Below are 901,987 nucleotides of genomic sequence, written 5' to 3'. Positions count from 1 at the left end.
GGAATGGCGTGGAGGAAGGGAAGGGGCGCGATTACATCGCCTCGCTTTTCAAAGCCTTGGGATGCGCTCCTGATATGTCGCCGGATGCCGACTTCATGCATCTGGCGCAGGACTATGCGACGCGCGGCGGCATCAACGAACAGGTTCTTCGCGAACTCACGGCGCGAAACGTGTTCGAGGCGCTCACCGAGAGCCTGGACGGCGTACACTGGCGCATCGTCGGCGATACGCCTTGATGGGCGGCACCTTGAAATTCCCTGATGATCAGGAGTATGGCTCCAACGGATGTTCCGGACCGTTTCGGGAGGGTCGGCGGGTGCCTGGATGCTTGAAATTGGGCTTTGTGGCAGCGGCGCTGGCTGTGCTGATTGTCTTTCCGGTCGCTGCCGCCGACATCGACCTCGCCAGCCTCTACCGCGCGCAATCGGTGACCAGCGGCACTGGCGAGGAGAACCGGGCGTGGGGCCTGGCGCCGTGCCTTGAAGAGGTGCTGGTCAAGGTTTCCGGCGACCCGCGGCTGATCGGCGACCCGCGTGTTGCGGACATGAGCCGGCACGCGGCCGACTATGTCACTGGTGTCGGCTACCGCGACCTGCTCAACAACCGCCCGCCGCATGACGAGCAGGGCACCCACGACCGGCCGCATTACATCACCGCCGATTTCGACCCGGACAAGATCGATGCCTTGCTGGCGTCGCTCGGGCGCAAACCGTGGGCGGTGCCGCGGCCAAAAATCGTCGCACTGCTGGATGTAAGGCCGATGAAAGGCGACGGCTTCACGCTGGTGCGCGATGGCGGCGGCGAGCTTGCGGCGGATATGCGCGTTGCGCTGGCGGACGCGGCGCACCGGACCGGTTTGCCGCTGGAGTTGCCTCGGCCGTCGGACGTAGCGCTCGCCGACGTGGCCAACACGCTGGATGGGGACGCCCTGCTTGCCGGCACTTTGGTATGGCGCCAGGAAGCGCTGGGCTGGGTCGGCGACTGGCGGCTCAGCTTCAAGGATAAGGAGTATCGCTGGCAGGTACGTGGCGTCAGTTTCGACGATGCGTTCCGCAACGCCACGCGCGGAACGCTGCAGATCCTGTCGGGCAATGGAGAGCCGGAAGCCGTCACGCCCTGACTTCAAGGGAACCTTCTTGCCGGAGCGCCGTAAACAAAGTGGCGGGCAAGCTTTGAGCAAGGAGGTAGAATTGCAACATCGCCGGATCGACGTTGACGGAAACAGCATCTTCTATCGCGAAGACGGCCCGCCTGATGCTCCCGTCCTCCTGCTGCCGCACGGCTATCCGTGCTCGTCCTATCAATTCCGAAGGTTGATGCCGGCACTTGCCGATCGCTGGCATACATTCGCGCCGGACTTTCCCGGCTTTGGCTACAGCGCCACGCCCGAAATGTCGGTTTTTGGCTATGATTTCGATGCCTATGCCGGGTTTCTGACAGCTTTCGGCGATGCGCTCGGCATGTCGCGCTATGCTCTCTGGCTGCACGATTATGGCTCGCAGATCGGACTGCGCCACGCCATCGCACATCCCGAGCGCATCGCCGCACTCATTATCCAGAACGGTGACATCTACGAGGACGTTCTCGGGCCGAAATACGCCGCCATAAAGGCCTATTGGAATGAGAAGACGCCCGAAAAGCATCGGCCGTTGGAAGAGGCGGTAAGCGAGGAGGGCTTCCGGCACGAGTTTGTCGGAGAGGTGGATGACGCTGTAGCCGAGCGCGTGCCTCCCGATCTTTGGAAACTCCACTGGCCTTTGATGGACACGCCGATCCGCCGGCGGCTCGCGGTCAACCTGATGGAGAAGTTGGAGGCGAACCTCGGCTGGTTCCCCCGCTATCAGAGCTTTCTGCGCGAGCACCAACCTCCGACGCTCATCGTCTGGGGCCCCGAGGATGGTTACATGCCGGCACAATCGGCGCATGCCTACCACCGCGATTTGCCGGAAGCAGAACTTCATCTCATCGGCGGCGCCGGCCACTGGCTGCTCGAAACCCATTTCGATGAGGCGCTTCCCCTGGTGCTCGATTTTCTGGCGCGCGTCCACAGCCAGGAAGCGAAAGGGAAGGGCCGGGCGGCCGGCCGGGCGTAGACCCCTCCGTTGCGGCCACCCGATCAATCTGCAACCATGGCGTCATGATGGAGAAGTCTGCCGCGCCCTGGCCTCTGCTGCAAATCGCGATCGAGCCGAAGTCGCGGGCCGATCAGGAGAAGCTGCTTGTCACTTCGTCCAAGCTCGCGCCTGACGACCGCGACCCACCGGCCGCCATGGCCATGGCCAGATGACGTCGCCACGCCCCAATGGAAGCAGCAGCCACATATGAAAGTCGCATAAGATAGATTATGGAACTTGTGCATTAGACTGAAGCCGGAAATTGCTGCGATTTCACCGGTTTGGCATGATCGACGCGTGTTGCCTTGAGCCGATGGCCAACGCTACGCTGTGTCGATGACGACAGCAACGCGTGACATCGAAGCGGCGATCGAAGTGTTCGTGCACGGCTTCAGTACCGATAAGAGCCGTTCCTTTCCCTACGAGGCCAGCCGCGTCGGACCCTTGTGGCTGATGCGCGATGCCGAGCGCAAGAATGCACGCGACTACCGTGGCGAAGAATGGATCGTCCATGACGTCGCCGCCGAGGAAGCCGATGCCATCGTGCGGCAGCATGCGCGGCCAAGCTTTGCCGTTTCGGTCGTGATCGCGAATGACGGCCCGGACGAACCGACGCGAACTGCCTACAAGGCGCTCGGCTACCGGCTGCTGCGGACGGAAGGCTTTTTCGTCCAGTCGCTGCGCCAAATTCCAGACCCGCCAGCAATCGTCTCTATCGAACGCGTGAGGACGGCTAAACGCGCTGCACAACTGGGAAAGGTCATACGCAGGCGGACACTTCCAGACGATCAACTCGGCGACGATGCGCCGTTTCGCCAGTATGTGGCGCTCGATGGCGACGCCATCGTCGGGCGTGTGCGCAGCATAGACGCCGTCGGCGCCACATGGTGCTCGGCAATGTTTGTCGAGCCTTCGCACCGGCGTCGAGGCATCGGCCAGGCGCTGATGGCCAAAATGCTGCATGACGACAAAGCGCATGGGTCGCGGTGCTCGATGCTGTTGGCGACGCGTGCCGGAGCGCTGCTTTATCCCCGCATGGGCTATGAGCGGATTGGAACGCTGCTGATCTTCGCGCCGAAGAACCGAACGTCCTTATAAAGATCTGCTCGTATCATGCTGTCTCATAAAGGAATTTCGATCACCATGCCGTCATAGGCCGGAGTGACGTTGGCCGGCACCTCGGCCTTCACCGTGGCATAGTCGAGCGGCACATGCATATGCGTCAGCACGGCCTGTTTCGACGCCAGTTTTTCAATCCAGCCAAGCGCCTGACCGAGCGACAGATGACTGGGATGGGTATGGTACTGCAAGGCATCGATGACCAGCATTTCCAGGCCGCGCAGCCGCTCGGCGGTGGTATCCGGGAAGTCGCTTATATCGGGGCAGTAGGCCAGCCCGCCGATGCGGAAGCCGAGCGAAATGATGTCGCCATGGATCTGCGGCAGCGGCTCGAGGGTGAGGGCACCGCCCTCGCCTTCGATCGTCACCGCGCTTGCGTGATCGATGATGTGCGGCCTGACGATCGGCGGATAGGAACTGCCAAGCGGCGTCTCGAAGCAATAGCCGAACGCTTCGCGCAGCCTGAGCATGGTCGGCTGGTCGGCATGGACATCGATCAAATGGCGCTGCTCCAGCACGTAGCCGCGCAGATCGTCGATGCCGTGGATGTGGTCGGCGTGCGGATGCGTATAGACGACGGCGTCGATGCGCCGGACGGCCGCCATCAGCATCTGCTCACGGAAATCAGGCCCGGTGTCGATGACGACCGTGGTTCTGGCGCCGTTGGCTGCTATCCGCTCGACGAGCGCGGCTGAGCGTGTACGCCGGTTTTTCGGATTGGCCGGGTCGCAATTGCCCCAATCGCCGGTGATGCGCGGCGTGCCAGGTGACGAGCCGCAGCCGAGGATGGTGAGGCGCAGCCGGTCGCTCATGCGTCAGAGCCCGGCGGGCCGCGGCATCTTGCCGAACAGCCGGAAGAAGTTCGCCGTCGTCAGCGTCGCGATCTCGGCTTCGCCAACGCCGACCGTCTCCGCCAGCACCTTGGCTGTATGCGCGACATAGGCCGGCTCGTTGCGTTTGCCGCGGAACGGCACCGGCGCCAGATACGGCGCGTCGGTCTCGACCAGCAGCCGGTCATGCGGCACATCGGCTGCGATGGCGCGTAAATCGGCGGAGTTCTTGAAGGTCAGTATGCCCGAGAAGGACACATAGCCGCCAAGCGCCACGCCGACCTCTGCCAGCCGTCGCCCCGACGAAAAACAATGCAGGATGAAGGGGAAGGCGCCCTTCCCTGTTTCGTCTTCGAGGATGGCAGCCATATCGTCGTCGGCATCGCGCGAATGGATCACCAGCGGCAGCCCGGACTCGCGCGCGGCCAATATGTGAGTGCGAAAGCCCTGCGCCTGCGCGTGGCGTGGCGCCTTGTCGTAGAAATAATCCAGCCCGGCCTCACCGATCGCCACCACCTTCGGGTGCGCGGACAGGCGCACAAGGTCCTCAGCCGTCACATCCAGCTCTTCGCCGGCATTGTGAGGATGGGTGCCGACCGAGCAATAGATTTCGTCGAAACTCTCGGCAATCTCAAGCACTTGCGCAAACCGCTTCACGCGTGTCGAGATGGTCACCATGCGACCTATACCGGCAGCCTTTGCGCGGGCGACGATGGCCGCCCGCTCCTCGGCGAAATCCGGAAAGTCGAGATGACAATGGCTGTCGACGAGCATCAGGCGCTCGCCTCAGGCTTTTCGACGTAACGCGGAAACACGCCCTCCGGCGCGGGCAGCGCCGTGCCGGGCACCAGCGCATAGTCGGCATGGACATGCGCGAAGTCACGCTTGTCCGCCGGCACCGCCAGCAGGTCCAGCAGCTTGCCGGCCGACCCCGGAATGTAGGGCTGGCACAGCAATGCCACGCGCCGCACCAGTTCGGCGGTCGTCCACAGCACCGTTTCCATACGCGCCGGATCGGTCTTCTTCAGCGCCCAGGGCGCCTGCGAGGCGAAGTAGCGATCCGCTTCCGCCACAACGCCGAAGATCGCCGCCAACGCGAGATGGATGCCCTGTTCCGACATCGCCTGGCGCGCGGTACCCAGCGCTTCCACCGCCTGGTCGAGGATCGCGCTGTCGGCTTCGGTCAGCTCGCCGCGATGCGGCACCACGCCGCCGCAGTTCTTGGCGATCATCGACAGCGAGCGCTGAGCCAGATTGCCGAGACCGTTGGCGAGATCGGCATTTGTGCGGTTGACGATCGCGTCATGGCTGTAGCTGCCGTCCTGGCCGAATGGCACCTCACGCAAGAAGAAATAGCGCACCTGGTCGAGGCCGTAATGCTCGACCATGGTGAAGGGGTCTACGACATTGCCGACCGACTTCGACATTTTCTCGCCGCGGTTGAATAGGAAGCCATGCGCGAAGACGCGGTTCGGCAGTTCGATGCCGGCCGACATCAGGAAAGCCGGCCAGTAGACAGCATGGAAGCGGACGATGTCCTTGCCGATAATGTGCGTGGCCGGCCAGTAGCGCCATTGCTCGGCCTTGGTGTCGGGATAGCCGGCAGCGGTGATGTAGTTGGTCAGGGCATCGACCCAGACATACATCACATGCTTGTCGTCGCCCGGCACCGGCACGCCCCAATTGAAGGTCGTGCGCGAGACCGAGATGTCCTTGAGGCCGGACCTGACGAAGCTCATCACCTCATTTCGGCGCTCGGCCGGACCGACGAAATCGGGCTGGCTTTCGTACAGCGCAAGCAATTTGTCCTGATAGGCGGAAAGCCTGAAGAAGTAGCTTTCCTCCTCATTCCATTCGACCGGCGAGCCAAGCGGCTCGCGGCGCACGCCGTCGTCGCCGAGCGTGGTTTCGCTCTCTTCGAAATAGGCTTCCTGGCGGACCGAATACCAGCCACTGTAGCGGTCGAGATAGATGTCGCCATTGGCCGCCATCGCCTTCCAGATCGCCTGGCACGACTCGTAGTGGCGTGGTTCCGTCGTGCGGATGTAATCATCATTCGAGCCGCCCAGGACCTCTGTCATCGAACGGAAGATCGCCGAGTTGCGGTCGGCAAGCGCGAGTGGCGTTATGCCTTCCTTCTCGGCCGTCTGCTGCATCTTGAGGCCGTGTTCGTCAGTGCCGGTGAGGAAGAGCACGTCCTTGCCGTCCAGGCGCTGGAAGCGGGCCAGCGCGTCGGTCGCGATGACCGTATAGGCGTGGCCGATATGCGGCTTGCCGTTCGGATAGAAAATTGGTGTCGTGATGTAGAATGTGTCGCGTGACATGAATTAACCGTCATGAATGGCCGAATGAATGTGAGCGGTGGATATCGCATCGAGACGGCGATTGCCATCCCGCCCCAATGCCGAAACCGGTCACATTCGCATTGCGGAATTCAGGCGGTCGATCATGGTCAAGGCGTGCTGCTTCTTGTCAAGATTGTAGGTATCGGTCTCAGATATGGCGTTCAGCGCTTCGTGCCAAGTGTCGGACAGCGTTTTCGCCCGCGCGAGATCCCCAGCCAGCGCGGCTTCACTGGCGCCGGTGGAGAGCAGATCGAGCGCGCGGCGGTTGAAGATGTCGAACTGGATCGCCTGGTCGCGGCCGGCGACGGCCTCGGCAAGGCGATAGGCGCCGGCGATGTCGCTCTTGCCCGACGTGACCAGGGCGTCGAGGGTGCCGGCAATCTCCAGCCCGCCATATTGGGTCAGAAGGATCGCATTGCGGGCGCTGCCCCCTGCCCGTTCCGCTAGTGCCGCGCGCGCAGCAGGATCGGAAGGTGGCGGCGGCTCGACGGTCTCCAGAACACTCATCAGGCTGCCGGCATCGAGCGGCGTCAGCCGCACCATCTGGCAGCGCGAACGGATGGTCGGCAAAAGGCTGCCCGGCGCATGCACGATGAGGATGAACAGCGTGCGGCTCGGCGGCTCCTCGAGGTTCTTCAGCAAGGCATTGGCGGCGTTGGTGTTCATGTCGTCGGCCGGATCGACGATCACCACCCGGTAGCTGCCGTCATGCGAGGTCAGCGACAGGAAGCGGTTGACCTTGCGGATCTCGTCGACGGTGACGACGGTCTTGAAACTCTTGGTCTTGTCGTTCAGCGGCCGGGTCAGGTGCAGCACGCCGGGATGCGCCCCGGTGGCGATCTGGCGAAACAGCGGTGAGGCCGGATCGGGAACGGCAAACGTGTCCGGCGCCTGGTCGAAGGCCGGATGCTTCAACAGATGGTGCGCCAGGTGAAAGGCAAGCGTCGCCTTGCCGATGCCGACCGGCCCGGCAAAGATCAACGCATGCGGCAGTTTTCCCGAGCGATAGGCGGCAGCGAGCATCGCGGCCGCCTGCTCATGGCCGACCAGGCGCAGCGTCTCGGACGGCTCCGGTACACCGTCCAGCGTGTCGTGCTGCTCGGGAGCGATGCGTTCGAAGATCATGCGGGCGCCGCCTGTCGGTTGCGCGCGGGCGCCCTCGCCTCAAGTGCGGCGAACACCACCGCGGTGATGACATCCTCCACCGCAGCGGGAGGCGCCGACGCGTCGATCACGATGCAGCGGTCCGGCTCGGCGGCTGCGATCGCCAGGAAGGCGTCACGGCGGCGCTGGTGGATGTCCAGCGTCTCCTTTTCGAAGCGGTCCGGACCGTCCTCGGCGCCACGCCGCGCGGCGGCGCGCCGCAAGCCCTCGGCGGGGTCAATGTCAAGGATCAGCGTCATGTCCGGCATCATGCCGTTGATGGCGACCTCCTCCAGAGCTTCCATGAAAGCCGGATCGAGGCCGCCGGTGACGCCCTGATAGACGCGCGACGAATCCAGGAAACGGTCGCAAAGCACGATGGAGCCGCGCTCCACCGCCGGCCGGATGACCTGCTCGACATGGTCGGAGCGTGCGGCGGCAAACAGCAGCGCCTCCATCTTCGGCCCGAAAGGCTCGGCGGCGCCGGACAGGAGCACGTGCCTGACCGCCTCGGCGCCGGGTGACCCCCCGGGTTCGCGGGTGAGGAGGACATCGTATTTCTTGGCGCGCATCTTCTGGGCCAGCCGCTCGATCTGCGTCGACTTGCCGGCGCCCTCGCCGCCTTCGAAGGTGATGAAAAATCCGCTTGCCAATCGAAAGGCCTTTGTCCTGCTTTGCGCTGGTGTCTTAGTCCGCGCCCGAGAAAAGGTCCACGCCGCAGGAACTCAACGCAGCCAGCCTACGGCCAGTTCCCTGGCGGCATCAAACGCTCGTTGCGGCAGTGTGCCGACGCCAACCGATTCGGCGGCGAAAAGCGGGGTTTCCTGGCTCAGCGTGTCGCCGATCCAGACGCGCAGCGCGCCGACGGGCTGTCCCTCCTCCACCGGCGCCGATACCGGCCCCTGATAGACGATCCTGGCGGTCAGCTTGTCGCGGTTGGCGATCGGCAGCAGGACGTCGATGGGCGCCTTTGCCTTCAGCGCTACGCTGGATTTGGCGCCGCCGAACACCTGGGCCTCGCCGACCACTTCGTTGCTGGCGAAAATCTCGGTCTTCTCGAAGGAGCGGACGCCCCATTCAAGCAGCTTGCGCGCTTCCTCGGCGCGCTCGCGGTCGTTGGCCAATCCGCTCATCGCCGCGATCACCCGCGTCCCGTCATGGCTGACCGAGCCGACGATGCCGAAACCGCCCGCCTCACTCGACCCGACCGCCAGCCCATCGGCACCGATGCCCATGGCCAGCAACGGGTTGCGGTTCTTTTGCGAGATCTTGTTCCAGGTGAAATCGGCCCGGCCGTAATAGAGATAGATATCCGGATATTCGCGCCATATATGCAGGCCAAGCTGCGCCAGTTCGCGCACCGTCGTCTGCTGGCCGTCGGCCGGCAGGCCGGTCGAATTGACGAATGTCGATTTCGCGAGCCCGATCTGGCGGGCGCGATCGTTCATCTGCGCCGCGAAATTCTCTTCCGAACCGGCCATGCCTTCGGCCAGCACCATGCAGCCGTCATTGGCGGCCTGTATGGTGACCCCCTGGATCAGATCCTCGACCCGGATCGCCGATTTGAGCTTGGCAAACATGGTCGACGTTCCCGAAGGCGCACCGCCCTTGCGCCAGGCATTTTCCGAAACCACGAAGGTGTCGTCGAGGCTCATGCGCTTCGACTTGATGGCGTTGAAGACCATCTCCATCGTCATCAGCTTGGCCATCGAGGCCGGCGGGATCGGTTGGTCGGCATCCTTGGAAAACAGCACCGTGCCGGTTTCGGCATCGATCATGAAAGCCTGCGTGGCCTTGGTCTCAAAAAGCTGCGCGTTGGCCGGAACCAACGCGGCAAGCAAGAAGCCAAGGCCAAAAAGCCCGGCAAAAGGGTGGAAAAGGCGAAATCGCATGAAGAGGCTCGACTGTTAGCCGGCAGAAACTTGCCGCAACGCTATCAGGCTTCTTCCCGGCGGATCAACCGCGCAATGACAAAACCGGCGTGCCTTTGTTGGTCAGTTGCGCACAGCCAGCGCGTCCGGCGCGCCATGCGACCATGCCGCGCGCAAGAGGTCGTCGACATTGCCATGGCCATCCGGATAGAGATTGACCGCGTACCAGTCATTGCCGTCGAGTTCGGTGCTCTGGATTTCGGTCCTGCCGAACGGTTCGAGAGCCGCAGCCACCCGCTTTGCCTCGGCAGCATCGTCGAAGGATCCGGCGGCGACATAGTCGGAAACGGCAGGCGATGCCTGCGGGTTGGATTTCTTCCACGATTGCAGGATGTCGGCTGGCGACATGCCCTGGTCGTCAAGCGCTGCAAAGACGTCGGCGCGCTGTACGCGCTCATCCGCATAGGAGAGCGAAGCCACGGCAAAGGACGATTCCGGGCGCTGAGGCACGATCGGCCCGAATTCAGGCAGCGTCACATCGCTTGAGGCCGGTGCCTGCATCGACATCACTGGCTGTGTGTCGGAATTCGTCAACTGACCAGGAAACGGCACTACGGCAGGGGGTGCGCCAACAGATAGGCTCGGCGAAGGTCCGTTCATCGCCACCATGACGCCGGTCGGCAAGCCATCGGACGGGTCCGGGCGGTTGTTGCCCGGGCGATAGGAGGCGACCAGATATTGGTCGTCGTCGCCGTCGAGCGGCGCGCGGCCGATATATTCCACTTTGACCCTGGCCGTGCCGACCTTGGCATAGTCGAGCATTTGCGCGGCGCGTTCCGAGACATCGATGATGCGTCCCTCATGATAGGGGCCGCGGTCGTTGACGCGCACGATGACCGAGCTTCCGGTCTCGGTGTTGGTGACACGGGCATAGCTCGGCAGCGGCATGGTCGGATGCGCCGCGGTCAGATGGGTCATGTCGTAGACTTCGCCATTGGCTGTGAGACGACCGTGGAAGGCATCGCCATACCAGGAGGCGAGACCGACCTTGGCGTAGCGCTTGTCTTCCTTGGGGTAATACCACTTGCCGCGCACCTGATAGGGCTTGCCCAACTGGTCGCGGCCGCCGCCGCGCCGCATGTACTGAACGCGCGGGCTGGCCTTCACGCCGTACTCGGTCTCGGCAAAATATTCCTTCGAGCGAGGCTTCTTGTAGACCATGGCTTTCGGCTCGGACTGCGGCGACGCGCACGCGGCCAGCAACGCAGCCGAAAGAGCGCACAACACCAAAGCAGGAGCGCGACGAAGACGCCGATGCGTCGTGGTCTGCATGTTTTCCGATGTCCCCTACCGTCTCGACACAGGCGCCGCTTCTAGAATTTCGGCGGAGCCAGATGAGCAATGCCTGCGACGCGCCAATCCCCATCCCTTGTGCGCAGGAATTGTTTATCAGCGTATTAATCGATTGTGTCCGGAACCGGGCAGGAATGTGGCGGCCAGGTCCCGGGCTGGCCGGGCGCCTGTGAGGAGGCATCCGAGACCTCTGTCCTTTGGAGTCTGGAAGTGAACCTGTGGCATGAAGCGCGGCTGCCTGGAACCGACCGACCCGAGATACGTTCTGCGCCTCATGGATGAATTCATTGAACGTTTCGGGCAACAGACGTGGCTGCCCTTTTCCGTAATTTCAGCCAGGCTTTTGCTCGCGGCCGTCCTTGGCTCCATCGTTGGGATCGAACGCGAATGGCGTAACCGACCGGCCGGATTGAGGACACACATCCTGGTCTGTGTTGCGACGGCTCTAATTGCCATCCTCACGATCGAGATTACTCATCTTCACGTCTTCGATGGTCAGGAAATCGCCATTGATCCTATCCGCTTGATCGAAGCCACGACTGCCGGCGTGGCATTTCTGGCCGCGGGCTTGATCTTCTTCTCCAAGGGCGAGGTTCAAGGGCTTACCACTGGGGCGGGCATGTGGCTGGCAGGCGCCATAGGCCTGGCGGTTGGGCTCGGGTTCTGGCAGATCGCGGCTTTGGCTACCTTGCTCGCACTTGTCGTGCTGGGTCTTCTGCAACTTGTGCAGGTCGGCAGCAAGGATCGCAATTAGATCCCGGCTCCTTCGAAAACGGGTTCGCAGCTCCGTTCGGGTAACGAACGCCACCCCCTATTATCCATGGCAGCGCCGATGGTTGACTTGGCGATGGGCAACGCTCTAGAGAAATGAACCGCAAGCTGGTCCGGAAGGATAGGTATCATTCGATACCAACTGTCGTTCACTGGGTCGGTTGATGTTCCTAGATGATTGAAAAGTCACGTTGGAGGGATGGCCGAGCGGTTTAAGGCACCGGTCTTGAAAACCGGCGTGGGTGCAAGCCCACCGTGGGTTCGAATCCCACTCCCTCCGCCAGATATTTGGCTATCGGATTGTTAAGGCATCGTTTTTTCGGGCAGCAATCCTGGGTGCCTAACTTGGTGCCTAACGTCTCAAATCGATGGAGCGCGCGATGTACGTGAACCCTGACTTGCTTAACCTTGCAGTCGCGGCCGTAGCATTGATCGTCTCAGTGGTGGCCTTGGGATTCTCCATTTTCTTTTGGTACCGGCAGTTTCGGCCGATCCTCACAGCAATGGTTGAGACGCACCACGGGGGCAACGAGGGGATCGCATATGACTTGGTCATCCTTAACTCCGGATCGATCCCTGCAAAGAACATAAGGCTGCTTGTAAGCGATCAGGCAGCGCTCCGGGCGGCGCTAGGCGCCGGCGCCGATGACGAGAACAAGGGCCGATGGTTGGCTTGTTTCGAGCCTTCTAGCGTGATCCGTCTTCTCCAAAACGGTGCTCGGACGTCATGCTCATTTGGTCTGACCCATAGAGATCCGCGCCAGAGCTTTTGGATTGCGCAGGCCGAGTTCCCGATTCAGATCGAATATGAAGGTTGGTTCGGAGAAAAATATCAGCGAGACCTGCCAAATGTTTTGCAGATCGCCGATTCGGACAGTTTTACAGGCGGAATGTGGGGTCCAGTTAAAACACTCGCAGTAAGCCGGCGGAGCTAAATGAAAAGCCCGCCACCGTGAGGCAGCGGGCTTTTCGGAAGGCACTCTCTGGCCACAAGAAACCCGCCGCTGTGAGGGGGGCCCAGGGCGGCGGGTTCTGCACCTTGAATAGAGCGGCCATATTCCTGAGAAAGCCGCTGCACGACATAAACCCGCAGAGGCGGCTCTTTGTTCCAGACAATTTTAAGAACCAGCCAGCACTTCCTGGGATTTCAGATCATCGCCCCACATGACGGTTTCGCCGAAAATGTCTGGACAAGGCTCTGCGTCGGCGCCTTCCTCGTCGTCGGCGTTGTCTAGCTCCAGATCATCGAGGCAGCCAAGCGACGGCTCGTCGTCTGCCGTTTCCTCCAGATCGCAATCTGCCTGCATGAGATCCAGTGCCGTTATCAGGCTCATGGCACGGTCTAGGAGGTCGTTCAGCCGCTTCTCGACAGACTGGCGCCATATGCGCGGGTCGACGCCGTGGGGGCATCCCAGTGGCTTCAGTGTCCGGACGTGCGCGTTCATAGCCGCACCGCCTTTCCATCGCGGTACAGTGGCACATCGAGCCAGCCCGATGGCTGCTTCTGCAGGCCGATAATGTCGTGGTTCCACTCGACAACACCGCTGGGGCAGCGCGGGTCTGTGCCTGCTTCGTAGGTGACCAGCTTCGGCCCGAGCCACGAAGCATCTTCAATCGTACGGCAACCCGGCGCCGAGAACTCGCGACGGTGACCGCCTCCAATGAGCCAGCCGTGATAGCCGGTCGTCAGCTCGTCCATGGCTGCGGCGAACTGGTCGTAGTGGTAGCGGGCTCGCGCCATCGCGGCGTCTGGCTGGGATGCTTCGGCGATGATCGGAACCGCGACGGCCGACGCGAGAGCGCCGACAGCCGAGTTGCGGAGGAACAGGCGGCGGGAGAGGCTCATACCTCGCCGCCCATCCCGGCCAGCCGGGCGATGTCGTTCATGATGAAGTTGAAGTCCGATCCATCGTATTCCCAAATCCGATGCACCCGCACCTTGGAGGCAAGGTCTTCAAGCGTCGCGGCCGGATAGCGAAGAAGCGCGTTGGCCGCATCCGAAGTGCGGTGGGTGGCCTTTGCGTATGCCTTATCTATCTTGCCATAGCCCGTCTTACGGCGAGCAGCAGCATCAGCCTTGTTATAGGCCCGGAGGGCCTCGGCATGCTCTACGCTGGCGCGGCTCGGTTGCATCGTTGCGAGTTCAGCGACAGTCGTCCGGCGCAGCGTTTCGACTTCCTCCGCTGTCATCTCGCCCGCGACTGGTCGCTTACCCCTGACGGAGTAATAACGTAGTTCGGCCGCATTCAGCGCCGGCTCCAAGGAGCGGAGCGCTGCCCATTCGGCAAGAAAAGCGGCTTCGAGCTCGGCAACCTGGGCGCTAGGTGCTGCGTCGGATGGCTTCGTAGCCATTGCGGTTGCGGCGAGAGCAAGCCCCGCCCCGGTCAGGTTGAGAAGGCGGCGGCGGCTGAGATTGGGCATGCCTTCGGCGGCTGCCCGAACAGGTGTGTTCGGCATGTTACTTTCTCCCGTTTGCTAGTTACCAGAACCTGTTTACTATGTCCGGTAACCTAAAAGCGCATTCGGGTGTTGTCAATGCCTTTCTAGGTGTGATAACTAGAAAAGATAACTTGAGAGGCAAAATGCTAACTACTGGAAATCAATTGAAAGCCGCACGAGCCTTGATCGGGATCGAACAAAAGGAAGTCGCCGACCTTGTTAAAGTCAACGTCAACACAATCCGAAGCATGGAGGCGGCCGGAGCCGGACCCATCGCCGGCCGCTCGCAAAACGTGCAGGCGGTACAGCGGGCATTGGAAGGCCTTGGCGTCGAATTCTTGAACCATGGCAGGCCAGGCGTCCAACTAAAGGAAAGGCCGTGACCACCAACACGCCCCGAGCCCGCATGTCGGCCGCGCGCCGGCAAGCCATCTTCACCGAGCATTGCACCGGCCACAACGTCGCGCCTTGCTGCCTATGCGGCGAGCCGATCCACCGCCGCAACGACCGCTGGATTATCGAACATAAGCGCGCCCTCGCCCTGCTAGGCCCGGACTTGAACACCAACTGCGGCCCGGCTCATTTCGCTTGCGGCGAGGCCAAGACCCACACCCAGGACTTGCCGAGGATCAGGAAGGCCAAGCGCCAGCAGGCCCGGCACGAAGGCACAAAAAAGCCGGCGCGAGGGTTTCAGGCCCCGGCCGGCGTTTCGTTCGATTGGAAGCGGCGCCGCTACGTCGCGACCGCCTAGCGTCCGTCATTTGCCTTGCCGTATGCATTCGGGGTAACGCCACCAGCTGCGGTCCATGGTATCGTTCCCGAGCGCACGCAGAGGCGCCTGGATAAAGAATCAGGAGTGAACGGGAGTGGCTTCCATTGAGGCGCTATAAGAAGTTTATTTTGCATTGCGGAATTCACAAGACTGGAAGCTCTTATCTTCAGGCGAGTCTGGCTTCCAATCGGGATCTGTTAGCGGCGAACTCGATCCTTTACCCCGAACCACACGACTCGGCCAATGAAGCGTTCGGGCCGCAGCACAGCATCGCCGCAATCGGTTACGACCACGGCAAGTCGTTTGAGCAGAACGTTGGCGCGTTCTTCGCACTCGATTCCGATTGCGAAACGTTGCTGATATCAGGCGAGGAATTTTCGCGAGCGAGTACTCATCCCTCTTTTTTCCAAGGCTTGTTGGATATTGGCGCCGAGGTGAAGTTGGTGTTTTACCTCAGGCGCTTCGATCATTTGCTTGAGAGCGTGTATTCGCAATGCGTCAAAGACTACCTGACGGGCCCCATCGAAGTCGCGGAATATCAACTTGATTTCTGCGAAATCCTGCGACCGTTTGTTGAGGCACTCGGACCTGATCGTGTGGACGTTCGACCATACAACCCTAAATTCTGGCCCGGCGAATCGATCGGTCAGGATTTCTTCTCTGCAATTGGCCTGCCTCACCTCTGGGGCGCCATGAGGAAGCCGGCCGGCCGGATCAACGAAAGTCTGTCACGGCCGGAAACGCACATGCTTTCAGTTACTGAAGGCATCGCGGAAAAGCAGCGCTTGATGGACCACTTCCGAGCCCGGCCTTTCCCGGACTGCGACAGGGCCAAGTTCTTCCGGTCACCGGATTTTCGCATTGACTTCAACCGGAGATACATCGGCTTGAACTCTGGCGTCGCCACACTCAATGGCGGGGTGGACATCACCGAATTTCTCGATCTGGCCAACGTCGATGATGATCCACATTGGCAAGCTTTCGACCCGAACGACCGTCAGATAGTCGACTATCTTGAAACCTTCAGGGCCACGCATTCGGACTTAGACGGTGGGTATGATTGGGAAGTGCAGTGAAGATGGCGATCGAGGGGATGCGCTTTTAGGGCACGATAATCGGGCGGAAACACTTACCCAACCGTAGGGTAAGGGCCGCTAGCTAAAAGCCCGCCAACCTTTCGGTGGGCGGGCCTCTACTGTCGAAACTGGAGAGTGTCATGTCGACAGCTCCGGCACTTGCGAACGGTTTGGTTAGTGGCGCCAGATCAGCAGGCAGAGCTGGCGCAGGTCACGATCATAAACGCCCCGGCTCTCGATCACGTCGATGCAGCGCTTCTTGAACCGAGTGATTTCGGCGCTCGACATAGCGTCGACAATGCGAGGCAGATCCGTATTGGTCGGATTGTCGGGGGATTCGGTTCCGACAGTGGCACCGCTCGTGCCAGTGGGGGCAGTGGTCCCGTCGTCGCCAACTGCGGCGTTCGCCGGCATGCAAAGATTTGCGAGAACGGCTCCAATCGCCATGCTTCCCACCAGGATCTCAAAACTCTTTGTCATATTAGGGTTCGTGGCCCGCTTTAGGAGGCCCAGGCCAAGCCAGATCCGGGTGAAGGTGTTGAATGACATAGCTTGTTAGAAAGCACGCATAAATTAATGATGTCTAAAAGGCGAGATGAATTTCAAACGCATGACTGACTCGCAAAACCGCGATTCAATTTGCTTGCGCTGAAATGGTTCCCAAAACGCAAAAGCAGAGCCCGGCTCATGGCGGCGGCCGACCAGTCGCCCAAGTGTACATTGCGGCCAGCCAGCCGGCACACGTGACAACGCCGATCCCGATCCTAATCAGCCAGCGCCCCATCGTGCCGGCGCCTTGCGCGCGCTGGCGAAGCTGCTTCACATCGTCGGTGACCGTTTGGATGGCATCGGTCTTGTTTTTGACGGCAAGCACATCGGACTCAAGGTGTGTCGTGCGCATCACCACTTCATCAAGGGCTTTGTGAATACTGGTGCGGCTTTCGTCGGCGCGGTCGAGCCGATCCTCGATGCCTTCGACCTTTCCCAGCAGAATTCCAAGGGTCCGCTCCACGCTGCTTTGCGACATCTGCCCCTGCTATTTCCAGCACTTGCGCCGCTGGCCGTTGCGGTCATTGCCTATCACGCGCTCGTAGCCAGGGCGGTTTGCCTTGATCAAAGCTATGGTCCCTTCAGGGCTCAGGCTGTTCGATAGAAACCCCGCGCAACTGCTCGCAGGCGTCGACTGGCAAGCCGTTGCCGCGAAGGCCAGAGACACACAAATCAAAGTCAGACATGCCGTTGAGCTTCGCATTGTCGCCCTTCCTTTCGAGTTCGGCTTTGAGGTCGGCCGCCGCCACTTCGGCGACGCGGCGGTTGTAACCTTGCGTGTCGCCTTTCCAGTGCGCGACCGGATAGACGACAGCAGCAGCGAGGACGGCGCCGCCCGCAGCGCCGACGCCCAGCTTGATCCAGTCCAGCAACCCGAACATCAGGCCGGCACCGTGCCGAGCGCTTCAGCCAGGCGCTTGGCCTTGCGGTTGGTCCACCAGCGATAGGCACCGCCACAGATCAGCAGCAGAGCGCTAACCAAAGCGAGGACGACCACAATCTTGGTGATCCACTCGCTGGCGTAGGAAAGCGGCGAGAGCTGTTCCTGAAGGCCTTGGAGCGTGCCAGACACACCGAGGCCACCGCCCCCGGCGCCGATGGCGGCATCAGCCGGCGCGGTCGACGGCGCAGTCTTCGCGTCCTGCACGAGCGCCTTTGCCTGCCCGCCTTCAATGAAGTTCGCGGCTTGCGGCGTTTCGCCGGTTGCCCAGGCCTTGCCGATCGATCGGACTTCCTTCACGCGGGCCGACCAGCCCTTGCCGAAGACGGCGAAGGTGCCGAGGTGGCGCAGGAAGTTCATCCGGGCATCGCAGATCCGGTCAATCAGCGCGTCGTTGTTGTTGATCGCCTTGAGCGCGGTAATCGTACCCATGCCCATGACGCCATCGATGTTGCCGGTGTAGACCGGCCGCAGGGCTTGCTGAAGGAACATGATGGAGCGACCAGGCCCCGAATTGACGGCGCCGTCGAACAGCACGTAATCGACGCCATCGGGAAGCAGATCGCCCTTCACCGCGTCCCAATATTGCCGGTCGTAAATCTGGTTAAGCTCGTCGGTCGTGATGCTCCGCACCGAGCGCGTGGCCTGCCCCTTGCCCTTCCGATAGGCGTCATAAACCCGCTGGGTCACGCCTTTCATGGTCGGCCCGCCCGGGTCCTTCTTATTGTTCGAGTACCCGCCTTCGTGCGCCAGCACCTTGGCAAGCGATTCCTTCTCGCGTGAAACAGCCATGGCAGTTCCTTTCGGCAGTCTTCGAGTTGTGGGAGGTGTTAGGCGTTGACCGCCTTGATGACGGCATACTGAATGACGATGGCTTCAGACAGAGAGCCGGCCGTGTTGTTGCGCACGTCGATAGTCGCCGACCCAGCAGCGCACCGCGCATTGAGCGTGTATGAACCGATGGTGCCGCCCGAGATATGGTTGAGCACCAGAACGTCAGTCGCCGCCAAAGCAGTATTGGTCGCAACGAAGCTGACAATCGTGCCAGCCGTCAACGCTGCCCCGTTCATGGTGATCTGCCCGCACACCTTGCTAAGCGTCACGCCGGTTGCTTTGCTGGTTGCCTGCGTGACAGTGCCGCCGCAGCCGGCCGCATAGCCGACACCAGCCAGCGGGCCGGTCGAGAACAGCCCGCCCGCAGCCGACATCAACCCCGACGCGACGAAGTGGCTGGACCACGACAGGACGCCGGACGAGTGCGTCAGCAGATCGGCGCCGAAGGTGAAGACCGACCCGAGCTTGAACCAGGCATTACCCCATTTCTTCGAGGATTGGCCGAGGTCGGCCGTTCCGTCCAGGTCCGGTTCAATGCGCGTCGTGACGGCCGGCGTTGTCAGCGTCGGGCTGGTGCCGAAGACGTTCGAGCCGGTGCCGGTCTTGGTTGTCAGCAGCGCCAAGAGATTGGCCGATGTCGGCGCGGCAACGAAAGCGTCGAAGCCCGATGCGCGGGTGATTGCCACCCATGAGGTCAAAGCCGCCGTGATTGCCTGATAGGTCGCAACGAGATAGGTGCGTATCGCCTTTTCGGTCGGGACCTTTATGTCGACGTTCGATGCCATCGTGCCATCGATCGAGACGGCAACGCCGCTGTCCTGAATAGCCTTGCCGGTCGTGCCGTTGTACGTCGACAGATTGCCGGACGTGGCCGAAGACGGGCCGACCACAGCGCCATCGATATTGGTCTGGATCACGTCCCATTGCGCGCCGACCGCCGCTTGCGTTCCCGATGCAGTGCCATCAGTCTGGCAAATGATCAGGTCGCCGTTTTCGACGTTGGTGCCAGAGGCGCCGCCGATTTTGCCGGCGACCGACACACGATAGGTCCAGCCACGGTCAGCCGCCGGATAGTTCGGATTGGCCGAGCAGTCGATGACACCCTTGTGGACCATCGCATCTTGCGCCGCGATGCGCCCGTCCATGTAGGTTTTGACCGCCTTCTGCGAAGCGACCTTTACGTCACTGTTTGCGGCCAGCGTGCCGTCCGTGTCGAGATAGCCGATCGGAATGGTTGCGCCGTCGACATAGCCTTTGTGCGCCGCTGAATTCGAAGTGGCGGGAGCGTCGCCCAGGTAGACGGTGCTGCCTGTTGGGACGATCAGGCCCGTTGCGTCAACGTAGACCTTTTCCACCCCACCAGGCTTGAAGCTAATCCGCGTGCCGACACCCGAGATAATCGAGGTCATGCCCGAGGTCAGCAGGCCCATGAGCCCGCCAGCGGCCGGCGCTTGCGCGAATATCTGCGCAAGGTTGGTGCTTGCCTGCACCGTGCGGCCAATCGTGTTGCTGGCATGGTTGAGGAAATTGTAGAAGAGGTCGGTCAGGGACCGGGCAACGTTCTGCCCCCGCACCACGCCATCTTGTGCCGCGACGAGGCCCCCGATGTATTCCGTGCCGGTGACCCGGTTGACGCCCGTATTGTAGCGCAGCCCGATGCCGTAGCCTTGGCGCGCAAGCTCGCTGGCCATGCCCTGCATGACCATGCCGTCAGGCATCATGTGATAGTAGAAGTCCGCACCGCCCGACCACCACGGATCACGTGCCCACGCGGCAGGATATTCGAAGCGGCAGCTTTCAGGCGTCTGCGAGGCGAACGTCTCAAGCTGCACGTTCACGTCATCGAATTGCACGTCAGCCGTCTGCACGGAGCTTGTGCAGCCATGGATGACCAGGGGAGTGCCGACCGGCCACCAGTCTTGAGTTTCCAGCCGGGCGCGAAATTCCGCCAGGTCTTGGGGTATCCATGACGGCGCACCCTTGTCGCTTTCGCAACCGCGCCAGTGGCCTTCGTGCAAGATTGTTTCGCCGGCCGCTGCCAGCGCGAGCGGCACATGCGCCTTGGTTGCCTCCCACAGATCGGTTGCCGTGCCGAGCGCCCGGCAGGCAAGCCCATTCGTGAGACCACCCGGCCCGCTATAGGTGCCAACCGGGATAGCGTACCAGCCGGAATTGATCGTCAGTGCGCCCGTGACCAAGTACTGCGCCAAGACCGTTTCGGCTTCGTTGCGGATGCGCAGCGGTTGATTGTTCGGCGAGATATTCAGGAAGGTCCAGTCAAAGCTACGGTCGACGCCGTTGCGGTCGATCGCGCTGACATAGATGAACGTTGCCAGAGCCGGGTTTGCGTTGTTGCACTTGATGCCGCCAGCTCCCGGATCGGTGTTTGCCGTGTTGGTCGACCAGGTGAGCTTTTGCCCGCCGAGGAAATGGCTGATAGGCACGCCGCCATAGCCGACAACCACTTGGTTGATGGGCACCTGGTCGTTGGTCGATTCATTCGTCAGCGCACATGTGATTTCGTTGGTGTCATCGTTGGTGACGAGCGCCCATTCTTCGTCCCCGGTGACGGTTTCCGGGTGCGCGTTGTCGTTGGTGTAGATGCGATGCAGAGGGCTTGGCGTCCACAGCGCCGAGGTTCCCTTTAGGACCGCGTTGCTTTGCCCGAAAACGCCCTTGTTCCTTGGTGCAAGAATGGCCTGATAGACCTGTGACCCTTCCTGCACGAAGGCCAAAACGCTGGTTCCAACGACAATCGGGTTGCTGGTCGAGACCAGCCAGACGGTGCCGATGTTGACCGCGCCATCTGTCACGCTGACCCGCGTTCCCTTGGTCACGTCGCGGTTGCTGTCCAGATCCCGCGCGCGCTGCCAGAGGCCGGAAGAAGCGATATAGATGCCGTTTTCCCGGCCATCGGTCTGGTCTTTCACCAGCACCCGGTCATCCGCAGCCGTGACGCTTCCGTCGATCGACTGTAAACCACTCAGCGTGATGTTGCCGGTGGTCGCTAGGCGGCAAGGCGCCTTGTATGCTACGGTTTCACCATAGCCAGTCACTTGATCAACCGAAGTGGTTGCCATTTTGATGGACTCCGCAGCTAAAAAGAAGGTTGTCCCGGCTCAGCCTGGGTTCTGGCGCGACCCGCGCTTCAGCGGGTTTGGCGTTGTGGTCGGCATGCTGTTGCTGGCCGGCGTCGCCTTTGCGGTGACGAGCTTCATTGCCGGTGGCAGCAGTTCCGATAAGTGCTGGAATTACGGTGGTCGGTCAGACGACACCGATTGCTAGTTGGCGACCGCTTGCTTGAGCTGTGGCTTTAGCCCGGCATCATCCAGGCCGAACCCGCCTTCAATGATCCACCGCCAATAGGGCAGCGTTGCAAACGGCGTCATGCCGATTGCGCGGTTTATGTCCGCATCCTTCAGGTCGATATCGCCATGCGTTGCCCGGGCCGCGATGCCGAGCAATTGCGCCGCATCGGTGCCGAGCTGGAATGTCGGGCCGAGGATTGCGCCAAAGGCGTCACGGTTCGCGTAGCGCGAGGCCGGCGCCCGCTGCGTCTTGTCAGGGAATGCCGCACCGGACAGAGCGTAGATGCCAGAGCCGCCCAATTTCTCCCAGGTGTTGTTCACCTCAAAAGCGAGCTGGAAAATGCCGGACTTGTCGACGCCTTCCGCCATCCAGCGGCCAGGGTTGTCATTCAGCGGCCGGTTGCTCTCGACTTGCTTCACGTAGAAAGCCAGCATCCCCAGCGTGGACATGCCGACCATGCCGGTGATGAACGAGCCAGGACCTTCCTGCAGCCCGCGCATCAGCACCCTTTGATTTGACGCCAGGGCAAAGCTTTTGAATTGGAGCAGAGCGCGCCCGGTCGGCGTATGCGCGAACAGCGGCACATCAGCCACCGACTTGGTGACGATGATGCTGTCAACGTCCTTGTTGACCGCAGCGGCGAAGGCACGCCGGGCGCCCTCATCGGTCCAGCCCCCAACCCCCGGAATGTGGACGTTGCCGTCGACATCGCCGAACTCGGCAAACTGCTTCGAAATCCGTTCGGCCATGTGAGCATCGATGCCGAGGAAGCCCATATATTTCAGTTCGGCCGGCGCCAGGCTTTCATAATCAACCGCGGCGTTTTTCAGCAGGCGGTTTTGCACCAGCACCGAGGCAATGGACTTGTGCATGTCGTTCCACCAGGGCAGCAGCGTCATCTTGGAAAAGACGTTCGCGGCGTTGTCGATGAACCGTTCAAAGGGCGAGTTGCTGGCATAAGGGTCGGCAAGTTCGGCCATGGTCGCAAGCCGGCCTTGCAGTGACCGTTCCGTCACGGCGCCCAAAAGCTTCGCGTCTTCAACCGCCAGCTTGACCGCATCCAGATTGGTCAGGAGCGGCGCTATCCCCTCGCTCATGTAGCGGCCCATGCCGTGGACCATCGGAGGCCGGGCAGCGTCAGACAGCGATGAGACCACCACACCCCCGAGCGAGCGCATGAAGTTGAACACGCCGGCCATGCGCAGCACCCGAGCGTAATTCGTGTGTTGCGTGTCGACCTTGTACTGCCCGCGCAGCAGATCCCGGACGCCGGCTATGTCTTCAACGTCGCTCTTCTCGCTCTTGGCGAGCGCTTTCAAAGCGCTGGCTTTCGCCTTGGGATCAGTGAAGGCCGGATTGTCTTCGATGGCGTTGCGGAGCATCAGGTATTCGTTTTTCACCCGATCGAGCTGGCTTGCCAGTGTTGGCTTGCCGGCGCCGCCCAGGCGCTTGTCCATATTCGTCAGTTCGACATCGGCCGCCATGACGCGGGCATAGCGGCGCCCGATCAGTTCAATGTCGTGTTCTAAAAAGTCCTCTATGAGGTGGTCTGGAATGTTGAAGGTGCGTTCCTTCAGAGGCCCGCGCGAAGACATCGTCATATCGTAGGACGGCATGCCCTGGTTTGCGCGGCCGGTGAGCTGCGAAAAGATTTCGTCAACGATGCCGCCGACATAATCGGCACGGTCGGCCGGCGAGACAAATTCGGGAATCTCCTGCTTCACCTTGGGCATCATCGGTTCGAGCTTGTCAGCCTTTGCCTTGAGCCCTCCGATGCTGGCGCGCAGCCGGTCCAGTTCGATCGATTTGGCCGACAGTTCGGCCAGGATTTCATCATTCGCGCCGCCTTCGGCATCGAGCCGCTTCAGGGCTTCGACGCGCTTTGAAAGGTTGCGTTCCTTCAGCTTCGATTTGAACAGGTCGCGGCGGGTTGTGCCGTAGTCGACCACCAGCGCCACGCGCGGCGACGAGTTGGACAGATCCTTCACCGCATCGAGTTCGGCTTCCAGCTTTTCCAGCTCTTCGCCTACCGTCTTCGCTTCGGCCGCAGTTATTTTGCTTTCATTGACGATGGCGTCGGTTGCCTGGTCGAAGGCTTCAATTTCTTGCTCAAAGCGAGAGATGCGCGTGTCGATGCCGGCGGTGTTCTTTTCGGCGCCGGTCACGCGGCCGATGAAGTCGCGAACATCCTTCACCGAGGCGTTGGGAGCCAGCCCCACGCGGTCCAGCCATTCGGCCGCCACCTTGTCCAGATTGTCCATCGCCGCCGCTGTAGCCTCTTCCTCTGGCGTGCGCAGGGGATTGCCGCTCAGCTCCGAGCGGATCGATTCCATAACCGCCACCGGGTCGACATAGCCGTTGCCGTCTTGCGGAAGGTTCGCAAACATTTCGTCTTCGGCGTGGACGAAGTTGTCGACATCGCCGATGCCACCCTTTTTAATGAACATGCCCGGATGGGTCTTAGGCGTGACACCCATTGCCCGCAGCTCATTGTCGAGCTTCGAGCCGACACGAATGCCGCCCTTTGCCTTGATCAGCGCCAGGATCGGCGACCGTTCAGCGAAGGTCTGCTTTCGATTGGCCGAGCGTTCGGCCGCCCTCGCCTGTTTTACCGTGTCGGCCATCACGCCATTCTCATCGGCACCGCGCAGCATCCGCACCACATCGGCCGGCGCCCGCTCTTTCAGCACGTCTTGCCTGGTCTGCTGCAGTTGGCCGAGAGAAGCCACCTTGCGTTCCCGGATGCCTTGGCGTTCGGTCAGGCGGCTTTCGATATTGTCGAGACGTTCGGAGACCTTGCCGAAGGTTTCGCGCTGCTTTTCAGCATCGACAATCCGGTTGCCGACCTTGATTTCATCGGCCTTGAATTCGAGCTGCGAAAGCTGGTCATCGATCCACGGCTTGACGATGGCCTTGAAGCGCCCTTCCCCAGCATTCAGCCGGTTCGAATTCCAGAGGCGGGTCAGGTAGGACGTTGCCGTCTTGACGTTCACATCGGCCGGCAGCAGGCCGGCGGCAATGGCTTCGTCCTTAAGCGGGTCGAAGAGGGTCTTGCGCCAGGATTGAGCCGCCGCCGAAACCGCATCGTTTTCGCCGACATCGCCACGGCGCATCGCCTTGCTGACAGCCGTGCGAAACTCTTCCTTTGTCATGTCGAAGCCAGGCTCTTTTCGCGCCTTGGCATAGGTTCCGCGCATGTCTTCCAGAGCTTTGGTCAGGGCGCCCCGATCCCAATACTTGACCGCGCTTTCGACCGCGAGGTTGCCTTCGCCCCGCACGTTCTTTTCGAGGTAGAAGCCAGTTTCGGCCATGTTCGCCATTATCTCGCGAGACGGCGCCGAGGGGCTATGAGCGGCGCGCAGCAGCGGGTTGAACCCCGACTGCAGAGCGCCGACCGACTTGGCGCCCGAGGCGATGCCGTAGTCACCGAGGACAGGCTTGTCGACCGCTTGCGCGCCCATGCCAACGCCTTCAGCGTGAGCCGCCACTTCTTCAGGCGTGGGAACGTGTTCCTGCAGCGCCTTTTCGACCGAGGCGAATGCGGCCTTTCTTTCGGCATGGGAGAACATAGCGCCCACACCAGCACCGAGCAGGCCGCCGAGGATAGTACCGGCGCCAACAGCCATCGCGCTTTCAGCAATGGGCCGCGTCTGCTGCGTCGATTGAAGGGCGATTTCAGAAACGCCAGCCCCGAGGGCGCCGGCCGCCGCCGTGCGAAGAGCGCCCTTGATTACCGTGGCGCCGATGGTCGCTTCACGGACGACAGCCCCGCCAGGAATGAGCGTAGGCAGATCGACCACGCCGGCCAGGGCAGACGCGCCGGTCCCCCACCAGCCGGCCGCGTCGATCGTGCGCCGGTCTTCGGTTTCCATGTCGATTTGCGCCTTCATGGCCTCGAAGCCAGGCGCGTTGAAAACATTGGCGAACCGATCCCAATTCTTTTCGTAAGGCGTCCCTTTGATTTTCTCCCACATGACATCGCCAGTGAAGCCGTCTTCACGCGTGGCGAGGTCGACGCCGGCCAGCTTGTTCGAAGCCATCGAACCAATCGTGTTGCCTTGCCGGAAGGCAGCACCGAGAAGCGTTGCCGTATCCGGCGCCACTTCGGTTTCCGCCGGCTTGTAGTCGACGGCCCCAAACGTGCCGAGCGCCGGCCGGTCTTCGGGATAATCGAGAATCGGCATTACAGGTTGCCTCCCGATCCACTACGGAACGCCTTGCCGGCATTGGGATCGCCGCCGCCGCGCGGGTTCTGTGGCGGCTTGGCTTCGGCCGGCGCGGACGGTGTTTCGTCTTCGGCACCCTTGCGGCGCACCAGATCCGATTGAACCCGGCCGGCGCCGATGGTCGCTTCCGAATTGAGCGCCCGGATGAAGTCTTGCGTGTTCGGGTCGGCGTTGATGGCTTTTGCCTTGGCGACCGCAGCACGGTCGATACCGTTGGCCTGGTCATCGACGGCGTGGCGGGTCAGAAAGCGTTTCTTTGCATCTTCCGCGCCCTTCGCTACGCCCACGTTCAAGGTCTTCGGATCGATGCCCCACTGCCCCGCAAACACCTCATCAAACTTGGTCTGCCCGCCTTCGGAGTACTGGTAGAAAAGCCGGTAGCGCGGTGGGCGCTTCCTCTCGATATCGGCCCGCGTCGTCGCGTCAGGGATGATGGCGACATTTTCGACCTTGCGCCCGTCATGCAGGCCGGCCACGTAGGTTTCGGCCGTCTTCATGGCGTCGGTGCGCAGGTAGTCATATTTGCCGTCGATCGGCGGATAGTGCAGCTCAGGCGGCAGGCGCATCAGGTTAGGTGCGCCCGATATGTTGCTGACATTCCAGCGGGTTTTCAGTTCGGCCAGGGCTTGAGCCTTCGCCGCGCCTTCGTCGCCGCCGCTATCATAGAATTTCTCTTCCGCGATTTCCTTGTATTCGGCCATCAGTGCGCTTGTCTGCAAAGGCATGATGCCGGCGCCGGGCTCCGGTGACAGGATGCCGGGATCAAATTCGCTGGTGACATCGGCCACGGTCAGGGTTTTTGTGAACTTGTCGAGACCGGGTTTCAGAATCTCACGGTTCACCTTCTTTGCGGGGTCATCCATCGCAAGAATGCGCTGCGAGGCCTCTTCGCCGGACATGCCCCGATCATTGACGAAATGGCGGAAGGCCGCGAGCTTGTCGCGAATGTCGGCCGCGCCCTCGACAGCACCGAACGAGACAGGCGCCACGGTCTGCAGCGCATCGGCTTGCGACATGGCAGCGGCGAAGACGGCCGGGTCTTTCGACGCGGCGCCCTGCCTCACTTGAGCCTGTAGCGTGTCGGGAATGTAGCCGGTCGCTTTGACGAAGCCTTGCGTGACAACCGGCTGTTGCTCTTCTGGCGTCACCTTGATCATCGCATCATAGGCTTTGTTGCCAAGCGACTTCTGGTCGCCATCAAAGCTGTTGATCGAGGCCGCCGGGCTTCCGGCCAGGATAGCCGACACCAGCGCGCCGACGCCGCCGTCTTCCTTCTGCTTCGAGCGGAACGCCTTCAACTGCTTGGTGATATCGCCATCGTCCAGCATCGGGTCGCTGAGGATCTGGTCTTCGCTGACAATCTTGCCAGTTTCGATGTTGAGCCCCATCGCGTCGTCATAGGCCTTGTATTGCGCCTGCTGCTGAATGCGGGTTGCGGTCGCTTCGGTCTGAATGTCCTTTTGCGCGCCCTTGGCGATGGTATCGCGCGAAACGTAATCCATATCCGCGAAGCGGGAATCGACCTTGAAGCCGGCGCCGCCGCGCTGCCCGAGCGGAACGGACTTGCCCGCCATATGCGCGGCGATGGCATCGCGCGCCCACATCGGAACACTGTCCGAATGATGCGAGGCGCCCCAGGCCCGGCGCGAACCGATATCGAGATGCAGGGAATTGGCGTAGACGCCGATGCCGGTAAAGCCGAGCGATGAAGCGGTCTGGATCAGCCGGACGCGCTCATCGGGTGAAAGCTTCCTGACATCGAGGTCCAGCGCGTTGCCGTGCATGTGTTCGGACTTGCGAGCCCCGCCAGCCCTCGCATTGCGTTCAGGATCACGGAAGCCCGAGACGATAGGCACGGACGCTCCAAAAGCGTTCTGCACTTGCTTGAAGCGCGACAAGACCACGCTGTTGACGCCGGCAACGTCAGCGCTGCCGACGCGGCCCGCCTGGTTGCCGATGATGACCGGCTGGTCTTCGCCCCCGTACTGCTTCGCTTGCGCGTTGTGGAGGTCTTGAGCGTATGCCGTGGCGTCGTCGGCATTGTCGAACTTGCCCAGGTGCTTGCCGGTCTGTCGATAGAGCTTGATGGCGTCGGCATCGCTCAGGATTTTGCCATCGTCCGAAACGGTCGGGATCAGAATTTCCTTGCCGTCCTCTTCGAACGACATCGAGCGCACGGTTGAAATCGTGCCGTCAGCATTCTTCACCACCGGCCGCGCGTTCAGGTCGATGTTGCCAGCTTCTTTCAGGCCACGAGGCGCAGACTGTGCGGCGCCGTCGCTGCCTTTGGTCTTGGCGAGAACCTTCTTGTAATAGTCGGCCGATTCTTGCGGGATGACGGCATCGTTGCGACCGCTGGCAAGCCACTTGTCGGCCCGGCCGGCGCCGCCATTGTAGGCAATGAGAGCGGCTTCCGTGTCGCCATCGTAGCGAGCCAGCATCTTGTTGAAATAGTACCGGCCGTACTTGTTCGACACGTCTTCATTTTTCAGATATTCGGCCTGTGCCTCAGGCGTGCGCGGGAAGTTCGGATCTTGGATTTCTTCCGCAATCTCGACTGCCGTGTCCGGCATGACTTGCATTTCACCGATTGCGCCGGCACCGGAAACAGCGTTCGGATCATGACCGCTTTCGACGCCCTTCATGGCGTTGATGATATCGTCCTGCCCCGGAGCCTCACCGAGAGCCCGCAGCCGATCGGCAGGCTTCATGCCGTTGAGCGCCGCCATCTGCGCCTTAGCCTTCCAGCCACGGCGCAACGCATCCTTCTCAATCGGGTTTACGTCTTCGTCGGGAATCGCATCGATGAAGTTGTTGCCTTCGAAGACCGCGTCATCGAATTTCGATGGGTCGCTATAGAGCCGGCTTTCAATGGCGGTCAGGCCTTCATCGACATTGGTTTTGTAATAGGCCTTGCGCTGCTTTCGCTCGAAATCGCCCGCGCCGCCTTCGCCGTTGATCAGGCTTTCTTCCGTGCTGAAAAGCTTGGCATCATAGACTGGCTTCAGCTCCGGCGGCACGGTCGTCATGAACTGTTTGGCGGCTTCCTTGTAGGCGCCTTGGTACTGTTCTTTGAAGCCGAACGCGCCCGGTTCTGCCTTGTCGCCGGCAGCGGTCAGGGCTTGCGCCTGTGCGGATTTGAATTGCTGGTAACGGCTTTCCGTGTCGAAGAGCTCAGTTTTATCGACGGTCTCTTTTGCCTTGGTCTCCCGAACCTTCAAGCTGTTCGACATCGACTGCAGGCCGGCGCCGAGTTGGGCCACGCCCTGCCCGATGGCCGAGGTGTCAAAGCTCGCAATCGGTCGGCCCGAACGACCGCTGGTCGGCGCGCTCAGGTCTTCAGCGCCAGGCAGTTTCAGCGCCATTAGTAATAGATCCCCGAGGACGGCGCCGCGTATGGCGTCGGGTTCCAATCCTTCGCGAACGAGCCCACGCCATCCATCAACGTGCCGACCGCGCCGAAGTAGGAGCCGGTTTGCGCCGCCTTGCCTTCCATGCGCGCCGAGGCGGCTTGAGCCCGCCTGCCCTTTGCGCGCTCTTCGCCGCCGTAGCGGATCATGCCTTCGTTGACCGCGCCTTGCGTGGCGATGTCGCCGGCCAGGTCCTGCACCGTCTCATCGAGCGCGCCGAGGCCGGAGGCACCCGCCACAGCCTGTTGCCGCGACAGAACGAAGTTCTTCTCCTTCTTGGCGCGTTCCGCCTCACGTTGGGCCGCTGCCGTCTCTTCCTTCGCCTGTTGATCAAGCTGCGCCGCCTGGTAATCGGCCGCGCTCTTCTTCGCAGCGCCGGCCGCAAGCGTGCCAGCCGCCGACACGCCGGCACCGACGAGCGCTAGAACCTCAGTTATTCCGAAGTCTGCCATGTCCACACGTCCCCTTCGTCAGGCTTGAAACCAAGCCGCGAGAGCCATTTCGCCGAGGTCTTTTCGTCACGGTCGCAGAGCGCAATGATGCGCTTGTGCCGCGTCTTGGCTTCCTGCATGAGGGCCAGCGCCGTCCGATGAATTGCGTGGCGGTATGGCCGCGCCTCAGGCTTCAGCGAGCAGAACGCAATCACGTTGCCCCGCGAGAACCAGAACCCGGCGACCGCCGCCAGCTTGCCGTCAACAATGCCGGCGATACCGCGCACCGTTGGACCGCTGCCCTTGTCGCCATACCATTCGGTGAGGTGTTCCCGCGTGAGCGGCACGACTTCGTGAACCATCAGACTTTATCGTTGGTCTCGACAGTGACGACCGCCGCGTTGAGAACGCAGGGCTTCGGCGCCGTGGCACGGATGCAAAGGCGGCTGTCTGGCTTCCATTCGCCGCCGAAAGCCGTTGCCGGCTCTTCGTATTCGGTGAAGATTTCATCGGCCGTGACGGGCCTGCCCTGGTACAGGCGCGGCAGCTTGTCCATGTTGGTGAAATCGCGGCCGACTTCGATGCCGTCATTGTGGACCCGGCCCAGGATCAGGCCGACATAGTTCACGCGCTTGATTTGGCTGAGTGCCGTACCCGCCGCAGCGGCATAGGCCAGCTTGGTCGACTTGTAGCGCGCGACATAAGGCAGGCCCACCATGACATCAGCAGCCGCCACAGGAGCGGTCAGCGTGATTGCGCCAGCCGCGACCGTGTAAGCGCCAAGATACTTCCCAGCGCCCCAGGCGACCACGCCCAGGCCGTTCAGATGCGAAAGGCCGGTCACAGACGTTCCGGTCACCGCAGGGATGACCACGAAGCTGTCACCCATCTTGTTCATGGTGGCGCCCAGACATTCCGATTCGAGCGCCACCTTGTCGAGATAGCGAACCGTTGAGGCGCTGACAGTGCGGCGAACCCGGTAGAAGACTTGGTCTTCGTCTTCACCAGGCAAAACCGAAACGCCTTCGATGAAGCCAGAGCCGCCAGCGCGCCACCTTGACCAGCAAGTCACGTCTTCGGACGGTTCATAGGTGAGCAACACGACCGAACCGTCATCGAGCCAAACGTGCGCACGCGTGTCCGGCTGGCGCTGAATTGCCATGCCGACGACATTGGCGTTGCCGGTCAGGTCCGGGCAGAGCAGCGTCAGGTCTTGGGGAGAGTACTCATATGTCTTGGCATTCATCACCAATTCAAAAATACGTTTTCCCGAGCGCTGGGCAAAGATGCCGTTGCTGTCGACTTTAGCTGCGGCCACGCCTTGGCGAGAGCCTTGGGTTGAAGGAATGCCAGCCTGTGCATTCTGCGGCGTCAATGGCTCATCGAACGATGTCGACTTGATCGAGAACTCCCCGCCTGGCGTGCCAATGATCGGCCGGCTGAGCGAGAGCATGAAGTTGATGGTGTCGACCGGCCCGGCTCCGAGGGTTCGATTTATCGGCCCGCTATCGCCTTCAAAGTCCGGGTCGAAATTCTCGTAGTCATCCGCCACCGAGAAGATGAAGCGCGACTTGCCGGCCCAGCCGAGCCGGCCCTTATCGAAGGCCACGGCGCTAGGCCAGCCCTGTCGATCGGACCAGATGCCTTCTTGCCAGTTGTCGGAATAGCTGGTGGCGTTGAAGCGGCTCAGGACTTCGACATCAACTTCCGTGGCTGAGGTATACCCAACCACGCGGCAGACACCATTGCCGCCGCCGCCATCATAGGAGACGGTTACGACCGCCGTTCCAGACGTATACAGCCCAGGCTTGAAACCCAGCTTGTAGTAAATGATGGCGTTGTCGTCGTCGTCGTTGTTTTGTGTCGATCCGGTGTTGCCCGTTATATCCTGCCCGCTCGTTCCTGTAGCGCGGCGGAAATCCTTGAACCCGATTTCTGGCCCATCGAATGAACGCTGCCAGCGCAAGGTTCCAGCCCAAGTTCCACTCACAGTGTAGAACCAATTCCGGTCGAAATAATCCGAGGTGTTGAGCCCCGTCACGCGCATAGGATCAGTGAAAGTCAGTTCGGCGCCGAGCCGATAGCTTTGGTTGACGCCCTCATTGAAGACGCGAAACAGTGCGCCGACATGCTCAGGCTTGAAGAACGGCAGATCCGATGTCAGCGTGGTGTTGCCGTTGGTCGCCGCCACCTTCAGTTTGACCTTTGCCGATCGGCCAGCGAAGAACGGGCCGTTTACAGGCGCATAGCGAACGATTGACCAGCTCCGGCCAGTTCCGCGCCGCTCTATGCGCCGCTGCTGGAAGCCATCGCAGGCCAGGAAGAGAACGTCTGCGGACTGATCCCAGCGGACATAGGGCAGATCGGTCGCGGCATACGGGATATCCAGTTCCATCGTGCCGGTCGACGCGACTTGGCAGGATGCAACAATCTTGTTGATGTCCAGGTCGCTTTGAAACTGGACCCAGAAGTTGCCGGTAGGCGTGAAGGCCAAGCTATGGGCGCCAGTGCGCAGTGTGGTTTCCCTGATGTAGTCATCGCCACCCGAGGTTGAGCCGCAACGGAAGGTCACAGGACCGCGCGTCACGCTTATGTTGAGCGCATGCTCTTTGTTGGCGTCGCCGCCGGCCACCGTAATTTGCCGCTGGCAAACAGCCAGCCCGCCGACATTGACCGCGTTCAGGACCAAGCCTGTACCCCCGAAGGCCAACGTGCCGCCGCTGGTCGATGCATCGGTCCAATTGGTCGACGTTGCAAAGGTGCTGTTTGAAATGGTCGTGGCGACCGAAACGCGCGAAATCAGCACATCGTTGATGCGGACCCGCATCTTGCCGTCTGCCATCTCGATTAGCGCCGTGTCGTCGGTTGCAGCGACAAAGGGAATGTCGATAGCGAAGGCATTGTTGCGGCTTGTGCCGAGGTAGCCAGTGCCAGGGCGGAGGAACATCGAGCCGGCCGTCTTCGGTAGCCAGTTTTCCATCGCTTCCGCAGACAAGCGGATGCGATCGACATCAACCCGCGTTAGCGCAGAGCTGGAAACCAGCCCCCGGTTGAAGGCCAGCAGTGGCGCATTGGTTTTTGCCATTTAGCGGAGCCCGTAGGGCCTGCTACGCGAGGAAGAGCCACGGCTTTGGACCAGCCGCCCAGGAGGCGGGTATCTGGTTACCGCCTCATTCATGGCATCGGTGTTCGAAGCCTTGTATTTCGCCTTGTCCCGCGCCTTTTCTAGTCGGTCTTTCCGCTCAGCCGAGCCCGTTATTTCCTCGCATGTCGCCCAGGCAAGGCACGTCTCGACATAGTCGACAAAGGTTTGAGGCCACTGACCGAGATCCAGGCCATAGTCCTCATCGTTCGACACATAGCGGAGATAGATAATCGAGATATTCGCCATGATGCGGCTGGTGCGGTCGTCATAGTCAAGCAGCGGCACGCGGCCAAAGCCGTCTGAGGTCACGCCAGCGGTGCGCAGCCAGTCATCCGGCTTGTCGAACACATACTGATAGCCAAAATTGCTGCCGACCGAAGGCGTGGCCTCGAGCTGTACAAACCGCATGGCGTGATTCCAGAATGCGGCTTCGAGACAGCCCTTCACGGTCTTCGCATATTCGGCATCGAGCGCACGGCGCGCCTTCCCCTCATCGGTGAGGGCCGACAGGCGCGGCTGACCGAGTTTGATCAGCGCGCCGTTGTAAAGGGAAAGCTGGTCCGTCATCGACTAGGCCGCCTGCTTTTCCGGCTGACGCTCCTCGATCCAGGCAAGGCCCGCTTCCTTGGTGTCGAAGCGATCCTTCACCACCGAATTGTCCTTGCGCTTGACGACCTTCCACATGTCGGACGGTCCGCCCCACGTGACCAGTAGCTCAGGAAGCGCCGGTACTTTCGCGTCATTGTTCAGCAGCACAGGTTCGGTGATGAAAGCCACGCGGGCGCCGCCGATTTTGCCGACTTCGAGCACGAACAGTTCGGCGAACCATTCGTTGCCAAAACCCAGCACTTCGATCCGGTCGTTTGCGCGCATCCGAGATGCAACATGAACCCACCATGCCGGGTCGAGCAGGTCGGTTGGCTTGTCATCGATCGATAGCGCAATGCGATAGATCGAGCGCTTTACTTCGGCCAGCACCAGGCCGTTGACGTTCAGAGGCATGGGGGAATTTCTCCGTTGAAATGAGAAGGGCGGGAGCCGAGGCCCCCGCCCATGACCGACGTTTAGTCAGTGTCGGTGGTGCCGACCGCCAAGCCGTCTGTCAGATCGACGCCAAGAGCGGCAGTCGCCTGGTTGACGGTGTGGATGGTGGTCGCGTTGGTGCCGGTGGCGGTAACGATGACAATATCGTTCGCGCGCATGCCGAGCTTGAAGCCGTTGGTGAAGTAGCCGTTGACGCGAACAGCAGTCGCGGCGTCGGCGCTTTCGTATTTCCAAAAGCGGAACCCGGCGATGCCCTGAGAAATCAGGACCGGAGGCAGAGAAGTGGAATAAGCCATGGTTCAAATCCTCCGTTACGCGATAGCCGAGCCATCGTGATTGATCACGACAACACCGCTGTTCTGGAGAAGCTTCGAGCCCATGAAGGCTGACGTGCGAGCCCAGGAATAGGCCTGCTCGTTGTCCCAGCCGACTTCGGACTGAAGGTTGTCCTTGTCGACCGCGTGGCCGATGGCCGAACGGTGGAAAAGGAAGCACTTCTCCGCACTCGTAGTGGCGCCCGGAAGCTCCGAATGGATCATCCAGTTGGCATTTGCCCATCGGAAGACCTTGCGCATCGGGCCGCCCGACAGCGGACGATAGTCAACGTAGTCGCCCGATGTGAACGCGGAATCGCGCATGAGATAGGCCCACATCGCAGGCGTGATCACGCCCCAGATGTTGTCGATCTCCTGCACCGGAACCTTGTTCTTGCCGAGAATGCCAAGCGCCTTGGTCACAAGCGTCAGCGAGCCGGTAGCGGCGGCGCCCGTGGTGTTGGTGGCGTTCGACAGTTCGGTCAGGATGTCCTGGTCGATCTGCCGGTTCATCACCTTCAGGGTGGTGTCCTGCATGATGCGCTTCTGGTCGCCCTGCGAAGCGAAGATGTTGAACTCGGTCTTGCGAACGAGGTCATGCCACTCGATCAGGATTGCGGAAAACGGGTTGAGATTGTCGGCACGAGCCGGGATCAAACCGTTGACGCCACGCGTGACAGCCGTAGCGCCGCCGGAGTCGGCGACGAGGAAGACCGCCTCGTTACCCTTGCGAACGTGTTCCGTGGTGACGGCACGTCGAAGGTCGCTTTCGCCCTGCTCAAAGCCGGCGATGTACTCTTGCCTATATTGTTTCTGGAATGCCGTGTCGGCCATGGTCCAGATTCCTTCTATGGAGGGATCGGGAGCCGCAGGCAGGTTGTCCGCAGGCCGGTGTCGCGGGTTGTCCAGTGTTACCCGGAGCCGCTAAACCGCCCTTCGGCGCTGACGACGTGCTGTTTTTGGTGGAAACTCGCTTGACGGAGCCGCGTGGCGGGTTGGCCGTCAGATGGCGAGGATATCAGGCCTTCAACTTGTCTCTGGCCGTGATTAGTTTGCGGTAGCGCTCTTGCGCCCCGGCATCTTTGTGCCAAGCGGTGCGGTCTTCACCCATCCGCTTTTCCATGGCAGCGATTTCGCTGTGCAGACTTTCAACGGACGAGCCGCCAGCCGGCACAATGGTAGCCATCGGGTTTTCGGCGACAGCCTTTGCGGCGAAGAACCGGAGCGCGTCCGGGTGATTGCCGATTTTCCGACCGTCAGCCATCCGGCCGCCCATCAGGTTGTCAAACAATTCAGGGCTGACGCTCTCGAAATAGGGCCGCATCGCCGCGAAGTTGCCGGCATAGTCGCCTCCCCATTCATTTTTCAGATCCGCTTCGGCCGTTTTCTTGAAGTCGGCGTCAGCGGTCGCCTGTTGTAACTGCCCCTCTTCCTGAATCGCATAATACTCATCGACCATTTCGGCCATGTCGGACGGCGCAATGCCCTTCTTGATGGCACGTTCAGCGAAGGCAGCGACAATCGGCTTGTCGTCGTCGCCGATCACCCGCTTGTCAGGCAGGACAATGGCTTTGACGAAGTCATCGACGGCGTCGGGAATGTTGTTCGATTTGCGATAGGCCGCCCATTCGTCATCAGTCGCCTTGTCGCCAGGCTTGCCCTTCGGCTTCAGCCCTTCGGAAATCTTGCGTTGTGCCTCTTCCTGTGCCTGCAACAGCGCCTCAGGCGACGTGAAGCGCTTGAGCATGGCGAGTTTCTTTTCATCGCCCTTCGCAAGCTTGTCGCGCCAGTCCTTGCCGAAGGTTCCTTCCTCTTCGGTAGCGGCCGGCGTTTCATTCGCAGGCGTCGCCGCCGGAGCGGCAGGCGCAGGCGTGGCGGCAGGAGCGGCTTTCGCCGGTTCGGAAGTCACAGGAGCCGGAGCAGATGCCCCCGCTTCAGCAGCACCCGGAGCGGGGTTTTCGGCCGTAGCCGCGCCCGCAAGAGTGTCATCGGCCATCAGGTGTTTCCTTTCGGTTTCGTCAGCAAATCGATTGGCGTGTTGACCAGCTTTAGGATCTGGTTGCCGACATTGCGCCGGCCGGTCAGGTGGTGACCGACGTCAGGTTGCCCGGGGACGAAGACTTCGTCGTATGTCATCGCCGCCTTGTGGACGATCCAGGCAATTGCCCGCTTCTGCTGTCCCTCAGAAGCATTCCCGGCAGCGAGTGCTTTGACCGCTGCGACATCGAGGTCATCGTATGTAGCTGGCGCCATCGGATTGAACCGCGGCGACCCGCTGCGCGCTGGGTGTTGCGTCATGCGGCTTGCGCGCCCTGCAGAGCCCGGACCATCGGAGCGGCCTTGCCAGCCACTTCAGCGGCGCCGCCCACGGTCGCGGCAGTACTTGCGGCCTGCGCTTCGGCCGCCATCTGTTCGGCCACAGCCTGCATTTTCTTGTCGTCGTTGATCCACTCTTCCGGCCAGCCAGTGCGGCGCAGGAGGTCCTTCGCAATGGCCATGGCGTTCGGCAGCTTGGCAACGGTCGGATCAAGCGCAGCGGCTTCCTTGACCACGCCCAGGCCTTCAATCAGCTTCTGCTGCATGCCCTCATCTTCGAGGTCTTTGATTGGCGACTTGAAAGAGAACTCGACGCCAGAGCCCCTGAGCGAATCCGGTATCTCATTGGCAGGGAAAGCACCCAGCGAGCGCATGACCTTGAACGTTTCCGAGCAGAGCGGTTCGGAATATTCGATTTCAACCGGCTCAAACATCGGGATGTGAGCCCGCATCTGTTGTTCGACTACCTTGCGGATTTGGTAGGCAGTCATGCCCGAAGTGTCGGGGATCTGCACCTTGTCGGTCATGAAGCCCATGCGGATGGTCTGATCGAGACGATCCGACATATTCTGCCCGGCAGGCAGGCCCGAGAAGTCGAGAGACAGCGGCCGCAGCGCTTCGCCCAGCCGCTCATCATATTCCTTGTCCAGCCATGTGATGCCGCCGGCACCGAGGCCGATATCCGAGCGGATCACGTCCATTGCCGCAATCATCGGCGGGTCGATCGCCTTTTCACCGGCTTCGAGCAGGATGCGTTCGATTGCCTGTTGCGTCCGGCTGTCAGGAAGGATGATCGAGGTGAAGACCGAGCGGGCATATTGCGAGCCCGAGACGGTCGGACCACGAGGCACGATGTAGCCGCGATAGGTGCGGCCGATGTTTTCGAGGACTTCGCCTTCACAGTCGGGAAGCACCCACAGCGAAATGAACTCTTGCCCGGCCCGAACTGAGATGCCGGTATCATAGGACGCAGCAGGCACAACTACATGCCGAGCCGAGATTTTCAAATACGGGTCTTTGGCCGCGTCCCGCGTCAGCGCTTCAGGCACCTTGCCTGGAAATAGCTGCATGAGCTGAGTAATCGTCGGCTTGCAATTGCGGTGCACGTCCGAGACGGCGCCGGCATAGTCTTCCGACCATGCGCAATCGCGCAGATGCCAATTCCGGTAGAACAGATTGCGCCGGTCACTCGTTGGCGTCACTTCGATGACAGCCTGCCCGAACGTCAGGTGGTCATGGTCGCCGGCCTCGGTCGCCCGCGTGAACCCGGCGCCGTTCCGATACATGACAGCGCGCTGCATTGCCGTGGCGTATTCCAGCCAGGCACGAGCGTCAGGCACCTTGTTGCGGGCATCATCGAGCGACTTCACTTCGAAGAAATCGGAAGGCCGCAGCATCGTTCGGTAAAGGTCGGCCATGTCGCGGCGGTAGATGGCGGCACGAGACGAGAACGAGCCCGACGCATAGTCAGAGCCGATGTTTAGCGGCCCGGTGAAGTCGGCCCGGTCATAGTAGAAATGTTCCGCCAGCTCCTGCCAGTGCGACAGCGCCGGCGTCTTCTCACTGAAGAGCCGGTTTCCATTGTCGACAATGGTTTGAATGGCCGGGCTGGTAGCGGTCAATGTGTCACCCCAGGGATGATCAGACTGGATTCGGAAGCGGCGCGAGCCATGACTTCCATGCCATGGTCGATGTTGGCGTTGACCACCGCCCGCATCTTCTTGCGGTTGCCGTGGCCCTTGCAGCCGCTGACAATGGCAGCACCGGCACAGAAGCCGAGGATGCCGACGATTTCGTCAATCATCATCGGCGATTGCCGAGTATGAGACGCCACCGCCTCACCAATCGCCTGCATCAGCCTTTCATGACTGTCGGACGCGGCAGCAGAGACAAGCGCCACGGATCAGGCGCCCAGCTTGCCAACAGAGCCGGTCAGATTGTCGGACATGATGGTCGAATCCCGACCACCGCGCGCCCGCATCTCTGCCATTTGGCGGCGCTTCTCAGCCAGCACGGCCGGGTCTTGCGCATCCGGCATCCGGGCCGGCTCTTCCACTTTTGGGGCTTTGGGCTTGAACAGGCTTGCCATGGTCTTTCCTTTCAGACGATGAGGGCGAGGAACGCGGCGCCGACTGCCACCCACGACAGGACGGCCAGACAGACGTGAAGAACGGCGGCGCCGACGCTTCCGACATCGGCGAACTCTTCGGCGAGGAAGGCCAGCGCGCAGGTGATAGCAGCAAGGCCCCAGGCCCACGGATTGTCATGGGCGAGCCCGGCAGCGGCGATGATCAGCACCAGCAAGGCGCCAGAGGTGTTCTTGTGCATCGGGTCAGCCTCAGTTGTTGCCGCCAGCCTCTTGCAAGGAAAAGACCATGGTTTTATCTGTGCGAACGTCATCCGCTCCTGAGGGGCATACGGATGATTGAAAGAGGGCAGCGCTTTCGCCTTAGTGAGGTGTCAAATGCCGTTCCGTCACATCGCCGACCCGGACCAACTAACCATCCTAACCAAAGCGCTTGATGAGCATTGCCAGTCGCTAGGCATCCCGTCAGACAGTCCAGAACGCGAGAATCTGGCAAGCCGCGTGATTTCGCTTTTCAGCCGAGGCACCACCACTCTTGACGAGTTGAAAGAGGCGCTGGCGAAAGACGGCGCTTAGTTGTTCAGCTCATAGGCCAGGCCCTTTGCGTCCAGCGCCCGGCCGTTGAGCCCATACAGAACCGACACAGCGCCGCCGCCACGCTCAGCCCGGATCAGGCCGAAGCGGGCTTCCCCGAATGCCTTGGCGGCCAGGGCGAGCGATGCTGCAGCCTGCTTTTCTGTGATCGAGCCACGAGTTGCGCCCTTCGGCGGCTTCGGAACCTTGATGCTGTCTTCGAATGTCATCGCCTGCCAACCTTCTGTTGCGAGTAGCCGACCTTGACTTGCGGCAGTCGGCCGCCGAGTGCCGCGTCATGCATCTTGCGGATTGCCAGTTTCGAGCCTTCCGACCACGACATGACGGTTGCGTCGCCACGGTCAGGAGAGCGGCCGAGCCGGACCTTGATGTCGTCCTTGCTTTCGATCTGGACCTTTGCCGTGCCTACCGGCTTCCACCGGATGGCGATTAGATCGGCCAGGAGTAGAGGGTCAGGCGGCAAGGCTATGGGCGATCCGCCCTCTTGCGACGGGTCTAGAGCCTCACGGAACCGCCAATGCGCTTCAGCCCGCTTGTTGAGAAAGTGCCATTGCCCATCGGCTGACTTCGCCGTTGAGGTGTGGGAGGCGTTGTAGCCCGAGACAGCGACACCGTTGTCCTTCAGGAAGGTGACAGCACCACCGCCATACCCGCCGCCGACATCGACAATGACGCCGGCACCGTCGCGGCGAACCCCGAAGACCATGGCGCCGATCGATGGACCGTCTGGCGTGTCCTTCCCAGGCTTCACCACCAGCGGCGCGAACCATGTCCCGTAGCGTGGCGCTATGGTCGAATCGTCAGCGCCACCTTGCGCCACGTCGACACCCAGCGCCGTCATCTGCAGGCCCTTGAACCCGTCAGGCTTCCAGCGAGCTTGAGCAGCCTTGACCCACTCACCGGGCAGCAGTTGCCATTCGTCATCGGCGCGGCCGGCTTGGAAATCGCCATAGAGCAGTTGCGACCGGAGCGGTTCGGGCAGGCTTTGCAGCTTCGCTCTATAGTCAGTGTCCCGCAGGTAAGGATTGTCATCGAGGCTTGCCGGGATGAACGTCCGCGACATCGCTTCGTATTCTTCGCCGCCGCGCTCATAGACGCCAGCAGCGTCGACCCATTCAGTGACGCCGCCGACCACGATGGCCCAGCGCAGTTCACCAGGCAGCGCCCGGTTCGGATAGTTCGGATCAAGCCAGGGCGCGAACTCTTCAATCAGCCAGAGCCCATCGCCACCACGAGGCGGGTTAGAACCGAGGATGACGCGGCAGCGCTGCCCTTCCCTGGTCGACCGCAGCCAGCCAATGAGCGAGAACACTTGTTCCCGCAGAAACTCGCCTGCCTCATCGAATGCGAGGTAATCCCGAGCGTTGCCGGCATATTTGCGCCAGTCGTCGGGTTGCTTCAGGCCGGCGAACTTGAGACGCCCGCCACTATTGAGGCGCCAGACGTTTTCATTGCCGCCGACAAACTCACCGTGACCGGCCAGGATCTCCCGCGAGAACTCAATCAGCCCGTCGAGCTGGGTTGCCTCACGGCGCAGGATCAGGCTGGAATGGTGTTCGTTGGCCGCAGCGCCCACTTCGAGCGCAGACTTGCCGCCGCCGGCTTGCCCACCATAGAGCAGGATATCGGCCAGGCTTTGGAGTGCGGCAGTTTGAGGCCCAGGGTTAGGAAGGAAGGGCTTGTCCAGCTCAGACGCGACTTGCGCAACCAGTTCGGCCCGGTCTTCCGTTGATAGCTTGGCAATGACGGCTTCGAGCGAGCGAAGATCCAGCCCGCTATCCATTGCCCTCTTTCATGCCCTTGGCGAGGATCAGCGCCACAGCCTTTGCTAGCTTGCGCGGCGAATGGTCGGGCATCAGGTCTTTGCCGTCCTTGCCGGTCAGTTCCGCCTTGTCGACCAGCAGGCCATGAAGCTTTGCTTTGCCCAGCGTGGCAGAGACGGCAGCAGAGGCGCCCTTCGGTTCGGCCATCGCCTTGGCGCGGGCAAGTTCCAGCTCATCAGTCAGCGTTCCGACCGACACCATGAGCAGCGCGCGGGCTTCCGCCTGCAGCTCTTTAATCCTTGCGGCAACCTTGGGGTTTGCCAGGAGCCGGCTTGCTTCCGACCAAACCGTCTCTGGTTTCGTGTCGGCGCCCACCTCATGGGACTGGCGATAGGCCTTGGAGCCGTTGCCAGTCTCGACATAGGCGACCGCGAAGGCTTCCTGCTTTTGCGTCAGGTCGTCCTTCATTTGGCGTACATACAGAATTGTGCACCAACGCTGGTTTGTCGGTACAAATTTGTACACAGACGGCGAATTAGCTCAGGCATCTTCGCCTTGGGAGATGACAGCAGCGAGCGCTTCGAGGACTTCAGCTTGCGTCTTGCGCTTGGCGATCGACACAGCCAGGGCGAGTTTCTGGCGCGTGTCTTCCTGCAGAGCCTTGATGGTTGCCGGCGGAAGCTTCAGGCGGCGCTTGTCGAGATAGTTCATGCCCGCGCCCTCCCCGATGAAACGTTCGGTAACGTGCCGTAACGCTACATAACGCGTGACGGTCACGTGACGCGTTGACGGCTCACGTGACCAACGTTTGCAAATCGCAGCTAACGTTTGATTTTCTGGAATAGGTCTTTGAGCGCGGGGGAGGCGAATCTTGCCCCCGCATCGGCCCGGCGAGTGATCCGAAGATCCCGCTCAGTCAGCCGCAAATCGCCTGCATGTGGTATTACGCTACCTTAGCGAGATTTTCAAGGTCTACCGATGTTGGGACCGGCCGACCGAAGATGGAGACCAGCACCTTGGCCTTCCGGTTGTCCTTCACCGCGTCGATGAGCCCTTCCAGGCCGAGGAATTGCCCTTCGGCGATCCGCACCTTGTCGCCGGCATGGAGCCGGTAGCCATGTTCCCGCGTCTCATCGAAGGCGCCGCTATCCACCGCCCGCCGAATGCGGACAATCACATCGTCGTTGACCGGCACCGGGAAGCCTTGGACGCGCAGCACCTTGTTGACGCCATCTATGTCGTCCAGCTCAGAGCAGCGGTCAGGTGACGCCAGGCGCACGAACCCGTAGCGGACGAAGAGAGCGAAGTCTTTCATCACCCATTTTTTGGTCCGATGATGTTTGATTTCCTTCCGCCAGAACGGCCAGAAAACATCGTAACCGCCGCGCAGCAGTTCATCCCTCGCCTTCCGTTCGGCCGAGGGCGCCGATTCCACCACGTACCAGAGGTTAGCTTGTACGCGCTGGTTCATTGCGTCCCCTTCAGGTAATCGGCCACGTCTATGTGTCGGACGGGCGATGCCGGCCCAAATGTTCCAAGGTAGGTTCGGCTGACTTCCGCAGGGATCGGCGCACGTGGCGTCCGGGGCGGCTTCAGCTTCAGGTGTTGGTCTTGAAGCTTGAGCAGCAGCGGGAATAGATCGGTTTGGCGCGGCGGCAGTTTGCCCTTCATGTTGGACAGCCGCTTGCCGAGGAACAACACTTGCCGTTCAGACTTCAGGTGGTCGACATCAACGCCTTGCTTTTTGAGCCAGGACCGCAGCAGCAACAGACCATCCGGCCATTCGTAGGAGCGGCCCTTCATGCCGCGTCCCCTTCGTTCGGCAGGTAGCGGCGCGCCAGCGTCAGGAACACCTCTTGGCCGAAGGCTAGCAGTATGTCGTCTGCTTCAGCCTGGGAGACACCTTGGGCGCTCATCCCGAGGCGCTTGGCCTTGATCAGTCGGCGCCAGTAGGCATCGGCCGCACGGCCATCGAGCCCGGCCAGAGCGGCCACAACTTCCTTGACGGCGCCGTCAGACTTGGCGAGCGGAAATGGAACAATGCTGGACATCGGCACCCCCGATTTGGATGGTGTAATGTTATCACATTTGCCTTGCGATCCAAACATTTTAAGCCCCCTGGTTTTTCATGGAGGCAACCACGGCGGCATCATCGTCGACTACAACAGCGTCATCCGCTGAAAGGCGGGCGCCTGGCAATTTGTTGTTTCGGGCTTCTGCCATTATCTGGCCGAGCGGTCGGCTATCTGCCCTATGACGAACCCACAGGCCAGGGACCGTATCAGGCGGCGAAAGGTCGCCGACCGTTCCCCGAATAGTCGCCGAATGCTCATGTTCCACAGGTGGGAATAAAGTAAGCATTACACCTCCCCCTTCCCGTTATGATCAGGGAGACAGAGCTTGTAGACGTGAGGGTGTCGGGTGTTGCTGATCTTATCGAAATGCCCCCGCCGGACCAAAGCCAGAAGGTCGACCTCGATCAAGGTCAGGATATCGCGGTAAATTCGGCTTCGGCTCTGGTTGGGAAGGTGGCCTTTGGCGATCAAACCGGCCGGCACGATAGTAAAAAAAATTTCGGGTCGATGACCATGGGTGCCGTTGAGAACCATATAGAGCAGCGCGGCATCGTCGCCCTTTTTGTGGCCCGCCAGCGCGGCGGTCGCCGAACGGTGAATGGCGAAGGTCGAGTTGCGGCCGCCCCACAAGTAGAGCCGTTCGCGGTTGCGCCATGCCCACCGGGCTTTTGCCCGGACTTCGGCATTGGAGACGCCCTCCGGGTTGTCGCATTCCAGATCCCGGTAGGCGCAAAGCTCTTCGAAAACCTCTGCCTCGCTGTCGGCGACAAGGGCCAGCTCGATACCGCGCCGGAAAAGGTGGCGGTCGCGGGTGCCTTCCTCCGCCCTTTTCGAACCACGTTGCCATTGCGGCGGAGTGGCTTGGAAAATCGGCAAGCGCGCGGCGAAGCCGAGCGGCACACCGACCGACTGATATGCCTTGCCATTATCGGGCCGAACCGAATCCGGGCCGACCACGAACGAGCCGGCGCCGCTCTTGAAGTCGATGGTGATATCCGGCAGGCGAACCTTGGGCGGCAGATAGAAGCCAGCCCGGAACCAGTAGTGCAGGCCGCGCGCCGTGCGGGTCATCACCGGCGATAGGCCGAAATGCTGTTCAACGTAGTTGCGCGTTGCGGTGTTGTCCGTGTCGCAGTCGACCACAACCAAGCCGTCCAGCCGGATGCCGTACATTTGGGAGCTGTGCTTCTGCATCAAGCCGAGGCAGGTTGACGCCGAGCAGCCGCGAGCGGCCGACCAGTTCGCGACCAACGGTTTTTTGCCATCCGGCCCGTCGCCGAGCGGCAGGAGTTTGTAACCCGCGCCATGAAGGCGGGCGATTGTCTCAGCGTGGCGAGATGCAGCACCACCGACTTCCGGTGCCGCAGGTAGTTTTTGAAAGTCGGTGGCGGCGCTCATGCAGCGATAGCCGAGTCTTCGAGGATCGAGAGCCGCGACCTCAAAACGTAGCGCCCATGCGTCCCGGAAAACGGCCCGCCGTGGCCTTCATGGATTGTTTCGATTACGAAGTTGTCGCGAAGGAGCCAGACGTAATGACTCCAGCGAGGCGCCGGGTTGTCGATCGGAGTGCAGCCGCGCTCACCGGCATTGATCAGCTCGCGAAGCGCCCAGGCCTCGCGACCTTCAAACGTGAGAACCTGGCTTGGCGTGTTGCCTACCGCCTGGGTGCGAACCGTGATGGCGAATTTCTTGTTCGCCGATGTATTTCGTGAGTTAACGTGCGGCTCTTCGCCTGCTATGCCGTGCATGTTCTGGTCCTTTTCGATTTCTGGAGGTTGGGTCAGATCGGCTTGGGCGGTCAGTTGTCCAGACGCGCCGCTCAAGCCACTTCCGCCGCCATCGAGGGCGGTTCCGTCTTGCCTTTCGGCAGATTATCAAGCCATCGGTCAGCATCGACCTTGCGGACAAGAACCTTCCGGGTTCCAGCCCGGCGCGTCTCAAGCCGCCCGGCCTTGATTTCTTCGTAAACGAAGGTCCTGCCGACACTGTAAGCGGCGCAAAGCCGTTTTATAGCGAAGGCGTTGGGTGGTGCTTCCATGCTCTTCAGTCTCCTTTCGGTTTGCGGCGAATTGGTCCGAACCAAGGCGTACATATTACCACTTGCTGTGACTCCCTGTCGAACACGAACCCGGAAACCCCACAACTTTTCGTGTCTCTATTTTAACGTGGAACTTCAATAAGTTAGCCTATGTTTATCCACAGATTATCCAGGGAACCCGTGTTCACGTTAAGTTCTGGTCTTTACCCACGGTAAAGCGGCGTCGAGAAAACCCGATTTGCCCCTCCCGATATGCACTGAAAAAGATCGAGGAATGTTGGCAGGTCATCGCGGCATGTCTGCCACGACTCGTTGTCCCTCAACCCGGTCCCTCGAAACTGCTTGCAGTATCTGCCTGCCCGAATCAGTGGTCAAGCACTGCACGGTGCAATGCGGCCACATGCGGACAACTATCTAAGGTTTTCCCCCGACAAGGCGCAGATTGCCTCTTGCCGCAGACGCATCGAGATAGTTCGCCCAGGCCGTCATTAACTTGCGCCTTTTTTCCAAGGCATCGGACCGCCGGTAGGCGTTCTCCACCGCATCGCCCGTCTTATGGGCGAGCGCGGCTTCGGCCACTTCGCGCGGAAAGCTGGTGTTGTCCCCGGCCCAATCCCTGAAGGCCGAGCGGAAACCGTGCGGCGTGTACTGCCCGACTTCCATGCGACGCATCTGCATTGCCATAGCCATCACCGATAGCGGGCCAGGATTGCCCCGCCGGTCCTCGCCCGGGAAAACATGGCCGTCATCGGACAAGCGGGCATCATAGAGCGGGCGCAGGATAGCCAGGGCGGCATCGGTCAGGGGAACGCGATGGACCTTCCGGGCCTTCATCCGCGCCGCCGGCACCGTCCACAACTTCTCCGCCAGATCCAACTCGGGCCAGGTCGCGCCGAGAACTTCGCCCGAGCGCGCCGCTGTCAGGATGAGGAAGTCTAGCGCCCTCGCAGACAGGGCTTCAGATGCCCGCAGGCGCTTCGCGAACGCCGGCACGTCGCCATAGGCCATCGCGCTGTGATGCCCGCGTGAGAGCTTCTGTCCCTTCGCCAACAGGTGTTGAAGATGGCCGCGCCACAAGGCAGGGTTTTCGCCCGATCGATGACCCGAGGCCTTGGCGAAGTCCAGCACCCGTTCAATCCGGCCGCGCAGCCTTTGCGCCGTTTCCGGTTTCTTTTGCCAGACGGGTTTCAGGATTTCGAGGACATCGGCGGTGGTTACCTTGTCGACCGGCTTTTTCAGGATCGGCTTGCAGTAGGCCTCGCCGAGGGTCATTTCCCATTGCGCCTTGTGCTTGGGATTCGACCAGCTCTTGCCGACTTCGGCAATGAAGTCTGCAGCGCATTCGGCAAAGGTCGGCACTTCAGCCTTGGCTTCCGGGTCGATCGGTTCGAGGCCGCGCCGCAGACGGTCGCGACAGTCGGTCGCCGCGATCCGCGCATCCTTCAGGGAAACGGAGGGATAGGAGCCGAGCCCGGCTTCCTTCCATGCGCGAGCGGCGCCAGAGCCCTTGAAGTGAATGAAGGCCCAGGATTTGGTTCCCTCTTTCTTGACGCGCAAGTAGAGCCCGCCGCCGTCGCTATACCGACCAGCCTTCAGGTCTTTCTTTCGGATGGTCGTTTCGGCGAGCAGATTGAGCGAGCGAACCATTCCCAGCAACTCCGTGCCTAACTTCGATGCGCGATGTTAGCGGATTGCAACGGATAGCAGCAAACGAAGAATGCCGAAAAACCAAGGGAATCAACGCTTATTTCATACCCCGGCAAACACCAGCGGACGTGGGTTTAGAAGACACTCCCTCCGCCAGATATTTGGCTACCGTGCTGAATTGCCTCTGTATTTTCAAAGAGGGCCAAATCTTTCCTAAGTTATTCCTAACTTCCTAAAACGAAGAAGCCTGCCACCGCGAGGCAGCGGGCCAGCGTGAGCGCAAACGTTGCGCCAGCCTCAGGATCAACGTTCGTCCTGGCGATAGAGCCGTTTGGTCGCGCGGTCGCTTTCCATGCGTTCTGCAGGACCACGGTGGCGTCGGGTCATAAGAACGTATGCCATCAATAGGGCCAGCAACAGTGGCCCACCAGCAACGACGATCAACCACATCACACTTTCAAACATGAGGCATCTCCTTCACGTCACAACCGTCAAGGAGAAGAACCGTTCCGTTCAAAGTTACAGCAACACCAGCACCTCCTGCGACTGAGGGCCGTTTCCCATGTGACCGTTTCGGAAATCCGGGCTCCGCTGCAACAAAAGGCTGCGGCTGCACGTTGCGGTTGATCATTCAACCAGGAGCAAAGCAAATGGCCGACGACAAAACGAAGACGGACTTCCGCGATCGGGACCGCGTCTCTGCCGATGAGGATTATGAAGTCGAGTATTTCGCCACCAAGGCCGGCATCACCCCGCAGCAGGTCAAGGAATTGATCGCGAAGCACGGCAACCGACGCGAGACGCTGGAGCGGGAAGCGAAGGCTCTGGGGAGCGGTAGGTAGGCCGGCATGCCAGAGTACCAGGTGGAAGAGTGGCATGGAGAGGAGTGTGTCTCAACTCAGGCCACGAGCACCGATGATCCGTTATCTGCGGTAGAGAAGGTCACGGGCCAAAGGGTGTCGCCTAGAGCGCTTCAGGAGCATTGGTTTCGTGTGGTCGATGAAGATGCGCGAAGCACGCATGAATTCAGCCTTGAGGACGGCGGCCCGGCTGGAGATTTCGCAAAATAGCCATGACCAGAATCTCGGACCTGCATTGGGACCAACGCTGCAGATAGGCGAGAAAGGTGCAGCCGCCGGGCGGACCCGACGGCTTATCGTCGATTGGATCGCTGCCGCCGCATGGGGCCTTAAGGCGCGGCCGGCGCCAGCTTGGCGGCTACTTGGTCGATCTTGTCGGCAAGTACGCTATTGGCCCAATCTGTCACCTCAGGGTCAACGGGCTTGTTGGCCATTTGGGCAAGGGCTGCATCGATCGATGGGACGTTGGCAGCGGCAGCTGTGGCGGCGGTCTGAGCAGCGGCCGCATCCTGGGTGGCGTCATCGAGCGCTGCCTGTGCTGCATCGAGGTCGGCCTGCGTCGGGACATCTTCGGGCGGGGTATTCGGGTCAGCCGCTTTCGCATTCAGCGCGTCGAGCGCCGCTTTGGCGTCGGCAACCGCCTGATTAGCGGCATCGAGCGCCGATTGAGCGTTCTTGGCTATTGCCGACTGTGTCACAAAAGCCTGCACGCCAGCGAAGTTCTTGCTCTTGGAGTGCATAAAGGCGTTGGCGTTGCGCTGCAGTGAGTTCAATCGGCCCAGCTTGGCATGGATATTCTTTTCCTTGGACACTGAACCGGTAGCGGCCTTGGCGACCTGGCCCTTGGCGGATGCCGACTTGCCGAGCGAACCGCCGCCTCCGCCATTGCCGCCAGCATTACCGTTTCCTCCGCTATTGCCATTGCCATTGCCGTTACCGTTACCATTGCCATGGCCGTTACCATGGCCGTTGCCACCAGCAGCAGCCAGGGCCGGCGACACCAGAAGCGAGAACACCGCAAATGCAGCAAAAAGGGTCTTTCGGGATGTCATAACTACCTCCGAGATTGCCACCGCCACTAACCGCTATAGCGGGCAACATGAGGAATCGCTAACACAAAGGGTAAACTTGGATATAGCTGTGCTTTCATTGCGAGAACGAAGCGGCCGGCCGGCGAAACGCCAACCAGCATAACTCTTTGAAATTGCTGAAGTAGATCACCCTCGTTGGGACCGGCCGGCCTTCCGAACTCAAAGGTCCTAGACCGCTCGGACCAAGGTCTTAAGCCGTGGTTTCGGCCGCGACTCAGAAGTCGTGACGGCGCGGCGACCTTCGGTAGTCGGCACCGTATCGGCCTGAGGCCGAGCTCGACATCGATCCGCTGCTGTGTCCCAAAACACCGCCTAAGTGGTTGTATTCTCTGTCTTTTGATATAAGCGCTAGTCTGAGGTAAATTTCGACCGGCATCTGGCGGGCTTACGTTATGCAGCATCGAACGTTCTTTGGCGGCAAGGTCACCGAGATCCCCACTTCGTTACATTGCGATCCCAGGGGAATGCTGACCGCTATCGAGTTCAGCGGTTACAATTTCCAAGCCGTGCGGGCGTTCGTCGTCACCGCGCCGCGCGGCACGTCGCGGGGCGGACATGCACACGGCTCGGGCCGGCAATTGATGATGCAGCTGTCGGGCCAGATCGGCATCGAATTTCGCTATCAGGAACAGATCGAACGGCTGACGCTCACCGCATCGAACCGCGCGGTGCTGGTCGATGCCCCGGTGTGGGCGCTGCAGACCTATGAAGGCGAGAACCCGTCTTTGCTGGTTTTCTGCGATACCGAATACGACCCTGAAAACTACGTATCGAACCCCTGATGACACTCATCGGGAAAGGAGAGGCCGCGATGCGCGCCAGGACATGACAGCGCCTCGCGGCAGAATGGCTATTCTCGGCGCCGGCATCATGGGCGTCAGCCTCGCTCTCATGATGGCCCGCAGAGGCTACGCGGTGTCCCTCTTCGACAAGGAGAGCGAGCCGATGGCCTGCGCCAGCCGTTGGAACGAGGGCAAGATTCATCTCGGCTATCTCTACGGGAACGATCCCTCGCTGCTGACCGCCCGGCATCTGCTTTCGGGAGGACTGTGTTTCGGCAGGCTTGTTTCCGAGCTGATCGGAAGCAATCTGGAAGCGCACACGACCCTTTCGGAAGACCTTTATCTGGTCCATCGCAACTCGATCGTCGCTGCCGAGGCGCTGGGGGCGATCTTTGAACGTGTGGATGTATTGGTGCGCAGCCACGCTGACGCCACCAGCTACCTTGCCGACGTATCGGCGGCGCGATCGAATCGGCTTTCCAAAACTGAATTGGCCGATGTCACCAACTCGGACCAGATCGTCGGGGGCTTCCAGGTGCCGGAGCGATCCGTCAACACGCGATGGGTTGCCGACCGGCTTTGCGCGGCGCTTCGGGGTGAACCCAATATCAGCTTGCGGATGGCGTCCAAAGTCCTGTCGGCACAGCCGGTGGACGGAATTGACGGGAAATGGCGCGTGGCGGTCGCAAGCGAAAAAAGTGAGGCGTTCGACATCGTCGTCAATTGCCTTTGGGAGGGGCGGCTGGCTGTCGACCGCACGGCCGGCATCGAGCCGGTTCCCGGATGGTCGCACCGCTACAGGCTTTGCCTGTTCGGCCGCACCAGCCAGCCTGTCGATGTGCCGTGCGCGGTCGTCGCCCTTGGCCCGTTCGGCGACATAAAAAACTATGACGGGCGCAACTTCTATCTCTCCTGGTACCCGAGCGGGTTGCTTGCGGAGAGTGGCGTATTGTCGATCGAAACGCCACAAGCGCTCGATGCCGACGCACGACAGCGGTTCATCGGCGACGTTCGCGCCACGCTCACTCGGTTGGTGCCCGTTGTTTCCAGCATGTTCGACGATGCCGAGGAGCTTGAGGTACGCGGCGGCTTCGTGTTTGCGCAAGGGCGTGGTTCGCTCAGCGACCCGAAAGCCACGATCCATCGCCGCGACCAATTCGGGGTCAACCGCCTGGGCAACTACATCTCGGTCGACACAGGTAAATATTCGACGGCGCCGTGGCTTGCCGACAGGCTGGCGCGGCAAATCTGCGGGATCGAGTGAATGGGTGAGACAGAACAGGGCGGCGCGAAGCAGGTAGCGCAGAAACAAGTCCAGCTTCGATCCGGCTGGCGGCCGAAGGTCACGGCGCTGGTGCCGTGCTACAATTCGGCGGCATTCATTTCGCGTACGCTGGACAGCCTCGCCGCGCAGACCTGGGACAATATCGAGATCCTGGTCGGCGAGGACAATTCGACCGACGCGACATTCGAGATCGTTTCAGCCTTCGCCGGCGGCCGCGACGATGTCTGTATCCTGCGCCGGGACAAAAACCTGGGATGGCTGAAGAACTCCAACGATCTGATGGCCAATGCCAGCGGCGAATTGATGTTCTTTGCCTTCCATGACGACGTCATCGATCCAACCTATATCGAGGCGCTGGTGCGGGCGCTCGATGCCAATCCCGCGGCTGTACTGTCGTTCAGCGACGTCGAAGTGATCGAAGTCAGCGGCGAAAGTGCCACGTGGAAGTTCGACCTGCTGGAGGGCTTGCAGGACGGTTTTGCGCGTGGCCGGGCGATGGCGCGCCAGCCGCATGGATGGTGGGTTCCCAATCGTGGGATATTCAGGGCCTGGGCGTTCCACCGTAGCGGCGGGATCAAGCCCAACAGCCAAGGCGAATTCAGCGCCGACTGGACCTGGCTTCTGCATCTGTCGCTGCTCGGCGGCTTTGTCCGCGTGCCGCAAGTGCTCTGCCACAAATACTACCGGGCGGGCAGCATCAGCCGGCGCTGGGACCGCAACAGCACCCAACGAAGGGCCTTGCGGGCGGCGGGGATAAGGGAGGTCTGGCACAGCGAGGCCGGCCTTGCACAAAGAGCCTTCCTCGCTGTCTATATCGCCTTGCGGCCGTGGCGGTGGGTGCCGCGATCGCGAGAAGCGCAAAGATGGCGAAACAGGCAATCGGTGCATGGCAGCCCGGACAAATAAGAATGGCGCTGGTGGTTGGAATTTCGACCGTTCGCCACCGCGGAAATCGCATAGCGTACGTGTTTCACGGGTTACCAACGAGTAAACGTCGCTGGATACTATGCGAAATGTGCGGTCTGTCAGTGCTAATCGCGAGGCGAGAAACCTGAAAGTTGATCAACCCTGGTGAGCGCAGCGCCAACAAAGCTTCATATACCTTTCGACTTTATGCGGTGAATAGTTATTGCCAAGCAGTTGCATTCCAGTCACAGTCCCGGAGCATAACTCGCTCAGGGGGAGGGAATTTCATGGGAACTACCACATTCCAACTGCGGCCCGTCACTGATCGCGAGGACGAAGCGAGCCAGTTAGCGAGGGCTCTCAAAGAATCGATTGATGAACTAGCACCGGAAGTTAAGCCCATCTTTAAAAAGAAACGGAAGGATACGCAGGATTTCGGAACAACGTTGGTTCTTGTTTTGGGAGCTCCGGCTACAGTTGCTTTGGCGACCGCGATCGCTACCTTTATTAGACGAAATTCTGGGGTTGTCATAGAAATGACGTCATATATCGGCGGCAGCGAAGTCAACGTCACCGGAACATCGAAATTAGATCTTAAAGTAACCAAATTGAATAGCGCTGATGCCAAGGATATACTGGTCGCTTTGGCCTCGAAGTAAGGTCATTTGATGCGCTCCGATAAACGCCCTCTTGTGATATTACTTGGGGTAAGTGAGTGCCCCAAAGCGCCAAAATTCACGTCTTTGCCGCAGTGCGCCAGTTCTGCGGATGAGTTTTTTCGATATTGTTACGTTGACCTTGAGATTCCGAGGGCCAATATACTTGACCTTTTTGATAGCACTCAAAATGCAACAGAGCAAATTAGCACAATAAGTTCATGGTTAAAAAAGAAGCTGCCTTCTGATGTCAGAAATAAAGCGGACGACCTTATAATATTTTACTCTGGTCACGGAGCTTTTGGCCATCAAAGGGATAAGCCGTACTTTTTGGTTATCCGAGAGACGACAGAAGATGACGACAGCGCAACTAGTTTACGCTTTGGCGATTTGGCCGCAGTTCTGATAAACAGGGCGCGCGAGATAAGACGCACGGTTATTCTCGATTGTTGCTTTGCTGGCACAGCAGTGGCCGAACTTATGACGCCTCTGTCGGAACTAGTAAGAGAGAAAGTCGACGAGAAATTGCCGATTCAGCAGTCTCCCGGTTCTGGCGGCGCAGAAACGGGCGAAGACAAAGACTTAGCAGAAAAGGGGACTGCGCTTTTTTGTTCGTCTGCTGCTCGCTTAGCGTCGATTGCACCTGCCGGTCGTCCCTTGACGATGTTCTGCGAAGCACTCTTCAGTTGCCTTAAGCACGGCAAGGAAAACGGTAAGGAATGGTTGACGCTCGAGGATCTCGAACAGCCAGTCCAACAATACATCGCAGATACTTTCCCCGACGACGGCGTACGTCCAGAACTTTGGAAACCCTATCAGATCAGGGGCAATCCTGCGAAAGCTCCTCTCTTTCGGAACAGCCTATGGAGAGCTATCGTAGCCTCTCCGCCTGCGGGCCAGACGCCGCATGAAAATGTTGAGCGCGCCCTTGGTGACAATTCTGCTTCGGAGAGTTCTACAGAATTTAAGCGTTGCGGATGAGGCGTCGAAAGGGAGCGCGAGCGGGTCGTTGGTCAAGGACCCGGCGGAGCAGGCGCCCATTCGGGTGCTTGCGCTGGCTGGCTTCCTGTCAGGGGCTGCAAGCGCTGTTGCGCAGTGGGCCCTGCCCGCTCCCTATGGTGAGAGTAGCGCGCAAGCCGCTACGGCTATCTTCGGCCAACTGCGCGTCACCTTTCCAGGCTTTGCGTCGCCCGCGGTGTTTTCATTGCTACTTTTTGTCGTGTCGTTGCGAATTTTCAAAATTAAGGATTTGGCCTATTATATACTGCTTCCATTTGTTATTTATGGAGGGTGGGCGCTAGCGACTAATATAGCGACTTGGGTTTCGTTATATCCTGGCGTGTCGAATTCTGCTGCCTACTTGCTTTTTGCCCTCCAGGGGTTTGTTTACGGCGCAGTTCAGATGCTCGCGTGTGGGTATTTGGTCCTATGTTTCAGCCCTCGACCCGGTTCACAATTTGGCTTGGACTCCCTTTCGCTGCGTTCCAGAAAAATCAGTCCAGAACTCTCGCCATATAAATTGTCGACGCTTATCGCGGCCAGTATTGGTTCGGGTTTGTTTATGGCGGTTGTAGCCGCGACAGTATGGTACACGTATCGCGACACACATTTTAACGTGTATTTATCCGCCCACGTTGTCTGGCAGTCGAGCGTAATTGGGGCAACAAGCTTGCTTCTGGCAGAGGGTCATGTTTTTCGTGATATGAAACGATGGTTTGTGTACGTTTCTCTAAGTGTATTTGTTGTGTTATTATTTTCGTTACACCCATATATTGCCGGCATAGAGCGACCAGAATTGGCGGTCGCAATTCGTCCCTTAGTTAGGGGCGCTGTCCGAGCGCGATGCGGACGGAGACGTTGGAGATTTGCAGGTGCAGTGGCATCATGGTAAGTGAGTGACCTCAACATTTGGCACCGATCGGGATACTGACGTGAGAAACGTAAGGGCGGTCTCTCTTTTTTTAGGCGTGATCTTTGTGACTTCGGTCACAGTCCAAGTTGCCGGCGTGAAGGCCCAAACCGCGTGCCAACCTCAGTATCAGCAATGTAAATAGCTTCGTGAGCCTAGTGTCTTCTTGGAAGGCCCCAGGTTCGGGCTGGCGGCGACCGCATCCTCGCCGCGCACGCAGGCGACGGTAAAACATCGTGTATTTGATTTCTTACCCGAAATATGCAGCTTCTCCCGCCAATGAAAAAACTGTTCCTTGTGGCCCTGGCCTCGGTGACGCTGGCCTGGCCCGCCCACGCCATGGACGCCGCCCTGCGCGCCGGCCTGCTGAAACTCGACCCGGAGACCCGGCTGGAGCAGAGATGCGACGCCGAAGTGCTCGACCGCATCAGCCATGACGACCACAAGTACAAGGCAGACCGCGTCGTCGCCTACGCCTTCGCGACGCCGGAAATGAAAGCCGATGTCATCCGCAGCCCGGGTGCTGCCTTCCGCAGCAAGGGACAGTGGTACCGGCTGAAGTTCAAATGCGAGACGGCGCCGGACCATATGGAGGTCCTGCAGTTCCGTTACCGCATCGGCGACGAGATTCCGGAAGCCGACTGGGCGAAGTACAATCTCTACGACTGAATTCGCTGCGACCAGAATTCTCTCTGGCAGAACGACCTTCCCTATTCCCGTGGCTTTCAGCGTCGGCCGTTAGAGCGGTTCAGCTTTTTATGGAGCAGCTGACCCACTCTAACTCTTTGTTTTTGCATAATTCCGGACGGAAAACCGCTACGCACTTTTCCTGGAATTGCGCCGGCAGTCTCTTGACGCGCGGGAACCATACACGTTAGGGCGTCGGCATATCCGACGACGAACACGCCGATACAGCAAGGGGCTCCGGTCGATGGACATTTTCAGCGCTGCAAGCATGACGGCCCTCCTCCAGGTCATCGCCATCGATCTGGTGCTTGCCGGCGACAATGCCATCGTCATCGGCCTTGCCGCCGCCGGCCTGCCGGTCGAGCAGCGCAAGAAAGCCATCCTGATCGGCGTTTTGGCGGCGACTGTGCTGCGCATCCTGTTTGCCGCCGTCACCGTCAAGCTTCTTGCCATTGTCGGCCTGCTGCTGGCCGGCGGCATCCTTTTGTTGTGGGTGTGCTGGAAGATGTGGCGCGAGCTGCGGACGTCGCATGCCGACGAGTTCGAGGCGACCGAGGCGCTGTCCGATTCCGACCTCAACAGCGACAGAACGGTGGGGGGCAAGGCGCCGCGCAAGACGCTCGGCCAGGCGGCCCTGCAGATCGTCGTCGCCGATGTTTCGATGTCGCTGGACAATGTGCTGGCGGTCGCAGGTGCGGCGCGCGATCATTTTCCCGTGCTTGTCATAGGCCTGGTGCTGTCGATCGCCTTGATGGGCTTGGCCGCGAGCTTCATTGCCAAGCTGCTGCATCGCCACCGCTGGATCGCCTATGTCGGCCTGCTGATCATTCTCTACGTCGCGATCGATATGGTCTATCGCGGCCTTGTCGAGGTCTGGCCGCATGTCAGTCCTGTGGTGAGCTGACGCTGCCGGTCCTACAGCTTCTGTATAGTACGGGTATCTGCCGGAGGCAGTGGTCGCGTTCGCCGCAGCCGCTGCCCATACCAATGCCGCAATAAGTGTGGTACTGGCCGCCGATCCCGAAAAACCCGGAATGTTTTCTCATGTCTGCGCCTCGCGTCAGTTTCGTCAGCCTTGGATGCCCGAAGGCGCTTGTGGATTCCGAGCGCATCATCACGCGCCTGCGCGCCGAAGGCTATGAGATCGCGCGCAAGCATGACGGCGCGGACCTGGTCGTCGTCAACACCTGCGGCTTTCTCGATTCGGCCCGCGACGAATTGCTCAACGCCATTGGTTCGGCGCTTTCGGAAAACGGCCGGGTGATCGTCACCGGCTGCCTCGGCGCCGAGCCGGACGTCATACGAGAGAAGCACCCCAACGTCCTCGCCATCACCGGCCCGCAGGCCTATGAGAGCGTGATGGCCGCGGTGCATGAGGCGGCGCCGCCCAGCCACGATCCGTATATCGACCTTCTGCCGCCGCAAGGCGTCAAGCTGACGCCGCGCCACTACGCCTATCTCAAGATTTCCGAAGGCTGCAACAACCGCTGCACCTTCTGCATCATTCCCGCACTGCGCGGCGACCTCGTCTCGCGCCCGGCGGCCGATGTGCTGCGCGAGGCCGAGAAGCTGGCCAAGGCCGGCGTCAAGGAACTGCTGGTCATCTCGCAGGACACCAGCGCCTACGGCATCGACATCAAGTACCAGACGTCGATGTTCGGCGACCGCGAAGTGCGGGCGAAATTCCTCGACCTGTCGGAGGAGCTGGGCAAGCTCGGCATCTGGGTACGCATGCACTATGTCTACCCCTATCCGCATGTCGCCGATGTCATCCCGCTAATGGCGGATGGAAAAATCCTTCCCTATCTGGACATCCCCTTTCAGCACGCCTCGCCGCAGGTGCTGAAGAACATGCGTCGGCCCGCGCATGGCGAAAAGACGCTGGAGCGCATTCGCGGCTGGCGCGAAGTGTGCCCGGATCTGGCGATACGCTCGACCTTCATCGTCGGTTTCCCCGGCGAGACCGACGAGGATTTCGAGATGCTGCTCGACTGGCTGGACGAGGCCAGGATCGATCGCGCCGGCTGCTTTAAATACGAGCCGGTCCGCGGCGCCAGTTCCAACGATCTCGGCCTCGAACAGGTGCCGCAGGAGATCAAGGAAGCGCGCTGGCATCGCTTCATGCAGCGCCAGCAGAAGATCTCGGCGACGCAGCTGGCCAAGAAGGTCGGCAAGCGCCTGCCGGTGCTGATCGACGAGGCGCATGGCACGTCTGCCAAGGGCCGGACAAAATACGACGCGCCCGAGATCGACGGTTCGGTGCATATCCAGTCGCGCCGGCCGCTGCGCCAAGGCGACATCGTCACGGTCAAGATCGACCGCGCCGACGCCTACGACCTTTACGGCTCGGCGGTTTAGAAAATTACCAAAAAGGGCGCCTCCCGGCGCCCTCGGATTTTTGGCACAGCCCTCGGCGCGGTTTCGCAGTCGAAGCGTGCAGCCCGCGAAGTGAAAAAGGGCGCCGGGCGGCGCCCCTTCTCTTTTGCGTTTCCGATACTTACTGCGGCAACTTGTCGTCGACGCCCTTCACATAGAAGTTCATGCCGAGCAGCGTGCCGTCGTCGGCTACTTCGCCGTCCTTGAGCCACGGCGTGCCGTCCTGCTTGGCGACCGGTCCTGTGAAGGGGTTCCAGCCATCTGCGATTTTCTTGGCGGTTGCCTCGGCCATCGCCTTCACATCGTCCGGCATGTTGGTGAAGGGCGCCAGCTTGACGGCGCCGTCCTTGATGCCGAGCCAGACATTGTCAGGCTTCCAGGTGCCGTCGAGCGCCGCCTGAACGCGGCTGATGTAATACGGCCCCCATTCGTCTGTCAGCGAGGTCAGCTGCGCGTTCGGCGCGAACTTGATCATGTCGGAGGACTGGCCGAAGCCGTGCAGCTTGCGCTCTTCCGCCACCTGCAGTGCCGCAGTGGAATCGGTGTGCTGGACGATGATGTCGGCGCCCTGGTCGAACAGCGCCTTGGCCGCGTCGGCTTCCTTGCCCGGATCGAACCAGGAGTTCACCCAGACGATCTTGGCCTTGAAGTTCGGGTTGACCGACTGCGCGCCGAGCATGAAGGAGTTGATGCCCATCACCACTTCGGGGATCGGGAAAGAAACGATATAGCCGGCGACCCCTGCCTTCGATTCCTTGGCGGCGATCTGGCCGAGCACGTAGCGGCCTTCATAGAAGCGCGCATTGTAGATGCCGAGATTGTCAGCGGTCTTGTAGCCGGTGGCGTGCTCGAACATCACTTTGGGGAACTTCTTGGCGACCTTCACTTCCGGGTCCATGAAGCCGAAAGAGGTGCCGAAGATGATCTTGCAGCCTTCGCGCGCCAGACGCTCGAAAGCGCGATCGGCATCGGGACCTTCCGAGACGTTCTCGAGATAGGCGGTTTCGACCTTGTCGCCGAGCGCCTTCTCCACCTCGAGGCGGCCTTGGTCGTGCTGGTAGGAATAGCCGAAATCGCCGATCGGGCCGGTGTAGACCCAGCATGCCTTCAACTTGTCGGCGGCCTGCGCCGACGCCGCCAGTGACATGGCGGCGGTCGTGGTCATCAACGCGATAAACAGTTTTTTCATTGTGTTACCTCTCTGAGTTTAGCCTTGGAGCTTCCCGTTTGTTTTTGTTGTCAACGATCCGGAACGAATGGCTGCCCCAAGGAAGCCGGCGTGTTCATCATCGTCAGACGCTTGTTGCGCGAGATTAGAACGAGAACCACGACGGTTGCCAGATAGGGCAGAGAAGAAAGCAGCTGCGAAGGCACCGGAATGCCAAATGCCTGTGCATGAAGCTGGCCGATCCACACCGCGCCGAAGATGTAGGCGCCGGCGAGCACGCGCCACGGCCGCCAGGAGGCGAAGACGACCAGCGCCAGCGCGATCCAGCCGCGGCCCGCGCTCATGTTCTCCACCCATTGCGGCGTGTAGACCAGCGACAGATGGCCGCCGGCAAGGCCGGCGCAGGCGCCGCCGAAGATGACCGCGAGATAGCGGTAGCGGATGACCTTGATGCCGAGCGCATGCGCCGATGTGTGGCTGTCTCCGATCGAGCGCAGAGTGAGGCCGGTGCGGGTCTTGAACAGGAACCACATGACGGCCGCCGTCAGCGCGATCGAGATGTAGAAGATCGGGTCCTGGCCGAACAACAGCCTGCCGACCACGGGAATGTCGGTGAGCACCGGAACGTAGAGGTTTGGCAGCCGCTCGCCGGGCTGGCCGACGAAGCTGGTCCCCATCATGCCGGAAAGGCCGAGGCCAAGCAGCGTCAACGACAGGCCGGTCGCCACCTGGTTGGTGGCGAGCGACAGCGTCATCACCGCAAACAGCAGCGAGAACACCGCGCCCATGGCGATTGCCGCCAACAGGCCGATCCAGGGCGATCCCGTGAGATAGCCGGCTCCGAAGCCGCCGACGGCGCCCATGATCATCATGCCTTCGACGCCGAGGTTGAGCACGCCGGAGCGCTCGACCACCAGTTCGCCGATGGCCGCTATTAAAAGCGGCGTCGCCGCCGTGGCGATGGTCAAAAGGATGTTGACGGCGATGTCCATCAGCGGGCTTCCTTCAACTTCGGCGCGGCTTCAAGCTTCGCCGCGCTTTTCGTCAGCGCCATGCCGACCATGCGAATGCGGTAATGGATGAGCGTGTCGCAACCGAGCACGAAGAACAAAAGCATGCCCTGGAACACACGCGCCACCTTGTCGGAGATGCCGAGCGCGCTTTGCACCGCCTCGCCGCCGAGATAGGTCAGCGCCAGCACCAGGCCGGCGGCGACGATGCCGAGCGGATTGAGCCGGCCGAGGAACGCGACAATGATGGCTGTGAAGCCGTAGCCGGGCGAGATCACCGGTTGGAGCTGGCCGATGGCGCCGGAGACTTCCGAAATGCCGGCAAGCCCGGCCAGCGCGCCTGACAGCAGGAAGGCGAAGAAGACCATGCGGTTGAGGCCGAAGCCGGCGAAGCGCCCTGCCCTCGGGCTGGAGCCGAGCACGCGGACCTCAAAACCCTTGAGCAGGCGGCTCATTAGCACCCAGATCAGCACGGCTGCAACAAGCGCGAAGACAAAACCCCAATTGGCACGGCCGGCGTCCGGCATCAGTTCCGGCAGGACCGCCGAGTCGTTGAACTGGATCGTCTGCGGAAAACCATGGCCCTGCGGATCGCGCCAGGGGCCGCGCACCAGCCAGTCGAGGAAAAGCTGGGCGACGTAGACCAGCATCAGGCTGGTCAGGATTTCGTTGGTGCCGAAGCGCGTCTTTAGGAGAGCAGGGATTGCCGCATAGGCGGCGCCGCCGACCATGCCGAACAACAGCATCAGCGGCAGCACAAGCGGGCCTTCGAACCCGGGAAACAGCACCGGAATGGCCGAGCCGAAAATGCCGCCGAGGATGAACTGTCCCTCAGCGCCGATGTTCCAGATGTTGGCCTTGTAACAGACCGACAGGCCGACCGCGATCAGGATCAAAGGTGCGGCCTTGATCGCCAGTTCATGCAACTGCCAGACCTGGCTGATCGGCTCGATGAAATAGATCTCGAATGCGCTCAGCGGGTTGACGCCGAGCAACGCGAACAGAACCGCGCCGGCGATGATCGTCAGGGCGAAGGCGATGAAGGGCGACAGCGCGGAAAACAGCATCGAGCGCTGCGGGCGTTTGACGAGTTCGAGGCGCATCATGCCGTCTCCAGACCATGTTCGGCGTGGCCGGGCTCGGCGCCGCCCATCAACAGGCCGATCTTTTCGAAAGTTGCCTCGGCGATCGGCAGCGGTTTCGACAATTCGCCATTGTGCATGACCGCGATCGCGTCCGAAATCTCGAACAGCTCATCGAGGTCCTGGCTGATGACCAGAACCGCCGAGCCGCTGCGCGCCAGTTCGATCAGCGCCTGGCGGATGTGGGCGGCGGCACCGGCGTCGACGCCCCAGGTCGGCTGGTTGACGACCATGACGGCAGGGCTGCGGTCGAGTTCGCGGCCGACGATGAATTTCTGCAGATTGCCGCCCGACAGGGCCGCGGCTTCCGGATCGGGCGCGCTCTTGCGCACGTCCATCGCCACGATGATGCGCTGGGCGGCGGCATAGACCGCACCGCTTTTGACCGTGCCGCCGGCGCCGACAAAAACCTTGCCGTCGGTGGCGTGCCGCGACAGAAGCAGATTTTCCGAAAGCTTCATGCGTGGCGCCGCGCCATGGCCGAGGCGTTCTTCCGGCACGAAGGCAGCGCCCATCAGCCGCCGGCCTGTGATCGAGAGCGAGCCGGCATCCTTGCCGCGGATGCGCACGGATGCGGCGTCCTGCTGCAGCACCTCGCCGGAGACGGATTCGAAGAACTCGCCCTGGCCGTTGCCGGCGACACCGGCAATGCCGATCACCTCGCCGGCGCGCACAGTGAGGTTGATATTCTTCAGCGGGATCGAAAACGGGGTTGCCGGCTTGCGGCTGAGGGCGCGGATTTCGAGCAGCGGCTGCGCGGCCTCGATGCCTTCGGCCGGTGCGCGCACCACGGCCTTCACCTCGTTGCCGACCATCATGCGGGCCAGCGACGAAGCCGTTTCCTCGCGCGGGTTGCAATGGCCGACGACCTTGCCGTGACGCAGCACGGTGGCGCGGTCGCAGATGCGTTTGACCTCTTCCAGCCGGTGCGAAATGTAGAGGATGGATTTGCCCTCCGAGCGCAGGCGCTCAAGCGTTTCGAACAGCTTGTCGGCTTCCTGCGGCGTCAGCACCGAGGTCGGCTCGTCGAGGATGATGAGCTGCGGCGTCTGCAACAGGCAGCGGATGATCTCGATGCGCTGGCGTTCGCCGACCGAGAGATCGCCGACCAGCGAGTCCGGATCGAGCGGCAGGCCATAGCTGAAGGAAAGCGCCCTCGCCTTGGCCGCGATCGAGCTGATCGGTGAGCCGTCATCCAGAGACAGAGCGATATTCTCGGCCGCGGTCAGCGCCTCGAACAGCGAAAAGTGCTGAAACACCATGCCGATGCCGAGCTTCTTCGCCATGCCCGGACTGGTGATCCGCACCGCTTCGCCGTTCCAGAATATCTCGCCGGAATTGGGCTCCAGCGAACCGAACAGCATCTTGACCAGCGTCGACTTGCCGGCGCCGTTTTCGCCAAGCAGCGCGTGGATCTCGCCCTTGGCGATGTTGAGGTCGATATGATCGCACGCAGTCAGCGTGCCGAATATCTTGGTCAGGCCACGAACCTCAAGCAGGTTCGCTCCATCATGATCTGCACTCACAGTGCCTCCCATCCGGTTTCCGGATATGTTCTGTGTTCCCGCCAACATCGTATGCGCTGGCCGCTCTCGTGCGAAAGCAGCACCCACCTTGAAAGAGCTTCAAGAATTTCAGCGGAAACTCAAGGGGTAAAGATAGGCCCGTTTCGCACAACAAACCGATCGTCCGGTTTTTCGGGTAAACAGTGCCTGGGCGCCGCGGCAAAGCACTGAAAGGAAGGCAAACCTCCGTCAGGGGATCAGTATTGTCGTACCCGTGGTCTTGCGCCCTTCGAGATCGGCTTGCGCCTTGCCGGCGTCCTTCAGCGCATAGCGCTGGTTGATCTTGATCTCGACCGCGCCGCTCAACACCACATCGAACAATGCCGCGGCGGAGATTTCGAGGTCTTCACGCTTGGCGTTGTAGACGAACAGCGTCGGCCTGGTAGCGAACAGCGAGCCCTTCTGCGCCAGCACCGACATCGAAAATGGCGGGATCGGTCCAGAGGACTGACCGAAAGAGACGAACATGCCGAGCGGCTTCAGACAGTCGAGCGAGGCCGGGAATGTGTCGTTGCCGACCGAATCGTAGACGACGTCACATTTCTTGCCGCCGGTGATGGCGGCGACGCCGGCGACGAAATCCTGCTCCTTGTAGTTGATGACATGGTCGAAGCCATGCGCCTTGGCGAGCTCGATCTTGTCGGTTGAGCTTGCCGTGCCGATGACGGTGCCGCCGAGATGTTTTGCCCATTGTCCCAGGATCAGCCCGACGCCGCCGGCGGCGGCATGAAACAGGATGGTGTCGCCTGCCTTCACCTTGAAGGTCCGGCGCAACAGATACTCCGCCGTCATGCCTTTAAGCATCATGCCGGCGGCCTGTTCGTCGCTGATGCGGTCCGGTACCTTGACCACGCGGTCGGCGGCGACAATGCGCTGTTCGGCATAGGCACCGACATTGACGGCATAGGCGATGCGGTCGCCCGGCTTCAGCCAGTCGATGCCTGCGCCGACCTCGAGAACCACACCTGCCGCCTCGCCGCCCGGGATCAGCGGGAAGCCGCCGGGCGGCGGATAGAGGCCGATGCGGTGATAGACATCGATGAAATTGAGGCCGATCGCGGTGTGCCTGACCAGGATCTGCCCGGCGCCGGGTTGTCCCGGATCGGCGTCTTCATAGGTCAGGACTTCCGGACCGCCATGGGCGTGGATACGGATTGCTTTGGACATTTGTGGGCTTTCCTGCGGTCAGGCTTTCTTAGTGTCCGGCTTGGCGCCGAGTTTGGGGAAGAACTGCATGATACCGCCGATGCAGGCGAGGTAAAGTCCGGTGATGGTGATGCCGACCTTGGTAAAGACGCCGACCTGTTCGCCCAAAACGCCGATCTGGTCGTAGAAGGCGGCAAGGGCCGCCTGCGCCAGCGCCAGCGCACCGAAAGCACACCAGAGCAGCGTCATGCCAAGATTAATTGGCCGCAGCCGCACCACCCGCACGGGATGAATGAAGTTGATCGGCACGAAGGTGAGGATGCCGGCCGCCACGACGACGCCGAAGGACACCCACTGTCCCGGCTCAATGACGAACAGCGTGAACACGACCATGTTCCAGACCACCGGAAAGCCTTTGAAGAAGTTCTCCTTCGTCTTCATTCCGGTGTCGGCATAATAGATGGCGCTGGACACCACGATGATGGCCGCCGACAGGAAAGACAGCCCTTCGCCCATGAAGCCGCGCTGGTAGAGCGCGAAGGCGGGGATCAGCACATAGGTGACATAGTCGATGATGTTGTCGAGGAGTTCGCCCGACCAGGTCGGCAGGATCTCCTTGACCTCAAGCTTGCGCGCGATCGGCCCGTCTATGCCGTCGACGAACAGCGCCAGCCCCAGCCACCAGAACATCGCCGTCCAGCGTTGCTCGCTTGCCGCCACCAGAGACAGGAAGGCCAGGAACGAGCCAGACGCGGTCAACAGATGCACCGAGAATGCCCGCGCCTGCGGCCAGGTGACCTTTTTCTTCGGCCTGGGTATCCGGTCGGTGATCTTTTTGGCGGCATTCCTGGCGGTTGTGTTCTTGCTCACGGGCCCCGCCAATCCAGTTTGCAGATTTCGGCCGAGCGGCCGGCAAAGTTCCAGTTGTGGCCGAACGCCCGCATCTTGCTTTTGTCGGACCTGGCCACGATGATCTCCGGCGCGATCCAGTATTCCGAGTTGCCGATCACGGTATCCTTCTCGCGATCCTTGCCGGGAATCGGTGTGACCGCCCCGTCGATGATCTTCGGTATCTGGAAAATACGGGTCTTGTCACGCGTCTCGTAGGTGATCGGCACCTGCTCGACACCGAGGAACTTGCCGACAAGGATCGACAACAGCGAGGTTGTTCCGCCGGCCTTCCCGGTGAAGATCCTGGTCAGCGCTTTCACCGCATAGACGGAGGCTTGCTTGTCGATGAACAGGCCTGCGGTCCAGTTGCCGCGGCTCATATAGCCTGGGATTTCCATGACCAGACCGAGATTGAGGCCGGACAGGTCGACCTCGCCGAAATGGCCTGCGTCGATGCGGAAGCCCGCCCAGGTCTGGCAATAACCCTCCGTCGGCGGATGGCTGCCAAGCGACAGTACGCAAGGACAAAAAACCGTGCAATTGCAGGAGAGTACGAGCTCTCCTTTCATTGCCCAGCCTTGCTCTGCCATGGAATTATCCCCCGTCATGCCGAGACTACTAGCAGGGCGACTGCCCAGACAAGCAGTATCGCACCGGCCACTCGGGTTGGAAGGCTGCCGGTGGTCTGTTTTTCGATCAAGGTGAACAGGCCGATCAGCGCCATCCAGAACACGTTCATCGCGCCGACGGCAAACATCACCAGCATCAGCGCCCAGCAGCAGCCGAGGCACCACATGCCCTGCTTCAGCCCTAGCCGGAAGATGCCACCCGGCTCCGCGCTCCAGTTGGAAAACAGTGTCGAGAACGGGTTCCGGCATTTTGTCAGGCAGGCCTGCTTGAGGCTGCTGAACTGGTAGAGGCCGGCAACCAGCAGCGCGGCCGCCGCGGCAAGGCCGCTCACCGGATCGAGCAATCGAGCGGAGGACGCAAATGCGTGGACGAGCAACGTCAGCACCGCGAAGCCGATAGAGGCGACAAGCCATGTCGAGAGGTAGCCGGCAGCCAGGACCAGCGGATGGGCCACCGGCTCGCCCTTGATGCGGGCGGTGTCGGCGATTTCACAATAGGTACGGATCATCGGCGCCGCCGACGGCAGCATCGTCGCCACGGCCATCAAAAACCACATCACGATCAGCGCCAGAACCGGTGCGCCGCCGGCATCAAGTGGTGCGGGCGTCAGGCACATGCCGAAGAAGCGGTCGAGGACATCCGGCAGCGGCAGTTGCGGCAGATATCGCAGGACCACATCGCCTGGTACGCCGGGGAGCCGGCCTTCGGCGCCGCGGATCGCCATGGCGCCGAGAATGAACCAGGCGAGCAGAATGCCGCCGGCGATGGCGATGTTGACCGTCAGGCGGGGGCTGCGGGCCAGGCTTGCCGTGGCGCGACCGGCGCGGTCGAGATGGCTGAAATCGTCCTGCTGGCCGGTCATGACAACCGAATGAGCCTAATCGCCGCGTTGATCAAGCCGCATGGTCTGACCTATATCCATGGGTAGACACCTGCATCGCAAACTGGAAGTCCAATTTGGATCATCGCGAGACAGCACGGATACTGGTAGCCGGCAGCGGCCCTGCCGGACTGATCGCGGCGCTCGGTTTCGCCGAGGCGGGCTTTCCGGTAACCCTGGTCGGACCCGAAGCAGGCGGGCCCGATGGCCGGACCACGGCGCTGATGAACCCTGCTCTCAAGGTTCTCGATCGGCTGGGCGTGCTGGCCGAACTTGCGCCGAAGGCCGCGCCGCTGAAGGTCATGCGCATCGTTGATGCGACCAGCCGGCTGATCCGCAGCCCGGTGGTGACTTTTCGCGCCATAGAGATCGGCGAGGAGCAGTTCGGGCTCAACCTGCCCAACAGTGCGCTGAACCCGACGCTGGCCAAGTCCGTCGCGGCGCATCCCGGCATCGAATGGCTGACGTCGATGGTCGAGAGTTGGCGTCTGGACGCCGATCAGGCGCATGCCGTCTTGACTGATGGTCGCGAAGTCTCGGCCGCGCTTGCGGTCGCTGCCGATGGGCGCCTGTCGCCGGCGCGCGAGGCGGCCGGCATAGTGGCCTCGGTGCGATCCTACCGCCAAGCGGCGCTGGTGCTGAATTTTGGCCATCGCAGCGAACACGGCTTCACCTCGACCGAGTTCCACACAGAGACCGGGCCGTTCACCCAGGTGCCGCTGCCCGGCAACCGCTCCAGCCTCGTCTGGGTGGTGAAACCGGAGACGGCCAAGGACCTCGCCGCACTCGATGACGCGACGCTTTCCGAGCGTGTCGAGCAGCAGATGCAGTCGATGCTGGGCCGGGTGTCGGTCGAGCCCGGCCGACAAATTTACCCGCTTTCAGCGGCATCACCGGGGCGCTTCGCGCAAAACCGGGTGGCGCTGGTCGGCGAGGCTGCACATGTGTTCCCGCCGATCGGAGCCCAAGGTCTCAACCTCGGCATCAGGGACATCGAGGATCTGATTGGAATCGCTGGTGAAAATCGCGGCGACCCCGGCGCCGCGAAGGCCCTGGCCGCCTATGATTCCAGGCGCCGTCCCGACATTCTGGCGCGTTCCGGCGCGGTCAATCTGCTCAACATGTCGCTGCTTTCGGACATGCTGCCGGCGCAGATGGCACGCAGCGCCGGCCTCAATGTGCTCGGCAGTTTCGCGCCGCTGCGCGCCTTTTTCATGCGCGAAGGCTTGAGGCCGGGCAGCGGCTTTGCGGCGCTTACCGGCGGTTCAGGGAAACAGATCCGGCGGTAAGATGCCGTGGCGGATCATGTAGAGCAGCCCGGTCACCGTCAGCACCGAGAGGCAGGTGGTGATCAGCACGCTGGCCGAGGCGCGTTGCACCCAGACGCCATATTGCTGGGCGATGACGAAGACGTTGGTTGCGGTCGGTAATGCCGCCAAAAGCACGGCTGAAAAAACCCAGATTTCGGAAAAGTTCCCGATCCAGCTCAGCACGACGTAGCAGAGCGATGGATGCAGGATCAGCTTCAGCGCCGCGATCGACGCCAGCTCATGCGGCACGCGGTTGAGCGGCCGGAGCGCAAGCGTCACGCCCATGGCAAACAGGGCGCAAGGGGCGGCTGCCCGCGAAAGATATTCAAGCAGGCGATCGACCGGCTGCGGTGGGTGAAAGCCGAGATAGGCCGCGCCGACGCCAAGCGCGGTCGCGATGATGAACGGATGCAGGACGATCTTTTTGAGCACGCCGAGGATCAGCCGCCACGGCGATGTCTTGTCGTCGCCCGAAAGCGCCATCATCATCGGCGCGATGGCGAAATGCATGATGTTCTCGAAGCAGAAGATCAGTGCCACGGGCACCGCCGCCTGCTCGCCGAAGGCGAGCAGCGCCAGTCCCGGCCCCATATAGCCGATATTGCCGTAGGCCGCGGCCAGCGCCTTGATCGTCGACTGGGCTATCTCGCCGCGCGACGCCGTCACCGACCAGACGAACATGATCGAGAAGATCGTGTAGGTGGAAAACACCGAGCCGAAGATGAAACGCCATTCGGTCAACTGTTCGAACGGCGTGCGGGCCAGCAATTGGAAGAACAGGGCAGGAAGCGCGACATAGACGATGAAGGTGTTCATCCAGCCAAGCGCTTCCAGCGGCTGCCTGGTGATGCGCGCGACCAGAAAGCCGATGAAAATCAGCCCGAAGAACGGAAGAACAAGACCGACAATGTCAGACATTTTTGCCCTGGCCCGAAACCCCGGGACCGGGCTAGCCCGTAGCTTCATCGGGCGTCAAGCGCTTCGGCATTGAACTGACACGCTTTCTGCGCCAAATAAAGCCTGATCCCAGACCTAAGTCGGGCTCGATTTTTGGCCACGGTGTGTGTAAATTCAAAGTCTTAGAGCGCTCTTCGCACATTCGAGGGGACGCCGGGCGCTCTAGAGGCTTAGTGGTGAGTATGATGAAAACGGCCAAATTTTCGATCGGACAGGTGGTTCGTCATCGGCTGTTTCCGTTCCGCGGCATCATTTTCGATGTCGATCCGCAATTTGCCAACACCGACGAATGGTACGAAGCCATCCCGGCCGACGTGCGGCCGCGCAAGGACCAGCCGTTCTATCACCTGCTCGCCGAGAATTCGGAAACCGAATACATCGCCTATGTCTCCGAGCAGAACCTGCTCGAGGATCAATCGGGCGAACCGGTCCGGCATCCACAGATCGGCGAGATGTTCGACAAGCGGCCCGACGGACGCTATGAGCCAAAACGCCAGTCGAGACACTGACATCACCTTGCATCGACGTGACGACAACAAAAAAGCGGGGCATGACCCCGCTTTTTGTCGCTCCGGTATCTGTCCCGGCGATTAGTTGGCGGCTTTGGCCTTGGCCTGCTCGTCCTTGAGCTTCTTGGCGAAGTCCTGGTTGTTCTTGACGACGAAATCCTGAAGTTTTTTCTGCCGATCCTCGATGTCCGACTGCTGCAGCGGCGCGCCGTCAAAGGCGCCGCTGAAGCCGGTCAAGGCAACCTTGATGGGATTTGGCTGACTTTGGAAGTTGATCGAGGTCAGCGTGATCGCCTGTCCCTTCTTGAAGGACGCGACGAGCGCGTCGGTCAGCGGCACTTCGGCAACGCAACGGTCGGCGAAGCAAATGACATAATCCAGCTTCGTCGCCTTGCCGGCGTCTATCTGCAGGGCGATGCCGGGGGGCACCAGGCGACCTGGGGGAACCGTGACCTGGAAGACCTTGCGGTTTACCTTGCCCTTCAACTCGATCAGGCTGACGCCGGTGACGAACTGGCCGTTGCCGGCAGTGATGATGTTCTGGACATTGCAGATGTCGACATCTTCCTGCTTGGTGCAGGCCTTGAACCAACCCTGCGGAATCTGTTGCTGTGCCGAAGCGGTGGGAAGTCCGGCGCCCAGAAAGCCGACCACGCCCGCGGCCAGGACCGAAAGGCGGTATGCGTTGCTGTTCAGGCTCGTCATGTCGTGCATTTCCTCTCAAATGATCCCGGGACCGGCTTCTTCGCGCCGTGTGGTCCTGCTACCTGTTGCCGAATTGAGGCAACAGAATGACTTCGGAGCGCGTGTTACACTGCATGAGCAGCCGAATCCAGCCCGCCGCCTGCAATTCTTGGCCTCGCAATTTGGGTCGTGCGATTTGGGTTGATGTATCTGGCCGGAGCGCCGCGGCGCCATGTTAGGGTGCACTCCGAATCATCAAGCCGCCCAGTAAGGAGACGGTCATGGGCCGCATTCTTGTTTGGCTGATCGCCGCAATTTCGTTCTTCGCCTTTGCACCCGGCGTGGCGATGTCGGAACCGAAACATGCCATCGCCATGCAGGGCGAGCCGGCGCTGCCAGCCGACTACCAGCATTTCGACTACGTCAATCCCGATGCGCCCAAGGGCGGCAACATCACTTACTGCGTCGTCGGCAGCTTCGACAATCTGAACCCGTTCATCCTGAAGAGCCTGCGCACCACGGCGCGCGGCATGCAGGACCTCATTTTCGGCAATCTCGTCTTCGAGCCGTTGATGATGCGCAACTACGACGAGGCCTTCAGCCTCTATGGCCTGCTCGCAGACACGGCCGATATGGATCCCGAGCGCAAGTGGATCGAGTTCCATCTCAACCCAAATGCAAAGTGGTCCGATGGCGAGCCGGTGACGCCGGATGACGTGCTTTTCACCTACGATGTCTTCACCGACAAGGGCCGCCCGCCCTATAGGGACCGCATGAGCCTGATCGCCAAGCTCGAAAAGACCGGCGATCACAGCGTGCGCTTCACCTTCAACGACAAGGCCAATCGCGAGACCCCCTTGATCATCGCGCTGACGCCGATCATCCCAAAGCACGCCTTCAACAAGGATACCTTCGACAAGACGACGCTGAAGCCGGTGATCGGCAGCGGTCCCTATACCATCGACAAGGTGCAGCCGGGACAGCGCATCGTCTTCAAGCGCAATCCGAATTACTGGGGCAAGGACATCCCTTCCAAGCGCGGCTTCGACAATTACGACCAGATCACCATCGAGTACTTCCTCAACGCCAATGCCAAGACGGAAGCGTTCAAGAAAGGCATCTGCGCCATTTACGATGAGGGCGATCCGGTCAAGCGCGAGCGCGATATCGATTTTCCCGCCTTCCATCGCGGCGAGGTGATCGCCGAGACCTTCGACACCGGCATACCGCCCGTGGTGACCGGGTTCCTGTTCAACACGCGGCTGGAGAAGTTTTCCAATCCGGAGGTGCGGCGCGCGCTCGGCATGCTCTACGACTTCGAATGGGCCAACAAGAACCTGTTCGGCGGCAAGTACACGCGCACGATGAGCTACTGGCAGAATTCCGAACTTTCCGCGCTCGGCCATCCCGCCAGCGACAGGGAAAAGGCGCTGCTGGCGCCCTACCCCGGCCGCGTGCCGGCCGATGTCATGGACGGCAGCTGGCGCCCGCCGGTGAATGACGGCACCGGCCAGGACCGCAAGGTGATGAAGGTGGCGTTCGACCTGCTGAAGAGTCAGGGCTACGCCGTTAGGGATGGTGTCCTGCTGGACCCAAAGGGAACTCCCTTCGGTTTCGAGATCCTGACGGCGTCGCAGGACGAGGAACGCTTTGCCGCCATCTATCAGCGCTCGCTGGAAAAGATCGGCATCGCGGTGACCATCCGCAGCCTCGAGGCCGACCAGATCCAGTCGCGCAAGCAGCGTTTCGACTTTGAGGTTCTTGTCGGGTCGAGCGGGTTCAGCAACTCGCTGTCTCCCGGTATGGAGCAGAACCTTCGCTGGGGTTCTTCAGAGGCCAAAAGAGAAGGTTCATTCAATCTGGCCGGCGTCGCCGATCCGGCGGTCGACGCGGCGATCGACGCGATGCTGAGAGCACGGACCAAGGAAGACTATGTCGCCGCCGTGCGCGTGCTCGACCGATTGCTGATCTCCGGCAATTACATGGTGCCGATGCAGTACAACGCGCAGCAATGGCTCGCTTACTGGAATTACCTGGACCATCCCAAAAAGACGCCCATATTCGGTTATCAATGGCCGACCTGGTGGCGCAAGCCGAACTGAGCGTGGCCGAGATCGGTCTCGCTGAAACGTTCGGCTGCAGGAGATCAAGATGAGCGATGACAATTCCATTACCGTCGACGTGGTTTCCGACGTCGTCTGCCCCTGGTGCTTCGTCGGCCAGAAGCGGCTGGATAAAGCGATTGCCGCTGCCGGCGACGTTGAGGTTCATGTGCGCTGGCGGCCGTTCCAGCTCGACCCGACCATCCCGCCCGAGGGCAAGGACCGGCGCGAATACATGCTGGCCAAATTCGGCAGCGACGAGCGCATCCGTCAGATGCATGCCCGCGTAGAGCCGCTCGGCGAAGCCGAAGGCATCGATTTCGCTTTCGACGCCATCAAGGTCGCCGCCAACACGCTGGACGCGCATCGTGTCATCCGCTGGGCCGGTGCCGCCGGTGAAGCCGTGCAGAACCGGCTCGTGCGCCGGCTGTTCCAACTGTATTTCGAGAAAGGCGGCAATATTGGCGACCACGCCGTGCTGATCGATGCCGCCCGCGAGGCCGGCATGGACGCTGCCGTGGTCGAAACGCTCCTGCCGACCGATGCCGACGTCGAGGAGGTGCGCACAGAAATCGCCACGGCATCGCGGATGGGGATCACTGGCGTGCCGTGCTTCCTGCTCGAAGGCAAATACGCCGTCATGGGCGCGCAGGACGCCGACACGCTGACTGATGCCATCCGCCAAGTCGCGGCCGCAAAGGCCAAGGGCGAGCTGGAAAAGGCCGGCTAGAGCCTGTTCCATCCCGATGGAAATCGGGATGGGGCTCTATTCTCCTTGTTTGAGCATGATCTCTGGACAAAACGGTTCCCGTTTGTCCGAGAAAACCGGCAACCACTTTTCGGGATCATGCTCGGGTTATTTCACCGTTACCTTGGCTTTGCTGAGGAAGAAGCCATGCCCGTTGCTGCCCGTGCAGGTCAGTCCCTTGGTTGACGACTGGCAGGTAAACGGCCCTTTGCTCCAGCTGTTGCCATAGGCCAGCTTCGCGACATCGATGCAGCAGCCCTGCTCTCCCGGATTCTTGATCAATGTCGCCGGGCCGTTCGGCCCAAGGATCACGGTGACGTAGCTGGGCTCGACGCGCGAACAGCTCAGTTCCGGACCGCCATCCTGTGGTTCGTAGGTGCTGGTGCCGCCCTTCGGCGTGTAGATGCAGCCGATGTTGCCGGACGGAGCATTGAACTCGATTTGCCCTTCGGCGCTTGCCGGAATGGTCTGGCTGACGGCATGCGCAAGAGGCAGCCAGGCAAAGAGCGTCACCATTGCGGGAACGGCTGCGCGTGCAAGCATTGGGGAGCTTCCTTGTTGGGGACCGGACATGCATCGGTGCCGACAGTGCCCGGCAAGGTTCATTCCAGTGCGCTTGATTGTCAAACGGTGTTGAGCTGCAGCTAAAAAGCGCGTGCCCCCTCATGAACAGTCGCTTTACAGGAGCGACGATCTTGCGTGCCCAACCGTGATGGCCGGTGAAATGATTCGGGCGACCTGGGGCGATCACGGACGGCAATTTTTCGGGCGATCCGGTTAGCGCGCGGTGGGAAAACCGGCCGACGGGCAGGCCTTTTGGTCACAAAGCCGTGTATGAGCCTTCCCTCAGGGAATATTTTCGCACATCTGAGCGTTCTCGCAACAAATTGAAACAAAGGACAAATTCGGCCCAAAGACGGCGGTCTCGCAGCACCAACTGTTGCCTCATGGCAACGGGGGTGGGCTGCCTCACATTCGCCGGCATAAAATTCATAGAAAATGATCAATTGGTGTTACTATCCGTAACAAAACTAAAAAAGGTTTGGGCGGGATTGTGATTCGGGTCGACAGACCGCGACGTTCAATATCGGCACTTTGGAACCGCGACGCCCCCGCCGGGCCGTCGCCCCTGACGCCAGTATCATCGATGCGGACCTTCTGGGGACTGATGCGGGCCTACTGGTTCTCGGACCGGTGGAGAGAGGCCTGGGCTCTTACCGTCGTCCTCGCACTCATCATAGCCCTGTCGAGCAAGGCCGACGTCTGGTTTACCGTGTTGGCGGGCGAACTGGCAGCCTCAATCGCTTTTTTTCACGACGCCGCGAATACCACGCCCCTTGAATCGGTGCTTACCAATGCCGGCCTGCTTGTGCTGCTGGTCGTGTTCAAGGACATGGGAATCATAGGCGCCTGCAAATTTGTATCGGCGACATTGCATCGCAAATGGCGCGCCTGGTTGAACGCGCGTTTCAATGCGGCGCTGCTCGATACCAACCATACGCACTACCACGCTCAGAATGGCTCGCCAGATGCGCCAGCGCCCGACAACATCGATCAGCGCGTGCAGGAATCGATCAAAGACATGGCCGGCGGCGCCATCGGGCTTGCCCAAGGTGTCTTCGGCGTCTTCACCTCACTTTATTTTGTCGGCGGCGCTTTGCTGGCGAATTCCGTGGAGGTAAAAGGCCTGGATGCCCTCGGCAGCTATGGCAGCGCCGTCCTCGCTCTGCTGGCGGTTGCCATCTATGTGCCCGTCAATACCTGGATCGCGATCAAACTCGGCGGAATGCTGGAGTGGCTCAATGTCAGGATGCAGAAGGCCGAAGGCACCTATCGCAGCGAGCTGATCACCTTGTTGCGCCGCAGTTTCCATGTGTCGGCGTCGCAAGGCGAAGACGTGCAAAAGACGATACATGGACGGCTCTATCTGGATATCGATACCACCTGGTCGAAGCTCAACATCGTCAACACCCTCTATGCGGGATTCGAATCGGTCTATAATTTCGTCGGGGCCAAAGTTGTCGCCTACGGACCTGGTCTGGTGCCGTTCATCCACAACGGCGTCGACCTCAAGGGCTACATAACCGGTTCCGAGCAGGTCAACGCGCTGATCAGCAAATGTTCCTGGTTCATCCATGTCATGCCGAGTCTCGCCACCTTGCGGGCCAACAGCCAGCGCGTCATTGAATTGGCGCACGCCATTGAAAACGTCCAACAGCCGCAGGAATTCTACAGCCAGACCGGCCGTTCCGATTTCCACTATGCCAGCCAGAACCCGGTCTTCGGCCTGACCATCCAGAAGCTTGAACTGGCGCATCAGGGTGAAGACGCCACGCCGTTCCTGAGCGCAGCCAATCTGCGCTTTCGGCGCGGCGAGTGGGCATTCCTCAAGGGCGAATCCGGCTGCGGCAAGACTTCGCTGATCAAGGCGATCAACGGCTTGTGGCCTTATGGCCGCGGCACCATCGTCTTCCCTGACGGTGTGAGGAGCTTCTATGCCGCCCAGGAGGTCAAGCTGCAGCAGGTGTCGCTGAAGCAGCTGGTGTGCCTGCCCGGCTCCGAGGACGACTATGGCGATGCGCAGGTCGCGGCAGCCCTGCACAAGGCCGGCCTTGGCGATTTCATCGAACACATGGCCGATGAAAGCCGCGAGGGAAAGATCTGGGACCAGCTGCTGTCCGGCGGCCAGAAGCAGAAGCTGGTTGTGGCCCGCATCGTGCTGCAGCAACCGGGACTGTTGTTCCTCGACGAAGCGACCGGCGCGCTCGATCCGGATGGCAAGATCGCCTTCCACCAGGCCATCAAGGACAACTGTCCCGATGTCACGGTGATCAGCATCATGCATGAGGCGGTGCCGCCACGTTCGGCCTCGGGCGAGGAATTCTACCATAGCGTGGTCGCGATCGCCGACGGCGTCGCCACCAAGAGGCCGCTTGTTCCGAACCTTCCGCGCGAGCTCACCACCATCCTTACGCAGCCGCGGCCGGTCGAGGACAAATGGATGCGTTTTTCACGCCGGCTGAAGCAGAAATAGCAGCCACGCCGAAGCGCGTTCCGCCACTGGCGGCGGGGCACTCGCTCCTCCCCCTTCAATAATCATCACAGTCTCGCGATTGGGCCGGCTCCCGGCTGTTTTCCGCCACCCCCGCGATTGACTCGCCAAGATGCGCTCCTATGTTGCGCCCGCTCGCTGAATTCCAACTCGAACCTGCGAGCAGAAAGGTCACCGCGCCATGCCTGGCGACAGTAGTCGAACGCAACCGCCGTCCGCCTCGATGTGACCTCTAACGGCTCACGTCCCGCCGGACGGCAAGGAGTGAGCCATGAACGAATTTACCCCCGTCGTAGCGGGCGACGATGCCGTCGCTATCGCGCGTATCCTTGCCAATGATCACGTCGCCGATGTCGTCGAGGCCCTGAACCGGGAAGCTCGCGATACCGCGATAGAACTGCTTTGCGAAATGCCGTTCGAGCGGCTGGTCGAGATCTTCGACCAGCCTGAACTCGACGGCGCCTCCGATCTGGCCGAGGCGCTGCCGCGCGCCAAGGCGTGCAAGCTGCTGACCGCCATGTCGGTCGACCGCGCCGCCGATATCCTGCGAGAGCTGGATGAGCCGACGCGCTCCGAGCTGCTCGGCGGGTTGGTCCCGCCGCTGCGGGCAACGCTGCTTTCCATTCTCGGCTATCCCGAAGGCAGCGCCGCCTCGATCATGACGACCGAATTCGTCAGCGTGCCGTCGGACTGGTCCGTCGGGCGCACGCTCGACTACATCCGCAAGGTGGAGCGGACGCGGGAGACCGTCTACGCCATCTACATCGTCGATCCAGACACGCATGTGCTGGTGCGCTCGACCGGCCTGCGCCGGCTGATCACCGGCGAGCCGGACGATCCGATCCTGTCGGTGGCGCCGGATCGCGCCCCGGTGACGGTGACGCCGCTGACCGATCGCGAGACACTGGCGCAGACGATCTCCAAATATGACCTGCTCGCGGTTCCCGTCGTCGACCATGGCAAGATCCTCGGCATCGTCACCATCGACGACATCATCGACACCATGATCGAGGAGACGACCGAGGACGCGCATCGCTTCGGCGGCATGGAGGCGCTCGACGAGCCCTACATGAAGATGAGCTTTCTCGCCATGATCAAGAAGCGCGGCGGCTGGCTGTGCGCGCTGTTCATCTCGGAGATGCTGACCGCCAACGCCATGCAAAGCTATGAAGGCGAACTGCAAAAAGCGATCGTGCTCACTCTGTTCATCCCGCTGATCATGAGCTCGGGCGGCAATTCCGGTTCGCAGGCGACCTCGCTCGTCATTCGCGCGCTGGCGCTGCGCGAGATCGGCCTTCGCGACTGGTGGCGGGTGGCGTTGCGCGAATTGCCCACCGGCTTCGTGCTCGGCGCCATGCTTGGCGTGGTCGGCATCTGCCGCATCGCGCTCTGGCAATATATGGGCTTCTACGATTATGGGCCGCATTGGCCGCTGATCGCGGCGACCGTGGGGGCAGCACTCGTCGGCATCGTCACCTTCGGCTCGCTGTCGGGGTCGATGCTGCCGTTCGCGCTGAAACGGATCGGCTTCGATCCGGCGAGCGCCTCGGCGCCGTTCGTCGCCACGCTGGTCGATGTCACCGGCCTGGTGATCTATTTCTCGGTGGCGCTGGTCATCCTGCGCGGCACTTTGTTGTAATAAGCTTCAGGCTCCCATCTCGGTGGCAACAGCGGCTGCCATGGGGGGTTCTTCAAGATCGAGCGCGCGGGCGTCAATCGACCCGCACGCCGTTCTTCACGCGGTAGGTAGGCTTGTACATGGTGACCAGTTCCTCCGCTGCCGTCGGGTGGACGGCCATGGTGCGGTCGAAATCATCCTTGGTGACGCCGGCCTTCAGCGGAATGCCGAGCAACTGCGCCATCTCGCCGGCGTCCGGCCCGAGGATGTGCGCGCCGAGCACTTTTCGCGTGGCGCCATCGACCACCAGCTTCGTCAGCATCTTTTCGTCGCGGCCCGACAGCGTGTGCCGCATCGGCCGGAATGTGGCGCGGTAGATTTCGATATCGGAGTAGCGCTTGACGGCATCGTCCTCGGACAGCCCGACGGTGCCGATCTCCGGCTGTGAGAAGACGGCGGTCGGAATGGTGTCGTGGTCGGGCGCGGTCGGATTGCCCTTGAATGCGGTCTCGATGAAGCACATGGCTTCGTGGATCGCCACAGGCGTCAACTGCACGCGGTTGGTGACGTCGCCGATCGCCCAGATGTTGTCGATGTTGGTGCGGGAATACTGGTCGACAACGATGGCGCCGGTTATGCCGAGCTCGATACCGACGCCTTCCAGGCCCATATTCTCGGTGTTTGGGAGGCGGCCGATGGCGAGCATGACCTGGTCGATCGTCAGCACCTTGCCGCCGGTGACCAACGCATCCAGCCTGCCGTCCGGCCGTTTGCGGACCCATTCCGACACGGCGTGGCAGAGGATCTTGATCCCCTTCTTTTCCATGGTTTCGTGCAGCATGTGCCGCAGGTCCATGTCGAAGCGCGACAGTATCTCCTTGCCGCGATAGACCAGCGTGGTGTCGACGCCCAAGCCATGGAAGATATTGGCGAATTCGACGGCGATGTAGCCTCCGCCCTCGATCATGATCGCCTTCGGCAGTTGCTTGAGGTCGAAAACCTCATTGGAAAAGATGCAATGCTCGTGACCGGGCAGCGCCGGGTGCGGCGCCGGCCGGCCGCCGGTGGCGATCAGGATCTGGTCGGCGGTGACGGTGCGGTCATCGCCCAGGAGATGCACGACATGCGGGTCGACCAGCATGGCGCGCGAGTGGAACGTCTCGCCGCCGGCGCCTTTCACGTTCTTTTCGTAGATCGCTTCCAGACGGGCAATCTCGCGGTCCTTGTTGGCGACCAGCGTCGGCCAGTCGAAGCTCGCCTCCGGCACCGTCCAGCCATAGCCGGCGGCGTCGGCAAAATGCTCGGGAAATTGCGAGGCATAGACATAGAGTTTTTTCGGCACGCAGCCACGGATGACGCAGGTGCCGCCATAGCGGTATTCCTCGGCGATGCCGACACGCTTGCCGAGCGCTGCCGCCACGCGCGCCGCCCTCACCCCGCCGGAGCCGCCGCCGATGACGAAGAGATCGTAGTCGTAACCGGCCATGCTGCTGTTCCTTGCCCCAAGAAATGTTTGAGACAGGTAGGCTGCATGAAGCCAAAAGAAAAGCCCGGTTTCCACCGGGCTTTCTGGTCCAGCGGCAAGGATGCCGGTGGCGAAATCAGACGTCTTAGTTCTTCGGCGCTTCCGGCTGGTCACCGTCTGCGGGCGCATCGCCGTCGGCAGGTGCAGCGCCATCGGCGGGGGCAGTTGCGTTATCCGGCGCAGGCGCGGCCGGAGCAGCGGCCTTCGCGGCGGCTGCCAGCGTTTCGCCGACCTGCTGGGCGAGATCGCGCGCCAGGCCGTTCTGCCAGATGTCGGCGGCTTTGACCAGTTCGCGCGTCACGTTGGGGCCGTTGTCGAGCAGCTTCTTGCCGGCATCGGAATTGTAGAAGGCGGCGATGTCGGTGAGATCCTTCTCGGAGAACACCTTGGCATAGGCGAGCGCTGCTTCCTTCTCCAGATCGGCACGGCGCGAGGCCAGCGCCAGTGCCTTTTCGCTGACGGTCTTGCCGATCAGCTCCTGCATATCAGGGTTCTTCTGGATGAGCTGCTGCTCGAGCGAGGCCGCCGCTTGCGGCAGGATGTTGTCGAACGAGTCGGTCGCGTGGATTGCCGTGACCGCCGCCCGTGCCGCCTTCAGATGCGATTCCGTGATCTCCTGCGAGAACGCCGGGGAAGAGAAGGCGAAAACGGCCGAAGCCGCCAGAACGGCGCAAAGATTGCGAACCCGGTTATGCAACATCATGATCGGTAGAACTCCCTGGTTTTCGGGCGGCATGGACTGTTTGGATGCCGTCGCCGCCGGCGATGATGGCCGCTGACGCCAGCCCGATGAAAAGACCATGCTCGACCACACCAGGAATGGCATGGAGAGCATTAGAAAGCGCTCTTGTATCCGGAATGCGGCCAAAAGATGCATCGAGGATAAAATGGCCGCCGTCTGTAACAAAAGGCTGGCCCCCCGTCATCCTCAATGTAACCGGGCCGGAAAGGCCGAGACTTTTGGCCGCTGCCGCGACCGCGATTTCGGTCGCGCACAGGCCGAATTGGTTGACTTCGATCGGCAAGGGAAACCGGCCAAGGGTGTCGACCATCTTCGAGCGATCGGCAATGACGATCATGCGCTGAGATGCCGCCGCGACGATCTTCTCGCGCAGCAGCGCGCCGCCGCCGCCCTTGATCAGTGTCAGCGCCGCGTCGATCTCGTCGGCGCCGTCGACGGTAAGGTCGAGCTCGGGCGTTTCCTCAAGCGTCGACAGCGGCACGCCAAGTTCGCGGCAAAGGGCTGCGGTGCGCTCCGACGTCGGCACGCCGATGACGGTCAAGCCCGCGGCGATCTTTTCGGCCAGCAGCCGCACGAATTCGTCGGCCGTCGTCCCGGTGCCGATGCCGATGCGCATGCCGTCGCTGACATGGGCAAGGGCTGCCCGCGCGGCCTCGACTTTCAACTGCCTCGCATCCATGCTCGCCCCAGGGGTTTGGCTTGGTTCTGATTTTTCTGGATGCGCGCTCCTAGCACTTTTGCCCGCAGGGTCAAAGACTTTGGCTCGCACCGGCTTGCCTGAAAGAAGCGCAGCCGCTATCGCCTGCCTGCAATGCATCAGCCACAGGACAGGCCATGACCCAACCGATCATCGTGTTCGACCTCGACGGGACGCTGATCGACACGGCGCCGGATCTGCTCGACAGCCTCAACCACAGCCTTGCCGCCAGCGAGCTTGCCGCTGTCGACGAGGCCGGCTTCCGGCGTTTTGTCGGCCAGGGCGGACGGGTGATGATCGAGCGCGCGCATACCGCGCAGCAGAAATCGCTGGCGGTGGAGGAGCACGACAGGCTGCTGAAGGTGTTCCTCGACCACTACACACTCAACATCCCCGGCAAGTCGCGCCCCTACCCCGGTGTCGTCGAAGCCATCGCCCGCTTCGAGAAGGCCGGCTATCTGCTCGCCATCTGCACCAACAAATATGAGGCGAATTCGAAAGCGCTGATCGAGGCGCTCGGCCTGACAAAGCATTTCGCCGCGATCGCCGGCCAGGACACGTTCGCCTTCCGCAAGCCCGACCCGCGCCATCTGACCGAGACCATCCGGCTCGCCGGCGGCGATCCGCATCATGCGCTGATGGTCGGCGATTCGCAGACCGACATCGACACCGCCAAGGCAGCCGGCATTCCGGTGGTCGCCGTCGATTTCGGCTACACCGACCGCCATGTCAGAGAATTCGAGCCATCGGCGGTGATTTCGCATTTCGACGCGCTGACGCTCGACCTGGCGGAACGGCTGATTGCAGCTGCGGCCGGCTGAGCGAAACGGGCGATTGCGCGGCAGCGCCTGCCCTCGCCTATTTCAGGCACAGAAGGCCGGCGCATCGCCTTGACTTCACAACCCTGCCTCCCTTATATCGCGGCTCGCTTGGCCTTCGGGCAACGAGCGGGCGATTAGCTCAGCGGGAGAGCACACCCTTCACACGGGTGGGGTCGCAGGTTCAATCCCTGCATCGCCCACCATTTTCTTTCCCTGAACAGCGCACTCCAAGCCAGCACTCCTAGCAGCTGCAACTCGCCCCTTCCCCACCAAAATTCTTCTGCGCGAAGTTCAAGGCGCTTGAGTAGCTCGTGTAGCTCTGGAACTGGCAGACATCGGAGCCGTTGCGCACCTTCATCTGCTCGAGATCCCAGAACGAAACCTCGATGTGATCGTTGGCGCAATAGACCGTGTATTTTTCAGGCTCCAGCGCGTTGGCTTTCTGCAGCGGCATGGAGACGGCTGGAATGCAAAGCGCGGAAAGTGCAAGCATGACGGCGTGACGCGTGCGCATGTAAAAACCTCTGGAGTGAGAACAGCCCGTATTTGTCGCGACGATAGTGAGCGGCGCATCGCGGCTTTTTTACGCGCCCTTGTCTTCGCCCCGCTCGGGCCTTCAGTGTTTCTATATGCTGGTCCATATCTCCAATGTGTTGGCCTTGATGATCGGCACCGCACGGGCTGTCACCAGTCGGCCAGCGGCAACCGTGAGGTCGGCGGCCAGCAGTTCGGCGGCGCCACGGTCGGCGTCGTTGTAGGGGTTGTAGCGAACTTCGTTCTTGCCGGCGGCAGCGGCGACACGTTCTTCGCCAGGGTTTGGAATGCCCCAGCCCAAGGCCCGCATTTTTGCGGAAAGCGCCCCGGCGTCCTCGCGCGCCATGCCGGCGAACTGGACGTAAACCGTCTGTGGGCTCTGCTGGATACGCAGCCGGTCCTTCAGCGTGTTGAGTGCGTTGCGATCCTGCTCACCGATAACAGTCTGGCCGTCGGCTGCCGAAAGGGCGAGATCGGCAACCGCCCGGCGCGCGCCGGCAAACACAGCCAGCCAGTCCGGGCGTTCCCACAATTCAGGCGGTACCCCAAGCAGGGTCTCAAGCACGTTGCGGCGCCCCGCCGGTGTCAGCCCGCTTATGCTTTGCAGGCCGGCCATCTCGACGAGAGCCGCGACGATCTTCTGCCGTTCGACCACCGGAAGGTCTGCGTCTTCGAGGACGGCAATCAGGTCACCGCGCAGTGCATCATTTGCGCCGTCGAGCAGCTTGACGCGAGCCGCCAGTTCGTCGGCCGCGGTTCCATTGGGGCCGCGGTTCTTCAGTGAATCCGTCCATTCGATGAGAGGGTCGAAATTGAGGCTCGTGAGCCTTTCAAGCTCGGCAACCGGGAGCCGATACTGCTCGACGTTGAACGCCCCCGTAGCGTCGGCTGGAATGAAGAACGCATCGACCTCAAATTCCGGCTCCCTCACCTCTCCCTTCACGGCCGCCGACACCGAGGACACCGCGAGCTTCCAATAGGCATAAGGGACCGGCACGCCGTCGACCGGCTGGTCCGCGGGCCGGAAGACAGGACCACTGAAGATGGTCACCCGATTGGCGAGCGGATTGTGCTGCGAGCGAACCCAGTTTTCGAGCGGCACCCATCGGCTGCCGTAGAAAGTACGCGGCTGCGGCATCGTGTTTGGCAGGAAAGAGGCATACTGCGCCAGCTTGAGCGCCGCCGTTGCCGGATCGCCGGCGAACTCCGGACCCCAGGCGATGTCGCTGGCACTTGCAAATCGCGCCGCCAGCCAGGGCCGGTCCGCGCGAAAGTACCAGTTGGGACGAGGCTGGTAGTCGACCGACAATCGGCTGTCGGGTTTCAGTCTGCTGGCGGTGAATTGCAGCGGCAACCTCTGCGACCGATCCAGGTTGACGGCCGAATAGATGGCCATGCGATGAGTTCGGCCCATGACCAGCGAGTAGTTGATGTAATCAAGCGGCGGCGCCACGGCGTCGTTGGCCAGGTCGTCGGTTATCCTGGGCAAGCCGATCGTGGCCCCTATGAAATCGACCTTGTATCCCGAAAGAACGTTAGGCTGTTTGTCTATGTCTTTGCCAAGCAGCGGTTCAAGCGCGGCGCGCAGCGGCGCCGGCAATTGGTCGAGCGCGACCTCGCCGCTTTTGACCTGCCCGGCCAGCTCGACCAGCACCCCCTGTCGCAAATCGGGCGCCAACTTGTCCAGGGACACGCTGCCGAGTTTGAGCTGTTCGACCACAAGCAAGATCGCGGATCGCAAAGTGGCCTGCGTGGCTTGCTGCTCGGCCAGCGTCTTGGCGGCGTCTTCCGCCTTCTTCTCGGCAACGGCAAGTGCAGCCTCGGCTCGCTGGCGTGCGTCTTCCGTCTTTTCAAGGGCGGTGGAAAGCTTTCCATTGAGCTTTGCGACCTCACTCGCCGTCGTCTCGGCATCCTTGCGCGCGTCAACAGCGTCATTTCTCTGGACGTAGGCGAAATAGGTGGTTGCCCCAAGGATCGCGGCCAGGATGGCAAACAGCGCGATCAATATATTCTTGCTGCGATCGCGCTGCTTCTGGCTGTCGGTCTCCGCCTTGGCGCTCGCCTCGACGAACTCGGCGATGTCCGGCCCCTGCGGCAGCTCCGCCGCCTCCTTCAGCGCTTCGCCGCGCAGGAGATAGCCGGGATAGCCGGTGTTCTTCCATTGCCGCGCCTGGGCGGCCACGCGAATGCGAAAGCGCTCGGTCAGCTCGTCCGAACTCAGTTCGTCGTCCGATGCGAAGCCGTCGCCGGATTCGGCACCGTCTTTGGTCGCGACGGCCATTGATTCAGGAACGGCGATGGCGACCGTTCCTGAATCGTTGATTTCACGCGATGCCGATTCGGAGTCAACCGCGACGGCAATTGGCTCTGTTGTTTCGAGCCCACCGCCACCTGCGAAAGACGCGAGCCGCGCCGGGCTGACGTCGGCTGAGGTGATGCCCGGCCGCGTGACCAGTTCGGCGGACCAATAATCGAGTATGCGCTGCGCCGCGCGCCGGTCGGATTCCCGCGCGATGGTGCTGCCGGCGCGCCGTGCCTTGGCCAGGAAGTCGCGGATGGCCTGCGCATCGGGGGCCGTGTTGTCGATGCTGGCTTCCGTCGTCTCGGCGCCGGCCTTGTCGCTGCGGCTCATCGATGGGTCGACGGCTTCATTGCTGCTGGCGATGCGCATCAGCTCGAGATGTGCGATCCGGATGTCGCTCAGCGAAATAAAATCGGCCGGAGTTTCGGTCTCCGTGCCTGTCGCAAGTTCATCGCTCATGGCCCCAGGTCCTCAATGATCTTATGCAAAGGCGTGCTGACGCGGACGATCGAGGCGCATTCCGTTTTCAGCGCCAGATCGACCTGGACGAAGCGTTGCTGGGCCTCGTCCCGATAGGCTTCGAAGGCAAGAATGAAGGCGGTATCGACGGTCTCGCGCGATAGCTGGTCGTTGACGTCGGTGGAGTAGTCGACGAGCGTCGTTCGCCAGGCGCCATTGGGATCGAGATCGGCAAGAACCTTGACCTTCACTTCCAGGTTTCGCCACAGCGGCGAAAACTGGAACGGCAGCGACTTGTCCGCCGCGGCGCCCTCTTCTATCGGCTCGATCATGTCGGTGAGGCTGGCCAGCTTGTTGTCGACGTCCTGCCAGAGCTTATGCTCGACGACGCGCGCATAGATGGTCGACGACAGCACCATGATCGCATCATGCGCAGCCTTTATCAAAGGAACATCCGGGGCACCTGCTGGAAGCTTGCCGGCTATCGTGTCGAGACCGGTGGCAAGAAGCCCGAACGGCAAATTCTTCGCGGTAACGAAAATCTGCTGGTTGAGCCGCGAAGGCACGACGCGCAGCACGGTGCGCACGTCAAACAGCGCGTCGTAGGCGTCCGGAGACTTGTTATCGATGGCAGCCTGCAACTTGATCGCAGCCGCCTTGAGGTCGTCGAGCCAGGCCTGCTCGATATCGTGAAGCGCCGGCCCCGCCGGCAGCTCCATGACCGACTCTCCGATCGAGACACAGAAGAGCTTCAATATTTTGAGGAAATTGCGCAGGACGCGGACCTGTTCCAGGTCGGCCCCCATGTCGCGGGCGGCGACCAGCAAGGTCTGGAAGCTGCCGATGCCATATTGGAAGCTCTGCAGGTGGTCATGCAGGTCCTTGTAGGTCTTGAGGACATCGATCTGGCTGGCGACGGTGGTGAGGCCATCGCCAGCGGCGAGTTGCGCCTGAATGTCCTTGGGCTGCTGGTTGACGGCGTTGAAGCCTGCGAGCGCGGTGTTGACCCGATCGTCGGTGGTCAGGCCAGGCAGTTCGGGCGTCGGTTTCTCGCCCGCGGCAAGTTCATCCAGATAGGCTTTGCATATTGCGGCGCATTGCGGATTTTGCCGAACGACAGTGTTCATCAGCGGCTGCGACAGCTTCTTGGTCAAGGCATAGTCGAGGATGTTGAACCAGACTGTGAGCGCCGCGCCCTGGAGGTTGATGGCGCCAGCGACGATCCCAGCCTCCTTGGTTACCTGCAACCAATCGGGAGGCAATGGGTAGAGATCAGCCAGTTGAAGCCTGAGGTCGAAATAGGCGCTGATCTCTGAACTCCCTGGTGTTTGGTGTGTGGCGTTATAAACCGTCACATCCGAAAAAATTTACATGCCGTAGTCCCAAATCGCCGCGCATCGAGCTGCGCCATCGGTCTGCATAGCTCACCATCTACACAGGCTTGGCCGCGAGGTCTTGGATGATGGTGTCGATCGCAATGCCTTCGTTGCGATAATATGTGCTTTTGGTAGGCGCGTTGGGCTCGGTGAGCCAGCCTCCGCTGTGATGCAGCGCAATCAGGTTCCAGTCGGTGTCGAAGACCGGCGAGCCCGACGAACCCGGCAGTGTGTCGGTGAGATACTGGACGCGGCCGCCGCCGACGAAGGCCACGACATTGGCGACGAACGAAATCTGTTTCTGCGCACCGCCGGGATGCTGGATGATGTTGACATGGTCGCCGGCCTTGACGGTCATGGGTTTCAATTCCAACTCGCCCCATTTGGAGGCATCGCCCTTGATGCGGACGGCGGACCAATCATTGTCCTTGGAGGTACGAAGAGGCACGGCGATGTCGATGTCGAACTGGTCGAGCGGCGCGTCGAGCCCGGCAACGGTGCGCTGATAGTTGAACTGGACCACCGTGCCCGCCAATGAAGCGCCGTCAGGCAAGACATGGTTGTTGGTGATCAGTATCCCGCCGGTGGTCATGAAGCCGGTGCCGGAGCTGCCATCCGCACGCTTGATGCGCACCACCGATCTTGCCCTGATGAGGCCAAGTTCCAGATAGCTGATCGGCACCAGCGTACTCTTGTCGCCAAGGATTTTTTCGAGCTGGGCCGGCGCCGTCGCGCCGCTCCAATTGGCGGTCGCGGGGCCTTCGACCGGCGGAGGCGGGGCGTGCTGCTTTGCCTGCAGCAGTGCCTGGTCGCCGGGATTCTCTTCGAGTGCAAAGGCGACTAGGTCGTCGGCCCTGGTCTCCTGCTTTGCGCGCTGGACAATCGCAAACCAGTTGTTGATCGCCTTGTTGTCAAAGGCGATCTGGGCCGTCGAAAGACCGACACCTTTGGCAACACGCACGCCGTCGCCGATCATCGGGTAGAGGTTGGCGAGGATGCGGTTGAGACTGTTCAGTTCGGATTGCGTCCATTCGGTCATGGGATTCCCTCCGACCCTAAGCCTTCTTCTTCCGCTTGCGTGATCCCGCCCGAATCGCAATTTCGGTGCCGCGAACCGTTTCGTACTGGTCGGCATCGATCAACGATTGGTCGAAGCTGACGCCGGTCATTTCGGAGATTTCGGTCAGCGGGTACATGGCGCCGATGAACTCGTCGGAGACGGCAAACTCCAGCTCCGTGTCCGACAGATCCTGTTCGAGCACGAAGCCATAACTGGCGATGCCGTCACTGACGCGGGCGACCACCACCTTCCAGAAGCGGCGCGGCACCGGCGCGCGAAGACTGGTGCCTTTGGAACCCTTGCCGGCAAAGGTCCGGTCATCATCGGCGAGGACCGGCCCGGCGAAGACGCAAAGCCGCTCGCTCGCCGCCTCCGACAGGACGTGATTCTCGAGATCCCCCCAGTTCTTCTCGCCGCTGTCGGAGCGGTTGTAGCCTTCGACCTGGGGCGAGCAGTTGGTGACATGGAAGGAGCAGACATTGCCCCTGAGCAGCAGCTCGAAGGTGCTGCCCCAGGCCACGTCATCGCGCCTGACGATATGGCCCTTGTCGAAGGCGCCCTGATCCTGGGTGTAGAAGACGTCGGGGATCTGGTACTTGTCGTCGAGCCGCAGATCCGGGAACCAGCGCTCGCTGAACAGGCCGCCGCGCGAATAGTTGCGGCCCTTTTCCGGCTCGCGCAGATTGCTCTCCTCGGTGACGTTGGAGGCGGTGAACAGCGCCAGCCGCCGCTTTGCGTGCATCTTGAGCGAAAAATTCTGGTAGTCTAGCCGCGTGCCCCCGTCTCTAAGTGGCGCCAGCACGGAGAGGTCGGTGGCCTCAGGCATCGGCACAACGACCGGCGCGAGTTTAGTGCCGCCAGAGAGAAATTTCTCGTCGTAGCCCTTATAGCCGGCATAGTCCGCGACCGTTTTGGGAACGAATGCGCCGCCTGGAGGGGTCGGCTTGGCCGCTTCGAGCTCGACCAATTCCGTGACCGCTTCATGGGCAGGCGTTGCGCCGAGCGAGACGGTGATGCGCAACGGCACTTCGAAGGTGACGCTGCCGCCCGGCGAAACGACGACGCCTCCGGATGGAGGCGTCTGGGTGGCGACGCCCGGGATCTGCTGGACGCCGCCGACTTCAACCAGGTTTACGCCCTCGGCCGGCGACCCAGTGTCCGCCTTGTTCCACCATGCGCCCCAATCGTTGGGGCCGCCGCTGGCGGCGCCGGCGAAATTGAGGCCGAGGTCGACGACACGCTGGTCCTTGGCGAGCGCGCCGGTGGGCACGGCGTAGTTGCGCTCGAGATAGCGGCCGGCGAAATGCAGCGCCACGACCTCGCCGGTGGCGAGGTTGATCATGGCGGTGCCGGAGTTGCCGCCAGTGGTCGAGCAATCATGTGTCGCCGCGCTGACGATCTTGCCGAAACTCTCCGTATCGAAGCCGCCCTGCAGCATGCCCGGTTGCAGGCGCTTGACCTGGAAGCGGTTACGCATGATCTCCGTCTGGACGTCGATCGCGTTGCGATTGTCGAACGCGGGATAGCCGATGGCGACGACCTCCTGGCGCAGCATATCGCGCGCGTCGGCGACGGCGAGCGACAGCGGCGTGATATTGTCGGGCAGGCCTTCGACTTCGAGGATCGCCATGTCCCAATAGGGATGGATCATCCGAACATTGCGGATCTTGAAGACGTTTCCCGCCGCCGAATCGCGCTTGAAGTCGATGCCGGCAGCGCGGCCGCTGATGAATTGCAGATTGCGGTCGCCAAGGCCGTCCGCAAATATCTGCGCCACATGACGGTTGGTCATCAGCAGGTTGCGGCCGACGACGAAGCCCGTGCCGCCGTAAGGGATATTGGTGTTCCACAACAGTTCGATACGCCCGATCGCCGGCAGGGCGGCTTCGATGCGCTGCTTCAATGCGGCCTCGCTGGTAAGCTTCGTCCACAGCGAATGGCCAGGTGTCGGAGCGCCGTCGAAAGTCAGCGTCGTAAAGGTGCCATCCTTGATGTCATAGACCGGCCGCAACTCCGGGATGATTATGGCTTCCAGATCGGAAAGCTGCTCGGGCGCGACTTCGGCGCCCCGCGCGAGGCTCTCCATGCCAGCGCGCGCCGATTCAAACGCCGCCTCCGTCTTGCCGGCTTCCGCAGGCGCAAGGGATTCCAGAGCGCCGCCTGCCATCGTCTCCACGTTGCCGAGGACTGATTCAGTCCCCTCGCCCCCGGTGACGAGATCGAGATATTGACGGATTCGCTGCTCTCTGCTGACCGGCATAGTCGCCCTCAAAGGTTCTGTCGAAGAAAAGAAATGTATTGCCCCATTTTGGACTGGTGCAATTCTGACTGGCAGGCAAGGAAACAAATCAACTCGCGTCGAAGATGACCGGAGTGCAACGTCGGCATGTCTCTTTGCCGCAGTCGCTCGCGCGATGTATGACGCTCGCATTATTTCAGCGATGCTGTATGTGATCTCCGTCACAGACGCTCACGCTGTTTGCGCCCACCTATCGCAACGGGTGGAAGGGCCATTGCGGCCGCTCGGTTTTACAGAAATTTTATCACCTATCCATTTTTATCAGTTGGCGCGTGCACGCGCGGCTCCTCTCGCCGCGCGTGCAGGCGGCTTTCCGCCCGGCACGAGCCAGGCACTGGGCGCGACCACTGCGCCAAGCCTTTACAAGGCGTAATCGCAAGGGATGAACGCCGGCCTTTGACGCGGTGCACTCTTGCCTTAGACTTCGGCCCTTAAACTTCGCCGATTGCGGCAATTGGGAATTTGGAACATGGCTTTTGGCGGCCCAAACGACAGAAACGATCTGCCGCGCCTGGCACGCATCGATCCAAAGCTGTTCGATATCCTGTTCAGCGGCTGCAAGGTCGAGCGCTACGCCGCCGGCCAGCATCTGTTCGTCCAGGAAGATGCCGCCGACCGGATCTACGGGGTGATGAGCGGCACGGTGGAAATCTCGATCTATTCGCCTGGCGGGCAGAAGCTGGTGGCCAATATCGAGCTGTCGCGCAGCCTCGTCGGCGAGATCGGCGCGCTTGACGGGCGGCCACGCACCGCCACCGCCATCTGCCTGACCGCTTGCGAGCTGGTTTCGCTCAGCAGGACACAACTATTTGATCGCATTGAGAAAAATCCACCGCTGGCACGCGCGATGATCGAACTTCTGTGCGCCCGGCTGCGCTGGGTCAGCGGCGAACTCGGCGACCAGGCCTTCTTCGGCATCGAGGCGAGGCTCGCCAAACGCCTGGTCTTCCTGGCCAAGGTGATGGCCGACAGCGCCGGCTGGATTCCGATCTCGCAATCGGAACTCGGAGAATTCCTCGGCGCCACGCGCGAGTCCGTCAACAAGACGCTCAACGACTGGCGCAACCGCTCGTTCATTGCCATCAAACGCGGCGGCCTGCGCATCACCGACACCGGGGCGCTGCGCCATATCGCCGAATCGCAGGACGACGACTGACGCCGAATCAGAGCCGCGAAATCAGATATCGCAACGCCGAGCGGCTGGGCATGAAGAAATACCCACCCCCCTTGGTGGTGACGAATTGCGGCATGTCACGGAGCGTCGTGACCTTTTCCCATGACGGAATGGTGAACCTGCCATCGCCGCCGCGCGAACCAATCGTCGGGTCCTTTTCAGCGACGAGGCCCTGGAACGTGGCCGACGAAACCCAGGTCTGCTGAATGAATTCGTACTGGCGCTCTATGTCGGCGTTGAGGCACATGAACAGCAGCCCCTTTTCGACCTTGCCATTCTTGCCGTCCTGCTTCTGATAGGTGCGGCCGACCCGCAGGATACGATGGCGCTTGCCGATATTGATCTGCGTATCGCGGTCCTCACCCAGCGAGTCGCGTGGGTTGGAACGGCGAATGTGGGCACCAAGCGGGCAGCGATGGCCTTGCGGATCCTCGGCGCCAGCGGCGAAGTTGTTGTCGACGACGCGTCCCGGATGATCGGGGTTGCGCACCAGCGAGCTACCGTTCTGCCAGCGGCCGAGCATCTTGGCGGCAATCCAGTCTTGCGTGATGGCTTGGTTGCCGAGTTGGCTCGCGACCAAGGCTGCAGCCTTTTTGCAGTAGTTGTTGAAGACGTCGACGTGCTGCTCGAACTGGCGAATAACCAGGAATGAACCGTTGCGCCCGAAATCGCGCGGCGGTGGCGGCAGGCCCGGAATCAGCCGGCTACGGCGCACCTGCGAAAGGATTCCAGTCCGATCGCGTGATGCGCTTACCGAGGGCGAGGCTGGATAGAACCCATGCTCATCACGATAGCCGAACAGGAACTCGCCGGGCGCGACCAGATGCATGGGCGCGGCGCCCCTGCTGGCGCGGGTCGTGCCCCGGACAATCGGCTGCGAAATCCCGTCCGCGAAACCGAAATGCTCGTAGGCTGGCCCACGTTCCGACCGACCGTCACGCTTTGCCCCGTCGGACGATTTCGTCTTCGTGTCGGTCGGACCCCGGTTTACGGCGAGCGGCAGTTCGGCGACGACCTTCATGCCTGCACCGGTCGTCTTTCGTCTCACGGTGGCAATCTCGGTCTTCAACCGTCCCGGGTCTTCAGCATAGCAGACGATGACCAGGTCCACAGGGTTCTCCAGCGACCCCCACTCCCATTCGTCCGGGCCGTCGCGGCCTCGGTCGTCCAGTATGCGCCCACGCTCGGGGTTGCCCATGCCATGGCGAAAGGCGATCGGAAATGTTTCCAGTGGATCGCCCTCCACACCCTCGTCGAGCCCAAACTGCCGCAGGCCACCGGGACCAAAGGCGACTATCATAGCGCGCCCGGCGGGCCTGCCTTCGCCGAAACTCGTCTGCTCGACGACGAAATCGAGCCAGGCTCTGCGCTTGGGCGCCGGCAACTTGTCCGGCACCCGGATCGCAAGCATATGCGAATAAGCGAGCGGGCCGAGCGGGCCGAAGAAGATGGACTGGATCTCGCCGGTTTCCAGCTGCTGTTCGAGAGGCGCCGGAAAGGCAGAGCTGATATTGGCCAGCAGCGAAGTGGTCTTTTGAACGGTGGTTGTTTCGCTCGCCGGGCGCCGTAGCGAACCGAACAAGCTCAGCCAGTCGCGCGCCTCGTTGCCGACGGCGGAAGCAATGCCGCGCCTGACCCGGGAATTGATCCGGATGCGCTCTGTGTTGATTTGGGGATAGGCGGAGTACCAGAACAGGGTCGGCACCTGCTGGCGCCGCGCCCAGCGCTTGAAACGATCGCCGTCGCGCGCGCCGTCCAGGAACAGCCATCGTGTGCGTGGATAGCCCACGGTGTTGCTCCACACGCCGGTGAGGCCAGCGGACGCCTTGGCGATGAAGTCCTCAAGATAGCTTTCCCAGCTGCCGCCGTAGTTGGAGAAGAACATCAATCGTTTGGAGCCGGGCAGCAGTATCCAGCGGGCGAAATGGATGGTGTTGATGGTGTTGAGGAAGCCTGGCTTGAATACCTTCTGGGCAGCTATCGAGATCAGGTAGAAAGAAAACCTGAGCGCCAGCCGCCGCAGGATGCCGGCCTTCATCGTCGAAATCGCAGTCAGATGGTTCTGTGCCGCGTGGCCCTCCTTGACGAGTATCGCGTTCAATTCAGATATGCCGATCGATGTGCTTTCCGGCCGATCCCTGTCCTCGCGGCGTCGCAGCGCCAGCAAGCACGAAAACGCCAGCAGCGCCGCTGCCACCAACACTCCAAGTCCGGACAACAGAAGTGAGGTGATTGCCACGGCTATAGCGGTGAAGGAGATTTCCTGGGAACTGATGTCGATAGATCTGCCGAACACCACACTGTAGGTCATGTACCAGCAAGCAGCCCAGATGATCGCCACCGTGACGAAGACCGGTGGTACCAGCAACGTCGTCATCAGAGCACGGCCCCAATGACCCGGCGGCTTTTCCAGCAGGCTCTCGGCCGGCTCGAACGCCCAGGCAAACGTCTCTAATGACTGGACATGCTGGCGAACTTCAGCGAGCACGGCAGGAGCGTTGCCGGCGCCTTTGCGTGGCCGCTCGACGATGTCGCGCACGGCTTCGAAAAGCTGCTGCTCGGCCTTGATACGCTGGACCGAGTGCCCCGGCGTGCCCGAAAACACCAGTCCGGCATTGCTGCCGAAGGACGGCGATATGTCGACATTGTGCTTGCGCAGGAAATCGTTCAATGCGCCGCCATCGCGCAGATCGCAGACATCCTTGAAGATCGGCCGTAGCCGGTGCCCGATGGCGTGCGTGACCGCATCGATGACATCGTCGATGCTGCCGTCACCGGAAATCTCGAGAACCAGAGCTCCTTTTTCCTGACCGGAATCAGCGCCGATCTCGCCGGTGCCGACCACGGTCAGGCTGGTGAAGTGGACGGTGCCGGCAATGTCGAGCGCGGTGCGGATATCTTCGACGGCCGGGTTGCCGAGGCTGGCAACCTTGTCGCGGACAGCATCCAGCGACGCGGATCGGGTGACCGGGCAGACCACCGTCACCATAGACTGCGTTACGGTGCGGCAGAGTTCTGCCCGTTCGAAATCGACCTTGAGGGTTTCGGGATAGGCGCCGATGCGGGTCATCCGCCCGGCCTTGCCGGGCATGCGGCGCACGCCCTGCTTCTGGAACAGGGCGCGCAGGCTTTCGCCGATCTGGATCCTGGCAATCTCGGCGCCGATGCACTGATGAATGCCGTGGCCGAACACCATGTAGTCGCGATGCGGGCGCGATGTGTCGAACTGGTCCGGGTTCTGCACGGCGTCGGCATCGAACATCGCCGACAGCGTCGCCGGCATCACCACCGTGCCGGCCTTCACCAGGCGCTCGCGGCGCGTACCCTTGCCGATGATCGCGTCGCGGGCCGTGTAGCGCCAGGGGCCGACCCAGATCGGCTTGAAGCGCATGGCTTCAAGGACGGCCCTGTCGAGCTTGGCGGTATCGTTTTCGGCCAATGCGGCATCGATAGCCTGCCTTGCGTCGGGCCGCGACAGGATCACGTCGAGGCAATTGCCGGCGGCCAGCACATTGGTCGGGACGAAGCCGGCGATCATGCCCAGCATGATCGAATTGAGGTCGTCCCGCGACAGGCGGCCCTGATCCATCTGGACAACCAGCCTCGCCAGCGGTTGCTCGGCCTTCAAGCCCCGGTCCCTAGCCGACTGGATGGAGCGATCGATGACTTTGAAAAGACGGTCGCCCGCCACCACTGCGAGTTCGCGCATGACGGGGCTCGCCGTCGGGTCCGAAAAGAACAGCGCACTCAGCGCGATCGCCCAGTCGGCGAATTCGGATTCATCGTCCATCTCGACGCCGAAATAATCGCGGCAGATGTGCACCGGGACGATCTTCATCAACCTGGAGATCGCATCGAAGCCGGGGCTGGCGCGCGTCATGATCTCTTGCGAATGACGCGCCGCGATCGGCCTGACGGCGGCTTCGACCTCGGCCGGCGGGAATGCACTCAGCACCGACGATTTCATGCGCCGGTAGTCGGCGCCGTCCTGCATGCCGAGGATGAAGTTCGATCCGCGGGCAAGCTCGGTCATTTCCGGGCCGTATGGGGTCTGGAATTCGTCGCCGCGCTCCAATATGTCGCGGACATCGGCGTTCTTGGTGACCACGAGAACACCGAAGAGCTTGCCGGTCGGGCGGATACGCCGCAACAGGGAAAGCGCCCAGCGGGGGTCTTCGGCCAGAGACCCGACGATGCGCGCAATCAGCCCTGTCTTGCGGATCCGGCCGAGATCGAACGGCGGCATTTCCGACAGCGGGCGCTGGTTTTTCTGGGCCACGCGAATAGCGTCGAAATACTTCAGTTCGGTCATGCGCGTTCAAGCCCCCCGGCTATCCACGTTATTGCGATGCCGGCCGTTCAACGCCTAGGTTTGCATCGGTTGCACGTATGTGAATCTTTTCACAGTTGGTCCATGTTCCAGCCAGCATTGACGCCATGTTCATTTGGCCAGTCGGAAATTGGCGACGAGGATCTCGTTCGCGGCCTTGTCCGTGAACGGTATCCAGCGCACACGCTGTTCTGAAAAATCGGGATGCCGGGTGGTGAAAATGGTCATCTCGCGCCGCGCCTGTTCCGGCCGGCCGCTTCGCATCAGCGCGCCGATCTTCAGGAACCTGGAATAGAAATAGCCGGGAGACAGGTTGAGCGAGCGGTCAGCGGCAGCGATCGCCGCCGGCCAGTTCTCGACCAGACAATAGGCCGCCGTCAGTTCCCCCAGATTGTGGAAGCGGTAGAGGTCGAACGGGCTCAATCGCTCGGTATCGAGAAAGAACGGTATCGCGGTCGCGGCATTGCCGAGCAGCAGCTGGGCGCTGCCCATGGCCGAGCGCGCGAAGGCAAAGCTCGGATTGATGTGGATCGCTTCCTCGAGATGGTCGACGGCCGACCGCGGTTCGCCGCGCATGATGTCGACGGCGCCGAGATGGGCGTGCGGGCGCGCATCCAGGCTGTCCACCAGCAACGCCTTGCGGGCAAACTGCTCGACCTTGTTCAAATCGTCGCTGTCGCCGAAACGCAGCCATGCCCGCCAGAAATACCACCACGCCAGTTCGTTGAGCACGGCGCTCGAGTTGGCGTCCTCGCGGTAGGCCTTCTGGAAGAACTCGAGTGCGGTTTCGGTGTCGCCGCGGGTGCGCCGGTTCATGTGCCAGCGGCCCCGTCGCACCAGTTGCCAGGTCTCCAGGCTTTCCCAGGGAACCTGGAAGGTGCGTGCCTGTTCCGCCCGGTCGACCTCCTTGTCGAGGATCGAAACGATCTCAGCGCCGATCTGGTCGCGCAGGTTGAAGATGTCGACCAGATCGCGATCGAAGCGCTGCGACCACACCAGCCGCCCGTTGGACGCGTCGGCCAGCGAGGTGTTGAGGCGGATCTGGCCACCATTGCGCATCAGCGTGCCGCTGACGATGTAGCGCGCGCCGAGCGCGTTGCCGATCACGCGCGTGCCCAGCGTGTCGTCGCGGAACTGGAAGCTGGAGCCCTTGGCGATGACCGAGAGCCATCTGGTGTTGGATAGACCATAGATGATGTCCTCGGCGATGCCGTCGGCCATGTAGCCGATGTCATGCTCGCCGCCATCGGCGTGGAAGGGCAGGACGGCGATCGCCGGCGGCCCCTTGGACGACAGCTTCTGCTGCGCATTGGCCTGGGGAATGGCCGCGAACGACGCCGCCGGCGAGGATCCGTTGCCGCTGCGGCCGGCGATCAGAACGCGCACCGGCAAGGCGATGTTCTTCAGCATGAATTCGCCGAGATCGGTGAATTCGGCCGCCGTCTTGTCCTTCACATGGTGCCAGGTCGTCTCCGAAACGGCGAGACCGTTGCCCGGCGCGAATTCCTGGATTCTCGCCGCGATGTTGACGTCGTCGCCGTAGAGGCGGCCACCACGCACGATGACGTCGCCGGTGTTGATGCCGGCGCGAAACGGCATGCGCATATCGTCGGCAACCTCGGCGTTGAGGGCGACGATGCGGCCCTGGAAATCAAAGGCCGCGCGCAACGCCTCGATCGGATTGCCGAACTCGGCCATGATGCTGTCGCCGGCGTCGCCGAACGTGCGGCCGCCAAATGTGCCACAGCTGTCGGCGATGATGTCGCGCCGTTCCTCGAATGCCGCGACAGCAAACTCGTCGTCGATGCCCATCAGCCGCGAGAACCCGACGGCATCGATAGAAATGATTGTCGCCAGCTGACGGGTGTAGTTCCGTACAGCCATGTTCGAGCCCCCGCTCCCTTTCTGGTTCTGGTCCAGCACAGGCGACGACCCGTTCCTGAAACACTTCGCCGCGCGCTGAGAGATGAAGATTCCGGCGGGGTTGGCGCGCCATGCCACCCCGCCAGGACCAGAAGTCTAGCAGGGTCTTTGGCAAAGCTCTACCACCATCGGGTTGTCCAGCGCGGGCCGTGGCAGCACTCATGGTTGGCCGGCGGTTGGCGCAAATATGGGCGTGCCGTCGCTCTGAGCGCCGCGATCCAGGGCTTCACGGAACCTGCGCGACGTCACATCTCGGAACAAACTGTGCTGCCTGCGAGTTTCCGGTGCGGTTCAATACCAAATGAGGGTAATCATGCGAAATCTTGTTCTGGCGACCGGTGTCGTCGTTCTTCTGGCCGGCTCAACGGCCTTTGCCGCGGATGACAGCCCACTGCCGCCGACGAATGCCCAGAAACTGTCGGCAATCATCGCCAAGGTCGAGCAGCGCGACGGCTTTCGCTATGTGAAGGAGGTCGACTGGGACAAGGACGGGTACACCGTCACCTATTACACCGCCGACAAGGCGAAAGTCGAAATCACCTTCGATCCCGTAACAGCCGAACCGAAATAGCGCTGATACCGCACCGCTTCGGCAATTCCGTCCGCCGCGTTTTTTGCCTACGATGGTGGCAGTTGTCGGACAACGGGGCGACCATGCTTTCTTCCAATCGAATTGCCAACTCGCTTGCGCTTGTCGTTGCACTGGCTGGCGCGGCGGTCTGCCTTGGTCCAGCGCGTGCCGACGGGCCATCCTTCGACTGCCGCAAAGCCAGCCTGCCGGTGGAAAAGGCGATCTGTGCCGACCCGCAACTGTCGGCAATTGATGCCTTGGTCGCCAAGGCCTTTACGGGTTTCGAGCCAGCCTTTGGCCGCGACAAGCGCAAGATCGCCCGTGCGCTCATCACTGACAGGAACGCCTGCGGGCAGGATGCCGCCTGCATCGTCAGCGCCCAGAACAATGCGCTGCAGACCTACGGCAATGCGCCGTCCTGGGTGCAGGATTACAACATCGCCCTGATCGGCAAGAAGGCGCTCGACACCGCAGCCCGCCATCCAGGCAGCCCCGACCAGCCCCTGCCCTCGTCGATCGGGCAATGCGCCTTCACCCACATCACGGCGCTGACTACGCGGCTTGGCGACGACCCGCTGGAAACGGCCAGTCCTGAAGCCGGCAGTGTGACGCGGTTCAGCAATGGCGGCGCCGGGGTTTCCTACGAGCGGGAGCCTGGCCTTGCCAGTTCGAAAGCCGGCGATCCTGTCGTCATGTGCCTGATATCGATCCCGAGGGATTGTCCGCAGGGCGACGAGCGCGGGCGGGTCTATTACGGCGTCGACCTCACGATAAAAGGCACATGGATTTTGCCGGATTCGCAACATCTATGCGGCGGCGCCTGAAGATTTGCCGCAAAGCACTGCTGGATGCACTCTTGCGCCGATCCGCCTTTGATGGCTGAGTGCGCGTAACAGTTGCAGGGCACGGGGGTGCATGGCCATGGTTAAGCATGTTTTGAAGCGCATCCTGATGATGCTTGCCGGCTATTTCGTTTCGGTGCTGATCGGATTGTTCGCGGTCGTGGCGATATATTGCGCACTCGCCGTATTGCCCAACGCGCCGGACTATTTCGGCGCCATGCAATTTTCGCCCATTGTCGTGCTGCTGTGGCCGCCGCTCGGCATGGTCGTCTATTTCTTGACGATCGTGCTGACCGGCCTGCAGACGCTGATCTTCGCGCTGCTCGCCGAATTCTTTGCCCTGCGCAATTTCCTGGTGCACATGCTGTTTGGCGCCGCTGCCGCTGCAGCCGGCTTTTTCCTGGTCTGGCCGGCCGCGGAAGAGGATGCCGGACGCTGGGCCGATATCGGCATCATCGCCGCCGCCGGCCTCGTAGCCGGTCTGGTCTATTGGCTGATCGCGGGCCGCGACGCCGGCTTCCGGCGTCCGCTCATCCAGCGCTGATCGCAGGAAACGGGCGACCGTCCATCGGCCAAAAATCTAATAAAACCAGAGAGACAAAGTGAGTTCCTCGTTCGTTGAACGAGGAACTCCGCTGGTTTCAGCTCGTCGGCGAGCGCACCGCTTCAGTCGCTTCCAGCGCCTGCATCAGCCGCGTGTCGCGGTCGTAGACATCGTTGAAATATTCGACTTTGCCGGACAGGTCCGGCCAGGCAGTGAAGTAGGAGACATAGACGGGAATCGTGCGTGTCACGTCTTCGCTGGCATGGCCGTGCTTGAGCTTTTCGGCGATGTCGTCGACCGAGACGCCGAGCACCGCCGCCGCCATCCCACGTGGATCCTGAAGGCGAATACAGCCATGGCTGAGCGCCCGCATATCGCGCTGGAAGAAGGATTTTTGCGGCGTGTCGTGCATGTAGATGGCGTGCTTGTTGGGGAACAGGATCTTCAGTTCGCCCAGCGCATTGGCTTCGCTCGGCTGCTGGCGCACGCTGTAGGGAATGTTGGCGCCGTAGGCGCCCCAATTGACCGAGGAAGAGGGAACCCGCCTGCCGCGCGAGTCGGTCACCTCGTAGCCGGCACGGTCGAGATAGCCCGGATCGCCACGCAGCCTTGGCAGCATCTCGTTGACGATGATCGACTGCGGCACGCCCCAATAGGGATGGAAATCGACCTGCTTGATCTCCTTGAAGAAGAAGGCGGTCTGGTTGGTGGTCCGGCCGATGACGACGCGGGTCTTCAGCTTCTCCTCGCCATTGTCGATATAGCTGGCGGTGAAGGCGGGCTGGTTGATGAACACCCGCGGGCTGCCGAGATCGGACGGCATCCAGCGCAATTCTTCCAGCGCGACCTGCACCTTCTGCAGCCTGTCGGCCTTGGACGTGCCGGCGAGCGAGGCGACGGTGCGCGGGCCGATGACCCCATCGCCCTTCATGCCGGCCTTCACCTGCACGGCCTTGATGATCGGAACCAGTTCGGGAACATAGACATCGCTGGTGCCGAGACGAGACAGGATCTCGCCATAGGCGCCGCCCATCTCGTCGTCGAGATTGCGCGCGATCAGCGTCAGCAGCTTCGGCAGTTCGGCGCTGGTCTCGCCGGGCTTCAGCAACAGCTTGGGATCGACGACGATTTCGTTTTCGGCGCTCGCCTGCAGCGATTCAAGTTCGACGCGCAGCGCCTGATATTCCGCGTTCTGCGGGTGCCGCGATTCGAGGTAGGTGCGCACTTCCTGGGTGTGGGCCAGCGTCTTGAGCGCGCCTTCCATGTCGACCGGCTTCGGCGGAAATTCATAGTAGCCGGTGATGCGATTGGGATCGACGCGCCCGCTCTGGGCGTCACGGGCATAGCGCAGCACGCGCGCCGACAGCGCCATCTCGAAGCGGACGAGTTCCTTCAGATGGGCGTCGGCATCGACTGCCGATGCGTTGGCTGCCGGCACCTCGACCGTGTAGTCGGCCGACGTGAGACCATAGCTTGCGGCTTCGCCAAGCACCCGCACCGCATCCTGGGCGCGGGCATTGGGATTGCCCTCGTTCACCCAGATGAAATCAGGATTGGCAGAGTAATAGGCAATCAGTGCCTTGGCGATATCGGGCTCGGCATAGAGTTCATAGTCGCTGAGGCCTGCAACGGCTTCGCGGAAGGCGGTGCTGGTCGCCGACGGAACAAAGGCGGCGTCTTCAGCTGTTGCCACCTGGGGAGGTGCTGCCACCAATGCGGCAAAGTCGACGCGCACCAGCCGGTCGGCCTTGTAGGTGTAGTAGGACGGGCTGCTGATCCTGGTGCCGCCACCGCCCGATACGGCGGGCTTCGGCTTGCGCTTCGGCGGCGGCGGGAATTCGCCTTGCGGCCTGTGCTTGACGCCACCGCCGAACAGCATGTCGAACAGGCCTTGCGCGCTTGCCTGCGGCACACCGAAGGCCAGTGCTGCCGCCACTGCAAGCGGCATCACGGTGGCTTTATTTCCGAGGAATTTCATTAATCACCCGCTCCGGCTGCAAGCCGGCTCCCGTTCCGCGCCGCTAGACGATCTTGCCAACCGCATGGCGGATGTAAGGCGCTACTATACCGATTCATACCGATTTCGTTAAGCTTCCATAAATTTCCGCAGGCCTGTTGCAGAACGGTTTCACAACATCGTGACGTCTGGAGCGGCGTTGCCGCTCCAGACCGGTCAAAGCGGCCGCTGCTTCAGGCGTTGGCGCCACCGTCGATGGTGAGCGCGGCGCCGGTGACGAAGCGCCCTTCCGGACCGGCGAGCCAGGCAACCATGCCGGCGATCTCGTCAGCCTTGCCGAAGCGGGGCGTCGCCATCTTCCGCCGCTGGTGTTCGGCATGCGGGCCTTCGGCCGGGTTCATGTCGGTGTCGGTCGAACCGGGATGAACGACGTTGGCGGTGATGCCGCGCGGACCGAGGTCTCGCGCCAGCGCCTTGGTCAGGCCGACCAGCGCAGCCTTGCTGGTCGAATAGGCGCTGAGGCTGGTGTCGGTGACGCGCTCGGCCAGATTGCTGCCGATCGAAATGATGCGGCCGCCCTCGCCCATGTGAGCCGCTGCCGCCTTCGAGGCTACGAACGGCGCTCTCAGATTGACCTCAATGGTCTCGTCAAAGTCGGCCAGCGACATCTGTTCGATGGGCGCCGCGCGCCAGATGCCGGCGCTGTTGACCAGGATGTCGAGCCGGCCGAAGGCATTCACCGCCTCGGTGACCGAGCCTTCGATGGCGGCAGCGTCGCGATTGTCGGCTTGGATGGCGATCGCGCGACCACCTGCCGCTATAATCTCGGCGACGACAGCTTGGGCCGGCGCCGAGCTGTTGACGTAGGTGATGGCGAAGTCGGCGCCATCGGCCGCAAGCCGTTTTGCTATCGCAGCACCTATGCCGCGGCTGCCGCCGGTGACCAGTGCTGCCTTGCCGTTCAATCCGTTCGCTGACATGTCATTTCCCCGTTATGTAACGATCGATACATAAATATCTGGCAACCTTGCCTGGCGATGTCAAGTGAATTATGTATCGATCAACACAGAAAGATCGTCATGCCGGAAAGAGGCCGCCCCCGCACCTTCGATCGAACCGCCGCCTTGCGGCAGGCGATGGAGCTGTTCTGGGCCAAAGGCTATGAGGGCACCTCGATCGCAGACCTGACCGCGGCGATGGGGATCAGCTCGCCCAGCCTCTATGCCGCCTTCGGCAGCAAGGAGGCGCTGTTTCTGGAAGCGACCGAGTATTACACCCGCAACGAAGGCACCGAGATCTGGAGCGCGCTGGACGAAGCGCCGACGGCATGCCAGGCGATCGAGAATTTCCTGCGTCAGACGGCAAAAGCGTACTCTCAGGACGACCGCCCGCAGGGCTGTCTCATCGCACTGGGCGCACTGCACCAGGATTCAAGCAGCGGCGCGATCTGCGATGATTTGCGCCGCCGCCGCGCCGAAAACCACACCCTCTTGCTGAGACGGCTGGAACGCGGTGTGGCGGAAGGCGAATTGCCGGCGGGCTTCGACAGCAACGCGGCGGCGACCTTCTATGCGACGGTCCAGCACGGCATGTCGATTCAGGCCCGCGACGGCGCCTCGTGCGACGCGCTCATGGCCACAGTGGCCGGAGCGATGGCGGCGTGGCAGGGGCTGGTCGGAACAGCGTGACAAAGCGCGGAGCTTGTGCTGGAAATCCAGTCGGCGGCGAAATGCGCCGGGAGGGATCATCCGTGAAAAAAGGGTATCGCGAGTTGCTCGACGAGGCCAATGCCGAGATCGAGGTGGTCTCGCCCGAGGAAGCGGCCGGGCTGCTCGACGACGAGGACACCATCTTCGTCGACCTGCGCGATCCACGCGAGATCGAGCGGGACGGCCAGATCCCCGGCGCCAAACATGTCACTCGCGGCATGCTGGAATTCTGGATCGATCCCGAAAGCCCTTACCACAAGCCGTTCTTTGCCTCGGGCAAAAGCTTCGTCTTCTTTTGCGCCGGCGGCTGGCGCTCGGCGCTGGCCGCCAAGACGGCGCAGGATATGGGGCTGTCGCCGGTCAAGCACATCCTTGGCGGCTATACCGCCTGGAAGGCGGCCGGATTGCCCGTCGAGCCGGGCGGCAAGAAGAACGGTTAGCTCACCGCTCCGGCGTTGTCGGAGTCGACAATACACCCATTGGAATCAATGCAGTATCGGCTCGCGCTCGTTTTTGACAAAAGTCACAGCGCGTTCGACAACACCTTTGTCGGCGAGAATGCGACGGTGGCCGAGCCCATCGGCCCAGTGCAGCCGCACATGGCTGCCGGCGCCGGCATAACGTGTGGCATGATCGGCGGGGACTTCGCGGTCGTCCGGCGCGTGGATGACCAGCGTCGGCACCGGCGCCTCAGCCAACTGGCGGTCGCCGGTGAATTCATGCAGCGGCCGGCCCGACAGCCTTTTCACCTGATCGGCCATGGAAACCTGCGAACGCGGACCGACATTGAGCATGCGGCTGAAGTCGGCGAAGATCGCCGGCAGGGAACTTGGCGCGGCGACCAGCACCAGCCGCTCGGCCGCGACGGGCTGGATACCCTTGATCGAACCGGCAATGGCATTGGCGGCGACGGCGCCACCGAAGGAATGGCCGACGATCGCCTTGAACGGACCGAACCATTCGCCGGCGACCCTGACCGCCTCGACCGCATTGACCATGTTGAGATGCCGGCCCAGCGACTGGCCATGGCCCGGCAGGTCGAGCGAGGCGACCCGGTAGCCCGCATCGCGAAAACCTTCGATCAGAGCGCGCATATATTCCGTGCGCGAACGCCAGCCATGGACGACCAGCACCGTGCCGGCGGACGCCCTGCCCGGCTCGGGCCGGAATTCGTGCACCATGACGCAGCCGGCCTTGGTCGTAAGCCGATGATGGCGCGCCTCGGCCATGAAGCCGGCGGCGCGGTCGACCGCACGCCGCTCGCCGTCACTGAGCGCCTTCACGCTCGGCGTGCGGCAGAACAGTTCGAAGGCGGCGCGCCCGCTCAGGCGGGGCGCCACATGCTCGGCGGCGCGGAACACGCCCCGGATGACCTTCAGTCCAAATGATGCCATAGTGGCGATCCATCCATTCCGTTCAAGCATGAACATAATAGTTCAAACATGAACATTAAACAAGAGCTGCCCTGGGACAACCCGCGCTTTCGCAACTGGGTCGCGGTGGCGCGCGCCTGCCATGTGCTGGAGCGTGCGCTGGCGGTAAAGCTGGCGCCGCTGGATCTCAAGCCGGCGCAGCTCGACGTGCTGATGAACCTCTATCGCCATCCCGGCATGTCGCAGCACGATCTCGCCCGCAAACTGCTGGTCGGCCGCTCCAACATCACCATGCTGTTGCCGCAGCTCGAGGCGCGCGGCCTGCTGCGCCGCGAAGGCGACGAGAAGGACAAGCGCGTCCTGCGGCTGACGCTTACCGAGGCCGGCACGGAGCTTTTGATGAAGGCGCTGAAGGTGCATATGGCGCTGATCGAAAAGGCGATGAGCCAGTCGACAGCGGAACAGTGCGACATGATCGGCGAACAGATGCGCAAGATCTATGACGTGCTGAAGGATACCTGAGCCGTTCGATCCACGCGCCTCCCACCTCACCACATCGTCTTCTTCGCCCGCTCCGGCCATTCCTTGTCGTAAGTACCGGCATCGATGTTCTTGCGGCTGGTGACTTCCAGGATTGTTCCGGGTGTCGGCAGCGATTTCGGGTCGACGTGCTTTGCCGGGTTCCACAGCTCCGAGCGAACGATGGCGCGGGCGCACTGGAAATAGACCGAATCGACATCGACCACGGTGACCGAGCGCGCCGGCTTGCCTTCGACGGCGAAGGAGGCGCAAAGCGCGGCGTCGGTGGCGATGCGGGCGCGGCCGTTGACGCGCAGCGTCGTGCCCGAACCCGGCACAAGAAACAGCAGCCCGACGCGAGGATCGCGGATGATGTTCTTAAGCGAATCGGCGCGGTTGTTGCCGCGTCGGTCCGGCATCATCAGCGTTCTCGGGTCATGCATGCGCACAAAGCCGGCGAGATCGCCGCGCGGCGAACAGTCCAGCCCTTCCGGCCCGCTCGTCGCCAGAGCGACGAAAGGCGAGGCTTCGATGAAGGCGGCATATTCGGGAATGACGTGGTCGAGTTCCTTGATCGTCGACGCTTCGCCGGGCAGGCCGTAGAGGGCTTCGAGCTGTTCGACCGTGGTGATGTCAGACATTTTCCCGTCTCCGAACTGTTGCCAGCGTTACCCCCAGTCAATGACGTTTTGCCGACAGTGCCGAACTAGCGGTCGCGGCTCAGTCCCTTCTCCTGGAGCTCGGCGAGATAGGCATTCCAGCGCGCGTCCTTTTCGTGGCCAAGCGTGTGCAGGTAATTCCAGGTGAAGATGCCGGTGTCGTGAAAATCGTCGAAGGTGATGCGCACGGCGTAGTTGCCGACCGGCTCGATCTTCAGGATAGCAACGTTACGCTTGCCGGGAACCGTCACCCGCTGGTCCGGCGAATGGCCCTGCACCTCGGCCGAGGGCGAAGCGACGCGCAGCAATTCGGCCGGCAGTTCGAACGGCCGATGATCGGGAAAGGTGACGGACAGCAGTTTTCTGTCCTTCGAGACCCTGAGTTCCTTCGGCGCCGTCATTGTTCTGCATCCCGCATCAATCCGCCCTTCCCTACGCTGCTTCGCGCGAGCGGAAAAGGCCATTTGGACCCGGCCGACATCGGATGTCGGCCAGGGAATGTCACCAAAGATCGAGAGCGGCTATCTTGAATGGCGGGTTGGATCGTATCACATAGCCGTATATAACGGCACCACTCGTAGCATTGGAAACGCTTGAACGTATGGACATGATCGATCCCTTCGGTCGCACGATCAGCTACTTGCGCGTGTCGGTCACCGACCGCTGCGATTTCCGCTGCACCTATTGCATGGCCGAGGACATGGCGTTCCTGCCCAAGAAGGACCTGCTGTCGCTCGAGGAACTCGACCGGCTCTGCACCGTCTTCATCGAAAAGGGCGTGCGCAAACTGCGCCTCACCGGCGGCGAGCCGCTGGTGCGCAAGAACATCATGCATCTGGTGCGCCAGCTGTCGCGGCACCTGAAGAGCGGCGCGCTGGAAGAGTTGACGCTGACCACCAATGGCTCGCAGCTGTCGCGCTTTGCCGCCGAGCTTGCCGATTGCGGTGTCGAGCGCATCAATGTCTCGCTGGATACGCTCGATGCCGACAAGTTCCACGCCATCACCCGCTGGGGCCATCTCGGCAAGGTCATGCAAGGCATCGATGCCGCGCAGGCGGCGGGGCTGAAGGTGAAGCTCAACGCCGTTGCGCTGAAGGACTTCAACGACGTCGAGCTGCCGGAGATGATGCGCTGGGCGCATGGCCGCGGCATGGACTTGACCGTCATCGAAACCATGCCGATGGGCGAGATCGACGCCGACCGGACCGACCAGTATCTGCCGCTATCGCTGCTGCGCGCTTCGCTCGAGCGCCAGTTCACGCTGAGCGACATCCCCTACAAGACCGGCGGTCCGGCCCGCTACGTCCATGTCGCAGAGACCGGCGGCAGGCTGGGCTTCATCACGCCGATGACGCATAATTTCTGCGAAAGCTGCAACCGCGTGCGGCTGACCTGCACCGGCACGCTCTATATGTGCCTGGGCCAGGAGGATGCCGCCGACCTGCGCGCCCCGCTGCGTGCGTCCGAAGGCAACGAACTGGTCGCTGCTGCCATCGACGAAGCGATCGGCCGCAAGCCGAAAGGCCATGATTTCATCATCGACCGCCGCACCAGCCGCCCGTCGGTGTCGAGACATATGAGCGTCACCGGCGGCTGATTTTCTCCGCGATTGGTGCAGAATGCTTCCGTTGGAAGCGAGGGGGATTTCCATGCAGCGTGTTTGCCAAACCGGGCTGTCAGCGCTGGTCGTGGCCCTATCATTGGCGACCACAGTGGCGCTCGCAAAGCCGTTCACCTACATCAATGCGCGCTATGGCACGGTGTGCACGTTCCCGAGCCAGATTTTCAGCAAGCCGATGCCTGAGTCCCTCAATGGCGACGGTCGAAAATGGCTTAGCCCCGATGGTGCGAGCTTGTCCTGTTACGGCGGATACAAGCTGACGGAAGATACGCCAGACAGTCTGGTTGAAAAGGAAAAAGCCGACCCTGACTCTGGGGAAAAGGTCACTTACAGCAAAACCGGTAAGAACTGGGCAGTGGTCTCAAGCACCAAAGGCGACAAGATCTTCTATACCCGAATCGTCTTCGAAAAAGAGGATGCAATCCATACAGTCTGGATCGAATATCCCGCCTCGCTCAAGGCCAAGTACGACCCACTGGTCGGCGCTATCGGCGACAGCCTGCATGGGGCTGAGCAACACTGGGAATAAATCGCTCTCGACGCTGCAAACCCGATTTACCGCCATCGCGTTCCGCCCTAAATTTCGGCCTATAGCGGCTCGTCGCTGGGTTTGGGGGAATACGACATGCGCACATTCTTACTTTCTCTTGCACTGCTTGGGTTTGCCGCCGCGCCGGCAGCAGCACAGTCCATCGGTGGCAGCTACACCGTCGCGGGCACCAATTTCGACGGCTCGAAATATGGAGGCGAAGCCACCATCACGCTGACCAGCGAGACCACCTGTACCATCCATTGGGAGACGGGCGGATCATCGTCGGACGGCATCTGCATGCGCAACGACGATGCCTTCTCCGCCGGCTATGTCATGGGCAAGGAAATCGGTCTCGTCGTCTATAAGGTAGAAGATGACGGCTCGCTGCACGGCCTGTGGACCATCGCCGGCAAGAACGGCAGCGGCACCGAGGTGCTGACCCCGAAATGAGCCTGCCGGTCATCCGGCCAGCCCTCTCAGGGAATTTCTATGGGCCACTGGTGAAAATCCGTGGCCTATTTCTTTGACGTTGCTGTCTTGCCGCCGGCTGCTACAGGCTTGAGCGGTTCACCGTTTCGCCGAAACGTCGAACCGCTTTATTCTTTGTTTTCACGCAATTCCGGACGGAAAACCGTTTCACACTTTTCCTGGAATTGCTCTTGCAAAACCGGTAACGCCCTTGCCTCTTTCCCCAAACATTCGCGGCGCGCTGTGCATGATGGTGGCCATGATCGGCTTCACCCTCAACGACGCCATCACCAAGTTCTCGTCGGAATCGATGAACATGGCGCAGGTCATGCTGGTGCGCGGCGCCTTTGCGTCGCTACTCGTCGGCCTGCTCGCCTGGCAGCAAGGTGCGCTCGCACGGCCGGGCTCGATGCTGCAGCCGCTGGTGGCGCTTCGCGTGGTCGCCGAGGCCGGCGCCACCGTCGCCTTCCTTGTCGCATTGGCGCATCTGCCGATCGCCAATGTCTCCGCGGTGCTGCAGGCGCTGCCGCTGGCGGTGACGATGGGGGCGGCACTCGTATTCAGCGAAGGTGTCGGCTGGCGGCGCTGGCTGGCGATCGCGGTCGGCTTTGGCGGCGTGCTGATCATCGTGCGGCCAGGCTTCGAAGGCTTCAGCGTCTATTCGTTGTGCGCACTCGTCAGCGTCGCCTGTTGCGCAGTACGTGACCTCGCCACCAAGCGCATCCCGAGGGCCATCCCGACCTTGCTGGTGTCGACGGCGACGGCAATCGCCATGACCATCGTTGGCGCCGTGCTGCTGTCGCCGATGGGCGGCTGGACGCCGATGTCCGGCAAAGGCACGGCACTTCTGGCATTGGCGGCGGTGCTGGTGCTGATCGGCTACCAGTTCATCATCATGGCAATGCGGGCCGGCGACATCTCCTTCATTGCTCCATTCCGCTACACCGCCCTCTTTTGGTCGATGCTGCTTGGCCTCATCATCTTCGGCGATGTCCCCGACCTGCCGATGATCTTCGGCTCCGCCATCATCATCGGCTCCGGCCTCTACGCGCTCTATCGCGAGCGGGTCGCCGGCCGGCAAAAACCCGCAGCCGAAAGCGCTGGACCCGACATGGCGCCGGACGGCATATAGGTTGGCCATGAGCCAAGACATTGCAGGAATTATCCTGGCCGGAGGCCTGTCACGGCGCATGGGCGGCGGCGACAAGACTTTGCTGGCGCTTGGCGGGCGTCCGCTTCTCGACCATGTCGTTGCCCGCCTGGCGCCGCAGGTCGGATCGCTGGCGCTCAGCGCCAATGGTGACCCGGCGCGCTTCGAGGCGGCCGGTCTTCCGGTTCTCGCCGATGCGGTCGAAGGCTATGCCGGACCGCTTGCCGGAATCCTCACCGGCCTCGAATGGGCGGCAGCGAACACCGCTTGCACGGCATTGGCGACGGCCGCCGGCGACACGCCGTTCCTGCCGGTGGACCTGGTCGAGAGGCTGGCTGCGGCTGTTGACGAGCGACCAGGCTCCATCGCTGTTGCCAGTTCCGGCGGCAGGCGGCATCCGACCTTTGCGCTGTGGCCGCTCGGGCTGCGTGAGGCCTTGCGCCATTTCCTGATCGACGAGGACAACAGGCGCGTCTCCGCCTTCATCGAGCGGCACGACTGTGTCGAAGTGGAATTTCCGTTGCTGACCCACGGCAGTGACGAGATCGACCCGTTCTTCAACATCAACACACCGCACGACCTTGCGGTGGCCGAGCGTCTGTTGCAGAGCATCGGCCCATGAACATCTTCGGCATCACCGGCTGGAAGAATTCCGGCAAGACCACACTGACCGAGAAGCTGGTCACAGAGCTCGTCCGGCGCGGCTGGACGGTGTCGACGGTCAAACACGCCCATCATGAGTTCGACATCGACAAGCCTGGCGCCGACAGCTTTCGCCACCGCCAGGCGGGCGCCACCGAGGTCGCGGTGGTGTCGGGCAAACGCTGGGCGCTGATGCATGAATTGCGCGGTGAGGACGAGCCGACGCTGGAGACGGTCCTGTCGCGGTTGGCCCCGTGCGACATCGTGCTGGTCGAAGGCTACAAGCGCGAGGCGCACAAAAAGATCGAGACCCGGCGGCGGGAGGCCAAGGACCGCTCGCCGCTGTCGGCGAACGACGGACATATCGTGGCGATTGCCGCCGACTTCGCGGTTACCGGCGAAAGCCTGCCTGTGTTCGATCTCGACGACACGGGAGGGATAGCCGACTTCATCGAGCGCATGACCGGCCTCAAACCTTGAGGCCCCTGCCCTCGCCCGGGTCAGCCGCCCTCTTCAGCCGTTGCATTGTCTAAGCGCGTCGCGCCTGAACGGCCTCATGCGACGCGCTTCAGGTTGTTTTATTTATGCATGTCGTCGTCCCAAAACCGCTGCGCACTTTTCGGCGACATGCATTAACCCGGCGTCGGCATTGGCTGGACCCGCAAATCCCGCAAGCAACGGTTTTACAGTTGCTTTTCTCCCGAAAACAGTGGGAGTATCGCGCCAGCGGGCGGTCAAAAGCACCGCCCCACAGAGCCGTTCCGGAACGACGGCCGGGAGCCATAAAGAGAGGACTATCATGCGTATTGCACTGCGTATCGCGCTCGCCGCATCGGCTGCGCTGCTGACGCTCGGCGTCGCCCAGGCTCAGGAAACGACCCTGAGAATCGGCACCGAAGGCGCCTACCCCCCATTCAACAACCTGACCTCCGACGGCCAGCTCGTGGGCTTCGACATCGACATCGCCAAGGCGCTCTGCGACGAGATGAAGGTCAAGTGCACCTTCGTCGCCCAGGATTGGGACGGCATCATTCCGGCCCTGCAGGCCGGCAAGTTCGACGCCATCGTCGCCTCGATGTCGATCACGCCGGAGCGCGCCGAGAAGGTCGACTTCACCCACAAATACTACAACACGCCGTCGGCGATCGCGGTACCCAAGGATTCGACCCTCAAGGGCGTGACCAAGGAAGACCTGGCCGGCAAGACCATCGGCGTCGCAACCACCACGACGCATTTCAATTATGCCTCGAAAACCTATACGGACAGCACGGTCAAGGGCTATCCGAGCAGCCCCGAAGAGCAGGCCGATCTCGCCAATGGCCGTCTCGACGCGATCGAGGACGATATCGTCGTGTTGCAACAGTTCCTGGATTCGCCTGATGGCGCCTGCTGCAAGATTCTCGGCCAGCCTTCGCCGCAGCCGGTCGATATCTTTGGACCGGGCGCCGGCATCGCCGTGCGCAAGGGCGAGACGGATCTGGTCAACAAGTTGAACAGCGCCATCGACGCTATTCGCGCTAACGGAAAGTACAAGGAAATCAACGACAAGTACTTCAAGTTCGACGTCTTCGGCGCCGAGTCCTGATCGTCTGAAACAAGGCGGCAGAGGAACTTTCTCCTGCCGCCTTGGCCTGACAGAAGTGGAGACAAGACCCGTCAATGCCAAGCCAGAACATATGGATACTTCTCACTTGGGGACCCGATGGCTGGATTGACGATATTGCCTATGGCGCACTGGTCACGATTGCGCTCGCGCTGGCGACACTGCCGATCGGCCTGACGATCGGCTTTTTCGTGGCCTGGGCGAAACAATCCGAAGAGCCGTCGCTTCGCGTGGCCGCCAACATCTACACCACGGTGTTTCGCGGCCTGCCGGAACTGGTGACGCTTTTCCTGTTCTTCTTCGGCATGCCGATCCTCTTGCAGTATGTCATCCGTCTGTTCAGGCCGGAAGCGACGGTCGATGTCGACAGCTTCCTCGCCGGCATGATCGTGCTGTCGCTTATCTTTTCGTCCTATTCCAGCGAAGTCTTCCTTTCGGCCTTTCGCGCCATTCCGAAGGGCCAGTATGAAGGCGGCTATGCCATCGGGCTGTCGAAATGGCAGACGATGCGCAAGGTGATCCTGCCGCAGCTGCTGCGCATCGCCTTCCCCGGCCTCGAAAATTGCTGGCTGAGCCTGCTCAAGGACACGGCCCTGGTGTCAGTCGTCAATCTGGCTGAAACCTTGCGCAACGCCGGCGTCGCGGCCCGTGTCACCAAACATTCCTTCCTGTTCTACAGTGTCGCGGCGATGGTGTTTCTCATCCTTGCCATCCTGTCGTCGATCGCCACCGGCTTCATCCTGCGTTCGCTCGGGCGGAGGGAGGCACGATGAGCGTCGTGACGCGCGCCGCCGTCGACATCGAGAAGCCACCACCACGGGCGCGGGGCTGGCCGCGGGCCCGTGTCGTCGGCTATGCACTGGTCGGCTTCTGGATCCTGTTCGGCATCGGCATCGCCGTCTATCTGGTTTACGCCTGGAATGGCGAGTTCTTCGCCAGATACGCGCCTGCCTATCTGCAGGGCTTGGGAACCACGCTTGCGCTGGTGGCCATCTCGATGGTGCTCGGCGCGCTCTTTTCGCTGCCCGTCACCTATGCCCGCATGTCGAAGAACCGCTATTTGTCCGTCCTGGCCTATTGCTACGTCTATTTCTTCCGCGGCACGCCACTGCTCGTCCAGGTCTATCTCGTCTATTACGGCCTGGGCTCATTCCGGGTGCAGCTCGAATCCGTCGGACTGTGGTGGTTCTTCCGCGACGCCTTCAATTGCGGTGTGTTTGCCTTCGCGCTCAACACCGCCGCCTACCAGGCCGAAATCCTGCGCGGCGCCATAGAAAGTGTTCCGAGAGGCCAATGGGAGGGCGCTGCTTCGCTCGGCCTGCACAAATTGCAGACGCTGCGCAAGGTCATCCTGCCGCAGGCGTTTATCGTGGCGCTCCGGCCCTACGGCAATGAACTCGTCTTGATGATCAAGGCCTCCGCCATCGTTGCCATCATCACCGTCTATGATTTGATGGGCAACGCGAAGCTGGCCTACGCCAAGTCCTTCGACTTCCAGGCCTATGTCTGGGTCGCCATCGTCTATCTGGTGATGGTCGAGATCTTGCGACATGGCGTCGAATGGATCGAGCGGCGGATCACCATTCATCTGATCCGCTGAGCGGTCGGCTGTACCAGTCGATCGGCTCATGCGCGTCTTGACGAATGGCGCGTAGAGCCTAGACCTTTCCAAGACAATTCCGTTCCGTCTGAAGGGCAAACTCATGGCATCTGTGGCATTTCTCGGTCTTGGCGTGATGGGCTATCCCATGGCCGGGCACCTCAGGAACAAAGGCGGCCACGACGTCACCGTCTACAACCGCACCGCGGCGAAGGCGGAACAATGGGTGGCCCAGCATGGCGGCAAGTCTGCCGCGACGCCGGCGGACGCCGCAGAGGGCCAGGATTTCGTCTTCTCCTGCGTCGGCAATGACGACGATCTGCGCTCGGTGACGACCGGGGCCGATGGCGCCTTCGCCGCGATGAAAAAAGGCTCCGTCTTCATCGACAACACCACCGCTTCGGCCGAAGTCGCGCGCGAACTGGCCGACGCCGCTGAAAAAGCCGGCTTTTCCTTTCTCGATGCCCCGGTCTCCGGCGGCCAGGCGGGCGCTGAAAACGGCATGCTGACGGTGATGGTCGGCGGCGAGCAGGCTGCCTTCGACAAGGCCAGGCCGGTCATCGACGCCTTTGCCCGCATGGTCGGGCTGATGGGTCCGTCGGGCGCCGGCCAGCTCACGAAGATGATCAATCAGATCACCATTGCCGGGCTGGTTCAGGGACTGGCCGAAGGCATCCACTTCGGCAAGAAGGCCGGGCTCGACATCGAGAAGGTCATCGAGGTGATTTCCAAGGGCGCTGCCGGGTCCTGGCAGATGGAGAACCGCCACAAGACGATGAATGCCGGTAAATATGATTTCGGCTTTGCCGTCGACTGGATGCGCAAGGATCTCGGCATCTGCCTCGATGAAGCCGACCGCAATGGCGCGAGACTGCCGGTGACCGCCCTTGTCGACCAGTTCTACAAGGATGTGCAAGCGATGGGCGGCAAGCGCTGGGACACCTCGTCCTTGCTGGCACGCCTGGAAAAATAGGCGTTCGCAATGGCCGAGCTTTCGCCCCAATCGAGCGCCGATGAGATCGTCGCCCATTTGCGCTCGATCGGCTTGGAGGACAATCGCCGCGGTATGCTGCGCTACGGCATCAAGATCGAGCGCGCGCTCGGCATCTCGCATGGCATGCAGCGGCAGATCGCCAAAAAGATCAAGCGCAACCACGAGCGTGCTTTCGAGCTTTGGCAGACCGGCATCATGGAGGCGCAGTTCATCGCTTCCGTCACGGCCGACCCGAAGCGCTTCTCAGCCGCGGAAGCACGACAATGGGCCGCGTCCTTCGATTCCTGGGACATCGTCGACGGCGTCTCCGATCTCTTCGTCGACACGGACGCCTGGAAGGAGCTGATTGAAGAGTTCGCGGCGGACGAGCGCGAGTTCGTGCGACGCACGGCCTTTGCCATGATGGCGTGGTCCGTCGTGCACCGGAAGCAGGAGCCGGTGGCGACTTTCCTCGGCTTCCTGCCGATCATCGAAGCGCATGCCGCCGACAGCCGCAATTTCGTGAAGAAGGCGGCAAACTGGGCGCTTCGTTCGATCGGCAAGCGATCGTTGGAGATGCACGGTGCTGCCCTTGCCGTGGCCGAACGGCTGGCCCAGTCGACCGACAAGACGGCTCGCTGGATTGGCAAGGACGCCGTACGGGAACTCACCAATGCCAAGATCATCGAGCGGATCGCCGCCAGAAAAGGCTGACCTGGCAACCCGTTTGCCGACGCAACCTGGCCGCCGGCTCTCGCAGACATATGATGCGGCTCAAGCGTTGACGCAATTGGCCAGGACGTCTTTACTCGGCCTATGACCAAACATCTCCAATCGACCCTCGCGCTTGCAGCCGCGTTGTTGACAGCCGGTACCTTCGACGCCTCAGCGCAAACCGCGCATATCTTTTGGAAGGATCTCCGCCCGGCGACGCAGGCGGTGGCCGAAGATGCCGGCCTGCCGATGATTGCGGCAAAACTGCCCGATCGTGGCGAGACATTGTCGCTCAACCTGCAGGACAAGACGGTACAATTAGCCGGCTATGCATTGCCGGTCGACCGTGATGGCGATCTCGTCTACCAGTTCCTGCTGGTGCCGTGGACAGGCGCTTGCAGCCACATGCCGACGCCGCCGCCCAACCAGATCGTGCTGGTGACGCCGGCCCGTCCCTACAAGATGTCGCAGGCCTATGAGTCGGTTGCCGTGACCGGCGCCTTGCGGCCCGGCTTGGAGAAGAGCCAGTTGTTCATTCTCGACGGCGTCAGCATCATCCAGTCCGGCTACACCGTACGCAAAGCCGATGTGGTGGCAGTCGACACGGTGCCGGACACGATCACGCTGCCGGTCAACTCGCCCTGGAGTTTCCTCAACAAAAAGAAAAACTAAGCGCCGCCTGCTTGTGCAGCGTCACCACCCAGTCACGGACAACCGCGCTCAGGCCGCGTTGGCGCCGGATTCCTTGTCCAGCAGCATGTAGTCGAGCGGCATTTCGGTCGTGTACTTGATCTGCTCCATGGCGAAGGACGACGACACGTCGCGGATCTCGATCTTGGCGATCAGCCGCTTGTAGAAGGCGTCATAGGCGGCGATATCGGGCACCACGACGCGCAGGAGATAGTCGACGTCGCCGCTCATGCGGTAGAATTCGACAACTTCGGGAAATTCCTGGATGACTTCCGAGAAACGCCGCAGCCATTCATGGCTGTGCGAATTGGTGCGGATCGACACGAAGACGGTGACGCGCACATTGACCTTTTCGTGGTCGAGGATGGCGACCCGCCGCTTGATGACTCCCTCTTCCTCCAGCTTCTGGATGCGGCGCCAGCACGGCGTCGTCGACAGGCCGACTTTCTTGGCGACATCGGCAACCGCGAGCGTCGCGTCCTCCTGCAGGAGGCGGAGAATTTTTCTGTCGAGGCGATCCATTAAGGTGCTCCTGGTGCAGGCCGCGTTCCCTCGGGCGCGACGCGCTTTGGGAATAGATTGGCTATACTCCCTCTTATTTCGACCTTTCACAAGAAAGAAATTCTGCCGGATGGCACAAAAGCGAGTGATATCTTGCTTAAAGTCTAATCTATGCGATAGCGGATTTCCGATCTCAGAAACGGCAGCAAATCCATTTCAAACCATGGATTCTGCTTCAGCCATCCTGAGTTGCGCCATGACGGGTGTGGCAGCGGCAGCACTTTCAGGCTGGCCGGCGCATCCCAGATGGTGCGCCAGTCCTTCACGGTTTCGGTCAGCGACGGCCGGCGCGTGGCGCCCATATGCCAGGATTGCGCGTAGGAGCCGATTGTCAAAACGAGGTCGATCTGCGGCATCAGCGCCATCAGCGGCGCGCGCCAGGCCAGCGCGCATTCTCGGCGCGGCGGCAGGTCGCCGCCCTTTGCGTCCTGGCCGGGGAAGCAGAACCCCATCGGCACGATGGCGAATTTATCCGTGTCGTAGAATTCCTCGCTGGTTACGCCCAGCCAGCTTCGCAGCCGGTCGCCGGACGGGTCGGTGAACGGCATGCCGGACGAATGCACCTTTGTGCCTGGCGCCTGGCCGGCGAGCAGGATGCGGGCGCTGGATGATGGCAGCAGCACCGGGCGCGGCTCGTGCGGCAGTGGCCTGCCGACCGGAGTGTCGACGCAGATGCGGCAGGCGCGGACCTTTGCCGTCAAGCGTTCGAGTTCCGCCTCCATCAGGCGGAAGCGCTCGGACGGCTGGAGACGGCGCTGTACCAGCGCAGCACGTTTGTGCACTCGTCCGGCACTTTGATGCGCGCCGGTTTCATGAAATCCATGGCGATCATGCCGGTGATATCGGCGATCGAATAGGCGTCACCGGCGGCGAATTCGCGGTTTGCCAGTTCGGGGTCGAGCAGTTTCAGGAATTCGACCGCTTTCGCCTTGTTGGCCTCGCCCCATTCGGGGATCTGCGGAATTTCCCATTCCTTCATCGCCGGATGGATGTGGCGAAAAGCCTGGGCGACGCAGCTGAGCAGATTGAACTCCATGCGCCTTTGCCACATCTCGACCTTGGCCTTGCCGAGCGCGCCTTGCCCGAACAGCGCCGGTTCGGGATGCAGTTCCTCGAAATAGCGGCAGATGGCGACGGATTCGGTGAGGATGGTACCGCCGTCGAGCTCGAGCACCGGCAGCCGCTGCAGCGGGTTGCGCGACCTGACCGGCTCCTGCTTGTGCCCCATCGCACCCATGTCGACCGGCACCAGCGGCACTGCGATGCCCTTTTCGGCGAGGAAAACCCGCACGCGCCGCGGATTGGGGGCGCGGCCGCCGTCGAACAGTTTCATGCTTATCCTCCCGATCTGGTCCTTCAACTATAGTGCTCGTCACCAGAAGCGAAACATCTCTCGCAAGGCGTCACCGACCGAAGCCAGGGTGCCGTGCTTTCTTTCGAGCGGGCCGCCGTGGTGGCTTTCGCGCCAGTCTTGCGGCCGATCGAACGTGCCGGCCCAGATGCCAACCTTGCCGGCGCGGGCAATGGCCTGCTCGGTGTCGAAATCGCCATAGGCAATTGCCCAGCCGGCCTCAACCTGGGCCCGGTTGAGATCCTTTCCACCGGCCTTGCAATCGCCGAGCAGGCGGCCGTAGCGGTCGCGCTGCCAGCCGCTGCAGGTCACCGGATTGCCTGATATCAGCCGCACCAGCGCCTGGCGTGCCAGCCTGCCGCAAGCGTAGTCTGCGCCATGCCTACGGCAGATCTGCTGGTATTCCGGAGCGTCGATGCCGCGCATGCGGATACGTTCGGTGCCAAGGGTGAGTGAATCGCCATCGTTGACGATCGCCGCCCCTTGCGCCTTGCGCGTCTCGAAACGGTCGAGGCGTGCGGCGAGCAGGATCAGCAGGCCGAGCAGAATGACCGTCAGCGCGTAATCCAGCAGCTTGCGCCACAGGCTTCGCGGCGGCGGCGGATAGTATCGCCGGCGCGGCCTTGGCGACCACGAACGGCTCATATGGCAAACAGTCTCTTAATCATTCGAACGTAGCTTAACGAATTGAGATCGCTGCGCGCATAAATCGAAGTTTCCATGCCTCTGCTACGCTCGAACACAGCGGATAAATTCATTGTGGACCGCCGGAAACCGCACCGCAACAGCGATGTGGCGCGCGCGGTGCGCAAGACGCGCGACCGTCTTTCGCAGCAGGTCGGCAATCTCGACTTCGACCGCGAGCTGCTGAAGCTGCACGCCGGGACCATGGTGGGCGGCGCAGCCGTCATCCCACTGCTGGTGTTGGCGGTCGCGGCGGCCGGGCTGCTGGCCGGTGTGGACAAACAGATCAGCGTCTGGGCGCTGTTCACCCTGATCTGCTATTCGATCGTCGCCTTCATGGCGCGGCGCGTCGGCCGCACCGAAGCTGCCGAGCTCAACCCTGTTCGCACCCGCAGGGATTTTCTGATCGGCCACTCGCTGTGCGGCCTCGGCTGGGCGTGGTTCGCCTGGCTCGGCTGCGCTACCTGCCAGATCGACCAGTTCCAGGTGGCCAAGGCGGTGGTGCTGCTGCTGGCCATGGCGACGACCGCTATCATGGCGTCGTCCTTGCGCGGCTCGCTGCTTGCCACCTTCGTCGTTCCGGTGGCGGTCTATGCCTATGCTGAAACGAAATTTTGGGTGCCGGTCGGGACGATCATGGTCGCCCTGCTGGTCGCGGCATTGCCGTTCTTTGCCTATATCGCGCGCCATCTCAACCGCTCGTCGCTGATACTTCTGTCCTTCCGCTCCGAAAAGGATGCGCTGCTCGCCGAGGTGGAGACCGCGAAATCGATGTCGGACGAAGCTCGTCGGCGGGCCGAAGACGCCAATCTGGCGAAGTCGCGCTTCCTTGCTTCTATGAGCCATGAGCTCAGGACGCCCCTCAACGCCATTCTCGGTTTTTCCGAGGTGATGGCCAATGAGGTGCTCGGGCCGATGAGCAACCCGACCTATCGCGACTACGCCCGCGACGTGCACGATTCCGGCCAGCATCTGCTCGACCTGATCAACGAAATCCTCGATCTGTCGCGCATCGAGGCCGGCCGCTATCAGCTCAACGAAGAGCCGGTGATGCTGCTCAACATCGCCGAAGATTGCTGCCACATGATGGAATTGAAGGCGCGCAACAAGGACATCCGCATCGTCCAGGATTTCGAAAGTGCCCTGCCGCGGCTGTTCGCCGACGAGCGCGCGGTGCGGCAGATAACGCTCAACCTCCTGTCCAACGCCATCAAATTCACCGCCACCGGCGGCGAAGTTCGCGTGCGCGTCGGCTGGACGGCGGGCGGCGGCCAGTACATTTCGGTCAAGGATAACGGGCCGGGCATACCGGAAGACGAAATCCCGATCGTGCTGTCCGCCTTCGGCCAGGGCTCGATCGCCATCAAGAGCGCCGAACAGGGCACCGGGCTCGGACTGCCGATCGTGCAGGGCCTGCTCGCCATGCATGGCGGCGAATTCGAACTTCAGTCGAAATTGCGCGAAGGCACCGAGGCAATCGCCATTTTCCCGCTCGCCCGAGTGATGGAGGAACTGCCGGCGCTGCCGACCAAGACCGTGGCGGCGGCCCGCCGACGTTGACAGCTTGTTCTAGGCTTTGACCGCCGCCGCCATGCCCGAACTGGTAAGCGCCGCCGCCTTGACCAGACCGGCGGCAAGGGCGGCCCCTACCCCTTCGCCGTGGCTGATGCCGAGATCGAACAGCGGCCTGAGGCCGAGCCGCTCGGCGGCAAGCCTTTGGCCGGGTTCGGGCGACTGGCTGGCCAGCAGGCAATGGTCGAGCGCACCCGGGTTGGCGGCATGCAGCACGGCAGCGGCAGCGGTCGCGGCGAAGCCGTCGAGCAGCACCGGGATTTTTTGCATCCGGGCGGCGAGGATGGCGCCGGCAATGGCCGCAAATTCGCGGCCACCGACCCGGCGCAGTGCTTCCAACGGGTCCTTCAGAGCCGCACCATGGAAGGCGACGGCTTTATCGACTACATCAGCCTTGCGCGCCTGCATGGCCGCGTCCGCGCCCGAGGCGGGGCCGACCCAGTCGGCGCCGCTGCCACCGAACAGGACGGCGCACAAGGCCGCCGCAACGGTGGAGTTGCCGACGCCGAGATCGCCGAGGCAAATCAGATCGGAGCCACCGGCAATGGCTTCCATGCCGAAGGCCATGGTGGCGGCGCAGCCGCGTTCGTCGAGGGCGGCGTCCTCGGTGATGTCGGCGGTCGCAATGTGCAGCGCCAGATCGAACACCTTGAGGCCAAGATTGTTGGCGACGCAAATCTGGTTGATTGCCGCACCGCCGGCGGCGCACAGCTCAACGGCGTTTGCGGTCGCAGCGACAGGGCGCGGCGAGATGCCGTGGCGGGTCACGCCATGGTTACCGGCGAAGATCGCCACCAGGGGCCGGTTCACCGCCGGCGGGGCGCGCCCGCTCCAGACAGCAAGCCAGGCGGCGATGTCCTCGATACGTCCAAGCGAGGCTTTCGGCTTGTCGGCCTTGGAAAACAGGGTGCGCACCCTGTTTTCCGCGACTGTATCGGCAGGCGGCAGGCTCGCCAGCAGATTGCGAAAGTCGTCGAAGGGCAGCGCGCTGGTCATGTCGGTCCTGATCATCCCCTGTGGTTGATCAGCGGCATAACCGCCTTGCCCGGCCGGCACAACTCCCCTCGACATTGGCGCGAAAGCGGTTGCCCGCGCCGCATTCCGAAGGGCTTGCATTGGCTTTGCCGTTGCACCATGTGGAGATGGAACGAGGGATTCCGGACGGAACCTTCAAGAGAAAGTCATGACGGCCATCGAATCCCCGTGCATCCTGGTCTGTTCGATCGACATGAAAACCGGCTTCTGCTTCGGCTGTGGCCGCACGCGCGATGAAATCGGCGCCTGGATGGGGATGACGCCGGAGGTACGCCGCAGCGTCATGGCCGAGTTGCCGGCCCGATTGGAAACGGTCGAGCGCCGGCCGCGCCGGGAAACACGCCGCAGCCGCATGGCGCGCGAGCGCGACGTCCTCTCTTGAAACGGCAGGTCCAATGAACCGACTGTTCTGGATGGTGATGGCGGCAATCGGCCTCGGGCTGGTGCTGCTTATGATCAACAACGACGCCGGCAGCACGTTCGGCATCGAGAATTACGATTTCAGCCGTCTGGTCTGGCTGGGGGCGATCGGCTTGCTGGTCAGCGCCGGCCTTGTCCGGTCCGGCAGGCCGCTCGGCGTCATGGCCCGCAATCTCGGCACGTGGGCCCTGATCGTGCTGGCGCTCGTCGCCGGCTACCAGTACCGCTACGAGTTGCAGGATTTCGCCAGCCGGGTGACGGCGGGCCTCGTTCCCGGCAGCCCGCTGGCGCTCGGCGTCGAGGACGGCCATGCCACCGTGACCCTGGACAAGGCCGACAGCGGCCATTTCGAGGCCCGCATCACGATCAACGGCGCGCCGATCCGCACCGTCGTCGATACCGGCGCGACCAGTACAGTGCTCACCGCCGAAGACGCGCAGGCGGCCGGCTTCAATCCGGCAGCGCTGAGCTTCACCGTCCCGGTCTCGACCGCCAATGGCATGGCACGCGCCGCTTCGGTGCGCACCGACGAACTGGCGATCGGCGGCATCGTGCGCAAGAACATGCAGGTGATGGTCGCCGCGCCCGGCGCGCTCAGCCAGAGCCTGCTCGGCATGAACTTCATCGGTTCCCTGGCGGGTTTCGACGTGCGCGGCGACCGGATGATTCTGCGCGACTGAACTGCTTAAGCGGCCTTTTCAACACGGTCGAAATCGACGGCAGCGAACGCTGCCTTCAGCACATCCGGTCCGGCGCCGGGTTTCGTCGCGTCGGTGGACAGTATCTGCCGGAAGCGGCGCGCGCCGGGCAGGCCGTGGAACAGCCCGACCATGTGGCGAGTGACGTGGCCGAGCCGCCCGCCCTGCTCGATATGCCGCGCCGCATAGTCGGCCTCCGCGTCGATCAGCGCGGCAAAATCGTAGGTGCCGGCCTTGCCGCCGTAGAATGCCGCGTCGATGCCGGCCAGGATGCCTGGCGTGTGGTAGGCGGCGCGGCCAAGCATGGCGCCATCGACATGATCGAGGTGGCGAGCCGCCTCTTCGAGCGATTGAACGCCGCCATTGATGCCGATGAATTTGTTCGATTTTCCCGCCTTGAGGCGATAGACCCTGTCATAGTCGAGCGGCGGGATGTCGCGATTTTCCTTCGGGCTCAGCCCCTCCAGCCAGGCCTTGCGCGCATGCACCCACAGCGCGTCGGCGCCGGCCGCGAAGACGCCGTCGGCCAGCGCGTCGAGCGCGGGCTCCGGATCCTGCTCGTCGACGCCGATGCGGCATTTAACCGTCACCGGGATTTTCACCGCCGCCTTCATCGCCGCCACACAATTGGCGACGAGGTCAGGCACTTTCATCAGGCAGGCGCCGAACGTGCCGGACTGGACGCGGTCGGACGGACAGCCGACATTGAGATTGATTTCGTCGTAACCGAAGCCCTCGCCGATGCGCGCCGCCTCGGCCAGCTTTTGCGGATCGGAGCCACCGAGCTGCAGTGCCACCGGATGTTCGATCTCGTCAAAACCAAGCAGCCGCTCGCGCGCGCCATGGATCACGGCGTCCGCCACCACCATTTCGGTGTAGAGCAGCGCACGCTGCGTCAACTGGCGGTGGAAGAACCGGCAATGCCGGTCGGTCCAGTCCATCATGGGTGCAATAGCCAGTCTATGATCTTGATTTTTCAGCATTTTTTCTTTAACATCAAATCGTTAGAGCAGCCCGAGTGCACGCGAATTTACGCCAGAATACGACCCTTTTCGCCACGTTTCGATCTCTCAGTGCACACGGAGCGCACACGAGAAAATGGCCACCTACACAAAACTCTCGTCCGGTTCATGGCGTGTCCAAGTCCGTCGCAAGGGTCGCTACGTTAGCGAGACCTTTCTGCGCCGAGACGACGCCAGGCGCTGGGCAACCTAAACCGAGCGCCAAGTCGATCGCGGTGAGACGCCGACCAAGTCCGTATAGCGCGCCTGAAAACTTTCGGCGAACCCATCGACCTTCATATCGACGACATGTGCGATGTAGGCAAGTCCCCTCGCCGCTCCAAGGCCGCAGCCCTCGATATGCTCCAAAGACATCTGGGGAAGTGCAACATAGCTGCCCTTGATCGCGAACGGCTCATTCGTTTTGGTCGCAACCGGGCCGCCCAGGGTGCCGGACCGATGACGCTCGGCATCGACATTGGCTTTGTAACACTCATTCTGGCTCATGCCGCTGCGGTGCACGGTCTGCCCGTCAAGGTCGAACCGGTTGATCTCGCGCGTATTGCCCTGAAGAGGCTTCGCGTGGTTGGAAAGGCCATCAGCGCGACAGGCGCCCGACGCAGGATGAACTCGACAGGCTCATCGGTCACTTCGTGTCACCATGACGACGTTTCAGATAGCCCATTTAGATGGGCCCGTTGCCATCCGATGATTTAGCGGGCTTAGGTTATACTGGCCCGAAGGTGGAGGAGCGCATGCCGGGGCAGTTTGCAATCGGGGTCATCGGCTACGCTGTCGCGGTAAACTTGCTGGCTTACGCCACCATGTCGTTCGACAAGGCTATGGCCAAAAACGGTGCCCAACGCATTCCAGAGTCGACGCTTCTTACACTCGCCATCATTGGCGGTAGCATCGGGACTGTGATCGCGCAAAAGACGATCCGGCACAAGACGCGCAAGGAGCCGTTCCGCTCCAGCCTCGCTCGCATCGTCCTGCTCCAAGTCCTCGCGGTAATCGCGATTGAAGTGGGATTGCTCTTTCCGGGATTGCCCGAAGCGCTCTCGCAATTACTGACATTCGGAGGCGAATTCGGGGGCCTCTAGTTTCAAGGGTGTCAAGAGCGGACGTTCAGGTCATACAATTCGCGACATGGCCGAAACGGATGAGGGCGCGCATTGCCTGCTGGCAGATTTGGCGGCAAGCGGCGCGTCCATCCGGCCGGCACCTAATAATTGTTACCCAGTTACGTGGTGCTGTCCCTGGTAGCCGTTCTGAGTGGCCCGGCACCTTGGCGGGGCTCCACCAAGTACGCGCCGGGCCTAGCCGGAAGTGGACTATCGGGAAACCGGCTGGGGCCACATGCGCACCATCTGGACATCGGCGAAACATGCAGACGAATGACGCCCTGCCACGCGCTGAGAGCTTCCCTGCGTCGGCCTCTATTTGCTAGCAGGGACGGCGGTTTCGAGAAACACGCCAAGCTTGGTCTCGTCTTGCAATCCCGCAAACCAGCGCCACGCCGTAAAGCTGGATCCAGGTCCCGTGAGCGGATCGTCCCAACCCATTCGGATGACGGCAGCGCACGCTCTAATCTTAACTTGCTCCCAATGAAAGGCTCCAATGCCAAGCGGCACCGGATCAGCGATGAATGTGGGGCGCCCTACTGGAACCGTCCCCGACTGGTGCCCCTCAATGCGCGGCTAGCGTCAACCTTCGCGAAAAAGGAATGAGCATCGGCACCTTTCGCGAGTACGAGTCATATTCGGGAAAGGACAAGGACAAGACGCGTTCTTCGTTCAAGATCCGCCAGTATTGAATGGCGAAATTCACCACGACCGACGTGATGACCACGGGTGACGGATTGGCCGCGACGGCTCCGAGCATGAAGAGCGATTCCGCGAGATAAAGCGGATGACGGACGACGGCGTAAGGACCGCGCGTTACCAATCGGCGGGCCTGCGCATCGATCGAAAACGATCGGCCGAGCCAGAGAAGGCAATAGGCAGAGCCCGTCATGCCCAGGAAAACCAGCAATGCCGCAACGGTTTCCATGCCCTCTGTCGGTGTTGGGCGAACCATGATGGCGATAGTCGTGAGCATAAAGGTTCCGCAGACAGCCGCGATGCGCGGCGCCCAGCCAAGGCTGATATCCCTAGGTGGGAGCCGGATAATGGTAAAAGTGACCATCAGCGTGGAGAAGACGAGCGAAGACGTGCGCGAGACGCACTGGAGCATGAAGTCGTCTGGAGATATTTGCGCGTCACCAAAGAGTGCGGCGAGGTCCGCTACCCCGCTAAGCACGAAAAATGCAAAGACCAGCATGAGGAGCAGGCGACCCGCGAAGTCGAACGACCAGATTTTCATGATCCACCCCCCAAGCCCGACGGAGAATGAAGCATTTCTTAACCTTGCCCGCAACTTCGATCTTAAGAAAGCGTTAACGCTGTTCTTAACGTCGAATTAGCCGAAGTTCCCTAACTTGGGTACATCGACCTTGAGGCGCTGTAGCTTATGTTTCGGCAATCTGTGCGAATTCTGGTGGTGCTTGTCAGCCTCCTGATCGTGGCGGCTGGCGTTTTCATCGGCCGGCTTCCTGCTCAATGCGAGTGGAAACTTGGCACTGGCCCCATGAGCGCTTGTATCAATCGCGCGATCATCCGCAACGGGGATCGCTTTGCGACGAAGCGGATGCATGCCTCAGCGTGATCCGGCCCCGCTTGAGTCACTCCCGATATAAGTCACGTCTCGGACGACAGGGCACCCGCTTCGTATAAAAGCCTTTGCGTATCCGCTGCGGATTGCCTGCTTGGCGACTTAGTATTTGATCGGGCATCAATGCTGTTCGGGCTGGGCAGTGGCGGGCCCTGAACGCGAGCGCCTGGGACGGTAGGTGACGAATGCCACCAGGAGCTGTCCAGAGCGCATCGCCGATCCCTGCTTGAACGATTCATAATGCGGTCCGGGGCATTTTTGCAACAGCTTGTTCAGAAATATCTAATATAATCGGTCCTGCTGTTGGATTCGGCATATTCGGCCTATAGCAGACTTGGGGAAAATAAGTGCTGGGTGGGGAAAGGTCCGCAAAGCGTGTGCAGGAGGGGCTGGGGTTTGGCGGCAGTAGCCGTCTCCGCTTTGTTTCTGGCCAGCTGCCAGACCGGAGATATGTCCTCCTATGGCGACAGCGCCGCCTCCGTAAAGGACCTCCCCGACGTGTCTTTCTACAAGACCGATGAGTTGGTCGCACTGGGCAAGACCCAGTTCAAGGAAAAGAACTACGGAATGTCCTACGCGCTCTTCAAGCGCTCGGTCGAACTCTTCCCCAAGGACCCTCAGGCCTGGCTCGGCTTTGCGGCTTCTGCCGATCAGATTGGCCGTTTTGATACATCCGACCTCGCCTATCGCCAGCTTGCAACGATGATCGGCGGTCGCCCGGAATACTACAACAACGTCGGCTACTCCTATCTTCTGCGTGGAAATCTCCAGCAGGCGCGACGCAATTTCCTGAAAGCCTATGAGTTGGACCCGTCGAACGAGACGACTGCCAATAACCTTCAACTGCTCGCCAACAGCACTGCATTAGCGAAGCGGCCGTGATGCCATGTCTTCACGGCGGTTTTGGAAAGACGGCTGAACTGAGATGGATCCGACGGCTCGGCTGCTCCCGTTGAAACAACCGGTCCGGCGAGGCGGTAATGCTTAACTTCGTCGTCGGCAGTGAACCGGCAATTCTGGAGTATCCCCAAAACTCGGAACCGCCAGAGCCGGGGCCGTTGATGCAGAAGGCCGGAGTGGCCGGCGGCATAGCCATCACGTTGAACGTCATCTCGCTTGCTTTGGCCATCGGCATGGTCGTCATGCTGATCTTTCTCTTCCAGTCGATCCGCGAGGTTTCCGCGCTCGAGGATCGGCTTTCCGGCCTCGGTCAATTCGAGACGCGGCTTTCCAGACAATTGGACACCGTCAACCAGGGTGTCCAAAGCCAGTTCGGGGAATTGAACCGGCGGATCTCGGCGCTGGTCGATCAGACCGCGCAACTCGAGAAGCAGGTGGCGAAGCTCACGGGCGAAAACCAGGACATGAATGAGCGTTTGCAAGCGGTCTCCGAGGCCGGCGACAACGTGCTCGCCGCCCCGGAACCACCGAGGGAAATCGTTCTGAGCGCTCCGCCGTCGCAGCCGAAGGAAGTGCGTTCCGAACCTGCCCGTCCGGCCAACCCGGTCCAGTTCGAGCGGACCGTGTCGCCCGACGGAAAAGTAACCTACAGCAAAGTCCGCAAGTAAGTTTCGGCGGAACCAATCCTTAACGGAGAAGGTTCATCGTCTGCGCAGACATTGCGGGGACGACAGATGCTGAAATATGTCGCGAGATTGATCTACCTAGCGCCCACGCTGACTTTTGGCCTCGGCGCGGCGTTCATTGCGTCCGCCTACCGGCTTGGCGCCTCACCCGCTGATCCCGCGGCCTGGCAAGGTTTTATAACCCTCGCCCCGCTGGTCCGCGAGCCGGTCTACCTGGTTGCCGGGCTGCCGGGTTTCGGTTACGCCGCCGCCTTCGTCGTATTTGCGGCTGCCGCACTCGCCGCCGCCGTGATCGCCTTCTCGTCCCGTCCAGCCGGCAGGGCACTATTTCTCCAAGCCCATCTGGCTCTCCTGATGCTTTTCCTGTCTATGGGTCGCGCCGGAGTGTTTTCAGCCGGCACCGACACGGGCGGCATCGGCCCGACATCGCGGATCGACTGGACGCCGGATTTCAGCAGCTTTCCCGCCCTTGGCGTCGGCCTTTTTGCAGTCGTCGCGTTGGCCTGCGCGGTCAGTCATCTGTTCGTCATACGCGACATGATTGCGCAGTCGAACGCGAAGCGGCAGGTCGAGATCCGGCTTCTGACCGCTCTGCGTGAGTTCGCTTGAGACGAACTGTCCTGTACGTTCGCTCGCCAGCGCCACGTGGCGCTTGACGACACCAGATCTATCAAACCCCAAAATATCGTAAGTACATCGCGACCAGCGCCGCGGCGGCCATGATGACGCCATAGGGCACCTTCCGCGATATTCGGATCTCCTCGATGCGGGACAGCGCCGGCCATGCCTGGTATTGCAGTGGCACGGAAAACTGCAAGGCGAGGCTGACCATAACCCCGCCGACCGCAAGCCCCACGGCGAACGAGAACAGATGGTTCAGCCCGACGAACAGGCCGATCGGGAAGAACAGCTTCGCGTCGCCGGCGCCCATCATCCGAAAGGCCCACAGCACGAAGCCGATGGTGAGCAGCAACAGGCCGGCGGCAAGATCGCCCTGGAGCGGCGAATCGCTATTTGTCCCTGCCAGAATGCCGGCCCCAGCCGGGTTCGCCCAGCGGATCAAAGCCAGAAGCGCATAATCCGCAACAAGCGCCAGAACCGTCCAGTTGCGTATTTTCCAGGTTAAGAAGTCCTGCCATGCGGCGATGAGGATCAATCCCGCCGCTGCGGTGATGGCCAATACACCTAGGAATTCCATCCCGCCTACCCCCTCTTGCATACCAGCATATTGCCGGTCCCAAACTGCCCGAATCATTAGGACTGATTTTAACGCCATCGGCCGCGACATGCCCGACGAAAGCCTCCGGCGCGCCGGCTGCGATCGGCAACTTGATCGGGTCTTAAGGGAACTGGCGGCCGAATTAGTCGGAAACCTCAAGCCAAAAGTGACCAGAAGGAGGCGCCACGGCCGGCGACGGATGGTCTTTGTTGTGTTTCGACTCACAGCTCTTTCCGAACTGCTTCCCCGGCCAAGTAGGAGCAGGTGCATAGGACCGTTGTTAATTTACCATAAACCAAACCAGAATGGCAGCTTTAGAATTCACTAATTGACGCTCCACTAATTAACGAGATATTAATAAACCTGTCTGGCGCTGGGGGGCTCCTCTCGCGGACCGGTAATGGAAAAGTCACGTAAGGGAGTATCATCATGACCAAATTGACCAGCATGTTCCGTGCCTTCGCCCGCGAAGAAGACGGCATCGCGCTTACTGAATATCTCATCCTTCTCGGCGTACTCACCGCTGCCGTCATCACGGCGGTCACCCTTTCCGGCACCAACCTGGCTGCAGCTTGGGGCAGTTGGGCCGGCTTCTTCGCCACTCTCACCAGGCCAGCGTAACACCGGTGACGGTCAAAGGGCGGCTTGCCTGCCGTCTTTGACTATAGCTGGTATGTGGCACAAGCAATAAGCGGCTCATTGGCCGCTTATTGCTGAAATTTGGTTTTTTATGCCCAAGTGAAAAAGTTACTGCGTGGGCCGTTATTTGCTCAGGCGAAGAGTTACGGCGGGGGCCGTTAGATGAAAAGCTCCACCATCATAAGTCTGCTTGTCTCGGTCGCGCTGGCGCTGCTGGCTGTTTTGGGCGTCCGATCCTATCTCGCCAACCAGCGTGATCTCCTGGCATTGCACGCCGGCGTGGGCGGGCCTGTCTCCGGCGACACGATCCTCGTCGCCACGCGTGCGCTCCGTTTTGGCGAACCTGTCAAACCGGAGGATGTCAGGGCACTTGCATGGCCGACCGGAGAACTGCCGGCTGGCGCATTCCGCAAGCCGGAGGAACTGATCGGCAAGGATGGCGCGCTTCGCTACGTCATGTCGGCGATGGAAAAGGACGAACCGGTGCTCGCCTCCAAGATCACCGGCGCCGGCCAGCGCGCCACATTGTCAGCGGCGCTTGGCGAAGGCATGAAGGCGGTATCGATCCGCGTCAACGACGTGCTCGGCGTAGCCGGTTTCGTGCTGCCGGGCGACCGGGTCGACATCCTCGTGACGCGCGTGGTCCACGATCAGACCAGCGGCGACCAGACTTCTGTCGATGTGCTGCTCCAGGGTGTCAAGGTTCTGGCCGCCGACCAGACGGCGGACGACCGCACCGACAAGCCTTCTGTCGTCAAGACCGTGACGTTCGAAGTCACCACCGCCGAGGCGCAGAAGCTGACGCTGGCGGCCAGCATCGGCACGTTGTCGCTGGCGCTGCGCAATGTAGCCTCATCGGGAATAGAGCAGACGCAGCCGGTGACGCTCGCCGATCTAGGCGGCGGACCTGTGGCGCAAGTACTAAAGGACGAGCGCGCCGACCAGCAGGACAACAGACTTACCGATTTGGAAAAGCTCGTCCGGAACGTTGGCGACACGATCGGCACGCGCCTCGGCTCGATGGAAGACAAGCTCAAGCCCAACACCGTTGTTGTGGAAAAACAGGTTCAGGTTGAACCAGTCCTGGTAGCAGCGCCGAAGCCGGAATTCGTGGTGATCGGCGTTTCGCGCGATACAAAGCGGGAAGAATATCGGGTCCGGCCGCTGAACTGACAAGAAGCCATTCGGGGTGCGGATCAGGAAGGGGTTACGAGGCATGGGCAATCGCCGATCTGAAGACACGAGCGCGTGTAGGGCGAGGTCTCCACGGGTCTGCGCGATTGCTTTTATGGCGGCCGTACTCTCTCTTATTGCCGGCCTCGTCGCGCCGGCGCATGCCCAGCAGAAGAACATCACGATCGGCGGGGGAAACGTCGTCCATGTGACGGTCGCGCCCGGCAACACGCTGACGATCACCACCAGCCGGCGCTTCGCCGATCTCGTCGTTGGCAATCAGACTGTGGCGGACGTCGTCCCGCTGACCGAACGCTCGCTCTATATCCAGGGTAAGGAGTCGGGCGCCACCAACATTTCGGTCTACGACGACGCGAAAAATCTTCTCGGCGTCATCGATGTGCGCATCATGCTCGACTTCAAGGAGATGGAAGCGGCAATCCGCGCAGCGGTGCCGAGCTCGAAGCTGAGCGTCAGCAATGTCAACGACCGCATCCGGCTTTCCGGCGTGGTCAAGGACGGCGTCGACCTGGCCCGGGCGATGGAGATCGCACAGCAATATTCGAGCCAACCGGTACTCAACCAGGTTCGCGTCTCTGACGCGCAGCAGGTGATGCTGGAGGTGCGCATCATAGAGGCGTCGCGCAGCGCGGGGCGGGATCTCGGGATCGGGTTCAATGGTGCGAGTGCGAGCGGTGGCCTCTTTACCGCGGCTCCCCGGCTTCACATCGGCGTCAACGATGACACGCATCAGCTCCAGACAGAAGTCGGCGGCGTCGCCACGCAGAACGGCACGCCATTCGGCGAGATGATCGCCAAGGTGCTGGAAGTTTCCGGCTGGCGTATCGACGTTGTCATCAACGCACTGGAGGCAAAGGGTCTCGTCCGCCGGCTGGCGCAGCCAAACCTAGTGACGATGAGCGGCACCACCGCCAGCTTCCATGCCGGCGGAGAGGTGCCGATTACGCGCGCAGTGTCCACTGGCGGGGAACTCGCGACCGAGATCAGCTACCGGCCCTATGGCGTCAAGCTCTCCTTCACCCCGATTGTCCTTGACAATGGGCTCATCAACCTGGTGATCGAGCCGGAAGTCAGCGAAATCGACCGTTCCGTCACCGTCAACGGCAACCCCGGCTTCATTTCGCGCAAGGCCAATGCCACGATCGAACTGCGTGACGGGCAGAGCTTCGCCATGGCCGGCCTGCTGCAGGCAGTCAACGCCGGCGACGTGCAGCAAATGCCCTGGCTTGGTCAGGTTCCGGTGCTTGGGGCGCTGTTTCGATCCACCTCGTTCCAGAAGCGAGAGAGCGATCTGGTGATCGTGGTGACGCCGCGCATCGTGCGGCCGACCTCGCCCGAGGAGAAGCTGCATTCGCCGCTGGACCAGACGCGGCCAGGCAATGACGTGGATATGTTTATGCTTGGCATGCTGGAGGTCGACAAGGACATGATGCGGGACTTCAAGGACGGCAAGGGCGTCATCGGCCCCTACGGCCACATCATCGATCTCGATTTCGGAGGGGCGTATGCAGTCGGCAAGAAATAGGATTGTAGTCGCTCTCTGCGCATGCTTGCTGATGAGCAGTTGCGCCGATTACATGGCACACAGGGATTCGGTGACGCTTGGCCTTGGCGATGCACCGCAGGCCAATATAGGCATCCAAACGATCAACCCGTTCCCGCCGGAAGCTTGGAATACCAGAATCCGTGGCGACGGACGCACGGTTGCAAGAGCGCAGCAGCGCTATGCGCCAACAGCGGTGATCGTGCCGGTGCCGGCGGTAGCGGCGGCTGGAACGGGGACGGCGAACTGAGGACGAGCAGAAGAGGACAGGCAAGGAGCAGGCGGCGGCTCTGGGGTTTGCGAGCATGATGCGGCGAAAACCGATAGTTGGGGCTGGGATATGAGACGTAAGATCCTCGATGTGCTGCTTGATGAGCGCGGCTATGTTACCGCGCTGACGCTGATTACGATGCCGCTGCTTCTGGGCTTCAGCCTGCTGGTCATCGATGTGTCGCGGGGCAACAATCTCCATACCGATCTGCAGAATGCCGTCGACGCGCTGGCACTTGCCGGCGCAAAAGAGCTGAACGGAGCGCCGGACGCAATCACGCGAGCCGATGCCGCGATTGCCGACCTGGTCAAGAACGAAGCAAGGTTTTCCGACGGCGGACCGGTCACCATGGACAACACCAAAGTCAGCGTGACCTACCTGACCACCATTCCGCGCAGCGACGACACATCGATCGATACAGCCTGGATTGCAACGAATGGGACGACGGACGGCACTGCCGCGGCCTATGTCCTGGTCCATTCGACGCCTCGCGCCATGACCTCGTTGTTTCCGATACCTGTGGGGCTGACAAATCCGACGCTGAATTTTGAGGCTGAGGCCGTCGCGACATACACCGCCGCTGCGTGTGACGTTACACCGATGTTCATCTGCAATCCATTCGAAGGTCAGGGTCTTTCGATGGAGCAAGCATACGCACAGGGGTTGACCTACAGCCGCGAACTGCAGGTGCTCAAAACCGACAGTACACCAGGGCCCGGCAATTTCGGACTGCTGGACACCGATATTCCGCTCAAGGACGCCTTCGCCAAGGGCGCCAGCGGACAGTGCTACACCAAGAAATCCGTGGTCACCAAGACCGGCGTCACGTTCGGCCAAGTGAATGTCGGCCTGAACGTGCGTTTCGACATATACGCCGGAAGTCTGGGTTCGGCGAAGGGCGATCCGCTGTATCGCCCCGCCACCAACGTTCGAAAGGGAGCCAAGTTTACGACTGGTTCGTCTGGCTGCGGCAAGGTGGACAGTGACGTTCCGACCAAGGCAATGGGATTCGGGCCAGGAATGTATCCGACGCCCAGCTTGGGTATCAGCACTAATGGTTCCTGGGACCGAGCCGGCTATTGGAGTCTGAACCATGTCAGCACTCCCTTCCCGGCGGCGCTTCAGAACGCGTCACGCTACGATGTTTACAGATATGAAATTGACCACAATCTTGTTGCGGACAGGGCGGGCAACAAGGGGAGTGGCGAAAACGGCGTCCCCCGTTGCTACACGGGCGCACCGGCGACACTCAGTGACAAACCGGACCGTCGCACCATCTTCGCGGCCGTTGTGAATTGCGGCGACTTTTCCGATTCGACCAAGCACACGACGATCAGCGGCAAAACGACTCTTAAGCCCGATGCATTCGTCAGCATGTTCCTGACAAACCCTATCGAAAAGCAGGACAACAGCAAAGAAGACGATACAACCGCCAGTGAAAAGCCGATTCGCCTGGAGATCGTGGATGTTACGGGCCAGGGCGGCAGCGGGACGCTGGATCAGTTTCTGCGCGAGGAGGCGCAATTGGTCCGATGATCACCTGGCTGAAGCGGCTTCTCGACCGGTTTCACCGCGACGAGCACGGCGCGGTCCTGGCCGAGGCGCTGATAATCGTGCCGTTCGTCACGCTGTTTTCCGTTGGCATCCTGGAATTCGGCAACATGTTCTGGGAAAAGGAGCAGGTTGAGACCGGGCTACGTGACGCGGCGCGCTATCTTGGTCGCTGCCAGCCAAGCAATGCGCTTTCCGGCTACGTGTCGCAATGCAGCGAAACGGTCGCCCAGAGCATCGCCTACTACGGGACATCCGACCCTGCTGCCACAACGCTGCGGGTGCCAGGATGGAGCCCTGGTGGAAGCACCATCGCATTCGCGACGGTTACTCGCTCAGGGGAAAAGGTTGTCGTCGCGAGCACGTCACTTGCCTACAGTGCCTCACCGCTGTTTGGCTGGCTTGGCATCGCCGGCATCACCATCGAGGCCTATCACGAAGAAAGGTATATCGGATGGTGACGGCCGCCCCGTTCCGATCCTTCGCTCATGAGGAGTCCGGTGCAACACTCGCCGAAGGGCTGATCGTCATGCCCTTAGTCCTGCTGATCTTCGCCGCCTTCGTCGAGTTTGGCTATGCGATGTTCCAGTGGAACCAGACCGTCAAGGCGTTGCAGTTCGGCGCTCGCAAGGCGGCGGTTTCGAGTTCGATCGTAGCCGGCTTCGACCCCGTGACCGTGACTGCCCTGGCGTCTGGGAGCACGAACGGCGGAGTGGCGATACCGGTCGGCGCGCTCGGCCCATGGACATGCACCGACAGACCCGCGTGCACCTCGGAACTCAACCGCATCGTCTATGGCGCCGCCACGGCGACATCATGCAACGCTGTAGGAACCGGAAGCCCGGCAATGTGCCAACTGAACCCGCGTATCGGGATCGATAATGTTCGCGTCACCTACATGATGTCGGGACTTGGCTATTACGGAAGGCCGGGGGGCGCGGTGCTAACCATACGGATGGAAGTTCTCGGCATCACCTTCGATTTGCCTATACTTGGCGCTATATTAGGCATCAATAATGTGACGGTTCCAGCCATGCCAGTAACCGTCACAAGCGAAGACTTGAACACGAACTCGGGCAGCTGACCAAGGCTGCGGAATATCGGGCATTCTCGGATGACAAGCCATATGAACTTTTCGAGAAGAATAAAGGTGCTGATCGCCTCGGCGGATCAGGCGGCGTCCGAGTTCATGCAGAGCTCGCTGTCGGCGCTCTCGCAATACGATTCCGAGGTGAAGGATCATGGCGCGCTGCTGGACAAGCGCATGGCGGTCGATCCGGCAAGCTACGATTTGCTGGTGCTCGACGCCGGCGATGGCGCCCTCCTCGAAAGCACCGTCGCGCAGGAACTGCGGCGCAAGTTCGCCGCGCTTCCGCTGATCGTGGTTTCCGATCCGCTCACCGACCAGCGCATGCGGCTGCTGCTGAAGCTCAACGGCAGCGACTGGATGAGAAAGCCGCTGGACCGCAAGAGCTTCCTGGAAGCCGTGACCGGAAATGTGCAGATGGCGCATTCAGGCGGCAACCATGTGCATGCGGTCGTCTCGGCGGTGGGCGGAGCCGGCGGAACCTCCGTCGCAATCTCGCTGGCAGATGCCCTTTCCCGCACGGCGAAGAAAACGCAAGTCAGCGTTGCCCTGTTCGATCTCGATTTTGCCACCGGCGCTTGCGGTCACTACCTGAATACGCCCAATGACTACGATTTACGGCCGATCATCGCCCAGCCTTCGCGGGTCGATCTGGAATTCATCGACATTATCAAGAAGAAGCACCAGCGCGGTTTTTCGCTGCTGTCGTTCCGCCAACCCGGCGTCACCATGGCTCCCACCGGCGGCGAACTTGTCCTGCGCATGCTGGACGTCGTGTCTCTCCAGAACAATCACACCGTGGTCGATATCCCCTATTACGAGACGAGCTGGAAGGATGAACTGCTGGCCGCGGTCAATTCCGTCCATCTGGTCACCGAATTGACCATTCCCGGCCTGCAGCAGGCCAAGGAAGTCTACAACCGGATCAAGAAGCTCAGAAGCGACGATATTGCCATCAAGGTCATCGCCAACAAGCATCGCAGGCGTCTCTTCAGCTTTGGCATTGGCAAGAAGGACGCCAACAACATCTTCAAGCAATCGAGCGCTATGGTCGTCGAGGACGACTGGGGCACCATGAACGAGGCCATCAATCGCGGCATGCTGCCGGCCGAAGTCAACCCGCGATCGAAATTCGTCCGCCAGATCGAAAAACTTGCCGAGGCCGTCAAATGACCGGTCTGGGTCGGATTAGCCGCTTCGCGCGCGACAGCGCCCGAGCCGGTCTTGTGTTGGTGGCCGTCGCCGGCATCGGCAGAGCTGACGCGACGGGGCGACGAAGCGACCCGGTGCCGAAGAGCCTTGGGCCGATCACCAGGCGCGTCGTTGCGACGGAGACCAGGGAAAAGCCGGGAACAATCCTGATCTCGACCGCGGCGCGAACGCTCGACTTCGTCGTGGCGCCGGGCAAAGTCGCCAGATATTCGATCGGCGTAGCCAAGGATGGGTTCGTGTGGACCGGCACCGTGCGTGTCGGCGGGAAGGCCGAATGGCCGGAATGGCGGCCGCCGACCGAGATGCGCCAGCGCGATCCGCGGCTGCCGGAAATGATGCCGGCAGGCCCTTACAATCCGCTTGGCGCCCGCGCGATCTATCTGTTCAAAGGGCAGCGCGACACACTCTACCGCATCCACGGCACCAACGATGCGCCCTCGATCGGAGGATTCGTGTCTTCCGGCTGTTTTCGCATGACCAACGCCGATGTGCTGAAGCTTTATGGCGAGGTGCACATTGGCGCAAAAGTGATTGTCGAATAGGAAGAGCGGGCGGTATGGCCAACGGCATCATTGGACGATTTTACAGGTCACGTTCCGAGGATCTGCCGCAGGCGCCTGTCGCGGCGTTCGACCTCGCGCTCGCGGAGAAGAGCAAGACCGAAGTCGTTGCTTCCGTGCCGGCGATGACCGAGGAGCCGAAACCGGAGGAGCGCGGTGCTCTTGGCCCCGACATGGTTTCGGAGCGTGTGAACCTGCACCGCTATCTTCTGGACCGTATCAATCTCGGACTGCTTGAGACCGCGCAGAATGACGAACTCGCGGCAGAAATCCGGCCGCTGGTGCGCGAATACGTCCGGGCGCGGAATTTCCCGCTCAATGCACGTGAGCTCGACACCCTGATCAGCGACATTACCGACGAGATGCTCGGGCTCGGCCCGATAGAGCCGTTGCTCAAGGACGATACGATTTCCGATATCCTGATCAACGGCCATGAGCACGTCTACATCGAGCGCTATGGCCAGCTTGAGGATACCCCTATCCGGTTCAAGGACGAAGATCACCTTATGCGCGTGATCAACAAGATCGTCACGACCGTCGGGCGACGTGTGGACGAGTCGTCGCCGCTGGTCGACGCCCGGCTTCCCGACGGGTCCCGCGTGAACGCTGCCATCAGGCCAGTCGCGATCGATGGTCCGCTCGTCTCGATCCGCAAGTTTTCGCGCCGCCCGTACACGCTCGACCGCCTTGTCGAAAGTCATTCTATGGCCAAGGCAATGCAGGTTCTGCTGACCGCGGCGGTCAAGGGCAAGGTCTCGATGATCATCTCCGGCGGGACCGGCTCCGGAAAGACCACCATGCTCAACGCGCTTTCGTCGCAGATTTCAAACCGCGAGCGCTTGATCACGATCGAAGACGCCGCCGAATTGCAGCTTCAGCAACCCCATGTCGGCCGGCTCGAAACGCGGCCGCCGACGCTGGACGGACGCGGCGAAATACGCCAGCGCGAGCTCCTGAAGAATGCGCTTCGCATGCGGCCCGACAGGATTATCGTCGGCGAAGTTCGCGGTGAGGAAGCGTTCGACATGCTGCAGGCCATGAACACCGGTCACGAAGGATCGATGACCACCATTCACGCCAACACGCCGCGGGACGCGGTCTCCAGGCTTGAGCAAATGATCGGCATGGCCGGCATGCCGATGTCGCAGCTGAGCATCAAGTCCCAGATCGCTTCGGCAATCACCTTGATCGTCCAGGTCGAGCGCCTTCACGACGGCACGCGGCGCCTGATGTCGGTCACCGAAATCACCGGCATGGAGGGCGACGTCGTCCAGATGCAGGAGATCATGAAATTCCAGAAGCTTGGCGTTGACGACTTGAACAGGGTGAATGGTCAGTTCCGGGCAACCGGCATCCGTCCGCGATTCCTCGAGCATATCGCCGAACTCGGCTTCCAGCTGCCGGGCGACATTTTCGATCCGGCACGCTCGTTGGTGTAGGTGTGCAATGGAACTCATGCTCGTTTACGCAGCGGTTTTTATTGGTGGCCTGATACTGTTCGAGCGGGTCACGGGAATTGTCGCGCATCGCTTCCAGCGAAGCAGCGCGCTGAACTACCGCCTCAAGCTTCTGCAAGGCAACGAGGACAATCTCAGAGTCTTAAAGGGGATGGTTCGCGAAAGGGCGCTTGACTATGATCGAGGCGGTATCAAGCCGGTGGTTCAACTGCGACGGTTGTTCGCGCAATCCGGACTGAAACTGGACGTTTTGAGGCTGGCGATCTACGCGCCTGTGGCTGCGGCACTGGTTTGGTTGTTACTAAGCTACTTTGGCGTTTCGACTATTCCAAAAATCATTCTAGTGGTCTTCTTTTTGGCCGCCTTGCCGCTTGTCTTCGTGATGCGCAGGCGCGGGGCTCGGATAAGAAAATTCACTGCCCAATTGCCCGGCACACTCGACGTGGTGACTCGAAGCCTTGCGGCTGGGCACCCATTGCCGACAGCGATTTCTATGGTCTCGCGGGAATTGCCCGATCCCATAGGGACGGAGTTCGGCATGCTAAGTGACGAACTCACCTACGGAACCGACCTCAACGATGCGATGCTCAACATGATTGAGCGCGTCGGAGCGGAGGACCTGAAGCTTCTGGCGATCTCGATGAGCGTCCAGCGTGGAACAGGCGGAAATTTTGTCGAGATCCTGGAGAACCTGGCGAACGTGATCCGCGAACGAGCGATCCTTCGAGCGAAGGTCAGAGCCTTGTCCGCCGAAGGCAGGATAACAGCCCTGACCATGTCGGCATTCCCTTTTATCCTTTATTTCCTGATCAGCACGCTCTCTCCGACATATTTCGACCCTGTCTGGGCAAGTGGATATACCAACGCTATTTTCACGATCGCCTTCATCGTGATGGCTATCGGAAATTATATTCTTTATAAACTTGTGAATTTCAATTTTTGAGTGCGATAGATGAATGAGACACTGATCCTCCTTGCCACTTTCATCGGCGTTCTGCTTTTTTCGACGGTCATTGTTGGAAGAATTGCGAGCCAACGCGAAGTGGCGTCCAGGCTGACAGATACAGCGGCCGACGGCGAGGCGATCAGCGGTTCCTATTACGGACCTGCTTCCGAAATAGCCGATGACAAGTATGGTGTCTTGATCAAGCACTATTTCAATGTGGTCAGGAAAGACACGAATTCGAATTCCCTGCCGAACCGGCTCTTGCGAGCGGGGTTCTTTTCGCCGCGGGCGAGTGCAATATTTCAGGCCGCGCGTGCCGCGATCTCCTTACTGGGGGTGCTTGGTATATTTCTGGTTGTCGAGCACTATTTGGTCAGCATTTCCAGGACGATGGCGATTCTCATGTCGATGTTGTGCGGGAGCTTTGTTTTTTTCATCGCCGGCGTCGTGCTCGAACGCATGGGCGTTGCCAAGGAGAAGGCCTATCGCAGGATCTTTCCCGATTTCATGGATATGTTGATCGTTTGCGTCGATTCTGGCCTGAGCGTCGAAGCGGCGGCCGATCGTGTCGCACGGGAGTTCATGGCGACCCGTCCCGATTTCGGGTTGCACCTTTCCATCATGATGCTTGAGGTGCGCGGCGGCCGGCGCTTGCGCGATGCATTGACCAACCTGGCGACCCGCCTGCGCATCGACGAGGCCAGGTCGCTTGCCGTGCTGTTCCGGCAGTCGGAAGAACTTGGCTCCAGTGTCACGAAGAGCCTTCGCGTCTACAGCAAGGAAATGCGTCAGATGCGAATCCTGCGCGCCGAGGAAAAGGCCAATGCCCTGCCTGTCAAGATGCTCTTTCCGTTGGCTGTATTTCTGTTTCCGCTGAGCCTGATTATCGTCCTGGTGCCGATAATGATGCGCGTCGTTTCGATGCTGAAGTCGATGACGCCCGGGTAGCGCGCAACTCAGATCCGTCGAGGTAGAGCAACCCGCTCATCCCGCGCGTCAACGATATCCGTGAAAAGCCCATGGAGTCGGGCTGAAACAAGCGCCAATAAATAGGACGCGGGCCCAAGTCACGCCAAATTAAACCGCGATTCCCGGGCGTCGGTCCGTCTCCGGCCGGGTGCAAGTTGCCGTCCTGTGGCGATATGAGGCGCAAAGCGGCCGTCTACACTCGACGCCCGCCAAACTGCCGGAAGCCGAATCTCCTTCCCGCTTCGTCCAGGAGCCCCAGTAATTCGGGCTGAGGTGCGACCCAGAAAGTTCGAACAGCTTCCATGAACCGCAGAAAAATTGGACGCCGCATCGGAGAATGAGGTTCACGGATATCCCGGCGAACATCCGGATTGGAACGGTCAATGTCGTCGGGAAGAAGGGCGTCCGAAAAGGGCAGTCGGCGCCGCCGTCGTGGGAACGAAAAAGAAGAGAAGCAGAACTTACGTGTGCGATTTTTGCACACGGTATCATGCAGCTATCTGATATTACTCATCATCTATCCCATCCATCATCGGTGCAATGGCCAGTCTATGCTCTTGATTTTTCAGCATCTGTTTAACATCAGAACCTTAGAACCTGCCGCACACGCTGCGTCAGCGAGACCTCCCTGCAACGCGACGTTGCGCGGCGCCGGGGCACCGACACCAAGTCGATCGCAGTGAGACGCCGACAAAGCCTTGTTAGCGCGCCTGAAGCCTTCGGCGAACTCATCGACCTCCATATCGACGACATGTGCGATGTAGGCAAGTCCCCTCGCCGCTCCAAGGCCGCAGCCCTCGCTATGCTCCGAACATCTGGGGAAGTGCAGCATCGCCACCCTCGATCGCGAACGGCTCGTTCGCTTCGGTCGTGATCGAGCCGCCCAGGGCGGACGATGAGTCTCGGTATCGACATCACCTAGGGAAAGTCGTTGAGCGTCGTTCCTGGATGATCTGCCTGGTCGTGATCGCGACAGCCGCTGGCGAGAGCCGCCAAACTCGCATGAGATTGTCTGAAGCGGAGGACCATCCATGGAAGGACCCATTTCGACCTATTTTGCATCGATTGAACCCGTGGCCCCCGACGTTTTCTGGACCGCTTGCTGCATCCGGCGCGGCATTTCAAACATCCCCACGACGTTTTGGCCGACGTTGCCCTGGCTGTTCAGGAGTAGCGCGCCATTCTTTCGTCATGGGCGTCGGATGCCTGCGCCGTAGAATCCGTGCCAGCGCTTCGCATGCTGCCGGGAGCGGGTGAACCGGTCAGCTTCGACACGATCATGGATGCGTTGCAACAGTTGGATCAATCGGATGAGCGTGCCGGTCCTGACTGCAGTGACAGCGCGGCAGTGGCCGCGTTCGTACCATTCGTCGATCGGATTTAAGGGCGACGTAGTTGTTCTTGCACCATGGACCCGTCGGCGAGTGACCCCGCCGGCGGGAGGGGTGTGGCATCGGTGCGTTCGCCCAGATTGCCGATGAAAATTTTCCTATTCTTCCTCTTGAAGGTGCACGTCGCGATTCTAAATGATGGTCGCCGGCCGCCCAATGGGGCCGGCAACACCAGGAGGCGGCAAGGCTCTTGGCGCCTTCTGTTGTCCATGTTGCTCAAGGAGGATGTGGCTATGAAGACAAACCTCGATTTTACCCCTCTATACCGGTCCAGCATCGGCTTCGACCGCATGGTCGACATGCTTGAAAGTGCGAGCCGTGTGGCCTCGTTCGACAACTGGCCGCCCTGCGATATCGCCAAGGTTGATGATGATCAGTATCGCATCACGATGGCGGTCGCCGGTTTCTCGCAGGACCAGCTGACCGTCACCCACCAGCCCAACATGCTGGTTGTGAGCGGGTCGCAATCCGGCGATGAGAACGGCCGGTATCTGTACCGCGGCATCAACGGGCGCGCTTTCGAGCGTCGGTTCGAACTGGCCGATCATGTCAAAGTCGAGGGCGCCAGCCTTGAGAACGGGCTGCTGAGCATTCGATCTCAAGCGCGAGGTTCCCCAGGAGATGAACCCGCGCAAGATCGAAATCTCCAGCGGGGCTCCCATGCCGAAGATCGAGGCGCCCAAGGTCGAGACCGACAAGCTGGCCGCCTGAGCAATCCACCATGAAGGCTTTCGCTTGAGCCGGGCGTCCCGCCCGACTCAGAGACCTACAAAAGGAGAAAGACAATGAGCGTACGTGACTTGATCCCATGGGGCCGGGGCAACGGAAACTCGGCGCCCAGTCTCTTCCCCGACGGAGATCGAGACCCCTTCGTCTCCCTCCACCGGGAGGTAAACCGGCTGTTCGATGACGCCTTCCGCAGCTTTGGCGCCAGACTGCCGGCCTTCGGTCCCTCTTTCGCCGACAGTTGGCCGAGTGTCGAAATCTCCGACACGGACAAGGAAGTCCGCGTCACGGCGGAAATACCTGGCCTGGACGAGAGCGACATAGAAGTCCTGCTGGAAAATGGGGCGCTCAAGCTTAAAGGCGAGAAGCGTTCCGAGACCGAGGACAAGGACCGGCAGTTCTCCGAGCGCTTCTACGGTCGCTTCGAGCGCCTCATTCCGCTCGGCTACGAGGTTGAAGAAGACAAGGTCAACGCCGCCTTCAAGAACGGGGTGCTGACCGTGACGTTGCCCAAGACCGAGCGGGCGCAGGCGAAGGCCAAGCGGATCGCAATCAACGGGAAGAACTGACGGATGCAGTATGGGTGGCGGCCCTTACGGCCGCTGCCCGTGCGACCCTTCATAACGGGAGGGACAGGCAATGGAGACAGTTCAAAGCAGCGACAACAGAAACCTAACCAGGACGTCCGTCCGGCCGGACAATGACAATCGGCCTCGTCTAGACGGGCCGGCTTTGTCAATGGGACGGTCAGTGTTTCCGGACGGCGCAACGGCGCGGATCTACCAGCCATGCCGCCCGGCCATGACCTCGGCAAAGCCCCGCAAGGCCTGGCGATTGGTCTTCGAACGCCCGCACAGCCCCGTTCATCGAGCCGCTGATGGGCTATACCGGTGGCCGGGACACCCTGACCCAGGTTGAACTGAACTTTCCGACGCTGGAAGCGGCGATCCGTTATGCCGAGCGTCAAGGCCTCAACTATGTCGTGCAGGCTGCACCTCCTGCTTCCCAGGCCAAGGTCACGCGCCAGCATGCATCGGAGGAGAAACAGGCCTTTTCCGACCTGGTTTGGCAGCGGCTGCAGTTGGCTTGGCTCCAGGCAAGCCACGGCTATGGCGCCGGTGCACAGGCAGCGCACATACAGACGGCGCTTTCGGGGCCCGAGACATTCTACGCCTCTCCGATGGAGGTTGTGGGTGACCCAGTGCTAGCACCCGACGAGAAACGCGCCGTGCTCAAGAACTGGGCCTGGAACGAGTATCTGATCGACATGGCCACCGCCGAAGGCATGCCGGAAAATGCACGCCCGTCGCGATTGGACGAGGTCCAACTCGCTTTGCTGGCCTTGGAAGCCCGAAACCGGGGCTTCCAGACCAGTACCAGCCCGGTGCACTCCCGGATAGCCGCTTGATGAGGCAAGAATGAACCCACTGATCGTCTTCGACGCCCAACGGACCGTTCCGAACCCCTTCCCGCTTGCGGTCGCGGCAGCGGGCGGGTGCGCGCCTACAACATTCCCAATGGGTGGGCGCCCGATTGCGCCTCGGCAGAACTCGGCCCAGTTGTTAGGATCGCGCCGATATGGACGTTCCAATGAATTGGCGACAGAGGTTCCTATGTATCAATCCTTCAACGGCTCCGCCCATCCCCTGGCACCGAAAGAGATCGCGATCGCTGCCGTCCCCGAAGACGAGCGTGTCTGGGTCCCACAGGCGGAGGGCGTGTGGTTCCGACCACTTATGCTCAACACAATGCAAGGGCAGTGGTGCAATCTGCTCCGCGTACGCCGGGCCGGGATATTAAGCCGTCATCTGCATCCGGCCCCCGTGCATGGCTATGTGATCAAGGGGCGTTGGCACTATCTTGAACACGACTGGATGGCAGAGACCGGATCTTACGTTTTCGAGCCGCCCGGTGAAATCCACACGCTCACGGTTCCAAGCGACGTGCCCGAGATGATCACCTTCTTCAACATCTCCGGCTGCATGGTTTACCTGGACAAGGATAACAAGCAGATTGGTTTCGAGGACGTTTTCACCAAGATCGACATGTGCAGAAATCACTATGCGAGCGTGGGTCTCGGTGACGATTTCGTCGATCAATTCGTACGGTAGACATCCGCCCGTTTGTCTTCCGCTGCGATGAGTTCGCGCTCCGCCACAGAGGCGAAACGAGGAGATTTTGGTGACCGATTCCATATGGGCCATGCCCTTCTTCGCGGGCAAGATCGTCGTCATTACCGGAGGCACGACAGGCATCGGAAACGGCATCGCCATGGCGTTCGCCGGGGCCGGGGCAATCGTCCACGCGACGGGGGCCACGGCCGCCGAGGTGGCGGCCGCTCGTGCATACGGCACCGCCGTCTCGTATTCAGTACTCGACGTCCGGGACATGACTGCGGTCGAAGGATATTCCAGTCAGTTCACATCCGTTGCAGCGCTCGTAAATTGCGCAGGGGTAAACCTGCGCGCCGCCGAATTCACTGTCCAGGGTTTCGAAACGGTGGTCGATATCAATCTCACCGGCTCCATGCGGAGTGCGAGCGCGTTCCGAGGGGCACTCTCGAACGGGGGCGCCATCGTCAACATCGCCTCGATGTTCGCGTTTTTCGGCGCAGCTCATGCGCCGGCTTACGCCGCATCCAAGGGCGCCATCGTGCAACTTACCAAGTCGCTCGCCATCGCCTATGCCGGGGATGGCATTCGCGTAAACGCATTGGCGCCTGGCTGGATCGAGACCGCCATGACCGCCGCGCCACGGGCCGATCCAGCTCGCAACGCGGAATTGATGAAACGCACTCCGATGGGTCGCTGGGGTACGCCGGGCGACCTGACCGGCCCCGCCTTGTTCTTGTGTTCGCCGCTCGCGGGCTTCATCACTGGGGCAATTCTGCCGGTTGACGGTGGCTATCTCATTGCGTGAGGCGTTGGCTATGCTGCGCGACCGATCTCCAACCCTGTGTCGTCGAGATCAAGATCGAACGCGACCAATCGACCATGCCTGACCGCAATTGCCGCCACCAACTCCGCAAGCTCGCCATCCGTATGCTCGCAAAAAGCTGCCTGTTTCCTGACAATCGTGACCGCATCCCGGGTCGATACGACAGAGAACGGCCTCCGGGATCTCACGAATGATTCCGCAACCTCGGCGACGGATGAAGCTCGGTCAAAATTATCTTGCATACTTGCACCTCTGTACGACGCTAGCCCAAGCTCGGCCCGTGCAAATTGTTCCCATTGGCCTAATGCAGCCTGATTGGCATCCGGCTTGGGCTCCTTGTGTGCGAAGGCCGGGAGCAACGCGACATGGCCGTCGCCGTCTGCCTTAGACAGTCGGCTGGACGCATTCGTCTCCGAATACGAACACGGGGCCGGACGCCTAAAAACGAGGAGAATCAGATGTGTCCAAGCCGCTCGCCAAAGTTTCCGATCCTCGGATCACCGCAGTTCCCGCGCAACAAGTCGCCGGGAGGACTGTTTGCTCGCGTTAATTGCGGTCGACCGACTCCTGGCTCATTCGCCGCCTCGCCAGTTGGCTCCGGTCAGCCGGCCTCGTCCGTCTCCGTCATCGCTGGCCGGCGGACGATCCAATCCACCAAACCGGCTTCGGTCTGCTCGCAGGCCACGAATTCGCGCACCAGACTTCGCGCCAGCTCGCGCCATTGACACTCGGGCACGTTCATCTCCGCGATCAGATCTCGGCATGCAGCGCGTATGATGTCGGCATCGAAGGCTGACACGGCGACAGGACCACGGTCTGTATTCTTTGCTCGAGGAGTGTCGTCGCCCTGACGTTCGCGAAAGCGCCTCAGCACCTCGCGCGATGCGGCGATCGCTTGTCGGGTTTGACTCATAGCCTCGTAAAATCCAACTTCGCGGACCGGTGAGCGGTGCCGCCATAGAATGAAGTCCTCCATAACCGCATGCGCAGTGTCCGTACGCGTTGCAACCATCGCCGCCTCCCTGCAGGCGCACCCAATGCTTGCAGCTTCTGCCGGTGTTCGGGCGGCCGCCTGCATTTGTCGTGTCGCTGCTATGATCGCGTGAGTTAAAGCCGGTGAAGCGTCGCTGCAATTACAAATGTAAGTGTGGCATCCGATAAGTGGTATGCCCGCTGGCTGCGGCGGCGGCGAGTTCGTTCTTCACGGTCGAAGTCTTCCTCGGCGAAGCGCTCTCCGCGTTGCCGGAACGAGGAAGCAGGATCTGGACAAAATGCATGCGGCCGTGCCGCCGTTCAGGGGGCGCTATTGGCGAAAATCCGCCAATTTGTGCCAGTCGAAGACAACGCCCACTCCAGGCTCGTCGGGTGCTATCGCCAAACCATCCTGAAGCCTAAGCGGCCCAGTGGTATAATGGTCAATATCAAAACTATGCGCCTCCACCCAGCCGGCATTTGTCTGACCTGCAACGAGACTGACATGAAGTTCCTGCATCCCGTGACTGCAGACCGGAATGCCAGCCTTGCGTGAGAGCGCTGCCACGCGCAGCCAGCCGGTGACCCCGCCGCAGTTGGAGGCGTCGGGTTGGATGTAGGCGAGATTCGACCAAGCGAAGGCATGCTCGAACTCCTCGATGACATGCAGGTTTTCTCCCATTGCCAGGGGCATTCCGGTCGCCTTGGCAATGCTGGCGTAACCCTCATAGTCGTCGGGTATGATGGGCTCCTCGAACCACAGCAGATCGTAGGCGGCGAATGCTCTCGCTGCCTCGATCGCTCGCGGGACGTCCAGCGCGTAGTTGGCGTCAACCATAAAGGTGACATGAGGGCCGATGCGCTCGCGAACTGCCTTCACCCGGGCCACATCCTCGGCAAGGTCGTCCTTGCCGACCTTGATCTTCACCCCGGTGAAGCCGGCATTGAGATAGGAATCGATGCTGGCCAAAAGCTGATCTAGGGTGAAGTTTAGGTCGATGCCGCCGCGATAGGCCTTGGCGCTCTTCCCGGCCCCGCCCGCCATCTGCCAAAGCGGCAGGCCGCTACGCCGGCCCTTGAGGTCCCATAATGCGATGTCGATCGCCGAGATCGCGAAAGAAGTGATGCCGCCGCGCCCGACATAGTGGATGTGCCAGAGCATGCCGTCGTAGATCGTGTCGATTTGCGTTGCGTCGCGTGCCTTGAGGAACGGCGCGAGGTCGTGATCGATCATTGCCTTGATCGCATAGCCGCCCCTGCCGCCGGTGTAGGTGTAGCCTGTGCCCTCGGTGCCGTCGGCAAGCCTCAGCGTGACGGTGACCAGCTCGAAATGCGTGTGCGCGCCGTGCTTCGCATCGGTCATCACCTCACGCAGTGGGACCCGAAACAGCCGGGTCTCGACTTCCTTGATTTCGGTGCGGCTCATGCTGCGCTCCATTCACGTTTTTTCATCGGACCATAATTGCACCGGCAGCGCTGACTGGCAACAATGTGGCTGATCTTTCAGCGGTTCTGAAGCCAATCCGTCATTTTTGGTCCTACAAAAGCATCAATCCGCTTGTGCTTTGGTCCGATTTACCTTCTAATAACAGGACCATCTGGGAGGAAAAGGCTTGCTGGATACGGAAGAGCGTCCTGAGATGCCCGCGGCTATTCTCGCCGCCCGCGCGGCCGACGCGATGGTGGCCGGCATAGAGGCCGACATCACGTCCGGAAGGCTTGGCGACGGCAGCTACCTGCCGGCCGAGCGCGAACTGATGATCGAGTATGGTGTCGGCCGGGGCGTTGTGCGTGAGGCGATTGCGCGCCTGGCCAGCCGCGGCCTGGTGGAAGCGCGTCCGCGGTTCCGACCCGTGGCGCGCCGGCCCGGCCTGGATGCCGCGCTCGGCGCCCTCGACGGCATTGTAGGACATCTGCTGAGCGACCAGGCGGGCGTGAAGAACCTCTACGACATGCGCGTCTTCCTCGAGGCGTCGCTGGCGCGCAACGCCGCCATCCATGCCCGCAAGGATGACGTCACAGCCCTGAGGGCGGCGCTGGCGATGAATGAGGCGGCCATCCCGGATTCCGAGAAATTCTATGCGACGGACGTGGCGTTCCACGCAGCGCTCTATGACATCGCGCGCAACCCGGTGCTGCCTGTCGTGCACAAGGCATTTACCGCCTGGCTGTCGCCGCATTGGATGCGCATGCCACGGTCGCCCGAGCGCAACCGCGTGAATTTCCTCAGCCATCGTGAAATCTGCACGGCCATCATTGAGCGAGATCCTGACGGCGCCGAGCGGGCGCTGCTCAACCACCTCTCGGCGGCCTGGGAGTATGTCCGCGGAACATTCGAAAGCCGTGAGGCGCCGGAAGCATGACGCAGTCCTACGACCATATCGTGGTGGGCGGCGGAGCAGCCGGCTGCGTCGCGGCGGCAAGGCTTGTCAAAGCGGGACGGCGAACCCTGCTGCTGGAGGCCGGCCATTCCCATCATCACCCCTTGCTCGACATGCCGCCCGGCATCTTCAAGATGATCAACGGCTCGAAATTCATGCGCTATCACCGCACCGAGCCGCAGGCCCATCTCGACGGGCGCGTCCATGAAATCTCGCAAGGCAACGTGCTGGGCGGCGGCACCTCGGTCAACGCCCAGGTCTACATGCGAGGCCGCTCGGCCGATTATGAGGAATGGGACGAGCTGCTGCGCGGCAACAATGCCGGCGTACGCTGGAACTGGCAGGCGGTGCTGCCGCATTTCACCGGCATGGAGGGAAACAACCGCCTCGGCGGCGAACTGCATGGCAGCGAAGGTCCGCTGCTGGTCTCGGATCCAGGCCACATCGATGATGTTTCCCGTTGGTTCGTCCAGGCCGTCCAAGGCCTTGGATTGCCGTACAACCATGACTTCAACGGACCGTCGCAGCGCGGGGTCGGCTTCTACCAGTTCATGAACCGGCGGGGAAAGCGGAGCAGCGCCGCCTACGCCTTCATCGAGCCGCTGACGAATGATCCCAAGCTGACGCTGAAACTCAATTGCACAGTCAGCCGGCTGCTGATCGAAAAAGGTCGGGTCACCGGCGTCATCTACTCGGATGCGTCGGGCGCCGAGCATACCGTCCATGCGGATGCCGACGTGATCGTCTCGTCCGGTGCCCTCGTCTCGCCGAAACTGCTCATGCTGTCCGGCATCGGCCCCGCCGAGGCGCTTGCCGGGCACGGCATTTCCTGCGTCGCCGACCTGCCCGGGGTCGGCGAAAACCTGATCGACCATCCGGAGGTGCCGATCATCGCCACCGCAAACGGCCCATACGGCTATTTCAGGCAGGGCCAAGGCTGGCGGATGATCAGGAACGGCCTGCATTTTAAGCTCTTCGGCACCGGCACGATCCTGTCAGCGGGGGTGGAGGCCGGAGCCTTCGTCAATCCGGCCGATCCCGAGGGCGAACCGACGATCCAGGCCTTCTGCGTGCCGCACGTCTATCTGGACCGCGATATCCTGACCTTGGTCGAGAACACCTATGGGCTTACCGTGACGACAGTGGTGGTGAAGCCAAAGTCGCGCGGTTTCGTAAGGCTGCGTTCGGCGGATCCGAAGGACATGCCGATCGTTTCGCCGAACCTCCTTAAACATCCCGACGACATGAGGGAAATGATCTCCGGCCAGCGTTATTTCCTGCAGGCTTTTCAGACCAAGCCGCTCGCCGATCGGGTCAAGGCCATTGCCGTGCCAAGCCAGGATGATCTCAGCGACGAAGCCATGACAAAGCATTGCAAGCGCTTTGTGAAGACCAACTACCACCCGGCCGGGACATGCCGGATGGGCTCGGACAGCGACCGGATGGCGGTGCTGGACGCGGCGCTGCGCGTGCGCGGAATAGACAATCTGCGGGTTGCCGACATGTCGGCCTGCCCCAACATCAATGCCGGCAATACGGCGGCGCCCGCCATGATGCTGGGCGACCGCTGCGCCGACTTCATTTTGGAGGCGGCATAGAGCCTGATCCAGCTTGCCGACGGCGTCATCGCCAAAGCCGTCAAGGCCGATATCGTGAGGAAATTACACAGTCGCTGAAAGCGACAATAAAGGAGGAAAGAGCATGATCATTACCCGTCGAAAACTATTGGTTGGCTCCGCCGCCGGCGCGGTCGCGCTGACACTCGGCTCACGCGCCTTCGCGGCGCTCCCGCCGCTCGCCAAGAAGGACAAGTACAAGGTCGGTTTCGCGCAGACGGAAAGCAACAATCCGTGGCGTCTTGCCGAGACCAAGAGCATGCAGGACGAAGCCGCCAAGCTCGGCCATCAGCTGGTCTACACGGATGCCGCCGGCTCGTCGGCCAAGCAGGCCTCCGACGTGAACTCGATGATCGCGCAGGGCGTCGACGCAATCTTCCTGCCGCCCCGCGAAGACAAGCCCCTGGTGCCGGTCATTCTTGCCGCGCGCGATGCCGGCATACCGGTGTTTCTGGTCGACCGCGACGTTGATCACACCATGGCCAAGCCGGGCGAGGATTATGTCTGCTTCATCGGTTCGGATTTCATCGAGGAGGCGACCCGCGTCGGGGAATGGCTGATCAAGAACGCCAATGGCAAGTCGAAGATCATCGAGCTGGAAGGCACGACCGGAGCCTCGGCCGCTACCGACCGCAAGAAAGGCTTCGACGATTTCATCGCCAAGCACTCGCAGTTCACCATCCTGGCGTCGCAGTCCGGCGACTTCGCCCGTGACAAGGGCCGGCAGGTCGCCGAGACGCTGCTTCAGGCGCACCCTGATGCGGATATCATCTACGCGCACAATGATGAGATGGCGCTGGGCGCCATCGCCGCTCTGGAAGCCGCCGGCAAGACCCCGGGCAAGGATGTGCTGATCTTGTCGATCGACGGCGAGAAGGAAGGCGTTCAGGCGATCATCGACGGCAAGATCGGCGCTATCTGCGCTTGTAGTCCGCTGTTCGGGCCGAAGGCCTTCGCTACGATGGCCGACTATGCGGCCGGCAAGAAGATCCCGCCGTTCATCAAGAACGAGGATGCCTTCTTCGACGCCACGAACGCGAAGAAAGACTTCGATATTGCGTTCTGATATCCACTTTCTTTCCAGTTGCCCTACCCGCTTCGGCGGGTAGGGTTTGGGAGTTTGACGATGACCGCTCAGCCGGACCAAGCCGCGCTGCTCCTGGACATGCGTGACATCCAGAAGCGTTTTGCCGGCATCCCTGCCCTGGCCGATGCCTCGCTCCAGGTTCTTCCGGGCGAGATCCACGCACTCATCGGCCAGAACGGTGCGGGCAAATCGACACTTATCAAGGTGCTCACCGGCTATTACCGCCGGGATGCGGGGCAGGTGCTGTTCGAACGGAAGCCGTTCGAAGTTGGGTCTCCGCATCAGGCGCAGGTCAGCGGCATCAGCACCATCTACCAGGAGATCAATCTCGTACCGCTGCGCTCGGTGACCGAGAACATCTGCCTTGGACGCGAGAAGCGCCGCCGCGGCCTGCTCGACTGGAGCGCGATGCATGCGGAAGCCGAGCGCCTGCTCAGCCGCTTCTCGATCGGCATCGACGTGCGCCGCCCGCTCAGCGATTTCAACACCGCCACGCAGCAGATGGTGGCGATCGCCCGCGCCATCGGCTTTTCCGCCCGCCTCGTGATCATGGATGAGCCGACCTCCTCGCTGGACGAGCGTGAAGTCTCGGTCTTGTTCAGCGTTATCCGTCAGCTCAAGGCCGACGGCGTCTCCGTTCTGTTCGTCAGCCACAAGCTCGACGAGTTGTACGAGGTCTGCGACCGGGTCACGATCATGCGTGACGGCCGCACGGTGCGAAGCGCGGCGATGAGCGACATCGGCAAGCTGGAGCTGGTCGCGGCCATGCTCGGCCGCGACGTCGCAGCCGTCGAAGGCCACGCGACCGCCTTCGGCGAACGCGATCGGTCGAGGATCGGTGATGTGCTGTTTACCGCGCAAAGGCTGGCAGCCGGCCAGTTGGTCCGTGACGTGAGCTTCGACCTGCGCCGCGGCGAGATCGCCGGCTTTGCCGGCTTGCTCGGCGCCGGCCGCACCGAAACAGCCCGCCTCGTATTCGGCGCCGACCGCCGGAGCGCAGGCGAGATGACGATGGAGGGCGCGTCCTACCATCCCGCACGGGCCGCCGATGCCATCGCCGCAGGGATGGGCTTCTGCACCGAGGACCGCAAGGCCGAGGGCATCGTGCCGGAAATGACCGTCGCGGAGAACATAACACTGGCACTGCTGCCGAAAATCAGCCGCAATGGCATCCTGAACGAGGCCCGGCAGAAGGAGATCGTCGAGCGCTTCATTCGTGAACTCGACATCAAATGCTCGGGGCCTAACCAGAAGGTCCGCGAGTTGTCGGGCGGCAACCAGCAAAAGGTGCTGCTTGCCCGCTGGCTGGCAATGAACCCGAAGCTGCTCATTCTCGATGAGCCGACGCGCGGCATCGATGTCGGGGCCAAGGCCGAGATCCAGCGCCTCATCCGCAAGCTTGCCGATGACGGGCTCGGCGTGCTGATGATCTCCTCGGAACTCGAGGAAGTGATGGAAGGAGCCGACCGCATATTCGTGCTGCGCGAAGGAGTGAGGGTGGCCGAACTGGAAGGCCAGGCAGCCGACGAGGAGGACGTGCTCGCGGCGATGGCGCATGGTGGCGCGGCGAAGGAGGCAGCGTGAGCGATCTGGCCACACCATCCGCAGCCAACGACGCTGGAAACCGCCGCTTTGATGTGTTCGGTTTCCTGGCGCGCTACGGCACGGTGATCGCGCTTGTGCTGCTGGTGGTCTTCAACCTTGCCTATACGCGCAATTTCGCGACTCTGCAGACACTCAACGTCAACCTGACCCAGGTCTGCACGATTGTGATCGTCGCGGTGGGGATGACCCTGGTGATCGCCACCGGCGGCATCGACCTGTCGGTTGGTTCGCTGATGGCGATCTCCGGCGCATTGGCGCCGATGATCTTCATGGGCACGATCTTCCCGGTCGGAAACATCTATCTGGCGGTAGCCGTCGCGATGATTGCCTCGATCCTCGTCGCCGGCCTGTTCGGGCTGTTCAACGGCTGGTTGGTCTCGCGTTTCCGCATCCAACCGATCGTCGCAACGCTCGTGCTGTTCATCGCCGGGCGCGGGATCGCGCAGGTCATGACCAACGGCAATCTGCAGACCTTCCGCGTGCCGCAATTCCAGTGGATCGGACTTGCCCGCCCGCTCGGCATTCCCGCGCAGGTCATCATCATGGCCGTGCTGGTTGCGGTGGCCGCTTGGGCCCTTCACCGCACGGTGTTCGGGCGAAGCATCCTGGCGGTCGGCGGCAATGAAAAGGCCTCTGAACTCGCCGGCATCGCCGTATCGAGGATCAAGCTCGCTGTCTATGCGATCAGCGGCCTGTGCGCGGGGCTAGCCGGTCTCGTCGTCATTGCGATCAACTCCTCCAGCGACGCCAATCTCGTGGGGCTGGGCATGGAACTCGACGCCATCGCGGCGGTCGCGGTGGGCGGCACGCTGTTGAGTGGCGGAAAGGCCACAATCATCGGCACCCTGCTGGGCGCACTGACCATCCAGTTGGTGCGCTACACGCTGCTCGCCAATGGCGTACCCGACGCCGCTGCGCTCGTCGTCAAGGCCGGCATCATCGCATTCGCCGTCTGGCTGCAGCAGCAACACCGGGTGTAATCCATGAACAGCGCCAGACTGGTTCGCATCATCGGCACTTACGGTGTCGTCATCGCGCTTGCAGCCCTCGTCCTGTTCGGATTCCTGCGCTACGACCGCTTCCTCGGCCTCTTCAACGTGATGAGCGTTCTGCGCTACAACTCGATGTTCGCGCTCGTCGCGCTCGGCATGTGCTTCGTGATCATGACCGGCGGCATAGACCTGTCCGTCGGCTCCGTCGCAGCCTTGGGCAGCGTCGCGTCAGCCCTGGCGAGCCCGCACGGCATCGTGGCAGGCCTTGCAGCGGGCGTTGGCGCCGGCCTGGCAGCCGGGCTGATCAACGCGCTCCTGGTTACACGCGGCAACCTGATGCCATTCATCGCCACGCTTGCCACCATGCTGGCCGCAAGCGGCTCGGCGCTGCTTCTGGCCGGCAACCAGACGGTTTCGGTGTCTTACGATTCGGGTTTCACCGCCATCGGCCAAGGGAATTTCTGGATTTTCCCGATTCCGGCAGTCATCGCCCTGGTTGCCTATGCCGTCGGCTCAGTGGTCCTGAACTACACCAGCACGGGACGGACGGTGCTGGCCATCGGCGGTGGCGAGGATGCCTCGCGGCTGATGGGGCTGCGCACTGACCGCGTCAAATTTCTCGTCTATGTCGCAAGCGGGTGCCTGGCCGGGCTCGCCGGCGTCGTCCTCGCTTCTCAGTTCGGCGCAGGCCAGCCGATCGAGGGCGTCGGCTGGGAGCTGTTTGCCATCGCAGCCGTGGTCGTGGGCGGGACGCTGCTGACCGGCGGCTCGGGCTCGGTGTTGACCACGCTGGCCGGCGTGCTGTTGCTCGGGATCCTTTTCAACGTCCTGAACTTCGAAAACGGCATGGGTTGGATTTCGCTGTCAGCCTACTGGCAGTCGGTGATCCGCGGGCTGTTTTTGCTCGTCGTCGTCCTTCTCCAGGCACGGCTTACGGCAAGGCGCGAAACTGCCTGAGGATGGCGAGCGCCTTCGAGCACGATGAGCTCAAAAGAGCTCTGGCGCTGCAGAATCAGTGCGCGTTGCGCACCCGGCCCAATGAGCGCATCCCGCAGACTTTCTGCGGCGATGCTTCCCCGGTGCACCTGGGGTCCGACACCCTTGGAGCGGGATCCGCAAGCGGATCGTGGTGCAGTCACATGGTCGTCCTGGAGACGGTCATTTCCCGGCGACCGCCACGAACACGGACTGCCCCTGCCTTTCCAGCCGAAACAGGATGGGCTTGCTCTGCCGGCGAGAGTTCGCCCACTCCTCGACGATGTCCGAAGGCTCCGTCACGCGGCGATTGTTGGCCGATATGATGACATCGCCCGGCTGCAATCCGCTCCGGGCGGCAAGGCCATCGGGAACCACTTCCACGACGAAGACGCCGGTCGTTCCTGATTTGATGCCGAGCTGCTGACGCGCCTGATCCGGAATCTGGCTGAGCGATAGGCCGAGGCCTTCGGCCGCCGACCTCTTGTCGGGAACAGCGCCGGTCTTCACCTCCGCATCCTTGCGCTCACCGATGACAAGCGCGATCTCCTGGTCCTTGCCGCCGTTACTCCGTGTCAGAGTGGCCTTGCTGCCAGGCTTCTGGCTAGCCGTCGCAAGCGTGAGGTCATGGACACCCTCAATGCCCTTGCCGTTGAACCGGGTGATCACGTCACCCGGCTTCAAGCCGGCTTTCTCCGCCGGGCTGCCGGGCTCGACCGAAGCAACCAGCGCGCCCTTGTCATCCTTCATCCCGAGGGCCTCAGCCAGCGACGGCGTGATGTCCTGCAGGCGGACCCCGATGAAGCCACGCTCGATCCGGCCGGTTCTAATCAACTGGTCGGCGATGCTCTGGGCGGTGCGCGATGGCACCGCAAATCCGATCCCGATGCTGCCGCCCGACGGCGAGACAATGGCGGTGTTGACGCCGATCACCTCGCCACGTGCGTTGAACAGCGGACCGCCCGAGTTGCCTCGATTGATCGACGCGTCCGTCTGGAGAAAATCGTCGTACGGCCCGGCTTGAATGTCTCGCGAGCGGGCCGACAGAACGCCGACAGTGACTGTCCCTCCGAGTCCGAAGGGACTGCCGATCGCGATTGTCCATGCGCCCGGCTGCATTGCATCCGAGTCACCCCATTTGGTCGTGGTCATGTTGGGCCGCGGGTCGACCTTCAGCACCGCTATATCGGTGGCGGGGTCACGGCCGACCAATTGCGCCGGCGCCGTTTCCTTGTCGGAAAATACGACATGGATCTCTGTCGCATCGGCAACGACATGGTTGTTGGTGACGATGTAGCCGTCGGGACTGATCACAAATCCGGAGCCAAGCGCCTCCCTCACCTGTGGCTGAACGGGTCCGAGGCCCTGGCCGTCGAACGGACTTGTAAAGTCGCCCGCCGTCGTCTGTTCCTGGACAACCTCCCGGGTCGTGATCGCGACCACGGCCGGCAATTTCTGCTGAATGATCGCCGTGAAGTCGGTCGGGGTATCCTGGGCCAGGACAGGCGCCACGCCACTGGCCGAGAGCATCAGCGCAACCGCGATCAAGCGCGTTGCAAATCGTCTTTGCATATCGTGAGACATTGCTGGACCTCCTGCCGGACAGCCCCGGCCGCTCGGCCGCGCCGCGCGGAGCCGGTGCTCCGGACGCTAGAACTGCCAACAAAGCTGTTTGTTTCAGCCCCCCGGAAAAATGGCACGGCCAGGAAAAACAGCCCGACCGCGGGGGTCCGGAAGGCAGCAGCCGGGAACCATTGAGGCCGTCGAGTTCAACCGTCCACAGGACTGGTCCCGGACGTGGCAGAAGTCAGCAAAGCGACTGCGTCAGCTCCGGCAAATGCCCGATATGCCCATGGAGCCAACCCAGCGGCTGAGGTGCCTCTACCGGGCCTGGTGCGAAAACGATCTGCAATGCAAGAGGGAGCTCAACAGCCGCAGAGAGACGCGGTCGTGATCACCGCCGCTCGAACTCCCTCAAGGGAACAAAAGGGTACCAACTAAGTTCGGCCCCCATAGTGAGGATGTCTATATGGATCTGTTGCCCCAGTCAGCCGAACACACCGTCTCCCCGCCGCCCGCTCCAGACCTTCACCGGCTTTTGTTCGATCCAAACTTGCGTATACACGGCTTGATTGATGACACTGTCGTCACCAAAGCCTTGGACGATTTGAAAGCCGTGCGTTCCGGGGAAGACGATCTCTACGTTGAAATCGACACGCCCGGAGGCGACGCCGACGGCGCGCGACGTCTAGCTCTAGAGTTCAAGCTTTTTCTGAAACACTCGGGCCGCAACGGCTACATCATTGGCAAGAATACGGTTTACTCTGCCGGGGTAACGGTCCTTGCCGCTTTCCCGAAAGCCTGCAGGTTCCTTTGCCCGCAAGCAGTCCTGCTGATTCATGAAAGAAGGCTTGAGAAAGACTTGGTTCTGAATGGACCAATTCGAAGCTGTCTTCAGATCGTTCGCGAACAACTTGCGCTGTTGGAAACGGCAGAGCGACTCGAGAATGAAGGGTTCGCCGATCTCGTCCAAGGTTCTCGAACATCGCTGGAAGAGCTGCGCGACCATGCCTTGACCAACTGCTACCTGATGGCAGCCAGAGCTTTGGAGTTGGGCCTTGTTGAAGACATTGCCGATTAACTTGACGCCTCGGATGCAAACGGCAGAGCCGAGTCCAACACGCTTCCCTCACTCATGGCTCCGGCGACCATGAACGGCAAGGTTGAAAAGATAGAGCGGACCGGCGGCTGTCTTTGCGGGTCTGTGAGGTATGTTGTCACCGGCGCGCCGTTGCGCGTTGGCTTGTGTCATTGCCAGGATTGCAAGAGAACCAGCGGCAGCACCTACAGTGCCTTTGCCGTGTGGCCGCGGTCGGCTTACCAGTGCAAGGGCGAGCTTGTTGCATTCAACGGCAGAGGTTTTTGTCCGGCATGCGGGTCGCGCGTGGTGAACCTCCGCGACGACGAAGCCGAGATCATGATCGGCACTCTCGATGATGCGCCAAACGACCTTCTCCCGGCATACGAGCTTTGGACCCCCCGGCGCGAAGCCTGGCTCCACAACCTGCCTTGGGCTGACCAATTCGCGGGCGATCGCACCGAAGAAGGCCAAAATTGGCGCGAAGCCCGACGAGTATGACCATGCTCGAATGGCCCTCCACCCATGAACTGTGAAAGTCAGCTTCATGCGCGATGAATCACTCAAGTTCTTGAAGAAAATTGTGGCGACCCCGTCGCCGAGCGGCTTTGAGCAACCTGTAGCGGAGCTTTTCCGCGAGTATGTTCGTCCGTATGCCCACAGGTTGACGACGGACGTCATGGGCAATGTCACAGCGATCATCAATCCTGAGGCGTCTATGCGCTTCATGTATGCCGGGCACATGGATGAGGTCGGCTTCATCGTCCACTACATCGACGATGACGGTTTTCTGTTCTTCAGCACCATAGGTGGAACGGACGTTGCCACTGAAATCGGCCAGCGTGTCTGGGTGCACGGCAAAGAGCCGATCCTGGGGGTCGTGGGTCGCAAAGCAATCCAGACCTTCAAAGCCTCTGACACGTCTCAAACACCCTCGCTGATGGAACTGTGGATCGATATCGGCGCGAGTTCGCGAGAGGAAGCGTTGAAGGTCGTAGAGGTCGGCAGCGCGGTGACTATCCATGGCGAGTTTGCAGCGCTCCAGGGCAACCTTGCTGTCGGACGAGCGTTCGACAACAAGGTCGGCCTCCTCATCGGCGCCGAGGTGCTGCGCTGCCTCTCTGAGGAGGGAGGCGTTCACCCCGGCGTGGGGCTCTATATCCTGGGTACGGTTCAAGAGGAAATCGGTTCCCGAGGCGCGATGACCTCGGCGTTCAATATCGCGCCTCGAACCGGCCTCGCAATCGATATGGGCGTGGCGATGGACTATCCGCGCGCTCGCGCCGAGGATCAGGGCAAACTGGACCTTGGGAAAGGGCCGGCAATCACTCAAGGCGCGAACACCAACCCGGTGGTGTTCAATCTGCTGAAGTCGGTGGCCGAGAAAGAGGGCCTGCCTTATCAGTTTCAGGCGGTGGGCAGCTCAAGCCCTACCGACGCGCGTGTCATGCAGCAGAACCGCGGCGGCGTCGCAAGTGGGGTGCTCTCCGTGCCTTTGCGTTACATGCATACCCCGTCCGAAGTTGTTTGCTTGGATGATGTGCAAACGACGATTGACTTGGTTTGTGCATATTGCCGGCAATTGACGCCGGAGATCGACTTCACGCCAAGATGATCGCTGCGGGATTGATTGTGGAAGTCGTGGCTCCAACAGTCGCCGATCTGGCGCCTGTCGGCCACCGCCCGGTTCGTCGGTCACCGCGCACCTGCGAAAACCCAACCACGGTCCACTGGGGAGCGCGCCTCAGGTCACCGCGACCGCTTCCACCAAACGCCTGAGGAAATCCGTCAGACCGGCTTCAGGATCATCACCTGCGCCAACGAGCACCGAAATACCCCAGCGCCCAAGCACGGCCTCCTCCACAGGGTTGCGGCTGGGCATGAAGATGAACGAAGGGGGACGATCTTTCTCATATCCAGACCGGTGCCAGGTTTGCCAAAGCCGGTGCAACAGCAGCCGGATGTTTGGATCGGAGAGGCTATAGCCAATGAACAGGATCGTGCTGCCGAGAGCGTCGGAGCGAAAGCGGACATCAAGGGGAGAATTGAAGGACAGGCGGTCAAGATAGTCGGTTTCGGTGAGGACAAGGGAAGAGTCCTCGTCAAAGTCGCCGTGAAATTTCACGATGTGCGTTATGCCTCGACGGGCCTGCGCAACGTGCCGTGCGTTGGCCACTTTCACGTACTCTCGACCGTGGATTTCAAAAGCGAGTTCCAGGTTCCGGTCATAGTTCGTCGTATAGATGACGGGAAAATCGAGCGTCACGATGAGACGGTGCAATTCCGATTTCTCGATCCGTTCCTTGGCGACAGACCAGTTTCTGTCCATCCAACTGCGAAGTGGTCCGATGCTGCCATGCTTGATCCGATAGTATTCGGCCAAGGTCTGAAAACGATCGCGTCGCGTGGAAAATTCATCGTCGACGCCGAGCTCCTTTGCCATTCGCTCGATGAGCTTCTCCCAAGACGGAAGTCCGACGCTGATCGATACCCCCGCCCCCACAAACAAAATTGCGCTGCGATGACGAATTGCATTGGCGAGCGAATTTATAGGATCATCATCGTTCATGGATAGGTCCTCCGAAGCCACTCGCGTGGGCCGGACCTAAAGGTGCGTGCCCCGTGAGCGGATCGTGGACGCGGCCCCGCAATTCGAGCCAGCACGGCGCACTGCGGGAGCATCGTGCTCCGCCCTCATCGACGAAATCGGATCGACCACGCACCAGCCAGCCCAGAGGGGGCGGCCCTTGCAGTCCTGCCGAGCCGCTTGCCACCCGAACCGAGGTAGCGGCCGCGAGGACACTGGCTGTGAACTGGAACCGGCGGTGTTGCGGTTTACTGGCCACGTTGATTCAGTTCTGCGCCAGCCATATTGCGCAAAACTCTATCGAGTTTCGCATTCACCAAGAGGTTGCGCCGCTTCGCGCCGATAAAGATGGCGAGAGAGTAAATCATTGTAAGAACAGAGATCATCGTCATTCCGGCCTAAACATCAGCGGCCGGAGATGTTCCATGCGCCCGGAAATATTCCAGTGCAGGTGTTTTTAAATCGCCGAAGCTACGCGCTCAATGCGCGGTTGGTTTCGTGTCCAGGGCGGACGAATTAGCGCAAGGCGGTATTCATCCTCCCACATCGGCGGCGGACTGAAGCGAAATGCTGGTTGTGTCCCCCAGAATTGCAATGAAACGCCGATGCTTTGCATGCGGCCCGGAACAAATGCTCGCTTGCACAGTTCGAGCCATGCAGCGGTCGACCCCCGCGCTGCAAGATCGGTAGCCCGATCGCCCGCGCCGGCCCCTCCCACGGCGCGGGCTTTCGTTTGAATTCACGCTGTCGGGGTTGGAGTCGCTCCGCCGTTGTCGCGAGCCGGCTGATATACGCGCTGTCCGGGGCTCGCGGGATGCCGGCGACATCGGCATTCGCGCAGTCCGGCAGGTCAGCCGATGCACGGGAACAACGCGGCACTGTGATGGTTTGGTGGCCTCGGAAGGTGGCAGAGAACGATGGGCAAAAAGCCCAAACAGCACGCAAAATCCACGGCGGATCGCGAAAAGGCGATCGAGGCGCTCTACTTCGCGCGCAAGTGCGGCCTTACGAAGGAAGAGGCACTCAAGATGCTTAGGGAAGCCCCGATCGGGATCGATGATGAAGCCGAAGAGCGCTCCGGCAGTTAGACGCGATCGCCGGTCGCGCGTCGCAGCCGGCCGCGGCGCATGATCTTCTTCACTTCCGATACGCATTTCAACGATCCGCGCATTCTGCGCCTCGACCGGCGTCCCTTCGCCTCGTTGGTCGATCATGACCAGGCGCTGGTTGCGTTTTGGAACGAAACGGTTGGCCCGAACGACGAGGTCTGGCACCTCGGCGATTTCGCCAAGGGTCCAGCCGAGACCGTGTCTTCACTGCTGTCGTCTCTTAACGGGTCCAAGCACCTGATAATTGGCAACAATGATGGCGCCGCCACCATTGGCGACCCGGCCTGGGCGAGCGTGCACCACTACATGGAGCTTCTTGTCGAGGGCAGCTTGCTGGTTCTGTGCCACTATCCTTTTCGCACCTGGAACCAGATCGGCAAGAGGTCGGTAAACCTGCACGGTCATTCGCACGGTCGTCTGAAGCCGATGACGCGCCAGCATGATGTCGGCGTCGACGCATGGGGGTTTCGTCCGGTAACCTTTGCTGCCATTCAGGCCAGTCGCCGGCGGGGTTAGCCCGACAGAACGCCGGGCGAGCGAAGGTCTTCAGCTTAGCGGGATTGGAGCCGACGAGAGGCCGTCTGTAATCCTGCCGGACCCGCAACAATGCGACAATTCTGGTTGGGCGACTTCAAATAGGAGAACTGCTTCATATATGCGGTTTTCGCGGTACGCGGACCGCGCCGCACCATCAGCTTGAGTGTGGCGAAGTCTTACGGAAGCCCTACCGGCCGTCGCAGCGCGAGATCGAACCCGTCGCCTGAGCTCAGCACGTGAACCCTAAGATCATGGATGGAAAGGGCGGCATCAGGCTCACCTTCCGCGATGTTGGAATGCGTCACGCCGGCTGCATCGACCAGATAGACAGCGCCGCTGCCGATGACCTTGAACATCTCGCCCTTCACCACGATCGCGGTGTCTTCATCGATGCCGATGCCGAGGACGCGCGGGTTCTGCGACACCGCCCCGATGAGCCGCCCAATGCGGCCCCGTTCCGCAAAGTGCTGGTCGATAATTACATTCGGCAGCAGGCCCAGTCCCGGCGCCATCCGAATGTGGCCGATCCGAAAGGAGGCTGCGTTCGGCCCCTTCACCATCATTGTGTCGCTCATGACCGACGCGCCCGCGGAGGTGCCGGCAATGACGCCTCCGGCTTCATAGATTTCGTGCACCCGCTCGTCGATGGGCGTGTCGCCGATCTGGCTCGTGATGCGGAGCTGGTCGCCGCCGGAGAAGAACACCGCGCTCACGTCTGCAAGCGCACTTATTTTCTTTTCATGAGCTGCCTCGAGGCGGTCGTTGACGTAGAGCTCGATGACATCCTTGATGCCCAGCTCACCGAAGGACCTCTGATACTTCTCGAGATAGCCATCCGGCTCATGAGACGCGATGGTGGCAAGCACCAGGCGGCCGTTCGGAACCAGGCTCGCCACCTCCTTCAAGATGACACGATCGCCATCATGGTCCTCGTGGCCGCCGATGATGACGAGCGTTCCGGCTTTACCGTTCGAGGATCGCTTTTTCTTCTTGTCGGTCATTTGCCCACGTCTTTCTTGCGCAGGAAAACGTGCGGGTGGTTGTCCTCGCTGGTCATGAAAGCGACTGCGAACTCCCTGCTGTTATGCGCCCATCCAGACACGCCGGTCGCGGTAAGCACGATGGCTCCGGCTTCGCCGCCGATCGCCTCGACTTCCTTGAGCGCGGGATTCAGCACCTGCTCCAGGCCGCCTTCAGCCTGTCCCGAAGACAATGCCTGCCGCGCCGAGAGTGCCTGCATGACACGGGCCGCGAGAGCCTTTCGCGCGATATGCTCACCGTCTCCCGAGAAGGCGACGGCTCCCAACCGGTTGTCGGCATAATAGCCGCAGCCGGGTTGCGGAGAATCCCCCACACGACCGGGAGCACTGCCGTCCAGTCCGCCGGTCGAAGTGCCGACGGCGATGTCCCCGTATTGATCCAGGGCAACCACACCGATCGTATCCTTCGCCTCAGACTTGCTGGAGGCGTCGCGCTGCTGCGGCGTGATCAAATCCGCCGGATCGCAAAGCTCCAGCTGCTTGTCGGCGGCGAAACGCCGGGCCCCCTCCGACGCCAGCAGGATCGGCTCCTCATGCAGCATGGCCTTGGCGACACTGATTGGATGGCGCACGCCCTTGATCACTGCGACGGCACCTACATTGAAGTCCCTGCCCTCCATCAGGCCAGCGCACATCTCGACCTCGCCGTCCGAATTGAGGGCACTTCCATATCCCGCATTGAATGTCGGGTCGGCCTCGAGGACGCGACCGGCAGCTTCAACGGCATCGACCGCCGTTCCGCCGCCGGCCAGGATGGCCCGACCTGCCTCGAGCGCCTCGATGCATCCGTTGCGATGCGCCTCCTCCTCTTGCGGATCGATCTCCTTGGCGCCGCCGTGCAGGATCAGCGACCACATCAGCCAGCCCTCAGATGGCGAATATGGGTCTGATCGGGCCCTCCCCTCGAAGGCGTCGCGCCTCCGAAGCCGGTTACCTGCCGCCACACGGCTTCAACGTCGTCGACGGTGAGCACGACAAGGTCGTTCTCCCGAGCAAGCCGGAGACACACGTCGACGGCCTCCTTCTCGGGACAGACGGCGTGTATGCGGCCTGGGGCGCAGCCGGCGTTCAAGGCACCTTCCCGCAGCAAGCCGGCGATCGCTCCGGGGGCTCGGCCGCGCAGCTCCTGCTCATCCTCCTTGAAGACGATGACATCGAATATCCGCGAAGCGATCGCGCCCATCTCGCGGATGTCGCAATCGCGGCGGTCGCCCGGTATGGCGACCAAGCCGATCGTGCGCTGATAGCCGCGCCTCATGTGGGAAACGAGCTTTCCGAGCGCCTTCAGCCCCTCCGGATTGTGCGCATAGTCGACGATCGTGCGGAAACCATGCCCGTCGAAGACGTTGAGGCGACCGGGAGATTGCTCGAACGAGGTGCCAAACTCGGCCAGCGCCGCCCGGATCGTTGCCGCCGGAACGTCGTGGCAATGCGCCATGGCGACGGCTGCCAGGCTGTTGGCAACGTTGAATTCGGCCGAACCCTCGAAGGTCGCGGGAATTTCGTCGACGCTCATCAGGAACATCGATTCCCCATCCTCGTGGATGAAAATGTCCCAGCCGTCGCTGCTGGGCTCCCGCGTCACGGCGCGGCCGCCTTCCGCCAGGTGGCTGCGCAAGAAACCGGGCCACTCGCTCCTGCTCGCCAGCGAGAAGTAGCAGATCCTGCCGCCGGCATCGCGCGACATTGCGGACGTATGGACGTCGTCGGCATTGAGAATGCTCCATCCGCCGCGGCGGACGGACTCGACCACGACCGATTTCACCTCCGCCAGGTCCTCGATCGTGTCGATGCCCCTCAGCCCGAGATGATCGCCGTGGACGTTCAGCACCGCGCCAACATCGCATGCATCGAAGGCAAGCCCTTCGCGCAGGATGCCGCCGCGTGCACATTCCAGCACCGCGACATCGACACCCGGCTCGCGCAGCACGATCCTGGCGCTCTGCGGGCCTGAGCAATCGCCTGTGATGATTCGTTCGCCGTTCAGGTACACGCCGGTGGTCGAGGTGAGCCCGACGGTTGCGCCATTCGCCTGCAGGATGTGCGCCAGCATTCTGGCAGTGGTCGACTTGCCGTTGGTCCCGGTGATCGCGAAGATCGGAATCCGGCCGTCCTTGCCGCCTTTGAAGAGAAGATCGAGCACGGGCCGTGCGACGTTGCGGGCGCGCCCCGACGAGGGTTCGAGATGCATGCGGAAGCCAGGACCGGCATTCACCTCTATGATGCCGCCACCGGTCTCGCTGACCGGCCGTGAGATGTCGGGACAGACGAAGTCGATCCCGGCAATGTCGAGACCGACGATCTGTGCCGCCCGCCTGGCGATCAGCGCGTTTTCGGGATGGATTTCTTCCGTCCGGTCGATCGCGGTCCCACCGGTGGAGAGATTGGCGGTGGGCCGCAAGAGCACCATTTGGCCCGGCGCTGGAACGCTCGCCAGGGCGAGCTGCGATTTTGACAGGAAATGCTCGACGCATTCGTCGATTTCGATGCGGGTCAATACCGAGGAATGGCCCTCTCCCCTCCGCGGGTCGCGGTTCGTCTCCTCGACGAGCTCAGCGACAGAACTCCGGCCATCGCCGACCACATGGGCCGGAACCCTCTCGGCAAGCGCCACCACCTTTCCGCCGATTACCAGGATCCTGTGATCCGAGCCGACGAAATGCTGCTCGACGATAACGCTGCGGCTGTGTTCTCGCGCCTGTTCGAAACCCCAGCGGACGTCGTCTTCTGTTGCCAGACCGATGTTGACGCCGCTTCCATGATTGCCATCGAGTGGTTTGGTGACCACGGGGTAGCCCAGCCGTGCGGCTGCCGCGACCGCGTCCTGCGCCGATCGCACCAGTTCCCCGCGTGGCACCGGTAGCCCGGCCTGTTGCAGCAGGAATTTGGTCAGGTCCTTGTCCGAGGCGATCTCGGTCGCAATCTCGGAAGTGAGGTCGCTGCAACTGGCGCGGATGCGCTTCTGATGCTTTCCGTGACCAAACAGCACGAGGCTGCTGTCGTCGATCCGCGCCGCGGGTATGCCTCGCCTCTCGGCCTCGCGCACCAAGGAAGCAGTCGTAGGCCCCAAGGCACGCTCCGCGGCCAGACGCTTGAGCTGCTGCAGCCTGGCTGCGAACTCGAATGGCCCCTGCGTTTCCGCAATGTCGCCGAGCCCCTCGACACCATGCAGATTGGCCGGCAGCAGGCTGTCCACCAGTTCTAGCGCGACGCGTCCGGCGAGCAGCCCGACAAGCTCATCCTTGTAGGCGAACATGACGTTATAAGTGCCGGGACTGCCTTTGACCGACCGTGTCTTTCCTCGTGTCACCCGGTGACCGAGCATGCTCTGCAGTTCCAGGGCGACATGCTCGACGACGTGGCCGAGCCAGGTTCCTTCCTGCATGCGGCGGACGAAGCCGCCGGCGGCGCCATAACTACAGCCATGGCCCGCAAGGCCGGGCAACAGTCGGACGATTTGTTCGGAAAATCCAGGCAGTTTGTCTGTCGGGAACGCCTCAAGTGCTCCGAGGTCGATCCGAATCTGGACCATTGGCGTCATGCTATAGAGGTGCGGCCCGCGAAACACGCGGGCGTCCACGACGCGGATAGGGCGAAAACGCGAGGCGCCCCGATGAATTTCTTTGTCCGACATAGTCCGTTTCTCCTGACTAACTCCGCAACATCCGGAGGATCGGTTAGTTCCCGGCCTTTCAGCCCAAATATTTTTGCAGGAGAGAGAAACAAAAGTGGCCGTTAACATATGTTGGCCCAAGAACACCCTCTGGTCATCTCGGCCACGTGCGGTCGCTGTTCTGAGGGCTACTTATCTCTCGGGACGAGGCGGGCCAGGCGTTCGCTCCTCTTCACAAGCATTCGTCGGGCACACCGCGGCCGTTGAGCTAGTGCCCGGCTTTGCTCATGGCGACCCATTGTGCGGGTGCAGCACTGAGGCATTAATCTTCAGCACGCCTTCGGCACCCGGGAACATTTCCAGACGCGTCAGGTTTGGAACCATCCTTGCACCGGAACTACAGCCATGCAGAGTCGAAAATCGGTGAAGGCCGCGCTTGTCAAGGAGATCGACGCGGTCCGCATTCGTATCTCGCTGCTTGAAAGCGAGTTATGCAGAGATGGCAGACCCAGGCAAATTGGATGGCGTTCAGGATACGAACTGAACGCCCACAAAGCCCGCCTTGCTCGACTGGAGACCGTGCTTGCCCACTATCCGTCGGCACCGGCGGCCCGGGCATCGAAACAGCAACAGCTTGAGTTGCGCGCAAGGCAACCAAGTAATTTTGGGGAAACGCCATGGCTGACAGACCCTCAATCAGAACTCCGCTAGCTCGAGTGCGGGGCCTTGGATCGGCGAAACACGGAACCGAAACGTTCATGCTGGAGCGGCTGACATCTGCTGCCCTGTTGATCCTTGTCATTTACATCGTCGCGGTCGTTATAATGCTGGGCGGTGAGCCTCGAGACGCCGTCCTCAGCGTCGTAGGATCGATCTATGTCGCGCCAGCCCTTATTGGCTTCATTCTCGTAAGCTGCGTTCACATGCGGCTTGGAATGCAATCGATCATCGAAGATTACTGCCATGCCACCGTGCTCAAATCGCTTCTTCTGATCGCCAATTGGTTATTCTGCTGGGCAGTCGCGCTCGCAAGCTTGTTCGCTGTGCTGTTAATCAGCTTCAGATAGCGATCCGGTTCTCAGCTGCAGCCAACGTCTGCCACCGGCAGGCTGAAGTTCGCCTCAGCGGCGAACCGGGCTGGCTTGCGCACAGGAGTTCGACAACCCGGCCTCATCTGATTTGCGGCAGCCTGTCCCATTGATGGAAAGGGGGTGGAGAGGTCAGCTCCCACTCCAATGTGGTAGCTCCTGGCCCCCATGGGTTCATGCCGGCGGCTCTTTGCCGGTAGAAAGCTTCCAAGATGCCGAAGAGGAAAATCACGACACTCGCGGCCGACAGGTACGATCCATACGAGGACACCATGTTCCAGCCGGCGAATGCGTCGGGATAGTCGACATAGCGACGCGGCATGCCCGCCAATCCAAGGAAGTGATGGGGGAAGAAGACGAGGTTCACGCCGACGAAGGTCGTCCAGAAATGGACCCCAGCCAGAAGCGGATTGTAGAGATATCCCGTCATTTTCGGAAACCAGTAGTACCAGCCCGCGAAGATGCCGAAGATCGCTCCCAGTGAAAGTATGTAGTGGAAATGCGCGACGACGAAGTATGTGTCGTGCAGTTCACGGTCGAGGCCGGCATTTGCGAGTTGAACGCCCGTCACCCCGCCTACGGTGAACAGGAATATGAAGCCGAGGGCCCAGAGCATCGGCGTCCGCAGGCTGACCGAACCGCCCCACATGGTTGCAATCCAGGAGAACACTTTTATCCCGGTCGGCACTGCGATCACCATCGTGGCGAAGGTGAAGTAGCGCTGCGTGTCGAGGCCTATCCCGCTGGTGTACATATGGTGGGCCCAGACGACGAAGCCGATCACCCCGATCGCCACGATTGCGTAGACCATCCCGAGATACCCGAAGATCGGCTTTCGCGAGAAGGTCGAGATCACCTGGCTGACGATGCCGAACGCCGGCAGGATCATGATGTAGACTTCCGGGTGGCCGAAGAACCAGAAGAGATGCTGGTACAGCAGCGGGTCGCCTCCGCCGTCCGGCGCGAAGAACGTGGTTCCGAAATTGCGATCGGTCAGGAGCATGGTGATGGCGCCGGCCAGCACCGGCAGAGCCAGCAGCAGCAGGAAGGCGGTGATGAGGATCGACCACACAAACAGGGGCATCTTGTGCAGGGTCGTCCCCGGCGCGCGCATGTTGAAGATGGTGGTGATGAAGTTGATGGCTCCCAGGATCGAGGAGGCGCCCGCAATGTGCAGAGACAGGATGACCAGATCCACGGCGGGACCGGGATGGCCGGAGGTCGACAGCGGCGGGTACAGGAACCAGCCGGTCCCAGGGCCATAGCCGCCGGGGACGCTGGGCATGAAGATCGACAACAAAAGCAACATCAATGCCGGCGGCAGCAGCCAGAACGATATGTTGTTCATGCGCGGGAAGGCCATGTCGGGGGCGCCGATCATGATCGGAACCATCCAGTTGGCGAAGCCGCCGATCAGGGCGGGCATCACAGTGTAGAAGATCATGATCAGCGCGTGGGCCGTGGTGAAGACGTTGTATAGCTGCTTGCCGGCGTCGATCGCCGCGTCGCCCTGGTAACCGTAGATCATCGACGCCAGTCCGGGGAAAAACTGGATCCCGGGTTGCTGCAGCTCGATTCGCATGCTCACCGACAAGAGCATGCCGATCACCCCCGCGATGAAAGCGAAGACCAGATAGAGTGTGCCGATGTCCTTGTGGTTGGTCGAAAACAGCCATCGGGTGATGCCGCTCGGCTGATGGCCGTCGAGACCGCCCGGATCTGCCGCCGTATATTCGTTCATGACCTTCTCCGCTTGAGCCGTCCGTCGCCAGCATCGAACCGTGCTGGAACTTGATTGTTCCCTCCGCCGAACCGACGGCCAGGAACATTCCACGGAAGCCGCTGTTAGGTTCCGCGCGGCCGACCCTGCGCGGCTGAGGATCGACGTCCATGCTGGCGATAATTGCTGCGACACTGGTTCTGACGACGGTGGTTGGTGGGCTGATATCCGCCTTCTGGCTCGAGGCGCGTCATGGTCTCCATGACCCCATGCCGCCGGACATGTCGGTGCCCAGGCAACTGAACGCCCCGGCCTGGAGCCGGTGGTCCTGACATGGACGCGATCACCGCGACACTCGACCCGAGAACGCGAGCCGGCTGGCTGCTGCTCGGCTTCGCGCTCGGCGGTTTCTTCGACGGCATCGTCCTGCATCAGATCCTGCAATGGCATCATCTTCTCTCGGGCGTCGCCGATCCGGTGGGTTCCGACCTGCGCTTCCAGATCATGGCCGACGGCCTCTTCCATCTTTTCATGTATGTGCTCGCCGTCGCCGGCACGGTGCTGCTGGTGGCCGCGAGGGCGGCCGGCGCGCGGCCCGGGAGCACCACGGAGATCCTGCGGCTCGCCTTCGCCGGGTTCGGCGTCTGGCATGTCGTCGATGCCGTCGTGTTTCACTGGCTGCTGGGTCTGCACCGGATCAAGATGAACAGCGACTTGCCGCTCGCCTGGGATATTGCGTGGCTGGTCATCTTCGGCATCGTGCCGCTTGTGTTGGTGCTGGTGCTGCCCAACCGCGGCGGACCGGCACGCGGTGCTTCGGCAGCGCTTACCAGCATCGTCCTGCTCGCGGGAGTGGCAGCCGGCGCCGGCCCGTTCTTCAACGGTGCCGCCAATTCCATCATCGTCTTTCGGGCCGGGATGGAACCGGCGGCGATGATGCGGGCCGTTGAAGTCGCCGACGCCCATCTCAAATGGGTCGACGCCAGCGGCACCATCTGGGCGGTCGACCGCGTCTCATGGCGCGGGTTGGTAGCCCTTCACGCGCGCGGCGCCTTGGTGGTCAGCACGACGCCTGTCATTGCCGGATGCCTTGCCTGGACCGATGCCGCCGGAGTGAGCAGTAGCTCCAGCCAGCAGCGAGGCACTCCTGCCAGGCTATGACTTCCGGACAGGGATAGGGGAGTATCAAGCATGCAATTCGCCACCGAGAGCAGCCACGGCCGGAGCCTGACACCGCGGATCGTCGTGGTCGGCGGAGGCTTTGCCGGTCTGGAGGTTGCCAAGGCGCTCGGCAAGGCGGAAATCGGGGTGACGATCATCGACCGCCACAATCACCACCTGTTCCAGCCCTTGCTCTATCAGGTTGCAACCGCCGCCTTGTCGGCGCCTGACATCGCCGAGCCAATCCGCAAGATCCTGGGCGGCTATCCCTCGGTTCAGGTCCTCTTCGGCGATGTCACCGAGATCGTCACCGAAGCCAGGATACTGGTGCTGGCCGATGGGACCACGGTCCCCTACGACATCCTGGTCTTGGCCACCGGTTCGCAGCCATTCTATTTCGGCCAGGAGAGCTGGGCTCGGGTTTGTCCCGGTTTGAAGACCATCGAGGACGCGCGCACGATCCGGTCACGGCTGCTGCTGTCGTTCGAACACGCGGAACGGACCACCGATCCAGTCGAGCAATCCCGGCTGATGACGATCGCCATTATCGGCGGCGGCCCGACCGGTGTCGAACTGGCGGGCTCGATCGCCGAACTCAGCCGGCACACACTGGCGCGCGACTTCCGCAACATCCGGCCCGAGAAGACAAGGATCATACTGGTAGAAGCCGGCGAGCGTCTGCTCGCCGGATTCGCCCCGGAGCTTTCCAGATATGCACGTCTGCGCCTTGAAAGCCTGGGCGTCGAGGTCGCGCTCGGCAACCGGGTCGAGGCGATCGAAGCGCATCAGATCACCGTCGGCGGCCAGGTGATCCCGGTGGCCTTGACGCTCTGGGCCGCCGGGGTGGCGGCTTCTCCGCTGGTCGCCCAGCTTGGTGTCGGGCTCGACCGCGGCGGTCGGGTGAAGGTCGAATCCGACCTGCAGGTCGTCGGCCATCCCGATGTCTTCGCGCTTGGCGACGTCGCACTGGTCCTCGATGGGAACGGCCAGCCATTGCCGGGTCTTGCCCAGGTCGCCAAGCAGCAGGGCGAGCACCTCGGCAAGGCACTGGCACGCCGGATAGATGCTGGCGATACGCTGCCCGCTTTTGTCTTCAGCAATCGAGGCAACACGGCCATTGTCGGCCGCCACGCTGCCGTGTTCGAATCGGGTAGGCTGAAACTGAAAGGCTGGTTCGCCTGGTCTGCCTGGGCGCTCATCCATGTCTACCTGCTCGTCGGTTTTCAGCACCGCGTTCAGGTCTCGATCCAGTGGCTCTGGCGCTACCTGACCTATGAGCGTGGCGCCCGGCTCATCGCCGAGGAGCGAGTCGAACCGGGTTCGAAATCATCGCCGGGAGCGGCCCCGAGAGAGCCGCTGCCAACCAAGGCAGACGCCGCCCCGGCATTGCACGCCCGCACTGACTAGATTGCCGGGTGCTCAGTTCGGAGACAGTGGCGATGCGGGGGTCAGCTCTGGATTCCGCCACGGCCCGTCGTCCCACGGCAGCCCGAACCTCGATAGTTGAGGCGGGTGGTTCCCAGCTTGTATCCGGTGCCGGCCTGATGGATCCGGATGGCACCAACGACGTTGCGTCCCTATATGAACAAATGAACACAGGCTCCTCGAAACGGTATCTGTTGAACCCCTCCTCTTCAGAGACAGCTCGTCATGACGTCACCTGCGACTGCTGAACAACCCCCGGTCATTCAGACGGGGCTTCCCGCCCTGAGCAACAGCTATGCGCAATTGCCGGAGCGCTTCTTCGCGCAAACAGATCCGAAGCCGGTGTCCGAACCGCGGCTGATCCGGTTCAACCGGCACCTCGCGGAGGAACTCGGGCTCGATGCCGACCAGCTTACCAGCCCGGATGGAGTGGCGATGCTTGCCGGCAACAGATTTCCGGAAGGGTTGCAAGCAATCGCCCTGGCCTATGCGGGCCACCAGTTCGGAAACTTCGTGCCTCAGCTTGGCGACGGGCGCGCCCTGCTGCTTGGCGAAGTGGTGGACGTCAACGGCGTTCGCCGTGACATCCAGCTGAAAGGATCGGGACCAACGCGGTTCTCGCGCAACGGCGACGGCCGCGCCGCACTCGGCCCTGTCCTGCGCGAATATGTCGTCAGCGAAGCGATGGGGGCGCTCGGCATTCCGACGACGCGAAGCCTTGCGGCGGTGCTCACCGGCGACCCGGTCTATCGCGAGGTCCGGCTGCCCGGCGCCGTCCTGACACGGGTGGCGGCAAGCCATATCAGGATCGGCACGTTCCAATATTTCGCCGCGCGCCACGACACCGAGGCGCTCAAGATACTGGCCGACTATGCCATTCAGCGTCATTTCCCACAGCTGGCGGGGGAAGCACGGCCGTACCGGGCTTTGCTGGAGGCCGTTGTCGCCGCACAGGCGGACCTGGTGGCGCGCTGGATGCTGGTCGGCTTCATCCATGGCGTCATGAACACCGACAACATGTCGATCTCGGGCGAGACGATCGACTATGGCCCATGCGCCTTCATGGACGCTTACGACCCCAGCGCGGTGTTCAGTTCGATAGACCACGCCGGTCGCTATGCCTATGCCAACCAGCCTCGTGTCGCCACATGGAACCTTGCGCGCTTTGCCGAGACCCTGCTGCCGCTCATGAGCACGGACGAGAATGAAGCAGTGTCTGAAGCGGAAGAGGTGCTGAGGTCGTTCCAGGCCTCCTATGAGGCTGTGTTGCAGCGCGGCTTCCGCAGAAAACTCGGACTGCTGACCGAAGCGGAAGGCGACTTGCAGCTCGCTGCCGACTTTCTGGATGTGCTGGCTCGCGGCGAAGCGGATTTTACGCTCGGCTTCCGGCGCCTGGGCGATGACCTCGACGCTGCGGACGGCCAAGGCACGGCGCGGCAGTTGTTTAAGGATCCAGGTGCATTCGATGCCTGGTCGGCGCGGTGGCGCCAGCGCATCGCAAGCGAGGGCGACACGGCCACGCGCCGTTCTGCCATGCAATCGGTCAATCCCAAATTCATCCCCCGCAATCATCGCATCGAGGCGATGATCCAGGCGGCGTTGGGCGGCGACTTCAGACCGTTCGAGGAGATTCTGGCGGTCGTCAGCCGTCCCTTCGATGAGCAGCCGGGAATGGAACGCTTTGCTGAGCCGCCACGCCCGGATGAGCGCGTCCTGCAGACATTCTGCGGTACATGAGACATTCGTGATGGTCGCTTAACATGTGCAAATGCGGAAGACCCATTTGCAAGCTATCGTCACGGGCACTCTCGTAGGGGCTGAGCTATGACGATCATAGAATTGGCATTCGAATTGCTGGCACGGAAGCTCGTAGACCGTACCGGAATATCAGACGAAGATGCTCGAGACCTTGTCGCAGCCATGGGAGCTGACTGGTCATCGCTCGTGCGAGCAGCGAGGGCGATCAAAGAGGCTTAGGTCTTTTGACGTCGTTTTAGCTGCCATCAGCTGCAGGCAGATCGGACCAGAGGCTGCTGCCGCGATCCAGGCGCGACACCGCGCTCTTCACCGATCATGTCAGCAACGTGGTCAAGCACTGTATTTCGGTCGCTCCAGATCGACCGGATACAACACGCTCCCCTGAAAGCCACGGCGGCCCGCTACGCAAGTCGCCGCAAGCTCGCAATAAACAGCGATAGCAGCCCAGGCTTAGGATTTATATTGCAGGCCCGCACCACTGGCAGGGCGACGCGGGCGGGCCGCTGCCGTTCCTTGAAATCCGCGTTGGGAGTCAGATTCCGTCGGCACCGAAAAGCACAGGTGCTGACGAAGCAGACGGAACTTCCCCCCACGATCACGGTTTTGAGTCACGATACCAACCCAAGGAGATGCAGATGTCGAGCAAAATGCCGCCCGTGCCGCCTGAGAACCAGAGCCAGAAGGGTCGAGGAGAAGGGCGACAGGTTAGCCACGATGATGCCCAGCACGGCACTCACGGAGCGCCGGATCCGGAGCGCCAAGGGCAGCAAGCCAACACCAAGGTCAACACCACTCATCAGGGCCGTCAGCAGGATCGGTGATCATGTCCACATCGAAGAAACACCCGAACACGATCCGGCAGGGCGGGCCAGGCGCATCGCACGAGAACGCCAGAAAACCCCTGCAGGTCAACAAACCCCCGGCGGATGAAGACCGTCGATCCAAAAGCCGAGTTTCAGGGGGTGGCGGTGAAAAGGACAGTCATCATTCGCACAATCCAGCCAAGAAGGGTAGCAACAGTTGAACCCACGGCTTTGTGAATGATTGTGCTAAAGTGCGCCGCGTGTGCATGTCATTGTCTCACAACCGAGCCTTTTTTTGAGTGACATGCATAGCCGGACCAGGGTGAGGATCAGCGAGTCGAGACGCCCGGAAAAACCGGAGGCCGTGGGCCCGCACCACTGGCGGAGCGATGCGGGCCCGGCCAAGGGTTACGGCCCTCGACCAGCAGCGAGGGGCTCGCTGCCGCATGCAGAACAAGCCCCGTAATTTCAGGTTCCGCTAATATACAAAAAAGCCGGCCACCTTTCGGCAGCCGGCCAGTTCCAACAGAACAAGGGAACGTGCACTGATGGGGCAGTGCAACGCCCGAAGTGTTTCGAGGCGACGATGTTCCACCGGAAATCCACAGATTCGCCGTTTCGATCTACATTGGCCGGATTGAAAGATCTTTGACGATCTCTCCCAAGTTCTCGCGGAGCCCGGTCCGACGTGTGGCGCCCTGTCTGCGCCTTGGCTCTCTATGCGGCCAGCAAGCTCATCTTTGAAGAATGCCCGCCGCGACTGCCGCGCGCGTCAAACACCGGCGTGCAATTGGTCGAGCGCGCGGCAGACCGGGGACGCGTCAAGTCGAGCGTCGGTCGACGTAGGTGTAGACGCCGGCCCCAATGGCGACCGCGCCGACCGTGATCACGATCGATGGCGCGCCCATCAAACTGGCAAAGACCGCCCAGATGAGGGCGATGACGATAGCGCCGAGTGTTCCCAGGATCAGTCTCGGCATTGTCTACCCCTCCACGTTCGGGCCGCCTGTGGATGGTCGTCACCCACCGGTCATGCGAAACGCCGCATGAAAGCACAGTGTGGCCCATGAGGTGAAGGGCCGCGCCGGAATACTCCGGTGCGGAAAAGATGATGCCCGCGCCGCCAAAGCCCGGGTGTTCAATAGCCAAATGGCTGGACCGGCGCCTAGCGCCTCAGCGCGTGGACTTCCGCCATGCTTTCGCCGCCCATCGGCAGGGCCATGTCATCATCGAGCAGCCGGGTGATGCGGGCAAAGCCCGTAAACGCCTTCCTGGCTGCTTCGGCCGACATTCTGCCCGACAGGGCCGCGGAGCAGCAATTCACGGCGCACTGATACACAGGCCCACGCCGTCCCAATGGCCATTTCTGCAAAAAGACCATCGCTTCGGCAACGCTATCGACTTCCTCGACGGGGTGTCCCTGCCCGCGCGCAATGCGCACGGGCGTAAAGAAATGCAAGCGGTCCATTTTGTTCTCTCCCTGGTCGGCCGCAGCGCGAACCAACCCTACTAAATTCGCGGATGGCGCGTTTGTTCCGCTTATTGCAAAAAAATCTGCGCTGGTGGGCTTGGGTTGCCGACGCCCGCTTTTGTCCGGAACGTTAGGCCGGCTGATGCATTTCGCTCTCGTGATTGCCTTGAGGGACACGTTCAAACCATGCGCATAGCCCATGTCGCCCCTTTGCACGAATCGGTGCCACCCCTTCTCTATGGCGGCACCGAGCGCATCGTTTCCTATCTGACCGAAGGGCTGGTCGAACTCGGCCATGAGGTGACGCTGTTCGCCAGCGGCGACAGCCGGACGTCGGCCAGACTGATACCAGGTCGCGAACGCGCGCTACGCCTCGATCCGCGTCCACTGAAATCGGACACGGCGGCGCATCTTGCGATGCTTGCCGATGTGAGGAACCGAGCCCACGACTTTGATATCATTCATTTTCATCTCAGCCATTTCCTGCATTTCTCGTTCTTCGAGACCATGCCGGACAAGACGGTGACAACGCCTCATGGCCGGCTCGATTACGTCGATCTGGCGCCAGCCTATGAGCGTTTTCCGCGCTTTCCGCTGATCTCGATCTCGCATAGCCAGAAGACCGGGCTTGCGAATGCCAATTGGCTGGCCACCATCCATCATGGGCTGCCGACGGGTCTCTATCAGCCGACCTTCGAGACGGCGGCAGGCGAAACATACCTCGCCTTTCTCGGCCGGCTTTCGCGCGACAAGCGGCCGGACCGGGCCATCGATATCGCCTTGCGCTCGGGCATGAAACTCAAGCTGGCGGCCAAGATCGGCGACGATGATCGCGCCTATTTCCATGAGACGATCGAGCCGTTGATCGATGGCGACCGCATCGACTATGTCGGCGAGATCGCCGAGAGTGAGAAGACTGAATTCCTCGGCAATGCCGCTGGTCTGCTGTTTCCGATAGACTGGCCCGAGCCGTTCGGCCTTGCCGCGATCGAGGCGATGGCGTGCGGTACGCCAACCATCGGCTGGAACTGCGGTGCGTTGCCGGAAGTCATCGACCATGGCGTTACCGGATTTGTCGTCGATTCTCTCGACGCCGCGGTCGCCGCGGTGCCGGCCTTGCTGCAACTCGACCGGCGAAAGGTGCGCGCCGTCTTCGAAAGTCGGTTCTCCGCCAACAGGATGGCGCGCGACTATCTCACTGCCTATGCGCGTCTCATCGGCGCCCCGGCTGAATCGAAAGCGTCGTGAACGACGGCGGACGTTCCGAGCCCGAAACAGAGATTTGTGACTGATGACCGAACTTGACGAGCGCAAGCTCGACCCTGCCGTGGCCCTTGCCTCCCTGGACGAAACCGCGCCGCGCGAGCCGCACCGGCTGTTTGCCCTAAAGCAAGGCGACTGTTTTGCCGTGGCCGATGCCTACGGCGATATCAGGGGCGCGGGCGACGGTTTCTTCCGTGACGACACGCGGGTGCTGTCGGAGTTCAGGCTCACCGTCGGCGGCCGGCAGACATCGCTGCTCGGCGCCTCGCTCAGCCAGGACAATGTGCTGTTCACCAGCAATTTGACCAATTTGCCGATGCAAAGCGTCGGTGGCCGCGACATCCCGCAGGGCGCCATCCATATCGAGCGCGTCAGGCTGTTGTGGCAGGACCGGCTGTTCGAGCGCATCACCCTTTCCAACTACAGCCAGGAGCATTCGGCAATCCGCGTCTCGCTGCATTTTGCCGCCGATTTCCGGGACATGTTCGAGGTCCGCGGTTCGACCCGGCCGAAGCGCGGAATGGCGCATGCAGCGGAGATCGAGCCTGCCTCGGTGCTGCTGCGCTATGACGGACTGGACGGGCTGGCGCGGGTGTCGGCGATCTCGTTCTCGCAGCCGCCAGACCAGTTGAGCGCCGAGCGCGCGGATTTCCTCATCGCAGTGACCAAGCGCAGCAGCAAGATGCTTTACGTCGAGGTCGGCGCGGAACTGACCGAAACGCCCGACCGCGACCGCTTCCGGGCGGCCGCGGCGCGCGCCCGTTTCGGCATGCGGGCCAAGCGCCGCCATGGCGCGACGGTGCACAGTTCGGGTCGCGTCTTCAACGATTGGGTCGAACGCGCCCGCGCGGATGTCGCCTTGCTGACCACCGAGTTGTCGACCGGCCCCTACCCCTATGCCGGCATCCCCTGGTTTTCGACGGCCTTCGGCCGTGACGGCGTCATCTCGGCGCTGCAGATGCTATGGCTCAACCCCGGCCTGGCGCGCGGCGTGCTTGCCTTCCTCGCCCAGCACCAGGCGACCGAGACATCGCCTTTCAGCGACTCGCAGCCCGGCAAGATCATGCACGAGACGCGCAAGGGCGAGATGGTGGCGCTGCAGGAACTGCCTTTCGGCCGCTACTATGGCGGCGTCGATACCACGCCGCTCTACATCCACCTCGCCTGCGCCTATGCCGAACGCACCGGCGACATGGACTTCATCGCCAGCCTGTGGCCGTCTCTCTGCGCCGCCGCCAAGTGGACGGAAGAGGCGAGCCGCGCAACCGGCTTCGTCACCTATCAGCGCGCTGCCGAATCCGGCCTTGCGAACCAGGGCTGGAAGGACAGCTTCGACTCCGTCTTCCACGCCGACGGGCGCATTCCCAAGGGGCCGATCGCGCTGGTCGAAGTGCAGGGTTATGTCTTCGCCGCCTTCAGGGGCCTTGCCGCTCTCGCCCGCCGCCGGGGCGAGTTCGCGCAGGCCGAGCACTGGGAAAATCGCGCCGAAGAGATGCGGATCGCCGTCGAGCGTGATTTCTGGCTGGACGATCTCGGCTTCTATGCGCTGGCGATCGACGGCGCCGGAGAGCCGTGCAAGGTGCGCACCTCGAATGCCGGACACCTGCTCTATGTCGGCCTGCCCGAACCGGCGCGGGCTAAGATGGTCGCCGACCAGTTGCTTTCGGCTTCCTTCCACTCCGGCTGGGGGGTGCGAACGCTTTCCGACGACGCTGTGCTGTTCAACCCGATGTCGTACCACAATGGTTCCATCTGGCCGCATGACACGGCGATGTGCGGCGCCGGCCTGGCGCGGTTCGGCGAGCGTGACAGCGTGGTGCGGCTGATGAGCGGTACGTTCGAATCGGCAGTGCATTTCAACATGCGACTGCCGGAACTGTTCTGCGGTTTCACCCGCTCGCCGGGCGAAGCGCCGATCGCCTACCCCGTCGCCTGCCTGCCGCAAGCGTGGTCGGCAGGCTCGGCCTTCATGCTGATGCAGGCGTGCCTCGGTCTGGAAATCGACGGCTGGAACGGCGAAATCCACGTCACTCGACCCCGTTTGCCGATCGGCATCGATACGCTGACGCTCAGGCATCTGGGTGTCGGCGAAAAGAGGGTCGATCTTACCTTCCAGCGCGTCGGCGACCGCGTCGTCGCCTTTCTCGCCGACCGCCATGAAGGGCTGGTTCCGCTGATCGTGCGGACATGATCTGAACGGCCTTCAACGGGAACCGAACCCAGGGTTTGTGCGTTGCGAAAAACACAGGTTCTCACGGGCGATCGTCGGCTGCGAACACTCAAATGGAACCATGAAGAAAAAGGCCCTGACGGCCAAAATTGAGTTGGAATTGGAATGACTGATTATGGCATGGCCCTGCTCTGGGTCTTGATCTTTGCAAGCCTTGGCCTTTCGATTCTAGCCGTTCTGTTATCGATCTCCAGGCAACGTCGTAGCCATAGCTTGACGGTTGCACCGACTGCCGGCGAGGACGTCGCATCGGAAGCGACGCGCAAGGTTTTGCGGGAGTTCGAGAAGAATGGACAATCTCCCGACGCGGCGCTGGTGAACTGGTCGCCCGACACCTTGCGCAAGATACTTGCCGACGACCTGCCGGACGCGCAGGTCATCGTCGTCTCGAACCGAGAACCCTATATCCACAACATCAAGGACGACGGCGTCGAGCTTCTGGTGCCGGCCAGCGGCCTGGTGTCGGCGCTTGAGCCTATCACCCGCGCCTGCAGCGGCACCTGGATCGCCTATGGCGGCGGAACGGCGGATCGTCTGACGGTCGATAGCAACGATCGGGTTCAGGTGCCGCCGGACAATCCGTCCTATACGCTGCGCCGCGTGTGGCTGAGCGACGACGAATATCAGGGCTACTATCTCGGCTTTGCCAATGAAGGGCTTTGGCCGCTCTGCCATATCGCCTTCACCCGGCCGGTCTTCCGTGCCTCGGACTGGGAGGCCTATGAGGCCGTCAACCGCAAATTCGCCGATATGGTGGTTGCCGAGGCGCGCAATGAGCGGCCGATCGTGCTGGTTCAGGATTACCATTTCGCGCTCCTGCCGCGCATGATCCGCGAGCGCCTGCCGGAGGCGATCATCATCACCTTCTGGCACATCCCGTGGCCGAACTCCGAAGTGTTCAGCATCTGCCCATGGCGCGAACGCGTTCTTGATGGACTGCTCGGGAGCTCGATCATCGGCTTTCACACCCAGTTTCATGCCAATAACTTCACTGAAAGCGTAGACCGGTTCCTGGAAAGCCGCATCGAGCGCGCCGACGCCGCGATCTCGTATGGCGGGCGGACGACCCTGGTGCACGCCTATCCCATCTCCATCGAATGGCCGGCCGAACTCCTGGCCAAACTGCCACCGGTCGAGGAAAGCCGCGCCCGCCTGCGTGAGCGGTTCGGCCTGTCGGCGGACGTCAAGCTGTGCGTCGGCGTCGAGCGCCTGGACTACACCAAGGGCATCCTCGACCGCTTCCATGCGCTGGACGAATTGTTTACGCGCCACCCCGAGTGGATCGGCAAGGTAGTGTTCCTGCAGATTGCTGCCCCAAGCCGCGGCACGCTGCCGGCCTACCAGCAATTGCACGATGAATGCCTGCGTTATGCCAACGAGCTCAACCAGCGCTACGGTCATGACGGCTACAAGCCCGTGGTCATGGTGGCTGAGCACCATTCGCAGCAACAGATCTATGAGATCTATCGCGCCGCCGACATCTGCATGGTCACCAGCCTGCATGACGGCATGAACCTCGTAGCCAAGGAATTCGTCGCCGCGCGTGACGACGAACAGGGCGTGCTGTTGCTCAGCACGTTTGCCGGCGCGTCGCGCGAACTGCTGGAAGCACTGATCGTCAATCCTTACGACGCGGCGATGATGAGCCAGGTGTTGCTGCAGGCGCTGACCATGTCACCGGACGAACAACGCGAGCGCATGCGCCCGATGCGCGAAATAGTGCGCGACAACAATGTCTTTCGCTGGGCCGGCAGCATGCTTCTCGATGCGGCGCGCCTGCGGAAACGCGGCGACCTCGAAAGAGCGACAAGTGTCGCCGAGCGGCCCGCAAACACCGGCAGCAACATCGTCTCACTGTTCGACCGCATGCGGAAGGTGGCGTCATGAATAGCCTGTCGAAAGCACCGGGCCTGCCAACCGCACCCGACCTGCCGGAAGGACAATGGGCGCTTTTCCTCGATATCGACGGCACGTTGCTGGAGCACGCGGCGCACCCCGACGCCGTGTCCGTGAGCGACGAACTGCGCAACCTCCTCGGCATCGTCGATGAACGGCTGGACGGCGCTGTCGCCTTTATCACCGGCCGCTCGGTCGAAGGCGCCGACCGCCTGTTTCATCCGTTGAAGCTGCGTGTTGCCGGTCTCTATGGGCTGGAACACCGGCTGACGCCGGACGGCCCGGTCTTTACCGCCGATGCTCCCGCCGATATAGCTGCCCTTGCCGACGCCATCGAAGCCGAACTGGATGACGGCCTTGTTCATATCGAGCGCAAGGGTCCGATCCTCGCCATCCATACGCGTGCGGCGCCGCATCTGCTGGCCAGGGCAACGCATCTTGCCGAACAGGCATTGACCGAGCTTCCCAAGGGCTATCGGGTTATCCCGGGCAACGCCGGCGTCGAACTCATGCCGCTCGAAGCGGCCAAGGGCGCTGCCGTGCGGCGTTTCATGGCAATCCCGCCCTTTGCCGGACGGCGGCCGGTCTTTCTCGGCGACGACACCGCCGACGAAAACGGTTTCGAGGCGATCAACGAGGCCGGCGGCATCTCGATCCGGGTCAAGCCGCGTGGGCCGACCGTGGCCCAATACAGGCTCGATGATGTCACCTGCGCGATAGCTTGGCTTGCCGCCAATTTCGACGCATCACCGGCCCTCAACCGCAAAGCGTCCTGATCGCTGCCGCCTGCGGATCGAATCAAGATCGCCGCGTTTGCGCCGACCTTCGCCAAAAGCCGATCGATAAGCGCTGTTCTCATTGAATATCTTTAAGGCCAAAGCCGGCAAATGGATTGCTTGCCGGTTCCCCTGCGTCAGGCATAACCTGCGCAGTCGACGCGTGAGGGCGCGTGCGGCATCAAGGGGAGGACATCGCAGTGACCATACAAGGCGCATCACCTGATCTATACAATGAGGATCTGGCTCCGGCCAAAGTCCGAAACTGGGGGCCGTTCTCGATCTTCAACGTCTGGACGTCGGACGTCCACAGCCTCTGGGGCTATTATCTCGCCGCAAGCCTGTTCCTGTTTTGCGGCGGCTTCGTCAATTTCATCATCGCCATCGGCATCGGTTCGCTGATCATCTACGCGCTGATGAACATGGTCGGCTATGCCGGCGTGAAGACCGGCGTGCCCTACCCCGTGCTGGCGCGCGCCTCCTTCGGCATCTGGGGCGCCAACATTCCGGCCCTGGTGCGCGCCATCGTCGCCTGCTTCTGGTACGGCGCGCAGACGGCGGCGGCATCGGGCGCGATCGTGGCGTTGCTGATCCGCTCGCAATGGTTCGCCGATTTCAACGCCAACACGCATTTCCTCGGCCACACGGGTCTGGAAGTGATCTGTTTTGTGGTCATCTGGGCACTGCAATTGCTGATCATCCAGAACGGCATGGAAACGGTGCGCCGCTTCCAGGATTGGGCCGGACCGGCGGTGTGGGTGATGATGTTGATCCTGGCGATCTATCTCTGTGTAAAATCCGGGAGATTTGCCTTCACCAGCGACATCCCGATGGATGTGCTGCTCGACAAGACAAAGGATGCCGGCGTACCCGGAACCCCTGGCTCCTGGACGTCGCTGTTTGCGGTGGCGGCGATCTGGGTCACCTATTTCTCAGCGCTCTATCTCAATTTCTGCGATTTCGCCCGCTATGCCCCAGACAAGGCATCGCTGCGCAAGGGCAACATCTGGGGCCTGCCGATCAATCTCATCCTGTTCTCGCTGGTCGCCGGCGTGACCACCATCGCTGCCTTCGACGTGTATGGCGAAGTGCTTCTGCATCCCGACCAGATCTCGGCGAAATTCGACAGCTGGTTCCTGGCAGCGCTTGCAGCCCTGACTTTTGCCGTGGCGACGCTCGGCATCAATGTGGTGGCAAACTTCGTCTCGCCGGCCTTCGACTTCTCCAATGTCTTTCCCCGGCAGATCGACTTCAAGAAGGGCGGCTATATCGCAGCTGTTATCGCGCTGGTGCTCTATCCCTTCGCGCCGTGGGAAGGCAGTGCCGCATCTTTCGTCAACGTCATCGGCGCGACGATGGGGCCGATCTTCGGGGTGATGATGGTCGACTACTATCTGATCCGGAAGGGCGAGGTCGACGTCGAGGCACTGTACCGCGAAGATGGCGAGTTCCGCTTCCAGGGCGGCTGGCACGTCAACGCCTTCATAGCAGCCGGCATCGGCGCCATCTTCTCCTCGGTCCTGCCGAACTTCACCAATTTGCTGCCGGCATGGTGGGGCGTTTATGGCTGGTTTTTCGGCGTCGGCATTGCAGGGGTCATCTACTACGTCCTTCGCACCGCCGCCCTTGGCGCAGGGGCCAGGACGGCGAAGGCGTGAAATTGAGGGATAGGGAGTAGTCAGTAGTCAGTAGTCAGTAGTCAGTAGTCAGTAGGGAATAATACCCCTACTCCCTACTCCCTACTCCCTACTCCCTACTCCCTACTCCCTACTCCCTACTCCCTACTCCCTACTCCCTACTCCCTACTCCCTACTCCCTACTCCCTACTCCCTAATCCCTACTCCCTACTCCCTACTCCACCATCTCAGCCAACCTCCGCACCGTGTTCCAGTTGCGTGCGGTGCCGATGCCCATGCGCTTGTGGTTCATGGCAGCGAGCAGCCGCGAGCTTGGCCGCTGGCGCGAAAAGACGACCCAGATGTCACCGTCGACCGAAGCCACCTTCTCGTCCTCAGCGGCATAGGCCTGGAGCGCGGCCACACCATCCGCTGGCGCTGGCTCGCGCATCACCCGCACGGCCACCTGATCGCCTGCCTCGGCAGAGTCGGCCGGGAATGGGTTGCCGGCGGCAAGTTTCAGCCAATCCTCGGCAGTGCGCACGATGATGACGACATTGCGGCCGAAGGTTTTTTCGAAGGCCGTTTCCAGCCGCTGTTCCAGCTTGGCGATGCCAGTCGCCCGTGTCTCGAAGACCAGATTACCGGTCGCCACCAGGGTGCGCGGGTTCTTCAGCCCAAGGTGTTCAGCCATCGCCTTGAGGTCGGCCATGACGACCCGGCGGCCTTCGCCGAGGATGATGCTGTAGAGCAGCGCAACATAGGTCTGCATCAGCTGCGAAACCTCACCGTGGCCCTAGACCAGCCGCGACTGGTCCACCGCGGCCGAGATGAAGCTGGCGAACAGCGGATGCGGCTCAAGCGGCCGGCTCTTCAGCTCCGGGTGATACTGGACGCCGATAAACCAGGGATGGTCGGGATATTCGACGGTTTCCGGCAGCACGCCGTCGGGCGACATGCCGGCAAACACCAAGCCGCAATCCTCAAGCCGCTCCTTGTAGTCGATGTTGACCTCGTAGCGATGGCGATGGCGCTCGGAAATCTGGGTGTCGCCATAGATGTCGGCGATCTTCGAACCCTTGGCGAGTTCGGCCTGATAGGCGCCAAGCCGCATGGTGCCGCCGAGATCGCCCGTTTCGCGGCGCTTCTCCAGCATGTTGCCTTTCAGCCATTCGGTCATTAGGCCGACGACGGGCTCGTCCGTCGGACCGAATTCGGTCGACGAGGCGTGTTCGACGCCGGCCAGCGAGCGCGCCGCCTCGATGCAGGCCATCTGCATGCCGAAGCAGATGCCGAAATACGGCACCTTGCGCTCGCGGGCGAATTTCGCCGCCAGGATCTTGCCTTCCGAGCCGCGCTCGCCGAAGCCGCCGGGCACCAGGATGCCATGCACCTTTTCCAGCCACGGCGTGGGGTCTTCCTTCTCGAAAATCTCGCTCTCGATCCAGTCGAGCTTGACCTTGACGCGGTTGGCCATGCCGCCATGCGACAAAGCCTCGATCAGCGATTTGTAGGCATCCTTGAGGCCGGTGTATTTGCCGACGATGGCAATCGTCACCTCGCCCTCCGGATTGTGGATGCGGTTGGACACGGCCTGCCAAGGCTCCATGCGCGGCTTCGGCGCCGGATCGATACCGAAGGCGGCCAGCACTTCCGAATCGAGCCCTTCCTTGTGGTAAGCCATCGGCACGTCATAGATGTGGGGCACGTCGAGCGCCTGGATGACGGCACTTTCGCGCACATTGCAGAACAGCGACAGTTTTCTGCGCTCTTCCTTGGGGATGGCGCGGTCGGCGCGGACCAGCAGGATATCGGGCGCGATGCCGATGCCGCGCAGTTCCTTGACCGAATGCTGGGTCGGCTTGGTCTTCAGCTCGCCAGCCGTCGGGATGTAAGGCATCAAGGTCAGGTGGACATAGACGGCGTTGTTGCGCGGCAGATCGTTGCCGAGCTGGCGGATAGCCTCGAGAAACGGCATCGCCTCGATATCGCCAACCGTGCCGCCGATCTCGCACAGCACGAAATCATAGTCGTCATTGCCGTCGAGCACGAAATTCTTGATCTCGTCGGTGACATGCGGAATGACCTGCACGGTGGCGCCGAGATAGTCGCCGCGCCGTTCGCGCTCGATGATGTTCTTGTAGATGCGGCCGGTGGTGATGTTGTCCTGCTGGTTGGCCGAGCGGCCGGTGAAGCGCTCGTAATGGCCAAGATCGAGATCGGTCTCGGCGCCGTCATCGGTGACGAAAACCTCGCCATGCTGGTAAGGCGACATCGTTCCGGGATCGACATTGAGATAGGGATCGAGCTTTTTGATGCGTGCGCGATAGCCTCGCGCCTGCAAGAGAGCCCCAAGGGCCGCTGCAGCGATGCCTTTTCCTAGTGAGGAAACCACGCCGCCTGTGATGAATACATATCGCGCCATGGGAGTTATCGCTTAACGCGGCCGAATTGATTCCGCCAGAGAAAAAACCGCCGCTGAGGCTTTTTCAAGAGAAGGCGCGATAGTCCCGAGGTTCGAGACTGGTGTTTTGGTCAAAACAAAAGGGCCGGCAAAAGCCGGCCCTTTCGGCAGGTTTGTGAAAGCGTCAGATGATGACGACCTTGGTGCCGACCCTGACGCGGCTGTAGAGGTCCATGACGTGCTCGTTGATCATGCGGAAGCAGCCATTGGAGGCGCTGGTTCCGATCGACTGCGGCGCGATGGTGCCGTGGATGCGCAGATGCGTGTCCTTCTTGCCGTCGTAGAGATAAATGGCGCGGGCGCCGAGCGGGTTCTGGCCGCCGCCGGGCATGCCGTCCTTGTACTGGCCATAATGCTTGGGTTCGCGCTTCTGCATGTCGAGCGTCGGGATCCAGCGCGGCCATTCCTGCTTGTCGCCAACGGCAACCTTGCCCTTGAACTGCAGGCCTTCGCGGCCGACCGCGATCGCATAGCGGCGGGCGGTGAAAGCCGATTCGACGAGGTAGAGGCGGCGCGCGCTGGTATCGATGACGATCGTACCCGGCTCATAGCCGCTGAATTCGACGTCCTGCGGCACGAATTCCGGCTTCACCTTGAACTGCTTCTTGGCTTGCCGCTTGGCGAGAGCCTGGTCGAGCGCGCGCGTTTCGGGGAGATAGGCAATCGACGAGGCAGAGGACGTGCCGCCGAACAGGCCGGCGAACAGTCCGCCGCTCGTCGGCTTCTGGCCCGGGGCCTCGCTGCGCAATTCGCCATTGTTGCCGGTCAGCGCGATATTCATCGCTTCGGCCGGAAGCGGTTCAGCCGATTCGATCGGCTCGATCGGCGCGATCGGGTCAACCGGAGCGATGATCTTGGTGGTCTTCTTGCCTGGCTTGGCGTCGGCAACCACGACCGGCTTGCCCTTGCTTGCCAGGAACGCTTGGCGCTGGGCATCGGCCCTGGCTTTCGCCGCATCGCGCATCGCCAGCTTGCGGGCCTCGAGCGCCTTGACGCGGGCGAGATCCCTGTCGGCGGCGATCTTGTCTTCGAGCTTGCTGATCTGAGCCAGATCATCCGGGCTCGGGTTTTTCTTCTTCTTGAGAAGCTTCAGCTGCGTCGCATCGCTCTTGGCGGCGACGTTGATGACAGCGGTTTTGCCAACCGCCTGCGGTGAGGTCATTGCCGGAGTGCCGGCGAAGGCCGCGGAGCTCATGCCGAATACGGCACAAAACCCCATGAAAATGAAGCTGCGAAGCTGCATGGCGAAGATCCGATCGTTCAATGCTTGTTGCCCACGGCGTCGCCCGGCGCCCCCCAAGGGCGCAGAAAGTGCCGCCGGCAATCTATAATCGAAGTGGCGTACGGGCCTCAAGCACGGGGTGCGGTCGAATCTTCGTGATCGTGTGCCATTTGCCGCGACTGTGTTGAAACAACAACAGATCGCGGCATCTGACGCTACCGACTACTGGTTCGGAACCTGCGGTGTCACCGGCAAGGTAACGCCATTGGTAGCCGGCGGCGTAGCCGAATCGGTTGCAGGTGGCGTCGCCGGAGATGGAGCCGTCGCCGGGGCCGTGGTGGCGGGCGGCGTGGTGGCGGCGCCGTTGGCCGCGGGCGCGGCCGGTGCGGTGTTGCCCGAAGGCGGCGTCGGCGCCGTCGTGCCGGGCAACTGATTGAGCACGCCGTTGCCGCTGTCGGCCGGCACGCGATCGAGAATGTCGATCGGTTTTTCGCCATAGCGGGCAACGATAGAGAGTGTCAGCGACGTCACGAAGAAGGCCGCGGCCAGGATCGCCGTCGCCCGCGTCAGCGCATTGGCGGCGCCACGCGCGGTCATGAAACCGGAACCGCCGCCAATGCCGAGACCACCGCCTTCGGAGCGTTGCAGCAGCACCACGCCGACAAGGGCGAGCACGACCATGAGGTGGATGACGATCAGTACGGTTTCCATATTTTATCCTGGCAAGCCCTGCCGCTCCCTGGCGATCAGGGCCGGTGATTTGGAGGCGGCTCCATACAATGCTTTAACGGCATTTCCAAGCCCGTGGCCGGAATATGGGAAGCAATGCGCCCTTTGCAACGATTTCCGCCGAACTGCCGCGTTCATAAGTCGATGACGGAACTGTCGGCAACGAAATTCCGGGGCCTACGCGATATTCTGGTATGCCTCGGCGATGGCGAGAAAGTCGGATGCCTTCAAGCTGGCGCCGCCAACCAGCGCGCCGTCGACGTTTTTGACGCCCAGCAGTTCGACTGCGTTGGACGCCTTGACCGAGCCGCCATAGAGAATGCGCATCTTGCCGGCCACGACTGCGCCGAGCGCTTCCGCCAGTTTTTGGCGGATATGTGCGTGCGCCTCCGCCACGTCTTCGGCGGTCGGCGTCAGGCCGGTGCCGATAGCCCATACCGGCTCGTAGGCGATAACGGTGTTGGCGGGCGTTGCGCTCGGTGGCACCGAGCCGGCGACCTGGCGCGATAACACGTCGAGTGCTGTGCCCGCTTCGCGCTCGGCCTTGGTCTCGCCGATGCAGATGATGGCGACGAGCCCTGCCCGCCACGCCGCCGAGGCCTTGGCGAGGACGATGGCATCGTCCTCGCTGCGCTGTTCGCGGCACTCGGAATGGCCGACAATGACGTGGCTGGCGCCCGCATCCTTCAGCATCTCGGCTGAGACACAGCCGGTGAAGGCGCCGCTTTCCTTGATGTGGCAGTCCTCGCCACCGGCCCGCACCGGCGTGCGCGACAGGATTTCGACGGCGCGCGACAGCAAGGTCGCCGGCACGCAGACCAATGCTTCGGTCTCTGCGTCGAGCCCGCTCATGAAGCCGTTGCCGATCATCCTGAGCTCGTTCAGCGAAGCGCTGGTGCCGTTCATTTTCCAGTTGCCGGCAACGAGCGGTCGAATTCCTGGCGTCATGGGGATCTGGTTCTCCGGGCGACATTGGGGTCTCGCCCTCCCTATCAAAATCAGGCCACAAAGCAATCGACAGTGAGCCGGAAGGGCGCTATTGCGCTTGTTTCAGACTCGGGCGCACGCAAAACTGCGCAAAAATCGGAAGTAACAATGCTTGGTATATTGAGAAGCGCGGCAGGGACCTGGGTCGCGAAAGCCCTGCTGTCGCTGCTGGTGTTGAGTTTCCTTGCCTGGGGCGTCACCACGCGGATGACGGGCGGCTTCCTGGCTGGCCATCATGCGGTGATCACCGCCGGCAGCACCACCGTGTCGATCACCGAATACCGCCTCGCCTACGATCGCCAGATCGCCATGCTGCAACAGCAGATCGGCCAGCGCATCAGCCGCGACCAGGCCAAGGCCTATGGCATCGACAACCAGGTGCTGGCTCAGTTGGTGTCCGGCGCCGTCCTCGACGAACAGGCGCGCAAGCTCGGGCTTGGCTTCTCCAAGGACAGGCTGGCCGAACTGACGCGGCAGGAACCCGCCTTCCAGGGCCCGAATGGCCAGTTCGACCGCCGGCTGTTCGAATCCCGCCTGCGCGAACTGGGAATGCGGCCGGAGGATTATCTGAAGAACCGGGCTCAGGTGGCGGTGCGCCAGCAGATCGTCGAAGCGGTTTCGGACGGGCTCAAGGCTCCGGATACCTTCTTCAAGGCAGTTGCGCTCTATCGCGGCGAAGACCGCACCATCGACTATCTGATCTTGCCAAAGGCGTTGGTGGAGCCGATCGAGGCGCCATCCGACAGCGTGCTTCAGGCTTATTTCGAGGCCAACAAGAAAACCTACGCGGCGCCAGAATACCGCAAATTCTCCTATGTCCGGCTCGAGCCCGAAGACATCATGGATGTCAGCGCCGTAACGGACCAGCAGGTCAGCGACGACTACAACAAGAACAAGGGCCGCTACACCACGCCGGAAATGCGCACCATCGAACAGCTGGTGTTTCCTTCCGCGGACGCCGCCAAGGCGGCATCCGATTCGCTGAAGACGGGCGCCACTTTCGACAAGATCGTCACCGCGCAGGGCAAGACCCCGGCCGACACGCTGCTCGGCACGCTCTCCAAGGATAAGATCACCGACAAGGCGGTCGCCGATGCCGCATTCGCGCTTGCCGTCAACGAAGTCAGCCCGGTCGTCCAGGGCGCGTTCGGTCCGGTGCTTTTGCGCGTTACCGAGATCAAACCGGAAACGGTGAAGCCGCTGGCCGAAGTGTCAGACCAGATCCGCAAGGATCTGGCGCTTGGCGAAGCAAGCCGCATCCTGCTCGACGTGCACGACAATTACGAAGACACCCGCGCCGCCGGCAGCACGCTGGCCGAAGCCGCCGCCAAACTCAAGCTCAAGGACGTTACCGTCGAGGCCATAGACCGCACCGGCCTCAAGCCGGACGGCACCATCATCAAGGACCTGCCGGCATCGCCGGACCTCATCAAGGCGGTGTTCGAGGCCGAGCCCAACACCGAGAATCAAGCCCTGACCACCCCTAACAACGGCTTCGTGTTCTATGAACTGACATCGATCACGCCGGCTCGCGACCGCACGCTGGACGAAGTCCGCCAGCGCGTGGTGGCGGACTGGACGACAGAGGAAACGACCAAGCGGCTGACCGCGAAAGCAGACGAACTCGACAAGCGCCTCAAGGCTGGCACCACACTCGACGTCATCGCCGGCGAACTGAAGCTTGAAAAGCAGACCAAGCGCGGCGTGAAGCGCGAGGCCGACGATGTCGATTTCGGCAAGGAGGGTGCTGCTGCGATGTTCGGCGTCGGCGAAGGCGGCACCGGGCTGATCCCCTCGCCCACCGGCGACGGCCAGATCCTGTTCAAGGTCGCCGAAGTGTTCGAGCCGGCCGGAGCCGACGCCAGCTCGGTACCCGACGATGCGCAAAAATCCTTCACGCAAGGCATGTCCGACGATCTGCTCGACCAGTTGGTGGCGCAGTTGCAGACGCAGTACGCCGTCAGCGTCGACCAGGCCGCCGTTGCCCAAGCCCTCGCCCAATGAATGGCCCTAGCCCAATGAACGTCTTGGCCGAATGAGCGCCCTGAAGACCCATATCGCCAAGGTCGCCACGGGAACCGGGCTTACCTTCGAGGAAGCGCGCGAAGCTTTCGACATCATCATGTCTGGCGACGCGACGCCGGGCCAGATCGGCGGCTTCCTGATGGCCTTGCGTGTGCGCGGCGAGACGGTGAGCGAGATTTCCGGGGCCGTCGCCACCATGCGTGCCAAGATGCTGCGCGTCGAAGCTCCTGAGGGCGCAATCGACATCGTCGGCACCGGCGGCGACAATTCGCATTCAGTCAACATCTCGACCGCTTCGGCCTTCGTCATTGCTGGCTGCGGCGTGCCGGTCGCCAAGCACGGCAATCGGGGCCTGTCGTCGCTGACGGGCGCTGCCGATGTGCTGGTCGCGCTCGGCGTCAAGATCGATATCCCACCAGAGGTAATCGGCCGCTGCATCCAGGATGCCGGCGTCGGCTTCATGTTCGCACCTGCGCACCACCCGGCGATGAAGCATGTCGGCCCGACCCGCGTCGAGCTCGGCACGCGCACCATCTTCAACCTGCTCGGACCGCTGTCCAATCCGGCCGGCGTCAGCAGGCAGATGGTCGGCGTGTTCCTGCCGGAATGGATCGTGCCGGTGGCCGAGACATTGAAGGCGCTGGGCACCGAGCATGCCTGGGTCGTCCATGGCGACGGCTATGACGAGATCACTACCACCGGCGAGACTGTGGTTGCGGAACTGGCCGGTGGCGAGATCCGTCATTTCACGCTCACCCCGGAAGCGGTCGGCCTGCAGCGCCACAGCAAGGACGAGCTGCGCGGCGGCGATGCCGCCTACAATGCCAAGGCGTTGCGCGACATGCTGGGCGGTGCTGCCGGCGCCTATCGCGATACGGTGCTGATGAATGCCGGCGCCGGCATGGTGGTAGCCGGCAAGGCGACGACGCTTGCCGACGGCATGGCCGCGGCCACACAGGCCATCGACAGCGGCCGGGCGCTGGGCGTGCTCGACAGGCTGGTCGAGATTTCGAACGGATGAGCCGTGGCTGACATTCTGCGCAAGATCGAGGCCTACAAACGCGACGAGATCGCGGCGGCGAAGGCGCGGATACCGTTGGCCGAGATCAAGGCGCGAGCCAAGGATGCCGACGCACCGCGTGGCTTTCTGAGGGCGCTTGAGGCGAAGCGCAGATCGGGCAGCTTCGGCCTGATCGCCGAGATCAAAAAGGCAAGCCCTTCCAAAGGCTTGATCCGTGCCGATTTCGACCCGCCCGCACTGGCGCAGGCCTATGAGAAAGGCGGTGCCGCCTGTCTTTCGGTGCTGACCGATGCGCCATCCTTCCAGGGCGCGCCGGAATTTCTCACCAATGCACGCAAGGCAGTGTCCCTGCCCGCGCTGCGCAAGGATTTCCTGTTCGACCCTTACCAGGTCTACGAGGCTCGCGCATGGGGCGCCGATGCCATCCTGATCATCATGGCCAGCGTCGATGATGCCTTGGCGAGCGAATTGGAAGCGACCGCGTTCGAACTCGGCATGGACGCGCTGATCGAGGTGCATGACGAGGCCGAGACGCAGCGCGCGGTAAAACTCTCGTCGCAGCTGATCGGCATCAACAACCGCAATCTGAGAACATTCGAGACCAGCCTCGAGACCTCGGAACGGCTGGCGTCGATGGTGCCGGGCGGCCGATTGCTGGTCAGCGAGAGCGGCATTTTCACCCACGACGATTGCTTCAGGATGCAAAAGACCGGCATCAGCACCTTCCTCGTCGGCGAGAGCCTGATGCGGCAAGAGGATGTCGCTGCGGCAACGCGGCTGCTTTTGACAGGCAAGGCGAAGGCAGAGGCCATCTGAGGATGGCAGCCGCCCTCACCCATCTCGGCGCCAAGGGCGAGGCCAACATGGTCGATGTCGGCGACAAGGCGGAGACGACGCGCACGGCGGTCGCCGAGGGCTTTGTCTCGATGCGGGCCGAAACCCTGAAGATGATCCTCGACGGCGACGCCAAGAAGGGCGATGTGCTGGGTACCGCGCGCATTGCCGGCATCATGGCGGCCAAGAAGACGCATGAGCTGATTCCGCTCTGCCATCCGCTGCTTTTGACCAAGGTGTCGGTCGACATCGAACCGGACACCACGCTGCCCGGCCTCAGGGTCACCGCGCTTGCCCGCGTCACCGGCAAGACCGGGGTCGAGATGGAGGCGCTGACCGCGGCATCTGTCGCGTGCCTGACCATTTACGACATGGCCAAGGCGGTCGACCGCGCCATGGTGATTTCCGGTATAAAGCTGGTGGAAAAGACCGGCGGCAAGTCCGGCGACTACAAGGCGGGTTCGTAAATGGTGCTGGTTCCGGTCGCCGAGGCGCTTCAACGCCTCCTCGACGGCGCTGTGGCGTTGCCCGGTGAAAGCGTCGCGCTGGCGGATGCGGCCGGCCGGGTGCTGGTGGAGCCGGTCGTGGCGCTGCGTACCCAGCCGCCTTTCAATGCATCTGCCATGGACGGCTATGCCGCACGGGCGCAGGATGTGGCGTCCGCTCCGGCGCGGCTTTCGGTGATCGGCATGGCGCCCGCAGGGCGCCGCTTTGACGGCACAGTTGGTAAATCCGAGGCCGTGCGCGTCTTCACCGGCGCGCCGCTGCCTGAAGGCGCAGACACCATCGTCATCCAGGAAAATGTCCGCGATCTCGGCGGTAGCCGGATCGAGGTCACCGAACCGACGGCGAAGAACCGCAATATCCGCCGCCTTGGACTGGATTTTGCGCAAGGCGACGTGCTGCTGGAAAAAGGCCGCGTGCTCGATCCGGCTGCATTGTCGCTGGCGGCGTCGGCCAATCATTCCCGGCTGAACGTGGTGCAACGGCCGCTGGTCGCCATAATCGCCACCGGCGACGAATTGCTGCCACCGGGCAGCGAACCTGGCCCCGACCAGATCATCTCGTCCAACGCCTATGGCGTCGCTGCTGTGGCGCAGTCGGTCGGCGCTCGCGCGCTCGATCTCGGTATAGCGGCCGATCGCAAGGAAGCGATCGCGGCGCTGGTGAAAAAGGCGGTCGATGCGAAAGCCGACGTCATCGTCACGCTCGGCGGCGCCTCGGTCGGCGACCATGATCTCGTCCATGACGTGCTGACCGGCGAAGGCATGAACCTCGACTTCTGGAAGCTCGCCATGCGCCCGGGCAAGCCGCTGATGTTCGGGCGGCTGGGCGATATCAGGTGCATCGGCCTGCCCGGCAATCCGGTGGCGAGCCTGGTCTGCTCGCAATTGTTCCTGAAGCCGCTGTTGGCGCAGCTCGGCGGCCGTCCCCACCGGCAGGACATCCGCCAGGCTCAGCTTGGCGCCGCGATGCCGGCCAATGATCTAAGGCAAGACTATGTGCGCGCCGTGGTCCGGGAAGAAGCCGGCGCATTGGTGGCGACGCCGTTCGGCATCCAGGATTCCTCGATGCTGAGAATGCTGGCCGACGCCAACGGCCTGATCGTGCGCGAGCCCTTCGCTCCGGCGGCAGAAGCAGGCGCCGCTTGCAGCGTTCTGATGTTGCGCTGAAGGTCGCGGATCCAAGCCGTTAATTCCAAGAGATAAGACTGGTTGTTACTCCGCCAGCAATGTCCGCGTCAGCGGATGTGTCGGATCGGCAAGCCCGTCGACGATGCTGAAATGATGCCGGTCCGGCTCGACCACTGTGCTGGTCGTGGCGCCGAGGCCGATCCAGATGTTGGCAAGCAGCGCATTCTGGCGCAGGAACTCCGCCCGCTCGCCGCCGCCGGCCCAGCAGGTGATGCGCGCGCCCTGCATGGGGCGCAGCAGAACCGGGCTTTCGGCCAGTGCTTCCGCTTCATCGATGGCCAGTGTCCCATTCATCCCGGTGCGCATGATTGGCCGCAGGTCATGGACGCCGGAGATCGAGACGACATTGCGCACGCGGCCCGCCACATCGGCGGCCAGGGGTGTCGTTGTCGTCACCATCCTGGAGGCGAGATGGCCGCCGGCGGAATGCCCGGTCAGCATCACCGGCCCGCCGACCATCGTCGCCGCCTTGCCGATCGCCGCCGCGATTTCCCTGACGATGCCGGAAATGCGTATGTCGGGACAAAGCGTGTAAGTCGGCATTGCCACGGCAAAGCCATTGGCAACCGCGCCGTTGGCCAGATGCGACCATGGCTTGTTGTCGAACGCCTTCCAGTAACCGCCATGGATGAAGACGACGAGCCCTTTGGGCATGACATCGGGAAAGAACAGATCGAGCCTGTTGCGCGGGCTGTCGCCATAGGCGATGTCGAGCTTGGCCCGACCGGACGCCGACATTGTGTCGCGAAAAGCCTGTGCCGGTGTGTCCCACGCGGCCGGCCAGCGATTGCTGCCGGCAATGTTGTCGCCGTTGGCGTAGGCATTGTCCCAATCGGCAACACGATGTTGGAGCATCTGCATCCCTCCCGGATGGCTTCAGTTCAGTCGACAGGAATGGCCGCCGAACAGGGCGGCGTCAATCCTGCGACCTAAAAACATTTTAGGCTTGAAACAAATTTCGACTGGTGCGATCCTGCGCCTTGTTCAGCCATGGGCGCGAGGCAGACAGGGGCAGCCGAAAATGCTTGGGCCATCAGCGCATATCGACACATTCACGCGCGACAACCTGCCGCCGCCGGAGCAATGGCCGGAGTTTTTGCTCGACGGCTTCGACTATCCCGACCACATAAATGCCGGCGTCGAATTGACCGACAGGCTGGTCGAAAAAGGGTTCGGCGACCACACCGCGCTGATCGGCAATGGCCGCCGCCGCACCTACAAGGAACTGTCCGACTGGACCAACAGGCTCGCCCATGCCCTGGTCGAGAATTATGGCGTCAAGCCGGGCAACCGGGTGCTGATCCGCTCGGCCAACAACCCGGCCATGGTCGCCTGTTGGCTGGCCGCCACCAAGGTTGGCGCGGTGGTCGTCAACACCATGCCGATGCTGCGCGCCGGCGAACTCGCCAAGATCGTCGACAAGGCGGAAATCACGGTTGCGCTTTGCGATACAAGGCTGATGGACGAGATGACCGCCTGCGCCAAGGGCAGTGCGTATCTCAAGCAGGTCATTGGCTTCGACGGCACGGCCAACCATGACGCGGAACTCGACCGCGCCGCCCTCGACAAGCCGGTCACCTTCACTGCCGTCAACACCGGCCGCGACGATGTCGCCCTGCTCGGCTTCACCTCCGGCACCACCGGCGTGCCGAAGGCGACGATGCATTTCCACCGCGACCTGCTGATCGTCGCCGACGCCTATGCCCGCGAAATCCTGGAGGTGACGCCCGACGACATCTTCGTCGGCTCCCCGCCCCTTGCCTTTACCTTCGGTCTTGGCGGGCTCGCCATCTTCCCGCTGCGTTTCGGCGCCGCGGCGACGTTGCTGGAACAGGCGACGCCACCCAACATGATCCACATCATCGAGACCTACAAAGCGACCATTTCCTTCACCGCTCCAACCGCCTATCGGGCCATGCTCAAGGCCATGGATCAAGGCGCTGACCTGTCCTCGCTGCGCGTCGCGGTTTCGGCGGGCGAGACGCTGCCGGCGCCTGTCTTCGAGGAATGGACTGAGAAGACCGGCAAGCCGATCCTCGATGGGATCGGCGCCACCGAGATGCTGCATATCTTCATCTCCAACCGCTTCGACGACATGAAGCCGGCCTCCACCGGCAAACCAGTCGGCGGCTATCTGGCACGCATCGTCGATGACGAGATGCGGGAGTTGCCGCGCGGCTCTGCTGGCCGGCTGGCGGTGCGCGGCCCGACCGGCTGCCGCTACATGGCCGATGCCAGGCAAAAGGACTATGTCCGCGACGGCTGGAATCTCACCGGCGATACGTTCACGCAGGACGAGGATGGCTTCTTCCACTTCGCCGCGCGTTCCGACGACATGATCGTCAGCGCCGGCTACAACATCGCCGGCCCCGAGGTCGAAGCGGCGCTGCTCTCGCATCCCGACGTCGCCGAATGCGCGGTGACCGGCGCCGAGGACGATGAACGCGGCCAGATCGTCGAGGCGCATATCGTGCTTGTGCAAGGTGTTTCGCCGGACGCATTGACCGTCAAACGCCTGCAGGACCACGTCAAGGCAACGATCGCGCCCTACAAATATCCGCGTTCGGTGAAGTTCATCGACGCCTTGCCCAAAACCCAGACCGGCAAGATCCAGCGCTTCCGGTTGCGCGCGGAGAAGAGCAATTGATTAAGCCGCACGATCCGGCGTCCGATGGCGCGCAGATGTCGTTCAAGGAGCGGATGTCCTACAGCGACTATCTGCAGCTGGACAAGGTGCTCGATGCGCAGGCGCCGCTGTCTTCGGCCCATGACGAGATGCTGTTCATCATCCAGCATCAGACATCGGAATTGTGGATGAAGCTCGCTTTGCACGAGATCGGCGCCGCGATCCGCTCGATCCGCGCCGACCGCCTCGAACCGAGCTTCAAGATGCTGTCGCGCGTCGCGCGCATCTTCGAGCAGCTCAACAATGCCTGGGACGTGCTGCGCACGATGACGCCAAGCGAATACACCGAGTTTCGCGACGCGCTCGGCCAATCCTCGGGCTTCCAGTCGTGGCAGTACCGCGCCATCGAGTTCATGGCCGGCAACCGCAACCTAGCCATGCTCGGGCCGCACAAGCACCGGCGCGATCTTACGGACAGGCTGGAAGCGATCCTGGCCACGCCGTCGCTGTACGACGAGGCGCTTCTGCTTTTGGCGCGCAATGGCTTCGACATCGGCGCCGATGCCGGGCGCACGGACTGGCGCGAGACGCGCGGTGAGAACGAAGACGTGCTGGCTGCCTGGCAAACCGTCTACCGCGACCCGCAGCGCTACTGGATGCTCTACGAACTGGCCGAGAAGCTGGTCGACTTCGAGGATTACTTCCGCCGCTGGCGCTTCAACCACGTCACAACGGTCGAGCGCATCATCGGCTTGAAGCGCGGCACCGGCGGCACCTCAGGCGCCTCCTATCTGAAGAAGATGCTGGAGGTCGTGCTGTTTCCGGAGCTCTGGACGGTCCGCACCCGGCTCTAGAGCATTTCACCGTTTAACGGAAACGGCGAAATGCTCTAGCTCTTTGATTGACGCAATTTCGGACGGAAAACCGCTTCACACTTTTCCTGAAATTGCTCTGGTTTCTCACGTAACCGCGGTCTTCACCGCGAAGCGGGCGTCCTGCCAGGCGCCGGTGCGCAGAATATCCTCCAGGACTTCGACCGCCTGCCAGACATCGCCATATCCGACATAGAGCGGCGTGAAGCCGAAACGGATGGTCGACGGCGCCCGGAAATCGCCGATCACGCCGCGCTCGATCAGCGCGCGCATCACCTGATAGCCATGCGGATGGAGGAACGACACCTGGCTGCCGCGCTGGCTGCCGTCGCGAGGACTTTCCAGTTCAAGCCGGTAGGCGCCGCATCTGGCTTCGACGAGCTGGATAAACAGGTCGGTCAGCGCGATGCTTTTTCTGCGCACCGCCGCCATATCGACGTCGTTCCAGATATCGAGCGCGCCCTTGAGCGCCCGCATCGACAGCACCGGCTGCGTTCCGCACAGGAAGCGGCGAATGCCGCTGCCGACGGCAAAGCCCTGCTCGAAGGCAAAGGGCCGCGCATGGCCCCACCAGCCGCTGAGCGGCTGGTGGGCATCGTCATGGTGGCGCTCGGCCGCGTAGATGAAGGCTGGCGAGCCCGGGCCGCCATTGAGGTATTTGTAGGTGCAGCCGACGGCGAAATCGGCATTGGCACGGTCAAGTTCGACCGGCAAGGCGCCGGCCGTGTGGCAGAGATCCCAGATGATCAGCGCGCCGGCGTCATGTGCCTTGCGCGTCAGCGCCGCCATGTCGCGCAACTGGCCGGATTTGTAGTTGACGTGGTTGACCAGGATGACGGCAACGCTGTCGTCGATCAGCTCCTCGATTGCGGCCGCGTCGACGCCCTCCAGCCGCAGCCGCGTTCCCGGCCGGGTCGAGGCGACGCCTTCGGCCATGTAGAGGTCGGTCGGGAAACTGTCGCCCTCGGCAACGATGACCGACCGATCCGGCCGCATGCCGAGCGCTGCGTGCAGCAGCTTGTAGATGTTGATCGAGGTTGTGTCGCAGACCACCGTCTGCCCATCAGCCGCGCCGATCAGTCGCCCGAGCTGATCTCCGAGTTCCACCGGCATGTTGAACCAGCCGGCGGTGTTCCAGGCGCGAATGAGGTCGTGCGCCCATTCCTGCGTGGCGGCCTGCTGCAGTTCGCTGAAGACGACCGCTGACGCGGCGCCCAGGGAATTGCCGTCGAGATAAATCACGCCTTGCGGCAAGACAAAGCGTTCACGCATGGAGCGCAGCGGATCGGCGGCATCCATTGCTTCGATTGTAGCGAGATCGGGTGTCGTGCTCATGATCCGGCGCCCCTCCATGGACAAACGCGCGCGGCGGAGCCTGCCGCCCAAACATGCCGGTGATCTTGAGTGGTCGCCCTTGAACTGTCAAACATTATATATAATTCACCCATTGAAAGGCTTTGATATATAATGATCCGCCCGAGCGTTTATGTCTGATGGATCACGATGCTGGATGACGAGCAGACCTCGAAGACGGAAGTGGCCTATCGCCTGCTCAGGCGCGATATTCTTGCGACCCGGCTGGCGCCTGCCGCGCCGTTGAAGCTGAGCACGCTGCGCAACACCTACGGCATCGGCTGGACGCCGTTGCGCGAGGCGCTGTCGCGGCTGGAGGCGGAACGGCTTGTGACCGCCATCAGCAACCGCGGGTTTGCGGTCGCTCCCGTCTCTCGGGCGGAGCTCGAGGATTTGGCACGTGCGCGGCTGGTGGTCGAACTGCCCCTGCTGGTGGAATCGATCGAGAAGGGCGACCGTGAGTGGGAAGACGCGGTCGTTGCCGCCCACTATCGTCTCTCACGGTGCGGGTCTGTTCTCGACGATCCATCGGATGATGCGGTCGACGCGTGGTACGAAAAACACGATGCCTTCCATGCGGCGCTGCTCAGTGCCGCGACATCCAGCTGGCTGCTGCGCTTCAATGCAACGATTTCCGACCAATTGCATCGCCATCACCGCTTTCTGGGTCTGGCCCCGACGCTGCGCGCCGCCGCCGGCCGCACGGACGGACACCGGAAGGCCGTGGCGGCCCTGCGCGACGCCGTGGCGATCGAACACCATACCGCCCTGATGGAAGCGGCCCTCGATCGCGACGTCGAACGTGCGAAAACTCTGATGACCGCTCACATCGGCTACACGCTGCGGGTCTATGCCCAGAGAGAACCCCGCGCGGATGCTGCGCAGCCCCGTCCGAAAAGGAAGCGGCGATCGTAGCCGACGACGCAGGGCACTTTGTCTTCGTTTCACCCCGTTGCTGGCAACGGGGCGCAGGCGGCGCTCGCAGCGCCGAACGTTACGCTGAACAAAACGTCAACACATTCATTAAACTTTAAAAGGTTGCGGAACACAACTGGAACAGATAGTGTTTGTTCTGGGTTTGTTTTTTCTGATTCTGGTTTCAGAACCCTTGGGGGCCGCGATGCTGACGCGCAAACAACATGAGCTTCTGATGTTCATCCATGAACGCCTGAAGGAGAGCGGAATCCCGCCGTCCTTCGACGAGATGAAGGAAGCGCTCGACCTCGCCTCCAAGTCCGGCATCCACCGCCTGATCACGGCGCTTGAGGAGCGCGGTTTCATTCGCCGGCTGCCGAACCGGGCGCGCGCGCTGGAAGTGCTGCGGCTGCCCGACTCGATCGCACCAGGCCTCAATGCGGCGAGGAAGTTTTCGCCGAGCGTGATTCAGGGCAGTCTTGGTCAAACCGGCCAAGGGCAAGGCGGCCAAGGACAAGGCGCGATGGGCCAAGGCGGTCTCGGCCGCCAGATCAAGCCGGGCTCGCCGTCGCGTTCGATGTCGGCCGGCAATGACGATGCCGTTTCCGCGATTTCAATCCCGGTTATGGGACGCATCGCCGCCGGCGTGCCGATCGACGCCATCCAGCATCAGACCCATTCGATCTCGGTGCCGCCCGATATGATCATGGGCGGCGAACACTACGCGCTCGAGGTCAAGGGTGATTCGATGATCGAGGCCGGCATTTTCGATGGCGACACGGTCATCATCCGCAATGCCGACACAGCCAGCCCCGGCGAGATCGTGGTGGCGTTGGTCGACGATGAGGAAGCGACCCTGAAACGCTTCCGCCGCAAGGGCGCCTCGATCGCCCTGGAAGCCGCCAACCCGGCCTACGAGACCCGCATTTTTGGACCGGACAGGGTGAAGGTGCAGGGCAAGCTTGTCGGATTGATCCGGCGCTACTGAGCCGGCTTGGGTTTGTATTTTTCACGCTGGTTGTAAGGCGGCAGGCCGCGCGCTTCGCGGGAGAAGCGGCGTTGCTCGTGCCAGGGGCGATACGGCTTGTCGACGGCGAAGCGGATGGTTGGCGCTGCAGCTGCCGATTGCGGATCGAAGAAGACGGCGGCGCTGCCGTCGCGGGCCAGCTGTTTCTTCGTCACGACCAGCACCAGCGGGTCGCGGCACGGATTGTAGGCGGTGGCGTCATCGATGACGATCAGGCTCGCGAAGGCACAGGCCGGCCGCGCCGTCTTGCGGTCTTTCGCAAGCGCTACAATGGCTCCGGAAGGGTGCCGGGCGATACAGAGATCGCCCATGCAATAGAAGGGCGACCCGGGCGGCAGATCGAGCGGATCGAGATCGAACCGCGTATCTGTTGCCTCGAAAATCTCGGGCGGGATAATGGTTTCGGCCCGCAGCGCCCGTTTCCAATTGTCCGTGGTGAATTCGTTGGAGCGTTCGCGGTTGAGGGCGAGTTCGCCGCCACCTATCGGCATGGCCACCAGATGCGCGTCCTCGGATATGAGCACGTCGGGCGTAAGCACCTGCGGCACCGTCAACAGGCCGGCCAGCGCGAAAGGCACGGCCGCCAGCCTGAGCCAGGTGGTGGCCATGGTGGCGATGACGAGGGCGACCGCCACCAACAGCACCGAGCGGATGGAGATCAGCCCGACGGCGTCGACCGGCGAGCGCTCGGAAATCCAGGCCGATATAGCGATCATCGCCATCAGACCCTTGCCCATCACATAGAGGAGCGGCCCGTCGGCGCCGAACGGCATCGCCAGTGCGCTGAGCACGGCAAAGGGCATGACGATCAACGAAACAATCGGCATCACGGCCAGATTGGCGATCAGGCTGAGCGGCGACACACGCTGAAAATGCCAGATGGCGAACAGCAAGGTTGCACTGCCGGCGATGATCGAGGTCATGGCGAGGCCGCCCATGGCCAGCGCGAATTTTCGCGACAGGAAGCCGACGAAGGAGCGCTTTGCCAGCGGCGTTCTCACCTTGTCGGCGCGGTAATCGGCCCAGCCGGCATAGGCGCCGACAAGGGCGGCAGTGGCGGCAAACGACATCTGGAAGCTGGGACCGACCACCTCGTGCGGCGACACCAGGATGACGGCAATGGCGGAGATCGCCAGATTGCGCATGGTGAGTGCGGCGCGATCAAACAGCACGGCGACAAGCATGACCGCCAGCATGATGAAGCTGCGCTCGGCGGCAACCACGACGCCTGAAATAACGAGATAGGCGGCGATCGAGACAAGCGCTGCCGCGGCCGCATATTTCTTCACCGGCCGGCGCGAAGAGAAATCGGGAAACAGCGCAAAGGCGCCACGCAGCAACGCCATGATGGTGCCGGCAACCAGCGCCATGTGCAGGCCGGAGATGGAGATGATGTGGTAGATGCCGGTGCGCCGCATCGCTTCGTTGACCTCGTCCGGGATGCCGGCGCGCACCCCGACAATCAACGCCGCGGCAATCTCGCCTTCGGCGCCGCCGATCTTGCCCCTGATATGGTCGGCAATGTTTTCGCGCGCGCTCTCGATTGCCGAGGAGAGCCGCGCGGTCAGCGGCGGCGGTCCCTGCGTAGCAATGGTTTTCGGATTGCCGAGAAAGAAGCCGCTGCCGCCGATACCGGTGAAATAGCTGTCGAAGGAGAAATCGTAGCTCTCCGGCCGCACCGGACCGGTCGGCGGCAACAGCCTGGCATAGCCGGTGATCAGGGAGCCGGCGGTCATATCGGCGGGAACGGTCCGCGCCGAGAGCCTGACCCGCTCCGGGGCGTAGCGCAGCTTGGGGTAAGCGGTCGAAACCACGTCGAGCGTCAGCCTGATGCGCCCGCTCTCCATCTGTTCGAGACTGACGACGCGGCCGGTCAGCCGTGTCTGGATCTCGGAGCCGAGCATCTGCGTTCCGGCGCGCCAGGTCTCGACTTTGGCGGCGACGACGCCGAGCGCGCACAGCATCGCGGCCATGCAGAACAGATGCGTCCTCGGCCGCGATCGCGTGGCGACAGCGCAACATGTCGCCAGCACCACAATGGCGATTGGCTGCGCAAAGCCCGGCTCGCCGGCCAGCGAGAAGTAGACGATGACGCCGGCTGCCAGGAAAACCGGGACCAGCAGGAAGGCGACGCCCCGGTCGAGCTCCGTGTTGGCGGCCACGGCAAGGCTGCGGCGGAGCGCGGGCCATGACGGGCGGCGAAGCCGTCTGCGCAGTCGGGCGATAGATCCGGGCGCTGTGACTTGCGCCGGCAAGGCGTGACCGGGCAGCGCGGGCGCTATGCCGGGATGCGGCTCAGGCAGCGCGAGGGGCAGCGGCTCGGCATAGGGACTATCGGCAAACAGCGAGCGTTCGCTGACGCTTGCCTCGCCGCCTTCGCCTTCCTTCGTGCCCCGGCCACGTCCAGCCATCGGGTCTGCCCCTTGCGCCCCAGACCTCCTATGCTACATGAACGCGCAAAGTGCGAAAGTCCGTGCGGTCGCGTCCACCGCGCCGGAATTGACGATCACTCGCCAAGGACGCTCAATCCTCAATCATATCCCGGCCCTCCGCCCTCAGGCGAGCAAGCCCATCGTGCATTGCCTTCAATTGTTCCGGTGTATGACCCTGCCATTCAGCGAGCTCCCCCAGGATGAGCAACGGATCACGGGAGCGGTAGGATTTCGTCGGATTACCGGGAAATTTTTTATCGGTCAGGTTAGGGTCATCCATAAAAAACCCCGTCGGCTTTACGATGTAAATCCTTTGACGACCGTCACCCGTTGCAAGCTCTGCTCCCCAGATGGCGGCTTCCAGTGTCTGGGTGAAATAGATCCATGACAGTGGTTTACCTCTGAAATTGGAAGGGTGGCCGACGCTCAGCAGATCCCCGGGTTTCAAATCCGCCCGGGTACCATGGTAGAACGGATCACCCTCCGTATGGTCGGCGTTTCTGGTCATCGGTAGTCCTTCTTTCAATCATTCCTCCTTCGTGGCGAGGCCGGACCGCACACAGTTGCGGTGTTCACGATAATGATTGCAGAAAGGTCAATATGCGTGACCAAGCCAACGCTGTCACGGCGGCGTTGTGTCGGGCAGTGCCGCATCCGTGAAGAAATGTCCGCTCGTCAGAGGGGGCTACCACCGTCGCAGCGATGTTCCAGGCACTGTGACGGGCGCTGCAGCCGAATGAAACCCAGACATTGACGCTGCTGCCAAATGAGGTTGCGCGGAGGTGCGAACAGATTTTTGTGCTACAAGGCTCCACCGCCAGTTGACGCAACCGATAATTGCCGACGTGCCCCCGGCCTCATCCAGCCATCGGGTCTGCCCCTTGCGCCCCAGACCTCCTATGCTACATGAACGCGCAAAGCGCGAAAGTCCGCGCGATCACGCTCCGCTTTCCAAGGCTTCCCGAGAGTTCCATGTCCGACACGGTCGTCACCCGTTTTGCCCCCTCGCCCACCGGCTATCTGCATATCGGCGGCGCGCGCACGGCGCTGTTCAACTGGCTGTACGCCAAGCACACCGGCGGCACGATGGTGCTGCGCATCGAGGACACCGACCGCGAACGCTTCAACGAGGCGGCGACACAGGCCATTCTGGATGGGCTGACCTGGCTCGGCCTTTCCTGGGACGGTGAGGCCATATCGCAGTTCGAGCGCGCGCCGCGCCACCGTGAGGTGGCCGAGGAGCTGGTGCGCCTGGGCAAGGCCTATTACAGCTACGAGACGCCTGCCGAGCTCGAGGCGATGCGCGAGGCCGCACGCGCCAAGGGCCTGCCGCCGCGCTACAACGGCCAGTGGCGAGATCGTGCCCCCTCGGAGGCGCCTCCCGGCGTCAAGGGCGCCATCCGCATCAAGGCGCCGACCGAGGGCGAAACCGTGGTGCACGACCGTGTGCAGGGCGAGGTGCGCTTCCCCAACAAGGACCTCGACGATTTCATCATCCTGCGCTCGGACGGCAATCCGACCTACATGCATGCCGTCGTCGTCGACGACCATGACATGGGCGTCACCCACATCATCCGCGGCGACGACCATCTGACCAACGCCGCGCGCCAGACGGTGATCTACAACGCCATGGGCTGGGACGTCCCGTCGATGTCGCATATCCCGCTGATCCACGGCGCCGACGGCGCCAAGCTGTCGAAGCGGCACGGCGCACTCGGTGTCGAGGCTTATCGCGCCATGGGCTATCTGCCCGAGGCACTGCTCAACTATCTGGCAAGGCTCGGCTGGAGCCATGGCGACGACGAGATCATGTCGATCAAGGACATGATTTCGTGGTTCGACATCGGCGATGTCAACAAGGGTGCGGCGCGCTTCGACTTCGCCAAGCTCGAGTCAATCAACGGCGCGCATATGCGCAAGATGGCCGATACCGAGCTGTTCGACATTTTCGTCGCCACTCTGCCATACCTCGAAGGCGGATCTGCTATCGCCGCCCGTCTCGACGACGCCAGGAAGGCGCAGCTGCTGGCCGCCTTGCCTGGCCTGAAAGAGCGCGCCAAGACGCTGGTGGAACTGGCCGATGGCGCTGCCTTCCTGTTCGTCGAGCGGCCGCTGCCGATCGACGAGAAGGCGGCAGCACTGCTCAGTGCCGACGCGCGCGCGATCCTGCGCGGCGCACATGCCGCTTTGCAGACTGTTTCGGGCGATTGGTCGGCTGCCGCGGCTGAAGCCGCGGTGCGCAAGTTCGCAGCGGCCGGCGGCCACAAGCTCGGCGCCGTGGCCCAACCGCTCCGGGCGGCCCTTACCGGCCGCAGCACCTCGCCCGGCGTGTTCGACGTGCTTGCCGTGCTTGGCCGCGAGGAAAGCCTGGCGCGGATTGCGGATCAAATCGATTAGGAGCGAGCTGGCCCAAAAAGATTGGCATTGAAAGGCGGGTTTCGCAGTGCAACATTAGGCCTTGGCCCAATCTGGCACGCACTTCCTAAATGCGGTGGCGAGTTCGCGCATTCCGGTGATTTCGACGTGTCGTTTGCAGGAATTGCCTTGCCGGCATGAGGAAGATGAAGGAGTTTGAGAATGAGCGAAGCTGCGACGAGACTGGAAACCGGCAGCAAGACGACGCACCCGTCGACTGCCACGCTCGAACTGGCCGGCAAGACGCATGAATTCAAGGTGCGGAGCGGCTCGGTCGGGCCCGACGTCATCGACATCGGTGCGCTCTACAACACCACCGGCGCCTTCACCTACGATCCCGGCTTCACTTCGACGGCGAGCTGCGAGTCGGCGATAACCTTCATCGACGGCGATGCCGGCATCCTGCTTCACCGCGGCTATCCCATCGACCAGCTGGCCGAGCATGGCGACTTCCTCGAAGTCTGCTACCTCCTGCTCTACGGCGAACTGCCGACCAAGGCACAGAAGGACGATTTCGACTACCGGGTGACGCGCCACACCATGGTGCACGAGCAGATGTCGCGCTTCTTCACCGGCTTCCGCCGCGACGCGCATCCGATGGCTGTGATGTGCGGCGTGGTCGGCGCGCTGTCGGCCTTCTATCACGACTCCACCGACATTTCGGACCCGTATCAGCGCATGGTCGCCTCGATGCGGCTGATTGCCAAGATGCCGACGATTGCAGCCATGGCCTACAAATACCATATCGGCCAGCCCTTCATTTACCCGAAGAACGAGCTGAACTTCGCCGCCAACTTCCTGCATATGTGCTTTGCGGTGCCGTGCGAGGAATACAAGATCAATCCGGTGCTGGCGCGCGCCATGGAGCGCATCTTCATCCTGCACGCCGACCACGAACAGAACGCCTCGACCTCGACGGTGCGCCTTGCCGGCTCGTCGGGCGCCAATCCGTTCGCCTGCATTGCCGCCGGCATCGCCTGCCTGTGGGGCCCGGCGCATGGCGGCGCCAACGAAGCGGCGCTCAACATGCTGGGCGAGATCGGCCATGTCGACCACATCCCGGAATTCATCGCCCGCGCCAAGGACAAGAACGATCCGTTCCGGCTAATGGGCTTCGGCCATCGCGTCTACAAGAACTACGATCCTCGCGCGAAAATCATGCAGAAGACGGCGCATGAGGTGCTGGGCGAACTCGGCATCAAGGACGATCCGCTGCTCGACATCGCCATGGAGCTGGAAAAGATCGCGCTGACCGATTCCTACTTCATCGAGAAGAAGCTCTATCCGAACGTCGATTTCTATTCCGGCATCACGCTGAAGGCGCTGGGCTTCCCCACCACCATGTTCACCGTACTGTTCGCGGTCGCGCGCACCGTCGGCTGGATCGCGCAGTGGAAGGAAATGATCGAGGACCCGCACCAGAAGATCGGCCGCCCGCGCCAGCTCTATACCGGCGCCCCGGAACGCGACTACGTGCCGATTGCGAAAAGGTGAAAGAGAGTGAATGGTGAATGGTAAGTAGTGAATAGCAGGTAGTAAGTAGCAGCTTGATTATAGGCGAGAGCGCGTTAATCCTATTCACTATTCACTATTCACTATTCACTATTCACTATTCACTACGGCCTATTCGCTCTCCCGATGTGGCGAAGAACGACATCGGCGGCGATGTCGCCGGAGGGCCTGTCGGTGGCCATGCGTCTGGCAACCTCGCCAAAGCCGTCCTTTTGCCAGGCGCGGTAGGCGGTGTCTGAAAACAGTGCCTCGAGCTGCCGCGCCAGATAGTGCGGCCGCACATACTGGTTGTAGCTTTCCGGCACGACCGGCCGGTCGGCAATAAGGTTGGGCAAAGCAGCGCTCCACACCGTGATCAGGCTCTGCGCCATCAGCATGATCGGATCGAACTTGTAGCAAGAGATCATCGGTACACCCGACAACGCCAGTTCCAGCGACACCGTTCCTGACGCGATCAGCGCCGCATCGGCCTTGCCGAAGGCCTGCCACTTGCGCTCGGGATCGAGGATGACTTCCGGCTCCTGATCCCAGCGCGCCACCGATGTTTTGACCAGTTCGGCGACATGCGGCACCGTCGGCAGCAACAGCCGCAGCCGGTGGCCACGCGCGCGCAGCGCCGACACCGTCTCGCCGAACGGACCGATAAGCCGGCTCACCTCGCCGCGCCGCGACCCTGGCAGGACGAGCAGCGTCTTGACGTGATCGGCCGAGAGATCGCGTGGCTGGGCTTGCGCCCTGGCCGCGCCCAGCACGCCTGGATCATGCGTGAGGCGATGTCCGACGTAAGTGCCGGGCGGGCCGCCGAGACGGCTGAGCTCCTTTACCTCGAAAGGCAGGATGCACAGTATGTGGTCGACATACGGCTTCATCGCGGCCGCCCTACCCGGCCGCCACGCCCAGACGCTCGGGCAGACATAATGGACGATCGGGATCGACGGATCGGCGGCGCGGATCTTTTTGGCGACGCGCAGCGAGAAATCGGGGCTGTCGATGGTGATCAGACAGTCGGGTTTTTCGGCGGCAACAGCACTTGCCGTCTGGCTGATCCGCCGCATCAGGCGCGGCAAGTCACGGAGGATGGCGCTGAGCCCCATCAGCGCGATCTCGGCGCCGTCGAACAGCGGCGCCAGTCCGAGCGCCTGCAGATGCCGCCCGCCAGTGCCGACGAGTTGCACCTCGCGCCCGGTCATGCGCTTCAGCGCCTGCACGATGTCGGCGCCCAGCAGGTCGCCGGATTCTTCGCCGGCGACGATGGCAATCTTCAGCGGCTTCTCAGCTGCCATGGACAGACTCCGCAGCCGGCAGGCCGAACACGAACAGGCCGAGCGCATTGGCGCGCGCGACAACGGCGGGGCCTTCGAGGATGAGCGAACGGCCGGCTTCGACGGCAATGCCGGCCAGCCCCGCGGCATGCGCCGCCTCGACGGTCCGGGGGCCAATAGATGGCAGATCGGCACGCAATTCCTGGCCAGGCTTGGCGCATTTGACCAGGACACCGCGCGTCTTGCCGGCCAGCCTGCCATGGCCGCGCAACTGCTGCGTCCGCTCGAGCAGTCCGTGGGTGCCCTCGACGCCTTCCAGGGCAACAGTGCGGCCACCGATGGCAATTGCCGCCTGACCAATGTCGAGCGCGCCGATGGCCTTTGCCGCCGCGTGTGCCGCCTCGATATCGCGCCAGTCGGACTTTCGCGGCGCTGCTTTGGTCAGCGGCCCTTCGGCCGCGACGAGCCGGGGCACGACTTCATGCGCACCGACAACCTTGACGCCCCGTGCCTCCAGGCCGCGGGTCAATATCTTCAACAGCCCGTCATCGCCGCGGGCAAGCGCCATGGCGAGCGAGGGTATAAGTGCCAGTAGCCCAAGGTTCGGACGCATGTCGACCAACCGCGGCCTGCGCCTGATCTCGCCGGCAAGCACAAGATGGGTGATTCGCCGGCGCCTCAGCAACGCAACCAGCGAGCCGATGTCTTCCAGCGCAAGGCTTTCATGCTCATAGATTGTGAGGTCGGACTGACGGTCGGCCTGACCTTCGACCAGGATGATGACGGGCGGATGTCCGGCCTCCGCCAGGCCGGCGGCAACTTCGACCGGCAAGCTACCGCCGCCGGCAATGATGCCGACCCTGGAGTCCGGCGCAAGATCGAGGCCCGTTGAAGTGGCCTCAGCCTTCGTCATCGGCATCGTCGCCGTCGCCACCCTTAAGCGACGGGACGGCAAAATGCCGCTTGCCGCGACTGGTGATGAAATCAATGATTTTCATGGCCGTCGGCGACGACGCAAACTCGGCCTTGGCGAATTCGATGTTCTCGCCGACAGTGCGGGAGCGGTCGAAGATGGTCTTGTAAGCCTTGCGCAGCAGGTAGATTTCGGCGCGCGGCAACCCGGCGCGCTTCAGGCCGATTATGTTGAGTCCACGCAGGCTGGCGCGATTGCCCACCGCAATGGCGTAGGGAATGACATCGCCGACAAAAGCCGAGCAGCCGCCGAGAAAGGCGTTGTCACCAACACGCACGAACTGATGAACGGCGCTGAGGCCGCCAATATAGACGCTGTCACCGACCTCGCAATGGCCGCCCAGGGTCGCGCCATTGGCGAAGGTGGCGTTTTTACCGACGACGCAATCATGGGCAATGTGGGCATAGGCAAGGAAATTGCCGTTGTCGCCGACGGTCGTCTCGCCGCGGCTGGAATCGGTGCCGAGATGCATGGTCACGCCTTCGCGGATCGTGCAGTTCTGGCCGATGACCAAAGTGGTGCGGCCGCCCTTGTGCTTGGTGTTCTGCGGCGGTCCGCCCAGTGTCGCCATTGGATAGACCTTGGTCGCGGCGCCAATGGTTGTCGCGCCCAGCACCGAGACATGGCTGACCAGTTCGACGCGGTCACCGATCACGGCGTCAGCGCCGACATAGCAGAAAGGTCCTATTGCGGCGCCTTCGCCGATCTGCGCGCCGGCCTCGATGACGGCCGAGGGGTGGATTGAAGTCTGTATTTTCATGAGCATTTCGAACCGTCAGCCGGTAACCATCATTGCCGAGATCTCGGCTTCGGCGGCCTTTGTGCCCTCCACCATGGCCTCGCAGGCGAATTTGAGCAGGTTGCCGCGCATCTTGATTTTCTTGACGTGGATTTTCAACTGGTCGCCCGGGACGACCGGTTTGCGGAATTTCGCATTATCGATGGTCAGGAAATAGACCAGCGACGGCTTTTCCGTGTTGAGGTTACGGATGCAGATCGCGCCGGCGGTCTGCGCCATAGCCTCGACGATGAGCACGCCCGGCATCACCGGCTGATCCGGGAAATGGCCCTGGAAATGCGGCTCATTGATGGTCACGTTCTTGATGCCGATGGCAGAATCATTGCCGTCGATATCGATGATGCGGTCGATCATCAGGAAGGGATAGCGATGCGGCAAAAGCTTCATCAACCCCAATATATCGACCGCTTCGAGCGTCGCCGGCACCATCTCAGCTACTTCCCCCTTCGCCCTGCTTGCGCGTCCTGGCAAGCTTCCTCAGCATGGCGATCTCACGCATGGCTTCCGCCATCGGCTGCGCCGGATAGCCTCCCCAGATCTCGCCCGCCGGCACGTTGCTCATGAACCCGCTTCTTGCAGCAAGCTTGGCCCCTGATCCGATGGTCAAATGATCGGCAAGGCCAACGCCGCCCCCCATGGTGACACCGTCGCCGACGGTGACGGAGCCGGAAATACCAGAGAGCCCGGCAATAATGCAATTGCGGCCGATGCGAACGTTATGGGCGATCTGCACCAGATTGTCGATCTTGGTCCCCTGACCGATGACCGTATCCGACATGGCGCCGCGATCGACGGTCGTGTTCGAGCCGATTTCGACATCGTCCTGAATGATAACGCGGCCGACCTGCGGCACACGCTCAGGGCCTTTGGCGCCGCCGACAAAGCCGAAGCCGTCCTGGCCGATCCTGGCGCCGCCATGAATGATGACGCGGTTGCCGATCAGCGCGTACTGGACGCTGACACCTGGTCCGATATAGCCGTCGCGGCCGATCTGGCATGACGGACCGATAACGGCGTGGGGGGCAATGACCGTTCCGCTGCCGATGGAAGCACGCGGGCCGACGACGGCTCCGGCCTCGATGATCGCGCCTGCCTCGATATGCGCCGTGGTATCGACATGAGCTTGCGGCGAGACCCCGGTTTCGCTGGTCATCGGTCCCGGCGTAGCCGCTGTCGGGAACAGCAGCCGGCCGATCATGGCGAAGGCCTGCTGCGGGCGCGGATGCACCAGAACCGCAATGCCGGCCGGCGCCTTGCCGGCGAACTCGGCGGGACAAAACACGGCCGCCGCCTTCAGCGACTGCATCAGCGCGAAATTGCGCTTGCCGTCGACGAAGACGAGCGCACCCTCGCCGCCTTCGTTGGCTGGCGCCAACGCATCGATCGATATGTGGGCAAGATCGGAATCGACAAGCGATGCGCCGGTCAGATTCGCGACTTCGCCGGCCGTATACCGGCGTGATGGCGCGAAGAACACCGGATCGGTCATTCCAGAAGCAATATCCAGCTAGGTCGGATCAATTCTCTTCCGGACCCCAACGGCCCGGAAGCATCGTTACCCGCGCATCAGAAGCGGCTCGACATGCCGAAGTTGAATTCCTGCACGTCGTCGGTCTTTTCCTTCTTGACGGGCATCGCGTAGTCAATGCGGATCGGGCCGAAGGGCGACGACCACAACAAGCCGACACCAACCGAAGCGCGCAACGCTAGATCAGTTGAAGCTTGAGTAACCCCGGCGACGTTAATCTTGCTGCCATACAGTGTGGCGGCATCAGCAAACACGGCGCCGCGCACACCAAAGCTTTCCGGAATGACCGGTATCGGAAACTGAGCTTCCGCCGACGCATTGAAATAGGTGGTGCCGCCGAGGTGGTCACCCGTTGCAATATCCGCAGGACCGATGCCACCATACTCGAAGCCGCGGATCATGCGGTCGCTGCTCTGGAACTGATCGAAGATACGCAGGCCGTCACCGCCGAAGCCTTGGATATGGCCGGCGCCGCCTGAGATCAGGCCGACCAGATCCAGCTGTTCGGACAAGGTCTGGTAGACAGTGCCACGACCGGTAACCTTGACGAATTTGGCATCGCCACCAAGGCCGGCCACTTCCACGGTCGTGGTGGCGTAGATGCCTTCGTGCGGGCTCTTCATGTCGTCGATGGTGTTGTAGACCAGCCCAAGGCTGACCGACGACTTGATCCAAGGGCTTTCGTCAATTCCCTGGACGATCGCCGGAGATATCTTGCAGTCGGCGTCAGGAATCCCGTCGCCAGGTGCGTTGACCGGCGGGCCTACGACAATAGGATTGTTATCGCAACCGTCGTCGAGCTTGTACTTCTCCTGGGCGATATTGTACGCCAACTGTGTCGAGATGTTGTCGGTGATCGGCAGGCCGAAGCGCACCGTCGCACCCAGCGTCTCGCTGTCATAGTGGTCGTAGTTGCGCGTCTGCTGGAAGATGTCGAAGCCGGCAGCGATACGGCGCCCGAGGAAATAGGGCTCGGTGAAGGACAGGCTGTAGTCGCGCGAATTCTTGCCACCACCCGCCGAAACCTTGATGTACTGGCCGCGACCGAGGAAGTTGCGCTCCGCGACCGAACCTTCGACGGACGGACCCGCAGTATCGCCACCGGTCGAATATCCTGCGCCGACCGAGAACTCGCCGGTCGATTTCTCGACTACGTCAACCACGAGCACGACCTGGTCTGGCTCAGAACCCGGGACAGTCGAAACGTCGACTTTCTCAAAGTAATCTAGCTTTTCCAGCCGCTTCTTCGCGCGCTGGATGAGTACCTGGTTGAAGGCGTCGCCTTCGCTGACATCGAACTCACGACGAATGACATAGTCGCGCGTGCGGTCGTTGCCGCGGATTTCGATGCGCTCGATATAGGCCTTGGTGCCCTGGTCGATCGTATAGACGACCGAAATGGTGTGGTTCTCGAAGTTGCGATCACCGCGCGGTGTCACCTGGGCGAAGGCATAGCCCGAACCCGCGACCTTTTCGGTCAGCGCGATGATGGTGTCCTCGACATTCTTGGCGTTGTAGACGTCGCCCTTGTGGGTCTGAACCACCGATTCCAGCGCCTTCGAGTCGACTTCGGGAATGGTGCTCTCGACGCTGACGTCGCCGAACGTATAGCGGTCGCCTTCCTGGACGGTGATGGTAACGGTGTACTGGTTGGTCGTGTCGTCGAGCTCGCCGACGGCTGAGACCACCTGGAAGTCGGCATAGCCGTGATTGTAATAGAAGCGGCGCAGCGATTCCTGGTCGGCGCGGAGCTTGTCCTCGTCATAGACGTCGTCACGCAGCACGAAGGACAAGAAGCTCGAGCGCTTGGTTGCGATGACGTCGGACAGGCGGCGGCTCGAATAGGCGCTGTTGCCGACGAAATTGACAGCGGCGATCTTGGTGCGGCCGCCTTCGTTGATGTTGAAGACCACGTTCACGCGGTTGTCGCCGAGATCCATGATCTGCGTCGTGACAGCGGCGTCATCCCGGCCAATTCGCCTGTAGGCAGCCTTTACCGCCTCGACATCGGAGTCCAGCGTTGCCTGCGAGAACGTCCCGCGCGGCTTCAACTGCACGGCGACTGCCAGCGCGTTGTCCTTGAGCTTCTTGTTGCCCTGGAACAGAACCTGGTTGACGACCTGGTATTCGGCAACCTTGACTACCAGCGTCGAACCGACCTGATTGATCTGCACGTCCGAGAACAGCCCGGTGCCGAACAGCGCCTTGACCGCATCGTCGATATCGGCGCTGGAAAACGCCTTGCCCGGCTTGATCGTGATGTAGTTGCGGATGGTGTCGGCGTCGACACGCTGGTTGCCGCTGACCTCGACTCTCGAGACAACGGCTGCCTGCGCCGCAGATGTGGCAACGAACTGCACGGCGAGCGCACCTGGTACAACCAGAGCGGCGGACATAGCCACCGCGGACGCGGCGCTCAAAAATTTGGATGCTGCCTTCATCGGGCTTTTGTACCTTTTCTCGAAGTCCCCACGGCGAGAAAACCGGACGTGCGGTAATTTCTCCTACCGTATTAACCGGATTTTCCCTACACGCAAGGCTTCTGGTTAATTTGTAATTACTTAACCCTGATGCGTGGCTTTCGCGTCACGCATACTCCCGTGCATGGTAAACGGCGTCTCAACATTGCCGGTGCTGAAGCCAAATTTCTTCATGATTTCAGCACCCAAACAGATCGTTCCAGAAGACGAAGCCCATAAATCCCAGCACCAGAAAGAGGCCGGCCCGGTATCCCATTTCCATCATCCGCTCCGATACCGGACGCCGGAAAACGGCTTCGAGTGCGTAGAACAGGAGATGGCCGCCGTCGAGGGGGGGAATCGGCAAAAGGTTCAGAATTCCGATCCCGACCGACAGGCCGGCGACGAGTTGCACCAGCCATAGGAAGCCCAGCTTTGCCGCCTGCCCCGACATCTTGGCGATCTTGATCGGGCCGCCCAGCTGGCATTTGTCTTCGCGGCCGACAACGAATCGCTGCAGGAACTGGCCGGTGCGCTGAATGACGTGCCCCGTCTCCTCGACCGCGGCGCCGACTGCTCCGACAGGGCTGTAGGTGATCAGCCTGGGCTGGCCGACATCCTTGTTGTTGACGACGCCGATGACGGCCACCTTGACCTTGTTGCCCAGTGCGTCCAGCTGCTCCATCGGCTCCGGCGTCGCGACGACCGTGACCTCCTTGCCCTCGCGCAACATGGTGAAGGTGATGGCGTCGCCGCCGCGGCCCGAAACTAGGCGCTGGACGTCGGCGAAGGTCTCAACCTTGCTGCCGTCGACGGCGACGAATCGGTCGCCTGGCAAAATGCCGGCCCTTGCGGCTGGACTGCCGGCGGTGACCGCCGCCACCATCGGCTCAAACACAGGGCGGCCATAGAGGGAAAACAGCACGGCAAAGACGGCAATGGTCAAAAGGAAGTTGAACAGCGGGCCGGCCACCACCGTGGCGGCGCGTTTCCAGATGGGTTGCGTGTGGAAGGCGACCTTGCGTTCAGCGTCAGTCAGCGTTTCCAGATCTTCCGAACTCGGCTGGCTCGACGTGGCGCTCATGTCGCCGACGAATTTGACATAACCGCCGAGCGGTATGGCGCAGAGCTTCCAGCGCGTGCCGTGGCTGTCGTTGAAGCCGAGAAGTTCGGGGCCGAAGCCGATCGAAAAGGCCTTCACGCCAATGCCGCACCAGCGGCCGACCAGGTAATGGCCCATTTCGTGAATGAAGACGACCACGGTCAGCACGAACAGAAACGGCACCAGCGTGCCGAGGACAAAGCCTTCCGTGCTGAAAAACGCGTGAAGAATTTCGTTCAAGTCATGCCCTCAAATTCACCCGCGGCAAAAGGTGTCGCCGCGACTGTGACATCAATCCAGGCGAATCCGTGGCGTGCGCCATTTCTTCGCCGTGAAATATCACTCAAGCCGGAAACAGCCCCTGCGCCGGATGATCGGCGCCCGCCGAAATCCAGCCGATCACGTATAGGGCAAAAGCCGCCGCGACAAGCCCGTCCACCCTGTCCATGACACCGCCATGCCCGGGTATCAACGCGCTTGAATCCTTGCGGCCGTGGCGGCGCTTGACCCAGGATTCGAAGAGATCGCCAGCCTGGGCAACAATCGACAGCACCAGCGCAACCAAGGCGAGGACGCCAAGATTGCCGGCCCCGGCGGCGGCAGCCAGAAGCACGCCGGCGGCCACGCCGCCGACAGCGCCGCCAAGCGCGCCGCTCTGCGTCTTGCCGGGGGATATAGATGGCGCGAGCTTGGGCCCACCGACGGAGCGGCCGACGAAATAGGCGAAGATGTCGGTCGCCCAGACCACGGCGAACAGAAACAGGATTGCGACCAGGCCGGGATGGTCGCCGCCGCGCAGCAGCGCCAGCGATAAGCCGGACAAAGCCGCGTAGGCAAGACCGGCTGCATCCCATTGCGCCGCTCCACGCATACGGGCGCCGACAGCAGCGACCACAACCATGGCCAGGACAAGAGACAGAAGCCACGATGCCGGCACGCCTGCAACCAGGGCGACGACGAAAACCAGAAGCAGCGCTTCGGGAATGAAGCCGAGGGTCGCACCGGCCAAGGGGCGCGACATGCGCGCCCATTCATAGAAGATGACCGCCGATATCCCGGCGCAAAGCAGGCGGAACCACAGCCCTCCCAACCAGGTCAGGCCAAGCGCTATTGCGGCCAGCACCAGCGCCGAGACGATGCGAAGCTGAAGATTGTTCATCCCGCCGCCGATCACGAGGCAGCGACATCTTGAGCGGCAAGCCCGCCAAAACGGCGCTCGCGGCCAGCAAAATCGCGCAATGCGTCGGCCAGGTGTTCGCGGCTGAAGTCAGGCCAGTAGCAAGGCAGAAAAACCAGTTCGCTGTAGGCTGCCTGCCACAGAAGGAAGTTCGACAGCCGAAGCTCGCCACTGGTGCGGATGACCAGCTCCGGATCGGGAATGCCTGCGGTGTCGAGGGCGCCGGCAAAAGTGTCTGCCGTGATCGCCTCTGCGTCGATCTCGCCGCGCGCCACTGCGGCTGCGAGCTTGCGTGCCGTGCGCACGATCTCGTCGCGCCCGCCATAGTTGAAGGCGATGACCAAGGTCAGCGATTCATTGCGCGCAGTCAGCGATTCGGCCTCTTCGAGCAGGCCCCTGATGTCCGGCTGCAGCCCCGCCCTGTCACCGATGATCCTGACGCGCACGCCGTTCTGGTGCAGTTCGGCCAGATCGCGACGGATGAACAGCTTCAAAAGCCCCATCAGGTCGCTGACTTCGGCCTTGGGCCGCGACCAGTTTTCCGACGAAAAGGCGTAGACGGTCAGGAAGGAAATGCCGAGACCGGGCGCGGCGCGCACCGTCTTGCGCAGCGCTTCGACGCCGGCGCGATGGCCGGCAAGCCGCGGCATGCCGCGCGCCTTGGCCCAGCGTCCGTTTCCATCCATGATGATCGCGACATGCGCGGGCGTTGCCATTGTCTCGCTTTCGGGCCGGTGTGGGCCGACCCTAGACCTGCATGATTTCAGCTTCCTTATCGGAAAGCAGGTGATCGATGGTGCTGATCGTTTCGTCGGTCAGCTTCTGGACCTGATCGGAGCGCTTGCGCTGATCGTCCTCGCTGATGTCGCCGTCCTTTTCCGCCTTCTTCAAGAAGTCCATGCCGTCGCGACGGACATGGCGCACCGCAACGCGGGCGTTCTCGGCGTAGCCATGCGAAATCTTGACCAGTTCCTTGCGGCGCTGCTCGTTGAGCTCAGGCAGCGGAATTCTGAGATTGGTGCCGTCGACGATCGGATTGAAGCCGAGATTGGATTCTCTGATGGCACGGTCGACCGCGCCGACCATCGACTTGTCCCATACCGAAACCGAGATCATGCGCGGCTCCGGCACCGACACGTTCGCCACCTGGTTGATGGGCATGGTGGTGCCGTAGGCCTGGACCTGGATGGCGTCGAGCAGATTGCTGGAGGCACGGCCGGTGCGCAGCGAAGCCAGATCGTGCTTGAAGGCGGCGATCGCGCCATCCATGCGCCGCTTGAGGTCGTCGAACTCACCACTCATCTTAGTCTCCTCGACCCGTTTGATCCGGGTTCAGTGCTTAGGGCCTATATTCGGACCCGCTTTCGAAAACTGATCCCCTTTTTAGGAGAGTATACTCCGGGTCACTCGTCGGCGACGATCGTGCAACGGCCGCCGCCCCGCAGAATATCGCCGAAACCACCTTTTTCGTGGATCGAATAGACGATTATCGGGATGTTGTTTTCGCGCGCAAGTGCAATTGCGGCGGTATCCATGATCGAAAGGCCCTTGTTGATGACTTCGGCATGGCTGATGCGCTCGAAGCGGGTCGCATTCGGATCCTTCTTGGGATCGGCCGAATAGACGCCGTCGACCTGGGTGCCCTTGAACAACGCGTCGGCGCCGATCTCGGCGGCGCGCAAGGCCGCGGCCGAATCGGTGGTGAAGAACGGATTGCCGGTGCCGCCGGCGAAAATGACGACCTTGCCCTGGTTCATATAGGCGGTGGCCTGGCGCTGGGAAAAACTCTCGCAAAGTTCGGGCATGGCGATGGCCGACAGCACGACGGCATCGACGCCGATCTTGTTCAGCGAGGTGCGCAGCGCCAGCGAGTTGATGACGGTGGCCAGCATGCCCATGTGGTCGCCGGTGACGCGGTCGCCGCCCTTGGATGCCACCGCCACGCCGCGAAAGATATTGCCGCCGCCAATGACGACGCCGACCTCGATGCCAAGTGCGCGGGCTTCGGCGATGTCGGCGGCGATTCGGTCGACCACCGAGACATCGATGCCGAAATGCTGCTCGCCCATCAACGCTTCGCCCGACGCTTTCAGCAGGACACGTCGATAGAGGGGCTTTGCCGTCATCTGGACCTCGTCATTGTTGCGTGTGGCAGCCTGGGCAGGCCGCCCTCGCGCGGGCGCCGCCGCTGGCGCGATGCCGAGTTCCGATACACGAAGGGCGCCGCGATGTCACGCGGCGCCCCTCGCCCAATTCCGCCTTCCCGTCGCGGCCCGTCAGTTGCTGGTGATGCTGACGGCGTCGCCCTCGACCAGCAGCGGCGGCGCATAACCCAACGGCTTGTCGCCGGTCACGGCGCCGCCGGTAACCCGGGCTTGTATGTCGGACCCGAAATAGGCGTACGGGAATGGCGGCGGTGTCTTGCTGACCGTATCCAGCCGCGCGCGAAGCTCGGCGGGTAACGTGAAATCCAACGCCGCCAGATTGTCCTGCAACTGCGCCAGCTTGGTGGCGCCAAGAATCACGGTGGCGATGCCCGGTTGCGTTGCCACCCAGTTGAGCGCGACCTGCGCCATGCTGTGTCCGAGTTCGGCGGCCACTTTTTCGAGTTCCGCCACGATCGCCCAGTTGCGCTCGGTGAACTTCTGGAACCCCGGATGAGTGGTGTTGCGAAAGCCGTCGAGCCGGCCGACATGGCCGTCCTGCGCCGGCCGGTACTTGCCGCTGAGCAGCCCGCTGGCCAGCGGGCTCCACACCATGATTCCTGCGCCATGGCGGGTGCCGAAGGGCACGAACTCATTTTCGATCGAACGCTCCGCCAGCGAATATTCAAGCTGCAGGGCCGACACCGGCTCGTAGCCGCGCCACTCGGCGATCGTCTGCGCGCGGGCAGCATACCAGGCCGGCACATCGGACAGGCCGACATGGCGAATTTTGCCCGCACGCACGAGATCATCCATCGTGCGCATGACCTCCTCGGCCGGCGTCAGCCCGTCCCAGACATGCAGGAGGTAGAGGTCGATATAATCAGTGCCCAACCGCTTCAGGGAAGCGTCCACGGCGCGCAAGATGTTCTTGCGGCCATTGCCGCCGGCGTTCGGATTGCCGGGCTCCGCGTTGAAGGTGAATTTCGTGGCGATCACCGCTTTGTCGCGCAAGCCTCGCTCGGCGATGAATTCGCCGAGCCAGGTTTCGGCTGTGCCGCCGGTGTAGAGGTCGGCGGTGTCGAAGAAATTGCCGCCGGCCTCGACATAGGCGTCGACCATGGCGCGCGCGGTTTCCCTGTCCGCGCCCCAACCCCATTCGGTGCCAAAGGTCATGGTGCCCAGTGCCAGCCGGCTGACGCGCAGGCCGCTGTTGCCCAGTGTGTAATAGCTCATGGTCATGGTGTTTTTCCTATCCTGACTTTATTGACGCCGGCTCACTGGCCAGGCGTCATCTTGACCCAGGGATTGCCGCGCTCATGCGTGGCGCGGAAAACGAAGCCGTCGACTTTCCAGCCGGTCCCGGAGCGAACCAGATGGTGCTCGTAGGTGCCCCAGACTTCCCACAGCGGGTCGCCATTGCCTTCCATCCGGTTCCAGGCATAGCCGTTCGAAGAGACGGTCGCCGCGTCCGCCTCAAAGATCACCTGGTGATTGGTGCGCAGATGCAGGCTGGTCTTGCTGCCCCTGAGGTTGCCGGCCCAGGTACCGATCAGATCGTCGGAGGGGATGGTGGCGGCAGGCTGTCCTGACAGGCTGCTGAAGTCGACGGTGACACGGTCGGCGAAATAGGAGCGGGCAAGCTTCCAGTCCTGCGCATCGACGGCACGGTCGATGGCATCGGCGATGCGGATGACGGCGCGTTCGTCGGCGAGCGCGCGCCAACCGGACGGCTCGGCGCCGCCGGCATCAGCCGGCGCCAGAGCAAGGGCTGCGGCGAAGGTAGCGTGTTTCAAGGCATTCATCTCTCTTCTCCTTGTGCATTGGTGACGGCAATATGGGTCAGCCTGTCGGCATCGAGAACATTGAAGTGTTCGCAAGGACTATGCGATATCATGCATGAATGGATCGGGATCTGCTCAGTCATTTGCCTGTCATCGTCGCCGTTGCCCGACGCGGCGGCTTTGCGCTAGCTGCGGCCGAACTGGGCATGTCCCCATCCGCCGTCAGCCATGCGGTGCGCCTCGTGGAGGAGCGGATCGGCCAGCCGCTGTTTGCGCGCACCACGCGCAGCGTCTCGCTGACGGAAGCCGGCAAGGCGCTGGTGGAGACGGCAGCCCCTGCCCTCCAGGATATCGCCGACCGGATGGACCGCATCCGAGCCATCAAGGGCCGGCCCTCCGGCTTGCTCAGGTTGAACGTTCCCAACATCGCCGTTCCACTTGCCGTCACTCCCGTGGCCGCCGCGATGGCTGAACGCTATCCTGATGTGACCATCGAATTGCTCACCGACCAGGGGCTGGTGGACATTGTCGGCGAGGGTTTTGATGCCGGCATCCGGCTGGGCGAGATGATCGCACAGGACATGGTCACGGTCCGGCTGACGCCGCCATTCAACGCCGTGATCGTCGCCTCCCCCGCCTATGTCGGCCGGCATGGCCGTCCGCGCGGTGTGGCGGATCTTTCGGACCACAATTGCATCGGCTACCGGCTTGTGCGCTCCGGCGCACTCTATCGCTGGGACCTGACTGAGGACGGCAAGGATGTCGTGGCCGAGACGAAGGGTACGGTCATCGTCACCGATTCGCTGGCCGCGATCGACCTTGCGCTTGCCGGCGTCGGGCTGACCTATGTGTTCGAGCCGCTGGTGCGCGCGGAATTGGCCGCCGGCCGCCTCGTTCAGATCCTGCCGCAAACGGCGATCGAGGAGCCCGGCCTCTTCCTTTACTTCCCGCGCAGGGCGTCGACGGCGCCAAAGCTCAGGGCCTTCATCGACACCGCACAAGAAATCGGCCGAGCATCCTTGCGGACACCCGGCCGAGTTGCCTGAGCTGAGAAGCCCTTTTCGGGGCTATTTTTAAAACTACTTCTTCACCGCCGCCGCGACTTCCGCCGCGAAATCGGTCTCTTCCTTTTCGATGCCTTCGCCCAGCGCAAAGCGCAGATAGGCGGAGATCTTGGCCGGAGCGCCGATGTCCTTCTCGGCATCCTTCAGCGCCTGCTCGACAGTGATGTCGGGATTGAGCACGAAGGCCTGCTTGAGGAGCACGACTTCCTCGTAGAACTTGCGCAGGCGGCCTTCGACCATCTTTTCGATGATCGCTTCCGGCTTGCCGGACTGGCGCGCCTGGTCGGCGAAGATCGCCTTCTCGCGCTCGACCGCTGCCGGATCGATCTGCTCGGCGGTCAACGCCAGCGGGTTGGTGGCAGCGACATGCATGGCGACCTGGCGGCCAAAGGCGTTGGCGGCATGCTCATTGCCCGTCGTCTCGATCGCGACCAGAACGCCGAGCTTGCCAAGACCATCGGCAACCGCATTGTGGACGTAGGTTGCGACAGCACCGTGCGGGACGGTGAGCTTGGCCGAACGGCGGAAGCTCATGTTCTCGCCAATGGTGCCAACGGCGTCCTTGATGGTGTCAGTGACCGACTTGTTCGAACCCGGATACTTTGCGGCAGAGACAGCCTCCGTCGTGCCATAAGCAAGCGCGACCTTGGCGACATTGCGAACGATCTCCTGGAACTGCTCGTTGCGGGCCACGAAATCGGTCTCGGAGTTAACCTCGACGATGGCGGCCTCGCGGACGCCGGAGTCGACGCCGATCAGGCCTTCGGCGGCAGTACGGCCAGCCTTCTTGTCGGCCTTGGAAATGCCCTTCTTGCGCAGCCAGTCGACGGCCTCTTCGATGTTGCCGTTGGTCTCGGTCAACGCCGCCTTGCAGTCCATCATGCCCGCGCCGGTCAAGTCGCGGAGTTCTTTGACCTGTGCAGCCGAAATGCTCATTGTCGCCTCTTTGTTTTAAATGCACCGACGCACCACCGGTACTCGGTGATGCGTCCGTCTAGCGTGCCAAATATGAGAATGATGAAGGCCGCAACCGGCCTTCGATTGTCAAGCTTCCGGAGCGTCCGCAGCCGGGGCCGGAGCCGGATCAAGCGCCGGTTCGACCGGAGCTTCGACCGAGGCGCCGATGTCGACGCCGAGCGCGCCATGCTGGCGGGCGATGCCGTCGATGGCAGCCTTGGCGATCAGGTCGCAATAGAGCTGGATGGCGCGCGCCGCGTCGTCATTACCGGGGATCGGGAAGTCGATCTTGTCCGGATCGCAGTTCGAATCGATGATGGCAACGACCGGAATGCCGAGGCGCTTGGCCTCGAGAATGGCGATCGCTTCCTTGTTGGTGTCGATGACGAACATCAGGTCGGGCGTCGAGCCCATGTCCTTGATACCGCCGAGCGCCTTGTCGAGCTTCTCGCGCTCGCGGTCGAGGTTCAGGCGTTCCTTCTTGGTCAGGCCCTGGGCTTCGCCGGCCAGCATCTCGTCGAGCTTGCGCAGGCGCTGGATCGAATTCGAGATCGTCTTCCAGTTGGTCAGCATGCCGCCGAGCCAACGCGAGTTGACATAGTATTGGGCCGAACGCTGTGCGGCGTCGGCGACGATGTCGGACGCTTGGCGCTTGGTGCCGACGAACAGCACGCGGCCGCCCTTGGCAACGGTGTCGGAAACCTGCTTCAGAGCCTGGTGCAGCAAAGGCACCGTCTGCGACAGGTCGATGATGTGGATGTTGTTGCGGGCGCCGTAGATGTAAGGCGCCATCTTCGGGTTCCAGCGGTGGGTCTGGTGGCCGAAGTGAATGCCAGCTTCCAAAAGCTGGCGCATGCTGAAATCAGGCAGTGCCATTCTTAGTTCCTTTTCCGGTTAGCCTCCACGGACACAGGCATTTTTGGACTTTGTCCTCGAACGCCACCGGAGGTTTCAGCCGGATTTCTCCCGGGCAGACACCAAAGTCCGTGTGTGGAATGAGCGCGCATATAGAGGGGAAGCGCTGCAAACGCAAGCGGTGAGGTGCTTCATCGCTCAGCGTGCGGCAATCAGCGCTCCGGTGCCGATCATGGCGCTGCCGGCGAACCGGTTAATCAGCCGCATGCGTTCGGGCGTCCTGAGCCAGCCGGATGCCCTGCCCGCCAGCGCGGCGTAGATGCCAATGGTGAGAATATTGGCGCCGACGACGACTGCCACCACCAGCAGGCCGTCGGCAAACGTCATGGTGTCGAGGTTGAGGATCAGCGGCATGATCGAGGCGTGGAACAGGATCGCCTTCGGGTTGCCGAGCGCCACGGAGGCGCCAAGCAGGAACGACCGCGACAATCCGGTTTGGGGGATTCCTTGCGCGGCCGATTGCGCGGCCGCGGCCCGCCACATCTTGATGCCGAGGAAAATCAGGTAGGCCGCACCGGCGTATTTCAACAGGAGAAACACCCATTCGAAGGTCTGGGCCAGCGCCACCAGCCCGAGCAGTGCCAGGGTGACCAGCACGGCATCGCCGGCGGCAATGCCCATTCCGGCGACGAACGCACGCAGGAAGCCGCGTGCCACGCCGTTGGTGATCACCGTGAACATCGCCGGTCCCGGCGTGGCGGCGGCAAGTGTGATGGCAAGGCAATAAGCCAGGAATGCCGTTAGGGTCACGATCGGCCCTTTCCGTTGGGTACCCGTACGCGCCTGAAGATCGCAACGATCTCCTCGCGGCTGCATTCGATGGCGCCGAGCCGCACCGCCCGGTCGCGCTCGAAGCCGGTTATGTCATAGTGCGGCGCCGATGTCCTGGGCGGCCCCTGGTAGGACGAACGCTTGACGCCAAGCTCGGCGGCGAAACGATGCAGTTCGTCCGTATCGTCGGCCATCAGGTGGCACCAGCGATGGCCGGCCCATTTCCAGATCGCCGCATCGACATAGACCGCCATCGGGAACTGCCATCAAGCCTGCCGTGGCCAGCGCCGCATTGTTGCTATTTCGAGACCGGGCAAGGCTTGGTCTGATCGAACAGCGACAGGTTGACCAGCTTTCCGGTCATCGAGAACTCGCCATAGTCCATTGTGAGGTCGCGGGTGATGCCGTTCTCGTGCAGCTTGAAGCTGATGCGGTATTCCGGCACCTCTTCGCCCGATTTGTCGGTCTCGTCGAAATAGGCGATGTCGACCGGCCAGTATTTGTCGCCTGCAAGCTTGGCCAGCGCCGGCGCTTCGGGGTCGGCCTTGTCGCCCTCGGCCTTCTTGCCGACGATGACGGTGGTGGTCATCACCTTGTTGGCATCCTCCGAACCGTCGAACAGGCTGGTTTCGTAGAAATTCTCGCCCTTCTCGGCCTTGCCGATCAGTTCGACCAGATGCTGGGTCGGGAACTGAGTAGCGGCGAGTTCCAGGCTGTTCTTCTCGGGCTTGTCGATGTCGACCTTGAGGCCCTTGGTCTCTTTCGTGGCGGTGCCCTTGACCTCCTTGTCTAGGTTCTGGTCGACGAAGGATTTGGTCACGAACGAGAAGGTCTTGCCTTCGGCGTCCTCGAACGTGGTCGTCTGCTGGTCGGTCAGCCTGGTGTTGTCGCCGGTGGCGATCTGGGTGACGAAACGGAATTTTACCGTATAGCCCTCGCAGGGCGAGCCGTTGAACTCATAGACCATGCGGCCGGAAATGCCGGTGATGCCCGAGCGGTCCGACGCCTTGTCGAGGGTAAGATCGTAGACGGCGCGATGCGCCTGCAGCGCCGGCACGGCAAAGGCTGGAGCCATCGAGAACAGCACCGGAACGAGAACGGCGTGGAAGGCAAGGCGCGTTGCGCGCATAAAGGGCTCCGATCGTCGCAGCTGATGGCAGGCCGCAGGTAAGGATGGTCCAGCTTAAAAAAAGTCGTGGCGGAAGCGAGGCAAAAATAGCAATTTCGGCCCGGCCAGCGCGGCGTCTCCAAGCAATAGGGAAATACGATGAGTGAAACAATCGAAAAGCGGCTAAGCGATCTCGGCGTGACGATACCTGCCGCCGCAGCGCCCGCCGCGAACTATGTGCCCTATTCCAGGTCCGGCAATCTTTTGTTCACCGCCGGGCAGTTGCCGCTCAAGGACGGCAAGCTGCAGGCAAGCGGCCTGCTCGGCCGCGACGTCGACACGGCAACCGGCAAGGAAGGCGCAAAGTACTGTGCAATCAACATCTTGGCGCAGGCAAAAGCAGCACTTGGCGATCTCGAAAAAATCCAGCGGCTGGTCAAGATCACCGTCTTTGTTGCATCAGTGCCGGATTTCGTCGAGCAGCATCTGGTCGCCAATGGCGCCTCCGATTTCCTGGTCGCGGCCCTTGGCGAGCGCGGCAAGCATGCCCGCTCCGCCGTCGGCACCGCCTGTCTGCCGCTTAATGCCGCAGTGGAAATCGAAGCCGTCTTCGAGGTCGCATGAGCAGGACCAAGACAATGACCGACCTTTCCTGGCTGACCGCCCGCCCGGTGGCGCATCGCGGCTTTCACGACATGAACAAGACGCGCTGGGAAAACACGCTGTCGGCCTTCGCTGCTGCCGCCGAGCGCGGCTATGCGATCGAATGCGACGTGCATTTGTCGTCCGACCGCGTCCCCGTCATCATTCATGACGGCGATCTCAGTCGGTTGGCCGGCCAGGACGGCTTCGTCTGGCAGCGCACGGCAGCGGAACTGGCGGCGCTCAGGATCGGCGGCACCAAGGACCATGTGCCGACACTTCAGGAGGTGCTCGACCTGGTCGACGGCCGCGTGCCTTTGGTGGTCGAATTGAAGGGTGTGCCCGGCTACGACGAGGGCCTGGTGGCGAGCGTCGGCAAGATGCTGGAGCGCTACAAGGGCAAGGCGGCGATCATGTCGTTCGACCACTGGCTGGTCCGCGATTTCCCCAGGGATGCGCCAGGAATTCCGGGCGGGCTCACGGCCTATGGCCAGGACAACCAGTTGATCGAGGCGCATTTCGCCATGCTGGCGCATGACCTCGCCTTCACCTCCTATGCCGCGGGCGATCTGCCGAACCCGTTCGTCAGCTTCGTGCGCGAAAGGCTTAAAATGCCTGTCATCACCTGGACGGTGCATGACCAGCCGGCGGTGGATCTCACCTTCAAATACGCCGACCAGATGACGTTCGAAGGGTTCGAACCCGATCTGGTCAATGTCGCCTGATGGAAGTGCCTGAAACGTGACTTGTAGCGGCCCCGACAGAGCTTAAATAAGCCCCATGGATCAGGGTGATGAAGGTGACGGGCAAACGGCGAATGCGGAGTTTTCCATCCGCGTTGCCGCCGGCATCAATGCCTTCACCTGCGACGAGTGGAACGGCTTTACCGGCACAACCCGCAGCGACACAGAAAATGGCTATAACCCTCTCGTTTCATATGCTTTTCTGAGCGCGCTTGAAGATTCCGGCTGCGCTGTGCGGCGTACCGGCTGGCAAGGTCATCATCTCAGACTGGAAAATGCCCAAGGCAGATTGCTGGGCGCCGTGCCCTGCTATCTCAAATCGCACAGCCAGGGCGAATATGTCTTCGACCACGGCTGGTCCGATGCGTTCGAACGCGCCGGCGGCAACTACTATCCGAAACTGCAATGCGCCGTGCCGTTCTCTCCGGTCACCGGCCCTCGCCTGCTGGTCAGCAAAGGCGAGGACAGCGCCATTGTGAAGGCCGGTCTCGCAGCGGGCCTGAAGGCGGTGACGGAAAAGCTCGGCGTGTCGTCCGCGCATGTCACCTTCGCCAGTGAAAGCGACGTTGCAACGCTGGAAGCAGCCGGCTTCCTGCACCGCACCGACCAGCAGTTCCACTTCTTCAACGAAGGCTTTTCGACCTATGACGATTTCCTCGCTACGCTGGCATCGCGCAAGCGCAAGGCGATGAAGAAGGAGCGGCGCGAGGCGCTCGCCAACGATATCTCGATCGACCGGCTGACCGGCAAGGACCTGACCGAAGGGGCCTGGGACGATTTCTTCGCCTTCTATATGGACACCGGCAGCCGCAAATGGGGCCGGCCTTATCTCAATCGCAAGTTCTTCTCGCTGATCGGCGAGCGCATGTCCCAGGATATCCTGTTGGTAATGGCCAAGCGCAATGGCCGCTATGTCGCCGGCGCCATCAACTTCATCGGCTCCGATGCGCTCTACGGCCGCAATTGGGGCTGCATCGAGGACCACCCGTTCCTGCATTTCGAAGTTTGCTACCATCAGGCCATCGACTTCGCCATCGAGCGTAAGCTGAAGGTGGTCGAGGCCGGCGCGCAGGGTGAGCACAAGCTGGCGCGCGGCTATCGTCCCGTGACCATGCATTCGGCGCACTACATCGCACATCCCGGCCTGCGCAATGCTGTGGCCGATTATCTCCGGCGTGAGCGGCGCGAGGTCGAGCGGATGGGCGAAATTCTGGAAGAGCATACGCCGTTCCGCAAGGATCTTGAGGAATAGCGATCCGCCCTGCCCTCGCCTGTCGATATCGCCGGACCATCTTGCCGGTCCGGGACAGCTTCGCTACACCGGGAGCATACTCCCGGAGCGCCGCCATGACCGAGGCTTACGACCCCAGCAATATCTTCGCGAAGATCCTGCGCGGCGAAATCCCGTCGCACCGCGTCTACGAGGATGATGCCGTGGTCGCCTTCATGGATGTGATGCCGCAAGGCCCCGGTCACACGCTGGTGGTGCCCAAAGCACCGTCGCGCAATCTGCTCGATGCCGATCCGGCGACGCTCGGCCGGCTGTTCACCACGGTCCAGAAGGTGGCGCTGGCGGTCAAAAAGGCTTTCGGCGCTGACGGGGTCACCATCCTGCAGTTCAACGAACCGGCGTCTGGCCAGACCGTCTACCACCTGCATGTCCATGTCATCCCGCGGTTCGAAGGCATCGCGCTCAAGCCGCATACGGGACAGATGGAGAAGCCCGAACTGCTGACTGAGAACGCGGCCAGGATCCGGGCAGCGCTGAACGGTTGAGGTGGCGTGCGCCTCAGGGCGATGCGCTCAGCCACAATCCACCACGTCGGTTAGGAAAATATCAAACCACCCCGTGATAAAGTGCCGTACCGGGATGCGTTTGGGTTTTAAAAATCGTGGAACATTCGGTTGCGACATCAGAGCCGTTGGTAAAAGCAGCTGCCGGCCGGGCCTTTCTGCGCACCTTGGCGGACGCCTACCGGCGACACCGCCTGCTGCACGCGATGGCCATCGCTGCCCTGCTTTTGGCAGCCGCGGTCGGCCTGCGCACCGGAAACATGCCGGATTTCGGCGTGCTGGAAGACTATGCCCAATACCTTCTTTTCGCTTTCTGGATCGGTGGCTGCGCCTTCGCACTCGGCAGCTTTTTTTCACCTTGCGCAGGACATTGTGTGGAGCGGCTATATCGGGGCGACGCGAGGCAGTCTCGGCATATCCGCCTTCCCGTCCATGCATGTGGCGATGGCGGTGCTTTTCGCGCTTTATGCAACACGCCGCTCACGGTTGGCCGGCCTTTTGATGTGGGCATTCGCCGCAATCATCATGGTCGGCTCGGTCGTCCTTGGCTGGCATTATGCCGTGGATGGCTATGCGAGCGTTCTGATTTCGATCGCCATCTGGAAGGCGTGCGGGTACTTCCTGGGCAAGTTTGCACCCGAGGGCGTCGCCGCCTGACCTAACAACATCTGACCTGAAAAGCAGGGGCGCTGTGTCGGCAAACCGGCCAGCCAATGAAAAAAGGGCCCGTCACCGGGCCCTTTTTTCATAGGCGAACTTTTTAGCTCTTGCGCGGCAGTTGCGGCACCAGGCTGCGCTTGCCGCCATCCTTGCCCTTGGGCTCAGGCTCGTCCTTGCCCTTGGGCTGAGGCTTCTGCGCCACCGCCTTCTTGGCGACGGGCTTCTTGGCCACCGCCTTGCGGGCTTTCGGCGTCTCTTCCGGCTCCTGCTTCGGCTGCACCGGGGCTTCGTCGGCCAGTGATTCGAGTTTCAGGCCGGTTTCGCCGGTTTCCTTCTTCTCGACGGTGACGCGCACCGTGCCGCCCTTCTTGAGCTTGCCGAACAGCACCTCGTCGGCCAACGGCTTCTTGATGTGCTCCTGGATGACCCGGCCGAGCGGCCGCGCACCCATGCGCTCATCATAGCCCTTGTCGGCCAGCCAGGCGATCGCGTCGGACGACAGGTCGAAGGTGACGCCCCGCTCGGAGAGCTGGGCCTCGAGCTGCATGACGAACTTCTGCACCACCTGATGGATGACCGGCACCGGCAGCGAGCCGAACGGGATGATCGCATCGAGACGGTTGCGGAACTCCGGCGTGAACAACCGGTTGATGGCCTCGACATCGTCGCCTTCGCGCTTGGTCGATCCGAAACCGATCGCCGCGCGCTGCGCATCGGATGCGCCCGCATTGGTGGTCATGATAAGGATGACATTGCGGAAGTCGATCTGCTTGCCGTTGTGGTCGGTCAGCTTGCCGTGGTCCATGACCTGCAACAGGATGTTGAACAGGTCCGGATGCGCCTTCTCGACTTCATCCAGCAAGAGCACGCAGTGCGGATGCTGGTCGACGCCGTCGGTGAGCAGACCGCCCTGGTCGAAGCCGACATAGCCGGGAGGCGCGCCGATCAGCCGCGAAACGGTGTGGCGTTCCATATATTCCGACATGTCGAAGCGGATCAGCTCGACGCCGAGCGAGGCAGCCAACTGCTTGGCGACTTCGGTCTTGCCGACGCCGGTCGGGCCTGAGAACAGGTAGGAGCCGATCGGCTTTTCCGGTTCGCGCAGGCCGGCACGCGCCAGCTTGATCGCCGAGGTCAGCGCGGTGATGGCGGTGTCCTGGCCATAGACGACGCGCTTCAGCTCGATGTCGAGGCCTTGCAGCACCTTCTCGTCGTCTGCCGAAACCGTCTTCGGCGGGATGCGGGCCATCGTGGCGATCGTGGCTTCGATCTCCTTAATGCCGATCGTCTTTTTGCGCTTGGCTTCCGGCACCAGCATCTGCGAGGCGCCGGTCTCGTCGATCACGTCGATCGCCTTGTCCGGCAGCTTGCGGTCGTTGATGTAGCGGGCCGACAGTTCCACCGAAGCCTTGATCGCCTCGTTGGTGAACTTCACCTTGTGGAATTCCTCATAATAGGGCTTGAGGCCCTTCATGATCTCGATGGCATCCTCGATGGTCGGCTCGTTGACGTCGATCTTCTGGAAGCGCCGCACTAGAGCGCGGTCCTTCTCGAAGAACTGGCGGAACTCCTTGTAAGTGGTCGAGCCGATGCAGCGGATGGCACCCGAAGACAGCGCCGGCTTCAACAGGTTCGACGCATCCATCGCGCCGCCGGACGTCGCACCGGCGCCGATGACGGTGTGGATCTCGTCGATGAACAGCACGGCGCCGGGATAATCCTCTAGCTCCTTGACAACCTGCTTCAGCCGCTCTTCGAAATCGCCACGGTAGCGGGTGCCGGCCAACAGCGTGCCCATGTCGAGCGCGAAGATGGTGGCGTCCTGCAGCACTTCGGGCACGTCGCCTTCGACGATGCGCTTGGCCAGACCTTCGGCAATCGCCGTCTTCCCGACGCCGGGATCGCCGACATAGAGCGGGTTGTTCTTAGAGCGGCGGCACAGCACCTGGATGGTGCGGTTGATTTCGCTCTCGCGGCCGATCAGCGGATCGATCTTGCCGGCCTTGGCCTTGTTGTTGAGGTTGATGCAATAAGCCGTCAGCGCATCCTGCTGCTGCTTCTTCTTGCCGCCTTCCTCCTGCGGCTCGGCGCCGTTCTGGCCGCCCTGCTCGTCATCGGCGCCGCGCGGCGAGCGCGTCTCCGATGCGCCGGGGCGCTTGGCGATGCCGTGCGAGATGTAGTTGACCGCGTCGTAGCGGGTCATCTGCTGTTCCTGCAGGAAATAAGCGGCATGGCTCTCGCGCTCGGCAAAGATGGCGACGAGCACGTTGGCGCCGGACACTTCCTCGCGGCCGGATGACTGTACATGGATCACGGCGCGCTGGATGACGCGCTGGAAGCCGGCGGTCGGCTTGGAATCCTCATCGTAACCGGTGACCAGATTGTCGAGTTCGGTGTCGATATAGGTCAGAACGGTGTGCTTCAGCTCGTCCAGATCGACGTTGCAGGCGCGCATAACGGCGGCCGCCTCGGTGTCGTCGATGAGGGCGAGCAGCAGATGTTCTAGGGTTGCATATTCATGGTGCCGCTCATTGGCGAGCGTCAGCGCCTGGTGAAGCGCCTTTTCCAGGCCTTGGGAGAAAGCCGGCATGTTACCTCACTTCTTCTCCATCACGCATTGCAGCGGATGCTGATTCTGTCGGGCGAAATCCATGACCTGAGACACTTTGGTCTCGGCCACCTCGAATGTATAGACCCCGCACTCGCCCACCCCATGATTGTGAACATGAAGCATGATGCGTGTGGCGGCTTCGCGGTCCTTTTGAAAAAAACGCTCCAGGACGTGAACCACGAACTCCATGGGCGTATAGTCGTCGTTGAGGATGAGGACCCTGTAAAGGCTGGGCTTCTTGGTCTTGGTCTTGGTGCGCGTAATGACGGCTGTGCCGCGACCGGCCTCATTGCCGTCGCCGTCACTTTGCATCCGCACCACGCTTGTCGTGGCAGTCAAACCTGAAGTCACGTAATCCTGCCTCTTTCGAATCCCCATGGCGAGTTCGATATGTAGGTGTTCGATGGACGATTTTAAGCCCTTCTTGTTAGCTGACAATATGGCTAGGTGGGCAAACCGAGGCGATTTTCAAAATCGTGAACCGCCAAAGCCCCGGAATTGAAACCGGCATGAAAAAACCCGGCCGCGCATCCGCGACCAGGTCTGTTTTGCAAGCCCGAAAGGCCGTGCCTGGTATTCTCGAGCGAAATTACTTCGCCTTGGCGACAATCGATTCGAAGGGCTTGTAAGCCTCCTTGGCGAGATCGGCATAGAGATCGCCGAACTTGGTCGCCTCGGCGACGAAGCTCTCATAGCTCTGCTTGGCGAAGTCGGACTGGATCTCGACCGCCTTTTCCAGCGACTTGGCGGAGAACAGCTTTTCGACCGCGGCGCTGCCGGCCTCGAAGCTCTTCTTGGTGTATTCGCCAGCTTCGGTGGCGATCGCCTGCGCGCCCTTAGAGAGCGAGGTGAAGCTCTTCAATCCGGTATCGGCAAACTCCTTGCCGTATTTCGAGAAGTCCTCGTAGGTCTGGGTCATTTGACGTTTCCCTTGGCGTTTTGAAGCGCCCTTGCCTGAGCGCGGTTGTGCAATGCACGAGAATATATTGTGCGCTGCACAAAAGTCAAGATTTCAGCGGCATCAGGCCGCGCTGCGCCGGCAACAGCTAAAATTCGAATAAAGAAAGGCTCAAGCCCGAGGAAAATGGTGAACGCGCCGGTTACCATAAACGGATTGGTAACGCTGGCCGCGATAGTTTGACGACAAGTGAGGTCGGATCCCTTTGCCGCCTCCAGGGCAATGAGTTTCAAAGGAACTATCAGTGCGTCAGGCGTTGTCGGTCTTCGGTTCAAAATCCGCATCTTCCCTCAAAACGATCATGATCCTCGCTTTGGCGATGTCATTTGTCGTTGCGGATGCCGCGTCCTCGATGGCCGCCAGGTCTTCGGCGATCGTCGTCGACGCCAAGACCGGCAAGGTGCTTTATTCGTCCGATGCCAACGGCCGGCGCTACCCGGCGTCGCTGACCAAGATGATGACGCTCTATCTGACCTTCGAGGCCATGGCGAAGGGCCGGATCAGCAGGAACACGCCCGTGCCGTTCTCGGCCAAAGCGGCGGCCGAACCGCCGACCAAGCTCGGCGTCAAGGCGGGCGGAGCGGTTTCGGTCGAGACCGCCATCCTGTCGATGGTGACCAAGTCGGCCAATGATTCGGCGACCGCGCTCGGCGAACTGCTCGGCGGCAGCGAAAGCAATTTCGCCCGCATGATGACCGCCAAGGCGCGCGCGCTCGGCATGGACGGCACCGTGTTTCGCAATGCCAACGGCCTGCCCGATCCCGGCCAGTTCACAACCGCCCACGACATGGCGATGCTCGGCATAGCGCTCAGGGAACATTATCCGCAGTATTACGGCTATTTCTCGCAGCGCTCCTTCCTTTACGGCCGCCAGCGCATCAATGGCCACAACCGTCTGCTCGGCCGCATCAAGGGCGTCGACGGCATCAAGACCGGCTATACCCGCGCCTCCGGCTTCAACCTCGTCTCGTCGGTTTCGGATGGCAACCGCCGCCTCGTCGCCGTCGTCATGGGCGGCACTTCGGGGCGCAGCCGCGACAACCAGATGGCCGGCCTGATCAACGCCTACATGCCGCGCGCATCGACCCGCGGCGGCGGCGCCCTGGTCGCCAAGGCCGGCGGTGACAATCCGGTCAAGGCGCTGGCCAAGGTCTTCCTGCCCAAGCATGACGCGCCGACGCCGGATGGCAAGCCGATCGTTGAAGACGATCCCGTAGCGTCCAATGACGATCCGACATCCGCTGACGAGCAGTCTGCTGAAGGCCAGTCTGCCGACGAACAGACGGTGGCCGCGGTCGAAGAGCCCGCCCCCGTCGTCAAGACCAGGAAGGTCAAGACCGTCATCGTGACGGCGCCGAAGGTCGAAACTGCGCAGATTGTGGCTGCCTATGCCGAACCCACGCCTGTATCCCCACAGGCGGTCGACCCGGTCAACACGGCCTCGGTGCCGGCTGGTTGGGCGGTGCAGGTGGCGTCGTCGCCCAAGCAGTCCGAAGCCCAGGCTTTCCTCGACAAGACCGCCAAGCTGGCGCCCAAAGTTCTTGGGGCTGCTTCCGGTTTCACCGTCGCCTTCGAAAAGGATGGCGAGACCTATTACCGCGCCCGGTTCGGCGGCTTCCGCTCGAAGGACGCGGCCTGGAATGCCTGCAATGCCCTGAAGAAAAAGAAAATCGCCTGCTACGCCGTCCAACAGTAGGGCGGCGTCGGAACCATCTCCCGGAAATTTACTGCGTCGAAGGAGACTAGTTGTGATTGGAGAGCAAGACGTCCTTGGCTTCGTTGATCCGCGCCGCCAGGAAAGACGTGCCGCCGATGTCGGGGTGCAGGCGCTGCATCAGGCGGCGGTGCGCCTTGCGGACATCCGCCGCGGCGGCCCCCGCTTCAAGACCAAGGATCTTGTAGGCCTCCTCCTTAGTCATGGCGCCCGCACCTGGCGCAACACCCAGCCCTTCGCCACCGTTCGCCTCAGCGTCTTTGCGCCAGACGGGAAAACGGCCGTCAAGATACGTCTCTAGGAGCTGGCGGCTCTCCGGGTCGCCGGGGAGTTCGCGGTAAAGCTGCTGCAGCTCGGCCAGGCCCATCGCGCCCAGCATCTTGCCTTCATGGCGGCCGGCCAGAACCAGGCCTTCAAGCCCGCCCGTATCGTGATCAAGCTCCATTTCCAGTGCGGCGGTCCGCACCGTCGAGCGCTTGCCGGGCGCCGGCCCGACCGACGGCCGCTTCATTCGCATCGAACCGTACCAGGCAAGGGCCGCGGCCAGAATGAGGCCGGCAATGCCTTCGCGCCCGACCACCAGCACGGCGAGCCCGACCAGCGCCAGAAGCACCGGCCCGAGCGTGCGCATGCCGCTTGCCAGTTTTTGCGCATCGGCGCGGACAAAGATCGTCGCCGCGCCGAGCAGCACCAGAAACAGCGCAACAAGTGCAATGATAGCGCCCATCAATTCCCGCCGCCCCTGAGATGCTCGATCAGCAGCCGGTCTCCCGGCCTGTCCCTTGCCTCGAGCGCCTTCAATCCACCCGTCGCATAGACGGCAACCGCCGAAAGCAGCCCGGCCAAGGTCGCGGCAGCCCGCCGATCAAATCGGAACCAAGCCCCTTTGGACAGCCGCGCAATCTCCTTGAACGCCTTTTCTGCGCCGGGATCATGGCCTTCCTGGAAGACGAAGACGGGAACGCCGTGCAGACCGAGGCTGCCGGCCTTCTGCGCCAGGTCGTCGATATCCTCTTCCATGGCGTCGCCGATATAGACCAGAGCATTGACCTTGGCCGCCGCCGTTTCCTTCAGCGCATGCGCCAGCACCTTGCCGATCTGGGTGTGGCCGGCACGGCAGTCGATCCGCGTCATCAGCTGCTTCAGGGCATTGGTGTCGGCGACAAAAGCCGACGAGCGGCACTCGCCCAACCCGCGAAAATAGGCCAGTTGGACGCTGAGGGTGCCGGCCTTGCCGACGGCGTCGAACATTTCGCCCTGCAGCTTGATGGCGAGATCCCAGGTCGGCTGGCGGCTCATCGTTGCGTCGAGGGCAAGGATCAGCCGGCCCGTGCCGGTCGCGACAAGCGTCCGGGCCTGACGGATGAAGGCGTCGATCTCGCCGGCATTGGATTGAGGCTTGACCGGCGCAGGATCGGCCCTTGCGGGCACGCGCTGCTTCTTGTCGCTCATAAGAAGCAAGATGTGGCGTTGTCGGCTCCCTTGCAAGTCCAGCCTTGGACAAGATGAAGGGCCAGCGCTCGACGCTCTGGGAGAAGCGGCCGCGCCCTTGGCTCTACAGCAAGCCCAGATCGGCGAGCTCGCGCTTCAGTTTCGGCGGCATCTCGACCATTCCGGCCTTGCCCTTGCCGATATCTGCGGGCGCATCCGAAGGTTTGAGATAACGCCAGCCCTGGAAGGCGCGGCGCGGCTGCCAGTCGGTGCGCACGACGTCGAGGTCGAGCATCAGGCGGCAACGGCCGATGCCTTCGTCGTCGGTGAAGGGCCTGATATCAGTGATCAGCTGGCGGCATTGCACGCTGCCCTTGATCACCCAATAAAGCGAACCGCCATCGGTCACCTCGGCGCCGCGCGCCGGCACCATGCGGGTGGTGTGCCAGTGCTCGGCGGGTTCGCCGGCGCGGCGGCGCTCATCGACGCGAAAGGCGATCCATTCTTCGAGGTCCTCGACGCTGTCGCAACCGACGCACAGTTTTAGGAGATTGAGTGCCATCGCTTAAGGTTTAGTCCGGCGCGCGATTGCGTCAACGGCCCTGCCCGACTTCTCCACAGTGCCAGTGGCGTTGCGCGGTCAGCATTCCACGACATTGACGGCGAGCCCGCCAAGGCTGGTTTCCTTGTACTTCTCGTTCATGTCGAGGCCCGTCTGGCGCATTGTTTCGATCGCGGCGTCGAGCGGCACGAAATGGACGCCGTCGCCTTTGATCGCCAGAGAGGCGGCGGTGACCGCCTTGACGGCGCCGAGCGCGTTGCGCTCGATGCAAGGCACTTGGACCAGACCGCCGACTGGATCGCAAGTCATGCCGAGATGATGTTCGAGCGCGATTTCGGCGGCGTTCTCGACCTGCTCGGGCGTGCCGCCCATGACGGCGCAGAGACCCGCGGCAGCCATCGCCGAGGCCGAGCCGACCTCGCCCTGGCAGCCGACTTCGGCGCCGGAGATCGAGGCATTGGTCTTGATGATGCCGCCGACGGCGGCGGCCGTGAGCAGGAAGTCGCGGATGCTCGGCTGGTCAGCCTCGGGGTGGAAATGCAGCCAGTAACGCAGCACCGCCGGCAATGTGCCGGCCGCGCCATTGGTGGGCGCGGTGACGACGCGTCCACCGGCCGCGTTCTCTTCGTTCACCGCCATGGCGTAGATCGACAGCCAGTCATTGGCCAGCAAAGGGTTGGGCTTGTTCTGCTGCCATTGCTCCTGCAGCTTGTCGTGCAGCATGCGGGCACGACGGCGCACTTTCAGCCCGCCCGGCATGATGCCGTCCTGCGACAGGCCGCGGTCGATGCAGCCCTTCATGGCGCCCCAGATCGCATCAAGGCCGCTGTCGAGCTCCTCGCGCGACATATGCGTCTCTTCATTGACGCGCTTCATGTCGGCGATAGACAGGCCGCTTTTGCCTGCCATCTTCAGCATCTCGACGGCGTTCTTGAAGGGATAGGGCACCTTCTTGCCTTCTGTGGTCACCGAGCCCTTGACCTTCATCCGCTGCAGCTCTTCCTCGGACACCACGAAGCCGCCGCCGATGGAATAATAGATGCGCTTGAGCAGCAGCCGGTCGCCGGCATCGTAAGCGTAGAAAGCCATGCCGTTGGCGTGGCCGGTGAGCGGCGTCTTGCGGTCGAGCACCAGATCCGTCGCCGGGTCGAAGCGATAGGAGGGATGGCCGTGTGGCGATATCCGCTTCTCGGCGGCGATGCGCGTGGCGATGCCTTCGGCCTGATCGGGATCGACCGTCTGCGGTGTCAGGCCAGCAAGGCCGAGGACAACGGCGCGATCCGAGCCATGGCCGATACCGGTATAGGCGAGCGAACCGTGCAGGCTGGCGCCCAGACGATCAACTTTCGCGCCGGCCGGGCGCGGCCAGTCGTCTCCGGCGATCTCGTCGAGAAACCGCCGCGCCGCTGTCATCGGTCCCATCGTGTGCGAACTCGACGGTCCGACGCCGATCTTGAACAGGTCGAAAACCGAAAGAAACACGCTGCGCCGTCTCCGGGAATGGGATCAAGACCTACATATAGGACTTTCCATGATGTTTGTGCTGTTTTGCGGATTGCGGCGCTGCACCTGCCGACCTTGTTTGCTCCGGCAGCGACATCACCGGCTGAAAGCGCGTCGCGCTGAAACGGATTCATGCGACGCGCTTTAAGTTCTTGTTTCAATGCATGTCGTTGTCCCAGAACCGCAGCTCACCTCTGGGCGCATGCATTGGAGCATCGAACTGACCGCTTTGCCTGTGGTAAAAGGCGGCATGGGCGATTCCTTCCATCTGTCGACGGCTGATCTGGCGGCGCTGGCTTTCTTCCTGCTCGCATGGTTGCTGCATACGCTGGCGTCCGACGGCAGACTGGTCAGCCGGGTGTCGTTGACGATGGCCATGAACGTGCAGCGCGAGGCCTGGATGCGCACCATGGCCGAGCGCGAAATCCGCATCGTCGACACCGCCATCATGAGCGGCCTGCAGCAAGGCACCGCCTTTTTCGCCTCCAGTTCGCTGATTGCGCTCGGTGGCTGTTTCGCGCTGCTTGGCGCCTCGGATCAGGTCCTTGCCGTGCTGAACGACCTGCCGTTGAACGCGACCTCATCGCGCTCCGCCTTTCAGATCAAGGTCTTTGGCCTGGTGCTGATCCTGGCCTTCGCCTTCTTCAAGTTCGGCTGGGCCTACCGTCTCTTCAACTACTGCACGATCCTGATCGGCGCGGTGCCGATCCCCTATGGCGAGGCGTCACGCAACCCGGTCAGCGAAACGGCGGTGTGGCGCGCGGCGCGCATGAACATGCTGGCCGGCAAGCATTTCAATTCAGGCCTGCGCGCGGTGTTCTTCTCGATCGGCTATCTCGGCTGGTTCGTCGACCCGATCGTGTTCGTGCTGTCGACGCTGCTGCTACTGGCAGTGCTGGTGCGGCGTCAGTTCTTTTCCGCCGCAAGGCAAGCCGTGATCGGTCAGCCGCCCGGGCCGGGGAAAAGCTGGTCGATCCGGCCCGACAGCCAATAGGCGGCGAGCCCGATCCACTCGCGGATCGCCACGGTCGTGGTCTGCAGCGAATCGGGTGCGTTGTCGCGAAACAGGCCAAAGCCTTCCTTGCCCGAGGTGCGATAGTCGACCGGCCACGGGACCGTGTGAAAGCCGGCCTTGTCGAACAGCGCCTTGGCGCGCGGCATGTGGAAGGCGGAGGTCACCAGCAGCCAGGTTTCGCCCGATTTCGGCGTTACCAGTTCCTTGGTGAAGACGGCATTCTCATAGGTGTTGCGGGATTTGCTCTCGAGCATCAGGCGATCGGCGTCGACGCCAAGCGCACCGAGCAGCCGCGGCGCGGTGGCCGCATCCCCCTCGCCATCGATGAACAGTTCACCGGTGCCGCCCGAGATAACCACTTTCGCCTCGGGAAAGCGCCGGGCAAGGATCGCCGCCTCGACCATGCGGTCGCCGCCGGAATTCAGCTCATAGCCGCCGCGCGCCAAGTTGATGGCGCCCTCGAAGCCGCCGCCGAGCACGACAATGCCGTCGACCTTCCGCGGCAGCGGCGGCTTTGGGAAGCGCTCTTCGAGCGGATTGAGCATCATGGCGCCAAGCGACGTCCAGGCCGACAGCGCCAGAATCAGGAAGGCGAACACACTGCCCGTCGCCGCCAATCGCCGGCGGCCGATCAGCGCCGCGAGCAAGCCGGCAAGCAGCAGGAAGATCGCCAGGTTGAGTGGTTGGACGAAGAACCAGAATACCTTGGAGAGATAGAAGAACATTGCCTGCCTATCTCCAGCTCAAATTGTGACGGCCGGTGAAGTGCTCGACCGCACTCGCTACCGCTTCCGCTTCGAGGCGGCTTAACTCCCTGCCGAAAACAAGGACGCCGTTCGCGTTGGTCAAGCTGATGACTTCCGACAGTCCCACTTCGTCCGTGGGATAGGTATGGTCGAGGATTTCGACCCTAAGATGCCCTTTCAAAGGCAGTGACCACCGATTTCGCAAGGAACCCCTCACCGAGCGCACGGCTGCAGTGTCGGTCAGCCGCAGGGTTTCCCTGCCGAACACCCGCCAGATGAAATCCTTGCCCAGGAAATAGGTGAAGAGGGCAATGACCGCCACGAAGGACAGCAGGCCGAGCGTGCCGCTGGTGAGCGTTGCGGACGACATATCCGTCAATCCCATGTAGCCGGTGTAGGCGACGATCGCGGCCCCGATCAGGACAAAGACTGTCCTGAAATCCGAGGTGCGTGGCGGGTTCGTGATCAGCAGTTCGTTTCCCGTCTCGACGATGGAAATGCGAGACGGAGGCGGCATGCTACCACCACTTCTCCGGCTGGAAGGTTCCCGCCGCCTGCTCGATGACGGCGGCTGTCTGGAACAGGGTTTCCTCGTCGAAGGGACGGCCAATCAGCTGCAGGCCGAGCGGCAGGCCCTTGGCATCGAGGCCGGCAGGCACGGCAATGCCCGGCAGTCCGGCCATGTTCACGGTCACCGTGAAAATGTCGTTGAGGTACATTTTCACCGGATCGGCGGCCATGTCCTCGTCAGCGATGCCGAAGGCGGCCGACGGCGTCGCCGGCGTCAGGATGACGTCGACGCCGTCGGCAAAAACCGTCTCGAAGTCGCGCTTGATCAAATTGCGCACCTTCTGCGCCTGCAGATAGTAGGCATCGTAATAGCCCGCCGACAGCACATAGGTGCCGATCATGATGCGACGCTTGACCTCCCGACCGAACCCGGCGGCTCGGGTCTTTTCGTACATGTCGACAATGTCCTGGCCCGGCACGCGCAGGCCGTAGCGGACGCCGTCATAGCGCGCCAGATTGGATGACGCTTCGGCGGGCGCAACGATATAATAAGCCGGCAAAGCGTATTTGGTGTGCGGCAGCGAGATGTCGACGATCTCGGCGCCGGCATCCCTGAGCCAGGCAATGCCCTTCTGCCACAGCGCCTCGATCTCTTCCGGCATGCCGTCGACGCGGTATTCCCGGGGAATGCCGACCTTCATGCCCCTGATCGGTTTGCCGATCGCCGCCTCGTAATCCGGCACCGGCCGGTCGACGGAAGTGGTGTCCTTGGGGTCGACCGAGGCCATGGACTTCAGCATGATCGCGGCATCGCGCACGTCCCGGGCGATCGGGCCGGCCTGATCGAGCGACGAAGCGAAGGCGACGATGCCCCAGCGCGAGCAGCGGCCATAGGTCGGCTTGATGCCGACGGTGCCGGTGAAGGCGGCTGGCTGGCGGATCGAGCCGCCGGTGTCGGTGGCGGTGGCGCCGGCGCACAGGAAAGCCGAGACGGCGGAAGCCGAGCCCCCCGACGAGCCCCCCGGCACCAGTTGGGCATTGTCCAGCGTGCGCGCGGTCTTCGTGCCGCCGGCCGAAACGAAACCGCCATCGCCCTGATGCGTGGTCGGCATCACCACCGTGTCGAGGCGCGAACGCCGCCACGGATTGACGACAGGGCCATAATAGGAGGTCTCGTTGGACGAGCCCATGGCGAACTCGTCCATGTTAAGCTTGCCCAGCATGACGGCGCCGTCTGCCCACAGATTGGCGGTGACGGTCGATTCGTAGCGCGGCTTGAAGCCGTCCAGCACATGGCTGCAGGCCTGGGTGTGGACACCTTCGGTCCCGAACAGATCCTTGATGCCGAGCGGGATGCCCTCCAGCGCACCGCCCTCGCCCTTGGCGAGCCTGGCGTCGGAAGCTTTGGCCATATCGCGCGCCTTGTCGCCGGTGACGACGATGTAGGCATTGAGCACCGGATTGGCGCGCTCGATGGCACCGAGATAGGCCTCGGTGATTTCGACGGCAGAAATCTCCTTGGCGCGCAGCTTGGCGCGCGCCTGCGAAATTGTCAGATGGGTCAGTTCGCTCATCAAAGGCTCTTTTCGTAAAACACCGACCACTCGGAATCGGGATAATCCAGCACCGGCCCGCAGCGCGAGAAGCCGGCGCGTTCATAGACGGTCCAGGCGGCGGGATGGCGGTCGCCGGTTTCCAGCACCAGACGCTTCAGCCCTTCGCTGCGCGCCAGCGTTTCGACATGTTCGACGATCTTGGCGCCGATCTTCCTGCCCCGATGCGAAGGCCGCGTGTACATACGCTTGACCTCACCGACGCGGGCATCATGGCGCTTCAGCGCGCCGCAGCCGATGGCTTGCCCGTCGTCGCGGGCGATAAAGACGGTGGTGTCGTCGCCAGCCATCTGCTCGACCGTCAGATGGTAGCAATGCTCCGGCGGCGTCAGTTCGAGCAGAGCCGCGTTGAGCTCCTCGACCAAAGCGCGGACATCGTCCTGCAGCGGCGTTTCGATGGCGATCTCGATTGCCATCGGCCGCCTACTCCACGACCTTCGGCACGAGGAAGAAATTCTCGTCAGTGGCCGGCGCATTGGCGACGATATCGGCGGCCTTGTTGCCGTCGGTGACGATGTCTTGGCGCTTCTTCATCTCCATCGGCGTCACCGATGTCATCGGCTCGACGCCGGAGACATCGACCTCGTTCAGCTGCTCGACAAAGCCCAGAATGGCGTTCAGCTCGCCGGTCATGCGCTCGGCATCCTCCTCGCTCACCGCAATGCGGGCGAGACGCGCGACGCGCTTCACAGTTTGCAGATCAACGGACATGTCTTTAGCCTTTGGGAAAACCAGATCGCGCTATAGCGGCGTGGCGCGTGCCGCGCAACATCGATCGTGCTTGGGGATAGAGCCCGTTCATGCCAGGGCGGCATTTCAGCCTAGGGCAGCGATACACCCTCGCACAGATAATAGCTGCCGCCATTGCCGGCCTGCTCGCCTTCGTCGGCGGTCGGGCGCACCGAGACGATGTCGATTTGGGTCGCGTTCATCTGCGTGATCGACAGTATATCGGGAAAGAGAAAGCCCGGCTCCTGGCAGATGGCAGTGACCGCCCAGCTCGGCGAGCGCGTCGCCTTGGTGACCTGGACAAACTCGCAATTATACTCGACGCTTTGCAGGCCGTCCGCCGACAAGATGACATTGCCGGTGTCAATCAGCGTCTGCAGCGTGTCCTTTTTGGCTTGCGCGCAAAGCTCCTGGGTCTGGAGGTAAACGCCCTTGATGAAGTCCTCGGCGGCGGATGCGGGCGACGCAGCGACCAGCATCGAAACGCAAAGAGTCTCTCTCAAACCCATGGTTTAATTCCCCTTTGCGACAAGGGATCGTTTCAACGATCGCTCTATAGTGTGATCGTTTGGCCGATGGCTGGCAAGGCTACGTCGACACCTGATCCTTCGAGGCCGGCCACGAACTTCTCCGCCGTCGCGTCGATGATCGGGAAGGTGCCGAAGTGGCATGGCACGACGGTGTCGAAGTGGAAGAAGCGCCGGCAGGCCAGGGCCGCCACCGCGCCGCCCATGGTGAAGCGGTCGCCGACCGGCACGAGGCCGATCTTCGGCTCATGCAATTCCTCGATCAGCGCCATATCGGAGAAGATGTCGGTGTCGCCCATATGGTAGAGCGTCTTGTCCTCCGGGAAATGCAGGACCAGCCCGTTGGGATTGCCGAGGTAGACGTTCTGGCCGCCATCGAGCCCAAACGACGAGGAATGCAGTGCCTGCACGAATGTGGTGGTGAAGGCACCGCAATCGACGGTGCCGCCATGATTGCCGGGATTGATCTTCTTGCCGTCGACGCCCTTGCCGACCAGGTACATGCAGATCTCGTAATTGGCGACCAGCTGGGCGCCGCTCTTCTTCAGCACCTCCACCGCGCCGCTGACATGATCACTGTGGCCGTGGGTCAGAAGCACATGGGTGACGCCTTCCGCCGGCCCCTCCCAGCCGCTCGTCCATGACGGATTGCCGACGAGATAGGGGTCGATCAGGATGTTCGCGCCTGATGTCTCGACGCGGAAGGCGGAATGTCCGTACCAGGTCAATTTCATCGATCGTGTTCCTCGATTTTGGTTGCGCCGGAAGATAGAACGCCGGCAGCAAAATTAAAGTGACACAGTGTGCTCGCGGTTCAAAAGAACGTGTCGCGCTCTTTGTGACGGCAAGTCTGGGTCACGGTTAGACTGGGTCACGGTAAAACTGGTTGGGGAAAGCCGTTGGGCATCATAGCAATCGAGGATCTGCCGGCACGGCTGGAGGGCGGCAGGACGCTGGCCGGGCTCGACCTCGGCGACAAGACGATCGGTGTCGCCGTTTCCGACCGCGGCCTGTCCTTCGCCCATCCGCGCGCGGTCATCCTGCGCAAAAAATTTTCGCTGGATGCGGCAGCACTGCTCGCCCAGCTGCAGAAGGACAATGTCGGCGCGTTTGTACTCGGTCTCCCCATCAACATGGACGGTTCGGAAGGTCCCCGCGCCCAGAAGTCGCGCGCCTTCGTGCGCAACATGGCAGGTATAACCGACCTGCCCTTCGTGCTGTGGGACGAGCGGCTGTCGACGGTGGCGGCGGAGCGGACGCTGATCGAGATGGATTTCTCGCGCCGAAAGCGCGCCGGCAAGATCGATTCGGCGGCTGCGGCCTTTATTCTGCAGGGAGTTCTGGACCGGCTCCAGTCGCTTGACCCACGCGATCGGACGGAACCGGATTCCCCGCCTGCCGCCTGACCCAGGCCGTGATGTTGCGGCGGCGGCGAAACGCCCACAATGCCATCAGCAGGAAGCCGTCAAAGACGCAGGCCCTTGCCACCATGCCCGGAATGATCGCCGGATCGATGCCCAGCATCTGCCCGTAGAGCTGGAACACGAAATCATGCAGCTGCCGGCTGAGCATGACGTAGCCGAAATTGATGTCGTTGAGCGACAGGAAGAACCAGCCCCAGAACAGAGCGAGTGGCGCGGCCCACAATGCGAACAGCGTGCGCATCAGTGACCGTCCCTGCGGCTGGAGCCGCCTCTGGGACCGCTGGGACCAATGTCCGGACGGCCGGAAATGCGCGACAGCAAGGAGCCGTGCGCGGCACCCTTGGCCATGGCATGGGCGGTGGCGCGACTCTCTGCCTCCCGCGAAACCATGACGGCGAAGACCGACCTCCGCTCGGCCAGCATGGCGACATAGGAGGCCAGAAGTGCCGCCAATTGCACGGCGACAACCAAAAACAGGCCGTTGATGCCTCGCGCTGCGCCGCCGATCAGGATCAGCGACAACACCGCGGATGCCGAAATGAAGGCGGTCCGCGCCACACTGTCGGCTCCGTCCGGGCTCGCTGCGGCGTTAACCAGACTCTCGACGAAGACCCAGCAAAACAGCACCGCCACGACCAGCAAGGCGATGGCCAGCGGCGCCACGACGGCAGCATTGTCGAGATCGGCCAGACGAGTGTTTTCCACGACGACGCCGAGCACGCCCAGAGCGCCCGCAACGCCGCGGTTTCCATCGACACAGATGAACGCCAGCAGGGCGAAAACCAGCGCCCAGTGCAAGGCCAGAAAGGACGTCAAAATGTGCCGCATGGCATTCCTGCTTTGGTGACAAAGACAGTGGGGTCTGCGGCCTGCGGCTGCAACGGAAACCATTCGTTAAGGTTAACGGCTGTCCACAGGCAGGCAAATTCGTTCAAGGCCTGGCGGAAGGCCCTCAATTCACCGGCGGATAGAGCGTGTCGACGATCATGCGCGCATCGTGGCGCGAATCGAGCATGCCATAGGTGTTGCGCCACTGGCCGGCGAGCCGCGTCTCGACGAAGGCGTCCGCAATCCGCCCTGCCCCCAGCCGGCGCAATTCCGCAGCTGCCGCCGACAGCGCCAGCTGTTCGGTCAGCAGGCGGGCCGACCCCTCATCGGTGCCGGCGACCTGCATGGCCGCCTTGAGCACGCCAATGGTTCCGCGTCCGCCGGCGCCGAGATCGCGGTCGATGCCGGCCAGCACCTCCTCGAACAGGCCGGGCGCGCGGCCGAGCACGCGCAGCACGTCGAGCGCCATGACATTGCCTGAGCCCTCCCAGATCGCATTGACCGGGGCTTCGCGGTAGTAGCGGGCGAGCGGCGCTTCCTCGACATAGCCATTGCCGCCGAGGCACTCCATCGCCTCATAGAGCAGTGGCGGCGCGATCTTGCAGACCCAGTATTTGACCACCGGGGTCATGGCGCGGGCAAAAGCAGCCTCGCCGCGGTCGCCGGCAGCCTCGTCGAAGGAGCGCGCCAGTCGGAACGAGAGTGCCGTGGCGGCGGCGACATCGAGCGCCATGTCCGCCAGCACGCGTTGCATCAGCGGCTGTTCGATCAACGTCGAGCCGGCCACCTGGCGGTGACGGGCGTGATGCACGGCCTCAGCCAGCCCCGCTCGCATGATTGCCGACGAGGCGACGGCGCAGTCGAGCCGGGTCAGCGTGACCATGTCCATGATCGTCTTTATGCCGGCGCCGGGCTCGCCGACCATCTCGCCGATGGCGTTGACGAACTCTACCTCCGACGAGGCGTTGGAGCGGTTGCCGAGCTTGTCCTTCAGCCGCTGGAAGCGGAAGCCGTTGCCGGAACCGTCGCCGAGGATGCGCGGGACGAGAAAACAGGAAAGCCCTTCCGGCGCCTGTCCAAGCACGAGAAAAGCGTCCGACATCGGCGCCGACATGAACCATTTGTGGCCGGTGAGGCGATAAAAGCCGCTGCCGGCGCGTTCGGCCCGTGTGGTGTTGGCGCGCACGTCGGTGCCGCCCTGCTTTTCGGTCATGCCCATGCCGAGCGTCAGCCCGGCCTTGTCGACCGGCGGCTTCTGGCTCTGGTCGTATTTGCGCGTCGTCACGCGCGGCGCCCATTCGCGAAACAGCTTTGGGCTGGCCATCAGGGCGGCCAGCGAAGCGCTGGTCATGGTGATGGGGCAGAGATGCCCGGTCTCGAGTTCGGCGGTCAGGTAGAAACGCGCGGCGCGCACCTGATGGCGACGGCCGATCTCGCTATCGCCGTTTTCCCAGATCGAGGAATGCAGGCCGCCGGCAACCGAGCGGCGCATCAGCGCATGATAGGCCGGATGGAATTCGACGAGGTCGATGCGCCGGCCCTGACGGTCATGCGTGCGGAGCTTCGGCGTCTCGACATTGGCGAGGCGGGCCAGTTCCTGCGCCTCCTGCGTCAGGACGAACCGGCCAAGCCCGTCGAGGTCCTTGCGCACCGGATCGGAAAAACGCTCGGCAAGCTGGATCAGCAACGGATCGCCCCGCCAGGCGTTGCCGCCCGTCAGCGGCGGCGGCTGGTTGGTCACGTCGTCGGTCACGCCCAATCCTTCTGAAAGTAGAAGGGCCTTCTAACGCTAGAAAGGCACTTATCATCACAAGGCTTCGAATCCGAAGCAATCGGCTAGATATAGCCCAAGGCAGGCGGCGCGCGCGACGAAAATACCGGGGAGAAAGGCCGCAATGCCAAGCTGACGCTTGCGGCAAGGAATTCTCCCCCCTATAGCAGCGCCTTGAGATGACCGACGCTTCGTCCCTGCCGCTTTATCCTCACCGCCATCTTCTGGGCATCCGCGATCTTTCCCCCGGTGACATCGAGCTTCTGCTCGACCGGGCCGATCGCGCCGTCGCCATTTCGCGGCAGTCCGAAAAGAAGACCTCGACGCTGCGCGGCCGCACCCAGATCAACCTCTTCTACGAAGCCTCGACGCGCACGCAGTCGTCGTTCGAACTGGCCGGGAAACGGCTCGGCGCCGACGTCATGAACATGTCGGTGGCGAGCTCTTCGGTGAAGAAGGGCGAGACGCTGATCGACACGGCGATGACGCTGAACGCCATGCGCCCCGACATCCTGATCATCCGCCACCAGTCTGCGGGCGCCGCCGCCCTTTTGGCGCAGAAGGTCGGCTGCTCGGTGGTCAATGCCGGCGACGGCGCGCATGAACACCCAACGCAGGCGCTGCTCGACGCGCTGACCATCCGCCGCGCCAAGGGGCCGCTGTCGAAACTGATCGTAGCGATCTGCGGCGACATCCTGCATTCTCGCGTGGCGCGTTCCAACATCATGCTGTTGAACGCGCTTGGTGCGCAGGTGCGTGTGGTGGCGCCGTCGACCCTGCTGCCGTCCGGCATCGAGAAAATGGGCGTCATCGTCTCGCGCTCGATGGCAGAGGGCCTCAAGGGCGCGGACGTGGTGATGATGCTGCGCCTGCAGCGCGAGCGGATGGAAGGCGCCTTCGTGCCTTCGGTACGCGAATATTTCCGCTATTTCGGCCTCGATGCCGAAAAGCTGAAGGCCGCCAAGGACGGCGCGCTGGTGATGCATCCCGGTCCGATGAACCGCGGCGTCGAGATTGCGTCCGAAATCGCCGACGGTCCGCAAAGCGTCATCCAGGAACAGGTCGAGATGGGTGTCGCCGTGCGCATGGCGGTGATGGAAGCGCTGCTCGACCCGCGCCGCAACGAGGGCCGGAGCGCATGAGCACGACGGTCTTTGAGCGCGCCCGCATCGTCGACCCGTCACGCGGCTTCGACGAGGTCGGCACCGTGATCGTCGAGGGGAAAAAGATCGTTGCCGCCGGCAAGGCTGCCCTGAACCAGGGCCTGCCGGCGGGAGCCACCGTGGTCGACTGCGCCGGCAAGGCGATCATTCCCGGCCTGATCGACGCGCGCGTCTTCATCGGCGAACCGGGCGGCGAACATCGCGAGACCATCGCTTCGGCCAGCGTTGCGGCGGCGGCCGGCGGCGTCACCTCCGTCGTTATGATGCCCGACACCGACCCGGTGATCGACAATGTCGCGCTGGTCGAATTCGTGCTGCGCACCGCCCGGGACACGGCAAGCGTCAACATCTTTCCGGCGGCGGCGATCACCAAAGGCCTCGCCGGTCGCGAGATGACCGAATTCGGCCTGTTGCGCGAGGCCGGTGCGGTCGCCTTCACCGATGGGCGGCACACAATATCCAGCGCACTGGTGATGCGCCGGGCGCTGACCTATGCCCGCGATTTCGGCGGCGTCATCGCACATGAGACACAGGATGGCGACCTCGCTTCGGCAGGCGTGATGAATGAAGGCCTGTATGCCAGCTGGCTCGGCCTTGCCGGCATTCCGCGCGAGGCCGAGTCCATCCCGCTGGAGCGCGACCTGGCGCTGGCACGGCTGACGCGCGGCGCCTACCACGCGGCCAAGATCTCGACGGCGATGGCAGCGCAAGCGATGACGCGCGCGAAAGCCGACAAGGCCAATGTCACGGCGGGCGTGGCGATCCACAATCTGTCGCTGAACGAGAACGATGTCGGGGAATACCGCACCTTCTTCCGGCTGACGCCGCCTTTGCGCGCCGAGGAAGACCGGCTGGCCATGATCGAGGCGGTCAAGGACGGCACGATCGACATCATCGTCTCCTCGCACGACCCTCAGGATGTCGACACCAAGCGCCTGCCCTTCGCCGATGCAGCTGCCGGCGCGATCGGGTTGGAGACGCTGCTTGGAGCAGCGCTTCGGCTCTACCACAATGGCGACGTGCCGCTACTTCGGCTGGTCGAAACACTGTCCACTGCACCAGCAAGGCTGTTCGGCCTGCCGGGCGGCACGCTGAAGCCGGGAGCGCCGGCCGATCTTGCGCTGATCGACCTTGAAGAACCCTGGATCGTGAGTGAAAGCGGCATCCGCTCGCGCTCGAAAAACACCTGCTTCGAAGGTGCGCGGCTGCAAGGCATGGTCTTGCAAACGCTGGTGGCGGGCCGCACAGTGTTTTCGAGCTAGAGCGATCGCGCCACGTCGTCGCAGACCGACATGTTGCTGGGGAAATGCGGGGGCAAACAATGAGTTATAACGTTATCCTGGCATTGCTGTTCGGCTATCTCCTCGGCTCGATTCCCTTCGGCCTCGTGATCACCCGCGCGGCCGGCCTCGGCGATGTGCGCAAAATCGGCTCCGGCAATATCGGCGCCACCAACGTTCTGCGCACCGGCAACAAGGGCCTCGCCGCCGCGACGCTGGTGCTCGACGCGTTGAAGGGTACGGCGGCGGTGATGATCGCGCGCCATTTTGGACACGACTACGGACTGTGGGCCGGCCTTGGACTCTGGGCGGGCCTTGGCGCCTTCCTTGGCCATCTGTTTCCGGTCTGGCTCGGTTTCAAGGGCGGCAAGGGCGTGGCGACCTATCTCGGCGTGCTGATCGCGCTCGGCTGGCATGTGGCGCTGATTTTTATCGTCGTCTGGCTGGCGATGGCTTTTCTGTTTCGCTATTCCTCGCTGGCAGCGCTGACGGCGGCGGTCGTCGTGCCGATCGCGCTTTATTTCTGGAGCACACCTGAGACCGCCGGGCTGTTCCTGGTGATGAGCCTGATCGTCATCTTCAAACATCGCGCCAACATTTCGCGCCTTCTTGCCGGCACCGAAGGCAAGATCGGAGCCAAGGGTTGAGCAAGCCCGCCGCCGGGCCGCGCCTCAGCGACCGGCAGCGGCTGAGCTGGCTGCGGCTGATCCGCACACAAAATGTCGGCCCGGCCTCGTTTCGCGAATTGATCAACCGCTTTGGTTCGGCGGAGGCGGCGTTGGAGATGCTGCCCGAGCTGATGATTTCGGGCGGAGCCAAAAGGATCATGCGCATTCCTTCCGTGGAGGAAGCCGAAGCGGAACTCGACGCAGCCAGTGAAAACGGCGCCCGCTTCGTCGGCATCGGCGAGGCCGACTACCCGCCGATGCTGAAAAACATGGACAATCCGCCGCCACTGATTGCCGTGAAGGGCGAGGCAGCCGTCTTTCGCCTCCCGGCGGTGGCCATCGTCGGCGCCCGCAACGCGTCGCTCGCCGGCATCAAGATGGCGCGCATGCTGGCGGCGGATCTTGGCCGCGACGGCTACGTCATCGTTTCCGGCCTGGCGCGCGGCATCGACACGGCAGCACACCAGGGCAGTCTCTCGACTGGTACAGTGGGTGTGCTGGCCGGTGGGCTCGATGTCCCCTACCCGCCCGAAAATATCGGCTTGTGCGACGACATTGCCGAGCGTGGCGGCGCCGTCATTTCGGAAATGCCGTTCGGCTGGCAGCCGCGGGCGCAGGATTTTCCGCGCCGCAACCGGCTTGTCGCGGGCGCCGCCCTCGGACTGGTGGTGATCGAAGCGGCGCAACGCTCCGGCTCGCTGATCAGCGCGCGCCTGGCCGGCGAGATGGGCCGGCTGGTCTTTGCCGTACCGGGTTCGCCGCTCGATCCGCGCTGCGCCGGCTCCAACGGGCTGCTCAAGGATGGCGCCACCCTGGTCACCGAGGCGGCCGACGTTTCCGGTGCGATCGCACCCTTGGCGGGCACGCGAACGCGAAGCATTGCGCCGCCAGAAAAGGCACCCGATTTTTCGGCAACACCCCCGCCCGGTGAGGACGAACGCAGCGCCGTGCTCGAGGCGCTGGGCCCAACGCCGGTGGGCGTGGACGAGATCATCCGCCACACCGGCCTCAACGCCGCGCAAGTCTCCATGGTGCTGCTGGAACTCGACCTTGCCGGCCGCATCGAGCGCCATGCCGGCGGCAATGTCTCACTGGTTTCGTGACGTTCCAGCCGATCCCGCCGCACGTCGGCCGCAACTCACGCGTCGAGGGTCACGCCGGCGGCGCCAACGCCGGTACAGATGCCACCGCAGGGTATTTTCCAGGCGGCTCTCGGAAAAGCACTCCGCCATTCCAGGGCTCTCCGTTGCACTGACGATCACGCTCGCGATGGCATACTCGACAGCTGACGAAAACCGGGCTCGACAGTCTGCGCATCAGTCAGCGGAACAGATACTTCGATACCTCCGGATTGCCACGGCGCCACATCACATTGTCCAGAAAATAATGGTGCACATTGATGAAGATGAGCACGATGAAGAAGAACAGCGATGACCCCAGCACTTGCCTGTCATAGGGAATCAAAGCCGTCAGCGCGGATGGGATCAGCCAGAAGCCGAGATAGCCAAGGGCCGTGCCGCCGACGATGAAGCCGAGGAGCCGAAACCTGTAGAGGGGGCCGAGAAAGGACAGGATTTTCGGCTGCGGATCGCGTTCGGCATCGGAGCTGTCACGCTCAACATTGGTCTGATAGCGCCAGACCACGGCGAGGTACTGCAGCGAGTGGAGCGCCGGCACGATCAGCAGCCAGAGCGGATTTATTCTCACAATCAGGATCCAGAGATAGAGCGACGCGACGTAGGCCACGATGCCGTTATAGGGCAGCTTGCCACCGTTCTTTCGCCAGCGATTGACCAGCATCAAAAGCGTAGCCGCCGTCGAAGCAATGGCTGCCAGCAAGGCGATGTCGGTGATCCAGGAAGGGACCGCGAAGGTGTAATAGTCGAGGCCGTAATATTTGCCCTGGGTGACCGCCGTATTCGTCTGCAGCCACGAAAGGATCCACACGGCATAGGAGTTTACCAGCAGCACCTTCTTGTCGCGATCGTCGAAGAATTTGCGCTTCAGCACCGCGTCCACCATCAGCATGCCGTAGCCCTGCTTGACGTAGTGCCAGCCGACGAAAAAGAACATGGCGTTGGTGGCAAAGCCGAGCAGCCGCGTGTTCGCCGCCACCGCGCCATAGGCAAAGAACCCGGCCATGACCAGGGGCACGACAATGCCCGCGAAGATGTAGCGGAGTTGCAGGCTCCTGTCGTAGCCGTCGCCCGTCACCTTGCGCCCGAAATTGCGATAGAAAAGCTGGTAGGAGTGGGCGAAGTGGGGATAGTTCACGAGATAGGCGACGACGACCATCGTTGCGGCCACCGGCCCCTCATATTCGAGCGGAACGAGAAACAGCACCGGCAGGATGAGAAAGGCGCTGCCGCCCAGCATGAGGAAATCGGCGACCGGGCCGAAGAGGTACTTTTGAGGCGCCGCCGCCTTAGGAGCGACAGCATCCGCCGAAAGCTGAAGTGTCATGTCAGAACCCTCCCCTGGGAAAGGCTGAGTTTAGCCATCGACTGGGATGGGGACAAGGTTGGAGCTGCCGCTCCGCGCCCTAACACTGGGCCATCCTGCTGTTTCGCCAATGGTCTCGATCCGCCATGGGCTTCGAACCCGTGAAGGCCCTCCGCTGTTAATAAAGCGCACCACCCCAATTTACGACTAACATGTTAGTGTGCTAGCACGGCATACACACCTACTTCGGAGACCTTCCGGTGACATCACGCTTTGGCCTTTCGGCCGCTCTCGCCACGCCTTTCGATGCCCGCGGGCAGATCGCCACCGATCCCATGATCGCTCAGGCCAAAAGTTGCCTGGCGCAGGGTTGCGGCAGCGTGACGCTTTTCGGCACCACAGGGGAAGGCGCGTCGGTGGGCACGACGGAGCGGCGGTCGGTGACCGAAGCCATGCTGGCTGCTGGAATCTTGCCGCATCAACTCGTTGCCGGCGTGCTGGTCGACGCCGCCGAAGACGCCGCCGAACAGGCACAGCATGCCTTGCAGCGAGGCGCCCGAAACATTCTGCTGGCCCCGCCGAGCTACTTCAAGAATGTCGGCGAGGAGGGCCTTTTCGGCTGGTTCTCCGCCGTCTTTGCCGCGCTTGGCCCCCTCGCCCGTGACGTGCTGCTCTACAACATCCCTTCGGTTACCATGGTGCAGCTTTCGCTTGGCCTGATCGGCCGATTGCGCACTGCTTTTCCCGACGTGGTCGCCGGGGTGAAGGATTCCGGTGGAAACTGGAGCTACAGCGAGGCGCTGCTTGCCGCCTATGGCGATCTGGTGATCCTGATCGGCGATGAAAGGCATCTGGCGCGTGCGGTGCGACTGGGTGCTCAAGGTGCAATCTCGGGCATGGCCAATTTCGTCCCGGGCGAAATCCGCGCCATGGCCGAGGACGGGCGCGACGATCCTCGCGTCGAAAGTTTTGTGCTCGAATTGCTGAAATATCCGGTCACCCCCGCGGTAAAGGTCATGGTGGCGCGCAAGACCGGCGACGAGCGCTGGCTGGCGGTCCGTCCGCCGCTGGAGCCGATTGCGTTGCAAGGGCAGCAGCAGCTTGCCGCAGCCTATGACAGCCTGTTTGCCAGGGAACCGGCCTGACCGGCAAAGGGAAGCGCGCCGAAATGGAAGACGGCAACGAACCGACCACCCTCAGGGAGAAGGCCTATGCCAGCTTCACGCGGCATTTGCTGGCGCGCGACTTCAAGCCGGGCCAGTTCGTGTCGCAACGTGAGCTGGTTGCCTTCACCGGACTGCCGCTCGGCGCCATTCGCGAGATCGTGCCGCGTCTCGAGGCGGAAGGACTGCTGACGACCATCCCGCAGCGCGGCATGCAGATCGCCCATATAGACATCAGCCTGATCCGCGAGGCCTTTCAGTTCCGCCTGTTCATGGAGCGTGAAGCGGTGGCGCTGTTTACGGTAAGCGCCTCCGATGCCGAGCTTGCCCGCTTGCGGCGCGAGCATGAGGACATGCTTGCCCAGGCGCTGGCGCAAACCCCGACGCCGGAGATGGAGGCCAAGGCGCAGACCATCGACTGGGCCATGCACGACACGTTCATCGATGCGCTGGGCAACGAGATCATCGCCAAGGCCTATCTGGTGAATTCGGTGAAGATCCGCCTGATCCACCAGGAGCGGTTCCGTATCGACGGGCGCGTCGTGCCGGTCATGCGCGAGCACCTGGCGGTGATTGATGCGATGCAGAGCCGCGATCCTGGGAAGGCGGTCGAGGCCATCAGCCAGCATATCGAAAAGGCGCGCCGGCTGGCGCTGCAAATCTGAGGAAGCATGAGCCGCGCCGCGGTCGCTGCGGCGCAATCGACAACGACAACAACCGGGAGGAAGAAAATGTCGTCCAATCTGTTCAACCCAACCAGGAGGCAACTCCTCCAGGGAACCGCCGCCCTTGCCGCCGCCGGCTTTGCCGGTGTTCGCCCAAGCTTTGCCGCCGGCGTCGACTGGAAGCGCTTTGCGGGAACGACGCTTGACGTCAATCTGGTGAAAAGCCCGCGCAGCGACACGCTGATAAAATACATCGCCGAGTTCGAGGAACTGACCGGGATCAAGGTCAATGCCGAAGCGACGCCGGAACAGCAGCAGCGCCAGAAGACGGTGATCGAACTGAGCTCCGGCAAACCGAGCTTCGACGTCGTGCATCTGAGCTACCACGTGCAGAAGCGCCAGTTCGAAAAGGGCGACTGGCTGGCCGACATATCAGGCTATCTCGCCGACCCGACCCTGACCGATCCTGCGCTGGTGGAAACCGATTTCGCCGATGCCGGCATGCTGTTTGCCAAGGACGGCCAGGGCGTGCTGCGCTCGCTGCCGTTCTCGGTGGATTACTGGATCGTCTACTGGAACAAGGAATTGTTCGAGGCCAAGGGCCTCAAATACCCCGAGACGTTCGAGCAGCTGGTGGCCGCCGCCGAAACGCTGACCGATCCGTCGACCAACACCTACGGCTTTGTCGCCCGCGGCCTGAAAAACGCCAACACGCCGGTGTGGACGTCGCTGATGCTCGGCTACGACATGACGCCGCTCGATGACAAGGGCAAGCTGCGCACGACCTCGCCCGAGGCGGTCGAGGCCGCCAGCCTCTACCAGCGGCTGATGACCAAGTCGGCGCCTCCAGGCGTCACCGGATTCAACTGGGCCGAAGCCCAGTCCGCCTTCCTGCAAGGCAAGATCGGCATGTGGTTCGATGGCGTCGGCTTTGCCCCGCCGATGGAAAACCCGGAAAAGTCACGAGTGGTCGGCAAGGTCGGCTACGGCGTCATGCCCAAGGGGCCCAAGGCGCATGCCGCCGGCACCTTTGGCGACGGCCTCGGCGTGACGGCCGCCAGCGAGAAGAAGGAGGCCGCCTACCTCTTCTGCCAGTGGGCGATTTCGCCCGCCATGGGCGCGCGCCTGCTGCAGGCGGGTGCCGGCGTGCCGTTCCGCAAGTCGGTGCTGGAAGATCCCAAGGTGCGCGAAGGCGTCACCATGCCGGCGAGCTGGCTCGATGCCGTGGTCGGCTCGGGCAATGTCAGCCGGCTGTCGCTGCCGGTCATCATTCCGGTCACCGAGTTCCGCGACATCTATGGCGTGGCGCTGACCAATCTGATCGCCGGCGCCGATCCGGCAGAGGAACTGAAGAAGGCCACCGAGCAGTTCCAGCCGGTGCTCGACCGGAGCGAGCAAGGCTGATGTCCGCCATCACCCCAGAACGCACCGGGGTGACGACGCAAGCCATCGAAGGGGGCCAGACCATCCGTCTGGCTCCCAACTACTGGCCTTTCGTCGTCCCGGCGCTCGTCGTCGTCGGCGCCGTGATCGTCTTTCCCTGGGCCTTCACACTGTGGATGAGCGTCAACCGCTGGACCCTCGGCCAGGCGCGAAGCTTTGCCGGGATGGAAAACTATCTGCGGCTGGCAGTCGACCAACGCTTCTGGGAATCGCTTTTCCATACGCTGACCTACACGGCGCTTTCGGTCGCGGCGCCGATGTTCCTTGGCACTGTCGCGGCGCTGATCTTCGACGCCAAATTTCCGCTGCGCGGCCTGTTGCGCGGCGTCTTCGTCATGCCGATGATGGCAACGCCAGTCGCCGTGGCGCTGGTCTGGACGATGATGTTCCATCCCCAGCTCGGCGTGCTCAACTATCTGTTGTCGCTGGTCGGCATCCCGGCGCAGGAATGGATCTTTAATGCCAGGACGGTCATCCCGTCCCTGGTTGCGGTCGAGACCTGGCAGTGGACGCCGCTGGTGATGCTGATCGTGCTGGGCGGCTTGGCCTCCGTGCCGCGCGAGCCCTTCGAGAGCGCCGAGATCGATGGCGCCAACGCCTGGCAGCAATTCCGCTATCTCACCTTGCCGATGATCGCGCCGTTCCTGATGATCGCGATGATCATCCGCACTATCGATGCGCTGAAAAGTTTTGACATCATCTATGCCATGACCCAGGGCGGACCGGGCACGGCCTCGGAAACCATCAACATCTATCTCTACAACACCGCCTTCTCCTACTACGACATCGGCTATGGCTCGGCCATGGCCGTGGTGTTCTTCATCGTCATCGTCGCGCTGTCCTTCATCCTGCTGATGCTGCGCCAGCGCTCCCAATGGATCGGGGTGGAGGGCAAATAGATGAGTTCACGGCTGCTCAACCGGATCGGGCTGTTTTTCGCGGCTCTGGTCTTCGTCTCGCCGGCGATCCTGTTCTTCCTCTGGATGATCTCGCTGTCGCTGAAGTTCGAGATCGACAACGGTGCCTACCCGCCGATCCTGATCCCGGAACATCTCGCCTGGTCGAACTATGTGAAGGTATTCGAGGAGAACAATTTCCTGCTCTATTTCTGGAATTCGGTTCTGGTGACGGGCACGGCAACGTTGCTGGCGCTGCTGATCGGCGTGCCGGCGGGCTATGGCATCGCGCGGCTCAAGGCCGAACGCTCGGCGGTGGTCATCATGATCGCCCGCATGACGCCGGGGCTTTCCTATCTCATTCCGCTGTTCCTGCTGTTCCAGTGGGTCGGCATTCTCGGCACGCTGTGGCCGCAGATCATCATCCATCTGGTGGTGACGGTGCCGATCGTGGTCTGGGTGATGATCGGCTATTTCGAGACCACGCCGATGGAGCTGGAAGAAGCGGCCAACATCGATGGCGCCAGTTCCTGGCAGGTGTTCCGGCTGGTCGCCTTGCCCATCGCCAAGCCGGGCATTGTCGTCGCCTTCATCCTGTCGATCATCTTCTCATGGAACAATTTCGTCTTCGGCATTGTGCTCGCCAGCCGCGAGACTCGCACGCTGCCGGTCGCCGTCTACAACATGCTTTCCTACGAGCAGGTGAGCTGGGGTCCGCTCGCCGCCGCAGCACTTGTGGTGACGCTGCCGGTGCTGGTGCTGACCCTGTTCGCGCAAAGGCAGATCGTCGCAGGGCTGACCGCAGGCGCCGTCAAGGGCGGCTGAGGCACGGCCCGACATCACTCATTCCGGGAGAAATCCAATGGCATCGGTAACAATCAACAACGTCCAGAAGGCTTTCGGAGCCGCCAAGATCATCCACGATGTCAGCGTCGACATCTCCGATGGCGAATTCGTCATCCTGGTCGGGCCGTCGGGCTGCGGAAAGTCGACGCTGCTGCGCATGATTGCCGGACTGGAAACGATCTCGGGCGGCAGGATCGCCATTGGCGATCGCGTCGTCAACAATCTCAGGGCGCGCGACCGAAACATCGCCATGGTGTTCCAGAACTACGCGCTCTATCCGCATATGACGGTGGCCGACAATATGGGCTTTGCCCTGAAGATCAAGAAAGCCGATCCGGCCGACACCGCCGGCCGCGTCGGCAGGGCCGCCAGCATTCTCGGCCTGGACAAGCTGCTCGACCGCTATCCGCGTCAGCTTTCCGGCGGCCAGCGCCAGCGCGTCGCCATGGGCCGCGCCATCGTGCGCGACCCGCAGGTGTTCCTGTTCGACGAGCCGCTGTCCAATCTCGACGCCAAATTGCGCGTGCAGATGCGCGGCGAGATCAAGGCACTGCACCAGCGGCTGGGAACCACAACCATCTACGTCACGCACGACCAGATCGAGGCCATGACCATGGCCGACAAGATCGTCGTGCTGCATGACGGCCTTGTCGAGCAGATCGGCGCGCCGCTCGATCTCTACGATCGCCCGGCCAACCTCTTCGTTGCCGGCTTCATCGGCTCGCCGGCGATGAATTTCATTCGCGGCCATGTCGAGGAAGGTGTTTTCCGCAGCGCCGGTGGACTGATCTTGCCGCTGCCGGAAGGCATCGACCTGGCAAACATACCCGGCGGCGACCTCATCTACGGCATCCGCCCCGAACACATCCGAGCGACGACCGCCAAAGGAATCCCCGGCACGATCGTGCTTCTGGAAGCAACGGGTTCGGAAATCTTTGCCAGGGTCGACTGCGCCGGAGAAGAAATCTCCTGCCTTTTCCGCGAGCGGCTGGCACTGAAACAGGGCGAGCAGATGCGCATCGAGATCGACCGCGCCTGCGCTCATCTGTTCGACGTCAAGACCGGGCGGCGATTGTAGGGGGCGATGGGGGCTGCTGACAGGGCAACTTCCGCACGAAATATTTCTGGTGAGCGCGTCGGGGTTCGAACCCGAGACCTACTGATTAAAAGTCAGTTGCTCTACCGGCTGAGCTACGCGCTCCCGCGGGCTCTAAAGGCCGCCCTCGAAATTGCGCGGAACATAGGGAGAGTGCCGCGACCGGTCAACCGGAAAAAGATGGCCCTTCGACCGGGGTTTCAGCCATCGCCAGACGCGCCGCAAATTGCGTCGTCACCAGCCCGGTGAGCCGCTCCCGCACGTGGTCGCCGCTTCGATCTGTTGGCGCGCGAGACGCGCCTTTTCTCTCGCGCCGAATTCGAGAAACATTACAAATCAGCAACTTACTGTTTTGGTGGGAACCATCGCACGAGCGGGCCGTTTTCGTCTCACAAGGGACGTCAACCACCCTTCAAGGAGAAGATCATGAACAAGATCGCAACGGGTCTACTGGCGACCACCCTGTCAATTTCGTTTGCCGCGGCCGCCGCTATGCCGGCCAATGCCGCCCAGATGTTCGTGCCCCAGTCATCAGAAACTTCGTCCGACATCGTGAATGTGGGCGATTCTCGTCATGACAACTGGCGGTGGATGCGCCATGGCAACCGCAATTCCGGCAATCGCGATTTCCGCGTGGGCCGCCAGTTCTCGCGCAACAATGATGGCGGCAGCTATTGGAATGGCCATCGCGGCTATCGCGAATATCACCGCGGCTATCGCCGTCACGGCGACTACTGGTTCCCGCTGGCTGCCTTCGCCACCGGCGCCTTGATCACCGGCGCGATCGTCAACAGCGAGAACAACCGCGGCGATGCGCATGTGCAGTGGTGCTACGACCACTATCGGTCGTACCGCGCTTCGGACAACACATTCCAGCCCAATTACGGCCCGCGTCGGCAGTGCAATTCGCCCTATTGAGCTGAGTTGGTACCAAGTGTTGTGTAGAAAAGCCCGCGCCGGCAACGGCGCGGGCCTTTCCGTAGGTTGCTTGGGTACGGGCGCGGCGGATTAGCTGGCCCAATTGACGCTCTTGAAGATCAGATACAGGGCTCCGCCTTCACCACGCGGAGAACGGTATGCACCGAGGCCGTTGCAGATTCGAACCGCAACTGCGGTCATCTTCCAGCCGAGCACTTCCAGGTCGTTGTTCAAAGCTATCGCATAGGATTGAGCCAGTTCATCAATGGAATGCTCCTGTCCGAATGACCGAACCAGCTTTGCGTCGGCAAGCAGTTCGCCAGGCAGGTTTGAATTTGCCCAAGCCCAGAGCCAGTTGCTGGCCTTGGCACTCGTCGATCCGGCGATTTGGATTTCGGCGACGACCTTGGTGATGCCGTTGTCCGAGAACAGAAGCTTTCCTTCTGTCAGATCATAGTCATAGCGAGGCCAACTGCCGAGTCGGAACGCCTGCTGCAAGCGTGCATTCTTTGCATCCAATTGTTCGACAGCCTCGTCGCGCCAGGCGACATACCAGTGTGGATTCATCCCCTTCCCCCGCCACGATTTACTACCGTACGCTCAGCGTCCGGCGCACCGCATCGCGCCAGCCGGCCAGTTTTGCCGAACGCACCGTGGCATCCATGTCCGGCTTGAAGCGGCGCTCGAGCGCCCAGCTCCTGGCAAAATCCTTCGCCTTCGGCCACACGCCTGCTTTCGAGCCGGCAAGCCACGCCGCACCCAGCGCCGTCGTCTCCAGAATGGTCGGGCGATCGACCGGCGCATCGAGGATATCGGCCAGCCGCTGCATGGTCCAGTCGGAGGCCACCATGCCGCCGTCGACGCGAAGCACGGTTTTGGCCGACGCCCCCTTCCAGTCCTTGCGCATTGCGTCGAGGAGATCGCGCGTCTGGTAGGCGACGGATTCCAGCGCCGCGCGGGCGAACTCCGCCGGGCCAGAGTTGCGGGTCAGCCCGAAGATCGCGCCACGCGCCTCGGCGTCCCAATGCGGCGCGCCGAGACCGACGAAAGCCGGCACCAGATAGACGTTCTGCGTGGGGTCGGCGGTTGCCGCCAAAACGCCGCTATGCTCGGCCTTGCCGATCACCTTGATGCCGTCGCGCAGCCATTGCACGGCGGCACCGGCGATGAAGATCGAGCCTTCCAAGGCATAGGTGGTCTTGCCGTTCAGCCGATAGGCGATGGTGGTCAACAGCCGGTTCTTCGAGCGCACCAGATCGGCGCCGGTGTTGAGCAGCGCAAAGCAGCCGGTGCCATAGGTCGATTTCATCATGCCTGGCTCGAAACAGGCCTGGCCGATGGTCGCTGCGTGCTGATCGCCGGCCACGCCAAGGATTTTGATTTCGGCGCCAAACAGGCTTTTTTCCGTCACGCCGTAGTCGTCGGCGCAATCCTTGACCTCAGGCAGCATCGCCACCGGGATGCGCAGGATGGAGAGCAGCTCGTCGTCCCAGACATTTTTCTCGATGTTATAGACCAGCGTGCGCGAGGCGTTGGTGGCATCCGTCGCATGCACCTTGCCGCCGGTCAGCCGCCAGATCAAAAAACTGTCGATAGTGCCGGCGAGCAGTTCGCCCTTTTCGGCGCGCTTTCTCGCACCGTTTACCTTGTCCAGCATCCAGGCGATCTTGGTGCCGGAGAAATAGGGATCGAGCAGCAGGCCGGTCTTTTTGGTGAACTTTTTCTCCAGGCCGTGTTTTTTCAGCTTCTGGCACAGCGGCGCGGTGCGGCGGTCCTGCCAGACGATGGCATTGTGGATCGGCTTGCCGGTCGCCTTGTCCCAGATGACGACGGTTTCGCGCTGGTTGGTGATGCCGATCGCCGCCACATCCGAGGCCTCGCGGCCGGCGGCCTTCAGCGCGCCTTTGACCGTCGCGACGACGCTTGCCCAGATCTCTTCCGGATCATGCTCCACCCAGCCGGAGGCAGGATAATGCTGCGTGAATTCCTGCTGCTTGCTGCCGGCGACCTTCATCGCGCCGTCGAACAGGATCGCCCTGGTCGATGTCGTACCCTGGTCGATTGCAAGGATGTATCCGGTCATTAGTCCTCCCGGTAGCTCGCCTATACAAACAGGGGAGACGGCAAGATGCCGCCTCCCCGTTCACTATGATCCTGGCGCGTACGCCAAGATTACTTCTGCCAGCTCTTCACCAGTTCGTCGTAGTTGATGGTGATCGGCTTTTCCTTCTCGTTCTCGATCTTCAGCTGAGGCGCGAGATTGCCGTTCTTGACCGCGTCGGCGTTCCAGTAGGCGAGGTCATGCTCTTCGGCCATCTTCGGGCCGATATCGCCCTGGACGCCCGACTTCTCGATGCGGGTCATGACTTTTTCCTGCTCGGCGCAGAGCGAGTCCATGGCTTCCTGCGCCGTCTTGGCGCCGGACGAGGCATCGCCGATCGCCTGCCACCAGAGCTGTGCCAGCTTCGGATAATCGGGCACGTTGGTGCCGGTCGGCGACCACTGAACGCGGGCCGGCGAGCGGTAGAACTCGATCAGACCACCGAGCTTCGGCGCACGTTCGGTGAAGCTCTTGTCGTGGATCGTGCTTTCGCGGATGAAGGTCAAGCCGACATGGCTCTTCTTCACGTCGACCGTCTTCGAGGTCACGAACTGCGCGTAGAGCCAGGCGGCCTTGGCGCGGTCGGTCGGCGTCGACTTCATCAGCGTCCAGGAACCCACGTCCTGATAGCCGAGCTTCATGCCGTCCTTCCAGTAGACGCCATGCGGCGACGGGGCCATGCGCCACTTCGGCGTTCCGTCGTCGTTCAGCACCGCCTTGGCGCCGGCGTCGACCATCGAAGCGGTGAAGGCGGTGTACCAGAATATCTGCTGCGCGACCGCACCCTGTGCCGGCACCGGGCCGGATTCGGAGAACGTCATGCCCTGGGCTTCGGCCGGAGCGTAGGCCTTCAGCCAGTCGAGGTATTTCTGGATCGAGTAGACGGCAGCCGGGCCGTTGGTGTCGCCGCCGCGCGCCGTGCAGGAGCCGACCGGCTGTGATTTCTCGTTGACCTTGATGCCCCATTCGTCGACCGGCAGGCCGTTCGGCAGGCCCTTGTCGCCGTTGCCGGCCATCGACAGCCAGGCGTCGGTGAAGCGCCAGCCGAGCGACGGGTCCTTCTTGCCGTAGTCCATGTGGCCATAGACCTTCTTGCCATCGATCTCACGGCCGGTGAAGAACTCGGCGATGTCCTCATAGGCCGACCAGTTGACGGGAACGCCGAGGTCGTAGCCGTATTTCGCCTTGAAGTCGGCCTTGTTCTTCTCGTCGTTGAACCAGTCGTAACGGAACCAGTAGAGGTTGGCGAACTGCTGGTCGGGCAGCTGATAGAGCTTCTTGTCCGGCGCGGTGGTGAAGGAGGTGCCGATAAAATCCTTCAGGTCGAGGTTCGGATTGGTAACGTCCTTGCCCTCGCCCGCCATCCAGTCGGTCAGGTTGCGGACCTGCTGGTAGCGCCAGTGGGTGCCGATCAGGTCGGAATCGTTGACCCAGCCGTCATAGAGGTTCTGGCCGGTCTGCATCTGGGTCTGGATCTTCTCGACGACGTCGCCTTCCTGAATGACGTCATGCGTGATCTTGATGCCGGTGATGGCGGTAAAGGCCGGCGCCAGCACCTGCGATTCATACTGGTGGGTGGCGATGGTTTCGGACACGACCTTGATGTCCATGCCGGCGAAAGGCTTCGCGGCATCGATGAACCACTGCATTTCTGCTTCCTGGCCGGCGCGGTCGAGCGTCGACAGCGGTCCGATTTCCTTGTCCAGAAACGCCTTGGCCTCATCCATTCCGGCGTAGGCGTTGCCTACCCCGAGCAACAGGACAAGGGCAGTTGTTGATGTTAAAAATTGCCGTCGCATAGGTTTCCTCCACATTTAGGTTTCAAGTGTGATCTGGAACGGCCGCCGGCACGCGGTCGCTCCAACAGTTTCCCCCTCTATACGTAGCGGAACACGCCGACGGCGTAGACCACGGAGAGAGCGAGAGCCCACCACAGGTTGGATCCGACAAGACCCAGCCAAGCGAGATGGATAAAGGCGCTGCCAAGCAGCGACAGAAAAAGGCGGTCGCCGCGCGTCGTCTCGAAGCGCAGGATGCCGACGCGCGGATTGCCGCCCGGCGAGGCAAATTCCCAAAACGCCATGCCGCACAGCAGCAGAAGAATGGTGCCGAAGAACGCCGCCGTCGGCCACGTCCAGGCCATCCAGGTGAGGTCGAGATTCATGGTGACACCCTCCCCAGGGCAAAGCCCTTGGCGGTGGTGGTGAGGATGAACCCGTGCGTTTGTTTCATCACACCCTCCCCAGGGCGAAGCCCTTGGCGATGTAGTTGCGGACAAACCAGATGACGAGCGCGCCGGGGATCAGCGTCAGCACACCGGCTGCGGCGAGCAGGCCCCAATCCATGCCGGCGGCCGAAACGGTGCGGGTCATGGTGGCGGCGATGGGCTTGGCATCGGTGGTCGTTAGCGTGCGAGCGATCAAAAGCTCGACCCATGAGAACATGAAGCAGAAGAAGCAGGCGACACCGATGCCGCTGGCGATCAGTGGCATGAATATCCTGACGAAGAAGCGCGGGAACGAGTAGCCGTCGATATAGGCTGTTTCGTCGATCTCCTTGGGCACGCCCGACATGAAGCCTTCGAGGATCCATACCGCCAGCGGCACGTTGAACAGGCAGTGCGCCAGCGCCACCGCGATATGGGTGTCGATCAGGCCGAAGGCCGAATAGAGCTGAAAGAACGGCAGCGCGAACACTGCCGGCGGCGCCATGCGGTTGGTCAGCAGCCAGAAGAACAGATGCTTGTCGCCGAGGAAGCGGTAGCGCGAAAAGGCGTAGGCCGCCGGCAGCGCCGCAGCCACGGAAATCACCATGTTCATGACAACATAGGTGATCGAGTTGATGTAGCCCGAATACCAGGACGCATCGGTGAAGATGGTAACGTAGTTGGCGATCGTAGGCTGATGCGGATAGAGCGTCAGCGAGGAGACGATCTCGGCATTGGTCTTGAAGCTCATGTTGATGAGCCAGTAGATCGGCAGCAGAAGCACGATGATGTAGATCGTCGGCACGATCCACCACCAGCGCGATTCCTCGCCGCGCTTGCGCATCAGCCGGGCGACCTGATCCTGCGAAAGCGTGCTCGCCAATTTTCCCGAAGCGGTGGTTTCGCTCACTCTGTCGGCTCTTTCGTTGGCGCCGCTCATCTCAGCGCTCCGCGTCGTAGTTGGTCATCACGGTGTAGAACACCCACGACAACAACAGGATGATCAGGAAGTAGACCAGTGACATGGCGGCCGCCGGACCGAGGTCGAACTGGCCGAGCGCGGTCTTGACGAGGTCGATCGACAGGAAGGTGGTCGAGTTGCCGGGGCCGCCGCCGGTGACGACGAAGGGCTCGGTGTAGATCATGAAGCTATCCATGAAGCGCAACAGCACGGCGATCAAAAGCACACGCTGCATCTTCGGCAGCTGGATATAACGGAACACCGCCCAGCGCGAGGCGCCGTCGATCTTGGCCGCCTGGTAGAAGGCATCCGGGATCGAAACCAGGCCGGCATAGCAGAGCAGCACGACAAGGCTGGTCCAGTGCCAGACGTCCATGATGATGATGGTGACCCAAGCGTCGAACGGATCCTGAACGTAATTGTAGTCGATGCCGAGCGCGTTGACGTAGTAGCCGAGCAGGCCGATGTCGTTGCGGCCGAAGACCTGCCAGATGGTGCCGACGACGTTCCACGGAATGAGCAGCGGCAACGACATAAGCACTAGGCAGACCGGCACGCCCCAGCCCTTCTTCGGCATGTTGAGCGCGATGAATATGCCGAGCGGCACTTCGATGGCCAGAATGATGAAGGAGAAGATCAGGTTGCGCACCATCGCTTCCCAGAAGCGGCTGGACGACAGCAGTTCCTCGAACCACTGGGTGCCTGCCCAGAAGAAGACGTTGTTGCCGAAGGTGTCCTGCACCGAATAGTTGACGACCGTCATCAGCGGAATGACGGCCGAGAACGCCACCAGCACCAGCACCGGCAGCACCAGGAACCAGGCCTTGTTGTTCCAGGTCTTTTCCATCTATGCCCCCATCTCGACACGCCCCATCTCAACCAGCCAGGAATCGGCATAGATGTTGATGCCTGCCGGATCGAAGCGAACCTTTGGGTCGGCCGGCACGCTCTCGTCCTCGCCGATGACGGCAGCGATCTCGCGGCCTTCGAGGCTGGCGCGCACCACCTTGTGGCGGCCGAGATCCTCGACCTTGCTGATTTTAACCGCCATGCCGTCACGGCCGAGCCTGACATATTCGGGGCGGATGCCGAGTTCGATGGCGCCGGAGCTCCCAGCGGCGGTCTTTGGCGCGCCGGGCAGCTCGATGCGCTGGCTGCCAATGGTCGCGGTCTTGCCGTCGATCGCCACCGGCATGACGTTCATGCCGGGCGAGCCGATGAAGTAACCGACGAATGTGTGGCGCGGGCGCTCGAACAATTCAGCCGGCGTGCCGATCTGGACGATGCCGCCATCATACATGACGACGACCTGGTCGGCGAAGGTCAGCGCCTCGGTCTGGTCATGGGTGACATAGACCATGGTGTAGCCGAAGCGGCGGTGCAGTTGCTTCAACTGCGATCGCAGCACCCATTTCATGTGCGGATCGATAACCGTCAGCGGTTCGTCGAACAGGATGGCATTGACATCCGAGCGCACCAGGCCGCGGCCGAGCGAGATCTTCTGCTTCTGGTCGGCGGTCAGGCCCCTCGCCTTCTTCTTCGCCCACGACGCCAGGTCGATCATCTCCAGCGTCTCGCGCACCTTGCGGTCGACATCGGCCTCCGGCACGCCGCGATTGCGCAGCGGGAAGGCAAGATTGTCGTAAACGGTCATGGTGTCGTAGATGACCGGGAACTGGAACACCTGCGCGATGTTGCGCTCCTGCGTCGACAGATTGGTGACGTCCTTGCCGTTGAACAACAACTCACCGTGCGAGGGGTGCAGAAGTCCCGAAATGATGTTGAGCAGCGTGGTCTTGCCGCAACCCGAGGGCCCAAGCAGCGCATAGGCGCCGCCATCCTCGAATGTGTGGTGCACTTCCCGCAGCGCAAAATCGGCATCCTTCTGCGGATTGGGCAGGTAGGAGTGCCTGACATGGTTGACGTCGATGCGCGCCATCTCTTCCCCCTCAGGCCGCAAGCTTCGGCGCGGCGACGGCGCTGCCGTTGCTGTCGAAGACCATGATGTGGCGCGGATCGATAAACACCTCGATCTCGGCGTCCGGCTCGAAATCGCGGATGCCGTGGGCCAGCATGACCCAGCGCGCATCGGCAAAATCGAGGTGGATGAAGCTTTCCGAGCCGGTGATCTCGGTGATCGTCACCTTGGCGCGCACCGGCACCGCGGCAGCGTTGGGCCGCTCCAGCGACAGATGATGCGGCTGAAAGCCGATCGTGTAATTGGCGTCGGCAATGCCGGCGAGTTCGGCCGGCACCGGCAGCTTGACGCCGCCCTCGAGCAGGAAATCCGGGCCCTTCTTGGCCAGCACGATGGTGTTGAGCGGCGGATCGGCAAAGGTTTTCGCCGTCACCAGGTCGATCGGCTTGCGGAAGACGTCGATGGTCGGCCCGAATTGGGTGATCCGCCCCTCGGACAGCGTCGCCGTATTGCCGCCGAGCAGCAAGGCTTCATGCGGCTCAGTCGTGGCGTAGACGAAAATGGTGCCGGCTGCGGCAAATATCTTGGGCAGTTCGGCGCGCAGCTCCTCGCGCAATTTGTAGTCGAGATTGGCGAGCGGCTCGTCGAGCAGCACCAGGCTGGCATTCTTGACGATGGCGCGGGCCAGCGCCGTACGCTGCTGCTGTCCGCCGGACAGGCTGAGCGGCGTGCGGTCGAGATAGGGTGTGAGCTTCAGAAGCCCTGCCGCGTTGCGGACTTCCTTGTCGATCTTGGCCTGGTCGGTGCCGGCGACGCGCAACGGCGAGGCGATGTTCTCGTAGACGGTCATCGCGGGGTAGTTGATGAACTGCTGATAGACCATGGCGATCTTGCGCTGCTGCACCGGCATGCCGGTGACATTCTGGCCGTCGAACCAGACTGAACCGGTGGTCGGCACGTCGAGCCCGGCCATCAGCCGCATCAGACTTGTCTTGCCCGACAGTGTCGGCCCGAGCAAAACGTTGAGCGAGCCGTGCTGAAGCGTCAGCGACACGTCGCGGATATGCTCCACCGCGCCGACCATCTTCGTCACGTTTCTCAGTTCCAGCATGATGCCTCCTCCCAGGCTTTGTGCATCAATCGCCTTCCCTATTCCGCTGCCGCGACATGGCGCCGGCTGATGCCGCGCATGAATTCGTCAAGCGCCGAGGCCTGTTCGCGGCTGAGATGCAGACCGCGCTTGGTGCGACGCCACAATACATCTTCGGCGGTCAGCGCCCATTCATTTTCGCTGAGGTAGCGTACCTCGGCCTCATAGAGATCGGCGCCGAAATTGCGGCCGAGATCGGCGTTCGACTTGGCAAGGCCGAGCAGCACTTGCGCGCGCGTGCCGTAAAGCCTGGTCAACCGACGCGCCAGGCGCTGGTCGAGGAAAGGATAGGCGCTCTTCAGCTTCGCCACCTGGACGTCGAAACCGGTGGCCGGGAAATCGCCGCCCGGCAAGGGCGCGTTCGCCGTCCACGGCTTGCCGCGCTTGCCGAGAAAACCTTCGATCTTTTCCAGCATCGATTCCGACAGCCGGCGGTAGGTGGTGATCTTGCCGCCGAAAGCGTTGACGATCGGCGCCTTGCCCTCGCCGCCATCGGCTTTCAACACATAGTCGCGGGTCGCTTCCTGCGCCTTCGAAGCGCCGTCGTCGTAGAGCGGGCGCACGGCCGAATAGGTCCAGACGATGTCGGGGCGCGTCACGGCTTCAGCAAAATATTCGCTCGCCGCCGCGCAGAGATAGTCGATCTCGGTGTCGCTGATCTTCACGTCATGCGGATCGCCGGGATAGTCGCGATCGGTGGTGCCGATCAGCGTAAATTCTTCCTCGTAAGGGATGGCGAAGATGATGCGCCCGTCCTTGTTCTGGAAGAAGTAGGCGCGCGGATCATCGAATTTCTTTTTGATGACGATATGACTGCCCTGCACCAGGCGCACATTGTGCACGTCGTTCTGGCCCACGGTGGTCGACAGGACGTGGTCGACCCATGGACCGGCGGCATTGACCAGCAGCCGGGCCTTGACCTCGTCGGCATCTCCCGTCCGCACGTCTTCCACGCGGATCGCCCATAGATCGCCTTCGCGCCGCGCCCCGACGACTTTCGTGCGGGTGCGGATGGTGGCGCCGCGGTCGGCGGCGTCACGCGCGTTCAACACCACCAGCCGGGCATCGTTGACCCAGCCGTCCGAGTACTCGAAGGCCTTGTGAAACAGCGGCTTCAGCGGCTTGCCCGCCGGATCCTTGGACATGTCCAGTGTCCGGGTCGCCGGCAGCAATTTGCGGCCACCAATATGATCGTAGAGGAACAGGCCGAGCCGGATCAGCCAGGCCGGGCGCAGGCCCTTGGCATAGGGCAGCACGAAGCGCATCGGCCAGATGATGTGCGGCGCGTTCTTCCACAGAACCTCGCGCTCCATCAGCGCCTCGCGCACAAGCCGGAACTCGTAGAATTCGAGGTAGCGCAGGCCACCATGGATCAGCTTGGTCGAACCGGAGGAGGTTCCGCTGGCGAGGTCGTTCATCTCGGCGAGAAATACCGAAAAGCCCCGCCCAACGGCGTCGCGGGCGATGCCGCAGCCATTGATGCCGCCACCGATGACGAAGATGTCACGGACTGCGTCCACGAATCCCTCCCGCGATTTCGCATTGCAGCATTTTTGAGTTGTTACGAAACCGTATCGGGATTATTTCGAAATAAGAACGAATGTCAAACGAAATGTAACGGGACCGTGATCGATAGCCTAGCCGAGCGACGTTTCGATCAATTGAACCTCCGCTTCCTCGCAGATCTTACGCACCGACGGGATGTCGCAACGGTCGGTGATGAAGGTGTTGACTTGCGAGAGATGGCCGATGCGAACCGGCGCGGTGCGTTCGAACTTGGTCTGGTCGGAGACCAGGATGACATGCCTGGCATTGGCGATAATGGCTTGCGCCACTTTCACTTCGCGAAAGTCGAAATCGAGCAACGCGCCGTCATGGTCGATGGCCGAGGCGCCGATCACTGCATAGTCGACCTTGAACTGCCTGATGAAATCGACCGCGGCCTCGCCGACAACGCCGCCGTCGGAGCCACGCACGACGCCGCCGGCGATTACCACCTCGATCGAAGGATAGATGCGCATCCTGTTGGCAACATTGATATTATTGGTGATGACCATCAGCCCGGTATGGTCGAGCAGCGCCTTGCTGACCGACTCGGTCGTGGTGCCGATGTTGATGAACAGGGAGGCGTTGTCGGGTATCAGCCTGGCCGCCGCGCGGCCGATGGCCTCCTTCTCGTCGGCGGCAATCTTGCGGCGCGCCTCATACTCCATGTTCTCGATGCCGGACGGGAACAGGGCCCCGCCATGGATGCGCGTCAGCAGCCGCTGGTCGCAGAGATCGTTGAGGTCCTTGCGGATGGTCTGTGGCGTCACGTTGAAATGCGTGGCGAGGTCATCGACCAGCACACGGCCATGGTCCTTCGCCATCTGGATGATCTCGGCATGGCGCGGCGACAAATACACTGAGAACCTCCCGTTTTCGTTTTTCTTGTTTGTAGCTGAAAACGAAAGCAATGAAAAGGGAGACGCCGGCTAATGAAATATCGATGATTGAAAAGGCGAACCGGGCAGATACGGCTCAGACCCGCTCCGCCACCTTGCGGGTGACAGCCGCGACTTTACCTGGCGAGCGGATCATCAGGAAATTGCCGGACCAGTATCCCGGGATTCGCCAAGTGCCTTTGATCTCGGTTGCATCACCGTTGATGATGCCGCTGTAGTGAATCGGGTGCGCCTTCAATTCGGCCTTGTCGTATGTCTTGGTAAAGGAGACGGCGTTGCCCTCTCGCTGCCCCTGCAGGCTTGCGTATCTTGCCGTGCTGGTCGCCGCCGGTTCGTGGGTCATCCCCGTCAAGCTGGTTGCCGTCTCGATCAGCGTTGCAACGAAGGAAACCGGCGGCAGTTCGCGCGGATAGAAATAGCGCCCGCTCCAGACGCCCGTCAGATTCTGGCTAACCCCTTCGGCCCTTCCGGCCATATGCTTGCTCGCAAGTCCTTGCTGGCTTGCCCCGGCGGCGGCAACCACCCGGGCAATCCCTGTCAGTCCTTCGGGGATCTTGCACACTCGCAGATGACAGTGAAGGCGGTATCGACATCGGCCGCGGTTGTCTCGAACTGGCCTGCCTGGAAGCGGATGGCGACCCGGCCATCGACACGCGTCTGCGTCAGGTAGATACGGCCGTCATTGTTGATGGCGTCGACCAGACGCAAATTGTGCTCGTCGGAGTCAACGCCGGATGCGGCGCGATGCCGGAACGAGAACAGCGACAGCATCGGCTGGCTGGCGAGCTCGAAATCCTCCTCCTCGGCCAGGCGCGCTGCTATGCCTTCGCTCCAGGCGACGTGATTGCGGATCATGGTGCGCAGCGCCTCGAGGCCATGGGCGCGCAGCAGGAACCACAGCTTCAGCGCCCGGAAGCGACGGCCGAGAGGCACCGACCATTCGGAGTAGTTGATGATGCCGTCATGGCCGCGAGTTTTCAGATAGTCCGGCTTGATCGCCAGTGTGCGCACGAGATCCTCCGGCTGGCGGACGAACTGGATCGAGCAGTCGAATTGCGCGCCCAGCCATTTGTGCGGGTTGAAGACGATCGAGTCCGCGCCCTCGACACCGGTCCAGAAATGCCGGTATTCCGGACAGATCATCGCCGATCCGGCCCAGGCGGCGTCGATATGCAGATAGAGCCCCTGGCGTTTGGCCACCGCGGCCACTTCAGCGATGTCGTCGGTGCCGCCGGTGCTGGTGCCGCCGACGCACGCGATGATGCCGGCCGGCAATAGGCCGGCGGCGCGGTCGGCAACAATCGCCGCTTCCAAAGCCGCGGTATCCATGGCGCGGTAGGTGCCAGCGACGGGAATGCGGACGAGGTTTTCCTCGCCAATGCCGGCGACCCAGATGGCGCGGTCGATCGAGGTGTGCACCTGGTCGGAGGAATAGACGCGCAGCCTGCCCTGCCCGGAAAGACCCTTCTTGTTGCCCTGCCAGTCGAGCGTGCGCTCGCGCATGGTCAACACGGCGGCCAGCGTCGCCGATGATGCGGAGTCCTGGATCACGCCGGAAAAGCCTTCGGGCAGGCCGAGCGCCTGGCGCATCCAGTCGACGATGCGCGTCTCAAGCTCTGTCGCCGCCGGCGAAGTCTGCCACAGCATGCACTGCGCGGCCATCGCAGAGACCAGATATTCGGCCACCACCGAGACGGGTGCTGCATTGGCCGGGAAATAAGCAAAGAAACGCGGATGCTGCCAATGCGTCATGCCGGGCACGATCTTGGCTTCGAAATCGGCGAAGATCGTCTCCATCGATTCCGCGGCCTCCGGCGGAGAAGCTTCGATGCTCCTGAAGATCTCGCCCGGCGCTATGGCAGGTCGCACGGGCCGATCGCGAAGGCCGGCGCGGTAATCAGCGCCCCAGTCGGCGGCGCGCCTCGACCAGTCGCGGAATTGCTCGTTGTCCATGGATCCTCCCGACACGCCGATCAGCCAGCCGTTTGAATTTTGATTAACATGTTAAATAGAGACAGGCAACCGCGACGAAGGTCCCGCGCTACCCCGGAAAATCCGGCAGGCTGGCAAAGGCCGTCTTCAACGCGTTCGACCAGCCTTCGGAAATAGCACGATAATATCGATCGTCCTGGCCGATGCGCTTTTTCAAACCCACCGTGAACGTGTCCTCCTCCAGGAACAGCAGGTCGAGAGGCAGGCCGACGGACAGGTTCGATTTCAGCGTCGAATCGAACGATACCAGCAAGAGCTTGACCGTTTCAGCCAGGCTCATCGTCCTTTCATAGGCACGGATGATGATCGGCTTGCCGTATTTGGTCTCGCCGATCTGGAAGAACGGCGTGTCGTCGGTCAATTCAATGAAATTGCCCTCGGGATAGATCATGAACAGCCGTGGCGGGCTGCCCTTGATCTGGCCGCCGAGGATGAAGGAGGCGTTGAAATAGGAATCCGCCTTTTCGCCGGCAGGCGACGAGCTGGCGATGACTTCCTTGACGGTGTCGCCGACCAGCCGCACCGTCTGGTACATGGATGGGGTCTCGAGCAACGTCGCGTGGCGTTCCGCCACCGCCTTGGTGCGCTCGTCGAGCAGGCTGACCACGGCCTGCGTCGTAGCCAGATTGCCGGCCGACATCAGTACGATGACGCGCTCGCCTGGCTCTTCCCAGACATGCATCTTCTTGAAAGTGGAGATCGAATCCATCCCTGCATTGGTGCGCGTGTCCGACATGAACACGAGCCCACGATCGATCTTGAGGCCGACGCAATAAGTCATGGAATCTCTTCAGGCAGCAATCTTGCCGGAGACTACTGCTCTACCGTGACGGTGACTGCAAGCTGTTCCTCCGCCTGTCCCAGTCGAATTCCCGACACCGGCGAGGCGTCGCGATAATCACGGCCGGTGGCTACCCTGACATAGCGTTCATCGGGGGAAATGCCGTTGGCGGCGTCGAAGGCGACCCAGCCGAGACCCTGAACATGGGCTTCGGCCCAGGCATGGCTTGCCGCCTGCTCGATGGCCGCATCCATCATCAGATAGCCACTGACATAGCGGGCCGGAAAACCCATGACGCGGGCTGCGGTGACAAAGATGTGGCTGTGATCCTGGCAAACGCCGGTCTTCAGCGCCAATGCCTCTTCCGCCGGGGTCGTCACGCTGGTGGTGCCCGGCGTGTAGGCGACGCGCTCGACGATCAGCGCCATCAGCCGATGCAGCCTTTCGATGTCGGTACCTTTGCCGACCGCCGCGGCAAGCTCGCTTATGCCCTCGCCGGGGATGGTCAAAGCTGTCTCCTGGCTGAACAGCCACAGTGGCGCAAAGCCGTGATGCGGACCCGAGACGCCCGCTGTGTCGCGGGTGACAACCTCGCCGGAGGCCTCGACGGTGATGAAGTCGCGCTCGCCCTCGACGCTCAACAGCCTGTTATCGTTGCCGAAATGGTCGTTAAAGCGGACTTCCTCGCGCGCGCCCTCGATCTTCAGCGCCCAGGACAGCACGGTCTGCGTCGGGCCACTGACCGGTAACAGGCGTAGCCGCTGCAACAGATAGTGCACCGGCGCGTCGTAGCGGTATTCGGTACGGTGGGTGATCTTGAGCCGCATGCCTATTTTCCGTTTGTAAGCATGATCTTATCCGAAAACCGGGTCTCACTTGTCGCTAGCGCGGTCCTCCGGTTCGCGATCATGCTCAATTGAACCGGTAATCTTGTGCGATCTCTTCGCCAAGCTTGGTGTTGTCTTGAATGAACCTGGCCAGGAATTCGTGCAGGCCGGTGTCGAATATGTCCTTGATCGACCCTGCCTGCAGCATCGCCTGTGTCCTGTCGACGGTGGCGTGGCAGGCATGACGGTCGCCATAATCGTCGCCGAGGAATTTCAGATGCTCGGCGAGAAAACGATAACAGAAGGTCAGCGAGCGCGGCATGCGCACATTGAGGATCAGATAGTCGGCAATGTTGGTCGGTTTGTAGTCGGCCTCATAGACCCAGCGATAGGAACGGTGCGCCGACACCGAGCGCAGGATCGATTCCCACTGGTAGTTGTCGAGGCTCGAGCCGACCCAGGAGATCGACGGCAGCAGCACGTAGTATTTCACGTCGAGGATGCGTGCCGTGTTGTCGGCCCGCTCGACATAGGTGCCGAGCTGCGAGAAGTCGAAGATCTCGTTGCGCAGCATCGTGCCGTAGAACGAGCCGCGGATCAGCGCCGTCTCGCGCTTGATGGCGTCGAGCACACTCGGCAGGTCGCGCTCGTCGATCGGCTTTGCCAGCATGCGCTTCAGGGCCATCCAGGCTTCGTTGATGCTCTCCCACGTCTCGCGCGTCAGCGCGGTGCGCACCATGCGGGCATTGTTGCGAGCGGTCTCGATCGCCGACATCGTGCTCGACGGGTTCGAGGTGTCGCGCAGCAGGAAGTCGGCGACGTTGGCGGCGGTATAGTCCTTGTATTTCTGCGTGAAGGTGACGTCGGAGCCGGCGCTGAGCAGCACCGAATTCCACTCTTCCGACGCGCTCTGGGTGCGGGTCAGAGCCATGCGAAGGCCGGCATCGACCAGACGCGCCATGTTTTCCGCCCGCTCGATATAGCGGTTCATCCAGTAGAGCCCGTTGGCGGTGCGGCCGAGAAGCATGTGAAGTGGCCTTCGGGCTAGTGAGTAGGGAATAGTGAGTAGGGATTAGTAAGCATTTGAATCTCTGTGGAATATGGCATTTCTTGTCCCTCTACTGCCTACTGCCTACTGCCTACTGCCCTATTCCCTACCTAATCGTCCAACACCCACGTATCCTTCGTGCCGCCGCCTTGCGAGGAATTCACGACCAACGACCCCTCCTTCAGCGCCACCCGCGTCAAGCCGCCGGGAACGATCTGGATTCGGTCGGAGACCAGAACATAGGGCCTGAGATCGACATGGCGCGGCGACAGGCCTTTTTCGGTCAGGATCGGGCAAGTCGACAGCGCCAGCGTCGGCTGGGCGATGTAGTTGGAGGGCTTCGCCTGCAGCTTCTTGGCGAAATCCTGGCATTCCTTCTTGGTCGCAGCCGGGCCGACCAGCATGCCGTAGCCGCCGGAGCCGTGCACTTCCTTGATGACCAGCTCATGGATGTGTTCGAGCACGTATTTCAGGCTGTCGGGCTCCGAGCAGCGCCAGGTCGGGATGTTGCCGAGGATGGCCTTGCGGCCGGTGTAGAACTCGACGATGTCGGGCATGTAGGAATAAATCGCCTTGTCGTCGGCGATGCCGGTTCCCGGCGCGTTGGCGATGGTGATGTTGCCGGCGCGGTAGACGTCCATAATGCCGGGCACGCCAAGGGCCGAGTCCGGCCGGAAGGTCAGCGGATCGAGGAAGGAATCGTCGACGCGCCGGTAAAGCACGTCGATCTGCTTGTAGCCTTCGGTCGTGCGCATGGCGACGTGGCCGTCTACAACGCGCAGATCCTGGCCTTCGACCAGTTGCACGCCCATCTGGTCGGCGAGGAAGGCATGTTCGAAATAGGCGGAGTTGAAGCTGCCCGGCGTCAGCACGGCAATGGTCGGTGCGCCCTTGGTGCTTTGCGGCCGCACTGCCGCCAGCGACTGGCGCAGCAATTGCGGATAATTCTCCACCGGCCGCACCTTGATCTGCTGGAACAGCTCGGGAAAGAGCTGCATCATCGTCTCGCGGTTCTCCAGCATGTAGGAGACCCCCGACGGCGTGCGCGCATTGTCCTCCAGCACGTAGAACTCGTTCTCCGAGATGCGGACGATATCGACGCCGATAATGTGGGTGTAGACGCCGGCCGGTGGCCGCACTCCGATCATTTCCGGCAGGAACGCCTCGTTCCTGGCGATCAGCTCCCTCGGCACGCGGCCGGCGCGCAGGATTTCCTGGCGGTGGTAAATGTCGTCGAGGAAAGCGTTCAGCGCCTGCACGCGCTGCTCGATGCCTTGCGTCAGCCTTCGCCATTCATTGCCGGAGATGATGCGCGGCACGATGTCGAAGGGGATCAGCCGCTCGGAGGCTTCCTGCTCGCCATAGACGGCGAAGGTAATGCCGGTCTTGCGGAAGACGCGCTCGGCGTCCTGCATCTTTTCGGTAAGCCTGGCCGGGTCCTGCTCCTTCAGCCAGCGGTCGTAAGCCGTATACGGTTGTCTAAGCCCGGAAACTTCCGGAAGCATTTCATCGAACGCTGCCAATCGCATACTCCCCTGTGACGCCATTTCACTGGCGTCGCGGGAGAAAATCAAGCGCAATCGGTGATTTGGAGGATATCGGCGATCAGTATGTTCCGACTGCCCAAAATTCGGGCAGTCGGAACAGGACCTTAATCAGGCTCTGCCTTGTCGCCGGGCAAGTGCCTGATGCGGCCATAGCAGTTCACCGTTTCATGGAAACGGCGACCTGCCATGGCTTTTTGCTTTGCCGCAATTCCGGACGGAAAACCGCTTCACACTTTTCCTGGAATTGCTTTAGAATGCGCGGAAAGTGACGACCGTGAAGGTGTCCTTGATTCCGGGAATAATCTGCACCTTCTCGTTGACGAAGTGGCCGACATCTTCCTCGTCGTCGACGTAGAATTTGGCAAGCAGGTCGTAATTGCCGGCGGTCGAGTAGATTTCCGAGGCGATTTCGGCATCGGCGAGCGCGCTGGCGACCTCATAGGACTTGCCCAGATCGCACTTTATCTGCATGAAAAACGTCTTCATTGCCGGTCCCGATCAAGCTTCAGCACACAAGCGGCCCTTGTGGCAGACTGCCGCCCGGCTTTCAAGCATCAGGCCGAGCGCGCCTTGGCGACGGCTTGTCTCAGTTCGGACACCGGCATGCCGCGCCGATACAAGTTGCCGCCGATGACCAGGGCTGGCGTGCCGCGCAGCTTGAAAGCCGTCGCCTGGGCTTCGGTGCGGACAAGGGCAGCGTCGATGTCGGGTTCACGGATGGCGAGGTCGGCACGCACCATCGCCACATCGACACCGACGGAAGAAAGGATGTCGTTGGTGCGGCGTTCCGAAAGGCCGCGCTGGTTGGTCATCAGCGCATCGACCGCCGCGCCATAGTGTTCGCCGCTCAGCAGCGTCACCCGCGCCGCGTCGCGCGACACGTCGCCGAAGATCGGCCAGTCCTTCATCACAAGCCGGACGCCGTTGTCCTCTTCCATCAACTTCTTCAGTTCGACGAAGACGAGCTTGCAGATCGGGCATTGATAGTCGACGAATTCGGCGATGGTGACGTCGCCATCGGGGTTGCCGAGCGCTGGAATGGCGGGATCGAAGGCGACTTCCGTGACAGTCGGCCCGGTGCTTGCCCAGGCGGGCAAGGGAGCCAAAACTGCGAGGCTTGCCGCGCCCTTCAGCAAAAGGCGCCGGTCGATCGGCTGCTTGAACATGGTCGTCCCCTGGTTGCGCGAACGGGTCCCCACCCGTCCCTACGATGCGCGCCTCGCGTTAAAGGAGGCTTAAGCATGATCTTGTGGCACTTGCGTGGCAAATATTGCGGTTGCTGAAACCGTGAGGCTCCGCCAAGCGTATGGTATGATGCGTCCTGGGACAGGTTTTGTTGAGGACAATGGAGACAGGCCATGCGCCGCATCGCATTCGCAGTCGTTTCATTGCTGTTCGCGTTGTTCGTCTCGGCAGCCCTTGCCGGTGATGCGGAAGTCAAGGCCGGCCAGGCCGTCATCGATGGTCAGTTGAAGGCACTCATCGCCAATGATGGCGCCAAGGCGTACAGTTTCGCCGCTCCGAATGTGAAGCGCATCTTTCCGACCGTCGACACCTTCATGAACATGGTGACCAACGGCTATCCGCCGGTGCGCCAGCCGCAGAGCTATTCCTTCGGCAAGGTCGAGCAGATGGGGCCAACTTCGCTAATCCAGCAAGTGCTGATCGTCGGACCCGACGGCAAGGACTATGAGGCGGTCTACACGCTGGAACAGCAGCCCGACGGCAGCTTTCAGATCACCGGCTGCAGCTTGCGCGCAGCGAATTCGCTCAGTACCTGAGGCCCGGCTACAGCACCGGACTATCACCCCTCGCCCATGCCTCGGAAATCTCAGCCGTGCGCGCCTCAAAGGCCCGGGCCTCGATCGCGGCGCGAATGTCCTGCATCAGCTTCTGATAGTAGGACAGGTTGTTCCAGGTCAGAAGCATCGCCCCCAGCGCCTCTTGCGAGCGCACGAGATGGTGCAGATAGGCGCGTGAGTAGTCGCGCGCGGCCGGGCAGTCGCTCTCCTCATCCAGCGGCCGCGGATCGTCCGCGTGGCGGGCATTCCTGAGATTGACCTTGCCGCGCCTGGTATAGGCCAGGCCATGGCGGCCGGCGCGGGTCGGCATCACGCAGTCGAACATGTCGATGCCGCGCGCCACCGATTTCACGATGTCGTCCGGCGTGCCGACGCCCATGAGATATCGAGGCTTGTTGTCAGGCAATTCCGGACAGGTGATCTCCAGCATATCCAGCATCACCGCTTGCGGTTCGCCGACGGCCAGGCCGCCGACCGCATAGCCCTTCAGCTCCATCGCGCTCAGCGCCTGCGCCGAACGCACCCGGAGAGCTGCGTTGTCGCCACCCTGGACGATGCCGAACATCGCCTTGCCGGGCTGATCGCCGAACGCTGTCTTGCAGCGCTCGGCCCAGCGCAGCGACAGCTCCATCGCGCGCTCGATCTGCTTGAGGTCGGCCGGCAGCGCTGTGCATTCGTCGAGCTGCATCTGGATGTCGGAATCGAGCAGGCCCTGGATCTCGATCGAGCGCTCCGGCGACATCTCGTAGGCAGCGCCGTCAATGTGCGAGCGAAAGGTGACGCCCTTCTCGGTCAATTTTCTGAGCTTCGACAGCGACATGACCTGAAAACCGCCACTGTCGGTCAGGATCGGCTGCGGCCAGCGGGCGAATTCATGCAACCCACCAAGCCGCGCCACGCGCTCGGCGCCGGGGCGCAGCATCAGATGATAGGTATTGCCCAGGATGATGTCGGCGCCGACGCCGCGCACCTGGTCCATATACATGGCCTTGACCGTGCCGCCGGTGCCGACCGGCATGAAGGCCGGCGTGCGGATTTCGCCGCGCGGCATGGTGATGGAACCGCGCCGCGCCTTGCCGTCGGTGGCGAGGATCTTGAAGGTGAATGTCTCAGCCATTGAATTCCTTGTCATGGACAGGCGCGCCTGGCGCCTGCCTGTCGAGCGACTGGCGGTATTGGATGCAGCCGCGCATGAATTTCGGCCATGGCGGCACGGCAATCGATGGATCGGTCTTTTCCGGCAGCAGGTCCCACAGGTTGGGATGATGCCAGCATAAATCATGGCCGGTAGAATCTCGATGCTGGCGTATGCCGGCACGGAGTTTCTTCACTTCGGCGATCAGGCTCTCGCGATCAAAGGCTTGCAGATCATCGTCCATCGCTCATCTCCGCTCGATAAAGCAGGCTTGCATCTCCGTAGGAATAGAACCTGTAATTGTTCCCGATGGCATGAGCATAGGCCGCACGCATCGTATCTAGGCCGCTGAAGGCCGAAACCAGCATGAACAGCGTCGAACGCGGCAGATGGAAATTGGTCATCAGCAGATCGGCGGTGCGGAAGCGATAGCCCGGCGTGATGAAGATGTCGGTCGGGCCGGACCAGGCGGTCAGCGAGCCATCAGGCCGTGCCGCGCTCTCCAGCAGGCGCAGCGAGGTCGTGCCGACAGCGATGATGCGCCCGCCCCGCGCCTTGGCGCCATTCAGAGCGTCGGCTGTTGCTTCGCTGACCGAGCCGGTCTCGGCATGCATCTTGTGGTCAGCGGTGTCGTCCGCCTTGACCGGCAGGAAGGTGCCGGCGCCGACATGCAAGGTGACGAAGCGGCGTTCGATGCCTTTTGCATCCAGCGCGGCAAACAGCTCCGGCGTAAAATGCAGGCCTGCGGTGGGGGCAGCGACTGCGCCCTCCTCCTTGGCATAGATTGTCTGGTAATCCGTCAGGTCGCGTGCGTCGTCGTCGCGCTTGGAGGCGATATAGGGGGGCAGCGGGATGTGGCCGACGGCGCGCAGCGCTTCGTCGAGAAATGGGCCGGAGAGGTCGAAGCCGAGCAACGCCTCGCCGGCGTCGCCCTTCTCGATGACCGTGGCGTCGAGTTGGCCGAGAAAACAGGAATTGCCGTCATGGCCGAAATGGATGCGGTCGCCGGCGGCGATGCGCTTGCCCGGCCGCATGAAGGCCAGCCAGCGGTCCGGCGCCATGCGCATATGCAGCGTGGCGTCGACCTGCGCCTGCGCTTCGCCGCGCCGCCTGATGCCTCTCAACTGGGCAGGAATGACCTTGGTGTCGTTGAAGACCAGCACGTCGCCCGTTCTGAGCAAGGACGGAAGGTCGCGCACCGCGCGGTCCGCAAAGTCTTCGCCTGGCCTGACCACCAGCATTCTGGCGCTGTCGCGCGGCTCGGCCGGGCGCAGCGCGATGCGCTCCTCCGGCAGGTCGAAGTCGAAGAGATCGACGCGCATCAGTAGAGCCGGACGAGCAGCGCTCCGGCCAACAGCAGCACCGCGCCGGCGATGCGGCCGAGCGAAATCTCGCGCACCGCCACGCCGAGAAAGCCGACGCGATCGATCAGCATGCCGGCCAGCAACTGGCCGGCAACCAGGAACGCCATCAACGCGGCTGCACCAATGCGCGGCGTAAGAATGGTTGACAGGGTAACATAGAAACCGCCGAGCATGCCGCCGGCGATGAACAGCCAAGGCGCCGGCGCCTTCCAGTCGAGCGAGATGTCCTGCAGCCGCACAACGGCAATGGAGATGATACCAAGCACGATCGCGCCCGACAGGAACGAAAACGCAGCAGCCGCGACCGGGAGCCCCAGGCCGCGCGCCAGCTGCGAGTTGATCGGCGCCTGGACGGCGATGAAGGCGCCTGACAGGATGCCGAGCAGCGACCAGACCAAGCCCATCATCTTCGTTTGTCCTTACCTGACGTCGGCCGCGACCTTCAGCGACACGATCTTGTCGGGATCGACCACCGGCTCGCCGCGCTTGATCTTGTCGACATTGTCCATGCCTTCGATGACCTGGCCCCAGACCGTGTACTGGCGGTTGAGGAAAGCGGCATCGTCGAAGCAGATGAAGAACTGCGAATTGGCCGAGTTCGGGTTCTGCGAACGGGCCATCGAGCAGGTGCCGCGACCATGGTTGGCGTTGGAGAACTCAGCCTTCAGGTCCGGCTTTTCCGAGCCGCCCATGCCCGCACGCGAGGGCGCGAAGGTCGGCTTCGACGAATTGCCGAACTTCACGTCGCCGGTCTGCGCCATGAAGCCTTCGATGACGCGGTGGAAGACCACGCCGTCATAGGCGCCTTCGCGGGCCAGTTCCTTGATGCGGGCGACGTGGCCGGGAGCCAAATCGGGGAACAGTTCGATGACGACCTTGCCCTTGGTCGTTTCCAGGATGAGCGCGTTCTCGCGGTCCTTGATCTCAGCCATGTCGTATATCCTTTATCTCAGAAAAACAGATTGATTTGATTGGTTTACTTGTCGGCGGCGATGCGTACCTTGATCATGCGGTCGGGCTCGCTGACCGTGCCGTTGTCGGCCTCGTCACCCTTCTTGATCTTGTCCACCAGTTCGATGCCGCTGACGACATTGCCGACGATGGTGTACTGGCCATCGAGGTTCGGAGCCGGCGCGAACATGATGAAGAACTGCGAATTGGCGGAGTTCGGGTCCTGCGAACGGGCCATACCGAGCGTGCCGCGCTTGAAATGTTCGCTATGCGAGAATTCGGCCGGCAGGTCGGGCAGGTCTGAACCGCCGGTGCCGACGGCCTCGGGGCTGAACCCCTTCTTCATGTTGCCGAACTTGACGTCGCCGGTCTGCGCCATAAAGCCGTTGATGACGCGGTGGAATGCGACATCGTTATAAGCCCCTTCGCGCACCAGCTTCTTGATCTGGGCGACATGCTTGGGTGCCAGGTCGGGGCGTAGCGCGACGGTGACGTCGCCGTTCTTCAAGGTGATGACCATGGTGTTTTCCGGTTCGGCGGCGAAGGCCGAAACGGATGCGGTCACGAGACCGGCAAGCACGACGAGGAACGAGGCGAGCTTTTTCAGCTGCATAAGGGATCTCCGAAGGTCTTTGTTAGGGTGCATGTCGTTGCCCCAAAAACCGGCATCCACTTTGGGGCGACATGCACTATTTCGCGAATTTGGCGGTGAGCGCACCGGCAACGGCGGCCGGTACGAAGGGACGGATGTCTCCGCCCATCGAGGCTATCTGGCGCACAAGTGTGGCGGTAATGGTGCGTACCGATGGGCTGGCGGGCAGAAAAACCGTCTGCAGTTCCGGCGCCATGGTCTCGTTCATTCCAGCCATCTGCATCTCGTAATCGAGATCGGTGCCGTCGCGCAGGCCGCGGATCATGATCGAGGCGCCATGCTTGCGGGCCGCGTCGATGACCAGCCCGTCAAAGGCGACGACCTTGATACGGTCGCCGTCGCGGCCGAATTCGGCCTTGGTCGCGGCCTCGATCAGCTTCACCCGTTCGTCGAAGGAAAACAGCGGCGTCTTGCCGGGGTGGGTGCCGATCGCCGCATAAACCGTGTCGGCGACAGCCAGCGATGCCTTCAGCACATCGAGATGGCCGTTGGTCAGAGGGTCGAAGGAGCCGGCATAAAGGGCGATGCGATCGGTCATGGGAGGTGCTTCTAGCGGGGCATTGGGCGGAAGGCAAATGCGATTGGGAACATCTGCGTGAACCTTTTCGCAGACATGAACGACAGATGAATGCCTTGATCACGAAGACTTCACGCCGCGTTCGCTAGTTTGCACTTCGGAAGATGAAACCAAAACCCGATCTAACCGTTGGATAGGCGCAGGAGAACACGCACATGCTGATCTACATGCTCGCCACCGCAATGACCGTCGCCATGCTGATCGCCACCGCATTCGGATTGCATAGCGAGGCAGAGCGCGTCCGTGTCCGCACAAAGCGGTTCGAAGGTTTCGGCGCTCGCTGGCCCCACCGTCGCCCCTGATTTATTGCTAGTTTCTTGTTTGCGCCGGCCCATCGGGCCGGCGTTGTTGCTCAAACCTATTCGGTGCTGTCCGGTACGGCATCTCCGGCGCCGGCCTCAATGACACCCTCTTCGACATCCTCGTCGGCCTGCGGCTCCGAAATCCGTTCGACCGAAACCACCTTCTCGCCTTCGGCGGTGTTGAAGATGGTCACGCCCTTGGTGGCGCGGCTGGCGAAACGGATACCGTTGACCGGCACCCGGATGACCGTGCCGCCATCCGAAACCAGCATGATCTGGTCGTCATTGCCGACCGGGAAAGTCGCCACCAGCTGGCCGATCTCGGCCACCTTCGACACGTCGGTGGCGCGGATGCCTTTGCCGCCGCGTCCGGTCAGGCGGAAATCGTAGGATGACGAGCGCTTGCCGTAGCCATATTCGGTCACCGTCAGCACATACTGCTCATGCGCCTTGAGCTCTTCGTAACGGCTGTCGGAAAGCTCGGTCTCCTCGCCAATCTCCTCATTGGTGAGTGCAATCTCTTCTTCCTCGCCGGTCACCTCGGCGGCAAGCCGCCGCTCCAGTGCTGCCCGCTTGAGGTAGGCGGAGCGTTCCGCCGGCGAAGCATCGACATGCTCGATCACCGACATGGAGATGATGCGGTCGGTCTCGGCCATGCTTATGCCGCGCACGCCGACCGAATTGCGGCTCTGGAAGACGCGCACATCGCCAACGCGGAAGCGGATGCACTGGCCGGAGCTGGCGGTCAAAAGCACATCGTCATTGTCTGTGCAGGTCTCGACGCCGAGGATCTCGTCGCCCTCCTCCTCCAGCTTCATGGCGATCTTGCCATTGCGGTTGACCTGGACGAATTCGGACAGCTTGTTGCGGCGCACGGTGCCGCGCGTGGTGGCGAACATGACGTCGAGTTCGCCCCAGCTGGTCTCGTCCTCGGGCAGCGGCATGATGGTGGTGATGCGCTCGCCCTGCTCCAGCGGCAGCATGTTGATCAGCGCCTTGCCGCGCGACTGCGGATTGCCGATTGGCAGCCGCCAGACCTTTTCCTTGTAGACGATGCCGCGCGAGGAGAAGAACAGCACCGGCGTATGCGTGTTGGCGACGAACAGCCGGGTGACGAAATCCTCTTCCTTGGTCGACATGCCGGAGCGGCCCTTGCCGCCGCGGCGTTGCGCCCGGTAGAGCGACAGCGGCACGCGCTTGATGTAGCCGGAATGGCTGACGGTGACGACCATGTCCTCGCGCTGGATCAGATCCTCGTCTTCCATGTCGGCGCCGCCGTCGGTGAGCTCGGTGCGGCGCGGCGTGCCGAACTCGTCGCGCACGGCGGCAAGCTCGTCCTTGACGATCTGCTGGATGCGGGCGCGGGACGACAGAATGTCGAGGTAATCCTTGATCTCGTCGCCGATGGTGTTCAGCTCGTCGGCGATTTCGTCACGGCCGAGCGCAGTCAGGCGCTGCAGGCGCAGTTCGAGGATGGCGCGCGCCTGTTCCTCGGAGAGGTTGTAGGTGCCATCCTCATTGATGCGATGGCGCGGATCGTCGATAAGCAGAATCAATGACTCCACGTCCCCGGAGGGCCAGCGCCGCTCCATCAACTGCTCGCGCGCCGTCTGCGGATCGGGCGCGGTGCGGATCAGCTTGATCACTTCGTCGATGTTGGCGACGGCGATGGCGAGGCCGACCAGCACGTGGGCGCGGTCGCGCGCCTTGCGCAGCAGGAATTTCGTGCGCCGGCTAATCACCTCTTCGCGGAAGCTGACAAACGCCTTCAGCATGTCGGTCAGGTTCATCACTTCCGGCTTGCCGCCGTTCAGCGCCACCATATTGGCGCCGAAGGAGGTCTGCAGCGGCGTGAAGCGGTAAAGCTGGTTGAGAATGACGTCGGCGACAGCGTCGCGCTTCAGCTCGATGACGACGCGGTAGCCCTGGCGGTCGCTTTCGTCGCGAATGTCGGAAATGCCTTCGATGCGCTTGTCGCGCACCAGCTCGGCCATTTTCTCGATCATCGAGGCCTTGTTCACCTGGTACGGGACTTCCGTGATGATGATCGATTCACGGTCGTTGCCGCGCTGCTCGACATTGACCTTGCCGCGCATGACGATGGAGCCACGACCCGTCGCATAGGCGCTGTAGATGCCGGAACGGCCGAGCACGATGCCGCCGGTCGGGAAATCGGGACCCGGAATGATCTCCATCAGCGCCGGCAAATCGATCGCCGGATTGTCGATGATGGCGATGGCGCCGTTGCAGATCTCGGCCAGATTATGCGGCGGAATATTGGTGGCCATGCCGACGGCAATGCCGCCGGAACCGTTGACCAGAAGGTTGGGGAAGCGAGCCGGCAGCACCTTCGGCTCGGTGTCGGAGGCGTCATAAGTCTCCTGGAAATCGACAGTTTCCTTGTCGATGTCCTCCAGGAGTTCATGCGCGACCTTGGTCAGCCGCGATTCGGTGTAGCGCATCGCCGCCGGCGGATCGCCGTCGATGGAGCCGAAATTACCCTGCCCGTCGATCAGCGGAACGCGCAGCGACCAGTCCTGCGCCATGCGCACCAAGGCGTCGTAGATCGAGGCGTCGCCATGCGGATGGTATTTACCCATCACGTCGGCGACCGGGCGGGCCGACTTCACATATTTGCGGTTCCAGTGGTAACCGCTCTCATGCGCCGCATAGAGAATGCGGCGGTGCACCGGCTTCAGGCCGTCGCGCACATCGGGCAGCGCACGGCTGACGATCACGCTCATGGCATAAGAGAGGTAGGAGCTCTGCATCTCCTCGATGATGGAGATGGGCTCGATGCCGGTGGGGCCGCCGTCGGCGCCGCGCGGGGGTTTTTGGTCGGTCAAATCGGATCACAATCTAATCAGGAATCACTGACCGCTTATATAGGAAGCACGGCCGAAACTCCAATATTCGTGGTGCTTTTCCAATGACGATTTCAGTGGTAATTTCAAATGGATAAAGCTGATTGCGACGATTTGGCCATAACGCATTTCGCCGCCGCCAGGGCAAAAGCCTGCGATGGACCGTTTTCCAAGCCAAGAACGTATCAGGAGGCAGGCGGACGCATTAGCGGGTAGCCACCCGCCGGGCGCGATAGTCGCCAGGCGTTTCGCCCATGACGCGCCGGAAACGGCGGTTGAACGTCGACAAATCGTTGAAACCGGCCTCGAAGGCGATTGCCGAGATGGCATCGCCTGACATGCGCAGCCGCACCGCCGCGCGGTGCAGCCGGGTTCTCAGCAGAAACTGATAGGGCGTCATGCCGGCGACCTGCCGGAAGGTGCGCAGGAAATGATACGGGCTGGTCGCCGTCGCGCAGGCAAGCTCGGAAAGCGAGACCGGCCTGTCGGCATTGAGCTCGATCTGCCGCACCGCCTCGGCAACCCGTTTCTGGTCGCGGCGGCTCGGCGGTCGAACGCCAGGCACCGCATCGCTGGCCACAGGCAGTGCTGCGCCGGCAACAGCCAGTGCTGCGCCGGCAATTCGCAGGCCAAGCTCTTCAAAGGCGTCGATGTCGACCATCTCGCGCGCCGCTTCCGCCTCGGCCAGCAGCGATGCGAGCGCCGGCAAAGGCGGCAGATGCGGCACGCCGAAGGCGGGCTTGCTCGCGCCGGGCACGTCGCTGGCGATGCGGTCGAGATAGGCCGGTGCGAAGTGGAAGGACAGGCAACGGTCGCCGGCGCCATGCTCATGCCCGCATTCATAGCAGGCGCCGACATTGCCGAGCAGGATCGCGCCCGGCGCCAGCATGGCGGCGCCTTGCCTGGTGCGGTAGCGGAAGGTGCCGCTGGTGACAGCGGCAACGCAGAAGGTGTCGTGCGCCTCCTCGAATGGGCGGTCGCCGGCGCCGGCCGTGCACAGCACGTCACAGACATACCAACCCTGCCCCGATGCCAGGTTTTGTTGGCTCGTCGTCATGGCTTGAAAGATAGCAATTTTTCCCAAGCGCGACACCCTGCCGAGGCCTATCGCTTGCAGCCTCCTGACACAACGAAGGCAGCAAGTATGATCGGTACATCCTCCTTTGCCGAAGCGCTCCACAGCGACGGCCCCAATCCCGGCCTGGCTGAAAAGCTGGATCTCTACGGCCGCTTCGTCGGCGCCTGGACATTCGATGCCACGCGCCATCTCGAGGACGGCACGGTTCTCACCGGACGCGGCGAGGTGCATTTCGGCTGGGTCCTGGAAGGCAGGGCGATCCAGGACGTATGGATCCTGCCCGCGCGGGATGCCGGCCCCTCGCCCTCGCTCGGCAAATGGACTTTCCATGGCACAACGCTGCGGGCCTATGATCCCGGCTCGGATGCCTGGCACATCTTCTGGAGCGACCCGCGAAACCAATACTACAGCCGCCAGCTTGGTCGCGCCGAAGGCGACACGATTGTGCAGGTCGGCGCCGACGGCACTGGTTCCTCGGTCCGCTGGAGCTTTTCGCGCATCACGAAAGACAGCTTCCGCTGGCTCGGCGAGCGTTCGCACGACGATGGCAAGACATGGCGTCTCGAAGTCGAGTTCCTGGCGCGCCGCGTCGCCCACGACTGATGACGCAACATATTGCAAAAAGGTGACCAAAAGCATGCTTGACCATGTCTCGATCGGCGTCCGCGACACCAATTTTTCGAAGCCCTTCTACGATGCCGCGCTAAAGCCGCTCGGTTATTCCTGCCTCAGCCAGTCGCCAGGCTCACTGGGTTATGGTGCGCAAGCCGTCGCGCTGTGGGTGAACGACGCGGAGCGGCCAGTGCCATCGGACGAGAGGTCCGGTCTGCATTTCTGCTTTGCCGCGCCGACGAGGCAGAGTGTCGTCGCCTTCCATGCCGCCGCCTTGCGTGCAGGCGGCAGCGACAATGGCGCGCCGGGCCTGCGCGCCGACTATGGCGAGGACTATTACGCTGCCTTCATCGTCGATCCCGACGGCTATCGCCTGGAGGCCTGTTGCAACGCTGCCGCCTAACATAGCCGGCGTCTCCGGTATCGCCATCTCAGACGGTTCCCACCGGCCAGGCTTTGCTCTACCACTATCGTGGCGCAGGGGTCCGGCCCGGCGGGAGGGGTCAGCGATGCCGAGTTTCGACAGCCTGTTCAACGCCTTCGTCACCATTCTGGTGACCATCGACCCGCCAGGTCTCGCGCCGCTCTTCCTCGCGGTGACACGCGGCATGAACCGCGAGGAACGTCAGCAGGTTTCGGTGCGCGCCTCGATCATCGGCTTCCTGGTGATGGCGCTGTTTGCGGTGGCCGGGGCGTCCATCCTGTCGGTGTTCGGCATCACGTTGCCGGCTTTCCGCGTCGCCGGCGGGTTTTTGCTGTTCTTCATCGCGTTCGAAATGGTGTTTGAGCGCCGCCAGGACCGCAAGGAGAAGATCGGCGACGTCGCCATCACCAAGGACATGATCCACAACATCGCGGCCTTCCCGCTGGCGATCCCGCTGATCGCCGGCCCCGGTGCGATTTCGGCGACTGTGCTACTGTCGGGCTCTTTTCAGGGTTTTGCAGCACAAGCGGCGCTGGTCGGCATCATCTTCGTCTGCCTTGCCATCACCTATCTGGTGTTCGTGCTGTCGGAGCGCATCGACCGCATCCTCGGCCAGACCGGCCGCTCGATCCTCACCCGCCTGCTCGGCGTCATCCTGGCCGCGCTTGCGGTTCAGTTCGTCGCGGATGGGATCAAGGCGCTGATGGCGGGGTGAACGGCAGCCCCTGCTCCCTGCTCCCTGCTCCCTGCTCCCTGCTCCCTGCTCCCTGCTCCCTGCTCCCTGCTCCCTGCTCCCTGCTCCCTACTCCACCGCCGTATCGACGACCTCGAAATCGTGGGTGATGACAGCCGTCTTGGCCAGCATGGCCGAGGCCGAGCAGTATTTCTCGATCGACAGGTTGATGGCGCGCTGGACCTTGTCGCGCGACAGCGCGTGGCCCGTGACGATGAAATGCATGTGGATGCGGGTGAAGACTTTGGGGTCGGTTTCGGCCCGGTCGGCGTCGAGTTCTACAACACAGTCCTCGATCGCCTCGCGGCCTTTTTCGAGGATGTGGACGACATCATAGGCCGAGCAGCCGCCGGTGCCGATCAGCACCAGCTCCATCGGGCTCGGACCTGGCGTCTTGCCTTCCGGCCCGGGGGCGGTCCCCAGCACCAGTTTGTGGCCGCTGCCGGACTCGCCGACGAAGGTGCGCTCCTCGACCCATTTGATCCGTGCTTTCACGGCAATCTTCCTTTCAGAAAGCGTCACTGGCCGAAGACGACCGTGTGCATGATCCGCCCCGGCAGCAGCGTGAACACGCCGGCGCCGATCAGGGCGAAAACATACAGCGATATCATGACCCTGCGATGTTTCGCGACCCGATGCATATGCGCGTGCCAGACCGCCAGCGGCACGGCGATCAACACTAAAATCGACAAGAGATGGATCGGGCTGAACGGACCGACGAGGCGTATCTGCTGGATCCAGAAACTGGAGATGGCGACGACCAGCATCAGCGCCGCCCAGGTATAGCCGACGACACGATGACGCGTCGTGCCTTTCGGCAGCGCCAGTTGCGTAGCGCCAATGGCCAGCGCGGCAAGGGCCGCGAAGGCGTGCCATGGAATGGGAGGGCGCGCCGATAGAAGCGGTCCGAGCGACATCGCGCCCTCTCCTCAGATATCGCTGACTACCGTCAGCTCAGAACGGGATTTCGTCGTCCAGTTCGCGCGACGAGCCGCCGCCACCGCCGCCCTTGGAACCGCCGCCACCGCTATTGCCGCCGCGGTTGAAGCTCTCATTGGGGCCAGACTGGCCGAAATCCGAGCCACGGCTCGCGCCGCCGCCGCCGGCATAGTTGCCGACCTGACCGCCGCCCTCGCCGCGAGAATCGAGCATCTGCAGCTCGCCGCGGAATTTCTGCAGCACGACTTCGGTCGTGTACTTGTCGGCGCCGGTCTGGTCTTGCCATTTGCGTGTCTGCAGCTGGCCTTCGACGTAAACCTTCATGCCCTTCTTCAGGTACTGCTCGGCGACCTTGGCGATCTGGTCATTGAAAATGACCACGTTGTGCCATTCGGTCTTTTCCTTGCGCTCGCCGGAGTTCTTGTCGCGCCAGCTTTCCGACGTGGCGATGCGGATGTTGACGACCGGATCACCGGAATTCAGGCGGCGGATTTCAGGGTCCGCGCCGAGGTTACCGACCAGAATGACCTTGTTGACGCTACCCGCCATGACACTTCTCCGTGCTCATCCGAAACAAATTTCAAGTCGTTCACCTTACAGGCCGCGCACAATCCTGGCTTGCCGCGGCTGGCTTTTCCCACAAGGTTTTTGTTCCCTTTTCGTTCCTATACTGTTAACCACGGATTGTCAAGGAATGGCAGCAATCGCCGACGCGGGCGCGTGGATTTAGCTGACACGCAGGGGCGAGAAGCGGTGTCGTCAGCGCCGTTTTTTAGCTGGCCGCAACGGACCGAAAAAGCCGCTCCACTCCATGCCCGTGCCATGGGCGCGCTGTGCGATCACGGTTGGCGCCGACATCAGCCCGACTGCAGGTTCAGATTTCAGAGCCGGGTCATTCAGCAATTTCCCGATCGCGCGCCCGTGCCACCACACCTGAGCGACGAGCGCCGCTACCACCGCGATCAGGCCCCAGGTCCCCAATCCTTCGCCGAAGATGTAAATCCCGTGTGGCGGCGATAGCGCCGTACCCAGCTTGGCCAACAAGATCACGGCCACGAAACCGATGACGGCGATCGCTCCTATACCGAGTACGAGGCGGCGATAGAGCCTCAGAGCCTCGTTGAGGTTCTCGGCGGACGAAAGATCGACGTTGGAATTCATAAATACTACTCCTGCCTCGCGATGATCGGCCCATCTTGTTCCCCACGGCTTAGAGGCCCGGCAGGATCCAATCAATACGCGGCATTCAAAACACCCCTTGCCAAATCGATAAGTATCGACTTATGCTTTTGCCATGATCGAAGCAGAGATTTTTCGCGCCCTGGCCGACCCGACGCGACGCGCCGTCTACGAGCGGCTGACTTCCGGCGAGATGAGCGTGTCGGAGTTGCGCACCGGCATGAGCGTGTCGCAGCCGGCGGTGTCGCAGCACCTTGCCGTGCTGCGCGGCGCAGGCCTGGTCAGCGAAAGACGCGCCGGCCGCAACGCCTACTATCGCGCCGATCCGCAAGGGCTCGAGCCGCTGCTCGGCTGGATCGAACGCTACCGCGCATTCTGGCCGGAGCGCATCGAAAGACTGAAGGTCGTTTTGAAGGACATGGACCAATGACCGACGAAAAGCAGACGCAGACCGCCAAAGATGCCCTCGCCTTCGAATGCGATCTGCCGGACGCACCGGAAAAAGTGTGGCGGGCACTGACCGTGCCGGACCTCTTGGCGGAATGGATGATGCCGAACGACATCAATCCGGAAACCGGCAGCCGCTTTGCCTTTGCCGGGCCTGAGAAGCCGATCGAGTGCGAAGTGCTCGATGCCGAACCGGGGCGCCTGCTGCGCTATTCCTGGCGCGAGCGTTCCGGCGACGCCGACCGCGAGGAGCTGGGGAGCATCGTCACCTTCACACTCGCCCGCACCGTTTCCGGCGGCACGCATCTGCGCATCGTCCATGACGGGTTTGTCCTGACGCCTGCGGTCGCGATGGCCGGCGCCGGCTGCCGGCTCTGGCTGCGCGCATACAAGCCCAAACCGCCTGTCGCCGCCAACGCGCCACGCCTGTTGCTGCGCGCTGCCTGAACCGAAAAAAATCAAAACGGAGACAATGAGATGAGCGGCTTTGCCAATCTGGTGCCGATGGTGATCGAGCAATCGAGCCGCGGCGAACGCGCCTTCGACATTTTCTCGCGGCTGCTGCGCGAGCGCATCATCTTCGTCAATGGCGAGATCAATGACGGCATGTCGGCGCTGGTCTGCGCTCAGCTCCTGTCGCTGGAATCCGAAAACCCCGACAAGGAGATCTCGCTTTACATCAACTCGCCGGGCGGCGTGGTTACCAGCGGCTTCGCCATCTACGACACGATGCAATTTGTCAGTTGCCCGGTATCGACGGTGTGCATGGGCTTTGCCGCCTCGATGGCCTCGTTCCTGCTGATGGCGGGAACGCCGGGCCGGCGCATCGCGCTCCCCAACGCCAGCATCGTGCTGCACCAGCCTCTGGGCGGCTTCCAGGGCCAGGCCTCCGACATCCAGCGCCATGCCGAAGGCATTTTGCGCACCAAACGGCACATGACGGAACTGTATGCGCAACATTGCGGCCGCACCTATGAAGAGGTCGAACGCACGCTCGACCGCGATTTCTTCATGACCGCCAAGGAGGCCAAGGAGTGGGGCCTCGTCGACCATGTGTTCGACACCCGCAAAAAGGAGGCGGCCTGATCGGCGGATTGAATGCAGGCCGGTGTTCCCTCAATTTCAACGCCGCTGGTCTGGCCTCGCCTTGAGCGCGGCACTATAGTCTTGCCATGCGCTACCACCTGAACAGACTGACCATAGCCATTGCCATCACGGCGGCGACATCGAGCATGGCCTTTGCCGGGGGCAGCACCAGCACGTCGCGGAAAGGCGCCCTGCCCGGCGTGACCGGCGACTACCGCATCGCCAAGCCCGGGCCGCAGCCGGAGCCGGACGACGCGCTGCCTGCCGGCGAGAACGGCACGTTCAAGATCGGCGACACCCATGTCAGGATTTCCGGCAGCATCACTGTCGATGTCGGCACGGGTGGGATCAAGCCGCCGCGCCGGTAGCCCCTTCTCCCAGCTACTATACGGGAGAGAAAGCCTGCGCCGACGACTTCCTCGCAAAAGAACAGCCCCGCCGTTGCTTCCGCTAACGGTCGGGGCTTTTTTTGGATTCCAAATCCAAACTGCCGGTAGTGTTATACCGACTTTGATTTCGGATGCTTCGCGGCGTTCAGCCGACGATCCGACTAGCCGTCTCTGATTTTTGTGGGATTCGGCAGGTCACGGTTTGTCGGGTGGTTTGTTGGATTGTCGCGATGCGTCCATTTGGACACATACACTTCAATGCCTCGAAACTACCTGGCACTTATGCCCGCCGCGGCTCCACTAGCAGGTGGAGCCTCAAGGGACTATCCGGTGGCGTCATGCTCCGCTCCTATGTCCGTTGCGACTGGTGTCAATCCGAAGCACAAATCGCAAAAACCTGCGGCGTCTCGCAGGCCGCTATGGGCGGCGAGGCCATCAAAGACGGCCGGCTCCGTTGACTCCGGCAGAGTGCGCCCCTGATTCGACGGCGTCAACCTTGAATAGCCGGTTACGGAAAATGTGATCGCCGGGAGCTTACGTCAGGGTCAGTTTCTGAAACACCCTTGTCAGTTTCTGCACAGCTTTGTCAGGAGCGTGTTCGGTCTTTGTTCTTTCCGCTTGCCCGTTCGCGCGAAAGACGGTTAAACGGCTTTGGTCGAGAAGTGTGGCGTCTCTCGACGTGGCGGCAAAAATACCTACATAGGGAATGGCCGGGAAAACCCGCCGATCCCACTGACACCAGACCTGAGGCGGCGACCGGCGATGGCCGACCATAAATACCTTTCCATTCGCGGGGCACGCGAACACAACCTAAAGAATGTCGATCTCGACCTGCCGCGTGACAGCCTGATCGTCATGACCGGCCTGTCGGGCTCCGGCAAATCGTCGCTTGCTTTCGACACCATCTATGCCGAGGGCCAGCGCCGTTACGTCGAGAGCCTGTCGGCTTATGCGCGCCAGTTCCTCGAAATGATGCAGAAGCCGGATGTCGACCAGATCGACGGCCTGTCGCCGGCCATCTCGATCGAGCAGAAGACCACGTCGAAGAACCCGCGTTCGACGGTCGGCACCGTCACCGAGATCTACGACTACATGCGCTTGCTGTTCGCGCGCGTCGGCATCCCCTATTCGCCGGCGACCGGCCTGCCGATCGAAAGCCAGACGGTCAGCCAGATGGTCGACCGGGTGCTGGCGGTCGAGGAAGGCACGCGCCTTTTCCTGCTGGCGCCGATCGTGCGCGGCCGCAAGGGCGAATATCGCAAGGAACTGCTGGAGCTGCAGAAGAAGGGCTTTCAGCGCGTCAAGGTCGACGGCGTCTTCTACGAGATCGCCGACGTGCCGGCGCTGGACAAGAAGTACAAGCACGACATCGACGTCGTCGTCGACCGCATCGTCGTGCGCGGCGACCTGGCGACACGGCTTGCCGATTCCATCGAAACGGCGCTGAAGCTCGCCGAAGGGCTGGCGGTGGCCGAGTTCGCCGACCGGCCGCTCGACGCCAGCCAGACCGGCGAGGACTCGGTCAACAAATCGAAGAACGAGACGCATGAGCGCATCCTGTTCTCGGAAAAATTCGCCTGCCCGGTTTCCGGCTTCACCATTCCGGAGATCGAGCCCAGGCTGTTCTCGTTCAACAACCCGTTCGGCGCCTGCCCGACCTGCGACGGCCTCGGCAATCAGCGCGCCATCGACGCCAGCCTGATCGTGCCGGACGAAAACGTCTCGCTGCGCGACGGCGCCGTCAGCCCGTGGGCGAAATCGACCTCGCCCTATTATGCGCAGACGCTGGAAGCGCTGGGCAAAGCCTACGGCTTCAAGCTCGGCGACAAGTTCAAAGACCTGACCGAAGAGGCAAAGGATGCCGTCCTGCGTGGCACCGGCGAGCGCGAGGTCACCTTCCAATATGATGACGGCCTGCGCTCCTACAAGACCACCAAGACGTTCGAGGGCGTCATTCCCAATCTCGAACGGCGGTGGAAGGAAACCGAATCCGCCTGGATGCGCGAGGAGATCGAGCGCTTCATGTCGGCGACGCCCTGCCCGGTCTGCAAGGGATACCGGCTGAAGCCGGAAGCGCTGGCGGTGAAGATCGCCGGCAAGCATATCGGCGAAGTCACAGAGCTGTCGATCCGCAAGGCCGACCAGTGGTTCACCGAACTGCCGCCACATCTCAACGACCAGCAGAACGAGATCGCGGTGCGCGTTCTCAAGGAAATCCGTGACCGCCTGCGCTTCCTCAACGATGTCGGCCTCGACTATCTGACGCTGTCGCGCAATTCCGGCACGCTGTCGGGCGGCGAGAGCCAGCGCATAAGGCTGGCGTCGCAGATCGGCTCCGGCCTCACCGGCGTGCTCTATGTGCTGGACGAGCCGTCGATCGGCCTGCACCAACGCGACAATGCCCGCCTGCTCGACACGCTCAAGCATCTGCGCGACATCGGCAACACGGTGATCGTCGTCGAGCATGACGAAGACGCCATCCTGCATGCCGACTACGTCGTCGACATGGGTCCGGCCGCCGGCATCCATGGCGGAGAGATCATCGCCCAGGGCACGCCGCAGCAGGTGATGGCCAATCCTAATTCGATCACCGGTAAATATCTGTCGGGCGCGCTCGAAGTCGCCACGCCCGGTGTCAGGCGCGAGGCCAAGAAGAACCGCCGGCTGAAGATCGTCGGCGCGCGCGGCAACAATCTCAAGAACGTCACTGCCGAAATCCCGCTCGGCACCTTCACCGCCGTCACCGGCGTGTCTGGCGGCGGCAAATCGACCTTCCTGATCGAGACGCTGTTCAAGGCGGCGTCGCGCCGCATCATGGGCTCGCGCGAGCATCCGGCCGATCACGACCGCATCGAGGGCCTCGAATTCCTCGACAAGGTCATCGACATCGACCAGTCGCCGATCGGCCGCACACCGCGTTCGAACCCGGCCACCTACACCGGCGCCTTCACACCGATCCGCGACTGGTTCGCCGGCCTGCCCGAGGCCAAGGCCCGCGGCTATCAGCCGGGCCGCTTCTCCTTCAACGTCAAGGGCGGCCGCTGCGAGGCCTGCCAGGGCGACGGCGTCATCAAGATCGAGATGCACTTCCTGCCCGACGTCTACGTCACGTGCGACGTCTGCCATGGCAAGCGCTACAACCGCGAGACGCTGGATGTCGTGTTCAAGGGCAAGTCGATCGCGGACGTCTTGGACATGACGGTCGAGGAAGGTGTCGATTTCTTTGCCGCCGTGCCCGGCGTGCGCGACAAGCTCGACACGCTGAAGCAGGTCGGCCTCGGCTACATCCATATCGGCCAGCAGGCGACGACGCTGTCGGGCGGCGAGGCGCAGCGCATCAAGCTCGCCAAGGAATTGTCGCGCAAGGCGACCGGCAAGACGCTCTACATCCTCGACGAGCCGACCACCGGCCTGCACTTCCATGACGTCGCCAAGTTGCTGGAAGTGCTTCACGAACTGGTCGACCAGGGCAACACGGTGGTGGTCATCGAGCACAATCTCGAAGTCATCAAGACCGCCGACTGGGTGCTCGACCTCGGCCCCGAAGGCGGCGATGGCGGTGGCGAACTGGTGGCACAGGGCACACCGGAAGCCATCGTGCGCGAAAAGCGCAGCTACACCGGCCAGTTCCTGAAGGAGCTTTTGGAGCGGCGGCCCGGAGGCAAGCGCGAAGCGGCGGAGTAACTGACAGACCGGTCGGGCGCCTGGAGAGCTTTGAATGACAGTCCGACAGGCGCTTGCCGGTGATCTCGACGCAGTCGTCTCGCTGACGCAGACCGCCTATGAGCACTACACGCCCTTGTTAGGCGCGCCGCCGCTCCCAGTCACCGAGGACTATGCGCCACGCATCGAGCGTGGCGAGGTCTGGCTCTTGGAGAGCGGCGCGGAACTCGCCGGGCTGATCGTTATTGAGCGCCATCCCGATCATGCGATGATCTTCAGCGTCGCGGTCTCCCCCGCTTTCCAGGGCAGGAAACTCGGCACCGCGCTGCTCGACTTCGCCCAGGAACAGGCGCGGCTATGGGGTGTGCCGGAGGTGCGGCTCTACACCAATTCGCGCATGGAGCGGAACATCGAGATCTATACGGCCTATGGCTTCCACGAAACGGGCCGCCGAGCCAATCCCCACCGTCCCGGATGGACCGTGGTCGACATGATCAAACCGGTTGGAAAAATAGCCTGACCGCATTTTTAGAACTGGGAGGAAGACGATGATCAGCCAAGGAACAATCCGCGCCGGGATGGGCGGCTGGACTTTCGAACCCTGGGATACGTCCTTCTACCCGGACAAGCTTTCCAAGGCCAAACAGCTGAGTTACGCCACCCGCCAGGTACCGAGCATCGAGGTCAACGGCACCTACTATTCCAGCTTCAAGGAGCCGACCTTCGTCAAATGGGCGGGCGAGGCGCCGGACGGTTTCGTCTATTCGCTGAAGGGCAATCGCTTCGTCACCAACCGCCGCGTGCTTGGCGAAGCCGGCGAGTCCATGACGCGCTTCCTCGGCTCCGGCATTGCCGCGCTGGGCGACAAGCTGGGCCCGATCCTGTGGCAGTTCGCGCCGACGAAAAAGTTCGACGCCGACGATTTCGAGGCCTTCCTGAAGCTGCTGCCGGAAAAGCAGGATGGCGTGGCGCTGCGCCATGCGCTGGAAGTGCGCAACGACAGTTTCAGCGTGCCGGAATTTGTGGGCCTGGCGCGCAAATACAAGGCGGCAATCGTCTATGCCGACCATGCCAAATATCCTGGTATCGCCGACATCACCGGCGATTTTATCTATGCGCGGCTGCAGACCGGCAGCGACGACAATCCGGATTGCTATACGCCGAATGGCCTGGACGAATGGGCAGCGCGGGTGAAGACCTGGGCGCAAGGCAAGCAGCCGGCCGATCTGCGGCGCGCCGATCCGACTTTCGACGCGCCGGTGAAACCGCGCGATGTGTTCGTCTACTTCATCACCGAGGGCAAGGTGCGCGCGCCGTTCGGCGCCATGGCGCTGATGAAGCGGGTGAGCTGATCGGTTAAAGCGCGTCGCGCTGAAACGGATTCATACGACGCGATTTAAGTCTTTGTCTTGATGCATGCCGTTGTCCCAGAACCGCGGCACACTTCTGGGCGACATGCATTAGGAGCAATTCCAGGAAAAGTGTGGAACGGTTTTCCCGGGAAAGCGGTCAGCGCTTTCCCTTGAAAAGGGTTTCAACCCAGAATTGCTACGATGAACCGAAGCGTGATAGCTTATGCGCATCGTAACCTTATCGATACCTCCATCCTGCATAAATCCGGTGCGGGTCCTTTCTAGAGGCCGGCCGCCGCGCGCAAGGACGAGGGCATGTCGCTCGACTACAGTTCCCTTCTGTTGGCTGTCGGGTTTTCCGCCGCTTGCCTCGGCCTGACGCTGTTCGGCATTTGGCTTACCGCGCGCTCGGAAAAATTCCTGCTGACCTGGGCGGTCAGCGTGCTTCTGATCGTCGCCGACGTCTTCGCCTACCAGGCCTATATCGACGCGCCCGGACGCCTGCTCGGCCTCGCCAGCTTCACGTTCCTGCTGCTCGGCTTCGCGACCATGCTGGGCGCGGCCCATCAGTTCACGACCGGCCGCTCGCCATTGCCGCGCATCGCTGTCGGCGCCGGCGTCTCGCTGGCAGTCGCCTTGCCGCCGATGGCGCTTGGCTATGACGGGCTGGGCTTCATGCTGGAGAATGCCTTCGCCGCGCTGCTTTTGTTTGCGACGGCCTATGAATACTGGAAGGGTCGTACGGAATTCCCGGCCCCGATCCTCGGCATTGCAGGGCTCTACACCGCCACCGCAATTTCCTTCGTGCTGTGCTCCGGTGCACTTGTCTGGGATGGCAGGCTGGTGCTTGGCCATGCGCCGAGCAACTGGGCCGAGGATTTCAGCCTCATCGTCGTCATCGCGTGCATGACCGGCATCGGCGCGCTGTCGCTGGCGCTCAACCAGGGACGCCTGGCGCAGCATCATCGCCGCGAAGCGCTGACCGATCCGCTGACCGGACTGCTCAACCGGCGCGCTTTGTTCGACCTGCACGGCAAAACACCGGTCCGGTCCTTCACCGCCGTGATCGTGTTCGATCTCGACGGCTTCAAGGCCATAAATGACGAGTTCGGCCATGCCACCGGCGACGAGGTCCTGAAACTGTTCGCCAAGGATTTGACCGCCAATCTCCAGCCGGGCGATGTCGCCGCGCGCATGGGCGGAGAGGAATTTGCATTGGTGCTCGATCGCACCTTGCCTGAAAAGGTGGAATTCATAGCCGAGCGGATCCGGGCCAGTTTTGCCATGCGCCGGATCGATACCGAGACCCGCCTGCTGTCCTGCACCGTCAGCGCCGGCTACGCCTTCGGCAGCGAGGGCGGCACCAAATTCGACAAGGTGCTCAGCGCCGCCGACAAGGCGCTTTACGGCGCCAAGCGCGGCGGCCGCAATCGTGTGCTCGCCTTCCGGCGCGCCGGGTAGGCTGGCTGATATTCAGCGGGCCTGAACCTCACCACACGTAAAACAACAACCCAAAGCGCGTCGCATGAGGCCGTTCAGGCGCGAGGCGTTTTTAGGCCGCTATGACGATCTCGTTGTAAGTGTCGAGGTCGACGTAGAAAACCTTGGTGATTTCGCCGATCAGCTCATCCTGCTGGTAGCCTTGCGAGCGCAGAATGTTGATGGCGGTAATGATGTCGACACGCTCTGTCAGCCGTCGTTTCTGGTGCTCCTCGACGAACCGTTCCATAGCCCTATTCTCCTGGCAAGATTATCTGAACGCATTGACCGACAATCAGAACTGCGAGGGAAGCTAGGGCGGCTTGCTTGCGTGGAACTTGCAGGCTGAGCCAGCATATTCCCTCGATCTGCTACAGAACCAGACTGATACGGAAGCGGCCGACTCACCGAGGCCTAGGAAAGACTAGCATGCAGTATTCGGCGTGCCAGAGTGTGGCGGCCTCGGACGAAAGTCCGACGCAACGGGTGCGGACCTTCGCGACTTCATCATCCTTGGGCGTAGCGACGCGAAGCGGAGCGAAGACCCAGGGATCCATGCCGGGATGAAGAAGCGTCATTAACGGTGCAGAATGTGGAATGCCAATGTGCCGCAGAAGCGATCTTGTTCTGCATCGCGGCACTCTTTGGCTGATGTCGCGGCATGGATTCTAGGGTCTGCGCGCGTCGCTCCGCTCCTTGGCTCCGCCCTAGAATGACGAAGTGATTGTGGGCATTTCAGCCAATCTTCGACGTGTACGATCCGTGCAGCCGTCGACCTGCGTTAAACCGTCAGAAACTTCCTGACGTCCGCCCGGTCGAGATCTTCGGCCGGGCCGGTGTGGACGATCTGGCCGCGGTCCATGATGTTGACCTCGTCGGCGAGCTCGCGGCAGAAATCGAGATATTGCTCGACCAGAAGCACCGCAATGCCGGCCTGATCGCGCAAATAGCGGATGGCGCGGCCGATGTCCTTGATGATCGAGGGCTGGATGCCTTCGGTCGGCTCGTCGAGCACCAGCAGTTTCGGCCGCATGACGAGCGCCCGGCCGATGGCGAGCTGCTGCTGCTGGCCGCCTGAGAGATCGCCGCCGCGCCGCCCCAGCATCTGCTTCAGCACCGGAAACAGTTCGAAGACATGCGCCGGCACGTTGCGGTCGGCGCGCTTCAACGGCGCAAAGCCGGACTCCAGGTTTTCGCGCACCGTCAGCAGCGGAAATATCTCCCTGCCCTGCGGTACGAATGCGATGCCCGACCGGGCGCGATCATACGCCGCGCTCCGGTCGAGCGCCTTCCCCTCGAAGGCAACGCTTCCGCTCGTCAGCCGGTGGTGGCCGACGATCGATCTCATCAAACTGGTCTTGCCGACGCCGTTGCGGCCGAGCACGCAGGTGATCTTGCCGGCACCCGCCGTCAGCGACACACCGCGCAACGCCTGAGCAGCGCCGTAATGGAGCGTGGCGTTGGAAACTTCGAGCATGTCAGCGCCTTCTCCAGAAGCGGAGGAACGAAAAGTCGAAGCGATGGAATTGCACCCGCCAGACCATGCTCATCTCCCGAGATAAACTTCGACGACCCGCTCGTCGGCCGAGACGAAATCGAGCGAGCCTTCCGACAGCACCGAGCCCTCATGCAGGCAGGTGACCTTGACGCCGAGTTCGCGCACGAAATGCATGTCGTGCTCGACGACGATGACCGAATGGTCGCGCGCTATGTCCTTGAGCAGCCGCGCGGTTTCCTCGGTCTCGGCATCGGTCATCCCTGCGACCGGCTCGTCAACCAAAAGCAGCTTCGGGTCCTGCGCCAGCAGCATGCCGATCTCCAGCCACTGTTTCTGGCCATGGCTGAGATTGGCTGCCAGATCGTGGCGCTTGTCGCCCAGCCGGATGATGCCGAGGATGTCGTCGATCTGTCTGGCTTCGGCGGCCGAGCGGCGATGGAACAGCGCCGGAAAGATCGAGCGCGGGCCCTTCAGCGCCAGCATCAGATTGTCTTCGACGCTGTGGCTTTCGAAGACGGTCGGCTTCTGGAATTTGCGGCCGATGCCCATCATGGCGATCTCCGCCTCGTCGTGCCGGGTCAGATCGACCTGGCCGTCGAAGAACACTTCGCCCTCGTCGGGCCGGGTCTTGCCGGTGACGATGTCCATCATCGTCGTCTTGCCGGCGCCGTTGGGACCGATGATGGCGCGCATCTCGCCCTTGTCGAGCACCAGCGACAGATTGTTGATGGCGCGGAAACCGTCGAAGGAGACCGAGACGCCGTCGAGATAGAGGATGGTGTTGGACTTCGACATCGCTCTATTCCGCCGGCTGCGGTTCAGGCCCGGACGCGGACCAGGCACCGGGCGTTGTTGCTGCGCTGCGCACGATCTTCAATGGCGGCGCGGCATCAGGGTCTGTGCCCGCTTCCTCTGCAATCGCTGCAGCCCGCATCGCCCGAGCGTTACCGCGCCAGGAATCCCACATGCCGACAATGCCCTTGGGCAGGAACAGGGTTACGGCGACGAACAGGCCGCCGAGCGCAAACAGCCAGAACTCCGGCAGCAGGCCGGTGAACCAGGATTTGCCGGCGTTGACCAGCAGCGCGCCGACGATCGGGCCGACAATGGTGCCGCGCCCACCGACGGCTGCCCAGATCACGACTTCGATGGAATTGGACGGCTCGAATTCGCCGGGATTGATGATACCGACCTGCGGCACATAGAGCGCGCCGGCGATGCCGGCCATGACAGCCGAGACGGTGAAGGCAAACAGCTTCACGTTCTCCGCCCGCCAGCCGAGGAAGCGGGTGCGGCTCTCGGCGTCGCGCACCGCCATCAGCAGCTTGCCGTATTTGGAGCCGACGATCGCCCAGGTGATGAAGACGGCGAGCGCGAGTATGATGGCGCTGGCGGCAAACAGGGCCGAGCGGGTGGCGTCGGCCTGCACGTTGAAGCCCAGAATATCCTTGAAATCGGTCAAGCCGTTGTTGCCGCCGAAACCCATGTCGTTGCGGAAGAAGGCGAGCAGCAGCGCGTAGGTCATCGCCTGGGTGATGATGGAGAGATAGACGCCGGTGACGCGGCTGCGGAAGGCGAACCAGCCGAAGACGAAGGCGAGCAGGCCGGGCACCGCCAGCACCATGATGGCGGCGAACCAGAAGTGGTCGAAACCGGTCCAGAACCAGGGCAATTCCTTGTAGTTCAGGAACACCATGAAATCGGGCAGGATCGGATTGCCGTAAACGCCGCGCGAGCCGATCTGGCGCATGAGGTACATGCCCATCGCATAGCCGCCGAGGGCGAAGAAGGCGCCATGGCCGAGCGAGAGGATGCCGCAATAGCCCCAGACGAGATCGAGCGCCAAGGCAAGCAATGCATAGCAGAGGTACTTGCCCGTCAACGCGACGATGTAGGACGGAATATAGAACGCGCTTTGCGGCGACACTGCGAGGTTGAGCAGCGGCACGATAATGGCGGCCGTCAGCAGGATGAAAATAGTGATGGCGATGCGACGGTCGGCACCCGCGGCGAAGAAGCGTCCCGTGATCATGTTTCCACCGCCCTGCCCTTGAGCGCGAACAGGCCGCGCGGGCGCTTCTGGATGAACAGGATGATCAGCACCAGCACGACGATCTTGCCGAGCACCGCGCCGGCATAGGGTTCGAGAACCTTGTTGACGATGCCGAGCGAGAAGGCGCCGACCAGCGTGCCCCAGAGATTGCCGACGCCGCCGAAGACCACGACCATGAAGCTGTCGATGATGTAGCCGCGGCCGAGATTGGGCGAGACATTGTCGATCTGGCTGAGCGCGACGCCGGCAATGCCGGCAATGCCGGAGCCGAGCGCAAAGGTCAGCGCATCGACCCAAGGCGTCCTGATGCCCATCGAGGCGGCCATGCGGCGGTTGGCGGTGACGGCGCGCATCTGAAGGCCCCAGGGCGTGCGCTTCATAACAAAGAGCAGCACGCCGAAGACGGTGAGCGCGAAGACCAGGATCCAGAGGCGGTTCCAGGTGACGGCGAGTTGGCCGACATCGAACGATCCCGACATCCAGGAGGGGTTGCCGACCTCCTGGTTGGTCGGTCCGAAGATCGAGCGCACCGCCTGCTGCAGGACAAGCGAGACGCCCCAGGTTGCGAGCAGCGTTTCCAGCGGCCGGCCGTAGAGGAAACGGATGACGCCGCGCTCGATGATCAGGCCGACGGAAGCGGCAACCAGGAAGGCGAGCGGCAGCGCGATCACCAGCGACCAGTCGAAGAGGCCGGGGAATGAGGTTCGGATCACCTGCTGGACGACGAAGGTGGTGTAGGCGCCGAGCATCACCATCTCGCCATGCGCCATGTTGATGACGCCCATGACGCCGAAGGTGATGGCGAGGCCGATGGCGGCCAGCAGCAGCACCGAGCCAAGCGAGATGCCGTACCATATGTTCTGGCCGGCATCCCACAGCGCCAGGCTCGAATTGATGCTGGCGATTGCCGCCGTCGCGGCATCCTTGACCGCGCCTTGCGCATTGGCCTCGACCGCGGTGAGCAGCGAGACCGCGTCGCGGTCGCCGCGCGCGCCGATCAGGGCAATGGCGGCAAGCTTGTCGGCCTCCGGCTTATCGGAGACCAGCACCGATGCCGCGCGCGCCTGTTCGAACAATGCCTTGACCTTGGCGTCGGTCTCGGCGGCGATGGCTGCATCGAGCGGCTCGATATTGGCGGCATCGGGGGTCTTGAACATGGTGTCGGCGGCGGCGATGCGGACAGAAGGATCTTTCGCGCGCAACGTCAGCGTTCCCAGCGCATCGCGGATGACGCGGCGCAGCGTGTTGTTGACCTTGATCTTCGTGATGTCGGCCTTGGCGGCGTCGCCGGCTTTCCCGCCACTCAGCGGGTCGAGCAGCGTGACGCTGTCGGCGGCCTCACTGCCGACGAAGACGGCTGAATCGGCTTTACGGATGTAAAGGTTGCCTTCGGCGAGCGCTGCAAGCGGGCGCTCGACCAGCGGATCGCCGGTGGCGGCAAGCTCGCGCACGACGGCCTCCGTGGCGGAAAAGCCGGTGCCCGTGGCGAATTTGGCGACGATGGCGCGCAGATCGGCTTCGGCTGCGTTCGACGGCAACAGGCTTGCCACCAGGAACACCAGCATGAGGCCGAGAGTGCGCAACAGGATCATCCGTTCAGATACTCTTCTGTGGGGAAATTCCGCGTCCGGGCGGGCTGAAGCGCCCGGACGCTTGGCGGTACCGATCGTGGACGCGTCCACGATCGGTCAGTCCCGGGAGGGATCAGTTCGTGCCCTTGCCGCCGCATTTGCCGGTGGCAACGTTGAAGTTGCCGCAGGACAGAGGCGCGCGCCAATCCGAAATCAGGTCCTTGGAATCGGGCAGATAGTCGGACCATTCGTCGCCCATCACGAGGCCGGGCGTCTGCGACACGGTCTCGAACTGGCCGTCGGCCTGGATCTCGCCGATCAGCACCGGCTTGGTGATGTGATGGTTCGGCATCATGGTCGAATAGCCGCCGGTGAGGTTCGGCACGGACACGCCGACCATGGCGTCGATGACCTTGTCGGGATCGGTGGTGCCAGCCTTTTCGACCGCCTTCACCCACATGTTGAAGCCGATATAGTGAGCTTCCATCGGGTCGTTGGTGGTGCGCTTGTCATTCTTGATGAACTTGTGCCAGTCGGCGATGAACTTCTTGTTTTCGGGTGTGTCGACGCTCTCGAAATAGTTCCAGGCAGCGAGATGGCCGACCAGCGGCGCGGTATCGAGACCGGCCAGTTCTTCCTCACCGACCGAAAAGGCCATGACCGGGATGTCCTCGGCCTTGATGCCCTGGTTGCCGAGTTCCTTGTAGAACGGAACGTTGGCGTCGCCATTGACGGTCGAGACGACGGCGGTCTTCTTGCCGGCCGAGCCGAATTTCTTGATTGCGGAGACTTCGGTCTGCCAGTCGGAGAAGCCGAACGGCGTGTAGTTGACCATGATGTCTTCGGCGGCGACGCCCTTGGCCTTCAGATAGGCCTCGAGGATTTTGTTGGTGGTTCGGGGATAGACGTAGTCGGTGCCTTCCAGCACCCAGCGCTTCACCGAGCCACCGTCCTCGCTCATGAGATAATCGACGGCAGGAATCGCCTGCTGGTTCGGGGCGGCGCCGGTGTAGAACACGTTGCGCTCGCTTTCCTCGCCCTCATACTGGACGGGGTAGAACAGGATGTTGTCGAGTTCCGAGAACACCGGCAACACCGATTTGCGCGACACCGAGGTCCAGCAGCCGAACACGGCGGCGACCTTGTCCTTCGAGATCAGCTCGCGCGCCTTTTCGGCAAAGAGCGGCCAGTTGGAGGCCGGATCGACAACGACCGCCTCGAGCTTCTTGCCGAGCAGACCGCCCTTGGCATTCTGCTCTTCGATGAGCATCAGCATGGCGTCTTTCAGCGTCGTCTCCGAAATCGCCATGGTCCCCGATAGCGAATGCAGAATGCCGACCTTGATCGTGTCTTCGGCGGCCTTGGCCGGAGACGACATCGACAGGCCGGCGGCGATCACGCCCGCCGAAAACATTTTTGTTATTGTGGAGAAATTACCCCTCATACCGAAGACTCCCAAGCTGTTTGATTGCACCGCGACAATGCAAAGCAACTGCCGTGCCAAACGCGAAGGCCCCGCTCACAAAGATGGAATAGCCGAGCGTTATCAGCCGGTTGGTATATTAGCCTGGAGAAACAAAAAGGCAGCCGGTAAAAATTGATTGAGGCAAATTTGCGCAGCGCACACCACTTTTGCCTAATTTTCGCCCAATTGAGACAAATGCCTAGTTTTTGATCTCCGGCCGTGGGTTCCGGGCGAACAATGTTGCGGCACCGCGCAAAAATAGGGCAAGCTCGCCCTTCAAAAGAGAGACGTCATGACATCTCGCATCTCACGCATTTCCTGCATCCTGCTGCTGATGGCAACGAGCGGCGCCGCGCGCGCCGATTTCAGCGAGGGCAAACTTCCTGACGGCACCTATCATTGCGAGGTCTATTTGCTCGGCGCCTTCCTCAACCTCGGCGACATCACTATCAAGGGCAATGTCTATACCGGCCCGGTGACGTTCGGAACGGCGCTGCAAGGCTACAACTATCAGATGAACGCCAATGGCGAGATCACCTGGCTCGGGCCGCTGGGCGGCTATACCACCGGTGGCAACTCCGTCTCCATGACACAGGCAACACTGGACGGCGAGACCGCCCCGTCATTCGACATCATTCTGAAGCAGCCCGACGGCGCCTTCACCGCCTCGACCTGCACCAAGGGCTGAGAGATGCGTAGTGCCGCGCCCAGTTGCGGCAAAACCTTCCTCTTATGTCATGTGAATGTTGCCTAAGCAGACTAGGGGCAACGGTGCGCCGTAACATCCACCCTGAGAGGCAGACACCATGGCCAATACACCGTCTTCATCCTCCCCCGTCATCCGCGAAATCATTGCCGAGCGCGTCTCGCGCCGGTCTCTTTTGAAAGGCAGCCTCGCCTCCGGCGCGCTGATTGCCGGCGGCAGCTTTGTCGGCTCCTTGTTTGCCGGCGAAACGCATGCCGCCGCAACGCAGTCGACGCTCGGCTTTCCCGAGCTGAAGCGGGTCTACGACAAGACCCATGCCGCCGCCGAAGGCTATGAGACGACCATCGTCGCGCGCTGGGGCGATCCGCTTGCAGCTGGCCTCGCCGAATTCGACGGCAACAAGGTCGCGGCGGAGGAATAGGAAAAGCGCTTCGGCTACAATTGCGACTACATCGCCTTCATGCCGCTGCCGAAGGGCACGGTGAATTCTGATCATGGCCTGCTCTGCGTCAACAACGAATACATCTCGCCCAATGTGATGTTTCCGGGGATGACCGAGGGCGATGCCGGCAAGACGATGACCAGGGAACAGGTCGATCTCGGCATGGCCGCGATGGGCCATTCGATCGTCGAGGTGCAATTGAAGGACGGCAAGTGGGAAACCGTAGCCGACAGTCCGCTGAACCGCCGCATCACCGCCAACACCGAAATGACCGTTTCCGGACCGGTTGCCGGCCATGCGCTGATGAAGACCTCGGCCGACGCGACTGGCACCAAAGTGCTCGGCACCAGCTACAACTGCAGCGGCGGTTTCACCCCCTGGGGTACGGTGCTGACCTGCGAGGAAGGCGTGTCCGACATTTTCGGCGGCGACCCGAAAAGGGCGCCGACCGCCGACCTGCTTGACCGTTACGGCTTCGACGGCTCCGATATCTATGGCCGCGGCCGCTTCCATGACCGCTTCAACCTCGACAAGGAACCGAACGAGGCCAACCGCTTCGACTGGGTGGTCGAGATCGACCCTTACGATCCTCAGTCCAGGCCGGTGAAGCGCACGGCACTTGGCCGCATGTCGCATGAGGCCTCGACCGTGGTCCTCAACAAGGACGGCCGCGTTGTCGTCTATATGGGTGATGACGACTATTTCGAATACATGTACCGCTTCGTCTCGGCCAAGGCCTATGATAGGGCCAATCCGGCCTCCGGCGCCGATCTGCTCGACGATGGCGTGCTGTCGGTCGCCCGCTTCGATGCCGATGGCTCGATGACGTGGCTGCCGCTGGTGCACGGCCAGGGCAAGCTTACCGCCGAGAACGGTTTTGCCGACCAGGCCGAGGTGCTGTTGAAGACGCGGTTTGCGGCAGATGCGCTCGGCGCCACGCCGATGGACCGGCCAGAGGACATCGAGACCAATCCGGTGACCGGCCGCGTCTATGCGGTGATGACCAAGAACAAGAAGCGCGACCAGTCGAAGGTCAATCCGGCCAACACGCGGCCGGAAAATCTCTGGGGCCATATTGTCGAACTGATCCCGCCTGGCGGCCGCGGCGCGGACGCCGACCACAGGGCCGAAAACTATGCCTGGGACCTGTTCGTGCTCTGCGGCAACCCGAAAGATGCCAAGGTCGGCGCCACTTTTCATCCGGATACGTCGGACAATGGCTGGTTCGTCTGCCCCGACAACATCACCTTCGACCCGGCGGGGCGGCTGTGGGTGGCGACGGACGGCGCCAATGATTTCGACCTGCCGGACGGCGTCTATGGCGTCGACACCGAAGGTGCGGCGCGCGGCCTGCCGAAGCTGCTGTTCACCTGCCCGCATGGCGCCGAAGCGACCGGCCCATGCTTCACGCCGGACGGCACGACTTTGTTCCTGTCGGTGCAGCACCCTGCGGAAGATGCAGAGACGCTCGACAAGGCGCAGACGCTGTGGCCCGACTTCAGGGATGGCCAGCTGCCGCGACCGTCCGTCGTCGCCATCCGCCGCAAGGACGGACAGCCGGTCGGCGCATAGTGAGTCCTAGGAAAAAAGGGCGGAACGCGCCATGCGCGTTCCGCGTAGCGATCCCGGAGGACGGCTCAGATCGTCTTGGCCGACATTGCGAAGCGATGTATTCGGCCTGGCGGATAGCCAGCGACACGATCGTCAGCGTCGGATTTTCAGCCGCACCGGTGGTGAACTGGCTGCCGTCCGACACGAACAGGTTTTTGATGTCGTGCGCTTGGCCGTGCTTGTTGACGACGCCGTCTTCCGCCTTTTCGCTCATCCGGTTTGTGCCGAGATTGTGGGTTGAGGGATAGGGCGGCGTCGGGAAGGAGCGCGTCGCGCCGACCGCATCGTAAAGCGCTGTGGCCTGCTTGTAGGCATGGTTGCGCATCGCCGTGTCGTTGGGATGATCATCGAAATGCACGTCCGCGATCGGCATACCGTGCGCGTCCTTCTCGTCCTTGTGCAGCGTGACGCGGTTTTCCGCGCGCGGCATGTCCTCGCCGACGATCCACAGGCCAGCCATGTGATCATAGTGGTCGAGCGCGGTGGTGAATGAACGGCCCCAGCTGCCGGGATTGAGGAAGGCGGCCATGAAGGGCAAGCCGAGCGACAGCGTCTCGAATTCATAGCCGCCGACAAAGCCGCGTGAGGGATCGTGCCGCGCCTCGTCGCGGATAATGCCGGCCATGGTGGTGCCGCGATACATATGCACCGGTTGGTCGAAAATGGCGTAGAACGAACCGGTGGTGTGGCGCATGTAGTTCTTGCCGACCTGCCCCGACGAATTGGCAAGCCCTTGCGGAAACTTCGCTGACTCGGAGTTTAGCAGCAGGCGCGGGCTTTCGATCGAGTTGCCGGCGACGGCGACAATGCGGGCCTTCTGTTCCTGCAGCTTGCCGTCCTTGTCGGCATAGACGACGCCGGTCACCTTGCCTGAGGCGTCGTGGTTGATCTTGATCGCCATGGCATTCGGCCGGACTTCGAGATGGCCGGTGGCCTCGCCCTTGGGGATCTCGGTATAGAGCGTCGACCATTTGGCGCCCCATTTGCAGCCCTGGAAGCAGAAGCCGGTCTGTTGGCAGGAGTTGCGGTCGTCCCGCTCGACCGAATTGATTGCCATGTTGCCGGTATGACATTCCTTATAGCCGAGCTTGTCGGCGCCGGCCTTGAGCACCTTGAAATTGTTGTTGCCGGGCAGGCGCGGCCAGCCATTGGTGCCGGTGACGCCCATCTTGGCTTCCGCCTTGGCGTAGTACGGCTCCATCTCGGCCAATGTGACCGGCCAGTCCAGCAGGTTGGCGCCTTCCAGCTTGCCGTAGGTCGAGAGCGTCCTGAACTCATGCTCCTGGAAGCGCAGCGAGGCGCCGGCCCAGTGCGTGGTCGAGCCGCCGACCGATTTGACGATCCAGGCCGGCAAACTGGGAAATCCTTCGACACCCGCCAGTCGCCTGAGGTTGTGCGCTTGTCCGTCCAGGCGAGCTGGCTGAAGGAACCCCACTCGTCGTTGATGAAATCCTCGTATTCGTGGCGCGCGCCGGCCTCGAGGATGACGACATCGACGCCTTTCTGGGCGAGTTCGTTGCCGAGCGTGCCGCCGCCGGCGCCGGAGCCGATGATCACGACCACGCCGTCGTTGTTGAGATCAAATGAAGCTGCCATGGTTTCCTCCCATGAATTCCTGTTTGCGGGGTTTCAGAACGACGGAAGGGCTCAGAGCCACTCTATGTCGTCGAAACCGCGCGCGATGTAGCCGCCCTTGGAGTAGGATTCGCCCTCGTAGCCGAAAATCGGCCACACCTCCTGCTGGTTGTAGAGGCTGACGACGAGGCCGCCGCGGATGGACTGGAAGAACGGCGTCGCCTCGATCTGCTGCAGCACGGCAACGCGCTGCTCCTCCCAGCCGAGGCCGCGATAGCCGCCCTCGCCCGACTTCTTGTCGAGGTTGGCGATGCCGTCTTCGATCATCGTCTTGTAGGCAGCGTCCTTGCCGGCCTGCTCATCATGCCCTTTTACGGCGATGGCGTAGTATTTGTCGGGCACCTGATCGTGCGGATAGATGTCGCGCGCCATCTGGATCAGCGTTGCCATGGTTTCGGGCTTGAGCGCCGATGTCTCGAGCCCCCAGGCATTTTCAGGGCTGATGACGGCGCTGCCGGAAATGACGAGCAACGCGCCGATGCCGCCGCGTTTGAGAAGTTCACGACGTGAGAGCCTCGCGTCATAGATCGTGACCATTTGTTCCTCCCTGCTTGCTGTTTGCGCCCTTGAACAGCGCCGCGCGGCTGAATGCGGCTGATAATCCCCTACTGGAAGCGCCCTCCACGCTGCAGAACCTCGATCTTGTAGCCGTCGGGGTCCTCGATGAAGAAAAAGCGGGCGATCAGCGATCCGTCGCGGTTGAATTCGACGATCTTCTTGGGGTTGAGGCCGAGCGCGCCGATCCGGTCGTGTTCGCTGTCGAGATCGGACACCGAGACCGCCAGATGGCCGTAACCGTCGCCAAGCCCATAAGGCTCGGTGCGGCCCTTGTTCACGGTGAGTTCGAGCTCGAACCCCGTTTCGGCGTTGGCAAGGTAAATCAGCGTGAATGTCTCGAAATCCAGCCTGTCGGCGACATCGAGCCCGAAAGCGTTTCTGTAGAAATCGACGGATCTGGCCTCTTGGAGAACCCGGATCATGGAATGGATTGCCTTCGCCAAATCAGTCTCCGCCGCTGCATGTTGGAGGCGATTATGGGCGGCACGCGCGAAAGGTGGTGGCAGCCGGTTACCACGGCTAAATTTGCAATCGCTGCTATGCCTGCGCCTAAAGACGAAAGTCCGATTGCCGATTCGGCCCACAAGGCCGAACATGCAGGGACAACCACAACTTGAAGGCGCGACACGCTGCGCCCAAAACCAACAATATCGGGAGGTAAGGATGTGCAGGGTTTTTGCCGGGCAGGATCCGGAAGGCTATCGACAGATCAACCGGTCGATCCGCATCGATGGTCACTCTACGAGTATCCAGCTTGAAGGAACGTTCTGGGCGCTGATTGACGAAATTGCCGACAGCCAGGGCCTGACGACGCCGAAGTTCATCTCAAAACTCTATGACGAGGCGATCGAGATCAACGGCGCCATTCCCAACTTCGCGTCGATGCTGCGTACCACCTGCGCGCTCTATCTGCGCGGTCACCGGCCAGACATGGATGAGCTGACGCCGAAGCGCGAAGCGGCCTGAGGAAGCTAGCCTTCCGCCGCAACGTCGAGCCCGAGCCGCGCCATATCGGTGAACAGCGCCTGACGTTCGGAATAGGCAGTCTGTTCGCCGGTCACGATGTTGTCGACGACGGTCAGCAGCGACAGCGCGCGGGCGCCGAAATGCGCCGCGATTCGGTAGAGTGCGCTGGTTTCCATATCGACAGCGAGAGCGCCAAGCGCCTGCGCTTCGGCAAAGCGGTCGCGCCCTTCAGGGTGGTAGAAGACATCGCTGCAGATGGTCAGCCCGGCCTGGTGGTCGATGCCGAGCTGGGCGGCGCAGGCCAAAGCGTGGGCGAACAGGCCGGGATCGGGCCCGGCAGCATCGTAGAGGCCGAAGACCTGGCCGCTTTGGTCGCTTTCGGCGCGCACCGACTGCGAGATCACCAAGGAGCGCAGCGGCACGCGGGGTGTCAGGCCGCCGCAGGTACCTGTGCGGATCAGCGTTTTGACGCCGTGAACATCCAGGAGTTCATGCACATAGACCAGGAAGGACGGGCCACCGATGCCGGTGGCCTGGATGCTGATGGGACGGCCGCGATAGAGACCAGTGAAGCCGAGTGCGCCCCGGCGGCGGTTGACGCAGCGCGGTGCCTCAAGAAATGTCTTTGCCATCCACTCGGCGCGTTGCGGATCGCCCGGTAACAGCACCGTTGCGGCATAGTCGCCCCTGGCAGCCTCGTTGTGCGGCGTCACGACATGCTCCCCAATACCCGCCGCCCGTTTCGCCTGCAATCATGGCAGCGTCACGTCATTGCGCAAGCTTTGAATTAGGGCGCCCTAAGACTCCAACACATCCTTGACCACGGTGGCCAGCTGCTTGAGCGAGAACGGCTTCGGCAGGAAGCCGAATTGCGCGTCCGGCGGCAGGTTTCTGGCGAAAGCGTCTTCCGCATAGCCGGACACGAAGACGAACTTGATGTCGGGCTGGCGCTTGCGCAGTTCGCCGAGCAGCGTCGGTCCGTCCATTTCCGGCATCACCACGTCGGACACGACGATATCGACTTTGCCGCCGAGCGCCTCGAAGACTTCCAGCGCCTCGACGCCCGAGGAGGCCTCATGGACGGTATAGCCGCGCGAGGTCAGCGCCCGCGAGCCGCCCATGCGCACGGCGTCTTCGTCCTCGACGAGGAGCACAGTGGCCGAGCCCGACAGGTCCTTGGCGCTGTCGGCGGCTTTCACCGGCGCAGCCGGCGCCTCGCTGACGTAGCCGGGCTTCTTCGCCTCCACGATATGGCGCGGCAGGAAGATGCGGAAGGTCGAACCCTTGCCGACTTCGGAATCGCAGAAGATGAAACCGCCGGTCTGCTTGATGATGCCATAGACCATCGACAGGCCAAGGCCGGTGCCTTTGCCGACTTCCTTGGTGGTGAAGAACGGCTCAAAGATCTTCTTCAGCACGTCCGGGGCAATGCCCGAGCCGCTATCCTCGACCTCGACCACGACATAGTCGGCAGGCGTGAGCTCGCGGTAGGAGAAGCTCTTGCATTGTTCGGCGGTGACGTTGCGGGTGCGCACGGTGAGGTCGCCGCCGGCCGGCATCGCGTCGCGCGCGTTGACGGCCAGGTTGACCACCACCTGCTCGAACTGGCCGATATCGACCTTGACCGGCCACAAATCGCGGCCGTGGTCGACCTTCAGCTTGATCTCGTTGCCAACGAGGCGGGCAAGCAGCATCCGGAGATCGGCAAGCACGTCGGTCAGGTTCAGCACTTCCGGCCGCAATGTCTGCTTGCGCGAGAAGGCGAGCAACTGCCGCACCAGCGAGGCCGCCCGGTTGGCATTCTGCTTGATGTTCATGATGTCGGGGAAGGATGGGTCCGACGGCCGGTGATTGGTCAGCAAAAGATCCGACGCCATGATGATGGCGGTCAGCACATTGTTGAAGTCGTGGGCGATGCCGCCGGCGAGCTGTCCGACCGCCTGCATCTTCTGGCTCTGCGCCATCTGGCCCTCGAGCGCCTTCTGCTCGGTGGTCTCGACGGCATAGACGATGGCCGATTCCTCGGCGCCCTCGCCGGTGCCGTCGGCGACGGCGTTGACGTAGAAGCGGATGTGACGCTCCTCATTGCCGGGCAGCAGCGTGTCGATCGGCTCGATGTCGGCCTGCCTCAGCCGCGCCTTTTCGAACGCGGCGGCAAAGGCCGGCCGGTCGCGCTCGTGGATCACGGTGTCCAGCCGCACGCGGCGGTCGACCGCGTCGCCGTCGACGACGGAGGAAAACAGCGACAGGAACGGCGCATTGGTGCGCAGGATGCGGCCGCCATTGTCGACGGCGGCAATGGCCATCGGCGTCGAATTGAAGAAGCGAGTGAAGCGTACCTCCGAAGCCCGAAGATCGGCCGATGCGTCCTCGCCCTGGGTGCGGTTGAGCACGATGGTGCGGGTGGGACCGTTGGTCCCCTCGCGGCTGGCCGAGACCCGATGCATGAAGCGCACCGGCAGCGCCTCGCCGGTTGTCGTCGTCAGATCGAGATCGATGACGGCGTTGCGGGTGGTGCCGGGATCGGCCTTGACCGAGCGCACCAGCGCCATGCCGTCGCCGGCGACGATTTCCGGGAGTGTCACGGCGCCAGGGGTGAAGCTCGCCAGATCGATGCCCAGCCATTCGGCGAGCGTGGCGTTGATGTAGGTGACACGGCCTTCCTGGTCGGCTGAGAAGAAACCGGCCGGCGCATGGTCGAGATGGTCGATGGCCTTCTGCAAGTCGAGGAAGAAACGCTCCTGCTCGGCCCGTTCCTGCGAGATATCGGCAAGCTGCCAGGCAAGCATCGGCAGGCGCTGACCGGGAACGCTGAAGGTCCGGGCCCGCGCCCGGTACCAGCGCGCGCCGGGCTCGGCGCCTGGCCGGATCGACTGTGCTAGCCGGAACTCACCGTCGCCGGCCTGGCCATCGCGCAAGCCCGAGGCCAGCCGGTATATGGTTACCGAAGCTTCGGGGACATCGGAAAGCAGGCCTTCGACCGTCTTCAGATCGGCGGCCGACGCGGCACCGGTCATCTCGGCGTAGGCCCGGTTGGCGTAGACGACGCGGCCCTTGGTGTCGGTGACGATCAGGCCCTGCGACATCGAATCGACGAAGGCCTTCGACAGTTCGTCCCCGGTCGAACGCGGCGCGATCTGCACGAAGCCGATGGCCGTGGCGAACAGGAAGCCGACGCCGATCATGGCAAGCACGCCCAGCATGCCGAGCAGGAACGGATCGCCAAGACGCTCGCGGAAAATGCCGAAAACGATCGCGGCCCCAGTCAGGACGATGATGAACACGATGAGCCGGGTAACCGCGCCTGGCCGCGTGTTCTGATCGACGATCGGTACCGGATAGAAATCGCCGCGCGTTTCCCTGGCCATATGCCCCCTGCTCGTGAGTTGTCCGACACCGCCCCCGGCCGGTTGAATCACATTCTCCTAATCCGGAAAAGGCCTTGGCGGCAAATGTCGGATAAAAATGACGCGTCGGTGTTTTCAAGCTGTTCACGAAGCGTGAAGGCAACTTGCGGTGGCTGGCCGCAACGGTCTAGTGTCCCTCCACTTCAAAAGCCGATTGGGGGCACCGATGCAGTGGCTGGATAATGTGGCGGGTCCCGGATATGCCGCAGCGCTGCTGTGGACGTTTGCTGCCCTTGTCCTGCTGGTCATCGTGCTCATCATCATCAGGCTGATCCGCAACCTGACCTTCGGCACCTTCGTTGCCGGCGGCAGGAACCGCAAGACACGGCTGGCGGTCATGGACGCCACGGCAGTCGACAGCCACCGCCGGCTGGTGCTCATTCGTCGCGACGACATCGAACACCTGCTTTTGATCGGCGGCCCAACCGACGTTGTCGTCGAGCGCGATATCAGGCTTGCAGCGCCACGCCGTCCGGCATTGACCGGCGATGGCGGTGTTGGCCAGCAGCAACAGGCGCCGCGTCCGCGCGCAGCACAACCCGCTCCGGCCACGCCCGCAAGGCAGGCGCCGCCGCCGCAACCGGTAAGGGCTGCTCCGGCCGCCGTTCCGCCGCGCCAGGCCGCGCCGGCGCCGAAACCGGCTCAAATCTACCAGGCGAGCAATGTGACACCGCTGCCGGCCTATGGCTCCGCCGCCAATACTGCCCGGCAGGCCCCGCCACCGAAGCATGAGTCCATCGACGATACCCTGATGCGGGAGCTCGAGGTCTCGCTCGACGATTCGCACCCCAAACCGGCAAGCAAGCCGGCTGCGAAGGCACCGCAGTCTCTCGACGACGAGATGACCAAGCTGCTCGGCGAACTCGCCAGCCAGAAACGATAAAGCCCGGCGAACCGTCACATCTTGCCGATTCCCGATCGAACGCCGCTTAAGCGTGTCGTCCGTTTCAGCGCGACGCGCTTTAACTTGGGGGCGGACTAAACCCTTCGGCCAAAAACAGAAATGGCCGGGAAACCCGGCCATTTCTGATGAAACAGTCCTGCCTGACGGCAGCGGCTCAATCGTCGCGATAGACCTTCTCGCGGCGTTCGTGGCGCTCCTGCGCTTCGATCGACAAGGTCGCGATCGGACGCGCATCCAGCCGCTTCAGCGCGATCGGCTCGCCGGTTTCCTCGCAATAGCCGTATGTGCCTTCATCGATGCGCTGCAGCGCCGAATCGATCTTTGAAATGAGCTTGCGCTGGCGGTCGCGGGCCCGAAGCTCGATGGCGCGGTCGGTTTCCGAGGAAGCGCGATCGGCGAGATCGGGATGGTTGGCGTTTTCCTGCTGCAGGATTTCGAGGGTTTCGCGCGCTTCGCGCAGTATGTCGGTCTTCCAGGTGACGAGCTTCAGGCGAAAGTAGGATTTCTGCCGTTCGTTCATGAACGGCTCGTCTTCAGAGGGTACGTAATTGGCTGTAACGATATCGTTCATTCGACTCACCCAACAACCCCAAATTTGGCGCCTATATATTCGCGCAGAGAAGGCTGCACAAGCGTAATCCGCGCGCGTTTCACGCAATTGTTAATGCCGCGCGGGCGATCCTCAGCAAAGCCTTCCATAGCAAGGGCGCGGGCGAATTCGCACATGATTCGCTGCGCTTGGGCGTCGCCGCCCATTGTGCCTCAGGCCTTTCTCGTGGCTAATCCAGTTGTGTCATTGGTGGGCAGCACACCATTGGGGGTCCGGTGAGCAGACTGTATCTGTTGAGGCATGCGAAGGCTGGCTGGGCCCTTCCCGGCGTGCGCGACTTCGATCGCCCGCTCGACGCATCCGGCATTGCCGATGCCGAAATGATGGGGACTGCGATGCGTGCCCGCAACTACATCCCCGATATCACGCTCTGCTCCAACGCCAAGCGGGCGCGCCAGACGCTGGAAGGCATCGCCGGCCACACCGATACCGGCCGGGTGCTGTTCTTCGACACGCTCTACAGCGAGGATGCCGCCGGCTACCTCGCCATCATCCGCAGCAATGGCGGCCCCGGCTCGCTGCTGGTCATCGGCCACAATCCGATGACGGAAGACCTTGCCATGGCGGTCTCGGGCGACGGCGACGAGGCTGCTCGGGCCATCATGAACCATGGTTTCCCGACCTCCGGCCTTGCGGTCGTGCGCTTCGACGGCACCCTCACCGAGACTGCGCAAGGCGCGGGCTACCTCGAAGCCTTCCTGACGCCCGTCGATCTCTGAGCCGAGCCGGCCGAGGCCGGGCGCCATTTCAAACTTGAACCGCAAAGCCTATATCGGGCGCAAGAGCACGCCTGAGAGAACAGATTTTGGCATCATCGCTGACCACTTTCACCGACGAAGCGAGAATTGCCCTGGATACGCTGTCGGGGCGTGCGAGCGGGCTTTTTTCGCCGTCGCTTCGGCTGGGCGTCACCGGACTGTCCCGGGCCGGCAAGACGGTGTTCATCTCGGCTCTCGTCCACAATCTCATCCATGGCGGGCGCCTGCCGCTGTTCGAGGCGCAGAAGTCGGGACGGATCGCTCGCGCCTTCCTCGAGGAACAGCCGGACGATGCCGTGCCGCGTTTTCAGTACGAGGACCATATCTCCGCCCTGGTCAACGACCGTGTCTGGCCGGACTCGACGCGCGCCATTTCGGAACTCAGGCTCACCATCGAATATGAGTCTGCCTCCGGTTGGAACCGGATGTTTTCCAGCGGCCGATTGTCGGTCGACATCGTCGACTACCCCGGCGAATGGCTGCTCGACCTGCCGCTGCTCGGCAAATCCTTCGCCGATTTTTCGCATGAAGCTTTTGAGATGGCTATGCTGCCGGTGCGGGCCGACCTGTCGCAGGACTGGCGGGCGCTGTCGGCGAGGATCGACCCCAATGCCGACGCCGACGAGATGACGGCGCGGCGCCTCGCCGAGAGTTTTGCCGCCTACCTCAAGGCCTGCAAGTTCGACGAGCGGGCGCTTTCGACCTTGCCGCCCGGCCGTTTCCTGATGCCTGGCGACCTCGAGGGATCGCCGGCGCTGACCTTCGCGCCCTTGCTGCTCAAGGGTGAGAAACGGCCGCGCTCCGGCTCGCTGCAAGCGATGATGGAGCGCCGCTACGAGGCCTACAAGACGCATGTGGTGAAACCGTTCTTCCGCGAACACATCACCCGCCTCGACCGCCAGATCGTGGTGATCGACGCCATGCAGGCGCTGAACGCCGGCCCCGGCGCGATGGCCGACCTGGAACGCGCGGTGACCGAAATCCTCTCCTGTTTCCGTCCTGGCCGAGGCAATTTCCTCACCGACCTGTTTTCACGCCGCATCGACCGCATCCTGGTTGCCGCGACCAAGGCCGACCATTTGCATCACGAAAGCCATGACCGGCTGCAGGCAATCGTGCGGCGGCTTGCCGACCGCGCCGTGGCGCGGGCAAATTTCACCGGCGCCGATGTCGACGTGGTCGCCATGGCGGCGGTGCGCGCGACGCGCGAAGGCACGGTCAAGCAAGGCCGCGAAACCCTGCCGGTGATCATCGGCACGCCGCTGAAGGGCGAGAAGATCAACGGCGAAACCTTTGATGGCAAAGCCGAAACCGCCATATTTCCCGGGGACTTGCCGGAGAAAATTGACGCGGTTTTCGACGTTTCCGAAGCCGACCACCGGCAGAGCAGCGACGATCCGGCGATCCGTTTCGTGCGCTTTCGCCCGCCAAAGCTCGAACGCACCGCTGAAGGCGTCACGCTGTCGCTGCCGCATATCAGGCTCGACCGCGCCTTGCAGTTCCTGATCGGAGACCATCTGGCATGACCGCGCCCCGCAGACCGGCAGCTTTCCGCATCGAGCCGGAGGCCGAACCGAAGCAGGAAACGCGCCGCCCCCATGCCGAGCCGCCGGCACGCAAGTCGCGCGCCGTCGTCGTGCCGGCCGAGATCGATGTCTTCGAGGAACCCGACATTGTCGCCGCCGAACCGCCGCCGGCGACCGCGCCACGCAGGCGCTCGCTGTTTGCCAGCCTGTTTTTCGGCGCGGTCGGCGTGCTGGTTTCGCTCGCCGTCGGCCTGTGGACCGACCAACTCATCCGCGACCTGTTCGAGCGCGCAGAGTGGCTGGGGTGGCTGGCAGCGGGAATGGCCGCAATTGCCGTGTTGGCCCTCGCGGTCGTGCTGGTGCGCGAATTCTTGGCTATCGCCCGGCTGGCCGAGGTCGAAAAACTGCAAAAGCGGGCGCTCGATGCCATGGCGCGCGACGATCCGAAGGCTGCAAGGGCCGTCGTCGAAGAGCTTTCGGCCTTTGTCGCTGCGAAACCCGAAACCGCGGCCGGCAGGCGCTCCCTGGCCGAATTGCGCGGCGAGATCATCGATGGCGGCAATCTGGTGCGACTGGCCGAGACCGAGATTCTCGGGCCGCTCGATGCGAGAGCCAAGGTGATGATCCTCGAAGCAGCCAAACGCGTGTCGCTGGTCACCGCCGTCAGCCCCCGCGCACTCGTAGACGTTGCCTATGTCGTGTTCGAGGCCGGGCGCCTGATCCGCCGCTTGTCCGAACTCTACGGCGGCAGGCCGGGCACGCTGGGCTTTTTCCGGCTGGCGCGCAGCGTTCTTGCCCATCTGGCGGTGACCGGCTCGATCGCCGTCGGCGACAGCTTTGTCCAGCAGATCATCGGCCATGGCCTTGCCGCACGGCTTTCGGCGAAACTCGGCGAAGGCGTGGTCAACGGCATGATGACGGCGCGTATCGGCATTGCTGCCATGGAGACGGCGCGGCCCCTGCCCTTCATTGCCGGCAGGCGGCCGGGTATGGGCGATTTCCTGTCGGCGCTGACCTCGTTTGCGGCCAGAAAAGAGAATGAAGCACCCGCCTCGACCAAGTGAACGCCCCCTCGCGGTCACCAAGCATTAACCAATCTTGTTCATGGTCGTCCAACAACAGCCTCCTTGTTGCCGGGTGTCGTCTATGAAAAGCGTAATCTTGTCCTGCGTCCTGCCCCTGGTCGCGCTTGCAGCACCTCTGGGCCCGACCGGGAAAGCCTTTGCAGCCGAGCCCGACAAACAGTTCTTCCGCACCGTCGAAGGCAAATGGGTCGGCCCGGGCGAAATCATCGCCGGCAAATACAAGGGCACGAAGTTCACCTGCAGCTTCGACGGCTCGACGCCGGACAACAAGACCGGCATGACGCTCGATGGCGACTGCCGCGTCGGTGTCTTCACCCAGAAAATGTCGGCGACCGTCGAGCGCAAGGGCCGCGACTACAAGGGCAATTTCATGGGCGGCGCCGCGGGGTCGGGCCTGGACATCATCGGCGGCAATGTGGTCGATGCCCGCAAAGTCGTCTTCACCATCAACCGCAACCAGCTGCGCGGCGTCATGCAGGCCCGCATTCCCGACGACAATTCGATGACGGTGACCATCGCCGTGCGCGTCGACCAGCAGCTGGTGCCGGTCATCGGCATGAGCCTCAAGCGCGTCGATGCCGTCGAAGTTGGCTCCATCGCCAAAAACTGACTCTCAAGCGGTTCCCCCAAAAAGCGCGGAACGGGGTTGCACTGCGCGATAGCTGAGCGATTCCGCTCAGCTCGATGTCGGAAAATGACAGGCCACCTTGCGGCCGGCTCGGCGCTCCTCAAGCACGGGCCGCTCGGTGCGGCACCTTTCTGCCGCGATCGGACATGTGGCGCGCAACCGACGATGTCAGCGTCTCCGACGGCCCAAGCCACAGCAAGGCCAACGTGTCAGGGTCCTGTGCGTGCCGGCCGTCCTTCGTGTCAGCGCGATGCGCTTTAAGAACACCAGCAAAAAAGGCGGCGGCTACTCGAGCCACCGCCTTTCTCAATTTCCGAACGAAGAATCAGCCCTTGATGGCGGCCGTCAGCTCGTCATAGGCCTTGCAGGCGTCGGCCGGCGTGGTGGCGCCCTGATATTTGGTCGTCACAGCCTGCACCTTGGCGGTCAGGTCGGCGGCCTTGGACGGATCCTTGGTGATCGCCTCCTGCAGCGCGGCGGTCATCTCCTGCGCCTTCTTGGCGGCAATCTCCTGCGTGCATTCAGGCGCCTTCGAACAGGCCGATGCGGCAAGCATGGCGACACCCACGCCGACGAGCAAAAACTTCTTCATGTCAGTCATTCTCCTCACGAAGGCAGAACTTGATCGTCGCTGCCTTCCAACGGCCGAAGCCTGGCGTCCCATAGCCGCCGATTGCGGCAAAACGCAACGTGTGCGGCGCATAAACTTGTGCAGCGCTGCTGCAACGGTGCGGACGGCCTGATTGAGGCCGCCCGTGTCAGACGAAGCAAGGTTTCAGCCACGAGGCTGCAGCAGCGCCAGTGCGGCCGTCGCCGCGGCAAGGACGGCGGTTAGGGTCAAAGGCCCCGTAGCGCCATAGGTGTCCACGACATAACCGCCGACAACCGCACCGACGGTGATGGCAACCTGGAAGGAAGTGACCATCAGGCTGCCTGCTGCTTCCAGCGCATCAGGCGCCGCGCGGGACATATTGGTCGGCAGCACAACCGGCGCCATGCCGAAGGCGAAGCCCCACAGCGTAACAAAGCCGAAGGCAACGCCGGTTTGCGCGCCCCAAAGCACCAAAGCGAGTGCCGCAAACGCCATCAACGCGGCGGTAACTGCGAGGGCCATGTGGATGTTGGTGTCGGCCAGGCGGCCACCGGCAATATTGCCGATCACAGCGGCGATGCCGAACCCGAGCAGCGCCAGGGCAATCGGCCCGGTTGTGAGGAGCGTCACCTGTTCGAGGAACGGGCGCACATAGACCGAGCCGGCAAAATGCCCGGTCATCAGCAGAACAATGGCAAGCATGCCGAGTTGGATGCCACGCCGCCGTGTCAGCCGAAAGACGTCTGCAAGGCTGTTGCTTGCCGCCGCAGGCAAGGTCGGCAGGCTGAGAAGCTGCAGCAGCATGGCAAGCGCGGCCAGCCCCGCCGTCATGGCCATCGCGCTGCGCCATCCCAGCCAGTCGCTGATCAACGCACCCATCGACGGCGCGGCAATGGTGGCGAGCGAGACGCCGAGGGTCACGATCGCCATGCCGCGACCTGTCGCATTGGCGCCGACCAGCCGCGCCACGACGGCAACGGAAAGTGCCCAGAAAGCGCTGAGAGCAATCCCCAGTCCGGCCCGGCCCAGCAACAACAGCCAGAAATTGGGCGCCAGCGCCGCAAGAATATTGGAACCGACCGCCAGGGCCATGAGGCCAACCAGCACCGCCTTGCGGTTCAATCGGCCGATGAGAACATTGCTCAACATGGCCGTCACGGCGCCAACGGAGGCGGTGGCGGTGACGACCTGTCCGGCCGTGCCCTCGCTGATGCCGAGATCGTGCGCCATCGGCGTCAACAGACCTGCCGGCAAGAATTCGGCAGACACCAGGGCAAAGCTGGTGGCCGCCAATGAAAGGACCGCGAACCAGGTGGCCGCGCTCCACGCGGCTGGTGCATCGGCGTCAAGGCCAATGGCGGCGTCTTCAAGCTGTAATGTTGTGTCAGTCACGGAAAGATCTCCACAGTTTGGAGATCTTAGATAGGCGAGTCCGCCCGGATGTTATGTACCTTAAAATCCGAAATTCATATCCATTCGTCCGGGAATTGTGCGGCGCACAACGCCTGGCGAGACATTGGTGATGCGCTTGAACGCGCGGGCGAAGGACGCCTCGGAATCATAGCCCAAACGGGTAGCGACTTCGGCAACAGACAAGCCGTTTTGGCCCAGCAATTCGCGGGCAAGCTGCATGCGCAGGCGGGCGAGATAATGTGCGGCGCCCTCCCCCAATACCGCGCTGAAGCGCTCGGAGAAAATCGAACGCGATTGGCCTGCCACGCCGGCCAGGCTTCCCAGCGTCCAGTTGTGGCCGGGGTCGCGATGCATGGCCGCCAGAGCGCGGCCTATATGGGGGTCGCGGATGGCTGCAAGCCAACCGATGGTCGAGGCGCCGTTGCAATTGACCCAGCAGCGTATGAGCCTGGCTGTCAGCAAATCCGCCATACGCGACAGGATGGTGGCGCTGCCCATCTGCGGTTGCGCGGCCTCCACCGTCATGGCCGCCAGCAAAGGGCCGACCATCGGGTCATTGCCGGCCACGTCGCAACCCTTGATGAGAGGCGGCATCAACGTGATCAACGGATTGAGCGCATAGGAGCCGAGAGACATGGAGCCGCAGAAAAGGGTGCTTGTCGCGCCCGTTCCCTGCCGTATCACTTCGCAAACGTTGCCGCCCAACTTGATCACCTGGCAGCCCTCGAGCGAATCGCCCACCACGTCCGGCGCACTCGCCAGCCGATGGGCGATGCCTTGCGGCAGCAGCACCAGATCGCCATCGCGCAACTCCTGCCAGCCTTGCGCTTCGGTGTGAATCCAGCATGGACCCTGGCCGACAAAGTGAAAACGAAGCAGTTGTTGTTGCGGAAAGTCTATGCTCCATGGGTGCCGGAGTTCGCAGCGGCCATAGTTGACACCACTCAAGCGAAAGTCTTGCAGAACTTCGCTGAGCGCATCCATCGGGATATGTGGCAGCGGCGACGGCCGGGACGAATAATCAGGCATTTGCCAGATATAGATACCGGCCGTCCGACAGGCAAGCGCAGACTGTTGTTCCACCGGGGAATTGCTGCCGCGGCACCCTACCCATTCTGGCAGGCTTCCCGCCCTTGCCTCCCGCTCCCGGTGCATGCAAGGAGTGCTGTCGGACACAGGGACAAGAGGCATGGCAGCGGAAGCATCGGGCAGCGATCTCATTCAGGTGGTGGCGCTGCTTGCCGCAGGCGTCGTCGCCGTTCCGATCTTCAAACGCATGGGGCTGGGCTCGATCCTCGGCTATCTCGCCGCGGGCGTGGTCATCGGCCCGTTCGGTATTGGCATTTTTTCCGAATCGGAAGCCATCCTGCATGTCGCCGAACTCGGCGTGGTCATGTTCCTGTTCATCATCGGGCTGGAGATGCAGCCGTCGCGGCTATGGGGCCTGCGCCGCGAGATTTTCGGCCTCGGCGCGCTGCAGGTCGGCGTCTGCGCATTGCTGCTTACCGGTGTTGGTCTCGCCGGCGGCTTTCCGATCGCGCAATCCTTCGTTGCCGGCGCCGGCTTCGTCCTGACCTCGACGGCGATCGTCATGCAGCTTCTCGAAGAGCGTGGCGAGATGGCCAGCCCCAAGGGCCAGCGCATCGTGTCCATCCTGCTGCTCGAGGATCTGGCAATCGTGCCGCTTCTGGCGCTGGTCGCCTTCCTGGCGCCGGGCGGCAGCGAGATGACCCTGCAGCAGAGGCTGACCGAAATCGGCATCGGTCTTGGCGCCATCGTCGGGCTGGTGGTGGCCGGCCGCTATCTGCTCAATCCGTTCTTCCGCATCCTGGCCGACGCCAAGGCGCGCGAAGTCATGACGGCGGCAGCACTTCTGGTCGTGCTGGGGTCGGCGCTGGTTATGCAGCTTTCCGGTCTCTCGATGGCGATGGGCGCCTTCCTGGCCGGCGTGCTGTTGTCGGAATCGACTTTCCGCCACCAGCTGGAGGCCGACGTCGAGCCATTCCGCGGCATCCTGCTTGGCCTGTTCTTCCTCGCCGTCGGCATGTCGCTCGACCTGCATGTGGTGGCCGACAACTGGCGGCTGATCGCCGTCTATGTCGTCGCCTACATGGCGATGAATGCGCTCGGCATCTACCTCGTCGCCCGCATGCTGAAGAGCGGTCATCGTGAAGCGCTGGAACGCGCCGTGATCATGGCGCAAGGCGGCGAATTCGCCTTCGTCCTCTATTCGGCCGCGGCGGCGGTTGGCATCATCGACAGCCGGGCCAACGCAACGCTGACCGCGATCATCATCATCTCCATGGTGCTGACGCCGCTGGCCATCATTGCGCTCAAATATGTGACGCCGCGCGACGAGCAGTCGCTTGAAGGCGTCGACATCGCCGACGGCCTTACCGGCAGTGTGCTGGTCATCGGCTTCGGCCGTTTCGGCCAGATCGCCAGCCAGCCGCTTTTGTTGCGCGGCATCGACGTGTCGATCATCGACAATGATGTCGAAATGATCCAGGCGGCCGCCGATTTCGGCTTCAAGGTCTATTATGGCGACGGCACGCGGCTCGACATTCTGCGCGCCGCAGGTGCAGGCCGCGCCCGCGCCGTGCTGATCTGCGTCGACAAGCCGGACGCCGCCGTGCGCATGGCGGAACTGATCAAGGCGGAGTTCCCGCTGCTGACTGTCCTGGCGCGTGCCTTCGATCGTGGCACCGCGCTGTCGCTCATCCGCGCCGGGGTCGACTTCCAGCTGCGCGAGACCTTCGAATCGGCCCTGGTCTTCGGCGGTTCCGCGCTCGAGGTTTTGGGCGTCGAGCCGGAAGATGTCGCCGATATCATCGAGGATGTGCGACGGCGCGACAATGCCCGACTGGAGACGCAGCTGGCCGAAGGCGTCCGCGCCGGGCAACGTTTCCTCAGGGGCAATACCGGCACGCCGATCCCGACGCCGCTGACGCAACCGCGCCGGCCCGGCCAGGCTCTGAACGAAGAGACGGCCGGCGTGCTGCACAAGCCGGAGCCCGCCGATCAGGGGGAAAGCTGATGACCGCATTGGATGAGCGCGCGCTCGCCGTCACCAAATTCTGGCGCGAGGCCGGCGAAGACGCGTGGTTCGAGAAGAACGACGTCTTCGACGCGGATTTCCGCAGCAGGTTTCTCGACCTGCACTTTGCCGCCGCGCGGCGCGAGTGCGACGCATGGTCGGAGCATGCCGAGGGTTCGCTGGCGCTGATGATCCTGCTCGACCAGTTTCCGCGCAACTGCTTTCGCGGCTCAGGCCATATGTACGCCACCGATCCGCTGGCAAGGCACTTTGCCGCCAAGGCGATTGCGGCAGGCCATGACCTTTCGCTGGAAGAAAACCTTCGCGTCTTCCTGTACCTGCCCTACGAACATTCGGAACTGCCCGCGGACCAGGACAAATCGGTCGAACTCGCCACCGCCAGGGCGCCGAACTATGTGAAATACGCGGTCGAGCATCGCGACATCATCCAGCGCTTCGGCCGCTTTCCACATAGGAACAAGATGCTTGGCCGCGAGACGACGGCAGACGAACAGGCATTTCTCGATGGCGGCGGCTTCTCCGGTTAACCCAGCCACCAGTCGCGGCCGGAAGCCAGCCGCTCTATGCCTGACGTATCGACGGCGCTGAGCCGCTCGGTCACGCTCCTGCCGCCCACCGCCAGATCCGGCGCGATCTCGGCCAGGGGCGCCAGAACGAAGGCGCGCTCCAGCATTCGGGGATGCGGCACCTCCAGCCCGGTTTCGTGGATTGTGCGGTCGCCGAACACCAATATGTCGATGTCGATCAGGCGCGGCCCCCAGCGCTCCTCGCGCACCCGCTTCAGCTTGCGCTCGGCCTCGAGGCAGAGGTCGAGCAGCGCCCTTGGCGCCAGCGCGGTCGAGATTTCGGCAGCGGCGTTGAGGAAATCCGGCTGGTCGAGCTTGCCCCAGGGCGGCGTGCGATAGAGCGAGGAGACGGCGATGACACGCGTGTTCTCGTCGGCGTCTAGCAGGCGCAGCGCCGTGGCCATCGAGGCCGAGGGATCGCCGAGATTGCCACCAAGGCTGAGATAGACCGTGTTATTGCTACTCTGGCCAGACAACGGTCACCTCGACGTAATCGAGCACGCCGGGCACCGGTGCGTTGGGCTTGCGCACGGTGATCTCGGCCTTCCTGATCTGCGGAAACCGTGAAGTCAGCGCCTTCGCCACTTCGAGCGCCAGCGCCTCGATCAGGAAACGGCGATGTCCAGTGACGATCTTTTCAATCACCGTGAAGGCGATGCCGTAATTGACGGTGTCCTCGATGGAATCATCCTCCAGTGGGCGGCTGGGCTCGACCGTCAACTCGGCATCGACATAAAAACGCTGGCCAAGCGCCTCTTCCTCGTCCAGCACGCCGTGCCGGGCAAAGAAGGCGCAGTTCTTCATGCGGATGACGTACATTTCTTAGTGTCCTGGGCTCAGCGTCCTGGCTTTTCGCGCGCCAGCATAGCATCGGCGACGGCCAGTGCGTCCACGTTGATTGCGACATCGTGGACGCGAAACAGATCGGCGCCCTTCAGCCTCAGAATGACACTGGTGGCTGCCGTCCCGGCGGCGCGCGTGCCGGCTTCGCGGCCGGTGACGGTGCCGATGAAGCGTTTTCTGGAGGTGCCGGCCATCAAGGGAAAACCGAGCTCCTTAAGCTCGGAAAACCGCGCCATCAGGTCGAGGTTTTCCTCAGCCGTCTCCTTGGCGAAGCCGAAGCCGGCATCGAGTACGATATGATCGTCCGCAACGCCGCTGCGCCTGGCGATTTCCAGCGAAGCCTTGAGGAACAAAAACTGGTCGGCGATGACGTCGGGCAGTTTTTGCCGCCCGCGCCCGGTATGCATGATGACCAGTCCGGCGCCGGTCTCGGCGGCGACGCGGGCGATGCCGGGTTCACGCTGCAAGCCCCAGACATCGTTGACGATATGCGCGCCGGCGGCGACGGCGAGGCGCGCGGTTTCCTCGCGATAGGTGTCGACCGAAATCAGGGCTTCGCCTGAACTGGCGAGCGCGGCGATGACCGGCAGGATGCGGGCCTGCTCTTCTTCAGGCGTCACGGGCGAGGCGCCGGGGCGCGTCAATTCCCCGCCGATATCGACGACGGCGGCGCCTTCTTCCACCATGCGGTGCGCCTGCGCCACCGCCTGGTCAGGCGTGATGAACAGTCCGCCATCCGAAAAACTGTCCGGCGTGACGTTGAGAATGCCGACCACAATGGCTTTCTCGCCAAGGTCGAGATGGCACTTATGCGCCAGTTGCCATCGCCTTGTCGTCATTGTCCTTCAACCATGTGTCTCATTGGCATGTGGCTCATTGGCATGTGGCTCATCGAGCGCTTGCAATCCATCAACGATGCGTGATCGGTGGAAGATCAATTCCGTTGCGCCGGCAACGGCCGTAAAGCAAGGTGAGTGAAGAGGCAACATGATGAAACGACCCCTGCTCTGCGCCCTGATGCTGGCTTTGACCGTCCTGCCGGCGAATGCTGCCAATCTGGTGAAGACTTACAGCTATTTTGCCATCGGCGGCAGCACGCTCGATGACATCGAGACGCAATTGTCGAAGCATGGACCCGAGGTGAAAAGCACCGGGATGCGGCATCCGGGCGCCACCCAGATGGCGTTCACCACCCGCATCAGCTACGCGCAAACCGCAGACACCTGCCGCATCGCCAAGGCCGCCGTTACCGTCAAGGTCAAGGTCATCCTTCCGGAGTGGCGCAGGCCGCGCAAGGCCGATCCCGATGTCAGGCTGTTCTGGGACACGCTGTCGGCCGACATCAAGCGCCATGAGGAGCGTCATGTCGAGATCGCCAAGAACCACGGCCGTCTGCTCGAAGACGCGCTGAACGCGAGCTTTGCGCAAAAGACCTGCGCCGGGGCCAAGGCGAAGGCGGCGCAGATCACCGCGGCCGAACTCGCCAGGCATGACCAGGACCAATTGCGCTTCGACCGCGTGGAAGGCGTGAATTTCGAAAGCCGCATCCTGCGGCTGCTGCGCTACCGCATGCAGCGCGTCGAGAACGGCCAGCTTCCGCCCGGCTGAAACACGGACTGATACCAAGCCAATTCTGCCGAAACATGAGGCCAGCGCCAGAAAATTTTCGGGCATAGGTCGAAATCGGCCTATACGGGACGACATATGTCAGGCTCGCAAGATATGTCAGGCTGGCAAGGCGCGAGCTTCGAAACGCCAGATCAAGACCAATTGAGGCGGCGTGTAGCGGAGCGGCCATTTGGCGCCGCGCAATCGCTCTCGAACGTTATGGATGAACTGATATGGACCAGGCTGTCGACAAGCCGGATAGGGTGGCGCCCGCCGCGCCGCTGACGGAAAGCGAGAAGAACGTCATCATCGCCGGCATCCTTTTGTCGATGCTGCTGGCGGCGCTCGACCAGACAATCGTCGCGCCGGCCATGCCGACCATCGGGCGTTCGCTCGGCCATGCCGACTACCTGCCGTGGATCGTGACCGGCTATCTCCTGACGGCGACGGCCATGGCGCCGCTCTACGGCAAGATTTCCGACGTCTATGGCCGCCGGCCGACCGTCTATGCGGCGATCCTGATCTTCCTTCTGGGATCGCTGGTCAGCGCCATGGCCCCCAACATGTTCGTGTTGGTTGTCGGCCGGGCGATCCAGGGTGCGGGCGGCGGCGGCCTGTTCGCCCTGGCGCAGATCGTCATCGGCGACCTCGTGCCGCCGCGTGAACGCGCGCGTTATGCCGCCTGGATTTCGGGCACCTGGGCTGTCGCCAGCATCGCCGGGCCTTTGCTTGGCGGCGGATTTGCCGAACATCTGCATTGGTCGCTGATCTTCTGGATCAATATCCCGCTCGGCATCTTGGCCATGGCCATCATCAACAAGCCGCTGCGCAAACTGCCGGTCGCCGCAAAGCGGCATCGCATCGACGCGCCGGGCGCGCTGCTTCTGGTGGTGGCGACGGCATTGCTGCTTTTGGCCCTCAACTGGGGCGGCAGCGCCTATCCATGGGTCTCCCGCGAGATCGTCGGCCTGCTCGCCTGTTCGGCGGTCTTCTGGGGTGCGTTCGCGCTCAGGCTGATGCGTGCGGCCGAGCCGCTGATTTCGCTTGAAGTGCTGAGCAATCCGATCGTGCTTGCCGGCACGGCGTCGATGTTCCTGCTGCAGGCCGCCAATATCGGCCTGTCGGTGTACCTGCCGGTCTATCTGCAGTCGATCATCGGCCTGTCGGTCAGCCAGTCGGGCCTTGCCATGCTCGGCCTGCTGCTCGGAACGGTCGCCGGCGCGACCTTCAGCGGCCGCACGATACCGCGCTTCTTCCACTACAAGCGTATCGCCATGGTCGGCGTTCTCTTCGCCATTATCTGTCTTGGCGTGCTCAGCCTGGTCGCCGGCCGCGCCTCGCTGCTGGTGGTCGAGCTCTTGACCATCTGCATCGGCCTTGGAAGCGGCACCACCTTCCCGGTCGCCACCGTATCGGTGCAGAACGCCGTCGACCGCGCGCATCTCGGCGTTGCCACCGGCGTGCTGACCTTCCTGCGTTCGCTGGGCAGCGCGCTCGGCGTCGCCATGCTCGGCGCGGTCGCGCTCGGCTATGGCCTGCCGCTTGCCGGCGAAGGCGCGCCGGCTGCCGGACAGATCGTCTCGGCGACGCCCTTCATGATGATCTTCCTTGCCGCGGCCGTCACGCTCGTGCTGGCGCTGATGACGCTGGCGCTGATGCCGGAGAAGTCACTGCGCGGCCGCGACGACGCCGAGGCGCCAGTCGTTCTGGTGGAGTGATTCGGAAAGCCCTGTAGGACCTACTCCACGACGCCGAGCTTCTTCTGCAGGCTGGTCGACGACGTCGTGTACTGGAAGACGATGCGCTCACCGGGGCTGATGATGCGCTTGGCGGCCTGCGCCATCAGCGCCACCTCGTGAAAACCCGACAGGATCAGCTTCAGCTTGCCTGGGTACCAGTTGATGTCGCCGACGGCAAAGATGCCTGGCACCGAAGTCTGGAATTTCTCGGTATCGACCGGGATGAGGTTCTCATGAAGGTTGAGCCCCCATTCGGCGATCGGGCCGAGCTTCATGGTCAGGCCGAAGAACGGCAGCATGCGCGTGCACGGCACCTCGATGTCGCCGTCAGGCCCGCCCTTGATGGTAGCAGAGGCCAGCTCGCCGTCGGCGCCGGTCAGGCCGCTCACCTGGCCGACCCGGAACTCCAGCTGCTTCATCTCCTGCATGGCATACATCTTGTTGACGCTGTCGGGCGCCGCCCTGAATTCCGCGCGCCGGTGGACCAGTGTCACGCTTTTTGCCACCGGCTGCAGGTTCAGCGTCCAGTCGAGTGCGGAATCGCCGCCGCCGACGATGACGAGGTCGTGGCCGCGGAATTCCTCCATACGGCGCACCGAATAGAAGACGCTCCTGCCCTCATAGGCCTCGATGCCGGGAATGGGCGGCCGTTTGGGCTGGAACGAGCCGCCACCGGCGGCGATCACCACCACCTTGGCTTCGAACACCTCGTTCTCGTCGGTGGTGACCCGAAATGAGCCGTCGTCCAGCTTTTCCAGGCTGGAGACCATGCGGTTGAAGGTAAAATCCGGCTTGAACGGGTGAATCTGCTCCAGCAGTCTGTCGACCAGCCCTTGCGCCGAGATCGAGGGCCAGCCTGGAATGTCGTAGATCGGCTTTTCCGGATAGAGTTCGGCGCATTGGCCGCCGGGCCGGTCGAGGATATCGATCAGATGGCACTTCATGTCGAAGAGGCCGAGTTCGAACACGGCGAACAGGCCGACCGGCCCCGCCCCGACAATGAGTGCGTCCGTCTTGATTACATCGGTCATGCCAGGCGAGCCTCATTGTCAAACTGGGGCGAAACTGGCGCGAGACTGCATGAGCATTGGCCCGCTGCCAAGCGGCGGCGGGAAAAATCAGATGGTACGGGAGATCAACCCTGGCGAGCCGGCACGCGCACGACGAGGCCGTCAAGCGCGTCGCGCACCTTGATCTGGCAGGACAGGCGCGAGTTCGGCTGGACGTCATAGGCAAAGTCCAGCATGTCCTCTTCCATCGCCTCCGGCTCGCCGACCTCGGCCGTCCAGGCTTCGTCGACATAGACATGGCAGGTCGCGCAGGCGCAGGCGCCGCCGCATTCTGCCTCGATGCCCGGCACCGCGCTACGGATCGCATTCTCCATGACGGTCGAGCCGTTTTCGGCCTCGACATCGAAAGGAGTGCCGTCATGGGCAATGAAGGTCAGCTTGGTCATTTGTCACCTGAAGGGAGTCCCAGCCGAGATAATCACTCCACCGGACAAGTCAACTGCGGCGCGAAAGCGCCGCTTTGTGACGTTTTTTCGGAAAGCTGGCCAAAGCACGCCCTGGCCCCGTCGATTCATCCCGGTGGCCGCTGCCGAGCGGCAGCCATTACCGGCTGATGGCGGCGATGAAATCGCGCACTTCCTCGATCAGGGTGCCGAGGCGCTTGAGGATGCGCGCATCTTCCGGCTGCTGTTCGATCGAGGTGGCGCAGTCGGCGATGGCAAAGGCGCCGACCCCGCGCGCCGAACCTTTCAGCCCATGCGCCAGAAGCAGTCGCTCCCTGACATCGGCATCGACTATTCTGTCGCGGACGGAAAGCGCCTGCTGTACGAACAGCGCCAATACCTCCTGTTCGAGGGCGCGATCCCCCATAGTCTGACGGGCCAGGTGGGCCAGATCCACTGGGCGCGAACGGGCCGGTCCCGACGCATCGCCGCCCGGCATTGAGAAGGCAATGCCGCTTTCACCGCGTACCAATTTGAAACTCCTTGTGCCGATCGCCGAAAAAACTAGGCGATTTCCGTCGCCAACGCGTTAATGAATGGGCTGGAAAATTGTTGCCGTTGAGGCGGCTAGATCACGTTGTCGTTAACCTTATATTTAAAGTTTTACGTATCTCGCGGAATGCATGTTTTCTTTACCCCTGTGTGTCATTACGATACGAAGGTCCATTTTCAGCCTCCTGCGTGGGATAAGACGAGCCAGAATCAGGCAAAAATAAGAAGTCCCTCGGCAGCTAGTACAGGGTAGCGAAGGCATGGCGAAGAAACCAACGACGACCAGAACTCTCGACAGCGACGTAGCCAGGGAACTCGAAAAGGCACTAGACCTCGATCTCAGCGGAGACGGCAGCGGCGATCTCGATATCGCGGCGTCGATGGAAGATCTGGAAGCGCAGATATCGCAGGCCGCGGACGAACTGGCGCGCGAAGGCCGCCCCCAGAAGCCCGCCCCCGCTCAAAACGCGCCCGTCCAACAAAACCAGAGTGCGAAGCCGGCAGCCAAGCCCGCCGAGTTGCGCCCGGTCGAATCGCGCAACAGCGCGCAGCCAGCCGGCTTCAAGCCGGCAAACGATGACCGCCAGAAAGATTACAAGACGCTGCTACACAGCCTCAACCGGCGCGCGTCTAGCACGATCTATTGGGTCGTGGCGTTCGTGTCGCTGGCCTGGATCGCCGGCGCCGGCGGCCTCGCCAATCTGCTGTTTGGCCCCAGCATCTGGAAAATTCGTACGTTCGATCAAATCCTGGCCCGCCCTGAACTGATCGGCCTAGCGATCGCGGCAATCATACCGGTCGTCCTGTTTTGGGCCTTCGCGGCGATGATCCGCCGCGCGCAGGAAATGCGCATTGCCGCGCAATCGATGACGGAGGTGGCTTTCCGCTTGGCGGAGCCGGAAAACCTCGCCCAAGACCGCGTGATGATGATCGGCCAGGCCGTTCGCCGTGAAGTGGCGGCGATGGGCGAAGGCATTGAGCGCACGCTGGCGCGCGCCGTCGAGCTCGAAACTCTGGTCCACAGCGAGGTCAACCAGATCGAACGCTCCTATTCGGAGAATGAATCGCGCATCCGGTCGCTGGTCGACGGGCTGGGCAGCGAGCGCGAAGCCGTCGTCACTCATGCCGAGCGTGTGCGCGCCTCGATCACCGGCGCGCATGAAACGCTGAAGGACGAGATCGGCGCCGCCTCCGACATTATTCGCGACTCTATCCTCAACGCGTCGACCAAGCTGTCGATGACGATCACGAATTCCGGCGACACACTGATCGACCGCATCAATGAAAGCTCGATGTCGATCTTCGATTCCGTCGAAACCCGGCTGGATTCAATCACCGACAGGCTGTCGACGTCGGGCGAAGCCTTTGCTTCGCTGCTCGACACCCGCATCGCCAAGCTGACGGACACCACAGACGGCCTGACCCGGTCGCTGACCGACCTGCTCGACGACCGCACCACCGGTATGGTGTCGCTGCTCGGCGGCGCCGCCCGCACCCTGAGCTCGGAATTCGAGTCCAGCCTGAACGGCATCGAGCGGACGCTGGCCGAGCGCGGCCAGGCGCTGATCAGCGAATTTCAGACCCGCGCCGAAGCACTCGATACCGGCACGCAGAAGCTCAACGCCGCGCTCGAGGCGCGCGCCCGCCAGATCAACGAAACGCTGGTCGAGCGCGCCCGCGAGATCGCCCACACCTTTGCCGAGAGCAAGGATCATTTGTCGGCCATGATCGATCAGGGCAAGACCCAGATCGGCGCCGACATGGCCGACATCGTCTCGTCGACCTCGTCGATGCTCGAAGCCCGCGCCAGCGATTTCGCCGGCCGGATGGAAGCCGCCCGCCATGTCGTGTCGCGCTCATTCGACACCGACATCCAGCGTCTTGCCGATGCCCGTGTCGGCATCGAGGACGCCGTCGAAAACCACAGCCGCAAGCTGTCCGAAAGCCGCGAACGCATGGCGGCTGCCATGCAGGCGGACCTGGCGAAGTTCGCCGAGGGCCGCGCCGGCATCGATGCGGCCGTAACGAACCAGGTGCAGAAGCTGGCCGAAGGCCGCAACCTGATCTCGCGCGCCCTGGAAGAGGATCTGCGCAAGGTCAACGAGTCGCGCGCCGCCATCGACGCGTCGCTGGGCAGCCATCTCGAGCGGCTTGAAGAAGGCCGCAACCGGCTCAACCAGGCTTTGCATGAAGACTCCGGAAAACTTGTGCAAGCCCGTACGATCATTGACGAAATGGTCGCCGGGCATGTCGGTAAGCTGGCCGAAGGCCGCAACATTCTGTCGCGCGCCCTGGAAGCCGATCTCGGCAAGCTCGCCGACAGCCGCGCCTCGATTGACGGGCTGGTCGCCGGCCAGGTTGAAAAGATCGCCGAAGGCCGCGCCATCCTGACCAAGGCGCTCGAAAACGACATTATCGGCATCAAGGGCGTGATCGAGAACCACTCGGCGAAACTGGCCGAGGACCGAACCGAACTCAGCAAGGCGCTGGAGAACGACCTATCCGGCATCAGAGGCCTGCTCTCCGACCATTCGAGCCGGCTTGCCGACGATCGTGGCCTGTTGTCACAGACGCTCGAGGCCGACCTCGCCAAGCTCGCCGAGAGCCGGTCGAGCATCGACGGGCTGGTCGCCGGCCAGGTCGAGAAGCTGGCCGAGGGGCGCGATATCCTCAAGCGCGCGCTCGAAGCCGACCTCAACACCATCAAGGGTGCCATCGCGGGTCATTCCGACAAGGTGGCGGAAGAGCGCGGTCAGCTTTCCAAGGCATTGGAGGCCGACCTGCAAAATGTGAACAGCCTGATCGCCGACCACTCGAACCGGCTTGTCCAGGATCGTTCGACGCTATCCCGGGCGCTTAAGGATGACCTTCAGAATGTTAACAGCCTGATCACCGACCACTCGAGCCGGCTTGTCCAGGATCGTTCGACGCTATCCCAGGCGCTTCAGGACGATTTGCACAATGTCAGCGGCATCATGGCCGATCATCAAAACAGGCTCGTCCAGGACCGTTCGGCGCTCTCAAAGGCACTGGAAGACGACATCGCCAAGCTGGCGGAGAGCCGCTCCAACATCGATGGGCTGGTCGCCGGGCAGGTCGAGAAGCTCGCCGAGGGCCGCGACATCCTCACACGGGCGCTCGAAGCCGATCTCAATGCGATCAGGAGCGCCATTGCCGACCAGTCGCAGAAGCTGAGCGAAAACCGTGGCGAGTTCGCACGGGTGCTGGAAGCGGATTTGGAAAATGTCAACAGCCTGATCGAGGGTCACAGCGACAAGCTCGTCCGGGATCGCGCGACGCTGTCGAAGGCTCTCGAGGACGACCTCGCCAAGCTGGCCGAGAGCCGGTCGAGCATCGACGGACTGGTCGCAGGCCAGGTCGAGAAGCTGGCCGAGGGCCGAGACATCTTGAAGCGTGCGCTGGAAGCCGACCTGCAGAAGCTGTCGGCAAGCCGCGGTGAGGTTGACGACATCATCGCCGGCCATGTCGGCAAGCTGGCCGAAGGCCGCAACATGTTGACCCAGGCGCTGGAAGACGATCTGGCAAAGCTCGCCGACATACGTAAGGATGTCGACCGCTCGCTGTCGGGCCATATCGACCAGATTGCCGGCAGAAGCACCGATATCTCGGCGGCAATCGCTGCCGATGTCGAGAAGATCGAGCAGGCCTTCAGCAAGCAGACCGGCATCATCGAAGAGCGCGCCGGAACCATGGAGCGCGCGTTGTCGGTGGGTGTCGACAATGTCCGCAGCGTGCTCGAAAAGAGCGCCGTCTTCGTTGCCGGCGCGCTGCGCGAGAAGGTGATGGAAGTCACCAGCGCGCTGCACGAACAGGCCGGTGCTGCCTTCAGTGACGCCGACCGCAAGATCGCCGAGCGTGCCGAGCAGACTTCGGCCGCCCTTTTGGCCCGGGCCGAGGACATCGCCCGCACCTTCGAGGACGCGGATCGCCGTCTGCACGCACGTGCCGAGGACACATCGAGCGCCCTGCTTGCTCGCGCCGAGGATACGACGAATGCCTTGCTTGCTCGCGCCGAAGACACAACGAGCGTGCTGCTTGCCCGGCATGACGAGACGTCGAACTCGCTGCTCGCCCGCGCCGAAGAAACGGCCGGACGGCTGGCTGCCCGCGCCGGCGAGATCGCCGGCACGTTCGACGCCGCCGACCAGAAGCTGGTCGCCCGCGCGGTCGAGACGGCGCAGTCGCTGGCCGACCGCGCCGGCGACATCCTGCGTAACTTCGAGGGCGCCGACCAGCGGCTGAGCATGCGCATCGGCGAATCCGCCGAAGCGCTGGCCGCCCGCGCCTCGGACCTTGGCCGCATCTTCGACGCCGCCGACCAGCAACTGATCTCGCGCATTGCCGAGGGTTCGGACGCGCTGTCGGCACGCGCCACCGAGATCAGCCGCATCTTCGACGAGGCCGATCACCGCCTGGTGTCGCGCATCGCCGACTCCACGTCGACAATCGGCGAGCATGCCGACAACATCGTCGGTGCCTTCGCCAGCACCGAGCAGCGTGTTGCCGAACGCGCACGCCAGACCGGCCAGGAACTTGCCGTCCACGCCCGCGAGATGGAGCAGGCTCTTGCCGGCGCCGACGAGCGGCTGGCCGCGAGCGTTGCGTCCGCAGCTTCGCGCGTCGAGGAACAGGTCGCCAGCGTCGAGAACCGCCTTCTTTATACGACGGAGACGATGGGCCAGAAGCTCAACGAGCAGGTTTCCAGCGCAGAAGCTCAGCTGATCTCGCGCGCCAACACGATTGCGGAGACTTTTACCGCGGTCGGCCAGCACATCGGCCAAAGCACCAACGACGCTGCCAAGACAATCGGCACCAATACCCGCGAGCTCAACACGATGCTGGCGGCGCGTTCGGCCGAGATGGCGAAGATCCTGGACGAAACCGCGCGGCCGCTGGTCGAGCGCTTCGCCCAGGGCGGCTCGGAACTGCAAAAGAGCATGGAAGAGGTCACCGAACGCGCGACCGAGAAGCTGCGCAGCGAAAATGCCGCCCTCGTCAACGCGCTCGCCAGCCGCACCGCCGAAACGCTGTCGGCCGTCGAAGGCGCACGCTCGTCGCTCGCCGATAGCGTCGCCGACCTCATCGGCCGCATGAGCGTCTCCAGCTCGCAGCTTGGTGAGCTGATCGAACAGGCGGCGATCAACCTCGGCCAGGTTGACGAACGTCTGAGCGGCAGCACGCAAAGCTTCGCGGCAACCACCGAAAAGGCCGCGCAGACCTTCGCCAGCTCGGCACGCCTGGTCGATTCGAACACGACGCGGCTTACCGAACTGTCGTCGTCGACCCTGCGCGAAGTGGCCTCGATCGCCACCAAGTTCGACGAGCACAGCCGCTTGCTGTCCTCGGCTTCGGATCTGTTGAGCTCGGCGCAGAGCAATCTGGAGCACACGCTTGAGCGGCAATCGTCGCTCGAAGATCTCGCCGTCGGCCTGGTCAAGAAGTCGGAAGACCTCGAGAAGGTGATGCGTTCGTTCGAAAACCTTGTCGGCCAGACGATGCAGAATGCCGAAGGCAAGACGCTGGCATCAGCCGACAAGATCCGCATCGCCATAACGGAAGTGGTCGATTCGGCAACCAGCCGGTTCGCCGATGCGACCGAGGAGATGCGGCGCACCGCAAGCTCGATCAAGACCGAGCTCGACCTCACCCGCGCCGAGCTCAAGAAGGGCGTCATCGAGATGCCGGAAGAGGCCAAGGAATTGACCTCGGCGATCCGCCGTGCCGTTGCCGAGCAGATCAACGCGCTCAAGGAACTTTCGGATATCGTTGCGAAATCGGGACGCGGCGGCGACAATGCCGAACCGCGCGCCCTGCGCCCGGCGCCGCAGGCGCCAGTGCAGCGCCCGGCCGAGCCGGTACGCCGCCCGCCGCCGGCGCCACAGCCGGAGCGCCCTGCTCCGCAGGCGCCGCTCGGCGGCCTGCGTGGCACGCTCGATATCGAACGCCCTGCCGAAGCACCGCGCCAGCGCGACGCCAACGCCCGCACGCCGCAAGGCGGCTGGGTGCGCGATCTCCTGACCGGGGCATCGCGCGAGGAGGAAGTCGCCAGGCCGGCAGCGCCCGCGGAAGCACCGCGTGCAACTCCCGCCCAGCGCTCGCCGCTGCATGTCATGGAGTCGCTCAACTCGCTCTCGGTCGATATTGCCCGGGCGATCGACCACGACGCCTCGATCGAGCTGTGGAACCGCTACCGGCGCGGCGAGCGTGACGTGTTCACGCGCCGCCTCTACACGCTCAAGGGCCAGCAGACCTTTGACGAAATCCGCCGCAAATATCAGGCTGAGGCGGAGTTCCGCGCCGCCGTCGACCGCTACTGCGACGATTTCGAGAAGCTGCTCAAGGACGTCTCGCGCAACGACCGCGACAACATCATGGCGCAGACCTACCTGACGTCGGACACCGGCAAGGTCTACACCATGCTGGCCCATGCGAGCGGCCGTTTGCACTAGCTACGATTGCTGCATCAAAATGAAAAAGGCGGGAAATTTCCCGCCTTTTTCGTTTGTCATGGATCGAACAATGACGAGCGCAAAGAACTCAGGCTGCCCTTGCTGGCGCGATGGACTGCAAGCTATGCCTCCAGCATGAGGAAATACGGTCGCACCTTTCATCTGCCGATATCGGTCGGAGCCACCAGCGACGACAAGGTCATGGCGTCGCTTGAAGGACTAAGGGTGGCTGATCTTGTGGTCACCGAGAAGATGGATGGAGAGAACACAACCCTTCATCGCGATGGCTCTCACGCGCGCAGTCCCGATAGCCGTTATCATCCATCCCGAGACTGGCTGAAGGCATTTGCAGCAAATGTTTCACCGCAACTTGCTGACGATGAACGGATTGTCGGCGAGAACCTCTATGCCCGACATTCGGTTGCGTATGATGCGCTGCCGTCATTTTTTCTTGGCTTTGCATGGATCATCGGGACCGAGATTCAACCGTGGGATTTGACCCTGGCCCGGTTTGAGGAACTGGGCATCACTCCTGTTCCCACGCTCTATCGTGGGCCTTTCAGCCCCAACCTCTTCGATGATCTGGCTGCGTCCCTGGATAAGGCCAAGCAAGAAGGCTTTGTGGCTAGGGTTGCCAAAGCATTTGCTGAGGCAGACATGCCCATTCGCATGGGCAAATATGTACGGGCAGGACATGTCCAGAGTGAAACCCACTGGATGAAGGCAGAACTGGTCACCAACCGTCTGGCAGGCGGCTAAGATTCCTGGGTCTCAAGCGCCTCGCCGGGTTCGGTCAGATCACCGAATCCGTCCAGCCCACAACATCCTTCGCCGCCTCGCCGAAGGCGCTGTCGAGCGCGTTGACATAGGCCGGATTGCCGCTGCCCGAGACGGGAGCGGATGCGGTGAAGCTCTTCGAGGCGCGCACCTCGCCGTTGCGGTCGTTCAGGATGCGCACGAAGAGATTGACCTCGGCATGCTCGCCACCATTGACGCGGACTTCGAAGGAGCGGATCTCGACGATCACCTGGTAGTCGATCGCCAGCCCCTCGCCCGGCTTGCCGACGCCGGCAAAGCTTCCGGAGCGCTGGAAGGTTTCGGCGAGCCTCGCCTGCACGATCAGCGGCAGCCGGTCGGCCCATTGCGCGCCCTTAAGATACTGGATCGAGCGATCTGACGGCTTGATGACGATGTTCTGGCTGTCCAGCGCCTTGAGCGCGGATGGCTGGGCGATCAGGATCTGGCGGCGGCTGTGGCCATGCGCGTCGATCGACGGGGCGGACAGCTCGAACGTATCGAGTGGCGCCGGCTTGCCTCCCAATGCCGCGCAACCAGCCAGCGTCAGGCCAAGCAAAACGACTGCCGATCTATACCCACCCAACCCGAACGTCACGCGTGATCCCCACTGTCCCCGGATCGTATGATGAATCCGCATCCGCGGTCCATGTAATTGCTGCGGGCGGGCACGGAAGTCAACGCCGTGCCCTGCCATCGAACTGCCGGACCTCGCCGTCGCCGCCCGACAGGATGCGCTGCGGGTTGCGGCTGAGATCGGTCACCGCCTCTTCGATGCGACTGATCGAACGCCGGCTGTCCTGGACCAGCGCCTCGACATTCGACAGGCCCTGGCCCGAGAAGCGCGCGATGTTGTCGGTGATCGTGCCAAGCCGGGCGTTCAGCGTGTCGGCGACCTGCTTGAACGACTTCAGCGTGTCCCTGGCATCGGCCATGACGCCGTCGGCCTGGCCCGAACCGAGCAGCGTATCGACCCTTTTCAGGATGCCGTCGACGCGCACCGAGGCATCGTTGAGGCGCGACGCAAGCTGTTTGGCGTCCTTGATCGTCTCGTCGATGTCGTCGGCCCGGTCGGCGAACTTGTCGGTCACCTTGGCGATGTCGGCGGCGGCCTTGTTGGCATTTTCGCTGGCCTTCTGAATGTTGGCGAGCGCCACGCGCACCTGCGCCGGATCGATGCCGTCGAGCACATTGTCGACCTTTGCCAGCGTGCCTTGCGTGCGCGTGGCGAAATCGTTGACCGAGCCGACCGCGGTATCGACGTTCTTGATCACTCCGTCGAGCTGTCCGCTGGTCTCCTTCAGATTGGCGGTGACGGCGTCCACATTGGCGACGATGCTCTTGATCTTGTCCTTGTCGACGGCATTGAGCAGGCCTTCGGCAGCCTTCAGCGTGCCGTCGAGCTTGCCGGAAACACCCTTCAGCTCATCCGACAGCGCGCTGACGGCGGTCAGGAACTTGTCGATGCCGTCGGCATTCCTGGCCAGCGCATCGGAAAATGTCTGGGCGTTCTTGACGGTCTGGGTCAGCGGCCCGCGCACATCCCTGGTGAAACCTTCTAGGTCGGAAAGCACCTTGTCGGCGCGGGTGAAGATGTTCTGCGCCGTCTGCAGCAGGTTGGTGACCGCTGACGGATTGGCGATGATCTCGGCCGTCCTGCCTTCCTTTGCCGCCTCTTCCAGCAGGTTCGGTTCCTTGGGATCGGCGCCCTTCAATTCGATGTTGACCTGGCCGGCAAGGCTGGCGATGCCGATATCGGCCTGCGTCGATTTGGTGAGCGGCGTTGTCTGGTCGATCTCGGTCGTAGCAATGGCGGCATTGGGGTCATTGCGGTCGAAATAGACGCGCTTGACCACCCCGACCTTGACGCCGTTGAACAGCACCAGACTGCCGGGGCCGAGGCCGGAGGCCGAACCCTGAATGCGCACGCGCAGCTCCGCCGTCTCGCCGCGATCACCGATCTGGGCGGTCCAATAGACGAACCCGAACGCCGCCAGGATCGCAGCCAGGGTGAAAATGCCGACAATTACGTAGTTGGCTCTGGTTTCCATTGCCCCACTTATGTCTATGCGCGCGCGGCAAGATCAAGTTGCCGAGCGCGTTTTCCGCGGAAATAGGATTTGACCCACGGTTCTTCGCTTTTCAGCATGTCGTCGATCGTGCCTTCGACCAGGATTTTCTTGTTGCCGAGCACCGCCACGCGGTCGCAAGCGGTAAACAGCGTGTCGAGATCGTGCGTCACCATATAGACCGTCAGATCCATCGTATCGCGCAACTTCACCACCAATTCGTCGAATTCGGACGCGCTGATCGGGTCGAGGCCGGACGTCGGCTCGTCGAGGAAGACGATGTCGGGGTCGAGCGCCAGCGCCCGCGCCAGGGCGGCGCGCTTGATCATGCCGCCCGAAAGCTCCGAGGGAAATTTTTGCGCGGCGTCCGGCGGCAGGCCGACCAGTTCGATCTTGAGCAAGGCCAGCTCGTCCATCAGTTTCTTCGGCAGATCGAGATATTCGCGCATCGGCACCTGCACGTTTTCCTGCACGGTCAACGCCGAAAACAGGGCGCCGTGCTGGAAAAGCACGCCAAGGCGCATGTCGATGCGCAACCGCTCGATGTCGCTGGCCTTTTCGAGGTCGAGACCAAACAGCTTGATCGTGCCGGACTGCTTGTGCAGCAGGCCGAGAATCGTGCGCAGCAGCACCGATTTGCCGGCGCCCGAGGCGCCGACGAAACCGAGGATTTCGCCGCGCTTGATGTCGAGCGCCAGTTTGTCGAGGATCAGCTTGTCGTCCAGGGCAACGGTGATATCGCGCACCGACAGCACGATATCGTCTTCTTCCATTCCCTGCACAGCCTTGGTCGCCTTTGAGTTTCTGCGCATCATGTCAGAACTCGATCGATGCGTAGAAGATGGCAAAAAGGCCATCGAGGATGATGACGACGAAGATCGATTTCACAACCGAGGCGGTGACGTGCAGACCCAGCGATTCGGCGCTGCCGCCGACCTTCATGCCTTCTACGGAAGCAATGGTGCCGATGATCATGGCCATGAACGGCGCCTTGATCAGCCCGGCGAAGATGGTGCTGATATCGATTGCCCCGCGCAGCCGGTCGATGAAGGCCGTCGGCGCAATACCGGAATAAAGCCAGGCGGCTAGGATGCCGCCGCCAAGAGCGGCAAAATTGGCGACGATGGTGAGACAGGGCAGCGCGATCACCAGCGCCACCAGGCGCGGAAACACCAGCACGCCGATCGGGTTGAGGCCGATGACCTTCAGCGCGTCGACCTCCTCGCGCATCTTCATCGAGCCGATCTCGGCGGTGATGGCGCTGCCGGAGCGGCCGGCGATCATGATGGCGGTCATCAGCACGCCGAGTTCGCGCAGGATCAGCACGCCGACCAGATCGACAACGAAAATGTTGGCGCCGAAATAATTGAGCTGGTAGGCGCCCTGCTGGGCGACGATGGCGCCGACGATCGCCGACATCAGCACCACCACGGGGATGGCGCCGACCCCCATGCGATCGATCTGGTTGAAGATCGCCGCCGGATTGATGGCATGGCCGCGCCCGAGCTTCATCTGGGCGCCGCCGATGGTGGCGCCGAGGATGTTCATCGAGGCGAGGAAGTCGTCGCGCATCTCATAGATGCGGCGGCCGACCGCCTCCAGCCCGCGGAGGATGATGTTGGGGCGCCGGACGCCGCGCGATTCGGGCTCGCGCCGGACAGCTTCGCCAACGGCGCCGAGCAGGATCGAGGCGACATCGCTTTGCCCCTGCATCTTGATCTCGACACCCTTCTTTTCGAAGACACTGACCAGGCGATCGATCAGCCAGGCGCCGGCGGTGTCCATCTTCTCGATGTGGGAAAGATCCAAAGCGAGCGTCTGGAAGCCTTTGCGCTGCTCGATCTTGCGCATCTCGGCGTCGATCAGCGCCACTGTCGTCGTCGTCCAGATGCCGGAGAAAGCGCAGCGGAGGACGCCGCCCTCCTCGCCGACCGCAACGCGGGGCTGGTGGTCGGCCTCCTTGGCGGCGTTGCCGCTTGCGTCGCGTTTGCCGATGGTCAACATGGCGTCCTGTTTAGCCTGACGGGTCGTACCTGTCGATTTGCCGACGACGCGTTGTCGCATAGCCGGAGCAGAAAATTATGGCGCGTGTCATTTCGGTTGAGGCCGAGCGTTTTCCCATTGCCGGCACCTTCACCATCTCGCGCGGGTCGAAGACCGAAGCCGAAGTCATTACCTGCACGATCAGTGATGGGGACAATCGCGGATGGGGCGAATGCGTCCCCTACAAGCGCTATGGCGAGACCATGGAGGGGGTGCGCGACGCCATCGAGGCCATGCGCCGGCAGATAGAAGGCGGCATCAGCCGCAAGGAACTGCTCGATGCGATGCCGGCGGGTGCTGCCCGCAACGCCATCGATTGCGCCTTGTGGGACCTGGAGGCCAAGATCAGCGGCGTTGCGGTCGCGGACGCCATCCACGTTGTGCCCTTGTCGGCGCTGGAGACGGCCTACACGCTGTCGCTGGGCGAGCCGGAGGCAATGGCGGCGCAAGCCCGCGCCAATGCCGGGCGGCCGCTGCTCAAGGTCAAGATTGGCGGCGACAACGACATGGCCCGCATCCGCGCCGTGACCGAAGCGGCGCCCGACAGCCGCATCATCCTCGACGCCAATGAAGGCTGGATCGATGCCAACATCATCGAGAATCTCGCTTTCGCCGCCGAACATGGCATAGCCCTGATCGAACAGCCGCTTCCCGCCGGCCATGATGCCATCCTGCGCCACATCGCGCATCCGGTGCCGATCTGCGCAGACGAAAGCCTCCACGAGGCGAAGGACCTCGAAGCGCTTGTCGGCCTCTATGACGCCGTCAACATCAAGCTCGACAAATCCGGCGGCCTGACCGCCGCCCTTACCCTTCGCGACCGCGCCCGGGAGCTGGGATTCGGCGTGATGGTCGGCTGCATGGTCGGCACGTCGCTGGCGATGGCGCCGGCAGTGCTTTTGGCGCAAGGCGCCGACTTCGTCGACCTCGACGGTCCGCTGCTGCTTGCCCGCGACCGCCAGCCCGGCCTCGTGTACCAGGGGTCGCTGGTGTTACCGCCTGACAGGATGCTGTGGGGCTGAACGCGCGGCGAGCCCGATCAGCGCCAGGCCGACGATGGCGATCGGGATCATCGCCAGGAAGCCGTCGACGCCGTAGCGCTCATAAAGCGGGCCGGACGCCAGCGTCACCGCCGCCATGAAGAAGCCGTTGAAGAAATAGGCAATGCCTTGCGCCGCACCCGTGCGTTCTTCCGAAACCGTTTCGCCGATCATCTTCTGCAGGCCGATCAACACCATCGCCACCGACACCGAATGCAGGGTCTGGACGCCGAAGAAACCGGCAACGCCAAGCCCGAGTGGCCAGATCAACGGAAAGGCGATCCAGCGCACGATGGAGCCGACGCCGGCGATCAGCATCACCTTGACGACTGAGACGGAGGCAAAAATACGGTTGAAAAACACGAACATGCAGACCTCGGCCACCACGCCCCAGGCCCACAGCAGGCCAACGACGGAATCGCTGATGCCGACCGATTTCCAGTAGATTGAGACAAAGCCGTAGAGGAAGGCATGGCTGGCGGTGATGATGCCGACGCCGAGGGTGAAATACAGGAAATACGGATTGAGAAGGCTCGGCGCCTGATGCTGGATGTCGGCGGCAGATAGCGGCGAAGCCCGGCGCGGGCGGCCAAGCCGCGGCGCCAGCAATCCGGCGACGAGCGCGGCAGACAATGCCGCAAAGATGATTACCGGCACGGCCTGCGGGCTCGTCCAGGCGAGGATAAAGCCGCCTGCGACATTGGCGCAGAGATAGGATATCGAGCCCCATTTGCGCATCGCGGTGTAGTTCGAGCCAAAGCGGCGCACACCCGACAGCGCGAGCGAATCGGCGATCGGCGAATGCGGCGTCCACACCACCGTCAGCGCCAGCGATACGGCAAGCACCATGGCGTAGGTCGGGTTGAGGAAATAGCCGGCGGAAAGCACCATCGTCGCGGCCACCAGCGCGATATAGACATCCGCCCTGTCCTTCGCCCGGTCGGCCAGCGCGGTCAGCAGCGGCGTCGTCACCACGCGCAGGAACATCGGCGCCGCCAGGATGATGGCGATCTGCTCGGCGTGGAAACCCTGGGCATGCAGCCACAGCGGGAAATAAGGCACATGCGTTCCCAGCGACACGAACAATGTCGCGAAGATCAGGCTCATACGCAGTTCGAAATGGCGCGGTTTGACGAGTTGTTCAGGCGAGAGCGGCGGCAGCGACATGAATCGATCCAATTACGCTGCACAAAGGGCTGCAACGCAGATCGATCCCTTAACATGCGCGAAAGCGGTCCGAAACTGCCTGGACCAGTCGATTAACAGGAGGGTTATGCCGCTTCGACGACCCTGTCTTCGATCAGCAAGGGGATGAACGGCTCGTCCGGTACTTCGGGCAGCACCAGCGCCCAGTGGATGATCTCCATCTTGCCATCGAAATGTTCGACCACCGCCGTGCAGCTCTCCACCCAGTCGCCGGTGTTGATGTACTGCACATTCTCATAAGTCTCGATCGCGGCGTGATGGATGTGGCCGCAGATGACGCCGTCGACATGCGAGCGGCGGGCCTCCTCGGTCAGCACGGTCTGGAACGAGCCGATGAAGTTGACCGCCTTCTTGACCTTGACCTTAGCCCAGGACGAGAACGACCAGTAAGGGAGACCCAGCAAATGGCGGAGCTTCGTCACCACGCGGTTGACCAGCATCGCGGCGTCATAGGCGTAGTCGCCGAGATAGGCCAGCCAGCGCGCATTGTGGACGACGGTGTCGAATTGGTCGCCATGGATGACCAGCAGGCGCCTGCCATCGGCGGTTTCGTGGATGGCGCGGTCGGCAACGACGATGCCGCCGAAATGCACGCCTTGGAACTGGCGCGCGAATTCGTCGTGATTGCCGGCGATATAGGTGATCGAGGTGCCCTTGCGGGCCTTGCGCAGCAGTTTCTGGACGACGTCATTGTGGCTCTGCGGCCAGTGCCAGCTGCGCCGCAGCCGCCAGCCGTCGACGATATCACCGACGAGATAGATGATATCGGCGTCGTGATACCGCAGGAAATCGATCAGGAACTCGGCCTTGGCCGCCTTCGATCCGAGATGCAGGTCGGATATGAACATGCTGCGGAAAGTGCGGGTTTCTGTACCGGACATCAGATCGTCACCGTTGCTTTCGCGCAGGCTATGCCCCGATTCATGCAACAACCGTATGACGGTTGCGATTGGGCCAGCCAAAGGGCTAGCGTGCCGCGCCAATCACAGGAGAAAATCGTCATGGATCTCGGCATCAAGGGCAAGAAGGCCATCGTCTGCGCATCGAGCAAGGGGCTGGGCCGCGGCTGCGCCATGGCGCTGGCCGAGGCCGGCTGCGATCTCGTCGTCAACGGCCGCAATGCCGAGCTGCTGGCAAAAACCGCAGCCGAACTGCGCGAACGCTACGGCGTGAAGGTGACCGAGATCGTCGGCGACGTCTCGAAGCCCGACGTGCAGAAGGCGATCCTAGCCGCCTGCCCCGACCCGGATATCCTGGTCAACAACAATGGCGGCCCGCCCTTGCGCGATTTCCGCGAACTCGACCGCGCAAAGATCCTCGAAGGCGTGACGCAGAACATGGTGACGCCGATCGAACTGGTGCAGGCCGTCATCAACGGCATGGCCATGCGCGGCTTCGGCCGCATCGTCAACATCACCTCGCTGTCGGTCTACGTCCCGATTCCCGGCCTCGATCTGTCGTCCGGCGCGCGAGCCGGGCTGACCTCGTTCCTGGCCGGCGTGGCGCGCACGGTGATCGACCGCAACGTCACCATCAACAGCCTGCTGCCGGGCAAGCTCGACACCGACCGGCTGCGCGGCCCGCATGAGGCCGGCACGATGGAAGACCCGGCAGCGGCCGCAGCGCGCAAGACCCGCATCAGCGCCGACGTTCCGGCCAAGCGGCTCGGCACGCCGGAAGAGTTCGGCCAGATCTGCGCCTTTCTGTGCTCGGTCCATGCCGGTTATCTCACCGGCCAGAACATCCCCGTCGATGGCGGCCTCTATGTCAGCGCGTTCTGAAGGGCTCGATGGATAATCGGCAGGATTTCAGCGCAATCATTTGAAATAGTTCGATCTTTCCGGACCGGGTTGTTTTAGCCGCGCTTGCGTCATTTGGCGTCGCGAAAAACCATTTTTGCGTGCTAAAAGGCTGCAAAGCAGGTTTGAGGGAGCGGCCGCATGGAAGGCGAGAACAAGAAAACGGCACGTTCGGACCTCGACGAAGCCGCCCTCTACTTCCACAAGCATCCAAGGCCGGGAAAGCTCGAGATCCAGGCGACCAAGCCGCTCGGCAACCAGCGCGACCTGGCGTTGGCCTATTCGCCGGGTGTTGCCGCGCCCTGCCTCGAAATCCGCGACAATCCGGCAACCGCGGCCGATTATACAGCGCGCGCCAATCTGGTCGGCGTCGTCTCCAACGGCTCGGCCGTTCTCGGGCTCGGCAATATCGGCCCGCTCGCCTCCAAGCCGGTGATGGAAGGCAAGGCGGTGCTGTTCAAGAAATTCGCCGGCATCGACGTCTTCGACATCGAGATCGACGCGCCGGGCATAGAGCGCATGGTCGAGACGATCTCGGCGCTGGAGCCGACATTCGGCGGCATCAACCTCGAGGACATCAAGGCGCCCGAATGCTTCGAGGTCGAGGCGCAGTTGAAGGCCCGCATGGGCATTCCCGTCTTCCATGACGACCAGCATGGCACCGCCATCATCGTCGCCGCCGCCGTGCTCAACGGGCTGGAATTCGCCGGCAAGACCATTTCCGACATCAAGATCGTCACCTCAGGCGCCGGTGCGGCAGCGCTCGCCTGCCTCAACCTGTTGGTCTCGCTTGGCGCCAAGGTAGAGAATATCTGGGTCACCGACCGCTTCGGCGTCGCCTACAAGGGCCGCACCGACGAGATGGATCGCTGGAAAGACCCATATGTGAAGGACACCGAGGCGCGCACGCTGGCCGATGTGATCCCTGGCGCCGACGTTTTTCTCGGCCTGTCGGCCGCCGGCGTGCTGAAGCCGGAATTGCTTGATCATATGGCGCCTAAGCCGTTGATCCTGGCGCTGGCCAATCCCAATCCCGAGATCATGCCGGAGGTCGCGCGCGCCGCTCGTCCCGACGCGATGATCTGCACCGGCCGTTCCGATTTCCCCAATCAGGTCAACAACGTGCTTTGTTTTCCTTACATCTTCCGCGGTGCGCTGGATTGCGGCGCCAGCGCCATCAACGAGGAGATGAAGATGGCCGCGGTCCGGGCGATCGCCGCGCTTGCCCGCGAAGAACCATCCGACGTCGCCGCCCGCGCCTATTCCGGCGAGACGCCGATCTTCGGACCCGACTTCCTTATCCCCTCGCCCTTCGATCCCCGCCTGATCCTGCGCATCGCGCCGGCGGTGGCCAAGGCTGCCTGCGACACCGGCGTCGCGACCCGGCCGATCACCGACTTCGCCGCCTATATCGACCAGCTCAACCGCTTCGTCTTCCGCTCCGGCCTGGTGATGAAGCCGGTGTTTTCGTCGGCCAAGGCGTCGACCGCCAAGCGCGTCATCTATGCCGACGGCGAGGACGAGCGCGTGCTGCGCGCAGCCCAGGTGGTGCTGGAGGAAGGCATTGCCGAGCCGATCCTGATCGGCCGCCCGCATGTCATCGAGGTCAGGCTGAAGCGCTACGGCCTGCGTATCAAGCCGGGCGTCGATTTCGGCCTGATCAACCCGGAAGACGATCCGCGCTACCGCCATTATGTCGACCTGTTGATCGAGCTTGCCGGCCGGCGCGGCGTGACGACGGAGGCCGCGCGCACCATGGTGCGCACCGACAATACGGTGATTGCCGCGCTGGCGCTGAAGCGCGGCGATGCCGACGCCATGATCTGCGGCCTCGAGGGCCGTTTCGAGCGGCATCTGCGCAATGTGACGCTGGTCATCGGACCACGCGCGGGCGTCAAGGACCGCGACCTGTCGACGCTGTCGATGCTGATCTCGCAGCGCGGCATCATCTTCCTCACCGACACCCATGTCTCGGTCGACCCGACGGCCGAGGAGATCGCCGAAATGACCATTCTGGCGGCGGAGGAAATCCAGCGCTTCGGCATCGAGCCGAAGGCAGCGCTGCTGTCGCATTCGGATTTCGGCTCGCGCGATTCTCCCAGCGCGCTGAAGATGCGGCAGGCAGCGGCGATCCTGGCGCGCGTTGCGCCCGACCTGCAATGCGACGGCGAGATGCATGCCGATTTAGCCCTGTCGGAGCATCTGCGCCAGCGCGTCTATCCGCATTCGCGGCTGAAGGGCGAAGCCAATCTCCTGGTGTTCCCCAACCTCGACTCCGCCAACATCACGCTGACCGCGCTGCGCACGATGATGGACGCGCTGCATGTCGGGCCGATCCTGCTTGGCACCGACAAGCCGGCGCATATTTTGACGCCGTCGGTGACCTCGCGCGGCGTCGTCAACATGACGGCGCTTGCGGTGGTCGAGGCGGCGCACAAGGCGCAGGCGGTGGTTGATTTCAGCTGACGCCGTCAGCCAGGCGCGAAACGGTAATGCCCGGTCTGCCTGAAGGCGAACAGCGTGTCCTCTTGCCGAGCGCCCGCCCCGATATTGTGGATGACCAGCGGCCTTCCCGGCACGTCCGCCGAGCGTTCGGATGAGACGATGACGATGTGCGGCAGGTTGCCGGGCAGCATCTGGGTGACGATATCGCCCGGCTGAAAGTCGGGAGGATACTCGCTGGCGGGCAAGGAAACTCCGTTGCGCCCGAAAAATGCGGCAAGATTGCCGACCCGTCGGTGGTCGATGTTGCGGTCGGTCGCTTTCAGGCCCCAGGTCTTGGGGTAGGCGGCGAAATTGGCGGCCATATCCTCATGCACCAGTTTCTGCAGGTCGAGCTTGAAGGCGCGGCGATAGGCGCGGACAATGACGTCCGTGCACACGCCTCGATCCGGCGCGACATCGCCGCCGGGATAGTCGAGGCGGACATAGGTCGGGTCGTAGAATGTGGTGACGCCGATCTGCTCACGCGCGGCTTCGACCAATTTGCTGCGCCAGTCCGGAGCGGCTGGATTTTCCTGCGCCAAGGCTGCGGGCGCCGCCAGGCACAGGAGGCCGAACTGCAGTGCGGTTCGACGGGTAATCGCGGTCATGCCAGCTCCCCGGGGCATTGCTGGTTCGTGGGATAATTCCGGGGCGATTGCGCCTTTTTCATGCAGCGGTGAGATCGCACAGTTGCCGCTCTATCCAAACGCCTCCTGCAACGCGTCTATGGGCTAAGACCATCTTTGGTTGTAGATTGAGGGAACGGTTAACCGCGAATCCGGTAGACAGGCAGGCAAGCGGGGTTTCGGCCAATGACGGGCGGACGATGGAGGCTGAAGCATCTGGCTGCGCTGCTCGGCGCGCTTGTGCTTTCGGCCGTCGCCACCACTGAACCGCAGGCCGCCTCCCGCGTTTGCCGTCAACTGGAAGCCGAGCTTGCTTCTTCATCGAATGGCGGCGGCAATTCCAGCATGGTGCGGAAGTATGACAAGGCCATCTCCCGCCAGTTCGAACAGCTATCAAAGGTGCGCGGTCGTGCGAGCGATGCGAATTGCGGGTTTTCGCTGTTTTCGCGCAATGTCAGCCAATGTGCTGCGCTGAACAGCAGCATCGATCGCATGAACGCCAATCTCGATGCGTTGCAAGCCAAGCGCGCGCAGCTTGCCGGCGGCGGCTCGCGGGGCGACCGCGGCCGCATCCTGGCCGCGCTCGACGCCAATGGCTGCCGCGACGAGCCCGCGCCGCGCCGGGAGCCGCTGCAGGAAGCCAGCCGCGAACCCGACGACGGCAATCTGTTCGACCAGCTTTTCGGCGGCAACCGGCAGATCGACACGCTCGATCAGCCCGATGATCCCCGCGAGGAGCGCAATGTGCGCCGGGTGCTCAATCAGCCCGGCGTGCCGGATTTCCCGACGGTCGGCGGCGAGTTCCATACGAGCTGCGTGCGCACCTGCGACGGCTATTTCTTCCCGATGTCGAACTCGGCTTCGCTCGGCGATTTCGAGCGCGATCAGAAGAATTGCGAATCGAGCTGCCCCGGCACCGAAATGCAGGTGTTCTATTCGCGCGGCATGGAAGACGATTCGGCCAACATGACGTCGTCGGTGACCGGCAGGCCCTACAGCGAGTTGCCGACCGCCTATCTCTACAAACAGCCCAACATGTCGCGGCCGCTGGCTTGTGGCTGCAATGCGCAGGCCGGAAATTTCGAGATCATCGGCGGCAACCCGCCACCGCCCGAGCAATCGCAGCCTGATACCGAGACAACGCCATTCATTCCGGTGCCGGCGGCCAAACCCGATCCGGGCGCGGATCCGGAGACGCTGGCGAACGTACAAGGCGGGCTCGACCGCGCCGCCATCAAGCGCCTTGCCGTCAAGCCGGTGGTGTCGCCGGTGTCGCTGATCCCGCCGGACCAGCGCAAGGTCAGGGTCGTCGGGCCAGCGTTCCTTCCCGACCCAGCAGCGGCAATAGATCTGCAAGCTCCGGCCCGGAAGCAAGTCCGGTAAGCGCCAGTCTCAGCGGCATGAACAGCGCCTTGCCCTTGCGGCCGCTGGCTTCCCTGATCCTGGCCGTCCAGTCCTTCCACACCGTTCCGGTCCACGGCTCTTCCGGCAACAGGTCGAAGGCCTGCTGCAGGAAGTCGCGATCCTCGTCGGAAAATTCCGGCGCGGGCTGCGGGCCGTCGGCAAGGATGCGCCACCAGCCGACCGCGTCGCTCAGCCGGTCGAGATTGCCGCGCACCGCCAGCCAGAACGGCTCGGCCTTGTCGCCGGAGATGCCGAGCACGATCAGCCGATCCCGCGCCTCGGAAAACGGCATGTGGTGCATGAGCGCACGATTGAGCACGAACAGCTCGTCCGGGTCGAATTTGGCCGCCGATTTCGACGTGGCGGCGGGATCGAAGCGCGCGGCCAGTGCCGGCATGTCATGCACCGCCGCGACATTTTCCGAGGTGCCGACAAGGACGGCCAGCGAAGCCACAGCCATCGGTTCGATGCCCTCCTCGCGCAGGCTTTCGATCGACAGCGCACCGCTGCGCTTCGACAGGCCCTCGCCCGAGGCCGTGGTCAAGAGATTGTGGTGGCCGAAGACAGGCGGCTCGGCGCCCAATGCCTTGAACAGCGCGATCTGCACGCCGGTGTTGGTGACGTGGTCGTCGCCGCGGATGACATGGCTGACGCCCATCTCGATGTCGTCGACGACCGAAGGCAGCGTGTAGAGATAAGTGCCGTCCTCGCGCCGCAGCACCGGATCGGACAGTGAGGCCAGATCGACGGTTTCCTCGCCGCGCACCAGATCGTTCCAGTGCACTTCGGTGCGCTCGGGCTGCAGCGGATCGCTGGTGAAATTCGGCAGCAGAAAGCGCCAGTGCGGCCGGCGGCCATCGGAGCGGTATTCGGCGATCTGCTGCTGCGAAAGCGCCAGCGCCTCGCGGCCATAGACCGGCGGCAGGCCGCGCGTGCGGCGCACCTTGCGGCGCAGGTCGAGTTCTTCGGGGGTCTCGTAGCAGGGATAGACAACGCCGGCTCTCTGCAGCCGCTCCACCGCCGCGTCGTAAGTTTCGAAGCGCCGCGACTGGTATTCGGTGGCGTCGGGAAAAATCCCCAGCCAGTGCAGGTCGTAGAGGATGGCGTCGGAAAATTCCTGCCTCGAGCGGGCAATGTCTGTGTCGTCGAAGCGCTGGATGAAACGGCCCTTGTTGTTCATGGCAAACAGCCAGTTGAACAAGGCGGTGCGGGCATTGCCGATATGAATGCGGCCGGTTGGTGAGGGGGCAAAACGGACGGTAACTGTCATGGGCGGGGCGTAACGGATGCTCTTGGAATTGACAAGACGCGCCCCCGCGCGACGCCAAAGACATAATGCACGCCAGCTAAAATGAAAAGGCTGTGAGCCAGAATCCGGCCGGGCCTGTCTCGGGTGAACCGCTCACCAGCGGTCCACGCCGGCAGAATCGGGCTTTCCTCAGCCGCTTTTTGTCCCCGTTATCCACATATGTGACACACAAGATGTTGCGGTCACAAAAGCTACGCAAACGAATCCTTGACGACGCAAACCGAGTCGCCTTTTATGTGCCATGTGCTCTTGTTGAGGGCGCGACCGGAGAGTTTCGAGCCCGGTCATTTCCCCGGATTTTGTGCGTTTTGGCCATGATTTCCGCCTGTTTACGAGGCTGGCGGAAGCGTTGGATCGTGGGGGCTTCGGGAGCGAAAAGGGAGATTTGTCGGACTGGAATAAATTGTCTGTTAACACTATATTTAGTGTTTGCAGGCAGGTTCGACGCTAGATAGTGTGAATTTCCCTCGGTCGAGGGAATCGAGGAAGAATTCAGTTTTGAGGGACCCGCAGGGTTCGGCGCAGAGTTGGAACAGCGGCTTCGTAAGAAGCTCGACCAGCAAGGCGATGAAGACTGCCACAAGGAGAGCCGGTGTTTTCGAACGCCGGCAGACGGCGGACATGCGCGTTTCGCATTGGGGGCAGAAATCCCCGGGGAAAAGCGCTATATATAGACAAAAGGGACCGGACCAATGCGCATCGAGCGTCGTTTCACCAAGCCAGGCCAATCAGCTTACGCGGAGATCGAATTCCGCAAGGCGCTTTCGGAGATCAAGAATCCGGACGGCTCGGTGGTGTTCCGCTTGGACAATATCGATGTGCCGGCGCAGTTCTCGCAGGTTGCCGCCGACATCCTGGCGCAGAAGTATTTCCGCAAGGCCGGCGTGCCCGCGCGCCTGAAGAAGGTCGAGGAGAACGACGTCCCCTCCTTCCTGTGGCGCTCCGTCGCCGACGAGGCCGAGCTTGCCAAGCTGCCGGAAGCCGAGCGCTACGGTTCCGAAATCGACGCCCGCCAGGTCTTCGACCGGCTGGCCGGCACCTGGACCTATTGGGGCTACAAGGGCGGCTACTTCAAGTCGGAAGAAGACGCGAGCGCCTTCCGCGACGAACTCGCCTATATGCTCGCCACCCAGCGCGTTGCGCCGAACTCGCCGCAATGGTTCAACACCGGCCTGCACTGGGCCTACGGCATCGATGGTCCGAGCCAGGGCCACTATTATGTCGACCCGTTTACCGGCAAGCTGACCAAGTCGAAGTCCTCCTACGAGCATCCGCAGCCGCATGCCTGTTTCATCCAGGGCGTGCAGGACGATCTCGTCAACGAAGGCGGCATCATGGACCTGTGGGTGCGTGAAGCGCGCCTGTTCAAATACGGCTCGGGCACCGGCTCCAATTTCTCCATGCTGCGCGGCGAAGGCGAAAAGCTGTCGGGCGGCGGCCGTTCGTCCGGCCTGATGAGCTTCCTCAAGATCGGCGACCGCGCGGCGGGCGCCATCAAGTCGGGCGGCACCACGCGTCGTGCGGCCAAGATGGTCATTGTCGACGCCGACCATCCCGATATCGAGGAATTCATCGACTGGAAGGTCAATGAAGAGCAGAAGGTGGCGTCGCTGGTCACCGGCTCCAAGATCGTGAAAAAACATCTCGAAGCGATCATGAAGGCCTGCATCAATTGCGAAGGCCATGATGACGATTGCTTCGACCCGTCGATGAACACCGCGCTGAAGCGCGAGATCAAGGCGGCCAAGAAGTCGGCGGTGCCAGAGAACTACATCTACCGCGTCATCCAGTTCGCCAAGCAGGGCTACACCTCGATGTCGTTCAAGACCTACGACACCGACTGGGATTCCGATGCCTACCTCACTGTGTCCGGCCAGAACTCCAACAATTCGGTGTCGCTGAAGGACAATTTCCTGCGCGCCGTCGAGGAGGATGCCGACTGGCACCTGACCGCCCGCAAGGACGGCAAGGTGCTGAAGACGCTGAAGGCACGCGACCTCTGGGAAAAGATCGGCTACGCCGCCTGGGCTTCGGCCGATCCGGGCCTGCATTTCAACACGACGATGAACGACTGGCACACCTGCGCTTCGGCCGGTGCGATCCGGGCCTCCAATCCGTGCTCGGAATACATGTTCCTCGACGACACGGCCTGCAACCTGGCCTCGATCAACCTGCTCCCCTACCGCAACGCCGACGGCACGATCGACATCGCCGCCTATGAGCACACGGTGCGGCTGTGGACAGTCGTCCTCGAAATCTCGGTGATGATGGCGCAGTTCCCGTCGAAGGAGATCGCCAAGCAGTCCTACGAATACCGCACGCTCGGCCTCGGCTATGCCAACATTGGCGGCCTGCTGATGACGTCCGGCATTCCCTATGATTCCGACGAGGGCCGCGCCATCTGCGCAGCACTCACCGCCATCATGACCGGCGTCGCCTATGCAACCTCGGCCGAGATGGCCGGCGAGCTCGGCGCCTTCGCCGACTACGACCGTAACGCGCAGAACATGCTGCGCGTCATGCGCAACCATCGCCGTGCCGCCTATGGCGAGAAACAGGGCTACGAGAAGCTCGCCGTCAATCCGGTGCCGCTGGTCGCGTCCGACCTGAAGCAGCAGGAATTGGCCACGCACGCCAAGGCTGCCTGGGACCGCGCCATCGAACTCGGCGAAGAGCATGGCTACCGCAATGCGCAGGCGACCGTGATTGCGCCGACCGGCACGATCGGCCTGGTCATGGATTGCGATACCACCGGCATCGAGCCCGACTTCGCGCTGGTGAAGTTCAAGAAGCTTGCCGGCGGCGGCTATTTCAAGATCATCAATCGCGCCGTGCCGGAAGCGCTGCGCACGCTGGGTTACTCAGAAAGCCAGATCGCCGAGATCGAGGCCTATGCGGTCGGTCACGGCAACATGAACCAGGCGCCGGCGGTCAACCCCGGCTCGCTCAAGGCGAAGGGCTTTACCGATGACAAGATCGCGGCGCTTAACGCAGCACTGAAGTCGGCCTTCGACATCAAGTTCGTCTTCAACCAGTGGACGCTCGGCGCCGACTGGGTGAAGGAGACGTTCGGCTTCACCGATGAGCAGCTCAACGACTTCTCGTTCGAGATGCTGCCGGCGCTCGGCTTCTCCAGGAAGGACATCGAAGCCGCCAACATCCATGTCTGCGGTGCGATGACGCTGGAAGGCGCGCCCTTCCTCAAGGCCGAGCATCTCGCGGTGTTCGACTGCGCCAGCCCGTGCGGCAAGATCGGCAAGCGCTCGCTGTCCATCAACAGCCACATCCAGATGATGGCGGCGGCACAGCCCTTCATCTCCGGCGCCATCTCCAAGACCATCAACATGCCCAACGATGCGACGGTGGAAGACGCCAAGGGCGCTTACATGCTGTCGTGGAAGCTGGCGCTGAAGGCCAACGCGCTCTATCGCGACGGCTCGAAGCTGTCGCAGCCGCTCAATTCGTCGCTGCTCGCCGACAGCGAGGATGACGAGGACGACGCGGTCGAGCAGTTGATCGCTGCGCCCGCTTCACAGCGCGCCGTGCAAGTGACCGAGAAGATCGTCGAACGCGTCATCGAACGGCTCTACCGCGATCGTGAAAAACTGCCGAACCGCCGCAAGGGATACACCCAGAAGGCAGTCGTCGGCGGCCACAAGGTCTACCTACGCACCGGCGAATTCGATGACGGCCGCATCGGCGAGATCTTCATCGACATGCACAAGGAAGGCGCTGCTTTCCGGGCGATGATGAACAACTTCGCCATCGCCATTTCGCTCGGCTTGCAATACGGCGTGCCGCTCGAGGAATTCGTCGAGGCCTTCACCTTCACCAAATTCGAGCCGGCCGGCATGGTGCAGGGCAACGACGCGATCAAGAATGCGACGTCGATCCTCGACTACGTGTTCCGCGAACTCGCCGTGTCCTACCTCGGCCGCCACGACCTCGCCCATGTCGACCAGTCGGATTTCGACAAGACGGCGCTCGGACGCGGCATCAACGAAGGCAAGGCGACGCCGTTCTCGAAGGGCCTTACCCGCGGCGCCTCGCCGGTCAAGTTGGTGTCTGGCCTAGGTGGCGAACCCAAGGGTTTTGCCGGATCACCTGCCGCGGCCCCTGCCCGGGTCACCCCAACTGCGTTCTCAGGCTCCAATGTGCTGGCGCTTAAACCAGCAAGCGACGAAGCCATCGCCTACAAGCGCGACTATGAGGAGCGAGCCAAGGAATTGGTCGAAGATATTGTTTCCGAGGAAGCAGCCGATCCCACCGGGTTGTTCACCGACGAAGCAGCGAAAGAAGCGGCCGAGGCAAAGGCGCTTGCCTCTACGCGGCGTCAGCAATCCTTGATGCAAGGCTACACCGGCAACGAATGCTCGGAATGCCACAACTTCACCATGGTGCGGAACGGAACCTGCGAGAAGTGCGATACTTGTGGATCGACGAGCGGGTGCAGCTGAGAACTCATGCCGCCTCGGCTTACAGTCCGCGAAGTCATTCGCCTGCTGGAGACCGACGGTTGGTATCTGGTTGCAACCAAGGGCAGCCATCGCCAATATAAGCACAAAACCAAAGCCGGCCGCGTCACCGTGGCCGGCAAACCGTCTGAAGAGGTTGCGCCAGGAACACTGAACAGCATCCTCAAGCAGTCCGGTTTGAAGGAGTGATTGTATGCGTTACGCGGTGGTGATTGAAAAAGCAGGCAACAATTTCTCTGCCTATGTGCCGGACCTACCCGGCTGCATCGCAACTGGTGCTACCGTGCCAGAAGTAGAAATCGAAATTCGCGACGCTATACGCTTTCACATCGAGGGCTTGCGCGCCGATGGGCTGGAGGTGCCCAAAGGAATCAGTCTCGCTGAATATGTAGAGGCATAAGCGGTAACCTTCAGGACAACCTCCTACCGCGCCCTTAGCGTCTGCTCGTCGAACAACGGCTCGTCCTGCCCCGCCCGAACGAACAGCACCCTCCGCCCCTCACCCGCCGGCGCCTCGAAATACTGGATGCCATCAGGCATTTCGCCCCAGTCTCCGCAGGGCGGTTCGGGAACGTCATCACTCACCACCGCTTTCAGCTCTTTGGCATAGGCAGCATCAGGGCTGAATGTGTAGCGTTTGACGCCGGTGGGCACGGTGCCCTCGGTGTAGGGCGTCAGCACGCAGCGGGCGCTGACTGATTTGTCGGTCTTTTCCAGCAACAGGCGCAGCACCGCGGCCTCGGCGGTTTCGCCCGATTTGATGTCGAACACCTCGACCAGCGGATCGGGCGCGCCGCCATCGCTGTATTTGATGGCGAGTGCGCCGCCGACGAATTCGAAATGGATCTGGCGGAAGCCGAAATCGCATCGCTGCACCCAGGCGGCGAGGCCGACCGTCTTGTCGGTCAGTTTTTCCCAGACGCATTTGTCGATCGGCGGGCGCGATGGCGCCGGCTCGTCCGCCCGCGCTGCGGCTGATATCGTAGCCGAGGCAAACAGCGTGCAGATCCAGACAATCAGTCTCATGCGTTATTCATCGCTGCATCCTGTCAAAGTGAAGGCGTCCCAGGCCGAGCCGTCCGGATTGGCATTGGCGAAATCGGCAAATTCGGTGAAGGCCGCGCCGAAATCGGGCAGCAACAGCCCTTTCGGCGCCGGTGTCGCTTCGCGCGAATTCAGCTGCTCGGCGCCGCCTCCGGTCAAGGCATAGACCTGGCCCATCCATATCCGGCAGAGACCGCTGCCATCCTCCAGCCCCGCTTCGCGGTCGTCGTCGGTGCAGGCGTGGTGGATGGTGCCGAGCGGAAGCGAATTTTTGCCATTGGTCCAGGTGATGTCGGCCGGCAAGCGCGTGTCGGTGTTGGGCACGGTCACCGAAAACACTTCGGCCGTCAGTGCCGCCGGCTCATTGTTCAGCGGCCGGAATTGCATCACCGCGCCCGAACGCGGCTCGCGGTAGGTGGCATGGCTGAGCAGACATTCTTTTGCGCTCGCTGCCTGCACGGCGCCGAGCAGAGCCAGGGAAACGACAGCCAGCCTGCGGACGATCATTGGATGTCTTGTCATGAAAGTGGGCGCCTCAGATAAAACCGACCAGCCACGCCGCGCCGCCCAGAAACGCGGCCGAACAGACCCACAGCAGCCAAAGCCCGCGCACCCTGCATTCGAGCACTGCCGAGGCGGGGTTGGCTGGGTCGTAATGCACGTCGACCTTGCCGCCCTCGGCATAGCTGCGCCCTTGGCCGCTGACGAGGCCGGGCATTGAAGCGGTGACCGTGGCGCCGAAGGTGACGCGGTCTGAGGTGTAGTGCTGGCCTGCGACGCCGTAGCTGTACCAGATGCGGGATTTGAAAACGGTGCTCCAGCGTCGGTGGCCGCTGTAGTTTCGTAGCGCCTGCAGACCGGAGGAATTGATGCGGCCGGGCGCGACCGGCCATTTTGCCGCCTGCTCGGCAAGCGACTTCTGGACGAAGGCCATGCGCAGGATCATCAGGCCCATGAACAGCAGCAGCGCTCCGGCGCCGAGGTTCTGCGGCTTGGGCAGGTGCGGCCGGATCGCCTCCAGCACGCCACCGAGCGAAAACACCAGCACCACCGTGCCGATCACCAGCCCGGCCGAGAGCTTGACCATGAACTTGAAGGCGCCGTCCGGCAGGGTGCGTTCGATCACGGCCTTGCCCGGATCGGCCGGATTGTAGAAGACGGTCACTTCAGCGCCGGTGGGAAACTGCGCCAAGGTTTCGGTGACTTCGAAATTCCCCAGATTCTCCTTCACGCTGTAGCGCGAGCTTTGAAATTTCTTTTTACCGACCTTGTATTCGAAGGTGACCGCCGGAAAATTGCGCATCTCGGTGGTGTCGCTGCTGTCCGAGCCGACGCCCGACCTTCTGACTTCGCGCGCCTCGACGCGCGACGAGATGATCTTGCCCGGCGCCGGCAGCCAGTGGCTCATCGCCTGCACCTCGCGCCATTTGACGAAGGTGATGAACGACAGACCGCCCGCGATCGCGCAGGCAAATCCGACAATCAGAAATTTGAGCTCTACGTCCACCGCGTCCCCCAGGAGTGCCGGAAGCTGCAAATAGATAGCACGGCGAAGGCAATGTCTTGATTATTCGCAAAGGACGAACCGCCCTTCCTCGGGTATCGAAGCCCCCTCAACTTTGTTAAGAGTCGCCCAAACTGTTAGGAGCCATGAGACCAGGATGACAGCACTGCGCGTTCTCTCGGATGCCTTCATTCCGGAACTCCCGAACCACTACAAAGGCAAGGTCCGCGAGAATTACGATCTGCCGGATGGCCGCCGCATCATCATCGCCACCGACCGGCTGAGCGCCTTCGATGTGATCCTGACCGCAATACCGCTCAAGGGAGAGCTGCTGACGCAGACGGCGCGCTACTGGTTCGAGGAAACGGCGGACATCTGCCAAAACCATGTGCTCGATTATCCCGACCCCAATGTCGTTGTCGGCACCAGGCTCGACATTCTGCCGGTGGAAATCGTTGTTCGCGACTATCTCGCCGGCACCACCAGCACTTCGGTGCTGACGAAATACAAGAACGGCGAACGCGATATGTACGGCATCCGCCTGCCGGACGGACTGCGCGACAATGAGAAGCTGCCGCAGGCCATCATCACACCGACCAGCAAGGCGCTCGATGGCGGTCATGACGAGCCCTTGACGCGCGACGAGATTTTGACGCGCGGCCTGCTGTCGGAAGAGCAATGGGACACAGTCTCGCGCTATGCGCTGGCGCTGTTTGCGCGCGGCAAGGCGCTGGCCGCCAAGCGCGGCCTGATCCTGGTCGACACCAAATACGAGTTCGGCACGGACAAGGATGGCACCATCATCCTTGCCGATGAAATCCATACGCCCGATAGCAGCCGCTACTGGCTTGCGGCAAGCTATGAGGAGCGCTTCAAGGCAGGCGAGCGGCCGCAAAGCTTCGACAAGGACTTTATTCGCGCCTGGGTAACCGCGCGCTGCGATCCCTACAAGGACCGTATTCCGAAAATCCCCGCCGAACTCATCGAGCAGACGTCGCGTGTCTATACGCAGGCCTTTGAGACCATCACCGGCAAGACCTTCACCGCTGATAGATCGGGAAAGACGGTGCTGGACCGCATTCGCGAGAACCTGCGCCCTTATTTCTGACGGCGGCTGGCGGCCGCCGGTCAACTTGCCGAGGTCGCGGACACGGACGGTTCTGGCGGAGCGCGCCACGTGCCGAGATATGATCCGCACAGGATGAGCGCGAAAGCCGCTACAATGCCGATATCGAGCGGCTCTGAAAGGACGAGCACGCCGGCTGCCACGGAGACGGCGGGCGCCACATAGGTTATGACGACCGCCCGTTCGGGGCCGATCTCCCGCACCAGCAGAAAATAGGTGGCGAAGGCGATCGCCGTGCAAAACACGCCAAGACCGAGGATTGCGCCAACCACCGTTGTCGACGGCATGGCCGCCGGCCAGGCCAACGCCGCCGGCACGGCGTAGATCAGCGCGGCCCCTGCCAGACAGACTGCCGTCAGCGAGGTTGCCGGCACATCGTTCAGCCAGCGCGACGCGATGATCGAACCCGAGGCATAGCAGGCCGCGGCCATGAGAATCTCGACGACCGCGAGAAATCCGCCACCCAAGGTCGGCAGCGCCAGCACGAAGACACCGGCAAAACCGAGGAAAAGACCGGTCCAGCGGCGTATCCCCAGCCGCTCATCCGAGCCCATCAGCTTTGAGAGCGCGACGGTTACCGCCGGCGTCATGGCAATCAGCAGTCCGGCGGTGGAACTGTCGATGCTGACTTCGCCATGGGTGATCAGCCCCCATGGCAGGATCATCTCGACCAGACAGAATGCGGCGACCGCCGGCCAATGTGTCTTCAGCCATCCGAAACTGCGCTGGACAAGGACGAAGGGCAGCAGCGCCAGGGCGCCGACGGCTGTTCGGGCAAAGACCAGGAAGGGCACCGACACCTCGGCAACCGCCAGCTTGATCAACAAATAGGGAATGCCCCACAGGAGGCTGAGCAGCACGAACAAAAACAGTCCGCGGCGCGTCATGACGGCCTCACAGCCAGAAAGGTGGTCCACTCTTCGCGATCGCGGCCGACGTTGAATTCGTCTCCGACAAGAACCAGCCCGGCGTTTTCGAGTCGGGCCGCGAAGTCGTCCCTGCGCCAGTAGACCGTATGATATTCGCCGCTCTTCTCGCCATCGCCAATGCGCATCGAGACGAGGAAGGCGCCGCCCGGCCGCAGCGACCCGGCAATCTTGGCAAGCACCTGGTCGGCCTGCTCGCGCGGCACGTGGATCAGGACGCACAATGCCAGCACCGCGTCGTAGGGGCCGCCGAGATCGTCGGTGATGAGATCGAGAAACTCACCATGCTTGCCGCGTGCGGCCTGCAACTCGAGAAACCGCTTCGTTGCGTCTGTGCGCCGAACCTGGACACCGAGCCCTTCGACGAAGTCCGCGTCGTATCCGGGTCCCGAACCGACTTCCAGAATCCGGCCACCTTTGCCGGCGATCTTCACCAGGCGCTTCAGCCATTTCTGTTCTCTTTGGTTCGGAACGTGCCGCACCAGAGCGTCGTAGCGTTCGGCATAGTCCTCATAGGCGTTGATCGTTTGGCGGCTCTTCGCCAGATCCTCGGATGGCACAGTCATCTTTCCCTCCCCTGGTCAAAGAGCTTGCTTAGCCAATGGTGCCGGGAGGCACGCGTCCGTCAAGCATACCGATATCCCTGAGGAAATGATCCGACAGCGAGCGGCGGTCGAGCAAGCCGCGCTTGCGAGGCCTGAACGGCGCGGTGAAGAGGTCGAGCACCGGGCGGCGAAGCGTGTTGTAGAGAGCGATGGTGGTGGTCATTGCCGTATCCTCAGGGTTTGATCCGATGAATGCAGCATGCCGTTTTCCGGGCTTGGTTTCCAATCGAACGTCGCGTAGTATGCATCAGCGGGATTGATGCGTCATGAGCTGGGAACTACCACCATTAGGAGCCATCAGGGTCTTTGAAGCCGCGGCCCGGCTGGGCAGTTTCACCAAGGCAGCCGAAGAACTCGGCATGACCCAATCAGCTGCCAGCTATCAGATAAAGGTGCTGGAAGAACGTGCCGGAACGCCGCTTTTCATAAGAAAAACAAGGCAGATCGCGCTGACCGAGGCCGGACAGCAGCTGGCGCCGCACGCAACAGGCGCGTTCTCGACCCTGGCCGACGCATGGGTCGCCACCAAGGGTGGAGCGACCGGCGTGCTGTCGGTGACGACCATGGAAACCTTCGCATCGAACTGGCTGGCCGTATGGCTTGGAACATTCCAGCTGATGCATCCCGATCTTGCCGTGAAGGTGAATACATCGCACGGGCTGGTCGATTTCACGCGCGGCGACATGGATGTCGGCATTCGCACCGGCAGTGGAAAATGGCCGGGCCTGACGGCTCACTATCTGTTCAAGGCGGACTATACGCCGATGCTCAGCCCGAGACTCGCCGAAAGCGTCGGCGGCATCCACCGCCCCGAGGATCTCTACCAAGTGCCGCTATGCTGTGCCGACGATCCCTGGTGGGAAATCTGGTTCAAGGCTGCCGGCGTGCCGTTCGAGCCCGATCGCGTCATCGCTGGCCCGAAGCTGGGTACGCAGGCCTATGATGCGATGGCGGCGCTGACCGACAAGGGCGCCGCGATCCTCACCAGAAACCTTTACAGCGCCCTGTTGGAAAAGGGCCAGTTGATACAGCCATTCGGCGTGCTTGGATCGGACGGCGACGGCTATTGGCTGGTGCATCTGGAGAGCCGCCGCAACGCGCCCAAAATCAAGGTGTTTCGCGACTGGGTGCTGGCGCAGACGGCAGAGATACGCGAACGCGAAAAGCGCGACAGCCCTCTAGGCACCGCGATAAAACTCGCCCCCGCCTCAACCCTCAGTCCTTGAAGGTCAACCCGTATCTTGCAACCTGTTCCTTCGGCATATCCGCAAGCGCCTGGCGCGTGGTGTAGCCGCCATAGATCACCTTGCCGTTCTTGATCATCCAGTCCTCGACGTCGGCCTCGGTCACCGTCATCCTGTCGCCCATCTTGTACTTGTTGCCATTGACCGGGACGTCGGCGAGCAGGCCGATATAGGAGCCGTCGCTGTAGCCGACCAGCTGCAGCCAGATATGCTCGGTGGCGCCGTTCTGGGTCAGCGGGAATTTTACCGTGTAGGTGCCGGGTGTGCCGGCGTCCATCAATTCGTGGAAGCGCTTGAGGGTCGAGCGGCCGCTGTCCTTGGCGGCCTGCATCGCCTTGTCCTCGGTGGAATAGGACACGACGTTCTGCTTCGACTCCGCCAGCGAAGCGCCACTTCCGCCCGGCATGTGGCCGAGCGAACTGAAAAACCCGTAGCCGACGGCGGCGGCAAGTGCGACAGCCACAACTGGATTGCGCAATGGATCCCTCCGAAAACCCGATCACGGGCACGTTACCGGAAGGCTGTTGCGATACCGCTAAAGGACACAGTGAGCGGATCGTTAGCGAGACGCTGAAAATTCAACCCAAGGCGCAGCGGCAGGCAGCGCAGGCGCACCGGCACCGGCCTGACGTTCAGTCGGCGTCGGCGACGGTCGTCTGCCCGCCTGCCCATGCCCGCCAGGCGCGCTCGTCGCCATGGAAGACGTTGAGGTCGATGCGGCCGGTCACGCCGTGCGACAGGCCGGAGCCGGAGTACTGCCAGAACAGCCATTTGCGGCCGGGATAGACTTTTGAGGGATGCCGCGCCACGGCGCGCAGCCAGAACGGATAATCGAGAAACGCACCCTTGAGATTGTCGCGATAGAAATCCGGTGCGGTGTAGATGATGGGCCGCTGGCCGTAATGGCGCTCCAGCTTGTCCATGAACACCTTCATCTTTTCCAGCACGGTGGCCCGCGACGGCCGCCGCTTGCAGGAAGATTCGCCGTTCCACTCGACATCGATTACCGGTGGCAGCGCGCCTTCGACCCTCGGCACATTGCGGATGAACCAGTCGGCCTGCTCGCCCGCGGTGCGGCACCAGTAGAAGAAATGATACGCGCCGCGCTTCAGCCCGGCGGCGTCGGCATTGCGCCAGTTCTTCATGAACATCGGGTCGAGATGGTCGCCGCCATCGGTCGCCTTGATGTAGGCGAAGTTGGCGCCCTGGGCACGCAGCTTGCCCCAGTTGACATTGCCCTGCCAGCGCGAGACGTCGACGCCGTGGACGGCAAGGTAGCGTGGCGAAGCCTTGCCGAAATTGATCGGCTTGGCGTCGCGGAAACCGTAGCGGGTGACCGGCGAGGCCAGCATGGCCGGCGCCGCGCGCGTCAACCGCTTCGGCGCAGACATCAGAGCGGCGGGCTCGAGCTGTGGTCTGGTGCTCCCCTGCGGCGTGCCCGCGACGATGGCCTCTTCTTCCTCGACCATGGAAAAGGGCGGCGCATTGTCGGCCACAGCGTTGTCGGCCACCATGTCGGACCGCATCGGCGCGAGGTCGGCGGTCTCCGCCGGAGCCGCTGTGACCGGCGCGCTCGGACGCACGACCGAACTGGTCGTCTCGTTCGACGGCTGCAAGCCATCGACGCCCGCTGTGGACGAACAGCCGGCAAGCCACAGCGATGCCAACATGAAACTGACGACGCCTGAAATCCGCATCTGGACCTGTACGCAAAACACAACAGACCGAAGGCAAACAGACGCCGCCGGACAAACCGGCCTCGATTACTAACGAGAAATTACCAACAAAGTTTGAATCAAGTTATTAGGAATTGGCCGGGGTATGTTCGGCGGCCATAACCTACCTTCGTCATTCTAGGGCAAAGCAGTCGCGAAGCGACGTCGCGCAGACCCTGGAAATCCATGCCGTTACATCCATGGCATGAAGACGGTTCAAGATTGAGTTTGGGCGAAACGGGTCGAGCAAGGAAGCCATTCTCGACCGCGACATACTTCGGCCGACGTCACGGCGTGGATCCTCGGGTCAAGCCCGAGGACGACGAAGGATCATAGCCTTACCTTCCCAGCCATTGCTGCAAACAAGTCTTGGCCACCACATGCGCCGGTGGCACGGCGTCGGCGGCCGGGCGGCGGGCACGTTCGAGCAGCAGGCGAACCTGTTCGGGGCGCACGCGGTCACGCTCCATGACGAGGAGGACCATCGGATCGCTCAAAAGCTCGTCCAGGGTGCTGATTCTGTCGCTCATCGGTCGTCTCCTCGATACCGGCCCGCAGACGATAGATAGGCAGCCAATCATGGCCCGCCAATGACGCTTTGCCGGCTATGTCGTGGTTTCGGGATTAATTTCCGGTAAGGCCGGCGTCAGTTCGGAGGCGGCGCGCCTTCATGGTGCGGCAGGCCGTCATCGAGCTGCAGCCAGGGCTGCTTCGAGGCGGTCCACATATGCATTTCCGGCTTGAACAGCGAGGGATCGTCGAGCGAGCCGGTGGTGATGCCGACGATGCCGGCGGAGTCGCGTCGGGAAAACAGCGTGGTGCCGCAAGCGGCGCAAAAGCCGCGCTTGAGGTCCGGAGAGGTGTTGACCGTCGCCACCTCTCCCTCGACGGTGACATCGTCGATGCGAAACAAAAGGCGGGCGTTGAAGGCCGCGCCTATGACCTTCTGGCAGCGCCGGCAATGGCAGACGCGCTGGTTGAGCGGCGCCGCCTCGGTGCCGTAGCGCACTGCCCCGCAATGGCATCCGCCCTGGTATTTCGTCATCATTCGAACCCATCGCACTGAATGTCTCTTGAAGATATCGACAGGTACCTTTCGGTCAATTGAAAAGCCGTGATGGCGCCATCGATTGCGCCGATAGGACCAATCGCTGCGCCAAGGCTCCGTAGCTTCGCAGGCACAAAAAAGCCGACCGCCTCTTCGAGACGGCCGGCATGTATCTCAGGCAAGCTATTTCGTTTCGCTGAGGACTTCGTCCCAGGTCTTCACCTTGGTTTCGCCATTGAGGAAGGGCAGTGCCGCGGCCGTCAGCTCCGGTGCGAAGAAGACGTCGTAGTGGGTGCGGTTGGGAATGATGGCCAGCCGGTTCTGCGACAGGTTCTCACGCATCCAGCCGGCATCCTTCAGCCCGCCGCCGAGCATCTGGTAGAACTTGATCTCGTGCTCGGGCTTGTACATGTCGCTGTCGCCATAGGCCAGCATAACTGGCATCTTCAGCTTCGCCACATCGGCGGAATAGTCGTAATCCTTGCGCATGAAATTGCCCAGCGCATCGAGCAGTTTAGGGAAATCGTCGGGACGTAGGGCGACGGCGACGTAAGATTTGTACATCGGCGTGTCCTTCATGAAATCGGCGGCGGCCGCGCTCACCTGCGCCTGCTGGCCGCGCATCTCGTCATAGAAGCCATTGGCGGCGAAGCCGGTCGAGACCAGGACCAGACGTCTCACCGTCTCGGGATGCTGGACGGCCATGCGGAAGGCGACGCCGCCGCCCAGCGAATAGCCAAGCACGTCGACCTTGTCATAGCCGAGCGCCTTGACGATACCAGCCATGTCGTCGCCCATCCCCTCCAGGCTGAAGGGTCGCTCGCCGAGCGCGGTGCGGCCATGGCCCTGCAGGTCGACGGCAATGATGGTGCGGTTTTCCGCCAGTCTAGGCAGCAACGGCGCGAACATGTCGGACGTGCCAAGGCCGCCATGCAGCAGAAGCAGCGGTTCGCCCTTGCCGTAGACGGCATAGTAGTAATTCAGGCCGTCGATCGGCAGCAGGCCGGACTTTTCCGGCTTCGGCATGGCTGTTGCTTCGGTGGTCATGGCGGGCTTGGTCTCCTCTGCATTGGCTGGGCCGGGCGCTGCAAACAAGGCAGCGACCGAGGCAAGAATGGCGAAATAGATTCGTCTGGACATGTCGGTCTCCTTGGGTTCCGCCCCAAGGACGAGCGAGCACGCCGCGTGCCGACATGCCCTGCGAAAAAATCCGCGGAAGAATGATCGGTTTGGCTGTTGTCGATCGGGTCGCGCGCCTCAGTGGCGCTTGGCCTGCACCAGATAGGCGTCGATCTCGGTCTCGCCGAGCCATTTGGCGGCTTCCAGCCGGTGCAGGCCCTCGACCAGGATGTGGCGCTTGCCGTCATTGCGAACCTGGATCGGCGTCTTCATGCCGTTTTCCAGTATGTCTTCGGCCAGGTGCCGGACCGTTTCGGGATGCAGCGTCTTCTTGCGCGCCGTCGGCACGTAGATGTCGTCGACCTTGACCTTCTGCACTCTCAGCATGCCGGCTCCCGAGGCGGAAAATGCCGCCTCGCCTGAGATAGTCGGTTTGCCGGGTGCGGCCAAGAGCGGCCAAGCAATTGTGTCGTATGCAATTGCTGGCCCGATCGTTTCCATTTGACGCTTGGCCGGCAGATGGCCGAAATGGCGGCCTGTCACTTTTCCGGTGTTCATGACCCATCTGCCAACCGAATTTCCCGATTTCGGACTGACGCCCGAGCAGCGCCGCGAGGCAGTGCGCGGCCATTACTATGAATGGCCGGGAATGGACGGCGAGCGGGGCGAGATCTGGTGTTATTCCAACCGATTTTCCTACCGCGCCGGCGAGACCGTGACGCTGCATGTCAGCTCGACGGCGCCGCGCTTCAGCATTGTCATTGTCCGCGACGGCGGCATCGAGACAAAGGTCTTCGAGCAAACGGGGCTTTCGGCGCGCTGGCAGGATACGCCCGACCAGTGCTCGGTCGAAGGCTGCGGCTGGGAGGCGTCTTTCGAATTTCGCATCGGCAACGATTGGCCATCCGGCGCCTATCGGCTGACGCTGACGGCGGACGGGCGCGACGGCAAAGCTATCCTTTGCCACCACCTCATCATCGTCGCGCTCCTGCCCGGCAGCAAACCCGGTCGCGTGCTGCAGGTGGCGGCGACCGGCACCTGGCTGTCCTACAACACATGGGGCGGCTCCAACGCCTATCAGGGCATCACCGGCCCGGGCCGCGACCAGTATGCGCGCATGGTGTCGACGCAGCGGCCTTGGTGCCGTGGCTTCGTGGTGTTGCCCAAGGACGCGCCGCGCGTGCCGCTGGAGGTTGCCGTGCCGCCGAAAACAGTGCCGCGCTATCCGCATATGGAATGGGCGTACGCCACGGGACATTCGAAGAAATACACCTCCTCCGGCTGGGCGAGCTATGACAGCCACTTCTTCCGCTTTGCCGAGCGCGCCGGCTATGGCGTCGATCTCGCCAGCCAGCACGATTTGCACTTCTCGCCCGAAATCCTCGATGGTTATGACTGTGTGGTCTTCGTCGGCCATGACGAGTACTGGACCTGGGAGATGCGGGACGCCGTCGACAGCTACGTCGAGCGCGGCGGCCATGCGGCGCGCTTTGCCGGCAATTTCATGTGGCAGACAAGGCTCGAGGACGAAGGCCGCCGGCAGGTCTGTTACAAATACCGCGCGCGGGCCGAAGACCCGGCCTATGGCGGCGACGTCACCCGCGCCACCAACTCCTGGGAAGCGCCTGAGATCGGTCGTCCCGGCGCAATGACGTTCGGCCTCAACGCGACGCGCGGCGTCTATGCCGGCTGGGGCGGATGCGCACCGCGCGGCGTGCGCGGCTTTCCGGTCTATCGGCCCGAGCACTGGGCCTTTGCCGGCACCGGCATGTACTATGGCGACCTGCTCGGCGCCGACAGCCATGTCTATGGCTATGAGGTCGACGGGCTCGATTTCGAGATCCGCGGCGGCCTGCCCTATCCGACACCGGACAGCGGTGCGCCTGACGGGCTGCAGGTGCTGGCCGTCGGCATGGCGAGCCAGGTCGAGGAAAGCGCCGATATCCCGATCGAGGACCAGTTTCTCACCGACGAGGATGGCCGCTTTACGGCCGAAACGCTGTTTGGCGAGGCGACCGACGCCAATCTGGAAAAGGTCAAACGCGGCAACGGCATGATCGTCAATTTCCCGCGCGGCAAGGGCGAGGTTTTCCACGCCGGAAGCTGCGAATGGGTCGCCGGCCTGCTCAGGCAGGACCCGATGGTCGAGCGCGTGACCAGGAATGTAATCGATCGCTACCTCGGAAAGTCCTGACATGCAGAAGCCCTCATCAACTGGTTCAGAAACGCGCGCGCCCTCGCACCTGTTCTACCTCTCCAGCCTGCGCCGGCCGCTGATCGACCGCGCCGAAGGCATTTATATGTGGACGCAGGACGGCCGCCGCTTCATCGACGGATCGAGCGGGCCGATGGTCGCCAATATCGGCCATTCCAACCGCAACGTGCTCGACGCCATGAAGCGGCAGATGGACCGCGCCACCTTCGCCTACCGGCTGCATTTCGAGAACGAACCGGCGGAAGAACTGGCGCGGGAACTCGCCGGCAAACTGCCGGAGGGCATGGACCGAATCTTCTTCGTCTCCGGCGGTTCGGAGGCGACGGAATCCTGCATCAAGCTGGCGCGGCAATGGGCGGTCGCGACCGGCCAGCCGAAGCGCTGGAAGGTTATCACGCGTTTTCCCTCCTATCATGGCGGCACGCTGGGTTCGCTTTCGATAACCGGCGACGATGCGCTGGCCGAAACGTTCACACCGATGATGCGGGTGATGCCGACCGTGCCGGCGCCGACGGCATGGCGCGACCGCGACAATCTTTCGATGGAGCAGCGCGGCGTCCGCTATGCCGACATGCTGGAGGAGAAGATCCAGGCCGAGGGTCCGGACAGCGTGCTCGCCTTCATCATGGAGCCGATCGGCGGTGCGGCGACTTCGGCCCTCGTCGCACCGGACAGCTATTATCCGCGTATAGGCGAGATCTGCGACCGCTACGGCATCCTGCTCATCCATGATGAAGTGATGAGCGGCGCCGGCCGCACCGGAAAATTCCTTGGCGGCGACCATTGGAACTGCAAGCCCGACATCGTCGCGCTGTCGAAGGGGCTTGGCTCCGGCTATGCGCCGCTCGGCGCGCTGGCCGCCCCGATGCGGCTGGTCGAGCCGCTGCTGGCGTCGGGCGGCTTCCAGCATGGCCACACCTATGCTGGCAATCCGCTCGCCTGCGCGGCCGGGCTCGCCGTGCTCGGCGAGATGGACCGCCTCGACCTGATCGCCAATGCCGCCGCGATGGGCGACGTGCTGATGGACGGGCTGAAAGGGCTGGCGAAGCGTTTTCCGTTCATCGCCGATGTCCGAGGCAAAGGCCTGCTCACCGGCGCCGAGATGGTTGCCGATCCCGAAACTCTACGGCCGATCGAACAGGGCAAGAAAGCCACGCAGCGCCTGCTCGACCTCGCCTACGAGCGCGGGCTGATCATCTACGGCCGCAGGGTCAAGGGCGGTGTCGACGGCGACAATTTCATGGTGGCGCCGCCGATGATCGTCACGGCTGAAGAGGTCGGCGAGATCATTTCCATCATCGGCGATTCGCTGGAAGTTCTGGCCGCCGAACTCGACCTGCCGGTCGAAGGCTGAGGGCTAAAGAATGGCGCCGAGGAAAGTCATCATCACCTGCGCGGTCACTGGCTCGGTGCACACCCCGTCCATGTCGCCCTATCTGCCGGTGACGCCGGACCAGATCGCGACCGACGCCATCGCGGCGGCCGAGGCTGGCGCCTCAATCCTGCATCTCCACGCCCGCGATCCCAAAGACGGCCGGCCGACCGCCGATCCTGAGGTGTTCATGCAGTTCCTGCCGCGCATCAAGCAAGCGACCGATGCGGTGATCAACATCACCACCGGCGGTTCGTCGCTGATGACGCTCGACCAGCGGCTGGCGGCACCACTGCGGGCCGAGCCGGAAATGTGCTCGCTCAACATGGGCTCGATGAATTTCGCGCTGTTCCCGATGCTCGACAAGCCAAGGGAGTGGCAGCACGAGTGGGAACCAAAGCTGCTCGAAGCCACGCGCGACACCATCTTCAAGAACACCTTTGCCGATATGGAAGGCGTGCTCGAAAAGCTCGGCAAGGGCTGCGGCACGCGCTTTGAGTTCGAATGCTACGATGTCGGCCATCTCTATTCGCTGGCGCATTTTCGCGACCGCGGGCTGGTGTCGGGGCCGCTGTTCATCCAGTTCGTGCTCGGCATTCTCGGCGGCATCGGCGCCGATCCCGACAATCTCATCCACATGAAGCGCATTGCCGACAAGCTGTTCGGCGACAGCTACCAGTTCTCGGTGCTCGCCGCCGGCCGCCACCAGATGCCGCTGATCTCGATCGCAGCGGCGATGGGCGGCAATGTCCGCGTCGGGCTGGAGGACAGTCTCTACGACGGACGCCAGCTGGCGAAATCCAACGCCGACCAGGTGCGCAGGATACGTGGCATTCTCGATGGCCTGTCGCTGGAGGTGGCCACACCGGCGGAGGCGCGGGAGATGCTGGCGCTGAAGGGTGGGGACCGGGTGGCGTTTTGAGATGATTGAGATGGCGGCGCCCAGTCGCACCCCCCTCTGTCCTGCCGGACATCTCCCCCTCAAGGGGGGAGATTGGATGTCGCCACGGCCTTCGCAAACTTCCAAAGTTGCAGGACGGACGGCAGCGCAGAAACTGCTGATCTCCCCCCTTGAGGGGGAGATGGCCGGCAGGCCGGAGGGGGGTGCCTTGGCATCATACCTCCAGTGACTGCCTCGCCTAAAGTCACCCTCCGCCCCGGCACCATCGACGACGTCGACACCATCCATGCCGCGCTGCTCAAGCTCGGCACCCATATCGGCGCGCATCATGAGATCACGTCCACTGCCGACGATCTCCGCCGCTACGGCTTTGGCGACAAACCCGCCTTCTCCACCCTGATCGCCGAGATCGGCGGCGATTTTGCGGGGCTCTGCCTGCATTTCCCGATCTTCTCGACATGGATGGGGCGGCCCGGCGTCTATATCCAGGACCTCTATGTCGAGGACCGGTTTCGCGGCCGCAAGATCGGCGAAAGACTGCTGCGCCGGGTCGCGCGCGACTGCCGCCGGGATGGCGGCGCCTATCTCAGGCTGTCCGTCGACACCGACAATGACGGCGCCAAGGCTTTTTATGAGAGACTGGGCATCGCCTGGTCGAGCTACGAGCAGACGCAGAAGATTGTTGGCGATGCCTTTTTGGCCTTTGCCGATGCAGCGCAGGATGGGGACGCGGAATGAAAGCCTTCTTTGCCGAGGAGCAGAAACGCCACGACCCGAAGGCCTTTCTGTCCAGCGGTGCGCCGCAGCCCAATCCCGAACAGCCGGAGCGGGTAGAGCGATTGTTAGCCGGCGCAAAATCCGCCGGATTGATGATCGAGCGGCCCAGGGAACATGGCCTAGGCCCGGTGGCGGCCGTGCATACGCCGGAGTATCTCGCCTTCCTCGAACACATTTTTGCGCGCTGGCAGCGCATCGAGGGCGCATCCGCGGAAGTCATCCCCAACATCCATCCACTGGCCCGCACAGGGTCCTATCCGGCCTCGGCGGTCGGCCAGGCCGGCTACCACATGGCCGACACCGCTTGCCCGATCTCGGCCGAAACCTGGCACAGCGCGCTGTGGAGCGCCTGGAGTGCAGTCGAGGCAGCCGAAGCGGTGATATCGGGCGCGCCTGCCGCTTATGCGCTCTGCCGGCCGCCCGGCCATCATGCCTTTGCCGATGTCGCCGGCGGCTTCTGCTTCATCAACAATTCAGCGGTCGCAGCCCAGGTGTTGCGCAAGCAGGCAGCGCGGGTGGTGATCCTAGATGTCGACCTGCATCACGGCAACGGCACGCAAGGCATCTTTTATACGCGTTCCGACGTCCTGACGGTGTCGCTGCACGCCGATCCGGTGCGCTTCTATCCGTTCTTCTGGGGCCATGCCGATGAGCGCGGCGAAGGTCCGGGCCTCGGCTATAATTTCAACCTGCCATTGCCGCGCAAATCAGCCGACGCGGCGTTTCTGGAGGCCCTCGAAGTGGCGTTCCAGCGTATCCGCGCCTTTTCGCCGGACGCGCTGGTCGTGGCGCTCGGTCTCGATCCGTTCGAGGGCGATCCGTTCGGCGGGCTTTCGGTGACCACGCCCGGTTTCTCGCGGATCGGCGAGGCAATTGCCAAGCTTGGCCTGCCGACGGTTATCGTCCAGGAAGGCGGCTATCTCTGCGACGCGCTCGGCGACAATCTCACGGCGTTCCTCACCGGTTTCGGCGGCAAACAGCGATAGCTGACTAGCGCTGCTGCCTCAGCATGGCGATCACCCGGTGCACGCTTTCCAACGTCTCGTCGATCTCTGCCGCCGTGTTGTAGTGCGCAATACCGATGCGCACGACTCCCTGCTCGGCCGGAATGCCGAGATGGTGGACGATCTCCCAGGCGTAGTTGTGGCCCGACCATAGAAAAATGTTCTCGGCATTCATCTGCCGCACGATCGTCTCTGGCACGATGCCGTCGACGGTGAAGGACACGGTCGGCACGCGCTCAATGACACGCTTCTGATCGGTGATGCCGCGGATGGTCAGGCCCTCAATGGCGGACAGCCCATCGATCAGCCTCAGCGCCAGCGGGTTTTCGTAGGCGATCGACACTTCGTATGCCTTTGCGATCTTTTGCCTTCGCGAACCGCCCTCGCCGGCCGCAGCACCGAGTTCGGCGAAGTAATCGACCGCTGCGGTAAGCCCGGCCATCAGTTCGATCTGCGGCGTGCCGAGTTCGAAGCGCTCCGGCAGGCCATTGGAAGAGCAACGGCATTTGTAGGGTTGCAGCGCATCGATGATGTCGCGGCGTCCCCACAATATGCCCATATGCGGGCCGAAGAATTTGTAGGCCGAGCAGATCAGGAAGTCGCAGCCGAGATCCTGCACGTCCACCAGCCCGTGCGGCGCGAACTGGACGGCATCGACATAGACCAGCGCCCCGGCCTGTTTGGCAATTCGCGTCAGCGCCTTGACCCGGTTGATCGAGCCGGTGAGGTTCGAGGCATAGTTCAGCGCCACGAGCCGAGTCTTGTCGGTGAGCAGAGCGCTGAGCGCCGCCTCCTCGACCTGCCAGCTCTTTTCGTCGAAGGGCAGGAAGCGCACGACGAGGCCAAGATCTTCGGCCAGCTGCAGCCAGGGCGAGACGTTGCCCTCATGATCCATGCGGGTGACGATGATCTCGTCGCCCGGCTTGAAGCCGCGGCCGAGCGTGCGCGACATGTGATAGGTCAGCGTCGTCATGTTGGCGCCGATGATTATTTCCTCAGCGCTCGCTGCACCCAGGAAATCGGCCATCGCCGCATGGGCGCCGTCGACCACCTGTTGCGCGGCAAGCGTGGTTTCGAAATAACCGCCGAGATTGGCGTTGGTGGTGAGGAGGCAGCGCGCCACCGCATCGGCAACCGCCTGTGGCACCTGCGTGCCGGCCGGATTGTCGAGATAGATGCGCCGGCGGCCTTTGTCGGTCAGGTCCAGCGCCGGAAATTTTCCCCTGACGGTCTTGATCGGAAAATCCATTGCTGTCCCCTTCCCCTTGTGTTTTCTACGGAATTCCGCCCGGAGTGCCCGCTTACGGACAAGGATTGCCCACGCGCTGGTGGATCGCGTCGACGACCTTCTGCATCTCGTCGGTCCAGGTCACGTCGACTGAGGACAGCGCCATCTCGAGCTGGGCAATCGTCGTCGCGCCGATGATGCTGGAGGTAACAAAGGGTCGGCTGGCGACATAGGCGTTGGCGAACAGCGCCGGTTCGAGGCCGAAGGAGCGCGCCAGTTCGTTGTATTCGAGCTGCGCCTCCGCTGCATTCGGCGTCTCATAGCGCTGGCCGCGGTTGAACAGCTGCGAGCGCGAACCTTGCGGCCGCGCGCCATGATCGTATTTGCCGGTGAGATAGCCTTGCGCCAGCGGCGAATAGGCGAGAAAGCCAACCTCTTCGCGGTCGCAGACTTCGGCGAGGTTCACCTCAAATGTGCGGTTGACGAGGCTGTATGCGTTTTGCAGCGAAACGATGCGCGGGCCGACGCCCTTGTCGGCCTCGGCGATGAAGCGCATGACGCCCCAGGAGCTTTCGTTCGACAGGCCGAGATGGCGGATCTTTCCCGCCTTCACCAGCTCCTCGAAGACTGCGAGTGTCTCGGCGATCGGCGTCTCGCCGGCCGGCGCCCCAACGGCATCGGCACGGCGCGGCACAGCACCCACGCGGGTCGGGTTGGCGCCCCAGGGGATGTCGCGCTCCGGCCAGTGGATCTGGTAGAGGTCGAGATAGTCGGTGCCGAGCTTGGCCAGCGATTTGTCGATGGCGTCAAAGATGTCGGCGCGCACCAGTTTTGACGGCCGGTCGCCACGAAACCAGCGGTTGGCGGTGCGGCCGACCACTTTCGAGGCCAGGATGACCTTGTCGCGATTGCCCTTGGCCTTCATCCAGCTGCCGATGAACTTCTCCGTCCGCCCCTGCGTCTCCTCCTTGGGCGGTATCGGGTAGAGCTCGGCCGTGTCGATGAAATTGACCCCACGCGCAAAGGCCAGATCCATCTGCGCATGGCCATCGGCCTCGGTGTTCTGCTGGCCCCAGGTCATCGACCCCAGGCAGATCTGGGTAACAAGAAGATCGGTCCGACCGAGACGGCGTTTGTGCATCGAATTTTCTCCGGCGGGAATTGCGCGGCTACGCGGGAAGGAAGCCGCATCTATAGGGAAAGCGGCGCCGCTCTCCAACCCTTAGCGGACCGACTTTTGCGTGAACCCTGGAAGTCAGCGCCGGACGCCAGCCAAAGCGCGCCGCTTGGCCTCGTCGATCAGCATGTTGGCCACCTGCATGCGGATCATTGCGCGCTGGCGCAGATGCGGCGCGACGCGGTCGGGGTGGTTGGCGAAGGCAAAGCTGCGGCGCATGCGGCCAAGGTCAGCGCTCTTGACGGGATGATCGAGGCCGAGCTCGACGGCGATCGCGTCAGGGTCGATCGGCGGCAGCTTTTCCTCGGGCTTTGCCTCCTCGCCGGCCAGCGCCAGCTTGGCATGATCGAGAAGGGCGGCAAATTCTGCGGCCAGATCGGCTCCCGCCTCGCGGTATTCGGCGGCGAATGTTTCGCCCGAGACCTTGATGCGGCCGGAATGAAGCTCGTCGGCCACGGAGAGATAGTCGAACGGGATCGACGGCCGGGCGCTCGTCTCTTCCGCCGCCTCATCCTTGTCGGAGGCAACGAACAGATCGTCGAGCAAGGAAGCGAAATCCCGCTTGGCGCCGATGTCAGCCTCCCCCTCGTTTTGCGCATGCGAACAGAGCCGGTCGCACCATACAACCGGCTCGTTAAAAATGAATGCCGCTGATCTTAAGGAGTTTAGGCGTTCGCCAAGCTTGCGCGGATCGGTTGTTGGTGGGGGAAGCTCAACAAAAAGCCGGACTGCATTTGCATGCAGTCCGGAAATTCGCCAGGAGTGGCGAGGAAAAGCCGGCCATGTGCCAGCGTCTATGCATACGGTGGGGACGCGCCACAAGTTTCAGCGCATGCGCCAATTGTGCCGAAAAAAATTCGCCGGGCATGGCTGCCATGCAAATGCTGCACTGCACAACCTTCACAATTTTCCTATACTCGGCTCCGTGGAGGATCAACAAGGGGCCGAATCATGGGGTTCTTCACTGAAATGTTTGCCCGTCCGCGTCCGCAGGAGCATCAGCGTTACCGCTCGGCACTGGCCTTGCTTCACTCGATGAGCAATGCCGACCGCGCCGACATCGGCGTCAAGCCGGCCGATTTCCCGCGCATCGCGCGCGAAATGTCACTGCGTTGATCAAGACCTTGGCGCTAAACCAGCGCCAGACGAAGTTTCCCGGCAGCGGCCGGGAAACCTCGCAACGGCGAATGCTTCAACGATTACCGAGATAGGCGCCCTTGGTCAGCGGCACGCCGTTGTGGCGCAGGATGTCGTAGGCGGTGGTCACGTGGAAATAGAAGTTGGGCATGGCGACATGCAGCAAATACTGCAGCCCGGGCATCGAAGCCTCGCGCTGGCCAAATTTCAGTTCGACTATCCTGTCATCCGAGCCATCGAACTCGGCGGCCGAGAACGACGCCAGAAGCTCGAGGGTCTTGGTCAGGCGCGCCTGAAGCTCGGCGAAGGTCGCTTCATTGTCCTCATATTTCGGCACTTCGCGGCGGGCCAGCCGTGACGGCGCGCCCTTGGCATGGTCGGTGCAGATCTGCACCTGCCTCACCAGCGCGTACATGTCGGGCGCCAGCCTCGCGGTCAAAAACACCTGCGGGTCGATCTTGCGCTCGGTTGCATTCTGTTCGGCCGCCGACAGCACGCCGGACAGCGCCTTCAGCCTGGCCGAAAACACCGGCACCGAGGCTTCATACATCGATAGTGTCACGTTCAAATCTCCATTGCGGCTGAAGCGCCGACGGCGGGACGTAGCGCCTTCCCGGAGGATTTTTCAAGCGTCACCACGTCGCCGCAATCTCTATGATAGACTCCTTCGTGGTGGAGATTCTCCGATGAGACGCGTCTTTCTGGCAGCGGCCGCCTTTTGCTCCCTTGCCGCATCCGGCCAGGCTGTGTTCGCCGACGATGAACCGGCAGCCGATGACCAAGCCCCTTACGTCGATGACAGGTCAGACGCCGCAGCCGTCATCCGCTCGCTCTACAGCGCCATCAACCGGCACGAATTCGCCCGCGCCTGGGCTTACTACGGCGATACCAAGCCGGCAAAGGATTTTGATACCTTCGTCAAGGGCTATGACGGCACCGACAAGGTCGACGTCGAAACCGGCGCCATTTCCGATGAAGGTGCCGCCGGCAGCATCTATTACAGCGTCCCGGTGGCCATCCGCGCCACCGACAAGGACGGCAAGGAAGCAGTCTTCGCCGGCTGCTACACGCTGCGCCAGGTCAGCGCTCAGATCCAGGCCCCGCCGTTCCGACCGATCTTTATCGACAAGGGCGCGCTGAAGCCGTCCAAGGCCGATTTCGAGGAGGCGCTGCCGCCAAGCTGTGGTGACGGGCCGCCGCCGCCGAAGAAGGACACCGCACTCGAGCAGGTGAAGAAACTGTTCGCCGCCGATTATGGCGATCAGTGTGACAAGCAATTTCTCGGCGAGGAGCCGAACATCTTTTCGATCAAATACAAGGCAAAGGACGCGGCTGCCAGCGATCCCGACAAGGAAACGCGGCTTTTCGAGTTCTACTGCCAAGCGGCAGCCTATAACGCAAGTTCGGTCTACTACATGACCGACGAAGTATCGGGCGTGCGGCAGTTGCAGTTCACCGAGCCCGAATTGGATATCCGTTACGAGAACAATGACAGCGACGGCAAACTGCTGGGCATGGATATCATCGGCTTCCGCACAACCGGCTGGGCGGCCAATTCCGAATATGACGAAGACGCCAAGACGCTGACCACGTTCAACAAATGGCGCGGCATCGGCGACGCCTCGGACAAGGGGATATACCTGTTCCGTAACGGCGATTTCTCCCTCGTCCAATATGATGTGGACGCGTCTTACGATGGCGAGGAGAACCCGCAGACGGTGGTCGACTACAACACCGCGCCGTAGGGGTCTTAGCAGGAACCGCCGCGCTTAAGCAGTCCTTCACATTCGCCTTCTCGTTTCAGGCCGCGAACGCATCGGCCGGAAGAAGGCGCGAATGTCCTCGACCAGAAGACTCGGTTCCTCCAGCGCAGCGAAATGGCCGCCTCGCGGCATCGATGTCCATCGCTGAACGTCAAAGACCCGCGCCACCCAGGATCGAGGCGGCATCGGCAACTCGCGAGGGAAAAGCGCTACCCCAAATGGCGGCAAAACGCGTTCCAGCGTCTCGAACGCAAGAGGGAACAGTCGATTCTCCTTGTAGAGCCGCAAGGACGAGGTGAGCGCGTTGCTGAACCAATAGAGAGAAACATCCGTAAGGAGCGTGTCCATGCCGAAGGTGCGCTCCACGTCACCGTCGCAATCGCTCCAGCTACGGAACTTCTCGATCATCCAGGCTGCGAGACCGATCGGCGAGTCTGTCAGAGCATAAGCAAGCGTCTGAGGCTTCGTGCCCTGCAGATGGGCATAGGCGCCCTCCGTTGCCGTCCAGGCCGCGGCCTTGTCCAGGAAGGCCTGCTCCTCAACGGTGACAGGTGGCAGACCTGCACCCAAGGGTGGCCGATAGCTCCCGGGAATGTAATTGACGTGGACGCCAAGCACGCTTTCGGAATGGAGCCGTGCCATCCAGGCGGAAACGCCCGCGCCGATGTCGCCTCCTTGGGAAGCGAAGCGGTCGTAGCCGAGCCCGCGCATCAACTGTACCCATAACTCCGCGATGCGGCCGGAATGGAAGCCTGGTTCCGTCGGCGCCTGGGAAAAGCCGTATCCGGGCAAGGAGGGAACTACCACGTGGAAAGCGTCGGCCGGGTCACCACCATGGGCAGCTGGGTCTGCCAGCAATGGAATGACGTGTTCCATTTCGATGAACGAGCCGGGCCAGCCATGCGTTATGATCAGCGGCAGCGGCGCCGGTCCGTTGCCTGGCTGGTGGACAAAGTGGACATCTAGGTTGTTCAGCCTCGTCAGATATTGCGGCAGCCGGTTCAGCCGCGCCTCTTGCACTCTCCAGTCGAAGCGGTCTCGCCAGCAATCCGCAAGGCGCTTGATGAACGGCAGGTCGGCCCCATCGTTCCAGCCCGCTTCGCTTAGCGGAATTGGCCATCGTGTTGCGCTAAGCCGGCGCTGGAGATCTTCAAGTTGTTCGTTCGGAATTTGGATCTTGAAGGGGTGGGCGTCCATCGCTGTGCTTCCGATCTGTTGGATCATATCAGCCTACACCTAAGAGGATATCGGCCGAACCATGATTGCCAAAACCAAGGGGCACCCCTGGGCGATATGCCTCAGGGCGCCTTCGACAGCATCCAGTTCAGCGTTTGGCGCCAGTCGACCATGCGGATCGGCGTGCCATGGGTGCCGGTCTCGAACCGGACGAACCGGGTCGGATAGGCTTTCGAGTTCGCAGTGATGGAGCGGAAGAAGGCTTCCTGCTTCTCCACGGGAAAGACCGGATCCTTGCTGCCTTGGCCGAAGAACACCGGCACATGGCGCCTGTAGGCCGGGCTCGACAGGAAACCGTCATCCCACAGCGAGCCGAGCAGCAGCAGCCCGTTTATGCGCCGTCCCGTATCGTTGCGGCCGGCCAGCTTCCAGCACAGCGCACCACCCATAGAGCCGCAGGCGACGAAAATCTTGGCGTCCGGCGAGGCCTCGGCATAGTGGCCGATCAGCGCCGCGACCTGGGCCGCGCCCTTGTCGCCGAAATCGGTGAAATCGGGTGAGAGATAGAGGCCGCCATTGCCGGCCATCAGGTTCTTGATGCGGTTGAAATTGCCGCCGAAGGTGAAGTCGTCGACGCCCTGCTTGCGGCTGCCGCCCTGCCCGTGCAGGTAAAGCACGATGATACCGGCGCCTTCGGTCTTGCCTACGGCGACATGCCTGACATCGCCGGCATCGGTTTTCAGCATCAAATCCCGCTGCACCTTGCGCACGCCGGTGTCGGTATACTTAGCCTGCACGCGCTTTTCCGGCACCTCGTCGCGGTCGTTGATGTCGCGCATCTCGCGATAGTCGATGACGGTGTAGGCGCCTTTGTCCGTGGACGAGAGCGTCGCCGGATAGGCGAAGAGGTCATCCTTGTAGGGTTTTAGTTCGAGCGCGTCCGCGTGGGCGGCGGAGAACAAGAAAAGAAGTGAAACCAGAAGGGTATGGAACGCGGCTACCCCCCTCTGGCCTGCCGGCCTGGCCGGCAGGCCAGAGGGGGGTAGAAGCGCTGAGGCAAGTAAAGAGAGAGCCATGCTAAAGGCATGCGTTTTTCGGCTTCGCTTTGTCAATCCTGCAGCACGCCGCCGGCGTCTTCGAGCGCCTCGCGGGTGTCGACGTCGACCGACGCGCCGTCGCCGATCTCGACGTCGATGACATCCAGTCCCTCGGCCTCGACCAGATGGCGGGCGCCGGTGTCGCCCTCGAGATGGGCGATGCCTCCAAACAGCGAACGCGGCAAAAGCACCGGATTGCCGCGGCGGCCGTCATGGGCGGCGCGCACCACCGAACGGCCGCCGTCCCTGCGGAAGGCCTCGATCAACCGATCGAGATCGGCCGATGAGATACCCGGCATGTCGCCGAGGACGATCATGGCGCCGGCCGCATCGGCTCCAACGCGGGCAATGCCGGCTTTTAGAGACGAGGACAGGCCGTCGGCAAAATCCGGGTTGTCGGCAAAGATCACGTCGAGGCCCGAGAGCGCGGCGTGCACCCGCTCGCGCTGATGGCCGGTGACGACAACGGTGGCAGAAGCCTTGGAATCGAGCGCCCGTTCAGCGGTGCGGCGCACCAGCGGCTTGCCGTCGAACAGCGCCAGAAGCTTGTTCGGCCCGCCCATGCGGCTGGAGCGACCGGCGGCCAGAAGCACGATCTCGACCTTCAGCCCGGCTCTCGCCGGCAGCGGCTCGCGCGGCTGCGGCCTGGTCGGGATTTCCATCAAGAGGCCGCCAACGCCCATGCCGGCGATGTCCTTGGCGGTGACGTCGAGACCGGCGATCAGCCTGTCGAGCACCCAATCGAAACCGTTCTCCTTGGGGCTGCGGGCGCAACCGGGCGCGCCGATGACGCGCTTGCCATCGAGCGTGCCCAGCACCAGCAGATTGCCGGGATCGACGGGCATGCCCGCGCGGATCACCGTGCCACCTGCTGCCTCGATCGCCGCCGGAACGACATCGTTGAAATCGCTCATCGCCGAGGCGCCGAAGATCACCACCATGTCGTTGTCGCGCGCCAGCGCGGCCGCTGCCTCGGCTACAGGCGCGATCTCGTGCGGCGTGCGGCGCTCCGTCGTCAGCCGGCCGCCGGAGCGTGCCAGCCGGGCCTCGGTGACGCGCAGCGTCTTGTCGAGCACGCTGGCCTTGATGCCGGGCAGCATCGTCTGAATGACGCCGATGCGCACCGGCTGATAAGCGTTGACGGCGAAGATCTCGCCACCGGCGCAGATTTTCACCACCTTGTCGACCAAAGCTGAGGCGACGGCGAAGGGGATGATCTTGACCGTCGCCACCATTTGCCCCGTCTCGACCGGCGCGTGCTGCGCCAGCGTGGCGATGGTGATGGTCGGGTCGACCGCATTGATGGCGTCGATCATGGCGGCATCGACGGTGAAGAGACCGGCGACCTTGGCATGGAGGTTGACGCGGCCGGTCGCGGCAGGTTTTGCCTCGATGTTGCGGTGGGCCATGCTGGCAGCAATCTTTTCGGCCGCCGCATCCTCGCTTAGGTCATCGGCGGCAAGCACCGCCACGACGATCTCGGTAATGCCGGCCGCCTTCAGCACCGCCACGTCCGGCGTGCTCAGCCTGTGCGCCTTGCGGAAACGCCGCTCGCCCGCCGTCGTGGCATGCGCCAGCACCGCGCCTTGCGCCTGATCGATCGGGATCGGCCCGAACTTCACGCCGCCGCGCCTTTGGCTTCGAGACCGCGCGAGCGAAAGGCGTGGATCGTCTGCGCCAGGATGGCGACGGCGATCTCGGCCGGGCTCGCCGCGCCAATGTCGATACCGATCGGTGCGTGGATGCGGGCGATCTGGTCGGCGCTGGCGCCGAGCGCCAGCAGGCGCTCGACGCGCCTGGCGTGTGTTTTGCGGCTGCCGAGTGCGCCGACATAGAAACAGTTGGCGTCGAGCGCGGCCTTCAGTGCGAAATCGTCGATCTTCGGATCATGGGTGACGGCGGCGAGCGCCGTATAGCTGTCGAGCGGCTGGCGTTTCAGCACATCCTCCGGCCATTCGGCATGGAGTGCTACATCGGGAAAACGGTCCGGGGTGGCGAAGGCGGTGCGCGGATCGACGATCTCCAGGGGATAGCCGGCGATCCTGGCCATCGGCGCCAGCGCCTGACTGATATGGACGGCGCCGACTACCACCAGGCGCGGCTGCGGCAAATGCGCGTTGAGGAAGAAGGTGCGCCCTTCAGCCTCGACCGAACCCGAATTGCCGGTGCGGAAAGCCTTGGCGATCGCTTGCCCGAGATCGCCGGCAACCTGGTCGCCTTCTCGCACGATGCGGTCGCGGCCGTCGCCGAGATCGGTCACCAGGATCGCCGCACGGCGGGCACGGCGTTCGGCATTGAGGGCTTTGAGAGCGTAGGGATCCATGCCTAACCGAGCCGCTCCACATAGACCTTGATGCGGCCGCCGCAGGATAGGCCGACCTGCCAGGCGGTCTCGTCGGCAACGCCGAACTCCAGCATTTTGGCCTTGCCGCTGTCGATGACGTCGATCGCCTCGCTTACCACGGCGCCCTCGACGCAGCCGCCCGAGACCGAGCCGTGGAAATTGCCTTCGGCGTCGATGACCAGATGACTGCCGACCGGCCTCGGCGCCGAACCCCAGGTCTCGACCACAGTGGCGATGGCGACATCCTTGCCGTCCTTCATCCAGCCCTCCGCGATAATCAGCGGATCGCGGGCTTCATCGAGATAGATGCTGTTGTCCATGATCGCTTGCCTCAAAGTCTGTTTTTCTCTGGGAGCCTGTTTTCGGAATCCAATATGGCTATGCGGCGCGCCTGACACCAGCGTCCAGCCAGCGACGCGGATCGACCGAAGCGGCGGATTTCTCGTCCAGCGAGGCGCAGAGGTCGGCCAGCGCATCGAGATTGTGTACCGAGCGGAACTCGTCGACATGAGGCAGCATCGCTCTGACGCCGCGGGCCCGCGCCTCGAAGCCGCCAAAGCGCAGAAGCGGGTTGAGCCAGATCAGCCGCCGGCAGGATTTGTGCAGGCGATCCATTTCTTGCGACAGGCCGGAAACATCGTCGCGCTCCAAACCGTCGGTGATTAAAAGCACCACCGCGCCCTGCCCGAGCACGCGGCGTGACCAGTGCTTGTTGAACTCCGCCAGCGTATCGCCGATGCGGGTGCCGCCCGACCAGTCCTTGACCGCCGCCGAGCAGTCGGCAAGGGCGGCATCGGGGTCGCGATGGCGCATCTGCCGCGTGAGATTGGTCAGCCGCGTGCCGAAGACGAAGGTGTGCACGCGCCGCCGTTTTTCGGTCAGCGCATGCAGAAAGTGCAGGAAGATGCGCGTGTACTGGCTCATCGAACCGGAGATATCGGCGAGAACCACCAGCGGCGGATGCACTTCGCGGGCTGAGCGGAATTTCGGCAGGATCAGTTCGCCGCCGGTGCGCGCGGCCGAGCGCATCATGGCGCGTGGATCGATACGGCGGCCATGCAGGTCTGCCTTGAAGCGTCGGGTACGGACCATGTCGAACGGCAGCCGCAGCCGGGCAATCGCCTTCTTGGCGTCTGCCATCTCGTCGGCATTCATCTGGGCAAAGTCCTTGCCGCGCAGCACTTCATTCCCGGAGAAGGTTAGCCGGGCGTCGACTTCGATCTCCGGGATTTCCCTGACCGGCCGATTCTTCTCGTGGCCTTCGAACATGGCCTGGCTGACGCGGTTTTCTGCCGCGCGCGGCTTTTGCTTCTCCCTGGTGTCGGGCGCCACAGGCGAGAACATCGCCAGAAGTTTCTCGATCAGCTCGCGCGATTTCCAGAACAGCCGGAAGGCTTCGTCGAAAACAGGGTGATCCTCGTGCCGCGACACCAGCACGGCATGCAGCGTCCAGTAGAAATCGTCGCGCGAACCGATGCCGGCTGCCAGCACCGCCTCGATCCCATCCTTGACCGAAGCCGGCCCGACCCGCATGCCGGATTTGCGCAAGGTGCGGGCGAAATAGACGATGTTGTCGGCGATGCGCCCGTCTTCCGTCGCCTCTCTGGGGTCGGTCTCTTTGGGGTAAGCACCCGGCGCCTTCACTGCCCTACTCCGCCGCCGCCAGTTCGGCCTTGACCTCATCGAGGATGCGCCGGCCCTCGCCCGCGCCGATGCGGGCAATGTCGTCCTGGTATTTCAACAAAACGCCGATCGTGTCGGAGACGGTTTCGGGATCGAGCGCCACCTTGTCGAGTTCGGTCAGCGCGCCGGCCCAGTCGATGGTTTCGGCGACACCCGGCGCCTTGAACAGCTCGACCCGGCGCAGCTTCTGGATGAACGACACCACTTCCGCGGAAAGTCGGCTGTTGGCCTGCGGCACCTTGCGGCGCACGATCTCCAGCTCGCGCTCGGCATTGGGATAGTCGACCCAGTGATAGAGGCAGCGCCGCTTCAGCGCGTCGTGGATTTCGCGGGTGCGGTTGGTGGTGATGATGACGATCGGCGGCTCCTCCGCCTTGATCGTGCCAAGCTCGGGCACCGTCACCTGGAAGTCGGACAGAATTTCGAGCAGGAATGCTTCGAAAGCCTCGTCGGTGCGGTCGAGCTCATCGATCAGGAACACCGGGGCCGCACCCGCCTTGCCGGTCAGAGCATCGAGCACCGGGCGGCGGATCAGGTATTTTTCGGAAAAGACATTGCGCTCCATGTCGGAGCGGTCGACCGAGCCTGCCGCCTCCTCCATGCGGATCTCTATCATCTGCGCGGCGTAATTCCACTCATAGACAGCGGACGAGACGTCGAGCCCTTCATAGCATTGCAGGCGGATCAGCCGGCGGCCGAGTGCCTGCGCCAGCACCTTGGCGATCTCGGTCTTGCCGACGCCGGCCTCCCCTTCAAGGAACAGCGGCCGCTGCATGCGCAGGGACAGGAACAGCACCGTTGCCAGCGAGCGGTCCGCGACGTAGTCCGCGCCGGTCAGGAGATCGAGCGTTTCGTCGATCGTCCGCGGCGCGGGGCGCGGTTTCAGCTCGGTCATTCTTTCTCCGTTGCCGCCTCTGCTCCGCTCTGCAGCACGTGGTAGTCGCGGGCGTGGTAGATCAGCGGCCGCAAATTATCGCCCATGCGCAGGCCTGTCACCTTGCCAAAAAGCACACGATGGGTGGCGAGATCCTTGGTGTCGATCAATTCGCAGTCGAAAACCGCAAGAGCGCCCTTCAGGGTAGGCGCGCCCGTCGATATGACATCCCACTCGCCAAGCCCGAAACGCTCATCGGCCGACAGCCCGGTCAGGCCTGAAAACGCCACCGATAGGGGCTGCTGGTGCGAAGCCAGCGTGTTCAGCGCAAACCGGCCGTTTTGCATGAACAGCTCGTTCTTGGCATTCTCGCGGTTGAGACAGACGAGAACCGTCGGCGGCGTGTCCGACACCGAACAGGCGGCAATCACCGTCGTGCCGCGTTTGCCGGCGGGCCCGTCGGTGGTCACCACATGGACGTGGCCGGCAAAATGCGCCATCGCGTCGCGATAGGCCTGAGGCCCTATGTCGTTCAACTTCAACACCGATGATTTTCCATAAGCGGGAACCCAAGCGTTATATATGGCGGCACACAATAGGCCACAAGCGAAGTGGTTGACGCCAATCCGCAATTCCCGTGTTGCGCCTGGGGCGGGCAGCCTTTAGGTCTTGGCACAAGAGACGCTGGAAGCATGCGACCGGCACGGAGGAATTCGTCGTCAGAATGCGACCCCCAACAGCTGTAATAGCGGCACTGCTCTGGCTGCTGCCGGCAAGCGCCGGCGCGCAGACGCTGCTTGTCGGCGTCGCCGCGCCCCTGTCCGGTCCGTCGGCGATCCTGGGCAAGCAGATCGAGGCGGGTGCTGCCCTGGCAGCAGAAGCCAACGGCGCCGAGATCAAGACGGTCGACGATGCCTGCACCGCCGATGGCGGGGCTGCCGCCGCCAGGGAATTCGCCGCTGCGAAGGTCGATATCGTCGTCGGCTTCCTCTGCACCGAGGCGATCCAGGCGGCGCTGCCGATCCTCAAGGACGCTGACATACCGGTCATCACCGTTGGCGTGCGCACCGAAAGCCTGACCGATCGCCGCGCCAAAACCGGCTGGCCGGTCTACCGGCTGGGGCCACGCGGCGACGACGAGCGCAATGCCGTGGCCGGCATCCTGACCCGGCTGTGGCAGAGCGAATTGTTCGCCATCGTCGATGACGGGACCATCTATGGCCGCGAAATCGCCGAGACGCTGCGCGCAGCGGCCGAACAGGCGGCGCTGAAGCCGGTCTTCACAGACACGTTCCGGCCCCAGCTCGACAACCAGATCGGGCTGATCGGCCGGCTGAAGAAATCAGGCGCGACGCATGTCTTTGCCGGTGGCGACGGCGACGACATCGCCATTATGGGCCGCGACGCCGGCCAGCTCGAGGCCGGCATCGTCTTTGCCGGCGGCGAGAATTTGCGCACGCCACCCGGCGATGTGCCTTACGCCATCGGCACGCTGATGATCGCGCCGCCGGAATGGGCCGATGTCGCCGATCCCAAGGTGCTGGCGGCGTTTACGGCCAAAAGCATCGCGCCGGATGGCTATGCCTTGCCGGCCTACGCGGCGGTGGAGATTGCCAAGGCGGCCTCGGCCGCGCCCGAGACCTCGGGCAAGGGGCTGGCCGACGCGCTAACCGGGCATGATTTCACCACCGCGATCGGCCCGCTGCGGTTCGACGACAAAGGCGATCTGAGCCAAAACCTCTATCGCGCCTTCCGCTTCGACGGGACGCGTTTCGTGCCGGCGGAGACGAACTGATGTTTCGCACCGGGCCGCGCAATCTGATCACCGATGTCGCCGGCCTGCGCGTCGGCAACGCGTCGGACGCCAAGCTGAAATCGGGCGTCACCACCGTATTGTGCGACGAACCGGCGGTCGGTGGCGTGCAGATCCTCGGCGGCGCGCCGGGCACGCGCGAGACCGACCTGCTCGAACCGCACAATTCCATCGAGGCGGTTCATGCCGTCGTGCTGTCGGGCGGCTCGGCCTTCGGCCTCGACGCCGCCTCCGGCGTTCAGGCAGCGCTGCGCGAAAAAGGCATTGGCGTCGATGTTGGCGGCTTTCGCGTGCCGATCGTGCCGGCGGCGATCCTGTTCGACCTGCGCAATGGCGGCGACAAGGATTGGGGCCGTTATCCTCCCTACCGCGACCTCGGCTACGAAGCCGCCCAGGCGGCAACAGTCGACTTTCCGCTGGGCACAATCGGCGCCGGCACCGGGGCGCTGAGTTCCGGGCTGAAGGGCGGCCTTGGCTCTGCCTCGACTGTGCTCGACAGCGGCGTCACCATCGGCGCACTGGCCGCCGCCAACCCGACCGGCTCGGTAACGATCGCGCGGACCCGCTATTTCTGGGCGGCACCCTTCGAGATCGGCGATGAATTCGGAGGCCTCGGCTATCCCTCGCCGATGCCGGACGACGCCAGGCGGATCCTGTTGAAACACCGCGACAAGCGTGTCGGTGGACAAGCCGAGGCCGGTGGCAACACCACTATCGCCGTCATCGCCACCGACGCCGTGCTGACCAAGGCGGCAGCCAAGCGGCTGGCCATTTCAGCGCATGACGGTTTCGTGCGCGCCATCTGGCCCGTGCACACGCCGGCTGACGGCGATCTGGTGTTCGCGCTGGCGACGGGGAAGAGCGGCACAGAACTCAGCGCCGACGATGCCATCGATTTCTTTGCCGCCGCCGGCGCCACCATGGCGCGCGCCATCAGCCGCGGCATCCATGCCGCGACGCCGGCCGATGGCGATCTGTTTCCGGTGTGGTCGTCGCGCTGACTTTCAGTCAGGTCGGGTCGGACTCCTCTTCCTCGAAGCTGACCGCGACATCCGAATTCGCCGACAGCCAGACTTTCTGGCCCTCGACCTCGGCAAGCAGGCTCAAGGGAATGTAGTGGTGATGCCCCTGATGGGCGCCCTCGCCGCTGTCGGCCTTGGTCAACTTGATCCGCTCGCCATCGACCCTGTCGACGGTGCCGATGTGAACGCCGTCGGCGCCGACCACTTCCATATGCTCGCGAATCTTGCTGGCCTCAGTCATGGGGTGTTCTCCTTTTGAAAACGATCGACGATAACAAACAGAGGCGGAATTGGATGCATCGCCTTTCGAATAGCACGATGTTTTGACTGTCTCGTGATAGGGAACGATCGAACCACGGCAGGCGGAGCGGAACCCCGATGCGAAATCTCGTCCTGATTGGCGTTTGCCTGCTGGTCCATCTGGCATCCGCCATGGCCGCCCGAGCGGGCGATGTCGCCGAGCTTGAAATCCTCGGCTTCAGCAAGGATGGCGGCGTCTTCGCCTTCGAGGAATATGGTGTGGCAGACGGTTCGGGCTTTCCCTATGCCAACCGCTACTACATCGACACCGCCGACGACACGTTCCTGAAGGGCACGCCAATCCGGGTCCGGCTAGAGGATGAGACCGCCTCGCTCGAGACGGCCCGTCAGCAAGCCAGGCAAAAAGGCGAAGCAATCATTGCCCAGGTCGAGCTTACCGCCAACCGCGGCATCACCGCCGGCTTCAACCCGGTGACCGAACTGTCGGCCGACCCGTTCCGCATGGTGGTCAACCCACGGCCGATCTTTTCGCCGGTCGACCCGCCGCTGCAATTCCGGCTCGACGAGATCGGCATGAACGACACCGAAAGCTGCCAGAGCCAAGGCGAGGTCAACGGTTTTCGCTTGCTGCGGATCGAGGCCAGGGATGGCGGCCAGACCCATCTGCTGCATGAGGATAAATCGATCCCGAAAAGCCGTGGCTGCCCGAACGGCTACCGGATCGGCGCGGTGCAGACATTTTCGATGGACGGCATCAGCGCCTATGCGGTGCTGATCGCGGTGCGCCAATACGGCTTCGAAGGGCCGGATTTTCGCTGGATCGCCGTGACCGGACGCCTGTGACATCGCTCGATCAATCCAGTTGGCGCAAGCGCGCCGGAAATCGCCTCAGCCGCGCCATGCCATCGACGGGCACGGCGCTTGTCGGCGCCTTGCTGTGGGCGATGGCCATGGGCGCCAGCGCGCTGACCGGTCTTTGGCTCGACAATTGGGAGACCCCGGAAAAGATCCGCTTCGTCGCCCTGCTGTTTGCGACCGGCGCGGCATTGGCCTTTCCCGTCGGGTTGTTCGCGGCGCGGCTGGTCTCGCTGGACCGGCACTGGGAGGTGGCGTTCGCCGCCGCCTTCGTCTGCCTGCTTGCCACGACGCTCGCCTTCACCGGCGGGTTGTTTGCGCTGCAATACCGCTCCTATTATGCCGAATGGCACGCGGAGGCCTTCACCGCCCGGTGGGCGTTCGAACTGGTCTTCACCTCGCTGACGGCGCTCTACCAGTTCGTGGTGCTGGGTATCAGGCTCTATCTTCCGCTCGGATTCATCGCGCTTGCCGCCGCCAGCGTGTGGTTTGCACGCCAGCAGCGTTGAGCATTCGGTCCGCCTCTGATAGGAGGCGCACTTAACCACCGACATATCAGGACTGACGGATGATCCCTCGCTATTCCCGGCCGGAAATGGTCGCCATCTGGTCGCCGGAAACCCGCTTCCGCATCTGGTTCGAAATCGAGGCCCATGCCTGCGATGCGCTGGCTGAGCTCGGCGTCATCCCCAGGGAAGCCGCCAAGACCATCTGGGAAAAGGGCAACGCGGCAAAATTTGACGTCGGCAAGATCGACGAGATCGAGGCCGTGACCAAGCACGACGTCATCGCCTTCCTCACCCATCTGGCCGAATTCGTCGGGCCGGATGCGCGTTTCATCCACCAGGGCATGACCTCGTCAGATGTTCTCGACACCTGCCTTGCGGTGCAGCTCGGCCGCGCCAGCGATATCCTGCTGGCCGACCTCGACGGCCTGCTCGCCGCGCTGAAGCGCCGGGCCTTCGAGCACAAGGACACCGTCACCATCGGCCGCAGCCACGGCATCCACGCCGAGCCGACCACGTTCGGCGTCAAGCTGGCGCAGGCCTATGCCGAGTTCTCACGCTGCCGCGAGCGGCTGGTGCACGCGCGAGAGGATATTGCCACCTGCGCTATCTCGGGCGCGATCGGCACCTTCGCCAACATCGACCCTTATGTCGAAGAGCATGTGGCGAAAAAGCTTGGGCTGAAGCCGGAGCCGGTGTCGACGCAGGTCATCCCGCGCGACCGCCACGCCATGTTCTTTGCCACGCTCGGGGTCATCGCCTCGTCGGTCGAGCGGCTGGCGACCGAGATCCGCCATCTGCAGCGCACTGAGGTGCTGGAAGCGGAAGAGTATTTTTCGCCGGGCCAGAAGGGCTCGTCGGCAATGCCGCACAAGCGCAACCCGGTGCTGACCGAAAACCTCACCGGCCTTGCCCGCATGGTGCGGTCCATGGCCTTGCCGGCAATGGAGAATGTGGCGCTCTGGCACGAGCGCGACATTTCGCATTCCTCGGTCGAGCGTATGATCGGCCCGGACGCCACGGTAACACTCGATTTCGCGCTGTCGCGGTTGACCGGCGTCGTCGACAAATTGCTGGTCTATCCCGACAACATGCTGAAGAACATGAACAAGTTCCGTGGCCTGGTGCATTCGCAGCGCGTGCTTTTGGCGCTGACGCAAGCCGGCGTCAGCCGCGAGGATGCCTACCGCCTGGTGCAGCGCAACGCCATGAAGGTATGGGAACATGGCGCTGATTTCCTTGAGGAATTGTTGGCCGACAGGGAAGTCACCGCAGCGCTTCCCGAAGCCGAGATCCGCGAAAAATTCGACTTGGGCTATCACACCAAGCATGTCGACACGATCTTCAAGCGGGTTTTCGGGTAGGTTTTCGATGCGGCTGGCCGTCCTTTCCGACATCCATGGGAATCTGCGCGCGCTTGAGGCGGTTCATGCGCAGATCAAAGACGCTTCTCCCGACATCATCGTCAATCTGGGCGATTGTCTCTCCGGGCCGCTATGGCCTGAAGAAACCGCGCAATATCTGATGGCGCAGAATTGGCCGACCGTGCGCGGGAATCACGACCGTGTGCTGATCGAGCCGCCTGCTTCCGGGTTGAAAACGTCGATGCTTTCACCCACCAACGCCTCTCTGAGACATCCCTGACCTGGCTCTCGGCCTTGCCGGTCACCCTGTCGCCTGCCCCGGACATCCTGCTTTGCCATGGCAGCCCCAGTGACGACGACGTGTTCCTGCTCGAGGAAGACGGAGGCAGCCACTTCCACCCCTCCAGTGAAAAGCAGATCAGGCACAAGCTGGGCAGCGCCGGCGCCGGGCTGACCTTGTGCGGCCATACACATACGCCGCGCGTTGTGCGCTTGTCGGACAACCGGACAATCCTCAATCCCGGCAGTGTCGGCATTCCCAGGTTTGGCTGTGACCGGCAGTCCGGATGCCCGCTATGCCCTTGCCACGCGCAAGGACACACAATGGTCGTTCAGCCATCATACGGTCAATTATGACTGGACCGAAGCATCCGGCCGCGCCACGGCGACCGGCTTCGACAGCTGGGCGCATGGGCTGCTGACGGGCTACGCCGCCAATTCCTTGTAAGAACCGAGCGGGCGCTCAGCCGGCGGCGCCCGGCACGGTGCGGATAACCGTGCCCCACGGATCTTCCCGCGTGGTTTCAGCGGTTGTCTTGTCCGACCGCATCTCGACCCAGGCCAGACCCGAGCGGGACGGATCGCGGCGGCCGGCGCCGGCGCTGTGCCACGAATTGCCACCGATATGATGGTGGTAGCCTCCCGACGACAGGAACACCGCCTGCCCTCCATACTTAGCGACCGTGTCGAAGCCAAATTCGTCGTGCCACCAGGCCTCGGCATCTTCCGGCCGGCCGACGCGCAGATGGACATGGCCGACAATGCTGTTTTGCGGCGCGCCCTGCCAGCCGGCGTCACCGGCCGGCACGCTGCCAACCACGGCAGCCAGGTTCAGCCGCTCGGTCGCCATGGCGATCTTGTCGCCGTTCCACTTCCACTCCTGCGGCAGACGGTCCCTATAGATTTCAATGCCGTTGCCTTCGGGGTCGGTCAGGTAGAGAGCCTCGCTGACCAGATGGTCGGAGGCGCCCTCGATGCGGATCTTGTTGGCGGCGGCGTGGTTTATCCAGCGGCCGAGATCGGCGCGGCTGGGCAGCAGGAAAGCGGTGTGGAACAGGCCGGCGCTGCGCGGATCGTCGGGCTTGGCCGCTGCATCAGGCTCGATCACCAGCAGCGGGCGCTCGGCAGCGCCCAGCGTGATGGCGCCATCGGCGCGGCTCAATTCCTGCAGGCCGACAACAGCCCGGTAGTAATCGGCAAGTCCTTCGGCGTCGCGCGCCTTCAGGCCCACGCGTGACACGCTGACGGGGGTCGTCGCGGCAAAAGGTAGTTCGCTCATAAAACTCTCCGTTCAGCGCATTATCCCAGGCCGCGCCACCAGTCTATTCTGTCGTCCATCTCTTCCTGCCTCAAATCGTCGATCCTGATCGTTCACACAAGATGGAAAGAATCGAACAGGTTGTTCACAATTGTGATGCACCGCATGCGTCAGCGCGGGTTGCACGAGACACGGCCGCTCGCTATCTCAGCGCCATGAAAGTCAAAGACGCAGATATTCTGATCGTGCCGGGCTACACCAATTCCGGCCCTGAACACTGGCAGACACGCTGGCAGTCGAAACTGTCGACAGCGCGTCGGGTCGAACAGGCGGAGTGGTCGAAGCCGGTGCGCGAGGACTGGACGACGAGCGTGGCGAACGCTGTCAACGAGGCCGAGCGGCCGGTGGTGATCGTTGCCCATTCGCTCGGTGTGGCGGCCGCGGTGCAGGCCATTCCGCAGTTCAGGAAGCCGGTCGCCGGCGCGTTTTTTGTCGCGCCGCCCGACGTCGCCAACCCGGAGATAAGGCCGCGTCACCTGATGACCTTTGGTCCCTATGCGCGCGAACCGCTGCCCTTCCCGTCCATCGTCATCGCCAGCCGCAACGATCCGTTCTGCGCCTTCGAGGTTGCCGAGGACATTGCCGCTGCCTGGGGTTCGCTGTTCATCGATGCCGGCGAAACCGGTCACCTCAATGAGGATGCCGGCTTCGGCCCGTGGCCGGAAGGGTCGATGACCTTCGCCAAGTTCCTGACCGACCTCAAGGCCTGACCGGGCAAGGCACCACGCCTCAGCCCTTTATCGAATCGTTCATGCTTTTGATGAGTATCTTTGCGCCGAGCGAAATCAGCGCATGGTCCGAGCCCATCGCCAGCAGCCGGTAGCCCATCGCCACGACGCGGCCGGCAATCGCCGGCTCAACGACGTAGATCGCCGCATGCTTGCCCGCCTTGCGCGTCCGCTCGGCGATGGAGGCGACGGTTTCCATCATGCTTTCCAGCGTCGAATTGACGGTGGCGCCATTCGACCAGGCGATGGAGAAATCCGATGGGCCGAGGAAGATGCCGTCAATGCCCGGCGTGTCGAGGATGCCGTCCAGCGCATCGAGTGCGGCGCGCGTTTCGACCATGGCAAAGGCCATGGTGCGTTGATTGGTGTCGCGCAGCCATTCGGCGTGGTCGCCTTTGCCATGGCGCGGAAAAGCATAGGTCGGGCCCCAGGAGCGCTCGCCCATCGGCGGATATTTCATCGCCGCGGCAAAGAGTTTTGCATCGGCCACCGAATTCACCATCGGTGCAATCACCGCCTCGGCACCGAAATCGAGGGCGCGGCTGGCCATGTCGAAGCGGCCGACCGGAATGCGCACCAGCGCCGGCTTGTTGGCGGCCAGCACCGGCACCAGGCCGCGCAAGACCGAGTCTTCGTGGTGTCCGCCATGCTGCATATCGAGGGTGACGGCGTCAAAACCCTGCTTGGCGATGATTTCGACCGTCAAAGCGTCCGGAACGCCGGACCAGGCGGTGAACAGCGTTTCATCCGCCGCCAGGCGTGACTTCAGGGACATGGGTGCTTTCCTCGTTGGGTAGAGCCTTGTAACAGGCCTACGCACAGTTTCAGCCGGAAAAGGCTGAAAAGGCAAAGAAAAACCGCCCGGCTGGACCGGGCGGTCGATTGGTCCAGCGCTACTCGCTCTAGGTGTTCTTGATCTGCTCGATCGCCTGCGCCATCAGTTCGTCCATGGTGCGGCGGATCTGGTGATCCGACTGGTCGACGCCGGCGGCGTCGAAATCTTTGCGGATCTTGCGGAATACGTCGTGATCGCCAGCTTCCTCGATGTCGGAAACCACAACTTCCTTGGCATAGGCGTCGGCGTCAGTGCCGGACTTGCCCAGCTTTTCGGCTGCCCACAGGCCAAGCGCCTTGTTGCGGCGTGCCGAAGCCTTGAAGCGAAGTTCTTCGTCGAAGGCGAATTTGCGCTCAAAACCCTCTTCGCGGTCTTTCATGCTGCTCATGGCTTCCCTCCGATGAAATCGATTCGCGTTGGTGATGGATATGTGTGCTGCCGCAGCACAAACCAAAAGGGCGCGGGCCGGTCAATATGCTACATCGCTTGCTGCGCTGCGGCATTTCATTCCTGAAAGCGGTCGATGGAAAGGATTTGCCGATTGAGCAAACGCTGTGATTGGGATAGACCCGGCATTGAACCCCACCCGTCGCCGCACCAATTTAGGCAGACGGACAGGAACTGGTCGCTTGCCGCCTGCCCGCAAATCCAGAGAAAAATCAGATGAAAAATCGCCGCCGCATTTATGAAGGCAAGGCCAAGATCCTCTATGAGGGACCGGAACCGGGCACACTTATCCAGTTCTTCAAGGATGATGCGACCGCATTCAACAAGAAGAAGCACGAGGTCATCGACGGCAAGGGGGTGCTCAACAACCGCATCTCCGAATATATTTTCAACCATCTGAACCGCATGGGCATTCCGACCCACTTCATCCGCCGGCTCAACATGCGCGAGCAGTTGATCAAGGAAGTCGAGATCATTCCGCTCGAAGTGGTGGTGCGCAATGTCGCCGCCGGCTCGCTGTCCAAGCGCCTCGGCATCGAGGAAGGCACCGTTCTGCCGCGCTCGATCATCGAATTCTATTATAAGGCCGATGCGCTCGACGATCCGATGGTGTCGGAAGAGCACATCACCGCTTTCGGCTGGGCAAGCCCGCAGGAGATCGACGACGTCATGGCGCTGGCCATCCGCGTCAACGACTTCCTCTCCGGCCTGTTCATGGGTGTCGGCATCCAACTCGTGGATTTCAAGATCGAATGCGGCCGCCTGTTCGAGGGCGACATGATGCGCATCGTCGTTGCCGACGAGATCTCGCCGGATTCGTGCCGGCTGTGGGACGTGGCAACGCAGGACAAGCTCGACAAGGACCGTTTCCGCCGCGATATGGGCGGCCTCGTCGAAGCCTATCAGGAAGTTGCCCGCCGCCTTGGCATCATGAACGAGAACGAGCCGCCGCGCCCGACCGGCCCGGTGCTCGTCGCGTCGACCGATGGCCTCAAAGGCAAGCCGCACTAAGTCTTCATTTCTTGACGCAATTCCGGACGAAAAACCGCTTCAGACTTTTCCTGGAATTGCTAAGTCTTCGAACAGGAACCTGTCCAGCATGATCAAGGCCCGCATCACCGTCACCCTCAAGAACGGCGTGCTCGACCCGCAGGGAAAAGCCATAGAGCACGCTCTGTCCGGACTGGGGTTCGGCGGCGTCGGCCAGGTGCGGCAAGGCAAGGTCTTCGACCTCGAACTTTCAGAGACCGATAAGGCCAAGGCCGAAGCCGATCTGAAAGCCATGTGCGACAAGCTGCTGGCGAACACGGTGATCGAGAATTACGCGGTGGAGATCGCTTGATATGAAATCAGCTGTCGTTCTTCTCCCCGGCCTCAACCGCGACCGCGACATGATTGCGGCGCTGACCAAGATCTCCGGGCAGGCGCCGGCGACCGTCTGGCAGACCGACACCGAAATCCCTGATGTGGACCTGATCGCCATTCCCGGCGGCTTCTCGTTCGGCGACTATCTGCGTTGCGGCGCCATTGCCGCGCGCATGCCGGTCATGCGGGCGGTGGCGGAAAAGGCGGCCAAGGGCGTCATGGTCATTGGCGTCTGCAACGGCTTCCAGATCCTGGTCGAGGCTGGCCTTTTGCCCGGCGCGCTGATGCGCAATGCCTCGCTGAAATTCGTCTGCCGAGAGGTGAAGCTCGAAATCGCCAACGCCAACACCATGTTCACCCGCCGCTACCAGCCGGGTCAGATCATCCGCACGCCGGTGGCGCATCACGACGGCAATTATTTCGCCGACGCCGACACGCTTGCCCGTCTCGAAGGCGAAGGACAGGTGGTGTTTCGCTATGCCGAGGGCAGCAATCCCAATGGCTCGATGAACGACATTGCCGGTATCGTCAGCGAGAAGGGCAATGTGCTCGGCCTGATGCCGCATCCCGAAAACCTGATCGAGGCAGCGCATGGCGGAAGCGACGGCCGCGCCCTGTTCGAAGGCGCGCTCGGCATCGCCGCCTGATATCTCTTCGAATTCCTTTCAAAACGCGGGGGCGGTTGACCATGAGACTGACGATTGTTCGCCTGGGTCTCCTGGCTGCCGCCGGTTTTGCGCTGGCATCCTGCCAGTCGAGCCCGAAGAGCGCGCCGGTGCCCACGGGCAAGAGCGCTTCGCTGCTCGCCATGGAACAGGTGGCGATATCAGCCCACAAATGCTGGATCGCCAGCAAGGATCCCGCCTTCAAATCGTATCAGATGGCCAATGAGCTGAATTCGTTCAGCGGCACGCCCCGCTTCCTGCTGGTGCCGGCCAAGCATTATGGCGGCAAGCCGCTGCTGGTCGTCCAGGCGCAAGGCAATTCCAGCCGCGTCGACGTGTTCGGTCCGCTGATGGACGATCCGCTCGGCGCGCGCATCGGATCCGACGTTGCACGCTGGCAAACGGGCAATCCGTCGTGTAACGCGGCCGCCTGACGCCAGTGGGCCGCTTCCTGCAGATTGCGGGATTGATCATCGGTCTGGCCGGGCTTGTCCTGCAAGCGTGCATCACCATCCCGGCATCGATGGAAGCCGGCCGCAGTTTTCTCGGCTCCATCGTCTTTCTGTTCAGCTTCTTCACCATCCTGACCAACATCGGTGCAGTGCTGGTCCATGTCTCGCTGCTGTCGCCTTCGGGCTACGCCTGGCTGCCGGCCTTTGCCGGGCCGCGGATGCGGGCGGGCGTGGCGGCTTCCATCGCCCTGGTCTTCATCGTCTATGCCACGGTTCTGGCGCAGCTCTGGCAGCCGCAAGGGCTGTTTCTGCTCTGTGACGTGCTGCTGCACTATGTGACGCCGGTGCTGTTCGTGCTGTGGTGGCTTGTTGCAGGCGCTGACGGCAGGACACGCTGGAGCGACATTTCGTGGTGGATGGCCTATCCGATCGCCTATCTCGCCTATGCGCTGGCGCGCGCACCGATCGCAGGCGAAGTGCCCTACCCGTTCCTCGACGTTGCGAAAAACGGCGCGGCCAACGTCGCCCTTGCGGCGCTGGCCGTCACCGGTGTTTTCCTGGTGCTGTGCATCCTCGCCGTGCTTGCCGATAGGGGCGTCTCACGCCTCAGGGCTCCGCGCACCCGTCGCTGACCAGACTACAAGTTAGTCCCAGATTTGCCTGATGCCTTCGCGGTGAGCGTCGTCACGCGACACACCGATGTCCCTGAGCTGCTCGTCGGTCATTTCGAGCAAGGCCAGGCGGCCGCGACGGCGCTCGATCAACGCTTCGATCCATCGCGCCAGCGATCTGACCACATGCACGATCCGGCCGACAAAGCCTCGCCGGCTGGACGGCCCGACCAATTCAATGCCCGCGCAGCGGATTGTCTCGATTGTATCCATTGTTTTTCTGCCAACCTTGCAAATTGTACCCATCTTGGTACGGTTCTGATATGCATTGACACCCGATCTGGTGCAATATACAGAATTGTCACCATGACAAATTGGCTCCCTGACCTCACCATCGGTTCCGGCCCGCTTTACCAGCGCCTTGCCGACAGCATCGAGTCGGACATCGACAAGGGCGTTATCGATGCCGGGGCAAAATTGCCGCCGCAGCGCGATCTCGCCTATGACATCGGCACGACGGTCGGCACGATCGGCCGGGCCTATCAGCTGCTGCGCGAACGCGGGCTGGTGAGCGGCGAAGTCGGACGCGGGACCTATGTGCTGGCGCAGCAATCGGAAGCGGCGTCACCCGAATTCGCCGAGCCGGCCGTGCAAGGCACGCGCTATGTCGATGCACCGCCCGGCAAGCTGCGTTTCGACAGCACTGCCGCGCCCGACATCGGCCAGGGCGCCATTGTCGCTGACATGCTCTCGCGCACGGTGCAGGATCACCCGCACGAGATTTCGAGCTACACCAGGGATTTTCCGGAGTGCTGGTTCGAGGCCGGCGCCCGCTGGCTGTCGCGCAATTCGTTCCGTCCGGCGGCCGACACCATCGTTCCCACGCTTGGCACACATGCCGCGGTGATGGCGGCGATTGCGGCACTGACCACACCGGGCGACTATGTCGCCTTCGAGCACCTCACCTATTCGCAGATCGCCCGCAGCGCCGGGCTGATCGGGCGGCGCATAGCACTGGTGGCATCGGACGAAGAAGGCCTCGATCCCGAGGATTTCGAACGCGTCTGCGCGCAAAAGCACCCGAAGATGATCTTCCTGATGCCGACGGTGCAGAACCCGACGCTGGCGATCCTGTCGGTTTCGCGCCGCGAGGCGATCGCCCGCGTCGCGCGCGCGTACAATGTCATCGTCATCGAGGACGATCTCTATGGCGGCCTGACCGAAGATCCGACGCCGCTCATCGCCGAATATGCGCCCGAGCGCACCATTGTCGCCGGCGGTCTGTCGAAATCGGTCGTGGCAGGTGTTCGCGGCGGCTGGCTCTCCTGCCCGCCCGCCTATCGCCATCGCATGCGCGTCGCCCACAAGATGATGACCGGCGGGATGCCGTTCGTGCTGGCGGAGGTGAATGCGCGGCTGGTGCTGTCTGGGCAGGCTGGCGATATCCGCAAACGCAGCATTGCCGAAATTGCCGCCCGCATCGCCATCGTGCGCGAGACACTGGCGGGTTTCGCCTTCAAGTCACACGGCAGCGTGCCCTTCGTCTGGCTGACGCTGCCCGATCCCTGGCTGTCCGGCACGTTCAGGAGCGCATGCCTCGAAAATGGCGTGCTCCTCGACGACGAGGACGAGTTCAAGGCGGGGCGTTCCGAGCAGGTTTTTCACGGCGTGCGTTTCGGCGTCTCGCAGCCAAGGCGGCGCGAGGACATCACCGGCGGCGTCGCGGTGATCCGGCGGCTGCTGGAGGAAGGCCGCGCCGGCTACGACAGTTCGTCCTGACTCGGTCCTCCTGTATCCCGATCTTCAGGTTCAGCCCTCTGCCTTGAAGTTTTTGGCTTCCTTTGCGCCCTTGTCCTTGCCGTGCTTCTCGGCCAGGTCCTTGGCCTGCTTGGGCGAAACGTCGGTGGTCTCGGCAATATGCATGGCCTCCTTGTCGGAGAGGCGATTGTCTTTCTTGCCTTGCTTGGTGGCCATGTTGAAATCTCCTGATTGGTTTGAGGCCTAACGGCCGGGATGCCATAGCGTTCCCCAGCGGCTCCCCGCTACCATCGTCGCCCTGTGGTTTTCCGGCGTTTTTCGTCATCCAATGGGGTGTATCACGCCAAAGCTTGCGATATGAGGGGACTCAAATTCCCCTCTCCCATGGACATCAATCGCCGCCCATGACCATTTCCAATTCCGTGCCGATCACCCCGGAACTCATCGCCGCGCATGGGCTGAAGCCCGACGAATACCAGCGCATCCTCGACCTGGTCGGGCGCGAACCGAGCTTTACCGAACTCGGCATCTTCTCGGCGATGTGGAATGAGCACTGCTCCTACAAATCCTCGAAGAAATGGCTGCGCACGCTGCCGACCACCGGGCCGCAGGTCATCCAGGGTCCGGGCGAGAATGCCGGCGTGGTCGATATCGGCGATGGCGACTGCGTCGTCTTCAAGATGGAGAGCCACAACCATCCCTCCTACATCGAGCCCTACCAGGGTGCGGCGACCGGCGTCGGCGGCATATTGCGCGATGTCTTCACCATGGGCGCGCGGCCGATTGCGGCGATGAACGCTTTGCGCTTCGGCGCACCGGACCATCCCAAGACCAGGCACCTGGTCAGCGGCGTGGTTTCCGGCGTCGGAGGATACGGCAACGCCTTTGGCGTGCCGACCGTCGGCGGCGAGGTCAATTTCGACGCCCGCTACAACGGCAACATCCTGGTCAACGCCTTTGCCGCCGGCCTCGCCAAGACAGATGCGATCTTCCTGTCGGAAGCCAAGGGCGTCGGCCTGCCGGTCGTCTATCTCGGCGCCAAGACCGGCCGCGACGGCGTCGGCGGCGCCACCATGGCCTCGGCCGAGTTCGACGACAAGATCGACGAGAAGCGCCCGACCGTGCAGGTCGGCGATCCCTTCACCGAAAAATGCCTGCTCGAAGCCTGCCTTGAGCTGATGGCGTCCGGCGCCGTCATCGCCATCCAGGACATGGGTGCGGCCGGCCTCACCTGTTCGGCGGTCGAGATGGGCGCCAAGGGCGACCTCGGCATCGAGCTTCACCTCGACCAGGTGCCGGTGCGCGAAGAGCGCATGAGCGCCTATGAGATGATGCTGTCGGAGAGCCAGGAGCGCATGCTGATGGTGCTGCGCCCCGAGAAGGAAAAGGAAGCCGAGGCGATCTTCCACAAATGGGGCCTCGACTTCGCCATTGTCGGCAAGACCACCGACGATCTGCGCTTCCGCGTCATTCACCAGGGTGACGAGGTCGCCAACCTGCCGATCAAGGACCTTGGCGACAAGGCGCCGGAATATGACCGCCCCTGGGTCGAGCCGAAGAAGCCTGCGGCGCTCGCAGCCGGCGATGCGCCGAAGGCCGATGTCGCCGATGCGCTGTTGAAACTGCTCGGCGGGCCGGACCTGTCGTCGCGGCGCTGGGTGTGGGAGCAGTACGACACGCTGATCCAGGGCAATTCGCTGCAGCTTCCGGGCGGCGACGCCGGCGTGGTGCGCGTCCAAGGCCATCCGACCAAGGCGCTCGCCTTCTCCTCCGACGTGACGCCGCGCTATTGCGAGGCCGACCCGTATGAAGGCGGCAAGCAGGCGGTGGCCGAATGCTGGCGCAACCTCACCGCCACCGGCGCGCTGCCGCTGGCGGCGACGGACAACCTCAATTTCGGCAATCCGGAACGGCCTGAGATCATGGGCCAACTGGTCGGCGCGGTGAAAGGCATTGGCGATGCCTGCCGGGCGCTCGGCTTCCCGATCGTGTCGGGCAATGTCTCGCTCTACAATGAAACCAATGGCCAGGGCATCCTGCCGACGCCGACCATCGGCGGCGTCGGGCTGATCGCCGACTGGTCGAAGATGACCCGTATCGGCTTCGCCGCCGAGGGCCAGATGATCCTGCTGGTGGGCGCACCCGCAAGCTGGGGCAGCCATCTCGGCCAGTCCGCCTATTTCAGAGACATTCACGGTCGGACCGACGGGCCGCCGCCACCCGTCGACCTCGCCCATGAAAAGCGCGTCGGCGACCACGTGCGCGCGCTGATCGCGTCGGGCGTCGTGACCGCGGCGCATGACCTTTCCGATGGCGGCTTGGCGATAGCCCTGGCCGAGATGGCGATGGCGTCCGGCATCGGCGCCACAATTCCGGGGCTCGCCGGCACCGACCCGATCCCGGTCTGGTTCGGCGAAGACCAGGGCCGCTACCTGCTGACGCTGTCCGTCGATCCGCAGAGCAAGGAATGGGACGCCATCCGCGAGGAACAGAGCAAGCTCGGCATCTTTGCGCCATGGATCGGCTCGACCGGTGGAAACGAACTGAAGCTCGGCGATGCCAGGGCGATCCCGGTCAGCGAATTGACTGCCGCCCACGAAGGCTGGTTCCCGAACTTCATGGACAAGTCCATTTGACCAGCCTGGCAGCCCGGACGCTGATCGCAGTCGTCTTCTGGCCGTCGCTGTTCTTCTTCTGGTTCCTCGGGCCGTTCGTCTTTTTCCTGCTGTCGACGACCTCGAGCGAGGTCTGTCCGCTGCTGGAAAGGCGTGAACAGTTCCTTGAGGCGGCCAATGGCACACTGCCGATGCTGGCCTTGCAAAGCCTGATCTACGCGATCCCCATCGTCTGCCTGGTGCTGTGGAGCCGCCTTTTGCCGAACCCGGCGCGCGCAAGGCATGTCGCCACCTGCATCAACCTCTTTGCCGTTGCGGTCATTACGGGCGCGCTGTGGGAATACGGCTCATCGCTGATCTGCGACGGCAATGGCCAACCATTCTTTTCGCCCCTGTGGCAGATGACCAGCTATCTCCCGATCATCAACCTGGCGCTCAACATCCCGCTCTATGTCCTGGTGTTCAGCCTTGGCCGGGGGTTCTCGACCCGCGACGACATTACCGAAGATGGTGTGGTTCACCCGCGGCAGGATGGCACTTAGACACTGCGTCGCCGACAGAACGGCTTCAACCCGGACCAGAAAGGCTTTAGGCTGCCGTCCGAGTCACTCGTGCCTAGCCGCCCAGAACAGGATTTTGCCATGGCAATGGATGCCCACGACATCGAAAAACTGATCAAGGACGGCATTCCGGACGCCAAGGTGACGATCCGCGACCTCGCCGGTGACGGCGATCACTATGCAGCCGAAGTGGTGGCCGAAAGCTTCCGCGGAAAGAGCCGCGTCCAGCAGCACCAGATGGTCTATGATGCGCTGAAGGGCAATATGGGCGGCGTGCTGCACGCGCTGGCGTTGCAGACCAGTGTGCCGGACTGACGCCAGGCTGGCCTAGCGCGTCGGCGGCTGGCTTGCCAACACGGCAATGATCGGCCCTGCCGGATATCTTCCGCCGACAATCATCCTGTCGCCATCCGACAGCGCGGAGACCGCGCCGTCGAGGAACAGCGCGTTGCGGCATTGTAGCGCGTCGCGAAACAGCCGCGCAAAGCTGCCGAAACTGACCTCAGACCGCGAGATCGCCAGCAAAACGGTGTTTTCATCGCGCACGCCGACGCCGTTCCTGATGTAGCGCGAGGTTCCGTTCGGCTCGAAGCGTGGATGAATCTGGCCATCGATCACCAGCATCGGGCCCGACTGCGTGGCGAAGGCGACATCGGGTTTGGCGGCGGCATAGGCGTTGCTTTCCATGACAGCCGCCTTGCCGTCCTTGCCGACCAGAAAGACGCCGTTCGGCTTCAGGAAGAAATTGCCTTCGCTATCGGCAAGATTGAGCCGTGACTTTTCGCTGCCGTCCTCGACCAGCAGGCCGACCGGCGACAAATCCTCGTGATACATGCCGCCATTCATGGCGAGCAGCACCGGCCTCCCCTCGCCCGCAACCGCCTTGTCGAAGGCTTCGAGCGAACCAAAAGGCTTGCCATCGGCGCTGGCGTGGAAAACACCGATGCTGTCGGCGCGAATATCGATCTCGCAGACGACATAGGTCACCGCCTCGAAGGCGACATTCCGGCAAGGCGCGGGCAGGTCACCGCCAATGACCAGCGGCGGCGGCTCCGGGCGTCTCGGCCACCAGACAACGGCAATCGCCGCCAGCAGGATGGCGATCGGAAGGGCGGCGCCATATCGTCTTTTCATCATGTTCCGAAGGCTGCAATCGGGTCGGATGCTTGGCCCAAGACAGGCGATCCTTTGCGCCATTTCCGCGACGGCGGCGCAAACATCTTGTTTCGGCCCATCTATGGGTTTATTTGATGGCTATGCTTCGAGCCTGACTCCCACAGGCGTGAAAGGATATCTCATGAGCGGCATCAACGACTACATCGACAGCGAAGTGAAGGGCAACGACGTCGTCCTTTTCATGAAGGGCACGCCCGGTTTTCCGCAGTGCGGCTTTTCCGGCCAGGTCGTCCAGATCCTCGATTACATCGGAGCCGACTACAAGGGCGTCGACGTGCTGACCTCGGCCGAACTGCGCCAGGGCATCAAGGAATATTCGAACTGGCCGACGATCCCGCAGCTTTACGTCAAGGGCGAATTCGTCGGCGGCTGCGACATCATCCGCGAAATGTTCCAGGCGGGCGAGCTGCAGACGTTGCTCGTCGACAAGGGCGTCAGCGTCAAAGCGACAGCCTGATTCTGAGTTGAGACGGGGCAGCCCCGCCCCGGCAAAATGTTACCTCCCCCTATCGGAGTGAGGACGAAGTTATGCGCCGGCATGCCGGCGCATATTCGTTTTGAAGATCGGACCCGCCGTGGACCAGCCAGCAAAAGCGCCGCAACAGGCACGCAAATTGCCTATTCCGCGCTGGGAATTCATCGCGCTGTGCGCGGCACTGATGGCGTTGAACTCGCTGGCCATCGACATCATGCTGCCGGCACTGCAGCAAATCGGCGCCACGCTTGGCGTTGAGAATGAAAACCACCGCCAGTATGTGATCACCGCCTATATATTGGGCTTCGGTGGCGGACAGCTTTTCTTCGGACCGATCTCGGACCGGTTCGGGCGCCGCGCGCCGCTCGTTGCCGGGCTGGCGATTTATGTCGTGGCGGCGGCAGCTGCCGCCATCGCCCCGTCATTCGCCGTCCTGCTGCTGTGCCGGCTGGTGCAAGGCATCGGTGCGGCGGCGACCCGCGTCATCGCCGTCTCGATCGTGCGCGACACGTTCGACGGTCGGCGCATGGCCGAGGTGATGTCTCTGATCTTCATGGTGTTCATGGCCATCCCGGTGATCGCGCCTGGGATCGGCCAGTTCATCATGCTGTTCGCAACATGGCACTGGATCTTCGTCACCATGGCCGTCGGAGCGCTGATCGTGTCGGCGTGGTCGCTGCTGCGGCTGCCGGAGACGCTGCATCCGGAGTACCGCCGGCCGCTGACAGTCTCATCCGTCGTCGGTGGTTTCCGCATCGTGCTCACCAACCGCATGGCGCTTTGCTACGCCTTTGCCAGCACCTTCATTTTCGCCGCCATGTTCGGCTTCATCGCCTCCGCACAGCAGATCTATGTCGACATTTTTCATGTCGGCGAATTGTTTCCTGTCATCTTCGCGGGTGTCGCCGGCGTTCTCGCTTTTTCGAACTACCTCAACTCGCGCCTGGTCGGCCGCATCGGCATGCGCCGCCTGTCGCAGAGCGCACTGCTGTTGTTCCTGGTGATCAGCCTTGCCTGGCTCACCGTTTCGCTTCAAATGAAGATGCCACTCTGGCTGTTCATCACCTTCTTCGCCAGCGCGATGCTCCCGTTCGGCGCGCTCGGCGCCAATTTCAACGCGCTCGCGATGGAGCCGCTCGGCCAACTGGCGGGCACCGCGTCGTCCATCCTGGGCTTCATGCAGACTTTTCTCGGCGGCATCCTCGGCACGCTGATCGGCCAGGCCTTCAACGGCACGGTGACGCCGCTTGCCGCCGGCTTCTGCAGCGTCTCGGTCGCGGCCCTCCTGATGATCCTGATCGCCGAGCGCGGCAAGATGTTCCAGCCGCACAACCCACCCATTTCAGGGCACGTCACCGACCTGCATTGAGCAACTGTTCTGCGCTACGAGTTTTATTTGTCTCAGACCGCAGCCACCTTCAAGCGACGCGTTTCAGGATGCGCCGCCAATCACTGCCGTGAAACGAGGGAACAGCGGGCGCCCTGCGATGGCGCCACCCATGCTGTCCGAAAGAGGCATCGGCAGAGCCTTGTCGAGAGCTTCGAGCACGGATGACACAAAGACCCGGTTGAGCGAGGCATCATCTCCCATATGGGAGAAAGTGGCGCGCGGTTTGCCCATCAGCGTGCCGTTTTTGCGAATTGAGAAACTCAGCGTCAGGGTCATGCCAGCACTTCCAGGCGGCGGCTGCCAACAGGCAAAGATCGCGGAAAACATCTCGTCTATGGTATCGACGGGATCGCGACTGCCGCACGCGCGTTCCTGCGATCTTGCCTCAGTGGCGCCAGCGGCGGCCAAGGCAAGTGCAAGCGCCGTTGCAACAATTGCGGACCGATGTTTCATTTCGCAGCTTCCGACTTCGCGAGAGATTGGACACTATAACAGAGCCAATATACTTGACGAAAGCCTCTACCAGCAGTTGGACCGATTATTGCGCCCAGAGTTCCCTGCGCAACTCCTGCCAGCTTTCCTTGTCCGGGGCGACAAGAATGCCGCCGTCGACATGCGAGGGCAGATAGGCGCTGCCGTCGATCCGCGCGGTGTAGCCGCCGGCCTCGGCGTGGATCAGCACACCGACCAGATGGTCCCACGGCATCAGTTTGTTGTAGACGACGAAATGGGCATGGCCGCTGGCCAGAAGACGGTATTCATGTGCCGCGCAGCGATAGCCGAACTGCGACAGGGTCTTGGTCTGGTTGCGCGCCAGGAGCGAGCGTTGCGGTTCCGCCAGATATTGCCAGGAGACGGAGCCGGTCATCTGCGAGATCGGCACGGCATCGGCGACATGCACCGTCTCCAGCGCGCCATGCGCATGGCGGATATGGCTGCCGGCGCCCTTGGCGCCGATCAGCCAGTCCCGGCCTACGGGGTCATGGATGATACCGGCGACGGTTTCGCCCTTGACGACGACGCTCAGCATGACGCCGAAGAGCGGCACGCCGGAGGCGAAGTTGAAGGTTCCGTCGACCGGGTCGACGACGAAGGCGAGGTCGGCATCACCGAGCCCCTGAAGCAGCGCCGGATTGTCGGAACAGGCTTCCTCGCCGACGATCATCGCCGTGGGATAGCGCTCGCGCAGCCTGGCCGTGATCAGCCGCTCGGCGTTGATGTCGGCCTCGGTCACCAGGTCGGCAGCCGAGGTCTTCTGTCTGATGTCGCCCTCGCCCAGCCGGCGAAAGCGTGGCATGATTTCGGCCCTGGCTGCATCGGCGAGAAGCTCGGCCAGCCAGTCGATCGCTTGGTCGTCAAATATCATCGGAAATGTCTTGTCCTGTGCTGAGGCTGCCATTGAGGGCGGCAAAGTCGAACAGCTTTCTGTCGAGCAGATGCGACGGCCTGGTGTTGGACAGCGCGCGCAGCATCGTATCCTTGCGGCCCGGCATGCGCTTTTCCATATCGTCCAGCATCGCCTTCATGGCGTTGCGCTGCAGGCCTTCCTGGCTGCCGCAGAGATCGCAGGGAATGATCGGGAATTTCATAGCGGCGGCGAATTTTTCCAGATCGACCTCGGCGCAGTAGCTCAGCGGCCGCAGCACCATGACGTCGCCGTCGTCGTTGAGCAGCTTTGGCGGCATGGCGGCAAGGCGGCCGCCATGGAACAGATTCATGAAGAAGGTTTCGAGAATGTCCTCGCGGTGGTGGCCGAGCACCAGCGCCGAACAGCCCTCCTCGCGCGCGATGCGATAGAGATGGCCGCGCCGCAGCCGCGAGCACAGCGAACAATAGGTGCTGCCCTGAGGCAGCTTGTCGGTGACCACCGAATAGGTGTCCTGATACTCGATGCGATGGGCAATGCCATGCGCATCGAGGTAGTCGGGCAAAATGTGCTTCGGAAAATTCGGCTGGCCCTGGTCGAGATTGCAGGCCAGCAGCTCGACCGGCAGCAGCCCGCGCCATTTGAGATCGAGCAGCACGGCCAGCAGCCCGTAGGAATCCTTGCCGCCGGACAAGGCCACCAGCCAGCGGTCGCCGGGCCTCGCCATGGCGAAATCCTCGACCGCCTGACGGGTTAACCGCAACAGCCGCTTACGCAGTTTGTTGAACTCGACGGAAGACGGCACGTCGGCAAACAGCGGATGGAAGCCGCCTTCAGGAATCGGTTCAACTGTGTCGATGCCTGCCAGCATGTTCATGGCTTGTCGCTTTCCATAGCCGAGAGTGCCGGATTAGCGGACATGGCCGACAAAGAAAAGGCCGCCTCGACGGGCGGCCCTTTCCGGTATCGCAGAAAGCGATCGCTTAGCGCGAATAGAATTCGACGACCAGGTTCGGCTCCATCTGCACGGCGAACGGAACATCGGCCAGGCCGGGGATGCGCGAGAAGGTCGCGACCATCTTGTTGTGATCGACTTCGATATAGTCCGGCACGTCGCGCTCGGCGAGGCCGACCGCTTCCAGCACGATGACCAGCTGCTTCGACTTTTCGCGCACTTCGACGACGTCGCCCGGCTTGCAACGGTACGAGCCGATGTTGACGCGCTTGCCGTTGACGTTGACGTGGCCGTGGTTGACGAACTGGCGAGCCGCGAAAATGGTGGGCACGAACTTGGAGCGGTAGACGACCGCGTCGAGACGCGACTCGAGCAGGCCGATCAGGTTCTCGGAGGTGTCGCCCTTGCGGCGATCAGCCTCTTCATAGACCTTGCGGAACTGCTTTTCGGAGACATCACCATAGTGACCCTTCAGCTTCTGCTTGGCGCGCAGCTGCAGGCCGAAATCGGAAAGCTTGCCCTTGCGGCGCTGGCCGTGCTGGCCGGGGCCGTATTCACGCTTGTTGACCGGGGACTTCGGGCGGCCCCAGATGTTTTCGCCGAGACGGCGGTCGATCTTGTACTTCGCGGATTCGCGCTTGCTCATCGCATTCCCTTTCAAAACAAACCACCCGGAGCCTCATGGTCCGGGTGAAGGAAACGCGCCCTCCTCTGGCCTCCGTTTTCGAGGCCTGACAGGGTTTTCCCACGCAACGCGGCGGAAAACCCACGGGACACGTCAGTCTAGACAAAACCCAGGAAACGATAAACCTGCTTTCCCGGGCTTGCCATGCAAAAGAAACAACCGGGCATTGCGGCCCGGTGTTGGTGCGCTCGTTAAACGGAGATTTGAGCAGAGTCAAGCGCGTCGCTGGCGCTGGGCCCGGCAACCATATCACGTCTTTGGCGTTGAGTGCCGTGCCGGATGCGGCGGGAGGTTGTTGCGCCGACGGCATTTAGGAAGGGACTGGAGCCAAAGGAGCCCGAAGTCGCATGAAGAAGTTTTTCCTCTCGTTGGCCGGTGCAGCCGTCCTGGCCGGGACGATGTCGATCGCCGTGCCCGAGCCAGCGATGGCCAAGCATTGGCAGGGCCACAAGCATCGTCAGACCTGCCATGTGGTGGTGAAGAAGAAGGTCATCTGGCGGCATGGCCACAAGAAGGTCATCCGCTACAAGGTGAAGCGCTGCTGGTGACGTCAGGGGTTTCGGGCTTGGCCTGAACCGAAGAAGCCCGTGGTTTCGGCCACGGGCTTTGTTTATCGACTCGGTTCAAGGTTTCAGTCTGCCGATTTCTTCTCCGGCAGGCCTTTGCGCTTGGTCTCTGCGAATTCCTCGAGCTGTTTTTCGCTCATCGAATTGTACATCGACTTCGACGCGCCTTGAAGTTCGCTCTTCCTGGTCTCGCCGCGCTTGGCCGACAGGGCTGCTCCAGCGGCCTTTTGCTGTGCTTTTGAGGTTGCAGGCATATCGGCACCTCCTTTGCTGACAGAGGAAGAAACGTTGCGCTCCGGCGACGGTTCCAGCGCTGGCGGTCAACTTCCGTTCCGCGCTCATGCCTGCCCATGGTCGGCCAACTGCCGGCAAAACCACCTTCCCGTGCCCGCAACGCCGGTGTAGGACGGCGCCATGAAATCGTTGAACGATCCCTCGCAGGCACTCGCTACCGGCCTCGCGAAAATCCGCACCGAGTTCCATGTGCCGGAGGCATTTCCCCCTGATGTAATGGCCATGGCACAGACGGCGGCCAGGCGCGTGCCCGACCAGCATGCCGACCGCACGGCGATGCCCTTCGTGACGCTCGATCCCGCGGCTTCCACCGATCTTGACCAAGCGTTTTCGATCGAAGCGAGCGGTAGCGACCTTCTGTTGCACTATGCGATTGCCGACGTAGCCTGGTTCGTCGCGGACGGCGACGCGGTGGATCGCGAAGCCTGGGCGCGGGGCGAAACCCTGTATTTGCCGGACGGCAAGGCCGGGCTCTATCCCCGGGTGCTTGCCGAGGGCGCCGCGAGCTTGCTGCCCAGCGGTCCGCGTCCGGCTGTCATCTTCACGGTCCGGATCGTCGACGACGGAGCGGTAAGGCTGGATGGCGCGGAGCGGGCAATCATTCAAAGCCGCGCCAAGCTCGCCTATGACAGCGTGCAGGCCGCCGACGTCCCAGTCGGCTTCGCCGAAATCGCGCGACGCATGGCGGCGGCCGAAGACCGTCGCGGCGCTTCGCGCGTCGACCCGCCCGAGCAGGAGGTGGAACAGCTTGCCGATGGCACGTTCCAGCTTGCGTTCAGACCGCTGCTGCAATCCGAGCAAGACAACGCAGCACTTTCGCTGGCCGCCAACATGGCGATTGCCGACGCCATGCTGGCACACCGGACCGGCTTGTTCCGGGTGATGGCGCCGCCCGATGCTTCCAAAGTACAAAGACTGCGCAGCGCGGCACGGGCCTTAGGCCTGTCCTGGCCTCCTTCGACCAGCCTGTCCGACTATCAGCGAACCCTCGATCCGACCAACATGCACCAGGCAGCGCTGATGCTGGAAATCCGCCGCGCCGGCTCCGGTGCGTCCTACCAACCCTATGAAGAAGGCGTTGTCCCCTGGCACGAGGCGATGGCCGCGACCTATGCCCACGCCACCGCGCCCCTGAGGCGGCTGGCCGATCGCTATGTCGTGCGCTGCGTGCTGGCCATCGTCAACGGCCAGCCGGTGCCGCAAGCCGTTACCGAGGCGTTTTCCAGACTGCCGAAGGTGATGGGCCGCGCAGGCGCCCGCGCCTCGCAGATCAACCACGCGGCCATCGACCTTGCCGAGGCGGTGATGCTGAGGGGGCGCATGGGTGAAACATTCAAGGCCGTCGTCACCGACGTCGGTGATCAGCGTGTGCGCGTTCAGCTCTCGGACATGCCTGTCGTTGCGAATGTGAAGGCCTCTGGGTTCAGGCAGGGCGATGGCCTGACGCTAAGGCTTGTTTCGGCCGATCCGGATCGGCGCGTCATTGTCTTCGAGCCTGCCTAAAGCGCGTCGGCGACGCGCTTTAGTTTTTTCGTTTTGTGCATGTCCTTGTCCCAAAACCGCTGCGCACTTTTGGGCGACATGCATTAGCGCGCGCTCAATCCAAAACCCTGCATCAGCCGGCTGATGGCGAAGTCCGCCTTTCCCGAGGTAAAGACGGCGATGTCGGGCTCGCTTTGCGGCAATGGCCCGGCGACAGCCGGAAGCAGCGACAGAGCGCGCCGCGCAATCGCCTCGGCCGGGTCGATCCAGTCGACCGGCCAGGGCGCGGTCTTGCGCATGCGATTGGCCAGGAACGGATAGTGCGTGCAGGCGAGCACGACGATGTCCGTGCGCAAATCGTCATGCTGGACGAAACACGGTGCGATCTCGGCACGCACGGCCTCCTCGTCGACAAAGCCCTCGCGCATGTAGGCCTCGGCCAGTCCGGCGAGATTGTTGCTGCCGACCAGCCGCACATGGCATTTCTGCGCCCATTTGCCGATCAGGTCGCGCGTGTACTGGCGCTTCACCGTGCCCGGCGTCGCCAGCACCGAGACCAGCCCGGACCGGGTGCGCTCGGCCGCCGGCTTGATTGCCGGCACGGTGCCGACAAAGGGATGGCCAGGGAATTTTTCCCGCAACGCATCGATCACCAGCGTCGAAGCGGTATTGCAGGCGACGACCGAAATTTCCGGATCAAAACGGTCGAGCAGCTTGGCGAAGAGCTCGACTATATGGGCCTGCAGCGCCGGCTCTTCCCAGGCGCCGTAGGGAAAGGCCTTGTCATCGGCGACGTAGACGAAGCGCCGGTCAGGCATCAGCACGCGCGCTTCGCGCAGCACGGTCAATCCTCCAACGCCGGAATCGAACATCAGTATCGGACGGTGGCTCATTGATATCGGACCATGAAAGAGGCTGGATCAGAAGGCTTGGCGGTCATTGGCCAATGCCGTTCTATCTGCAACCATCATGGCCTTGAAGTGGCGAATGTTAGCAACTTCCATGCAAAGCCGGCGAAGACGACCTTGCCTCGGTTGCTCTAGAGCCCGCGCTTGCCGAACCCGGCGGGCCGCGGACGGCCCAGAGGCTGGGCGGACGGCACCGAGCGCGTGGCCGGTGTGGCGTTGCGCATGGAAGACTGTGCCGTGCTGCTGGCCGTCCGGCCGGATGCCGCAGGCATGGGCGTATCGCCATCGAAATCGAAAACCGATGTCAGTTCGTCGATATTGATGCCCGCCACCGGCTTAGCCACCAGAATCGTGCACCAAAGGCCAAAGATCGACAGCGCAAGCAGGTTCAAACCGCTGGACGTGCTTTCCGGATTGTTGAAATCGATGACCAGCAGCGTGCCTGCCTGCAGAAAGGCGTAGATGGCGCAGAACACGATGTAGGACCACAGGATCCAGGCTTTGCCGTTGGCGTCGCGGCTGCGTCGCCAGGCGATGTTGGCACGCATGACCACGGCCAGGAGGGAAACGACCAGAACCGCGCCTGCCATCCCTTGCCGCAATGGACCGGGCGCCGAGTTGACCAGCCCCTCAAAGCCGATCGTGCCAACGATGCACAGCACAGCAAGAACGGCCTCGAGCAGGGCTACGCCGAGCGAATAGAAGAAGAAGCGCATACGGCCGATTTTGGACGTGAACATTTGCCACCCCACCGTTTTGACAACAATGGACGAGAGGCAAATAAAATTCGGTTACTTCAGCCGTTCGAAGCTTAGCGATTTCTAATCTTCTTTGTCTGCCTGGCGTTTTCGCGCAGCGGCCGGCAAACGCCTTGGATCGTCTCCCGGCGAGCCGTCACCGCGCGGCATGGCGGGCGAAAACCGGTCGAGCGACGAGATGATGCCACGCAGCACTTTCAGTTCCGGCTCGGCGAAACCGGCGCGCGTCAAGACGGCCCGCAGATTGTCGACCATCTTGGGTTTCTTGGGCGCCGGGCGGAAATAACCGCGCGCTTCGAGCGCGCCTTCGAGATAGGCAAACAGGCCGTGCAACTCTTCCTTGCTCGCCGGCTTCATTTCAGGACTGGAGAAATTGGTCGCCGTCTCGTCTTCCAGACCCGACTTCATCCATTCATAGGACATCAACAGCACGGCCTGGGCGATGTTGAGCGAGGAAAAGCCGGGATCGACCGGGAAGGTGACGATCTCGTCGGCCAGCCCGACCTCGTCATTGTAGAGCCCAAAACGCTCGCGGCCGAACAAGATGCCGGTGCGCAGGCCGGCCATCTGACGCGCCCTGAGCGCCCTGCCCGCCTCGACCGGACCACGCACGGGTTTGAAGCCGTCGCGCTCCCGCGCCGTGGTGGCGAAGACGAAGTTGAGGTCGGCGACGGCGGACGCCAGGTCGCCGAACACTGTTACGGCATCGATGACATGGTCGGCGCGGCTGGCGGCGGCGCGCGCCTTCTCGCTCGGCCAGCCGTCACGCGGGTTGACCAGTCTCAGTTCGGCAAGGCCGAAATTGGCCATGGCGCGCGCGACCATGCCGATATTCTCGCCGAGCTGCGGCTCGACCAGGATGATCGCCGGGCCAGCGGCGCGCTGAAAGTCCGTTCCTGACATGTGGTCCAGATGGCTGCATTGTGAAGTCTCAGCGCGTCCTGCCATATCGATACGACTTTTTGAAGGGTTGTGGCGCGCGATCGACAAATACCCATGGGTCCACCCGCGGGTCTCGCTTGTTAAAAACCTGCGAGGCGTTTCCGATGACCTGACTGACCACACTCCCAAGGTGCGGGGGCTTTTTACGTCTCCAGCAGCGAAATGCTTAGATCCCGATTTAAGGAGGGGAATATGGAAAGGAAGGTCATCGGATCGCCGCTACCGAGATCGCCGCGCTGATATTGTTTCGGGCCGCGACAGGCGCGATCAGGCCGAACGTGGAACCGACCGCGAGCCAAACCGGTACCGGCACGAAGTTTGTCGCAAATACAGGTTTAGCCTGGGTACGCCGGATATAGGCGACGCAACATTTACGTCATTGACATCCGCACCGACGGCGGCGACGACCAACGGGTTCCAAATTTTCCACAGACCTGACGTAATCGGGTCCCGGTTATGACTATCCAAGCATCTACGCCTAATACCGCCACAGTGGCGGCCGCGGGGGAATGTTGGAGTCAGACGGTACTGACTGGAAGCGCCTAACCCACGGCGGCAGGAAACACTTGCCACCGATGCTGACTTCACCTAACCACGTTGACTAACGGCGAGCATCGCAAGCACACCGGAACGCTGACTGCCAACCGCATCGTTACGCTGTCAAACACCAATGCTTTACCAAGCCCTCGCTTCCGCCTCACTCGTACTGGCGGTGGCGCTTTCACGCTGACGATTGCAGACAAAGCTTTGTCGGCAATCAGTGGGCCGAGGTAGAGTACGATGGCGCGGAATGGTATCTGGCCGCATTTGGATCGCCACAGGGAGAATAAACAATGCAATTGCCAAGACCGTAAGCATTGAGCGTCCGACAGGTCCGAAGCCGAGATGTAAAAATGTAAAGGGAAGCAGGTCGGAGTGATCTACGCTCCGGACCCTGACGAGGAATCTGGCATGGAACGGACTGCAAATCACGGGCGAAGGGGGCCCGAAAAACAGCTGATCCCTATCGTGACACCTATGTGCCACAAATTGGAGTGATCGGAATTAAATAACGAATCAAAACACGTGCAGGTGCGGGGTGCATCCGGCCCCCATTCAAATCGGTGCCCGATATCGCCAGCAACGGTGTTTATGCGCCGATATTACCTGTGATTGACGCTTTTATTTGCAACCGTGCGTCGCATCGCTGGAAAACCAATTTAGAAAGGTATAATATCCAAAAAGCTTGGGTTCAAAGTTGTATAGCAAATGGTAATTTGGCGGTGGGATTGCGTCCTGCATCCGACCACTATCTGTATGCGCCCCCAAGCGTGTTTAACAGGTTCACCAGCCGGCAAGGGCTCCCGGCTAATCTTTTTAGGAGGGGCAAATGAAGATGTTACGGTTCTTCTTTTCATTCGCAATATTGATTCTGGCGTCGGGCTTCCTGATTGCGCCAGCTTCCGCGCAAGCGACCAGGACTTGGGTTTCCGGTGTTGGCGACGACGCCAATCCCTGCAGCCGCACTGCGCCTTGCAAGACGTTTGCCGGCGCGATTTCCAAGACGGCGACAGGCGGCATCATAAATTGTATCGATCCCGGTGGATTCGGCACGGTGACGATAACCAAGTCGATGACGATTTCATGCAAGCATGTCGAAGGTTCCATCCTAGCTTCAGGCGTAACTGGCGTAATCATTAATGGTGCCGGTATTGATGTTGTGCTTCGCGGGCTCGATATTGACGGCAGCAATGGCGGTGTAAACGGGATTCGCTTCTTGCAAGGTGCATCTCTCATCGTTGAAGATTGCATAATACGTGATTTCACCGCCGCCGCGCCCGCCGGCAGCGGTAATGGCATTCTCGTCAACAACACCGCGCTTGTAACCGAGATTCATGTCAGCAACTCGTATATTACGGGCAATAGCAGGAATGGCATCTCGATCGAACCCGGCGGGAGCGGGGGTGCTACTCTGATGGTCAAGAACAGCGTCCTGTCGAACAATCTCGTCGGATTGCTTGGCTCCACCGGCACAACGACGGGTTCCGTCGATATTAGTGTTACGGACACAGTCGTAGCTGGAGGCGGCGCCCATGGCTTCTCGGCATCTGCCGGATCCGGGGCACTACGGGTGATGTTGAACCGGGTCACGTCGGCAAACAACGGCGACAGCGGCATCCGTTCGGCAAATGCCAACTCTGTCGTCCGCGTTGGAAGCTCAGTCATAAGCGGCAACGGTACTGGTCTCAACACATTGGTCAGCGGCCAAATCCAATCTTACGGCAACAACCAAATTGACGGCAATGTATCGCCAGGCGTCGCGCCGACACCAGTCGCGTTGAAATAGCCGACAGGCAGTGTCGCGTGGAAAGTCCACGCGACACAGCACCGTTGGGTGACGATTGCGGCCCATCTCATCCGATTATAAATTGGCATATGATGTCTCTACGCAAACGCGTCGGTTTGCGCGGCCAAATAGGCTTTGATATACGCTCCGCATACCCGGCCGAAGCCATGCGGGCGAGGCCGTTTTGTTCCCCAAAAGCGAGGCATTCTTTTCATGGCGAAGATCAAGGTGGCGAACCCGGTCGTCGAGCTCGACGGCGACGAGATGACCCGCATCATCTGGCAGTTCATCAAGGACAAGCTGATCCACCCTTATCTCGACCTGAAGCTCGAATATTACGACCTCGGCGTCGAGCACCGCGACGCCACCAACGACCAGGTGACCATCGATTCGGCCAATGCCATCAAGAAATGGGGCGTCGGCGTGAAATGCGCGACGATCACGCCCGACGAGCAGCGCGTCGAGGAATTCAAGCTGAAGAAGATGTGGAAGTCGCCCAACGGCTCCATCCGTAACATTCTCGGCGGTACCATTTTCCGCGAACCGATCATCATGAAGAACGTGCCGCGTCTCGTGCCGGGATGGACCAAGCCGATCATCGTCGGCCGTCATGCCTTCGGCGACCAGTATCGCGCCACCGACTTCCGCTTCCCCGGCAAGGGCAAGCTGACCATCAAGTTCGTCGGCGAGGACGGCAAGGTGATCGAGCACGACGTGTACGACGCACCCGGCGCCGGTGTTGCCATGGCGATGTACAATCTCGACGACTCCATCCGCGAATTCGCCCGCGCCTCGCTGAATTACGGCCTGCTGCGCAATTATCCGGTTTATCTCTCGACCAAGAACACCATCCTCAAAGCCTATGACGGCCGCTTCAAGGACATTTTCCAGGAGGTCTACGAGGCTGAATTCGAGGCCGAGTTCAAGGCGAAGAAGCTGTGGTACGAGCACCGGCTGATCGACGACATGGTGGCCTCCGCCCTGAAATGGTCTGGCGGCTATGTCTGGGCCTGCAAGAATTATGACGGCGACGTCCAGTCCGACACGGTGGCGCAAGGTTTTGGCTCGCTCGGCCTGATGACCTCGGTGCTGATGACGCCGGACGGCAAGACGGTGGAAGCGGAGGCCGCGCACGGCACCGTGACGCGCCACTACCGCCAACATCAGAAGGGCGAGGAAACCTCGACCAATTCGATCGCCTCGATCTTCGCCTGGACGCGCGGCCTCGCCCACCGCGCCAAGCTCGACGACAATGCCGAGTTGAAGCGGTTTGCCGACACGCTGGAGAAGGTCTGCATCCAGACGGTTGAGAGCGGCTTCATGACCAAGGACCTGTCGCTCTTGATCGGTCCCGACCAACCATGGCTGTCGACCACCGGCTTCCTCGACAAGATCGACGAGAATTTGCAGAAGGCGATGGCATAAGCCGGCAGCCATGGCCAAGCCGGTCGTCTACGGGGCGGACTACAGCGTCTATGTGCGCATCGTCCGCCTCGTGCTGGCGGAAAAAGGCATCGACTACGATCTTGTGCCGGTCGATGTCTTTGCCGCCGAGGGCACTCCCGCCTGGTACTTCGAGCATCACCCTTTCGGCCGCATTCCGGCCTTCGAGCATGACGGGTTTCGCCTGTTCGAAACCAGCGCAATCGCCCGCTATGTCGACGAGGCGTTCGACGGCCCGGCACTGCAGCCAAAAGACGCCCGCACCCGCGCAACGATGAACCAGATCATCGGCATGCTCGACGCCTATGCCTACAGATCGATGGTCTGGGACGTCGCCGTCGAGCGGCTTGAGAAGGAAGCGCCAGACGAGGAACTGGTCGCCAACGGGCTGCGCCAGGCGGAAACGGTGCTGCGGGTGCTCACCGCACTCAAGCCTCCCGGGCCGTGGCTGCTCGGGGACCATCTGAGCTGGCCGACCTGCATGCGGCATCCATCATCGCCTATTTCGTCAAGGTCGCCGACGGGCAAAAGCTGCTTGCGGCGTTCGCCGACATCCAGGCCTGGTGGGAGGGCATCGCAAAACGTCCGAGCCTGGTGGCGGGCTGATATGGGTTCGGGCCATGGCTGACCCATCTCGCCAGGACGCGCTCACCGTCGCCAGAATTGTCAGGGTCAACCACGCCGGTGAGTTCGGTGCGATCAGGATCTATTCGGCGCAGATTCTTGTCGCCAGGCGCTTATGGCCGGATTGCGTGCCATCCTTGTCGGAGATGCTTGGGCACGAGCGCACGCATTGGGCTGCGTTCCGCGCCGCCATGCCGGCGCGGCGGTCGCGACCGTGCCGGGTAATGCAGTTCTGGAGCTGGGGTGGCTGGGTGCTGGGTTTTGTCACCGCCCTGCTCGGTCCGCAAGGCATCTGGGCCTGCACGGCGGCGGTTGAAGCGGCGGTGCATCGCCATCTGGACGATCAGCTGTTTTTCCTCGCCAATCGCGACCACGACTTGCACGGCATCATCCTGGCGATCCGCGAGGAAGAGCTCGCCCATCTCCATCACGCCGAAGAGCAGCTGAAATCGCCCGGCCCGGCGCTGAACTTTTTACGGTCGCTGATTTCGATCGCCACGGACGTGCTGATCTGGCTGTCCACCTGGGGCGATTCCAGCAGAATGACGCGCGCCCTGAAAGCGGCGAAAAAGAACTAGCTAGACGGACCGTCTAAGAGCTGATTGCAGGCTTGCCACTATCAGCCACAGAATGGCAAGCACGGCGGCGAAGGCCGGAAAGCCGCACACGAACCAGATACGACATAGGGTGGCTTTCAGGCTGCCTCCAGCGCCGCCCTCACCGCGGCGATCGCATCATTGGCCTTCGAGGCGTCCGGGCCGCCGGCTTGCGCCATGTCGGGCCGTCCGCCACCGCCCTGCCCGCCCAATGCGGCCGAGGCAACGCGCACAAGATCGACAGCGCTGAAGCGGCCGACGAGATCGTCCGTCACTGCGACCACGACGCTTGCCTTGTTGTCTTCGCCCGCACCGACGAAGACGACGACGCCTGAGCCGAGCGAAGTCTTGCCGGCATCGGCCAGCGGCTTCAAATCCCTAGGTGAGACGCCGGAAACCGCCTTGCCGAGGAAGCCGATACCGGCGACGGTTTCGGTGGTGGCCGGAGCATCGGCCGCGGCACCACCGCCCAGCGCGAGTTTCTTGCGGGCTTCGCTCAGTTCCTTCTCGAGCTTCTTGCGTTCCTCGAGCAGCGCCTCGACACGCGCCGGCACGTCGGCCGGCGAAATCTTCAACACAGCCGCCGTCGCCTTCAGGCGCCTGTCCTGCTCGTCGAGATATTTTCGTGCGGCTTCGCCGGTCAGCGCCTCGATGCGGCGCACGCCGGCGGCGACCGCGCTGTCGGAGACAACGCGAACCAGACCAATATCGCCGGTCGCCCGGACATGGGTGCCACCGCAGAGCTCGACCGAATAGGGCCGGTTGGCCTTGGCGCCATGCACGCCGGTGCCCATCGAAACGACACGGACCTCGTCACCATATTTCTCGCCGAACAGCGCCATGGCGCCTTCGGCGATGGCGTCGTCGACCGACATCAGCCGCGTCGTCACCGGGCTGTTCTGGACGACGATTTCGTTGGCCATGCGCTCGACCTCTTCGAGGTCTTCGGCCGAGATCGGCTTGTTGTGCGAGATGTCGAAGCGCAGGCGCTCGGGCGCGACCAGCGAACCTTTCTGCGCGACATGGGTGCCCAGCACCTCGCGCAGCGCCTCGTGGATCAGATGCGTTGCCGAATGATTGGCGCGCAGCCGGGTGCGGCGCGCATGGTCAACCTTCAGCTCGACGGCTGCACCTGGCTTGACCGTGCCGTTCGTCACCTTGCCCAGGTGCACGAACAGGCCGTCGGCCTTTTTCTGCGTGTCGGAAACCTCGATCGAGAAACCTTCGCCGGAGATGATGCCGGTGTCGCCCATCTGGCCGCCGGACTCGCCATAGAACGGCGTCTGGTTGACGACCACCGCCACCGCGTCGCCCTTGATCGCGCTGTCGACGGTCTTGCCGTCCTTGACCAGCGCCTGGATGAGGCCTTCCGCCTGTTCGGTCTCGTAGCCGAGGAATTCGGTGGCGCCGGCCTTCTCGCGTACAGAAAACCAGATGGTCTCGGTGGCCGCGTCGCCGGAGCCAGCCCAATGCTTGCGCGCTTCGGCCTTCTGCTGCTCCATCGCATGGGTGAATCCGGCAAGGTCGACCGAGATGTTGCGCTGGCGCAGTGCGTCCTGCGTCAGATCGAGCGGGAAGCCGTACGTGTCATAGAGCTTGAACGCCGTCTCGCCATCCAGCATATCGCCGGCGTGCAGCGTATCCGTCGCCTCCGAGAGCAGGCCGAGGCCGCGCACCAGCGTCTTGCGGAACCTGGTCTCCTCGAGCTTCAGCGTCTCGGTGATCAGCTGTTCGCCGCGCAGCAGTTCGGGATAGGCCTGGCCCATCTCGCGCACCAGCGCCGGCACCAGTTTCCACATCAACGGCTCCTTGGCGCCGAGCAACTGCGCATGGCGCATGGCGCGGCGCATGATGCGGCGCAGCACATAGCCGCGGCCTTCGTTCGACGGCAGCACGCCGTCGGCAACCAGGAAGGAGGACGAGCGCAGATGGTCGGCAATGACGCGGAAGGAGGCGACCGTCTCCTTGTCCGGGCCCTGCCCGAGCGCCGATGACGCCGCATCGATCAGGTGGCGGAACAGGTCGGTCTCGAAGACGCTCTCCACCCCTTGCAGGATGGACGCCATGCGCTCCAGGCCCATGCCGGTGTCGATCGACGGCCGCGGCAGGTCGATGCGCTCATCCTTGGTGACCTGCTCATATTGCATGAACACCAGGTTCCAGAATTCAAGGAAGCGGTCGCCATCCTCCTCCGGGCTGCCGGGAGGGCCGCCCCAGATGTGCTCGCCACGGTCGATGAAGATTTCCGAGCACGGCCCGCACGGTCCGGTGTCGCCCATCGCCCAGAAATTGTCGGAGGTCGGGATGCGGATGATGCGGTCGTCGGAGAAACCGGCGATCTTCTTCCAGAAGCCGGCCGCCTCGTCATCGGTGTGATAGACGGTGACCAGCAGCTTGTCCTTGTTCAGCCCGAACTCCTTGGTAATCAGGTTCCAGGCCAGTTCGATGGCGCGCTCCTTGAAATAGTCGCCGAAGGAGAAATTGCCGAGCATTTCGAAAAAAGTCAGGTGGCGCGCGGTGTAGCCGACATTGTCGAGGTCGTTGTGCTTGCCGCCGGCGCGGACGCTTTTCTGCGCGGTGGTGGCGCGCGAATAGGACCGCTTCTCCAGGCCGGTAAAGACGTTCTTGAACTGCACCATGCCGGCATTGGTGAACATCAGCGTCGGGTCGTTGCGCGGCACCAGCGGGCTCGAGGCCACGACCTCGTGGCCCTCCTTGCGGAAATAGTCGAGGAATGTCGACCGGATCTCGTTCACGCCACTCATGACTGCTGCCTTTTCGCGAAAACCGCCGGCACGGCCGGCGGACACTGGTCTCTGCTTTTTAGAAGATTGACTTGGCCTTTTAGCGGGCACGCCCCACCCTGTCCAGAAACACGGAATTGGGCCATCCCGGCAACTGCCAAGCCGGCTTCACGCTGCCCAAAAACGAAAACCGCCGGCGCGAAGGCCGGCGGTTTGAAACGCAATACTAAAGAACTCGGTTACTTAAGCATCGGATAATAGACTGGATTTTTATGGCCGAACTCTGGCCGTGCCCTACATGGCGCCGGATTCTTCCTCGAAGCCGTCGTCGCTTTCGCCGCGCTCGGGGCCGCCATTTTCAAGAAATTTCTCGGCGATCAGCCCGGCATTCTGCCGCAGCGCAAGTTCGATCTCACGCGCCGTGTCGGGATTGTCGCGCAGGAACAGTTTGGCGTTTTCGCGACCTTGGCCGAGACGCTGCGAATTGTAGGAGAACCAGGCGCCGGACTTCTCGACCACGCCGGCCTTGACGCCGAGATCGACCAGTTCGCCGGTCTTGGAGACGCCCTCGCCATACATGATGTCGAACTCGACCACCTTGAAGGGCGGCGCCAGCTTGTTCTTGACGACCTTGACGCGGGTCTGGTTGCCGACGACCTCGTCGCGGTCCTTGACCGAGCCGATGCGGCGGATGTCGAGGCGCACCGAAGCGTAGAATTTCAGCGCGTTGCCGCCGGTCGTGGTTTCGGGCGAACCGAACATGACGCCGATCTTCATGCGGATCTGGTTGATGAAGATGACCATGGTGTTGGAGCGCGAGATCGAGGCGGTCAGCTTGCGCAGCGCCTGGCTCATCAGACGCGCCTGAAGACCGGGCAGAGAATCGCCCATCTCGCCTTCGATTTCGGCGCGCGGCGTCAGCGCCGCCACCGAATCGACGACCAGCACGTCGATGGCGCCTGAACGCACCAGCGTGTCGCATATTTCCAGCGCCTGCTCGCCGGTGTCCGGCTGCGAGATCAAGAGGTTTTCCAGATCGACGCCGAGCTTGCGGGCATAGACCGGATCGAGTGCGTGCTCGGCATCGACGAAGGCGCAGATACCGCCTTTCTTCTGGGCTTCGGCAACTGTGTGCAGCGCCAGTGTCGTCTTGCCCGAGCTTTCCGGCCCGTAGATCTCGACGATGCGGCCGCGCGGCAGGCCGCCGACGCCAAGCGCGATGTCGAGGCCCAGCGATCCGGTCGGCACGGTTTCGATCTCGACGACCTGCTCGTTGGCGCCAAGCCGCATGATCGAGCCCTTGCCGAAGGCGCGCTCGATTTGCGACAGCGCCGCGTCCAGAGCCTTTGATTTGTCCACCGCTTTGTCCTCTACAAGCCGCAAAGAATTCTGAGCCATGATACATCACCCCTTGGTCGTCAATGAAGGCCGGACAATCCGTAATCCCTGCCCATTTTGTACTACTTTTGTTCTCGTTTGGCAAGAGGGATCAAATAACTGAAAAACAATCATTATCCGGATTTGTTCTTTTTTTGTCTCGTGGTTTGGTTTTCGGACGCGTTCCGCATTGGGCCAGATGCTCCGGCTGTTTCGATGGGCCGAATCGCCGGCTCGCCTGCGAAGCTCGGTCGCACAGCCTAGCGCTTGTCTGGTTCGAATAACAAAGGTCATATCGCCGGCATGGTGAAATCAGCAAAGATACTGGCGGTGGGCGGCGCCCATATCGATCGCCGCGGCCAGGTGTCGGGCACGTACGTGCCCGCGGCGTCCAACCCCGGCACGATGCGCGAGGATGTCGGCGGCGGCGTCTTCAACGCGCTGCGCAGCCTGGTGCGGCGCGGCGTCTCGGCCTCGCTTTTGTCGGTGCGCGGCGGCGATGCCTCGGCCGAGACGGTTGCGCGCGCCATCGCCGACTCCGGCATTGCCGACCTGTCGGCGGTTTTCCTCGACCGCACGACGCCGAGCTACACGGCGCTGATCGATCGCGACGGCGAGCTGATCACCGGCTTTGCCGATATGGCGCTCTACGATTTGGCGTTCCCCAAGCAGATCCGCCGCTCCAAGGTGCGCGAGGTGGTCGCCGAGGCCGATGCGGTGCTCTGCGACGCCAATCTGCCATCAACGGCGCTGGAGCGGCTGGTGGGGCTCGCCGCCGGCAAGCCGGTGTTCGCCATCGCCATTTCGCCGGCCAAGGTGGTGCGGATGATACCAGTGCTGAAGGAACTCGCGCAGGTCTTCATGAACCGGCGCGAGGCCATGGTGCTGGCCGGCGTCGATGCCAATGCCACCGAGCGCGAGATCGTCGACGGACTGCGCTGCAGCGGCCTCACCAGTGGCGTGGTGACGGCGGGCGACGGCCCGGTGCTGGGATTCGACGAAGCCGGCGCCTTCTCTATCCTGCCGCCGGCGCCGAGAAAAGTCGCCGACGTCACCGGCGCCGGCGACGCGCTGGCCGGCGCCACCATCGCTGCCCTGCTGCGCGGCCTGCCCCTGCGCCAGGCATTGCGCGAGGGCGTTGCCGCCGCCACGCTGGCCATTGAAAGCGCCGACGCGGTTCCGGCCTTCACGATTGCGACCTTCACCGAGGCACTGGCTCTTGTGCCCGACGCGCAGGAAATGGCATGAGGGCGGCCAATTGCCATTGCCGGAGCGCGACGTCCAAGCGGACGCGCGGATCTCCGGATCGGAGACCATCATGACACCGCAAAGCGCCCGCCCCTTCATCGACCTCCACGCGCCCGTGGCCGAGGCGCTCGCCGCTGGCCGCCCCGTCGTGGCGCTGGAAAGCACCATCATCACCCATGGCATGCCTTACCCCGACAATGGCGCCATGGCCGCCAATGTCGAAAAGATAATCCTGGACAATGGCGCGGTGCCAGCGACGATCGCCGTGGTCGCCGGCCGCATCAAGATCGGGCTTTCCGACGGCGAGCGCGAGTCGCTGGCGATGACCGGCGACGCCATGAAGCTGTCGCGCGCCGATCTCGGCTTTGCGGTGGCGCAAGGCCGCACCGGCGGCACCACGGTCGCCGCCACCATGATCGCCGCTGACATGGTCGGGATAAAGGTGTTCGCCACCGGCGGCATTGGCGGCGTCCACAAGGGCGCGGAAAAGAGCTTCGACATCTCGGCCGATCTCGACGAGTTGGCGCGCACGCCGGTCATCGTCGTCTCGGCCGGCGCCAAGGCGATTCTCGACATCGAAAAGACGCTGGAAGTGCTGGAGACGCGCGGCGTGCCGGTGATTGGCCATGGCTGCGAGACGATGCCGGCCTTCTGGTCGCGGCATTCGCCGTTCCGCGCGCCGCTGACCCTGCACAGACCGGAAGAGATCGCGCATTTCTACAAGACCAGGGCGGCACTTGGCCTGGTCGGCGGCATGCTGATCGCCAACCCGGTGCCGCAGGACGATGAAATCCCGGCCGACGAGATGGCCGGCTATATCGAGGCCGCGCAGAAGGCGGCGGAAGTGCAGAATGTGACCGGTAAGGCGGTGACGCCGTTCCTGCTGGGCAAAATCCTCGAACTGACCGGCGGCCGGAGCTTGAAGACCAACATCGCGCTGGTCGAGAACAATGCGCGGCTGGCGGCGAGGATTGCGACGGCGCTGTAGGATCGCCTACGTCGGCGGGACAGCACCCCCCTCTGGCCTGCCGGCCATCTCCCCCGCAAGGAGGGAGATTAACAGCTTAGCCGCAGGCTCCCATTTTCAACGTTGGTGATTAGCGAAGGCCAATGTGACAACTGATCTCCCCCCTTGCGGGGGAGATGTCCGGCAGGACAGAGGGGGGTGGGAAGAAACGCGGCGGTCCCGGTTCACTTCCCCGCCCTTCGTCCCGCCTCATACGCCCGGCGCGCCCACACCCTCATCTCGTCAGGATCATCAAACGCGTCGTCGGGAATGCTCCAGTACGGCATCGCGACCAGCTTGCCGTGGCGGGTGCCGGTATAGGTCCATTGCTTGCAGCCGGCGGCTTCGAAGTCGGGCGCGCTTTGCTCGTCAGCCTTGAGCAGCAATTCGCCGCGCAGCACGATGGCGACGATGACGCCGTCGAAATAGATACCCTTGCCGCCGAACAGTTTTCGGATACTGACCGGGCCGAGGCCTTCGAACAGCTCTTCGATGCGTTCATTGTCCATGCCGCAATCATGTCACCGGGCTTGCCATGGCTGCAACCAAAAACCATGCTGGCAAGTTGAGAGCCATCCGTCGGAGTTCTGTCATGCCGCTGCTGCTCAAGGGATCCTGCCGCTGCGATGCCGTCCATTTCGAGGTGGAGAGCAACACGCCGGTGCCGTTCATGCTGTGCTACTGCTCGATCTGCCGCAAGCAGCAGGGCGGCGGCGGCTTCGCCATCAATCTCGGCGCCGATTACAAGACGCTGAAAATCAAGGGCAAGCGCAATCTCGGCGTCTACCAGGCCGAGATCGCGGACGACGAGCATCCAAAGTGCGAGATTTCGACGGGCGAGCGCAATTTCTGCAAGAAGTGCGGTTCGGCGCTCTGGCTCTACGATCCGACATGGCCGGACCTGGTCCACCCCTTCGCCTCGGCAATCGACAGCGAGTTGCCGAAACCGCCGGAGAAGGTGCATCTGATGTTGAAATACAAGGCGAGTTGGGTCGAGCCGGTGATCGGCAAAAAGGACAAGGTCTTCGACGTCTATCCCGAGGAATCGATCGCCGACTGGCACAAGCGGACGAAGATGTGGGTGAAGTAAGCAGGGAGGCGCGGAGCGCGACTTCCGATGGTCAGCGCTGCCCCTCATCCGGCCCTTCGGGCCGTTCGTCATTCGAAAAGCCAAGCAATTGGCTTTTCGCCCGCTGCGCGGACCATTCCTCACCTCCCCGTGAACGGGGAGAAGGAAGATCAGGCCGAAGCGCGCGCCTCAGCCAGCGCCTTCAGGTCGGCGGGCTTCAGTTCGACGGATTCGCCGCAGCCGCAGGCCGAACTCTGGTTCGGGTTGTGGAAGGTGAAGCCGGTGCGCAGCGTCGTCTGCTCGAAATCCATCTCGGTGCCGAACAGGAAAAGGGCAGCCTCGGGCGCGACATAGACATGCGCGCCGTCGCGTTCGATATGGTCGTCCTTGGTATTGGGCTCGGTCACCAGGTCGACCGTGTATTCCATGCCGGCGCAGCCGCCCTTCTTGATGCCGAGGCGAATGCCATGCGCATTGTCGCGCGTGGCGACGATCTCGCGCACCCGGTCGGCGGCCTTTTCGGTCATCGTGATGACGGCGAAGCGTCCCATTCTTTTTCCTCTTCCATTCCATGCAGGTTCAAGGCCTGCCGAATGATTCCTCACCTAAAATGGTGAAGTTTTACCACTGGTGCAAGTGCACCAACCTCAGTCAACCTAGTACCAGCCCACCGCCACCTGCGCCTCTTCCGACATGCGGTCGGGCGACCAGGGCGGGTCGAAGGTCATGTTGACCTCGACGCCGGAGACGCCTTCGACGGCGCCGACGGCGTTTTCCACCCAGCCGGGCATTTCGCCGGCCACCGGACAGCCGGGCGCGGTCAGCGTCATGTCGATCTTGACCGCGCGGTTGTCCTCGATGTCGATCTTGTAGATGAGGCCGAGCTCATAGATGTCGGCCGGTATTTCCGGGTCATAGACCGTCTTCAGCGCCGAGACGATGTCGTCGGTCAGCCGCGCCAGCTCGTCGGCGGGAATTGCCGAGGCGGAAACCACCGGATTGACGGCCGCTTCCGGCGCGGTGGTGTGGCTCGCATCATCCATGGTCGTCATCCAAAGAACCTGTCACCCGAAGAACTTGCGCGCTTTTTCCAGCGCATCGGCCAAAGCGTCGACTTCGGCCCTGGTATTATACATGCCGAACGATGCCCTGCATGTGGAGGTTACGCCAAAGCGTTTCAACAGCGGCTGGGCGCAATGGGTGCCCGCGCGGACGGCAACACCTTGCCTGTCTATCACCATCGACACGTCATGGGCATGAATGCCCTGCAATTCGAAGGAAATGATGGCGCCCTTGTCCGGCGCGTCGCCGAAGATGCGCAGCGAGTTGATGGCGCGCAGCCGCTCGTGCGCGTAGGTCTTGAGGTCGGCCTCGTGCGCGGCGATGCGCTCGCGGCCGATCTTTTCCATGTATTCCAATGCTGTACCCAGCCCGATCGCCTGGACGATCGGCGGCGTGCCGGCCTCGAAGCGGTGCGGCGGCTCGTTGTAGGTGACGACGTCTTCCGTCACTTCCTCGATCATCTCGCCGCCGCCCATGAAAGGGCGCATGGCCGAGAGAATATCCTTCTTGCCGTAAAGCACGCCGATGCCGGACGGCCCGTAAACCTTGTGACCGGTGAAGACGAAGAAATCGCAGTCGAGGTCCTGGACGTCGATCGGCATGTGCACGGCGCTCTGGCTGCCATCGACAAGTACGGGAATGCCACGCGAATGCGCGATGCGCACGATTTCCTTGATCGGCGTCACCGTGCCCAGCGCGTTCGACATATGCGTGATGGCGACGAGCTTGGTCTTGTCGGTCAGGCGCTTTTCGAATTCCTCGATGTGGAAGATGCCGAGATCGTCGACCGGCACCCAGACCAGCTTGGCGCCCTGCCGTTCCCGGATGAAATGCCACGGCACGATGTTGGAGTGGTGCTCCATGATCGACAGCACGATCTCGTCGCCCGCGCCGATATTGGGCATGCCATAGCCGTAAGCCACGGTGTTGATGGCGGCTGTCGTGTTGGAGGTGAAGACGATGTTGTCGGTGCTTGGCGCATTGAGGAAACGGCGCACCGTCTCGCGCGCCTTCTCATAGGCGTCGGTTGCGGCATTGGACAGGAAATGCAGGCCGCGATGGACGTTGGCGTATTCCTGGGAATAGGCGTGCTGGATCGTATCCAGCACCACCTGCGGCTTCTGCGCCGAGGCGCCATTGTCGAGATAGACCAGCGGTTTGCCGTAGACTTCGCGCGACAGGATCGGGAAGTCGCGGCGGATCGCCTCGACGTCGTATGGGGTTGTTTCGATCTTCTGGTCCATTACAAGCTCTCTTGAGGCACCGCCTCACTTCGTCACGCACCCCTCATCCGACCGAGCTTCGCTCGGCCACCGCCCGGGGCGAGTCACTTGCCTCGCCCGTCCTTCGGACCCTACAAGGGGAGAAGGGAAAGAGGCGCTTACCCGTGCGCCACGAACCAGTCGTCCAGCCTTGTTTCCAGGGCCTCGACGATGGTTTCGTCGTCCAGTTCCTCGATTACTTCGGCCACGAACGCCTTCACCAGCAAGCCGCGGGCGCTCTTCTCGTCGATGCCGCGCGCCATCAGGTAGAACAGATGGTTGTGGTCGATCTCGGTAACGGTCGCGCCATGGCCGCAGATGACGTCGTCGGCGAAGATCTCCAGCTCAGGCTTGGTCGAGAACTCGCCATCGTCCGACAAAAGCAGCGTGTTGCAGGCCATCTTGGCGTTGGTTTTTTGCGCGTATTGGTGGACGTTGATGCGGCCCTGGAAGACGCCGCGCGCCTTGCCGGTCACGACATTGCGGATCACTTCCGTCGACGTCGTATGCGGCACGGCATGGTCGAGCACCATGGTCACGTCGGTGTGGGTGTCGCCGGCGAGCAGGTTGATGCCGCGCAGTTTGAAGTCGGAGCCTTCGCCCGTGGTCTTCACCACGATCTCCTGGCGCACAAGCTTGCCGCCGGCATTCATGAAAAACAGCGTCAGCTTCGAATTCTTGCCGAGATGCGCCTTGAACTGGGCAAGATGCGTGGCCGTTTCCGGCTGCTCCTGCACGATCAGCCAGGTAACGTCCGCACCCTCGCCCAGAACGAGCTGGCTGACCGAGCTGCCCAGTGCCGCGCCCTCGCCGGCCTGACGCTCGACGAGAGCAGCTTTGGCGCCGGCGCCGACACGCACGGGAAAGCGCACATGCACCTGGCCACCGGCCTGCAAATTCTGCAATTCGATCGGCTTTTCCAGTGCTGTGCCATCCGCAATGTCGACGAAATAGCCGTCAGCGACAAAGGCGGTGTTCAGCGCACCGATGGCGTCATCGCTGCCATAGGGATCGAGGCCCGGTGCGATCGAGCCGTCAGTCAGCTTTTCCGACAGGCGCTGGATGGTCACGCCTTCGATCGCGGGGAATTTCGCGCCGGAGACGCCGTTCAGAACCGCCAGCACGGCGGAGCCTTCGACGATGGGCGCCAGCCCCTTGGCGGCGGCCGTCGGATCGAACGCCGGCACCGCAGTCAACAGCCGGCGCAGGTCAGTGTAATGCCAGGATTCGATGCGCCGCGTCGGCAGCCCGTGCTTGATTGCCTCAATGGCGTCGTCGCGCTTCAGCATCACCGCGCCGTCACCCGGCAGCAACGACAGACGCTCGCCAAAGGCGTCGATCAGCGCCGTTTCGGCCTGCGTGCGCTGGGGTTGTGTATGCATATTCATCAGTTTTGCCCCGCCTTTCAGCATAAAATGGCCTTCTGGCGTCTCACGCGGCTTCGCCGATCACGCCGGCATAGCCATTGGCTTCGAGATCGAGCGCCAGCGACTTGTCGCCGGACTTGATCACCTGGCCCTTGTATAGGACGTGCACGCTATCGGGCACGATGTGCTCGAGCAGGCGCTGGTAGTGGGTGATGACGATGATGGCACGGTCGGGCGAACGCAGCGCGTTGACGCCGTCCGAGACGATCTTCAGCGCATCGATGTCTAGGCCTGAATCGGTCTCGTCGAGCACGCAGAGCTTTGGCTCCAGCAGCTTCATCTGCAGGATCTCGGCCCGCTTCTTCTCGCCGCCGGAAAAGCCGACATTGAGCGGCCGCTTGAGCATCGCCATCTCCATCGAGAGCGAGGCTGCCGCCTCTTTCACCCGCTTCAAAAATTCCGGGATCTTCAGCGGCTCCTCGCCGCGCGCCTTGCGCTGCTCGTTCATCGCCACTTTCAGGAATTCCATGGTCGCGACGCCAGGTATCTCCATCGGATACTGGAAGGCGAGGAAGATGCCCGCGGTGGCGCGCTCGGCCGGATCCATTTCGAGGATCGACTGGCCGTTATAGAGGATGTCGCCTTCGGTGACCTCATAGTCCTCACGGCCGGCGAGGATGTAGGACAGCGTCGATTTGCCCGAGCCGTTCGGACCCATGATGGCAGCGACCTCGCCGTTTTTCACCGTCAGGTTCAGGCCGCGGATGATCTCGGTGCCGTCATCGACGATGCGGGCATGCAGGTTCTTGATCTCAAGCATTTTTTCTTTCCTGGATATATTGTCCGGTCAGCCGACCGAGCCCTCGAGGCTGATGCCGATAAGCTTCTGCGCTTCGACCGCGAACTCCATCGGCAGCTGCTGGATGACATCCTTGACGAAGCCGTTGACGATCAGCGCGATCGCCTCCTCTTCCGGGATGCCGCGCTGCATGACGTAGAACTTCTGGTCCTCGGAAATCTTCGACGTCGTCGCCTCATGCTCGAACTGCGCCGTCGAGTTCTTGGCTTCCATGTAGGGCACGGTGTGCGCGCCGCACTGGTCGCCGATCAGGAGACTATCGCAATTGGTGAAGTTGCGGGCGTTGGTCGCCTTGCGGTGCGCCGAGACCTGGCCGCGATAGGTGTTCTGCGAGAAGCCGGCGGCAATGCCCTTGGAGATGATGCGGCTCGACGTGTTCTTGCCGAGATGGATCATCTTGGTGCCGCTATCGACCTGCTGGTAGCCGTTCGACACAGCGATCGAATAGAACTCGCCGGAGGAATCGTCGCCGCGCAGGATGCAGCTGGGATATTTCCAGGTGATCGCCGAACCGGTCTCGACCTGCGTCCACGAGATCTTCGAACGGTGGCCGCGGCAGTCGCCGCGCTTGGTGACGAAATTGTAGATGCCGCCCTTGCCCTCGGCATCGCCGGGGTACCAGTTCTGCACCGTCGAATATTTGATCTCGGCATCGTCGAGCGCCACCAGTTCGACGACGGCGGCATGCAGCTGGTTCTCGTCGCGCTGCGGCGCCGTGCAGCCTTCGAGATAGGAGACGTAAGCCCCCTCCTCGGCGATGATCAGCGTGCGCTCGAACTGGCCGGTGTTCTTCTCGTTCATGCGGAAATAGGTCGACAGCTCCATCGGGCAGCGCACGCCCTTGGGCACGAAGACGAACGAGCCGTCGGTGAAGACAGCCGAATTCAGCGTGGCGTAGAAATTGTCGGATGTCGGCACGACCGAGCCGAGATATTTCTGCACCAGCTCCGGATGCTCGCGGATGGCTTCCGAGATCGAGCAGAAGATGACGCCGGCCTGCGCCAGTTCCTTCTTGAACGTGGTGACGACGGAAACGGAATCAAACACCGCGTCGACGGCGACACGGCCCGATTTGTAGACGTTGTCGCTGGGCTCCTCGAGATCGGAGACGTCGGTTTTCTGCACGCCGGCGAGGATTTCTTGTTCCCGCAGCGGAATGCCGAGCTTCTCGTAGACCTTCAACAGCTCGGGATCGACGTCGCTCAGCGAGGTCGGGCCGGGCGTGCTCTTGGGCGCCGCGTAGTAATAGAGGTCCTGAAAATCGATCTTCGGATAATGGACGCGCGCCCAGGTCGGCTCTTCCAGCGTCAGCCAGCGCCGATAGGCTTCCAGACGCCATTCCAGCATCCAGGACGGTTCATCCTTCTTGGCCGAGATGAAGCGAATAATATCTTCGCTCAGGCCCTTGGGGGCCTTGTCCATCGCGATCTCTGTCTGGAATCCGTATTTGTACTGGTCGACGTCGATCTTTCGGACCCGATCGATCGTGTCCTGCACAGCAGGCATAAGCGTTCTCCATCCACGCCGGGGTCAAGGCCCGACAGTTTTCAAACTATGGCATCGCCGAGGGCTGCCCATGAGGCGCCGAAGGCGGCGTAAGTTTCATATAGTGCGTCTCGGCCGGGAATTCACCCGGCCACTTGCAAACGCACGGCTCTACCAGGCCGCGAGGCCTGAATTCCTTGTCGCCGCCTCAGGCGGCTTGTTCCCTGCCCGCCCGGCGCTGGGCAATACCGGCCAGCGCAGCACGGAACAGTTCGATATCCCCGGCACTCGTTGCGTGGCCGATGGACACGCGCAAAGCGCCCAGGCTGTCGCCGTAACCCATGGCTTTCAGCACATGGCTCGGCCCGACCTTGCCCGACGAACAGGCCGATCCCGCCGACAGCGCCACGCCAGCCAGATCGAACGCGATCTGCGCCGTCTCGGCCTTGATGCCGGGAATAGCGAAGAATGTCGTATTGGCAAGCCTTGGCGCGCCGGTTCCGAAGATTTCTGCGTCCGGCACCAGCGTTTTGAGTGTTTTCTCGACCTCGCCGCGGCGTTGCGCGATCGCTTCGACGTCTTTCAGTCCAGCCAAAGCCTGCCGCGCCGCGGCGCCAAAGCCGGCGATGGCCGCCAGGTTTTCGGTGCCGCCGCGATGGCCCTTTTCCTGGCCGCCGCCATTGATCAGCGGCTTCGGCATCATCAGATCGGCTGCCGCAACGACGGCGCCGACACCCTTGGGGCCGCCGATCTTGTGCGAAGACAGAATCAAATAGTCGGCGTAAGCCGCTGACATATCGATGGGACCACGGCCCGCAGCCTGCACCGCGTCGACCACCAGAATGCCGCCCGCCGCCTTGACGATTGCAGCGATTGCCTCGATCGGCTGGATGACGCCGGTCTCGTTGTTGGCGGCATGGATCGCGACCAACGGCAGGCCTTCGGCCTTGTCATGCGCGGCCAGAGCGGCTGTCAGCTGAGCGAGGTCGGCAATGCCATCGGCGTCGACGCCGATCCGCGAAACCTGTGTTGCCGGGAAGCGGCCGCCGTTCAACAGGCAAGGGTGGTCGGCCTCGCAGACATAGAGCCGGCTCATGCGCACCGTGCCACGGCCCATCCGCCAATCCGGTGTCAGCAGCGTCGATGCGGCTTCCGTCGCGCCGGAGGTGAAGACGACATGCTCGGCCTTGGCGCCGACAAGTGCCGCCACATCGCGCCGGGCAGTGTCGATCAGGCGCCGCGCCGCGCGCCCCTCGGCATGCACCGACGACGGATTGGCGACGAGATCGAGCGCGGCAATCATCGCCTCGCGCGCCTCGGCAATGAGCGGCGCGCTGGCATTGTAGTCGAGATAGGCGCGTGCTGCGGCCATTTTCACCCAATCGATCCCGTCAAGACCCTTTCCGCAAGGATAGCGCGTTATTTCCTTGAAATTGCAAGGCAAGACGTCCTATTTACGCGGCTTGCGGCGAGGATGGCCGGGCCGTCACGGCTGGCTATCCAGTTTTGAACAATTCTAAACTAGCTTCTAAGAAGACGCTTGCCCTGCGTCAAGGCCCGGAAGGGCTGGGGCTAGAGTAAAGAGTTGTTCCGGGCGCCGCGCATTCGTATGCCATTTGGAGTAGTTCATGCCTGAGGTCATTTTCACCGGTCCGGCCGGCCGCCTGGAGGGCCGCTACCAGCCTTCCAAGGAGAAGAGCGCGCCGATTGCCATCGTGTTGCATCCGCATCCGCAATTCGGCGGCACGATGAACAACAAGATCGTCTATGACCTCTTCTACATGTTCCAGAAGCGCGATTTCACCACGCTTCGCTTCAACTTCCGCGGCATCGGCCGCAGCCAGGGCGAATTCGACCACGGCACCGGCGAATTGTCGGATGCCGCCGCAGCGCTCGACTGGGTGCAGTCGCTGCATCCGGATTCCAAGAGCTGCTGGGTGGCCGGTTATTCCTTCGGCTCCTGGATCGGCATGCAGCTTCTGATGCGCCGGCCCGAGATCGAGGGCTTCATCTCGATCGCGCCGCAGCCCAACACCTATGATTTCTCGTTCCTGGCGCCCTGCCCGTCATCGGGTCTGATCATCCATGGCGATGCCGACAAGGTGGCGCCGCCCAAGGATGTGCAGGGCCTGGTCGACAAGCTGCACACGCAAAAGGGCATCACCATCACGCAGAAGACCTTGCCAGGCGCCAACCACTTCTTCGCCAACGACGCCGATCTGCTGCTCGAGGAATGCGCCGACTATCTCGACCGACGGCTGGCCGGCGAATTGTCCGATCCGCGGCCGAAGCGGCTGCGCTAAGAGCAATTCCAGGAAAAGTGTAAACGGGTTTTCCGTCCGGAATTGCGTCAAAACAAAAACTCCCGGTCCGATGCCGTCACAGTCGTGGCCATCATGGGCGCGACAATGCCATTTCGGCTGATCCAAACGGTGAAGCCAGCCTGACATGTGGCGCGGCTCGGCTGAACGGTGCACAATGCCGGTTCAGCCAGCGCAAGAAGGCATGACCGATCATGTACCAGCCTCCCCATTTCCAAGAAACGCGGCCGGACGTCCTGCACGGGCTGATCCGGACGCATCCGCTGGGGTTGCTGATCTCCAACGGCACCGATGGCCCGGTCGCCAATGCCATTCCTTTCCTGCTTGATGCAGAGGTTGGGCCGAATGGCCGGCTGCGCGCCCATCTGGCCAGGGCCAACCCGCAATGGCGTCAGCTGGCCGACAATCCGACATCGCCGGTGCTGGTCGTCTTCCAGGGCGCCGACGCCTATGTGACGCCGTCCTGGTACGAGACCAAGCGCGAGACCGGCAAGGTCGTGCCGACCTGGAACTACGCCATTGTCCAGGTGCGAGGAACCGTCAGAGTGATCGAGGATTCCGCCTGGATCGCACAGCAGATCACCGAGCTGACGCTGTCGCAGGAAGGCGCCCGCGAGGCACCCTGGGCGGTGACCGATGCGCCGCCGACCTTCATCCAGTCGCAAATCAAGGGCATTGTCGGGCTTGAGATCGAGATCGCCGAAATCAGCGGCAAGTGGAAAGTCAGCCAGAACCGGCCTGTCGCCGACCGCGTCGGTGTCGCCGAAGGGCTGGAGAAGGACGCCGCCGGCGCGCCCGACATGGCTCGGCTGGTGCGGAGCTGGGGTGGCATCGACAGCTAGCTGGGGTGGTCTTAGATGGTTCCAAAGGCGTCAGCAATTCAGTTGCCTGCCGGCGCTGCTCCAATGCGGAAATTCGTCTGTCTCGGCGCATCGTTTTGGTTTGGTTTGCGAGCCCGACGGAATAGGCGGAACGTAGTTTTTGCCACCGGCAACCCCGACGCCGTGTAGCGGAAGATACATCCCAGCCGGCCAAGCACCATCGCGCAGACGATGGCAACAGCACAGCCAAGGCCGAATCCGGCGACAGTGTCGCTCGGATAGTGCGCGCCGATAAAGATTCGGGTCGATGCGACCGACAAGGTTGCAGCCAGCAGCACCCATCTGCGCTGGGGCAACAACAGCAGCGCAATGCCGAAAATGACGCCCATGGTCGTGGCATGGCCGGACGGGAAGCTGGCAAAGCGCGCCTCCATGGAAAAAGGATGCAGCGACAGATCGCCGAGCTTGTCGAAATTCATCGGCCTGGCTCTGCCCACGCCATATTTCAGCACGTTGACGACCATGGCCGAGAGTGCGATCGAACCCAGCACCATGAAAGCAAAGCAGGTCCAGTTGTAGAAGGTCATCCGCGCGCGCCGGGAAAGGCTGCGCCAATCCGCCAGATTCGCCGCAATCAGCACCAGTACCGACGGGACAAGATACCAGCCGCCGAGGCCGAAGAAGGTAAAAAACTCGGCGATGCGAAAGACATTGGTCGAGCCTGAAGCCCACTCCCTCGCCATGGTGCCCGCAAGATGGTCGAAACGGAGCGACACCGCGACCGTCAGCAAAAGCCAGGCCACGACCCAGACCGACCACAGGATTTTCGGGTGGCGCGCCGGGCGCGTCGCCAGGCGATGCCGTACAATCCCGAAAGTATCGCGGAAATTATCGACAGACTGCCGGAGCATGGCAGGCATAGCGGCACGCGCCGGTGATGGCGACTTCGTCAACATGCGGAGCTCGAAGCGATCATCGAAGAGATATCAGTTCGCCACACGGTACAGGCCGAGCGACAATTTATCACCTGACGAATAGTTGATGCCGTCGATCTCGGCGACGCGGCTGGCCTTCTTGCCTTGCTCTGCCAGCAGGTCATCCAGCCGTTTTTCATCGCCGACCGGCGCCAGGCCCAAAGCGCAGGCCGGATCGCCAAGCAGATGTTGCGCAACCCCATCGACATCGGTCAGTACCGTCTTTGTGCCCACCAGAAATACCAGGCTCGGTTCGTGATATTGCGCGGAGGCGAGCACGCTCATCTCACAGGGACGATCGGCGCGAACCGCAGCCTCGATTTCCCGGCTCATCCAAATCGGTTTCAGTGACGGCACGATGACACCGAACAGCAGGGCGTAGGTTATACCGGCGCAAACCGCAGCCCCGCCGATGCGGACCAGCGGCACCAGCTTCTGGCGCGAAACAGCGAGGTAGCCGGCGCCCAATGCTGCCGCGGCGGCCGGAACGCTCCACCATAAAAATGTCTTCATGAGATAGATCGGCGCACCGACGCAAAGCACGGCGAGACCGACTGTCACCAGAACGGTGCCGAATGCGGTCGCCCACCACAGCCATGTCTGCCAGCGCCTGAGCGGCGCATTTGCCTCTTGCGGTGTCAGCGTCAAAAGCCAGCCGATGAGCAGGGCCATGCCGGGATAGGCCGGCAGCACATAATGCGGCAGTTTCGTCGGGATCAATTCGAAGACCAGCCAGAACGGAATGTACCAGGCGAGGCAGAAACGCAGGCGCGGATCGTCGCGCAATCGGTTGAGCGCCTGCAGTCCGGCGCCGAGCGCCACAAGGCCGAACGGCCACATGAACAGGCAATAGGTCAGCACGTAGAAGCCCGGCGGAACGCCGTGCGACTCCTCGCCTTGCGCGACCTTGCCGAGCATATCCTTGCCGACGGCCTGCTGCAGGAAGGCGCCGTTGCTCTTCCAGGTGATAAGGGCGAGCCAGGGCAGCACGATCAACAGCACCAGAATCAGCCCACGCCCGGCTTTCAGCCTCGCCAGCCAGCGCCAGTCGCGCTCGAAGGCAACCAGCGTGAGCACCGTCAGCGCCGACAGCAGCGGTGCAATCGGCCCCTTGATGAGGATCGCCGCGCCCTGCGCAGCCCAGAAAATCCACGGCAGATGGCCGGCGACCGGCTCGTTGCGGCGCGATGCCAGATAAATCTGCGCCAGCGCGCCTTGCGCCAGAACGCAGCAGGCAAGCAGCATCGCGTCGGTTTTGGCGTCGCGGCCTTCGAAGGCGGTGGCGAAAATCGCCGCCATGACCAGGCCGGCGGCAAGACCGGCATTGGCGCCGAACAGATTGGCCCCGGTCCAGGCGATTGCGACGACGGCGATGGCGATGCCCAGCGCCGAGATCAGCCGGTAAATCCAGATCGGCGCCTGTGCCCCCTCGCCGCTCAGCGTCACCGCCGCCGATTGCAGCCAGTAGATGCCGATCGGCTTTTGGTAGCGCGACGCATCCTGGAAGCGGATGTCGACATAGTCGCCGGTCTCCGTCATCTGCTTGGTCGCCTGGACGAAGCGCGGCTCGTCGCGGTCGAGCGGCGGCAAAGAGGCCAGTCCCGACGCCGTCATCATCAGGCTGAACAGGAAGAGAAAGATGTAGTTCCTGCTCATTTCGACACCGGACAGACTGGTCAACACCGGACAGACTGGATTTGGCGGGACTGGTGGCTCAGTCGACCTTGGTCATCGCCGCCTTGCGCTCATTGGCGATGAGCCATAAATTTCTGACATAGATCACCATGCCCATGGCCTGGCCGGCGATGAACACCGGATCCTCACGCTGGATGGCGTAGACGAGCAGCAGCCCGCCGCCGAACAGCGAGAAGAACCAGAAAGCGATCGGCACGACGCTGCGCTTGGCCTTTTCCGAAGCGATCCACTGCACCAGGAAGCGCATGGTGAAGAAGAACTGGGCAACGAAGCCGAGCAGAACCCAGGCGTCGAACTGCTTGACGAAAACCTGGTGCAGCCAGGCCGCCAATTCCTGAAACACGTTAGCCATGCGTGATTTCCTCTACCTTTGGCATTCTGCGGCGCCGGCGCCGAAGCCACCAGACGCCGGCGAGATCGAGCGCGCCCTGCAGGCCGCGATCGAAGATGCCGTAATTCGACTTGCCGTGGCGGCGGGAGCGGTCGACGACGTCGCAATGGACGACGCGGTAGCCTTCCTGGATGACAAGCGCCGGAACGAAACGATGCGTGCCGTCGAAGAAGGGCAGTTTGCGCAAAATATCGGTGTGGATCGCCTTCAGGCCGCAGCCGGTGTCGCGGGTGTCGTCATGCAGGATCGCGCCGCGCAGCCAGTTGGCGAAACGCGATGCCAATTGCTTGATCTTGCTGTCGCGGCGCTTCAACCGCTGCCCCTGCGCGGCGCCGAAATCGGGCCCTGCCCGACGCAGCGCATCGACCAGCACGGGGATATATTGCGGGTCGTTCTGGCCGTCGCCGTCGATGGTGGCGATTATCGAGCCGCGCGCCGCCCAGGCGCCCGAGCGCACCGAAAGCGACTGGCCGGCGGATTTTTCGTGCCGAAGCTGCCGAAGCGGAAACGGACGTTTGGCGGCTTCAGCGGCAAGCACCGAAGCGGTGTCGTCAGTCGAACCGTCATTGACAACGATGATTTCGAAGTCGCGCCCGGTCATCGCCGCCTCGATCTCGTCGATCAGCAGCGGCAGGTTCGCCGCCTCGTTGCGGCAGGGAATGACGATGGATATCAATGCGTCCGGCATATCGCGTCGGGCTCTGTCACAAGATATGGCATTCGGTGGATGCCGTGCGGTGCCGTTCCAGCGGATCGAACCCGTTGGCGCGGCGCCTCATTACGCCAGCCGACAGGATGAAGCAAGCATGCGCGGCAGTGCAGAATAGGCTGTCCATGCCGGCGCAAAATCGGAAACCACTTTTGCTTGACGCGCTTGGATGCTAAACGCCCGCGTTCAGGCCATGCCGGGCCGTTCGGACCCGGCGCTTTCAGGAAGAAACAATGCCCGCCTTCAAGTCCGATTTCCTGCGCGTCATGAGCGAGCGCGGCTTCATCCACCAGATTTCGGATGAGACCGGGCTGGATCAACTTTTCGCGAAGGAAACCGTGACCGCCTATGTCGGCTACGACGCCACGGCGACCAGCCTGCACATCGGCAATCTGATATCGGCGACCATGCTCTACTGGATGCAGGAGACCGGCCACCGGCCGATCGCACTGATGGGCGGCGGCACCTCGATGATCGGCGACCCGTCCTTCCGTGACGACCAGCGCAGCCTTTTGACGCCCGAGGCGATCGCCACCAACATCGAGGGCATCAAGCGAATTTTTGGCCGCATCCTGCGCTTCGGCGACACTGGCAATGACGCCATCATGGTCAACAATGCCGACTGGCTGATGAAGCTCAACTATGTCGAGTTCCTGCGCGATGTCGGCCGCCACTTTTCGGTCAACCGGATGCTGACCTTCGACAGCGTCAGGCTGCGGCTCGAGCGCGAACAGTCGCTGTCCTTCCTCGAATTCAACTACATGATCCTGCAAGGCTATGATTTCGTCGAGCTCAGCCGCCGCCACGACTGCCGGCTGCAGATGGGCGGTTCGGACCAGTGGGGCAACATCATCAACGGCGTCGATCTCGGCCACCGCATGGGCACGCCGCAGCTTTATGCGCTGACCACGCCGCTGCTGACGACATCGTCGGGCGCCAAGATGGGCAAATCGGCCAAGGGCGCGGTGTGGCTGAACGGCGACCTCTTCTCGCCCTATGATTTCTGGCAATACTGGCGCAACACCGAGGATGCCGACGTCGAGCGCTTCCTGAAGATCTTCACCCGGCTGCCGCTTTCGGAGATCGCGCGGTTGGCCGCCCTTGGCGGCTCGGAGATCAACGAGGCCAAGAAGGTGCTGGCCACAGAAACCACGGCCATCGTGCACGGCCGCGAGGCGGCGCTCGCGGCCGAGGAAACCGCGCGCAAGACGTTCGAGGAAGGCGTGACGGCCGAAACCCTGCCGAGCGTCGAGGTGGATGGCGCAGCGCTGGAAGCTGGCATCGGCATCCTGTCGCTGCTGGTCACCGCGGGCCTTGCCGGGTCGAACGGCGAGGCGCGCCGGAATATCCAGGGCGGCGCCGTGCGCCTCAACGACCAGCCGGTGGCGGACGACCGGCGGATGGTGACGCCTCAGGATTTGAGTCCGGAAAACGTCGCAAAGCTTTCAGTGGGCAAGAAAAAGCACGTGCTTGTGCGGCCTGCCTGAGCCGTCTTCTGGGATCCTCAGCGATACTCGAAGATTGACCGGAAAATGCCCGGCGCGATTACCGATAGCGGGTTGATGTCCAGCACCGGCTTGTTGGCGTTGCCCTTAAGCCGGTAGGTGACGCCGATCAGGCCTCGGTCGCGGCCGTTGCCGAGCAGAACGCCGACCAACGGCAACTCGCCGAAGATGCGGTTGAGGCCATAGGCCGGCATGAAGGTTCCGGTCATGTCCATATTGTTGTTCTGGTCGTAGAGCGTGCCTTGGAAGGTGGTGCCGATGCGCGGGCCGCGCAGCACGCCATTCGCCAATTTCAAATAGCCCGACCCCTTGTCGATCTCGGTAAAGCCGCGCTCGAACTTTACCCGCGAAGTGTCGATCTTGCCCTTGACCGCTTCGTTCAGGCTGCGGCTGTCGCCGGCTGGCGTAGTCGATACGATGGACGCAAGCTTCGGTTCATTGACGATGAAGAAGTTGCTCGAATCGACCTGTCCCCGCATCGGGCCGTCGGCTGCGCCGCTGAGCGCCAGCGTGATCGATCCGCCTTCCATATGCTCGTAGATGTTGAGGAAGCGCAATATGGCGCCTGCGTCGGCCGACTTCATGGTGAGCGCGCGAGCACCATTGCCTGCCGTATTGCTGATGGTGATGGCGGCGCCGGAACTTGCCGCGGCGCTGACCTTGAGCCTGTTCACCCTGGAGCCGGCGGCACTGTAGTCGAGCTTCAAATTGGACAGGACCTCGTCATGGAACCCGCTTAGCGAATTGACGTCGGCGCTAACCGAAACCGCGTCCGTGCCGGTGGTTTTGGTGGCGGTATCGACATCGGAGGTGAACTGCTTGATCAGCGAGCGGGCATCGAGCGCGTTGCCGCTGACATCGACTGCGAAGCCCTTGCCCGACCGCTTCACCGTCACGGCGACATCGTCGCCCCGGTTCAAGGCGACTTTGCTGAAGCGGGCCGAAGACAGCGCGCCCTTGACCAGGACGACATCGCCTTCGACCGAAAAGCTCTTTCCGTCGAGGTCGAAGTCAGACAGCGTCGTGGTATCGCCGGACTTGCTCATTGTAAAAGTGGCATTGGCGGCAATGCCCGGCCCCTTGCTCCAGCCTGCCCAGGGAATGTCCAGCCTGGCGCTCGTCAGGTCAACGTCGACGTTCTGGCTGCCGCCTTCGCCGCTCTTGTCGATTGTCACCTTGATGGTGCCGGAAATCAGCGGCGACAGGCCAGGCATGGCGATGGCGCGCGTCTTGTCGTCGAGCACAAGCGCCACCTTGCGGCTGCGCGGCGGCCCGCCATCCCTGAGCGGCTCAACCAGATCGAGCTCGGCTGGAATGCCGTTCAGCCGCGCCTTGGCAGAGATCACCGCCTTGCCGGGCCCGACTTCGATCGAGCCGTCGGCATCGGTCACCATCTGGCCTTCGAACGGCTTGGCGAGCGACAGGTCCTTGTAGTCGAGCGATACCAGCCAATCGAGCTTCGACGTGTCGACGCCGGATTGCAACGGAATGTCGGCCTTGACGTGGCCGGTCACCGTGCCCGACAGGTCGTCCGGCAAGATGCCGACATGGCGCATGGCGTTGATCGGTTCGTAGGAGGCAAGTTCGGCGATGGCCGGCGCCTCGCCGGCGACGTCGATGTCGAGCGCGCCGATCACCGGCGGGTGGTTTGCCGCCTTTACCGACAGTGTGCCATTGCTTGCCGCCACGGTGCGGCCGCTCGGCATATAGACGCTGCCCGACGACAGCGCGACGTCGACATCGTTGCCGTGGAAGGAAACGACGCCGACGGCATCGCGTATCGGCGGGATGCGGCCGGCGGTGTCGAAACGCGAGCCCTCGACCTGGAAGCGGCCGAACACCTCGTCGGCCGAAAGCGGCACGCCGTTGCCGAGACGCCCCGGCACGACCTGGAACTGCAGGCTGGCATCGACGACGCGGCCGCCAAACAGGTTCTGCAGCACCCACAGCCGCGCGTTCTTGGCCGAGAACCAGGGCCACAATTGCTTGACGTGCGAGACCGCCATGTCGTGGACGTTGAGCGACACCGAGATACCCGGCGGTCCGTTGTCGATGAAGGAAACCGCAGCGGTTCCCAGCACTTCGCTCCCCGATCCCGACCTGATGCCGATCTGGTCGGCGACAAGCTTGCGGCTCTTGATCTGATAGACGCCGGCGATGCGGGCGAAGAAATTCAGCGCCGGCTCGGGCGATTCCGAAGGCGCCAGCGTCGAGCCGTCGCTGGTCAGGTCGTAACGATAGGAAGGCTCCTCGCCGGCCGCGCCGGTCGACGGCTTTGGCCCGATCGAGCCGGCGAAATTGAACGCCGAGCGCCCGGTCTTTAGAACCAGCCTGCCGACATCGATCTTGTTGGAGCCGGAGACAAGGGCGGCGTCGACATCGACATCGGCCGGCAACAGCCCGCGTGTGCCGAGGTCGAGCACCGAGCCGGTTAGCGACAGCGAGCCCGTCAGCCGCGAATCGGTCTCGCCCGAGCCTTCGGATCCCGTGAGCTTCAAAGCCATCGCGCCGGTTCGCCCGCCGGCCGCCGGCGTTGTCTCCGCGACATCCGCCATGTCGATGGCGGCGTTCAAGGCGGTAACGCGCATCGAGCTCGTATCGCGGGTGGCGGTGGCCGTGACGGTGAGCGCGCGGCCATCGACATCCGCCTCGGACGAGAACTCCATGCTGCCGGGGCCTGACTGCAGCACCGTGGCGTTGGCGATCGTGACCAGCTTGACCGATCCGGCCTCGGGCAGCTCGAACGCGACATTTCTAAGATCGATGCGGCGCATCGAATCCTCGCGCACGGCATCGAGTGCACGATTGACGTCACTGAAGACGACGGCGGCCAGTTTTTCCGGATCGATGAGACCGTCTTGATTGCGCAGGCGCGCTATCCAGTCACCACCCGACGGCATTGCCGCGGTGACGATATGGGCGTCGGAAATCCTGGCGCTGGTCAGCCGAACCTCGCCCGAAAGCAGCGGGACCAGCCGGATGCCGAAGCGGACGCGCCCGGCATCGGCCATCGGCTTGCCGTCGGCCGTCTCGACGCTGACATCCTTGACCTGCAGCGCAATGAAGCTCGATCCGTCAAGTGTCAGGCTGGCAGGACCGACGGCGACTTTGACGTCGAAACCGGCCAGTTTCTCGATCGCCGTTTCGGCTTCCAACCGCAGCCGTTCGCTGCCGATGCCGGTGGCGCCGATGACGTAGACGGCGGCCGCCGCCAGCAGCACAAGGGCTCCAATGCCGGCAAACAGCCGGGCAAGGATGCGAAAGCCGCGGCCGATCCGTGCCTTGCCGAGCGGCGGCACGCGGCAAGCGGACGGGAAAGCCCCCAGGTCGGTGATCTCGTCACGCCTGAACCGGATTTTCTCGTGCTGCGGTTCTTCCTGATCCACGCAATTTTCCGTTGTGCGAATTCGATCGTGGACGAATCCCCGCCCGACACTATAACGACGCAGGCTAGAGCATGATGCCGAAAAGTGTGAGGCGGTTTTCTCGGACAAACGGTTTCCGTTTGTCCAGACATCATGCTCTATCTCTTTGATTTAGGGCCGCGTAACCTCAAACAAGGGCATCGATATGGCTGATCTCGACGTTGGCGACGTTGCGCCGCAATTCGATCTTCCGCGCGACGGCGGCGGCTCGATCAGCCTTGCCTCGATGCGGGGGAAGCCCGTTGTACTTTATTTCTATCCGCAGGACGACACCACAAGTTGTACCAATGAGGCGATCAGCTTTTCGCAGCTGAAGCCGGAGTTCGAAAAGGCCGGCGCCGTGGTGATCGGCCTGTCGCCGGACAGCGTGAAGAAGCACGACAAGTTCAAAACCAAATACGATCTCACCGTCGACCTGGTTGCCGACGAGGAGCGCAAGGTGATCGAGGCTTACAATCTGTGGGTCGAAAAGACGATGTATGGCCGCAACTATATGGGCGTCGAGCGGGCGACGTTCCTGATCGGCAAGGACGGGCGGATCGCCGGGATCTGGCGCAAGGTCCGGGTGAAAGGCCATGCCGAAGCAGTGCTGGAGGCGGTCCGCGCGCTCTGAGGCGCCACCGATCTGGCCAACGCCGCGCAGTGCATTAGGGGCATAAGACATATATGCGGTTGGCTGACACCGTTGGTCACTAGCGCGCCCGCGAACGGCAAAACTTTGTTAACCCTAATAATGTGTAATCGGGCTTCGTTGGTGTCGTAACGAAAGCTTGGTCCCGTGAACCTAACCGGTCAGTCAGCGGTCTTCGGCAGGCGCAAGGAGCCGCATACGGTCATCATTGCGCGGGGCAATGAAATACGACATTTCACCATCCGGCCGTGGCTCGTCGCCTTTCTCGGCTCGGCACTGGCGGCGATCGCCATCGGCTATCTCTTGGCGACCTCCTATCTCGTGCTGCGCGACGATCTGATCGGCGCCACCACGGCCCGGCAGGCGCGCATGCAGCAGGCCTATGAGGATCGCATCTCGGCGCTTCGCGCGCAGGTCGACCGCATCACCAGCCGCCAGCTTCTCGACCAGAAACTGATGGAGACCAAGGTCAGCGAATTGATCGAGCGGCAGAGCCAGCTCAGCCAGCGCCATGGCCGCCTCGGCCCGATTCTCGAGCGGGCCGAAAACGAGGTCGGGACGCCGCCAACCGCTGATGCCGCAGCGACAACAAAACCCGACGAACATGCCGAACTGACTGGCGGCGAGCCACTCGCCTATTCGGTCGCCAGCCTTGGTTCGGGCGACACCAGGCCATTCTCGCTGTGGTCGACACGTTCCGATCCGCTGCCCAGCGAAACGGCTGCGGACCGTGCCGACAAATTGTTCGTCTCGATCAATGATTCACTGAAGGCTATCGAAAGCCAGCAACTCACCCGCATCGAAACCCTGGCCGACAACGCCTACAAGAACGCCGATGCCATCACCCAGGCGCTGGAAGCGGCCGGTCTGCCGGTCGACAGTGATTTCGGCAAAAACGAAAGCGATGTCGGCGGACCGCTGATCCCGCTTGACAGCTCGATGATGTTCGACAGCAAGGTCAAGGAACTGGACGAGGCGCTGGATACGCTCGACCAGTTGAAGAAAGAGGCGCGGCGGCTGCCGCTCGCCAACCCGGCGCCGGGCCACTCCGTCACCAGCCCGTTCGGCGTGCGCACTGACCCCATCCTCGGCACCGCTGCCCTGCACTCGGGCATGGATTTCCGCGCGCCGGTCGGCATGGCAGCCAAGGTCACGGCGGCCGGAATCGTTACCAAGGCCGGCTGGAACGGCGGCTATGGCCGCATGGTCGAGGTCGATCACGGCAACGGCTTTGCCACGCGCTACGGCCATCTGAGCGAGATCGACGTTGCCGTCGGCCAAAAACTCGCAGCCGGCGACATCATTGGCAAAACCGGCAGCAGCGGCCGTTCGACCGGCCCGCACCTGCACTACGAAGTCCGCCACAATGGCGAGGCCATCGACCCGCTGCGCTTCCTGACCGTCGGCAAGAAGGTCGAGCAGTATCTGTAGGGTCAAGCCAGGCGGCTGGTTGCACGCCCCCGCCTCCTTCACCCGTTGTACCATCCTGTTGTTTGGCAATCCGACATCGCGTGCTCCGGCGTCACGTTCTGGAGCCTGCGGCTGCCGCGCGCTTTGCCGATGCTGTTCTCATCGCTGAGGATTGCCTCGGCCACCGCCGTGATCGGCGCCATTGTCGGCGAATGGATCGGCTCCGACCAAGGACTTGGCGTGCTGATCATCCAGGCGTCCTTCAACTACCAGTCGGACCGCCTCTACGCGGCGATCGTGCTGTCATCGGGCCTGTCGATCGTCCTGTTTTGTCTTGTGGTGCTGATCGAGCGCCGGACGATCCAATATTGAGCAGATGCGTCAGGCGGGTCGCGGTGGCGTCCGTCGTGGCTGACCGGTCAGGATTTGACATGGATGTCTCGCGGGAATTTGGTCAGCGTCTCATGGCCGGTCTCGGTCACCAGAATGGTCTCGCTGATCTCGATGCCCCAGCCATCCATCCACATGCCAAGAATGGAGTGCACGACATTGCCGGGTTGCAGCGCGGTCTTGTCGCCGGGCCGCAGGCTGATCGTGTGCTCGCCCCAATCCGGGGGATAGGCGACGCCAATGGAGTAGCCGATGCGCGATTCCTTCTTCAGCCCGTAGCTCTGGATAACCTTGCGCCATGCGGCCTCGACCGCTTCGGCTGTGGTCCCCGGCCTGACCGCGTCGAGCACCGCATCCATGCCTTCGATCACCGCCTTTGCGGTGTCGGCGACACGGGCCGGCGTCTTGCCGAGCTGCATCGTTCGGGCTAGGCCGGCGGCATAGCGGCGGCAGACACCGGCAAGTTCGAGCGCAATCGTTTCGTCCTTGCCGAAGCGCCGATCGCTCCACATGATGTGCGGAGCCGATGCATTCTCGCCGCCGAGGATGGTCGGCGGCAGTGCCGTGATGTCGCCGGCGAAGTCTGGACTGCCGGCAATCTGCGCCGCCTGGATCGCGGCAATCGCATCGCATTCGCGCACGCCTGGCGCGATGACTTCGAAGGCCCGCGAAACCGCCGATTCGGCAAGTGTCGACGCCTTGCGCAGATAAGCAATTTCGGGCGCGGATTTGACGGCGCGGATCCAGTTCACCAGCAGATCGGCGTCGTGCCATTTCGCATTGGGCAGGCCGGCGACGAGCCGGGCATGCGCCTTCGGCGAGAAATAATAGGCCTCGAGCTCGATGCCGATATGTCTCGCGCCCCAGCCCTTGGCGACGATGCAGGCCGCTATCCAGTCCATCGGATGGCGATCGGCGCGCTGCACGTGGTCCTCGGGGAAGCCGACCACATTCTCCGGCTTCATCCAGGCCGTCAGCAAGCCGCCTGCCGCATCCATGGCGCGGCCGATCCAGACCGGCTCGGCCTCGTTTTCGATCGGGACAAGCACGACCTGCGGCGTGTAGAACGACCAGCCGTCATAGCCGGTGATGTAATGCTGGTTGGCGACATCGTTGACGACCAGCAGTTCCAGCCCACGCGCCGCCATCTCGGTGCGGATCTTCTTGAGCCGCCGCTGGTACTCATCGCGCGCAAAAGGCAATTCGATCATCGGTTTTCCTGCTGGATCACTGGTCGGGCGAGCCCCGCGCCCGCCTGACGTCATTCACCATTGCGGTGGTTTCAGCCCGGCTGCAATCGGCCAGCGCGGCGCATGGGACAGGTCCTGCACCGCGTCTGGGAACCATTCCGAATTATTTTTGAATTCCATTTGACTGAATAAATTACCTGTGCAAGTCTTAGCCTTCCTAAAGGGCGCGGGACATGGCACTGCGGGGAACCAATCAGGAGTTCGGGCGGCCTTACAACCGGCGCATCGTGCTGGAGTCCATCCGCCTTCACGGTCCCATAGCTCGCGGCGACATTGCCGGCCGCGTTGGCCTCACCGTCCAGACCGTATCGACCATCGTTCGCGAACTCGAAGAGCATGGCTATGTGCTGTCGCTGCGCGAAGAGCCGCGCGGACGCGGGTTGCCGCCGGCGACGCTCAGGATCAACCCCGAGGGCGGCTATGCCGTCGGCGTCCACCTCACCCCGCTGGGGATCGACGCGGCGCTCATCAATCTCAGCGGCGATGTCATCGAGAGCATGCATCGCGAGGCGCCGCATGCGACGCCCGACCATGCCTTCGAGCTGATCGGCGCGATGGTGCCCGAGCTGACCGCGCTGCGGCCCGGCGGACGCGTGCTCGGCATCGGCATGGCGCTGCCTGGACCCTTCGGCGTGGAGTCGATGAGCTTCGTCGGCCCGACGACCATGGCCGGCTGGAAGGATGTCGCGCTGCCGGAACGGCTGGCGGCGTCGACCGGGCTGCCGGCCTTCTTCGAAACCGACATGGCGGCGGCGGCCATGGGCGAACGGCTTTACGGTCTCGGCTCCGGTTATTCCGAATACTACTACCTCTATTTCGGCGTCGGCCTCGGCGGCGTCATCGTGCATGACGGCGCGGTGATGCGCGGCGCCTGGGGCAATGCCGGCGAAATCGGACACATCCCTGCCGTTCCCGGTGGCGAGCCTTGCCCATGCGGTAACAGCGGCTGCCTCGAACGGTATCTCTCGCTCGAAGCACGTCGCCGCCGCAACATCAGCGACGCCGCCTGGGTGGCCGAGATCGCGCCGATCTTCCGCAACGCCATCGTCACCATCGAGAATGTGTTCGACCCGGAAACCGTCATCCTCGGCGGGCTTGCGCCCACCGACCTGCTCGAAAAGCTGGTCGGCGCGGCGGGACAGCTTCCCAATTCGGTCTCGGCGCGGCGCGACCGCAAGACACCGCGCGTGACGGTGGCGACCGGCGGCAAGCATTCGGTGCTGCGCGGCGCTGCCGCATTAGCCGTTTCGGGCGTGCTGTCGCCGCGCTTCGGCCAGATGTTCATTGCCGAGCGCGAGCGCCGGTCCGACCTCATGCACAGCAAGGGAGTGGCGGCATGACCGAACCGCTGCTGGTACTCGAAAACGTCACCAAGAATTACGGCGCCATTCATGCGCTGAGGGGCATCAGCTTCTCGATCGGCAAGGGCGAAGTCGTGGCGCTGCTCGGCGACAACGGCGCCGGCAAGTCGACACTGGTCAAGATCATCGCCGGCGGCCTCGAGCCGAGCTCCGGCCGCATGCTGTTCGAGGGCAAGGAATTCCTGGCGAAAACGCCAGCCGAGGCCAAGGCTGCCGGCATCGAGACCGTCTACCAGGACCTGTCGCTCTGCACCAATGTCGACGTCGTCGCCAATTTCTTCATGGGCCGCGAAATCACCCGCAAGGTTCTCGGTGTCCCCATCCTCGACGAGCGCGCCATGGAGGCCGTGGTCGGCAAGGCGCTGGCAAGTGCCGGCACCCGCATCCCGTCGCTGCGCACCAATGTCGAGCATCTCTCGGGTGGCCAGCGCCAGGCCATCGAACTCAACCGCTTCGTGCATTGGGGCGGCAAACTGGTGCTGCTGGACGAGCCGTTCGCGGCACTCGGCGTCGAGCAGACCAGGCGCGGTCTCGAGATGATCCGCCAGGTGGCCAACCAGGGCATCGGCGTCGTCATCATCACCCATATCATGCAACAGGCTTTCCAGGTCGCCGACCGGATCGTGGTGATCCGGCAAGGCGTCGTGGCCGGCGATGTCGCACGCAACAAAACAAGTCCCGATGCGGTGATCAACATGATCACCGGTGAGACGCTTGCCGGTGCCGGACCGGCAGGTTGAGGGACAAAAGAGGGGTCCGGTATAAAAGAGGAGCGAACGACATGAAGCGAATACTGGTTCTTGTCTTCGGTATCCTGGCACTGGCTCTTGCCTCGCTCACGCCGGCAATGTCCCAGACCAAGGGCACCGTCTATTATATGGTCCCGACCCTGCTCGATGAATTCCAGACCGGCTCGGTGAGCGCGCTGGAGCTGTTCCTCAAGCAGGTCGGCTATGAGGTGAAAACACTCAACGCCGACAACAAGACCGACGCGCAGCAATCGCAGATGAACGACGTCATTGCGCTGAAGCCGGCGGCGATCATCCTGGCCGCCGTCGATTTCAACGCGCTGAAGCCGTCCATCGAAGCGGCGCGTGCGGCCGGCATCCCGGTGGTCGAGTTCGACCGCCAGATCACCTCGACCCCGTCGGATTTCACCTCGGTGGCGGGCACGGTCGAGATCGGCTACGTCGCCGCCGAGCAGGCGCAAAAGCTTCTGACCGCCAAGAACGGTTCTGTGAAGGGCAAGATCCTGCAGGTGCTCGGCGATCCCGGCGATCCCTACACGCTCGACATCCAGAAGGGTTTCGAGGAGAAGTTGAAGGCGTTTCCTGACGTCAAGATCATCTCGCTGCCGGCCATGCAATGGGAAGCCAGCAACGCCGGCACGATCGTTGCCGACCAGATGCTCGCCAACCCCGACATCGACCTGATCTTCAGCCATGCCGCGCACCTGTCGGTCGCAGCCGTCGCCTCGCTCGAGGCCGCCGGCAAGAAGCCGGGCGACGTCATGCTGATGAGCTCGAACGGCGCTCCGGTCGGTCTCGACCTGATCCGCAAGGGCTGGCTCAATGTCGAAGTCGAGCAGCCGCTCTACGCGCAGGCCGCGGCCGTGGCGATGTTCATGGACAAGATCGCCGGCAAGCAGGAAATCAAGCCTGGCGAGTATGACGTGCTCGGCTTGAAGTCGACCGTGACCAAGGAGAGCTGGGGCCCCAACATCAAGATCCCGGGCGCCGCCATCACCAAGGAAAACGTCGACAATCCGGCCTTCTGGGGCAACCAGAAGCCGCCGACGGACACGATCAAGTCTGTCGAATAGTCGCCTAGCGAAGCGCTCCGGGCCATTGCGGCCCGGAGCCTGCCCATTCACGACGCCGCGTCCCAGGACACCGTGGCGAACCTAAACCCGCGCCTGAACCCGACGAAATCGAGTTGATTTCTCAGCCTGATTTTCTCGGGGGCGCCAACCGGATCAGCCCATGAACCCGCGCAGCCGCAAAGCCCTGGAGTTCGTCCTCGACAACCTCGTCTGGTTCATGCTGATCTTTGTGCTGGTTGTCTTTTCCGTCTTCGTCCCCAACTACTTCCAGCTCGGCATCTTCGCCAACATCATCGAGGCCTCGAGCGTTCTCGGCGTGATGTCGATCGGCCTGTCGCTGGTCATCATTGCCGGCCATATGGACCTGTCGGTGGAATCGGTAGCCGCACTCAGCGCCATGGCGGTCGGCATCCTGTTCTGCTCATCGGGCATCGGCATGGGCATACAGCTCAATCCGCAATGGCTGATGGTTCCGGTTTCGCTGCTGGTTGCGCTGGCCGTCGGCGGCCTCATCGGCGCCTTCAACGGCTATCTCGTGGTCAAGGTGAAGATGAGCGCCTTTATCATTACGCTGGCGTCCTACATCTGGGTGCGCGGCCTGGTGCTGGTGATTTCCGGCGGCCGCTCGGCACAGGATCTGGCGCCGGCCATCCGCTGGTTCGGCATCCAGCGAATGGCCGGCCTGCCGCTGACCGCCTGGATCGCCGTCGCCTGTTTCGTCCTGTTCTCGCTGCTCATGGCCAAGACGCCGTTCGGCCGCCACCTCGTAATGATCGGCGGCAATGAGACAGCGACCTTCCGCGCCGGCATCCGCGTCAACCGCAACCTGATCATCGCCTTCGTGCTGGCTGGCGCCATCGCCGGCCTCGCCGGCTGGCTGCTCGCCATCCGCACCTCGGGCGCCACCGCCAATCTCGGGACCGGGCTGTTGTTCAACGCCTTTGCCGCCGTCGTCATCGGCGGCGTCAGCCTGAAAGGCGGCGTCGGCACCTTGCCCGGGGTCTATGCCGGCGTGCTGCTGCTCTCCTCTATCAACACGGCGATCAATCTGATGGGCCTGCCGGCGAATTTCACCCAGGTGATCCACGGCCTTTTGGTGCTCGCCGCCGTGCTGCTCGACGCCTTCAAGCAAACCATTCGCCAAAGACTGGCATAGGAGACGGCTGGCATGACAGGACGGCTCGAAAGCAAGGTCGCGCTGATCGTCGGCAGCGCGCGCGGCATCGGCAAGGGCATCGCCCAGCGCTTTGCCGAAGAAGGCGCAAGGCTGGTCCTGGCCGACAGCGAGGCCGAAGCCGGCCAGGCGACCGCGGACGAGCTCGGCGCGGATTTCATTCGCACCGACATCTCGCAAATGGCCGATGCAGAAGCTGCGGTGGCGCTGGCGCTGAGCCGCCATGGCCGCCTCGACATCGTCGTGCAGAATGCCGGCATCTATCCCTGGCAGCTGATCGAAAACACCAGCCCGGACGACTGGGACCGGGTGATGGCGGTCAATCTGCGCGGCACGTTCAACGCCACGCTGGCGGCGCTGGCGCCGATGAAGGCGCAAGGTTACGGGCGCATGCTCTACACCTCGTCGATCACCGGTCCGCACGTCACCAGCCCCGGCCACGGCCACTATGCCGCCAGCAAGGCCGGCATCAACGGCTTCATCCGCTCGGCGGCGCTGGAATTTTCGGGCTACGGCATCACCGTCAACGGCGTCGAGCCCGGCAACATCCTGACCGAAGCGATCGAGCTGCATCGCGGCGCCGCCTACATCAAGAACATGGAGGATTCGATCCCGCTCGGACGCCTCGGCAGTCCGCGCGACGTCGCCAACGCCTTCCTGTTCCTCGCCTCCGACGATGCCAGCTACATCACCGGCACCACCATCGTCGTCGACGGCGGCCAGTTGCTGCCCGAAGGCAAGGATTTCCGGCTGCTGCCGCCGTGATCAGCCGGATTTCTTGTACAGCAGCAACTCAGGCCGGTACTCGAAGTGCATGGTGTCGTAGTGATACCAGCGCCCGCCCCAGATGAAGCCGTTTTTCTCGAAAAATTCCACGATTTCCAGCGGAATCCGGTTCTTGAAGGGAATGTGGGCCTTCGGGTTGGTTTTGTTCCTGTTGTTGTACCAATAGTCGGAGAAGCCGACATTGATATCGAAGGCCGCTCCGAACGAGTGAACGCTCAAGCGGTCGGTGCCGGCGATCGGCCGCCAGACAAAGCCGCCGCCGGGCTTGAGCCCGTAACGGCTCAGCTCCGCGGGCATCGCCTCAAGCGCAGCGGAGACCTTGCCCAGCCGGTCGTTGATGCCGAAAATCCTGGTGACCTGCACGGTCTTCTTGCCGAGCTTCGGCAACCATTTGACGTTGGCGATGTGCTTGCCCACCTCGGCGGCACTTGCCCCGTAGAGCTTCTCGAAGAAAGGTTCATTGCGGATACGGCCGGGATCGAAATCCTCCGCCGGGACCAGCGCGCCCTCGGCTGCTCTGGGATAGACGTAGCGAAACATGTCTTCGATGTCGGGGCTCTCAAGCAGCGCGTCGGCGTCGCGCGCCTTGCCGTCGTCCCACATCATCGTGGTGCCGTCGGTCCAGGACAGCACATTGCCCGAGATGGTGAAAAGTCCGGGATAGGCCTTGAGCAAGGCAGCCTTGGCGGCCGGCTGGTCGACGCCGTCGCCCGCATTCCCTGCATAGGCGAAGCGTCCAGTGCCGACGATTGCCAATGCGAACAGCAACCGCAGCATCAGGCGCCCTGGATGATCCATCATTGTCCTGCCTTCCCGGAGGGCTTTCGTTCATCGTGTATTTAACAAGGCTGCTGTACCATGCTGGTCGAATCGAACGGGAGACAAATCGTGTCAAAAACCTTCAATGCTTTGATCCGGATGACGTTTACATTCATCTGCCTGGTCGGCCTGGCCTCGTCCGTCTCTATTCTTTTTCCAGCCACCGCATCCGCCCAGCGGATGCAGCGATGCGCCGACGAAGGCGAAATCTGCCGCCTGCCCTACCCCTCGGAAGTGGTCTACGGCGCGCGCGGGCAGACCACTTCGCGCTTCATCGATCGTCGTGCCGTGCCGTGTACGAATCGCGTCTTTGGCGACCCGGCGCCCGGCCGCGACAAGGCTTGCTATATCGTGAGGCGCGGCGGCGGTGACGACTATGGCGACAACAACGACGATGACAATTACGGTGATGACGACTACGGCCAGGGCGGCGGCAGATGGGTGGCCTGCGCCTCGGAGGGGCGGTTCTGCGAGTTCCGTGGCCGCAAACTGGTGAGATACGGGGCGCGTGGCCAGTACGTCCAGGGCGTATTCAGGAACGGCGTCACATGCAGCGTCGACGCCTTTGGCGAGGATCCCATCCGCCGCGTGAAGAAGAACTGCTACGTCAAGCGATAGGTTGCACTGGGAAAGAAGTGCGGGTGCGGCTCATTGCGGCCGCGCCCGGCATTCGAGATATGGTCGGCCGGGATATGGTGGGCGATGACGGGCTCGAACCGCCGACATCTTCGGTGTAAACGAAGCGCTCTACCAACTGAGCTAATCGCCCGCTCCGGCCGGACCTTTAAGCGGTCGCAACCGGCTTCGCAAGGCCAAATGAACAGCTGCGAGCTTAGCCGCACAGTGGTTTTCGCGGGCAAAGTGCCGCCCGTCAAAAAACCTTCTCCTGTTTGCGTTTATGCTGTCCAGCTGCGCTTGACACCCGGTGGCGAACCCCTTATCCACCGCCCCAACGACGAACACGGCTGACACGTGCTCGTCCAATGCGCGGGTGTAGCTCAGTTGGTTAGAGTGCCGGCCTGTCACGCCGGAGGTCGCGGGTTCGAGCCCCGTCACTCGCGCCATTAATTTCAAGGGGTTAGCTACCGCCCCTTGAAAAGTTTCAACTCTCATTCTCCGGAGAGTTTCAACTTTCTGTATTCGTTCCGTTCCAGGCCAAGCAGCGTTCTGCCCTTGCGGCGGCTGGCATCGGCTGAGCGGACGGCGGCCAGATTGACCGGCATATAGGTCTTCTGCAGCGCCTTGTTCTCGTCGATCGAATTGCCCATCTTGGCCGAGATTGCCTCGACCGACGCGCCTCCGGCATTCGCCTCGACCGCGCCGGAACGCCGCATGTCCATCAGGCGCCGCTTCTCCGCTGTCCCGAACACCAGCGTGCGCAGATCGGCGAAGTCGTCGACCAGGGAATCCTTCGTGTAAGGCACGCCGGCGCGCGGCCGGCCGCCCTTCGGGCCCGGCGCGAAACCGCGCGAGCGAAAGATCGGCGCATCGTCAAGCAGGGTGACGCCCAATGATTCGACATAGGCCAGCACCAGGCGCTGCGTGCGTGACGACAGCGTGCCGAAAGCCGCCTCGCCACTCTTGCTGCGTGCAATCAGAAAACCCCATTCCTGTGCTGTCTGCATTGCCTGCGCCGGTGTGAGCGTGCGTACGTCGACCGGTGAGAAGCTCGTGTCCCACGCAACGGCGATGATGCACGCCAGTCCGCGGTAGCCGGCGCGCCAGGCGCCCTTGACCATGCGCACGGCCTCGCCTGCCGTCCACGTCTGGTGCCGCGGTGTTGGCGTCTGGCGGCGGATCGCCTGCGATGGGTCGGAGCCAGGTGGGCATAGCTTCATGCCTGCCATGACATTGTAGAGCGAACGCCACGTCTTTACGGCACGGTAGGCGGTGTCGACCCCCTTGACCCGCAGCAGACGGCCATACCAGTCGTCGAGCAGCTCGAGCGTGATGTCGGCTGGCGGCAGGTCGGCGAAGTACGGCTCGATGAAGGTCCAGCCGCGCTCCCAATCCTCGCGGGTGCGCGGTGGCTTGCGCCTCCATGCATCCATGCGGCGGTAGCGTGCGAAGGCGTCGCCGATCGAATCCTTTGGCCATACATGCAGGCGCGACGGCTCCCTGCCCTTGCGAAATTCCTGCCAGCGGTCTTCCCACTCCCTGGCGATCGTCCAGGCCTTAGGCCCGTCGATTCCACAGGAAATGCATTCGAAGCCAGCTTCGATCATCTTAGGCGTCGGCAGCCAGTAGCCGTATTTGCCCTTACGAATGACGTAGTGCTTCAACTTGATCTTACCCAAGGGTCGCCAGCCTCGCTCTTGCAATGTCGATGCTAGACTGCGCGCCGGATCCTGATCCTGCAAGACCCGCGCGTCGATCCAACCAGGCGTCGATCGCAACCAGGTCGTAGTTGCCGGTAATTGGGCAGGACTTGGGAAAGCCTTGATCCTGCAACGAGGGCAGCAATTCCATGAATTCCCGCAGCGTCAGGTGCAGATAACGCGCCGCCTTGATCGCCGGTACCAGCCGCGGTTGCACCGGGAAGCGGATAGATGACGGTTGTAGTGTGTGGGTTTGGCTCATGACACCACAACTCTATTCACCATCCATCGGGCAGGGGATGGGCGCCTTGTCGCATAGCATGCGATTTTCCTACTCCGTGATCTCGTTATTCCTGCATCGAAGGTGAACGAGGCTTAGAATAGCGGCCTTTCTCCCCCATGCCTATTCATCCAATTCTTAATCGCAGAATCGGCAGCCACAGGGCGAGAATACTTATAATCGGCGGCTTCGGAGCCGCTACGCCCGGGCGCCACAGGCGGCATATTCGCGGCACCAGCTTTCCTGATGCTCTGCCCTAAATATCGCGGATAAGGTTATGGTTGAATGAGCCAGCGTTAGCTTTGACGCCTCTAGACAGCTGTTATTCAAGATGATGAAAAGAAGGAATTTCCGCGCCCAATTGAGAGAATGGAGCGTCCACTGGTAATCCCGCTTTTGCTCGGCTCGATCAAGGAGGTCGCGGGGATCGGCGACAGCTTGGTAATCAGCCAAACGTGAAGCAGAATACCTCGACGCCGGGGCCAAAAAATTCGATGTCGAATTGGCGATCTACGATCGGCCCTAGTTGTCGGATAAGCTGGAACAGGCGTTGTTCGCTTACCGTTCCGTTGCCGTGTTCATCAACGTCAAGTCCGTGAGATCCGCCTGGTGGGTGACCATCGACAAGGACGCGGAACTCTACGGACGATCCCGGCGATGCCGGCCCCATAACAAGATGCAGATCGCGGGCGTGAAAGCGGTACGTTATGCGGCCATTGGCCCTTTTCGCCGACACGCCGTCGCTTCCCATGATCCAGTCGCCCGTAAGCGCCCATTCGTTCGGGCGCAACTGTGCCGGCGCTTCGAAGAGATGCGGCTTGTTGCGAATTACTCCGCCAAGGGACGCAAAGCCTTGGGTACGTTCATAGCCAACATAATTTTCCCGAGACTTCAGGTTGGCTTTGTCGGCTGCGGCTTCGAGGCCGCGCGCATCGACCGACACCAGATCACTGCCTCCGACCTCGTTGCCACCCTCTGCCAGCAATCGCTGAATGATCTTCTCGGACTCGTTGTAGGATCCTTCACCGAAATGCTGATCACGCACTCGCCCTTGAGCATCGATGAAATAGAATGCCGGCCAGAAGTTGTTGTTGAAAGCGCTCCAGATCGCTCCCTTGCTGTCGACGGCGACGGGATAGTCGACCCCCAGCGCTTTCACCTCTCGGCGGACGTTGTCGATGTTCTTCTCAAACCGGAACTCCGGCGAGTGGACGCCGATCACGACCAACCCCTGGTTTCGGTATTTTTCCGACCAAGCGCGGAGATAGGGCTGTGCGCGCATCCAGTTGATACAGGTGTAAGTCCAGAAACTGACAAGGACGACTTTTCCACGGAGTGCCGTCGGCGTCAGTGGTGGCGAATTGAGCCACTCTTCGGCTTGCGTGATTGACGCCAACTCCGATTGGCCGGCAAACCAGCCGAAAATCGAGCCCTGGACGGATGAGCCCTGCGATCCTTTGGAACTCATCGATAGTCCCATAGCGTCGGCCCCAAAACTGCCATTCGGCAGCCCAATCGAAGTGATGAGTAGGAACGAGGCCAACAAGAGGTTCGTCTTCATGCGCGAACTCCCTCCATGGTTTGATTGTGGTCTTCCGCGCGGAAAATTGATGGCGGGCTTGCCCGCCATCATTTTAGGCGCCGTTCGCGGGGGCAATGACGGGGACTATTTCATCCCGCCGAGGGCATTCACGTTGGCGCAGAACTCGGCGTAGGGCTTGCTCATCGCCGCGTCGTTGCATTCGCGCATGATCATTTCGCGCATGGGCTTCGGCTTGGCCATGAAGACCGCCTTGAACTCAGGCATAGGCTTCAGGGCCTTCATCGAGGCGTCAGTGTAGAATGGCCCGATGTTGTCGACGACGTCGAGTGCGCCGGCGAGGGCTGTGCTGCCGACACAAAAAAGTGCAAATGCACCGAGACCAATCGCTTTGATGTTCATGGTGTAGACCTCTCTTGTTTTCGCCATCGTCCCAATGACGATGGGCGTCCAAAGGTACATCTGACGAGGGTCAGAAGTGATATGGAGATGACCTACGCAATCTTTTGGATGCTATTGCACGTTGGTATCGGCAATACTTTTGTACCGACGCCCACCTCGCCGCCCGATTGCCGTCCCGAATGGAACGCCGCGCAATTCCCAGCGCTCCATCGACGTTTTGTCGATCAGCCGCCAATGCCCGAGGCAGGTGCCGGCATTGGCGATAATGCCTGAAACCCGCTGGTGTACCTCGTGCGCAATCGATGCGGTCAGAGCAGCACAGGCTCATGATCCGAGTAGTGCGTGCAGTTCGGATCGGACTTTCTCCAGCGCCCTGGCTGCACTCACAGCCGGGGTCATTTCTTCACCCGAGGATCATGCCCGCAGCGGGAACCAAGATCCACAATCCGAACAGCGGAATGAGTATCCACCGCGCCTGATTGACGCTGACTTCGTTCTTCGTTTTGATGATTGCTGCGACACGTGAATTGCTAAGCCCTTGATCGCGCATGGCATATCTCCTGTGTTGAATGCGCTAGTAATCGACTGACGGCGGCCGCAAATCCATTGAACGATAGTGTCGGCAATACTTATGTGCTGGTCTACGAATAAGTGAAGAGTATCGCTGCCAAGAGAATACCTCAGATGCAGTCGGTGATCCTCGGGTGGCCCGCAGGCTCCGATCCTAATCGGTCCTATCTCTTGTTCCTCGAGCCAATATCCAAAGAAATCCAATAAGTGAGGACCTCGCGGGCAAGCAGGAGCAACAGGGCAGCCTTAATCGCCGCCATTTTCCAACACCTGCTGGCGTTCCTTTGTAATCGCGCCGTTATCAGGTGGTCCTGACAGACGTCACCGTTCAAGCGCGCCTAACCAGAAGCCAGGCGGTAAGCTCCGGCGGACACGTCACCATCTCCAGCAGTGAAAAGGACCCCGGGGAAGCCGGAGACGCAGTATCGCAGGCCACCATCCCTCACGAGATATTCACCCTCTCGTAGTCGGCATATTCGAAAACGCAGCGATTGTGGCCTCGAGAGATACATTCAACGCGTTGGAAAAGGTCCTGCCCCTCTGCCAAATCGCAACGTAGTGATAGAGCGCGGACGGTTCTACTGGCCTTACTCCCAGCTGAAACGCCGCGTACTCACGCGCGATGATCTCGTTTGTGATCGAAATGCCCAGGCCAGCCGAGACGTATCCGGCTTCGTGACCGTTGCAATCGAATTCCACCAGTATGTCTGGCTCAACGCCGGCGAAGCGCAAGGCGTTGAAGTTCATTTGATGAGCGGCGAACTGGGGATCGATATCGACGATCGTCTCGCCTGCCAGGTCTTGCGCCTCGATACAGGTCTGTTTCGAAAAGCGGTGGTCGGGATGGAAGATGCATACGTTGCGAGCCGACCCAAGCGGCGCCCACTCAAACAGACGTGGATCCAGCGGCAGTCTCGAGATGCCGAGATCGGCACGGCCGGCCAGGATGTGTTCGCCGATCTGCTCGTAGCTTCCAGAAATCGACCGGACATTCGAAGCGGTCTTTGAGTGGATGATCGCCACGACCTTGGGCAAGGTCACGAAACCGAAAACAGAAGGCGCGGCAATCGCGATCCGTTGCTTTTCCTCGTTCTTCATTGCGAAGATCGACGCTTCCAGCCGATCCAGGGACGTCAGGGCAAGTTCCACGTTTCGCAGGAGTTCCCAGGCTTCCTGCAAGGGGACGATGCGGTTGGCTGATCGCTTGAACAGTGTGATGCCGAGCGTGGTCTCGAGCTGCTTCACATGTTGACTGACGGCCGGCTGGCTTATCCCGAGCGCAACCGCTGCTCGCCGTGTCGAACCGGCCCGCAACACTTCCCGGAAGACCTTCAACTGACGGAGCTTGAGGTCGCTCTGCAGAAGCTCCATCCCCGCGCACCTTTCCCTGACAACGCTACCCGGGAAGCGGATCACGCCAACCTAGGAGCAACGAACCGCCTTGGTATATAACGGTTGGTTATAGATTAAATAATAAAAATTATAGATTGAGTGTGTAATTTCAAGCGCTAGAATTAGCCAATACCCTAAATTAACTCCAGATTACAAAATATAACAATCCGCAACCTTGGGTTATACGACTTGGTCTGAGTGACAAAGGCCGGCGTAACCTTCGGTAATTGCGAGTCGAGGAAAGCGCCCCATGGGTGGTTTTACTACTCAGTTTGTTGTCGCACTCACCGTGACCATCAGCCTGGCCCTAGTCAGCGGCTGCCTGGGTACGGCATTTGGCTTGTTTTTGGCGATTTCGAAGGGCACGGCAAAACCGCGCCTCAACGCGGTCGTGACCGCCTACACCACAGTCGTCCGGGGTGTACCAGAACTTCTGATTATCCTGCTCATCTACTTCGGCGGAACCACGCTCGCCAGCAAGATCGCCGGCCGGTATGTCGAGGTGAACGCATTCACCGCAGGCGTTGTCGCGCTCTCGGTCGTTTTCAGCGGTTATGCGACCGAAGTGTTTCGCGGAGCGATCGCGGCGGTGCCAGCGGGTCAAACCGAAGCGGCAAAGTCGCTTGGCCTGAACGCCTGGCAACGCTGGATGTTCGTCATCGGACCTCAAATGCTGCGGCTGGCGCTGCCTGCCTATGGCAATCTCTGGATTTCGCTCTTCAAGGATACCGCACTGGTTTCGATCGTTGGCCTGACCGACATCATGCGCGTTGCGTATGTGGGGGCCGGATCCTTGCGCGCACCATTGACCTTCTACCTTGCGGCCTCCGCTCTCTATCTGTCGCTGACCACCGTCACGTTGCTGTCGATCCGGCTGACTGAGCGGCGCTATCCGGCTCTCGGCCGGTAGGAGGGAAGGCCCATGAACCTCGGCTTGATATTTGACGCACTGGTTGTCTTGCCCTCGGGCATCGGTCTTACATTGATCCTGACGGTGTTGTCGCTGACGGCCGGATTTCTTCTGTCCGTGCCGCTGGCCTTCATGCGCGCTTTCGGACGCCCCGGCCTCTCGCTCGCAGTGCTCTCATACACCTATGTGATCCGCGGAACGCCGATGCTTGTTCAGCTCTTCCTGCTCTATTACGGCCTCGCTCAGATCGAGGGGGTGCGGGCCAGCATCTTCTGGGTCATCCTGCGGGATCCTTTCTGGTGCGCCCTTCTGACATTTTCGCTGAACAGCGCGGCACACACCACCGAGATCCTGTGCCGTGGTCTCCAGTCCGTGCCTAAGGGTGTCACCGAGGCGGCCACGTCTCTCGGCTTGAAACGCTTCCAGATCGCTCGCCTGGTCACCTTCCCGATCGCTTTCAGGATATCGCTCCCGGCCTACGGCAACGAGATCGTCGGGATGATCAAGGGTTCGTCTCTTGCGAGCACCGTAACGCTGCTCGAGATCACCGGCATGGCGAGACAGATGGTGTCGACCACGTTCGCGCCGTACGAGATCTTCATCGTCGCCGGAGCGATCTACCTATCGCTCACCTCGATCGCCGTAAAAGCGATCCAGCTTCTGGAGCGATGGCTTTCGACCGACGGCCATCCGGTGCATCGACGAAAGCAGCGCTTGCGCCCGGCCTTGCCTGATCACGAGATCACGATGCCACCCCTGCCCTGACGCCGCGGCTTTTGAACTGCCCTTCCCATCCAAACCAACGAAGAGGTGCATCATGCGCATACCCGTAGCTATTGCCGTTTCTATCGCGTCCCTGATGTCGGTATTCCCGGCCGGCGCGCAAAGCGAGCGCGTCATTTCGATCGCCTCCGAAGGTGCTTCGCCGCCTTGGGACTCTACCGACGCGAACGGTCAACTTTACGGCTACGATATCGATGTCGGACAGGAGCTGTGTCGTCGCATCGAGATCAAATGTACCTTTGTCCCGCAGGATTGGGACGGGATCATCCCGGCACTGCTTGTCGGCAAGTTCGACGTGATCATGTCTGGCATGGCGATCACGGAAAAACGCAAGCAGAAGATCGCGTTCTCAGTTCCCTACGCCACCGGCTTCAACCAGTTCGTTGTGCGCAAGGACCTGGGTCTCGATCCTGGCGACATCAAGCAGAAGGTCAACCTCTCGAGCATCGGCGACAAGGAAAAGGCGACAATCGAACGCCTCAGATCGACACTCGCCGGCAGGGCGATCGGGGCCTTGCGCTCGTCAAATTCGGAAGCAGTCGTGAAGGAAATGCTGGGCGATGTCGTGACCATTCGCAGTTATGACAGCCAGGACAACATGAAGCTCGATCTTGCCGCAGGTCGCATCGACGGCGGTCTGGCCGACTATTTCACCTGGCGAGATTTTCTGGAGACGCCTTCCGGCTCGGATGTGGTGTTTTTCGGCCCTGAACTGAATGGCGGGCTCTGGGGGCCGGGCGTCGGCGCAGGTCTGCGCAAAGACGATACGGAGTTGCTCGCCAATTTCAACGCGGCCATCGACGCCGCCACCAAGGATGGGACGATCAAGGCGCTCAGCCTGAAATGGTTCAAGAGCGACATCTCGCCTGCCGTCTCGCAATAGGCGGCAACCGACTTCGACTTTGACGTGGCGCTGGCCGGAACGCCGGCGCCCTCCCCTCCTTCAAGGCGAGCACCCATGAAAGACCAGTTCTGCGCGGTCGTTACCGGCCAATCCCTGATCAAGCACGACATCCGTGACGTCAAAGACGAACGCTTCATCGCGGTTGCCGACTTCCTGCGCCAAGGCGACGTCGTTTTCACCAACTTCGAGTCGACAATCCTCGGCCAGCACGGCGGGTGGCCGACCAAGGGCAAGTACTTCGGATATTCCAGGGCTGAAGTGCTCGACGCATTGCAGGCTATCGGTTTCAACGCGCTTGCGCTGGCAAACAACCACGCCTTCGATCTCGGCGCTGGCGGCATCCTCTCGACGCTGGAGGAGGTGGAAGCGCGCGGCTTCCTCCATGCCGGCATCGGAGCCGACGAGACGGAGGCCAGGAAACCGGGCCGCCGCCGGCTGGGCGCGCGCGAAGTCGCGCTTCTTGCGATGGATGCAGGCCCCGGCCCGACCAACATGTATGCCGAAGACCGCACGGCCTTCCGGCCGGCTCGGCCCGGCGTCAATCGCCTGCACACGGTTCGCAAGATCGGGGTGCCTGACGGACATTTCGGTAGACTTGCAAGGCTGAGCGCTCATTTGCAAAGCTCTCCCTTTGAACTGGCCAACTATGCGCAACCGGAGGATCCGGTAGTGGTGTCGGCCGACGAGGAGATCAATTTCTACGGCACCGTATTCGCGCAGGCCGCCGATTTTGGCCGCCTCATCGAAGTCGATCAGTGGAGTGCGAGTGTCCATCTGGCCGCCATCCGGCACGCCGCGGCACAAGGAGATTTCGTCATTGCCTATCTGCACCACCATCATTGGGAACCAGGTTGGCAGGACGTGCCGCGCTGGGTGCAGACCTTTGCGCGGATGTGCATCGACGCTGGCGCCAACCTGTTCGTCAGTCACGGCGCTCCGGTGCTGCAGGCCGTGGAGATCTACAATGGCTCGCCGATCTTCTATGGCCTCGGAAACTTCCTATTCCACGTCCACCCCAAGGAAACCGAATGGGATCCACCGGAAGTCTGGCAAAGCATCGTCGCCGCGTGCCGCTATGATGCGGGCGGAAACCTCGCGGGAATAGACCTTCTGCCCGTCGTGATCGGGGCGGAAGCCCAGTCTCTCGGATCAGCAACGGGCAGACTGGTACCCGTCGCCGTCACTGGAAGCGCGGCGCGAGACATCCTCGAGGGATTTGCGACCCGCTCGCGGGCGTTCGGCGTCGAAATCGAAGTGTCCTCGACCTGCGGCCGCATCGCCGTGCCCGCTGCACGAAAATTCGGCTGACGGGTCCGACCGACCGTCAGACGGTCTTGCATTCGGCCGGCGGCGATTCGCCGGCCGTCTCGCTATCCGCCTTTGTCCAGCAAGGCTAGTTCTTCTCCCAACGCTGCGATCAGGGACGAGACGCGACCGCGCACACGCGGCGGAAGGTTCACTAGCCCCTCGATCAGGCGCCGACCTTCCGCGCTGGCGATGAAATCCAGGCGCTCATCGACCGGGAGGGGCCGCACCTCGATGCAGGTCTCATCGTTCCCCGGCAGGCCGTCGAAGAAGCGACTGACGGGAACGTCCAGCGACGTAGCGATCTTGTAGAGCATCGACGCACTCACGCGGTTCCTCGCGTTCTCGTATTTCTGGAGCTGCTGGAAACTGATGCCGATGGATCGGGCAAGCTGGGCTTGCGAGACGTCCGATTGGACGCGAACCGTCGCAATCTGCCTGCCGACATGCTGATCGGCGGGATGAGGGTCACTGTCGATCTTTGGCTTCGCCCCCGTCCGAAGGAGAACGGAGCGTTGCGGTTTCAACAAGGCCTTTCGATGCTCCACTAATCAGCCGATAGAGAGTCTGTCGGTACGTATCTGAAAGCGAATCGCCATTTTTATACCTTATAGGGTGTAAAAAGACCCTATTGGTGGCAAAGAAAATCTGCCTGCCAATTGTGGACCCATGGTCAGTCCACGACAGATTCGAGCCGCACGAGCTTTGCTGGGTTGGTCTCAGCAGGAACTGGCTGACAAGGCTATTGTTTCCCTTAACGCGCTGGTCCGGTTGGAAAACGGCAAGGTGGATTCCCGGATCAGCACTTTGCAGGCCATTGAAGCGGCCCTGACAAAAGCGGGGGTCGAATTCTTGTCCGTAGGGCAGAGAGGTGAAGGTGTCCGGCTCTTAAATCCTCGGGCTTGATGGTGAGTTTGGCGGTATGGTTTCTGTTCAGGTCCTGCTGCTGAAGGCACCTCACTGAGTCGTTTTCGGCTCGCGCCCAGATCGCTGTAAGCGAATGCGCTTAGGCTTGGTCTCGCAGTTGCATTTGTCGTTCCCACAATTGCTCTCCTGCGGGTGACGAGAGACAAAGTCGTGGTATTGTCGGAATCAGCCACGATCCGAACTCCAGACAGTTTGGTTGTGGCTAGGCCGAACGAGGTGCTGGAGCACGACGTTCGGTCACGAAAAGTGGACCACATTACGTACATACCGTACATTACGGACACCGCTATTGTCAAACGTTCCTGATCCTGTCGACAACAAAACTGAACGCTTCGAGTTGCGGCTCTCGACCGACCTACTTGCTCGCGTAGATGAATGGCGTCGCACTCAGCCAGATCTTCCCACCAGATCGGAAGCGTTCCGGCGATTGGTGGAGGCTGGTCTAGCTTTGAAATAGGTTGCGGCTTGGTAGAAATCATCTCGAGTGCGCTTGGCGAGCAGAATATAACTCGTCTGGTCATTGCTAAGCTAGGAGCCGTTGATCGCGGGTGCGGTTGGCCAAACGACACCTAGCGACGCGTGGAACTACCGAAAACGGGCCGCAAGCAGTCGGGCCGCTTTTGATGGCGCAGCTAGGACGAGCTGTCCGTTAGCTACGCGGCAGTTCCACACTGCCATTTATGCGACTTTCTGAGAACAAAAAGAGATCATGTAATGCCAATGGCACGTCATGGTTCTGGCAAAGCTGCACCAGTGTGGTCTGCTGGCTTTGTTTCGACGATTTTGCGGTGACGACCGCGGAAATTCAGTGCGCGTTGATGCCAGCTGTTGCGCCGATAGGCATTGAAGCCTCTGAGCACGCCTTCATTACGTCCAGCAAACCCTTGCGGAACAAACGATTAGGATCGCGCTGCCCCAAAGACGCCGCAGCAATCAAACCTGGCTGTGGGCAGAGAAGTATAATGTTCATTGAACATTTTAGTGACGATCGTTCTCGGAGACGACTGAGGGTTTATACATTTGGTCAAGTACCGGTTGAAGCTTCAATGAATGAATGCCATCAGTGGGCTTTTTGGGGAGCGACCTGTGAGACGACTTGCGGCATGCGTATTGATGTCCATAGCTGCGGCCAGCGGGGGCCAGGCCGCCTGTTACGATATCTCGAAAGGGCAGCCGTCGCGGCTGAGCGGCGATCTCCATCGACGAATACTTCCCGGGCCGCCGAACTATAAAGACGTGCAGACAGGAGACCAGCCCGAGCCGACTTACTTACTGGAGCTGGATGCCGACATTTGCCTTGAGGGCGAGGGCTTTGCTGATTCCGCATCCAGCTTCCGCGAGGTTCACGTCGTGCCGGTCGGCGGCATGGAGGGCGCCATGGCATCATTGATCGGACGCCGCGTGACTGTCGGCATCGTTGATCGATGGGCTCCAAAAAACGCAAATCGCCGAGCCCCGCTGATGGCCATTGTAGGGAGCATCGCGCCTGAACAGGACATCACTGAACAGCCCGCCACCGCAGCGACCGTTGTGCGGGCGTTTTACCTGGCCCTCGGCACTGGGGACGGCAAGGAGGCGGCGCGGTTTGTAGTCCCTGAAAAGAGCGCCAGGGGTCCTCTCTCCGCCGCGGCCCTGAGTGGTTTCTACGGAGGGATGCAGGCGCCCCTTAAGCTTCTCGGCATCGAAGCGAAGGCAGATGACTTGTTCTTCGTCAGCTATGCGTTCAGGAAGGGTGCCACAGCATGTTCTGGCCGCGCGGAAGTGACGACCGTGAACGAGGGCGGCAAGGACTACATCAAAGTCATTAAGGCGCTCGACGGCTGCTGATACGATCGCACGGCTAGAACTGGGCAATTGAGAGGCTTACGCGCAGACATCAACGCTAGCTGCTGCGCCCGATAGAGTAGCCGGGAAATTCACTCGTGGCTAAGCCATATGTCGATGCGGTATCGGTCGGAACCTTGCATGGGCAATAGACCGTCCGCCCGTGTTCCCACTCCGGCAGGACGAAGGAGCGGACGCATCTCCTCTAGCGCCGCTCCGATTCTCCACTCCTCGGCGCCCGGCGAGGCATACCCGACGGCCTTGGGTACGAGCGCACATTGCGGTGTGGTACTCCTGTCAAACTGTTCAATCCTGCCCGGAATGAGCCGCAATGACTCAAAAACAAATCCGTTGATAGAACTGCGAAGTGAATCCGCTTCCACCGGGGCTCCGCTGCAGACATTGATATACACCCAGCCTATCGGCCTGGGGTCGCCGGGAATCGATCGATAACTCACCTTGCGGCCACTGATGTTCGGCGGCGCCGCGCGTGAAACTTTTGGCTGGGCGGCGGAAGGCGTTGCGGGCGGGTTTGAGGGAGGACGATACCCAATGATCAGATTCCGCGTAGCTGCTGTCGACGCCCGGCTTTCCCCGGCGGAGCTGACCCCTGCCAAAAGCCGACAACTGTTGTCGGCGGACGAGTGATCAAAACCTACGCAGCCCGAACGCGAGGTGCAAAGGGATCGACATGCCTGCAGGGGTGCGATGACCTGCGCGCTGACAACCCCGTTCAGTGAGGTCCCGGGATAGTCGAAGAACACTGCCGTGGTCTGCGCGCCGATTGGTTGGATGCCAACCAGAACGACGAGAGCTGCCAGAGACGAGCCAGCGGCTCTAAGTAGGAGCTCTCGGTATCCGCAGAAAAAAAGATGCGCAAACATGTTTCCCGTGTCACTATTATTCTGTTTCAAGCGGGACTTGACCGACAAGTCAGCCAAGTTCGCTAACTTTGACGTCATGGCTGGCGAGGAGGAAGGCCAGTTAGACGGCTATCCAGAAACCTCATGACAGATCGCGATCGTTCCCGTTGGCCCATTTTTCTTTTGACGTTGGCAATGCCCCTGTTGCCCTCGGCAAATTCGGCCCGGCGCGACCGTAATCCTCCAGTTTTTGCATTTCCACCCCAAATGGGGGATGTGCAATGCCAAAATGCAATTCAACTAGAATTGGCGCTAAGACGGGAAATAGCCTGCGGTCCGCTACAGGTTAAGCATCTGAGTCGAATCTACTTGAGCGCTCGTTGACACTGCGTTTTTTTCCGTCGAAGTATGCCGGATGGGGCGCCGCATAGTTAACGATTTCTTGCGGCTAAGGGAAGGTGCCTAAATGGCTCGAGGGGGCAATGTCCACTTCGTTCGTTCAACGTCCGTGCGTGCCGATGACGTGTTGGCCGTCGACGGCAAGCCGCTTTGGCGCGACTGCGAAACGACATTCGCCCGCATAGACGAACTGTGCGGTGACGATGCGTCACGGCTTTTCGCCGAACCGAACGCCAAGGAGCAGGAGGGCGGGCGCCTGGCCGTGGCGTGGTTCAGCAGCTTTGACGACGAGCCGAAGCGGCTGGGCGAACTCGACCGAGGAAAGCGGGCGAGGATCGAGTCGAACCTGGCCGCGCGGATCGAAGCGCTTCGTCCGGCCCTGGCAGACCAGGGAATAGGCGAGACCGTTGCGGCGATGCTCAACGTCGCGGACGAAGCCTCGATCGTTGCCGTCGGCGAGAACGCCGTCCTTACGAATTGGGGGATCCTGCCTGAGGAAGCCCGCTCCTCCCGCGCCGCATTCGTCCGGCATAGCGAGAAGACGATCGGCCCCTACCTTCCAAGCGGCATGTCTCCCCGGGTGCCGGGGCAGCCCTGGGCCGCCGTCGGAGGTTTCGCCACCGCCGGACTGTCTCCCCCGCGGCGCGTGATTGTTCCCGAACCCGCCGCAGCATCCGCCCGAGAGGCTCAGCCAGCGGCCTCGGCGAGAAACAGGCAGGCTTGGCTTTGGCCCATAGCTGCCCTTTCGCTAGTGTTCGCCGCCAGCCTGATCTACGCGGCCTGGCCTGGCAACCTCGTTTACCCGCAGGCGCTTCCCCCGCGGACGGCAGCTCCCGTGAACAGCGATGAGGTCAACCGCATCATTGAAGAGCGGATCGCCAAAATGAATGCCGAGCTCACGAAAACTGGATGCGAGACGGATTCTTCTGTTCTTGGTCCACTCCTTGACAACGGAAGCGGTGGACCCGCCGCCCAGTCGCCAGCCGAAGGCCCGGCCCAATGAGCCAGTTCGTCGCCACCACGACCCTCAGCCTGATGCGATCCCTCGGATCGACCGCGGAGCGCTCGGTCCATAGGCTCCAAGCCGTGCTCGGGCGGGAATTCCCCGGAGGCATCGGGCTCGAGCTGGCCGAACCAGTGCCACGCAAGGACGGCTCGGGGATCGACTGGTACACCGAACGAGACGAGCCGCTTGTCCGCCTGACGGACCTCCCGCCCGAAACGGCGTCCGTCTACAAGGCGCGGCTGGACCAATCCGTCCGCTCAGTTCTCCGTGCCGCCGCCGCGCACGAGGCTCGCACCGACCCGGCGGCCCGGTCGACGGCTACCGCGCTGCGCAACGCGGTGACATTCCCCGACGACGAGAACGTGTGGGTCTCCGGCGATTCCGACGGGAGCGGCGGAGTCCTCGTCCTCACTGCATGGGGTTATGAAAAACATGACGCGGAGACCAGCGGCCGGGGGCAGATTGCTGCGGTCGCCCGGGACCGGCCGCCGACGCCCGTTCCGGATGCAGTGGTGGAGCGGCCCGTGCTGCCCGCCGGGCCTTCCCGGTGGCGGCCGATCGCCCGCTGGCTGCTTTGGCTTGTTCCCATCGCGCTCGCGGGGGCGACCGCGTGGCTGCTGCTGCCCGCCTGCGGCTTGGTCCTTCCTTTCGGCGTAACGGCATTCGGAAAGGGCGGGGGCGCGTATTGCGCACTTGTCGCGCCGGCGCCAGCCGTCGATCAAGCCAGCCTGCGAACGCAGGAGCTGATTTCCGAGGCCACTGCGATCGAGGGGCGGCTGCGCCAGCATATGAGCTCGTGCCAGCAGGCCTCGCAAGATCAGGCGGCGGTAGCCAAGAAGCGCGTCGACCGCGAGCAGGGACTTCACGGCAAGATGGAGGTAGCTCTCACTTGGAACAACCGCACGGATTTGGATCTTGCCGTGAAATGCCCCAGCGGCGAAATGGTGGATCGGCGACAATCCGCATGCGGCGGCACGCTCGATATCGATATGAATGTTCCCAAACGAATGAGCAATGAGCCTATCGAACACATAAGGTGGGCGGACGATCCACCGCCGGGCCACTACGAAGTTTTCGTAAACCTCTTCGATCGCCGGGATGACCCGTCAGTGCAAACCGACTTCACCGTCCTCCTGAAGAGGGGTGATTCCACTACTAACCAGCCCGGTTCCCTGAGCGAAGTGAAACCCAGCGACGCTACGCAACTGAAGGTCATGGAGTTCGACGTCCCATGACTACGGCAAGCCGAAACAAGCCTGACAGGACGACTCAATGCTGACCAACCTCGCCGATTTCAGCGATGGCTTCACGCTAGTGCCTGACAGTGGCATCCAGTTCGTCGAGTTCGGGTTCGACTTCGACGCTTCTCCGCGCCTGTCGAGGTCGTTCATCGAGCGGCTGTCGCCTGGCGAAACGGGTTCGGATGGAAAGACGCTGATCCGCCTGCTTCCGAACTGGAACGATGACGATCCTGACTCGGACCAGCCGCCCTACCCCCCGAAAGGCGACGACGTGGTGTACGACATCGCGAAATCGAGGGCGCTCGAGACCTTCCTCGACCGCTGGGTTCCGGTGCCGTTCTTCAAGATCGAACCCGGCAAAGACTCGCTGGGCAACGAAATATACGCGCAGGGCCCGACCGACTGGGTCCGGGTGAGGGTTACGGAGACGCGGAACGCCCACGGCGACCGGAAGGGAACGCACAGGGCGATCTTCGCATTCGACAGCTCGCTCGCGCCCCGCAAGACGAACCGTCCCTACCTCGCTCCCTGTCCTGAGGACGCGATGCGGACCGAATCGTTCCGGTTCGTCAGTCAGCTCCCCGACGTCATCTCGTTCCTGTCGCACAAGGTCGACGTTCCCGGCCAAGGGCCAGTGGACGCGCAGAAGTGGCTGGACGACTGGCTGAGGGACATCCTCCATTCCTTCAAGAAACTCCAGCGGAAGGGCAAGGAGCTGAGGCCCGAGGACTTTCCTTTCCAGTTCGAGCACCTCGCCCGGTACATTACCTTCGTCCAGTTTCTCGCCAGCGTGATCAAGCCCGTTCGCGTCACCCTCATCGATACGGTCAGCGACAACAGGAACGTCCATCCGGTCGACGTCGACCTGGTGCTCGACATCGGTAACTCGCGGTCGTGCGGACTTCTGATCCAGTCGTTCCCCGACGACGTGAACGTCGACCTCAACAACTCCGTCGTCCTGGAGCTGCGCGATCTCTCCAAGCCCGAACTAGTCTATCGCGATCCCTTCGAAAGCCAGTGCGAGCTGGTGGCAGGCGAATTCGGCCCGGAAGACATCGCGAGGCGGTCCGGCCGTCCCCGGGCGTTCTTCTGGCCAAGCCTGCTCCGCATCGGCCCCGAAGCCTCGCGCCTGCGCGGAGAGTCGGAAGGCACCGAGGCCGCGACGGGGCTTTCTTCGCCGAAGCGGTACCTGTGGAGTTCCGATCCGGTTCTCCAGGAGTGGAAGTTCCGTTCGGCCTCGGCGGGCCATGCGGGGACGGAGCCGCTGATCGAGCGCTCCATGTACCGCTTCATAAACGACCGCGGTGACGTCCTGGAGCAGCTCGAGAGCGACAGGCGCCAGTTCAAGCTGAAGGTCAAAGAGAGCGAACTGCAGACGGCGAGCCGCTTCTGCTTCTCGAGGTCGTCCTTCTTCACCTTCATGCTCGTCGAAATCATCGCGCAGGCGATGTCGATGATGAACAACCCCGGCACTCGCCGGGAGAGGAGGCTCAAAGACTCTCCGCGTCGGCTGCGGAGGATCATCCTGACGATCCCGTCGGCTACCCCGATCCAGGAGCAGCGCATCCTCCGGTCGCGCGCCGAAGCAGCGGTGAAGCTCCTCTGGTCCCTGTCGGGATGGGGCGACAGCGACAGCGGCATAAACAGCCAGCGCCCGGAAATCCACTGCTCCTGGGACGAGGCGAGTTCGGTTCATCTCGTCTATCTCTACGGCGAGGCCGTGCACAAGCTGGGCGGGTCCATCAGGACGCTGTTCGACATGCTCGGCAAGGACAGGGAGCGGCCGAAAACGCTCCCGCCCTCCAAGGGCAAGGAGAAGCTCGAGCGGTCCCTGCGCGTCGCCAGCGTCGACGTGGGCGGCGGCACCACCGACCTCATGGTCACGACCTACTTCCAGACGGACAACGTCGCCCTGTTCCCCGACCAGAATTTCCGGGAGGGGTTCCGCATCGCGGGCGACGACCTTCTCAAGGTGGTCATCGAGCGGCTTGTCATACCGAGGCTAGAGGAAGGGCTCGCCCAAGCGGGCCTTCCGAACGCGCGGAACTATCTCAAGGACCGCTTCGCGGGCGACAATCCGAACATGTCGGAGCAGGAAAAGCACCTGCGCCGCCAGTTCGTGCTGCAGGTCCTGCAGCCGATCGCCATCGCGGTCCTCTCCGAATGCGAAGCCATGCCGGCGACGAGCCGCAAGACTGAAATCCGGAAGGCGGGCAGCTTCTTCGAGACCGGGGGGAGGACGACGGCCGGAGGCGACATCCCGGTGGACGCGCGCATCCTCGGATATCTCAAGGACAGCATAGGCGCGCTAGGCGCCGGAGAGTTCACGATCGCCGACTGCGACATAGCGGTCGACCCGCTTGCCGTCGAAGAGTGCGTCCTGTCGATCTTCGACGGCGTCTTCGACAACATCGCGGAAGCGATCAACCATCTGGACGCGGACGTTGTGCTCCTGACCGGGCGGCCGATGCGCCTGCCGCAGATGATAAGCCTGTTCATGAACAAGATGTCGGTCCTGCCTGACCGCGTCATCCCGATCAGGGACTATCGCGTAGGCACGTGGTATCCCTTCCGGGGCGTCAGCAACACGCACATCGACGACCCGAAGACGACCGCCGTCGTGGGCGCCATGCTGTGCGCGCTCTCGGAGCGGCAGATCACCAACTTCACCCTCTACTCCCAGTATCTCCGGATGAAGTCGACGGCCCGGTACATCGGGCGGCTTCAGGGCAGCTCGGCGCTGCCGGACGAAACCCTGCTTTTCTCGGACATCGACCTCGACGCCGCAACGGCGGAAGCCGAGGCGGAGTTCGACTACCACAGCCCGCTGCGCATCGGCTTCAGGCAGCTTCCGCTGGAGCGCTGGGTGGCGACGCCGCTCTACAAGCTGACGACCGCGCAGACGCGGTCGGCGCGAAGCGTGAAAAAGCCGGTCCGCGTCACGATCGCCCGCAACGTGCAGGCGCCCGAGGACGACGACGCGAACGAGATCGCGCTTCTCACGAGCGAGGCGACCCGCGAGGAATTCGTGATCCAGGACGCGGAGGACGCCGACGGCTCTCCGGTCAAGCGCATCATGGAGCTGAAGCTGGACACGCTCGCGGTCGAGGCGGGCGACGGTTACTGGCTCGATACCGGAATTATCTCCATCCAGTGAAAGCTGAAGCATGCGTAAAGAGTTGAAAAAGACCTGCGACACCGCGCTGAAATCAGCGCAGGAGGGACTTGTCTGGATAGGAGCCTCCGCGAACGCGGAGCGGGTGGGCAGCACGCGCCCGATCGCCGAGCAGCAGCTCAGGAAATCCATAGTCGCCACCCGAAAGGCGATGCTGGCCATCGACCGCCCCATGTGCGTCGGGGTGTTCGGACCCAGCCAGGCGGGCAAGTCCTATCTGGTGTCGGTGCTTGCCCGCAACGGAAGCGCGCCCCTGATGGCCCGTTTCGGCGATCTCGGGCGGGAGGTCGACTTCATCCGGGAGATCAACCCCGGCGGCGACCGGGAGTCGACCGGGCTCGTCACCCGCTTTTCGGTCCGGGAAGAGCCAAGTCCTGCGGGCGCGCCCGTCGTGCTGAGGATGCTGAGCGAAACGGACGTGGCCAAGGTGCTGGGCAACAGCTTCTTTCTTGACGGGGACGCGAAGAAACGCGCGCCGCTGACTTCCGACGCCGTCCTGTCCGCTCTTGAACAAGCAAAAAGCCGGGCGCGGCCGCAGGCAGCCTCGGACGGACTGGCAGAGGAGGACGTGTGGGACCTTCAGGAGTATTTCGAGAAGCAGTTCGCAGGCCTGGCCAACATCGAAACGCTGGGGGCCTACTGGGAGGAAGCGGCCTTCCTTGCCTCCCGGCTCTCCATTGCCGACCGCGCCGACCTCTTTTCCGTGCTATGGGGCGGGCTGCCGGAATTCACCGATCTCTACGTTGAACTCGTCACCGCCCTCGAGAGCCTCGGGTTTGCCAAGGACGCCTACTGCCCTATCGAGGCGCTGGTTCCCCGGGAAAGCAGCATCATAGACGTCGAGACGCTGCGGGGGCTCGGAAAATCCGGCCGGGACGAGCTGCTGATCAGGCCAATGAAAGGATCGGCGGTTTCATTGCCGAGACCCGTGATCACCGCATTGGTGGCTGAACTGCGGATAGCGATATCGGAACAGCCATGGCCCTTCTTCGAGCACACTGACCTCCTGGACTTTCCGGGCGCCCGCAGCAGGCAGAAAGTGGACCTGCAGGCCTTCATCGAGGGCAATCCCGACGCGCTCAAGGAACTCTTCGTCCGGGGCAAGGTCGCATATCTCTTCGACCGCTACGTGGCGGAGCAGGAACTTTCGAGCATGCTCCTCTGCATCAAGCCCTCGAACCAGGACGTGGCGACCCTTCCTGACATGATCGACGACTGGATCCGGACCTCGCACGGGGAAAGCCCGTTCGACCGCGGGAGGACCGAGACCGCGCTGTTCCTGGTGCTGACGATGTTCGACATGCACTTCAGCGAAAAGGCGGGCGAGGAGGGACAGAGCCTGGCGGATCGTTTCAGCGCGCGCCTGGGCGCCTCGCTGACGCGCTTTTTCGGCAAGGCCCACAAGTGGCCGTTCGAATGGATGCCGAACAAGCCTTTCAACAACTCCTACTGGCTACGCAACCCGAACTTCAAGGCAGAGTCCCTGATCAAGTACAAGGGCGGCACCGAGATCGAGATCCTGCCCGACAAGGTCGCGAAGGTCGCCGCCCTGCGGGAGGCGTATCTTCAGGTCAGCGAAGTCCAGCAGCATTTCCGGGAGCCGGCCAAGGCCTTCGACGAGGCCCTGAGGCTGAACGATGGCGGCGTAAGCTATCTGGCGGAAAACCTCGCGGCCATCTGCCGCCCCGAGATCAAATACGGACAGATACGTGGCCGCGTCGGGAACATCGCCCACGATATCCGCCGCGTGCTCGCTCCGTATTTCATCGAGAGCGACATCAACAAGCGCATTGCCGAGCGCCGTGAGGTTTCCGACCAGATTCTGGCAAACCTCACCGAGGTCTGGGAACGGGACCACTTCGGAACCGCCATGAAGATGCTGCAGATATCGCAGAACGGAATCTCCGAACACCTTCACATCGAATATGGGAACCGCCTCAAGCGCCAGAACGCGCCGGAGGAAGGTTCCGAAGGGCGAGCCGAAGCCGCGGCGAAAAAGCGCCCGACGCCGCCGCGCCCCGGAGCCCCTCCCCTGCCCGGCAAGAAGAAGGTGGCCGCTGCCGCGGTTTCCTCCGGGGAATCGGTTTCGCAGAAAGCCTTGCCTCGCGAGACCTATCTCGCCCGCTCTGCCATCAGGCATTGGACGGACAGCCTCTTCGCCCTCGCGAGAAACGACAATGCGCTGCAGGCCATTGGCCTCGGGCAGGAGTCCGCAAGCGAGCTGGTAGCCGAACTGACTGCCGCGGCCCGGCGGTCGGGCCTCGAAGCACGCATAGCCGCGGATCTCGCCAAGCTATCGGGGAGCTCGGTCGAGAGATCCGACGTCCTGCTCGAAAAGGCTGGCTTTCTCGCAACGAGCCACATCAACCGTTTCGTCAGCACGCTAGGCTTCGACGCGATGCCCGAGAACAAGCGGCCACTGGCTCCAGACGGCACTGAGAACGGCGAAGTCAGGGTGTTCGCCCGCCGTCCGACCGTTTCCGACTGCGACGGCCTTGGCGTGGAGCGACGGAACTTCTCCTACCTCGCGCTCTCGGAATGGATGTACGCCTTCCACCAGGCGGTCACCGATAACGTCCTCTCGGGCGAAGGGATCACCATCAACGTCGAGGAGAACGAGCGCCTGAGAGCCATCCTGGACGCGCTTGATGACTCGGCGCCGCTGCTTGCCACGCCCGCTGGGACGGTTCGATGAACAAGGTTGCCGTCAAAGTCAGCGAGGACGAGACACGCCTGTTCGGGCATGCCCTGATCACGTTCCCGCAGGAATTGGGCAGCTCCCAAAGGGTGCGGCTGTCGATCATGCGCAAGTCCAAGGACGCTCCCTATCTTGGCGGCGCCGGTTGGCAGGCGCGTCCGGCAACCGTAGATGCGGCGGTCGTCAGCCGCGGCGCTAATTCGGCCACGGTAGTTGTCGGGCCCGAGGTCTGCGACCAGATTCCGGTCGACCTGCAGGTGAAGATCGAAGTCGAAGGCCATGACATAGAGGGGAGCGCTTTCTGGCCGCCGATCCCGCCCAGCCCGGGGGCTTGGTCACAGGAACTGACCCCTTTCAAGACAGCGTCCCCCCAAGCCATCGAGCGGGAGATGGAAGAGGCTGTCGAACAGGCCGTGGAGCTGCCTCGGGCGGCGGAGCCGCCGAAACCTCAGCCTGTGGCCCAGCCGCCGAAGTCGAAGTGGCGGTTCCTTTACCTCCTGATCCCGCTGGCGCTGCTCGTGGCTGGCGGAGGGTACTACATCGCCAATAGGCCCCAGCCCGAGCCTTTGCTCGCGCGTTTCGAGAGGCTGAAACTGACGGACACGGACGGCCATGAACTGTTCGCCCTGAGCGGCGACGCCTACCGGGAAGGCGACGGCGGAATTGGCTTGCAGGCGATCAATCTTGCGATGGAGCGGGGCAACAAGGATGCAAAACTCGAAATCGCGCGCTGGTACGATCCAGCTTCCTTTGACCCCGCCAAAGCCGATCGAGCCGACGCCAACAGGGCGGCCAGGTACTATTTCGAGCTGTCGATAGAAGGCCAGACAGCGGCCAAGGAACTGCTCCGTTCCCTCTGCGCGAAGAGCGCGAGTTCGTCTCAGGATCCCGCGTTCAGCGGATTCCTGAGGGACACTTACTGCGAGGGGACGCTGGAATAATGATCGAAAATCACAAGGTCCGGCAAATGCGCCGCCTATGGAACCGTCAGAGGGACAAAAGCATGCTGAAGAGCAGCTTAGACAAGTATTTTCTCCCCTTCAGGGGGTACATGGCCGCTGTAGCCGCCACAATGCTGCTGAGCCTTACCGTGTCGGCGGGAGCACAGGAAAGTTCAACGGCCAACGAGCTTTTCAACTACCCTGACACCGTGCTGAACGGGATCGTCAGCGCCCAGTTTTCCAAGCCGATGGAAGAATGCCGGAAACTCTGCGAGGCGCGTTCCGGATGTCAGGGGTTTGACCACTCTCAGAAGGACGAGTGCCGCCTGTTCGCGAGCGTAGGAGCCGGACGCGTGAACGTGGGTTCGACCGCGGAAACGCGAAGCCTCCTTTCGAACTACACCGATCCGACAAATCCTCCGCTTGCAGCCAGGCTGGCGAAGCTCAAGGAGACGGACACTGACGGCCATGAGCTCTTCGCCCTGAGCAAGGAGGCTTTCAAGCGCGGAGACCGGAGCGTCGGCCTGCAGGCGATCAATCTCGCAATGCAGCGAGGCAACCAGGACGCGAAGCTCGAAATGGCGAAATGGTACGACCCGAGGACTTTCGCCCCGGACCGCGTCGACGCGATCGACTCCAACAAGGCGGCGCGTTCGTATTTCGAGCTCGCGCTGGAGGGCAATGCGCAAGCCAACAACCTGCTGAGTTCGCTTTGCCTCGATGCCAGCGACACAGGTTCGAGCCACGCCAACGCATACGAGAATTTCCTTCGCACCACCTACTGCGAAGGATCGATCAGTCCTTGACCCGGCCGCGCTTTCGTATCGGTTTCACGGGCTGGGCAAGGGGGGAAGCGGGAATGCGGCAGGGGGGTCGTCGGTTGCGCATGGCCGCGGCGGTGATAGCATCGTCCTTGCTTCTGCTGTCATTTTCGCTTGCGATGCCCGGAATTGCACCGACGGCGTCAGCACAGGAGTCTGGCGGAGAATTCCTCGACTATCCAGCGACGGCGCTGACGGGAAGCGCCAGCGCCGAGTTCCGGCGGCCCTTGGACGACTGCCGCAAAATCTGCCAGGAGCGTTCCGGCTGCGCCGGCTTCGACCATTCCTCCGTGACCAATCTCTGCCGCTTGTTTCCAGCAGTCGCGTCAGCGCAGTCCGATCCGCTCTCGACGGGCGGCGCGCGCCAGAAGATTCCAGGCTACCGCGATCCCGCCAACGCCGAGTCCTGGTACTACGCGTCCTTCAGCGGCGTTGACCTCTGGGGCGGGGATCTCGTGACGAAAGGCCTGGATGCGCCCAATGCCGAAAGCTGTTCGGCCCTGTGTGACAGCCGAACCTCCTGCCGGGCGTTCACCTACAACCAGGAAGTGAACCGATGCTTCCTGAAATCCGGCTTCGATTTCGTGCAGTCCTACCCGCTGGGACGTTCTGGCCTCTATTTCAAGGCAAAGCCATCGGCCCCTCCTCCGACCTTGAATGCCGATTGGGAGCTTTTCACTACGAGCGGTCTCATTGGAAACAGCATGGAGTCATCTGCCATCTCGTACCAGGAATGCATGCAGCAATGTAGTTCGGACGGCGGCTGCGGCGGATTCACCTGGGTGACCGCGCGTCCCAACCGATGTTTCCTGGTCAACGGAACAAGCCTCTACCCGGTGCGGAGAAAAGGCATGACGTCGGCGCGAAAAAACAGCCGGACGGTCACTCCCGACTTCGTGCGTGCTGTGGCTCCGAGGGACTGAAACATGCCGCAGCGGATCACATCTTACATCGCCTTCGCCTGCGCCCTCTTTGGCCTTTGCGCCCCGCTGAAGGCTGACCCGGTCCCAGGATCCCATATCCCGAACGCGCAGCGCAGCGTCGTCGACGACGCCACGCTGCGCCAGATGATCGGGCAGATGGTGCTTGTTGGCTTCCTCGGCAGCGAGCCGGACGCCGACGGCTACGCGAGGGTCGTCGGGCAGGCGAAAGAAGGCAAGATAACAGGCGTCATCTATCTGGGGCGCAATATCGACAGCCTGAGGCAGGTGCGGCAACTGAACGAAGGCCTGCAGCGGTTCGCGGCAACACCGCTGCTGATCGCGGTCGACCAGGAGGGTGGCCGCATCCAGAGGCTGACGGGCGCCATCGGGTTCAAGGAGACGCCAAGCGAGTCGACTGTGGCCAAGTCAATGAGTCCCGCCAAGGCCGCCGCGATTTACCAGAACCTCGCTTCCGCCCTCTCGGACCTGGGGTTCAACCTCAACCTGGCTCCGGTCGTCGACCTCAACGTCAACCCGGCGAACCCAATTATTGGCAAGCTTGGCAGGAGCTTTTCCGCCGATCCTCAGACGGTCGAGACATATGCGAAGGTCTTCATCGAAGCGCATCGGGCAAAGGGAGTGCTGACGGCCTTGAAACACTTCCCGGGACACGGCTCCAGCACCAAGGACAGCCACAAAGGCATGGCCGACGTTTCCAAGACATGGAGCGACAAGGAACTTATCCCCTACAGGAACCTGATCGCGTCGGGGGATGTCGACATGGTCATGTCCGCGCATGTGATAAATGACAAGCTGTCCTTTTCGGACCAAATCCCCTCCTCGCTTTCCCGCGCGACGTTGACCGGGCTGCTGCGGGACAACATGCACTTCAAGGGCGTGGTCATCAGCGACGACATGCAGATGCAGGCCATTACCGACAACATCAGCTTCGAGGATTCTGTGCTGCGCGCCGTTCGAGCAGGCAACGACATCCTGATATTCGCCAACGACAAACATCCAGATCCCCAGGTCCCGGAAAAGGTCGCCGCCCTCCTGTCTGAAGAAGCGCGCAAGGACCCGGAAATGCTCGAGCGGATTCAAGAATCCTATGAAAACGTCATGCGCCTGAAAAGGAAGCTTACGCCGGCCGTGTCCCAGGAAACGACCATTGTACGGGAACGGTAGCGCTGGCGCGCCCAGGCAAGGAGGCAGCATGCTGGCGTATCGCCTTCGTCACTGTACAGCGGGACTTCTCTTGGGAATGGCAGGCGCGGTTGCCGCTGTCGTGCCGCCAACCGGGATGCGGCCAGCGAACGCGCAGTCGGCAGGAGAGTTCTTCGATTACCCGCGGACCCTCCTGGACGGAGCCGTCAGCGCGACGGTCAGCGTGCCGATCGAGTCGTGCAGGAAACTCTGCGTCGCCCGTACTGGATGCGTTGGCTTCGACCACTCGTCGTCGGACGGACTTTGCAGGCTGTTCTCGAGCGTGGACGGCGCGGAGGAAAGCCAGCCAGGCGTCGCCGGCACCCGCAGTCTCGTCACGGGTTACCGTCCGCCAGCCAATCCGCCGGTGCAGGCTCCATCGCCCAAGCCAGCAGAGGCGGAGGCGCCTAAGCCTCGGGATGCGCCCACTCCGAAGCCGGCCGAGGCCCCGAAAAGCGCGCGAAAGAACGGCGTTCGCAAATCCGCATCGCCTTCCGTCGCGCCCAAGCCCAAGCCGCCTGCCGCTGCGCCGTCTTCGCCGCAGCGTACAGGGGCTGCCGCGAAGCAAGGCGGCCGATTCAAGATGTGCACGACTGTGAGAGGCGTTTTCCAAGTGCCGGCGAACGAAGTCTGCTCGCCCGGCATGTGAATTCGAGCGGGCGCGCGATCAGGAGAACCACGAAGTGAGGTTGCGACAATTCAGATGGCTGGTCAGGCTCGTCGCCGTTCGTCCGCTCCGCGAATACCGTCCTCGCGACAGAGCCGCCGGACTGCTCTTGGGAGTGGCAGTCGCAATTGCGGCTGCAGTCGTTCCGTCGGGCGGATTGCGGCCTGCGAACGCCCAATCGTCCGAGGAGCTGTTCCGTTACCCGCAGACCCTCCTGCGCGGGACCGTCAGCGCCACGGTCAGCGTGCCGCTGGAGTCCTGCAAGGTATTCTGCTCGGCGCGGTCAGGCTGCCTCGGCTTCGATTACTCGTCGTCGAACCAAATCTGCAGGCTGTTCGCGAGCGTCGGCGGCGCGAGCCAAAACCAGCAATACATCGCCGGAACCCGCAGTCTGGTCACGGGTTACCTTCCGCCGGCCAATCCGCCTGTCCCGGCTCAAACGAAAGGGCCGCCGGAAGCCAAGAAGCAGGAATCCACATCGCAGAAAACGCGGGAGCCTGCGCCGGTCGTCCGCGCGAAGCCGAAACGGGAAAAGAAACGCGAGACGGCAAGACCGCGGCCGCCAGCAAAGCCAACGCCAGTACCAGCGCCGGCGGCGCCAGCCCCAGCCGCACGTCAGTCCAAGTTCCGCATCTGCAACAATCATTTCGGGACCTTTTCGGTGCCCGCATCCCGGAGATGTCCGGTGAGCGGCCCCGGGAGCTTTTGAGATGTTGTTCGGGAAAGCGGCCGAGAGAGGCAACCAATGACCCAAATGAACAATCAACGGATGTGCCTGGTGCCCGAGCCGCCAGCCGACATGCAATCTCCTTGTCTGCGGACTTTCGTGAACGGCATTCGCCGCCAGCGCTCTTACGATAGAATCGCAGGACTTCTCCTGGGAATGGTGGGCGCAATTGCGGCTGCCGTCTTTCTATCGTCCGGAGTTCGGACCGCGAACGCGCAGTCGACAGAGGAGCTCTTCCGCTACCCGCAGACTTTCCTGAACGGAACCGTCAGCGCCACGGTCAACGTTCCTCTGGAGGCCTGCAGGAACCTTTGTTCAGCGCGCTCGGGATGCGCCGGCTTTGACCATTCGTCGGATCGCAGCGTCTGCAGGCTGTTCGCGAGCGTAGGGACCGCGATGCAGAGCCAGAGACATACGGCCGCCACCCGCAGCCTTGTCACTGGCTACGGTCCGCCAGTCAATCCGCCTGCCCCTCCGCAGTCTGCCGAACCGCCGCCACAGCCTGACCCGCCGGAGCAGCAGGCAGTGGCCGTAACACCGCCCCCTTCCACTTTCAGGCGTTTCCTCAACAGGGATCTCAAAAGTGAAGCGGCCGAGACACGTCAAACGGAAAGCGTGGATCAATGCGAATCCATGTGCCGAACCTCAGGAGGCTGGTGCAGGGCTTTCACTTACGACGCATGGAACCGGAAGTGCTTCCTCAAGGAGCGGCCTGGTCGGCTCTCGATGAACGCCCGCGCCACCAGCGGCGTCATCTCGGGGGATGAAACTCCGCCGGCATCGAGCGCGGCTCCGTATTTCGAGTATTTCAACGGCAAGGCTTTTTCGGGGAACGGGTTCCGGGTGCTGGCTGCCCGCAGCCGCGACGAGTGCGAACGGGATTGCTCGTCACAGACCCAATGCATCGCTTTCGGATTCACCCAGTCCCAGAAGCGCTGCGTGCTATTCGATCAACCGGGTGAATATTCAAGCAGCCGGGGAACTGACAGCGGCGCGAAACGCCAAGACTGATCGGGAGGCGAGCCGTGTCCTACTTGCGGTACCGCAAAGGACTCCACGCCTGAACGCACGGCTGCTGCTACTGGCAGCTCCGGATCGCATCGGCCATGTCGACCCACTTGGCGCCATCACAAGCCGCCGCGTTTATGAGGCAACCGCGCTCCTCAATCTGCCCCGCGCCAGCCTCACGTTCAGTTCGCAAGTCGATTCCAGAATACTAATTAAACAGTACCTTCGAAGCTATTCTACTCGGAATGAGCTGGAAATAAACTAGTTCAGCAAACTTTCTCCCCCGAACGAGGGATGTTTCGGCCCTGTGGAACTGCTCAACTCCTTGAGACATCGGGGGCAGGCAAAATGGCCAAGAGCAATGTTGCAACTTCAGGACATACGAGAACACGGTACGGTCAGCCCGTTGCTTACATAGTTTGCGCCGGGCTGGCGATAGCCTTCTCTCCGAATGTTCCTGCCGTCGCGGGCGAGCTGACACTGTCTTGCCTCCTTATGAAAGACGTCAACGGCAACGATCTGAAGAATCCGCCAAACCTGATGATGACGGTCGACGTCGATGCGCGATCAGTGCTGTTGATGGGCGCAGAGCCGCAACGAGGCGTGGCGATCTCCAAATCGACGATCACGTTCACGAGGGCCGACAGCCTGTTTTCGATCGATCGCGGAACGGGCCGCATACAGATCATCGACAACGGCGACCCGAGTAAGATCGTGACGGGCGTTTGCCAAGCGACTGAAAACAAGTTCTGAGACAGACACTACCCAATCGAAACATGAAGGAGATCAATTCCATGCTTAGATTACTCATCCCGACGCTGCTTTCCGTGTCGATCGTGGCAGCCATGTCAATCCACGCCTATGCGGGGAGCTGCGGTGCCGAGGTCAACCGCGTCTTCGAACTCAAGCAATACTACGACTCGGTTCCAAGTTCGAATCGGGCTGAAAAGCGGAACGCTGCTCAGGCTCTCGAAGAGCAGCAAGCTCGCGCCGTCGAATGCGCGCACGACGAAACAAACAATTCCGAGCCGGATCCATTCATAACCAAAATGCGAAACAACTACAAGGTTAACTGACGCAGACGGCATCCGAACATCCTTGGAAACACAGGCAACAACAGCACGGAGATTGAACGATGTCAAAAGTCTCGACGCATGCGGCGCTTTTATTGGGCGTATTGCCCCTTGCGCTCAGTTTTGTCCAGCCAGCAAGAGCCGATGCGGCATGCACAGATGATGAGCTTACGCGCCTCATCCAGCCCACGGTCGATACCATAAATTCCCATGAGAACAACGGTGTCTGCGGTAGCGCCAATGATGGCGTGCTGCTGTTCTCGACATCGCTTGGCCTGCTAGAGAGGTGCGATAAAGACACCCCCGCCCTCAGGAAAATGCGAGCCTCGTTCAGGGAGCACCTCAACGAAGCTCGGCAAGAACAAGCAAGCGCTTGCTCTCAGTAGAGACTGGAATAAGTCGGGAGATGCGCGAGATGTTTCGTTTATTCGCTGCCATTCTACTCCTACTTGTATCAAATCCCGCCGGAGCCACTCCGGTGCAGATTTGCGACGAGATGTACGCGGAGGAGCTTCGAGGTTGCGCCTCGTCCTACAACGACGAGGACATTTCAACCTGCAGGCGCGAGGTGCAGGCCGTCATCGATAAGTGCGTGGACGAACGATCGAAATTCAAGACATGCGCTTTCGGCGATCCCAAGTGCAGTTCTGAAGGTTAGCCGAGCAAGAATGCGGCCATTGTCGACCAATATCCTATTCAATCGTCGAGAAAAAACTGCCTGCCGGTAGCTGCACGGCTTGTGACGAGCGTGACGACATCTCTCTGTTTGGAGGTGCCAGTCTTAGCGAAGATCGACTTGAGGTGCGATTGAACGGTCGACCGCGAAACCCCAAGCCGATCGGCGATTTCCGACAGGGTGCCGCCGCGTCCAAACTCTAGAATGAGCCCGACTTCGGCTGTAGTAAGCCCGAAATGTCGACGCAGATCGTCAACTACTATTGACGCGTCTTGACTTGCGCGAGGGCGGACGATGACCAAGGACACCGTTCTTGGAGCGAAAATCGACAAGAGTCCTGCTGGCAGCGCACTTGTTTGCTCTATCGCCATCGGCACGCACGTAATGACGTACCCTCCCGATCGGGTGTTGACGATCAAATCGTTCGGCCTAGCCCGGTCCTGAAAAACAGCACAGCTATCTCTGACAAGCCGGGCGAAGGCCGCATTCGCCTCCGAGTCCTTGATCTCTACTGTGTCCTTCGCCTTGACCAACAAAACCCGGGCATCGGTTAAAACCCGGTTTGCTGGTACGTTGGACGCCAGAAGTCGACAATCTTGATCAACGACCATTGCCGCGTCGACGAGTTGGTCAATTAGCCCACGTCCTCCTGGGAGGTGAAACGTTGGGTTGGTGAGACGGTTTAATTCGAGCGCGGTTCGCAGGGCAGGAACAACGGTCTGAAGCAAGGCTCGACTTCGAGCATGGGTCTGCTCATGATGCCGGAAATCATGATGCACGGCCAGAACCGCATATCGATCGCTATGCGCTGCAAATTTCAGAGCCGTGGCTCCATCGCACTCACGCTCCGGATCCACAAGATCAGTGAAGAATTCCGTCTTCCTCAACAATTTGTCAGGATATAGTTCTGATGAGCTCTTGAACGACGACATATGCATCTCGTTCGTACCGCTGGTCCAGGGATTAAGCTTCCAATAATGATCACCGTAAGCCTGAATGGTTTTGTCGTTGAAGCCTGAATAGACAACCTGATGCACAACGGTGCTTTCTTTCTCCACCACCTGAAACAAGATCTTTGATCCAGGGATAAAGCCCTGCAGCGCCCCGGCGACATCAGCCCAGCGATTTGCATCACAGGCTGCAGCGTTGATGACCGTGTTGAGGTCTGCAATCTGAGACGACAACTGTTTTTCACTCGACGCCATGATCGCTCGCATTGGGGCCGTCTGAAGTACTCATGGACGCTCCACGGTAGGAGGTCTGTAAGCAATCGAGATGTGAATTTCCCTTCTCGCTCTGGCTAACACCATCTCCCTCCGAAACTCGTTGGCAAACGTGGCACAAGCGTTGATGGGTTGCCAGCCTTTGCATGAAGTCTGCACCATTTAACACTTCTAAAGGCTCGGCATCCCCCGTTTGGGGGGGGGCAGCCGATCCTCCGTCTGCTAGTCGTTCGCGGGTAGATTTCGTCGACAAAGACGGCGCTGCATGGGGGATCTATGTCCAACTCGCTTACTCATCATCTTTCGTATTTCATCGCTACTCATCGAGTGAGAATTAAGTCACTATGGTGGCAGGCATTGTTATGCTCACAGGTTGCGCGGTATCGGGTACACAAGTACTGGCGCCTTACCGACTGGCGGATGGAACAAGGCTTCAGGACGTTGTGACGATAGGCGCTGACAAGACCGGCACCGCGCCTGTAGTGACACACGTCAAGACATTCAGGATTGGCGAACGCGGAGGCGCGGCTCTTGTTGCGGAGGGGGCCGGCTCCGGTGCGGGTCTTGGCACCGTGATCGTTGGTGCAACGGTGGCTGGCGTCACAGGAGGAGTAACGGCGGGCTCATCGCCAAAGCGGTTCGTCACCGTTCCAATTCGTCGTCGAGCGCATCATGCTCAGAGCCCGCCAACGCCCAGACGCCTACATGTCTGTGTCAAGCAAATCCAAGGCTTCCTGGCTGCGAAATGCCCTTCAGCCTGTTGGGGATGGAAGTGGATCCCTTAGCAGACCACCGTTGGGAAACTGATGGTCCGGGAGAGATCGCACACTGCGATGCAGGCTGCACCGCGGGTCACGGATTAGCGGGATGGCGCGCGCATCACGCGAGAACCGATTCACCTGCCGTCTGAGGACTCTAGACTCTTCGAGCCGACCCTGATTTTCTAGTTACCGGGCAAGTGGGAGTAATGACGATGCGTTATTTTCAAGGAATTGTTTGTTCTCTTTTTATCGCGATTGCCAATGCCCCTGCGATAGCAGCGGACTGTGATTTCAATCAGAAAATCGGCTCCTGTGCGGGCACGATCGAAGTTCTGAGCACCTCAGGATCTAAGAAGAGCTACGCTGCTGAGCTGATGATTCACAGTTCTGCTGCAACATGCTCACGAGTCGAATATTATGTGAACAGCACGCCCTACAGAACAGTATTGGGTGGTTCCAACTCGGAGCCGGAGAGCCTTTCGTCCACGTCGCCGATCCAGCCAAAAGATGTGAGCGTCGGTCGCTGTACCGCGTATCTAGACAGAGACACTGCAGATGGAAAGGCTCAAGAGGAAAACAAGAAGGCGGCGGATATGTCAGCAGGCCTTCACGCCTGCGCCGTCGACTACTGCAATAGCTTTTTTTCCAGGGCTCCAAGCTTCAACGTTCACATGACTGTGAGTTTATCTCAGTGCATCGCTCGGGATGAGGCATACAAAGCCATTTCCGATCTCCAGGCATCGCTAAACAAATGGCGAGCCTCAAGCGAAGGAGACCCGTTTCAAGACCTGAGAGTGAACCTTTTCCGTTGCAAAATATCTGCCGAGGGAGGTTGACCCCCGGCAGCAGCGTTACTTGCCCCACGGATTTTACCGATAACTGGGCGCAGCTGCTGGGCAGCCTCTTTTTGCTGATTGTGCCTCGCCCGCCCCAGGTCGCTCGCATCGACAAGAAGATCCCGCCATCGTTGAAGCTCGCGGACCTGATCATCATCGCCGGGCTTCGACCCCATTGCGTCCTTTCCTGTCTCCCTTACGAGGTGGCGCTTTGAGCGATTCCGACCGATGTCATGCGCAATCCGAATAACTGCTTCGGCTAGCGCGTCTTACTAGAGAGCGTCACAGTCGGGCCTCGCGCTTCTCGATTTTCCGTTCGTGTAGCAGATCGAAGATGCACCCCTGTTGGACCTGCCAGATGCCTTCATCAGTCGGCATGGCGATGTCACCATTGGCCGTATGACGGAATGCCGGGATCAAAAAATTGCCGCTGACATTTCCTTTTATACTTTGACCGAGCATTCGAACGTGCGCTTCCGCCCGTACGACCGTTGTCTGAGACACCGAGAGCATATCGAACTCAACGAGTTCCACATGCTCCACATCTGCTCGCATACGCCCTGCGAGATGCCCATGTTTCTGCTGTGTAATGTTGACGGCTCGCTTCGCCATGAGGCCGAAGTTCCTGGTCTGCCAGCCAGCGAGGAACTCCCGGAACGCAAACGGAGGCTCGTCCTCAGCCATGTCCCCGGCGAATGGCCCCTCCCACCGGCGAGGCACGAACGCTTCGATAGACGCCCGGTCCGCGCGGTTCTTCTGCACCGATTTAGAGATGTCGCCCCAGTTTGTGGATCGTCGCGCCTGGTCTTTCGCCCGTCGCGCCTCCTCGTCCCGTTTGTCTGCCGCCCAATCGACCAACGCGATCATCAGCATCCAAGCCTTCCCGCAGACTGTACGATTAGCGTATCCCAGCGACCGGCCGTGAAGGATGCCGTGCCGAAGCGGCACGGACAGTGCATCGTCGCTCGACTTGCGCACTCCCTTCGTAATCCGCTCGATCGCCGCTGGCAGCGAAGAAGAGTGAGCTACCATCGAGTCGAACAAACTCAGGTCTGCATTTTTTTCGAACGGAGAGGTTCCCAGCACATCGGACGCAAAACCATCGCAGGCTATCAGGACTAGCGGAACTGCGGACCAGTAGCGGCCTTCTTCGGTCAGCGCGAGTGCCTCGCGCAGCTGATGCCATCGACCGTGCACATCGCCGAAAGACTTGCTCCGTGTGATGGCGAAGAGGTTGATGGTCTCTGGGTCTAGTACCCAGTCAATTAGGACCTCTTCCCCTGAATCCGTATCACCTTCTCTATGCTTCTCCAATGCAACACGCATCGCGTTCACCGACATGGATGAGGTCGCGAACCAACTGCGTTCTGCGAATACCGCGTTAAAGCGGTCGGGAAGATTGAGGATTTCGGATTGCGCGAGAAGCTGATCTGCACTGTCCACAACTTGCTTCGCCTTGTCACCTCCAAAACCCGTCCTGAGGGCTAGCTTCGCTAGAAAACGCCCCGCTCGCACTGCAGGGAGCGCGGCCGAGAGTTCCTCCGTAGATGGCAGGTCAGCAATTCGGTTGTACTTCTTCGCCATCTCAGCCGCGGCTTTCGCTTCCATCTTGTCGGTGTCTGGCCGCCAGCATAAACGTCCGTAAAAAAAGTAACAACGACCGATATCCGTCCGCATAATCGCTGCCACCAACTGACGGTCGGAATATCAGCCATTGCGTGCTTTCAGGCTGAGCCGGGCACTCGACGAGTTGTGATCGCTTGAGGGGCGCAAGCGACATCCGCGACGCGGCGTTTCAGAATTGCGGAGCGATACCAGATAAAGCGGCGTGTGTACCGTTGTAGGAAAAGTGAAATCTGATTAGAATTATCTGCGCGGGAGGGCGACTAGTTATGCTTCAAAAAATCCGGATCGCTTCGGTTGAGTAGCGGCGACATTCAAGTACAGGAAGTCACAGTCCCTGCTCGGCTGGAAAATACTGCCAGCAGGGATCCAGGCGACGAAACTGAACGCAACTTTCGCTACCAACATCAGTATGGCGTGGTGATTCTGGCAGCGGTGAGGCGCGGCGCGCTCAACTACATCGCCCTGTATTGTGAACACCACGAAGACTTCCTGGCCGAACGGCCCGATGGCCTCTTCGACGGCTACCAGATCAAGACATCAAGACCTGAAAACGGTGCTTGGACGCTTGCGTCCGCCGCCCTCACCAAGTCGCTCGGACGCTTCGTCGATCTCGTGACTGCATTTCCCGGCCAGGTCGGGAAGTTCGTATTCGTGTCTAACTCCGACGTGGATTCGGTTACACCGGCCAGCACGGACGACAAGCGTCGCGGCCGTTGCCCCCGCCTCATGCTGGACCACGTGAGATCCTGCAGCGAAGCCGACGGGATACAGCCGCCATTTCGGAACACCTTCGACGCCTTGGCGGCGGAGCTCGGCGCGGAGAAAGCGCATCTCTTCGAAGTGTTGCGCCGGCTCGAAATCGTCAAAGGCCCCTCGCGTGAAGAATTCGATGCAGCACTCGCTCAAGAACATATCGGCGGACTAAGCGAATGTGCGCACCTCGCGCCGGATCCTCTCCGCGAGCTCTGCAACGACCTCGTCGCCCGATTCCACCGCGCCGCATCGCGGTATGTGGTCGACCCGGATCGTCACCTTGCGAAAGTTGCCTCGGGGACGATTGACGATCCGGTGATCACGGCCAAACGCATTATCATCGCTGATGTGGCTTTGATCCCGGTGTCGAGGATCAGCGACACATTCCGCTACCAAGGCTCGCCGACCATCAGCCTCGGTCAAGTTCGGCCGAAGCGGATCTTGGAGCAGAAGCTGGCGCGCGGCGGCGTCGGCGCCCTGGTCGACTACATGAAGGCTCGCGAGCAGGCGGCAGAGTATCATTTTCTGGAAGAGCAGGCCAAGGATCCCGTGGCGGCGGCCCGCCAGCTACGACAAGTGGAAGAGGCGGTTCACGGAGAATGCCTAGAATCCTACATGGCGCTTCATACCCCCGGCGCGCCATTCGGGCAGGCCATGTTCAATGACGTGGCGACCCGTTTACGCAGCTTGGAGACCAAGCGGAAAGATTTGCTTGGAGGCGCGCCCTATGAACTGCTTATGGGAACCGCAGCGCTTTTGACCGACGATTGCCGCGTGTGGTGGAGCGACCGTTTTCAGATCGATGGAGGAGAAGGGTGAGCCTTTCCGTCCTCAAGGCCGCGGCTGATGCCGAGAACGCCGACGGTCTACATCTCGCCCGCCTGCTGGTGCTCCTGCGAAGCGCCGACAAGCGCGGCAAGAGTGCCCCGAAGCCAATCGAGGGCATAACCAAACTCGCAAAGTTGGACTTCCTGCTGCGATACCCGGTCTATCTGGAGCGGGCATTGGAGGCGCTAGACAAGTCGCCGGCCGACGCGGCGGTGCTGCCGCGAGAACGCACGACCGTCGAGACGAAGATGATCCGGTTCCGCTACGGGCCGTGGGACGGACGCTATCGGCGCTGGCTCAGCCTCCTATCATCTCGCGACCTCATTACCCTGTCACTCAGCGGCCGCAAGATCGAAATCGGCTTGACTGAACGCGGCCGCGCCCTGGCCGACGATCTAGCCAACCGTCCGGCCTTCAAGGACTTCGAGACGCGAGGCGCCGTCTTGATGAAAGCGGTCGGCGCCATGTCGGCCACGAAACTCAAAGACTTCGTCTACGAGATCGTCCCGGAAATCACCGGCATGAAATGGGGCGCTGAGATCGGCGCCAGCGACCCGGCGGCGGAGACTTCCGCTGTCAGTGGAGAGCGGCAATGAAGTTTAATCTCATATCCCTAAAACTGTCGCTGCGCCGTGCCGACGATCAGATCAACTTCTCAAAGCTAAGCTACTTCTGGGGGCAGATGGGTGCGGGCAAGTCGAGCATCGCCCGGCTGATCGACTACTGTCTTGGGGGCACTATCCAGCTGTCCCCCGCGCTGCAGTCCGAGTTCGTCTCGGCGACCCTGACCCTTGAGCTTGAACGGGCTACGCTCAGCATTGAGCGGGCCCGGGACGCAGCCGACGTCTTTGCATCATGGGAGGACGATCAAGGTCGCTATTCGATCGTCATCCCGTCCCGTGTGGCTGCCGGCGAGGTCATCCCGGAAACGGGCGTGGAGAGCTTATCGGACTTAATATTCTGGCTATCGGAGATTAACCCGCCGCGTGTGCGCAAGAGCAAGACCAAGGCGGACAGCAAGATCGTTCGCTTGTCATTGCGCGACTTGCTTTGGTACTGCTACCTCGATCAAGACCACATCGACAGTTCGTTTTTTTACCTAGAAGAATCGGCGGAATTCTACATGCGGCTCAAGAGTCGCGACGTGATCCGCTACATCATCGGCTACCATGACGAGCGGGTCGCTGATCTGGAAGCAGAGCTCGATCAGCTCCGGGCGAATCGTATCAGTGGCTGGTGTACGTCACTATCCGGCTGCATGTGCCGGTTCGTGATGCCGGCAGCGAAGTCGCCGGGTGGCGGGAAGAACTCCTTGTCGATCAAGATGAACTGGGTCTGCCGAAGTTCTCCAGCGTTGAGCTGGTAGAGCATTCGATAGAACCCTTCGAACTGTGCCTTATTCGCTACTACCGAGGCAAATAGCACGCTATCGGATTGAGAACCTTTCCCGGCTTGCGTCCGAATAGTCGTTATCGGATTGGAGAGCGACTCCGACACGATCTGATCACTGGCGCACGACCCTCTCCTAGGGAGTGCTTGAGGCTACGCTTGCAAGGCTAAGACAGTAGCAATGTCAGCTTTCGGTAAGTCGTAGGTGTGGGTCGAACAGCCGGAATGGTGAAGGGTTTCGGGTGCCGGCAGGCGTACGAAAGCCTCTCATGCAGGAACCCGCGGGCCACGAGGGTGGCTATGGGGATTTCGATTTACGGCTGATGTCGGCGATGTCCGGACCGCCGGAGGGAAGCGCCGCTATGGATCCTGCCAGGTCGCTTCGTTGCGTTTTCGCGGGGTGTTGTCGACCCGGCGCGCGACTGGACGTGTCCCCTTCGGCGTCGATGATCACCATGGACGCGCGTGGGTCCGTCGCCGAAGGCTGAGGGCCTGCGACTGAAGTCTGGACCATGCCATGCCGGGTCATGGGGAAGTCTCCCAGTTCGGTGCCGAAGTGTCCGGCGGTCCGCGCGGCGGCTTCCGGCGTTCGAACACTTCGATGATGATCATGCGTCCGCCGCAGCACGGGCACGGCGGGCTCAGCAGTTCGCGGGCACGTGCGAGGCTAGCCTTGCGGGCGGAGCCCGCGAGCAGGCCGTAGTGCCGGATGCGATGGAAGCCGCGCGGAAGGACATGGAGCAGGAAGCGGCGGATGAACTCGTCGGTCGCGAGCGTCATGACCTTCTGCCGATCGGCGCCGTCGCGACGGTAGTCCCTGTAGCGGAAGTCGTCCGGTTCGTTCGGGGTGTTCTCATCGGGCGGCGCAGCGACACTCCCGCTCGCTGATGTTCTTCATCGGGGAGTCGACGATTAGGAGCTCGGGAAGAGGCGCGTGAAGCTGTGCCGCGATGCGGTGCAGGGCGATCGCGAAGCAGCATTTGAAGAGGGTCTTCTTGCCGCCGCTGCTAAGGGAGGTGAATGTCGAGCGGGTGAGGTCGCTGGGGTCGGCGCTGAGTATCGCCGGGTAGAAGTCGGGCGGGTCCAACTCGACATGGTCGTTGCGCTTGATGCCCGGCACCCCGGACAGAACTAGGCAATCTAGGAAATAGCCGGCGAAACGATCGAGGCTTGTGCGATCCGCCTCTGCTTTGCTGCGTGCCTGTTTGAGCGCCTCGCGCTTCGACTGTTCTAGGGCGACGATTTGGGCGAGAGCTTCGCGCTGCTGCTGCAGCAAAACGGGTAGGCGCAGTAGCCAGGCGAAGCTCGCCAATTCGGCCTCTAGCGTGGCGCGCTCGCGTTCCTTCAGCAGGCTCATCGACAGAAAGGCAGAGTCCTGCTCGGCGATGGCGCGATTGATGTCGGCTTCGGCCTTATCCTTAGTCTGCAGCAAGTTCGACCGCTGTGCCCGCATTCTGGCAAGATTATTGTCGATCGCTGCGACGGCGTCCTTGAGCTCGGAGTATCGGCTGGCGATATCGGCCTCAAGGGCTGCGAGTTCGGCGGGATCGGCTAAGTCGACCAGATCTTCCCGACCGCACACGTCGCAGCATTGTGCTGAGCGGGCAGGCAGGGCTTGGGTGCATCTCGGGCAGGCGCTAAAGGCAACGTCCCCGAGGATTTCGCGGGCCTCCGCGGAGCGCCGGAATTTCAGGCTAAGCATATCGATTTCGTTGCGATGCCGCACGTGACGGTCCCGCATGGCGCGGAGTTCCTCGGCGTTAAGGTCGAGCTTGGCGATATCAGACCCTAGGCTCCGGGCCGTCTTCGCCAGCTCGTCGATGGCATGAGTGGTCTGGTCCTCGCGGCGCCCCTTGCGCAGCATCTCCAGCTCTGCGGTAACCTTGACTATCGACTCGCGAAGTCCCGACTCGCGCTCTGTCACTTGAGCCTCCGACTCAATGCCGACCTCCGCCAATGCCCTGGATAGGCTATCGATCGAGGCAGCGCGCGCTGTTCGGAAGGTGACGCCGCTCTCGTCGAAGGCGATCAGCCGGCGGTTCGAGATCGCGACCCGATGCGTGTAGCGCGACAGGTAGGCGAGCACCGCATCCGGCCCGGCAAACGGCGCCTTGGCGTAGACAACCCAGCGCTTCTTCCGGACGGCAGCAAGCTGGCGCAGGAAGGCGCGTCGCTCGGTGAAGTGCGCCATCGACCCGAAAAAGGTGAGACAGCCGGCGTCGTGCAGCGCGACCAGCCGGGTCAGGAACAGTCGGCGGAACAGCGCCCCAAGCACTCGCACCGGGAGCAGGAACGCCGGGCGCGACGAGACCCAGCGTTTCCCGTCCGGTGCGATGCCGCCGCCCGGCACGATCATGTGCACGTGCGGATGGTGGGTCATTGCCGAGCCCCATGTGTGGAGCACGGCGGTGATGCCGATGCGTGCGCCGAGATGCTTGGGATCGGCGGCGATCGTCAGCATCGTCTCCGATGCCGCCTTGAACAGCAGGTCGTAGACCAGCGCCTTGTTGTGGAAGGCAATGTCGGCGATCTCGGCGGGCAGCGTGAACACGACGTGAAAGTAGCCGACCGGTAGCAGGTCGGCCTCGCGCTCAGCCAGCCATGTCCGCGCGGCCGCGCCCTGGCACTTCGGGCAGTGCCGGTTGCGGCAGGAGTTATAGGCGATCCGCCATTGGCCGCAGTCCTCGCAGGCCTCGACGTGACCGCCGAGCGCTGCGGTGCGGCAATGCTCGATCGCCGACATCACCTTGAACTGGATGAGGCTCAGGTGACCTGCATGGGCGGCCCGATAGGCGGGGCCGGCAGCACGGAAGATGTCGGCGACCTCGACAGAGGTGCGCACGGCTCAGCCGGGCGGCGTCTTGCCTTCCATCAGCGCCATCAGCCGGTCGAGCGGCCCTGCGACCGCATGGATCGTCCGCGTCGAGACCTTGGTGTAAAGCGCAGTCGTATCGAGCTTGCTGTGGCCAAGCAGCACCTGGATGACGCGGATGTCGACATCCTGTTCGAGCAGGTGGGTGGCGAAGCTGTGGCGCAGCGTGTGCGGGCTGACGCGTTTGCGGATGCCGGCGACTTCGGCTGCCTCCTGGACCGCGCGGTGCAATTGCCGCGACGAGATCGGCGCCGTGCAGCTGCGCCCCGGAAACAGCCAGCCATGCGGGAGCATCACCCCGCGCCGCCTGCCTTCGCGCCACCATAGCCGCAGCAGTTCAAGCAGTTGCGGTGAGAGCATCGCATTACGGTCCCTGCGGCCCTTGCCCTGCTTGACGCGGATCAGCATGCGCGTGCTATCGACATCGTCGACCTTGAGGTGTGCAACCTCGGACAGGCGCAGGCCCGCGCCATAGGCGACGCCGAGTGCGGCCTTGTACTTGATGCCTGGTGCGGCTTCGAGCAGGCGCGCCGCTTCCTCCACGCTCAGCACGTCGGGGAGCTTGCGCTGATACCTCATGATCACCAGCGCACGCGCCAGATCTCGCCGCTTCAGCGTCACGAGGAACAGGAACGGCAAGGCTGAGACCGCGCCATTGATCGTCGCAAGGCCGACGCCGCTCTCATGCTGATGCAGCTGGAATCGAAGGATGTCCTCAGCCGTCGCAGTGTCGGGCGAGCGGCCAAGGAACACAGCGAAGCGCCGGACGTGACGAACATAGTCCTGCTGGGTATGGGAGCCCAGGCCACGCATGAGCATGTCGTGCTGCATGCGCTGGCGAAGCGGAGAGATTGGTGCATCGGTCGACAGAGTAGCCATGGCGAGTTCCTCTCGTTGAAGGGAACTCCATGGTCAGATCGACGCCTCTACCCGCTCAAGGTCTATGAATATCGCGCCATCGCAGAACGAGGCGCCCCTCCCGCGGAGCGGGTTCGTGCAACGAGGCGCAAAGCTGCCGTCGAAATCGGACCCGCGTACGCCGCGATCCATTGTCCGGAGGGGTTATCCAGACTAAACATTGTGGCTGATCAAACGGCTCGCCACGATCGCAGCTCGCTCGCATCCTCAGGAATGCTGACGCCGATTACGTAGCCCAACGAGACGCAAAACACCTGTTGGCAGTGGCCAAGCGATCTTGAAGGCCATCTCGATTCCTGCGAGCTTCTCACGGTCAACGGAGGGCACACCCATGGCACATAAAATGGCCGAAGTGCGCCGGTAGAAGACAATAACTAATAGCCCACGACTCCACACAATGCTGCGGCAGTTCCTAAGCTAGAGCATATTGGCTTCGGAACGAGCCTCGGCTCGGCACTGACACTTGTTGCGCCTGCAAGTGAAACCGTGATCTCCTAAGGGAATCATCAGCAAATAGGCTTCGCTAGACCTCTGCTACATTTAGGAGCATTCTCCCGCTTGGGGAGATAGGGTGTGGATAGGTCTCGTTACGACAACCGTTCTAATCGCTGGCGCAAGCGCACTGGAGCACAACGCTCTCGTGCACTGCGGTGGGCAAGTGTCCCGCGACGGTTGATTTTCGTCACTGCTGCTGCAGTCGGTGCCTTAGCTGCTCAGACGGTCATGATGCATAGTGACCGCTTGCCAGACCTGACCCCTTCGAACTGGATCGAGCCAAAGGCCGCCCCCATGACCGGCGTGGCGTCCGTCATTGACGGTGACACGATTGAGATCCGCGGCCAGCGCATTCGGTTCAGCGGGATCGATGCGCCAGAGAGCAAGCAATATTGCGACGACGCCAAAGGCTTCGAGTATCCATGCGGTCGGCGATCCGCCGAAGCGCTGGATAGCTTCCTCGCAGCCTCTAGGCCGTTGGCATGCATCTTTGTGACTTGGGATCGCTATCACCGCTTCGTCGGCGAATGCCGGCGCGCCGACGGCGCCAGCGTGGCGGCGTGGATGGTAAAGCATGGCCAGGCGCTCGATTGGCCGCACTACAGCAACGGCGCCTACGCGCCGCAGCAGGCAAAGGCCAAGGCGGCGAGACTTGGTCTATGGGTTGGCAAGTTCGACGCGCCTTGGGACTGGCGCGCATCGCATGGCGACGGCGCTGCGCCGTCGAGCCAGCCGCTCGGCATCATCAGTCGCAAGCTGGTCGCGCAAAGCCGCGGCCTTTCGTGCGAGCCCCGGCGATACTGCTCGCAAATCAGCTCCTGCGAAGACGCCCAATGGTACCTGCACAACTGTGCGTGGGGCCGCAAGCTGGATAGGGATGGTGACGGGGTAGCGTGCGAGACGCTTTGCTAGGGAGGGGTCCATGGATGACAAGTTTTACAACCGCGTCGGCGGCGATCGTATTTCTTCGCGGCAGATCGATGAGTTGATTGGGTTAGCGCGCGGCCTCGCTGCAGACGGAAGTATCAACAAGGCGGAAGTCGAGTTCCTTCAAAAGTGGCTGGCCGCCAATGTCGAGATTAGCGATCAGCCGATCGTCCGGACCTTGTACCGACGGGTCAATGAAATCCTTGCGGACGGGGTGCTCGATGCCGATGAACACACCGAACTTCTCGATACGTTGAACAGCTTCTCGAACCGAGATTTCGAACTCGGGGAAGTGTTGAAGCCGACCACCCTACCCCTTTGCAATCCGCCTCCGAATTTGACCTTTGAAGGTCGGTCGTACTGTTTCACCGGGACGTTCAATTATGGCCAGCGAAAATACTGCGAGCAGGCCATAGCGGATCGTGGCGGCCGCGCCGGCAGTTTGACGCAAAAGACCGACGTGCTCGTGATCGGTGCCTACGCCACGGAGTCTTGGAAGCACTCATCGTTTGGCGACAAGATTTTCAAAGCGACCGCCTGGCGCGACGAGGGGTTGCCAATCTCGATTGTCGCCGAGAGCCACTGAGTCGGTTTTCTCTGACTTCGTTCGTTCGTTTGGCAGCGTCTCATACCATCACCACCCTATTCGACCGAGGTGAAACGATGCGGCACAATGCGTTCAGCGATCAGATCCGCCTGTCTCGGCGATTTACAGGTCGCTTCTTTACGAGCGTGATCGCGCTCGCACTGGCAACGGCAGCTGGGTGCAGCTCCATAGACTACCAGAAGCTTACCACCGGTGAGATATCCGGCAGCTTGTTCGTGATGTGGGTCGGTGAAGGCAACATTTCCGGTGACGGGAGTTTCCCTGTTCGTGCCCGACCCTCAGGATCCCTTGATCTTCCACAGGGCAGATCCGGCAGCACCAGGAAGCACGATCAAGCCGGGCCTCATGTACACGGACGGCGGCTCAATCCCGAAGATCGCGCAGGTCTTCAAAGGGCTGTCGCCTTGGGGCTACGCCCCAGCCTACATGGTCCACGACTGGATCTTCATTACGCATCACTGCATCGTTGACGGGAGCACGGAGAAGAGGTTCGATCAAGTTCGTCGGGGTTGGCTTCGACGACTCCGCTGCGATCCTCGGTGAGGCAATCAAGGCGTTGATCGCGACGCGCCAAGCCGCGCCGAACGATGTCGCACCCACTGCCATACGGCGGCGGTTGGAAGCGCGGTTGCCAAGAATCTTTGGGACGAGAAGGGAGCCTGCAAGTCGCTGCGGGTGAGTGCAAAAGACATTGCTTCCGCAGAGGCAGCGATACCGGGCTCCACATCCAAAGCTCAGAACCTGAGGACCTTCCAAGTACCAGAAGCCGTAATACCTTCGATCCGAGCAGTGAGGCCAGCGAAGATCATCGCTCGTCTGTCCTTCTGACCTGAGCGTCGAGCAAGCCTATGGCGGGCCGGCGTGCGGCGACCGACCGTCGAAACAGCCGTCATGGTGATCGTCATGAACTTAGCGCGAATGGCGGCCCTTATCGGAGAAGTCCGGTTTCAGCAGACGTCATAAACCAATTGAAATGGAGGTTTTGTGGTCTCGATCAATCGCGCCTGGTGGGAGCATCTCGCGCCAAAACCGATGCATCGCCGGTTTCACGATGTTGAGACCTTGCTGCGCCAATGGTGTCGATCGGAGTATGGCGCACTCTGGCTGGGAATGGCCAAGCGCAAAGGCGGGGCGATCCGGGTGAAACCGGGTCAGCTCATTCCGGTCCTCCACTTTGTTGCGCTCGGCGACATGCCGATATTCATCGCACCCCCGATGAAGGTCAGGCTCGGACACCGGATGGTGGGTTCCGATCAGTTTCTTTCGGGTCACGCTCTTGCGGAGAACGAACTTGCCCTTAGCCCGACAATTCGTCTTGATGTCGTTGAGGATCAGGCACTGCTGGCAGCTGCGGCGCGCCGGATTTCTCCGCCCATATCCCCGGCGTGAAGAATCCAAGTCAGGTCTTCTCAGCGCCAGCGCATCTCCTTCTGGCTCCGGAATCGTTTCCGAGAAAGAGCTTCGTTCTCTATCAGCACATCTTCGGTTCAGGGTCGTCTTATCCCGACGATGGGTTCTTCTATGTCGGCGTCACGACCCGTAGCTGGCAGAAGCGCTGGGCGGAACATCGACGAGCGATGGAGACCGGTAGCCCCTTGCTGTTTCACCGAAAGCTTCGCGAAGAGACAGACGCTGGCCGTGTGACCTACATCCACCACAAGGTCATGGCGATCACCGATGATATCGAACAGCTCTATGCCACGGACGAATGGCTGGTGGATGGACATTGGCACGACCAACGGCGCCTCAATATGATCCCGGGAGGCAAGTCGGGTCTGCGATATCTTCGTGAAAATGGCATGCTGCGTGATCGAGTCGTGCCGCTGCCCGATGAGCGCGACAGTGTTCTCGAAAACTGGTTACGTGACCATCCCCGCAAGGGACTTCCTGCCCCTTGGGTCTCGGAAAAATGGAAGGACGACGCTTGGGCCGTCGCCCAGATTTGCGGCCGAGACGACCGCCTCTCTGTTGAGCAGGTCCGGGCTATTCGGGAGCTTGCGAAGGTCCATACAGCTGAGACCATCACCGAACGGATAGGCGCACGGAACCGTGAGCAAGTGCAACGGGTTATCGACGGACAGACATATACCCGAGTGATTTAGACGAGTCGAGCATGTTGAACGTCAGGCTGAAGATCGGCCGCCAGGATAAGGGGCACAGCTCGGATGAGGAGCTGGTTGATACTACGCCGATTTACTCGGGATTCAATCCTGCTGACTTCGCTGGTAAAGCTCGAAGACCCATGGTGAGTGGTGGTGTTCCTGATAGACCAGGCTGAGGTGTTTTTTCGGGCGCGTCACTCCGACGTAAAACAAGCGCCTGGCCTCACGAAGGCTCGCGGGAGTTTGCTCGTCGCGCGTGCTCGGAATGTCGGAAGCGTTTACTCCATACACGATGACCGCATCGAACTCCCTGCCTTTGGCGCTATGCAGGGTGCTCAGGTTGACGCGACCTGATCCCTCGACCCGCCCGGCGAAGTGCGCGAGGGGAAGATCGAGGTCTCGGGCCGGATCGGTGTTGGCGATCATTTCCCCACAGACGTCCCATTCCTGTTCGGAGTTGCGCGCAATGTTGCGCCACGGCGTAACAAGTTCACGAGAAAAGCGCTGGAGCCAGACGTGGGTCGTCTCGACGCTTGCGAGCGACGCGTTGAGAAACTCCATGAGTTGCACGGACAACTCCTGCTCCTCGCGTTCGCTGGCGTGGCGCCCATAGACCAGCGTCAGCGCTTGCGACAGCAACCGCGCGTATGGCGGTTCGGCATCGCGCCAGCCGCCGGTGATCCAGCGAGCGCACTCCTCGATGAAGCGCGCCAGCCGGGAACTTCGCTTGACCAGCGCATTCATGTCGGTCCGGACAAAAGGGATCCCCGCCTCTTTCAAGGCGGCCGCCACCTTGTCCCCGAGCCAGGCGGCCCGATAAAGAACCGCGATTGTTCCGAGCTCGAACCCTTGCTCCACAAGCTTGGGAATGATCGTGTTGGCGACCGCTTCAGCCTGATTGTCGTGTCCGTAGGGAACCGGCCAGAAGTTCAGATCGCCGTCGGGCGCGCCGTCGATGCCATGATAGTCGCGCTCCTCGCCAAGCGCGCCGAGCGACGCGCGGATGATCTTTGCACCGGATCGATAGTTGAAGCGAAGCCTGATCGTACGCACATCGGGCCGGCGCGTCAGGCTTTCGAGCAATTCGGGATTGGCGCCGGCGAAGGCGTAGATCGATTGGTCGGTGTCGCCGACCGCGAAGAGCCGAATTCCGCCTTCGAAGCAGAGCACCAGGACGAGTTCATGCAGCGCGTGGCCCAGGTCCTGGTATTCGTCCACAAACAATATAGGAAAGCGAGCGCGAAGCGCGTCGCGAATCCAGCCATTTTCCTTGATCATGCGATAGGCGATCAGGGGCATGTCGTCGAAGTCGATCAAGCCTTGCCGGTGCAGTTCCGCCTCGTACGCTTCGATGAAATCGGCCAGCTCCGGATTGTGTCCCCGCCATTCAGGCCGCGTGCGGTCGACATCGCGAAGGCGCATTTCCGAAGCGAACTTCCATCGGTCGTGCGGGTTGCCGTACCCGCCGATCGAGTTCCTGTAGGCCGTTTCGACCGTCGCTTTCATCTGCGACTTGCTTGCGACCTTGAAGTCTGCCGGAAGCCCAATGGGTACGCAACGCGCGTAGGGGCTGATAACCTGGCTCAGCGCGAAACTGTGCACGGTGCCGATGAAAGCGCGGTCGCCCGGCGTGATCCCGAGGCGGGCGAGCCGCGTTTCCAGTTCGATCGCGCAGTCGTTGTTGTAGGTAATACAGGCAACACCACGCGGTTCGGGAATATCTTGGATCAGCCCGCGCGCCATCGCCGTCGTCAGCGTCTTGGTCTTCCCGCTCCCCGGACCGGCCAGCACTACGCAATGACCCTTCTCCACGACCGCGGCCGCCTGCTCCGGGTTGCCCTTTAGGTCAGCCAACGCCTGAACAAGGGCCCGGTCGCTAAGCATTGGAGACCAGCGTGACGAGCGCGGCGAGTGCGGCGGCGATGTAGGGGGGCGGTGGGAGACCAGCGGCTTTTTTCGCCAGCCGGGCACCGAGTCGTCCCTTGCCGACGCTTCCAACCATCGCGAGCAGCTGCTCGGCATCGACTGGCGTGCCTGCACGCCAGTCGGCAATTCGCTTGGTCCGCACGGACCCGAAATCCTGGTCGCTGAGGATGTCGAGGAGCGGGCCCAACAGGGCGGGCGTGTTGGCGACGGAGACTTCGAAGGTCCGATCGTTGAGAAAGAGGCTGGTCGTCATCGCACCGGCACTGAATGCCGCATAGTCCTTTCCCTCCCACTCCGCCAGTTGCGCCGGCGTCAGTGGGGGCTTGCCGCGGATGGTGAGCATGTCTGCCCAGAGATCCATAGTGCGTTTCTTGCCGAGAGGCGGTTTGGTGCCGTCCAGAGGATCCCAGTCAGTGATGACGCAATAGGGCAGCGCCAGCGCCTCGGCGAGCTTGACATAGGGGCGGAAGTTCGTGCCGGCGACGTTGCAGACGGTGATACCGAGATCGTCAAGCGAATGGCCGAGGGACGACGCGAAGACGGGCATGAGCGCCTCTTCCGCATCGCCCTCGACAAAGATGGCGCCACGCGCGAACAGCAACTCGGCGCGTGTCGCGTCGAGATAGTTCTCGAGATCGTCAAGTTCGTCGGGTGTCACCGGAAGATGCGCCAATGAGAATGCCTGCGTCGCGCCCCCTCTCCTCTTGAGCTGGACGAGTGACCGCAACGGGGCGACCGCAGCCAGGGTGGGCGAGTGGCTAGTGACTATCATGGCCTGAGCGGCCTCAGCATTACCAAGCAGCTTGGAAAAAACCGATCGCTGCAGGTGCGGGTGAAGATGGGCTTCCGGCTCCTCGATGCACAGCAGCGAGAAATTGCGTTCGTTCTTCTTCCGGCGCCACGCGAATTCCGCAAGCTTCAGTGCCAGCAGAGCAACGTTCGCCGATCCGAGGCTGGCCTCCGCGATGCCGCGCTTGCCGCCGTCTATGTACATCGCGATAGCCCGGAAAAGGCGAAGCGGGTCGGCGGGCGCGAATCTCAAACGGGCGTCGATGTCATGCGCCTTTCCGGACAGGTAGGCGATACCGGCGCGCAGTTCATCTTCAAGCGTCTTCATGGTCGGAAAGGTTTCAAGCGCCTTGCTCGCTTTGTCGAGCTCGGCCGCCACGGCGTCGAGTTCGGGGCGGCTAATGCCCGAGACGGCCTCTTCGAGGAGATGGCGCAGCGGAGAGGCTCGCCAGCTACCGAGCTGGCCTTCGGCGTCGCGCAAGGCGTCGAGCAGATCGATCGTAATGCGGCGGCGCACTTTGCTCGGCAGCGATCGCGTTTCATCGCCACCACCGAAGACCAGGAACTCGCAGTCGGCGCTGGATTGCGGCGGGCCCGTAACGTCCGACTTCTTGCGAAAGACATAACTAAGCTGTGCGATCGTCGGATCATGGGGCGCCCGGAAATCGGTCAACAGCGCGGTCAGCGCCATGTCCGTGGCGAAATCGGAGATTTCCAGATGCACCTCGATGGGCGCGGTATAGTCGGCCGGCCCGCCATCCCAGAAATCGGTCAGCTTCAGTTGCCGTGCCGAATCGGGCAGGGTCGGATCGAGGATGAGCTGAATGGCGAAGAGCAGATTGCTCTTGCCAACACGGTTCTCGCCGAGCAGTACGACATTGCCGGCCAGCGCGACGTCGATCGACTGGAAGTTCCTAAAATTCCTGATGCTCAGCTTGCTCAGCCACATTTCCGTCCCCAATGCCCGAAGTTTTTCTTTGCCTAAGCTTCAATAGCCGGTGATCTTGGGCGATCACAGTGCCCTGTTGGAACAACAACACGAAAACACGATGCCGAGTCGCTCCACTTACGTCGTTGATGGTATATTGGCGCTTCGCAGCGCCCGCGCCGCTGCGGCGCGGGACGGAGCGATCGGTCGCGAGATCGTAACTCTGCCTCTGCTTGCGGCGCGGCTGGTTGGTGGTTTTGCCACACCTGCCGGCACCGATGTTCTCTATCCGGCAATCCAGGCCGCGCTAGCTTCCGAAAGCTTTGGCGATATCGGAATGGTGGCGGCGTTGCCGGGGATGCCGCGTGCGGTCCTGCACGCGCTCGATTGCGCCTGGCGGGCGGATCTCGATCTGTCGTCATTGGCAGGCGAGGTGCCGAGGTTTGACGATCTTCATCGCGTCGAGACCTACGTTCGCGATCACATCCCACCCGCGCATATGCTGCCGCGCGATCTTCGTGATGCAGCCGCCAGGCGGATCGATCGTGCGCGTAGCCTGCTGGGTCCGGTCACGCTTTCGGGAGTGGTGGACGTCGATCCGCTTTGGATGTCTCTTCTCAATGACCTCGCTCGCGTCACCGACATCACTTGGGAACTGCCGGCGCCTGCCAAGCACGCATGGTTTAGAGGGTCGATCCAAAGAAGGGCTGCGACTACTCCGGTCCGTAAATCCGCCGAGGCGAGCGCAGACCCGAAGTCGGAGGTTATCGAGGCGCTGCGCTGGACTCGGCAGTTGCTGGCGACCGGAAAGGTGCAAGCGCGAGACATCGCGATCGCCGCGACTTCGACACAGGAGTGGGACGATCACTTTCTGGCCTATGCGAGAAGTGCCGGATTGCCGTTGCATTTCTCTCATGGGGTGCCCGCTTTGAGCACGCCGGAGGGCCAGGCCTGTGCCGCCCTGGCCGACATTCTCGCAAAGGGGCTCAACCAGGAACGGGTCTGGCGCTTGATCCGGCGCCTCCCCGCGCACCCGTTCGCCAGCCGGCTGCCGCCGGACTGGTTCGCCGCAATCCCGCGAAGCGCCGGCTTGCGCAGCCTCGACCAGTGGCGAGAAGTTCTGGCCGCGGCGAGGCCGCGGCGAGACGACGGCGAATTGGCCGAGCAAATCCTGCTTCCCGTTCTCGAACTCCTCGCGCGCGGCGCCGACATAGCGGCAGAGGCCGGAGCGCGGTTGCTAAGCGGCGCCAGCCTGGCGATGTGGGAGGAGGCTCTGCGAAGCGCCCCGGCACAAGCCATCGCGCTCTCGTTGCAAGCGCTGCGCGTCGCCGACCAGCGTGATCCGGCCAACAGCGTCGTCTGGTGCCCCGCATCGCAACTGGCCGCATGTCCGCGCCCGTACACGCGGCTGCTCGGCCTCACCAGCCGATCCTGGCCGCGTTCGGAAAACGACGACCCGCTGCTGCCGCACCATTTGGTCGACCGCCGCAGGCTTCATCCCGTGGGGGTCGCCGAGCGCGACCGGCGCCATTTCGAGGTCATCCAGGCGCACACCCATGAACAACTCGTCTTGTCCCGCTCGCTGCGCAACCCCAAGGGCGGCGTTCTGTCACCCAGCTCGCTCTGGCCTTCGGCAGAGATCGTGTACAAGCGCGATCGCATTCCGGAACATGCTTTCAGCGAAGCGGACCGGCTTTTGGCGAGACCCCGCGAGGCCGGCCAACTCGCCCATGTTCGCCAAAGCCAGCTTTGCTGGCGCAACTGGCAACGGCCTTCGATATTGACGCCGCATGACGGCCTTTCAGGAGCCAATCATCCGGCGATTGAGAGGGCCTTGACGCGGGTTCAGTCGACGACATCGCTCCAGAGGCTGTTGCGAGATCCGCTCGGGTTCGTCTGGCGTTACGCTCTGGGCTGGCGCTCTGTCCGGTTCCTATCCGACCCGCTGCAGCTCGGTGCGGCCTCCTTTGGCGAACTGGTTCATGAGCTGATCAGCGGCGCAATCATAGCGCTCGAGCCGACGCCGGGATTTGCCCGCGCCACCGCCGATGAGATCGAAGCCGCGATCGCCGATGCTTCGACGGCGATCCTGCACGCATGGCCACTACAGCGTTCCGTTCCGCCACCCATCCTGTGGCGGCATACGGTGAGCGAGGCCGCGCGTCGCACTGCCAGAGGCCTCGCCGCCGATGATCAGGTCAGATCCGATACGCGCAGTTGGACGGAGGTGCCGTTCGGGCAAGGCGACGGCGCCGGGGAAGGCGCGCCGTGGGACACGACGATCACGGTCCCGATCGAGCAGACTGGCCTGGTGTTCGGCGGCCGCATGGATCGGCTCGATATTCGCGCCACCGGCGATGGCGCTCGGATCACCGACTACAAGAGCGCGAAGCCGCCTCCGAGACATCAACGCATTGCGTTGGGCCAGGGGCGAGAGCTGCAGCGCGTTCTTTATGCGATCGCGGCCCGTGCGCTGCTGCCTCAAGTCAGGACCGTGGTGGCGCGCCTGGTCTATCTCGCCGACGATCCGGCAATCTTCGAGCTCAAGGGCGACGAGCTCGATGCGGTGGTCGGCGAGGCGGCGGGTTTTCTGTCGGCGGCCATGACCATCCTGCGCAGCGGCCGGATCGCGCCGCATTGGGAGCAGGACGCCGATTACGACGATATGCGCCTCGCGCTTCCTGCCGATCGCGAGACTTATCTGCGCCGCAAGGCTTCAGAGTTCCGGGCAGCCAACCAGCCGCTCAACAAGCTCTGGAGTGCCTCGACATGACGCTCGCCGATCAGGAGGCCCGGCGCCAGGCCATGACCGATTTTTCCTCGATCCTGTTGGTCGAAGCGGCCGCGGGAACGGGCAAGACCTCGCTGATGGCCGGTCGTGTGGCGATGATGCTGGCGGCCGGCCGCCACCCTGGCGAGATCGCCGCCATCACCTTTACCGAGCTCGCCGCGAGCCAGCTCGCGCGCCGGATCAGGCAAACGGTCGATAAGCTGCTGGCGGGCGATGTTCCCGCGTTCATTGAGGCGGTTCTTCCGCAGGGCCTTTCGGGGCAGCAGCGCGAGGCGCTTGTCGTCGCCTTTCCCCGGCTCGACGAGCTCACGGCGACGACAATTCACGGATTTTGCCAGTCGGTCATCCGCAGCCATGGCGTCCAGGCCGGGCTCGACCCCGGCGCCCGTGTGGTCGATGCCACCGTCGCCGACAATCTATTTATGGCGGAGCTGTCGGCGTGGTTTTCGCATCGGCTCGCGGCCGATGCCGCGGAAGGCGACCCGATTGTCGTATTGGCTGAAGAGATTCCGCTTCAGGTGGTGGATCTCATCCGTGAACTCGCGAACCTTCGGCGCAAGCATCCCGACGCCCAACCGATCCGTCCGTCCGCCGGCGCGCGGCCCGACATTGATTTCGTCCAGGCGGTCGACGATTTCGACCGGTGGCAGACGAGCGCCGAACCCGACAAATGGCTTTCCGACATCGCGCACGAATTGCGCGGGCTTGCGCAGCGATATCATGACTGCCTCGCAAGCAAAGAGAGTTTCCGAGCCCTGTGGCGCCTCTGCGATCCGGGAACCGGCCTTCTCTTCGAGCGCAAAGGCCTGCAGCTAAAAACCTACGATGAGGCTGCGCGGGGCTTCGGCGCTCACCGCAATGATGTCGGTTCAAATGATGGCAGGGAGCTTTATGAAACCGTCGTCACCGCCTGGAGCGAGCTCGTCGGTCATATCGCCAGCACGTTGGTGTGCTCGCTGTCGACCTCCCTCGACCAGTTGCTGGAAAGCTATCAGGCGCGCAAGCGCGCTGCCGCCGTCCTGGATTTCGACGATCTGTTGATTCACGTCCGCTCGCTGGTCCGCGACCATGACGAGGTGCGCCAGGCCATCGGCCAGCGCTATCGCTACATCCTGGTCGATGAGTTCCAGGACACCGACGGCATCCAGAACGAGATCCTGTTCTCGATCGCCGCGACCCAAGCGCGGCCAGGACAATGGGAGAAGTCGGAGCTACGGTCCGGAGCGCTCTTCCTCGTCGGCGATCCGAAACAGGCGATCTATCGCTTTCGCGGCGCCGACATCGAAGCCTACGAACTCTGCCGCCAGCTGATCGACGGCCAGGATCATGGTGCGGTGCTTGAGATCACCGCTAATTTCCGATCGCTGAAACCGATCATCGAGCATGTCAACGCCTGCTTCGAGCCGGTCTTTGCCAAGCCCTCGCAGCCCCGATATGTCGCGCTCGCACCGACCCTCTTCGAAGCGTCGCACCCGCTTCCCTGTGTCGCCCGCTTCACCGTCGAGGTGGCTACCGAGGGTCGCATCTACGCGGAAATGTTTCGCGAGACCGAAGCCGAGCGCGTTGCCGACATTTGCGCTGCCTTGATCGGCAATGTGTCGATAAAACGTGCGGACAAGACATCCACTCCGCTGCAGGCCGGCGACATCGCGCTGCTCTCTCCGGGACACACGGAGCTGTGGCGTTACGAGCGCGCGCTTGAGCAGCGCGGCCTCGCGGTATCCTCGCAAGCCGGCCAGACTCTGATGCGGCGGCAGGAGACGCAGGACATTCTGGCGTTGCTACGGGTCCTGGCGGATTCCTCCGACACGCTGGCCTTTGGCGCGCTGATGCGAGGGCCGCTGGTGGGCCTGAGCGAACAGGAACTGCTGGACATCACCTCAGCCCTTGTCGAGCAAGCCGACGGCCAACGCTTTTTCACTGTGCGGACGGATCCAGAGCTCGTGCAGCATGCTGTCGCCAGAGAAATCCTCGTCGAGTTGCAGCGGCTTCGTCGGCGCGCCTCAATCGTAACCCCGAGCCTGATTTTGGCGGAGGCCATCGAACGCCTGAATGTTCGCGTGATCATGGCAGCGCGACATCGCAACAGGAATGCCCGCGCGCTCGTCAACCTCGACGCATTGATCGAGAGAGCGCGCGGCTACTCGATCGCTGGCTTGCGCGCTTTCATTCGCGATCTGCAGGAAGATTGGGAGCGCAAGGCCCGGGCGCAGGAAGGACGCATCGATGCTGCCAAGGATGCCGTCGAGATCGTCACCATTCATAGCGCTAAGGGATTGGAGTGGCCAATCGTCATTCCAGTTAATTCGACGACCGAACTCTACCGGCCGGATCAGTTCGTGCATCGGCAGTCCGACAACACGTTGCACTGGATGCTGGGGGGCGTCGCGCCGCCGGAGCTGGCTGCAGCGCGCGCCGCGGAAAGCCTGGAGGATGCCAATCAACGTGAGCGTATCTGGTACGTGGCTTGCACGCGGGCACGGGATCTCCTGATCCTTCCCCACATCCCCCAGGCGTCCAAAGATTCCTGGTTCAGCTCGATAGACCTGCGTCAGCTGGACATTCCCGAGCTGGACCTTACGTCCTTTGCGCGGCGCGAAATGCCGGGACCGGCGTCTCTGACCAACGAGCAGTCTTCTGATATTTTTGCCGCCGAGCAGCGGTGCGTCGAGGAAAGCGCGCCGCCGATAGTGTGGCGCCGGCCCAGCGAACATGATGCCGATCGACTCGGCGACCCTCTCGAGGGCGTCGTAACTTCGGAGAGCCACATTGAGCATTTCGAGGTCGTCGGTGCCGGCGCCCGCCGCGGCGTCATCCTTCACAAGCTGATGGAAGAGCTTCTTACCGGTGAGCTCGCGGGAGAACTCGGTGCAAGCGTTGACCGCGCTCGCGAACTGCTCAATCAATTGGTGACCGACGTAAATGACGATGAACCTCAGCCCGATCCTTATGAGATGGGAGCAGCGGCGCTCCGCGGGCTCGCTTTGCCGCAGATTGCCGAACTGCGGCCTCACCTTGTGCCCGAAACCGCAATCTGGGGGCGCGACGAGGCGAGCCTTATTGCCGGGCGGGCCGACGCTTTGGCGATCATCGAAGACTGTGTCGACGCTGCCATCGATTGGAAATCCGACGTCCATCCCGCACCTGCTGTGCGCGAAGCACATGTGCGGCAGCTGCATGACTACCTGTCTGCGACCGGTGCCGTGCGTGGCGCAATCGTCTACCTGACAAGCGGGGAGATCGCGTGGGTTGTCCCGCCGTGACGGGATCATCTATTCGTCGAGGAAGCCGTTGGCGCCATGTTCTTCGACATCTGCAAATCCTGGGATGATGTTACCGGCGAGGAGCTTCTCCTTCGACAGCAACCCGGCGTCCTCAAGCGCCTTGAAATCCGGCAGCTGGCGCAGCGTGTCGAGCCCGAACTGCGACAGAAAATTTTTGGTCGTCACATAGGTGTAGGGCGCGCCGGGCTGTGGCGAACGTGGACCCGAAGCGATCAGGTCTTGCGCGCGCAGCACGCCGATCAGGTCGCGCGACACCTCCTTGCCGAAGAAGGACGACAGCTCGCCACGGGTGATCGGCTGGAAATAGGCAATGCACATGAGGACGAGACCCTCCGCCTGCGACAGCTCTTTTGTCCCCTCGCCCGCCGCCTTGCCGAAGGCGGCGTGGATGACTTCGCCAAAAACTTTTTTGGTCCGGTGCTGCCAGCCGCCGGCGACCCCAACCAGCTCGTAGGGGCGGCCGGCGAGCTCGGAGCGGATGTCGTCGATGACTAGGTCGAGATTGCAGTTCTTGCCGACGACCCGCGCCAGCACCTCGCGCGACACCGGCTCGCTGGCGGCAAAAATGACCGCTTCGACGCGGCCCATCCACTCACGCCAGCGCAGTTCCGGTGGCAGGTGCTCGAGCTCGGTATCCAGCAAAGCCGGCTGAACGTTTGGCTTCCGGCGGGCGGACGCTTCGCTCATCCTTACAACCCAAACAGCCGAAAGGTGGGACGCCCTGACAGCTCGCGCACGGCATCCAATTGTAGTAGCCGCTCGAACAGCCGCCGTGCCGCAAACCGCGACAGGTTTTTGGTCGACAGTGAGCCCGAAACGGCGTCTTCGTTGAGCAGCGCAAAAATCACGTCGCCGGCACCCTTGGCGCGCAATTTTGGAGCCACCACCAGAAGTTTTTCGGCGCGGCGCGACAGCTCGGCGGCCAGCCGGCAGGCGTCTGCCCCCGCCGCCACCAGCGCCAGGCAAACCGCCCGCTCAAACCCTTTTTCGCCCGGCCGAATGCGCTTGCCGCTGGCCTCATCGCGAAAAGCCGGACCAAAAGCCTGAGCCATCAGCAGCGGCAGCGACCGTGGCCAGCGCACGCTTTGCGCTAGCATTAGATCGGAGAGCCACCACGCAAAAAGCTCGCAGTCAGGGCGTACGGCGACGACGTGAGCGGCGAGCGCTGCGGCGGCAAACGGCGCCGGCCGCTGCAGCCCCGCCAGTTTTTCGATCTCCGTGCAAAGGTCGGCGAGAGCCGCGCCGTCCCAATGGATCCCTAGCTGGTCAGCGATCTTTTCGAGCCGATCGGAGTCGGCGACAGGCGGCTGGACAGACAACCGCCGCCAGGCGCCGAAGATCGCGCCGGCCGGACCGGGATCGGCGCCGGCCGGGCGCAGGTACCAGGCGTCGCGCAAGGCGGCCCCGTCCTCTGAACGGCCGGCGAGCCGCATGCTGGCGGCGGCACCGCGAAGCGCTAGCCGATGCCGCCAGGCCCCGGCCCAAGCAGGCTGCCCCCGGGCGAGGCTGTCGAGCGCACTCAGGGCGGCCCCGGCCTGGAAGGCGGCGTCGGCATCGCTCGGCGCGCGTCCGGCGGCGAGCGCCCAGGTGGGCACGGTCGGCGGCGCGGCGGAGCTGGCGGTCGCGGGATCGAGGCGAATCATGATTTTCGAGGGTAAGGCGGCCGTGCGCTTTGCGCCATGATTTTCGCGCCAAAACGCACAGCCTGTCGCAGAAGTAAAACGAATGATAATGTTGCAATATCGGTCATTTAAGTATGCCTGCCCGGCATCATATCGGTCAGTGCCCTCTATTTATTTTACCAACGCAGTGTACGCCTTTGGTGCGGGTTCAAGATTGAGTCTAAGGCGGGTGCAGCGCGAAGCGGCCTTTCGAAATTCGGCGTACACCTCCCGGTGCTGGAATGGCATAAAACACTTCAGGAAAAGGCCCATTCCTCGTCGGCCGGCGTAACCAACCCCTGCCGCAGCCGGCTGTGAAGGTCATGCCACGACGGGTCTGTTACGAAGCCTTTCATGCTTCCACATGCCTCGGCGAATGAAATGTCGCCCAGACGGTCGATAAGATCACTCATCGCGCCGTTCCTGCCATTCAGGAACAGCTCGAGCGGGTCATCATCACACTCAATTACCCGATGTCCCCAAGCCCCCGGTATGTCGTCGGTTGCGAGAGCCTGCCGGAGATCTTCATCCACGCCTGCGGCCTCGAGCGCTCGGCAGACGACATAGCGCATCAGGGGATAGTAGATCGGCTGGTAGCTGCCTCCAAGCGCGCGCACGCCGGGCAGGATCGACAAAACCAGAAATATTAGCAGGAGATTAGGGACAAGGCTGCGGTTTGCCAACCGATCGAGAATGTCGGCGGCCGTGAAGCACGCCACCTTCATACCGGTCGCAGGATCGATGAGTTCGCCGGCGATCAGACGCAGCGGCAGGCGTTTGCCATTTTCATAGAACCAGAAGAAATCGGTACCGCGCGCGAGCCAGCCACTCCAGGGGCCGGACGCGAGCCCGTCGAGGCCGGCAAGGATATTGGAAGCGAACTTCGGGTCTTCCAGCAGTCTCATGCGCAGCCAGGAATTTTCGTCCGACAAATGATCCGCCACCAGGTCGGCGATATCCTCGTCGTCGATCTGCAGGAAGGCAAAGCGGCCTCCGAACATTTTTGGCCAAAGCGCAAGATTGGCTGCCTTGATGGCATGCGCCGGCCGCTCGAATTGCGTCTTCGGCAGAAGGGCACGAAGCAGCGTGAGCGCATCGCCCCCAGTGTTTGGCTCCGTCGGCAACAACTCGAACCTATAGGGTCCCCGCCCGGCCAGCAGGCTGTATCCGATCATCCGGCTTCGGCTTAGGCCAAAGACGTTGACCGGCTTCCCGTCAACGGTGAGCCAGCCTGGTCCCTTGCGTGGCCTTTCGACGAGATTCACCGTCGAAACGGCATAGGAAACGTAGGTTGAACAGCCGTGCGCCCAGAGACCAAGGAGGCTGAAGATATGCGTGTAATAGGCTTCTGGCTCCATGAGGAGAAACAAATGGGGGCCTGTCTGCAACACGCGGCGCCTTTCGAAATCCCTGCAGATTTCCAAGGCGGTATCGGCCGACAACCCGTTTCGTGTCGCTGCCTTCCTGATGATGTCGAGTAGTTTGGTGAAGGCTCGAAGCCGGATTTCTGGCATGGACCTCGAAGCTGGCGCCTTGAACAGGCGAAACGCGTAGTCCCGTATCGGCCGGGAATGATAGGGTCTCATCCAGGGGTAGAGTGCCGTCAGCGACCCCAGGACTGCCTGTTTCGCATCTACGCCTGCTGTTTGCTCTTCCACCTCACGATTCACCTTTTTCTTGTGTCTGAATTACACCAACTCTCAAACACAAAATACTGAAGAGGAGCGCCACGCCAAAGCCGAAGAAAATCGTCGAAGGAAATGCTCGATCTCCTACGGCGGCGGCGATGCCGAAGACGAGTAGTCCGAGCGCCACGGCCACACTATGCATGATGCCTTTTGCCCGGCCCAACAGATAGACCGATATAAGCGACTGCAATGTAACTTCAACGCTGACGCGTCCAAGATTGTATATAAATCCGAGCGCGGCAAAAAGGATCACTGTCCAGGGCGTGGGCAGAGATGCCAGCGCCATGAGGACCAGCGCCGTTAAGCCCAAAAGCATGAGATGCAGCGCATGAGTGCTCATCGCTCTTTCAATCCGGAACAGAGAGACCGCGCCGATCAGTGAGCCCGCTGACCATGCGGCCTCAAGGTAGCCGAAATCCACGGCGGTACCCTTCTGCTCCTGGAAGACGAAACTAGATCCGATGACGCTGACAAGCACCGCGCTTGTGTAGAGAAGCGCGTAGACGACAATGAGACGACGCAGGCTCAGATCGATTTGGGCTGCCGAGATTTTGACGATGCGGACATCGCGCGAAACCGGTTCCAGCCGCATAAAGGCTAGGCAGCCGGCTGAAAACAGGAAGAAGGCAGCAAGCACGGTGAATGGCAGGGCTGGGGAGCGCTCAAGCAGCAAAGGCCCTGCAAGCAGGGCTGCGCCGAGATTGCCGAACTGCATGACGAAGAAGACGGCGGAATTCGTGGCTACAAGATTGCGGCCGTCAGCTATCACGGGGATCATTGATTGAGAGCTCGTTAGCGCGACACGTTCGCAAAACGAAAAAAGGGCCGCTGACATGCAGATAATCAGAAACACGTCCATGTAGACGAGCGCGCAAGCGGTAGCCAGCATAACGACGAAGCGGCCGAGGTCGGCCACGACGTTCAAACATCGCCTGTCAAATCGATCCGCCGCTACGCCGGCCAGAGGGCTCACGATGAATTCGACAATGCTTGCAATCGCAAGGAACGTCGCCACGCCGGCAGTTCCGTATCCTCGCTCGACGAGAATCCAGGCGGATGCGATGTAGTAGCCGTTTCGGGCAACAGCCGCCGATAGCGTGCTGGCCAGGAATCCGAGGCAGGGATCGGACCGGCCGGCCCGTCCTTTGCCATGATGAATTCGAACCAGGTTTGACATGAGCGGCATATCCAGCTGACCGCCGATGGATACCTTCTTCCGCCAAGCCTGCTTTACTATGATGTTGGGGTTTTCCGATACTTGCTCAGAACCGACAAGCGGCGACCTAGATTCTGCAGTTACGACGAAATTCCGTGGGGGCCGCGCCGAAGGCCCGCTTAAAGGCGGTCGTGAAATGGCTCGAGCTGCCGAAACCACATTCCATCGCGATTTCCGTCGCCGACAAATTGGTCGATCGCAGCATGTCCGCGGATTGCTCCAACCGTCGCTGCGCAATGAATGCGTGCGGCGTCATGCCTGTCGACTGCTTGAAGGCCCTCCAGAAATGGAACCGGCTAACCCCAATCTCTTTTGCCAGATCGGCGAGCGTAGGTCTGCCGTCCGACAACGCCTCGATCATTCCCACCGCTCGCTTGAGATCGAACGATGACAAACCGCCTTTTGCCGGTTCCTGATGGAAGCCGTTCAACCTGAACATTTGCCCGAGCGCTTGCGTGGCCTGGCACTCCACCATCGTTGCGCTGATGGGGTCAGGCTGCTTGAGCTCCAAGGCAATCCTCTGCAACGCCAACTCTACAGTGCCATCCCGAAATCCGATCGAAGGCGGCAGCGCCGCCGGGCGATGGCGAGCCATTCCCACAAACACATCGTCGGCGAATCCTTTTTCAATTGAGACCAGGAGGTAGGAAGCGGTTGCGTCCCCCTCGTCCCACCCATTCCAATCACTGCCCGCGGGCATGAAGATGATCGAACCGGCCCGGCGCGGCAAAAAGGCGATCCGGCGCCCATCCACAATGTCTTCTCCGCGGGACGCCGTGCCCTTCAGGTTCATCAAGAACACATGGTTTGGCTGGAGGAGCCTTGTCTCCTGGCGCTCAAGCCCGGTTCTTTTGACCACGTCCGCGCGCACGTTTCCCCAATTCTCATACTTGTGGGCAAGCGACTGGTGCTGTGAACGGCGATTCTCGGTCGGGTCGAGCGCAAGAGTATTCACGTATTCACAGCCTCCTTACTGGCGAGCGGCCAGTCGTCGCATGATGTGGCGAACCATGGGTTGCTGAACAACACGCAAATAACTCTGGATTGGTAGAAGATGTGACTTTAGCGAAAAAATGGCAAACGAGTGAAAGCCGCCTGTATCCGGCAGGCCTACCAGTTGCCCCAGCCAATACTTGAGCCCGGCGAAATATTAGACCCCACTTATCTTAGTGGCGTTTCCCCTATCGACGTATCGGCATCTCACCAACGGAACGGTGCTGGAGGCATACTGCGATGCGTGAACTCGATGACTTTCTGGCTGAGTGCGACCATGGCCCACGGATCAACGGACTAGCCGGCTTTTTCGCCGCGACCGCCGCTGGCAAGAGCGGGATGCCAATCCGCAAGCCCGTCGCCGACGCCCGCCTTCTGCCGAGCGATGAACTGCTGCGCGGCCTGGTCAGCCTGCACGCGGCCCGCCAAGGCTTTTTCGACCAACACTATCACGGCAGCATCCCCTACAGATTGGAAGAGGAGTGCCGGATGGCCTACGCAGTTCTGAAATACGCACGGCAGCGCGACGCCCCGCTTGCGCTATACAGCCTTGGAACAGCGGAAGGCACGATGGCGAGGACACTGTCGGAACTGTCCGATGGGCAGGTACGCTCACTGTCGTGCGGCCCGAATGCGGAGAATTACAAATGCTTCATGGCCTATGGCGAACCACCGCACGCCGACTTCTTCATTGGTCCCTTCCATAAGTTGACCAAGGACGTTCTGGGTTCAGATCCTCGACTGGCAAATTTCGCCCACGGCTTCGATATTATTCTGGAAGATACGACCTTTCAGATGTACTCGCCAAACAGAGCAAGCCAGATCGAGTTCGTGACCCAGCACCTCAAGCAGGACGGAATCTTCGTCTTCGTCGAGAAGTTCCGGGCTGCCGAGGAGCCGGACTACAGGCGTCGCGAATACCAGAAGGATTTCGGCTTCAAGGCGCGCTATTTTCCCCCAGACGAAATCGAGAAGAAGCAAACCCTCGTTCTGAATACGATGTTCGGCAATGAGGTCACTTTGGCGCAGATGGCCGACGCTATACGCGCGCATTTCAGCCACTGCGCCCTGACGTGGAACAGCGGAAACTTCTGTAGCCTCGCGGCGAGCAATAGCGAGGAAAACCTAAACCGGTACCTTTCCCAGATGGCCACTCCGGCCATTCCGCTCGAGTACGTCTACGAAACCAGCTTGTACCCGACCCTGCCGCTTAGCGTCGCCGCCGCACAGGAATAGGCTCCTGAGCCTTGAGACAGGTCAACAACACGTTGCGCCGTTTGGACCATGTCTTCGCAGCTGTCGATCATGGTAGCCTAAGGCAGGCCGCAAGAGTTCTTAGAGTGAGGGAATCCTGTGTCAGCCGCAACATCGTCGCTCTCGAGCAATTGCTGGACATGCAGTTGTTTGATCGCGACGTCCATGGCGTTCGGCTGACCGAAGCAGGCCGAGCCTGGACTGACCTCGTCCGGGCTCATTATGAAGGCTTGCACGATGCCCTGGCCGGAGGTGGTCGCGGCGACCAGGACGCCAAAACAGTCAAGATAGGGTTGTGCGGTCAGATAGGCCGGGCCTTCGTGGCGCGGCTTGTCGATCGATTTCGCAGCTTACATCCGGACGTGAGCATCGCCATCGAGGACGTTCCCCATCAACAGTGTCTGGCGGCAATACGTCGCCGGCGCCTTGACATCGTCTTCACGCACGGGCTCGAGAACGGCGCCTTGTGCCGCAGCGAGCTATTTGGGCACGAGCGCTTGTTCGTTCTCCTGCCCGGCAGCCATCCGCTCGCTGAAAGGCCGGCAGTGAGATGGAGGGATCTTGCAAATACGTGTCTGCTGGTTTCCGTCGGATCGCCGCAGGATCCGGTTTTGCTGGAAAAGATTGCCGCAGATGGTGGCCCCACCATTCAAATATGTCGCGCGAGCGAAGCGACGGTCATCCTCAAGATACAACTCGGCCAAGGCGTAACTCTGGCAGGCGAAGGTTTTGCCAGGACAGTCGCCATCGGCGCCACGGTGTGGAAACCCATCGACGGGCAGAACAGCATCAGTTCTATCAAGGCAGTGTGGCTGGAATCGAACCCCAAGCGTACGCTTCTGCGGCTGGTTGGGACCGCAAGAAACATGGCGACACGCGACTTGAGCCGGCCCCGTCAAGAGCTTGAAATCACTCCATGAATGGGGGCGCGACTGACTGGCTCGACTTCAGTCGTCCGGCCGTCAACCACCCTCCGAGCGCTTTGCCCTGGCAAAGCCCCGATCCGTCGCAATGAACCGCTCCAACATCGCAACGATGAGGCGCGGCGGATCGGCTTTCCGTTGCCCCGCGTCGCGGCCGAGGATCTCGGCATAAGCGGTCAGATCGCGGTGCAGTGCCGCGGGGAGTTCCACCATGACCTTGACGGGTTTGTCGTCGGCGATTGGTCCCAGTTTCAGCTTGGTCATTTCAGCCTCCGTAAGGTTCCAGCACGAGATCGTGCGTGACGATGACGCGCACCGGGAATCCCGGCCGGATGGTGAGCGTCGGCGCTATGTTGAGCTGCCGCTGGACGATCTGCTGGCCTGTCTGGCTGATGCTGTCCGAGGCGCCCTGGCGAAGAGCGTGCATGATGTCGCTCTCCTGGCCCGATGAGCCTGCTTGCGCCCCGATGCTCAGAACCGTGGAAAGTGCTGCAGCCTTGAAGAGCTCGCCCCAGTGATAGTCAACGCCGTCCTCGAGCCCGGCATAGCCTTCCCCGTCCGCGCCAGGCTCACGTTCCAGAACGAAGGAGCGGCCGTCAGGAAAAATCAGCCTGGTCCAGACCAGCAACACGCGACGCTGGCCGAAGCCGACACCATTGTCATACTGGCCGATGAGACGCGTCCCCTGCGGAATGAGACGGACTTGCCCGGTTGGGCTGTCATAGACATTCTCCGTCACCTGCGCGGTAATCTGACCCGGCAGGTCGGAGCGAATGCCGGTGATGAGGGCGGCGGCGATGACGGCGCCCGCCTGCAGGACGTTTTTCGACGCCGGCGCCGCGACGCGATCGGCTGAGACGGTGCGTTTGTCCGGCGGCTGATCGAGGAATGCGCGCTGGCGATCCTGCGCCGAGGGCGTCGCTGGCTGCGGCGCGAGGCCTAGGCTGGAAAGGTCGGGCTGTGGCGTGGCGTCTGTTCCTGGCTGTGCGACAGTCGCGTCGCTTGCGGGCCGTGTTTGCGTGGACGCGAACAGATGCGCCGTCCTCGCCGCTTCCAGTTCCTGCTCACGGCGTTGCTCCTCCTGGTCCGGTCCAACGGGACCTGTCGATGGCGCGGGGCCGCCATTCTGCGCGGCGAGGATCGGGCGGCCAAGATCGCCGGGAAGCGGTGGGCCAAGCTTCGGAACGCCCGAATAGTCCTTCGGCAGGCCGGCGAGCCCATCGGGCGTTGAACGATTGTCGGTTGAATAGAGCTCCTGACCCTGGCCTTGCTGACGGTTCTGCAGCGCGTAGATCAGCGCACCGCCGACAGTGAGGCTTGCGGCGAGCCCTAACCCGGCCAGCGCCTTGCGGGACGGACGCGTCACCCGCGGCGGCTCGGCGCGCAGCCGCATGGCCGCGGCCGGCTCGCCTGTCAGCGGCCGGGCGTCATCCTCGACCGACGCCTCCGGCCGGGCGTCATCCGCCTGCCCCCGGCCCTCTTCCTTCCCGGGGTCCATTTTGTCGCTCATGATGACGACCCTCCCCTGTCTGTTCGGAGGCTCGTCGCTGGCGGGGTCTCACCATGGCCACGCATCCATGAAAATCGACTGCTCCTCACCCCATCGGTGCGGGAGACGCGGACGCGCCGCTGGTTCTTGCCGGCGCCGAAGCGCAACTCGGCGGCGGCAAACAGCCGGTCGACGATCATGTAGTTGCCGCGCACGCGATAGTTGACCAGCTCCGACGTGTCGCCTTCCGGCCCAACCACGAAGAGTGGCGGCATCTCGCCCTGCCCGATGCCGCGCGGGAACTCGATGAACACCTGCTTGCCGTCGTCGAAGGCGCGCAGCGGCCGCCACGGTGCGCGATCGCCCGTCACGTCGTAGCGGAAATTGACGCGAGAAAGATCGATGCCCGTCGAGACCGGCTGCGCAGCTTCAGCCTGCTGGTTCTGGCGACGCAAGGCGATGAGTTGGTCCTGCGGGTATTGCCAGGAGACCGAGGCCATATAGGTTGACGGCGTCGAGCGAAGTTCCATGTGATAGGTGCGCCGATCGGTATTGATGACGAGATTGGTTATGAGTTCGGCGCGCGTCGGCTTGACGAGGATGTGGACTTGCTTGGTCCCGCCCGTACCGCTCTCGGTATCGCCGATGATCCAGCGCACGGTGTCACCGGCGGCGACGGGGCCGGAGCCGACGAGCTGCTCGCCGGGCTGGAGCGCGATGTCGGTGATTTGTCCCGGCGAGGCATAGACCTGATAGAGCGCACCATCGACGAAGGGATAAACCTGCATCGAGTTGATGAAGCCGTTGCGGACAGGCTGGACGCGCGCGGCCGCATTGGCCAGGTTCACGCGCGCGGCCGGATCGGTCGGTTCGGGCTCAAGCTTTGTGTCCTTGCCGACCGGCTTCAACTGGCCTGGAAGCGGCAGCGGCCTGGACAGCTCCACCACCTTGACGGGCGGTGGCGGATCGACGGCCTGCACGGCCGGGACCGGATCGTCATAGGAAATCTCCGGCGGCTTCTGCTTGGTGGCGCAGCCCGCAAGCGCCGAAGTGCAAAGCAAAAGTGCTGGAAAGGCCATTTTGCGGAAGGCCGGCATTGAGTGGATGAGGAAAGCTGGACGCCCCCAGGGGGCGGCTTTGCAGAGTGCGGGCATCATTGTCCAAGCTCCTTCGACCAGTTGATGGCGTTGATGTAGATTCCAAGCGGGTTCTTCCTCAGCGCATCAGCGTCGCTCGGGGGCTGGACGACAATGGTGAGGATGGCGGACCAGCGCTCCGTGGAAGCGAGTGAGCCGTCCTGATAGCGGCGTTCGACCCAGGCGATTCGGAAGCTCACCGGCGATGCGCGGATGACCGACGACACATCGACGGCGACCTGCTGCTTGCCGACCTTGGTGAACGGGTCATTGGCGCGCGCATAGTCGTTGAGAGCCAGCGCCCCGCCCTGCGTCGCGAAGTCGTAGGCGCGCAGCCAGTTCTGCCGCACGATGACCGGATCGGCGGGGATCGACCTCACCTGTTCGATGAAGTGCGCCAGGTAGAAGGCGATCTGCGGATCGTTGGGCTGATAGTCGCCGACCGCTGGGGCGACAGCCTGCGCCTGGCCGAGACGATCGACCTGCACCACCCAGGGCACGATCGAGCCTTTCGCGGATTGCCAGATGAGCGCGGCCGAGAACCCCGCGGCGAGCGCCAGGCAACCGAAGGCCATGGTGCGCCAGTTGCGCGCCTGCACGCGAGCCGAACCGATGCGCTCGTCCCAGACCTGGGCAGCGCGCTGGTAGGGCGTCTCGGGTTGTGGGGACTTGCCGTAGTGCGTGGACGGTCGTTTGAACATGCTCAGTCACTTTCAGAAAGGTTGATCGAGGAGCCGCCGCCATGGCTGTCGCCACTGCGAACGGCGTGGGCGGCGGCCTGGACGCCATGGGTCATCTGTTGCGAGCGCTTCATGCGTTTCGCCCAGGCGGGCTGACTTTCGGTTGCGGAGGACGCGACGGAAGCGGAGGCGGATTCGGGGGCGCTCGCACCGGTAGTGCCCGCGGTGGATGATCCGCCCGTCGTCTCGAAGGCAGCGCGAGCGCCCGACTGGTAGCTGTGCTTTATGCTACCTGCCGCATGATTGGCCGCGCGCTTGAGCGGTGAGGTGGCGCCTTGGGCGCCGGCGCCGATGACACCGCCGAGCCCGGTTGCGACGCCGGAAAAGCCAGACTCTCCGGCGGCGCCGAGGCCGTAGGCTGTGGATGCCCTGCCCGCCATGGCGGCACCGCCACGGGCCGCCGCTGCAGCACCGCCGCTGACAGCCGCGCCTCCGGACACGACTGCGCCGGCGGCCGCCGCACCCACTGCTGCCATGCCGCCGGCGGCGAGCCCGGTGCCGACCGCCGCGCCCGCGCCGAGCTGCGGGCCGCCGGAGACGAGACCGTTGGCAATGCCCGGCCCAAAGATCCCAAGGCCGAGCAGTGACAGCGCGGCCAGCACGATCGCCATGGCATCGTCGATCGACGGCGTGCTGCCGCTGAATCCCGAGGTGAACTCGGAGAAGAGGGTCGAGCCGATGCCGATGATGACGGCGAGCACGAGCACCTTGATGCCGGACGAGATGACGTTCCCAAGCACCCGCTCGGCCATGAACGCGGATTTGCCGAACAGACCGAAGGGTATCAGCACGAAACCGGCGAGCGTCGTCAGCTTGAACTCGATCAGGGTGACGAAAAGCTGGATCGCGAGGATGAAGAAGGCCAGCAGCACCAGCGCCCAGGCGAAGAACATGCAGGCTATCTGGATGAAGTTCTCGAAGAAGGACCAATAGCCCATCAGGTTCGAGATCGAATCCAGCAACGGCCGGCCGGCATCGAGCCCGGTCTGCGCCACCTTGCCCGGGCGCATGAGATCGTTGACGGTAAAACCCGTTCCCGAGGCCTTCAGGCCAAGCCCGGCGAAGCTTTCGAAGACGATGCGGGCGAGATTGTTCCAGTTGGAGATGAGATAGGCGAAGACGCCGACGAACAGCGTCTTCTTGACAAGGCGCGCCATGATGTCGTCGTCGGCCCCCCAGGACCAGAAGAGCGCAGCCAACGTAACGTCGATGACGATCAGGGTCGTGGCGATGAAGCCGACCTCGCCGCCGAGCAGGCCGAAGCCGCTGTCGATGTAGCGCGTGAAGACTTCGAGGAAATGGTCGATGACCCCCATGCCGCCCATGTCAGCGCGCCTCCGGCCGGGGCGGCTCGACCTGCATCGCGGGAGCGGTCACATCCGTCCGCTCCCCTTCTTTCCGGTCGCCTGACGCCGGCACATTCGGAAACAGCGTTGTCGGCGCTGCCGGAGCAGGCGCGGTTGCCGAGCCACGTTGACCCAGAAACCGGCGCCGGCTCTCTGCCCACGCTTTCAGGCAACCGGGATCGCGAGGACCGGCCTCGCCGATCCCAGAACAGCGGCGCAATTCGGCCGCGAATGGGTCTTGTGGCGCGATGGAACGGTCCCGCGTCGCAAGGGCGTCAGGCTCCTCGTCCTTGCTGCTCATCTCGATCGCGGTCACTGTCAAAGCGACCGCGACGAAGACGACTGCGCCGATGCGCGCGAGGATCTTGCCTTCCATCGCGCCGGCCTCAGTTCTTGCCGTAGAACATCTGCGCACTGCCGGGCTGGTAGCCCGAGCCCTGCGTCAGGAAGCGGCGGCGCTGCTCGCGGCCCTGGTCGGCGGCGGTGGCCTGCTCGGCCGATTGCAACGCCTGCGCCCGACCGTTCGCGGCGACGACCGCGGTGAGATCGGCGAGCTGCTGCGCCTGAAGCGCGAGGAGCTGGTTGCCGGCCTGTGTTGCCTGGAGCGCGCCGGTCGCACCCTGGCTCTGGCCGACCAGCGCCGACATCTCGTTGCGATTGGTGTCGATGTTGCCGACGACGCCCGCCTGCACACGCATGGCATCCTGAAGGCCACCAACCGTGTTGCCCCAGCGCGAGCGCGCGTCGGCGACGAGTTGCTGATCTGAAGCCGACAGCGAGACGTTGCCGTATTTCTGCTTGAAGGCCTGATCGATCTGCTGGACGTCATAGGCAACGTTCTGCGCCTGGCCGAGCAATTGCTGCGTACGCTGCACCGACTGCTGGAGCTGTTGCAGCGAGGAGAACGGCAGGCTTGCGAGATTACGGGCCTGGTTGATGAGCATCTGCGCCTGGTTCTGAAGCGAGGTGATCTGGTTGGTGATCTGCTCAAGCGAGCGCGCTGCCGTCAGGACGTTTTGCGAATAGTTCGAGGGATCGAACACGATTAACGCGTGTGCCGGCGTCGAAAGCATTGGCGCGAGGGTGACAGGAGCGGCTAGCAGGGCGGCGGCAAACCGCATGCCGATGGAACGGCGCAGTTTCATGGGGACTTCTCCTTGTTGGTGAGGGCGGGGCTGGTTAGGGCGGGAACGAGTTCAGCGGCCCAGCCAACGCCACGGTGGGTCAGCCAGGCTGCGAGGAACCCGTCGGGGCCATGCTCGGCGACGATGCGGGCGATCGCGGTCTGGTCGGTCTTCGCGGATACAGCGCAGAGCGCGAGCGCCACATCCGACAGGCCGAGCTCGAACAGCCGGTTGCCGCGACGGGACTGGCAGTAATAGTCGCGCTTCGGCATCGCCCGGGCGATGATCTCGATCTGCCGGTCGTTGAGGCCGAAGCGGCGATAGATCGCGGTGATCTGCGGCTCGATGGCGCGCTCGTTGGGCAGGAGAAGCCGGGTCTGGCAGCTCTCGATGATCGCGGGTGCGATCGCCGAGCCATCGATGTCACTAAGCGACTGCGTGGCGAAGATGACGCTGGCGTTCTTCTTGCGCAGTGTCTTGAGCCATTCGCGGAGCTGGCCGGCAAAACCGTCGTCGTCCAGCGCAAGCCAGCCTTCATCGATGATGAGGAGCGTTGGCGAGCCATCGAGCCGGTCCTCGATGCGATGGAAGAGATAGGACAGGACCGCGGGCGCGGCACCTGTTCCGATCAGTCCTTCGGTTTCGAATGCCTGGACCGACGCCGATCCGAGATGTTCGCGCTCGGCATCGAGCAACCGGCCGTAGGGACCCCCAACGCAATAGGGGCGCAGTGCCTGCTTGAGATCACTTGATTGCAGCAGCACGACCAGACCGGTGATGGTGCGCTCCTCGACGGGCGCGGACGCCAGGGAGCTCAACGCCGTCCAGATATGCTCCTTGACCTCAGGCGTGATCGCCACATTCTCGCGCGTCAGGATCGCCACGATCCAGTCGGCGGCCCAGGCGCGCTCGGGGACATCATGAATGCGGGCGAACGGCTGAAGGCTGACGCTGTCGAAGGCCCCATCGCTGAGATCGCCGCCGAGATCATGCCAGTCGCCGCCCATGGCGAGTGCCGCCGCGCGGATCGAGCCGCCGAAATCGAAGGCGAAAACCTGTGACCCCGGATAGCGGCGGAACTGGAGCGCCATCAGTGCCAGCAGCACGGACTTGCCGGCGCCGGTCGGGCCGACGATCAGCGTATGGCCGACGTCACCGACGTGAAGCGAAAGCCGGAACGGGGTCGAGCCTTCGGTCTTGCCGAAGAGCAGAGGGGGCGCTGCAAAATGCTCGTCCCGTTCCGGCCCCGCCCACACCGCGGAAAGCGGGATAATGTGGGCGAGATTGAGCGTGGAGATGGGAGGTTGACGGACGTTGGCGTAAACATGACCCGGCAGGCTGCCGAGCCAGGCGTCCACGGCGTTGATAGCTTCGATGATCGCCGTGAAATCGCGGCCCTGGATGACCTTTTCGACCAGGCGCAGTTTTTCGTCGGCGATGCCGGGATCATCGTCCCAGACCGTCACCGTCGCGGTGACATAGGCCATGCCTGAATAGTCGGCGCCGAGCTCCTGCAGCGCCATGTCGGCATCGGCGGCCTTGTTTGCGGCGTCGGTGTCCACGAGGACGGACGCCTCGTTGGTCATCACCTCCTTGAGGATCACCGCAACCGATTTGCGCTTGGCGAACCATTGACGCCGGATCTTGGTCAGCAGCCTGGTGGCATCGGTCTTGTCGAGCAGGATCGCGCGTGTCGACCAGCGATAGGGAAACGCCAGGCGGTTCAGTTCGTCGAGCAGACCCGGCGTGGTCGCGGTCGGGAACCCCGTGACCGTGAGAATGCGCAGATGCGACGCGCCAAGCCGGGGCTCGAGCCCGCCGGTCAGCGGCTGATCGGCCAGCATGGCATCGAGATACATCGGCGTTTCGGGCACGCGGACCCGGTGGCGATTGGTCGAGACGCAGCCATGCAGATAAGTCAGCGTGTCGGCGTCATCGAGCCAGCTGCACTCCGGCATGAAGGCTTCGACAAGGCGCAGGACGCGGTCGCTGCGGTCAGTGAACCCGGTCAGCACCGCGTTGGGGTCGAGGCCTTTCTTCACGCGCCCTTCGTAGAGCCAGCTTTCCGCGCGCGCGGCGTCTTCGGCGGGCGCAAGATAGGTGAGCGTCAGGAAGTAGCTGGACTCGAAATGCGCGCCGGCCTCCTCGAAGCCCGCCTTTCGTTCCGCATCGACCAGGGTGGAAGCCGCATCCGGAAAGCGGCTGTCAGGATAACGGGTCGAGGCATGGCGCTGCGCCTCGACGAAGATCGCCCAACCGGAGCCGAGGCGGCGGAAGGCATTGTTGAGCCGGCCGGCGACGGCGACCAGTTCGGCCGGCACGGCGCTGTCGAGATCGGGACCGCGAAAGCGCGCGGTGCGCTGGAAGCTGCCGTCCTTGTTGAGGACGATTCCGGCGCCGACCAATGCCACCCAGGGCAGGAAGTCGGCGAGCCGGCTGCTACGGTTACGATATTCGGCAAGACTCATCATCGGCGCGACCTCCCTCAGACAGTGAGATGCGCTGGGATGCGCAGATGCCGGCGAACGACGTCGACGAAAAGCGGATCGCGCTTGGCGGCCCAGACGGCGGCAACATGGCCGATCGCCCAGATGGCGAGGCCGACGAGCCACAGACGCAATCCCAGCCCCACGGCGCCGGCGAGCGTCCCGTTCATGATCGCAATGGCGCGCGGGGCGCCGCCGAGCAGGATCGTCTCGGTCAGCGCGCGGTGTACGAGGACCGTATAGCCGGGCACCGCATAATCGGGCATTGACCCGCCCTGTTCGACTGAACCCGCCATCAGATCAGCGCTCCGCCGCCGAACGAGAAGAACGCCAGGAAGAAGCTCGACGCCGCGAAAGCGATGGACAGGCCGAACACGATCTGGATGAGCCGGCGGAAGCCGCCCGACGTGTCGCCGAAGGCGAGCGTCAGGCCGGTGACGATGATGATGATTACCGCCATGATCTTGGCGACCGGGCCTTCGATCGACTGGAGGATCTGTTGCAGCGGTTGTTCCCACGGCATTGACGAGCCTGAGGCATAAGCGGGCGCGGCCATCACCAGGATGAGCGTGGCAACGGAAACGGTCATGGAGAGACGATGGCGGGCGAGGCGCAGGCGTTGGATCACGGATTTTCTCCTTCAGGGCTTTGGATGAGCAAGGTTGTCGGGCTGTCTTCTCTCTCGAGAACGGCAGGCGCGACCCGGTAATCACCGTCCGGGCGAAGGCCATCGACACGGGCGAGTTCGGACAGACGGCGCGCGGAGCCGCGGCCGGAAAGGACGGCAACCAGGTCGATCGTTTCGGCGATCAGCGCGCGTGGAACCGTGACGACGGCTTCCTGGATGAGCTGCTCTAAGCGTCGGAGCGCGCCAATGGCGCTGCCGGCGTGGATCGTCCCGAGGCCGCCGGGGTGGCCGGTGCCCCAGGCCTTGAGCAGTTCGAGCGCCTCGGCCCCGCGAACCTCGCCGACCGGAATGCGGTCGGGGCGCAGGCGCAGCGACGAACGAACAAGATCAGATAGAGACGCGACGCCGTCTTTCGTGCGCATCGCCACGAGATTCGGCGCGGCGCATTGCAGCTCGCGCGTATCCTCGATGATGACGACGCGATCGGCGGTCTTGGCCACTTCAGCGAGCAGCGCGTTGATCAGCGTGGTCTTGCCCGTGGATGTGCCGCCTGCAACGAGGATGTTCGCGCGGTTGGCAACGCCCTGGTGCAGCGCGTCCGCCTGCTGCGCCGACATGATCCCGGTCGCGACATAATCTTCGAGGGTGAAGATGGCGACGGCGGGCTTGCGGATCGCGAAGGCGGGCGCCGCGACGACGGGAGGAAGAAGCCCCTCGAACCGCTCCCCCGTCTCGGGCAGCTCGGCCGAGACGCGTGGGGCGCCGGCATGGACTTCGGCACCGACATGATGAGCAACGAGGCGAACGATACGCTCGCCGTCCGCCGCCGACAGACGCTCTCCTGTGTCGGACAACCCTTCGGACAGACGATCGATCCACAAACGCCCATCGGGGTTGAGCATCACTTCGACGATGCCGGCGTCGTCGAGATAGCGCGCGATCGCGGGTCCGAGCGCTGTGCGCAACATGCGTGCGCCGCGCGCCAGACCTTCTGAATTGTGAGGCGAAGCTGCCATCCTGTCCCCGTTTCGATCCGGGGGAACATGGGCGGCCCCTGGACGGGGACGATTAAGAGAGCCACATCGAGTGGTTTCAACATCTATATCGAGGCGTAGTGGCGTAGCGTGCAAATACAGGAGATTGGCGGTGCCGACGTAAACGGCGCGAGGCGGCGATTATTAGTTCTGCTTTAGGTACGGCGATTATTTATATGGTCCTCGACAGGCCGGTACCCGTAATCCACGTATTAGACTGCGCATATCACGCCGTACAAAGGCGAATCCGCTGCGACAGCTAGGAGGGTTGCCCAGCGTCTCTTGTTTTTGTACCGAACCCAAGATCGAAAACATGGAGCCTGATTATGGACGAATACGACAACGAAAAAGGCGCAAAGCCTGAAGACGTGCGCGCCTCGTTGACGGGATGGGCTTGGTTTATTGCTATGACGCTCGGGATCTTTGGTGCCGCCTACGCTTGGATTGAGATCTAATCGCGCGCCTTGGGTACGGGGCTTAGAGAGCCCAGCTGCGAGCTTTTCGCTAATCCTACCGTCCTGGTTGCGGTGGCGCCCATCCAAACCTGGATATCAATTGTCCGCTCGTCGGCAAAGCCGTTTGATCAAGCGGCTTCAGCACGAGTTGACCGTCGAGTCTTGTGGCGAACCACCATGTCGACTTTGTAGTCGAGCCGGTCCAGACAGCGAACCAGCCTGTCTATTGAAAACTTGCCCGTTCGCCCGGTGACGATCGCGGAGACATCCGGCTGTTTCATCCCGAGCAGGTCGGCCGACTTCGCCTGGGTCAGGCGCCGGCGCTTGATAATGGCGCGGATCTCGCGGGCCAGCTTGGCCTTGAGCAATTCCTCTTCGGGATTGTCAAAGCCGAGGTCCGCAAACACGTTGCCGCTGCTCACTTCGGCGGTGATGTCTTCTGTCATGACTTTGTTCCTCTCCCATAGTTTTCGCGGTAGTGCGCCTCGGCGGCCTTCAATCGCACTGTCACGAGGTCGATTTCGTGCCTGGGTGTCTCCCTGCCCTTCTTCGACTTCTTCTGGAAGCAATGAAGGACGTAGATCACGCCAGCGAAGCGGACGGTGTAGACCGCGCGGTAGGTATCGCCGTCGAAGTCGTCGACCACCTCGAGGATGCTGCGGCCCCCAAACCCTTTCAGGGCTTTGACAGCCGGGTGCTCCTCACCATTCTGGGCGTCGTTGATTGCGACACCCATCAACCGGCGAACATCGAGCGGAAACTCGCGCAGGTCGCCCTTCGATGATCCCATCCATACGGTGCGCTTTTGGTCTTTCATCGTTCCTCGCTTTATAGCATACAGACTATAATTTTCAACCAAGAATCCTGGTCGAGGCTTGCAAAATCTCCGTCCTCCCGTCCATTTAGCCCGCGGGCCTACCGGGCTGGTGTGTGTCCAGGCCGCCATCGATGTCCTCGGAGATCTCCTGCCGCAGCTTTGGACCTCTCGCCAGGCGCCGGCCGAGCGCGGTGACGAAGGCATCATAGCGTTCGCCCGCCTTGGCATGGGCGGCCTGTGCCGCTGGCTCGGGCAACGCTGGTGTTGTCGCCAGCCAGAAGCGGACGAAAACGGCGAGCGTCTCCACCGAGATTCCAACATCGCGCTCCTGGCGTGCCATGCAGCGATCGAGCTGGTCGAGCCGCTTGGTGATCGCCGCCTCCTGTCGCTCGGCGGCATCGGGTGAGAGGAACGATTCGATGGCCGCTTCCGCGACGAGCGACCGCGAAAAATCTCGACGCGCCGCATGTTCGGCCAGCCTGCTCATGACCTTCGGATCAAGATAGACGGACAGGCGTTGTTTGCGGGGTGGCTTTACCATGGGAGCCTCACATATCCACGCCGTCGCCCGGGTCGAGTGACACCTGTCGCGCAATGCCTTGCATCAGACGCGTCAGCCGACGGTTGCGGGCAACCTCGTCCTCCACGTCGTCTATGCGATCGATCTCGAATTCGTTCTCGGTCGAAGGCTTCACGACCTGCTCGACACGCCTGAGCTCAGGTTGCCGACGACGCTCGGAATCAGTTGTGTCGTCATCCGTCGCCGATGGCGCCGACGTGATTCCGGCATTCTGCGGACGGGAAGGCAGAGGCAGTTTCGTCCAGTCGTCGGGCCTCCCCTCCTCCGCCGCCGCCGTCAGCACCGGCGGCGGCAGGATACGTTCCTGGAGGCGAGCATCCTCATGATAGCGCGCCTTTTTGGCGCGGATCGGCGGCGCACCCGAGACCATGACAATCTCGTCGGTGGCCGGCAGTTGCATCACTTCACCCGGCGTGAGCAGCGGGCGAGCCGTCTCCGAGCGGGAGACCATGAGATGACCGAGCCACGGCGACAGCCGGTGGCCGGCATAGTTCCTCATGGCCCTCATCTCGGTCGCTGTTCCGAGCGCGTCGGACACCCGCTTGGCGGTGCGCTCATCATTGGTGGCAAAGCTTACCCGGACGTGGCAATTGTCGAGGATCGAGTTGTTCGCGCCGTACGCCCTCTCGATCTGATTGAGGGATTGAGCGATCAGGAAGCTTTTCAGCCCGTAGCCGGCCATGAAGGCGAGCGCCGACTCAAAGAAGTCGAGGCGGCCAAGCGCCGGAAACTCGTCAAGCATCAGGAGCAGCCGGTGCCCTTGCGCCCTCACCTGCAGATCTTCAGTCAGGCGGCGACCGATCTGATTGAGAATCAGGCGAATAAGCGGCTTGGTCCGGTTGATGTCGGACGGCGGTACGACGAGGTAGAGCGTCGTCGGATGCTTGTCGTCGACGAGGTCGCTGATGCGCCAGTCGCAGCGGCGGGTGACCTCCGCCACGACGGGATCGCGATAGAGGCCAAGGAACGACATGGCGGTGGACAGCACGCCGGAGCGCTCGTTGTCTGATTTGTTCAAGAGCTCCCGCGCGGCGCTGGCGATGACCGGGTGCGGACCGCCCTCACCCAGATGCGCTGTTTTCATCATCGCGGACAGCGTCGATTCGATCGGACGCTTCGGATCGGAGAGGAAACCGGCAACGCCGGCAAGCGTTTTGTCCTTCTCGGCGTAGAGGACATGCAAGATCGCGCCGACCAGAAGGGCATGGCTGGTTTTCTCCCAATGGTTCCGCCGCTCGAGCGAGCCTTCGGGATCGACCAGGATGTCGGCGATGTTTTGAACGTCGCGGACTTCCCATTCGCCACGGCGCACCTCGAGCAGCGGATTGTAGGAAGAGGATTTCGGATTGGTCGGATCGAACAGCAGGACCCGGCCATGCCTGGCGCGGAAGCCCGCGGTGAGTTGCCAGTTCTCGCCCTTGATATCGTGGACGACGGCTGAGCTCGGCCAGGTCAGCAGTGATGGGACGACAAGGCCGACACCCTTGCCCGAACGTGTGGGCGCGAAGCACAGCACGTGCTCCGGTCCATCGTGGCGCAGATATGCGCCGTCAAACCGCCCAAGCACCACTCCATCGGAGCCGAGAAGGCCGGTTGCCTTGACCTCCTGGTTGTCGGCCCAGCGGGCGGAGCCGTAGGTCTCGACCTTCTTGGCCTCGCGAGCCCGCCAGACCGACATGCCGATGGCGACGGCGACGCAGGCGAAACCGCCGGAAGCCGCGATAAAGGCTCCCTCGACGAAGATCGACGGCGCGTAGGCATCGAAGCCATACCACCACCAGAAGAAGGACGGTGGAAGGTAAAACGGAAAGCCCAGGACATGGAACCATGGCCTGCCGAGTTCGGGCTGGAACGCCAGGCGCCAGGCTACCCATTGCGTCGCGCTCCAGGTGGTGATCAGCACGATCATCAAGACCGCGAGAATCTGGCCCCAGAGTATCTTGGTGGCGGACATAGAAGCGGTCCTTTCTTCAACATGAGGTTAGAGACCGAGGCTCCGCTTGCGGGAGAAGCTCCAGTCGATGCCGCCGTCATCGCGGGCGATGCCCGAGACGTGGCGGCCAAGATGCTTTTCCAGGGACGGCGTCCAAGGCACCAGTTGGAAACCGAGGCCGTCATCGATCATGGCGAAGCGGCCGGAGGCGAGCGTGAAACGGTGCCGGTAGGAACCGGCCACAAACTCACCACTGCGAACGCGGTTGAACGGCTGGCCGGTTTCGGCCGAGAGCTTTTCGCCGAGCGTCTCCAGTTCGCGGCGACGCAGCGTGTCGATGAGGCTGCGGGTGAAGGTTGTGCGTTGGCCATGTCGCTCGCCGAGGCCCTGTTCGACCAGATGGTCGGCGCGGCGCTGCATCGCCTGCCGCACCTCGGCGCCGAAGCCGCCTTCCGACAACGCAGTCGGTTCGCGGGCGATGTTCTGGCGGTCAAGCCAGGTCGCGCCGGCGGCGGTGACCTGCCGCTCAATATCGAGATCGGAACGGACAGCGAGTGCTGCGCGCCCATGTCCCTGCGCGTCATGGAACTTGCGCAGCTCAACGATGGAACCCGGAGCGCTGTCGCCGGCGGCATCGAGATCGGACAGCTTGATGTGATGGGTGCGGCCGTCGGTGCCATCGACCACGGCGTAGGCACTGCCCTTCAACTCGTCATCGAGACCGCGGTCGACCAGCCGACCGACGATCGGCGTGTCGAGGCGCTCCGCCGCCAGCACATAGGTCGCCGAGCCGCGCTCGATGCCCTGCTCTGTCAGGGCGCGGTGCATCCGCTTGATGATGTCACCGCGCTCGCCAAGCTCGCGCAGCGTTGCCTCGGCCTTGTCGTCGATCATCCATTGGCCCGGGCCGACCTGTTCGGCAAGGCCAAGGGTTTCGAGCTTGCGCACCCGCCCGACCTTCAGCACGTGAAACTCATCGGGCTGAGCGTTCGCCGGGGACCCAAGATCGACAACGCCTGTGTCGCGGCCGTCGCGAACAAGCTGCCGGTCAAGCTGGGTCCAACGTTCGGCCTCGACCTGACGCTGCAGATTGCGGCGGATGTCGAGATCGGTGCGCAGGCCGAGCTCCTGGGTGACGAGGTCAGCGGCGCGGGCGCGCATCCCCTCCTTGATGTAATCGCGCGAGATCACGAGATCCTGCCCGTCATCAGTGCGGCCGCGCAGGATGATGTGAAGGTGCGGGTTGTCGGTGTTCCAGTGATCGACGCCAGCCCAATCCAGTTTCGTGCCGAGGTCCTTTTCCATCTGCCCCATCAGATCGCGGGCGAAGGATTTGAGGTCCGCCATGTCGGCGGCATCTTCCGGCGAGACGATGAAGCGGAAGTGGTGCCGATCATCGCCGCACCGCTCGGCAAAAGCACCGCCATCCACCTCCCCGGTCTGCGGCCCGAACAGCCTGGCCTTCTCCCCGTCACGGGTGACGCCCTCGCGGCGCAGATAGCTGAGATGGGCGGCAAGCGGCGCGGCGCGCGCGTGATGGCGCACCAGCCGCGTCTTGATGATCACGGCGCGCGAGCGGCCGGTGAGGAGACGATTGGCGCGCACGCTCGCCGAGCGGCCACGCCCGAAGGTCGAGCGATTGCCCGGACTGATCCGGCCGGAGCGGGAGATGCGGGCACCGGCCTTCTGGGCGGCGGCAAGCGCCTGCGCGATAAAGGGCCTGGCGCGCTGGGCACTGGGCGAGCGGATACGGCCGGGCCGGATGCGGAAACCATCCTCGTCAGTCATCGTGAAGATCCGCACATCGTGTCAAGACACGGAAATCACGAGTAAATCGGAGTTCTGGCGAGGTGCACCGCCTGTTAGCACCTCGCGGAAATGCCACATAACCTCTTGAAACAACACAACCGATCGACGCCGCACCTCGCGGCCTTTTATCTCGCCATCTTCCGGTTGTTCTGCACACCTTCCGCCTCCATCCACGCCACGGTGCGCGGGAGCATGCGGTTGCGCGAAAACGCCCATGCGCGCTCATGGCAGTATCCCCTCGCCCGCTCGCGCCACGAAGAGGCCTTCGGACAGCGGTACGATGGCGGAGACATCGCGCACGGTGGGTGCGGAGCTCGCGTCATTTGGCGGTCGCTCGGTCGGCACGAAAGCGACAGCTTGTATGCGATCCGGCTGACCGACGAAGAGCGAGCCGTGCTTCCACGGAATGGCCTCGACAGACGTAACGGCGAAAGGGCGCATACCCTCGCTTTCACCGATCAGGGGGGCAAGTGCTGCGACATAGGCGCAGGTCTCGGCCGGTAACGGACGCCCAGTGAGGTAGGCTTGGTAGCGTGCAGGTCCCGCATTGTAGGCGGCCAGAAACCCCGGCGAGCCGAAGCGATCGTGCAGTTCGCGCAGATACGCCGTTCCGGCCAGGATGTTGTCCTGGGGATCGAACGGATCGCGGCCAAGCGCCCACCGAGCGCGCAGATAGTCCCATGTGCCCGGCATGATCTGCATCAAGCCGCGGGCGCCTGCGCTGGACACGGCGCGCGCGTCGCCCGCACTCTCCTTGCGTATAATGGCCCGTATCAGCGCGGTCGGAACGCCGAAGCGGTGCGAGGCTTCTGCGATGTGCGCGCCGAACGGATCGCGCTGCGACGATCGCGCGATGGCCAAGTCCTGCGCCACTGTCGCCGCCGGCATGACGGTCGCGACGGACAGGCCGCAAAGGAGGAGCAGAGCCATGCGCCGGGCAGCGCGAAGCGGCCCGGGCGCCTTTCGATGGCTCGTCGACGGACGGCGAGCGCGCATCGTTCAATCCTTCTCGCTGCGGTCACGCGGGCGCGTCCAGTGCAGCGACCAGGACGTCTGGCCGTCGCCATTGCGAAAGAGGTTTGCGCGTATCGGCTGCGCGTAGGTCGGGTCGTCGAGCTGGATCGAGACATAGTCTCCGGCCTTTTCGCTGGAGCGTTTCCAGCCGGCGCCAATCTCGAGGCCGTCCTTGCTTCCGACGTGAACGCGGTAGTCAGGCGCATTCTCCGTTTCGCTCGCCTCTGCCGCCACAATGGCGATATCCAGGTTGAGGCTGAGCGTGTGGATGCGCCCGCTATAGCCAATCTTCTGGCGCGTGAATTCCCCTATCTGTCGCATGTCTGGCTCCTGTTCTCAGTAGTGCGGTGATGAAGGCTGGTGGCACGACGCGCGCCGCCGGTCGCGCGCTCACCGCATTGGCGCGCGCCATTCGAAGCGGCCGTTGCCGCCCTCGTCCGTCCACAGTGGGACGGCGCGGCCGATGATCTGGCTGGTGGCGAGGAGGCCGAAGTAGCGTCCATCGAGACTGTCGCGGACCTGCCAGTTCATCAGGAAGACTTCGCCGCTCGCGATGCGGCGGCAGCCCTGCCAGACCGGCAGGTCACGGCCGGCCCGATCACGCTCGAGCGCCGCGCCCGCCTCGATACCGTCGACGGTGATGGTGAGGTTCGAGCGACAGACTCGTTGCCCGGAAACGCCAAGGATGCGCTTCAAGAGTGGCACGCCCCTCGGCAGATAGCCGCGATCGGCGAGGAACGCCGCGAGTGGCTCGGGGGCGTCGACGGCGACAAGATCGGTGACCTCGAACGGTCCGTGAAAGTCGATCGTATAGAAGCCGGTCGGTGCGCTGGCTGACGCATTCCAGATGAGCTTCGTGGGCATCGAAGTGAGGCCGGGATAGCCTACGCTCATGGTTGCGACAACGCTGGCGAGGATGATCCCGGCGCGCGTCACGGCTCGGTCCTCTTGCGCAGCAGGAAGGCGCGATGTTGGTCGAGTGTGTAGCTGCGCGGCGCGTGGCCTGCGGTTATCCGGTTGTGGATGTGCCGCCAATGATCGGGCGACACCAACTCAGGCTCGATGTCGAGGCGCTGGATGGCGTCGATCGCCTGCAGCACGCGTTCGACCTTGGGCCAGCTCTCGACCTTCAGAAGGATGTCGCCGCCAGGCCGCACGAAGGGCAGTGTCTGATAGGCTTCGCCACGTGATACCGCACGCACGATATCGATGCGTGAGATGATCGTTCCGAAGTCGTTCGCCGCCCAGCGCACAAAGGCGAAGACCGCGCCGGGACGATAGGACAGGATGCGCCGGCGACGATCAACAATCTGTTCGTGGGCGGGCGTGCCGAACCGTATCCAGTTCTCGATCCTCTTCTCGACCCAGGTCAGTTCGACATGGACGAGATTATCGGCAGCGTGGTGCGTGGCCGGGAACGCGCCGCGCATACGGGGAGCCGCGGTGCCAGTCATTTCGGTTCTCCTGATGGTGGGAAATGCGCGCGCGAGCCTCGCGGGCAGCGTGTTGGCGACGAGGGCGTCGTGCTGGAAAGCGGCGATGCGTGCGTGCTCCTGAGTCGTCATGTCGGTGGTCGGGCGCACGACGAAGGTCGCGAACTGATTTCCCTTGCAGGTCAATTCACCGGCGAGAAGCAGCGTCAAAGTTGCCTTGCCGACACGGCTCTTTTGATTGCGGAGTGCGGCGATCATCGGGTGGCTTTCGAGCGCGGATCAAGAGGCGGATTCGGGGCGTCAGAGACGCTGGTTGCCGTTTTGCGACCGCCAGAAACCGTCGACGTTTGGGGGGTGTTGTTGGTGGTTACGCTGAGTGCGTGGCTGGCTCGCCGGACGAGCCTCTGCACATCGCGCGCGCGCTCTTCAGAGTTAGAGTCGGGGTTAGAGTCTAAGTTAAGGGCGCGATTTCGGTTTTGCCTTCCAAGGGTTAGGCCCCGTTTGGGTTCCTGATAGCACGAGCCTGCGGTTCCCGATGGCACGATAGTTCCGGTTCCGGATAGCACGATGCCGCCCACAGGCTTTCCACAGGAGCCGATCCGCTCGAAAGCGAGCAGCGTCCGGCCGCCCATCTCCACTTCGAGGAAGAGCGTGTAGCCGGGCAGCGGCTGGCGGCGGATGATGTCGCGTAGCTCGAAGGCAAAGCGCTTGTGGGGTGACAGGCTGCCGGATTTCTGCTGCAGGTGACGGAAGTCGAAGCGCCAGCCGTCGGGCTGGCGTCCGCCATGCTTGCGCACCAGCCGATAGAGCCAGCGCTCCAGCCCGCCAGTGAGGTCGAAATAGGCGCGATCGATCGTCAGCACGAGCGCGTCATCGAGGACTGCCTGGTAGAACCAGTCGGGGACGATCAACTCGATCCCCGCGGGTTTGCCATGGCGATCGATGCGCTCCTGCCACTCATTGATCCATGAGAAGCGGTGACGCCGGCCTTCGGCGGGCTGACGAATGGTCGTCGAGACGGTGGTCGACTGCAGCCGGTCAAGCCCCGCCTTCAGGCGCTGATAGTCGCGCAGGCTCTTGCCGCGGCCAACGAAGGTCAGAATCTCATAGGGCGTGGCGGCCATCAGACGCGAGGTGCGAAGGCCCGCGTCGCGCGCCTCGACGATCTGGCTTGCGGCCCAGATCAGGATGTCGGCGTCCCAGATGGTCGCCATGCCATGATCGGGTACGGCTTCGACCCGGATCGAGACGTTGCCGGCCGTGAAGTCGATTGGCGCGACGCGATGGGTCTTGGAGAGGGAGAAGAACGGATATGCCATGAGATCCTGCGCATCTCGTGGGGCGAAGTCGCCAGGCAGCGCCCTGAACAGGTCAAGCTGCCCGCGCTCCGAAAGGGATTGGTTTCGCGTCGCCATTTGGAATCCGCGCGCGATCAGCGTGCGTATCGTCCGCCGTGCGTCTGCGGCGTCGGCGTGTGACGCTTGGCCGGCAGGACCGACCCACGCGGGTCGGATGTTGAGGTGACAGCGCCCCGTTCGGCCCAAGCCTGAAGATCGTCGACGGCATAGACGACACGGCCGCCGAGCTTGCGGTAGGAAGGGCCAGTGCCATAGGTACGGTGCTTTTCGAGCGTGCGGGCGGACAGGCTGAGGAAGTCCGCGGCTTCCTTGGTGCGCAGGAAGCGCGGCGGCAAAACGGCGATATCGGGTCGCATGGGTCGGACCTCCGTGGGGTTTTGGGCAACCGCTGGCGTTCAGCGGTGGGCGGAGACCACGGTGGCGGAGAGTAAGCTTCGACAGGGATGGGGAAGTTGAGGGGGCTAAAACTCCACCCCCTTTGCGCGGCCAGACCCGCTAGGATCGACGGCGATGACGCAGGATTTGCAAATAGCCGCCGCCGATCATGGCGGTGGCGCCTTCGACCAGGCCGATCACCGCATCGCGCAGCGCGGAGGTCTTCCAGGGATCGGCGGCGACGCGCTTAGACCCGTAAAGCGCGATCGCAATGTCGCGGTAGCTCGCGCCATTCGAGTGGCCGTCAGCGGCCTGCATCATCAGTCGAAAGCGGCGGCGCTGCTGCGGGGTCATCCGCGTGTCCGAAGGTGTGGGGCGCCCCTGCAAGGAACGCCAGAAACGGGCGAGTGCTTCGATCCGTCCCAACGTCTCTGCATCCAGGGGGATCAGCGCCGCCAAAGGACCGTGCGGCTCACTACCGGGCAGAAGCAAAAGTTGAGTGGCGACACCTGCACTATGGACAGTGTGACGTCCTTCCGGGCTGTCGTGGAACACGCCCGCGCCGGTCAACGGCGTCGATCGCAAGGAAGACAAAAATTCCGGCGCCGGTACGAGAGAAACCACAGCTGGATCGACGTCAGGCGACCAGAAAACGTCTTGCGCCAAGGCGGACAAATCCGGCCTGGCCGGGAAATCGTAACCCCCACAGCCGCTGTGTCTCAGGGTGGAAGGGTGCTTTTTCGGCTCTTGTGGTCAGGAGCGCTTGGTAGTGCCGTTGATAGGGTTCGTGACGCCGCAGACACTCCCAGGCGAGCCCTTCGATGGGTAATGTATCGAAATAATCATAGCTGGCATTGTCTCGCCAATGCGACGTATCCGGCCTCATCCAAGAGCTCCTCGCAAACAACGCGTAGACCCCGCCTCCAAACGATTCCGGGTTGTAGCGATTGGCGGAAGACCCTTGCCGGGCATCGGGTGATGCCACTTCGGCATCACCCGCGAACCACAGGCGCTGTGGTTCTAGTTGCCGGGTCGAGGCAAGAGATGACGGTAGCCTGCACGCGCCATCCAGCGCGCTCGCGCCAGATGGCTGTCGTGGATGCGCCGGGCGCGTTGTGGCTCCTTCGTCAGATCAATGCCGAAGAGGATTTCGACCACCTCGCGCCAGTCCGCACCGTCGTCGGCGGCGTCAAGCAGGCGCATATAGAGCTTGACGTGTTCCCGATCGTATTCGGTGAGTTCGTCACTGGTCGGCGCGGTTTCGTCAAACGGCTCGATCATCGCTTGTCTCGTCTTCACAGAGTGAGCCTGCATTTTATAGAAGCAATTTTGCCAGCGGAGGATGGTTGATCAGCATCGGGCGATGCGGTTTCGGCATCGCTCTCGGCTTGCGAGAACCGAACCGGACGTCCGCGGAAGAAGGCCCCGGCCTTCCAGCCGGGGCCTGCGCGGGTCCTTAGTCACCCCGCCGCGCGTTCGGGCGGGACCAGATGAGCGAGAAACCCTCACCTTCCTCGTCGTCGAAGAGGTTGGCGTAGATCGGGGCGTTGAAGCTCGGATCGTCGAGCTTGAGACCCAGGTAGTCGCGGCCCTCGTTGGAGGTCTTCGACCATGCGGCACCGATCTCGGCGCGGCCGACCAGCACCCGGTGGCTGGGAGCGTTCTCGCCAGTGGCGCGTGTGTCTGGGACGATGCGCACGTTCTTGGCCTGGACGCTGAGGGTGACGATTTCGCCGGTGAACTCGTTCGCGGTGGTCTTCTTGAAGGTGCCGATGGTAGCCATTGTAAGTCTCCGTTTTCTGTTCCCGAGCCCGCACCATGCGGCCTCGATGGCGATCCGTTGGCCGGAGGCGACCGACGACGCATCGCTTGCGACCGGAGCAACGCGGAGGACGGCGCAGGAACGGCTTTCTTGTCTCGCGAGGAATGGCGGCGCTCGGGGTCCCCATGCGCTTGCCGCGTGGGGTGGGAGCCGGCACGGGAAGAAAGTCGAGACGCGCCGTTGCGGCATAGGCGGTCGAGGCTTCAGCCGTCCTTCGGCCAGATCAGCCCATTGAAGAGGCCGTTTGGAGCGCTCTTGGGACAGATTGGCAATGGAGACGTTAGCGTGCAACGCGCCTCCGGCAGATCGCTACAGGCTTCACCGGCATCGCCCACGCATTCCAGGCACAGATTCCGCACCTGCAACGCCGCAGCCACCGGCCGCGCTGCCGTGCTGCCACCGACTGGTCGGCCTGCCATGTGCATCGACCGAAGAAAGTCCAAGGCCACAGGCGGGGCCGCGCCGGCACGTGGCCGTTGCTCGATCCTGGCATGTAGCCCGATTGCTCCAACCACCGATAAGGAGGAGGCTAGGCCTTTATCGGTCTGGTCCATCCGCCTCGCCCGCGCGGGTCCTAGGCTCGAACCACGTCCCTGCCGGATTGGTCGGCGGCTGTCATGCCCGCGACCCGGAGATATGCCGTGACGCCGACGGCGGTCGCGCCAATGACGGAAAAGACGATCTGCCAGATTTCCGATGGCATCATGTGCTTCGCGATGCCATGAGTGGCATGGTAGCCGGCAACGATCGCGGGAGCGACGAAGACCATCGCGATCGCCAGCTTCGCCCACATGGGCCTGATAACGCCGAGGAGGATTTGGCCGACGCCGAGCGTCAGCCCGGCCGCGAGGCTGCCGACGAGGATCGCGCCAAGCCAGCCGGCGCCGGCGTTGAATGCCCAAGTGCCTGCGCTGACGCCGACGAACAACGCCAGGGCGAAGATAGCAAGCGTGAAGAGCAACCAGCACAGGATGCCGATGGCCGCGATACAAAGGAAAATGCCGAGAATGATCATGATGGTGTCTCCGAGAGAATAGCTCTGGCGATTGCGCCTTCCACCACCACCTGGCGCAGTGCACAGCATAGCAAAAGAGAAGCGCGGGCGAAACCCGCCGGTGTTCTTGCATCGCCAGGCGCGATGTCCGCCCCGTCATGGGGCGAACGGGTCGATTTCGCTGATGATGGCGGTGTGTCGCCGTCATACTCGTTTGCCGGCACGACCGAGAGAGTGCCGTCGCCGGCACGAAAGATGACGATGGCGACCATGAGGGTGGCGAGGCTGAAGGCGAAGGCATGTGCGTCGGCGAAGGACATCGACCCGGCTCCTGTTTGAAGCGGAGGACCATCCCCCGCTGACAGGCGCCCGATGCGTCCGGCCGATGGCCGCAATCACCGCGAAGGCGAAGCCGGAGCGGCGGCACGCTTCGCGTAGTCCGACCCCTTGCGGGTTGATGGCTTCAGGCCGTCGGTCGGGCCAAGGATCAGCGCAATGGATCGCGGGGTGTGGTCATCTTCAAGTCAGGAGCGGGCGGGAGTCGTTGGCGCGACGCTGATGTTCCATGAGAGTGTGAGCGAGTTGCCGCGCGATGTGGCGGGCGTCGAGCGAGAAACCGGACGGCCATGATCGCGATGGGTCCCGTTGGAAGCCGCCACGCTGAAAATGAGGATGGAGCTTGGCGATGACGCTGTGCAATTGCGGTGGCAGGCCCAATCCAGCTCTCTCGGCGTAAAGAGCCGCCTTGCCGAGATCGTGCCCGATATGGCGGCGGTTCCAGGGATCGTCGGTCACGACTCTGAGAAGATGCGACTTCAGGAGCAATTCAATGGCGATGGCCATGGCGTGAAGGGCCGCATTGTGCCTGCCTAGATCCGCCGCCCGGTCGGCGCCATCGAGGTGGGCGGCGGCATTGCGCAAGAAGGTGTCGGCGAGCGCGATGTCCGGCGTGAAGCTTTCGGGAAAGGATTCGAACGACACAGCTTGAAGAATGCCGTGCCTCCCCTGATATTTAGGGGGTAGGTTCCGACGGCGCTTACGCGCCGCCGTTTCCGAGCCGATAGACCGGGATGCCGACCTTGCGGGCCTTGTCCGCGAGGTTCTCCTGAATTCCGGTGCCCGGAAAGATTATGACGCCGATCGGCATGACCGCCAACATCTGGTCGTTGCGCTTAAAGGGAGCGGCCTTGGCATGTTTGCTCCAGTCGGGCTTGAAGGCGACCTGCGGAACCTTGCGATGATCGGCCCAGCGGGCGGCGATCTTTTCGGCGCCTTTCGGTGATCCGCCGTGCATCAGCACCATGTCGGGGTGCTTGGCGCGGATTTGGTCGAGCTTTGCCCAGATAAGCTCGTGATCGGCGGTATCGCCGCCGGAGAAGGCGATCTTGGGGCCGGCGGGTAACATGACCTCGGTTTCCGCGCGCCGCTTGGCCGCGAGGAAGTCGCGGCTGTCGATCATTGCGGCGGTGAGATGGTGGTGGTTGATCATCGACCCCGTGCGCGGTCGCCAGGCCGAGCCGGTGTACTGATCGTAGTGGTCGGCGGCCTGGTCACGCATGAGCTCGAAGGCGTCGCGCCGTTCGATCATGGTCTGGCCCTGGGCGGTGAGGTTCTCGAGTTCAACCGCCTTGATCTCGCTGCCGTCCTGTTCGCGCTGCAGGCGGCGCTGGGCCTGCTCGTTGTCGTCCAGTAGCCGCTCGATCCGTTGAACAGCTCGGTGGAAGACATTGGTGACCGACCAGAGCAGGTCATCGAGGTCGGGTTCGAGGCGCGTGTCGGCCAGGGTTGCGATGAGGGCGTCAAAGATGTCGGCCACGGCTCCGGCCACGTGGTCGCCAGCGGGGAGCGGTCGCGGATCTGGCTCATCCGCAAATGGTCGCCAGCCATAGAGCTGGAGTTCGGTCAGGATGTGATCGGTTGGAGAAGCGGCGTGGTGCGGTTCGGTGTCGTCGTGCTCGCTCATGGGGCTGCTCCCGTCGGTTTGACCGCGACCCTCGCGGCCTTCATGGCGACGAGAGTCCACGGGCGGGACGGTCCGACACCCGCAGCGATGCGGAGGGCCGGAGCGCAGCGGAGGATGGCGGCGGCCGACTATTTTGCCTCGCGATGGAAAGGCGTCGCGCCCAATCGCTGCCATTCGCGAGCAGTCGCGCGCCGCCGGAAAATAGTCGGCGGCCGCCATTGCCTGGCCGGCCAGTTTGTGGGCCCGATCGCCCTCTTGAAGGCCGGGTCGCGGTTCTCTGCCGGCGGGCCACGCATCCATGCGGCGCAGCCGGCACAGTGCGCTGGGCGCTTCCCCTCACGGCTCATGCCGCCTGTGTCAGATAGCGGGTGCGATCTTTGCGCATGAGCTGGTCCGCAATCGAGGCCTGGAAGGCGGCAAGTCCGAAATGGCGGAGGTCTTCGTTGAAGTCTTGCATCGCCGGCGACAGCACGATTGCCTCGATTCCGGCGTCCGTCGCACGCTCGAGCAGGCTGTCTCGGGCACCGTCACCGGCCGGATCGTTGTCGCGAATGACATAGAGCCGCCGCAGGTTCGGCGGGAACAGGATGGCGGCAAGATGGGCTGCGGAGAGTGCTGCCGCCATCGCCATGTCGGGCAAGGCGCATCTGAGCGATAGCGTCGTCTCGATGCCTTCGCCTGCCGCCATAACGCTTCCGGGTACGCCAAAGCGGACGGCATGACCGAGAAGGTCACCCATTGCCCGACGCGGTGTGTCGACGGGTGCCTTGCCCGTGCCGTCCGGTGCGAGCCAGGTGCGGTGCGCGCCGGTCAGATGTCCATCGAGGTCGGTGACAGCGGCAATCATCGCCGGCCAGGTCTCGGTCGGTCCGTGATCGTCTGGCCGATAGTAGCAGTGTGGATGGAACTGCAAGGCTGCGGTTCCGTGCAAAGTCGTAATGGCACGTCCACGCAAATACGTTTCCACGAGGGTGCCGATAATGGGCCTCGACATGGCAAGCAGTCGGCGAGCTGCTTCCGGAGATCCGATCGGAGTTGGCAGGCGCGTCGTCGCCTCTTTAGGCCGTAGTGGCTCAGAAGGCGGTATGGCGAGGAAGGCCCGCGCCTCGCCGACCACGTCCTTGAAGTCGACGAGAGCCAAGGATTCGCGGATGACATCGAGCAGGTCGCCATGCTCGCCGGTAGCGGCGTCGGTCCATTTACCTGGCGGTCCCTTCGGGGATGGCTGCAGACGCACGAACATCGAGCGGCCCGGCGCATTGCGGACGTCGCCGACGGTCCAATAGTTGCCCTGGCGACGGCCATTGAAGAGGTAGTGGCGGCACACCGCCTCGGCGTATTCGCCGAGGCGGTGTGCGAGGTCGGATGCAGCGTGACGCGGAATCATGCAGCCTCCCGCTCACTGACCCGCTCGATTGGAAAGCGGTCGAGCACGCGCTCCAGCACGGCGAGCCCGTTGGCGTCTATCGGCACGAACATCCTGAGCTTCCACGAAATGATCTCGTGGAAGAGACCGTAGGCGGTGAGGCGCTCGCGCATCGTGTCGGTGAAGCCGGACAATTCGATGCGCCATGCGCCCATGACGCGGCTGCGGCGAAGCTGGAGATCCTCGGCAAGTTCGAGGATGGTCCGGCCGTCCAGCAGAACCGCAAACGCCTGCTCCGGCGACAGCGCAGCCAAGTTCGTCGCAGAGGCGTTGGCGGCCCATGCCGGCGAGACGCGGCGGCCGATGAGGCGCTCGCCCTCGTCGGTCTGAAGTCGATAAACGCGGGTCGACCCGACTCTTTGGGCAGGCGCTTCCAGATCGGCAGCAGCAGGCCGGTGACCATGTGCAAGACCGAGTCCGAAAACTCCGGCACCCCGGCGATTTCGGCGGTCCAGGCAGTTGTGAACGCCTCGCGGTCGGCCTCGACCCAGCGTGTTTCGCCCATGGCCTTGTGCGGCATGTTCTGGCCTTCCATCGGCCGGATCAGAAGGACACGGCGCTCGACCTCGCCATCGTCGAGCATGACGCTGGGGGTTGGGATCTGCACGGCGGCGCGGCCCGATTGCTTGTTGATGAGCAGTAAGGCACGCGGATCGCGGAGATGATCGAGCGCCGCATTGAGCGTGACGGGCCGATTGCGCTTGCGTTCGGTGATCGTGAGCAGGCGGCTTTCGGCGCCGGTGCGCGGATGGGTGTAGATCACCTGCCGATCAGTGACGACGAAGTTTTCGGCCTGCAGCGTCTCCAGCCCGGCATCGTAGGTGCCTGACGCGATCGCGCCCTCGACGCGCGCCGCGAGCAGTTGCTCGAAGGCACCGAACAGCACGCCCTGCAGCGCAATGGTCAGTGCGAGCAGGCGATTGAGGAAGGTGGTGATCGGCGGCAACTCGTCCTTGATGCCATTGGCATCCATCAGCTTGAGACCCGTCGCCGCCTCGAAACGCTCAAGCGAGCAGCCCTCGACCTTGCCGCGTACGATCAGCAGATAGAGTTGCCGTAGCGCATCGCGGGCATAGTGGCTTTCCAGATTGTCCTCTGGCCGGAACAGCCCTTGGCCGCCGGTCTGGCGCTGGCCGCGGGTGATCGCGCCCAACGTGTCGAGACGGCGGGCGATCGTCGAGAGGAAGCGCTTTTCCGCCTTCACATTGGTTGATATCGGCCGGAATAGCGGCGGCTGCGCCTGATTGGTGCGATGCGTGCGGCCGAGGCCCTGGATGGCGGTGTCGGCCTTCCAGCCGGCTTCGAGCAGATAATGCACACGCAGCCGCGTGTTCCGGGCCGACAGTTCGGCGTGGTAGCTCCTCCCCGTTCCGCCCGCGTCCGAAAAAACCAGAACGCGCTTCTGGTCATCCATGAAGGCCTGCGTATCGGCGAGGTTGGCTGACCCGGCACGGTTTTCAACGAGAAGGCGCTCGCCCTTGCGGACAATGCGGCGCGAGCGGCCAGTGACTTCGGCCACGAGGTCCGTGCCGAAATGCTGGACGATCTGGTCGAGCGCGCCGGGGACAGGCGTCAAGCTGGCGAGTTTGGCGATCAGTTCGTCGCGCCGGGCGACCGCCTCGCGGCTCTCGACCGGCTGGCCATCGCGGTAGACCGGGCGCGATGACAGATTGCCTTCGGAGCCGGTGAAGGGCTCATAGAGCTGCACCGGGAAGGAATGGTCGAGATAGTCGAGGACGTATTCGCGCGGCGTGATGTCGACTCGGACGTCGTTCCAGTCCTCAGTCGGCAGCTCGGCCAGCCGCCGTTCCATCAGCGCCTCGCCCGTCGAGACGATCTGGACAACGGCCGCATGGCCCTCCTCCAGATCGCGGGTGATGGAGCGGATCAGGGTCGGCGTCTTCATCGACGTCAGGAGATGACCGAAGAAGCGCTGCTTGGCGGACTCGAAGGCGCTGCGAGCGGCCGACTTGGCCTGGGCATTGAGCGTGCCGGTGCTACCGGTGATGTTGGCCGCCTGCATCGCCGCATCGAGATTGTTATGGATGACGCCGAAGGCCCCAGCGTACGCGTCATAGATGCGGACCTGTTCGGGCGTCAGCTCATGCTCGAGCAGTTCGTATTCGACGCCGGAGAATGACAAAGACCGCGCCGTATAGAGACCGAGCGCCCTGAGGTCGCGCGCCAGCACTTCCATCGCCGCGACGCCGCCGGCCTCGATCGCCTCGACGAATTCGGCCCGCGTCGGGAACGGAAAATGCTCGCCGCCCCAGAGGCCGAGCCGCTGGGCATAGGCGAGATTGTGGACGATGGTGGCGCCAGTCGCCGAGACATAGACGATGCGGGCATTCGGCAGCGCGTGTTGCAGCCTCAGGCCGGCACGGCCCTGCTGCGAGGGGGCGGCATCGCCCCGTTCGCTCTTGCCGCCACCGGCGTTTTGCATCGCGTGCGCCTCGTCGAAAATGATGACCCCATCGAAATCCGGACCCAACCATTTGACAATTTGTTTGACCCGCGAAACCTTCTCACCGCGATCGTCGGAGCGCAGCGTGGCATAGGTGGTGAATAGGATGCCTTCCGGCAGCACGATCGGCCTGCCCTGCGGGAAGCGGGAGAGCGGGGTGACCAGCAAGCGCTCCATGCCGAGCGCGGACCAGTCGCGCTGCGCATCCTCGATGAGCTTGTCGGACTTGGAGATCCAGACCGCCTTACGACGGCCCTTCATCCAATTGTCTAGGATTACGGCCGCGGACTCGCGGCCCTTGCCCACCCCAGTGCCGTCGCCGATCATGAAGCCTTGCCGGAAGCGCACGGCACCCGCGGTGTCATCGGCCGCTACGTTAACCACGTCAAAGGTATCGTCGAGCGTCCAGGTGCCGGCGAGATACTCGGCGTGAGCCTCGCCGGCATAGATGACGGTCTCGAGCTGCGCATCCGAGAGCAGGTCAAGGACGTTCTTTGGCAGGCGCGGCCGGTAGCTTGGCTTGGGTGGCGCGACCGAGGCCATGGCCGCCGATTGAACGAGCTGGGTGGGGTGAGCCCGAGAGCCGGGGATGCGGATCGCCTGAAGCCCGTAGGCCTCATAGATGGCGTCGCTGATCTGGGCCCCCTCGGCAGCCTGCCAGTCGACAGCCTTATAGGCGAGGTCGATGGCTTCCGGTTCGGCGATCGACATGCGTGGCGTGGTACTCGCCGCCCGTGTGAGATGGCCGTGCACGGTGCGGGGCGCGGCGACCGCCGATGCCGCGCTGGAAACGGCGGCCATCACGACCTGCGGCCGCGCGGGAAGGCGCTCCTCAATCCACGCGAGGAGCGTCGCGGCATCCGGGGCTATGCCGGGAGCATCCGCGAAGACGGTGGGATTGTCCGCTGGCAGCTTGTCGATGACGGTGAGGCGCGTCGGGAAGGTCGTGCCGTGCTTGGCATAGACCGAGCCATCGATGGCGGCGGAGAAGACCACGCGACCACGCTCCTGCAGGCGAGTGAAGCCGGCGGTCCAGGTCGGACGGTCGGGCGCCAAGTTCGCACCGGTGATCGTCACCAGCCGCCCGCCGGGCGCAAGGCGCGCCAGCGCCGAGGCGATATGCCGCCAGGCCGCGTCGGCCATGCGGCCCTCGACATTGGCCATGACCGAAAAGGGCGGGTTCATCAGCACCACGCTCGGCACGGCACATGGATCGAGATGGTCGTCGATCTGGGCGGCGTCGAAGCGGCTGGCGGAGACCGCCGGAAAGAGGCAGGAGAGAAGTGCCGCGCGCGTCTCGGCAAGCTCGTTGAGGACGAGCGAGGCGCCGGCTATCTCGGCCAGGATGGCGAGCAGCCCGGTGCCGGCGGAAGGCTCCAGCACACGGTCGGCGGGCGTGATGGCGGCGGCCGTTGCCGCGACCAGGCCGAGCGGAATCGGCGTCGAGAACTGCTGGAAGGTCTGCGCCTCTTCGGATCGGCGGGTATGCGTCGGCATGAGCCCGGCAATCTTCGACAATGCGGAAAGCCGGAGAGCCGGCGACGCGGCTTTGCGGAACAACGCCTTTCCGTACTTGCGCAGGAAAAGGACCGTCGCGGCCTCGCAGGCATCGTAGGCCTGCTTCCAGTCCCAGGCGCCGGCGGCGTCGGAGGCGCCGAATGCGGCTTCCATCGCCGAGCGCAGCTTTGGCACGTCGATGCACTCGCCGCGTTCGAGACGGGGAAGCAGCAGGCCGGCGGCGGCGAAGATAGCGCCGGCTGCACGGGTTTGGGCGAGCGGGAGCGGCGCGGCAGCGGGAGCCGTCGCAGCGGGCGAGATCATGTACATGGTGTGAACCTCGGGAGAGCGGGGACAGGATCGAGCCGCGCGGCGCTCTCTCTGGACCGCGCGGATTCAAACCCATCCCGGCCAGCCTCTCCCTCTCAGGAACCCGCCGAAGCTAAAATGAAACAAGCGCCCCGCCATGAGGTGGAGCGCTCGCCGGTATCAACCGATCCGATCATATTCCGCCGTCAGGCTCCGACTTCTGTAGGAAACCGTTGGCGTCATCGGGGAAGGGCGGCAGGTAGGCATCATAGGGATTGCCATCGGCAAGATGGCCGAACGGCGTGAACACGTAGTCCGTGTCGTCTCGTCCGACCGGGATGACATAGCGCGGTTGCCCGGTCGTAGCGTCGGCGCACTCCAACAGCGCGAGGTTGCCGTCGCTGGCGGCGCGAAGCAGCGTCTGGAAGTTGCTGCGGGCATGGTCGGGAATGCTCATGGCAAGTCCTTCGCATCCACGGGTTCAACTGGATCGCGGGCGCCCTTGACGATCGCTTCGCCGCGCGCGATCGCCCATTCGGCCTTGCCGAGCCACCCCGGCGGCGGCGGTCGGCGGGCCTTCGCATCGCCGACGATGATCTTGAGCATGCCCAGCATGAGTTCGAATTGTGCCTTACGCTGTACTTCCTCCTCGAAATGCGCAGGAACCGGAATGGCCTGTCCGCGATAGGCGGCCTCGGCTCCTTCGGAGATGCCGGTGACGTGGGATTCGCCGGAGGACTCGTAGTCTCCTTCTGACCGGACCAGTCATTGTCCTCGATGGCGAGCCGGCAGGCGGCCTCAGGCGTGTCGGCCGAATAGGTTGATTGTCGGAAGACCGGCAGATGGTAGGTGGTCTCGATGGTAAATTCGGGCATCGTGCCGCTCCTGAAAAACAATGGCCCGGCACTCGTCTCCGAGCCGGGGCCTTGGTGTTTTGGGGGTTTGCTCTATGCGCGCGGGTGTGACGCTATGCGGCTCACGCTGCCGCCCTCCCCTCGACGACATCCGCGCCGACCTCGTCGGCGGTGACGTCTTCAAGACGCGCATTGCAATATCCGGTCTTGGCCAACCAGAGTGCGGCCGCCTCCCGGCTCTCGGCGAGGTACAGCAACTCGTCATCGTCGCCGATCTGCTGCAAGACCCGAACCATGCCGATACTGGGCTGCTCGACGATCTTGAAGCAGAGGTCGCTGTCGACCGAGTGGGTGCGCATAACGGTCACGAGGATGATGCCGCCGGAGGAGAAGGTCCCTTCGTTGAGCGTGATCGCGGCCGGTGCGCTGTAGGTCGGACGGTCGCGCGGAGGTGCCTTGCGGACCAGGCGACCGAGGCCGTTGCGACGCTCCCAGTCCGCGAGCTTGCGGGTAAAGCGCGCCGGCGGTTTGGGCGTGCCGTCGGAATAGCGGATCAGCGAACCGAGCGGGGCGTTGTCATAGACGATGTGGGCGGACATGGATGTCTCCTGAAATGAAAAAGGCCCGGCGGGGATGAACTGACCCCCGAAAGTTGGACACAACCTTCGGGGGTTTTGCATGTCCAGACACGGCGAGAGTTTCAAGCGCTCGGTTGTCGATAGCTATTTAGGCGGGGATGAGAGCTACGCGAGTGCGGCGTCGATGCATGGCGTTGATGCGGCCACTGTTCGCAAGTGGGTTGCGTTGTACCAGGCGCATGGCGATGCCGGGCTATCTGGTAAGTACGGTCGTTACGACGCGGCGTTCAGGCTGTCGGTGCTTGAGCGAATGTGGGAGGAAGGTCTGTCGTATCGGCAGACGGCTGCATTGTTCAATATCCGCAATGCCAGTTGCCTGACGGGCTGGGAGAAGCGCTATCATGCGGGCGGGATAGAGGCGCTCGGCCCGCGTCCCAGAGGACGACCCATGTCAAAGCCGCCGTCCCCCGCAGTGCCTGTTGCAGCCAGTGACGAGGCCAAAAGCCGCGAAGAACTGCTGGCTGAGCTGAAGCATCTGCGGATGGAGAACGACTACCTAAAAAAACTGGAGGCCTTAACGCAGGGACATGCGCTCAAAAAGCGCAAGCCGTCCAGGCGTTAAGGCCGTTGCATTCGCTTGAGGGGCTGCTCGAACTGGCGAAGCTTGCGCGCAGCACGTTCTATTACAGACAGAAAGCAGCGAAGCGCTCGGACCGCCATGCGGCGCTGAAGGCGGCGATCAAGGCCATCTTCGACAGCCACAAGGGTCGCTACGGCTATCGCCGGGTGACTGCGCAACTGCACCGGTTGGGCCGGCGCGTCAACCACAAGACCGTCCAGAGCCTGATGGCCGGGATGGGATTGAAGTCGCTGGTCAGGCCGAAGAAGTATCGCTCCTACAGGGGTGAGGCTGGGCGGACCGCTCCCGATCTGTTGCAGCGCAAGTTCGGCGCCGACCGCGCCAACCGCAAATGGGTGACCGACGTGACGGAGTTCAGCCTGGCCGGCGACAAGCTCTATCTGTCCCCGGTCATGGATCTCTACAATGGCGAGATCGTCGCGTTCGAGACGGCGCGGCGGCCACGCTTCAAAATGGTGGACAATATGCTGACCAAAGCCCTCGCCCGGCTTGGTGAGAACGAAAGGCCGATCCTGCATTCCGATCAGGGATGGCAGTATCAGATGTCGGCATTCCAACGCAGGCTGGAAGCCAGAGGCCTCCAACAGAGCATGTCACGCAAAGGCAATTGCCTCGACAACGCCCCAATGGAGAGCTTCTTTGCCATCCTCAAATCCGAGCTCTTCCATCCCGGAACCTTCGACACCGTTCAAAGCCTGGACGACGCCATCACGGACTACATCGACTATTACAACCACCGCCGCATCAAACTGAAACTGAAAGGGCTGGCCCCTGTGCAATACAGGAACCAGCCCTTAAACCTGCCAACTCAATGAACCGTCCTACTTTATGGGGTCAGTTCAGGGAGCCGGGCCGTGAGGTGAAGGGGAGCGGGGCGACCGGAGCCGCCCCGTCGATGGGTGCTATTCGGCAGCGACCGCGTGAGCGATGACCTCATCGGCTGCAGAGGAGTCGTCTTCGTCATCGCCGGCGAGGAATTCGGGCAGGTCAGGTTCTTCGCCCTCGCCCGGCTGCGCGGGCGGTGCGTCCTGATCGATCAGACGGAGCGGTTCGGGTAGCCAGCCACTATCGGCAAGGAGGCGTTCGGCCTCCTTGGCCATGTCGCCCTTCTTGAGGTGGTTAATGAGTTGAGCAGCCTGCTCGCCGACGCCCTCACGTATGGCTTCGAGGATGCGGGACTTGGTGACCCGGCCGAGATAGTTCTCGACCGTCGGACGCCAACCCGCACCGACCATGTCGAGCCCGGTCGCGTGGGAGAGCCGGTCGGCTTCGCGCAAGCGCTGCTCCAGCCCGTGCTGGGAAACGCCGCTGCCATAGGGGTTAGGCCTCTCGAACAGCGCGTTGATCCCATAGCTGACGCAATGCGCCAGCAGCGTGTGCCGACTGGCTTCATCGAGATTGTCGAGCCAGGTCCACAGAGTCTGGTCGTCACCGAGCGGGATGTCGCCCTTCCAAGCCTCATGGCGTTCATCGATCGCCTTGGCCGCGGGGCTGTCTTTCAGCTCGGAGTCTTGCGTCGGCAAGTTGACATGTCGGACGAACGCCTCGAGGCAGCCGGTCGCGGAGCGATGACCGAAGGTGTCGAGGACGAGCCGATGCAACAGCGCCGTGATGGCCACATGCTGGTTCTCGGCCACGGCATTGCGCAGCGCCAACGTGCGATGCGCGGTGAGCTCGATCACCAGGCGTTCGGGCAGCGGCTTGATGGCGTCGCCGTCATCCTCATCGGGCTCGGACGTTTGCGCGCCGATGGTGATGGTGGCGCGGCGAACCCAAGGATCGTCCCTGCCGTCCTCGCTCTCGATCGCACCGTCGGGCTCGGCGGCGTCGCCGTCGACCGCTTCCGGCGCTTCGTCCTCGGGGCGCACATATCCGCGATCGACGACCAGGTCACCGTCACGGTCGATGCTGATGAAGGCACCGGCGCGGCCGATATCGGCGGGATCGTAGTTCATCGGGCGACTCTCGAACGCCTCCAGCACAGACTCGATCTCGCCGAGACGTTGATCGACCGCGTCGGGGAGTTCGCCGACCTCGCTATACTCGGCTTGCAGTCGATCGAGCTCGGCGCGCAGGGCTTGGCGTTCCGCCCGCTCCGCGTCGGTCAGATCGACAGCCGTGCCGGCGAGTGCCCGCAGGCCGTGATTGTGGCCGTAAGGCAGATCGACATCGACCACGATCCACTTCCAGCCCTCTTCCGCGATCTCGTCGGCTGCGGACTTGAGCTTGTCGCGGACCAGGCGGTCGAGCAGCGCGGGGTCCTGCAGCCAGCCGCCATTGTCGGCCCCGAACAGGTCGCGCAGCACCACGCCGCCGGCGGCGACGTAGGCCTCGACACCGACGAACAGCGCCCGGCGATCGTTTGCCCGCACGGTGGTCTCCGTCAGCAGGCGCCGGATCTGCTGCGGCTCCTTCGACCAGGAGTTTTCGAGCGCCTCCCAGACCTGCTCCTGACGGGCGTGATCGTCGGTCACGGTAAAGGCCATGAGCTGCTCGAGCTGCATGCCCTCCTGCTCGTAGACCTCGTGCAGCTTGCGCGAAACTTTTGCCAGCCGTAAGCGCTGCTGGACAAAGCTAGCGGACACGAAGAAGCGTGCCGCAATCTCCTCGTGGCTGGCGCCTTGGTCGTGCAAGGTCTGGAAGGCCCGGAACATATCCAGGGGATGTAAATCTTCGCGCTGAAAATTCTCGGCCAGCGAATCCTCCTCGATCGGGACCGCGCTGTGGGCGTCGCTGACGACGCAGGGAACTGGCTCGGTCTTGATCATGCGCTTCTGCATGACCAGCAGTTCCAGCGCGCGATAGCGGCGCCCACCAGCCGGCACCTCAAACATGCCGGTCTCATTGCCCTCGCCATCCAGCACTGGCCGGACGTTGAGACTCTGCAAGAGGCCGCGTCGTGCGATCGAGGCGGCGAGGTCCTCTATCGTTTCCCCGCGCTTGATGCGCCGGACATTGGACTGACTCAGCACCAGCTTGTTGAAGGGGATGTTACGTGAAGCGTTGAGGGTGATCTTCTGCTTGGGCGTAGCCATGTGGACTGTCTCCGCGACGGGCGGCCGAGACTCTCTCGACCTCCAAACCCGTCAAAAGAAACGGGCGCAGCCCTCTCACTCTGAGGACTGCGCCGCACACCGAAAATCCGGAGGGCGACAGGGCCGCAGACACGACTTTGCGCATCTGCGGCATTGGAGATTTCAAGCTGAGATCTCACGCGCCGTCTCGGCCAGACTGGGCGGCGTGGTAGAGGATGCGTTCCGCGTCGCGAAGGCTTCCGGCCCGGCGGGCGGCCTCTGCCCAGACCGAAATCGGTAGGTCGGTGGTAAAGAGGATGTCGCGCTCGATGCCCATGCCGATAGGCAGCCGGACCGACGTCATCTCGAAGAGCGAGAAACTGCCCTGCTCGGGATATCCGAGACCGGCGAGACCGAACATGGTGTCACCATCGGCACTCAGCTCGGTTGCGAGCCAGGTTCCTCCGTCGAGCGGATTGAAGAGCTTCACGACCGGTACGTGATCGGCGTTGCGGCCATTGGCCAGCAGGCGTTTGCGCAGTTCGTCGGTGAGGAGGATCATGCCGCCCTCCTCTCGATCTCGGCCTCATCGGCGTCGGCCGGGCCTGCCCTGGCTGCACCGTCAGGTTGCGGCAGGAAGGCGAGCAGCCAGTCGGCCGCCTTGCTGGCCTGGGAGGCGGCACGAACGATGGCGCGGTTGTCTTCGCGCAGGACCTCGAGCCAGGAGGCCAGGTAGTCGGCGTGGCGCACGGTCGGCACGATGCCAAGCGAGGCGCAGCAGAAGGCTGCGTTCATCTCTGCGACCAGTTCCTCGAAAGCATATCTCTTGGTGCCGAAGGCGCCGCCGAGGTCACGGCCGACGCGGGAGGGATGGCCGGTCGCATGGCCAAGCTCGTGCAGGGCGGTGCGGTGCCAGTCGATGGTCTCGAAATAGGCCTGCGGGGGCGGCACCCGCACGTAGTCCTGCGCCGGCACATAATAGGCACTGCTGCCACCGATGCGGAAATCGATACCTGTCGCCTTGATCAGCGCCTCGACTGTAGGCTCGATCAGTCCGGGTGCCGGTGCAGGCGGAGCCGCGGCCCGATCGTCTGGCAGATTTTCGCATTGCGCGACGTTGAACACGGTGAAGCGCTTAAGGAACGGTATGGCCTGTGCTGCCTCGCCGGTTTCCCGGGCGCGATTCTTCTCGTCGTCAGGAATGAAGCGGTCAGCATAGATGACGGTGGTCCCGTGTTCGCCCTTGCGGACATGGCCGCCCAGCGATAGCGCCTGGCGGAAAGTCAGCCAGCTTTGGACGGGAAAGCCATGCTCTACGACCGCGCCCCACAGGATCAGCACGTTGATCCCGGAATAAGCGCGGCCAGTCGTGGCATTGGCCGGCACGGCGAGGGGCGCTTGCCCCGCCGTCGTTCCCCAGGGCTGCACCCAGGGGAAGCGGCCGGCTTCCAGCTCCGCGATGATCTTGTTGGTGATATCGTCATAGAGGCTTGTCCGGTCAGCGCCGGCGCGAGCGTAATGTCTGGACATCGCGGTTCTCCGCGACGGGCGCCGGAGGCCTCTCCTCCAGCCCTCAACCCGTCACGGCAAACCGGTCCGTACTCTCACTCTAGACGGCGTTGCGGGGGCATCCCGCAGAAGGGGGACGCTCCCGAATTTGGGCAAAGGCGGTCCGCGCCAAATCAGCAAATGTCGCTGACCATCTAGTAAATATTGCTACCGGACTGCGTGGCGGATGCGGTCGGTAAGCGTTTGTTCGACGTCGGAATAGCCCTCCCAGGCTTCGGGCAACTGAGCCCGCGCGGCGGCGGCGAAAACATCGAAACCATTGGCGCTTTCGCAGGTGGGCAACTCCTCCCAACTGACGGGCACCGCGCATAAGGCCCCCGCGCGTGCCCGGGTCGACCAAGGACAGATTGCGGTGGAGCCCTGGCCGTTGCGCAAGTAGTCGAGAAATATTCGGCCCTTGCGCTTCGCCTTGCTCATGTTGGCGACGAAGCGCGACGGATCTGTACGGGCCAGTAGTTCGGCGAAGTCTTGGCAGAAGCTCTTGACCTCGTCCCAGTCTGCCTCGGGGACGAGCGGCACGACCACATGAACGCCCTTGCCGCCGGACAGCAACGGCCACGACTGCAGTCCAAGCGCTTCCAGAATGCCTCGAATGTCGAGGGCTGCCTGTTTGACGGCAGTGAAGCCCAAGCCTTCGTCGGGGTCGATGTCGAAGATCATGCGATGCGGCAGATCCGGCTGCTGGCGCAGGCTTCCCCAGATGTGGAATTCGAGCACGTTCATCTGGACGCCTGCGATCAGCCCAGCCAGGTCATCGACCCACAAGATGCGGCTTTCCTTCCCGGACATCTTCTCCAACTGGCCGTCATGGATGGCCTTGGGCATGCCGGGCAGTCTGTGCTTCTGAAAGAAGGTCTGCTGCAGGTCGCCATCGGTATCGCGCACCAGCGACAGCGGTCGATCCTGGATGTGCGGCAGCATCTTCTCGGCGACCACGGCGTAGTAGGCTGCGAGCGTGGCCTTGGTCACCTTGGTCCCGGGATACATGACCTTGTCTGGATGCGTCAGCTTGACGCCGACAGCAGCGGCGATCTCCTTGCCGATTCCCGGATCGAGATTGGCGGAGCCAGGAGTTGCCGTCTTCGGCATTTCCATTACCACCTGGTCGGCTCGCTTATCTTCGCGCATGCCCTCAAAGCTTGGATGTCGCAAGCTGCCGTCCGGTGTCACTTCGGCATAGGTGACTTCGGCAACTAGCTCGGGCTTCACCCACCGGGCACGGCGGGCAATGTCTCTCGGAACGGAAACGAAAGCCGGTTTCTCAACACGGCGTTTCTCGAGCTTCGCGAGGATGTCCTTGCGCATCGCCGCGGTGAACCCCGTGCCGACGCGGCCGCGATAGATGAGCTTGCCATTCTCGTAAGTGCCGAGGATCAACGATGCCATGCCACGTCCTGTGTCACTTGGGCGGTAGCCGCCGACGACGAATTCCTGTCGCTTCGTGCACTTGATCTTGAGCCAACTCCCGGTGCGGTCGCCGACGTAGGAGCTGTCGGCGCGCTTGGCGATGACGCCTTCGTGGCCGCCCTCGCACATGGCGTCGAACACCCTTCTGCCCTGGTCGACGATGTGGCTGGAGAATTGCAGGCTGTCGTCAGGGCGGCGCGCGCCCAGCAGGGACTCAAGTCGCGCCTTGCGCTCAAGGAGCGGCAGGGTCGACAGATCTTCGCCATCGAATTCAAGCAGATCGAAGGCGTAGAACTTGAGGGGCATACCCGCGGCGATGCCGGTTTTCAGCATGGAGAAGTTCGTGCCGCCCTGGCTGTCGATGGCGACGATCTCTCCATCGATCAGCGCCGCGCCTTTGGTCAGTCTCTGAAGCGGCGGCAAGATGACCTTGAACTGTCGGGTCCAGTCGTGGCCATTGCGGGTATAGACGACGACGTTCGAGCCGGAGATGGCGACTTGGGCACGATAGCCGTCGAACTTCATCTCGAAGAGCCAATCCCCGCCCACCGGTATGTGGTCTGTCAATGTGCAGAGCTGGAAGGACCGAAACCCCGGCAGCGGATATGTAGGGATAGAGTTCAAGTCTCTGCGGCGTTTGCGCCTTTTGCTGATGCTGAGGGTGCCATCTACAGCCGACATGCGGAACTCGGATACGTGGTGCGATTCAATACCCTGCCTGGGATTCGATTCCATGCCCAAGCATCTCCGCGCCGGCAACCGTCGGCGCTCCAAGGTACAACGGCGTATAAGCCGCAGTCCTGCGCTCGTCCGCAACAATGACGATTGTCGCGCGCAGGACGGAGGAAATTCGCCTCCGCCGCGGGCGGTTATCAGGACAGCCGTAGGAGCGTCAGCATAGCGCCGGCCGCAGGACGGGACGCGGGACCGACTGTCCCCGTCCGCGATGGTCCGCGTTTTTGCGTCGAAGCCGACCGGCGGAGATCGCGCGCATTTCAGGCTCTCGACAATCCGGCTGCTGATCGCGATCGGATTGTCCAACCCAGCGCCGAGTTGGCCTGGACGAAATCGATGAGGTCTTGCATCTTCACCCCTCAATTGCGTGGCAGCTTGTGAATTTCCAACCTGACAGGCCCTCCCCTGTCACAACTTGTGCAGAAGAGCGCTCGCTCGACCGAACTGAACAGAGCGCCTTTCCCATAGCGCTCAATGAGGCCGGCTGGCTTTACCGTTGCATGGTGCGAACAGGATCTGCACCAAGCCCGCAACACATGCCACTCGCGAAGATCACCGAGCGCCACATCCAGGCCAGCGTGAACGCTGCCATCGATGATGGCCTGCGGCGGGATCTTGACCTCGCCTGGTGTCAGGATTTTCTCCATCACATGCCGACTGTTGTAGTGGATCAGCAACATGCCCGGCCGGCGCCGGATGGCAGCCTGCCATGCGGCCTGACTCACGGTTAAATCGGGGGAACGCGAAATAGTTTCGGACAGAGCCTTCTCGTCGCGATCCCATACCTCGATCCGAAAATTGTCTTCCGCGGTTTTTGCCATAGCTTCGCCGGCCAGCGCGTTTCACGCCGAACCATGGTCCCTTTGCTGCTCCAGATCACGCTGAAATAAGGAACATATTCCTCTCTCGTCAAGGGCGCACTTGACTCTGTGTTCCCTTTTTGTTCGCATTTGGCAGAATTAGCCATAGGAGGCGAAACATGGAACTTCGCTTGAACATTGAAGACGCCACACCCCAAGAGCTCGCACGCGGCATCGCGGCAGCCGAAACGGTGTTTGCACGCGCCGGCATTACGGCTTTGCAAGGCGTGGAAGGATTGTTCGCGTTGGAAGGCTGGGATATCAAAGGCTTTCCAGAAGACGACAAGCCTACCGAGGACGAGGATCGCGCTGCCACGGTCTGGTTGGAAGCCGATGAGGCTGCGGCTACGGCATGTTGCGCGGGCTGGCCGGCGGAAAAAGTTCCGCACCCTCAGGTCATGGAACTGATCAACGTCCCCGCACGAAGTTGCAAGCCGAGGCGATTCCCGACACCTGGCCGGAGCGCCGGCAGCTCTATCCTGACGTCGTCAAGCGGCTGGCCAGCGGGAAACACTACGAGTTCTTGACGTGCCGGTTGAGGCCTTTGCTGCGTTCAAATCTGCCTTTGCAAAAGGTCGTCATTTCAACAGCCACATCCGCAATCGTTATGCATTCCGGCTCGCGGAAGGCGCGGCAACAGGCCCGTCGGGCGATTGACACAATTTCGGATCCGAAGCGGCCCACGCCACCCCAGGAAGGAAAGCGCGGCCCCGACCGTTGCCGTTGGTCGACAGCGGGAAGGCATCCATTGCGGACCGCTGCAGACGGAGCTTGAGACGATTATTTTCGTGCGATGACGTGGCCGATTATGTCGTCGTCTGGTTCTGTCGGTTAGCTTTTAAAAGAGTCGCCTGGCATGTTCAGCCCATCGAGCCTCAGCGCGGCTCCAGCCTGTCCAGATCAGCGGGATCAAGGCGCTGCAAAAGCGCGTTCCTTGTCGTGTCAAGATGTAGATCCATAGCGCTCTCCTAAGGGATGAGAGCACGCTTCTCTCAGCCGCCGGCGAGTTGAACGATGCCAGATGTAAGGGCGCGACCATAGCGTACAGTTCTAATTCAGCAAACGCATGGCGTTGGCCGTCGCAAGCACCGTCGCGCCGGTATCGGCCAGAGTGGCGGGCCACAGGCCAGTTAAGCCGGCTATGGTGGTCACCAGAAACACCGCCTTCAGCCCCAGCGCCATCGTGATGTTCTGCCGTTGGCCATAATCGCTTGAGACAGGCTTATCATCGCAGCGACGTCTCTGACGCGGCCATGCAACACAGCCCATCTGCCGTTTCCAACGCGACATCCGTGCCGCCGCCGAAATGGTTCAGAAAGCCCGGTGGGGTAACATAGATAATACTACGCGCCGGGCTCCGGACCGCTCGGCCCCGCGCCGACAAACCCCTCGCCGTACAGCCCAGCAATCTATAGTGAAAAGCGGATCTTTGCGGACTGGTGCGTCCTTCCAAGGCTAACCGTAAACGACACCCGGCTTACTCTGACCCACTTCGATGATGTAGCCGTCTGGATCGCGAATGTAGCAGCGAGTCTCGCCGTACTTTTCCATCGGCTCTGTGATGAATTCAGCGCCCCGGGCTTGCCAGCGTTCATAGCAGCCGTGGATGTCAGCAACGCGGATGTTCATGAAGCTGCTGAATGAATCAAGATCGCGGGGAACACCGAGCGTCACCGACGGTTTGTCAGGTGTGGGGCCGCCCCCGATGTTGACGATGAGCCACGTGTTGGCGATCTGTATGTATCCCGGCGCGCCACTGCTATCGCCCAGGCTCAGGATGCGGCCTCCGAAGACCATCTCATAGAATCGTGCCGAGCGTTCAATGTCGGCGACTGTCAGAAAATGCGCGACAATAAAGCCGTTGTGCGGGGGCATTTCATAGATTTCATCCTCAACGCGTACTTGGGGCATCCGCGACTCCTATTGAGAGAGTTTTCAAAGTCTTCCCGGGCCGCCACGGCGCGCGCCGACAGGTTTAATGTGGCTTCCCTGATACGGGTTTTAAGTTGGCCTTTGGTCTCGGTCCGTCTCTGACCCGGCGCGGGCGACGCCTTGGCACGCCGAGAACCTACCTCAATAGGGGTCCTGTGCCGCGCCTCAGAGCGAGAAGGGCGAAGGTGGTGGTGCGGGCCCTACCCCCTTGGCTCTTCGCGTCGCCTCTTCAATCGTTACTGATACTTTCGTCCTATGGCCTCAGTGCCGGATTTGATGCGCGCCATGAAAGGGGCATCGTGGCCGGCCTGGCTCGGCAGATCGCGGTGGCTGTAGCCGAGATCTTCGCTGCCGACGCCCGACGCCCGGCCACGGATCGAGACGATCGACACAACCGGCGCCCGGCTCAGCCGCACGAAAAGATCAGGCAGTGCCGGTAAGCGGCCGGACGTCAGAACGCGCGCTAACTCCGGTCCCGCGTCGGGCCAGAGATATTGAAGGGCAGCCGATTGATCGTCACTCGCCAATAGGCCGGGTGACACGTGTAATACGGAACTGCTTACCATCCGCTGGCTTGGTATCGGAGACGGTGCCGACCACCGATCTAGCGGCCACTGAACTAATTCACCGCCACCAGGCAGCCTAGCCCCGCGAGCGCGAGGATCACCGTACTTTGAATGCTATCGTTCACTCCGTTCTTTTACCGAAAACCCGATCTCAAGAATTGGGTCGATCGAACGACGTACACAATCACACCCTTCGTATTGGAGCTCAGATACCTTTTCGAAGCAATACCAAGGAACAATAGCCCTATTAACATTCGCTACGATCTCCCATCCTGAAGAAGGTCTTGATCTCCGACGGAGGGCGAGTGACCCGGGCAATAAAGATGATCACCGTTTTTACGTTTCTGGCGCCCGTCGCGTTTGCCGGAGCGGCTCGCGGACAGTCAGCTGGTACGACTGGGATCTCTACGGATGCCGAGGATGATGGGTCGGCGGCCGGGCCTCCTTCGGCGCCGAACCAAGTTGGCGAGCCAATCGGGTTGGGCGGCGACTGGCTTGGTTTGAAGCCCCTCCTCGCAAGCGAGGGCATCATTGTCAGCAGCCACTACATCTCGGAAGCAGCGTGGAACTACACGGGTGGGCGACGCCAGAAAGTCGATGAGACCGAGGAGTTCAATGTCGGCGCCCAAATGAAGGGCCTGATCGCCGGCGGGCCGAGCGGCGAACTGGGTTCGGCATTGCCCGAACCCACATAAGCGGCCGCTTGGCCGAGCGGGGCCGGGCTGAAGGAGCGAGCTGACATTCTAAAGGCCAAGACGGCCTGGACGAGGAGACCAAAATGTCGCTGCAAGACGCTGCCTCCCTCGGCCAGGTAATTGCGGCACTCGGGGTGCTGGGTTCGCTGTTCTTCGTCGGACTTCAGGTTCGGCAAAGCGTGCGTTTTCAAAAACTAGCGGTCATCGACTCGCTTTCCACGTCGATCGCCTGCCTCAATATTCCGGGGATGGAAGCGCCGGCCCTGGGCGAAGCCTTGGCGATTGTAACTCAGGATTGGAACGCGTCGAGCCGCGAGCAACGGATCATCGCGCATTACTTCCTTTTCTCCTATTTCAAGCTCGCGGAGAATGCCTGGTACCAGCGCGAGGCTGGGATTCTGGAGCCGGCTCAATGGCACGGCTGGGAAAATATGGTCCGCATGTATTATCATAGCCCTGGTGTGCAAAGCGTATGGTGGCCGCGGCGTCACGATGCTTATTCGCACCCGTTTCAGCTCTATCTGGCCCGCACCCGGCCACCAGAGGATTTTGGAGCCATGAACGACGTCTTTCGTGACCATGCGCTGGCAGCAACGTAGCTCGCACACGGCAGCTGGCGCTTCCGAGGCTCAAGCCGCCATGGCTAAGGAACCCGAACTGCCCGGTTCGGTGAAAAACCGAAGCTCAGGCTGGAAAACGTCGTGTCGAAATCGGTCTCGGCCGAGCTCGGCTGGACCCTTGTCCAAATGACATTCAGCAACCAAGTCCCACCGGACGGCATGGCGAAGGTGGCGCGTCCCGCGTGATCCGTGCGGTGCATCTCGAACGGCACGGCGTCGTCCTCCAAGCGCGTCAGCTTCACCAACGCGCCCACCAGCGGCCGCCCGAGATAAAGAACGCGCACGGGAAGCGTGGTGGATCGTGGCAGCGCATAGGGGCTGCGATCCGGTACGATCTCGAGGGGCAAGCCTAAGATACGGGTGGCCTGCGACTGGTTACCCTCAACTGCGCCCCCCACCTGCACGATCGACTTCGCGCACCGGCTGTAATTCTCCGATCCGTCGCGGTCCATCCGATTGAGCCGAACCCGTAGGTCTATCGCCGGCGTCAATCCTTCGGCCTTGATGTAATCGTTGAATCTGATGAACGGGAGGTGCACTTGGGCGCGATCGTCCGTCTGGAAGACGATTACATGGGCACCGGACTTCTGCAAGACGAAGGATCCATCTGCTGACGGCGCGCCCAATTGCAATCGCTCTTTGAGATCGACCCTGGACCCATCTGGAGCAAACGCTTCATATCGTATGATGCGGCGAAGCGTGATCGGTGAACGCTGGCGGGCAGGACCGTGTCCTACCTGCAGCGTCATGGTCGTGATGGCCGTGGGCGACAGCCAAAACGCGCTTGGCTGGACCCAGAAGTCATGGGCATTAACCGGCGCGCCACCGCAGCACAGCACGATTGCGAGCGCCAAGCGCGCGCGTCGGCGTCGAATGGAGCGTTTGGGATGATCAAGGTTCATGGCGGCGCTCTATTCGAGATGATCGGGCAAGTAGCCCGGTGTAACGGGGAGGAACGGCAGCGTGGCGCACAGAATGGCGATGGCGATGAGCCAACTCGACCCGACCTTGACGGCGATCGGCGCCCGCCGAGCGACCAGCCAGCCGGCGGGTATCAGCACGATCAACATCAAGCACGCCTTTGGCAGGTCCGATGGCGAGCCGGCGAGCCGGACCACTGCGGTGACCCACACCCCCGAGTTGAGCGAGAGGGCGAGCCCGCTACGCCACCCAACACCGCCGGGCAAGTGCACAGTGGCGGCATTCACCACGGTGGTTGCCCAGCACCCGAGAAAGGCGATCTCCAACCAGCCGCGCGGAAGCTCCAGTTGGGACAGCGCGCCAAGCGTGATGGCCAACGCAATGAGGCTGACGATCCGAACGCGCGGCGTGGCAAAAGCGAGCGCGAGAGCCAGCGCCGCCAGCAGCAGGGCTGGAGGAAGTGCTCCGCCCCTCACACGCTCACCGCCGCTTGGAGAAAACACAAGCCGGCAGCGGCGATAAGACCGCCCACCAGGCGTACCGCAATACTACCCCAGCGATAAGCATTCAGCGCGCCGATGCCGATGCCCGCAACGTGCAACAGGCCGGTCGCGAGGACGAAACCTGCGCTGTAGGCGACGGGATCGGCTGCCGACGGCAGCTCCCTGCCATGGGCGTACCCATGGAACAGCGCAAAGGCAGCCACCACGATGGCCGCGGCCCATACGGGAGCCCTGATGGCCAGGGCGATGCAACTCCCGAGCACCAGAACCGATAGCGCGATGCCGATCTCCACCGATGGTGCCGGCAACCCGACCATGCCGAGTACCGCGCCGACTGCCATGACCGTTGGGAAGACCACCGGCAGCAGGTAAATGAGAGGGCGCCCCAGGAACGCGCCCCAAAGACCCACCGACACCATTGCCAGCAGATGGTCAGCGCCGCTCAGGGGATGCCAAAACCCCCAACCGAATCCCCCGGGCAGTCCGGTTCCCGTATGCGCTTGCGCCGAACCGGACATCAGCAGCACACCGGCGACGGCCGCCACCGCCGCGGACATTCGAAAGTTTCGGTCGGACATCCTCACGGTCAATGGTCCACGCCCTTGGGATCGGGCGGCGCCAGGAACGGGAAGATCGTCGCCGAAGCCGGATACTCGTCGCCACGCAAGCCGTCCCAGGCGATACCGTGCGTCGTCCCGCTGACCAGCAACGACCGCCACATGTTTGGCGTGTCGTAGGTCGGGCTGCGACCACCGCAATCGCCGTCGAACTGCGAAAGTTTGGCCAGTGATGCGAGCTCGACCGCTAGAAACTGCCGGCAGACCCGCGCCGCACTGTTCACCCATAGGCGATCGTCCACGAACATGGTGGCAAGGGCATGGTAGCGTTGTGCCGGTGCCGGGGACCTTTCCGTAAGCAACTGATTGCCGCACTTGCCGTCGAGGCTGTCCTGGAACGCCAGAGATTTCTCGATCCGCGCCATATACGACATCCTGGCTTTCGCGCTCGCCGTGTTGAACGCTTCCCGCTCGTCACCGCTCGCATCATCAGTTGAGAAGGGTGAAACGCCGAGCAGCGTGTTGCCCACGAACGGCCGCGCCATCCGATCGAGAGTCTTGGCCGATGTTGTCGATGAACCCCTCACCGCCAGTATCGCCCCGCCCTTCGACACGACCGCAAGGTCGACCGAGACGACGATGGCGGAGGCGGTCCAGTTGGCGAGGAGGTTCGTGGCCGGGCCGCCGTCGGTATGGCGCCATTGGTCGCCAACCTTTGCGATGGTTTCTTCGTCCAGCTGCGGACATCCGGCTTCGTCGGGTTGCGCGGCACCGCTCTTTAGCGCGGCCAACACAACCCCATAGGCGGCCAATGACCCCTTGACGTTGTTGTAGAACGGATCGTCCCGCAACCCGGCGAACAACCGGAAGTGACCGTTGCGGCTCTCCAGCCCCTCCGCGTCGCTGGCATCGCCTTCCACTGAATCCACGGTGCCCAATTGGCAGCTTGCCATTTTTGGCGCGGGAAACCGGCAGATGATCTCCGTCGAGGCAGTAGTGCGGCCAAACGCCTTCCCGCTGTCAATGCGAAATATGTACTGGAGCCGGTCCGAGAAGGTGTGCCCGACAACGGTCATGCCCAGGTTCAACCGATCGCCCTCTGACGCTGTCCAGGCATAGACATCGCCGATATCTGCCTGCGGGTTGCCGGTCATGGCCGGAGAGTCGAAATGGTCGGAGCTTCGCCCGGGTTGGCCGCTGCTGACCACCAACGCTACCGCCGAAACTGCGGTCGCTAAACCTCGCACGGCAGGCCATTTTTGTCGGCGCATTGCGATCACTCCTATTTTCGTTGTGTCGCAGAGTTAGGCTGGCGCAGGAGACCTTTCATATTGGACGAACGTGTCGGCGATACCTTGGTCTATTGAAGCGCCTTGGTCTGATCCCGGGCAGCGCCCGATTCACATGGCCGTAGCGCTTCGCCAACTCACCGTTGAATTCGCCGGCCCCACCAGCATCTCCATAGCGCGGCTACCCCAATCACGCGTGGCACCTGGGGCATTGGCCCGCCGCCTGGGGCAAATACCGCGCCGACATCGAATTGCGAAATAATTACCTTTTCGCGGCAGGCGAAGCGTATGTCCGCGGCCAGCGCCACTTCACTGCCAATACGGCTGAAACCAGGATAGTCGGGCGCAACGAAGTGATAGCGGGTCGGCGAGCAGCGGCAGCGGCGAATCGTAGATGCGCGACGACGACGGGAAGCAGTGGAGCAGCAGGATGATCAACGCATCGCACGGGCCCGCTTCACGGTAGAATAGTCCCAACCGATCCACCTCGACGGTGGGATACGTCACGGTCGCCGACGTCGAAGGCAAACCATGTCAACTGAAACACCGGCATGCCTTTCGGGGGAGACGCAGTGGGACTCAAACGCCCTTTACTGCCAACAGCTTGCGGTATTCGGCGACGGGCATTCCGCCCCAACCCCAATTCTCCATCTCCACTTCCTCAAACACTACCCACGTCCAGTCCAGCGGCTTCCCGAGAACGTCGAGCAGTACCTCGCTCACGCCCATGTAGATGGCTGCTTTCTGCTCCTTTGTAACATGGTCCACACCGGGCTCGGTGCCCTCGCGCGTGAGCTGGACGGTAACAATAGGCATGAAGACTCTCCTTTGACTGGTGGGGTCAGTGGCCAGCGCTCTGGCCGCCGTCGACATGAAGGGTTTCCCCCGTCACGAAAGGGGCATCCTCCAGGTAGAGGACCGCGCCGACGATGTCGGAAATCTCACCAAGGCGGCCGAGCGGATGCAGGCCCGCCAGCGCCTCGTACGTCTCCGGCGCATGCATCGGCGTCCTGATGACGCCCGGCGACACGGCGTTCACCCGGATTCCGCTGCGGGCATATTCGATCGCCAGACTCCGGGTCGCAGCGTCGAGCCCGCCCTTTGTCAGCGAAGCGAGCACCGATGGCACCTTTGAACTGGCCTGCTTAACAAGGCTCGTTGTGATATTGACGACGTGGCCGCCGCCCTGACGTTCCATTGCGGCGATCACGGCTTGCGTGGCGAAGAAGAAACCGGTCAGGTTGGTCGCGACCGCGCGGCCGTAATCCTCTGCCGAGTAATGCGTGAAACTGCTAGCAAGGAAGATGCCGGCGTTGTTTATCAGCGTGTCGACCCGCCCGAAACGCTGGAGTGTTTCCTCGACCACCCTCGGCCCCGTAGAGGGGTTGCCGATATCGCCCGCGATCGCGAGTAAATCCGATCGATCGGAAGGTTTGATAGAGCGAGAGGTGGCAACGACGCGATAGTTCCGGCCGAGATAGGCCTCAACCAGCGCCGCGCCAATGCCTTGCGACCCGCCGGTGATGAGAACCACTTTTTGTTCAGTTTGCATGACAGACCTCGATGATGTTGGGGACCACGGACCCAGCTGCGCCGCGTTTCTTCCCGGAGTGAACATGTGGACAATCAAGGCCTGCAACCATTGTCCAATGGTGTCGCGGATACTTTGATATTGGCGGTAATAACGTGACTGTCGCCACATTATTGGTAATCGAGCGGCGCCCCACAGTGCCGACCAATATGGGGCGGAGATTTGTCTTAATTCGCCCGCACGGGCTTTGCCCGGAGATACTCAGAGCGCCAATCCACGCGGCGTACCTCCGTCTTAAGTATTGCCGACACCTTGGCGCAATGGAACGTTTCGACGGGGTCTGCTGTGGTCTTTTACAGAACATCGCGAATGGCGCTCTTGTGGTGGGGCGGCGTTACCGGAGGATCTGGCCATGCTAACTGGATTTGCGAATCCATCACCCGCGTCGGACCAGCCGCTGGCATCGCATCTGTTCGAAGAGATCAGCCACCGGGTGATCAACGAATATAGCGAAGCGATCGCGATCCTGTCGCTGGCCGCGTCCCGGGGAGAAGCGACGGCCGCGCCAGCGTTGAGGCGCGCCGCGGACCGTCTGCATGCGATGGCTGAGGCGCATCGATCCCTTCTCGTACCGATCGCCGAGGAAAACATCGACCTCGGTCATCATGTCGGGAAGTTGTGCTCCAGCCTGTCGCGCGCATACCTCAGCGAGCGGGGCATTCAGCTGACCGTTGCAATGGACGAAATCCCGCTCGAGGCCGCGCGGTGCTGGCGCGTCGGTCTGATCGTCTCCGAACTTGTCCGCAACGCGGCTCGCCGTGGCCTGAAGGATCGCCAGGGTTCCATCCGTGTCACACTGAACAGGAGTGGCAGCAGCGCCTGGTGCGTTGTCTGCGACGACGGATGCGCCGCCTCTGATCCGCCTGAGGGACATGAGTGGCGGTTGATACGCGCGCTGACGGCGGAACTTGGCGGCTCTGTGCAGTGGAAATTCACCCCGTGTGGATCGGTTGCGGGTGTGCGCTTCCCTCTGATCACGCCTTAACTTCTGCACCCGAAAGCTTCTACACCAAAACTGCCAGCGGTCTGCGCTCTTATCAGAACGCGCGCGTTTCCATGAGCTTGAGCCAACTTCGCGCAGGAAAGTCGATGCGGATCAATGCCACCCGACCAGCGGTCAGCAAAATGCCCCCGACCGCGTTGCACTCCAACTGGAGGACGTTGCATCAGCACCGAATGCGCGATCCTTGCCGGGCGTGCAGAATCGCATCCGCCGCCTTGCCCGCTTTTTCGCTCAGGCGCGGCAAATCTCGTAGAGAAACCAACCGCGCCGTTCGCTTTCGTCGATCCATCCTTCGATCAGGCTCGCGGTGGCAATGTCCGAATAGCTATCGCACAGCTCATGGACGCGACGCAGCTCGGCCACCAACTGCTTATTGTCGCCGTGAAGCTCGGCGAGCATGTCCTGCGGATCAACATAGTCGGCATTGTTGTCGAGGATGCGCTGGCGTCCCGCGATATCGGAGATCGAACGGATCGTGGTGCCGCCGATTTTGCGCGCGCGCTCGGCGATCGCGTCGGTCATCTCGAAGATCTGATCGCCATGCTCGTCGAGCAGGAGGTGATAGTCCCGGAAATTCGGACCACTCATGTGCCAGTGAAAATTCTTGGTCTTAAGATACAAGGTGAAGACGTCAGCGAGCAGACCGGCCAGGCCGGCAGCGATGTCGCGGGTCGCGTCGGAACCAAGATCTGTCGGAGTGCGCAGGAAGCGATCCGAGCCGGCTGTCTTGCTCAACTGTTGCGTCATGATCCCAGGTCTCTCTACAGGCCGCGCACCGGCGTCTTTTCGATACGTCAGAATACGAAATGCCGTGTTCTGATCCAATCAGACGAAGGTATAGGCGCGCTCGCAGGGACGCGATTGCATCTTAGTCAGGCCTTCACGAGCGAATTGACGCAAGCCGGATTTGACCGCAATCACCGTAACCACGCCTGAAGACTTACCGCATCGGGATGGCGGCCCTCAACCTGCCACCGACACCAAGGTGCTATGGACCGTGTCGGGCAGTACGGGCATCGTGTCGGCATCGCTGAACCGACATCCAAGTGACCGAAGTCCATGTCGCCGACAGCGCTCGGCCGCCGGGCCGAGGGACGTAGGCGCGGCAGTATCGTCTCGCCACGTGGAACCTTCGTGATCAAGGTGGAAAATTGCGTCGCCCGGAATTTACCGAACGTGTCTGTAGTTCTGGGGTGGCGGACTGGTTGGGGAGCGGCGGCCGTCGGCTCTCTTCATCTGGTTCAGCATCGCACATGAACGCAAGGATCTCGGTAAGACTGACCAAATGGACAATCAGGCCACTGTTCAGCCGATCACCGTAGCCGTGGAAGCCAGCAGCCTGCGCGATCAGGTGGCGACGATCAAACGGGCGCTGATAGGCTCACCGGTGCGCAAGTGGCTGGTCTGGACGTCGGTCGGCATTATGGCGGTCATCGTCGCGACGTCGATCGGCCAGGTTCTGCTCAACCGCTGGAACCAGCCTTTCTACGATGCGCTGGCGCGTCGCGACATGGCGGCCTTCCTGCATCAGCTGATGATCTTTGCCGTGATTGCCGGCACGCTGCTGCTGCTCAACATCGCTCAGACCTGGCTCAACCAGATGATCCGGCTGAAGCTGCGCGAGGCGCTGACGCTCGACCTGATCGACCAATGGATGCGGCCGGCGCGGGCCTTCCGGCTCGCCAATGCCGGCGCCATCGGCGTCAATCCCGACCAGCGCATGCAGCAGGATGCCGCGCATCTGTCCGATCTGTCGACGGACCTCGGCGTCGGCCTGCTGCAATCCTTCATCCTGCTGGTGTCGTTCGTCGGCGTGCTTTGGCAACTCTCGTCGGGCTTCGTCTTCCACATCAACGGCTGGTCGCTGGCGATACCGGGCTACATGGTCTGGGCCGCGTTCCTCTATGCCGGCATCGCCTCCTGGCTGAGCTGGCTGGTCGGGCGGCCGCTGATCCGCCTCAACAGCGACCGCTACACCCGCGAGGCCGAGCTGCGTTCCGGGATGGTGCGCGTCAACGAGAATGTCGACGCCATCGCGCTCTATCACGGCGAAGCCGATGCCAAGAGACGGCTCGAAATCGACCTTGGCACGGTGCTGGGCGCGATGCGAAACATCTACAAAGCGCAGATCAACCTGTCCTGGGTGACCGATACCTATGGCTGGATCACCGTGGTGGCGCCGATCCTGGTGGCATCGCCGGTCTATTTTTCGGGCGATATCAGTTTCGGCGGGCTGATGATGGCGGTCGGTGCCTTCAACCAGGTGCATTCGTCCCTGCGCTGGTTCATCAACAACATCGGCGGCATCGCCGACTGGCGCGCCACGCTGATGCGTGTTGCCGACTTCCGCATCGCGCTCGATGAAACCGATGTGCTGCACGACAAGGAAAAGCGGATCGAATTCGGCGACAACGCCAATGGCAGCCTGACGTTCGAGAAGCTCCAAGTGGCCTCGCCGGAGGGCTGCACCAAACTTTCAGACAGCCATGTCGAGATCCGTCCCGGCGAGCGCGTGATGATCACCGGTGAGCCAGGCGCCGGCAAGACGCTGTTCTTCCGCGCCATAGCGGGCCTGTGGCCATGGGGCAGAGGGAAAATCGGCCTGCCGGCTGGAGAAACCCTCATCTTCGTGCCGCGTGTCCCGTATTTGCCGGCCGGCACGTTGCGAGAGGTGCTCAATCACGCGAATGGGCATGCGCCCGCCAACGATGCCGACATTTCGGCCGTTCTGGCCGAGGTTGGTCTTGAACGGCTGTCATCTTCGCTCGACCGCGTGGGGCGCTGGGACCATGAGTTGGCCGATGACGAACAGCGCCTGCTGGGCGTGGCCAGGCTCGCGTTGCGGCAGCCGAAGTGGGTGATCATCGACGAAGCGATGGATGCGTTCGACGGACCCTCGCTGAGGCGCGTGCTGGCGATGCTGGAAAAGCATCTGAAGGGAGCCGCGATCATCAATATCGGGCGCGGCCAGCACAACACTCAGTTCTTTCCGCGCGGCCTGACGATCGTAAAGGATTCCGGTGCGCCGGCGCTTAAGCCCCCTCGCGTCAGGGCCGGCGCCATCGACCCTCCGCCGAAGGCGGCCGTGCGGCGAAAGAAGTAGACCGGTATTCAGATTCGCGCCGGGCTGCGCCATCGCCTGTTCGGTTGGCCACCGTCCCTTACGTCCCTATGTTGCACGATGACCACACAGTTCGCCCGAGGCAGCGCTTATCCCGGTGGAGGTCTGTTAGAAGAAGTTTGCAGCGCGATGGCGACGGCACGGCCACTGTTCAGACGGGTCGGTAGTCCGTTTGATCACCGAGCGGTCGGCCCTGCCCTGCCAGACCGACACCATGGTCTTGGCGATACGTTCGTCCACTCGCGGGCCTGGAGCCAATGCCTCATGTTCGAGGCATCGAGCATGTAAACATCGAAGGAGTTTCCAGTGGACGCCAAGACAACTACCTCGCAGATTCGCCTGACACGCCGGACGCCCACCTATTGGCGAGTCACGTTCGACAATGCCCCGCTCAATGTCATGGGTCCACAGATGGTGCAAGAATTCACACATCTGATTGACGCCATTGAGGCTGACGAAGACGTTCGGGTCGTGGTGTTCGACAGTAGCGTCGACGGATACTTCCTCAACCATTCAGACTTCAAGGCGCGGATCGAGGATATGCTCGCGCTGCCGCCCGGGCCGACGGGCCTGCCGCCCTGGCCGGATTTTCTTGTGCGGCTGACGCGCGCGCCGGTCGCCTCGATCGCCCTCATCCGGGGTCGCGCTACGGGCAACGGGAGCGAGATCACCCTTTCCTGCGACATGGCTTTCGCTAGCAAGGAAAAGGCCATTATTTCCCAGTGGGAGGTTGGCGTGGGTATGGTCGCCGGCGGTGGACCGATGGCCCGCCTGCCGCATCTCATCGGTCGCAATCGCGCCATGGAGGTTCTGTTGTCCTCTGAGGACATCCGTGGCGAACAGGCAGAGGCGTATGGCTACGTGAACAAGGCGCTGCCCGACGCAGAGCTCGACGCCTATGTCGATGCGCTCGCCACGCGGATCTCCAGGTTCGACAAGTGGGCGATCGCGCAGACCAAGCGCTTGGTCAACACCAGCCTGAGTCCGGATGTCGAGCTAGGCGCCGGCTGGGAATCCTGCATAGCTTCACTGAGCCGGCCCGCCGCCCAGGAGGGGATCAAAGCGCTGACCGCCAAGGGCTTCCAGGCGCCGGGAGATGTCGAGAATCGGCTGGCTTTCCACCTAGGAGAGTTGCCGCCGCGATAGACCGCTGCCGATGGCGACGGCACCCCCTCAAAGAAAGGAACAATCCCATGGATCTGCTCACGAAAGCGAAGTCACTGGCCGAACGTGTGGAGGCAGAGGCGACAAAGGCCAATGTGCCCGTTGCAGTGTGCATCATCGATGTTCATGGCAATCTAGTGCTTCAGCACCGGATGACCGGGGCGCCCGTCTTCGCGCTCGAGATTTCCGAGCGGAAAGCGTATACCTCGGCCCTCGTGCGCCTGCGCACGGCTGACATCCTGCCGCTCGTGCAGCCGGGACAATCGCTGTATGCGCTGACCACAGTGGGCGGCGGCCGTTTTTGCCCCATGGGTGGAGGCATTCCTGTGGTTGACGAAGATGGCAAGGTGTATGCTGGTGTCGGCGTCAGCGGCGGCACTGCCGAAGAGGATGTCGCCATCGCCGAGGCCGCTGTCCGCTAAGCGCAACGCAAGCAAATTCGCCAGAGGTCCGGTGGCCGAGGTCGGGAGTCGACGTAAAGCGATGCCCCGGCTGCGCCGTAACTATGTAATCGACCGAGCTTGACACCCAAAGGAAACCCGGTAGTAGTGATACGTATCAGTAATACGTATCAACAAGGGTGGGAATGGCAAACGGCAGGGCGACGCAGAAGGATGTGGCAAGGGCAGCCGGGGTTTCGCAGGCCACGGTTTCCATGGTGCTGGGCGGTGGTAGCGCTTCTTCGATCCCAGCGGATACGTGGGCTCGCATCACGAAGGCCGCCAAGGACCTTGGCTACGTCCCAAACCGCTTTGCGCAAGCGCTGAAGACGAGCCGTTCGATGACCATTGCCTGCATCGTGCCCGACATCACGAATCCTTTCTATCCATCGCTGATCCGCGGCATCCAATCGGTGACGGACGGCCTGAGTTACGACGTCATCGCAGTTAACACCGATGGCACACCTGAACGCGAGCGGCACTTCCTCGACTGGGCGCGGCAGGGTCGCGTCGATGGCGTGATCGGCGTTTTCTTTACCTTGCGTGCCAACGATTTCAGCCCTCTGGTCGAAGCAGGGGTTCCGGTGGTGCGGATCGAGTCTTCCAAGAAACGCGGCGGCGAAATCGTCGTCGATGACATCTATGTCGACAGCCGGGCAGCCGCGCTAGCGGTCACCGACCACCTGATCGGCCAGGGTCACGAGCGCATTGCGATGGTAGCGGGCCGAGGCGGCCCCCAGGCCACGCGTATCGACGGCTATCGCTCGGCCCTAGCCAAGGTGGGATATCCCGCGCATGTGATCATCGACGAGGAATTCTCGGAGATCGGCGGCACGCGCGCCGCCGAAGCAATACTCGCAAGCACGTTTAAGCCAACAGCGATATTCGCCGCGAATGACCTGATGGCCGTCGGCGTCATGCAGGCGCTGCGCGAGCGCGCCATCGAGATACCCAGAGAGATCGCTGTCGTCGGCTTCGATGACATTCCTGCAGCGAAGCTGGTGACGCCGCCGCTGACCACAGTCGCGCAGTTTCAATGGCAAATGGGCGCGCGCGCGGCACAGACACTGATGGAGCGGCTTCGCGGCGCCAAGACCGGTGCGGGAACCGCGCTGGAAATGCCCTTTGAACTTATCCAACGAGGCTCGACACGAGCCATCTAGATGCTGGCCGTCTTACAAAACTGGGAGGAAGAAACCATGCAACGCCGTACAATTCTGAAAGCCGGACTTGGTCTGGCAAGCCTGCCGCTCCTGCCGCGCCTCGCCTATTCGGCCGACCAGAAGCCCGTGGCCTTCTGGTATGAATCGGCATCGCCGGAAAATCAGGACAATCTCAAGACTCTGCTTGTGGACCCGTTCAACGCGGCCCATCCGGAAGAACTCCTGAGCATTGACTTCCGCGGCTCCGATCTCGACAAGCAGCTTCGTGTCGCCATGCTCTCGGGCACCGGACCCGACGTCGTCTTCACCGCAGGCCCGAGTTATGTCGCCGCCATGGCGCAGGCCGGACAACTCCTGTCACTCGACGATTATGCCAAGAAATACGGTTGGAACGAACGGCTGCTGCCTCTGTTCCTCGATCTCGGCCGCTACCAAGGCAAGCTCTACGCGCTTGCCAAGACCTATGAGACGCTGGGGCTTTTCTACAACAAGACGCTGTTCGCCAAGAACAACTGGAAAGCACCTACGACGATTGCGGAACTTGAAGCACTCGCCGATGAAATGAAGGGCAAGGCCCTTGTACCGTTCGGCGCCGGCAATGCCGATTGGCGTCCGGCAAACGAGTGGCACGTCTCGATAGCCATGAATTCGATCGCTGGCCCGGAAACCGTGCATAAGGCATTGGCGGGATCGATTCAATGGACAGATCCGGCCTTCGTCGCGTCAATCGACAAGCTGGCCGAGTGGTGGGACAAGGGTTATTATGGCGACAATTACTTCTCCCTGACCTCCGAGCAGGCCTTCGCTCAGATTGCGACCGGTCAAGCGGGCATGGCGCCCACGGGCACCTGGAGCTTCACCAACGTCAAGCCATATTTCCCCGACAACGATGCCGAGCCGGGCTTTGTCGGCTTCCCCAGCGCGTCGGGCGACCCGATCTTTCCGCTCGGCATCGGCTCGACGCTTTCGGTCAATGCCAAGTCGGAAAACCCGGACGGTGCTGCCGCCGTGCTTGACTACATGTTCCAGGACGATTTCTACAGCAAGATGAACTCGGTCTGGCAAGGCGAATGGAACCTGCCGCTTGCCGATCTCTCCAAGGTGAAGCTGTCGGACAATGTACTGCCGCTCTACACCGAAGCGATGAGGGAGCTGTCCACCGCCGTGGGCGCTGGCAAGTATGGCTATACGACGTGGACTTTCCTGCCACCCGCGACTGACACCTATCTGGTCAGCGGCATGGAAGAGGTTTGGCTCAAGAAAACCTCGTCCGCCGATTTCCTTAAAAAGCTCGACGAGACCTTCAAGCAGGAAAAGGACGCGGGCAAGGTGCCTGCAATCCCGCCCCGCGCCTGACCGCTCAGGGTGGCGCGATATGCGTCGCCCTTCCCGGAGGAACTCCATGCATCGACTCTACATCGTTCCGACGATGATCATCAACGTCGTCATCGTGCTCGTTCCGGCACTACTGACGGCCGCTCTCGCCTTCTGCAATTGGGACGGCATCTCAGCGCCGACCTTTGCCGGCCTCGGCAATTTCCGGGCATTGGCGGCGGATCGCGTCTTCTGGTCGGCGCTCGGCAACAACATGGTCTGGACGCTCGTCTTCCTGACCGTGCCGATCCTCATGGGTCTCGCCGCCGCATCGATGCTGTTGATCGTGCGCCGCGGCAGTAACTTCTTCCAGACAGTCTATTTCCTCCCCGTCGTCATTGCCACCGCCATCACCGCACGCGTCTGGCAGGGCATGATCTACAGCCCGGTGACAGGGATCTTCGGCATCCTCAAGAAATACGGCATGCCAATCCCCAACCCGCTGACGCAGCCGCCGCTTGCGCTGTTCGGCGTCGCGACTGTCGATCTCTGGCACTGGTGGGGTTTCCTTTGCGTCATCTTCTTCGCGGCGCTCCGCCAGGTTCCGCAGGAACAGATCGAGGCCGCGAAAGTCGAGGGCGCCACGTATTTCCAGATGATGCGTTACGTCTTGTTGCCCGGTATCCGGCCGACGTTGACACTCATGATGATCATGACGGTGATCTGGTCGTTCCTCGCCTTCGACTTCGTCTACATCATGACCCAGGGCGGCCCGGCATTTTCGAGCGAGCTCCTGTCTACCCTCGCCTACCGAAAAGCGTTCTATGACCTGAATGTCGGGCAAGCGGCGGCGGCGGCGCTCGTCATCAGCCTGTTCGGGCTGGTCGGCACCTTCTTCTACGTCCGCATCCAGACGCGGGAGGGGGAGCAATGAGCCTTGTCGAAAGCCGCCTGACGCTAATCGTTTCCTATGCGCTTCTTAGCCTGTTCGCCTTCATCGCTCTGTTTCCGATCGCACTTCTGGTACTCAACTCCCTGAAGCCGGCTGCTGAGATTGTACAAAATCCGCTGGGCCTGCCAGGACCGATCCGCTGGCAGAATTTCGTCAATGCCTGGAACCATGCGAAGTTTTCGAAGACCTTCGTGAACTCCCTTGTCGTTAGCGGCACGACGATCGTGCTGGTCTGCTCGACCTCGTCGCTGACAGCGTATGTGCTGGCCCGCAAGAAGGTCAAATCCTGGAAGATTTTCACCTTCTACCTGCTCGCAACGACGACGGCGCCGATCCAGCTCTACATCTTCCCGCTCTATTTCGGCTTCGCCAAGCTCGGCCTGATCAACAATATTTTCGGAGTTTCGCTGATCTACACGGCACTCTACAGCCCGTTCGCGGTGATGCTGCTTAGGACCTACTTCATCGCAGTTCCGAAGGAACTCGAGGAAGCGGCGATCGTCGATGGTGCCACCTCCTGGCAGGTTTTCTGGCGGGTAATGCTGCCGATCGTCTCGCCCGGCATCCTCACGGTGGCGCTTATCATCGGCCTCAATTCGTGGAACGAGTTTCTGATAGCGACGACCTTCCTGCAGAGGCAGGAGAATGTCACCGCCGTCATCGCCTTCTATCTGCTCTCAGGCCAGTACAGTTCCGACTGGGGTGAGATCATGGCCGCCGCCCTTATCATCGTCGTGCCCGTCGTCCTGCTCTTCGTCTTCATGCAGAAGCGTTTCATCGAGGGCATGGCCGGTGGCTCGGTGAAGGGCTAATCCCGTTTCGAATTGTGGAGTGAACGATGCAGTTGCCCAATGATTATCTCGAACGCGTCTATGCCGGCGTCCTCGGCAAGCTGGTGGGGGTATATCTCGGCCGCCCTTTCGAGGGCTGGACGTACCAGAAGATCATGGATGAGCTCGGCCCGATCGAATACTACGTGCATGAGCGTTTAAACCAGCCGCTCGTCGTCACCGACGACGATGTCGCCGGTACCTTCACCTTCGTTCGTGCCCTGGAGGACTATGGCATCAAGGCAAGCCTTTCGGCCGAGGAAATCGGCAAGGCCTGGCTCAACTACATCGTTGAGGAGCGCGCTATCCTGTGGTGGGGCGGCAACGGCAATTCCACTGAACACACCGCATGGCTTAACCTCAAGAAGGGTATTTCGGCCCCGCATTCCGGTTCGATTGCAACCAACGGCCAGGCGGTTGCTGAACAGATCGGTGCACAGATCTTCATCGATGGTTGGGCCATGGTCGCGCCGCGCCAGCCGGAACTTGCCGCAAGGCTCGCCGAACAGGCTGGCAAGGTCAGCCATGATGGCGAGTCGGTCTACGCCGCGATGCTTTGGGCGGCGATGGAGGCCGAAGCTTTCGGCTCGTCGGACATCGACCACCTGATCGATACCGGTTTGAGCCAGATACCTCAGGATTGCCTGATCGCCAGTCTGATCGCCAATATCAGGGCCTGGCACAAGGCGCATCCCGACTGGCGCGACACCCGCCAGAAGATCGAACAACACTACGGCTACGACAAATATCCCGGCAACTGCCACGTCGTCCCGAACCATGCGCTGATGATCATGGCTGTGCTCTATGCACCGCAGGATTTCCAGCGGGCGCAGATGATCGTCAACACGTCGGGCTGGGATACGGATTGCAATGCCGGCAATGTCGGCTGCCTGCTTGGCATCATGAATGGGCTCGAAGGGCTGGACGAAGGCCCGGACTGGCGCGGGCCGATCGCTGACCGCTTGCTGATCTCATCCGCAGATGGCGGCAACTCGATCAACGACGCGGTTCGCCAGGCCTATTTCCTCGCCAACCTCGGCCTGCAATTGGCCGGCAGGCAAAAATTTGATGCTCCCAAGGCCGGCGCGCAGTTCCATTTCTCGCTGCCGGGCAGCCAGCAAGGCTTCAGGCCGCAGACCGGCCTCGATGTCAGCTCTGCGCTGCGCATCGGCAATGCCGAGTTCGAAGCCGCCCGTGCTCTCGCAATCGACTATGAAGCCTTGCGGCCTACTCAGGTCGCAGTCGTAACCACTCCGACCTTCTCGCCGCGCGAAATGCTCAACATGCGCACCTACGACCTGATGGCAACGCCGCTTGTCTATCCCGGTCAGGTCGTGCGCGCTCGCGTCGTTGCCGATCAAAAGAACCGCGGCGCTGTCGAGGTAAGATTGCGGGCACGCGTTTACGACGAGCATGACGAATGGCGCAATGTCGACGGCTGTTCGGTGATCATCGAGCCGGGCAAGGAGGCCGTTTTGGAATGGGCTTTGCCGGACACGGGCGGCCAGCCGATTGCCGAACTCGGCCTGGCGATTTCTAGCACAGGCAAGCGCGCTGATGGCCGCTTGCTTGTCGACTACGTCAGATGGGATGGCACGCCCGAGCTGACGCTGAAGCGCCCGGCGGGCGACGGCGATTTCTGGCGCTTGTCCTGGGTCAACGGCGCAGACTTCTTCTCCAAGCGCTATCCGGCGGCATTCCGGATCTCGCAGAATAGCGGCGAAGGAATCATCATCCATGGCACGCGCCAGTGGGCCGATTACCAGGTGTGCGGCGACGTGATGTTACATCTCGGCAACTATGGCGGTTTCGCCGTCCGGGCGCAGGGCCTGCGCCGCTATTATGGTGCCCGCGTCACCCGCGACGGCAGGATGCAGATCGTGCGCGTCCGAGACGAGAGCACCGACGTGCTCGCCGAGACCGCCTTCAATACCGAATTCGAAAAATCGATATCGATGAAAGTGGCGGCCAAGGGCGAGCGCATCACTTTCGAGGCGGACGGCATATCGCTTTTTGCGGAAGACTGCAGCCCCGAGGCTTTCCATGATGGCGGCATTGGCCTGCTGGTGCATGAAGGCGCCTTGTCATGCAACGAAATTCGGGTCGGAGCGGTCTGATGGCGAATGTCACGATCGATAAGGCCCGCAAGGCATATGGTCCGGTAGAGGTGCTTCATGGCGTCTCCGTCGACATTCGAGACGGCGAGTTCGTGGTGCTCGTCGGCCCGTCCGGTTGCGGAAAATCCACGCTGCTGCGGATGATCGCGGGGCTGGAAAACATCACTGGCGGGACGATCGGCATCGGCGGGCGGGTCGTCAACGATCTGGCTCCCAAACAACGCGACATCTCGATGGTGTTCCAGAACTACGCGCTCTATCCGCATATGACGGTGGCCGAGAACATGGCGTTTTCACTGACGCTGTCCGGTGCGCCCAAGGCGGAGAAGCAGAAGCGTGTTGCGGACGCCGCTGAGATACTGGGGCTGACGCCGCTGCTCGATCGCTATCCGCGCCAGCTGTCAGGCGGCCAACGCCAGCGCGTGGCCATGGGTCGGTCGATCGTGCGCAAACCGCAGGTCTTCCTGTTCGACGAGCCGTTGTCTAATCTGGACGCCAAGCTACGCGTCGCCATGCGCGCCGAGATCAAGAGCCTGCATCGCCGTCTTGCCACCACCACGATCTATGTCACCCACGACCAGGTCGAGGCAATGACCATGGCCGACCGGATCGTGGTGATGAATGGCGGCCATGTCGAGCAGGTTGGCCGGCCGCTCGACCTCTACGATGATCCGCAGAGCATGTTCGTTGCCGAATTCATCGGCTCGCCGTCGATGAACCTCCTGAAAGGCCGTTTCGACAGCGCCGACGGCCAGCCCGTTTTCATAACCGATGCCGGCATCGTACTGCCGCTGCCCGACAACGTTTCAAGGCCCTCCGGCACGGAAGCGTTCTACGGTATCAGACCGGAATATTTCACTATCGCCCCGATAGGCTCGGGTATCCCGGCCGGGGTCCTAGTCGTCGAGCCCCTCGGCCCGGAAACGCAAGTGACCGCGAGCGTCGGAGGACAGACCGTGGTGACTATGTTTCACGAGCGGATCAACGTGCAACCCGACGATATGATCTGGCTTCGGGTGCAGCCCAATCGCGTCTGTTTGTTCGACACCGCTGGACGACGGTTTCAGCCTGCTATCGCTCCTTTTGCCCACCTATAGGCGCCGGAAGTAAAGAGCCGGTCATGGCCAGAATGATCGTTCTAACGGCTAGCCACATAATTAGCAGGTTTGCGGCCGCAAAAACTGGAAGAGCCAACCACCCAGCAAAGCCTGACTCCCCACGGATCGCCAGTTTTTCAATCGTGGTTGCCAATGCCGTGGCGCCGAAGCTGACGCTCCAAAGACCGGCAGAAAAACGGCGGACAATTCGCGGCAGTACGCCGCCGACGATAACAGCCTGGAGCATTGCGTAACCGATCAGACAGTGAACAAAAACGTCTTCGCTGGTACCTGACAAGTTAACATAGGCGAGCGAGCACACCGCCGGAGGCGCGAGTTGAACTCCCAAGGTAGACCGGATCTGGTCTCGCAGTGGCTCGCCAAAATAGAGCCGGTAGAACAAAACGGAATCGATTGTTAGCCACGAGAAGAGCCCCGCACCCAAAGCCAGTTGAGCCCATTCAGAATGTCCGAATGTCGATAGGCCGATGCTGAGAACGAATGACGCGGCCGCAACAGGCAAGTATAAGGCAGGCGTCGCGTCGGACAGAGCGATGGTCGTTTTCCAGATCAATTGCGAATGCCAAAGCCCGAATGCCACTGCAAACGCCCCGCCGATGCACAGCAGTATAGCGGCCACTGTCGCACTGAAGGGCAATACACTCACGGCGGTCAGCATCATCCCGACACCCGCAAGACCAGGAAAGCAGTTCTGAACGGGATCCGCGAGTTCCGCCTGCACCGCCAACGGTGCTAACCACAACTTCAAACCATATAAAGTCAAAAGAGCTGTCCATATGCCCATGGCCAGTATCATAACCCCAACAACAATTCCTACCGGCATCGCCCACAGTTGTTGCGCAACCTCCCACATAACGGCAAAAGAACTTGCCCCGAGGCCGATAGCAAAGAACGAGGCTGGAAACCGGGCTATTAGAGATCCCTCTGCCGACAGACCGAGAACAGCCTGACACTTCAATGCGGTTATTTCCTTGGAGCAGAGTCCACTCCCTTGCGCTGCGCCGACGTCAGATTGGGACCACTCTTTCATAACTGCACCTCACGAATCTGCCCTGAAATCACACAGGCTTGCAACCAAACTCCTGATCGCACTCCCCGAACGAGTTCCTAATGCATTGCGGGCAATTTCAGCGTCACGACTGTGCCTGACCCGAGGATGCTTTTTAGATCGATGCTTCCTCCCGCTTCTTCAACGAAGCGTTTGACCATCGGCAATCCAACACCACCCAATCCCTCGCCCTTTGTCGTAAAGAAGAGATCAAATGCTCGCACCATGGTCTCGTTGGTCATCCCAATTCCGCGGTCTTCAACCCGAACATCCACCCCCTTGGAATTCTCCGATACCAACGCGTGAACTGAAATCAAACCGCCGTCGGGCATCGCATCGCGTGCATTGAGCAGAAGGTTGAGGACTGCATTTTGCAACCCGACGCGATCGCACCTTACCAAAGGAAGGTTGGAGCCGACGCAAACCTCGACACGGATGTTTTCATCCCAAGCACTTCGAACAAAAGCTTCGACGTCGGCCAGGCAAATGCCCACGTTAGCATTTGAAATTACGCCTTCGATTTCTCTGGCTGTCCTGATGGTCTGCCTGACAAGACAACCGGCTCTCTCCAGAGCGGTCTTGGCGCCAGCAATTACCACCCCTGCGCCCGGAGCCGTTGCGATATTCGGGTCTCGACCCAGGTGGTTCAACGCAGATGAAGCCACCTGAATGAGATTACCAAGGTCATGGACGATACCGGCAGTCGAGATCTGCAGGGCGAGACCACCTTGCGGATTGTTCCCCCGGACGTCGAATATGCTTTCATCTACTTGGAGACTTGACATTCCATTCCTCCGTTTGCTGAACAAACATTTTCTTGCGTTCCGAAGCGGACGCACCATCGCTGGCCTGCCCTGACCGAGGACAAGCTAACCGGATGCCAGGAGCACTCTCCTCGCCGTTTGTTTCAGACAACTCCCGCGCACAATCCGACGCAGCGCGCGCAAAAGGAGCCCCAAACGGCGTCGCCCCGCTTCGTAAAGGCATAGACATCAGTGAGATCCAGACGCGCATCTCCCCGCGGGAACACAAAATTGGGACCTGAATAATGATGTGACATCGTCATATCCTCCTCAAGGGAAAATTGGTTGACAAGGTCGAAACCCAGAATTCCAGCGTTTACGTCTTCAAAACAGATACTCCGCACCGGCATCAATCAACAGTGTTCACCCAACTGAGTACTGACAGCGGTCAAAGTTGGAATATATTGAACGATGGTATTACCAATACTTTGGTGTCGATCGCTTCCATGCTTACACGTGCTAGTTTGCGATAGTAAGCGCTGACGGTGAGCATCCCTCTTTGGTTGCTCGGTGAGCGGAACGGGCTGGCAGTGGCTGGCAGAAAGGACGCAGTGATGGCTCGCTTGCTGTCGGTCAATGTGGGCTTGCCGCGTGGCATTCCTTGGCAAGGAAAGACCGTCAACACCGCAGTCTGGAAAACATCGGTTGAAGGCCCACGTCAGGTACGACGGCTCAACGTCGATGGCGACAGGCAGGGAGACCTGGCGGGGCACGGCGGCGAGCAAAGGGCGGTTTTGGTCTACCAATCGGAATCCTATCATTATTGGCAACGCGAGCTGGGCCGCGAGAACTTTTCCTACGGCCAGTTTGGGGAGAATTTCACAGTCGATGGCCTGTCGGACGATGAGGTATGCATCGGCGACCGCTATCGGATTGGGAGCGCCTTGTTCGAAGTGACCCAACCGCGCGTCACTTGCTACCGGGTCGGTATTCGCATGAACGAGCCGCGCATGGCCGCGCTGCTGGTTGCGCGAGGCAGGCCCGGCTTCTATCTGCGCGTCCTGGAAGAAGGCCAGGTCGAGGCTGGAGATGAGATCGTCCAGGTCGGGATCGGCCCTGAACGGATGACTGTGTCAGAGGTCAATGCGCTGCTATATTTGCCAGGCCACCCTCACAGCCAGATCGAGCGGGCGTTGCGCATCCCGGCGCTAAGCGAAGGCTGGCAGGGATCCTTCCGGGCGATGCTAGCACAAAACGAAGACCGCGATGCCAGGACAGGCAATGCCGGACTTGATCCAATGTCTGGACCACCACCTGCGTGGACAGGATTTCGCCCGCTACGCGTGGTGCACAAGATCCCCGAAAGCGTTAGTGTGATGTCGCTGGTGCTAGAGTCCGTTGATGGATCCCGCCTCACAGCAGCACTCCCTGGACAGTTTGTCGTGCTGCGCCTGCAGGTGGCGTCCGATGGCCCGGCCCTAATGCGCAGTTATTCTTTGTCGGGCGGAACTGGTGAGCGCTGCTACCGAATAAGCGTAAAGCGGGAACTCCATGGAGTGGTGAGTGCCTACATAGACGACCGGGTCGAAATGGGCGACGTGCTCGACGTAAGCGCACCACGCGGCAGCTTCACTCTTCGGACGGACGATCGTCCAATCGTCCTTCTAAGTGCCGGGGTGGGCGTCACGCCCGTGATTGCGATGCTCCATGCACTGGCGGAAACAGGTTCGACGAGGGAAGTCTGGTGGCTCCACGGCACTCGATGTAGCCGTGAGCATGCCTTTGCCCAAGAGGTTCGAGACTTGCTGAAAGTCTTGCCCAACAGTCACAGCCATATAAGCTACAGCGCGCCCGATCCAGATGACAGGCAAGGTGTCGATTTTGATGCCCTCGGACGCCTGGACATCGAGGTACTTCGAAAACTGGACATTCCGCGCCATGCCAATTTCTATCTGTGCGGACCATCCGCCTTTACGGGCAACCTGAGCGCGGCGCTTGCAGCCTGGGGTGTCGGCGCCGACCGGGTCTACACGGAGCTGTTCGGCCCAGGTCCTTCTAGTACCCCGGGCATTGCCGCCGCTCCAGGCCGGGCGCCGCATCTACCTGCCGAAACCGACGGTACGGGACCTCTGGTTTCGTTCGCACGGAGCGGCCTGAGCGTCCGCTGGGGCTCAGGATTCCAGAGTCTGCTTGAGATTGCTGAAGCGTGCGACGTCCCCACGCGATGGTCGTGCCGCACAGGGGTCTGTCACATTTGCCAGACCGGGCTTGTGGCTGGAACAGTCGCCTATCGGCCCGATCCAATCGATCCGCCAACAAGCGGCAACATCTTGATCTGCTGTTCCCAGCCAAATGGAGACGTCGTCCTTGATCTCTAAGGCAGCGGATAGGAATTGTTTGGGTGCATGTGGAAGAAAATTTCCGTGTCGGGCAATCACGTGACCGCACCGACCTCGATTACGGCCTCGGCGAAAGCCAGCGGAGCTTCCTGGGGTAGATTGTGCCCTATGCCGCCCGTGATCAGTCGATGAGAGTACCTCCCTGAGAACATCTTCGCGTAGGCGCTGGCTTCCGGGTGAGGAGCACCATTGGCGTCGCCCTCCAGCGTTATTGTAGGCACGGTGATGACGGGCGCCTGCGCAAGCCGCTTCTCCAGGTTCTCATATTGAGGTTCGCCCTCGGCCAGGCCGAGACGCCAGCGGTAGTTATGGATCACGATCGCCACATGATCGGGATTGTCAAACGCGGCAGCACTACGGTCGAAGGTCGCATCGTCGAAATTCCATTGCGGCGATGCAAGACGCCAGATCAGCTTTGCGAAATCGCGCGTAAATTTCCGATAGCCGGCCTGCCCACGATCGGTTGCAAAGTAATACTGATACCACCATTGCAGTTCCGCGCTCGGTGGCAGCGGCTGCCTACCTGCCTGCTGATTACCTATCAAATAGCCGCTCACTGAAACCATTCCTTTGCACCGCTCTGGCCATAGCGCAGCGACAATATTGGCGGTTCTGGCGCCCCAGTCACAGCCGGCAAGAATAGCCTGTTCTATTCTGAGGGCATCCATCAGCGCAATGACGTCCAAGGCAACTGCGGACTGCTGCCCGTTGCGCATGGTGCCATCGGAAAGGAACCGTGTTGTGCCGTACCCTCGTAGATACGGTACGATCACGCGATAACCTTTAGAGGCCAACAAAGGCGCGACACCGACATAAGTTTGGATGTCGTATGGCCATCCATGAAGGAGGATCACCGGTGCGCCGGTCATAGATCCCATCTCCGCGTATCCGATGTTAAGCAAACCGGCGTCAATTTGCCTTAATGAACCCAACAGCTCTTGTACCGCTTTCTTGGGGAGTTCTTTGCTTGGACTTCTGACAGCGGATCTCGCCGCCGCTGGCTTCTCGATCCCCAGTTCAAAGGCAGTCATCGCGGCAAAGGCCGTGCCTAGTAAGCGGCGGCGATTGTGGTCAATTTGTTGTGGGATGCTGTCCATTTTCAAACCTCCTCAGGAAATGGTTTGTCCGTTGTTGCCCCACGTGCAACTAAAATGCGCGGCCGGGTGGGGGGCGACCCGGCCGCGCTACTGGGCGAAGACGATGCGGGGAGAATCGCCTCTTTCGCCTCAGATTGCTCGGCGTAGCGGTCTGAACGCCTCTCTGAGCTCGTTAGAGAAGACGTAAGGCTGCTCCCACGCCGCGAAATGACCGCCTCTATCCACTTCATTCCAGTAAATGACGTTACCGAAGCTTCTATCGCCCCAACTCCTCGGTGCGCGGTAGATTTCGGCCGGATAGACGGTGACCGCTACAGGGACCTTCGGGATGTCGAACGCATCAAACGGACCACCGCCTGCTTGCGCGCCTTCCCAATACGACCGCGATGATGAAGCTCCTGAGTTGGTAAACCAGTAGAAGGAGATGGCATCCAGCATCTCGTTATACGTGAAGATCCGTTCCGGCTCTCCGTCGCTATCGGTCCACTCCGCGAACTTGTCGTAGAAGTAAGCTGCCATTGCGACCGGAGAATCGGAGAGGGCATAGCCGATGGTTTGCGGGCTCTGATTCATCATAGCCGCATAACCGAAACCGTCGCGGTAGAAATGCAGCAGCCGATCGTAGGCGCTCTTCTCCCGATCCGATAATTCCACCGGGGCCGGGTCGAAATTACGGAGATGCCGAAGAATGCTCGGGGGTACAGTCCCGGGCATGTTAACGTGAATGCCGAGAAGACCTTTCGGAGCCTGAACGGCCAGCACCTGCGAGACGATCGCGCCCCAGTCGCCTCCCTGGGAGACGTATTCGTTGTAATCCAGCCTGAGCATTAGCTCGTGAAACGCGCCAGCTATCCGCGCCGGACCCCAACCGGTCGCAGACGGCTTACCCGAGAAGCCGTAACCCGGCATGGTCGGAAGGACGAGGTGAAATGCATCTTCTATCCGCCCTCCATGCGCAGTGGGATCGGTCAGGGGGCCTATGACTTTCAAAAGCTCCACAATCGAGCCTGGCCAACCATGCATCATAAGCAAGGGCATTGCCCCCTCGTGTGGGGAGCGGACGTGCGCGAATTGAATATCTACTCCATCAACACTAGTAATGAATTGCGGCAATTTATTCAGTTTCGTCTCCACCTTGCGCCAGTCATAACGACTCCCCCAATACTCGACCAGCGTTTGCAGCTTTGCTAGTTGGACGCCCTGGGAGCGATCATTGACGGTCTCCCGTTCCGGCCATCTTATAGCTTTGATACGCCGGCGAAGATCTGCAAGCGCCCAAGTCGGGACATGAATACTGAACGGACGGATAGATTCTTGCCCGACCGCTGCTTGCAGAGCCCTAGGCACCAGATTGGCCGCTCCAACTGCGGCGGCTGCAACAATGACATCACGTCGAGTTGGTGATAGCGATATCGCTGACATCATTTGTTCCTCGATAAACCCAATTTATTCACATAAATTAAGTATATACCTAAAACAGCCTAAATCCATCACACCTTTGTATCAACAATACTTTACGATTGGTCACAGACAAGCAACCAATGATCACCGATCCGTGTCGGCGCCGACCGTCATGGTCTCGCGCGGCATACGGCAAACACAGCTATCCTGCATCGCGCCAGGAGCAACTACGCCCCTGCTCACGTCGGCAGCGGCTGCCCGATCTGTTCCGCTGCCATGTATTCGGCGTACCAGTCGGGCCAGTTCTCATCGCGTGTTCCGCCTGTCCGCTTCTCGTGCTCGCCATGCGCGGCCGCGGTGCGCCGGAGTGCACCTGCAAGCTCATTCAACGAGGTGAATGTCGTGTCGCCGGCCTCCACGCGTCCCGGCAGCCGCACAGTGATTTCCTGTAACAACCACCCGTTGCCGTCCGGGTCCTTGAAAGAGGCGAACGAGGAATAACTGCGCCCCTCTGGATCCTTGCCGCTAATTGCCGGCTGTCCAGGACCAGCACGGTGGAACACTTCGCTGGCGTCGGCCCCGCGCGCCACAAGCTCGGCGCGCGCTGCTTCGATATCGGACACAATGAGATAAAGTCCCTGTGCCGAGCCGGGCGCGGCCGACGTGAGGCCGGTGCCGAAGTGGATCGAGGCCGGTGAACCCGGGGGCGTAAATTGTACAACCCGAAACGTGTCACCGACAGGGAAGTCGGCGTCGAGCCGCCACCCCAGGCCGCCATAGAAACGCTTGGCACGATCGACGTCCGAAACGGGGATAACCACGGCCTCGAACTTCAGGTCGATCATCGCTGTTTTCGCAGTTTCGCTGCGCACTACATCGTCACTCATGTCGAGCTCCTTAGTTTGGCGGCAGGGCATGCCCAAGTACATCTGCGTGAGCAGTGCCAGCGACCGCGTCAATTACTCAATGCTATCGCCGCATGACTTTCCATTGATCACGACTTCGGCTTTCATCGACATGCGGGGCGCCACCTCAGAGGAACCCTCGCGACGCCATGCTTCAACCGTCCCCGGAAGCGCGCCGATGATCCCGACAATCGCCGTCGCGGCGAGCAACTCACGTTGTGTGGCCGTTAGTGATCTTGCTGGCATCGCGCCGCGCTCCGTCCGTGCTCCTCGCTCCGAACACAGCATCCAGTTTCGGTGGAGATTAGTCTATTGCACGTTGGTATCGGCAGGGTTGCAGTGTTCCCGACGCATCGCGGGGCAGCGATTGGAAAGCTAAGCAGATCGGTCGATCGAACCGAATTACTCCTCGGCATTCGGCAAGCGCAGTACCACGGATCGGCATTTTTCCCACCGACCTATGCCAAAGTGTGGACGATACCATCGCACAATATATTCATTCCTATCCGCAGGTAGATAACAGTCCGTCCGGAGAGTATCGGCCAGTGGAAGTTATCAATAGATCACCATCGCGATCGTCGAGTAGGCGGTTGTCTCATCGAGGAGAAGAATTCGTTATGAACACCAAAACTACATGCCTCGTCCTAGCGTTTACTCTTTCGGGTCTCGGCAGGGATGCGTTGGCTGGCGCGCTTGATGTTATCGACCCCATCAACAAGCAGTCGTTTTACACCAGTTCTATCAAGGAGCCCGTCCACACGAATCCCATCATGAGAGGCAGATTCAAGGCAGCCTTCAAAACCCTGCCGCACGCGAAGCGTATGGCGATGATGAGAGAGTGCCAGGACGCGGCAATGACAAAGCCTTATGCGGAATTTTGTGCCGATCTGAATGCCCTTGCCGGCTCATGATCCTCCAAGCCAGGGTGATGAACCCTGTTGAGCCGGACAATGGCGGGCCTAGTGCCCGCCATTTTGTATCCATGCTTGCTGTGGCTGGAAAACCTGCCGTCTGTGCCCATGGCTTTGCCCCTTGGAAACCGGCCTGGTGACATCAGTCGATGTCTCGCTGTGAGGCCGCGCAATGCGAAGCTGGTTCCAACGCATTGCCCCTCATCAAGCGAGGGCCGCAGCCGCCGATTTGTCTCACCGGTCAATCCCAATGTATCGCCGATACCATCGTCAAGATGCCCTTGCCGTTTCGTGACCCACCGAGTCAAAGGGAGCGAATATGATGGCGACCAAAATGCTCGCCATCATATCGGCACGCCTTCAGCTAAAAGGCTGTGATACATTGCTGCTTTGCTTCATTTGCAATCCCTCTGCAATGGCATGCTTTGAAGTCGCCATGATGGACCTGACCTACCGCTCAACCGCTCTTGAAGCGCTTGTCGTAAGAACAAAACATCCCGCCGTCCCACCTCCCGGTGGTTCTCCGCAGGTGTGGCACCGGAGAGGCATCGGGCCGCCTGGTATCCACAACCCAAATAGCGGCACCAGGATCCACCGCGCTTGCCTCACACTGTTTCTCTGTCGGTCTGGAATACCCATCGCGCACTCTGTTGGTTCCCATTTCGCTGTCGCGTTGCGCAAGATCGTCTGCCATTGGCTCAGACTTGGCAGAATTGTAGGAGAAGCGTCCCCCCCGGTATCTGTGTGTCCCGAATGTTGCCGTTATGCCGCGCAAACCCTCCAACGCTGCAACGTCGGTGACATGAGTTCCTCCCAATTGCCCACAGTGGGCGATTCGCGGCCCGGTCAGGCTCACTGCGCCGAGAATTTCGCGCCGGTCGGTCAAGAAATCGGCGCCCTATCAGGTAGAGCGCAGATCGACCTGCAGTAGCGGCAAAATCTATTGTACGATAGCCTCGGCAATATTTTGTGGCACTCGGCGGGGCAGGTCGGCAGGTCAGAACGATCATAGAGACGCTGGCCGCCCGCCGGCGAGGAGGCCATGTGATCTGACACAAGTCCGACCGCATTTTGGGCCATACGAAAGACACCCATCAGGAAGCGACAGCGGTGAGATTTCTCGCGCCGCATCCGCCCGACAAACTCAAGACCATACCAGGGCGATTGTTCGAAGGCGTGGGCTGGTGCCGAGGGCCGCAGGGTAATTCTAATACCATGGTACCCGCGACACCTAAGCATAATAACCAATCTTCGAATTTTCGACAAATGTCCCTGCAGACATCAATCAACCAGGAGATTTGTTATGTTTCTCTTCCGTTCGAATCTTTTGGCGGTAGCGGCGAAGGTCGGCTCCGTCGCGATCACTGTCGGACTCAGTTCGGCGCCATTCCAAAGCGCCCGCGCCGAGACCTTGCCAGGACAGTCTGGCGCCCCTTACCAGAGTATGCCATCGCTGGCGCCGATAGGTACGCGCGTTGACCACTATCTTCCGATTCCCAAGGAAGACGTAACCCCGGCCATCGAGACGAAGAAGGGATACCGGAGCCAAGAGTTGGGCCGTGGCCTCTACATGGTCACCGACAACGGCTACCAGTCGATGTTCCTGGTGTACGAAACCGGCGTCGTCGTGGTCGACGCACCTCCGGGATACTCGGCCCACATACGTCAGGCTATCACCGAGGTGACCGACAGACCAATCACACATATCGTCTACAGCCATGCGCACGTAGATCATATTGGCGGCGTAATCGACCTCGGCGGTCATCCAATCATCATCGCCCAAGAAGAGACCCTGCGGCTGCTCGAACGAGCCAAGGATCCGAGGCGGCCTTTGCCTACGGTCACGTTCAAGGATCACTACACCCTGAACGTCGGTAGCCAGGTTCTCGACCTGAGCTATCCCGGCAGCAGCCCCCATGAGCCAGGAAACATCTTCATCTATGCTCCCGAGCAGAAGGTCCTGATGGTGGTCGACGTGATCTTCCCTGGCTGGATGCCGTGGCGTCGCTTTGCGCTTGCCAAGGACATCCCCGGTTACTTCGACCAGGTGGCGTACATCGACACATTGCCGTTCGAAACGCTCGTCGGAGGTCATGTCAATCGCGTGGGTACTCATTCCGATGTACGTACGCAGCTCGAGTTCATGAATGACCTGAAGTCAGCTGCCGTTGCTGCCCTCAAATCAACGCCCCCAGGCGAGGAAATGGAAGCCGAGGACAAGCCCAATCTCTGGGCCGTCTACGACAACTACATCGACCGCGTCGTTGTGAAATGCGTCAATGCCGTCACGCCCAAGTGGCAGTCCCGACTGGCCGGCTATGACGTATTCATCTGGGACCAGTGTTACGCGATGGAGCAGAGCCTTCGTATCGACTGAAGACCTGGCAACCCGGGAGCTCAGCCGGGGGTCGTAGCTATGTGACATCCGCGGGGGGGGTAGCGCGAAGCGTGGTCTCAGAGGATTTGCCGGAGAGTCAGCCCGCTCTGCGCGTAGCCGGCAATCCTCGGAGCATGGTCAGACAATTTGTAAGATCGACTGCCCCGCATGTTGGAGATTGGATCGTTGAGATGCTCCGAGCTGAAGGCTTTGAAGGACCCACGCAATCGGCTTTGAGGAGTGACAACGGACCGCAACCGGCGGCGTCTCCTGTGTTCGGCCTGGTGGCTTCGCAGAAATCAACGCAAGCACCAATAGGCTGGGCTCGAAAGACCGCTATTCTAGTGGTGGCGACTGTGACGATGTCGCTGTCGGCAGCCTGGGTCTGGCAATGGTATTTCCACGGCCGTTCCGAAGAGTCTACCGACAACGCTTATGTCCGCGGCGATATAACGAGTATCGCGCCCAAGCTCTCCGGCTATGTGGTGGAAGTTGCAGTTGGCGACAACGCCGACGTTAGCAAAGGGAGCTTTCTGTTTCGCATCGACGACAGTGATTACCGAGCGAAACTCGACGAAGCCATTGCCACTCTTGCGACCCGACAGGCCGAGATCGCAAACATTGAAGCAACGCAGAAACTGCAAGATGCCTTGATCGAACAAGCGGTGGCGCAGCAGCGCTCGGTCTCAGCGGATTTGCTGTTGTCGAGCGCCAATCTTGACCGCTACATGGCTCTGCGAAAGAGCGGGACGGCCAGCGAACAAAAACTCCAGGATGCGCAGACCGCGTTCGCAAAAGCCGAGGCGGGGGACAAAGCCCAGGCGGCCAATACTCTGGCGCAGAGGCTGAAGCTTGGTGTGCTCGACGCCCAACTCGCCGGCGCCCAAGCAGCGATGGCTCTGGCGAAAGCTTCCGTTAGTCTGGCCAGGATGGACCTCGCCAATACCGTCATCCTGTCGCCGATCGACGGTGTCATCGGCAACCGGCAAGTTCGCGTCGGACGCTACGTCACGCCTGGCACCCCGGCGATGGACGTTGTTCCGGTCAAGGGTATATGGGTCGTCGCCAATTTCAAGGAGACCCAGCTTGGTCGAATGGAGGTTGGACAGCCTGTTCAGGTGGTGATCGACGAGTACCCTGACGTTCATATCGATGGTGTCGTCGACAGCTTCGCCCCGGGTAGCGGGGCTGCCTTCAGCGTGCTGCCACCGGACAATGCGACGGGTAACTTCATCCGCGTCGTCCAGCGCGTTCCGGTCAAGATAAGACTTACACACAATCCGTTGCCTGGTCGGCTGGTTCCCGGACTTTCAGCCCGCATTGCCGTTCAGGTGGGCAGGGGAACCGATCCCGCGACCACCACTTCGAACCCGGTCGGCGACCTTGCGGATAATCGGCCCGGTACGGCACAATGAGCCGTCAGATCGAACCGCGACCGTTACTGACTAAACCCGAGGTGCTCGGCGCCGCGATGGTCTTGATCGGAGTTGTACTGACCGCCGTCATGGATTCGATCGCCAGTACGGCGCTCTCTATTGGGCGCCTGGATATGCTGGGCGACATACATGCCACGACCGACGAATTCGCGACTTTCGACATCGCATTTCTCGCGGCCAAGCTGACCGGCTTTTTGGTCGCGCCGCTGTTTGTTGCAGCGCTAAAGCCTACGCCCTGTTTGCGCGCCGGCACGGTCGCGCTTCTCTTGGCGTCTGCCGCAATGATCTCTTCCGTCGATATTGCCTGGATTGACGTCTGCCGCATCGTTCAGGGTTTTGCCGGCGCGACCGTGCTCGTGGCAGGCCAGACGCTGCTGTTCCTTCGTTTCCCGAGCCGTCAGCAACCGATTGTGCAAGCTCTCTTAGCCCTCGGCTCCGTCATGGCCCCAACGACATTGACACCAGCGCTCCAAGGTTGGGTTGTCGACCACCTTTCGTGGGACTGGATATTCCTGAGCAACGTGCCGATGGGCATTCTCGCCCTCGTCATGCTCGCGGCGGACCGCGGACAAACGGTCCGCCACAGAATCCGCATCCCCTACATCCAGATCGCGCTGGCTGGAATCGCCGCAGCCTCTTTGACCTATGTGTCGCAACAAGGCAGCAGGTTCAATTGGTTCGACGACGGGCACATCATCCTTCTCACCCTGACCGGTCTGCTGGCGGTCATCCTGCTGCTGCTGTGGGAGTTCCAATTTGCATCGGATCGTCTGATACTTCCCGCGTCGCCTTTAGGCGATCCCGACTATTGCTTCGCCCTTGTCGCCAGTCTGGTAGCCGGATTTGCCCTATCCGGCAGCGCCTTTCTGATCCCCGCCTTTGCCTTGAACGTCCTCAACTTCACAGCTACGGATGCTGGAACTCTTCTCCTGCCGAGTGGAGCAATGTTGGGCTGCTCGCTGGTAATTGCAGGAATCGGCGTAAAAAAAAGCGGAATAAGTCCGTTTGCTCTGGCTCCTGTCGGGATCGTGTTTTTCGCCTCGTCAATGTGGCTCATGTCGGGTTCGACAAGCGACAGCGGAGCTGTGGATTTGGAGTTTCCACTGCTCCTGCGCGGCTTTGGACTGGGTTTCCTGTTCGTGAGCTTGACGCTGATTGCGTTCATGCAACTTCCTGCGACAGCGCTGCCCTTCGGCATCGGTCTTTTCGATCTTGGCAAGCAGGTTGGTGGTCTGGCTGGCACGGCTCTCCTGCAGACTTATCTCGATCGACAACTTGCCTATAATCGGACGGTACTGGCATCGCACCTGGATGTTGGCGATGTTGTCCTCGAAGAGCGCCTGAAGGCAGTGGCGGGCCAACTTGGAGCTAGGGGGCTCGACGGTGTTGCTGCTGGTAAAGGCGCACTGCTGGTTCTGCGGCAGGCCGTGGACAGGCAAGCCGTCACCATTTCCTTCAACGAGGCCTTCTTGGCGATTGTGCTGTTGTTCTTGGTCGCGGCGCCTTGCCTTATCCTCTCCAGGAGGTTGCTTGGCCGTCGATCCTCAGTCCCGGTAGGTGTATCGAGGGTCTGATGCATGTCGCGCAAAAGTGCGCAGCGGTTTTGTGATGACGACATGCATGAAAACAGATCCTAAAGTGCGTCGCCTGAATCCGTTCAAACGTGACGCGCTCTAGGCCGGTATGGCTGCCAACCGTCGGGTCAATAGCTCTTACGCCTCAAGGAGGTTTCGCACTTAGAAAGCGGCCTGTGAGATACTACCTTGGTGCCGTGGCGGCGCGCTCCAGGCTGCCGGCTGAATGCTCAGGCCTCACCGCGCGGCGTTCCCATTGCTGCCTGGGCTTCCTGAGCCGTGGCCGGGCCGCGGAGCACGTTGGCTACCAGAACGGCAACAATTGTGCCGGTCAGCGGTCCCAAAACATAGACCCACCAGGTAGACAGATCGCCGCGGGCCAGGTCGGGACCGAAGGCGCGGGCAGGATTCATCGCGCCTCCTTCGTACGGGCCGCCCAACGTCCCGAGCGACATCACGTAAGCGCCCACCGCAATGGGGATGAACTGGCCATTAAGCTTTGGGCCATTTGCCATCGAAAGCACCATCAAAACCATGCCAAACGTAAGGATGGCCTCGAAGAAAACCGCCTGCATGGCCTGCCCAGCTTGCGGAACGGTGGCTGCCAGGTTGCCTTCAATGCCAAAAAACGAGCGGGCAAGAAATGATCCGGCTGCGGCCGCGAGTAACTGCACAACGACATAGGCCGCGCACATTGGCCAACCCATGTCGCCGCGCAATGCAAAGGCAAATGTCATGACAGGATTGAAGTGCGAACTGATATCACCAAGGAAATAGATGGCCACGACCAGCCAAAGCGCGGAAATCGCCGATAGGATAAATGCAGCGATGATGGGCTCAACCTTTATTCCGCCGTACAGTACGAGGATGGCAGCGCCAGCCGACAATACGAAGGTCAATCCTGCCGTGCCGATGAACTCGGACAGCAGGCGCCGAAATCGATGCTCGGGACTTTTCCAGTTGGCGTTGAATCGAGGTTGACCAATCTGCAACGCGAGTGCCGCCTCGCCGAACACGACAGGGGGGATGCTCATGGGTCCTCCTAGAAATCCTGGGTTGAAGTGATGACTGCCTCTGCCGAGGCCGGCAGCGGATCCGAATCCCGCGTCTGACGAACTGACGCGATCCTAGGCGCAGGTTGCGACGAAAGGTTTGACCATTTTCTCCGGGTCAACCACTCGGTCGAACAACTCTTCGGAAACAAAGCCGAGCTTCAGCGCGGCCGCCTTGAGCGTCACATCGTTGTCCATCGCATAGTGCGCGATCTTCGAAGCCTTGTCATAGCCGACAACAGGCGAGAGCGCGGTCACGAGCATCAGCGACTCGCTCACATATTGGGCGATCTTGTCCTTGTTGGGCTGCGTGCCCTCGACCAGAAACTTGCGGAAATTCGTGCAACTGTCGGCCATGATCGTGATCGAATGAATGATGTTGTGGATGATCAGGGGCTTGTAGACGTTCATCTCGAGGTAGCCGCTCGCTCCGCCAAATCCGACCGCGACGTCATTGGCCATCACTTGCACGGCCACCATGGTTAGTGCTTCGGCCTGGGTGGGATTCACCTTGCCTGGCATGATGGACGAGCCCGGCTCGTTCGCCGGTATTATGAGTTCGGCGAAGCCGGCCCGCGGTCCGCACGACATGAGACGGACGTCGTTGCCGATCTTGTACAAGGAAATTGCCAGCGTGCGCATCGTGCCAGAAAACTGCACAAGCGCATCGTGAGCGCCCTGAACGGCGAACTTGTTCGGCGCCGTTACGAAGGGAAGCCCGGTCAGCCTCGCGATTTCGGCTGCGGCCGCTTCTGCGAAACCTGGCGCCGAATTGATCCCCGTGCCCACTGCGGTACCGCCAAGGGCGAGGCGATAGACGCCATCCAGCGAAGTCTCGAGCCGATCCAGATCGTCGGCGAGCATTTCGGCATATCCCGACCATTCCTGGCCCAAGGTCAGCGGCGTCGCATCCTGCATGTGGGTGCGGCCGATCTTGACGATGTCCTTCCATTCCTCCGATTTGCAACGGAGAGCTTCGTAGAGCTGCTTGACCGCCGGCATCAGTCGCTGTTTGGCATTGCTCGCCGTAGCGATGTACATCGCGGAGGGGAATGAATCGTTCGACGACTGCGCCATGTTGACATGGTCGTTCGGATGTACCGGTGTCTTGCTGCCAAGGACCGTCCCGACCAGCTGGCAGCACCGGTTAGAAATAACTTCATTGACATTCATATTGAACTGGGTGCCGCTGCCCGTCATCCAGACATGCAGGGGAAACATGTCTTGATGTCGCCCGGCAACGATCTCGTCACATGTCTGGACGATCAGTCGATGGACCTGATCATCGAGTCGCCCACCTGTGTGGTTTGCATTGGCAGCGCCTTTCTTCAGGACGGCATAAGCCGCGATCATCTCGCGAGGGATCAAATCCTTCCCTATGGAAAAGTACTCGAGAGACCTTTGCGTTTGGGCTCCCCAGAGCCTATCGGCTGGCACATCCACCTCGCCCAGACTATCAGTCTCCTTGCGCATTTGAATCATGATCAGTCCTTTTCACACGCCTCACGTCGCTCCATCGAATTCCACGTTCGCAAATTACTCCTGATACTTGGCGGTATATTGCTCCAGGTTCTTCTCGACATCCCCAGGCTGCTGCAGCCCTTCATCGACAAGGACCTTAACACGCGCCTGAGCCGCAGGTCGTTGTACAGAAGTGATGAATGCGTCCCAGCCCGGCTGCATTTCGGAGTCCGGGGGCAAACTAGCCTGGTTGATCAGGTTCTTGGTGTCGGCAATCGCCTGCCCATCGAACGAAGCAATGCGCGTCGCCAAGGCGTCGACAAAACCGTTCAATTCTGAATCGGGCAGCGCCCGGTTCACATAGCCGTACCGTTCGGCAAGTTCGCCATCAAAGCCCTCGGCACCGATCAACATCTCCATAGCGCGGCCGCGGCCGACCAACCGAGGCAGCCGCGCCATAGGGCCGCCCCCAGGGACGAAGCCGGCGCCAACTTCAAACTGCGACACGACCGCCTTCTCCCGACTTGCAAAGCGCATGTCTGCCGCTAGCGCTAGCTCGCTCCCGATGCCACTCGCCCGTCCACGAATTGAAACAATCGTCACCGCCCTCAGGCGGCTGAGGCGCACCATGATGTCGGGCACGGGATGCATGCCCGTTGGCCCCGGCCTCATACCGCTGGAGTCCTTAAGGGGACTCAAAAGGTCGTAATGAGCGATGAAATAGTCTGGCACCGCGCTGTCAAACACCACAACCTTGACCCTCGGATCCGCTTCGATCTGGCCAACAATTTTTGCAAGCTCGCGGACTTCGGACGGGCCAACTATATTGAGCGGCGGATTATTGAAAGTGACTTCCCAGTAGGCCTCACTCTTCCGCGTCAGGCGGATCTTCGCCGTCTTCGTACTCGGATTCGTTGCAACCAACGTGCTAGTATCACTGGATTGCTTTGAATCCTGCCCGAACACAGTAGTTGAACAGCAGAACAATGCAATAACGGAAAACAGTATCATCGATTTTTTAGATTTAGAATTTTCCATAGTTATCTCCACTTCATTGATCGCCCAAATCAACACCGTTGCAAGAAACTAATCTTCAACGCCGGTACATATTTAACAATGCTAAACGTAATCTCTCTCGAAAATACTGACGAACACAACCCCCCCCGACAGCCGTTCCGCCGGGAATTCCATGTTGACTTCGAAACTATGGATATAGGTGCAGAAACATTGTAGCCAAAGCGATAGAACGATGGTGTCGTCAATACCTTGGCATCGATGAGACTTCTCACCGCGATGGCGATTGCACGATAGTTCGGGCGCGGAGAAACCTCTACTCAGTGATGCGCAGTCGGGCCGCCATGTTCACCAATTCGGCCAGCGAGCGGGCCTGCATCTTCCGCATAGCCTGGCCACGGTGTGCCTTGACTGTGATTTCGCTGATGCCAAGCTCAAAGCCGACCTGCTTGTTCAAGAGACCACGCACGACCAGCGTCATAACCTCTTGCTCGCGTCGGCTGAGCGATACATAACGATCCCTAAGGACGTGCAACTCAGAGTCCAGAGCAAGTGCGGTCTTACTTCTTTCGAGTGCCAGCTTGATCGCACCCAAAAGTTCCTCGTCGTTGAATGGTTTGGTGAGAAACTCGGCAGCCCCAGCTTTCATCGCTTTTACCGTCATCGGTACGTCGCCATAGCCGGTTATGAAGATGATGGGCATGTCGGTACGGTCGACAGATATGAGCTTCTGCAGGTCGAGCCCACTCAGATCAGGAAGATTCACGTCGAGGATCAGACAGTTCGCAACCAGCGAACGTGACCGCTCGAGGAATGCCTTTGCTGAGGCGAACGTCTCTGGTCGCCAGCCCACAGAGCAGATGAGTAGTTCCAACGATTCGCGTACCGAAACGTCGTCGTCGACAATGAATACGACAGGTGTTTCGTCCGACATGGTTGACGATCTCGCCGCACCGTCTCGTTGAACCGCCAGATAAGAGTACATCGCAAATTATCCTCCTGAGATGGCATTAACAATCTACCAGGTTCAAGGATCACGGAGCGCCGAAATAAGCGCGTCCTGAAGAACCTGATCGCTGAACGGCTTGAACAGACACTCCACTGCACCCTGTTCGATGAGACGCTGGCGGATCGTGCTATCCCTTTGCGCGGTGATATAGATGATCGGGATCATCTTGCTGCGACGTGCCAGCTCGACTTGCAGCTCGGGTCCCGTCATGCCAGGCATGGCAACATCGAGAATGAGGCACTTGGTCTTATCGACGGCATCAGATGCGAGGAACTCCTTCCCTGAAGAGAATGCCTTCACGCTAAAGCCGAACTCCTGCAGCAAATCTGGTAGGGACTCACGTACGGATTGATCGTCATCGACCACCGACACGAGTGCATGCGTAAGCTTCATCTAACCCCCACACTGACCTTTGAGCGTCGCCGACCTCGGACACCCGCGCTTAGAGCCACGTCCCCTGCTGACAACTGGCACTTGGAATACTCGGGTACGGAAAACGTAAACGTAGCCCCCGGGCCGTCATTCGCTGCCGCCCACAGGCGCCCGCAATGGTTATCGATAATGGAGCGGCTGACGGACAAACCTATCCCCATGCCTTCATTCTTGGTTGTGTAGAAAGCCTCGAATACCCGCTCCGGACCATCGGCGCCGAACCCCGTACCTGCATCTTCTACCGAGAGACGCACAGAATCCTCTCCGTCGGGTTCAGTTTTAATCACCAACCGCTTGGGCCGATCTTCGACGCCGCTCATCGCATCCGCAGCATTTCGCAACAGGTTCATAATCACTTGCTGAAGTTGAACACGGTCGCCTGCGACGAGGGGAAGCCCCTCAGGGAATTGGGAGGTCAGAACCACGCGACTTCTCTGAAGGTCGCCCGCCGACAATGCTATTACCTCGCGTGCAGCCTCGTTCAAATCTACCGGCTCGATCGTAGGGGCTTGTTTGCTGAAGAGCGCACGCAGTCGCGCGATCACATCGGCGGCAAGGTTGCCGTCGCGTATCGTGCGACGTGCCGTCACACGTGCGCCGTCAACATTTGGCGGATCGGCGGCCAACATCCGAAGGCAGGTGCTCGCGTTGGTGATGATGCCCGACAGCGGCTGATTGACTTCATGTGCTATCGAGGCGGTCAACGCTCCGAGACTCGTAACCCTGGTGACATGTGCGAGTTCAGACCGAGCCTTGCCAAGGGCTTCTTCCGCCTGCCGGCGCTCTGTGACGTCCTGAACTGCAGTAAGGCATTCCATCCGGCCATCCTGATGACGGATGACCCGGCCGAAAGTGCGGAGATACTTTACCCTGTTGTCCGACATCCGTAGCCGAATCTCGTAGCCCAGATAGCTCTGACCGCTGCGAATCCGGGTCATTTGCGTAGTTAGTGACGGAATGTCGTCCGCGTGGATTCGCCCACTGATGTGGTCGAGCGTCACAGGGACATTCGGGTCAAATTCAAAGATACGATAAAGTTCCTCGGAAAATGCGATCTCGTCTGTGTCCAAGCGCCACGAGAACGCACCAGTTGAACTCAGACGTTGAGCTTCCGAGAGCAAAGTTTCGGTCCGCTTAAGCGCTGCTTCGGTCAGGGAACGCTCGATAGCGATGCTGGCGATCTGCGTTGCGTGCGCAATGAGATCCTGGTGGTGCGGCGATGGGGCCGCTGGCTTTCGTTGGACGATGCAAAAGGTGGCTAACACCCGCCCTTCCCTGGAACAGACCGGCGTACTCCAGACCGATCTGTATCCGTGCTGCAGAACATGGGACCGAACAGGCGACGTATACCAGCGCGGATCGGATTCGATGTCCACCGCTACCACCTGTATCTTTTGAGAAGCCGCTATGCCACATGGCAAAAGCTCACCGCTGACGGGCATCCCCGCAATCGGGTCGCTGTAGGCGGAAGGCAGAGAAGGAGCCACGGCATATTCAAATGTCGAGTTGCTCCAATTGATCAGGTGAACATCACATACGCAATCAGGCGCGGCCCCTTCAATAAATTCGCACAATGCGCTTAGAACATCGCGAAGCAAACTGCCCGATGCGATCATCTCCAGCAGTTGCTTTTCGCCCGCGAGGAACGCTTCCGCCTGCTTTCGACCCTCAATATCATGGCTCATGCCGTACCAGCGGGTCACTTTACCGGCGTCGTCGTGGAGCGGCACGCGACGGGCCATGTGCCAGCGATACGTACCATCGACCGCTCGCACTCGGTATTCATGTTCGAACGGTTCTCCAGCCGTGACACATGCGCGCCATTTGCTCTCTTCAAGTCCGATGTCATCTGGGTGGATTGCGCCTCTCCACCTACCATTCGTCACATCCTCAGCAGAGAGCCCCGTGAACTCGCGTCCCCGCCTGTTGATAGAAATTCGCGAGCCATCCGCGTTATAGGTCGCAACCAGCGCCGGTATGCCGTCGATAGTCCGTTGTAGCTCGCCCTCAGCTTCGATGGCCTTGTCCTCAGCCCGCTTCCGCTCATCGATGTCAGTGTTCGCCCCATACCATTTGACGATGTTGCCAGTCTCATCCCGCAACGGGTTAACGCGGATAAGAAACCACCGATAACTTCCATCAAATCGGCGCAATCGCGCTTCGGTCTCCCCGGCCTTACCCGAGGCTATGATTGTCTGCCATATGGTGATCAGCCCATCCAGGTCGTCAGAATGGACCGCGGCCGTCCAGCCCCAACCCCTCGCCTGCTCAATGGATTGACCCGTGTACTCAAGATAGGGATGGCTTAGAAACTCAATGGGGCCGTCGGGCCGAGCTGACCACGCCATCGCAGGAATGGTATCGATGATGAGTTTAAAATTGTGCTGACTTGTCACGACCACTTCTTCGCTTTTGCACAGTGCTTCTTCTGTTCTGCGGCAATCACGCGAAACGCCTCGTCATCGCCGTTGAAGAAAGCACGGCCATGACGCGCTCCGCCGAGTTCATATCCGGCGAAGGAAGCGGATGCGTCGGTTTTCTCCATGGCCGTTGTCGCCTAACAGAACGGGTCTACGTCGTGGCGGACCATGCCCCCGGACAACACGAACGTCTATTATGCCTTGGTGTCGATTTTGGTGACGGAGATCGAAACGCGCGATGGGAAAAAGCCAACTCAAACGCTTCAAGGCAATGACGGGCAATGTCTGCGACCCGCGATGCATTCACCATCAAGTGGAGCAAACCCTGAACAAGCCGGCGGCCGGCGCCGAACCTTTGGCTTGGCAAGCGGTGCATTGTGCTAAGACTCAGCAACCTCAGCCTTAGCCTAGCGACCTATATTCGATGCTGGAGTAACCATTATTCCATGGTATCGGCGACACCATCGGATAATGGATTTTGATACCTCTTCCGGCTTTTCATTGGTCCGTCCGGCCAAAATGGTTCTCAACCTCCGGGACACTCAGTGAGGCTTTCAGATGCGTTCCGACATCATTCCAGGATCGATTTTTCCGGATTATGAGTTACCGGATCATGGCGCCGTGCGACGAAGGCTTTCCGAATTGCAGGGGGAAGACCCCATGGTCCTGGTTCTCGGCAGAGGTGGGTACTGTCCTAGGGACCGACGGCAGGCGGAAGGGCTTGTTCAGCTCTATCACGAAATGGCGGTGGGTTATTGCCGGCTCGTCACCATCACCACGGATAATCTCCTAGAGACAAACGAGTATCGATTGAGCGCTGGCGCTCATTGGCCTTTTCTTTCCGACTCGCGGCGCGTGATCCAGAAGGACCTCGACATCGCCGAGTACACGGATCCCGCGCACAACCCCATGATCCCTCACGTTATCGTCATGGAACCCGGCCTCATCGTCTCCAAGGTCTACAATGGGTATTGGTTTTTCGGGCGACCCACCGTGGAGGAACTGCGGCAGGACATGCGAGCGGTGACCGTGAAATGCCGACCGGATTGGGACATCACCAGCCCGGAACTCAAGGCTGCGTGGCAGACGGGTCGTAAGGAGCTCTTCTATCCCTATGGAAAGACGCGCGCTCAAACACTTCGCGAAATGAAATGAATTCGAAGATTGTCGGGGCGCGAGAGCGGGCTGGCAAGGTGACGAGCTTTAGTCGCTGTGCGAGGTTAGGCCTTAGGGGGTAAGAAGATCTGATATGGAAGACCGGGAGATACGAGCGGCTCTGGATCGCCACTGGGCCGCCTCCGATGCGAACGATCTCGAGGCGGAACATCAGGTTTATCGGGAGGACGCGGTGCTCGATTATCCGCAATCGGGCGAGCGCATTCGCGGATTGCGATGCATTCAGTCGTCCCGCGCCGCGCAGCCGAACAAGAAACGCTTCACGGTGCGGCGCATCATCGGCACGGGCGACCTCTGGGTCACGGAATTTGTCCTGACCTATGACGGGCGGCCGTCCTACGCAGTGAGCATCATGGAGTTTCTCGATGGCAAGGTGGCTCGCGAGACCCAGTATTTCGGCGATCCGTTCGAGCCGGGGCCTTCGCGTGCGGAATGGGTCGAGCGGATTCCCTGAACCCTGGCCGCCATAAAGGATGGTCATCCGCCGCCCACTCGCCCGCCCCCGGAGCTGCCGAACGATACGGCCGCCCTCGCCCGCTATCTCATTGGCAAGTTAGTGGTTCGCGAGTTGCCGGAAGGCGTCGCCAGCGGTCGCATCCTCGAGACCGAAGCCTATGTCATCGGCGACGCCGCCGGCCACGGCTATCGCGGGATGACGCCGCGCAACCGCTCGCTGTTCCTCGAGCGCGGGCATGCCTATGTCTATCTCGCCTACGGCACCTTCTATGCTCAACGTCTCGAACGAGACGCCGGGCACCGGCATCGGCGTCCTGATCACGGCGTTCGAGCCGCTCGAACGCATCGAGATCATCCGGGCAAATGTCGAAGCATTGAGCGCTTGCGCGACTTGGCGCGAGGACCGGGAAGGCTCGCCCAAGCGCTGCGGATTGATCGTTCGCTCGACGGGCTCGATCTTTGCCGGAAGGCCTCGATGACTTGGACGCGATCACCACGGCATCGCATGCGGTAGCCATGAACCCGGTGAAATTGGGCAGAGCAACGCGATCGGCATTTTGAAGGATGCGAGCGCCTGCCGCGATTTTTGTGTCAGGGAGAGTCCGTTCGTCAGCGACCCAGGAGTACGGGGGAAAAGACGGCCGCCCGTGCTTCCCAAAACGAAAAGCCGGCTTGAAATTCCCATGGCCCGAAGGCGAACCCTCTCACTAAATGAAATCCTTGGCTGCACAATGCTTCAGTGCCATCCCGCCGAGTAGGATCGGTCATCGCGAGGCGCAGAACGACATGTCCGCGGCCATTCTCCGCGTCAACAATCATGACGGCGAAGACTTCGCGAAAGTTTCGGAGGTACTTGGGCAGCGGTTAGAGCACGGGTCTGCGACGTCCGCAACATCCTGAACCGGTCAGTGGAGAACAGCGTTGAGAGCATCAAGCAGCGCAGTGTCAGTAAACGGTTTTAGCAGACATTCGACTGTCCCGCTCTGACGCAGACGCTGACAGACCCGGTCATCACCATGTGCTGTGATAAAAACGATCGGAATCTGCCGACCTTGGAGCGCCAGCTCGCGTTGGAGCTCGATGCCGGACATACCAGGCATTGCGATGTCAAGAACCAAACACTTAGTTTGATCGACCCGTTTAGAAGCCAGGAATTCCTCCGCCGAGGAGAATGCCTCGGCCTCATGCCCAAAGACACCGATTAGATCCGGCAGAGACTCGCGAACGGACTCATCATCGTCAACAACAGCGATGTAGGCTCGTGGTATCATTGTGCATTTCCAGAATTATCGCCCAAACTCGGCGGAACGTGTTTAAGAATTGGTGACGGATATTCCCGCAATCAGAGAAGGAACGGAGAAGTAGAATGCGGAGCCAAGGTCATCATTACGTTCGGCCCAAACACGCCCCTGATGATTCTCGATTATGGTTTTGCTAACCGACAAGCCGATGCCCATTCCGTTGCTTTTGGTCGTATAGAACGAGCCGAAGAGCTTCTCGGCTACAGCAGGATCGAAACCGCCGCCCGCGTCCTTGACCGAAACCCTAACATGGCCCGTTCGTTCCAGCTCCGTCGAGACCAACAATTCTCTCGGCCGATCCATTACTTCATCCATCGCTTCGGCGCCATTCAGTATGAAGTTTAGGATTACTTGCTGCAGCTGAACGCGGTCACCCATAACGTGTGGCAGATTTTGGGTAAAATTGACGCGAAGGCTTACATTGCGTTTATGTAATTCGTTCGATGATAGTGCAACTACCTCTTGTGCGGCGGTATTCAGATCTACGACCTCAGAAATCGTGGTTCTTTTGGTGAAGAGGGCCCGTAGCCGAGAGATTACCTCCGATGCGCGCTGAGCATCTCTGATTGTTCTCGTTGCGGTTTCACGAGCTCCGTCGACGTTCGGCGGATCGGCGGTCAGCATGCGCAGGGCCGTACCGGCGTTCGTCATGATGCCGGCCAAAGGCTGATTTAGCTCGTGGGCAATCGATGCTGTAAGCTGACTCATGGTCATCACGCGCGTTAAGTGAGCGAGCGCCGCCTGGGTCTCGCGGAGTTCGTCTTGCGCCTCTTTCCAATCATGCATGTCGACACATACGCCATGCCACTTGAGGATACGCCCTTCTTCATCACGCAGCGGCAGGCCTGTGGTTAGACACCAGCGAAACGAACAGTCGGCAGCGTGGACGAGGCGCGCTTCCACCTGATATGGCGTTCCAGTCTCGATACTCGTGGACCACGCGCGCGCAGTTTGGGCGAGATCATCGGCATGAACGACACTTTTCCAACCGTCGCCCGTGATTTTGCCGGCAGCCAATCCGGTATAGTCGAGCAAACGCGTGTTGCAGTAGTCAATCGCCCCGTCAGGTCTGGCGCTCCATAGCATCTGAGGAATGGTCTCCGTGAGATGACGCAGATTCCATTCGCTGGCGCGCAACCTTTCCTCTGCACGCTTCAATTCCTCGATATCTATCGTAACTCCGAACCACTTGACGGCTCCCGCTCCATCCCGAAGCGGATTTGCCCGAAACAAAAACCAACGGTACTCCCCATCGAAACGACGGAACCGGGCTTGTACTTCACCAGCGCGCCCCGAAACCAACAAGTCCTTCCAAACACCGGCGCTTGCCTCACGATCGTCCGGATGGACCACAGCCGACCAGGGCCAGTCCTGCATCTGATCCCGCCCAATTCCGAGATATTCGAGATAGCCGCTACTGAGAAAATCGGTGCTACCATCGGCACTAGCCGACCAAACGTAGACCGGAATCGTATCGATGATTTGTGCGAGGGTCCGCTCGCTCGCTGCAATAGCTGATTCAGCCTCCTTTCGATCATGGATGTCGATACAACTACCGTACCATCGCAGGATTCGACCGAAGTCGTCATGGAGTGGCAACGCATTGGTCAAGACCCAGCGATAACTGCCGTCGGCAGCATGAAACGTCCGCACTTCGACCTGATAGGGCGCACCATTCTCAATGCAAGCAAGCCACACTTTGCGGGCCCGTTCGACATCGTCGGCGTGTAGCATTTTGGTCCAACCACCGCCGATGATTTCATCGACCGAGAACCCGGTGTAATCCAACAAACGCGCATTGCAGTAGTCAATGGATCCATCCGGCGTAGCGCTCCACAGCATCTGAGGGATGGTTTCGGTTAGCTGACGAAGGTTCCACTCCCCGGCGCGCAACGCTTCCTCGGTCTTTTTGCGATCTTCGATGTCGACGTTGACACCAAACCATTTGACAAGGCCGCCGGCCTCGTCGTGCAGAGGATTTGTGCGAAACAGAAACCAGCGGTACTCCCCGTCGAAGCGCTTGAGCCGAGCCTCCGCTTCGCCCGCCTGACGTGAAGCCAACATTGCATGCCAACTCGCAATCAACCCCTCTAGATCCTCCGGATGAACTGCCTTCACCCAGCCCGCCCCAAGCGCCTCGTCGACCGTAAGCCCAACGTAGTCGAGGTAGTGCTGGTTGAAGAACTCGGCCGAGCCGTCGATCCGGGCCGACCACGCTAGACCGGGAATCGTGTTTAGGAATTGTGCAAGATTACGCTCATTTGCAGCGAGCGCTTGCTCCGCATGGGCAAAGCGTTTCTGTTCGCTAATTTGTAAAGCCGCCTGCAAGCCGATCGTCGCCTGGGCGGCCGCGACTCTCAGGAGAACTATCTCGGTGTCGCGCGGGAAATCCTCCCGCCGCGATCCCGTCACCAGCAGCCCGAACTCTCCAAGCACGCCGAGGCGCATAGGCAGGATCGTAAGAACACTGCGGCCAGCCGTAAGTCGTTGCGGCGCCTCGGCGGTCGTCAAGGGCGCGAGCATCGCCCCGAAATTCTCCGATGTGGCCACGCTGCGCGCCCATTGTGACAGCCGCGTTACCTTTAGTGGCGAGTCGTTGCTGGCGCTCTTCAAGTGTAAGTGTGCGAAGTCGAGTTCCAACATGCCGAGGACTAACTCGAGGAATTGACCGGCGATCAGGGATGACTCGCCGCCAACCCAGTCGCTGGACAGCGCCATAACACTGCCCAAGTACCTGAGACAGCGCTGAAGCCGTTTATTCTCGGCGAGAACATCGGTATACATGATCAGCTTGCGGTTCGGTGCGAGAGCGCTTTGTCGGTACCGCGTTGCAGAAGTCCTTGAAGAAACTCCTGCGTGGTGGCTAAGAACGGATTTTGCTCAACGATATCGAACTGACCGACGCATCGGTCGGCGCCAGCAGCTGTGCGAGTAGTCAACTCGTCAATGCGCTCCACCGACATGGCGTCGATCCCGTCGGGATCCCATTGGCAACTAAGGTGACCAGGACCACAAAGACCCGCCATCTGAACCACTCGATGGTCGCGGTCAAAGCGATTCTTTTTCCATGCCATGAAAACGCGATACCCTTGGTCCCCGCATTGAAGAATACACAAACACTAGCCACTCGGTACAGTTGAGCGCCCTAAAAGCACCATAGGCTACGCTGACGTACCCACGCAACTCCACAAGCACTGGACTTTAATGCGCCAATGCTAACGCTGGCCCCTGCTATTCCGAAAATCCATAGCACCTTGGTATTGGTCTGGGGTTTTTTGTCGGTCGACGGGCAAAGGCTCGATCAAAAAGGATGCAAAAACGTTCGCGTCCTCTCTCCCACTCTTTAGGAGATGATTTCCTTGAGACGCAGCATTTCCGCTGTTCCCGTTTCAAACGCATCAATCGGAGCCAACGAAATTGCCAAATATGGCAACGTTCGAAAATCCGGCCGAGGAGGCCAAGCACCTTCAGGGATCGATGAGAGATCTTCTCAATCTCACAGCGCTTAGCCTCGCACATTCGCTGGAAGGACCCTTCGGCCAGGCGAGATTTGGCACTGGCGTCGTCCGGGGCGCCCGAAGGCTTGTTATACAGTGACCGGCTGTCGGACGTATCGACGTTGGCGACGCAGAGTTCTCGATCGCGACAGTGCACAATGGGGGAGCGAGCATCTCATTTGCCATTCCTTACATCGGGAACAAATCCGCATGAAACCGCTGCATACGCAAAACCCGGCTACCCAGTCACACCTTTAGAGGACAGCGCCGTTGACCAACCATCCGCCGATGACGATTTATCGACGATGACGTCATGAAGCAGAGGCCGCCGCCCCGCCTACGGGACGGCGGGCCGCCGCGCACATCTCCCTCACCTGGGCCCGAGGCAGGTCTGCAGCGCACTGGTCAGGCGCTACGCAACGACCCGAACGCGGCCCGAAGCTCGCTAGCGAAAACCTGCGGCTGTTCCCAGGCCGCGAAATGACCTCCCTTCGGGAGACGGTTGTAGTAGATCAGCTTGGGATACGCCTTCTCGGTCCAGCTCCGCGGCGCCGTGTAGATCTCGTCTGGAAACGCACTCACGGCGGTGGGCAAGGGTACGCCTTTCGGCGCGAAGAAGGCGAGCTTGCTTTCCCAGTAAAGGCGCGCCGATGAGACCGCGGTGTTGGTCAGCCAGTAGAGTGCGATGTTGTCGACGACGTCTTCCTTGGACAGACCCTCGGACTTTCCGTCGAAGACGCGGGCAATCAGGTCATAGCTGCGTGCATCGTGGTCGAGCATCCAGGCTGCCAGCCCGATAGGTGAATCGGCCAGCGCGTACAGCGTCTGTGGCCGGTTCGCCATCTCTTGGGCGTAGGCCAGCCCATGCTTCCAAAAGAAGTCAAGCTGATCCCAGGCATAGCGTTCGTCGGCCGATAACCCCGACGGCGCGAGGCCACCCGCAGCAAGCGCACTCGATACTTCATCGGGCAAGGTGGCCGGCATATTCGTGTGGATGCCGACAAGACCCGGCGGCGTCTGCAAGGCCATCTGCTCGGTGACGGCATTTCCCCAATCGCCGCCCTGCGCCACATATCGCGTGTACCCTAGGCGCGTCATTAGTTGGCCCCAGGCTCGCGCGACCCGGATTGGGTCCCAGCCCGCCGCCGTCGGCTTCCCCGAGAAGCCGTGACCCGGCAGCGAAGGGATGACCACGTCGAAGGCGTCGGCGGCGCTGCCCCCGTGGGCCGTCGGATCGGTCAGGGGGCCGATGATCTTCAGCTGCTCGATGATCGAGCCGGGCCACCCATGGGTAACGATGATCGGCAATGCGTTGGTATGCTTGGAGCGGACGTGGATGAAGTGGATGTCCAGCCCGTCGATTTCGGTAACGAATTGCGGCAGCCCGTTCAGATAGGCCTCGCATTTGCGCCAGTCGTATTCGGTCTCCCAATAATGCGTAAGCGCCTGCATCGTCGCGAGCCGAACGCCTTGGGTGGTGTCGTTCACCGTCTCGCGCTCGGGCCAACGCGTGGCTTTGAGACGCCGCTTGAGGTCGACGAGATCGGCGTCCGCAACATGGATACGGAACGGGCGGATGGCGGCAGATCCGCCACTCGTCGAAATCGTCCCGGCGACACCCGCCGAGGCAATCATTGCAATAGCCCCTGCGGCGGATGCTACGAGAACTTCCCGGCGCGTGGACATTGAAGATAATGGTGACATCTGTACCTCCTCATAATTTGGCGAAAGCTGCTCGCGTCGAGCCAGCATCAACCCATGAGGCCAGTAAGTGCCGGTCGGCTCTATTGGACGTTGGTATCGCCGATACCTTGGTATGCTCCCGCGTCAAGCGCATCTCACCGCACCCCGAGGCTCCGCCACGTGACCTCTGGACTGATGCCTGAGGCGCTTGCGGCACGACAGCGCCAAGGGCGGGCGCATCCACGCCGTCCTCGTCGGTACAAATGTATCGGCGATACCTGGGGTCCAATGGATGCGTGTCTGGCGGCGCGCGAGGCCAAACGTTGTGCGCTCGCATGGCCGAGTGGTCACCTGAATGCTGGTTCTGTCAGCTTCTGTCACGGATTGTAGAGCCGAGCCATTGCGCCATCGAGCTGGCGCGCTGGCATAGGCACGGAATATATGCGGCGGCACGGTTGCCGTACGGGTAGCCCCCGGCCTCCAATGAAAACGTATGGCCTCTATCTGCAACTGGAGCTGTGCTTACGCACTGTGGTCATCGCCCCGGCAACCTGTCATCGGTTTGAGGAAAGGGCTTTTCTGGAATCGTGAGGTCGCTGGCCGTAGTCAGAGCGTTACAGCTGGCGCGAATTCCAACTAGCACGCCGCTGATTTCGGTAGTTTCGGCGGCCCAACCAGTTGCGTTCGCCTTTAGCGGCCCTAGCCGCAGATGGGTTCTAAGCCGATTCTTTTCCGATTGGCAGCATCACACAAAACACGGCGCCACGAGGTTTGTTAGGCGTTGCCCAGAGACGGCCGCCATGCGCTTCCACGATCGAGCGGCAGATCGGCAATCCCATCCCTAAACCGCTGGACTTGGTCGTGTAGAACGCCTCGAAGATGCTATCGGGATTGGCCTGAGACAGACCCGGACCCGTATCGCTTACCGCGACCAGCACTCCGTCTGGCTCAGCCTTGCTGGTCCTGATCGACAATTCGCGCAGTCCCTGCCCAACCTCGCTCATCGCTTCGATGGCGTTCATGATCAAGTTCAGGATCACTTGCTGCAATTGGACTCTGTCCCCCAAAATGTGCGGCAGGCCCTCTGCCAGTTGCATCTTCTGCAAGACCCCTCTCTCTGACATTGGGATGCGGGCTAGGGCCGCAATTTCCAAAATTGCTTCGTTGACATCCAAGTCTTCCTTTCGTGCCGGCGCATTCCTGGAGAAGTCACGAATCCGGCTCACAATATCAGCGGTTCGCTTTCCGTCCCTGATAATCCGGTCGATCGCGTACTTGGCCCGTTCCAAATTTGGCGGCTGACGGTCGAGCAAGCGCATCGCGGTTCCAGCATTCATAAGCGTAGCAGCAATAGGTTGATTGACCTCGTGGACGATGGACGCGGCGAGTTGGCCCATCGTTGCCACGCGGTTGGCGTGCACCACCTCTGCCTCGGCGCGTTTTCGCTCCGTCAGGTCCAAAACGAAGGCCACGCCCTGATGTCGGAGTTCGTCGAAGGTCGCCCCACCCACAAGCACGGGCACGAGGCTGTTGTCTTTCCGAACAAGGTCCTTTTCGTAAGGTCTGCAGGTGCCAGTAGAAGCCATATCCGCCAAGGCTCGTTCGTCGGCTCCCCTCCATTCGGCCGGAGTCAAGGAGCTCCAGCTCAGGCTGCCCGAAATAACAACTTCGCGGTTATATCCCACGATCTGAAGAAAGGCCTCGTTGGCCTCCAGGATGGGGCCGTCAAGATCAAAGATGCATATCCCAATTATATTGGAGTCGACAAGGCGTCGAACCTTCGCCTCCCGTTCTTGGAGATCGCTATAGAGGCGTGTGTTCTCGAGCGAGATCGCCGCTTGCGCCGCCAGCATTTCCAACACAGTAATTCGTGCCGGTGTGAACGCGTGTGAAGTCAGCGCATTTTCAAGGAGAAGGATTCCGGTCAACTCTCCTTGTTTGATGAGCGGCACGCAGAGGATAGACTTCGATTGTCGTTTACGCAGATAGTCATCAACGGAGAACAGGTTGGGTTTGGAGGCATCATCGAGAATCACGCTTTCGCGTGTACGGATGACGTATCGGACGAGCGATTCTGGACAGGTGATCGGTGTGATTGGTTCTTGACGCATCATGACGTCGATCTGATCTGCGCTCGCTCGCGCCTCCGCTTGGATCAGATATTCATCCCCTGATGGCAGAATCAACAGGCCGCGATCCGCGCCTGCATTCTCGATTAAGGTCTTCATCAGCCGCTCGATCAAACGGGGCAACTCGATTTCACTGGACAAAGCCTGAGAGGCTATTACGACACTCGCAGCATCCAGATGTTGAACCGGCGAGCCAACGATTGCGGCATCATGTTGTCCTTCTGGGGCGGCCAGGTGTGGATAAAGCCGATCGAGCTGCGCCGTCTTGCCGTGGGCGCCCCAGCGGAGATAACAACGCCGGGCCTTGTGCAGATGGGCATTGGCGGATGTCTCGGAGCCGCGCGCGTTGTAAAACCCGGCCGCCAACTCATAGGCCAGCCCCTCGTTCTGTACGAAACCTTGGTCGCGCGCCGAGGAAATAGCCCGCTCGTAAAGGTGCATGGCCGCGGCGTCCCGTCCTTCAATACGGGCGATCTCCGCAGCCAGCAGTGCATGCCTGTCACCGAACGTTGGTGGGTATATTTCGGCCCACTCTCTCAGTTGCTCCAGATGCACCGCCAGGAGATCATCCCATGTTCGCTTCTCGCCGGCGGAAGCGTTCTCATACAATGATGCCATCGCCAGCGCGCTGTAATAGAAGTAGTCGAGCCGCTGGAAATGAACGGGTGCGGCCCAAAGCAGTTCTTTCGCCCGCTCGGCTGACGCTAGCGCCTCGACGCAGTCGCCCGACAGAAATCGGGATTGTAACTTGAGGACCCAGTATAGGCACGCCGCGGTCGCCGTTGCGTCAGCCGCGATCTGCGTTTCGAAGTCCGCTTCGTCAAACTGCGCATCACTGAAGGTGGAGAAGGTGAAGGTACGGCCCTGCATGGTAGCAATGAAGCGTTGCTGGGCCACGATAACGGTAGCGACGTCGTGGAACCGAGCTTTCCGGACAAAGTCCAGGGCCATTTCCGACTCACGCCACACCGCGTCGAGCGGATCGTTCCGCATCAGAGAATTGGTGACGGACTTGTCCATGCAGTAGCAGGCGACGGTCAGGTCACCGGTGTCGGTCGCTATGCGAAAGGCCGTTCGCAGAAAATCTATCGAGGTTGAGATCGGTTGCGTCCAGACGGCGACTACACCTTTCGCGTGGTAGGCCTTTCCACGGTACGCCGCGAAGTTGTGTCTATCAACGATGTGGCAGGCGAGCTCCGCGAATCGATAACCCTCGCTGTAACGGCGAAATACTGGTCCAAGGATTTGACCGAGATCCGCAAAGCCATGGGCAGATGCGCCGCTTGTGCCGTGCTCCATGGTCACCTTCGCTATCCGGCACGCGAGTAAACACCACAAATGGAAGTCAGTATGGTTAGCTGGGGAGAGGAGCACTGAGAGCACGTCCATCGCGGCCAGCATTTCTGGATCCGTCATCAGTGGCAGATCAAGCAAGCTTTCGATCGGGCGTCCGCCGAGGGTCTGCCATACCATCTCGTATTCGGCCTGGACCTGCGCCAGGGTTGGGTGCGCCGCGACGTCAATGCCGAACAGCCGCAAACACGAGAGTGCGCTCTCGACTGCTTGGGCGTTTTCCGATTTCAGAGTGTGGAGAAGGACTTTCAGACGGTAGGTGATCGCAAGATCGACTTTCGACGCCGCGCGTTGCGAAAATTCTACTAACAATTGCTCGGCTTCTTCGAAATCGCCGATCAAAAAATTGCACTCCGCACGTTCGAGCCAGAGGCTGAACGTCAGCTCGTACAGGCTGTCCCAGCTTTTTTCGTCAAGCATGGCCAGTCCGGCTGCAAGATACACGCCCGCAGACGCATAGGCAGCCGACGCTTTGGCCTTTCTCCCGGCGCGCAGGTTGAGTGTCGCCAGTTGGGCTTTCTCCCGCGAGTCGGTCAGCACTGCAGCGCCCCGATTGAGCTGAGCAACGACATTGAACAGATGGTCGGCGAGTTGATCACCCGACATGTTCGCCAGCAGCTTGCGGCCGATGAGTAGGTGGGTGTCAACGCGGTGCTCGTCGGGAATGAGCGAATAAACCGCCTGTTGAATTCGATCATGCAGGAACCTGTACGCGCCATCCAGCTGATCGATAAGACCAGTATAGACAGCCTCCCGGAGTGTCGCGTGCATTGCTTCCTCTGGTCCATTCTGTACCAGAGTCAGGGTGGCGGTGTCGGCGACGTGGCCTAAACAAGCGAGTTGTTTCAGCACTTCCAGGGTAGGCGGAGAAAGACGCTTCAGCTTTTCCACCATGAGATCCACCACGTTGTCAGTATAACCCTTTGCGTGGATGCGATCGAGTTCCCAACGCCAAGCTTGCGCGACGGGGTCAAACATCAGCAGACCCTCATCAGCCAACTCGGCCATGAATTGGATTGCAAAGAATGGATTTCCGCCAGTCTTTTCCTGAACGAGCTGCGACAACGGCCGTGCCCGCTCGATGTCACACTGCATCGCACTCGCGATAAGCTGATCGACGTCTTTTAGACCGAGGGGAGCCAAGATTATCTCACCCACCCTCGCATCTGTTTTTTTGATTGCAACCAGTGTTCGCAAAAGAAGGTGTGCGGGACCGACCTCGTCATACCGATAGGCGCCAACCAGTAGAAGGTGGCGCACTTCCGAATGCGTGATCAAATGCTCGATGAGGTCGAGCGTGGCCGTATCCAGCCATTGCAGATCATCGAGGAACAAGACGAGCGGATGATCCGGCTTGGCGAACACGCAAAGGAAGCGGCGGAACACCACCTTGAATCGATTCTGCGCTTCTTGGGGTGGCAGGTCGGAAACGGCCGGTTGTTTGCCGATGAGGAACTCGACTTCGGGAACGAGGTTGACGATCAGCTGTCCGTACGATCCAACCGCCTCAGCCAAGGCACGCCGCCATTGGTCCACTTCCGATTCGCTTTTGACGAGAATCTGCCGGACCAGATTCTGGAAGGCCTGCGCGAGGGTCGAGTATGGGATGTCGCGCTTGAACTGGTCGAACTTGCCTGCTGCGAAAAGTCCGCGCGACGGGACAAGGACCTTATGCAATTCGCTCACCACGGAGGATTTGCCGACGCCGGAATAGCCCGATATCAGGACGAGTTCCGAGACTCCTTCGGCCACGACCCGATCAAAGGACGCGATCAAGGAATTGATTTCACGTTCCCGCCCATAGAGCTGCTCCGGGATCATCAACTGGTCAGACATGTCGTGCGCGGCGAGCGAGAATGGTTCGATGCGACCATGCAGCTGCCATTCCATCAAACAGCGACGCAGGTCAGCCTCGACACCCCCGGCGGTCTGATAGCGTTCCTCTGCGGTCTTCAGGAGAAGCTTCATCACGATTGACGAAAGCACCTGTGGAATTTGGCTTATCCTCTCACTGGGCGAGTCGGCGCGCCTCGCAATGTGGCAATGAACCCACTCCATCGGATCTGAAGCGGTGAACGGGAGCCGGCTGGTCAAGACTTCGTACAGCGTGACACCCAGAGAATAGAGATCACTCCGGGAATCGATAGAACGGTTCATCCGCCCGGTCTGTTCGGGAGCCATATATGGGAGTGATCCAGCGATAAATTCGGGCGCCTCGGGCGCCTGACGCTGGCGGGGGACCCGCGACGCGACCCCAAAACCGGTGAGCCACACGCGACCAAAGTCGTCCACAAGTGCGTTCGCCGGCCTAATGTCCCTATGGATGAGGCCTTGCCGGTGGACTTGACCAAGCGCGGCTGCCAGGCCGATGGCTACATGCAGGCAGCGGACCAGGTCGATCGGGTGTCCCTTGTGCTGCTCAACTGTCTGATCCAGGGGTTTACCACCTGGGTCCTCAAGAATGAGGAGCATTCGGCCTTGAAGACGAATCATTCCGAGGGGCAGAGCCGCCCACGCTGAATCGAGTTCGCTCGCCAACGAGTATTCGTGTTCGAGCCGCCGGAGATTCTGAATCGACGGCTGCTCACCAGCTACCGTTACCGCCAAGATCGGCATGTGGTTGCCATGCTCTCTTCCGCGGTAAAGCGTGAACTCCGCGCCTTCTCGAAGCAACTCTAACGCGTACTTCGAACCCTCAGGCATCACGATTCTTCTTGCTATGGGATGAGCCGTTGTCCACACAGTGAACTCGGCCGCGCAAATTCGCAAATCCCGTGTGGAGCTTCAGCCAATCTGGCGAAGCGATCAACCGTGAAATTCTGCGAAGAGTAGGCGTAATCAGGCTTTAAGTCTTTCAGGACTTAGGTCCATTTGGAGGTTCGGCGGAAAGGCTACCATGATCGCCGCGACCGCAACAGCGAACAAGGTCAATGCCTTGGCGTACGTTCCCGTTGTCGCCCTGTCGAAGTGCCCGCCAGTCACCAGAGCTACGGCGGGAGCCCGCCCTCGCCTGTACCCTAGGAGGGGCTGGCCCAGGGTTTCGCTCAGGACGCAGCCGACGGCCGGCGGCCCGATCCCCCGGCGGGCAAGGGGCGCGCTAAGTTGCCGCGGCCAACCTGCCGCAGAGCCTCGCCCGAGGCATAGCCGACGAGCCCGCCAGAACCGGGATCCCCAGCACGGTCCCGATCACACCATTTCGAAAAGGATCTCGCCATAGCGGGCGGCATGTTCGTCCTGGCCATAGCCGGCGCCGGCGCGATATCTCTCGACAGGGTGCTGAACGGCCTCGTGAAGCGCCGGCAACAGGACAGAGAGACGGTTGCGGCGCTCATAGCGGCCGGTAGGCCTCTCTCGGTCGGCGAAATCAAGCTTCCATTCTAAACCGGCCAACACGCCGGCATCATACAACCCGACCGCCGATCGGCACCCAAGTACACTGCCTTGTGACGTCACCTCAGGGCATACCTTGATGTTATCAGCGATTACCCGTCGGCCAAGGCACCGGTTTTGAAATTCGCTTGATGGCGTCCCTGCCCTTGCCCTTCAACTCCGTCGAGTCCTTGTGTGTCAATTTGTTGCGACGAGAGCTAGTCCCTGTCGTGCTGGTCCGTCTCGTCTCATCTCCTGGCTCTGCAAAAACCGTAGCAGCATGTTCGCAACCTGTTCACCCATGTTGATTTCACGAGTTTCCGACTGTCGGCATATAAGAGGGAGAGGTCCGATGGATTTCAAGTTGATGGTGAATATTGCCGGCGGCATCCTTCTGGCCATCGCGATCCCCTCGGTGTGTCTCGGCGATGGCTGTTTTGCCGTTCGGGATCGGAACGATTTGAAAGGCGAAAGCTGTGACAATGAAAAGCCCGCCACCGTGCCAGACCAGAAAACTCATATTTTAGCACCTGCGAAACAAAGCTCGTTATTCCGCGTTGAGGCTCGTCGAACAACGGAGCTTCACGAATGGATCCAGCAACTGCAGCTGTGATGATTTTGCTTTCTTGCAGCCCCGCCCAGAGAGTCTGCAAGCCACTCGACACATCACCGTCCATGTTCGGATCGCTTGACACATGCCAGTTGGCGTTAGCCGTGAGGCTCGAGGGCGCTCCCAACGGGGAGATCGTGGGGCGATGCAGTTCGATCGATCCCTCCGCTACAGGTTCCGTTCCAGCCGGGTATAGCACGATTGTCGTCACGCGGGGCACAGGGGCGGGTGCGGTGAGCAGTCGCTACATCGTGCCACACAAAAATTGAAGCCAGCCACGGTGAGGCAGCGGCTGCTCATTCTCGACCGGAAAGTTATAGGCCTTGCCCTCCCTCTATGAACCCAGGGCAATCATAATCGGCATCGTCGGCTTCGGGCTCGTCGTCGCCTTCCCTGTCATCGGTGCCGACGACTTCGATGCCACCGGACAGATACGGTTCAAGATCCGTGTCGGGGCTCTACGAAGTCGAGCAGTGAGATCAGGCGTTCAATCTCATCTTCCATCGAGCGACGGACCGCCATGTCCGAAAGGCGAAGGTTCGTGGCTGGATAGCGAAGAAGCGCACACGCCTTACCTTCATTCGCATGGTTCGCAGAGATTAGCATGATCACATACTCTCATCTGATCCGGCGTCGTCTCCCTCAAAGCAGCGCCGGTAAGGCTCGGCGCCCTTCTTGGTCTGTCCCCGTGTGTCAGAAGGAGGTCGCCGGGCCTACCCGGCCCGTTGCTCATCGTTTGCGGGGTGCTCCTGATGGCTGCGCTTGGCCCCGCGGCCTAACGGCCAGAATCAAGCTTCCGAAAACCTTTCGCTGCATAAGAGCATCGTCAGACCGCTCCTGGCGCACCACAGCGACACCCCAAGACCACAGCGACACCCCAAGAGCTGTACGTCAGGCCCACGGCCCTGCTGATGAGTGCCCTTGGACAGATGGATTGCGTTTGTCACCAAAAGGAATCGTACCGGCCCGTTCTCAGCACGTCAGCCGGAACGGGCCATGGGCAGAAGCAGCCGACTAGCTAAAATCGCAAGATGACCGAAGGACCACGTCGGCGATAGCACCGGACCCGACGGCGCCCGTGTCGCCAGTAACTACGGCAGACTCTTCTCCAGCCCCGCCGGCGGCGGCGGCGCCCGTGGTAGTAATCTGGGTCGTAGTCTGGGTCGTAATCTTGGTCGTAGTAGCGCCGATGGTTGACCGGCTCCACTTCCGCGTGAGTACCTTCGTTGTCGAAGGCGTCTGGCGCGTCGAGTTCTTCGAGAATGCCGCTTTTGGCCGCTGGAACACCGGCCAATGCGTTGATAGGCCGGACCGCGCTTGCAAAGGCTGCTGCCCCGGCAACGCCACATATCGCTGTCAAAAAGGATCGCCGATCCATAGTAAACCTCCCAAGTTACATGAGCTGAACGAAGCGCCCCGCCTGCTGAAGGAGCAGGCCTAGCGCACTTAAAATAGAGGATTCGCCAGCCGCTCAAGCAACTCGCGAATCCTATCAGCGCAGGAAGGGACCTGGCTGCGCCGATCCAAGACATGTCAGCTAAGGACGACCGCCATTACCAGAAAGGTAACGGCTGTTGCAAAAATCGGTGCGAGCAACCATCGCGCCTGGCCAACACTTTGATCCATTTGTTCTCTCCCGTTGTGGAGAACCAACAAGCTGAAGCCCTAATCCGTTCCGCCTAGTCCAAAGGTAAGACCATTGCGTTGTACGGTCGGACTTTAGACCAATCGGATTAGACAAAGGTGCGTAGGCGGGAACGTTTACCCCGGTTCAAAGTTGGTTGCCGGGCAGTGCGGACGATGATCGTCGTGTGCCGGTCCTTGCAGGAGAGAAGATATGAAGATGCACTTTGTGAACACCGCCGCAGCCATGTTGCTCTTGGCGGGGATCGGCTCCGCCGCCGCTGACGACATTATCATCCAGCCGGAACAGGACACGGTCATCCGTGAGTATGTCAAGAAGCAGCCCTTGGCTTCGGTGAACCTTCCCGGCGTGGAATTGAACGTCGGGACAGCTCTGCCGGAAACTGTGGAGATCCACGAGGTCCCGAACGTCAAATACCGTTACGTGGTGGTCGACAACCGCACGGTCCTGGTCGATCCGGGCACCCGCAAGATCGTGAAAGTTTACGACTGAGATTTCGAACGAACCCACGCTCGCCACCCTTGGGTGGCGAGTGTGTGCATCCAAACGCTACTTAGCCGGACAAATTCAATTGCCACTCAGCTGGACAATGAACATTGACGAACCCTGAACTCGAGAGAACGCAAGCCCTGGTTGCCCGCTTGGCTGATCTCCAAGCAAGAATGCAGGCAGCACGTCTTGTTGGAGCCGAGGTAACAACCGTCCGAAAGGTTGCAGCTACAATCGATGACGGCTTGCGACAGGCCGGCCTCACACCGTTAGAAATCGCAGAAGGTCAAGAGGAACAGTTTAGCGATACTAAATGTTCGACTGGCTATGGAAAGCCGAACTCTCCTCTCAGCAGATCAAGTCAGAGCGGCACGAGCCCTACTGAACTGGCCGCGTGTGCGACTTGCCGCCAAGGCCAATCTTAGCGAGATGGTGATCAGCGATCTTGAGAACGGATACAGGAAACCGCGTCCCCACAACATGGCCGCCATCCGCAAAGCGTTTGAGGATGCCGGAATCGTTTTCACCGTCCAAGGCACTCCATCGTTAACCCGCTCAGAAGGTGATAGCGGCCTAGCCGCCGATAATAGACGGTGGCGCGGCCGGGAGAAAAAAGGATAAAGGGGAAAAGCCCGTGTACCCTCTGCACCCGATCTCTAAAGCGGCCTCTAACAAGGGCGGTTGTTCACTGACTTTGTGCTGGCGCTCACCTTTCTGAGGTGCCGCTCGAATATGGCCAGCTTCTCTTCGTAGCCGAGCCGCACTCTGGACCTGCAACTATCGCATTTGAAACCGGCAATCGTTTTCAGCCAGGATCCCCTTCTCACCATAGGGCGTGAACAGGAGGGGCATTGGAATTCTAAAGGTACGTCGCGCAGTTCATTTGATAGAGGCACTGTGCATGTTCTCCTCAGCGGCACGGCCACTGCAACAAAGTAGAAGGAGAAATGTTTCCGGCTTCGGCCATTTACTGGATGAACTGCGCGCTTCTGGCCGGTGATACGAGCCTTTGAGCTACGGCCGAGTATGGTGAGGCCACGGAGACGATCCGGATCGAAGGGCAAGGAACAGCTTGCCTGCCCCCTTCAGCATTTGGACTTAGGTCCGATTCTTTCGCGCGAATGGGACAGGACCGGCAAAGCCTCGCGACCGAACTTCTCGAGATTAGACGGATCCGTTGGCCTTCCGCAGAGGCCATGGCATAACATTCGAGCTCGATCAGCTGTCTTTCTCGCCCTTCTCTATAACGCGGACCAGCCATTCTCAGCAGGCTTCGGCCACTCCACACTGTCTGAGTTTGTGTTCTGAACTGTGCCGCCCATCGCAGTTCCCTCCACCTCCAATAGGCTAATTACGGATTATAAGACCTGGGGAATCGATCTTTCAAGGTGGAATCCGCATTAGCGCTGGATGTTGCATCGCGGCGCGGAGGGGTTTTATTAGCTCCCCCTCATCTTGACGCTGGCGCCGGCTGCTCCAAAGTCTTGGGCATGGCTCGGGGAACTATCAAAGTTGGCGACGAGGTCGCAGTCACGGCGATTGTGCGCGGCCGCGTGACGCCCGATCGCATAAGCGTGACGATCCCCTCCTACGACTTCCCGCATTCTGTTGTCGATTCGACTTCGAAGGCTGTAATTGGCCAGCATATGGAATTGATCGGCCCTGTCACACGCATCGACGGGGACAAGGTAACCGTCAGCCTCCGGCCATTGGTGACTGTCGACGCCGAGCACGTGCGCCTGGTCGAAAGCCACGTGGCGCTTCCGCGAGCGCGAAAAAGGCCGCTCGTTGACAAAGTTTAACTTGCCTGCCCACCCAAGGAACGGCCAGTGAAACTTTACCCATCACATCGGCTCTGGTCGCCTCCCGCTAGCTGCCGGCGCGTTGCGATATCGGCACAGTAGACGGGTTGGCATTTTCCGAACTTTCCGCCATGTCGTCGCGATGACGTTGACGAAGGCGCTTCAGCAGATCGCGTGAGGCTTGGATCGCCCTGCGCGATTGATCCATGTTCTGGCGAAACGTGGCGCGTTCCTCCATGGACTTCTGCCACTTCAGCAAGGTAGCCGTAGTCGCAGTGGCCGCTTGAGCGATATCTATGGGCGTTGCAACCATCGCATCCTCCCCAAAAAGGCAATGGTAAACGCAATCTCTATAGGCCCAACGAAACCCTTCTTCAATCAAAAACGACCATACGGCATACGGCAAAATGGCTATTCGGCGGGCCGCTCGACGGCGGCTTCGTCGACCTCGGCTTCCATCTCGTCTTTGACGGTCTTGGTCTTACCAAAACCAGCCATCGCCACACCGTCAAAGCCCTGCAGCCACGCATCGGCATGTTCCAGCCAGTAAGCTGGCGCCTCACGCTCCTGCCATCCTTGCGCGCTTGGGCGCCGTACATCCAGGCGTAGGTCGCGCGCTATTTCTTAGGCACGGCCATTTCCATCATCCTCCCAGAAATCCAGCAGCCTTGCGTGCCGCAGCTTCTCATCGCCTTTTCCTAAGAAAGGAGAGGGTCTGTGGACAGCTGTGGCTCTATCCGGCTGTAAGTTGCCAGACCGCTACGCTGGCGAGGGCAAGGCCCGCTGCGCCTTCGATTGCTCGCATATGGTATCGAACAGCCGTGGCCTGCTGTCGAAAAAATGCACCAGGCGCTCCCGAAACAAGATCGACAGTACCGCCACGCTGGACAGCGTTAGGGCCACGCCCACCATCATGGTGATTGCGATAGCTCCCGGCACCCCTCTGGAAATCGCGAAGGTCATGACAAAAAGGGTCAGCGGGCACGGAATCAAACCGGCCATGACTCCAACGGCCTCGCCCTCATGCTTGTGATGGTGGCCGTGGCTCACCGAACGCCAAAGCATCCAGACGCCGATCAGCCCGAGCAGACCGCGACTCACACCCTCAAGCAGTGGTGCGCGTCCAACGCTGCCCAATGCAATCGAGACGAGCGGCAGGGAGAATACGGCGATCAGCACCGCTGTCGCCACGTGAGTGAAGGACAGCGTAATCGACACCAGGAGGCCGCGCGAAACCTTCGCATCCGAACCTGCAAGGTAAGTCGCCAAGACAGCCTTACTGTGGCCGGGCGTCAGAGCATGTGCCGCACCGAACAGGAGGCCCATCGGCAGAAAGGCAAGGAACGCAAGCCAATCACCGCCAACTGACAGCAGCTTTATCTGATCTGCGAGCGCCAGGTATATGGAGCGCTGAAATTCGACAAGCGCCTGGAACATCAGCCGAGACCGGCAAAAGCGAGTGGTTTCCGGCAGTTGTCAGTGCTGGTGGCCGTGATGTTCGCCCTGATCATGAGAGTGCGGATGCTCGTGCTCACCTTGGTCGGTCGAAAACCGGATGTTGGCAGCTGCGAGCGCCGGCATGTGTTCGAACAGTTCGTTCTCCAGCGCCGCCGTGATCTTGTTTGCCTCTGAGAGAGGCAAGGTTCCGTCGGCTGCAATAGCGATGTCGGCATGCAACTTGTGGCCAATCCAGCGGGCCCTGGCGTCGACAACGCGAGCACCCTGCACATGCGCAGCGGCATGCTGAATTTCGGCCATCACGCCCGGCTCGACGCCGTCGAGCATGCGGGTGAGCACTGAGCGCGCCGATTGCCAGACGATACCGAATATAGCGACCGTGATGAGAAGCCCGATGATCGGGTCGGCCAGTGGAAATCCGAGCCAGACGCCCATGGCGCCGATGACCACTGCAAGGCTGGTAAGCCCGTCGGTGCGGGCATGATAGCCGTCGGCGACGAGCGCCGCACTGTTGATTTCCCTGCCGATACGGATGCGAAACACCGCGACGGCCTCATTCCCGAGGAAGCCGACAATGCCCGCCGCGGTCAGCCAACCGAGATGAGTCACTGCCTGCGGACTGACCAGGCGCTCGATAGCCTGGTACCCGGCGACGATGGCGCTGAACAGAATGATCAGCACGATAATGATACCGGCCAGATCCTCTACCCTGCCAAGGCCGTAGCTGAAGGTCCGTGACGGCTTGCGTCGTGCCAGCATGAATGCGATCCAGAGCGGAATGGCGGTTGTGGCGTCGCCTATGTTGTGGATCGTATCGGCCAACAGCGCCACGCTGCGTGACACCAACACCACGGCCATCTGCAATGCCGCCGTCATGGCCAAGATGACGAACGACCATTTGATGGCCCAGATGCCGCGGTCAGTGGTTGCAATCGTTGCGTCGATGACCCCGTGCGTATGGCCGTGCGAGCCATCGTCATGAGCATGCGCGTCATGATCATGTGACCCGAAGCCGAACCAATCCAAGACGCGTGCGCCGATACTGGTCATAGGTATTTCGCCAGTTGCTTGAGCTCTGCCAGCGAGTTGCCTCCCGCTTCCGTGTCGATCAGACAATGTTCGATATGATCGTGGATCAGTTCTCGCTTTGCGCTGCTGATGGCGCTCTCCACTGCATGGAGTTGCTGCGCCAGGTCCAGGCAGGATCGCTGCGCCTCGAACATGCCAAGCACGGATGCAAGATGCCCCTGTGCGCGCTTTAAGCGCTTCACGATAGCCGGATGAGAACTATGGATGCCTTCGGACATGCCCACCGGTATCCCCCCAGGGAGGATGCGTCAAGTATGATGTGAGCGCAGATAGGCTCTTGATCAGCCACCCCGCAGAGCGTGTATCCATGGCGCTGAATGGTTCCGGAAATTGGAATCTGGGCTTGAAAGGGCTGGCCCCTGTGCAATACAGGAACCAGCTATTAAATCTGCCAACTCAATGAACCGTCCAACTTTATGGGGTCAGTTCACGCGACCGGGCCTTTCTTTGCGTGGTGAAACTGAAGAAGCCCGTCGGTCGGATCAGCGGGCTTTGTGATGGGATGGCCCGCGCCTGCTTCCGAGGCTGCGCGGGCCGACCATGACGAGTGAGGGACGCATCTTGGTCACCGGCCGGACCGCTGAAGAACGAGCCGGGTGTGACCGAACTGCCTTGGACCGGGAATGTTCCCGGCTGACGCAAAAAGCCCGCCAGCATGAGCCGGCGGGCAATCGATCTGGAGTAGCTGGACTCATCCAGCATAGTTCAACGACGGCGGAAGGTTCGGTAGCAACCCGCGCTCGTCGCTCCCCAAGGATCCAGGGAGCGGCGAGTTGTTGCCCTGCGAGCGCGACACAGAAACTTCGCCGCGCCATGAAAGGATGGCGTGGAGCGCGCAAGCTCTGCAACAAGCTGCCGGCGCGCCCTGCTCCTGGTCGGGCTGTTCTTTATCGTGCCGGTGGTCGCCATGCTGCTGCGACCATTCGTCGCCTTCGGGAGGCTTCTCGACCAAGGTCGGCAGCAAAGGCTCGACGAACTTTAGACGCATGAACTCACCCGCACCCGGCGATTCAATTAGCTTGTGCTGAAATGGTTCCGAAACCGGAAATCGGCTTTTGGTGCAACAAAACACGTCAACTCGACGTTGCGGGATGAGCGAAGGAGGAAACGATATGGCCGATGACAAGAGCAAGCGGGATTTCCGCGATCGGGACCGTGTCTCAGCCGACGAGGATTATGAAGTTGAATATTTCGCAACAAAGACCGGCATCACACCCCAGCAGGTCAAAGAGTTGATTGCGAAGCACGGCAATCAACGCGAGACGTTGGAGCGGGAAGCCAAGGCGCTGCGGAAACAATGACCAGGCTTTCGGATCTCGGCAGACCATAATCGGTCACCGACATGAGGGCCCGCCTGCGAGCGAGCTCGATCATTTCATCCCTTGCCCTGTTTGCGGCCAACAGATCGACATGCGCGATTTTCGCCAAGTCACCTATCATGCCGATCCGCAGCACGAGCCGCTCGAACTGGACGCGTAGGACGCAAAAAGCTCGACTGCTGAATTGAGTTTTAATCCATGTTTTGGCGAAACGTGGCGGGGCTGCACCGGCCATTGCTATGGGTCCAACCGCCGATTCAATTGGCTCGTGCTGAAATGGGTCCAAAATCAAATAGGCATGGAAACCAAAAAGCTCTTGTTGCGTTCGGCGCACTAAAAGGTCGGGAGGTTGTGCCATGGGCACCTTTTTACCGCTGTTCGTTAAGCTGGTAGACCGTAAATCAATGACGGTTTCCTCTATCTGTGAGGCCGAGGAAGCGCTCCAGGGGCAGTGGCCAAATAAGGGTGCGGCGGCCTATAGGGATGCGTGCCGATTGATCGCGGAGGCCAAGGATGGAAGCTGCAGTCCGGCCGTAGCATTTGCGGCGTTCAAGGCCGCCGCTATCGACCAGCACCTGCTGCAGCCCGAGCCCGGCGCTCGGCATTCGACACAACGTGCCATAAACCATCGTGATGATTAACCGCCGTCCCCTAGTATCAAATAGGGACCGACACAGGGGAGTCTCGCTTGGTCGCGCGACGGTGGGCTCGCACCGACCGGGGCAGGTGATGCGAGCCCGGCCGAGTCTTGCGGGACCCCGACCAGCAGCGAACACCCACTCGCTGCCGTTCTATCAACAAGCCCCCAAATTTCAGGTTCCGCTAACGTACAAAAAAGCCCACCAGCCGTTGAGGTAGTGGGCAGTTTTGGGAGACGCTGATATGGGAACAGTGCGACCGCCCGAAGTGTTTCGAGGCGACGATATTCCAAGGGGGATTCACAGATCCGCGCTTTCGATGTTCAGCGAAGGGCGGTCAAGTTGCTCGCCTTGGGGGAGCTTCCAATCGTAGACGAGAAGACTGATCGCCCGCGAAAGCGACGGCATCTGCCTCATTTTCGAATGCTCGGGAATACGTTTCACCGTTCCTCCCTATGATGCGAACAACCCACTCGCCTAACGAATGGCGGACCTCTAGGAAGAGGGAAGACGAAAACGGCGGCCGGTAAGTGACGCTGTCCAATGCCCTCGGGAGGCTTGTCCCGCCAAAATCGGCTCCATCATCGGAGGAATGAACTTCACGCATGCACTGACTCCCGAGACCGCGAGTCAATTAGCGCGTGCTTAATTAGTTCCGGAGCGTTTTAACGAATCGTTGACAGCGCTGTCCCAGAATAGGACGGCGCGGTCAACCCCAACCTTGGCTGCGCAGGCGGCTCTGGCATCGAGTTCCACCCCGAACTGTCGGAGCCGCCACCCACATTCCGCAATTTACCAGCAATGGTTGAATCAACCGTTACTGCACGTGCTTTCCATGGCGCTTCCCCGATCCTTAGACTTTGACGAACAAACCGGGGATACACAGAGGCGTTCCGATCTAGACTCGACCGATGGAAACCATCTTCGATGACATCGCCAACGCCCTCAGAGAGCCCCGCCAGGATGCTTGGCGCCCTGTCCGCGCCTTCGGCCCTTGATCTTGCCGACAAGCTGTTCCTTGGCCTGCCATAGGCCTGGGTGTTGGCTTCGGAATGGCGATCTCGGGTTAGCCGGCCCCGATCAGGTAAAACAATGCGCTAAGAACCGCAGCGACTGATGCCCCGGCTATGAGCATGGCGGCGGTGCTGTTTGCGCCGATTGGCAGGCTTCTTCCCGTCCGCACCCGCGTATGCGCTGTAAATTCGCCGCCCGTCGTCACCGAACCTATCGCTGTTCGGGTAAGCCTTCTTAGGCTTGGATCTCGGTCGAAGTATTTTCATGGCCTAGCCCGGATCGTGAACAACACCCGAAGTTTAGCGGCTCCTGATGTATGGACTCAAGCGTGGAATGGACGCGTTCTTTGCACGGGGGGAGAGAGGGCGTGGGCAAAGTCCAGCGTCATGGAGGGGCTAACCAGGCCGACCGCTGGCGCAAGAACGCCAAGCGGCGGCGGTTGTGGCGATGGCAATACTGCCGGCGCTGGTGATGGTTCCCTTGACCGCTTTTTTCACCGTTAACCGACAAGCTCTCGACAAGGTCGTCGGGCTCATCCCAACTGGCTGGCTGAGTGGAACCCGCACGGCCGGCGCGGCGAGCTGCGATGTCAAGGGGAACATTTCCATCAATACCGGCGAGCGGATTTATCACGTCGCAGGGCAGGAGCATTACTGGGAGACGAAGATCAGTCCTCAGTACGGCGAGCGCTGGTTCTGCAGCGAAGCAGAGGCCGTCGCGGCCGGCTGGCGAAAAGCGAGAAGGTGATACGAGCCTCATGGCAGAGCGTAGCGGCAAGACCGCATATCCTTCTATGCAGCTTTTGAGATCTCTCCCCCCGGCATCAGTGCAGCACTGGCTCGCGGGCTTTGACCCAGCGATCGACTTCGAAGATGATCAGGTCTATCTCGTTGTTCGAAAGCTTGCGGCAGATCTCGTTCTCCACCCGAAGCATCACCCGGACCATTAGCGTCTTGGTGGCGTCGGACACGACCATGATCAAGGCTTCGCAGGTCGTCTGCCGGCCGGCACTCGCACGATTCACCTTCGTTGTCTGGTCTGGTGTGAGGCGCTCGCCGCGCTGATGTCGGCCGATCAAGGCGCGAGCTTCCATCCTGCGCATTTCTTCCTGCGGGACATAACGAGTGGCGTCTGGTGCATTGATCGAGGTCATGGCGCCGTCGAATGCGTGAATGGCTTTGCTCGATGGTGCGTTCATTTGCTTGCCTCCTGCCGAGTCCATACAGGTGCGGGCGCCAGCGCGGCGCGTCTGACGAGGTTGCGAGGTCTTTCAAGACGATCGCCTGACGTGCCGCTCATGGGCACGCCCCGATGGGTGTCGGAACCAAAGTCGTTGAGCAAAGTTTCCCTACCGAAGGGCGTTTTAGGTTTTTGGAGAACTCGAAATGAAGACCATCATCCTGGGCGCATTGGCGCTTTGCTTGGCTGCCCCTGCGGTCGCGTCCGCAGAAGAAGGCATCGTCATCCAGACCCACCGACACCACCACCGCCATTCTTGGGACGACAACAATAACGACCGTGTGGTCATCTATCGGAACGGACACCGTCTCCATCGCCGCCATCATGGCGAGCAGGCGTTTTACGACAATGGCGAGCGCGCTTGGGGCCGGCATCATCATCGGTCCAGCGACGTTGCGGTCACCGGATCGATCAACCGTCCGATGCATCACCGCCGTCACGTTGTCATCCAGCAGGACGACAACAGCGACTATGACTCCGACTATTGATCGCGGTCTAACGGCCCGGCCTCTCGACTTCGACGGGAGCCGGGCATCGGAGGGAGGCTTTCGCCATGACGATGCTGTTTCAACCCTTGGACTCGGACGGTCACAAGCGGAGTGAGCTCTACCACGCTGCGCGGTTGTCGATGCTCCAATGTCGTGTGTTGACGCGCTTCGATCGGGTCGAAGAGGCTGCTGATAAGGTCCAGGCAGCGGCTGAGTTGTTCGCTGAGGCCGCTCGACCTGTCGGAAGCACTCAAACGCTCGGTATGTGAGCGTCAAGTCGGGCCCGCGGAACCAGCAGGCGGCAACAAAGACCCTTGGCACATTTACCAGCCGGGCCACGCGCCATTCTCTTTCGCCGGCCTTTGGGCCTACAATTCCAATCTCGACATAACCAGCTGCACCATCATCACAGAGCCTGCCGCAGACCCGATGAAGCAGTTGCATGATCGGCAGCCTCTCATTCTCGACCCGGCATACTATGACGCCTGGCTGGATCCGGCGTCGCCCAAGGACAGCCTCAAGGACATTCTCAGCCACGACATCGACGGTCAGCTGCAGTTCAACCGCGTTGGGCGTGAGGTGAACACCAGCGCCGTCAACAAATTGCCCAACGACCATCCCGGCCTGGTCGGGCCGATCAACCCCCTATGAGCGACGAACCAACACGGCTTGCCGAGGCATGACAGCGGCCCCGCGCGATCGACGGCGGGTCGACAATCATGCGTGCGGGCACCCCGGCTGCGGTGAGGATAGAGGCTTCGGCTTCGCCCGACCGAGGCAGCTATCGCACTGGTTCTGCCTGAAGCACCGCGACGAGGGCGAGCGATACCTATAAGCGCATCAATATCGCTATTTCATACGGTGACCAAGCGTGGAATGTGGCAACTTCACCGCAGGCACATGTGAGCTTGCGCACGTAGAGTTGGATCATTAGAGAGGTCTCAAAGACAAGGGACCACCACATGACTGACGAAGACAACCATGCTGTCGAACTGGCGGAACTTACAGCGGACGTCGTTTCCGCATACGTAGCCAATAACCCACTACCGGTTGCCAACTTGCCCGACCTGATTTCATCTGTGCACGCTTCATTGTCAGGTTTGAGCAGCCAGATCGCACCGGCTGCGAAAGAGCTTGTGCCTGCGGCAAATCCAAAAAAGTCTGTGTTCCCGGATTACATCATCAGTCTGGAAGACGGTCGGAAATTCCAGTCTATGAAACGTCACCTTGGCCTACTTGGCCTGACACCCGACGAATACCGTGAGAAGTGGGGCTTGTCTCACGATTACCCAATGGTCGCGCCGAACTACGCCGCTAAGCGATCGGCCCTTGCGAAGGCGTCTGGTCTAGGTCGGAAGGCTGAGGTTAAGGCGCCGGCGAAACGGGCGAAGAAGGAGTAGTCCGAACCCCACCTGACGCAACGTCAAGAATCAGCTATCGATTGAGTTGCGGCGGACCTGATTTGATTTTACCGCCCGGCCGGCGCTGATCAGGCAATGCTCCCATTGCGGCGCCGGCCATCTTCATGCAGATGCCACGGTCCCCCGAATTAACGGTGCACAAAGAAACGCCCGTCGCGGCAAGCGGCAGGCTTTTCTATTGGGAATTGCGAGGACTAGAATTTGTAGGCTATGCCGAAGCGAACTTCGTTGGTCTTCAAATCAACCTTCCCATTTGGCAACGCTTCAGTGCCGAAGTCAGTATAGCGGTACTCGGCCCGCAGGAGAAGATTGTCGGTCATGGCGTAGTCCAACCCGGCGCCTATCGTCCATCCTGTGAATGTATCTCCGAAAGAACCTGAGACGGTATTACTGCTTGTGTCGATGCCGCCATATGCAACGCCGCCCGCGATATAGGGCAGAAAGCGATCGACGGCATACCCTAGGCGAAGTCTTGCCGCCCCACTCCAATTCAGTTCCTCGATCGCAATGCCGCCCGGAACCGGGAGACCTGGAGCCGCGAATATTTGGCCGCTGCCATCAACATTCGCATACACGACGTCCAGTTCCACACCAATGACGATATTGCTCAGCATCTGATAGCTGTAACCGGCGTAGACACCGCCAAGGAACCCGTCAGGATCTGTCTCAACGAAGCCCCGGCCGCTGCGTTGGCGTATATTCCCGTCGCTCCGGGCGTAGCCTGCCTGAAGACCGATATACCCACCTGTCCAGCTAAAAACTGGGGTGACTTCTTCGAGGATGGCATCGGCAGCAAACGCCGAAGACCCTATCAGAGACAACGACAAACCAAGAAGCAGCGTCTTCATAGGCATCTCCTGACCTGCCCTTTGGTAGCAGAGCGCGCCGCTAGGGGTAGTTGTTTTCTGCCACAGTTGGCAGTCACATCGGCTGCGGGCATGAGCAGCTGCCCACAGGTGGCATGAGCCTCCTCTGCCAATCCGCTGGCGGCGATCGGATCGCCTCGCGCCATAATGGGCAACTTTCGGCTACCCATTTGTCGCGAAACTTCCTGCCGCGAACACTCATTCGGTCAAGCCAGGATCAAAGTGCGCCACAGCATCGACAAGCGTTCGATATAGGCCGTCAACTTCTTCGTCGATCTCTTCGCGCCTGATCCCCAGCGCCTTAGCGTCGGCATACAATTGTGTGTGTACTCACTGATCGAAACCGTGTCGGCCTTCGCCGTTTCGGGGAGATTGTTACCGATCCAGCGATCGAGGAAATTGATACCGCGTGTGCTCATCAGCCGATAAGTTCAAAGCGCATATTAGGTTCCGCTACTTGACCCGTGAGACGGACGCACCAGACTCCAGTGCATGGCTAGGGATCTCGACATCGGCGATGAGGTGGCGATCGACGCCACCATTATTCGACGCGTCACTGACGACAGGATCAGCGTGTCGATACCGACCTACGGATTTCCGCATTCCGTTCGGGATAGCACCACGAAGGTGGTCAAAGGTCAGACCATCGAACTGATCGGCAGCGCCACACGGGTCGAGAAGGACGCCGTAACGGTCAGCCTGAGTGGCCCGGTGGTGACGGTCGCGTTTGATGTTGTGCGGCTGGTGAAGCTCTAGCTTTCCCGACCTTACCGCCCTAACGGCTGCTTCGAAAGCGAGAGAAGTTCGGCCTCATCTTTTATCCCGGCCATGTAGTTGGCAATGATCCGAGAGGCCAACCGGCCCTGCGCATCGGGTGATTGGTCGTCGACGAGTTTAAGCTGCTCGAAAACGCGCCCTAGCAAGGCCAATTCGGCAGGCTTAAAAATCCCGGCATCCACGGCTTTTCGTCTGATGGGCATGACTAGTGTTCTTCCCTCACCGTCTCAAGCCGCCAGCCTGAAATCGGTTCCGGAACATTTTAGCTAAGGTGAATGTTTCAATGGTTATGAAGATCGAAGCCGCCGAATGTCGGGCAGCGTTGACGCTCATCCGGCGCACAATCGAGGACCACTGCCCGCCCGGCGTGCTGCCTAGCGAGGAAGCGGTGAACGGTCTCTATGGGGCGGGGCTCATGGATGAGGCGGAAGCGCTGGCGGCTGCGATCGTCGCAACGATCGACCAGATGCAATTGCGCGTGATGGTGAAACCACCGTCCCCTAGTATTAAATAGGGGCGGAGAATGGGAAGCTCGCTTGGTCGCGCGACGGTGGGCTCGCACCGACCGGCGAGGTGGTGCGAGCCCGGCCGAGTCTTGCGGGACCTCGACCGGCAGCGAACACCCACTCGCTGCCGTTCTATCAACATGCTCCCAAATTTCAGGTTCCGCTAATGTACAAAAAGCCGGTGAACGGAGCTTGGCTCATCGCTGCGTAACGCATTTCCCTGAGTGGTTCCGTCGAGCCACCAAAAGCCGCCGGGGGTGTAACCCGGCGGCTTGAACGTTCGGCTAGCATCGCTTCAGCTGTGGCGCGTCTTAAAGTGTTGGCTCAGGAGCCTGTTTGGCAGCCATCGGGGCGCCGTCTGCCCTCCTATGACGGTCCGCGACGCCGCTGCTCGGAAGCGCCCGCTAAGTCTTGATTGGCCGCGACATCTTATGGAGAGGAACCAGCGGCCAACAAATGTGCATCATGTCCCGGAAACTCCGTTGACGGGAACTCGCTGACCCTGCGCGTCGTGCCGCCGCCTTGCGGATTGCAGCAATTTGCAGCAATGTTGCTTGTGAAATCGCCGACTTTTTTGAGATACCGATCGGACTGGTCAGTGCCACTTGACATCGAATCCCGGTTTCTCGGCTTGGCGGATTTTGAACCAGCTGCGCGAGAGGTGTTGCCGCATGCGGTCTACGAGTTCATTGCCGGGGGTGCTGGCGACGAAATCACCAAGCGTGACAATGAAGCCGCATTCGACCGCATCAAGTTGAGGCAGCGTGTGCTGCGCGATGTCACAAGACTTGATACCGCGATCACACTCTTCGGGCAAAGGCTGCCCCATCCAATCATCCTGGCCCCAATAGCGTATCAGCGGCTGGCGCATCCGGAAGGTGAGGTGGCCGCGGCGCGCGGCGCCGGAGTGGCGGGAGCGGTGTTCATTGTGGGAACTACGGCGACGGCGGCAATCGAGGATTGCTTAGCGGAGAGCCAGTCTCCAGTATGGTTCCTGCTCTATTGGCAAAGCGATCGCAGTTTCAATGGCGAACTCGTATCTCGCATGGCGGCACTGGGCGCAAAGGCGATCAGCGTGACGGTCGACTTGCCAACGCCAGGCGATCGCCGCAGGCAATTCCGGGCAGGCTTCAAAATGCCCGATAGCATTGCAACGCCGTACTTCAAGGACCGGAACACCGGCGTGCTTAAAGTTGGCACTGCGCAAAAGCGGGCCATGCCGACCTGGGCGGATATTGCCTGGCTGCGTTCGCTGACAACCCTGCCGCTTATCCTGAAGGGTATCCTCGATCCTGACGATGCCGAGCAAGCCATCGGAACTGGTGCAGATGCTATCGTCGTCTCGAACCACGGTTCGCGTAACCTCGACACACTGCCGGCAGCCATCGACGCCCTGCCCGCCATCGCGGAACGGGTGGCCGGCCGGATCCCCGTCGTCCTCGATGGCGGCGTTAGGCGTGGCACCGACGTTTTGAAGGCGATTGCGCTAGGGGCAAGCGCTGTGATGATTGGCCGCCCTTATGTCTACGCCCTAGCAACGGCTGGGGCCGAGGGGGTAGCCCACTGCGTCAACCTGCTTCGCCGTGACTTCGAGATGGCAATGGCGCTAACCGGCCGGGCGCGCATCGGCGAAATCGACCGGTCGGTAATCTGGTGAAGCCCGGCCCGCATTTAGGACCAGGATATCAAGTCGTCTTCGGCGATCGCGAAAGGTGGTGGCAAAGGTTTGGACTGAAACCTGATCGATCAAGTTAACGGGCCAGACCTCTACCCCTTCAATTCCGCTCAAAGCGGCTTGGGCGGCAATTGGGGGTTGTGTGCGTCAAGTTCTGCAAAATGGGGCGGCCATGATGCTGGCCATGCGGCTTGGCGCAGAGCGAGCTTCTTGTGCTCGCGCAGGTCGTCCATGTTGATGTATCGGTTGGCCTCCATCCAGTTTTCATTGGTCTCGACGGCCAAGGCCCTGACCAGGCGCAGGCAGCTTTCGGTGTTGGGGAAGATGCGCACGACATAGGTGCGCCGGCGGATTTCCTCGTTGAGCCGCTCCAGCATGTTGGTGGATTTGAGATGCTTGTGGTGCTGTCTCGGCAGCCTGAAGAAGGTCAGGGTTTGTTCGATGGCATCCTCGGCCCAGCCTGTCAGGCGCGGATAGCGTGCCGACATTTGGCAAGCCATGCGGCAAGATCAGCCCTGGCCTCTGCGAGATCGCGCCGGTCGTAGAGCCAGCGCAATTCCTGCAGGCAGTCGTCGCCGTGCTTCCTCGGCAGATGATCGAGCGCGTTCCTGAGGAAGTGCACGTAGCAGCGTTGCCAGGCGGCTTCGGGGATCACCTCGCCGATCGCTGCCACCAGGCCGGCGTGATCGTCGGACACAACCAACTCGACGCCCTTGAGGCCGCGCGCCTTGAGGCCGACGAGGAAGTCCCTCCAGGCCGAGCGGCTCTCGCGATTGGCCATCTCCACGGCCAGGATCTGGCGCCTTCCGTCCCAGTCGATACCGACCGCGATCAGCACCGCCTGGCTCATGACAACACCGGCTTCACGCACCTTCTCGTAGCGCGCGCATCGAGGATGAGGTAAGGAAACGGCTCTTGAAGGGGGCGCCTGGCAAAGGCAGCGAGGCTCTCGTCCAGCCGCTTGTTGATGGCCGAGATCGACGAGGCCGAGAAGGCATGGCCGCACAGTTCTTCCGTGATCGCCTTCACCTTGCGGGTCGACACGCCCTGCACATACATCTCCGCCAGTGTCGCCACCAAGGCCCGCTCGGAACGCTGGTAGCGCTCGAACAGCTCGGTGGAGAAGCGCCCGGCACGGTCCTGCGGAACCCGCAGCTCGAGCTTGCCGACCCGCGTCACAAGGGTACGGCCGTAATAGACGAGCGATAGCCAAGCCGTTCGGGCGTGCGCTCGCTCTTCGAGGCACCCAGCGCCTCGTCCATCTCGGCCTCAAGCACCTCCTGCATCACCGCACGGAGCACTTCGTGCAATCCATCCGGGTTCGAAAGCAAAATGTCTTTGACGGCAGCGCTGGCGGTCTTAACTTCAGTCTTGGTCATGGTGGCGTTCCTTCGCGGGAATCAGGTGACGTGAACAATCACCAGCCTGCCATGACCGCCCCCTCTCAGCGAATTTGCAGAACTCTCAGCACACTACCCAATTGGGTCAAGCGCGGGCACGCAGATGCTAGCCCCGCATGCAGAAAGCACTCTAACAGTCTCCAAGCCAAGCCCGGAAGAACCCCGGTCACCATTGCAACGTGCCCGGTAAGGTCGATGCCACGTGCCACTTCCAACGCCGTCATGGCAGGCCCAAAAGGCGTATAGAGCGGAGTCTGCCGTTCGCGCATTTTGTTCCCTAGCTTCGCCCCTACGAATGCTCGGCACACAACCGCATAGCAGTTTCCCTGGGTGCTGTCGCCCAGCACGCCTTGACCAAAGGAATGTGGACCCTCAGGCCCGGTAGCAGCGTCCCTCACGTCATCCGACTCGTCAGTTCTAGGTTGTGTGCGCAAGTTCTGCAAAATGGGCGATCATGAAACTGGTCATGCGGCTTGGCGTAGAGCGAGCTTCTCGTGCTCGCGCAGATCATCCATGTTGATATAGCGGTTGGCCTCCATCCAGTTTTCGTTGGTTTCGACGGCCAGCGCCCTGACCAGGCGCAGGCAGCTTTCGGCGTTCGGGAAGATGCGCACGACATAGGTGCGCCGGCGGATTTCCTCGTTGAGCCGTTCAAGCATGTTGGTGGACTTGAGGTGCTTGTGATGCTGACGCGGCAGCCGGAAGAAAGTCAGCGTCTGTTCTATGGCTTCTTCCGCCCAGGTGGTCAGCCGCGGGTAGCGGGCGGACCATTTGGACAGCCACGCGGCGAGATCGGCCTTGGCCTCGGCGAGATCGCGCCGGTCGTAGAGCCAGCGCAGTTCCTGCAGACAATCGTCCCCGTGCTTCCTGGGCAGGTGATCGAGCGCGTTCCTGAGGAAGTGGACGTAGCAGCGCTGCCATGCTGCTTCCGGGATCACCTCGCCGATCGCCGCGACCAGGCCGGCATGGTCGTCGGACACGGCCAGTTCGACGCCCTTGAGACCGCGTCGTTTCAAGCCGACGAGGAAGTCCTTCCAGGCCGAGCGGCTCTCGCGATTGGCCATCTCCACGGCCAGGATCTGCCGGCGCCCGTCCCAGTCGATGCCGACCGCGATCAGCACCGCCTGGCTCATCACGATGCCGGCTTCGCGCACTTTCTCGTAGCGGCATCGAGAATGAGGTAGGGGAATGGCTCCTGAAGCGGTCGTTCGGCAAACGCCTTCAGGCTCTCGTCCAAGCGCTTGTTGATGGCCGAGATCGACGAAGCCGAGAATGCATGACCGCACAGCTCTTCCGTGATCGCCTTGACCTTGCGGGTCGACACGCCCTGCACATACATGTCCGCAAGCGACGCAACCAAGGCCCGCTCCGAACGCTGGTAGCGCTCGAACAGCTCGGTGGAGAAGTGACCCGCCCGGTCCTGTGGAACCCGCAGCTCAAGCTTGCCCACCCGGGTGACCAGGGTGCGGCCGTAGTAACCCGAGCGGCGCTCAGGCGTGCGTTCGCCCTTCGAAGCACCCAGCGCCTCCTCCATCTCGGCCTCGAGAACCTCCTGCATTACCGCACGGATCACTTCGTGCAGCCCCTCCGGGTTCGAAAGCAGAATGTCTTTGACGGCAGCGCTGGTCGATTTACCTTCTGTCTTGGTCATGGTGGCGTTCCTTCCAGGAATCGGTGACGTTGAACATCACCAGCCTGCCATGACCGCCCTCTCTCAGCGAATTTGCAGAACTCTCAGCACACTACCCAGTTCTAGGGCCGCTAGCCGTTAGGGACCGAGAACCAGCCAACGAGATACGTCAGCTTTCAGGAAGTGCTCAATCCTGCTTGAGTGTCCGAGATGAGGCGCGAAGCTGCCGTTTGTTGGGGCACGGCCCACTCTAGTCCGCTCTGACGTGCCAAGCAGCTCGTTTCACTCCACCGAATTTTCTGCTTGAATACCTCTGAAACCTGGCCGTGGAGCGCCTCCCATTTTGGAAGATCCCTTCGCCCCCCTACGGCAACGTTTCCTGGCCCGGTGCGCCGCTCAACTAGCGGAGTTGAAGGCGGCGCGTCACACAGCCCTTTTGAAGGGCTCCAACGACTCGCTGATTGGGACGGCGCACTCGCTCGCTGGAGCCGCGGGAACCTTCGGGTTTGCGGAGGTCAGCGTGCAGGCATCGGCACTGGAAACATCGCTGATCGAGCGGGCGGATGACGGAGCCGTGCATGCCGCGCTCGATGCGCTTATAACTGAAATCGAGCGGACGCTGCGGTGATTCAACTGGCTGGACTCACTTCTTGGGGCCAGTCAGGCCGGTCCTGGTCATCTCGCCCCAGCTTTGGTCGGCGCGCAGATATTGCCACCATCCCTTCACGCGCCAGAGATTGTTGAGCTGGCGGTAACCGAAATTCTCGATCACAGCCACGGCCGTGAGCAAGGCGAGATCCCGCGCGCGCGGAAAACGTTGAAGCTCGGCCTCTTCGAGGACCAGCGAACACACGCTCACGCAAACCCCGTAGGTGAAAACCAGCGACGTGAATGCCAAGAGATATTCGGTCGAAAGGATGCCGAGCAGCCAGAAGGTCGGGATCAGCACATAGCCCAGCACCTCCGATATCGGCCCCAGCACATCGACAATCAATATGTGGCCAAACCCAAGGAAGCCAACGCGCCCATAGCGGGGGTTGAAGAGCATGGAGCGGTAACGGAAGAAGCATTCGAGCGCACCGCGCTGCCAGCGCGTACGCTGCCTTGCCAGAACGCGAAGTGACTCCGGCGCTTCGGTCCAGCACACCGGCTCAGGAATGAACTGGATGCTGTATCTTCGCTTGGTGTCCATCATGTGGCGATGCAGCTTGATCACGAGGTCCAAATCTTCACCCATCGACCCACTGGTGAAGCCGCCAACCGCCACAACTTCCGTGCGGCGAAACAGACCAAAGGCGCCGGACACCAGCATCAGCGAGTTGATGCGGCTCCACGCAAGCCGCGCCATGAGAAAGGCCCGCAAATATTCGACCACCTGCAGCAGCGGCAATAGCCGGCGCGGCAGCCGGACCTCGCGCACCCTCCCACCTTCGATCCTGGAGCCGTTGGCAATCCGAATCGTGCCGCCCACGGCGATGGTGCGCTCTGGATCGTCGATGAAGGGCTGCGCGGCACGCATCAACGCATCGGGCTCGAGGATGGAATCGCCATCGATCACGCAAAACAGCGGCGCGCGGCAGACATTGATACCGGCATTCTGGGCATCGGCCTTGCCGCCATTTTCCTTGTCGACCACGAACAGCCGTTCGGTAATCAACGAGGAATAGAGCCCACGAATTGGCTTGTGCGCCAGTGCGTCCTCATAAGGCCGGTGGAATTTCACCAGCTTGAAGCCTTCGATAAGGCGCTGCAGAGTCTGATCCTTCGAGCCGTCATTGATGACGATCACCTCGAAATTCGGATATTCGAGCGCCAGCATCGAGTGCACGCTCTCGACTACGTTAACTTCCTCATTGTAGGCAGGCACCAGCAGCGCGATCGGCGGCGCGACGTCGCCGTAACGGTGCCACAGCAGGGCCGATCGCGCGACCGGCGGGCGCTTGGACAGCGCGTAGGCGGCAATGATGAGTTGCAGGAGGTATACCGCCGTCTGCGCCAGCCCTGCCCCAATGATGAACCAGGACAGGATGGAGGCACCCAGGACGATCTCTTGGCTCCAGTCGAACATCACGCGGCCGGCCCCTCGGCAAGGATCAGTGAGGCCGTGCGCTGGCGGCGCGAGACCTCGCTGGCGGCGATCTCGCGCAGCACCTGTTCTCCCTGCTGGCCGAGCGAGCGCAATGCGTTAGCGGCCGCATAGCGCACGGTCCATGCCTCGTCGTCCATCAGCTGAGCGAGCGGCGCGGCGAGTTCAAACAGGCCGAGGCGGCCCGCTGCATCGGCAGCGTCGGCACGCACATCCCAGCCGCCACTTTCCATCGCCTTGGCCAGGATGGCCGGCGCATTGGCATGTCCCGTCAGGCCGAGTGCCCGCAATGCGGCTGCGGCGACCTCCGGTGACGGATCGCAAGCCGCGCGAGCAAAGAACTCACCAAACCGGAGGCCTCCGTTGCGAGCAAGCGCATCGATTGCCGCCGCCCTGATAAAAGGCACTGCGTCCTCACGGCTGCCGTAATCCTCAAGCTCGTCGAACCGCTTTGACGGAAAGCGCCTGAAAAGCTCGATGACGCGCCGCGAGCGCTGCCCCGCCACGCCGATCTTGCGTAGCGTTATGACCAGCGGCGGCAGGGCGCCGATATCGCACAGCGCAATGGCGACGGCGATCCTGACCTCGCGCGACCGGTCGCGATCGAGCGCCGAAAGCAGGTTTGCCACCGCGTCGTCCGAACGCAGCGCCCCCAGCATCTCGGCCGCGTGGATGCGTTCGGCGCCGTTGCCCTTTTCAAGCTGGGTGCCGACAAGGGTCGGCAGGCCACATTCGTTGAAGGCTGAAAGCAGCTCGTCGTGCTCCTCGCCGCGCAGCAGCGAGATAAACTCGAAGCCGGCATCGATCGCCACCCTTGCCGGCACCGCAAGCAGCGCCGTCTTCAATGCCTCGCGATCGCGATTTTCGGTGAAGGCGATCAGCGCCGTTAGAAGAAGGCGCCGCTGATCGGCGCCCGCCGTCCCCCGGCGCTCGTGCAGCACCCGGCGCCCGATCAGCAGAAGCATGATCACCAGGGAAAGGGCACTGAGCAGGATGGACAGGTACCAGACGTACAACATGATCAGAACCGCGCAGTCAGGCCGAGCCCGAATGTGGTTAGATCGAATGTCGGGCGCTGCTCATGGGCGAAGCTACTGCGCAGCGTCAGCGGGTCGGAAACGTCCCAGGAGATGCCCCCAAAGACGGTACGCGTAGGCACCAGCGTGCCGTCGGAGATCTCGGGGGCATCCCCAAAACCACCAAAAACATTGACGCTAGGGGTGACTGCAAGATCGACTCGCAGGACATAACCGTCGGCGCGCGTGCCGATATCGTCGGCCGCGTGCACCCATCGCGCCGCAAGCCCGAGCCGGCCATCCAGGACATAGGCCTGCACCCAAGGCGAGATGGTGGTGATCTCGGTGTTGGCAAAATTGTCATAACGGGTATCGATGTTGAGCGAGAACGGACCGAACCTCTTTGCGGCCGCCAGGATCTGCCATGAAGCGCCGGCACCTATCGAGGAGCGCGCCAGGAAATCGGCATCCGGCGTCACGGCCACCAGCGCATACGCTGAAACCGACGGCGAAAAGGCCTGGTCGATGCGGCCTTCGATCTGAAGGTCGGTGCGGCCATAACGGGTCGCCACTCGGGTGCGGCCGGAAATGGTCATCCGCGGGGTGAGCCGATAGGCAACCCCGGCCAAACTGTCGGTCCATTCGCCAAGGCCGTCGGTGAGCACACTCACTTCGCTGCCCAGATCGAACCGCCATTTGCGCGGCGGTGGCGCGGCCAGCCTCTGCTCGATATCGTGTGAGCCAGGCTCGAGAGCAAGCGCCTGCCGGTAGGCGTCGCGCGCAGCGTTGTCGTCGCCGCGCTCCCGGCGCAGGTCGCCAATTCCCACCAGCGCCTCGGCATTGCGCGGATCGATCGCCAGCACCCGCTGAAACGACTGCTCAGCCCGCGTGTAGTCCTGCTCGAGTCGGGAAACACGTGCGTCGAGAGCGATCGCCTCGGCGTTGCCAGGCACATTGCCAAGCACATCATCAATCATAGTGCGGGCGCGCGGCACGTCGCCCTGCCAGATTGCCACGCGCACCTTGCCGAGGCGGGCATCGAGAAGTCCGGGCCTGATGGCCAGCGCCCGGTCGAAGAAATTCCCGGCTTCGTCGAATTTCTGTTGGGATCCAGCCACGAGACCCATGGCGACCAGGATGTCGGTGTTTTTCGGCGCCAGCCGCAGCGCTCGGCGGTAGGCGTTCTGCGCCTCGGGCAATTGTCCCGCCGCCCGCAATCTCTGGCCCTTCTCCATCAGTCCGGCGACGGGATCCGGCCGCGGCGGACGCAGCCTCTTCCTCACGGTCGCAGGCTTCGCTTTGCTGCTACCGGCTTGCTGGGCCTTGTGGATGCTGGCGACAAGCGTACTCGCATCGGCATTGTCGGGCTGGGCACGCGAGACTTTTTCGGCCAGCGGCAGGGCAGCGTCCAGATTGCCCGACCGGAACTCGACCTGAGCCATGCCGAAGCTGGCATCCAGATATTCCGGCGCAATCGCAAGCGCCTTGGAAAACGCTTCACGCGCCGCCCGCAGATTGTTGCGGCCAAGTTCGGTGAAGCCAAGTTGCACCAGGGCGTCGGCATTGTCCGGCTTGAGCGCCAGCGCACGCCTAAGCAGCTGCGCCGCCTCGTCGAAATGCTGGGCCTGTCTGGCCTTGACGCCGGAGGCGTACAGTTCCTCGACCGTCTGGGCCAGCGTCGCGGCGGGCGCTGCCGCAACCGCCAGGAAGACGCATGCTGCAACCATGGCGCACCGGCCGCGCCTCATCAGCGCTTCCCGCTCTTCCGCGCCAATAGACGCGCAAGCCGGGCCAGGAGTTCCTCGGGAATGAAGGGTTTCACTAGGTAGTCGTCGGCCCCCTTCTCAAGGGCCGAGACGATGTCTTTTTCGCCCTTGCGGGCGGTCAGCATGACCACCGGGATTTCCGACAAAGCCGGGTCGCTCTTTATGCGGGCAAGAACCTCCAGGCCGTCGGCCTTGGGCATCATAGCGTCGAGCACGATGATATCGGGCGCCTCATGCTCCGCCTTCAAGAGCGCTTCCGCCCCGTCTACTGCTTTGATGACCTCGTATCCCTTTGCCCTGAGCCTGAATTCCATCAGTTCGATCAAGAGGGGATCGTCATCGCAAATCAGAACTCTTGCCTTCGCTCCGTTCAACCGCCTTGCTCCGGTTCCGTCGCCCCCCGGAGTGATCAATCCATGAACCACATCCGCCAACGTGGCTCATGCAGAGAAACAGTTCTCAACTCTCATCGACGTCTGCCGATGCCAGGCGATTATAGACCACCTGATTCGCTACGCCTGCACCTCGGCACAATCAGTAGATGAATAAGGAGACATGGTATAGGAGCCGTGAACGGCGTCGCTCAGTCTGCTGCCACGCTGGGCTCGGTGCCCAAGCCAAAGGTCGGCTCAGGCGCGCGGTCGAAGCAATCTTTTGACTTCACCGGCAAGCGCAAGCGGGTCGAACGGCTTGGCGATAACCCCTACCGCCCCCATCGCCAGGTAGCGTTCGACCTCATGCGTCTGGGTGCGCGCGGTGATGAACACCACGGGTATCGAAGCCGTCGCCCCAGACTCGGCCAGGCGCCGCAGCGTCTCTGGTCCGTCCATGTCCGGCATCATCACGTCGAGCAGAATAAGGTGGGGTCGCCATTCGGCGGCATCGGCGAGCGCCTGCGCGCCGGACGGGCAGGACAGCACCTCGAACTCCGGCTCGAGTTCCAGCGACATCTGGGCGATTTCGCGGATATCGTCCTCGTCATCCACATAGAGAATCCTTGCGGGCATGAGCGTCACTCCTTGGGGTGCGCGGCAGGTTGGGTGCGGGACGAAACCAACATGCTCCTGACCAGCTTTGCCACATCGATTTCCGACGCCCTGGTCTTGGTCAGGATAGCCTGCACGCGATCACCTAGTTTCTGGTCTAGCTCCGCCGCCGAAAACACGATTACCCCAGTCTCGAGCGGCAGATCGGCCAGCAGGTCCAACCCCGATCCGTCGGGGAGTGCAATATCCAGGATCACCAGATCGAAGCGATGCCGGCCGATCGCCTCCCGGGCGTCCTTGAGGGTCTTCGCAGAACTGATTGAGACACCCGAACCCAACCCCTCCGACATCACCGCAAGCACGCCCTCGTCGTCCTCGACATGCAGAATCTTCGGCCTCTGCTCGGTCCTGCCAGCAAGGATCTTGGCAAGGGCGGCGTGAAGCCGCTTTGAATCCACCGGCTTCTCCAGCCAGTCGACAATACCGACGGCGCTGCCGTTCAGCGATCCCCTGGCCTCATCGGCAACGGCGGAGATGACGATGACCGCGATGTCGGAATTGACCGGCGATGCCCTAATGTCGTGGAAGAGCTTGATACCGGATTCCCCCGCCAGCTTGATGTCGAGGGTCAAGGCCACGTATTCGCGGGACCTCAGAAGCGCCGTTGCCGTGGCGATATCGGGTGCGATGTCGCTGGAAAAGCCCTCCGCATCCAAGAGTGCCGCAATCACGGCGGCGACGTCGGATTCGTCTTCACAGATCAGAACCCGTAGGCGGCCATCGGGCTTCCGCGTCAGGTGCGGTGGCGGATACGGCCTTGGGTGGTGCCTGCGTGCTTCTGCAAGGTCGAGGTGGAACGAGGTTCCCTTGCCTTCCTCGGTTTCGAACGAAATGGCTCCGCCCAGTTTTTCGGTGATGGCCTTGACGATGCTCAACCCCAGGCCGGTGCCGCCTACCTTACGGGTGCTGGAAGCGTCCGCCTGCTCGAATTTTCCGAATATACGGCCGCGGAAAGCCTCCGGGATGCCAGTGCCCTGATCCATGACGGAAATACGCAGCATGTCGCCGTCACGACGCTGGAATTTCACCGTGACGGTGCCATCAGCATGCGAGAACTTGATCGCGTTCGACAGAAGGTTCGCCATCACCTGATGCAGGCGATCCGGATCGATGTTGGCCTCAGCGCGTGGGGCATCGTCGGTCAGAACGATCTTGATCCGGCTGTCAGCCATGTAGTTGGAGCTGGCGGCAATGGCCTGCTCTAGCACCTGACGGACAGACATCTGCTTGATCTTGAAGGTGATCACGCCCGATTCGATCTTCTCGATATCCAGAATGTCGTTGATGAGGAGAACCAGCCTTTCGCTATTGGTGTGGGCGATGTTGACGAGATTCGCGGCCTTCGGCGGCAGTTCGCCGGCAACACCGGCCGCGATAAGGCCAAGCGAGCCGCGGATGGAGGTCAACGGGGTGCGCAATTCGTGGCTGACCGTGGAAATGAAATCGTTCTTGAGCTGGGCGGTGCGCTTCTGCTCGGTGATGTCGCGATTGTAGGTGATGACGCCAACGATGTTGCCCGCCTCGTCGCGGAAGGGGGCCTTGAGCGTGTAGAGCCAACCTTGCCGGCCGTCCGGGAAAAGCGCCGGCTGGTCAATCCGCAACGTCTGCCCGGCCTCCAGCGCGCCCATCTCATCTTGCCGGAAGCGCTCGGCTACATCCCTGGGGTAGAAATCGAAATCCGTCTTGCCGATCAGATCGTCGACCGAAGCGGCGCGAACCATTTCGGCGGTGGCGGGGTTGGCGGCGATGAAGCGGCCGTCGACATCCTTTATATTCAGGCAATCCGGCAGTTCGCGAACCATGGCCCGGTAGGTCATGTTGGACATCAAGAGCTCCCGCCGGCGCTGCTGCCGGTCGAGCAGGACGCCGATGATGATTATGCTTAGGAAGCGGAACACGAGGGACGGGAACGTGCTCTGCTGCACAAGACCGGTGAGCGCTTGCGCTGGGATGACCAGGAGCGTGATAAGCCCGGCGAGAGCGACCGTTACGCTAAGACCGAATATGTCGTACATGGTGCGCGATCGGGCCGCGACGATGTGGTGCCACGCGATGCCGACGATTGCGGTGATGAGGATACCCATGACACCAGCACCTGCACCCTGCCCGCCGAGATGGGCGCGATAGACAATGGAGCCGGCCGTGGCGATGAGCATTGCCGGCCATCCGCCGAAGAACGCGGCCGCAGCAATGAAGGCGGCGCGCAGATCGACGACGAAGCCGGAGACGGACAGGGCCGTCGCCATGGAGATGACCGCGCCAACGCACATGACCAAGCCGAGAAGCAGCGACTGCATCCGCCGCGAGAGACGCCCGGTGAAATCCGCCACAAGGTCCCAGGCGACCACGAGAATGGAGACCAGGGCAAGGTTGGCGAGGAGTGAATGCCAGATGTCGGTCATCACTTCGGCTCCTTTTCCCGACAAATACCGGCAAAACCTATCCGAGATCTAAAGAAAATGCAGACGGTCGGTGGCACTGCGACCCTGCGATCAGGGCAGCACGGTGGTAGCGCCTTGATTGCTTGCGCTTCTCAACCAGTCAGTCAGAAGGGTCAAGGGCGATGTCCTGCGCAGTCGCCCCTACTGCATTGTTCTGCTCTAACTGCTGCCGGACAGAGGCGAAGTTGCATTATGGCCGACGTGACGCGCGCATAGCGGACGGTCGCTTAAGGCCGAACATAGGTATCAGCTTATCGCCATTGTACATCGAGGTTTAGGCTTGGCCCATCATGTCACAACGGGCGGTGGCGGGCCCAAATGTTACGCTGGACCGCGCCGGATAAGTTACGTCGCCTGGGGGTATACCCTGAAGTGCGACCTATGAGACCCTGCAGTGTGCTCAGATGACTGGCAGCTTCACGCTCTCCAACTTCAAAAAGCCGACGTTCAACGATGATCTACATCAGCTAGTAAGCTGCAGAGCAACTCACCACTTGACCCGCTAATCCCAGTGAGCCAGTCAGCGCATGACTGCCACCCAAGTTTTGAGGCCTGTGCGGGGCGACGGCTTCGCCGAACACCGAGAACCTGTCGTCGGCTCAGTTGATCGCGCCGCCTATGGGCGGAGGTGAGTTTCGCCTCTACGGGGGCGATGAGGCGCTACGCTGCCCTTGGGCGACCCTCACTATCCTGCAAGAAGTGATTCTGTAATCGACTCCCACTCTGCGTCTAGCTTGTCAGTTGCCACAGGCTGCCCGGCGCGGCGGTACCAGTAGGCTGCATTAGAAAGGTCGCCTTCTTTGCGGTGCAGATAGGCATGAACCCATACAGAGGCCGGATCAGATTCGTTGGCCTGCACACACTCATGCGCCCGCTCCCAATCGCCCTGTCGATCCCACCATAGAGCGTGGAGCGCCATCCCAAGATTCGCCGGGGGCTCTACACCCTGAAGGGTCGCACGGAACTCGTCGATGTCCATAGTTACCTCGCCTCTGGCTACGCCGGTCCTGTCCATGTCCCGCAGATCGTGACCATTCAAGTGGAGGAGATCGAAGGCGACGAAGTACAGCTCATGCTGGCGGCGGATTATGGCCTTGTCGCAGCGCCTGATAGTCCGAAAGGCCGGCTTGGTTGAGAATGACTATTTCGCCGTCGATGATGGCATTCTCGACGCCAAGGCGTTTGCCGTCGGTCGGTAGCGGGAAGCCATCCACACCGAGCGCTGCGACGGACGAACTTTTCCATTTACGCGTCAGTTCAATAACAAATACTTGTTCAGAATCGGACGAGCCATCCTGGATGGGCAGTACCGAGGCTGGTTGAATGGCTAACTTGTCATGCCACCTTAGTCAGGCGAACCCTCCGGGGAACCTCCCATGAGATAGCCTCTGCTTCAGGTCGTTGGCATTCAGGATGGCTGCCAGCTCTTCGGCATACTCCATGTCGGGAAGGTCGATAGATGGGTGGCCCGCTACAATAGCCGGCAGCCCGGTGAACACGTCGAACACCGTCCACGTCCCATCTAGTTCCCGCCTTACCTCGTACCGCAGAGTTGCCATGAGGGGATCATATAAGTCCGCGTTAGGGGTAGGGAATATTTGGTCCACGGTGGCGCCGGGCTGCCTGAAAGCACCGAGATGGTCGTCGCTTAGTAACGCGCCCGCCCACCCGACATGTCGAATACCGCGCCGGTATTGAAGTTGCTGGCGTCCGAGCACAGCCAGGCCACCATGTGGGCAACTTCTTCGACCCGGCCGAGCCGGTTCATTGGACTATCGGCGATCATTGTCTCGACAGCTGCGACCCCGAGGTTTCGGATCATGTCCGTATCGATTGGCCCAGGAGCGACGCAGTTCACGCGTATGTTTGTATTGGCGACCTCACGCCCAAGCGCCTTTGTGAAGGCTACGATACCTGCGCTGGAGGCTGAATAGGCGGCAAGGTTGGCAAGTCCTTCCTTGCCCGCTAAAGAGCCCATATTGACAATGCGGCCAACACCCCCATTTTCGCATGTGGGGCAAGACCAACTGCGTCACTTGCATCGTGCCGATCAGATTGGTTTCGATGATGCTTCGCCAGTCTGCAGGTTCGTGTTGGTCAAACGGGTGAAGGGTTCCTAGATAACCGGCGTTGTTAACCAGAACGTCTATACGCTGGCCACGACCGACGATCATGTTGATCGCATGGGTTACCTGATCGCGGCTGGTAATATCGACCTTCGTAGACACCACACCCTTCAGTTCGATCTGATCTCGATCCCACACGTGCACTGCAGCACCCGACGCTACAAGGCGCTCTACGATTGCCTTGCCGATACTCTTTGCTCCGCCGGTTACGACGGCTGTCTTGCCAATGAGGTCATATGATACCGGCACAAAGCCCCCGTTCATGCGTGTTCACACGGGCTAAGTTTAACAGCATCGCATATTTTCGCCAGCGGCCAGACCGGTGTCACCAGGTCTTGGCAGCGCCGGAGCCAGCTATGACCTGGTCGGCAGCGAGCTCCAGATCGTACACCGACGATGTTGTTCTTTGTCCCGCTCTCCTGCGGCGACACGCCATTGCCCAGTTTGAAAGAACCAAAGAGACAATCAGGACAGGCCGGCGATATTTCCATGAGTGGCTTTCGCCATCAGTTAGCGCAGGCTAATATGTGTTCTTCGCGGTCAGAGAGCCGCCTGCATGTTGGGCAGAGATGCTTTAGCACCTAATACAATCGTGCCAGCCGCGATGCCTATCCCCATTTGCCTTGGCGTCTCCCCCGATGGGCTCTGGCTAGAAGCATTCCAAACCGATCAGGACATCCGCGCGTATTGGAGAGGCTATGCCCTTGCGGGCGTGGTGTGCGCCGTTTTGCTGATCATCGAGCTTGTGGCAATTCACCTGCTGCCCTGAGGTAGCAGCGCTGTGTTGATGGCGCTATCGCTGCAGCGGTCGGACGGCTCTAGTGCGCCTTCTCCGCCTCCATCGTTGAGCGGTCAATTTCAGCTCGAGCGGGCTGGACGAGGGAAGCTCGGGCGCATGACCGTGGTGCCTACATTCGTCGTGACCAGGCGCCCACCTCATATCGGCCGACCACCACGCTTCCGCTTGCATAAGCCTCGGCGCGAATTCGATCTTGCAGCGTTTCGGGACCGAGTTCTGAAGCTGCGATAACGCCCATCTGCTCCATGACCGGAGCCATGGTCGCTGCGAGATCGGAGATCAGATCAATGCCGCTCATACTGTCTGATCCACCTCCGGCGAGAGCACTTACCGCCATGCTAGGGGCCGGCAGCCCGGCTTTTACGAAGGTCGCATGGAGCTGCAGGCCCATGTTGGGGTTGGTCCCTACACGACGAAATGTCTCCACAATGCACCGAAAGCAGTTGTCGTACGTTGGGACGGAGGGAAACGAGGCAGCGCCAGTCCAGTCGACTTCGTGGAATACCATCACGCCCCCGGGACCAAGATGCCGCGCAACCCCTCTCAACATCTCGACCGGATCGGGCGCGAACATTAGGACGTATCGGCCAACAACAGCGTCGAACGCTATATCGAAAGTGAAGGTGGCAGGATCACACTGGTGGAAGATTACATTCTCCAAACCACGTTGCGCGGCTCTCGCCCGAGCAGCGTCAAGAGCCTCCGCCGACCTGTCAGAGCCGATAACAAGACCTGTGGGTCCGACAATATCAGCCGCGAGAAAGGCGACATCGCCAGCGCCGCTCCCCACGTCAAGGACATGCATTCCCGCTCGAAGGCCAGCTCGCCGCAGGTAATCCCGGGTCATCGGGTCAACCAATGCCGCCTGCGTCGCCAGCCTTCTCAGTTCTCTTTCCGAATGTCCCAACTCGTATTCGTGCTGACGTTCGCTTGTCATACTGGCGTGCCCCCGCACAACCGCTACTGCTTCGTGAATTGAAGAAAGGTTAGGGTGCGCGGATGAGGACATCAAGAGCGGAAGGCTTGTCCAACTCCTCCCTGGTTGGAAGATCAGCGTCGGGGCGCAGGAGAGTGCCGTGTGGGTCGCTTATCCTTCCCGCGCCTACCTGCCGCTGAAGACGCGGAAATTTATTGATTTCTTTAAAAAGCAGATAATCTCGGAGGGTTCGAACTCTTGATCCTCTACCACCTTCGAGGTCCTAACCATTCTCCGATCCCTTCATGGCTTCCCGGAAGCCCGGCGTTTGCGGGATGTGCGGCCGAAAGCTGGGGAGAGCGGACACAACGTTCCCGCCCGAACTGCTCTCCGAATGCCCATCTTTCTCCGAATGCCCATCTTTCTCCGAAGCTGGGGAGTACCTCCCAAAATCCCTAGATTCACAACAGCAATATCAATGCTTTACCGCCAGCCCTGCTCCGGTCAGTTCTGCGGTTCCCTATCTCTGATCAGCGGCGCAGGCCAATACGCAGTCGGGGTAGCCACTCCGGACATTCGCGCGCAGCGGCCAGCGCCCGATCGCTATCTTCTAATCGATGGACAGGTGGCCGCGTTCTGGGCATAGGCCTCGAAAGCGACCCCGGGATTAAAGGGGTGCCGACACTGTTCCGAAAACCGCCGGAACGTCTAATATGCCCAGATGCAGGGGACACGCATCGCTTTTGGTCCGTTCGTACTCGATCCCGACGTCGGGACGCTCCTGAAAGAGCAGATCCCGATCGTTGTTGGGCATCGTGGGCTGACGCTGCTTGCTGCGCTTACGGCCCGGCCCGGCGAGATCCTGACCAAGGCCGAACTGATGGACGCTGCCTGGCCGGGAACCGCCGTTGAGGAAGGCAACCTTACGGTCCAAATAGCGACACTGAGAAAGGCACTCGGTCCGGCTGACAACGGCGGCGAGTGGATCGCCACGGTGCCTCGCGTCGGCTACCGCTTCACCGGGACTGTCGAGCCGGTGGCGAGCGCATCCCGCAGACCGATACCAGGGTCCGGCAAGCCGTCGATTGCGGTCCTGCCTTTTGCCAATTTGAGCGGCGATCAGGACCAGCAGTATCTCAGCGATGGTATAACCGAGGACATAATTACGGAGCTGGCCAGGTTCCGCTCCCTCCTTGTCATCGCGCGGAATTCATCTTTTCAGTTTCGCTATCCGGCATTGGACATTGCCGAAGTCCATCGCAAACTCGGAGTTCGCTACCTCGTCGAAGGCAGCATACGAAAGCTCGGTGATCGCATTCGGATCACCACACAGTTGATTGACGCTTCCACCGGTACCCACCTGTGGGCCCAACGCTACGACAGGGCCCTCGACGACATCTTCGCATTGCAAGACGAGGTTGCGGCTCTCATCGCCTCGATGGTCGAAGGCCAGGCGGACGCCGATTCGACGAGCAGGACCAGACGCAAGCCTCCGGCCGATTGGGATGCATACGACTGCTACCTGCAGGGGCGCGCACAGTTCTACCGGTATGAACTGGACATGGCCGAGCCCCTGTTCGTCCGGTGTGTCGAGCTCGATGCGACGTTCGCTCAAGGCCACGCCTTCCTCGCGCAGGCGCTCGTCGGCAGATTTTGGTACGACAACGATCCGCGGACGCTACAGAACGCCTGGGACTCGGCACGAACGGCGCTCGCTCTCGACAGGAGCGATGGCGTCTGTCACCAGAGCATGGGCCTGGTGCTTACGCACATGCGCCAGCACAGCGACGCGGGAGTGCATTTCGAGCAAGCGCGCTCATTAAACCCGTTGGACGTGAACATAGCGGGGGACTACGCAAGCTGGCTCAACTACGGCGGCCGGGCCGAGAGCGCGCTGAACGTGCTTGAATCTGCGCTGCTGCGCGACCCGTTACCTCCAATATGGTTCTGGGAGGTGAAGGGCAGCTCCCTCTTTCTGCTAAGAAGGTACTCGGAGGCGGTCGGTTCGTATCAGAAGGCCGGCGACCAATTCTTCATTCATGCCTTTCTCGCAGCGGCGTACGCTCATTTGGGCGAGACGCAGAAGGCGCGTGCTGAAGTTCAGGAAGCACTGATAAGGAAACACGACCTGACTATCCGGCTGATTTCACGTCTCCCGTTCGCCCACCAAGTCGACCTCGAGCTTTTCACGTCAGGCTTCAGAAAGGCCGGTTTTCCCGCGTGAACGCACCTTCGGGAGCGCGCCGGTCAGGCCCGACAGCCGAATGCACCCCAACAGGTCATCGAACCCCCTTAACCGAGATCGAAGTCGAGGGGCGTCGGCACGCATCGGCTTCGGGGCTAGCATTCCGCGCGTCTCGTCTTCTGGACTCTTCGTTGAAACAGTCGCATCCTCTCTGCGGGGATGAGGGCGTGGACAAATACCGATACGACAATCGATCTGATCGCTGGCGAAAGCGAACCGGTGCCAAGCATAGCCGTGCGCACCGATGGGCGAATGTGCCGCGGCGCCTGATTTTGGTGACTGCGGTAGCGGCTGGCGCTCTGGTCGCGCAAACCGCCATCCAGCACAGCGAAAGTTTGCCAGAGATCAATGCATCGAATTGGTTCGGCTCGAAGCCGGCGCCGATCGCCGGTGTCGCGTCTGTGATCGACGGCGACACGATCGAGATCCACGGACAGCGCATCCGCTTCAACGGCATCGGCGCCCGAGAGTAAGCAATATTGCGAAGACGCTAAGGGCTTCGAATACGCCTGCGGGCGCCATGCTGCCCAAGCCTTGGACGAGTTCCTGGCTGCATTGCGTCCGTTGCATTGCAGCTTTGTTAACCGAGACCGGTACGGCCGGCTTGTTGGGGATTGCGATCGCGCCGACGGTCGCAACGTCCAGAGCTGGCTTGTCGAGCGGGGCTTGGCACTAGATTGGCCGCGCTACAGCCACGGAGCCTACGCAAGACAGCAGGCGAAGGCCCAGGCGGCGAAGGTCGGTCTGTGGGCTGGAGCGTTTCAGGCGCCATGGGATTGGCGCGCAGAGCATGCGAACGGCACCACCAGGCCGTCAGCAAAACAACCACTCGGTATCATGCGTAATGGGCAGGTGGCGCAGAGCTATTCTTGTCAGCCACGGCAACCTGTCCCCAGATCAGCTCATGCAACGAGGCGAACTGGTATTTGGCCAACTGCTCTTGGGGCGGCAAGCTCGACCGCGACAAGGACGGCATTCCTTGCGAGAGCCTTTGCTAAGTCCGCAGTGAGAGGGACATGGCATGATCGTCGTCGACTTTGCCCTTTTTGCCTCCACGGCGCAGACCAAGGGGAACTCTGTGGTCGCCCAGAGCCTTCCGCAAGGCTACTGGCGAAGGCAATCAATCGGTCACCGCCGCCAAGATACGCGGCGTCTGGCGCCGCAGCGACGAGTATAGGAGAATTCCGACCTTGGCCCGCTCAGCGTGCCTGAACTCCTGCGCAACTGAGGCAGAGCGATGTGCGGACGTTACACCAAATATCTGTCGTGGTCGGAAATCCACCGGCTCTACCGCCTGACTGCGCCGGCGGAGACGGGCCGCAACGACGAGCCCCGGTACAACATCGCGCCGACTCAGGATGTCCCATTCGTCACTGCCGGTGAGGATGGCACCACAGGCTCCGTGAAGGGCGCTGGTGGCTGGTCCCTTTCTGGGCAAAGGAAATGCCCAAGGCGGCTATGTTCAATGCGAGGATTGAGGGCATCGATGCAGCGCCCGCCTTCCGCGACGCGCCTACAAGTCCAAGCGCTGCCTGATCCCTGCCGATGGCTTCTACGAGTGGACGATATCGCCAGCCGACGGCAAGAAAGACCCTTGGCACATCTACCAGCCAGGCCACGCGCCTTTCTCGTTCGCCGGGCTTTGGGCTTACAATTCCAATCTCGACATAACCAGCTGCACCATCATCACAAAGCCTGCCGCAGAACCGATGAAGCAGTTGCATGATCGGCAGCCTCTCATTCTCGACCCGGCCTACTATGACGCCTGGCTGGACCCGGCGACGCCCAAGGACAGCCTCAAGGACATTCTCAGCCACGACATCGACGGTCAGCTGCAGTTCAATCGCGTTGGGCGTGAGGTGAACACCAGCGCCGTCAACAAGTTGCCCAACGACCATCCCGGCCTCGTTGGGCCGATCAACCCGCTGTGAGCAACGAACCGGGCCGGCTTGCCGAAGACATGACAGCGATTCCGCGCGGCCGAGAGCCGATCGAAAATCGCTTTGCGAGCATTCTGGCTGCGGCAAGCTCGGCGAGTTTGGCTTTTCGAGGCATAGACAGAAGTCACATTGGTTCTGTTGTTTGCGTCCCGGCGACGGCTATCGGTTTCTATAGGAGTTGACGTCCGACCATCTAGCGCCCCTGTTCGAGGCATGGCATCGAGAAGCTGTGAAACTCTTCAAAATGCCCCGGAAAGGTCCGGGCGAGATACCGCACCACTCTGGAATTATCCATCAACCGGTCGAAAAAGCGGTTGGCTGCGACAAGCTCCAGGCCCACCTGGCCATGACGTTCCGCGGCGCTGAGAACCGCAAGGCTTACCGCGCCGACATCGAGCACCATCGCGCCGCGCTGGTCTTCCGCCTGTGTGGTGATCGTTGAGAGATTAAAACCCTCGACCAGCAGGGCTTGCGGTGTCAGAGCGACGAGTAGTCTCGCGTAGGTGATCCTGACCCGGTCCATCGCCACCATCAGCCGGGCAATCTCCAATTGCCTGGCTGGCAGCACCTTCTGGAGCAACCCGAAGATTTTTGTTTTTACCGGCGCGTCCCGAAGCAGGTCGAGGACTTCAGGGCAAATTCCGTTAACGGCTTTCCGGTTCTCGCCTGTCTCGGAAGCGGGTTTTCCGGGAGAGCAGAACATTTGCGGCTCGCGGGTCGCGCCACGCAACCTATGTGCCAGTAGGCTTGGCATTGTCCTGAAGCCCTCGGACACCAGCGTGGCGCAGAATTGCTTGTCGCGCATCATCAGGTGGAGCGCCGCTACTATCCGGTCCAGGCTCTGTTCAGACTTTGCCGCTTGCGTTACGAAATCGCGCATGCGTTTGCATTCCGTATCGTAGGTCGCCAAAAATTCGTGTGAACGAAGCCTCTTCTTGGACCCTAATGCGCCAGCAACAATATTGCTCGCATGTCTGTCGCCACCGTTTTCCAACGCACGGTAGGCGGCGCCCTTGGCTAAGCGCTTGACTACCAAGCCACGCCTCCGACAGGCTCTCGCTCTGCCAACCTGATAATGGGGTCGAGCGTGGGAAAAATATAGCTGTCCAGCGGTATCCCATTGATGGCATGCAGTTCCGATTTACCCGCGATCTCGTGGGCAGGCGCAATCAAATAGTCCCGAATGGTCAGGTCGCCGGGATTCATACGGATCAGGACGAAAATGTCGGGTAGTGGCCGTTTATCGGCCTTGGAAAACCAGCGAGGATAGCCGAAGCCGGAAACCCTGCATCGGCCCATTGTAATCGCCACCGTGATCTCCTCGTTTATCCGCAGGAGGTCCATCGCCATGTCATGGGCAGCAACCCCGCCCTGCTTATCAATCGCGCCCACAAGATCCCGGATAATCTGCAGCCTCATTGATTCCAGGTGCCGGTTCACGCCGATGAAGCGGTAGTTCTTGGATGGCTCGTATCCGATCAGTTCATATGCTTTGACAATGGTTCCAAAACGCCACTGGTAGCGTTGGGCCGGCGGGCACCCGGGATCCGCGTCGATCATGGCCAACGACAAGGCGCCACGGCGAGCCAGAAGCGCCCTAAGGGCGGCCAGCATCTCGTCGTTGGTCATGTGGCGATAGATGGTCTTGAGCACGATCTGCGCCCGATCGAACAGTTTGCTGTCGACGATCGGCTCCAGGACGTTTTCCACCCGCACCCACTGTTCGGGGGGATTGCGGACTTGATGGCTTCTTAGCCGGGCCGAATGCTTGTTCCAGACGCTGTTGCCAATGTAATTTTCGTTGGTCAGCACCGAGTGCACGGATTCCCGCGTCCATGGTCGCCCCAAATCGCTGAGCACGCCGCGCTTGTTGAGCAGTCTTGCCATCTCCAGCTCTGTCTTGCGTGTTCTGACAAAGTGACTGAAGATCCACTTCACTGTCGCAATCTCGTCAGGCGGGCCGAGCACCAGAACTATTCTATCCGCCTGCTGGCTCTTGTATTCGTAGGATGAAAGGATGCCTTTTGAGCGGCCGTGTTGATCGACAAGCAAGCGCCGCAGGCCAAAGCCGGCCTTCCCGCCCTGCCGGAAGCCCAGCCGGATCAACCTCGCCTGGCCGATGAAGACTTTTTGCGAGAGCATTCTGCTCTGCTCGGCAGCCATGCTCCGTTTGATTGCTTTGAGGACGTCTGAGCCGATGCTGCCGTCATTTGCGAATTGCTCGGCGCAAAATTCGATACGCACGCCGGCCATCTGGCATCGGTATTCGTAGGCTGCGCTTTCATCAATGTTCTGAAAACGCCCCCAACGGCTTACATCATAGACCACAACCGTCTCAAAATCGGCTCGCCCACTTTCGACATCGGCCAACAGCTTCTGAAGACCGGGGCGCCCTCCAAGGTTTAAACCGCTGCGACCGAGGTCCTCGTAAGTGGCGACAATGTCGTAAGCCATGATATCGGCATAGTCGCGAATGGCATCCGCTTGGTTGTCGATCGAGTAGGTCTGGTGTTCCGTCGACATGCGCACGTACTGCGCGGCGCGAACTCTAGGCACAGTCTGGTTCCCGCCATCTATCTTTGGCACTTTCCCCACACTCTCGACCGTTGCCCAGGCAATGTCTGCCTGGGGCATGCCCAACCTACTAGGCAGCTTCCTACGGTCCCATTAGGAATACCTCGACAGTTTGTGTCGAATGGCTCGATGTCTGATCGAGCCTCGAAGCCGCTCCTTGGGGGAACCGACCCGTGCGTCACTATATCGGACTGATCCACAAGCAAGCGGACAGCGACTTCGGCGTATCCTTTCCCGATTTTCCGAACGTGGTCACCGCCGGCACCAGCCTGGACGACGCCCGCGCCCTGGCCGAAGAGGCCCTGGCCTTCCATCTCGAAGGCCTTGTCGAGGATGGCGAAGCCATTCCCGAGCCATCATCCCTGGAAGATGTCATGTCGAACAATGACAATCTCAGCCGGGTCGCCGTCCTGGTAGCACTCAAAGCCGAGACCACAAAGGTGGTGCGCGTCAACGTCACCATTCCCGAAGATGTCCTCGACCAGATAGATTGATATGAGGAACGCCATGGCTATAGCCGGTCCGGATTCCTGACCGCCGCCGCGAAAAAGGCGATGCGCGACGAGCCAGCCTAGCTGCTCCTCAACGGATTCAAACCGAGGCGCTACCGACCTGTTCGCGCAAGCCGTTTCCAGTTTGGCAACCATTGTCTTCAAGGCCCGAGAAACCACGTCTCATTTCGTGAGCGGGCGTGCCGCCGTTTGGCCGCATTGCGCCAGCAACTGGCAACCATTCGCCCCGATCCGCGTTTGGGGCTCCAAAGGAGTTCCAAGATGATGATCAGACAAACCATTGCCGCCGTGCTCATGACTGCAGCACTTGCAGGCTGCGCGACTCAGACCGAACAGCAGCAGAGGGCAACCACAGGCGCACTCATCGGCGGCGGTGTCGGCGCCCTCGCCGGCCAGGCACTGGGCGGCAACACCGAAAGCACGGTCGTGGGTGCCGCCGGCGGTGCCTTGCTCGGCGCTGTCATCGGCCAGTCGACCACGCCGCAGCGCCGCGGCGAACAGCTTTGCCGTTACCAGGACCGTCGCGGCCGAATCTACACGGCGCCTTGTGATGATCGCTATTACAACAACGACTATTGATCCAGCCTCCCTGGAAGTGCGGCTCTCTAACCTTTGCTGCCGCCATTCCAGGGACCCGGGATCCGTTCGGCGTTTCACAATATGAGACCCCGCTCGGTCCGACACCCTCTGCCTCATGAGCTTGCGCTTGGTGCTTGCAAGTATCCATTTCGCGGAAGCGACGTGAAGCGGTGGTTTTTGGCGCCAACAATCACATCGCATTGCGGCTGCTGAAAGTGCCGACAGCGACCACCTGAAGAACGGGGTGACGGTCACGCTGCCAAGCATCAAGGCGCCAAGCGCGCCTTGGCCAAGCGAACGGCTTGCGCTGCATGCACAAAATGTGGGATAATTTATTAGGTGGAGATTCTCGCTCACACCATCCAAAGGCCTCCTTCGGAGGCCTTTTTCATGTCATGGTGGCTGGCAACTGAGTGCCACAACGATTAGGTGGCAGTCCCTGCCTAGGCGAAGAGTAGCACTGCCGCCAAGGTCCTTCGACCGCTTTCACGTCGTAAGCTTGGAGAACAATCCCGATGCTCAACAGCATTGCGGGCTGGCTCGATGCTGCAACTGCAATTGCCATTGTTCGGCTCCTGATTGACCTCATGAACCTGTACCGCTCCGCTGCCGCCAAGAAGGCGTCGGACGGCAGGCGCGCGAGATCAAAGCCGATACGCAAGCGCCGTCCGCGTCGCCGCTGAACCGCGTCTTCCCAACCAACTCAAACTGTGACCGCGATGGTTTGGCCCACCAGCGCCCCGTGCACTCATCATATGGCGTCGACCGTATCCAGCTCGCGTGCCCTGCTCGGTGATGCGGTCGGCGCCGACGGGTAATGATGCGGGTGGCGTCGCGAAGGCAGCCAGCCGGCGCGCCGCGCGCCTAGTCGATTTCGTCGTTAGTGGCGTGTGTTGCAAGTCAAGCACTGTGAAGCACAGCATCCAGATCGGACCTGCTGCCGTGTCGAATGGAATAGGCGCGAGTGATTTCCGCACCAAAAAGAAAAATTTCCGCCGAGTAGTAAGCCCACAACAGGATGACGAGGAGCCCACCGGCGGCCCCATATGAGGCCGCGACGGCGCTGGAGCCTATATACCAACCGATAAGCGATTTGCCGAGGGTGAACAGGGCAGCGGTCACAATAGCGCCAATCCAGACATCCCGCCATTCCAGGGTTCGATCAGGCAAGACCTTGAAGATAGCGGCGAAAATGGCAGCGAGGAGGACAAAAGAAACGACCGCGTTGATAACGGCCAGGACAAGTGTCCCGAACGGCAACTGTGCGTTGATGAGGTTGCCTAGGGCCGTAATCGCCGCGCTCGCGACTAGAGAGACGAGCAACATGAAGCCAAGTGCGGTGACCAGTCCCAGACTTACCGCACGTGCGCGCACCAGGCGCGACAACGAACTGCCCTGCGCTTCGACCTTCCATATCATGTTCAAGGACTGCTGTATTTCGCCGAAGACCCCGGAAGCGCTCACAAGCAAGGTGATGATGCCAATCACCGCCGCCCAGGTGCCGCCGGATGGCTTTTCGGATGCGCTCTTCAGTGCGGTTTGCAGGATATTTGCGCTTTCTGTACCCATCATCCCTGTGATTTGAGCGGACAATGCCGCTTGGGCTGCCTCGTGACCGAATGCGAGACCCGCAATTGCAATCACGATGAGCAGAATTGGCGCCAACGATGTTGTGGCATAAAAAGCGATTGCCGCGCCATGGCTGAGAGCATTGTCGTTGACGAACCCAACGACGGCTTCTCGCACCATTGCCCATGCATTTGTGATCCCGCGATGCATTTTTCGCCCCAGTCGAATTGGCGTTCACTAGCAATGCACCAGCACATGTGATGTTCCGGTTGCGGGCTACTAACGCCCTCAGGGGGAGCAGGCAACGTCAGTGGTTATGCGCCGCGCTTGGCGCCCTACTCCGCCGGGGTCTTCTCGAGCACCGGCGCAATTTTCCGGCCAAAGCGCTGGACAACGAAGCGGCCCGCCTTCTGGCCGGGGACCTCGATCAGAGTGTAGGTGATCCAGGACAGCAACGTCACCGTCGGCAGCACAACGGCAACGACGATGGCGAAGCGCAGCGGCGCCGACAGTTCGTGGCCGAACTCACTGATGACGAACGCCGCGACGGGCTGCAGCACCAGCAGATGGATCAGGTAGATGCTGAAGGAAAGCTCGCCCATCAGGTGGAAGAACCGGTTGCTGAGCGTCACGGCGATCGCTCGCGCCAACATTCCCGCCCTTCCAGGCAGCATGCGGTAGAGAACCAGCGCAAAGAAGCCCGCCACAAGCGCTTCACGCACCAGAAGCTTGCCCAGCCCCTGGTCGCCGCCAAAGGGCAGCGCCGCCAAAAGCATGGCCAATGCCAGATAGAGGAACGGCCTCGGTCGGCTCTGATGCACGACTCCGGCCAGCAGCATCCCGCACAGGAATATCTGTATCTTCAGCGGCAGAAAGGACGGCATCGGAAAATGGATAGACAACAGCCGCATCGCAAACACGATGACGCAGCCGGCCGCCGCGACCACAAGGGCGCTCCTGATCCAGTCCAGCCTGCGCACCAGCAGCATGACGGCCGGGAACACGGCATAGAACTGCATCTCCAGCCCCAGGCTCCAGTCAGGCAGCGGCGTGCGATAGGCGAGGTTCGGCACCAGCCCAAACAGGAACGTGAGATGAGCGACGATGTTCTTCAGGCTGCCGTCGAGGTAGCGTTCCGGCGCCTGGTGCGATCTGGAGAGGAAATCGTCGATGATGATCCTGCAATCGTAGAGATAGGGGCCAAGCGCCAGCGCCAGGAAAAGCATGACATAGAACAGCGGCGCGATCCTGAAATAGCGGCGCGTCCAGAATTTGAGCCAGGTTTCCGATCTTTGCCAAGGCTCCTTTTCCTGGCGCAGCTGATAGTGGAACACCATCAGGAAGCCGGACAGCATGATGAACAGGTCGACGCCGAGATCCGGCTCGCCGACGATCGGAATTTGCCAGCCGGTCAAAAGCAGGCAGTGCCCGACCAGCACCCAGATCGCCGCAAGCGCGCGAAGCCCGTCCAGGCATTCGATGCGCGAAGACTTGATGATGCTGGTTTCGTAGCTAGCCATGTTGCACTGCAGCATGGCGCCTGAGGAGCGATTGTCAACCCGGTGAGAGATGACGAATTACGGCTACCATGGCGGATGCCGAATTGTGCCGATCTCCTCGCCAGACAATAGGCTGAACGGACAGGCACCTTTTCAGGAAACCGTCAGCGCGCCCCGAACGACCGAAATCAGGCGCATTGCTGACCGGCAGCCTTGGGGCCGCAAGCGGACTGGCAGCTTTTCAGCAGCGGAGGTCCCAATCGGTGCAACCTGAAGGTAACTAACGAGGCAGGGAAGGATGCCGTACGCCTGTACTCCTGTCCCCAACCAAACCTACTTCATTGGGAGTCCCGCTACTACCAGGTCGGCCACCTGTCGATCAATCACTGCAGGATTGATATGGAACGTCATATCGCGCCACCGCGTGGCCTTAAGCCACGGCTGCATGGCAAGCGCCTTGAGGACTTCACTGCGTGCGTCGTCGATTTTTCCAAGATGGACATCGTCGATGGCACGTAGCAGCGGAACAGTGATCAGGAAATCTGACACCCTCGTAATCAGGGCCGCAGATTCGGCGTACTTTTCGATGTCCGTCAAGGCATTCGCCTTCATCATCATATAATAATCGGCGAAGTTTGGATCGTTCCTGAGCCCGTATTCTGCTCGCTCAATGGCCTTGTCTGTCAAGCCGCTGAAGCGGGCTGCTGATGAAAGGTCGCCGATGAGAAACGCGTCTCCCGGCGAAAGCGCAATCACCTCGTCGGCCCTGCGCAGAGAAAGATCGAAGTTGCCCTCATGAGCGCTGACGTAGACGTTTGACCACAAGCAGCTTTTTCTTGCGTCGGGTCCGAGGTTGGCCCGCGGAAGAACCTTTGCCTCCAGTTCGGACGCCATGCGCCAATGTTCGTCAGGCTTCTCGTCAAAGGCCAGGTTGGCCGCCAAGAGGTGATCCCAAGCCAGTCCGCACGACAACAGCGACGAGTCGGGAAACTTGGCCAGGCCCTCAAGAATTATGTCCGTCGCCTTCACCAGGCTCTCGGGCGTGAACTGCCCGAAGAAGAAATTGGATCGAAGGAAGAAGTCGTACTCTTCGAGATCCGGTGTGTCCTTTTCCCAGACCTTCTTGTATTCGCTGTCGTACATTTTTCCGCGCTGGCCACCGAGCGTGCCAATGATGTGTTCGATCACCTCGTCCTGAATCACAAGGGGATTGCTTCCAGAGCGATCGAACTTTTCCGCCCAGAGATTTTCGCCTGTGCGCGCGTTGATCAGCTGCGCGGTGATGCGCACCCGGTCCGTCTCCTTCCAGATGCCACCCTCGATCACGTAGGCCGCGTTCAACTCTTGACCGATCTGGCGGACATCGGTTGGCTTATCCTTGTAGACAAAGGTAGAGCTACGCGAGAGCACCTTAAGTTCGGTGACGCCTGCCAGCATCGAGATCAAATTGTCTGTCATGCCGTCGCTGAAATACTCCAGCTTCGGGTCGCCGCTCATGTTTTTGAACGGCAAAACCGCCACGGTCGGGATGCCACCTTGGCCCGTCTCGCGCTTTGTTCCATAGAACTGCCACCACGCCAGGACCGCCGTGACTGCTAAGGCCAGCACCAGGAAGCTCGCCACGACTAGCAGCCGCGACCGGCTGCGGCTTGCGCACCTGGGCTTGGCCTTGCCGCCGACCGTAACACGGTATGCCTCCACCGGCTCCGCGATGTTCTTGACCTTCTGCAGGCCCATCGACTGAAAGCCGAAAGCCAGCTTCTTCTCAACCTCGCGCGCGACCTTTGCAGAGACCCAGATGCCGCCAGGTTCGGCAAGTTGTTCTAGTCGTGCCGCGATATTTACGCCCTCGCCAAACCGATCGTCGCCCTCGACAATCACCTCGCCAAGATTGACGCCGATGCGCACTTCCACGCGCTGCTCTTTGGGCAACGAGGCGTTTCGCTCGGCCAGCCCATGTTGCAACGAAACCGCGCATTCCATCGCCTCGACGACCGACGAAAACTCCGCCAGCAGCCCATCGCCCATCAGCTTGAAGATCGTGCCATGATGACGCGCTACTGTCGGCTCGAAAAGTTCCTTATGACCGGCGCGCACCCGTTGATACGTACCCGCCTCGTCGCGCTCCATCATGGCAGAATAGCCGACAACGTCAGCAGCAAGGATGGCGGCGAGCTTGCGGTGCATTTCGGAGCACTCTGTCGGCAGCCAACCTCGGAGGCGAGGTGGCAAACCCTCCCAGTTCCGATCAGTTTCGCCTATTAGTACCTTACCCGCAAGCGGCTGTCGGTTGTGGACTTGATTGGGCCGTAGGGCGGAAGCGGTGGCTAAAACGTGACGGCGATGTTCGAAGCTCTCGCGGCTGGCTGTCCCCCGATAGGTTGAAGAACGGGCTCACGATTGACGCCGGGCCGAGGCATCGAACAGTATATCGGTTTCGACGTATCTGCGGAAATAGACGACAATTTCGATCCGTCGCCAAAAGGATGTGGGCAAGTGCGCGTGCCACCCGCAACTGCTCGCGGCGCTGATCGCAAGCTTGCTTCAAATAGTAAACAACATCCAGAGTTGCACCAACCCAATCAAGACGAGAAGGCCTACCGTCAGCGCAGCGAACAAATCTATTGGGATCTCGGCGACGTACCTCGCGTGGTGGGTTCCCAGTTTCGCCTCGGCATAGTCTTGGTTGATTGCCTTGATTTCCTGGAGAATTGACCTTCCTGCGAGAGAGCCAAAACAGGATATGTTGAAAACTGACAAGGCTAGCGCCAGCTTTGCTGAAGCTGGCGCTGTGTTAGCGAAGCTGAATATCAAAAATACGTTCACAGCCGTGACCGCGAACGCTATGCCCATTACCGTCAGATAGTGGCCAAGCCGAGCATTCGACAACGCGACTTGCTGGTCTCTATTGAGGTTTTCGTGGTCGGCATTTGCAATCATACCAAATGTCCTCCAATCAACCGCCACCATCTGGGTCCATGGTACTCCTATTGTCACGACCTGCAACGCACAGCAGATAAATAAAAGGCGCACGGCGTGAGTTGCTAAGCTGGCGTGACACGCGATGGTAGTGAGACTTACCTCTTCCGCAGCGCCGCCTGGGCTTTGATGGGCTATCATTGTCGTCCGACTCAGCCCGACATGGAGCGGCTCGTTGCCAGGCGCGAGCGCATCTGAGCGCGGGGCCTAGATCATGGCGCGGAGGCTCTCGTGGGTCTTCTCGTATCGAGCTGCGACACGCCTGAATCGCTGGTCGCAGAAGAAGTTCTGGGCGAGATGGCGCCACTTGTACATGTTGAAGTCGCAGGGGACGGGCTGTTTTCGGTCGGCTTCGAAGAATGAATGCAACGCGGCGTGGGCTGACAATTGGCGCATGAATATGCCATCTGAATGCAGGCTACCCATCTGTAAAAAATTCGGTTCTGGTGGCATCATTCACTGATAGGATAGCGCACGGCCAAAGGGGCATTGCTCATCGCGAGAGACGCGACCAGACTTAGTGTTGGCGATATAGTGGTCGGGCAAAGCCTCCACCGCCTCGGAGGTAGGCACTTGGATGTTCGGGCATGGCTGGTAAGCCTCGGCCTCGGCGAGTATGCCGACGCCTTCGGTAGCCACGACATCGATGAAGAGGTGCTTCCAAGCCTGACCGCCGACGATCTGACGGCGCTCGGGATCACGTCGATTGGGCATCGGCGTAAGTTGCTCAGGGGCATTGCGGCCCTGGCCGAAGATCAGATCCGGCCCACCACAGCTCGTCGGCCGCCTTCACCCCCGGAATCTCGCGCAGAACGGCGGCAACTCACTGTCATGTTCATCGACCTCGTCGGCTCGACTGCTCTGGCAACGCGTCTGGATCCCGAGGACCTGCGTGAGATCATCGGAGCGTATCACCGGTGTGTTGCCGATACCGTCGCTCACTTTGGCGGCTTTGTCGCCAAATATATGGGAGACGGAGTTTTGGTGTATTTCGGCTACCCGCAGGCGCACGAGAACGCCGCCGAGCAGGCGGTGCGCGCTGGCCTTGCTCTCGTTGATGCCGTTAGTCGACTGCCGGAGCCCGAGCTATTGCGGGCTCGTATCGGTATCGGCACCGGAGAGGTAGTCGTTGGCGACCTGATCACCTCCGGCGAAGGGCACGAGCGCGGCGTCGTGGGCGAGACGCCGAACCTTGCCGCCCGCCTGCAAGCTCTTGCCGAACCCGGAGCGGTCGTGATCGGGCCGCAAACGCGGCAGCTGGTCGGCGATCTTTTCGAATATCGCGATCTTGGCGCCCTTGAGGTGAAAGGCTTTCCGGAGCCGATTCATCCATATCAAGTGGTTGGTGAGAGCGCTGTCGAAAGCCGGTTCGAGGCAATGCATGGGACGACGCCGACGCCGCTGGTCGGGCGTGAGGAGGAGGTCGAGCTGCTGCAGCGCCACTGGCATCGCGCCAAAAGTGGTGAAGGACGTGTGGTGCTGCTCTCAGGCGAGCCCGGCATTGGAAAGTCGCGCCTCACCCTCACCTTGCAGGAGCGCATCCAGAATGAGCCACACACCCGCCTGCGCTATTTCTGTTCGCCGCACCGTCAAGACAGCGCGCTCCACCCGACCATTGCGCAGCTAGAACGCGCCGCCGGGTTGGAGCGCGACGACCCGCCTGAGAGAAAGCTGGATAAGCTTGGCGCCCTGCTTGCCCCGGCCTCGTCGGAGGACTCGGCGCTGCTGGCGGAGCTGCTGTCGTTACCGACCGACGGCCGTTTCCCGCCTCTCCAACTGACGCCCGAGCGTAAGAAACAGAAAACGTTCGATGCGCTGCTCAGGCAGCTCGAACATCTGGCGCGACAAGGTCCGGTGCTGATGCTCTTCGAGGATGTGCACTGGATCGACCCCAGCTCGCGCGAGCTGCTCGACCTGGTCATCGAGCGGGTGCCGCGCCTGCCAGTTCTGCTTCTCCTCACGTTCCGCCCCGAGTTTCAACCGCCGTGGATCGGGCAGTCCCACGTCACGGTTCTGGTCCTCAATCGGCTCGACCGTCGTGAAGGCGCCGCGCTGGTCCAGAGGGTCGTCGGCACCGGAGAGCTGCCGAGCGACGTTGTCGGGGAGATCATTGACCGCACGGACGGGGTGCCACTGTTCGTCGAGGAGCTGACCAAGGCGGTGTTGGAGAGCGGCAACGCCAAAACAGTGCTCTCAAGAACTGCCGCGACGGCGTTGAACGTTCCCGCCACGCTGCATGCCTCGTTGATGGCGCGGCTCGATCGCCTCGGCTCAGCCGTTAAGGAGGTCGCGCAGGTCGGCGCGATTTTGGGTCGGGAGTTCTCCTACGAGTTGCTGGTAGCGGTCGCGCAGCGAAATGCCGCTGAGCTGAACGGTGGACTGGATCAACTCGTCGGCGCCGGTCTGGTATTCTGCCGCGGGACGCGGCCACAGGCCACTTACCTCTTCAAACATGCGCTCGTTCAAGACGCTGCCTATGGCACGCTGCTGCGCGCCAAGCGCCAGGAGCTACATAAGCGTGTCGCAGATATGTTGGAGGAAAAGTGGCCCGAAATCACTGAGGCGCAACCCGAGCTCCTCGCGCACCACTTTCAGGAAGCTGGGGATTGGGCGGGCGCGCTCGATCATTGGCAAAAGGCGGGAGGGGCAGCCATAGCCAGAGCTGCCATCAGGGAAGCCGTATCGCACTTTGCCAGTGCTATCGACTGCAGCAGGAGAGTTGGCGATGTGTCCGGCGGCGCCGAACGGATGACACGTCTCCACCTTGCGATGGCCAATGCCTTGATGCAGGCTGAAGGGTATCGTTCTGAGCGCCTTGGGAAGACGCTTGAAGATGCACGTCTTGCTGCCGCGAACACTGCATCGGCCGAATTGCAATGTGACGTTGCGCTTTCACACGCTCCATTTTCTTATGCCACTGGGCGCAATCACGATTACCTGACCCTGGCCGAAAAGCAGCTTGCAGACTGTGCCGATCTCCTTCCAACGGCTTATCTGAGCGGTCTTTGGGCAACCAAGGGGATGGCTCATTATAGCCGGGGAGAACAACCGCAGGCAGCGGAAGCTTTGCGGAATGCCTTAGATTTGATTGATAGTGTTGACCCAAGCCGGGGTATCTTGTTCGCCGGTGCGGATCAAATCCGTGTCTCTGCCCAGGAATATTTTAGCGAATCGCTGATGATATTGGGTTTCTTTGATGATGCAGTCGAAGAGAAAGAGCGCCTAATTCGAAATTTTGACCAGGTCGATAAGCCTTTCCACCTCGCGTGGTGTCTTCTCGTGCAGTGCGAATTGTACGCGCTACTTGGTCAATACAAGGAACTCCTTGAGACCGCTACGAAGATCGTCGAGATTTGCGAACTGCATGGCTATACGGCGCGTCGAAGCAGCGGCATTAGGTGGCGTGGCCATGCCCGCTCGCATTTAGGTGAACTGAATGCCGGCATCGATGACGTCCGGGAGAGTTTGGTTCTTTGGCGTGGGCAGGGCGTCATATTTCATACCCCTGAGAAAGCATGCGAGCTTTGTGATCTTCTCCTGCGCGCCGGTCGCATCGAAGACGCATCGCAAATGCTTGATGATGTCGATACGCTCGTTTTCGATACAGATGAGGAGAGCTACCTAGCAGAATGCATTCGCCTTCGTGGCCAAATCGCCGCGGGCAGAGGTGAACTGACGGGAGCCACACACCTATTCGAAAAGGCAATTACTACTGCCCGTCGGCAGCAAGCGAGACTCTTCGAGCTTCGCGCCGCAACGCAACTGGCACCAGTTCTGGCACGTCAAGGCAGTGTTCATGAGGCCGCGACGCGTCTGCAAGCGGTGGTCCGCACATTGAACACAAGGTATCCAATCGTCGACCTCATCGCGGCACAAAGGGCGCTGGACGCCCTGACCCGTTGAGGTCGCACCATCTGCGTGGGTTCCGACAACGTTGTTTGCGAGCTTGGCTCATTGCGCGCCGAGACGCGCGTTCGTTTGGACTGGAATGTAACGGAATTGAGACGTTCACGCTGTCCCCGCGTAGCACGCAACTGTGACCTCTACTATGGTCCCCAGCGATGTCTGCTTTCAGGCAGTGACGAAGTTGACCTCTATGACCACCCTGGGGCGCAAAGCAGACCTTCCGGTTGGCTTCCCAAGGCGGACAGAAGGCTTCGTCTCTTTCCTCCCTAGTGGGACTTTGTCGCATCACGAGATCGGTCACATATCGAGAGTTTATTGCCGAGAAGAGGCCAGCGCTTGACACGCGGCGACTCCCTCTGGCCTGCCGGCTTTCGTCATTCAGAAAGCCGAGCAATTGGCTTTCTGTCCGCTACGCGGACCACTCCTCAACCCCCTCAAGGGCCCCTCAAGGGGGAGATCAAGCTCCACCCGTTCCCGACCGCAGCTCTTCCCTGCCCTCGTCATCACGGCGCAGCCTGGAATCGGAGATCAGCACCACCGGGCACGGGCAGCGCTGCAGCAGGCCGGTGGCCGTCTCGCCGAAGAAGAGCTCCTCGCCGGTGCGCCGCGCCACGCCCATGACGATCAGTGCCGCTCCCCGGCCCGCCTGGCGGGGAATGGCATCGGCGGCGGCGACGCGGCTGCGGATGGCGGTCTCGATTTCGACGCCAAGCGGTCGGCAAGTGCTACGATATCCTTCAGCACCGCCTCCCTGCGGCGATGCGATATGAAGTCGCGGGCCGCCTCGTCCGCGAGCACCTTGGCAGGCGCTTTCTTTTCGCGCGATATTGCCATCGTTTTCCTTTCCACTCGAGGGGGCTCAGCGTGTGAGGCGCAAGCGGGAGGGTCGGGATGCAGATTTTCGATCACATCGAGGCGCTGCTGGATGCGGGTGAAGTCTCGACGGCACTTAAGGAAGTGCGGGCGCTGGTGCATCAATTTGGGCCCGGGTCCAATGTCTTGGCGGGCGCGGTCGGTGACCTCATTATTGACCTGTCGACGCTATCATTCGTCGCCGATGCTTACGGAGGCCGCATCGCAGAGGCGGCGCGCATCTTGGCCCGAAAAAGACTATTGAAAATCAAGTTGCTCGCACCTCGTCAAAGCGTTGAAGTGGTCAGCTAGAGATTGGTGGTCGCTACGAAAAACGTGTAGACCTGCTCGGTGCTCCGACGCATCGAAACCTCTCGCCATCATCGGTTCCGTACGGACGAAAGAGCCGCCTGACCCTGCGACCAGATGAAAGCTTGGACTTGCGGCAGACCGCAAGCAGTTGGAGCTTGAATTGCCGACACACTCTCAGGAACCGTTGCCGGGATCGCACTCCATTGGTCGTCGGCCCAGATCCGGCGCGCCTCGCTTAAGGTGCCGGTCGAATATGGCCAGCTTCTCTTCGTAGCCGAGCCGCACTCTGGACCTGCAGCTATCGCATTTGAAACCGGCAATCGTTTTCAGCCAGGATCCCCTTCTCACCATAGGGCGTGAACAGGAGGGGCATTGGAATTCTAAAGGTACGTCGCGCAGTTCGTTTGATAGAGGCACTGTGCATGTTCTCCTCAGCGGCACGGCCACTGCAACAAAGTAGAAGGAGAAATGTTTCCGGCTTCGGCCATTTGCGCGAAAGAATCGGACCTAAGTCTAAATGGTGAGCGGCCTGAAACCCATTCGCCTTGCTATCGGCCTTTGCGTCGGAAATTGAAATAGCGAGGGTGATCGAAGGCGGCCCCGGGCGTGAGGCTGGCAAGTGGGGCCAAGACAGCGGCGGTAAAGCGGAGCCTGTGGCGATCAAATAACCGGTTCGCCCAGAATCTCGTTCACCCAGCTCATAGTTCTCAGCCCGTATGCCATTCCGGCGCAGTCGGCAAACCAGTCGAAGACACTCATGTCACGGCCTGTGACGCATTGAAGGATTTCGATCGCTGCGCCCGTTAAAGCAAGTAGAACCGCCAGCCGGACCACCTGTTGGGGCCAGCCGAGGCTACCCAAAGCCGACAAGGTGGCGAACGCGGCGGCGTGGTTGAGCTTGTCGTGATGAGACGTAAGGGCCAATCCGAGGGCGTGCAGCAAGTGGTCTGGCAATAGCGCGAGCAACAGGACGACCGCCAACGTGGAGAGAAAGGCAGCCCTTGCCATGCGCTGATAAAAGCTCCACTGCGGCAATCTATCCGCAGCACTCCCGGTTCCTAGTTCTCGCTTCCGATACTGGTGCACTAGGCAGAGCTCCAACCTGCATCTGAGCTACGAGCGCGAACAACTGGCATGCTTAACAGGCCTCCTGATGTCATCAGGAAGTTGCATGAAACAGCCTATGTCACTCTGGATGGTTCCATAGGGCGCTGCGAATGTCGCCCTCCATTGTGATGAGGCCGAGGGTTTCCTGCCGAAAAGACGCGGCGGAATAGGCGAGCCATTGGTACCGCTTGCGGCCAGGTGCGATGCGTATCGTGCTGGGCGGGAGCGGAACTCTTCCAGCCTTGGCCCGGCTGTGCAGCCGGGCCGACGCCCTTCTGAATTCAATTATCGCCGGCGTCGCGGCTAACAGACGAAACCGCTGTTTAGTCTGGCCATTCCTGCCTTGGTGATCTCGCCTCTACGTATTCCAATCCTAGACGCTAGGCCAGCAGCGGCCACTCGCGGCTGTCCATCAACAATCCCAAACATCAGGTCGCGGTTATATACAAAAAAGCCGGCCACCTTTCGGCAGCCGGCCAGTGCAAACAAGGAAGGGAACGTTGCACTGATGGGGCAGTGCACCGTCCGAAGCGTTTCCAGGCGACAATGTTCCACCGATGAGAGAACAAAGAGGCTTCACCGCCAGCGCACATTCCCCTTAGCCGCGCTGTATTGCCATCGGCTAGTCTCTAAAGGCCTTTAACCAGCCACGGATCGGTGTCGTATCCGAGGCGCGGCTTTTCCGGCGTTCCATCGGCCGGCAATTTGGCGGTTCCGGTCGGCCTGCAGTCCAGCTCGAGCACCTGCTTCTTGGCCGACTGCTTCGTAGAGCAAAGGTCCGTGGCGTCACTCACCACCACCTTCTTCTCCTTGGCAACAGCGACACCAGTCCCAGCGATCACGATCGCCGCACAAAACGCAGCAACTCTCATCATACTTCCCCACCGTTGCGCCTCCGCAAAAGGCTGAGCATGACGTTACGGCACTTTTAAATTAGCGCAAGCGAATATTAGCTGCCTAGTCCCTTCACATCGGCTCTGGTCGCCTCCCCTTGCTGCCGGCGCCTTGCGATACCGGCAGCGCGATATGCTAGGATGGGCGCATGCCTGCTCATGACCGGGCGGCCGCTGTTAACGACTTGAGCTTGACATGGCAGAAGGCTGCAGCCGTCAAGTTTCCCAAGTCGTCGTGGCGATGAACGATCGCGTCGAGGATCGCTTACCAAGCGGCGTTTACTAAGTTCCGCTGGTGCAGCCCTGCGCGATCACACCATAACCACGTGATGACAAATCAGCCATGTGTGTGGCGCGGCGGGCTTGTTCCACTTGTGGCCGGCGCCTACCCACCCGGGTTCCCCAACCATGGCGTCGGCCATTTTCGTTCTCTCAGCGATTATAGGCCTTTGCTATCGGCCTATGTGTTGGCCTTGGATGGCGAGATCGCGGTTAGATCGCCTCGTTCGTTTGGATGTTTCGCTGGCGTTGGCAGGAGGCGCATATGTTCGCCAGCCGGCGGATACCACACCGCCCCACCGGTCAGGCCCAGCGCGTCCGCTGCAAAGTCCCCGCAGACCGCTGCTGGGCCGCTGGCGGGCAGCGGCTACTTGCTGACGATCCAATCCACCAAGCCAGTTTCGATCAGCTCGCACCCAGTGAAATCGCGCACCAGGGCCTTGGCTAAATCGCGCCATTGACACTCAGGCGTGCCCGTTTCCCCTACTAGGGCTCGGAATGCAGAGCGGAGAACGTCGGCTTGAAAGGCGGAGACGGCAACAGTAGACGGGTCGGCATCTTCCCAGCCTAGCGCCACGTCGCGACGACGTGACCAAGGCGCTTCAGAAGCTCGCGTGAGGCTCGGATGGCCCTGCGCGATTGATCCATGTCCCGGCGAAATGTGGCGGGTTCCGCCATGGACTTCTGGCGCATCAGCAAGGTGGCCGTAGTGGCCGCTCGAGCGATATCTATGGGCGTTGCAACCATCGCAGCCTCCCAGAAAAGGCAATGGCAAACGACACATTAATAAGCTCGCCGAAACTCTCTCCGCAATGAAAAGAGTTGTACGAATTTTACCAACCCGCACCCTTTCAGTGATGCCGGGCCGCTGCTGTCCTCGCTCTTGTTCTGTCATCGTAATGAAGGACGACATCTCCGAGCACCCGTAGCACACCTGTTGCATGGAAAAAGCTGTAGGCGTTTATAGGTGCCCGGGCACTCCGCCATTTGTTTGCGTTGTGGAGCGGGACAAAGCAGGTTTCCTCACTCAGGCCGCCTACCGTGAAGCGGGGCACAAGCCCGACTTCGACGCATTGCCTTGGGAAGCTGAATACAGGGCCGCCAACTCAATGAAAGCCGGTCGTACGCCTAGCTAGCAACCAGGGGCACCGTGACGGTCGTGGCGTAATTTATCGGATACTGGTCGAAATACGGGAAAGCGATGACGAAGGCATAGCTGGCGGTCAGATGCGCCATCTTGAAACCGCCGCTGGCAGGGTCGGTCGCGATCGTCACAATGACGTTCTTCAGACCCAGGTTCACCAATTTCTGCGTGGCGATAGCCTGGATGTCGCTCTGCGAAAGCGTGTTGTTCAGCTGCAGCGCCCGAGAAGAGGTTTCCAGTGTATAGCGGACGGTCGACACGGCATTCATGGCCCAGCCGAAGGCGAAGATTCCGAACAAAAGCATCACCAGGAAAGGCGCGATCAAGGCGAATTCCAGCCCGGCTGCGCCGGAGCAGTCACGGCGCCACCTGGATCCGATCCTTTCAGCGGACACGGATCACCTGCTGATGACTGATCGCGCGCGGGTCCGGGAAGACACCGAAGTTAAACGGGGGCACCCAGGTGCCCGTCGCCGTTATCTGGACGAAGACGGTCGGCAGCTTCTTTCCGCCGCAAATGGTGGTCTCATCCACGACCGTGGCGCCGCACAAATAGGAGCGGACCAGCACGACCGCGGCGTCCTCGGGCTTGTCGTTCCAGCTCGAAAGCGCGACCGCCTGCGTCCCGGTGTCATTGGACGCGCCGGCCATCACGAGATTGGCCGCGGTTTTGACGCCCGCGCGCATCTGCAGGTAACTCGTCACGTAGGACCAGCCATCGGCGATGCCGAGGCAGACCAAGCACAGGACGGGCAGCAACATGGCAAACTCCACGGCGGCTATCCCGGATTTGTCCCGGACAATGCGCAAGGTCCGCCCACCCATCCCGCTACTCGACAAGCTGAACGGACAGTGCCGCCGGAATGTCGTCCATCCCGAGGCCTTTGCAGTTCTGCTTGATCGTCGTACTGCCTGACCACTGGATAGTGTCGGCGACGACCTGAGTGCAGCCACCGTTCCCCGAGAAGTTGCCAAGGTAGTTGACCTGCTGCCTGGGAAAATAGATGGCGCCGGTCAAAAGCGAGTCCGCTGTGCCGTTGAAGGTGCTCTGTGCCGCAGTCCCGGTCCTGTCGCCGTAGAACAGCACGCCGGAATAGGCTCCGGAGGTAGGCGCGCTCAGCGTCACCTTGGCGTTGCCGTTCATGCTGACGGTGTTGCTGCCTGCCATGAAGATGGTTACGCCGCTGCCGGCGACGACCGCGTTGGCGTTGACCTTCATACCGCCTGCACGACGTAGACGCCGGGCTGCAGGGTGACGTTGCCGCTGAGGCTCATGCCGCTACAGTAGGTGCCAGGCTGGAGTGTTTGCGACGTCTTGTTGCCGTTGACATTCTTGCAAGGGTTGCCGGCTGTCGGCGTCGCCAAGCCGGAGAAAGGATCGGCTGCCGGCAAGGCTCGGGTGATGTTGGACTTGCAGACTGTGGTCGCTGGATTGTTCAGCACCATGCCGCCGACCGTGATCAGGCAGTCGGCCTTGAGCACCGCCGAGCCCTGCGTCTTTATGGCGTCCGAGGCAATCGAGTCCGACATGACCGAACAGCCGGTGAGGTTGACGGTGGTGTTGCCGGAAAAGAGCGCAGCCTGGGAGGCCGACGGACTGAGCGCCAGCACACAAGCCTTGGAGGCGTCATTGATCAGCGCCACCGCCCTTGCCTGTTCGGCAACGGGCGCCTGGTTGAAAATCGCCGTGAAGTAGCGATCGAGATTCTGCTTGACGATGACCTCCACTGCCTTCTTCGCGGTGTTCGGGCCGGACAATGGCGGCGTGTTGACCTGGATCGTGCCCGGCGTGGCAAAATTGTTCGAGGTCGCGGACTGCGTGGCGGCGGCGATGATGGTCGGGTTATCGGAACCCGCGACTTTCTCGAGCGCGCCGGCATAGGCCGCGGCATCGGCAACGGCCTGCAGCTTGAGGCTGCTGTAATACCAAAAGGATGTCTCCACACCGAGGCCGGCGCCGCCAACCACGACCGGCAAGGTGAAGGCAACGATGACGGCAACGTTACCGTTCGTGGCGCGCCTTAGGCGGCTCAAAGCAAACCAAATCCGGGTGAACGCGTTGGATGCCATATGTATTAGAAACCATGAATAGATAAACGAATGTCTAAAAACTCCATTCCGATTCGATGAAGTCCGACCTGCCAGACGAAATAGGTGCGCTGCAATTCCTCCTCGCCTCGCATGTACCGAGATCAGGCCGCTCAATCTGCGGTCGATCTCTACGGGTTGGAAGCGGCGACCGCCGTGGCGCAGTGCGCTTTGGAGGCTCATTTCGACGGTCGACCAGATGACTATCGCTTTTGGTGCGATGTCTTTCACCAACTGAGAAGAGCAACTGACGGAACTTTTGCCGCGAAATGTGTTCGTTCGAGCATGACCAGAATAGCCGACCTTGGACCGCCTAAGCCCGGCAAGCCACACCAACCGCAGGACGGGCACGATCGAGTTCACCCATGCCCGATCTGCGGCCAGCAGGTCGACAAGCGCGACTTCCGCCAGGTCATGTGGCACGAGCAACCAGATCATGAGCCGCTGGAGCTCGATCAGTGAGGCAGGAACAACTGGGCCGCCAGCCAGAAGCCGACGGCCATCAAAGACAAAACAACGAGTGCGACGAGGAACAGCCTCATCGCCGGTTCCTACCACGCGTCAGAACAAAACCCGCCGACCGAAGCCAGCGGGCTTTTGTTGCAGGGCCGTGGTTTGCTTAGGATGTGGATCGCGGTTCAACACTGGGTGCCAATTGCGCCGTCACTGCGCTGAGACGCCCACGTTTGGTCAGTACTGGCTTGCTGTATTCTTTCTTCATGCAGTCCCTCCAGTGGAAATTTGAGGCAAAGCGCATTTACAGCCAAAGGTTGTCAATCAGCCCGCGCCTTGTCAATTCAAAAGGTGCCCGCCGCCCTTGCGTCCGGCGGACGAGAGACGTCACACCGCAAGCATCTCACCAGCCATGGAATCGTCCAACACCGTCCAGGTACTGAGGTTACCTAGCCGCAGGAGGGTCCTGAAGCCGCACAACCTTGTCGAGATGTAGCCGTATCCGCTGGCCTTCAGCGAAGGACAGCGCAAACGATTCCAGGCCGAATGAGCGTGTAATTTCCTGGTCGGTCTCTATGATGCGGACGACCCATTCGCCACTGGCTCCGACCACTTCCACGCGAGGCGTGGCCTTGCGAATTGACACCACGTTGCTCATCACATCCTCCCTACGAAACGCAATGGCAAGTCGATTTAAGACCGTCGTAGTCGGTAGATCAATAACAAATGCTTGCTCGGATCGGACGAACCATCCTGGATGGGCATACAACGGGGGCTAATGCCACTTCAGTCAGGCGAACCCTCCGGGGAACCTCCCTTGAGATAGCGTCTGCTTCAGGTCGTTGGCATTCAGGATGGCCGCCAGCTCTTCGGCATACTCCATGTCGGGAAGGTCGACAGATGGGTGGCCCGCTACAATAGCCGGCAGCCCGGTGAACACGTCGAACACCGTCCACGTCCCATCCGGTTCCCGCCTTACGCCGTACCGCAGAGTTGCCATGAGGGGATGCTAATGGAAGCCGCGAATATATGGTACAAAAAATGCGAGCGGGCGATCGGACAACGGGCACGCCTTGCAGAAGTTTTGCCGCTACGACGGGTTCGGTCGGGCACGGCCAGAATAGCCAACCTCGGACCGCCCATCCCCGGCAAGCCACATGACCTGACTGGGAAGAGCATTTCTAGGCGCGCCCCATTTGCGCGCAAAAGGTAGACCGTCGCGACTTCCGCCAGGTGATGTGGCACGAGCAACCGGACCACCAGCCGCTGGAATGCGACGCGTAAGAGCGCAGCACAACCCAACTGGTCATCGCTATCGAAGCAGCGTTTGCGGGGCGGCCGCTTCTAGGCGCATGGTGGCTAGATGACCCGAATATGGGTGGGATCGGATGGCGCCACGATTTATAGCGAAACCACTGTCCTGGCCGACCGAACCGGCGGCTGGCTGGTCCGGGCCGGAATGAACCGGGGCAATGCCCGGCTCAACGGCTACGCTCTCGATCAAGTGCACCTGGTCCCGGAAGATCGCGCCGTGGAGGTCGGTTTCGGCGGCGCAGTTTTACTGCCGCAACTTCTCCCGTGAGGCAGCATTCGTTTGCGGGGTTGACCGCTCGCAGATGTCGTGAACGCTGCCTGCCGCCGGTTCGCCGATGCAGTGCGCGGCGGACGAGCCGAGTTCCGAATCGGGCTAGTCGAGGACTTGCCCTTGCCGGATAGCACATTCGACAAGGCTCTCAGCGTCCACACAGTGTACTTCTGGCAAAGCCTTAGAGCTGGATCCGCAGAGCTCGCTCGCGTCAAACCAGGCGGTCGCGTCGTGCTTGGCTTCCTCCCGAAGGCGCATATGGACAGGATGAACATGCCGGCCGACATTTTTACACCTCGCGAGCCGGATGAGGTCATTGCTGCCTTGCGAGATGCAGGGTTCAGCGACCCTGAAGTGCGGAGACCGAGCACGGAAACCGCATGGCTCGTTGTGACAGGCACGCGAAGATAAGTTTCGGCGCCTGGAAGCGGAAAAGCCCGCCGCCGAAGCCAACTGGCTTTGTTGCAGGGGTTTGCCTAGGCTCCTCTGGGTTCAACACTGGGTGCCAATTGCGCCGTCACTGCGCTGAGACGCCCACGTTTGGTCAGTACTGGCTTGCTGTATTCTTTCTTCACTGCAGTCCCTCTCTAGCGAATTTCGGCAAAGCGCCTTGGGCCTAAAGGTTCTCACTCATCGGTGCAGGTTGATGGCGTGCACACAGCCGTTACGGCCGAGAGCTTCTCGCGCTTCTTTAGTTCCGGCTTCTGATAAGGCTTCTTCATGCAGGGTTCCCCACGTTTGTCCCTCAATGCGAAAATGCGGTGCGCCGACCACGATTGTCAACCGGAAACACTGAAGTAGCGGCCGAGCGACGCCAGGGGCCGGCACGCGCGGTCAGGGCGGCGTGCGCAGCGTGGATGCTGCAATTGCCTGGCCGGTTGCCATGGCCTGCTAACGAGCGCACACTGCTGCGGTCGCCTCGAAAAATCAAAAACAAACAGGCACGAGGCGCTTGGGAGCGATCATCAGGCTTTCGCCCGACCAGGGAGAAGGCCCATGCCCACACCGGCACAGAGCCGGCTCATGTATTTTATGGGCCAACTCGTTCACAACGAGAGCATCGTTTCCAAGCAGGATATTATCGTCGGCTTACTGGATCACGAAGGCAGTCCGACGGCCGACGCCGACGAATTGCTGGCGAACTTGCATCGATCACTGCAACAGGCCCGACAGAGCTTGCACGAGGCGCAAGAGATCTATGGAGTCAGAAATGCGGAGTAGCGAAAAAACAAAACTCGCATACACAGCCGCAGAGTTCGCCGAAAAACACGGTTTGACCGTGAAGGCAGCCGAAATCATCCTGTCCGTGAACGGCTCCTCACGTGTCGCTTGCGATGCAGCAGCACGCGCATTCAAAGAAGCGGTTGCGCACCGAGAACACAGCAATGACGGCGAATGAGGCCCGCGCCTGCTTCCGAGGCTGCGCGGGCCGACCATGACGAGTGGAGAGGACATCTTGGTCACCGGCAGGAATCGCTGAAGAACGAGCCGGGTGTGACCGAACAGCCTCAGAGCGAGGTTGTTCCCGACTGACGCAAAAAAGCCCGCCAACATGAGCCGGCGGGCCAAGTAATGGGTCGCTGTCCAATGAACGCGTTAGGTGTCTTCAGATGGATTTTGGTCGAGAAGCCGCCGCGCGTCAGGCGCAACAAATCGGGCGCCGATTGAACGCCCTGCGGACGCAGGAACGCCTTCGTCTCGCGGGCGCTCCGCGTAAGCAAATCTTCGCCGCCGAGAAGCTCAATCGTCTCGGCCCAACCGTCGTCTGTAAGCAATTCGTGTGTCATCGCAGTTAGAATCCCACCCGATTCCGCAGGGCAATACCTATCTTATCGCCTAGGCCCTTTTGCCCATACCGCCGAGACATGACCGCGCACCACGGAGCTGTCGAACATCTGCACCAGGTGCGCCGACGACGAGAGCGCAGCGAGATGATCAAAGAACGTTTCGAACACGCCCGCCTTGCTCAGCCGGTCGAAGCGTTTCCAAACGCTGTTCCATTTGCCGAAACGCTCCGGCAGCGCTCGCCATGTAATGTTGTGGACTGAGAATAGTGCAGAGCCTCCACGAATAGCAGGGTCGTCCCGACCCTTGGCTCCGCGCCGTGGCAGCGATCCGCGGAACACCTCCAGCGCCGCCGACCAATCCATCTCCGTCATCTTCGTAGACATTGCCGACCTCCAGAATCAGTCGGCAATCTATGAATCACACCGGATTCCTCTCAAACCAATACCGGTGTCGTTGCGCCCACTTCTGTGCCGGATAAGCAAAGAATAGGCCGGTAAACGGTGAACGCAGTTCGGGGAGTACCCGCACCAGATCGAGCTGATGGGCGAGATAGCCTGGAAGAAAGCTGATGCCCAATCCTATCGCCACGAGCGCCCTCACCGTTAGCAGATCATCGCAGGTGAGGCCCCCTGTCAGGTCAACACCGATCTTCCGGTCGCCCGCCAGCATCGGCAGCGGTCGCGCCCATGCCTTGCTGAGGGCGATTAGATCGTGATGTTCGAGTTGCTCCAGTGAGACAGGTGTGCCCCGGCGGCCGAGGTAGGCCTTGGAAGTGTCCTGAAGGACCCGTCACGAAAGCGCGTGAGATCAGGCTGGAATCGCGCAACGGGCCGACGCGCACGGCGAGGTCGATGCCGTCGGCGACGAGATCGGCAACGCGGTCGGTGACGAAGAGATCAACGGCGACCGCCGGATAAGCCTTACGGAACGCTGCAATAACAGGCGGTAGAAGCGTCTGCGCGATATCCACTGACGCCGTCAGCCGAAGCTGTCCGTCCATCCCCGCCGACTCTGCGCGAAGCTCAGCTTCGACGGTCTCGATTTCTCGCAGCGCGATGCGACACCGCTCGAAATAGGCTTGGCCCTCGGGCGTAGCGCGCAGCTTTCTGGTCGTGCGCTGGATCAACGAGAGCCCGAGCCGTCGCTCCAGGGCCGCGACCTTGGCGCTCACTGTCGTTGCAGGCATGCCGAGACGGCGCGCCGCGCCGGCAAAGCTCCCTGCCTCGAGGACGTTGATGAAGACACATATCTCGTCGATGCGCATTCCCGGATTATGCAGAAAACGGGATGCTCATTCCAGTCATCTCATATTTTCCGGGCAATGCATTTGCGCGATATTTACGCTTGTCGAAATCGCCAGCAGGGGAGCGGAGGCCATGAACGATCAATCGATCAATCCCAATGACGCCGCCAGCTTCGTCGAAAAATATGCCATCAACCCGCGCGTTCGGGTCGGTCACGTCCATCTCAACGTCGCCGACATCGAGCGATCGCTAGCCTTTTATTGCGGTGCCCTCGGGTTCGGCGTCAACCTGTCGCTAGGCGAGGAGGCTGCCTTTCTCGCGGCGGGCGGATATCACCATCATCTGGCGCTCACTAACTGGAAAGGCCGCGGCGGCGCCGCGCCCCCCATTGGCACGACGGGCCTACACCATGTCGCCTTTCTCTATCCGACACGGGCGGCGTTGGCGGCTGCGCTGCGCCGCCTGCGAGCAGCAGGGGTGACGCTCACCGGCGCGAATGACCATGGCGGCTCGGAGGCGATCTATGTGCGCGATCCCGACGGCAACGGGGTAGAACTCTATTGGGATCGCCCGGAAGCGGAATGGCCGCGCAACCCGGACGGCGCGCTGAAACTGGTCAGCAATCCGCTCGACGTGGACAATCTCGCCCGCGAGGGGGCATCAGACTGCTAAGCTGGCCACCGCCATGGCGGGCTGCGTTCGGAGGACTGCTGCGACAGTGCTAGCCATTCACCGAGCCACGGAGCCGGTTGGCTGCGAGCGGAGGGCAACCATTCGGCTGGCGGGCTTCGCCACCCCAGGTAATAAAGTGTACGCTTCGAGAAGACCGTCGGCAAACTCAAGCGCTTAAAATGCATCGCAATACCCTGCGGGAAGAGAAGCGAAGCTTCGCATCCGAGCTTAGGACTTGACCGGCGGCTAGCCAGACGGCTCCCGCGCGGCTGAGACGGCCCTGTCCCGTTCCTTTGGATGAACTGCGCCTTGTGGCCGGTGATGTTCTCGATCGCCTTCAAAAGGGGTCGATGGAGCTCACAGAGCTTGGCATGCTCGCTGTGGTACGCACAGCGGCCCGACGATGCTCTTGTGCAGCGCTTCGGCTGCCGCCAGGAAGCGCTCGATTTCAGCCCGGGAAAGCTGTTCGGAAGGTTTGGTTCTGGCCATTGGTGCTTGCGCAATTACTAATTTAGTGAAACCTTACGTTCTTCTGGGGAGTAGACGTGAGACCGGTCGGTCCAGCTATGGGGCGGCATTGAACATGATGTTTTTTCCGCGATTACTGATTGGGATGTTTGCCACGTCGACCGTGGTAGCGACCTGGACTTACCTAGCAACCGATTCGTTCTGGAAGTCCCTTGCATGGACCTTGCTGATTTTTATCATCTTTCAGGTTGCATATTTCCTATTTTCATTCGCGCTTTTCGACAAGCTTTGGTTGAAAAGAACCGAAGAAATACCGAACCCTGCCGAGCCTACCTGTCGAGACGGCGGTGTCTCATCTGAAGGGCGCTCGATGACGCTTTGAGGGAGACCGCCAGACACGAGAGCAGCGATCATGCTAATCTTTGCGAACTATGCGAAAGAAGGAAAGCCGTGGCAGCGCCAACAATCATCGAAAAGCGCGCTGGCGCTGGATGTCGCACGGAGATCGTCCACAGGGTGCGGACCGACGACGCCGAAGCCGAGGAGCGCGAGGTAGGTCTAAGGAGGAAACACAGATGGCTGCCTATCTGATAGCGGATGTAGACGTAAAAGACGCTGCCTTGTTCGAGGAATATCGGCGGGACGTTCCCGCTACCGAAGAGCGGTACGGTGGGCGGTACCTGGGCCGCGGTGGCGCCACCAAGGTTTTGGAAGGTGATTGGGATCCACACCGACTGGTCATTGTCGAATTCCCCGACATGGCGTCATTGATGGGCTGGTATAATTCGCCGGAATACGCCCGGCTGATCGAGATCCGCAAACGTTCCGCTAACACCAGGATCATCGCTTTAGAAGGGATTGCAACGCCTGCGGCGTGACCCATAAGCGCGGCCAGCGGACCCGACGACAGTTGGGCATCCTCAGCGTCATTTCTTCCTCACGGCGAGATGCCGGAGCAGCAAGACCACTTAGTACACTCTATGATCAATTTGCCGCTGCGCCGGCGAGCGAGCAAAAGACGCGGGAACAGGTGTCTCGTGACCGCCGTGTTATCCCGATCATCCGAAGACGTTCGCTCTGGTGCGGGACGACTTCAAGTCCTTTTTCAAGGGTGTTCGGAGGTTGGCCCACGGCTGAAGGGCTGCACAACCAAGGGGCGACGATCAGCTTCTCCACCTTCAGACACATCGTGATAACCTGTCGGCCATGAAATCGGTGGCTTGAGAGAAACGTGGGCGGGCCCCAGGAGACTAATTTCTGCCCATGGGGAAGGCGATGTCCGCGCTAGCCGGAATGTCAGCTACCGAAGATCCGCCGCGTGAAGGCTGCCAGTCCGCTAACGGCCGCCCCAAAGCTGCCGGTCAAGACAAGGTCGCGTTGGAACCGATCCTTCGCATCCCCCGTTATCGAATGGAAGGGACATTACTTGCCATTAGGAGATGAAGAATGAAACGGCTTCTTTTTGCCACTGCCATGATGGCTCTTTCCAGTGGGCTTGCGTTCGCGGGGACGACAGGGACAACAGGGACGACGTCGAGTGGCTCCTCCACTACCACAACGATGCCGACGACAGATAACAACACGGATTCGACCACAACGAAGTCGACCAATTCGAACTCAGCGAAGGACTGTGCGCCGGGCCAGCAGAGTGGCAGTGCTAAGCAGGCCGCTCCTGGTCAACAGGATGACACCAGTGCCAAGTCCGCAGCCCCTGGACAGATGAAAACGACTGCCGAAGGTTGCTAATTGTGGCGGGAGGGGCCGGTTTGCACCGGCCGGAATGGATGCCTCCCGCTGCCGACCGGCGGCAACGGACCGGCCCGCGCCCTTCGATCAGCGCGGGCCGTTTTTCTGAAAGAACCTCCCTTAATCGTCCAAGGAGCCTGCAGCCTTTTCTTGGGCGAGCCGGAATGCATAGTTGGTTGCGGATGTGATTGTTGAATAGCGGCCCTTGGGGAAGGCAGATTTGAACGCGACAAACGCCTCAAGCGGCACGTCCAGGAAATCGTATTGCTTCCCCCGCTCGCTCAAAACCAGACCGAGAGAACCCTGGTCCGGGTCAATAGTCGAACTCATCGAGGTCGGCGGCATGGTGCGTTTCAAGAAACCAGCGTGAGCCGCGGCCAGCCGGGTATGGACCGCCCTACAGGCTGAGCTGTATTCGAAGATGTGGCCGGGCGTAGAATGACGTCGCGTTCCGCCGCTTCGCGCGCCGCCCTGATCGGAGTTTTCGCGTTGACGGTGTGGGTGGCCGTCACGGCATCGGCTGCGATATCCTCAACACGGTATTTCGGCACTTTTGTTCCTACGCGTCGGTAGCGACTCCGCTTGTTTAGGGTCGCCCTCAAAGAGGAGAATAAGGTGGCAAGCTCGTCGTCGCCCTGCCGCCGGGGGTGTGACCCGGCGGCTTGGACGTTCGGCTAGGATCGCTCGGCTGTGACCGCCTTACGGCGTTGCCGCGGGAGTCTGCTTGGCAGCCATCTCGTCGATCTTCTCGGCAAGCACGCCGTTGGCCCATTCGGTGACCTTGGCGTCGACCGGCTTGTTGGCCATATCGGCGAGCGCGTCATCCAGCGATGGGACGGCGGCAGCAGCATCGGCCGCCGCTATATTGGCCGTATCGAGCGCTGCCTGCGCTGCATCGATCTGCTCCTGGGTCGGGACTTGGTCGGCCGGAGTATTCGGGTCGTTCAATTTGGCGTTCAAAGCGTCGACTTCGGCTTGGGCGGCATCCACCGCGGCTTGGGCGCTCTTCGCGGCCGCCGACGCTGTCACATAAGCCTGAATGCCGGCGAATTTCTTGCTCTTGGAGTTCATATATGCGTTGATGTTGCGCTGCAGCGAGTTCAGCCGGCCAAGCTTGGCGTGAATGTTCTTGTCCTTAGGCGTCGCGGCGACCTCAATGTCGTCGACGGCGACCTGGTCGTCGGCCGAGGCCTTCTTTCCGGCGTGAGCCGATGCCGACTTGCCGTGCGAAGCGCTGTTGCCGGACTTCCCGCCGCTGTTGCCGGACTTGCCGCTATTGCCGTGACCACCGCCATTGCCGTGACCACCGCCACTGCCGTGACCACCGCCATTGCCGTGACCACCACCATTGCCGTGACCACCTCCGTTTCCACCCGCGCCAGCGAAAGCAGGAGCGGTCACTAGCGCAAGCGCGGCAAGCGCTGCCAACAGCGTTTTTCGGGATGTCATGGTACCTCCTCAGTCGAATAGCCACCTCGCCGATTCGTTATAGAGCGGCTTATAAGAGTTTCCTAATTCGACTGAATGAACTTTAGATAAATGCTTGTTGCAATGAGCGACTGACGACTGCGAAGCGCTTTGTAACCCTCTGAAATCTAGCAAAAAATCCGGAGTCGCAGACCGTATCGCCCTTTGCGCGACTGAAGTCCCATACCGATCGGACCTTGGTCGGGCGATGCACAACCGCGGAATGCTTGCGGCATTTCGGAGTATGGCGTCACCGTGTGGCTGTGACTGCGCATTGGTAGACAACTCGCCGGGCGAAGACCCCAACTACCTCGAGCCCGGCGAGCCTTACACCTGATCAGAGTACGCGATCAGGACCGGGGATCAGCCGGCGAAAGATGTGGGTGCAATATGGGTGCCAAACTATTCGTCCCAAATTGGGACCATGCTGCGGCCTGCAAGCTGCGCTTAGGTCTCATAAAAGGCTTAGGCGTTCGCATCGGAAATGGCGATAGCTGGTTAGATCTTTCTTCCTTGTATGATTCGTGGGCATTGGCAGGCGTGCGATATTGTTTGCCGGCGGGCGCTGAGTCTCACCGGTCGGGCCCAGCGGCCCGCCCGCCGCAAGGTGTCCCCCCGCGAGGTAGTGTGCTGAGAGTTCTGCAAATTCGCTGAGAGGGGGCGGTCATGGCAGGCTGGTGATTGTTCACGTCACCTGATTCCCGCGAAGGAACGCCACCATGACCAAGACTGAAGTTAAGACCGCCAGCGCTGCCGTCAAAGACATTCTGCTTTCGAACCCGGAGGGGCTGCACGAAGTGATCCTGCGGTGATGCAGGAGGTTCTCGAGGCCGAGATGGAGGAGGCGCTGGGTGCTTCGAAGGGCGAACGCACGCCCGAACGGCTTGGCTATCGCTCGGGTTACTACGGCCGCACCCTTGTGACCCGGGTCGGCAAGCTCGAGCTGCGGGTTCCGCAGGACCGGGCCGGGCGCTTCTCCACCGAGCTGTTCGAGCGCTACCAGCGTTCCGAGCGGGCCTTGGTGGCGACACTGGCGGAGATGTATGTCCAGGGCGTGTCGACCCGCAAGGTGAAGGCGATCACGGAAGAACTGTGCGGCCATGCCTTCTCGGCCTCGTCGATCTCGGCCATCAACAAGCGGCTGGACGAGAGCCTCGCTGCCTTTGCCAGGCGCCCCCTTCAAGAGCCGTTTCCTTACCTCATCCTCGATGCGCGCTACGAGAAGGTGCGTGAAGCCGGTGTTGTCATGAGCCAGGCGGTGCTGATCGCGGTCGGTATCGACTGGGACGGAAGGCGCCAGATCCTGGCCGTGGAGATGGCCAATCGCGAGAGCCGCTCGGCCTGGAGGGACTTCCTCGTCGGCCTCAAGGCGCGCGGCCTCAAGGGCGTCGAGTTGGTTGTGTCCGACGATCACGCCGGCCTGGTGGCAGCGATCGGCGAGGTGATCCCCGAAGCCGCCTGGCAACGCTGCTACGTGCACTTCCTCAGGAACGCGCTCGATCATCTGCCGAGGAAGCACGGCGACGACTGCCTGCAGGAATTGCGCTGGCTCTACGACCGGCGCGATCTCGCAGAGGCCAGGGCTGATCTTGCCGCATGGCTTGCCAAATGTCGGCACGCTATCCGCGCCTGACAGGCTGGGCCGAGGATGCCATCGAACAAACCCTGACCTTCTTCAGGCTGCCGAGACAGCACCACAAGCATCTCAAATCCACCAACATGCTGGAGCGGCTCAACGAGGAAATCCGCCGGCGCACCTATGTCGTGCGCATCTTCCCCAACACCGAAAGCTGCCTGCGCCTGGTCAGGGCCTTGGCCGTCGAGACCAATGAAAACTGGATGGAGGCCAACCGATACATCAACATGGACGACCTGCGCGAGCACAAGAAGCTCGCTCTGCGCCAAGCCGCATGACCAGCATCATGGCTGCCCCATTTTGCAGAACTTGACGCACACAACCCCCCGCGACAAAGGCTGCTGGGCCGTCGTAGCGCCGATCTGCTCCGGCATGGCCGCGTGAATGCCCGCTCGACTCCAGCAACAGCTTCATCCTTGGTTGCGACGTTCCCGCGCGCGCCGCCGTCATCGAGCGTATCTTACTCGCCTAACCCGGATCGTGCCGCGTCCGCTTTCCGGGACGCACGGATCTATGCTCAATACCTAATGTCAGGCGCGTACCTGAATTGGTCCTCGAGCCGAGATAGCGCGTTAGTCCATACCCGACATTGCGATGTCCAGAAATCGACCGTTTCGCGAACAGCGATGACTACTCGGAGCTGCTATCTCGTTTGCGCCACGAACTGTCCCCTGCCCTCAATGCTTCCAACGTCTCATTTGGGGGCCGATAACGGACTGACAGCTTCGAGCGTCGAGCCGTTGGGTTAGACCCTGACGCCGATGCGTGCGCCGACGGAATCTTCCAACAGTCAACAACGCCGAGCTAAGCGTCGAGCAAAACCGTCCCTCGCGGGCGGCTGCAACATGCCAGGACATAGCCGGCAGATTTCTCTTTAGCATTCAGTCCGCCTAAATCGTCCATGGTAACCTCGCCGGATAGTTTGGCTATTCGGCACGTTCCGCAAACGCCCTGCTGGCAGGCGGTTGGGATGTAGATGCCACAGTTCCGCGCCGCGTCCAGCAGGGTCTCTCCGGGCGCGCAGCGATGCTCCACACCCGAGCGGACAAAACGGACCGAAGACGAAATCGCCAAGCCCAATTCCGACCGAGAACCATTGCTGCCTCCGAAACTCTCCTCGTGATACTGCGCTGGCGGGAAGCCTATTGCATCAAGGCAGGCGCGTGCCGTCTTCATGTACCCTTCGGGCCCACAGGCAAAAACAGTGCGCTTTTGAAGATCGGGAACCAGGCTCAGCAGCATCCGACCATCAATTCGGCCGGTTGAACCCGTCCAAGCGGGACCTCCCTGGCCGCAAACCAAAGTCACTTGAACATTGGGAAAGCGAGCGGCAAGTGCTTCCAGTTCCGCTCGGAAGATGATGTCGCCTGGGGTTTTCGCGCTGTGAATGAAGCGGATCTCCCTGTCGTCTGCGCGGTCTGTAAGCGCACGCAGCATTGACATGGTCGGAGTCACGCCGCTCCCGCCCGAAAGGAAAACAGGTTTCTCCGACGGCAATTTATCCAGATTGAACGAACCGAGCGGCCCTTCGATCTCGATCTCGCTGCCCGGCGTCAAATGGTCATGGATCCAGTTGGAAGTGAGCCCGCCCTGCGTTCGCTTCACGGTGATCTGAAGATCAAGCGGTCGCGTCGGCGGTGACGATACCGAGTAGGCGCGCGTTATTGTGGCGCCGTTGATCCTGAGGTGCACGAGAACATACTGGCCCGCGCTGAAGCAGAACATCCGACCAGCGGCAGATGTGAGAACAAATGTTTTCACATCGTGCGTCTCGTCTATCACGCGACGGCAGAGCACTATATCTCGCGTCTTTTGTGCCCATCGCCGCTGACGCATGGTGGGCACGACATCTGAGGCTTGGATGGAGGCGTATGCATTCATCGTGCGGCTCGGCGTTAGGTCGAGCGAACATGCCAGTTCTTACCCCGCTGAACAGCAATATTATTCCAGCGTTATGATCGGGAATATCGATTAAACCTCCAGCGACATAACAGCGAGATGGAGAGCACGGATGCCTTTGCGAATGATCGGTTCGTGTTTGCGGCGTGCCAGTATCGCCGTATGGACTGGCTGGTGCAAGGTCGGCGCTCCTTCGACCAGGAACGATGGAAGCTCACCGGTAAACCTGCGCGCATCATCGCTGCGCATGTAGCAAGTGCCGCCCGTTCGCCGGAGCATGATCTCCGCCAGAGCTTCCGATCCGGTCGAAAGTCGGCAGATCGCCAATTGGGCCAGCATCTCTGCGTGCGTTTTCTCCAGCACGACGGTGTAGCCTGGTCGGATGTAGGTGTCGGGATCGACGTCCGACAGGTTTCTGGCGGCAGTCGAAACCATTACATATTCCTCGACCATCAGGTGCTCGTATGCGATCTCAGGCAAGTAGCGGGGGGCATAAAGCACCGCGATATCCAGATTTCCCATGCTGAGGTCGCTGACCATCTGGTTCGAATAATCCGACTCGACATGGATTGAGGACTTCGGAAGTGCTTGGCACAGGGTTTCGACCCACCCGGGCAGGACTGAGCGGGTCATGCCCACTTGGGCGGCAACGCGCAAGGTGCCTTCGAAACGGTTGAAGGCCCGGACATCGTGGCGAGCCTGCGACCAAGTGGATACCAGAGATCTTGCGTAGGCTTCGAACCGGCGCCCTGCGGCAGTCGGCTCTGCCCCGGCGCGTCCGCGTTGGAACAGTTCAGATCCGATTGCGCTCTCCAGGTTCTTGATGCGGGTGCTGATTGTCGATTGGGTTAAGCCCAACCGATCTGCGGTGCGATTGAAATTTCTCGATTCGATGATGTCGAGAAAGGTTTCGATGTGATCAAGCTGCATGGAAATCCCGATCGAAAAATTCGATCATGTTCCTGCCTACCATAAGCTTGATCAAACAATACTCAAGGGGGAAGCTGCACCAGATCATCGGCCGGCGCACCGCCGGGACGGGCCACGGAGCGGAACAAAGTGTTCATAGTTGATTGCGACTGTCACAATTACTGGTCAAGCGCCACCGTGTTGACGCCATACCTTTCCGGCTTGTGGAAAGACATGTTCACCGAGGGCGAGAAAACAGGTCCAGTCGGCGCATTTCCGCATGGCCATCGCCCCTGGTTTCATCCGCAGGACTTCTCCCGCAAGGACGTCCGTCCGAAGACGGAAGCCGACAATTATCTCATCATGAAAGAGAAGCACCTCGACAAGTACAAAGTCGACGTGGCGATCCTCACCGGCGATGAGCCGATCGAGGCGTCGACCCTCGCCAATCCTTACTATGCCAGCGCCCTGGTCAGCGCCTACAATGACTATCAGATCAACCAATGGCTGCCGAAAGACGATCGTTTCATGGGTTCGATCATCATCGCACCACAGGATCCGAAGCTCGCTGCCGCCGAGATACGCCGTCTGGGCAGTCATCCGCGTATGGTCCAGGTTCTCGCTTCCCAAGGGTCCGTCAAGCCGTATGGAGACCCGTTCTACCATCCGATCTACGAAGCTTGCGCTGAAGTAGGGTTGCCGTTCGCCATACATCTGGGCGGGCATGGCGGCGTGAATTCAACTGCCATTGCGCCTGCGCCCACGACATTCTTCTGGGAAACGCATGCCATTTTGCACATGTCCGCGATGTCGCACGTGGCAAGCATGATCGCCCATGGCGTCTTCGAGAAGTGGCCGGACCTCTACTTCGTGATCATCGAGTGCGGTGTCGCCTGGGTTCCGTCGGTCCTGTGGCGCCTGGATGCCGACTACAAAGCGCTGCGTAAAGAGACGCCATGGCTGAAGATGCTGCCATCGGAATATTGCCGGCGCAACATCCGCTTTTCCACGCAGCCGCTGGAGCAACCTGCAAACATCCAACATCTCTGGTCCACGCTCGAAGCGATGGACGGGGAAAACACGCTGATGTTTGCGTCGGACTATCCGCACTGGGATTACGACGATGCCAACACGCTGCAAATCCCTCCTGCCTGGAAGAGCAAGATCATGGGACTGAATGCGTTGGAAGTCTACAAACGCATCCCCCGTGCGCAAGCCGCGAATGCTGCCTGAGGAAGCATACGATGCCCGAGAAGACATATATCTGCCGCGTCGACGAGATCGAAACAGGATCTCCGTTTATCGCCAAGATCCGCAGCCTTTCGGTCGGGATTTTCCGCATCGGAGATTCATTCCACGCGCTGCTGAATGTCTGTCCGCACCGCGGCGCTCCACTTTGCGAGGGACCGCAATGCGGGACAACCGCGCCCGTTGAACAAGCGCAATTCATCTATCATCGCGAAAACGAGATCGTTCGATGCGCCTGGCATGGCTGGGAATTCGACATCAAGTCAGGTGAAGCCTTGGTCGATCCGTCCATTCGCGCTCGCACATTTCCAGTCACCGTCGAAGCCGGCAGCATCTATGTGACGGCCTGATTGGCCCAAAAGCCGATTGGGATTGGAAAAATTCGAAGAAAGATGGCCGAAGCCAACTAGCAGATTTGTTCGCAGGTGCTTGAAAAAAATAACGCGGAGAACTCCGCAATGGGAGAGTCAAATGTCAGAATCTGAATACAAGCTTGGTCTCGCGCAAAGCCTGGTCGGTGGCGGCAAAGTTTCCCGCCGCGACTTCATTCATCTTGGGATAGCCGCAGGCCTGACGGTCGCCGCCGCCGACACGCTCTTCGTCGCCAGGGCGCGTGCCGAACCGATGCACGGCGGCTTCGCCAAGCTCGGCATGGCTCATGGCGCGACGACGGATTCAATCGATCCGGCCGGCTACCCCGATACGTTCACACAAACCGCGTTTTCGGGCTCGCTATCCAACAGCCTCACTGAGGTCGACGCCAAAGGCAATGTCCAACCGGACCTCGCCGAGAGCTTCGAATCTTCGGATGGGGCCAAGACCTGGGCCTTCAAGCTGCGCAAAGGCGCAACCTTCCACAACGGCAAGACTGTGACGGCGGATGACGTCGTGACGTCATTGCAATATCACATGGGCAAGGACACAAAATCGGCGGCGAAGTCGCTGTTGGAGTCCGTCGCCGGGATCAAGGCCGACGGCCCGGAAACGGTGGTCTTCACGCTCAAGAGCGGCAACGCCGATTTCCCTTACATCATGAGTGACTACCATCTGGTCATCATGCCAGCCAAGGACGGCAAGGCGGACTGGGCTTCAGGGGTTCGCACCGGCGCTTTCCTCCTTGAGAATTTCCAGCCCGGCGTTTCGGCGAAACTCAAGCGCAATCCAAACTACTTCAAAAACGGCAAGCCCTATCTCGACGAGGTGGAATTCATCGCCATCACTGATCTTGCCGCTCGCATGGCGGCCTTGTCGACGGGCGAGGTGGACTATATCGGCCGCGCCGACCTCAAGACCCTCGGCATGTTGAAACGCAATCCGAAGGTGGAAATCGTCGAGGTCACCGGCTACGGACATTATACCTTGCCGATGAATGCCGCGATGGCGCCGTTTGATAATCCAGACGTGCGAACGGCATTGAAATGGGCGATCAATCGCCAAGAAATCGTCGACAAGATCTTTCTCGGCCACGCCACCGTGGCTAACGACAACCCGATCGCGCCAGCGATCAAATTCGCCAAGGATCCGCAACCGCAACACAACTTCGATCCGGAAAAAGCCAAGCACTACCTGAAAAAGGCCGGAATGGAGAACCTGAAGGTGGATCTCTCGGTCGCCGATGCCGCTTTTGCAGGCGCGGTGGATGCGGCTTCGCTCATTCGCGAGACGGCAGCCCAATGCGGCATCGACGTCAATGTCGTGCGGGAGGCCGAGGACGCTTATTGGGACAATATCTGGCTCAAGAAACCCTGGTGCGCATCCTATTGGAGCGGTCGAGCGACGGCCGACTGGATGTTCACGCAAGCCTTCGCCGCGGACTCCAGCTGGAATGAGTCGTTCTGGAAAAATCCCCATTTCAACGAATTGCTTGTTAAGGCGCGGGCCGAGACGGACGAGGCCAAGCGAGCGGGAATGTATGCCGAGATGCAGCAACTAACCCACGACGATGGCGGCAGCATCGTGCTGGTCTTCAACAATTTCGTCAGCGCCCAATCCAAAAAGCTCGCACATGGCGAAGTGGCGCCCAACTGGGAGAACGATGGACTGAAAATGGCCGAACGCTGGTGGATCGCCACGGCATGAAAAGGCGGCCGGGGCCACGATGGTTGTGAGGCTCCGGTCGGCTTGCTCCGAGTGCAGGACTGCCGCCCAAAGGGAGACGGCACTCACATGAACCCCGTCGCAAGAACGGTTCTGCAGCGCCTTGGCCTCGGCCTGGTCACTTTGTTCATCGTGTCCATCATCATCTTCTCTGCCATCGCGGTGCTTCCGGGCGACTTCGCCAAGGCCACGCTCGGGCAGTCGGCGACGCCCGAAACGGTCGCCGCCTTTCAGCGGGAAATCGGCATCGATCGTCCGCCTGTCGAGCGCTATTTCGTCTGGGTCGCGCAAATGCTTCACGGCGACTTCGGCTCTTCGTTCGCGAGCCGCACCGGATATCGGCGTACCGTGGCCGAGATCATCGCGCCACGCCTCTACAATACGATGTTTCTTGCAGCGGTGACCGCGCTGATAGCGGTTCCGCTGGCGCTTGGGCTTGGCATTCTCGCCGCGCTGTACCGCAACGGCTGGTTCGACCGGCTGGTGAATGCCGTGACACTGACAACTATTTCGTTCCCGGAGTTTTTCGTCGCCTATATGCTCGCCTACCTGGTGATCTCGCGCGACACGTTCATTGCATCCGATTTCGCTCAATCCCTGCCCCATTGGCTCAGTATCTCACTGACCTGGGCACTCAATGCGGTTCCCAAATTTCCGACATTGTCGAATGTGAACGATCAGACCCCATTTTGGGAGCACCTCTGGAAAGTGGCGCTGCCGGCAATCACCCTTACACTCGTGATCGTGGCCCACATGATGCGCATGACCCGAGCGGCCATCATCAACATGCTCGCAAGCCCCTACATCGATATGGCGCGCCTCAAGGGAATGTCCCCGATGGTGATCGTGCTGAGGCATGCCCTGCCCAATGCCTGGGCTCCCATCGTCACTGTCGTGGCGTTCAATATGGCATATCTCATCGTCGGAGTGGTCGTGGTCGAGGTCGTTTTCGTCTATCCCGGGATCGGCCAACTGATGGTTGATGCGGTAAAATCCAGGGATGTTCCGGTTGTCCAGGCCTGTGCCCTGATTTTCGCCGCGACCTACATCCTTCTCAACCTGCTGGCCGACATTATTTCCATCGCCACCAACCCCAGGCTCTTGCACCCACGATGACCAGATCCCAATCTATCGCGGCGGTTCAGAGGCTGAGGCGCTCGCGTGCCAGCCGGGCGACAACAGCGCTGAAGAAGGCACCGCTTAGTGCATGGTTCGGCATCTTGGTGATCGTTGGCTACGTCCTTGTTGCGGTCTTCGCGCACTGGATAGCCCCATATGGCGAGACGCAGGTCTTCAGCGAAGCCTTCGCGCCGTGGGATCAGGAATTCAAATTGGGAACCGACCAGCTCGGCCGCGACATGCTCACCCGCTTGATCTACGGTGCGCGCAACACCATCGCTATCGCGGTCGCGACTACATTGCTCTCCTTCGCGGTAGGCGTGTCGCTCGGCCTCCTTGCCGCATTGTATAGGGGGTGGCTCGACCAGATCTTGTCGCGTGCGGTGGACGTGCTGATGTCGATCCCGAGTCTGATCTTCGCGCTGGTGCTTCTGTCGATCTTCGGCTCGTCGATCACCAGCCTGATTGTTATCATTGCGCTTCTCGATTCCACCCGTGTCTTTCGGCTTTCTCGCGCCGTTGGGCTTAACGTGGCCGTGATGGAATATGTCGAGGTGGCGCGATTGCGCGGCGAGGGACCGAGATGGATCATCGCCAATGAAATCCTTCCCAATGTCATGCCTCCACTGGTCGCCGAGTTCGGCTTGCGATTCTGCTTCGTGTTCCTGACAGTCGCGGCGCTGTCGTTCCTCGGAGTCGGTATTCAGCCGCCGACGGCCGATTGGGGATCAATGGTGCGCGAGAACGCAACCCTGATCACTTACGGCGATGTCACGCCGCTGCTTCCGGCCGGCGCGATAGCTCTTCTTACCGTATCCGTAAATTTCGTTGTGGACTGGTACCTGCACGCAACAAGCGGGTTGCGGGATGAAAAGTAGCGATCCAGGCTCACGCGAAAAAGGAAAGGATCTACTGCAAATCCGCAATCTGCATGTGGAGGGATCCTCGGACGAACAGTGGCATCCCATCGTCCGCGGGATCGATCTTACGCTGAAGCGGGGGGAGGTTCTTGGCCTAATCGGCGAGTCAGGCGCCGGCAAGTCCACCATTGGCCTTGCCGCAATGGGCTATGCCAAACCGGGCTGCCGGATCACACAGGGCTCGGTCCTGTTCGACGGGATTGATCTCCTGGCAGTCAATGAAAAGGGGCGCCGTCGTCTCCGGGGCTCCCGCATTGCCTATGTCGCGCAAAGCGCGGCGGCCTCCTTCAATCCGGCACATCGACTTTTGGAACAAACCATCGAAACCGCGGTGGCGCATGGAATCGTCAGCCGGGAAGAGGCGAACCGGAGCGCCGTGGATCTTTATCGGCGTCTTCAGCTCCCAGAACCCGAGAGCATAGGCTTTCGCTATCCTCATCAGGTCTCAGGCGGGCAGTTGCAACGGGCCATGACAGCGATGGCAATGGCTTGTCGACCGGACCTCATAATATTCGACGAGCCAACAACGGCGCTCGATGTGACCACGCAGGTTGAAGTCCTTGCCTCCATTCGCAACATCGTTGAGGAATTCAGTACTGCTGCAATCTACGTAACGCATGACCTGGCGGTGGTGGCGCAAATGGCGGATCGCATCATGGTTCTGCGACACGGAGTTACCGTGGAGGTGGCTGACACACGCCAGATGCTGGCCTCCCCCAGCCAGGAATATACGAGGACGCTCTGGGCAGTCCGCAAGCTCGCCAAGCCCGAAGTTCCAGCCGATGACTATCTCTTGACGATAGACAACGTCACCGCGGCTTATGCCGGAGGGGTCAAGGTCCTCCAGGATGTCTCCATCAAGGTTCCGCGCGGAAGAACAGTCGCTGTGGTCGGCGAATCCGGTTCTGGGAAATCGACGCTCGCTCGAGTCGTTACCGGACTCTTGCCGCCAAGTTCGGGTTCGATTTCTTTCGCAGGCCAGCTCCTTTCCAAGAGCCTGAAGGCGCGGCCCAAGGAGGTCCTGCGTCGCGTCCAGATGATTTATCAAATGCCCGACAACGCCCTTAATCCGCGCCAAACGGTCGAAGAAGTCTTAGAGCGGCCACTCGAATTCTACCTCGGCCTCAAAGGCGCGCAGAGAGATCGCCGGATAAGCGAACTTATGCACATGGTCGAGATGAGCGAGGATTTTCTGGAACGTCTACCTGGCGAGCTATCAGGTGGCCAAAAACAACGCGTCTGCATTGCGCGGGCATTGGCTGCCGAACCGGAGCTTATCATCTGCGACGAGATCACATCCGCGCTCGACCAAATTGTGCAGGAGGAGATCCTCAAGCTTCTGATGCGCCTACAGCGTGAACTCGGGATGAGCTACATCTTCATTACCCATGACATTGCCACGGTGCGCGCGATAGCAGACGAGATTGTCGTCATGCACGGCGGCAAAGTCGTCGAGCAGGGATTGAAGAGCGTGGTTCTCACACCTCCGCATGCCGCTTACACCGAACGGCTTTTGTCCTCTGTTCCCGAAATGGATCCTGACTGGCTGACAAGATTGCTGGCCAGTCGGAAAATCTGACAGGTTGCAAGGTGGTCAGGAATTAAGTCCCCGTCCGCCCATCTTCCACGTGCTTTGAAGGGCATGATCGAGCTCCACGCGCAGCGATCAGCGCGACTATTATGCACGCCTTCTGGAACCGTCTATCGCTGATCCAGGACCATCAGGCTAGGTTTGACGCTGAGGCGTATCGGAAATACGTTCGCGCACGGCATGCTCGGTCTTGTCTGCTGTGGACTTCACGATCTTGCCGAGCTGATCGGCTATCGTGTCTGCTTCCATATCTTGCCGGCCAGCTTCCTGCTTGATGGTCTCATAGGCGTCGGCGGCGACCTGCTTGGCCTCATCGAGGCCCCTGTCGAGCAAAGTTTCGGCGGAATCGCGAAGCTTGTCGCCATAGGCGCCTAGTTGCTCGTCCTCCGTTGCGGTATGGGGCAGAATTGCACCTATAGCGGCGCCGATGGCGAGACCGACGGCCGCAACGGCCAAGGGTTGATCCTCCAACAGATCTTGCGCGGAGCGGCTGGCTTTCGCCGCCATGTCCCCAGTCGTCGAGCTTGCATTGGCAGCGCTTCCCGTCAGACCCGCCGCAGCGGCTCTTGCGGTGCTCGATATGGTGTCGCCGACGCTGGCAGCGCTCGAGGAGAGCGATTCCGCGGCGTCGGAGAGCGTGCCGCCCAAGCCGCCGCGCTCCCCTGCTACATCATGTCGTCCCGGCGCTGAAGGCAATGGATAGCCAGCCGAACGGTGGGCGGTGTTTGAGGTACCGCTGCCGAACATCAGCCAGGCCAGACCTGCGCCCACCATGGTGACCGGCAAAGGATTGTCTCGGACCTGCGTTCTGAGATTGCTGAGCATGGCCGCGCTCTCCCCTCCCGAGAACAGCCCGGTGAACTCATCCAGCAATTGTCCAGGCGTCATCTTGACTCGAATGGATTCGGCGGTCTCCATCACCCGAGCGCGAGCAGCCTCGGCCTCGCGTTCAAGTTCGCCTGCGGATTTCTCGTTCATCTCACCTGTTCCTTAATCGCGCTCGCGTCGCGCTTGAGCTGTCCCTGGGTCCGGTCGGGGGTAAGTTCCGAAGGCGCCATGCTGGCCGTCCCGGTCCGCAGCAGGATGACGCCGAGGACCGCCACGACCACACCGACCAGCAGGGAAGACCACCCCGCGCCAAGCCCTGCCCGCGTCACCGCGATAATGAGCGCCTGCAGCAACACCAAGAGCGCGGCGAGCAGGCAAATCGCGCCGCCCAGCACTTCCGCGGCACCTGCTCCGGCTTTGGTAAGCTTTTCAGAGAGCTCGGCCCGAAACAGCCTCGCCTCGGTTTGCACCAGAGTGGTGACATTCTGGGCCAAATCGGTGACTAGCCCGGCAAGGCTGGGATTGTCCTGGTTGTTCATCTGTCCTGCTCCGCGATCTGCGTGGCCCCATCATCGCCGACCACGCCAAAATCTTGTGGACGATCAGCGGACCAACCCTGTGGCTGATCGGTGTGTGATCTGAGGCCTCCCGGAGCGGCCTCAGAATCGGGCGTTGCCGGCGGAGAAGCCTTGATGAACCGCCCGAGAGCCAATCCGGCCAACACCGATCCCGCAAGCAGGACACCGGGATTTTGCCGGCCGAAGGACTGCACGTCATCAAGGACTTGGCTAAAGGGCTTCTGTTTCAAGGACGATGAAAGCCGCTCAAGGCCACTGGCAGCATCCAAAGCGAACTTCGATGCGTTCCTTTCATCGTTGCTGGCAAGGTGATCGCTGGCGGCTCGCAGTGCACCACCCAACGCCGCCAAGCTCGATCCGATGTCGCGCTGCGCCTCCTCCGCCTTGTCGGAGATGACCTGCGTGGCTTCAGATGCATAGTCGCCAGCCTTACGGGTCACCTCGTCCCGCGCGTCGTGAAGCAACTCGCTGGCACGCTCATTTTCCTGGCGAAGTCTGTCGGAGACGTCGCTTTTCGCCTTGTCGAAATCGGTGGGCTGTCCGCCCTGATCGTTCTCATGCTGCATGAGGCCACCTAGTGAAAACCGAGGAAGGAGAGGACCGCGAGCACGACAACGATAAGGCCGATAAGATAGATGACACTGTTCATGTGCACGTCCTCCGTAGCTTTCCAACTTCGACGAACCTGCGATGTTCCGTAAGTGAGAGCATTTATCTCAGCCGAAACGAAGAGCTTCGTCAGGCACGCACCCAGTCACCAGTGAGTTGCCCTGTCCCTCGTGCGGAGCGCCAGTTGCTCCGTACGAACGGGTGCGCCCGACATGGTTGACGCGATCCCAAAGAAAACCGGAAGAGCGGACTTGGATCGCTTGACCTGGGCAAATATGATCCTGACGCCTTGCAGAGGGACTGGATGGAAATCGGTCGGGTCGAGCGCAAGCTCTCGGCGATCCTTGCGGCTGACCTCGCCGGGTACAGTCAACTGATGGGCGCTGACGAAGAAGGTGCCCTCGAGCGCTTGAACAGCCATCAACGTGACCACCTCGATCCCTGTATTGCCACGCATCGCGGCAAGATCGTCGGCGACATCATCGAACAGGACGGTCACGTCTTGGGCGCGGGGGTCAACATCGCCGCGCGTCTGGAGAGGATCGCCGAGCCTGGCAGGATCTGCGTTTCCGAACGCGTGCAGGAACATGCAGCGGGAAAGATCGGCCTGCGCTTCGAGGACTCGTGACAGTCCGGCGGAGTGCCCAGAATTTTGCCTGGTATCGTCGCGCCTCATCCATTCGGCCCAGCTGAGCATTTGCCGCGAACATAACAGCCTGAGGGCTGGCCGTTTGGCGACGCCCGCTTTTGGTGAATGGACTGAACCGGGGAACCGACTGTCATGAGGCGCGAAGCCGCCGTTCGCGTCGTGAAAGACATACCTCCACATCGGTGAGATTGTGGAATAGCGGTGACCAACCTGGACTAAGATCTAGGGTCAAAGGGGGCGCTCACGAGCCGCCTAATCGATAGACCGGGATGCCGAGCTTGCGGGCCTTGTCCGCGAGGTTCTCCTGAATGCCGGTGCCGGGAAAGATGATGACGCCGATCGGCATGACCGCCAACATCTGGTCGTTGCGCTTAAAGGGAGCGGCCTTGGCGTGTCTGCTCCAGTCGGGCTTGAAGGCGACCTGCGGCACCTTGCGATGATCGGCCCAGCGGGCGGCGATCTTTTCAGCGCCTTTGCGTGATCCGCCGTGCATCAGCACCATGTCGGGGTGCTTGGCGCGGATTTGGTCGAGCTTTGCCCAGATCATCTCGTGATCGGCGGTATCGCCGCCGGAGAAGGCGATCTTGGGGCCGGCCGGCAACATGACCTCGGTTTCCGCGCGCCGCCTGGCCGCGAGGAAGTCGCGGCTATCGATCATTGCGGCGGTGAGATGGTGGTGGTTTACCATCGACCCCGTGCGCGGTCGCCAGGCAGAACCGGTGTACTGATCGTAGTGTTCGGCGGCCTGGTCACGCATGAGCTCGAAGGCGCCCCGCCGTTCGATCATGGTCTGGCCCTGGGCGGTGAGTGTCTCGAGTTCAACCGCCTTGATCTCGCTGCCATCCTGTTCGCGCTGCAGACAGCGCTGGGCCTGCTCGTTGTCTTCCAGTTGCCGCTCGATCCGTTGTACAGCTCGGTGGAAGACATTGGTGAGGGACCAGAGCAAGTCATCGAGGTCGGGTTCGAGGCGCGTGTCAGCCAGGGTGACGATGAGGGCGTCAAAGATGTCGGCCACGGCTCCGGCCACTTGGTCGCCACCGGGGAGCGGTCGCGGATCGGGCTCGTCCGCAAATGGTCGCCAGCCATAGAGCTGGAGTTCGGTGAGGATGTGATCGGTCGCAGAAGCGGCGTGGTGCGGTTCAGTGTCGTCGTGCTCTCTCATGGGGATGCTCCCGTCGGTTTGACCGCGACCCTCGCGGCCTTCATGGCGACGAGAGCCCACGGGCGGGACGGTCCGACACCCGCAGCGATGCGGAGGGCCGGAGCGCAGCGGAGGATGGCGGCGGCCGACTATTTTGCCTCGCGATGGAAAAGCGTCGCGCCCGATCGCTGCCATTCGCGACCAGTCGCGCGCGCCGGAAAATAGTCGGCCGCCGCCATTGCCTGGCCGGCCAGTTCGTGGGCCGATCGCCCTCTCGAAGGCCGGGTCTCGGGTCTCTGCCGGCGGGTCACTCATCCATGCGCCGCACCGGCACCGTGCGCCGCGCGCTTCCCCTCCCGGCTCATGCCGCCTGTGTCAGATATCGGATGCGATCTTTGCGCATGAGCTGGTCTGCAATCGAGGCCCGGAAGGCCGCAAGTCCGAAGCGGCTGAGGTCTTCGTTGAAGTCTTGCATCGCTGGCGACAGCACGATTGCATCGATTCCGGCGTCCGTCGCGCGCTCGAGCAGGCTGTCGCGGGCACCGTCACCGGCCGGATCGTTGTCGCGGATGACATAGAGCCGGCGCAGGGTTGGCGGGAACAGGATGGCGGCTAGATGGGCTGCCGAGAGTGCCGCAGCCATCGCCATATCGGGCAAGGCGCATCTGAGCGACAGCGTCGTCTCAATGCCCTCGCCTGCCGCCATGACGCTGCCGGGTGCACCGAAGCGGACGGCGTGACCCAGAAGGTCACCCATTGCGCGACGCGGCGTGTCGACGAGCGCCTTGCCGGTGCCGTCCGGTGCGAGCCAGGTGCGGTGCGCGCCGGTCAAATGTCCATCAAGGTCGGTGACAGCAGCGATCATTGCCGGCAAGGTCTCGGTCGGTCCATGATCGCCGGGCCGGTAGTAGCAGCGCGGATGGAACCGCAGCGATCCGGTGCCGGACAAAGTCGCAATGCCACGTCCACGCAAATAGGTTTCCACGAGGGTGCCGATAATGGGCTTCGGTCGGCGAGCCGCTTCCGGAGATCCAATGGGGACCTGCGTGATCGGCGCGGCCGGTCGGGGTGGCATGGCATCTGGCATAGCGAGAAACAGGCGCGCCTCATCGGCGACGTCCCGGAAGTTGACCAGTCCGAGGGATTCGCGGATGACGTCGAGCAGGTCGCCATGCTCGCCGGTAGCGGCGTCGGTCCATTTGCCTGGCGGTCCCTTCGGGGATGGCTGCAGACGCACGAACGTCGAGCGGCCCGGCGCATTGCGGACGTCGCCGACGCTCCAATAGTTGCCCTGGCGACGGCCATTGGAGAGGTAGTGGCGGCACACCGCCTCGGCATGTTCGGCGAGGCGGTGTGCGAGGTCGGATGCAGCGTGACGCGGAATCATGCAGCCTCCCGCTCACTGACCCGCTCGATTGGGAAGCGGTCGAGCACGCGCTCCAGCACGGCGAGCCCGTTGGCGTCGATCGGCACGAACATCCTGAGCTTCCACGAAATGATCTCGTGGAAGAGACCGTAGGCGGTGAGGCGCTCCCGCATCATGTCGGTGAAGCCCGACAGTTCGATGCGCCACGCGCCCATGACGCGGCTGCGGCGAAGCTGGAGACCCTCGGCGAGATCAAGGATCGTCCGCCCGTCGATCAGCGCCGCGAGCGCCTGCTCGGGCGATAGCGATGCGACGCCTGTCACCGTGGCGTTGGCGGCCCAGGCCGGCGTGACAAGGCGACCAATTATGCGCTCGCCCTCGTCGGTCTGAAGTCGAAAAACGCGGGTCGACTCGTTTGGCAGACGCTTCCAGATCGGCAACAACAGGCCCGTCACCATGTGCAGCACGGCATCGGCAAACTCGGGAGTCTCGGCGACCTCCGCATTCCATGCTGCAGCGAAAGCTTCACGGTGGGCCTCGACCCAGCGGGTTTCGCCCATAGCCTTGAGCGGCATGTTCTGGCCTTCCATTGGCCGGATCAGGCGGACCCGCGGCTCGATCTCGCCGTCGTCGAGCATGATGCTGGTGGTTGGGATCTGCACGGCGGCGCGGCCAGATTGCTCGTTGATCAGTAGGATGGCGCGCAAATCGCGAAGGTGATGGAGCGCCGCATCGAGCATGACGGGCCGATTGCGCTTGCGCTGGGTGATCGTCAGCAGCCGCGTTTCGGCGCCGGTGCGCGGATGGGCGTAGATGACCTGCCGGTCGGTGATGACGAAGCTCTCGGCCCGCAGGGTCTCCAGCCCGGTGTCATAGGTGCCCGAGGCGATGGCGCCACCGATCCGAGCGGCCAGAAGCTGCTCGAAGGCGCCGAACAGCACGCCCTGCACTTCGATGGTCAGCGCCAACAGGCGATTGAGGAAGGTGGTGATCGGCGGCAACTCGTCCTTGATGCCGTTGTTGTCCATCAGCTTGAGACCGGTCGCCGCCTCGAAACGCTGGAGTGTGCAACCCTCGACCTTGCCGCGTACGATCAGGAGATAGAGCTGCCGCAAGGCATCGCCGGCATAGTGGCTTTCAAGATTGTCCTCTGGCCGGAACAGCCCTTGGCCACCGGTCTGGCGCTGGCCGCGCGTGATTGCGCCCAACGTGTCGAGACGGCGGGCGATCGTCGAGAGGAAGCGCTTTTCCGCCTTCACATTGGTCGAGATCGGCCGGAACAGCGGCGGCTGCGCCTGATTGGTCCGATGCGTGCGGCCCAGGCCCTGGATGGCGGTGTCGGCCTTCCACCCGGCTTCGAGCAGATAATGCACACGCAGCCGCGTGTTCCGTGCCAAGAGTTCGGCATGGTAGGAACGACCCGTCCCGCCGGCGTCGGAAAACACCAGAACGCGCTTCTGATCGTCCATGAAGGACTGCGCCTCGGCCAGATTTGCCGACCCTGCTCGGTGCTCGACGACCAGGCGGTCGCGCTTGCGCACGATGCGGCGCGAGCGGCCAGTGACTTCGGCGACGAGGTCCGCGCCGAAATGTTGGACGATCTGGTCGAGCGCGCCGGGGACAGGCGTCAAGCTGGCGAGTTTCGCGATCAGCTCGTCGCGCCGGGCGACCGCCTCGCGGCTCTCGACGGGCTGGCCATCGCGGTAGACCGGGCGCGACGACAGATTGCCCTCGCTGTCGGTGAACGGCTCGTAGAGCTGCACCGGGAAGGAATGGGCCAGGTAGTCAAGGACATATTCGCGCGGCGTGATGTCGACGCGAACATCGTTCCATTCCTCGGTCGGCAACTCGGCCAGCCGCCGCTCCATGAGCGCCTCACCCGTCGAGACGATCTGGACAACGGCCGCATGGCCCTCCTCCAGATCGCCGGTGATGGATTTGATCAGGGTCGGTGTCTTCATGCTGGTCAACAAATGGCCGAAGAAGCGCTGCTTGGCGCTTTCAAAGGCGCTGCGCGCGGTCGACTTGGCCTGGGCATTGAGCGTGCCGGTGCTGCCGGTGATGTTGGCCGCCTGCATCGCAGCATCGAGATTGTTGTGGATGACGCCGAAGGCCCCAGCGTACGCGTCATAGATGCGGACCTGTTCGGGCGTCAGCTCATGCTCGAGCAGTTCGTATTCGACACCGTTGAAAGAGAGCGAGCGGGCGGTATAGAGGCCAAGTGCCCTGAGGTCGCGTGCCAGTACTTCCATCGCCGCCACGCCGCCAGCCTCGATCGCCTCGACGAACTCGGCGCGGGTCGAGAATGGAAAATGCTCGCCGCCCCAGAGGCCGAGCCGCTGGGCATAGGCGAGATTGTGCACGGTGGTGGCGCCAGTCGCCGAGACATAGACGATGCGGGCATACGGCAGGGCGTGCTGTAGCCTCAGGCCGGCACGGCCTTGCTGGGAGGGAGCGGCGTCGCCGCGTTCGCTCTTGCCGCCACCGGCATTTTGCATGGCGTGCGCCTCGTCGAAGATGATGACCCCATCGAAATCCGGACCCAACCATTCGACGATCTGCTTGACCCGCGAAAGCCTCTCGCCGCGATCGTCGGACCGCAGCGTGGCATAGGTGGTGAACAGGATGCCGTCCGCCAGCGTGATCGGCCTGCCCTGCGGGAAGCGGGAGAGCGGGGTGACCAGCAAGCGCTCCATGCCGAGCGCGGACCAGTCGCGCTGCGCATCCTCGATGAGCTTGTCTGACTTGGAGATCCAGACGGCCTTGCGACGGCCCTGCATCCAATTGTCTAGGATTACGGCGGCGGACTCGCGGCCCTTGCCTACACCGGTACCGTCGCCGATCATGAAGCCTTGCCGGAAGCGCACGGCCCGCGCCGCGTCATCTGCCGCCGCGCTAATTACGTCAAAGGTATCGTCGAGCGTCCAGGCGCCGGCGAGATACTCGGCGTGAGCATCGCCCGCATAGATGACGGTCTCGAGCTGCGCGTCCGAGAGCAGGTCAAGGACGTTCTTCGGCAGGCGCGGCCGATAACTCGGCTTGGGCGGCGCGACCGAGGCCATGGCCGCCGATTGCACGAGTTGGGTGGGGTGCGGCTGCGCGCCGGGAATGCGGATCGCCTGAAGCGCGTAGTCCTCGTAGATGGCGTCGCTGATGTGGCCGCCCTCGGCGGCCTTCCAGTCGAGCACCTGATAGGCGAGCTCAACGGCATCGGGATCAGTGAGCAGTGGCCGCGGTGTTATTCTTGCCGTGGGACCAAGATAGCCGCGCACTGTGCGGGGTGCGGCCGACGACGATGTGGGAGTTGCACCTGCGGGTATGGTGACCGGCAGCCGTGCCGGCACATGCTCGCCGACCCATGCGATCAGCGTCGCGGCATCCGGGGCAACGCCCTGATCTGCCGGGAACACGTCCGGATCGTCCGCCGGCACCCGGTCGATGACGGTGAGGCGTGTCGGAAAGGTCGTGCCATGCTTGGCGTAGGCCGAGCCGTCGATGGCGGCGGAGAAGACGATGCGGCCACGTTCCTGCAGGTGAGTAAAGGCGGCGGTCCAGGCCGGGTGGTCGGGCGCGAAGTTCGCACCGGTAATCGTCACCAGCCGCCCGCCGGGCGCGAGGCGCGCCAGGGCCGAGGCGATGTGCCGCCAGGCCGCGTCGGCCATGCGGCCCTCGACGTTGGCCATGACCGAAAAGGGCGGGTTCATCAGCACCACGCTCGGCACGGCGCCGGGATCGAGATGGTCATCGATCTGGGCGGCGTCGAAGCGGCTGGCGCAGACGGCCGGAAAGAGGCCGGAGAGAAGTCCCGCGCGGGTTTCGGCAAGCTCGTTGAGAATGAGCGAGGCGCCGGCTATCTCGGCCAAGATGGCGAGCAGCCCGGTGCCGGCGGAAGGCTCCAGCACACGGTCGGCCGGCGTGATGGCAGCGGCCGTTGCGGCGACCATGCCGAGCGGAATCGGCGTCGAGAACTGCTGGAAGGTCTGCGCCTCTTCGGATCGGCGGGTATGCGTCGGCATGAGCCGGGCGATCTTCGACAATGCTGACAGCCGGAGAGCCGGAGACGCGGCCTTGCGGAACAACGCCTTTCCGTACTTGCGCAGGAAAAGGACCGTCGCAGCCTCGCAGGCATCGTAGGCCTGCTTCCAGTCCCAGGCGCCGGCGGCGTCGGAGGCGCCGAATGCGGCTTCCATCGCCGCGCGCAGCTTTGGCGCGTCGATGCTGTCGCCGCGCTCGAGATGGGGAAGCAGAAGGCCGGCGGCGGCGAAGATAGCGCCGGCTGCACCGGTTTGGGGGAGCGGGAGCGGCGCGGCTGCGGGAACTGCCACAGCGGGCGAGATCATGTACATGGTGTGAACCTCGGGAGAGCGGGGACAGGATCGAGCCGCGCGGCGCTCTCTCTGGACCGTGCGGATTCAAACCCATCCCGGCTCGCCTCTCCCTCTCTGGCCTCCACCGAAGCCAAAATGAAACAAGCGCCCCGCCATGAGGTGGAGCGCTTGCCGGTATCAACCGATCTCGATCATATTCCGCCGTCAGGCCCCGACTTCTGTAGGAAACCATTGGCGCTGTCGGGATCGGGCGGCAGGTAGGCATCATAGGGATTGCCGTCGGCGAGATGAGCGAACGGCGTGAACTCGTAGTGAAGAAGAAAGGGCCGAGCGACCCGCGCCACTCCGCCGACGGTGCTATCCGGCGGCGACCGCGTGTGCGGCAGTCTCATGGGTGGCCGAGCCGTCCTCGTCATCACCGGCCAGGAATTCGGGGAGGTCAGCTTCCTCGCCCACATTCGGCCGGGCGGCGTCATTGCCGCTAGGGCGGAGCGGTTCGGGTAGCCAGCCACTATCGGCCAGGAGGCGCTCGGCCTCTTTGGCCATGTCGGCCTTCTTGAGATGGTCGATAAGCTGGGCGGCCTGGTCGCCGGCGCCTTCGCGCACGGCTTCGAGAATGCGGGACTTGGTGACGCGACCGAGATAGTTATCCACCGTCGGCCGCCAGCCGGCATCTATCATGTCAAGCCCGGTGGCACGGGACAACCGATCGGCTTCACGCAGGCGCTGATCGAGCCCGTGCTGGGAAACGCCGCTGCCGTAGGGATTGGGTCGTTCGAACAGGGCGTTGATCCCATAGCTGACGCAATGCGCCAGCAGCGTCTGCCGGCTGGCTTCATCGAGTCTGTCGAGCCACGCCCATAGGGCCTCGTCGTCATCCAGTGGAATGACGCTCTTCCATGCCTCATGGCGCTCATCAACGGCCTTGGCCGCAGGGCTGTCCTTGAGACCGACGTCCTGCCACGGCAAGTGGACATGTCGGACGAAGGCCTCGACGCAGCCGATGGCGGAACGCTGACCGAAGGTGTCGAGGACGAGCCGGTGCAAGAGCGCCGTGATGGCCACATGCTGGTTCTCGGCCAGTGCGTTGCGCAGCGCCAACGTGCGATGGGCAGTAAGTTCGATGACCAGGCGCTCGGGTAGCGGCTTGATGGTGTCGCCGTCATCCTCCTCAGGCTCGGACGCCTGCGCGCCGATGGTGATAATCGCGCGGGCCGAAGGATTGTGTCTGCTGTCTTCGTTCTCGGTGGCGCAACCTGGCTCGGCCGAGTGGCCGTCGACCGCCTGCATCGCTTCGTCCTCGGGGCGCACATGGGCCCGATCGACGACGAGATCGCCATCACGATCGATGCTGATGAACACACCGGCGCGGGCGATCTCGGCCCCATCGTAGTGCATCGGCCGGCTCTCGAAGGCCTCAAGCGCGGTCTCGATTTGACCGAGGCGCTGATCGACATCGTCGGGGAGTTCGTCGGATTCGCCATACTCGGCTTCCAGCCGGTCGTACTCCGCCCGCAGGGCTTCGCGTTCCGCCCGCTCCGCGTCGGTCAGACCGACGGGGGTGCCAGCGATTGCCCGCAGACCGTGATTGTACCCGTAGGGCAGATCGGCATCGACCACGATCCACTTCCAGCCCTCCGCCGCGATCTCGTCGGCGATCGACTTCAGCCTATCGCCGACCAAGCGGTCGAGCAGAGCGGGGTCCTGCAGCCAGCCGCCATTGTCGGCCTCGAACAGGTCGCGCAGCACCACGCCGCCGGCAGCGACATACGCGTCGACACCGACGAACAGCGCCCGGCGATCGCTTGCCCGCACAGTGGTCTCCGTCAGCAGGCGCCGGATCTGCTGCGGCTCCTTCGACCAGGAGTTTTCGAGCGCCTCCCAGACCTGCTCCTGACGGGCGTGATCGTCGGTCACGGTGAACGCCATGAGCTGCTCGAGCTTCATGCCATCCTGCTCGTAAATCTCCTGCAGCTTGGCCGAAACCCTGGCCAGCCTGAGGCGCTGCTGCACGAATGTTGCGGAGACGAAGAAGCGTGCGGCAATCTCCTCATGGCTCGCGCCCTGGTCATGAAGTGTCTGGAAGGCGCGAAACATGTCGAGCGGATGTAAATCTTCGCGCTGAAAATTCTCGGCCAGCGAATCCTCCTCGATCGGGACCGCGCTGTGGGCGTCGCTGACGACGCAGGGAACTGGCTCGGTCTTGATCATGCGCTTCTGCTTGACCAGCAGTTCCAGCGCGCGATAGCGACGCCCGCCAGCCGGCACCTCAAACATGCCGGTCTCGTCGCCCTCGCCATCCAACACTGGCCGGACGTTGAGGCTCTGGAGCAGGCCGCGCCGTGCGATCGACGCGGCGAGGTCCTCGATCGTTTTCCCGCGCTTGATGCGCCGGACATTGGCCTGGCTCAGCATCAGCTTGTTGAAGGGGATGTCACGTGAAGCGTTGAGGGTGATCTTCTGCTTGGGCGTAGCCATGTGGACTATCTCCGCGACGGGCGGCCGAAACTCTCTCGACCTCCAAACCCGTCAAAAAAGACGGGCGCAGCCCTCTCACTCTGAGGACCGCGCCGCACCGAAGATCCCGAGGTGGGGACAGGGCCGCAGACACGACTTTGCGCATCTGCGGCTTGCGGATTTAAGCTGAGATCTCACTCGCCGTCTCGGCCAGATTGGCCGGCATGGTCGAGTTGCGTTCGGCGTCGCGAAGGTTTCCGCCCCGGCGGACCGCCTCTGCCCAGACGGAAATCGGCAGGTCGGTGCCAAAGAGCATGTCCCGCTCGATGCCGATGCCGAAAGGCAGCCGGATCGACGTCATCTCAAGCGCGGTTGCGAGCCAAATTCCTTCGCCGAGTTGATTTGAAGAGCTTCACCACCGGTACGTGTTCGGCGTCGCGATCGCGGCTATTGGCGAGCAGGCACGCGCAGTTCCTCGGTGAGAACGATCATGCCGCCCACTTCTCGGTTTCGATCTCATCGACGTTGGCGGGCCCTGCCCTGGTTCCGTTGTCAGGTTGCGGAAGGAAGGCGAGCAACCAGTCGGCTGCCCTGCTGGCCTGGGAGGCGGCGCGCACGATGGCGCGGTTGTCTTCGCGCAGGACATCGAGCCAGGAGGCCAGGTAATCGGCGTGGCGCACGGTCGGCACAATACCTAGCGAGGCGCAGCAGAAGGCCGCGTTCATTTCGGCGACCAGTTCCTCGAAAGCATATCGCTTTGTGCCGAACGCGCCGCCGAGGTCACGGCCGATGCGGGAGGGATGGCCGGTCGCATGGCCAAGCTCGTGCAGGGCGGTGCGGTGCCAGTCAATGGTCTCGAAATACGCCTGCGGAGGCGGCACCTGCACGTAGTCCTGCGCCGGCACATAATAGGCGCTATTGCCGCCGATGCGGAAATCGATCCCTGTCGCCTTGATTAGTGCCTCGACGGCCGGTTCGATCAGTCCGGGGTCTGGCGCGGGCGCAAACACCGCCAGATCGTCGGGCAGATTTTCGCATTGCGCGAGGTTGAAGACGGTGAAGCGCTTCAGAAACTGTATGGCCTGTGCTGCCTCGCCGGTTTTCCCGGGCGCGATTCTTCTCGTCGTCAGGAATGAAGCGGTCAGCATAGATGACGGTGGTCCCGTGTTCGCCCTTGCGGACATGGCCGCCCAGCGATAGCGCCTGGCGGAAAGTCAGCCAGCTTTGGACGGGAAAGCCATGCTCTACGACCGCGCCCCACAGGATCAGCACGTTGATCCCGGAATAAGCGCGGCCAGTCGTGGCATTGGCCGGCACGGCGAGGGGCGCTTGCCCCGCCGTCGTTCCCCAGGGCTGCACCCAGGGGAAGCGGCCGGCTTCCAGCTCCGCGATGATCTTGTTGGTGATATCGTCATAGAGGCTTGTCCGGTCAGCGCCGGCGCGAGCGTAATGTCTGGACATCGCGGTTCTCCGCGACGGGCGCCGGAGGCCTCTCCTCCAGCCCTCAACCCGTCACGGCAAACCGGTCCGTACTCTCGCTCTAGAGGCATACCAGGCCTCGAAGGGGAACGCTCCCGAACCTGGGGCAAAGGCGGTCCGTGCCAAATCGGCAGATGTCGCTAGCCATCAAGTATGGCTATTGCTAGCGGACCGCGTGGCGGATGCGGTCGGTAAGCGTTTGTTCGACGTCGAAATAGCCCTCCCAGGCCTCGGGCAACTGAGCCCGCGCGGCAGCGGCGAAAACATCGAAAGCGTTGGCGCTTTCGCAGGTGGGCAACTCATCCCAGCTGACAGGCACCGCGCACGACGCCCCCGCGCGTGCCCGAGTCGACCAGGGGCAGATTGCAGTGGAGCCCTGGCCGTTACGCAGGTAATCGAGAAACATTCGGCCCTTGCGCTTCGCCTTGCTCATATTGGCGACGAAGCGCGACGGATCTGTACGGGCCAGCAGTTCGGCGAAGTCCTGGCAGAAGCTCTTGACCTCGTCCCAGTCTGCCTCCGGGAGGAGCGGGACGACCACATGAACGCCCTTGCCGCCGGACAGCAACGGCCACGACTGCAGTCCAAGCGCTTCCAGAATGCCGCGAATGTCGAGGGCTGCCTGCTTGACGGCAGTGAAGCCAAGGCCCTCGTCGGGGTCGATGTCGAAGATCATGCGGTGCGGCAGATCCGGCTGCTGGCGACGGCTACCCCAGATGTGGAATTCGAGCACGTTCATCTGGACGCCTGCGATCAGCCCAGCCAGGTCATCGACCCACAAGATGCGGCTTTCCTTACCGGACATCTTCTTCAACTGGCCGTCATGGATGGCCTTGGGCATGCCTGGCAGTCTGTGCTTCTGAAAAAAGGTCTGCTGCAGGTCGCCATCGGTATCGCGCACCAGCGACAGCGGCCGATCCTGGATGTGCGGCAGCATCTTCTCGGCGACCACGGCGTAGTAGGCGGCGAGCGTGGCCTTGGTCACCTTGGTCGCCGGATACATGATCTTGTCCGGATGCGTCAGCTTGACGCCGACAGCAGCGGCGATCTCCTTGCCTATTCCCGGATCGAGGTTGGCGGAGGAGGAGTTGCCGGCGTCTTCGGCATTTCCATCACCACCTGGTCGGCTCGCTTGTCTTCGCGCATGCCCTCAAAACTTGGATGCCGCAAGCTGCCGTCCGGTGTCACTTCGGCATAGGTAACCTCGGCAACAAGTTCGGGCTTCACCCATTTGGCACGTCGGGCAATGTCTCTCGGGACGGACACGAAAGCCGATTTCTCAATACGGCGTTTCTCGAGCTTCGCGAGGATGTCCTTGCGCTCCGCCTCGGTGAACCCCGTGCCGACGCGGCCGCGATAGATGAGCTTGCCATTCTCGTAAGTGCCGAGGATCAACGATGCCATGCCACGACCTGTGTCACTTGGGCGGTAGCCGCCGACGACGAATTCCTGTCGCTTAGTGCACTTGATCTTGAGCCAACTCGAGGTGCGATCGCCGACATAGGAGCTGTCGGCGCGCTTGGCGATGACGCCTTCGTGGGCGCCCTCGCACATGGAGTCGAACACCTTTTGGCCCTGGTCGACGATGTGGCTGGAGAATTGCAGGCAGTCCTCAGGGCGGCGCGCGCCCAGGAGGGACTCAAGTCGCGCCTTGCGCTCGAGGAGCGGCTGGTTCGACAAATCTTCACCATCGAATTCAAGCAGATCGAAGGCGTAGAACTTGAGGGGCATACCCGCGGCGATGCCGGTTTTCAGCATGGAGAAGTTCGTGCGGCCCTGGCTGTCGATCGCGACGATCTCACCATCGATCAGCACCGCGCCTTCGGTCAGTCTTTGAAGCGGCGGCAGGATGACCTTGAACTGTCGGGTCCAGTCGTGGCCATTGCGCGTATAAACGACGACATTCGAGCCGGAGATGGCGATTTGGGCACGATAGCCGTCGAACTTCATCTCGAAAAGCCAATCCCCGCCGACCGGTATGTGGTCTGTCAGCGTGCATAGCTGGAAGGGTCGAAACCGCGGGAGCCGATTTGTAGGGACAAATTCTGAGTCTCTGGGCCGTGTGCGCCTTTTACTGAGGGTGCCGTCTACAGCCGACATGCGGAACTCGGATACATAGTCCGACTCAATACCCTGCCCGGGATTCGGTTCCATGCCCAAGCATCCCGCGCCGGCGACCGTCGGCGCTCAAAGGAAGAAAGGCGTATAAGCCGCAGTCCTGCTTGCGTCCGCAACAGCGGACAATTGTCGCGCGCAGGACGAAGGAAATTCGCCCCCGCCGCGGGCGGTGAACGGGACAGCCGTAGGAGCGTCAGCATAGCGCCGGCCGCAGGACGGGACGCGGGACCGACTGTCCCCGTCCGCGGTGGTCCGCATATTTTTGCGTCGAAGCCGACCGGCGGAGATCGCGCATTTCCCGCTTCGACAGTTCGGCCGCTGATCGCGATCGGAGTGTCCAAGCCAGAGCCGAGTTGGCCTACACGAAATCGATGAGGTCTTGCATCCGTTCACCCCTCAATTGCGTGGCAGCTTGTGAATTTCCAGCCTGACAGGCCCTCCCCTGTCACAACTTGTGCAAAAGAGCGCTCGCTCGACCGAACTCAATAGAGCGCCTTTTCCATAGCGTTCAATGAGGCCGGCAGGCTTTACCGTTGCATGGTGCGAACAGGATCTGCACCAGGCCCGCAGCACATGCCACTCGCGAAGATCGCCGAGCGCCACATCCAGGGCAGCGTGAACGCTGCCATCGATGATGGCCTGCAATGGGATCTTGACCTCGCCTGGTGTCAGAATTTTCTCCATCACATGCCGACTGTTGTAGTGGATCAGCAACATGCCCGGCCGGCGTCGGATGGCGGCCTGCCAGGCTGCCTGACTCACAGTTGAATCGGGGGAACGAGAAATGGTTTCGGACAAAACCTGCTCCTCGCGATCCCAGACCTCGACCCAAAAATTGTGTTCCGCGGTTTTTGCCGTTGCTTCGCCATCCACGGCGATTGCCGCCAAGCCATGGTCGCTTTGCTGCTCCAGATCACGCAGAAACAAGGAACATATTTCTCCCTCGTCAAGGGCATGCTGGACTCTTCGTTCTCTTTTTGTTCACTATTGGCACGTGCTGGCCGGCGTCATCCAGATTGCCGCAGGACTCATTAACTCAGCGTGGCGCTTGCGCAATAACTAATTTAGTGAAATCTTAAATGCTTCTGGGAGTAGACGAGAGACCGGTCGGTCCAATTATGGGGCGGCATTGAACATAAATGTTTTTTCCGCGATTCCTGGTCGGGATGTTTGCCACGTCGACCGTGGTGGCGTTATGGATTTACCTAGCAACGGGTTCGTTCTGGAAGTCGCTTGCATGGACCTTGCTGATTTTGATCATATTCCAGGTTGGATATTTCTTGTTTTCATTCGCGCTTTTCCACACGCTTTGGACGAAGAGAACCGAAGAAAAACCGAACACCGCCGAGCCTACCCGTCGAGACGGCGGTGTCTCATCTAAAGGCGGCCGATGACGCTCACAAGCCGGCCACGCAGCATCGTCAAATCGCCGGGGAAGGTTGACCGTCTTAAATCGCGCCATCGTTGGGCGGCAAGCGCCTCCCTGAAATCTTGCAGAGGAATGAAGCAAGCCTTCCTCGCGGCGCAGGTGCCTCACACGCCCGATTGCTGTCTTTGCAAGCAACGATCTCCCCACTGTTATTGGGTAGCCGGGCCGAGGCTTGCGTTTGCACATGATCGGCGATGCTGCCCTGGGGATCGCGGCGACTGGCCGAATAGGACGACAAATGACGCAGGAACTTGGACGCTACAGATGCTGTGGCACCAGCGGACAGGAATACCGTCGTTGAATACCAGAATATGGTCGGCTTCGACGCCATGAGTGGCCGACAGATAGGCCGAGAACGAAAGAGCATGGCTTAGTCAATGGCGGCGCTGCACCGACGACAACACCACTCAGACACTCAGCACCCACGAGTTCATCCAACAGGTGGATTAGGCCACCGTCGATGTTAGTCCAGGGCTCCGAACTCAGCGTGTGGTCGGTCGTCCTCGAATTCACTCGGAGGGTTCTGCGGGCGCGCGTTCCCGCTGACCGCTCTCCATCCCAAGTCGTCAAGCGATCCGCGGCAGCCAGCTTGCGCGCGGGGCCTCCTAGGTGATCACGCCATAACGCCGATCGACCGAATAGGTCATGACTTCAGCTGCGGCGGACCAGATGTCTGCTTGGCCGCCGCCGCACAGCCCAGCAGATCCCACCTGGCGCCGGCTTCTCGAGCGTTCGCTGCGGGCCATCGTCCAAAAGGCTGTGTTCCAACAACTCTAACGAGAGAGATACACTCCTGCTACTCGGCGCCGCTTCCCTCAAAGCGCTGTCTGGTAAAAAGGCTCGGCGCCCTTCTGGTTTGTTCAGGTTCAAAAGGAGGGCGCCGGCCCCAGACTTTTCCGCCCAGAATGGCGATTGGCGCTTCGGGGTGATCTCGTCGACCCTCACCTGTCGCCGATCTTTTTCGCCCAGGCCAGCGCCTTGGTCTTGGCTTTTGTGGTGAAACACCGTTGAGCGGTCGCCACCGACTCGTCGAGCATGCTCCACCTTCGCTTAGACCATAAAGGTGTGGTGCGCTCATATTAGCATGAGCATATATAACTTGGCAGCCGGCCATGTCCCCAGTCCCCAGCCGGTTAGGCCCGGCTGCTCTCTACCCCCAAAGAAAGCCGGGCCGTCCCCGCGGCCAGATCGTTCCGCGCTTGGTAGACAGCTCGCCGGGCGATACCCCGACCACCTCGAGCCCGGCGAGCCTGACCTGGATCAATGATCGGATCAGGACCGGGGTCAGCCGGCAAATATCTATGCAAGACCGGTGTCACTTTGTTAGCGCTGAAATGGATCAGTTTTCACAGGACCACCAACCCAGCGCAGCGAAACCAACTGCTGGGACAAGCATGCAGCACCGAATCGCGAACGGCGATTCAATTAGCACGCACTTAATTACCTCATAACATTTTAACGAAACGTTGACCGCGCTGTCCCAGAATAGGACGGCGCGGTCGGACCCCAACCGGACTGCGCAGGCGGGCTTCGGCACTCAGCGCCCGCCGAACTGTCGGAGCCGCCACCCACATCCCACATTATGCCAGCAACGGTTGAATCAACTATTACTGCGCGTGCAAACGGCCTGCCATGGGAACAAAAGAGGGATTCACATCGAACACGGTTCGATCAGGATCGGACCATGCCTGCGCCAGCACGGCACGCACGCTCGCGGCCTCCACTGGCTTCATCGCGGAGAGGTCGCGGTCGTTGGCCACTGTCCCCGTAAACGCCAGATCGCCCGACAACGCCTTGAAGAAAGTCGTCTTGCCCGAGCCGTTCGGTCCGACGAAGGCGGCGATCTCGCCCGGCCTCGCAACGAAATCGACATTGGTAACAATGCGCTTGCCGCTTATCGCTACCCAGACATCGCGTGCTTCGATCATGCCGGCCTCATAGGTTTCAAATCTCACAAGTCGATTACGCCGCGCTTGTGCAGCAGAATCCAGAGGAAGAACGGCGTGCCGGCGATCGCGTGACGATGCCGATCGGCAGTTCGGCCGGCGCTACGACCAATCGGGCAACGGCATCGGCGATCAGCAGCATGCAGGCGCCAAGCAGCGCCGATGCCGGCAAGAGATAGCGATTGTCCGGGCCGATCAGCAGCCCCAGCAGATGCGGCACGACGATGCCGACGAAACCGATGCCTCCGCTGACTGCGACAGAGGCGCCGACCGCTGCCGAGACGCCGACGATCGCGGTGTATTTCAGCCGTGGTACCGGGATATCGAGATGGCCGGCCGTCGCCTCGCCGAGCGCCAGCGCGTTGAGCCCTTGGCCAGGAACGGCATCGCCGCCACCGCCAAAACGATGATCGGTCCGACGGAAGCGATCTTCGGCCAGGTCGCGCCGCCGAGCGAGCCCAGTTGCCAGAAGGTCAGGTATGCGGAACTGCCGGAAAACAATCTTTGACGATCTCTCCCCCAACCGCTCGCAGCGAGCCGCAAAACGCGTGGCGCCTTGTCCGCGCCTTCGCCCTCGATATGGTCGCCAAGATTGTCGTGGGCCTTGCCGTAGGTCTGGGCGTCGCCATCGGGATAACGGTTCGCGACCACGCCAGGCACACGCGCGCGCCCCGGCCATCCACGAAACTTGATAGGCGAAGCCGACTGTAAGGCGACCAAAACGGAGACGCTGCAGTCCGCACCTGATTGCGGGGGCCCGTGTCAGAAATGGAGTTCTCCTCTAGTTGTCAATGGCGGCAGCCAGGACGTCGTCCTGGCTGATTGAACCGGGGTTTTCGAAAGTTCAGGCAGCGCGTCCGCGACAGGTGACAACACGGCGATCGCTGACTCATAGACCTCCGTCAGGTAGGACGAGATCAAAGGATCGCTGCGCCACTCAACAGCTCGGCAAAGAAGGCCGTAGACCTCGCGTTTGGTTCCGACGTCCACGCCGGCCGGGGTTTCGTCAAAGATGAAACATCGGCAAGAATGTCCCATTGAGCAGGACCTCGACCTCCTTCTCGACCATGCCCAGGCGCGGGCTCGACGATCTCACACTCAAAGTTGCGACCTGACAAAGTCGAAGCGTTGAATGGGTGATGCGCCCGTCGGGCGTTCATGGTTGTTGTAGCACCGCAGCACGATCACACCGGATCAATTGTCAACCCATCAGCCCTGCTGCTCGAAGGGCCTCCTCCGTGACCTTCGTGATCTCTGCTGGTGGTGAAGCAGATGTGTCGCTGCCAAACTTCTCGAAGGCAAGATCGACTTCAACTACCCGCGCTTGCTGCGCTGCGGAACTATAATGCGGCGGTTGCGTCGCTGCTTCCTTGAGGCCGGAAAAACGAGCGGGCCAGACAAAGTTCGCACGCCTGCTTTGCTGTCTTCGGTTCTACTAGAGCCAAGTGTGAACGGGACGCCTGGCGCTGGATTGCGCGCCCAAAAGGATCACTTTGTGACCACCAGCATCAGTACCGCCGTCGCTCCCTACGACGCTGCACGCAAGCTCGGGCGGGAACGTCGTCTGGTTGTGGAGCGGGTTGGTTCCACTGCCATGCTGCCAACACCAACAACGCCCTCACGCTCCCTTGCACTCGTTACTTTGTGCAAACGCTCATAGGGCAGCAACTCCTTGACCCGCGTACCAAGCGCAACAATTTCTGCCCGCAAATCTTCGCATTCCTGCCTCTGGACTTCGTGCTGCATCTGCTCGGAGGCGTATTGCGCCGAGATGTGCGAGAGGTCCGCAGTCAGCTTCGAAAGGCTCGTCATGTCGGCTTCGCTCTCTTTCAAGAGATCAGAATACCTTTCATCCGCAACCTGCTTTTCGGCCATGGTATCGCTCCATTGAGCCGTCAGCCTGGCGATTTCACTGGATGCTACGCTTGCCTCGTTCGTTGCCGCATCCAGTCGCGATTGAAGACTTTGAATTTCAGATCGCAAACCTCGCATCTCTGCGAGACTGCATGCACGTTCGGCTCCCGTGTCATCTTCCATGATGCGTGCGGCCTCTGCCATTTCCGACAGTTTCGCCTGCGCGATCTCAAGCGACTTCTGCAACCGCGTTTCGTCCTTCTCGCTCTTGCCGAGCGCAGCCAGCAGTTCGGAATGCCGCACCGCATCGTTGGCGTGGATCGTCGACAGCTCATCAAGCCTCCGCCTCGCCTCAGCTTCCCGCTTTTGCGACTTGTCGAGGTCGATCGAGAGTCTGACATGCTTTTCTCGCAAGGTATCGTTTTCGCGCGCCCGTCTATCGGCCTCGGCTGTTCTGGCCGAAAGAGCTTTGGCCGCCTCGCCGAAGTCCGCCTCCCTTATTGCGATGGTAGTGGCCGCTTCTACAAGTTCCAGCCTTACGGCGGCGAGCGCACTACGAAGAGCGTCCCTGTCCTGGGCCAAGCTTACTTCGCGCTGCTGTATGGCTCCGAACGCGCTGTCGTGCTCACGTTGCTTCCTCATCGCATCGTGCAGCTGTTCGGACAGGACCATGTGTTCTCTCGTCAGGTTGGCATTTGCCACTTCCAGTTCGTTGGCACGAAAGAAGTCCGCTTGAAGGATCTGAAAAAAATCGCGTGTGTAGTGGTGCGAAGTTGCAACCTCCATTAGCTTGGCTTTGACATCCTCCAAATGGCCTTCCGCATCCTGAATGAGCATCTCAAATGAGCTCAAAGCAGCCAGCCGGCTCTGCGTATGCGAAGTTAGCTGGCGAGGGGTTTCATTGGGAGTGCCCTCGGGTTGCAGGGCATCGGTCCCTTTTGCGAGGCTGTCTTTCGAGGCACTGCCGTCGTCTGATGGTGACACCTCGTCAAGGCTCAGGGAGATGTTCAAAGCCTCGACTAGCTCTGTCTCGAGTTCCTCGGCGGCTCTTTCCACATTGTCGTAACGTTTGATCAGGTTCGATAGTTTCATGACAAGCTCTCCCGGCGCACCACTTTGAATTAATGGTTTGGCAACCAACGATTACACACCATATACCGCTCCGGGAACGACGACTGCCATGCAATCGACTATATTAGATCATTCTAAAGCAGTACGCTCGCAAAGGGGGGAGTGCCTGCTTCGGATCAATCCGGTGATCATGCCGCCAAGTCGAACGTCTTCTTTCGGGAGACGACCAAGGAAGCCTCAACGGCCGACATTGGCGCGCAGGCGCCGATCATAAGGCGCATACCAGACATTCCGCAGCTGATCGTCCACGTTCCCGGTCGTATCATGCCCTTCCACATGGTCGATCGGAGAACAGCCTGCATATACTCTGCGAGGTCGAGTTCGCCGTGCGCCCGATCTATAATAGAGATCGGGCCTGGCCGGGCGATCCCTTTGCCCAACCGCAGCATACTACAGGCGGCGAGCGGCGCCATCTCCTCCTCCCCCGCTGGCTCTAGCGGAGTGGATTCTGCCGCGGCCCGTGCAAGGCTACGCAGAAGGATGCTGTCTCGTGCGCGTCAACGCTTCGCAATTGCCTCCTTCGGTGCAGTTCCGAAGATCAGAGTTGGTTTGTTCCTCACCCCTTACCGATCAAGCGATGTGCAGGAGTTCGCGCAGCCGGACCGGCAGTCGGGGCGAGGCTTGCAGTTCGGCGCAACTCGCCTCCCATCGATTCAGATACTCGGCGATCGGTACACCTGTGCGGCCGGGCCATCGGTTCAGTGCGCCCAGCGCCTCGACACAGTCGGGCGCCGCCTCGTACTCAGTGAGGATGGTCTGGGAGATTGCTTGGGCAAACGGATTGAGACCGGGTATTTCGATTTCGCTGCGATGATCGGCGAACCAGGCGGCCGGGTCGCGGCTCAGCCCCTGGCTGTCGGCGAGCGCGGCGTAGCCGCGGACGATGTTGTCGCGATACGCCGCTATGGCATCGCCGAACGCGTTGTCGCCGGCAAATGGCGGACTCTCTTTCCAGTCCTTCGCCAAGCGACCAAGACCGCGCAGCGAGAAGGCCTCGACCAACGCTTCCTCCAGCCACTGGCAGGGCGGCGCCGGCTTGGCGTCCGCCTGCCAGCTGTTGGCCATGACGTGGCCGAGCTCATGGCCGAATTGGTAGGCGAGCTTTGACCAATCCCGTTCGCCAATGTCGACAATGATCCACGCCATGCTGCTACCGTCGGGGTGCAGCCAGATCGCCGGCTGCCCCGAAGTGTGCTCGTCGACACGAAGTCGCGTAGGCTGGCCATCGGAGAGCAGGCGGACGCCATCCAGGCAGGCGTGCCGCGTGCGCTCGACGACCTGATCTGCGGAGCGCGGAAGCATGTGACCCCAGTCGCCGGCGAGTTCGATCGGGGCGGTTAGTAGGGTGGAGGGAACGGCAAGGGGCGGCACGGACACCGCGTAGCTTGTGCCTGCTCTTCCCGGCTGCGTCAATGCCGCTGGGATCAAGTTGCGGATCGCTGCGCCCGCAAACAGTGTAACGAAATCTCGTCGCCGCAATTGGGTTCCTGATGTCCGACCGCTCGAACTTAGAATACCTGATCCGTAAGGCAAAGGGTCGGGACGCATGGTGCGTTTCAAACAAGCTTTTGACCGCGGTTTGCGAACGCCTTTGCTGGCTGCGCGCTCAATCATCCTTTCCTGACCTTTGCCACGCCGCAAGGTAATCACTTTGGTAAACTTTCTGCTCGCCGTCAGAAATCTCGAATGTCTTCCTGGCTGCCATGAGGACGTATGTTCTAGCAGTGCTCATTGTCATGTTTGAGCGCTGTCCGAGAACAGCCGGGTCGGGAACGTCTCGTGGATTGGGCTTCCCCACGTCGTCGACCAATTGCATCAGCTCTATCTCGAATCCGTTTTCGCGAGAAAATGTTCGCCATAACAAGTCAGGACTAAACTGGTAAAGGCCATGTCCAAGAAAGTTATTTGCGCCGTCCACCATCAAGAATATGCCGCCGACTCTTAGCATCCTCTTTACGTTCGAAAATGCCATGCGCGTATCAAACACATGCTCAATCGTCCCGCCGTCGAAAATACAGTCGAATTGATTTGCAAGTTCATCAGGAATCGGATTGTTCAGGTCGTGAGTGATGTCGGCTCCTTCGAAATCAGAATAATCGAGTGACCTTATCGCCTTGCTTCCCAGATACTTGAATAATTCCTCGCAATATCCCGTTTCTCCCTTGATATTTTCGATCGATACTCGTCTGTCATATGAACGAAGGACGGAATTTCCCAAGGTGCTGTCGTGAATGTGGTAACCTTGACGTCCTAACCACAAGGTTTCGCCAAGAGACCGCCCGCGGAATTTCAAGAGAAAATCCATAACGTATATATCGACACCCATCGAACTTGCCCCCGCCACGGCCTTTGTATTTGGTCACTTATCGATGTGTGCGTAGAATCAACTGCCGATGCCGGACGACGACTTGACATCCTGTGCGACCGATCGGCGCGCAGCCCGTACATTAGCACGACTGTGTCCAATTTTGAGCAAAGAAGAACCAGATCTCTACGATTCGATAACCCAAGGGCTCGGTACCCAGTTCGTTATCCACGGTTAATTGACCTTATCGACTTTCGTGTTTCGGCGTCAAAGCCGCATGACGATGTCGATTGTGCCATCAACATGGCGTACGCTCCGTTGAAATGGCATCCGATATGAGGCAACAAGTTAAGGGGGAGTTCTAGACCGGGTCGCCGACCGAACCCTTTCTTGTCTATGTTGGCAAAATTCGCTTTCGAGGATCAGCAAGGTGCGGCTGATAGTCGATTGGAGCGCAAAGCAACTTCGGGGGTACACTGGTCGGCCGCGTCATGGCGGCATAGTTATTGCTGGCGGGTCCGATCCGGTCAGCGCAGCGGAAATCAAGCTGTCGCCCCCAAACAGTGTAACGATATCCCGCGCCGCGCTTCGATTCCCAATATCCGACCGCCACGTTTTAAAATACCATGTCAGTCCATAAAGGCGAAGGCTCGGGAAATGGGGGATGAGGAGTGGGCGAGGCCATTTTTTCGCGAACATACACAGGGGATGCTTTTTCAAGTTGGCAGGTGGCGAATGAAATGTCAGTTCGCCTTGAAGACGGATCCCTTGTCGTCTCGGATACGGAGCGGCACAACTGGCACCTGTTGCGCCTCCATCATTCAGCTTTTCTATTTAGAACTATCAGACTGAAATGTTTGCTGAAATTTCGCCCTGACGCTACCGCCAATTTCTACATCCATCACTATGGCTCCATCGATGTAGCGGAAATTTCTGCGGACGGGTCCATAGTCAATGATGGCATTTGCAGGAGCATAGCGGTTGAAAAGAGTTCCGAGGGGCTACTTGAGGTAGAGGCGACATTCCTGAGCTGCCATTCAACCCTGTCCATCGGCTGCTCCAAAAACCGCCACCCCTTCTATGCTGGCACTGGACGCGAACAGTTCGTCCTCGTCAGCGTTCTGGTTGAGACGTTTGACGCGTATCCTGAATTGTCCCGTACGCCAGCAGAGGAGCGCATTACGCTTGTCGATGTCGGTGGCCAAGGGGGCCTGCAACTCAAGTGGATGCTGAGAGCCGATCAGATTACGCCGGTGGTTTTCGAACCCATACCGTCGGAGGCTGCAGTGCTAAGGCAAACCCTTGGCCGAATCCCCGGCGCTCAGGTAATAGAAAAGGCGCTGGCCCACACCACAGGCGTTCAGAAGCTCCACATTACAGCGGATACAAGCTGCTCCTCCTTGAGGGAGCCAAACTTCGACGTGCTGCAGCAGTATTCGGTAGCGCCAATTTTTGTCGTGGTCGGCACGCAAGACGTCGAATGCGTTCGATATGACGATTTGTTCCGAAGGCACGCCGCTCCGTCACCGGACGTGATGAAGATAGATGTTCAAGGTCTTGAATACGAAGTTCTGCTGGGCTTTGGGCACCTTCTGGAAAATTGCCTGGCCATCGAACTGGAGACGCACGTAGTCCCTATATACAAAGGTCAGAAACTACTTGGTGATATCATCGATATGCTTGGACTTTTCGGATTTTCCCTACGGCACATCAAGCAAATTCCGCATTTCGACGGCGACGCCGTTGAGTTTGACGCTCTTTTTACGAAACGGCGCGACAGGGCTATCGCTTTTTCCGAGTCGGCAACGCGAAAGTTTGCCACAATTACCGAGGTCTTGGAGATTGATCCATACTTTTGACGGAGATGCCTGCGTCGTCCAGTCAACGATTTTTGAATTGGTCGCGCTCAGTCCGTTACATGTGAGAACGAAATCACTGCCTGGCGAGGATACGGTGAGACGAATGATAGATCACGTTCACGTAATCAACCTTGATCGCAGCGTTGATCGTCTCGAGAGATTTCGTAAGACGAACGATCATCTTAGAAGTATTCGGAGATTTCCTGGAACTGATGGTCGACTTGTGGACCGTGATCGGCTTGTACAGGACAAAATCATCTCGCCGGATCTAGATTACGCGGCTGGAAGTTTGGGCTGCGCCGTTTCTCACGTCGCGCTCTGGAAAGAAGCTGTTCGACGGAGTGAGGCAATAACCGTGGCCGAAGACGATGCCATCTTTTCTCGTCATTTCGAACCGCACATGCATTCACTGTTGGCTAACATTCGTGACTGGGACTTCATCCTTTGGAGCGCAAGCCTGCGGTGTTACGCTTGGCTGGATGCCCTCCCAGGCGGAACTGGCGCGAGGCTTGAGTTCTTTTCTGGAGAGGTGATGACACATGTCCAGGATTTTCAAGAGGCCGAAACGGAACCCGTTCTTCTGCGAGCACACCATCTTTTGGGTCTTGTATGTTATTCAGTTTCTCCAAACGGGGCACGCGCGCTGCTCGACTGGTGCCTTCCAATACGGCCGATGATCATCGATTTCGCGGGATTCGGCCTGAGGCTGAACAATGCTGGAATTGACTGCATCATGAATGGGGTAATGCCGTCGCTGAAAGCGTATGTGTGCCTTCCACCTCTGGCGATCAGCGATGAACGACCCGAGGAATCGGTTCGGATCAACACATGAAGTGACATCCTGCGAAGCAGGCGCCCACGCAGAGTCGCATGAACCAGATTAGCCCTTCGCAGTAGATCTGCATTTGCGGCTCAGCCGCGTTGCGTGGCTGCGGCATCTGTGGGTGCTCGTGTCTCGATATCTCCGGTCCGCTCCTCCTCCCGCAGCCGAACGAAAAACTCTAGATTGTTCTTGAGTCTCTGGTTAACTGAGTCGAGTTCAAGTGCCCTTTGCCCCCATTCTACCGCACGGTCCATCGCATTGAGATGCCATGACGCGATGGCGCCGAGGTCAAACAGCCGAAATCCCCAGCAGTTCTGATCGTCCAGATAGCTTCCGGTGCGGTGCGTCCTCTCGATACCGTTGGTGCAAGCCCAAAACAGATTCAACCAGTCCGCTTTGCCGTGGAGCTCTTCGGCCAGGTCGGCCCAGATCTCGCGGCGGTGCGGCGCTTCCATCCGCGCCTTGTCCAGCCAGGACAAGCTCTGTTCCGGGCGCATACGCGCGATATAACGCATGGCCTCGGCTCGTTCTTCGCCCCACGTGCTTGTCGGCAAGGCAAGATAGCGCTCAAGCAACTCGACAGCCCGATCCTTCTGGTTGGCCCACATCAGGTCTCGCCCGAGCCAGAAGCAGATTTGTGCGTCGGCGGGGTCTTCCTTGTGCGCCACTTCCATCAGCGGCAGGTAACTGCTCCTTGTTGGCTTGGTAAGGTCCTGCACCTCGAACATGACAATGTCGCTGCTGCTGGCCGTGACCTCCCTCTCTCCCGTGAAGACCAGGGCTTCGTGAACAGGCCTCTTGAAACGATATCCCCAGCGATGATGAAAGTTTTTCGCTGGCCAGTTGCGAAGTGGGGTCGGGTCGTCGACGCTCGCTCTGTACACTGTCTGACAATAAAGGGCTGTCGTCTCGCGAGTCCAGACAGCCTCGAGCTTTGCCCGCCAGCCAGGTTCAAGGAACCGGTCCATGTCCATTGTGCAGCACACATCGACGTCGTGCGGGATCAGTGCCATCGCGGCGTTGCGGGCATCGTCGAAACGCCATGGGCGGACCGCTATCCTGTGCACGGTAACGCCGGCAGCGGTCAGCCGTTCCACCGTATCGTCGGTGCTGCCCGTGTCGGCGACAATGCGATAGTCGGCGTCGACGGCCGAATTGGCCCAGCGCTCCGCGTTTGCGGCTTCGTTCAAGGCGATGGTGTAGACAGCGACTTTCACGGCGCTCTGCTCACTCACGCGCTGGTGCAAGATTTCGCCTGGCGGACATGCCCGACGCGCCCTTGCGGATAGCCACCAGGCCTCCCAGCAGTTTCGCCCGATTCAACTCGTAGTGGCTGTCGAAGAACAGGATCTCGGCGAACTGACCGGCAAGCGCGCTCACGCCCAGCGGATCGACCGACCGCGCGCTGCCGTACTGCTGGATTTCCCGCAGCAAGTTCTTCGTCAGCGTGATCTTGCCAAGATCCTCGCCCGGCGGCTGCCAGTCGAGGTCTTCGATGAAATACCAGCCGCCCTCCGCGAGCAGCGGGAAGAACTCGCGCAGGGTGAGCTGCTCGTCGAACGAGGCGTGGCTGCCGTCGTCGATGATCGCGTCGAACGAGCGCGGCTCGAGTTTCGCCGCGACTCCGCGCAGATCATCCAGCTTGGATTGATCGCCGACGAACGACTTGAAACGTTCATTGTTCAGGCGGGAAAAGTCCGTCAGGTCGACGCCGACCACCTGGCAAAACGGAAAGTAGCTCTGCCATAGCGCGACCGAAGGTGTCTCGCTCTGGTTGTCCGCCAGCCTGCGGCAAAGCCCGATTTCCATGAGCCGCCGCATGGCAAGCCTTCTGCCCGACAGCAGGCGATCGTAGACCCTGGCATAGGCATGACGGTTGCCCGTATGCCGGTTCTTGTCGGTATTGAAGCGGTCGGCGAGAGTTGTGAATGCCGGGAAACTATCGAGTGGGTTGATCAGCTGCGAGATCAACGGTGCCCCCTCGCCGCCCGGCCGGGCGTCGTTGCGGGCCGTCCACAGGTGGATACCGAACACGCGGGCATCGTTCAGATAATCGGTCAATTCCGATAACGGCCTATCGAACCTGTCGATCTCGGTCCAATCGATCGCGTTGAAGAACATCGGGCTGAATACCTGGTCGCGCAGCTCGGCGCCGGCTGCGGTCGCGATGTAGTCGGAGAGCAGCTTCGGGCCGATGTCACCGAACTCCTTGCCGCGCGCTTCTTGGAAACGCTCGAGCGACAATTCGTATAGCGCCCTGAGGTGGCGGCTGTAGGGCTTGGCGTATATGACGTTGCCGCAGATGAAGTGGCCCTTGTGTGCTCCCCGCCATTGCAGATTGAAAAAGTGATCGCCGCGAAAGGGGAACGGCCGCAGCAGGATCACGTCGGAATCCATCCACAGGCCGCCATGTTCGTAGAGCAGGGCGTAGCGGAAAATATCGCTGAAATATCTGATCTCGGAGCCGGCGACGATGCGCTCGAACAGGGCCCGCGGCATGACGTCGTCGGCATTGCGGACCTCGATCCCGTGCGGGACGAGGAATTCGAGCTTCTCTGGCGCATAGCTCCACACCCGCACCGGATGGCCAGCCGCTCGCATCGACGTTGTGGCGCCAATCAAGGTACGATGCTCAGCTTTGTCGGACATCACTTCATAGAAGCAGTTGATCTGCGGAAGTGCGGTGTCGTCGCTGCCAAGGAAGGGATAAATCCGCGCGTCGAACTGGCGCGATCGTTGCAGTCGTTCCAGCGGAGAATCGGCGTCGCGCAGAAACGGCGCGAGCTCATGAAAGATCTCTTCTGTCGATTTCATGCTGCCGGTGCCGAAGTCCTTACCTTCCAACGGCGCCCGGTTTGCATCACCCATGGCCCCACCGTCGGCGCGGCCAGGCTTGATCCCGGCTTTCGTTGGAGGGGCGCGCAAGGCCGGCGTCGACAGTGTCTGTTTCGTCCCTGGATCAGCCACCGACGACAGGCGATCCACATCCTCTAGCATCCCTCCCACATCCGCATCATCGACGGTCGCGATCCAGCACTCGCTGTCGGCAACGCTGTAGGAAATCAGCAAGCGCTTCTCATCGGGATGCCAAGCCAAGCCGGCAGCGAACTCGGCGCCCTTCTCGTTGAAGTAAAAGGGACGGCTCACCTTTTGCAGCAGGTTCATTGCGTCGAACCAAACAAACCGATGCAGGCAGTATCGCCTGTTCTCGGAGGGTCTCCATTGCACCTCGTGAATCAACATTAGCCAACCGCCGGCGAAAGCGACCTGTTGGCTTACGCCGCCGAATCGTTGGGCCGCAATTCCAGGAGAGGTCTCGCTGATCGTTTCAGCTCGCTCATCCGCCACCCGAATTGGATCGCCGAAACAAACCAACTGCAGCCGCTCCTCGCCGGCTTCGCCTGATGTGACCTGCGTCATCCATTTCCTGTCGTGCGCACTCGGCCCCGTCGCGGGCAGCACGCGCAGGTCGGTCATCCGGTGGTGGCCGGTTTCGCTGTCGTCGACGCGCATGATGACCTGCTTGCCCTCGCTGTCCGCCAGATCGCGGACGGAGGCCGAGCCCCACAGCTTACCTTTCCAGGCGAACAGACGCAGGTCCTCGACGCCGGCCTCGCGCATGTTTGTCGGCGGCAGCATCTCGGTTGTCGATCGGACGGCGAGCCCATTGGTCAACCGCAGAAGGAAATTCCGAGCGAGGATCGCCTCGCCGCCTTTCGTCCGGAGATGGACGCCGTCTTCGCTTGTGGTGTAGTTCACCGCTGCCTGAGCAAGCACAATCTCCTTGCCCAGGCGCGCCACCGAGGGGCTTGACGGCCTGTAGCCCTCGGGCGCAGCGAAAACGATCGGATGAGCGCTGAACGACGGCATCGTTGTCTTGGCTGGCTGCACATAGAAGAACAGGTTGGACCACGCGAGATCCCTGGGTCCATCGCCGATACTACGGTCCAGCGCTAACCAGTTGCAAGTCGCGAAACCGCGATCCTTGCGCACCGGGTCGCGCGCATAATTCGCCGCGATCGCATACTCTTCGCGCAGGCCTGTCGTGTACACGAAATCCTCGAGGAACAGGATGTCCTGCTCCGGCCGCTTGATCGCCAGCCCTGCTTCGGAGAACAACACGCTGGCGTCGTTCATCCCCTTCTCGCGGTAAAACCGTGCCAGGTCATAAAGTGGCTCGGCGCGTTGCGGCCGTTGATTGAAGGCGGCAAGCGCCTGTTGAACAAAGCCAGCCTCGTCGCCGAGTTTGCGCAGGCAGCGCGCCTCCTGCAGGCGGGCATTCCACGCCTCCTCGTCCCAGCCGCCCATCGCGGCACGCTTGGCGTAGGCCACCGCCGCCTCCGCCGTCCGCCCAGCGTCGCGGTAGGACTGCGCCAGGTAGAACCAGTAGCGCTGATTTTCCGGATCGTTCTCAAGGGCGTCCAGCAAAAGCCTGGCATCACGCTCGAACTTGTCCACCCGGTTCGAGCCGCTGGCGTGGTCCTTGTACCAGGCACCCCTCAGTTCCTGCACGCCACCGGGCACGTCGAGATATTCGTGGGTCACGCCATGGTAGCGGGCACCGGCGTCGCGTTTGACAATGCGCGTGTTCCAATAGGCCAGGCCGGAATCCGACCGCTGCAACAGCCGGTAGCCCGGGCCGTCGAGCCCCTCGCGGAACCCCGTATCCTCAACCATCAGCTCCATGTCGGCATCGTCGAACAGCAGATAGTCATAGGCGAGCGGCGAGGCATAGGCGTGATCGAGCGCGGCGTTGCGGGCCTGCTCGAAATTGTGGAACGGGAACTCATGCAGCTCGCCAGGCAGGTTGTGGACGGCAAAGAACGCCTTGATGAAATCCTGGGTTCCGTCGTTCGAGCCGGTGTCGCCGATGACCCAGCAGTCGATGTGGTCGACAACCGCCCCGAGACAGCGTTGAAGGTTCGCCATCTCGTTCTTGACGATCATGTTAAGGCAGAGGCGCTTACCGCTTGTCATATGCTGACTTTCGACCCCCATGACTGCGGGCTGAAGCGGTTACATTTGTGCCATGGTGCCGTCGGGGACAGGGATCCGTTCCAGTGCGGACTTATCCGGCCTTCATGTCCCATGCACATTTTCCCCTGCCTCGGCCATCTGGATGCTACCTCAGCGTGATCCATTGTTAGCCAGCACCTTCCGCCGCAGCAAGGGTCTCGCGGTCACCTTGGGCGAGGCTTTGCGAATTGCCCTGTAGGCTCGATCGCTACGTACACCCCCGCCGCGATATCAAGCGTTCGTCGATAACGAAGGTGGTGTATCTTAAGCCCCGGATTTTTCGATGCATTTGGCCGTATCCGCGCCATCTCGATGTTTTCCAAGGTAGTAAATCGTGGTTGGGCAATTAACAAATTGTAAACAGGTTATTTACAAGTTGCTAATTTTATAATTTACTAATGCCTTATGTATGGGAGGGTTTCCGTGGACCGGGCAGTAGGCCTGTCGGTTCGCGCTGTCTGCGAAGCCAGGAGAGTATCTGGAGCAAGTGCCACTTCGTGCGTGAGGGCGCAGAAAGTGTTTGGCGCAAGGAAGACGTCATCCAACGTTTTCCCAACCTGATGTTCCCTCGCAAGTAGTCGATTTCCCTCGCAAGTTGACACGCGTGTTGGGAGTTGGCTGTGGTCGGTGTGACACCAAGTGCGAAACGAACGCAGGTTTCTGCTTCGATCAATCCCCCAATTATCTGCACCTGGCCGCCAGCAAAGATTGCATGGCGCTTGATGAGTATTGCTCGTCGCCCTGCACGGCGCCCGTTGGTGTGCGGAGCTGCTGGCTGCTCAATGCACGCGGCTCGAGCGCCCGTAGAAGCTGCGACAGGCCCCAGCTGGCGCGGGCGCTCGGCAGCGATAGAAACCTAGGCACGAAACAAGACAAACGGCGGCGCAGCCGCTGCCGACCGAGGAGGAAATCATGAGCTATATAACGGGGTTTGCGGTCATGGAAGTTGCCGTGAGAGGCGTCTTGCCCATCGGCGACACGACCGAAAATGTGCCATATTTTATCCTGGACACGGCCAAGAGCGCCGTCGTCGGTCAGGTCATTCTTCCCAAGGCCGTCAAGCGAAGCCTCGCCGTCGCTGTCACCGTCAAGGTTCCGGCCGCAGCCGGTTCATTGGCGATTGGCACGTTTGACGATGGCGGGAATTTCCAGGCCTGCAGCTTCCTCCGCGTAGAGAGCCCCGCTGTCGAACATCCCGACGGCGCCGTCGGACCGTCCGGAAGATGAGGCCTCTCAAGCCGCTGATCCCGAGCGCTCGCCAGCCAGGCCGGTGGGCGGTTTCCGCTTGAACTGAGTTCGAAGCCAACAGGAGCCAGTCATGGCCCGTGCCTCTGAAATTCTTTTTGTCGATCCTTCAGTCTCCGACCTGCAGACGGTTCTCGGCAACGTGCGCCCCGAGGTTCAAGCGATTGTGCTCGACGGCCGCTGGCCGGCGGCGCGGCAGATCGCTGCGGCGCTCGCAGGGCATGAAGGGCTCGACGCGATCCATATTATGGCGCATGGCGCGCCTGGCCGGGTTAGCTTCACAGCCGGAGAGTGGTCGGCCGCCACACTGAAGGAAGATGCTGAGGATCTTGCCGCAATCGGCAGGGCGCTTGCCGCGGACGGTGAACTGCGGCTGTGGAGCTGCGAGACGGCATCGGGGGTTGCGGGCGAGACCTTCGTAACGGCGCTGCAAGAAGCCATCGGCGCGGACGTTTGCGCATCCAGGTCGCTGGTTGGCGCAGCCAAGCTGGGCGGCTCATGGGAGATGCCCGAAAACTTGGCCGGCTCGCGCTTGCCGCCGATGACATCGGTTGGCGTGGCGGCCTACACTGGGGTCCTGGCAGGGGGCAATTTGACGCTCACTGGTACTGTCTCGTCCGGAAGCAGTAAAAGCATCAATACATTTTACATTATCGATACAACAACCAACACCGTTGTCGGCAGCTTCGTTCTTCCATCCTCCGCTAATACTGTTGCCCCAAATTTTGCTATAACGATTTCGATCCCAGATACTTTGCATGACTATGCAATATATGACAGCGGCTTTAACATATATGGCACGCTTATACACAGCGCTGGCGGAACTGCGTTCGCGTTCAGCCCCGATTCTACCAACAACGGCAAAAACGGTGATACATTTGTTGGCGGCAACCTGGCTGTTACGAGCCAAGGCGCGACAGGCCCGGCAGGCCCCACCGGTCCGACCGGAGCCACAGGCGCGACCGGCGCGGGTGCAACGGGTGCGACCGGCGCGACGGGCGCCACAGGCGCGGGTGCGACTGGCGCGACAGGTGCCACGGGTGCTTCAGGCGGGACCGGTGCAACGGGCGCCACGGGTGCTTCAGGTGTGACCGGTGCGACGGGCGCGACAGGTGCTTCGGGTGGGACCGGTGCAACTGGCGCGACCGGCGCCACGGGCGCTTCTGGTGGGACTGGCGCGACGGGTGCTTCTGGTTCGACCGGCGCCACCGGCTCTACTGGTGCGACAGGCTCGACCGGGGCAACCGGTGATACCGGCGCGACCGGTGCAACGGGCTCGACTGGCTCGACTGGTGCTACCGGAGCCACAGGTGCGACAGGCTCAACCGGTGATACCGGCGCGACCGGTGCAACGGGCTCGACCGGCGCGACTGGTGCTACCGGCTCTACCGGAGCGACTGGCTCGACCGGAGCGACGGGCTCAACCGGAGCAACCGGTGATACTGGAGCGACGGGTGCCACCGGCGCGACTGGTTCAACTGGTGCAACCGGAACGACCGGAGCAACCGGAGCAACAGGTGATACCGGGGCGACTGGCTCCACCGGAGCAACCGGCTCTACTGGAGCGACTGGCTCTACTGGTGCGACAGGCTCGACCGGAGCAACAGGTGATACCGGGGCGACTGGCTCCACTGGAGCGACGGGCTCGACTGGAGCGACAGGCTCCACCGGAGCCACAGGGGCAACTGGCGACACGGGAGCGACAGGTTCGACTGGTGCAACCGGTTCCACCGGGGCGACTGGCTCGACCGGAGCAACCGGCTCTACTGGAGCGACTGGCTCGACCGGAGCGACTGGCTCGACCGGAGCAACCGGTGATACCGGCGCGACCGGTGCAACGGGCTCGACTGGCTCGACTGGTGCAACCGGAGCCACAGGTGCGACCGGCGATACGGGAGCGACAGGTTCGACCGGCGCCACCGGCTCTACTGGTGCGACAGGCTCGACCGGAGCAACCGGTGATACCGGCGCGACTGGCTCCACTGGAGCGACGGGCTCGACTGGAGCGACTGGAGCGACTGGCTCGACCGGAGCGACTGGCTCGACCGGAGCGACTGGCTCGACCGGAGCAACCGGTGATACCGGCGCGACCGGTGCAACGGGCTCGACTGGCTCGACTGGTGCTACCGGAGCCACAGGTGCGACCGGCAATACGGGAGCGACAGGTTCGACCGGCGCCACCGGCTCTACTGGTGCGACAGGCTCGACCGGAGCAACCGGTGCTACCGGCGCGACCGGTGCAACGGGCTCGACTGGCTCGACTGGTGGAACCGGAGCCACAGGTGCGACCGGCGATACGGGAGCGACAGGTTCGACTGGTGCCACCGGCTCTACTGGTGCGACAGGCTCGACCGGAGCAACCGGTGATACCGGCGCGACCGGTGCAACGGGCTCGACCGGCGCGACTGGTGGAACCGGAGCCACAGGTGCGACCGGCGATACGGGGGCGACTGGCTCGACCGGAGCAACCGGCTCTACTGGTGCGACAGGCTCGACCGGAGCAACCGGTGATACCGGCGCGACCGGTGCAACGGGCTCGACCGGCGCGACTGGTGCTACCGGTTCCACCGGGGCGACTGGCTCGACCGGAGCAACCGGCTCTACTGGAGCGACTGGCTCTACTGGTGCGACAGGCTCGACCGGAGCAACAGGTGATACCGGGGCGACTGGCTCCACTGGAGCGACGGGCTCGACTGGAGCAACAGGCTCCACCGGAGCCACAGGGGCAACTGGCGACACGGGAGCGACAGGTTCGACTGGTGCAACCGGTTCCACCGGGGCGACTGGCTCGACCGGAGCAACCGGCTCTACTGGAGCGACTGGCTCGACCGGAGCGACTGGCTCGACCGGAGCAACCGGTGATACCGGCGCGACCGGTGCAACGGGCTCGACTGGCTCGACTGGTGCAACCGGAGCCACAGGTGCGACCGGCGATACGGGAGCGACAGGTTCGACCGGCGCCACCGGCCCTACTGGTGCGACAGGCTCGACCGGAGCAACCGGTGATACCGGCGCGACTGGCTCCACTGGAGCGACGGGCTCGACTGGAGCGACTGGCTCGACCGGAGCGACTGGCTCGACCGGAGCGACTGGCTCGACCGGAGCAACCGGTGATACCGGCGCGACCGGTGCAACGGGCTCGACTGGCTCGACTGGTGCTACCGGAGCCACAGGTGCGACCGGCAATACGGGAGCGACAGGTTCGACCGGCGCCACCGGCTCTACTGGTGCGACAGGCTCGACCGGAGCAACCGGTGCTACCGGCGCGACCGGTGCAACGGGCTCGACTGGTGCTACCGGAGCCACAGGTGCGACCGGCGATACGGGAGCGACAGGTTCGACCGGCGCCACCGGCTCGACCGGAGCAACCGGCTCTACTGGAGCGACTGGCTCGACCGGAGCGACTGGCTCGACTGGTGCAACAGGTGCGACCGGCGATACGGGGGCGACTGGCTCGACCGGAGCAACCGGCTCTACTGGTGCGACAGGCTCGACCGGAGCAACCGGTGATACCGGCGCGACCGGTGCAACGGGCTCGACCGGCGCGACTGGTGCTACCGGAGCCACGGGCTCGACCGGAGCAACCGGTGATACCGGTGATACCGGTGCAACGGGCTCGACCGGCGCGACTGGTGCAACCGGTTCCACCGGGGCGACTGGCTCGACCGGAGCAACCGGTGATACCGGCGCGACCGGTGCAACGGGCTCGACTGGCTCGACTGGTGCCACCGGAGCCACAGGTGCGACCGGCGATACGGGAGCGACAGGTTCGACCGGCGCCACCGGCTCTACTGGTGCGACAGGCTCGACCGGAGCAACCGGTGATACCGGCGCGACCGGTGCAACGGGCTCGACCGGCGCGACTGGTGGAACCGGAGCCACAGGTGCGACCGGCGATACGGGGGCGACTGGCTCGACCGGAGCAACCGGTGATACCGGCGCGACCGGTGCAACGGGCTCGACTGGCTCGACTGGTGCTACCGGAGCCACAGGTGATACCGGGGCGACAGGCTCGACTGGTGCAACGGGCTCTACCGGAGCAACCGGTGATACCGGCGCGACCGGTGCAACGGGCTCGACTGGCTCGACTGGTGCTACCGGAGCCACAGGTAATACCGGGGCGACAGGCTCGACTGGTGCAACGGGCTCTACCGGATCTACTGGTGCGACCGGCGCCACAGGTGCAACTGGCGATACGGGAGCGACAGGTTCGACTGGTGCAACGGGCTCCACGGGAGCAACCGGTTCGACCGGAGCTACTGGCTCGACTGGTGCTACCGGAGCTACAGGTGATACCGGGGCGACAGGCTCGACTGGTGCAACGGGCTCTACCGGCGCGACTGGTGCGACCGGCGCCACAGGTGCAACTGGCGACACGGGAGCCACAGGTTCGACTGGTGCAACGGGCTCCACGGGAGCAACCGGTTCGACCGGAGCTACTGGCTCGACTGGTGCAACAGGCTCTACTGGCTCGACCGGAGCGACTGGCTCAGCCGGATCGACGGGAGCGACCGGAGCGACCGGCCCGGGCGGTGACACAGGTGACCACCACCATGGCAATAACGGCTTTGGCAACGGAGATCAGGATGCACCTGGTAATTCCGGGAACCATAACAATGCCGAAAACGGTCCTGGTCACAAAGCCAACGTCACGACCAATACGCTGGGCCTAAAGGACTCGACGCAGTTCCTGCGATCCGGCTCGACCGACAGTGGTGCCGTCAGCCATGCGTCGTTCCGGCAGCTTGTTGGCCTGGCGGCCAGTTCGGTGACGACCGACCTCCTGAATGTCCTCAATACGATCAGTGGATTTGGTCAGAACCAGAACAAGCCGTTAGGTGCGAGCACCGACCTGATCTCGGACAAGACCAAGCAGGGCGCCGGCTACGCCAACACCGACGACACAGTGAAGAAGGCTCTGAAGGATATTCTGAAGCCGCATGAGTGAGCAGTGAGTGAACCTGGACAGGAAATGGTCCAGATTAAACCAGGCGCGCGGGCTTCGCTGGAAAGCGGACCCGCGCGCTGATCATTCCAGGTTATTAGGTTCCCGACCATGGTCAGCCACCATGACCACACAGGACGAAACGTACGCGCGGACTTCGCGGGAGAGCGGAATTCGCGCGTTCATCATTTCCAAACAGGGATTGGCATCAGAGTCGCGTGGCCGGTCGGTTCGAAGTATAATGCGGCGTTGCCGGAAACCTCGGCAAATACCTCGGCTTGGGCATTTTCGAACCCTCGCCCTGCGTACCGGATGAGAAGTCCATGGTAAACGTGCCCGTAAACGCCGAAAACCAGCCGGCCTCGATCCGTGCCGACGCCGAAGGCGACGTCGCAGCGCGCCAAGCGGGCGGCCACAACGCGGCGGCGCGGACCCCCGGCGGTCCCGCCGAGCGCGACCAGATCGGGCCACGCATCAAGGCAGTACTGCAGGCCGCGCGTTATCATGGCGTCGAACTCGACCCCAACGAACTCGGGGCAGCGAGCGCGGTTCCGACCGCTACCGATCTCTCCGAATGGGCGCAGACCGCCGGCATGTGGGCGCGTGCCCTGCGTATCCGCTGGTCACATCTTTTGCGCTTCCAGGATACCGGACCGATCGTGCTGTTGTTCAGCGATGGCGGCGCGGCCCTCCTGACCGGAGCGAGTGCGGAGCGCAATGTCGTCTTCCTCAAAAGTGCCGACGCGCCGGACGACGGTGAGGCCACCCCGATCGACGAGCTTCGGCTGTCGCGGGTGTGGACGGGCGAGGCGGTGCTGCTGCGCGCGACACGGTCGCACGTGGCGGCGGATGCGCCTTTCACCCTTCACTGGCTCACCCAACTGGTGCGGCTAGAAAGCCAGCCCCTGCGCGACATAGCCATTGCCTCGTTCACGCTGAGCATTCTGACCATCCTGCCGCCACTCATCGTAATGACGCTGGTCAACAAGGTGCTGCAGTTCAACAGCATCTCGACGTTGCTGCTCTTGTCTGCGGTGATTGCCGTGGTCTTCGCCTATGAGACACTTCTTGGCCATGCGCGGCGACTGATCATCAACGTCGTCGGCGCCCGTCTGGACACCAAGCTGCAGTTGCACGTCTTTAGCCGGCTCTTGCGCCTGCCGCTCGACTATTTCGAGCGTCATCCGGCCGGCGAGACGATGTATCATCTGGCCCAAGTCTATCGTATTAGAGAGTTCCTGACCGGAAAACTTCTCAGCACGTTCCTGGATCTGATCACATTGTGCGTGCTGATACCGGTCATGTTCTACATCAACGCCACGCTCGCCTGGGTGGTAATGGCGTGCGCGGCCGTGATCATGCTGATCATCCTTGCCTTTCTCAGACCGCTGCGCCGCAGATACCAGCGAGTGGTCGAAGCCGAGACCTGGAAGTCGGCAGCGCTTGGCGAGACTGTCGTCGGCATCAAGACAGTGAAGGCGCTCGGCCTCGAGCCGCAGCGCAAGGCGCTCTGGGATGAGCGCGTAGCGGAAGCCGGAAAGGCTCGCCTCGCCTTCGGGCAGCTTGCAAGCTGGCCGCAGACGCTGGTCACGCCGATCGAACGCGTCATGGTGCTCGGCACCATGCTGATCGGCGCCTATCTCGCATTGAACGACCGCTCGGGCTATATGGTTGGCAGCCTGTTTGCCTTCATGATGATCTCCCAGCGCGTAGCGCAGCCGCTGGTCGGCCTGGCCCGGCTGGTTGAAGACTACGAGGAGGTCGGTGCAGCTATTGGCGAGGCGGCCTCGGTTCTCAACCGGCCGCTGGAGAGCAGTTCGAATTCCACCGGCCTGAGACCCAGGCTTGTGGGCGAGGTCACTTTCAGCGACCTGACATTCAGCTACATCGCTACAAAGACACCGGCGCTTGACCGGGTCAGCTTCCACATTCCCGCCGGCAGCATGTTTGGCATTGTTGGGCGTAGCGGTTCGGGAAAATCAACGATCGCGCGCCTCCTACAGGGAATCAACCGCGACTACAGTGGCTTCCTCAAACTTGATGGCGTCGACCTCAAGGAGATCAACCTACGCCATCTTCGCCAAGGGCTCGGCGTGGTCCTGCAGGACAATTTTCTCTTTCGCGGGTCGATCCGCGATAACATCATCGCCGGGCGTCCAGGCTTGACGCTTTCCGATGCCATGCGCGCCGCGCACCTCGCCGGCGCCCAGGAATTCATCGAGCGCATGCCCAATGGCTATGACACCTATATCGAGGAAGGTTCGCCCAATTTGTCAGGCGGTCAAAAGCAGCGGCTGGCGATCGCACGCGCCCTCATCCACGACCCGACCATTCTCATCCTCGACGAAGCGACCAGCGCGCTCGACCCGGAGAGCGAGGCAGTGGTAAGCGCCAATCTTATGCGCATCGCCAGCGGCCGCACGATGATCATCGTTTCGCACCGGCTGTCCTCGCTAACAGAATGCGACAACATCCTGGTTATGGATCAAGGTAAGGTCCTTGACGTCGCGCCGCACTCGACACTGCTCGAGCGCTGCGCGCTGTATCGTCAGCTGTGGTCGCAGCAAAACCGGCACCTCGACGGCCGTCATGGCCGCCCGGTCGCCATCCCACCGCGGTTGGTTTGACGATGCCACGACTCAGATGCGCTTCAGGTCCGGTAACCCATGAGTAGCACCTCTCTCATCACCCTCCCCTCTCGGCGGCATCGGATGGAAACGAGGGATCTGACGACGCCAGCCATACTCGAATTCCAGTGGCCGTCGACGGCTGTCGCCAATGCTCCTATTCCGCAGGCGGCGCGGCGCATCGTCTGGATCATCGCGAGCCTGGTCATCGCGCTGATCGCCGTGGCCGGACTGATACCGGTCGATCAGGTTGTAACGGCCAGAGGACTCGTGGTGTCAAAATCGCCCAATATGGTCGTGCAGCCGCTGGAGACGGCGATCGTGCGCTCGATCGACGTTCGTGAGGGACAGCACGTGCAGGCCGGTCAGGTGCTTGCTCGCCTCGATGCGACTTTTGCTTCTGCCGATCTGGCGGCGCTCGGGATGCAGGTTTCGACACTTGAAGCTGAAGTCGCGCGGTTGAAAGCCGAAGCGGACGGCCAGACCTTCAACTATGACGGTCTCGACCCAAGCTGGACCTTGCAGGCATCGATTTTTGAGCGCCGCAAGGCGGTCTATGACGCCAAGGTCGAGAATTTCGACCGGCAGCGCGACGAACTCAGTTCCGTAATCTCGCGGTCGCTATCGGATGCAGATGGCTACCGCCAGCGGCTCGCGGTCGCGGGCTCGATCGAAGAGATGCGCAAGCAGCTCGAAGCAAGGCAGGTGGGCAGCCGCCTCAACACGCTGCTCGCCGAAGATAATCGCGCGGAAATGTCCCGGGCGCTCGGCAATGCCGAGCAGACCGCGCAAGCCGCAAAGCTCCAGCAGGCGGCGGTGGCCGCCGAGCGCGACGGCTATATTCAGGGCTGGCGAGCGGATGTTTCACAGAGCCTGTCCGAAGCCAGTTCGCGCATGTCGGACGCCCGTGAACTTCACAACAAGGCAAAGCTGCGTAAGCAATTGGTCGAGCTGAAGAGCGAAGCAGACGCGATCGTTCAATCCGTGGCCAAGGTCTCGGTCGGTTCGGTCCTGCAGTCCGGCGAGCGCTTGATTACGCTGGTGCCGGCCAACGCGCAGCTTGAAATCGAGACAAACATCGTCGGCCGCAGCAGCGGCTTTGTGCATATCGGCGACCCGGTGGTCATCAAGTTCGATACCTTCCCCTATTCGCAATACGGCCTTGCTCATGGCACCGTGCGGACGCTCAGCCCTGATTCCTTCTCTGCGCAGGATCAGGCGCGCGATCCGAACAGCTCACTGGCCATGCTGCCTTCGGACGCCGAACCGTTCTATCGCACGCGGATTTCCATCGACCAAGTCGCCCTCCACGGCGTGCCTACCGGTTTCACCGTGAGCCCTGGCATGCCGGTGACCGCCGACGTTAAGGTCGGCCGCCGCACAGTGCTCAAATATATTCTCGGTGTGATGCTCCCGATCGGCCAGGAAGCCATGCGGGAGCCATAGCGCAGGGTGTTTTCGGAGGCTCGGATCGATGACAATCCTGGATCGGCTGACTGTCTTGGCGTCCCCGGCGGCAGCGTTGCGCCGAGCGATCCAGCTCTCTGACAGCGGCAAGCCCGCAGAAGCCTTTCCGCTGATGGCGACCGCGGCGCGCGCGGGGATCGTCGAGGCCGAGTACCGGGTCGCGCGTTGCTATCTCGAAGGCTCGGGTGTGCCGCCAAGCCGTATGGAAGGGGCGCGATGGCTGCTGCGGGCAGCCAACCACGGGAGCGCCGATGCGCAAGCGCTGCTCGCTGCTCTCTACCTGACCGGGCTGGTGGCTAAGGAAGGCGACGGCAAGGGCTCCGAATCCGACCAATTGTTCATGGCGGATTCCTCGGGCAAACCGGACTTCACAGCGGCGTTCGATTTTGCCACCAAGGCGGCTGAGGCGGGCTCGGCCACCGGACAGGCGATCCTCGGCTATGTACTTACCAGCGGTCCCAAAGCAATGCGCAATGCAGATGCGGCGCACCGATGGTACGAGAAGTCGGCTTCTGCCGGCTGCGCCGAGGGGTGTCTCGGCTTTGCCCTGTCGCTCGCCCGTAGTGGCAAACGTGAAAACAGGGTCAGGATTGCAAACGAGGTAAGACGCGCCGCCGACGCCGGTCTGCCGACCGCAATCTACCTTCTCGCGGTCCTTACCGAGCACGGGCTCGGCGTCGTGCGCGACATCAACGCAGCCGTTCAACTCTATCAGGCTGCTGCAGAAAAAGGCCTTCCCTCCGCTCAGTTCCGGTTGGGACTGGCACTGATTGATGGTGCATTTGTCGACCAGGACATATCTGCTGGAGAGGCGTGGATGCGGCGCGCTGCATTGGCGGGCAATATTGAGGCTGCCTATCTCCTTGGCGATCGCTATGTAAAGACGCAGCGGCCGGATTTTGCAGAATCCGCAAACTGGTATCGGCGGGCGGCCGAAGCGGGCCATCAGGCCGCCGCCCGCGCTTTGGCCTCGCTTTATTTGACGGGCAACGGCGTGGCTCAGGATCTCGAAGAAGGGGCACGCTGGCTACGCGCCGCTGCACTTGGCGGCAATCAGGAAGCACAGGTCGATCTCGCCAATCTTGTTCTCGAAGGAGCCGGCGAGCCGGATGATCGTGCAAGCGTTGCCGGATGGTTCGAAGCGGCCGCTTCATCGGGGGACCTGATCGCCGCGTTCAATCTTGGGCTCTGCTTCGCCAATGGCGTTGGCGTCCGCCAGGACGAGGGCCAAGCGGCGCAATGGCTAAGGCGCGCGGCTGAAGGTGTCGCCGAGGCGCAATATATGTACGCCCGTCTCCTGCAAGATGGACGCGGCGTGGTGACCGACCTATCGCAGGCCCGCCTCTGGTTTGCTCGGGCGGCCAATGCCGGCCTGCTCGACGCCCAGGTGGCGCTTGCCGAGATGCTGCTCAATGGCCGCGGTGGCGCGCGTGAGCCAAAGGTAGCTATGCAGCTGTTCGAGCGGGCCGCGCTCGACGGTCACGCTGGAGCGATGTTTGCACTTGGCGCGATGTATGGAACTGGCCAGGGCGTGCGGGTCAGCCAAACGGCGGCGCAGAAATGGTACTCCGCCGCTGCTGGACGTGGGCACGGCCAAGCCCAACTCATGCTCGGGCGTTATTTCTCAAGGGGTATCGCTGGGGAGCGCGACCCGGCAGCCGGTCGCCTATGGCTTGAGCGCGCAGCAGCACTCGGTATTAGTGAAGCGGCCGACGAACTTGCCGAACTCGCCCCGGGTTGAGACCCGCATAGTGCGAGCGCGCCAAACGCATGTCAGCCACGAATGAGAATCCAGCGGATTCTAGGTTTGGTGCGGAAGCCAATTGCCCCCCTGGCGGTCATATATCCGTGCTCCGTTTTCCTTCATCTGGTTGCCGATCAACTGGGTCGTGCCGTCGAGTTCTGGTCCGCAATGCGCGCCTGGGTGACCGTGCTGACGGCGCCAAGCTCGGCAAAGGCGAGTCGCTTCCCCATACCATCTCTGCTCGATTTGCTGAACGGCGGCCCTTTAAGCGGCCATTTCATTCAAGGAATCCCGCCTGACGAAGCTTCGTAAGCAAAAGCGCGATGGCGCCCGTGTAGCTAACGCGGGCTTGCTCAGCCATCGGCAGAGAACACCACACGGTTAGTTCGACAATTTTGTCCTCGTCGCCGTCTATCGGAGCGGAGCTAAGTTGCCCTTGCTTGTCCATAATGATTGCGACGGTGCCATTTGCACCATACCCAATTGCCGCCAACCTCTGGATTCGCATGTCGCCATCGACGCGAACATCGAACAGGATGGAACCGTCCGTTTTCTCGGCGACATCACTCACTCGATCGAAAAACGGACGGGTCATCCCGCCAGCGTTGGCAAGAGATTGCTCCAGTAAGACTAGTTCAACGTACTCCGCCTTCATACGGCAAGAGTGCTCGGCCTGCCTCGCGGGACCAATGACCGTTGAAGGCTTATCCACACCAAACACCCATCCATCTAAGTTGTTTTTGAATGATGGAAGGAGCCGGGGGCGGCAGAGCGCTCTATCGCCGACTTACAGATCGTGCCTTATCGCGCTGAGGCCGGCAGCCTGGCGCAGTCTGCATCGGAGCTGAATGGACGCGGGCTCGGATCGAGGATGTCGAAGAAGGCCGACAGCCTCCGTGTTCGACCACGATGAAGGTCTCGATTTTGGGGCCGTCCGCGCCGCTGCCTTTCAGTGTATGCTTATCTGGCTGGGCTTACGACTTTCGCGATGCTGAAGGCAGGGAAAGGAGTGCACCTCATCCCTGCCCTCATCCCTGGCGCCGAGTGGCCGTATCGGCGCGCGCGAGCACATCTGAGACGGTACCACCCACATGGGCCAGCAAGGCAACAGATGTGATAGCGCGCCGCCAGCGATGACGCACAGTCAGCCTGATGCCTGCGGATGATCGCGAGCGCAAGAACGCTCGGAGTCTGCTGGGCTGAATTCCCGCTGCGGCAACTATTATCAATAAGGTTAGACCCAACTTGCTCCTTTAAAGGAGCCTCTTGTCCTCTGGTTCCGTTGACAAAAAGCCACTACCCGATACCTTTTCACGACCATACTGAAACTTACGACGATTTTTTCCGTGGCATTGGATGAATGCCGTCAATGGGTTCGATACCCCTATCTGGAGAACGGTCGTTGGATATTGAAAAGCGGCAAGGTCCACGGAGGGCGGCGGGAAGAGTTGGATCGACTTGTTCCGAACCCTTCGGGGCTCTCGCCGTTGGTCGTCCACTCTTTGAAAACTCGTTATCGATATTGAACCGGACTGGTGCTTGGCATATCGCAAAGGACCTTTGCCAGGAGTTCGTACCACAGCACGCACGGGTTCGATATTGGAGACTTGGCGCGGTGGCTCCCGGAGGGCTGGCGCGCAAGATCGCGGCAAGGCTGATGATGCTGGAAATCAATTGGCTTAAGGATAGCCAATATTGCTTGATCGGCAGCAAAGCCGCTGATGGCTACAGCCGGGTTTTTCTCGATCCGCTCTTTGTGCTGAGGTCAGAGCTGGCTGAAAAAGATGTCGTGCTCTGCCATGACGTCGGCCCTTTGAGCCACAGCTTCCTCTATGACCCTGGAACCGTTGAGAATTACCGTGTCGCATATGAAAAAATCCGCAGACACAGGCCCGGGATTGTTTTCGTCAGCGATTGGTCGAAGGATAATTTCGTCTCCATCTATGGGTCAAATTTCCGATTCCTGATCACCATTCCGCTGTACGTGCGTACGGGCCTGTTTGATGGATCCCTGGAATCCCTTCCTGCTGTCAAAGGGCCATTCTTCTTGACTGTCGGCGCCTTTGAAACACGCAAGAACCAGATCACGGCGCTTGAGGCATATCGAAACGGCGGGTTCTACAAGCAAGGTATCAAATACGTGCTTTGCGGCTCGCGAGGCGACGGCCGCGAGAAGATCATCGATCTTGCGAAATCGATACCAGGGACGGTGCTGCCGGGATATGTGCCGGACAGCCAGTTGCGATGGCTCTACGCGAACGCTGAGGCATTCGTTCTGCCGAGCCTTCTGGAAGGGTTTGGAATGCCCGCCTTGGAGGCGGCCCATATGGGCCTCTTACCGATCGTCTCCGAGAGAAGTGCATTGGTGGAAGCGGTGGAAGGAGTCTGCGTGCAAGTTCCTCCACACGACACGACTGCAATCGGACAGGCGATGCGGCAAGCGCTTTCACGCAGTTCGAGCGAAAAGGCACAGGCCAGCCGCGAACTGCGGGACGTTGCCTCGCGCGCTTCTAAACAGCGCTTCCTGCAGGGCTGGCGAAGCCTGCTGCTGGGCGGATAAAGCAGGCCGGACGTTTCGTTTAGGCGTGGGCGTACCTCGCCTCTGGAGTAGCTGCCAAAAGGGCAGGCCTCGCGATATCACAATCGCAAATTGCCCGCTGCCAACGCAAGCCTACATTTATCAGCTCGTCCTAGAGCCAAAGACACATGGCACTGCATACGGCTGCTGAGATCGCGCAAATATCACAAGGAGTCGGCGAAGCAGTGAATGGCTACGAAAGCAGTAGTCCAATTTTCCGGCATCGCTGGCAAAACAACTCGAGTGGCACTGGGCGTCGCGTAGCGTTCCGGTCGCCTAAGCGGCATCGATAGCAGGCATGGGCTGTGCCGCCTGATAGCAATTGTGTCTTTCAAATCCTGCTGCCATGCGTAAGGCGCTGACCCTGGTGGCGGAGACGACGGCGATTGCGATGCAGAAGATGGGGCCTGGGTCAGCGCTGCCGCCTGACACCGAGTTGGCAATTATGGCGGCGAAGGCGGCGTTCCTGATGCTCATTGCGACTGCAGCCGTCTCAGGCGTCACCCATTGTTGTACCCCGCCCAATCCCCTGGTCAGGACACCGAGCAGCATGGCCATCATCAGAGACCCAAAGAAGCCAAGCTGGGACAGAACCGCGATCGGCCAGCTCGATGCCCTGGAACTGCCGAAGCCCACGCCAAGGCCACTGGTGTCAACGAACGACTGCAGGCTCTTGAGGTTCCAATAGGTGCGCTCGTTGCCCGAGGCGGAAGCTGCCTTGTTGATGATGGTGCTGTTGATGAGCCTGACGAAGGGATCCAGCGCGTCGGCCCGGTAGAGGCTCACGCCCATAACAAGGGCCACGCCCAGCACCATCAGGACGGTGATCAATATCTCCTCCCGCTCGACTCGTCCCCTGAGAACTGATGCCAACATTGAGAGGGCGACCGGAATGCACAGCAGAGTGAGGCCAACATAGGCGGTCGAGGACGTCGACAGGATGGTCAGGAAAAGCAGGATGGCCGACAGCCACTGGGCGAGACGGGACCTGGTCATTCTCCAGTATGTATAGGAGAATGCCAAGCAGGCCAGGGAGGCGCCGGCAAACGAAGAGGCCTCGGAAAAAGGTCCTGTGATGCGTGCGAAACCGGCCTCGTAGGCGTCACTTATGATCGCATAGTTGGCGGTTCTGATCGGGGCGAGTACGTCGCCCACGCCGGCATTTTTGCTGACGAAATCAATCAGCCCCATGCCAGCATGCAGGCCGCACCACAAAAAGAACCCACGGCGTAGCTGGTCTATCCTGTCAGAGTGCAGCAACAGGGTGCAAAGCGCGATGGTCGTGAGCCCACCGAGAATGAAATAGCCTGTCTGAGAGGTATTGCCTGAAACCGGAGCCAGCGAAGCTTCCACGACGGTGCCGCGGATTTTCGACTGGACAAAGACAGCCGTCTGCCCGGCGAAGAACCTTGGAAACAGCCACGCTCCAATAACTGCGTAAACCATAGCGCCCGCAAGAACCCAGACCGCGCGGATGCTCCCAAACACCTTTCCTAAGTCGATCCATATATGTCGTCTGGCAGCGACGGCAGCGACGAGCAGAGCCTCGAACATGGTGTAGATGAGCGGAGAAGACCCACCCAAAAAAGTCAGGGTCATAACGGCGGTAGCGCCGAATGCCTGGGAAGCAATCAGCCCAACTATCAGCATTCCTCGGGAATAGTATGCAATGATCAGAATGGCCGCGCACACCAGAAGACCCGGCAGAGAAACCTGCATTGCTGACTGAGCCTCTCTCCCTGTTGGTCATTCTAGCGTTCGAAAGACGCTATCCGATGAGTGCATCATTCGACAGGTGCATAGCTTGGGCAAGAGAGCCAAACGGCGTAGTCCTGCTTTCCGCAGGAAGCCGTAGCCCCGAGCAGCGGCAGATCCCACGGCGCAAAGTTATTTTGCCGGTGAGCCTGATAAAATGGCTGCCAGCCTGGTGCCCAAATGTCGTGTTGGTTGCCTGCAGCTGGAGAAGCAAAGCGCGGCATAGGCCGACACGTCCGGGACCCTTCGACCCGCCGGCCGTTCCGATTCCGGCCTACCCCTTCCTGCAAACGGATAATTGGCAAACGCACCCTAAAGAACGCCTCGACGGCGCGAAACGTCACTCTTATACACAGGCCAGCGGGCAGGTTGTGCTTACAATCGTGAAATGACGTGTTAAGTTGGAGATTATTGGGTGCTCTTGGTGACGGGGTGGGTTCTCGAGAGTTCCATGAGGAGGATAAGCGGTATGACCGCCCGTGTTATACATGGCCCATTTGGCCCTAAGCAGATGATGCAACTCAGGGAGATTTACGAACGGGCGCGGGCTGTGACCGCCCAGTATCCCGAATCCCACGTTGCCAACAAAGCCGCCAAGAAGTTGATCGATGCCTTCGAAACCGTGACCTCCAGCGATGCAAGGGGTGGGCGGTGTCTGAGTGAGACGGATCCCCAGGGAAACGCCTGAGGTCCAAGCGTTAAGTCCAGGAGCATCTATCCGCCTGCCAGCCAAGCTGGCAGGCGGATTCTTGTTTGCTGTCCCGGCGCGCCGCTCCCATAAAACGATAGGGGAGCCACTGGGGCGGGCGAGTGGCTCCCCTATCCTGTCTTCGCTATATCCGCAGACAGACCGCGTAAGCCCGGGCAGACGCCGGCAAATCCATGTTCGTCTTGGCAACGTATCTCGTCAACGAAGCCTTTGGGGTAGTTTGCCACCGAGGAGTGTCTGCCCAGCTTCCGCCTATCGGATGAGCATGACAGCTCTGCCAATCTCGAACTGTTATTCAATGAAGTGAGCGTGTCGACCAGCCCCTGTTGGCCGCGCATCAGCGAGTTCTATGACGTGAGAAAAAAGTTCACCGAAAATTAACTTAGATTAGCACCCGCTTGTATAGCATAATCTACACAATTCCAGGTGGCATAGGGGGAAATGATGAGCGTCTAAGCTGGAGAGATCCGGCTAAGCCTTCACGGGTAGAACACTTCAAAAAATCCAGGAATTGTGAGGGGGTTATGGCGACCGCCAGAGGGTCGCTTTGTGTATAGGCAAAGTTGGGGTACTAGTATGGTTTCTGCAATCGGACTGCATAGTTTCGATTCGGCAAGTCAACGAGAAGCTGCTTTGAACAGTACGGGAAGGGGTAACGAACAAGCCGACAAAGAGTGCCTACTTATCCTGGACGGAAGGGCCCTGGACCGGGAATGTCTGGCATCAGCCCTTAAAGACCATGATCTCGGTATGGCCATTGCCGCCATGGGTGCGATCGAAGAATGGCGCATAAAGAAGGAGTCTTACCCTTCTCTGGCTGCCATTCTATTCAACCTTGGCGGGCGTAAATTAGCCGACCGCGGCATTGCAGATGAGATTAGATTAATCTCTTCAGAGTTCAGCTCTGTTCCGGTAATAATTTTGTCTGACACAGATGATCTCGGGCAAATACTAACAGCGCTTGAATGCGGTGCACGTGGGTACATCCCGACTTCAGTTGGTATTGATGTCTGTGTCGAAGCCGTCAATCTTGCAGCGGCTGGCGGCATCTTTGTACCGGCCAGCAGCGTTTTGTCCATGCGCCATCTGATCGATTCAGGCGGCCGCGACACGCGTCCGTTGACGACTATGTTCACGCATCGGCAAGCTGAAGTGGCTCAGGCGCTTCGGCGCGGCAAGGCGAACAAGATCATAGCCTACGAATTGAACCTGCGCGAAAGCACGGTGAAGGTGCACATCCGAAATATCATGAAAAAACTGAAGGCGACGAATAGGACGGAAGTCGCCTATAAGGTCAACGATCTTTTCGGGGAAGGCGCTCTCGCGCAAGAGTGAGTGGTTTCAGGCGGTGCGCCGAGGTCAACCCTCGGCGCACCGATGGTTTTCCTCCCCTTGGCGGTGGGTGGGAACCACCTGGAATCAGTTGTCATGCCCGATGCTGCAAATGATAGTTTTGCCAGGACGAGGCTCTGCTGGGTGCAGGACACTCCAGCCTCAACGAAAATCCTCCATGTCCACTCAAGATTCCGCGATTACCAAAAAGGCTGCCAATGATTGCACCTATGGACGAATATCGTTCCCTCGGGGCTTCGTGCACGCCTGGCCGACCGTCTAAAGAGCGGTACACATCGGTTCCAATAGTAACAATGCGTGTGTCGCGGCCACCGCAACAAGCAATTTCGGGTCCAAGTCCGCGACGTGATGCATCTGTCTGATGATCTCGGCCTGGCATGTCGATCGCGGCAATCGACTTGCCGGCGCTTTTTGTGGCCGGAGGCGGAGCAATGGACTTGCAAATGCCGCCGCCATAACCAGCGTCTTGTCCTGCTTAGTAGGGCGCGGGCACATCCGAGGCGTTGCGCAGGGCAGCATGTCGGGACTTGAATTCGCTCGAGCTGACGATGCCAAGGGCAATGCTATCACGCGTCATTGATCCTGCCCGCAACTGACGGGAATAGGTTTCGATGCCGTAACTGTCTGCGGGGCGATCCAGCAGCATCAGGTAAAGAAAGCCGATATAGGCTCGGTCGGTAAGGCCAATCGTGGCATATTTGGCCTCGAATTCGTCGGAGCGGAACATTTCCATGATCACGGCAGTGAGCGTGGCGTCTCCGTTCTCGAGGGCTGGCGACCACCGATCCAACCCTGCGGCATCGCCATCATGGCCAAGGACGAGGCAATAGGCAAAATTTATCTGATGGACATAGGTGAACCGGCCGGCAAACTTTGCTTCAGGGGCGCAATCTCGGTGTGGCTTGGGCAACGGCTGCGGGCCACGGGTAATGTCGCGAACAGCCATGTAGGCAGGCTTTGGTTCACCGGCTATCCATTTGCCGTTGTTGTTCTTGCTAAGTCGAACCAGCCCCATATTGGCTTCGAAGCTCGGCGCCCAGTAGGTCTCATCCAGCAACTCGTAGATGTGCGCCGCTTCGACTTTGTACGTATCCTGGAGTTCGCGAAGCCGTGTCATTGCCTGTTTGACGCCGTCGGCCTGCTGCCGCTCGCTGTGCTGACTTCCGTAGGGGTTGTTGAATTCGGTGACCCAGATGGGTTTGCCGTAGCCGGAAATCTCGTGGAAAGCCCATTCCGGATCTTCCCCGTACATGTGCCAGACCGAGATGTCCCAGGCGATTCCGTCCTGTTTCATCCGCGCGAAGGCGCCGGTATGGCCCCATCCAGCCGTACCCATTGCCTTTTTGATGCTCGGGTCAACTGCTGTCATGCCGTCGGACAGGCCCTTGAGGGCAGCGCTCACCTTCACCCAACGCGGACCGTAGTAGTCGAGCGCTCCTGTTCCACCTGCAGGCCCCCAGCTGCATGGATATTGTGATCCGTCATCGCGTTTCTCGCAGGGCTTTATGATGGCATAGATTTCCATCTCATTGCCGAGTTCCCAAACGCGGATATCGTTCTTGAACCTGCCCCCAAGGACGACCGCCAATTGCCGGGCCTGACTATAGAGTTCTTCCGGATCGTGCTTGTCCAGGTCTAGTCCCGGCGTGATCACGGGGAGTATTTCGATCCCTCTTTCTTTACCGGCCTTCACGACCCGAGCAAGGGTATCTCCTTGATCTGCGGCGGTGATGTTGACCCGGTATGATTTGAGACCGAGGTTCTTGACGAAATCGAGTTGTTTTTCGATCGGAACATCCGGGTAGGAAATCACCGGATGGCCGTTCACGCCCCAGAGCAAATCGGCGGATGCGGGCGCCGATGCTATCAGCAACAAAGCAGTCGCGGCTGCGAAACGAAACGACATGGCGATCATGCCTCCCTGCACGACGATCAATATTGGGATTGTCGGAACTGCGGGACACGGGAGCAATTGGTCAAAATGGATATGGGAAGCTTCGCGTTACCTCCTTTGGAGGCTACAACCTAGCCATCAAGCGGCATGACCATTGGAGTGCCGCTGCCCCGATTCAGCACCCGGATGAGCGGGGGGTGACTGCCGAGGATGACTCAAATTGATTGCGACGTGCGCTAACCAACGGGGTAACTGCGCTCGCGGTCAATTACCCGTAGACTTCCCCGAAATCGGCGTCGACCTGGATCATAAGCTCGAGATATTTCCAAGCGATCCAGCGCCAGGAATAGCTGCTCGCCCTGGTATGGCCCTTGCCAACCATTCGCTTGCGCATATCTGGGTCGACCGCTAGCTGGCGAACGTTTTCGATCCATGATTGGACGTCGTCCGGATCGGCATAGAGTGCGGAATCTCCGCAGATTTCAGGCAAACAGGGCGAAGTCGAGGCTATGACCGGGCAACCCGACGCCATAGCCTCGATAGCGGGCAACCCAAAGCCTTCGATCCGTGATGGAAACAGGAAGCAGAGGGCGCCTTCAAGCGCCTTTTTGAAGTCGTGATCGCTTATGCGCCCAAGAAGGATGATGTTCGCCGGCATTTTCGGGACGTGCCGCAAGACCGTGGTTTCGTCGATGTCACCCGGCATCCACAGATCGAGGCCCATCTCATCTAGAAACGATGCGAGCTTAGCGAGAAGCCCCATGTTCTTGTATTCTTGATCCCGCCGGCCGAGGCAAACGACATATGGCCTGCCCCGATTGACAGCCAAGGATGATATCGTCGCGTCCCACTTCTTAGCATGGTCGCTGCCGTTGTAAGTAACGACAATGTTCTCCTCGCGCGCTATGCCGAACGCGACCAAATGACTGCGGGAGAGTTGCGAAACCGTAGTGATCCGTGCAGCCCGCCTGCCCAGCAGCGGAAGGATCAGGCGGTGAGCCCAACGGAACCCTCGCCCGTAGCTCGACGGCATCAACCTTGTATGCATGTCGTGGATGCATGCGATCTGGCGTCTCAGCACGACCGGTGCGAGGTTGCAAAAGCTCACCAACCCTCCCGGCACATGCCAGGGCAACTGCGCCTGTACCCAGAACTGGGGAAGTCGAGGCCTGTTGAATTCGGGGACGACCCGCACCGCGATTGCCTTCAGATGAAGAGGCTCGGCAGGCTGGCGCGGCACCACGAGATCGATCTCAAGGTCGCGACCCAAGGGATGCCCTTCGGAAATAAGGGCGTCGAGAGCCATCGTCACCTCGTGGGCATAACGCGCTATCCCATTGCGTCGAAGCGTGGTGAAATCACCGTTTATCGTCCACCGGCGCTTTGGCGGCACTAAGTCCGCCAATGTCCGGCCCGGATGGCCAATCAGGTACTGCGAGCCTCCGGGAAGCGATCTTGCCACCACGGCGGCAACGCTGTGTCCGTTCAAATTCCCCGATTGCACCGCCGGCGCCGCATCGAACTCAGATTTGCCGATCATCACGTCCCCCGCCTTGCCGCCCCAACATCCAGACTAACACTCTCTGAACCGCAGCGACCCTCAAACGTTTGAGGTAGCTCCAACGCTCGCCCTCGCCTGCCTGGATGATGCTGCGCGCGTCCGCACGACCCAACGGCTGTGGTGACCCCACGCGCTGACGGTTTCAAACTAGGGACATGGAGAGGGTGACATGGCACGGCAGTGGACGATCAACGGGCGTTTCCTTTCCCAACCGACAACGGGCGTCCAGCGTTATGCCGGAGAGATCGTGCGTGCGCTGGATGCCCTGTTCGCCGAGCAGGCGCCGCTCACCCGTGGGCTGGAACTCAGGCTTCACTGCCCACCTGGCAGCTCAGACATCGCGATCAATTCCATCGAACGTTGCGAGATAGGCAGCAGGGGTGGGCACCTATGGGAGCAGACCCGGCTAGCCGCCTCTCTTCGGGGTGGCGGGCTCCTCAGCCTGTGCAATACCGGCCCGCTTCTGTCGCGCAAGCACATTGTCTGCATTCATGATGCAAATGTCTGGAATGCCCCAGAGAGCTATTCACTTCGCTTCAGGACCTCCTACAAAGCGCTGCTACCCTGCCTCGGCAAGACTGCATGCAGCATTTCGACCGTTTCCAATTTTTCGCTAGGCGAGCTGGTTCGGCTGGGCATCGTTGCGGAGCAGAGGGCCTTCGTTGCCCCCAACGGTCATGAACATGTCCTCCGATGGAAGCCTGAACATTCGGCGGCGACACGATTGGCGGCCTCGCGTGAAACAATCGTCATGATCGGCGGCGCCGCACCTCACAAGAATGTGAAGCTCATTCTCGATATGGCCGAGCGCCTTGGCAAGGCCGGACTGAAGATCGCGGTCGTCGGCATGTCGGATTCGGACATTTTCAAAACAGGATCAGCCAGAGCTGAAGCCCAAAATATCCATTGGCTCGGACGCATTTCCGACAACGAGTTGGCTGCTTTGCTGATGGACTCGCTTTGCCTGGCCTTTCCTTCGCTAACTGAAGGCTTTGGTCTTCCGGTTGTCGAGGCAATGGCGCTGGGCTGTCCGGTCGTCGTGTCCGAACGCGCCAGCCTGCCCGAGGTCTGTAGGAACGCAGCTCTTTATGCCGCTGCCAACGACCCGCAGGCGTGGTTCGACCGTTTCATGGGGCTGCGCAATTCCAAGGCGCTACGCGTGCAGTTCATGAGGAAGGGAAAAGCCCGAGCCTTGGCATATAGCTGGAGAGCGAGCGCCTTGCGCTACCTGCAGGCGATGGCTCTTGCCGACGGTATCGATCCAGAGACCAGGATAGTCAGGTTACGTGAACTCACGTGATCGTGTGAAGTGCCTGGACCGCTCCGATCGAGTCCAGCATGGCGCGGTCGAAATTCTCTTCGGAAAAGCGCTGCGCGTTCCGAGCGCAGGCCCGCGGGGTGATGAGGTGGCTGTTTTCCTCGAACCGTTTGACCGCTTCCTTGAGGTGATCGATGGTCTGAGCCTTGAACAGCACCCCCGTCGGCTCGGAATTTGACCCCAGGCTGCGTGCAATATCGACCGCGCCGCCTCTCCCGAAAGCGATCAGCGGCGTCCCGCAGGCCTGCGCCTCGGCGAGCGCGATGCCGAAGTCCTCGCAACCCGCAAAGACCATCGCCTTCGCTCGGGCAAGCGTATCGATATAGTCCCTGCGAGGAAGGAATCCCGAGAATGTGACGTTAGGACCTGCCAGCGCCCGCAGGCTGGCCGATTGCTGTCCTTCGCCCACTATGACCAGCCGTCGCGACGGCATCTCGTTGAAGGCCCTGATCACGAGGTCGGTGCGCTTGTAGGGGGCCAGGAAGGACGCCGAGACGTAGTAATCGTCCTTGTCCTCGACACAGGGCAGTTCCTTCAGCGAGACCGGCGGGAAAACAACCTTTGCGTCACGTCCGTAGATGTGGCGGATCCGAGAACGCACATAGTTGGAATTCGCCAGCATCAGGTCTGGACCGTGCGCGGTTCTCGTATCCCAGGTCCTCAGACGGTGCAGCATATAGCGGTAGAGTATTCCCTTCGGACCGAAACCGAGCTTGCCCTGCTCAAGATACGAGAATTGCTCGTCCCAAGCATAGCGGACAGGGCTGTGCACATAACACAGATGCGGCTGATCAGGCCTTGTGATCACGCCACGAGAAAATGCGGCCGACGACGAGATCACAGCGTCATAGCCGGTCACGTCGAACTGCTCGATCAGAAACGGGCAAAAGAAGAAGAGAGACCGGTAGAATTTCCGCACCAGAGGGATCCGGTTGGCCGGAGAGGCATGAAATTGCACGTCGCGGAAGTATTGCTCCTTCACCTCGGCCGGGAGGAAATCGAAAAGTGTGAATACCTCTGCATTGGGAAGCTGCTTGCAGATTTGCGCCAGAACTCGCTCGCCGCCCCGGAAATTTGGGCACCAGTCGTGAACGACCGCTATCCTGGCATATCTGTCGAAGTCGGGCGCCGGGGCAGCCGGAAACTCCTCAATCGGCATTTCGACCTTGGCCGCGATGGCCAGGTCGGAAGAACGTTCATGGAGCATGGTTCTCCCCTTTCTTTTAAGCCCGAGTTTCCGTTTTGTGCGGGGACCATCGCAAGTTGTCCGATCGATCACCGACCGCTGCCGGCGCGTATGCGCCTACCGCTTATGGTCGTGACCCGCTTGCAGGAAGTACGTCAAAAGCTGGTACTCGATGAGGTAGGCCGCGTTGGTCGCGCCCACTTTTATTCAAGCTGTTTGAGCCATCGCGTCATAATATGGTCAGGGGGAGCGACGCCTGGACGAAACATGAAACTTGCGGTGATTATCCCAACCCTCGGCCGCAGCGAGCAAGTAGCTCGCCTGCTCGGATATTTGGGCAGCCAGAGAAGACTTCCCGACGAAGTCATATTGTCGGCACCCGACGCCACACACATCGACCTGCCGGACGGCTGCCCCTTCCCTGTGTCGAATGTGTTCGGTCCAAAAGGATTGGCTGCGCAACGCAACGCCGCTCTCGTGCCTTCATTGCGGCGCTTCGACATCATAACATTCTTCGACGACGATTTCGTTCCATCCACCCAGTACCTGGAGCAGATCGAGCAGGCTTTTGCCGGAAATCGCGGATGGGCGGTTGTGATGGGCAGGGTCGTCAGAGACGGCGCCACCAATGCTGGTCTCACCTGGGACGATGCAGAGGCTGCGCTGAGGGAAGCCGAGGGCCTAAAACCGAATGGAGCGTCCGTGGTCGACCATGTCGGTGCCTACGGATGCAATATGTCGCTCCGCTCCTCGCTGGTTGGCGATTTGCGCTTTGACGAGCGCCTGGTCCTCTACGGCTGGCAAGAAGACATCGACTTCACAAGTCAAATGCGATCCAGAGGCCGCGTCGTATGCGTGACGTCGATCACGGGCGTTCATCTCGGAATCAAAACGGGCCGCGTCAGCGGAAAGCGGTTCGGCTACTCCCAGGTCGTCAATGCGATCTACCTGATAAAGAAGGGGTCAGTTCCAGCCTCTTTCGCACTGCCCCTTATGTTCAGGAACATTGCGGCCAACCTCGCAAAGAGCCTTTGGCCCGAGCCATATGTCGATCGCAGAGGTCGTCTCAGCGGCAACGCGCTCGCGATCCTGCATATCGCCATGGGGCGCATCGAACCCGAATACATCCTGAAGATCTGACGACGGTGAAGACAATGCGGAAATGGCTTTCAACAGCGGCAGGGATTTCATTGGCGGCAGCCTCTGTCTGTCCGTATCCGGCATCAGCCGCGGAGTACCTGCTTGGGCCGCAGGACAAGGTCAGGCTCAAAGTCTACGAATGGCGCGCATCGCGTGATGTGATCTTCGAGTGGGCGGCTCTCAACGACAGTTTCACTGTCGGTGCCGACGGGACTCTCTTCCTGCCATTTGTCGGGCAGATACGCGCGGAGGGCACCGCTCCTGGGACTCTCGCCCGCGCCATAGGCGATCGGCTGATGCAGCAGATGGGACTCGGCCGCCAGCCGGATGTCGCCGTGGAGATTGCCCAGTACAGGCCGTTCTATGTGGTAGGCAACGTCAAGCAATCCGGAGAGTTTCCCTACAGGCCCGGCCTGACAGTGCTGCAGGCGCTTGGGGTCGCCGGCGGGTTGCCGATACGCGAGGATGATGTGTCTCGGCTTGGACGAGAGTTCATCACGGCCCGGGGCGATGTCGGGCTGCTGGCTCTGAACAATGTCAGCCTGCTCGCACGCAAAGCGCGGTTGCAGTCAGAGCTGGCCGGCAGTGACGACATCGCTTTCCCCCCTGAACTGAGGGACAGGGTTTCAAACGAAACCGTTGCCCTTGCAATGAACCAGGAACGCAAGATTTTCGATATCCGAAAGGATGCACTGGCGACCCAGCTCCGTTCACTGCGAGACCTCAAGGACTTCCTGCAACAGGAGCTGGCCTCGCTCGAGCAACAGCTGACTTTCCATGACAAACAGATCGAGCTCATCCAAAAGGAGCTCGCGGGTGTCTCGAATCTCGTGCAGAAGGGCCTTGCGGTTGCACCACGGGAACTTGCGCTGGAGGGGACTGTCGCCCAGATGCAGAGCGACAGATTAGCGGCCGAGACCTCGATGCTGCGTGTCAGGCAGGAGATGAGCAAGACAGACATCGAAATACTCAACCTTAGCAATCAGCGTTCCAGCGAGGTCGCCGAGGGCTTGCGCGAAACACAGCAGCAGCTCAACGAGGTGACCAGCAAATCCGACACCGCAGTGCAGTTGCTGAGCGAGACGCAGGTCGCTGTGCCCGCTCTGCTGGCGCTAAGGCAGAGTGCGGCGAGGGCCAAGCCGATCTTCACCATTGTGAGGCCGAAAGACACCGGCACGGAAGAACTTGCTGCCCAAGAGACAACCCTTGTCGAGCCGGGCGATACCATCAAGGTCGAAATCCCCCTGCCGCAGTCTGGCTTGGACAGCTTGCCTGCAGCGGATGCAAGCGTCCAGGCGGACACCACTGCTGTTGGAACTACGAACTGACCAGATCCGCTTGGCGCGAACCAGGCCAGCATCCTGGCTCCGTCGATGCTCACCAGGACCGCCACCTGTTGCAGGTGGGGTTGGATGGCTGGGGCGTTAGGCATGGGGCTGCGACCCAAAAATATGTGGCTCTACAAGTACCCCTTTGCAATACCGCAAACAGCATTCCGAAGCACCGTATCTAGCACTTGCCTTGCACTCCTAGGCCGCCTATCAGTTGGCGCACGGTGGGTCTCGGCCCCTGACGGAACTCCCCGCCGCGGAAAGCCAACTCCTTCTGCGGGTGCCACTGGAGATATCGGTGCTCACAAGCATACTGGCCGTATCGGTGGCAGGGATACTTCTGGGTCTACGCTTCAAGGCTGCCGCGCTGCTGGCAGCGACTGCAGTGCTTCTGATCGCAATCCTTGCCTGGAATAGCCTAGGCCTGTGGGGCCATGTGACTGGTGGCAAATCTCTGGTTTTGATATTTCTTTTGGCTTGCGCCTACCTCGCAGGCTTGTCTCTGTCGCACTACTGCAATCGAAACGAGAAGTGATCGTTCGACGTTTCAGGAGGCCCTGCCGACCCGCATGACCGCGACGATGGTCCTGAGCAAGATCACGATATCAAGCCAGATCGACCAGTTCCGCACATAGTGGCTGTCCAGCGCAACGCGGTTATTATAGTCCATGCTGCTTCTTCCACTCACCTGCCAAAGACCGGTGAGCCCCGGCCTTGCTGCGAGGTACTCTGCCTGATGCTCGCCATAACGCCTGAGTTCGTCCTCGACGATCGGCCTTGGGCCCACGCAACTCATGTCACCGCGCAGTATGTTGATGAGTTGGGGAAGCTCATCCAGGCTGGACTTGCGCAGCAGTCGCCCGAAAAGCGTAACGCGGGGATCGTTCCTGATCTTGTGGGTCTCTTCCCACTCCTTGCGTGCGTGGGCGTTGGACTCGAGATATGCCTTCAGAACCTCGTCCGAATTGGCGACCATCGAGCGAAATTTATAGCAATTGAATGAGCTTCCACCCAAGCCTACTCGCCTATGCGAGAATACAGCTGGACCGCCGGCCGTAACCTTGATCAACAGACCGACGACAATCATGACGGGCGCGGCCAAAACGAGCGCTGCGCCGGCTATGGCCAGATCCATGATCCGTTTGAGGAGGCCTCCAATCGGAGGGTTCGTCTTTCCGGTGAGGACACCCGGCAGCTCATTCAACACCGTTCCGGTGCTGGCGTAGTCACGCGCAGAAACAACATGCAGGATCGCCCTGCTTTCGATCGCGGCCGGCACAACGGGTTGGCTCCAAAGCGCCTCACCCTGGTGCTGCTTTTCGAAGGCGTTTGTCATGTGACGGTCGCTGTTTCTCGTTGATTAACTTCGACAGTCTTCCAAGGACGGAACGTGCCGGCAAGAAATGCAAAGGAGGTAGCGCGATACTCCAGGGGCTACCCCCTATCCTCACATATGATTGCTCTACACGCTTTGCCGGCTTCCGAAAGCGCTCTGCTTAGCGGCAACCCGACGGTGCTTGGACGTCATTACCCTCGCGTTCGCGAGAAGCACGCCAAGTATAGGCGTCCTGGAGGCCTGAAGTGTTCTCACGAGTTCCCGCAGTGCGTCGACGTGCGTCTTTCCCCACTCCGCAACCACCACGACACCGTCGAGCACGGATCCAACGACCAGGTCATCCGCCCCGGATTCAAGCGATGGCAGGTCAACGATGACGATATCATAAGCGGCCAACTCGTAGCCTGCCGCGTCCCCAGCAGTAACTTCAGAAAGGAAAACCTGCATGTTCCTTGGCACGAGCAGGTTCTTTGCATCCACGACGGAACTTGAAAGAACGTCGAACCGCCGCCCCAGAGCGCGTATGATATTGTGTCGAGCGGGATCCAGGCACTCGTTGCTCTGGACGTTTGAGTGCCCAATCAGTCTTGTGGTAATCGTCGACCTGCGAACATCAGCGTCAATCACCAACGTCTTTAGACCGGACATCGAATAGAGCGTGGCGAGGTTGCTGACTACGGAAGTCTTCTGACTGTTGTTCGAAACAGCGGTTAGTCCAAGAAACTTCACCGGATGGTTCGTTTCCGCCAAGCTGATTTCGGTTCGCGCTTTCCTTAGGCTCTGGCTGTATCGCGACCACGGATGCTTGGTCACTTCGTCGACGTTTCCGAATTCCCTGCGCCTGCTCGTGGGCGGTAGTTCTCCGACGCACTCTATTCCCAGATTATCGCGGACATGACGTGGCAATCGTATGGTCCAGTCGAACGAATGCCGCGCGAAGGAAAGGCCAATGCCGAGAATGAGCCCTGCGACGCCAGCGAAGACCAACACCAGCTTCGGTTTTGGAGCGCTTGGAAAAAGCGGCGGCGTCGCGGCAGTGATCACTCTTGCATCTGCAACCGGGTAGGATTGCTGGCTTACCGAATTGGTGTAAGCCTGCAGAAAGCTCTCATACATTTTCTGATAGGTGTCAGCAGTTACCTCGAGTTCTTCGAGAGTAGGTTCAGAATTAACGCCGCCACCGGCACTTGCACCACCTCCTACGCTATAATCGTGCCGAGAGCGAAATGCCTGCGCCCTTGCCATGGCCTCGTTCATCTGGGTGCGCAGCTGCTGAAGGCGTTTTTCCAACCATGCTCCACCTTCTCTTGCCGAATCGGCCTTGGTGTCGATCTGTTCATGCACGAAGGCGTCAGCCGTTGCATTCGCAATCTTGGCGGCGCCCCCCGGATCGGCGGAGGTGAAGGATATGTCTATCGCGTAGGAGACACCTACCCTTCGCACATCGAGGCCACTGAGGAAAATCAGCATGCTGAGACGGGACTTCTGGTAATCGGTCAGCTTTGCGGTCGACTCCGGAGCGCCTAAGCCGATATGCCCCCAGAGTGAGTTCAGCCGTGCGCTTTTCTCAAGCCCTAAAGCCTGCACCATTATATCTTTGAGTTTCCTGATTCTTTCCTGCAACATCGGTGTCTCGGGGCGATTGAAACTCGTATCCTCAATCAATTTCAACTGATCAATTACCATCGAAGCAATCTTTTCAGATTGCAGTACTGCGATCTGACTTTCAATTTGTGCGGTGTCCAATGAAAGATTTACTTCACCGCCCTCCTGCAAATGTTGCGGTAGCTTCGGTTCGATCAATATCTGGGCGCTGGCTGTAAAAACCGGATCGGTGGTCAAATCGTAGAACCATGCGACCAGGAGTGCCGCGGCAAGGCAGGCCGTAATTGTTCCGACATAATGTCTCAAAAACCCGGTTATGTCCGAGAGGCCGACGAATTCCTGTCCGACATTGGCCTGCTGATTGGTTGCCAAAGGCCATTGGTTGGCGAACAAGCGGTTCATTCAAACGTCTCCGGCGGGCATGGGAGAGTCCTTCGTGCACGCCGCCCGATACAGAGCTTCATGGCGTCCGCCCGATGTTCTCATAAGAGCCGGGGCCCGCGATCCCGGCTTTTGCAGAAAGACTACGCCGACGTGGGGGAAGGTAAACGCCGCCAATTGGCGTAGACCTACATCCTTTGCGAATGAAGAATGCGCGGCAGACCGGCCCTTATCTTGGCTAGAAATGACTTCTGCTGTTCCAGCAGCAACTCTCGTGCTTGGTTTGCCGCAAGATCGTGCGAGAGGATAACCAGTTTGGCTGAAAGACGTTCGCCCCTATCCCCGTTTTCCGTCGCCTCCAGGCAAAATGCGGCACAATCTGTCATTCGTTTCCGAGCTTGGCGAAGTCGTTCCGATTCCCTTTCGATCTCCGGCTGAATGAGGTCGAGGGCACGCGCCAAAGCCTGGAAACGCCTATCATCGACGTTCTTGTGAAAGGAGAATCCGAATGATGTCAGCGGCACTACAGAGCCACAATTGATGTTGGCGCCCGATGCGGGCCTACCCCCACGATACGCGACCCCCATGCCTGGACGAGATATCCTTTCGATCATCGATCGGCACCACCTATTGGATGAAGCGGCACGAGCCGCGGGGTAGCGCTACCCGAATTCATGAAGGGGCCGAGGTTCGCGGCCATGCTAGGAATATTGGCGCAATCCCGGAGCGGTAGCCGTGACCTTAACGATAGTCGCCCAAGCCAGGCCAAACACATTCGCGTTCGAGAACAATGCTCTCATCAAAGCCACTGGCTTCCGGGAATATGATGCGCGGTGGTGGTTCGGCCACCCTGGCTCGGAGAAAGAGCCCGAGCTCAATTTGATGGGCGCCCAAGCACTGGGAATGGGTCTCGCCACTCTGATCCGCCGAATGGGGGTCGGCCCGGAGATCGTCACGGGTCACGACTTTCGCAGTTATTCAATGTCCATAAAGATGGCGTTGGTCTCAGGGCTGATGGCGGCTGGCGCACATGTCAAGGACATCGGCCTGGCGCTTTCCCCGACCGCCTATTTCGCCCAGTTCGCACTCAACGCTCCGTCTGTTGCGATGGTCACGGCTTCCCACAATGAGAACGGCTGGACCGGAGTTAAAATGGGCGCACAGAGACCGCTAACATTCGGTCCTGACCAGATGACAGCCCTCAAAGCGCTCGTACTGAACGGCGACTTCGATCTTGTCGGTGGCGGCGGCTACGAATTCGTGTCCGGATTTCGTGAGAAATACATCGACGACTTGACTGCCGGAAGGACGGCTCGACGCAAGCCGCGCGTGGTCGTGGCCTGCGGCAACGGGACGGCTGGCGCATTTGCGCCACAGGTGCTGAAGACCATCGGCTGTGACGTGATCCCACTGGACGTGGAGCTCGATTACACCTTCCCGCATTACAACCCCAATCCCGAAGACATGCAGATGCTGCATGCCATCCGGGACAAGATTCTGGAGACCGGTGCCGATTTGGGTCTCGGCTTCGACGGCGACGGCGACCGCTGTGGCGTCGTCGACAATGAGGGCACCGAGATCTTCGCTGACAAGGTCGGCGTCATGCTGGCGCGAGACATTTCCAGCCTGCATTCGCAATGCACCTTTGTCGTGGACGTGAAATCAACCGCGCTTTTCATGACGGATCCAGTTCTGGCGCGAAACGGCGCGCGCACGGACTATTGGAAAACGGGACATTCCTACATCAAGCGGCGGGTAGCCGAGCTTAACGCAATCGCCGGCTTCGAGAAATCGGGACACTTCTTCTTCAACCCGCCGATCGGGCGTGGCTATGATGACGGCCTTATCACGGCGATTGCTGTCTGCGAGATGCTCGACCGTAATCCGGGAAGGACGCTGGCCGAACTCTACCGCGCCCTGCCCGTGACCTTCGGCACCCCAACAATGTCCCCCCACTGTCCCGACGAAGTCAAATATGGCGTCGTCGACAAGGTCCTGGGCGACTTCATGAAAATGAAGGGGGACGGGACCGAGTTTGCGGGGCAGCCGCTTGTTGATCTGGTTACCGTCAATGGGGTGCGTGTCGTGGCTCAAGACGGCACCTGGGGTCTGGTCAGGGCTTCGTCGAACAAGCCCGAAATTGTCGTCGTCGTCGAAAGCCCCGTCTCGTCGGAGCGACGTCGACAGATGTTCGAGGCGATCGACGCCGTCCTGCGCCGCAATCCAGAGGTCGGAGCCTACAACCAGACATTCTGAGAGGAACCGAAGCATGGCACACCGGATCGTAAGTTTTGTTATGAGCGGCGGGGTCGGGTCCCGGCTGTGGCCGCTCTCGCGCGAAGACAATCCTAAGCAATTCCACGATCTCTCGGGGGATGGCTCTATGCTGGCGAAGACGGTTCGGCGCCTGAAGGCGTGGCCGGACAACGAAACGCCGATCTATCTGATAGCATCCGAACGCCATGCCGAACGCGTCATCTCCGACATTAGTTCGCTCGGTCTGAACGGGGGAAAGCCAATTTTCGAACCGCTGGGCCGCAATACGGCCGCAGCGGTCGCCATTGCGACACTGCAGACGATTTCGGAGCACGGCAACGAAGCGCTTGTGCTCGTGGTTCCCTCCGACCATGAGATATCGACCGAGACGCAGTTCTGGGAGACCGTTGAAGCGGGTATGCCCGCCGCCGGCTCGGGAAGCATTGTCGTGTTCGGCATCAAGCCCACTCATCCAGAGACCGGGTACGGATACATTGAGGTTGCGGCCAATGGTGACGGCGCAGCCGCGGTCTCACGCTTTGTCGAAAAGCCGAACATCGAGACGGCGCAAAAATATCTGTCGTCGGGGAGGTTTTACTGGAATGCTGGTATCTTCCTTTTTCGTGCCGACACGATGCGGAGGGCTTTGCTCGAGTTTCACCCGGAGATCTGGGAAACCGCCGAACGCGCCTTCAGCACTGCCAAGGTGGATGTGTCGGGCGTTTACCTGCCGCAAGGCTTCTACTCGGCTGTCCCCTCCACATCGATCGACTATGCAGTCATGGAACATGCGCGGGGCATCGCGATGGTGACGGCTTCGTTCCGCTGGAACGATCTTGGGTCGTGGCAATCCTTGCTGGAGGCCAGCCCCGTGGACGGAAACGGCAACGTCGTAATGGGCGATGTCGTCGCCATGGACTGCGACAACTCCTACCTCAGAAGCCAAGGTCGGCTGCTCACCGTCATAGGAATGAAGGATGTGGCGGTGGTCGCAACGCCGGACGCCATATTCATCGCCCCGGTCAGCCATAGTCAGAATGTGAAGAAGGTCGTCGAGCAACTTGAGAAGAGCGGGCGCCTCGAGACGAAATTCACAGCGTCGGAAGACCGGGTCATTGTCAGCGGATCATGGCGCAAGCGCGTCGAGCACTGGCTCTTCAACGAGACCCTTCCGCTTTGGTCAGACGCAGGCGTCGACAACGCGCATGGCGGCTTCCACGAAGCGCTCGGTTTCGATGCCAGGCCATTGGGCAAACCCAAGCGGATGCGCACGATGGCTCGCCAGATCTATGCTTTCGCTGTGGCCAAGGAACGTGGCTGGACGGGGGCCGCCGACAAGCTCATCGATCATGGTATAGACTTCATCGCAAAATACGGCCGCACAGATCGTGGAGGCTGGGTACGCACCCTCAATTCCAATGGAAGCGTGGCCGATCCGGCGGAGGATGCCTACGACCATTCCTGCGTGCTCCTGGCACTTGCTCATGCCTATAGCTGCGGCCACCAACCTGCCCTTCAGCTTGCACAGGAGACATTTCATTTCATCGATTCGCACCTTGAGGATGGGAGCTTAAATGGCTTCCTCGAGACACCAGGCTGGAACGGGGTTCGGTCCTCGAACCCACACATGCACATGCTCGAATCATTCCTTGCCTGGTACACCGCAACCGGCGATCGCGCATATCTGCGTCGAGCGGCTCGCATCATCGATCTATTCCGCAGCCATTTCTTCGACCAGGAAAGTTGGACGCTCGGCGAATATTTCGATGCCGACTGGCTGCCGTTGCCCGGAGACAAGGGACAGTGGACCGAGCCTGGGCACCATTTCGAATGGGCCTCCCTGCTCGTCGACTTCGCGCGGGCAACCGGACAGAAAGATCTGGCTGCTTACGCGAGGAAACTCTATTCGTCGGCGGTCGCCAGCGGACTGAATCGAGCCACAGGGCTGGCTTATGCGGCCGTTTCGAGACAAGGGATGCCTCTCGACAGGCTCTCGCGCAGCTGGCCTCAATGCGAAGCCATCAAGGCGGCGATCGCGTTGGACAACATCGGTGGGCCTGATCTGAAACCCGAGATCGAAGCTCGCGTCGCGCGCCTTTTCAGATGGCATATCGATCCCGCGCCGCTTGGCCTGTGGATGGACAGGATCGACGAGCGCGGTCGGTCGCTGGCGACGGAGGTTCCTGCCAGCATCTTCTACCATTTGGTGACGGCATTGATGCAATATCTCGACAAGACTGAGGGGCAGGTTCAGGCGTTTCCGGGACTTTCTCTGAAAGCGGACAGCCTTGTTGCGAAGCAGAATTATGGTTGAAGAAAGCGACTGCTCATCGCGTCACGACGCGGCAGATCTTACTCCAAACAGGGAGTCTTCTCACCGTTCGCGCTGATGCGGTGGGAGGTACCGCTAATTCGGTATCTTCTTGCCTCTGTGTCACCATGGCAAACTGCGGTACCTTAAGCAGAGGCCGCGCCCACAAACACGAGGGTCTCCCGGCTTCTGGCGGCGTAAACTTATCAAAGTGTGGGAAGTAGAAGCTTTTTGTCCGGGCAGCTGAAGGGCGACGATGGCAAAAAAGAAATCGCGGGACAGGCGCAGTGGTGATCTCTTGAAGCTGCTTGCAACAAGACCTCGGGTAGTTGCGCTTGCAGCGCTGCATGTGAGTGAATCGGTCCTCTTGGAACTTGAAGCATCGGAGTTGTTATCTCCGGCGCAGATCAGGGGCCTGCTGCGGGATGCGTCCCTGACGTTGCGCAATGCCGCCGACCAGGCGGACAATCGGAGCTGTCTCGTTGCCAGTGAGATCGTTGAGTCAATGAGGGAGAATTTTAAGAGGAGTAAGTCATAGATAATACAAGCTCTAGGCGGCATCAATCGACCCGTGGCCTATTCCGATCCAGGTTTCGACAGGAGATTGATGTCGTGGCACCTTCCTTTGGCGAGATCTGAAAGAACGCTCATAAGCTAAAATTTAATATGCATGATGAGTTTCAGGAGGGTACATAGGAATTGGGTAGGGTTAGGGATGACACAGGCTTCACGTTTTTTTTCGAGAGGAGATGAGCACAGTTTGTCATACGTTGGACTTAACGATGACGACGCCGCTCTGATCAAGACCCTCGGCTTCGCCGCGAAGCGGTATCTAGTCGACGCGGTAATCTTCAGCCAAGGTGACGACAACGATCGTATTTACGTCGTCGAGTCGGGTTGGGGGTGCATTTCCCATGAGCTTCCGGACGGGCAGCGACAAATTCTCGATTTTGCCCTGACTGGCGATGTCGTTCTGTCTCAATCACCTGGAAGCGGCTCTATTGGGACATTCGTAGCTCAAACTGAACTTTCATTGCTGGTGGCACCCACCAAGACATTGACGCTTGCCGCTATGAAATCGCCTCGTCTGTTCGCGTTCATCGTTGGAGCCCTCTTGCGCAATGGGGCGGTTATGGCTCAGCACCTTGCCAGCGCAGGACGACGCAACGCATTAGAGCGGACAGCACATTTGCTGCTCGAGCTGACAGCGCGTCTGCAACGAGTAGGCGCAGTTGACCGCAACGGCTTCGACTGCCCGCTCACCCAATACGACCTCGCTGACGCCCTTGGCCTTACTCCGATCCACGTCAATCGAATGCTGCGGGAACTTCGCGAGCGGAAGTTTCTCGAATTCCGGCAGGGCCATGTCCGCCTGCTCGATTACCGCGGTCTGGCGAAGTTCGCTGGATTCGACGGCGAATACATCAAGAGTTGAGCGCCGGGCGCCTTAGCCTTTGGAACCCTCGCTTTGGTAAAGCGCGCTCGAGCGCTGGACTGGCCGCAACGGAATTCCCATTGGTGAATAGCTGCAGCGATGGAAAGAGAGTTGCGCCGAGCTACAAACCAGTCCGAACCTGCCGCTCCGCTTAGGCAAGCTTTTGCGTGTTTCTTGAGCCTAGCAAGTAAGATCGGGCATAAAGCTGCGTCAGCCTGGATTAGCTGGCAATATGGCCTGCAGGTCCCACATTTGCCGTTTATTCGGAGTACGCCTGATACCAGTCACGCTTCGCCTCTACTCCTTCATTATTCGTTTGGATGAATTCTTCTTATATAATCAATAGCACATAATCGTTGTCACCGGGCGCGAAGTGGATCCTGCCGGTCAGGTCCGGCGGCGGTTGCCGCTACCCCGCAGACTTCGGGCCGCACGCGCTCATTTGGCCGGGAGCGGAATCCGCGCAAGCGGCCCGACAGCCTGTTGGGGTGCAACTTGTCTGACCATCCGGGCCTCACCGGCTCCCTGGGTGGCGTTGCCGGCTGGAACGATGGTAATATTAGGACCTTCGAAGTAACACCTTTCAGAGCCGTTTTCCCCGGCTTTGTGGCACCCGGTGAAGTTCTGCTTGGCTTCTGGGCTAGCACTGGGGGCGGGTCGGTCGTCCTCAGCAATGCAGAGCTCGATCCGTTTGCTCAATCGGCTAATGTCGCTGCGTCGTCACAGAAGTCCGAACCGATAGAGCGCGCTGACCGCAAGTGGGCGGAAGATCGCACCATAACGCCCGGCTACGGGCTGACCCCAACTCTGCTTGTAGTCTTGCCCGGAACCGAGATCGAACTGGCGATACGCAGCGCTTGCCGCCCATTCGATCGAAGCCTGCATTATGCGGACACCGACCCAAAAGCCGTCGTATTCGGGGTCGCGAACGATGCATTGGCCGAGCACGGCACCGTCCTGACACATCAGGACGGTGCCGGCCGTGCGCCGACCGCCGTCGAGCAGGTGCAAGGTGTGGAACTGGATCGGACTGTCGGCGGTCTGCCGTTTCATGAAGGCGCGCCAGAACCGCAGACGATCCTCCGCGGCGACCGTCTCCTCGGCGTCGTTGCTTTCCCACACGCGGCTCCACTGGGTGCAGCACCATTCCAGGTCGCCCACATCGTCGACGCGAAGGCGCATGAACTCGTCGCAACGTTGGCGGGCCTTGCGCACATTCTTGCGGTGATTGCGGCTCCAGAGTGCCTCATAGTCGCCCTGCAGGTCGACGCGGTAGTTGTCTGGAGACCAGTAGGATCGCGGCTTGAGATCCACGACGCTCTTGTCGAGCCCCGCCTCGACCCGGACCTCGACACCCAGGGCGTGTAGCGCCCGACCAAGAGCGGCGGGAGAGGACGTGGGCGCGATTACGCCGGAAAGCGATTGATAGGCGACGGGCTCCCAGTACCGGCGGCGGCGACGCAGCGAGATGAGCGCGGTCGGCCGGCCGTTCTCCGTCGCCAGGGCGTGGCGCTTCTGGACGCTCGTAGGCTGGGTGAGTTCACGATAGAGATCGCGGTCGCAGCCGGGAATTGCCGGTAGGTCGTCTAAGACCTGGTCGAGGGTCGAGTTCCAGACATCAAACCAGGCGATTTTAACGCCCCGCGAGGTTAAGGGGGTGACGATGCGGGCAGCGGAGATCACGGCGGGCGCGGCGAGATGGCCCAACGCACGCTTGAAATCCGAGCCGGCGGCTTTCGCGCCGGCAGAATCCATGGCGTCAGAGTGATTCATCACCGGTTCCCCCTGCAGTCAGTGCTTGTCTGCCATCCAGGCAATCCTTCGAAGAAGCGGTCCGCCGGTGTTCGCGTCGGCCGGCGCAGGCGCCTGCCCCTGTTCGGTGTCCTCACCCAGGAAGCGCCGGAGGTGGGCAAAGGGCGCGCGCAGGCGCACAGGCGCCAAGGCCTGGATCCTGCCCAGCAGATAAGCCAGTTCGGCGGCAAACGGATGACGGGTCCAGCCCATGGCCAGGAACCAGAACACTGCGCCAAGCCCGCCGCCCAGGACAGTCTGTGAGACCGACAGGTTCATGTCGAGGCCGTTCAGTCCGATGACGACGAGCGGGCCCAGCGCCGTCGCGAGGGTGGCGACGGCGCTGGGCAGTAGGGCGCGCAGATATTCGCCGACGCTCAATTTCAGCCGCCGCATCAGGAACCAGAGGCCGACGCCCACCTGGATCGGCGTGGTGGCGAAGATCGAGAGCGCTAGCATAAATGGGCCATGCTGGGCCGCCAGGATCATGATCAGGCTGGTGATCGGCAGGGAAATGATCCAGGCCTTGGCCGTGTCTCGGATGCCGCCGACGGCTACCAAGGCCGGAAACATAAGGGGGACGGGGAAGCAGAGCATGGTGGCGGCCGCCATCACTTGCACCAGCGGGATGGAGGTCTCCCATCCTGGTCCCAGTAGGGTGTGCACCAGGGGATAGGCGAAGAGGATGACCATCGCCAGGCCCGGCCAGTGGAATGCGGTCAGGCTGGCGGCGGCTTTGAGATAGGGGGCCTTGAGGGGACGCCCCGTGCGCGCATGGGCGGCGAACCCTGGCAGGGCCACCGCGGAGATAGCCGATATGACTAGGCGGCTGGGCATCTGTGTGACCTGTTGGGCTCGGCTGTAGAGACCTACATCGGTGCTGCCGCTGGCCCGCCCCAGCATGAAGGTTGGAATGACCTCCCCAAGGGTGGTCAGAAGGCCGGTCGCGGTGTTCAAGCCGCCGAACGCCAGAATCTCGCGCCATTTTGTGAGCTCGATCCGGAAGATGGACAGGTCCGGGCGCATGAGGACGGCAAAGACAAAGGTGGAGAGCGGATAGCTAAGCGAGCCCCAGGCGAAGCTCATATAGCCGAAGCCCATCATCACCAGGCCAGTTGTGGTGATGTTGCCGACGAGAGCGGAGCCCAGGTTGATGGCCGCGATGCTCCAGAACTTCAGGTCGCGGCGAAGCAGAGCCACGATCGGCGAACCGATGCTGGAGAACAGATAGCCGAATGCCACGGTGCGGACAAAGTTCTCCAGACGCGGTTCGTGGGCGAAGGCGGCATAGAGGCCCGCCGTCGCGACGAAGGCGGTCGTAAGGACGACGGCGACCGCCAGCATCAAGGTGAAGGCAGTGCGTATTTCCCCCTTCGAGAGTTTTTCGGCGTTGACGATGTAGTTGGTGACGCCGAAGTCCCGCATACCCTCGGCGAGCGCGACGAGGCTGGCGCCAAGGAAGGCAGCACCGATTTCGTTGGGTGTCAAAAACCGCGACGAAACATACAGCGTCGCCAAATTCAGGATGAGGGTCGCGTACTTCTCGAAATAGACCGCGACCACCGCGCGCCGGATGCTCGCCATTCCTATCTCTCACTTTCGCACAGACCGGCCCCGATGTGGGACCTCCATCACATCTCGCTTGAATTCCAGAATTGGAGTCATGGGCCTTGGAACCCGGGTAGCCTTGATCAGGGTCGAGGCGACCTTCTGTTGATCCTCATCGGTCATCTGGGGATAGAGGGGAAGGACGATGGTATGGTCCTGGGCTGCCTCCGATTCCAGCAAGGACATGCGCAGGGGCCGGGAGGCATAGACGTCCTCGCGGTGAGCGCACATGATACCGCGGCGGGTGGCGATATCGGCATCCAGCATAGCCTGCATGACAGTGCGCTGGTCGGCGGAGTCCGGCAGACGGACACAGAAGCTCTGCCAGTTGGTGCGCGCGTAGGCCGGCTCGCGCACCAGGCCCAGCCATTGCGCCTCGCCGAGCAATTCGGCGTAGCGGGCGGCAAGCGCGCGGCGGCGGGCCACGATGCCGGGCAGGCGCTTGAGCTGCTCGCGGCCCACAGCGGCCTGGATGTCGGTCATGCGATAGTTGTAGCCGAGCACTGGGTGCGTCTCGAAGATCACCTGGGTCGAGCCGTGGCGGACCGTGTCGGGCACGCTCATGCCGTGCTGGCGCAACGACTTGAATTTGGCGACCCAGTCAGCGTGCTTGGTGGTCAGCATACCGCCATCGCCGGTGCTCATAATCTTGCGTGGGTGGAAGGAGAAGCAGGCCACGTCGCCGTGCGCCTTGCCGACCTTCTCCCATCGACCGTTCCAGAAGATCTCGCTGCCGCTGGCGCAGGCCGCGTCCTCGATTAGGGGCAAGCCCCTAGCCTTGGCGATGTCGACCACAGCAGCCATGTCGCAGGGCAAGCCCATTTGGTGGACCACCAGGATCGCGCTGGTTTTGGCCGAAAACGCGTGCTGGATCAGAGCTGGATCAATGTTGTAGGTGGTCGGATCGATGTCGACGAAGACGGGGATCGCGCCACAATAGGCCACCGAATTGGCTGTGGCGATGTAGGAGTGACTGACCGTGACCACCTCGTCGCCGGGCTTCACCCCCGCCGCCAGCAAGGCCAGGTGCAGGGCCGTGGTGCAGTTCGAAACGGCCGCAGCGTGCGGCGCGCCCGTGAAGGTGGCGAATTCCGTCTCGAAGGCCGCCACCTCGGGGCCTTGCGTGACCCAGCCGGACAGGATGACGCGGCGCGCCGCCTCTGCCTCGGCCCTATCCATGGTGGGCTTGATGATCGGAATCATGTCAGATCCTCAGAACGAAAGACCTACTCGGTGCGAGAAGTTGCAGTGGTCGTATCACGACAAAGCCGGTGGCTCACCTTGTCCTATTGTGGGATGCAGATACCGACGGCCGGCGTGCCTGGTGTATTGGGACAGTTGGGTTTCCTACATATGGATACCGCTTTCGGTCAGCGGACAGGTTCTGAAACAACCTTCCGGCCCCATTGCAATGGGGCACGCAATGTGTGGCCCGACATTTTCGGCGGGGAAACGCCAAAATGTGTCGCACCCGCCATTCGACAATATACGCTAACACTTAAATATTGAATTCAATATAGGGATTTCCGGCCGTGGCCTACAGCAAATTCATCTACCTTGAGTCACCAGTTGTGGCAGTGTGACAATGCAGCTTAGCATCCAGTCAAGCCGAAGCGTATGTTGTGCTCCGAGATAAGCTGGGCCTGGGAGGAAAACGTATTTACGCTTCTTTTCATTTATCCATCGTCTGGAAGAGACGAGTAACCCACCTATAGACCGACCGGCGCGCAAACAACATTTTTCAGGATCTCAATTTGGCGAGACGTACGCCTGCACCGTCACGCTCAGAGCCTACGCCTTCTGGCCGAATTGATGTGACAAAGAGTTAGGCGTTTATAACCAAGAAAGTCTGACGGCCCCCGGGGCCGAACCATGTCTCGGTTGCGGAGCATCGGCTCGAGTATTGACCCATGGCAACCATTGATCAAGGCGCGATTTTCGCCGTCCGGTCGGCCAAGGCCGTCGCCCGGCCGGCGGAAGATCGTATCGCCGGCTTCGACGGCGTGCGCGCGATCGCCGTCCTGATGGTCTTCATCAGCCACAAAACGACCCTGCCGCACCACGATTCCTATGGTTCCGTCGGCGTCTGGCTCTTTCTCGTGCTAAGCGGCATGCTCATCTCCTCGATACTGTCGGAGATGCGCGCAAAGGTCGAAGCGGGGGTCCAGTCGACCTGGCGGTCGATGGGTGACTTCTATCTGCGCCGCAGCCTGCGCATTTTCCCACTCTATTACGCCTGTCTCGGTGTTTTCGCACTGGGTTCGCTGTTCACCTCATTCGTCGGCTTCTCGCGCGTGGAAGCGACGATCTACGCCCTCTACGGCACCAACATCTATATCGAGATGACGCCGACCGGGGCCCACGGTCATTTCGGTCACCTCTGGTCGCTGTCGGCGGAGGAGCAGTTCTACCTGCTCCTGGCGCCGATCCTCCTGTTCACCCCGCGCAAATACCTGCTTCGGATTTGCATCGGCTTCATGCTCGCCGGCGCGGCAAGGCTGGCTTGGCTCGTATCGGTGAACACCCACCCGAACGCCATTCACGTCGATCCGCTGATCGCCTTCGGCATGCTCGGCGTCGGCGGCTTTCTCGCCTCATTGAAAAACTTCAAGCCGCCCGCATGGCTGGTGAGTGCGCAATCCCAGGCGGCGGCTGGCCTGGCGTTGATCGCGATCCCACTGGTCTTCGGATATTTCCGGGACGCATGGAACGTCTTCGGACCGCTGACCTGCACTGTGGCCGGTTTGTTCCTATTCCAGATCGCCCGCAACCAACAGACCCCGGTCGTGGCTTTCCTCAACCTGTGGCCGCTGCGCTCGCTCGGCCGGGTGAGCTATGCCTTCTATATCCTGCACCAGTTCGTCCATTTCTACGACCTCACGGCGGTGCTCCATAAGCTGCATCTGGAGATCGACGCGCCGGCTAGCGTTCAACTGGCCCTGGAGCTTTTCATCACCATCGCGCTGGCGACGCTCTCCTGGCACTTCTTCGAGCGGCCGCTTCTGCGGTTGGGCGCCAGATTGACGGCGCGGGAGGGCACCGAGGCCAGCAGCGCAACCGCTGCCTTGTCCCCTGGCCGGCAAAGAGCCACGTAGATGCGGGCGGAGCTACGACCAATGCGACTCGACGACGAACGCCGCATCAAGGGTTTTGATGGCTTGCGCGCGATCGCCTTCGTCTTCGTATTCATTAGCCACAAGTTTCATCAAGGGACGTATGGATCCCTTGGCGGCGACGGGGTGATGCTCTTCTTCGGGCTCAGCGGCCTCTTGATCACCCGTATCCTGGCTCGCACGCGGGTGGCAGTCGAGGCTGGCGAGACGACAACGCTTGCGGGTCTGGGGCGATTCTATCTTCGACGCACGGCCAGGATATTCCCCGTCTATTACGCGACCATCGGCGTTTTCCTGATCGCCTCGCTGTACGTTCACTTCGATGGCTTCGAAGGCGGCGCGCCCCAGGCCATGCTGCTCTACGCCACGAACATTTATGTGTTCACGACCGGCCACTGGGTAGGCCATTTCAACCACTTCTGGACGCTGGCGATCGAAGAGCAATTCTATGTGCTGTTTGCACCCTTGCTGCTGTTCACCCACAGCAAGGCCGCCGGTCAGATCTGCGTTGCTTTCGTGGTTGTGGGTCTCATCACTCAGGCGGGCCTCGAATGGGCCGGAGCATCGTCCAAGGTCATCGGCTTGAATCCCATGATCGGCTTTGGCTATCTCGCCTTGGGTGGTCTGGCAGGACTGAACCTCGACCGGCGGGTACCGGCATGGCTGGTTTCCACGGCGGCCCAGAGCATCGCCGCCCTGGCGCTTCTCATCTTGCCCCTGACAGTCCTCAAGGACGAGATCGTCTGGCGCGTCTATGCGCCGGCAGTCGCGGCTACAGCCGCGCTTCTGGTCTTCCAGATCGCGAGGAACCAGGCCTCGCGTTTCGTCGCCCTTCTGGACACAAGGCCCCTGCGCAACCTGGGACGCATAAGCTACGGCTGTTACGTTTTCCACGAGTTCATTCATTTCTACAACGTCGAGGCAGCGGCCCGGAAGTTCGGCGTCGCATTCGAAGCGCCGGACTGGATCTCGGCCCCCATCGAACTTGTGTTGACCATCGGCTTGGCGACCGTCTCCTGGCGATTCTTTGAACGACCAATCATGGCCTGGGCCCATCGGGCGACACCGAAAGCCGCGCCGGCCATCGCCTGAGCCCCCCTCAGCTTGCCAGACCGAACAGCTTCCGCAGCAGACCAATGTTGTGGTTCAGGCGCAGGTAATATTCGCGTTCGGGCCGGTCGAGCATCTGGAACGCGGCCAGCACCGGGGTGGCGACGATCATCTTGATTGCTCGCGCGATCTTCTGGCCTGGCGTTTTCAAACCCCTCAGTTCCACCTCGCCTTCCTTGCGCGCGCGCTCTGTGAGCCACGCGCGCGTAAGACGGCCAGCATCGACCTTGTGGTCCACGACGAAGGCATCCGCGTACCAACAGCGATAACCTGCTCCAATCAGATCGGTCATCATCTGGGCCTCTTCCCCGCTGGCTAGGTTCGAGCCGACCCGACCGGTCTTTACGTCGAACCCACCATGAGCTTGAAGCGCGCTGCGGCGGAACAACAAGTTGGCGCCGACGCCGATGGGATGATCGGTCGTGTCGCGGAAGCCGTCCTCATCGACCACCGACAACAACAAGCGCGCTCGCGGTCCGAGCTGGCTCGGCGGTATTTCAAGACTGCTGGCGTCGTCGGGCCAGTGTGCGACCACCCGCCCCGCCAGGATGGCGGTCTGGGCGTCACAGCGGGCCGCGTAGGTGATCGCCGCTTGTACCCAGCCGGGCCGCGGCACCGCGTCATCGTCCAGCAATGCAATCCAATCGCCTTTGCCTGCCTCGAAACCCGCGTTACGGGCCCGGGCAACGCCGGGCTCGTCGAGCCGTATGAAGCTCAGTCCCGGGCGCGCCTTCAGGGTCTCCAGCACATCGGCGTGCGCCGGCGCCGAGGCGCTGTCGATGACGATGACCTCCACCGCCTGGCCGACGCATTGCGGCAGCAGGGCGTCGACGTTTTCGAGGACGTCGTGGCTGCGGTTGTGTGTGGCGATGACGATGCTAATGGCCGGGGCACCTGTGCTGATCTTCGGCGCGTCCTTGGCGTCGTGCATGCCCATCCGATCCTTAAGCTCCACGCGCGTTCAGTCCAGCGCCGCGTCCTCGACGGCCGGCGGGCGCGCGCCTAGGCCGATCGACCAGAAGAACGCCGCGCGCAACGGCGTCGGCCTCACGAGCTGCCTAACCGCCCGGAACGGAAACACCAACAGCGCATGACGCACCGCGAACCGCACGCCCTTCGCATCCCCCTTGGCCGCCCGCTCCACCGCCGCATCGGCGAAATAGGTGTAGAATCCCAAGAGCGTGGCGAAATAGGAATGCAGCCACTCCTTCGGTGAGCGCCACTTGCGCCAGACGGGTATGGCGTGCCGCATAAACACCCTGCGCGTATAGGGAATCCGGCTCAGGACCAAGGCGTCGTAGGATCCCGACGGACGCTGGCGGAACAAGACGCATGGCACGGCCACATGCTCCACATGCCCACCGCTGGCGACGCGCATATGCCAGTCCCAGTCCTGGTCGGCCAGCAGGGTCTCGTCGAAATAACCGTAGGCGTCGCGTACCGCGATACGCGCCATCGTGGCGCCGATCTGCGGGAAGTAGCCGTCCAGCATCATCTTCAGATGATCGCCGTCGGGGCGCACGTCATTGGGGATGGGAGGCGCGATCGGCCGCAGACTAGGATCGGCCATCACAACCTGACCGAAGACCGCCTCCACCTCCGGCTGGCGATCGAAGAGTTGCAAATGCGGCCGCACATGTTGCTCGGTCCACACGTCGTCGTCGTCCAGGAACGCCAGGAACTCCCCCGAGGCCGCTTGCATCGCGGCGTTGCGCGCGGCGCCAGCGCCCGCGGTCGTCACGATGAGGTGCTGCGCGCCATGGGCCTGTGTCACTGCGCCGGTGGCGTCGTGGTTGGAGCCGTTGTCGCCAACAAGGATCTCAAACGTCAGATCCGGGCCTTCGAGCGCGCGAATGCTCGCCAGCGACTGGTCCAGGTACTGCGGACGGTCGCGGGTCGGGACGACTACCGAGACGATGCGCGCCTGACTCACCCCCATTCCTCCCACCGATCAAAGACGCCCGCCAGGGCCGCCGAAAATACCCGCATGTTGTCGAAGCGCGTGATGAAGGTCCGCGCGATGGTGCCAGCCGAACGCGTCTCCTCTGCCTGGGCGTACACCAGCTCATAACCTGCTGCCTTGGCCTCCCGCATGGCGATCGGGGTCCAGTTGGTCGATTGGCCGAGCGGAATTGCGAACGAGGTCGGCGCAAAGCCGAGCCGGGCCTCGATCATAGTGCGCGAGCGGTCCAATTCCTCACGGGCGGCGGCGCCGTCCAGCTGTCCAAAATCGGGATGGCTTGCGGAGTGGCTGCCGATTTCGGCGCCGTCGGCGGCCAGGCGCTCCAGATCGCGCCAGCCTAGAACCTCGTCGGTCGGCCAGGGAGACCCGCCTTCGCTCCAGTCGGTGACGACGAAAAGGCTCCAGGGAACCGCGAAGTCTTTCAGGATTGACGCGGCCTCGGTCATCACGCTGCGCAGACCGTCGTCGAAGGTGATGGCAAGGTCCATCGGGTCGCCCCCCGTCCGAGCGATCTTCGAGGCCGGGACGAACCGGTAGCCTCGCGCCGCGGCCCACTCCAACTGGCGACGGAACAGCTTCGGCGGCACGTCGTTGTGATCCATCAGCGGCTGGCCGACCGAGTGGTAGGCCAGGATACGGCCGCCCGAACGGCTTACGCGTCGGCCAAGGACGGACATGCCCTCTCGTTCGAGGACCATGCGTGCGCCGACCAGATGACGCCTTTCGACACCGAAGGCGCGGACAGCCCGCTTCAGAATCTTCGGCGGTCGCCCAATCATATTCACCTTCGCCTCAGTTCTTTCTGTCGGTGTCGAATTGCAGGCCCCATGGCAAGTATGACTTCTGACGCCAACGCCACCATGTCGAAACCCGAGGCACCCATACCCATCCCGTCAAACGCAATCCTCACCAGAAGGAAAGCAAGGCCTCAACAGGCTCTGTTCCGTCGAACGTATCAGAATGAGGTGCTGAACAGACCAGAGTCAAAAAGGGTATCCCGGTATGTTTTTGTCAGCCTGCTAAATCAAAAGTGTAATTCGCGATGGCTGCCTGACTGACAGCCCTTCAGGCTATAGGGGTACTGGGAATAAGGTGTGCGGGTCGCATCTGAAGATCGATCTCGCGTCGCAGACGCGCCCGACGAAGGGACGCCGGGCAAACCATGCCGTTAAAACTCACATCCAGCTGTCGCCCCTCAGCCGGCTCGCCGACCGCGGCAGCCATTCGGGAAGCAGGTTGCGGACTGCGTCCCAAGGCCCGTCGAAGCTCTTGGTCCGCGCCAGGCGCCGCCATACCCGTAGCCGCTCCGGCAGCGCCATCAGGCGCAGGGAACGCTTCAGGATCGCCTCGGCGCTGTCGAACTCGCCGAACACCTCGTTGAGCAGGATGTCGGGATATCCTTCGTAGAATTCCTCGTTCGCGGGCGCGCCATTCCCACGCAGCGGTGTGACTGGCGGGATCGCGACGGCTCTGGCGTAGAGAACCTCCAGGCTTTCGATCCAATTCGGCGTGGTGTGCAGCCGCTTGACATTGGCCGCCGTCTCATCGCCCCGCCGACGCAGCGCCTGCGGGTCGGCGAGCCAGTCCGCCAGGATGCGGTTATACTCCGCCATCGAGGTGGCGAAGCCAATGGTAGGCGCCAGCCCAGGCATATCGGTGCTCATGACGTTAGCATCCAACGGATAGGGAAACAGCGTCGCGCAGGGCGCGCCCAGCCCGCCGGCTTCCAGCATCGAGGTAATCGATACAAAGGGGTAAGAGTCGAGATAGATGTCCGCCGCCTCGAAGCTGAGCGAAGGATCGGGCGTCTCCGGCCGCCCAATGATCCGCCCGCCGGTCGCCGCTATGGCGTCTTGCCAATCGGCCGGCTCGCCCGGCCCGACGACCAACAACCGCGCATCGGATCGGGCCAGCAGTGCCTCGACATGCATGTCGGCGAACGACACCCCGCCCATCGTCCGGTATTTCACGCCGCGCGCGACCGAAACCAGAAGCGGTCCGTCGACCGGGATGCCGAGCTTCTGGCGCGCCTCGGCCCGGCTGTGCTTGCGGATCGGCGGATCGATTTGGATCGGCAGGATGGCGTGACGCTTAGCCGAGATCCCACGCCGTTCCACCACCAGACGCTCGCCCGAGACGCGCGAACTGGCGATCAGGTCGCACACACAGAGCCCGACCCAGAAGGCATGGTCGGCATGGTTGACCAGCACCACGGGCGGTCGGTTGCGCTCGTCGGCGAAGGCTATACTGGGCGTCGGGTCCTCGTTGCTGACGTGCAGGACGACCAGGTCGAAATTGAGCGATAACTTGCGGAGCGCGCTGGCCCATTCCACCGGTCCGCCGCGTGTTGCGCCGATTACGTGGATATGTCCGCCACGAGCCTCCACGGCCTGGCGCACCGAGGCCGGCGGCTTCCCCGGATGGCGCAACAGGGCCAGGGAGTGATGACGGCTCTCGTCGGCGACGATCCAGCGGCGCATCATCCGCGTCAAGCCGCCGACTTCGCTCAAGGCGGTGGCCACATGCAGCACGCGGCCGATCTTCGTTCGCGTCGGTCGCGCAGTTTCGGCCTTCGGGGCGAGTGTCCGTCGCGCGATCTCGATCAGGATTTGCTCAAGCGGCTCGGACCGATAAAAGCCGCAATGCCGCTTGCGTGCAAGCGTGACCGCCGCCTCTACATAGGCCGCCGCGGAGTTGAGGTCGTCAGCCTCCAGACAGCGCTCCGCCTCACACCGAAGGCTTTGAAACTCTTCATAGTTGTGACGCATACGCGCCACCTCGGAATCGGAGCGCACGGCTTCAAATCGCATCGTCTCCGGCATCCTTCCCCCCACGGTCGCGGCCTGCCCTAGAACTTGTTATACCTAGTGGTGAAGGCTTGCCAAGCGACAAAGCAGGTTACATAGAACTGTAGCCGACCGCTGCTATCGCTTCAGCGGCGCACCAAGGATCATATCCGATTTGCAGGCGATGGCACGTGACAGACAGTTCCAGGGGGAAGCGATGCCTATTTCGGACAGTGTGGTGCTGCGTGGCGAGGTCGTCATCCACCACCCCAGTATGGTGAACCTCTACGGCTGCGAGGTCGGTAACGGCTCGCGCATCGGCGCTTTCGTCGAAATCCAGAAGAATTCCTCAGTCGGCGAGCGCTGCAAGATCTCCTCGCACACCTTCATCTGCGAGGGCGTAACCATCAAGGACGAGGTCTTCATCGGCCATGGGGTGATGTTCACCAACGACCGTCTTCCCCGAGCCACCAACCCGGACGGGAGCGCGCAGAATGAAGCCGACTGGAAAATTGAGCCGACCCTGGTCAAGAAGGGCGCCTCCATCGGCTCCAACGTCACCATCACCCCGGGCGTGACCATCGGAGAACGGGCCCTGATCGGCGCTGGCGCCGTCGTCACCCGTGACATCCCCGACTTCGCCATCGCTGCCGGCGTGCCAGCCCGTGTGGTCGGAGACGTAAGGACCGCAAAGACTGGCTGACCCCCTCGGCCCCTCTCGGCACGGCTTCGTACACCGAATTGCGATCCTTTGGTGTATTCGGAGAGATCATTTGAGGTAGATCCGGCGCCCTGCCCTCGCCTGGCTGGATGATCCTGAGGGGGTCTTGATGACCCAACGGCCATAGTGACCGCACCGCTTCGCAGCTTCAAACTGCATTGTGAAGAGGTCGAGGTGGCACGGCATTGAGCGATCGGCGCATCCCTTCTCAACCAACGACAGGCTCCAACAAGCCTCCAAGACTCCGGTGGGCGGGGGCGGAGTGAAGGGTAGTCAATATGATCAATATCGGCATCATCGGGTACGGCTATTGGGGGCCGAACCTCCTGCGCAACTTCATGGAGATCCCCGATGCCCGGGTCCGCGTGGTCGCCGACCTGGACCCCAAGAAGCGCGAGTTGGTGAACCGTCGCTATCCGGGTGTGCAGTCCACCAGGGACGTCCAGGCCCTGTTCCAAGATCCCGAGATCGACGCCATCGCCGTGGCGACGCCGGTCAATAGCCACTTCGAACTGGGCATGTCTGCGCTGAAGGCCGGCAAGCATCTCTGGCTCGAGAAGCCTATGACCGAAACCTCGCTACAGGCCAGGATGCTGGTTAATGAAGCGGACAAGCGCGGGTTGACCCTGATTGTCGATCACACCTTCATCTATACCGGTGCAGTCCGGAAGATGCGCGACATCGTCGCCGCCGGCGACCTCGGCCAGATCTATTATTACGACGCCACCCGGGTGAACCTGGGCCTCTTTCAGAGGGACGTAAACGTCATATCCGACCTGGCGGTCCACGACTTCGCGATCATCGACCGTCTGTTCGAAGAACATCCGACCGCCGTTTCGGCCAGCGGTATCAACCACTTCCCCGGCACCCCGGAAAATTTGGCCTACATTTCGCTGTTTTACGACTCTGGCATGATGGCGCACATCAACGTGAGTTGGCTAGCTCCGGTGAAGGTGCGTAACATACTGGTCGGCGGCTCCAACAAGATGATCACCTACGACGATCTGGAGCCGTCCGAGAAGGTCAAGGTTTACGACAAGGGCGTCTCCTTCACCGACGACCCGGCCAAGATCCACGAGATGCGCGTCGGCTACCGGACGGGCGACATGTGGGCGCCCAAGCTCGACTCCACCGAGGCCCTGCGTATCGCCGGCCAGGAGTGGATCGACTGCATCGTCGAAAAGAGGGTTCCCATCGCAGATGGCCGGCTTGGCCTGCGCGTGGTGGAGATCATCGAAGCCGCCACCAGTTCCATGCGCGGGCGTGGCGAAACCGTGCACCTGCGACGCAAAGATGCAGCCTAATATGATCCCGTTCGTAGATCTGAAAGCCCAGTACACCACGATCAAGCTCGAGGTAGATGCCGCCATTCAGCGCACTTTGGAGAGCTGTCAGTTTATCCTGGGCGCTGACGTCGCTGAATTCGAAAAGGAATTCGCCGCCTATTCGCAAGCGGCCTTCGGCGTCGGCGTCAATACCGGCACCAGCGCCCTGCACCTGGGCCTGCTGGCCGCCGGGATTGGACCGGGCGACGAGGTGATCACCTCCCCCTTCACCTTCGTGGCGACGGTTGCGGCCATTTACTACACAGGCGCGACCCCCGTGCTCGTCGATATCGATCCTGCGACCTACACCATCGACCCGGCCCAGATCGAAGCCGCGGTCACGCCGGCCACCAAGGCGATCATCCCGATCCACCTCTACGGCCAGCCCGCCGACATGGATCCGATCATGGCCATCGCCCGGAAGCACGGCCTGATGGTGCTGGAGGACGCTTGCCAGGCCCACGGCGCGGAATACAAGGGCAAGCGCGTCGGGGCCATTGGCGACATGGCAGCTTTCAGCTTCTATCCCGGCAAGAACCTCGGCGCCTATGGCGAGGGCGGGATGCTGACGACCAACATCGCCGACCACAACCGTGCGGTTCGCATGCTGCGAGACTGGGGCGCCGAGCGGAAGTACCATCACGAAGTCAAAGGCTATAATTATCGCCTGGAAGGCCTTCAGGGCGCTGTCCTGCGTGTGAAGCTCAAACATCTGGACCGATGGACCGAGCAGCGACGCGCCACGGCCGCCCGCTATGACGCCATGTTCGCCGGCATCGGCCTGTCGACCCCGTTCGTCCGCGACGATGTGCGCCACGTCTACCACATCTACGCCGTGCGTACGCCCGACCGCGCGCGCTGGGGGGAGGCGCTGAACGCTCAAGGCATCCAGTCGGGTATCCACTATCCCATTCCGGTTCACCTGCTGCCCGCCTACGCCGATCTCGGCTACAAGCAGGGCCAGTTCCCGCACGCCGAAAAGGCCGCCGCCGAGGTTCTCTCCCTACCTATGTTCCCGGAGTTGACGGAGCAGCAGCAGGACGCGGTCGTGGCCGCGGTCATCGAATTGCAAGCAAGCGTTGAGCGGGCCCCACTCAACCGGAAACACGCCTCGAACCGATGACAGGGAATACGATGAAACTTGAAGGCTCTCGCATCCTGGTGACCGGCGGCTGCGGTCTGGTCGGCTCGACCACCATCGACCTGCTGCTTAAGGAGCACGCGCCGGAAAAGATAGTGATCCTCGACAACCTGGTCCGCGGCAGCCTGCAAAACGTCAAGGACGCCCTGCAAGACCCGCGCATCGAACTCGTCGAAGGCGACATTCGCGACGTGGCAACTGTCCACAGGGCCACCGACGGCATGGACGCCGTCATCCACATGGCAACCCTGAGGGTCATCGCCTGCGCCGCCGAGCCGCGCGAAGCCCTGGGCGTCATGTGCGACGGCAGCTACAACGTCATTGAGGCCGCCCAGGCTAAGGGCGTGAAGAAGATCTGCGCGGCCTCCTCGGCCTCGGTCTACGGCCTGGCCGACCTCTTCCCGACAGAAGAGAGCCACCACCCGTACAACAACCGCACCTGGTACGGCGCCAGCAAGGTCATGCTGGAAGGCCTGTTGCGCTCGTTCAATGACATGTACGGCCTTCCCTACGTGGCTTTGCGCTATTTTAACGTGTACGGCCCGCGCATGGACCTGCATGGTAAGTATACCGAGGTTCTAATCCGCTGGATGGACCGCATCGACGCCGGCCAGCCGCCGCTGATTCTCGGCGACGGTTCCACCACCATGGACTTCGTCTATATCGAGGACATCGCCCGAGCGAACATCCTGTCCCTGCTTTCTGACGTGGAGGACGATGTGTTCAACGTCGCCAGCGGCGTGGAGACCAGCCTGAACGAACTGGCCGCCTCACTCCTGCGCGTGATGGACTCCGACCTTCAGCCGGAGTACGGGCCCGAGCGCAAAGTGAACCCCGTCTCGCGGCGCCTTGCCGACACGTGCAAGGCGGAAAAGATGCTGGGCTTCAAGGCGAGCATCGACCTCGATGAGGGCCTCACCCGCCTGGTCGACTGGTGGCGAGCCACACGCGGGCAGGTGACCTGACGAACCGCTCGCGCGACGACGAAATCTTTCCTGGTAGGCTTGCCCCTACATGGCAGAAGCGTGCGATCCTTGACATGGGCGCGCCCCGCGGCGTCACCCTCACCCGCCGCCCATCGCGACGTAGAATGTGCAGTCGCTCCACATGGCGTAAATGAACGCAGCCAGCTTGCGCGCTATCGCAGGCCTAGCGATGGCAAGAGCGTTGCCGATCTCCAGGCCCCAGCTCTTGATCTTGTCCTTGCCTTGAAGCGCGTCATCCGTCCCGACACCCGCCTCGGAGAGCGCGCGCCGCACGTCGGCGTCGCCAGCCTTTGAGATAGGGACCTCGAACATCGATCGAAGCGCCCGAGTGCCTGGGCCGCGAGACTAGGCCGAAGTAGGCGGCGAGTCGCCTGAGGGACGAATGCGCGTCGGGTCCTCGATCGCTGTCATGAAGAAGTTGCCGTCACCGGGCTGACGCCGCGGATCGCCATAAAGCGCCAGCATGCCTCGCAGCGCGCGACGGTCCTCATGACCAGATCATGCAGCCGGCAGTACTGTCGCCACAGCGCGCGCGGGCCGGTGAGCATGTCGTCTATCAACTCGGCCGCAGCCTGCGCACCGCCTTCGCGAAGGCGCCGCCTCCGACCTTGCCCCATGCGGATGCCGAACGACTTTAACGAGTGGCGGACGGCGTTCTCCAGATAGAGCAGCTTGGCTTTCAGCTTCGCCGGTGCGTTAGCAGCAGGTGCGTTCGGTTGCACCTTTCCGACTTGATATAGCCCCAGCGGGACCAGCAAGTGCGCAGGATTTTGGCGACGCCGACGCGTCGGTCTTGTTGAGCTGCGTGCGAAAGCGGAAGCCAAGCCGCAGTCCCCCAACGCCGAATGGCGCCGTCTATCTTTGGCTCATATTGGGACACCCTTGGTTTGGCACCGCAATTGCTTCTAAAGCTTTGTCGTGGCGCGAGGGCGCTGCTTGCTGGTTGGCGAAGCAACAGGGCGAGGTAGGCAATGCGCATCCTAGTGGGACCTGCTAAACGAGAAGGTGTTTCTCGAACGATTTTCCATCGACCGTTGGGCGATGCCGATATCAGATCCGAAACGGGGGCGGTCATCATGTCGATAGATGCCGGCGGCATTTATGCAAGCGGTTCGCAATACCGGTACCAGATTGAGTTGACGCTTGATGAACTTGAGGTGCTTGCGAGCCGTCTGGCAATGAGATCCAACTAGAATACTTGGCCGCGCCAGCTCCCCTGACGCAACGAATCAGCTGCTTTAGCTTCGCCGGACCTGAAGGAACTGTCGGCCGGCGCATGCGGTTCTAGCTATTTCTATTTGGCTGGTAGCATCCTTCTGTTGGATTTTCACCAACGACGGCCGATTCATCATTGGCCCTTGTGCGCGAGCTGCCAGGCTAGTGCACCGGACCGTACCGGACGTCGGTGGCACCGTTCGCTGTCCCGATGCCGCTGCCTGGTGCTCGTCAGCCAGATCACCGCACTCTGCACGCAAGATGGAACTGTTTGAAGAATGGGTTATGGCCAGAGCGGCGCCGACGCGGCTTCCGGCGGCACGCCGCCGTCACCTAGAGAACCGCCAGCGCAAGCGGCGCCAACGCCCGCAACGGTGCCTGGCATCACCCTTCACTCAGCCGGCGCCGCACCCACCTGCCCCACTACATCGTGGTGCAGTTCGGCGAGGAACCCCACTGATCCGGGCGGCATTGTCGCCGAGGTCGTAGCGGCCGTAAGCGGGTATTGATGACGTCTGCGCCCTGGCCAAATCCGCGATCACACGCTGAACACGACTATTGTGGTCTGAAGTCATAACAGAAAATCGGCTCTGCCAAACTTGCGGGATGAAATCACAAGATCAGAGCGCGTCATCAAGTCCGGCTATAACTCCACCGGCAGAGATTGCGACTGAAGCCGCACCCGCCCTTCAGCACCGCAGCTGATCGCACCGCCTACCTTGGTCTCAACCGCGCTGTCACACGGCTTTCGTTCATTCGCATGGTTCGCGGAGATTGGCATGATCGCATACTCTCATCTCATCCGGCGTCGTCTCCCTCACAAAGCAGCGCCGGTAAGGCTCGGCGCCCTTCTTTTCGTTCCCTGTGTGTGTGTCCAAAGGAGGTCGCCGGGCCTGCCGTTGCTCGGGTGGTTGCTCCTGATGGCTGCGCTTGGCGCCGTGGCCCTACCTCTTCCTTCCGGGTAAGCCAGCGACGCGCTTGCGAGCCGGCTCGGCATGTAGGATTATAGTCCTTGTTGCGGCGAAGCTCCATGACCTGAGATCGCCAATGGCCAGAACCAAACCTTCCGAACAGCTTTCACAGGCGGAAATTGACCGCTTCCTGGCGGCAGCCGAGGCGCTGCACAAGAGCATCGTCGGCCGCTCCTGGCGTACCACAGCGAGCACTACAAAGCTCTTCGTGAGGTCCAGCCGCCCTTGTTGAAGTCGATCGAGACCATCACCGGCAGGAAGACGCAGTTCATAAAATGGAACGGGACAGGACCGGCACAGGCTTGGGAGAAGCCTCCGGGCTAATGCCCAGCCTCGCGCACCTCTCGCCGCCGCATCACCTCCACAAGCAGTTCAAAGACGGTTTCAACCTCGCCGTTGATTTCGTCGGCGCCGATGCCGGCCTTCTCGGCAGCTGTCATCAACTGATCTTTCAAGTCACGATGGTGATCGGATCCCCCAGCGCCACAATGGGCAGCTGCTTGGCCACCCATTTGTCGAGAAACTTCATGCCGCGTGTGCTCATATTAGCAACCTCTCATCTTGACGCCGCAGCCGCCCGCCCCAGAGTCTTGCACATGGCTCGAGGCAATATCAAAGTTGGCGATGAGGTCGCCGTCACTGCGGTTGTGCGCGGCCGGGTGACGCCCGATCGCGTAAGCGTGACGATCCCGTCCTATAACTTCCCGCATTCGGTTGTCGATTCGACTTTGAAAGCCGTGATCGGCCAGAATATGGAGGTCACCGGCACGGTCACGCGCGTCGATGGAGACAAGGTGACCGTGAGCCTCCGGCCATTGGTGACTGTGGACGCCGAGTATGTGCGGCTGGTTGAGAGCTATGTGGCGCCGAAGGGGAAAACGCGGCTTGTTGACAAAGCCTAACGGCACAGCCGACCCAAAGCACAGGCCACTGAAACTTTTCCCTTCACATCGGCTCTGGTCGCCTCGCGCTAGCTGCCGACGATGGGTCGGCATCTTCCCAACTTTGCGCCATGTCATCGCGATGATGTTGACGAAGGCGCTTCAGCAGTTCGCGAGAGGCTTGGATCGCCCTGCGCGATTGATCCATGTTCTGGCACGTGGCGCGTTCCTCCATGGACTTCTGCCACTTTAGCAAGGTGGCGGTAGTCGCAGTGGCCGCTTGAGCGATATCTATGGGCGTTGCAACCATCGCATCCTCCCAAAAGGCAATGGTAACCACAATCTTTATAGGCGTCGAAACCCTTCCTTCAACCAAAAACGGATTCATACGGCAAAATGGCTATTTGTCAGGAGCGCTCGACGGCGGCTTCGTCGCCCTCGGCTTCCATCTCTTGACGATCCGAAGATTGTCCTAATGCCCGGTAGGGTCCGGTTCCTGGCAGCGTTCCCTTCGTTCTTCAAGGAACAGCTTGGTGTGCTCGTTCCGCTCAAGAGGCGTTGTCCCGTGCTCTTGAGCGAACTTTCCAAACGCCTTGCGCAGGTCGGCAAGGTCCAAAGCCCAAAGATGCTCACTGCTACCGGGTGCGACATTGCGTTCACCAATCCGCCCATTCTCTCGGAACTAAGTTGGCTTCGCGGTTGAGCCTTCAAGATGGCATTGCGAGATAATTCGCTCGGTTCCTAATACGCATATATCTTCGGCAGCGCGGGGCTTCCTGTCTTCCCGCAGTGGCCGGTGCAGTTAAGCCCCCCACAAGCTTGCCCAACTGCACCGGCCATTCCCTTATGGCTGGGGATGGTCTTTGCGTTCGGCAATCTTTTCCAAGAGCTTCCGTGAAGCCTCTAGTACGCGGCGTGTCTCTTGGATGGTCGATTGTAGGGATTCCAGCTGGCTCTCCGCTCGGCGCTGGCCACGGCGGGCGCTTTCAATGAACTGGTGGTCAGGTTCCCACCGGTCTTTCATGGGACTTAGCCTCTCTTACCGGTAGCGGATCAACGCCAAGAAAACCCGCCATCCGCGCGCAACAGCGGGTTTCCATAGTCACGGCTACATCCGAAGAATCGACCGCTTAGATTAGGAATGTGTGGTTCCCGCCACGGTTCCGTACAATTTTAGAATGCTGTTCCCTAGCTGGGTGGCCCAACCCGCCGATTCAATTGGCTTGTGTTGAATGGGCAAAAATCAATAGGCATGGAAACCAAAAAGCTCTTGTTGCGTTTCGGCGCACTAAAAGAGGTCGGGAGGTTGTGCCATGGGCACCTTTTTACCGCTTTTCGTTAAGCTGGTAGACCGGAAATCAATGACGGTTTCTTCTATTTGTGAGGCCGAGGAAGCGCTCCAGGGGCAGTGGCCAAATAAGGGAGCGGCGGCCTATAGGGATGCATGCCGATTAATTGCGGAGGCCAAGTATGGAAGCTGCAGTCCGGCCGTAGCATTTGCGGCGTTCAAGGCCGCCGCAATCGACCAGCACTTGCTGCAGCCCGAGCCCGGCGCTCGGCATGTCGAACAACGTGCCATAAACCATCGTGATGATGAACCGCCGTCCCCGAGTATCAAATAGAGACCGACACACGGGATCTCGCTTGGTCGCGACGGTGGGCTCGCACCGTACCGGGGCAGGTGTGATGCGAGCCCGGCCGAGTCTTGCGGGACCTCGACCAGCAGCGAACACCCACTCGCTGCCGTTCTATCAACATGCCCCCAAATTTCAGGTTCCGCTAATGTACAAAAAAGCCCACCACCGTTCAGGTAGTGGGCAGTTTTGGGAGACACTGATATGGGAACAGTGCGATCGCCCCAAGTGTTTCGAGCCTACAATGTTCCAGGGGGATTCACAGTGCGGGCGTTTCTATGAAGGCATGGACACGGTTTCCGATGATACCGGCCAGGCCTCAGGGAGCCCCGCCGGACTTGTGGCGCCCGTCCGCGCCTTCGCCTTCGATGTTGCCGCCACGCTTTTCCTGGGCCTCGCAGTCGGCCTTGGTGTTGGCTTTGGAATGGCGATCGTGGGTTAGATCGCGTCCTTCCTTCGTTTGTATGTTTCGTGGGCATTGGTAGCAGTGCCCATATGTTTGCCAGCCGGCGCTAAGTATCACCGGTCAGGCCCAGTGGCCGCCCGTTAGCGCCCCCCGCAACAAGCTGCTGGGCCGCCCTATGTACTGCCGAGGCGAAAAAAGCCGCTGCGCGAGATGGTCAATTAGCGCCAGTGAACTGCGCGAACTAATTGCGCGCAGAACGCATAGGCGGCGGGCTTTTTGTCTGTCCGGGGAACAGGCGTCAGGCGGGTGAGTTGGGTGGTTGCAGCGTCTCCCGCTGCCAACCGATATGTCGACGGTTGAGGCCCGTGCTCTGCTTTACAGGCTGGCGCGGGCCGCTCGTGCCTCGTTAGGTCCATCGAACTTAGCGATCCACCTGGTTCGGGTCGCCCCCGTTTAGGTCTTAGATTTGCCTTCTCAGGCCATTCGCAGCCGGCGAAGTCTTTGGGCGACGTAGTGCGGACCTGGCCCCGCGAGCGGTCGTCCGGTCATCAGGAAGCCGTCCAGCATAGCTAGCAATTCGCGCGCTGCGCCGGATGAGCAGTAGTAGTAGATTACTTGACCGTCGCGTCGGGTGCCGACAAGGCCGAAGGCGCGGAGCTTGGCAAGATGCTGCGACAAAGCCGACTGGCTGAGTTGAACTTTCTCGGCGAGGACACCGGCCGAAAGTTCGCCGCCGGCCAGGTGGTTCATGATCAAAAGCCGCTTCTCATTTCCCATCAAGTTGAGAAAGGCGGAGACGGTTTTGGCACTGGCGGCAAGGTTTCTTGAAATCATCGAATCAGACTAAGGTCCTACCCAGATAGGAACTTAAGTCTGCAGGAACGCGGAATCAAACCCTCAGTTCCGCCAAAAAAGCAAATTCCTATTGATCCTCATCCTCGCGGAAATCCTGCAGCCATGCAAGCCGCAGGTCATCCTCGCCGCGCAGATGCTTCACGCGGCCGATCAGCCTCGGCTTGACCCATTGCGTGGCCGGCCGCTTCACGATGCCCTTGGGCGCCGTGCCTGAGTGCTCCTGGACGCGTTTCCATAGCCTCTCGCGCAAATTCCCGGTTCAAGGTGACGAATGCGCTTCCGACATAGCGCCCGGTGCCGCGCTCAGCCATCAGAGCGAAAGCCGGCTTGCCCGCTTCACGCTCGACGCCGAGCAGATCGAACTCGTCGATCGCATACCACTTGGCCTTCAGCCAGTTGGTCGACGGACCGCTTCGGTATTTGCTGTCCTTCCGCTTCGACACCAATGCCTTCAAGTCCGGCCTTGTCGAGCAAGTGAAAGATGGCCTTCGCTTCGCCCGGCAGGGGCTCGCCGAAATTGAATGCGCCCGCCGGGCTCGATCATGCTGGCCAGGATCTCGCGCCGCTCCTCTAGCGCCTTATCGCGCATATCGTGGCCGTTAAGATGAAGCAGATCAAAGGCAACAAAATACAAGTCGTGCTGCCGGCGGGTGATGGCTTTGCGCAGCGCTGCGAAGTCCGAAAGGCCCTTGTCGTTCAGAACGAGGATCTCGCCCTCGACAATGGCGCTTTCGGCACCAAGGCGCTTGGCCTCTCTCACCAGGTCGCGATATTTCGCCGTCCAGTCGTGGCCGTTGCGCGTATAAATGCGTGTGCCGACTTCATCAATGATCATCTGCGATCGGTAGCCGTCGAACTTGACCTCGTGGGTCCAGCCTTCACCCTTCGGGAGGCTTCTCCACAAGGGTCGGCATCAACGGCGCGATGAACTTCAAACGCATGCACTGACCCACCCTCCGGCGATGCAATAAGATTAAGCTAAAATAGTTCCGAAACCGGAAATCAGCCTTTTGGTGCAACAAACACGTCAACTCGGCGTTGCGGGATGAGGAAGGAGAAAACGATATGGCCGATGACAAGAGCAAGCGGGGTTTTCGCGATCGGGACCGTGTCTCAGCCGACGAGGATTATGAAGTTGAATATTTCGCAACAAAGACCGGCATCACACCCCAGCAGGTCAAAGAGCTGATCGCGAAGCACGGCAACCAACGCTAGACTTTGGAGCGGGTAGCCAAGGCGCTGCGGAAACAATGACCAGGCTATCTGATCTCGGCAGACCACTAGTCGGGCACCGACATAAAGGCCCGCCCGCGAGCGAACTCGCGCATTTCCTCCCTTGCCCTGTTTGCGGTCAACAGATCGACATGCGCGATTTTCGCCAGGTCGCTTATCATGCCGATCCGGAGCACGAGCCGCTCGAACTGGACGCTTAGGACCAAAAGTGCCGAAATACCACGTTGAGGAAATGGCGATACGGTGACGGCTACCCACATCGTCCACGCGACAACGCCGATCAGGGCGGCGCGGGAAGCGACAGAGCGCGACATCACTCTGCGCACCAGCGAGCCCATCTGGATCAGGGTTGCCGACGAAAAGCGCGGCCACATATTCGAATACAGTTTTAGCCAACTCGGCTAGCTGAGTTTTTTGAATGGCATACCATGCCGTCGACCTCGATACGCAAGTTCGACTATGACCCCAACACTAGGGTTCTCTCGGTTTGGTTTGTAGCGAGCGGGAAGCATTACGAGTTTTTGGACGTACCTGCTGAGGCCGTTGCTGCGTTCAAAGCTGCCTTTGCCAAGGGCGTCTATTTTAACAGCCACATCCGCAATCGTTATGCAGTCCGGCTCGCGCCAGGGCGCTGACATCTGGAGACGCCGGGCTTGTTCAGGGATGGCCCGCGCCTGCTTCCGAGCGCGGGCCGACCATGATGAGTGAGGGGCCATCTTGGTCACCGGCAGGACCGCTGAGAACGCGAGCCGGGTGTGACCGAACAGCCTCGGAGCGAGGATGTTCCCGGCTGACGCAAAAAGGCCGAAGGGCGCAATTAGCACCGACTTAATTATGTCCGGATCATTTTAACGAATCGTTGACCGCGCTGTCCCAGAATAGGACGGCGCGGTCAAACCCCAACCTTGGCTGCGCAGGCGGCTTCGGCACTCAGTTCCACCCCCGAGCTGTCGGAGCCGCCACCCACCCCACACTTATACCAGCAATGGTTGAATCAACCGTTACTGCACGTGCTTTCCATGGCGCTTCCCTGATCGTTAGACTTTGACGGATCAAACAGGATTCGGAGACTCGACCGATGGAAACGATCTTCGATGACATGGGCAACGGCCTCAGAGCGCCCGCACAGACGCATGGCGCCCTGTATGCGCCTTCGCATCGACATGGCCGGCAAGCTGTTCCTTGACGTCGTAATTGGCCTGGGCCTTGGCTTTGGAATCCCGATCGCGGGTTAGACCCGACCTATCGGTTCGGGCGGTCCGTAGCCAAAGCGTTGTAGAGCACCAAACACGCCAGCAACGAAATGACGCTGCCCAGCAGGTCGCCTAGGGTCAGGCGGGAAAAATAGACAAGATCGAACGCCGGTACCGCCATCGCTCCAGCCAATCATGATTCGGGACACTGCCGACATTAACCGTTAGTCGGCGCTAATGTTCTGGTCTGGATAACCTGTTCAATCTTTTGGTTGAACTTGCGCCATTCGCCAACAATCGGAAGCAATCAAGCTTGCGAATGAATACGCCTCCGGAGACGTCCCCATTGGCCAAGAGGTTTTCGACGCCATCGGAGCGTCGCGGAAAGAAATGATAGAGAGTTGGCGAAAGAGGCGGAATGCTATCCGGTCTGGCAAGCTCGCTCCCACACCACGCAACGGCATCCAAAGTACCGCGAGGAATAGGAATGGCTCAGGTCCGCAAGCGCACCCTGCCCTCCGGTGAGTTCGCTGGCTGGCAGACTACTTCGATGCCGGCGGCAATCGCCGCGCCAAGCAGTTCGACAAGCGCAAGGATGCCGACGCCTATCTGGTAAAGGTGCGACGTGACCTGCAGCTCGGCGTTCATGTCGCAGACAGCACCTCGATCACGATCAAAGAGGCATCGAAGCTGTGGCTGGAAAGATGCGACGCCGAAGGCTTGGAGCGCTCTACGCGCGATGCCTACGCCCAACACGTCAACATCCACATCGTGCCGCTGATCGGCGCCAGAAAGCTCTCGCAGTTCAACACGCCGCACGCCCACGCCTTCGCTGACGAACTGGCGAAGGATCGATCGCTTGCCATGGTCAAGCGCGTTGTGCGTTCGCTCGGCGCGATCTTCGTTGAAGCAAGGCGGCGTGGCTTGGCGGCGACAATCCGCTGTCGAACGCCAAGGTGAAGACGAACGATCGGCGAAAGTTGAAGCGGCCCGAGATCCGACCAAACCCGAGTTGCGGACGTTACTGGACGCCGCCCAAGGCAAGCACCGCGCCCTGATAGTCACGGCGCTATTTAGCGGCTTGCGCGCCTCCGAACTGCGTGCCTCAGATGGAACGCCGCCGACCTGAAGCGCGGCGTCCTCACGGTGAAAGGCCGCGTGGACGCATGGGGTGATTTCGGGTTTCCGAAGACTTCGGCCGCGAGCGCGACGTGCCGCTGGCGCCCATGGCAATCAACGCCCTGAAGCAGCAGCGCCTGGCCATTGCGAACGGTCCCGATGGCTTGGTGTTCCCCTCCGACGAAGGAACGCCGCTCGACCATCACAACATCCTTGCGCGCGTCTGGACGCCGATGCTCGTCGGTGCCGGCATATTCCGGCTCACCCCACAAGGCTCGATCCCGAAGGCGATCCTCTCAAAATCGCCAAGTACGACTTCCATGGCCTGCGTCATGCAGCGGCCAGCCTGTTCATCGAACAGAAGCTATCGCCGAAGCGTGTCCAGACCATTATGGGGCATAGCTCGATCACGGTGACGTTCGACAACGGCGATTTGTTCGAAGAAGATGCCGCCGATCAGACGGCAGTTGCCGAGATCGAGGCCCGCGTGCTGTTGTAGCGGGAGATTGCAACACGACTGCAACACGAGGCGAATTTTGCTAGGGACGGTAAAATCTGTCTCTGACTCTGTTAGAGTAGTCCTGGTTCGAATCCAGGTTCCCCAGGCAAACTGGACGACGCAAACGACGCAAACTGGACGCCGCAGACAACAATCAGGTTCACGGACATCCTGGTGAGCATTCGCATTGGAGCGGATAGTATCGTCGGCAAAAGAGGGTCCGAAAAGCAGCTCCCTCGTAGGAACGAAAAAAGAAGCAGCGGAACTTGCGTGTGCAGTATTTGCACACGAACCCTCATAAATATTTGATTTTGTTGATCTATCTTCCCTATCCATCATCGGATCGACACCGCCGCCATAGACGATCATCAGATCGGCTGATCGGCAGTAGCGGACGTTGCCGCAGCTGTTCTACCCTGCCCAACATGCGGAAAGCGCTGGAGGTTGGAGGCTGCGCAGATCTCCTATCGTGACCCCGAACCATAGTCCACTCCAACCCGAGTCCTGGACGCACGGCGTAGCACCGAGCCTACTTCCTGCCGTCGTTCAATAATAATCCCGCGCCGCAGTCAGCCAGCGAGATCACCGTCGTCTGCCGGACGCGTGTCGGCTTCCAAACTGACAAACGCACCGCCTTTGTAGCGACGCTTTCCAGCCACGATCACCTGCGCAGCTTTGCCGCGCTCGCTGCGCACCAATAATTTCCATCTCCTTCCCTCAAACTGATCTTGCGCAGGCGGTCGTTTTGCCGCTGGCAGGCGCTGTCCTTCCGCTTCGATCGCGGCAGCGCCCAGTATCAACGCTGGCGGATCAAACCGCACAATCAGCACCTCAAAGCTGATCAGCAGAAGGAGCAGCGAATCAGGATCTTGTCGATCAGGGTCCAAAGGGCCGAGCACATATGTCTGGGCACGGTGACCGTGGCATAGCCGGCGCTGCAATGATGGCGTCGGCGCCCGGAGCCGGAAAGCCCAACTAAGAAAATCGTCGGCGGTGCCGATCTCGAAGAAAATTCTAGCCCGGCACGGTGAACAGGCTGGGGGCCGCATCGCGATATAGGGTTCAGCACAGCTCCGGCGGCACCACGTCGATCGACCCACTCCCGCTCGACGGCCCCGGCTACGTCCATGGTCAGCACGCGCAGCATGGTCAGCTGGCGCTTCATCGCGCGCAGATCGCGACGGTCGGTCTCTTTCGGCTCATGAAAACGTCACTCTGCTTTGCTAAACGCGGTGCTGGACCGGGTTACCACGCGTCAGATTTGGATCATCACCTTGCCGGCCTCGATTGTCGCCGGATAGATCGCGAGATTGACGCAGACCGGCGCGCCCTTGGCCTGGCCGGCCGCAATTGAAGCGGCCAATATGCTTCAAGGCATTGGATGACGTCGTCGATCACCAGCGCTTCGGCCGGATGCGCCTTCTCATGCGTACAATATCCGTCGGTGGCGAAGAACTCGTCATCGAGCGAGCGGCAAACCGCGAAGGTGCGGCCGCGAAGATGGAAGCGGATGACATCCTCTTCCGAGATGTCGTCCACCGCGGACGCTTCAATCCAGTCGGCCATCTCCGGTCCGGCAAAATTCGCGATCGCTATTCGGCCGCCGCCGACATATCGACCTGGTGAAATTCGCCGCGATAGGGTCTGGCTGTCGGCGGCAATTTCCGCTTGAGATAAAAATCCTCATATTTCAGCTGTCGAAGCAGCACCGGCCAGACCTCGCGATAGGCATGCCACATCGACGGGTTCGGCACCGGCAGGTCGTGCTTGATCAGCTCGTGCAGCCCCGGCAGCGCATGATAGGGTACCATCGGGAACATATGGTGTTCGACGTGATAATTCATGTTCCAGTAGATGAAGCGGCTGACCGGGTTCATGTAGACGGTGCGCGTGTTCAGCCGGTGGTCGACGACATTGTCGGCCAGGCCGATATGCTGCAGCAACCCTGTCAGGACCATGTGCCAGCTGCCATAGAGGCGCGGCAGGCCGATCACCACCAGCGGCAGCAGCGACCAGGTGAACAACGCCAGCCCGACTGTCGCCGCATAGATGGCCACATGCCAGCGCGCAGCGATCACCGCCTTGTGCTGCTCCATCTCGGGGATATAGCTCTTCTCTTCATCGGACAGCTTGCCGAACGCCTGGCGCACCAGCGCCGGCAGCGAATAGCGGAAATCGAGAATACCGGTGAAGGCGAGCGCCGCCCGCAGCAGATCTGGGGGGCGCATGACGGCGATTTCGGCATCGCGGCCGACGATGATAGTATCGGTGTGATGGCGGGCATGGCTCCAGCGCCATTGCACGGGGTTGCGCATCAGCATGAAGCTTGAGATCTGGTAGACGACATCGTTCATCCAGCGCGTCCGGAACGCGGTGCCGTGGCCGCATTCGTGCCAGCGCGAGTCGCTCGACGAGCCGTAAAGCACGCCATAGACGAACAGGAACGGCACCACCCACCAAGTGCCCCAGAACCATACGATGCCGGCGGCCGACAGCAGGATCGCCGCGACCCAGATGATCGTGTCGCGGATCGCCGGCCCGTCGGAGCGTTGCATCAACTCCTTGATCGCCTTGCGCGGGACATCGGTGTGATACCATTCGGCCGAAGCCAATCCGGTCTCGATGGCGCGCTTGGTGCTTTCACCGACCAGGCTGTAGTCACGCTTCCTGCTTGCCGTCATCGTCATCTCCGCTTTCCCGCCTGCGCTCCGCAAGGGCCGCTTGGGGTCGGCCGGGCCGCGCCTGCTTCCGTATTCCGGCGCACTTCCCGCCCGCCGCGGCAACCGATCGTGTGTTTCAAGCCGGTCACGCCTGCAGTCTCGCAAAAGCGCCCGACGGCGCAGGGTAATCCTGTTGCGGCTGCCGGGCGATCGACCCTATCCTCGCTTCCGCTTCGGCGATCTGGCCGGCACCGTCGAGCACCCGGAACACGGCGTCATAGGAGCGGCTTTCGCCATGGTCCAGCCAGATCATCTCGCCCCGTTCGCGCGCGGCGAGATTGCCCAGAACATGATGCGTCGAGGGTTCGATCCCCAACGCATATAGGCCGGCCTGGAAGTTCTGCCACTGATAGGTGCAGGGCAGCTGATCCTTGCGGGTAACGACCTCGAAGCCGAGCCCCAGTTGGTCATTGACGACGGCCACCGGCACCTCGCCCGCCGCATCGGCGCCAAGCTCGTGCTCCCAGACCTGCTCGCTGAATCCCAGCTGCGGCGCCGGCACGGTTCGGTAGCCGACCTTCTGCGCCTCGTAACGATCGCCGGCGTGCGCCGCCCAGACGACATCCCGGATCGGCGCCAGGTAGCGCGAACCCTCGTCGAGCAAGGGATGGCTGACATTGACGTGATAGAAATACATGTGCGGCGTGCGGCTGAAACCATGATTGACGACGCGGTCCGACAGCCGGATCTCGCTGCCGCCGACATCGGCCTCGATGCGGCGCAGCAAATGGAGATCCTCGCCGAACACGGTTGCCTGCTGGACAATGCCTTCCGCCCACAGCACGCAGCGGTCGCCGTCCCAGGCCTCGCCGTAGCCGGTCAGCCGCGCCGGCACGGTGCCGATGCGGCCATGCAGCGAGTGCAATACCCGCTTGCGCCCGGGATAATTGTAGCTTTCGGCCGGCACGTCTTGCCGGCCCAGTATATGATCGAGGCCGCAGGTGACGAGCAGCCCCGAGAACGACCGGCCAAAGGCGAAACCGTCCTCCCCTTCATGCTCGTGCAGTCCGGGGTGGCGAAAGCCGCTGGGCGAATGCCAGCCGATCGCCTGGCCCCGGAAGTCGCAATCGGCGATATCAAGCGCCCGGTCGACCAGCGCCGTGAAGCGCAGGCCGGAGCCGGTGCGGAACTCGAGCATCCGGATGCCGCGCTCCACGCCGTCGCCGAGCGTCATCAGCCGCACACCGGCAAACTGCGACAGCATGCCGGACCGCTCAGCCACCTGCCTTCGCGACAGCGTCTTGCCGTAAAGCTCTACCATGCGACGTCCTTCACTTTGCCCTCGCCTCCTTGAGCAAGGCCGACATGTCGGCGCCGGTGATGATGCTTTCCACCGTCAACAGGTCGGTGTCGGCGACCGTCTGTTCCGCGACGATTTCGCCGCGGCGCATGACGATGATGCGGTCGGCGACCTGGAACACGTGGTGGATGTTGTGGGTGATGAGCAGCACCGAGTGGCCGGCGTCGCGCACCTCCTTGACGAAGCGCAGCACGCCGTGGGTTTCCTCGACGCCAAGATTGTTGGTCGGCTCGTCGAGTATGATCACCTTGGCGGCGAACTGCATGGCGCGCGAGATCGCGATCGATTGCCGCTCACCGCCCGAGAGCGTGCTCACCAGCGCATCTGCATCGAGCTTTTTCGAAATGCCGACCCGCTTCAGCAGCGCCGAGGCGGCGTTGCGAAGCTTGGCGAGATCGAGCGGCGCGAACACGCCGAGCCAACCGAAATTGACCGGCTCGCGGCCCAGGAAAAGATTGCGCGCGATGCTGAGGTCCGGCGCGAGCGATGTGTCCTGATGGATGGTCTCGATGCCGAGGTCCATCGCGTCGCGCGTCGAGCGGATCGACGCCTTCTCGCCGCGCACGAAGATGTCGCCGTGGTCGGCCGTGAAGACGCCGGAGATCGCTTTGATCAGCGTCGATTTCCCGGCGCCATTGTCGCCGAGCAGGGCAACCACCTCGCCTTCGTTGAGGGTGAACGAGGCGTTCTTCAGCGCACGCACGTTGCCGAAGGACTTTTGCAGGTCTTGCAGACGCAGCACTTCCATCGTCAGCTCCTTGCGGCGTTCTTCTGCAGCAAAGCGTGCAGGATGAGCATGGCGAGGATGATGACGCCGACGAAGATGTTGTATGCCAAGCCCGGCACGCCGATCAGCACGATGCCGTTGCGGATGGCGCGCAGCATCAGCGCGCCGACGATGGTGCCGAGGATGGTGCCGCGCCCGCCAGTGAGCGCCGTGCCGCCGACCACCACCATGGCGATCACTTCGAGTTCGTAGCCGGTGCCGGCCACCGGCGAGGCGGCCGAGATCCGGAACGCGCTGATCATGCCGGCCAGCCCGGCCACCACCGAGGTCAGGATGAACAGCCAGATCTTGACCGCGTCGGCCGGCACGCCGCGCGCCACCGCTGCGTTGCGGTTGCTGCCGATGGCGCTGATCCAGTTGCCGAGCTTCGCGTAGCGCAGGATGTAAATCGCCAGCAGCGACAGGCCGATGAACCACCAGAGCGAGGTGTAGAACCGGAACGAGCCTACATTGAAGCTGCCGGCAAGCAGCGTGACGAAGAAGCCGGGCTGGTCCCACGACTTCAGGGGGAATCCCTGCGTGATGTAGAGCGCCGCGCCGCGCACGACGAGCAGCATCGACAGCGTGACCAGGAACGAGGAAATGCCGATCTTGGTGACGATCAGCCCGTTGATGGCGCCGATCGCGATGCACAGCACAAGCCCGGCCAGGAGGGCGACGCCGATGTCGATACCGCCATTCTGCACCAGCAGCATCACCACGACGGGCGCAAGGCCGAACACGGCGCCGACCGACAGATCGAACTCGCCCGCCGTCAGCAGCAGCGTCATGCCGAGAGCGATGATGCCGAGCTCGGGCAGGAACGCCATCATGTTGGATATGTTGAGCGGCGACAGGAAGTTGCCGTCGGCGATGGCGAACACCACGAGCAGCACGATGAGGATGATGAGCGAGGAGAATTGCGGCGAACGCAGCAGCGCAGACCTGCCCTTCGCTCGCTGCGTGTCGTCGTCTGCTGTGATTGCCATATCTGTCAGGACCATGCGTTTCGTCCGGCGCCCGCCGTTTCGGGGCGGGCGCTGATTGTCGTCACTTGTTGTAGAGTTTCAGGATCGGCTCGACGCTCGAGGCGTCGTAGAGGCTGAATGTGTGAATGTCGTAGCCGATCGGCTCGCCAGAGGCCGCAAGCCCGAGCAGCGCCACCGGCATGAAGCCCTGCGCCGACGGGTACTGCCAGGCCGCAGCATTGACTAAGCCGGACTTGACCGCCTCGGCCGTCTCCTTTGAGTTGCCCCAGCCGACGACCGGGACCTTGCCGGCCGACACACCGGCCCCGTCGAAGACGCGTTTGATGCTTGCTGCCACGGAATTGCCGAGTGCAATGATTGCCGGCGGATTGTTGGCGACCATGTAGTCGGTCATCTTGGCGATGATGCCGGCCGGGTCGGTGCCGCAATCGACCACGTCGTACTTGATGCCGAGCGGATCGAAGACGCTGGCGATGCCCTCGGTCTCGAGCTGCTGGTAGCTGGCGCCCGGCACTTCGACCGGCAGGAACACCTTGTCGCCCTGCTTCACCATCTTGTGGTCGACGAGATACTTGGCCCAGATGACGCCCGCTTCCCTGAGGTCGGCCCCGACATAGGCCTGCCGCCCGGTCGCCGGATCATCGGTGTTGAAGAACACGATCGGTATGCCGGCGGCCTTGGCGGCCTTCACCTCCTCCGTCCACAGGCCGGGCTGAGCCGAGGTGGTAGCGATGCCGTCCGGCTTGGCGGCGAGCGCCGAGTTGAAAGCCTCCTTCTGCGCCGCCATGTCGCCGCCGCTGAACGAGATCTTGCAGGTCACCTTGAGCTGGTCACAGGCCTTGGTCGCGCCGGCATTCCAGTCGATCCAGAACGCGTCCGAAGGGCCACCATGCGACAGCAGATAGAAGGTCTTCTGGCCGTCCTGCGCGAATGCCGGCAGGCTCAAGGAGACCCCGGCTACCAGCGTTGCCGCGGCAGCCACTTTCAATGCGAATTTCAACATTCATTCCTCCCTTGGTTGGAGTTGCGCCGCCATGCGCCGGCGGCGCAACCGGCACTCACAGGCCGTTGGCGCGGAACTTCCCGTCGAGAAATGTTTTCGCCCGCGGCACGTCGTCCTCGGTCAGATGCTCGATGATGACGGGGATGTTCGGGTGCTTCTCACTGAGCCGCTGCAGATAGAGATCGTAATTCAGCGATCCCAGCCCGGGCGCCGGCAGCTCGATCTCGCCGACGCCGCGGAACGTGTGGCTCTCCATAGCATCCTCGTCGCCGAGGTCGGCATGCTTTTCCGACTTGTCGCTGCCCGAACGCTTGACGTCCTTGGCATGCGCGATCTTGATCTTGTCGGTCAGCGTATCGAACACCTGGTTGAGGATCTGGTCCATTTTGTCGATGTTGTGGGTCTCGAAATAGTTGGTCGGATCCATCAGCAGGCCGAGGCCGGGATGGTCGACCTGCGCGAACATTTTGACCGTCTCCTCGACCGAGCCGACGACATTGTTGACATAGGTTTCGAGCAGGAACACCGCGCCGTGGTCGTAAGCCGTCTGGGCAAGCTCGGCGATCACCTTGCGGCATTCCTCGAATCCTTCCTCGGTCTTGTTCTTGGGATGATGGACCCAGTCGGATTCGGTGTTGTAGGTGCCGGTTTCGGAGATCACGTAAGGCGAGCCGAAGTCGCGGGCGTTGCGGATGATCTCCTTGAGATAGCCGACGCGCTTGTCGCGCTCGGCCTTGTCGGGATGGATGATGTTGGTGTAGCCCGACACGCAGCAGATCGGCAGGTTGTTGTCGCGGAAGACGTCGCGCACCTGCTTGGCCTTGTCCTGGGTGATCTGCCCGGCCGACAGATCGATATCCCTAAAATGCAGGTCGAGCTGCACCGTGTTGAAACCGAGCCCGCGGATCTTCTTTGCCGTCTCTTCGAGGCCGTACGGGAAATAGCCCGTGAAAATACCTGCCTGCATCATGATGTGAATTCCTCCCTGTAAGCGATTCAGTTGGCTGATTTTATCGAGATTTCGGAAAGCTTGACGGTGCGGCCCTCGTCGATCGAGCGATAGCCGGCTTCGACCAGCGCCATCGTCTTGACGTTGTCGGCCACCGATAATGCCGGCGGCGCGCCTGTCTTCACCGCATGCTGCAATTGCTCCATCACGCCGATGAAGGCATGCGGGAACCACATCGTGTCCCAGCTCGGGCTGACCCATTCGCCGCCGGTCGTCTCGGTCGAGGCATAGGTCAGCGTCGAGGCCACGCCTTTCGGCCAGCCGATCGTGCCTTTGGCGACACCCTTGGTGCCGTCGACGCGCCAGTTGATGTGCTGGTCGTCCAGATAGCCCTCCTGGCGCGGTCCGGACCAGACATCCTCCAGCGACACGGCAAGCACGCCGGAGGGAAAGCGCAGCGTCGAGACGGTGATGCCGTCGCTATGCTCGAATGTCGTGCGCGGGTCCTTGCGTGTCAGGGTGGTGATTTCCGAGGGATCGCCGAACAGGAAGCGCAGCACGTCGAGATGATGCACGCTCATATTGGCCAGCGTCAGCCGGTCGTAGTCCTGAAGGAAGGTCTGCCAGTGCGGGATCGCATGCATGTCGATCTGCGCAAAGACGATGTCGCCCAGCGCGCCGCTGTCGATGATCTGCTTCAGGACGAGCATCGACTGGTCGTAGCGCATGTTCTGGTTGACCGAGAGGATCTTGCCGGACTTTGCGGCTTCGTCGCGCAGTTTCACGGCTTCATCGACCGACAGCGCCAGCGGCTTCTGCGCCAGGATCGCCTTGATGTGAGGCTGCTTCAGCGCATGGCGGATCAATGCCGGCTGCTGGTCGGGTGGAAAGGCAAGGTCGACGATCTCGACCTCAGAATCCTCGATCAGCTGTTCCGGTGTGTCGTGGACGGTCGGAATGCTCCAGCGTGCAGCTACCTTCTCGGCACTGGCCTTGGTGCGCGAAGCGATGGCGACGACTGGGAAACCGGCCTGCGCATAGGCGGCAAGATGGCATTCGGCCATGATCATGCCGGCGCCGATGCAGCCGATACGGTATTCTTTCGTGCGGACCTTCACGTCCGGCTCGAAGCCTTCGCTCGCCATGTCTTCATCCCGCAATTCTGTTTTCGCAGCCGCGATCATCTCGCCAACGCGCCTCCGTCCTGCCCGAAATAATGCACCCGGGCCGGCTCGCAGGAAATCGCTACCACCGCATCCGGCCTGATGTCGGGCTGGCCGCGCAGCAGCGCCTTCAGCCGCGCCTCTCCGGCGGCGAGCGTTACCACCGTGTAGCCGCCAAGCGGCTCGACCTCGAACACGCGTGCCGGGCGGCCAACGCCCCCTTCGACCCAGGGCCGGACCTGGATGTCCTCCGGCCTGAGCCCGATTTCGATCGCGTCGGCCGGAGCAGCGCGATCGGCGATGCTGACCGTGCCTTCTGCGGCCTCGATGCCACCGTCGCCGCGAACGGATTTGAGGATGTTCATCATCGGCGAACCAAGCAGTCGCGCCACATAGGTGTTCGCCGGGCGGTCGTAGATCTCCGCCGGAGCGCCGATCTGCCGGATCCTGCCATTCTCCAGAATGGCGATGCGGTCGGCGATCGACATCGCCTCTTCCTGGTCATGGGTGACGTAGATCAGCGTCTTGCCGAGTTCGCGCTGGATGCGCTTGAGCTCGACGCGCGTTTCCTCGCGCAGCCGCGCATCGAGCGCAGAGATCGGGTCGTCCATCAGATAGGCGTTCGGGTCGCGCACCAGGGCGCGGGCTATGGCCACGCGCTGCCGCTCGCCACCGGAAAGCTGCGCCGGCGGCTTGTGAAGGATGTGGCCGATATGCAGCTTGGCGGCGACGTCGGCGACACGCTTTTCGATCTGGGCCTCGGCGACCTTGCGCTCGACCAGCGGGAAACGCACATTGTCGCGCGCGCTCATATGGGGGAACAGCGCCAGGTTCTGGAACACCATGGCGACATTGCGCTCGGCCGGCGAGACGGTGTTGACCGGTTTGCCGCCGATCAGGATCTCTCCGGCGTCAGGCGTCTCCAGCCCGAGCACCAGGCGCAGGATTGTCGATTTGCCCGACAGCGGCGGCCCGAAGAAGCAGAAGAATTCGTTGTCATTGACGGTGAACGAGGCGTCGTCGACGGCGAGCGTCGTGCCGTAACGCTTGCTGACATTGCGAAAGACGATATCGGCCATGTCAACCTGCCTTCATCGCAATGCCGCTGCGGGCATCGAAGACACGCACGGACGATGCCACGGGGGCGACGACGGCAAGCTCGCCGATCGACAGTCCGACATTATTGTCGAACACCGCCTTCACGGCGGTCTCGCCATCGCCGAGATGGACGATGGTCCTCGCGCCGATCCGCTCGACGAAGCTCACCGGCATGGCGAGGCCCTGCCCGCTCTGCACCAGCGACACCTGTTCGGGCCGGAAGCCGTAAAGCACCTCAGAGCGCGATCCACGCAAGGTGGCGGCCAGCGCATCCGGCAGCGTCGGCGTGACCCCCAGCTGCCCGAGATCGACCACCAGGCCCCGGTCGCTCTCCGCCGGCCTTCCCTTCAGCAGGTTCATGCCCGGAGCGCCGATGAAGCGGGCGACGAAGACATTGGCTGGATTGTTGTAGACTTCCAGCGGCGTTCCCACCTGCTGCAGCACGCCCTGATCCATGACGGCAATGCGGTCGGCCATGGTCATGGCCTCGAGCTGGTCATGGGTGACGTAGACCATCGTCTGCCTGAACTGGCGCTGCAGCTGCTTGAGCTCGGTCCGCATTACCGCCCGGAAGGCGGCGTCGACATTGGACAGCGGCTCGTCGAGCAGGAAGATGGCCGGCTCCATGATCGCCGAGCGTCCGATTGCCACCCGCTGCAGGATGTTTACCGAGAGCCGGTCGGCCTTGCGGTCGAGCAGCGGCGTCAACTGCAGCAGCTCGGCGGTGGCGCCGACGCGGCGGTCGATCTCAGCTTTCGCCGCACCACGCATCCGCGGCCCGTAGCCAAGGTTCTGGCGCACCGTCATGTGGGTGAAGATGGCATAGTTCTGGAAAACGAAGCCGACGCCGCGGCGGCCCATCGGCACGCCGGCCATGTCGCGCTCGCCGAACAGGATCTTGCCGCTGGTCGGCTCTTCCATGCCGGCGATCATGTTCATCGTCGTCGACTTGCCGCAGCCCGAAGGCCCGAGCAGCGCCATGAACTCGCCATCGGCAACATCGAGATCCATGGTCTTCAGAGCGGTGAAGTCGCCAAAGGTCTTGACCAGGTTGCGCAGCTGGATCGCGCTCATGCCGGCACCAGCCTTGCCCGCGCCATGCGCTTCATGGCGAATACGGCAACGATCGAAAGCACGACCAGGATGGCCAGCGCGATCGCCGCCACATAGCCCCAGATCAGGTCCTGCGTCGTGACCTTGTAGATGTAGACGGAGATCGTCTCCGTGGCGACCCCGGGGCCGCCGCCGGTCATGATGTAGAGCGTGTCGAAGATCTTGAAGTTCTCGATGACACGGATCGCCAGCGCGATGATGACGATCGTCTTCATCTTCGGCAGCACGATGGTGACGAAGCGCTGCCACGGATTGGCACCGAGCAGGGTCGCCGCCTTGATCTGGTCCTGCGGCACGCCGACCAGGCCTGCAAGCAGGATCAGGAACATCAGCGGCGTCCACTGCCAGATATCGGCGATGATCACCGCGATCAGCGCTAGCGTGGGGTCCGACAGCCAGGCGATGGTGACGCGTGAACCGCTGAGTGCCGACAGGATGTCGTTCAGCGGTCCGCCCGACTGGAACAGCATGAAGAACATGTAGCCGGCCACCGCCGGAACCACCATCATCGGCATCAGCAGGATCGAATAGAAGATCCGCTTGCCCGGAAAATCGTCCGCGAACAGCGTCGCCAATGCCAGGCCAAGCAGGAATTCGACGGGCACGCACACGACCATGACGATGGCCGTGCGGCTCAGCGCGCTCCAGAAGCGCGCATCGGCGGCAAGGTCGGTGTAGTTGGCGAAGCTGTTCCACATCTCCCATGCGTTCCACCAGCCCAGGCCGGATAGCGGCGACCACTCGGTGACGCTGATGTAGAGCTGCATCAGCAGCGGGAAGACGGAGATGAAGAGCACCAGGATCTGCGCCGGCAGCGTCAGCCGGAATCCCAGCCGCGCTCCCTCGTCCCGCAGCACGGGCTTGCCAAGCGCGGCCTTTGCATCCTTCGAGACAGTCACGGTCACCGCGCTCATTGCTTGAGCGCGCCGAACGTCAGCCCGCGCACCAGATGGCGCTGGATGGCAATGCCCATGATGACCGGCGGCACCGCGGCGACAAGACCGAGCGCGGCCTTGGCGCCATAGAGTTGACCCGTCATCGAGGAGGACAGCGAGGCCATGTAGACGGGGATCGTCACCCATTCGCGCGTCGTCAGGAGCAGCGCGATCAGATAGTCCGACCAGTTGAGGATGAAGACGAAGAGGGCGGCGCTGGCCAGCGGTGCGCGCATCATCGGCAGCGTGATGCGCGTGAAGACGCGCAGCCGCGAACAACCTTCGACAAGCGCCGCTTCCTCGATCTCGCGCGGCATGTCGTCGAAGAAGGTCTTCATGAGCCAGAAAGCGAACGGCAGGGTGACGATGCCGTAGATCAGGGCCAGGCCAAACCAGCTGTCGGTGAAGTTCAGGAAGGCCCACATGATCATGACCGGGATCATCACCGCCATTGGCGGAAACAGCCTGAGCTGGATCAGCGCCAGCGGCAGGTTCTGGCCCGAGCCGAAACGCGACAGCCCGTAGGCCGCAGCCGTGCCCGCCGACATCGCGATCGCCGTGCCGAACACCGAAGACAGCAGCGACGACAGGATCGGCTTCAGCGCGGTGCGGTCGAGCGCCACGATCAGATTGTTGTTGGACTCGCCGAAGACGAACTGGAAATTGCCCAGCGTCGGGTTCTTCGGCCACCATGTCAGGTCGGCGCCGGTCGCCGACCATTCGGCGATCGGCTTGAAGGCCATCGACACCATCCAAAGGATCGGCACCAGCGTCACCGCCATCGCCGCGAAGATCGCGGCGTAGCGGAATATCTCGAAGGGGACGGAACGCTTCATCTAGCTGCTTTGCTGGTGGCGTTGACTGCGGCGGGGAGGAACAGATGCTCCTCCCCTCCAGCGCTGATCCAGGGAGACGGATCAGCTGATTGGATCGAGAACAGTCGGCCAGGCCTCCTTGTTGGTCCTTATGGCTTCAAGCAATTTGTCCTCGCCGATGCGGCGGGCGATCTTCTTCCACTCCGCTTCCGTGTCGGCCATCGCCTGTTCCGCTGTCTTGGCCTTGGTCAGCGACGCCATCAGGTTTTCGTCCAATGCGTTGTGGAAGGCGGTGGCGCCGGGATAGTTGATCGTCGGCACCGTGCGGGCGACGGTCTCGCGCACCACGTCGATGTGGTAGGCGTGGTAGGTCTGGCGCACCAGCGGATCGGAGAAATCCGAGAGCCGGAACGGATCGAGATAGCCGCCCGGATTGGCGCTCATCCAGGCATAGATGCGGGCGGAGCCCAGCCACTGCAGCAGGAGGTAGGCGACCTCCTGGTTTTTCGACTGAGACGAGACCATGCCGGTCAGCGAGAACCACAGCACGGAACGGCTGATCAGCTTGCCGTCGACTTCGCGGCCGGGCGGCAGCATCGAGCCGATCTTGCCGGTGACGGCGGAATCCTTGTTGCCGGCATTGTCGAGGAATTTCGGCAGGTTCGAGAAGGCGCAGGTCATCGCCGCGCCGCCCTTGGCGAAATTTCCATACTGCTCCGGCCAGCCCCAGGAGATCGCGTCCGGCGAGTGATGAACGAGCGAGCCGACATATTCGTTGGTGGCGGCAATGCCGTGCTCGGAATTGATCAGCGGCTTGCCGTCGTCGCCGAACAGGAACTGGTTGGGCGATGCCATCGAGACATAGCGCTGATACCAGTTGGTGTAGCCCCAGCCCTGGTTGCGCAGGTCGGTGGAGCCGAACAGGCCCTTGTCGGGGCGCTGGAAGAAGCCCGCGATGTCACTGTGCTGCTTCCAGGTCTTCGGCGGCGCCAGATCGTAGCCGAATTTGTCCTTGAACGCCTTCTGCTCGGCGGCGTCGCCGAACAGGTCGCCGCGGTAGACCCAGGTCTGGAAGTCGCCGTCCAGCGACACGCCATAGTTGGACCCGCGATATTTGTTGAGCAGCGACACGCCCTTGGCGCCGTCGACATAGCCGGTCTTGGGATCGTCCCATTCGGGCTTGTACTGGGCGACGAAGTCGTCGAGCTTGGCGATGCCGCCGGTCTCGGCAAGGTCGCCGAGGCGGTTCCATTCCGTCGAGTAGATGTCATAGGCCCCACCCTTGGTGGAGATGTCCTGCATCGTCTTGGTGAATTCCTGGCCGTTCGGCAGGCCGACGATCTCGATCTGGATGCCGGTTTCCTTTTCCCACAGCTCCTTGATCGACGGCGCACCCGCTGGGAAAGGCTGTGTGAGTTGGCCAATCGAGCCATCCGACAGGCCAAGTACGATCTTGGCCGGTGCCTTGCCAGCTCCCTTCAAGGCCTTGGCCGCCTCAACGGCACGGCCTTCCGGCGTGTCGGCGCCATATTGATAGCGCTCGGCGCCCTCGAAACCGGTGGGGCCGCCGACCATGCCTGGCGCCAGCGCGTCGGCCGCAAGGGCACGGCCGGGACGGATGAATTGCGGGGCGATACCGGCCGCAGCCACGAACGCCGCCGCCTTTCCTCCGGACGCCAACAAGCCGCGTCGCGATATGCGGATCAGATCAGACATAGGAATTCCTCCCTCAGGGCCAATGTTTCCTCCACAAGCCCGTTGAGGGATATTGACGGCAGCACCGGAAGGCTGTCAACATCATAAATACTCAAAATACATCGTAACACCGCAACTGCGGAGAAAATACGTGATGCAAAGGTCGACACACGGGCTCAATGCCTCGATTTGATGGGAAATCTGCCTTTTCTGGCACGCGACTATCACGCCGGGCGACGCGATTTAGCCCAACCTCCTTGCGCATCGGCTAAGGCTCGATACATCATTTCCCATCAGAATCGCTGATGGCTGGCAGCTGTGGCCGTCGGACGGGCTAGCGGCATTGTGCGATCTGATGCATTGAGGAGATGAAGACGGTGCGTTCCACCTTGACTGACATAGCCCGGGAAGCCGGCGTTTCCGCCGCCACCGTCGACCGCGTGCTGAACAACAGGCCAGGTGTGCGGGCGCGCACGCGTGAGATCGTGCTCGAAATGGCGCAGCGCCTCGGCTACATCGCCGAGGGCCCGAACGGAGCGCCGCCCAGGCCCTCACCTGGAGAGGTCATCCGTCTGGACTTCGCTCTGCCGGCCGGCACCAATTCCTTCATCAAGATGCTGCATCGACACATCGAGGCGCAGGCCTTGGCGCGCCCCGATCTCGACGTCCACATCGCCACCATAGAGGGCTTCAACCCCGACCGGCTCGCCCGCCTGCTGCAAGAATTGCGTGGACAGACACAAGGCGTCGGCGTGATCGCGCTCGATCATCCGACGGTGCGCGAGGCGATCCGCTCGCTGTCGGCCAATGACGTCAAGGTGGTGACCATCGCCTCCGACATCCTGCATGTTCCGAGAGTGGCCTATATCGGCATCGACAACCGCGCCGCGGGGCGGCTGGCCGGCTATCTGCTCAACCGCTTCATGGGATCGGAACGCCCAAGCAAGGTGGCGCTGTTCGCCGGTTCGCTGTCCTATCGCGGCCATGAGGAACGCGAGATGGGATTCCGGCACATCTTGACCGAGGAGTCGCCCAATCTCAAGATCGTCGAGATGCGCGAAATGCTGGATGACCGAGAGAAGGCTTATTCGGAAGCATCAGCGCTTCTGGACCGGCACCCCGATCTTGCCGCGATCTACAATGTCGGCGCCGGCAACACCGGCATCGCTCGGGCGCTCAAGGAGCGTGGACGCGCCAAAGACATTCTCTTTCTCGGCCACGAGGTGACAGACGGCACCAAGGAACTTTTGTTGGATGGGACGCTCGATGCGGTCATAGATCAAAATCCGCGCGTCGAGGCGCGGGAAGCGCTCAACATTTTAAGCCACTCAGTCAGGCACCTGAACTATGAACCGCATCAACCACGACTTCAGGTGATCTTCAAAGAGAATATACCTGAAATCTGATCAATGGATCCGTGATCTTATCGCAAAGCACAGCGTTGGCGTCGCCACCGGTCCCAAATACGAACGAGAGCCCGAATGATCTCGTCAAAGCCGCCGATCTGGCACTATTCCGCGCGAAGTCGGAGGGACGAGATCGGGTCGTGGTTGATGGTGCATGAGAAGGCCGTCGCCCGTTGCAACTCGTTCAGCCTTTCCGAACCTAAAAAGACCAAGTCCACTCATAGCACCGAGGTCGCGAACGATTGGGGCGAAGAGGTTCTGGATGTCGCCGGCACGAAGCCGACGAATGGCATACGCCCGTCCGTCCGCGACGATCACCTGAAGCATCGCCCCGATCAAAGGCGCTCGAGCAGATATGTTGCAGGCGACCTCGTGTGTTATACACGCACGCTGAGTTTTCGGGTCGGACACGAGATCGATGGATCAGGAGACGCTTCTTGCCGCAGTCCTCTTAGCTGATGTCGTGGGCAGCACGCCGCTCTATGAGCGGATCGGAGACGATGCCGCTCTACAGCAGGTCTCGGATTGCCTGGACACAATGCGCGAGATTGTCGCCAAGCACCGTGGTGATTTCATTTACTCGAAAGGCGATGACATACTCAGCCTCTTCGAGAGCCCGGAAATGGCGCTGAGGGCCGTCTGCCAAATTACCCATCAACTGACTAAAGGGCCGTTGAGCGCCCGTATCGGATTGCATTTCGGGGCGGTCATTCGCGCGCGGGGGGCGATATTCGGTGACGTTGTCAATGTCACAGCAAGGTTGTCCACCACGGCGAACCCCGGAGAGGTGCTGATCAGCCAGAGCTTCTGCGAAGCCCTTTCCCCGAGAAGCCGCAAGGGCCTGCGGCTCCTCGACAAAATGGCCTTGAAGGGGAAGCAAGAGTTCTTCGATGTCTATACCCTGTGGAGCGACGATGGGGCCCCCGGTACGCAGATCACCAGCCATGGCGCCACTACAGATAGACGCTCGGTCCTGCCGCGGCAGATTCATCTGGTCATCCGCTACAGAGATCAGCTGCGATCCTGTCGAAACGGCGAATCCGTGACAATCGGCAGATCGGCGGAATGCGACATCATCGTCGAGCGGCCCTGGGTATCGAGGTCCCACGCCGCCTTCACCATATTGAATGGCAGAGCTCGGCTTCTCGAACGAAGCTCTTCGGGCACGTTTGTGTCCATGGGACTGGGCCATGAAGTATTCGTACGCCGTGAAGATATTATCCTCTTCGGCTCCGGCGTCATCTCGCCTGGAGTGAAGTCGGCACTCGACGAAGCCCAGCTTCTTCACTACGAAATTGTCTCGGATTGACCCGGCCCGGCTACTAGCTCGACCGGTTTAGAGCTGGTTCGCTGGCGCCCTCAATGTCGCGCCGTACTCTTTGACAGCCATTGGGATCGACCGTTCACAAATGTGCCAAGGCCAATCCAGGAACGTCTGACTTCCGTTTCCCTCGTTGAGTTCGACGGAGCCGCGGCCGGTGCATCTCCCTCGACGAACGCTTCATCAGACCATTTGCGCCGCAATAGCTCCTCGACCACCTGCGAAGGCTCGCGATTGGGCTACCGTCACGAAATTGGCGCAGAAGCGCAGACCACTGACATATCGCGACCTCGAGATGGAGCTCGATACCACCGTATTTGCAGCACCGGGGAGATTCCTCTTGGGCCGATCGAGTTCAAGTTGGTGCGCCACATGCTCGAGAATCCTGAAAGGTGATCAGCCGTGATGAATTCATCGCAGCTGGCTGGTCGCAGAAAGCCAGTGTGAGCGCCCAGGTGGTCGACGTTCACATGAGCCAGTCGCGAAAGTTGTTGAAGCAGTCGTCGCAGAGTTGCCATTCGCACCCTGCGGCTTGCCGGCTATTCTCTCGAAGACACTGCGGGCTGACGATCTCGGCGATTGGGTTCAGAAAGGTCGCTGCGTGAGGCCGCAAGGGGACCGACCCAATGGGAAAGGTCTTGGCAGCTAGGGGACTTAACGCCACCGACATTGCAGCCGGGCGCTGCTCTAATCGAGAGAAAGTCTGGGCGTATAGAACAAGCGACATGAGCGTGTCGGATTGTTTGCATTCAAACGACCTTTGCGACGTTATCCGTGCCTTCGCCTTGCTGGTGCCGGAGGAAATCATGACGTCGCCCGACAATTCGGTCGAACTCGTTCGCGACAAGAAGTGGACGGTCCGCGTCACCGCCTACGGCAGCACCCTGACGTTTCCGTTCGAAGCAGAAAGCTATGCACGTTCTTATGCCGATGGTCAGGCATTCCGTCTCGGCGTTCAGGTGGCGGAACTGAAGCGATGCGGCTGACACTTTGTCGACGCGTTGGCGGATAGCCTGCATCGCGATCGGAACGAATAGGTCGCTGATTGCAGCCTCGCGATTTTTCCATCAAATCCCGCCTACAATCTTGACAGCAACTCGGCAAAATCCCTCGCCGACTAGTGTTTTCATATGAGCTGGAGCTTTCCTCGCCGCCGGTATAGGCGGGATACGCTGCCGGGAAAGCCCTCTTTTCGCATAGACGCGAACCTTGTGCTTTTCCATCTCAAGGCTGATTGGCGGCTGGATGCGCGCGCCGTCTTTCATATTCTGCCATCGGCCCGCGCGGAGCGTGGAATCAACGGCGGGGAAGCGGATGATGTTTCCTGTTTGCGCTCGCGTAGCGCAAGAAACGCTGCGAAGAGCATGATAGCCATGCCGATGATGTCGATCAGGCTAACCTCCTCGCCGTAGGTGATGATGCCAAGCACGACGGCAATCACGGGTGAGACGAAGGCAAATGCTCCGGCGCGCGAGGCGCCGATTTCGTGCAGGAGCCGGATAAAGAGTGTGTAGCCTATGAACGAACCAAACAGCACGAGGAACAGCCACCCGACCCAGGCCGGCCAGCCCCAATCGCCTTTTAGAGCCGCGGCCGCGCCTGGCTCCACAACGAGTGAGATGAGAATTAGGAATGCGCCCCCGAAAAGGGTGGTGAAGCCGGCGATGAAGTCCGATGAATATACCTCAAGAAGCGGCCGCGCGAGCACCGAACCCCATGCATAGATTACAGCTGCCGACGCCACCGCTGTCATCGCCAGCAGCCGGAGCCCCCTGCCCTGCTGGTCTGCGTGTGTCCAACTAGCATAGGCCTCGGGCCCGAACAGGATGCACAGACCGGCCGCACCGAGCAAAATCGCAAAGAGCCTGCGGCCGTCATAGCGTTCGTCCCCCAGAAGCAACGCAAATCCAAGCAGCGTGACAGGGGTCAGCGAAAGCTCAAGAACAGCCGCGGTGCCCGTATCGACATAGAGCATGCCCCAAAAGAGTGGGCCATAGCAAAGCGGAATCATGAACAACGTAACAACGAAAAGACGCGGCCAACTCCTTTTCGCCACCCGTGGTAGAGCAGCGCCCCTTAGGCGCGTCGCGCTGAGGATCAGCAAGCCGGCTACTGTAAAACGCGTGCCTGCGAACATCAGAGGCGGCACGGTGGCGATCCCTGCCTTGATACCGATCCACGTGGTGCCCCAGATCACACATAAAACCAGAAATGTCGCTGTGTTGCGGTTCATCGGAAGCAGCCTTCGCTGGGCGTTGTTGGTTCGTCGTAACGGCCAAAGGACGTTTATTTCGTTACAACGGCCTCTTGCCAATACGGTTCCGCCAACCGATGTTTCCGGGATGGATGGTGCGAAGACTATCGTCGACATGCGCATGGTTGGCGGTCACCCCTGCTTGGACTTCGTCAACACGGTCGACGCGCGACGCGATGTGTGGGGGCCAGACCTCTTGCAGACCTATGCCGACCTGGTCGTCTGGGCTGGACGTGCCGATTTGATCGACGTCGATGAGGCGCGAGCACTGCTCGCGGAGGCTTCCGCCCGCCCGCTCCTTGCGGAGGCGGCATTGGAAAAGGCCAAGATTTTGCGCGAGGCCGTTTACGCGGCTCTCCAGGCCGAGGCGGCAGGCGCCCGGGTGCCGGACGATGCCTTGCAAATCGTGCGCGATACAGTCGCCCTAGCCCTGCCGAAGCGCTCGCTTTTCCCGTCCGGCGACCGCCTCGCTTGGCAGTGGACCGACGCAGCCAGTCTGAACACTATCGGCCACCGCGTGGCCTTTGAGACAGCCGAGTTTTTGGTGTCCAGGAATGACCGCCGCCGCGTGCGCGAGTGCACCGGGCCGAACTGCGGTTGGCTTTTCATCGACACCTCGCGTGGCGGGCGCAGGCGGTGGTGCTCGGATGAGAGCTGCGGCACACGCAGCCGGGTAAGGCGCTTCAGGGCAAAAGCCGCAGGGAACATGGCTCCCAACAGAAAGAATTAGTATCTGACGCCAGGCTTGGATGACGAACGCAGCATAGTTGGCTTCACGCTATCCCTGTCGGTGTTTGTCCAACGAAGCTGGTCTCGCGAGCGACTGTGGCCAAGACGGTGGAGAACACGGCCGGCGCGGCAAGCCATCATCGCGTTCCAGAGCGGGTTGCTTCGGGGCCGCCTACCTCGCCACGCTTCGATCGGTCGATCTGCTCAAACTTGACGGGAACTCCGCTAGCCTGACGGCGTTTTTCTCAGTCCGAAACAAACAAGGATAGGTGCCATGGACTGGAACCGTGTCGAAGGCAATTGGAAGCAGGTAAAGGGCAAGGTCAAGGAACAGTGGGGCAAACTCACAGACGATGATCTGGACCGTATTGCCGGTAACCGCGATCAGTTGGAAGGCAAGATTCAGGAGCGCTACGGCATTGAGAAGGACCGCGCTCGGCGCGACATCGATGACTGGTATGGCCGGCAAGGCTGGTAGGTCGCCGGTTCCAAACTGAACTTGAAAAAGGGCTCCGAGAGGTACGGCGCCCTTTTTTGCCGCGTTTCTTGTCGCCTTTTCGTGAGTCTCACGACAAGGGCGCTCACCGAGAGACGTGGAACCGCGAAAGGTGCCCGTCGTTATCTGGTTCTCGAAATTACATTGGGGGATTAGTTGGACAGAGACGACGCCTCGGCGATCACAACTGGAGTTAGCGGCCTCGACTACATTCTTCGTGGCGGCTACGCCAGGAACCGCTCCCATCTCATCGAAGGGAAACCAGGTTCTGGAAAAACCACTCTTGGCCTCCAGTTTTTGATCGAGGGCGCCAAGAATGGCGAGACATGCCTTTACATCACTTTGTCAGAAAGCAAGCGCGAACTGCTCTCGGTTGCTGGCCGTCACGGCTGGGATCTGAAGGGGGTGCAAATTCTTGAACTTGTGCCGCCGGAGCTCAGTTTCGATCCTGCGCAGCTACAGACATTGATCCATTCCTCGGAATTGGAACTCGGCGAAACCGTGCAGTCTGCCATGGCCGAGATCGGACGCGTCAGACCCGATCGCGTGGTGTTCGATTCGCTCTCTGAAATTCGACTTTTATCGCAAGGGTCACTGCGGTATCGGCGCCAGGTGTTGGCATTGAAGAGCTTCTTCATGCTCAACAATGTGACGGTGCTTATGCTCGACGACCTGACCGCTGAGCAGGATGACCTCAATTTGCATTCGATCAGTCACGGCGTCATTCGGATGGAGCAGCTGTCGCCCGTCTATGGTGGAGAGCGTCGGCGGCTACGCGTGATCAAAATGCGCGGCGTGCAGATCCGGGGCGGCTTTCACGATTTCGTCATTCGCCCAGGCGGCGTTATCGCCTATCCGCGGCTCGTTGCAGCCGAGCATGAGGTGGCCGAGCATGATACGCCGGCCATGAGCAACAACCGGATCGACACCCTGCTTGGCGGCGGGCTGGCCCGTGGTACCAGCACGATGCTGATGGGGCCGTCTGGCGTTGGCAAGTCTACCATTGCCTGCACCTATTGCTATGCCGCACTCGAGCGTGGCGAGCGTGTGCTGGTGCTGTTGTTTGACGAGACAAAGCGCATCTTCTTGGCGCGCGCCGCCGGGCTCGGCATGGACCTGGAGCCGTTTGCCGAGGACGGCACGCTGATGCTTGAATCTGTCAATCCGGCTGAGCTTTCACCAGGCGAATTGTCTTCGCGCATCCAAGCGGCCGTCGAAGAATCCAATGTGCGGATCGTCGTGATCGACAGCCTAACTGGCTATCTCAATGCCATGTCCGAAGAACAACATCTGGTGCTTCAGATGCACGAGATCCTCACCTATCTCAATCAGAAGGCAGTGGCGACGATCCTGCTGTTGGCCAATCACGGGCTGTTTGGGCAAACGGCAGCGCCGGTCGACATGACCTATCTCTGCGATTCCATCATGCTTCTGCGCTTCTTCGAGAACGCAGGTCAGTTGAGACGCGCGATTTCCGTTGTCAAGAAACGTGTCGGCCCCCACGAAGAGACGATTCGTGAGTTTAAAATCGGCGGTAACGGCGTGGCCGTAGGTGAGCCACTGGAACAATTCCGCGGCATCCTGATGGGATCTCCGGAATTTGAAGGCAAGCCGACAGACCTTCTGAGGGATAAGGCGCTGTGATGTCGTCCAGCCCCGCCGTTCTCGTGCTGGCGCCGCTTGGCCGTGACGCGAGGATCGCGGCCTCCATCCTGGCTACAAACCAGATTGCCTCGCGTGTGTGCGGCAGCTTGGAAGAGGCAGTGCCGCTTCTCGACGAGGCTCAGTGCCTTGTCGTGGCCGAGGAGGCCCTGCTCAGTTCCGATCGAACGCAGTTTGCGGCCTGGCTTGAAGCCCAACCCGCATGGTCGGATTTTCCGATCGTGCTTCTGACGATGCGGGGGAACGAAGTCGACACGCGGATGGCATTTCTGGACCGCTATCTGATCGTGCTTGAACGGCCATTTCTGGCTTCGAGCCTCGCCAACTCGGTGCGCTCCGCCTTGCGTGCCCGCGCCCGCCAGCGTGAGGTCCAGTCCTACATCGAACAGAAGCGGGAGGTCGCCGATCGGCAGAAATTGCTCATCCGCGAGCTGCATCACCGCGTCAAGAACACGCTGGCCAACGTTCGCGCCATGATGGGCGCGACGGCCAAGTCGAGCGGCAACGTCGATGATTTCGTACGCGATTTTTCAGCCAGGCTCGTTTCCCTGGCCCAGACCCATTCGATGCTTACCGACGATTATTGGCAGACTGCCTCCCTGCACAAGCTGCTCGAAAGCGAGCTTGACCACTATGAGACGCGCGACAGGCCGCGTATCGTTCTGGAAGGCCCGAACGTAGCGCTAGTCGCCGACATTGCGGTCCCTGTCGGGATGGCTTTCCACGAACTGGCCTCCAATTCGTCGAAGTTTGGCGCGCTTTCGCAAACGGGAGGCCGCCTTGATGTCCGCTGGTCGTTAGGCGGGTCCGGCGATACACAGATCGTCAATCTTGACTGGCGGGAACGAGATGGGCCGAAAGTCGAGCAGCCCAGTCGCCGGGGGTTTGGCACGACACTTCTGGAAAAAGTCGTGACCGTGCAATGCAACGCCAAGATCGAATTGAACTACCATCGTGACGGCTTGCAGTTCACCATGGCCTTGCCGTTGCGAAACACGCGCCTTGTGCCGGCTTACTGAGCGGCAACGGAAAGGCTGGCTGGGCGCCGCGATAGGGATTAACTGAGCGTCACTCGGCAGGCTGGTCTAGCGCTTTAGCCAAAACATCAGTTCCGAAAAAGACCGCCTCTATATCTCCCATATGCCTCTGCAACATTGCGAGAGCTCCGGCGTGGTCTATGCGGCCGACCTTGGTGATGAAGTCGAACTCGTGCCGCGGCGCTGTGACCCGGGTCATGCGTCCTAGACGAAACCTTGGGCTCCCGGAGCGCAGTTTTGTCGCCTTCGTGGTCACCCCCCGCCATTTTGCTCACGATCCTCGTTGATAGCCCGGATGCGCATCTGAATCATCTGCGACCCGTCTGGGCTCCGACTGGCGTCGTAAAAAACCAAGAGGCCCGCAGACAGGCTCGATCGACGGTCAGCTATCCCGAACAGCAAACGAAATCACCCTTGCCTTTGGCCAACCAACTTTCGCCAGATCACCTTCGCAATGGCTGCGGCCCCAGTACGGTCGGACAGCCCGCGCCTCTGGCGGCCGAAGTGAGGCGCCGGGAACATACAACGTCGGTCGTTGTTTCTCTGATCAGGAGGAAAGATGATGGCAGACGATAAGAGCAAGCGTGATTTTCGAGATCGCAACCGTGTATCAGTCGATGAAGATTATGAGGTTGGCTATTTCGCCAAACAGCATCGTATCACGCCAGAACGCGCGAGCTAATCAGAGAACACGGCAACGACCGGAAGAGGCTCGGACGCGAGGCAAGGAAACTCGCTGATACCGGCTGATGGTCGCGACGCATCACGCGGCTTTTCGACGAGCGGGTCTGAAAGGCTGCGCGAGCGTGAAAACGTCTGGCCGGATGCCCGCCTCGACTTGCTTCCATGTGACCAGGTGGGCAATTGGGAAGCCGGGCCGCGCTCGCGGGGAAAAAGCGCCTATTGCGGTATTGCCCTGTCCGTTGCGGAGATAGTCGAGAAAGATCCGGCCTCCTCGGGCTGCGGGGTCAGCTGACAACAGGTATCGGTCAGGATCGGTATCAACCAGACGGTGGGCGAGCGACTTGGCCAGTTTCCGGGCGCTGTCATGGGTCATCTTCGCAACGAGCGGGGCCATCAAGTGGATGCCTTTGCCGCCAGTGACCTTTGGCCAGCTCTCCAAGCCTGCCGCTTCCAAGATGCCCCGTAGCGCCAGCGTGGCCTCGATCACATCGTCCCATGGAACGCCTTCTCCGGGATCGAGGTCGAGGACGAGCCGGTCCGCATGTTCGATGTCATCAATCGTCGCGTTCCACGGATGAAGCTCAACGGCATCCATCTCGACCAAGCCAAGCAGACCATCCATGTCATCTATCCATACCCGAATGCCTTCGCCGCCTTCGCGCTTTTGAACCCGGAGCTGATGTACGGACGCCGGTATCCGAGGTAGCGGTCCCTTGTGATAGAAGGTTGCGCCGGAGGCGTGGCGGACCAGCTTCAGCGGTCGCCGAACCAGATCAACTAGAGCTTGATCAGCGACCCGCCGCCAATAGTCTGCCAGCTCTTCCTTGGAAGGTGCAACCGCATCGGGTAGCAGCTGGAGAATGTTCTCGCGCGGGACGCCGTGTTGGCCTTCCGACCTCCGCTTGGAGGGCGACGGAGGCTTGGGCGGGATTGCCTGAAGGTCCTCGCGGAGTCCCTTGAAGACCGCCTCACGCAAGATGCCCCGGTCCGACACGCCACTGAATTGCACCTCGGCAAGAACGTCTGGTTCGACCCATGTCGCCTTGGGCTTCTTGATCGGCTCCGACAGCGGTGACTTGGCGGTTACAAGCGGATCAAGCCGCTCCCTAACGCGCCGGGCTGCGTCCAGCGTATAGCCGGTCTGGGCCTTCCCGGCATAAAGCAGCCGGTCGCCCTCTCGCCTGCCGATGTACAACGATGCGATGCGGCGCGGCTGCGCGCCAAGTTTCTCGACGAAAGCCACGATTGGAAAAGTGTCGCTCTTGACACATTTGACCTTGACCCAACTGGTCTGGACGCCCGAGCGGTAGTGAGCATCCGCTCGCTTGGATACGATTCCCTCTATGCCCATCCGGCAGGCATGGTCGAACATATCATTGCCGTTCACCTCCAGATGCTCGGCATAAGTCAGGGTTGGCTCGGTTTCGGTCAGCAGCTTCTTCAGCGCAGCCTTGCGCTTCACTAACGGTTGTTCCCGTAGATCACGGCCATCGAGGTACAGGAGGTCGAAAGCGTAGAGAGTCATCCGCAGCGAACTTGGGTTGCCCAGCTCACGTTCCAGGGCTTGATAGTCCGGCAGGCCGGTGTCGCCCAGGACGACAGCTTCACCATCGATGATAGCGGATTTGACCGGCAGGCTTGCCGCGGCCTGAACAATCCTCTTGTAACGGTGGGACCAATCGTGGCCGCGACGTGTGAATGCTCGCGCCTTTCCGCCTTCAACGACCAGCTGCGTCCTGTAGCCGTCATATTTGATCTCGTGAAGCCAATCTCCGCCTTCGGGAGCTTTCTCGACCAGTGTGGGCGATTGGAACTCGATGAACGAAAGCCGGTCAATGGCACTGGTCATATGCTCGCGACTCCAGGAATCGCGACTCAAGCCCCAGCGCCCCTGTCGGTTCCGAGCCTTTTAGAAGAATTGCATCGCGACGATTGCTTATCCGCCTCACTTGTTGATGTGACGGCGCAGCAGTCTGATGTTGCGATTGTTCGCCTTAAAATAGACGTCGAAGATCGAGCCGAGAATTGGGACACTTCCTACGAGCGTATCCAGCAGCACGTTGCCTAGCATGCGGGCGACCAACCCATTTCCGGCACCGACGTTTCGAGCTCGCAAGACGATGTAGGCCGAGATAATGCCCGTCGCCGCATCTCCGAGTACGGGAACCAGACCTACGAGCGCATCCAGTCCAAAACGAATTGATGTGCCTGGAATGCGCCAGCGGGAATCGAGTAGCGCGGCCAATAGATCCAACTCGGCAAGTACGTTTGCTGTATGACCACCGTGACCGCCCTGCCCGATCATGCCAACTCGCGCGCCAGTACGATTTAGTATCTCTCCCTGATGGATAGCCGTCACCTTAGATATCGCTTTGACCGCCTGAATTCGCTTGCGTCCTGTGCGATGGCACGTCGTCGAGCAAGGTCGTCTCACCGGAGCTTTTCGGCGCCTCAACGGGCAATTCACCAGTAGGCGTCATCTTGCTGACGGCCTCAGGCAAATCTCGCGTGATCCGGCTTATGAGTTCCTCGCGCGAAAGGCCGGTCTGCATCGAGAGGGAAGTCAGGGTTTCTTCGTCTATGGCTGCTTCCACCTCGCTTGGCTGGATCGGCTCGTTCGGCCCGGTGCCTACCCACGAATTGACCTTCGATCCGGCGCCTGCCCCTCTGAACCGGTCGAGAATATCGCCAAGCGCGGTCCCCGAAACGCCTTTTGAAAGCTGATCCAGAATCCCGCCTTGCGGATCATTTGGGTTGCGATCACCCGCTCCACGGATCATGTCGCCGATCTTGTCGCGATTTTGGTATGCCAAGACGCCGAGCATCGCGATCGCCAATTTTCCCAGGTTAGCCATTGGTACCTCCACTGTTCAATGGACAAGGGCTCAACATCACAAAAGTTCCGACCGGCGACGATCTAATTGAATAAGGGCTGGCGTATCGACACAGACGTGAGCGGTGCTGCCTAACCGGCTTGTTTCCGTTTGCGGTGCGGCTTCGGCCTCGCAGACGCTGATCGTGCAAAGCTCGTTGCCTGCCTGATCGCGCATGCGCACTAACCATCCGGTCATATCGTCATCGCCCGATTACGCAACGGATCGCTTCGGCGCGAGCGGCCTCAAAACTTGGCGTCTCGGCAGGCGGAACCTGGCGAGCCTGGTCGGCGTCGCGATAGTAGAACGTATAAGCGAGATGGATCCCGCGCGCTGCCTTAGAGTATGGAACTACCACCCTCATCTTTGACGGGGGTTTGGCCAAACAGCGAACATCGGCTAGGCCTAAGACGATCGATCGAGGTCGACTCGCGCGACGGCGTAGGCGCCAAGCGAGATGCTTTGATCATCCAGCGGTCTTGCGGAACTTTCCATGAAGTCGGGATCGGTTGCCGCCCGCTCGAACTGCTCGGCGCCGAGAAGAGCAATGCGGGCGCTGCTCGGCGAATCCGAAAGCCTCACAGATTGCGTCTTGGCGGTAAGGTTAGCGACCCACAGGGTCACGCGGCGATCTTTTTCAGCCGCGATCGTCACGACGCCGTCACAGCCGGAAGTTCCTACGGACAGCAAGGTGGCTCCGCCGAGCTTTGAGAGACCAGCCAAGACATGGAAAGCGGGATAGACCGTTGGGCCATCCTGCTGGTCATACCATGGCTGCACGAAATCAGCCTTCCTATGGATTTGGCCAAAGGGGCCGGCGAAGTCACCGAACGCGACGGCATCGATTCCTTCGCGAGCGCAGGCCGCGAAATATCCGACAGTCCAAGCCGCATTGAACAGCCCGCGCTGACGAGGATCAATGCGCGATAGACAGACGCGAGCGTTCGCTTCATTCGGCGTAGTGGATTTTCCGTATGGGTTCTCACGGCAGCCGAGCTGGATGGGACCGATACGCAGTGGCAAGCGTTCCCCCATGAAAGCATGCGCGGAGCGGATTAGATGGGGGATTGCCTGAAGTGTCTCCATCACCGAGACATCATCTGCGGCGTGCACGCTGGGACAGGTGGTGAAGGTCACGTAGTCGAGCGCTTCGGCTGGCGGACGCTTGCGGTTGAGTTCGGTGAAGTAAGCGGCCATGCCGCCGCCCAGCGCGATGCCCGGGAAAGCCCGGCGAGCGGCGGAGTAGCTTTCGTGGAAGCTGGGCATAGTCGGCCACGGTGCTCCCGGCTGTACGGATGTCATGTCCTGCGCCGGAAAGACGGAGACAGCTTCTAGTTTGAGGCCGAGTGAGTGGACAGCATCCGCGACCGGCGCCAATTCGCCGAATGGATCGCGCGTGCCCTTGGTGATAATCTCGAGGACCACTCCAGCGCCGGTCAGCCGTGCGAGCGCGGCGTAGCTTTCTAGTTCGTCCTGGCCGTGTGCGATCCGGAGATCGACCTGGCAGACCATCCACTGGGGAGCCATTCGTCGTAGGAGCTCGGGGGTTTCGAGCGCGTGCTTTGCCTCGTCGGCGGCAACGCCGACGCCAGTGCGGGGCACTCGGCCGACCGGTCCGCCGATCGTCAGGTTGATGAGTGGATTGCGATTTTCAGACGTCCCGGCAGGGAGCGTTCCTGACACGTGAAGCCGGACGGCCTGCGTGAATTTCTGGCCCCTGGGCAGTCTGTAAGGCCACGGGCGACGCAGAGGGCGGACATATGTTTTATACGAGGCGTCAGACCAATTGCGTTGGTCCTCCATCTCAAAGGCATCACCCTCCATGGTGCATGTCGCCCAGATCCCAGGCGCGATCTCGTGCGACAACGCCCGGATGTCGGTGAACGGACATTTTGGATCGATGTGGTCCGGCAAGAACGATAGCTCGTCGTGACCATCCTCATGCAGCACCTTTATCGGCTTGCCGGCTAAGCCCTCGATCGGATGAAGGACGACGAAGCCGGTCCGATTCGTCAAAAGGTCGGTCTCGGGCTCTGCCTCCGCCACAAACGACAGCGCACCATCGCCACGGCCTGAGACGCGCGCCCGGTAAATCAGGCGGCCGGATGTTGCAGCACATGTTGCACGGTATTCAATGGCGAACGCATCCGGCCTCTCGTCGATCCGCAGATCATCGAGAACGGTGGTACATGTTCCCCAGTTTTCGTCCCGTACAAGAAACGAGATTCCGCGCAAGACCTCGATCGTCCCAACGTGGATGTGACGCAACGCCCCATTGTCGAACGCGACCGACAAGGATCCGGCGCGCAGCGTGCGCAGCGGTGCCTCGAGCTCTTCGGTGCCACACAAGCGGACTGCCAGGGAAGCTGCCGAGGTCAAATTGCGCGCTCCGTCGTGGCGTCGAAGATCGAGGCCCGGTTCATGTTGATGTCGATCGCAAGCTTCTCGCCCGGACGGCTGACATCGTGCGCCTGCAGCTCAGCCATCACCGGCGCGCCGGCCAGTCGGAATGTCGCGTAACTGCGCGAGCCGGTCGGCTGCAGCAGGTCGATCGTTGCCTCATAGCGAAACGTGCCCTGCTCCGGCGTTGCAGTGTGCGCACGAGTGAGGTGTTCTGGCCTCAACCCGAGCAGCACCTGCTGTCCGTCCGCGACGCCCTTCAGCCCCCTGCCGCGCGCTAAAGGCAGCAGTGCATCCGCGAGCCGGATGGCAGCGGCGCCTGCGTCCAAGGCAAGGGTACCTGGCAGGAAGCTCATCCGCGGCGAACCCAGGAACCCAGCGACGAACGTTGAGGCCGGGTGCTCGAACAACTCGAGTGGCGCGCCCTGCTGCTCTATCAACCCGTCGCGCATCAGCACGATGCGGTCAGCCAACGTCATCGCTTCGATCTGGTCATGGGTGACGTAGATCATCGTTGTCGCAATGTCCTGGTGAAGGCGTTTGATTTCGCCGCGCATTTCGTCGCGAAGCTGTGCGTCGAGGTTGGACAGCGGCTCGTCGAACAAAAAGATGCGCGGGTTGCGGACTATGGCGCGGCCGATGGCGACGCGCTGGCGCTGGCCGCCGGATAATTGGCGCGGAAAACGCCCCAGCAAGGGAGTGATGCCAAGCATGCGTGCCGCCTCGGCCACGCGCACCTCGACCTCTGGCTTCGGCATCTTGCGAGCCTTGAGGCCGAAGCCAATGTTCTTGGCCACGCTCATATGCGGATAGAGCGCATAATCTTGAAACACCATTGCCACGTCGCGATCGCGCGGCCGGAAATCATTGACCACCTCGCCGCCGATCTCGATCGTGCCTTCCGATATCTCCTCCAGGCCGGCGATGGTCCGGAGCAGCGTGGACTTGCCGCAGCCGGACGGTCCAACCAGAACGGTGAACTGGCCGTCGCGAATGTCCAGGTCGATGCCGCGCACGGCATGGAACGCGCCGTAGCGCTTGTGCAAGCCGGTAATTTTGACTTCGGCCATGCGGGAGCTTTCCTAACCGCGAACGGCGCCGAGCGTCAGCCCGCGCACCAGATGACGTTGAGCAAGGACCCCAAGGGCGATCGATGGCACAAGGGAGACGATGGCAAGGGCCGCGGCTTCGCCATATTGCGCGCCCTGGAAGCCGATGAAGGCGCGGAAGACCGTTGGCAGTGTAAAGGCAGTTCGGCTGGTCAAGATCAGAGCGAAGAAGAACTCCGTCCAGCATGCAATGAAGGCGAAGACAGCCGCCGCGACGATGCCCGGTGCTGCGAGCGGCACGGCAACGCGCCAGAACGCCTCCCATCTCGTGCAGCCATCGACGAGGGCCGCCTCCTCCATCGACTTCGGCATGCCGCGGAAATAGGCGAACATCATCCACACCGAGACCGGCAGCGTGAAGACCGTATAGGCGATGATCAGGCCGACATGAGTGTCGTAGAGCCCGACCTGGCGATAGATCAGGAACACCGGCAGCACGATCCCGATCGGCGGCAAAAAGCGCTGCGACAGCACCCAGAAAGACAGATGCTTGCCGCCGGTGTCGTAGCGCGCCAGGCTATAGGCCATCAGCGTGCCGAGCAGCGCCGAAAGCACCGTGGCCGAAAGCGAAATAATCAGGCTGTTGATGAGCCCGTCGAGACCACGATAGGCGAACAGCGCAGCTTTGTAGTGGACAAGCGTCGGAGCGGCGGGGAACCAGACAGGCGGTACGGTGAGGTAGTCGTCGCTGGGCTTGATGGAGGTGTTGAACATCCAGTAGAGCGGCCAGAGCACGAACACCAGGAAGAACCCCAGCAGCAGAATTCGGCCGATCGGCAACGACCGGCGTTTCCTGCGGCGGGCGGGCGCGACGGCGGCCATCAGACCGGTTCCACCTTCAAGAGCCGACGCACCAGCAACGTCACGATGAGCGCCGTAAAGATCAGGAACAGCCAACTTCCTGCTGTTGCCTGCGACAGATGAAACTGCGTGAAGCCTATGGTATAAAGATAATAGGAGGCCGTGTAGGTTTGTGTTCCTGGGCCACCCCCTGTCATGATGAAAATGGTATCGAACATACGGATTGCGTCGAGCAGACGGAAGGTCAGCGCCAGCAGCATCATCGACCCGAGATGCGGGAGCGTGATCGCCCAAAAAACCTGCCAGGCGTTGACGCCGTCGAGTTCTGCCGCCTCATAGAGATTGGGTGGGATTGCGGTCAGCCCGGCGAGCAGGATGACGAACATGAACGGCGTCCACTGCCAGACATCGGCGATGATCAGCGAGACGTAGAGCCACGGGCGCTCCGTCATCCAGCCGATCGTAACCTCCTGCCCCAATAGTTGCGTCAGGACATAGTTGGTCGGTCCAAAAGGCCGCTGTAAGAGCAGCGTCCAGGCTTGGCCAACGATGACCGGGCTGATGAACAGCGGCACGATCAGGATCGACATGATCACACCGCGGCCCGGAAAGCTGCGCACCATTGTCAGCGCCACCAGGAGGCCGAGAACGAATTCTATAGCGACGCTGATGCCCGACAGCGATGCTGTCAGCAACAGGGACCAACGTGCTACGGGATCGAACACGACCCGCTCGAAGTTCTTCAATCCGACAAAGGCGTGGCCCGGCACCTGGAAGTCGTAGTTGATGAAGGATACCACCAGCGAGAACAGAAGCGGATAGATCGACAGTGCCAATATCAGCAGCACAGCGGGGCCGACCAGCAGCCACTTGAAATGACGGTCTGCCCATTGGGCAAAGGCAGACAGCCGGGGCGGTGCGCCGGCGGCCTTCAAATGACGGATCGTGGCGGTGGGCTGCATAGGCGTATCCTATCGCCGCTTAGCGGGGAGGTGTTGCGAGCCAAGCGCCCGCAACACCAATTGCTCCAGAGAGTCCGCCTCCCTTCAGAGGGTGACCGCCATGCCAAGTTTTTCCACCGTGTTGTCGGCGGTGGCGCCAGGCAGTTTCAAGAACTCGGTGTAGAAGCCCTTCTGCGAATCCACACCCAGTCGGTCGGTCGTCTCGTTCCACTCGGCGGCCGCCGTTTCAAGCGACGCCTTCGGATCCGCACCAGCCCACACCGCCGTGCACATGCGATCGATGCTCAAGAAGTAGTCCTGCGCGCCTGGCATGATCGGGTCGAGCAGACCGACGTTTGCCGAGTTGTTGAGGTTGGCAAGGTACTCCTTGGCACTCGGGAAGAGCGCGCCGTAGAGCTCGGACTTGAAGTGCGAGATGCGGTACGGGTCGCGTAGCGCGTAGGGCAGCATGCAACGTGCCAGCGAGACGGGTGGCGAGCATACCCACTGCATGAACAGATACGCCGCCTCAGGGTTGGGCGAGTCGGCCGACAGTGCCTTGTTGTAGCCGGTGGCATGTTCCGGATTTCCCGGAACCACGGCATAGCCGACCTTGCCGGCGATTTGGGACTGCGGAATGAAGTTGATTGCCGTGGCCGACTGCGAATAGTTCGCCGCCATACGGCCGCTAGGAGGCCAGGAATAGATCATCGCGACTTTGCCGGTCAGGAAAGCCGCCCACAAGGAGACGGCGTCGAGCTCGTTGTTGCCGGGGATCGAGGCCTTGTTTGCGGCGAGCATGTTTGTCAGCGTCTTGACGCCGGCATCCGAAACCAAACCTGCCTTCATGTCGTCGCCGAAGAGTTTTCCGCCGTTGGCCCGGTACTGCTGCAGAAAGTCGAACTGATTGCCGGGGCTGCCCGCCTTGCGGAAATGTCCCGCGCCATAGACCTTTGGCGCCATCTGGTCGGTGATGAACTGGGCGATCTGGGCATATTCTTCCCATGTCTTGGGCGGTCCAAGCTTGGTGTTGAACTTCGCCTGGTAAGCCTCCATCATTTTCGGATCCTCGAAAATGTCCTTGCGGTAGTAGAGAGCGAACATGTCGCCGTCGTCGAAGAACCCCCAGATCTTGCCCTTGTAGGTCGGCAGCGCCTTGTACAGGGGATGATAGTCCTCGAGGTCTGCCGGGTTCATGTATTTGGCGATGTAGTCGTCTAGCGGGGCGATGACGCCGCCATCGGCAAGCGACGGCGTCCAGGCCGGCGAGATGTCGAGGACGTCATAGGCACCCGAGCCGGCGATGTGCTCGGCGACCGCCTTGGAGTACTGGTCCGGGTTCGACAGCTCGACGACATTCGACTTCATCCCGGTAAGCTGCTCCCACATTGGCCCGCTGAAATTGCGCGGGTCGAGTGCCTGCAGGCCAGCCTCGTAGGTCATGTTGAGGGTGACGCCCGAATGCGCCTTGGCCGCCTCCGCCGCGCGAAAGGCGGAACCGTCCGCAGGCCCTTCCTTCGATGCTTTCAGGGCTGCGGCCTGCGCCTGGCCGAGCGGCGACGTGCCGTCCGCCAATTCCAATGTTTGCTGCGCCAGGGCCCAATCGGTCATCATCCCCAGCAGCGGGCCGGACACGGCCAACATGCCGGTCATCTGACCGAAGCGGGTGATGAAAGTTCGGCGGGTGGTTTCGCCGCGCATGAAGGCGTCGACCTCTGCTTCGAGACCTGCCTGAAAGTCACGTTTTTCACGATCGTTCATAGTGCTTGGTCCTCCCATTTTCCTTTTGCTTCACTCGTCCGCCGGCGCAGCGGTCAAGCATTTCCTCCCGTAAGGTCGCCGCAAACAGGCCGCGGCGGCGCGCCGAAAATCAGTGTCCTCCTAGGTTCCAAAGCGGGCGGCGAGCCCAGACAGCCTGGTCTTCCACAGCTCGCTCGAAAGCACCTCGCGATTGACCACGCCGCGCGGCTCGCGACCGCGCTGCACCTCCATTACCGCTTTGACGTCCGCGGCACCGTTGCCGGCAAAGCACTGGTCGGTCCAGCAAAGCGCGTGCGGCGCCAGGATGACATTGTCGAGTTTGAGGATCGCATCGTCTGCGTCGGGAGGCTCTTGTTCCAGCACGTCGAGACCGGCGCCGGCGATGCGGCGCTCCTGCAGTGCTTGCGTCAGAGCTTTCTGGTCGACGATCGGGCCGCGCGCGGTGTTGATCAGGTAAGCTGTCGGCTTCATCAGGGCGATCCGCTCGGCATTGACGATGTGGTGGGTCTGGGACGACAGGGGGCAACTCACCGACAGCACGTCGGCGCGGCGAAACAGATCCTCCAGCCCTACCAGCTCGACGCCCAGGTCGGCAGCGACCCCCTTGTCGGCAAACGGGTCATGGGCAATGAATTGCATGTCAAAGGGCTTCGCCAAGCGGAAGACCTCGGCACCGATGTTGCCGATGCCCAGCGACCCAAGCGTACGCCCGACGAGGCCGACCCCCATATGTTCGGAGCGCTTCTCAAAACCAACAGACCCTTTGCGGGTGAGCGCGTCCTTTGTCAGCAGCTTGCCGGTCAGCGCCAGCATGAAGGTGACGACGGATACGGCGACGGGCCGTCGCACGCCATCGGGCGTGATGACCAAGGCAATACCGGCTGCGGTGCATGCCTCAACGTCGACAGTGTCGTAGCCGACCCCGAAGCGGGCTACGACGGCCAGGCGGCCGCTCCTCGGGACACTCGTGGCATCGAAACGATGGGCGAGGAGGATCAGCGCATCGAAATCCTCAAGTTGGTCGGCGCGAAGCGGACTGTTTGACTCCAGGAACACCATCTCGACAGCTGTCGCATTGCGCAGCGGCTCCAGATCGAAATCTGGGTAGGTCGGCGAGCCGTCCGGCCTGCGGAAATCACCGGAAAGCGCCACCCTGAATTTCACGCTGTCCATCGTCTCCTCCGTTCCTATTGGCACCCGGCCCGGATCTTGGAAACCGCGTCGGCGATCGCGTCGTGCAGGACCCAAACGTCGCCTGAATAACAAATGAAATCGAAGCCCTGTGCGTAGAACTCGTGTCCCTGGGCGACGTTGGGCACCAAGCGTCCAAGCGATTTGTTGTGCTTCTTGGCGGCGGCAACGATTTTGGCCATTGCAGCAGTGAAAGTGGGGTGGGCGAAGTCGCCAGGAATGCCGAGCGAGACGGACAGATCGAAATGTCCGACCCACAGACAATCGACCCCGTCCAGTCCCGCGATGCCGTCAATGTTCTTGACGCCGTCGGCGGTCTCGATCAGGCAGATGAACGTCGAGCGCTTGTTGGCGGCCTCGAATTTGTCAGCGACCGAGCCCGGACGGTAACGGTCATGAGCGATCTGCAGCGCCACGCCGCGGGCGCCGGCAGGGTGGTATTTCATGGAGTTGATGATGTGCTGCGCCTGTTCGACGCTGCTCACCATCGGCGCGATCAGGCCTTCGGCGCCCATGTCCATGGCGCGGGCGAGGAAATGGTAGTCCTGCGACGGCACACGCACCATGACCGGCAGATCGGCCGCCTCGAAATAACGGATCGCACTCTTCAGCGTTTCCAAGCTAAATCCCGAATGCTCCATGTCGAAAAAGACGAAATCGCAGCCAGCGGACTTCAGGATGTGACCGATTCCCGGCGTGGCGAACTCGGCGACGAGCGTACCGAGCTTGACCCGCCTGTGAGAAGCTAACGCCCTGAGACTTGGCTCCGACATGCACTTCCTCCCGTTCGCCCCAATGGGCCAATCCGCCTATGTTCGCTTCAATGCGTGGCTTCAAGAACGAGGTCGCAGGTCGTCACCAACTTGGTCACGACGAGCGGCGCGCTCTGCGTATTGAATTCGTCGAAATGAGCGGTGCGGCAGTGGTCCTCGAATGCGGCCTCGCTATCGTAAATCTCATAGAGCAGGACCCGATCCAGTTCGCCGCGCGCCTCCGTCACGTCAAAGCGGCGACAGCCGGCCTCGGTGCGCATCGAGGCGGTCGCATTGGCGTCGACAAGTTCTCGGAATCTGTCCCGGGCACCAGGCCTCAGGCGGAAATCGACCCAGACGACAAATCCGGTCATCACTTGGGCCTCGCAAGTTGCAGATACCGCTTGGCCACATATTCGAGATGGCTGCGCATGGCCGTCTCTGACGCGTCTGGATCGCGCGCGGCGACGGCCTCGAAGATTTCGCGATGAGCCTGGTAAGCCTTGCGGTCTTCACCCTTGGCCAATGTGGTGCGACGCTGTTCGAGCAACCATTCAGCCAAGGCCGCGTGAATAGCTGTAAAGATCCGATTGCGGGTGATTACCGCCAGCACGTAATGGAAGTCTACGTCCGTGCGCTCGAAGCGCGCCAGATCGCCGATCGACTGCCGGTTGAGTTCGAGCGCCTCCTTGAGGCTGTCAATGTCTTCCGGGGTAGCATGCACAGCGGCGTTGCGGGCAAGACCGACCTCGAAAAACAAGCGCGCGCTCTGGAAGTCGTGAACGCCTCCCGGCGCCGAAATCATGTGCCGAGCCGGCCCTGAAAGGGCGTCAATCACGAATTGAGGAGTGGGTCGAGTGACGCGGGCACGCTCCCCCGATTTTACCTCGACAAGGCCCATTTTGCTAAGATGCAGCAGCGCCTCACGGATGGAAGGCCGCCCTACCCCGAACTGCCGCATGAGTTCCCGTTCAGATGGGAGACGGTCGGCTTCGGCCAACTCTCCCTCTCGGATCATCCGTTCGAGGTGCGCTGCCACCTCGTCCGAAAGCTTCCGCTGCTTGATCAGAACTCCGATCATGTGGCATACCTGTTATACCAGTCAGGTACGTTATGATCCCATAGCACCCTTGTCAACGATGTCTAAGCATCCGGTAGCCGAGCCGTTTAATCACTCCGCCGATGTCGAGGCGTCCTTTGCACACGCCTTCAACGTCTTCACCAAGGATATCGGTGACTTGAGGAGCGCGAGCACACTCTGCTCGGTGTTCCGATCGGGGACCGTCTTCGAACCCTGGGTCGGGTGGTCAGTTTCAACTGCGGTGTGGACCGCAGTGAGTGCCACCGGGCCGTGTGCTGGCCGAGACCTACCCAACCGCCTGCTTATGAGCCGCAACATGAGCCCTCGATGGCAAAGTAGACCTCGACCTGAGCAAGACCAGCGAATGGAAGTGGGGTTCACAGCCGAGGCGGAAAACGCGAACTCTCGCTGGTGGACCCATTTGGCAATACGCCTGCTCCATCTCGTAATCTTTTTGCGCCGCCGCAATGCCGCAAAGGAAGGTGGTGTCGGGTCAGTTCTCTCTAGGCTCCAGAGCGCTCGTCACGTTGTGCCCATCCTCGTGCGGTGGGCGGCCGCCGCTTGAGGATGCGCATTTGAAACTGGTTTTCTCAAGATCTTTTAGTCCTGAGGGCCTCAGGCGGGGGCGCTTGCCATTTAGTTATCGTCACCTGCAAATGCCGAACCCGCACTCGACGCCAATCTACGCGTTGGCCAGTTTGCGACATCTGGTTTCGGCGATTCCGCTTTCAGTAGCGACGATCATGCTGGACGGCTGATATGAGGCGCGTTCCCGCCTGGCAGCTTAGGGGCAGCAAGCAGGACGTCGGCTTTCTTACCTCGACCTGGCCTAAGCAGTCATTCAATTCGTGGCCTCAAGCAGCTCATCCACGCTCCTCCTGACGCGGCGTGCCACCCAGCCGATGTCGGGCTGATGTGCGTGGACGGCAGTCGTCCTTTGACCACAGCTTCTGGCGGCGCCGATTGGCGAGCGCCTCGCTATCATTAGCGATGGAACGGAAAAGAAACCATTCAGCATCAGACTACCGCTTTTCGACACACCTTTTCGAATATGTCGGAACGAGCGCTTGTCGCGCAGCCCACGACGCCCCCCATTGGTGAACCGGTTCCATGAAGAGTCTGACAATACGCCACCGCATCCTCGTCAGTTTCGCAGCCGTTCTGGTGGTCATGTCCGTGATAGCCCTCATCGCGTACGCCTGGTTTCTTCAGGCGGGGGAGGAGGCGACTGAGGTCGAGAAGGGCATCCTTCCGGACCTTTATCACAGTACCGAGATCATGACGGGCCAGATGGCGGCCCATAGTCTGCTTCAGGAATATGCCCTTCAGGACAACCCGTCAGACAGAAGCACGGTTGAAAACGCGATCACGACCAATCGCAACCAGGTGCAGCGGTCGATGGACGACTATGAGGCAACGATCGTCTCCGATATCGACAAGCAGAATTATGCAGCCGTCAAACAACTCGCCAACGAATTCCGTCTGGCTGAAACTGCTGTGCTGGAAACAAGCCGGGCTGCCTTGTCGAAAGGTGAAACTCCCAATGAAAGCCCAGCTATCAAGAACGAAGTAGAGCCGATCTTTGTAAAATTGCAGTCCGCTCTGCAGGCCATGGTTGAGGATCACAGAGGCGAGGCAAACAGCGCGACGCAGCGGATCAGCTCGATCGTCAGAACGGCCGAAGTCGGTTTGAGCGTTGGGTTGTTGATAGCCCTCGGGCTAGCCCTTCTTTTGGGTTACCAGCTGTTTCGCGCCATTACAGGTCCGCTCACCCGTTTGGTCGACGCGGTTCAATTGATGCGGCAAGGCGACTTCAGTGAACGGCTCGATCTGAGGCGCCGAGACGAATTCAGCGTGCTTGCCGACGGCTTCAACGCAATGGCGGACGATCTCACAACCCTCATTGGTCAGGTTCAAAGGTCCAGCATACAGGTCGGCACGTCGATAACTGAGATCGCCGCCACCTCCAAGCAACAGCAGGCAACTGCGACTGAAATCGCAGCGACCACAACAGAAATCCGAGCGACAGCCAAGGAAATCTCCGCCACATCAAACGAACTGGTCCGCACGATGAACGAGGTCTCCACAGTTGCCGAACAAACCGCTGCCGTGGCTGGCGGGGGGCAAGCGGGGCTGACCCGTATGGAAGAAACCATGCAGCAGGTCATGGAAGCGGCTGGCGCGATCAATTCCAAACTGGCGATCCTGAGCGAGAAAGCCGGCAGCATCAATCAGGTGGTGACGACCATCACCAAAGTGGCCGATCAGACGAACCTGTTGTCGCTCAACGCTTCCATCGAGGCGGAGAAGGCAGGCCAATATGGCCGGGGTTTTGCAGTGGTGGCGACGGAAATCCGAAGGCTCGCGGACCAGACAGCTGTCTCCACCTACGATATCGAGCAAATGGTCAAGGACATCCAGTCGGCAGTCGCGGCCGGGGTGATGGGCATGGACAAGTTTTCCGAGCAGGTCCGTCGGGGTATGCAGGACATCCAGCAGGTCGGCGGGCAACTCTTCGAGATCATTCAGCAGGTTCAGGGGCTGGTGCCACGTTTCGAAGTCGCCAATGAAGGCATGCAAGCACAGGCGACCGGCGCGGGGCAGATCAGCGACACGCTAACCCAGCTAAGCGAGGCAGCTCAGCAAACAGTCGAGTCCCTTCAGCAATCGACGCTCGCGATCGACGAGCTCAATCAAGTCTCAGGCGGCATGCGAAGTAGCATATCGAGGTTCAAGCTACGAGCATAGCGAGCCGGCAGTAGGAGGTGACAATGCTATTCCTCGCCTTCAGCATGGGTCCGGATCGCTACTTGATCGATGTCCACAAAATTGAAGAGGTGCTGCCCTATATCGACGTGAAAGTTCTTCCGGGTGCGCCAACTGGTGTGGTGGGTTTGGTCAGCTATAACGGAATACCCATCCCCCTGATCGATGTCACCCTTCTTGCGCTTGGCCGACCATCGGAGCGCCTATTGAGCACCCGGATCGTTGTGACGCGCTATCCGGCGGATGATGGCGAGCGACGCCTGCTGGGGCTGATCGCGGAACGGGTGACGGATACGATCGAGCGAGACCCGGCCGATTTCGCGCCGTTCGGACTGGAACCAGGAACCCCGCCCTATCTTGGGCCGGTGGCTTCCGATGGTTTGGAGATCATTCAGTGGGTCAAAGTGGAAGCGCTGCTTTCGGAAGAGATTCGTACCGCTTTGCTCCGCCAGGCGGCAATAGGTGATCAATGACCGGAGCAATAGAAAAGCTCCTGACGGAAACCATTGGACTGGACAGTGCCAGCGTTGGTCCGACAGTGGTTCGTCAGGCGGTCAGAGAACGGATGGAAGCATGCCGGATAACCAACCCTCAGGCCTATAGGCAACACTTGGCCGGTTCCTCGCAGGAGCTGCAGGAGCTGATCAATGCGGTGGTGATCCCAGAGACCTGGTTCTTTCGCGACCGAGAAGCGTTCACGATGCTGGCGCGGCATGCGCGCGCGCACAAGCCTGCTCAGCCGATAAGAATCCTGAGCCTGCCATGTTCAACCGGCGAAGAGGCTTACTCGGTCGCCATGGCCATGTTCGATGCCGGCTTTGAGGCGCATGAGTTCAAGATCGATGGCGTGGACGTCAGCAGCCGCAATATCGCGACGGCTGAACGCGCCATCTATGGCCGCAATTCGTTTCGCGGCAGCCATCTCGAATTCAAGGATCGCTATTTCGAAGCGACCGAGGGCGGGTTGCGGCCTGTTGCTGGGGTGCTGAAACAGGTTCGGTTCATGGTAGGAAACCTGTTCGGTTCTCACGCGCCTTTCGGGCAAGAGGTCTATGACATCCTGCTTTGCCGCAATTTGCTGATCTATTTCAATCGAGAGCTGCAGGATCGCGCATTGATCTGCCTGAAGGACCTGCTGGCCAAAGACGGACTTCTTCTGGTCGGTCCGGCGGAAGCAGCTCTTCCAAGGGTGCATGGCTTTATTTCCGCTCAATGGCCATTGGCCTTCGCCTTTCTGAAATCGGAGCCCGTCAAGACCACGGCGCCGAAAGTTTCGGCCGCCGTCCCGGTGCGGACGCTAAGCCCTAAGGTCAACAAGAGCGAGCCTCTTCGTCCGTTCCGACCGACAATTGGCAATGAAGGCCGCGGGCAGGCTCCGGCCAAGCCGCTTGCACACGCCTCGGAAAGCCTCATCGCGGTTGAACGGATCGCCAATGCAGGACGCGTAAAGGAGGCACAGGAGGTCGCCCTGGCGCATCTCAGGGAGTTCGGTCCTTCCGCAGAAATCTTCTACCTGCTAGGCCTCGTCCAGGATGCGGATGGTTCTGCACCCGAAGCCGCGCAAAGTTATCGCAAGGCGCTCTATCTCGCGCCAAATCATCGAGAAGCTCTTGTCCATCTGGCCTTGCTGCTTAGCAAGCAAGGCGACCATAACGGCGCCGAGGCGCTGGCCGGCCGGCTGGGTCGGGTCCAGAAAAGGAGCGGCAGTTGATGGCGGCTTCGACAAGGATCGCTCAGCCGGTGGAGCAGATCGAAATCAACGACTGCTGGCGGCAAATAGGCGTACGGGGTGACAAGTCATGTCCGCTACTAGAGCAGCATCTCCACTGCCGGAATTGCCCGACCTACAAGAAGATCGCACGACGCCTCCTCGACCGTGCAGCTCCCTCGGCATCTCGCGACGGATGGCCTGACAACGCTGGTCGTGTAGGGATCGATTCGGCAGACAACGACGCGCTGCAGACGGCCGTTCTCTTCCGTTTGGGGGAGGAATGGCTGGCACTTCCAGTCGGTATTTTTCATGAAGTGGCTGAATCTCGTCGCGTTCATTCACTTCCACATCGCAGGAACAGTGCACTGCTCGGCATTGCGAATGTCCGTGGTGAATTGCTCATTTGCCTTTCCCTGGCCGAATTGCTCGGGATAGACGAGCGCAAGGAAGGGGAACAAGGCACACGAACCAAGGTATTTCGCCGCCTTGTCGTGGTAGGCGAGCGCGACAAGCGGGTTGCTTTTATGGTTGATGAGATCCACGGCTTACATCGGTACCAGGAACGCGACACTCTCGCTGTTCCGGCCATGATTGGGAAGGCACTGTCTGCCGCTACGGTTGCCGTGCTGCCATGGCAAGGACGAGCCGTTGGCTGTCTCGATCCACGACAACTGCTCACGATGCTGGATCGGAGCATCGCATGACAGATGAAGACTTCAGCCAGGTTTCGATGCTCAGCCTCTTCCAGGCCGAACTGGAGACGCAGTCACGGGCTCTAACCTCTGGACTTCTGGCACTCGAACGCGATCCTATCGCCGCCGACGCCCTGGAAGCATGCATGCGTGCCGCGCATTCTCTGAAAGGAGCTGCCCGCATCATCGACCTGATGCCCGCAGTCAAAGTTGCAAATGCGATGGAAGACTGCCTGGTCGCAGCGCAACGCGGGCATCTGAGGGTGCGACGGGAGCATATAGATGCGCTTCTGCAAGGTTCTGACCTTTTGAAATTGATCGCATCGGGATCATCGAGCGAGAGCGCCAACTCAGAAGTCGAAACCTTTCTCTCGAAGTTCGAGGGGTTGTCCCTCCCCCAGGCAAAGCCCGGGCCCCAAGATTTTGCAGCTGATTTCGCAACTCCAGATCATGCCCAGGAGCAACTGGCGACGACCTCTTCAGCGAACCTCCTCGTTGGGGCGGTACCGCAAGCCCACGGCAGCATCGGCTCTGATAGAATGGTTCGGGTGACGGCAGACAGCCTGAACCGATTGCTCGGGCTGGCTGGCGAGTCGCTGATGGAAGCTCGGCGGCTCAGGCCATTCGCTGACGGGCTGCTACGGCTGAAGCGACTTCAATCGGACCTCGCAAGTGCGTTCGACAATCTTCATGCAGTGCTGCCGCCGGTTTCAAACGATGCGGCGGTGGTGGAGGCGCTGGCTGAAGCGCAGCGAAAGCTTCGGTTGAGCCAAGCGTTCCTGGCGGAGCGTTTCGATGAGTTGGATTCAGTGGATCGGAAAGCGACCGATCTTGCCAACAGATTGTACGACGAAACGTTGGCGAGCCGGATGCGGCCTTTTGAGGACGGCGTGCGACACTATGCGAGAATGATCCGCGACCTCGGTCGTACCCTTGGCAAGCGGGTGCGACTGGAGATCGTAGGCGGCTCGACCGGCATCGACCGCGATATCCTCGAGCAGCTCGATGCCCCTTTGGGGCACCTTCTGCGCAACGCTGTAGACCATGGGCTTGAACCGCCTGAGGAGCGCCTCGCGATGGGCAAACCCGAAGAGGGGCTCATCAGGCTCGAAGCGAGGCACAATGCCGGGCTGCTGCAGATAGCCGTGGTGGACGACGGCAGGGGGATAGAGCTCTCGAAGCTGCGCGGGACCGTCGTCGCCCGGCAACTTGCAACCAGGGAAAGTGCTGAAACACTCAGCGAAAGCGAATTGCTCGCGTTTCTGTTTCTGCCAGGCTTTTCCATGAAAGCGGGCCTTACCGACGTCTCAGGTCGCGGTGTGGGGCTCGATGCAGTGCAAGCCATGACGAAGGAAGTCCGGGGAGTCGCAAGCGTCTCCTCAGAATTTGGCCACGGAACCCGATTTCAACTGCAATTGCCGCTGACACTGTCGGTCCTGCGCACGCTGCTCGTCGATGTCGATGGAGAGCCCTATGCTTTTCCACTCGCTGCCATTTCCAAGACTTTGAAACTGCAGCGGACGGAGATCAACGTCCTGCAGGGCCGGCCGCATTTTCGATTGAACGATCGACAGATCGGGCTGGTCACCGCTCGCGAGGTGCTCGATCGAGGTGAGCCCGGATCGGAACCGAACGAACTATCGGTCGTCGTCGTGGATGCGGGTCGGGGCGATGCGTACGGCCTGATCGTTGACCGTTTTCTCGGGGAACGCGAGTTAGTGATCAGACCTCTCGATCCACGGTTTGCCAAGATCAAGGACATCAGCGCAGCGGCCCTGATGGAAGACGGTTCGCCTGTTCTGATCTTCGACGTCGACGATCTGATCCGATCGGTGGAAAAGCTTGCATCGTCCAGCGGATTTCGAGCTCTTCGGCGCGCCGCGGGCGGTCCCGAAGCGAGCAGGCGCAAGCGCGTGCTCGTGATTGACGATTCACTGACGGTTCGCGAACTCCAGCGCAAGATGCTCGGCAATTACGGTTATGAGGTCGAAGTGGCGGTAGACGGCATGGACGGGTGGAATGCCGTCCGGTCTGGTCCTTTCGATCTCGTCGTCACCGACATCGACATGCCTCGCATGGATGGCATCGAGCTGGTGAGTTTGATCAGAAAGGACGCTGATCTCAAGAACACACCCATTATGATCGTTTCATACAAGGATCGGGAAGAAGATCGCGCGCGCGGGCTCGACGCAGGTGCGGACTATTATCTGACTAAGAGTAGTTTTCAGGACGAGGCGCTGATCCATGCCGTCGTGGACATGATTGGCGAGGCGGCTGAATGAGATCGAGATTGGAAGCCAGCGAATGAGAATCGGCGTAGTCAACGACATGCCGATGGCGGTTGAACTTCTGCGTCGACTGGTCCTGTCGACCGGCGAACATCAGGTCGCGTGGATCGCGACCAATGGGCGTGAGGCGGTCGAGGTCTGCAGACGTGATCTGCCGGATCTGATACTCATGGATCTAGCGATGCCAGAGATGGACGGCGTGGAAGCGACGCGCAGAATCATGGCGGAAACCCCGTGCTCAATCTTGCTGGTGACCGCCAGTATCGAAGCCAACCTCGCCGGCGTCTACGAAGCAATGGGTCATGGCGCGCTTGACGCAGTCGATATTCCGTCGGTGGGCATCGAAGGCAACGCGTCCTCGCAATCCGCCCGGCTTTTGACGAACAAGATACGAACGATAGGCAAGTTGATCGGTGATGCGCCTACCCAGGCAAAAAGGCGGATGTCACGTGCGGCTGAGCCGTCAACTCGACGCCTGATAGCAATCGGCGCCTCTGCGGGCGGGCCGGCTGCCGTTGCCGCAGTCCTGAGCGCGTTTCCCGTTGATTTTGGCGGCGCGATTGTGCTCGTCCAGCATCTCGATGCTCAGTTCGTTCCAGGCCTTGTTGATTGGCTAGGGCAGCATACGCGACTCCCGATCCGTCCGGCGGGGGAAAGGGATAGCCCTCAAGCGGGCACCGTTCTCGTTGCCAGTTCTGCGGATCATCTGGTTTTCAAGTCAGCTCAGCAACTTGGCTATACGCCCAGCCCCAAGGACAATGTTTATCGGCCGTCGGTAGATGTGTTCTTCGAAAGTGCGGCGCAATGGTGGCCTGGCTCGGTGATTGGTGTTCTGCTCACAGGCATGGGCAGGGATGGTGCGCGCGGGCTGAGACAGCTCCGTGACAAGGGACATCTCACAATCGCGCAGGATAGAGCAACCAGTGCCGTCTATGGCATGCCGAAGGCCGCGGCCGACATCGGCGCGGCTGTTGATATTCTTCCTTTGGGTGCGATCGGCTCACGTATAATCGAAGCCTGCGAGCGCCTCCACGTGAAAGGCCCGTTCCGATGACGCAAGAACCAGAGTTGGTCCCGCCACTCGCAGATAACTATTCATCCATGGTTCTGCTCATCGATGATCAGATCATGGTTTGCGAGGCGGTCAGGCGCGCTCTAGCCAACGAGCCCGATATATCCTTACACTTCTGCACCGACCCGTTGAGAGCGATGACGGTCGCGGATGAGGTAAAGCCAACCGTTATCCTGCAGGATCTCGTCATGCCCGGGGTGGATGGGCTACATCTGGTGCGAGAATACAGGAAGCATGCGTCGACACGCGCGGTTCCAGTCATTGTGCTGTCGAGCAAGGAAGATCCAGCCACCAAGGGCGAAGCCTTCGCTGCGGGCGCGAACGACTATCTCGTCAAACTGCCGGATCGTATCGAGTTGATTGCACGCATTCGATATCACACGCGGGCCTATCTGGATCACGTCCAGCGAGACTCGGCACACCGAGCGCTGAGGGAAAGCCAGCGACAGCTGATCAGTGCAAATCTAGAGCTTGAACGTCTGACGCGGATCGATGGCCTGACAGGTCTCGGTAACAGGCGCTATTTTGACGAATATCTGGCGGCTGAATGGAAACGCGCTTTTCGCGCACAGTCCCCACTGTCGCTGTTGATGATCGATGCCGATAACTTCAAACGATACAACGATACCTATGGCCATATGGCCGGCGACGATGTGCTCAAGCAAATCGCCCGCGTAATCCAGAGCGGTTCCGGCCGCTCCACCGATCTCGCTGCGCGGTACGGAGGCGAAGAGTTCGTCATCGTGCTGGTCGACACCATACTGGAACAATCCAGTGCGATCGCCGAGCGGCTCGTCCAGAGCGTGCGAGAGTTGAACATACCCCACGGCCCGGATCGCGTGACCATCAGCGTCGGCGTCGCAACAGCGGTGCCCACCGAGAACGAGACGCCAAACGATTTCGTCAATGCCGCCGATTTGGCTCTGTTTCGTGCCAAATCGGAAGGACGAAATCGTGTTGCGCTTCATATGTCCCGCAGCTAGAGAAGCTCACATCTCAGTCAACGAAGCGCGCCCTGTTCGATTTGAGGACGACCTTGGCGAAGTCGGGCATCTCGAGACCTTGCCGCACCAGGCCATCAAGAGTTTTCTCAGCCGCCCTGATGGCGGAGAGCCGGGCCAGCACCGTCTCAGCCTCCAGGCGAGGCACCACGGCGAGACCGTCGCGGTCGCCGACCAGTATGTCTCCCGGCGAGATAGTCACTCCTCCCACCACCACCGGGAATCCGACCGTGCCTGGACCATTGCGCGCAGGCGAGTTCGCAATGATCCCGGCACAGTAAACCGGCAACCCGACCGCCTCGATCCCGACAACGTCGCGCACGAGGCCGTCAGTGATGAAGCCGGCGACCCCCTTGTTGCGCGCCATGCCGAGCACGAGATCGCCAGTTACCGCCGTACCGGCAAAGCTGTCGGTGGCCGCGACGATGACATCGCCACTTGCTGCGGCATCCAGTGCTCCAAACAGGGCGAGGTTGTCGGCGGGACCGCAGTGACAGGTCACGGCGACGCCGACCATCGTCGCAGTAGCTGGCGACAGTGGCTTGATCGCATAATGCAAGGCGCCGCGTCCCCCCATCGCGTCTACGACCTGGCTAACCGGCACGCCCGCAAAAGCACTGATGATTTCTGCTGCGGGCCGTTCGAAACGGCGCTTGATGGTGAGCAGTGGTGGGTCTTCAATCATGTAGCGGCCCCATTCCCTGAACGAACGAAATACAGTCCGGCCCGAGGTCGCGCAGGCTCCGCGCGCCCATCAGTCCCAAGACGCGGTCGATTTCCTTGCGGTAGAGTTCGAGCACGTGGCGTACCCCCTCCTCGCCGGCGACCGCGAGCCCCCACAACTGCGGCCGCCCGATCAGACAGCACGAGGCGCCGAGCGCCAGGGCCTTGACGACGTCAGAGCCTCGCCTGATGCCTCCGTCGATAAGCACCGGTACGCGGCCGGCGACAGCCGCGACAACTGCCGTCAACGCGTCCAGGGATGCGGCGGCGCCGTCAAGCTGACGTCCCCCATGATTGGATACGATGATGCCGTCGATTCCTCGGGCTACAGCCTCGGCGGCTTCGCTGGGATGCAGGACGCCTTTCAGCAACAACGGTCCGGACCAGACAGTGCGCAGCCAGTCGACATCGGCCCAGGAGAGTCCGGGATCGAGCATTGCGGCCATCCGGCCCGCCAATGCACCGACCGTCGCCGTATCTCCGGGGCGCGCGTAGTTGCCGAAGGTCAGTTTCGGGAGTCGGGTGCGCATACGAAGAAGCCACGCCGCCTTGGTGGCGGTCGCGAGGGTTCCGGCCACACCGAAGCGCGGCGGGATGGCAAAACCGTTGCGGATGTCGCGTTCACGGTTGCCAAGCATCTGGTTGTCGATGGTGAGCACCAGCGCGTCGTAGCTTGAGGCACGCGCCCGATCCACCATTTCTCGGGTGAAGCCGCGATCGGTGTAGACGAACACCTGCATCCACCGTGGGCTACTTCCAGTGGCTGCTATGTCCTCCAGCGTGCAGACGGATCCGTGGCTGGCGCAGTAGAATGTCCCTGCGGCCGCTGCGGCTCGGGCGGCTGCGCGCTCGCCGTCGGGCCAGAACAGCCCAGCCAGGCCGGTTGGCGCGATGCCCAGCGGGATGGCAAGTTTCGCGCCGAAGAGGTCAAGGGAAAGGTCTCGCGTCGTTGCACCGTTGAGTGGTCGCGGCAGAATGGCAACCTCACTGAAAGCCTGCTCGTTCCGGCGCAGCGTTCGCTCATCCTCGGCACCGCCATCGGCGAAGTCGAACACCGGGCGTGGCAAAGTCCGCCGCGCGGCGACGCGGACCGCGGCCACGCTGTACAGGCGCTTCAACGCCGCCATCGAAGCAGACGATGCCGCACCGCCGGCGCCGCGGTCATCGCCTGTGTTTGAGGCTGACGAGGAGCTACTCACGGTTGCTTTCCGCCGATGCGACCATGATGCGTCGGTCCACCGCCTCCCGGAACACGCACGCGGGAGACTGTTCCCTCAAAGGATGGATCGCTGCCGGTCGCCAGCACGCCGGCATTTGTCACCCAAAGCGTCTCGCCCAAGAAGACGCAGTTGGTCGTTGCCTTGCCGCAGACGAAGAAACCTTCCGCTGTTCCGTCCGGCCTGAGCACATGAATGCCGTTGGCGGCAATATCCGTTACGTAAAGGCGGCCGTCCGCACCGACCTTCAGCCCGTCCGGGATCGGATTGACCCCAGGCAAGCGGCCAAGGTCTTCGACGCAACCATCCGGACGCTGCCGCTTAACGCGCCCCGTATAGGACTCTCCCCAAATGATCGAGCCGTCGGCTTCGATCGCCACACCATTGGGGAACGTCGGCTCGTCGAAACCGAGAGCAAGGTACGCACTGCCATCGGGGTTGACGGCGAAGATGTAGCTGGGGTCCGGGTTCCCCGGGTTGTATGTGCCGGGATCGCTGAAGATAAGCCGGCCATCAGCAGCAAATACGAGATCGTTTGGACCATTGAGCCGGATGCCTGCAACTTCGGTCAGCAGGATTTCCGGCTTTCCGCCTTCGGCAACCCGCTGGATGGACGGTGTCGTCATCTCCGCGGCCCGCCAAGGTCCTGTCGTGCCGCCGTTCTGGCAGACATAGAGCAGGTCATCCGATCCGAGAACGCAGGCGTTGGGCGCTCCTGCAACATACGCGAACTGGCGAGCACTTCCGTCGCGATCTATGGCCGTCAGCTGGCTGCGATAGCTTTCGACGATGACAATTCGGCCACCGGGCAGCACCGTCGGGCCCTCGGGCCAGCCAAGGCCGGTCGCGACAACCTCGACGGCCAGCTTTTCAACCTCGTTCATCGTGCGACCCCCAGAACGGCAGCCTATCAAGATTTGTCGGGTATAATCCAGCCTGACGATCTGGCGGTCACCGGACCCGGCGACTCGAAAGATAGCCAGGCTGACGTGCGCGTTGCTGGGCCCCCCTAGGCCGGCCCCCACCCCGACGCCGGTGAACCCCGACGGGCGGAGGCCTATGGCTACAGCGCGAGCCGATCGGTGTCTACACAGCTCGGTAGCACTGGCTTGCTCCTCCAGGTTGCGTGGCAGGATTAGGTGCTGCTGAGGCCAGCGTGCAAGGAACAAGTGCAGGTGGAGAAGGTTGAATCTCAGTTCCTCTCCCTCTAACACTCACAAAGTCCAACAATTCTCTGCTCCGCTGCCAGGCGCTCTGGAGCCGAGCGTTTGCAGGGCGTGCGTGTGGCCAAAAGCTGGGGAGCGCCGCAGCGCCCAGGCGTGCAAATTGCTCTCTGAACGCCGATCCTTCTCCGAAGCTGGGGAGTAGCCCCAAAATCCAACAGCAATATCATGCCTCAACGGCGGTTTTGCCACTGCCAGTTTTGCGGTTCGCTCGCCTGTCAAAAGGGACAGTCTTTCGGGTCACGATCCGGAGTGGGTTTGCCAAGGCTCCCGGAATCGAGGTGGCCCACTTTTGCGTCGGGGCTCCGCCACTCTTCAGATCAACAGCAACCAGCACCAATAAGCACCAATCACCATTTGCACAGCGAACGCGGTGAACCTGAGACTGACCGCGAGTTGGCTGGTTGAGACGAGGTGGATCACCGACTGCACTATACGTGCGCCTAACATCGTGGAGGCCAAGGGATCCGTGACATCTGTCTTTGAAATGATGATCGCGACTCCGAGCAGACCTCCGAAGATTGGAAGCCCTTCAATGCAGTTGGCGTGGGCACGGGCTAACCTCCGCATAAACGGGGAGAGGGCTCCGTTATCTGGCGTAAAGCCGTTTGCCGGGACTTGCCCAGAGATCACCAGGTAGCTCCGGATAACTTCCATCACGATCAGCAGGGCCAGGGCCCACGAGATGAAGCCAGTCAATGCGTAAGCACTCGCCGACATGTGCCCTCCCCGTTGCTAGCACTCTAGGTCGTTGTAGCCGATCAACTAGTCTAATGCTATTCGACGAGGAGGGGCGGCCTGTAGTGGGGCCGAAACGGAATAGCAGCTTTTGGACGTTGTGCCCGGAATAGCTGCCGTTCAGCCAATCAGCAGGATTGACCGCTTTCGCCCTTTAGCGACCCTTCCGCGCCAGATCAGTCGATGCTTGAAGCTGCCATTCGCAGAGTGAAAGCGGCGTCGAGCATGGTCAGAAAGGCGCGCACGGCGGGGTTGGCGCGTCGGCTTGCCGGCCAGAGCACGGTGACATTGTTTCGCTCGACCGCGAACGTGGACAGCACTGGGACCAGTTCGCCGCGCTTCACATAGGGAGCCGCCATGAAGGAGGCGCCTATGCCTATCCCACCGCCGGCTGCCAGCATGATGAGCACGGCATCGCTGGCATCGGCGACCACACCGGAATTGGGCACGATCTCGATTTCACGGTCGCCAATCCGGAAGGGCCAGCGAAAGGCCTGGCCTGTGCTCTGATATCGAAGGTTGACGGTGTCGTGCCCTTCCAGGTGATCGGGATGGGTCGGTGTGCCGCGTTCCTCGAGATAGGCTGGCGAGGCGAAGCAGCAAAGCCGATGGGGTGCGAGCTTGCGTGATAGTAGCCGGGTGTCAGCCAGATCACCGATGCGTATGGCGACATCGATCCCTTCCTCGATCATGTCCACCATCTGGTCACCCAGCCTGAGATCGACGATCAGGTTCGGATGGAGCCGACGGAAAGCCGGTAAAGCCGGAGCGATCAGATGCAGTCCGATCGGCAGCGACGCGGCCACGCGCAACGTGCCCGATGGTTCGGAGCGCGCGGTCTTTGCCGCCTGCTCTATTTCCTCCGCCTCGCGTAGCAGACGCAGCGCGCGCTCATGCAGGTCGCGCCCTTCGGGCGTGAAGGTGAGCGAGCGCGTTGTACGGGTAAACAGCGACACTCCTAAATGCCGCTCGAGCCGCTGGACGCTCTTGCTGACCGCCGACGGGGAAATCGACAGCGCGCGCGCCGCTGCCGTGTAGTTGCCCAGCGATCCCGCACGCGCGAAGGCGATGATGCCAGTGAGCCGATCCAAAGTGATATGTTCCGCCATGGCATTACTTAACCGCCATCGGCACCGATTATCAACCCGCGGACATGCCGCTAGATTCGCTCCAATGACATGGATGAGCGGAGATTTCACCAATGAGCGATAAGATGAAGGCAGTCCGTCTGCACGCATTCGGTGGTCCCGAGATGCTGGTGTACGAAGACGCGCCTAGGCCGGGTGTGAAGCCCGGCGAGGTGCTTGTCCGAGTCCAGGCGGCCGGGCTTAATCCGCCCGACTGGTATCTGCGGGATGGCTATCGCGCACTGCCGCCAGAATGGCGACCCAACGCGTCCTTCCCACTGATTCTCGGCACGGACGTGTCGGGCGTCATTGAAGCGGTTGGCGCTGACGTCGCTGAGTTCAGCATCGGTGACGAGGTCTACGCAATGGTTCGCTTCCCCGATAACTTGATGACGGGTAGCAATGCCTACGCGCATTATGTCAGTGTGCCGGCATCGCATGTTGCGTTGAAACCAGCCGGCATCGACCATATTCATGCGGCTGGTGCGCCGATGTCGCTTCTGACGGCATGGCAGTTCTTGATCGAACTTGGCCACGACGAGCCGAATCCGTTCCAGCCCTTACCGCATGAGCCGGTGCCCCTCGACGGCAAGACGGTGCTCATCAATGGTGCCGGAGGCGGTGTCGGGCATCTGGCCGTCCAGTTGGCGAAATGGCGGGGCGCTCGCGTCATCGCCGTGGCATCGGCGAAGAACGAGGCGCTGATGCGCGGTCTCGGCGTGGATCAGTTCATCGACTACAAGACGACCGGGGCGGAAGATGTCGTCCGAGACGTCGACCTTGTCCTCGACGCGGTGGGCGGCGCGGACATGGAGCGCTTCTTCCAGGTTCTGAAGCCGGGCGCCGCGCTGTTCCTGGTCAACCCGCTGGGCTTCGCTGGTCACGAAGAGACAGAGAGGCTGGGGATCACGGTCTCATCCACACAGGTTCGATCCAATGGCGCGCAGTTGGCAAAAGCCGCCCGCCTGCTCGACGACGGCCTTGTGCGTGTCGTCATCGACAGCACATTCCCGCTGGCCGAGACATCGCGCGCACATGAGCGCGCCGCCGACGGCAGTATTCAAGGCAAGATCGTGCTGGCCGTCTGAATTGTTGCTTTCAGTCCGATCGACCATCGGGAGTGCAGACGATCGGGCGGGATTACGCCGTTTAGCCGACGAAGACCACCGACCGACGTCCGGCTAAATCGTGCTCGACTACAAGTGCCGCGATGGCTGCCGCGATCTTCGCGCCGCCTTGCACTGACGGTTCGATAGGATTGGCGAAGTCCGCGTCCTCATTCGATACCAAGCGCAGGTCGACGAGCGGCAAACCGCGCGTGAACGCCGCCCGGGTGATGACGTCGTTGAGGACCGTCAGGGCAGTTGCGGCAAGTCTACGACGCTGTGGGTCGGGAAAGCGCGCCTCGTAGATCGTGCAGACAGCGGTGGGTAGGTTTTGGCCCAGCGCCCCCTCGAGCATCGTACAGTAGTCGTGCTCGAATTCCTCCCGGATATCGCTGATCCTGTCCAGAACCTCGGCCACCGAACAGGCCCCCTGCTCCAGAATCCCTGCATGACGAAGAGCATCATTGCCACCGACGCTGACGACAAGATGGCTAGCATCCTGGGGGAGCCGTTCAAGCTGCCGCTCGACGCCGCTTGTGACGGCGCCGTCGACGGCGTTTAGCGTTGCACGCCACCCCTCCGGCAAGCGCTCCCGCAGCTGCCGCACTACGTCGGGCCCGTGCGCGACATAGGCAGCGTTGTCAAAGATCGAATCCCCGAGAAGGACGACGTGTGGCATCGGATGCTCCGTTGAGGCCTCTGCAATGCTGCATCAGCAGAGGAGGTAAGGTGGTGGGTTGTGACCGCGGCAGCGAGCACGGTCAGGAGATCACGGCGAGTCAGGCCACCTGCAGAACGGAACGGCATCTCAGCCGTCCAGGAACGCCAGAAGCGCGGCATTCACCGCGCTGGCCTCTTCGCGCTGTACCCAATGCGTCGCCTTCTCGAACGTCTGCAGGCCCCGATCGTTGCAAAGGGCCAGACTGCGCTCGGCCAGGCCATATTCCAGAGCTTGGTCCTGCATCCCCCACAGTACAAGGGTCGGTGTCGTGATCCGCTGCTTCAGGCTTGGGCGGAAGCGCAGCGCCCGATACCAGTTGAGCATGCCGGTCAGCGCCCCCGGCCGTCCCCAGGCCTGCCGATACTCTGCGATTTCCTCCGCCGTGAAGGCATCTGTTCGGCTGGATTTGATGAGCGCCCGTGCCAGCAGAGCCGAGTGCCCTGCTCCCAGAACAGCCTCCGGCAGCAAGGGGAACTGGAAGAAGGCCGCATAGCTGCTCCGCAGGAACTGGGTCGGAGATCGCAAGGAATGGGCAAGCAGCACCTCGGGATGGGGCGCGTTCAGGATGACGAGCCTTTCCAGACGGTGCGGCAGCTTTGCGCCTGCCGCCCAGGCGACGATACCGCCCCAGTCATGACCGACGAGGTGAAACCTTCCGATGCCGAGCGCGTCGGCGATGGCAACGACATCGCCGACGAGCTTGGGGAGCGTGTATTCACGGATGGCTTTCGGCTTGTCACTGGTGTTGTAGCCCCGCTGGTCGGGAACGATGACCCGGAATCCGGCGGAAGCGAGCGCATCGATCTGCCGTCTCCAGAGGCGCCGAGTTCTGATAAGCAAGTTTCAATTTCGCGCTTTTCCCGCAAATTCGAGAGCGTGAGGAATTGAAACCATTCGTTGATTAATCAGGCGTTTTCGCCGGCCTGTCACGCCGGAGGTCGCGGGTTCGAGCCCCGTCACTCGCGCCATTTCTCCTCAGGAGAAATGTGACATAATCGTCTAAAATCATGGTCTTGCATGTGGGAATTCAGATCCGGTCGGATCTGAATTCGGTCTCTCCCGCAACGACGTCACCCCTTGGCCAGCAGCGCCTCGACCTCCTGCAACGTCGGCATGGATGGCGCCGTACCCGGCCTTGTCACCGAAATGCCGGCGACGGCGCAGGCGAAGCGGACGGCTTGCAGCGGCTCCACGCCTTTGGCGAGTGCGGCGGCCAGGCCGCCATTGAAGGCATCGCCCGCGCCGGTGGTTTCGACCACCGGACCGGCACTGACCACGGGAACATGGTCGGACCGAGCGGCCGTGTGCAGCAGCGCGCCTTTTTCGCCGAGCGTGATGATGACCGAGCCGACGCCCTTTTTGAGCAGGCTGTCGGCGGCGCGGCGAGCCTCGTCGATCGAAGAAACCTTGATGCCGGTCAGCTCTTCGGCCTCGGTCTCGTTGGGGGTGACATAGTCGCAAAGCGTATAGATGCGGTCCGGCAGCTTGGCCGCCGGCGCCGGATTGAGGATGGTGGTCACCCCTGCACCGCGCGCGATTTCGAGTGCGCGCAGTGCCGCGTCGATCGGCTGCTCGAGCTGGGTGACGAAGACGCCGGCGCCGCCGATCAGGCCGGCGTTGGCCTCGATGTCTTCAGGCGAGATCAGCATCGCCGCACCCGGGCTGACGATGATGGCGTTGTTGCCGGTTGTCTCCTCGATGAAGATATAGGCCGCGCCGGTATAGCTTTGCGGCGTCTCGATGACGGCGGATTTGACGCTCGCCTCTGCCCAGGTCGCCTTGGCCATGTCGGCGAAAGCATCGACGCCAAGCCGGGTCAGGAAGGTGACGTCCGCGCCGAGCTTGCCTGCCGCCACCGCCTGGTTCGAGCCCTTGCCGCCCGGTCCCAGCTTGAAGGAATTACCAAGAATGGTTTCACCCATGCGCGGCTGTCGATCGGCGCGGTAGGCGGTGTCGGCGACGAAAACGCCCAGAATGACGACAGGTTTGCCCGACGCCATGGCCCTACTCGGCGTCCGGCGGCACGACGCCCTTGCGAAAGGCGAAGCAGCCATAGAAGCGGCGCTCGCCGGTCTGGATGACGCAATAGGCTTTCTTGGCGCGCTCGTAGAAGGCATAGCGCTCGACCGAGATCATCGGCCAGGCCTTGCCTTCCGCCTTGTCGATCTCCTTCTGCACCTCTTTTTGCACCGGCGGGATCTCGTCCGGCTTGCCGACGATCTCCATGCGCGCGGCCGCATCGTCGACGAAAGTGTCCAGCGGATAGAGCGACAGCACCGCCTTGACCACATCGGCCGCCGAGGCGTCGATGTGCAGCAGCTTGCCGAGCACGGTCTGCTTTGCCACCGAATCGGCGGGGAAATTGGTGTCGGCGATGACCAGATCGTCGCCGTGTCCCATTGCCCTGAGCGCCTGGAGCACATCGGCATTGAGCAATGGGTTGATCCCTTTGAGCATGGCAGTCCTCGTCAAACAGGTTTGGTCAAAGTCGATTGGAAATCAGAGCCGGTTGCCGGTCTCGGCGTCGAAGAGATGGACCTGGTCGAGGCGCGGCTTGAGATTGAGCGTGTCGCCGGGCTTGAAGTCGTGGCGCTCGCGAAACAGCGCCACCATCTCGCCCTCGCCGAAACGCACGAAGACCAGCGTTTCGGAACCGGTCGGCTCGACCACCGAGATCTTTGCCGGCACGCCGTCGGCATGGATTTCGAGATGCTCGGGCCGCACGCCATAGACCACGGCCTGGCCCTCCTTGGCGGCGCTGCCGGCCGCGATCGGGAACAGCGTGCCCGCTATCTCGACCTTGTCGCCCTTGCGCACCACGCCCTTGAGCAGGTTCATCGACGGCGAGCCGATGAAGCCGGCGACAAACAGATTGGCCGGCCGGTCGAACAATTCCAATGGCGCGCCGACCTGCTCGATACGGCCATCGCGCATGACGACGATCTTGTCGGCCATGGTCATGGCCTCGATCTGGTCGTGGGTGACGTAGATGGTGGTGGTCTTCAGCCGCTGGTGCAGTTCCTTGATCTCGGTGCGCATCTGCACGCGCAGCTTGGCGTCGAGATTGGAGAGCGGCTCGTCGAACAGGAAGACCTGCGGATTGCGCACGATGGCGCGGCCCATGGCGACGCGCTGGCGCTGGCCGCCGGATAGCTGGCGCGGATAACGTTTCAGGTACGGATTGAGGTCGAGAATGTCGGCGGCGCGCTTGACCCGCTCGGCGACCACGGCTGGATCGGTCTTGCGCAGCTTCAGCGCAAACGCCATGTTCTGCTCCACCGTCTTGTGCGGATAGAGCGCGTAGTTCTGGAACACCATGGCGATGTCGCGCTTGGCCGGCGGCAGATTGTTGACGATGCGCTCGCCAATGGCGATCGTGCCGCCGGAGACGGTCTCCAGCCCGGCCACCATCCTGAGCAGCGTGGACTTGCCGCAGCCCGACGGGCCGACCAACACCACGAACTGGCCATCGGCGATATCGACGCTGACCTCGTGCAGGACCTTGACGGTTCCGAACGCCTTGGCCACATTGCTGATCGCGACTTGAGCCATCGTCCCCCCTTTTCTCGCGGTGAAGCTAGCCATTGCCAACGGCAAGGGCAAGTCGGTATGTTATCGATAAAAAGCCATTCGTGTTGACAAGGTAATCGATTACGCAAATATTAGCTGTTGCCAATCCGGCAGTCGGATTTTTATCCGAAAATCGGAGCTCCAGGCGACGCAGGGTGGGGTCCCACGTCCCCGTATGATAAAGGAGAACCGCCGACGTTTCGGCGTCGGAGGGATTGGCATTTTAATTCACGACTGTTGTTCTGGGAGGAATAGATGAGAGTCGGTCTGTACGAAAAACTCGTCCGCGCGGGTGCCACCCGGCGTGACATACTCAAGGGCGCGGCCTCGATGGCCGCGATCGCCGCCGCATCGGGCGCTGGGCTCGGCGCTTTCACCCGCCCGGCTGAAGCCGCCAGCGAGCTACGCTCCAAAATTCTTCAGATCCCCGGCGTCGGCAAGGGTCAGCCGACGGATGCCGATTTCCAGAAGGTCGGCGAACTCTGCCTGGAAGCCACCAAGGCCAACGTCAAGGAAGGCGAATTCGCCGGCGTCGAGCTCACCTTCATGGGCCTCAACAACCAGAACCTGCACAATGTGCTGTTCCGCGGCTTCCTGAAGCCGTGGGAGGCCTATACCGGCGCCAAGATCAGCTGGATCGACCTGGCGCAGGCCGACTACAATGCCCGCCTGCAGCAGTCGATCGCAACCGGCACCGTCGACTTCGACATCATCGAGATGGGCGCGCCCTTCGAAGGCGATGTCTGCGGCAAGGGCCTGACGTCCGAGATGCCCGACTGGGTCAAAGAGCAGATCGACATGAAGGATGTCGTGGCCTATCTGCAGCCGCCGGTCGGCACCTGGGACGGCAAGCAGTACCGGATCACCGTCGATGGCGATGCGCACAACTTCAATTACCGCACCGACGTTTTTGCCGATGCCGACCTCGCCAAGGCGTGGAAGGACGGCGGCGCGACCACCGAATGGGGTGTGCCGAAGACCTGGCAGGAAGTCCAGGCCGTCACAAAATTCCTCAAGGGCAAGAAGTTCAAGGACCAGGACGTCTTCGGCTATCTCGATGCGCCCAAGGCCTGGGGCGGTTTCGGCTTCTACTTCCTCGGCAGCCGCGCCACCGCCTATGCCAAGCATCCCGACGACAAGGCCTGGCTGTTCGATGCCGACACGATGAAGCCGCGCATCAACAATCCGGCCTGGGTGCGCGCCATCCAGGACGTCATCGACGCGCTGCCGTCGGAGCCCGCCGACCAGATCAACGCCGACCCGAACACGACAGCCTTCCAGCAGTTCCTGGCCGGCACCGGTTCGATGGTCACCTGGTGGGGCGACGTCGGCTCCAACGTCAAGACCAACGATAGCTCGGTCATCGGCGACGTCACCGGCTTCTCGATCCTGCCGGGGTCCGACGACGTCTACAATGCCAAGACCGGCGCTTGGGACAAACTCGCCAGCGGCCCGAACTATGCGCCGAACTGCGCCTATCTCGGCTGGGGCGTCTACGTCATGGCCCGCGTCGATACGGACGAAAAGAAGAAAAAAGCGGCATGGTCGGCCGCCGCTCATCTCGGCGGCAAGGACCTGTCGATCTGGACGGCGATGTATCCGTCCGGCTTCCAGCCCTACCGCAACTCGCATTTCGACATTCCCGAATGGGTGGCGGCAGGCTACGACGAGGCGTTCATCACCTCGTATCTGAAGTCGGAAGCCGACAGCTACAACCATCCGAACGCGGCGATCGAGCCGCGCATCCCCGGCATCTTCCAGTATTATTCGGCTGCCGAGGACATTCTGGCCAACACATTCGCCGGCAAGATGAAGGCGCAGGAAGGCGCCGACGCCATTGCCGCGGCCTGGGAGAAGCTGACCGACCAGATCGGCCGCGAAAACCAGATCAAGCTCTACAAGGCCTCGCTCGGCGTGTAGGCTGATCCTATCGTGACAACAGGTCCGGCGGTGCAAGCCGCCGGACCTGACCGGCTCGGGCCGGTCGCAGGCTTGATTTTTTAAACGGACGGGGACGCGTGGCAGACCAGACCACCAATGCATGGCCGGCCAACGCCGGCCCAGCCGATCTGATCTCGCCGGCCCGCAAGCGGGCGGGTTTTGCCCTGATGGCGGCCGCCACGCTTGGCCTGCTGGCGGTGATCGCGTTTGAGATCCTCTACAAGAACGAGATCACCACGCTCGGCTTCGAGACCTGGCGTCCGATCGTCTACGCCTATGTTCTGTGGGGCGTGGCGCTCGGCATCGGCCAGGTGCTGACGCGCGGCGAGGACGGCCAGCGCGCGCTGTTCCTGCTGCCGGCGCTGCTGTTCACCATCGCCATGGTGATCTTCCCGACGCTGTTCGGCTTCTATATCGCGCTGACCGACTGGAACCTGTCGTCCTTTTCCGGCCGCAAGTTCAACGGGCTCGACAATTTCTGGCAGATGCTGGCCGATCCCTACTACCGCAACGCGCTGTTCAACATGGTGCTTTATGTGCTCGCCGTGCTGGTCGAATATGTCATCGCTTTCGGCCTGGCGCTGCTGCTCAACGCGCAGATCCGGGCGCGCAAATTCTTCCGAGTCGTCTTCCTGATGCCGCTGATGCTGTCGCCGGTCGCGGTATCCTGGATGATCGGCAAATCGCTGATGGAATACCGTTTCGGGCCGGCGGCGACGCTGGCGCGCCATCTCGGCTGGGAGAACCCCGCCTTCTTCTCCAACCCGATCACCGCCCGCATCTCGATCATGGTGCTCGACGCCTGGACCTTCATCCCGTTCATGATGATCATGCTGCTTGCCGGCCTGCAGGCGATGTCGCGCGACGTGCTGGAGGCAGCGCGCGTCGACGGCGCCACGCCATGGCAGACTTTTTGGCAGGTCACCTTCCCGCTGATGCTGCCGGTGTCGGTGACGGCGGTGATCCTGCGCATCATCTTCAAGCTGAAGCTTGCCGACATCATCATCACCGTGACCTCCGGCGGGCCTGGCGGCGCCACGGATTCGGTGTCGAGCTTCATCTACCGCGAATACCGCGACCGCTCGAATGTCGGCTACGGCACCATGCTGGCGATGGCCTATCTCGTCATCATCGTCGTGTTCGTGACCTGGCTGTTGAAATTGGCCAATCGCTTCGTGCGCAACGTGAACTGACGAGGCACAATGAGCGTCCAGACCACCGACTATACTGCCTCGGAAATCCGCTCACCGCTAGGTTTTCTGGCCAATCGCATCTTCATCTATGGCGCGCTGGCGTTCTGGGCCTTCATCTGCCTGTTCCCGATCTACTGGACGATCACCACCTCGTTCAAGACTGCGGTCGACGTCACGCAAGGACACCTCATCCCGTTCGTCGACTTCCAACCGGACTGGAAGGGCTGGCGCTCGCTCGGCCTGTCGCCGGATTCGATCTTCCAGACCTCGACGGTGCGGGAGGAGTTTTTCAAGCGCTTCATGAATTCGGTCATCACCTCGGTCGGCGCATCGAGCCTCGCCATCGTCATCGGCAGCCTCGCCGCCTATGGGCTGACCCGGTACCGCTATCAGTTCGCCTGGTTCAAGAACGAGGACATCTCCTTCTTCTTCCTGTCGCAGCTGATCCTGCCGCCGGTGGTGCTCGCCCTGCCCTTCCTGGTGCTCTACCGCGAGGTCGGCCTGCTCGACACACGCATCGGCCTGATCCTGCTCTACACGCTCATGGTGCTGCCGATCGTCATCTGGATCATGCGCGACCAGTTCAATTCGATCCCTGTCGAACTGGAGGAGGCAGCGCTGGTCGACGGCCTGTCGATCTGGGGCGCCTTTTTCCGCATCGTCATGCCGATTGCGCTGCCGGGCATGGTCGCCGCCTTCATCCTGGCGATGGTGCTGTGCTGGAACGAGTACTTTTTTGCGGCACTCCTGACGTCGACCGACGCCAAGACCATTCCGGTGATGGTGGCGAGCCAGACCGGCTCGCAAGGCATCAACTGGTGGTCGATGGCGGCGCTTGCCACCGCCGCGATCGCACCGCTGGCGGTCATCGGGATTGCGCTTGAACGCTATCTGATCATGGGCATGACGGCGGGGGCGGTGAAGTAGGCGAGAGGCGGCGTGCCCCTCTACTGTTGACCTCGGCGGGACAGCACCCCCCTCTGGCCTGCCGGCCATCTCCCCCGCAAGGAGGGAGATCGGCAGCTTTGGCTGCATCGCTTTTCTTGCGACGTAGGTGATTGGCGAAAGCGGAAATGACATCTGATCTCCCCCCTTGCGGGGGAGATGTCCGGCAGGACAGAGGGGGGCGCGAAGGATCGCTACAGAGCGACTTTGTCTGCTAGCGCCCCAATATCGCCCTCAGGTGATCCATGATCATCGCCACACCCTTTCGCCCCAGCTCCGCCGAGGCCTCCGGCGCACTGGCCGTATACCACGCGGTATTCTCGCCAAAACGCCCGGCATCGACCGCTTCCGGACACAGTGCCAGCATCAATGATGTCTCGCCAACACCGGCGTGATCGAACGGATACTTCCCGTTCATGGCAGCCGACATTAGCGGGTGCACCTGCACCCAGTTGAAGAAATTCTCGCCGGCGGCGTGCCCGGAATAATAATCGGCCATCTCGTCTGAGCCCCACCAGCCCTCGCCGCGCTGCTTCTCGAGGAAGCGGAAGATCGCCTGGCGGCCGGCGGCCTTGAAGGCGAGATCGGTCGGCATGCCGGCGGCAAAGTTCTCGGTCTGGTGGTGGATGATGGCGTTGATGTTACGAAAGCCGATGCGCAGCAGGCTGTAGAACAATTCTTCGGCGAACGGCGCCAGCTGGTTGCCGCCGACCTGCACCGAGCCGTTGCCTTCGGGTGCTGCCACCACATAGCTCGCCGCACCGTAGTAGAAAGCCGGCAGGATGACGACGTCGGCCTCCTTCTCGTAGAGCTCCAGCGTCTTGACGACGGCCAGCGTGTCCATGCCGACGGCCATGTGCTCGCCGTGATATTCGAGCACGCCGAGCGGGAGAGCGACCGGCCAGTTCTCGGCGATCGCCTTGCGGATCTGGTGCGGCAGCATCAGTTCGTAGCGCATGATCTATTCCATGTTGGTGTGGCGGGCGCGCATGGCCTCGGACGACTGGCCGGTCAGCGCCTTGAGCTTCAGCACCATGACCTCGAACAGCAGGAACAGCGCCCCTTCGAAGACCGAGCCCATCGGCAGCAGCGATGTCTTTTGCGGCCCTTGGTCACGCGCCATGGTCTGCGCCGGGATCAGCAAGGTGAAGTCGGCAAGCGCGACCGCACTGCTGCCTGCCTCGGCGGTGAGCAAAAGCACGGTGGCGCCGGCCTGGCGGGCGACTTGCATCAAGGTGAGCACCGTCGTCGTCTCGCCCGGGCCGGAACTGACCAGGAAGACATCGGCTGCGCCAAGCGGTGGCGTGTTCATGTCGCCGACCACCGACACCTCAAGCCCAAGGTGATAGAGGCGCATGGCGAAACCCTTGAGCTGCAACGCTTCGCGGCCGCAGCCATAGACGCCGATCTTTTGCGCGCGGGCCAGGGTTTCGCAGGCGATGTCGATGCCGGCTTCGTCGACGCGCGCCAGTACGGCGCCCAGCTCTTGCAGGGCGGTCGAAAACATATCCGAGCCGGCATTCGCCATGAGAGTCCCATCTGTCGGGCCGGGTTTGTGGCCGGTGATTTCCGGTTGCGCGCTTTCGGAAAAGGCTTGTTTTTGTTCATGCTATCATCGGGAAAATGCCTGTCCAACGGCCATGGCGGCTTTTGCTGAGCCAGCGGCGTGATAGTGTCATGTCAGACAATCAATCCAGGAAATCAGCACGACATGAAGACACGGCATTTCGACCGCATCGGCAATGGCGGCCTCGACTTCACCGAGCTTGGCTTCGGCAGCGCGCCGCTCGGCAACCTTTACCGCGCCGTCCCCGACGCGGATGCCAACGCGACGCTGGAGGCGGCGTGGGCGACCGGCTGCCGTTACTACGACACCGCGCCGCTCTATGGCCTGGGCCTTGCCGAAACACGGCTCAATGCCTTCCTGCGCGGCAGGAAGCGCGACGATTATGTGCTGTCGAGCAAGGTCGGTCGCCTGTTGCGCGCCTGCCCGCCGGAGGAACGAACCGGCATCGGCAAGTTCTTCGACACACCGACGCGCAAGGAGGTCTACGACTACAGCTATGACGGCGTCATGCGCTCGTTCGAGGCGTCGCTGGAACGGCTTGGCGTCGACCGCATCGACATCCTTTTCGTCCATGACCTCGACATCTTCACCCATGGCAGCAAGGAGGCGTCAGACCAGCGCATCGAGGAATTCATGGCCTCGGGCTACAACGGACTGGTTGCGCTGCGCGACCAGGGCGTGATCAAGGCCTTCGGCGGCGGCATCAACGAATGGGAGGTTTGCCAGACGCTGGCGGAGCGTGGCGACTTCGACCTGTTCCTGCTGGCCGGGCGCTACACGCTGCTGGAACAGGAAGCGCTTGCCACCTTCCTGCCGCTCTGCGAGCAACGCGGCATCGGCATCGTTCTCGGCGGTCCTTACAATTCCGGCATCCTGGCGACCGGGCCGAAGCCAGGCGCCTATTACAATTACTCCGAGGCGCCAAGGGACATCATGGATCGCGTCGGGCGCATCGAGGCCGTCTGCCAGCGCCATGGCGTCAGGCTGATCGAGGCGGCGCTGCAGTTTCCGCTGCTGCACCCCTCCGTGGTGTCGGTCATCCCCGGCGGCCAGCGGCCGAGCGAAGTCGAAAGCAACCGCGCCCTGCTCGATGCCAAGCTGCCCGCGGCGCTGTGGGCGGACCTCAAGCAGGAAGGCCTGATGCGCGCGGATGCGCCGGTGGGCTGAAGGCTCGCCTCAGCGGGCTGACGGCTTGCCGCGATCGAGGCAAAAGAAAAGCCGGGCGAACCCGGCTTTCCAACATTCTCTGAAAAAATTTTTAGTTGACCGCGTCCTTGAGGCCTTTGCCGGCCGAGAACTTCGGCACGGTACGCGCCGGAATCTTCACTTCCGCGCCAGTCTGCGGGTTGCGGCCAGTCGATGCCGCACGCTTGGAGACGGTGAAATTTCCGAAGCCGACGAGCCGTACATCGCCGCCCTTCTTCAGTTCGCCAGTGATGACGGAGAACACCGCCTCAACCGCCGACTGTGCGTCACCCTTCGAAATGCTCGCGGATTCAGCGACAGCGGAAACCAGTTCGTTCTTGTTCATAAAAATTCCCTTCCATGAGAAAACCGGAACTTTCGACTCATCCGGCAGGAGAGGGACTTTAGAAAGAAGCGCTCGCAAACCCAAGTCAAAAAGCCGGAAATAAGTTGAAAAAAGCCCGGAAAAGGTGGGTTTTTCACATGAAAAAGCCGGGCTCAAGGCCCGGCTCTCTCTTTGTGCACTGCAACTTTAGTAGTTTCTAATGTGCAAGCGACTTTCCAGCATCGTCAACGGTATCGGTGGAAGCCGGCGGATTGACCGGCTCGACCCACTCGATCGGCTCCGGCATGCGCACCAACGCGTGCCTTAGAACCTCGCCGACACGTGAGACCGGAATGATCTCCATACCGTTCTTCACATTGTCCGGTATCTCCGCCAGATCCTTGGCGTTGTCTTCCGGGATCAGCACCTTCTTGATGCCGCCGCGCAATGCGGCGAGCAGCTTCTCCTTGAGGCCGCCGATCGGCAAGATGCGGCCGCGAAGCGTTATCTCGCCAGTCATCGCCACATCGGCCCGGACCGGAATACCAGTCATGACAGACACGATGGCTGTCGCCATGGCAGCACCTGCAGACGGACCGTCCTTCGGCGTGGCGCCTTCGGGCAAGTGGACGTGGATGTCACGCTTGTCGAACAGCGGCGGCTCGATGCCGAAATCGATGGCCCGCGAGCGGACATAAGAGGCCGCCGCCGAGATCGATTCCTTCATCACGTCGCGCAGATTGCCGGTCACCGTCATGCGGCCCTTGCCGGGCATCATGACGCCTTCGACCGTCAGCAGCTCGCCGCCGACTTCCGTCCAGGCAAGACCGGTGACGACACCGACCTGATCGTCAGCCTCGACCTGGCCGAAGCGGAAGCGCGGAACACCGAGGTAATCGGCGAGGTTCGCCGCCGTGATGCTCACCGTCTTCTTCTTCGTCTTCAGGATCTCGGTCACCGCCTTGCGCCCGAGCTTCATCAGCTCGCGCTCCAGGCTTCTGACGCCCGCTTCACGGGTGTAGGTCTGGATGATGCCGCGGATCGCGTCCTCGCCGACGGAGAATTCCTTCGGCTGCAGGGCATGATCGCGGATCACCTTGGGCATCAGGTGACGCTTGGCGATCTCGATCTTCTCGTCCTCGGTGTAGCCGGCGATACGGATGATCTCCATGCGGTCCATCAGGGGCGCAGGGATGTTCAGTGTGTTCGCCGTCGTCACGAACATCACGCTCGATAGGTCGTATTCGACCTCGAGGTAATGGTCCATGAACGTCGAGTTCTGCTCGGGATCGAGCACCTCGAGCAAAGCCGATGACGGATCGCCACGGAAGTCCTGGCCCATCTTGTCGATCTCGTCGAGCAGGAAGAGCGGGTTGGACTTCTTGGCCTTCTTCATCGACTGGATGACCTTGCCGGGCATCGAGCCGATATAGGTGCGGCGGTGGCCACGGATCTCGGCCTCGTCACGCACGCCGCCAAGCGCCATGCGGATGAACTCGCGGCCGGTCGCCTTGGCGATCGACTTGCCGAGCGAGGTCTTGCCGACGCCGGGAGGGCCGACGAGGCACAGGATCGGCCCCTTCAGCTTCTTCTGGCGGCTTTGCACGGCGAGATACTCGACGATGCGGTCCTTGACCTTGTCGAGGCCGAAATGATCGGTGTCGAGCACGTTCTGCGCAAACGCCAGGTCCTGCTTGACCTTGGAGTTCTTGCCCCACGGGATCGACAGGATCCAGTCGAGGTAGTTGCGCACGACGGTCGATTCCGCCGACATCGGCGACATCGTCCGCAGCTTCTTCAACTCGGCTTCCGCCTTTTCGCGGGCCTCCTTGGAGAGCTTGGTCTTCTTGATGCGCGCCTCGATCTCGGCGGCCTCGTCGCGGCCGTCCTCGCCTTCGCCGAGCTCCTTCTGGATCGCCTTCATCTGCTCGTTGAGGTAATATTCGCGCTGCGTCTTCTCCATCTGGCGCTTGACGCGCGAGCGGATGCGCTTCTCCACCTGCAGGACGGAGATTTCGGCTTCCATGAAGCCCATCGCCTTTTCCAGCCGTTCCTTGACGGACAGCGTGGCCAGCATCTCCTGCTTCTCGGGGATCTTGATGGCGAGGTGCGAAGCAACCGTATCGGCGAGCTTGGAATAGTCGTCGATCTGGCTGGCGGCGCCCACCACTTCAGGCGAGATCTTCTTGTTCAGCTTGACGTAGTTTTCGAAGTCGGTGACGACCGAACGGGCGAGCGCCTCGACCTCGACCTCTTCCTCCTCCGGCTCGACCAGCGCCGTGGCGGTAGCTTCGTGGAAGTCCGGACGGTCGGTGAACGAGACGATCTTGGCACGCGACGCGCCTTCGACCAGCACCTTGACGGTGCCGTCGGGCAGCTTCAGCAATTGCAGCACATTGGCGAGCGTGCCGATGTCGAAGATCGCATCGGGCTCGGGATCGTCATCGGCGGCATTCATCTGGGTGGCAAGCAGGATCTGCTTTTCCTGACCCATAACCTCTTCCAGCGCCTTGATCGATTTTTCACGCCCGACAAAGAGCGGAACGATCATGTGCGGGAACACCACGATGTCGCGCAGTGGGAGGACTGCGAAGACGCCGTCGCTGGGAGCCTTGGATATTTTGGCCATTGTCCAACCTTTCATGTCGCGGCCGCTAATCGAGCCAACCGCGAATCTTATATTAACGACCGAGGATCGTTCCGCCTACCACCGTTTGTGACGGGAGTTTTACAGCACAGAATTCGGCACCACGGCCTTCCGATGTTAGTTGGATGCACGAGGGGCAAAGATCAAGGGTCGACACGTTCGTTCATCCACTCCGTCACAAGGATCGGTACCTCACCACAGCAAAACGGCGCCCCGCGGGCGCCGTTCCATAAAAAGGTTAGGCCAGATGCCAGATCAGGCGCTGACGTTGCCCTTCTTTTCCTTCTGCTCGGAATAGATGTAGAGCGGCCGGGCGCTGCCGGTCACCACTTCTTCCGAAATCACCACTTCGCGCACGCCTTCCAGGGCGGGCAGTTCGAACATGGTGTCGAGCAGGATCGCTTCCATGATCGAGCGGAGGCCACGGGCGCCGGTCTTGCGCTCGATGGCGCGCTTGGCGATCGCCGACAGCGCATTCTCATGGAAGGTCAGGTCGACACTTTCCATCTCGAACAGCCGCTGATACTGCTTGACCAGCGCGTTTTTCGGCTCGGTCAGGATCTGGATCAGAGCCGGCTCGTCGAGGTCTTCCAGCGTCGCCAGGACCGGCAGACGGCCGACAAACTCGGGGATGAGGCCGAACTTCAAGAGATCCTCGGGCTCGACCAGGCGGAACACGTCACCGGTGCGGCGATCCTCGGGCGAAGCGACGATGGCGCCGAAGCCGATGGAAGTCTTCCTGCCGCGATCCGAGATGATCTTGTCCAGCCCGGCGAAGGCGCCGCCGCAGATGAACAGGATGTTGGCGGTGTCGACCTGCAGGAACTCCTGCTGCGGATGCTTGCGGCCGCCCTGCGGCGGCACGGAGGCAACGGTGCCTTCCATGATCTTCAGAAGCGCCTGCTGCACGCCCTCGCCCGACACGTCGCGGGTGATCGATGGGTTGTCGGACTTGCGCGAGATCTTGTCGATTTCATCGATGTAGACGATGCCGCGCTGGGCGCGCTCGACATTGTAGTCGGCCGACTGCAGCAGCTTCAGGATGATGTTTTCGACGTCCTCGCCGACGTAACCGGCTTCGGTCAGCGTCGTCGCGTCGGCCATGGTGAAGGGCACGTCGATGATGCGGGCCAGCGTCTGGGCAAGCAGCGTCTTGCCGCAGCCGGTCGGGCCGATCAGCAGGATGTTGGACTTCGCCAATTCGACGTCGTTGTTCTTGCCGGCATGCGCGAGGCGCTTGTAGTGGTTGTGGACCGCCACCGACAGCACGCGCTTGGCGTAGGGCTGGCCGATGACATAGTCGTCAAGAACCTTCAGGATCTCCTGCGGGGTCGGCACGCCCTCGCGCGACTTCACCATCGAGGTCTTGTTCTCCTCGCGGATGATGTCCATGCATAGCTCGACGCACTCGTCGCAGATGAACACCGTTGGGCCGGCGATCAGCTTGCGCACCTCGTGCTGGCTTTTGCCGCAAAACGAGCAATAAAGCGTGTTCTTCGAATCACCGCTGTTGTTGCCGACTTTGCTCATTTTCCTGTCCTTTCATGGCCGCCCGCCGATGGTCTGGCTGAAAGGGCGCATATTCTATCTATCGCGGGAATTCGCCGCCGCCAGTGTCCCGGCTCCCGCAACGCATTCCGTACGAAACACAAATCAGAAAACGTCGCAATGATTCGCGCCAACCCTGCACAAAGCTAAGCCGTCGAAAATCAACATAGCCTTAACGTAGGCAATCCCATCCACCGAGGGAACAGCCAATTGTGGCCGAAATGCCGCAAATCCCAGCAAAAGCGCGTTATCCCGCCACCCAACTGCCATGCAGCGATTATGCCGCAGCGCCTTCGACCGGCTCGCGCGACGAAATGACCTTGTCGATGAGGCCGAAATCCTTGGCTTCGTCGGCTGTCATGAAATGGTCGCGGTCAAGCGTCTTTTCAATGTCTTCGTAGCTCTTGCCGGTGTGTTTGACGTAGACCTCGTTGAGGCGGCGCTTCAGCTTGATGATGTCCTGCGCGTGCCGCTCGATGTCGGAGGCCTGGCCCTGGAAACCGCCGGAAGGCTGGTGAACCATGATACGGGCGTTCGGCGTGGCAAAACGCATGTCCTTGTGGCCGGCGGTCAGAAGCAGCGAGCCCATCGACGCCGCCTGGCCGATGCACAGCGTCGACACTGCCGGCTTGATGAACTGCATGGTGTCGTAGATCGCCATGCCCGAGGTCACCACGCCGCCCGGCGAGTTGATGTAGAGATTGATCTCTTTCTTCGGGTTCTCGGCCTCGAGGAACAAAAGCTGTGCACAAACCAGCGTCGCCATACCGTCTTCGACCGGGCCGGTGATGAAAATGATGCGCTCTTTCAGCAGGCGCGAGAAAATGTCGTAGGCCCGCTCGCCGCGATTGGTCTGCTCGACCACCATCGGAACGAGGTTCATGTAGGTTTCGACGGGGTTCTTCATGGACTACCCTTTTTGGAGATGGGGATTCCGGCGCCGGAACATCGGGCAGAATCGGTTCTTGATGGTTAGAATGTAAATAGGATGCCGGCTCACCCTAGCGCAAGGCCGCCTCCTCCTAGCCATCTGGTTAAGTCGAATCAAGGTTTCCGCGCAAGGGAAAGTCCGAACGCGGCCAGCGGCGTTTTTGCGGTGTAGCAATTCCTTAACCGCGTCGCTTAACGAAATGCGGCGAAACCGCTTTCCCCCGGAGAACCTTCCCCTACAATTCAACATTGAACCTCACGTTTCGGGTTCAAACAGGGGGAGTGCCATGATCAGGAAAACTGCTTGCCTCGCCATCTCCGGCCTTGCCGGTCTCGGCATGGTGTCCGATGCGGTTGCCGGCGGCCGGGCCGCCGAATGCTATGAGCCGGTGCACAGGCCGGCGCTCTATGACACCGTCTATGAAGACGTCATGGTCAGTCCCGGCGGGCAGTTGGTCGACTATGATCCGCCGATCTATGGCACCATGGAGCGCGTCGAGCAGATCGCGCCGCCCCGAGTCACCTATGACATCGTACCGGCGAGAACCCGCACCGTTTACCGCACGGTCCAGGTCGACGATGGCGGCTATGCCTGGGAATGGCGCGTCATCCACGGCCGCAAGGTGCTGTGCAAGGTGTGGCGCAAGGCCCGCTACGCGCGTGTGGCCGAAACAGTGGTGGTTGAACCGGAGCGCACCCGCCGGGTTGTGCTGCCGGCCGAATATGAGAGCGTCGCCCATGAAGTGCTGGTGCGGCCCGAGCGGCGGCACGTCACCCAGATAGCGCCGTCATACCAGAGGATGGCGCGCCGGGTGGTGGTGCAGGAAGGCTCGACCAGCTGGCGCCGCGTGCATATTGCCAGGCATTGCGAGGATTAGACTTCGGTACTTCGCCGAGGTCCGCCTCGGTTGGCTCAATCCATAGGGCCGTCGGGTGCCAACATCCGGTCTGGCACCAAGCCGGCAAGCCGCGGTAATGGTCTGGCATGACCACATCCATGCCGCCCTACCTCGCCTTTGATCCAGCCACGCGCCGCCTGCGGCTCGATCCGCACGAACCGGCGTTTTTCCAGAACCCCTACGACGCCTATGCCGTCCTGCATGGCGCATCGAATGCCTTCTTCTGGGAGGAATTCGGCTTTTGGTGCTTTGGCGGCTTCGACGACGTCAACCGGCTGTTGCGCGACCGCCGCTTCGGTCGCCAGAACCCGGCCGGCATTCCCGACAGCCGCGGCATCGGCGAGGATCGCTCGCATTTGGCCGCTTTCGACGGCATCGAGAGCAATTCGATGCTGGAGCTGGAGCCGCCGGTGCACACCAGGCTCAGAACCCTGGTCAACCGCGCCTTCGTCTCGCGCCAGGTCGAGCGGCTGCGGCCGCGCGTGGAGGCGCTGGCCAATGAGCTGATCGACCGTTTCGAACCGCGCCAGGTCGATCTATTGCCCAGCTTCGCCGCACCTTTGCCGATCACCATCATTGCCGAAATGCTCGGTGTGCCGGTCGAAATGGGGCCGCAACTGCTCGACTGGTCGCACCGGATGGTGGCCATGTACATGCATGGCCGGACGCGCGAGACCGAGGAAGCGGCCAATCGCGCCGCGCACGATTTTTCCGACTTTTTGCGCGGCTATGTCACCGAGCGGCGGAAGAAGCCTGGCGACGACCTGCTATCGCTGCTGATCGCGGCACAAGAGGATGGCCAGAAGCTGTCGGAAGACGAGTTGGTCTCGTCTGCCATCCTGTTGCTCAATGCAGGCCACGAGGCGACCGTCCATCAAACCGGCAACGCCGTGCGCACGTTGCTGGCGCAAGGCGGCGACCCCGGCCGTTTCTTCACCTCGCCGGAAGCAACCGCTGCAACGGTCGAGGAGTGCCTGCGCTTCGACGCGCCGCTGCACATGTTCACCCGCTACGCCTATCAGGAGGTCGAGGTGACATCGGGGGTTGTCGTACAACCGGGCGAGACGGTCGGCCTGCTGCTCGGCATGGCCAATCATGATCCGCTTGCCTTTGCCGAACCTGGCGCCTTCCGGCCCGGCCGACTAGACCAGAAGAATGTCTCGTTCGGCGCCGGTATCCATTTCTGCATCGGTGCGCCGCTGGCGCGGCTGGAGTTGCAGGTGTCGCTGAAAACCCTGTTCGAGCGGCAGCCGCAACTCCATCTTGCGGAGCAGCCGCGCTTCCGCGACACCTATCATTTCCATGGGCTGGAAAAGCTCACTGTGAGCTTGTGAGGACGGCGGAGCCGACGCATGCCCGAGAAAATGAGATTCGCCTTTCTACAGGAACCACCCTTCTGCTTTATCGACGGATCGGGACGTCTGGGCGGCAGCGATGCCCAACTGGCCAAGAGGGTCTGCCTGACGCTCGGGCTGGAACTTTTGCCCATCGAGACCGAGTTTGCCGAGCTGCTGCCTGGGCTTGCCGAAGGGGTGGGACATGACCACCGGCCTGTTCATTTCCGAAGACCGCCGGAAGCTGGTCGACTTCACAAGGCCGATCTGGATGCTGGCGGATGGATTGCTGGTCGCGAAAGACAATCCCCGCGCCTTTGATGGCTATCGGTCCGTCGCCAATGATCGGACGGCGCTGATCGGCGTCATATCGGGCCAGATCCAGCACCGGACGGCCCTGCAAAACGCTATTCAGCCCGAACGGCTAAGGATATTTGCCACCCAGGCCGAAGCAGCTAACGCCGTCGCGGCCGGCGTGGTGCATGCCTATGCGAGTGTAGCGCTCGCGCATCGCGGCTATCTGAGCCGGCGACCCGACGCGCCTCTCGACGTCGTCGACGTCCCGGCAGTCGAAAAACAGCCAGCGCCCGGCGCTTTCGCTCTCGCCAAAGGCAGTGCCACCCTGCTCCAGCGCGTCGACTTATGCCTCAGTGATTTGCTTGGCAGTCCCTGGCACAGGGAGATGATGAGCGGATACGGCTTTTCCGACACTGACATCGATCGGCTTTTGTGAAGTCCAAGCGCGCCGCGAGATCAGAGCTTGACCACATACTCCTTGCGGGTCGTTTCAAGCACTTCCCAGCTGCCCCTGAAGCCTGGCCTGAGCACGAAGCTGTCGCCGGCCCGGACCGTGCGCGCCTCGCCGCCATCCTCGGCAACCACCGAGACGCCGGACAGGATGTGGCAGAACTCCCATTCGTCATATTCGATGCGCCATTTGCCCGGCGTCGCTTCCCAGATGCCGGCATAGAGGCGGCCATCGCGCTCCTCGACATTCCAGGTGCGGAACTTCGGATCGCCCGCAATCAGACGATCCGGCGCCGGGGCGCCATGTTCGGCGTCGACGCTGTCGGTCGATATTGCCAAGTAATGCGCGGACAGGGTTTGCCTCCAACAGATTAGTGAGTAGTGAGTAGTGCAGTGAGTAGTGCAGTGAGTAGTGACTAGTGACTAGTGAGTAGTGAGCGGAAAGCGCTCCCTCGAGCGGGTGGCTGATCACTAATCACTGCTAACTAGTGAATACCGACTACTACTCACTACTCACTACTCACTACTCACTACTCACTACTCACTACTCACTACTCACTACTCACTACTCACTACTCACTACTCACTACTCACTCAAAAAATCAAACCTTGGTCAAAGCCTGTTCCAGATCGGCGACGATGTCGTTGACATCCTCGATGCCGACGGAAAGCCGGACCGTGTCCGGTCCGGCACCCGCCTTGACCTTCTGCTCGTCGGAAAGCTGGCGATGCGTGGTCGAGGCCGGATGGATGACCAGCGACTTGGTATCGCCGACATTGGCGAGGTGCGAGAACAGTTCGAGCGCCTCGACGAACTTGATGCCTGCGTCGTAGCCGCCCTTCAGGCCGAAGGTGAAGACAGCACCGGCGCCTTGCGGCGAGTATTTCTTCTGCAGCGCGTTGTTCTTGTCGCTGGGCAGGCCGGGATAGTTGACCCAGGCGACCTTGGGGTGGTTGGACAGCCAGCCGGCTACGGTGATCGCATTGTCGCAATGGCGCTGCATCCTGAGTGGCAAGGTCTCCAGCCCGGTCAGGATCAGGAAGGCATTGAACGGCGAAATCGCCGGGCCGATGTCACGCAGGCCAAGCACGCGCGCGGCGATGGCGAAAGCGAAATTGCCGAAGGTTTCGTGCAGGACAAGGCCGCCATATTCGGGGCGCGGCTCCGACAGCATCGGATATTTGCCGGATTTCGACCAGTCGAACGTGCCGCCATCGACGATGGCGCCGCCGATCGAATTGCCGTGGCCGCCGATGAACTTGGTCAGCGAATGGACGACGATGTCGGCGCCATGCTCGATCGGCCGCACCAGATAGGGCGAGGCCAGCGTGTTGTCGACGATGAGCGGCAAGCCGTGCTTGCGGGCGATGTCGCCGATTTTCTCTATGTCGACGAAGGTGCCGCCGGGATTGGCCAGGCTCTCGATGAAGATCGCCTTGGTCTTGTCGTCTATCTGGCTTTCGAAGGTGGAGACGTCGTTGGTGTCGGCCCAACGCACCTCCCAGCCGAAATTCTTGAAGGCATGGCCGAACTGATTGATCGAACCACCGTAAAGCCTTGTGGCGGCGACGAAATTATCGCCAGGCCGCATGAGATTGTGGAACACGATCACCTGTGCGGCATGGCCGGAAGCAACGGCAAGTGCAGCCGTGCCGCCTTCGAGCGCCGCGATCCGCTCTTCCAGCACCGCCTGGGTCGGGTTCATGATGCGGGTGTAGATGTTGCCGAAGGCCTTCAGCCCGAACAGCGAGGCGGCATGGTCGGCATCGTCGAACACAAAGGAGGTCGTCTGGTAGATCGGCGTGGCGCGTGCGCCCGTTGCCGGGTCGGGCTTGGCGCCGGCATGGACGGCGAGCGTGTTGAAACCGGGCGTGCGGGTCATCGAAAACCTCCCTGAGCGGTAAACGTGTGAATGGTGAAATGATGAATGGTGAGCGATAAATGGTGGTCGCAAAGTCGGCCAGTCCCACCTTGATTGCAAGCCGCTCATATGCGGCTTTACCCGGCTTCCAGGAAAATCCTTCTATTCACCATTCACCATTCACTGCCTTACTTCTGGCGCACACCGAAACTCTGGAATCCCGACCGCATCAGCGGCTTCTTCGACGAAAGCACACCGGAGTTGACGCCGGTCCAGCCGATCTCGCCCGACAGCTTGCCATATTCGATCTTCGGGCAGCGGTTCATCACCACCTTGATACCGGCCGCCTCGGCGCGCGCGGCCGCCTCGTCGTCGCGCACGCCAAGCTGCATCCAGATCACCTTCGGCAAGGGGTCGAGCTTCAGCACCTCATCGACAATGCCGGGCACCGATGCAGAGGCGCGAAAGATGTCGACCATGTCGACCGGCTCCGGCAGTTCGGCAAGGCTGGCATAGGTCATGCGGCCGAGGATTTCCTTGCCGGCCTGCCCAGGATTGATCGGAAACACCGAAAAGCCCTTGGCCAGCAGATATTTCAGCACGAAAAAGCTCGGCCTGACATCGTTGGCCGACGCGCCGACCATGGCGATCGTCTTCACAGAATTGAGGATGCCGCCGATATAGGCATTGTCGTAGCTATCGTGATTCACTCGTCGGTCTCCCTCAGTGCTTCCTCCATAAAGGACTGCGGGTCCGTGCAGAAGTCGCGCATCATGCGAAAATGATCGGTATCGGTGAAATCGGTCGGATCGAGGCCGAAACGGCTGATTCGGAAGAGCCGCGCGCCGGGACAAGCCATCAGCAGCGGCGAATGCGTCGCCAGATCACTTGCGCCGTGCCTGACTGGTCCATGCGCCGCAGCATCTTCAACAATTCGATCTGCCGCGACGGCGACAGCGCGCTTTCGGGCTCGTCGAGGATGTAGATGCCTTGCCGGCGGCAGCGCTCCTCGAAAAAGCGAATGAACCCTTCGCCATGCGACCACGATAGAAAGTCCGGTGGCGGCGGTCCGAACGGGTCTTCGAGTGCCGCCTGGTCGAGATAGCGCGCGACCGAGTAAAAAGATTCGGCACGAAAGAACCAGCCGGCGGTGACTTTTGGCAGCCAGTGGCCGCGGAATGTATTCGCCAGTGCCGCACCGCTCTTGTCGATGGCGATGGAATGATCGACCGGACGATAGCCCTTGCCGCCGCCGGCCTCGTCGTAACCGGCCAGCGCGCCGATGGCTTCCAGCAGTGTCGATTTGCCGGTGCCGTTTTCACCGACAATGATGGTGATCGGCGTGGTGAATTCGAGCTCGAATTCACGGCCGCGAAACAGCGGCAGGTTCCATGGATATTTTTCCCAATCTTCCACGCGCTCGGGGTCAATCAGGATGCGTTTGAGATAAGGCGCCTTAAGCCGGGTCAGTTGCTTGCGATAGCCCATGCGGACGCTCAGTCCGGCAGCGAGATGGTGCCGTCATCCGCGATCGGGAAGGCCGGATTGTGTGCGACTTCCCAGACATGGCCGTCGGCATCGGCGAAATATCCATACCAGCCGCCCCAGAAGGCGCGGCCTGCCGGCTTGACGATCCTGCCGCCGGCCTTCTCGGCGGCCGCCAGCACGTCGTCGACTTCGGCATCGGAGCGGGTGTTGTAGGCGAGGTAGACCGCCGACGGTGCTGCGGCGAAGGCAATGCCTGAATCCTCCTCGGCGCTTGGCCTCGGGAACAGGCCGAGAATGGCGCCGCCCATCTGGAAGAAGGCGACGCCATCGGTGATGCCGGCGTGGCGCTTCAAGCCCATGCCTTCGTAAAAGCGCACCGCGCGCTCGAGATCGTCGGTGGCGATGGTGATGATGGAGATGCGCGGTTCCATGGATCGAAAACCTATTCGTCCGTCCATTCCGGTTTGCGCTTGCCGATGAAGGCACCGATGCCTTCCTCGGCGTCGCGGGCCAGCATGTTCTCGACCATGACGCGGCCGGTATAGGCATACGCGTCCGCCAACCCCATCTCGGCCTGCGCGTAAAAGGCTTCCTTGCCGGTCTTGACCACCAGAGATGATTTGGAGGCAATGGTTTGCGCGTATTTGGTGACGATCTGATTCAGGTATTCGCGCGGCACGACGCGGTTGACCAGGCCGAATTCCTTGGCGGTTGCGGCGTCGATGGTCTCGCCGGTGAGCAGCATTTCCATGGCGTGCTTGTGAGACACGTTGCGTGACAGCGCCACCATCGGCGTCGAACAAAACAGGCCGATATTGACGCCCGGCGTGCAGAAGGTCGCTTCATGCGAGGCAATGGCGAGGTCGCAACTGCAAACCAGTTGCAGCCCCGCAGCGGTGGCTAGGCCATCGACTTCGGCGATGATCGGGAGCGGATGGCGCACGATCTGCTGCATCAACGCCGCGCAAGCCGAAAATGTCTGCTCGAAAAACCCCTTGCCCTTGTCGGCGTCGGCGCGGCGCGCGGTCATTTCCTTGAGATCGTGACCGGCGCAGAAGACTTTCCCGGCGGCCGCCAAGACGATGACGCGGACCGATTTGTTGGCCTTGGCACGGTCGAGCTCGGCGCTCAATGCCGCCATGACGGAAAGCGACAAGGCATTGGCGGGCGGATTGGCGAGCGTCAGGCGCAGCACGCCCTTGTCCAGCCCGGCGATGACCGGCCCGTCTATGGCAACAGGTTTGATCGAAAGGATTTCGGCCATGACAAGGGTCTCCGCGATTCCGCCGGGCGCCGCCAGACTATCTAATATCGGATCGAGTTTCATCAACACCCATCGCTTGCGCCAGAGGTGTTGCCAGAAGCGCATCATTGCGTTCATACAGGCCCGGCATAGAACGAGAGACCGACATGCCCGCCCAGGACAATCTCAAGCCGGTGCTGACGGCGGCTGAAGTCAATGCGCTGATGGCCAGCGTCTACCCCCAGCTCAACGACGAGTTCACGTCGTATGAGGCGCTCGATGTGTTTCCCGGCGGCTGCACGGTGCGGCTCAATGCCAGCGAACGGCATTTGCGTCCCGGCGGCACGGTGTCCGGGCCCTCGCTGTTCACGCTGGCCGACATTGGCGGCTATGTCTGCGTGCTCAGCCATGCCGGGCCGGATGCGCTTTCGGTTACCGTCAACCTCAACATCAATTTCGTCCGCAAGGGCGAGGCCGGCCCGATCGACGGCCATTGCCGCATCCTGAAGCTGGGCAAGAGCCTGATGGTGTTCGATATCGACATCGTTGCCGGACCGAAGGGACACACGGTAGCGCATGCGACCGGCACCTATTCGATCCCGCCGAAGCGCGCCGCCGATGTGGTAAAATAATACCTTTTGGTCAAACCTTTGTTTTTATTACACTTTGCGAGCAGACGTGCGTTTCCTGCGCCTTGACGTGCCCACTCCCCTCGCCTATAAGCCGTCACGAAGCAGCGGCCCGCAAAGGCCGCCGTTTTGTTATTGGCGGCGGGCAAGTGCCTTGTCGCCAATCCAAGCAACAAGAAACGCCTTCTTCGGAAGGTCAAAATCGAAAGCAGAAATCCATGGCAACCTTTTCGCAGAAGCCTGCGGATGTGGTGAAGAAGTGGGTGCTGATCGACGCCGAGGGTCTCGTCGTCGGCCGTCTCGCCACTGTCATCGCCAATCATCTTCGCGGCAAGCACAAGCCCACCTTCACCCCGCATGTCGACGACGGCGATAACGTCATCGTCATCAATGCCGACAAGGTGGTGTTCACCGGCAAGAAGTTCACCGACAAGGTCTATTACTGGCACACCGGTCACCCCGGCGGCATCAAGGAGCGCACCGCGCGCCAGCTGCTCGAGGGCCGTTTCCCCGAGCGTGTCGTCGAGAAGGCCGTCGAACGCATGATCCCGCGCGGGCCGCTCGGCCGTCGCCAGATGAAGAACCTCCGCGTCTATGCAGGCACGGAACATCCGCATGTCGCCCAGCAGCCCGTCACCCTCGACGTCGGCGCGCTGAACGCCAAGAACAAGAAGGTTGCATAAGATGGCTGAGCTTTCCTCGCTCGCAGAATTGGGCGCCGCCACCGGCAACACCAACACCCAGCCGGCAGCACCCGTCCATGTCCAGAAGCTCGACAAGTCGGGCCGCGCCTATGCCACCGGCAAGCGCAAGAACGCCATCGCCCGCGTCTGGGTGAAGCCGGGTTCGGGCAAGATCGTCGTCAACGACAAGGAATTCGCGACCTATTTCGCGCGTCCGGTCCTGCAGATGATCCTCAACCAGCCGATCATCGCTTCCAACCGCGCCGGCCAGTACGACATCGTCGCCACCGTCATCGGCGGCGGCCTGTCCGGCCAGGCCGGTGCCGTTCGTCACGGCATCTCCAAGGCGCTGACCTACTATGAGCCGGCACTGCGCGCCGTGCTCAAGAAGGGCGGCTTCCTGACCCGCGACAGCCGCGTCGTCGAGCGCAAGAAGTACGGCAAGGCGAAGGCCCGTCGTTCCTTCCAGTTCTCGAAGCGCTAAGCGCTGCGACGTTCCAGACATCGAAAGGCCGCCTCCGGGCGGCCTTTTCTTTTGGGTCTCGGCAGTCACCCCACCCGGCGCTTCGCGCCGACCTCCCCATCGAGGGGAGGTAGGAGGTCGCGGCAGTTTTGCCGCCCGGACAATCCACGATGGTCCAGCGGCTAGCAAACCAGTTCGACCATAAAAACGCGGCACCCTACCTCCCCTCGATGGGGAGGTCGGCGCGAAGCGCCGGGTGGGGTGATGGCGCCGGCCTCGGTTCAAGTCTCAGAACTTGCCGGCCTTGATGTAATCGATAAACGCCCGTAGCGGCGCCGGAACCAGACGCCGTCCGGGATAGTACAGAAATGGCCCGGGAAAGCTCTGCCACCATGGTTCGAGCACGGGCTCCAGGTCACCGCTTTCGAAGTGAGGGCGAAGCCACCCTTCAAAGAGAGCGACGATGCCGCTGCCGGCAATCGCCGCATGGACGGCAAGATCGCTCGCCCCGCCGATGCGCACGATCAACGGCCCCGTCGTGTCGACCCGCACCACCTCGCCGTCGCGCTCGAATTCCCACGGCAGCATCGAACCACTGGCAAAACGGCCGCGCAGACAAGCATGGCCAAGCAGATCGCTCGGGTGCTGCGGCCGCCCATGGCGATCGAGATAGGCGGGGCTGGCGCCAGTGGCGAAGCGCTGGACGCGCGGTCCGATCGGCACCGCGATCATGTCCTGCTCCAGTCGCTCGTCATAGCGGATGCCGGCGTCGCAGCCGGCCGCCAACACGTCGACGAAGTTCTCATCGGCGATGACCTCCAGCCGAATGCCGGGATAGGCGGCGAGGAAGCCCGGAACGATGTCGGGCAATATCAGCCGCGCGGCGCTGACCGGGACGTTGAGGCGCAGCGAACCGGCCGGCCTGTCGCGAAAGCCATTAACCACGTCGAGGGCCGCCTCCACCTCCGACAGCGCCGGGCCAAGCCTTCCCAAGAGGCTGAGGCCTGCGTCGGTTGGAACAACGCTGCGTGTGGTGCGGTTGAACAGCCTGACGCCGAGCTGCGTCTCCAGGCGGCGCACCGCTTCGCTCAGGCCCGACGCGCTGCCGCCGCTGGCGCGAGCCCCTTCCCGAAAACCGCCGGCACGCGCCACCGTCACGAAAGCGTTCAGATCGCCAAGGTCCATCATTGTTCGCCATTCCGCACAAGCTGTACGGATTGTACCTTATTATCCCGAGGTTGAGCAGCGTCTATCTTCGCCTCCTCAAAGGAGACCGACCATGTCCACCATCCAAAAATCCGGCACATTCACCCTCGGCAGCCACACCGTGAAACGGCTCGGCTACGGCGCCATGCAACTTGCCGGCCCGCACGTTTTCGGTCCGCCGAAGGATCATGACGCGGCCATTGCAGTGCTGCGCGAAGCGGTGGCGTCCGGGGTCAACCACATCGACACCAGCGACTACTATGGCCCGCATGTCACCAACCAGCTGATCCGCGAAGCGCTGGCGCCCTATCCGCAAGACCTCGTCATCGTCACCAAGATCGGGGCGCGGCGCGGCAGCGACGGCTCCTGGCTGCCTGCCTATTCCGCCAAGGAACTAGAGCAGGCCGTGTACGACAATCTCAGGAATCTCGGCCTTGAGGTGCTGGATGTCGTCAATCTGCGCATCATGTTCGGGGTGATGGGTCCGGCCGAGGGCTCGATCGAGCCGCAGTTGACCGCGCTTGCCGAACTGCAGCGCAAGGGTCTGGTGCGCCATATCGGCCTGAGCAACGTCACCCCAGCGCAGGTCGAGGAAGGCCGTGGGATCGCCGAGATCGTCTGCGTGCAGAACCAGTACAATCTGGCGCATCGCGACGACGACGGGTTGATCGATGAACTGGCGCGCGCCGGTATCGCCTACACGCCGTTCTTCCCGCTCGGCGGTTTCAGCCCGCTGCAGTCGTCGACCTTGTCGGATGTGGCCGCGCGGCTCGGCGCCACACCCTTGCAGGTTGCGCTCGCCTGGCTGCTGCGCCGCTCGCCGAACATCCTGCTGATCCCGGGGACGTCGTCGATCGGGCATTTGAGAGAGAACCTGGCGGCGGCGGAACTGGAGCTGTCGGCCGATGTGCTAAGGGAATTGGATGGGGTGGCGAAAGCGGCGTGAAGATTTTGCGGGCGGCGCTGTCACCCCACCCGCGCCTTCGGCGCGACCTCCCCATCGAGGGGAGGTAGGAGGTCGCGGCAGCTTTGCATGCCTCGCAATCGCTACGACTGTCGGAATCTAAAGCGCCAACGCCCTACCTCCCCTCGATGGGGAGGTCGGCGCGCAGCGCCGGGTGGGGTGATGGCGCCGACGTACGATTTCTAATTGATACTCGCCGTATTCGCGGCTCGGCCGGCTTCGCCTCATCCACATAAGGCACCCTAAACCCGTTGGCCCCCAGCCAGCCAATGGCAGCCTTCGGTTCGTCGGTCTGGATGATGGTGGCGCCGCGTTCGGCCCAGAAACCGTGGTCTCGGCCGGCATGCCGGCCTGCACCGCCAGTTCATCGCCGCAGCCGCCGGAGAGGAAGCCGCCGGGCCTTGCACCTTGGCGATACAAGTCCTTCGCCAAGCTGTGACTGGCATCTTGCGTGCCGGTTCTGTAGTTGTGGCAGCCCGATGAACAAAGAAGGACCCGTAATGGCGAACCAGACCATCGACAACGCGTTCACCGCCCGCTCCAAGACGGGGCCTTCCTTCGAGCCGACCTATGCCGGCGCGCTGTCGTTCATGCGGCGCAAATACACCAAGGATGCAAAGGGCGCGGACGCCGTCGTGTGGGGCATTCCGTTCGATGCCGCCGTCACCAACCGGCCGGGCGCGCGCTTCGGGCCGCAGGCGATCCGCCGCGCCTCGGCGATCCTCGACAACGACCCGCAATATCCGTTCTCGCGCGACCTGTTCGAGCATCTCGCCGTCATCGACTATGGCGATTGCCTGCTCGATTCGGGCAATCACCAGAAGACACCAGGCACGATCGAGCGCGAGGCGGCGAAGATCCTGAAATCGGGTGCCTTCCTGTTGTCGCTCGGCGGGGATCATTTCGTCACCTGGCCGCTGCTCAAGGCACATGCCGCCATCCACGGGCCGCTGGCGCTGGTGCAGTTCGATGCGCACCAGGACACCTGGCCTGACGATGGCAAGCGCATCGACCATGGTTCGTTCGTCGGACGCGCCGTCAATGAAGGCATCATCGACCCCGACCGCTCGATCCAGATCGGCATCCGCACGCATGCCCCCGATACGTTCGGCATCAAGATCCTTTACGGTCACGAGATCGAGGAGATGCGGGCTTCCGACATCGCCTATGCGATCGTCGACCGCACCGGCGGCAGGAAGACCTATCTCACCTTCGACATCGACTGCCTCGACCCGGCCTTTGCGCCCGGCACCGGCACGCCGGTTGCCGGCGGACCGTCCTCGGCGAAAATCCTGTCGACGCTGCGCCAGCTCGGCCAGGTCGATATTGTCGGCGCCGACGTCGTCGAGGTTGCGCCGGCCTATGATCACGCCGATATAACGGCGATCGCCGGCTCGATGGTGGCCATGCACTATCTCGGCCTGGTGGCCGAGCGAAAAGCGCGGGCGGAAGAGCTGAACAGCGGCAACCATGGCGCGGCAAACCATGGCCAGGGCATATAGGCCTGAATTAGCAGGGAATTGACGGGCACATGAAACCGAAAATCTTCATCGATGGCGAACACGGCACCACCGGCCTGCAGATCCGGGCGCTGCTGGCCGAGCGCGGCGACCTCGAGATCATCTCGATCCCGGCCGAGCGCCGCAAGGAAACGGCGGCGCGCGCCGAGTTCCTCAATGCAGCCGATGTCGCCATCCTGTGCCTGCCGGATGCGGCTGCCAAGGAAAGCGTGTCGCTGATTGCCAACGACACCACCAAGGTGATCGACGCCTCCACGGCGCATCGCGTCGCCGAGGGCTGGGAATACGGTTTTGCCGAGCTGGACAAGGATCAGGCCAAGATCATCGCCAATGCGAAACGCGTCGCCAATCCCGGCTGCTGGCCGCAAGGGCCGATCGCGACGCTGCGGCCGCTGGTCGCTGCCGGTCTGCTGCCGGCGGATTTCCCGATCACGGTCAATGGCATTTCGGGCTATTCGGGCGGCGGCCGGCCGATGATCGAGGACTATGTCGCCAAGGGCGAGGATGCCTCTGAATTCCAGGTCTATGGGCTGACCCTGCAGCACAAGCATGTGCCGGAGCTGCGCACCTATGCGAAGCTGTCGCACGATCCGATCATGCAGCCGGCGGTCGGCAATTTCGCCCAAGGCATGATCACAGTGGTGCCGCTGCAGCTCGGCGGGCTCGACCATGTGCCGGCCGGGGCCGAACTGCACGCGGCAATCGCCGACCATTTTGCCGCCATCAAGGGCGGCGTGGTCGAGGTAGCTCCTTACGAGCACGTGGAGCGCCTGCCCGAGATCAATCCCGAGGTCTATAACGGCACCAACCGCATGAAGGTCTATGTCTTTGCCAATGACGACCGGGCGCAGGCGCTGCTGATTGCGGTCTATGACAATCTCGGAAAGGGCGCCTCGGGTGCTGCCGTTCAGAACATGGATCTGATGCTCGGCCTTTAATTCAGTTGGAGAGAGCATTCTGTCGCCCGAAAACCGCTTAACACTTTTCGGCATCACGCTCTGAATGGACGCGCCTGCATTTCCAAAGCGCTGGAAGATCAGCGCGCCCGAGCTCATTGCGGAGACGTTTTCGAGCCGCATCTGGAAGGTGCGGCGTGAGGACGGCTCGCCGGCCATCGTCAAGGCGCTCAAACCATTCGACGATGTCGAGGACGAGTTGCGCGGCGAGCACTATCTCGCATGGCGGCGCGGCGAAGGCGCGGTGCGGCTGCTTGGCCGGGACGGCCACCGCATGCTGCTCGAATATGCCGGCGACACCCTGCTTTCCGACGTTCTGGCCAAAGAAGGCGACAACGCCGCGACCGCAATCGCGGCCGAGTTGATGGGGAGACTGTTCTCGCCCTCAAGACACCCTGCCCCGCCGGACCTGCAGCCGCTGCGGACACGGTTTGCCAGCCTGTTCAAAAAGGCCGGAGCCGATCGCGACGCCGGAGAGCACAGCCTCTATATCGAGGCCGCCGAAATCGCGGACCGGCTGCTCGATGCCCCGCATGCGGTCAAGCCGCTGCATGGCGACCTGCATCACGACAACATTTTGCACGGTGCGCGCGGCTGGCTGGCGATCGACCCGAAGGGCGTGCTCGGCGATCCCGGCTTCGACGCCGCCAATCTGTTCTACAACCCACTGGGGCGCGACGACCTCTGCCTCGATCCCGAGCGCATCGCGCATATGGCTGAGATCTTCGCCAGGACACTCGGCCAGACGCCGGCTGCCATTCTCGACCATGCCATCGCCTATGGCTGCCTGTCGGCCGCATGGCATCATGAGGACGAGAATGCGGTCGACGAGAACCGCGAGCTGTCGGTTGCGGGAGTGATCCGAAAGGTGCGGCTCAGCTTCTGACCGGCGCAGCCTCGCGCTTTAGACGTAGCGAGGCAGTTCGTTCGCGAAATAGATTATTGCGACGGCCAAGACACCGTAGACGATGTACCTGCGTTCATGGGCGGCCGCGTTGGCAGTGGATAGGCGCCCTGGTTGCCGCGCCAGTGGGCGGCGGCAAATCCCAGCAGGACCAGCGCGAAGGCCTGATGGGTCAGCGCCATGTGCAGCGGCACCTGCATCAGCAGCGTGCCGATGCCGATCGAGGCCTGCACCAGCACCAGCAGAAACAGCAGCGTTGCGCGGCGTGCGTGTGTCGTGCCCGGCAGCCGCCGGCGCGTCGCTATCATATGCCAGAGCGCGATGGCAAAGACCGTATAGGCGCCGAGCCGGTGGACGAACTGCACCGTCTTCGGGTTCTCGAAGAAATTGCGCCAGGCCGGTTCGAGCAGCAGCAGCTCGCCGGGGATGATCTTGCCGTCCATCAGCGGCCAGGTGTTGTAGCTCAGGCCGGCGTCGAGCCCTGCGACCAGCCCGCCGAGATAGATCTGGACCAGCGCCAGCAGCACGATGAAACCGGCCAGTCTTTGCGTCGACCGGCCGGCGGCAGGCTCCGAATGCGGCGCCAGCCCGCGCGCGACCACCATGGTGGCAGTGAAGATCAGGGCGGCAAGCGTCAAATGCGTCGCCAGCCGGTACTGGCTGACGGAGACGCGGTCGACCAGGCCGGAGGCCACCATCCACCAGCCGATGGCGCCTTGCAGGCCACCAAGCAGCAGAATACCGACCAGCTTTGGCCCAAGGCCGCGCTCGATGCGGCGCGTCGCCCACAAGACCAGCAACGGCAGGCCGAAGACCAGGCCGACACTGCGCGCCAGGATGCGGTGCGCCCATTCCCACCAGAAGATCGATTTGAAGGCGTCCAGGCTCATGCCCTTGTTGAGCTCGGCATATTGCGGAATCTTTTGATAAAGCTGGAATTCCTCCTGCCACTCCGCGTCATTGAGCGGCGGTATCACACCGTGGATCGGCTTCCACTCGGTGATCGACAGGCCGGAATTGGTGAGCCTGGTGGCGCCGCCGACCAGCACCAGCGCAAACAGCACCAGAAGCACGACATACAGCCAGCCGCGCACCAGCGCCCGATTTTTCAAGTCGCGATCGCGGTCAATGTAAGGCGCGGCGGCTGATATGGCGGCCATGGTTGGTCCCGGCAGGTTGACGTGGCGGATTGGTGAACCATCGCAACCCGGCTGACAAGACCGGACGGCGCGGCACGCCGTCGCGCCGCATCTCCCGGGTTGCACAGGCGCGCGGTTGGGCCTAAGCGGAGGCGATCAACGAGAACGCTCATGCCCATCCGCCTGAAAAAGCTGATCGGAACTTTCCTGCTGGTGGCGCTGGTCATCATCTATGCGCTGGTCGCGTCGATCATAGCGGTCGCGCAGCTGTCGCAATCCAGCCCGCTGGTGCACTTCCTGTTCTTCCTGTTCAGCGGCCTGTTCTGGGTGCTGCCTGCGATGGGCATCATCAAATGGCTGATCCTGGAGCCGCCGCCGAAAGGCTGAAGAGCCCGCCCCAGGTTAGATGGTGACCACCATTTTGCCGGCATTGGCCAGCGGCGTCGTTAAGCCCGACAACATGGTGCGGATATGGGCGACGCTCTGGTAGCGGCCGTTGATCGAAATGCGCGGCAGCGCGTGCAGGAAGCCGGCGTGCTCGGCGTGCAGCACGCCGTGGCGAGTGGTCACCGCCGAGGCGTAGCCGGCGTCGCGGGCAAAGCCCACTTCGCGGCAGCCGACAGCGCTGGCGTAACCATAGGGGTAAGCGAGATGACGGGGGTCTTCGCCGAGCTGCGCCTGCAGTTGGCGCCTGACGTCGACGATCTCATGGCGCGCATCGCCTTCGTCGAGCCGCTTCAGATTGCGGTGGTTGACCGTATGCGCGCCGATCGTCACCAGCCTGTGCCCGGCCACGGCGCGGATGTCGTCCCAGGTCATCAGCGTGCTTGGGCGCAAGCCATCGAGGTCGATGCCGTTCGAGTGCGCCAGATCGCGCAGCACGGCGCGCTGATCCTCCTCGCGCACCTCGAGCGTCAGATAGGCATGCAGACGCGCATTGGCGTGGAGTTTCTTGCCGTGGGTCGAGCAGTCTATGGTCACCGGCCCCTTCGGCGTCGCCAGCGTCAAACGCTCCCGCGCGTTGACGATATCCTCGACCACGTCCCACCATAAATCGGCGCTGCCGTCGATCAGACCCGGCGCGACATAGATGGTGATCGGCGCGTCGTGCTTTTCGAGCACTGGCAGCGCTTCGGTCATGTTGTCGCGATAGGCGTCGTCGGCGGTGATGGTGGCGAACTGGCCGTCCTTGCCGCCGGCCTTGATGCGCTCGATCGCCTCGTCGAGGGTGACGAAGGCATAGCCCCTCGACTTCATGTCGGCGACGAGAGCGTCGAGGAATCGCGGGGCGATGTTGAGGTGGCGGTTAACGCCGTCCGGCTTCTCCGGCGTGGCGGTGACCCGATGCAACATGAGGATGGCGCCAATGCCGCCGACAAACGGCTTGGCCAGCGGTGCAAGGCCGGTAAAGCGGGCGATATTAAGCGCCAGTTTCCGAACTGCCTCACCACCGTCGATCATTCATTCACCTTTTGCGCCTAGGCTCGATCCAAGCACGGAACGCGCCGACGCGAACTCCTGATCGCGACGAATACGCCTTAAGGATTGAGGTATGGTTGACGCCACCGCGTCATTTGACGGCAATCGGCTCGCCGCAAGCAAGGCGTCTGCGCGCACGCCGGCTGCCGACCAGACCAGTCTGTCGGTGTCGATCGCAGATGCTGCCGCGCTCGCCTCTTACGGCGAATTCTGCCGTTCGGCGCTGTTTGCGCCGGCGCAAAGCGCGGACTGGGTTCGTGCCTGGACGGCGCAGGCTAATCCCGATGCCGTCATTGCCACGCTGACAATCGAGGACAGGCCGGTCTTTGCACTGGCACTGGAAATCACGCGAACTGGTCCATTCCGCGTCGCCCGCTTCATGGGCGGGCGCCATGCCAACGGCAATTTCGCCGCCGCCGATCCGGCATGGCTGGCAAAGGCAGATGCTGGGGGGATCCGCAGGCTGGTGACGGCGATCGGCAAGGCGCGTCCCGACATCGATCTCGTTGCCTTGGAAAGGCTTCTGCCCGACCTCGATGGTGTTGCCAATCCGCTGGTGGCGTTCTCCAACTTTCCGAGCCCAAACCTGTCGCTCGCCGTCAATCTCGACGGTGGTTTCGATGCGCTGCTGTCGCGTGTGGGCGGCAAGCGCAAGCGCAAGAAGCACCGTTCGCAGACACGAAAATTCGAGGCGGTCGGCGTTCATCGCCGCATCGAGGCGCAGACACCCGAAGACGTGAACCGGCTGCTCGACGCTTTCTTCGAGATGAAGGAGTTCCGCTTCGCCAAGATGGGCATCGCCAATGTCTTCGGCGAGCCGGAGGTGCGGGCTTTCTTCCGTGCCCTCTTCGCCGGCGCGCTGGCCGAGGAGAAACCGGCCTTTGTGCTGCATGGGCTCGAAGTGGCCGGCAAGCTGCGTGCAATCACCGGCTCGAGCCGCTCGGGCAAACGCCTGATCTGCGAATTCGGCGCCATCGCCGAGGACGATCTCGGCCACACCAGCCCCGGCGATTTCCTTTTCTTCGACATCATCGAGGAAGCCTGCCAAACAGGCTTCGATGTCTATGATTTCTCGGTCGGCGACGAGCCCTACAAGCGGCTCTGGTGCGATATCGAGACCCAGCATTTCGAGGTGCTGGCGCCCCTGACGCTGAAGGGACGCGCCCTGGCGTCGGCGCTGCGGCAGGGCGCACGGGCGAAAGCCTTCATCAAGAACAACCCGACGGTCTGGAAGCTGACCAAGATGCTGCGCCGCAAGGCCGCCGGACAGGCAGCGCCCGCTCCCACGGACGACGAAAACTAGCGTTCAGAAATTCAGCGCTTCGCGGAGCGCCGGGCCGGCCCTGACCCGCAGGTCGAGATCTGCCTCGATGTGGTCGATATGGTGCAGCATCAGCCGGCTCACCAACCCGCAATCGCCGCTTTCCAGCGCGCCGACCATTTCCGTGTGCTCACTGTGTCCGCAGGCCGACACGCCGGATCGTCCGTAAAGGGCGATGACCAGCGACGAACGCGCCACCAGCTCCTCCATGAAGCGCTGCAGGATGGCATTGCCGGCGACGGAGGCGAGCAGCAGATGGAAATCGCCCGACGCCTTGATTTCGGAGCGCCGGGCGGTTGGGCCGCGCTCGGCGATGAAGCGGCCTTCCTCGTCGAGCTGCGCGCGGAACGCAGCGATATCGGTGGCTGTGACCCGCCCACAGGCGGCAATGGCTATGCCCGGCTCGATCAGCCGGCGCGATGCGAACACCTGGCGCGCTTCCTCGGGCGAAGGGTTGGCGACGAAGGCGCCACGGTTGCGCTCGGTACGCACCAGCCCCTCGAAGGACAGCATCTGCAGCGCCGCGCGCGCGACGGTGCGCGAGACGTCGAACAGCGTGCCGACCTCGCCTTCCGACAGCTTGGTGCCGGGCGTCAGCCGACGGTCGACGATGGCGTCCCGCAGATTGTCGCGAATCGCCTGGGCGCGATCCTGGTTGGCGCTGTCGGCGGAATGGATCTGATCGGCAATGTTCATGGCGATGATGGTTCCCAGCCTCTTCTAGCGCGACTCGTCGCCTGCGCACGAGAGGCAAAGTGGACACGAAGCCAAAAAAGATTGCATACGATTCTTGTGCAGATCGCGCACAATCGCCCATAATTTGTGCAATGCACAAGATAGCCTACCGGCTAGGCAGTGGGCAAGAACCCCGATTTCGCTGTCGATTCAAACGCTTGGGCCGATTGCCGCCGATTGGCACGCATAATGCATTGGTTAATGCGACCAAACGGGGAAGCCTGAATGTCCAAAGCCGCCGAGATCGACATCGTCTCCGTTTCGAAAGTGTACGGAACGACGACTGCCGTCGAGGCCATCAGCCTGAAAATACCGGCAGGCACCTATTGCTGCCTGCTTGGCCCCTCCGGCTGCGGCAAGACCTCGACGCTGCGCATGATCGCCGGGCACGAAAGCATTTCGTCGGGCGATGTCCGCCTCGGCAACATTGTCGTCACCGACCTGCCGCCGGCAAAGCGTGGCACGGCGATGATGTTCCAGTCCTATGCGCTGTTTCCGCATCTCGACCTTGTCGACAATGTCGCCTTCAGCCTGAAGATGAAGGGCGTCGACAAGGAGCAGCGCCGTGCCAAGGCGCTCGACATGCTCAAGCTGATGCAGATGGAGGCCTATGCGACGCGCCGGCCGGCGCAGCTTTCCGGCGGCCAGCAACAGCGTGTTGCACTCGCCCGCGCTCTGATCACCGATCCCGAGGCGCTGCTGCTCGACGAGCCGCTGTCGGCACTCGACCCGTTCCTGAAGATACGCATGCGCGCCGAGCTGAAGAAATTGCAGACCTCGCTTGGCATCACTTTCGTCCACGTCACCCACAGCCAGGAAGAGGCCATGGCCTTGGCGGACCTGATCGTGGTGATGAATGACGGCCGCATCGAACAGGCGGCACCGCCGCGCGATGTATTCCAGCGGCCGGCCACGGCCTTTGTCGCGCGCTTCATGGGCGACCACAATGTCATCTCCGGCCGGGTCACCGGCGAGCGTGGCGGCATGGTCGTCTTCGACGTCAATGGTGGCGCCTCGCTCGCCGCCCGCGGGCAAGGCCAGGAGGTGGGCACGCCGATCGACATCGCCATCCGCACCGACCATGTGCGCATCGGCGAAGCACCCTCTCCCGGCCTCGGCTTCACCGGCATCGTCTCCAACATCGAATATCGCGGCGCCACGGTGAAGCTGTCGGTCACCGGCGGCGGCATCGACGATTTCACCGTTATCATCGACGATTCCGACTTCTTCGCCAAACCCGTCGCCCTTGGCGACGCCGTACCGCTCGCCTGGGATTCCGAGGACGCCATCGTCCTCGGCCGCCTTCATTCATGAATTCAACGAAGCAAAACAAAACAGGGGAATAGGAATGACAAAAACAGTAGAAACAAAGACCGGAATTTCGCGCCGTTCGTTGCTCAAGACAGGTGCGGCCGCCGTCGGCCTCGCCGCAGGCTCGGGCGCCATTACAGGCTTCCCGACCATCTGGGCGCAGTCCAACATCACGCTGCGCCAGTTCGGCACCGGCGTGTCGAACCTGAACGCGATCGCCGACAAGTGCAAGGCCGACCTCGGCATCACGCTGGAAATGACGGCGACCGATTCGGACGCGGCCGCCCAGCGCGCCGTGACCCAGCCCGACAGCTATGACATCGCCGACATCGAATACTGGATCTGCAAGAAGGTGTTCCCGAGCGGCGTGCTGCAGCCGATGGATGTCAGCAAGCTGAAATACTACGACGAACTGGTGCCGTTGTTCAAAACCGGCAAGCTGACGCCCGACAGCATCATTGCCCAGGGCACCGCGCCGCACACGGTCGGCTATGTCGAAGCGCAGGACTCAAAGACCTTCGCCAAGGCGCCGACCAAGTGGTTCACCATGGTGCCGACGATCTACAACGCCGATACGCTAGGCATCCGGCCCGACCTCGTCGGCCGCGACATCACCACCTGGGCCGACATCATGGACCCGGCCTTCAAGGGCAAGACCGCGATCCTTAACATCCCGTCCATCGGCATCATGGATGCGGCCATGATCATGGAGGCCACAGGCAGCATCAAATATGCCGACAAGGGCAACATGACCAAGGAAGAGATCGACAAGACGATCGACTTCCTCATCAAGGCGAAGCAGGCCGGCCAGTTCCGCGCCTTCTGGAAGTCGTTCGACGAGAGCGTCAATCTGATGGCATCGGGCGAAGTGGTCATCCAGTCGATGTGGTCGCCGGCCGTCGCCGCCGTCCGCTCCAAGGGCATCGCCTGCCGCTTCCAGCCGCTCAAGGAAGGCTACCGGTCATGGGGCGGCGGCCTTGGCCTTGCCGCCCATCTCAAGGGCGCCGAGCTCGACGCCGCCTACGAATACATCAACTGGTATACGTCGGGCTGGGTCGGCGGCTATCTCAACCGCCAGGGCTACTATTCCGCCAATATGGTCTCGGCCAAGAAGTTCATGTCCGAGGACGAATGGGGCTACTGGATCGAAGGCAAGCCGGCCAAGGGCGAGATCAAGGCGCCGGACGGCACCGTCATGGAAAAGGCCGGCGCCGTGCGCGACGGCGGCTCGTTCGAAGAGCGTATGGGCAAAGTCGCCTGCTGGAACTCGGTCATGGACGAGGACCGCTACATGGTGAAGCGCTGGAACGAGTTCATCGCCGCGTAGAGCGGACGCGTTCACTGTGATGTTGCGATCCTTCGCGCCCCCCTCTGTCCTGCCGGACATCTCCCCCACTTGGGGGGAGATTGGCAGCGTCATGGCCGGCTCTTCGTTAGCAACGTTGGAGTTTGGCGAAGGCCGTTATGAGAGTTCGATCTCCCCCCTCGTGGGGGAGATGTCCGGCAGGACAGAGGGGGGCGCCAAGGATCGCAAGTCATCGCGATCACGCGGAGGATTTTCCCAATGACAGTCGCTCTCGAACGCCCCGCCATCGCAGCAGCCAAGCCCGCCAGACGCCGGCGCTTCTCCATCAGTGCCGTCACGCCCTACCTCCAATCGGCGCCGCTGGCGCTCATCCTCGGTGCGTTCCTGCTCTTGCCAATCATCATGATCGCCGTCGTCTCCTTCTGGGACTACGACTTCGCCGCCATGTATCCGGATTTCCTGACGACGAACTATTTCGACGTGCTGGGATCATGGGTCACCTGGAAGACCTATCTCAACACCATCAAATTCGCTGCCATCGTCTGGGCCCTGACCTTGTTCATCGGCTTCTGGGTGGCCTATTTCCTCGCCTTCCATATCCGCACCACCGCCATGCAGATGGTGCTGTTCCTTGTCTGCACGGTGCCGTTCCTGACCTCCAACATCATCCGCATGATCTCGTGGATCCCGGTGCTTGGCCGCAACGGGTTGATCAACTCGGCGCTGGTGCAGTTGGGGCTGGTGCCAAAACCCATCGAATGGCTGCTCTATTCGGAATTCGCCGTGGTGTTGGCCATGGTGCATCTCTACACGCTGTTCATGGTAACGCCGATCTTCAACACGTTGATGCGCATCGACCGCTCGCTGGTTGAGGCCGCGCGCGATGCCGGCGCGTCCGGCTGGCAGGTCTTGTGGAACGTCGTCATCCCGCTGGCCAAGCCCGGCATGGCGATCGGCACCATCTTCGTCGTCACGCTGGTGATGGCCGATTTCTCCACCGTGCAGGTGATGTCGGGCGGCCAGAGCGCGTCGGTCGCACTGATGATGAAGAACCAGATGTCGCTGCTGCAGTATCCCGCAGCCGCCGCCAATGCCGTGGTGTTGCTGGTGTTGGTGCTCTTGATGGTCGCCGGCATCCTGCGCATCGTCGATATCCGCAAGGAGCTCTGAGGTGAGCCACGAAAAACGCACCCTCGAATTCTATGTGCTTGCGGTCTTCTTCACTCTGTTCGTGCTGTTCCTCTATGGCCCGCTGTCGGCGATCCTGATCCTTTCTTTCCAAGGCGAGACCGGCGGCCTCACCTTCCCGCTCAATGGCATGTCGCTGCACTGGTTCGCCAATCTGTTCGAGCGCCAGGCGGTCGGCGATTTCGGCGGCAGCTTCAAGCGCTCGCTCGTGCTCGGCCTCATGGTGATGATCGTCACCGTCGTCGTGTCGCTGCTGGCAGGGCTCGCTTTCCGGCAAAAATTTCGTGGCGCCACCGCTTTGTTCTACCTGGCGGTCGCCAGCCTCGTCGTACCCTCGATCATCATTTCGCTCGGCATCGGCGTCGTGTTCCAGCAGGTCGGCTTCCGCCCGGCCTGGTACACATCGGCCTTCGGCGCGCACCTGACCTGGACCTTGCCCTTCGGCGTGCTCATCATGTTCGCCGTCTTCAACCGCTTCTCGCCCGCCTATGAGGAAGCAGCGCGTGACCTGGGCGCCAACTCCTGGCAGACCTTCGCCCATGTCGTGCTGCCGATGATCGCGCCGAGCCTGATCGGCGTCGGCCTGTTCGGCTTCACGCTGTCCTATGACGAGTTCGCCCGCACGCTGATGACGTCGGGCACCTTCAACACGCTGCCGCTCGAGATCTACGGCATGACCACCAATGTCACGACGCCGGTGCTCTACGCGCTGGGCACGGTGACCACCGTGTTCTCCTTCCTGGTGATCCTGGCCACACTGGGCGCCATCCTCTATGTTGGCCGCAGGCGGGCCAGGGTTTGATTGTGCAGATACTGGTGGTGAACCCCAACACGACGGCGAGCATGACCGAGACGATCGCGGCGGCGGCGCGCGCCGTTGCCGGCGCCGGGACCGAGGTGATCGCGGTCACCTCCTCGATGGGCCCGGCCTCGATCGAGGGCTATTATGACGAGGCATTGGCCGTGCCCGGCCTCTTGATGGAGATCGCCGCCGGCGAACGTGCCGGGGCTCAGGCCGCCATCATCGCCTGCTTCGACGATACCGGCCTGGATGCGGCACGCGCCATGGCCTCCATTCCGGTCATCGGCATCTGCGAGGCCGCACTCGGTGTCGCCTCCTACATTGCCCAGCGCTTCACAGTGGTGACGACCACCGAACGCTCGCGTGTCCCTGTCGAGGGGCTGGTGCAGCGCTACGGCATGGCCGGGCGCGCGCGCGTGCGCGCCGCCGACATTCCCGTACTCTCGCTCGAAGACGCTGCTTCCGGCGCGGTCGAGAAACTGCGCGCCGAGATCGCCCGCGCCATAGCGGATGACCGCGCCGAGGCCATCGTGCTCGGCTGCGCCGGCATGGCCGACCTGGCACACCGGTTGCAGCAAGAGTTCGACCTGCCCGTCATCGACGGCGTCGGCGCCGCCCTCAAACAGGCCGAGGCGCTGGTCGCATTGGGCCTGTCGACCTCGAAGCGCGGCTCCTATGCCAGTCCGCTGGCCAAGCCCTATCGCGGCGTGCTGAAATCCTTCTCGCCGGGGGTGGTCGCCGCGGAGTGAACGCTATGAAGCCTACCGTCCGCGCATTGTCTCCGCCGGAACTGACCGTTCTCATCGACTGGGCGGCGGCTGAAGGCTGGAACCCTGGCCTTGATGATGCCGCCGCGTTCCGGCCAACCGATCCTGAAGGGTTCATCGGCGCTTTTGTCGACAACGAGATGACCGCCGCCATCTCGGCTGTCGCCTATGGCGGCAATTTCGGTTTCATCGGTCTCTACATCTGCCGACCAGACATGCGCGGCAAAGGCCATGGCAAAGCAGTCTGGAATGCGGGCATGGCCAGGCTGGCCGGCCGAACGGTCGGCCTCGACGGGGTCGCCGCGCAGCTGGCGAATTATCGCCGCACGGGATTCAGCTCGGCGTACGAAACCATCCGCTTCAGCGGCCGTATCGCGACCCCGCCCGTCCGAAGCGAAGGGGTGCGCATGATAACCACGCAACTCGTGCCCGACATCATCGTCTATGACGCCCGCTGTTTCCCCGCGCCTCGACGAGCCTTCCTGCACCGCTGGGCGCAGCCGCCGCATTGCGGGTTCGCCGCAATCAGTTCACTCGGCACCATAGGCTACGCCGTGGCTCGTCCCTGCCGTTCGGGTTACAAGATCGGCCCGCTGTTTGCCGACGACACCGAGACGGCGATGCAGCTCATGGGCAGTCTGGCTGCCGCATGCAAAGGTGGCGACCTGCATATCGACGTTCCTGCCGAAAATTTCGATTTCACCACGGCGCTTGCAGCGATTGGTTTCAGGCCGACCTTCACCACCACGCGCATGTACAAGGGCCCGCCTCCGAAGGTCGACTCGCGCCGAATATTTGGCGTGACGACCCTGGAGTTGGGGTAGATCCCGGCGCCGACTGACAGGCTTGGTTTTTCGGGAGCCGGCGGGCGATGGACGAGCCGATCCGTAGTAGCGCCGCCTAAGTCGAATTGTCTGATGTCTCAGGCGGCGCTACGTCGTCCCGGCACGGGGTTACCCGGCGTCTCGTGGCCGATCGGCGTCACCAGAGTGAGGTCGGGATAGCCGCTTTCGATCAGCTCGACGGCGGCCTGCGCCACCTCATCGTCCGCCTGCAGCATGGACATGAAGACCTCGGTGCTGTCGCCGACCAGTCGGCTGATGCCTTGCGCATCGGCCGGTCCGCATTCGACGATGACCAGATCATAGGCGGTGGTCAGCGACTGCATGATGATCGGCAGCCGGTCGGCGGCGCGCATGGCGCGCACCGGATCGGCGGTGCCGACGGGAACGACGTGGCAGTCCGAATAGAGGTCGGCGTGGATGACGTCGCTGAACTGCGCTTCCGAAGCCAGCAGATTGGTGATGCCGGGGAAAAGTCCGCTGTCCAGCATCGGCCGCGAGGCGGCACCTGACGCCGTGAGATCGAGCAGCAGCACACGCAGGCCAGCGTCGGAGACTTCGCGCGCTACCAGCACTGCCGATGCAGCCGCCTCATCGCCTTCGGGCGACACGAAGATGGCGCGCGCAGCACCGCTGGCGATCAGCTTCTCCGCCGCCTTCTCGACATCGATCTCGCCAAGGCTGGAGCGGACAGGTTCAGGTTCGGCTTGCGGTTCGGAACCGGCAGCCGCTGCTCCTTCCAGCACTGAAGGAGCCGGCTCGGGCTCCGGCTCGGGCGCCAGTTCAGACTCCACGGTCGTCGGCTGATCGTCCACTTCCACGACCTCAGGAGCCGGTTCCGGGTCGACGACCGGCGCCGACATTGCCGGCATCGCAACCTGCTCGATACGCTCGAAGCGCGCCCCTGGGGCCGGACGCATGGCGCGGCCGGAAAACAGCTCCTGCAGCAGCGTGATGACCGACATCAGCAGCAGCGAGCCGACTAAGGCGGCGCCGACGATCGGCACGAGCTTGGGGAAATAGGGTTCCGACGGCACGCGCGCCTCGGAAAACACGCTGGCATCGACCGGCAGGTAATTCTTGCGCGAGGACACTTCGCGGAAGCTCGCCATATAGGATTCAAGCTGCTGGCGCCGGACGTTCGCCTCGCGCTGCAGCGCATCCAGCTGAACCTGCTCCTCGCCGGCCCGCGACGACGCCGCTTTCAGCTTGTTGACGTCCGATATCAGCTGGTTTTCGCGCGCCTGGGCGGTCTGCGCCTGCGTCAGCAACCCGCGCATGATTTTTTGCGCTTCGTTGCGGATCTGGCCGTCGAGATCGGCAAGCTGCGACCTCATCGCCCGCAGGCGGGGATGGTTGTCGAGCAAGGTGGTGGAAAGATCGGCGATGTTGGTTCTGAGCTCGATCTGACGCTCACGCAGCCGCTGGATCAGATCGGAAGACAGCACTTCGGGTACAGCGTCCAGCGAACCGCCATTCTGCAAAGCCTGGCGCACCCTTTCGGCCGTTGCCTCGGCCGAAGCGCGGCTGGCGCGCACACGCGACAGTTCGGTCGATAGCTCGGACAATTGCTGCGTCGCCAGCACCGAATTGTTGCCAGCCATCAACAGGTCCGACTGGGCGGAGCGGAAGGCCGCGACCTTGGCCTCTGCATCCCTGACCTGCTTCTGCAGATCGTCGATTTCCGGCCCGAGGAAGGCGGTCGCGGCGGCGTTCGACTTGGTCTTGGCGTCCGCCTGATAGGCCAGGTAGGCCTTGGCGATGGCGTTCGGAATGTCAGCGGCAAGCTGGGGATCTTCAGAGGAAAATTCGACGGCGATGACGCGGGTCTTTTCCACGCCATAAACATTGAGCTTGTCGCGCATCTTCGTCAGCACGCGCTCTTCGAGCGGAATTTCTTCCGGATCGCTCTTCAGCCCGGCAATGACCAGGAGCCGGGTGACCGGCGACATGCCGAGCGCATAGTTGAACTCGGGCTTGTCGCCCAGCTTAAGGTCGGCAGCCACCTGCTTGAGAATGTCGGACGAGGAAATGACCTGAACCTCGGTTGCTACACCTTCCGCATCGAGCACAGGTTTGTCGTCTTCATTGGTGCCGGCAGGCCGCGTATAGGCCGATTCGCTCAACTGGATTTTCAGCTGCGTCGTGGCCTTATAATGCGGCGTGGCAAGCCACGCGAACGCGAAGGCGAGACCAGTGACGAGAAGCGTGATCACAAGAATGCGCAGCCAGTTCCGCGCCAGGCTGGCGAAGAGCTGTCTCAGGTCGACATCGACATCTGCGGCCGCGGACTGGTCGGACATGCATTCCTGCTCCGGACATGAGGCTAGATGGTAGCGTAAACAACTATGGTAACTCAGCCGTTAAGATCGCGGTAAGCAGCTGTTAGGGTTTGCTGACATCCGGTAAACAAAGCCAGCAAAACTATACGGCTTTTTGTCGATTGCCGCCAAATCGGCCGCGTCCCTTTACCGGCCATTAACCCTAACAGGATGATAACGAACCCAGATCCTTAAGGTTTGCCGCCGTGTCCTGGCGGCCATAGCGACGAAGGTGTGTGTCCGATCATGAAAAGCGCTGCTGGTCTGTTTCGCGCTCTGCTGGCCGTGTCGATGCTCGCCGGCTGCTCCAGCTACCGGCCGACGCCGGCGGCCTTCCACGAGGTACTCGACCAGCCCTATCGGCTCGGCGCCGGCGACCGTGTCCGCGTCACCGTGTTCGAACAGGACGGTCTGACCAACACCTACAGTGTCGATCAGTCCGGCTACATGTCCTTCCCGCTGGTCGGCGCGGTGCCGGCGCGCGGCCACACGGCCCAGCAGCTGGAAAAAGCGCTCGCCGACAAACTGCGCCAAGGCTATCTGCGCGACCCCGACGTGTCGGTCGAGATCGATCGCTACCGGCCGATCTTCGTCATGGGCGAAGTGGGCGCCGCCGGCCAGTATTCCTACGTGCCGGGCCTCACCGTGCAGAAGGCCATCGCGATTGCGGGCGGTTTCTCGCCGCGCGCCAACCAGGAAAGCGTCGACATCACCCGCGACATCAACGGCAAGGTGATGACAGGCCGGGTGGTTACCTCCGATCCGCTGCTGCCGGGCGACACGGTCTACGTTCGCGAACGCCTGTTCTGACATCAACGTGGCGGACCAGCTCAGGATCGTCCACTGCTTTCGCTCACCCGTCGGCGGGATCTTCCGGCATGTGCGCGACCTGACGGAGGCCCAGCTCGCCGCCGGACATGTTGTCGGCATCGTCTGCGATTCGACCACCGGCGGCGAATACGAGGAACGCCTGTTCGACCAGATGAAGGACAGCCTGGCGCTCGGCATCCATCGCACGCCGATGCAGCGCCATGTCGGGCCGGGCGACTTCGCCTCGGCCTGGCGCACTTACAGGATCATCAAGGAATTGCAGCCGGATGTGTTGCACGGACATGGCGCCAAAGGTGGCGCCTATGCCCGTCTGTTCGGCTCATTGTTGCGGGTATCTAGGTCTCGCGTAGCCCGCCTCTATTCGCCGCATGGCGGCTCCCTCCACTATGATGAAACGACGACGACCGGGAAGCTGTTCTTCGCGCTCGAGCGCTTCATGGCGCGCTTCACCGACTGCCTGCTGTTCGTCTCCGACTATGAGCGGCGCACCTATCGCAGGAAGGTCGGCGAACCGCCTATCCCGAACACGCTGGTCTATAACGGCCTGCGCGCCGCCGAGTTCGAACCGGTGGTCGCACAGCCCGACGCGGCCGACCTGCTCTACATCGGCATGATGCGCGACCTCAAAGGGCCTGACATTTTCATCGACGCGCTGGTGCTGGCCGGGTCCCAGCTTGAGCGCCGCTTGACCGCGGTCATGGTCGGCGATGGCGACGACCTGCCGCGCTACCATGCGCAGGTGAAACGGCTGGGCCTCGGAAAACAGGTCCGCTTCTTGCCGCCTATGCCAGCCAGGGAGGCCTTTGCACTGGCCGACCTCGTGGTTGTGCCGTCGCGCGCGGAAGCCATGCCCTATATCGTGCTGGAGACGCTGGCCGCCGGCAGGCCGATGATCGCCACGGCCGTCGGCGGCATTCCCGAAATCTTCGGTGAGGGATCCCCTGCCCTGATCCGTCCCGATCCGCGCCAACTCGGCGACAAGGTGGGTGAAGCGCTGCGCGATCTCGACGCATACCGGCGCGTCATGCCCGACACCGCCAGGCTCAGGGCGCGATTCGGCGCCGATGTGATGGCCGCCGAAATCGAAAAGGCCTATTTCGCCGCGCTCAACAGATAGACGACCGTCCAAAACCACAAGTTGTTCTCAAGGTTTTTTTAGCTCTCTTTCTGCTATCGTCATCGCGGAAGCTTGTGGGAAACCCGATGAACGAGACCGACCCCACGCGCCGCTTTTCGGCCGATGCGGTGCGCAAATTCGACAGTCCTGCCGAGAGCCCCACGCCCGGCGGCATGAACAGTGTTGCCCGCCAGGTCGCCTCGCAATACCGGCGCGATACGATGTCGCCGGTCATGGTCAGCGGCGTATTGCGCATCGTCGAATTCGGCTTGCTGTTCCTGTCGGGGCTCGCGCTCTACTTCCACTTTGTCGGCTTCTTCAACTATCTCGCCTGGCAATATCCGCTGACCATTGCCGCGGCGTCATTCGTGGCCGTGGTGCTGCTCGACGTCAGCGATTGCTACCAGATCTCCGCCTTGATGCGACCGATCTCCAATCTCGGCCGCGTGCTGATGGTCTGGGCCGGCACCTTCGCGCTGATGGCGCTGACGGCCTTCATCATGAAAATGTCGGAGGATTATTCGCGTCTGCTGTTCGGCACCTGGTTTGTCGTCGGCCTGCTTCTGCTGTTCGGCCTCAGGCTGGTGATGTCGAAGCTGATCCGGCGCTGGGCGCGCAACGGCCGCATGGAACGCCGCGCCGTCATCGTCGGCGGCGGCAAGGCGGCCGAGATGCTGATCCGCTCGGTCGAGAAGCAGCCAGACAACGACATCCGCATCTGCGGCATCTTCGATGACCGCGGCGACAAGCGCTCGCCGCCGATCGTGGCCGGCTATCCCAAGCTCGGAACCATTTCGGAGCTGATGGAATTCGCTCGCATCGCGCGCATCGACATGCTGATCGTGTCGCTGCCGCTGACTGCCGAAACGCGCGTGCTGCAGCTGCTGAAGAAGCTCTGGGTGCTGCCGGTCGACATCCGGCTCTCGGCGCATTCGAACGCTTTGCAGTTTCGCCCGCGCGCCTATTCCTACATCGGCTCGGTGCCGATGCTCGATATCTTCGACAGGCCGATCAACGACTGGGATTCGGTCGCCAAGCGCGCCTTCGACATCGTCTTCTCGCTGATCGGCATTGTCCTGTTCTCACCGGTGATGCTGGCGACGGCCATCGCCATCAAGCTCGACAGCAAGGGTCCGGTGCTGTTCAAGCAGAAGCGGCACGGCTTCAACAACGAGATCGTCGAAGTCTACAAATTCCGCTCCATGTATACCGACCGTTCGGACCCGACCGCCAAGCAGACGGTGACCAAGAACGATCCGCGCGTCACCCGCGTCGGCCGCTTCATCCGCAAGAGCTCGATCGACGAGCTGCCGCAGTTCTTCAACTCGCTGTTCGGCACGCTGTCACTGGTTGGCCCGCGCCCGCATGCGATTGCCGCGCAGTCGCACAACCTTCTCTACAATGAGGTGGTCGACGGCTATTTCGCCCGCCACAAGGTCAAGCCCGGCGTTACCGGCTGGGCGCAGATCAATGGCTGGCGCGGCGAGATGGACACCAATGAGAAGATCCGCATGCGCACGGAATACGACCTCTATTACATCGAGAACTGGTCGATGCTGTTCGATCTGCGCATCCTGCTCATGACGCCGCTGCGGCTGCTCAACACGGAAAACGCCTATTGAGCGCGATTTCCCATGATGTGCCGCAGGCTGCGGTCAATGCCAAGCTGATCGCGCTGATATCGTCGGGCGCGGTGTTTTTCGGCGTCTTCCTGTCAGGCTTCGTCATCGACGAGCCGGCGCCTTACGATCTTTTCATGGTCGGGCTGATCGGGGTGTGGGGGCTGTTTGGCCTGCGCATATCGCGCGCGGCCGTGCCGCTGCTGGTGCTGCTGATCACGATGAACATCGGCGGCATGATTGCAATGACTCAGATGGCCGATCTCGCCAACACACCGCTCTATCTCGCGGTCTCGCTGTTTCTCGCGGTCACCGCGGTGTTCTTCTCGTCGGTGACGGCGGTGCAGCCCGGCCTCTACCGGCTGATCTTCATCGCCTATGTTGTCTCCGCGGTGGTGACCTCGCTGCTCGGCATTGCCGGCTATTTCCACGCTTTCCCGGGCGCTGAAGTCTTCACCAGATACGACCGCGCCCAGGGCGCCTTCCAGGATCCGAACGTGTTCGGGCCGTTCCTGGTGCTGCCCGGCATCTATCTGCTCTATCTGCTGTTGACCGGCTCAATCGCGCGCATGCCGCTTCTGGCGGTGCCGCTGCTGATCATCACCGCGGGCATCTTCTTTTCGTTCTCGCGCGGCGCCTGGGGCATGTTCGCCGTCTCGGCCATCCTGCTCACCGGCGCCCTGTTCCTGCAAAGCAACAGCGGCAAGTTCCGGCTGCGCGTCATCATCATGACCATTGCCGCCGTCACCCTGCTGGTGGTCGCCATGATCGTCATCCTGCAGCTGCCCGGCGTCGGCGAGATGTTTTCAAGCCGCGCCCAGCTGGAACAGAGCTACGACACGGCGCGCCTTGGCCGCTTCGCCCGCTACACGATCGGCTTCGAGATGGCGCTCGAATATCCGCTCGGCATCGGCCCGCTGGTGTTCGGCACCATTTTTGGCGAAGACACGCACGACATCTGGCTGAAGACGTTGATGGATTATGGCTGGCTCGGCTTCGTCTCGTTCCTGTCGCTGACGCTGTGGACGATCGCCGCCGGCTTCCGCATCCTTTTGCGCGACCGGCCGTGGCAGCCCTATCTGCTCTGCGCCTACGTCGCTTTCATCGGCAATATCGGGCTCGGCACCTTCATCGACATCGACCACTGGCGCCATGTCTACCTGCTGCTCGGCCTAATCTGGGGCGCGATCGCGCTGGAATACAGGCATCAGCGCGGGTTGCGGGCGGTGGCGCAACCGAGGTAGCCGAGTAATCCTAAAGGACAGGAACAGCCGCGCACGCCAATACCGGGGTTGTGCAGGCCCTCGCAGGCTTTGATCTGCTTGCTCCAACCCCTGGTCGAATTGAGCACGGGTTGCCGGCGGCGCATTTATGTTGTGATGGTGGGAAAACGTCGCTAAACGCGACTGACAAAATTCCAATTGAGTTGGCGTGCTTGCCGGGCTGGATAATATTCCGGGTTGGTGGGCGCCACTAATCTGACGGGCGTGGTTATGCTGAGGGAAAGCTATTTCGAATTCATGCTGCGCTGGTACGCGTATCGCCGATGGCACAGGCCCCCGCGGCGTGTGCGGCAGGCCGAATACGACTTCCATCAGCTTATGAAAAAGCTTCCCGCCGATAGTCTGTTCATCGATCTCGGCGCCAATATTGGCGACGTCACGGGACATGTACTAGCCTATGGGATGCGGGTGATTGCTTTCGAGCCTGACCCTGTTGCTCGCCAGATTTTGACGAAAAGGTTTGGCAACAACGACCGGGTGACGATCATTCCGAAGGCTGTTGGTGGATCAGCGCGAGCGGCCACATTCCATCAGAGGCCGGACGTCAGCGATCTCCGCAGGACCGAATCGTCGTCCCTGATCCAGACACACGAACACACGAACGGGAAAAGCTTTGAAGTTGAGGTGGTTGACCTGGTGCAGTTCCTGCAAGGTCTCCATGAGCCGATCGCCATCGTCAAGATGGACATAGAAGGGGCCGAAGCGGAATGCATCGAAGCCATGCTGGACGCCAGCATTCACCGTTCGATTGGACAAATCCTGGTCGAGACACATGAACGGTTCTCGCCAGACCTGGCCGACCGGATCGGCAAGCTGCGGGGCCGGATCGCGCAGGAAGGCATCCGCAACATCAATCTGGATTGGAGCTAAGTATCGGCTCGGCCTTGAGCGTGCTAGCCGGAGGGCATCAACCAGCGAGGCAATAGACTTATCGAGGAAGATTGGCGGGAGGAACCGCGTCCGGCGGAGCGTCAAGTTCTATCTGGCTATGCCAGCTACCCGTTCGGGGTATTGCACGGCCAACATCGAATTGTCCGCATGGCTGGCAAAGATGGCGCTGACCTTTTCGGCGTCGAACCGCGCCCGTCGCTTGCGCTTCTCGTCGTTCAGCAAAATCCCGCTGATGGCGTCGAACTTGCGGCCGAGGTTTTTCAATATGCCTCTCTTGACCGGCCAGCTGCTGCTGAAACGGCCGGCCCAGGGCGTGCCTTTCGCCAGATCACGATAGATCGCCATGGCGTCGACCTCGACACCGATCGGCGGACGGTCCCAGGGCTTGCCCCAGGCGAAGTGGCGGGCGTAGCAGCGGCTGAAAGAAATCTGGCTGGTGTAGTTGGTCATCACGTTCCAGAACGGGTGCATCGTCTGCCACCTGCCCTCGAAAGCCACGTTCAATGCACCTTGATCCATCCCGTAAACCTGCTCGGAGGCCAACTGCCGGGTACGCTCCAGAAGCCCCTCCTGCCTGACCAGTGGCATGTTGAACACCAGCACGCCGGCATTGAACTTCGGCGCGCCTGGCTGCATCGGTAAATGCTGTCGATACTTTACGTCGAAATAGGTCTGCTCATCGTGTGCGGCCAGCAGCGGAGCGTTGAGCGGGACGTTGCAGAGGTCTTCTATCGATCTGTTGAAAAGCACATCGGCGTCGGAATAGGCGATGCGGTCATATGGTTCGAACTCCGGCAATTGATCGGCAAACAGCCTGATGTAGGTCGCAAGGGTTGGGTGCGTTCCGCGGTTGAAGTTTGTCGCTTCCATGAATTTCGTGACATCCAGGATGCGGATCTTCCCACCGAGCAGACGCTCTCCGATAGCTCGGTCTTCGTTGGAGATGACACCGGTGTGCAAAATAAAGCCGTCGAGGTGGTCCGACACATTCAGCACGCGGCGCGCCGCCAGGCTGGCATACGGGAAATACCTCTGGTCGGTGGCGAAAAAGAAACACGATTTTTGCGGCATGCTACAACCTGTTGCCTGACCCATTCGCGAGAGCTCCGTTGCGGGTCTCAGGCGAAACCACCGAGTACTTCCGGAAACTGCACAGCCATCGCCCCGGCGTCAGCATGCTCGGCATATATCTTATGCACCTTGCTGCCGTCGTACCGTGCGCGCCGCCGATACCGGTCCTTGTTCGGCAACATCCCCATGATACCGTCGAACCTTCGGGCGAACCGCCTCATGACGCCCCGCTCGAAGGGAATACGCTGCCGGAAGGGCTCAAGCCACGGCGTATCCCTTGCCAGATCGCGCCAGACGGCAAGCGCCTCGGGCTCCACGTCGACCTGGCTTCCCCAGGGCTTGCCGCCGGCGAAATGCCGCGCATAGGCTTGGGCGAACCGAAACTCCTTCGTATCGTTGGACATCAAATTCCAGTTCGGGTGCATCGTCTGCCACTTGCCCTCGAAGACGATGTTCAGCGCGTTCTGATCGTTCATTTGCCCGGCAACGGCAACATCTCTGGCGCGGTGCAAAAGTCCCTGTTGACGCACGGGCGGCATGTTGAAGACGATGATGCCGGCGTTGAAATAAGGCGCCCCCGGCTGCATCGACAGTTTGTTCCGATAGCCCGGGCGGAAATACATGTAATCGTCGTGAGCGGCCAACAACGGAGCATGAAGTGTCTGGCCCACCAGGTCGGCGATATCTCGATTGAACAGAACATCACAATCGACATGGGCGATGCGGTCATAGTCCGCGAACTGAGGCAGTTGGTCGGCGAAAAGCCGAACAAAAGTGCCGACATTGCTTGGCCGGAAAGTATGGCCAGCCTCCGCAAACAGCCCCGAAACGTCCACTATGCGAAGACGGTTCGTCAGCAGGCGTTCAGCAACACGCATATCGGCATCGCGTGCGCCGACATGCAGGATGAATCCCGGTGTTGCCTCTCCCGAAACATCCAGAATTCTGCGCGCCGCCAAGCATGCATACGGAAAATAATTTGCGTCGGCCGCCAGAAAAAAACAGGAATTTGCCACGCGCAATCCTTCGTATCGACACTGCGCGAGCCATATCGCCTTGGCGTTGCGGCGACAAGGCCGAATGCTGGCGACTTTCAGGCCCGGCGCGCCGTTTTAGCGCTTGCACCATACCCCTTGAAAATATATGGCTTTGCGCGGTCCGGAGTGTAGCGCAGCCCGGTAGCGCACTTGACTGGGGGTCAAGGGGTCGTCGGTTCGAATCCGGCCACTCCGACCATAAATTACAAGGACTTACCCCCAGTGGGCCTTGATCGGTTTCTTTAAATTGCGGCTCTTAGGTACCATACAGGGTAACGCGCTTTCCTATGGGACCATCGGGAACAGGCTGGCAAACGTTTTCCTGTAACCGCAGAAACTTCGATGCTGGGGAACAACAGCGAAATTTCCGTTGGATTCGATCGTAAGAGTGATATCGCCCTGGCAGGGCTGGATCACACCTCCAGATACGGCGGATTGTCGCAATATCGCGGCCAGCTCGGCGTTTATCCCTGGCAGCGCCAAAAGCTTGCTGGCATTCGCCCCACATGCCGGCATTAGATTCGTACAAAATGGGGAAATGCCCTGACTAGAAAGCCACTCGATAACGTCTTGAGACGGATGTGAATGCCCATTCGCTGAGGTAACACCGTACCGGTCTCCTCCAACAGCAAAAAGATTCTCTAGGACTTCGGGCGCCGAATCATAGTGCGACCCGTGATGCGGCAGGTTGACAACGTTGGCCATGATACGCCGGCCAACATTTCTCTCGAAGCGAGTTCGACGATTTCGCCAATTAATCAGAGTTCCATCACCTCCGAGAACTACATCAATACCACCGTAGCTGAATCGAATTGCCAAACTGATGTCGTTATCGTCCACGTGGCCAAACATATTTGGGTCGTCTCTCTCGATACGCCCAATGTATTCACCTTTTGATGCCTTTAGTGGCAGTACGGTGTGGACGCTCACTGCAGAAAATCCGGGCGGCCCAATTGTATTCTCTTCGCCAGCACACTCAGTCCAGAAATTCTCTTGGCCAGATGCCCATTTTATTATTTGAAGAAATTCAACCGCCGCTTGACGCTCGGCCATACCGTCTGTTTTCGAGGCAATTTTCATCAAGTGCTTAGCGAGTTTTTGTCTTCTGACGCTATTTGCGACAAGATCACCCATTGGACAGGAGTAGAACTGGCCAATTCTTCCATCAAAATACCTGGCTATAGCGTACAGCCCTGAATAGTGATCTTTATGAGGGTGCGTTAAACACAAAAACGAAAGTTCAGCCGCACCTAAAGCACGAAGGACTGCTAGTGCCCTAGGTTCGGTAACCGCATCGGCGTTACTGTCAATTACCCCAAAATGCTTTTTTGACCCGTCATCAAATTCGATGATCGTGGAACTGCCGTGCCCCACATTCAAAAACCGAAAGGTCAAGGACAACCGCTATCGACCCACACTTGGAGCGCTTCCAGACCGGCCAGATTTGGCTGAGGTTCGATATCGCGCGAAGTAATTCGAGGTATCCTGTAACCTCCGGCGGAGCCGAGCGAGATCCAAACAGGTTGACCAAAGACCCGGAGGCCCTCGTCTATCAACGTGACAGGAAATTGAACGAGTAGGTTCCCAGAGGGAAGGTAGCAGTCAAGAGTGATAAATTCTGCCCCGACTTGGGAGACAACCGCCTTCGCTCTGTTAGACGTTTCTGCGCTCATGCTGGCCTGCGGTGCCGCCACGCGCTGCCGACGATCAACTTGAATGACCTCGCCCAAAGCAGTCATGGTCTCAGTCAGCCGACCAGAGCCAACCGACCCTATAGGCGTCGTTTGCTCGGAGCCTTTGAGCTCCGTTTTTCGTCCGTTACTCCCTTGGCTGAAGAAGATATCGTCACTAGCGACATCCGCTTCAGTCGATTTTCTGGCAAACTGGACCACAATTACCTCCCCCTACCGCCCGTAACAGTTTGCACGAGCTTTTCGGCTTTCGCAACCTTAGTCGAGGACCACCGAAACAGCGATTTCTCCAAGAGGAAAAAGTTCGATTCAAAGAGGTCCAGATCCACGACCGCATCGTATGTGGAATAGTAGTCCGCATCTATGATGTCCTTGGTCTTAGCCAAGTGCATGTCGATATTTTTTTGGGCAAACGGGCCATAGGACACTCGATAGTTGAGGCCGTCGTCCGCCTTTCCCTCGACGGTAACCGCTGCATCGTCGATGTGGCCGAGAATTTCGCGAATAGATTTCGAAGATTCGTGATCGAACATATGATCAACGCTTCCAAATCGCTGCGGGAGGGCGGCGCTTTTGATGAGCACGATAAAGCGTATCCCAAAGCGGTTTACCTTCGCCACTTCGGCAATCGTCATCAATTCGGATGCAATCTTATTGACGTTGCGAAACGCCGCGTGCTGCAAGACGCCGACGAGCGCGGTCCCGAGTGGCCATTCGATGGCCCCAGAAATCGTGCTTGGATCTATGGAAATATGAATCGCCTGTCCGCTATCGTCAGTCTCCCCCGTTAGGCGATTCTGAGCTCGCGCCTCTCCAATTTTGACTAAGAAATCTGGAACTGTCTCCAGAAGAGTTCGGACGCAGGCTCCTCTCTTATCGTAGACGGCATAGCTTAGATCGAAGTCCAAGCGCCAAAGGATTTTTATCAGCTTTACGGATGTCTCGTCGGACAATTTCAGCCCCTAAAGATCCAGCCACTCTGCCCACCGGCCGTCGCAGCGGCATAGTGCTTCAATTTTTCCCAAAGTCCATACTAGTGATATGTGCCGAATGAGCGCGGGTAGATGGTGGTCACTTGAGCACCGGTCAAGGGGTCGGCCGATAGGTATTGGTTCTCAGACCAGAGAAACCAAGGGTTTGGCCCCAACAATCTGTCAATTGTGCGCCTAGACTCGCCCAGGGTAATGGCGTGGGTAAGCCACACGCCATTTTCGAATGCGATGATCCAGTTTCGCCAAGGTGGAGGGGAAGGTGCCGAAGCTTGTTTCTGTCAAAAACTCCGTTGTCGAACTCATTTCGGTTGGCATCTTTGGCGCAATGGCGGGAGCCGCTATTTTTGCGTACCTGGCCGACAAAATTGCCTCGACCGCTGAATATGCAACGCTGCTGAGTGGATTCGGCGGGGCTGTCCTTGGATCAGGGATGAGCGCGTTAGTGGCTTTCATCCTTGCCCGCCAGACGTCCAAAGAAACGTTGAACCGCGACATCAGTGCCAGAAACGCCGAGCAACAATCCTACGCCCTCAAATTGGCGGTCAAGGCTTCTTTGATATTGAGCGATGTCGTTGCCATCCAGCGGTCAATCGACTCGTCCCTTTCCGATGCGAACGACCGAAATCTAACTGCTCAACCACTTTGGAAACGCATTCTGCCGATCGTTGGAAGTTACCAGCTATACGACGTTGATGCGGCTGAATTGTCGCCACTTATCGCCGCAAAAGACGGTACCCTCATGCATTCTGCCGTTACCCTTTTTATGCAGCATAGGAACCTGGTAGAGGCGGTTAAGGTATACGGCCAAAAAAGAGATCTGGTTAAGGATTACATTACACATCATATCGCCGCCGCGGACGGCGTTCTCACGTCGGGCCTAACAGAGGCGGACGTCGGTCGTCTGGCGCCGCTTGAGATGGAACTGGAAAGCCTCGTAAACGGCATTCGCGAGATGATATCTGATCTTGTCCGCATGGGAGAGCAGGTTACCTATGGCATCGGACCGGCGATGAGGAAATTCTATGCGAACACAGAATTCCCTGTTTTCGTACCAATAGGTTCATCCGGGCAGCCCGCCGATGCGCCAACAGCCGCTGCGAAATTGGCGGATTGAGAGCAGCCCTACCGCGCGCTCTTTAGGCGATCGATCATAGCGGCGAACTCGCCCGCAGCGATCGGTGCCGGCGCATACGCCCTACCCTCGTCGCTGCCAAGCCAATCACTCACCGCGGCTTCAACGCTTTGAAGGCCAAAGCCGTCCCGAATAAGCACGACATGGCCGTCGCCATCGTCGGCCGGCTCGACCTCGATTTTGTGCGTCGTCAGAAACAGCGCCAAGCCCGCCGGCGCGAACTTGCCAGCCACGCCTTGGGCGTCAAAGACGTCGCTGATCGCCGTGCGGGCGATCATGCCGTGCAGCGTGTCAGTGCGTTCCTTGATGACTTTGTCGCAATTAGCCAAGGCCGCCTCATGGGCCTTCTGAGCGGCCGCAAGGGCCGCATTGCCTTCGTCGGCGATCGCCTGCGCCTCCGGGGTCAACGTGAAGCCGCCAAAACCAGTAGGCAGGTAGCAAGCGCGAAACTGCGCCGGCACTTTGGCCAGAGTCGGGACCGTGGTCGGAAATTCAAAATCTTCCCCGGGCATTGGACTTCTCCTCGTTACGCTTGGTGACTAGCTGCGGCGGCGATCGCCTCCGCAGCGCGGGCCGCGGCGGCGTCCGCCAGCTTGGCAGCGGGCGACTGGGTATGCCTAGTCGCTACCTCGACGAAGGCCAGGCCGGCACGCCGAGCGGCTTCGACGGCCTTCGTCAGCCTCTCGATCCTTCCGAGCTCGACGGGGAACTTTTGCCGGCGCCAGCGATCGCGTACGGACGCGTGCGAGATATCGCTTATTCCAAGCAGCAGCGGATCCGCGTGCAGCACCGCAGAGAGGAATTGATCGTCCCCTGCCGCCAGGCGTCCGGCTATGGCCGCCGCGCGAGACTTGTCGTCCATCTGGCGCAGCACGCCTCGCAACTCGGCTGCACGGCTTTCCTCCGTCGCATTCCTTGGCTGTGCCGGAGCCCATGTCGACGCGGTCAGCCGACCGATCTCCGCTTGAGTCCGCTCCAGCGCCGAATCGAGCCGGGCGACACCGCGTTGCGCGATCGTCGTCGCGGCGGCGCGAAGCCGGACGGCGTTGTCCTGTGCAGTTCGGGTTTTGTCGGCAGTGATCGCCGCCGCGGTCGCCTCGATCTCGACCGCTGCATTACCGGCGAAGTCGAGAGCGCCGGCCAAGTCGTCGAGTGCGGGGTCCGGCTGGACAGTGCCGGCTCGAGGATCCTTCATCTGATACCGGTCGATGACCGCGCGATTAAGAGACGGGGAAAGGGCCATACAGCTACTCCGAAACACTGACTCAGTTACCAAACCGCGCCGCCGACCCAAGTCCGCAAAGCCGGCGGCGCGCACCGCGAGCCGCCTGCACGGACCGCGGCGATACGATCATCCGAAAATTCGCATGCTTGGAACCCGCTCGGGCCGGTCATTCGGCGGCCTGGCGCTGTCGATCCCAAGGCTTTCGAAAAGGCGAGAAAGGGCATTTGCGAGCGTCACGTACGCGGTGCCATCGATAATCTCGCCGTTCGCCAGTCGGGCATCCTCGCTCTCGCACACTAGCGCTATGCTGGCGGCACGCCGTGCCAAGATCGTTTGTTCGTCGCGGACCGTGCCGCCAATAGCTGCGAGAATGCAGCCAAGAATCTCGGCATATCGCCGGCCGCCGGCAGTGCGGCGATCGACGCCGCGCAAGGCCGGCCTGTTGACGGCCAGGTTTTCAGCTTCAATTTCGACCTTTCGCCTAGTCATCTTGGCTTGATTTCGTGCCATATTTTTTACTCACGCGTTACCCGGATTCAGATTCGACGGTATTCACTAGCGCTATGTGCGCGGAATCAAGCGCAGTTGCCAAGTGGTAGCACTTGACAACCTATCAAGTGCCCCACGGAAAAAGGCGGACCAAAGCCACTTGTGGCGGGAATCGGCCGGCTCTGCTGCCTGCCCCGGACGCCAGGCTTGTACCACGCCGGCCGATCCTCGGATCCATGACTACAAGGACTCCTGTGCCCGGCGTTGTGATCACGCGGCGCCGCCATCGGAACTCTCGCGGGCAGGAACTCGCGAAATTTTCCACGCTTCGAAACCAACCACATCGAAAAATCTTCTCAGTTCGGCTGCGATCTGCCCGTCGTCGAGACCAAGCGCACGCATTTCCTGGCGAAGCTTCCCGCGCTCGCATCTCCACCGCCGCAGCTGCTCTGGACGGTCTGGCGCGGCCAACAAGCGCCTTGCAGCGCCGCGGGCTACTTGCCGGCGCTGGCGAATCGGAAACCACAGAATCGTGGCTGTCCTCTCGAACAAAGGGATCATCGAGAGCTGGTCGGATTGATCTTTCGGCATGCAATTCCTCCTCAGCATTGCTTTTGTGGGACTTTGGGAGTGCCGCTGACCAGTTCGAGCGGAATCTCGCTTTCGTCCTCATAGTCTTCGTCGAACATGAGGCCGACGTCGGCACCCTCGTCGTCTGGTCCAAGACCGTCGACGCCGGGCGCATCGTCTTCGCCTTTGTCGCTGCCTTCATCGCGCTCGACGTGATCGAAGTCGTCATCGTGGTTGCACGCATAGTCTGCAGGCGGATTTTCATGGAGCGCATCGAAGGATGCAGCGAACTCAGCGGCAAGGGAGGAGTCCATTTCTTCGATGACGCGGATCGGCGTTTGTTGACTATTTGACTTAGTGGCTGCCGCGTTGGAATCGGAAGCGCCATGGCGCGCTTCCGATGTTCCACTAACGTTAGATGACGGCCTGAACCGTTCGGCGGCCCCTGCAAGGGCCGCCTCTGGTTCATCACTGCGCGCGCTCATATGAGTCGTCCGCAAATTCTGTCTGTTCATGTCCGCAGCTTCTTTCGGATCACGGTCCCAATTGTTGCCGGTCAAAGCATCCTTCTGATCCGCAATTTCTTTCGGATCTTGATCGGAAGCTTTTGTCGGATCATGAAGGGCAAAATCGTAGCTGTTGGTCACCCCCTTTCCACGACGAGTGACAGTTAAGTGACCCCGCTCACCCAACGACGCGATGGCATTTTCCACGGTCTTCACGCTGCATCTCAGCAGCGTCGCCAAAGTCATCTGTGAAGGCCAGGCTGTCCTGCTTTTGCGATTTAGAAACTCCATTGCCAGGCAGAGTGCGATACGAACCGCTGTTGATGACAGCTCATGGTCGTAAAGTACCTGCCTGATCCAATTCCATCTGAACTTGGCAAAGCCGTCATTTGGCTCGCCCTTCTCGTCAGGGTCTTTTGGCAATGTGATCTCCTATGGGTGCGGGCGCGTCCCGGCGCGCTACCCTGGGATCCAGGCATGCGCCGGTTTGGCCGGCCGATCCCCAGAAAGGCTGGACCTCACGGCAAGCGAGCCTTTGATGCGGTGTCAGATGCGCCTTTGCCGGGCGCGAGTCAGGGCGCGGCCTGGCCGGCGGCGTGCAAATGTGGTGAGCGTTCATCGAGGCGGCTGGCTTACGCCACGTGGCCGGCGCGAGTGCGCTCCCATTCAACCAATGCAGATTTAAGAAAAAGTCGGCGGCGATTGATGACCAATGGCCGCGGGAAGCCAAGCTTCTCATCCTGCAGCCAACGCCAAAGCGACATATCGGAAATCTGGAACCGAGCCAGCACTTGTGGCGCGGTTAGATATACGGCGTCAGGCGCCGACTCTTCATTTTGGGGAGCGAGGCTGTGTTTTCCGATCATTTGCGAACTCCAGAAATGGTAGGCTCGCGGGGCAAAAACAAAAAAGCCGGCGAGCCTGGTTGAAGACCAGAAGCTCCCGGCATCCGCCGCTCGGTCCCGTCACCTGCGCGCCATCGGCCGCTCCGTTTTCACGGTCTCCCCGGCAATAAGCCGCAGAGGCAAGGGTATTCAGAAACCTAGAGATGTTTCCACGGCATCACCGCGTAACACCGCCTCACGATATGCTAACCTTCGACTCTTACGCAATAGGACGTTGGCAGGATTCCTCGAGTCCTATGCGAGGCGCTCGCGAGCGCGACCAAGCGGCAGCTTCACCACGACTTGGTCATCGTCCTCGCCACGGATCGCGGTCAAGACGCTTTGCCAGCGCCCGCCGCCCTCAAGGATTGCAGCATTGAATTCCCGGCTGCGGGCTGTTTCCTCCTCACGATCGCCGTCCACTCTCCACGCCTGAAACTTCGGCCACGACGCCTCGTCGACGAGCAATTCGACGTATCGCGTCCAAGCTTCCAGCGCTTGTCGCTTCTCGTCCTCGAAATCGTGCTTTTGATAGACGCCGACGATGCCGGCGAAAGAGCCGCTGACGTGATTCAATATTTTCTCGATGACCTCGAGGCGCACGCCGAAGCCTGCCAGCCGAGTTGCTACTGTCCGGCGTAGATCGTGCAGACCCCAAGACAGCATAGGATCGGCGCCCTCATTGGCTTCCGTCCGCAACCGTTCTATCTCGGCGTCCAGCCGCGCCTTTGATCGGCTGTATCCCGAGACGTGAGTTTCGCCGGTAGTAGTGAATGCGAACTTGGGTTCGATCTTCTTCCCGTTGGCGCCAATGATCGGCTCGCGGGGCAGTAGCTCTAAAATCACTACCGCCAGATGAGACAATGGAACTAAATGCGGCTTGCCATTCTTGGTCCGAGATCCCGGCAGACTCCATTCCGGCCAGTTCCCGCCCAAGGACAATTCCGACCATTCCATTCCCGCCACTTCCTCGCGGCGCTGGCCGGTCAGCAAGAGCAGACGCCACATTGGCCCGAAGGGATAGTCAAAAGCGCCCGTTGCGCGCCAGA

General features: G+C 61.6%; 851 protein-coding genes, 6 tRNA genes and 27 pseudogenes (2 of these 884 running past the window's edge). 390 read left to right on the top strand and 494 right to left on the bottom strand.

Annotation, left to right across the window (positions count from 1 at the left end):
• The 5 genes from ACYG9V_RS20415 to ACYG9V_RS20395 all read left to right on the top strand — a co-directional run.
• Nucleotides 1-236, top strand: the end of a protein-coding gene (locus ACYG9V_RS20415; RefSeq protein WP_352499972.1) for a pyrroline-5-carboxylate reductase. The gene continues 541 nt to the left of window position 1, outside the view; the window shows 236 of its 777 coding nt (coding positions 542-777); its start codon lies off the left edge, out of view; its stop codon occupies nt 234-236.
• 107 nt (nt 237-343) lie between these two features.
• Complete coding sequence (locus ACYG9V_RS20410) at nt 344-1,120, top strand: DUF2066 domain-containing protein (protein ID WP_352763497.1); 777 nt, start codon at nt 344-346, stop codon at nt 1,118-1,120.
• Between the two features lie 52 nt (nt 1,121-1,172).
• Complete coding sequence (locus ACYG9V_RS20405; protein WP_352763498.1) at nt 1,173-2,093, top strand: alpha/beta fold hydrolase; 921 nt, start codon at nt 1,173-1,175, stop codon at nt 2,091-2,093.
• A 44-nt stretch (nt 2,094-2,137) separates the two neighbouring features.
• Nucleotides 2,138-2,287: a hypothetical protein gene (locus ACYG9V_RS20400; RefSeq protein WP_023741235.1), complete on the top strand. Its 150-nt coding sequence runs from the start codon at nt 2,138-2,140 to the stop codon at nt 2,285-2,287.
• Between the two features lie 163 nt (nt 2,288-2,450).
• Entirely contained in the window at nt 2,451-3,212 is a 762-nt protein-coding gene (locus ACYG9V_RS20395; RefSeq protein ID WP_352763341.1) for a GNAT family N-acetyltransferase, read from the top strand.
• 23 nt (nt 3,213-3,235) lie between these two features.
• Here the strand turns inward: ACYG9V_RS20395 and ACYG9V_RS20390 are convergent, their stop codons facing one another.
• The 7 genes from ACYG9V_RS20390 to ACYG9V_RS20360 all read right to left on the bottom strand — a co-directional run bounded on the left by ACYG9V_RS20390 (nt 3,236) and on the right by ACYG9V_RS20360 (nt 10,754).
• The gene (locus ACYG9V_RS20390) at nt 3,236-4,045 is read right to left on the bottom strand and encodes an MBL fold metallo-hydrolase (protein WP_023728030.1); all 810 of its coding nucleotides are present in this window, start codon (nt 4,043-4,045) and stop codon (nt 3,236-3,238) included.
• Between the two features lie 3 nt (nt 4,046-4,048).
• Nucleotides 4,049-4,837 (bottom strand): TatD family hydrolase, encoded by a 789-nt coding sequence (locus tag ACYG9V_RS20385; RefSeq protein WP_352763343.1) that lies wholly within the window; start codon nt 4,835-4,837, stop codon nt 4,049-4,051.
• Nucleotides 4,837-6,387 (bottom strand): methionine--tRNA ligase, encoded by a 1,551-nt coding sequence (metG, locus tag ACYG9V_RS20380; protein ID WP_352763344.1) that lies wholly within the window; start codon nt 6,385-6,387, stop codon nt 4,837-4,839. Before metG ends, ACYG9V_RS20385 begins: the two co-directional genes overlap by 1 nt.
• A gap of 90 nt (nt 6,388-6,477) precedes the next feature.
• Nucleotides 6,478-7,533, bottom strand: a complete 1,056-nt coding sequence (locus tag ACYG9V_RS20375) for a DNA polymerase III subunit delta' (protein WP_023668948.1) — start codon at nt 7,531-7,533, stop codon at nt 6,478-6,480.
• Nucleotides 7,530-8,204 carry a dTMP kinase gene (gene tmk / locus ACYG9V_RS20370; RefSeq protein WP_023668949.1) on the bottom strand — a complete coding sequence of 225 codons (675 nt, stop codon included), beginning with the start codon at nt 8,202-8,204 and terminating at the stop codon, nt 7,530-7,532. The genes ACYG9V_RS20375 and tmk overlap by 4 nt, the downstream gene beginning before the upstream one ends.
• A 72-nt stretch (nt 8,205-8,276) precedes the next feature.
• Complete coding sequence (locus ACYG9V_RS20365) at nt 8,277-9,443, bottom strand: D-alanyl-D-alanine carboxypeptidase family protein (protein WP_352763345.1); 1,167 nt, start codon at nt 9,441-9,443, stop codon at nt 8,277-8,279.
• 102 nt (nt 9,444-9,545) lie between these two features.
• Nucleotides 9,546-10,754 (bottom strand): septal ring lytic transglycosylase RlpA family protein, encoded by a 1,209-nt coding sequence (locus ACYG9V_RS20360; protein WP_023830024.1) that lies wholly within the window; start codon nt 10,752-10,754, stop codon nt 9,546-9,548.
• 244 nt (nt 10,755-10,998) lie between these two features.
• Here ACYG9V_RS20360 and ACYG9V_RS20355 point away from each other — a divergent pair, with 244 nt between their 5' ends.
• The 3 genes from ACYG9V_RS20355 to ACYG9V_RS20345 all read left to right on the top strand — a co-directional run bounded on the left by ACYG9V_RS20355 (nt 10,999) and on the right by ACYG9V_RS20345 (nt 12,481).
• Nucleotides 10,999-11,529 (top strand): MgtC/SapB family protein, encoded by a 531-nt coding sequence (locus ACYG9V_RS20355; protein WP_023728036.1) that lies wholly within the window; start codon nt 10,999-11,001, stop codon nt 11,527-11,529.
• A gap of 210 nt (nt 11,530-11,739) precedes the next feature.
• Nucleotides 11,740-11,829: transfer RNA gene (locus tag ACYG9V_RS20350), tRNA-Ser, on the top strand.
• 97 nt (nt 11,830-11,926) lie between these two features.
• A complete protein-coding gene (locus tag ACYG9V_RS20345) occupies nt 11,927-12,481 on the top strand; it encodes a hypothetical protein (RefSeq protein WP_156940994.1) in 555 nt (184 codons plus the stop codon).
• 183 nt (nt 12,482-12,664) lie between these two features.
• Here the strand turns inward: ACYG9V_RS20345 and ACYG9V_RS20340 are convergent, their stop codons facing one another.
• From ACYG9V_RS20340 to ACYG9V_RS20330, 3 genes are read right to left on the bottom strand one after another with little or no spacing between them, the layout of a single operon-like run.
• A complete protein-coding gene (locus ACYG9V_RS20340) occupies nt 12,665-12,991 on the bottom strand; it encodes a hypothetical protein (protein WP_023805219.1) in 327 nt (108 codons plus the stop codon).
• On the bottom strand, nt 12,988-13,392 hold the full coding sequence (locus ACYG9V_RS20335) for a twin-arginine translocation signal domain-containing protein (protein WP_352763348.1): 405 nt from the start codon (nt 13,390-13,392) through the stop codon (nt 12,988-12,990). The genes ACYG9V_RS20340 and ACYG9V_RS20335 overlap by 4 nt, the downstream gene beginning before the upstream one ends.
• Nucleotides 13,389-14,003 (bottom strand): hypothetical protein, encoded by a 615-nt coding sequence (locus ACYG9V_RS20330; RefSeq protein WP_156940993.1) that lies wholly within the window; start codon nt 14,001-14,003, stop codon nt 13,389-13,391. Before ACYG9V_RS20330 ends, ACYG9V_RS20335 begins: the two co-directional genes overlap by 4 nt.
• Nucleotides 14,004-14,149: 146 nt before the next feature.
• Between ACYG9V_RS20330 and ACYG9V_RS20325 the strand changes: the two genes are divergently transcribed.
• The 3 genes from ACYG9V_RS20325 to ACYG9V_RS20315 all read left to right on the top strand — a co-directional run bounded on the left by ACYG9V_RS20325 (nt 14,150) and on the right by ACYG9V_RS20315 (nt 15,833).
• Nucleotides 14,150-14,368 carry a hypothetical protein gene (locus tag ACYG9V_RS20325; protein WP_352763350.1) on the top strand — a complete coding sequence of 73 codons (219 nt, stop codon included), beginning with the start codon at nt 14,150-14,152 and terminating at the stop codon, nt 14,366-14,368.
• Entirely contained in the window at nt 14,365-14,736 is a 372-nt protein-coding gene (locus tag ACYG9V_RS20320) for a hypothetical protein (RefSeq protein ID WP_352763352.1), read from the top strand. Before ACYG9V_RS20325 ends, ACYG9V_RS20320 begins: the two co-directional genes overlap by 4 nt.
• A gap of 125 nt (nt 14,737-14,861) precedes the next feature.
• The gene (locus ACYG9V_RS20315) at nt 14,862-15,833 is read left to right on the top strand and encodes a hypothetical protein (protein WP_352763354.1); all 972 of its coding nucleotides are present in this window, start codon (nt 14,862-14,864) and stop codon (nt 15,831-15,833) included.
• 174 nt (nt 15,834-16,007) lie between these two features.
• Here the strand turns inward: ACYG9V_RS20315 and ACYG9V_RS20310 are convergent, their stop codons facing one another.
• From ACYG9V_RS20310 to ACYG9V_RS20290, 5 genes are all read right to left on the bottom strand, one after another.
• Nucleotides 16,008-16,313, bottom strand: a complete 306-nt coding sequence (locus tag ACYG9V_RS20310) for a hypothetical protein (protein WP_352763358.1) — start codon at nt 16,311-16,313, stop codon at nt 16,008-16,010.
• Between the two features lie 205 nt (nt 16,314-16,518).
• Nucleotides 16,519-16,860 carry a DUF1515 family protein gene (locus ACYG9V_RS20305; RefSeq protein WP_352763360.1) on the bottom strand — a complete coding sequence of 114 codons (342 nt, stop codon included), beginning with the start codon at nt 16,858-16,860 and terminating at the stop codon, nt 16,519-16,521.
• Nucleotides 16,861-16,963: 103 nt separating this feature from the next.
• The gene (locus tag ACYG9V_RS20300; RefSeq protein ID WP_352763362.1) at nt 16,964-17,263 is read right to left on the bottom strand and encodes a hypothetical protein; all 300 of its coding nucleotides are present in this window, start codon (nt 17,261-17,263) and stop codon (nt 16,964-16,966) included.
• Nucleotides 17,263-18,114 (bottom strand): glycoside hydrolase family 108 protein, encoded by an 852-nt coding sequence (locus ACYG9V_RS20295; RefSeq protein ID WP_352763365.1) that lies wholly within the window; start codon nt 18,112-18,114, stop codon nt 17,263-17,265. Before ACYG9V_RS20295 ends, ACYG9V_RS20300 begins: the two co-directional genes overlap by 1 nt.
• A 38-nt stretch (nt 18,115-18,152) precedes the next feature.
• On the bottom strand, nt 18,153-21,236 hold the full coding sequence (locus ACYG9V_RS20290) for an autotransporter outer membrane beta-barrel domain-containing protein (RefSeq protein WP_352763367.1): 3,084 nt from the start codon (nt 21,234-21,236) through the stop codon (nt 18,153-18,155).
• On the opposite strand from ACYG9V_RS20290, the gene ACYG9V_RS20285 reads away from it, so the two are divergent.
• A complete protein-coding gene (locus ACYG9V_RS20285; protein WP_352763369.1) occupies nt 21,226-21,441 on the top strand; it encodes a hypothetical protein in 216 nt (71 codons plus the stop codon). The two genes, ACYG9V_RS20290 and ACYG9V_RS20285, sit on opposite strands and share 11 nt — an antisense overlap.
• On the opposite strand, the gene ACYG9V_RS20280 is transcribed toward ACYG9V_RS20285, so the two are convergent.
• The 15 genes from ACYG9V_RS20280 to ACYG9V_RS20210 all read right to left on the bottom strand — a co-directional run bounded on the left by ACYG9V_RS20280 (nt 21,438) and on the right by ACYG9V_RS20210 (nt 38,679).
• Nucleotides 21,438-25,649, bottom strand: coding sequence for a hypothetical protein (locus tag ACYG9V_RS20280; RefSeq protein ID WP_352763371.1), 4,212 nt, complete (start codon nt 25,647-25,649; stop codon nt 21,438-21,440). The genes ACYG9V_RS20285 and ACYG9V_RS20280 overlap by 4 nt on opposite strands.
• Entirely contained in the window at nt 25,649-29,056 is a 3,408-nt protein-coding gene (locus tag ACYG9V_RS20275) for a transglycosylase SLT domain-containing protein (protein ID WP_352763372.1), read from the bottom strand. The genes ACYG9V_RS20280 and ACYG9V_RS20275 overlap by 1 nt, the downstream gene beginning before the upstream one ends.
• On the bottom strand, nt 29,056-29,553 hold the full coding sequence (locus ACYG9V_RS20270) for a hypothetical protein (RefSeq protein WP_023805206.1): 498 nt from the start codon (nt 29,551-29,553) through the stop codon (nt 29,056-29,058). Before ACYG9V_RS20270 ends, ACYG9V_RS20275 begins: the two co-directional genes overlap by 1 nt.
• Nucleotides 29,535-29,894: a hypothetical protein gene (locus tag ACYG9V_RS20265; protein WP_352763374.1), complete on the bottom strand. Its 360-nt coding sequence runs from the start codon at nt 29,892-29,894 to the stop codon at nt 29,535-29,537. Before ACYG9V_RS20265 ends, ACYG9V_RS20270 begins: the two co-directional genes overlap by 19 nt.
• Complete coding sequence (locus tag ACYG9V_RS20260; RefSeq protein ID WP_352763375.1) at nt 29,894-32,617, bottom strand: phage tail protein; 2,724 nt, start codon at nt 32,615-32,617, stop codon at nt 29,894-29,896. The genes ACYG9V_RS20265 and ACYG9V_RS20260 overlap by 1 nt, the downstream gene beginning before the upstream one ends.
• The gene (locus ACYG9V_RS20255; protein ID WP_352763376.1) at nt 32,618-33,244 is read right to left on the bottom strand and encodes a phage connector family protein; all 627 of its coding nucleotides are present in this window, start codon (nt 33,242-33,244) and stop codon (nt 32,618-32,620) included.
• 3 nt (nt 33,245-33,247) lie between these two features.
• Nucleotides 33,248-33,679: a hypothetical protein gene (locus tag ACYG9V_RS20250; RefSeq protein ID WP_023805202.1), complete on the bottom strand. Its 432-nt coding sequence runs from the start codon at nt 33,677-33,679 to the stop codon at nt 33,248-33,250.
• A gap of 62 nt (nt 33,680-33,741) precedes the next feature.
• Entirely contained in the window at nt 33,742-34,017 is a 276-nt protein-coding gene (locus tag ACYG9V_RS20245) for a hypothetical protein (RefSeq protein ID WP_352763377.1), read from the bottom strand.
• Between the two features lie 15 nt (nt 34,018-34,032).
• Entirely contained in the window at nt 34,033-34,869 is an 837-nt protein-coding gene (locus ACYG9V_RS20240; RefSeq protein WP_352763378.1) for a phage capsid protein, read from the bottom strand.
• A gap of 184 nt (nt 34,870-35,053) precedes the next feature.
• The gene (locus ACYG9V_RS20235; RefSeq protein ID WP_352763379.1) at nt 35,054-36,031 is read right to left on the bottom strand and encodes a hypothetical protein; all 978 of its coding nucleotides are present in this window, start codon (nt 36,029-36,031) and stop codon (nt 35,054-35,056) included.
• Nucleotides 36,031-36,288 carry a hypothetical protein gene (locus ACYG9V_RS20230; RefSeq protein WP_352763381.1) on the bottom strand — a complete coding sequence of 86 codons (258 nt, stop codon included), beginning with the start codon at nt 36,286-36,288 and terminating at the stop codon, nt 36,031-36,033. The genes ACYG9V_RS20235 and ACYG9V_RS20230 overlap by 1 nt, the downstream gene beginning before the upstream one ends.
• A 41-nt stretch (nt 36,289-36,329) precedes the next feature.
• Nucleotides 36,330-37,973 (bottom strand): portal protein, encoded by a 1,644-nt coding sequence (locus ACYG9V_RS20225; protein WP_352763383.1) that lies wholly within the window; start codon nt 37,971-37,973, stop codon nt 36,330-36,332.
• Nucleotides 37,970-38,158 carry a hypothetical protein gene (locus tag ACYG9V_RS20220; RefSeq protein ID WP_352763384.1) on the bottom strand — a complete coding sequence of 63 codons (189 nt, stop codon included), beginning with the start codon at nt 38,156-38,158 and terminating at the stop codon, nt 37,970-37,972. The genes ACYG9V_RS20225 and ACYG9V_RS20220 overlap by 4 nt, the downstream gene beginning before the upstream one ends.
• A 96-nt stretch (nt 38,159-38,254) precedes the next feature.
• Complete coding sequence (locus tag ACYG9V_RS20215; protein ID WP_023805196.1) at nt 38,255-38,440, bottom strand: hypothetical protein; 186 nt, start codon at nt 38,438-38,440, stop codon at nt 38,255-38,257.
• Between the two features lie 11 nt (nt 38,441-38,451).
• On the bottom strand, nt 38,452-38,679 hold the full coding sequence (locus tag ACYG9V_RS20210) for a hypothetical protein (protein WP_352763385.1): 228 nt from the start codon (nt 38,677-38,679) through the stop codon (nt 38,452-38,454).
• Nucleotides 38,680-38,815: 136 nt separating this feature from the next.
• On the opposite strand from ACYG9V_RS20210, the gene ACYG9V_RS20205 reads away from it, so the two are divergent.
• Nucleotides 38,816-39,013: a hypothetical protein gene (locus tag ACYG9V_RS20205; RefSeq protein ID WP_352763386.1), complete on the top strand. Its 198-nt coding sequence runs from the start codon at nt 38,816-38,818 to the stop codon at nt 39,011-39,013.
• Here ACYG9V_RS20205 and ACYG9V_RS20200 read toward each other — a convergent pair.
• From ACYG9V_RS20200 to ACYG9V_RS20170, 7 genes are all read right to left on the bottom strand, one after another.
• On the bottom strand, nt 39,010-39,240 hold the full coding sequence (locus tag ACYG9V_RS20200; RefSeq protein ID WP_352763389.1) for a hypothetical protein: 231 nt from the start codon (nt 39,238-39,240) through the stop codon (nt 39,010-39,012). The genes ACYG9V_RS20205 and ACYG9V_RS20200 overlap by 4 nt on opposite strands.
• Nucleotides 39,237-40,814 (bottom strand): terminase, encoded by a 1,578-nt coding sequence (locus ACYG9V_RS20195; RefSeq protein WP_352763391.1) that lies wholly within the window; start codon nt 40,812-40,814, stop codon nt 39,237-39,239. The genes ACYG9V_RS20200 and ACYG9V_RS20195 overlap by 4 nt, the downstream gene beginning before the upstream one ends.
• Complete coding sequence (locus ACYG9V_RS20190; protein ID WP_352763392.1) at nt 40,807-41,262, bottom strand: terminase small subunit; 456 nt, start codon at nt 41,260-41,262, stop codon at nt 40,807-40,809. Before ACYG9V_RS20190 ends, ACYG9V_RS20195 begins: the two co-directional genes overlap by 8 nt.
• Before the next feature lie 72 nt (nt 41,263-41,334).
• Nucleotides 41,335-41,505, bottom strand: a complete 171-nt coding sequence (locus ACYG9V_RS20185) for a hypothetical protein (protein WP_023805191.1) — start codon at nt 41,503-41,505, stop codon at nt 41,335-41,337.
• A gap of 232 nt (nt 41,506-41,737) precedes the next feature.
• Nucleotides 41,738-42,265, bottom strand: coding sequence for a transcription termination/antitermination protein NusG (gene nusG, locus ACYG9V_RS20180; protein ID WP_352763394.1), 528 nt, complete (start codon nt 42,263-42,265; stop codon nt 41,738-41,740).
• Entirely contained in the window at nt 42,262-42,597 is a 336-nt protein-coding gene (locus tag ACYG9V_RS20175) for a hypothetical protein (protein ID WP_352763396.1), read from the bottom strand. Before ACYG9V_RS20175 ends, nusG begins: the two co-directional genes overlap by 4 nt.
• Nucleotides 42,594-42,845: a DUF6074 family protein gene (locus ACYG9V_RS20170; RefSeq protein ID WP_023805187.1), complete on the bottom strand. Its 252-nt coding sequence runs from the start codon at nt 42,843-42,845 to the stop codon at nt 42,594-42,596. Before ACYG9V_RS20170 ends, ACYG9V_RS20175 begins: the two co-directional genes overlap by 4 nt.
• Here ACYG9V_RS20170 and ACYG9V_RS20165 point away from each other — a divergent pair.
• Nucleotides 42,835-42,975, top strand: a complete 141-nt coding sequence (locus ACYG9V_RS20165; RefSeq protein ID WP_352763398.1) for a hypothetical protein — start codon at nt 42,835-42,837, stop codon at nt 42,973-42,975. The genes ACYG9V_RS20170 and ACYG9V_RS20165 overlap by 11 nt on opposite strands.
• A 179-nt stretch (nt 42,976-43,154) precedes the next feature.
• Here ACYG9V_RS20165 and ACYG9V_RS20160 read toward each other — a convergent pair whose 3' ends face one another.
• The 5 genes from ACYG9V_RS20160 to ACYG9V_RS20140 all read right to left on the bottom strand — a co-directional run bounded on the left by ACYG9V_RS20160 (nt 43,155) and on the right by ACYG9V_RS20140 (nt 47,019).
• Nucleotides 43,155-44,267 carry a bifunctional DNA primase/polymerase gene (locus ACYG9V_RS20160; protein ID WP_352763399.1) on the bottom strand — a complete coding sequence of 371 codons (1,113 nt, stop codon included), beginning with the start codon at nt 44,265-44,267 and terminating at the stop codon, nt 43,155-43,157.
• Nucleotides 44,264-44,617 (bottom strand): winged helix domain-containing protein, encoded by a 354-nt coding sequence (locus ACYG9V_RS20155; RefSeq protein WP_352763500.1) that lies wholly within the window; start codon nt 44,615-44,617, stop codon nt 44,264-44,266. The genes ACYG9V_RS20160 and ACYG9V_RS20155 overlap by 4 nt, the downstream gene beginning before the upstream one ends.
• Before the next feature lie 71 nt (nt 44,618-44,688).
• Nucleotides 44,689-44,907, bottom strand: coding sequence for a DNA-binding protein (locus ACYG9V_RS20150; RefSeq protein ID WP_352763401.1), 219 nt, complete (start codon nt 44,905-44,907; stop codon nt 44,689-44,691).
• 414 nt (nt 44,908-45,321) lie between these two features.
• Nucleotides 45,322-46,554, bottom strand: coding sequence for a tyrosine-type recombinase/integrase (locus tag ACYG9V_RS20145; RefSeq protein WP_460222006.1), 1,233 nt, complete (start codon nt 46,552-46,554; stop codon nt 45,322-45,324).
• 303 nt (nt 46,555-46,857) lie between these two features.
• Nucleotides 46,858-47,019, bottom strand: coding sequence for a hypothetical protein (locus ACYG9V_RS20140; protein ID WP_023691300.1), 162 nt, complete (start codon nt 47,017-47,019; stop codon nt 46,858-46,860).
• 185 nt (nt 47,020-47,204) lie between these two features.
• Here ACYG9V_RS20140 and ACYG9V_RS20135 point away from each other — a divergent pair, with 185 nt between their 5' ends.
• A complete protein-coding gene (locus ACYG9V_RS20135) occupies nt 47,205-47,396 on the top strand; it encodes a DUF3606 domain-containing protein (RefSeq protein ID WP_023668952.1) in 192 nt (63 codons plus the stop codon).
• Nucleotides 47,397-47,743: 347 nt separating this feature from the next.
• Here the strand turns inward: ACYG9V_RS20135 and ACYG9V_RS20130 are convergent, their stop codons facing one another.
• Nucleotides 47,744-48,466: a hypothetical protein gene (locus ACYG9V_RS20130; RefSeq protein WP_023668954.1), complete on the bottom strand. Its 723-nt coding sequence runs from the start codon at nt 48,464-48,466 to the stop codon at nt 47,744-47,746.
• 431 nt (nt 48,467-48,897) lie between these two features.
• On the opposite strand from ACYG9V_RS20130, the gene ACYG9V_RS20125 reads away from it, so the two are divergent.
• The 8 genes from ACYG9V_RS20125 to rimO all read left to right on the top strand — a co-directional run bounded on the left by ACYG9V_RS20125 (nt 48,898) and on the right by rimO (nt 57,088).
• The gene (locus ACYG9V_RS20125; RefSeq protein ID WP_023832183.1) at nt 48,898-49,287 is read left to right on the top strand and encodes a sugar 3,4-ketoisomerase; all 390 of its coding nucleotides are present in this window, start codon (nt 48,898-48,900) and stop codon (nt 49,285-49,287) included.
• Nucleotides 49,211-50,551, top strand: coding sequence for an FAD-dependent oxidoreductase (locus ACYG9V_RS20120; protein WP_352763403.1), 1,341 nt, complete (start codon nt 49,211-49,213; stop codon nt 50,549-50,551). The genes ACYG9V_RS20125 and ACYG9V_RS20120 overlap by 77 nt, the downstream gene beginning before the upstream one ends.
• Nucleotides 50,552-51,478: a glycosyltransferase family 2 protein gene (locus tag ACYG9V_RS20115; RefSeq protein WP_352763405.1), complete on the top strand. Its 927-nt coding sequence runs from the start codon at nt 50,552-50,554 to the stop codon at nt 51,476-51,478.
• A 287-nt stretch (nt 51,479-51,765) separates the two neighbouring features.
• Nucleotides 51,766-52,137, top strand: coding sequence for an effector-associated constant component EACC1 (locus tag ACYG9V_RS20110; protein ID WP_352763406.1), 372 nt, complete (start codon nt 51,766-51,768; stop codon nt 52,135-52,137).
• A 9-nt stretch (nt 52,138-52,146) separates the two neighbouring features.
• Nucleotides 52,147-53,115 carry a hypothetical protein gene (locus ACYG9V_RS20105; protein ID WP_460222005.1) on the top strand — a complete coding sequence of 323 codons (969 nt, stop codon included), beginning with the start codon at nt 52,147-52,149 and terminating at the stop codon, nt 53,113-53,115.
• 1,189 nt (nt 53,116-54,304) lie between these two features.
• Nucleotides 54,305-54,712, top strand: coding sequence for a DUF930 domain-containing protein (locus tag ACYG9V_RS20100; protein WP_352763409.1), 408 nt, complete (start codon nt 54,305-54,307; stop codon nt 54,710-54,712).
• A gap of 262 nt (nt 54,713-54,974) precedes the next feature.
• A complete protein-coding gene (locus ACYG9V_RS20095) occupies nt 54,975-55,634 on the top strand; it encodes a TerC family protein (RefSeq protein WP_023682529.1) in 660 nt (219 codons plus the stop codon).
• Nucleotides 55,635-55,774: 140 nt separating this feature from the next.
• Nucleotides 55,775-57,088: a 30S ribosomal protein S12 methylthiotransferase RimO gene (gene rimO / locus ACYG9V_RS20090; protein WP_460222004.1), complete on the top strand. Its 1,314-nt coding sequence runs from the start codon at nt 55,775-55,777 to the stop codon at nt 57,086-57,088.
• A 139-nt stretch (nt 57,089-57,227) separates the two neighbouring features.
• Here the strand turns inward: rimO and ACYG9V_RS20085 are convergent, their stop codons facing one another.
• The 8 genes from ACYG9V_RS20085 to ACYG9V_RS20050 form a co-directional block, all read right to left on the bottom strand.
• Nucleotides 57,228-58,295: a BMP family ABC transporter substrate-binding protein gene (locus ACYG9V_RS20085; protein ID WP_023668961.1), complete on the bottom strand. Its 1,068-nt coding sequence runs from the start codon at nt 58,293-58,295 to the stop codon at nt 57,228-57,230.
• A 50-nt stretch (nt 58,296-58,345) separates the two neighbouring features.
• A complete protein-coding gene (locus ACYG9V_RS20080) occupies nt 58,346-59,266 on the bottom strand; it encodes an ABC transporter permease (RefSeq protein WP_023668962.1) in 921 nt (306 codons plus the stop codon).
• Nucleotides 59,266-60,390 (bottom strand): ABC transporter permease, encoded by a 1,125-nt coding sequence (locus tag ACYG9V_RS20075; RefSeq protein WP_352763413.1) that lies wholly within the window; start codon nt 60,388-60,390, stop codon nt 59,266-59,268. The genes ACYG9V_RS20080 and ACYG9V_RS20075 overlap by 1 nt, the downstream gene beginning before the upstream one ends.
• Entirely contained in the window at nt 60,387-61,964 is a 1,578-nt protein-coding gene (locus ACYG9V_RS20070; RefSeq protein ID WP_023691315.1) for an ABC transporter ATP-binding protein, read from the bottom strand. Before ACYG9V_RS20070 ends, ACYG9V_RS20075 begins: the two co-directional genes overlap by 4 nt.
• Nucleotides 61,965-62,180: 216 nt before the next feature.
• Nucleotides 62,181-63,158 (bottom strand): quinone oxidoreductase family protein, encoded by a 978-nt coding sequence (locus ACYG9V_RS20065; RefSeq protein ID WP_352763414.1) that lies wholly within the window; start codon nt 63,156-63,158, stop codon nt 62,181-62,183.
• Between the two features lie 18 nt (nt 63,159-63,176).
• Nucleotides 63,177-64,007 (bottom strand): phosphatidylcholine synthase, encoded by an 831-nt coding sequence (pcsA, locus tag ACYG9V_RS20060; RefSeq protein ID WP_023682522.1) that lies wholly within the window; start codon nt 64,005-64,007, stop codon nt 63,177-63,179.
• Nucleotides 64,004-64,618 carry a DUF1326 domain-containing protein gene (locus ACYG9V_RS20055; RefSeq protein WP_352763416.1) on the bottom strand — a complete coding sequence of 205 codons (615 nt, stop codon included), beginning with the start codon at nt 64,616-64,618 and terminating at the stop codon, nt 64,004-64,006. The genes pcsA and ACYG9V_RS20055 overlap by 4 nt, the downstream gene beginning before the upstream one ends.
• Nucleotides 64,619-64,632: 14 nt before the next feature.
• The gene (locus ACYG9V_RS20050; RefSeq protein ID WP_352763418.1) at nt 64,633-65,520 is read right to left on the bottom strand and encodes a DUF2182 domain-containing protein; all 888 of its coding nucleotides are present in this window, start codon (nt 65,518-65,520) and stop codon (nt 64,633-64,635) included.
• Between the two features lie 95 nt (nt 65,521-65,615).
• Between ACYG9V_RS20050 and ACYG9V_RS20045 the strand changes: the two genes are divergently transcribed.
• Complete coding sequence (locus tag ACYG9V_RS20045) at nt 65,616-66,827, top strand: UbiH/UbiF family hydroxylase (protein ID WP_352763419.1); 1,212 nt, start codon at nt 65,616-65,618, stop codon at nt 66,825-66,827.
• Here ACYG9V_RS20045 and ACYG9V_RS20040 read toward each other — a convergent pair.
• Complete coding sequence (locus tag ACYG9V_RS20040) at nt 66,804-67,766, bottom strand: AEC family transporter (RefSeq protein WP_460222003.1); 963 nt, start codon at nt 67,764-67,766, stop codon at nt 66,804-66,806. The genes ACYG9V_RS20045 and ACYG9V_RS20040 overlap by 24 nt on opposite strands.
• Nucleotides 67,767-67,990: 224 nt before the next feature.
• Between ACYG9V_RS20040 and hspQ the strand changes: the two genes are divergently transcribed.
• Nucleotides 67,991-68,314 (top strand): heat shock protein HspQ, encoded by a 324-nt coding sequence (gene hspQ / locus ACYG9V_RS20035; protein WP_023668971.1) that lies wholly within the window; start codon nt 67,991-67,993, stop codon nt 68,312-68,314.
• Between the two features lie 81 nt (nt 68,315-68,395).
• On the opposite strand, the gene ACYG9V_RS20030 is transcribed toward hspQ, so the two are convergent.
• Nucleotides 68,396-69,019, bottom strand: coding sequence for an invasion associated locus B family protein (locus ACYG9V_RS20030; protein ID WP_023668972.1), 624 nt, complete (start codon nt 69,017-69,019; stop codon nt 68,396-68,398).
• Between the two features lie 260 nt (nt 69,020-69,279).
• On the opposite strand from ACYG9V_RS20030, the gene ACYG9V_RS20025 reads away from it, so the two are divergent.
• Both ACYG9V_RS20025 and ACYG9V_RS20020 read left to right on the top strand, forming a co-directional pair.
• On the top strand, nt 69,280-71,100 hold the full coding sequence (locus ACYG9V_RS20025) for an extracellular solute-binding protein (protein WP_352763425.1): 1,821 nt from the start codon (nt 69,280-69,282) through the stop codon (nt 71,098-71,100).
• 49 nt (nt 71,101-71,149) lie between these two features.
• A complete protein-coding gene (locus tag ACYG9V_RS20020) occupies nt 71,150-71,830 on the top strand; it encodes a DsbA family oxidoreductase (RefSeq protein WP_023688489.1) in 681 nt (226 codons plus the stop codon).
• 126 nt (nt 71,831-71,956) lie between these two features.
• Here ACYG9V_RS20020 and ACYG9V_RS20015 read toward each other — a convergent pair whose 3' ends face one another.
• Nucleotides 71,957-72,391: a hypothetical protein gene (locus ACYG9V_RS20015; protein ID WP_352763427.1), complete on the bottom strand. Its 435-nt coding sequence runs from the start codon at nt 72,389-72,391 to the stop codon at nt 71,957-71,959.
• Between the two features lie 604 nt (nt 72,392-72,995).
• On the opposite strand from ACYG9V_RS20015, the gene ACYG9V_RS20010 reads away from it, so the two are divergent.
• Both ACYG9V_RS20010 and mgtE read left to right on the top strand, forming a co-directional pair.
• Nucleotides 72,996-74,882, top strand: coding sequence for an ABC transporter ATP-binding protein/permease (locus ACYG9V_RS20010; protein ID WP_023691324.1), 1,887 nt, complete (start codon nt 72,996-72,998; stop codon nt 74,880-74,882).
• Nucleotides 74,883-75,171: 289 nt separating this feature from the next.
• Nucleotides 75,172-76,539, top strand: a complete 1,368-nt coding sequence (mgtE, locus tag ACYG9V_RS20005) for a magnesium transporter (RefSeq protein WP_023696129.1) — start codon at nt 75,172-75,174, stop codon at nt 76,537-76,539.
• Between the two features lie 73 nt (nt 76,540-76,612).
• Here the strand turns inward: mgtE and gor are convergent, their stop codons facing one another.
• The 3 genes from gor to rpiA form a co-directional block, all read right to left on the bottom strand.
• Entirely contained in the window at nt 76,613-78,004 is a 1,392-nt protein-coding gene (gor, locus tag ACYG9V_RS20000; protein ID WP_023691326.1) for a glutathione-disulfide reductase, read from the bottom strand.
• Between the two features lie 124 nt (nt 78,005-78,128).
• Complete coding sequence (locus ACYG9V_RS19995; protein WP_023668979.1) at nt 78,129-78,746, bottom strand: DUF2059 domain-containing protein; 618 nt, start codon at nt 78,744-78,746, stop codon at nt 78,129-78,131.
• Nucleotides 78,733-79,464 carry a ribose-5-phosphate isomerase RpiA gene (rpiA, locus tag ACYG9V_RS19990; protein WP_023668980.1) on the bottom strand — a complete coding sequence of 244 codons (732 nt, stop codon included), beginning with the start codon at nt 79,462-79,464 and terminating at the stop codon, nt 78,733-78,735. Before rpiA ends, ACYG9V_RS19995 begins: the two co-directional genes overlap by 14 nt.
• A gap of 155 nt (nt 79,465-79,619) precedes the next feature.
• Here rpiA and ACYG9V_RS19985 point away from each other — a divergent pair, with 155 nt between their 5' ends.
• Entirely contained in the window at nt 79,620-80,303 is a 684-nt protein-coding gene (locus ACYG9V_RS19985; protein WP_023691328.1) for a phosphoglycolate phosphatase, read from the top strand.
• Between the two features lie 128 nt (nt 80,304-80,431).
• Nucleotides 80,432-80,506, top strand: a tRNA-Val gene (locus tag ACYG9V_RS19980).
• 38 nt (nt 80,507-80,544) lie between these two features.
• Here the strand turns inward: ACYG9V_RS19980 and ACYG9V_RS19975 are convergent.
• The 5 genes from ACYG9V_RS19975 to ACYG9V_RS19955 all read right to left on the bottom strand — a co-directional run bounded on the left by ACYG9V_RS19975 (nt 80,545) and on the right by ACYG9V_RS19955 (nt 88,294).
• Nucleotides 80,545-80,817, bottom strand: coding sequence for a hypothetical protein (locus ACYG9V_RS19975; protein WP_023696133.1), 273 nt, complete (start codon nt 80,815-80,817; stop codon nt 80,545-80,547).
• Nucleotides 80,818-80,928: 111 nt separating this feature from the next.
• Nucleotides 80,929-83,598 carry a DNA/RNA non-specific endonuclease gene (locus ACYG9V_RS19970; RefSeq protein WP_023805164.1) on the bottom strand — a complete coding sequence of 890 codons (2,670 nt, stop codon included), beginning with the start codon at nt 83,596-83,598 and terminating at the stop codon, nt 80,929-80,931.
• Nucleotides 83,595-84,845 carry a hypothetical protein gene (locus tag ACYG9V_RS19965; RefSeq protein WP_352763430.1) on the bottom strand — a complete coding sequence of 417 codons (1,251 nt, stop codon included), beginning with the start codon at nt 84,843-84,845 and terminating at the stop codon, nt 83,595-83,597. Before ACYG9V_RS19965 ends, ACYG9V_RS19970 begins: the two co-directional genes overlap by 4 nt.
• Nucleotides 84,846-85,029: 184 nt before the next feature.
• Nucleotides 85,030-86,013: a trypsin-like peptidase domain-containing protein gene (locus tag ACYG9V_RS19960; protein ID WP_352538315.1), complete on the bottom strand. Its 984-nt coding sequence runs from the start codon at nt 86,011-86,013 to the stop codon at nt 85,030-85,032.
• A 16-nt stretch (nt 86,014-86,029) separates the two neighbouring features.
• Entirely contained in the window at nt 86,030-88,294 is a 2,265-nt protein-coding gene (locus ACYG9V_RS19955; RefSeq protein ID WP_460222002.1) for a DNA/RNA non-specific endonuclease, read from the bottom strand.
• Nucleotides 88,295-88,802: 508 nt separating this feature from the next.
• On the opposite strand from ACYG9V_RS19955, the gene ACYG9V_RS19950 reads away from it, so the two are divergent.
• A complete protein-coding gene (locus ACYG9V_RS19950; RefSeq protein ID WP_023682508.1) occupies nt 88,803-89,489 on the top strand; it encodes a Crp/Fnr family transcriptional regulator in 687 nt (228 codons plus the stop codon).
• Between the two features lie 7 nt (nt 89,490-89,496).
• Here the strand turns inward: ACYG9V_RS19950 and ACYG9V_RS19945 are convergent, their stop codons facing one another.
• The gene (locus tag ACYG9V_RS19945; protein ID WP_352763435.1) at nt 89,497-93,819 is read right to left on the bottom strand and encodes a cytochrome P450; all 4,323 of its coding nucleotides are present in this window, start codon (nt 93,817-93,819) and stop codon (nt 89,497-89,499) included.
• 129 nt (nt 93,820-93,948) lie between these two features.
• Entirely contained in the window at nt 93,949-95,721 is a 1,773-nt protein-coding gene (locus tag ACYG9V_RS19940; protein WP_460222001.1) for an adenylate/guanylate cyclase domain-containing protein, read from the bottom strand.
• Nucleotides 95,722-96,073: 352 nt separating this feature from the next.
• Between ACYG9V_RS19940 and ACYG9V_RS19935 the strand changes: the two genes are divergently transcribed.
• The 3 genes from ACYG9V_RS19935 (at nt 96,074) to ACYG9V_RS19925 (ending at nt 97,717) form a co-directional block, all read left to right on the top strand.
• Complete coding sequence (locus ACYG9V_RS19935) at nt 96,074-96,331, top strand: PepSY domain-containing protein (RefSeq protein ID WP_023668990.1); 258 nt, start codon at nt 96,074-96,076, stop codon at nt 96,329-96,331.
• 83 nt (nt 96,332-96,414) lie between these two features.
• Entirely contained in the window at nt 96,415-97,155 is a 741-nt protein-coding gene (locus ACYG9V_RS19930) for a lysozyme inhibitor LprI family protein (RefSeq protein WP_023710496.1), read from the top strand.
• 91 nt (nt 97,156-97,246) lie between these two features.
• Nucleotides 97,247-97,717 (top strand): hypothetical protein, encoded by a 471-nt coding sequence (locus ACYG9V_RS19925; RefSeq protein ID WP_023668992.1) that lies wholly within the window; start codon nt 97,247-97,249, stop codon nt 97,715-97,717.
• Nucleotides 97,718-97,814: 97 nt separating this feature from the next.
• Here the strand turns inward: ACYG9V_RS19925 and ACYG9V_RS19920 are convergent, their stop codons facing one another.
• Both ACYG9V_RS19920 and ACYG9V_RS19915 read right to left on the bottom strand, forming a co-directional pair.
• Complete coding sequence (locus tag ACYG9V_RS19920) at nt 97,815-99,695, bottom strand: L,D-transpeptidase family protein (protein WP_023668993.1); 1,881 nt, start codon at nt 99,693-99,695, stop codon at nt 97,815-97,817.
• 212 nt (nt 99,696-99,907) lie between these two features.
• Nucleotides 99,908-100,654, bottom strand: coding sequence for a 3-oxoacyl-ACP reductase family protein (locus tag ACYG9V_RS19915; protein WP_352763439.1), 747 nt, complete (start codon nt 100,652-100,654; stop codon nt 99,908-99,910).
• Between the two features lie 99 nt (nt 100,655-100,753).
• Between ACYG9V_RS19915 and ACYG9V_RS19910 the strand changes: the two genes are divergently transcribed.
• Nucleotides 100,754-101,362 carry a TetR/AcrR family transcriptional regulator gene (locus tag ACYG9V_RS19910; RefSeq protein ID WP_023668995.1) on the top strand — a complete coding sequence of 203 codons (609 nt, stop codon included), beginning with the start codon at nt 100,754-100,756 and terminating at the stop codon, nt 101,360-101,362.
• Nucleotides 101,363-101,424: 62 nt separating this feature from the next.
• Nucleotides 101,425-101,823: a rhodanese-like domain-containing protein gene (locus tag ACYG9V_RS19905; protein WP_023730568.1), complete on the top strand. Its 399-nt coding sequence runs from the start codon at nt 101,425-101,427 to the stop codon at nt 101,821-101,823.
• A 45-nt stretch (nt 101,824-101,868) separates the two neighbouring features.
• Here ACYG9V_RS19905 and ACYG9V_RS19900 read toward each other — a convergent pair whose 3' ends face one another.
• On the bottom strand, nt 101,869-102,777 hold the full coding sequence (locus ACYG9V_RS19900; protein WP_023668996.1) for an alpha/beta hydrolase: 909 nt from the start codon (nt 102,775-102,777) through the stop codon (nt 101,869-101,871).
• A 48-nt stretch (nt 102,778-102,825) separates the two neighbouring features.
• Here ACYG9V_RS19900 and ACYG9V_RS19895 point away from each other — a divergent pair, with 48 nt between their 5' ends.
• Nucleotides 102,826-103,278: a MarR family winged helix-turn-helix transcriptional regulator gene (locus ACYG9V_RS19895; protein WP_023668997.1), complete on the top strand. Its 453-nt coding sequence runs from the start codon at nt 102,826-102,828 to the stop codon at nt 103,276-103,278.
• A gap of 26 nt (nt 103,279-103,304) precedes the next feature.
• Here ACYG9V_RS19895 and ACYG9V_RS19890 read toward each other — a convergent pair whose 3' ends face one another.
• Both ACYG9V_RS19890 and ACYG9V_RS19885 read right to left on the bottom strand, forming a co-directional pair.
• Nucleotides 103,305-103,916: a pyridoxamine 5'-phosphate oxidase family protein gene (locus ACYG9V_RS19890; RefSeq protein ID WP_023726591.1), complete on the bottom strand. Its 612-nt coding sequence runs from the start codon at nt 103,914-103,916 to the stop codon at nt 103,305-103,307.
• A 65-nt stretch (nt 103,917-103,981) separates the two neighbouring features.
• The gene (locus ACYG9V_RS19885; protein WP_023668999.1) at nt 103,982-104,335 is read right to left on the bottom strand and encodes a gamma-butyrobetaine hydroxylase family protein; all 354 of its coding nucleotides are present in this window, start codon (nt 104,333-104,335) and stop codon (nt 103,982-103,984) included.
• Between the two features lie 200 nt (nt 104,336-104,535).
• Here ACYG9V_RS19885 and moaA point away from each other — a divergent pair, with 200 nt between their 5' ends.
• The 12 genes from moaA to ACYG9V_RS19825 all read left to right on the top strand — a co-directional run bounded on the left by moaA (nt 104,536) and on the right by ACYG9V_RS19825 (nt 113,909).
• The gene (moaA, locus tag ACYG9V_RS19880) at nt 104,536-105,531 is read left to right on the top strand and encodes a GTP 3',8-cyclase MoaA (protein WP_031193366.1); all 996 of its coding nucleotides are present in this window, start codon (nt 104,536-104,538) and stop codon (nt 105,529-105,531) included.
• Between the two features lie 52 nt (nt 105,532-105,583).
• Entirely contained in the window at nt 105,584-106,084 is a 501-nt protein-coding gene (locus ACYG9V_RS19875) for a hypothetical protein (protein ID WP_023714206.1), read from the top strand.
• Between the two features lie 96 nt (nt 106,085-106,180).
• A complete protein-coding gene (locus ACYG9V_RS19870; protein WP_023682496.1) occupies nt 106,181-106,537 on the top strand; it encodes a hypothetical protein in 357 nt (118 codons plus the stop codon).
• 229 nt (nt 106,538-106,766) lie between these two features.
• Nucleotides 106,767-107,687, top strand: a complete 921-nt coding sequence (locus ACYG9V_RS19865) for a DMT family transporter (protein ID WP_023669003.1) — start codon at nt 106,767-106,769, stop codon at nt 107,685-107,687.
• Nucleotides 107,688-107,694: 7 nt separating this feature from the next.
• Nucleotides 107,695-108,327: a molybdenum cofactor guanylyltransferase MobA gene (gene mobA, locus ACYG9V_RS19860; protein WP_023820730.1), complete on the top strand. Its 633-nt coding sequence runs from the start codon at nt 107,695-107,697 to the stop codon at nt 108,325-108,327.
• Nucleotides 108,324-108,827, top strand: a complete 504-nt coding sequence (gene mobB, locus ACYG9V_RS19855) for a molybdopterin-guanine dinucleotide biosynthesis protein B (protein WP_023690740.1) — start codon at nt 108,324-108,326, stop codon at nt 108,825-108,827. Before mobA ends, mobB begins: the two co-directional genes overlap by 4 nt.
• A gap of 319 nt (nt 108,828-109,146) precedes the next feature.
• Entirely contained in the window at nt 109,147-109,932 is a 786-nt protein-coding gene (locus ACYG9V_RS19850) for an ABC transporter substrate-binding protein (RefSeq protein ID WP_023688509.1), read from the top strand.
• Between the two features lie 74 nt (nt 109,933-110,006).
• Nucleotides 110,007-110,723, top strand: coding sequence for an ABC transporter permease (locus tag ACYG9V_RS19845; protein ID WP_023669007.1), 717 nt, complete (start codon nt 110,007-110,009; stop codon nt 110,721-110,723).
• On the top strand, nt 110,720-111,550 hold the full coding sequence (locus ACYG9V_RS19840; protein WP_023734703.1) for an ABC transporter permease: 831 nt from the start codon (nt 110,720-110,722) through the stop codon (nt 111,548-111,550). The genes ACYG9V_RS19845 and ACYG9V_RS19840 overlap by 4 nt, the downstream gene beginning before the upstream one ends.
• A 103-nt stretch (nt 111,551-111,653) precedes the next feature.
• A complete protein-coding gene (locus ACYG9V_RS19835; protein WP_352543585.1) occupies nt 111,654-112,523 on the top strand; it encodes an NAD(P)-dependent oxidoreductase in 870 nt (289 codons plus the stop codon).
• 9 nt (nt 112,524-112,532) lie between these two features.
• A complete protein-coding gene (locus ACYG9V_RS19830; RefSeq protein ID WP_023706849.1) occupies nt 112,533-113,237 on the top strand; it encodes a DNA alkylation repair protein in 705 nt (234 codons plus the stop codon).
• Nucleotides 113,238-113,339: 102 nt separating this feature from the next.
• Nucleotides 113,340-113,909, top strand: a complete 570-nt coding sequence (locus ACYG9V_RS19825; RefSeq protein WP_023706850.1) for a DUF3299 domain-containing protein — start codon at nt 113,340-113,342, stop codon at nt 113,907-113,909.
• A 48-nt stretch (nt 113,910-113,957) separates the two neighbouring features.
• Here the strand turns inward: ACYG9V_RS19825 and ACYG9V_RS19820 are convergent, their stop codons facing one another.
• From ACYG9V_RS19820 to ACYG9V_RS19805, 4 genes are all read right to left on the bottom strand, one after another.
• The gene (locus ACYG9V_RS19820) at nt 113,958-114,449 is read right to left on the bottom strand and encodes an Lrp/AsnC family transcriptional regulator (RefSeq protein ID WP_023669013.1); all 492 of its coding nucleotides are present in this window, start codon (nt 114,447-114,449) and stop codon (nt 113,958-113,960) included.
• A gap of 143 nt (nt 114,450-114,592) precedes the next feature.
• Nucleotides 114,593-115,210, bottom strand: a complete 618-nt coding sequence (locus ACYG9V_RS19815; RefSeq protein ID WP_023688514.1) for a uracil-DNA glycosylase family protein — start codon at nt 115,208-115,210, stop codon at nt 114,593-114,595.
• A complete protein-coding gene (locus ACYG9V_RS19810) occupies nt 115,210-115,821 on the bottom strand; it encodes a glutathione S-transferase (RefSeq protein ID WP_023688515.1) in 612 nt (203 codons plus the stop codon). The genes ACYG9V_RS19815 and ACYG9V_RS19810 overlap by 1 nt, the downstream gene beginning before the upstream one ends.
• A gap of 39 nt (nt 115,822-115,860) precedes the next feature.
• Nucleotides 115,861-116,484 (bottom strand): thermonuclease family protein, encoded by a 624-nt coding sequence (locus ACYG9V_RS19805; RefSeq protein ID WP_023688516.1) that lies wholly within the window; start codon nt 116,482-116,484, stop codon nt 115,861-115,863.
• A 75-nt stretch (nt 116,485-116,559) separates the two neighbouring features.
• Between ACYG9V_RS19805 and ACYG9V_RS19800 the strand changes: the two genes are divergently transcribed.
• On the top strand, nt 116,560-118,083 hold the full coding sequence (locus ACYG9V_RS19800; protein WP_023706851.1) for a sensor histidine kinase: 1,524 nt from the start codon (nt 116,560-116,562) through the stop codon (nt 118,081-118,083).
• Between the two features lie 9 nt (nt 118,084-118,092).
• On the opposite strand, the gene ACYG9V_RS19795 is transcribed toward ACYG9V_RS19800, so the two are convergent.
• Nucleotides 118,093-119,091 (bottom strand): nicotinate-nucleotide--dimethylbenzimidazole phosphoribosyltransferase, encoded by a 999-nt coding sequence (locus ACYG9V_RS19795; RefSeq protein ID WP_023738819.1) that lies wholly within the window; start codon nt 119,089-119,091, stop codon nt 118,093-118,095.
• A gap of 187 nt (nt 119,092-119,278) precedes the next feature.
• Between ACYG9V_RS19795 and ACYG9V_RS19790 the strand changes: the two genes are divergently transcribed.
• Nucleotides 119,279-119,512: a DUF1289 domain-containing protein gene (locus ACYG9V_RS19790; protein ID WP_023824914.1), complete on the top strand. Its 234-nt coding sequence runs from the start codon at nt 119,279-119,281 to the stop codon at nt 119,510-119,512.
• Nucleotides 119,513-119,525: 13 nt separating this feature from the next.
• Nucleotides 119,526-120,230 (top strand): TIGR02281 family clan AA aspartic protease, encoded by a 705-nt coding sequence (locus ACYG9V_RS19785; protein WP_352763446.1) that lies wholly within the window; start codon nt 119,526-119,528, stop codon nt 120,228-120,230.
• 5 nt (nt 120,231-120,235) lie between these two features.
• Here the strand turns inward: ACYG9V_RS19785 and dusA are convergent, their stop codons facing one another.
• Both dusA and ACYG9V_RS19775 read right to left on the bottom strand, forming a co-directional pair.
• Nucleotides 120,236-121,231 (bottom strand): tRNA dihydrouridine(20/20a) synthase DusA, encoded by a 996-nt coding sequence (gene dusA / locus ACYG9V_RS19780; protein ID WP_352763449.1) that lies wholly within the window; start codon nt 121,229-121,231, stop codon nt 120,236-120,238.
• A gap of 228 nt (nt 121,232-121,459) precedes the next feature.
• Complete coding sequence (locus ACYG9V_RS19775) at nt 121,460-121,756, bottom strand: hypothetical protein (protein WP_352763451.1); 297 nt, start codon at nt 121,754-121,756, stop codon at nt 121,460-121,462.
• A 248-nt stretch (nt 121,757-122,004) separates the two neighbouring features.
• Here ACYG9V_RS19775 and ACYG9V_RS19770 point away from each other — a divergent pair, with 248 nt between their 5' ends.
• A complete protein-coding gene (locus ACYG9V_RS19770; protein ID WP_023755284.1) occupies nt 122,005-122,352 on the top strand; it encodes a DUF1294 domain-containing protein in 348 nt (115 codons plus the stop codon).
• A 586-nt stretch (nt 122,353-122,938) separates the two neighbouring features.
• Here ACYG9V_RS19770 and ACYG9V_RS19765 read toward each other — a convergent pair.
• Complete coding sequence (locus ACYG9V_RS19765) at nt 122,939-123,613, bottom strand: methyltransferase family protein (RefSeq protein WP_352520348.1); 675 nt, start codon at nt 123,611-123,613, stop codon at nt 122,939-122,941.
• A 798-nt stretch (nt 123,614-124,411) separates the two neighbouring features.
• On the opposite strand from ACYG9V_RS19765, the gene ACYG9V_RS19760 reads away from it, so the two are divergent.
• The 3 genes from ACYG9V_RS19760 to ACYG9V_RS19750 all read left to right on the top strand — a co-directional run bounded on the left by ACYG9V_RS19760 (nt 124,412) and on the right by ACYG9V_RS19750 (nt 126,156).
• Nucleotides 124,412-124,843, top strand: coding sequence for a tetratricopeptide repeat protein (locus ACYG9V_RS19760; RefSeq protein WP_352520559.1), 432 nt, complete (start codon nt 124,412-124,414; stop codon nt 124,841-124,843).
• 98 nt (nt 124,844-124,941) lie between these two features.
• Nucleotides 124,942-125,529, top strand: coding sequence for a hypothetical protein (locus ACYG9V_RS19755; RefSeq protein ID WP_352520346.1), 588 nt, complete (start codon nt 124,942-124,944; stop codon nt 125,527-125,529).
• A 66-nt stretch (nt 125,530-125,595) separates the two neighbouring features.
• Nucleotides 125,596-126,156, top strand: a complete 561-nt coding sequence (locus tag ACYG9V_RS19750; RefSeq protein ID WP_352763455.1) for a hypothetical protein — start codon at nt 125,596-125,598, stop codon at nt 126,154-126,156.
• Nucleotides 126,157-126,217: 61 nt separating this feature from the next.
• Here ACYG9V_RS19750 and ACYG9V_RS19745 read toward each other — a convergent pair whose 3' ends face one another.
• The gene (locus tag ACYG9V_RS19745) at nt 126,218-126,835 is read right to left on the bottom strand and encodes a prepilin peptidase (protein WP_352557214.1); all 618 of its coding nucleotides are present in this window, start codon (nt 126,833-126,835) and stop codon (nt 126,218-126,220) included.
• Nucleotides 126,836-127,195: 360 nt separating this feature from the next.
• Here ACYG9V_RS19745 and ACYG9V_RS19740 point away from each other — a divergent pair, with 360 nt between their 5' ends.
• From ACYG9V_RS19740 to ACYG9V_RS19660, 17 genes and pseudogenes are all read left to right on the top strand, one after another.
• Nucleotides 127,196-127,387 carry a Flp family type IVb pilin gene (locus ACYG9V_RS19740; protein ID WP_352520343.1) on the top strand — a complete coding sequence of 64 codons (192 nt, stop codon included), beginning with the start codon at nt 127,196-127,198 and terminating at the stop codon, nt 127,385-127,387.
• A 180-nt stretch (nt 127,388-127,567) separates the two neighbouring features.
• Nucleotides 127,568-128,578: a Flp pilus assembly protein CpaB gene (gene cpaB / locus ACYG9V_RS19735; RefSeq protein WP_352763458.1), complete on the top strand. Its 1,011-nt coding sequence runs from the start codon at nt 127,568-127,570 to the stop codon at nt 128,576-128,578.
• 115 nt (nt 128,579-128,693) lie between these two features.
• Nucleotides 128,694-130,124, top strand: a complete 1,431-nt coding sequence (locus tag ACYG9V_RS19730) for a type II and III secretion system protein family protein (RefSeq protein WP_352763460.1) — start codon at nt 128,694-128,696, stop codon at nt 130,122-130,124.
• A 52-nt stretch (nt 130,125-130,176) separates the two neighbouring features.
• Nucleotides 130,177-130,392 carry a hypothetical protein gene (locus ACYG9V_RS19725; protein WP_352520340.1) on the top strand — a complete coding sequence of 72 codons (216 nt, stop codon included), beginning with the start codon at nt 130,177-130,179 and terminating at the stop codon, nt 130,390-130,392.
• Nucleotides 130,393-130,482: 90 nt separating this feature from the next.
• The gene (locus tag ACYG9V_RS19720) at nt 130,483-131,949 is read left to right on the top strand and encodes a TadE/TadG family type IV pilus assembly protein (protein WP_352520339.1); all 1,467 of its coding nucleotides are present in this window, start codon (nt 130,483-130,485) and stop codon (nt 131,947-131,949) included.
• Nucleotides 131,946-132,425, top strand: a complete 480-nt coding sequence (locus ACYG9V_RS19715) for a TadE/TadG family type IV pilus assembly protein (RefSeq protein WP_352520338.1) — start codon at nt 131,946-131,948, stop codon at nt 132,423-132,425. The genes ACYG9V_RS19720 and ACYG9V_RS19715 overlap by 4 nt, the downstream gene beginning before the upstream one ends.
• On the top strand, nt 132,419-133,048 hold the full coding sequence (locus tag ACYG9V_RS19710) for a TadE/TadG family type IV pilus assembly protein (protein WP_352520337.1): 630 nt from the start codon (nt 132,419-132,421) through the stop codon (nt 133,046-133,048). The genes ACYG9V_RS19715 and ACYG9V_RS19710 overlap by 7 nt, the downstream gene beginning before the upstream one ends.
• Nucleotides 133,049-133,090: 42 nt before the next feature.
• On the top strand, nt 133,091-134,224 hold the full coding sequence (locus ACYG9V_RS19705; protein ID WP_352763465.1) for a pilus assembly protein: 1,134 nt from the start codon (nt 133,091-133,093) through the stop codon (nt 134,222-134,224).
• Entirely contained in the window at nt 134,221-134,805 is a 585-nt protein-coding gene (locus ACYG9V_RS19700) for a L,D-transpeptidase (protein WP_352520335.1), read from the top strand. The genes ACYG9V_RS19705 and ACYG9V_RS19700 overlap by 4 nt, the downstream gene beginning before the upstream one ends.
• Before the next feature lie 14 nt (nt 134,806-134,819).
• Nucleotides 134,820-136,262 (top strand): CpaF family protein, encoded by a 1,443-nt coding sequence (locus ACYG9V_RS19695; RefSeq protein ID WP_352520334.1) that lies wholly within the window; start codon nt 134,820-134,822, stop codon nt 136,260-136,262.
• Nucleotides 136,263-136,269: 7 nt separating this feature from the next.
• Nucleotides 136,270-137,223 carry a type II secretion system F family protein gene (locus ACYG9V_RS19690; RefSeq protein WP_352763468.1) on the top strand — a complete coding sequence of 318 codons (954 nt, stop codon included), beginning with the start codon at nt 136,270-136,272 and terminating at the stop codon, nt 137,221-137,223.
• Nucleotides 137,224-137,232: 9 nt separating this feature from the next.
• A complete protein-coding gene (locus ACYG9V_RS19685) occupies nt 137,233-138,174 on the top strand; it encodes a type II secretion system F family protein (RefSeq protein WP_352763470.1) in 942 nt (313 codons plus the stop codon).
• Nucleotides 138,175-139,819: 1,645 nt separating this feature from the next.
• Nucleotides 139,820-140,297, top strand: a pseudogene (locus ACYG9V_RS19680) (Hsp20 family protein).
• A gap of 74 nt (nt 140,298-140,371) precedes the next feature.
• Nucleotides 140,372-140,881 (top strand): Hsp20/alpha crystallin family protein, encoded by a 510-nt coding sequence (locus ACYG9V_RS19675; protein WP_352763472.1) that lies wholly within the window; start codon nt 140,372-140,374, stop codon nt 140,879-140,881.
• Between the two features lie 308 nt (nt 140,882-141,189).
• The gene (locus ACYG9V_RS19670) at nt 141,190-141,720 is read left to right on the top strand and encodes an NADH dehydrogenase ubiquinone Fe-S protein 4 (RefSeq protein WP_352763474.1); all 531 of its coding nucleotides are present in this window, start codon (nt 141,190-141,192) and stop codon (nt 141,718-141,720) included.
• Between the two features lie 205 nt (nt 141,721-141,925).
• Nucleotides 141,926-142,423 carry a 2,4'-dihydroxyacetophenone dioxygenase family protein gene (locus ACYG9V_RS19665; RefSeq protein WP_023706884.1) on the top strand — a complete coding sequence of 166 codons (498 nt, stop codon included), beginning with the start codon at nt 141,926-141,928 and terminating at the stop codon, nt 142,421-142,423.
• 70 nt (nt 142,424-142,493) lie between these two features.
• Complete coding sequence (locus ACYG9V_RS19660) at nt 142,494-143,231, top strand: SDR family oxidoreductase (protein WP_023706883.1); 738 nt, start codon at nt 142,494-142,496, stop codon at nt 143,229-143,231.
• Nucleotides 143,232-143,850: 619 nt separating this feature from the next.
• On the opposite strand, the gene ACYG9V_RS19655 is transcribed toward ACYG9V_RS19660, so the two are convergent.
• Nucleotides 143,851-144,261 carry a hypothetical protein gene (locus tag ACYG9V_RS19655; protein WP_023724417.1) on the bottom strand — a complete coding sequence of 137 codons (411 nt, stop codon included), beginning with the start codon at nt 144,259-144,261 and terminating at the stop codon, nt 143,851-143,853.
• Between the two features lie 291 nt (nt 144,262-144,552).
• Nucleotides 144,553-145,647, bottom strand: coding sequence for a mandelate racemase/muconate lactonizing enzyme family protein (locus ACYG9V_RS19650; RefSeq protein WP_352763476.1), 1,095 nt, complete (start codon nt 145,645-145,647; stop codon nt 144,553-144,555).
• A gap of 187 nt (nt 145,648-145,834) precedes the next feature.
• On the opposite strand from ACYG9V_RS19650, the gene ACYG9V_RS19645 reads away from it, so the two are divergent.
• The 6 genes from ACYG9V_RS19645 to ACYG9V_RS19620 all read left to right on the top strand — a co-directional run bounded on the left by ACYG9V_RS19645 (nt 145,835) and on the right by ACYG9V_RS19620 (nt 152,859).
• Entirely contained in the window at nt 145,835-146,584 is a 750-nt protein-coding gene (locus tag ACYG9V_RS19645; RefSeq protein WP_023682469.1) for an FCD domain-containing protein, read from the top strand.
• Nucleotides 146,581-148,200 carry a GMC family oxidoreductase gene (locus ACYG9V_RS19640; protein WP_023706880.1) on the top strand — a complete coding sequence of 540 codons (1,620 nt, stop codon included), beginning with the start codon at nt 146,581-146,583 and terminating at the stop codon, nt 148,198-148,200. The genes ACYG9V_RS19645 and ACYG9V_RS19640 overlap by 4 nt, the downstream gene beginning before the upstream one ends.
• Before the next feature lie 103 nt (nt 148,201-148,303).
• Entirely contained in the window at nt 148,304-149,284 is a 981-nt protein-coding gene (locus ACYG9V_RS19635; protein ID WP_023682467.1) for an ABC transporter substrate-binding protein, read from the top strand.
• 60 nt (nt 149,285-149,344) lie between these two features.
• Entirely contained in the window at nt 149,345-150,889 is a 1,545-nt protein-coding gene (locus tag ACYG9V_RS19630) for a sugar ABC transporter ATP-binding protein (protein ID WP_023693473.1), read from the top strand.
• Nucleotides 150,886-151,890, top strand: a complete 1,005-nt coding sequence (locus ACYG9V_RS19625) for an ABC transporter permease (protein ID WP_023693472.1) — start codon at nt 150,886-150,888, stop codon at nt 151,888-151,890. Before ACYG9V_RS19630 ends, ACYG9V_RS19625 begins: the two co-directional genes overlap by 4 nt.
• Before the next feature lie 3 nt (nt 151,891-151,893).
• Complete coding sequence (locus ACYG9V_RS19620; protein WP_023672667.1) at nt 151,894-152,859, top strand: ABC transporter permease; 966 nt, start codon at nt 151,894-151,896, stop codon at nt 152,857-152,859.
• A gap of 201 nt (nt 152,860-153,060) precedes the next feature.
• Here the strand turns inward: ACYG9V_RS19620 and ACYG9V_RS19615 are convergent, their stop codons facing one another.
• A complete protein-coding gene (locus ACYG9V_RS19615) occupies nt 153,061-154,461 on the bottom strand; it encodes a Do family serine endopeptidase (RefSeq protein ID WP_023693471.1) in 1,401 nt (466 codons plus the stop codon).
• A 445-nt stretch (nt 154,462-154,906) separates the two neighbouring features.
• Between ACYG9V_RS19615 and ACYG9V_RS19610 the strand changes: the two genes are divergently transcribed.
• The 3 genes from ACYG9V_RS19610 (at nt 154,907) to ACYG9V_RS19600 (ending at nt 157,130) form a co-directional block, all read left to right on the top strand.
• On the top strand, nt 154,907-155,518 hold the full coding sequence (locus ACYG9V_RS19610; protein WP_023682462.1) for an ATP-dependent Clp protease proteolytic subunit: 612 nt from the start codon (nt 154,907-154,909) through the stop codon (nt 155,516-155,518).
• Nucleotides 155,519-155,587: 69 nt separating this feature from the next.
• Complete coding sequence (locus ACYG9V_RS19605) at nt 155,588-156,016, top strand: GFA family protein (protein ID WP_050485925.1); 429 nt, start codon at nt 155,588-155,590, stop codon at nt 156,014-156,016.
• A gap of 46 nt (nt 156,017-156,062) precedes the next feature.
• On the top strand, nt 156,063-157,130 hold the full coding sequence (locus tag ACYG9V_RS19600) for a M42 family metallopeptidase (protein WP_023682460.1): 1,068 nt from the start codon (nt 156,063-156,065) through the stop codon (nt 157,128-157,130).
• A 129-nt stretch (nt 157,131-157,259) separates the two neighbouring features.
• On the opposite strand, the gene ACYG9V_RS19595 is transcribed toward ACYG9V_RS19600, so the two are convergent.
• On the bottom strand, nt 157,260-158,084 hold the full coding sequence (locus ACYG9V_RS19595; protein ID WP_023682459.1) for an SIR2 family NAD-dependent protein deacylase: 825 nt from the start codon (nt 158,082-158,084) through the stop codon (nt 157,260-157,262).
• Between the two features lie 935 nt (nt 158,085-159,019).
• On the opposite strand from ACYG9V_RS19595, the gene ACYG9V_RS19590 reads away from it, so the two are divergent.
• Together ACYG9V_RS19590 and ACYG9V_RS19585 are read left to right on the top strand one after the other, a co-directional pair.
• Nucleotides 159,020-159,190 (top strand): hypothetical protein, encoded by a 171-nt coding sequence (locus ACYG9V_RS19590; protein ID WP_023672674.1) that lies wholly within the window; start codon nt 159,020-159,022, stop codon nt 159,188-159,190.
• Nucleotides 159,191-159,229: 39 nt separating this feature from the next.
• Nucleotides 159,230-159,727, top strand: coding sequence for a hydrolase (locus ACYG9V_RS19585; protein WP_023682458.1), 498 nt, complete (start codon nt 159,230-159,232; stop codon nt 159,725-159,727).
• 197 nt (nt 159,728-159,924) lie between these two features.
• On the opposite strand, the gene ACYG9V_RS19580 is transcribed toward ACYG9V_RS19585, so the two are convergent.
• The 3 genes from ACYG9V_RS19580 to cphA are packed head-to-tail and all read right to left on the bottom strand — an operon-like array spanning nt 159,925 to nt 164,530.
• Nucleotides 159,925-160,749, bottom strand: a complete 825-nt coding sequence (locus tag ACYG9V_RS19580; protein ID WP_023693470.1) for a cyanophycinase — start codon at nt 160,747-160,749, stop codon at nt 159,925-159,927.
• Nucleotides 160,746-161,645, bottom strand: a complete 900-nt coding sequence (locus ACYG9V_RS19575) for an isoaspartyl peptidase/L-asparaginase family protein (protein WP_352763479.1) — start codon at nt 161,643-161,645, stop codon at nt 160,746-160,748. Before ACYG9V_RS19575 ends, ACYG9V_RS19580 begins: the two co-directional genes overlap by 4 nt.
• Nucleotides 161,645-164,530: a cyanophycin synthetase gene (cphA, locus tag ACYG9V_RS19570; protein WP_460222000.1), complete on the bottom strand. Its 2,886-nt coding sequence runs from the start codon at nt 164,528-164,530 to the stop codon at nt 161,645-161,647. Before cphA ends, ACYG9V_RS19575 begins: the two co-directional genes overlap by 1 nt.
• Nucleotides 164,531-165,078: 548 nt before the next feature.
• Between cphA and sdhD the strand changes: the two genes are divergently transcribed.
• Nucleotides 165,079-165,468 carry a succinate dehydrogenase, hydrophobic membrane anchor protein gene (gene sdhD, locus ACYG9V_RS19565; protein ID WP_352763483.1) on the top strand — a complete coding sequence of 130 codons (390 nt, stop codon included), beginning with the start codon at nt 165,079-165,081 and terminating at the stop codon, nt 165,466-165,468.
• A gap of 103 nt (nt 165,469-165,571) precedes the next feature.
• Here sdhD and ctaD read toward each other — a convergent pair whose 3' ends face one another.
• Nucleotides 165,572-167,230, bottom strand: coding sequence for a cytochrome c oxidase subunit I (gene ctaD, locus ACYG9V_RS19560; protein WP_352763484.1), 1,659 nt, complete (start codon nt 167,228-167,230; stop codon nt 165,572-165,574).
• 312 nt (nt 167,231-167,542) lie between these two features.
• Between ctaD and ACYG9V_RS19555 the strand changes: the two genes are divergently transcribed.
• The 5 genes from ACYG9V_RS19555 (at nt 167,543) to ACYG9V_RS19535 (ending at nt 172,577) form a co-directional block, all read left to right on the top strand.
• Nucleotides 167,543-168,370 (top strand): DUF2243 domain-containing protein, encoded by an 828-nt coding sequence (locus tag ACYG9V_RS19555; protein WP_023702856.1) that lies wholly within the window; start codon nt 167,543-167,545, stop codon nt 168,368-168,370.
• A 30-nt stretch (nt 168,371-168,400) separates the two neighbouring features.
• Nucleotides 168,401-169,777, top strand: coding sequence for an NAD(P)/FAD-dependent oxidoreductase (locus tag ACYG9V_RS19550; RefSeq protein ID WP_352763486.1), 1,377 nt, complete (start codon nt 168,401-168,403; stop codon nt 169,775-169,777).
• Between the two features lie 243 nt (nt 169,778-170,020).
• A complete protein-coding gene (locus ACYG9V_RS19545) occupies nt 170,021-171,532 on the top strand; it encodes a protein adenylyltransferase SelO (RefSeq protein ID WP_352763488.1) in 1,512 nt (503 codons plus the stop codon).
• A gap of 656 nt (nt 171,533-172,188) precedes the next feature.
• Nucleotides 172,189-172,374: a hypothetical protein gene (locus ACYG9V_RS19540; RefSeq protein WP_023688550.1), complete on the top strand. Its 186-nt coding sequence runs from the start codon at nt 172,189-172,191 to the stop codon at nt 172,372-172,374.
• A gap of 2 nt (nt 172,375-172,376) precedes the next feature.
• A complete protein-coding gene (locus ACYG9V_RS19535) occupies nt 172,377-172,577 on the top strand; it encodes a hypothetical protein (protein WP_081725396.1) in 201 nt (66 codons plus the stop codon).
• Nucleotides 172,578-173,177: 600 nt separating this feature from the next.
• Here ACYG9V_RS19535 and ACYG9V_RS19530 read toward each other — a convergent pair.
• Both ACYG9V_RS19530 and ACYG9V_RS19525 read right to left on the bottom strand, forming a co-directional pair.
• Nucleotides 173,178-173,336, bottom strand: coding sequence for a hypothetical protein (locus ACYG9V_RS19530; protein WP_023672685.1), 159 nt, complete (start codon nt 173,334-173,336; stop codon nt 173,178-173,180).
• A 185-nt stretch (nt 173,337-173,521) separates the two neighbouring features.
• Nucleotides 173,522-174,028 (bottom strand): DUF982 domain-containing protein, encoded by a 507-nt coding sequence (locus tag ACYG9V_RS19525; protein WP_373432840.1) that lies wholly within the window; start codon nt 174,026-174,028, stop codon nt 173,522-173,524.
• Here ACYG9V_RS19525 and ACYG9V_RS19520 point away from each other — a divergent pair.
• From ACYG9V_RS19520 to ACYG9V_RS19500, 5 genes are all read left to right on the top strand, one after another.
• Entirely contained in the window at nt 174,014-175,075 is a 1,062-nt protein-coding gene (locus ACYG9V_RS19520; RefSeq protein ID WP_352763490.1) for a glycosyltransferase family 4 protein, read from the top strand. The two genes, ACYG9V_RS19525 and ACYG9V_RS19520, sit on opposite strands and share 15 nt — an antisense overlap.
• A gap of 43 nt (nt 175,076-175,118) precedes the next feature.
• Nucleotides 175,119-177,281 (top strand): amylo-alpha-1,6-glucosidase, encoded by a 2,163-nt coding sequence (locus ACYG9V_RS19515; RefSeq protein ID WP_023748420.1) that lies wholly within the window; start codon nt 175,119-175,121, stop codon nt 177,279-177,281.
• Nucleotides 177,282-177,425: 144 nt separating this feature from the next.
• Nucleotides 177,426-179,207: an alpha,alpha-trehalose-phosphate synthase (UDP-forming) gene (locus ACYG9V_RS19510; RefSeq protein WP_352763493.1), complete on the top strand. Its 1,782-nt coding sequence runs from the start codon at nt 177,426-177,428 to the stop codon at nt 179,205-179,207.
• Nucleotides 179,204-179,992 (top strand): trehalose-phosphatase, encoded by a 789-nt coding sequence (gene otsB / locus ACYG9V_RS19505; protein WP_352763495.1) that lies wholly within the window; start codon nt 179,204-179,206, stop codon nt 179,990-179,992. Before ACYG9V_RS19510 ends, otsB begins: the two co-directional genes overlap by 4 nt.
• 200 nt (nt 179,993-180,192) lie before the next feature.
• On the top strand, nt 180,193-181,650 hold the full coding sequence (locus tag ACYG9V_RS19500; RefSeq protein ID WP_023688556.1) for an NCS1 family nucleobase:cation symporter-1: 1,458 nt from the start codon (nt 180,193-180,195) through the stop codon (nt 181,648-181,650).
• A 193-nt stretch (nt 181,651-181,843) separates the two neighbouring features.
• Here ACYG9V_RS19500 and ACYG9V_RS19495 read toward each other — a convergent pair whose 3' ends face one another.
• From ACYG9V_RS19495 to tpiA, 5 genes are all read right to left on the bottom strand, one after another.
• Nucleotides 181,844-182,380, bottom strand: coding sequence for a DUF1697 domain-containing protein (locus ACYG9V_RS19495; RefSeq protein ID WP_023832095.1), 537 nt, complete (start codon nt 182,378-182,380; stop codon nt 181,844-181,846).
• A gap of 24 nt (nt 182,381-182,404) precedes the next feature.
• Entirely contained in the window at nt 182,405-184,033 is a 1,629-nt protein-coding gene (locus tag ACYG9V_RS19490; RefSeq protein WP_023672693.1) for a CTP synthase, read from the bottom strand.
• Between the two features lie 163 nt (nt 184,034-184,196).
• The gene (locus ACYG9V_RS19485) at nt 184,197-185,315 is read right to left on the bottom strand and encodes a L,D-transpeptidase (RefSeq protein WP_027049440.1); all 1,119 of its coding nucleotides are present in this window, start codon (nt 185,313-185,315) and stop codon (nt 184,197-184,199) included.
• A 201-nt stretch (nt 185,316-185,516) separates the two neighbouring features.
• Nucleotides 185,517-186,005, bottom strand: a complete 489-nt coding sequence (gene secG / locus ACYG9V_RS19480) for a preprotein translocase subunit SecG (RefSeq protein WP_023693455.1) — start codon at nt 186,003-186,005, stop codon at nt 185,517-185,519.
• A 195-nt stretch (nt 186,006-186,200) separates the two neighbouring features.
• Nucleotides 186,201-186,971 (bottom strand): triose-phosphate isomerase, encoded by a 771-nt coding sequence (tpiA, locus tag ACYG9V_RS19475; protein ID WP_023819952.1) that lies wholly within the window; start codon nt 186,969-186,971, stop codon nt 186,201-186,203.
• A 147-nt stretch (nt 186,972-187,118) separates the two neighbouring features.
• Here tpiA and ACYG9V_RS19470 point away from each other — a divergent pair, with 147 nt between their 5' ends.
• Genes ACYG9V_RS19470 through ACYG9V_RS19450 form a run of 5 tightly spaced genes read left to right on the top strand, consistent with a single transcriptional unit; the run spans nt 187,119 to nt 192,563 of the window.
• Complete coding sequence (locus ACYG9V_RS19470) at nt 187,119-189,014, top strand: peptidylprolyl isomerase (protein WP_023738725.1); 1,896 nt, start codon at nt 187,119-187,121, stop codon at nt 189,012-189,014.
• A 31-nt stretch (nt 189,015-189,045) separates the two neighbouring features.
• Nucleotides 189,046-190,056, top strand: a complete 1,011-nt coding sequence (trpD, locus tag ACYG9V_RS19465; RefSeq protein WP_023819951.1) for an anthranilate phosphoribosyltransferase — start codon at nt 189,046-189,048, stop codon at nt 190,054-190,056.
• Nucleotides 190,057-190,059: 3 nt separating this feature from the next.
• Complete coding sequence (trpC, locus tag ACYG9V_RS19460) at nt 190,060-190,872, top strand: indole-3-glycerol phosphate synthase TrpC (protein WP_023688562.1); 813 nt, start codon at nt 190,060-190,062, stop codon at nt 190,870-190,872.
• 2 nt (nt 190,873-190,874) lie between these two features.
• Nucleotides 190,875-191,357: a cyclic pyranopterin monophosphate synthase MoaC gene (gene moaC / locus ACYG9V_RS19455; RefSeq protein WP_023819950.1), complete on the top strand. Its 483-nt coding sequence runs from the start codon at nt 190,875-190,877 to the stop codon at nt 191,355-191,357.
• Nucleotides 191,358-192,563 carry a molybdopterin molybdotransferase MoeA gene (locus tag ACYG9V_RS19450; protein WP_023829633.1) on the top strand — a complete coding sequence of 402 codons (1,206 nt, stop codon included), beginning with the start codon at nt 191,358-191,360 and terminating at the stop codon, nt 192,561-192,563. It begins immediately after the preceding gene.
• Between the two features lie 45 nt (nt 192,564-192,608).
• Here ACYG9V_RS19450 and ACYG9V_RS19445 read toward each other — a convergent pair whose 3' ends face one another.
• A complete protein-coding gene (locus ACYG9V_RS19445; RefSeq protein WP_352764630.1) occupies nt 192,609-193,439 on the bottom strand; it encodes an alpha/beta hydrolase in 831 nt (276 codons plus the stop codon).
• Nucleotides 193,440-193,605: 166 nt separating this feature from the next.
• On the opposite strand from ACYG9V_RS19445, the gene ACYG9V_RS19440 reads away from it, so the two are divergent.
• Nucleotides 193,606-195,231: an AMP-binding protein gene (locus ACYG9V_RS19440; protein ID WP_352764627.1), complete on the top strand. Its 1,626-nt coding sequence runs from the start codon at nt 193,606-193,608 to the stop codon at nt 195,229-195,231.
• The gene (kynA, locus tag ACYG9V_RS19435; RefSeq protein WP_031196583.1) at nt 195,228-196,064 is read left to right on the top strand and encodes a tryptophan 2,3-dioxygenase; all 837 of its coding nucleotides are present in this window, start codon (nt 195,228-195,230) and stop codon (nt 196,062-196,064) included. The genes ACYG9V_RS19440 and kynA overlap by 4 nt, the downstream gene beginning before the upstream one ends.
• A gap of 105 nt (nt 196,065-196,169) precedes the next feature.
• On the opposite strand, the gene kynU is transcribed toward kynA, so the two are convergent.
• Complete coding sequence (kynU, locus tag ACYG9V_RS19430) at nt 196,170-197,417, bottom strand: kynureninase (RefSeq protein ID WP_023684705.1); 1,248 nt, start codon at nt 197,415-197,417, stop codon at nt 196,170-196,172.
• A 168-nt stretch (nt 197,418-197,585) separates the two neighbouring features.
• On the opposite strand from kynU, the gene ACYG9V_RS19425 reads away from it, so the two are divergent.
• Together ACYG9V_RS19425 and lexA are read left to right on the top strand one after the other, a co-directional pair.
• Nucleotides 197,586-198,350 carry a GntR family transcriptional regulator gene (locus ACYG9V_RS19425; protein WP_023684704.1) on the top strand — a complete coding sequence of 255 codons (765 nt, stop codon included), beginning with the start codon at nt 197,586-197,588 and terminating at the stop codon, nt 198,348-198,350.
• Between the two features lie 205 nt (nt 198,351-198,555).
• Nucleotides 198,556-199,338 (top strand): transcriptional repressor LexA, encoded by a 783-nt coding sequence (gene lexA / locus ACYG9V_RS19420; protein WP_023724387.1) that lies wholly within the window; start codon nt 198,556-198,558, stop codon nt 199,336-199,338.
• Here the strand turns inward: lexA and ACYG9V_RS19415 are convergent.
• On the bottom strand, nt 199,332-201,788 hold the full coding sequence (locus ACYG9V_RS19415; protein ID WP_352764622.1) for a ComEC/Rec2 family competence protein: 2,457 nt from the start codon (nt 201,786-201,788) through the stop codon (nt 199,332-199,334). The two genes, lexA and ACYG9V_RS19415, sit on opposite strands and share 7 nt — an antisense overlap.
• 112 nt (nt 201,789-201,900) lie before the next feature.
• Nucleotides 201,901-202,317 (bottom strand): NAD(+)--rifampin ADP-ribosyltransferase, encoded by a 417-nt coding sequence (arr, locus tag ACYG9V_RS19410; RefSeq protein ID WP_023696562.1) that lies wholly within the window; start codon nt 202,315-202,317, stop codon nt 201,901-201,903.
• Nucleotides 202,318-202,781: 464 nt separating this feature from the next.
• Between arr and gltX (ACYG9V_RS19405) the strand changes: the two genes are divergently transcribed.
• Both gltX (ACYG9V_RS19405) and gltA read left to right on the top strand, forming a co-directional pair.
• Complete coding sequence (gene gltX, locus ACYG9V_RS19405; RefSeq protein ID WP_023706238.1) at nt 202,782-204,206, top strand: glutamate--tRNA ligase; 1,425 nt, start codon at nt 202,782-202,784, stop codon at nt 204,204-204,206.
• A 180-nt stretch (nt 204,207-204,386) separates the two neighbouring features.
• Entirely contained in the window at nt 204,387-205,718 is a 1,332-nt protein-coding gene (gene gltA / locus ACYG9V_RS19400) for a citrate synthase (RefSeq protein WP_023671037.1), read from the top strand.
• A gap of 122 nt (nt 205,719-205,840) precedes the next feature.
• Here gltA and lpxB read toward each other — a convergent pair whose 3' ends face one another.
• From lpxB to ACYG9V_RS19335, 13 genes are all read right to left on the bottom strand, one after another.
• Nucleotides 205,841-207,019, bottom strand: a complete 1,179-nt coding sequence (gene lpxB, locus ACYG9V_RS19395) for a lipid-A-disaccharide synthase (protein WP_023684699.1) — start codon at nt 207,017-207,019, stop codon at nt 205,841-205,843.
• The gene (locus ACYG9V_RS19390; RefSeq protein WP_352764619.1) at nt 207,009-207,911 is read right to left on the bottom strand and encodes an LpxI family protein; all 903 of its coding nucleotides are present in this window, start codon (nt 207,909-207,911) and stop codon (nt 207,009-207,011) included. The genes lpxB and ACYG9V_RS19390 overlap by 11 nt, the downstream gene beginning before the upstream one ends.
• Nucleotides 207,898-208,731 carry an acyl-ACP--UDP-N-acetylglucosamine O-acyltransferase gene (lpxA, locus tag ACYG9V_RS19385; protein WP_023706235.1) on the bottom strand — a complete coding sequence of 278 codons (834 nt, stop codon included), beginning with the start codon at nt 208,729-208,731 and terminating at the stop codon, nt 207,898-207,900. The genes ACYG9V_RS19390 and lpxA overlap by 14 nt, the downstream gene beginning before the upstream one ends.
• Nucleotides 208,732-208,746: 15 nt before the next feature.
• On the bottom strand, nt 208,747-209,199 hold the full coding sequence (gene fabZ / locus ACYG9V_RS19380) for a 3-hydroxyacyl-ACP dehydratase FabZ (RefSeq protein WP_023671033.1): 453 nt from the start codon (nt 209,197-209,199) through the stop codon (nt 208,747-208,749).
• Between the two features lies 1 nt (nt 209,200).
• Complete coding sequence (lpxD, locus tag ACYG9V_RS19375; protein WP_023671032.1) at nt 209,201-210,259, bottom strand: UDP-3-O-(3-hydroxymyristoyl)glucosamine N-acyltransferase; 1,059 nt, start codon at nt 210,257-210,259, stop codon at nt 209,201-209,203.
• Between the two features lie 77 nt (nt 210,260-210,336).
• Nucleotides 210,337-212,739, bottom strand: a complete 2,403-nt coding sequence (gene bamA / locus ACYG9V_RS19370; RefSeq protein ID WP_352764616.1) for an outer membrane protein assembly factor BamA — start codon at nt 212,737-212,739, stop codon at nt 210,337-210,339.
• 217 nt (nt 212,740-212,956) lie between these two features.
• Nucleotides 212,957-214,099: an RIP metalloprotease RseP gene (gene rseP / locus ACYG9V_RS19365; RefSeq protein WP_023684693.1), complete on the bottom strand. Its 1,143-nt coding sequence runs from the start codon at nt 214,097-214,099 to the stop codon at nt 212,957-212,959.
• A 103-nt stretch (nt 214,100-214,202) separates the two neighbouring features.
• Nucleotides 214,203-215,018, bottom strand: coding sequence for a phosphatidate cytidylyltransferase (locus tag ACYG9V_RS19360; protein ID WP_023696555.1), 816 nt, complete (start codon nt 215,016-215,018; stop codon nt 214,203-214,205).
• Nucleotides 215,019-215,029: 11 nt separating this feature from the next.
• A complete protein-coding gene (locus ACYG9V_RS19355) occupies nt 215,030-215,752 on the bottom strand; it encodes an isoprenyl transferase (RefSeq protein ID WP_023748403.1) in 723 nt (240 codons plus the stop codon).
• Nucleotides 215,753-215,783: 31 nt separating this feature from the next.
• Nucleotides 215,784-216,338 carry a ribosome recycling factor gene (gene frr / locus ACYG9V_RS19350; protein WP_023671027.1) on the bottom strand — a complete coding sequence of 185 codons (555 nt, stop codon included), beginning with the start codon at nt 216,336-216,338 and terminating at the stop codon, nt 215,784-215,786.
• Between the two features lie 101 nt (nt 216,339-216,439).
• Nucleotides 216,440-217,162: a UMP kinase gene (gene pyrH / locus ACYG9V_RS19345; protein WP_023671026.1), complete on the bottom strand. Its 723-nt coding sequence runs from the start codon at nt 217,160-217,162 to the stop codon at nt 216,440-216,442.
• A gap of 150 nt (nt 217,163-217,312) precedes the next feature.
• The gene (locus ACYG9V_RS19340) at nt 217,313-218,422 is read right to left on the bottom strand and encodes an aldo/keto reductase (RefSeq protein WP_352462296.1); all 1,110 of its coding nucleotides are present in this window, start codon (nt 218,420-218,422) and stop codon (nt 217,313-217,315) included.
• Nucleotides 218,423-218,457: 35 nt separating this feature from the next.
• On the bottom strand, nt 218,458-218,985 hold the full coding sequence (locus tag ACYG9V_RS19335) for a nuclear transport factor 2 family protein (protein ID WP_023826963.1): 528 nt from the start codon (nt 218,983-218,985) through the stop codon (nt 218,458-218,460).
• Between the two features lie 98 nt (nt 218,986-219,083).
• On the opposite strand from ACYG9V_RS19335, the gene ACYG9V_RS19330 reads away from it, so the two are divergent.
• Nucleotides 219,084-220,010 carry a LysR family transcriptional regulator gene (locus tag ACYG9V_RS19330; protein WP_023754872.1) on the top strand — a complete coding sequence of 309 codons (927 nt, stop codon included), beginning with the start codon at nt 219,084-219,086 and terminating at the stop codon, nt 220,008-220,010.
• A gap of 33 nt (nt 220,011-220,043) precedes the next feature.
• On the opposite strand, the gene tsf is transcribed toward ACYG9V_RS19330, so the two are convergent.
• The 5 genes from tsf to ACYG9V_RS19305 form a co-directional block, all read right to left on the bottom strand.
• Nucleotides 220,044-220,964: a translation elongation factor Ts gene (gene tsf, locus ACYG9V_RS19325; RefSeq protein ID WP_352758279.1), complete on the bottom strand. Its 921-nt coding sequence runs from the start codon at nt 220,962-220,964 to the stop codon at nt 220,044-220,046.
• A gap of 108 nt (nt 220,965-221,072) precedes the next feature.
• Complete coding sequence (gene rpsB, locus ACYG9V_RS19320) at nt 221,073-221,861, bottom strand: 30S ribosomal protein S2 (RefSeq protein WP_352764612.1); 789 nt, start codon at nt 221,859-221,861, stop codon at nt 221,073-221,075.
• 177 nt (nt 221,862-222,038) lie between these two features.
• Nucleotides 222,039-222,650, bottom strand: a complete 612-nt coding sequence (locus ACYG9V_RS19315; protein WP_023706228.1) for a LysE family translocator — start codon at nt 222,648-222,650, stop codon at nt 222,039-222,041.
• Nucleotides 222,647-222,925: a DUF4031 domain-containing protein gene (locus ACYG9V_RS19310; RefSeq protein WP_023671020.1), complete on the bottom strand. Its 279-nt coding sequence runs from the start codon at nt 222,923-222,925 to the stop codon at nt 222,647-222,649. Before ACYG9V_RS19310 ends, ACYG9V_RS19315 begins: the two co-directional genes overlap by 4 nt.
• A 44-nt stretch (nt 222,926-222,969) precedes the next feature.
• Nucleotides 222,970-223,800, bottom strand: a complete 831-nt coding sequence (locus tag ACYG9V_RS19305) for a cell envelope integrity EipB family protein (RefSeq protein WP_023671019.1) — start codon at nt 223,798-223,800, stop codon at nt 222,970-222,972.
• A 138-nt stretch (nt 223,801-223,938) separates the two neighbouring features.
• On the opposite strand from ACYG9V_RS19305, the gene ACYG9V_RS19300 reads away from it, so the two are divergent.
• From ACYG9V_RS19300 to ACYG9V_RS19280, 5 genes are all read left to right on the top strand, one after another.
• Entirely contained in the window at nt 223,939-224,403 is a 465-nt protein-coding gene (locus ACYG9V_RS19300) for a RidA family protein (RefSeq protein WP_352764610.1), read from the top strand.
• 14 nt (nt 224,404-224,417) lie between these two features.
• Nucleotides 224,418-225,146 carry a glycerophosphodiester phosphodiesterase gene (locus tag ACYG9V_RS19295; protein ID WP_352764608.1) on the top strand — a complete coding sequence of 243 codons (729 nt, stop codon included), beginning with the start codon at nt 224,418-224,420 and terminating at the stop codon, nt 225,144-225,146.
• Between the two features lie 55 nt (nt 225,147-225,201).
• Nucleotides 225,202-226,416: a GNAT family N-acetyltransferase gene (locus ACYG9V_RS19290; RefSeq protein WP_023696547.1), complete on the top strand. Its 1,215-nt coding sequence runs from the start codon at nt 225,202-225,204 to the stop codon at nt 226,414-226,416.
• 95 nt (nt 226,417-226,511) lie between these two features.
• A complete protein-coding gene (locus ACYG9V_RS19285; protein ID WP_023754875.1) occupies nt 226,512-226,940 on the top strand; it encodes an HIT family protein in 429 nt (142 codons plus the stop codon).
• Between the two features lie 306 nt (nt 226,941-227,246).
• Nucleotides 227,247-227,615, top strand: coding sequence for a phosphatase PAP2 family protein (locus tag ACYG9V_RS19280; RefSeq protein WP_352764606.1), 369 nt, complete (start codon nt 227,247-227,249; stop codon nt 227,613-227,615).
• Nucleotides 227,616-227,718: 103 nt separating this feature from the next.
• Here ACYG9V_RS19280 and clpA read toward each other — a convergent pair whose 3' ends face one another.
• The 4 genes from clpA to ACYG9V_RS19260 all read right to left on the bottom strand — a co-directional run bounded on the left by clpA (nt 227,719) and on the right by ACYG9V_RS19260 (nt 231,420).
• Nucleotides 227,719-230,208, bottom strand: coding sequence for an ATP-dependent Clp protease ATP-binding subunit ClpA (gene clpA / locus ACYG9V_RS19275; RefSeq protein WP_352764604.1), 2,490 nt, complete (start codon nt 230,206-230,208; stop codon nt 227,719-227,721).
• A gap of 6 nt (nt 230,209-230,214) precedes the next feature.
• Nucleotides 230,215-230,541: an ATP-dependent Clp protease adapter ClpS gene (clpS, locus tag ACYG9V_RS19270; RefSeq protein WP_023671012.1), complete on the bottom strand. Its 327-nt coding sequence runs from the start codon at nt 230,539-230,541 to the stop codon at nt 230,215-230,217.
• Between the two features lie 277 nt (nt 230,542-230,818).
• On the bottom strand, nt 230,819-231,148 hold the full coding sequence (locus ACYG9V_RS19265) for a phasin family protein (RefSeq protein WP_023671011.1): 330 nt from the start codon (nt 231,146-231,148) through the stop codon (nt 230,819-230,821).
• The gene (locus tag ACYG9V_RS19260) at nt 231,145-231,420 is read right to left on the bottom strand and encodes a hypothetical protein (RefSeq protein WP_023726657.1); all 276 of its coding nucleotides are present in this window, start codon (nt 231,418-231,420) and stop codon (nt 231,145-231,147) included. Before ACYG9V_RS19260 ends, ACYG9V_RS19265 begins: the two co-directional genes overlap by 4 nt.
• 68 nt (nt 231,421-231,488) lie before the next feature.
• On the opposite strand from ACYG9V_RS19260, the gene ACYG9V_RS19255 reads away from it, so the two are divergent.
• The gene (locus tag ACYG9V_RS19255) at nt 231,489-232,883 is read left to right on the top strand and encodes an SPOR domain-containing protein (protein WP_460221999.1); all 1,395 of its coding nucleotides are present in this window, start codon (nt 231,489-231,491) and stop codon (nt 232,881-232,883) included.
• Nucleotides 232,884-232,929: 46 nt separating this feature from the next.
• Here ACYG9V_RS19255 and ACYG9V_RS19250 read toward each other — a convergent pair whose 3' ends face one another.
• From ACYG9V_RS19250 to ACYG9V_RS19235, 4 genes are all read right to left on the bottom strand, one after another.
• Nucleotides 232,930-233,628 carry a DnaJ domain-containing protein gene (locus ACYG9V_RS19250; RefSeq protein ID WP_023700739.1) on the bottom strand — a complete coding sequence of 233 codons (699 nt, stop codon included), beginning with the start codon at nt 233,626-233,628 and terminating at the stop codon, nt 232,930-232,932.
• Nucleotides 233,628-234,353 carry a hypothetical protein gene (locus tag ACYG9V_RS19245; RefSeq protein WP_023693433.1) on the bottom strand — a complete coding sequence of 242 codons (726 nt, stop codon included), beginning with the start codon at nt 234,351-234,353 and terminating at the stop codon, nt 233,628-233,630. Before ACYG9V_RS19245 ends, ACYG9V_RS19250 begins: the two co-directional genes overlap by 1 nt.
• Nucleotides 234,354-234,456: 103 nt before the next feature.
• The gene (locus tag ACYG9V_RS19240) at nt 234,457-234,894 is read right to left on the bottom strand and encodes a DUF1489 family protein (RefSeq protein ID WP_023815779.1); all 438 of its coding nucleotides are present in this window, start codon (nt 234,892-234,894) and stop codon (nt 234,457-234,459) included.
• A gap of 78 nt (nt 234,895-234,972) precedes the next feature.
• Nucleotides 234,973-236,376, bottom strand: coding sequence for an L-serine ammonia-lyase (locus ACYG9V_RS19235; protein WP_023671005.1), 1,404 nt, complete (start codon nt 236,374-236,376; stop codon nt 234,973-234,975).
• A 271-nt stretch (nt 236,377-236,647) separates the two neighbouring features.
• Here ACYG9V_RS19235 and ACYG9V_RS19230 point away from each other — a divergent pair, with 271 nt between their 5' ends.
• Nucleotides 236,648-237,391 carry a DUF599 domain-containing protein gene (locus ACYG9V_RS19230; protein WP_023671004.1) on the top strand — a complete coding sequence of 248 codons (744 nt, stop codon included), beginning with the start codon at nt 236,648-236,650 and terminating at the stop codon, nt 237,389-237,391.
• Here the strand turns inward: ACYG9V_RS19230 and ACYG9V_RS19225 are convergent.
• The 7 genes from ACYG9V_RS19225 to ACYG9V_RS19195 form a co-directional block, all read right to left on the bottom strand.
• Nucleotides 237,340-238,137, bottom strand: a complete 798-nt coding sequence (locus ACYG9V_RS19225) for a YdcF family protein (protein ID WP_023671003.1) — start codon at nt 238,135-238,137, stop codon at nt 237,340-237,342. The two genes, ACYG9V_RS19230 and ACYG9V_RS19225, sit on opposite strands and share 52 nt — an antisense overlap.
• Nucleotides 238,138-238,144: 7 nt before the next feature.
• Nucleotides 238,145-238,675 (bottom strand): hypothetical protein, encoded by a 531-nt coding sequence (locus ACYG9V_RS19220; protein WP_023671002.1) that lies wholly within the window; start codon nt 238,673-238,675, stop codon nt 238,145-238,147.
• 1 nt (nt 238,676) lies between these two features.
• Nucleotides 238,677-240,242, bottom strand: coding sequence for an amidase (locus tag ACYG9V_RS19215; protein ID WP_352520302.1), 1,566 nt, complete (start codon nt 240,240-240,242; stop codon nt 238,677-238,679).
• Nucleotides 240,242-240,697 (bottom strand): GNAT family N-acetyltransferase, encoded by a 456-nt coding sequence (locus ACYG9V_RS19210; protein WP_023671000.1) that lies wholly within the window; start codon nt 240,695-240,697, stop codon nt 240,242-240,244. The genes ACYG9V_RS19215 and ACYG9V_RS19210 overlap by 1 nt, the downstream gene beginning before the upstream one ends.
• Nucleotides 240,698-240,704: 7 nt before the next feature.
• The gene (gatC, locus tag ACYG9V_RS19205; RefSeq protein ID WP_023670999.1) at nt 240,705-240,992 is read right to left on the bottom strand and encodes an Asp-tRNA(Asn)/Glu-tRNA(Gln) amidotransferase subunit GatC; all 288 of its coding nucleotides are present in this window, start codon (nt 240,990-240,992) and stop codon (nt 240,705-240,707) included.
• 110 nt (nt 240,993-241,102) lie between these two features.
• Nucleotides 241,103-241,519 (bottom strand): hypothetical protein, encoded by a 417-nt coding sequence (locus ACYG9V_RS19200; protein WP_023670998.1) that lies wholly within the window; start codon nt 241,517-241,519, stop codon nt 241,103-241,105.
• 44 nt (nt 241,520-241,563) lie between these two features.
• Complete coding sequence (locus tag ACYG9V_RS19195) at nt 241,564-242,271, bottom strand: metal-dependent hydrolase (RefSeq protein WP_023670997.1); 708 nt, start codon at nt 242,269-242,271, stop codon at nt 241,564-241,566.
• Between the two features lie 165 nt (nt 242,272-242,436).
• Here ACYG9V_RS19195 and ruvX point away from each other — a divergent pair, with 165 nt between their 5' ends.
• Nucleotides 242,437-242,943: a Holliday junction resolvase RuvX gene (ruvX, locus tag ACYG9V_RS19190; RefSeq protein ID WP_023688595.1), complete on the top strand. Its 507-nt coding sequence runs from the start codon at nt 242,437-242,439 to the stop codon at nt 242,941-242,943.
• Here the strand turns inward: ruvX and ACYG9V_RS19185 are convergent.
• The 3 genes from ACYG9V_RS19185 to ACYG9V_RS19175 form a co-directional block, all read right to left on the bottom strand.
• Nucleotides 242,861-243,202: a DUF6105 family protein gene (locus ACYG9V_RS19185; protein WP_023693426.1), complete on the bottom strand. Its 342-nt coding sequence runs from the start codon at nt 243,200-243,202 to the stop codon at nt 242,861-242,863. The two genes, ruvX and ACYG9V_RS19185, sit on opposite strands and share 83 nt — an antisense overlap.
• Nucleotides 243,202-243,789, bottom strand: a complete 588-nt coding sequence (locus ACYG9V_RS19180; protein WP_023688597.1) for a hypothetical protein — start codon at nt 243,787-243,789, stop codon at nt 243,202-243,204. Before ACYG9V_RS19180 ends, ACYG9V_RS19185 begins: the two co-directional genes overlap by 1 nt.
• A gap of 124 nt (nt 243,790-243,913) precedes the next feature.
• Complete coding sequence (locus tag ACYG9V_RS19175; RefSeq protein ID WP_023693424.1) at nt 243,914-245,542, bottom strand: DNA alkylation response protein; 1,629 nt, start codon at nt 245,540-245,542, stop codon at nt 243,914-243,916.
• A gap of 197 nt (nt 245,543-245,739) precedes the next feature.
• Here ACYG9V_RS19175 and ACYG9V_RS19170 point away from each other — a divergent pair, with 197 nt between their 5' ends.
• Genes ACYG9V_RS19170 through dprA form a run of 4 tightly spaced genes read left to right on the top strand, consistent with a single transcriptional unit; the run spans nt 245,740 to nt 249,774 of the window.
• On the top strand, nt 245,740-246,702 hold the full coding sequence (locus ACYG9V_RS19170; protein ID WP_023688599.1) for an aspartate carbamoyltransferase catalytic subunit: 963 nt from the start codon (nt 245,740-245,742) through the stop codon (nt 246,700-246,702).
• Nucleotides 246,699-247,985, top strand: coding sequence for a dihydroorotase (locus tag ACYG9V_RS19165; RefSeq protein WP_023734344.1), 1,287 nt, complete (start codon nt 246,699-246,701; stop codon nt 247,983-247,985). The genes ACYG9V_RS19170 and ACYG9V_RS19165 overlap by 4 nt, the downstream gene beginning before the upstream one ends.
• Before the next feature lie 59 nt (nt 247,986-248,044).
• Nucleotides 248,045-248,650, top strand: a complete 606-nt coding sequence (gene plsY / locus ACYG9V_RS19160; RefSeq protein WP_027049460.1) for a glycerol-3-phosphate 1-O-acyltransferase PlsY — start codon at nt 248,045-248,047, stop codon at nt 248,648-248,650.
• Nucleotides 248,647-249,774, top strand: a complete 1,128-nt coding sequence (gene dprA / locus ACYG9V_RS19155) for a DNA-processing protein DprA (RefSeq protein WP_027049461.1) — start codon at nt 248,647-248,649, stop codon at nt 249,772-249,774. Before plsY ends, dprA begins: the two co-directional genes overlap by 4 nt.
• A 217-nt stretch (nt 249,775-249,991) precedes the next feature.
• On the opposite strand, the gene ACYG9V_RS19150 is transcribed toward dprA, so the two are convergent.
• Nucleotides 249,992-251,134 carry a hypothetical protein gene (locus tag ACYG9V_RS19150; protein WP_023706211.1) on the bottom strand — a complete coding sequence of 381 codons (1,143 nt, stop codon included), beginning with the start codon at nt 251,132-251,134 and terminating at the stop codon, nt 249,992-249,994.
• 239 nt (nt 251,135-251,373) lie between these two features.
• Between ACYG9V_RS19150 and ACYG9V_RS19145 the strand changes: the two genes are divergently transcribed.
• The 6 genes from ACYG9V_RS19145 to ACYG9V_RS19120 all read left to right on the top strand — a co-directional run bounded on the left by ACYG9V_RS19145 (nt 251,374) and on the right by ACYG9V_RS19120 (nt 257,204).
• Nucleotides 251,374-252,258, top strand: a complete 885-nt coding sequence (locus tag ACYG9V_RS19145; protein WP_023806081.1) for a dihydrodipicolinate synthase family protein — start codon at nt 251,374-251,376, stop codon at nt 252,256-252,258.
• A gap of 23 nt (nt 252,259-252,281) precedes the next feature.
• Nucleotides 252,282-252,941 carry a GntR family transcriptional regulator gene (locus tag ACYG9V_RS19140; protein ID WP_023688610.1) on the top strand — a complete coding sequence of 220 codons (660 nt, stop codon included), beginning with the start codon at nt 252,282-252,284 and terminating at the stop codon, nt 252,939-252,941.
• Between the two features lie 66 nt (nt 252,942-253,007).
• Nucleotides 253,008-254,345, top strand: coding sequence for an ABC transporter substrate-binding protein (locus ACYG9V_RS19135; protein WP_023806080.1), 1,338 nt, complete (start codon nt 253,008-253,010; stop codon nt 254,343-254,345).
• Entirely contained in the window at nt 254,345-255,283 is a 939-nt protein-coding gene (locus tag ACYG9V_RS19130; protein WP_023670984.1) for a carbohydrate ABC transporter permease, read from the top strand. Before ACYG9V_RS19135 ends, ACYG9V_RS19130 begins: the two co-directional genes overlap by 1 nt.
• Nucleotides 255,284-256,105 carry a carbohydrate ABC transporter permease gene (locus ACYG9V_RS19125; protein WP_023700756.1) on the top strand — a complete coding sequence of 274 codons (822 nt, stop codon included), beginning with the start codon at nt 255,284-255,286 and terminating at the stop codon, nt 256,103-256,105. It abuts the gene before it with no gap.
• A gap of 37 nt (nt 256,106-256,142) precedes the next feature.
• Complete coding sequence (locus ACYG9V_RS19120; RefSeq protein WP_023700757.1) at nt 256,143-257,204, top strand: ABC transporter ATP-binding protein; 1,062 nt, start codon at nt 256,143-256,145, stop codon at nt 257,202-257,204.
• A gap of 47 nt (nt 257,205-257,251) precedes the next feature.
• On the opposite strand, the gene ACYG9V_RS19115 is transcribed toward ACYG9V_RS19120, so the two are convergent.
• A tRNA-Lys gene (locus ACYG9V_RS19115) sits at nt 257,252-257,327 on the bottom strand.
• 321 nt (nt 257,328-257,648) lie between these two features.
• On the opposite strand from ACYG9V_RS19115, the gene ACYG9V_RS19110 reads away from it, so the two are divergent.
• Nucleotides 257,649-258,140, top strand: coding sequence for a BA14K family protein (locus tag ACYG9V_RS19110; protein ID WP_023700775.1), 492 nt, complete (start codon nt 257,649-257,651; stop codon nt 258,138-258,140).
• Nucleotides 258,141-258,230: 90 nt separating this feature from the next.
• Here the strand turns inward: ACYG9V_RS19110 and ACYG9V_RS19105 are convergent, their stop codons facing one another.
• The 18 genes from ACYG9V_RS19105 to ACYG9V_RS19020 all read right to left on the bottom strand — a co-directional run bounded on the left by ACYG9V_RS19105 (nt 258,231) and on the right by ACYG9V_RS19020 (nt 276,281).
• Nucleotides 258,231-258,707, bottom strand: coding sequence for a DUF6882 domain-containing protein (locus ACYG9V_RS19105; RefSeq protein ID WP_023670980.1), 477 nt, complete (start codon nt 258,705-258,707; stop codon nt 258,231-258,233).
• Between the two features lie 22 nt (nt 258,708-258,729).
• Nucleotides 258,730-260,223: a glycerol kinase GlpK gene (gene glpK, locus ACYG9V_RS19100; protein ID WP_352764598.1), complete on the bottom strand. Its 1,494-nt coding sequence runs from the start codon at nt 260,221-260,223 to the stop codon at nt 258,730-258,732.
• An 89-nt stretch (nt 260,224-260,312) separates the two neighbouring features.
• The gene (locus ACYG9V_RS19095; RefSeq protein ID WP_023670978.1) at nt 260,313-262,040 is read right to left on the bottom strand and encodes an ABC transporter substrate-binding protein; all 1,728 of its coding nucleotides are present in this window, start codon (nt 262,038-262,040) and stop codon (nt 260,313-260,315) included.
• A 77-nt stretch (nt 262,041-262,117) separates the two neighbouring features.
• Entirely contained in the window at nt 262,118-262,405 is a 288-nt protein-coding gene (locus tag ACYG9V_RS19090) for a DUF2160 domain-containing protein (RefSeq protein WP_023670977.1), read from the bottom strand.
• Nucleotides 262,406-262,472: 67 nt separating this feature from the next.
• Complete coding sequence (locus ACYG9V_RS19085; protein WP_023670976.1) at nt 262,473-263,387, bottom strand: carbohydrate ABC transporter permease; 915 nt, start codon at nt 263,385-263,387, stop codon at nt 262,473-262,475.
• 1 nt (nt 263,388) lies between these two features.
• Nucleotides 263,389-264,255: a carbohydrate ABC transporter permease gene (locus ACYG9V_RS19080; RefSeq protein ID WP_023670975.1), complete on the bottom strand. Its 867-nt coding sequence runs from the start codon at nt 264,253-264,255 to the stop codon at nt 263,389-263,391.
• Complete coding sequence (locus tag ACYG9V_RS19075; RefSeq protein WP_023730147.1) at nt 264,256-265,347, bottom strand: ABC transporter ATP-binding protein; 1,092 nt, start codon at nt 265,345-265,347, stop codon at nt 264,256-264,258.
• A 10-nt stretch (nt 265,348-265,357) separates the two neighbouring features.
• Nucleotides 265,358-266,437 (bottom strand): ABC transporter ATP-binding protein, encoded by a 1,080-nt coding sequence (locus ACYG9V_RS19070; protein ID WP_023700778.1) that lies wholly within the window; start codon nt 266,435-266,437, stop codon nt 265,358-265,360.
• Nucleotides 266,438-266,475: 38 nt separating this feature from the next.
• Entirely contained in the window at nt 266,476-267,996 is a 1,521-nt protein-coding gene (gene glpD, locus ACYG9V_RS19065) for a glycerol-3-phosphate dehydrogenase (protein WP_023700779.1), read from the bottom strand.
• Nucleotides 267,997-268,113: 117 nt separating this feature from the next.
• Nucleotides 268,114-268,881, bottom strand: a complete 768-nt coding sequence (locus ACYG9V_RS19060) for a DeoR/GlpR family DNA-binding transcription regulator (protein ID WP_023670971.1) — start codon at nt 268,879-268,881, stop codon at nt 268,114-268,116.
• A gap of 115 nt (nt 268,882-268,996) precedes the next feature.
• A complete protein-coding gene (locus ACYG9V_RS19055) occupies nt 268,997-269,443 on the bottom strand; it encodes a hypothetical protein (protein ID WP_023693406.1) in 447 nt (148 codons plus the stop codon).
• A 14-nt stretch (nt 269,444-269,457) separates the two neighbouring features.
• Nucleotides 269,458-270,873, bottom strand: a complete 1,416-nt coding sequence (locus ACYG9V_RS19050) for a pyridoxal phosphate-dependent decarboxylase family protein (RefSeq protein WP_023715834.1) — start codon at nt 270,871-270,873, stop codon at nt 269,458-269,460.
• A gap of 88 nt (nt 270,874-270,961) precedes the next feature.
• Entirely contained in the window at nt 270,962-271,693 is a 732-nt protein-coding gene (locus ACYG9V_RS19045; protein WP_460221998.1) for a peptidase, read from the bottom strand.
• 32 nt (nt 271,694-271,725) lie between these two features.
• The gene (locus ACYG9V_RS19040; RefSeq protein ID WP_023670966.1) at nt 271,726-272,520 is read right to left on the bottom strand and encodes a transglutaminase family protein; all 795 of its coding nucleotides are present in this window, start codon (nt 272,518-272,520) and stop codon (nt 271,726-271,728) included.
• A gap of 85 nt (nt 272,521-272,605) precedes the next feature.
• The gene (locus ACYG9V_RS19035; RefSeq protein WP_023670965.1) at nt 272,606-273,547 is read right to left on the bottom strand and encodes an alpha-E domain-containing protein; all 942 of its coding nucleotides are present in this window, start codon (nt 273,545-273,547) and stop codon (nt 272,606-272,608) included.
• A 131-nt stretch (nt 273,548-273,678) separates the two neighbouring features.
• Complete coding sequence (locus ACYG9V_RS19030) at nt 273,679-275,091, bottom strand: circularly permuted type 2 ATP-grasp protein (RefSeq protein WP_023670964.1); 1,413 nt, start codon at nt 275,089-275,091, stop codon at nt 273,679-273,681.
• Nucleotides 275,092-275,364: 273 nt separating this feature from the next.
• Entirely contained in the window at nt 275,365-275,601 is a 237-nt protein-coding gene (locus tag ACYG9V_RS19025) for an Lrp/AsnC family transcriptional regulator (protein WP_023670963.1), read from the bottom strand.
• 68 nt (nt 275,602-275,669) lie between these two features.
• Nucleotides 275,670-276,281, bottom strand: a complete 612-nt coding sequence (locus ACYG9V_RS19020; RefSeq protein WP_023693402.1) for a DsbA family protein — start codon at nt 276,279-276,281, stop codon at nt 275,670-275,672.
• Between the two features lie 192 nt (nt 276,282-276,473).
• Between ACYG9V_RS19020 and ACYG9V_RS19015 the strand changes: the two genes are divergently transcribed.
• The gene (locus ACYG9V_RS19015) at nt 276,474-276,896 is read left to right on the top strand and encodes a DUF4864 domain-containing protein (RefSeq protein ID WP_023670961.1); all 423 of its coding nucleotides are present in this window, start codon (nt 276,474-276,476) and stop codon (nt 276,894-276,896) included.
• A gap of 7 nt (nt 276,897-276,903) precedes the next feature.
• Here the strand turns inward: ACYG9V_RS19015 and tgt are convergent, their stop codons facing one another.
• The 7 genes from tgt to coaD all read right to left on the bottom strand — a co-directional run bounded on the left by tgt (nt 276,904) and on the right by coaD (nt 281,557).
• Nucleotides 276,904-278,034, bottom strand: a complete 1,131-nt coding sequence (gene tgt / locus ACYG9V_RS19010) for a tRNA guanosine(34) transglycosylase Tgt (RefSeq protein ID WP_023712378.1) — start codon at nt 278,032-278,034, stop codon at nt 276,904-276,906.
• Entirely contained in the window at nt 278,027-278,296 is a 270-nt protein-coding gene (locus tag ACYG9V_RS19005) for a hypothetical protein (RefSeq protein ID WP_023684641.1), read from the bottom strand. The genes tgt and ACYG9V_RS19005 overlap by 8 nt, the downstream gene beginning before the upstream one ends.
• A complete protein-coding gene (gene queA, locus ACYG9V_RS19000) occupies nt 278,286-279,374 on the bottom strand; it encodes a tRNA preQ1(34) S-adenosylmethionine ribosyltransferase-isomerase QueA (RefSeq protein ID WP_023712379.1) in 1,089 nt (362 codons plus the stop codon). The genes ACYG9V_RS19005 and queA overlap by 11 nt, the downstream gene beginning before the upstream one ends.
• Complete coding sequence (locus tag ACYG9V_RS18995) at nt 279,374-279,823, bottom strand: DMT family transporter (protein WP_023684639.1); 450 nt, start codon at nt 279,821-279,823, stop codon at nt 279,374-279,376. Before ACYG9V_RS18995 ends, queA begins: the two co-directional genes overlap by 1 nt.
• A 12-nt stretch (nt 279,824-279,835) precedes the next feature.
• Nucleotides 279,836-280,348, bottom strand: a complete 513-nt coding sequence (locus ACYG9V_RS18990; protein ID WP_023693397.1) for a peptidylprolyl isomerase — start codon at nt 280,346-280,348, stop codon at nt 279,836-279,838.
• Nucleotides 280,349-280,392: 44 nt separating this feature from the next.
• On the bottom strand, nt 280,393-280,887 hold the full coding sequence (locus ACYG9V_RS18985; protein WP_352764641.1) for a peptidylprolyl isomerase: 495 nt from the start codon (nt 280,885-280,887) through the stop codon (nt 280,393-280,395).
• A gap of 169 nt (nt 280,888-281,056) precedes the next feature.
• Nucleotides 281,057-281,557: a pantetheine-phosphate adenylyltransferase gene (coaD, locus tag ACYG9V_RS18980; RefSeq protein ID WP_023670954.1), complete on the bottom strand. Its 501-nt coding sequence runs from the start codon at nt 281,555-281,557 to the stop codon at nt 281,057-281,059.
• Nucleotides 281,558-281,751: 194 nt separating this feature from the next.
• Between coaD and ACYG9V_RS18975 the strand changes: the two genes are divergently transcribed.
• A complete protein-coding gene (locus ACYG9V_RS18975; protein WP_023670953.1) occupies nt 281,752-281,898 on the top strand; it encodes a hypothetical protein in 147 nt (48 codons plus the stop codon).
• Between the two features lie 56 nt (nt 281,899-281,954).
• Here ACYG9V_RS18975 and gyrA read toward each other — a convergent pair whose 3' ends face one another.
• Nucleotides 281,955-284,744, bottom strand: coding sequence for a DNA gyrase subunit A (gene gyrA, locus ACYG9V_RS18970; RefSeq protein ID WP_023696506.1), 2,790 nt, complete (start codon nt 284,742-284,744; stop codon nt 281,955-281,957).
• A 223-nt stretch (nt 284,745-284,967) separates the two neighbouring features.
• Nucleotides 284,968-285,819, bottom strand: a complete 852-nt coding sequence (locus ACYG9V_RS18965) for a helix-turn-helix transcriptional regulator (RefSeq protein WP_352764594.1) — start codon at nt 285,817-285,819, stop codon at nt 284,968-284,970.
• An 87-nt stretch (nt 285,820-285,906) separates the two neighbouring features.
• Between ACYG9V_RS18965 and ACYG9V_RS18960 the strand changes: the two genes are divergently transcribed.
• The 3 genes from ACYG9V_RS18960 to ACYG9V_RS18950 all read left to right on the top strand — a co-directional run bounded on the left by ACYG9V_RS18960 (nt 285,907) and on the right by ACYG9V_RS18950 (nt 287,591).
• Nucleotides 285,907-286,443, top strand: coding sequence for a hypothetical protein (locus ACYG9V_RS18960; RefSeq protein ID WP_352764590.1), 537 nt, complete (start codon nt 285,907-285,909; stop codon nt 286,441-286,443).
• Nucleotides 286,444-286,477: 34 nt separating this feature from the next.
• Nucleotides 286,478-286,855 carry a VOC family protein gene (locus ACYG9V_RS18955; protein WP_352764587.1) on the top strand — a complete coding sequence of 126 codons (378 nt, stop codon included), beginning with the start codon at nt 286,478-286,480 and terminating at the stop codon, nt 286,853-286,855.
• Between the two features lie 106 nt (nt 286,856-286,961).
• Entirely contained in the window at nt 286,962-287,591 is a 630-nt protein-coding gene (locus ACYG9V_RS18950) for a MarC family protein (protein WP_023670949.1), read from the top strand.
• Between the two features lie 87 nt (nt 287,592-287,678).
• On the opposite strand, the gene ACYG9V_RS18945 is transcribed toward ACYG9V_RS18950, so the two are convergent.
• The 4 genes from ACYG9V_RS18945 to ACYG9V_RS18930 form a co-directional block, all read right to left on the bottom strand.
• Nucleotides 287,679-288,104 carry an OsmC family protein gene (locus ACYG9V_RS18945; RefSeq protein WP_023706191.1) on the bottom strand — a complete coding sequence of 142 codons (426 nt, stop codon included), beginning with the start codon at nt 288,102-288,104 and terminating at the stop codon, nt 287,679-287,681.
• A gap of 23 nt (nt 288,105-288,127) precedes the next feature.
• Entirely contained in the window at nt 288,128-288,526 is a 399-nt protein-coding gene (locus ACYG9V_RS18940; RefSeq protein WP_023752202.1) for a DUF2306 domain-containing protein, read from the bottom strand.
• A gap of 37 nt (nt 288,527-288,563) precedes the next feature.
• On the bottom strand, nt 288,564-289,097 hold the full coding sequence (gene ssb, locus ACYG9V_RS18935; protein ID WP_023670946.1) for a single-stranded DNA-binding protein: 534 nt from the start codon (nt 289,095-289,097) through the stop codon (nt 288,564-288,566).
• A gap of 210 nt (nt 289,098-289,307) precedes the next feature.
• Nucleotides 289,308-289,709 (bottom strand): ABC transporter ATP-binding protein, encoded by a 402-nt coding sequence (locus tag ACYG9V_RS18930; RefSeq protein ID WP_352764585.1) that lies wholly within the window; start codon nt 289,707-289,709, stop codon nt 289,308-289,310.
• A gap of 133 nt (nt 289,710-289,842) precedes the next feature.
• On the opposite strand from ACYG9V_RS18930, the gene ACYG9V_RS18925 reads away from it, so the two are divergent.
• The 8 genes from ACYG9V_RS18925 to ACYG9V_RS18890 all read left to right on the top strand — a co-directional run bounded on the left by ACYG9V_RS18925 (nt 289,843) and on the right by ACYG9V_RS18890 (nt 298,125).
• Nucleotides 289,843-290,157 (top strand): ArsR/SmtB family transcription factor, encoded by a 315-nt coding sequence (locus tag ACYG9V_RS18925; RefSeq protein WP_023706188.1) that lies wholly within the window; start codon nt 289,843-289,845, stop codon nt 290,155-290,157.
• A complete protein-coding gene (locus ACYG9V_RS18920; RefSeq protein ID WP_352764583.1) occupies nt 290,154-290,621 on the top strand; it encodes an SRPBCC family protein in 468 nt (155 codons plus the stop codon). Before ACYG9V_RS18925 ends, ACYG9V_RS18920 begins: the two co-directional genes overlap by 4 nt.
• 30 nt (nt 290,622-290,651) lie before the next feature.
• A complete protein-coding gene (locus ACYG9V_RS18915) occupies nt 290,652-291,260 on the top strand; it encodes an ATP-dependent Clp protease proteolytic subunit (RefSeq protein ID WP_023693387.1) in 609 nt (202 codons plus the stop codon).
• 146 nt (nt 291,261-291,406) lie between these two features.
• Nucleotides 291,407-291,628: a hypothetical protein gene (locus tag ACYG9V_RS18910; RefSeq protein ID WP_352764638.1), complete on the top strand. Its 222-nt coding sequence runs from the start codon at nt 291,407-291,409 to the stop codon at nt 291,626-291,628.
• A 783-nt stretch (nt 291,629-292,411) separates the two neighbouring features.
• Entirely contained in the window at nt 292,412-295,333 is a 2,922-nt protein-coding gene (gene uvrA / locus ACYG9V_RS18905; RefSeq protein ID WP_023670940.1) for an excinuclease ABC subunit UvrA, read from the top strand.
• Nucleotides 295,334-295,367: 34 nt separating this feature from the next.
• A complete protein-coding gene (locus ACYG9V_RS18900; protein WP_023706185.1) occupies nt 295,368-295,832 on the top strand; it encodes a GNAT family N-acetyltransferase in 465 nt (154 codons plus the stop codon).
• Nucleotides 295,833-295,860: 28 nt separating this feature from the next.
• Complete coding sequence (locus ACYG9V_RS18895) at nt 295,861-296,664, top strand: DUF72 domain-containing protein (protein ID WP_023693383.1); 804 nt, start codon at nt 295,861-295,863, stop codon at nt 296,662-296,664.
• A 315-nt stretch (nt 296,665-296,979) separates the two neighbouring features.
• Nucleotides 296,980-298,125 carry a GGDEF domain-containing protein gene (locus tag ACYG9V_RS18890; protein ID WP_023670937.1) on the top strand — a complete coding sequence of 382 codons (1,146 nt, stop codon included), beginning with the start codon at nt 296,980-296,982 and terminating at the stop codon, nt 298,123-298,125.
• 91 nt (nt 298,126-298,216) lie between these two features.
• Here ACYG9V_RS18890 and ACYG9V_RS18885 read toward each other — a convergent pair whose 3' ends face one another.
• The 6 genes from ACYG9V_RS18885 to urtA form a co-directional block, all read right to left on the bottom strand.
• Nucleotides 298,217-298,393: a hypothetical protein gene (locus ACYG9V_RS18885; protein WP_352764579.1), complete on the bottom strand. Its 177-nt coding sequence runs from the start codon at nt 298,391-298,393 to the stop codon at nt 298,217-298,219.
• Between the two features lie 531 nt (nt 298,394-298,924).
• Entirely contained in the window at nt 298,925-299,620 is a 696-nt protein-coding gene (gene urtE / locus ACYG9V_RS18880; protein ID WP_023688639.1) for an urea ABC transporter ATP-binding subunit UrtE, read from the bottom strand.
• 69 nt (nt 299,621-299,689) lie between these two features.
• Nucleotides 299,690-300,436 (bottom strand): urea ABC transporter ATP-binding protein UrtD, encoded by a 747-nt coding sequence (urtD, locus tag ACYG9V_RS18875; RefSeq protein ID WP_023696501.1) that lies wholly within the window; start codon nt 300,434-300,436, stop codon nt 299,690-299,692.
• Nucleotides 300,437-300,440: 4 nt separating this feature from the next.
• Nucleotides 300,441-301,673: an urea ABC transporter permease subunit UrtC gene (gene urtC / locus ACYG9V_RS18870; RefSeq protein WP_023688641.1), complete on the bottom strand. Its 1,233-nt coding sequence runs from the start codon at nt 301,671-301,673 to the stop codon at nt 300,441-300,443.
• Entirely contained in the window at nt 301,670-303,286 is a 1,617-nt protein-coding gene (gene urtB, locus ACYG9V_RS18865) for an urea ABC transporter permease subunit UrtB (protein ID WP_352764577.1), read from the bottom strand. The genes urtC and urtB overlap by 4 nt, the downstream gene beginning before the upstream one ends.
• Before the next feature lie 112 nt (nt 303,287-303,398).
• The gene (gene urtA, locus ACYG9V_RS18860) at nt 303,399-304,709 is read right to left on the bottom strand and encodes an urea ABC transporter substrate-binding protein (protein WP_023684621.1); all 1,311 of its coding nucleotides are present in this window, start codon (nt 304,707-304,709) and stop codon (nt 303,399-303,401) included.
• Between the two features lie 313 nt (nt 304,710-305,022).
• Here urtA and ACYG9V_RS18855 point away from each other — a divergent pair, with 313 nt between their 5' ends.
• The 3 genes and pseudogenes from ACYG9V_RS18855 to ACYG9V_RS18845 form a co-directional block, all read left to right on the top strand.
• Nucleotides 305,023-305,418 carry a hypothetical protein gene (locus ACYG9V_RS18855; RefSeq protein WP_023684620.1) on the top strand — a complete coding sequence of 132 codons (396 nt, stop codon included), beginning with the start codon at nt 305,023-305,025 and terminating at the stop codon, nt 305,416-305,418.
• 118 nt (nt 305,419-305,536) lie between these two features.
• The gene (locus tag ACYG9V_RS18850; RefSeq protein WP_352764575.1) at nt 305,537-305,857 is read left to right on the top strand and encodes a hypothetical protein; all 321 of its coding nucleotides are present in this window, start codon (nt 305,537-305,539) and stop codon (nt 305,855-305,857) included.
• Between the two features lie 12 nt (nt 305,858-305,869).
• A pseudogene (locus ACYG9V_RS18845) lies at nt 305,870-307,450 on the top strand (PhoX family protein); the annotation flags it as partial.
• 85 nt (nt 307,451-307,535) lie between these two features.
• Here ACYG9V_RS18845 and ACYG9V_RS18840 read toward each other — a convergent pair.
• The 3 genes and pseudogenes from ACYG9V_RS18840 to ACYG9V_RS18830 form a co-directional block, all read right to left on the bottom strand.
• Nucleotides 307,536-309,085 (bottom strand): annotated as a pseudogene (locus ACYG9V_RS18840) (GMC family oxidoreductase); the annotation flags it as partial.
• A 51-nt stretch (nt 309,086-309,136) separates the two neighbouring features.
• A complete protein-coding gene (locus tag ACYG9V_RS18835; RefSeq protein ID WP_023684617.1) occupies nt 309,137-309,661 on the bottom strand; it encodes a twin-arginine translocation pathway signal in 525 nt (174 codons plus the stop codon).
• A gap of 68 nt (nt 309,662-309,729) precedes the next feature.
• Nucleotides 309,730-310,125 (bottom strand): VOC family protein, encoded by a 396-nt coding sequence (locus ACYG9V_RS18830; RefSeq protein ID WP_023684616.1) that lies wholly within the window; start codon nt 310,123-310,125, stop codon nt 309,730-309,732.
• Between the two features lie 220 nt (nt 310,126-310,345).
• On the opposite strand from ACYG9V_RS18830, the gene ACYG9V_RS18825 reads away from it, so the two are divergent.
• The gene (locus ACYG9V_RS18825; RefSeq protein ID WP_023739991.1) at nt 310,346-310,648 is read left to right on the top strand and encodes a ribbon-helix-helix domain-containing protein; all 303 of its coding nucleotides are present in this window, start codon (nt 310,346-310,348) and stop codon (nt 310,646-310,648) included.
• A 5-nt stretch (nt 310,649-310,653) separates the two neighbouring features.
• Here ACYG9V_RS18825 and ACYG9V_RS18820 read toward each other — a convergent pair whose 3' ends face one another.
• Both ACYG9V_RS18820 and cckA read right to left on the bottom strand, forming a co-directional pair.
• Nucleotides 310,654-311,361, bottom strand: a complete 708-nt coding sequence (locus tag ACYG9V_RS18820) for a purine-nucleoside phosphorylase (protein ID WP_023739992.1) — start codon at nt 311,359-311,361, stop codon at nt 310,654-310,656.
• A gap of 84 nt (nt 311,362-311,445) precedes the next feature.
• Nucleotides 311,446-314,016, bottom strand: coding sequence for a cell cycle histidine kinase CckA (gene cckA, locus ACYG9V_RS18815; protein WP_023739993.1), 2,571 nt, complete (start codon nt 314,014-314,016; stop codon nt 311,446-311,448).
• A gap of 205 nt (nt 314,017-314,221) precedes the next feature.
• Here cckA and ACYG9V_RS18810 point away from each other — a divergent pair, with 205 nt between their 5' ends.
• On the top strand, nt 314,222-314,938 hold the full coding sequence (locus ACYG9V_RS18810) for a flagellar biosynthetic protein FliO (RefSeq protein WP_023706175.1): 717 nt from the start codon (nt 314,222-314,224) through the stop codon (nt 314,936-314,938).
• A gap of 175 nt (nt 314,939-315,113) precedes the next feature.
• On the opposite strand, the gene dksA is transcribed toward ACYG9V_RS18810, so the two are convergent.
• Entirely contained in the window at nt 315,114-315,530 is a 417-nt protein-coding gene (gene dksA, locus ACYG9V_RS18805) for an RNA polymerase-binding protein DksA (RefSeq protein WP_023673491.1), read from the bottom strand.
• A gap of 5 nt (nt 315,531-315,535) precedes the next feature.
• Nucleotides 315,536-315,715 (bottom strand): hypothetical protein, encoded by a 180-nt coding sequence (locus ACYG9V_RS18800; protein WP_023696495.1) that lies wholly within the window; start codon nt 315,713-315,715, stop codon nt 315,536-315,538.
• Between the two features lie 69 nt (nt 315,716-315,784).
• Between ACYG9V_RS18800 and ACYG9V_RS18795 the strand changes: the two genes are divergently transcribed.
• The 4 genes from ACYG9V_RS18795 (at nt 315,785) to ACYG9V_RS18780 (ending at nt 319,548) form a co-directional block, all read left to right on the top strand.
• Nucleotides 315,785-316,288 carry a SixA phosphatase family protein gene (locus ACYG9V_RS18795; protein ID WP_352764572.1) on the top strand — a complete coding sequence of 168 codons (504 nt, stop codon included), beginning with the start codon at nt 315,785-315,787 and terminating at the stop codon, nt 316,286-316,288.
• 86 nt (nt 316,289-316,374) lie between these two features.
• Nucleotides 316,375-317,853, top strand: coding sequence for a YcjX family GTP-binding protein (locus ACYG9V_RS18790; RefSeq protein ID WP_023707484.1), 1,479 nt, complete (start codon nt 316,375-316,377; stop codon nt 317,851-317,853).
• Nucleotides 317,850-318,917 (top strand): YcjF family protein, encoded by a 1,068-nt coding sequence (locus tag ACYG9V_RS18785; RefSeq protein WP_023806025.1) that lies wholly within the window; start codon nt 317,850-317,852, stop codon nt 318,915-318,917. Before ACYG9V_RS18790 ends, ACYG9V_RS18785 begins: the two co-directional genes overlap by 4 nt.
• A gap of 82 nt (nt 318,918-318,999) precedes the next feature.
• Complete coding sequence (locus ACYG9V_RS18780) at nt 319,000-319,548, top strand: hypothetical protein (protein WP_023673495.1); 549 nt, start codon at nt 319,000-319,002, stop codon at nt 319,546-319,548.
• Between the two features lie 343 nt (nt 319,549-319,891).
• Here ACYG9V_RS18780 and ACYG9V_RS18775 read toward each other — a convergent pair whose 3' ends face one another.
• From ACYG9V_RS18775 to ACYG9V_RS18765, 3 genes are all read right to left on the bottom strand, one after another.
• On the bottom strand, nt 319,892-320,158 hold the full coding sequence (locus tag ACYG9V_RS18775; protein WP_023688654.1) for a hypothetical protein: 267 nt from the start codon (nt 320,156-320,158) through the stop codon (nt 319,892-319,894).
• Between the two features lie 183 nt (nt 320,159-320,341).
• Nucleotides 320,342-321,550 carry an MFS transporter gene (locus tag ACYG9V_RS18770; RefSeq protein ID WP_352764567.1) on the bottom strand — a complete coding sequence of 403 codons (1,209 nt, stop codon included), beginning with the start codon at nt 321,548-321,550 and terminating at the stop codon, nt 320,342-320,344.
• Nucleotides 321,551-321,610: 60 nt separating this feature from the next.
• Nucleotides 321,611-322,600 (bottom strand): AraC family transcriptional regulator, encoded by a 990-nt coding sequence (locus tag ACYG9V_RS18765; protein WP_352764636.1) that lies wholly within the window; start codon nt 322,598-322,600, stop codon nt 321,611-321,613.
• A 160-nt stretch (nt 322,601-322,760) separates the two neighbouring features.
• On the opposite strand from ACYG9V_RS18765, the gene ACYG9V_RS18760 reads away from it, so the two are divergent.
• Both ACYG9V_RS18760 and ACYG9V_RS18755 read left to right on the top strand, forming a co-directional pair.
• Nucleotides 322,761-324,608, top strand: a complete 1,848-nt coding sequence (locus tag ACYG9V_RS18760) for a monovalent cation:proton antiporter-2 (CPA2) family protein (protein ID WP_352764565.1) — start codon at nt 322,761-322,763, stop codon at nt 324,606-324,608.
• A complete protein-coding gene (locus ACYG9V_RS18755) occupies nt 324,608-325,156 on the top strand; it encodes a DUF924 family protein (RefSeq protein WP_352764562.1) in 549 nt (182 codons plus the stop codon). Before ACYG9V_RS18760 ends, ACYG9V_RS18755 begins: the two co-directional genes overlap by 1 nt.
• Here the strand turns inward: ACYG9V_RS18755 and folK are convergent.
• The 3 genes from folK to folP are packed head-to-tail and all read right to left on the bottom strand — an operon-like array spanning nt 325,153 to nt 326,877.
• Nucleotides 325,153-325,671: a 2-amino-4-hydroxy-6-hydroxymethyldihydropteridine diphosphokinase gene (folK, locus tag ACYG9V_RS18750; RefSeq protein WP_352764559.1), complete on the bottom strand. Its 519-nt coding sequence runs from the start codon at nt 325,669-325,671 to the stop codon at nt 325,153-325,155. The two genes, ACYG9V_RS18755 and folK, sit on opposite strands and share 4 nt — an antisense overlap.
• Entirely contained in the window at nt 325,655-326,014 is a 360-nt protein-coding gene (gene folB, locus ACYG9V_RS18745) for a dihydroneopterin aldolase (RefSeq protein ID WP_023673502.1), read from the bottom strand. Before folB ends, folK begins: the two co-directional genes overlap by 17 nt.
• Nucleotides 326,015-326,031: 17 nt before the next feature.
• On the bottom strand, nt 326,032-326,877 hold the full coding sequence (folP, locus tag ACYG9V_RS18740) for a dihydropteroate synthase (RefSeq protein ID WP_460221997.1): 846 nt from the start codon (nt 326,875-326,877) through the stop codon (nt 326,032-326,034).
• A 148-nt stretch (nt 326,878-327,025) separates the two neighbouring features.
• Between folP and ACYG9V_RS18735 the strand changes: the two genes are divergently transcribed.
• Nucleotides 327,026-327,646, top strand: a complete 621-nt coding sequence (locus ACYG9V_RS18735) for a DUF922 domain-containing Zn-dependent protease (RefSeq protein WP_023728091.1) — start codon at nt 327,026-327,028, stop codon at nt 327,644-327,646.
• A gap of 233 nt (nt 327,647-327,879) precedes the next feature.
• The gene (locus ACYG9V_RS18730; protein WP_352764554.1) at nt 327,880-329,364 is read left to right on the top strand and encodes an MDR family MFS transporter; all 1,485 of its coding nucleotides are present in this window, start codon (nt 327,880-327,882) and stop codon (nt 329,362-329,364) included.
• 20 nt (nt 329,365-329,384) lie between these two features.
• Here ACYG9V_RS18730 and ACYG9V_RS18725 read toward each other — a convergent pair whose 3' ends face one another.
• The 3 genes from ACYG9V_RS18725 to ACYG9V_RS18715 form a co-directional block, all read right to left on the bottom strand.
• Nucleotides 329,385-330,416, bottom strand: coding sequence for an NAD(P)/FAD-dependent oxidoreductase (locus ACYG9V_RS18725; RefSeq protein ID WP_023673506.1), 1,032 nt, complete (start codon nt 330,414-330,416; stop codon nt 329,385-329,387).
• Between the two features lie 104 nt (nt 330,417-330,520).
• Nucleotides 330,521-330,841, bottom strand: coding sequence for a 2Fe-2S iron-sulfur cluster-binding protein (locus ACYG9V_RS18720; RefSeq protein ID WP_023673507.1), 321 nt, complete (start codon nt 330,839-330,841; stop codon nt 330,521-330,523).
• A 157-nt stretch (nt 330,842-330,998) separates the two neighbouring features.
• Nucleotides 330,999-331,337 (bottom strand): Hpt domain-containing protein, encoded by a 339-nt coding sequence (locus ACYG9V_RS18715; RefSeq protein ID WP_023688665.1) that lies wholly within the window; start codon nt 331,335-331,337, stop codon nt 330,999-331,001.
• Nucleotides 331,338-331,650: 313 nt separating this feature from the next.
• On the opposite strand from ACYG9V_RS18715, the gene ACYG9V_RS18710 reads away from it, so the two are divergent.
• The gene (locus ACYG9V_RS18710) at nt 331,651-337,860 is read left to right on the top strand and encodes a kinesin (protein WP_460221996.1); all 6,210 of its coding nucleotides are present in this window, start codon (nt 331,651-331,653) and stop codon (nt 337,858-337,860) included.
• Nucleotides 337,861-337,866: 6 nt separating this feature from the next.
• Nucleotides 337,867-338,619 (top strand): RNA ligase family protein, encoded by a 753-nt coding sequence (locus ACYG9V_RS18705; protein WP_245265713.1) that lies wholly within the window; start codon nt 337,867-337,869, stop codon nt 338,617-338,619.
• 34 nt (nt 338,620-338,653) lie between these two features.
• Here the strand turns inward: ACYG9V_RS18705 and ACYG9V_RS18700 are convergent, their stop codons facing one another.
• The 4 genes from ACYG9V_RS18700 to ACYG9V_RS18685 are packed head-to-tail and all read right to left on the bottom strand — an operon-like array spanning nt 338,654 to nt 342,728.
• The gene (locus tag ACYG9V_RS18700) at nt 338,654-339,295 is read right to left on the bottom strand and encodes an ABC-type transport auxiliary lipoprotein family protein (protein WP_444849013.1); all 642 of its coding nucleotides are present in this window, start codon (nt 339,293-339,295) and stop codon (nt 338,654-338,656) included.
• Nucleotides 339,296-339,332: 37 nt separating this feature from the next.
• Nucleotides 339,333-340,706 carry an MlaD family protein gene (locus ACYG9V_RS18695; protein WP_023690141.1) on the bottom strand — a complete coding sequence of 458 codons (1,374 nt, stop codon included), beginning with the start codon at nt 340,704-340,706 and terminating at the stop codon, nt 339,333-339,335.
• 14 nt (nt 340,707-340,720) lie between these two features.
• Nucleotides 340,721-341,539 carry an ABC transporter ATP-binding protein gene (locus ACYG9V_RS18690; RefSeq protein WP_023684944.1) on the bottom strand — a complete coding sequence of 273 codons (819 nt, stop codon included), beginning with the start codon at nt 341,537-341,539 and terminating at the stop codon, nt 340,721-340,723.
• 1 nt (nt 341,540) lies between these two features.
• On the bottom strand, nt 341,541-342,728 hold the full coding sequence (locus ACYG9V_RS18685; RefSeq protein ID WP_352520279.1) for an MlaE family ABC transporter permease: 1,188 nt from the start codon (nt 342,726-342,728) through the stop codon (nt 341,541-341,543).
• A 77-nt stretch (nt 342,729-342,805) separates the two neighbouring features.
• Between ACYG9V_RS18685 and dgcA the strand changes: the two genes are divergently transcribed.
• Nucleotides 342,806-343,789 carry an N-acetyl-D-Glu racemase DgcA gene (gene dgcA / locus ACYG9V_RS18680; protein WP_023829927.1) on the top strand — a complete coding sequence of 328 codons (984 nt, stop codon included), beginning with the start codon at nt 342,806-342,808 and terminating at the stop codon, nt 343,787-343,789.
• On the opposite strand, the gene ACYG9V_RS18675 is transcribed toward dgcA, so the two are convergent.
• Together ACYG9V_RS18675 and ACYG9V_RS18670 are read right to left on the bottom strand one after the other, a co-directional pair.
• Nucleotides 343,760-344,974 (bottom strand): MFS transporter, encoded by a 1,215-nt coding sequence (locus ACYG9V_RS18675; protein ID WP_023822364.1) that lies wholly within the window; start codon nt 344,972-344,974, stop codon nt 343,760-343,762. The genes dgcA and ACYG9V_RS18675 overlap by 30 nt on opposite strands.
• 104 nt (nt 344,975-345,078) lie before the next feature.
• Complete coding sequence (locus tag ACYG9V_RS18670; protein ID WP_023684940.1) at nt 345,079-345,894, bottom strand: UDP-2,3-diacylglucosamine diphosphatase; 816 nt, start codon at nt 345,892-345,894, stop codon at nt 345,079-345,081.
• 120 nt (nt 345,895-346,014) lie between these two features.
• Between ACYG9V_RS18670 and ACYG9V_RS18665 the strand changes: the two genes are divergently transcribed.
• Both ACYG9V_RS18665 and ACYG9V_RS18660 read left to right on the top strand, forming a co-directional pair.
• Nucleotides 346,015-346,794 (top strand): SDR family oxidoreductase, encoded by a 780-nt coding sequence (locus ACYG9V_RS18665; RefSeq protein WP_023684939.1) that lies wholly within the window; start codon nt 346,015-346,017, stop codon nt 346,792-346,794.
• Nucleotides 346,795-346,953: 159 nt separating this feature from the next.
• Nucleotides 346,954-349,278 (top strand): NADP-dependent malic enzyme, encoded by a 2,325-nt coding sequence (locus ACYG9V_RS18660; RefSeq protein WP_460221995.1) that lies wholly within the window; start codon nt 346,954-346,956, stop codon nt 349,276-349,278.
• Between the two features lie 5 nt (nt 349,279-349,283).
• Here ACYG9V_RS18660 and ACYG9V_RS18655 read toward each other — a convergent pair whose 3' ends face one another.
• Nucleotides 349,284-349,904: a DUF1287 domain-containing protein gene (locus tag ACYG9V_RS18655; RefSeq protein WP_352764547.1), complete on the bottom strand. Its 621-nt coding sequence runs from the start codon at nt 349,902-349,904 to the stop codon at nt 349,284-349,286.
• 204 nt (nt 349,905-350,108) lie between these two features.
• Here ACYG9V_RS18655 and ACYG9V_RS18650 point away from each other — a divergent pair, with 204 nt between their 5' ends.
• Nucleotides 350,109-351,305: a DUF2865 domain-containing protein gene (locus ACYG9V_RS18650; protein WP_352764544.1), complete on the top strand. Its 1,197-nt coding sequence runs from the start codon at nt 350,109-350,111 to the stop codon at nt 351,303-351,305.
• Here ACYG9V_RS18650 and gltX (ACYG9V_RS18645) read toward each other — a convergent pair.
• Nucleotides 351,223-352,596, bottom strand: a complete 1,374-nt coding sequence (gene gltX, locus ACYG9V_RS18645) for a glutamate--tRNA ligase (protein WP_023684934.1) — start codon at nt 352,594-352,596, stop codon at nt 351,223-351,225. The genes ACYG9V_RS18650 and gltX (ACYG9V_RS18645) overlap by 83 nt on opposite strands.
• A gap of 731 nt (nt 352,597-353,327) precedes the next feature.
• Between gltX (ACYG9V_RS18645) and ACYG9V_RS18640 the strand changes: the two genes are divergently transcribed.
• The 3 genes from ACYG9V_RS18640 to ACYG9V_RS18630 are packed head-to-tail and all read left to right on the top strand — an operon-like array spanning nt 353,328 to nt 357,510.
• On the top strand, nt 353,328-357,092 hold the full coding sequence (locus tag ACYG9V_RS18640; RefSeq protein WP_352764543.1) for a vitamin B12-dependent ribonucleotide reductase: 3,765 nt from the start codon (nt 353,328-353,330) through the stop codon (nt 357,090-357,092).
• A gap of 6 nt (nt 357,093-357,098) precedes the next feature.
• Entirely contained in the window at nt 357,099-357,299 is a 201-nt protein-coding gene (locus ACYG9V_RS18635; RefSeq protein ID WP_023669047.1) for a type II toxin-antitoxin system HicA family toxin, read from the top strand.
• 4 nt (nt 357,300-357,303) lie between these two features.
• Nucleotides 357,304-357,510: a type II toxin-antitoxin system HicB family antitoxin gene (locus ACYG9V_RS18630; RefSeq protein ID WP_023669048.1), complete on the top strand. Its 207-nt coding sequence runs from the start codon at nt 357,304-357,306 to the stop codon at nt 357,508-357,510.
• 23 nt (nt 357,511-357,533) lie between these two features.
• Here ACYG9V_RS18630 and ACYG9V_RS18625 read toward each other — a convergent pair whose 3' ends face one another.
• The 3 genes from ACYG9V_RS18625 to ACYG9V_RS18615 are packed head-to-tail and all read right to left on the bottom strand — an operon-like array spanning nt 357,534 to nt 359,661.
• On the bottom strand, nt 357,534-358,136 hold the full coding sequence (locus ACYG9V_RS18625) for a hypothetical protein (protein WP_352764541.1): 603 nt from the start codon (nt 358,134-358,136) through the stop codon (nt 357,534-357,536).
• A gap of 3 nt (nt 358,137-358,139) precedes the next feature.
• Nucleotides 358,140-358,676 (bottom strand): hypothetical protein, encoded by a 537-nt coding sequence (locus tag ACYG9V_RS18620; RefSeq protein WP_352764539.1) that lies wholly within the window; start codon nt 358,674-358,676, stop codon nt 358,140-358,142.
• A gap of 13 nt (nt 358,677-358,689) precedes the next feature.
• Nucleotides 358,690-359,661, bottom strand: a complete 972-nt coding sequence (locus ACYG9V_RS18615) for a DUF3592 domain-containing protein (RefSeq protein WP_460221994.1) — start codon at nt 359,659-359,661, stop codon at nt 358,690-358,692.
• Nucleotides 359,662-359,824: 163 nt separating this feature from the next.
• Between ACYG9V_RS18615 and ACYG9V_RS18610 the strand changes: the two genes are divergently transcribed.
• Complete coding sequence (locus ACYG9V_RS18610) at nt 359,825-360,766, top strand: phosphoribosylaminoimidazolesuccinocarboxamide synthase (protein WP_352711991.1); 942 nt, start codon at nt 359,825-359,827, stop codon at nt 360,764-360,766.
• 20 nt (nt 360,767-360,786) lie between these two features.
• Here ACYG9V_RS18610 and ACYG9V_RS18605 read toward each other — a convergent pair whose 3' ends face one another.
• From ACYG9V_RS18605 to ACYG9V_RS18595, 3 genes are read right to left on the bottom strand one after another with little or no spacing between them, the layout of a single operon-like run.
• Nucleotides 360,787-361,671, bottom strand: a complete 885-nt coding sequence (locus ACYG9V_RS18605; protein WP_023669052.1) for a DMT family transporter — start codon at nt 361,669-361,671, stop codon at nt 360,787-360,789.
• On the bottom strand, nt 361,668-362,276 hold the full coding sequence (locus ACYG9V_RS18600) for a class I SAM-dependent DNA methyltransferase (RefSeq protein ID WP_023669053.1): 609 nt from the start codon (nt 362,274-362,276) through the stop codon (nt 361,668-361,670). Before ACYG9V_RS18600 ends, ACYG9V_RS18605 begins: the two co-directional genes overlap by 4 nt.
• A gap of 28 nt (nt 362,277-362,304) precedes the next feature.
• Nucleotides 362,305-362,478 (bottom strand): hypothetical protein, encoded by a 174-nt coding sequence (locus ACYG9V_RS18595; RefSeq protein WP_023669054.1) that lies wholly within the window; start codon nt 362,476-362,478, stop codon nt 362,305-362,307.
• A 103-nt stretch (nt 362,479-362,581) separates the two neighbouring features.
• Between ACYG9V_RS18595 and ACYG9V_RS18590 the strand changes: the two genes are divergently transcribed.
• Complete coding sequence (locus ACYG9V_RS18590; RefSeq protein WP_023669055.1) at nt 362,582-363,541, top strand: LysR family transcriptional regulator; 960 nt, start codon at nt 362,582-362,584, stop codon at nt 363,539-363,541.
• On the opposite strand, the gene ACYG9V_RS18585 is transcribed toward ACYG9V_RS18590, so the two are convergent.
• The 6 genes from ACYG9V_RS18585 to ACYG9V_RS18560 all read right to left on the bottom strand — a co-directional run bounded on the left by ACYG9V_RS18585 (nt 363,531) and on the right by ACYG9V_RS18560 (nt 367,828).
• Nucleotides 363,531-364,037 carry a DUF2314 domain-containing protein gene (locus ACYG9V_RS18585; protein WP_023684921.1) on the bottom strand — a complete coding sequence of 169 codons (507 nt, stop codon included), beginning with the start codon at nt 364,035-364,037 and terminating at the stop codon, nt 363,531-363,533. The genes ACYG9V_RS18590 and ACYG9V_RS18585 overlap by 11 nt on opposite strands.
• 154 nt (nt 364,038-364,191) lie before the next feature.
• Nucleotides 364,192-365,256, bottom strand: a complete 1,065-nt coding sequence (locus ACYG9V_RS18580) for a glycoside hydrolase family 25 protein (protein WP_023684920.1) — start codon at nt 365,254-365,256, stop codon at nt 364,192-364,194.
• Between the two features lie 356 nt (nt 365,257-365,612).
• The gene (locus ACYG9V_RS18575; RefSeq protein WP_023700831.1) at nt 365,613-365,804 is read right to left on the bottom strand and encodes a hypothetical protein; all 192 of its coding nucleotides are present in this window, start codon (nt 365,802-365,804) and stop codon (nt 365,613-365,615) included.
• 116 nt (nt 365,805-365,920) lie between these two features.
• On the bottom strand, nt 365,921-366,319 hold the full coding sequence (locus ACYG9V_RS18570) for a GFA family protein (RefSeq protein WP_023684918.1): 399 nt from the start codon (nt 366,317-366,319) through the stop codon (nt 365,921-365,923).
• A gap of 186 nt (nt 366,320-366,505) precedes the next feature.
• Entirely contained in the window at nt 366,506-367,462 is a 957-nt protein-coding gene (locus ACYG9V_RS18565) for an alpha/beta fold hydrolase (RefSeq protein ID WP_352764534.1), read from the bottom strand.
• Between the two features lie 117 nt (nt 367,463-367,579).
• Nucleotides 367,580-367,828: a ParB N-terminal domain-containing protein gene (locus ACYG9V_RS18560; RefSeq protein ID WP_023694150.1), complete on the bottom strand. Its 249-nt coding sequence runs from the start codon at nt 367,826-367,828 to the stop codon at nt 367,580-367,582.
• Between the two features lie 169 nt (nt 367,829-367,997).
• Here ACYG9V_RS18560 and ACYG9V_RS18555 point away from each other — a divergent pair, with 169 nt between their 5' ends.
• The 5 genes from ACYG9V_RS18555 (at nt 367,998) to ACYG9V_RS18535 (ending at nt 373,692) form a co-directional block, all read left to right on the top strand.
• Nucleotides 367,998-369,635, top strand: a complete 1,638-nt coding sequence (locus ACYG9V_RS18555; RefSeq protein ID WP_352764532.1) for a N,N-dimethylformamidase beta subunit family domain-containing protein — start codon at nt 367,998-368,000, stop codon at nt 369,633-369,635.
• 1 nt (nt 369,636) lies between these two features.
• Nucleotides 369,637-371,010 carry an aminotransferase family protein gene (locus ACYG9V_RS18550; RefSeq protein WP_023834156.1) on the top strand — a complete coding sequence of 458 codons (1,374 nt, stop codon included), beginning with the start codon at nt 369,637-369,639 and terminating at the stop codon, nt 371,008-371,010.
• A gap of 10 nt (nt 371,011-371,020) precedes the next feature.
• Complete coding sequence (locus tag ACYG9V_RS18545) at nt 371,021-371,950, top strand: beta-keto acid cleavage family enzyme (RefSeq protein WP_023816557.1); 930 nt, start codon at nt 371,021-371,023, stop codon at nt 371,948-371,950.
• A 204-nt stretch (nt 371,951-372,154) separates the two neighbouring features.
• A complete protein-coding gene (locus ACYG9V_RS18540) occupies nt 372,155-372,667 on the top strand; it encodes a GNAT family N-acetyltransferase (protein ID WP_352520271.1) in 513 nt (170 codons plus the stop codon).
• Nucleotides 372,664-373,692 carry a histone deacetylase family protein gene (locus tag ACYG9V_RS18535; protein ID WP_352520270.1) on the top strand — a complete coding sequence of 343 codons (1,029 nt, stop codon included), beginning with the start codon at nt 372,664-372,666 and terminating at the stop codon, nt 373,690-373,692. The genes ACYG9V_RS18540 and ACYG9V_RS18535 overlap by 4 nt, the downstream gene beginning before the upstream one ends.
• A gap of 4 nt (nt 373,693-373,696) precedes the next feature.
• Here ACYG9V_RS18535 and ACYG9V_RS18530 read toward each other — a convergent pair whose 3' ends face one another.
• The 3 genes from ACYG9V_RS18530 to ACYG9V_RS18520 all read right to left on the bottom strand — a co-directional run bounded on the left by ACYG9V_RS18530 (nt 373,697) and on the right by ACYG9V_RS18520 (nt 376,661).
• Nucleotides 373,697-374,959: a cysteine desulfurase-like protein gene (locus ACYG9V_RS18530; RefSeq protein ID WP_352520269.1), complete on the bottom strand. Its 1,263-nt coding sequence runs from the start codon at nt 374,957-374,959 to the stop codon at nt 373,697-373,699.
• Between the two features lie 52 nt (nt 374,960-375,011).
• Nucleotides 375,012-376,079, bottom strand: a complete 1,068-nt coding sequence (locus ACYG9V_RS18525) for an aldo/keto reductase (protein ID WP_352520268.1) — start codon at nt 376,077-376,079, stop codon at nt 375,012-375,014.
• Nucleotides 376,080-376,193: 114 nt separating this feature from the next.
• Nucleotides 376,194-376,661 carry a hypothetical protein gene (locus ACYG9V_RS18520; protein WP_352520267.1) on the bottom strand — a complete coding sequence of 156 codons (468 nt, stop codon included), beginning with the start codon at nt 376,659-376,661 and terminating at the stop codon, nt 376,194-376,196.
• A 405-nt stretch (nt 376,662-377,066) separates the two neighbouring features.
• Between ACYG9V_RS18520 and ACYG9V_RS18515 the strand changes: the two genes are divergently transcribed.
• Complete coding sequence (locus tag ACYG9V_RS18515) at nt 377,067-377,231, top strand: hypothetical protein (RefSeq protein ID WP_023690170.1); 165 nt, start codon at nt 377,067-377,069, stop codon at nt 377,229-377,231.
• Nucleotides 377,232-377,307: 76 nt separating this feature from the next.
• On the opposite strand, the gene ACYG9V_RS18510 is transcribed toward ACYG9V_RS18515, so the two are convergent.
• On the bottom strand, nt 377,308-377,814 hold the full coding sequence (locus ACYG9V_RS18510) for a DUF1993 domain-containing protein (protein ID WP_352520266.1): 507 nt from the start codon (nt 377,812-377,814) through the stop codon (nt 377,308-377,310).
• A 124-nt stretch (nt 377,815-377,938) separates the two neighbouring features.
• On the opposite strand from ACYG9V_RS18510, the gene ACYG9V_RS18505 reads away from it, so the two are divergent.
• Entirely contained in the window at nt 377,939-378,997 is a 1,059-nt protein-coding gene (locus ACYG9V_RS18505) for a DUF1176 domain-containing protein (protein ID WP_352520265.1), read from the top strand.
• 36 nt (nt 378,998-379,033) lie between these two features.
• Here the strand turns inward: ACYG9V_RS18505 and ACYG9V_RS18500 are convergent, their stop codons facing one another.
• The 8 genes from ACYG9V_RS18500 to ACYG9V_RS18465 form a co-directional block, all read right to left on the bottom strand.
• Nucleotides 379,034-380,239 (bottom strand): epoxide hydrolase family protein, encoded by a 1,206-nt coding sequence (locus ACYG9V_RS18500; protein ID WP_352520264.1) that lies wholly within the window; start codon nt 380,237-380,239, stop codon nt 379,034-379,036.
• 74 nt (nt 380,240-380,313) lie between these two features.
• Nucleotides 380,314-381,153, bottom strand: coding sequence for an alpha/beta hydrolase (locus tag ACYG9V_RS18495; protein WP_352557205.1), 840 nt, complete (start codon nt 381,151-381,153; stop codon nt 380,314-380,316).
• Nucleotides 381,154-381,299: 146 nt separating this feature from the next.
• Nucleotides 381,300-382,910, bottom strand: coding sequence for a molybdopterin-binding/glycosyltransferase family 2 protein (locus ACYG9V_RS18490; protein WP_352520262.1), 1,611 nt, complete (start codon nt 382,908-382,910; stop codon nt 381,300-381,302).
• The gene (locus ACYG9V_RS18485; protein WP_023669076.1) at nt 382,907-383,611 is read right to left on the bottom strand and encodes an XdhC family protein; all 705 of its coding nucleotides are present in this window, start codon (nt 383,609-383,611) and stop codon (nt 382,907-382,909) included. The genes ACYG9V_RS18490 and ACYG9V_RS18485 overlap by 4 nt, the downstream gene beginning before the upstream one ends.
• Before the next feature lie 2 nt (nt 383,612-383,613).
• On the bottom strand, nt 383,614-383,952 hold the full coding sequence (locus ACYG9V_RS18480; RefSeq protein WP_023734542.1) for an XdhC family protein: 339 nt from the start codon (nt 383,950-383,952) through the stop codon (nt 383,614-383,616).
• A gap of 58 nt (nt 383,953-384,010) precedes the next feature.
• Nucleotides 384,011-385,276, bottom strand: a complete 1,266-nt coding sequence (locus tag ACYG9V_RS18475; protein ID WP_352765020.1) for a vWA domain-containing protein — start codon at nt 385,274-385,276, stop codon at nt 384,011-384,013.
• A gap of 4 nt (nt 385,277-385,280) precedes the next feature.
• Complete coding sequence (locus ACYG9V_RS18470; RefSeq protein ID WP_023700847.1) at nt 385,281-386,210, bottom strand: AAA family ATPase; 930 nt, start codon at nt 386,208-386,210, stop codon at nt 385,281-385,283.
• Nucleotides 386,207-386,734: a flavin reductase gene (locus ACYG9V_RS18465; RefSeq protein WP_023739380.1), complete on the bottom strand. Its 528-nt coding sequence runs from the start codon at nt 386,732-386,734 to the stop codon at nt 386,207-386,209. Before ACYG9V_RS18465 ends, ACYG9V_RS18470 begins: the two co-directional genes overlap by 4 nt.
• Before the next feature lie 179 nt (nt 386,735-386,913).
• Between ACYG9V_RS18465 and ACYG9V_RS18460 the strand changes: the two genes are divergently transcribed.
• On the top strand, nt 386,914-387,984 hold the full coding sequence (locus tag ACYG9V_RS18460; protein ID WP_352765018.1) for a branched-chain amino acid ABC transporter substrate-binding protein: 1,071 nt from the start codon (nt 386,914-386,916) through the stop codon (nt 387,982-387,984).
• Entirely contained in the window at nt 387,984-389,003 is a 1,020-nt protein-coding gene (locus ACYG9V_RS18455; protein ID WP_023708630.1) for a P1 family peptidase, read from the top strand. The genes ACYG9V_RS18460 and ACYG9V_RS18455 overlap by 1 nt, the downstream gene beginning before the upstream one ends.
• A 7-nt stretch (nt 389,004-389,010) precedes the next feature.
• On the opposite strand, the gene ACYG9V_RS18450 is transcribed toward ACYG9V_RS18455, so the two are convergent.
• Nucleotides 389,011-389,265, bottom strand: coding sequence for a DUF2171 domain-containing protein (locus ACYG9V_RS18450; protein ID WP_023669083.1), 255 nt, complete (start codon nt 389,263-389,265; stop codon nt 389,011-389,013).
• 137 nt (nt 389,266-389,402) lie between these two features.
• Here ACYG9V_RS18450 and ACYG9V_RS18445 point away from each other — a divergent pair, with 137 nt between their 5' ends.
• Genes ACYG9V_RS18445 through ACYG9V_RS18420 form a run of 6 tightly spaced genes read left to right on the top strand, consistent with a single transcriptional unit; the run spans nt 389,403 to nt 392,737 of the window.
• Nucleotides 389,403-390,128: a DUF2259 domain-containing protein gene (locus ACYG9V_RS18445; protein ID WP_352765016.1), complete on the top strand. Its 726-nt coding sequence runs from the start codon at nt 389,403-389,405 to the stop codon at nt 390,126-390,128.
• Between the two features lie 56 nt (nt 390,129-390,184).
• The gene (locus ACYG9V_RS18440) at nt 390,185-390,649 is read left to right on the top strand and encodes a hypothetical protein (RefSeq protein ID WP_352765027.1); all 465 of its coding nucleotides are present in this window, start codon (nt 390,185-390,187) and stop codon (nt 390,647-390,649) included.
• 59 nt (nt 390,650-390,708) lie between these two features.
• Nucleotides 390,709-392,010 (top strand): adenylosuccinate lyase, encoded by a 1,302-nt coding sequence (gene purB / locus ACYG9V_RS18435; protein WP_023709321.1) that lies wholly within the window; start codon nt 390,709-390,711, stop codon nt 392,008-392,010.
• 7 nt (nt 392,011-392,017) lie between these two features.
• Nucleotides 392,018-392,290 carry a metallophosphoesterase family protein gene (locus ACYG9V_RS18430; RefSeq protein WP_023708634.1) on the top strand — a complete coding sequence of 91 codons (273 nt, stop codon included), beginning with the start codon at nt 392,018-392,020 and terminating at the stop codon, nt 392,288-392,290.
• Nucleotides 392,182-392,646: a metallophosphoesterase family protein gene (locus ACYG9V_RS18425; RefSeq protein WP_084565859.1), complete on the top strand. Its 465-nt coding sequence runs from the start codon at nt 392,182-392,184 to the stop codon at nt 392,644-392,646. The genes ACYG9V_RS18430 and ACYG9V_RS18425 overlap by 109 nt, the downstream gene beginning before the upstream one ends.
• Entirely contained in the window at nt 392,561-392,737 is a 177-nt protein-coding gene (locus ACYG9V_RS18420) for a hypothetical protein (protein WP_023708635.1), read from the top strand. Before ACYG9V_RS18425 ends, ACYG9V_RS18420 begins: the two co-directional genes overlap by 86 nt.
• Nucleotides 392,738-392,752: 15 nt before the next feature.
• Here ACYG9V_RS18420 and ACYG9V_RS18415 read toward each other — a convergent pair whose 3' ends face one another.
• The gene (locus ACYG9V_RS18415; RefSeq protein WP_352765014.1) at nt 392,753-393,568 is read right to left on the bottom strand and encodes a VOC family protein; all 816 of its coding nucleotides are present in this window, start codon (nt 393,566-393,568) and stop codon (nt 392,753-392,755) included.
• 194 nt (nt 393,569-393,762) lie between these two features.
• Between ACYG9V_RS18415 and ACYG9V_RS18410 the strand changes: the two genes are divergently transcribed.
• Nucleotides 393,763-394,317: an RBBP9/YdeN family alpha/beta hydrolase gene (locus tag ACYG9V_RS18410; protein ID WP_023690188.1), complete on the top strand. Its 555-nt coding sequence runs from the start codon at nt 393,763-393,765 to the stop codon at nt 394,315-394,317.
• A 19-nt stretch (nt 394,318-394,336) separates the two neighbouring features.
• Here the strand turns inward: ACYG9V_RS18410 and ACYG9V_RS18405 are convergent, their stop codons facing one another.
• Nucleotides 394,337-395,110, bottom strand: a complete 774-nt coding sequence (locus ACYG9V_RS18405) for an HpcH/HpaI aldolase family protein (RefSeq protein WP_023669090.1) — start codon at nt 395,108-395,110, stop codon at nt 394,337-394,339.
• Between the two features lie 127 nt (nt 395,111-395,237).
• Nucleotides 395,238-395,558 (bottom strand): DUF1476 domain-containing protein, encoded by a 321-nt coding sequence (locus ACYG9V_RS18400; protein WP_023669091.1) that lies wholly within the window; start codon nt 395,556-395,558, stop codon nt 395,238-395,240.
• 275 nt (nt 395,559-395,833) lie between these two features.
• Between ACYG9V_RS18400 and purC the strand changes: the two genes are divergently transcribed.
• The 5 genes from purC (at nt 395,834) to ACYG9V_RS18375 (ending at nt 398,731) form a co-directional block, all read left to right on the top strand.
• A complete protein-coding gene (gene purC / locus ACYG9V_RS18395; protein WP_013532127.1) occupies nt 395,834-396,628 on the top strand; it encodes a phosphoribosylaminoimidazolesuccinocarboxamide synthase in 795 nt (264 codons plus the stop codon).
• Between the two features lie 88 nt (nt 396,629-396,716).
• Nucleotides 396,717-396,959, top strand: a complete 243-nt coding sequence (gene purS, locus ACYG9V_RS18390; protein WP_023669092.1) for a phosphoribosylformylglycinamidine synthase subunit PurS — start codon at nt 396,717-396,719, stop codon at nt 396,957-396,959.
• 1 nt (nt 396,960) lies between these two features.
• Nucleotides 396,961-397,629 carry a phosphoribosylformylglycinamidine synthase subunit PurQ gene (gene purQ / locus ACYG9V_RS18385; protein ID WP_023711489.1) on the top strand — a complete coding sequence of 223 codons (669 nt, stop codon included), beginning with the start codon at nt 396,961-396,963 and terminating at the stop codon, nt 397,627-397,629.
• Between the two features lie 41 nt (nt 397,630-397,670).
• The gene (locus tag ACYG9V_RS18380) at nt 397,671-398,081 is read left to right on the top strand and encodes a hypothetical protein (protein ID WP_352765013.1); all 411 of its coding nucleotides are present in this window, start codon (nt 397,671-397,673) and stop codon (nt 398,079-398,081) included.
• Between the two features lie 5 nt (nt 398,082-398,086).
• On the top strand, nt 398,087-398,731 hold the full coding sequence (locus tag ACYG9V_RS18375) for a Pr6Pr family membrane protein (RefSeq protein ID WP_352765012.1): 645 nt from the start codon (nt 398,087-398,089) through the stop codon (nt 398,729-398,731).
• Between the two features lie 12 nt (nt 398,732-398,743).
• On the opposite strand, the gene ACYG9V_RS18370 is transcribed toward ACYG9V_RS18375, so the two are convergent.
• Nucleotides 398,744-398,983 (bottom strand): DUF1127 domain-containing protein, encoded by a 240-nt coding sequence (locus ACYG9V_RS18370; protein WP_460221993.1) that lies wholly within the window; start codon nt 398,981-398,983, stop codon nt 398,744-398,746.
• Nucleotides 398,984-399,076: 93 nt separating this feature from the next.
• Here ACYG9V_RS18370 and ACYG9V_RS18365 point away from each other — a divergent pair, with 93 nt between their 5' ends.
• Nucleotides 399,077-400,489: an aminotransferase-like domain-containing protein gene (locus ACYG9V_RS18365; RefSeq protein WP_352765009.1), complete on the top strand. Its 1,413-nt coding sequence runs from the start codon at nt 399,077-399,079 to the stop codon at nt 400,487-400,489.
• A 30-nt stretch (nt 400,490-400,519) separates the two neighbouring features.
• Here ACYG9V_RS18365 and ACYG9V_RS18360 read toward each other — a convergent pair whose 3' ends face one another.
• Entirely contained in the window at nt 400,520-400,684 is a 165-nt protein-coding gene (locus ACYG9V_RS18360) for a hypothetical protein (RefSeq protein WP_023669098.1), read from the bottom strand.
• Nucleotides 400,685-400,872: 188 nt separating this feature from the next.
• Here ACYG9V_RS18360 and purL point away from each other — a divergent pair, with 188 nt between their 5' ends.
• The 3 genes from purL (at nt 400,873) to ACYG9V_RS18345 (ending at nt 403,958) form a co-directional block, all read left to right on the top strand.
• A complete protein-coding gene (gene purL, locus ACYG9V_RS18355; RefSeq protein ID WP_352765007.1) occupies nt 400,873-403,104 on the top strand; it encodes a phosphoribosylformylglycinamidine synthase subunit PurL in 2,232 nt (743 codons plus the stop codon).
• Complete coding sequence (locus tag ACYG9V_RS18350; protein WP_023734531.1) at nt 403,101-403,625, top strand: hypothetical protein; 525 nt, start codon at nt 403,101-403,103, stop codon at nt 403,623-403,625. Before purL ends, ACYG9V_RS18350 begins: the two co-directional genes overlap by 4 nt.
• A gap of 99 nt (nt 403,626-403,724) precedes the next feature.
• Nucleotides 403,725-403,958 (top strand): BolA/IbaG family iron-sulfur metabolism protein, encoded by a 234-nt coding sequence (locus tag ACYG9V_RS18345; protein ID WP_010909092.1) that lies wholly within the window; start codon nt 403,725-403,727, stop codon nt 403,956-403,958.
• Between the two features lie 12 nt (nt 403,959-403,970).
• Here the strand turns inward: ACYG9V_RS18345 and ACYG9V_RS18340 are convergent, their stop codons facing one another.
• Nucleotides 403,971-404,780, bottom strand: a complete 810-nt coding sequence (locus ACYG9V_RS18340; RefSeq protein ID WP_352765006.1) for a phosphodiester glycosidase family protein — start codon at nt 404,778-404,780, stop codon at nt 403,971-403,973.
• Between the two features lie 160 nt (nt 404,781-404,940).
• Here ACYG9V_RS18340 and grxD point away from each other — a divergent pair, with 160 nt between their 5' ends.
• Nucleotides 404,941-405,276, top strand: a complete 336-nt coding sequence (gene grxD / locus ACYG9V_RS18335; protein WP_023669102.1) for a Grx4 family monothiol glutaredoxin — start codon at nt 404,941-404,943, stop codon at nt 405,274-405,276.
• Nucleotides 405,277-405,394: 118 nt separating this feature from the next.
• Entirely contained in the window at nt 405,395-406,663 is a 1,269-nt protein-coding gene (locus ACYG9V_RS18330; RefSeq protein WP_023684881.1) for a multidrug effflux MFS transporter, read from the top strand.
• A 63-nt stretch (nt 406,664-406,726) separates the two neighbouring features.
• Here the strand turns inward: ACYG9V_RS18330 and ACYG9V_RS18325 are convergent, their stop codons facing one another.
• The 4 genes from ACYG9V_RS18325 to rpsD form a co-directional block, all read right to left on the bottom strand.
• On the bottom strand, nt 406,727-407,137 hold the full coding sequence (locus ACYG9V_RS18325; protein WP_023669104.1) for a hypothetical protein: 411 nt from the start codon (nt 407,135-407,137) through the stop codon (nt 406,727-406,729).
• Nucleotides 407,138-407,222: 85 nt separating this feature from the next.
• Nucleotides 407,223-408,050 (bottom strand): inositol monophosphatase family protein, encoded by an 828-nt coding sequence (locus ACYG9V_RS18320; protein ID WP_023700854.1) that lies wholly within the window; start codon nt 408,048-408,050, stop codon nt 407,223-407,225.
• On the bottom strand, nt 408,040-408,921 hold the full coding sequence (ttcA, locus tag ACYG9V_RS18315; RefSeq protein ID WP_460222072.1) for a tRNA 2-thiocytidine(32) synthetase TtcA: 882 nt from the start codon (nt 408,919-408,921) through the stop codon (nt 408,040-408,042). Before ttcA ends, ACYG9V_RS18320 begins: the two co-directional genes overlap by 11 nt.
• Before the next feature lie 112 nt (nt 408,922-409,033).
• Nucleotides 409,034-409,651, bottom strand: a complete 618-nt coding sequence (rpsD, locus tag ACYG9V_RS18310) for a 30S ribosomal protein S4 (RefSeq protein ID WP_023669107.1) — start codon at nt 409,649-409,651, stop codon at nt 409,034-409,036.
• 386 nt (nt 409,652-410,037) lie between these two features.
• Between rpsD and ACYG9V_RS18305 the strand changes: the two genes are divergently transcribed.
• Nucleotides 410,038-410,238 carry a hypothetical protein gene (locus ACYG9V_RS18305; RefSeq protein ID WP_352765005.1) on the top strand — a complete coding sequence of 67 codons (201 nt, stop codon included), beginning with the start codon at nt 410,038-410,040 and terminating at the stop codon, nt 410,236-410,238.
• 83 nt (nt 410,239-410,321) lie between these two features.
• Here ACYG9V_RS18305 and ACYG9V_RS18300 read toward each other — a convergent pair whose 3' ends face one another.
• A complete protein-coding gene (locus tag ACYG9V_RS18300; protein WP_023684876.1) occupies nt 410,322-410,510 on the bottom strand; it encodes a DUF3008 family protein in 189 nt (62 codons plus the stop codon).
• A 160-nt stretch (nt 410,511-410,670) separates the two neighbouring features.
• Here ACYG9V_RS18300 and ACYG9V_RS18295 point away from each other — a divergent pair, with 160 nt between their 5' ends.
• Complete coding sequence (locus ACYG9V_RS18295) at nt 410,671-412,053, top strand: RNB domain-containing ribonuclease (protein ID WP_023669110.1); 1,383 nt, start codon at nt 410,671-410,673, stop codon at nt 412,051-412,053.
• Nucleotides 412,054-412,136: 83 nt separating this feature from the next.
• Here the strand turns inward: ACYG9V_RS18295 and murI are convergent, their stop codons facing one another.
• The 3 genes from murI to ACYG9V_RS18280 all read right to left on the bottom strand — a co-directional run bounded on the left by murI (nt 412,137) and on the right by ACYG9V_RS18280 (nt 414,601).
• Nucleotides 412,137-412,925: a glutamate racemase gene (gene murI, locus ACYG9V_RS18290; protein ID WP_352535384.1), complete on the bottom strand. Its 789-nt coding sequence runs from the start codon at nt 412,923-412,925 to the stop codon at nt 412,137-412,139.
• 146 nt (nt 412,926-413,071) lie between these two features.
• The gene (locus tag ACYG9V_RS18285) at nt 413,072-413,680 is read right to left on the bottom strand and encodes a DUF805 domain-containing protein (RefSeq protein ID WP_023669112.1); all 609 of its coding nucleotides are present in this window, start codon (nt 413,678-413,680) and stop codon (nt 413,072-413,074) included.
• 81 nt (nt 413,681-413,761) lie between these two features.
• Nucleotides 413,762-414,601: an RNA methyltransferase gene (locus ACYG9V_RS18280; RefSeq protein ID WP_352765003.1), complete on the bottom strand. Its 840-nt coding sequence runs from the start codon at nt 414,599-414,601 to the stop codon at nt 413,762-413,764.
• Nucleotides 414,602-416,009: 1,408 nt separating this feature from the next.
• Between ACYG9V_RS18280 and ACYG9V_RS18275 the strand changes: the two genes are divergently transcribed.
• The 4 genes and pseudogenes from ACYG9V_RS18275 to ACYG9V_RS18260 all read left to right on the top strand — a co-directional run bounded on the left by ACYG9V_RS18275 (nt 416,010) and on the right by ACYG9V_RS18260 (nt 419,611).
• Entirely contained in the window at nt 416,010-416,966 is a 957-nt protein-coding gene (locus ACYG9V_RS18275) for a right-handed parallel beta-helix repeat-containing protein (RefSeq protein WP_352765001.1), read from the top strand.
• Between the two features lie 213 nt (nt 416,967-417,179).
• Nucleotides 417,180-418,391, top strand: a complete 1,212-nt coding sequence (locus ACYG9V_RS18270) for an NADP-dependent isocitrate dehydrogenase (protein ID WP_352765000.1) — start codon at nt 417,180-417,182, stop codon at nt 418,389-418,391.
• A gap of 10 nt (nt 418,392-418,401) precedes the next feature.
• Nucleotides 418,402-419,015: pseudogene (locus ACYG9V_RS18265) on the top strand (glutathione S-transferase family protein).
• A gap of 14 nt (nt 419,016-419,029) precedes the next feature.
• Complete coding sequence (locus tag ACYG9V_RS18260; protein ID WP_352747821.1) at nt 419,030-419,611, top strand: demethoxyubiquinone hydroxylase family protein; 582 nt, start codon at nt 419,030-419,032, stop codon at nt 419,609-419,611.
• Between the two features lie 116 nt (nt 419,612-419,727).
• Here the strand turns inward: ACYG9V_RS18260 and alaS are convergent, their stop codons facing one another.
• Together alaS and recA are read right to left on the bottom strand one after the other, a co-directional pair.
• The gene (gene alaS, locus ACYG9V_RS18255) at nt 419,728-422,394 is read right to left on the bottom strand and encodes an alanine--tRNA ligase (RefSeq protein WP_352764999.1); all 2,667 of its coding nucleotides are present in this window, start codon (nt 422,392-422,394) and stop codon (nt 419,728-419,730) included.
• A gap of 273 nt (nt 422,395-422,667) precedes the next feature.
• Nucleotides 422,668-423,771 carry a recombinase RecA gene (gene recA, locus ACYG9V_RS18250; protein WP_023669117.1) on the bottom strand — a complete coding sequence of 368 codons (1,104 nt, stop codon included), beginning with the start codon at nt 423,769-423,771 and terminating at the stop codon, nt 422,668-422,670.
• Nucleotides 423,772-424,053: 282 nt separating this feature from the next.
• Here recA and ACYG9V_RS18245 point away from each other — a divergent pair, with 282 nt between their 5' ends.
• The gene (locus tag ACYG9V_RS18245) at nt 424,054-424,998 is read left to right on the top strand and encodes a carbohydrate kinase family protein (protein ID WP_023739396.1); all 945 of its coding nucleotides are present in this window, start codon (nt 424,054-424,056) and stop codon (nt 424,996-424,998) included.
• 70 nt (nt 424,999-425,068) lie between these two features.
• The gene (locus ACYG9V_RS18240) at nt 425,069-425,986 is read left to right on the top strand and encodes a pseudouridine-5'-phosphate glycosidase (protein WP_023748562.1); all 918 of its coding nucleotides are present in this window, start codon (nt 425,069-425,071) and stop codon (nt 425,984-425,986) included.
• A gap of 203 nt (nt 425,987-426,189) precedes the next feature.
• On the opposite strand, the gene ACYG9V_RS18235 is transcribed toward ACYG9V_RS18240, so the two are convergent.
• Nucleotides 426,190-426,513 carry a TfoX/Sxy family protein gene (locus tag ACYG9V_RS18235; protein WP_023669120.1) on the bottom strand — a complete coding sequence of 108 codons (324 nt, stop codon included), beginning with the start codon at nt 426,511-426,513 and terminating at the stop codon, nt 426,190-426,192.
• 83 nt (nt 426,514-426,596) lie between these two features.
• Between ACYG9V_RS18235 and ACYG9V_RS18230 the strand changes: the two genes are divergently transcribed.
• Nucleotides 426,597-427,094 carry a GFA family protein gene (locus tag ACYG9V_RS18230; RefSeq protein WP_023697559.1) on the top strand — a complete coding sequence of 166 codons (498 nt, stop codon included), beginning with the start codon at nt 426,597-426,599 and terminating at the stop codon, nt 427,092-427,094.
• Nucleotides 427,095-427,243: 149 nt separating this feature from the next.
• On the opposite strand, the gene sufA is transcribed toward ACYG9V_RS18230, so the two are convergent.
• The 7 genes from sufA to ACYG9V_RS18195 form a co-directional block, all read right to left on the bottom strand.
• Nucleotides 427,244-427,624, bottom strand: a complete 381-nt coding sequence (gene sufA / locus ACYG9V_RS18225; protein WP_013532156.1) for a Fe-S cluster assembly scaffold SufA — start codon at nt 427,622-427,624, stop codon at nt 427,244-427,246.
• 105 nt (nt 427,625-427,729) lie between these two features.
• Nucleotides 427,730-428,116, bottom strand: coding sequence for an SUF system Fe-S cluster assembly protein (locus tag ACYG9V_RS18220; RefSeq protein WP_023684865.1), 387 nt, complete (start codon nt 428,114-428,116; stop codon nt 427,730-427,732).
• A gap of 21 nt (nt 428,117-428,137) precedes the next feature.
• Nucleotides 428,138-429,379 carry a cysteine desulfurase gene (locus ACYG9V_RS18215; RefSeq protein ID WP_352759275.1) on the bottom strand — a complete coding sequence of 414 codons (1,242 nt, stop codon included), beginning with the start codon at nt 429,377-429,379 and terminating at the stop codon, nt 428,138-428,140.
• 137 nt (nt 429,380-429,516) lie between these two features.
• Entirely contained in the window at nt 429,517-430,785 is a 1,269-nt protein-coding gene (gene sufD, locus ACYG9V_RS18210) for a Fe-S cluster assembly protein SufD (RefSeq protein ID WP_023825123.1), read from the bottom strand.
• A 43-nt stretch (nt 430,786-430,828) separates the two neighbouring features.
• On the bottom strand, nt 430,829-431,584 hold the full coding sequence (gene sufC / locus ACYG9V_RS18205) for a Fe-S cluster assembly ATPase SufC (protein ID WP_352500028.1): 756 nt from the start codon (nt 431,582-431,584) through the stop codon (nt 430,829-430,831).
• Nucleotides 431,585-431,611: 27 nt separating this feature from the next.
• On the bottom strand, nt 431,612-433,129 hold the full coding sequence (gene sufB / locus ACYG9V_RS18200; RefSeq protein ID WP_023706434.1) for a Fe-S cluster assembly protein SufB: 1,518 nt from the start codon (nt 433,127-433,129) through the stop codon (nt 431,612-431,614).
• Between the two features lie 187 nt (nt 433,130-433,316).
• Complete coding sequence (locus ACYG9V_RS18195) at nt 433,317-434,480, bottom strand: cysteine desulfurase family protein (RefSeq protein ID WP_023754370.1); 1,164 nt, start codon at nt 434,478-434,480, stop codon at nt 433,317-433,319.
• Nucleotides 434,481-434,736: 256 nt separating this feature from the next.
• Here ACYG9V_RS18195 and ACYG9V_RS18190 point away from each other — a divergent pair, with 256 nt between their 5' ends.
• Together ACYG9V_RS18190 and ACYG9V_RS18185 are read left to right on the top strand one after the other, a co-directional pair.
• Complete coding sequence (locus tag ACYG9V_RS18190; RefSeq protein ID WP_023669128.1) at nt 434,737-435,411, top strand: alpha/beta hydrolase; 675 nt, start codon at nt 434,737-434,739, stop codon at nt 435,409-435,411.
• Nucleotides 435,412-435,623: 212 nt separating this feature from the next.
• A complete protein-coding gene (locus tag ACYG9V_RS18185; RefSeq protein ID WP_023700865.1) occupies nt 435,624-436,271 on the top strand; it encodes an FMN-binding negative transcriptional regulator in 648 nt (215 codons plus the stop codon).
• Between the two features lie 38 nt (nt 436,272-436,309).
• Here ACYG9V_RS18185 and ACYG9V_RS18180 read toward each other — a convergent pair whose 3' ends face one another.
• The 4 genes from ACYG9V_RS18180 to ACYG9V_RS18165 form a co-directional block, all read right to left on the bottom strand.
• Complete coding sequence (locus ACYG9V_RS18180) at nt 436,310-437,170, bottom strand: phosphatase PAP2 family protein (protein WP_352764997.1); 861 nt, start codon at nt 437,168-437,170, stop codon at nt 436,310-436,312.
• A gap of 66 nt (nt 437,171-437,236) precedes the next feature.
• Entirely contained in the window at nt 437,237-438,880 is a 1,644-nt protein-coding gene (locus tag ACYG9V_RS18175) for an ArnT family glycosyltransferase (RefSeq protein WP_352764996.1), read from the bottom strand.
• Between the two features lie 58 nt (nt 438,881-438,938).
• Nucleotides 438,939-439,271 (bottom strand): lipid-A-disaccharide synthase N-terminal domain-containing protein, encoded by a 333-nt coding sequence (locus tag ACYG9V_RS18170; RefSeq protein WP_023822407.1) that lies wholly within the window; start codon nt 439,269-439,271, stop codon nt 438,939-438,941.
• Nucleotides 439,264-439,998 carry a glycosyltransferase family 2 protein gene (locus tag ACYG9V_RS18165; RefSeq protein ID WP_023690217.1) on the bottom strand — a complete coding sequence of 245 codons (735 nt, stop codon included), beginning with the start codon at nt 439,996-439,998 and terminating at the stop codon, nt 439,264-439,266. The genes ACYG9V_RS18170 and ACYG9V_RS18165 overlap by 8 nt, the downstream gene beginning before the upstream one ends.
• A gap of 254 nt (nt 439,999-440,252) precedes the next feature.
• Here ACYG9V_RS18165 and tyrS point away from each other — a divergent pair, with 254 nt between their 5' ends.
• Nucleotides 440,253-441,506 carry a tyrosine--tRNA ligase gene (gene tyrS, locus ACYG9V_RS18160; protein ID WP_352764994.1) on the top strand — a complete coding sequence of 418 codons (1,254 nt, stop codon included), beginning with the start codon at nt 440,253-440,255 and terminating at the stop codon, nt 441,504-441,506.
• A 17-nt stretch (nt 441,507-441,523) separates the two neighbouring features.
• Here tyrS and ACYG9V_RS18155 read toward each other — a convergent pair whose 3' ends face one another.
• Nucleotides 441,524-444,910: a YhdP family protein gene (locus ACYG9V_RS18155; RefSeq protein ID WP_352764993.1), complete on the bottom strand. Its 3,387-nt coding sequence runs from the start codon at nt 444,908-444,910 to the stop codon at nt 441,524-441,526.
• Nucleotides 444,911-445,094: 184 nt separating this feature from the next.
• On the opposite strand from ACYG9V_RS18155, the gene ACYG9V_RS18150 reads away from it, so the two are divergent.
• The 3 genes and pseudogenes from ACYG9V_RS18150 to ACYG9V_RS18140 all read left to right on the top strand — a co-directional run.
• Nucleotides 445,095-445,562 (top strand): peroxiredoxin, encoded by a 468-nt coding sequence (locus ACYG9V_RS18150; protein WP_023706427.1) that lies wholly within the window; start codon nt 445,095-445,097, stop codon nt 445,560-445,562.
• 165 nt (nt 445,563-445,727) lie between these two features.
• Nucleotides 445,728-447,011 (top strand): M23 family metallopeptidase, encoded by a 1,284-nt coding sequence (locus ACYG9V_RS18145; RefSeq protein ID WP_023690221.1) that lies wholly within the window; start codon nt 445,728-445,730, stop codon nt 447,009-447,011.
• Between the two features lie 93 nt (nt 447,012-447,104).
• Nucleotides 447,105-447,362: pseudogene (locus ACYG9V_RS18140) on the top strand (ABC transporter permease); the annotation flags it as partial.
• Nucleotides 447,363-447,409: 47 nt separating this feature from the next.
• On the opposite strand, the gene ACYG9V_RS18135 reads toward ACYG9V_RS18140, so the two are convergent.
• The gene (locus ACYG9V_RS18135; RefSeq protein WP_352764991.1) at nt 447,410-448,591 is read right to left on the bottom strand and encodes a M24 family metallopeptidase; all 1,182 of its coding nucleotides are present in this window, start codon (nt 448,589-448,591) and stop codon (nt 447,410-447,412) included.
• Nucleotides 448,592-448,803: 212 nt separating this feature from the next.
• Here ACYG9V_RS18135 and ACYG9V_RS18130 point away from each other — a divergent pair, with 212 nt between their 5' ends.
• The 5 genes from ACYG9V_RS18130 (at nt 448,804) to ACYG9V_RS18110 (ending at nt 453,752) form a co-directional block, all read left to right on the top strand.
• The gene (locus ACYG9V_RS18130) at nt 448,804-449,970 is read left to right on the top strand and encodes an ROK family transcriptional regulator (RefSeq protein ID WP_023694099.1); all 1,167 of its coding nucleotides are present in this window, start codon (nt 448,804-448,806) and stop codon (nt 449,968-449,970) included.
• Nucleotides 449,967-450,731, top strand: a complete 765-nt coding sequence (locus ACYG9V_RS18125; protein WP_023669142.1) for an ATP-binding cassette domain-containing protein — start codon at nt 449,967-449,969, stop codon at nt 450,729-450,731. Before ACYG9V_RS18130 ends, ACYG9V_RS18125 begins: the two co-directional genes overlap by 4 nt.
• A 41-nt stretch (nt 450,732-450,772) precedes the next feature.
• Complete coding sequence (locus ACYG9V_RS18120; protein ID WP_023684845.1) at nt 450,773-451,813, top strand: sugar ABC transporter substrate-binding protein; 1,041 nt, start codon at nt 450,773-450,775, stop codon at nt 451,811-451,813.
• A gap of 160 nt (nt 451,814-451,973) precedes the next feature.
• Nucleotides 451,974-452,969 (top strand): ABC transporter permease, encoded by a 996-nt coding sequence (locus ACYG9V_RS18115; RefSeq protein ID WP_023706422.1) that lies wholly within the window; start codon nt 451,974-451,976, stop codon nt 452,967-452,969.
• A 12-nt stretch (nt 452,970-452,981) separates the two neighbouring features.
• On the top strand, nt 452,982-453,752 hold the full coding sequence (locus ACYG9V_RS18110; RefSeq protein ID WP_023706421.1) for an SDR family oxidoreductase: 771 nt from the start codon (nt 452,982-452,984) through the stop codon (nt 453,750-453,752).
• Here the strand turns inward: ACYG9V_RS18110 and ACYG9V_RS18105 are convergent, their stop codons facing one another.
• The gene (locus ACYG9V_RS18105; RefSeq protein ID WP_155923561.1) at nt 453,753-454,574 is read right to left on the bottom strand and encodes a M15 family metallopeptidase; all 822 of its coding nucleotides are present in this window, start codon (nt 454,572-454,574) and stop codon (nt 453,753-453,755) included. It lies immediately after the preceding gene.
• Nucleotides 454,575-454,631: 57 nt separating this feature from the next.
• Between ACYG9V_RS18105 and ACYG9V_RS18100 the strand changes: the two genes are divergently transcribed.
• The gene (locus ACYG9V_RS18100) at nt 454,632-455,210 is read left to right on the top strand and encodes a hypothetical protein (RefSeq protein ID WP_245260457.1); all 579 of its coding nucleotides are present in this window, start codon (nt 454,632-454,634) and stop codon (nt 455,208-455,210) included.
• Nucleotides 455,211-455,285: 75 nt separating this feature from the next.
• On the opposite strand, the gene ACYG9V_RS18095 is transcribed toward ACYG9V_RS18100, so the two are convergent.
• Nucleotides 455,286-455,361, bottom strand: a tRNA-Val gene (locus ACYG9V_RS18095).
• A gap of 218 nt (nt 455,362-455,579) precedes the next feature.
• Between ACYG9V_RS18095 and ACYG9V_RS18090 the strand changes: the two genes are divergently transcribed.
• A tRNA-Asp gene (locus ACYG9V_RS18090) sits at nt 455,580-455,656 on the top strand.
• 45 nt (nt 455,657-455,701) lie between these two features.
• Here the strand turns inward: ACYG9V_RS18090 and ACYG9V_RS18085 are convergent.
• From ACYG9V_RS18085 to ACYG9V_RS18070, 4 genes are all read right to left on the bottom strand, one after another.
• Nucleotides 455,702-456,889, bottom strand: coding sequence for a protein kinase family protein (locus ACYG9V_RS18085; protein ID WP_023697539.1), 1,188 nt, complete (start codon nt 456,887-456,889; stop codon nt 455,702-455,704).
• Entirely contained in the window at nt 456,882-457,172 is a 291-nt protein-coding gene (locus ACYG9V_RS18080) for a hypothetical protein (RefSeq protein WP_023697538.1), read from the bottom strand. Before ACYG9V_RS18080 ends, ACYG9V_RS18085 begins: the two co-directional genes overlap by 8 nt.
• 463 nt (nt 457,173-457,635) lie before the next feature.
• Entirely contained in the window at nt 457,636-458,751 is a 1,116-nt protein-coding gene (locus ACYG9V_RS18075; RefSeq protein WP_023704336.1) for a redoxin family protein, read from the bottom strand.
• A gap of 105 nt (nt 458,752-458,856) precedes the next feature.
• Nucleotides 458,857-459,132, bottom strand: a complete 276-nt coding sequence (locus tag ACYG9V_RS18070; RefSeq protein ID WP_023669154.1) for a hypothetical protein — start codon at nt 459,130-459,132, stop codon at nt 458,857-458,859.
• An 87-nt stretch (nt 459,133-459,219) separates the two neighbouring features.
• Here ACYG9V_RS18070 and ACYG9V_RS18065 point away from each other — a divergent pair, with 87 nt between their 5' ends.
• Nucleotides 459,220-459,405 (top strand): hypothetical protein, encoded by a 186-nt coding sequence (locus ACYG9V_RS18065; RefSeq protein WP_156940624.1) that lies wholly within the window; start codon nt 459,220-459,222, stop codon nt 459,403-459,405.
• A gap of 130 nt (nt 459,406-459,535) precedes the next feature.
• On the opposite strand, the gene ACYG9V_RS18060 is transcribed toward ACYG9V_RS18065, so the two are convergent.
• Entirely contained in the window at nt 459,536-459,682 is a 147-nt protein-coding gene (locus ACYG9V_RS18060) for a hypothetical protein (RefSeq protein ID WP_023669155.1), read from the bottom strand.
• A 473-nt stretch (nt 459,683-460,155) separates the two neighbouring features.
• On the bottom strand, nt 460,156-461,073 hold the full coding sequence (locus tag ACYG9V_RS18055; protein ID WP_023669156.1) for a LysR family transcriptional regulator: 918 nt from the start codon (nt 461,071-461,073) through the stop codon (nt 460,156-460,158).
• 271 nt (nt 461,074-461,344) lie between these two features.
• Between ACYG9V_RS18055 and ACYG9V_RS18050 the strand changes: the two genes are divergently transcribed.
• The 4 genes from ACYG9V_RS18050 (at nt 461,345) to ACYG9V_RS18035 (ending at nt 464,999) form a co-directional block, all read left to right on the top strand.
• Nucleotides 461,345-462,004 carry an ABC transporter permease gene (locus ACYG9V_RS18050; protein WP_352764988.1) on the top strand — a complete coding sequence of 220 codons (660 nt, stop codon included), beginning with the start codon at nt 461,345-461,347 and terminating at the stop codon, nt 462,002-462,004.
• A gap of 12 nt (nt 462,005-462,016) precedes the next feature.
• Nucleotides 462,017-462,769: an ABC transporter permease gene (locus ACYG9V_RS18045; RefSeq protein WP_352764987.1), complete on the top strand. Its 753-nt coding sequence runs from the start codon at nt 462,017-462,019 to the stop codon at nt 462,767-462,769.
• A 52-nt stretch (nt 462,770-462,821) separates the two neighbouring features.
• Nucleotides 462,822-463,670, top strand: a complete 849-nt coding sequence (locus ACYG9V_RS18040; RefSeq protein ID WP_352764985.1) for a transporter substrate-binding domain-containing protein — start codon at nt 462,822-462,824, stop codon at nt 463,668-463,670.
• Between the two features lie 75 nt (nt 463,671-463,745).
• Entirely contained in the window at nt 463,746-464,999 is a 1,254-nt protein-coding gene (locus tag ACYG9V_RS18035) for a CapA family protein (RefSeq protein WP_460222071.1), read from the top strand.
• A gap of 62 nt (nt 465,000-465,061) precedes the next feature.
• On the opposite strand, the gene ACYG9V_RS18030 is transcribed toward ACYG9V_RS18035, so the two are convergent.
• Complete coding sequence (locus tag ACYG9V_RS18030) at nt 465,062-465,523, bottom strand: helix-turn-helix domain-containing protein (protein ID WP_460221992.1); 462 nt, start codon at nt 465,521-465,523, stop codon at nt 465,062-465,064.
• A 142-nt stretch (nt 465,524-465,665) separates the two neighbouring features.
• On the opposite strand from ACYG9V_RS18030, the gene ACYG9V_RS18025 reads away from it, so the two are divergent.
• Both ACYG9V_RS18025 and ACYG9V_RS18020 read left to right on the top strand, forming a co-directional pair.
• Nucleotides 465,666-465,902 carry a helix-turn-helix domain-containing protein gene (locus ACYG9V_RS18025; protein ID WP_023694075.1) on the top strand — a complete coding sequence of 79 codons (237 nt, stop codon included), beginning with the start codon at nt 465,666-465,668 and terminating at the stop codon, nt 465,900-465,902.
• A 1,134-nt stretch (nt 465,903-467,036) separates the two neighbouring features.
• Nucleotides 467,037-467,750: a hypothetical protein gene (locus ACYG9V_RS18020; RefSeq protein WP_352764980.1), complete on the top strand. Its 714-nt coding sequence runs from the start codon at nt 467,037-467,039 to the stop codon at nt 467,748-467,750.
• An 89-nt stretch (nt 467,751-467,839) separates the two neighbouring features.
• Here ACYG9V_RS18020 and ACYG9V_RS18015 read toward each other — a convergent pair whose 3' ends face one another.
• Nucleotides 467,840-468,631 (bottom strand): PAN domain-containing protein, encoded by a 792-nt coding sequence (locus ACYG9V_RS18015; protein ID WP_352765025.1) that lies wholly within the window; start codon nt 468,629-468,631, stop codon nt 467,840-467,842.
• A 445-nt stretch (nt 468,632-469,076) separates the two neighbouring features.
• Here ACYG9V_RS18015 and ACYG9V_RS18010 point away from each other — a divergent pair, with 445 nt between their 5' ends.
• The 14 genes from ACYG9V_RS18010 (at nt 469,077) to ACYG9V_RS17945 (ending at nt 484,878) form a co-directional block, all read left to right on the top strand.
• Nucleotides 469,077-470,012 (top strand): hypothetical protein, encoded by a 936-nt coding sequence (locus tag ACYG9V_RS18010; RefSeq protein WP_460221991.1) that lies wholly within the window; start codon nt 469,077-469,079, stop codon nt 470,010-470,012.
• On the top strand, nt 470,009-471,250 hold the full coding sequence (locus tag ACYG9V_RS18005; protein WP_352764977.1) for a hypothetical protein: 1,242 nt from the start codon (nt 470,009-470,011) through the stop codon (nt 471,248-471,250). The genes ACYG9V_RS18010 and ACYG9V_RS18005 overlap by 4 nt, the downstream gene beginning before the upstream one ends.
• Before the next feature lie 37 nt (nt 471,251-471,287).
• Complete coding sequence (locus ACYG9V_RS18000; RefSeq protein WP_352764976.1) at nt 471,288-474,413, top strand: virulence factor SrfB; 3,126 nt, start codon at nt 471,288-471,290, stop codon at nt 474,411-474,413.
• A gap of 10 nt (nt 474,414-474,423) precedes the next feature.
• Complete coding sequence (locus ACYG9V_RS17995; RefSeq protein ID WP_352764975.1) at nt 474,424-477,126, top strand: virulence factor SrfC family protein; 2,703 nt, start codon at nt 474,424-474,426, stop codon at nt 477,124-477,126.
• Nucleotides 477,123-478,070: a hypothetical protein gene (locus tag ACYG9V_RS17990; protein WP_352764973.1), complete on the top strand. Its 948-nt coding sequence runs from the start codon at nt 477,123-477,125 to the stop codon at nt 478,068-478,070. The genes ACYG9V_RS17995 and ACYG9V_RS17990 overlap by 4 nt, the downstream gene beginning before the upstream one ends.
• Nucleotides 478,071-478,132: 62 nt before the next feature.
• Nucleotides 478,133-478,876: a PAN domain-containing protein gene (locus ACYG9V_RS17985; RefSeq protein ID WP_352764972.1), complete on the top strand. Its 744-nt coding sequence runs from the start codon at nt 478,133-478,135 to the stop codon at nt 478,874-478,876.
• A gap of 107 nt (nt 478,877-478,983) precedes the next feature.
• Nucleotides 478,984-479,814, top strand: coding sequence for a PAN domain-containing protein (locus ACYG9V_RS17980; protein WP_352764971.1), 831 nt, complete (start codon nt 478,984-478,986; stop codon nt 479,812-479,814).
• A gap of 3 nt (nt 479,815-479,817) precedes the next feature.
• The gene (locus ACYG9V_RS17975; protein ID WP_352764969.1) at nt 479,818-480,999 is read left to right on the top strand and encodes a glycoside hydrolase family 3 protein; all 1,182 of its coding nucleotides are present in this window, start codon (nt 479,818-479,820) and stop codon (nt 480,997-480,999) included.
• A 28-nt stretch (nt 481,000-481,027) separates the two neighbouring features.
• Nucleotides 481,028-481,666 (top strand): PAN domain-containing protein, encoded by a 639-nt coding sequence (locus ACYG9V_RS17970; protein WP_352764968.1) that lies wholly within the window; start codon nt 481,028-481,030, stop codon nt 481,664-481,666.
• A 34-nt stretch (nt 481,667-481,700) separates the two neighbouring features.
• The gene (locus tag ACYG9V_RS17965; protein ID WP_352764966.1) at nt 481,701-482,393 is read left to right on the top strand and encodes a PAN domain-containing protein; all 693 of its coding nucleotides are present in this window, start codon (nt 481,701-481,703) and stop codon (nt 482,391-482,393) included.
• A 36-nt stretch (nt 482,394-482,429) separates the two neighbouring features.
• Entirely contained in the window at nt 482,430-483,422 is a 993-nt protein-coding gene (locus ACYG9V_RS17960; RefSeq protein WP_352764965.1) for a PAN domain-containing protein, read from the top strand.
• Nucleotides 483,423-483,767: 345 nt separating this feature from the next.
• Entirely contained in the window at nt 483,768-484,172 is a 405-nt protein-coding gene (locus tag ACYG9V_RS17955) for a hypothetical protein (RefSeq protein ID WP_352764963.1), read from the top strand.
• Between the two features lie 41 nt (nt 484,173-484,213).
• Entirely contained in the window at nt 484,214-484,495 is a 282-nt protein-coding gene (locus tag ACYG9V_RS17950; RefSeq protein ID WP_352764962.1) for a hypothetical protein, read from the top strand.
• A gap of 59 nt (nt 484,496-484,554) precedes the next feature.
• Nucleotides 484,555-484,878: a hypothetical protein gene (locus tag ACYG9V_RS17945; RefSeq protein ID WP_352764961.1), complete on the top strand. Its 324-nt coding sequence runs from the start codon at nt 484,555-484,557 to the stop codon at nt 484,876-484,878.
• Nucleotides 484,879-485,188: 310 nt separating this feature from the next.
• Here ACYG9V_RS17945 and ACYG9V_RS17940 read toward each other — a convergent pair whose 3' ends face one another.
• Nucleotides 485,189-486,373 carry a helix-turn-helix transcriptional regulator gene (locus tag ACYG9V_RS17940; RefSeq protein ID WP_352764959.1) on the bottom strand — a complete coding sequence of 395 codons (1,185 nt, stop codon included), beginning with the start codon at nt 486,371-486,373 and terminating at the stop codon, nt 485,189-485,191.
• A 991-nt stretch (nt 486,374-487,364) separates the two neighbouring features.
• Between ACYG9V_RS17940 and ACYG9V_RS17935 the strand changes: the two genes are divergently transcribed.
• On the top strand, nt 487,365-487,988 hold the full coding sequence (locus tag ACYG9V_RS17935) for a hypothetical protein (protein WP_352764958.1): 624 nt from the start codon (nt 487,365-487,367) through the stop codon (nt 487,986-487,988).
• A 282-nt stretch (nt 487,989-488,270) separates the two neighbouring features.
• On the opposite strand, the gene ACYG9V_RS17930 is transcribed toward ACYG9V_RS17935, so the two are convergent.
• Nucleotides 488,271-489,665 carry a hypothetical protein gene (locus tag ACYG9V_RS17930; protein ID WP_352764957.1) on the bottom strand — a complete coding sequence of 465 codons (1,395 nt, stop codon included), beginning with the start codon at nt 489,663-489,665 and terminating at the stop codon, nt 488,271-488,273.
• Nucleotides 489,666-489,908: 243 nt separating this feature from the next.
• Between ACYG9V_RS17930 and ACYG9V_RS17925 the strand changes: the two genes are divergently transcribed.
• From ACYG9V_RS17925 to ACYG9V_RS17915, 3 genes are read left to right on the top strand one after another with little or no spacing between them, the layout of a single operon-like run.
• Nucleotides 489,909-491,186: a dsDNA nuclease domain-containing protein gene (locus ACYG9V_RS17925; RefSeq protein WP_352764956.1), complete on the top strand. Its 1,278-nt coding sequence runs from the start codon at nt 489,909-489,911 to the stop codon at nt 491,184-491,186.
• Nucleotides 491,183-491,791, top strand: a complete 609-nt coding sequence (locus ACYG9V_RS17920; RefSeq protein ID WP_352764955.1) for a hypothetical protein — start codon at nt 491,183-491,185, stop codon at nt 491,789-491,791. The genes ACYG9V_RS17925 and ACYG9V_RS17920 overlap by 4 nt, the downstream gene beginning before the upstream one ends.
• On the top strand, nt 491,788-492,561 hold the full coding sequence (locus ACYG9V_RS17915; protein ID WP_352764953.1) for an ATP-binding protein: 774 nt from the start codon (nt 491,788-491,790) through the stop codon (nt 492,559-492,561). Before ACYG9V_RS17920 ends, ACYG9V_RS17915 begins: the two co-directional genes overlap by 4 nt.
• A gap of 548 nt (nt 492,562-493,109) precedes the next feature.
• Here ACYG9V_RS17915 and ACYG9V_RS17910 read toward each other — a convergent pair.
• From ACYG9V_RS17910 to ACYG9V_RS17900, 3 genes and pseudogenes are all read right to left on the bottom strand, one after another.
• Nucleotides 493,110-493,412: pseudogene (locus ACYG9V_RS17910) on the bottom strand (transposase); the annotation flags it as partial.
• 1,168 nt (nt 493,413-494,580) lie between these two features.
• Nucleotides 494,581-495,426, bottom strand: a pseudogene (locus ACYG9V_RS17905) (IS91 family transposase); the annotation flags it as partial.
• 3 nt (nt 495,427-495,429) lie between these two features.
• A complete protein-coding gene (locus tag ACYG9V_RS17900; RefSeq protein WP_352764951.1) occupies nt 495,430-496,335 on the bottom strand; it encodes a tyrosine-type recombinase/integrase in 906 nt (301 codons plus the stop codon).
• 828 nt (nt 496,336-497,163) lie between these two features.
• On the opposite strand from ACYG9V_RS17900, the gene ACYG9V_RS17895 reads away from it, so the two are divergent.
• The 4 genes from ACYG9V_RS17895 to ACYG9V_RS17880 all read left to right on the top strand — a co-directional run bounded on the left by ACYG9V_RS17895 (nt 497,164) and on the right by ACYG9V_RS17880 (nt 500,505).
• The gene (locus ACYG9V_RS17895; RefSeq protein WP_352764949.1) at nt 497,164-497,781 is read left to right on the top strand and encodes a thermonuclease family protein; all 618 of its coding nucleotides are present in this window, start codon (nt 497,164-497,166) and stop codon (nt 497,779-497,781) included.
• Between the two features lie 10 nt (nt 497,782-497,791).
• Entirely contained in the window at nt 497,792-498,382 is a 591-nt protein-coding gene (locus ACYG9V_RS17890) for a BRCT domain-containing protein (protein ID WP_352764948.1), read from the top strand.
• 1,005 nt (nt 498,383-499,387) lie between these two features.
• On the top strand, nt 499,388-499,792 hold the full coding sequence (locus ACYG9V_RS17885) for a hypothetical protein (RefSeq protein ID WP_352764946.1): 405 nt from the start codon (nt 499,388-499,390) through the stop codon (nt 499,790-499,792).
• Nucleotides 499,789-500,505: a GIY-YIG nuclease family protein gene (locus tag ACYG9V_RS17880; protein WP_352764945.1), complete on the top strand. Its 717-nt coding sequence runs from the start codon at nt 499,789-499,791 to the stop codon at nt 500,503-500,505. The genes ACYG9V_RS17885 and ACYG9V_RS17880 overlap by 4 nt, the downstream gene beginning before the upstream one ends.
• A 102-nt stretch (nt 500,506-500,607) precedes the next feature.
• Here ACYG9V_RS17880 and ACYG9V_RS17875 read toward each other — a convergent pair whose 3' ends face one another.
• Both ACYG9V_RS17875 and ACYG9V_RS17870 read right to left on the bottom strand, forming a co-directional pair.
• Nucleotides 500,608-502,389, bottom strand: a complete 1,782-nt coding sequence (locus tag ACYG9V_RS17875; RefSeq protein ID WP_352764944.1) for an ATP-dependent helicase — start codon at nt 502,387-502,389, stop codon at nt 500,608-500,610.
• Nucleotides 502,382-504,169, bottom strand: a complete 1,788-nt coding sequence (locus ACYG9V_RS17870; protein WP_352764943.1) for an ATP-dependent nuclease — start codon at nt 504,167-504,169, stop codon at nt 502,382-502,384. Before ACYG9V_RS17870 ends, ACYG9V_RS17875 begins: the two co-directional genes overlap by 8 nt.
• Nucleotides 504,170-504,224: 55 nt before the next feature.
• Between ACYG9V_RS17870 and ACYG9V_RS17865 the strand changes: the two genes are divergently transcribed.
• Entirely contained in the window at nt 504,225-506,921 is a 2,697-nt protein-coding gene (locus ACYG9V_RS17865) for a PD-(D/E)XK nuclease family protein (protein WP_352764942.1), read from the top strand.
• Nucleotides 506,918-510,202, top strand: a complete 3,285-nt coding sequence (locus tag ACYG9V_RS17860; protein ID WP_352764940.1) for a UvrD-helicase domain-containing protein — start codon at nt 506,918-506,920, stop codon at nt 510,200-510,202. The genes ACYG9V_RS17865 and ACYG9V_RS17860 overlap by 4 nt, the downstream gene beginning before the upstream one ends.
• A 9-nt stretch (nt 510,203-510,211) precedes the next feature.
• On the opposite strand, the gene scpB is transcribed toward ACYG9V_RS17860, so the two are convergent.
• The 5 genes from scpB to ACYG9V_RS17835 all read right to left on the bottom strand — a co-directional run bounded on the left by scpB (nt 510,212) and on the right by ACYG9V_RS17835 (nt 515,743).
• Nucleotides 510,212-510,910 carry an SMC-Scp complex subunit ScpB gene (gene scpB / locus ACYG9V_RS17855; protein ID WP_352764938.1) on the bottom strand — a complete coding sequence of 233 codons (699 nt, stop codon included), beginning with the start codon at nt 510,908-510,910 and terminating at the stop codon, nt 510,212-510,214.
• Between the two features lie 2 nt (nt 510,911-510,912).
• Nucleotides 510,913-511,866 carry a DUF1403 family protein gene (locus tag ACYG9V_RS17850; RefSeq protein WP_352764936.1) on the bottom strand — a complete coding sequence of 318 codons (954 nt, stop codon included), beginning with the start codon at nt 511,864-511,866 and terminating at the stop codon, nt 510,913-510,915.
• Nucleotides 511,867-512,141: 275 nt separating this feature from the next.
• Nucleotides 512,142-513,542: a hypothetical protein gene (locus tag ACYG9V_RS17845; protein ID WP_460221990.1), complete on the bottom strand. Its 1,401-nt coding sequence runs from the start codon at nt 513,540-513,542 to the stop codon at nt 512,142-512,144.
• Between the two features lies 1 nt (nt 513,543).
• Entirely contained in the window at nt 513,544-514,749 is a 1,206-nt protein-coding gene (locus tag ACYG9V_RS17840) for an MFS transporter (protein WP_352764933.1), read from the bottom strand.
• 106 nt (nt 514,750-514,855) lie between these two features.
• Nucleotides 514,856-515,743, bottom strand: coding sequence for a helix-turn-helix transcriptional regulator (locus ACYG9V_RS17835; RefSeq protein ID WP_352764931.1), 888 nt, complete (start codon nt 515,741-515,743; stop codon nt 514,856-514,858).
• A 278-nt stretch (nt 515,744-516,021) separates the two neighbouring features.
• Between ACYG9V_RS17835 and ACYG9V_RS17830 the strand changes: the two genes are divergently transcribed.
• Complete coding sequence (locus ACYG9V_RS17830; protein WP_352764930.1) at nt 516,022-517,017, top strand: class I SAM-dependent methyltransferase; 996 nt, start codon at nt 516,022-516,024, stop codon at nt 517,015-517,017.
• A gap of 11 nt (nt 517,018-517,028) precedes the next feature.
• On the top strand, nt 517,029-517,955 hold the full coding sequence (locus ACYG9V_RS17825) for a LysR family transcriptional regulator (protein ID WP_352764928.1): 927 nt from the start codon (nt 517,029-517,031) through the stop codon (nt 517,953-517,955).
• A 42-nt stretch (nt 517,956-517,997) separates the two neighbouring features.
• Here the strand turns inward: ACYG9V_RS17825 and ACYG9V_RS17820 are convergent, their stop codons facing one another.
• Genes ACYG9V_RS17820 through trbB form a run of 11 tightly spaced genes read right to left on the bottom strand, consistent with a single transcriptional unit; the run spans nt 517,998 to nt 527,923 of the window.
• Nucleotides 517,998-518,222 (bottom strand): DUF2274 domain-containing protein, encoded by a 225-nt coding sequence (locus tag ACYG9V_RS17820; protein WP_352669160.1) that lies wholly within the window; start codon nt 518,220-518,222, stop codon nt 517,998-518,000.
• A 1-nt stretch (nt 518,223) separates the two neighbouring features.
• Nucleotides 518,224-519,468, bottom strand: a complete 1,245-nt coding sequence (locus tag ACYG9V_RS17815) for a TraB/TrbI/VirB10 family type IV secretion system protein (protein ID WP_352764926.1) — start codon at nt 519,466-519,468, stop codon at nt 518,224-518,226.
• The gene (gene trbG / locus ACYG9V_RS17810) at nt 519,465-520,604 is read right to left on the bottom strand and encodes a P-type conjugative transfer protein TrbG (protein WP_352764924.1); all 1,140 of its coding nucleotides are present in this window, start codon (nt 520,602-520,604) and stop codon (nt 519,465-519,467) included. The genes ACYG9V_RS17815 and trbG overlap by 4 nt, the downstream gene beginning before the upstream one ends.
• Nucleotides 520,601-521,284, bottom strand: coding sequence for a conjugal transfer protein TrbF (gene trbF / locus ACYG9V_RS17805; RefSeq protein WP_352764922.1), 684 nt, complete (start codon nt 521,282-521,284; stop codon nt 520,601-520,603). The genes trbG and trbF overlap by 4 nt, the downstream gene beginning before the upstream one ends.
• 2 nt (nt 521,285-521,286) lie before the next feature.
• Nucleotides 521,287-522,648, bottom strand: a complete 1,362-nt coding sequence (gene trbL, locus ACYG9V_RS17800; protein ID WP_352764920.1) for a P-type conjugative transfer protein TrbL — start codon at nt 522,646-522,648, stop codon at nt 521,287-521,289.
• Between the two features lies 1 nt (nt 522,649).
• On the bottom strand, nt 522,650-523,045 hold the full coding sequence (trbK-alt, locus tag ACYG9V_RS17795) for a putative entry exclusion protein TrbK-alt (protein WP_352764918.1): 396 nt from the start codon (nt 523,043-523,045) through the stop codon (nt 522,650-522,652).
• A 10-nt stretch (nt 523,046-523,055) separates the two neighbouring features.
• Nucleotides 523,056-523,814, bottom strand: coding sequence for a P-type conjugative transfer protein TrbJ (gene trbJ, locus ACYG9V_RS17790; RefSeq protein WP_352764916.1), 759 nt, complete (start codon nt 523,812-523,814; stop codon nt 523,056-523,058).
• Nucleotides 523,811-526,264 (bottom strand): conjugal transfer protein TrbE, encoded by a 2,454-nt coding sequence (gene trbE, locus ACYG9V_RS17785; protein WP_352764914.1) that lies wholly within the window; start codon nt 526,262-526,264, stop codon nt 523,811-523,813. The genes trbJ and trbE overlap by 4 nt, the downstream gene beginning before the upstream one ends.
• Before the next feature lie 14 nt (nt 526,265-526,278).
• Nucleotides 526,279-526,575: a VirB3 family type IV secretion system protein gene (locus tag ACYG9V_RS17780; RefSeq protein ID WP_352764912.1), complete on the bottom strand. Its 297-nt coding sequence runs from the start codon at nt 526,573-526,575 to the stop codon at nt 526,279-526,281.
• On the bottom strand, nt 526,575-526,868 hold the full coding sequence (locus tag ACYG9V_RS17775) for a TrbC/VirB2 family type IV secretion system protein (RefSeq protein WP_352765024.1): 294 nt from the start codon (nt 526,866-526,868) through the stop codon (nt 526,575-526,577). Before ACYG9V_RS17775 ends, ACYG9V_RS17780 begins: the two co-directional genes overlap by 1 nt.
• 35 nt (nt 526,869-526,903) lie before the next feature.
• A complete protein-coding gene (gene trbB, locus ACYG9V_RS17770) occupies nt 526,904-527,923 on the bottom strand; it encodes a P-type conjugative transfer ATPase TrbB (protein ID WP_352764910.1) in 1,020 nt (339 codons plus the stop codon).
• Between the two features lie 344 nt (nt 527,924-528,267).
• Between trbB and ACYG9V_RS17765 the strand changes: the two genes are divergently transcribed.
• Entirely contained in the window at nt 528,268-528,396 is a 129-nt protein-coding gene (locus ACYG9V_RS17765; RefSeq protein ID WP_352764908.1) for a hypothetical protein, read from the top strand.
• A gap of 128 nt (nt 528,397-528,524) precedes the next feature.
• Here ACYG9V_RS17765 and ACYG9V_RS17760 read toward each other — a convergent pair whose 3' ends face one another.
• The 24 genes and pseudogenes from ACYG9V_RS17760 to ACYG9V_RS17645 form a co-directional block, all read right to left on the bottom strand.
• Nucleotides 528,525-528,842 (bottom strand): helix-turn-helix domain-containing protein, encoded by a 318-nt coding sequence (locus ACYG9V_RS17760; protein ID WP_352764906.1) that lies wholly within the window; start codon nt 528,840-528,842, stop codon nt 528,525-528,527.
• Nucleotides 528,839-529,186 (bottom strand): type II toxin-antitoxin system RelE/ParE family toxin, encoded by a 348-nt coding sequence (locus ACYG9V_RS17755; RefSeq protein WP_352765023.1) that lies wholly within the window; start codon nt 529,184-529,186, stop codon nt 528,839-528,841. The genes ACYG9V_RS17760 and ACYG9V_RS17755 overlap by 4 nt, the downstream gene beginning before the upstream one ends.
• A gap of 112 nt (nt 529,187-529,298) precedes the next feature.
• Nucleotides 529,299-529,754, bottom strand: coding sequence for a CopG family transcriptional regulator (locus ACYG9V_RS17750; RefSeq protein ID WP_352764904.1), 456 nt, complete (start codon nt 529,752-529,754; stop codon nt 529,299-529,301).
• Between the two features lie 7 nt (nt 529,755-529,761).
• A complete protein-coding gene (locus tag ACYG9V_RS17745; protein ID WP_352764902.1) occupies nt 529,762-531,747 on the bottom strand; it encodes a conjugal transfer protein TraG in 1,986 nt (661 codons plus the stop codon).
• Nucleotides 531,748-531,774: 27 nt separating this feature from the next.
• Entirely contained in the window at nt 531,775-533,514 is a 1,740-nt protein-coding gene (locus tag ACYG9V_RS17740; protein ID WP_352764901.1) for a relaxase/mobilization nuclease domain-containing protein, read from the bottom strand.
• Between the two features lie 243 nt (nt 533,515-533,757).
• Entirely contained in the window at nt 533,758-534,531 is a 774-nt protein-coding gene (locus ACYG9V_RS17735; RefSeq protein WP_352764899.1) for a lytic transglycosylase domain-containing protein, read from the bottom strand.
• Nucleotides 534,532-534,534: 3 nt separating this feature from the next.
• Complete coding sequence (locus tag ACYG9V_RS17730) at nt 534,535-534,870, bottom strand: DUF736 domain-containing protein (protein ID WP_352764897.1); 336 nt, start codon at nt 534,868-534,870, stop codon at nt 534,535-534,537.
• Between the two features lie 69 nt (nt 534,871-534,939).
• Complete coding sequence (locus ACYG9V_RS17725; protein WP_352764895.1) at nt 534,940-535,485, bottom strand: S26 family signal peptidase; 546 nt, start codon at nt 535,483-535,485, stop codon at nt 534,940-534,942.
• On the bottom strand, nt 535,482-536,003 hold the full coding sequence (locus ACYG9V_RS17720; protein ID WP_352765022.1) for a DUF2840 domain-containing protein: 522 nt from the start codon (nt 536,001-536,003) through the stop codon (nt 535,482-535,484). Before ACYG9V_RS17720 ends, ACYG9V_RS17725 begins: the two co-directional genes overlap by 4 nt.
• Before the next feature lie 233 nt (nt 536,004-536,236).
• Nucleotides 536,237-537,397: a replication initiator protein A gene (locus ACYG9V_RS17715; RefSeq protein ID WP_352764893.1), complete on the bottom strand. Its 1,161-nt coding sequence runs from the start codon at nt 537,395-537,397 to the stop codon at nt 536,237-536,239.
• A gap of 17 nt (nt 537,398-537,414) precedes the next feature.
• Nucleotides 537,415-537,696, bottom strand: coding sequence for a helix-turn-helix transcriptional regulator (locus tag ACYG9V_RS17710; protein WP_023685963.1), 282 nt, complete (start codon nt 537,694-537,696; stop codon nt 537,415-537,417).
• Nucleotides 537,697-537,835: 139 nt separating this feature from the next.
• Nucleotides 537,836-538,381, bottom strand: a complete 546-nt coding sequence (locus ACYG9V_RS17705; RefSeq protein WP_352764891.1) for a DUF2285 domain-containing protein — start codon at nt 538,379-538,381, stop codon at nt 537,836-537,838.
• Complete coding sequence (locus ACYG9V_RS17700) at nt 538,353-538,601, bottom strand: transcriptional regulator domain-containing protein (RefSeq protein WP_352764889.1); 249 nt, start codon at nt 538,599-538,601, stop codon at nt 538,353-538,355. The genes ACYG9V_RS17705 and ACYG9V_RS17700 overlap by 29 nt, the downstream gene beginning before the upstream one ends.
• Nucleotides 538,602-538,735: 134 nt before the next feature.
• On the bottom strand, nt 538,736-538,996 hold the full coding sequence (locus ACYG9V_RS17695) for a DNA -binding domain-containing protein (protein WP_023703892.1): 261 nt from the start codon (nt 538,994-538,996) through the stop codon (nt 538,736-538,738).
• Nucleotides 538,997-539,171: 175 nt separating this feature from the next.
• Nucleotides 539,172-539,498 (bottom strand): DUF736 domain-containing protein, encoded by a 327-nt coding sequence (locus tag ACYG9V_RS17690; RefSeq protein ID WP_352547069.1) that lies wholly within the window; start codon nt 539,496-539,498, stop codon nt 539,172-539,174.
• A gap of 613 nt (nt 539,499-540,111) precedes the next feature.
• Nucleotides 540,112-540,552 carry a hypothetical protein gene (locus ACYG9V_RS17685; RefSeq protein ID WP_352764887.1) on the bottom strand — a complete coding sequence of 147 codons (441 nt, stop codon included), beginning with the start codon at nt 540,550-540,552 and terminating at the stop codon, nt 540,112-540,114.
• Nucleotides 540,549-540,851 carry a hypothetical protein gene (locus ACYG9V_RS17680; protein ID WP_352765028.1) on the bottom strand — a complete coding sequence of 101 codons (303 nt, stop codon included), beginning with the start codon at nt 540,849-540,851 and terminating at the stop codon, nt 540,549-540,551. Before ACYG9V_RS17680 ends, ACYG9V_RS17685 begins: the two co-directional genes overlap by 4 nt.
• Before the next feature lie 199 nt (nt 540,852-541,050).
• Nucleotides 541,051-541,512 (bottom strand): HEPN domain-containing protein, encoded by a 462-nt coding sequence (locus ACYG9V_RS17675; RefSeq protein WP_352764885.1) that lies wholly within the window; start codon nt 541,510-541,512, stop codon nt 541,051-541,053.
• Nucleotides 541,513-541,567: 55 nt separating this feature from the next.
• Nucleotides 541,568-542,494: a DUF2493 domain-containing protein gene (locus tag ACYG9V_RS17670; RefSeq protein WP_352764883.1), complete on the bottom strand. Its 927-nt coding sequence runs from the start codon at nt 542,492-542,494 to the stop codon at nt 541,568-541,570.
• A 343-nt stretch (nt 542,495-542,837) separates the two neighbouring features.
• Nucleotides 542,838-543,878 carry a DUF7146 domain-containing protein gene (locus ACYG9V_RS17665; protein ID WP_460222070.1) on the bottom strand — a complete coding sequence of 347 codons (1,041 nt, stop codon included), beginning with the start codon at nt 543,876-543,878 and terminating at the stop codon, nt 542,838-542,840.
• Nucleotides 543,878-548,211 (bottom strand): annotated as a pseudogene (locus tag ACYG9V_RS17660) (strawberry notch-like NTP hydrolase domain-containing protein). The gene ACYG9V_RS17665 and the pseudogene ACYG9V_RS17660 overlap by 1 nt, the downstream one beginning before the upstream one ends.
• 172 nt (nt 548,212-548,383) lie before the next feature.
• Nucleotides 548,384-548,647: a DUF6117 family protein gene (locus ACYG9V_RS17655; protein WP_352764879.1), complete on the bottom strand. Its 264-nt coding sequence runs from the start codon at nt 548,645-548,647 to the stop codon at nt 548,384-548,386.
• Nucleotides 548,644-548,805, bottom strand: coding sequence for a hypothetical protein (locus tag ACYG9V_RS17650; RefSeq protein ID WP_352764877.1), 162 nt, complete (start codon nt 548,803-548,805; stop codon nt 548,644-548,646). The genes ACYG9V_RS17655 and ACYG9V_RS17650 overlap by 4 nt, the downstream gene beginning before the upstream one ends.
• A gap of 361 nt (nt 548,806-549,166) precedes the next feature.
• A complete protein-coding gene (locus ACYG9V_RS17645) occupies nt 549,167-549,643 on the bottom strand; it encodes a hypothetical protein (protein WP_023725064.1) in 477 nt (158 codons plus the stop codon).
• 79 nt (nt 549,644-549,722) lie between these two features.
• Here ACYG9V_RS17645 and ACYG9V_RS17640 point away from each other — a divergent pair.
• A protein-coding gene (locus ACYG9V_RS17640) for an IS3 family transposase (RefSeq protein ID WP_460221583.1) occupies nt 549,723-551,077 on the top strand; the annotation gives its coding sequence in 2 pieces (ribosomal slippage) (nt 549,723-550,199 and nt 550,202-551,077; 1,353 coding nt in all).
• 87 nt (nt 551,078-551,164) lie between these two features.
• Here ACYG9V_RS17640 and ACYG9V_RS17635 read toward each other — a convergent pair.
• From ACYG9V_RS17635 to ACYG9V_RS17615, 5 genes are all read right to left on the bottom strand, one after another.
• A complete protein-coding gene (locus tag ACYG9V_RS17635; protein WP_352764875.1) occupies nt 551,165-553,297 on the bottom strand; it encodes a ParB/RepB/Spo0J family partition protein in 2,133 nt (710 codons plus the stop codon).
• Between the two features lie 175 nt (nt 553,298-553,472).
• The gene (locus tag ACYG9V_RS17630; RefSeq protein ID WP_023826235.1) at nt 553,473-553,838 is read right to left on the bottom strand and encodes a DUF2958 domain-containing protein; all 366 of its coding nucleotides are present in this window, start codon (nt 553,836-553,838) and stop codon (nt 553,473-553,475) included.
• On the bottom strand, nt 553,835-554,806 hold the full coding sequence (locus tag ACYG9V_RS17625) for an ArdC family protein (RefSeq protein ID WP_460221989.1): 972 nt from the start codon (nt 554,804-554,806) through the stop codon (nt 553,835-553,837). The genes ACYG9V_RS17630 and ACYG9V_RS17625 overlap by 4 nt, the downstream gene beginning before the upstream one ends.
• 186 nt (nt 554,807-554,992) lie before the next feature.
• A complete protein-coding gene (gene ligD / locus ACYG9V_RS17620) occupies nt 554,993-556,987 on the bottom strand; it encodes a DNA ligase D (protein ID WP_460221988.1) in 1,995 nt (664 codons plus the stop codon).
• Nucleotides 556,988-557,346: 359 nt separating this feature from the next.
• A complete protein-coding gene (locus tag ACYG9V_RS17615) occupies nt 557,347-557,808 on the bottom strand; it encodes a hypothetical protein (RefSeq protein WP_460221987.1) in 462 nt (153 codons plus the stop codon).
• Nucleotides 557,809-557,966: 158 nt separating this feature from the next.
• On the opposite strand from ACYG9V_RS17615, the gene ACYG9V_RS17610 reads away from it, so the two are divergent.
• Both ACYG9V_RS17610 and ACYG9V_RS17605 read left to right on the top strand, forming a co-directional pair.
• Nucleotides 557,967-558,374 carry a hypothetical protein gene (locus ACYG9V_RS17610; protein WP_023826239.1) on the top strand — a complete coding sequence of 136 codons (408 nt, stop codon included), beginning with the start codon at nt 557,967-557,969 and terminating at the stop codon, nt 558,372-558,374.
• A 1-nt stretch (nt 558,375) separates the two neighbouring features.
• Complete coding sequence (locus ACYG9V_RS17605; RefSeq protein WP_081731574.1) at nt 558,376-558,504, top strand: KTSC domain-containing protein; 129 nt, start codon at nt 558,376-558,378, stop codon at nt 558,502-558,504.
• Between the two features lie 393 nt (nt 558,505-558,897).
• Here ACYG9V_RS17605 and ACYG9V_RS17600 read toward each other — a convergent pair.
• The 3 genes and pseudogenes from ACYG9V_RS17600 to ACYG9V_RS17590 all read right to left on the bottom strand — a co-directional run.
• A pseudogene (locus ACYG9V_RS17600) lies at nt 558,898-559,150 on the bottom strand (heavy metal translocating P-type ATPase); the annotation flags it as partial.
• A gap of 152 nt (nt 559,151-559,302) precedes the next feature.
• Nucleotides 559,303-559,758 (bottom strand): VOC family protein, encoded by a 456-nt coding sequence (locus ACYG9V_RS17595; RefSeq protein ID WP_023669176.1) that lies wholly within the window; start codon nt 559,756-559,758, stop codon nt 559,303-559,305.
• A gap of 365 nt (nt 559,759-560,123) precedes the next feature.
• A pseudogene (locus ACYG9V_RS17590) lies at nt 560,124-560,314 on the bottom strand (enoyl-CoA hydratase/isomerase family protein); the annotation flags it as partial.
• Between the two features lie 354 nt (nt 560,315-560,668).
• Between ACYG9V_RS17590 and ACYG9V_RS17585 the strand changes: the two are divergent.
• Together ACYG9V_RS17585 and ACYG9V_RS17580 are read left to right on the top strand one after the other, a co-directional pair.
• Nucleotides 560,669-561,040 carry a hypothetical protein gene (locus ACYG9V_RS17585; protein WP_023826240.1) on the top strand — a complete coding sequence of 124 codons (372 nt, stop codon included), beginning with the start codon at nt 560,669-560,671 and terminating at the stop codon, nt 561,038-561,040.
• Nucleotides 561,041-561,123: 83 nt separating this feature from the next.
• On the top strand, nt 561,124-561,639 hold the full coding sequence (locus tag ACYG9V_RS17580) for a hypothetical protein (protein WP_023669179.1): 516 nt from the start codon (nt 561,124-561,126) through the stop codon (nt 561,637-561,639).
• A gap of 44 nt (nt 561,640-561,683) precedes the next feature.
• On the opposite strand, the gene ACYG9V_RS17575 is transcribed toward ACYG9V_RS17580, so the two are convergent.
• From ACYG9V_RS17575 to ACYG9V_RS17550, 6 genes are all read right to left on the bottom strand, one after another.
• Nucleotides 561,684-562,562 (bottom strand): DUF4198 domain-containing protein, encoded by an 879-nt coding sequence (locus ACYG9V_RS17575; RefSeq protein WP_050589071.1) that lies wholly within the window; start codon nt 562,560-562,562, stop codon nt 561,684-561,686.
• Nucleotides 562,563-562,571: 9 nt separating this feature from the next.
• A complete protein-coding gene (locus tag ACYG9V_RS17570; RefSeq protein WP_023669181.1) occupies nt 562,572-563,057 on the bottom strand; it encodes a hypothetical protein in 486 nt (161 codons plus the stop codon).
• Nucleotides 563,054-563,641 carry a HupE/UreJ family protein gene (locus ACYG9V_RS17565; protein ID WP_352765990.1) on the bottom strand — a complete coding sequence of 196 codons (588 nt, stop codon included), beginning with the start codon at nt 563,639-563,641 and terminating at the stop codon, nt 563,054-563,056. Before ACYG9V_RS17565 ends, ACYG9V_RS17570 begins: the two co-directional genes overlap by 4 nt.
• Before the next feature lie 29 nt (nt 563,642-563,670).
• Complete coding sequence (locus ACYG9V_RS17560; RefSeq protein WP_156940837.1) at nt 563,671-564,912, bottom strand: hypothetical protein; 1,242 nt, start codon at nt 564,910-564,912, stop codon at nt 563,671-563,673.
• A gap of 597 nt (nt 564,913-565,509) precedes the next feature.
• The gene (locus ACYG9V_RS17555) at nt 565,510-565,746 is read right to left on the bottom strand and encodes a tautomerase family protein (protein ID WP_023669184.1); all 237 of its coding nucleotides are present in this window, start codon (nt 565,744-565,746) and stop codon (nt 565,510-565,512) included.
• Nucleotides 565,747-565,771: 25 nt separating this feature from the next.
• A complete protein-coding gene (locus tag ACYG9V_RS17550; RefSeq protein ID WP_023669185.1) occupies nt 565,772-566,482 on the bottom strand; it encodes an SDR family NAD(P)-dependent oxidoreductase in 711 nt (236 codons plus the stop codon).
• A 391-nt stretch (nt 566,483-566,873) separates the two neighbouring features.
• Here ACYG9V_RS17550 and ACYG9V_RS17545 point away from each other — a divergent pair, with 391 nt between their 5' ends.
• Nucleotides 566,874-567,506 carry a sensor histidine kinase gene (locus ACYG9V_RS17545; RefSeq protein WP_023669186.1) on the top strand — a complete coding sequence of 211 codons (633 nt, stop codon included), beginning with the start codon at nt 566,874-566,876 and terminating at the stop codon, nt 567,504-567,506.
• 249 nt (nt 567,507-567,755) lie between these two features.
• On the opposite strand, the gene ACYG9V_RS17540 is transcribed toward ACYG9V_RS17545, so the two are convergent.
• Nucleotides 567,756-568,271, bottom strand: a complete 516-nt coding sequence (locus tag ACYG9V_RS17540; protein ID WP_023669187.1) for a Dps family protein — start codon at nt 568,269-568,271, stop codon at nt 567,756-567,758.
• 538 nt (nt 568,272-568,809) lie between these two features.
• Between ACYG9V_RS17540 and ACYG9V_RS17535 the strand changes: the two genes are divergently transcribed.
• The 9 genes from ACYG9V_RS17535 to ACYG9V_RS17495 all read left to right on the top strand — a co-directional run bounded on the left by ACYG9V_RS17535 (nt 568,810) and on the right by ACYG9V_RS17495 (nt 579,722).
• Nucleotides 568,810-570,627: an ABC transporter ATP-binding protein/permease gene (locus ACYG9V_RS17535; RefSeq protein WP_460221986.1), complete on the top strand. Its 1,818-nt coding sequence runs from the start codon at nt 568,810-568,812 to the stop codon at nt 570,625-570,627.
• A gap of 324 nt (nt 570,628-570,951) precedes the next feature.
• Nucleotides 570,952-571,791, top strand: a complete 840-nt coding sequence (locus ACYG9V_RS17530) for an enoyl-CoA hydratase/isomerase family protein (RefSeq protein ID WP_023698538.1) — start codon at nt 570,952-570,954, stop codon at nt 571,789-571,791.
• Between the two features lie 47 nt (nt 571,792-571,838).
• Complete coding sequence (locus tag ACYG9V_RS17525) at nt 571,839-572,231, top strand: GlcG/HbpS family heme-binding protein (RefSeq protein WP_023669188.1); 393 nt, start codon at nt 571,839-571,841, stop codon at nt 572,229-572,231.
• A 164-nt stretch (nt 572,232-572,395) separates the two neighbouring features.
• Nucleotides 572,396-573,412 carry a LacI family DNA-binding transcriptional regulator gene (locus ACYG9V_RS17520; RefSeq protein ID WP_023669189.1) on the top strand — a complete coding sequence of 339 codons (1,017 nt, stop codon included), beginning with the start codon at nt 572,396-572,398 and terminating at the stop codon, nt 573,410-573,412.
• Between the two features lie 36 nt (nt 573,413-573,448).
• Complete coding sequence (locus ACYG9V_RS17515) at nt 573,449-574,768, top strand: ABC transporter substrate-binding protein (RefSeq protein WP_023706328.1); 1,320 nt, start codon at nt 573,449-573,451, stop codon at nt 574,766-574,768.
• 46 nt (nt 574,769-574,814) lie between these two features.
• Nucleotides 574,815-575,660, top strand: coding sequence for a carbohydrate ABC transporter permease (locus ACYG9V_RS17510; RefSeq protein WP_023669191.1), 846 nt, complete (start codon nt 574,815-574,817; stop codon nt 575,658-575,660).
• The gene (locus ACYG9V_RS17505; RefSeq protein ID WP_023669192.1) at nt 575,657-576,490 is read left to right on the top strand and encodes a carbohydrate ABC transporter permease; all 834 of its coding nucleotides are present in this window, start codon (nt 575,657-575,659) and stop codon (nt 576,488-576,490) included. Before ACYG9V_RS17510 ends, ACYG9V_RS17505 begins: the two co-directional genes overlap by 4 nt.
• Nucleotides 576,491-576,516: 26 nt before the next feature.
• Nucleotides 576,517-578,625: an ADP-ribosylglycohydrolase family protein gene (locus ACYG9V_RS17500; RefSeq protein WP_023698539.1), complete on the top strand. Its 2,109-nt coding sequence runs from the start codon at nt 576,517-576,519 to the stop codon at nt 578,623-578,625.
• The gene (locus ACYG9V_RS17495) at nt 578,625-579,722 is read left to right on the top strand and encodes an ABC transporter ATP-binding protein (protein WP_352765783.1); all 1,098 of its coding nucleotides are present in this window, start codon (nt 578,625-578,627) and stop codon (nt 579,720-579,722) included. Before ACYG9V_RS17500 ends, ACYG9V_RS17495 begins: the two co-directional genes overlap by 1 nt.
• Here ACYG9V_RS17495 and ACYG9V_RS17490 read toward each other — a convergent pair.
• Together ACYG9V_RS17490 and ACYG9V_RS17485 are read right to left on the bottom strand one after the other, a co-directional pair.
• Complete coding sequence (locus tag ACYG9V_RS17490; protein ID WP_023669195.1) at nt 579,697-580,773, bottom strand: SLAC1 family transporter; 1,077 nt, start codon at nt 580,771-580,773, stop codon at nt 579,697-579,699. The two genes, ACYG9V_RS17495 and ACYG9V_RS17490, sit on opposite strands and share 26 nt — an antisense overlap.
• A 77-nt stretch (nt 580,774-580,850) precedes the next feature.
• Nucleotides 580,851-581,576: a sensor histidine kinase gene (locus ACYG9V_RS17485; RefSeq protein ID WP_023669196.1), complete on the bottom strand. Its 726-nt coding sequence runs from the start codon at nt 581,574-581,576 to the stop codon at nt 580,851-580,853.
• A gap of 572 nt (nt 581,577-582,148) precedes the next feature.
• Between ACYG9V_RS17485 and ACYG9V_RS17480 the strand changes: the two genes are divergently transcribed.
• Entirely contained in the window at nt 582,149-583,912 is a 1,764-nt protein-coding gene (locus tag ACYG9V_RS17480) for an MOSC and FAD-binding oxidoreductase domain-containing protein (protein ID WP_352765782.1), read from the top strand.
• A gap of 56 nt (nt 583,913-583,968) precedes the next feature.
• Here ACYG9V_RS17480 and ACYG9V_RS17475 read toward each other — a convergent pair whose 3' ends face one another.
• The 3 genes from ACYG9V_RS17475 to ACYG9V_RS17465 all read right to left on the bottom strand — a co-directional run bounded on the left by ACYG9V_RS17475 (nt 583,969) and on the right by ACYG9V_RS17465 (nt 587,318).
• Nucleotides 583,969-585,030: an alpha/beta fold hydrolase gene (locus ACYG9V_RS17475; protein WP_352765781.1), complete on the bottom strand. Its 1,062-nt coding sequence runs from the start codon at nt 585,028-585,030 to the stop codon at nt 583,969-583,971.
• A gap of 129 nt (nt 585,031-585,159) precedes the next feature.
• Entirely contained in the window at nt 585,160-586,452 is a 1,293-nt protein-coding gene (locus ACYG9V_RS17470) for an epoxide hydrolase family protein (protein WP_352765780.1), read from the bottom strand.
• A 218-nt stretch (nt 586,453-586,670) separates the two neighbouring features.
• Nucleotides 586,671-587,318, bottom strand: a complete 648-nt coding sequence (locus tag ACYG9V_RS17465) for a VOC family protein (protein WP_352765779.1) — start codon at nt 587,316-587,318, stop codon at nt 586,671-586,673.
• Nucleotides 587,319-587,953: 635 nt separating this feature from the next.
• Between ACYG9V_RS17465 and ACYG9V_RS17460 the strand changes: the two genes are divergently transcribed.
• From ACYG9V_RS17460 to ACYG9V_RS17445, 4 genes are all read left to right on the top strand, one after another.
• On the top strand, nt 587,954-588,247 hold the full coding sequence (locus ACYG9V_RS17460; RefSeq protein WP_352765778.1) for a hypothetical protein: 294 nt from the start codon (nt 587,954-587,956) through the stop codon (nt 588,245-588,247).
• A 1,303-nt stretch (nt 588,248-589,550) separates the two neighbouring features.
• The gene (locus tag ACYG9V_RS17455; protein WP_023669203.1) at nt 589,551-590,624 is read left to right on the top strand and encodes an MBL fold metallo-hydrolase; all 1,074 of its coding nucleotides are present in this window, start codon (nt 589,551-589,553) and stop codon (nt 590,622-590,624) included.
• Between the two features lie 362 nt (nt 590,625-590,986).
• A complete protein-coding gene (locus ACYG9V_RS17450; protein ID WP_352765777.1) occupies nt 590,987-592,039 on the top strand; it encodes an HlyD family secretion protein in 1,053 nt (350 codons plus the stop codon).
• Nucleotides 592,036-593,634: an MFS transporter gene (locus tag ACYG9V_RS17445; RefSeq protein WP_352765776.1), complete on the top strand. Its 1,599-nt coding sequence runs from the start codon at nt 592,036-592,038 to the stop codon at nt 593,632-593,634. Before ACYG9V_RS17450 ends, ACYG9V_RS17445 begins: the two co-directional genes overlap by 4 nt.
• A gap of 230 nt (nt 593,635-593,864) precedes the next feature.
• Here ACYG9V_RS17445 and ACYG9V_RS17440 read toward each other — a convergent pair whose 3' ends face one another.
• The 7 genes from ACYG9V_RS17440 to ACYG9V_RS17410 all read right to left on the bottom strand — a co-directional run bounded on the left by ACYG9V_RS17440 (nt 593,865) and on the right by ACYG9V_RS17410 (nt 601,147).
• On the bottom strand, nt 593,865-594,668 hold the full coding sequence (locus tag ACYG9V_RS17440) for an MIP/aquaporin family protein (protein WP_352765775.1): 804 nt from the start codon (nt 594,666-594,668) through the stop codon (nt 593,865-593,867).
• Between the two features lie 93 nt (nt 594,669-594,761).
• Nucleotides 594,762-596,168, bottom strand: a complete 1,407-nt coding sequence (gene fumC, locus ACYG9V_RS17435; RefSeq protein ID WP_352765774.1) for a class II fumarate hydratase — start codon at nt 596,166-596,168, stop codon at nt 594,762-594,764.
• Between the two features lie 54 nt (nt 596,169-596,222).
• Nucleotides 596,223-597,185, bottom strand: a complete 963-nt coding sequence (locus ACYG9V_RS17430) for an enoyl-CoA hydratase/isomerase family protein (RefSeq protein WP_352765773.1) — start codon at nt 597,183-597,185, stop codon at nt 596,223-596,225.
• A 292-nt stretch (nt 597,186-597,477) separates the two neighbouring features.
• Nucleotides 597,478-598,146: a response regulator transcription factor gene (locus tag ACYG9V_RS17425; protein ID WP_023669210.1), complete on the bottom strand. Its 669-nt coding sequence runs from the start codon at nt 598,144-598,146 to the stop codon at nt 597,478-597,480.
• Nucleotides 598,147-598,188: 42 nt separating this feature from the next.
• Nucleotides 598,189-598,563, bottom strand: a complete 375-nt coding sequence (locus ACYG9V_RS17420; RefSeq protein WP_023669211.1) for a response regulator — start codon at nt 598,561-598,563, stop codon at nt 598,189-598,191.
• Complete coding sequence (locus ACYG9V_RS17415; RefSeq protein WP_156940629.1) at nt 598,560-600,998, bottom strand: PAS domain-containing protein; 2,439 nt, start codon at nt 600,996-600,998, stop codon at nt 598,560-598,562. Before ACYG9V_RS17415 ends, ACYG9V_RS17420 begins: the two co-directional genes overlap by 4 nt.
• On the bottom strand, nt 600,995-601,147 hold the full coding sequence (locus ACYG9V_RS17410) for a hypothetical protein (RefSeq protein ID WP_023669213.1): 153 nt from the start codon (nt 601,145-601,147) through the stop codon (nt 600,995-600,997). The genes ACYG9V_RS17415 and ACYG9V_RS17410 overlap by 4 nt, the downstream gene beginning before the upstream one ends.
• 433 nt (nt 601,148-601,580) lie before the next feature.
• Here ACYG9V_RS17410 and ACYG9V_RS17405 point away from each other — a divergent pair, with 433 nt between their 5' ends.
• The 3 genes from ACYG9V_RS17405 (at nt 601,581) to ACYG9V_RS17395 (ending at nt 603,168) form a co-directional block, all read left to right on the top strand.
• Nucleotides 601,581-602,177, top strand: coding sequence for a redoxin domain-containing protein (locus ACYG9V_RS17405; protein WP_023669214.1), 597 nt, complete (start codon nt 601,581-601,583; stop codon nt 602,175-602,177).
• A gap of 94 nt (nt 602,178-602,271) precedes the next feature.
• Nucleotides 602,272-602,652, top strand: coding sequence for a nuclear transport factor 2 family protein (locus ACYG9V_RS17400; protein ID WP_023669215.1), 381 nt, complete (start codon nt 602,272-602,274; stop codon nt 602,650-602,652).
• A gap of 102 nt (nt 602,653-602,754) precedes the next feature.
• Nucleotides 602,755-603,168, top strand: a complete 414-nt coding sequence (locus tag ACYG9V_RS17395) for a DNA-3-methyladenine glycosylase (RefSeq protein ID WP_245265681.1) — start codon at nt 602,755-602,757, stop codon at nt 603,166-603,168.
• 391 nt (nt 603,169-603,559) lie between these two features.
• On the opposite strand, the gene ACYG9V_RS17390 is transcribed toward ACYG9V_RS17395, so the two are convergent.
• The 5 genes from ACYG9V_RS17390 to ACYG9V_RS17370 form a co-directional block, all read right to left on the bottom strand.
• Nucleotides 603,560-603,925: a response regulator transcription factor gene (locus tag ACYG9V_RS17390; RefSeq protein ID WP_023669218.1), complete on the bottom strand. Its 366-nt coding sequence runs from the start codon at nt 603,923-603,925 to the stop codon at nt 603,560-603,562.
• A 42-nt stretch (nt 603,926-603,967) separates the two neighbouring features.
• A complete protein-coding gene (locus ACYG9V_RS17385) occupies nt 603,968-606,739 on the bottom strand; it encodes a PAS domain-containing protein (protein ID WP_352765772.1) in 2,772 nt (923 codons plus the stop codon).
• Nucleotides 606,740-606,741: 2 nt separating this feature from the next.
• Nucleotides 606,742-607,029, bottom strand: a complete 288-nt coding sequence (locus ACYG9V_RS17380; protein ID WP_352765771.1) for a hypothetical protein — start codon at nt 607,027-607,029, stop codon at nt 606,742-606,744.
• Nucleotides 607,030-607,857: 828 nt separating this feature from the next.
• On the bottom strand, nt 607,858-609,156 hold the full coding sequence (locus ACYG9V_RS17375) for an epoxide hydrolase family protein (protein ID WP_023669221.1): 1,299 nt from the start codon (nt 609,154-609,156) through the stop codon (nt 607,858-607,860).
• Between the two features lie 695 nt (nt 609,157-609,851).
• A complete protein-coding gene (locus ACYG9V_RS17370; protein WP_352765770.1) occupies nt 609,852-615,320 on the bottom strand; it encodes an AAA family ATPase in 5,469 nt (1,822 codons plus the stop codon).
• 489 nt (nt 615,321-615,809) lie between these two features.
• Here ACYG9V_RS17370 and ACYG9V_RS17365 point away from each other — a divergent pair.
• The 4 genes and pseudogenes from ACYG9V_RS17365 to ACYG9V_RS17350 all read left to right on the top strand — a co-directional run.
• A pseudogene (locus ACYG9V_RS17365) lies at nt 615,810-615,998 on the top strand (DoxX family protein); the annotation flags it as partial.
• A gap of 340 nt (nt 615,999-616,338) precedes the next feature.
• Nucleotides 616,339-616,599 carry a hypothetical protein gene (locus tag ACYG9V_RS17360; RefSeq protein WP_352765769.1) on the top strand — a complete coding sequence of 87 codons (261 nt, stop codon included), beginning with the start codon at nt 616,339-616,341 and terminating at the stop codon, nt 616,597-616,599.
• Nucleotides 616,600-618,433: 1,834 nt separating this feature from the next.
• Nucleotides 618,434-618,733 carry a DUF1236 domain-containing protein gene (locus tag ACYG9V_RS17355; RefSeq protein WP_023669226.1) on the top strand — a complete coding sequence of 100 codons (300 nt, stop codon included), beginning with the start codon at nt 618,434-618,436 and terminating at the stop codon, nt 618,731-618,733.
• Between the two features lie 324 nt (nt 618,734-619,057).
• Nucleotides 619,058-619,351 carry a helix-turn-helix domain-containing protein gene (locus tag ACYG9V_RS17350; protein ID WP_352765768.1) on the top strand — a complete coding sequence of 98 codons (294 nt, stop codon included), beginning with the start codon at nt 619,058-619,060 and terminating at the stop codon, nt 619,349-619,351.
• Nucleotides 619,352-620,599: 1,248 nt separating this feature from the next.
• Here the strand turns inward: ACYG9V_RS17350 and ACYG9V_RS17345 are convergent.
• Nucleotides 620,600-620,845, bottom strand: a complete 246-nt coding sequence (locus ACYG9V_RS17345; protein WP_031199823.1) for a hypothetical protein — start codon at nt 620,843-620,845, stop codon at nt 620,600-620,602.
• On the opposite strand from ACYG9V_RS17345, the gene ACYG9V_RS17340 reads away from it, so the two are divergent.
• Nucleotides 620,836-621,141, top strand: coding sequence for a hypothetical protein (locus ACYG9V_RS17340; RefSeq protein ID WP_352765767.1), 306 nt, complete (start codon nt 620,836-620,838; stop codon nt 621,139-621,141). The two genes, ACYG9V_RS17345 and ACYG9V_RS17340, sit on opposite strands and share 10 nt — an antisense overlap.
• Before the next feature lie 124 nt (nt 621,142-621,265).
• Here ACYG9V_RS17340 and ACYG9V_RS17335 read toward each other — a convergent pair.
• The 3 genes and pseudogenes from ACYG9V_RS17335 to ACYG9V_RS17325 form a co-directional block, all read right to left on the bottom strand.
• Nucleotides 621,266-621,969 (bottom strand): annotated as a pseudogene (locus tag ACYG9V_RS17335) (HoxN/HupN/NixA family nickel/cobalt transporter).
• A gap of 39 nt (nt 621,970-622,008) precedes the next feature.
• Nucleotides 622,009-623,040 (bottom strand): cation diffusion facilitator family transporter, encoded by a 1,032-nt coding sequence (locus tag ACYG9V_RS17330; RefSeq protein ID WP_460221985.1) that lies wholly within the window; start codon nt 623,038-623,040, stop codon nt 622,009-622,011.
• Nucleotides 623,037-623,297, bottom strand: a complete 261-nt coding sequence (locus ACYG9V_RS17325) for a metal-sensing transcriptional repressor (RefSeq protein ID WP_023684828.1) — start codon at nt 623,295-623,297, stop codon at nt 623,037-623,039. Before ACYG9V_RS17325 ends, ACYG9V_RS17330 begins: the two co-directional genes overlap by 4 nt.
• A 608-nt stretch (nt 623,298-623,905) precedes the next feature.
• Here ACYG9V_RS17325 and ACYG9V_RS17320 point away from each other — a divergent pair.
• From ACYG9V_RS17320 to ACYG9V_RS17310, 3 genes are all read left to right on the top strand, one after another.
• Nucleotides 623,906-624,061: a hypothetical protein gene (locus tag ACYG9V_RS17320; RefSeq protein ID WP_352765766.1), complete on the top strand. Its 156-nt coding sequence runs from the start codon at nt 623,906-623,908 to the stop codon at nt 624,059-624,061.
• 130 nt (nt 624,062-624,191) lie between these two features.
• Nucleotides 624,192-624,380, top strand: coding sequence for a DUF3606 domain-containing protein (locus ACYG9V_RS17315; protein ID WP_023823908.1), 189 nt, complete (start codon nt 624,192-624,194; stop codon nt 624,378-624,380).
• A gap of 374 nt (nt 624,381-624,754) precedes the next feature.
• The gene (locus ACYG9V_RS17310; protein ID WP_352765765.1) at nt 624,755-625,039 is read left to right on the top strand and encodes a DUF982 domain-containing protein; all 285 of its coding nucleotides are present in this window, start codon (nt 624,755-624,757) and stop codon (nt 625,037-625,039) included.
• 297 nt (nt 625,040-625,336) lie between these two features.
• On the opposite strand, the gene ACYG9V_RS17305 is transcribed toward ACYG9V_RS17310, so the two are convergent.
• Complete coding sequence (locus ACYG9V_RS17305) at nt 625,337-625,480, bottom strand: hypothetical protein (RefSeq protein WP_352765764.1); 144 nt, start codon at nt 625,478-625,480, stop codon at nt 625,337-625,339.
• 1,017 nt (nt 625,481-626,497) lie between these two features.
• Here ACYG9V_RS17305 and ACYG9V_RS17300 point away from each other — a divergent pair.
• Nucleotides 626,498-626,797: a sunset domain-containing protein gene (locus ACYG9V_RS17300; RefSeq protein ID WP_352765763.1), complete on the top strand. Its 300-nt coding sequence runs from the start codon at nt 626,498-626,500 to the stop codon at nt 626,795-626,797.
• A gap of 76 nt (nt 626,798-626,873) precedes the next feature.
• Here ACYG9V_RS17300 and ACYG9V_RS17295 read toward each other — a convergent pair whose 3' ends face one another.
• Nucleotides 626,874-627,248, bottom strand: a complete 375-nt coding sequence (locus ACYG9V_RS17295) for a hypothetical protein (protein WP_352765762.1) — start codon at nt 627,246-627,248, stop codon at nt 626,874-626,876.
• A gap of 187 nt (nt 627,249-627,435) precedes the next feature.
• Between ACYG9V_RS17295 and ACYG9V_RS17290 the strand changes: the two genes are divergently transcribed.
• The 3 genes from ACYG9V_RS17290 to ACYG9V_RS17280 all read left to right on the top strand — a co-directional run bounded on the left by ACYG9V_RS17290 (nt 627,436) and on the right by ACYG9V_RS17280 (nt 629,177).
• Complete coding sequence (locus ACYG9V_RS17290) at nt 627,436-627,777, top strand: hypothetical protein (protein ID WP_352765761.1); 342 nt, start codon at nt 627,436-627,438, stop codon at nt 627,775-627,777.
• A gap of 171 nt (nt 627,778-627,948) precedes the next feature.
• Nucleotides 627,949-628,428: an SOS response-associated peptidase family protein gene (locus ACYG9V_RS17285; protein WP_084568369.1), complete on the top strand. Its 480-nt coding sequence runs from the start codon at nt 627,949-627,951 to the stop codon at nt 628,426-628,428.
• Between the two features lie 311 nt (nt 628,429-628,739).
• Nucleotides 628,740-629,177, top strand: a complete 438-nt coding sequence (locus ACYG9V_RS17280; protein ID WP_352765759.1) for a Ros/MucR family transcriptional regulator — start codon at nt 628,740-628,742, stop codon at nt 629,175-629,177.
• A 215-nt stretch (nt 629,178-629,392) separates the two neighbouring features.
• On the opposite strand, the gene ACYG9V_RS17275 is transcribed toward ACYG9V_RS17280, so the two are convergent.
• The 3 genes and pseudogenes from ACYG9V_RS17275 to ACYG9V_RS17265 form a co-directional block, all read right to left on the bottom strand.
• Nucleotides 629,393-630,046, bottom strand: coding sequence for an outer membrane protein (locus ACYG9V_RS17275; protein ID WP_352765757.1), 654 nt, complete (start codon nt 630,044-630,046; stop codon nt 629,393-629,395).
• 216 nt (nt 630,047-630,262) lie between these two features.
• Complete coding sequence (locus tag ACYG9V_RS17270; RefSeq protein ID WP_460221984.1) at nt 630,263-630,382, bottom strand: DUF768 domain-containing protein; 120 nt, start codon at nt 630,380-630,382, stop codon at nt 630,263-630,265.
• Nucleotides 630,383-630,435: 53 nt separating this feature from the next.
• A pseudogene (locus ACYG9V_RS17265) lies at nt 630,436-630,483 on the bottom strand (DUF768 domain-containing protein); the annotation flags it as partial.
• 73 nt (nt 630,484-630,556) lie between these two features.
• On the opposite strand from ACYG9V_RS17265, the gene ACYG9V_RS17260 reads away from it, so the two are divergent.
• Complete coding sequence (locus tag ACYG9V_RS17260) at nt 630,557-630,820, top strand: hypothetical protein (RefSeq protein WP_023713650.1); 264 nt, start codon at nt 630,557-630,559, stop codon at nt 630,818-630,820.
• Between the two features lie 11 nt (nt 630,821-630,831).
• On the opposite strand, the gene ACYG9V_RS17255 is transcribed toward ACYG9V_RS17260, so the two are convergent.
• Nucleotides 630,832-631,044, bottom strand: a complete 213-nt coding sequence (locus tag ACYG9V_RS17255; protein WP_023713651.1) for a hypothetical protein — start codon at nt 631,042-631,044, stop codon at nt 630,832-630,834.
• Between the two features lie 80 nt (nt 631,045-631,124).
• Between ACYG9V_RS17255 and ACYG9V_RS17250 the strand changes: the two genes are divergently transcribed.
• Together ACYG9V_RS17250 and ACYG9V_RS17245 are read left to right on the top strand one after the other, a co-directional pair.
• Nucleotides 631,125-631,355, top strand: a complete 231-nt coding sequence (locus tag ACYG9V_RS17250) for a hypothetical protein (RefSeq protein WP_023713652.1) — start codon at nt 631,125-631,127, stop codon at nt 631,353-631,355.
• A 590-nt stretch (nt 631,356-631,945) separates the two neighbouring features.
• Nucleotides 631,946-633,004, top strand: a complete 1,059-nt coding sequence (locus ACYG9V_RS17245; RefSeq protein WP_031199964.1) for an alpha-hydroxy acid oxidase — start codon at nt 631,946-631,948, stop codon at nt 633,002-633,004.
• Between the two features lie 203 nt (nt 633,005-633,207).
• Here the strand turns inward: ACYG9V_RS17245 and ACYG9V_RS17240 are convergent.
• Both ACYG9V_RS17240 and ACYG9V_RS17235 read right to left on the bottom strand, forming a co-directional pair.
• Nucleotides 633,208-634,401 (bottom strand): annotated as a pseudogene (locus ACYG9V_RS17240) (IS256 family transposase); the annotation flags it as partial.
• A 485-nt stretch (nt 634,402-634,886) separates the two neighbouring features.
• Nucleotides 634,887-636,073: pseudogene (locus tag ACYG9V_RS17235) on the bottom strand (IS256 family transposase).
• 322 nt (nt 636,074-636,395) lie between these two features.
• On the opposite strand from ACYG9V_RS17235, the gene ACYG9V_RS17230 reads away from it, so the two are divergent.
• Nucleotides 636,396-636,680, top strand: a complete 285-nt coding sequence (locus tag ACYG9V_RS17230) for an Hpt domain-containing protein (RefSeq protein WP_023713659.1) — start codon at nt 636,396-636,398, stop codon at nt 636,678-636,680.
• 15 nt (nt 636,681-636,695) lie between these two features.
• Here the strand turns inward: ACYG9V_RS17230 and ACYG9V_RS17225 are convergent, their stop codons facing one another.
• The 11 genes from ACYG9V_RS17225 to ACYG9V_RS17175 form a co-directional block, all read right to left on the bottom strand.
• Entirely contained in the window at nt 636,696-638,120 is a 1,425-nt protein-coding gene (locus ACYG9V_RS17225) for a glycosyltransferase family 2 protein (protein WP_023825194.1), read from the bottom strand.
• Nucleotides 638,120-639,157, bottom strand: coding sequence for a HEAT repeat domain-containing protein (locus ACYG9V_RS17220; RefSeq protein WP_023825193.1), 1,038 nt, complete (start codon nt 639,155-639,157; stop codon nt 638,120-638,122). The genes ACYG9V_RS17225 and ACYG9V_RS17220 overlap by 1 nt, the downstream gene beginning before the upstream one ends.
• Before the next feature lie 2 nt (nt 639,158-639,159).
• The gene (locus ACYG9V_RS17215) at nt 639,160-640,902 is read right to left on the bottom strand and encodes a YaiO family outer membrane beta-barrel protein (protein ID WP_352765995.1); all 1,743 of its coding nucleotides are present in this window, start codon (nt 640,900-640,902) and stop codon (nt 639,160-639,162) included.
• Complete coding sequence (locus tag ACYG9V_RS17210; RefSeq protein ID WP_023713663.1) at nt 640,902-641,294, bottom strand: response regulator transcription factor; 393 nt, start codon at nt 641,292-641,294, stop codon at nt 640,902-640,904. Before ACYG9V_RS17210 ends, ACYG9V_RS17215 begins: the two co-directional genes overlap by 1 nt.
• Nucleotides 641,295-641,549: 255 nt before the next feature.
• On the bottom strand, nt 641,550-641,927 hold the full coding sequence (locus ACYG9V_RS17205; RefSeq protein ID WP_023723445.1) for a response regulator: 378 nt from the start codon (nt 641,925-641,927) through the stop codon (nt 641,550-641,552).
• A 5-nt stretch (nt 641,928-641,932) separates the two neighbouring features.
• The gene (locus tag ACYG9V_RS17200; RefSeq protein ID WP_352765993.1) at nt 641,933-644,368 is read right to left on the bottom strand and encodes a hybrid sensor histidine kinase/response regulator; all 2,436 of its coding nucleotides are present in this window, start codon (nt 644,366-644,368) and stop codon (nt 641,933-641,935) included.
• 724 nt (nt 644,369-645,092) lie between these two features.
• Nucleotides 645,093-645,386 carry a hypothetical protein gene (locus tag ACYG9V_RS17195; protein WP_023723446.1) on the bottom strand — a complete coding sequence of 98 codons (294 nt, stop codon included), beginning with the start codon at nt 645,384-645,386 and terminating at the stop codon, nt 645,093-645,095.
• 370 nt (nt 645,387-645,756) lie between these two features.
• Nucleotides 645,757-645,966, bottom strand: a complete 210-nt coding sequence (locus ACYG9V_RS17190) for a hypothetical protein (protein ID WP_023713668.1) — start codon at nt 645,964-645,966, stop codon at nt 645,757-645,759.
• Nucleotides 645,967-646,055: 89 nt separating this feature from the next.
• On the bottom strand, nt 646,056-646,385 hold the full coding sequence (locus ACYG9V_RS17185; RefSeq protein WP_352765992.1) for an SDR family oxidoreductase: 330 nt from the start codon (nt 646,383-646,385) through the stop codon (nt 646,056-646,058).
• A complete protein-coding gene (locus ACYG9V_RS17180; protein WP_460221983.1) occupies nt 646,288-646,797 on the bottom strand; it encodes an SDR family NAD(P)-dependent oxidoreductase in 510 nt (169 codons plus the stop codon). Before ACYG9V_RS17180 ends, ACYG9V_RS17185 begins: the two co-directional genes overlap by 98 nt.
• A gap of 644 nt (nt 646,798-647,441) precedes the next feature.
• The gene (locus ACYG9V_RS17175; protein ID WP_023713670.1) at nt 647,442-648,269 is read right to left on the bottom strand and encodes a methyltransferase domain-containing protein; all 828 of its coding nucleotides are present in this window, start codon (nt 648,267-648,269) and stop codon (nt 647,442-647,444) included.
• Nucleotides 648,270-648,969: 700 nt separating this feature from the next.
• On the opposite strand from ACYG9V_RS17175, the gene ACYG9V_RS17170 reads away from it, so the two are divergent.
• From ACYG9V_RS17170 to ACYG9V_RS17140, 7 genes and pseudogenes are all read left to right on the top strand, one after another.
• On the top strand, nt 648,970-650,472 hold the full coding sequence (locus ACYG9V_RS17170; protein WP_352766009.1) for a winged helix-turn-helix domain-containing tetratricopeptide repeat protein: 1,503 nt from the start codon (nt 648,970-648,972) through the stop codon (nt 650,470-650,472).
• 188 nt (nt 650,473-650,660) lie between these two features.
• On the top strand, nt 650,661-650,966 hold the full coding sequence (locus ACYG9V_RS17165; protein WP_352766011.1) for a hypothetical protein: 306 nt from the start codon (nt 650,661-650,663) through the stop codon (nt 650,964-650,966).
• A gap of 49 nt (nt 650,967-651,015) precedes the next feature.
• Nucleotides 651,016-651,186, top strand: a pseudogene (locus ACYG9V_RS17160) (thermonuclease family protein); the annotation flags it as partial.
• Between the two features lie 176 nt (nt 651,187-651,362).
• Nucleotides 651,363-651,491 carry an excalibur calcium-binding domain-containing protein gene (locus tag ACYG9V_RS17155; RefSeq protein WP_352766013.1) on the top strand — a complete coding sequence of 43 codons (129 nt, stop codon included), beginning with the start codon at nt 651,363-651,365 and terminating at the stop codon, nt 651,489-651,491.
• Between the two features lie 239 nt (nt 651,492-651,730).
• Nucleotides 651,731-651,820, top strand: a pseudogene (locus tag ACYG9V_RS17150) (SOS response-associated peptidase); the annotation flags it as partial.
• Nucleotides 651,821-651,936: 116 nt separating this feature from the next.
• Nucleotides 651,937-652,029 (top strand): hypothetical protein, encoded by a 93-nt coding sequence (locus ACYG9V_RS17145; RefSeq protein WP_348524298.1) that lies wholly within the window; start codon nt 651,937-651,939, stop codon nt 652,027-652,029.
• Complete coding sequence (locus ACYG9V_RS17140) at nt 652,026-652,424, top strand: SOS response-associated peptidase (RefSeq protein WP_460222069.1); 399 nt, start codon at nt 652,026-652,028, stop codon at nt 652,422-652,424. The genes ACYG9V_RS17145 and ACYG9V_RS17140 overlap by 4 nt, the downstream gene beginning before the upstream one ends.
• A 202-nt stretch (nt 652,425-652,626) precedes the next feature.
• On the opposite strand, the gene ACYG9V_RS17135 is transcribed toward ACYG9V_RS17140, so the two are convergent.
• Nucleotides 652,627-653,469: a plasmid partitioning protein RepB C-terminal domain-containing protein gene (locus ACYG9V_RS17135; RefSeq protein WP_352765971.1), complete on the bottom strand. Its 843-nt coding sequence runs from the start codon at nt 653,467-653,469 to the stop codon at nt 652,627-652,629.
• Nucleotides 653,463-655,067: a recombinase family protein gene (locus ACYG9V_RS17130; protein WP_081726980.1), complete on the bottom strand. Its 1,605-nt coding sequence runs from the start codon at nt 655,065-655,067 to the stop codon at nt 653,463-653,465. Before ACYG9V_RS17130 ends, ACYG9V_RS17135 begins: the two co-directional genes overlap by 7 nt.
• Nucleotides 655,068-655,180: 113 nt before the next feature.
• On the opposite strand from ACYG9V_RS17130, the pseudogene ACYG9V_RS17125 reads away from it, so the two are divergent.
• From ACYG9V_RS17125 to ACYG9V_RS17115, 3 genes and pseudogenes are all read left to right on the top strand, one after another.
• Nucleotides 655,181-655,498: pseudogene (locus ACYG9V_RS17125) on the top strand (type II toxin-antitoxin system HicB family antitoxin); the annotation flags it as partial.
• Nucleotides 655,499-655,780: 282 nt separating this feature from the next.
• The gene (locus tag ACYG9V_RS17120; RefSeq protein ID WP_023708438.1) at nt 655,781-656,098 is read left to right on the top strand and encodes a YMGG-like glycine zipper-containing protein; all 318 of its coding nucleotides are present in this window, start codon (nt 655,781-655,783) and stop codon (nt 656,096-656,098) included.
• Between the two features lie 515 nt (nt 656,099-656,613).
• Nucleotides 656,614-656,781: a hypothetical protein gene (locus tag ACYG9V_RS17115; RefSeq protein ID WP_023713678.1), complete on the top strand. Its 168-nt coding sequence runs from the start codon at nt 656,614-656,616 to the stop codon at nt 656,779-656,781.
• A 217-nt stretch (nt 656,782-656,998) separates the two neighbouring features.
• Here ACYG9V_RS17115 and ACYG9V_RS17110 read toward each other — a convergent pair whose 3' ends face one another.
• The 4 genes from ACYG9V_RS17110 to ACYG9V_RS17095 form a co-directional block, all read right to left on the bottom strand.
• Nucleotides 656,999-657,877, bottom strand: coding sequence for a YihY/virulence factor BrkB family protein (locus ACYG9V_RS17110; protein ID WP_023713679.1), 879 nt, complete (start codon nt 657,875-657,877; stop codon nt 656,999-657,001).
• A gap of 125 nt (nt 657,878-658,002) precedes the next feature.
• Nucleotides 658,003-659,187, bottom strand: a complete 1,185-nt coding sequence (locus ACYG9V_RS17105; protein ID WP_352639669.1) for an acyltransferase family protein — start codon at nt 659,185-659,187, stop codon at nt 658,003-658,005.
• Nucleotides 659,188-659,499: 312 nt separating this feature from the next.
• On the bottom strand, nt 659,500-661,353 hold the full coding sequence (locus tag ACYG9V_RS17100; RefSeq protein WP_023723948.1) for an adenylate/guanylate cyclase domain-containing protein: 1,854 nt from the start codon (nt 661,351-661,353) through the stop codon (nt 659,500-659,502).
• A gap of 357 nt (nt 661,354-661,710) precedes the next feature.
• The gene (locus ACYG9V_RS17095; RefSeq protein WP_023723947.1) at nt 661,711-662,106 is read right to left on the bottom strand and encodes a hypothetical protein; all 396 of its coding nucleotides are present in this window, start codon (nt 662,104-662,106) and stop codon (nt 661,711-661,713) included.
• A 270-nt stretch (nt 662,107-662,376) separates the two neighbouring features.
• Here ACYG9V_RS17095 and ACYG9V_RS17090 point away from each other — a divergent pair, with 270 nt between their 5' ends.
• Together ACYG9V_RS17090 and ACYG9V_RS17085 are read left to right on the top strand one after the other, a co-directional pair.
• Nucleotides 662,377-662,508: a hypothetical protein gene (locus ACYG9V_RS17090; protein ID WP_460221982.1), complete on the top strand. Its 132-nt coding sequence runs from the start codon at nt 662,377-662,379 to the stop codon at nt 662,506-662,508.
• Nucleotides 662,509-662,718: 210 nt separating this feature from the next.
• Nucleotides 662,719-666,048, top strand: a complete 3,330-nt coding sequence (locus ACYG9V_RS17085) for an AAA family ATPase (protein WP_352765973.1) — start codon at nt 662,719-662,721, stop codon at nt 666,046-666,048.
• 460 nt (nt 666,049-666,508) lie between these two features.
• Here ACYG9V_RS17085 and ACYG9V_RS17080 read toward each other — a convergent pair whose 3' ends face one another.
• Both ACYG9V_RS17080 and ACYG9V_RS17075 read right to left on the bottom strand, forming a co-directional pair.
• A complete protein-coding gene (locus tag ACYG9V_RS17080; RefSeq protein ID WP_245270445.1) occupies nt 666,509-666,709 on the bottom strand; it encodes a universal stress protein in 201 nt (66 codons plus the stop codon).
• A complete protein-coding gene (locus ACYG9V_RS17075) occupies nt 666,676-666,885 on the bottom strand; it encodes a hypothetical protein (RefSeq protein ID WP_023730765.1) in 210 nt (69 codons plus the stop codon). The genes ACYG9V_RS17080 and ACYG9V_RS17075 overlap by 34 nt, the downstream gene beginning before the upstream one ends.
• A gap of 57 nt (nt 666,886-666,942) precedes the next feature.
• Between ACYG9V_RS17075 and ACYG9V_RS17070 the strand changes: the two genes are divergently transcribed.
• Complete coding sequence (locus ACYG9V_RS17070) at nt 666,943-667,215, top strand: hypothetical protein (RefSeq protein WP_023730766.1); 273 nt, start codon at nt 666,943-666,945, stop codon at nt 667,213-667,215.
• 660 nt (nt 667,216-667,875) lie between these two features.
• Here ACYG9V_RS17070 and ACYG9V_RS17065 read toward each other — a convergent pair.
• From ACYG9V_RS17065 to ACYG9V_RS17025, 9 genes are all read right to left on the bottom strand, one after another.
• Nucleotides 667,876-668,223, bottom strand: coding sequence for a VanZ family protein (locus tag ACYG9V_RS17065; RefSeq protein ID WP_023686079.1), 348 nt, complete (start codon nt 668,221-668,223; stop codon nt 667,876-667,878).
• 728 nt (nt 668,224-668,951) lie between these two features.
• The gene (locus ACYG9V_RS17060) at nt 668,952-669,197 is read right to left on the bottom strand and encodes a hypothetical protein (RefSeq protein WP_023686078.1); all 246 of its coding nucleotides are present in this window, start codon (nt 669,195-669,197) and stop codon (nt 668,952-668,954) included.
• Between the two features lie 664 nt (nt 669,198-669,861).
• Complete coding sequence (locus ACYG9V_RS17055) at nt 669,862-670,407, bottom strand: hypothetical protein (RefSeq protein WP_352624369.1); 546 nt, start codon at nt 670,405-670,407, stop codon at nt 669,862-669,864.
• 215 nt (nt 670,408-670,622) lie between these two features.
• Nucleotides 670,623-671,033 carry a TadE/TadG family type IV pilus assembly protein gene (locus tag ACYG9V_RS17050; RefSeq protein WP_023708223.1) on the bottom strand — a complete coding sequence of 137 codons (411 nt, stop codon included), beginning with the start codon at nt 671,031-671,033 and terminating at the stop codon, nt 670,623-670,625.
• Nucleotides 671,023-671,463 (bottom strand): TadE/TadG family type IV pilus assembly protein, encoded by a 441-nt coding sequence (locus ACYG9V_RS17045; RefSeq protein WP_460221981.1) that lies wholly within the window; start codon nt 671,461-671,463, stop codon nt 671,023-671,025. The genes ACYG9V_RS17050 and ACYG9V_RS17045 overlap by 11 nt, the downstream gene beginning before the upstream one ends.
• Before the next feature lie 4 nt (nt 671,464-671,467).
• A complete protein-coding gene (locus tag ACYG9V_RS17040; RefSeq protein ID WP_023750533.1) occupies nt 671,468-671,857 on the bottom strand; it encodes a hypothetical protein in 390 nt (129 codons plus the stop codon).
• Nucleotides 671,854-673,164, bottom strand: coding sequence for a pilus assembly protein TadG-related protein (locus ACYG9V_RS17035; RefSeq protein ID WP_460221980.1), 1,311 nt, complete (start codon nt 673,162-673,164; stop codon nt 671,854-671,856). The genes ACYG9V_RS17040 and ACYG9V_RS17035 overlap by 4 nt, the downstream gene beginning before the upstream one ends.
• 460 nt (nt 673,165-673,624) lie before the next feature.
• The gene (locus ACYG9V_RS17030; RefSeq protein WP_023690461.1) at nt 673,625-673,837 is read right to left on the bottom strand and encodes a hypothetical protein; all 213 of its coding nucleotides are present in this window, start codon (nt 673,835-673,837) and stop codon (nt 673,625-673,627) included.
• A 132-nt stretch (nt 673,838-673,969) separates the two neighbouring features.
• Nucleotides 673,970-674,128, bottom strand: a complete 159-nt coding sequence (locus ACYG9V_RS17025; RefSeq protein ID WP_245276573.1) for a hypothetical protein — start codon at nt 674,126-674,128, stop codon at nt 673,970-673,972.
• A 414-nt stretch (nt 674,129-674,542) separates the two neighbouring features.
• On the opposite strand from ACYG9V_RS17025, the gene ACYG9V_RS17020 reads away from it, so the two are divergent.
• From ACYG9V_RS17020 to ACYG9V_RS17005, 4 genes are all read left to right on the top strand, one after another.
• The gene (locus tag ACYG9V_RS17020; RefSeq protein ID WP_023685378.1) at nt 674,543-674,761 is read left to right on the top strand and encodes a hypothetical protein; all 219 of its coding nucleotides are present in this window, start codon (nt 674,543-674,545) and stop codon (nt 674,759-674,761) included.
• A gap of 39 nt (nt 674,762-674,800) precedes the next feature.
• Nucleotides 674,801-675,175 (top strand): class I SAM-dependent methyltransferase, encoded by a 375-nt coding sequence (locus ACYG9V_RS17015; RefSeq protein ID WP_023815939.1) that lies wholly within the window; start codon nt 674,801-674,803, stop codon nt 675,173-675,175.
• 585 nt (nt 675,176-675,760) lie between these two features.
• Nucleotides 675,761-675,985, top strand: coding sequence for a hypothetical protein (locus ACYG9V_RS17010; RefSeq protein WP_023670653.1), 225 nt, complete (start codon nt 675,761-675,763; stop codon nt 675,983-675,985).
• Complete coding sequence (locus tag ACYG9V_RS17005; protein ID WP_031243249.1) at nt 675,975-676,163, top strand: hypothetical protein; 189 nt, start codon at nt 675,975-675,977, stop codon at nt 676,161-676,163. The genes ACYG9V_RS17010 and ACYG9V_RS17005 overlap by 11 nt, the downstream gene beginning before the upstream one ends.
• 109 nt (nt 676,164-676,272) lie before the next feature.
• Here ACYG9V_RS17005 and ACYG9V_RS17000 read toward each other — a convergent pair whose 3' ends face one another.
• Genes ACYG9V_RS17000 through ACYG9V_RS16985 form a run of 4 tightly spaced genes read right to left on the bottom strand, consistent with a single transcriptional unit; the run spans nt 676,273 to nt 677,816 of the window.
• Nucleotides 676,273-676,551 carry a hypothetical protein gene (locus ACYG9V_RS17000; protein WP_352639821.1) on the bottom strand — a complete coding sequence of 93 codons (279 nt, stop codon included), beginning with the start codon at nt 676,549-676,551 and terminating at the stop codon, nt 676,273-676,275.
• A 42-nt stretch (nt 676,552-676,593) separates the two neighbouring features.
• Nucleotides 676,594-676,935 (bottom strand): transposase, encoded by a 342-nt coding sequence (locus tag ACYG9V_RS16995; RefSeq protein WP_460221979.1) that lies wholly within the window; start codon nt 676,933-676,935, stop codon nt 676,594-676,596.
• Between the two features lie 34 nt (nt 676,936-676,969).
• On the bottom strand, nt 676,970-677,284 hold the full coding sequence (locus ACYG9V_RS16990) for a LysR substrate-binding domain-containing protein (protein ID WP_084630787.1): 315 nt from the start codon (nt 677,282-677,284) through the stop codon (nt 676,970-676,972).
• On the bottom strand, nt 677,190-677,816 hold the full coding sequence (locus ACYG9V_RS16985) for a LysR family transcriptional regulator (protein WP_023670649.1): 627 nt from the start codon (nt 677,814-677,816) through the stop codon (nt 677,190-677,192). The genes ACYG9V_RS16990 and ACYG9V_RS16985 overlap by 95 nt, the downstream gene beginning before the upstream one ends.
• Nucleotides 677,817-677,928: 112 nt before the next feature.
• Here ACYG9V_RS16985 and ACYG9V_RS16980 point away from each other — a divergent pair, with 112 nt between their 5' ends.
• Both ACYG9V_RS16980 and ACYG9V_RS16975 read left to right on the top strand, forming a co-directional pair.
• Complete coding sequence (locus tag ACYG9V_RS16980; protein WP_352446950.1) at nt 677,929-678,468, top strand: VOC family protein; 540 nt, start codon at nt 677,929-677,931, stop codon at nt 678,466-678,468.
• Between the two features lie 1,043 nt (nt 678,469-679,511).
• Nucleotides 679,512-679,814 (top strand): DUF1330 domain-containing protein, encoded by a 303-nt coding sequence (locus tag ACYG9V_RS16975; RefSeq protein ID WP_023670645.1) that lies wholly within the window; start codon nt 679,512-679,514, stop codon nt 679,812-679,814.
• 988 nt (nt 679,815-680,802) lie between these two features.
• On the opposite strand, the gene ACYG9V_RS16970 is transcribed toward ACYG9V_RS16975, so the two are convergent.
• Nucleotides 680,803-681,027: a hypothetical protein gene (locus ACYG9V_RS16970; protein WP_352624354.1), complete on the bottom strand. Its 225-nt coding sequence runs from the start codon at nt 681,025-681,027 to the stop codon at nt 680,803-680,805.
• 354 nt (nt 681,028-681,381) lie between these two features.
• A complete protein-coding gene (locus ACYG9V_RS16965) occupies nt 681,382-682,131 on the bottom strand; it encodes a hypothetical protein (protein ID WP_352446944.1) in 750 nt (249 codons plus the stop codon).
• A gap of 737 nt (nt 682,132-682,868) precedes the next feature.
• Between ACYG9V_RS16965 and ACYG9V_RS16960 the strand changes: the two are divergent.
• Nucleotides 682,869-684,063: pseudogene (locus ACYG9V_RS16960) on the top strand (IS256 family transposase).
• A gap of 526 nt (nt 684,064-684,589) precedes the next feature.
• On the opposite strand, the gene ACYG9V_RS16955 reads toward ACYG9V_RS16960, so the two are convergent.
• Both ACYG9V_RS16955 and ACYG9V_RS16950 read right to left on the bottom strand, forming a co-directional pair.
• Nucleotides 684,590-685,666 (bottom strand): FAD-binding oxidoreductase, encoded by a 1,077-nt coding sequence (locus ACYG9V_RS16955; RefSeq protein ID WP_031204576.1) that lies wholly within the window; start codon nt 685,664-685,666, stop codon nt 684,590-684,592.
• Nucleotides 685,667-685,756: 90 nt separating this feature from the next.
• Nucleotides 685,757-686,614 (bottom strand): LysR family transcriptional regulator, encoded by an 858-nt coding sequence (locus ACYG9V_RS16950; RefSeq protein ID WP_023673822.1) that lies wholly within the window; start codon nt 686,612-686,614, stop codon nt 685,757-685,759.
• 129 nt (nt 686,615-686,743) lie between these two features.
• Between ACYG9V_RS16950 and ACYG9V_RS16945 the strand changes: the two genes are divergently transcribed.
• The 6 genes from ACYG9V_RS16945 (at nt 686,744) to ACYG9V_RS16920 (ending at nt 693,556) form a co-directional block, all read left to right on the top strand.
• A complete protein-coding gene (locus tag ACYG9V_RS16945; protein ID WP_031194312.1) occupies nt 686,744-687,826 on the top strand; it encodes an amidohydrolase family protein in 1,083 nt (360 codons plus the stop codon).
• An 11-nt stretch (nt 687,827-687,837) separates the two neighbouring features.
• The gene (locus ACYG9V_RS16940) at nt 687,838-688,191 is read left to right on the top strand and encodes a Rieske (2Fe-2S) protein (protein ID WP_023673824.1); all 354 of its coding nucleotides are present in this window, start codon (nt 687,838-687,840) and stop codon (nt 688,189-688,191) included.
• A 22-nt stretch (nt 688,192-688,213) separates the two neighbouring features.
• Entirely contained in the window at nt 688,214-689,920 is a 1,707-nt protein-coding gene (locus ACYG9V_RS16935; protein ID WP_460221978.1) for an ABC transporter substrate-binding protein, read from the top strand.
• 87 nt (nt 689,921-690,007) lie between these two features.
• Nucleotides 690,008-691,054 (top strand): ABC transporter permease, encoded by a 1,047-nt coding sequence (locus tag ACYG9V_RS16930; RefSeq protein WP_023696782.1) that lies wholly within the window; start codon nt 690,008-690,010, stop codon nt 691,052-691,054.
• A complete protein-coding gene (locus tag ACYG9V_RS16925) occupies nt 691,051-691,935 on the top strand; it encodes an ABC transporter permease (protein WP_460221977.1) in 885 nt (294 codons plus the stop codon). Before ACYG9V_RS16930 ends, ACYG9V_RS16925 begins: the two co-directional genes overlap by 4 nt.
• Complete coding sequence (locus ACYG9V_RS16920; RefSeq protein ID WP_023686074.1) at nt 691,925-693,556, top strand: ABC transporter ATP-binding protein; 1,632 nt, start codon at nt 691,925-691,927, stop codon at nt 693,554-693,556. Before ACYG9V_RS16925 ends, ACYG9V_RS16920 begins: the two co-directional genes overlap by 11 nt.
• 147 nt (nt 693,557-693,703) lie before the next feature.
• On the opposite strand, the gene ACYG9V_RS16915 is transcribed toward ACYG9V_RS16920, so the two are convergent.
• The 3 genes from ACYG9V_RS16915 to ACYG9V_RS16905 are packed head-to-tail and all read right to left on the bottom strand — an operon-like array spanning nt 693,704 to nt 695,540.
• Nucleotides 693,704-694,486: a hypothetical protein gene (locus tag ACYG9V_RS16915; protein ID WP_352765937.1), complete on the bottom strand. Its 783-nt coding sequence runs from the start codon at nt 694,484-694,486 to the stop codon at nt 693,704-693,706.
• Nucleotides 694,487-694,542: 56 nt separating this feature from the next.
• Nucleotides 694,543-694,935 carry a phage holin family protein gene (locus ACYG9V_RS16910; protein ID WP_023696784.1) on the bottom strand — a complete coding sequence of 131 codons (393 nt, stop codon included), beginning with the start codon at nt 694,933-694,935 and terminating at the stop codon, nt 694,543-694,545.
• Nucleotides 694,932-695,540, bottom strand: coding sequence for a hypothetical protein (locus tag ACYG9V_RS16905; protein WP_023696785.1), 609 nt, complete (start codon nt 695,538-695,540; stop codon nt 694,932-694,934). Before ACYG9V_RS16905 ends, ACYG9V_RS16910 begins: the two co-directional genes overlap by 4 nt.
• Before the next feature lie 347 nt (nt 695,541-695,887).
• On the opposite strand from ACYG9V_RS16905, the gene ACYG9V_RS16900 reads away from it, so the two are divergent.
• Nucleotides 695,888-696,211, top strand: coding sequence for a nucleotidyl cyclase domain-containing protein (locus tag ACYG9V_RS16900; RefSeq protein WP_023690440.1), 324 nt, complete (start codon nt 695,888-695,890; stop codon nt 696,209-696,211).
• A gap of 262 nt (nt 696,212-696,473) precedes the next feature.
• On the opposite strand, the gene ACYG9V_RS16895 is transcribed toward ACYG9V_RS16900, so the two are convergent.
• From ACYG9V_RS16895 to ACYG9V_RS16850, 10 genes and pseudogenes are all read right to left on the bottom strand, one after another.
• Nucleotides 696,474-697,394, bottom strand: coding sequence for a DUF2493 domain-containing protein (locus ACYG9V_RS16895; protein ID WP_023690439.1), 921 nt, complete (start codon nt 697,392-697,394; stop codon nt 696,474-696,476).
• 340 nt (nt 697,395-697,734) lie between these two features.
• Nucleotides 697,735-698,760: a DUF7146 domain-containing protein gene (locus tag ACYG9V_RS16890; RefSeq protein WP_352625207.1), complete on the bottom strand. Its 1,026-nt coding sequence runs from the start codon at nt 698,758-698,760 to the stop codon at nt 697,735-697,737.
• Entirely contained in the window at nt 698,757-703,085 is a 4,329-nt protein-coding gene (locus tag ACYG9V_RS16885) for a strawberry notch-like NTP hydrolase domain-containing protein (RefSeq protein ID WP_352765936.1), read from the bottom strand. Before ACYG9V_RS16885 ends, ACYG9V_RS16890 begins: the two co-directional genes overlap by 4 nt.
• 173 nt (nt 703,086-703,258) lie before the next feature.
• A complete protein-coding gene (locus ACYG9V_RS16880) occupies nt 703,259-703,459 on the bottom strand; it encodes a DUF6117 family protein (RefSeq protein WP_023673140.1) in 201 nt (66 codons plus the stop codon).
• The gene (locus ACYG9V_RS16875; RefSeq protein ID WP_352765935.1) at nt 703,425-705,545 is read right to left on the bottom strand and encodes a ParB/RepB/Spo0J family partition protein; all 2,121 of its coding nucleotides are present in this window, start codon (nt 705,543-705,545) and stop codon (nt 703,425-703,427) included. Before ACYG9V_RS16875 ends, ACYG9V_RS16880 begins: the two co-directional genes overlap by 35 nt.
• A gap of 160 nt (nt 705,546-705,705) precedes the next feature.
• Nucleotides 705,706-706,016: pseudogene (locus ACYG9V_RS16870) on the bottom strand (DUF2958 domain-containing protein).
• Nucleotides 706,013-706,985: pseudogene (locus tag ACYG9V_RS16865) on the bottom strand (ArdC family protein). Before ACYG9V_RS16865 ends, ACYG9V_RS16870 begins: the two co-directional pseudogenes overlap by 4 nt.
• 181 nt (nt 706,986-707,166) lie before the next feature.
• The gene (ligD, locus tag ACYG9V_RS16860) at nt 707,167-708,006 is read right to left on the bottom strand and encodes a non-homologous end-joining DNA ligase (RefSeq protein ID WP_352765941.1); all 840 of its coding nucleotides are present in this window, start codon (nt 708,004-708,006) and stop codon (nt 707,167-707,169) included.
• Between the two features lie 53 nt (nt 708,007-708,059).
• Nucleotides 708,060-708,953 (bottom strand): non-homologous end-joining DNA ligase, encoded by an 894-nt coding sequence (gene ligD, locus ACYG9V_RS16855; protein ID WP_352765942.1) that lies wholly within the window; start codon nt 708,951-708,953, stop codon nt 708,060-708,062.
• Nucleotides 708,954-709,517: 564 nt separating this feature from the next.
• On the bottom strand, nt 709,518-710,048 hold the full coding sequence (locus tag ACYG9V_RS16850; protein WP_023699082.1) for a hypothetical protein: 531 nt from the start codon (nt 710,046-710,048) through the stop codon (nt 709,518-709,520).
• 212 nt (nt 710,049-710,260) lie between these two features.
• Here ACYG9V_RS16850 and ACYG9V_RS16845 point away from each other — a divergent pair, with 212 nt between their 5' ends.
• A complete protein-coding gene (locus tag ACYG9V_RS16845) occupies nt 710,261-710,515 on the top strand; it encodes an exopolysaccharide production repressor protein (RefSeq protein WP_023699083.1) in 255 nt (84 codons plus the stop codon).
• A gap of 1,642 nt (nt 710,516-712,157) precedes the next feature.
• On the opposite strand, the gene ACYG9V_RS16840 is transcribed toward ACYG9V_RS16845, so the two are convergent.
• The 5 genes and pseudogenes from ACYG9V_RS16840 to ACYG9V_RS16820 all read right to left on the bottom strand — a co-directional run bounded on the left by ACYG9V_RS16840 (nt 712,158) and on the right by ACYG9V_RS16820 (nt 717,807).
• Nucleotides 712,158-712,478: an ATP-binding cassette domain-containing protein gene (locus ACYG9V_RS16840; RefSeq protein WP_023825271.1), complete on the bottom strand. Its 321-nt coding sequence runs from the start codon at nt 712,476-712,478 to the stop codon at nt 712,158-712,160.
• Nucleotides 712,479-712,501: 23 nt separating this feature from the next.
• Nucleotides 712,502-712,973: pseudogene (locus ACYG9V_RS16835) on the bottom strand (FecCD family ABC transporter permease); the annotation flags it as partial.
• Nucleotides 712,974-714,023: 1,050 nt separating this feature from the next.
• On the bottom strand, nt 714,024-715,442 hold the full coding sequence (locus ACYG9V_RS16830) for a coiled-coil domain-containing protein (RefSeq protein WP_023699089.1): 1,419 nt from the start codon (nt 715,440-715,442) through the stop codon (nt 714,024-714,026).
• A gap of 609 nt (nt 715,443-716,051) precedes the next feature.
• Nucleotides 716,052-716,960 carry a hypothetical protein gene (locus tag ACYG9V_RS16825; protein ID WP_352445336.1) on the bottom strand — a complete coding sequence of 303 codons (909 nt, stop codon included), beginning with the start codon at nt 716,958-716,960 and terminating at the stop codon, nt 716,052-716,054.
• A 127-nt stretch (nt 716,961-717,087) separates the two neighbouring features.
• A complete protein-coding gene (locus ACYG9V_RS16820; RefSeq protein WP_352765945.1) occupies nt 717,088-717,807 on the bottom strand; it encodes a class I SAM-dependent methyltransferase in 720 nt (239 codons plus the stop codon).
• A 650-nt stretch (nt 717,808-718,457) separates the two neighbouring features.
• On the opposite strand from ACYG9V_RS16820, the gene ACYG9V_RS16815 reads away from it, so the two are divergent.
• Nucleotides 718,458-719,645: an FkbM family methyltransferase gene (locus ACYG9V_RS16815; protein WP_155923363.1), complete on the top strand. Its 1,188-nt coding sequence runs from the start codon at nt 718,458-718,460 to the stop codon at nt 719,643-719,645.
• Between the two features lie 103 nt (nt 719,646-719,748).
• The gene (locus ACYG9V_RS16810; RefSeq protein WP_081726976.1) at nt 719,749-720,477 is read left to right on the top strand and encodes a glycosyltransferase family 25 protein; all 729 of its coding nucleotides are present in this window, start codon (nt 719,749-719,751) and stop codon (nt 720,475-720,477) included.
• An 80-nt stretch (nt 720,478-720,557) separates the two neighbouring features.
• On the opposite strand, the gene ACYG9V_RS16805 is transcribed toward ACYG9V_RS16810, so the two are convergent.
• Complete coding sequence (locus tag ACYG9V_RS16805; protein ID WP_023730056.1) at nt 720,558-721,685, bottom strand: tetratricopeptide repeat-containing glycosyltransferase; 1,128 nt, start codon at nt 721,683-721,685, stop codon at nt 720,558-720,560.
• A gap of 10 nt (nt 721,686-721,695) precedes the next feature.
• The gene (locus ACYG9V_RS16800; protein ID WP_352625217.1) at nt 721,696-725,415 is read right to left on the bottom strand and encodes a glycosyltransferase; all 3,720 of its coding nucleotides are present in this window, start codon (nt 725,413-725,415) and stop codon (nt 721,696-721,698) included.
• 981 nt (nt 725,416-726,396) lie between these two features.
• On the opposite strand from ACYG9V_RS16800, the gene ACYG9V_RS16795 reads away from it, so the two are divergent.
• The 6 genes and pseudogenes from ACYG9V_RS16795 to ACYG9V_RS16770 all read left to right on the top strand — a co-directional run bounded on the left by ACYG9V_RS16795 (nt 726,397) and on the right by ACYG9V_RS16770 (nt 737,509).
• Complete coding sequence (locus ACYG9V_RS16795; RefSeq protein WP_155923361.1) at nt 726,397-726,711, top strand: hypothetical protein; 315 nt, start codon at nt 726,397-726,399, stop codon at nt 726,709-726,711.
• A gap of 91 nt (nt 726,712-726,802) precedes the next feature.
• Nucleotides 726,803-727,297, top strand: a pseudogene (locus ACYG9V_RS16790) (DUF4347 domain-containing protein); the annotation flags it as partial.
• Nucleotides 727,298-731,497: 4,200 nt separating this feature from the next.
• Entirely contained in the window at nt 731,498-731,677 is a 180-nt protein-coding gene (locus ACYG9V_RS16785) for a hypothetical protein (protein WP_023715472.1), read from the top strand.
• A gap of 320 nt (nt 731,678-731,997) precedes the next feature.
• A complete protein-coding gene (locus tag ACYG9V_RS16780; protein WP_023697332.1) occupies nt 731,998-734,301 on the top strand; it encodes a peptidase domain-containing ABC transporter in 2,304 nt (767 codons plus the stop codon).
• A 39-nt stretch (nt 734,302-734,340) separates the two neighbouring features.
• Nucleotides 734,341-735,747, top strand: coding sequence for an HlyD family type I secretion periplasmic adaptor subunit (locus ACYG9V_RS16775; protein WP_023697333.1), 1,407 nt, complete (start codon nt 734,341-734,343; stop codon nt 735,745-735,747).
• Between the two features lie 28 nt (nt 735,748-735,775).
• Nucleotides 735,776-737,509 (top strand): tetratricopeptide repeat protein, encoded by a 1,734-nt coding sequence (locus ACYG9V_RS16770; protein WP_023697334.1) that lies wholly within the window; start codon nt 735,776-735,778, stop codon nt 737,507-737,509.
• A 280-nt stretch (nt 737,510-737,789) separates the two neighbouring features.
• Here ACYG9V_RS16770 and ACYG9V_RS16765 read toward each other — a convergent pair whose 3' ends face one another.
• On the bottom strand, nt 737,790-738,224 hold the full coding sequence (locus tag ACYG9V_RS16765) for a hypothetical protein (protein WP_245260159.1): 435 nt from the start codon (nt 738,222-738,224) through the stop codon (nt 737,790-737,792).
• Nucleotides 738,225-739,169: 945 nt separating this feature from the next.
• On the opposite strand from ACYG9V_RS16765, the gene ACYG9V_RS16760 reads away from it, so the two are divergent.
• The gene (locus tag ACYG9V_RS16760) at nt 739,170-740,072 is read left to right on the top strand and encodes a glycosyltransferase (RefSeq protein WP_245265588.1); all 903 of its coding nucleotides are present in this window, start codon (nt 739,170-739,172) and stop codon (nt 740,070-740,072) included.
• 294 nt (nt 740,073-740,366) lie between these two features.
• Here the strand turns inward: ACYG9V_RS16760 and ACYG9V_RS16755 are convergent, their stop codons facing one another.
• A complete protein-coding gene (locus tag ACYG9V_RS16755) occupies nt 740,367-741,809 on the bottom strand; it encodes a hypothetical protein (protein ID WP_023697337.1) in 1,443 nt (480 codons plus the stop codon).
• A gap of 1,321 nt (nt 741,810-743,130) precedes the next feature.
• Between ACYG9V_RS16755 and ACYG9V_RS16750 the strand changes: the two genes are divergently transcribed.
• Entirely contained in the window at nt 743,131-743,889 is a 759-nt protein-coding gene (locus tag ACYG9V_RS16750) for a response regulator transcription factor (RefSeq protein ID WP_023715467.1), read from the top strand.
• Between the two features lie 493 nt (nt 743,890-744,382).
• On the opposite strand, the gene ACYG9V_RS16745 is transcribed toward ACYG9V_RS16750, so the two are convergent.
• Nucleotides 744,383-745,822 carry a DUF4214 domain-containing protein gene (locus tag ACYG9V_RS16745; protein ID WP_460221976.1) on the bottom strand — a complete coding sequence of 480 codons (1,440 nt, stop codon included), beginning with the start codon at nt 745,820-745,822 and terminating at the stop codon, nt 744,383-744,385.
• A gap of 247 nt (nt 745,823-746,069) precedes the next feature.
• On the bottom strand, nt 746,070-747,341 hold the full coding sequence (locus ACYG9V_RS16740) for a glycosyltransferase family 4 protein (RefSeq protein WP_023697341.1): 1,272 nt from the start codon (nt 747,339-747,341) through the stop codon (nt 746,070-746,072).
• A 190-nt stretch (nt 747,342-747,531) separates the two neighbouring features.
• Here ACYG9V_RS16740 and ACYG9V_RS16735 point away from each other — a divergent pair, with 190 nt between their 5' ends.
• The gene (locus tag ACYG9V_RS16735) at nt 747,532-748,662 is read left to right on the top strand and encodes a glycosyltransferase family 4 protein (protein WP_023697342.1); all 1,131 of its coding nucleotides are present in this window, start codon (nt 747,532-747,534) and stop codon (nt 748,660-748,662) included.
• Here the strand turns inward: ACYG9V_RS16735 and ACYG9V_RS16730 are convergent.
• The gene (locus ACYG9V_RS16730; RefSeq protein ID WP_023697343.1) at nt 748,655-749,887 is read right to left on the bottom strand and encodes a glycosyltransferase; all 1,233 of its coding nucleotides are present in this window, start codon (nt 749,885-749,887) and stop codon (nt 748,655-748,657) included. The genes ACYG9V_RS16735 and ACYG9V_RS16730 overlap by 8 nt on opposite strands.
• A 246-nt stretch (nt 749,888-750,133) precedes the next feature.
• Here ACYG9V_RS16730 and ACYG9V_RS16725 point away from each other — a divergent pair, with 246 nt between their 5' ends.
• Entirely contained in the window at nt 750,134-751,006 is an 873-nt protein-coding gene (locus tag ACYG9V_RS16725; RefSeq protein WP_023697344.1) for a glycosyltransferase family 2 protein, read from the top strand.
• A 14-nt stretch (nt 751,007-751,020) separates the two neighbouring features.
• Nucleotides 751,021-752,334: a polysaccharide biosynthesis/export family protein gene (locus ACYG9V_RS16720; RefSeq protein ID WP_023697345.1), complete on the top strand. Its 1,314-nt coding sequence runs from the start codon at nt 751,021-751,023 to the stop codon at nt 752,332-752,334.
• A 550-nt stretch (nt 752,335-752,884) separates the two neighbouring features.
• Here the strand turns inward: ACYG9V_RS16720 and ACYG9V_RS16715 are convergent.
• From ACYG9V_RS16715 to ACYG9V_RS16705, 3 genes are all read right to left on the bottom strand, one after another.
• Nucleotides 752,885-753,673 (bottom strand): sugar transferase, encoded by a 789-nt coding sequence (locus tag ACYG9V_RS16715; protein WP_023697347.1) that lies wholly within the window; start codon nt 753,671-753,673, stop codon nt 752,885-752,887.
• Between the two features lie 126 nt (nt 753,674-753,799).
• A complete protein-coding gene (locus ACYG9V_RS16710) occupies nt 753,800-755,680 on the bottom strand; it encodes a GumC family protein (RefSeq protein ID WP_352765966.1) in 1,881 nt (626 codons plus the stop codon).
• A gap of 167 nt (nt 755,681-755,847) precedes the next feature.
• A complete protein-coding gene (locus ACYG9V_RS16705) occupies nt 755,848-756,273 on the bottom strand; it encodes a hypothetical protein (RefSeq protein ID WP_156940760.1) in 426 nt (141 codons plus the stop codon).
• Nucleotides 756,274-756,394: 121 nt separating this feature from the next.
• On the opposite strand from ACYG9V_RS16705, the gene ACYG9V_RS16700 reads away from it, so the two are divergent.
• From ACYG9V_RS16700 to ACYG9V_RS16690, 3 genes are all read left to right on the top strand, one after another.
• Nucleotides 756,395-757,915: a phosphomannomutase/phosphoglucomutase gene (locus ACYG9V_RS16700; RefSeq protein ID WP_023697350.1), complete on the top strand. Its 1,521-nt coding sequence runs from the start codon at nt 756,395-756,397 to the stop codon at nt 757,913-757,915.
• A gap of 13 nt (nt 757,916-757,928) precedes the next feature.
• A complete protein-coding gene (locus tag ACYG9V_RS16695; RefSeq protein WP_023697351.1) occupies nt 757,929-760,229 on the top strand; it encodes a mannose-1-phosphate guanylyltransferase/mannose-6-phosphate isomerase in 2,301 nt (766 codons plus the stop codon).
• Nucleotides 760,230-760,941: 712 nt separating this feature from the next.
• Nucleotides 760,942-761,661 (top strand): Crp/Fnr family transcriptional regulator, encoded by a 720-nt coding sequence (locus ACYG9V_RS16690; RefSeq protein ID WP_023697353.1) that lies wholly within the window; start codon nt 760,942-760,944, stop codon nt 761,659-761,661.
• Nucleotides 761,662-762,381: 720 nt separating this feature from the next.
• On the opposite strand, the gene ACYG9V_RS16685 is transcribed toward ACYG9V_RS16690, so the two are convergent.
• From ACYG9V_RS16685 to ACYG9V_RS16675, 3 genes are read right to left on the bottom strand one after another with little or no spacing between them, the layout of a single operon-like run.
• Entirely contained in the window at nt 762,382-763,434 is a 1,053-nt protein-coding gene (locus tag ACYG9V_RS16685; RefSeq protein ID WP_084624839.1) for a GNAT family N-acetyltransferase, read from the bottom strand.
• A gap of 18 nt (nt 763,435-763,452) precedes the next feature.
• Nucleotides 763,453-765,036: an oligosaccharide flippase family protein gene (locus ACYG9V_RS16680; RefSeq protein WP_023697355.1), complete on the bottom strand. Its 1,584-nt coding sequence runs from the start codon at nt 765,034-765,036 to the stop codon at nt 763,453-763,455.
• 9 nt (nt 765,037-765,045) lie between these two features.
• Complete coding sequence (locus ACYG9V_RS16675; protein WP_023697356.1) at nt 765,046-766,263, bottom strand: DegT/DnrJ/EryC1/StrS family aminotransferase; 1,218 nt, start codon at nt 766,261-766,263, stop codon at nt 765,046-765,048.
• Between the two features lie 707 nt (nt 766,264-766,970).
• Between ACYG9V_RS16675 and ACYG9V_RS16670 the strand changes: the two genes are divergently transcribed.
• Complete coding sequence (locus ACYG9V_RS16670) at nt 766,971-768,155, top strand: acyltransferase family protein (protein WP_023697357.1); 1,185 nt, start codon at nt 766,971-766,973, stop codon at nt 768,153-768,155.
• Nucleotides 768,156-768,176: 21 nt separating this feature from the next.
• Entirely contained in the window at nt 768,177-769,265 is a 1,089-nt protein-coding gene (locus tag ACYG9V_RS16665) for an acyltransferase family protein (RefSeq protein ID WP_023697358.1), read from the top strand.
• Between the two features lie 7 nt (nt 769,266-769,272).
• Here the strand turns inward: ACYG9V_RS16665 and ACYG9V_RS16660 are convergent, their stop codons facing one another.
• The 4 genes from ACYG9V_RS16660 to ACYG9V_RS16645 form a co-directional block, all read right to left on the bottom strand.
• Nucleotides 769,273-770,214, bottom strand: a complete 942-nt coding sequence (locus ACYG9V_RS16660; RefSeq protein ID WP_198026963.1) for a glycosyltransferase family 2 protein — start codon at nt 770,212-770,214, stop codon at nt 769,273-769,275.
• Between the two features lie 30 nt (nt 770,215-770,244).
• Complete coding sequence (locus tag ACYG9V_RS16655) at nt 770,245-771,216, bottom strand: glycosyltransferase family 2 protein (RefSeq protein WP_196813648.1); 972 nt, start codon at nt 771,214-771,216, stop codon at nt 770,245-770,247.
• Nucleotides 771,213-772,025: a polysaccharide deacetylase family protein gene (locus ACYG9V_RS16650; RefSeq protein WP_023697361.1), complete on the bottom strand. Its 813-nt coding sequence runs from the start codon at nt 772,023-772,025 to the stop codon at nt 771,213-771,215. Before ACYG9V_RS16650 ends, ACYG9V_RS16655 begins: the two co-directional genes overlap by 4 nt.
• Nucleotides 772,026-772,421: 396 nt before the next feature.
• Nucleotides 772,422-774,056 carry a glycosyltransferase family protein gene (locus ACYG9V_RS16645; RefSeq protein WP_031201966.1) on the bottom strand — a complete coding sequence of 545 codons (1,635 nt, stop codon included), beginning with the start codon at nt 774,054-774,056 and terminating at the stop codon, nt 772,422-772,424.
• Between the two features lie 193 nt (nt 774,057-774,249).
• On the opposite strand from ACYG9V_RS16645, the gene ACYG9V_RS16640 reads away from it, so the two are divergent.
• From ACYG9V_RS16640 to ACYG9V_RS16625, 4 genes are all read left to right on the top strand, one after another.
• On the top strand, nt 774,250-774,735 hold the full coding sequence (locus tag ACYG9V_RS16640) for an acyltransferase (RefSeq protein ID WP_023697363.1): 486 nt from the start codon (nt 774,250-774,252) through the stop codon (nt 774,733-774,735).
• A gap of 296 nt (nt 774,736-775,031) precedes the next feature.
• Nucleotides 775,032-776,057, top strand: coding sequence for a Gfo/Idh/MocA family protein (locus ACYG9V_RS16635; protein WP_023697364.1), 1,026 nt, complete (start codon nt 775,032-775,034; stop codon nt 776,055-776,057).
• A gap of 1 nt (nt 776,058) precedes the next feature.
• On the top strand, nt 776,059-777,201 hold the full coding sequence (locus ACYG9V_RS16630) for a DegT/DnrJ/EryC1/StrS family aminotransferase (RefSeq protein WP_352764174.1): 1,143 nt from the start codon (nt 776,059-776,061) through the stop codon (nt 777,199-777,201).
• Between the two features lie 11 nt (nt 777,202-777,212).
• Nucleotides 777,213-778,184, top strand: a complete 972-nt coding sequence (locus ACYG9V_RS16625; RefSeq protein WP_023697366.1) for an NAD-dependent epimerase/dehydratase family protein — start codon at nt 777,213-777,215, stop codon at nt 778,182-778,184.
• A 99-nt stretch (nt 778,185-778,283) separates the two neighbouring features.
• Here the strand turns inward: ACYG9V_RS16625 and ACYG9V_RS16620 are convergent, their stop codons facing one another.
• The gene (locus tag ACYG9V_RS16620; protein WP_023697367.1) at nt 778,284-778,517 is read right to left on the bottom strand and encodes a hypothetical protein; all 234 of its coding nucleotides are present in this window, start codon (nt 778,515-778,517) and stop codon (nt 778,284-778,286) included.
• A 95-nt stretch (nt 778,518-778,612) separates the two neighbouring features.
• Nucleotides 778,613-778,963 (bottom strand): hypothetical protein, encoded by a 351-nt coding sequence (locus ACYG9V_RS16615; protein ID WP_023697368.1) that lies wholly within the window; start codon nt 778,961-778,963, stop codon nt 778,613-778,615.
• A gap of 1,751 nt (nt 778,964-780,714) precedes the next feature.
• Between ACYG9V_RS16615 and ACYG9V_RS16610 the strand changes: the two genes are divergently transcribed.
• Both ACYG9V_RS16610 and ACYG9V_RS16605 read left to right on the top strand, forming a co-directional pair.
• Nucleotides 780,715-781,293 (top strand): hypothetical protein, encoded by a 579-nt coding sequence (locus ACYG9V_RS16610; protein WP_352764177.1) that lies wholly within the window; start codon nt 780,715-780,717, stop codon nt 781,291-781,293.
• A gap of 1,292 nt (nt 781,294-782,585) precedes the next feature.
• Nucleotides 782,586-782,894 (top strand): DUF982 domain-containing protein, encoded by a 309-nt coding sequence (locus tag ACYG9V_RS16605; protein ID WP_352764179.1) that lies wholly within the window; start codon nt 782,586-782,588, stop codon nt 782,892-782,894.
• An 892-nt stretch (nt 782,895-783,786) separates the two neighbouring features.
• Here the strand turns inward: ACYG9V_RS16605 and ACYG9V_RS16600 are convergent.
• Together ACYG9V_RS16600 and ACYG9V_RS16595 are read right to left on the bottom strand one after the other, a co-directional pair.
• Complete coding sequence (locus ACYG9V_RS16600) at nt 783,787-784,146, bottom strand: ArsR/SmtB family transcription factor (protein ID WP_352764182.1); 360 nt, start codon at nt 784,144-784,146, stop codon at nt 783,787-783,789.
• Nucleotides 784,147-784,234: 88 nt separating this feature from the next.
• Nucleotides 784,235-785,108, bottom strand: a pseudogene (locus ACYG9V_RS16595) (ATP-dependent DNA ligase).
• A 124-nt stretch (nt 785,109-785,232) separates the two neighbouring features.
• Here ACYG9V_RS16595 and ACYG9V_RS16590 point away from each other — a divergent pair.
• From ACYG9V_RS16590 to ACYG9V_RS16565, 6 genes are all read left to right on the top strand, one after another.
• Nucleotides 785,233-785,382: a DUF3606 domain-containing protein gene (locus ACYG9V_RS16590; RefSeq protein ID WP_352764185.1), complete on the top strand. Its 150-nt coding sequence runs from the start codon at nt 785,233-785,235 to the stop codon at nt 785,380-785,382.
• Nucleotides 785,383-785,643: 261 nt separating this feature from the next.
• Nucleotides 785,644-785,805: a hypothetical protein gene (locus tag ACYG9V_RS16585; protein ID WP_156940762.1), complete on the top strand. Its 162-nt coding sequence runs from the start codon at nt 785,644-785,646 to the stop codon at nt 785,803-785,805.
• Between the two features lie 23 nt (nt 785,806-785,828).
• Nucleotides 785,829-786,035: a KTSC domain-containing protein gene (locus ACYG9V_RS16580; RefSeq protein ID WP_023697380.1), complete on the top strand. Its 207-nt coding sequence runs from the start codon at nt 785,829-785,831 to the stop codon at nt 786,033-786,035.
• A gap of 1,176 nt (nt 786,036-787,211) precedes the next feature.
• Nucleotides 787,212-787,553: a tyrosine-type recombinase/integrase gene (locus ACYG9V_RS16575; RefSeq protein WP_023824840.1), complete on the top strand. Its 342-nt coding sequence runs from the start codon at nt 787,212-787,214 to the stop codon at nt 787,551-787,553.
• A 266-nt stretch (nt 787,554-787,819) separates the two neighbouring features.
• A complete protein-coding gene (locus tag ACYG9V_RS16570; protein ID WP_352764296.1) occupies nt 787,820-788,128 on the top strand; it encodes a hypothetical protein in 309 nt (102 codons plus the stop codon).
• Nucleotides 788,059-788,211 carry a hypothetical protein gene (locus ACYG9V_RS16565; protein WP_460222068.1) on the top strand — a complete coding sequence of 51 codons (153 nt, stop codon included), beginning with the start codon at nt 788,059-788,061 and terminating at the stop codon, nt 788,209-788,211. Before ACYG9V_RS16570 ends, ACYG9V_RS16565 begins: the two co-directional genes overlap by 70 nt.
• 569 nt (nt 788,212-788,780) lie before the next feature.
• On the opposite strand, the gene ACYG9V_RS16560 is transcribed toward ACYG9V_RS16565, so the two are convergent.
• The 14 genes and pseudogenes from ACYG9V_RS16560 to ACYG9V_RS16495 form a co-directional block, all read right to left on the bottom strand.
• On the bottom strand, nt 788,781-789,098 hold the full coding sequence (locus tag ACYG9V_RS16560) for a hypothetical protein (RefSeq protein WP_155923314.1): 318 nt from the start codon (nt 789,096-789,098) through the stop codon (nt 788,781-788,783).
• Between the two features lie 368 nt (nt 789,099-789,466).
• A pseudogene (locus ACYG9V_RS16555) lies at nt 789,467-789,777 on the bottom strand (Rieske 2Fe-2S domain-containing protein).
• A 26-nt stretch (nt 789,778-789,803) separates the two neighbouring features.
• Nucleotides 789,804-790,898, bottom strand: coding sequence for a fatty acid desaturase family protein (locus ACYG9V_RS16550; protein WP_352764188.1), 1,095 nt, complete (start codon nt 790,896-790,898; stop codon nt 789,804-789,806).
• Nucleotides 790,899-791,016: 118 nt separating this feature from the next.
• Nucleotides 791,017-792,192, bottom strand: coding sequence for an aldose 1-epimerase family protein (locus ACYG9V_RS16545; RefSeq protein ID WP_352625239.1), 1,176 nt, complete (start codon nt 792,190-792,192; stop codon nt 791,017-791,019).
• A gap of 10 nt (nt 792,193-792,202) precedes the next feature.
• Entirely contained in the window at nt 792,203-792,985 is a 783-nt protein-coding gene (locus ACYG9V_RS16540; RefSeq protein WP_352625416.1) for an ATP-binding cassette domain-containing protein, read from the bottom strand.
• Nucleotides 792,982-793,986 carry an ABC transporter permease gene (locus ACYG9V_RS16535; RefSeq protein WP_050586906.1) on the bottom strand — a complete coding sequence of 335 codons (1,005 nt, stop codon included), beginning with the start codon at nt 793,984-793,986 and terminating at the stop codon, nt 792,982-792,984. Before ACYG9V_RS16535 ends, ACYG9V_RS16540 begins: the two co-directional genes overlap by 4 nt.
• A gap of 61 nt (nt 793,987-794,047) precedes the next feature.
• Nucleotides 794,048-794,989, bottom strand: coding sequence for a sugar ABC transporter substrate-binding protein (locus tag ACYG9V_RS16530; protein WP_460221975.1), 942 nt, complete (start codon nt 794,987-794,989; stop codon nt 794,048-794,050).
• 55 nt (nt 794,990-795,044) lie between these two features.
• Complete coding sequence (locus ACYG9V_RS16525; protein ID WP_352764191.1) at nt 795,045-795,959, bottom strand: sugar phosphate isomerase/epimerase family protein; 915 nt, start codon at nt 795,957-795,959, stop codon at nt 795,045-795,047.
• A gap of 26 nt (nt 795,960-795,985) precedes the next feature.
• Entirely contained in the window at nt 795,986-797,083 is a 1,098-nt protein-coding gene (locus ACYG9V_RS16520) for a Gfo/Idh/MocA family protein (protein WP_352625242.1), read from the bottom strand.
• Between the two features lie 35 nt (nt 797,084-797,118).
• Nucleotides 797,119-798,180 carry an ABC transporter ATP-binding protein gene (locus ACYG9V_RS16515; protein ID WP_023715435.1) on the bottom strand — a complete coding sequence of 354 codons (1,062 nt, stop codon included), beginning with the start codon at nt 798,178-798,180 and terminating at the stop codon, nt 797,119-797,121.
• A 1-nt stretch (nt 798,181) separates the two neighbouring features.
• Entirely contained in the window at nt 798,182-799,273 is a 1,092-nt protein-coding gene (locus ACYG9V_RS16510) for an ABC transporter ATP-binding protein (protein ID WP_352764195.1), read from the bottom strand.
• Complete coding sequence (locus ACYG9V_RS16505; RefSeq protein ID WP_352764197.1) at nt 799,270-800,226, bottom strand: carbohydrate ABC transporter permease; 957 nt, start codon at nt 800,224-800,226, stop codon at nt 799,270-799,272. Before ACYG9V_RS16505 ends, ACYG9V_RS16510 begins: the two co-directional genes overlap by 4 nt.
• Nucleotides 800,223-801,083, bottom strand: coding sequence for a carbohydrate ABC transporter permease (locus ACYG9V_RS16500; protein WP_023819383.1), 861 nt, complete (start codon nt 801,081-801,083; stop codon nt 800,223-800,225). The genes ACYG9V_RS16505 and ACYG9V_RS16500 overlap by 4 nt, the downstream gene beginning before the upstream one ends.
• An 81-nt stretch (nt 801,084-801,164) precedes the next feature.
• The gene (locus ACYG9V_RS16495; RefSeq protein WP_352764199.1) at nt 801,165-802,778 is read right to left on the bottom strand and encodes an extracellular solute-binding protein; all 1,614 of its coding nucleotides are present in this window, start codon (nt 802,776-802,778) and stop codon (nt 801,165-801,167) included.
• A gap of 356 nt (nt 802,779-803,134) precedes the next feature.
• Between ACYG9V_RS16495 and ACYG9V_RS16490 the strand changes: the two genes are divergently transcribed.
• The 3 genes from ACYG9V_RS16490 to ACYG9V_RS16480 all read left to right on the top strand — a co-directional run bounded on the left by ACYG9V_RS16490 (nt 803,135) and on the right by ACYG9V_RS16480 (nt 806,470).
• Entirely contained in the window at nt 803,135-804,163 is a 1,029-nt protein-coding gene (locus ACYG9V_RS16490; protein ID WP_023669472.1) for a LacI family DNA-binding transcriptional regulator, read from the top strand.
• Between the two features lie 418 nt (nt 804,164-804,581).
• Nucleotides 804,582-805,472, top strand: coding sequence for an adenylate/guanylate cyclase domain-containing protein (locus ACYG9V_RS16485; protein ID WP_352625248.1), 891 nt, complete (start codon nt 804,582-804,584; stop codon nt 805,470-805,472).
• 638 nt (nt 805,473-806,110) lie between these two features.
• Nucleotides 806,111-806,470, top strand: coding sequence for a hypothetical protein (locus ACYG9V_RS16480; RefSeq protein WP_245260695.1), 360 nt, complete (start codon nt 806,111-806,113; stop codon nt 806,468-806,470).
• Between the two features lie 275 nt (nt 806,471-806,745).
• On the opposite strand, the gene ACYG9V_RS16475 is transcribed toward ACYG9V_RS16480, so the two are convergent.
• Nucleotides 806,746-807,717: a DMT family transporter gene (locus ACYG9V_RS16475; RefSeq protein ID WP_023689436.1), complete on the bottom strand. Its 972-nt coding sequence runs from the start codon at nt 807,715-807,717 to the stop codon at nt 806,746-806,748.
• On the opposite strand from ACYG9V_RS16475, the gene ACYG9V_RS16470 reads away from it, so the two are divergent.
• From ACYG9V_RS16470 to ACYG9V_RS16450, 5 genes are all read left to right on the top strand, one after another.
• Nucleotides 807,704-808,468: a CGNR zinc finger domain-containing protein gene (locus ACYG9V_RS16470; protein WP_155923566.1), complete on the top strand. Its 765-nt coding sequence runs from the start codon at nt 807,704-807,706 to the stop codon at nt 808,466-808,468. The two genes, ACYG9V_RS16475 and ACYG9V_RS16470, sit on opposite strands and share 14 nt — an antisense overlap.
• 273 nt (nt 808,469-808,741) lie before the next feature.
• Entirely contained in the window at nt 808,742-808,945 is a 204-nt protein-coding gene (locus ACYG9V_RS16465; RefSeq protein WP_023669466.1) for a CsbD family protein, read from the top strand.
• A gap of 174 nt (nt 808,946-809,119) precedes the next feature.
• On the top strand, nt 809,120-810,607 hold the full coding sequence (locus ACYG9V_RS16460; RefSeq protein ID WP_023669465.1) for an ATPase domain-containing protein: 1,488 nt from the start codon (nt 809,120-809,122) through the stop codon (nt 810,605-810,607).
• Nucleotides 810,607-811,644, top strand: a complete 1,038-nt coding sequence (locus tag ACYG9V_RS16455; protein WP_031199112.1) for a sensor histidine kinase — start codon at nt 810,607-810,609, stop codon at nt 811,642-811,644. The genes ACYG9V_RS16460 and ACYG9V_RS16455 overlap by 1 nt, the downstream gene beginning before the upstream one ends.
• A gap of 577 nt (nt 811,645-812,221) precedes the next feature.
• Complete coding sequence (locus ACYG9V_RS16450) at nt 812,222-812,344, top strand: DUF3606 domain-containing protein (protein ID WP_348529184.1); 123 nt, start codon at nt 812,222-812,224, stop codon at nt 812,342-812,344.
• Between the two features lie 81 nt (nt 812,345-812,425).
• Here ACYG9V_RS16450 and ligD (ACYG9V_RS16445) read toward each other — a convergent pair whose 3' ends face one another.
• The 12 genes from ligD (ACYG9V_RS16445) to nanR all read right to left on the bottom strand — a co-directional run bounded on the left by ligD (ACYG9V_RS16445) (nt 812,426) and on the right by nanR (nt 825,255).
• On the bottom strand, nt 812,426-814,195 hold the full coding sequence (gene ligD / locus ACYG9V_RS16445) for a DNA ligase D (RefSeq protein ID WP_023700500.1): 1,770 nt from the start codon (nt 814,193-814,195) through the stop codon (nt 812,426-812,428).
• A gap of 96 nt (nt 814,196-814,291) precedes the next feature.
• A complete protein-coding gene (locus tag ACYG9V_RS16440; protein WP_023669460.1) occupies nt 814,292-814,651 on the bottom strand; it encodes a DUF4112 domain-containing protein in 360 nt (119 codons plus the stop codon).
• A gap of 55 nt (nt 814,652-814,706) precedes the next feature.
• The gene (locus ACYG9V_RS16435; protein WP_460221974.1) at nt 814,707-815,201 is read right to left on the bottom strand and encodes a YidB family protein; all 495 of its coding nucleotides are present in this window, start codon (nt 815,199-815,201) and stop codon (nt 814,707-814,709) included.
• Between the two features lie 423 nt (nt 815,202-815,624).
• On the bottom strand, nt 815,625-817,598 hold the full coding sequence (locus ACYG9V_RS16430) for a hypothetical protein (protein ID WP_352764203.1): 1,974 nt from the start codon (nt 817,596-817,598) through the stop codon (nt 815,625-815,627).
• Nucleotides 817,595-818,689, bottom strand: a complete 1,095-nt coding sequence (locus tag ACYG9V_RS16425; protein ID WP_023669457.1) for an ABC transporter ATP-binding protein — start codon at nt 818,687-818,689, stop codon at nt 817,595-817,597. The genes ACYG9V_RS16430 and ACYG9V_RS16425 overlap by 4 nt, the downstream gene beginning before the upstream one ends.
• 12 nt (nt 818,690-818,701) lie before the next feature.
• Nucleotides 818,702-819,550 (bottom strand): carbohydrate ABC transporter permease, encoded by an 849-nt coding sequence (locus ACYG9V_RS16420; protein ID WP_023827582.1) that lies wholly within the window; start codon nt 819,548-819,550, stop codon nt 818,702-818,704.
• On the bottom strand, nt 819,550-820,491 hold the full coding sequence (locus ACYG9V_RS16415; RefSeq protein WP_023700503.1) for a carbohydrate ABC transporter permease: 942 nt from the start codon (nt 820,489-820,491) through the stop codon (nt 819,550-819,552). Before ACYG9V_RS16415 ends, ACYG9V_RS16420 begins: the two co-directional genes overlap by 1 nt.
• An 84-nt stretch (nt 820,492-820,575) precedes the next feature.
• Nucleotides 820,576-822,231 (bottom strand): extracellular solute-binding protein, encoded by a 1,656-nt coding sequence (locus tag ACYG9V_RS16410; protein WP_023689443.1) that lies wholly within the window; start codon nt 822,229-822,231, stop codon nt 820,576-820,578.
• Nucleotides 822,232-822,351: 120 nt separating this feature from the next.
• Nucleotides 822,352-823,404 (bottom strand): NAD(P)-dependent oxidoreductase, encoded by a 1,053-nt coding sequence (locus ACYG9V_RS16405; protein WP_023689444.1) that lies wholly within the window; start codon nt 823,402-823,404, stop codon nt 822,352-822,354.
• A gap of 14 nt (nt 823,405-823,418) precedes the next feature.
• Nucleotides 823,419-824,195: an HpcH/HpaI aldolase family protein gene (locus tag ACYG9V_RS16400; RefSeq protein WP_023726880.1), complete on the bottom strand. Its 777-nt coding sequence runs from the start codon at nt 824,193-824,195 to the stop codon at nt 823,419-823,421.
• A gap of 47 nt (nt 824,196-824,242) precedes the next feature.
• Nucleotides 824,243-824,548 (bottom strand): putative quinol monooxygenase, encoded by a 306-nt coding sequence (locus tag ACYG9V_RS16395; RefSeq protein ID WP_023669450.1) that lies wholly within the window; start codon nt 824,546-824,548, stop codon nt 824,243-824,245.
• The gene (gene nanR / locus ACYG9V_RS16390) at nt 824,548-825,255 is read right to left on the bottom strand and encodes a transcriptional regulator NanR (protein ID WP_023682279.1); all 708 of its coding nucleotides are present in this window, start codon (nt 825,253-825,255) and stop codon (nt 824,548-824,550) included. The genes ACYG9V_RS16395 and nanR overlap by 1 nt, the downstream gene beginning before the upstream one ends.
• Nucleotides 825,256-826,365: 1,110 nt before the next feature.
• Between nanR and ACYG9V_RS16385 the strand changes: the two genes are divergently transcribed.
• From ACYG9V_RS16385 to ACYG9V_RS16355, 7 genes are read left to right on the top strand one after another with little or no spacing between them, the layout of a single operon-like run.
• On the top strand, nt 826,366-828,003 hold the full coding sequence (locus ACYG9V_RS16385; protein WP_023700504.1) for a methyl-accepting chemotaxis protein: 1,638 nt from the start codon (nt 826,366-826,368) through the stop codon (nt 828,001-828,003).
• 23 nt (nt 828,004-828,026) lie between these two features.
• Nucleotides 828,027-828,494 carry a chemotaxis protein CheW gene (locus tag ACYG9V_RS16380; protein WP_023700505.1) on the top strand — a complete coding sequence of 156 codons (468 nt, stop codon included), beginning with the start codon at nt 828,027-828,029 and terminating at the stop codon, nt 828,492-828,494.
• Complete coding sequence (locus ACYG9V_RS16375) at nt 828,491-829,732, top strand: CheR family methyltransferase (RefSeq protein ID WP_352764206.1); 1,242 nt, start codon at nt 828,491-828,493, stop codon at nt 829,730-829,732. Before ACYG9V_RS16380 ends, ACYG9V_RS16375 begins: the two co-directional genes overlap by 4 nt.
• Nucleotides 829,732-830,436, top strand: coding sequence for a chemotaxis protein CheW (locus ACYG9V_RS16370; RefSeq protein ID WP_352764208.1), 705 nt, complete (start codon nt 829,732-829,734; stop codon nt 830,434-830,436). The genes ACYG9V_RS16375 and ACYG9V_RS16370 overlap by 1 nt, the downstream gene beginning before the upstream one ends.
• Nucleotides 830,433-832,706, top strand: coding sequence for a hybrid sensor histidine kinase/response regulator (locus ACYG9V_RS16365; RefSeq protein ID WP_460221973.1), 2,274 nt, complete (start codon nt 830,433-830,435; stop codon nt 832,704-832,706). The genes ACYG9V_RS16370 and ACYG9V_RS16365 overlap by 4 nt, the downstream gene beginning before the upstream one ends.
• A gap of 22 nt (nt 832,707-832,728) precedes the next feature.
• Nucleotides 832,729-833,766 (top strand): chemotaxis response regulator protein-glutamate methylesterase, encoded by a 1,038-nt coding sequence (gene cheB, locus ACYG9V_RS16360; protein ID WP_352639251.1) that lies wholly within the window; start codon nt 832,729-832,731, stop codon nt 833,764-833,766.
• 47 nt (nt 833,767-833,813) lie between these two features.
• Nucleotides 833,814-834,767, top strand: coding sequence for a response regulator (locus ACYG9V_RS16355; RefSeq protein WP_023669440.1), 954 nt, complete (start codon nt 833,814-833,816; stop codon nt 834,765-834,767).
• 13 nt (nt 834,768-834,780) lie between these two features.
• On the opposite strand, the gene ACYG9V_RS16350 is transcribed toward ACYG9V_RS16355, so the two are convergent.
• The 5 genes from ACYG9V_RS16350 to ACYG9V_RS16330 form a co-directional block, all read right to left on the bottom strand.
• Nucleotides 834,781-835,470 (bottom strand): RraA family protein, encoded by a 690-nt coding sequence (locus ACYG9V_RS16350; protein ID WP_023689452.1) that lies wholly within the window; start codon nt 835,468-835,470, stop codon nt 834,781-834,783.
• Nucleotides 835,463-836,635: an alpha-hydroxy acid oxidase gene (locus ACYG9V_RS16345; RefSeq protein WP_352764211.1), complete on the bottom strand. Its 1,173-nt coding sequence runs from the start codon at nt 836,633-836,635 to the stop codon at nt 835,463-835,465. Before ACYG9V_RS16345 ends, ACYG9V_RS16350 begins: the two co-directional genes overlap by 8 nt.
• Nucleotides 836,636-836,703: 68 nt before the next feature.
• On the bottom strand, nt 836,704-837,609 hold the full coding sequence (locus ACYG9V_RS16340) for an SMP-30/gluconolactonase/LRE family protein (protein WP_352764213.1): 906 nt from the start codon (nt 837,607-837,609) through the stop codon (nt 836,704-836,706).
• A 654-nt stretch (nt 837,610-838,263) separates the two neighbouring features.
• Nucleotides 838,264-838,668, bottom strand: a complete 405-nt coding sequence (locus ACYG9V_RS16335; RefSeq protein WP_023682292.1) for an MAPEG family protein — start codon at nt 838,666-838,668, stop codon at nt 838,264-838,266.
• Nucleotides 838,669-838,862: 194 nt separating this feature from the next.
• A complete protein-coding gene (locus ACYG9V_RS16330) occupies nt 838,863-839,795 on the bottom strand; it encodes a LysR family transcriptional regulator (RefSeq protein ID WP_352764294.1) in 933 nt (310 codons plus the stop codon).
• 92 nt (nt 839,796-839,887) lie between these two features.
• Between ACYG9V_RS16330 and ACYG9V_RS16325 the strand changes: the two genes are divergently transcribed.
• Entirely contained in the window at nt 839,888-840,901 is a 1,014-nt protein-coding gene (locus tag ACYG9V_RS16325; RefSeq protein ID WP_352639256.1) for an NADP-dependent oxidoreductase, read from the top strand.
• A gap of 61 nt (nt 840,902-840,962) precedes the next feature.
• On the opposite strand, the gene ACYG9V_RS16320 is transcribed toward ACYG9V_RS16325, so the two are convergent.
• The 5 genes from ACYG9V_RS16320 to ACYG9V_RS16300 form a co-directional block, all read right to left on the bottom strand.
• Nucleotides 840,963-841,598, bottom strand: coding sequence for an SGNH/GDSL hydrolase family protein (locus tag ACYG9V_RS16320; protein WP_023715418.1), 636 nt, complete (start codon nt 841,596-841,598; stop codon nt 840,963-840,965).
• Between the two features lie 129 nt (nt 841,599-841,727).
• Entirely contained in the window at nt 841,728-842,480 is a 753-nt protein-coding gene (locus ACYG9V_RS16315) for an alpha/beta fold hydrolase (RefSeq protein WP_352639259.1), read from the bottom strand.
• Nucleotides 842,481-842,710: 230 nt separating this feature from the next.
• Entirely contained in the window at nt 842,711-843,640 is a 930-nt protein-coding gene (rbsK, locus tag ACYG9V_RS16310; protein ID WP_023742815.1) for a ribokinase, read from the bottom strand.
• A 4-nt stretch (nt 843,641-843,644) separates the two neighbouring features.
• A complete protein-coding gene (locus ACYG9V_RS16305) occupies nt 843,645-844,097 on the bottom strand; it encodes an RbsD/FucU family protein (protein WP_023711516.1) in 453 nt (150 codons plus the stop codon).
• A gap of 42 nt (nt 844,098-844,139) precedes the next feature.
• Nucleotides 844,140-845,192 (bottom strand): ABC transporter ATP-binding protein, encoded by a 1,053-nt coding sequence (locus ACYG9V_RS16300; protein WP_023711517.1) that lies wholly within the window; start codon nt 845,190-845,192, stop codon nt 844,140-844,142.
• A gap of 273 nt (nt 845,193-845,465) precedes the next feature.
• Between ACYG9V_RS16300 and ACYG9V_RS16295 the strand changes: the two genes are divergently transcribed.
• From ACYG9V_RS16295 to ACYG9V_RS16285, 3 genes are all read left to right on the top strand, one after another.
• Nucleotides 845,466-847,130: an ABC transporter substrate-binding protein gene (locus tag ACYG9V_RS16295; RefSeq protein ID WP_023705031.1), complete on the top strand. Its 1,665-nt coding sequence runs from the start codon at nt 845,466-845,468 to the stop codon at nt 847,128-847,130.
• Between the two features lie 98 nt (nt 847,131-847,228).
• Nucleotides 847,229-848,344: a carbohydrate ABC transporter permease gene (locus ACYG9V_RS16290; RefSeq protein WP_352625287.1), complete on the top strand. Its 1,116-nt coding sequence runs from the start codon at nt 847,229-847,231 to the stop codon at nt 848,342-848,344.
• A gap of 9 nt (nt 848,345-848,353) precedes the next feature.
• The gene (locus tag ACYG9V_RS16285) at nt 848,354-849,271 is read left to right on the top strand and encodes a carbohydrate ABC transporter permease (RefSeq protein WP_023739336.1); all 918 of its coding nucleotides are present in this window, start codon (nt 848,354-848,356) and stop codon (nt 849,269-849,271) included.
• 232 nt (nt 849,272-849,503) lie between these two features.
• On the opposite strand, the gene ACYG9V_RS16280 is transcribed toward ACYG9V_RS16285, so the two are convergent.
• Both ACYG9V_RS16280 and ACYG9V_RS16275 read right to left on the bottom strand, forming a co-directional pair.
• The gene (locus tag ACYG9V_RS16280) at nt 849,504-850,247 is read right to left on the bottom strand and encodes a creatininase family protein (protein ID WP_023821098.1); all 744 of its coding nucleotides are present in this window, start codon (nt 850,245-850,247) and stop codon (nt 849,504-849,506) included.
• Between the two features lie 3 nt (nt 850,248-850,250).
• Nucleotides 850,251-850,817: an SIS domain-containing protein gene (locus tag ACYG9V_RS16275; RefSeq protein ID WP_023821099.1), complete on the bottom strand. Its 567-nt coding sequence runs from the start codon at nt 850,815-850,817 to the stop codon at nt 850,251-850,253.
• A 183-nt stretch (nt 850,818-851,000) separates the two neighbouring features.
• Between ACYG9V_RS16275 and ACYG9V_RS16270 the strand changes: the two genes are divergently transcribed.
• Entirely contained in the window at nt 851,001-852,023 is a 1,023-nt protein-coding gene (locus ACYG9V_RS16270) for an aldo/keto reductase (protein WP_023669424.1), read from the top strand.
• Between the two features lie 91 nt (nt 852,024-852,114).
• On the opposite strand, the gene ACYG9V_RS16265 is transcribed toward ACYG9V_RS16270, so the two are convergent.
• The 4 genes from ACYG9V_RS16265 to clpP all read right to left on the bottom strand — a co-directional run bounded on the left by ACYG9V_RS16265 (nt 852,115) and on the right by clpP (nt 857,468).
• Nucleotides 852,115-852,387, bottom strand: coding sequence for an HU family DNA-binding protein (locus tag ACYG9V_RS16265; RefSeq protein ID WP_023669423.1), 273 nt, complete (start codon nt 852,385-852,387; stop codon nt 852,115-852,117).
• Between the two features lie 196 nt (nt 852,388-852,583).
• Entirely contained in the window at nt 852,584-854,995 is a 2,412-nt protein-coding gene (gene lon / locus ACYG9V_RS16260) for an endopeptidase La (protein WP_023682304.1), read from the bottom strand.
• Nucleotides 854,996-855,268: 273 nt separating this feature from the next.
• Nucleotides 855,269-856,543: an ATP-dependent Clp protease ATP-binding subunit ClpX gene (clpX, locus tag ACYG9V_RS16255; RefSeq protein ID WP_023682305.1), complete on the bottom strand. Its 1,275-nt coding sequence runs from the start codon at nt 856,541-856,543 to the stop codon at nt 855,269-855,271.
• Between the two features lie 295 nt (nt 856,544-856,838).
• Complete coding sequence (gene clpP, locus ACYG9V_RS16250) at nt 856,839-857,468, bottom strand: ATP-dependent Clp endopeptidase proteolytic subunit ClpP (RefSeq protein ID WP_023682306.1); 630 nt, start codon at nt 857,466-857,468, stop codon at nt 856,839-856,841.
• Between the two features lie 310 nt (nt 857,469-857,778).
• On the opposite strand from clpP, the gene ACYG9V_RS16245 reads away from it, so the two are divergent.
• From ACYG9V_RS16245 to ACYG9V_RS16230, 4 genes are all read left to right on the top strand, one after another.
• On the top strand, nt 857,779-858,369 hold the full coding sequence (locus ACYG9V_RS16245; protein ID WP_023689466.1) for a hypothetical protein: 591 nt from the start codon (nt 857,779-857,781) through the stop codon (nt 858,367-858,369).
• A 107-nt stretch (nt 858,370-858,476) separates the two neighbouring features.
• The gene (locus ACYG9V_RS16240) at nt 858,477-859,724 is read left to right on the top strand and encodes a cytochrome P450 (protein WP_023693297.1); all 1,248 of its coding nucleotides are present in this window, start codon (nt 858,477-858,479) and stop codon (nt 859,722-859,724) included.
• Between the two features lie 18 nt (nt 859,725-859,742).
• The gene (locus tag ACYG9V_RS16235) at nt 859,743-860,045 is read left to right on the top strand and encodes a transporter substrate-binding domain-containing protein (protein ID WP_348625504.1); all 303 of its coding nucleotides are present in this window, start codon (nt 859,743-859,745) and stop codon (nt 860,043-860,045) included.
• A complete protein-coding gene (locus ACYG9V_RS16230) occupies nt 859,930-860,457 on the top strand; it encodes a type 2 periplasmic-binding domain-containing protein (protein ID WP_280790547.1) in 528 nt (175 codons plus the stop codon). Before ACYG9V_RS16235 ends, ACYG9V_RS16230 begins: the two co-directional genes overlap by 116 nt.
• Nucleotides 860,458-860,477: 20 nt before the next feature.
• Here the strand turns inward: ACYG9V_RS16230 and ACYG9V_RS16225 are convergent, their stop codons facing one another.
• The 6 genes and pseudogenes from ACYG9V_RS16225 to ACYG9V_RS16200 form a co-directional block, all read right to left on the bottom strand.
• Nucleotides 860,478-860,810: a cupin domain-containing protein gene (locus ACYG9V_RS16225; RefSeq protein WP_373420123.1), complete on the bottom strand. Its 333-nt coding sequence runs from the start codon at nt 860,808-860,810 to the stop codon at nt 860,478-860,480.
• Between the two features lie 263 nt (nt 860,811-861,073).
• Nucleotides 861,074-862,354: an O-acetylhomoserine aminocarboxypropyltransferase gene (locus ACYG9V_RS16220; RefSeq protein ID WP_023693295.1), complete on the bottom strand. Its 1,281-nt coding sequence runs from the start codon at nt 862,352-862,354 to the stop codon at nt 861,074-861,076.
• A gap of 167 nt (nt 862,355-862,521) precedes the next feature.
• Nucleotides 862,522-863,043 (bottom strand): CoA-binding protein, encoded by a 522-nt coding sequence (locus ACYG9V_RS16215; RefSeq protein WP_352764217.1) that lies wholly within the window; start codon nt 863,041-863,043, stop codon nt 862,522-862,524.
• A pseudogene (locus ACYG9V_RS16210) lies at nt 863,040-863,821 on the bottom strand (AAA family ATPase). Before ACYG9V_RS16210 ends, ACYG9V_RS16215 begins: the two are co-directional and overlap by 4 nt.
• A gap of 8 nt (nt 863,822-863,829) precedes the next feature.
• Nucleotides 863,830-864,252 (bottom strand): VOC family protein, encoded by a 423-nt coding sequence (locus ACYG9V_RS16205; protein WP_023689472.1) that lies wholly within the window; start codon nt 864,250-864,252, stop codon nt 863,830-863,832.
• Between the two features lie 11 nt (nt 864,253-864,263).
• Nucleotides 864,264-865,085, bottom strand: coding sequence for an enoyl-CoA hydratase (locus ACYG9V_RS16200; protein ID WP_023689473.1), 822 nt, complete (start codon nt 865,083-865,085; stop codon nt 864,264-864,266).
• Nucleotides 865,086-865,231: 146 nt separating this feature from the next.
• Here ACYG9V_RS16200 and ACYG9V_RS16195 point away from each other — a divergent pair, with 146 nt between their 5' ends.
• From ACYG9V_RS16195 to rpsI, 3 genes are all read left to right on the top strand, one after another.
• Nucleotides 865,232-865,696: a PaaI family thioesterase gene (locus ACYG9V_RS16195; RefSeq protein ID WP_352764219.1), complete on the top strand. Its 465-nt coding sequence runs from the start codon at nt 865,232-865,234 to the stop codon at nt 865,694-865,696.
• A 215-nt stretch (nt 865,697-865,911) separates the two neighbouring features.
• Nucleotides 865,912-866,376 carry a 50S ribosomal protein L13 gene (gene rplM / locus ACYG9V_RS16190; protein ID WP_023669409.1) on the top strand — a complete coding sequence of 155 codons (465 nt, stop codon included), beginning with the start codon at nt 865,912-865,914 and terminating at the stop codon, nt 866,374-866,376.
• A gap of 1 nt (nt 866,377) precedes the next feature.
• Nucleotides 866,378-866,860 carry a 30S ribosomal protein S9 gene (rpsI, locus tag ACYG9V_RS16185; protein ID WP_023669408.1) on the top strand — a complete coding sequence of 161 codons (483 nt, stop codon included), beginning with the start codon at nt 866,378-866,380 and terminating at the stop codon, nt 866,858-866,860.
• A gap of 267 nt (nt 866,861-867,127) precedes the next feature.
• Here the strand turns inward: rpsI and ACYG9V_RS16180 are convergent, their stop codons facing one another.
• Nucleotides 867,128-868,027 carry a LysR family transcriptional regulator gene (locus tag ACYG9V_RS16180; protein WP_023834211.1) on the bottom strand — a complete coding sequence of 300 codons (900 nt, stop codon included), beginning with the start codon at nt 868,025-868,027 and terminating at the stop codon, nt 867,128-867,130.
• 91 nt (nt 868,028-868,118) lie between these two features.
• Here ACYG9V_RS16180 and ACYG9V_RS16175 point away from each other — a divergent pair, with 91 nt between their 5' ends.
• The gene (locus ACYG9V_RS16175) at nt 868,119-868,991 is read left to right on the top strand and encodes an aldo/keto reductase family oxidoreductase (protein ID WP_023834212.1); all 873 of its coding nucleotides are present in this window, start codon (nt 868,119-868,121) and stop codon (nt 868,989-868,991) included.
• Between the two features lie 200 nt (nt 868,992-869,191).
• Here ACYG9V_RS16175 and ACYG9V_RS16170 read toward each other — a convergent pair.
• Nucleotides 869,192-869,411: pseudogene (locus ACYG9V_RS16170) on the bottom strand (glycerophosphodiester phosphodiesterase family protein); the annotation flags it as partial.
• A 98-nt stretch (nt 869,412-869,509) separates the two neighbouring features.
• On the opposite strand from ACYG9V_RS16170, the gene speB reads away from it, so the two are divergent.
• The 3 genes from speB to ACYG9V_RS16155 all read left to right on the top strand — a co-directional run bounded on the left by speB (nt 869,510) and on the right by ACYG9V_RS16155 (nt 872,371).
• Nucleotides 869,510-870,511 carry an agmatinase gene (gene speB, locus ACYG9V_RS16165; RefSeq protein ID WP_023669405.1) on the top strand — a complete coding sequence of 334 codons (1,002 nt, stop codon included), beginning with the start codon at nt 869,510-869,512 and terminating at the stop codon, nt 870,509-870,511.
• 29 nt (nt 870,512-870,540) lie between these two features.
• A complete protein-coding gene (gene argC / locus ACYG9V_RS16160; RefSeq protein ID WP_023743592.1) occupies nt 870,541-871,467 on the top strand; it encodes an N-acetyl-gamma-glutamyl-phosphate reductase in 927 nt (308 codons plus the stop codon).
• Between the two features lie 64 nt (nt 871,468-871,531).
• Entirely contained in the window at nt 871,532-872,371 is an 840-nt protein-coding gene (locus tag ACYG9V_RS16155; protein WP_023669403.1) for an aminoglycoside phosphotransferase family protein, read from the top strand.
• A 53-nt stretch (nt 872,372-872,424) separates the two neighbouring features.
• Here the strand turns inward: ACYG9V_RS16155 and ACYG9V_RS16150 are convergent, their stop codons facing one another.
• Complete coding sequence (locus ACYG9V_RS16150) at nt 872,425-873,549, bottom strand: COX15/CtaA family protein (RefSeq protein WP_352764222.1); 1,125 nt, start codon at nt 873,547-873,549, stop codon at nt 872,425-872,427.
• A gap of 150 nt (nt 873,550-873,699) precedes the next feature.
• Between ACYG9V_RS16150 and ACYG9V_RS16145 the strand changes: the two genes are divergently transcribed.
• Nucleotides 873,700-873,915, top strand: coding sequence for a DUF2842 domain-containing protein (locus ACYG9V_RS16145; RefSeq protein WP_023669401.1), 216 nt, complete (start codon nt 873,700-873,702; stop codon nt 873,913-873,915).
• Between the two features lie 15 nt (nt 873,916-873,930).
• Here the strand turns inward: ACYG9V_RS16145 and ACYG9V_RS16140 are convergent, their stop codons facing one another.
• Complete coding sequence (locus ACYG9V_RS16140) at nt 873,931-874,989, bottom strand: polysaccharide deacetylase family protein (protein ID WP_023669400.1); 1,059 nt, start codon at nt 874,987-874,989, stop codon at nt 873,931-873,933.
• Between the two features lie 91 nt (nt 874,990-875,080).
• Here ACYG9V_RS16140 and ACYG9V_RS16135 point away from each other — a divergent pair, with 91 nt between their 5' ends.
• Entirely contained in the window at nt 875,081-876,310 is a 1,230-nt protein-coding gene (locus ACYG9V_RS16135) for a GNAT family N-acetyltransferase (protein WP_023669399.1), read from the top strand.
• 3 nt (nt 876,311-876,313) lie between these two features.
• Here ACYG9V_RS16135 and ACYG9V_RS16130 read toward each other — a convergent pair whose 3' ends face one another.
• The gene (locus ACYG9V_RS16130; protein ID WP_023669398.1) at nt 876,314-877,024 is read right to left on the bottom strand and encodes a GntR family transcriptional regulator; all 711 of its coding nucleotides are present in this window, start codon (nt 877,022-877,024) and stop codon (nt 876,314-876,316) included.
• 264 nt (nt 877,025-877,288) lie between these two features.
• On the opposite strand from ACYG9V_RS16130, the gene ACYG9V_RS16125 reads away from it, so the two are divergent.
• The 6 genes from ACYG9V_RS16125 to ACYG9V_RS16100 all read left to right on the top strand — a co-directional run bounded on the left by ACYG9V_RS16125 (nt 877,289) and on the right by ACYG9V_RS16100 (nt 883,261).
• Nucleotides 877,289-878,377: an ABC transporter ATP-binding protein gene (locus ACYG9V_RS16125; RefSeq protein ID WP_023682323.1), complete on the top strand. Its 1,089-nt coding sequence runs from the start codon at nt 877,289-877,291 to the stop codon at nt 878,375-878,377.
• 34 nt (nt 878,378-878,411) lie between these two features.
• The gene (locus ACYG9V_RS16120; RefSeq protein WP_023682324.1) at nt 878,412-879,701 is read left to right on the top strand and encodes an ABC transporter substrate-binding protein; all 1,290 of its coding nucleotides are present in this window, start codon (nt 878,412-878,414) and stop codon (nt 879,699-879,701) included.
• A gap of 237 nt (nt 879,702-879,938) precedes the next feature.
• Nucleotides 879,939-880,850: an ABC transporter permease gene (locus ACYG9V_RS16115; RefSeq protein ID WP_023682325.1), complete on the top strand. Its 912-nt coding sequence runs from the start codon at nt 879,939-879,941 to the stop codon at nt 880,848-880,850.
• A 1-nt stretch (nt 880,851) separates the two neighbouring features.
• The gene (locus ACYG9V_RS16110; protein ID WP_352764225.1) at nt 880,852-881,670 is read left to right on the top strand and encodes an ABC transporter permease; all 819 of its coding nucleotides are present in this window, start codon (nt 880,852-880,854) and stop codon (nt 881,668-881,670) included.
• Nucleotides 881,671-881,672: 2 nt separating this feature from the next.
• Nucleotides 881,673-882,419 (top strand): aspartate/glutamate racemase family protein, encoded by a 747-nt coding sequence (locus ACYG9V_RS16105; protein ID WP_352764295.1) that lies wholly within the window; start codon nt 881,673-881,675, stop codon nt 882,417-882,419.
• Nucleotides 882,420-882,424: 5 nt separating this feature from the next.
• Nucleotides 882,425-883,261, top strand: coding sequence for a GNAT family N-acetyltransferase (locus ACYG9V_RS16100; RefSeq protein WP_352764227.1), 837 nt, complete (start codon nt 882,425-882,427; stop codon nt 883,259-883,261).
• Between the two features lie 98 nt (nt 883,262-883,359).
• Here ACYG9V_RS16100 and ACYG9V_RS16095 read toward each other — a convergent pair whose 3' ends face one another.
• Nucleotides 883,360-885,582: a GumC family protein gene (locus ACYG9V_RS16095; RefSeq protein WP_352764229.1), complete on the bottom strand. Its 2,223-nt coding sequence runs from the start codon at nt 885,580-885,582 to the stop codon at nt 883,360-883,362.
• A gap of 264 nt (nt 885,583-885,846) precedes the next feature.
• Here ACYG9V_RS16095 and ACYG9V_RS16090 point away from each other — a divergent pair, with 264 nt between their 5' ends.
• From ACYG9V_RS16090 to ACYG9V_RS16070, 5 genes are all read left to right on the top strand, one after another.
• Entirely contained in the window at nt 885,847-886,410 is a 564-nt protein-coding gene (locus tag ACYG9V_RS16090) for a polysaccharide biosynthesis/export family protein (protein WP_023669390.1), read from the top strand.
• A gap of 7 nt (nt 886,411-886,417) precedes the next feature.
• Complete coding sequence (locus ACYG9V_RS16085) at nt 886,418-887,548, top strand: glycosyltransferase (RefSeq protein ID WP_023823256.1); 1,131 nt, start codon at nt 886,418-886,420, stop codon at nt 887,546-887,548.
• A gap of 86 nt (nt 887,549-887,634) precedes the next feature.
• Complete coding sequence (locus ACYG9V_RS16080; protein WP_023711534.1) at nt 887,635-889,170, top strand: undecaprenyl-phosphate glucose phosphotransferase; 1,536 nt, start codon at nt 887,635-887,637, stop codon at nt 889,168-889,170.
• Nucleotides 889,167-890,411 carry an O-antigen ligase family protein gene (locus ACYG9V_RS16075; RefSeq protein WP_023734135.1) on the top strand — a complete coding sequence of 415 codons (1,245 nt, stop codon included), beginning with the start codon at nt 889,167-889,169 and terminating at the stop codon, nt 890,409-890,411. The genes ACYG9V_RS16080 and ACYG9V_RS16075 overlap by 4 nt, the downstream gene beginning before the upstream one ends.
• Before the next feature lie 219 nt (nt 890,412-890,630).
• Complete coding sequence (locus ACYG9V_RS16070; RefSeq protein ID WP_245260854.1) at nt 890,631-891,320, top strand: FkbM family methyltransferase; 690 nt, start codon at nt 890,631-890,633, stop codon at nt 891,318-891,320.
• A gap of 108 nt (nt 891,321-891,428) precedes the next feature.
• On the opposite strand, the gene ACYG9V_RS16065 is transcribed toward ACYG9V_RS16070, so the two are convergent.
• Nucleotides 891,429-892,436 (bottom strand): glycosyltransferase family 8 protein, encoded by a 1,008-nt coding sequence (locus ACYG9V_RS16065; RefSeq protein ID WP_084023765.1) that lies wholly within the window; start codon nt 892,434-892,436, stop codon nt 891,429-891,431.
• A gap of 23 nt (nt 892,437-892,459) precedes the next feature.
• The gene (locus ACYG9V_RS16060; RefSeq protein ID WP_023734138.1) at nt 892,460-893,428 is read right to left on the bottom strand and encodes a glycosyltransferase family 8 protein; all 969 of its coding nucleotides are present in this window, start codon (nt 893,426-893,428) and stop codon (nt 892,460-892,462) included.
• Between the two features lie 143 nt (nt 893,429-893,571).
• Between ACYG9V_RS16060 and ACYG9V_RS16055 the strand changes: the two genes are divergently transcribed.
• A tRNA-Pro gene (locus ACYG9V_RS16055) sits at nt 893,572-893,648 on the top strand.
• Nucleotides 893,649-893,734: 86 nt separating this feature from the next.
• On the opposite strand, the gene ACYG9V_RS16050 is transcribed toward ACYG9V_RS16055, so the two are convergent.
• Genes ACYG9V_RS16050 through ACYG9V_RS16040 form a run of 3 tightly spaced genes read right to left on the bottom strand, consistent with a single transcriptional unit; the run spans nt 893,735 to nt 896,093 of the window.
• Complete coding sequence (locus tag ACYG9V_RS16050; RefSeq protein WP_352764232.1) at nt 893,735-894,844, bottom strand: ComEC/Rec2 family competence protein; 1,110 nt, start codon at nt 894,842-894,844, stop codon at nt 893,735-893,737.
• Nucleotides 894,841-895,341, bottom strand: coding sequence for a hypothetical protein (locus tag ACYG9V_RS16045; protein WP_352764234.1), 501 nt, complete (start codon nt 895,339-895,341; stop codon nt 894,841-894,843). Before ACYG9V_RS16045 ends, ACYG9V_RS16050 begins: the two co-directional genes overlap by 4 nt.
• Nucleotides 895,342-895,343: 2 nt before the next feature.
• A complete protein-coding gene (locus tag ACYG9V_RS16040; RefSeq protein ID WP_352764237.1) occupies nt 895,344-896,093 on the bottom strand; it encodes a hypothetical protein in 750 nt (249 codons plus the stop codon).
• 298 nt (nt 896,094-896,391) lie between these two features.
• Here ACYG9V_RS16040 and ACYG9V_RS16035 point away from each other — a divergent pair, with 298 nt between their 5' ends.
• Complete coding sequence (locus ACYG9V_RS16035; RefSeq protein WP_352764239.1) at nt 896,392-897,246, top strand: hypothetical protein; 855 nt, start codon at nt 896,392-896,394, stop codon at nt 897,244-897,246.
• A gap of 8 nt (nt 897,247-897,254) precedes the next feature.
• Here the strand turns inward: ACYG9V_RS16035 and ACYG9V_RS16030 are convergent, their stop codons facing one another.
• The 7 genes from ACYG9V_RS16030 to ACYG9V_RS16000 all read right to left on the bottom strand — a co-directional run.
• Complete coding sequence (locus ACYG9V_RS16030) at nt 897,255-897,776, bottom strand: hypothetical protein (protein WP_352764241.1); 522 nt, start codon at nt 897,774-897,776, stop codon at nt 897,255-897,257.
• Between the two features lie 14 nt (nt 897,777-897,790).
• Entirely contained in the window at nt 897,791-898,507 is a 717-nt protein-coding gene (locus ACYG9V_RS16025) for a hypothetical protein (protein ID WP_352764243.1), read from the bottom strand.
• Between the two features lie 108 nt (nt 898,508-898,615).
• Nucleotides 898,616-898,999, bottom strand: coding sequence for a hypothetical protein (locus ACYG9V_RS16020; RefSeq protein WP_352764245.1), 384 nt, complete (start codon nt 898,997-898,999; stop codon nt 898,616-898,618).
• Nucleotides 899,000-899,248: 249 nt separating this feature from the next.
• Nucleotides 899,249-899,569, bottom strand: a complete 321-nt coding sequence (locus tag ACYG9V_RS16015) for a DUF6074 family protein (RefSeq protein ID WP_352764247.1) — start codon at nt 899,567-899,569, stop codon at nt 899,249-899,251.
• 11 nt (nt 899,570-899,580) lie between these two features.
• The gene (locus ACYG9V_RS16010; protein ID WP_352764249.1) at nt 899,581-900,477 is read right to left on the bottom strand and encodes a helix-turn-helix domain-containing protein; all 897 of its coding nucleotides are present in this window, start codon (nt 900,475-900,477) and stop codon (nt 899,581-899,583) included.
• A gap of 209 nt (nt 900,478-900,686) precedes the next feature.
• Nucleotides 900,687-900,920, bottom strand: coding sequence for a helix-turn-helix transcriptional regulator (locus ACYG9V_RS16005; protein WP_352764251.1), 234 nt, complete (start codon nt 900,918-900,920; stop codon nt 900,687-900,689).
• 273 nt (nt 900,921-901,193) lie between these two features.
• On the bottom strand, nt 901,194-901,987 hold the 3' portion of the coding sequence (locus tag ACYG9V_RS16000) for a tyrosine-type recombinase/integrase (RefSeq protein WP_352764253.1). It continues 736 nt past the right edge of the window; the window shows 794 of its 1,530 coding nt (coding positions 737-1,530); its start codon lies beyond the right edge, outside the window — the gene reads right to left on this strand; its stop codon occupies nt 901,194-901,196.

It is taken from the genome of Mesorhizobium sp. W016 (assembly GCF_054719485.1).
The sequence above is the reverse complement of the archived record's forward strand: the minus strand, read 5'-3'. Positions and strand labels throughout refer to the sequence as shown.

What these genes read in the sequence shown, in the direction of transcription:
- ACYG9V_RS18555 (WP_352764532.1), top strand. Translation starts at nt 367,998, where the DNA reads ATGACCCATCTGCCAACCGAATTTCCCGATTTCGGACTGACGCCCGAG.
- ACYG9V_RS18560 (WP_023694150.1), bottom strand. Translation starts at nt 367,828, where the DNA reads ATGCTGAGAGTGCAGAAGGTCAAGGTCGACGACATCTACGTGCCGACG.
- ACYG9V_RS19845 (WP_023669007.1), top strand. Translation starts at nt 110,007, where the DNA reads ATGCCAAGCCAGAACATATGGATACTTCTCACTTGGGGACCCGATGGC.
- ACYG9V_RS16365 (WP_460221973.1), top strand. Translation starts at nt 830,433, where the DNA reads ATGACAGATGAAGACTTCAGCCAGGTTTCGATGCTCAGCCTCTTCCAG.
- ACYG9V_RS17945 (WP_352764961.1), top strand. Translation starts at nt 484,555, where the DNA reads ATGTCAAAAGTCTCGACGCATGCGGCGCTTTTATTGGGCGTATTGCCC.
- ACYG9V_RS18525 (WP_352520268.1), bottom strand. Translation starts at nt 376,079, where the DNA reads ATGCACAAACGCCGTCTCGGTCGGACCGATCTTCTTGTTACCCAGATC.
- ACYG9V_RS16510 (WP_352764195.1), bottom strand. Translation starts at nt 799,273, where the DNA reads ATGAGCGCGATCCAGCTGCGCAACCTGGTCAAGACCTTTGGCGACTTC.
- ACYG9V_RS19195 (WP_023670997.1), bottom strand. Translation starts at nt 242,271, where the DNA reads ATGAAATTGACCTGGTACGGACATTCCGCCTTCCGCGTCGAGACATCA.
- ACYG9V_RS16530 (WP_460221975.1), bottom strand. Translation starts at nt 794,989, where the DNA reads ATGTTGAAATTCGCATTGAAAGTGGCTGCCGCGGCAACGCTGGTAGCC.
- ACYG9V_RS18370 (WP_460221993.1), bottom strand. Translation starts at nt 398,983, where the DNA reads ATGGATACAATCGAGACAATCCGCTGCGCGGGCATTGAATTGGTCGGG.
- ACYG9V_RS19040 (WP_023670966.1), bottom strand. Translation starts at nt 272,520, where the DNA reads ATGCGGCTCAAGATCACCCACCGTACCGAATACCGCTACGACGCGCCG.
- ACYG9V_RS17045 (WP_460221981.1), bottom strand. Translation starts at nt 671,463, where the DNA reads ATGGGTGGGCGGACCTTGCGCATTGTCCGGGACAAATCCGGGATAGCC.
- ACYG9V_RS20155 (WP_352763500.1), bottom strand. Translation starts at nt 44,617, where the DNA reads ATGCACGGCATAGCAGGCGAAGAGCCGCACGTTAACTCACGAAATACA.
- ACYG9V_RS17840 (WP_352764933.1), bottom strand. Translation starts at nt 514,749, where the DNA reads ATGTCAAACCTGGTTCGAATTCATCATGGCAAAGGACGGGCCGGCCGG.
- ACYG9V_RS19585 (WP_023682458.1), top strand. Translation starts at nt 159,230, where the DNA reads ATGATCTTCTTCACTTCCGATACGCATTTCAACGATCCGCGCATTCTG.
- ACYG9V_RS20140 (WP_023691300.1), bottom strand. Translation starts at nt 47,019, where the DNA reads ATGTTTGAAAGTGTGATGTGGTTGATCGTCGTTGCTGGTGGGCCACTG.
- ACYG9V_RS18675 (WP_023822364.1), bottom strand. Translation starts at nt 344,974, where the DNA reads ATGTCGCTGCCGCCGCTCTCGCCTGAACAACTCGTCAAACCGCGCCAT.
- ACYG9V_RS16120 (WP_023682324.1), top strand. Translation starts at nt 878,412, where the DNA reads ATGACAAAAACAGTAGAAACAAAGACCGGAATTTCGCGCCGTTCGTTG.
- folB (WP_023673502.1), bottom strand. Translation starts at nt 326,014, where the DNA reads ATGTACGTCATCCGCATGAAGAACTGCGCCTTCTTTGCCCGGCACGGC.
- ACYG9V_RS19605 (WP_050485925.1), top strand. Translation starts at nt 155,588, where the DNA reads ATGAACGGCAAGGTTGAAAAGATAGAGCGGACCGGCGGCTGTCTTTGC.
- ctaD (WP_352763484.1), bottom strand. Translation starts at nt 167,230, where the DNA reads ATGAACGAATATACGGCGGCAGATCCGGGCGGTCTCGACGGCCATCAG.
- ACYG9V_RS18065 (WP_156940624.1), top strand. Translation starts at nt 459,220, where the DNA reads ATGACCTACGCAATCTTTTGGATGCTATTGCACGTTGGTATCGGCAAT.
- ACYG9V_RS20170 (WP_023805187.1), bottom strand. Translation starts at nt 42,845, where the DNA reads ATGTCCAGCATTGTTCCATTTCCGCTCGCCAAGTCTGACGGCGCCGTC.
- ACYG9V_RS20160 (WP_352763399.1), bottom strand. Translation starts at nt 44,267, where the DNA reads ATGAGCGCCGCCACCGACTTTCAAAAACTACCTGCGGCACCGGAAGTC.
- ACYG9V_RS16385 (WP_023700504.1), top strand. Translation starts at nt 826,366, where the DNA reads ATGAAGAGTCTGACAATACGCCACCGCATCCTCGTCAGTTTCGCAGCC.
- ACYG9V_RS17930 (WP_352764957.1), bottom strand. Translation starts at nt 489,665, where the DNA reads ATGCGGACGGATATCGGTCGTTGTTACTTTTTTTACGGACGTTTATGC.
- ACYG9V_RS20265 (WP_352763374.1), bottom strand. Translation starts at nt 29,894, where the DNA reads ATGGTTCACGAAGTCGTGCCGCTCACGCGGGAACACCTCACCGAATGG.
- ACYG9V_RS20185 (WP_023805191.1), bottom strand. Translation starts at nt 41,505, where the DNA reads ATGAACTATCTCGACAAGCGCCGCCTGAAGCTTCCGCCGGCAACCATC.
- ACYG9V_RS18110 (WP_023706421.1), top strand. Translation starts at nt 452,982, where the DNA reads ATGACAGGACGGCTCGAAAGCAAGGTCGCGCTGATCGTCGGCAGCGCG.
- ligD (WP_352765942.1), bottom strand. Translation starts at nt 708,953, where the DNA reads ATGAAGTTCGACGGCTATCGTGCCCAAATCGCCATCTCCGGCTCGAAT.
- ACYG9V_RS18760 (WP_352764565.1), top strand. Translation starts at nt 322,761, where the DNA reads ATGGCAGCGGAAGCATCGGGCAGCGATCTCATTCAGGTGGTGGCGCTG.
- ACYG9V_RS17950 (WP_352764962.1), top strand. Translation starts at nt 484,214, where the DNA reads ATGCTTAGATTACTCATCCCGACGCTGCTTTCCGTGTCGATCGTGGCA.
- ACYG9V_RS18170 (WP_023822407.1), bottom strand. Translation starts at nt 439,271, where the DNA reads ATGGCTAACGTGTTTCAGGAATTGGCGGCCTGGCTGCACCAGGTTTTC.
- ACYG9V_RS16820 (WP_352765945.1), bottom strand. Translation starts at nt 717,807, where the DNA reads ATGGGTGTCGATATATACGTTATGGATTTTCTCTTGAAATTCCGCGGG.
- ACYG9V_RS18470 (WP_023700847.1), bottom strand. Translation starts at nt 386,210, where the DNA reads ATGACCGAGCTGAAACCGCGCCCCGCGCCGCGGACGATCGACGAAACG.
- ACYG9V_RS17490 (WP_023669195.1), bottom strand. Translation starts at nt 580,773, where the DNA reads ATGAAAGAGTGGTCCCAATCTGACGTCGGCGCAGCGCAAGGGAGTGGA.
- ACYG9V_RS19750 (WP_352763455.1), top strand. Translation starts at nt 125,596, where the DNA reads ATGCTGAAATATGTCGCGAGATTGATCTACCTAGCGCCCACGCTGACT.
- ACYG9V_RS16130 (WP_023669398.1), bottom strand. Translation starts at nt 877,024, where the DNA reads ATGAACATTGCCGATCAGATCCATTCCGCCGACAGCGCCAACCAGGAT.
- ACYG9V_RS19025 (WP_023670963.1), bottom strand. Translation starts at nt 275,601, where the DNA reads ATGAAGACGTTTTTCATGCAGATAAAGTGCGATCTGGGCAAGTCCTAT.
- ACYG9V_RS16645 (WP_031201966.1), bottom strand. Translation starts at nt 774,056, where the DNA reads ATGCGATTTGAAGCCGTGCGCTCCGATTCCGAGGTGGCGCGTATGCGT.
- ACYG9V_RS18940 (WP_023752202.1), bottom strand. Translation starts at nt 288,526, where the DNA reads ATGTCGCTCGGACCGCTTCTATCGGCGCGCCCTCCCATTCCATGGCAC.
- ACYG9V_RS19800 (WP_023706851.1), top strand. Translation starts at nt 116,560, where the DNA reads ATGCCTCTGCTACGCTCGAACACAGCGGATAAATTCATTGTGGACCGC.
- ACYG9V_RS18535 (WP_352520270.1), top strand. Translation starts at nt 372,664, where the DNA reads ATGAAAGCCTTCTTTGCCGAGGAGCAGAAACGCCACGACCCGAAGGCC.
- ACYG9V_RS16155 (WP_023669403.1), top strand. Translation starts at nt 871,532, where the DNA reads ATGGACGCGCCTGCATTTCCAAAGCGCTGGAAGATCAGCGCGCCCGAG.
- ACYG9V_RS17450 (WP_352765777.1), top strand. Translation starts at nt 590,987, where the DNA reads ATGTCGCTGTCGGCAGCCTGGGTCTGGCAATGGTATTTCCACGGCCGT.
- ACYG9V_RS17375 (WP_023669221.1), bottom strand. Translation starts at nt 609,156, where the DNA reads ATGTCACCATTATCTTCAATGTCCACGCGCCGGGAAGTTCTCGTAGCA.
- ACYG9V_RS16300 (WP_023711517.1), bottom strand. Translation starts at nt 845,192, where the DNA reads ATGGCTCAAGTCGCGATCAGCAATGTGGCCAAGGCGTTCGGAACCGTC.
- ACYG9V_RS17875 (WP_352764944.1), bottom strand. Translation starts at nt 502,389, where the DNA reads ATGCTTAGCGACCGGGCCCTTGTTCAGGCGTTGGCTGACCTAAAGGGC.
- ACYG9V_RS18955 (WP_352764587.1), top strand. Translation starts at nt 286,478, where the DNA reads ATGCTTGACCATGTCTCGATCGGCGTCCGCGACACCAATTTTTCGAAG.
- ACYG9V_RS16780 (WP_023697332.1), top strand. Translation starts at nt 731,998, where the DNA reads ATGGTAAACGTGCCCGTAAACGCCGAAAACCAGCCGGCCTCGATCCGT.
- nusG (WP_352763394.1), bottom strand. Translation starts at nt 42,265, where the DNA reads ATGAACCAGCGCGTACAAGCTAACCTCTGGTACGTGGTGGAATCGGCG.
- ACYG9V_RS16695 (WP_023697351.1), top strand. Translation starts at nt 757,929, where the DNA reads ATGGCACACCGGATCGTAAGTTTTGTTATGAGCGGCGGGGTCGGGTCC.
- ACYG9V_RS19655 (WP_023724417.1), bottom strand. Translation starts at nt 144,261, where the DNA reads ATGGTTGCAACGCGTACGGACACTGCGCATGCGGTTATGGAGGACTTC.
- ACYG9V_RS17890 (WP_352764948.1), top strand. Translation starts at nt 497,792, where the DNA reads ATGGATGACAAGTTTTACAACCGCGTCGGCGGCGATCGTATTTCTTCG.
- ACYG9V_RS16625 (WP_023697366.1), top strand. Translation starts at nt 777,213, where the DNA reads ATGAAACTTGAAGGCTCTCGCATCCTGGTGACCGGCGGCTGCGGTCTG.
- ligD (WP_460221988.1), bottom strand. Translation starts at nt 556,987, where the DNA reads ATGGAATCGAATCCCAGGCAGGGTATTGAATCGCACCACGTATCCGAG.
- rpsD (WP_023669107.1), bottom strand. Translation starts at nt 409,651, where the DNA reads ATGAGCAAGCGCGAATCCGCGAAGTACAAGATCGACCGCCGTCTCGGC.
- ACYG9V_RS18010 (WP_460221991.1), top strand. Translation starts at nt 469,077, where the DNA reads ATGGCTCGAGGGGGCAATGTCCACTTCGTTCGTTCAACGTCCGTGCGT.
- ACYG9V_RS16760 (WP_245265588.1), top strand. Translation starts at nt 739,170, where the DNA reads ATGATGCTGGAAATCAATTGGCTTAAGGATAGCCAATATTGCTTGATC.
- ACYG9V_RS18515 (WP_023690170.1), top strand. Translation starts at nt 377,067, where the DNA reads ATGGGGTTCTTCACTGAAATGTTTGCCCGTCCGCGTCCGCAGGAGCAT.
- ACYG9V_RS17695 (WP_023703892.1), bottom strand. Translation starts at nt 538,996, where the DNA reads ATGATCGAGCCGTTTGACGAAACCGCGCCGACCAGTGACGAACTCACC.
- ACYG9V_RS16605 (WP_352764179.1), top strand. Translation starts at nt 782,586, where the DNA reads ATGGGCACCTTTTTACCGCTTTTCGTTAAGCTGGTAGACCGGAAATCA.
- ACYG9V_RS18855 (WP_023684620.1), top strand. Translation starts at nt 305,023, where the DNA reads ATGACATCTCGCATCTCACGCATTTCCTGCATCCTGCTGCTGATGGCA.
- ACYG9V_RS20300 (WP_352763362.1), bottom strand. Translation starts at nt 17,263, where the DNA reads ATGTTCGGGTTGCTGGACTGGATCAAGCTGGGCGTCGGCGCTGCGGGC.
- ACYG9V_RS18360 (WP_023669098.1), bottom strand. Translation starts at nt 400,684, where the DNA reads ATGGCCACCAAGCAAGGCAAGAAAGACAATCGCCTCTCCGACAAGGAG.
- ACYG9V_RS19970 (WP_023805164.1), bottom strand. Translation starts at nt 83,598, where the DNA reads ATGAGCGATGAACTTGCGACAGGCACGGAGACCGAAACTCCGGCCGAT.
- ACYG9V_RS19510 (WP_352763493.1), top strand. Translation starts at nt 177,426, where the DNA reads ATGACTGATTATGGCATGGCCCTGCTCTGGGTCTTGATCTTTGCAAGC.
- ACYG9V_RS19770 (WP_023755284.1), top strand. Translation starts at nt 122,005, where the DNA reads ATGCCGGGGCAGTTTGCAATCGGGGTCATCGGCTACGCTGTCGCGGTA.
- fumC (WP_352765774.1), bottom strand. Translation starts at nt 596,168, where the DNA reads ATGATTCAAATGCGCAAGGAGACTGATAGTCTGGGCGAGGTGGATGTG.
- ACYG9V_RS19150 (WP_023706211.1), bottom strand. Translation starts at nt 251,134, where the DNA reads ATGACACTTCAGCTTTCGGCGGATGCTGTCGCTCCTAAGGCGGCGGCG.
- ACYG9V_RS17645 (WP_023725064.1), bottom strand. Translation starts at nt 549,643, where the DNA reads ATGTCCGCCCACATCGTCTATGACAACGCCCCGCTCGGTTCGCTGATC.
- cpaB (WP_352763458.1), top strand. Translation starts at nt 127,568, where the DNA reads ATGAAAAGCTCCACCATCATAAGTCTGCTTGTCTCGGTCGCGCTGGCG.
- ACYG9V_RS17455 (WP_023669203.1), top strand. Translation starts at nt 589,551, where the DNA reads ATGTTTCTCTTCCGTTCGAATCTTTTGGCGGTAGCGGCGAAGGTCGGC.
- ACYG9V_RS19180 (WP_023688597.1), bottom strand. Translation starts at nt 243,789, where the DNA reads ATGCGGCACATTTTGACGTCCTTTCTGGCCTTGCACTGGGCGCTGGTT.
- ACYG9V_RS17780 (WP_352764912.1), bottom strand. Translation starts at nt 526,575, where the DNA reads ATGGCGGGTTCAGTCGAACAGGGCGGGTCAATGCCCGATTATGCGGTG.
- ACYG9V_RS18505 (WP_352520265.1), top strand. Translation starts at nt 377,939, where the DNA reads ATGAGACGCGTCTTTCTGGCAGCGGCCGCCTTTTGCTCCCTTGCCGCA.
- ACYG9V_RS17035 (WP_460221980.1), bottom strand. Translation starts at nt 673,164, where the DNA reads ATGATCTGGTTGCTCGTGCCACATGACCTGGCGGAAGTCGCGCTTGTC.
- pyrH (WP_023671026.1), bottom strand. Translation starts at nt 217,162, where the DNA reads ATGACGGCAAAGCCCCTCTATCGACGTGTCCTGCTGAAAGCGTCGGGC.
- ACYG9V_RS18920 (WP_352764583.1), top strand. Translation starts at nt 290,154, where the DNA reads ATGACCGACGAAAAGCAGACGCAGACCGCCAAAGATGCCCTCGCCTTC.
- ACYG9V_RS19685 (WP_352763470.1), top strand. Translation starts at nt 137,233, where the DNA reads ATGAATGAGACACTGATCCTCCTTGCCACTTTCATCGGCGTTCTGCTT.
- ACYG9V_RS16900 (WP_023690440.1), top strand. Translation starts at nt 695,888, where the DNA reads ATGGAAATCGGTCGGGTCGAGCGCAAGCTCTCGGCGATCCTTGCGGCT.
- ACYG9V_RS16295 (WP_023705031.1), top strand. Translation starts at nt 845,466, where the DNA reads ATGAGAGTCGGTCTGTACGAAAAACTCGTCCGCGCGGGTGCCACCCGG.
- ACYG9V_RS17505 (WP_023669192.1), top strand. Translation starts at nt 575,657, where the DNA reads ATGAGCCTTGTCGAAAGCCGCCTGACGCTAATCGTTTCCTATGCGCTT.
- ACYG9V_RS17915 (WP_352764953.1), top strand. Translation starts at nt 491,788, where the DNA reads ATGAAGTTTAATCTCATATCCCTAAAACTGTCGCTGCGCCGTGCCGAC.
- gltA (WP_023671037.1), top strand. Translation starts at nt 204,387, where the DNA reads ATGAGCGAAGCTGCGACGAGACTGGAAACCGGCAGCAAGACGACGCAC.
- ACYG9V_RS16400 (WP_023726880.1), bottom strand. Translation starts at nt 824,195, where the DNA reads ATGTCGGAGCCAAGTCTCAGGGCGTTAGCTTCTCACAGGCGGGTCAAG.
- grxD (WP_023669102.1), top strand. Translation starts at nt 404,941, where the DNA reads ATGAGCGGCATCAACGACTACATCGACAGCGAAGTGAAGGGCAACGAC.
- ACYG9V_RS16320 (WP_023715418.1), bottom strand. Translation starts at nt 841,598, where the DNA reads ATGCCACACGTCGTCCTTCTCGGGGATTCGATCTTTGACAACGCTGCC.
- sufA (WP_013532156.1), bottom strand. Translation starts at nt 427,624, where the DNA reads ATGGGACGCTTCGCCGTCATCACGATGACCGAAAAGGCCGCCGACCGG.
- ACYG9V_RS18500 (WP_352520264.1), bottom strand. Translation starts at nt 380,239, where the DNA reads ATGATCCAACAGATCGGAAGCACAGCGATGGACGCCCACCCCTTCAAG.
- ACYG9V_RS17495 (WP_352765783.1), top strand. Translation starts at nt 578,625, where the DNA reads ATGGCGAATGTCACGATCGATAAGGCCCGCAAGGCATATGGTCCGGTA.
- moaA (WP_031193366.1), top strand. Translation starts at nt 104,536, where the DNA reads ATGGACATGATCGATCCCTTCGGTCGCACGATCAGCTACTTGCGCGTG.
- ACYG9V_RS16415 (WP_023700503.1), bottom strand. Translation starts at nt 820,491, where the DNA reads ATGCAGCCCACCGCCACGATCCGTCATTTGAAGGCCGCCGGCGCACCG.
- ACYG9V_RS17475 (WP_352765781.1), bottom strand. Translation starts at nt 585,030, where the DNA reads ATGGACAGCATCCCACAACAAATTGACCACAATCGCCGCCGCTTACTA.
- ACYG9V_RS17995 (WP_352764975.1), top strand. Translation starts at nt 474,424, where the DNA reads ATGCGTAAAGAGTTGAAAAAGACCTGCGACACCGCGCTGAAATCAGCG.
- ACYG9V_RS16345 (WP_352764211.1), bottom strand. Translation starts at nt 836,635, where the DNA reads ATGGCGGCGTTGAAGCGCCTGTACAGCGTGGCCGCGGTCCGCGTCGCC.
- ACYG9V_RS18430 (WP_023708634.1), top strand. Translation starts at nt 392,018, where the DNA reads ATGCGGCTGGCCGTCCTTTCCGACATCCATGGGAATCTGCGCGCGCTT.
- ACYG9V_RS16940 (WP_023673824.1), top strand. Translation starts at nt 687,838, where the DNA reads ATGCCCGAGAAGACATATATCTGCCGCGTCGACGAGATCGAAACAGGA.
- ACYG9V_RS20250 (WP_023805202.1), bottom strand. Translation starts at nt 33,679, where the DNA reads ATGCCTCTGAACGTCAACGGCCTGGTGCTGGCCGAAGTAAAGCGCTCG.
- ACYG9V_RS19720 (WP_352520339.1), top strand. Translation starts at nt 130,483, where the DNA reads ATGAGACGTAAGATCCTCGATGTGCTGCTTGATGAGCGCGGCTATGTT.
- ACYG9V_RS19890 (WP_023726591.1), bottom strand. Translation starts at nt 103,916, where the DNA reads ATGTCTGACATCACCACGGTCGAACAGCTCGAAGCCCTCTACGGCCTG.
- ACYG9V_RS16305 (WP_023711516.1), bottom strand. Translation starts at nt 844,097, where the DNA reads ATGCTCAAAGGGATCAACCCATTGCTCAATGCCGATGTGCTCCAGGCG.
- ACYG9V_RS19105 (WP_023670980.1), bottom strand. Translation starts at nt 258,707, where the DNA reads ATGAATCCACACTGGTATGTCGCCTGGCGCGACGAGGCTGTCGAACAA.
- ACYG9V_RS16440 (WP_023669460.1), bottom strand. Translation starts at nt 814,651, where the DNA reads ATGATCGGGCAGGGCGGTCACGGTGGTCATACAGCAAACGTACTTGCC.
- ACYG9V_RS16505 (WP_352764197.1), bottom strand. Translation starts at nt 800,226, where the DNA reads ATGAGCGCGGTGACCGTGACTGTCTCGAAGGATGCAAAGGCCGCGCTT.
- rplM (WP_023669409.1), top strand. Translation starts at nt 865,912, where the DNA reads ATGGCAACCTTTTCGCAGAAGCCTGCGGATGTGGTGAAGAAGTGGGTG.
- ACYG9V_RS16890 (WP_352625207.1), bottom strand. Translation starts at nt 698,760, where the DNA reads ATGATTCCGCGTCACGCTGCATCCGACCTCGCACACCGCCTCGCCGAA.
- ACYG9V_RS16885 (WP_352765936.1), bottom strand. Translation starts at nt 703,085, where the DNA reads ATGTACATGATCTCGCCCGCTGTGGCAGTTCCCGCAGCCGCGCCGCTC.
- sufD (WP_023825123.1), bottom strand. Translation starts at nt 430,785, where the DNA reads ATGAATATGCATACACAACCCCAGCGCACGCAGGCCGAAACGGCGCTG.
- ACYG9V_RS16535 (WP_050586906.1), bottom strand. Translation starts at nt 793,986, where the DNA reads ATGGCAATCACAGCAGACGACGACACGCAGCGAGCGAAGGGCAGGTCT.
- ACYG9V_RS17635 (WP_352764875.1), bottom strand. Translation starts at nt 553,297, where the DNA reads ATGGCTACGCCCAAGCAGAAGATCACCCTCAACGCTTCACGTAACATC.
- ACYG9V_RS19110 (WP_023700775.1), top strand. Translation starts at nt 257,649, where the DNA reads ATGAACAAGATCGCAACGGGTCTACTGGCGACCACCCTGTCAATTTCG.
- ACYG9V_RS16740 (WP_023697341.1), bottom strand. Translation starts at nt 747,341, where the DNA reads ATGATCGGCAAATCTGAGTTCGATGCGGCGCCGGCGGTGCAATCGGGG.
- ACYG9V_RS18115 (WP_023706422.1), top strand. Translation starts at nt 451,974, where the DNA reads ATGAACCCGCGCAGCCGCAAAGCCCTGGAGTTCGTCCTCGACAACCTC.
- ACYG9V_RS17485 (WP_023669196.1), bottom strand. Translation starts at nt 581,576, where the DNA reads ATGTCAAGTCTCCAAGTAGATGAAAGCATATTCGACGTCCGGGGGAAC.
- kynU (WP_023684705.1), bottom strand. Translation starts at nt 197,417, where the DNA reads ATGAGCACGACACCCGATCTCGCTACAATCGAAGCAATGGATGCCGCC.
- ACYG9V_RS16015 (WP_352764247.1), bottom strand. Translation starts at nt 899,569, where the DNA reads ATGCCGAAAGATCAATCCGACCAGCTCTCGATGATCCCTTTGTTCGAG.
- ACYG9V_RS20335 (WP_352763348.1), bottom strand. Translation starts at nt 13,392, where the DNA reads ATGAGCCTCTCCCGCCGCCTGTTCCTCCGCAACTCGGCTGTCGGCGCT.
- ACYG9V_RS17195 (WP_023723446.1), bottom strand. Translation starts at nt 645,386, where the DNA reads ATGGACATCGACGAGTTCCGTGCGACCCTTCAGGGTGTAGAGCCCCCG.
- ACYG9V_RS20290 (WP_352763367.1), bottom strand. Translation starts at nt 21,236, where the DNA reads ATGGCAACCACTTCGGTTGATCAAGTGACTGGCTATGGTGAAACCGTA.
- ACYG9V_RS19840 (WP_023734703.1), top strand. Translation starts at nt 110,720, where the DNA reads ATGAGCGTCGTGACGCGCGCCGCCGTCGACATCGAGAAGCCACCACCA.
- ACYG9V_RS19285 (WP_023754875.1), top strand. Translation starts at nt 226,512, where the DNA reads ATGACCGAGGCTTACGACCCCAGCAATATCTTCGCGAAGATCCTGCGC.
- ACYG9V_RS20010 (WP_023691324.1), top strand. Translation starts at nt 72,996, where the DNA reads ATGCGGACCTTCTGGGGACTGATGCGGGCCTACTGGTTCTCGGACCGG.
- ACYG9V_RS17735 (WP_352764899.1), bottom strand. Translation starts at nt 534,531, where the DNA reads ATGCGCGCTCGCCGTCCGTCGACGAGCCATCGAAAGGCGCCCGGGCCG.
- ACYG9V_RS18785 (WP_023806025.1), top strand. Translation starts at nt 317,850, where the DNA reads ATGACCGCGCCCCGCAGACCGGCAGCTTTCCGCATCGAGCCGGAGGCC.
- ACYG9V_RS19525 (WP_373432840.1), bottom strand. Translation starts at nt 174,028, where the DNA reads ATGGGCTATGCGCATGGTTTGAACGTGTCCCTCAAGGCAATCACGAGA.
- ACYG9V_RS17115 (WP_023713678.1), top strand. Translation starts at nt 656,614, where the DNA reads ATGCTCAACAGCATTGCGGGCTGGCTCGATGCTGCAACTGCAATTGCC.
- ACYG9V_RS17030 (WP_023690461.1), bottom strand. Translation starts at nt 673,837, where the DNA reads ATGAGCAACGTGGTGTCAATTCGCAAGGCCACGCCTCGCGTGGAAGTG.
- ACYG9V_RS16455 (WP_031199112.1), top strand. Translation starts at nt 810,607, where the DNA reads ATGTCGTCCAGCCCCGCCGTTCTCGTGCTGGCGCCGCTTGGCCGTGAC.
- ACYG9V_RS17420 (WP_023669211.1), bottom strand. Translation starts at nt 598,563, where the DNA reads ATGAAGCTTACGCATGCACTCGTGTCGGTGGTCGATGACGATCAATCC.
- urtE (WP_023688639.1), bottom strand. Translation starts at nt 299,620, where the DNA reads ATGCTCGAAGTTTCCAACGCCACGCTCCATTACGGCGCTGCTCAGGCG.
- ACYG9V_RS16230 (WP_280790547.1), top strand. Translation starts at nt 859,930, where the DNA reads ATGACCACCGGCCTGTTCATTTCCGAAGACCGCCGGAAGCTGGTCGAC.
- ACYG9V_RS16080 (WP_023711534.1), top strand. Translation starts at nt 887,635, where the DNA reads ATGAACGAGACCGACCCCACGCGCCGCTTTTCGGCCGATGCGGTGCGC.
- ACYG9V_RS19245 (WP_023693433.1), bottom strand. Translation starts at nt 234,353, where the DNA reads ATGAGCGACAAGAAGCAGCGCGTGCCCGCAAGGGCCGATCCTGCGCCG.
- ACYG9V_RS18455 (WP_023708630.1), top strand. Translation starts at nt 387,984, where the DNA reads ATGTTTCGCACCGGGCCGCGCAATCTGATCACCGATGTCGCCGGCCTG.
- ACYG9V_RS17175 (WP_023713670.1), bottom strand. Translation starts at nt 648,269, where the DNA reads ATGACAAGCGAACGTCAGCACGAATACGAGTTGGGACATTCGGAAAGA.
- ACYG9V_RS19765 (WP_352520348.1), bottom strand. Translation starts at nt 123,613, where the DNA reads ATGAAAATCTGGTCGTTCGACTTCGCGGGTCGCCTGCTCCTCATGCTG.
- ACYG9V_RS18190 (WP_023669128.1), top strand. Translation starts at nt 434,737, where the DNA reads ATGCCTGAGGTCATTTTCACCGGTCCGGCCGGCCGCCTGGAGGGCCGC.
- ACYG9V_RS17390 (WP_023669218.1), bottom strand. Translation starts at nt 603,925, where the DNA reads ATGATACCACGAGCCTACATCGCTGTTGTTGACGATGATGAGTCCGTT.
- ACYG9V_RS17120 (WP_023708438.1), top strand. Translation starts at nt 655,781, where the DNA reads ATGATGATCAGACAAACCATTGCCGCCGTGCTCATGACTGCAGCACTT.
- trbE (WP_352764914.1), bottom strand. Translation starts at nt 526,264, where the DNA reads ATGATGAGTCTTGCCGAATATCGTAACCGTAGCAGCCGGCTCGCCGAC.
- clpS (WP_023671012.1), bottom strand. Translation starts at nt 230,541, where the DNA reads ATGCAAAGTGACGGCGACGGCAATGAGGCCGGTCGCGGCACAGCCGTC.
- ACYG9V_RS20400 (WP_023741235.1), top strand. Translation starts at nt 2,138, where the DNA reads ATGATGGAGAAGTCTGCCGCGCCCTGGCCTCTGCTGCAAATCGCGATC.
- ACYG9V_RS17095 (WP_023723947.1), bottom strand. Translation starts at nt 662,106, where the DNA reads ATGATTGCAAATGCCGACCACGAAAACCTCAATAGAGACCAGCAAGTC.
- ACYG9V_RS20260 (WP_352763375.1), bottom strand. Translation starts at nt 32,617, where the DNA reads ATGGCAAAAACCAATGCGCCACTGCTGGCCTTCAACCGGGGGCTGGTT.
- ACYG9V_RS18850 (WP_352764575.1), top strand. Translation starts at nt 305,537, where the DNA reads ATGGCCAATACACCGTCTTCATCCTCCCCCGTCATCCGCGAAATCATT.
- mgtE (WP_023696129.1), top strand. Translation starts at nt 75,172, where the DNA reads ATGAACGAATTTACCCCCGTCGTAGCGGGCGACGATGCCGTCGCTATC.
- ACYG9V_RS19085 (WP_023670976.1), bottom strand. Translation starts at nt 263,387, where the DNA reads ATGAGCGGCGCCAACGAAAGAGCCGACAGAGTGAGCGAAACCACCGCT.
- ACYG9V_RS17575 (WP_050589071.1), bottom strand. Translation starts at nt 562,562, where the DNA reads ATGAACCTTGATCATCCCAAACGCTCCATTCGACGCCGACGCGCGCGC.
- ACYG9V_RS19630 (WP_023693473.1), top strand. Translation starts at nt 149,345, where the DNA reads ATGACCGCTCAGCCGGACCAAGCCGCGCTGCTCCTGGACATGCGTGAC.
- ACYG9V_RS19910 (WP_023668995.1), top strand. Translation starts at nt 100,754, where the DNA reads ATGCCGGAAAGAGGCCGCCCCCGCACCTTCGATCGAACCGCCGCCTTG.
- argC (WP_023743592.1), top strand. Translation starts at nt 870,541, where the DNA reads ATGAAACCGAAAATCTTCATCGATGGCGAACACGGCACCACCGGCCTG.
- gltX (WP_023706238.1), top strand. Translation starts at nt 202,782, where the DNA reads ATGTCCGACACGGTCGTCACCCGTTTTGCCCCCTCGCCCACCGGCTAT.
- ACYG9V_RS20375 (WP_023668948.1), bottom strand. Translation starts at nt 7,533, where the DNA reads ATGATCTTCGAACGCATCGCTCCCGAGCAGCACGACACGCTGGACGGT.
- gatC (WP_023670999.1), bottom strand. Translation starts at nt 240,992, where the DNA reads ATGTCCGTTGATCTGCAAACTGTGAAGCGCGTCGCGCGTCTCGCCCGC.
- ACYG9V_RS17480 (WP_352765782.1), top strand. Translation starts at nt 582,149, where the DNA reads ATGGCTCGCTTGCTGTCGGTCAATGTGGGCTTGCCGCGTGGCATTCCT.
- ACYG9V_RS20145 (WP_460222006.1), bottom strand. Translation starts at nt 46,554, where the DNA reads ATGGTTCGCTCGCTCAATCTGCTCGCCGAAACGACCATCCGAAAGAAA.
- ACYG9V_RS19875 (WP_023714206.1), top strand. Translation starts at nt 105,584, where the DNA reads ATGCAGCGTGTTTGCCAAACCGGGCTGTCAGCGCTGGTCGTGGCCCTA.
- ACYG9V_RS19950 (WP_023682508.1), top strand. Translation starts at nt 88,803, where the DNA reads ATGGCTTTTGGCGGCCCAAACGACAGAAACGATCTGCCGCGCCTGGCA.
- ACYG9V_RS19015 (WP_023670961.1), top strand. Translation starts at nt 276,474, where the DNA reads ATGCGCCGCATCGCATTCGCAGTCGTTTCATTGCTGTTCGCGTTGTTC.
- ACYG9V_RS17690 (WP_352547069.1), bottom strand. Translation starts at nt 539,498, where the DNA reads ATGGCTACCATCGGCACCTTCAAGAAGACCACCGCGAACGAGTTCACC.
- coaD (WP_023670954.1), bottom strand. Translation starts at nt 281,557, where the DNA reads ATGACCGATCGCATCGCCCTTTATGCCGGCTCCTTCGACCCTCTGACC.
- ACYG9V_RS17615 (WP_460221987.1), bottom strand. Translation starts at nt 557,808, where the DNA reads ATGGCAAAAACCGCGGAAGACAATTTTCGGATCGAGGTATGGGATCGC.
- ACYG9V_RS16795 (WP_155923361.1), top strand. Translation starts at nt 726,397, where the DNA reads ATGAGCTATATAACGGGGTTTGCGGTCATGGAAGTTGCCGTGAGAGGC.
- ACYG9V_RS16100 (WP_352764227.1), top strand. Translation starts at nt 882,425, where the DNA reads ATGAAGCCTACCGTCCGCGCATTGTCTCCGCCGGAACTGACCGTTCTC.
- ACYG9V_RS19470 (WP_023738725.1), top strand. Translation starts at nt 187,119, where the DNA reads ATGCTTGGTATATTGAGAAGCGCGGCAGGGACCTGGGTCGCGAAAGCC.
- lon (WP_023682304.1), bottom strand. Translation starts at nt 854,995, where the DNA reads ATGGCCAAAATATCCAAGGCTCCCAGCGACGGCGTCTTCGCAGTCCTC.
- ACYG9V_RS16895 (WP_023690439.1), bottom strand. Translation starts at nt 697,394, where the DNA reads ATGAGAGAGCACGACGACACTGAACCGCACCACGCCGCTTCTGCGACC.
- ACYG9V_RS16265 (WP_023669423.1), bottom strand. Translation starts at nt 852,387, where the DNA reads ATGAACAAGAACGAACTGGTTTCCGCTGTCGCTGAATCCGCGAGCATT.
- clpX (WP_023682305.1), bottom strand. Translation starts at nt 856,543, where the DNA reads ATGAGCAAAGTCGGCAACAACAGCGGTGATTCGAAGAACACGCTTTAT.
- ACYG9V_RS19520 (WP_352763490.1), top strand. Translation starts at nt 174,014, where the DNA reads ATGCGCATAGCCCATGTCGCCCCTTTGCACGAATCGGTGCCACCCCTT.
- ACYG9V_RS19215 (WP_352520302.1), bottom strand. Translation starts at nt 240,242, where the DNA reads ATGAGCGAACTGACCCATCTGACAATTTCGCAGGCGCGCGCCAAGCTG.
- ACYG9V_RS17545 (WP_023669186.1), top strand. Translation starts at nt 566,874, where the DNA reads ATGCTAACTGGATTTGCGAATCCATCACCCGCGTCGGACCAGCCGCTG.
- ACYG9V_RS17815 (WP_352764926.1), bottom strand. Translation starts at nt 519,468, where the DNA reads ATGAGCGACAAAATGGACCCCGGGAAGGAAGAGGGCCGGGGGCAGGCG.
- ACYG9V_RS19595 (WP_023682459.1), bottom strand. Translation starts at nt 158,084, where the DNA reads ATGAACGATGATGATCCTATAAATTCGCTCGCCAATGCAATTCGTCAT.
- sdhD (WP_352763483.1), top strand. Translation starts at nt 165,079, where the DNA reads ATGGCTGACAGACCCTCAATCAGAACTCCGCTAGCTCGAGTGCGGGGC.
- ACYG9V_RS19265 (WP_023671011.1), bottom strand. Translation starts at nt 231,148, where the DNA reads ATGACCCAGACCTACGAGGACTTCTCGAAATACGGCAAGGAGTTTGCC.
- ACYG9V_RS17555 (WP_023669184.1), bottom strand. Translation starts at nt 565,746, where the DNA reads ATGCCTATTGTTACCGTCCAGCTCACGCGCGAGGGCACCGAGCCCGGT.
- ACYG9V_RS16875 (WP_352765935.1), bottom strand. Translation starts at nt 705,545, where the DNA reads ATGGCTACGCCCAAGCAGAAGATCACCCTCAACGCTTCACGTGACATC.
- ACYG9V_RS17940 (WP_352764959.1), bottom strand. Translation starts at nt 486,373, where the DNA reads ATGGCGTCGAGTGAAAAACAGTTGTCGTCTCAGATTGCAGACCTCAAC.
- ACYG9V_RS18070 (WP_023669154.1), bottom strand. Translation starts at nt 459,132, where the DNA reads ATGAACATCAAAGCGATTGGTCTCGGTGCATTTGCACTTTTTTGTGTC.
- ACYG9V_RS20110 (WP_352763406.1), top strand. Translation starts at nt 51,766, where the DNA reads ATGGGAACTACCACATTCCAACTGCGGCCCGTCACTGATCGCGAGGAC.
- ACYG9V_RS19120 (WP_023700757.1), top strand. Translation starts at nt 256,143, where the DNA reads ATGGCATCGGTAACAATCAACAACGTCCAGAAGGCTTTCGGAGCCGCC.
- ACYG9V_RS17850 (WP_352764936.1), bottom strand. Translation starts at nt 511,866, where the DNA reads ATGATTCGCCTCGATCCCGCGACCGCCAGCTCCGCCGCGCCGCCGACC.
- ACYG9V_RS18295 (WP_023669110.1), top strand. Translation starts at nt 410,671, where the DNA reads ATGAAATCGTTGAACGATCCCTCGCAGGCACTCGCTACCGGCCTCGCG.
- ACYG9V_RS16920 (WP_023686074.1), top strand. Translation starts at nt 691,925, where the DNA reads ATGAAAAGTAGCGATCCAGGCTCACGCGAAAAAGGAAAGGATCTACTG.
- ACYG9V_RS17655 (WP_352764879.1), bottom strand. Translation starts at nt 548,647, where the DNA reads ATGAGCATTCCCGACCATGCCCGCAGCAACTTCCAGACGCTGCTTCGC.
- ACYG9V_RS16525 (WP_352764191.1), bottom strand. Translation starts at nt 795,959, where the DNA reads ATGATGCAGGCAGGTATTTTCACGGGCTATTTCCCGTACGGCCTCGAA.
- ACYG9V_RS19675 (WP_352763472.1), top strand. Translation starts at nt 140,372, where the DNA reads ATGAGCGTACGTGACTTGATCCCATGGGGCCGGGGCAACGGAAACTCG.
- ACYG9V_RS18670 (WP_023684940.1), bottom strand. Translation starts at nt 345,894, where the DNA reads ATGTCCGGTACAGAAACCCGCACTTTCCGCAGCATGTTCATATCCGAC.
- ACYG9V_RS18100 (WP_245260457.1), top strand. Translation starts at nt 454,632, where the DNA reads ATGCTGGTCGAATCGAACGGGAGACAAATCGTGTCAAAAACCTTCAAT.
- ACYG9V_RS16325 (WP_352639256.1), top strand. Translation starts at nt 839,888, where the DNA reads ATGAGCGATAAGATGAAGGCAGTCCGTCTGCACGCATTCGGTGGTCCC.
- ACYG9V_RS18380 (WP_352765013.1), top strand. Translation starts at nt 397,671, where the DNA reads ATGAGACTGACGATTGTTCGCCTGGGTCTCCTGGCTGCCGCCGGTTTT.
- ACYG9V_RS16205 (WP_023689472.1), bottom strand. Translation starts at nt 864,252, where the DNA reads ATGGAACCGCGCATCTCCATCATCACCATCGCCACCGACGATCTCGAG.
- ACYG9V_RS20085 (WP_023668961.1), bottom strand. Translation starts at nt 58,295, where the DNA reads ATGAAAAAACTGTTTATCGCGTTGATGACCACGACCGCCGCCATGTCA.
- ACYG9V_RS16465 (WP_023669466.1), top strand. Translation starts at nt 808,742, where the DNA reads ATGGACTGGAACCGTGTCGAAGGCAATTGGAAGCAGGTAAAGGGCAAG.
- ACYG9V_RS17985 (WP_352764972.1), top strand. Translation starts at nt 478,133, where the DNA reads ATGCTGAAGAGCAGCTTAGACAAGTATTTTCTCCCCTTCAGGGGGTAC.
- ACYG9V_RS16435 (WP_460221974.1), bottom strand. Translation starts at nt 815,201, where the DNA reads ATGGCTAACCTGGGAAAATTGGCGATCGCGATGCTCGGCGTCTTGGCA.
- ACYG9V_RS18105 (WP_155923561.1), bottom strand. Translation starts at nt 454,574, where the DNA reads ATGATGGATCATCCAGGGCGCCTGATGCTGCGGTTGCTGTTCGCATTG.
- ACYG9V_RS20075 (WP_352763413.1), bottom strand. Translation starts at nt 60,390, where the DNA reads ATGATGCGCCTCGAACTCGTCAAACGCCCGCAGCGCTCGATGCTGTTT.
- ACYG9V_RS17525 (WP_023669188.1), top strand. Translation starts at nt 571,839, where the DNA reads ATGGATCTGCTCACGAAAGCGAAGTCACTGGCCGAACGTGTGGAGGCA.
- ACYG9V_RS19390 (WP_352764619.1), bottom strand. Translation starts at nt 207,911, where the DNA reads ATGACGAAGGCTGAGGCCACTTCAACGGGCCTCGATCTTGCGCCGGAC.
- ACYG9V_RS19640 (WP_023706880.1), top strand. Translation starts at nt 146,581, where the DNA reads ATGACGCAGTCCTACGACCATATCGTGGTGGGCGGCGGAGCAGCCGGC.
- ACYG9V_RS18280 (WP_352765003.1), bottom strand. Translation starts at nt 414,601, where the DNA reads ATGTCAGGAACGGACTTTCAGCGCGCCGCTGGCCCGGCGATCATCCTG.
- ACYG9V_RS17955 (WP_352764963.1), top strand. Translation starts at nt 483,768, where the DNA reads ATGGCCAAGAGCAATGTTGCAACTTCAGGACATACGAGAACACGGTAC.
- ACYG9V_RS16770 (WP_023697334.1), top strand. Translation starts at nt 735,776, where the DNA reads ATGACAATCCTGGATCGGCTGACTGTCTTGGCGTCCCCGGCGGCAGCG.
- ACYG9V_RS17820 (WP_352669160.1), bottom strand. Translation starts at nt 518,222, where the DNA reads ATGACCAAGCTGAAACTGGGACCAATCGCCGACGACAAACCCGTCAAG.
- ACYG9V_RS18480 (WP_023734542.1), bottom strand. Translation starts at nt 383,952, where the DNA reads ATGGACAACAGCATCTATCTCGATGAAGCCCGCGATCCGCTGATTATC.
- ACYG9V_RS20125 (WP_023832183.1), top strand. Translation starts at nt 48,898, where the DNA reads ATGCAGCATCGAACGTTCTTTGGCGGCAAGGTCACCGAGATCCCCACT.
- ACYG9V_RS19830 (WP_023706849.1), top strand. Translation starts at nt 112,533, where the DNA reads ATGGCCGAGCTTTCGCCCCAATCGAGCGCCGATGAGATCGTCGCCCAT.
- recA (WP_023669117.1), bottom strand. Translation starts at nt 423,771, where the DNA reads ATGGCTCAGAATTCTTTGCGGCTTGTAGAGGACAAAGCGGTGGACAAA.
- ACYG9V_RS18120 (WP_023684845.1), top strand. Translation starts at nt 450,773, where the DNA reads ATGAAGCGAATACTGGTTCTTGTCTTCGGTATCCTGGCACTGGCTCTT.
- ACYG9V_RS18620 (WP_352764539.1), bottom strand. Translation starts at nt 358,676, where the DNA reads ATGACAAGACATCCAATGATCGTCCGCAGGCTGGCTGTCGTTTCCCTG.
- ACYG9V_RS19415 (WP_352764622.1), bottom strand. Translation starts at nt 201,788, where the DNA reads ATGGCTGGACGTGGCCGGGGCACGAAGGAAGGCGAAGGCGGCGAGGCA.
- ACYG9V_RS17180 (WP_460221983.1), bottom strand. Translation starts at nt 646,797, where the DNA reads ATGAACGGGGGCTTTGTGCCGGTATCATATGACCTCATTGGCAAGACA.
- ACYG9V_RS18440 (WP_352765027.1), top strand. Translation starts at nt 390,185, where the DNA reads ATGCCATCGACGGGCACGGCGCTTGTCGGCGCCTTGCTGTGGGCGATG.
- ACYG9V_RS17580 (WP_023669179.1), top strand. Translation starts at nt 561,124, where the DNA reads ATGTCGCTGCAAGACGCTGCCTCCCTCGGCCAGGTAATTGCGGCACTC.
- ACYG9V_RS19785 (WP_352763446.1), top strand. Translation starts at nt 119,526, where the DNA reads ATGAACCGACTGTTCTGGATGGTGATGGCGGCAATCGGCCTCGGGCTG.
- ACYG9V_RS16395 (WP_023669450.1), bottom strand. Translation starts at nt 824,548, where the DNA reads ATGACCGGATTTGTCGTCTGGGTCGATTTCCGCCTGAGGCCTGGTGCC.
- ACYG9V_RS19165 (WP_023734344.1), top strand. Translation starts at nt 246,699, where the DNA reads ATGAGCACGACGGTCTTTGAGCGCGCCCGCATCGTCGACCCGTCACGC.
- ACYG9V_RS19095 (WP_023670978.1), bottom strand. Translation starts at nt 262,040, where the DNA reads ATGCGACGGCAATTTTTAACATCAACAACTGCCCTTGTCCTGTTGCTC.
- ACYG9V_RS19955 (WP_460222002.1), bottom strand. Translation starts at nt 88,294, where the DNA reads ATGCCGGTCAGCAGAGAGCAGCGAATCCGTCAATATCTCGATCTCGTC.
- ACYG9V_RS19935 (WP_023668990.1), top strand. Translation starts at nt 96,074, where the DNA reads ATGCGAAATCTTGTTCTGGCGACCGGTGTCGTCGTTCTTCTGGCCGGC.
- ACYG9V_RS17380 (WP_352765771.1), bottom strand. Translation starts at nt 607,029, where the DNA reads ATGGCATGGAAAAAGAATCGCTTTGACCGCGACCATCGAGTGGTTCAG.
- ACYG9V_RS16745 (WP_460221976.1), bottom strand. Translation starts at nt 745,822, where the DNA reads ATGATCGCCATGTCGTTTCGTTTCGCAGCCGCGACTGCTTTGTTGCTG.
- ACYG9V_RS16775 (WP_023697333.1), top strand. Translation starts at nt 734,341, where the DNA reads ATGAGTAGCACCTCTCTCATCACCCTCCCCTCTCGGCGGCATCGGATG.
- ACYG9V_RS20115 (WP_352763405.1), top strand. Translation starts at nt 50,552, where the DNA reads ATGGGTGAGACAGAACAGGGCGGCGCGAAGCAGGTAGCGCAGAAACAA.
- otsB (WP_352763495.1), top strand. Translation starts at nt 179,204, where the DNA reads ATGAATAGCCTGTCGAAAGCACCGGGCCTGCCAACCGCACCCGACCTG.
- ACYG9V_RS16840 (WP_023825271.1), bottom strand. Translation starts at nt 712,478, where the DNA reads ATGATCGAAGCACGCGATGTCTGGGTAGCGATAAGCGGCAAGCGCATT.
- moaC (WP_023819950.1), top strand. Translation starts at nt 190,875, where the DNA reads ATGGCAGCCGCCCTCACCCATCTCGGCGCCAAGGGCGAGGCCAACATG.
- ACYG9V_RS20395 (WP_352763341.1), top strand. Translation starts at nt 2,451, where the DNA reads ATGACGACAGCAACGCGTGACATCGAAGCGGCGATCGAAGTGTTCGTG.
- ACYG9V_RS16330 (WP_352764294.1), bottom strand. Translation starts at nt 839,795, where the DNA reads ATGGCGGAACATATCACTTTGGATCGGCTCACTGGCATCATCGCCTTC.
- ACYG9V_RS17215 (WP_352765995.1), bottom strand. Translation starts at nt 640,902, where the DNA reads ATGAGGCGCGGCCGGTGCGCCATGGTTGCAGCATGCGTCTTCCTGGCG.
- ACYG9V_RS17410 (WP_023669213.1), bottom strand. Translation starts at nt 601,147, where the DNA reads ATGGAGAAAACCGACGCATCCGCTTCCTTCGCCGGATATGAACTCGGC.
- ACYG9V_RS17870 (WP_352764943.1), bottom strand. Translation starts at nt 504,169, where the DNA reads ATGTGGCTGAGCAAGCTGAGCATCAGGAATTTTAGGAACTTCCAGTCG.
- ACYG9V_RS17345 (WP_031199823.1), bottom strand. Translation starts at nt 620,845, where the DNA reads ATGGTTGCAACGCCCATAGATATCGCTCAAGCGGCCACTGCGACTACG.
- speB (WP_023669405.1), top strand. Translation starts at nt 869,510, where the DNA reads ATGGCGAACCAGACCATCGACAACGCGTTCACCGCCCGCTCCAAGACG.
- ACYG9V_RS18195 (WP_023754370.1), bottom strand. Translation starts at nt 434,480, where the DNA reads ATGGCCGCAGCACGCGCCTATCTCGACTACAATGCCAGCGCGCCGCTC.
- ACYG9V_RS18040 (WP_352764985.1), top strand. Translation starts at nt 462,822, where the DNA reads ATGCGCATACCCGTAGCTATTGCCGTTTCTATCGCGTCCCTGATGTCG.
- lexA (WP_023724387.1), top strand. Translation starts at nt 198,556, where the DNA reads ATGCTGACGCGCAAACAACATGAGCTTCTGATGTTCATCCATGAACGC.
- ACYG9V_RS18320 (WP_023700854.1), bottom strand. Translation starts at nt 408,050, where the DNA reads ATGATATTTGACGACCAAGCGATCGACTGGCTGGCCGAGCTTCTCGCC.
- ACYG9V_RS16715 (WP_023697347.1), bottom strand. Translation starts at nt 753,673, where the DNA reads ATGACAAACGCCTTCGAAAAGCAGCACCAGGGTGAGGCGCTTTGGAGC.
- purQ (WP_023711489.1), top strand. Translation starts at nt 396,961, where the DNA reads ATGAAATCAGCTGTCGTTCTTCTCCCCGGCCTCAACCGCGACCGCGAC.
- ACYG9V_RS17185 (WP_352765992.1), bottom strand. Translation starts at nt 646,385, where the DNA reads ATGGGCTCTTTAGCGGGCAAGGAAGGACTTGCCAACCTTGCCGCCTAT.
- ACYG9V_RS16405 (WP_023689444.1), bottom strand. Translation starts at nt 823,404, where the DNA reads ATGGACAGCGTGAAATTCAGGGTGGCGCTTTCCGGTGATTTCCGCAGG.
- ACYG9V_RS19130 (WP_023670984.1), top strand. Translation starts at nt 254,345, where the DNA reads ATGTCCGCCATCACCCCAGAACGCACCGGGGTGACGACGCAAGCCATC.
- ACYG9V_RS17310 (WP_352765765.1), top strand. Translation starts at nt 624,755, where the DNA reads ATGGGCACCTTTTTACCGCTGTTCGTTAAGCTGGTAGACCGTAAATCA.
- ACYG9V_RS16450 (WP_348529184.1), top strand. Translation starts at nt 812,222, where the DNA reads ATGATGGCAGACGATAAGAGCAAGCGTGATTTTCGAGATCGCAACCGT.
- ACYG9V_RS16200 (WP_023689473.1), bottom strand. Translation starts at nt 865,085, where the DNA reads ATGGCCGAAATCCTTTCGATCAAACCTGTTGCCATAGACGGGCCGGTC.
- ACYG9V_RS18060 (WP_023669155.1), bottom strand. Translation starts at nt 459,682, where the DNA reads ATGCGCGATCAAGGGCTTAGCAATTCACGTGTCGCAGCAATCATCAAA.
- ACYG9V_RS19045 (WP_460221998.1), bottom strand. Translation starts at nt 271,693, where the DNA reads ATGACTTATTGCGTCGGCCTCAAGATCGATCGTGGGCTCGTGTTCATG.
- ACYG9V_RS18640 (WP_352764543.1), top strand. Translation starts at nt 353,328, where the DNA reads ATGCGCATCGAGCGTCGTTTCACCAAGCCAGGCCAATCAGCTTACGCG.
- ACYG9V_RS16545 (WP_352625239.1), bottom strand. Translation starts at nt 792,192, where the DNA reads ATGGTAGAGCTTTACGGCAAGACGCTGTCGCGAAGGCAGGTGGCTGAG.
- ACYG9V_RS16090 (WP_023669390.1), top strand. Translation starts at nt 885,847, where the DNA reads ATGAAAAGCGCTGCTGGTCTGTTTCGCGCTCTGCTGGCCGTGTCGATG.
- ACYG9V_RS18165 (WP_023690217.1), bottom strand. Translation starts at nt 439,998, where the DNA reads ATGCCGGACGCATTGATATCCATCGTCATTCCCTGCCGCAACGAGGCG.
- ACYG9V_RS16620 (WP_023697367.1), bottom strand. Translation starts at nt 778,517, where the DNA reads ATGTTCGAGGTCCCTATCTCAAAGGCTGGCGACGCCGACGTGCGGCGC.
- ACYG9V_RS19490 (WP_023672693.1), bottom strand. Translation starts at nt 184,033, where the DNA reads ATGGCGCGATATGTATTCATCACAGGCGGCGTGGTTTCCTCACTAGGA.
- ACYG9V_RS19925 (WP_023668992.1), top strand. Translation starts at nt 97,247, where the DNA reads ATGGCCATGGTTAAGCATGTTTTGAAGCGCATCCTGATGATGCTTGCC.
- ACYG9V_RS16245 (WP_023689466.1), top strand. Translation starts at nt 857,779, where the DNA reads ATGATCAGGAAAACTGCTTGCCTCGCCATCTCCGGCCTTGCCGGTCTC.
- ACYG9V_RS20365 (WP_352763345.1), bottom strand. Translation starts at nt 9,443, where the DNA reads ATGCGATTTCGCCTTTTCCACCCTTTTGCCGGGCTTTTTGGCCTTGGC.
- ACYG9V_RS16980 (WP_352446950.1), top strand. Translation starts at nt 677,929, where the DNA reads ATGAACGATCAATCGATCAATCCCAATGACGCCGCCAGCTTCGTCGAA.
- ACYG9V_RS16240 (WP_023693297.1), top strand. Translation starts at nt 858,477, where the DNA reads ATGACCACATCCATGCCGCCCTACCTCGCCTTTGATCCAGCCACGCGC.
- ACYG9V_RS16195 (WP_352764219.1), top strand. Translation starts at nt 865,232, where the DNA reads ATGCCCGCCCAGGACAATCTCAAGCCGGTGCTGACGGCGGCTGAAGTC.
- ACYG9V_RS20120 (WP_352763403.1), top strand. Translation starts at nt 49,211, where the DNA reads ATGAAGGCGAGAACCCGTCTTTGCTGGTTTTCTGCGATACCGAATACG.
- uvrA (WP_023670940.1), top strand. Translation starts at nt 292,412, where the DNA reads ATGGCCGACCATAAATACCTTTCCATTCGCGGGGCACGCGAACACAAC.
- ACYG9V_RS18695 (WP_023690141.1), bottom strand. Translation starts at nt 340,706, where the DNA reads ATGGAAACCAGAGCCAACTACGTAATTGTCGGCATTTTCACCCTGGCT.
- ACYG9V_RS16025 (WP_352764243.1), bottom strand. Translation starts at nt 898,507, where the DNA reads ATGGCCCTTTCCCCGTCTCTTAATCGCGCGGTCATCGACCGGTATCAG.
- ACYG9V_RS19960 (WP_352538315.1), bottom strand. Translation starts at nt 86,013, where the DNA reads ATGACCGAATGGACGCAATCCGAACTGAACAGTCTCAACCGCATCCTC.
- ACYG9V_RS20235 (WP_352763379.1), bottom strand. Translation starts at nt 36,031, where the DNA reads ATGGCCGATGACACTCTTGCGGGCGCGGCTACGGCCGAAAACCCCGCT.
- ACYG9V_RS16115 (WP_023682325.1), top strand. Translation starts at nt 879,939, where the DNA reads ATGACAGTCGCTCTCGAACGCCCCGCCATCGCAGCAGCCAAGCCCGCC.
- ACYG9V_RS16985 (WP_023670649.1), bottom strand. Translation starts at nt 677,816, where the DNA reads ATGCGCATCGACGAGATATGTGTCTTCATCAACGTCCTCGAGGCAGGG.
- ACYG9V_RS20135 (WP_023668952.1), top strand. Translation starts at nt 47,205, where the DNA reads ATGGCCGACGACAAAACGAAGACGGACTTCCGCGATCGGGACCGCGTC.
- ACYG9V_RS17550 (WP_023669185.1), bottom strand. Translation starts at nt 566,482, where the DNA reads ATGCAAACTGAACAAAAAGTGGTTCTCATCACCGGCGGGTCGCAAGGC.
- ACYG9V_RS16485 (WP_352625248.1), top strand. Translation starts at nt 804,582, where the DNA reads ATGGATCAGGAGACGCTTCTTGCCGCAGTCCTCTTAGCTGATGTCGTG.
- ACYG9V_RS18635 (WP_023669047.1), top strand. Translation starts at nt 357,099, where the DNA reads ATGCCGCCTCGGCTTACAGTCCGCGAAGTCATTCGCCTGCTGGAGACC.
- ACYG9V_RS17500 (WP_023698539.1), top strand. Translation starts at nt 576,517, where the DNA reads ATGCAGTTGCCCAATGATTATCTCGAACGCGTCTATGCCGGCGTCCTC.
- ACYG9V_RS17065 (WP_023686079.1), bottom strand. Translation starts at nt 668,223, where the DNA reads ATGGCAAGGGCTGCCTTTCTCTCCACGTTGGCGGTCGTCCTGTTGCTC.
- ACYG9V_RS18595 (WP_023669054.1), bottom strand. Translation starts at nt 362,478, where the DNA reads ATGACCACCACCATCGCTCTCTACAACACGCTTCGCCGCCCGGTGCTC.
- ACYG9V_RS18900 (WP_023706185.1), top strand. Translation starts at nt 295,368, where the DNA reads ATGACAGTCCGACAGGCGCTTGCCGGTGATCTCGACGCAGTCGTCTCG.
- ACYG9V_RS20345 (WP_156940994.1), top strand. Translation starts at nt 11,927, where the DNA reads ATGTACGTGAACCCTGACTTGCTTAACCTTGCAGTCGCGGCCGTAGCA.
- urtA (WP_023684621.1), bottom strand. Translation starts at nt 304,709, where the DNA reads ATGAGGGGTAATTTCTCCACAATAACAAAAATGTTTTCGGCGGGCGTG.
- ACYG9V_RS19895 (WP_023668997.1), top strand. Translation starts at nt 102,826, where the DNA reads ATGAACATTAAACAAGAGCTGCCCTGGGACAACCCGCGCTTTCGCAAC.
- ACYG9V_RS19220 (WP_023671002.1), bottom strand. Translation starts at nt 238,675, where the DNA reads ATGCCGCCTCCGTCTCGCATTTCCATCGTCGAGACGGGAAACGAACTG.
- ACYG9V_RS19050 (WP_023715834.1), bottom strand. Translation starts at nt 270,873, where the DNA reads ATGGACAACGAGCAATTCCGCGACTGGTCGAGGCGCGCCGCCGACTGG.
- trpD (WP_023819951.1), top strand. Translation starts at nt 189,046, where the DNA reads ATGAGCGCCCTGAAGACCCATATCGCCAAGGTCGCCACGGGAACCGGG.
- ACYG9V_RS17670 (WP_352764883.1), bottom strand. Translation starts at nt 542,494, where the DNA reads ATGAGCGAGCACGACGACACCGAACCGCACCACGCCGCTTCTCCAACC.
- ACYG9V_RS18715 (WP_023688665.1), bottom strand. Translation starts at nt 331,337, where the DNA reads ATGCCGGGCGGCGATGCGTCGGGACCGGCCCGTTCGCGCCCAGTGGAT.
- ACYG9V_RS16755 (WP_023697337.1), bottom strand. Translation starts at nt 741,809, where the DNA reads ATGCAGGTTTCTCTGCCGGGTCTTCTGGTGTGCGCGGCCATTCTGATC.
- ACYG9V_RS17565 (WP_352765990.1), bottom strand. Translation starts at nt 563,641, where the DNA reads ATGTCCGCGGCGGTGGCGGCCGTCGCCGGTGTGCTGCTGATGTCCGGT.
- ACYG9V_RS16590 (WP_352764185.1), top strand. Translation starts at nt 785,233, where the DNA reads ATGGCCGATGACAAGAGCAAGCGGGGTTTTCGCGATCGGGACCGTGTC.
- purL (WP_352765007.1), top strand. Translation starts at nt 400,873, where the DNA reads ATGACCATTTCCAATTCCGTGCCGATCACCCCGGAACTCATCGCCGCG.
- ACYG9V_RS16970 (WP_352624354.1), bottom strand. Translation starts at nt 681,027, where the DNA reads ATGCCGCCGACCTCGATGAGTTCGACTATTGACCCGGACCAGGGTTCT.
- bamA (WP_352764616.1), bottom strand. Translation starts at nt 212,739, where the DNA reads ATGAAGGCAGCATCCAAATTTTTGAGCGCCGCGTCCGCGGTGGCTATG.
- ACYG9V_RS16235 (WP_348625504.1), top strand. Translation starts at nt 859,743, where the DNA reads ATGCCCGAGAAAATGAGATTCGCCTTTCTACAGGAACCACCCTTCTGC.
- ACYG9V_RS19575 (WP_352763479.1), bottom strand. Translation starts at nt 161,645, where the DNA reads ATGTGGTCGCTGATCCTGCACGGCGGCGCCAAGGAGATCGATCCGCAA.
- urtC (WP_023688641.1), bottom strand. Translation starts at nt 301,673, where the DNA reads ATGATCACGGGACGCTTCTTCGCCGCGGGTGCCGACCGTCGCATCGCC.
- ACYG9V_RS19920 (WP_023668993.1), bottom strand. Translation starts at nt 99,695, where the DNA reads ATGAAATTCCTCGGAAATAAAGCCACCGTGATGCCGCTTGCAGTGGCG.
- ACYG9V_RS17220 (WP_023825193.1), bottom strand. Translation starts at nt 639,157, where the DNA reads ATGTTGTACGTCTGGTACCTGTCCATCCTGCTCAGTGCCCTTTCCCTG.
- ACYG9V_RS18020 (WP_352764980.1), top strand. Translation starts at nt 467,037, where the DNA reads ATGTCCATAGCTGCGGCCAGCGGGGGCCAGGCCGCCTGTTACGATATC.
- ACYG9V_RS18220 (WP_023684865.1), bottom strand. Translation starts at nt 428,116, where the DNA reads ATGGATGATGCGAGCCACACCACCGCGCCGGAAGCGGCCGTCAATCCG.
- ACYG9V_RS16125 (WP_023682323.1), top strand. Translation starts at nt 877,289, where the DNA reads ATGTCCAAAGCCGCCGAGATCGACATCGTCTCCGTTTCGAAAGTGTAC.
- ACYG9V_RS17280 (WP_352765759.1), top strand. Translation starts at nt 628,740, where the DNA reads ATGACTGACGAAGACAACCATGCTGTCGAACTGGCGGAACTTACAGCG.
- ACYG9V_RS17630 (WP_023826235.1), bottom strand. Translation starts at nt 553,838, where the DNA reads ATGATCCTCCTCACCGACGAACTGCGCAAACGCCTGCTGGCCAATGGC.
- ACYG9V_RS20105 (WP_460222005.1), top strand. Translation starts at nt 52,147, where the DNA reads ATGCGCTCCGATAAACGCCCTCTTGTGATATTACTTGGGGTAAGTGAG.
- ACYG9V_RS16420 (WP_023827582.1), bottom strand. Translation starts at nt 819,550, where the DNA reads ATGGCCGCCGTCGCGCCCGCCCGCCGCAGGAAACGCCGGTCGTTGCCG.
- ACYG9V_RS17445 (WP_352765776.1), top strand. Translation starts at nt 592,036, where the DNA reads ATGAGCCGTCAGATCGAACCGCGACCGTTACTGACTAAACCCGAGGTG.
- ACYG9V_RS19310 (WP_023671020.1), bottom strand. Translation starts at nt 222,925, where the DNA reads ATGGCGGTCTATGTCGATGCGGCGATCTGGAAATGGGCCGGCCATCGC.
- ACYG9V_RS17325 (WP_023684828.1), bottom strand. Translation starts at nt 623,297, where the DNA reads ATGTCCGAAGGCATCCATAGTTCTCATCCGGCTATCGTGAAGCGCTTA.
- ACYG9V_RS18545 (WP_023816557.1), top strand. Translation starts at nt 371,021, where the DNA reads ATGGCGCCGAGGAAAGTCATCATCACCTGCGCGGTCACTGGCTCGGTG.
- ACYG9V_RS17105 (WP_352639669.1), bottom strand. Translation starts at nt 659,187, where the DNA reads ATGGCTAGCTACGAAACCAGCATCATCAAGTCTTCGCGCATCGAATGC.
- ACYG9V_RS18950 (WP_023670949.1), top strand. Translation starts at nt 286,962, where the DNA reads ATGCCGAGTTTCGACAGCCTGTTCAACGCCTTCGTCACCATTCTGGTG.
- purC (WP_013532127.1), top strand. Translation starts at nt 395,834, where the DNA reads ATGAAAAATCGCCGCCGCATTTATGAAGGCAAGGCCAAGATCCTCTAT.
- ACYG9V_RS20310 (WP_352763358.1), bottom strand. Translation starts at nt 16,313, where the DNA reads ATGACAAAGAGTTTTGAGATCCTGGTGGGAAGCATGGCGATTGGAGCC.
- ACYG9V_RS19900 (WP_023668996.1), bottom strand. Translation starts at nt 102,777, where the DNA reads ATGGCATCATTTGGACTGAAGGTCATCCGGGGCGTGTTCCGCGCCGCC.
- ACYG9V_RS18925 (WP_023706188.1), top strand. Translation starts at nt 289,843, where the DNA reads ATGATCGAAGCAGAGATTTTTCGCGCCCTGGCCGACCCGACGCGACGC.
- ACYG9V_RS19280 (WP_352764606.1), top strand. Translation starts at nt 227,247, where the DNA reads ATGCCCAATACCTTCTTTTCGCTTTCTGGATCGGTGGCTGCGCCTTCG.
- ACYG9V_RS16095 (WP_352764229.1), bottom strand. Translation starts at nt 885,582, where the DNA reads ATGTCCGACCAGTCCGCGGCCGCAGATGTCGATGTCGACCTGAGACAG.
- ACYG9V_RS16270 (WP_023669424.1), top strand. Translation starts at nt 851,001, where the DNA reads ATGAAGACACGGCATTTCGACCGCATCGGCAATGGCGGCCTCGACTTC.
- ACYG9V_RS20245 (WP_352763377.1), bottom strand. Translation starts at nt 34,017, where the DNA reads ATGGCTTATTCCACTTCTCTGCCTCCGGTCCTGATTTCTCAGGGCATC.
- ACYG9V_RS17515 (WP_023706328.1), top strand. Translation starts at nt 573,449, where the DNA reads ATGCAACGCCGTACAATTCTGAAAGCCGGACTTGGTCTGGCAAGCCTG.
- ACYG9V_RS16515 (WP_023715435.1), bottom strand. Translation starts at nt 798,180, where the DNA reads ATGGCCGATATCGTCTTTCGCAATGTCAGCAAGCGTTACGGCACGACG.
- ACYG9V_RS20295 (WP_352763365.1), bottom strand. Translation starts at nt 18,114, where the DNA reads ATGGCTGTTTCACGCGAGAAGGAATCGCTTGCCAAGGTGCTGGCGCAC.
- mobB (WP_023690740.1), top strand. Translation starts at nt 108,324, where the DNA reads ATGAACATCTTCGGCATCACCGGCTGGAAGAATTCCGGCAAGACCACA.
- ACYG9V_RS18835 (WP_023684617.1), bottom strand. Translation starts at nt 309,661, where the DNA reads ATGGTCACGATCTATGACGCGAGGCTCTCACGTCGTGAACTTCTCAAA.
- ACYG9V_RS18230 (WP_023697559.1), top strand. Translation starts at nt 426,597, where the DNA reads ATGCCGCTGCTGCTCAAGGGATCCTGCCGCTGCGATGCCGTCCATTTC.
- ACYG9V_RS17730 (WP_352764897.1), bottom strand. Translation starts at nt 534,870, where the DNA reads ATGCGACAGATAGGGGAATTCACGCGCCAGAAGATTGGCTATAGCGGG.
- ACYG9V_RS16520 (WP_352625242.1), bottom strand. Translation starts at nt 797,083, where the DNA reads ATGGCGAGCGAAGGCTTCGAGCCGGACGTGAAGGTCCGCACGAAAGAA.
- ACYG9V_RS16020 (WP_352764245.1), bottom strand. Translation starts at nt 898,999, where the DNA reads ATGGCACGAAATCAAGCCAAGATGACTAGGCGAAAGGTCGAAATTGAA.
- ACYG9V_RS16915 (WP_352765937.1), bottom strand. Translation starts at nt 694,486, where the DNA reads ATGGAGACCGCCGAATCCATTCGAGTCAAGATGACGCCTGGACAATTG.
- ACYG9V_RS17535 (WP_460221986.1), top strand. Translation starts at nt 568,810, where the DNA reads ATGGACAATCAGGCCACTGTTCAGCCGATCACCGTAGCCGTGGAAGCC.
- ACYG9V_RS19240 (WP_023815779.1), bottom strand. Translation starts at nt 234,894, where the DNA reads ATGGCACTCAATCTCCTAAAACTGTGCGTCGGTTGCGACAGCGTCGAG.
- ACYG9V_RS19440 (WP_352764627.1), top strand. Translation starts at nt 193,606, where the DNA reads ATGCTTGGGCCATCAGCGCATATCGACACATTCACGCGCGACAACCTG.
- ACYG9V_RS17255 (WP_023713651.1), bottom strand. Translation starts at nt 631,044, where the DNA reads ATGCCCATCAGACGAAAAGCCGTGGATGCCGGGATTTTTAAGCCTGCC.
- ACYG9V_RS17625 (WP_460221989.1), bottom strand. Translation starts at nt 554,806, where the DNA reads ATGTCCAGACATTACGCTCGCGCCGGCGCTGACCGGACAAGCCTCTAT.
- ACYG9V_RS20255 (WP_352763376.1), bottom strand. Translation starts at nt 33,244, where the DNA reads ATGACGGACCAGCTTTCCCTTTACAACGGCGCGCTGATCAAACTCGGT.
- ACYG9V_RS16650 (WP_023697361.1), bottom strand. Translation starts at nt 772,025, where the DNA reads ATGATTGGGCGACCGCCGAAGATTCTGAAGCGGGCTGTCCGCGCCTTC.
- ACYG9V_RS19080 (WP_023670975.1), bottom strand. Translation starts at nt 264,255, where the DNA reads ATGGAAAAGACCTGGAACAACAAGGCCTGGTTCCTGGTGCTGCCGGTG.
- urtB (WP_352764577.1), bottom strand. Translation starts at nt 303,286, where the DNA reads ATGATCCTGTTGCGCACTCTCGGCCTCATGCTGGTGTTCCTGGTGGCA.
- ACYG9V_RS18215 (WP_352759275.1), bottom strand. Translation starts at nt 429,379, where the DNA reads ATGGACCAGAAGATCGAAACAACCCCATACGACGTCGAGGCGATCCGC.
- ACYG9V_RS18005 (WP_352764977.1), top strand. Translation starts at nt 470,009, where the DNA reads ATGAGCCAGTTCGTCGCCACCACGACCCTCAGCCTGATGCGATCCCTC.
- ACYG9V_RS20030 (WP_023668972.1), bottom strand. Translation starts at nt 69,019, where the DNA reads ATGACGAGCCTGAACAGCAACGCATACCGCCTTTCGGTCCTGGCCGCG.
- ACYG9V_RS16880 (WP_023673140.1), bottom strand. Translation starts at nt 703,459, where the DNA reads ATGAGACTGCCGCACACGCGGTCGCCGCCGGATAGCACCGTCGGCGGA.
- ACYG9V_RS17145 (WP_348524298.1), top strand. Translation starts at nt 651,937, where the DNA reads ATGCCCAAGGCGGCTATGTTCAATGCGAGGATTGAGGGCATCGATGCA.
- ACYG9V_RS18485 (WP_023669076.1), bottom strand. Translation starts at nt 383,611, where the DNA reads ATGGATCCCTACGCTCTCAAAGCCCTCAATGCCGAACGCCGTGCCCGC.
- ACYG9V_RS20175 (WP_352763396.1), bottom strand. Translation starts at nt 42,597, where the DNA reads ATGAAGGGCCGCTCCTACGAATGGCCGGATGGTCTGTTGCTGCTGCGG.
- ACYG9V_RS20205 (WP_352763386.1), top strand. Translation starts at nt 38,816, where the DNA reads ATGCCGTTCCGTCACATCGCCGACCCGGACCAACTAACCATCCTAACC.
- ACYG9V_RS17260 (WP_023713650.1), top strand. Translation starts at nt 630,557, where the DNA reads ATGGCTAGGGATCTCGACATCGGCGATGAGGTGGCGATCGACGCCACC.
- ACYG9V_RS19940 (WP_460222001.1), bottom strand. Translation starts at nt 95,721, where the DNA reads ATGGCTGTACGGAACTACACCCGTCAGCTGGCGACAATCATTTCTATC.
- ACYG9V_RS19715 (WP_352520338.1), top strand. Translation starts at nt 131,946, where the DNA reads ATGATCACCTGGCTGAAGCGGCTTCTCGACCGGTTTCACCGCGACGAG.
- ACYG9V_RS19815 (WP_023688514.1), bottom strand. Translation starts at nt 115,210, where the DNA reads ATGGAGGCGGAACTCGAACGCTTGACGGCAAAGGTCCGCGCCTGCCGC.
- ACYG9V_RS19635 (WP_023682467.1), top strand. Translation starts at nt 148,304, where the DNA reads ATGATCATTACCCGTCGAAAACTATTGGTTGGCTCCGCCGCCGGCGCG.
- ACYG9V_RS17290 (WP_352765761.1), top strand. Translation starts at nt 627,436, where the DNA reads ATGAAGACCATCATCCTGGGCGCATTGGCGCTTTGCTTGGCTGCCCCT.
- dgcA (WP_023829927.1), top strand. Translation starts at nt 342,806, where the DNA reads ATGGCGCGTGTCATTTCGGTTGAGGCCGAGCGTTTTCCCATTGCCGGC.
- ACYG9V_RS16500 (WP_023819383.1), bottom strand. Translation starts at nt 801,083, where the DNA reads ATGAAGCGTTCCGTCCCCTTCGAGATATTCCGCTACGCCGCGATCTTC.
- ACYG9V_RS19820 (WP_023669013.1), bottom strand. Translation starts at nt 114,449, where the DNA reads ATGGATCGCCTCGACAGAAAAATTCTCCGCCTCCTGCAGGAGGACGCG.
- trbB (WP_352764910.1), bottom strand. Translation starts at nt 527,923, where the DNA reads ATGGCAGCTTCGCCTCACAATTCAGAAGGTCTGGCGCGCGGCGCACGC.
- ACYG9V_RS18245 (WP_023739396.1), top strand. Translation starts at nt 424,054, where the DNA reads ATGGTGAAATCAGCAAAGATACTGGCGGTGGGCGGCGCCCATATCGAT.
- lpxA (WP_023706235.1), bottom strand. Translation starts at nt 208,731, where the DNA reads ATGAAAATACAGACTTCAATCCACCCCTCGGCCGTCATCGAGGCCGGC.
- ACYG9V_RS16845 (WP_023699083.1), top strand. Translation starts at nt 710,261, where the DNA reads ATGTTTTTTCCGCGATTCCTGGTCGGGATGTTTGCCACGTCGACCGTG.
- ACYG9V_RS17745 (WP_352764902.1), bottom strand. Translation starts at nt 531,747, where the DNA reads ATGTCCGCCACCAAGATACTCTGGGGCCAGATTCTCGCGGTCTTGATG.
- ACYG9V_RS19035 (WP_023670965.1), bottom strand. Translation starts at nt 273,547, where the DNA reads ATGCTTCTCGGCCGCACCGCCAACGGGCTCTACTGGATGAACCGCTAT.
- ACYG9V_RS16220 (WP_023693295.1), bottom strand. Translation starts at nt 862,354, where the DNA reads ATGACCCGCACGCCCGGTTTCAACACGCTCGCCGTCCATGCCGGCGCC.
- ACYG9V_RS19335 (WP_023826963.1), bottom strand. Translation starts at nt 218,985, where the DNA reads ATGAATGCCTTGAAACACGCTACCTTCGCCGCAGCCCTTGCTCTGGCG.
- ACYG9V_RS20100 (WP_352763409.1), top strand. Translation starts at nt 54,305, where the DNA reads ATGCAGCTTCTCCCGCCAATGAAAAAACTGTTCCTTGTGGCCCTGGCC.
- ACYG9V_RS19450 (WP_023829633.1), top strand. Translation starts at nt 191,358, where the DNA reads ATGGTGCTGGTTCCGGTCGCCGAGGCGCTTCAACGCCTCCTCGACGGC.
- ACYG9V_RS16665 (WP_023697358.1), top strand. Translation starts at nt 768,177, where the DNA reads ATGCGACTCGACGACGAACGCCGCATCAAGGGTTTTGATGGCTTGCGC.
- ACYG9V_RS18325 (WP_023669104.1), bottom strand. Translation starts at nt 407,137, where the DNA reads ATGAAACATCGGTCCGCAATTGTTGCAACGGCGCTTGCACTTGCCTTG.
- ACYG9V_RS18730 (WP_352764554.1), top strand. Translation starts at nt 327,880, where the DNA reads ATGGACCAGGCTGTCGACAAGCCGGATAGGGTGGCGCCCGCCGCGCCG.
- ACYG9V_RS18240 (WP_023748562.1), top strand. Translation starts at nt 425,069, where the DNA reads ATGACACCGCAAAGCGCCCGCCCCTTCATCGACCTCCACGCGCCCGTG.
- ACYG9V_RS16635 (WP_023697364.1), top strand. Translation starts at nt 775,032, where the DNA reads ATGATCAATATCGGCATCATCGGGTACGGCTATTGGGGGCCGAACCTC.
- ACYG9V_RS19140 (WP_023688610.1), top strand. Translation starts at nt 252,282, where the DNA reads ATGGAAGACGGCAACGAACCGACCACCCTCAGGGAGAAGGCCTATGCC.
- ACYG9V_RS16925 (WP_460221977.1), top strand. Translation starts at nt 691,051, where the DNA reads ATGACCAGATCCCAATCTATCGCGGCGGTTCAGAGGCTGAGGCGCTCG.
- ACYG9V_RS18995 (WP_023684639.1), bottom strand. Translation starts at nt 279,823, where the DNA reads ATGATGGGCTTGGTCTGGTCGCTGCTCGGCATCCTGTCAGGCGCCTTC.
- urtD (WP_023696501.1), bottom strand. Translation starts at nt 300,436, where the DNA reads ATGTCGAAGTCCAACACCATCCTCTATCTCGACGGCGTCTCGGTCTCC.
- ACYG9V_RS18910 (WP_352764638.1), top strand. Translation starts at nt 291,407, where the DNA reads ATGGCCTTTGCCGGGGGCAGCACCAGCACGTCGCGGAAAGGCGCCCTG.
- ACYG9V_RS17040 (WP_023750533.1), bottom strand. Translation starts at nt 671,857, where the DNA reads ATGAAGGTCAACGCCAACGCGGTCGTCGCCGGCAGCGGCGTAACCATC.
- ACYG9V_RS18655 (WP_352764547.1), bottom strand. Translation starts at nt 349,904, where the DNA reads ATGACCGCGATTACCCGTCGAACCGCACTGCAGTTCGGCCTCCTGTGC.
- ACYG9V_RS16355 (WP_023669440.1), top strand. Translation starts at nt 833,814, where the DNA reads ATGGTTCTGCTCATCGATGATCAGATCATGGTTTGCGAGGCGGTCAGG.
- ACYG9V_RS18050 (WP_352764988.1), top strand. Translation starts at nt 461,345, where the DNA reads ATGGGTGGTTTTACTACTCAGTTTGTTGTCGCACTCACCGTGACCATC.
- ACYG9V_RS20355 (WP_023728036.1), top strand. Translation starts at nt 10,999, where the DNA reads ATGAAGCGCGGCTGCCTGGAACCGACCGACCCGAGATACGTTCTGCGC.
- ACYG9V_RS17970 (WP_352764968.1), top strand. Translation starts at nt 481,028, where the DNA reads ATGCTGGCGTATCGCCTTCGTCACTGTACAGCGGGACTTCTCTTGGGA.
- ACYG9V_RS17055 (WP_352624369.1), bottom strand. Translation starts at nt 670,407, where the DNA reads ATGTCGTCCTTCATTACGATGACAGAACAAGAGCGAGGACAGCAGCGG.
- ACYG9V_RS17440 (WP_352765775.1), bottom strand. Translation starts at nt 594,668, where the DNA reads ATGAGCATCCCCCCTGTCGTGTTCGGCGAGGCGGCACTCGCGTTGCAG.
- ACYG9V_RS19360 (WP_023696555.1), bottom strand. Translation starts at nt 215,018, where the DNA reads ATGAACAATCTTCAGCTTCGCATCGTCTCGGCGCTGGTGCTGGCCGCA.
- ACYG9V_RS19665 (WP_023706884.1), top strand. Translation starts at nt 141,926, where the DNA reads ATGTATCAATCCTTCAACGGCTCCGCCCATCCCCTGGCACCGAAAGAG.
- ACYG9V_RS18895 (WP_023693383.1), top strand. Translation starts at nt 295,861, where the DNA reads ATGATCAGCCAAGGAACAATCCGCGCCGGGATGGGCGGCTGGACTTTC.
- ACYG9V_RS16335 (WP_023682292.1), bottom strand. Translation starts at nt 838,668, where the DNA reads ATGTCGGCGAGTGCTTACGCATTGACTGGCTTCATCTCGTGGGCCCTG.
- ACYG9V_RS17540 (WP_023669187.1), bottom strand. Translation starts at nt 568,271, where the DNA reads ATGACGCAACAGTTGAGCAAGACAGCCGGCTCGGATCGCTTCCTGCGC.
- cckA (WP_023739993.1), bottom strand. Translation starts at nt 314,016, where the DNA reads ATGGCCAGGGAAACGCGCGGCGATTTCTATCCGGTACCGATCGTCGAT.
- ACYG9V_RS18580 (WP_023684920.1), bottom strand. Translation starts at nt 365,256, where the DNA reads ATGCGGATTTCAGGCGTCGTCAGTTTCATGTTGGCATCGCTGTGGCTT.
- ACYG9V_RS17895 (WP_352764949.1), top strand. Translation starts at nt 497,164, where the DNA reads ATGACCGGCGTGGCGTCCGTCATTGACGGTGACACGATTGAGATCCGC.
- tyrS (WP_352764994.1), top strand. Translation starts at nt 440,253, where the DNA reads ATGCCCGCCTTCAAGTCCGATTTCCTGCGCGTCATGAGCGAGCGCGGC.
- ACYG9V_RS17020 (WP_023685378.1), top strand. Translation starts at nt 674,543, where the DNA reads ATGACCCGAATATGGGTGGGATCGGATGGCGCCACGATTTATAGCGAA.
- ACYG9V_RS19730 (WP_352763460.1), top strand. Translation starts at nt 128,694, where the DNA reads ATGGCGGCCGTACTCTCTCTTATTGCCGGCCTCGTCGCGCCGGCGCAT.
- ACYG9V_RS17130 (WP_081726980.1), bottom strand. Translation starts at nt 655,067, where the DNA reads ATGCCCCAGGCAGACATTGCCTGGGCAACGGTCGAGAGTGTGGGGAAA.
- ACYG9V_RS17935 (WP_352764958.1), top strand. Translation starts at nt 487,365, where the DNA reads ATGCGTTATTTTCAAGGAATTGTTTGTTCTCTTTTTATCGCGATTGCC.
- arr (WP_023696562.1), bottom strand. Translation starts at nt 202,317, where the DNA reads ATGACCAGAAACGCCGACCATACGGAGGGTGATCCGTTCTACCATGGT.
- ACYG9V_RS19170 (WP_023688599.1), top strand. Translation starts at nt 245,740, where the DNA reads ATGACCGACGCTTCGTCCCTGCCGCTTTATCCTCACCGCCATCTTCTG.
- ACYG9V_RS16910 (WP_023696784.1), bottom strand. Translation starts at nt 694,935, where the DNA reads ATGAACAACCAGGACAATCCCAGCCTTGCCGGGCTAGTCACCGATTTG.
- ACYG9V_RS18445 (WP_352765016.1), top strand. Translation starts at nt 389,403, where the DNA reads ATGCGAAATCTCGTCCTGATTGGCGTTTGCCTGCTGGTCCATCTGGCA.
- ligD (WP_352765941.1), bottom strand. Translation starts at nt 708,006, where the DNA reads ATGTATCCGGCGACCAAGGTGACCAAGGCCACGCTCGCCGCCTACTAC.
- ACYG9V_RS18685 (WP_352520279.1), bottom strand. Translation starts at nt 342,728, where the DNA reads ATGTTGACCATCGGCAAACGCGACGCAAGCGGCAACGCCGCCAAGGAG.
- ACYG9V_RS17400 (WP_023669215.1), top strand. Translation starts at nt 602,272, where the DNA reads ATGGAAGACCGGGAGATACGAGCGGCTCTGGATCGCCACTGGGCCGCC.
- ACYG9V_RS16670 (WP_023697357.1), top strand. Translation starts at nt 766,971, where the DNA reads ATGGCAACCATTGATCAAGGCGCGATTTTCGCCGTCCGGTCGGCCAAG.
- ACYG9V_RS19775 (WP_352763451.1), bottom strand. Translation starts at nt 121,756, where the DNA reads ATGAGCCAGAATGAGTGTTACAAAGCCAATGTCGATGCCGAGCGTCAT.
- ACYG9V_RS18415 (WP_352765014.1), bottom strand. Translation starts at nt 393,568, where the DNA reads ATGAGCGAACTACCTTTTGCCGCGACGACCCCCGTCAGCGTGTCACGC.
- ACYG9V_RS18625 (WP_352764541.1), bottom strand. Translation starts at nt 358,136, where the DNA reads ATGAGACTGATTGTCTGGATCTGCACGCTGTTTGCCTCGGCTACGATA.
- ACYG9V_RS20150 (WP_352763401.1), bottom strand. Translation starts at nt 44,907, where the DNA reads ATGGAAGCACCACCCAACGCCTTCGCTATAAAACGGCTTTGCGCCGCT.
- ACYG9V_RS17010 (WP_023670653.1), top strand. Translation starts at nt 675,761, where the DNA reads ATGCCCACACCGGCACAGAGCCGGCTCATGTATTTTATGGGCCAACTC.
- ACYG9V_RS16730 (WP_023697343.1), bottom strand. Translation starts at nt 749,887, where the DNA reads ATGCTCCATGAACGTTCTTCCGACCTGGCCATCGCGGCCAAGGTCGAA.
- ACYG9V_RS19600 (WP_023682460.1), top strand. Translation starts at nt 156,063, where the DNA reads ATGCGCGATGAATCACTCAAGTTCTTGAAGAAAATTGTGGCGACCCCG.
- ACYG9V_RS19725 (WP_352520340.1), top strand. Translation starts at nt 130,177, where the DNA reads ATGGCACACAGGGATTCGGTGACGCTTGGCCTTGGCGATGCACCGCAG.
- ACYG9V_RS18800 (WP_023696495.1), bottom strand. Translation starts at nt 315,715, where the DNA reads ATGGGCGGCGACGCCCAAGCGCAGCGAATCATGTGCGAATTCGCCCGC.
- ACYG9V_RS19020 (WP_023693402.1), bottom strand. Translation starts at nt 276,281, where the DNA reads ATGTTCAAGCAGCCGATCGACCGGCGCCTTTTGCTGAAGGGCGCGGCA.
- ACYG9V_RS19540 (WP_023688550.1), top strand. Translation starts at nt 172,189, where the DNA reads ATGTCGAGCAAAATGCCGCCCGTGCCGCCTGAGAACCAGAGCCAGAAG.
- ACYG9V_RS17685 (WP_352764887.1), bottom strand. Translation starts at nt 540,552, where the DNA reads ATGATCATTCTCGGCATTTTCCTTTGTATCGCGGCCATCGGCATCCTG.
- ACYG9V_RS17405 (WP_023669214.1), top strand. Translation starts at nt 601,581, where the DNA reads ATGCGTTCCGACATCATTCCAGGATCGATTTTTCCGGATTATGAGTTA.
- ACYG9V_RS17005 (WP_031243249.1), top strand. Translation starts at nt 675,975, where the DNA reads ATGCGGAGTAGCGAAAAAACAAAACTCGCATACACAGCCGCAGAGTTC.
- ACYG9V_RS18780 (WP_023673495.1), top strand. Translation starts at nt 319,000, where the DNA reads ATGAAAAGCGTAATCTTGTCCTGCGTCCTGCCCCTGGTCGCGCTTGCA.
- ACYG9V_RS18660 (WP_460221995.1), top strand. Translation starts at nt 346,954, where the DNA reads ATGGAAGGCGAGAACAAGAAAACGGCACGTTCGGACCTCGACGAAGCC.
- glpK (WP_352764598.1), bottom strand. Translation starts at nt 260,223, where the DNA reads ATGACCGGATACATCCTTGCAATCGACCAGGGTACGACATCGACCAGG.
- ligD (WP_023700500.1), bottom strand. Translation starts at nt 814,195, where the DNA reads ATGACCAGTGCCATTGACCGGCTTTCGTTCATCGAGTTCCAATCGCCC.
- ACYG9V_RS19975 (WP_023696133.1), bottom strand. Translation starts at nt 80,817, where the DNA reads ATGCGCACGCGTCACGCCGTCATGCTTGCACTTTCCGCGCTTTGCATT.
- ACYG9V_RS16800 (WP_352625217.1), bottom strand. Translation starts at nt 725,415, where the DNA reads ATGATCGTCAAGAACGAGATGGCGAACCTTCAACGCTGTCTCGGGGCG.
- ACYG9V_RS17715 (WP_352764893.1), bottom strand. Translation starts at nt 537,397, where the DNA reads ATGGCGACGCGAAACCAATCCCTTTCGGAGCGCGGGCAGCTTGACCTG.
- ACYG9V_RS18185 (WP_023700865.1), top strand. Translation starts at nt 435,624, where the DNA reads ATGTACCAGCCTCCCCATTTCCAAGAAACGCGGCCGGACGTCCTGCAC.
- ACYG9V_RS20200 (WP_352763389.1), bottom strand. Translation starts at nt 39,240, where the DNA reads ATGACATTCGAAGACAGCATCAAGGTTCCGAAGCCGCCGAAGGGCGCA.
- ACYG9V_RS17860 (WP_352764940.1), top strand. Translation starts at nt 506,918, where the DNA reads ATGACGCTCGCCGATCAGGAGGCCCGGCGCCAGGCCATGACCGATTTT.
- ACYG9V_RS19850 (WP_023688509.1), top strand. Translation starts at nt 109,147, where the DNA reads ATGCGTATTGCACTGCGTATCGCGCTCGCCGCATCGGCTGCGCTGCTG.
- ACYG9V_RS18720 (WP_023673507.1), bottom strand. Translation starts at nt 330,841, where the DNA reads ATGACCAAGCTGACCTTCATTGCCCATGACGGCACTCCTTTCGATGTC.
- ACYG9V_RS16675 (WP_023697356.1), bottom strand. Translation starts at nt 766,263, where the DNA reads ATGATTCCGATCATCAAGCCCACCATGGATAGGGCCGAGGCAGAGGCG.
- ACYG9V_RS18400 (WP_023669091.1), bottom strand. Translation starts at nt 395,558, where the DNA reads ATGAGCAGCATGAAAGACCGCGAAGAGGGTTTTGAGCGCAAATTCGCC.
- ACYG9V_RS18630 (WP_023669048.1), top strand. Translation starts at nt 357,304, where the DNA reads ATGCGTTACGCGGTGGTGATTGAAAAAGCAGGCAACAATTTCTCTGCC.
- ACYG9V_RS19590 (WP_023672674.1), top strand. Translation starts at nt 159,020, where the DNA reads ATGGGCAAAAAGCCCAAACAGCACGCAAAATCCACGGCGGATCGCGAA.
- ACYG9V_RS17425 (WP_023669210.1), bottom strand. Translation starts at nt 598,146, where the DNA reads ATGTACTCTTATCTGGCGGTTCAACGAGACGGTGCGGCGAGATCGTCA.
- ACYG9V_RS17295 (WP_352765762.1), bottom strand. Translation starts at nt 627,248, where the DNA reads ATGAACGCACCATCGAGCAAAGCCATTCACGCATTCGACGGCGCCATG.
- ACYG9V_RS19495 (WP_023832095.1), bottom strand. Translation starts at nt 182,380, where the DNA reads ATGCAGACCTATGTTGCGCTGCTCTACAGCATCATCCTCGGCGAAGGC.
- ACYG9V_RS19790 (WP_023824914.1), top strand. Translation starts at nt 119,279, where the DNA reads ATGACGGCCATCGAATCCCCGTGCATCCTGGTCTGTTCGATCGACATG.
- ACYG9V_RS19300 (WP_352764610.1), top strand. Translation starts at nt 223,939, where the DNA reads ATGAGTGAAACAATCGAAAAGCGGCTAAGCGATCTCGGCGTGACGATA.
- ACYG9V_RS17720 (WP_352765022.1), bottom strand. Translation starts at nt 536,003, where the DNA reads ATGACTGGCACCGCGGCTCCCCGTATGCGCGGCGCGTTCCCGGCCACG.
- ACYG9V_RS19885 (WP_023668999.1), bottom strand. Translation starts at nt 104,335, where the DNA reads ATGACGGCGCCGAAGGAACTCAGGGTCTCGAAGGACAGAAAACTGCTG.
- ACYG9V_RS19305 (WP_023671019.1), bottom strand. Translation starts at nt 223,800, where the DNA reads ATGCGCGCAACGCGCCTTGCCTTCCACGCCGTTCTCGTTCCGGTGCTG.
- ACYG9V_RS17975 (WP_352764969.1), top strand. Translation starts at nt 479,818, where the DNA reads ATGCCGCAGCGGATCACATCTTACATCGCCTTCGCCTGCGCCCTCTTT.
- ACYG9V_RS19515 (WP_023748420.1), top strand. Translation starts at nt 175,119, where the DNA reads ATGACCGAACTTGACGAGCGCAAGCTCGACCCTGCCGTGGCCCTTGCC.
- ACYG9V_RS18035 (WP_460222071.1), top strand. Translation starts at nt 463,746, where the DNA reads ATGAAAGACCAGTTCTGCGCGGTCGTTACCGGCCAATCCCTGATCAAG.
- ACYG9V_RS17775 (WP_352765024.1), bottom strand. Translation starts at nt 526,868, where the DNA reads ATGACCGTTTCCGTTGCCACGCTCATCCTGGTGATGGCCGCGCCCGCT.
- ACYG9V_RS18275 (WP_352765001.1), top strand. Translation starts at nt 416,010, where the DNA reads ATGAAGATGTTACGGTTCTTCTTTTCATTCGCAATATTGATTCTGGCG.
- ACYG9V_RS18975 (WP_023670953.1), top strand. Translation starts at nt 281,752, where the DNA reads ATGCTGATCTACATGCTCGCCACCGCAATGACCGTCGCCATGCTGATC.
- ACYG9V_RS17225 (WP_023825194.1), bottom strand. Translation starts at nt 638,120, where the DNA reads ATGTTCGACTGGAGCCAAGAGATCGTCCTGGGTGCCTCCATCCTGTCC.
- ACYG9V_RS19945 (WP_352763435.1), bottom strand. Translation starts at nt 93,819, where the DNA reads ATGACCGAACTGAAGTATTTCGACGCTATTCGCGTGGCCCAGAAAAAC.
- ACYG9V_RS19250 (WP_023700739.1), bottom strand. Translation starts at nt 233,628, where the DNA reads ATGGGCGCTATCATTGCACTTGTTGCGCTGTTTCTGGTGCTGCTCGGC.
- purB (WP_023709321.1), top strand. Translation starts at nt 390,709, where the DNA reads ATGATCCCTCGCTATTCCCGGCCGGAAATGGTCGCCATCTGGTCGCCG.
- ACYG9V_RS16660 (WP_198026963.1), bottom strand. Translation starts at nt 770,214, where the DNA reads ATGCACGACGCCAAGGACGCGCCGAAGATCAGCACAGGTGCCCCGGCC.
- ACYG9V_RS16580 (WP_023697380.1), top strand. Translation starts at nt 785,829, where the DNA reads ATGCCGTCGACCTCGATACGCAAGTTCGACTATGACCCCAACACTAGG.
- ACYG9V_RS18915 (WP_023693387.1), top strand. Translation starts at nt 290,652, where the DNA reads ATGAGCGGCTTTGCCAATCTGGTGCCGATGGTGATCGAGCAATCGAGC.
- ACYG9V_RS19810 (WP_023688515.1), bottom strand. Translation starts at nt 115,821, where the DNA reads ATGAAACTGTTCGACGGCGGCCGCGCCCCCAATCCGCGGCGCGTGCGG.
- ACYG9V_RS20230 (WP_352763381.1), bottom strand. Translation starts at nt 36,288, where the DNA reads ATGGCGCCAGCTACATACGATGACCTCGATGTCGCAGCGGTCAAAGCA.
- ACYG9V_RS17350 (WP_352765768.1), top strand. Translation starts at nt 619,058, where the DNA reads ATGGAAAGCCGAACTCTCCTCTCAGCAGATCAAGTCAGAGCGGCACGA.
- ACYG9V_RS16630 (WP_352764174.1), top strand. Translation starts at nt 776,059, where the DNA reads ATGATCCCGTTCGTAGATCTGAAAGCCCAGTACACCACGATCAAGCTC.
- ACYG9V_RS16610 (WP_352764177.1), top strand. Translation starts at nt 780,715, where the DNA reads ATGCCCAGCCTCGCGCACCTCTCGCCGCCGCATCACCTCCACAAGCAG.
- ACYG9V_RS19995 (WP_023668979.1), bottom strand. Translation starts at nt 78,746, where the DNA reads ATGATGTTGCATAACCGGGTTCGCAATCTTTGCGCCGTTCTGGCGGCT.
- ACYG9V_RS18990 (WP_023693397.1), bottom strand. Translation starts at nt 280,348, where the DNA reads ATGGCTGAGATCAAGGACCGCGAGAACGCGCTCATCCTGGAAACGACC.
- ACYG9V_RS17385 (WP_352765772.1), bottom strand. Translation starts at nt 606,739, where the DNA reads ATGTATACCGATGTTCTCGCCGAGAATAAACGGCTTCAGCGCTGTCTC.
- ACYG9V_RS20240 (WP_352763378.1), bottom strand. Translation starts at nt 34,869, where the DNA reads ATGGCCGACACGGCATTCCAGAAACAATATAGGCAAGAGTACATCGCC.
- ACYG9V_RS20020 (WP_023688489.1), top strand. Translation starts at nt 71,150, where the DNA reads ATGAGCGATGACAATTCCATTACCGTCGACGTGGTTTCCGACGTCGTC.
- ACYG9V_RS19075 (WP_023730147.1), bottom strand. Translation starts at nt 265,347, where the DNA reads ATGGCGCGCATCGACGTCAACCATGTCAGGCACTCCTACCTGCCCAAT.
- ACYG9V_RS18690 (WP_023684944.1), bottom strand. Translation starts at nt 341,539, where the DNA reads ATGATGCGCAGAAACTCAAAGGCGACCAAGGCTGTGCAGGGAATGGAA.
- ACYG9V_RS19210 (WP_023671000.1), bottom strand. Translation starts at nt 240,697, where the DNA reads ATGGCAATCGAGATCGCCATCGAAACGCCGCTGCAGGACGATGTCCGC.
- ACYG9V_RS18300 (WP_023684876.1), bottom strand. Translation starts at nt 410,510, where the DNA reads ATGCCTGCAACCTCAAAAGCACAGCAAAAGGCCGCTGGAGCAGCCCTG.
- ACYG9V_RS19755 (WP_352520346.1), top strand. Translation starts at nt 124,942, where the DNA reads ATGCTTAACTTCGTCGTCGGCAGTGAACCGGCAATTCTGGAGTATCCC.
- ACYG9V_RS18260 (WP_352747821.1), top strand. Translation starts at nt 419,030, where the DNA reads ATGGCTGACCCATCTCGCCAGGACGCGCTCACCGTCGCCAGAATTGTC.
- ACYG9V_RS20330 (WP_156940993.1), bottom strand. Translation starts at nt 14,003, where the DNA reads ATGCCGAACACACCTGTTCGGGCAGCCGCCGAAGGCATGCCCAATCTC.
- ACYG9V_RS16680 (WP_023697355.1), bottom strand. Translation starts at nt 765,036, where the DNA reads ATGGCGAGCATCCGGCGCGCGGTGGTCGCGGTCTATTTCGAGAAGTAC.
- ACYG9V_RS16150 (WP_352764222.1), bottom strand. Translation starts at nt 873,549, where the DNA reads ATGGCCGCCATATCAGCCGCCGCGCCTTACATTGACCGCGATCGCGAC.
- ACYG9V_RS18175 (WP_352764996.1), bottom strand. Translation starts at nt 438,880, where the DNA reads ATGAGCAGGAACTACATCTTTCTCTTCCTGTTCAGCCTGATGATGACG.
- ACYG9V_RS16965 (WP_352446944.1), bottom strand. Translation starts at nt 682,131, where the DNA reads ATGACATCCCGAAAAACGCTGTTGGCAGCGCTTGCCGCGCTTGCGCTA.
- ACYG9V_RS19615 (WP_023693471.1), bottom strand. Translation starts at nt 154,461, where the DNA reads ATGTCTCACGATATGCAAAGACGATTTGCAACGCGCTTGATCGCGGTT.
- nanR (WP_023682279.1), bottom strand. Translation starts at nt 825,255, where the DNA reads ATGATCGGAGTTCTGATCAAGCAGCGGAAGCTTTCGGACGAGGTGGCA.
- ACYG9V_RS19485 (WP_027049440.1), bottom strand. Translation starts at nt 185,315, where the DNA reads ATGCAGCTTCGCAGCTTCATTTTCATGGGGTTTTGTGCCGTATTCGGC.
- clpA (WP_352764604.1), bottom strand. Translation starts at nt 230,208, where the DNA reads ATGCCGGCTTTCTCCCAAGGCCTGGAAAAGGCGCTTCACCAGGCGCTG.
- ACYG9V_RS18270 (WP_352765000.1), top strand. Translation starts at nt 417,180, where the DNA reads ATGGCGAAGATCAAGGTGGCGAACCCGGTCGTCGAGCTCGACGGCGAC.
- ACYG9V_RS17710 (WP_023685963.1), bottom strand. Translation starts at nt 537,696, where the DNA reads ATGCGACCCGATATCGCCGTTTTGCCGCCGCGCTTCCTGCGCACCAAG.
- ACYG9V_RS19700 (WP_352520335.1), top strand. Translation starts at nt 134,221, where the DNA reads ATGACCGGTCTGGGTCGGATTAGCCGCTTCGCGCGCGACAGCGCCCGA.
- ACYG9V_RS17740 (WP_352764901.1), bottom strand. Translation starts at nt 533,514, where the DNA reads ATGACTGACGAGGATGGTTTCCGCATCCGGCCCGGCCGTATCCGCTCG.
- ACYG9V_RS16600 (WP_352764182.1), bottom strand. Translation starts at nt 784,146, where the DNA reads ATGATTTCAAGAAACCTTGCCGCCAGTGCCAAAACCGTCTCCGCCTTT.
- ACYG9V_RS19705 (WP_352763465.1), top strand. Translation starts at nt 133,091, where the DNA reads ATGAACTTTTCGAGAAGAATAAAGGTGCTGATCGCCTCGGCGGATCAG.
- murI (WP_352535384.1), bottom strand. Translation starts at nt 412,925, where the DNA reads ATGAGCCACCGTCCGATACTGATGTTCGATTCCGGCGTTGGAGGATTG.
- metG (WP_352763344.1), bottom strand. Translation starts at nt 6,387, where the DNA reads ATGTCACGCGACACATTCTACATCACGACACCAATTTTCTATCCGAAC.
- ACYG9V_RS16380 (WP_023700505.1), top strand. Translation starts at nt 828,027, where the DNA reads ATGCTATTCCTCGCCTTCAGCATGGGTCCGGATCGCTACTTGATCGAT.
- folP (WP_460221997.1), bottom strand. Translation starts at nt 326,877, where the DNA reads ATGACGACAAGGCGATGGCAACTGGCGCATAAGTGCCATCTCGACCTT.
- ACYG9V_RS18235 (WP_023669120.1), bottom strand. Translation starts at nt 426,513, where the DNA reads ATGGACAATGAACGCATCGAAGAGCTGTTCGAAGGCCTCGGCCCGGTC.
- ACYG9V_RS17650 (WP_352764877.1), bottom strand. Translation starts at nt 548,805, where the DNA reads ATGCTGGGCATGCTCAAGATCATCGTCGGCGATGCGAAGGCCCGCCGA.
- tgt (WP_023712378.1), bottom strand. Translation starts at nt 278,034, where the DNA reads ATGGCTGAGACATTCACCTTCAAGATCCTCGCCACCGACGGCAAGGCG.
- frr (WP_023671027.1), bottom strand. Translation starts at nt 216,338, where the DNA reads ATGAGTGGTGAGTTCGACGACCTCAAGCGGCGCATGGATGGCGCGATC.
- ACYG9V_RS18180 (WP_352764997.1), bottom strand. Translation starts at nt 437,170, where the DNA reads ATGCCTGCCATGCTCCGGCAGTCTGTCGATAATTTCCGCGATACTTTC.
- ACYG9V_RS18775 (WP_023688654.1), bottom strand. Translation starts at nt 320,158, where the DNA reads ATGAAGAAGTTTTTGCTCGTCGGCGTGGGTGTCGCCATGCTTGCCGCA.
- ACYG9V_RS19070 (WP_023700778.1), bottom strand. Translation starts at nt 266,437, where the DNA reads ATGCTGGAACTGAGAAACGTGACGAAGATGGTCGGCGCGGTGGAGCAT.
- ACYG9V_RS20080 (WP_023668962.1), bottom strand. Translation starts at nt 59,266, where the DNA reads ATGGACATCGCCGTCAACATCCTTTTGACCATCGCCACGGCGGCGACG.
- gltX (WP_023684934.1), bottom strand. Translation starts at nt 352,596, where the DNA reads ATGACAGTTACCGTCCGTTTTGCCCCCTCACCAACCGGCCGCATTCAT.
- ACYG9V_RS16720 (WP_023697345.1), top strand. Translation starts at nt 751,021, where the DNA reads ATGCGGAAATGGCTTTCAACAGCGGCAGGGATTTCATTGGCGGCAGCC.
- ACYG9V_RS18565 (WP_352764534.1), bottom strand. Translation starts at nt 367,462, where the DNA reads ATGTCCAGACGAATCTATTTCGCCATTCTTGCCTCGGTCGCTGCCTTG.
- ACYG9V_RS17760 (WP_352764906.1), bottom strand. Translation starts at nt 528,842, where the DNA reads ATGACAGAAGACATCACCGCCGAAGTGAGCAGCGGCAACGTGTTTGCG.
- dksA (WP_023673491.1), bottom strand. Translation starts at nt 315,530, where the DNA reads ATGAACGATATCGTTACAGCCAATTACGTACCCTCTGAAGACGAGCCG.
- ACYG9V_RS19610 (WP_023682462.1), top strand. Translation starts at nt 154,907, where the DNA reads ATGGATCTGTTGCCCCAGTCAGCCGAACACACCGTCTCCCCGCCGCCC.
- ACYG9V_RS20055 (WP_352763416.1), bottom strand. Translation starts at nt 64,618, where the DNA reads ATGGCAGAGCAAGGCTGGGCAATGAAAGGAGAGCTCGTACTCTCCTGC.
- ACYG9V_RS17460 (WP_352765778.1), top strand. Translation starts at nt 587,954, where the DNA reads ATGAACACCAAAACTACATGCCTCGTCCTAGCGTTTACTCTTTCGGGT.
- ACYG9V_RS16685 (WP_084624839.1), bottom strand. Translation starts at nt 763,434, where the DNA reads ATGAATCACTCTGACGCCATGGATTCTGCCGGCGCGAAAGCCGCCGGC.
- sufC (WP_352500028.1), bottom strand. Translation starts at nt 431,584, where the DNA reads ATGCTTGAGATCAAGAACCTGCATGCCCGCATCGTCGATGACGGCACC.
- tpiA (WP_023819952.1), bottom strand. Translation starts at nt 186,971, where the DNA reads ATGACGCCAGGAATTCGACCGCTCGTTGCCGGCAACTGGAAAATGAAC.
- ACYG9V_RS18345 (WP_010909092.1), top strand. Translation starts at nt 403,725, where the DNA reads ATGGCAATGGATGCCCACGACATCGAAAAACTGATCAAGGACGGCATT.
- ACYG9V_RS16690 (WP_023697353.1), top strand. Translation starts at nt 760,942, where the DNA reads ATGACACAGGCTTCACGTTTTTTTTCGAGAGGAGATGAGCACAGTTTG.
- ACYG9V_RS17765 (WP_352764908.1), top strand. Translation starts at nt 528,268, where the DNA reads ATGGACGAATACGACAACGAAAAAGGCGCAAAGCCTGAAGACGTGCGC.
- ACYG9V_RS17900 (WP_352764951.1), bottom strand. Translation starts at nt 496,335, where the DNA reads ATGGCTACTCTGTCGACCGATGCACCAATCTCTCCGCTTCGCCAGCGC.
- ACYG9V_RS19535 (WP_081725396.1), top strand. Translation starts at nt 172,377, where the DNA reads ATGTCCACATCGAAGAAACACCCGAACACGATCCGGCAGGGCGGGCCA.
- cheB (WP_352639251.1), top strand. Translation starts at nt 832,729, where the DNA reads ATGAGAATCGGCGTAGTCAACGACATGCCGATGGCGGTTGAACTTCTG.
- ssb (WP_023670946.1), bottom strand. Translation starts at nt 289,097, where the DNA reads ATGGCGGGTAGCGTCAACAAGGTCATTCTGGTCGGTAACCTCGGCGCG.
- ACYG9V_RS18340 (WP_352765006.1), bottom strand. Translation starts at nt 404,780, where the DNA reads ATGATGAAAAGACGATATGGCGCCGCCCTTCCGATCGCCATCCTGCTG.
- ACYG9V_RS17510 (WP_023669191.1), top strand. Translation starts at nt 574,815, where the DNA reads ATGCATCGACTCTACATCGTTCCGACGATGATCATCAACGTCGTCATC.
- ACYG9V_RS16640 (WP_023697363.1), top strand. Translation starts at nt 774,250, where the DNA reads ATGCCTATTTCGGACAGTGTGGTGCTGCGTGGCGAGGTCGTCATCCAC.
- ACYG9V_RS18285 (WP_023669112.1), bottom strand. Translation starts at nt 413,680, where the DNA reads ATGTTCACGTCCAAAATCGGCCGTATGCGCTTCTTCTTCTATTCGCTC.
- hspQ (WP_023668971.1), top strand. Translation starts at nt 67,991, where the DNA reads ATGAAAACGGCCAAATTTTCGATCGGACAGGTGGTTCGTCATCGGCTG.
- ACYG9V_RS17170 (WP_352766009.1), top strand. Translation starts at nt 648,970, where the DNA reads ATGCAGGGGACACGCATCGCTTTTGGTCCGTTCGTACTCGATCCCGAC.
- ACYG9V_RS16480 (WP_245260695.1), top strand. Translation starts at nt 806,111, where the DNA reads ATGGGAAAGGTCTTGGCAGCTAGGGGACTTAACGCCACCGACATTGCA.
- trbG (WP_352764924.1), bottom strand. Translation starts at nt 520,604, where the DNA reads ATGATGCCCGCACTCTGCAAAGCCGCCCCCTGGGGGCGTCCAGCTTTC.
- ACYG9V_RS18590 (WP_023669055.1), top strand. Translation starts at nt 362,582, where the DNA reads ATGAGCTGGGAACTACCACCATTAGGAGCCATCAGGGTCTTTGAAGCC.
- ACYG9V_RS19135 (WP_023806080.1), top strand. Translation starts at nt 253,008, where the DNA reads ATGTCGTCCAATCTGTTCAACCCAACCAGGAGGCAACTCCTCCAGGGA.
- ttcA (WP_460222072.1), bottom strand. Translation starts at nt 408,921, where the DNA reads ATGCTGGCAGGCATCGACACAGTTGAACCGATTCCTGAAGGCGGCTTC.
- lpxD (WP_023671032.1), bottom strand. Translation starts at nt 210,259, where the DNA reads ATGACCGATCCGGTGTTCTTCGCGCCATCACGCCGGTATACGGCCGGC.
- ACYG9V_RS17830 (WP_352764930.1), top strand. Translation starts at nt 516,022, where the DNA reads ATGCGTGAACTCGATGACTTTCTGGCTGAGTGCGACCATGGCCCACGG.
- ACYG9V_RS19125 (WP_023700756.1), top strand. Translation starts at nt 255,284, where the DNA reads ATGAGTTCACGGCTGCTCAACCGGATCGGGCTGTTTTTCGCGGCTCTG.
- ACYG9V_RS18810 (WP_023706175.1), top strand. Translation starts at nt 314,222, where the DNA reads ATGCAGTGGCTGGATAATGTGGCGGGTCCCGGATATGCCGCAGCGCTG.
- ACYG9V_RS19295 (WP_352764608.1), top strand. Translation starts at nt 224,418, where the DNA reads ATGACCGACCTTTCCTGGCTGACCGCCCGCCCGGTGGCGCATCGCGGC.
- ACYG9V_RS17960 (WP_352764965.1), top strand. Translation starts at nt 482,430, where the DNA reads ATGACCCAAATGAACAATCAACGGATGTGCCTGGTGCCCGAGCCGCCA.
- ACYG9V_RS18965 (WP_352764594.1), bottom strand. Translation starts at nt 285,819, where the DNA reads ATGACGACGAGCCAACAAAACCTGGCATCGGGGCAGGGTTGGTATGTC.
- ACYG9V_RS16995 (WP_460221979.1), bottom strand. Translation starts at nt 676,935, where the DNA reads ATGTCTACGAAGATGACGGAGATGGATTGGTCGGCGGCGCTGGAGGTG.
- rimO (WP_460222004.1), top strand. Translation starts at nt 55,775, where the DNA reads ATGTCTGCGCCTCGCGTCAGTTTCGTCAGCCTTGGATGCCCGAAGGCG.
- ACYG9V_RS16285 (WP_023739336.1), top strand. Translation starts at nt 848,354, where the DNA reads ATGAGCGTCCAGACCACCGACTATACTGCCTCGGAAATCCGCTCACCG.
- ACYG9V_RS18930 (WP_352764585.1), bottom strand. Translation starts at nt 289,709, where the DNA reads ATGAATTCCAACGTCGATCTTTCGTCCGCCGAGAACCTCAACGAGGCT.
- ACYG9V_RS16725 (WP_023697344.1), top strand. Translation starts at nt 750,134, where the DNA reads ATGAAACTTGCGGTGATTATCCCAACCCTCGGCCGCAGCGAGCAAGTA.
- ACYG9V_RS19835 (WP_352543585.1), top strand. Translation starts at nt 111,654, where the DNA reads ATGGCATCTGTGGCATTTCTCGGTCTTGGCGTGATGGGCTATCCCATG.
- ACYG9V_RS18150 (WP_023706427.1), top strand. Translation starts at nt 445,095, where the DNA reads ATGGCTGATCTCGACGTTGGCGACGTTGCGCCGCAATTCGATCTTCCG.
- ACYG9V_RS19650 (WP_352763476.1), bottom strand. Translation starts at nt 145,647, where the DNA reads ATGAGCCGCACCGAAATCAAGGAAGTCGAGACCCGGCTGTTTCGGGTC.
- scpB (WP_352764938.1), bottom strand. Translation starts at nt 510,910, where the DNA reads ATGAGCGAAGCGTCCGCCCGCCGGAAGCCAAACGTTCAGCCGGCTTTG.
- ACYG9V_RS19545 (WP_352763488.1), top strand. Translation starts at nt 170,021, where the DNA reads ATGACGTCACCTGCGACTGCTGAACAACCCCCGGTCATTCAGACGGGG.
- ACYG9V_RS18575 (WP_023700831.1), bottom strand. Translation starts at nt 365,804, where the DNA reads ATGAGCGACAGAATCAGCACCCTGGACGAGCTTTTGAGCGATCCGATG.
- trbF (WP_352764922.1), bottom strand. Translation starts at nt 521,284, where the DNA reads ATGTTCAAACGACCGTCCACGCACTACGGCAAGTCCCCACAACCCGAG.
- ACYG9V_RS17000 (WP_352639821.1), bottom strand. Translation starts at nt 676,551, where the DNA reads ATGACACACGAATTGCTTACAGACGACGGTTGGGCCGAGACGATTGAG.
- ACYG9V_RS20220 (WP_352763384.1), bottom strand. Translation starts at nt 38,158, where the DNA reads ATGATGATTGACGAAATCGTCGGCATCCTCGGCTTCTGTGCCGGTGCT.
- ACYG9V_RS16140 (WP_023669400.1), bottom strand. Translation starts at nt 874,989, where the DNA reads ATGATCGACGGTGGTGAGGCAGTTCGGAAACTGGCGCTTAATATCGCC.
- ACYG9V_RS16180 (WP_023834211.1), bottom strand. Translation starts at nt 868,027, where the DNA reads ATGATGGACCTTGGCGATCTGAACGCTTTCGTGACGGTGGCGCGTGCC.
- dusA (WP_352763449.1), bottom strand. Translation starts at nt 121,231, where the DNA reads ATGCTGAAAAATCAAGATCATAGACTGGCTATTGCACCCATGATGGAC.
- ACYG9V_RS19745 (WP_352557214.1), bottom strand. Translation starts at nt 126,835, where the DNA reads ATGTCGCGGCCGATGGCGTTAAAATCAGTCCTAATGATTCGGGCAGTT.
- ACYG9V_RS16135 (WP_023669399.1), top strand. Translation starts at nt 875,081, where the DNA reads ATGGTTGACGCCACCGCGTCATTTGACGGCAATCGGCTCGCCGCAAGC.
- ACYG9V_RS19425 (WP_023684704.1), top strand. Translation starts at nt 197,586, where the DNA reads ATGCTGGATGACGAGCAGACCTCGAAGACGGAAGTGGCCTATCGCCTG.
- tsf (WP_352758279.1), bottom strand. Translation starts at nt 220,964, where the DNA reads ATGAGCATTTCGGCTGCACAGGTCAAAGAACTCCGCGACTTGACCGGC.
- ACYG9V_RS17585 (WP_023826240.1), top strand. Translation starts at nt 560,669, where the DNA reads ATGATCACCGTTTTTACGTTTCTGGCGCCCGTCGCGTTTGCCGGAGCG.
- ACYG9V_RS19225 (WP_023671003.1), bottom strand. Translation starts at nt 238,137, where the DNA reads ATGTTCTTCTATCTCTCCAAGGTATTCTGGTTCTTCGTCCAACCACTC.
- ACYG9V_RS19795 (WP_023738819.1), bottom strand. Translation starts at nt 119,091, where the DNA reads ATGACCAGCGCGCTGCCCTTCGACGACTTTCGCAATCTGCTGGCGAGC.
- ACYG9V_RS20130 (WP_023668954.1), bottom strand. Translation starts at nt 48,466, where the DNA reads ATGACATCCCGAAAGACCCTTTTTGCTGCATTTGCGGTGTTCTCGCTT.
- ACYG9V_RS16810 (WP_081726976.1), top strand. Translation starts at nt 719,749, where the DNA reads ATGATAGATCACGTTCACGTAATCAACCTTGATCGCAGCGTTGATCGT.
- ACYG9V_RS19355 (WP_023748403.1), bottom strand. Translation starts at nt 215,752, where the DNA reads ATGGCAACGCCCGCGCATGTCGCGATCATCATGGATGGAAACGGACGC.
- ACYG9V_RS16340 (WP_352764213.1), bottom strand. Translation starts at nt 837,609, where the DNA reads ATGAACGAGGTTGAAAAGCTGGCCGTCGAGGTTGTCGCGACCGGCCTT.
- ACYG9V_RS19915 (WP_352763439.1), bottom strand. Translation starts at nt 100,654, where the DNA reads ATGTCAGCGAACGGATTGAACGGCAAGGCAGCACTGGTCACCGGCGGC.
- purS (WP_023669092.1), top strand. Translation starts at nt 396,717, where the DNA reads ATGATCAAGGCCCGCATCACCGTCACCCTCAAGAACGGCGTGCTCGAC.
- ACYG9V_RS16735 (WP_023697342.1), top strand. Translation starts at nt 747,532, where the DNA reads ATGGCACGGCAGTGGACGATCAACGGGCGTTTCCTTTCCCAACCGACA.
- ACYG9V_RS17075 (WP_023730765.1), bottom strand. Translation starts at nt 666,885, where the DNA reads ATGGCAATATCGCGCGAAAAGAAAGCGCCTGCCAAGGTGCTCGCGGAC.
- ACYG9V_RS17520 (WP_023669189.1), top strand. Translation starts at nt 572,396, where the DNA reads ATGGCAAACGGCAGGGCGACGCAGAAGGATGTGGCAAGGGCAGCCGGG.
- ACYG9V_RS19290 (WP_023696547.1), top strand. Translation starts at nt 225,202, where the DNA reads ATGGATCAGGGTGATGAAGGTGACGGGCAAACGGCGAATGCGGAGTTT.
- ACYG9V_RS18305 (WP_352765005.1), top strand. Translation starts at nt 410,038, where the DNA reads ATGAAGAAGTTTTTCCTCTCGTTGGCCGGTGCAGCCGTCCTGGCCGGG.
- rpsB (WP_352764612.1), bottom strand. Translation starts at nt 221,861, where the DNA reads ATGGCACTGCCTGATTTCAGCATGCGCCAGCTTTTGGAAGCTGGCATT.
- ACYG9V_RS19760 (WP_352520559.1), top strand. Translation starts at nt 124,412, where the DNA reads ATGTCCTCCTATGGCGACAGCGCCGCCTCCGTAAAGGACCTCCCCGAC.
- ACYG9V_RS18450 (WP_023669083.1), bottom strand. Translation starts at nt 389,265, where the DNA reads ATGACTGAGGCCAGCAAGATTCGCGAGCATATGGAAGTGGTCGGCGCC.
- ACYG9V_RS18125 (WP_023669142.1), top strand. Translation starts at nt 449,967, where the DNA reads ATGACCGAACCGCTGCTGGTACTCGAAAACGTCACCAAGAATTACGGC.
- ACYG9V_RS18000 (WP_352764976.1), top strand. Translation starts at nt 471,288, where the DNA reads ATGCTGACCAACCTCGCCGATTTCAGCGATGGCTTCACGCTAGTGCCT.
- ACYG9V_RS19005 (WP_023684641.1), bottom strand. Translation starts at nt 278,296, where the DNA reads ATGGACGATGATCTGCAAGCCTTTGATCGCGAGAGCCTGATCGCCGAA.
- ACYG9V_RS17330 (WP_460221985.1), bottom strand. Translation starts at nt 623,040, where the DNA reads ATGACCAGTATCGGCGCACGCGTCTTGGATTGGTTCGGCTTCGGGTCA.
- ACYG9V_RS17430 (WP_352765773.1), bottom strand. Translation starts at nt 597,185, where the DNA reads ATGGAAAATTCTAAATCTAAAAAATCGATGATACTGTTTTCCGTTATT.
- ACYG9V_RS17205 (WP_023723445.1), bottom strand. Translation starts at nt 641,927, where the DNA reads ATGCCCGCAAGGATTCTCTATGTGGATGACGAGGACGATATCCGCGAA.
- ACYG9V_RS16145 (WP_023669401.1), top strand. Translation starts at nt 873,700, where the DNA reads ATGCCCATCCGCCTGAAAAAGCTGATCGGAACTTTCCTGCTGGTGGCG.
- ACYG9V_RS18985 (WP_352764641.1), bottom strand. Translation starts at nt 280,887, where the DNA reads ATGGTCATCACCTTGAAGAACGGCGACGTCACCGTCGCGCTACGCCCC.
- ACYG9V_RS17990 (WP_352764973.1), top strand. Translation starts at nt 477,123, where the DNA reads ATGAACAAGGTTGCCGTCAAAGTCAGCGAGGACGAGACACGCCTGTTC.
- ACYG9V_RS19530 (WP_023672685.1), bottom strand. Translation starts at nt 173,336, where the DNA reads ATGCCGAGACTGATCCTGGGAACACTCGGCGCTATCGTCATCGCCCTC.
- ACYG9V_RS17070 (WP_023730766.1), top strand. Translation starts at nt 666,943, where the DNA reads ATGCAGATTTTCGATCACATCGAGGCGCTGCTGGATGCGGGTGAAGTC.
- ACYG9V_RS20165 (WP_352763398.1), top strand. Translation starts at nt 42,835, where the DNA reads ATGCTGGACATCGGCACCCCCGATTTGGATGGTGTAATGTTATCACAT.
- ACYG9V_RS20190 (WP_352763392.1), bottom strand. Translation starts at nt 41,262, where the DNA reads ATGAAGGACGACCTGACGCAAAAGCAGGAAGCCTTCGCGGTCGCCTAT.
- ACYG9V_RS19620 (WP_023672667.1), top strand. Translation starts at nt 151,894, where the DNA reads ATGAACAGCGCCAGACTGGTTCGCATCATCGGCACTTACGGTGTCGTC.
- clpP (WP_023682306.1), bottom strand. Translation starts at nt 857,468, where the DNA reads ATGAAGAACCCCGTCGAAACCTACATGAACCTCGTTCCGATGGTGGTC.
- ACYG9V_RS16955 (WP_031204576.1), bottom strand. Translation starts at nt 685,666, where the DNA reads ATGAATGCATACGCCTCCATCCAAGCCTCAGATGTCGTGCCCACCATG.
- ACYG9V_RS18365 (WP_352765009.1), top strand. Translation starts at nt 399,077, where the DNA reads ATGACAAATTGGCTCCCTGACCTCACCATCGGTTCCGGCCCGCTTTAC.
- ACYG9V_RS17315 (WP_023823908.1), top strand. Translation starts at nt 624,192, where the DNA reads ATGGCCGATGACAAGAGCAAGCGGGATTTCCGCGATCGGGACCGTGTC.
- ACYG9V_RS16930 (WP_023696782.1), top strand. Translation starts at nt 690,008, where the DNA reads ATGAACCCCGTCGCAAGAACGGTTCTGCAGCGCCTTGGCCTCGGCCTG.
- ACYG9V_RS18055 (WP_023669156.1), bottom strand. Translation starts at nt 461,073, where the DNA reads ATGGAGCTTCTGCAGAGCGACCTCAAGCTCCGTCAGTTGAAGGTCTTC.
- ACYG9V_RS19340 (WP_352462296.1), bottom strand. Translation starts at nt 218,422, where the DNA reads ATGACCATGAGCTATTACACACTGGGCAACAGCGGCCTGCGCGTCAGC.
- queA (WP_023712379.1), bottom strand. Translation starts at nt 279,374, where the DNA reads ATGCGCGTCGATCTCTTCGACTTCGACCTGCCGGAGGAGCGCATCGCG.
- ACYG9V_RS20195 (WP_352763391.1), bottom strand. Translation starts at nt 40,814, where the DNA reads ATGGATAGCGGGCTGGATCTTCGCTCGCTCGAAGCCGTCATTGCCAAG.
- ACYG9V_RS19690 (WP_352763468.1), top strand. Translation starts at nt 136,270, where the DNA reads ATGGAACTCATGCTCGTTTACGCAGCGGTTTTTATTGGTGGCCTGATA.
- ACYG9V_RS18725 (WP_023673506.1), bottom strand. Translation starts at nt 330,416, where the DNA reads ATGACCGATGTAATCAAGACGGACGCACTCATTGTCGGGGCGGGGCCG.
- plsY (WP_027049460.1), top strand. Translation starts at nt 248,045, where the DNA reads ATGAGTTATAACGTTATCCTGGCATTGCTGTTCGGCTATCTCCTCGGC.
- ACYG9V_RS19740 (WP_352520343.1), top strand. Translation starts at nt 127,196, where the DNA reads ATGACCAAATTGACCAGCATGTTCCGTGCCTTCGCCCGCGAAGAAGAC.
- ACYG9V_RS20095 (WP_023682529.1), top strand. Translation starts at nt 54,975, where the DNA reads ATGGACATTTTCAGCGCTGCAAGCATGACGGCCCTCCTCCAGGTCATC.
- ACYG9V_RS20215 (WP_023805196.1), bottom strand. Translation starts at nt 38,440, where the DNA reads ATGGCAAGCCTGTTCAAGCCCAAAGCCCCAAAAGTGGAAGAGCCGGCC.
- trbL (WP_352764920.1), bottom strand. Translation starts at nt 522,648, where the DNA reads ATGGGCGGCATGGGGGTCATCGACCATTTCCTCGAAGTCTTCACGCGC.
- ACYG9V_RS17595 (WP_023669176.1), bottom strand. Translation starts at nt 559,758, where the DNA reads ATGCCCCAAGTACGCGTTGAGGATGAAATCTATGAAATGCCCCCGCAC.
- ACYG9V_RS17750 (WP_352764904.1), bottom strand. Translation starts at nt 529,754, where the DNA reads ATGGTAAAGCCACCCCGCAAACAACGCCTGTCCGTCTATCTTGATCCG.
- ACYG9V_RS16175 (WP_023834212.1), top strand. Translation starts at nt 868,119, where the DNA reads ATGTCCACCATCCAAAAATCCGGCACATTCACCCTCGGCAGCCACACC.
- ACYG9V_RS18045 (WP_352764987.1), top strand. Translation starts at nt 462,017, where the DNA reads ATGAACCTCGGCTTGATATTTGACGCACTGGTTGTCTTGCCCTCGGGC.
- gor (WP_023691326.1), bottom strand. Translation starts at nt 78,004, where the DNA reads ATGGCCGGTTACGACTACGATCTCTTCGTCATCGGCGGCGGCTCCGGC.
- ACYG9V_RS19870 (WP_023682496.1), top strand. Translation starts at nt 106,181, where the DNA reads ATGCGCACATTCTTACTTTCTCTTGCACTGCTTGGGTTTGCCGCCGCG.
- ACYG9V_RS18735 (WP_023728091.1), top strand. Translation starts at nt 327,026, where the DNA reads ATGATGAAACGACCCCTGCTCTGCGCCCTGATGCTGGCTTTGACCGTC.
- mobA (WP_023820730.1), top strand. Translation starts at nt 107,695, where the DNA reads ATGAGCCAAGACATTGCAGGAATTATCCTGGCCGGAGGCCTGTCACGG.
- ACYG9V_RS17360 (WP_352765769.1), top strand. Translation starts at nt 616,339, where the DNA reads ATGGATTTCAAGTTGATGGTGAATATTGCCGGCGGCATCCTTCTGGCC.
- ACYG9V_RS18015 (WP_352765025.1), bottom strand. Translation starts at nt 468,631, where the DNA reads ATGTTTGCGCATCTTTTTTTCTGCGGATACCGAGAGCTCCTACTTAGA.
- ACYG9V_RS16275 (WP_023821099.1), bottom strand. Translation starts at nt 850,817, where the DNA reads ATGGCGAATGCCGGCTCGGATATGTTTTCGACCGCCCTGCAAGAGCTG.
- ACYG9V_RS16350 (WP_023689452.1), bottom strand. Translation starts at nt 835,470, where the DNA reads ATGATTGAAGACCCACCACTGCTCACCATCAAGCGCCGTTTCGAACGG.
- ACYG9V_RS17250 (WP_023713652.1), top strand. Translation starts at nt 631,125, where the DNA reads ATGGTTATGAAGATCGAAGCCGCCGAATGTCGGGCAGCGTTGACGCTC.
- ACYG9V_RS16280 (WP_023821098.1), bottom strand. Translation starts at nt 850,247, where the DNA reads ATGCGCTACGAACTGATGCTGCCGCACCAGATCCGCAAGGCGATCGCC.
- ACYG9V_RS19200 (WP_023670998.1), bottom strand. Translation starts at nt 241,519, where the DNA reads ATGGGTTTGAGAGAGACTCTTTGCGTTTCGATGCTGGTCGCTGCGTCG.
- ACYG9V_RS19330 (WP_023754872.1), top strand. Translation starts at nt 219,084, where the DNA reads ATGGATCGGGATCTGCTCAGTCATTTGCCTGTCATCGTCGCCGTTGCC.
- ACYG9V_RS16370 (WP_352764208.1), top strand. Translation starts at nt 829,732, where the DNA reads ATGGCGGCTTCGACAAGGATCGCTCAGCCGGTGGAGCAGATCGAAATC.
- rpsI (WP_023669408.1), top strand. Translation starts at nt 866,378, where the DNA reads ATGGCTGAGCTTTCCTCGCTCGCAGAATTGGGCGCCGCCACCGGCAAC.
- ACYG9V_RS20050 (WP_352763418.1), bottom strand. Translation starts at nt 65,520, where the DNA reads ATGACCGGCCAGCAGGACGATTTCAGCCATCTCGACCGCGCCGGTCGC.
- ACYG9V_RS18460 (WP_352765018.1), top strand. Translation starts at nt 386,914, where the DNA reads ATGCGACCCCCAACAGCTGTAATAGCGGCACTGCTCTGGCTGCTGCCG.
- ACYG9V_RS19670 (WP_352763474.1), top strand. Translation starts at nt 141,190, where the DNA reads ATGGGCTATACCGGTGGCCGGGACACCCTGACCCAGGTTGAACTGAAC.
- ACYG9V_RS20025 (WP_352763425.1), top strand. Translation starts at nt 69,280, where the DNA reads ATGGGCCGCATTCTTGTTTGGCTGATCGCCGCAATTTCGTTCTTCGCC.
- ACYG9V_RS18025 (WP_023694075.1), top strand. Translation starts at nt 465,666, where the DNA reads ATGGTCAGTCCACGACAGATTCGAGCCGCACGAGCTTTGCTGGGTTGG.
- ACYG9V_RS19710 (WP_352520337.1), top strand. Translation starts at nt 132,419, where the DNA reads ATGGTGACGGCCGCCCCGTTCCGATCCTTCGCTCATGAGGAGTCCGGT.
- ACYG9V_RS19255 (WP_460221999.1), top strand. Translation starts at nt 231,489, where the DNA reads ATGATCCTCGCTTTGGCGATGTCATTTGTCGTTGCGGATGCCGCGTCC.
- ACYG9V_RS16005 (WP_352764251.1), bottom strand. Translation starts at nt 900,920, where the DNA reads ATGATCGGAAAACACAGCCTCGCTCCCCAAAATGAAGAGTCGGCGCCT.
- trbJ (WP_352764916.1), bottom strand. Translation starts at nt 523,814, where the DNA reads ATGAAACTGCGCCGTTCCATCGGCATGCGGTTTGCCGCCGCCCTGCTA.
- ACYG9V_RS20015 (WP_352763427.1), bottom strand. Translation starts at nt 72,391, where the DNA reads ATGCTTGCACGCGCAGCCGTTCCCGCAATGGTGACGCTCTTTGCCTGG.
- ACYG9V_RS16410 (WP_023689443.1), bottom strand. Translation starts at nt 822,231, where the DNA reads ATGAACGATCGTGAAAAACGTGACTTTCAGGCAGGTCTCGAAGCAGAG.
- ACYG9V_RS16475 (WP_023689436.1), bottom strand. Translation starts at nt 807,717, where the DNA reads ATGAACCGCAACACAGCGACATTTCTGGTTTTATGTGTGATCTGGGGC.
- alaS (WP_352764999.1), bottom strand. Translation starts at nt 422,394, where the DNA reads ATGAGTGGCGTGAACGAGATCCGGTCGACATTCCTCGACTATTTCCGC.
- ACYG9V_RS16950 (WP_023673822.1), bottom strand. Translation starts at nt 686,614, where the DNA reads ATGCAGCTTGATCACATCGAAACCTTTCTCGACATCATCGAATCGAGA.
- ACYG9V_RS16425 (WP_023669457.1), bottom strand. Translation starts at nt 818,689, where the DNA reads ATGGCCGAAGTCAAAATTACCGGCTTGCACAAGCGCTACGGCGCGTTC.
- ACYG9V_RS18885 (WP_352764579.1), bottom strand. Translation starts at nt 298,393, where the DNA reads ATGGAACGGTTCGTCGAGGAGCACCAGAAACGACGGCTGACAGAGCGT.
- ACYG9V_RS17610 (WP_023826239.1), top strand. Translation starts at nt 557,967, where the DNA reads ATGGAACTTCGCTTGAACATTGAAGACGCCACACCCCAAGAGCTCGCA.
- ACYG9V_RS19555 (WP_023702856.1), top strand. Translation starts at nt 167,543, where the DNA reads ATGGACGCGATCACCGCGACACTCGACCCGAGAACGCGAGCCGGCTGG.
- ACYG9V_RS18960 (WP_352764590.1), top strand. Translation starts at nt 285,907, where the DNA reads ATGATCGGTACATCCTCCTTTGCCGAAGCGCTCCACAGCGACGGCCCC.
- ACYG9V_RS17560 (WP_156940837.1), bottom strand. Translation starts at nt 564,912, where the DNA reads ATGCGCCGACAAAAATGGCCTGCCGTGCGAGGTTTAGCGACCGCAGTT.
- cphA (WP_460222000.1), bottom strand. Translation starts at nt 164,530, where the DNA reads ATGTTAACGGCCACTTTTGTTTCTCTCTCCTGCAAAAATATTTGGGCT.
- ACYG9V_RS20340 (WP_023805219.1), bottom strand. Translation starts at nt 12,991, where the DNA reads ATGAACGCGCACGTCCGGACACTGAAGCCACTGGGATGCCCCCACGGC.
- ACYG9V_RS16495 (WP_352764199.1), bottom strand. Translation starts at nt 802,778, where the DNA reads ATGTCTGATCTGATCCGCATATCGCGACGCGGCTTGTTGGCGTCCGGA.
- ACYG9V_RS19445 (WP_352764630.1), bottom strand. Translation starts at nt 193,439, where the DNA reads ATGCTCCAACATCGTGTTGCCGATTGGGACAATGCCTACGCCAACGGC.
- ACYG9V_RS18665 (WP_023684939.1), top strand. Translation starts at nt 346,015, where the DNA reads ATGGATCTCGGCATCAAGGGCAAGAAGGCCATCGTCTGCGCATCGAGC.
- ACYG9V_RS18550 (WP_023834156.1), top strand. Translation starts at nt 369,637, where the DNA reads ATGCAGAAGCCCTCATCAACTGGTTCAGAAACGCGCGCGCCCTCGCAC.
- ACYG9V_RS20280 (WP_352763371.1), bottom strand. Translation starts at nt 25,649, where the DNA reads ATGCCGATTCTCGATTATCCCGAAGACCGGCCGGCGCTCGGCACGTTT.
- lpxB (WP_023684699.1), bottom strand. Translation starts at nt 207,019, where the DNA reads ATGGCAGCTGAGAAGCCGCTGAAGATTGCCATCGTCGCCGGCGAAGAA.
- ACYG9V_RS16705 (WP_156940760.1), bottom strand. Translation starts at nt 756,273, where the DNA reads ATGATCGAAAGGATATCTCGTCCAGGCATGGGGGTCGCGTATCGTGGG.
- ACYG9V_RS19930 (WP_023710496.1), top strand. Translation starts at nt 96,415, where the DNA reads ATGCTTTCTTCCAATCGAATTGCCAACTCGCTTGCGCTTGTCGTTGCA.
- ACYG9V_RS20385 (WP_352763343.1), bottom strand. Translation starts at nt 4,837, where the DNA reads ATGCTCGTCGACAGCCATTGTCATCTCGACTTTCCGGATTTCGCCGAG.
- ACYG9V_RS17100 (WP_023723948.1), bottom strand. Translation starts at nt 661,353, where the DNA reads ATGCACCGCAAGCTCGCCGCCATCCTTGCTGCTGACGTTGTCGGCTAT.
- ACYG9V_RS19985 (WP_023691328.1), top strand. Translation starts at nt 79,620, where the DNA reads ATGACCCAACCGATCATCGTGTTCGACCTCGACGGGACGCTGATCGAC.
- ACYG9V_RS17700 (WP_352764889.1), bottom strand. Translation starts at nt 538,601, where the DNA reads ATGAGGCCGGATACGTCGCATTGGCGAGACAATGCCAGCTATGATTAT.
- ACYG9V_RS16375 (WP_352764206.1), top strand. Translation starts at nt 828,491, where the DNA reads ATGACCGGAGCAATAGAAAAGCTCCTGACGGAAACCATTGGACTGGAC.
- secG (WP_023693455.1), bottom strand. Translation starts at nt 186,005, where the DNA reads ATGGAAACCGTACTGATCGTCATCCACCTCATGGTCGTGCTCGCCCTT.
- ACYG9V_RS18605 (WP_023669052.1), bottom strand. Translation starts at nt 361,671, where the DNA reads ATGACGCGCCGCGGACTGTTTTTGTTCGTGCTGCTCAGCCTCCTGTGG.
- ACYG9V_RS16750 (WP_023715467.1), top strand. Translation starts at nt 743,131, where the DNA reads ATGGTTTCTGCAATCGGACTGCATAGTTTCGATTCGGCAAGTCAACGA.
- ACYG9V_RS16065 (WP_084023765.1), bottom strand. Translation starts at nt 892,436, where the DNA reads ATGGGTCAGGCAACAGGTTGTAGCATGCCGCAAAAATCGTGTTTCTTT.
- rbsK (WP_023742815.1), bottom strand. Translation starts at nt 843,640, where the DNA reads ATGGCGTCGGGCAAACCTGTCGTCATTCTGGGCGTTTTCGTCGCCGAC.
- ACYG9V_RS20360 (WP_023830024.1), bottom strand. Translation starts at nt 10,754, where the DNA reads ATGCAGACCACGACGCATCGGCGTCTTCGTCGCGCTCCTGCTTTGGTG.
- ACYG9V_RS19695 (WP_352520334.1), top strand. Translation starts at nt 134,820, where the DNA reads ATGGCCAACGGCATCATTGGACGATTTTACAGGTCACGTTCCGAGGAT.
- ACYG9V_RS17275 (WP_352765757.1), bottom strand. Translation starts at nt 630,046, where the DNA reads ATGAAGACGCTGCTTCTTGGTTTGTCGTTGTCTCTGATAGGGTCTTCG.
- ACYG9V_RS17355 (WP_023669226.1), top strand. Translation starts at nt 618,434, where the DNA reads ATGAAGATGCACTTTGTGAACACCGCCGCAGCCATGTTGCTCTTGGCG.
- ACYG9V_RS18650 (WP_352764544.1), top strand. Translation starts at nt 350,109, where the DNA reads ATGACGGGCGGACGATGGAGGCTGAAGCATCTGGCTGCGCTGCTCGGC.
- ACYG9V_RS18130 (WP_023694099.1), top strand. Translation starts at nt 448,804, where the DNA reads ATGGCACTGCGGGGAACCAATCAGGAGTTCGGGCGGCCTTACAACCGG.
- ACYG9V_RS18410 (WP_023690188.1), top strand. Translation starts at nt 393,763, where the DNA reads ATGAAAGTCAAAGACGCAGATATTCTGATCGTGCCGGGCTACACCAAT.
- ACYG9V_RS17465 (WP_352765779.1), bottom strand. Translation starts at nt 587,318, where the DNA reads ATGAGTGACGATGTAGTGCGCAGCGAAACTGCGAAAACAGCGATGATC.
- ACYG9V_RS19550 (WP_352763486.1), top strand. Translation starts at nt 168,401, where the DNA reads ATGCAATTCGCCACCGAGAGCAGCCACGGCCGGAGCCTGACACCGCGG.
- ACYG9V_RS17300 (WP_352765763.1), top strand. Translation starts at nt 626,498, where the DNA reads ATGGCAATACTGCCGGCGCTGGTGATGGTTCCCTTGACCGCTTTTTTC.
- ACYG9V_RS19230 (WP_023671004.1), top strand. Translation starts at nt 236,648, where the DNA reads ATGGGCGATTCCTTCCATCTGTCGACGGCTGATCTGGCGGCGCTGGCT.
- ACYG9V_RS17200 (WP_352765993.1), bottom strand. Translation starts at nt 644,368, where the DNA reads ATGACCGACATCTGGCATTCACTCCTCGCCAACCTTGCCCTGGTCTCC.
- ACYG9V_RS20065 (WP_352763414.1), bottom strand. Translation starts at nt 63,158, where the DNA reads ATGTCCAAAGCAATCCGTATCCACGCCCATGGCGGTCCGGAAGTCCTG.
- ACYG9V_RS19580 (WP_023693470.1), bottom strand. Translation starts at nt 160,749, where the DNA reads ATGACCGACAAGAAGAAAAAGCGATCCTCGAACGGTAAAGCCGGAACG.
- ACYG9V_RS18600 (WP_023669053.1), bottom strand. Translation starts at nt 362,276, where the DNA reads ATGACTGTGCCATCCGAGGATCTGGCGAAGAGCCGCCAAACGATCAAC.
- ACYG9V_RS20390 (WP_023728030.1), bottom strand. Translation starts at nt 4,045, where the DNA reads ATGAGCGACCGGCTGCGCCTCACCATCCTCGGCTGCGGCTCGTCACCT.
- ACYG9V_RS17190 (WP_023713668.1), bottom strand. Translation starts at nt 645,966, where the DNA reads ATGGCAACTCTGCGGTACGAGGTAAGGCGGGAACTAGATGGGACGTGG.
- ACYG9V_RS16905 (WP_023696785.1), bottom strand. Translation starts at nt 695,540, where the DNA reads ATGCAGCATGAGAACGATCAGGGCGGACAGCCCACCGATTTCGACAAG.
- ACYG9V_RS18530 (WP_352520269.1), bottom strand. Translation starts at nt 374,959, where the DNA reads ATGGATTTTCCGATCAAGACCGTCAGGGGAAAATTTCCGGCGCTGGAC.
- ACYG9V_RS18890 (WP_023670937.1), top strand. Translation starts at nt 296,980, where the DNA reads ATGTCGCTCGACTACAGTTCCCTTCTGTTGGCTGTCGGGTTTTCCGCC.
- ACYG9V_RS16975 (WP_023670645.1), top strand. Translation starts at nt 679,512, where the DNA reads ATGGCTGCCTATCTGATAGCGGATGTAGACGTAAAAGACGCTGCCTTG.
- ACYG9V_RS19825 (WP_023706850.1), top strand. Translation starts at nt 113,340, where the DNA reads ATGACCAAACATCTCCAATCGACCCTCGCGCTTGCAGCCGCGTTGTTG.
- ACYG9V_RS20305 (WP_352763360.1), bottom strand. Translation starts at nt 16,860, where the DNA reads ATGTCGCAAAGCAGCGTGGAGCGGACCCTTGGAATTCTGCTGGGAAAG.
- ACYG9V_RS19185 (WP_023693426.1), bottom strand. Translation starts at nt 243,202, where the DNA reads ATGCGCACGCTGTTCGCATTGTGGGCCGCGCCACTCGCTCTGTTCTGG.
- ACYG9V_RS18570 (WP_023684918.1), bottom strand. Translation starts at nt 366,319, where the DNA reads ATGACGAAATACCAGGGCGGATGCCATTGCGGGGCAGTGCGCTACGGC.
- ACYG9V_RS17110 (WP_023713679.1), bottom strand. Translation starts at nt 657,877, where the DNA reads ATGCATCGCGGGATCACAAATGCATGGGCAATGGTGCGAGAAGCCGTC.
- ACYG9V_RS20275 (WP_352763372.1), bottom strand. Translation starts at nt 29,056, where the DNA reads ATGGCGCTGAAACTGCCTGGCGCTGAAGACCTGAGCGCGCCGACCAGC.
- ACYG9V_RS19090 (WP_023670977.1), bottom strand. Translation starts at nt 262,405, where the DNA reads ATGAATCTCGACCTCACCTGGATGGCCTGGACGTGGCCGACGGCGGCG.
- sufB (WP_023706434.1), bottom strand. Translation starts at nt 433,129, where the DNA reads ATGCCTGCTGTGCAGGACACGATCGATCGGGTCCGAAAGATCGACGTC.
- ACYG9V_RS18765 (WP_352764636.1), bottom strand. Translation starts at nt 322,600, where the DNA reads ATGCCTGATTATTCGTCCCGGCCGTCGCCGCTGCCACATATCCCGATG.
- ACYG9V_RS18700 (WP_444849013.1), bottom strand. Translation starts at nt 339,295, where the DNA reads ATGCGGATTCATCATACGATCCGGGGACAGTGGGGATCACGCGTGACG.
- ACYG9V_RS18135 (WP_352764991.1), bottom strand. Translation starts at nt 448,591, where the DNA reads ATGATCGAATTGCCTTTTGCGCGCGATGAGTACCAGCGGCGGCTCAAG.
- ACYG9V_RS17060 (WP_023686078.1), bottom strand. Translation starts at nt 669,197, where the DNA reads ATGATGAGAGTTGCTGCGTTTTGTGCGGCGATCGTGATCGCTGGGACT.
- trbK-alt (WP_352764918.1), bottom strand. Translation starts at nt 523,045, where the DNA reads ATGGAAGGCAAGATCCTCGCGCGCATCGGCGCAGTCGTCTTCGTCGCG.
- ACYG9V_RS17755 (WP_352765023.1), bottom strand. Translation starts at nt 529,186, where the DNA reads ATGGGATCATCGAAGGGCGACCTGCGCGAGTTTCCGCTCGATGTTCGC.
- ACYG9V_RS16830 (WP_023699089.1), bottom strand. Translation starts at nt 715,442, where the DNA reads ATGAAACTATCGAACCTGATCAAACGTTACGACAATGTGGAAAGAGCC.
- ACYG9V_RS17470 (WP_352765780.1), bottom strand. Translation starts at nt 586,452, where the DNA reads ATGTCAGCGATATCGCTATCACCAACTCGACGTGATGTCATTGTTGCA.
- ACYG9V_RS17370 (WP_352765770.1), bottom strand. Translation starts at nt 615,320, where the DNA reads ATGCCTGAGGGTTCGAAGTACGCGTTAGAGTTGCTTCGAGAAGGCGCG.
- ACYG9V_RS18825 (WP_023739991.1), top strand. Translation starts at nt 310,346, where the DNA reads ATGTGCAGGGTTTTTGCCGGGCAGGATCCGGAAGGCTATCGACAGATC.
- ACYG9V_RS16570 (WP_352764296.1), top strand. Translation starts at nt 787,820, where the DNA reads ATGGCAATCAACGCCCTGAAGCAGCAGCGCCTGGCCATTGCGAACGGT.
- ACYG9V_RS18755 (WP_352764562.1), top strand. Translation starts at nt 324,608, where the DNA reads ATGACCGCATTGGATGAGCGCGCGCTCGCCGTCACCAAATTCTGGCGC.
- ACYG9V_RS17680 (WP_352765028.1), bottom strand. Translation starts at nt 540,851, where the DNA reads ATGTCCTTCGCCGACGCACATGCCTTCGCCTTCAGCCTCGCCACCCTC.
- ACYG9V_RS19805 (WP_023688516.1), bottom strand. Translation starts at nt 116,484, where the DNA reads ATGAGCCGTTCGTGGTCGCCAAGGCCGCGCCGGCGATACTATCCGCCG.
- ACYG9V_RS18075 (WP_023704336.1), bottom strand. Translation starts at nt 458,751, where the DNA reads ATGAAGACGAACCTCTTGTTGGCCTCGTTCCTACTCATCACTTCGATT.
- ACYG9V_RS20270 (WP_023805206.1), bottom strand. Translation starts at nt 29,553, where the DNA reads ATGGCAGACTTCGGAATAACTGAGGTTCTAGCGCTCGTCGGTGCCGGC.
- ACYG9V_RS18710 (WP_460221996.1), top strand. Translation starts at nt 331,651, where the DNA reads ATGGCGAAGAAACCAACGACGACCAGAACTCTCGACAGCGACGTAGCC.
- ACYG9V_RS16030 (WP_352764241.1), bottom strand. Translation starts at nt 897,776, where the DNA reads ATGCCCGGGGAAGATTTTGAATTTCCGACCACGGTCCCGACTCTGGCC.
- ACYG9V_RS16710 (WP_352765966.1), bottom strand. Translation starts at nt 755,680, where the DNA reads ATGAACCGCTTGTTCGCCAACCAATGGCCTTTGGCAACCAATCAGCAG.
- ACYG9V_RS16550 (WP_352764188.1), bottom strand. Translation starts at nt 790,898, where the DNA reads ATGACGATGACGGCAAGCAGGAAGCGTGACTACAGCCTGGTCGGTGAA.
- ACYG9V_RS20210 (WP_352763385.1), bottom strand. Translation starts at nt 38,679, where the DNA reads ATGCACAAGAACACCTCTGGCGCCTTGCTGGTGCTGATCATCGCCGCT.
- ACYG9V_RS18405 (WP_023669090.1), bottom strand. Translation starts at nt 395,110, where the DNA reads ATGTCCCTGAAGTCACGCCTGGCGGCGGATGAAACGCTGTTCACCGCC.
- ACYG9V_RS20070 (WP_023691315.1), bottom strand. Translation starts at nt 61,964, where the DNA reads ATGGGAGGCACTGTGAGTGCAGATCATGATGGAGCGAACCTGCTTGAG.
- fabZ (WP_023671033.1), bottom strand. Translation starts at nt 209,199, where the DNA reads ATGGTGCCGGCGACGCTCGAAGCGGTCGATATATTGGGGTTGATGAAG.
- rpiA (WP_023668980.1), bottom strand. Translation starts at nt 79,464, where the DNA reads ATGGATGCGAGGCAGTTGAAAGTCGAGGCCGCGCGGGCAGCCCTTGCC.
- ACYG9V_RS20040 (WP_460222003.1), bottom strand. Translation starts at nt 67,766, where the DNA reads ATGTCTGACATTGTCGGTCTTGTTCTTCCGTTCTTCGGGCTGATTTTC.
- ACYG9V_RS18080 (WP_023697538.1), bottom strand. Translation starts at nt 457,172, where the DNA reads ATGAGCCAAACCCACACACTACAACCGTCATCTATCCGCTTCCCGGTG.